Raw genomic sequence first — 902,271 nt, forward strand, 5'->3', positions numbered from 1 at the left:
CGTCAACAATGATCCTCGTGCCAACAAGCAGCAGAAGAGTCAGCAGCCACGCCGCGACCGGCGCGACGTGCACGGCTGGGTCGTGCTCGACAAGCCGATCGGAATGACCTCGACGCAGGCGGTCGCCGTGCTCAAGCGCTTGTTCAACGCCAAGCGCGCGGGACACGCCGGCACGCTCGATCCGCTCGCCTCCGGCGGCCTGCCGATTGCGCTCGGAGAGGCCACCAAGACGGTTCCCTTCGTCATGGACGGGCGCAAGCGCTACCAGTTCACTGTGTGCTGGGGCGAGGAACGTGACACCGACGACATCGAGGGCCGAGCCACCGCGACCTCCGACCAGCGCCCGACCCGGGAGGCGATCGAGGCTCTGCTGCCGCGTTTCACTGGCGTAATCGAGCAGGTTCCACCGCGCTATTCAGCGATCAAGGTCCAGGGCGAGCGCGCCTATGACCTCGCCCGTGATGGCGAGATCGTGGAACTGGCTCCTCGCCCGGTCGAGATTCACCATTTAACCCTTGTAGATCAACCAGATAGCGACAGGTCCGTGTTCGAAGCCGAGTGCGGCAAGGGGACTTATGTCCGGGCGCTGGCCCGCGATATGGGCCGGATTCTCGGCACTTACGGCCATATCTGCGCGCTGCGGAGGACCCTGGTCGGCCCATTCGGCGAGAACGACATGATTCCGCTGGATCAGCTGGAGGCTTTGTGCGATAGAGCCGCGTCCGGCGAGGGCAGCCTCGCCGACGCGCTTATGCCCGTTGAGACCGCGCTGGACGACATCCCGGCACTGGCCGTCACTCGGGCTGATGCGGCAAGGCTCCATCGGGGCCAGGCCGTTTTATTGCGCGGACGGGATGCGCCCACTAGTAGCGGCACAGTCTATGTCACGGTGGCAGGCCGTCTTCTGGCGCTTGCTGAAGTTGGCAATGGCGAAATCATCCCCAAGCGTGTGTTCAACCTGACCGGCCTGACTGCCAGCTCCGGTCGCAACGAGAGAAATTGACGATGTCGATTGCCGCAGAACGCAAAGCGGAAGTCATCAAGACGAATGCCAACAAAGCCGGCGACACCGGTTCGCCAGAGGTGCAGGTCGCGATCCTGTCGGAACGCATCACCAACCTCACGAGCCATTTCAAGACCCACGTGAAGGACAACCATTCGCGTCGCGGCCTCTTGAAGCTGGTGTCGACCCGCCGCTCGCTCCTCGACTATGTGAAGAAGAAGGACGAGGCGCGCTACAAGGCGCTGCTCGAGAAGCACAACATTCGTCGTTAAGAGCTCTTGCGCGCGCCAACGGCGCGCGTTTTTGCGCGTGATTCGAGCGAAAGCGCTTATTTTAAGCTTTTTGATCGAGGCTCACGCGCACGTCGGGTGCGAGCCAATGATGATTCGCATCCGGGGCATGATGAGCGAAGACCGCTATTCGGTGTTCGCGTTCGTGCCGACTGACAGTCCAGCAGCAATCCGGCGGCTGGGCGCAACGGGCAAGGCGCCCGTATGACCCGAAAGGATGGACGCCATCCGAAATCCGAAAACCATGGCAGGATCGCAGGACGCTGATCGCCCGCTCAGATCAGCGTCCCGCAATCTTGACATGGTTTTTGTTTTTCGAGCCGTCCCTTCTTTCGAGAACCCATGAAAGAAGACCTCTATGTTCAATAAGCATTCAGTCGAGATCGATTGGGGCGGACGCCCCCTCAAGCTCGAGACCGGCAAGATCGCCCGCCAGGCCGACGGCGCCGTCGTCGCCACCTATGGCGAGACCGTGGTGCTCGCCACCGTCGTCGCCGCGAAGTCGCCGCGTGAAGGCGTCGACTTCCTGCCGCTGACCGTCGACTACCAGGAAAAGACCTACGCCGCGGGCCGCATTCCCGGCGGCTATTTCAAGCGCGAGGGCCGTCCGACCGAGAAAGAGACGCTGGTCTCCCGCCTGATCGACCGTCCGATCCGTCCGCTGTTCGTCGACGGCTGGCGCAACGAGACCCAGGTGATCGTCACCGTGCTGTCGCACGACATGGAAAACGATCCCGATATCGTCGCGCTGGTGGCGTCGTCCGCTGCGCTGACCCTGTCCGGCGCGCCCTTCAAGGGCCCGATCGGCGCAGCACGCGTCGGTTTCGCCAATGACGAGTTCATCCTCAACCCGACGCTCGACGAGATGGTCGACACCCAGCTCGACCTCGTCGTCGCCGGCACCGCCGACGCCGTCCTGATGGTGGAATCGGAAGCCAAGGAACTGAACGAAGACATCATGCTCGGCGCGGTGATGTTCGGTCACCGCCACTTCCAGCCGGTCATCAAAGCGATCATCGAGCTCGCCGAGAAGGCCGCCAAGGAGCCGCGCGAAGTCACTACGATCGACAATTCGGCGCTCGAAAAGGAAATGCTCGGCCTCGTCGAGCAGGAGCTGCGCGCCGCCTACGCCATTCCGGTCAAGCAGGATCGCTACGCCGCGGTCGGCAAGGTCAAGGAAAAGGTGATCGCCCATTATTTCCCCGAAGGGCAGGAGCCGAAATACGACAAGCTGCGCATCGGTGGCGTGTTCAAGGAGCTCGAAGCGAAGATCGTTCGCTGGAACATCCTCGACACCGGCAAGCGCATCGACGGCCGTGACAGCAAGACCGTGCGCAACATCATCGCCGAAGTCGGCGTGCTGCCCCGCGCTCACGGCTCGGCGCTGTTCACCCGCGGCGAGACCCAGGCGGTGGTCGTGACCACGCTCGGCACCGGCGAGGACGAGCAGTATATCGACGCGCTGTCGGGAACGTACAAAGAGACGTTCCTGCTGCACTACAACTTCCCTCCCTACTCGGTCGGTGAGACCGGTCGCCTCGGCGGCACCAAGCGCCGCGAGATCGGCCACGGCAAGCTTGCCTGGCGCGCGATCCACCCGGTGCTGCCGCCGCATCACGAGTTCCCGTACACGATCCGCGTGGTCTCGGAGATCACCGAGTCCAACGGCTCCTCGTCGATGGCTTCGGTCTGCGGCGCCTCGCTCGCGCTGATGGACGCCGGCGTGCCGTTGAAGCGGCCGACCGCGGGCATCGCGATGGGCCTGATCCTCGAAGACAAGCGCTTCGCGGTTCTCTCGGACATCCTCGGTGACGAGGACCATCTCGGCGACATGGACTTCAAGGTCGCCGGCACCGAGCAGGGCATCACCTCGCTCCAGATGGACATCAAGATCGAGGGCATCACCGAGGAGATCATGAAGGTCGCACTCGGCCAGGCCAAGGATGGGCGTATCCACATCCTCGGCGAGATGTCGAAGGCGCTCACCAACGCCCGCGCAGAGCTCGGCGAATACGCGCCGCGCATCGAGACCTTCAAGATCGCCACCGACAAGATCCGCGAAGTGATCGGCACCGGCGGCAAGGTGATCCGCGAGATCGTCGAGAAGACCGGCGCCAAGGTCAACATCGAGGACGACGGCACCGTGAAGGTCGCTTCCAGCGACGGCGAGGCGATGAAGGCCGCGATCAAGTGGATCAAGTCGATCGCGTCCGATCCGGAAGTCGGCCAGATCTACGAAGGCACCGTCGTCAAGGTGATGGAGTTCGGCGCCTTCGTGAACTTCTTCGGCTCCAAGGACGGCCTCGTCCACATCAGCCAGCTCGCTTCGGCGCGCGTGCAGAAGACCTCCGACGTCGTCAAGGAAGGCGACAAGGTCAAGGTCAAGCTGCTCGGCTTCGACGACCGCGGCAAGACCCGCCTGTCGATGAAGGCGGTTGACCAGGCCACCGGCGAGGACCTCGAGGCCAAGGGCGGCGACGGCGAGAAGGCCCCGCGCGAAGCGGCCGGCGAGTAAATCGCTCCGCACCATCTGAAACACGAAGGGCGGCCTCTCGGCCGCCCTTTTTGTTTGAGGTGCGCTGATTGCCGGGATCAGGCGGCGAGGTCGAACCGGTCGAGGTTCATCACCTTGGTCCAGGCCTTGGCAAAGTCCTGCACGAACTGCTGCTTGGCGTCGGACGAGGCATAGACCTCGGCGAAGGCGCGGAGCTGCGAGTGCGCGCCGAAGATCAGATCGGCGCGCGTGCCGGTCCACTTCACCGCGTTGGTCTTGCGGTCGCGTGCTTCGTAGGTGCCGTCAGCAGCCGGCGCCCATTGCGTGCTCATGTCGAGCAGGTTGACGAAGAAGTCGTTGCTCAGCGTGCCGACCTTCGAGGTCAGGACGCCGTGCTTCGAATTGCCCGCATTGGCGCCGAGCACACGCAGGCCGCCGACGAGCACGGTCAGCTCGGGGCCCGAGAGCCTCAGAAGCTGCGCGCGATCGACGAGGGCCTCTTCCTGCTGCAGGAACTGATGCCGCTTGCCGACGAAGTTGCGGAAACCATCGGCCCGCGGCTCCAGCGGAGCAAACGAAGCGGCATCGGTCTGCTCCTGCGAGGCATCCATGCGGCCCGGCTTGAACGCGACCTTGACGTCGACGCCGGCATCCTTCGCGGCCTTCTCGACCGCGGCAGAACCACCGAGGACGATCAGGTCGGCGATCGACACCTTCTTTGCACCGGCCGAAGCGTTGAAGTCCTTCTGGATCGCTTCGAGCTTGCCGAGCACCTTGGAGAGCTGAGCCGGCTGGTTCACCTCCCAGTCCTTCTGGGGGCTGAGACGAATACGCGCGCCGTTGGCGCCGCCACGCTTGTCCGAGCCGCGGAACGTCGACGCCGACGCCCAAGCCGTCGAGACCAGCTCCGGCACCGAGAGGCCTGACGCGAGAATCTTCGTCTTCAGCGATGCGATGTCCTGCTCGCTGGGCAGTTCGTGATTCACGGCCGGGATCGGATCCTGCCAGATCAGCGTTTCCTTCGGCACCAGCGGGCCGAGATAGCGCACGACCGGACCCATGTCGCGATGGGTGAGCTTGAACCAGGCGCGGGCGAACGCGTCCGCGAACTGGTCGGGATGCTCGAGGAAGCGCCGCGAGATCTTCTCATAGGCCGGATCGAGGCGCAGCGAGAGGTCGGTCGTCAGCATCGTCGGCCGGTGCTTCTTCGACTTGTCGAAGGCATCAGGAATGATCGCCTCGGCACCCTTCGCCGTCCACTGGTTCGCACCGCCCGGGCTCTTCGTCAGCTCCCATTCGTACTTGAACAGGTTCTCGAAGAAGTTGTTGCTCCACTTCGTCGGCGTCGTCGTCCATGTCACCTCGAGACCGCTGGTGATGGAATCGCCCGCCAGGCCCGAAGCGTGCTTGCTCTTCCAGCCGAGGCCCTGATCTTCCAGCGCGCCCGCTTCCGGCTCCGGTCCGACCAGCGAGGGATCGCCCGCACCATGGGTCTTGCCGAAGGTATGGCCGCCGGCGATCAGGGCTACGGTTTCCTCGTCGTTCATCGCCATGCGGAAAAAGGTCTCGCGGATGTCCTTTGCCGCGGCGGTCGGATCCGGCTTGCCGTTCGGGCCTTCCGGATTGACGTAGATGAGGCCCATCTGCACGGCGCCGAGCGGCTCGGCGAGCTCGCGTTCGCCGCTGTAGCGTTCGTCGCCCAGCCACGAGCCTTCGGGACCCCAATAGAGCTCTTCCGGCTCCCAGACGTCGGCGCGGCCACCAGCGAAGCCGAAGGTCTTGAAGCCCATCGACTCCAGGGCGACATTGCCGGCGAGCACCATCAAATCGGCCCACGAGAGCTTGCGGCCGTATTTCTGCTTGATCGGCCAGAGCAGCCGGCGCGCCTTGTCGAGGTTGGCGTTGTCAGGCCAGCTGTTGAGCGGGGCGAAACGCTGCTGACCGGCGCCGGCGCCACCGCGGCCGTCCGTGGTGCGATACGTGCCCGCGCTGTGCCAGGCCATACGGATCATGAGACCGCCGTAGTGACCGAAGTCGGCGGGCCACCATTCCTGTGACTCCGTCATCAGCGCGGTCAGGTCCTTGATGACCGCGTTCAGGTCGAGCGACTTGAATTCCTTGGCGTAGTCGAACTCCTTGCCCATCGGATCGGACAGACCGGAATTCTTGTGCAGCATCTCGATGCTGAGCTGGGTTGGCCACCAATCGCGGTTCGCCGGCACGCGTTTTCCACCCGAAAACGGGCACTTTGAAGAGTCGTCCATGAATACCTCCTCTGGTGGCGTCGAACTCGCGCCTTTGACCAGGTAGAACCACTCTAAGCCCGGCATTCCATCAGGGGAAGTTGACTTTAATGATCGCTGCGATAGGATTTTCTGATGGTCAACGTCACTATGCGCCAGCTGCGATATTTCGACGCGCTGGCGCGCCATGGTCATTTCGGCCGCGCGGCGGAATCCTGTTCCATCTCGCAGCCGGCTTTGTCGATGCAGATCAAGGAACTCGAGGAGGCGCTCGGCGGCCTGCTGCTCGAGCGCAGCGCCCGGCAGGTCGCGCTGACCCGGTTTGGTGAGGAGCTTGCGCCACGAGTCCGCGACATCCTGCGCTCGGTCGATGAGCTCGGTGATTTCGCCCGCGCCTCGCAGGATCGCTTCGCGGGTCGCCTGCGCATCGGCATGATCCCGACCATCGCGCCGTATCTGCTGCCCAAGATCACCAAGAATCTCACACGCATGCATCCGGAGCTCGACATCCGCGTGCGCGAAACGATGACGCCGCGGCTGATCCAGGAACTGGTCGAAGGTCGGCTAGACACCGCCATCGTCGCGCTGCCGGTGTCCGAGCCCTCGCTCACCGAGGTGGCGCTGTTCGAGGAAAAATTCCTGCTGGTGCGGCCGGGCACGGATGCGGGAACGCCGGTGCCGTCGCGCGAAATGATGCGCGAGATGCGTCTGTTGCTGCTCGAAGAGGGCCACTGCTTCCGCGACCAGGCGCTGTCGTTCTGCAACATGCAATCGTCACCGCCGCGCGAGATGCTGGATGCGAATTCGCTGTCGACGCTGGTCCAGATGGTCAGCGCCGGCATCGGCGTCACCCTGATTCCGGAGATGGCGGTGTCGGTGGAGACACGATCGGCCTCCGTCTCGCTTTCGCGCTTCCGCGATCCGGAGCCCTCGCGCACCATCGGCATGGTCTGGCGCAAGACCAGCCCACTGGCGCGGCAATTGATGCAAATCTCCGAAGTGGTGTGCCTGTCGGCCGGCAAGGCGCGCCCGCGGCAGGTCGCGCGCAGCCAACGGGCCTGAGCCGGAATTTTCCGAGCTAATCAGGATCATTCAAGTAACCTCACGCGCTCGCGCCGGGTAGCCCCAAAAGGGGGAGCACCAATGTCTGATGCGATCATCCGCCTCGCGCGCGGCGAGGAATATGACGAGATCGCCCGCGTCTGGATGGAGAGCTGGGTCTCGACCGGGCTTGCCGAGGCGAGCAACTTCCTGCTGGCAAATCTGCGTGCGCGCATCCGGCGCGAGATCGAGGGTGGCTGGAGCCTGTTCGTCGCCGACGATCACGGCACGATCGCCGCGATGCTCGCGCTGCATCTGCCAAAACTCTATCTCGACATGCTGTTCGTCGCACCAGCCTATCAGGGCCAATCGCTCGGCCGGCAAATGCTCGCCTTCACGCGCACGCAAATGCCGGACGAGATGTATCTGCGCTGCGTGCGCGAGAACGAAAAGGCCTGGCGCTGGTACGAGCGCGAGGGCTTTGTGTTCGAGAAGGAAGAGATCGAGCCGTCGAACGGGTTTGTGATGAAGTATTACCGGTGGTGCCGGCAGCACCAGACCGGATAGGTGGCGATCGCCGGACGCAGCTTGCGGTTGTCATGATCCCAACCTAGTGTGGCGTCTCCGATGTCTACCTGCCTCTGATCTCCCTGGAATCCATGTTTCGAATTGCTGTCCCGCTGATCGCGCTGCTGTCCCTGCTCGCTGCGACAGCCGCGCAAACCCCTCCCGCAACCACCGCGCCTCCCGCTCAGACCGCACCTCAAGCAAAACCGGTTGCCAAGAAGGCGGCGCCGAAGGCCAAACCGATTGCAAAGCAGCCGGTCGCGACGGAGAGCGGCCCGTGCCGACTTGGCGTGATCTCGGTGATCGGAGACCACTACTCCGTCCAGAAATTTGGCCTCACGATCTTCGAGAATGAGGCGAGCGAGGTTCCAATCGACTGGGGCCTCGATGATCTCGTGTTTGCGCGGGTACGCGCGGCAACGAGCAACGATCCCGCGGTGCGCAGGATCGCCTCTCCCAAGGGCGTCTTCGAGCCTTTCTATAATCCGAAAACGATCCTCATCCGAGATCCCGGAGAGCGTCTGCCGGTGATCGTGCGGAGCTTCACAGCGAATGCGAATTGCGATCGCTATCTCGTCGCGACCACGTTCAAGGCGGAGTTGCCGAACACGCACATGATGCTGAACGGCATCGGCACCTACAATCAGGGTCTCGGCGGCCTCCTCCGGCACTCGCACCTTTTCGCCAATGTTGCAATCACGCTGATCGATGGCCGAAGCTACGAGGAGATCAAGCGTCCCTTTGTGAATTTCGGCGCGAACTTCGCCGCAAGTATGCGATTGACCGAGGACCCGCTCACCAAGCTCGACAACTCGATGTTTCCTGACCCGCCCGCGGCAGCTTCGGCCAACGCGGCGCTGCGCGAGAGGACGCGAGCACTCGTCGCAGACAGGCTCGACCGGGGCCTCCCCGGCTATCTCAAGGAAGACTGAGCCGGGGCATTCTGTACCTGGGTGTAGTGCATTGCGCATTCAAAGCAGACGCGCCATGAATTGCGCGCTGTTCGTCTGCCGCCGATGAAAGGTCCGCGCCATGATCAAGCTCTATTGGTCGCCCCGCTCGCGCTCATTTTCCGCGCTTTGGCTGATGGAAGAAACCGGGCTTCCCTATGAGCGCGTGCTGACCGACATTTCGACCGGCGCGCAGAAGGCGCCGGAGTACTTGAAGGTCAATCCGATGGGCAAGGTGCCGGCGCTTGCCGACGGCGACGCCGCACTCGGCGAGGCCGCGGCGATCTGCGCCTACATCGCCGACCGCTATCCCGAGACGAAGATGGCGCCAGCCGTGACCGACCCGTGCCGCGCGCGCTATCTGCAATGGCTGTTCTTCTCGCCGAGCTGCATCGAGCCCGCCATCATCCAGATCTTCACCAAGATCGAGGTGCCGACCTCGACCGCGGCCTGGGGCAGCGCGACGCAGGTGTTTGATGTGCTGGAAGCGGCGCTCGCCAAGGGGCCGTGGATTCTCGGCGAGGACTTCTCCGCCGCCGACATCACCATCGGTGCAGGCCTGAATTTTGCGGTGCGCCTGTTTAAGATGGTGCCGTCGCGCCCCGTGTTCGACGCCTATCTCGCGCGCTGCATGGCACGGCCGGCATTCCAGCGCGCGGAGAAGATCGCGGCGGGGTAAGGACGCAGCTACTCCGACGACTTCAGGTCGTCCGGCTTCGGCATCAAAACGATGTTGTAGCCGGAATCGACATAGTGGATCTCGCCGGTCACGCCGCTGGACAAGTCGGACAAGAGATACAGCGCCGAACCCCCGAGCTCGTCGAGCGTGACGCCGCGGCGTAGCGGCGAATGTTTTTGCATGAAGCCAAACATCGCGCGCGCCTCGCCGATGCCGGAGCCGGCGAGCGTACGGATGGGGCCTGCGGAGATCGCGTTGACGCGAATGCCGCGTGGCCCGAAATCCGAGGCGAGATAGCGCACGGAGGCTTCCAGCGCCGCCTTGGCCACGCCCATGACGTTATAATTGGGCATCGCGCGCATCGAGGCGCCGAAGGTCAGCGTGATCATGCTGCCGCCCTCTGTCATCAGCTCGGCGGCGCGTTTTGCCACTTCCGTGAAGGAGAAGCAGGAGATCACCATGGTGCGCGAGAAATTCTCGCGGCTGGTGTCGGCATAGCGCCCCTTCAGCTCGTTCTTGTCGGCAAAGCCGATCGCGTGGATCACGAAGTCGAGCTGGCCCCACTTTTCGCGCAAGGCCGCGAATGTGGCGTCGACGCTGGCGATGTCCTCGACATCGCAGGGCAACACCAATTCCACGCCGAGAGATTCCGCCAGCGGCTTGACGCGCTTGCCGAGGGCCTCGCCCTGGAAAGTGAAGGCAAGCTCGGCGCCATGGGCATGCAGCGTCTTCGCCATGCCCCAGGCGATCGAATGATCATTGGCGATGCCCATGATCAGACCGCGCTTGCCTTTCATCAATTCCTGCATCGCCCACCACTCTCCACTCTTCGTCATGCCCGGGCACAGCCGTCTGAAGGACGGCGTCGCTTCGCTCGCCTGTGTCCCGGGCATCCACGTTCTTCCGAGCCTCGGGCTAAGACGTGGATGGCCGGGACAAGCCCGGCCATGACGAGAAAATCAACAGTACGCCAACAATGACGTCACACATCCAGCCGGCTGAACACCAGCGTAGCGTTGGTTCCGCCGAAGCCGAACGAGTTCGACAGCACGGTGCCGATTTTGACGTTGTCGATGCGCTTGCGCACGATCGGCATGTCGGCGAACACGGGATCGAGTTCCTGGATGTGCGCGCTCTCGCAGACGAAGCCATTGTTCATCATCAGCAGCGAATAGATCGCTTCCTGGACGCCGGTCGCGCCCAGCGAATGGCCGGTCAGCGCCTTGGTCGCCGAGATCGGCGGGCACTTCTCGCCGGCGCCGAACACTTTTCGGAGCGCCTCGATCTCCGGCGGATCACCGGCCGGGGTCGAAGTGGCGTGCGGATTGATGTAGTCGACCTTGGTCCTCACCGTCGACATCGCCATGCGCATGCAGCGCTCGGCGCCTTCACCTGATGGAGCGACCATGTCGTAGCCGTCCGAGGTCGCGCCGTAGCCGACGATCTCGCCATACATGCGCGCGCCGCGCGCCTTGGCATGCTCGAGCTCTTCCAGCACCAGCACCCCGGCACCGCCGGCGATGACGAAGCCGTCGCGGTTGACGTCGTAGGGGCGCGAGGCGGTGGCGGGCGTGTCGTTGTATTTCGAGGACATCGCGCCCATCGCGTCGAACAGCACCGACAGCGACCAGTCGAGCTCTTCGCAGCCGCCGGCGAAAATGATGTCCTGTTTGCCGATCTGGATCGTCTCATAGGCATTGCCGACGCAATGGTTCGACGTCGCGCAGGCGGACGAGATCGAATAGTTCACGCCCTTGATCTTGAACCAGGTCGCGAGCGTCGCCGAGGCCGTCGACGACATTGCCTTCGGCACTGCAAACGGGCCGACGCGCTTCGGTCCCTTGGTGCGGGTGATGTCGGCGGCCTCGACAATGGTGCGGGCGGACGGACCACCGGAGCCCATGATGATTCCGGTACGGATGTTGGAGACTTCGTCAGGTCCCAGTCCGGAATCCTGGATCGCCTGCTCCATCGCGATGTGATTCCACCCCGCGCCCTGGCCGAGGAAGCGCATCGCACGCCGGTCGACAACCGTCGCAGGATCAATCGTCGGCGCCCCCTGCACCTGCGAACGGAAGCCGAGCTCGGCATATTTCTCAGCCCTTGAAATGCCCGACTTCGCCTCGTGAAGGCTCGCAAGCACCTCCTGGGTGTTGTTTCCGATGGACGAGACGATGCCCATCCCGGTGACCACAACCCGCCTCATGACAGCCTCGCCTTAATCGTTGCCTTCTTGGTGATGCGCTCAGCCCAGGCTGACGCCCTGTTTGAACAGGCCGACCTTCAGATCCTTCGCGCGATAGATAATCTGGTCATCGACCGAAAGCCATCCGTCGGCGATGCCGAGCACCAGCTTTGAACGCATCACGCGCTTGATATCGATGTTGTACACAACCTTGCGGGCCTCGGGCAGCACTTGGCCGCTGAACTTGAGCTCGTTCAGGCCAAGGGCGCGGCCGCGGCCTTCACCGCCGCTCCAGCCAAGATAAAAGCCGACCATTTGCCACAGCGCGTCGAGGCCGAGGCAGCCGGGCATCACCGAATCGTTCTTGAAGTGGCAGCCGAAGAACCAGAGGTCCGGCTTCACGTCGAGCTCGGCGCGCACGACTCCCTTGCCGAACTCGCCGCCGGTTTCGGAAATTTCCGTGATGCGGTCGAACATGAGCATTGGCGGCAGGGGCAATTGTGCATTGCCCGGGCCGAACATCTCGCCGCGGCCACATGCCAGCAGGTCTTCATATTCGTAGCCGTTGCGCCTATTCAGCATGCTGAAGCCTCTGTGTTCTAAACCCGATTGAGCGGCGTTTCTGGCGAAAATGGGCCCGTTCTTGTTCGGAAAGCAACGCCAATTGCCGTCGTCAGGCGCAAATACCGAGAGCCGGATCGACTTCGGGCCGGGCCTCAATGCCTGGCTGCGCCAAAATCGGTTAAGCGGAACCGCGGGCTCTCTAACACAGGCCATTTCGGGTAGCAAAGCCGTCTCATGAAGGTAAAATGACGGGGGCCCCGGCCCGTTCCTCCGCTGATTAGAACCGCTCTAGTTGCGAGAAACTTGCATCTGCATCTATCTGTCCATATATTGCAGACAGATAGTGTTCACGCGTGCCCGAATTCTGGAAATGAGCGAAAACAACGCGATCCATCACGACGAAGACGCCCATGCGGCAGCCCTTCTGTCCGGCCGCCAGCCGGCCCTGACTGGCTGCCCCTGGCACGACGTCAATGAAATGCTTCAGTCCGCCGGGCTCCGCCCGACGCGCCAGCGTATGGCGCTCGGCTGGCTGCTGTTCGGCAAGGGGGCACGCCACCTCACGGCTGAAATGCTTTATGAGGAAGCGACCCTGGCCAAGGTCCCGGTCTCGCTCGCCACCGTCTACAACACTCTGAACCAGCTGACCGATGCCGGCCTGCTGCGTCAGGTCAGCGTCGACGGCACCAAGACCTATTTTGACACCAACGTCACCACCCACCACCACTATTACCTCGAGAACAGCCACGAGCTGGTCGACATCGAGGATCCGCATCTGGCGCTATCCAGGATGCCGGAGGTGCCGGATGGCTACGAGATCGCGCGGATCGACATGGTTGTGCGCCTGCGCAAGAAGCGCTGAGATCAATCCTAAACTGTTGATTTAGTCGTCATGGCCGGGCTTGGTTGTCCCCGCCATTCCACGTTCTTGGGCTAAGCGTGAAATTACGTGGATGCCCGGGACGTAGGCGAGCGGAAGCGACGCCGTCCTTCGGACGGCTATGCCCGGGCATGACGCTGGAGCAGTAGCCTGCTCTTCCGCCATCGCGTCAGTTCACCTGCTCGTCGGAGTACACGCCCCAGAGGCGCTCCTGCTGGATCCAGCCGTCAAAGCCGCTGCCAGTGACGTGGCACCAATTCGTGGTGCACTTTTTCACCTGCGTGACGACGCCGGCCTGGAGCTTTGCTGCAACCGCGCTGTCGGGATCGGCCCGGTCGTAGATCGGCGCGAGCTCATCCTTGCGCTTCATCGTGACGACCGCGGTGCGGCGGCCTGACAGCAGCGAGTGATAGACCCAGCCCTCGGCGCCTTCAGAATCGCGCACCCGGCGCCAGTTCTCGAACTCGGCGGTGATTTCGACCGGCAGCCCGGTGCGGGTGTAGACCCAAGCCACATCATTGTCTTTGGTCGGGCCGGCGCGGACGTTCACGTGATCCGATTTGAGACTGACATAGCGCGGCACCGGCAGGCCGCTGGCCGTCTGCGGGGTGGCCTCTTTCGCCGAATGCGAGGGGCTGACCGAGGCGCTCAACCAGGTGCAAACGAGCGCCATCACCGAACAAAAACGCCCAAACGCCATCAACCCGTCTCCTGTCGAAGACCCGGCCAAGCCGGGTCCTCACCCCAAAATTCCAAAACCCAGCCGCGCGAGCCCCTGACCCCGCCTCACGCGGGTGTTCCCAAAGCCTTAACCCGTGGTTCTTGTCTTGGCCCGGCCTTCTGCTAGAGAGGACGGACGCTTGAACAACCAGTTTGCCCCGATTTTCCGGCCGGAAATATCGGGAGAGCTTGAAGGAAACGCCGGGGACGGACACGGCAAGGGCAGTGTCGAACAACCGGGTTAATGAGGCCTGAACGGCCGGCCTTTGGCGACAGAGGCGGCCTGCGATGTCTCATGAGGGCAGGACATGTCGGTGAAGAAAAAGCCCCTCGTCGTCGTGACGCGCAAGTTGCCGGATTCGATCGAGACGCGGATGCGCGAGTTATTCGACGCGCGCATCAATCTCGACGATACGCCGATGTCGGCCGAGCAGCTCGCGGAGGCCGCGCGCACAGCCGACATCCTGGTTCCGACCGTCACCGACCACATCAGTGCCGACATCGTCAACCAGCCCGACTGCAAGCTGCGATTGATCGCCAATTTCGGCAACGGCGTCGACAATATCGACGTCGAGGCGGCGCATGCCCGCGGCATCACCGTCACCAATACGCCAAAGGTTCTGACCGAAGACACCGCCGACATGACCATGGCGCTGATCCTGGCCGTCCCGCGCCGGATGATCGAAGGCGCCTCGGTACTGACGGAGGGAAAACCCTGGGCCGGCTGGTCGCCGACCTGGATGCTCGGCCATCGCATCGGCGGCAAACGGCTCGGCATCATCGGCATGGGCCGCATCGGCCAGGCGGTCGCGCGCCGCGCCCGCGCCTTCGGCTTGCAGATCCACTATCACAACCGTCGTCCGGTGGCGCCGAAGATCGCCGAAGAGCTTGGCGCGACCTATTGGGAAAGCCTCGACCAGATGCTGGCGCGGATGGACATCATCTCGGTGAATTGTCCGCATACGCCGGCGACCTATCATCTGCTATCGGCGCGGCGGCTGAAGCTGATCCGCAAGGACGCCTACATCGTCAACACCGCGCGCGGCGAGGTCACTGACGAGGACACGCTGATCAAGCTGATCGAAGGTGGCGAGATCGGCGGCGCCGGCCTCGACGTCTATGAGCACGAGCCGGCGGTCAATCCGAAACTGGTGCGGCTCGCCAAGGCCGGCAAGGTCACGCTGATGCCGCATATGGGCTCGGCCACGATCGAGGGCCGCGTCGAGATGGGCGAGAAAGTGATCATCAACATCCGCACCTTCCTCGACGCCCACAAGCCGCCGGATCGCGTGCTGCCGAGCATGCTCTGAGCCCCAAATCTACCGCGACACAAGCCCTCTGTTCCTCATCCTGAGGAGCCGCGAAGCGGCGTCTCGAAGGATGGCCGCGGGCCAGAATGGGCCTTTGGTTCGAGACGGCGCTTCGCGCCTCCTCACCATGAGTATCTAGAGTCGCGGCGCGTTTCGCTTGCGCCAATCTGCGACGAAATCGATGAACGCGCGCAACGCCGGCGGCACCTGGCGCCGGCTCGGATAATACAGGAACGGCCCCGGAAACGGCTCGCACCAATCCTGGAGCAGGCTGACCAGCGCGCCGGATTTCACGGCTTCACCGACGTAGCCATCGAGCGTCGCCCAGATGCCGACGCCGTCGAGCGCAGCGCGCATGGCGAGGCCCATATTGCTCGAGATCAGCTTGGCCCGCGGATCGACCTTCATGAGCTGACCCGCCTTCTCGAACTCCCAGTCATGCATGACGCCGCTCGAGTAGCGGGCGCGGATGCAATCATGCTCGAGCAAATCCTTCGGATGCTTTGGCCGGCCGCGGCGCGCGAGGTAAGCTGGCGACGCGACGACGACATAATGCTGCGGTCCGCTCAGCGGGATCGCCACCATATCCTGCGCGAGATGCTCGCCGTACCGTACGCCGGCGTCGTAACCCGCGCTGACGATGTCGACGAAACCGCTCTCGGAAACGACGTCGAGATCGACCTGCGGATGCGCTTCCAGAAACGGGCCAACCATCGGCCCCAGCACGAGGTCGACCGCCGGCGGCGGCGCGTTGATGCGCAGGCGGCCCGACGCGACCTCGCGCAGGCCGCGGACCTGATCCAGCGCGTCGCCGACATCGCGCAGCGCGGGCGCCACGCGCGACAGCAGCAGCTCACCCGCCTCGGTCAGCGCAACGCTGCGGGTGGTGCGGTTCATCAGGCGGACGCCCAGGCGTTCCTCCAGGTCCCGTAATCTCTGGCTAAGGCTCGACACAGACACGCGAATTTCGACCGCCGCGCGCCGGAAATTGCGGGTGCGGGCGACCGCTACGAAGACGTCGAGATCGCGCAGATCGGGATCGGCCATTGTTCGATATGATGAACAAGCCATTCTGGATTGTCCAGCTTATCGGCGTAATGGAGAGAACGCATATCTGCCCTCGTCGCGCGGCGTAATCAGCGCTGCCGTTTTCGAGGAGAGCCATCATGGAACAACGCAAACTCGGTTCAACCGGCCCCAACGTCTCGAGCCTCGGACTCGGCTGCATGGCGATGTCGGACGCCTATGGCCCGGCCGATCGCGGCGAGAGTATCGCCACCATCCATGCCGCGCTCGAGGCCGGCATCACGCTGCTCGACACCGGCGACTTCTACGCCATGGGCCACAATGAAATGCTGATCCGAGAAGCGCTGAAAGATGTCGCGCGCGAGAAAGTTCAGATCAGCGTCAAGTTCGGCGCGCTGCGCGGCCCCGCCGGCGAGTTCGTCGGATTCGACTCGCGGCCGGCCGCAACGCGCAACTTCCTCGCGTATTCGCTGCAACGACTCGGCACCGACTACATCGATGTCTACCGCCCGGCGCGTCTCGATCCCAACATTCCCATCGAGGAGACGATCGGCGGCATCGCCGAGATGGTGAAGGCCGGCTACGTCAGGCATATCGGCCTGTCCGAGGTCGGCTCCAACACCATCCGCCGCGCGCATGCCGTGCATCCGATCGTCGATCTCCAGATCGAATATTCGCTGATCGAGCGTGGCATCGAGCGCGACATCCTCAAGACCTGCCGCGAGCTTGGCATCGGCATTACCGCCTATGGCGTGCTGGCGCGCGGCTTGATCGGCGGCCATTGGTCGAAGGACTCTGGCAAGGTCGGCAAGGACTACCGGCTGATGAGCCCGCGCTTCCAGGGCGCAAACCTCGATGCCAATCTCGCGCTGGCGGAGCAGCTCCGCGCCATCGCCACAGAGATCGGCGCAACACCAGCGCAGGTCGCGATCGCCTGGGTGGCGGCGCAAGGCCAGGAGATCGTGCCGCTGGTCGGCGCCAAGACCCGCAACCGTCTCAGCGAAGCGTTGGGCGCGAACAAGGTGACGCTGACCCCGGCGCATCTTGCGACGCTGGCAAAGGCCTTTCCGCCGAATGTCGCGTCCGGCATGCGTTATGCCGCCGAGCAGATGGCGCATCTCGACAGCGAGAAGCCCGCCACGACGTAACAGCGCGATCAAGCGCGATGGGCACTCAGGTCGGTCATGACCGGCCCATCGCCATTGAGCGGATTGGCGGGATCGCGCGCGTAACGCAGCGTCTCGAAGCGCATCGCGCGCGCATCGATCATCAGGAGGCGTCCGACCAGGCCGTCGCCAAAGCCGACGATCTCGCGGATCGCCTCCAGCGCCATCATCGAGCCCATCACGCCGGCGAGCGCGCCCATGACGCCGGCCTCCGCGCAGGCCGGCACCGTGCCCGGCGGCGGCGCCTCCGGAAACAGGCAGCGATAGGTCGGATTGAACACGCCATCGGCATTCTTCTCATGCGCGCGGATGGTGGTGAGCGAGCCGTCGAAGGTGCCGAGCGCGGAGGTGATCAGCGGCTTCTGCGCGAAGAAGCACGCGTCCGAGGCCAGATAACGCGTCGAGAAATTGTCGGAGCCGTCCAGCACGAGATCGTAGTCGCCGATCAGGCTGATTGCATTCTCGGCGTTAAGCCAGGTCGCGTGACCGACAAAGCGTACATGCGGATTGAGGGCTGCGATCCGCTCGGCCGCGCTCTCGACCTTGTGCCGGCCGATATCGGGTGTTGTATGGATCACTTGGCGTTGAAGATTTGACAGCGAGACGACGTCGTCATCGACCACGCCGAGCGTGCCGATACCGGCGGCAGCCAGATACATCAAAGCCGGCGCGCCGAGCCCGCCCGCGCCGATCACCAGCACGGAGGCCCGTTTCAGCGCAGCCTGGCCGGGACCACCGACATCGCGCAGCACGATATGGCGGGCATAGCGTTCGAGTTCGTCCGGGCTCAGCAACTTCTCTTCTCCTGAACCACCCCGAGATTGTTCGCGACCAACGAGATGTGCTTCAATGGCCGCGCGTTCAATGGGCTGGCTGGATTTGTCATGAGATCGATGCTTGCGGCAACACTGATGTTGGCGGCTGCCACCGGCGCGAACGCCCAGACGACGGCACCACTGCTCCCCGGCTTCAAACCGAAGGTGGTCCAGACCGTTCCGATCCGCCCGCCCGCCTTGCAGACACCATCCGAGACCGCCGACGCCATGGCGCAGGCGGAGCGGCTGTCGCTCCAGTCCGATCTCGCCTGGGTCGGCGAGTATAACGGCGCCATTACCGGCGACATCAGCGCGCGCATGGTCGATGCGATCAGGGAGTACCAGAAGAACAAGGGCGGCAAGCCGACCGGCGTGCTCAATCCGCAAGAGCGCGCAGCGCTCGCCGAGACCGCGCGGCGCAAGCAGGACAATGTCGGCTGGAAGATCGTGATGGAGCCGACCAGCGGCGCGCGGCTCGGCATTCCCTCAAAACTGGTGCTGCAGCAGGCGACCGACGCCAACGGCTCGAAATGGGCCTCGCCGACCGGAACGGTGCAGGTGCTGCTCAGCCGCCGCAAGGAGGCGAGCCCGACCACGGCCAAGCTCGCCGAGCAAGAGAAGAAGGAGCCGGCCGGACGCAAGGTCGACTACACCGTGGTGAAGCCGGACTTCTTCGTGCTGTCGGGGCTCCAGGGCCTGAAGAAATTTTACGTGCGCGGCACCTTTAAAGGCGACGAGGTCCGCATCATGACGATTCTCTACGACCAGGCCACCGAGAACACGGTCGAGCCGGTCGTGATCGCAATGTCGAGCGCGTTCAATGCGTTCCCGTCGGGGCCGCAAGCCGGACTAGCGCCGCGCAAGACCGTCGAATACGGCACCGGCATCGTCGTCAGCGACGACGGCGCGATCATCACCGACCGCTTCGTCACCGATGGCTGCCTCGCCATCACCATCGGCGGCTACGGCAATGCCGACCGCCTCGCCGAGGACAAGGAGCACGATCTCGCACTGCTGCACATCTATGGCGCGCGCGGCCTGAAACCGCTCAGCCTCACCGGCGGCGCGGCCAAGACCAATGTCGATGTCATCGGCATCGCCGATCCGCAAAGCCAGGGCGGCGCGGCGGGCGCGACGAGCGTCAAGGCTGCGCTGGCATCGGTCGGCAGCGGCGATGCCGCGTTGTCGCCGCCACCGGCGGCTGGATTTTCCGGTGGCCCGACGATCGACGGCGACGGCAAGTTCGCGGGCGTGACGCTGTTGAAGTCCACAATGGTTGCGGGACCCGCGACAGCGGTTCCGGCATCACAGGCCGTGATGGTTTCCGCGGAAGCCGTGCGCGACTTCCTGAAGGCGAACGGCGTTACCGCGATCGGCGCTGCTACGGATGCAAAGGCCGCCGTCGTGCGCGTGATCTGCGTGCGGAAATAGCGATCAGCTGAGCCTGAACCGCACCCCGCTGCGCGCGAGGCCGCCGGAGATCCCGACCGGCGTGCCGTCCGCGCGCCAGCAGGCGGCGCCGGTCATGGTGCCGTCGTCGTGGAACGCGATCGCATTCATCCCGCCGGCGACCGTCGCGACCGGCTGGACCTTGTGGCCCAGGCTCGCGAGCTTTGCGCGCACGCCCTCCGGTACCGTCTGCTCCACCTCGAGCGCATTGCCCTCGGTCCAGACGCGCGGCGCCTCGACCGCCTCCTGCAAGCTCATACCGTGGTCGATGAGATTAACCAGCGCCTGCATCGCGCTCGGGAAGATGCGCTTGCCGCCGGGCAGACCAAGCGCATAGCGCAGCTTGCCATCGCGCAGCGCCATCATCGGCGACATCGAGGTTGTGACGCGCTTGCCCGGCGCCAGGGACAGCGCGTGACCCGGACGTGGATCAAACAGGTTCATGTAATTGTTGGCGATGGCCCCTAAGCCCGGGATCATGATCTTCGCGCCAAAGAGATTGTTGATGGTCTGCGTGGTCGCGACCACGTTGCCGAAGGCATCCGCCGCCGTCATGTGCGTGGTGTGCGCGCCTTCGAGCTGCGACACGCCGGCACCCCAGGCCTGCGCCCGCGCCGGATCGATCGCGCGGCGGCGCTCCTCGGCATAGGCTTTCGACGTCAGTTGCTCCACGGGCACGCCGACATAGTCAGGATCGCCGCTGGCCGCAGCGCGATCGGCGAAGGCGATCTTCAGGACCTCAGCGAGATAGTGAATGGTCTCCGGCGTGCCGAAGCCGAGGCCGCCGATGTCGTAGCCCTCCAGGATGTTCAGCATCTGCGCGATGTGGACACCGGAAGCCGCGGGCGGCGGCGGACCAAAAATAGTCCAGCCGCGATAGTCGGCGCGGACCGGCTGGCGCTCGACGGTCTTGTAGTTCGTCAGATCGGCGCGGCGAATAAAGCCGCCTGCCTTCTCCATGTAGTCGACGAGGATGTCGCCGAGCGGCCCCTCGTAGAGCGCCTGCTCGCCATGGTCGGCGATGTATCGCAAGGTCTCGGCATATTCGGCCTGCACCACGCGTTCGCCGACCTTGAGCGGCTCGCCGTTCGGCAGATAGATCGCCGAAATCGGCTTGTCCTTGCGCATCTCGGCGGCGCTCTCGCTGATGCATTCGTGCAAATAGGGCGTCGCCGCATAGCCGCGCGCGGCGTGCTTGATTGCGGGCTGCATCACGTCGGCGAGGCTCATGGTGCCGAACCGGCGCAGCGTCTCGCACCAGGCTTTGAGTGAGCCCGGCGTCGCAACCGCCTTCGGGCCGTTCAGGTTCTCATTGCCGACAGTGTCGAACACGTCATGCGCCGAGCCCGGCCTGGAGGTGTAGCTGGTGTCGCGCACCGCCGCGGGCACCGTGCTCTGGCCGTCAATGAAACGATGGCTGCCGTCGGCCAGGCGAATATGCGCCATGCCGCCGCCGATGATGCCGACCATCATCGGCTCGACCACGGTCAGCGTGAACAGGGTCGCGATCGCAGCGTCGATGGCGTTGCCGCCGGCTGCCAGCATCTCGGCGCCCGCGCTGGAGGCCAGCGGATGGTTGCTGACCACCATGCCGCGGCTCGAGACCGCCGGCATTTTCTGACATTCGAAGGTCGTCGCCGTCCGGTCGCGCCAGTTACCGCTCATGCCGTGTGTCCCTTTTATTCACGGCGGCGAGCACATCACACGCAGGATTACGGGTCCAGTAATGGTACGGATTAGCTGGCATTCCTGATTCTGCCATCATCGTACCTGTTGATTCGGACATCCGCGGTCCCCTTTGGATCGGGCTGGGCACGTCCTGAGCGAGAAGAGCTCAGCATCCTCAATGATGCACGTTCGCGTGGCGTTACCCCGAGACCCCGGCACTCCCAAAGGAATCATCTGCAAATGCATACGATCGTACTGGCTACCCAAAAGGGTGGCAGCGGCAAGAGCACGCTCGCCATCGGCCTCGCGCTGGCAGCCAAGCAGGCCGGCTTCACCGTCCGCCTGATCGAGACCGACCCGCAGGGCACCCTCTCCAACTGGCAGCGCCGCCGCAACAACAACGATCTCGTCGTCGAACCGATCTACCACGCTGCGGACATCGAACCGCGTCTGAAGATGCTGGCCGACAGCGGCCTCCAGCTCGCGATCGTCGACACTGCGGCCGGCCTCAGCGCCGCGACCACTGCCGCGATCCGCCACTCCGACCTCTGCCTGATCCCGGCCCGCCCGAGCGTTGCCGACATCGAAGCCACGGTCTCCACCATCAGCGTCGCGCGCGCCTGGAAGCGGCCCTACGGCTTCGTGCTGAACCAGACGCCGATCCGCGGCCAGCGCATCGACAACGCCGCCAACACGCTTGCCGAGGAAGCCGCGCTCGATCTCACCGAGGTGCTCGCGCGTCCCCTGATCGCGATGCGCAACGACCATCAGGACTCGCTCGCCAGCGGCCTCGCCGTCAGCGAATTCGCGCCGAACGGCAAGTCGACCGAGGAAATCCGCGGCCTCTGGCAGTGGATCGAGTCCCGGCTGAACATCTCGGCGACCAATGTGCTGATCGACCAGGTCATCTCGGCCGCGGACGGAATGTTGCACCTCGCCACTGAGCGCGCGGCGAACGAAGCTATGACTTTGGCGTCCTGAGCGGGGCAATCGCTCAGACGTCAAATGGGCTCTTCGCCGTACGGTTGAAGAGCCTCAGCGACGAAGCAATCCGGCCCCCAGCTCGGCCGGATTGCTTCGCTTCGCGTCTTTTTGGCGATGGCGGCCGCGCCCTCGAACAAAAATGTCGAAAACAACCCCATGCACAGTAGAGCCGCTCCCGGCCAAGGCTCCTCGGCGAGGGTGCGTAGACATCTGACTTGTCAGGCAAAACGGCTGTGTGCCGGCGTCGACCGCTTCGGTCGGGTCAAATCTCGCGAAGCTAGGCCACCGGTGCCACGGATCTCCCGCGTAACCAATCCTCACGCCGCACGATCCATCTCTCGGACTTCGACTGTCCGCCGTGGTGCGCAAGCTCGATGAAGCCGACGAACTCCGCACCGGTCTTCTGCTTGACCCGGCGTGAAGCCTCGTTGGTGGCGGCGTTGCAGACGTAAAAATGATCGAGGCCAAGTGTGAGGAAGGCGAAATCGTTCACCGCGATGATGGCTTCCGTCATCAATCCGCGCCGCCAATAAGGCTCGGCCAACCAGAAGCCGCGATTGCCCTTCGCGCCGTCGGCATAGGGGCGGAAATGAATGTTTCCGATCGCCTCGCCGTCACTGCCCTTCAGCACCAGCACCCAATGGTGAATCTCCTCGCCGGCTGAGATGTTGCCGAGCTGCGACCGGACGAAGGTCTCCGCACCGTCCGCCGGATATGGCCAGGGGACGACCGCAGCGAGATGCCGGATGATGTTCCAATTGTCGAAATGACGCTGGATCGCCGGCGCATCGGACAATGCGAGCGGACGCAGGATCAGCCGTTCGGTTTCAAGCCGCGGCGTCTGCATGGCCGCTCACTTCTGACATTTCGAACACCAGAAGGTCGACCGGCCGTTCTGCGTGAAACGCTTCACGGTGCCGCCGCAGCGCGGCGTCTTGCAGGTCTCGCCTTCGCGGCCATAGACCTTGAAGGAGTGTTGGAAATAGCCGAGCTCGCCCGAGGTCTGGCGATGATCGCGCAGTGACGAGCCGCCGGCCTTGATGGCGTCGTTCAGCACGGTGTGGATCGCACCGACCAGCCGCTTGGCATGATCCGTTGGCTCGCCCTTTTTGGTCGACAGCGTCGCGGCGATCCGGCGCGGCGACAGATGCGAGCGATGCAAGGCTTCGCAGACATAGATGTTGCCGAGCCCCGCCACGACGCGCTGATCGAGCAATGCAACCTTCAGGCTCGTGGTCTTGTCTTCGCAGGAGTGCGCGAGCATGGCCGCATCGAATTCGTTGCCGAGCGGCTCGGGGCCAAGCCCCCGCAACAACGGCTCCTCATCGAGTGCGCTACGCGCGATCACTTTCATGTAACCGAAGCGGCGCGGATCGTTGAAGACGATGTCGGCGCCCGAGGACATCCGAAACAGGACGTGGTCGTGCACGGAGTCCTTACCTTTCGGATAGTGAAACTCGCCGGGCGCAGCCTCGTTGTCCGGCTTGATGACGCGAAACGAGCCCGACATGCCCAGATGCATCAAGAGCACGTCGCCGGAGGCGAGGTCGGCCATGAGATATTTTGCACGGCGGCCGAGGCCCGTGACGATCTGCCCCTGGAGCCGGGCGACGAAATCCGGCTGGAACGGAAAGCGCAGATCGGGCCTGCGGGCCTCTGCAATAAGGATTTTTGCACCCTCCATGACCGGCTGAAGGCCGCGGCGGACGGTCTCGACTTCGGGCAATTCAGGCATGGTCAGGCATTCACCTTATGAGGGCGGTGTGATAGCGCCATTGCGGCGGCCGCGCTATGGTCGGCGTCGTGGAGTAGAGTAATGGATCGGCCGGGCGAAACCACGCATTTTGGCTTCAAAGACGTTCCCTTGGGGGACAAGCAGACGCTGGTGAACGATGTGTTTCGCAGCGTGGCGTCGCGCTACGACTTGATGAACGATTTGATGTCCGGTGGCCTGCACCGGGTCTGGAAGGACATCATGATCACCGCGCTCGCCCCGCCCAAGGGCGATCGGCCATTCGCGCTGCTCGACGTCGCCGGCGGCACCGGCGACATTTCGTTCCGCGCGGCCAAGGCGGCAGGTCCCGGCTTCCATGCCACCGTCTGCGACATCAATTCCGACATGCTGGCGGTAGGCCGCGAGCGCGCCGCCAAGCGGCATCTCGAAACCCAGGTCGATTTCGTCGAAGGCAATGCCGAGGCGCTCGCCTTCGCCGACCGCAGCTTTGACGCATATACGATCGCTTTCGGCATTCGCAATGTGCCGCAGATCGATCTGGCGCTGCGCGAAGCCTATCGCGTGCTGAAGCCCGGCAGCCGCTTCCTGTGCCTGGAATTCTCTACCGTCGAGATGCCCGGCCTCGACAAGCTCTATGACCTGTTCTCGTTCAAGGTGATCCCGCCGCTCGGCCGCATGGTCACGGGTGACGCCGAGTCCTATCAATATCTGGTCGAATCGATCCGCAAGTTTCCAAAGCCCAACGCCTTCGCCGACATGATCCGCGACGCCGGCTTCGCCCGCGTCGGCTGGCAGACACTGACCGGCGGCATCGTCGCACTGCATTCGGGCTGGCGTTTGTGATCTCTGCCATCACCCACATGTCGCGCCTGATCCGCGCCGCGTTCGTGTTTGCGCGCGAAGGCGTGTTCGGCTCCGTTGATCCGAGTCTGGTGCCGCCGCCCGGGCAGCTCGCGCTGAAACTTGCGCGCCTCATCGAACGGCGCGGTCCAAAGCACGGACCGCGGCTGACGCGGGCGCTGACCCGGATGGGCCCGGCCTATCTCAAGCTCGGTCAGTTCCTCGCCACGCGGCCCGACGTCGTCGGCGTCGTCATGGCCCGTGACCTGGAAAGCCTGCAGGATCGCTTGCCGCCGTTTTCGCAAGCCGAGGCGGAGGCCGCGATCGCGACGTCGCTGGAGCGTCCGCTGACGGACGTGTTCGCGAGCCTCAGCCCGCCGGTCGCAGCCGCCTCGATCGCACAGGTGCATCGCGGCGAGGTCTTGCGCGACGGTGTCCGCAAGTCGGTTGCGGTCAAGGTGCTGCGGCCGAATGTTGCCTCGCGCTTCCGCCGCGACCTCTCCGATTTCTTCTTCGTCGCGAACAAGGCCGAGACCTATTCGTCCGAAGCGCGGCGTTTGCGGCTGATCGAGGTCATCAACACCATGTCGCGCTCGGTCGCGATGGAGATGGACCTGCGGCTCGAGGCTGCAGCGCTGTCCGAGATGGCGGAGAACACCCGCGACGATCCTGATTTCCGCGTGCCGACCGTCGACTGGGACCGCACCACGCACAACGTGCTGACGATGGAATGGATCGACGGCATCGCGCTGAATGACCACAAGCGCCTGAAAGAGGCGCAGGTCGACCTGCCCGATCTCGGCCGCAAGGTGATCCAGAGTTTTCTGCGCCACGCGCTGCGCGACGGATTCTTTCATGCCGACATGCATCCCGGAAACCTGTTCCTGGATGATGCCGGCCGTCTCGTCGCGGTCGATTTCGGCATCATGGGTCGGCTCGGCATGAAGGAGCGGCGCTTCCTCGCCGAAATCCTGCTCGGCTTCATCACCCGCGATTATCGCCGCGTCGCGGAGGTGCATTTCGAGGCGGGTTATGTTCCCGCGCATCATTCGGTCGAGAATTTTGCGCAAGCCATCCGCGCCATCGGCGAGCCGATCCACAACCGCACCGCCGAGGAAATCTCGATGGCGCGGCTCTTGACGCTGCTGCTCGAGGTCACCGGCCTGTTCGACATGAAGACGCGGCCCGAGCTGATCCTGCTGCAGAAGACCATGGTGGTGGTCGAAGGCGTGGCGCGCGGCTTCGATCCCAAGCTCGACATCTGGAAGGTCGCCGACCCCGTAGTGCGCGAATGGATCGAACGCAATCTCGGACCGATTGGCCGGGTGCAGGGCGCGCTGTCCGGCGGCGGCGACCTCGCACGCATCCTGATGCGTCTGCCGGAGATCGCCGCGCGCTCAGTCGCGGTGCTCGAGCAGCTCGAGACCATGACCCAGGAGGGCCTGCGACTGTCGCCGGAGAGCATCGCGGCGATGGGCCGCAGCGAGGGCCGCAAGAACCGCTGGCGTACCGTGGCGCTCTGGATCATCGCCGCGACCTTCATCGGCATCTTGATCGCCGTCCGGAATCTGTGATTGCACTGCAATCATAGATTTGATAGCATCGCTATCATTCTGTGCTGGAGGGCGTCATGGCGAGCCTGACCATCCGCAAGCTCGACGAACACGTCAAAACCTATCTGCGGCTGCGTTCGGCCAAGAATCGCAGGTCGGTCGAGGAAGAGGTCCGGGTCATCCTGCGGGAGCTGATCGAGGGCCGCGAGGAGCCGCTGACGCCGTTTGCGGTGCCGCCCGAGGTATCCCCTGCCCCTGCGGCCCCGCGCACCGGCGCCCTTCCCGAGGCCAGCGTCACCCTGATCATCGGCGGCGGGATCGCGGCCTACAAATCGCTCGACCTGATCCGAAGGCTCAAGGAGCGCCGTATCGAGGTCCGCTGCGTGCTGACCAAGGCCGCGCAGCAATTCGTCACGCCGCTGGCCGTCAGCGCACTCTCGCATGAGCGCGTCTATACCGACTTGTTCGACCCTCAGAGCGAATTCGACGCCGGCCACATCCGGCTCGCGCGCGACTGCGACATGATCGTGGTCGCGCCCGCGACGGCCGACCTGATGGCGAAGATGGCGAACGGCCATGCCGATGATCTCGCCAGCGCGATCCTGCTCGCGACCAACCGCAAGATCCTGCTCGCGCCCGCGATGAATCCGCTGATGTGGAACAACGCGGCCACGCGCCGCAATGTCGGCTTGCTTCAGCGCGACGGCGTGGTGCTGATCGGCCCGAATTCCGGCGAGATGGCCGAAGCTGGCGAAGCCGGAATCGGCCGCATGTCCGAGGCCATCGAGATCGCCGCTGCCGCCGAGCGCCTGCTGCGACCGCCGGTGCCGCGGCCACTTGCCGGCAAGCGCGTACTGATCACCGCGGGCCCGACCCACGAGCCAATCGATCCGGTGCGCTACATCGCCAACCGCTCCTCCGGCAAGCAGGGCTTTGCCATTGCCGCGGCAGCGCAAGCCGCGGGCGCCGAAGTGATTCTCGTCAGCGGCCCGGTCGATCTCGACGATCCCTATGGTGTCACCGTCAAGCATGTCGAATCGGCGCGGCAGATGCTGGAGCAGGTGCAGGCGGCGCTTCCGGCCGACATCGCGATCTTCGCCGCCGCCGTCGCCGACTGGCGGGTCGTCAACGAGGGCGAGCAGAAGCTGAAGAAGACCTCCGCCGGCATGCCGCCGCTGCAGCTGGTCGAGAACCCCGACATCCTCGCCACGATCTCGAAGCTGGCCGACCAGCGACCGCCGCTGGTGATCGGCTTTGCCGCCGAGACCGAGCACCTCATCGACAACGCCAAGTCAAAGCTCGCGCGCAAGGGCTGCGACTGGATCGTCGCCAATGACGTCTCGCCGGCGACCGGTGTGATGGGCGGCGACCGCAACACCGTGCACCTCATCAGCCGCAAGAATGGTGGGAAGAACGGCGAGATCGCGGTTGATTCCTGGCCCGTGATGACCAAGGAACAGGTCGCCATCGAGCTGGTCGCGCATGTCGTGAAAAGCCTGGCCGACACATCGCTGGAGCCCGCATCTTGAGCACGAAAGTCACGGTCGAACTGCAACAGCTGGCCCATGCCGAAGGCCTGCCGCTACCGGCGTATCAGACCCTCGATGCCGCCGGGCTCGACCTGATGGCCGCTGTTCCGGACAGCGAGCCGCTGACGCTCGCGCCCGGCCAATATGCGCTGGTGCCGACGGGACTTGCGATCGCATTGCCAACCGGCCACGAGGCCCAGGTGCGGCCGCGCTCGGGGCTTGCGGCCAAGCACGGCGTCACCGTGCTGAACTCGCCCGGCACGATCGACGCGGACTATCGCGGCGAGATCAAGGTGATCCTGATCAATCACGGTCCGGCGCCCTTCGTGATCAAGCGCGGCGAGCGCATCGCGCAGATGGTGATCGCGCCAATGGTGCAAGCCGCGTTGGTTCCAGTGGCGACGCTGTCGACGACTGATCGCGGCGCCGGCGGCTTCGGCTCGACCGGCCGCTAGTTTTTCACACCTCTCCCGCTTGCGGGAGAGGTCGGCGCAAAGCGCCGGGTGAGGGTTCTATCCTCTGGGGGAGTGCCCCGTTGCGGAGACACCCTCTCCCCAACCCTCCCCCGCAAGCGGGGGAGGGAGCGCACCTGCATCGCGGCAGGCAATCCGCCTGACTCGCTAATGCACGACAGCGCCAGCCGAATCACTCGAAGAACTACCTGGGTTGGAACAACGCTCCCGGCATTTTTGTGTGGCCGCGTTTGCGTTCACGATCTGGACTCTTACCGGTGGAGTCACGGTGAGGGTATTGTCGTTTGATTCGCGCGCGGCGGGGGGAAGTCGCCGTGCGTAAATTCGTGCGGTCTTGGGGCAACTATGTCAGGCGTGATCGTGTCGATGCGTCGGACGCTGCTGTCGTGCACATCGTTGGTGCGCAACGGCCTGTTGGGAACCGCTCTTGCGGCGCTGCTGCCGGCTGCGCCGGCCAAAGCCGCCGATCTCGTCGACACACTCTCGATATTGCTGGACTTCAACCGGCAGGAACTCGCAGTGCTGGCCACTGCGCTGGCTTTGCTCGGCTTCACGGTCTTGGCCGCGATCCTGTTGATGCGCACGCGCGTACGCACGGCAAAGAACGAGACGGGGCTGCGCGCGCGGATCAGGGAACTCCAGTTGCAGGCCGATCGCTACGGCGCGCTGCTGTTCGCCGAACCGCAGGTCTTGATTTCCTGGCCGGCCGGCGACAATCGCGCGCAGATCTCGGGCGACGTCTCCATGGTGCTGCCGCGCGATTCGTCGCCGCAGCGCGTGCTCGCGTTCGGAACCTGGCTACCGCCGGAACCGGCGCTCCAGATGGTTCACGCGGTCGACGCCCTGCGCGAACGCGGTGACGGCTTCCAGCTCACCCTGACCACCGCCAACGGCCATACGCTGGAAGCGATCGGCCGCGCCATCGGCGGCCAAGCCATTGTCAGGATTCGTGAACTCTCAGGCCTGCGCCGCGAGCTGGCCGAAACCAATCTGCGCCAAAAGGCGCTTTCCGATGAGACCGAGATGCTGCGCGGCTTTGCGGCCGCGGCGCCGTGGCCGATCTGGGCCAAGGGTGAGAACGGCGCGCTGACTTTCGCCAATCCGGCCTATGTGCGCGCGACCGAAGCCGCCAGCATCACCGACGCCCAGGAGCGCAAGCTCGAGCTGCTCGACAGCGCCGACCGTGCCGCGATGGAGCGGGGACTAAAAGACGCTGCAAACTTCACAGCGCGGCTGCCCATCGTGACCGGCGGCGAGCGGCGCATCTACGACGTGCGCGCCGTCAATGTCGGCAGCGGCAGCGTCGGCGTCGCCATCGACGCCAGCGAGGCCGATGCGCTGAGCGCGGCGCTGGTGCGGATGGCCGAAGCGCATCGCCGCACGCTCGACCAGCTCTCCTCCGGCGTTGCCGTGTTCGACGGCCAGCGCCGGCTCGCGTTCTACAACGATTCCTACCGGCGGCTGTGGGACCTCGACCGTACCTTCCTGGATGCCAATCCTGACGATTCGAGCGTGCTCGACAAACTCCGGGCCGCGCGCAAACTGCCGGAACAGCCGGACTTCCGCGCCTGGAAGGTCAGGCTGCACGAGGCCTATCGCGCGGTCGAGGCCGCCAAGGACACCTGGTACCTGCCCGACGGCCGCGCGCTCTCCGTCGTCACCACGCCGAACCCCGAAGGCGGCGTGACCTATCTGTTCGACGACGTCACCGAAAGCCTCGAGCTCGCCCGCCGCTTCGACGGCATGATCCGGGTCCAGCGCGAGACCCTGGACAGCCTCGCCGAAGGCGTCGCGGTGTTCGGCAGCAACGGCAAGGCGCAGCTGTTCAATCCGGCCTTCGTCCGGATGTGGAAGCTGTCGAACGATGCCATGCGCGAGGAGCCGCATATCCAGACCGTCGAGGGCTGGTGCCAGCAGCTGGTCGACGATCCCGTCGTCTGGCGCCAGATCCGCGAGGCGATCACCTCGATCGAGAACCGCGCGGACGTGCCGCTCAAGCTGGAGCGCAAGGACGGCAGCGTGCTCGACGGCATGATCCGGCCGCTGCATGACGGCGCGACCATGCTGACATTCCTCGACATCACCGACACCGAGAACGTCGAGCGCGCGCTGCGCGAGCGCAACGAGGCGCTGGAGACGGCCGACCAGATGAAGGTGGATTTCGTCCACCACGTCTCCTACGAGCTGCGCTCGCCGCTCACCACCATCATCGGCTTCGCGCATTTCCTCAGCGACCCCTCGACCGGTCCGCTGACCCCGAAACAGGCCGAATATCTCGACTACGTCACCAAATCGACCAACGCGCTGCTGGCGCTCACCAACAACATCCTCGATCTCGCCACCATCGACGCCGGCGCCATGAAGCTGGAACTCGGCCCGGTCGACGTCAGCAAGACCATCGAGCTCGCCGCCGAGGGCATCCAGGACCGGCTCGCCACCGACCGCATCCGCCTCAAGGTCGAGATCGCGCCCGACGTCGGCAGCTTCATCGGCGACGAGAAGCGCGTGGTGCAGGTGCTCTATAACCTGCTCGCCAACGCCGTCGGCTTCTCGCCGCAGGATTCCACCGTCGGGATCAGCGCACGCCGCACCGAGCGCAGCGTGGTCTTCATTGTGACAGATTCCGGTCCTGGAATACCCGCCGACATGAAGGACAAGGTGTTCAACTGGTTCGAAAGCCGCTCGCAGGGCTCGCGTCACCGCGGCGCCGGGCTCGGGCTGTCGCTGGTGCGCTCCTTCGTCGAGCTGCATGGCGGCAAGGTGCAGGTTGATTCGATCGTCGGCAAAGGCACGGTCGTGATCTGCGACTTCCCGACCGACCAGGCGGCGCATCGCGACGCCGCCGAATGACCGCGCCGGCTACATTCTCCGTCGCGCTTCACAACGAGACGGCCACCGCGCAATTGATGGCCGACCTCGCTTTGCTGGTCGGACCGGGCGACGTCGTCGCGCTCACCGGCGATCTCGGCGCCGGCAAGACCGCAGCGGCCCGCAGCCTGATCCGCTATCTCGCCGGCGACGAGGCGCTGGAAGTGCCGAGCCCGACCTTCACGCTGGTGCAGGGTTATGAGCTGCCGCCGTTTCCGGTGATCCATGCCGATCTCTATCGCGTGGAAGACGAGAACGAGCTCGAGGAGATCGGGCTCTCGCCGCTGCCGGACGCTACGCTGGTGCTGATCGAATGGCCCGAGCGTGCGCCATCGGCGATGCCCGCGGACCGCATTGACATCGCGCTGACGCATCGCCCCGCGCTGGGCTCGAGTGCGCGCGCCGCAGACATCACCGGCTACGGCAAGGGCGCCGTCGCCGTCGCGCGCTTGCAGGCGCTGCGTGAATTCCTCGACGCCTCCGGCTACATCGACGCGACGCGCAAGCGCATGGCCGGCGACGCGTCGACGCGCTCCTATGCGCGGCTGATCCGCGACGACGGCATCGTCATCCTGATGAACTTTCCGCAGCGCCCCGATGGCGCCGCCCTCTACAACGGAAAGTCCTACAGCGCCGCGGTGCATCTCGCCGAAAACGTCAAACCCTTCGTCGCCATCGACGAAGGCTTACGCGCGCAGGGCATCTCCGCGCCCGCGATCCATCATTCCGATCTCGCGCACGGCTTCCTGATCTCGGAAGACTTTGGCAGCGAAGGCGTGATCGAGGGCGATCCGCCGCGACCGATCGCAGAACGCTACGAAGCCGCGACCGACGTGCTCGCCGCGCTGCACGGCAAGACGCTGCCGGAGACGCTGCCGCTGGATGGGCAGACCTACACCATCCCGGTGTTCGACACCGAGGCGCTGCTGATCGAAATCGGGTTGATGCCGGAATGGTATCTGCCCGATCGCAACGCGCCGCTGAGCGAGGTGACGCGAGCAGAATTTTTCGCGATGTGGCGCGAACTGCTGAAAAAGCCGCTGGCCGCGCCGAAGACCTGGATCATCCGCGACTATCACTCGCCCAATTTGATCTGGCTTGGGGAGCGCGCCGGCATCGCGCGCGTCGGCGTGATCGACTTCCAGGACACCGTGCTCGGACCGCAATCGTACGACGTGGTGTCGCTGCTCCAGGACGCCCGCATCGACGTGCCCGAGAATATCGAGCTGACCTTGCTGTCGCGCTACATCAAGACGCGCCGCGCGGCCGACGCCGGCTTCGATCCGGCCAGCTTCGCCGAGCTCTATGCGATCATGTCGGCGCAGCGCAACACGCGCCTGCTCGGCACCTTCGCGCGATTGAACCGCCGCGACGGCAAGCCGCATTATCTGCGCCACCAGCCGCGGATCTGGACCTATCTCCAGCGCTCGCTGGCACATCCGGCGCTTGAGCATCTGCGCGACTGGTACCTCGCCAACGTCCCGCCGCCCGGTTCCTGATTCGAAAGCCCGATTTACCGGCTGTTAGCCATCGCACCGGTATCATCACCCGCAGGCAGCCGGACAAATACGGGGCTGGAGCAAGGGCAGATGGCGGTCAAGACGGACCATCGCGGGAACAGCCGGGTTGTTTTCGAACGCGGGATCGCGGCCCAGATGATGGGCATCGACGGCACCTGGCGGCGCGACTGCACCATGGAGGACGTCTCCGAGAGCGGCGCCAAGCTGACCATCGACGGCTCGGTCGAAGGCCTGCATCTGAAGGAATTTTTTCTGCTGCTGTCGTCCACCGGACTTGCGTACCGGCGCTGCGAACTGGCCTGGGTCAATGGCGACCAGATCGGCGTCAATTTCCTTAAAGTCGGCGACAGAAAGAAAAAGGCGCGTTCCACATCTGTCGGCGCGTGACGGCAACACTCGTCGTACAACCGTCACGGCGGGCCATTAAGGCGGTTGAGATGCGGTGCGGTGGCCTAAGTCCCGTGCTAGGCTTGCTGCGTACGCTTGAAATTCAAGGGTCTGGGAAAGCGAAGGATGTCCGTCAAACCGACCAAAGCCATGGTGCTCGCCGCAGGGTTCGGCCTGCGCATGCGCCCGTTGACGGATAAGATGCCGAAGCCGCTGGTGCCGGTGGCCGGCCAGCCGCTGCTCGACCATGTGCTCGACAAGCTCGGCCAGGCCGGCGTGACCGAAGCTGTCGTCAATGTGCATTATTTGCCGGACCAGATCATCGACCATGTCGCGGGCCGCCAGCATCCGCGCGTCACGATCTCGGACGAGCGCGACCAGGTGCTCGGCACCGGCGGCGGCGTGGTCAAGGCGCTGCCGCTGCTCGGCGACGCGCCGTTCTACCACGTCAATTCCGACACGCTGTGGATCGACGGCGTGCGCTCGAACCTGGCGCGGCTCGCGGAGAACTTCGACCCCGCGCGCATGGACATTCTGCTGCTGATGGCGCCGACGGCAACCAGCATTGGCTATAACGGCCGCGGCGATTACGGCATGCTGGCCGATGGCGCGCTGCGCAAGCGCAAGGAAAAAGAGGTCGTCCCGTTCGTCTATGCCGGCGCGGCCATCCTGTCGCCGTCGATCTTCACTGACGCGCCGACGGGCGAGTTCTCGCTCACAAAAATGTTCGACCACGCCAATGAGCAGGAGCGCCTGTTCGGCCTGCGCCTCGACGGCGTCTGGATGCATGTCGGCACGCCGGATGCGGTGCATGCGGCTGAAGAGGCGTTTCTGGAGAGCGTGGCTTAAGTCGCCCGCTCGTGACGCCGTCGTGCCCCGCCACCGGGTTTCGCCTCCGGCGAGCCCGATGACAGGCTCCGGCGGGGCATCCCGTACGCCGCAGCTTCTCGGCTGAATCTCCACCGTCCCGGGAATACTGGATCATCCGCTTTCGCGGATGATGACACCACCGTTGGGCCGCAAACAGCGGGGACGACTACCCTCCGCCCATATCCATTTGAGTCCACCTCCCTATATTGGCGCCTGATCCCGAATCAGGCAGCTCATGCGCGTTTTCAGCGTTCCAGTCTCAGTTCCGTTCCTGCGCACGGTCGTATCGAGCCTGCTCGATGGCCGGCTGGTCGACGGATTTGAGGCGCGCAAGGAACCGGCGCGGCTTGCTGACGCGACGCTTTATCTGCCGACAAGGCGCGCCATGCGCGTGGTCCGCGAGATCTTCCTCGACGAAATGAAGGCGGACGCCGTGGTGCTCCCGCACATCGTCGCGCTCGGCGACATCGACGAGGACGAGCTCGCGTTTGCCGATGAAGGCGAGCAGTTCTCCGGCGCCACGCCACTCGACATTCCACCGCGGCTCGGTGAGCTCGAACGACGGTTGACCCTGGCACAACTCGTTGCCGCCTGGGCCAAGGGCCCCGTGCTGGCGCCGCTGGTGGTCGGCGGTCCCGCCTCGACGCTGGCGCTCGCCTCCGATCTCGCGCGCCTGATCGACGACATGGTCACGCGCGGCGTCGACTGGAGCGCGCTCGACGGCCTGGTGCCGGACCAGCTCGACCAATATTGGCAGCACTCGCTTCAATTCCTGGGTATCGCGCGCGTGGCCTGGCCCGGTCATCTCGCCGAGATCAACCGGATCGAGCCCGCGGCGCGCCGCGATCTTCTGATTGCAGCGGAAGCCAGGCGGCTGACCGCGCATCCCCATGGTCCCGTGATTGCGGCAGGCTCGACCGGCTCGATGCCGGCGACCGCCAAATTCCTGCATGCGGTCGCCTCACTCCCGCATGGCGCAGTGGTGCTACCGGGCCTCGACACTGATCTCGACGAGGACGCCTGGCGAACCATCGGCGGCGTACGGGATTCGCTCGGCAAGTTCGCCGAGCATCCGGCCTCAAACCATCCGCAATATGCCCTGCACGCGCTGCTGGAGCGCTTTGGCATCAAGCGCAGCGACGTCGATATCCTCCAGCCGCCAGCCGAAGGCGGTCGCGACCTGCTCGCATCCGAATCGATGCGGCCCTCCGCCAAGACGGAATTTTGGTACGACCGGCTGAAGCAGCCGGATGTGGCCGCGAAGATCGCCGGCGGCATGACAAACCTCGCAGTGGTCGAGGCGCCAAACCCCGAGATGGAAGCGCTCGCGATCGCCATTGCCATGCGCGAGGCGCGGCATCTCGACAAGTCGGCGGCGCTGGTGACGCCGGACCGCGCACTGGCGCGTCGGGTGATCGCCGCGCTGACCCGATGGGATCTCGCCTTCGATGATTCCGGCGGCGACGTGCTGATGGAAACCTCCGCTGGCATCTTTGCCCGTCTCGCGGCTGAGGCGGCGACCAAGGGATTGGAGCCGCCGACCCTGCTGGCGATGCTGAAACATCCGCTGTGCCGGCTCGGCCGCGCGCCCGGCGCGTGGAAGACGGCGATCGAGGCCCTGGAGCTGGCGATACTGCGCGGCACGCGCCCGCCGGCAGGCGCGGCAGGCCTGTTGCGCGAGTTCAGCCGGTTTCGCGAAGAGCTTGGGAAGCTGTGGCGGAGCGAAGTTTCTGCGCTCCATGCGGCCGAACCACGGGCGCGGCTAAAAGCGGAAGACCTGGATCGCATCCAGACGCTGATCGATGCCTTGCATAAAGCACTGGCGCCGATCGAGAGCCTGGCGTCGTCAAAGCCGTACGATTTCGCCGAGCTCGCGCACCGGCATCGCGAGATCCTGATCGAGCTGTCGCGCGACGAGCAAGGCATCCCGCTGGCCTTCGAGGAGCGTGAGGGCCTCGCGCTCGCCAGCGCCTTCGACGATCTCTTGCGCGGCGGCACGACCAGCGGATTGATGGTTTCGCTGCCCGAGTATCCGGATGTCTTCCAGACCGCGTTCGGCGATCGCGCGGTGCGGCGGTCGGACAGGCCGGGTTCACGGCTCCACATCTACGGCCCGCTGGAATCGCGCCTGATGCAGGCCGACCGCATCATCGTCGGCGGCCTGATCGAGGGCGTGTGGCCGCCAGCGCCGCGCATCGATCCCTGGCTGAGCCGGCCGATGCGGCACGAGCTTGGCCTCGATCTGCCGGAGCGCCGCATCGGCCTCTCCGCGCACGATTTCGCGCAACTGCTCGGCGCGGATGAAGTGATCCTCACCCATTCCGCCAAGGCCGGCGGCGCGCCTGCGGTGGCCTCGCGATTCCTGCACCGGCTAGAGGCCGTCGCGGGCGACGAGCATTGGAAGGCGGCAGTCAGCGCTGGCGAGAAATACGTGCAGTTCGCAGGCGCGCTGGACCAGCCCGCCGAGGTCAAGCCGGTCAAGCAGCCTGAGCCGCGGCCGCCGCGCGCGACACGTCCGCTGAAAATGTCGGTCACCGAGATCGAGGATTGGTTACGCGACCCCTACACGATCTACGCAAAGCGCATCCTGCGGCTCAACGCGCTCGATCCCGTCGACATGCCGCTCTCGGCCGCGGATCGCGGCTCGGCGATCCACGATGCGCTTGGCGAATTCACCGAGAGCTACGCGACGCGTCTGCCTGACGATCCCGCCCGTGTGCTGCGTGCGATCGGAGAAAAATATTTTGCGCCGCTGCTGGAGCGGCCCGAGGCGCGGGCGCTGTGGTGGCCGCGTTTCCAGCGCATCGCGCGCTGGTTCGGCGAATGGGAGACAGCGCGGCGCGACGCAATCGAGGCGATTACGGCGGAGACCCGCGGCGAGATTTCGATCCCGCTCGATCACGGGCGCAGCTTCCGCCTCTCCGCGCGCGCCGACCGCATCGAGCGCCGCCAAGGTGGCGGCTATGCCATCCTCGACTACAAGACCGGGCAACCTCCGACCGACAAGCAGGTCCGCATGGGCCTGTCGCCACAGCTCACGCTGGAAGCCACGATCCTGCGCGAGGGTGGTTTTCCTGATATCGACGCCGGCTCCTCGGTGAGCCAGCTCGTCTATGTCCGGCTCAGCGGCAACAATCCACCGGGCGAGGAGCGCATCCTCAAGCTCAAGATCAGGAAAGACGACGAGCCGCAGCCGCCGGACACCGTAGCCGCCGAGGCCAGGGCCAAGCTCGAAGCACTGATCCGCGCCTTCGAGGACGAGAACCAGCCTTACACCTCGTTGAACCTGCCGATGTGGACCAACCGCTACGGCGCCTATGACGACCTCGCCCGCATCAAGGAATGGTCGGCCGCCGGCGGACTGGGGATCGAGGAATGGTGAAGTCCCCACGTCCCATCCCCGACGAGGTTCGTGCGCGACAGGCGCGCGCGTCGGACCCGACCGCCTCGGCCTTCGTGTCGGCCAATGCCGGCTCGGGCAAGACGCATGTGCTGGTGCAGCGGGTGATCCGCCTGCTGCTGTCCGGCGTGCCACCGGAAAAGATCCTCTGCATCACCTTCACCAAGGCGGCGGCCGCCAACATGGCCGAGCGCGTGTTCACCACGCTCGGCCATTGGGTGACGCTGGATGATACCGCGCTCGACGCGGCGATCCGCGCGGTCGGCATCCCCCACCCCAACACAAAGCTGCGGCGCGAGGCACGAAAGCTTTTCGCTTGCGCGCTGGAGACGCCCGGCGGGCTGAAGGTGCAGACCATCCACGCGCTGTGCACGCGCCTGCTCCAGCAATTCCCGTTCGAGGCCAACGTGCCGGCGCGTTTCGCCGTGATCGACGACCGCGACCAGACCGACATGATGGAGCGCGCCAATCTCAAGGTGCTGCTCGAAGCCGCGCGCGATCCGGAAAGCGTCACCGGCCGCGCGCTGCTGACCGCAATGGCGAGCGCCGCCGACGTCACCTTCAAGGAAGTCGTGCGCGAGGCCTGTCTGAGCCGCGACCATTTCATGGCCTGGACCGATGAGGCTGGGAGCGCAGGGGCGGCTGCTGAACAAATGGCAGCCGCGTTGGGTGTTGACGCTGGCGACCGCATCGAGGACGTCGAGACGGAGATTCTCGGTGGCCCGTTCCTGCCGCGATCGCGCTGGGACGACATCGCTCTCGCGCTTGATGGTGGCAACAAGACCGAGAAGGACCAGGCCGATTGCTTACGTTCGGCGAAGGCGTTCTCAGGCGGTGCGCAGGTTGATGCTTATCTCGGCGCCTTCCTCACCGACGAAAAAAAGCAACCGCGCAAGACATTGCTAACAAAGCAGTTTTGCAAAGATTATCCATCCGTCGCTCGCCTGTTCGAAAACGAGGCGCAGCGGCTCGACGCGTTGATCGAGAAGCGCCGTGCGGTCACGGTTCGTGACCGCTCCGCGGCCCTCTTGCATATTGCGATTGCCGCCGCGGCAAACTACCGGCGCGAGAAGCAGGAACGCGGGCTGCTCGACTACGACGATCTCATCGACAAGACGCTGGCGATGCTCAATCGTGTCTCTTCGGGCTGGGTGCACTACAAACTCGACCGCGGTGTCGATCACGTGCTGATCGACGAAGCGCAGGACACCAGCCCGCGGCAATGGGACATCGTCGCGCATATCATCTCGGAATTCACCGCGGGCGAAGGCGCGCGCGAGGGCTTGAACCGCACCGTCTTTGCCGTCGGCGACGAGAAGCAATCGATCTTCTCGTTCCAGGGCGCTGAGCCGCGGGAATTCGACGCGCGCCGGCGCGAGCTGCACCGCAAGTTCACCGCGGCCGGGCTGAAATTCGATCCCGTTGCCTTCACCTATTCGTTCCGCTCGGGCGCCGCGATCCTGCATTCGGTCGACCACGTCTTCCGCGAGCCTTCGATCTACAAGAGCATCCATTCGGTCGAGACCGGCCATCCCCTGCACAATGCGCTCAGTGATGCAGGCCCGAGCGTGATCGAGCTGTGGGACTTGGCCGAGGCCGACGACCGGCAGGACATCGAGGGCTGGCGCGCGCCATTCGACGGCGTCGCCATCACCAGCCCCGAGGTCAAGCTCTCCCGCCGCATCCAGACCGAGATCAAGCGGCTGGTCGAGAGCGGCACGCTGACGGGTCATGAAGGCGAACGCCGCCCCTTGCGCTATGGCGACATGCTGATCCTGGTCCGGCGGCGCGGCAATGCGTTCGACGCCGTGATCCAGGCGCTGAAGCATGCGGGCATCCCCGTCGCCGGCGCCGACCGGCTCAAGCTCACCGAGCACATCGCGATCATCGATTTGATGAACCTTGCCGATGCGCTGCTGCTGCCGCAAGACGATCTTGCGCTTGCGGTCGCGCTGAAGAGCCCTCTGTTCGGGCTCGATGACGACGATCTGTTCGCGCTTGCCTGGGACCGCAAGGGCTCGCTGCGCAGCGCGCTCGGCGAGCAGGCGGCCGGAAGCGAGAAATTCGCGACCGCAATGCGGCGACTGGAAGCTTGCGAGGCGCGTGCGCGCGAGGAAACGCCGTTCGCCTTCTATGCGTGGCTGCTCGGAGGCGACGGCGGACGTTCGCGGATCCTGCGCCGGCTCGGGCATGAGGCCAACGACGCGCTCGACGAATTTCTGGAGCTCGCGCTGAACTACGAGCGCAAGGCGCCGGCCTCGCTGCAAGGGTTCATGGCATGGCTGCGCTCGGCCGACACCGAGGTGAAGCGCGACATGGAGATCACGCGCGACGAGGTGCGGGTGATGACCGTGCACGGCGCCAAGGGCCTTGAGGCCTCGGTCGTGTTCATGGTCGACACCACATCGTCACCCTCCGACAGCCAGCGGCTCCAACTGATCCACGTGCCGCGCGGCAATGGCGGCGAGGTGGTGGTCTGGGCTGGCCGCAAGGCAGATGATCCAAAGCCGGTCGCCGACGCACGCAACGCGATGATCGAGGAGACCGAGGACGAATACCGCCGACTGCTCTACGTCGCAATGACGCGCGCGGCCGATCGGTTGATTGTCGGCGGCTGCCTACCGGGCAACAGGAAGACGGTCCGCAAGCGGAGCTGGTACGATCTGATCGAGACCGGATTGTCGGGCTCGGGTCTTGAGAAGCAGACAACCGAGACGCCGCTTGGCAAGGTGACGCGATTCACCCGACCGGGGGATGTCGCGGCGCAAGGTACGCCTGCGACCTCGGCGGACCAGACCATCGCGGTGCCGTCCTGGCTGCGCACGCCGGCCCCCCGCGAGACCGTCGACGAGGACTCGGTGCGTCCCTCAGGTCAAACTGCCGAGGAAGGCCGCGCGGTGCGCACCGGCGAATCGGTGCAGTCGCGCGCGCTGGCGCTGCAACGCGGCACGCTGGTGCACCGGCTGCTGCAATCCCTGCCCGACATCGCCACCGAGCGCCGGCGCGACGCCGCGCTGGGCTTCATGGCGCGCAATGCCTCGGACTGGAGCGAGACTGACCGCGTGGCACTTGCCGACAAGGTGCTCGCCCTGATCGCCGAGCCGCGTTTCGCGTCCGTCTTTGCCACGGGCAGCCGGGCGGAGGTCGCCATCGTCGGCCGGCTGGAGCGGCCGGGCCGCACCCCGGCGCTGGTGTCGGGGCAGATCGACCGGCTGGTCGTTCGTCCGGATGAGGTCCTCATCGTCGACTTCAAGACCAACCAGGTCGCTCCCAGGAGCGCGGCCGAGGCGCCCGCCGCCTATGTCCGTCAGCTCGCGCTGTACCGGGCGGTGCTGACCCGGCTTTATCCCCAAAAGCCGATCCGCGCTGTTCTGCTCTGGACCGAGGCCCTTGAATATATGGAGATTTCAGCCCCCGCGCTGGACGCGGCGCTGGCATCCCTTCATGTCGACGTGAGCGTCCTTGACCCGGCAAGGAGCCGTTCATAGGTTGACGCCATGATCCCGGGCGCGATTCCACGTCGCGCCGATTCTTTCAACCGTACGAGGTGCTCCAATGGCCGTTGGCAAGGTTTCCGATACCGATTTCGAAGCCGAAGTGCTCAAGGCGAACGGCCCGGTGGTCGTCGATTTCTGGGCGGAATGGTGCGGCCCCTGCCGCATGATCGCACCCGCCCTCGACGAGATCGCCGGCGCAATGGGCGACAAGGTCAAGATCGTCAAGCTCAACGTCGACGAGAGCCCGAAGACCGCATCCAAGTATGGCGTGATGTCGATCCCGACGCTCATGATCTTCAAGGGCGGCGAGATGGCCTCCCGCCAGGTCGGCGCGGCGCCCAAGGCGAAGCTGCAGCAGTGGATCACCTCCGCGGTTTGATCTGCTTCGCGGCACGATGATTTTCGACAACGGCCGGCGCTTCGTCGGCCGTTTTTATATTATGCCGGCCGCAATCATGCCGATCTCGTTTCGGCGAGCTTGGCGAGGCTCGCGAGAACCTCGGGAAGATCCGACGCAACCGCCGGACCGATCTCGGACGCCTGCGGCCCTCTTGCATCGACGGCGTAAACGACGCGCGTGCGCGCGGGTCCAAGAGGTTCGACAAGAGGTTCGATGCGATGGGCGACCTTGATGACGAGATCGCCGACCCGCGTTTCGTCGATGAAGCACGCGTTCTCGCGAACCTCGATCAGCTGAGAGCGTAGCGCCTCCTCGCCAGGAGGCTTCATCGTGAACCAGGTGCCGGCCGCAAATGGCCCGTCAATGTCGATCTGCTCGATGCCTGCGTTCCAGATTTTCCAACCGGGCACATCTCGGAAAATACTCCAGATCGTCTCCGCGGTTGCCGATGTCGCGACCGCGTATTCGCCCTGCCAGATATTTTCGTCGCTCACGGCACGCCGCCCCGTTTAATATGTGCGCTTAAACGCGTCTATCCGATCCAGCCCGTCGCCAATGCATTCGCCAGCTCCAGCTGGCCATTGCGGCGCGCGAGCGTAGCCATCGCTTCATGATCGTAGCTGACGTGGCGAAACGTCACCTGCCAGGCACCGTCAACCTGTTCGAGGATCGCGTAGCGCGCATGCGGCGTGCCGGCTTCGACGACATGCGGGAACGGATGCACATCACGATAGCCGGGGCTGCCGACGCTGCCGGGATTGACGATCAAGCGGCCATCGCGCAAGCGCACGGCGCGGGCGAGATGCGTGTGGGCGCACAGGATCAGCGATTGCGTGATGCCTTGTGCGAATTGCTCGATCCGGTCGAGCGGGGACATTGCGACGGTGCCGTCGGGATGCACGGTATCGAGCCAATAGACCTCATCGTTGCCGGGCGTCGCGTGGCAGAGGAACACCTGATCGCGAAACACACGTGTCATCGGCTGCGCGCGCAGCCAGTCGAGCTGCGAACTACCCAGCTGCGCATGTGCGGGCCGATCCCACGAACCCATCTTCTCCGGGGGACGGTCGAGCAGGTAGCGGTCGTGATTGCCGAGCACGTGCACGGCGTCGAGCGTCATCAGGATCTCGATGGTGTGGCGCGCGTCGAGCGGTCCGCTCAGCATGTCGCCGAGATTGACGATCTCTGTGATGCCCCGCGCGCGGATGTCAGCAAGCGCCGCCTCCAGCGCGAGATAATTTCCGTGGACGTCGGCAATCGCGGCGAAACGCATCGTCATTCTCACTCTCGTATCCGGGACACGAGAACCTCTATGCAGGAGGCGTGCCGTTGATCCCCAGCACGTGGCCGGCCAGATAGAGCGAGCCGGTGATCAGGATGCGCGGCGGCACTTCGTAGGCGAGTTTCGACAAACCGCGCAGCGCGGCTTCGATGCCGGGCGCGATCTCGACGCGCATGCTGAGGCTGCGCACCGCATCCGCAAGGCGATCGACCGGCATTGCGTTCTCGGTGTCGGGGATCGGCACTGCGATGATGTGACGGGTGAGGCCGGCGAAATTCGCGAGAAACGCCTGCGCATCCTTGTTGGCCATCATGCCGGCGATGACCACCAGCGGCCGCGACACCCGCTCCTCGAGATCGCCGAGCGCCGCCGCCGCGACGCGTCCGCCCTCGGCATTGTGGCCGCCGTCGAGCCAGATCTCCGAGCCCTGCGGCCCCCAGCCGAGCAGCTCCCCCGTGGTGAGACGCTGCATCCGCGCCGGCCATTCGGCACCGACGATGCCAGCCTCGAATGCGGCGTGATTGACCTTGAAGACGTTGATGGCGCGCAGCGTCGCGATCGCAAGGCCGGCATTGTCGAACTGGTGACGGCCGAACAGGCGCGGTGCCGCCAGATCCATCAGGCCGCGATCGTCGGAATAGACCAGCCGGCCGTGCTCGACATTGACGTGCCAGCTTTCGCCGGCCGCAAACAGCGGCGCGCGCATGCGCTTGGCCTGCGCCTCGATCACCGCCATCGCTTCCGGCGTCTGCTCCGCCGAGATGACGGGCACGCCGCGCTTGATGATCGCGGCCTTCTCGCCCGCGATCGATGTCAAGGTGGATCCAAGGAAATCCATGTGATCCATACTGACCGGCGTGATCACGCAGGCCGCCGGCGTATCGACCACGTTGGTCGAGTCGAGCCGGCCGCCGAGGCCGACTTCCAGCAGCACCGCATCGGCCGGGTGCTGTGCGAACAGACGGAAAGCAGCGGCGGTCTTGAGCTCAAAGACAGTCGCAGGCTCGCCGGCATTGACACGCTCGACCTCTTCCAGCGCCGCGTACAACTCCTCGTCGCCGACCAGCGCGCCGCCACCGGCGCGGCCGAGCCGAAAACATTCGTTGATGCGGACCAGATAGGGCGACGTGTAAGCGTGCACGCGCAGGCCGGCGGCCTCCAGCGTCGCGCGAAGGTAAGCGACCGTCGAGCCCTTGCCATTGGTGCCGGCGACGTGGATCACCGGCGGCAGCTTGCGTTCGGGATGACCGAGCCGCTCGAGCAGGCGGTGCATCCGCTCGAGGCCGAGATCGATGCGCTTCTGATGCAGAGCCGACAGCCGCCCGATCAATGCATCGAGCGACGGCTTTGCACTGTCAGCAGAGGCGTTCACGCGTGCGGCGCGGCCGGCGCCACTTCGGGAGCCACTACGATCTGCGCCGGACTGACGACCGGCTGCACCGATTTCGACGCGTTCTCCTGCGCCGGCGCCCTGGTCAGAAGGCGGCAGAGCCGCGCCAGAGTCGGACGCAATTCGTGGCGGTGCACGACCATGTCGACCATGCCGTGGTCTTTCAGGTATTCGGCGCGCTGGAAACCCTCGGGCAATTTCTCGCGAATGGTCTGCTCGATCACGCGCGCACCGGCAAAGCCGATCAGCGCGCCGGGCTCGGCGATCTGCACGTCGCCGAGCATCGCGTAGGACGCAGTGACGCCGCCGGTGGTCGGGTTGGTCAGCACGACGATATAGGGCTGCTTGGCCTCGCGCAGCATCTGCACCGCCACAGTGGTGCGCGGCATCTGCATCAGCGACAGGATGCCTTCCTGCATGCGCGCGCCGCCGGACGCCGCGAACACGATGAAGGGCGACTTCTTCTCGACCGCGAGCTCGAGCCCGCGCACGAGGGCTTCGCCCGCGGCCATGCCGAGCGAGCCACCCATGAAATCGAAATCCTGCACGGCGATGACCACGCCGGCGCCTTCGAGCTTGCCGTAGCCGACCTTGACCGCGTCGTTCAAATTGGTGCGCGCGCGCGCATCCTTGATGCGGTCGACGTATTTCTTCTCATCGCGGAACTTGAGCGGGTCGGGCGTGACGTCGGGCAGCGCGACGTCGAACCAGGTCTCGTTGTCGAAGATCGACTTCAAGCGCGCCACGGCGCCCATGCGCATGTGGTAGTTCGAGCCGGGGATGACGAACTGGTTGGCCTCGACGTCCTTGTAGAACACGAGCTGTCCGGAATCCGGGCACTTGATCCACAGATTCTCCGGCGTCTCCCGCCGCAGCATGTTGCGGATCTTCGGCCGGACCACGTTGGTAAGCCAGTTCATGGTTTGCTCCGATGTGCGAACCCGCAGGGGATCGCCTGAAGGGATATATGGCCGCCGGGCATTGCCCCGGCAAGCTGCCCTGTCGCCCGCCCGAGAAGCGGAATTATGGCCTATTCGGCCGCCTGTTGCGCACCCCTGACGCCCTGGGCCAGGGCCGCCGTCAGCTCGGCGACGGCGTTAACGGTTTTGGCGGTCGCGCGGCCTTCGGCGTCGAGGCTGTTCTTCAGCGCATCGATCAGCGCGGTGCCGACCACGGCGCCATTGGCATGCGACGCGATGGCGCGAGCATTCTCCGGCGTGCGGATACCGAAGCCGACGCAGACCGGCAGTTTGGTGTGCCGCTTGATGCGGGCAACCGCCTCGCTCACGACCGAGGCGTCCGCCGCCGCAGCCCCAGTGATGCCGGTGATGGCGACGTAGTAGACAAAGCCCGAGGTGTTGGCGAGCACCGCCGGCAGGCGCTTGTCGTCGGTCGTCGGCGTCGCCAGACGGATAAAGTTGAGGCCGGCCTTCATCGCGGGCAGGCAGAGTTCGTCGTCTTCCTCCGGCGGCAGGTCGACGATGATGAGGCCGTCGATGCCGGCGGTCTTCGCATCGACGAGAAACTTGTCGACGCCGTAGATGTAGATCGGATTGTAATAGCCCATCAGCACGATCGGCGTCGCGTCGTCGTCCTTCCGGAAGCTGCGCACGAGCTCCAGCGTCTTCCTGAGCGTCATGCCAACCTTGAGCGCGCGAAGCCCGGCTGCCTGGATCGAGGGCCCGTCGGCCATCGGATCGGTGAACGGCATGCCGAGCTCGATAACATCGGCGCCTGCCTTCGGCAGCCCCTTGATGATCTCGAGCGACGTCGCCGGATCGGGATCGCCGGCCATCACGAAGGTGACGAAGGCCGGACGGCCCTGCCTGGCGAGTTCGGCAAATCTTGTGTCGATACGGGTGGTCACTTCTTCCTGCCCTTCAAAATTTCCGTGATCTGCGGAATGTCCTTGTCACCGCGGCCGGAGAGATTGACGACCATCAGGTGATCACGCGGACGTTTCGGCGCCAGCTCCATCACCTTGGCGATCGCGTGCGCCGGCTCCAGCGCCGGAGGAATGCCCTCGAGCCGCGTCAGCAATTGGAATGCCGCGAGCGCTTCCTCGTCGGTTGCAGAGAGATAATTGACCCGGCCGGTTTCGTGCAGCCAGGAATGCTCCGGGCCGATGCCGGGATAATCGAGCCCCGCCGAAATCGAATGCGCGTCCTGGATCTGGCCGTCGGCATCCATCAAAAGATAAGTGCGGTTGCCATGCAGCACGCCGGGACGTCCGCCCGCGATCGACGCGGCATGCAGCTGCGTCAGCCCATGGCCAGCGGCTTCCACGCCGAAGATTTCGACGGTGGGATCGTCGAGGAACGGGTGAAACAGGCCCATCGCATTGGAGCCGCCGCCGATGCAGGCGACCAGCGAATCCGGCAGGCGGCCTTCGACCTCCTGCATCTGCACCTTGGTCTCGTTGCCGATGATCGACTGGAAGTCTCGCACCAGCGTCGGATAGGGATGCGGGCCTGCCACCGTGCCGATGCAATAGAAGGTGTTGTGCACGTTGGTGACCCAGTCGCGCAGCGCCTCGTTCATGGCGTCCTTCAGAGTGCGCGTGCCTGACTGCACCGGAACCACCGTTGCGCCCAGCATCTCCATGCGGATGACGTTGGGCTCTTGCCGCTCGACGTCGACGGCGCCCATATAGACCACGCATTCGAGCCCGAAGCGTGCGCACAGCGTCGCGGTGGCGACGCCGTGCTGACCGGCACCGGTCTCGGCGATGATGCGCTTCTTGCCCATGCGCCGCGCCAGCATGATCTGGCCGAGCACGTTGTTCACCTTGTGCGAGCCGGTGTGGTTGAGCTCTTCGCGCTTCAGATAGATTTTTGCGCCGCCGAGATGCTCCGTCAGGCGTTCGGCGAAATAGAGCGGCGAGGGCCGGCCGACATAGTTCTTGAGGTAGCCGTTCATCTCGGCCTGGAACGCCGGATCGGCCTTGGCCGCGGTGTAGGCCTTCTCCAGGTCGAGGATCAGCGGCATTAGCGTTTCGGCGACGAAGCGTCCGCCAAAGATGCCGAAATGGCCGCGCTCGTCGGGACCGCTGCGGTAGGAATTTGGTTTGGCGATGTTCATCGGACGCTCAACTCTTGACTTATATCTTGGGTGGCGCGCGCGGCGCGAATGAAGGCCTTGATCAGCTCCGGATCCTTGACGCCGGGGGCGCTCTCGACACCGGAGGACACGTCGACACCGCCGGCGCGGGTGACCCGCAGGGCTTCCGCAACATTGTCGGCGTGAAGCCCACCCGAGACCATATAGGGCAATGTCAGATCGAGATTTTCGAGCAGGTGCCAGTCGAATGGGGCACCCAGGCCGCCGGGCCGGGTCGCGTCCTTCGGCGCGCGCGCGTCGAACAGGATGCGGTCGGCGATCGCGGCGTAGCCAGGCAGCACGGCGAGATCGGCGGCGGCTGCAACCGGCACCACCTTCATCACGGGGCGACCGAAGCGCTGCTTGATGTCGCGCAGCCGCGCGACACTCTCCTGGCCGTGGAGCTGAAACATGTCGGGCGACAGCGCATCCATGATGTTGTCGAGCGTGGCGTCATCGGCATCGACCGTGAGCGCGACCTTGAGCGCGCGCCGCTTCACCTGCCGGCCGAGATCACGGCCGGCTTCCAGCGAGAGGTGCCGGGGCGACGGCGGAAAGAACACGAACCCCACCATGTCGGCGCCCGCATCGAGCGCCGTTTCGAGCGTCTCGCGCGTGGACAGGCCACAGATTTTGACGAGCAGGGACATGAGCTCAAAGCAGGTGAAGGCCGCAGGTCCGCGGCCGGAAAACAGCGCTTTCGGTTGCGGCCGCTTCTACAACGTCGCGCGCTGCTTGTCTCGCCCGACCGGCCCGTAAAGACCCACCCCGGTGGGGGCCGGGAGACGTTGGGGCTCGGGCTTCGCCGCGGCCGCCTGGGCCCGCAGAGTGGCCAGTTCGGTCCGGGCAGCCCTTGCATCCGCCTCGTGCCGGCGTGCTGCGCGCCGCCAATGCCGCTGGCCGAGCCAGACGGCGCAGCCGCCGGCGATGACGCCCAGGGCGGCGACCAGGAACAAGAGCAGGAACAGCGGCAGCGTGATCGACAACGCCGGGTCGTTCGTCATGAAGGGGTCGAGGGAGACCGTGACGTCACGCCGGTTCGCAACGTCGAAGGTGACCAGGAGCAGGCCCACCGGAATCACGATCAGCGCGGTCAGAAACTTTCGCATCTCGCTTCGCTCGCCTTGAATCAAGCCTGCGGCCGCATCACGCGGGTCGCTCGGTTAAGCCCGGACGACGGCTTTAGTCGGGCGCGCCCGGATCCGGATGGTCGCGATTCAGCCGCTCGCGCATTTCCTTGCCGGTCTTGAAGAACGGAACGCTCTTCTGGTCGACAGGGACATGAGCGCCGGTGCGCGGATTGCGACCGGCGCGTGCAGGGCGGTGCTTCACCGAGAAAGCGCCGAAGCCGCGCAGCTCGACGCGGTCGCCGCGTGCGAGTGCCGCTACGATTTCCTCGAGAATCGCATTCACAATGTTCTCGACATCCCGCTGGTACAGATGCGGGTTGTGCTCGGCGATACGCTGAACAAGTTCGGATTTGATCATCGAGAGATAGGACCCGGGAGCGTGCGGATGACCATTTCCGTGAAAATGCCTTGATCTGTCAAGACGCTAAATGAAGGTTGAGCGTCCTGAAAGTGCGTGACAAATGCCAAAAAAGCGGGCTGGCCCACCGCTCGCCAGACGGGAAAAGCCTCGCAAGCTCGCTCGGTTCCATGAGATTTCGGTCAATTCGACGCAGCCGGCTGCCACAAGGCGAGCATTCCATCCATTCCGAACCGATCGACCGCCTGCACGACGCCGGTCTTCTCGATCTGATGCGCAATCGAGCCTAAACCAAGCGCTTCCAGCGTGACGGCAGCAGCGGTCCTGAGGAACGGCAGGTCGCTGAATCGGGGCTCGAGCTTGAAGTCGCGCACGGTGAGACCCTTCTTGACGCCCTTCTGCTCCTCGAGCCAGGTCACGGCCGTCTTCTCGTCGCCCAGCTGATCAATCAGCTTGAGATCGATCGCCTGGCGGCCGGTGAAAACACGGCCATCGACAACTTTTTCAAGCTGCGTGTCATCCATGCCACGGCGTTGCTTCACCAGATCCTTGAACCAGGCATAGGAATCCTTCACCAGCGCATCGAGGGCTGCGCGCGCTTCCGGGCTGGTCGGCTCAAAACCGTTGGGCGCGGCCTTCAGCGGCGTGGACTTCACCTCCTCGACCTTGACGCCGATGGTCTTCAAGAGCTCGGTGACGTTGGGAAACTGGAACAGCACGCCGATCGATCCGACCAGCGAGCTCTGCTGGGCGATGATGTGGTCGCTCGCAATCGCGGTGATATAGCCGCCGGAAGCCGCAAGACCTTCGACCACGACGACCAGCGGCTTCTTCGCCTTCAGGCGCGTCAAGGAGTCATAGAGCTGCTCGGAGCCGGCGGTGGTGCCGCCCGGCGAGTTGATGTGAACGATGACGGCCGCGGCCTGCGAATTCTCGAGCCGCTCCAGCGCCCGCGTGCGGTCGGAATCGCTGCGGATCAGGCCCTCGATCTGCACCCGCGCGATCGAGCCGGCGGAGGCGAAGCTGCCGCGGCCGCCGGGCGTCACGATCAGCGCAAAGCCCGCGATCGCTGCGATCGCGATCAGCGCAGCCACGACGCGCCAGAACGTCAGCTTGCGGCGGATCCTGCGGCGATCGACGATGATGTCCGAATCGAGCGACATCGGGATATCTCCAAATGAAAGACCAGGCGCGTTGTGCCGTCACAGCGTGACCATTGGCTTATCTGGATACATCAATTGCGGCGCAATTTGAAGAAAGCAAGGCCGGTAGCCCGTAGCCCGGGCGCAACAAAAAAGCCCCGGCTCGCGCCGGGGCTTTGATGCTTGCGAAACTGGCGTTTCGCTTACTTGTCGCGGTTCTTGAGCGCGGTGCCGAGGATGTCGCCGAGCGTCGCTCCCGAATCGGAGGAGCCGTACTGCGCGATGGCTTCCTTCTCTTCGGCGACTTCGAGCGCCTTGATCGACACCTGGACCTTGCGGGCCTTCTTGTCGAACTGGATCACGCGGGCATCGACCTTCTCGCCGACGGCAAAGCGTTCGGCGCGCTGGTCGTTGCGGTCACGGGCGAGCTCCGAGCGCTTGATGAAGGTCGAGAAGTCGGTACCGGTGATCTTCACCTCGATGCCGCTTTCCTTCACTTCGAGCACTTCGCAGGTCACGACCGCGCCCTTCTTGACATCGCCCGGCTCGGCGAAGGGGTCGCCTTCGAGCTGCTTGATGCCGAGCGAGATGCGCTCCTTCTCGACGTCCACATCGAGCACCACGGCTTTCACCATGTCGCCCTTCTTGTAGTTGTCGATCACCTGCTCGCCCGGAAGCTTCCAGTCGAGGTCGGAGAGATGGACCATGCCATCGACGTCGCCCTCGAGGCCCAGGAACAGACCGAACTCGGTCTTGTTCTTGACCTCGCCCTCGACCGTCGAACCGGTCGGATGGCCTTCGACGAAGACCTCCCACGGGTTGCGCATGGTCTGCTTGAGGCCGAGCGAGATACGGCGCTTGACGGAATCGACTTCCAGCACCTGCACTTCGACTTCCTGCGAGGTCGACACGATCTTGCCGGGGTGCATGTTCTTCTTGGTCCACGACATCTCGGAGACGTGGATCAGGCCTTCGATGCCCGGCTCGAGCTCGACGAACGCGCCGTAGTCGGTGATGTTGGTGACACGGCCGGTGAAGCGCGCACCCAGCGGGTACTTGGCTTCGATGCCCTGCCACGGATCATCCAAGAGCTGCTTCATGCCCAGCGAGATGCGGTGCGTCTCGTGGTTGATCTTGATGATCTTGACCTTCACGGTCTGGCCGATCGAGAGCACCTCGGTCGGGTGGTTGACGCGGCGCCACGCGATGTCGGTGACGTGCAGCAGGCCGTCGATGCCGCCGAGATCAACGAACGCACCGTAATCGGTGATGTTCTTGACCACGCCGTCGATGACCTGACCCTCCTCGAGGTTCTGCACCAGCTCCTGGCGCTGCTCGGCGCGGGTCTCTTCCAGCACGGTGCGGCGGGAGACGACGATGTTGCCGCGGCGGCGGTCCATCTTGAGGATCTGGAACGGCTGCGCGTTGTTCATCAGCGGCGCGACGTCGCGGATCGGACGAATGTCGACCTGCGAGCGCGGCAGGAACGCCACGGCGCCGTCGAGGTCGACGGTGAAACCACCCTTGACCTGGTTGAAGATGACGCCCGTGACCTTCTCGTTGCCCTGGAACGCCTTCTCGAGCTTGCCCCAGCTCTCTTCGCGGCGCGCCTTGTCGCGCGACAGCACGGCTTCGCCGAGGGCGTTCTCGATGCGATCGAGGAACACTTCCACCTCGTCGCCGACCTTGATCTCGCTTTCACGGCCGGGGCCGGAAAATTCGCGCAGCGCGACGCGGCCTTCGGTCTTCAGGCCGACGTCGATGACGGCCATGTCCTTTTCAATTGCAACCACCTTGCCCTTGACGACGGAGCTCTCCTGCAGGCTGCCACCTGCGAAGGACTCGTCGAGCATCGCGGCGAAATCATCGCGCGAGGGGCTATAAGTATCAGCGGAAGTCAAAGCCATTTGTTCTCCAGTTGCGGATGTCTTGCCGGCCGTTGGGTTTTTGGGCGTATCGGACGCGCAGTGTCGGAAGGTCCACAAAACCTTCGAGCGACCGCTCGCTGCTCCGGTTTGCGCCGAAACAGCGGAAGCGGGCCGGCTGAGGCCCGCACGTTCGATACGTGGAAATCTTTGTCCGGAGCCTGGATCGCGCCGGTCCCAAGCTGGGACCGAGGGTATCGACCTCAAAGAGCGGGAGCGGGCGCTTCCTCCAATGACGACCGCGGCTTAACCCCGCGGACGGCCCGCTCGGACGGCCTCGATAATGTCGATGGCGGCCCGGACGCCGCCTTCTATATCCAGTTGGGAGTTATCTAGCAAGTAAGCATCGGGGGCAGGTTTCAGGGGCGCAATCGGCCGGTTCTTGTCCCGTTCGTCGCGCTGGATGATGTCGGCCAGCACGGCCGCCTCGTCCGCCTCCTCGCCCCTCGCCTTGGCCTCCATGGTACGGCGGCGGGCCCGAACCCTGGGGTCGGCGACAACGAAGATCTTCACGTCGGCATGCGGGCAGATCACGGTTCCAATGTCCCGGCCGTCCAGCACCGCCCCCGGCGGATCGGCGGCGAATTGCCGCTGGAAATTGAGCAGAGCCTCGCGGACTTTCGGGATCGCCGAGACGATCGAGGCGCCCTCGCCGGCCTTCTGGGTCTTCAGAGCGGGATTGCCGAACTTTTCGGGATCGAGTTCCAGCGCCGCCGCAACCGCCGCCGCCTCGTCCCGGAGGTCATGACCGGATTGCATCAGGGCGTAGGCCACCGCGCGGTAGATGACGCCGGTATCGAGATGACGATAGCCGTAATGGTGCGCCAGGCGCTTGCCGAGCGTTCCCTTGCCCGAGGCTGCCGGTCCGTCGATGGCGATGATCATGAAAACTCCGCCCCGAGCGAACGCATCATCGGAATGAAGTCCGGGAAGCTGGTGGCGATGAAGGCGGTGTCGTCGACGGTCACGGGCTGATCGGACGCGCAGCCCATCACCAGGGCGGACATCGCGATGCGGTGGTCCATGTGGGTGGCGACGAGGCCGCCGCCGGGGACATGGCCGCGGCCCTCGACGATCAGATCATCGCCGGAGACCTCGACCTTGACGCCGTTGACACGGAGCATGGCGGCGGTGGCTTCGAGCCGGTCGGATTCCTTGACGCGCAGCTCTTGCAGGCCGCGCATGATGGTCGTGCCTTCGGCGAAGGAAGCGGCCACCGCCAGCACCAGATATTCGTCGATCATCGAGGGCGCGCGTTCCGGCGGCACCTCGACGCCACGCAGTTTTGACGCGCGCACGCGCAAGCGCGCCATCGGCTCGCCGGCATCGCCGCGCACTTCGCTTTCCTCGATCGAGGCGCCCATTTCGCGGAGTGTGGTGAACAGGCCGGTGCGCAGCGGGTTGGTCATGACATCGGACAGGACGACGTCGGAGCCCTCGGCGATCAGCGCGGCAACGATGGGGAACGCCGCTGACGATGGATCGGCGGGAACAATCACGGTGGCGCCGTGCAATTCCGGCTGACCCACGAGCGTGATGCGGCGGCCGTGCTGGCCCTCCCGCGTCGAGATGATGTCGGCGCCGAAATGCTTCAGCATCAGCTCGGTGTGGTCGCGGCTGGCCTCAGACTCGATGACGGTCGTGGCACCCGGTGCGGCCAGGCCGGCGAGCAGCACCGCTGATTTGATCTGGGCCGAGGCGACCGGGGTCTTGTAGGTGATCGGCAGCGGATCGCGCGCGCCCTGGACGGTCAGCGGCAGACGGCCGCCCTCAGCGGCGGAAACGACCTTGGCACCCATCTTTTCGAGCGGATCCAGGATCCGTCGCATCGGGCGGGTGCGCAGCGAGGCATCGCCGTCGAACACCGCCGAGATCGGGCAGCCGGCGACGGCCCCCATCACCAGCCGGCAGCCGGTGCCGGAGTTGCCGAAATCCAGCGGCGCGGTTGGTTGGGCGAAGCCGGCGACGCCTACTCCGTGCACCTTCCAGGCGAAATCCCCGGTGCGCTCGACCTTGGCACCCAGCGCCTGCATGGATTTGGCGGTGTTGAGGACGTCCTCGCCCTCGAGCAGGCCCGAAATCCGGGTCTCGCCGACAGCAAGTGCACCCAGGATCAGGGCGCGGTGGGAGATCGACTTGTCCCCGGGCACCCGTACTTTCCCGGTCAGGGGACCGCTTGCGCGCGACTGAAGCTGCGTCGGCTGGTCGGAATGGGTCAAGATTGTGTCCTTGGATGCGCCTCAAAGGCTGGCGCGCACGTACCACATGGTGTCCTCGACGTCACCGGCATGTCTTTCTCCCGTAATGCGCTATTGACAGCGGCCCGCCAACTAGCCAAGTGAAACACCGCTTTTCAGACATCCCAGGATTCCTCTGCCGTGGCCAAGTCCGAACTCGGAACCAAACGCATTTGCCCGACTACGGGCAAGAAGTTCTACGACCTCAACAAGACCCCGGTGATCTCGCCCTATACTGGCGAAGTCGTGCCGATCGCGCCTGTGGCGCCGGCCCGTGCGACCCGCGGTGCCGAACCCCGGCACGCGCCGGCCGCCGCCGCCGACACGCCGGAGCCGGCAGAGGTCGAGGAGGTCTCGCTCGAGGAGGCCGACGCCGAAGAGAACACCGGCAAGGTCAAGGCCGTCGTGCCCGAATCCGAGGAGGATATCGAAGCCGACGAGACCATCGATGACGACGATGACGATGATTCGACCTTTATCGCCGACGACGAAGAGGGCGATGAGGACGTCACGGACATCATTGGTGATGTCGGGGGCGATGAAGAGACTTGAGATCAGCCCTGATCTGTGAAAAAGGGTGCACCGCGCGAGTCACCAGGCTCGCCGGTCGGGAGTGATCCACCAGGGTCATCCCGTTTAAGGACTACGGGGCCATAGCTCAGCTGGGAGAGCGCTTGCATGGCATGCAAGAGGTCGGCGGTTCGATCCCGCCTGGCTCCACCACGCTTCGCCCTTCGGGCTACGCGTGGCGCAGCCGCGCAGAGCCCGAAGTGTGAAGCGTGGTGTCCGGCGAAGCCCGAAGGGCGAAGCCGGGCCTCTTACAAACTCCCCTACTCCCCGATCACTGCATTGAGCCGGTCGCGCAGCGCGACGATCTCGTCTTTCATCGCGATCAGCTCCGACACCGAGCAGTCCGACGCCGCCAGGATCGAGTGCGGCACGGCGCGCGCCTTTTCCTTCAGCGCGTGGCCCTGGGAGGTCAGCGCGATCAGCACCTGGCGCTCGTCCTCGCTCGAACGCGTACGCTTGACCAGATGGGCGGCCTCGAGCCGCTTGAGCAAGGGCGTCAGCGTACCCGAATCGAGAAACAGCTTTTCGCCGATGTCCTTGACCGCCACGTCGTCGCGCTCCCACAGCACCAGCATCACCAGATATTGCGGATAGGTCAGGCCGAGCCGTTCCAGCAGCGGCTTGTAGACGCGGTTGAACGCATGCGCGGCCGAATAAACCGCGAAGCAGATCTGATTGTCGAGCCGCAGCGGGTCCACCGCGGATTGTTTCCGAGCCATGTTCGATCTCGCGAGATTCCTCTCACCATTCTGGGACCTGGCGGCCGCCTATTCAATTGCGAACAATTAAATGTGAGGCGCCATAATTTCGATTGCGCACAATCTAATTGTTTGCGATATAGATCGCACCCCAACCGGAACCCAGGGAGACGAAAATGTCCGTGAACGTCCTCTACAAGACCAGCGCAAAAGCCACCGGCGGCCGTGACGGCCATGCTGCGACCCTCGACGGCGCGCTCGACGTCAAGCTCACCACGCCGAAGGAGCTCGGCGGCGGCGGCGGCGCCGGCAACAATCCCGAGCAGCTGTTTGCGGCAGGCTACGCCGCCTGTTTTATCGGCGCGATGAAGTTCGTGTCCTCGCAGGGCGGACCGAAGGTCCCGGCTGACGCCTCTGTCACCTCGACCGTCGGCATCGGCCCGCGTTCGGCCGGCGGCTTCGGTCTCGACATCGATCTCGCCGTCTCGCTGCCGGGCCTGGCCCGCGCGGAAGCCGAGGCGCTGGTCGAGAAGGCGCACCAGGTGTGCCCGTATTCCAACGCGACGCGCGGCAATGTCGACGTCCGCCTGACGGTCGTCTGATCGGAACAGCGGATTGGCTGGCCCGGGATCCCCCTCGGGCCGGCCGCTTCCGTTTGATTTGCCACGCTACGGCATGCGGCGCGCGCCCCGCATAACGCCCTACGCGACAAGCCATTGCTGGCTTGGACGAACCTCGCTAGGCCTGTGCGCAATGATCGACACAGGGGAAGCAAAGGCATGACTGAAGCCGCATTGGGCGCAATGAGCGGACTGCGCGTCATCGATCTCACGCGCGTGCTCGGCGGTCCCTACTGCACCCAGATCCTCGCCGACCATGGCGCCGACGTAATCAAGGTCGAGCCGCCGGCGGGCGACGAGGTGCGCGACTGGGGCCCTCCCTTCCATGAGGAGGACGCGGCCTACTTCGTCGGCATCAACCGCAACAAGCGCTCGATCGGCCTCGACCTCGCCTCCGAGGGCGGCCGCACAGTGCTGCTCAAGATGCTGGAGACGGCCGACGTCCTGATCGAGAATTTCAAGCCGGGCACGCTGGAGAAATGGGGCATCGGCAACGACGTGCTGAGCAAGACATTTCCGCGCCTCGTGCATTGCCGGATCTGCGGCTTCGGTGCCGACGGCCCGCGCGGCGGCAATCCCGGCTACGACGCCATCATCCAGGCCATGACCGGCATGATCGCAGCGACCGGCTCGCCCGAGAGCGGACCGATGCGGATCGGCGTGCCGCTGGTCGACATCACCACCGGGCTTTACGCGGCGATCGGCATCCTGATGGCGCTGTCGGAGCGGCAGCGCTCCGGCAAGGGCCAGTTCCTCGAGACCACGCTGTACGAGACCGGCCTCGCCATCATGCATCCGCACACCGCGAACTATTTCATGCATGGCAAGCCCCCTAGCCTGACCGGCAACGAGCATCCCAATCTCGTTCCCTACGCGATCTTCCCGACCAAGACCGACAACATCTTCATCGGCGTCGGCAATGACGGCACCTTCCGCAAGCTCGCCAACGAGATCGGCAAGCCCGAGCTCGGCACCGATCCGCGCTTTGCCCGCAACAAGGACCGCATCGCCAATCGCGAGGCGCTGCGCGCCGAGCTTGCCGCGGTGTTCAGCCAACATGAGGCCGAGCCGCTGTGCAATCGCCTGCTCGCCGCCGGCCTGCCCGCAGGCCCCGTGCAGAAGATCGACCAGGCGCTGACCAACCCGCACACGATCGCCCGCGGCGATGTCATCGAGAAGGATTGGTACAAGGGCGTCGCATCGCCGATCCGGCTCGATCGCAGCAAGCCGAGCCTGCGCCGCCTGCCGCCGAAATTCAGTCAGCACGCCCAGGAGGTGCTGGGCGAGTTCGGCTACTCCAAGGCGGAGATCGACGCGATGGTCGAGAAGGGCACGGTCTGCGGGCCTGAGCGCAAGCGCTAAGGCCCCCACCTCCGCATCCACCGAGCAATGCCGCACTGCGGCGCGGGCACTGGCGTGCACCGCGAACGGATGACGCTGCCCGCGTCGCGTTCGCCTATTTGACGACTTCCCTTTTGCCGCGCTTGCCGCTTTCGTTTCGGCCGCTTACACAGTCATGTGAACGTCATATGGCGCTGCTAGCGCAAGCGATCTTTTTGACGGCCAAGGGAGGTTTACTTGATGGCTCTTCGACACTTTGGGGCGGCTGCCGCATTTGCAATCACGGTTGGCATCGGCGTCTCGCCGGCCCTGGCCGTGACTGAAATCCAGTGGTGGCACGCGATGACCGGCGCCAACAACGACGTCATCGTCAAGCTCGCCACCGACTTCAACGCGTCGCAGAGCGACTACAAGGTCATCCCGACCTACAAGGGCAACTATCCTGACACGATGAACGCAGGCATCGCCGCGTTCCGCGCCGGCAACGCGCCGCACATCATGCAGGTGTTCGAAGTCGGCACCGCGACCATGATGGCCGCGACCGGCGCCGTGAAGCCCGTCTACAAGCTGATGGCAGACGCCGGCGAGAAGTTCGATCCGAAGAACTATCTGTCCGCGATCACCGGCTACTACTCGACCTCGAAGGGCGAGATGCTGTCGTTCCCCTTCAACTCGTCGTCGACCGTGATGTGGGTCAATCTCGACGAGCTGAAGAAGGCCAATATCGAGATCCCGAAGACCTGGCCCGAAACGTTCGAGGCTGCCAAGAAGCTCCACGACAACGGCCATCCGACCTGCGGCTTCTCCGGCTCCTGGGTGACCTGGGTCAATCTCGAGCAGCTCTCCGCCTGGCACAACGTGCCGCTCGCCAGCAAGGCCAACGGCCTCGACGGCTTCGACACCGTGCTCGAGTTCAACGGGCCGCTCCAGCTCAAGCATCTCGAGAAGCTGGTCGAGCTGCAGAAGGACAAGATCTACGACTACGCCGGCCGCACCAACACCGGCGAAGGCCGCTTCACCTCGGGCGAGTGCGCGATCTACCTGACCTCGTCGGCGTTCTTCGGCAACGTCAAGGCGCAGGCCAAGTTCAACTTCTCCGCCGTGCCGATGCCATATTATCCGGACGTCAAGGGCGCGCCGCAGAACTCGATCATCGGCGGCGCCTCGCTCTGGATCATGGGCGGCAAGTCGGCCGACGAATACAAGGGCGTCGCGAAGTTCCTGACCTTCCTCTCGGACACCGATCGCCAGGTCTACATCCACAAGGCTTCGGGCTATCTGCCGATCACCAAGGCGGCCTACGCCAAGGCGAAGGAAGAGGGCTTCTACAAGGACCAGCCTTATCTCGAGACCCCGCTGATCGAGCTGACCAACAAGGAGCCGACCGACAATTCCCGCGGTCTGCGCCTCGGCAACATGGTTCAGCTGCGTGACGTCTGGTCGGAAGAGATCGAGCAGGCGCTGGCCGGCAAGAAGACTGCCAAGCAGGCGCTCGATGCCGCTGTCGAGCGCGGCAACACGATGCTGCGTCAGTTCGAAAAGACCGCAGTGAAGTGAGGCAATGAGCGGCGGGCAGCGATCTCGCAGCCTGCCGCTCTGCTGACATCATGCAAAAGCAAGCCATTTTCCAAGCAAAGTTGTTGCCCTACGCGCTGGTTGCCCCGCAACTCGCGATCGTCCTGGTTTTTTTCTATTGGCCGGCCGGGCAGGCCGTCATCCAGTCCTTCCTGCTGCAGGACGCCTTCGGCCTCTCGACGAGCTTCGTCTGGCTCGACAATTACGTCGATCTGTTCAGGGACGCCGCCTATTTCGAGGCGGTCGTTCGCACCTTCGTCTTCTCGTTCGCCATCGCGATCTCGTCGCTGTCCTTCGCGCTCTTGCTCGGCGTGATGGCGGACAAGCCGCTGCGCGGCTCGATGCTCTACCGCACGCTGCTGATCTGGCCCTATGCGGTCGCACCGCCGGTGGTCGGCGTGCTCTGGATTTTCATGCTGCATCCCTCGCTAGGCGTGCTCGCGCGTTATCTTCGCGCCGCTGGTGTCGACTGGAACCCGCTGCTCGACGGCAACCAGGCCGCTGGGCTGATCATCCTCGCCGCAGCCTGGAAACAGATCTCCTATAATTTCCTGTTCTTCCTCGCAGGCCTGCAAGCCATTCCGAAGAGCGTGTTCGAGGCCGCCGCTATCGACGGCGCACGCCCGATGCGGCGATTCTGGACCGTGACCTTCCCGCTGCTGTCGCCGACCATCTTCTTCCTGCTGGTCGTCAACATCGTCTACGCCTTCTTCGACACCTTCGGCATCATCGACACCATGACCCGCGGCGGACCGGGAACATCGACGGTCACGCTGGTCTACAAGGTCTATACCGACGGCCTGCTCGGCGGCAATCTCGGCAGCTCGGCGGCGCAGTCGGTGATCCTGATGGTCATGGTCATCGTGCTCACGGGAATCCAATTCCGCTTCGTCGAACGCAAGGTGACCTACTGATGGTCGAAGAAGAGGGCTTTCGGCGCTACGCTGCCCACGCCATTCTGTGGATCGGCATCGCGATCGTCGCGTTCCCGGTCTACATCGCCATCGTCGCCTCGACCCAGGACAACGCGCTGATCGCCAACGGCCAGATGTCGCTGCTGCCGGGCGGGCATTTCTTCGAGGTCTACTACCAGACCATCTTCGTCGGCACGAGCGGCTCGACGCGCGAGCCGGTCGGCAACATGATGCTGAACTCGCTGGTGATGGCGCTGTTGATCGCGGTCGGCAAGATCGCGATCTCGATCATCTCGGCCTATGCGATCGTCTATTTCCGCTTTCCGTTCCGGATGCCGATCTTCTGGATCATCTTCATCACCTTGATGCTGCCGGTCGAGGTGCGCATCTATCCGACCTACAAGATCGTTGCCGATCTGCACATGCTCGACAGCTATGCGGGCCTCGCGCTGCCGCTGATCGCATCGGCCACCGCGACGCTCTTGTTCCGCCAGTTCTTCATGACCGTGCCGGACGAGCTGCTGGAAGCCTCGCGCATCGACGGCGCCGGTCCCTTGCGCTTCTTCTGGGATACGCTGTTGCCGCTGTCGCGCACCAACATGGCGGCGCTGTTCGTGATTCTCTTCATCCTCGGCTGGAATCAATATCTCTGGCCGCTGCTCATCACCACCCGCGACGACATGCAGACCATCCAGGTCGGTATCCGCAAGATGATCACCACCACCGACGCACTGACCGAATGGCCGGTGGTGATGGCGACCGCGGTGCTGGCCATGCTGCCGCCGGTGTTCGTCGTCGTCGCCATGCAGAAATTGTTCGTGCGCGGTCTGGTCGAGACGGAAAAGTAGGTTTTTGGAAGTGAGTTTTCATGGCTAACGTCACCCTGCGCAACGTCCGCAAGACCTATCCCGGCGGCTTCGAGGCCATCAAGGGCGTCAACGTCGATGTCGCCGACGGGCAGTTCTGCGTGCTGGTCGGGCCCTCCGGCTGCGGCAAGTCGACGCTGCTCCGCATGGTCGCGGGACTCGAGACCGTCAGTGGCGGCGAGATCGACATCGGCGGCCGCGTCGTCAACCAGGTCGAGCCCGCCGATCGCGACATCGCGATGGTGTTCCAGAACTACGCGCTCTATCCGCATATGAGCGTCTTCAACAACATGGCCTATGGCCTGCGCAACCGCGGCATGAAGGAGGCCGAGGTCAAGACCCGCGTCGACGAGGCCGCGCGCGTGCTCGAGCTCACGCCGATGCTGGAGCGCAAGCCGCGCCAGCTTTCCGGCGGCCAGCGCCAGCGCGTCGCCATGGGCCGCGCCATCGTGCGCCAGCCGAAAGTGTTCCTGTTCGACGAGCCGCTTTCCAACCTCGATGCCAAACTGCGCATCGCGATGCGCGTCGAGATCCGCAAATTGCAGCGCCGGCTGAGCACCACATCGATCTACGTCACCCACGACCAGCTCGAGGCGATGACGCTCGCCGACGTTCTCGTCGTGATGAATGGCGGCCAGGTCGAGCAGTTCGGCAATCCGCTGGCGATCTACGAGAAGCCGGCGACGACCTTCGTCGCCTCCTTCATCGGCGCCCCGCCGATGAATCTGATGTCGACGCGCTCCGATGAAATCAAATCGCAGCTCAGTGGCAGCGCGACCGAGGCCGGCATCCTCGGCATCCGCCCGGAAGATTTTGTGATCACCGACCAGACTCCGGCCGGCGGCGTCGCATTGCCGCTGACCGTGGAAGCCATCGAGCGCGTCGGCGCCGAGACCTTCATTTACGGTTCCCGCAAGCAGGACGAGCAGCGCATTGCCGCCAATCCCGGCGAATTGCCGCCCGGCGAGGTCATCGTCCGCATTCCCGGCTCCGAGGCGCCGCCGATCGGCCAGAAGATCCGGGTCGCTGCGGTGCGGGCGAAGCTGCATCTGTTCAGCGGCGACGGACGGACGCGGCTCGAGGCCTGAGGCTTTCCGGAACCGGTTCGATCAAAAAACGCGAAAACAACCCCATGCACAGTAGCCGTCAAGGGCCTTTCGGTCATTCCGGGCCCTCAAACGGCGCTGTGCAGGGCTCCCGCTACGTCCTTGAACCCACACGGGGTTATGACCATATTGCTGACCAAGGGGCGCCGTTCAGGGCCCTGAAATGCCAAAGTCGCTTCGAGAGGACTTTGTAAACTATGTCTCGTGTTCCCACGCTTTCCAGTCCGTTCCTTCTGGGCTTCGACGAGATTGAGCGCGTGCTCGATCGCGTCGTCAAAGGCGCCGACGGTTACCCTCCCTACAATATCGAGCGGTGCGACCGATCGGACGGCCAGCCCGAGCGCTTGCGCATCACGCTGGCGGTCGCCGGATTCACCCGCGACCAACTCGATGTAACCATTGAGGAAAACCAGCTCGTCATTCGCGGGCGGCAGCAGGACGACAAGACCCGGCAATACATCCATCGCGGCATCGCCGCGCGCCACTTCCAGCGCACCTTCGTGCTGGCGGAAGGGATGCTGGTGCTGGGTGCGGATCTGAAGAACGGATTGCTGGCGATCGATCTTGCCCGACCTGAACCGGAGAGGATCGTTAAGACAATCGCTATCAATGAGCACGAATAATGGAACGAGTAGCGGACTCGACCGCTTAGTTTCTTTGAAGGAGTCGAGACCATGAGTGAAGGTCACGTTGCGTTCGAATACGAAGCCAAGAACGTCTCGCCGGAGACGCTGGCAACCCTCGGCGAAGGTCATATCGCCTATGTGAAGCAGATCCGTTCCGAGGACGTGCCCGGCCTGTTTCCGGAAGCGCCGAAGATTGCGCCCGGCCTCAAGCTGTTCGCGCTCCACGCCGCCGACGGCACGCCGATCATGCTGACCGACAGCCGCGAAGCCGCAGTCGCCAACGCCTGGAGCAACGAGCTGCAAGCCGTCAGCGTGCACTGAGCACGCGCACGTCGCACGAATAGAAATTTGACGGGCATGCCTTCGCACGATGGCCTGCCCGTTTTTATTTTGAGTGATGAAGTTTCCGCGCTGTCATCGCGAGGAGCTCTTGCGACGAAGCAATCCAGAGTCTTTCCACGGAAAGATTCTGGATTGCTTCGCTGCGCTCGCAATGACGGTGTTGAGAGAACTACGCTCGCAGTGACGATCAGGCCGCGGTTGCAGGCGGCAGCGCAAGCACCGAATAGATCGCCTGGGCATCGCGCGAGGCGCGGAGCTTCTTGGCGATGTCCTGGTCGCGCAACAGGCGGGCGATGCGGGCGAGTGCCTTGAGGTGGTCGGCGCCGGCGCCTTCCGGAGCCAGCAGCAGGAAGACGAGATCGACCGGCTGGCCGTCCATCGCCTCGAAATCGATCGGGCGATCGAGACGGGCGAACAGGCCAAAAATCTTTTCCAGCTTGGGCAGCTTGCCGTGAGGAATGGCGACGCCGTAGCCGACCGCGGTGGTGCCGAGCTTTTCGCGCTGGAGCAGCACCTCGAACACGGCGCGCTCGTTTTGCCCGGTCAGCTCGGCGGCTTTGGCCGCGAGTTCCTGGAGCGCCTGCTTCTTGTTGTTGACCTTCAATGCCGGGAGAATCGCCTCGGGCGCGACCAGATCGGTAATCGGCATGGAAGTTTTCCGAGGTGAATTAAAACCGTCAGGTTCCGAATTGGCCAGCTTGGAAACAACCTCGCCGGGCCGGCGTCAAGAAGATGAAGCAGAAGGGGGACTTAGCCCCGGTCTTGATGTGGGGCGCTTCTACTCCAACGCAATCCCGGTGCCAACTCCCGCGTGCGGCTTTGCCACGGTCATTGTTAAGGCTGCGGATGGTACGGGGCGCCCTAGCCGCCCGATTTGCCGCCCGGCGGGTCGATCCAGCCGACGTTGCCGTCGGCCCGGCGGTAAATAATGTTCACCCGGCCCGATGAGCCGTGCTGGAATACCAGGCAGGGCGCCCCGCTGAGGTCGAGTTCCATGACGGCTTCGCTGACCGACAGCTGCCTCAGGGAGGTGGTGGCCTCTGCGATGATCACGGGGCTGTAGCCGGTGACTTCGCCCTCGTCCTCACCCTCGCCCGGGGCCTCCAGCACGTAGCTGGTGGCGTCGAGCGCGGCCAGCGCCGCGGAGGCCACATGGGCCTTGCGGGCCGAGCGGTCCTTGAGCCGGCTCTTGTAGCGCTTGAGCCGCTTCTCGATCATCAGGAGCGCCTGGTCGGCGCTGGCATAAGCGTCGGCCGCGTTCGAATCGGCCTCCAGCGAAATGCCGGAATCGAGGTGCAGCGCACAGTCGGTGCGGAAGCCGAAGCCGTCCTTGCTCAGCGTGATGTGGCCGGAATAATTGCCGTCGAAATATTTACGCAGGATCTCTTCGGTCCGGTCGGCAACGCGGCCGCGCAGGGCCTCGCCGACGCTGACGCTTTTTCCCGAAATTCGAAGAGTCATGTGATGCCTCGCTTGGTTTAAGTGCCCAGCTTGGATCGGTCGCGATGGGAGGGTGAGAGTAGCGCGATTTCGCGCCAGCGCAATCAGGCCAGCTCGGTGTTGCGGGAGCGATCGGACATTGCGGTGGAGAGGACGTTACCAAGAGCGCTCTGCTTGTCGCGACGGCGTTGCACCGAAGAGGGAATGCGCATGGCTTCGCGGTACTTCGCGACCGTGCGTCGGGCAATATCAATGCCCGAGGTGCGCAACCGTTCCACGATGGTATCATCCGACAGGATCGCGGCAGGCGCTTCCGAATCGATCAGCTGCTTGATGTGGTGACGCACGGCTTCCGCTGAATGCGCCTCACCGCCGTCGGCAGAGGCGATCGAGGCCGTGAAAAAATATTTCAACTCGAATGTGCCACGATTTGTCGCCATGTATTTGTTGGCGGTGACGCGCGACACTGTGGATTCATGCATCTGGATGGCGTCGGCGACGGCCTTCAGATTAAGTGGCCGCAGATGCGCCACGCCATGGGTGAAGAAGCCGTCCTGCTGGCGCACGATTTCCGTTGCAACCTTCAGGATGGTGCGGGCGCGCTGGTCGAGCGCGCGCACCAGCCAGGTCGCGTTCTGGAGCGCGTCGGTGAAATAGGATTTGTCGCCGTCCTTGCCGATCTTCTTCGACAGCTGGGAATAATAAGTCTGGTTGACCAGCACGCGCGGCAAGGTGTCGCTGTTGAGCTCGACATGCCAGCCGCCATCCGGACCCGGGCGGACATAGACGTCCGGCACCATGGTCTGAAGCCGCGCCGAGCCGAACTTCATGCCGGGCTTGGGATTGAGACGGCGGATTTCGCCGATCATGTCGGCGATGTCTTCGTCGTCGACGCCGCAGAGCTTGCGCAACGCGCCGACGTCGCGCTTGGCGAGCAGATCGAGATGCTCGACGAGGGCCTGCATCGCCGGATCGTAACGGTCGAGCTCGCGCAGCTGGATCGCCAGGCATTCGCTCAAATTGCGCGCACAGACGCCGGGCGGATCGAATTTTTGCAGCACGGCAAGAACGGCCTCGACGTCCGCTTGCGAGGCGCCAAGCCGCTCGGCAGCCTGGCCGAGATCCGGCGGCAGATAGCCGGCCTCGTCGACGAGATCGATCAAATACTGCCCGATCATGCGCTGCGCCGGGCCAGTGAAGGCGACCGACAGCTGCTCGGCGAGATGGTCGCCGAGGGTCATTTCGGCGGCGACGAAGGCTTCGAGATTGTAGTTCTCGTCCCCGGAGGCGCCGCCGCCCCATTCGGTATAGGTGGTCGGCGCCGCGTCCTGCGCGTTGCGCGCCGCTGCCTCGGCAGGTTCCTCGGAAAAGACGTTGTCCAGGCCCGTGTCCAGGGTCTGCTCGATCTCGGCGCGGGTGCCGAGATCCTTGCTCATCCATTCTTCCTGGCCGGGCTCGAAGGCCTCGCCGGGACCGCCGCCCGGCTCGTCATTGTGGCCACCGTCGGAATCGTTGAACTGGCCGGCCTCCGCCTGGGCTTCGCCCGCGGGCGGCTCGTCATTGGCCCGTTCCAGCAGCGGGTTACGCTCGAGCTCTTCCTCGACGAAAGTCGTGAGATCGAGATTGGACAATTGCAGCAGCTTGATCGCCTGCATCAACTGCGGCGTCATGACCAGCGACTGCGATTGCCGGAACTCTAATCTCTGCGTAAGCGCCATGAAGCAAGAACCGATCCCTAAAAGTTGGTCCGATTTTTGCTTATCCTAGTCCACGCCCGATGTACACGCCTTGACGAATTGGAAAAAAGGGCTAGAGGCGGAATTCCTCGCCGAGGTAAAGGCGCCTGACGTCCGGATTATTGACGATCTCATCCGGGTTGCCCTCGGTCAAGATTTCACCGGCATAGACGATATAGGCGCGGTCGGTGAGGCCGAGCGTCTCGCGGACATTGTGGTCGGTGATGAGCACGCCGATGCCGCGGTTGGTGAGATGGCGGACGAGGTCCTGGATGTCGCCCACCGCGATCGGATCGATGCCGGCGAAGGGTTCGTCGAGCAGCATGTAGTTCGGGCGTGTCGCCAGCGCGCGCGCGATCTCGACGCGGCGACGCTCACCGCCTGACAGCGCAATCGACGGCGATTTACGCAGGCGCGTGATGTTGAATTCGTCGAGCAGCGCATCGAGCTGTTGCTCGCGCTTCTTGCGCGAGGGCTCGACCACTTCAAGCACGGCGCGAATGTTCTGTTCCACGGTGAGGCCGCGGAAGATCGAGGCTTCCTGCGGCAGATAGCCGATGCCGAGCCGCGCGCGCTGGTACATCGGCAGCTTCGTGACGTCGTGGCCGTCGAGCTCGATCGCGCCGCGATCGGGCTTGATCAGGCCGGTGATCATGTAGAACACGGTGGTCTTGCCGGCGCCGTTCGGACCGAGCAGGCCGACCGCTTCGCCGCGCCGCACATAGATGCTGACGCCGCGCACGACCTGGCGGCTGCCGAAACTCTTTTCCACGCTATGCACAGCCAGGAATCCCGGCCGCTTCAAAAGCTGCGGACCGCCCGTGCCGTTGGTCTTGGCACTGGACTTGGCTTTGGCCTGGGGAGGCGGAGCCGCCGGCTGGCGCGACCGCGACGGCGCCTCGACACCATACGGGTCCGGTGCCTGAGCGGGCTGGTCACGGGCGATCGGCGGCGCGTCCCGCACCGGGCTGGTCAGGAGGCCGCCGACGCTATCGGTCAGCGCGGTGATGTCCTGACGCGCAAATCCTGGCCGGCCGCGCTTGGCGGGGCGCCGACGGAACATGCTGAATAAATCGACCATCCCCGCCTGTCTCAAGCCTTTCACGGTAGTCCTGCCCGGGTGACGTGCGCGATCCGCCGCATCGGAGCGATTCGCCGACGCAGCATGAGTGAAAGGATGTCTCATGCCCAGTGAAACACCCCGATTAAGCGGCGGACCCCGCTTCGAAAGCCCGTTGCGGTAGATACAGTCTTGTCGGGCCGGCTTCAACCTCGCGGCGGCAAATTATTAAATAACCCTTTGATTTACTTAGGCTTACCCGGAATTAACGAAGGGACTGCGGGGCCGGAGCCAGGGGTCGCGGGCGTCCCGCATTTGCCGTTCTGTCCCTCCTTGGACTGAACGAACAGGCCCTGCACCCTGCCGCTCTCGGACTCCACGCGCGAGACGCCGGTGGTCATGTCGACCAGGAGACGGTCGCCGCGCAGCACGTTCTGGCACTGGGTCAGGACCACCTGGCCGCCCGAGCCGCCGAGCATGGTGATGAGGTTGGTCTTGGTGTCGAATACGGCGGTATCGCCGGTCACCACCTGATCCTTCTGCGTGACCACGACATTGCCGCGCGCTTCCAGCCGCTTGATCGACGAGGCGCCGCCGGGTCCCGGCGTCGCCGACTGTATCGGAGCCGCCTTCGCGCCCTTTGCGGGCGCGGCTTGCGCAGGTGCGGCCGGCTTGTCGCCACCCGATTCGTAGAACACCACCAGCGTCTTCGAGGTCATGGTGGTGTCGCCCTGCACGACCTTCACATTGCCGGAGAAGGTCGCCTCCTTCTTCTTGTCGCGCATCTCGAGCGTGGCGGCATCGATCTGGATCGGCTGGTCGCGGTTCTGCGAAAAACCCTGCATCGCGTTAGGAACGCCCTGCATCGTGCTCTGTGCGAACGCTGCACCCGTCGCAGTCAGCGCGACGCCGACGACAAACGCGACTGCGCGGACTGCGGCGCGCCGCTTGTCCTGGTTGCGCGGGAAAAAATCGGCCATGAAAATCATTTTGAATTCGCAGACTTGTTCTTTGACTTCGGCGGCGGCGCCGGCTGTTCGACAGGCGCAGCCGCGGCGTCATCCGTGCTGATCTTGTCCAGATGCATCACGACATTGCCCTCGAAGCGAATGACGTCGCCGCCTTCGGTAATGCGCAGACGGTCGGCGGTGAGCGTGCCGTTGGTGAGCTTGACGTCGACATGCTCGTCCGACGAGACCGTGCCCTTGGCCATGTCGACGAAGGCCGAGTTCAGCCGCGCCTCATAGCCGGTCGAGGTGCGCAGGAAGATGTCCTTGTGCAGGTCGAGCTGCTGTTGCTTGTTGTCGAACCGGCCGGTGCGGGCATCGAGGAACAGGAGCGATTGATCCTCCATCAGGACCTTCGCGCGCAGATCCGTAAGATCGACATGATCGGGATCGGTGATGTCCTGCGTCGCGGTCTTGGCCCAGAGCTCATAGGGCCGCTGGTCCGGCGTGAAGCCGGACATATGCGGCGATTCCATCGTGATCTTGGTGCCCGTCACCACGAGATTTCCGGAATCGAGCTTCAAAGGAATCTTGAAGGGGTTGAGGAAGGTCGAGACGGCGACGATCGAGGCCATGGCCACAACCACCGTCACCGGCACCGCGACACGCAGAATCCGCACCACGCGGCTGTGGCGCGCCGCGCTGGCAAACTTCGCCGCAAGCGCGGCGTCGTAGGTTGAGAACTGGGCCGAGTTCACCGGTACTCCAGGGGCGTCGCTTGCCGTGTTCAGTCGAAAGCTCCGATCGAGGGTGCCCCATTGTACCCGCGACCTCAGGAATATGCAGCCCGCGACAGGCCGTTACGAAAGTGTCCGAAACGGGGCGATCGCCGCAGCCTGGCCGGCGCCGGAAGGGTCAGGAATGCGCGAAAATGTCCTCTTCCTCCCAGCCCTGGAGGTCGAGCAGGGCGCGGGTCGGCAGGAAGTCGAAACAGGCCTTGGCCAGCGCGGTGCGGCCCTCCCGGACCAGCATGGCATCCAGCCGCTCGCGCAAGCCGTGCAGATGCAGCACGTCGGAGGCGGCGTAGGCGAGCTGCGGCTCGGTCAGGCTGTCGGAACCCCAATCGCTGGATTGCTGCTGCTTGGAGAGGTCGACATTGAGCACCTCGCGGACGAGGTCCTTGAGGCCGTGGCGATCGGTATAGGTGCGGGTCAGGCGGGAGGCGATCTTGGTGCAGTAGATCGGCCCCGTCATCACGCCGAACGTCTGGTACAGCACCGCGACGTCGAACCGCGCAAAATGGAAGATCTTGGTGATGGCGGGATTGGCCAGCAGCGCCTTCAGGTTCGGCGCGTCGGTGTGGCCCTTGGGGATCTGCACCACGTCGGCGCTGCCGTCGCCGGGCGAAAGCTGGACCACGCAGAGCCGGTCGCGATGCGGGTTCAGCCCCATGGTCTCGGTGTCGATCGCCACAGCTCCGGTGTAGCGTGTGAGGTCAGGCAGGTCGCCGCGATGCAGGCGTACGGTCATGGCGTTTCAAACCCTCAATCGAATCGATAGCGTTTTCATCATAGGTTAGTCGGGATTGCCCGCGATGTATCCACTGCGGACGGGCCGCGCAAGCGCCGGATGCGAGCCGGGTCAGATCGCCGCTAGCATGATGCAGACCATCGCCGCCACGGTGGTGCGGCTGGCGCCATCGCGGAAGGCGTAGATGATGGGATCGTCGGGCATCTCGCGGCGATGCGCGATCATTAGGGCGCGGCCGAACCAGTACAGCAGCAAGGGCGCGAGCAGCCACAGCATCCAGGGGCGGCTATAGAGAGGCGTCACCGCCGAGGACGACAAATAGAGCGCAAACACGGTGACTGCATTCATGGCACTCGCGGCGGCCATGGCGGCGATGATTTGCAGATCGGTGATGCGGTAGTCGCGGTTGGAGGGATCGGCGAGGCCCGCGCCCTCGCGCATGCTGAGCTCGCTGAAGCGCTTGATCAGCGCCAGCGAGGTGAACACGAACAGCGAGAAGATCATCAGCCATTCCGACAGCATCACGCCGGCCGCAACGGCGCCCGCGCCGATGCGCAAGGAGTAGAGGCCTGCGAGCGTCACCACGTCGACCAGCATCTTGCGCTTGAGCGCCAGCGAATAGGCGATGGTGGTGGCGAGATAGATCGCGAGCACGCCGAGGAAGGTGGCAGAGATGCAGAGGCTGGCGGCAACCGCGAAAGCCCACAGCGCGGGGATCGCAAGCAGCGCGGACGAGATCGGCAAATCGCCCGCCGCGAGCGCGCGATGGCGCTTGGTCGGATGCTGGCGGTCGGCCGCGAGATCGAGCAGATCGTTCATCAGATAGGCGCCCGATGCACAGGCCGAGAACGCGAAGAACGCCAGCAGCGTGGTGCCGAGCGTCGCAAGGTTCATCTGATGCGCGGTGATAACAGGTACGAACACCAACGTGTTCTTGGCATATTGATAGACCCGCAGCGCCTTCGCCCAGGTCTTCCAACTAGAGGTCTTCCAACTAGAGGTCTTCCAACTCGCGCGGCTGTCGCTGCGGTTCTCGATGCGCTCAATGGAGGCGCGATCGAACGGCAGATGATCGCCCGCGGCAAGATCGTCTGGCGCAACGACGCCGTCGAAGCCGAGATGCGCCGCGATGCCGGCGGCATGATCGGCGAAGCGCCCGGCGACGAGATAGATCTTCTCGCCCCGCGCCCGCGCGGCCAGCGCCTGGTTCAGCACATCGGTGTCATAGGGCAGATGGGCATAGTCGATTTCGGCCCGCGCCAGAATATCCGTGAGCGCCGCCATGCCCGGGCGTCCGCCCGCGCCGAAGCGGGCCAGCATGCGGCCGGGGCTCGAGAACAGCGCTTCCATCAGCAGTTCCGAGCGCAGCAGCGCGCCTTCGAGATCGATCACGAGCGCGCGGGCAGGCGCCGCCGTGGCCTGCGGTGCGGCCTCACTTCGATCGTACTGCCAGACGGGCTGCTCCATCCGAAAACGCTCTGACTTACCGCAACATGACCGGCATTCGGCCGGGGAGCAGGAAAATGGACGGCCACGAGCCTAAGGTCCCATTCGCTAAAGGCGGCTTAATTCGGCCGGAAAAGGACGCGCTTCCGCTGCCGGCGGACGGGGCCAGCGCTTCTTGGCCCGTCAGGCTGTTGCACGGATCCCACAATCCGGCGCGCGCTTCGTATGCCAGCGGAACTAGCGCCCTGCGCCCCGTGGAATTCGTCCCGGCCGACCCCATCTGTTGCAAGCTCTCGCGCCCCCGTCCGCCACGAATGAGATGTCATGACCGAACAGACGCTCGCTGCGCCTCTCGACGATCAACAGGACCGCCCGCGCGGCTTTACGCGCTACCAGTCACTGCTCGTCGCGCTGCTCGCGTTTGCGCAGTTCACGATCATTCTCGATTTCATCATCATGTCGCCGCTCGGCGCCATCCTGATGCCCTCGCTCGACATCACGGCCGGGCAATTCGGCGTCGCGGTCTCGGCCTACGCGTTCAGCGCGGGAGCTTCGGGTATTCTGGCCGCCGGCTTTGCCGATCGCTTTGATCGCAAGCGCCTGCTGTTGTTCTTCTATGTCGGCTTCACGCTCGGCACCCTGCTCTGCGCGATGGCGCAGAACTACCATGTGCTGCTGCTCGGCAGGATCGTGACCGGATTGTTCGGTGGCGTAATCGGCTCGGTCGTGCTCGCCATCGTCACCGATCTGTTTCCGCTGCATCTGCGCGGCCGGGTGATGGGATTCGTGCAGACCGCATTCGCCGCGAGCCAGGTGCTCGGCGTTCCGGCCGGCCTGTTTCTCGCCAATCACTGGAGCTGGCATGTCTGCTTCTTTGCGATCGTCGGCCTGTCGATCGTGACGATCGCCGTCATCGCCTTCGCCATGGAGCCGGTCGACGCGCATCTGAAACTGAAGCAGGACAAGAACCCGTTCCACCATCTGGTCGCGACGATCGGAGAGCCGCGCTACACGCTGGCATTCGCCGTGACGACGCTGCTTGCGACCGGCGGGTACATGCTGATGCCGTACTCCAGCGCCTTCACCGTGAACAATATTGGCATCGACATCGTGCATCTGCCGACGATCTATCTCGTCTCCGGCCTGTTCAGCATCGTCACGGGACCGCTGGTCGGCCGCGCCAGCGACGCCTTCGGCAAATATCCGACCTTCGTGTTCGGCTGCGTGATGACCATCATCATGGTGCTGATCTACACCCATCTCGGCCACGTCTCGCTCGCGACCGCGATCACCGTCAACGTGCTGATGTTCGTCGGCATCTTCTCGCGCATGATCCCGTCGCAGGCGCTGATGTCGGCGATCCCCGACCAAAGCCAGCGCGGATCGTTCAGCGCGGTCAGCGCATCACTCCAGCAGCTCTCCGGCGGGCTCGGCTCGGTGCTCGCGGCTGCGATCATCTCGCAACAACCGGACGGCTCGCTGCTCCATTTCGAGCGGATCGGCTACGTCGTCGTCACGACGACGATCATCACCCTGGTCGCGATGTATTTTGTGCAGAAATCGGTGGCGGAGCGGGCTGGGAGGAGTGTGGTCTGAGCGCGGGCGGGCCGATTTAGCCGGCTCAGGGATTTCGCGGCGGGCAATAGCTGGATCGCCGCCCGGCTACCTCCACCGATTGGAAGCAGGTCTACTTGGGAACCAAATCCCGTAAAATGGTGCCCAGGAAAGGACTCGAACCTTCACGGCCGTTAAGCCACTGGCACCTGAAGCCAGCGCGTCTACCAATTCCACCACCTGGGCATGCCGTTTGGGGCACGGAGGCGGTTACTACGGTTCGGTGACGCGGTTGTCAATTCATGCTTGACCCAGGTTTGGGGTTGCGGATTGCGCATCGCAAACCGGCCCGATACAAGCCTGACAAGACACACTCTTCCCGCAGGATTGGACCCCAGGAATGGCTCCCATGGCATCGAATCTGGAAACTCTCGTCACGGTTTTCGGCGGATCGGGGTTTTTGGGCCGGAATGTCGTCCGGGCGCTGTGCCGGCGCGATTACCGGGTCCGGGTCGCGGTGCGGCGGCCGGAGCTGGCGGGCTTCCTCCAGCCCTCCGGCAAGGTCGGCCAGGTCCACACCATTCAGGCCAACCTGCGCTATCCGGCCTCGGTCGAGGCGGCGGTGCGTGATTCGCATGTCGTGATCAATCTGGTCGGCATCCTCACCGAGGGCGGCGCGCAGAGCTTTGACGCCGTGCAGGCCAAGGGCGCCGAGACCGTCGCCAAGGCGGCCGCGGCTGCTGGCGCGCGGCTGGTGCATGTCTCGGCGATCGGCGCCGATGCGGAATCGCCCTCGCACTATGCCAAGGCAAAGGCGGCCGGCGAGGCCGCGGTAATGGCTGCGGTTCCGACGGCGACGATCTTCCGTCCCTCCGTGATATTCGGACCCGAGGACCAGTTCACCAACCGCTTCGCGTCGCTGGCGCGGATGTCGCCGGTGCTGCCGCTGATCGGCGGCGATACGAAGATGCAGCCGGTCTATGTCGGCGACGTCGCGACCGCGATTGCGGATGCCGTCGACGGCAAGGCCAAGGCGGGCGCCACCTACGAGCTCGGCGGGCCGGAAGTGCTGACCATGCGCGAGATCATCGAGGCCATTCTGGTCATCGCCGACCGCAAGCCCGCGCTGATCCCGCTGCCGTTCGGCTTTGCCCGCTTCCAGGCCAACTTCCTGCAATACGCGCCGGGCGCGCTGAAGCTGACGCCGGATCAGGTCACGCTGCTCGCGCGCGACAATGTGGTGTCGGATACGGCAAAGGCCGCTGGGCTGACGCTGGAAGGCCTCGGCATCCCAGCCGATTCGCTGGAAGCGATCGCCCCGCAATATCTCTGGCGTTTTCGCGCGGCAGGGCAATTCCAGCGCAAGAGCGCGTAGACCTCAAAACTTCAGCTTCTTGAACACCGCTTCCGGCAGCGCCTTGATGATGAACATCACGAAGCGCCATTTGCCGCTGACATAGACAATGTCGGTCTTCTTCTCGACGGCTGCGAGAATCGCATCGCCCACCACGGGGGCCTCAACAGTCAGCGGGCCGATCAGCTTCATGCCTTCCGTCATTTTGGTGCGGACGAAGCCGGGCTTCACCGTGACCACGTGCACGCCGCCACGGCTGGCGCGGCCGCGCAGGCCCGACAGGAATGCAGAGAAACCGGCCTTGGCCGAGCCGTAGACATAGTTCGAGGACCGTCCGCGATCGCCGGCGACAGATGACACGCCGACGATGGTGCCATTGCCGCGCGCCAGAAACTTCTCCGCGAACAGGCCGAGGATCAGCGACGGCCCCTCATAGTTCGAGCGCATGATCGTGGTGGCGTGAGCGAGGTCGCTTTCTGCATTCTCCTGCACGCCCAGCAAGCCGACGATCGAGATGACGACATCGGGCAAAGTCGGCAGGCCGCCGACAAAGCCGTCGAACGAGGCGGTGTCGAGCACGTCGAACTTCAGCGTGCTGGCGTCGATGTTGTAGCGGGCGTGCAGATCGGCAACGTCGGGCTCCAGCGCGGCGACGTCGCGCCCGGCGAGGGCGACATCGTATCCCGCTTTGGCAAAGGCGCGCGCGGCGGCGCGGCCGATGTCGGACGAGCCCCCGAGCACCAATACAGTCTTGCGCGACGTCATGGCTTAAACCTCATCAAATAAACGCTGCGAAAGTTTTGAGCGGATGTTGCCCGAGGGATCGAGCGATTTTCGGATCGCGTTGAAACGTTGCAAAGCTGGATAGCCGGCCTCGAAGGTCGCGCGCGACTGCCGCGCGTCTTTTGCGAGATAAAGCCTGCCGCCGGCCGCGACGACGAGGCGGTCGATCTCGTCGAGGAAATTCAGGATGTCGCCCTTCACCGGGAAATCCAGCGCCAGCGTGTAGCCCGGCAGCGGAAACGACAGGATGCCGTCGCCCTGGCCGAGCTTCTTCAGCACCGCGAGGAACGACGCATCGCCGCGCTTCGAGACCCGGTCGAGGATCTCGCCGAGCACCTCGCGCGCGCCCTGCTCCGGAAGCACGCATTGATGCTGGAGGAAGCCGCGCCGTCCATAGATGCGGTTCCAGTCGGCGATGCTGTCGAGCGGAAAGAAATACGGATAGAGCGAGACCACATGGCTGCCGCCGGCGCGCCTTGCACCCAGGCGATAGTAGAGCTCGTTGAAGGCACGGATGCTGTGACGGTTGAGCGTGATCGACGGCAGGTCAACGGGCACGGCGAGCCCGGGATTCCTGCCGACGGGAAATCGAACGGCGCCTTCGGCGAGCTCGTCGGCGCCTGCGTGCTCGCCGAGATAGATCAGCGCGCGGCCGAGGTCGCTGCCGCGCGCAGCGCAATCGATCCACGCCACCGAATAGGTTGCGGAATCGCCCGCATCGAGCGCGCGCATGGCGGCATCGAGATCGGATGCGGAGATGATCCGCTCGCGGATCCAGCCGGTCGCAACGGTGCGCAGCCGCATCGTGGCTTCGAGGATGATGCCGGTCAGGCCCATGCCGCCGATGGTCGCGAAGAAGGCATCCGAATTCTGCTCGCGCGAGACCTCGATGGTGTCGCCCTGCCCGGTGCGCAGCAGAATGCTGTCGACATAACGGCCGAAGCCGCCCTCGCAATGATGGTTCTTGCCATGCACGTCGGCGGCAATGGCGCCACCGACCGAGACGAACCGCGTGCCCGGCACGACGAAGGGCAGGAAGCCGCGCGGGCCAAACGTGTCGATCAGGTCCGACAGCAGCACGCCGGCCTCCAACCGGATGCGCCCGGTTGCCGGATCGAACGACCTGACCCGGTCGAACCCGGTCATCCCAACGGTCCGGATGGCGCCGATACCGGCGTCGCCATAGGCGCGGCCGTTGCCCCGGGCCACAGCACCGCCCATGCCGACAGCTTCGCCCACGGCCTCAAACGACCGCGGCCGCAGCACATCGCTATCGACGACCGGGAAGCGCCCCCAGCCGCTGACGAGGGTCATCGTTCAGCTCCTCTGCAGGGCGTGCACAGCACTGCGTTGGAAACTGCCTACCGGTCAAAAGCTTATTTTACGTTGAGGGGCGTCAGCGAGTTTTCAATGGTTAATGGCCGAGCGCCAGCGCGATCAGGCCGAGCGTGCCGACGATGACGCGCCACCAGGCGAACACCACGAAGCCATGGCGGGTGACGTATTCCAGGAAGCTCTTCACCACGATGATCGCGGTGATGAACGACACCACGAAGCCGATCGCAACGATGCCCATGTGGTCCATCGTCATCTCGGAGCGGTTCTTGTAGAAATCGTAGGCGAACGCGCCGATCATGGTGGGGATGGCGAGGAAGAACGAGAACTCCGCCGCCGCGCGCTTGTCGGCGCCCAGAAACATCGCGGCGACGATGCTGGCACCGGAGCGCGACACGCCCGGGATCATCGCGATGCACTGCGCGATGCCGATATAAAGATACATCAGCAGCGGAAATTTGGTGGCGTCACGCTCGCGCACCTTGAGATCAAGTCGATCGACCCACAACAGGATGGCGCCGCCGACGATCAGCGAGAAGCACACCACCCACGGATTGAACAGCATGCTCTTGATGTATTTGCCGGCGACGAGACCAACGACGACCGCGGGCAGGAATGCCACCAGCACGCCGATCACGAAGCGGCGCGCATAGGCGTCGCCGGTGAACATGCCGATCGCGACGTCCCACAATTTCTTGAAGTACAACACGACGATCGCGAGGATCGCGCCGAGCTGGATCAGAACGGTAAACGAATCCCAGAAGGCACCCTCGCCGAGGCCGAAGAAACGCTCCGCAAGCAGGAGGTGGCCGGTCGAGGAAACGGGAAGGAACTCGGTCACACCCTCGATGATGCCGAGGATCACTGCCCGTATTGTATCTGACATATTTACGGTCCATTTCCGCTGGAAAAGCGGGGCTCTTCTCGCCTATTCGCCTCTTTGCTGCAATCGCAAAATGGGCCACCACGCCCTTGCTTCGCGGTTTTGAAAGACTAGTGTGGCGCCGCACAAACATTGATGGATTCTTAAGCACCATCAAATAGTCAAAGGCTTCATGTTTACGCTGTTCCATCATCCGTTCTGTCCGCATTCGCGTTTCATCCGCCTGATCGCGGGCGAATACGGGCTCGAGCTGAAGCTGGCCGAGGAACGCAGCTGGGAACGGCGCGAGGCATTTCTGCTGCTCAATGCAGCCGGCACCACGCCGGTCCTGGTGGACGACGAACAGTCCCCGATTCCGGGCGCGGCCATCATCGCGGAGTATCTCGACGAGGCCTATGGCGCCGCGTTGGGGCCCAAGCGGCTGATGCCGGAGTCGATCGCCGAGCGTGTCGAGGTGCGCCGGCTGATGGCCTGGTTCAACGAAAAATTCTTCGAGGAAGTCTCGCACCCGCTCGTCACCGAGCGCATCTACAAGCGCTTCATGAGCGAGGAGAACGGCGGCGGCCCGCCCTCGGCCGACGTGATGCGCGCGGCGAAGGCCAATGTGCGCTATCATCTGGCCTATATCGGCTGGCTGGCGCAGACGCGTAACTTCCTTGCCGGCGACCGGCTCACTTACGCGGATCTCGCCGCCGCGGCGCATCTCTCGGCGATCGACTATCTGGGCGACGTGCCATGGAGCGAGGACGACGCGGCAAAGGCGTGGTACGCGCGGGTGAAATCCCGCCCGTCGTTCCGCCCGCTGCTGAGCGAATGGCTGGCCGGCGTGCCGGCGTCGCGGACCTACGTGGACCTGGATTTCTGAACTCCGATCCGTCTGATCTCAAGACTGCGTTGAAGCACGAGGCGCGCGCGCTCGGCTTCGATTGCATCGGCATCACCGAGCCGGGCACGATCGAAAACGCCGGCAGACATTTTCTCGAATTCATCGCCTCGGGCGGCCATGGCGACATGGACTGGCTCGCCGCGCAGCCGGAGCGCCGCGTCGATCCGCGCGGGCTCTGGCAGGACGTGCGCAGCGTTATCATGCTGGGCGTCAACTATGGTCCCGACTCTGATCCGCTCGCGATCCTGCAGCAGCACACGCGCGCGGCGATCTCGGTCTATGCGCAGGGCGACGACTATCACGACCTCATCAAGAAGCGCCTGAAGGCCCTGGCGCGCTGGCTGGTCGCGACCGCTCCAAGCGAGGTCAAGGTGTTCGTCGACACCGCGGCGGTGATGGAGAAGCCGCTCGCGCAAGCCGCGCGTCTGGGCTGGCAGGGCAAACACACCAATCTTGTCTCGCGCGAATTCGGCTCGTGGCTGTTTCTCGGCGCGATCTACACCACGCTCGAACTGCCGCGAGACAGCGCCGAGATCGATCATTGCGGCTCGTGCCAGGCGTGTCTCGACATCTGCCCGACCGCGGCATTCCCCGCGCCCTACAAGCTCGATGCGCGCCGCTGCATCTCCTACCTCACAATCGAGAACAAAGGACCGATCCCGCGCGAGTTTCGCAAGGCCATCGGCAACCGCATCTATGGCTGCGACGATTGCCTCGCCGCCTGCCCCTGGAACAAGTTTGCGCAGGAGGGCCGTGAAGCAAAGCTCGCCGCACGAGAGGAACTGCGCGCGCCTGATCTCGCCGAGCTTGCGCAGCTCGACGACGCCGCGTTTCGCGCGCTGTTCACGAAGTCCCCGGTCAAGCGCATCGGCCGCGACCGTTTCTTGCGCAACGTTCTGATCGCGATCGGCAACTCCGGCGATGCGGCGCTGGCGGAGCAGGCGCGGCGATTGCTGGGCGATGAGAGCGCGCTGGTGCGCGGGGCTGCGGTGTGGGCGCTGAGGCAGATGTTGTCGCGTGAGGAATTTGCAGCGATGAAGACGAGCGCGATTGCCAGCGAGCGCGACGAAAGCGTACGCGAGGAATGGCAAACCGCTTCCTAACTCTCGGTGTCGTGCCCCGCGAAGGCGGGGCATCCAGTACGCCGCAACCCATCGATTCAATCACGACCGCTTCGGACTACTGGATCGCCCGGTCAAGCCGGGCGACGACAGCGGTTGTTGTGGCCACCGCGCGCACTCCCGTCACCCTTGATTTCCCCCCGCGTTCCTTCAAGGTCGCGCGTCATGACAAACATGCCTTTCTTCACCCGCGACGGCGATACATTCCATCCGACGGAAGTTGCGAACGGTCCGTGGGATCCGAAATCGCTGCACGGACGCGTCATCATCGGCCTGCTCGGCTTCGCGATCGAGGAGCGGCACTCCGGGCCTGAATTCGTGCCGGCGCGGCTGACTGTCGACATGTTCCGGCTGCCGACCATCGACAAGCCGATCGAGGTGACGACGCGGCTGGTACGCGACGGAATGCGCATCCGCGTGATCGAGGCGGAGTTTGTCTCCGGCGGCGTCAGCATGGCACGCGCCTCGTGCCAGCTGCTGCGGCGGACTCAAAACCCCGACGGCAATGTCTGGTCGCCGCCGAACTGGGACGTGCCGAAGCCGGCCGACATTCCACTGCCGACCGATCCGCGGCTCGGCATGAACGGCAAGTGGACGACGCGGCCGATCGTCGGCCATATGGGCTCGCTGGGACCGCGCCGGCTGTGGATGAGCGAGGTGCGCGAGATCGTCGCGGGCGTGCCAATGACGCCGTTCGTGCATGTCGCCACCGGTGCCGATTTCGCGAGCCCGTTTGCCAATGCCGGCGACAAGGGGCTCGGCTACATCAATAGCGACGTGACAATCTATCTGCACCGCCTGCCAGTGACGAACTGGATCGGCTTCGACGTGGTGAACCACCAGGCCACCGACGGCGTCGCGATCGGCGAATGCTGGCTCTATGACGAGCAGGGCCCGATCGGCACCGCGACGGTGGCAGCACTGGCGCAGCGCAAGCCGATAGCGAAGCAGCCGCCGCCGTAGGTCTCGGCTGTCAGGCCAAATGCCGCTTCATCTCCGGCCGCGCCTTCAACTCCGTGCCCTGCTTAGCGACGATCTTGGCTATCCGCTCCGGTGCAAATTTCAGATCGACAAGCGCCGGCGCGGTATTGGCGACCTCGTGATAGCCAAGGATCTTGCCGTCGCGCAGCGTCATGATCGCGACGCCCTCGAACATCGCCCGCGCGCCGTTCGCTTCCGGCAAGTTTGACCTGTAGCTGAAAGTATAGCGCGCATAGAGCGTGGTGCCGTCGGACACGGGATTATGCATGTCCCAGCGAAAATCGGTCGCCGTGCGATAGAACCAGTCGTCGACCATCGCGGCGATCCTTTCGCGGCCTGCGAAGGCGCCGTAGAACACGTCGTGATAGACGCCGTCCTCGGTGAAGAGGTCCGCGAAGGCCTTGCCGTTGCGCTGTTCGACGGCATCGCAGAAGGCGCGCAGCATGGCGGTGGTGGTCATTGGCGTGTCTCCCTCATCATTCTCGGTCATGCCCCGCGAAGGCGGGGCATCCAGTACGCCGCGGCTTCTCGGCTCAATCACACTCGCCGCAGCGTACTGGATCATCCGCCTTCGCGGATGATGACATCGAATTCCGAGCAGCACTTCACCCGATCTCGGCCACCGCGGCAAGAATGCGCGCGATGTCTTGCGGGCGCGACAGGCGGTGATCGCCGTCCTGGATCATGGTGAGCACGACGTCATCGGCCGGCAGGCGGTGCGTCAGCGCGAACGCGTGCTGCCACGGCACGTCGGGGTCCTGCGCGCCCTGGAGAATTCGGACGGGACAGCCGAGATCGATGGCGCTACCAAGCACGAGATGATTACGGCCCTCCTCGATCAGGTTCCGCGTGATCGGATAGGGCGAGCCGTCGCCATATTCGGACGGCCGGAGCCAGAACCCCTTGGTCTCGATCTCTTTCTTCACCTCGGGCGAAAACGTCTTCCACATCAACTCTTCGGTGAAGTCGGGCGCCGGGGCGATCAGTACGAGGCCCGCAAGAGACGCCTTGGCTTGCTGTTTTTCTTGCCGCTTCCTGATTTCGCGCGCGAGCAGCAGCGCCATCCAGCCGCCCATGGAGGAGCCGATCAGGACCTGCGGGCCGGTGCAGAACCGCTCGAACACGGCGACGCTATCCTCGAGCCAGCGACCGATGGTTCCGTCAGCGAAATCGCCGCTGGATTCGCCATGGCCGGAATAGTCGAACCGGACGGAGGCGCGGCCATGCTCTCCGGCCCAGCCATCCAGCGCCACCGCCTTGCTGCCCTGCATGTCTGATTTGAAGCCGCCGAGCCAAACCAGGCCTGGGCCCGCTCCGGCGCGGCTGCGCACCGCGATCTTGCGGACCGACGGGCCTTCGCCCATTTCGATGAAGTCGAGCACGGCTTCGGGAACAGCGTTGGTCATGGAACATTTACTCTGGTTGTGCGGTTTGAGCTGTCCGACGGCATAATCCGGTATCAACCCTGTCCTTTTGGGACGCTTGCGGAACCGGAGCAAGGTGTCTATGTCGAGCACCGTGCCGATAGGCGTGACCAAAAAGCCTCGCATTTGAGGGTTTTTCGCTTCCCGTACACGCGACTTTGCTTGCCCGCAAACGCTTCTTCCTTCAAAATAGCCGCTTCCTTTCACAACTTTGGAGAACCACCCATTCGCCGTCCCAATAGAGCCCCGGCCCCAGCCGCCAAAGACGGGCCGCGCATCAATGATGATATTCGCAATGCGCAAATCCAGCTGATCGATCAGACCGGTGACAACAAAGGCACGGTCGAGACGATGATGGCCATCCGGATGGCCCAGGAAGCTGGCATGGATCTGGTCGAGATTTCGCCAAATGTCAGCCCTCCCGTCTGCAAGATCATGGACTACGGGAAGTACAAGTATTCCGCCCAGAAGAAAGCCGCCGAAGCCCGCAAGCGCCAGAAGACCGTCGAGATCAAGGAGATCAAGCTCCGGCCGATGATCGACGATCACGACTATGACGTGAAGATGCGCGCGATGCTGCGGTTCTTCGAAGAGGGCGACAAGGTCAAGATCACCCTGCGCTATCGCGGCCGCGAAATGGCGCATCAGGAGATCGGCACCAAGCTGCTGGACAAGATCAAGACCGACGTCGCCGAGCTCGCCAAGGTCGAGCAGGATGCCCGGTTCGAGGGCCGTCAGGTCGTCATGGTGCTGGCGCCGCGCTGACGCCAGTTTTCGTCAGTCTCGAGAGTTCAACGGCCCGTCCGGATTTCCGGCGGGCCGTTTGTGTTTCAGCTTCGCGTCGCCTGCCAGGTGCCGCTGCAGCGGTCGCCGGAGATGATGCCCTTCCACGCGCCGTTCCCGGCTGCGCCGGAGAGCCGGCCGCCGCCGGTGGCATGGGAGGCCCCGACCGAAACCTCGACCGCGACGACACCGCGCCGATTGACCGAGCCCGAGACCCGGCCGCCGCCGGCGGACGACACCCGGTTGCCGGTGACGGTGAAGGGGACGCTGTAGCCAGAGCTGCAATTGCCCCGGGTGGTGGCGAATGTGACATTCCAGACGCCGTCATAGCCGCCGACGCGGGCATCGGCGGTGGAGGGGACAGCGGCCGTGGCAAGCACGGCGAACAGCGCCAGATGGCGCGGGCGGAAGAAGGCGAACAAGGGCGAAAGCGATCGGGAAAAATAGGCCATCTTTGGTCATGCTCCGGGCGACACGGCTTGCACAAGTGTACCAGCCCCGAATAGTCGGCGGGCAGGTTGCACCGGTTCATCGTTGCCAATTCGCCTGTTCTCTGCCATAAGCCCAGCCTTCATCGCCCGGCTGATTTAAGGGCTGCCGTGGCGGTGTCCGTGCGGGTTTCGCGCTAGTTCGCAAAACCTGAGCACAATCAACGCTCTAACGAGCATTTTAGACGGCCAGCCGCCTTCGCGGGCGGCATTCTGTTATGGCCATAGGAGAGCAAAATGCCCAAGCTGAAGACCAAATCGGGCGCTAAAAAGCGCTTCAAGGTGACTGCCACCGGCAAAGTGATGCACGCCCAGAGCGGCAAGCGTCACGGCATGATCAAGCGGACGAAGAAGCAGATCCGTCAGCTTCGCGGCACCCGCGTGCTGTTCAAGACCGACGGCGACAACGTCAAGAAGTACTTCTTGCCGAACGCCTGACCGCGTCCACGATCACTGCCACCTGCGCCGCGTTTTGCGCGGCGATCCGAAAAACCAAGTCATCTCTGAAGGATTTTGTCATGTCTCGCGTCAAACGCGGTGTGACCGCCCACGCCAAGCACAAGAAAGTCTACAAGGCCGCCAAGGGTTTCCGTGGCCGCCGCAAGAACACGATCCGCACCGCCAAGCCGGCCGTCGACAAGGCCCTGCAGTACGCCTTTCGCGACCGCAAGCGCAAGAAGCGGACGTTCCGAGCGCTCTGGATCCAGCGTCTCAACGCCGCCGTGCGTCCGTTCGGCCTGACCTACAGCCGATTTATCGACGGCCTGGCCAAGTCGGGCATCACCGTGGACCGCAAGGTGCTGTCGGATCTCGCGATCAACGAACCGGTGTCGTTCCAGCTGATCGCCGAGAAGGCCAAAGCTGCTCTCGCTGCCTGAGCAAGGCCGCGCTAACGGCCGGCTCCGCCGGCCTTCAGCGCTCTTTGCGAGTAACGCTGGGCGACCTTCGCCCGGCAGAAGGCCGCGAACGAGATATACATGGTGCCGGACTTGTTCCGGTATTTCCCGTCGCAGACCCGCAACTCGCGCTGATAGCGAAGCTTCTGCGACGGCTTGAGCCGGCCGATAAAATCAGCCTCGCACTTCTTCTCGACGATCTCACCGAACTGGACGTCGCCGCTGGCGCCGTATTCGCAGGCCTCGAACAGCTTCATGGCGCGGTCACAGCTGGGCGCTGTGTTGAGGACGGCGATGATGTCGTCCATCGCATTCGACTTGGCCGGGCATTCCTCCGCGGCGTGAGCCACGCTTCCGAAGAGAACCAGGACCAGGCCGGCCACGCAGGATCGCAAACGCATCATCGTCTCCTTCGACATCAGATTGGTGCCAGCCATGTCCATACGGTTCAAGTCCCCGGCCGTTCCCGCACTCCATACGGCTTGACGTTCCGGCCCGGCTGCGGCCACAACCCGGCAGCCTTTTGCAAGTTTGAAGGATCCGATCGTGTCCGACCTCGCCAGTCTCGTCCAATCCATCCTCGCGCAAATCGCTGCCGCCGGCGACGAAGCCGCGCTTGAAGCCGTCCGTGTCGCATCCCTCGGCAAGAAGGGCTCGATCTCTGCATTGCTCGCAACGCTCGGCAAGATGTCGCCGGACGAGCGCAAGACGCAAGGCGCGGCGATCAACCAGGCCAAGGACGAGGTCACGCAGGCGCTTGCCGCACGGCGTGATCTTCTGAAATCGGCAGCGCTCGATGCGCGGCTCGCGGCCGAGACCATCGATGTCACGCTGCCGCTGCGCGATGCGCCGACTGATGCCGGCCGCATCCACCCGCTGAGCCAGGTCTGGGACGAGCTGAGCACGATCTTCGCCGACATGGGTTTCTCGGTCGCCGAAGGTCCTGACATCGAGACCGACGACTACAATTTCACCAAGCTGAACTTCCCCGAAGGCCATCCCGCGCGCGAGATGCACGACACCTTCTTCTTCCATCCGAAGGAGGACGGCTCGCGCATGCTGCTCCGCACCCACACCTCGCCGGTGCAGGTGCGCACCATGCTGAGCCAGAAGCCGCCGATCCGCGTGATCTGCCCGGGCCGCACCTACCGCATCGATTCGGACGCGACCCACACGCCGCAGTTCCATCAGGTCGAAGGGCTCGTCATCGACAAGCACTCGCATCTCGGCCACCTCAAATGGATCTTGCACGAGTTCTGCAAGGCGTTCTTCGAGGTCGACCACATCAATATGCGCTTCCGCCCCTCGTTCTTCCCGTTCACAGAGCCGTCGCTGGAAGTCGACATCCAGTGCCGCCGCGACAAGGGCGAGATCCGCTTCGGCGAAGGCGAGGACTGGCTCGAGATTCTCGGCTGCGGCATGGTGCATCCGAACGTGCTGCGCGCATGCGGCATCGATCCCGATGAGTACCAGGGCTTTGCCTGGGGCATGGGTATCGACCGCATCGCCATGCTGAAATACGGCATCGCCGATCTCCGCCAGCTGTTCGACAGCGACGTCCGGTGGCTCTCCAATTACGGCTTCAAGCCGCTCGAAGTGCCCACGCTCGCGGGAGGGCTGAGCTCGTGAAATTCACTCTCTCCTGGCTGAAGGATCATCTCGACACCGACGAGCCGCTGGAAAAGCTCGCCGACAAGCTCACCATGATCGGGCTCGAGGTCGAGAACATCGAGGACAAGGCGAAGGCGCTCAAGCCCTTCACCATCGCGAAGGTGATCTCGGCCGAGCAGCATCCGAATGCGGATCGGCTGCGGGTCTGCATGGTCGACACCGGTGGCAGCGCTGCGCCCGTGCAGGTCGTGTGCGGCGCGCCGAATGCGCGCGCGGGTCTCGTCAGTGTGTTCTCGCCGCCCGGCACCTACATTCCCGGCAAGGACATCACGCTGGGTGTCGGCACCATCCGCGGTGTCGAGAGCCGCGGCATGCTGTGCTCGGCGGCTGAGCTGCAAATCTCCAACGACCATGATGGCATCATGGAATTGCCGGCGGACGCGCCGATCGGCGCTGCTTACGCCGAATGGGCCGCACTCGGCGATCCCGTCATCGAGATCAACCTGACGCCGAACCGGCAGGACTGCACCGGCGTGCACGGCATCGCGCGCGATCTTGCTGCCGCCGACATGGGCAAGTTCAGGGATCCCTCCATCAAGGCGATCAAGGGCGAATTCCCCTGCCCGGTGACGGTCACGGTCGAGGACGCCACGCTGTGCCCCGGTTTTGCCCTGCGCCTCGTGCGCGGCGTGAAAAATGGTCCGTCACCGGAATGGCTGCAGAAGCGGCTGACCGCGATCGGGCTGCGCCCGATCAACGCGCTCGTCGACATCACCAACTTCATGACCTACGACCGTGCGCGGCCGCTGCACGTGTTCGATGCCAAGAAGGTCAAAGGCAATCTCGTGGTACGCCGCGCCCGCGACGGCGATGCGCTGCTCGCGCTCGACGGCCGCACCTACAATCTCGACTCCAACATCTGCGTGATCGCGGATGAGCACGGCGTCGAATCGCTTGCCGGCATCATGGGCGGCGAAGCTTCGGGCTGCGACGAGAATACCACCGACGTGCTGATCGAATCGGCGCTGTGGAACGAGATCAATATCGCCCAGACCGGCCGCAAGCTCGGCATCAATTCGGATGCACGCTATCGCTTCGAGCGCGGCGTCGATCCGGCCTTCATGGTACCGGGGCTGGAGCTCACGACCAAGCTCGTGATGGAGCTGTGCGGCGGCACGCCGTCGGAGAACGTCGTGGTCGGAAAAGCCTTCGGCGACGACCGCGTGATCGATTTCCCGCTCACCGAGGTGAAGCGGCTGTCCGGCATCGAGGTGCCGCAGGTCGAGATGAAGCGCATCCTGTCCCATCTCGGCTTCATGATGGCGGGCCCGGGTCCGGTGGTGAAGGTCGCGGTGCCGTCGTGGCGCACCGACGTTCACGGCAAGGCCGACATCGTCGAGGAAGTCGTCCGCATCTACGGCGTCGACAAGGTGCCGATGACGCCGTTCGAGCGCGGCGAGGACGCGCGCAAGCCGGTGCTGACGCCGCTCCAGCTTCGCACCCGCCGCGCCAGGCGCGCGCTGGCGAGTCGCGGCATCACCGAGGCCGTGACCTGGTCGTTCATCACGAAGTCTGCGGCCGAGCTGTTCGGCGGCGGCCAGCGCGAACTCGAAGTGGCCAACCCGATCGCGGCGGACCTCTCCGACATGCGGCCGAGCCTGATGCCGGGCCTGGTCGCAGCGGCACAGGCCAATGCCGATCGCGGCTTTGGCGATGTCGCGCTGTTCGAGGTCGGTCAGATCTTCAAGGGCGACCGCCCGCAGGATCAGTTCATGGCCGCAAGTGGCGTCCGCCGCGGCTTTGCGTCGTCGGAAGGTCTCGGCCGGCACTGGTCGGGTTCGGCGCAGGCTGATGTGTTTGACGCCAAGGCCGATGCGCTCGGGGTACTGGCTGCAGCCGGCGCGCCGATGCAGGCGCTTCAGATCATCGCCGGTGGTCCCGGCTGGCTGCATCCGGGCCGCTCCGGCACGATCCAGATCGGCCCGCAGAATGTGCTCGGCTATTTCGGCGAGATGCATCCGCGCGCGCTGGAGGTGCTCGGCGCCGACGGCCCGCTGATGGTGTTCGAGGTGATCCTTGACCGCGTCCCCGAGGCCAAGAAGAAGCCGACCCGCGCCAAACCCGTGATCGAGCTGTCGGCGTTCCAGCCGGTGTCGCGCGATTTCGCGTTCATCGTCGACCGCACCGTGAAGGCGGGCGACATCGTGCGCGCGGCGCAAGGCGTCGACAAGAAGCTGATCACCGGTGTCAACGTGTTTGATGTCTATGAGGGCAAGGGCATCGACGACGGCAAGAAGTCGATCGGCATCGCGGTGACAATCCAGCCGCGCGAGAAGACGCTGACCGACCAGGAGATCGAAGCCGTGGCCACGAAGGTCGTGGCCGAGGTCACGAAGAAGACCGGCGGCGTTTTGCGGGGATGACCCTCACAGACTTCCTCCCAAAGGACGTCAGCCTCACCATTGCGATGGCGCTCTGCGCCATCGCTTTCGTTTCGGGCACCGCGCGCGGCTTCTCCGGCTTCGGCTCGGCGCTGATCTTCATGCCCTTAGCGAGCAGCATCGCTGGGCCGCGGCTGGTCGCCGCACTGCTGCTCGTCATCGATTTCGTCGCAGCGGCGCCGCTACTTCCCGACGCGTGGCGCAAGGCGGATCGCAAGGCGACCGCCGTGATCGTGCTGGGCGCACTGGTCGGTGTTCCGGTCGGCACCTATTTCCTCAGCGTGCTCGAGCCCGTCACCACGCGCTGGATCATTTCCTGCTTCGTCGCCGCGCTGTTGCTTCTGCTGCTGTCGGGCTGGCGCTATCGCGGCAAGGACCACGCCTGGCTTTCGGTCGGCATTGGTGGGCTCTCGGGCTTCTGTAGCGGGCTGGCGCAAACCGGCGGGCCGCCGATCGTCGGCTACTGGCTCGGCCGGCCGGTCGCGCCGATCGTCGCGCGCGCCAACATCGTGTTGTTCTTCGGTGCGTCGGATTTCTTCTCGATGATCAGCTACGCGACGACCGGCCTGATTTCGCGCGAGTCGCTCCTGCTCTCGCTCGTCGTCGGCCCGGTCTATGCGATCGGCGTCGCCTTCGGTGCATCGCTGTTCGGCCGCGCCAGTGAGAGAGTATTTCGCGGCATCTGCTACGTGCTGATTGCGATGGCGGTGATCGCGGGGCTGCCGTTGCTGGATAGGGTGTTGCGGTAGCGTCGTCCCGGCGAATCAATTCTCTACGGCCGCGTCCGCCGCCGCTTGGTCGACTGCGTCGGCACATCGGCCGGCTCGTCCTTGAGCGCGCCGATCTTGCGCAGGGCCGCATCCGCGGCCCGTTCGCCGCTTTCCCAGGCGCCATCGACAGTGCCCCACAGCGTCTCATGCGTGGCTTCGCCGGCGAGGAACATGCAGCCGACCGGCTCGGTCAAAACTTTTCGCGAGAGCTGACCACCCGGCGAAGCTGCCGACATCGCGCCCATGACGTAGGGCGACGCGTTCCAGCGCGTCGCGCTGGTCTTCTGCACGGCGGCAGCGGCCTCGCTGCCGAACAGCTTTGTGATCCATTCCTTTGCGAAGGCCGTCATCGCCCTCTCGCCCTGCTCCGAGAGATCGCGACCGAACGAGCCGCCGACATCGATCGAGCACAGCGAGGAGCCGCCGATATTGGCAAACATCAGCGCGGTGCGCGTCGAATTGCTCTGCTCGATGAGAATGTCGTCACGTGACAGGCCGAGCGGATTGCCCGGCAGCTGCAGCACGATGTGGTCGTAGCTGCCGAGGCCGAGTTTTGACGCGGCATCGAGTGTACGCTTGGGAATATCCGGCGCGAATTTTATGGCGCCAGCAGTCAGCACGTTGGTGGAGACCGTGATGATGGCGGCGCGCGCCGCAATCTTGCCGGACGGCGTTTCAACACTGACGTCGCGATTGCTCCAGACGACCCGGCTCGCCGGCGTCGACAATGCGACCGGCGCCTGATCGCCGAGCTTGGTGATCAACGTCCCTAAGCCCTGGCGGCAGGCGATTGCAACATTGCGGTCCTGCGCCCGCGCCTTGTCGATCGCCGAAAGCTCCTTCAGATCCCTGCCGGCAAAACTGGCACCGAGCACGAACTCGGCGGCGCCTGCCCAATCGCCGAGATCTTTTGGAAGCACCGCGGCGCAGGATGTATCAAGCTTGCCACGCGAGGCCTCGTCGATGGCACGGTTGGCGCGCACCAGCGCCCCCAGAAACTCCTCGGTCTCGCCGGCGCGGGCATTGCGGCGGCCGATGCGCATCTTCTGGCCGGACGGCGCGGGCGAAACATCGAGCCCGACGCTGCGCGCCAGCCGGATCATCGGGTTGGTGTCGGGATTGTGCATCCAGCGCGCGCCGCGATCGAACGGCGTGTCGAAGGTCGTACTGTCGGTGATGCAGCGGCCGCCGATTTGCGACGCCGCCTCCACCACCACGACCTTGCGATTGGCCGCCATGACACGCCGCGCTGCGGCAATGCCCGCAGCACCCGCGCCGATCACGACAATGTCAGCCTCGCGCGGCAAGGTCGCGGCGGTTGCGCGCAGGACCGGCATTGCGGCAAAGCCCGCCGACGCCGATAGAAAGCCGCGGCGCGTGATTGTCATGTCATGGTTTCCGGGGACTTGCGGCGAACGGGAACAGCAAGCGAACCTTGCCGTATCTGATGTTGCGCGGCAACCATCATGGTGAATCAATCGTGCTTGAGCTCACAGAGCCATGAACCGAATTGCAACAGGTTTCGACCATGATAGAGATAGGAAAAAGACGGCCGGAAAAGGCCGTGGGGGGAGTTCATGGGGACGGTCCTAGATTCAGTCGGCAAGCTGATTGCCGCGTACCTCTCGAAGGAGGTGCCGGGCTACGAGCCGTTCACGCCGAGCGACCCGGAGCACCTGCGCGGCGTTATTGAGCCTGGCGACGTGCTGCTGGTCGAGGGCAACAACCGCATTTCCGGCATCATCAAATATCTGACGCAGTCGACCTGGTCGCATGCCGCGCTCTATGTCGGCCCGGTCGAAGGCGCGGTGGAACCCAACGGCGAGCCGCACGTGCTGATCGAGGCCAATATCGGCGAAGGCGTCACCTCGGCGCCGCTGTCGAAATATTTCCCCTATCACACCCGCGTCTGCCGCCCGGTCGGGCTGTCCTATGAGGACCGCACCACGGTCTGCCGCTATGCGATCAACCGCATCGGCTTCGGCTACGACACCAAGAACATCATCGACCTGATGCGCTTCCTGTTTCCGCTGCCGATCCCGCAGCGCTGGCGGCGGCGCATGATCGCAATCGGCTCGGGTGATCCAACCAAGATCATCTGCTCGGCGCTGATCGCGCAGGCCTTCGACGCCGTGCGCTATCCGATCCTGCCGAAGATCACCAAGGCCGGCAGCCGCGCCGCGCGCCGCGAGATCCTGCACATCCGCGATTCCTCGCTCTATATGCCCCGCGACTTCGACATCTCGCCCTATTTCGAAGTCGTCAAACCCACCATCGTGCACGGCTTCGACTACACCGCCCTGCACTGGGCCGACAAGCAAAAGCCGCTCGAGGAGGTAGCCGGCTCATTCGGGGTGTTTCCAGAAGCGATCAGTGCGCCGCCGCTCGTTCCTGAAGCGATTGACGAAGAAGCGCCGGCTGAAGTTCCGGCTGAGCAAATGATGAGTGAGGCGGCCGCGGAGATGGCCGTCGCCTTCTCCGAGCATTTTGTGCTGCTGAATGAGCTCGCGGTCTTCCGCGCGCGGGGAATGGCGGCTTAGAGCGCCAACCCCAACGTCGTCCCGGCGAAGGCCGGGACCCATACCGCGTGATCTATCGGTTGTGGGCGGTAGGAATACCGAACGACGAATCTTCGCCAAACTCCTCCCTGTGGTTATGGGTCCCGGCCTTCGCCGGGACGACCCGGGGAGAGATATCGCGCGTTGCCTCCAACGTCAGTGCAAGCGCAGCGAGGCAATGACGACTGCGTGGGCCTACCTTTCCGCCCGCCCAATCACCGCCATCAGCTCCGCGATCTTCTCGCGCTGGTCTGCCTTGTCGCCACTAGCGATGGCATGCTCGACGCAATGGGCGACGTGGTCCTTCAAAACCTCTTCCTCAACCCGGCGCAGTGCGGCGCGGACCGCCGAGATCTGCGTCACGATGTCGATGCAGTAGCGGTCCTCCTCGACCATTTTCGAGAGGCCGCGAACCTGGCCCTCGATCCGGCCGAGACGTTTTCCGACAGATGCCTTGATGTCCTTGCGCATGCCGTCTATATACCCCCATAGGGTATATGTTGCAAGGCCGGAGCATGGGAATGAACGAGCCCGAACACAGCCATCACCACAATTCGGATGCTCATACCGGATGCGGTTGTTCCGCCACGGCCACGCCGCCCGCTGCCAAGCCTGCGGCCGCCTCATGCTGCGGCGGGAACGGCGATCATGCCCACCATCATCACGACCACGGTGACGCCGCGACCAAGGTCCGCGATCCCGTCTGCGGCATGACGGTCGATCCCGCGACTTCAAAACATCGCTTTGAGCATCACGGCGAGACCTTCCATTTCTGCTCGGCCGGTTGCCGCAGCAAATTCGCTGTTGATCCAGCCAAATATCTCACCAAGGACAAGACGCCCGAGCCGGAGATGCCCGCGGGCACGATCTACACCTGCCCGATGCATCCGGAGATCCGCCAGGTCGGACCAGGCAGCTGCCCGATCTGCGGCATGGCCCTGGAGCCGGAGATCGCGAGCCTGGATAGCGGACCCAATCCGGAGCTCGCCGACATGACGCGGCGGTTCTGGATCGGCGGCGTACTGGCGTTGCCGCCTGTCGTGCTGGAGATGGGTGGCCACCTCGCCGGCCCGCACAACTGGATCGACCCGACACTGTCGAACTGGATCCAGCTCGTCTTCGCCACGCCCGTGGTGGTCTGGGCCGGCTGGCCGTTCTTCGTCCGCGGCTGGCAATCGCTGCTGACGCGCAACCTCAACATGTTCACGCTGATCGCGATGGGCACGGGCGTCGCCTATGTCTACAGCCTGATCGGGACGCTGGCGCCGCAGATTTTCCCAGCGAACTTCCGCGGCCATGAAGGCGCGGTCGCCGTCTATTTCGAAGCCGCCGCGGTCATCACCGTGCTGGTGCTGCTCGGCCAGGTGCTGGAGCTGCGCGCCCGCGATGCGACGTCAGGCGCGATCAAGGCGCTGTTGCAGCTCGCCCCGAAGACCGCGCGCCGTGTCGATGCCGACGGCAACGAGCATGAGGTCGAGATCGATTCGCTGCATGCCGGCGACAGCTTGCGCGTTCGTCCCGGCGAGAAGGTGCCGGTCGATGGAACCATTCTCGAAGGCCGCTCCTCGCTCGATGAATCCCTCGTCACCGGCGAATCCATGCCGGTCACGAAGGAGACCGGCGCCAAGGTGATCGCGGGCACGCTGAACCAGTCCGGCAGCTTCGTCATGCGCGCCGACAAGGTCGGGCGCGAAACGCTGCTGTCGCAGATCGTGCAGATGGTGGCGGACGCACAGCGCTCGCGCGCGCCGATCCAGCGGCTGGCCGACCAGGTGGCGGGCTGGTTCGTGCCGACGGTGATCCTCGTCGCCATTATCGCTTTCGCTGCGTGGGCCTGGTTCGGGCCAGAGCCGCGGCTGGCCTTCGGCCTCGTCGCCGCCGTCAGCGTGCTGATCATCGCCTGCCCCTGCGCGCTTGGCTTGGCGACCCCGATGTCGATCATGGTTGGCGTCGGCCGCGGGGCGCAGGCAGGTGTTCTGATCAAGAACGCCGAAGCGCTGGAGCGGATGGAGGCAATCGACACGCTCGTGGTCGACAAGACCGGCACACTCACCGAAGGCAAGCCCAAGGTCGTTGCCATCGTGCCGGCATCCGGCTTTGCGGAGGACGACATCCTTCGCCTCGCAGCCAGCGTCGAACGCGCCAGCGAGCATCCGCTCGCCGACGCCATCATGCGCGCGGCGAAGGAGAAGCAGCTCGCGCTCGGCCAGGTCGAGCAATTCGACTCGCCGACTGGCAAAGGCGCAACCGGCCAGGTCGACGGCAAGAGCATCGTGCTCGGCAATGCCAAATATCTGTCGTCGATCGGGATCGATACCAAGCCGCTCGACGCCGAGGCCGAACGCCTGCGTCAGGACGGCGCCACCGTCATCAACATGGCCGTCGACGGCGCACTTGCCGGCCTCTTTGCGATCGCCGATCCGGTCAAGGCTTCGACGCCGGAGGCGCTGAAGGCACTCGCGGCCGAAGGCATCAAGGTGATCATGCTGACGGGCGACAACCGCACCACGGCTGAAGCGGTGGCGCGGAGGCTCGGTATCGCCGATGTCGAGGCCGAGGTTCTGCCGGATCAGAAGAGTGCCGTGGTGACAAAGCTGCAAAAAGCCGGCCGCGGCGTCGCGATGGCCGGAGACGGCGTCAACGACGCGCCGGCGCTGGCAGCGGCCGAAGTCGGCATCGCCATGGGCACCGGCACCGACGTGGCGATGGAAAGCGCCGGCATCACCCTGCTTAGGGGCGATCTTGTCGGCATCGTGCGTGCGCGAAAATTGTCGCAGGCGACCATGAGCAATATCCGGCAAAACCTGTTCTTCGCCTTTATCTACAACGCCGCGGGCATTCCGATCGCCGCCGGCATTCTCTATCCGGCCTTCGGCGTGCTGCTGTCGCCGATCATCGCGGCCGCCGCGATGGCGCTGTCGTCGGTGAGCGTGGTCGGGAATGCGCTGCGTCTGCGCGCGACGCGGCTGTGAGGCGAAGGTGCGCTCCCTCTCCCCGCTTGCGGGGAGAGGGTCGGGGTGAGGGGGAGTCTCCACAGGGACGGTAAGAGTTGCATTCGCTGAGAGTCCCCCTCACCCGGAATTCAAGCTACGCTCGAATTCCGACCTCTCCCCGCAAGCGGGGCGAGGTAAGAAGAGCGGGACGCGCGGAGAGGACCTGATGCAGCGGATTACGATCACGATCGAGGACGATTTGCTGGCGGAGATCGATGCCGCGGCCGAAGCGCGCGGGTACCAGAACCGTTCCGAGATCATCCGCGACCTTGCGCGGGCCGGCCTGCAACAGAGCACTGAGGACACCGCGCAGACCGGCCCCTGCGTCGCCGGCCTCGTCTATGTCTACGACCACGCCGCCCGCGATCTTTCAAAGCGCCTGGTGCAGGAATTCCACGGCCATCACGACCTCGCGCTGGCGACGTTGCACGTCCATCTCGACGAGAACAATTGCATGGAGATGACGGCGTTGAAGGGCTCAGCGGACGAGGTCAAGCATTTCGCCGACCACATCATCGCCGAACGCGGCGTGCGCTACGGGCGTGTGGTGATGATCCCGACGGGCGAGGGCAAGCCGGCGAAGGTGCGGAAGCATGGGCACCGGCATGAGTAGGCAAGCCGCATAGACGGTGCGTTTCCCTCTCCCCCTACAAGGGGAGAAGGAAAGAGCAGCGCGCTCGGAGCATTACGCCGCCTTCGCTGCATTCCCGCTTGGTAAGCCGGCGCGCGCGAGACCGCCGTAGAGCTGCTCGTTTGGCATCTCCTCGCGCAAAATCCTGCGCACGGCAATCAGCTTCTCAAGATCGATGCCCGTCGCAAATCCTTTGCTCTCGCAGAGGAACACGAGATCCTCGAACACGACATTGCCGGTTGCTCCGGGCGCGAACGGGCAGCCGCCGAGGCCGCCGAGCGAGCCGTCGAGGATACGGACGCCTTCGTCCAGCGCGGCGGCGGCATTGGCGATACCCATGCCGCGGGTGTCGTGGAGATGGATGCAGATCGGCTTCGACCCTGCAAGCTTGACCGCAGCGCGCGACAATTCGGCCACGTGCTTTGGACCGGCATAGCCGACGGTGTCGGCGATCGCGACGAAATCGACGCCAACCTCAAGGCACTTGTCGACCAACCGCAGCACCTCGACAGGATCGACCGCGCCGGTGATGGAGCAGCCCAGTGCCATCGAGATCGCAGCATTCACGAGCGGCTTGTGCGCGCTCGCATCGCGCATCTCGCACAGCCGCTTCACATTGGCGATCGCGGAGTCGCGCGAGCGATGCGCATTGGCCTGGCTGTGCTCCTCGGTCGCGGAAACCACCGAGGCAATCTCTCCGACGCCGGACTCCAGCGCCTCGTTCACCCCACGCTCATTGAGCGCAAGCGCGATACCATGGGCGCCGGGCAGACCGGCTACCGTTGCAATCACATCGCGAACATCGACGAATTGCGGAAAGGTCTTTGCCGGCAGGAACGAGCCGACCTCGAAATGCCGCACGCCGGCGGCGTATTCCTCGCGCACCCAGCGCTGCTTCGCCTCGGTGGACGGAATTTTCTTCACGAGCTGGAGCCCGTCGCGCAGGCCGACCTCGCGCAGGCTGACACGATCCGCGGGGTAAATGGTCTCGATCCGGCTCATGCGCGCCTCCCAGCGGCTTTTGACGTAGCGTCGTCCTTGTCGATTTCGGCGCGAACGGCCGACGTGTCGGCGCCAAGCGGCGCGACCTTCAGGCCTTCGCCAAGATGGCTGCCATTCCATTCGAGCGGCAGTGCCGGCACATGGAACGGCTTGCCGTCGGCGGTGATATTGGTGACGAGCCCGCCCGGCCGCAGCACATGCGGGTCGGTGAGGAGATCTTCGGGTCGGTTGATCGGCGAAAAGCAGATGTTGAGTGCGTCGAGCCTTTGCGACAGCTCTGCCACGTCCCGCTGCCTGATGATCTCGGCCACGCGCGGAAGGATCCGCGGCCGCGCCAGGATGCGATCGGTCGTGGTGCGCAAACTCGGGTCATCGAGGAATTCCGCAAGGCCGAACTCCCGGCAAAAGCTCTGCCAATGGCCCTCGGTCACGACGCCGATGAAGATGCGTCCATCGCCGGCGGCATCGAAAATGTCGTAGATCGGCCAGGCGTGCTCGCGCTCCGGCATCGAGCGCGGCTTGTTGCCGGTCATCTCGTATTCGACCATGTGCTGGGCGACCAGGAACAGGCAGTTCTCGAACAGGCCGATGCGGATGTTGGCGCCGTCGCGTTTGCCCTCACGCTTCTGGTATAGCGCGGCGAGAATCGCGATCACGCCGAACATGCCGCCCATGATGTCGTTGGCGGAGGAGCCGACGCGCTGCGGCTTCGCTTTGGTGCCGGTCATAGCGGCGAGACCCGACATCATCTGCACGACCTCGTCGAGCGCGGGGCGATGCTCATAGGGGCCGGACAGAAAGCCCTTGTGGCCGGCGACGATCAAATGCGGATGAAGGCGGCGCAGTTCCTCGGTGCCGAGCCCCTGCTTCTCGAGCTGGCCATCACGAAAATTCTCCAGGAACACATCGGCCGTCTCGAGCAGCCGGTGCATGGTGTCGCGGTCCTCCGCCTTTTCGAAGTCCAGCACGACACTGCGCTTGCCGCGATTGAACAGCGGAAAGAACGCCGTGCCCATGCCGCCGAGGGAGCGGGTCTTGTCGCCGGCGGGTGGCTCGACCTTGATCACCTCGGCGCCGAGCTGCGCGAGGATCATGCCGCAGGTCGGACCCATGACCATGTGGGTCATCTCGACCACCCGCACGCCCTCGAGCGGCAATCCGGCCTCAGTCATGAGTCTCTCCCTGTTTGTTCGCCCGAAGACTAGGCCTTCACAAGCCTTCTGAAAAATATAATCTGTCGAAGATTGCCTTCGCGCTTATAGAACGCTTCATCCCCATGGATTCACGCCAGCTCCGCTATTTCATTGCCGTCTACGAGCAGCGGAACCTGTCGCGCGCGGCCGACCAGGTCAACGTCGCACAGTCCGCGCTGAGCCATCATATCTCCAATCTGGAGGCCGAATTCGCAACGCCGCTGTTCGAGCGCAAGCCGCGCGGCATGGAACCGACGGCGGCCGGCGAGCGGCTTTACGAGCATGCCCGCATCATCCTGCGCGCGATGGCGGAGGCCGAGACCGAGGTCCGCGAGGGCGCCCGCGTCATTGCCGGCGATATCTCCATCGGCATGGCCAATTCCGGCGTCAAGGCGATCGGCGTCGAGCTGATGCGCACGGTGCTCACCCAATATCCCAAGCTCAAACTGTCGCTCACCGAGAGCCTGTCGGGCGCGACGCTGATGCATCTGATGATCTCCAGCGTCGATCTGGCACTGGTCTACAATCCGCCGTCGGAAAAAGAGCTGATCACGGAGCCGGTGCTCGAAGAGGAGATGTTCCTTGTCGGCATTCCCAGGCTGGTCGGCAAGGGCAAGACCCCGATCCGCTTCGAGGAGCTGAACCGGCTGCCGCTGATCCTGCTGCGCTACGGCCTCGGCCTGACGTCGCGCGCGCTGCTCGACGATCCGGTCCTGCTCAAGCGGCTGGAAGGCAGCGCCATCCTGCACGCCAACTCGATCACGGGCATGACCGGCGCGCTGGTCGAGGGACTGGGCTGCACCATCGCGACAAAGCTGTTCGCACGCGAGGAGCTCGCGGCCGGCCGCCTGGTCGCGCGCAAAGTGATCGAGCCGAAACTCACCCGCACACTCTACCTCTGCCACCTGCGCAACCGCCCGATGACCTACGCCATGGAAGAGATGCGCCGGCTGATGCTGGCGCTGATCGCAGAACAGGTGCGCAGCGGCGGCTGGCAGGCGACGCTGGCGGAGTGAGGAGCGGTGCTCTCCCGCTTGCGGGAGAGGGCTGGGGTGAGGGTATCTCCACATTGGGATTGCCCCATTGCGGAGCGAGCCCCCACCCGGCGCTTCGCGCCGACCTCCCCCGCAAGTGGGAGAGCTGACCTAGCTTGCCGGGCGACTGCCCTGCCTCTCATCAGACGAGTTCGAAAATCTCGAACGCTCCCATCGATATGTTCGTCTGGATTTCTGGCTTCGACCCGCCAACATGGCGCGGCCCGGCAAGGTTCACGAACAACTACAGAGATGAGCCGCCGGGAACCGCGCGCGATCTGCGCGCAACGGGGAGGACATCATGAGCGTTGTCGGCATCGACACAGGCTTTGAGCTCGGCGCTGCACCATCGGCGCCCGATGAGATCTCGCGGCGGCTCGAGGCGATGCCGGGGACGGCCTACGTCTGGCGGCTCGTCATCCTGCTCTCGCTGGGCGGCTGCTTCGAGATCTACGATCTGTTCCTCACCGGCTATATCGCGCCGGGCCTGAGCCGCAGCGGTCTCCTGAGCACGACGACAACGGCCTTTTTCGGCTTCTCCGGCATCGGCGCCTTTGTCGCCGCGACCTTCGCCGGGCTGTTCGTCGGCACCTTCTTTCTCGGCTTCCTCGCCGACCGTTTCGGCCGCCGCGCGATCTTCACCTACGCGCTGCTCGGCTACACCGCAGCATCCGTGATCATGGCCTGCCAGACCTCGTCGGAAGGCTTGCTGTTCTGGCGCTTCCTCGCCGGCATCGGGATCGGCGTCGAGGTCATCACCATCGACGCCTACATCACCGAGCTCGTACCGAGCCGGATGCGCGGACGCGCCTTCGCAGTGAACCAGTCGATCATGTTCATCGCGGTGCCCGTCGTCGCCTTCCTGGCCTGGTGGCTGGTGCCGCTCGCGCCTTACGGCGTCGAAGGCTGGCGCTGGGTGGTGCTGATCGGCGCCGCCGCCAGCATGATCGTCTGGGTGGTGCGGCTGTTCCTGCCCGAGAGCCCGCTCTGGCTCGCGCGCCACGGCCGCAACGACGAAGCGCTTCGCATCATGGCGACGCTGGAGGCCGCAAATGGCGGCGCGGGCTCACGCCCCCTGATGCCGGCCGCGCGCCAGGCTGCGCCCTCGACGGCGCGCGTCCGCTTCGCCGATCTGTTCCGACCGCCTTATCTCTCGCTCGTCGTCCTCTTCATGGTGTTCAACCTCTGCCAGGCCTTCGGCTTCTATGGCTTCGCCAATTGGGTGCCGACGCTGCTGGTGGAGAAGGGCATCACCGTCACCAAGAGCCTGCAATATTCCTTCATCGTCGCCTTCGCCTATCCGATCGCGCCGCTGCTTGCCGCAAGCTTCGCCGACAAATTCGAGCGCCGATGGATCATCGCCGGCGCCTGCATCGCCATCATCATCTTCGGCATGGCGTTCGCGCGACTGACCGAGCCTGGCGTGCTGATCGTCTGCGGCGTGCTGCTGACCGCCTGCAACACCACGATGTCCTACGCCTATCACGCCTATCAGACCGAGGTGTTCCCGACCCAGATCCGGGCGCAGGCCTCCGGCCTCGTCTATTCGATGAGCCGGCTCTCCGCGACCTTCTCGGGCTTCATCGTCGCCTACATGCTGAAGGAGGCCGGCATCACTGGCGTGTTCGGCCTGATTACCGCGGCGATGCTGATCGTGGTGATCGCGATGACGCTGTTCGGCCCGAACGTGCGCGGCAAGCCGCTGGATGCGGTGTAGCCCGCGTCGCGCCCCGAGTTCATCATTGCGAGCGCAGCGAAGCAATCCAAGCTGTTTCCTTGGAGGCAGTCTGGATTGCTTCGCTGCGCTCGCAATGACGGAGGAGAGAGCCTCTCCCCGCAACGACGGGGAGAGGGGAGAACGTCTCGGTCTACGCCGCGAGCAGATTCTGCAACGCCGCGCCGTTGGGGACGCCGAGGCCGGAACAGGCATCCCAGCCGGGGCCGGCCTTGTACATGCCGTGCAGGGAGCCGGTGATGTCGTTGTTGCCGACCGTGATGTCGCGGAACACGCCGTGCGCGTGCGAGGCGTAGATCAGCGGGTTGATGAAGCCGACCGTCTTGCCGAATTTCTTGGTCGTGGCCTCGTTGATGCGGGCGATCAACCCCGCCATCAATGGCGCCACCGCGCTGGTTCCGCCGATGGTGGTGACGACGCCGTTGAGGAAGATCTGGTAGCCGGTCGCGGGATCGGCGTCGCCGGCGACGTCGGGCAAGCCGCGCCCCACCGAATGCGACGGTGATTTCGGCACATGGGCGTTGGCCTGGTATTGCGGCCGCGGGAACACGATGCTGACGCCGCCGCCACCCGCGCCGTCTTGCGGACCACCGTTCCAGACGACTTCGGTGATCGAACCATTCGAGGCCTTCAGGTTCGTTCCGCCACAGGCGAGCGCGAACGGGCTGGAGGCCGGGAAGTCCGCATGCGGCTTGCCGTCCCATCCCTGCGCCATGTCGGCCGAGCCATTGTCGCCGGAGGCGACGCAGACGGTGACGCCCATCGCCGCGGCGTCACGAATCGCTTCGTTCAGGCCGTCGACGAATTGCTGCGAGCCGGCCGGATCTTCCGGTCCGCCCCAGCTGATCGAGATCACCGAGGGCTTTCGCGCTGTGTCGTGGACCGCGGCCTTCACCGCGTCGATGAAGCCGTTGGTGGTGTTGGGCGCGAAATAGACCACGATCCTGGCGCCGGGCGCGATCGCGCCGGCCACCTCGATGTCGAGCACGACCTCGCCATCGGCGTCGGAATGGCCGGGCTTGTTGGCGCCGCCATCGACGCTTGCCGGCGCGATCTGCGGCATCGGGATGCCGGCCTTCTTGAAGAAGGTCTTCAGGTCCGACGTCTTGTAGCCGGCGCCCGTGGGATGACCCTTCTGGTCGATGTCGTTGAGCTCGATGATAGCGATGCACTGGCCGGCGCCAGTCTCTCCGCCCGGGAAATTGTAGAGCTGCGCGATCTGTTCGACCGAGAAGCTGCCGCCCTGCCCTGCGCGCGCGGTCCCGCCCTTGGTCGACCCTTTCTCGGCGGCCCTGCGCCGGAAGTGCGGCTGCGCCACGGGCCGGTTGTCCAGGCCGTGCACACCGACCACGATACCTTCGAGTTCGGCCGGGATCTGCACATTGCCCTTGCGCATGCGATAGGTCGCGCCGTCATGCCTGACCTTGTTGAGCTTGACGCCGAAGGCCGCGCTCATCGCCTTCACCGTGCCGGTCAGCTTCACCGTGCGGGAGGCCAGGTGCACGCTCTTGACGTTGAGCTCGTGATGATGGGCGAAATCGTCGAGCTTGGCGACGTCGGCCGTATCGGCGCCCATCTCCTCGGCAAACTCGGCGCGGGAAAGATATTCTCGTTCGCGCGGCGGTTGCGCGCCGAGCGCCATCACCTTCTCGTCGTCGGCACGCTTGGCGCGCAGGCGAACGCTGATCTCGATTTCCTGCTTGGGGTCGGCCGCGCCGACGAGCTTGGCCCCCTTCGGCAATTTCCGTGCGCTGTTCACCAGCGCGACACGCTTAGTCGAGCTTGCCATGATTTCCTCCGTTTGTGATTGGAAGGTTGATTGCCGCATCTCAACTATAGGTGTAATCTCACCAGCCAATTGGTTCAGATATTGAGCGAAGTTTTTTTCAGAACAACTCTTGTTTGACGGGTCAAATCCTCGGCAGGCTCAAATCGGCACGGAATTGGTCAATAGCCTGGACCATTCGCTGCCGACAAATTCGATCTAAGATTGCAACCATCGAGCCGCTTGGCCGACCAATACAAGACGCTTGTCAAAAACAGACGTTGGTCAAAAACAATTGGCGGAGACCATGCGATGCTGGCTGACCGCAAATGGGTTGAGAGAAATCTTGGGTTCGATCCGATCACGAATCCGCCGCCGCGCGATACCTTTATGGTCAAGCGCATCGCTGACGCCGCCGTGAAGAAGACCGCGAAGGCCACGGCGGAAGACTTTCAGCGCGAGATCATCGATTTCGATTCCGAATCGGACGAAGGCCGCGCGTTCCTGGCCTTCTCGACCTCGACCGGGCTGTCGCGCTTCACCGACATTCCCTGGCCCAAGGGATTGGCGCCGCAGACCGGACCGAAGCCGAAAGGCAATGGCAAGGGCCCGCTGCCGCGCGCCGACGTGCTGGTCGTGACCTGGACCGTCGACGAGGGCCACGCGCTCAGCCGCGTGCTGACGCCGGGCAAGGATTCCCGCAACGATTACGTGCCCTACACGCATAATTACGCTGCTATCTCCAAGAAGATGCGCAACGGCTGTCCGGCCACCGAGCTGAAGCGGCTCGGCACCTACTGGACCACGACGATCGGCAAGAAGAAGGTCGTGGTCTTCAAATCCGACTCGCACATGTCGCAGGACGGCCCGCAACTGCCGAACATCGATGTCTGGCGCCAGATCATCACCGAGGTGCAGCCCTCGCTCGTCATCACCACCGGCACGGCTGGCGGCATCGGCAAGCAGGTCGAGGTCGGCGACGTCGTCGTCAGCCCGATCGTCCGCTTTGATTGCCTGTCGAAATTCAAGAAGCAGCCTTTTGCCCAGGAGCATTTCTCCAGCAAGTCGGCCGTGACGAAAAAGTTCGCGCAGGCCAAAACGCTGTTCAAGGCCAATGCCGCGCAATTGCCGAAAGACAACACCAGGGCGCCGAAGATTTTCGTCGTCAAGCCGAGTGGCCTGTCGTCCTCCGTGGTCACGACCGACTTCTTCGGCTTCGACACCTCGGACAATCATTTCCATCTGCAGGGGCTCGGCGATGTCTCCGAGATGGGCGATGCCATCCTCGGCCTCGTGGCCCAGGAGATGGGCGCCAAGGCGCCGCGCTGGCTTGCGATCCGCAACGTCTCCGATCCGCAGATCAAGGCCGAGGGCACGCTGAAGCAGCAGGAGCAGGTCGCCGCCCAGATCTACAAGGGGTTCGGCCGCTGGAGCACGGTTTGCAGCGCCATCACCTGCTGGGCGACGATCGCGGCAGAGCGTTAAGCCGCAGGCATTGCTAGGTCAGCGTCCCTTGCCGAAGCGGCCCGGGGTGTCTACCTCTCGCGGGTGATTATGTGAGGGGTAGTTCCATGCTGGATGCCGCCGTGAAGGCGCTGTCGCAAATGATCTCGCCGCCGATGCGCTCGATCCTGTGGCGATCGATCGGTGTCGCCTTGGTGCTGATCATCGTGCTGGCGATCGGGCTGCAGCGGCTGTTGAGCTGGTTCGCCACCTATGGCGAGGTCTGGCTCGAGGGCCTGCTTGGGCCGAGCTGGCACTCCTCGCTGGAAGTGCTCGCCTGGATCATCTCGATCGCGGCGGGTCTTGGCGTCGTGTTCGGCAGTGTCTTCCTGATGCCGGCGATTACCTCGCTGGTGGCGAGCCTGTTCGTCGACGACGTCGCCGATATCGTCGAGCGCGAATATTATCCCGCCGAGCGGCCGGGTACCGCGCTGCCCTTCAACAAGGCGATCTACGAGGGCATCAAGACCGCGCTGTTGACGATCCTGGTCTATCTGATCGCGCTGCCCTTCGTGTTCCTGGCCGGCGCCGGTTTCCTGATCTTCTTCCTCGCCGCTGCGTGGCTATTGGGCCGCGAATATTTCGAGCTCGCGGCGATGCGCTTCCGCTCGCCGGAGGAGGCCAAGGCGATGCGGCGCGACAATGCCGCCACGATCTTCACCGCCGGTCTGATCATCGCGGCCTTCGTCTCGATCCCGATCGTCAATCTGGCGACGCCTATTTTTGGTATGGCCTTCATGGTCCACATGCACAAGCGCCTGTCCGGATCACGGCCCGAGCTGATCGAGCCGGCACGGCAGATGCGGTGACGACGATTACGCGACCTTCACCCCGCATTTGCGCAGCAGCATCTTAGCGAAGCCGAACGGCGCCGGCGTGAATGGGCCGGGCGGTGCGCGGGTGATCAGCGCGATGAAGCCGAGCGCGGCCATCGCCAGCCAGAAGCACAGCCAGAAGCCGTCGATATAAGCGAGCACATTGGCCTCGCGCTGTACGAAGCTTGCGAGCGTGCCCAGCGCGCGCGCCGGGGCGTAGCCCGCGCCATGGGCCGCGAACTGGTCGGCCAGCTGCTTGAGTGCGCGCACGACGTTGACGTCGCCGACTTCCAGGTTCTGGCCGATATAGAAGGAATGGACCTGCTCGCGGACGCGCAGCCACGTTCCCATCAGCGCCACGCCGATCTCGGCGCCGCCGAGCCGCATGACTTGAATATAGGCGGCAAAGGAGGTCGCACGGCTCGGATCGGAGTTCGACAGCAGTGTGATGATGAGCGGCAGCAAGGTGAGCGACTGTCCAATCGCCTGGAGCAGGACGATGCCGATGAAATCCTCCCGGGCCCAGTCGTGGGTGATCTGGGTGCCCCAGAGATTGGCTGCGGCAAAGCAGGCAAATCCGACGACCACCACCAGCCGCGCATCGAAATGCCGTAGCAGCCAGATCGAGATCGGCACCAGCACGAACATCGGCAGCGCGCCATAGGTGAGCAGCAGCAGGCCGCTCTGCTCGGGCAGGAGCAGGACGACGTTGCCCAGGAAATTCGGCACCAGTGACGAGTTGGACAGCGACGTCAGCGTGTAGAGCAGGATCAGGATCAGCCCCAATCCGATATTGCGCGAGAACAGCACGTTCACATGCGCCCAGGGCTGGCGCGCCAGTGCCTCGTTGACGAGAAAAGCCACAAACAGCGCGCCGCCACCGACAAGCAGCGCCATCACCGTGCCGGATCCCAGCCAGTCGAGGCGATTGCCCTGGTCGAGGCCGGCATAGATCATCGAGACCGATGCGCCGAGCAGCAGCATGCCGCCCCAATCAGCCTCGCGCATCAGCACGCGATTGACCGGGTCGTTCGGCGTGCCCAGATAGACCATCAGGCCCATCAAGGGCGCCAGCACGACGCTCTGCCAGTACACCCATTGCCAGCCGAGGTGGTCGACATAAAAGCCGACCAGAGAGCTCGACGTATCAAACGCAAAGCCGACGCGGATCGAATAGAGCGCGATCGCCGGCAGCCACCAGCGGGTCGGCAGATTGCGGAACACGATCATCAGCGTCGCCGGGACGAAGGTGCCGAGCAACAAGCCGTGCACCACACTGAGGACCATCAGTGTCTGATAGTCGCGCACCAACGGGACGATAAGCGAGATGACGGCATAGACCAGGCTCGGAATGCCGAGCACACGCCGCAGGCCGAACACCGTCGCAAGCCACGGCACCGCCGGCGCGATGAGAATCTGCGAGCCGATGCCGGCGGTGGAGAGCCACGCGCCCTCGTCGAATGAGAGCGAGAACGCGCCGCGCAGATCGGGCAGGCCTACCGTGGTCAGGCGGCTGTCGACATTGGTCAGGAACGAGCCGAGCAGCACGGCGGCGACCGCAAACAGCGGCTGGGGGGCCAGGCCGCCGCGCGAAATCGGCCCGTGGCCGGCATCGTCATTTGCCGCCATCCGAGCCCTTCGTGTCGATGCTGGTGACGACCGACATGCCCGGCACGAGCCGCGCCAGCAAGGGCTGGTTGTCGTCGAACTGGATGCGGACGGGAATGCGCTGCACGACCTTGGTGAAATTGCCGGTGGCGTTGTCCGGCGGCAGCAGCGCGACCTGCGCGCCGGTCGCGGGGGCGATGCGCTCGACCTTGCCGCGCAGCTTTTCGCGCGAAAAACTGTCGACGGTGATCTCGACCGGCTGCCCGGGTGCGACGTGCGTGAGCTGCGTCTCCTTGTAGTTCGCGATCACATAGACCTTTGGCAACGGCACCACGTTGATGAGGTTGGTGCCGATATTGACGTAGTCGCCGGGCTGGACCTGGCGCTCGCCGACGACGCCGTCGAACGGCGCTGTGATCCTGGTATAGCCGAGCTTGAGCTTGACGCTCGCCAGCGTCGCCTTGGCTGCATCGAGATCGGCGGCGCGCTGCTTCCTGGTGCCTTGCAGGACTTCGAGCTGATGCTGCTGGGCGGCGATCACGGCGCGGCTCGCGCGCACGTCAGCTTGCGCCTTGGCAAGACCCGCGACTGCCTGCTCGAGACGCTGCCGCGTGCCGGATTCGGTCTGCGTCAGCGATTGCTGGCGATCCTGCTCCTGCTTGGCCTCGACCTCGAGCGCTTCCGCCGACAGCCGTGCCGCCTCGGCCTGCGCGATCGTCGCATATTGCAGCTCGATCTGGTTGGCCAGATTGTCGAACACGGCTTGCGCTGCGGCAACCGCGGCTTCGGACTGTGCGACCTGGGCCTCGTAGTCGGCGGGGTCGATCTGGATCAGGAGGTCGCCGGCCTTGACGCGCTGGAAGTCAGTCACCGCGACGGTCAGCACCTCGCCGGAGACACGGCTCGCAAGCCGCGTCAGCTCGGAGCGCACATAGGCATCATTGGTGGTCTGGATCACTGCATCGCCAACCCATTCGTCGAAGCGCAGCGTCGCCAGCGCGACGAAGGCGAGCGCCACGATAACGGCAAACAGCGGGATCGCGAGCCGGCTCCACAGCGAGCTCGCCGGCCGCTGCGTTGGCTTTGATTGCGCCGCCGGCGCCGGAGCGGCCGGCCGAGGTGACGGGACTTGTTCCTGTTGACTCACGACATGACCCCAAAACTGACTTGCTTCACATCGCGCGGAACGATGGCGAATACTGCCTCAGACCGTCTTCTCAGGCCATCGGCAAAGATCGTTGATCAGGCATACCTCGCAGCGCGGCTTTCGCGCGAGGCAGATGTAGCGCCCGTGCAGGATCAGCCAGTGATGTGCATGCAGCATGAATTCGGACGGGATGATTTTTTCCAGCCCGAGCTCGACCTCCAGCGGCGTCTTGCCGGGCGCGAGCCCGGTGCGGTTGCCGAGCCGGAAAACATGCGTGTCGACCGCCATCGTATGCTCGCCGAAGGCCATGTTGAGCACGACATTGGCGGTCTTGCGCCCTGCGCCGGGCAATGACTCGATCTCCGCGCGCGTGTGCGGCACCTCGCCACCGAATTCGCTCAGCAGTTTTGCCGACAGCCCGATCACGTTCTTTGCCTTGGTGCGGTAGAGGCCGATGGTCTTGATGTACTCGCGCAGGCGTTCCTCGCCGAGATCGAGCATCTTTTGCGGGGTGTCGGCGACCTCAAACAATGCGCGTGTCGCCTTGTTGACCCCGGCATCGGTTGCCTGCGCCGACAGCACCACGGCGACCAACAGCGTGAACGGATTGACGTGCTCGAGCTCGCCCTTTGGCTCCGGATTGGCCTTGCGGAAGCGACTGAAGACCTCGTGGATCTCGGCTGGCGTCCAAGGTTTTGTCGGCTTGGACTTTACAGCGTTGGTCTTCGCCGCCTTCGGACGCGCCTTCGGCTTCGCTGCGGCTGTCTTTGCCTTTTTCTTCGTCACGGCCGCCTTGGGCGGGACCGGCTTGCGGATGATTTTCGCCATGATCAGGATATACTGAGGGACGATGAGCACAGGCAACGAAATTGAGCCCGAGGTGCTGATCCTCTCTGCGCGCCTGACGCCACACCGCTCGCTAAACCGCACCGGCTTTCTCGCCGTGATGCTGTTCCTGAGCGTGGTCAGCTTCGTCACCGGCCTGGTGTTCCTGATGATGGGGGCATGGCCAGTGTTCGGCTTCTTCGGCCTCAACGTGCTGGTGATCTGGTGGGCCTTCAAGGTCAATTTCCGCGACGCGCGGGCGAGCGAAGAAATCATCGTCACGCCGTCGGAGCTGCGCGTGCGGCGCGTGAGCCACCGCGGCCAGGTCGCCGAATGGACCTTCAACCCGCTCTGGGTCCGGCTCGACCAGGAGATCGACGAGGATTTTGGGCTCGAGCACCTCTATTTGATCTCGCGCGGCCGCCGGCTCCAGATCGCCGGCTTTTTGGGGCCGGAGGAAAAGGCAAGTTTTTACAAAGCCTTGGTCGAGGCGCTGAACGCCGCAAGGCGCGGCCCGATCTACAATCCGGTCTCCTGATTCCGGGTCGGAAAACGGGTGGTTTCGAACCGCCCCCTCTCCTACATTTCCGTTCATGATGACACTCGCCATACATGACCAGCGCCTGGCCAAGCCGGGCACCCAGAACGCCGCGCTGCGCGATTATGACTCCGTGCGCCGGGCGATCGCATTCATCTCCGAGAAATGGCGCGCGCAGCCGACCATCGAGGCGATGGCGGATGCGGCCGGCGTCACGCCGGACGAGCTGCACCATCTGTTCCGCCGCTGGGCCTCGATCACGCCAAAGGCCTTTATGCAGGCGCTCACCCTCGACCACGCCAAGGGTCTGCTGCGAGACTCTGCCAGCATCCTCGACGCAGCGCTCGACTCAGGGCTTTCGGGGCCGGGCCGGCTGCACGATCTCTTCGTCACCCACGAGGCGATGTCACCGGGTGAATGGAAGAACGGCGGCGCGGGTCTCACCTTGCGCTACGGTTTCCATCCCTCGCCGTTTGGCACAGCCATCGTGATCGCGACGGATCGCGGCCTGTCGGGCCTCGCCTTCGCCGATCCAGGTGAGGAGAAGGTCGCGCTCGCCGACATGACGCGGCGCTGGGTGAACGCCACTTACGTCGAAGATCACGAGGGCACCGCGCCGCTGGCGCAGCGCATCTTCGACACGAAATTGTGGCGCCCGGATCAGCCACTGCGCGTGGTCATGATCGGTACCGATTTCGAGGTGCGGGTGTGGGAGACGCTGTTGAAGATCCCGATGGGCCGCGCGGTGTCCTATTCCGACATCGCCTGCAACATCGACAACCCGAAGGCCTCGCGCGCGGTCGGTGCGGCGGTTGGCAAGAACCCCGTTTCCTTCGTCGTGCCGTGCCACCGTGCGCTCGGCAAAAGCGGCACGCTGACCGGCTACCACTGGGGCATCACCCGCAAGCAGGCGATGCTGGGCTGGGAAGCCGGGCAGCTGGGCGTGCAATAATTCTTCTCCCTCTCCCCGCACGCGGGGAGAGGCGAAGAACTCAGCCCGCCAGATCCAGCTTCGATGCCACGGTCGAATCCGCATTGAGCCGGTAGATGATCGGCACACCCGTCGCAAGCTCGCGCTTCAAGATGCCTTCCGGCGAGAGCTTTTCCAGCACCATGATCAGTGCGCGCAGCGAATTGCCGTGGGCGGCAACCAGCGTGCGCTTGCCGTTGAGCACGCCCGGCAGGATCTCCTGCACGTAATACGGCAGTGCTCGCGCCAGCGTGTCCTTCAGGCTCTCGCCGCCGGGCGGCGGCACGTCATAGGAGCGGCGCCAGACCAGCACCTGCTCCTCGCCCCATTTCTTGCGGGCATCGTCCTTGTTGAGGCCGGAGAGATCGCCATAGTCGCGCTCGTTCAGCGCGAGATTCTTCAAGGTCGGCAGGCCTTTTTGATCGAGCTCGCCGAGGATGAGATCGAGCGTGTGCTGTGCGCGCGTCAGCACCGAAGTGTAGGCGACATCGAACACGAGGCCCTGCGCCTTGAGCTTGCGGCCGGCTTCGCTGGCTTCCTTCACACCGAGCTCCGTGAGATCGGGATCCTTCCAGCCCGTGAACAGGTTCTTCAGATTCCATTCGCTCTGGCCGTGGCGCACAAGCACGAGAAGACGTTCGCTCATTGACTGCTTTCCGTTACTTTCGATCAGATGTCTGCGAGGCCGAGCACGTCGGCCATGGAATAGTGCCCCGGCGCCTTGCCATGCGCCCACAGCGCCGCCTTCAGCGCGCCGTGCGCGAACAGCATGCGGTCTTCGGCCAGATGCGACAGGGTCAGGCGCTCGAACGGACCGAGGAAGGTTACGCTGTGCTCGCCGGCGACGGTGCCGCCGCGCAAGGAAGCAAAGCCGATATCGCCCGGCTTGCGCGCGCCGGTGATGCCGTCGCGGCCGCGGTCCGCATGATCCTCGAGCGAGATGCCGCGGCCGGCGGCCGCCGCCTGGCCCAGCATCAGCGCGGTGCCGGAGGGCGCGTCGACCTTCATGCGGTGGTGGGTTTCCACGACTTCGATATCAAAGCTCTCGTCGAGCGCCTTCGCGACGCGCTTGACCACGGCAGCGAGCAGATTGACGCCGAGGCTCATATTGCCGGATTGCACGACCACCGCGCGGTTGGTGACGCTCTTGATCACGGCGTTGTCGGAAGCGGACAGGCCGGTGGTGCCGATGACATGGACGAGGCCGCGCTCGGCCGCGATCGCGACATTGGCGATGGTCGCCGCCGGCACGGTGAAATCCAGAATGCCGTCGGCGTCCTTCGACATCGCCCAGAGATCGGCGGACAGCTTGATCCCGTTGGCCGGCAGGCCTGCGAGCACACCGGCATCCTTGCCGAGCAGCTCCGATCCCGGCGCCTCCAGTGCACCGGCCACAACCGCACCTTTGGTGTCGGCGATCGCCCGTGTCAGCGCGCGGCCCATCCGGCCGCCGGCTCCAGCAACAATCAAGCGCATCTCGGACATGGTGTGATCCTCTCAGGTGCGTTGTAGCGGCGGGATGCAGTTCCGGCAACCGAGGGACCGAAGGCGCAGGCGCGCGCTCTTACCCTCCCCTGGAGGGCAGGTCGCTTGCGGCCATCCTTCGAGACGCGCGCGCAGATACCGCCTCAGCCGTCTGACGGCTGCGGGCCGTCATAGCCCTCGATGATGATGAGGTCGGCGATCGAGTGCGGCTGCCGCACCTTGATGTTGGCCTGGTATTCCGGCGAGTTGTAGCAGGCGATCGCGGTCTCGTAGTCCGGGAATTCGATCACGACGTTGCGGGTGCGGCTGGCGCCCTCGACGGTGGTGAACTTGCCGGCGCGGACGGCGAAGCGGGCGCCCCATTTCTTGAAGATCGGACCGTTGGCGACGGCGTAGGGCTTGTAGCCCTCGTCATTGCTCACATCGACGCGTCCGATCCAGTAACCTTTTGCCATTGTTCTTCTCCCTGTGTTGTTGGTTAGCCGAGCGCTTGCGCGATCTCGGCCTGGATGGCCTCTGCGACCGCCTTTGGGTCAGCAGCTTCCACCACCGGCCGCCCTACGACGAGATAATCGGCACCCGCGGCAATTGCGCGACCGGGCGTCATGATGCGCTTCTGATCGCCGGTTGCCGAACCCGCCGGGCGAATACCGGGGGTGACGAGATGCATCTGGTGGCCGACGATCTTGCGCAAGGCGCCCACCTCCTCCGGCGAGCAGACGAGGCCGTCGACGCCGAGCACCTGCGCCTGCTGCGCGCGCGCTTCGACAAGCTCGGAGACGCCGAGCCGATAGCCGGCTGCGTGCAGGTCGTCATCGTTGTAGGAGGTCAGCACCGTGACGGCGAGGATCTTCAGGCTGGCGCTGCCGCGGCCCTCGACGGCGCCCTTCATAGTCTGCGGATAGGCGTGCACGGTGAGGAAGGTTGCGCCCAGTTTCGCAACACTCTCGACGCCGCGTGTCACCGTGTTGCCGATGTCGTGCATCTTGAGATCGGCGAATACCTTCTTGCCCTTGTCGGCCAGCTTGCCGATCAGCGGCAGGCCGCCGGCATAGGCAAGCTGATAGCCGATCTTGTAGAACGTCACGCTGTCGCCGAGCCTTGCGATCATCGCCTCCGCGGCATCAACGCTCGGCAAATCGAGCGCAACGATCAGGCGGTCCTTTGGGGCGATTTCGGCTGGCGTCATGTCACCTCACATCATGCGTTGGGAAATGTCGATCAACTGCCGCACCAGCTCCTTCAGCGCGTCGATATCGCCCTGGTTCTTGAGCTTGTCCATATCGTCATAGGCCTCTCCGGCAAAGGCGAGCGTGAGCTGGCTGGCGATCACATTGGCGTGGCAAGAGGTCAGGATCAGCCGCAACGCCTGGAGCGCGCGGGCGCTGCCGAGCCGGCTCTGCGAAGCGCCGGCGAGCGCGAAGGCGCGATTTCGGAACACCTCGCCGCGCGCCTCGTGCGGATCCTGTACGCGGCTGACCCAGTCGATCGCGTTCTTCAGCAGCGGCGGCACCGAGGCGTTGTATTCGGGCGTGACGAACAGCACGCCGTGATGCGCGCCGATCATGCGCTTGAGGTTGATTGCGTGCTTGGGCACGCCGGACTTGGTCTGGAGATCGCCGTCATAGATCGGCAGCGGAAAATCGGCGAGCGAGACGCGGGTGATGTCGACGCCGGCCTGGGCAAATTCATACGCGGCCACCGCCGCCAGCTTCGCATTATGCGAGCCGGTGCGGAGCGAGCCGGGAATGATCAGGATCTTGGGTGCTGACATCCAATCCAATGCGTTCGGCGAAACGAGCCCGCCGCGCAAAGAAGGAAGCCGGCGGAATTAGTCCTTGCGATACACCCAGACGCGGGCCGGCGGAAGGTTCATCCAGATCCGTTCCGAAGCCTCTGTGGACACACCGGGGAGCGATTTCGGGATCGGCGGCACCACGGCGTAGGTGAACTGCACGAAGGGCGCACCGGGCGTGAGCGCCGCGAAGGCGTCGCGGATGAGCCGCAGCCGCGTCAGCATCGGTTTGGTCACCAGCGGCAGGCCGGAGACCACTGCGGAAGCCGGTGCGCTCAGCACGTTCCAGAGCGTGTCGCGCAGGCGATAGGCATCGCCCTGCACGACCTTGGCTTGCGGATAGCGGTCGCGCAGAAGCGAGCAGAAGCCGGGATTATATTCGACGAGGACAAGGCGCTTCTGATCGACGCCACGCTCGACCAGGGCTGAGGTGATGGCGCCCGTGCCGGGCCCGAGCTCGACCACCGGTGCGTCTGAATTGACGTCGACGTAATGGGCCATGGTCCGGGCGAGCAGCTTGCCCGACGGCATCACCGCGCCCATGTGGAGGGGCTTTTCGATCCACGATCTGAGGAAACGCACCTCGTCATCAAGACGAGGCTTCTTCAACGCACGCGCGGACGATGGCAATGGCATGTCAGGACCGGACGGGACCGCGGGACCGCGGCGTGTCAGAAAATAGTCATAAACAGGTATAGGCCGAAGGCGATACGGTCAAGACGAGTCAGTTCGCCCGATTACTGAATAGATCCTTGACCTTGGCGAAGAAGCCCTCGGATTCCGGTTGGGTGTTGCCGGAGGAGAGCTTTTCGAACTCAGCCAGCAATTCCTGCTGCTTCTTGGTGAGGTTCTGCGGGGTCTCGACTACGACCTGGACGTACATGTCGCCCATCTGGCGTGAGCGCAGCACCGGCATGCCTTTCGATGCAATGCGGAATCGGCGGGCGGACTGGGTTCCGGACGGGACCTTCACCTTGGCCTTGCCCTTGTCGATGGTCGGCACCTCGAATTCGCCGCCAAGCGCCGCGGTCACCATCGAGATCGGCACACGGCAATGCAGATCGGCGCCGTCGCGTTGGAAGAACTGGTGCTGGGACAGCGACAGGAAGATGTAGAGGTCGCCGGGTGGGCCGCCGCGGACCCCGGCCTCGCCTTCGCCGGCGAGCCTGATCCTGGTGCCGTCTTCGACGCCCTGGGGGATGTTGACCGACAGATTCCGCTCGCGGGTGACGCGGCCCTGGCCCGAGCAGGACGGGCAAGCGTCCTCGATCATCTGGCCGCGGCCCTGGCAGCCGGGGCAGGTGCGCTCTAGCGTAAAGAAGCCTTGCGACTGCCGCACGCGACCGGCGCCGCCGCAGGTCGAGCAGGGCTTCGGCTTGGTGCCGGCCTTGGCGCCGATGCCCGAGCAGGCCTCGCAGGTGACCGAGACCGGAATCTCGATCTGCGCGGTCTTGCCGCCAAAGGCTTCCTCGAGCGTGATTTCCATATTGTAGCGCAAATCGGCGCCGCGCTCGCGGCCGCCGCGGCCGCGCTGTCCGGCCATGCCGAACAGATCCTCGAAAATGTCGGAGAAGGAGGAGGCGAAGCCCGCGCCGAAACCGGCGCCGCCGCCAGGACCGCCCTGCTCGAAGGCGGCATGGCCGAAGCGGTCATAGGCCGCGCGCTTGTCCTTGTCCTTGAGGACCTCGTAGGCCTCGTTGATTTCCTTGAAGCGGACTTCGCTGGTGTCATCCCCCGGATTGCGGTCGGGATGAAATTTCATCGCCAGCTTGCGGAAGGACGATTTCAGCACGGAATCGTCGGCGGAGCGTTCGACCTCGAGGGTTTCGTAATAGCAGCGCTTGGTGGACATGTCTGACTCGGCCTATCCAATCGCGATTCAAGTCGGGGCGAAACAACGTCGCCACGCGACCATATAGGCAGCCTTCCGCCTCGCGGCAGAGGGTTGCGTGGCAGCGTTGAGCTTAACGGCTGGGAATTGATCGATCGTAACGGGAGCATATCCCGTCGAGCCCGACACGAAGGCCTCCCCCCTGAGGGGGAAGGCCAACTGAGCGTGTGAGGTCCAAGCCGTCCGCATCATGACCCTCGCGGGCTTATGCAGACTTCTTGTTGTTCTTGTCATCGTCGACTTCGGTGAATTCCGCGTCGACGACGTCGTCCTTCGCAGCGTCCTTGGCCGCGTCGGCCTCGGCCTGCTGCTTGTACATGGCCTCGCCGAGCTTCATCGAAGCCTGCGCCAGCGTGTTGGTCTTGGTCTTGATCGCCTCGGCATCGTCGCCCTTCAGCGCTTCCTTGAGATCGCTGACGGCATCCTCGATGGCGCGGCGCTCGGTCTCGGCGACCTTCGAACCGTGCTCGGCCAGTGCCTTCTCGGTGGAGTGCACCAGCGCGTCGGCATGGTTCTTGGCATCGACCGCTTCGCGGCGCTGCTTGTCGGCCGCGGCGTTGGCCTCGGCGTCCTTGACCATCTTGTCGATGTCGGCTTCCGACAGGCCGCCGGAGGCCTGGATGCGGATCTGCTGCTCCTTGGCGGTCGCCTTGTCCTTGGCCGAGACGTTGACGATGCCGTTGGCGTCGATGTCGAAGGTCACCTCGATCTGCGGCATGCCGCGCGGAGCCGGCGGAATCCCCATCAGGTCGAACTGACCGAGCATCTTGTTGTCGGCCGCCATTTCACGCTCGCCCTGGAAGACCCGGATGGTGACCGCGTTCTGGCTGTCCTCGGCGGTCGAGAACACCTGGCTCTTCTTGGTCGGGATCGTGGTGTTGCGGTCGATGATGCGGGTGAACACGCCGCCCAGCGTCTCGATACCCAGCGACAGCGGGGTCACGTCGAGCAGCAGCACGTCCTTGACGTCGCCCTGGAGCACGCCGGCCTGGATCGCAGCGCCGATCGCCACGACTTCGTCCGGGTTGACGCCCTTGTGCGGCTCCTTGCCGAACAGCTGCTTGACGACTTCCTGGACCTTCGGCATGCGCGACATGCCGCCGACCAGCACCACTTCGCCGATCTCGGCGGCGGTGAGGCCCGCGTCCTTGAGCGCCTTGCGGCAGGGCTCGACGGTCTTCTGGACGAGGTCGTCGACCAGCGCTTCGAACTTGGCGCGGGTGAGCTTCATCGTCAGATGCTTCGGACCGGTCTGGTCCGCGGTGATGAAGGGCAGGTTGATCTCGGTCTGCGTCGTCGACGACAGCTCGATCTTGGCCTTTTCAGCGGCTTCCTTCAGGCGCTGCAACGCGAGCTTGTCGTTGCGCAGGTTGATGCCCTGCTCCTTCTGGAACTCGTCGGCCAAATAGCCGACCAGGCGCATGTCAAAGTCTTCGCCGCCGAGGAAGGTGTCGCCGTTGGTCGACTTCACCTCGAACACGCCGTCGCCGATTTCGAGAATGGAGATATCGAACGTGCCGCCGCCGAGGTCGTATACGGCGATGGTGCCGGTCTTGGTCTTGTCCAGACCATAGGCGAGGGCTGCCGCAGTCGGCTCGTTGATGATGCGCAGCACTTCGAGGCCAGCGATCTTGCCGGCGTCCTTGGTCGCCTGGCGCTGGGCGTCGTTGAAGTAGGCGGGAACCGTGATGACGGCCTGGTCGACCTTCTGGCCGAGATGGGCTTCCGCGGTCTCCTTCATCTTCTGCAAGATGAACGCCGAGACCTGCGAGGGCGAATAGGACTGGCCGTCGGCCTCGACCCAGGCGTCGCCGTTGGAAGCCTTCACGATCTTGTACGGAACGAGCTTCTTGTCCTTCTCGACCATCGGGTCGTCGTAGCGGCGGCCGATGAGGCGCTTCACTGCGAAGAACGTACGCTCGGGATTGGTGACGGCCTGGCGCTTGGCAGGCTGGCCGACGAGGCGCTCACCGTCGTCCGTGACGGCGACGATCGAAGGCGTCGTACGCATGCCTTCGGAATTCTCGATGACTTTGGCGTTCTTGCCATCCATCACGGCGACGCACGAATTCGTGGTACCGAGATCGATCCCAATGACCTTTCCCATGGTCCTGATATCCTTGTTTTTGTGGCAGGTTGGCTGGGCCCAGAAGGCACCCGAACCGAAACCCCCTAAGATCAAACATCCGCGATATTGCGATGATTGACGCTCATATAGGAGGGGGGGTGGGCCCCGCAAGGACCGAACGCAAGTTTGGGCCGTGAAAACATTGGGTTTTGGAAGAACATATCCGGGCTGAACCGCCCTTGCGGGTGAGGAAATATTAACAGGTCCGCTCTCCAACCGGAATCCCGCCACCGCCCTGTTGCGGCAAGGCCAAACCCGCTAAAAGGCAGACCGGCCGGACCACCGCGCGCGAGCCCGCCTCACGCGACAAAGGGGCCCGATGGCCGACCATCGAACGGCCTCAATGTGAACCAATCAGAGTGCCCATGAAGCTCATTCGCCCCCTCGCCGCGCTCGCCCTCCTCGCCGCCACGGCATTTCCGGCCTTCGCCGCCGACGCCGTTTTCCCGCCCGGGCTGCGCCTCGGCATGGTGCCGCTGGTCGGCCTCAACACGGCCAAGACCTTTCCAGGCTTCGAGAGCGAGGACGGCAACGTCAAGGTGCTGATCACCGAGCTGCCGCCGGCGGCCTATGGCGAGGTCGTGAGCGCCTTCAATTCCAATCCGGCCGGGGCCAATGGCATCAAACCGGACAAGATCGAGACCCCCGCGGGCATGGCCTATTTCACCACCGAAAGCGGCAAGGCCGGCGATACTCCGGTCAAACGCTATTCGATGATCGTGCCGGGCGCCGGCTTCTCCGGCTATGTCGCCGTGCAGATCCCTGAAAATGCGGCCAAGATCTACACCGACGAGGCGGTGCGGCAGATGTTTGCGAGCGCCGTCACCCGCACGCAGGTCTCGGCCGAAGAGCAGATCGGGCTGATGCCGTTCAAGATCACCGATCTCGCCGACTTCAAGGACATCCGCACGCTGGCGCCGGGTGCTAGCATCATCCTGGCCGACGGCAACGAGAGCACCGGCTATGAGTCCAAGCCTTTCATGATCCTCGGCGTGATCGGCGCGACACCGCAGCAGGCTGACGACCGCGCCCGCTTCGCCCAGGAGGCCGCGCTCCAGATCCCCGGCGTGCGCGAATCCCGCGTCACCATGTCCGAGCCGATCCGCATCAACGGCCAACAGGGCTTTGAGACCCGCATCGACGGCATCAGCGGCAAGGGCAAGACCGCCGTGACGGTGGTGCAGTGGATCCGTTTCTCGACCGGCGGCGCCTCGCTGCGCATCATCGCCAGCGCGCCACGCGACCAGTGGGCGGATGCCTTCACCCGCTTCCGCGCCGTCCGCGACGGCATCCAGCCCAAGGGCTGAGGAGCCCAAGGGCTGAACAGAACCGGCTGCATTTTCGGGCTTCTGTTCGTACACGAACGGAACTAGGCTTCGCTCCCGTTGGATCATCTTTTGGATCATCCTGGAGGGAGGCAAACGATGCTGGATCGACGACAAGTCTTGGCGGCGTTGGGGACCACGGCGCTCGCGAGCCTCATACCAAACGCACTCTTTGCAGCGGCCTCCATCAAGCCCGACGACACCTCCGCGCTGCTCGTGATCGACGTGCAAAACTGCTTTCTTCCGGGCGGCAGCCTTGCGGTGAAGGAAGGCGAGCAGGTGGTGCCCGTCATCAACAAGATGGCCAAGGGATTTTCGAACGTCGTGATGACGCAGGACTGGCACACCCCGGGCCATGTCTCGTTCGCCTCCGTGCACTCCGGCAAGAAGCCGTTCGAGACGATCGACCTTCCTTACGGCAAGCAGGTGCTGTGGCCCGACCATTGCGTGCAGGGCACCGACGGCGCCTCGCTCTCGAAAGACCTTTCGATCCCGCAGGCCGAGCTCATCATCCGCAAGGGCTTTCACAAGGACGTCGACAGCTATTCGGCTTTCCTGGAAGCCGACGGCAAGACCTCGACTGGCCTCGCCGGCTACCTGAAGGGCCGCAAGATCAAGCGCGTGTTCGTTGCGGGGCTGGCGACCGACTTCTGCGTCGCCTGGACCGCGCTCGATGCGCGCAAGGCGGGTTTTGAAGTCTATGTCGTGGAAGACGCCTGTCGCGGCATCGACAATCAGGGCTCGCTCGCAAAAGCCTGGGCCGATATGGCCAAGGCCGGCGTGAAGCGGATCCAGTCTGCGGATATTGCGGTGAGCGCGTAAAGCGTCGCCGCTCACCCCTCATCCTGAGGGGCGCGCCCTTCGCGCGCGCCTCCTCACCATGAGGATTTAGTTGGCCGCGCCGTTCGACTCGTTGCTGTTGGCCGCGGGTGCGGCCTTTGCGCCGCCCTTGGCGACACCGACCAGAGCCGGGCGCAGCACGCGCTCGCCGATGGTGTAGCCAGCCTGCATGACCTGCACGACGGTGCCCGCGGGCACCGACGCATCCGGCACCTCGTACATCGCCTGCTGGAAGTTCGGATCGAACTTCTGACCCTGCGGGTCGAACTTCTTCACGCCGTGCTTTTCCAGCGCGCTGAGCAGCGAGCGCTCGGTGAGCTCGACGCCCTCGATCAGCGAGGTCATGCCGGGATCGGCCGCGGCGCGGGTCTCGGCCGGAATGGCGTCGAGCGCGCGCTGGAGATTGTCGGCGATGTCGAGCACGTCACGGGCAAAGCCGGTGACGCCGTAAAGCTTGGAGTCGGCGACCTCCTTGGCGGTGCGCTTGCGCAGATTTTCCATCTCGGCCAGCGTCCGCAGCATGCGGTCGCGCGCTTCGGCGATTTCCTTCTGCAACAATTCGACCGAGCCGGGCTCGGGATCGTCGGGCATGATGTAGGGCTTCGACACCACGGGCTCGCCGGTCGCAGCGGCCGTGTCTTCGGGTTGCCGGTCTCGATCGGTCATCGGCTCTCTTTTCGAACTGGTCTCAAGGGGGTTTGCTGGCCCGGATATCGTGCTTCGTGCGCCGAAAATCAAGCGCCCGTGATCGGCCCAAACGCCGATCAGCCCCCCAGGAGGCGACTGACGATGCGGGCGGCGTAGTCCACGGTCGGGATCACGCGGGCATAATTCAGCCGGGTCGGGCCGATTACGCCCAAAACACCGACGATATGGCCGGCGGCGTCCCGATAGGGCGAGATAATGGTCGAGGAGCCGGACAGCGAGAACAGTTTGTTCTCCGAACCGATGAAAATCCTCACGCCTTCGGCAGTTTCGGCGCGGCCGAGCAGATCGACAACGCCGCGCTTGGTCTCAAGGTCATCAAACAGCAGGCGGACCCGCTCGAGGTCCTCCAGTGCGTGCAAATCCTCCAGCAAATTGGCGTGGCCACGCACGATGAGCTGGCGATTTTCATTCTCGCCGCCGGACCAACTGGCGATGCCCGCTGCGATCACTTTCTGGGTGAGCTGGTCAAGCTCGGCACGGGCTTCGCCCAGTGCAGTTTCGAGCTCAAGCCGGGCCTCGGCCAGCGTCCGGCCGCGAATCCGCGCATTGAGGAAATTGCCGGCCTCCGTCAGCGCCGAGGATGGAACTCCGGGCGGAAGGGTCAACACGCGGTTTTCGACCTGACCGTCCTCGCCGACCAGGATCACCAGCGCCTTCTCGGGTTCCAGCCGGACAAATTCGATATGTTTCAGCCGCGAATTGGATTTTGGCGTCAGGACCACGGCGGCGGCACGGGTGAGGCCGGACAGCCGCGTCAGCGCTTCCGACAGCGCCGCCTCGACCGATTGGGCGTGGCCCACCGACGTCAGCTGGCTCTGGATCGACTGCCGCTCGGCCTCGTTGAGGTCGCCGACCTGCATCAGGGCGTCGACGAAGAAGCGCAGGCCGAGTTCCGTCGGCAACCGGCCGGCCGAGGTGTGCGGGGCATAGATCAGGCCGAGCTGTTCCAGATCGGCCATGACATTACGGACCGAGGCCGGCGACAGCGGCATTGCGATCAGGCGCGAGATATTGCGTGAGCCAACGGGCTCGCCAGTCGCGAGATAGCTTTCGACAATTTGACGAAAGATGTCGCGGGAACGCTCGTTGAGCTGAGCGAGGCCTGCGCGCGGCGCGATCAGATGGATCGGATCGTGGTGGGCCACAGACGTTAACTCCTCATCGCTGCTTGTAATTTGTCCATCCGGGAGGCCTCTGACAAGCGGGCTTTTGCGCTTGCTCGATAGTTGCCTGGGGACCGAAAAGCCTTGCTGCTCACCCTCACCCCACCTAAAAGCACCGCGAACAGCCTATTCCCGTGAGTTTTGGAGGATTTCCCATGCGGCCAAGCCGCCGTGCGCCCGATGAATTGCGCCCCGTGACGCTGGAGCGCGGCGTGGTCAAATATGCGGAAGGCTCCTGCCTCGTGAAGTTCGGCGACACCCATGTGCTGGTCACCGCCACGCTGGAAGAGCGCCTGCCGCCCTGGCTGAAGGGCCAGGGCCGCGGCTGGGTCACCGCCGAATACGGCATGCTGCCGCGCGCCACGCTGGAACGCACCCGCCGCGAGGCTTCGGCCGGCAAGCAAAGCGGCCGCACCGTCGAGATTCAGCGCCTGATCGGCCGCAGCTTGCGCACCATCGTCGATCTCGAAGCGCTCGGCGAACGCCAGATCACGGTCGATTGCGACGTGATCCAGGCCGACGGCGGCACCCGCACGGCGTCGATCACTGGCGCCTGGGTCGCGCTCGCCGACTGCATCAGCTGGATGAAGACGCGCAACATGATCAAGGCCAATGTGCTGCGCGACAACGTCGCCGCGATCTCCTGCGGCATCTACAAGGGCAAGCCCGTGCTCGATCTCGACTACGCCGAGGATTCCGAGGCCGAGACTGACGCGAATTTCGTCATGACCGGCGACGGCCGCATCATCGAGGTGCAGGGCACCGCGGAACGCGAGCCGTTCACGCAGGACGAGTTCCTGGCGTTGATGGCGCTCGCCCAAAAGGGTATCGCACGGCTCGTGGACTTGCAGAAACTGGCTGTCGCGTAGTCAATAGGCCCATGCACCGCCGAATCACCGGAAAGCTCGTCATCGCCACCCACAATCCCGGCAAGCTCGCCGAGATGAAGGAGCTGCTCGCGCCTTACGGCATCGAGGCGGTGTCGGCGGGTGAGCTCGGCCTGGGCGAGCCGGACGAGACCGGCAACGATTTCTGCAGCAATGCCGCGATCAAGGCGATCGCGGCGGCGCAGGCGACCAGGCTTCCCGCATTCGCCGATGATTCCGGCATCGCGGTCGACGCGCTCGACGGCGCACCCGGCATCTACAGCGCGCGCTGGGCCGGCCCGAGCAAAGATTTTGCTGCCGCGATGGCACAGATCGAACGCCTGTTGCAGGAGCGCGGGGCCACCACGCCGGACAAGCGCGCGGCGCATTTCGTCTCCGCACTCTGCGTCGCATGGCCCGACGATCATCTCGAAGAGGTCGAGGCGCGCGTCGACGGCACGCTGGTGTGGCCGCCGCGCGGCACCGCCGGTTTCGGCTATGACCCGATGTTCTTGCCGGATGGACACGACCGCACCTTCGGCGAGATGACCAGCATCGAGAAGCACGGCCTGCCACCGCTCGGCCTTGGCCTGTCGCATCGCGCCCGCGCTTTCGTGAAACTGGCGGAGATCTGCCTTGAGCCGCGCTAAGGAAGCTTTTGGCGTCTACGTGCACTGGCCGTTCTGCCTGTCGAAGTGCCCCTATTGCGACTTCAACAGCCATGTCCGCCACGTCGCAATCGACGAGGCGCGCTTCGCCGCCGCCTTCGCGCGCGAGATTGAAACGACAGCGCAGCGCGCACCCGGCCGCGAGGTCACATCGATCTTCCTCGGCGGCGGCACGCCGTCGCTGATGCAGCCGGCAACTGTCGGCGCGGTGCTCGACGCGATCGGCAAGCACTGGAAAGTCGCTGGCGATGTCGAGGTCACGCTCGAGGCAAATCCGACCAGTGTCGAAGCCACGCGCTTCGCCGGTTATCGCGCAGCCGGCGTCAATCGTGTGTCGCTTGGCGTGCAGGCGCTGGACGATGCCTCGCTGAAAGCGCTGGGTCGCATGCACAGTGCGCGCGAGGCGCTCGATGCCGTCGCGATCGCGCGCCGCTCGTTCGATCGTTACTCGTTCGACCTGATCTACGCCCGCCCAGACCAGACGCCGGCGATGTGGGCCGACGAACTAAAGCTCGCGATCGACGAAGCCGCTGAGCATTTATCGCTCTATCAACTAACCATCGAGGAAGGCACGCCGTTCTTCGGCCTGCACCAGGCCGGCAAATTGAAGACGCCGGACGAAGCGGTCGCGCGCGCGCTCTACGACGTGACGCAGGAGACCTGCGAAAAGCTCGGCCTGCCCGCCTACGAGATTTCGAATCACGCGCGCCCTGGTGCCGAGTGCCGGCACAATCTCGTGTACTGGCGCGGCAATGAATATGCCGGTGTCGGCCCCGGCGCGCACGGACGGCTCGATATCGATGGCATCAGGCACGCAATCGCCACCGAGAAGCGCCCCGAAGCCTGGCTGATGCGGGTCGAAACCAACGGCAATGGCGTCGTGACCGACGACCTCCTCAACAGCGAAGAGCGCGCCGACGAATTTTTGCTGATGGGATTGCGCCTCGCCGAGGGCATCGACCCCGAGCGCTACACCGCGCTCTCCGGCCGTCCGCTCGATCCCAAACGCATCGCGCTGCTGCGTGAGGAGGGCGCGATCACGGTCGATGCGACAGGACGCCTGCGCGTGACGAGCAGCGGATTCCCGGTGCTGGATGCGGTGGTCGCGGATTTAGCTGCGTAGTTCTTCGCCTCTCCCCGCAAGCGGGGCGAGGGGGCAGCAAGAGCTACGCTCCAAAACTCTTCGGCGAGCCCGCCACCGCAACGCCGCCGCCAGTCGTCACCTTCATCACCGCAAGCCCGCGCTCGTTCGTGCCGTCGGCGCGGAAGCGGAACAGGCCGTCGATACCTGCAAAACCAGAGGGATTGGTGAGCACGTCGGACGAGAAGCGCGTGGTGCCTTGCGTGCGCGCAAGCGCTGCGACCAGCGCGACCGCGTCATAGGCAAGCGTCGCGGTGCGCACCGGCTCGGCGCCGTATTTGGTGCGGTAGCGGCCGGAGAAAGCGCGGAAGCCGGCCGGATCAGGCGCGGCGTAGAGGCCGCCTTGCAAGTTTGGGCTGGCATAGACGCGCGGATTGTCCCAGAGACCGGTGCCGAGCAATTGGATGTTGCGCAAATTCGCACCCGCCGCGGTCATTGCATCGGCCACCGCGACGACGGCGTCACCATCATCGGCAATGAACAGTGCGTCCGCGCTGCCGAGCTGCTGCGCCACGGTCCGCGCCGGCGTCGCGCGATCCGCGCCGTATTTTTCGAACGCAACAATGCGCCCGCCACGCCGCGGCACCGCCGCCTTCACCGCGGCCTCGACCACATTGCCATAGGCGTTGTCGGGCACGAGCACGGCGAAAGAGCGTTTTCCGATGCTGGCCGAATATTCGACGATGCGGTTGACGTCGGACTCCGGCAGGAAAGAGAGCAGATAGACGCCGCGGCCGGCGATGCTGGAATCGGTGGAGAACGCCATCACCGAGATGCCGCGCGTGCGCGCGACCTGCGCCACCGCCGGCACCGACTGCGCGAACAGCGGGCCCAGGATGATCTCGGCGCCTTCGTCGACGGCCTGCTGCGCGCCCTGTTGGGCGCCTTGCGGGCTGCCGTTGTCATCCTTGATCAGGAGCTGGATGTTCGGGTTCTGGAACTCGGCCAGCGCCATCTCGGCGGCGTTGCGCATGGATTGCGCCGCGAGCCCGGCATTGCCGGCGGCCGAGAGCGGCAGGATCACAGCGACCTTCACACCGCCGGTGCCGGCCGTGGTGGCCTGCTGCGGCGGACCGGCCGGCTGGGCAGGGGCCGAGGGGCTGCTAAAAGGATTGGAGAACTGGCTGAGGCTCTGCTGCACCCCGGCGCAGGCCGACAGCAGCGGCGCGCCGAGCAACAGGCCAAGCGCGCTCCGCCTGGTCGCACCCGACGATCGGGGCCCGGGAACGGGAGATTTCGGACGACGCGGGCCCACCATGGCAGCTCTATCTTCTGACCAGCCGTCGCCAGCCGATCACACCAAATCTTGCCGCGACAGAAGCCGCGGATTCAGGCATATTGTCGGCAAATAGTTAACCAAAACAAAAGGATAATGACCGCTTAACGCGGCCGCCTCCCGTGCCTGGCCAGCTGTTCGCCGTCCGTCACAACGCAACAAGGCGGCGTTTCCGCCGCGAATATGACGCTGACGCTTCATTCCCTCTCGAATGTGATCCCGGATGGATCACATTCCAGTCCCGCGACCGGTCTTTTTCGGAGGACCGGTTCCCAGCCCTCCGTAACATGCCTAAGTTCGTTTCATTATGCGCGCAAAGCCGGCCCCGATAAATACACCTGAAAATACGGACGCCGCCCCGCGCGGTTTCTCGATCGACGCCCAGCGGCTCGCCGCGCCGAAGGCTGCGCCGGGCCTCCATCTGGTTGCGACCCCCATCGGCAACCTCGGCGACATCACGCTGCGCGCGCTCCAGACGCTGGCCGGCGTCGATGTCATCGCCTGCGAGGACACCCGCATTACGCGGCGCCTCACCGAGCGCTACGACATCGCCGCGCAGCTCAAACAATATCACGAGCACAACGCCGAAGCGGCGCGTCCAAAGATCCTGGAGCGGCTTTCACAGGGCGGCTCGATCGCGCTGGTGTCGGATGCCGGCACGCCGCTGATCTCCGATCCCGGCTTCAAGCTGGTGCGCGAGGTCTGCGCCGCGGGCCATGCGGTCTATGCGCTGCCCGGCCCGTCCTCGGTGCTGGCGGCGCTGTCGGTCGCCGCACTGCCGACCGACCGCTTTTTCTTCGAGGGCTTCTTGCCGTCGAAATCGGCAGCGCGGCGCGCGCGACTGACCGAGCTTGCCCGTATCGATGCGACGTTGGTGATGTTCGACTCCGGCAACCGCGTGCAGGACACGCTGGCCGAGCTCGCCGAGATCATGGGGACGCGCGAAGCCGCGATCTGCCGCGAGCTGACCAAGCTACATGAAGAAATCACCCGCGCGCCGCTCAGTGAGCTCGCACGCGACGCCGACCGGCTTGAGACACGCGGTGAATTCGTGCTGGTGATCGCTCCGCCCGCGGCCGATGCCGAGGTAATGACGTCGGACGCGTTGGATAGTCTCCTGCGCAGCCAGCTCGCAACACACAGCGTCAAGGACGCGGTGGCGCATGCGGTCGAGCTGTCCGGGCGGCCGCGCCGCGAGGTCTATGCCCGCGCGCTCGAGCTCGCCAAAGTGCTGCGGAGCGACGATGGCGAAGACTAAGGATGCCCAAGACCCTAAACAGGAACCGAAAGTCACCTCGCCCGAGCGCGTCGCCGCGTTCCGCACCGGCATCTCGGCCGAGAGCCGTGCCGCAGCCTTCCTCATGGCCAAGGGCTACCGCATCCTCGCCAAACGCTACCGCACCCCGCATGGCGAGATCGACATCGTGGCGCGACGGCGCAATTTGATCGCTTTCGTCGAGGTCAAGGCGCGCGCCAGCCTCGATGAGGCCGCCTATGCCGTGACGCCGCGGCAGCAGCAGCGCATCATCGACGCCGCACAGGGCTGGCTCGCCGCGCATCCCGAGCATGCGGAATTCGAGCTGCGATTCGACGCCATGCTGATTGCGCCGCGGTCACTTCCGCGCCATGTGTTGGCGGCATTCGACGCCTCGACCTGAAAGGCAGACCATGAAACTGAACGTCGCCGTCCAGATGGACCCCATCGCCCGCATCAACATCAAGGGCGATTCCACCTTTGCGCTGCTTCTGGAGGCGCAGAAGCGCGGCCACGGCCTGTCCTATTACACGCCCGACAAGCTCTCGATGATCGGCGAAGAAATCGTCGCTCCGGTTCAGCTCCTGACCGTGCGCGACGAGCCCGGCAATCACTTCACTCTCGGCGAGCCCCAGCGCGAGGCGCTGAACGGCTTCGACGTGGTGCTGCTGCGCCAGGATCCGCCGTTCGACCTCGCCTACATCACCTCGACGCATCTGCTCGAGCGCATCCATCCCAAAACGCTGGTGGTCAACGATCCGGCTTCGGTGCGCAATGCGCCGGAAAAGCTGTTCGTGATGAACTTTCCGCAGCTGATGCCGCCGACCCTGATCTCGCGCGACCTCGACGAGATCAACGCGTTTCGCGACAAGCACGGCGCAGTCGTGATGAAGCCGCTGCACGGCCATGGCGGCGCCGCGGTGTTCCGCGTGATGCCGCAGGACATGAATTTCGGCTCGCTGTTCGACATGTTCTCGGTGACGTTCAAGGAGGCCTGGGTGATCCAGCAGTTCATCCCCGAGGTGAAGCACGGCGACAAGCGCATCATCCTGGTCAACGGCGAGTTCGCCGGCGCGGTGAACCGCGTGCCGGCCGCCGACGACCTCCGCTCCAACATGGTGCGCGGCGGCGCGGCGCATGAGACCGAGCTCACCCCCCGCGAGCGGGAGATCTGCGCCACCGTCGGCCCGGCGCTGCGCGAGCGCGGGCTGCTGCTCGTCGGCATCGACGTCATCAACGGCAATCTCACCGAGATCAACGTGACCTCGCCGACGGGCATCCGCGCGATTGCACGGCTGGGCGGGCCGGATGTCGCGGCGAAGGTCTGGGACGTGATCGAGCAGAAGCGGGCGAGGTAAAGGCTGCAATTGCCGCGTTCGTGTCGTCCGCGATCTCTCCTCGATGTCGTCCCGGCGAAGGCCGGGACCCATACCCACAGGCAGAGATTTGGCGAAGACCGGGAGTGGGTACTTCTTCCTTCTGCCATCGAAGCATCACGCGGTATGGGTCCCGGCCTTCGCCGGGACGACACCGGTGATGTGTCGCGTTGTTTCCGTCTCATCGCCGTAGCAACGGTCCATCAACCCGCCCATCACTAACCCTCCATTCACCATGACGCCCTGCGCCTCGTTCGAACGCGGGAGCCGGCTTGCGTGAATCTACGGAGCCGGCGTTCGCCGAATAACGCGGCATTCACCATCTGGCCAGAACTCCCGCGGTCACGGACCATCACACTCGGCCTCGCAACACCCCTTATACTTTTACTCCCTACTCATCGACACCGGGGAACCCGCCACGTGCGGTTCGAGTGCCCCGCGTAAGAGTAGAGGCGTATGAACACCGCACGCATTGTCGTTCTCGTCATTGCGCTGGGCGCCGGCGGCATCGCCGCGTATCTGGCGAGCGGCTATGACAACAAGTCCGCACCCGTTCTCCCGGTGGCCGAGAAGCTGCCGACGGTCGAGGTGCTCGTCGCCAAATCCGATATCCAGCTCGGCCAGGCCGTGAAGGCCGAGGATCTGCAATGGCAGACCTGGCCGTCGACCACCGCCAGCAGCGCCTTCATCCGCCGTGACAGCCGGCCCGACGCACAGACGCAGATCGCAGGCTCGATCGCCCGCGTCCCGTTGATGCAGGGCGAGCCGATCCGCGAGCAGAAGCTGGTGAAGGCCGACGGCTCCGGCTTCATGGCCGCGATCCTGCCGTCCGGCATGCGGGCCGTCTCCACCGAAATTTCGGCCGAGACCGGCGCCGGCGGCTTCATCCTGCCGAACGACCGCGTCGACATCGTGCTGACGCACCGCCTGAAGAATCCCGAGGGCGCCAACGGCCCGACCGGCGGCAATGACCTCATCCTGTCAGAGGTCGTCCTGACCAACATCCGCGTGCTCGCAATCGACCAGGCGCCGAAGGAAAAGGACGGCCAGAACGCCGTGCTCGGCAAGACCGTCACGCTCGAGCTCAAGCCCGACCAGGTCGCCACGCTATCGGTCTCGCGCCAGGCCGGCACGCTGTCGCTCGCGCTGCGCAGCATCGCCGATGCCAACGCGTCCGAGATTACGGTCGAAGACCAGGCGGCCAGGCGTGCCGGCGGCGTCAACGTGATCCGCTACGGCGTGCAGGTGCGGCAACTAACGTCACAGAAGTGATGGGGACACCCAAGATGAACTACGGGGATAATCGGACGGGCCTGCGCATTCGGGCGAAGCGCACACGTTCGTTCTGGACGGGGGCCATGCTGATGCTGGGGCTGGTCGCAGCTCCTGATTGGGTCAGCGCTGCGGATGCGCCGGTCGGAGACCAGGCGCCGATGCAGGCCCCGGATCTCGGCGTGGCGCCGGTCGCGACCATCGCGCCGGCCCGGACGCGCTTCCTGTCACTCGGCGTCGGCAAGTCGGTCGTCATCGACCTGCCGCGCGAGGTCAAGGATGTGCTGGTGGCTGATCCCAAGATCGCCAATGCGGTGATCCGCTCGGCGCAGCGCGCCTATATCATCGGCGGCACGGTCGGACAGACCAATGTCGTGTTCTTCTCCGCCGACGGCCAGCAGGTCGCGGCCTACGACATCGCAGTGAAGCGCGACCTCAACGGCATGCGCGCGGCGCTGCGCTCATCGCTGCCGGGCGTGCAGATCGAGGGCGTCGGCGACAGCGTGATGCTGACGGGCTCGGTGTCGAGCCCGGTCGAGGCCCAGCAGGCCGGCGACGTCGCTGCCAAGCTCGTCGGCGGCGCGGAAAAGGTCGTCAACAACATTGTCGTGCGCGGCCGCGACCAGGTGATGCTGAAAGTCGTCGTCGGCGAAGTGCGCCGCGACATCGTCAAGCAGCTTGGAGTCGACCTCAGCGCCAGCCTGAACGCCGGCACTGCGGTCGTGAATTTCAACAATTCCAACCCGTTCTCTGCCAGCGGTGGACCGCTGGTCAGCAACAACGGGCTCGGCGTTGCCGGCCTCACCAAGGGCGTCGCCACCGTCAGCGCCACCATGCGCGCGATGGAGACCGCCGGCGTGATGCGGACGCTGGCCGAGCCGAGCCTGACGGCGATCTCCGGTGAATCGGCGACCTTCATCGCCGGCGGCGAATTTCCAATTCCCGGGGGCTACGCCTGCGATCCGACCACGCATGTCTGTACCACCCAGATCACCTACAAGAAGTTCGGCATCTCGCTGAACTTCACCCCGGTCGTGCTGAGCGAGGGCCGGATCAGCCTGCGCGTGATGACCGAGGTCTCGGAGCTGTCGAGCCAGAACGCCATCACGGTATCGCAGTCGCTGTCCGCGAGCTCGACCAACTCGATCACCATCCCATCGGTCCAGACCCGCCGCGCCGAAACGACGCTGGAAATTCCCTCGGGCGGCTCGATGGCGATGGCTGGCCTGATCCAGCAGCAGACCAAGCAGGCGATCAACGGCCTGCCCGGCGTCGACCAGGTGCCGATCCTCGGCGCGCTGTTCCGCAGCCAGGATTTCGTCAACAACGAGACCGAGCTGATGGTGATCGTGACGCCTTATGTGGTGCGCGCGGTTGCCCAGAAGGAATTGTCGCGGCCCGATGACGGCTTCGCGCCGTCGTCGGATGCGCAGTCTGCGCTGCTCGGCCGCATGAACCGCCTCTATGGGATCGCACGCCGCGTCGATCCGATGGACGGCAACCAGGGCGATTTCGGCTTCATCATCGACTGACGCGAACGGACAGTTTGGGGAACGGGGCGAGAAACGGGGCAAGTGGGGACAAGCCGATGACGAAGACGATAGCCGATCGACGTCGCAAATTGCGCATCGCGCTCGCACTGACGGGGCTTTCCGTCATGCTGGGTGCGTGCAACACCACCGGCGACGTCGTCACCACCCAGACGGTGCCGACCGATTATCGCCAGCGCCACCCGATCGCGGTGCAGGAAGCCAAGCGCTCGATCGTGATCTTCGTCGGCAAGGCTAGAGGCGGCCTCTCGGCCGCGCAGCACTCGGACGTCGCGGGTATTGCCCAGGACTGGGTGCGCGAAGGCACTGGTTCCGTCACCGTCGACGTGCCCGTCGACACCGCGAATTCGCGCGCTGCTGCTGCGACCTATCACGAAATCCGCTCGGTGCTCGGCGCCAGCGGCGTGCCGTCGCGCGCCATCGTCCAGCATCCCTATCGTCCCGAAGATCCCGCTTTGCTGCCGACCATCCGCCTGAGCTATTCCAGGATCGCGGCGGTCGCCGGCCCCTGCGGGCTGTGGCCCGAGGACATGGGTCCGTCCATCCTCGACCCCGGCTACAACGAGAACCGGCCCTATTTCAATCTCGGCTGCGCTACCCAGCGCAATCTCGCGGCGATGATCGACAACCCCGCCGACCTCGAGCAGCCGCGCGCCGAGACGCCGGCCTATACCGCACGCCGCGACATCGCCTTCGACCGCTACCGCAAGGGCGCGACGACAACGACCACCTATCCCGAGACCGAAAAAGCCAAACTCAGCGACACAGGCAAATGACCAGCTTCCACGACGAAGAAGCGGACGATCCGCAGCACCCCGAGGAACACATTTCGCCAGTGCCTCGCATCTCGGTGCAGGCATTTTGCGAGACCGAGCAGACGCTCGCCGCGATGACCGCGGCAGGGCAAGACCGCCGTCTCGCCAAGGCGCATCTCACCGCGAGAGAGGGTGGCCTCGCTGCCGCGATCGAAGTCTATGACACGATGCCGACGCCGAATGTGATCGTGATCGAATCCGACGGCACCCGCGACATCCTCGAAGGGCTCGACGATCTCGCCGGCGTTTGCGATCCCGGCACCCGCGTGGTCGTGATCGGCAATCCCAACGACACTGCGCCCTATCGCGAGCTGGTGCGCCGCGGCGTCAACGACTACGTGATCGGGCCGGTCGAGACCATCGACGTGGTGCGCTCGATCTGCAGCCTGTTCTCGGCCTCTGAATCCATCATCACCGGCCGCGTCATCGCCGTGGTCGGCGCCAAGGGCGGTGTCGGCGCGTCGACTGTCGCGCACAACGTGGCCTGGACCATCGCGCGCGACCTCGCGCTCGATTCCGTCGTGATCGATCTCGATCTCGCCTTCGGCACCGCCGGCCTCGACTACAACCAGGACCCGGCACAGGGCATCGCCAACGCAGTGCTGTCGCAGGACCGGCCGGACACGGCGCTGATGGAGCGCCTGCTCTCCAAATGCACCGAGCGCCTCAGCCTCCTTGCTGCGCCCGCGACCCTTGATCGTGTCTATGATTTCGGCGCGGAAGCCTTCGACGCGGTGTTCGACACGCTGCGCATGACCACGCCCTGCATCGTGCTCGACGTGCCGCATCAATGGTCGGGCTGGACGCGGCGCGCGCTGATCAACGCCGACGACATCGTGATCGTGGCCGAGCCCGATCTCGCGAACCTGCGCAACACCAAGAACATGCTCACGGTGCTCAAGGCGGCGCGGCCGAACGACCGGCCGCCGCTCTACTGCATCAATCAGATCGGCATGCACAAGCGAGCGGAGATCGACGTCAAGTCGTTCGCCAAGACCATGGAAAGCCCGCCGCTCGCAGTGATCCCGTTCGATTCGAAGCTGTTCTCGACCGCGGCTAACAACGGCCAGATGATCGCGGAGGTTTCCAAGAGCCACCGCACCACCGAGCTGTTCCAGAACATGGCGAACCGTCTCGCCGGACGCGGCGAGGTGAAGAAGCCGAAGCGTTCGCTGCTCGGACCGCTCCTGAAGAAGCTGAAGGGCAGATCGGGACGCGGATCCGCGCCGCATCGCAAGGCATCGTAAGCGCCGGAGCGTTTTCGAGCGAAGTGGATACCGGTTCGCGTAAGGAAAACGCGTCAAACCAAGAATCCAGGCTGCGGCGGACTATTTTTCCGCCCGCTGTTGCTGCTTCTTGGCCAGCAGCTGCCGGAGTGCCGTGACCTTGGCCGCCGCCTGGTCCGGCGGCAGATCGGCCTTCACGATGGTCTCGGCCTCGGCCAGTTTTCCTTCCAGTCCCAGCACCAGCGCGAGATTGGCGCGCACGCGGGGATTGGCGGCGTTGCGCTCATAGGCGCGGCGCATGGTCTCTTCGGCCCTCGGCAGATTGTTCTGGAGCGCGTAGGACAGGCCGAGATTGGACAAGACCTGCGGTTCGTCCGGCACGATCTTCAGCGCGGTCGCATAATATTGCTGCGCTTCGTCGTTGCGGCCGAGCTGGTCGAGCGCCGCGCCCTGTGCCGAAAGGATGCGCCAGTCGGGATCCTCCGGCGTATGCGCGCGGCTGAGCACGTCGTAAGCCTGCTGGAAATTGCCGTTGTCGGAGAGCGCGCGGCCGTAGCCGGCAAGCAGCGCCTTGTTGCTGGGATGGGCGAGCACGGCCTGCTCGAGCACCGCGACCGCCTGGGCGCGCTGGCCGGTCTCGCGCAGCGCCTTGCCGTAGTCGAGCGCGATGTTGGCATCGCTCGGCTTGGCGCGGTAGCGCTCGCGCAGGGCGTCCATGTCCGGCCTGGCGTCGGCGTTGGCGACGGGTTCCGACTTGCTGCCGAGCGCACCGGTGACATCCTCGAGGCTCATCGTCTGACAGCCGCCGAGGGCAAGGATCAGAAGCGCGGACAACAGATATCTTGCCTGGGGAGAGGCAAGGGACAAACGCTTGGGCATACTCTGATCACTCGGCGACTGATCAGCGATGCTTACCGATTAACGCTAAATTCCCGTTAAGGACGCGTCTCGATCCGGCTCAGTCGGTGAATTCGGCACCGAATTCGCAGCCGATGCGCCAGCGCAGGCGGCACTGGCGGGAATAGTCGGGCGCAAAGATGATGGTGAATTGCGGCGGCAGTTCGAGAAACTCCGCCACCACTTTCACGCCCCCGTCCGAGATATCCGTGATCGTACAGTCCCTCGGCAGCGACCCCGCGCCCAAATGAATTTTGGCGAGCCGCGTGCACACCCTACGTTCGCTTCTGCGGCGATTTGCAAGCATTTTGATTGTTCACTTGTTAGACCACGGCCCATCCCGCAGCTCTAGAAGTAGCGGACATTCGTTGGAATGTGCTGATCGGAGCCGCTCGCATTCGAGGCGTAGTGTCAGCGCCCTGTTTACGATTGGTTAGGGCTGGCGAGGCCACCGGGCTCGTTCCCGTATTGTTCTTGCAGACAAGATCGGGCTCTGCTACCCTCGATTGTGCAAGAGGGCAGGCTGGTTCGGGCATGGTTCAGCGGGTTTCCACCGTCGCCTTTGAGGGGATCGAGGCCCGTGCCGTCGACGTGCAGGTGCAGGTCGCACCCGGCCTTCCGGCCTTTGCCATTGTCGGTCTTCCCGACAAGGCGGTGTCGGAGGCGCGGGAGCGGGTCCGCTCGGCACTGATCGCCTCGGGACTTGCGCTGCCGGCGCGGCGGATCATCGTCAATCTGGCGCCGGCCGATCTGCCCAAGGAGGGCAGCCATTACGACCTGCCGATCGCGCTCGGACTGATGGCGGCGATCGGTGCCATCCCGCCGGATGCGCTGACGGGTTTTACCGTGCTCGGCGAACTCGGCCTCGACGGCTCGATCGCGCCCGTTGCCGGCGTTTTGCCTGCCGCGATCGGCGCCAATGTGCGCGAGGAAGGTCTGATCTGTCCGGCCGCCTGCGGCTCGGAGGCGGCGTGGGCGAGCCCGGACATCCAGATCATTGCCGCACACTCGCTGATTCAGATCGCCAATCACTTCAAAGGCACGCAGGTGCTGTCGCGGCCGGTGCCGAAGGTGCATGAGGCCACGGCCTCGCTGCTCGATCTGCGCGACATCAAGGGCCAGGAGAGCGCCAAGCGGGCGCTGGAGATCGCAGCCGCCGGCGGACATCATCTGCTCCTGTGATTTCTTCAATGGTCGATAGACCGATCACCTTGCATGCCTCCTATGCATTTCAGATTGGGTCCTCTCTGGCGAAGGGGGCCCCATTTGGGCGCATTCCTGCAGCGAATTTCAAAACTCAAGCCTAAAGGCCCTCAGCCTCCGCCCGGCTCGCAGCAGCAGTTTGAATTTATCAGTGGCCCTGTTCGGAACTGGTGTAGAAGTGTTTCCGAAGCGGTGTTGGGCATGGAAGCATTCCGGCGATCATTAGAACAGTTAGCTGTGCCGATCTGCGAACTCTGCGGCACCAAATTGGCATGGTCCCGGTCGGCTCTCGTCGCGGAGGAAAACGCCATCCTGCACGTATTCGTCTGTTCCCGCTGCGCGACGGTGGTTGAGACCAAAACGGCTATCAAACCAAGGGCATGAGCCGCCTTGATCCCCTCGGGCTGCAGGAGCCTCCCGGCCCGTTTGCCCTCTCTCTGCCTCGGCGGGCCCCTATGCGCATCTAAGCGCCGGTGTTCGCCGTAGGCGTCTGCGGTGCCCTCGGTGCCCTCCGGGGGCAATCATTGTAGTTGTATTGAGGCGATAGCCTCGCGCCTAAGGCGAGCGTAGGAACTTCCCACGGTTCCCGGGCTTGGATTACGCTTATTTCCAGACCCGCGCTCAGGAGCGCGTTTTAAGCCCCACTGAGTGGCCTTCCGCTTGACTCTACCTCGCCTACATGCCGACCACAAAACCCATGAGCGTCCTCAGGAGGGCCTCCTGACAGCATTGCACTCGCTATGATTGGTCAGGGTTCCTAACCTTCCCGGGCTGTCCAATGGTCGCCTTAGACCAATGTTCAATCGGTTCCTCGGTCACCCCCAGGCCTTACCCGAGCCAGACTTTCGCCAATAACGCGCCTAATTCCAGCCCGATTTGATACCTCACGGACCTGTGAACATGCGACCCCAGAAGGTCGTTAAGCCACTGAGCCTCCTAAGGTATCGCGTCGCCCCATCTGTGGCCTGCGACAATATGCAGACTTGACATTGAGGAAAAAAGCGAGGACGTACCAATTAGGGATTGGGGAAGAGATGCTTACATAGGTTTCCTGACGAGCAGCCAGAGAGAAGTTCTTAGTTGCGATAGCAACACCAACACAGAAGGCTCCAGAGCCCCTAGGTATCCTTAGGGGAGACCATCCCTCCAAAGTTGGTCTGGCTATCGCCATTAATCGACCAGCCTTTGCACCTCCTCACCGCTCTGCGCTGTCACTATGCAGAGAGAGCCTAGGGATACATGGGTTCCCTAAGGTACCCATAGGTGTCCCGGGTAGACCTCAGGTGAAGTTATCATGGTCGATAGACCAGACATCTCATGATGACCTGATGAGCCTATGGTCTCTCTGATGGAAGCTTGGCCTTCCCCACCTGGAGCCCATTGAGTTGCTTTGGCGATACTCGCCGCGCCTTCGGCATGCGCGCGCCCGACACCATCCCGCCTCTGCATGTGGCTTATGCGCAGCGCGTGGATGGCGAACCGAACAGAATTCGGTACGAACAGTCCAATGACCGCTGATCTCGATGAGACTGCCGAGACTTCTATGCAGTATTTGCAACGGGCGCTCGAATGTATTGAAAAGGTCGGTAACCAGAAAGCCGCCCATCACGTGCGAATTGCATTGGATGCGCTGCGCAAAACCCACCGTTCAGATAAGACTGAGAGGCGCGCGACCTAGCTGCAGTCACCGCAGGCTGCTCAGGCTCTCGTCGGTGGCATAGGCTCACCGGCTCACCCAATCTCCTCCGTCTCCCTGCGGCTCGTAATGAACTGCACGTCCTGCACCGCCTCAGCATGATGCCACTGGATGTCCAAGGTCCCCTTGTGGGGGTGCATCACCATCGACTTGATCGCCCCCCGCAACGCCTTGTTCGCTGCAGCTACGTCCACGGTCTTACCGGTCAATGCATCTCTGACCGCGCCCAGCCTCGCGCTCACGCTGGCCGTCCTCCTAGCGTCTCTGCGCTCGCTCAATGTGCGGTGTTCACGCTCCAGAGCCTCAAGCTCAGCCTCGTACTGCTGCAGCTTCTTCCGTGCAGCCTTGCTCCGCTCACTAATTGCAATATCCATCAATTCCGCGATAGCGGAGTGACCCGCATCAATCTCCACCTCCAACTGCTGTAGGCGCTCAATGATTGAAGACATGTCATCGCCGACAGGCGAGGCTCTCAGCGTCTTCTTAAGCTCTCTTCTGAACGCCTGCACGGCCTGATCGTAAGGTACGGACCAATTGCGATGGACGCCAGCTTTCGACCTCGCCACCGAACAAGCCAAGTAGATATGCTCGCCCTTATTGATCCGCGTTACCGTCCCGCCACAGCACTCGCAATGCATGACGCCTGAGAAGATGTTACGGACTGGCGCAGCCGCATTGCGTCCCTTCGGAGCTGAAGTCGCCAGCCTATCGTTCACTGCATCGAACAACTCACGGGACGCCGCAGCCGGGAAGCGTCCAGCGATAGCATCAAGCTCTGTCCTGACTACCTTGCCGCCTGACCGCGTCACCCGATGGGGCACAAAGATGCCAATGGCTGCTTTGTTCGTCAGCAGCTTCCTTATGTAGCTCTTATGCCAATAGGCGGCCTTCCAGCCTCCAGCGCCCCACGTATCGACCCCAGCGTCGTTCAGTTGCTTAGCGATACTCTCAGCGCCCTCGCCCTCCGCCGCAAGCTCGAACATCCACACAAGCCGCTTTGATCTATCTTCAATCAGTTCGTAATTTAACTGCTCGCTGCTCCAGCGTATCCACGCAGGTAGCTTTAGGGTGTAGGGCTTAGTAAGCTTTTCTTGGCTTGCGAACTTCTGCCTGCGCTGGGCATGCGCGCTCGCCACACGTGCACTCTTCGTGACGCTTTCCTCGTTGGAGCGGATAAAGCGGACCACCATCATCAGAAAGAGCATCGGGTCTCTGTCGAGTGTCTCCGCGCTGTATTCCCGTCCTCCATCAGACATGTCGACCACTGTGACACCGGCTTCCACGATGTCCTCAATAGTTCTCACGGCCTTGCGCGCCGCCTGCCTGCTGATGCGGTCTAGGTTTTCGACTAGGAGCCAAGAGCCGCGCGGTATCGTGCCGTCTTTGACGCGCTCTAGAAACGTGCCAAGGGCTCCCGTCTCCACATTTGCACCTGTGAACCCCGAGACGCCCCTGTCTTGAAACGTCAATTCATCGTCTAACACCACCTCATTTGCAGCGGCCCACGCCCGCGCCGCATCAGTCTGGCGCTGGAGCGAATGGCCCTTGGCCTGCTCCGGTGTGCTGAACCGAACGTAACTGTACGCCCGCGCGGGCCGCTGCATGTCCATGGGGTCGGGTCCTCAGCGGCTCAGGACTTCACGGGTGACCATGGTTAGTACGGGATCAACGACACCCCACCGAGCGGCTAAGTCGTTGGCCCACACCTCCATGCGTTCCGCTCGGGCTTGGCTAAGCTCAGCGGCGCTCTGGATGTCCCAGCTACGACGAATGAGGGTGGCTGCGATACGGCTGATGATGGTTGTGGTGATGCTGTTCATGATCTGCTCCAGTTAGCCAATCGTGGGCACTGAAGCAATGACATGCTGATGATCGGCGCGCCCGGTGCCGGCAAATCGATGCTGGCGTCCCGCCTGCCGTCAATCCTGCCGCCGCTGTCACCGAGCGAGCTGCTGGAAGTCTCGATGATCGCTTCCGTCGCCGGCGAGATCCAAGGCGGTGCGCTGACGTCGCGGCGGCCGTTCCGCTCGCCGCATCATTCCGCCAGCATGGCTGCGCTCACTGGCGGCGGCGCACGCGCAAAGCCCGGCGAGATCTCGCTGGCACATCAGGGCGTGCTGTTCCTCGACGAGCTGCCGGAGTTCGATCCGCGCGTGCTGGATTCGCTGCGCCAGCCCTTGGAGAATGGCGAAGTCTCGGTCTCCCGCGCCAATCACCGCGTGACTTATCCGGCGCGCTTCATGCTGGTCGCCGCGATGAATCCTTGCCGCTGTGGCAATGCGTTTGAGCCGGGCTATTCCTGCAAGCGCGGCCGCATCGACCGCTGCACCGGCGACTACCAGGCGCGCATCTCCGGCCCCCTGATGGACCGCATCGATCTGCGCATCGAAGTTCCCGCGGTGAGTGCGGCGGATCTGATCTTGCCGCCGCCGGCGGAAGGTTCCGCCGAAGTTGCGGCGCGCGTGGCGGCGGCGCGCGACATCCAGCTTGCGCGTTACGCGGATGCGGGCCTGCCGCAAGTCCGCACCAATGCCGAGGCGCCGGCCTCGGTGCTGGAGGAGATCGCAAAACCGGATGCGCAAGGCCAGAAGCTGCTGCGCGATGCGGCCGAAACCATGCGGCTGTCGGCGCGCGGTTATCATCGTGTACTGCGGGTGGCGCGCACGCTCGCCGACCTCGACGGCGCGGCCAGGATCGGCCGGCTCCATCTCGCCGAAGCGCTGTCCTACCGCGCACTCGCGGAGGATGTGCGGCAGATGGCGTGACGTCTCCGCGCATCAACCCGGCGGTAACGAGTTTCCTTTACGCTCTGCAAACCATAAGGCCCACTGTTCCCTGCACGAGTTTCCATGCGGGCCTGGCGAGTAGCGTGTCATGTTGCGTTTCAAGATCCTGGCCTCGGCGGTTCCCCTTTTGGCGGCTGCGGTGTTCGCCCACAGCGAGATCGGATCGGTCTCGCATCCCTGCGTCGCCATCGGCGAAACCTCGGTCGAGCTCACATCCCTGTTCTGGACCGCCGGCATCCAGGTCGCCTTCACTGACGATCCTGCACAGGCGACAGTGCGGGTGCAGATCACCGACGACGCCGACGCTGCCGATTTCGCGGTGGTCGATGACGGCGCGAGCGAGGAGCCGGGCGCTTGTCAGGGCAATCCTTCGACACGCCTCATCGCGATTTCCGGACAGCCGGGTGGCGACCGCCCGACGATCTATCTCTCCACCGAGGGACCTGCCGAATACCGCATCTATGTGCGCTCGCGGACGTTTTCGCAGAAGGAAGCCGCCGCCCTGATCGTCGGCGCACGCGGCGGCCAGCGCCACCTCCAGGCCGCCTCGCTCTGAGCCGTTAACACCTCGTCAACCCTGTTTGGAGGCGGCCTCCAAACCTCAAACCGTTCGCAAGGTCGGCGGGCCCATCGTCGCGCACGGCGGTCACAAGGTTTACGAGTCGGGGTCGGTGGCGATGGGTCGGACGTTCCGGATCAAGGTGCGCATGCGCCGCTTCAGGCGCCGCTACCCCAGAATCGCCTTCGCTATCCGCTCGTTCATGATCTTCTCGGCGACGTTCGGCGGAGCCTATGGCTTCGTCTCCGGCAGCCGCTCCGAGAATTCCGGCTACGATCCCAACACCTTTGCAATCGGCGCGAGTTTTCTGTTCGCGCTCGCCTGCCTTGGGCTCGCCACGCTCAGTATGCGGCTGCGCTTCGTCAACAGGCGGCTGCGCACGCTCGCCGCCCACAACGAAGCGCTGATCGATCGTAATTGGGAGCTGAAGGAAGCCGAGGAGCGCGCCCGCAGCCTGTTCGAGTCGCAGGGCGATTTGATCGTGCTGCGCGACCATCAGGGCCGCATCACCTTCGCCAACGACGCCTATTGCGCGCTGGCTGGGCAGGCGCGCAGCGCGCTGGTCGGTACGCGCTTTGATTTCGACGTGCTGGAGCAGGGCGAAAGCGCGCGCGAGAGCAACGGCACCCGCATCCACGACCAGAGGATCACAACGCCTGTCGGCGCGCGCTGGATTGCCTGGCGCGAGGGCTTTGTGCGACACGATGCCGGCCAGCCTGCCGAGCTACAAAGCGTCGGACGCGATGTCACCGACCGCACCGAGACCGAGCGCGCGCTCTCGGATGCGCGCGACCAGGCCGATGCCGCCAACCGCGCCAAATCGCGCTTCCTCGCGATGGCCTCGCACGAGATCCGCACACCGCTCAACGGCATCATCGGCATGGGCGGGCTGCTGCTCGACACCATGTTGACGCCGGAGCAAACGACCTACGCCCGCGCCGTGAAAACCTCCGGCGAAGCGCTGATGGCGCTGATCGAGGAGCTGCTCGACTATTCCAAGATCGAAGCCGGCAAGCTCGATCTCGAGCAGCGCCCCTTTGCGCTCTCGACCTTGATCGAAGAAATCACCGAGCTCTTGGCACCGCGCGCGCAAGCCAAAAATCTCGAGATCGCGGCTTACGTCGACGAACGCCTGCCGCTGGAAGTCGTTGGCGACGCGGCACGGCTGCGCCAGGTGCTGCTCAATCTTGCCGGCAATGCCATCAAGTTCACCGCGAATGGCGGTGTCGCGCTGATCGTCGAGCCCGGGATCTGGCCGAACGAGGTCAGCTTCCTCGTACGCGACACCGGCATCGGGATTGCGGCCGACGCGCAGTCGCGCATCTTCCGCGAATTCGAGCAGGCCGACGACCGCGTCGCCCGCACCTATGGCGGCACCGGGCTTGGCCTCGCCATCAGCGAGCGAATCGTCAAGCGCATGGGCGGCCGCATCACGCTGGAGAGCGCGCCGGGCACGGGCTCGACCTTCGAAGTTGCAATCCCGCTGGCGCCGTCACAGGCCCGTGCCGGACAGACCGCCTTCCCAAGTCCCGACCTCTCCGGCAAGTCGATCCTCGTGGTGGCCGACGGCATCGAGGCGTCGCTGATCGCGCGGCGGCTGGAGCGCTGGGGCGGCCAGACCTGCATGGTGGCGGATGCGGCGGTCGTCGAAGCGCTGCTGCCGGAACGCTCATGGCATGCGGTGCTGATCGACCGCGCCATCGGTCCTGTCGTTGCCGATCATTTGGGCGAGGTCGCCCGCACCCATGCGACACAGCGGCTGGTGCTGCTGACGTCGAGCTCGCGTCATGAAAAGGTCTCGTCGGCCTTCACCGGCTTCCTGGTGAAGCCGCTGCGCGCAGCCTCGCTCGCCGCGCGTCTGGCGTTGACACCGCAAGTCGTCTCACCTGATCTTGCGCCGGAGCCTGTCGAGCCTACCGCGGTCAGAACGTCGACAAAAGGCCTCTCGATCCTCGTCGCCGAAGATAATGAGATCAACGCCCTGCTGATGCGGTCACTGCTGACCAAGCTTGGCCATCGCGTCGTCATCGCGGTTCACGGCGAGGCCGCGCTGGAATCCTGGCTCGCGGCCAACTCGGCTGGCACGCCCTATGATTTGGTTTTGATGGATATCCAGATGCCGCAGCTCGACGGCATCGAAGCCACAAACCGCATCCGGGCGCATGAGGCAGCGACAGGCGGCCACCACACGCCGATCCTGGCGCTCACCGCCAACACGCTGGTCGAGGACCGCTATGCCTGTTTCGAAGCGGGCATGAATGGATTTTTGATCAAGCCGCTCGATCGCGACAAGCTGGACGAAGCGCTGGCGGGGCTCGCGGCGTCGCGGCATCTGGTGGTGTAGCTCACCCTATCCACCGTCCTTCCGAGGAGCTCTTGCGACGAAGCAATCCAGACTGCCTCCGTGGAGGCATTCTGGATTGCTTCGCTGCGCTCGCAATGACGAGTGTGTGGCCTACAGCCTTCGCAGCGCCACGCTCTCCACCACGTGATCCGCGCCCTTCTTCAATATGAGCGTCGCGCGCGGGCGCGTCGGCAAAATGTTGTCCTCGAGATTAGCGAGGTTGGTGCGCTCCCAGATCGCGACCGCGGTCGCGGTGGCTTCCTCGTCGGACAGCAGCGCATAGCGGTTGAAGTAGGATTTTGGATTGGTGAACGCGGTGTCGCGCAATGCCAGGAAGCGCTTGATGTACCAGCGCCGCAGCGCCGCTTCGTCGGCGTCGATATAGACCGAGAAGTCGAAGAAGTCGGAGACGACCGGCACAGCCTTGCCGTCGCGCGGCAACTTGCCGGTTTGCAGAACGTTGACGCCCTCGAAGATCAAGATATCGGGCTGATCAACCTCGGCCCATTGGTTCGGCACGATGTCGTAGGTCAGATGCGAATAGACGGGCGCGCGGACATGGCGGCGGCCGGCCTTGATGTCGGACAGGAAACTGAGCAGCAGCGGCAGATCGTAGCTCTCGGGAAAGCCCTTTTTCTGCATGATGCCCTGCCGGTCGAGCACGGCGTTGGGATAAAGAAATCCGTCGGTGGTGATCAGCTCGACCTTCGGCCGCGGCGACCAGCGCGCCAGCAACGCCTGGAGCACGCGGGCGGTGGTGGATTTTCCGACCGCGACCGAGCCCGCGACGCCGATGATGTAGGGCATCTTGCGATCGCGGATGTTGAGGAACTGGCGCTCCGCGTAATACAGCCGCTGCATCGCATCGACATAGATCGAGAGCAGTCGCGACAGCGGCAGGTAGATGTCCTCGACCTCCTGCAAGTCCAGGCGATCATGCAGCGAACGCAGCCGGTCGAACTCACCCGGCTCCAGCGTCATCGGTGTATCGTCGCGCAGGCGCGACCATTCCTCGCGGGTGTAGATGCGGTACGGATTATACTGCTGCTCGGGTGCGCGAATATCCATGACGCCGTTCCAACCTTGGCTAGTCGCCCTTGCGCGACGCTTTCTCTTCCAACCCTGACATCGAGGTCCGTTTGTCCAGCGCGGCCTCGACCTCTTCCAGCTTTACGCCGCGGGCCTTGAGCAGCACAAGGAAATGGTAGAGCAGGTCGGCACCCTCGGCGATCAGATGCGCGCGATCGTTTTCGACTGCTGCGATTACGGTTTCGACTGCTTCCTCACCGAACTTCTTGGCGCAATGTTCGGCGCCCTTGTCCAGGAGCTTGCGGGTATAGGAGACCTCGCCGGCGGCCGCCGCGCGGGCGTCGATGGTTGCGGCCAGATCGTGGATCGTGAAACGCGGCATACCGGATACTCAAAACGCCCAGCCGAAAGGCCAGCATCGCCAGCCGATGTAGCATTTTTATGAACGGAAGTCGTCAGGCATCCAGGCGCATGGGTAGCCCGCGCCGGGCCATGTGCTCCTTGGCCTCACGGATGGTGAACTCCCCAAAATGGAAGATCGAGGCGGCCAGGACCGCGGTGGCGTGCCCGTCGCGGATACCGTCGACGAGGTGATCCAGATTGCCGACGCCGCCCGAGGCGATCACGGGAACGGGAACGCTGTCGGCGATCGCCCGGGTCAGCGGGATATCAAAGCCCTGCCGGGTGCCGTCGCGGTCCATCGAGGTGAGCAAAATTTCACCAGCGCCGAGCGAGACCACTTCCTGGGCATATTCGATGGCGTCGATACCGGTCGAGTTGCGGCCGCCATGGGTAAAAATCTCCCAGCGCTCGGAGCCGCCGGCGCGCTTGACCCGCTTGGCGTCGATCGCGACCACCACGCACTGCCCGCCGAACTTCTCGGCCGCTTCCTTGACGAACTCGCGCCGCGACACAGCGGCGCTGTTGATCGAGACCTTGTCGGCGCCGGCGCGCAGCAACGTCCTGATGTCGTTGACCTCACGGACGCCGCCGCCGACGGTCACCGGCATGAAGCAGGCCTCTGCCGTGCGCCGGACCACGTCCAGCATGGTGCCACGGTTCTCATGGGTCGCGGTGATGTCGAGGAAAGTCAGCTCGTCGGCGCCGGCGGCGTCATAGGCGATCGCGGCTTCGACGGGATCGCCGGCATCGCGCAGATCAACGAAATTGACGCCCTTGACGACACGGCCGTCCTTGACGTCGAGGCAGGGGATCACGCGCACCTTGAACATGTGTCAGCTCCTAGGCGGCGCGCGCGTTGCGGATCAGGGTGAGAGCAGAAGCCGGATCGAGCCGGCCGTCATAGAGCGCGCGGCCGGCGATGGCGCCGGCGAGCTTGTTTGCGCGCGGCGTCAGCATCGCCTTGACGTCCTCGATCGAGGCGAGCCCTCCGGAAGCAATCACTGGAATTGAGATGGCTTCGGCCAGCGCAATGGTCGCATCGAGGTTCAAGCCCTTCAGCAGGCCATCGCGCGCGATGTCGGTGAAGATGATGGCGGCGACGCCGGCATCCTCAAAACGCTGCGCGATTTCCAGCACCGTCACCTGCGAGGTCTCGGCCCAGCCTTCGACGGCGACCTTGCCGTCGCGGGCATCGAGGCCAACAGCGACGCGGCCGGGGAATTTCTTCGCCGCGGCTTTCACCAGCTCCGGATCGCGCACCGCGGCGGTACCGATGATGACGCGGCTGATGCCCTTGGTGAGCCACGCTTCGACGGTCGCGAGATCGCGAATGCCGCCGCCGAGCTGCACCGGGATCTTGATTGTCTTCAGCATGCCCTCGACGGCCTGCGCATTCACCGGCTTGCCGGCAAAGGCACCGTCGAGGTCGACGACGTGGAGATACTCAAAACCCTGCGTCACGAAGCTCTGTGCCTGCGCTGCGGGATCGAGGTTGAACACGGTCGCGCGCGCCATGTCGCCTTGCTCGAGGCGCACGCACTGGCCGTTCTTGAGGTCGATAGCGGGAAAGAGAATCACGGTTTCCATCGCAAAAAGTTCGAGATCAGGGCTAGCCCAAAGCGCTGGCTCTTCTCGGGGTGAAATTGCGTGCCGATGACGGTGTCTTTCGCGACGATCGCGGTGACCGGTCCACCGTATTCGGCGCGCGCGAGCACGTCCGCCTCATTGGCAGCGTTGAGGTGATAGGAGTGCACGAAATAAGCGTGCTGGCCCTTGGGGCCGAGCGGCAGCCTCTCCAGCACCGGATGCTCGCGCAGCACATCGAGCGTGTTCCAGCCCATGTGCGGGATCTTCAGGCTCTCGTCGCGCGGCGTGATCTTCTCGACGTCGCCGCCGATCCAGTTCAGGCCTTGCGTGATGACGTGTTCCTTGCCGCGGGTCGCGAACAGCTGCATGCCGACGCAGATGCCGAACATCGGCCGCGCCTTGACGCGAACGACTTCGGTGATCGCCTCGACCATGCCGTTGACGGCTTCGAGCCCGCGCCGGCAATCGGCGAAAGCGCCGACGCCCGGCAGCACCAGGCGATCGGCGCCGTAGGCCTGGTCAGGATCGCTGGTGACGAAGACCTTTTGCGGGTTCTCCATGCTGCGCGCGGCGCGCTCGAACGCCTTGGCGGCGGAATGCAGATTACCGGAACCGTAATCGATGATGGCGACGCTCATCTTGACCCTCCCGGTTCTGGAAACAATCCGATAATGCCACCCGCCGGCAGCGGCGGGTTCGAGAATTGCTGACCCGGCACATTGCGGGTCGGCGGCGGACCGCCGCGATCGACGGCCCATTGATCGTTGACGATGCCGCGCTGTGTCTTGCTCCAGCGCTCGAAGAAGCGATGCTCCGCGGTGTCCTCATCGTCGCCGACGACGACGTCGAGCTGGCGCCATTTGCCGCGCGACAGCGTCCAGCGGCGCAGGCTCGAAGCCTCGAAGCCCATCAGGAGTGCGACGATGGTATTCGCAAGGAAGATCGAGCTGCGGCCGACGCCGAGGCTGGACAGCCCGGCATCGAACGCCGCGACGAACACGATCCAGCCGATCAGCGCCAGCCAGAGCCTGTTCCAGAGCAGCCAGAACGGGCCGAACATCATCGCCCAGAAATGGAAGCCGTCGCGCACGAACACGAATCTGTCGGTCGCGCGCAGATCGGCCCCGCCTGGGGTGGGTGCATGAACTGTATAGACAGGCATGGTGATGCCCCGTTTTCGAGAATTGAGTCAGTGCCGCCGGCGGCGTTTACCGCGAGACGGAGATGTCAGCCGCCGAGCGAGCCCTTGGTGGAGGGCACTTCGCCCGCCGCCCGTGGATCGATCGTGACCGCCGCCCGCAGCGCCCGCGCCAGACCCTTGAAGCAGGACTCGGCGATATGGTGGCTGTTATCGCCATATAGGGTCTCGACGTGCAGAGTCACGCCGGCGTTCATGGCGAAGGCCTGGAACCACTCGCGCACCAGCTCGGTGTCGAACTCGCCGATCTTGTCGCGGGGGAAGTCAGCCTTGAACACCAGGAACGGGCGGCCCGAGATGTCGATGACCACGCGCGACAGCGTCTCGTCCATGGGCAAGTGCACGTCGGCATAGCGGGTGATGCCCGCCATGGTGCCGAGCGCCTGCTTGACGGCTTGGCCGAGCGCGATGCCGGTGTCTTCGGTGGTATGGTGATGATCAATGTGCAGGTCGCCCACAGCCTTGACCGTGAGGTCGATGCGGGAATGGCGGGCGAGGAGATCGAGCATATGGTCGAAAAAGCCGATGCCGGTCGCGATTTTGGACACGCCGGTGCCATCGAGGTTCACGGTGACCTCGATGTCGGTTTCCTTGGTCTTGCGCTTGATCGTCGCGGTGCGCATTGAAAGCTTTCGCTGAGGTTTGGGCCGAAAACGGCGTCTTTTAACAGCCAAATGACGCCTTCGCTACTGCGGGATCGCACTGGCAGGGCGGCACTTCGGTCTATGGTGAGCGAAATTTGGGGCCGGAGCGGCCGGTTGTGCCCCCGCCCCTGACCGCCTAAATCAGGCCCGACAACGAGGTATTTCATGCAGGATTCCCAGAACAGCCTGCCGGTCTGGCACGGCACCACGATTTTGACGGTCCGCAAGGGCGGCAAGGTGGTGGTCGGCGGCGACGGCCAGGTCTCGATCGGCCAGACCGTGATCAAGTCCAACGCCAAAAAGGTCCGCAAGCTCGGCAAGGGCGACGTGATCGGCGGGTTTGCCGGCGCCACCGCCGACGCCTTCACGCTGTTTGAGCGGCTGGAAGCCAAACTCGAGCAATATCCGGGGCAATTGACCCGGGCCGCGGTCGAGCTCGCCAAGGATTGGCGCACCGACCGCTATCTGCGGCGGCTGGAGGCCATGATGATCGTGGCCGACAAGGACGTCTCCCTGGTCCTGACCGGCACCGGCGACGTGCTGGAGCCCGAGGCCGGCGTGATGGCGATTGGCTCCGGCGGTAATTACGCGCTGGCGGCGGCCCGCGCCCTGCTCGACACCGACAAGGACGCCGAGACCATCGTCCGCCGCTCGCTCGACATCGCCGCCGACATCTGCGTCTACACCAACCGCAACGTCACCATCGAAGCCCTGTCGGCCGGCTGAGTGGATGGCATTGGCCCGTAGCTCCAGCACGACCCAACCCGCGTTGCCGCCGCTTGCCTGGGTCGGCATCGCGCTATTGCTGCTGGCGCTGCAGGCCTCGATCCTGTTCGCGATGGGGCGGGTGCCGATCTGCACCTGTGGCTACGTCAAGCTGTGGCATGGCGTGGTGAACAGCTCGGAGAATTCCCAGCACATCGCCGACTGGTACAGTTTCTCGCACGTGCTGCACGGCTTCCTGTTCTATGGGCTGACGTGGCTGCTGCTTTCGCGGCGCCTCTCCTGGCCGGCGCGGCTGATCATCGCGATGCTGATCGAGGGCGCCTGGGAGATCGTCGAGAACTCGCCGTTCATCATCGAGCGCTACCGCGCCGGCACGATCTCGCTGGATTATTTTGGCGACAGCATCGTCAATTCGATCTCGGACACGCTGTTCATGGTGCTGGGGTTCCTCACCGCACGCGTGCTGCCGATCCCCGCGACCGTCGCCATCGGGCTCGCCTTCGAGATCATGATGGCGCTTCACATTCGCGACAATCTGACGCTGAATATCCTGATGCTGGTCCATCCGGTCGAGGCCGTGAAACAATGGCAATCGGGTCCGCCGATCATCTGACGGCCCAAAAATCGGCTTGTCCCGGCCGACATCTGACCCTAGCTAAGGTCCCATGACAGACTTCTCTCCCCGCGAAATCGTTTCCGAACTCGACCGTTACATCGTCGGCCAGGCTGACGCCAAGCGCGCCGTCTCGATCGCGCTGCGCAACCGCTGGCGCCGGCAGCAGCTCGAAGGTTCCTTGCGTGAGGAAGTGCTGCCGAAGAACATCCTGATGATCGGCCCGACCGGCGTCGGCAAGACCGAGATCGCGCGGCGGCTCGCCAAGCTTGCCAATGCGCCGTTCCTCAAGGTCGAGGCGACGAAATTCACCGAGGTCGGCTATGTCGGCCGCGACGTCGAGCAGATCGTGCGCGATCTCGTCGAGGTCGCGATTTCCCAGGTGCGCGAACGCAAGCGCAAGGACGTGCATGCGCGCGCCCAGCTCGCCGCCGAGGACCGCGTGCTCGACGCGCTGGTCGGCGCCAATGCCAGCGCCGCGACGCGGGACTCCTTCCGCAAGAAGCTGCGCGCCGGCGAATTGAACGACAAGGAAATCGAGATCGAGACGCAAGGCTCCGGCAGCGGCTTTCCGATGTTCGAGATCCCGGGCATGCCGGGCGCCCAGATGGGCGCGGTCTCGATCGGCGACATCTTTGGCAAGCTCGGCGGCCGCAGCAAGACGCGGCGGCTGACGGTGGAAAGCTCGCACGAGATCCTCGTCAACGAAGAATCCGACAAGCTGCTGGATACCGACCAGCTGACCCAGGAAGCGATCAGCGCGGTCGAGAACAACGGCATCGTGTTCCTGGACGAGATCGACAAGATCTGCGCCCGCGACGGCCGCGCCGGCGGCGATGTCTCGCGCGAAGGCGTGCAGCGCGACCTGCTGCCGCTGATCGAAGGCACTACCGTCTCGACCAAGCACGGCGCGGTGAAGACCGACCACATCCTGTTCATTGCCTCCGGCGCTTTCCACGTCGCCAAGCCGTCCGACCTGTTGCCGGAATTGCAGGGCCGCCTGCCGATCCGCGTCGAGTTGCAGGCGCTGACCCGCGACGACATGCGGCGCATCCTCACCGAGCCCGAGGCCTCGCTGATCAAGCAATATATCGCGCTGCTGCAGACCGAGGGCGTCACGCTCGACATCACCGACGACGCCATCGACGCGCTCGCCGACGTGGCGGTCGCCGTCAACTCGACGGTCGAGAACATCGGCGCGCGGCGGCTGCAAACGGTGATGGAGCGGGTGCTGGACGAAATCTCCTTCGCCGCCCCCGACCGCAACGGCGAGACCATCCGGGTCGATGCGGATTACGTGCAGAAGCACGTTGGCGACCTCGCCAAGAACGCTGATCTCAGCCGGTTCATTTTGTAATTTTCGGCGGTCGCGCTATCAATTGCCGCGTGACCGCACGTATCCTGCAAAATCCCTGGCGTCTCCTGCTCGCGATCAACGCCGTCGTGATCGCCGGCGTGTTCGTCCACAAGATCCAGCTGCCGCCTTACGTCCCCTACATCCACCTTCTCGTCGACTATCATTTCGGCTTCATCAAGCGCGGGCTGATCGGCGCCATCGTCGCGGTGTTCACGGCAAAGGTGCCGGTTTGGCTGGTGTTCGCGATCGGCGGCGCGACGTGGCTGGTGACGCTTGGGCTCTACGCAAAGCTGTTCCAGAAGACGTTCGGCTTTTCCGGGAAGACGCTGCCGCTGTTCGTCTTCATCGCAGGCTCGCCGTTCTTCCTGAAAAACTTCATGCACACGCTCGGCCATTTCGACATCTATGGCTGCGCCCTCGCCATCATCCTGCTGCTGATGCCGGCGGACTTATTGCTGTTTGTGGCGACGGCCGCGCTGTTCTCGATCATTCTCGTGCTGATCCACCACATCCATCTCTTGATGTATGTGCCGACGATCGTCACCATCGTCGTGACCAGGCACTATCTGACCTATGGCTGCAATCGCAGCAATGTCGCGTTCGGCATTGTCGCCCTCGCCGCCGTCTCCGCGCTGTTCTTCGCCGCGCAGTTTTTGGGAACGATGCCGATCCCGGAAGCGGAGTTCGTGGCGTACCTGAAGACCCGGATGGCCGATCCGTCTCGCACCGATCTGCTGCAATTCAGCTACATCTGGTACCAGCCGCTGGCGAAGGAGATTTCGGACACCTGGGACCGCCTGCCCCACAACATCCTCGGCGTGCCCGTGTTCGCGCTGCTGATCTGGCTGCACACCCCGCTGTGGCGTTATTTTGCCGGCCTGATCGGCGCCCTTGCCAGCGACACACACCGCCGTCTCGTCATCGCGGCGCTGATCGGCGTCAGCCTCGCCTATCTCATGATGTTCGCGATGGTGTTCGACTATTCGCGCTGGATCTCGAACTGGGCGGTCTGCATGTTCCTGATCCTGCATGCGGTGAAGATGCTGCCGGCAAAGCAGGAGACTCCGCTAATCCCGACGGAAGACCGCAGCGCCAACATCTTCGGCCTGATCCTCACCTTGATCCCGCGCGTCGGAATCGTCCGACCGTTCTAGAATCTCGCCCGCCTGATCCGCACATAGAGCGCGCCCTCGCCGCCATGGCCGATGCCGGCCTCCTCAAACCCAACCACGAAGCCGCGAAACTCCGGCAGGCTCAGCCATTCCGGCACCTGGCGGCGGAGCACGCCGCTTTCACCGCCGCTGCGGCCCTTGCCGGTGATGACGAGCACGAAGGTCAGGCCTTCGTGATGAGCGCGATGGAGGAAGCCGGTCAGCGCGCGATGGGCGCGGATCTGGGTCATGCCGTGCAGATCGAGCCGCGCCTCGATCTCGCTGCGGCCGCGCGACAGCTTTGTCCGCTCGCGCTTGCCGAGCGGCGCCAGAGGCGGCATCGCCGGCTTTGATGGGCGAGGGGCCGGTGCTGCAGCAATAGGCCTTGTCGATGACGCCGGCCTTTTGACTGGGGCTGCGGGCAGGGGCTCGGCGCTCGGCGCGGCGTGCACCTTCGTCGCGCGATGCTTCCGCAGCGGCTTGACCTGTTTTGCAACGAGGTCCCAGAGCTCGCGGTCTTCCTCGCTCAGCCCGCGGCGGCGCGGCGAGAGACGAGGGGGATCCAGCACGGGCGGACGGGACGATCGCTTCATTGCTGCTGGGAACGACTCTTCGGGTGCCGGCGCGGTTCGCGGACAGGCTCTATCACGGGACGCGGCGCCGGCAACGGGATCGGGTTGGCGACGGCGACGGTTTCGCCCTTGCTCGGCGCCACAACCGCGGCAGGGGTGGCCGGCTTTGCAGAATCCTTGGCAGGCTCAGTCTGCGGAAACAGCTTCGCGATCTTCTCCGACGGCCGCGGATCCGGCACCGGCAACTTTTGGCCGCGCGCGCTGGGATCAAGGCTCTTCGGCACCAGTATCACGAAGTGCATGGGGTGGCGCAGCCGGCCCGAGACACGGCCGGCATCCGCGCCAGCGCCGAAATAGAGATCGGCGCGCGCGGGACCGATGATGGCAGAACCCGTGTCCTGCGCGATCATCAACCGATGGAACGGTGTCTTGGCGCGCTCGGAATCGATCGGCAGCTCGCCTTCGATGAAGAACGGCGTGCCGTAAACGTGCAGCGATTTGTCGACCGCTATCGAGCGGCCGGCCGTCAGCGGAATGCCTTGCGCGCCCACCGCCTCGTCCTTGTCGGACAGATTGACCTCGCGGAAGAAGATGTAGGAGCGGTTTTGGCGCCGCAGCTCTTTCGCGCCGTCAGGGTTCTGCGCCATCCACTCCCTGATCTTCTGCATCGACATCTCTTCCTTCGGAATGATGCCGCGCTCGATCAGGACGCGTCCCACGGCGGTGTAGGGAAAGCCGTTATAGGAATCGTAGTTGAGCCGGAGCGTGGCGCCGTCATCGAACTTGATGCGGGCCGAGCCCTGGATCTGGGCGAACAACAGATCGGTCGGATCCTTCAGCCAGGCGATCTCCAGCCCGCGGCCGGCGATCTTGCCGTCCTCGATCTCGCCGCGATCGTAATAGGGCACGAGCTTGCGGCGGCCGATCTTGCGATAGACCGCGCCCTTGTTGGGCAGGCTGACCGAGGCCTGATTGTAGCCGCGCACGAACAGGTTCGAGGGCCGCCGATAGACCGGGACGTTGTAGACATCGGTCTGGATGCGTGAGCCGTCGAGCACCGGCTCGTAATAGCCGGTGACGAAACCGTCGGGCTCGCCGAGTCGCGAGATCCGCAGCGGCGAAAAATTGTCCTCGAAGAAGGTCTTCGCGTTGGCGTCGTCGGTGAGCTCGAGCGATTTGACGATCCGGCAGGGCTCGCTCAGCGAGCCGCCCAGCGCCTTCGGATCGGCCGCGCCCGTCTGCGGATTGATCGTGCGGCAGCTGGCGCGAAACGTCTTGTAGGCGGCGAGGTGATCGTCGTCGCTCCAACCCTTCACATCCGCCCAGGCCAGCGGCAGATATTGCGCGCCGGGAATCTCGAACGGGAGGGGGAGCTGGGGATAGGGCAAAGCCCGCGGAGGGATCGCAGCCACTTCGGGAAGGTGATGCTGATGGCTGCGGTAGTGGCGCCGCGCCGCCTCGGCGCCGAGCGAAAATGATAACAGCACGACGGCACCCGCGCACAGCGCCGTCACGCCATTCCTGAAGACAAGTCTAATTCGCGCTTCCGGTGCCAACCAGCTTCCAGTTCGGATCGCGAGAGGTGATGTCGCGGGCGAAAGTCCAGATGTCGGTGATGTCGGCGACCGTGTCGGCGCTGCCGTCGACGATGTTGCCGGCCTTGTCGCGGGTGGCCGAGATCATCTGCGAGACGAAACGGATGGTCAGCTGCGCCGTGCGGTCACGCAGCTCGGCGCCGGCGAGCTCGGCCCTGTCGATCGAGACGAAGCGCGTCTCGGTCTTCTGCTCGTTCTTCTCGCGCTCCTTGATCGCGGCATCGAAGCTCTCATAGACCTCCGATGACAACAGGTCGCGCAGCGCGCGGCGGTCGCCATTGGCAAAGGCCAGCACGATCATCTCATAGGCGCCGCGGGCGCCGGAGATGAAGTGGCGCGGGTCGAAGGTGGAATCCTTGTCGACGATGGCGTCCAGGCCCTGGGCCAGCACGGTGCCCGGCTCGGTCAGGCCCTTCCAGCGGTCGGAGGGCGGGGCCGGCTCGGCCGTCGGCGCCAGCGGGGCCTGGTCGATCACCTTGCCCGGCATGGCCACGACGTTCTTGTCCGGGGCGCCCCCCAGCGCATTGCGGGCGGTGCGGTCGAACGGCGGCCGTTCATTGCCGGTCCGCTGCCCCAGCACGCTGCGCAGCCGCAGGAAAATAAAGACCGCCAGCGCCAGGAAGATGATGGTGTAGATGTCCACGTCGGATTCGCTTTCTGGTCTTTTCAGAGGGTAGCTACCGGGAAAATCAATCCGGCCAGTAGACCGTTCCATACCGGAACGGCAAGACTACATCACCATTTTAGGACCGCTTTGGGCCCGGGCGTCACGTCCGCCGGATGTAGGCACGAAATCTTGCCCGGCCAATGGCGCCTTTTGGCACAGCATCAAGTGTAGCGCGTTTTATGCTTAAGGGGAAACCCGATCCTGCCCGGAAATCGCGCGTCTTCAAGCGTTTAACGTGCGATTTGGTGTCCGGGAAGGGTGGAACGTCACAGTTGTGGGCGCGACACGGATCGACCCTCCTGGGCCGTTCGTCCTTGTGGAATGAGGCGCCCCTATGTTAGCCAACCGCCGCGAAATTCAGCCCAAATCGGGTAAGGAGAGACTTTTATGACCAACGGCAACGGCACCCCTCCCGAGGCGGCCCAGGCTCCCCAGCTCAACGTTCTGGCGCAATATACCAAGGACCTCTCGTTCGAGAATCCGAACGCGCCGAGCTCGCTTCAGCAGCAGGGCCAGCAGCCCCAGATCAACATCCAGATCAATGTCAGCGCAAACAACCTCAGCGAACAGGAATTCGAGGTCACTTTGTCGGTCGAAGGCAAGGCCGAGACCGCGGGCAAGGTGATGTTCTCGTTCGAACTCGCCTATGCCGGCGTGTTCCGCATCGCCAACGTGCCGAAGGAGAACCTGCATCCGCTGGTCATGATCGAGTGCCCGCGGCTTTTGTTCCCGTTCGCGCGTGAGATCATCGCAACGGCCGTACGCGACGGCGGCTTCCCGCCGCTGATGCTGGATCCGGTCGATTTCGTCGGTCTCTATCGTCAGAACATGGAGCGGCAAGCGGCCGCCGGCGGCCAAGTGGGCCAGGCCTAATCAGCCAGCCGGATTAACGGCTGCTGGAGCGGGCAAAAACTCGCTCCAGATCGCCTTGTCGCCGAGCGTTGCGATGAAGGCCCGATGGGCCTCGCGCTCGGCGTCTGAAATCCGCGGCGCGAGCGGCACTTGTCGCTGCCGCCGCGGCGCATCACCAGCCGCATTAACGCGAATGTCCTCGGCTTCCGAAGCCAGGAGCAGCTGCGACTGCCGCGCCCCGACCAGATCGACATAGACTTCCGCGAGCAGCTCGGCGTCGAGCAACGCGCCGTGCTTGGTTCGGCGTGAATTGTCGATCGCATAGCGCGAGCAGAGATCGTCGAGCCGGTTGGACACGCCGGGATGCTTGCGCCGCGCCAGCAGCAACGTATCGACCAACCGCTCGCGCGGGACCGTGACGCGCTTGATGCGGTCGAGCTCGGCATTGATGAAGCTGATGTCGAACGAGGCATTATGGATCACCAGCGGCGAATCGCCGATGAACTCCAGAAACTCGTCGACGACCTCGTGGAACAGCGGCTTGGTCGAGAGAAACTCGGCCGACAGCCCGTGCACCGCAAAGGCTTCCGCCGGCATGTCCCGTTCGGGATTGATATAGACGTGGAACGTCTGTCCCGTCGGCATACGGTTGAACATCTCGACGCAGCCGATTTCGACCAGGCGATCGCCGCGCAGGGGATCGAGGCCGGTGGTTTCGGTGTCGAGAACGATTTCGCGCATGATTTTGAGAAGGCCGGGTGAGACGGCGAATCAGGTTCGCCGCTGCGGCATCTTAACGACCTCGGCGAGGATGTGCGTGATTTGCGCACGCACGGGCTCAAGTCCGTGTGAGGTATCCACCACGAAATCGGCCCGCTTGCGCTTCTCGCCGTCGGGCGTCTGTTTGGCGATGATGGCGTCGAGCTTGGTCTCGTCCATGGTGCCCCGCGCCAGCACACGCTCGCGCTGAAGTTCCGGCGAGGTCGACACCACGACCACAGCGTCGACACGCTTCTCGCCGCCGGTCTCAAACAGCAACGGAATATCGAGCACGACGACGGGCGCATTTGCAGCCTCTGCGTCGGCAAAGAACTTTTTCCTGGAGGCACCCAGCATCGGATGAACGATCTGCTCGAGCTGCTTGATCGCAGCCGGATCGTGCACCACGCGCGAGGACAGCTTTGGTCGATCGACCTTGCCGCCCACCGTGGTGCCGGGGAAGGCGGCCTCGATCGCGGGCGCCGCTTCGCCCTCATAGAGCTGATGGACCGCGGCATCGGCGTCGTAGACGGGCACGCCGGCCTCCGCGAACAATTTCGCGGTGGTGGATTTGCCCATCCCGATCGAGCCGGTCAGTCCAAGAATCCGCATCAGCGCCCAGCCATCCTGTCAGTCACACCGCAACTAGCTGCTCGCGCCGCAGGAACGCAAGCAGTGGTAATAGCGGCAAGCCGAGAATGGTGAAATGATCACCTTCGATGCGCTCGAACAGATGGATGCCCAGGCTTTCGAGCTGATAGGCGCCGACGCTGGTTGTTACGGCATCGCCGGCGGCATCGAGATAGGCCTCTAGTTCTGCCTCGCTCATCTGCCGCATGGTCATGCGGGCAACCGAGACATCCTCGAAAACAATCTTGCCGTCATGCGCCACCGCCACCGCCGAATTCAGTTCGTGACTGTTGCCGGCGAGATCGCGCAGTTGCGCCAGAGCCTGAGCACGGCCGGCGGGCTTGTTGAAGAGACGATCGCCAAGCGCCAGCGTCTGGTCCGCACCGATCACGTAGTCTCCCGGATGATGGGCCGAGACCGCCTTGGCCTTTTCGCGCGCCAGCAGCAGCGCGATCTCGCGCGGGTTCGACAACTTTGAAGCGGCCTGAATGCCGCGCTCGTCGATCTGGGCCGTGATCGCCCTGAATTCGAGCCCGGCATTGGCCAGCAGCATTTTGCGCGCGCTGCTTTGCGACGCCAAAATCAAACGAGATTTGCTGCGCCAGAGAGACATCGCCAGAACTTATTCCGAGGGCCGGTTGCGCTGCCTATCACTGTAGAGCTTCATGATTGCAGCCGCGGTTTCCTCGATCGAGCGCCGTGTGACGTCGAGCAGCGGCCAGTCATGTTTGGCGCTCAGCTTGCGCGCGAACGCGACCTCCTCGGCGACGGCCTGCCTGTCGATATAGGTATCGCCGCTGGTGTCGGCTCCCATGGAGAGCAGGCGGTTCTGACGGACCTGGATCAGGCGTTCCGGCGTCGCATGCAGGCTCACGACCAGCGGCCGCTTCAGCGTTTCCAATTGCGCCGGCACCGGAATGCCCGGCACCAGCGGCACGTTGGCGGTGCGAATGCCGCGGTTGGCGAGATAGATCGACGTTGGCGTCTTCGAGGTGCGGCTTACGCCGACCAGGACCACGTCGGCATCCTCGAGACCTTCGACATGCTGACCGTCGTCATGGATCATCGTGTAGTTCAGCGCGTCGATACGTTTGAAATATTCCGCGTTGAGAACGTGCTGAGCGCCGACGCGGCCAGTCGTCGCAGCCCCGAGATAGGCTTCGAACAACTGCATCACCGGACCGATGATCGACAAGCTCGGAACATTGATGTTCTTGCACTTGTCCTCGAGCCTGGAGACCAGGTCCTTCTCCAGCAGCGTGAACAGCACGATGCCCGGCGCTTCCTCGATCTCGTCGAGCACGCGATCGAGCTGCTTCTGGCTGCGCACCAGCGGATAGACATGCTCGACCGGCGTCACGTTCGCGTACTGGGCCGCAACGGCGCGCGCGACCGTGATCAGCGTCTCACCGGTGGAGTCGGAGACGAGGTGCAGATGGAAATAATTGTTCGAAGTCGGCACAAAAGCTCTTTGTATGAAGGCGGTGTGGTTTGTGGATTTCTGTGGACCTTAACCCCTCGGAAAGGGTTGCGCGACACCAGGGGCGGGACAACTGCCAATTTTGTTCACAGCACTGCCCGTCGGAACAACTCCGGCACCCCTCGCGAGGCGGAAGCGGGATTGCGCGGACAAGCCCCTTGATAGACTGCGGATAGAACCGCGCAAGCCTTTGAGCCTGGGCGACTTATTCGGTCGGGCGGGAACCCTGGGGGATATGTTGATGGATGTGAACAAGCGCGCGTGAAGTGGCGGACGGCATTGTGTGAGTCAAATCCACCGTCACATAGACTCAAACCTTAAGAATCTAAGATTCTATTTTGAGAAGGATGGTCCAGAGGGATAAGTGTGCGCTGGAATACCTTAACGAGATCTTACTATCCCCAGCCACCGGAGGGCCGGTCGCAAATTCGGACGCCGTAAATGTTTGAAGACGTCTATCTCTGGATCAAGGCGCTGCACGTGATCGCCGTGATCTCGTGGATGGCGGGCATGCTCTATCTGCCGCGGTTGTTCGTCTATCACTGCGAGGCCGAAATCGGTTCGAAGCAGTCTGAAACGTTCAAGGTCATGGAACGCCGGCTGCTCAAGGCGATCATCAATCCCGCCATGATGGTCACCTGGCTCGCCGGGCTCTACCTCGCCTGGTCCGGCCATTGGTTCAGCTTCGGCTGGCTGCATGTAAAACTGGCACTGGTCCTGGCAATGTCCGCGGTCCACGGCTTTTTTTCGCGCTGGATAAAGGACTTCGCGGCCGACCGGCGCCCGCGGAGCCAGAAATTCTATCGGATTATCAATGAGGTGCCGACTGTCCTGATGATTCTCATCGTGATCATGGTGATCGTGAAGCCGTTCTAGGCAACGATCGTGAACGATCGCTCAGCGCTTCGGCTTGCGGAGTGGGACGCGATTTTCTATATTAGCGATATCCCACCCAACGCAGGCGGATGTGGTTGTGTCTGAGCTTTTCAGAGGCCGGACACCGCATCAGGTTTGAAGCCTCACCGGCGCTCTCCTTGCCAGACCTGCGGACCTTAGCTTCTCGCGTCCGCATTTCAGAGCCTCCTCGCACCCCCTCCCAAAGTTACCCCACAGGACCACCCCAATGCGGGAAATTAAACTCCAGGACCTCAAGTCGAAGACGCCGGCCGAGCTTGTCTCGTTCGCGGAAGAGAATGGGGTCGAGAATGCCAGCACCATGCGCAAGCAGGAGCTGTTGTTTGCCATCCTCAAGCAGCTGGCGATTGCTGAAACCGACATCGTTGGCGAGGGCGTCGTCGAGGTACTCTCCGATGGCTTCGGCTTCCTGCGCTCGCCGGACGCCAATTATCTGCCCGGCCCGGACGACATCTACGTTTCGCCGTCGCAGATCCGCCGTTTCGGCCTGCGCACCGGCGACACCATCGAAGGCCACATTCGCAGCCCGAAGGAAGGCGAACGCTATTTCGCGCTGCTGAAGGTCAACACGCTCAATTTCGAGGACCCGGAAAAGGCCAAGCACAAGGTCAATTTCGACAACCTCACGCCGCTGTTTCCGAACCAGCGTTTCCGCATGGAAATCGACGATCCGACGCGAAAAGACCTTTCTGCAAGGGTGATCGACATTGTCGCGCCGATCGGCAAGGGCCAGCGCGCACTGATCGTCGCGCCGCCGCGCACGGGCAAGACCGTGCTGATGCAGAACATCGCGCATTCGATCGCGCACAATCACCCCGAGTGCTATCTGATCGTCCTGCTGATCGACGAACGTCCGGAAGAAGTCACGGACATGCAGCGCTCGGTGAAGGGCGAGGTCGTGTCGTCGACCTTCGACGAACCGGCGGTACGTCACGTCCAGGTCGCCGAGATGGTGATCGAAAAAGCAAAACGCCTGGTCGAACACGGCCGCGACGTCGTGATCCTGCTCGATTCGATCACGCGTCTGGGTCGCGCCTACAACACCGTGGTGCCGTCATCCGGCAAGGTGCTGACCGGCGGTGTCGACGCCAACGCGCTGCAACGCCCGAAGCGATTCTTCGGTGCCGCCCGTAACATCGAGGAGGGCGGCTCGCTGACCATCATCGCGACCGCGCTGGTCGATACCGGCAGCCGCATGGACGAAGTGATCTTCGAAGAGTTCAAGGGCACCGGTAACTCCGAACTGATCCTGGATCGCAAGGTCTCGGACAAGCGGACCTTCCCGGCGATCGACATCTCGCGCTCCGGCACCCGCAAGGAGGAGCTCATCACCGATCCGCTGGTCCTGAAAAAGATGTACGTGCTCCGCCGCATCCTGAACCCGATGGGGACGATGGACGGAATCGACTTCCTGCTCGACAAGCTGCGTTCGACCAAGAGCAATTCGGAATTCTTCGACTCGATGAATACCTGAGTGCGGTGCAATATGAGATCAGAGGGCGCCTTCGGGCGCCCTTTTTCTTTTGTGCGGCTTTGCTGCGGTGGATGCGCAGCATGGCGGTGTTACCGCCAGATCCGGTTTTCTTTTAAGGCTTTGATATTTATAAATAATCCTTGACGTCGGCTGGGTCTTCTCGCTGGCGCGAAGCAATCTTCGCAGCAAACACCGGTGATATATTGCACTGCAATAACCTTTTTGCTGCGCGATTTCGTGCAGCAAAACCAACGTCGCTTCCCCGCCAAAACGGATGTTTGCCTTTTCACCGCCGGCCGGACAAATAGGCCATGCATCCGCGAGACCAGACCATCTTTGCGCTGTCGTCCGGCCGCCCACCGAGCGCGATCGCCGTGGTGCGGGTCTCCGGGCCACAGGCCGGTTCGGCCCTGACGACGCTCGCGGGCAAGCTGCCGACGCCGCGGCAGGCCAGCCGCCGGCTGCTCCGGGACGGGACCGGCCAGCCGATTGATGATGCGGTCGTGCTCTGGTTTCCGGGCCCGGCCAGTGCGACCGGCGAAGACATTGCCGAATTCCACGTCCATGGCGGCCGCGCGGTGCTCTCGGCGATTCTGGCTAATATTTCTATAATTCCGAATACCCGCGCCGCCGAGCCCGGCGAGTTTACGCGGCGGGCTTTCGAGAACGGCAAGTTGGACCTCACGGAAGCCGAAGGCCTGGACGACCTCATCCACGCCGACACCGATCGCCAGCGCCGGCAGGCGCTGCGCCAGTTACAGGGCTTGCTCGGCAATCGCGCCCGCGACTGGCGCGAGCGCATCATCGAGGCGTCGGCGCTGATCGAGGCCGGCATCGATTTTTCGGACGAGGGCGATGTGCCCGCCGAGCTGAGGGCGCCGGCGGTGAAGGCGATCAAGGCGCTGCATGACGAAATCGCAAAAGTCCTTGCGGCACAGGGACAAGCTGAACGTCTGCGCGATGGCCTGGTGGTCGCGATTGCAGGTCCCCCGAATGTCGGCAAGTCGACGCTGATCAATCAGCTTGCGCGCCGCGAAGTCGCTATCGTCTCGCCGCATGCCGGCACCACGCGCGACGTGATCGAGGTGCAGCTCGATCTCGACGGCTACCCGGTCACGGTGATCGACACGGCCGGCATTCGCGAGACCGAGGATCCGGTCGAGCAGGAGGGTGTGCGCCGGGCCAGGGCACGCGCCGCGGATGCGGACCTCGTGCTGTGGCTGACGGGGCCGGATGTGACGATCGAGGAGCGGGTGCCCGGGACGGTGCCGGTCTGGACGGTCCGTAACAAGATCGACCTCGAGGCGAGCGTCTCGGTCGTCGCCGCGGGCGCGGACAGGTCCTTCGCCATTTCGGCGCGGCGGGGCGACGGGCTGCCGGAGCTGATCAATTCGCTGGTCGAATTCGCGGCGGAGTTCTTTGGAACCAGCGAGGGCGCCCTGGTGACCCGGGCACGCCAACGAGATCTGTTGCGCCATGCGTCTGACAGCTTGCGCCGGAGTCTGGAACTTGTAGAAGAGGGCGAGGAGCTGGCCGCCGAGGAACTGCGCGCCGCCGCTTATGCTCTGGGCCGGCTGCTGGGCCGGGTCGACGTCGAGGACGTCCTTGGGGCCATTTTCCAAAAATTCTGCGTGGGAAAGTAGCGCTAGTTCTTCATTCTAGAACTAGTGCTTGTCCCACTGTTTGCTGTTTCACGTGAAACAGGCTGCCGTCGATTTGAGCTAGACGCGCCGGCGGGCACGCTTCTGCGCGAGGTCTACGCCGCAGTCTCGTCATTGCGAGGAGCCCCAGCGACGAAGCAATCCAGAGGGGCTCCGCGGAGAGATTCTGGATTGCTTCGCTGCGCTCACAATGACGGATCATGGCGCAGCCCTCGTTCTTAGGATCGTCGTGCCATCGCGCCCAGGCAGCGACCTGAACGCCCATGCCGTTCTCTCGTAGAGACCGGTCTTCGTTTCACGTGAAACATCAGGGATTCCAAGGCGCCTTCTACTGTGCATGGGGTTGTTTTCGTGAAAATGCTTGAGGGGCTCTGGGCCTCTGTTTCACGTGAAACAACCGTCTCTCCGAGTTTCCACTTCCGGCTTTTTCCACTCTGAGATAGAAGTCCGCGCATGCGTACAGAGCGAGAGAGTTTCGACGTCATCGTGATTGGCGGCGGCCACGCCGGCTGTGAGGCCGCGGCTGCGTCCGCCCGGATAGGCGCGGTGACCGCGCTTGTGACCCATCGTTTCTCGACTATTGGCGCGATGTCCTGCAATCCCGCTATCGGGGGTCTCGGCAAGGGCCATCTGGTGCGCGAGGTCGATGCCCTCGATGGATTGATGGGTCGGGTGGCTGATGCCGGCGGCATCCAGTTCCGGGTCCTCAACCGGCGCAAGGGCCCCGCTGTGCGCGGCCCGCGGGCCCAGGCCGACCGGAAGCTCTATGCCGCCGCGATGCAGGTGGCGGTCCAGGAGACTGACGGTCTTTCCGTTATCGAAGGCGAGGCCGACGAGCTGATCGTGGACGACAGCCGGGTGATCGGTCTGCGTCTAGCCGATGGCCGGGAGTTCGGTGCAGGGGCTGTCGTCGTCACCACCGGCACCTTTTTGCGCGGCCTGATCCATCTCGGGGAGAAGAACTGGCCGGCTGGGCGGATCGGCGAGGCCCCGGCGATAGGCCTTTCGAGCTCCTTCGAGCGCGCCGGCTTCACGCTCGGCCGGTTGAAGACCGGCACCCCGCCGCGCCTCGACGGCTCTACGATCGACTGGTCCGCGGTCGAAATGCAGCCGGGCGACGAGCCTCCCGAGCCGTTTTCAGTGATGACGGAGCGGATCACGACCCCGCAGATCCAGTGCGGGATCACCCGGACCACGTCCGCCACCCATGAGGTGATCCGGGCCAATGTCCATCGCTCCCCGATGTACTCCGGCCAGATCAAGAGCTCCGGTCCGCGCTATTGCCCCTCGATCGAGGACAAGATCGTCCGCTTCGGCGACCGTGACGGCCACCAGATCTTCCTGGAGCCGGAAGGGCTCGACGATACGACTGTCTATCCCAACGGCATCTCCACCTCGCTGCCAGAAGACGTCCAGCTCGCGATCCTCGCCACCATTCCCGGCCTGGAGCGGGTCAAGATGGTCCGCCCGGGCTATGCCATCGAATACGACCATATCGATCCCCGCGAGCTCGATCCGACCCTCCAGACCAAGCGCCTGCGCGGTCTGTTCCTGGCCGGGCAGATCAACGGCACCACCGGCTATGAGGAAGCGGCCGGTCAGGGCATCGTCGCTGGGCTGAATGCGGCGCTGGCTGCGAGTGGGGCGGCTCTGACCGTGTTCGACAGGGCAGATGGCTATCTCGGCGTCATGATCGACGACCTCGTCACCCGAGGGATCAGCGAGCCCTATCGGATGTTCACCTCGCGCGCCGAATACCGGCTGACGCTGCGGGCGGACAATGCCGATCAGCGCCTGACCGAGAAGGGCATTGCCTTGGGGTGCGTCGGCGAGGCCCGGACCAAGCACCATCGCGCCAAGATGGATGCCCTCAATGCGGCTCGGACGCTCTCGAAGTCTCTGACGATCACGCCCAATGAGGCGATCAAGCACAGCTTGTCCCTCAATCGGGATGGCCAGCGCCGCTCGGCCTTCGAGCTGATGGCCTATCCCGACATCGGCTGGAGCCAGGTCCGCAGCATCTGGCCGGAGCTGGCCACCATCGATCCCGTCATCGCGACCCATCTCGAGATCGACGCCAAATACGATGTCTATCTCAAGCGCCAGAGCGCCGACGTCGAAGCCTTCCGGCGTGACGAGGGGATGGTGTTGTCGGATGTCGACTACAAGCTGGTCCCGGGTCTCTCCAACGAAGTGCGGGCCAAGCTGGAGAAGGCGCGGCCGTTCACCGTTGGCCAGGCGGGTCGGATCGACGGCATGACACCGGCGGCGCTGGGTATCCTCGCGGCCTATCTGCGCCGTGAGGCGCGGATGTCTTCAAAAGCAATCGCATAGGCGTTTCACGTGAAACAACGCGGGCCGGCAGGCGGCAAACCTTCATCGCGATCTGAGGCGGGCGAGCGCGCCCGCAATCAATCCGGAGCGGCCCCGATCAGTCCGAAGATCGATAAGGCCAGCGCGAACGATAGATCGCTGGATTCTGTCATCGCCGCCGACAAGGCCGCTGCGCTCAAGCTCGCTCCCGTTTCACGTGAAACCGAAGATAGGCTCGATCGCTACATCGCGCTGCTGCGGGAGTGGCAGGCCAAGACCAACCTGGTCGCGCCCTCGACACTGCCGCAGCTCTGGACTCGCCACATCGCCGACTCGCTCCAGCTCGTGGATCTCGCGCCATCCGCAAAGCGTTGGGCCGACCTCGGCAGCGGCGGCGGTTTTCCCGGCGTCGTCTTGGCCTGCGCCATGGTCGGAACGCCGGGTGCCAGCGTTCATCTCGTCGAGCGAATCACCAAGAAGGCCGCCTTCCTGCGCGAAGCTGTCCGCGTCACCTCATCTCCGGGAGTCGTACATCTCGCTGAGATCGGGGATAATGTGGATAGAATCACCGGCCCGGTCGATTGCGTCTCCGCACGTGCATTGGCTCCGCTACACCAACTCATCGGCTTTGCGGAGCCGCTGATGCGCCAGGGCGCAAAGGCGCTGTTTCTCAAGGGTCAAGATATAGAGGCTGAATTGACCGAAGCCGCTAAATATTGGAATATTCAGCCGCGGCTCCACCAAAGCCGGACGGGTGACGGCTGGATCGTGGAGCTTGATACCGTCGAACGGCGCGGCTGACACGTTCAGGGCTTGAGTGGGGATTTGCGATGACCGTGATTGACGAAACGCAGCAAGAGCAGACCGCCGCGGTGCCGCAGGGCCACCCGCGTATCCTGGCGCTGGCGAATCAGAAGGGCGGTGTGGGCAAGACAACCACAGCGATCAACCTCGGCACGGCACTCGCAGCGATTGGAGAGCGGGTCCTGATCGTCGATCTCGATCCGCAGGGCAACGCCTCGACCGGCCTCGGCATCGATCGCCGCAACCGCTCCTGCTCGACCTACGACGTGCTGATCGGCGAAGCGAGTTTGCGCGAAGCGGTGGTGTCGACTGCGGTGCCGCGGCTGCACATCGCGCCCTCGACCATGGATCTCTCCGGCCTCGAGCTCGAGCTCGGCACCACGCCCGGCCGCGCTTTCAAGCTGCGCGATGCCATCGCCTCGCTCAACAACAACGTCTCGCCGGATGCCGACTACACCTACGTGCTGATCGACTGCCCGCCGTCGCTCAATTTGCTGACGGTGAATGCGATGGCCGCGTCGGACGCGATCCTGGTGCCGCTGCAATGCGAATTCTTCGCGCTCGAAGGTCTGTCGCAGCTGCTTCAGACGGTGGAGCAGGTGCGCTCGACGCTCAATCCGAACCTGTCGATCCACGGCATCGTGCTGACCATGTTCGACTCGCGCAACAACCTCTCGAATCAGGTCGTCGCCGACGTCCGGCAGTTCATGGGCGAGAAGGTCTACAAGACCATGATCCCGCGCAACGTGCGCATCTCGGAAGCGCCGTCCTATGGCAAGCCGGTCCTGGTCTATGATCTCAAATGCGTCGGCAGCGAAGCTTATCTGCGGCTCGCCACCGAAGTGATCCAGCGCGAGCGCGAGCTGCGCACGACGCATTGAAGCTGCCGTAGGTCCGTAGGGTGGGTTAGCCGTAGGCGTAACCCACCGCGTCTGCCGGCTCGAACAAATCAATGGTGGGTTACGCTGCGCTAACCCACCCTACGATTTCGAAATTTAGTTCTGGAGTGTTGCACCGTGAATCCAAGGGAGCTGGCGATGGCCGACGAAGCGCGTTCGCGACTGGGCCGGGGTCTTGCGAGTCTGATCGGTGACGTCGGCGGCGAGGCACAGCACGTCGATCGTCCGCGCGCGCAGCGCAAGGTGCCGATCGAATTCATCAAGGCCAATCCGCGCAATCCGCGCCGCACCTTTTCGGAAACGGAGCTGAAGGAGCTCTCTGACTCGATCAAGCAGCACGGCGTAATCCAGCCGATCGTGGTACGTCCGGTGAAGGGCACGCAGGATCGCTTTGAGATCATCGCCGGCGAACGGCGCTGGCGAGCCTCGCAAATGGCCGGTCTGCATGAAGTGCCGATCGTGCCGGTCGATATCAGCGACAGCGATGCGCTGGAATTCGCGATCGTCGAGAACGTGCAGCGCGAAGATCTCAACCCGATGGAAGAGGCGCTTGGCTATCACGCGCTCGCCAACGAGTTCAAACGTAGCCAGGACGACATCGCAAAGGTCGTCGGCAAGAGCCGAAGCCACATCGCCAACATGATGCGGCTGACCAAGCTGCCGGCCGAGGTGCAGGCCTTCATCGCAAACGGCCAACTGACGGCCGGTCACGCCCGTGCGCTGATCGGCGTGCCCGATCCGCTCGCTTCTGCCAAGCGCATCGTCGAGGAGGGCCTCAACGTCCGTCAGGCCGAAGCGCTCGCGCATGAAGAGGGCGTGCCGGAGCGCAAGCCGCAGAAGGCGCGCGCGGGGACCAAGGAGAAGGACCCCGACACGGTCGATCTGGAGAAGCGCGTCAGCGATGCGCTCGGCCTCAAGGTCACCGTCAGCCACCGCGATCCCGGCGGCTCCGTTCAGATCAGCTACCGCAACCTCGATCAGCTCGACGAGGTGATGAAGCGGCTGGCGAAGGGCGCGACTTAACGATCTCTCCCCCTCACCTGAGGAGCCGCGAAGAGGGCGGGGGCCTAGCCCCGCCGCTTCGCATTCGCGGCGATCGCCATCAGTGTGCGCTGGGCGATGGCGGCAGCGAGGGTGGATTGCTTGCGGGTGTCGAGCGCAGCGGTCGCGAGCTGCTCGATGATTCCTGCAAGCCGCGCCACGCTGAAATTGCGCAGCGCAATTTCCACCGCGGGCTTTCGTGAAAAATGTAAGCGCGGATATCCGCCGTCGAGCACGGCGGAGGCCGGCGTGCCGTCGGCGATCGCGAGCGCGGATTTATGCAGCCACGCAGCCTGGCGCTGCGCCGCCGAGATGATCACGCCGGGATAGGTACCGGCGATCATGGCTTTTGCGAATTCGGTCTCGACGATATCGGGCCGGCCGGCGAAGGCGCCGTCGACGATCGGATCGAGCTTCAGCTCGGATGCATCGGCGACGACGGCCATCACGTCATCCAGCGTGATCTCGCCCTTGCCGTGGGCGTAGAGCGTGAGCTTGCGCAGCTCGTTGCGCGAGGCCTGGCGGTCGCCGCCGAGCAAGGACATCAGCGCAGCGCGGGCGTCCTGCGCGATGCGTAAATTCGCGATACGGAGCTCGTCCTCCATCAGCTTGGCCAGATCGCGCTCGGTGTCGGGATAGCAGCCGATCGCCACAGCCGTCTTGGCACGCTCGCAGGCCTTGCGCAGCGGCGACTCGGCACGGAGCTCGCCGGCCTCGATCACGATGCGACAATCCTTCACGCCCATCTCCGCCAGCGTGTCGACGCCGCTGGCGAAGCTGCGCGAGCCGGCGCGGATGCGGATGGCGCGCCGTCCGCCGAACAGCGGCACGGTCATGGCTTCGTCGACCAGGCGCGACGGCTCGGCCGACAGCTCGTCGCCATCGAGCTTGACCAGCGAGAAGGGATCGTTGGGATCGTCGACGGCGGAGGCGATCAGCGCGTCAGCGCGTTCACGCACGAGGCCGGCATCGGGGCCATAGAGCAGGATGATCGGGCGGCCCGCATCGGGGCGGGCGAGGAATGCGTCGATCTCTTTTCCGCGCAGCGCGACCATGACCTAGATCGTCATGCCAAGAGGCAAGCTTAAGTGCCTGCGGTGAAAAACGCGGCGAGCCGGGTGTTGATATTCTCGGCGATCTCGTTGGCGGCCCGATCCTCGGCGTCGCGCACCGCGCGGTTGCGAGCGAAGCGCTGATAGGAGCCGGGCATATCATAGGACACGCGTGAGAACGTGGTGCCGGTCATCACCGATTTGCCGGTCACAACCTCGATCAGATTGTACTGGCAGTCGATGCCATAGTTTTCGCTGTTCGGCAGGCCGGTATTGGGATCGACGATCAGGGACGACTTGCTGGAGTTGAAGCGGATCTCCAGGCGATGGGTCGGCGGCATGCCCGTGGCCGTGCCGTAAAGCTTGAAGGCGAGGGCGTTGCGGACTTCCACGCCGACCCGAGCCTCGCGGGAGGCGTTCGGCTTGTTGATCGGCGGGAGGTCCACCCCCATCAGCTTTTCGCGCAGGCCGGGGGTGCCGTCAGTATGCTCGGCATACATCGGCTGGAAGCAACCGGCCGTCAGCGCCGCCAATGCGGCGACCGCCAGCAAGCGGGCTGCGATGCGGAACCTAGCCGACAACATTCACGATCCTCTTGGGGACGATGATCACCTTGCGGACGGGCTTGCCGTCCAGGGCCAGTTTTACAGCATCGAGGGCCAAAGCGGCAGCCTCGATTTCCGGATTCTGGGCCGCTGTTGCAACCGTGACCTCGCCCCGCTTCTTGCCGTTGACCTGGACCACCAGGGTCACGCTGTCTTCAACCAGCAAATCACGTTCGATTTTGGGCCAATTGGCCTCGGAAACCAGCTCCTCATGGCCCAGCAGCTGCCAGCACTCCTCGGCCAGATGCGGCATCATCGGGGAGAACAGCTGGACCAGGATCTGGCTGGCCTCCCGGATCGCCCAAGCCAAATCTGGAGCCAGGTCGGGGGCGGGCTGACCGGGGCGCTGGAGCGCCTCCGAGAACGAATTGGCGAATTCCCGGATATGAGCGAGGCAGACGTTGAAGTGCAGGCGCTCGATGCCCGTGGTGACCTTGTCCAGCGCGCCATGGGCCGCCTTGCGCAAGGCGGTCGCATCCGCGCCGAATGAAGCCGGCCGCGCCGCCGGCGCGCCCCGGCCGAGTTCATTGCAAAGTTCCTGGGCGTCGTTCACCAGCCGCCACAGTCGCTGTACGAAGCGCGAGGCGCCCTGGACGCGCTCGTCGCTCCAGATCACGTCGCGGTCGGGCGGGGAATCGGACAGCATGAACCAGCGCGCGACGTCGGCGCCGTAGGTCTCGATGATGTCGTCGGGGTCGACGGTGTTCTTCTTCGACTTCGACATCTTCTCGATCGCGCCGATCTGGATGTCTTCGCCGGTCGTGAGCAGCGTCGCGCGGCGGCCATTGGCGCCGGTGTCGATCTTGACCTCGACCGGCTGCACATAGGTGCCGTCGCCCTTCTGATAGGTCTCGTGCACCACCATGCCCTGCGTGAACATGCCGGCGAACGGCTCGTCCATCGCGAGATGGCCGGTCGCCTTCATCGCGCGCACGAAGAAGCGGCTGTAGAGCAGATGCAGGATCGCGTGCTCGACGCCGCCGATATACTGGTCGACCGGCATCATCCGGTTGGCGACCGCGGGCGTGGTCGGCGCGTTCTCGTTCCAGGGATCGGTGAAGCGCGCAAAATACCAGGACGAATCCACGAAGGTGTCCATGGTGTCGGTTTCACGCTGAGCCTTGCCACCGCATTGCGGGCAGGTCACGTGCTTCCAGGTCGGATGATGGTCGAGCGCGTTGCCCGGCTTATCGAACGTGGCGTCGTCCGGCAGCGTCACCGGCAGGTCGGCATCCGGCACCGGCACGACGTCGCATTTGGGGCAGTGGATGACGGGAATCGGGCAGCCCCAATAGCGCTGCCGCGAAATGCCCCAGTCGCGCAGGCGGAAATTGACCTGGCGCTCGCCAACGGGCGCATTGCCGCGCAGCTCGTTTTCCAGGCGTTTTGCGACCTCTTCCTTGGCCTGCTCGATGGTCATGCCGTCGAGGAAGCGGGAGTTGATCATGCGGCCGTCACCGTCATAGGCGGTGTCGGTGATGACAAAGGTCTTCGGATCCTGACCCTCGGGACACACCACCGGCGTGACGCCGAGGCTGTATTTGTTGACGAAATCCAGGTCGCGCTGGTCATGGCCCGGGCAGCCGAAGATCGCGCCGGTGCCGTACTCCATCAGCACGAAGTTGGCGACATAGACCGGCAGCTTCCAGCTGGGATCGAACGGGTGGACCGCGCGAATGCCGGTGTCAAAACCCTGCTTCTCCGCGGTGTCGATGATCTCCTGCGCAGTGCCGATCTTCTTGATGTCGGCGATGAACTCCGCAAGCTTCGGGTTCTTCGCGGCCGCAGCTTGAGCCAGCGGATGATCCGACGAGATCGCCATGAACTTTGCGCCGAACAGGGTGTCGGGACGCGTCGTAAAGATCTTCAGCTCGCTCTCGCCGGCGGGCGTCGTCGCCTGATCCAGCGCGAAGCGAACCAGGAGCCCCTCGGAGCGGCCGATCCAGTTGCGCTGCATCAGCCGTACCTTGTCGGGCCAGCGGTCCAGCCCGTCGAGCGCGTCCAACAGCTCCTGCGAGTACTTCGTGATCTTGAAGACCCACTGGCTCATTTCCCGTTGTTCGACAACGGCGCCCGAGCGCCAGCCGCGGCCGTCGATCACCTGCTCGTTGGCGAGCACGGTCATGTCGACCGGATCCCAGTTGAGCTTGCGCTTCTCACGCTCGGCCAGCCCCGCGCGGAGCATGTCCAGGAACATCTTCTGCTGATGCTTGTAGTAGCTGGGGTCGCAGGTCGCGAATTCGCGCGACCAGTCCAGCGACAGCCCGATCGAGCGGAGCTGCTTCTTCATCGCCGCGATGTTGTCGTAGGTCCAGGCTTTCGGCGCGACCTTGCGCTCGATGGCGGCGTTCTCGGCCGGCAGGCCGAAGGCGTCCCAGCCCATCGGGTGCAGCACGTTGAACCCCTTGGCGCGCATGAAGCGGGCCAGCACGTCGCCGAGCGTGTAATTGCGGACATGGCCGATATGGATGCGCCCGGACGGATACGGGAACATCTCCAGCACATAGTATTTCGGCCGCGAATCGTCGTTCTTGGAGACGAAGATCGCCTGTTCATCCCATTGGCGTTGCCAACGCGGTTCGGCGTCGCGGGCGTTGTAGCGTTCGGAGGTCATGGAATCGTTGGGGTTTCGTGAGTTCGGGCCGTCTAAAGAGGCCGGACTAGGCCATAGAAGTCCTCAAGGGGTCAATGGGTTGCCGTAGGGGCGGGTCTGCGGGCCTCCGCATAACTACTGAGGCCGCTATTGGGGTGCGATTAAGGGGTCGATGCGAGGTTGCAGTCGGACAGGACCCCCAAAGACCGCGATGGACGACAGCTTCGACGATCCCGATTACGACTATGCCGCGTCCATCGCCGGACGGGCGATGCGGAGCATGGCCGAGCAGCGGATTCCGCCGACGCCGACCAATTTCGCCGTCTGGTTCCAATATTTCGCGGGCAGCCATGATGATTTGCGCAACGCCATCGATCTCCTGATCGATCACAACCGTCCCTTCGACAGCAGGACCAATCAGGACCTGTTCGAGACCTATGTCGCACCCCAGGTGAGCGCCGTCGTCGTCAACACGTCCGAGCGGCTGCATACGCTGATGGGCGCGGCGAAGGACTTTCTGGCGACCGCGATCGCCGACAACCATTCCCAGCTCCAGGTGATCAGCGACGTCGCCGACCAGGGCCAGGCCGGCGTCGATCCGAAGGCGCTGGTCGCGCAGCTCATGAACGAGCTGGCGCGCGCCGCGACCCGGGCAACCCGGCTGGAAGCGGGCTTTGCGGAACAGACCCGGGAGCTCGACGTGATCCGGGTTTCGCTGACCAAATCCGAACAGCGTGCCCGCACCGACACATTGACCGGGCTGGCGAACCGGCGGGCGCTGGATGAATTCCTGCGCAAGGCGCAGACGACCGCGGATTGGGGCGAGCCGCTCAGCGTGCTGATGCTCGACATCGACCACTTCAAGACCTTCAACGACAATTTCGGCCACGGCGTCGGCGACCAGGTGTTGCGGCTGATGGCCAAGGTGTTGCGCGAAAAGGTTCGCGTGGACGATCTGCCGGCCCGCTATGGCGGCGAGGAGCTGATGGCGGTGCTGCCGGATGCCGATCTCACGGCTTGCGCCGAGATCGCCGAGCGCATCAGGCAGGCGATCGCGGAGTGCACCATCACGCGCCGTTCGACCGGCGAAGTGTTGCCCAACATTACCGTGTCGATCGGCGTGGCGCAGTATCGGGCGGGTGAGACGATCGCCGATCTCGTCGAGCGCTGCGACCGCGCGCTCTATCTCGCCAAGGGCGGTGGCCGCAATCGCGTGGTGACGGAGAGTGAACTCGATCGCGCCTTGTCTGCGGGCTAGCGACTAGCCAGCCATCGCGATCTCGGTCGTGCTGCCTTCGATCCGCAAGATGCCGTGCTCGACGACATTGTTGCGGCCGCGGTGCTTTGCTGCGTAGAGCGCAGCGTCGGCGGCTTCGATCAGATCGCCCGGGCGCAAGGTCTCGTTCGGCCGCGTCGCGGCGACGCCGATCGAGACGGTGACGATCATGTGGGCGGACGTGATGTGCGGCAGGCAGAGCTTCAGTACAGCTGCGCGTACCAGCTCCCCGATCTCGACCGCGCGCATCACGTCGGTGTTCGGCAGCAGCAGGCAGAATTCCTCGCCGCCATAGCGCGCGGCAAAGCCCATCGTGTCGGCCGCGATGCCGGACAGCGATTCGCCGAGCCGGGTCAGGCAGGAATCGCCTTCGAGATGGCCGTAAGTGTCGTTGAAGAGCTTGAAATGATCGACGTCGATCATCAAGAGCGCAAGCTCGCTGCCATATTGCTGTGCGCGCATCCATTCGAAGTCGAGACGGCTCTGGAAGCCGCGCCGGTTGGCGAGGCCCGACAGCATGTCGATCGATGCCATCACCGTCAGCCGGTCGTTGCTCTCGATCAGCTCGCGTTCGCGCTGGCTGAGCTGGGCGGCCATCGCGTTGAACGCGCGCGCCAGCGGCACGAATTCGGACGGCAGGCGATTGCGCGCCGCGCGGGCCGACAGGTCGCCCTCGCCGAGACGCTTGGCCATGTCCGCGAGCATCTCGATCGGCTTGATCACGAGTTTCTCGGCGGCGATGAGCGCGCCGAGCAGCACGAATACGACGACGAAGGCCAACTGGAGATAGGCGGTGCGGATGTCGCGGCTGACCGCCGCGGACACCTTGTCCTCGTCGATGCTGGCGATCAGGCGGGCATTGGTGCCGGCGATGCGGGTGTAGCTGACCGCGCGGCGGGAACCGTCAGCCGCGAGGAAGGACAACGAGCCTTCGTCCTGGTCCGACCGCAAGGCCATGTCGGCGATCGCCGACATCAGCGGCATGTTGTCGAGCGGACGTCCGACCGCGCTATGCTGGTCGGCGGGCGCGGCCAGCACCGTGCCGGCGCTGTCGACCAGCACTGCGGTGATGCCGGCGCGGCCGCCGAGATTGTTCATGACCTTCGACATCCAGTCGAGATTGACGGTCGCAAGCACGACGGCATCGGCGACGCCGCTGAACGCGGAGACCGGATACACCGCCATGACGGTCGGCGATTGCACGGGCCGCGACAGGATGAAGTCGGATAGCACGAAGCGGCCGGTTTCCTGCGCCTGCTGGAAATACGGCCGGTCGCTGAGGTCGAGGCCGACATACATATTGTTGGTCGCGCACTGGATGCGGCCGTCCTGGCCGGCGATCAAGAGCGTGCGGATCCAGGGCAGGCTCGTCGGCAGGCTCGCGCGCAGCACGTCGCAGCTCTTGCTGACGCCGCCGGCGGAGGCGCGGATGAAGGCCTCGGATTTAAGGATGGTCTCGACCGACGAGATCACCTCGCGCTGTGCGTCGGCGCTGTGCTTAGCTACGGTGGTGAATTCAGCCGTGGCCTGCGCAATCTGCTTGGTACGGGTGTCTTCGAGCGAACGGATGCGCTCGAGCATCAAGGGCGCCACGAGAATCACCGCGAGCAACGCAAGCCGTGCCCTGATTCCAAGGACCTGCTTGAGTTTTACTCGTTTGCGGTTGAAACTGACGTTTACCATCTTCGCGACCCACCCCAATTGGCAAGGTAAAGCGAAGGGTTCAAAAACCCTTTCTTGAACTCGGTAAAATTGGAACTACCTCCGTTACTCTCGCGCGAGCCGATCGACGTCATGACAGAAGCCAACGCCGCGCCGGTAACCGGCCATTCACCAAACGCCCTCGCCGCGGTCGAAGCGGAAATTGCACGCGCCTGCAAGGATGGGCGCCGTGAACGGAGCGCGGTGACGCTGATTGCGGTGTCCAAGACTTTCGCGGCGGATGCAATTATCCCGGTAATCGGCGCCGGACAGCGCGTATTCGGCGAGAATCGCGTGCAGGAGGCCAAAGGCAAGTGGCCGGAGTTAACGTCTGTTTACCCGGATATCGCGCTGCATCTGATCGGGCCGCTGCAATCCAACAAGGCGAAAGAGGCGGTGGCGCTGTTCGATGCGATCCACTCGGTTGACCGTCCGAGCATTTGCCAGGCGTTAGCCAAAGAAATCGAATCCCAGAAAAAGCATCCGCAGCTCTTCGTCCAGATCAACACCGGCGAGGAGCCGCAGAAGGCTGGCATCGCGCCTGGCGAGGCAGATGCCTTCCTCGCGAGCTGCCGCGACAGCTATGGGCTGACGATCTCAGGGCTGATGTGCATCCCGCCGGTCGACGAGCCGCCGGCGGCGCATTTCGCACTGACCGCCAAGATCGCCGCGCGCAACGGCTTGACGAATCTCTCGATGGGCATGAGCGCTGATTATGCCACCGCCATCATGCTCGGCGCCACGCATGTGCGCGTGGGGAGTGCGATTTTCGGGCATCGGTAAGAGTCGTCAGCGAAGGCCAAACCCGGCAACGGCTCTCGAATTCGTCATTGCGAGCGCAGCGAAGCAATCCAGAATCTTTCCGCGGAGGGACTCTGGATTGCTTCGCTTCGCTCGCAATGACGGTGGTGTGCGAGGTGACTATTCGAACCTCACCGACACCTTCCCCAACACCCCAAAATCCACCGCGAAATGATCACCCGCCTCGATAGGTAGTGGCGGATGGCATGTGCCGGTGGTCACCACCTCCCCTGCCCGCAAGGTGATGCCGAGGCCGCTCAGCTCGTTGGCAAGCCAGGCCAGTGCGATGCGGGGATCGCCGAGCACGTTCTTGCCGTGGCCGGTGTAACGCTGGCCCCGCAGCGTGATCTGCGGCCGCTCCTCGACGAGGTCCATGGCGCGCCAGTTCGCAGGCGTTGCTGCGCCGAGCACGAACTGATGCGCGCAGGCACAGTCGGCGATGAGCTGCGCCTCGCCGGCGCTGGCGAAATCCGCAAAGCGCGAATCGGGAATCTCGATCGCGGGATGCAGGGTGTCGACGGCCGCTAACACCTCGTCGACGCTGTAAGGCGCCGGTCGCGGCGCCAGATCGCGGCCCATACGGAAGCAGAATTCCGGTTCGCCCACGCGCATCTCATTGCCCTTCATAGGCGCGATGCCGCCGTCAGCGATGACGGTGTCGCTGAGAATCCTGCCGGCCATCGGGCCTGCGACATTGATGTGCTTCTGTCCGGCCTCGCTTGTCGCCGCGATCTTCCAGCCGAACAATTTGCCCGAGGAATGCGTTTCCAGCGCGGCTTGCACCGCATAGCCCTCGGCGCGGCTCTGCGGCCGCAAGCCTGTCTCGATCGCCTCAAGCTTGCTGCCGTCACGCCAATGTTGAACGAGGACGCGCGATGCGGCGCCGATCTGATCCTTGTCGAGCATTTGCCCTCACCCGATGATAATTCTTGTTCTTGGTCCCAGGCGCCGCAGCAATTGCAGCATGGCAGATTTCGTCATCGACACGCAGCCCGCAGTCGGGCCGAAATTGTCGCGGGCCAGATGCAAAAACACGGCGCTGCCGCGGCCGGCGATGCGTGGCCTGGTGTTGTGATCGATCTCGATGATGAAATCATAGAGATGGTCGGCGCGCTTGAGCCGGTCGCCGCCCTGCTCGCTTCCGCGCCGGATCCACTGATTGTAGTGGCGATCGCCGGGATCTTCGCACCAGGCGTCCGCGCCGGTGATGGCCCGGGCCAGCAGCAATGTTTGCGGCCGGCTGTGGCGGTCGCCCCGCCACCACAATTGGCGCGGGCGGAAGCTGCCCCTGGGGGTGCCGCCATCGCCCTCGCGCTTGTTAGCCAAAATGCCGCCGCGCCCCAGCGCCACCGGGATCGTCAGCGGTCCGGCGGTCAGCCAACCCCGGCGCGGATTGCCTGCGGCAGGCTTAACGCGGATCGCGGAGAGCTGCCCGGAGCGTCGATTCTTGATGTAACCGATTGAATTAGCGTTGTTTTTCATATGAAAGCGCAATGTCGAATTCATTACAGGACATTCATCAAGCCGCCCTGCTATTCTGGGTTAGAGTAATTCCGGCTTGTGAATCGGTAACAGCCCACTACTTCAACACGAACAACAATAAGAATTGCGACCCAAAACTTCCCATTACGGTTGAGTGCGGCATGCATGCGCGCCGAGCCGGACCCCAAAAGGATGACCCTATGGCCAATGCCCGCAAGATCCTGATCGTGGATGACGATACCGATCTGCGCGACACGTTGGTGGAGCAATTATCGCTACACGAAGAATTTGAAGCCTCCGCCGTCGATACCGGTGCCAAGGGCGCGAGCGCCGCAAAGGCCAACGCCCCCGATCTCGTCCTGATGGATGTCGGCCTCCCCGACACCGACGGCCGCGAAGTGGTCCGCTCCCTGCGCAAGGGCGGCTTCAAGGCCCCGATCATCATGCTCACCGGGCATGACACCGATTCCGACACGATTTTGGGCCTGGAATCAGGCGCCAACGACTATGTCGCAAAGCCCTTCCGCTTTGCCGTGCTGCTGGCCCGCATCCGCGCCCAGCTGCGCCAGCACGAGGCCAGCGAGGACGCGGTGTTCTCGGTCGGGCCCTACAGCTTCCGTCCCGGCTCAAAGATGCTGACCGCTGCCAATGCGCGCAAGGTCCGCCTCACCGAGAAGGAAACGGCGATCCTCCGCTTCCTTTATCGGGCTGGCCAGATGCCGGTGTCGCGCGAGACCCTGCTCCAGGAGGTCTGGGGCTATAATTCCGGCGTCACCACCCACACGCTGGAAACCCACATCTACCGCCTCCGCCAGAAGATCGAGAAGGATGCCGCCAACCCGGAAATCCTGGTGACGGAAGCCGGTGGCTACAAGCTGGTGCCGTGATACGCTTCGGGGGCGTGCGAATCGTTCTAGATCGCGTGCCCTTGAGCCTCGGATCTGAATGTCAATCGACGACGACGTAGCGCTGCTCGAGCGTGTCCCGACACTGCGACTGTTGGGAGAGGCGTCGTTGCGCATGCTGGCGATCGGTTCCGAGCAGCGCGACTTCGTCCGTGGTGACGTCCTGTTCAATCTCGGTGACGATGCTGACGCCGGCTTCGTGGTCCAGCGCGGCGCCTTTCGCGTCGATGACGGCGCCGGCGCCGAGATGATCGCCGGCCCCGGCACGCTGATCGGCGAGCTTGCGCTGGTGGTGCCGATGAAGCGGCCGTCGGGCGCGATCGCGCTGGAGCATTCTTCCGTGATTCGCGTCGCGCGCAGCCTGTTTCAGCGCGTGCTCGAGAGCGATCCCGCCGCGGCGCTCCGCCTGCGCGACGAATTCGCGGTTCGCTCCAGCCAGATCGCCAGCGATATTCTGATTGCCGGTGCGAAGCTGAGCACCTGAGAGGTTGTCCTCTCCACAGGCGTCATCCTGGGTTCAACGCATACAGCGCGCTGCGGTCGTCCTGATAGCGGCGCCGTAGTCCCGGCAATTCCGCCAAGCGTGATGTATCGACGTCGAGCAACCAAACATAGTCGAAGCGGTCACGGGGAATTTGCGCGATCCTCTGCGCCAGCGCAGCGCTCAAATCGCCGTCGCATCCGCCCGGCAGCGCCTCGATGTATTGAGATGGATCTGCGTTGAAGTCGGTGCCGCGCGCACGCAGCGGCGTCAGAAGTTGCTGGCCACCCGATGCATCCCATTGCGAGTTGACGAAGGCGTCCCGCCGGACGATGGCGAGCGACCCAAGATGCGCCACACGCGGTGCCCGCCATTGCTCGCAGGACGGCGGCCGCGTCAGGACCGCGATGCTTGCGCCGCGCGGGACGTCATTCAGTGCCTGCAAATGTTGCGCGAAACTGGCGTCGTAGGCCGCAAACCCGACAGCCATGGCGACGATCCGAACAGCAAAAACGGCCAGCGCTACGCCAGCGACGACGGCGGAGCCGCGCCATGTTCGGTAGGTTGGCGCGACGGCAGTGAGGCCGACGATGAAGAAGATCGGCCATAGCCGGACATCGGCATACACCGCGCCGAACATCAGGCTTGGCATCAACAGGATCAGAATGAGGAAGGTCGCCGCGCCGACGAGCAGAGGTGGATTGAGGCGAACGTCACGGCTCCGTAGTCCAAGATAAAGCAAGCCAATGGCCAGCAGCAAAGTCAGCGTGTCCAAACCAATATTCTGATCGCGCAACGTCCACATCAATCCGAGGATCTTGGTGTTCAAATCGAAGAAATGCCCCGTCGAAGCGGCGCCGGTGCCTTGGCGCCAAACGATCATGAGCACAGCTGGAATCATGACAGGCCACATGCGGCGCAGGATGGCGAGCACCATGGAGGGCCAAGCCCTCGGCTCGCGGCTCCAGTTCCGGCAGAGTTCAAAGGCGCCGACGAGCACGACCAGAACGACCCAGCCATAGGCGTGAGCGAGCCAGACCAGGCAGGAGGCCGCCCCGAACAGCGCTGCGCGCACCACCGAACCGCTCTTTTGTGCCCCCTGATGTGCCCCTTGGACCCAGGATGCGAACACGTGAAGCGCCAGGGCACAGCCGAGCCAATAGTTCACGAAGCCAAGCTGGAACGGATAGGACATGGTGAACCAGACGCCCGCGATGGCGAAGGGCGTCAGCTGTCCGTGCATCGCCCGGCTGATCCGCGCGATTCCCCAGATCATGAGCGGAGGAAGCGCCACCGCTATCAGCCAGACGGCGCGTTCGAAACCGAATACGCGCGCCAGCGGAACGATGAGCAACTCGACACCGAGATTGCCAATCATTTGCCAGTGAAAATCCCAGTTTTGCTGGAGCGCCGGCGAGTCCGCCAGATGGAGTTGCACATGGTAGCGGCCGATATGCGCCAGGAAGTCGATCAGCGGCGGCGTATGCACGAACCAGAAAGGGAGCGTGCTGAGCAACATCAATCCCGGTAGGACGTAACGGGAATTCCACCATGCCCGATTTGGTGGTTCTCTGTGCTCCGACGGCGCGGGCGTACCCATCGTCTTCTCCGCAGGCTTAAACGTCCAGCGTCACCGTCACCGGAACGTGGTCCGACGGCCGTTCCCAGCTTCGCGCATCGCGCAAGATCTTGAAATCGCTGACGGCGTCTTTCAACGCGCGCGAGACCCAGATGTGGTCGAGCCTGCGGCCGCGGTCGCCGACGGTCCAGTCGGCAGACCGGTAGCTCCACCAGGTATAGACCTTTTCCGACATCGGGATGCGGTCGCGCGCGACGTCGACCCATTCGCCGGCACTCAGCGCGGCCTGCAGCTTCTCGGTTTCGATCGGCGTGTGCGAGACGATTTTCAGAAGCTGCTTGTGCGACCAGACGTCGTTCTCGTGCGGGGCCACGTTGAGATCGCCGACCAGGATGTGTCGGTCGTCCCCGCGCGGATGCAGCGGTTCGCAAGCTTTCATTTCGTCGAGGAAGCGAAGCTTGTGGTCGAATTTTTCGTTCAGCGCGGGATCGGGAATGTCGCCGCCGGCTGGCACGTAGAAATTATGCACCACCAGCGGCTTTGCGATTTGCGCCTTCTGTCCGAACGACACCGAGATGTGACGCGAATCCACCTTGTCGCAGAAGGTGCGGATGTCCTTTGACTCGAACGGAATCTTCGAGACGATGGCGACGCCGTGATAACCCTTCTGCCCGTTCAGCGCGACGTGCTCATAGCCGAGCCGCTTGAAACGCTTCAGCGGAAAGGCGTCGTCGATGCACTTGGTTTCCTGGAGGCACAGCACGTCCGGCCGCGCGCTCTTGAGAAACTTCGCGACGAGATCGATGCGCAGCCGCACCGAATTGATGTTCCAGGTTGTCAGGGAAAAACGCATGAGGGATGCGTCTTAGCATGGATTGGTGCGGGCGAAATGCTTGTCCACAGGCGTGGAATCGTAGGGTGGGTTAGCCGAAGGCGTAACCCACCAAGGTCTATCTTCGGGGAAGCAAAGGCGGTGGGCTACGCTGCGCTAACACACCCTACGCACCGTCAACCCGGCGCCGGGCCGTAATTGGTAAAATCGATTTTGAACATGGTCGGATCGAGCTTCTTGCTCGTGTCCAAATTATAGACCGCGAAGGTGGTGTCGTAGCCCTGTGGGTCGGTGACGGTCCATTGCTTCAACTGGCCGTCCTTGGCGCCGATCATCAGCAGCAGACGGCTGGTGCCGACCAGCGCCTGCTTCTCCTCGATGATGACGCTGATGAAGAGATCGTCCGAAGTGACACTGACGACGTTGGTGTCCTTCATCAGGTCGATGCGGTCCGACAGCAGGAAGCGGAGCGGCGTCTGCGATAGCGGATAGACGTCCTGTGTGGCGAGCTTGCGGTCGCGCACGACAACCGATGAGCCGTCGGCAATGATGTCGATCGGGCTCGGCGGATCATATTCGACGCGCATCTTGCCCGGCTTCTGGATGTAGAAATCGCCCTGCGTCTTGCTGCCGTCGGGGCCGACCTGGACGAAATTCCCGACCAAGGTCGACAGCGAGGACAGATAGGCGCTGACCCTGGCCGCCTGCGCCTTCTGGTTCGCATCGAAGGTCTGGAAGATGCTGCTCGGCACGTTGCGGCGCGGATCCGGAATGACCGGGTTGGGCGGCGCCTGCGTTGCGCCCGTAATCGACGGCCCCCCCGACGGCTGAGCATTGTCGCGGCTCTTCGGCGCGGGCTTCGGCACAGGCACGGTCTGCGCGAACGACACTGCGGTCACCATCGCGGCGGTGACGAGAAGCACGCCGGCCACGCGCGCGCTTCGCGCAGCGATGGAGGCAGCGAATCGAATGTCCGGATGTCTGATCAACGCGTCGTCCTGTATGGCTGGGCGTCGTTTTAGCGTGATTTCGGGCAAAAGCAGAGATCGTTTTTGCGTGAAAAGGTCATTTCGAGGCCACGTGCCTCACATATGGCTGTCTTCTTCCTCGACCAGGATCTCACGTTTGCCGGCGTGATTGGCGGGTCCGACGATGCCTTCCAGTTCCATACGCTCCATCAGCGATGCGGCGCGGTTATAACCGATTTGCAGGCGGCGCTGGATGTAGCTGGTGGAGGCCTTGCGGTCGCGTTTGACCACCGCGACGGCCTGCGAGAACAAATCGCCGCCGCCATCCGCGCCCATGGCGGAAGCGTCGAACACCGCGCCGTCCTCGCCCTCGGTGGGCTCTTCGGCCGTGACCGCCTCGAGATATTCCGGCTGTCCCTGCGTCTTCAGATGACGCACCACCTTCTCGACTTCCTCGTCCGAAGCAAAAGGTCCGTGCACGCGGCTGATGCGCCCGCCGCCGGCCATATAGAGCATGTCGCCCTGGCCGAGCAGCTGCTCGGCGCCCATCTCGCCGAGGATGGTGCGGCTGTCGATCTTGGAGGTTACCTGGAAGGCGATCCGGGTCGGGAAGTTCGCCTTGATGGTGCCGGTGATGACGTCGACCGACGGACGCTGCGTCGCGAGGATCACATGCAGCCCGGCGGCGCGCGCCATTTGCGCGAGGCGCTGCACCGCGCCTTCGATGTCCTTGCCGGCGACCATCATCAGGTCGGCCATTTCGTCGACGATGATGACGATGTAAGGCAGCGGGTCGAGCGAGAGCTTTTCTTCCTCGTAGATCGCCTTGCCGGTCTCCTTGTCGAAGCCGGTGTGCACCGTGCGCGTCGGCTCTTCGCCCTTGGCTTTCAATTCGAGCAGGCGTGTATTGTAGCCGTCGATGTTGCGCACACCGAGCTTGGCCATATTCTTGTAGCGCTCTTCCATCTCGCGCACGGCCCATTTCAGCGCGACCACCGCCTTCTTCGGATCGGTCACGACAGGCGTGAGCAGATGGGGAATGCCGTCATAGACGGAGAGTTCGAGCATCTTCGGATCGACCATGATCAAGCGACACTGATCCGGGCGCAGCCGATAGACCAGGCTGAGGATCATGGTGTTGATGGCGACCGACTTGCCGGAGCCGGTGGTGCCGGCGATCAGCATATGCGGCGTGCGGGCGAGATCAATGATGACGGGGTCGCCGCCGATGGTCTTGCCAAGGCAGAGCGGCAGTTTCGCAACCGAGTCGACAGTCTCCTTGGCGACCAGCAGCTCGCGCAAATAGACCTTTTCGCGATGAGCGTTTGGCAATTCGATGCCGATGGCATTGCGGCCGGGCACGACAGCGACGCGCGCCGACAGCGCACTCATCGAACGGGCGATGTCGTCGGCAAGTCCGATCACGCGGGATGATTTGATGCCCGGCGCGGGCTCCAGCTCGTACAGCGTGACCACGGGACCCGGATGGGCCTTCACGATGTCGCCGCGCACGCCGAAATCCTGAAGCACGCCTTCGAGTGCACGCGAATTGGCTTCCAGCTCAGCCTTGCTGAGCGGCTGGCGATCGCCTGCCTTGGGCGCGGCCAGCACGGACACCGACGGGAGCTCGAACTTGTCGGAGGATTTCTTGGAAGGAGCTTTCGGCGCGGCCTTCTTGCGCGGCGCGCGCGCGGCTGGCGCTTCCTCTTCCTCCTCGTCTTCCTCTTCTTCGTGCTCGTCCTCGTGGTCTTCGTCCTCGGATTGCGGCGAGATCGAAGGCGCGGCGCGGCCGCCGAGATTGGGCTCCTGCCGGTTGAAAGCAACCGGCTTGGCCTTCGGCCCGCTCGAGACGAGCGAGCGATAGGCGGTGCCGAGCAGCCAGGTCAGCCGCGCCTTGGTGCTCATCAATGCGTGGAACAGCCAGCCCAGCGACACCGAGCCGCGATCGCTGTCCTCGTCTTCGTCGAGCGGCGTATCGTCATCCTCGATTGCCGCGCGCTCTTCGTCATGCGCGCGCGCGCCGAGGCCGCAGGCGATGGGGAAGGTCGCGGCCAGCGCGACGAACAGGATGATTCCGAGCGCCATGCGATAGATCGTGCCGGCCGGCCCGAAGATCACCGCGGGCGCACGCACCAGCGCATCGCCGACCACGCCGCCGAGCCCGGTCGGCAGCGGCCAAGCGCCGCCATGCGGCCAGCAGCTGGCAAAGCCCGCCGCAATCACCGTGCAGAGAATCCAGGCGCCGAGCCGCAGCGCTTCGCGGTCGAACGGCCGGTGGGTCATCATGCGCCAGCCCCACACCGCGATCGTCAGGATCAGCATGATCGCGCCAAGCCCGAGGATCTGCATCGCGAGGTCGGCGCCGATCGCGCCGGCATAACCCAGAATGTTGCGGATCGGCCGCGAGGTGGCGTGGCTGAGGCTCGGATCCTGCACCGACCAGGTCATCAGCGCAGCGGATGCGACGCCGGACAGCGTGATCAGACTGAGGCCGGTGAGCTCGCGCACACGCCGGCTCAACGCCTCGCGGATCGAGGGCGGCAGATGGCCGACCAGGGGAATGACACGTTCGATCGCCGACATGCTCACGGGCCCCGCCTAACCCAGAGTCTCGACCAGGCGGTGCAATGCCGCCGCCGTGGTCTCACCATCCTGCACCAGCGCCAGGCGAATGTAGCCGGCACCGGGATTGAAGCCGTCGGGCTGGAGCCGCGCCAGATAAGAGCCGGGCACCACGCGCACGCCTGCTTCCTTGAAGAGTTTCAGACACACCGATACGTCGTCGCCGATCTCGGACGTGTTGAGCCAGACGCAGAAGCCGGCATCGGGCCGGCGATAGCCGTAGCGATTGCCGATGATCTGGTCGGCGAGATCGAACTTGATCCGGTACAGCCTGCGGTTCTCTTCGACATGCGCTTCGTCGCCATAGGCAACGGTCGCGACATGCTGGAGCGGAACCGGCACCTGGGGCGCCGCGATGTTGCGCAGCTCGAGGAACATTCCGATGAATTTCTTGTCGCCGGCGGCGAAGCCGACGCGCAAGCCCGGAAGGTTGGAGCGCTTCGACAGCGACTGGAACGCAACCACGCGGGTGAAGTCGGGGCCGGCGCATTCGAGCGCGCTGCCTGGTGCCTCGCGGGTGTAGATCTCGGAATAGCACTCGTCGCTGAGGATCACGAAGCCGTAGCGGTCGGCGAGCTGCTTCAACCGTCTGAAATAGTCCGGTGAAGCGACCGAGCCCTGCGGGTTGGCAGGCGAGGCCAGATAGAACGCCACAGTGCGCGCCAGCGTCGCTTCGTCGATGGCGTCGAGATCGGGCAGGAAGCCGTTTTCGACCGTGGTCGGCAGATAGACCGGTTCGCAGGCCGCGGCGCCAGCGCCGGCGCCATAGACAGGGTAGAACGGGTTCGGCATCAGGATGGCGGGCTTGCCGGGACGCGGGCCGACATAGCGCGCCGCCGCGATCGCGGCGAGGAACAGCCCCTCGCGGCTGCCGTTCAGCACGAGAATCTCGCTCTCGGGATCGAGCGGCCGCGGCAGCTTGAAGCGGGACGACAGCCAGGCGCTCGCTGCCTTGCGGAACGGGTCGGTACCCTTGTTCGCCGGGTAACGGCCGAAATCGGCGATGTGCTTGGCCAGCACCGGTCCGACGAAATCGGGCACCGGATGCTGGGGCTCTCCGACTGCCAACGAAATCAAGGACTTGCCGGGCTGATGCGGCGCCAATAGCTCATTCAGCCGGACGAAGGGCGAGCGTTCATTGTCGGAGCTTCCACCGACCTGCGGCGCGCGGGATGAAGCGGTCATAGCCATTCTGGGCGCCAGCACTCTTGGAACAGCCGGTCGCACCAAGGCGCCGGCGGGAAACGGTTCAGTTCACCATAGATAGGGCGAGGTTAAGACGCGATTAACCATCGGTCGGCCGGTCCGTCCAGGGTGGAATAATTAGGCCGGATAACAACGGGATGCGGGGCTTATTCGCGTCGTTACGGCACGATCGCGTCGTCGACGCGATCGCTGCCATGTGACCGTTGATCCGCTGGCGAGCGACGCCGCTAATGCGCTGGCAGCTTCTCAAATGTCGCCATGCCCGCGGGGATCGCGTGGAACTCCTGCTTGTCGCAGGTATAGATCGCCATCTGCGGATGGAACTGCTTGGGCTCGTCCAGCGTGCCCACCTTCACGATCGTCGCCGGCAGTCCCGGAACCTTCGTCACCAGATGGGTGCCGCATTCGGCGCAGAATTCCCGTGTGACGGCACGCGCCAGATCCTTGCGCGTGAACTGCTTGGGTTGTCCGGTGATGTAGGCGAAGCCCGCCGCCGGCATCGCGATGAAAGTATTGGGCGCGCCGCCCGAGATGTACTGGCACTCGCGGCAGTGACATTGGGCCTGCATCATCGGATCGCCCTCGGCCACGTAGCGCACTTCGCCGCAATAGCATCCGCCTTCCAAACGCATGACGACCTCCCGAATTGTTGTTCGTTGTGGTCGATATTTCTGCGCCGACTACCTGGAATGGCAATCTTTTTCTTCTGCCCTCGGAACAAAAAGAAAGGGGCTCCAACTTGCGCTGGAGCCCCTCAACGGTCGGGGCATTGCCGGGTATGTGCCCAAACCGTAGTTGTGAGCGCGATCCCCGAGGAGATCGCGCCCGGGAGAACACTTACATGTTGTAGGCGCGCTCGGTGTGCTCGGTGATGTCGAGGCCTTCACGCTCGGTCTCGACATTGGCGCGGAGGCCAACGATCACATCGACGACCTTGTAGAGGATCGCCGAACCGATGCCCGACCACACCAGCGTGGTGCAGACGGCCTCGATCTGGGAGATCATCTGCGCCGCGAAGTCGTAATCCGCAACCTTGGGCGGGATCGCGGTGTAGTCGATGATGCCCGCACCACCGAGAGCCGGATTGACCAGGATGCCGGTGCCGAGGGCGCCGACGATGCCGCCGATGCAGTGCACGCCGAACACGTCGAGGGAGTCATCGTAGCCAAGCGCGTTCTTCACGACGGTGCAGAAGAACAGGCAGACCACGCCGACCACGAGACCGAGGACGATCGCACCCATTACGCCGGAGAAGCCGGCGGCAGGCGTGACGGCCACGAGGCCGGCGACAGCGCCGGAGATGACGCCGAGCACCGACGGGTGACCCTTCACGATCCACTCCGCGAACATCCACGACAGCGCGGCGGCTGCGGTGGCGACGAAGGAGTTGGTCATGGCAAGGGCTGCGCCGCCATTGGCTTCGAGGTTGGAGCCGGCGTTGAAACCGAACCAGCCGACCCAGAGCAGCGAAGCGCCGATCATCGACATGGTCAGCGAGTGCGGAGCCATCAGCTCCTTGCCGTAGCCGACGCGCTTGCCGATCAGCAGAGCGCCGACGAGACCTGCAATGCCGGCGTTGATGTGCACCACGGTACCGCCTGCGAAGTCGATCGCGCCCTTCTTGAAGATCCAGCCCGCGTCGGCATTGATCTCGTCGAGCTTGGCCTGAGCCGCGGTCTTCGCCGCCGCATCACCCGCAGCAGCAAGAGCCTTGGCCGCATCCTGGATCGCGTCCGGGCCGGGCCAGTACCAGACCATGTGCGCGATCGGGAAGTAGATCAGCGTCACCCAGAGCGGGATGAACAGGGCGATCGCCGCGAACTTCATGCGCTCGGCAAAGGCGCCGACGATGAGGGCGGGCGTGATCGCCGCGAAGGTCATCTGGAAGCAAACATAGACCAGCTCCGAGATGTTGGCGTCGACGCTGAAGGTTGCAGCCTTCGAGTCGGTGGTGACCCCCATCATGAAGGCCTTGGAGAAGCCGCCGATGAAGTCGGAACCGCCGGTGAAGGCGAGGCTGTAGCCGTACACGGCCCAGATCACGGTGACGACGCAGACCGTGTAGAACACCTGCATCAGCACCGAGAGCATGTTCTTGGAACGGACGAGGCCGCCGTAGAACAGCGCGAGACCCGGAATCGTCATCAACAGCACGAGCACTGTCGATGTCAGCATCCAGGCGTTATCCCCCTTGTTGACCGTTGGCTCGGCATAGGCTGCGGTCGCAGCGAACAGGCCGACTGCGAGAGCCGCCAATCCCGCGCCATAGGGACGCTTAAACGTCATTTCATTTACTCCTGATTGAATTTTGGTTGAGCGCGAAATCAAAGGGCCGCGGCGTCGGCCTCGCCGGTGCGGATGCGAACCGCATGGTCGAGGTTGATGACGAAGATCTTGCCATCGCCGATCTGTCCGGTTTTCGCGGCGGACGTGATGGCCTCGATGGTCTTGTCGACCTGGTCGGAGGCGACGGCGACTTCGATCTTGATCTTGGGCAGGAAGCTCACGGCATATTCGGCGCCGCGATAGATTTCCGTGTGGCCTTTCTGACGACCATATCCCTTGACTTCCGTCACCGTGAGACCGTGAACGCCAATGGCGGTCAGGGCGTCACGGACTTCTTCCAGCTTGAATGGCTTGATAATCGCCATAACAATTTTCATGGGTCCTATCCCCGCTTGGGCCCGGTCCGGACGTGGCCGGGCGTTTCTCGACTGGTTCGCCACGAGGGAGAAAGTTCACTACGCGGGCACAGCCACACCCCCTAGAATCAAATGCCGTGCCAGATCGGGCGCGTTGGCTAACGGACTATGAAAGCGGGTGTTTTCGCGTTTGGCGGGTATCGCGCTGCAGTGCGCTAATACGTCGCGCTCAATACATGACCATATCTGATCAAAATGTAGGCACGACAGGCTGCCGTCACATTGTTGCTCATGTGTCGGGCAGCCAAAAGGTATCTAATTATAGGCAGAGCCCACGAAGTGCTTCGCCGTGCGGCGAAATATCGAACCCCCCGCGCTCGTGCTCACGGGATACGCGCAATCGGCCGACCAGCCAGAGCGGGACGAGGCTTGCCGGACGGTATCCGGCTGAGGGCCGCTGTCGGACGTTCAGGCGGCGTCACGCTCCGCAAAGACCCGGTCGATCAATCCCCATTCGACCCCTTGCTGTGCGGTCATGAAGTGGTCGCGGTCCAGGGTCCGTTCCACCGTCTCCTCGGGGCGCCCGCAATGCTGCGCATAGAGCCGAATGAGGCGCCGCTTGGTTTCCTGCATTTCATGGGCATGGATCAGGACGTCAGACGCCTGGCCTTGAAAGCCGCCGAGCGGTTGATGCACGTGAAGACTTGCATTGGGCAGGGCGGCGCGGTGACCGGGTTCGCCGGCCATCAGCAGGAACGAGCCCATGGAGCGCGCGGTGCCCATGCACAGCGTATGGACCGGCGCCTTGATGAACTGCATGGTGTCGTACATCGCGAGGCCACTGGTGACCACGCCGCCATAGGAATTGATGTAGAGATTGATCGGCTTGTTCGGATTCTCCGCCTCCAGGAACAGCAGTTGCGCGCAGACCAGTCCGGACATCGCATCATTGACCTCGCCGTTGAGGAAGATGATGCGCTCGCGCAAGAGCCGCGAATAGATGTCGAAGGATCGCTCGCCGCGGGTGGATTGTTCGACGACCATAGGGACGAGCTGAAGCATGTCGCGCATCGGCGACCTCCATTTCTGCAGGTGATGAAGTCTTTGTGGTGTTAGGCCGCCGCGCGCATCATGCAGCGATTGCTGTTGGCCGCCTGCGGCAGCGTTATGCGATCGTCGCAGGCTTGCTGGATGATGCGAAAGCGGGTGCCGCCGGCGTCGTTCGGTTCGATCCGGAAGATGACGTGGCTCTCGCGAAACGGTGGTTCGGAATCGCGAAGCCGGTAGCGCACCTCTTCGCCCGCGATCGATGATTCGGGCTCGGCCCCCGCAAGGTCGGCATCGGGCAGCCAGCGCTCGCGCAGGGCCGGAATGGTCACGGCGCGCCAGACCTTTGCCGGCGGGGCATCGAAATCATATTCGAGCACCAGGGACTCGTCGGGGCGATCAGGCTTCACTGCGTCGCTCATTGATCCAGGTCCTTATTGATCCATGTCCTTTAGGAGATCGGCGAGCGCTTCCATGCGCTTCGGCCAGTAGGCGCGGTAGCGCGCAAGCCACGCCCCGATGGCGACGATTCCGTCCGGGTCGACTTCGTAGTTCACAAAACGGCCCTGCCGCTGTTCGCGCACCAGGCCTGCCGCGCGCAGCACCGCGAGATGCTGCGACATCGCCGGTTGGCTGATCTCCAATCCGTCGCGCAAAGTGCTGGCATTCAGGCTGCCGCCAGCGAGCTTCTCAAAGACCTTTCGGCGCGTCGGGTCGGCAAGGGCCTTGAAGATGTCGGCTTCGATCATGGCGACACATAAGCAAATACTTATGTGTTGCGCAAGCCCTGCGTGAATTCAGGCCGCCGAGTGGCTATTGCGACCCGCCAGCAGCTTACTGAAGAGCCTCGCCGTGCTGCGAAATATCCAGCCCCTCGAGCTCGTGCTCGCGGGATACGCGCAAGGGGACGAACAAGCCGACCAGCTTGAGCAGGACATAGCTCACGCCCGCCGACCAGATGAAGGTGACCGCGACCCCGTAGAGCTGGATCAGCAGCTGCTGCGGATGGCCCTCGATCAGGCCGGCCGTGCCGCCGATCGCGCTGGTCGCGAACACGCCGGCGAGCAGGGTGCCGGTCAGGCCGCCGATGCCGTGGACACCGAACACGTCGAGCGAATCGTCATAGTTGAAGCGGTGCTTCAGCCAGGTGCAGGCCCAGTAGCAGATCACGCCGGCGGCGATGCCGATGACGATGGCGTGCCACGGCGCGACGAAGCCCGAGGCCGGCGTGATGGTGCCGAGGCCTGCCACCGCGCCTGAGATCATGCCGAGCACGGAGGGTTTGCGCCGCGTCGACCATTCGATTGCGCCCCAGGTCAGCGCGCCGGAGCAGGCGGCAAGATGGGTCGCGATGATCGCCATCACCGCGCGCGAATTGGCTGCGAGCGCCGAGCCGCCGTTGAAGCCGAACCAACCGACCCACAGCAGGCCCGTGCCCATCACGGCGAGCGAGAGATCGAACGGCGAGAGATTTTCGGTGCCGTAGCCATGACGGCGCCCCATCACTTTCGCCGCGACCAGCCCGCCAGTGCCGGCCGACAGATGCACGACGAGGCCGCCGGCGAAATCCAGCACGCCCATGCTGGCAAGGAAGCCGCCGCCCCACACCCAATGCGCCAGCGGAATGTAGACGAAGATGAACCAGGCGACGGAGAACAGGAGATAAGCGGAGAAACGCATGCGGTCGGCGACGGAGCCCGCGACCAGCGCCACCGTGATGATCGCGAACGTCATCTGGTACAGCATGAACAGCGATTCCGGGATCGTCTTCGCCGCCGGGTTGACGCTGTCCATGGTCATGCCGGCGAGAAACCAGCGGTCGAGCGAGCCGATCCAGGGACCGTCGCCGACGAAGCACAGCGAATAGCCGAACGCGACCCAGAGGATGGAGATCATCGTCACCGCGGCGAGGCTCTGTGCCATCGTCGCGAGCACGTTCTTCTTGCGCACCATGCCGGAATAGAACAGCGCCAGCCCCGGGATCGTCATCATCAGCACCAGCGCGGTGGCGACGATCATCCAGGCGGTGTCGGCGGTGTTGATGTCATTTGTCGCTGCATGCGCCGGCGCGGCCATGATCGACACACATCCGATCGGCGCAGCCATAGCAGCTGCCCGGCGCAACAATCCCGCCATGTCATTTCCCCCAGCATAGAAATTGCGTCGCACGCCATGGCGCCGTTGCCAGGTGCGATCGAAGAAGGCTATTTTTAGAGCGCGTCGCTGTCGGTTTCGCCGGTGCGGATGCGCAGCGCATGGTCGATCGGCGTGACGAAGATCTTGCCGTCGCCGATCTGACCGGTGCGCGCCGTGGCGGTGATCACGGCGACCGCCTTCTCGGCAACGTCGGTGGCGACCGCGATCTCGATTCGCAGCTTGGGCAGGAAGTTCACGACATATTCGGCGCCGCGATAGATCTCGGTGTGGCCTTTCTGACGGCCATAGCCCTTTACCTCGGTCACGGTCATGCCGTGGACGCCGATCGCCGTCAGCGCCTGACGGACCTCATCGAGCTTGAAGGGTTTGATGATCGCGACGACGAGTTTCATGGTCAGACCTATTCCCCGGGATGCGTCGCGCCGCATGTCCCCGGCGCTGCGTCAATCTGGCATCTTTCCGGGCAAATGGCATAAAAAACTTGCAGATTGAAGCGGAAAAACGTTGGGGCGTGTGAACGGCCGCCTCTGTACAGGGCAGACGTTCATCCTTCACAATGCATTTTTGGCATGGATGTGGTGAACCCGCGCCTGTCGAGCGGTACATAAGTATTTTGGGGGGGCGTTTCATGGCGAGTTGGTTCTACGCATCCGAGGGTAAGCAGCAGGGCCCCTATCCGGAAGGGCAATTCCGCGACCTCGTGGCCCAGGGTGTCGTGCGACCCGATACGCTGGTGTGGTCCGAAGGCATGGCCGGCTGGCAGAAGGCGGCCGAGATTCCGGGCCTCGTGGGCGTCGTCGGCGCGCCCCCGCTGATCCCGGCGGGCGGTCCGCCGATGACGGGCGGTGGTAGCTACGCCGGCGCTAGTAGCGCCGCGGGCGGCTCGCTGTCGGTTGATTTCGGCATCTGGGACTTCACCTGGCGCAGCATCGCGATGCTGATCGGCATGTGCCTCATCATCCCGGTGCCGTGGGTGTTCGTCTGGTACACGAAATGGATCGTGTCCTGCGTGAAGGTTCCGGGGCGGCCGAACCTCTCCTTCACCGGCAATGCGATGACGCTGGTGCCCTGGTTCTTCGGCTTCATCGTTCTGGCGATTGTCATTGCCTTCACCGGCGTCCAGTTGCTGAACAATTTGCTCTTCATCGCCCAAATCGTTCTCTATTGGCTCCTGCTGAAATGGATGGTCGCCAATCTCGCCTCCAACGGGCAGCCGCTCGGCCTCAGCTTCACCGGTTCGGTGTGGGCCTATGTCGGCTGGAACCTGCTGTTCGCGATCTCCATCATCACGATTGTCGGTTGGGCCTGGGTCGCCGCAGCCCAGATCCGCTGGATGTGCCGCAACATCCAGGGCACGCGACGCGAAATCATCTTCAGGGGTAGCGGTCTCGGGATTCTCTGGCGCGGAATCGTGGCTGCGATCCTGTCCGGCTTCCTCATCCCGATCCCGTGGGTGTATCGCTGGATCATGAACTGGTTCGCGTCGCAGACCGAGCTCGCGCCGCGCGGACCGCTCTAAAGATCAGCTCCTCCGCTCGCGCACGGAGCCTTCCTGCGCGACGGAGGCCACCAGCGTTCCATCAGGCTTGAAGATCAGGCCGCGGGTCAAGCCGCGACCTTTTTGCGCGCTGGGCGAATCCTGCGAATAGAGCAGCCATTCGTCGGCGCGGAACGGGCGGTGAAACCACATCGCGTGGTCGAGGCTCGCCGGCATCATGCGCTTGTCGAACAGCGTGCGGCCATAGCGCGCCATGATGGCGTCGAGCAGCGAGAAGTCCGAGGCATAGGCCAGCGCGCACATGTGCAGCGCCGGATCGTCCGGCAGCGTAGCTGCGGTCTTGATCCAGACGTGGATGCGGCCGTCCTCGATCTTCTGGCCGAAATAGCGGCCGAGCTCGACCGGACGCAGCTCGATCGGCCGGTCGGATTCATAGTAGCGGCGGATGAAGTCCGGCATCTCGCGGAACATCGGCTGCTTGGCCACCTCCTCCGCCGTGAGTTTTTCCGGCGGCGGCACGTCCGGCATCTTCTCCTGATGATCGAACGCACTCTCCTCTTCGGCATGGAACGACACCATGATCGAGAAGATCGCGTTGCCGTGCTGAATCGCGGTGACGCGGCGCGTCGAATAGCTCTTGCCGTCGCGCAGCCGCTCGACCTGGTAGATGATCGGGATCTGCGGATCGCCCGGCAGGATGAAATAGCAGTGCAACGAATGCGGCAGCCGGCTCTCGACGGTGCGGCAGGCCGCAACCATCGCCTGCCCGATCACTTGCCCGCCGAACACCCGCTGCCAGCTCGTCTTCGGGCTGTTGCCGCGGAACAGATTCACCTCGAGCTGCTCCAGGTCGAGGATCGAGATGAGGTCGATCAGGCTTTTGGACATGGATGAGCTTTCGCGTTGTCGTCCGGACGTCCCGGAATGACTGAATCGGGCCGTTCCGCCCTCGTTTCACCGCACTGTTTCGCCCACCTCAAGTCTGCTAGCAAGACCAAGAGTTAGCCGGGAATTTCAGTATGTCACAGAGTAGCATAGTCATTGGCGGCGGCGCGTTTGCGGGGTTGGCGCTGGCGCTCGCGCTGCGCCAGGGGCTCGGGCCCGAGATTCCCGTCATCGTCGCCGACCCCGCGCTCAGCACGCGGCCGAGCCGTGATCCCCGCGCGACCGCGATCGTGGCGGCCTGCCGCCGGCTGTTCGAGGTGCTCGGCGCCTGGGACGACGTCAAGGGCGAGGCGCAGCCGATCCTCGACATGGTGGTCACCGATTCCAAGCTGGAGGACGCCACGCGTCCGGTGTTCCTGAATTTTGCCGGCGATGTCGCGCCCGGCGAATCCTTCGCGCATATGGTCGAGAACCGCCGTCTGATCGATGCGCTGATTGTCCGCGCCGAAGCGGCAGGTGTCGAGCTCCGTGCCACCCCTGTTGCGTCCTACGATTCGCGCCCTGACGGCATCGACGTGACGCTCGGCGACGGCAGCGTTGTTGCCGCGAGCCTGCTGATTGCCGCCGACGGCGCGAAGTCAAAACTACGCGAACGCGCCGGCATCGCCACCCATGGCTGGGAGTACGACCAGTCCGGCATCGTCGTCACCGTCGGCCACGAGCGTGATCACGAAGGCCGCGCCGAAGAACACTTCCTGCCCGCAGGTCCGTTTGCGATCCTGCCGCTGACCGGAAAACGCTCCTCGCTGGTGTGGACCGAACGCCGCGCGGAAGCCGCGCGCATCGTGGCCCTGAGCGACGAGGAATTTCACAGCGAGCTCGAGCAGCGTTTCGGACTGCATCTCGGCGAGGTGAAGGCGCTCGACAAGCCGCGCGCGTTCCCGCTGTCCTATTTCGTGGCGCGCTCCTTCATCGCCGAGCGCCTCGCGCTGGTTGGCGATTCCGCCCATGTCATCCATCCCATTGCGGGCCAGGGCCTCAACATGGGGTTGAAGGATGTCGCCGCACTGGCCGAAGTCGTCGTCGATGCCGCGCGCCTCGGCATGGATATCGGCGGCGCTGACGTGCTCGAGCGCTACCAGCGCTGGCGCCGTTTCGACACCATGGCGATGGGCGTTGCCACCAACTCGTTGAACTTCCTGTTCTCCAACAAGTCGACGCTGCTGCGCACCGTGCGCGACATCGGCCTCGGCATCGTCGACCGCGCCCCGCCGCTGAAGAACCTGTTCATCCGCCAGGCTGCGGGGCTTACGGGCGAGGTGCCGAAGTTGCTGAAGGGCGAGGCGTTGTAGAGTGCGGCGCGGCCGTCGCGCCTCACCTCAATCGATCTTCCGCGCCTCTTCCGGCAGCATGATCGGGATGCCGTCGCGGATGGGATAAGCGAGTTTGGCGCTGCGCGAGATCAGCTCCTGCTTGGCGGAGTCGAATTCCAGCGGGCCCTTGGTCAGCGGGCAGACCAAAATCTCCAGCAATTTGGGATCGACACTGGCTTCGGGGCGTTCGGTGGGCGCGTTCATTGTGGTCTCCGGCGATGACCTGCCTGTAGCATAGAACATCGCGGCCGCCCATTGCGACCTATGCCGAGACCATCCGCAGGATCTCGTCGAGCAGGCCCTGGAGCCGTGCAGCGGGCACCGGCGCGCCGGACAATGCGAAACCGAGGAACGTCCAGTACAGGATCTGCGCGCGCGCCTGCGCCATCGTGGCATTGAGTCCGCGCCGTTGCAGCAGCGTCTCGATATAGTCGAGCCTGCGGCGGTCGATCGCACGGACTGCGGCTTGCGCGGCCGTGTCGAACGCCGCCCAGTTCCGCACCGCGCGCTCCAGGTCGAGCCGCGCGCCAAAGGTCCGGCGCAGCAGTGCTTTCAGCGGCTCGTCGCTCCCGGCCTCGACGTCGGCAATGATCTGATCGGCCGCGATCTCGCGCCAGCGCTTCAGAGTGGCGGCATGGAAGGCGCCGAGATCGGCAAAGTGCCAATAGAAGCTTCCGCGCGAGACGCCCATGGCTTTTGCGAGAGGATCGGCCTTCAGCGCGGTGAACCCGCCCCTGGCCAGCGCCTTGAGCCCCTGTTTGATCCAGTCATCGGCGGAGAGTTGTTCGGTCATGTCGGGTTCCAGGGTAGGACCATACACTAGTGTATTGACAGGCGGCAAGCCAGCGTCTATCTCGCCATACATAACTGTATGGAGGCGTTGATGCGTGATCTCTTGCTCCAGTGCGCCGGCGTCCTGACCATTGCCGTGGCCCTCATCCATGGCATCCTCGGCGAGACCAAGGTCTTTGCTCGCGCCCGGATCGAGCCAGAACGGCTCCGCACCCTGATCCGCCTGGTCTGGCAGGCTTCGACGGTCGCCTGGATCGGCGGCGGTGTGCTCCTGATCGCGACGCCCTGGATGGACTCAGGTACGGCGCGCCATTGGATCGTCATCACCATGGCCTGTGTGTTCGGCTTTTCCGCCTGCGCCAACGCATGGGCGACGCGTGGCCGGCACTTCGGCTGGATGGCGCTCAGTGCGGTCGTGGCGCTCGCGATTGCTGGCTATTAGCAGCGCTGGCAGTCCGTGAGGCGTAAGGCCGCAGCCGCCCTTCAAATGCGTGCTGCATACGGACAGCGCTGATCTTTTTCGGACCGCTAGAATAACTCTAAAGCTCCGGTCGCCTGCACCGGATTGACTTCAGCTTCCTCTTTGCTTCCTTCGGTCGCGTTTCGCGCACACCGTTGCGCACACGACAGAGGAGGAGACGTTCGTGAAGGTCATTCGTGTTCTTGCCATTGCACTGACGGTCGGGATCGCCATGGGATCGACGGCGATGGCCGACGGTTTCAAGACCTGCACCAAGCTCGACAAGGCATCCTGGAAGCCGGCGGGCGATGCCGAAGCCAAGGCCAAGGCAGCCGGCTATGAGGTGCGGCGCTCTAAGATCGAAGGCTCGTGCTATGAGGTCTACGGCGTCAAGGAAGGCAAGCTCTACGAGCTGTTCTACAGCCCGGAAGATCTCAGCCTGAAGCACACGATCGCGAAGTAAGATCAAAGGGCGGTTCCTGCTTGGTTGAAGAAGCGGTGCCAGAGGTGCGCGGGGTGTCCGACCGGACCCCCGCAGATCGAACGGTCGCGGTCTGGGACCTGCCGCTGCGCCTCTGGCATTGGACTCTCGCGGCATGCGTTCTGACCGCGTGGTTCACGCCCACCGTCTATGACAACCTTCATCGCATCGTCGGCTATTGCGTGATTGTGCTGCTGGCCTTTCGCCTGATCTGGGGTGTTCTGGGAAGCCGCTATTCGCGCTTTCGCATGATCGGTGTCAGGCTCCGCGCCGCACCAAACTATCTCTGGAATCTGCGGCGCGGCATCACGGGCCGCTATATCGGGCTTAATCCTGCCGGCACCCTGATGCTGGTGGCGCTGCTGCTGTCGCTCGCCATCTCGGCGATCACGGGCGCGATGTCGGTGACCGTCACTTTCTTCGGCGTGTGGTGGATCGAGGACACCCATGCTTATGCATCGGATGCCGTCATCGTCCTGGTCGTGCTGCATATCGCAGGCGCGGTGTTGATGGGGCTTCTTCAGCGCGAGAACCTGATCCGCGCAATGTTTACGGGCCGCAAGCGCATCCGCCATCATTGACGACGCAGAGGCTCACTGCAACGGCGGATCGCCGCTGGTGCGCTTCTTGGCGAGGTCCATCTCGGTCACTGCGATCAGGATCTCGGCGCGGGTCTTCAAATCGGGCGCTTCCAGCATCGCCTGCTTCTCGGCCGGGCCGTAAGGCGACATCATCGCCAGCGCGTTGACGAGCGCTTCGTTGGGCGCGCTCTCGACGCCTTCCCAGTCGACCTTGAGATTGTTGGCCTTCAAAAAGTCCGCCAGCACCGCAAGCAGCGCTTCGCGATCGACCTCGTCCTCGCCCATCCGCGCGGTGAAGTCATCGACGAAGGCGAAGATATCGACCTTGCACTGCCGGTAGGGGGTCAACACCTCGAGCTCTTGGACCACTTTGAAGCGCGCGACCCCGGTGAGCTCGAGGATGTAGCGGCCATCGCCGGATTCGGCGAGCTGGGTGATGCGACCGACGCAGCCGACGCGGAACAGGGTTGGCTTGTCGGAATTCTTCGGCGAATGCGCGATGTCCGGCTGGATCATGCCGATCAGGCGATGGCCGTCGCGGAAGCTGTCGTCGACCATCGCGAGGTAGCGCGGTTCGAAGATGTTGAGCGGCATCTGGCCGCGCGGTAGCAGCAGCGCGCCCGGCAGCGGAAACACCGGAATGATCTCCGGAAGGTCGGCGGGCCCGCGGTATTCGATGTTGATCGGCATCTGGTCCCCGCGTCGCTAGAGCATGATCCGGAAAAGTGTGTAGCGGTTTTCCGGCGAGATCATGCTCAAACAATAATCGCATCTACGAAAAAAGGACGATCGACAAGCGCTTGCGTCCCTCGACGGTTGCGTCATCGGCTCCGCCCCACGCTTCGAAGAACTGCACGAGCTGCTTGCGGGCGCCGTCGTCGTTCCATTTGCGGTCGCGCTTGACGATCGCCAGCAGCTGCTCTGTGGCGGCGGCCCGGTTGCCTTGCGCGTTGAGCGCGATGGCAAGGTCGAATCGCGCCTGATGATCGAGCGGGTCTGCGGCGACTTTCTGTTCCAGTTCAGTGACTGGCCCGAGCGATTCCGCCTGCTCGGCGAGATCGATCGCGGTCTGCACGGCCTTCACCGCAGGGTCGTTGCGCTTGGAGTCCGGCACCATGGCCAGCGTCTGCTTGGCCTGCTCCATAGCGCCGGAGGCGGCGTAGCATTTGGCGAGCCCGGCGAGTGCAGCGATGTTGGTTGAATCGTGCTGGAGCACCTCGGCATAAATCTGCGCCGCGGCTTCCGCATCGCCCTCGGCGAGCACGGCCTCGGCCTCTTGCAGGATTTCGGCAACATTCAGCTCACCCGGCGCGGTGACGCCCTTGGTCAGCTTTTCGATGAACGCGTTGACCTGGCTCTCGGGCACCGCGCCCATGAAGCCGTCGGCGGGCTGGCCATTGACGAAAGCGATCACGGCCGGGATCGACTGGATGCCCATCTGGCCTGGGATCCCCGGATGCTGGTCGATGTTCATCTTGACCAGCTTGACCTTGCCCTTGGCGGCCTTGACCGCCTTTTCCAGCACGGGGGTGAGCTGCTTGCAGGGACCGCACCATTCGGCCCAGAAGTCGATCAGCACCGGCTGGCGCTTCGATTCCTCGATGACGTCCTTCACGAAGGTCTGGGTGGTGGTGTCCTTGATCAAATCGGCCGCGGCGGGGCCCGCCGCTCCGTTACCCTGGTCGATGATCGTCACGGGATCCCCTCGTCTGATGTCTGGAACGGCGGCTCTTTAGCACGTCGCCAATGCATATGCTTTGCTGTCGGCCCCTAAATTGGGCCGGGGCGGCCGAATTTCAATCCATGGGAACTGATTCGGCGGTTCGGGATCGTTTTGGGCCGATTTTGCCGGGATTGAGCCCATATGGGGTCCCGAATCCGAATCTATGCTGCCGGTAGCTGTTGCATTCGCCGCCCGGTTTTGGCATACGACAGCCGTTGCCGGCGCGTCACGCGACCGACACAGGATGCGGGTGTAGCTCAGTGGTAGAGCACGACCTTGCCAAGGTCGGGGTCGAGGGTTCGAGCCCCTTCGCCCGCTCCAAATTCTCTCGGTAGCTGAATAACTTAGATTGCCCGCTCGCCGAAGACCTCCTCTCGCCTTTGAGTCGGGGGAGCGAGTGGGGGAGCAATCGCACTGGCTAATTTTGTTTTGGACGGCAAAAGAATCGCAGCTAGTCCGGCCTAGGGCCGATCGACATTCAGGTTCCCAAGCGGTTTGATCGCTGATTCATAAAGCTCCGTGATTCGACACGCAGCGGATGATGGCGGCGAAGCGATACGAGTTGAACGAGACTCAATGGGCGAAGATTTCGCCATTGCTGCCGGGCAACGCTGGCGAACCGGGACGATCAGGTGCGGATAGTCGACCATCGAGAGAGATCGGTCGGCAGTGTTCATCATGCCGATGATGTAGAGGTTGTCAGGTACATAGAACCTTGGTGAGCGTCACGAGGGGATCACCGGTGCCCGGGCTTGACTTGCGCGGAATGCTCTGGATAGCGCGGTCGGGATGATTGACGCCGCTGGCGCGCGGTGATGGGTTGATCCCGGTTCGGAGCGGGCAACGGGGATCAGTATGACCAGCGAGTCGCAGCTGCGCGAGAAGCTTCGGAAGATCGAGGCATTGTTCGTGGGTGCCGGAACTGCTGGTGAGCGGCTTGCAGCGGAAGCCGCGCTGCAGCGGGTGCGGGCCCGGGTCGAGGAACTCGCTCGCCACGATCCACCGATCGAACAGCAATTCTCACTTCCCGACCAGTGGTCTCGGCACCTTTTTCTGGCGCTTTGCCGCCGATATGGGCTGCGGCCGTTTCGTTATCGTCGGCAGCGACGCAACACAGTGATGGTTCGTGCGTCACGTGGCTTCGTCGATCGAGTCCTGCTGCCCGAGTTCACCGAGCTGGAGGGTGCGCTGCAAGTGTATCTGCACGAGGTAACGCTGCGCGTGATCCGCGAAGAGATCTACGACGACGCCAGCGATGCGCAGGAAGTTCCCGACGCGTTGCCGTCGAACTGATCAAGCGGCGAGCTTTGCCTCCGAACCATCGCGCTCGGCTTTCCAATTCCACGGCAACAGCGTGTTCAGCTGATTGATCTTGATGCGTCCAGAGACGATGCGCTCGAGAACATCCGTGAGATAATGCCGCGGGTCGATGTCGTGAAGCTTTGCCGAGTTGATGAGCGATGCGAGAGTGGCCCAGGTTTCGGCGCCGCCCTCACTGCCTGCGAACAGATAGTTTTTCTTTCCCAATCCGATCGGCTTGATGCTGCGTTCGACCGTATTGTTGTCGATCTCGATGCGCCCATCATCGATGAATCGCGTCAGGCCTTCCCAATGGTTGAGGGTGTAGCGGACCGCCTTGCCAAGGCCGGATTTCTTCGAGACTTCCAGCAGTCGCGCCTCGAGCCAGGGCTTGAAGTCCTCGATCAGCGGTCTGGTGTCGGATTGTCGCGCCGCAGCTCGCTGCGTCGCTGGCAAACCGCGAATGCGATCCTCAATGGCGTAGAACATCGCGATCCGCTGCAGCGCTTCCGCGGCAATCGGCGATTTCGTCGCGACGTGGACGTCCCAGAACTTCCGCCGCGCATGCGCGAAGCAGAACACCCGTTGTACCAGACGGCCGCCGTTCTTGATCAGCCCCTTGTAGGCGGCATAGCCGTCGACCTGCAGGATGCCGTCGTAATCTTCAAACAGCTGCCTCGCGCGGATCGCCTTGCGATCCTCGGCGAACACGTAGACCACTGCCGGCGGCGCCGGGCCGCCCCACGGGCGGTCGTCGGTGGCGATCGTCCAGAACTGGCAGACTTTGGTTCTGCCACGGCCGGGATCGAGAACTGGCAGCGGCGTCTCGTCGGCAAACAACCGCGGGTAGGACATCACTGCGCGGCGCAACAGCGCGTGAAGCGGCTTCAGCCACCAGGCGACGCGGCCCATCCACGAGGCCAGCGTTTGCCGGTCGAGCGTGATGCCTTGGGCGGCAAACATCTGTTCCTGGCGATACAACGGCAGCTGGTACCCGTATTTCATCACCGCGATGTGGGCCAGCAGGACTAAGTTGCCTGACGTGCTTTTTCATAAAAGCAGTAACGAAGGGATATCCGGAATCGCGTGACCGCAAAGCCGCTCGGCTCCAACTCCTTTATGGCTCGCCGCTCGCGGCCATCGCTTGCCCCGCTCCAGTGGGAGAAGCTGGTGGTGGAGAGGGTCCTCACCCGTCTGACAAGCTGACTGCGGAAGCCGACCTCATTCTTGAACAGCCGGCGATCGTGCGCCTGGAGCAGGTACATCGCGATGGTGGTAATCGCGACCTCACGGCCGGAGACCGTGGCTGCCAAGCGCACCAGTTCCTTCATTCCCGCTCGGACATAGCGGAAGATCGTCTTGGGAAGCTCTGCTCGCCATTGGGCGGTCAGTATGTCCCACCGCTGATCACAGATGGACCAGAGCTTGGCACCGGGCTGCTTGGCGATCCTCGCCTGAACCCTGTCGATGAAGGGTTTCAGGTCGCCCTTGCTGATGGTCCGCTGTTCTTCGTGGCCGTGACGGCGCTTGCGCGACTCCGCGACAATCGCCGCCTTCGCATCCGGCGCGAGCGTTCGCGCAGCCGTTCACACGGCAGCGTGGTTGCATTGTAGACCTGTATTAGTTGCCCTGATTTCTGTGGCCACACCCCAGCAGACAGACGCAAGCTGTCGTGGTCAGGCGCATTGCGATGAAGACAAGCGCGGATCGAGCAAGCTCAGCGCGGTCAGCTTCTCCAATCTGTTTGCGGCAGAAATGGGGCGTCAATGAGCTAAGCATCAGCATCATTGAGCTTTCGGTCCATTTATGGATCGGTTGCGCAAGTGAATGGATTCCGCCTGTGGATGTGCTTCCACCAATGGATGGATCGGAGGGGCATCGGGCTATCGATGAAGAACCATCAGGTACAGCTTAGAAGCCGCGCAAGGATGCTGCGGAATGCGCTCCGATCCGCGAAGCGCGAAATGTTTGACCGCCCGCTCCGGTTAATTGAGGATGATTGGGTTAGCCTGTTGAAGTCGATCTGTCGTCAGTCAGTTCCCGGTCTATGACCCAAGCACACGACGACCTTGTGAATCGGAAAGCCGCTCCCTTCCAAGCCTTGAAACGGAATCAGGCTGGAGTGTGGGTGATCAGCTTATCGATGGAAGCGCCAGTTCGTGACCTTAGGCGCTGAAGACCGCTCGCCCAGCAACTGTGCCAAGGAAGACAACGGCAGCTGCTACGTATCCAATTGCCTTTAGCGGATGCTCCTTCCCTTCTTTTAAGAACCACTGCGTTTTTCCGACCATCCAAGCCAAGGGCGTCAACAAGCGGGCGGTTACGATGCCGAGCGCGAACAACGGTAACCAGATGAAAACTGCAAGCGCTGGCCATATCCAGTGTAGATAGCGGTACGACAACCGCGCGAACGGCATCAGCGAGGAGAGATCAACAATCTCGGCAAAGGATACTGAGCTGAAGCATTCAACCCGCAGAACCCCCGTGCGGAAGCAGACAGCTCCAAATAGTAAAAAAACAAATATTCGCAGAAAATTAGCAGCAATCACGATTGCTACCCCACTTACTGCACCGAGGACGAGGCCGATCACTGGTTTCGTGCCGCTTCGAATTAGCAATGTCCTGATCACAAACAGAGACAGGTAATCTGTGAAGAAATTGAATAGTAAGGGCCAAATCCACAAACTCAGATCATGAAGTGTGGTCGTCTCTAATACAAAGACTACCGAAACTACGGTCGTAAACAGCAACGACCGCCCAAACGCCCGCCAACGCAACAGCGGATACGTGTATATCCGATCAAATACCTCGACCAACGCTGACGCGACCTGCTGGTCCTTGTAGTCCTTAAACCTCATGGTTCGCGCGAGCGCGGCCTTTGCTTCATCCGATGCGTTTTCGTCCAGCCAGTGAAACAAGCCATACGCCGCCGTCGCGTAAATGAGCGGCGTAGTGAACCCAAGAAGTTTTAGCAACTCCCCCATCGTCCGGTGCTCCGCCTTCTGGGCAAGCATACCACAGAGGGCCCGAGTGCTAAGTCCGCTGGAGGATTTTCAGACCGGCCTACGCTGCCTCTGCTCGCTCTACGTCGGTGAGCTTGTATCGCGGGAATTCAGCCATGACCTCCGCCCGCTTCTTGACGGTGATGCCCCTGTATTTCTCGCCCTGCGTCCGGGCGGAGTGTCCGCAGATCGCGTCAATCGTTAGGTCATGCAATCCGACCTCGTCGCCGTAGGTCTTGAAGGTGTATCGCCATGCGTGGTTGGGCTGGACAAGCCTGCCGTCCAAGACGCCACGCACCATGGTGTAGACACGCTTGTAGACCCCCTCCGCCGTTCCTGCCGCGGTGCCGTCCTTGCCGACATCGCAGAATAAGTGGCCGGGGTTTGACTGTTGCCAGAACTCTATGAAGCCGGTCGCGATCAGATGCTCATGGACGGGGACATCCCGATAATCGTCGGTCTTAACGTCTCCGGCTTCGGGGTCGATGCGGATAACCCATGCGGTCCCTTCACGCCTCATGTCTTCTTTGCGAAGCTGGATTATCTCAGCAACACGCGCTCCTGAGTAGGCGCAGAGCCACGGCACCCATCGCTTGGCGGCTGTGGTCTTGGGGTTCTCACGCTTGGTGCCTTGAACGGCCAGCGCGGCATTGAGGATCGCGGCGATCTCATCTTCCAAGAACCATGGCTCGCGTGTGCGCTTTTTTCCGCGCCCCTCGACCCTTGCGTTTTCCGCCGGATTGATCGACAGCCGGCCGCTTTTCAGACCCCATCCGAACACGGCTCGCAGAGCCGCGAAGTCGGTGTTTTGATAGTCTTGGGCGAGGTGCCGCCTGCGCTCCGCTCATCACCCCACCGCTGAACGTCTGCCGGTGCGATGCGGCCAAGGTCATTATGGCCGAGCCAGTCCTTGAAGCGCAGCAAGATTGGCTTCCACCGCTTGCCGGTGCGCTTTCGCGTTCCGCGGGCCAGTGCAGCGGTGTGCCAAGCGTCGGCAAGGCCGGTCAACGATTTGCCAGTATGGACGCTGACGTGCAAAGCAGTCGGCTGCGGAAAGCGATTGACGTAGGTGTCAGGCGTGAAGTCGCCGTCTGCGTTCCTCGCGAGCTTCTTCACTCCTTCGGTCAGATCACGGGCGACCGCCTCGATGACCTGCCACCGGCTGTCCTCAGTGGTGAACACCGCCTCGCGCGTGAGAGTGGCGTCAACGATGCCACCAAACCTGCTCTCCATGTCAGTGTCACGCCGCTCGCCCTCATCCTTGAAGATGCCAAGGCGAGAGCCAACGCTGTACTCCCCGCGCTGTGCGGCTTTATTAGCGTCTGCGGCAAGCAACCATTGCTCCGATGTCAGGCCGGGATTGTTCTCCAGCCCTTCCGCGAATGCGCGATAGACGATGCCGGACAGCGCTGAAACTTGCTTCGCTGTGAGCGGCTTCGGGCCGTCACGCAGCGCCTTGAACTGACGTTCCACGCCAACGGCAATGTCCATAGCCTTCGCTTTCGCGAGGGTCTTATCGGGAGTGCCGGTCGTGAGCATGATGTGCGTCTTGTACCAGCCTTTCGGCCGGGGACGGTTCGGCAGCTTCGCAAGTATTCGCTGAACATCGGCGGGGATCGTGAGGCGATACCACCGAACCATCCCTCTTTTTCAGCGTCACGACTTTCAGCACCATCTGTGTAACAGGAGCGCCGCAAAAACCTCAACCGGATCAGTTGGTATTGATTTTTCAGGGAAAACGATGGTGCTGCCAGACAGGATTGAACTGAGACAGCAATCCTGGTTTGCATTGATTTTATTGCGTTTTTCGGTCCGGCGATTTGCTTTTGTGTGGCACTCTTCGGGGGCGCCGCGTCTTAAGAATTACCACATTCAGAACCAGGTCGCCACATCGGAAATGCCGTCGCTTGGAGCCACTGACGTGCTTGATGTGCCATGTTGAAGTCAGCAAGTTGACCAAACCGACTGTGACGGAAGGGCAGAGCAAGTCCGCTCTGCCAATCAGTTCAGACATCCACCTATTCTTGCGCGCGCATCGACTTGAATGGCGAGTTTAGCGTCTGATGTTAGCGCGGCCTCGAACGGTAGCTAAGCGTGTTGCAGATCCAACTTTACGTCGATTTCTGGCTGAAGCGTCGCCCCGTCAGAGGGTATTTCTTCCGTGAGAACGGAGAAATGCACGAGTTTCGTTGGCCCAAACATTGTTGAGATAGCGACGTCGGCCGCGTCCCGTCCACGAGCAATTACAATCCGCCCGATGCGGGGATGATTGTGCCGAGCGTCGAACGTATACCAACGCCCTCCGATGTAGGCCTCGAACCAGGCACTAAAATCCATCGGCGCTGGGTCTGCTGGAACACCAATATCCCCCAGATATCCCGTGCAGTATCTCGCGGGAATGTTCATGCATCGACACAAAGCGATAGCTAGATGTGCGAAATCCCGGCATACCCCGATCCGCTCTTGGTGGCCTTCAGAGGCCGTCCGATCGCTACGAGCGAAGCGATAGCCAAATTTAATGCGGTCGTGAACGTAGTCGCAAATGGCCTGCACCCTCCGCCATCCTCCATTGACCTGGCCAAATGTCGACCAAGCAAAATCTGCGAGCTTCTGGGTATCGCAGTAACGGCTGCCCAATAGATACATTAGCGCGTTATCGGGCAACTCGTGGATACGGACCTGGGCGGCATTCGGCGCCACTGCATCGGGCAACCCGCAATCGCTGATAATGAACTCTGTGCGGATTTCGATTAGGCCGGCCGGCGCGACAAGGCGGGTGCACACATTGCCGAAAACATCGGGGTAGTTTTTCGCCAAGACATTCGGCGATATCCGGATAGCATGATCCGTCAGAAGATCTGCCTGCCGAGACGGACTAACGGTGAGCATGAGCACCATCGGGACATCCTGGAAGCAATTGAATGCGATATCGTAACCTGCCCGAATCCTCACGACCGTCTCCCTACCTGTCACCATTGACAGTGCACAAAAGCCTGATCACCCCTCGCTTGTTCCTCGGGGCCGGCGGGGAACTTGCTGAAATGAAAGGCAGTTGTGGGGGCGAACAAATTCACCTTCCTGCTTGGAATTGAAGGACAGACCGGGTCATATTTCACGGTCCTGAGCAAATACGATGACCTTTTACACCGTCCATCACAGTACAGTTTATCGCTATCGCCGACCTGTAAAGCTCGGCCAGCATCAAATGCTTTTTCGACCGCGCGACAGCTTCGACCAGCGCTTGCTCGACTGCCGCCTTGTCGTAAGGCCACAGCCGGCGGAGGTTCGCTGGATCCACGACGTGTTTGGGAATTGCCTAACGCTAATCAACTTCAATACCAATGCAGAGACGCTGGAGTTCGAAACCACTATTCGCCTCGAGCATACTCCTGAAAACTCGCCCGACTTTCGAATCGAGGAGTATGCTCGAGAGCATCCATTCACTTATGACGAGTGCGAGCTTCCAGATTTGGCGCCCTACATTCGCCGTCAATTTCCCGATGACCCGAGCATAGAGGACTGGTTGTCCCGCTTCATCGAGCTCGGCCAAATCCAACCAACAGGCCGGTTGTTAATGACGCTCAACGAAGCGATCGCTGAAAGTTTTTCATACCAACGCAGGATTTCGCGAGGGACGCAAACGCCAGCCGAGACCCTCCGCTTTCAGCAAGGGACTTGCCGTGACTTCGCCCTGCTTATGATTGAAGCAGCACGCTCGCTCGGCTTCGCCGCTCGGTTTATAACCGGATACGTCTATGTGCCCGATCGTGACGGACCAGTAAGGCTTGGTGGCGGCTCGACGCATGCTTGGTGTTCGATTTACGTTCCCGGTTCCGGTTGGGTGGAGTTCGATCCAACCAACGGCATCGTAGGAAATCGCGAGTTGATCAGGGTTGGCGTTGCTCGAACTCCGAACCAAGCCGTCCCGCTCTCAGGAAGCTACTGGGGCGAATCTGACGACGAAGCTGGGATGGAAGTCGCGGTAAACGTGAAGTCGGAGTGATTAACCGGTAAACCCGCGCCGTCCCCGAGAATGAACACCCCTGGCTTCCTTCTGGCCCTTAGCGACATGAGCGCGGCAATACCGAAGGTCCGATTTCGCAGGTGAAGCAGACATGGCCGTGAAATGCAGCTATGGCGCCTTCTGACCCTGGCTGTGTGAAAACGCTGTGCCTGCTATGATCTCCGGACTGAATCGGCCGGGGTTGGGCATGACGGGGTTCGTTCAAGGGGTTGATCGCGGGCAATCGACTTTGTTGCCGGAATGCCTGGATGACTGGGTTGCAGATCACAATCCGGTTCGGGTGGTTGACGCCTTCGTTGCGGCTCTCGATTTGGCTGAACTTGGGTTCGGGGGCATGAGCCTGCCGGGACGGGAAGACCGTCGTATCATCCGGCCACGCGCTTAAGGCTCTACATTTACGGGTACCTCAACCGTGTGCATTCGAGCCGCCGGCTCGAGCGTGAAGCTGGCCGCAATGTCGAAGTGATGTGGCTGCTCGCCCGGCTTGCGCCCGATCACAAGACGATTGCGGATTTCCGCAAGGACAATGGTCCCGGCATCAAAAAAGTCTGCGCGCACTTCGTCGAGGTGTGCCGCAAGATGGGATTGCTCGCGACAGCCGGCGTCGCCATCGACGGCAGTAAATTCAAAGCCGTCAATAATCGCGACAAGAACTTCACGCGCGACAAGGTCGAGCGGCGGCGCACGCAATTGGAGGAGAGTGTTGCACGCTATCTCGCTCAACTTGATACTGCCGACCGGCAGGAGCTGTCGGAAACGCTGGAATTAAAAAAGACGCGGATCAAAGAACGGCTCGAAAATCTAACCGTTGAAATGGCGAAACTCGCAGCCATTGAACAACAGGTCCTGGCGTCGCCAGATCAGCAGATATCGTTCACCGATCCCGACAGCCGATCGATGGCCACGAGCGGCCGTGGTTCCGGTGTCGTCGGCTACAACGTGCAGACGGCGGTCGATACAGAAAACCATCTGATCGTCGCGCACGAGGTGACGACAAGCGGTTCAGACCGGTCGCAACTTGCAAACATAGCCCGGCAAGCCAAGGCCGTTCTTGAGGCTGACACGCTCGATGTTGTCGCCGATCGGGCTACTTCAAGGGCGAAGAAATCCTGGCGTGCGAGCAATCCGGTATCACGGTGACGTTGCCCAAGCCGATGACCTCGGGTGCGAAGGCTTCGGGGCGCTTCGGCAAACAGGACTTTGCTTATTTGCCGGACGAGGATGTTTTCGCTGCCCAGCCGGTGAGAAACTCAGATACTATTATACCAACGAGGAAGACGGCCAGAAGCTGCGCAACTATTGGACGAACACCTGCAAAACCTGCCCACTCAAATCGAAGTGCACGCCGAGCCGGCAACGCCGTATCAAGCGATGGGTACACGAGGACGTTCTCGAACGCGCGCAGGCGCGACTCGACAAGAATCCAAACGCCATGCGCACACGCCGCGAGACCGTCGAGCATCCGTTCGGCACACTGAAGCTGCGCATGGGCGCAACGCACTTCTTGCGTGTGACGCTGAGAAAAGTTGCGACCGAGATGGCGCTGTGCGCGCTCGGCTACAATCTGACACGCGTGCTGAACATTGTTGGGATGAAACCGCTGCTGGCGGCGGTGAGGATGTGATAGGGGCGCTCGCGCGCGTCGTTGCGGTTCATGGGGCGAGAAAGAGCCCCGACCTCGCGTCAGGATGAGTTCTGGTCGAGTGGCCGTAAAATCTGCCCAAATTGATCGGAGTACGGTAGCCCGAGTTCGACCGCGCCGGTCCGCGTCATGCAACAGCGTTTTTACACGACCAAGACCCACAACGGACATTCGACCTCTTGGATGTCTCTCTTAAAAGTTCTACGCTCTAGTGCAATACAGAGCAGGGGGATGGACCGATGCGCCGGCAAGACCTCATTGCAATAATTGCCGGCATCGCGGCTTTGCCTCTCGCGGCACACGCGCAGCAGCAAGCCCCGCCTGCCTCGACGGACGTCTCCAAGTGCGCGCAAAATCTGGATGGGTTTCGTGAGCGGCTTGACGGACCGCGGTGGAACGGCTGGGGCGTAGACATCAACAACAGCCGGTTTCAGCCAGCAGCGATGGCCGGATTGACAGCGGAACAGGTGCCCCGGTTGTAACTGAAGTGGGCGTTCGGATTTCCCGGCGCATCGGCGGCCAATGCCCAGCCGACCATTGTTGGCGGCCTACTGTTTGTGGGAGGTGGTGATCGGAAGGTCTACGCGCTTGATGCAAAGAGCGGATGCATCCGCTGGACGTTCGCAACAGAGGCGGTGGTCCGAACGGCGATGAGTGTTAGTCCGATCTCCGGCACGGATCAGTTTGCGGTGTTTTTTGGCGACGTGCGCGCCGGTGCCTACGCCGTGAATGCGACGACGGGCGCATTGATATGGAAGACCTAGGTCGAGGATCATCCTGCTGCCCGGATCGTCGGCACGCCGACCCTGCATTCCGGCGTGCTCTATGTGCCGGTCTCGTCATTCGAGGAAGCGACGGGGTCTCAACCCACTTACCAATGCTGCACCTTTCGTGGAAGCGTCGTAGCGCTGGATAGCGCGACTGGCAGGCAGATATGGAAGACCTACACGATCCCTGAGGCGCCGCACACGACAACGCAAAATGTAATCGGGACCCAGCTGTATGGCCCGTCCGGCGCGGCCGTCTGGTCGGCGCCAACCATCGATGTCGAGCGTCAGGCGCTCTATGTCGGAACCGGGAACAGCTATTCGAACCCACCGGCAGAAACTAGCGATGCAATCCTTGCGTTTGACCTTGCGAGTGGCCGAATGCTCTGGCATCGGCAGGTCACGCTCAAGGATAGCTACGTTTCGGCTTGTTACGGTGCTGACCAGACCAATTGTCCGGAAGACCATGGTCCGGACAGCGACTTTGGCCAATCGCCCATCCTTGTGAGTTTGCGCAGCGGACAGCGTGTGTTGGTCGTCGGGCAGAAATCCGGTGTGGTGTCTGCGCTAGATCCTGACCGAGAAGGCAATATCTTATGGCAAACACCGATCGGTAAGGGTGGTCCGCTGGGAGGCATCATGTGGGGCTCCGCCGCGGACAAGGACCGCGTGTACGTCGCCAACTCCGACCTCCGGTTTCTTCCAGATGGCACGATGAGTTTGGACCCCGCTGCCGGCGGCGGCCTTTTCGCGTTGGATCTTTCTGGCGGAAAAATCTCAATGCAGGTGCCGCCAGTCCCGTGTGGGGATCGGAGCCAATGCAGCCCCGCTCTTTCCGCAGCGGTCACTGCTATTCCCGGCGTTGTTTTTTCGGGCGGAGTTAGCGGCTATCTACGCGCATATGCCACAGCCGATGCCAGGCTCCTTTGGGAGGTCGATACCGCGCGCGACTACCCGACGGTGAACGGCGTTTCGGCGCACGGTGGTGCCATGGACGGACCTGGCCCGACCATCGTGGACGGGATGCTCTACGTAGCTTCCGGCTACGCCCAATGGAACGGTCTGGCCGGCAACGTCCTGCTGGCCTTCGAAGTTAGGAATCCCTAAACGGTGAGTTCGTGTCGGCGATGGCGTGATGGCACGTTAATGTCGCCTGTTGGCCCGTTTGAGACATGCCGACTATCTCGCACGGCGTCCGCTTTCAGGGGCAACCCGGAAGACATTTGCTCAGGCCGAGTTCTTCTCAGTTTGACCTGTTGCGGAAGTCGGCTGGCTAGATTTGCTTTGGGGTACCACGCTGCTCTCGGTGACGGTGGCGTGACAGGGTGGGCGGCAATTCAGCCGCTTGCCGTTTAGAGGCAGCAGTCTGACCGCATAGCGAGAGCGGATTCTGAAGAACAAGATTGCTCGGCGCGACGCCGAATGTCCTTAACCTGACCCCTCTCAAGGATGCGCGGCACCACCTTCACCGCTACCTCGAGAACCTTGAGGCGGTCGAACACCCGAGAACAATACCTGTCCATAGGGCTGGTGGAAAGCAACAGCCGACGTTGGCGGCTCTGGAGGGTCTGTTTCCAAGGTTGGAGGCAAGGTGCCGCCGCGTCACTGTGTCATCAGGAGGGACTTCAATTTTCGCCTTCCGCCCGGCGTACCCCCGTTGGGCGACAGCTTTTCAGCGTGTCCGCCGATCCGTGCTCGCTCGATCCCGCAATCAGCTGTTGTTCGGGTCGCTGCGGGACGAGGATCGGGTACTGACGCTTCCGCCTGGGCCTCAAGCAGGGCTGACCGTTATCACTCGCCGATAAGTAGTATTTTTGTCACGGGAGCCAAAAATATTCGAGAAGCGAGTGGGGCGGGCATTCAAACCTGTTGATGGGCCATGAAAAAGTCGGGCCGTCGTCGCCATCTGTTGATCGATATCGCGCCCGCTCAGTGCGGGAAATGTGGCGCCGTTGATGATGCCCTGGGCTCGATTTCTATCACTATTGTCCTCAACTTCCGTGGCAGCGCTCATGATCGGCGGCAGCGGAAATCCAGCCCGCGCCGCATGTAATGCCGCTGGGCCAACCGGTTTGGACAACCCAGCCGGAACCACGATTCAGTGCATCTCCGCCACTGGCCTTTCCATCACCGGAAATATCACCAACGAAGGCACGCTCAGTCGCAATAACGCACCGCCCGGTCCTTCTATCCTCCTGAGTTCGACGATACTTGGGGGATTTATCGGCAATTCCGGTACCATGGACTCGATTGTTCAGGTCACGGGTCAGAGCACCGTTACCGCTGGTTTCACGAACAGTGGCACGGCTGGGGGTATTCAAATAGGCGTCGGGTCGACCTTGTCGGGTGGCATCTTCAACAGCAGCACCGGGATATTGTCCGAAAACGGCCCGGTCATTAGTCTCAGCGGAACCGTTTCGGGCGGCATCACCAATGCAGGCCTGATTTCAAGTAGTGGCGAAGGCAGCGGCAGCCGCGAAGGCGTTTCGATTTCCGGGGCTTTCTCCGGCGGAATCAATAACAGCGGTACAATTTCGGGCAACCTGGGTATCTTCGCTTCGAGCGGTGGCGTCAGTATATTCAATTCCGGAACCATCACCGGCTTTGGGGGGACTGCCATCGAGTTTGGCGGCACTGGCAATACGCTCACGCTGGCGCCGACCAGCATCATCCATGGCAACGTGCTCGGCACCGGCGCAGATACGTTTCAACTCGGCGGCGCCGGCAATGGCAGCTTTGACCTGAGCACGATTGGCGCCGCCCAGCAGTATCGCGGCTTCGGGACTTTCAACGTCATCGGCGGCACCTGGACGGTGTCCAACACCTTCGCCCAGACATCGCCCTGGAACGTCGACGCCGGCGCGGCGCTGATCGTGGATGGTTCACTCGCATCATCGAGCTTGATCACTGTGAACTCAGGCGCCGCGCTTCACGGCAGTGGCACCGTGGGTTCGACCGTCATCAACGCTGGCGGCTTTCTCGTTCCCGGTCCCGTGGGCGTGGCCGGCAGCAGCATGACCGTCGCCGGCAGTCTCGCGTTCCAGTCCGGCGCGTTCTACGTCGTGCAACTCAATCCCTCGACGGCCTCGACCACCAATGTGACCGGCACCGCCGCGCTCGCCGGCACCGTAGTGGCGGATTTCGCCTCGGGGAGTTACGTCAACCACAGCTATACTATTCTGACGGCCGCCGGCGGCGTCTCCGGCACGTTCAACGCTCTCGCCACTTTCGGACTGCCGGCCGACTTCGCTGCGAGCCTGCACTATACCGCCAACAGCGCATTACTCCACATCATGGCCGAGCTGGTGCCCGAACAGCCCGAGCCCCCGCTACCGCCGGGCGAAATACCGGAAATACCGGGGGGACCAACACTCCCGGAGCAACCGCCGCCGTTCTTCACCGTCAACCAGCTCAACGTCGGCCACGCGATCGACAACTTCTTCAATTCCGGCGGCGCGCTGCCGCCCGAGTTCGTCAATCTGTTCAATCTCACCGGGACCAATCTCACCAACGCGCTGACGCAACTCAGCGGCGAGAACGCAACCGGGGCCGAGCGCAGCTCCTTCGAGCTGATGAACGGGTTCATGAACCTGATGCTTGACCCGCATGTGCCCGTCTCCTGCGATTCCATGCAGTGCCGCGAGCTGAGCGCCATCGGTTTTGCGCCCGAGCAGCAGGCGAGCCTGCCGCCGGATGTCGCGCTCGCCTACAACGCGGTGTTCAAAGCGCCACAAAAAACAGTTCCAACCTTCGAGCAACGCTGGACGGTCTGGGGAGCCGCCTTCGGCGGCGGCTCGACAGCCAAAGGCGATCCGGTCATCGGCTCAAACGACGTGAGGACGAGTACATTTGGCTACGCGGCCGGCATGGACTATCACTTCTCGCCCGGCACGGTTTTGGGCTTCGCACTCGCCGGTGGCGGCACCAGCTGGAACCTGGCGCAAGGGCTCGGCACCGGCCGCAGTGATGCATTCATGGCCGGCATCTACGGCGTAACCCATCAGGGTCCGGTCTACCTCGCCGGCACGCTGGCCTTTGCCAACAACTGGTTCACCACCGACCGGACCGCGCTCGGCGATCAGCTGACCGCGCGCTTCCAGGGCCAAAGCTACGCGGCGCGGCTCGAGGGCGGCTATCGCTTTGTGGTCCCGGCCGCCTCCAACGCCATCGGCATCACGCCCTATGCGGCGCTCCAGACGCAGAATTTCCGCACGCCGAGCTACAGCGAGACCGATCTGAGCGGTGACGGCTTCGGACTGACTTACGCGGCGATGAACGGCACCGATACGCGCAGTGAACTGGGCGGCCGATTCGACGATCTCACAACGTTCAGCGCCATGCCGCTCATCTTGCGCGGGCGCGTGGCGTGGGCGCATGACTGGGTGAGCAATCCGGCGCTCAATGCCTCGTTCCAGTCGCTGCCAGGTGCGAGCTTCACCGTGTTCGGGGCGCCGATCCCGCACGACTCGGCGCTTACCACCGCCAGCGCGCAGCTGTTCTTCACGCCGAGCTGGTCGGTACTCGTCAAGTTCGACGGTGAGTTCGCTTCGAACTCACAGATCTACGCCGGCACCGGCACGCTGCGCTACACGTGGTGAAAGCAAAATGGTTCCATCCTCTGCGATGTCGCTTATTGGCCGATATTGTTGCAAAAGTCTTTTTGGGGCGTCGAACAAAAATTCTTAGAACCGCTGATGCGTTTTGCGCGCGGCGACGATTGATCTGTCCGGCAAATTTCTTGCCCTTCCAAGGAGGCCGTTCCGAATCGTTCTAGCGTGCGGGCTTAGCGAAGTCCGCTTTGTGAGAGAACGCGGAAGTGCCGGAGCCGACTGTGCCTTCTGGTTGTGACCCATTGCAAAAGTCAGCCCGCTTGAGGCAGACTTCCTAGCCTTTGGCCGAAAGCCTTGAGCGCCTCACCGGCCGCGTCATCTGCAGGGAGGGACCGATGCGGCGCAGAGAGTTCTTTGGCCTCGCTGCCCCATCGTGGCCGGACCGACGCGATCTGCTTACGGCCAAACCAAAGCGAACTTGCGGGTGATCGGGTTTCTCACCACCGTGATGGAAGACAGCGACGTCGCGAGAACTAGAATGGCCACGTTCCGCATGGGTCTCGCGGACGAAGGCCTCATTGAGGAGGCGAACTATTCCCTTGCGAACCGGTTTCTCGAAGGCGACTTCAGCCGCATAGTGCCCTTCGTGCGGGAGCTAGGCTCTCTCAGGCCGCGCGTTGGGACCGGATGATGCAAGGCGCACCAAGCCGATACAGCCTTACGCCTGGACGGCTGGGCCAGTTCTTCCGGCCCGCAGCCGCCCAAGTAGACCGGAAAGCACCGCACCGCTGATCACGGCGGTGCGGCTAGTTTGGCCGCAGAGGAGGCCTGGCTTACTTCATGTTTTTCGTGCCGCCCTGGTCGCTGCCGGGGCCGGAGCCGCCCTGACCGGACGCATCGGGCTTCACCATTCCGCCCTTGGCCATGCCGTCCTTGCTCATATTGTCATTGCTCATGCCCGTTGTGCCCTTCTTCATCGAACCCTTGTCCATGTTCTCGTTCATGCCGGGCTTCTGCATGTTGTCGGACTGCGGGGCCAGACCCGTGCTGTTCTGCGCGAAAGCAGAGCCGCACATGAGACCGAGCGCGGCGGTGGCGATAATCATCTTTTTCATCGGAAACTCCTCGTTGGTTTGTAAAGGCCAACGGGAGCACAGTAGCCACGTTCCTAGATATCCCTTTCGGAAGGAAAGAAATTCTATGCGGGATATCGAAACCGATCAGGAAGTAATTCGTATTCCCGTCAAGGCTGCGAGCAGGATCGCCAAGGCTATCTCCGAGCGGCCCAAACTGCTGAAGCGTCCTATGTGAACAGGTATGGTATTTCCGTTCGCTGGCTGTTCAAAAAGTGTTCTCAAAAATACAACCTGAAACGCAATTTCGGTTGTGAGAAGAACGGCGCGTGTGTTCTCCAGTGGAACACCTCGGCGCTCTGCCGTTAGGACTCCCTGGGGGATTGGCCGCCGGCACTAATCAACGGCGGTCTTTTTTGCGAGTGCGTATTGGCAAGGCGTACCAGGACGGCGATGCCGGGCTTCATTAAGCCCCAGCTCGCAACACTCAAGATGACGGCCCCCGCGGGCGAGGGACTGGATTCACGAAATTAAATACGACGGCTACCGCGTCCAGCTCCAAATCGACGGCGACAGTCGCAAGGCCTTCACGCGCAACGGGCACAACTGGCTCAATCGCTTCTCGGTCAAGGTCGGGACGGGCTGGAATCGCACGACCTCAGCGCAGATCCGCAAGGCGCTCGATACCGTCGTCAGCCCGAAGGCCAAGCTGACCAAGCCTATCAAGAAGCCCAAAGCCACCTGGGTTGAACCGAAGTTTTTTGCTGAGGTGGAGTTTCGGGACATCACCTCAGAAGGGCTGCTTCGCGCCAGCTCCTTCAAAGGTTGTCGAAGCGCTGAATGGGCCTTTAAGGAACGAATCCGAATGGAAGAGATTGGGTTTTTTAAAGTGGAAACCCCATGCCCCGGTATTTTTTCAAGATCACAAACGGCAAACCTCACGACGATCATACCGGAGAGGAATTGCGCGATGACCACGCGGCTTGGCTGGAGACGAAACGGCTGACGCGGGACATCGAGGATTCGCTCGAAATGAATGGTCACTGGAATGTTGAAGTGCGCGACGCGGCCGGCCCGCTCTATTCCATTAAGATCGCGAGCCAAAAGCTTCGATAAAGCAAAATGAGTAAGATGCTAACCGATTGAAATAGTAAGGCATTTCTAACTTTTGTTATGGCTGCACCGAGCTAGCAACGGTTACCTTTAGTGATCAAGCGCGCGGACCGCGGCCACTATTCGGTGACGAGAACCTAGTTGCGATCCCGCTCTTCGTTAACGCAAAGGAGTGCGCCATGCAGAAGCGGCGTCGTTTCAAACAACAGCTCACCCTTCAAGATCGTCTCGCTGCTTGGTCCAAGGAAGTTAAGGAGCAGGCGGATGCTCTTCCTACCGGACCCGAGCGTGAAGCGCTTATCAAGAAAGCGCGGCAAGCCGATGTCGCTTGTCACCTCGACGATTGGGCGAAGTCTCCAGGCTTGCAGTCACCTACTTAGGAACGTCCAGGCGAGGGATGTCTTTAGCTCGGGTACCGTCCCTCTTCGCGTGCCAGCCAAACTCTTGGACGATGTTAAATCGTTTATCCGCAAAGCCACGCGGAAGCTTCCTCTGGACGTTGTGGGTAAACCCATCAAAGCGCTTTGATTGAGCAAAAAATTTGTGCTCGGCTTGGATCTCGGAAAACCCTCGGCGTAAGTCGGGTGTACCTAGATGGAGGTCTCGATGCCCAGGCACTTCGGTTTGAAGGTAACATCGGCAGCCGCCCGGTTGGAGTTCACGGGGTCGTCCAGCGATTTGCAGGACCGGACTGTGTCGGCGTCAGTATCGAAGAGCCATTTTCCGGACAATTCAGCAGCTCAAGGTGCTCTTCCCCATGCTCGGAGCTGCCGTACTCGCCTGCGAGTTGGCGGGGCTGCCGTGGTCGGCGATCCATCTCAGCAAACTGAAGCTGCACGCCACCGGCAAGGCAACGCAAAGAAGCCCGAGATGCAGGCTGCGGCGAAGGCGAGATGGGGATGACCTGGGAGTGGACGAGGCGGATGCCGCATGGGCCGGCGCATACGCGCTAGACTGCGCACTCTTCAGCTAGACACACCGAAGGCCCCAGTCCCGGGGAAAGACTGAGGCCCTTGGAGATTGCCCCACGAGGGGTCGCGTGGCTATTATAAAACTCCGGAAAAACGGCATCGTTCCGAAGAAATAGGGCTGCCGACTTTCGCCAGCAGCCCCTTCCGGGTTTTAAAATTTTCGAAATGAAATTATTTTGGCCTCCCCGGTATTGCCAGTTTTTCCCAATCGCCCGGTTCCCACCATAACAAAGGTTAGTCGGAACTCATTTTGAGGCAGTACCTGAAGCCGATTAGCTCACTCGTACGATCGCCAGATGGCTGGGTAGGCGACGTCGGCAAATGACGTGCGGCCGTGCCTCTCCATAAGCCACTGCAGCATCTGCCTCAGCTTGGGCCGGCGGCTCGTGTTGATGAAGATGCCGTCGCTTTTCTTGTCGACCATTACTCGGCTTTCTGTTTCTGACTGATAGTGTTGTGCTTCGCCCTGAAGTCACGCTTGAAGTTATCGCGGGCGCGGGCAACTCCGACAGCGTCCCGGTCTTGGAAGCTCGGCGGGAGCGAGCTCTACAAGCGGATGCAGGGTGCGGTCGCCGGTACCCTGCTCACCCCCCAACGAAGCCCGGCTCGAGATGGGCTTTGACGAGATTAAAGGCCCTGCAGACTCGCTCTTGCTCGCCGGCACGCTCAAGACCCTCGAGCACATCAACGATAAGCCGCAGCTGCCCTCCATCGCCCCGGCGAGCCTGGCGAAGACGCTCACAGTTTGTGGGCACGATGACGAAGAGATTACTTGGATGCTTGCCGAGCATTTCGGAGCGGCGGCACGATCCTGCGTCTACACCAGACGCAAGCTGAACTGGCGCAAATCCTGCGCCGCGTGGCTGTCGACGAACTCCTGAAGGTGGGAAGGAACGTCGCTCAGTTGCAGATTGCAGCGATGTTGGATTTCGCGGGCCACATCCTCAGAGACGTCTTGGGACCAATGCTCTGCCGTGTTGAAGGCAATGACTTTGATCGGCCGACGGTACTCGCCGGCCATCAGATCTTGAATGACCGTTTCGAGGTCCGCGGTCTCGACGTCGGCTTCGCGCCAGGCGCGCCCCGCCGGCCAAAATCCTCCGCCACGAGGTAGACGGTCGGCTCATCGGCCGGGACAAGCGATGGGTCCATCGCGACTGACGCATAAGCAACTCCACGCCACAGAACCGGGATTCAAGTGGGCCTAAGCTGATAAGTTCCGACTGGAGGAACGCTCGTGAGCTTAAAGGTTTTACCTTCGACACCCTGGAGAGAACATGAGCAAAGAAACACCCAAAGACGATCCCCGGCAACGGGCCGACCAGCAGACGCACAAGCAAACGGACAAGCCTTGGAAGGGGAATCCGGAACAAGAGCAACGCAACGAGGCCGACATCGACCTCGAAAATTGGCAGAAGACTAATACGCACTAAGGAGCGCTCCGTTCTTCGATAGGAACACACCCTGCCTCGGACCCATTAATCCGGGGGCTAGGAAAACCATCCAAAGCGCGGAAGCTGAGAATGAACAAATTATTGGCGGTAGCTGTTGCGGCGTTTGCTTTATCGACTGTCAGCGCCGCGGCGCAGCAGGCCGGCTCGCCGAGTGGACGAGGGGCGGTCAATGGTGATCCCGCGGCCAGCTCAACGACGCCGAGCAGAGATCCGCGCGGCACGACAGGCGTATCCCCTAGCTCGCGCAGCGGAAGTGGTACCTCGACTTCTGGCGGGAAAGACGACACGGGCGATCAGGGCCGAGACAAAATGCCGGACAGCAACATGACTGTCAGGCCCGAGAATCAGCAGCCTGAAAGGCCGCACTAACGCCGCGCGCGCTGCAACTGGCGAGTTCGGACCCCCGTCACAGCGACGAAGACGCTCTCAGATTGGCAGGCCGAGTTGCTCATCTTCCTCGCTCTCACCTTGCAGCGAGGACAGCGACACGCCCAGGAGACGCACCGGCTTTGGGAAGGGCACTTCGTTCTGCAGCAGGGCGACCGACAATCGTTCGAGATCGTCGCGGCTCGATACCGATCCGGCGACCGATCTGCTGCGGGTGATGATTTCGAAGTCGTTGAACTTGACCTTCAGCGTCACGGTCCTGCCCCGTGACCCCTTCTCCTCGCAGTGACGCCAGACCTTGTCGATCAGTGGCTGCAGTTCGGCGACCATAGGTTCGAAGGCGGTGAGGTCGCTGGAGAACGTGTTCTCGGCGCCGATCGACTTCCTGATCCGGTTCGCGCGGACCTCGCGATTGTCGACGCCCCTCGATATCCAGTAGTAGTAGGCGCCGGCCCTGCCGAAATTGGCCTGCATGAACTCGAGCGTCTGATTGCGCATGTCGAGACCGGTGTGGAGGCCGAGCGAGTTCATCTTCGCGCTCGTCGCCGGCCCGATGCCGTGGAATTTGCCAACGTGCAGCGCTTCGACGAATGCGGACCCCATCTCGGGAGTGATAATGTACTGGCCGTTCGGTTTGCGGTGGTCGGAGGCGAGCTTCGCGAGAAACTTGTTGTAGGAGATCCCGGCAGATGCGTTCAGGCCGGTCACTTCCTTGATCTTGAGGCGAATCGCGAGGGCGATATCGCGCGCGAGCGGAATGTTCTGAATGTTCTCGGTCACGTCGAGATAGGCCTCGTCGAGCGATAGCGGTTCGATGATCGGCGTGTGCTCGGCGAAGATCTCCCGGATCTGCTGTGAGACCGCCTTATAGACCTCGAAGCGCGGCTTCACGAAGATCAGGTCCGGACATTGTCGCTTGGCCGTCACCGACGGCATGGCCGACCTCACACCGAACGCACGGGCCTCGTAGCTTGCCGCAGCCACGACGCCCCGTTCGCGGGATCCGCCGACAGCGACCGGTCTGCCGCGGAGATCCGGATTGTCTCGCTGCTCGACCGATGCGTAGAAGGCATCCATGTCGACGTGAATGATCTTTCGCTGGCGGGAGGGGGGCTCGGCCTCTCTGGCATCGTCCTCGTCGATCACGTCGTCGGTCCGGTGGGGTCTTCCTTGACGCCTCGGGCGACGATCCGGAGCGACCCGTCCGGCAGGGGCCGCTGAAGCTTGAGCGCCTCTTCCCGAGGCGCGATCAGCCAGGTCTCGACTTCGTCGGCCGTCGTCAGGATAACGGGCATCGCCTTCGGGTGGACGGCGCCGACCTCGCCGTTCGGCTCCGTCGTCAGGAACGCAAAGAGATCATTGGTGGTCTCGCCCTCTTTGACTTTCCTGACAGACGTCCAGTTCGTCCAGATGCCGGCGAAGCAGGTGAGAGGGCGGGACTTGTCGAGCGCAAACCAGATGTCGCCGCCCTCGGTCTTGTTAAACTCGCTGAACGAGTTGAACGGCACGACGCAGCGGTGCTCACCCAGCCAGCGTGTCCAATGTTTTGACTTCACGTTGCGGATGTTGGTGGTGCCGCCGTCGGGCTCCATCCGGAGCAATTCTTTGAAGTCGACCGGCTTGCCCTTGGCCTCGAGCTTCGCGGCACGCTTCTTGGTCGCCTCCATGAGGGCGTGCTGCGATGACGGCATGCCCCAACGCGCCGTTGCGAGCTCGCGGCCCTCCGTGCCGGTCCGGACGATCGGCGCCTTGTAGTCGGGGAAGACGCCGGGCATCGGCGCGAGGTTGCCGACGTACCGGTTGACCACACGGAAAAGCTCGCTGATCGCCGCCTGGTTGGTCGTGATCGAATAGAGATTGCACATCCTCAGGACTCCGGATCGGCGTGACTGCGGCGCGGTGCGAGTTGAAGTAGGGTCGCTGCCGGGCGCCGATTTGCTTTTGCGAACTTGCTGCAGCGGAGCCGGCCGGCCAGGTCATGGGCGTATGTAGTAGGAGGGTGTCGCAGTGCGGCGAGGTCGACGTCCCGTCGGGTCTTGCATCGCGAGCATTCGATTTCAAGCCAAGAATAGCCGCCGTTGATCGCTTGGTCGATCGTGGGCGACGGATCGATCGGGCCGCCGTCAGCCCACATGCGCTCGTTCCAGGACTCGCAGAGGAGCTTGTCGGCCTGACGGATGAGTGCCTCGCCCTTGGCGCGGGCCTCGGCCGATTGCGTGGCAAGGATGGTCGTCATCGCGCGCGCCATGACTAGCTCCTTGTTGAGCGCGCTTCGGAGCCCTCCGGAAAGGGGCGTGGGGTGATGTTTCGGTGCCATCCAAATCCATCGTGAGACGTTGGCGGGGCGCTACTCGAACGATGGCCAGCAACCGTCTTCCTCATGGCGGCCGGTGCGCTGCATGCAAGTGTTATCCAAAAGACGCTGGCCTACCTCTCGCCAAATCGCGTCTGCTCCATACAGGCGCGCGGCGTCGACCTTCGGAATCTCGACGACTCTGGCGCAGCGGCGGCATCCCACCCGCAGAATGTGTTGAGGTATTTGGCTTAGCTGCAGCGCCGCTCCGGGGGAGGCGGGCCTCGCCTCGGCGGGTGGGTCGTCTAATAGCGCCTGCCAGTATTCCGCTGGTAGATCATCGTTCGGAGCCAATCCGGACTTCTGCGGTATGTTTCTGCCGACGACAGCGGCCATCTTTTCCATTTGCTTAGGGGTCGGCATGCGCCAGCTCGCGGGTCGGTCCGTCATCGTCTCAATAGAACATAACAAGAACGCAAGAGTCGATAGCGGTCAAAAAAATATCCTCCGGGCGCTCCTACTAACTGTCGGAACCATGGACCGACGGTCGTCTTGAATCCGAGCCGCCCCCAATCGGAGTTTTGCGTAATCATGGCCCCGCGAGCGAACTGGAAAGGTTTCCTGCGACTCTCGCTCGTCACGTGCCCGGTGGCGCTGTACCCGGCGACCTCGGAGAGCGAAAAGATCTCGTTTAACCAGCTCAACCGGCAGACTGGCCACCGCATCAAGTACCTCAAGGTCGACGCCGACACGGGCGACGAGGTGCCCAACGAGGACATCGTCAAGGGCTACAAGGTGGACACCGACACGTTCATCGAGGTGACCAAGGAAGAGCTCGAGAACGTCGCCCTGGAATCGACCCGGACTATCGAGATCGACGAGTTTGTCGACAAGACCGACATCGATCCGCGCTACCTAATCCGCCCCTATTACCTCAGACCTGATGGCAAGGTTGGCCACGATGCTTTCGCGGTGATCCGCGAGACGATCCGCGAGATGGACAAGGTCGCGATCGGGCGCGTGGTGCTGACCAACCGAGAGCACATCATCGCGCTGGAGCCGCTCGACAAGGGCCTTATGGGGTCGCTGCTGCGCTACCCGTACGAAGTCCGCGATCCGGCCGAATATTTCGACGAGATCGAGGACGTCAAAGTCACCAAGGACATGCTCGATCTCGCCCGGCATATCGTCGAGCAGAAGGCCGGCAATTTCGAACCCGACAAGTTCGAGGACCAGTACGAAACCGCCCTGGTCGATCTCATCAACCAGAAGCGCGCCGGCAAGCCGATCGTGGCGAAGGACCGGCCGAAAGGCGAGAATGTCGTCGATCTGATGGAAGCGCTCCGCCGAAGCGTGGGCGGCGCTGCGGCCGAGACCAAGTCTTCCAAGAAGCCGGCAACGAAGGCGAAAAAGGCGGCAGCTGGCCAGAAGGAAATGCTAATGCCGATCGCCGGCAAGAAGACCGCCAAGGAGACCGCCGCGAAGAAGCCAGCAGCAGGGACGCGGCGAAAGTCGGCCTGACGCCGAAGCAGGAGATCCGCATGGAAATGAACGAAACCTCCGCGATGACCGAAGCGTCCGGGCTGACGAACGGGCTAGAGCAGACGGCTGATGCGCGCCGGCGGCCGGCCCAGTCGCCCTCGCAGGATGCCGCCCTCGTTTGGGCGGATCGCCTCCGCAAGGTGACCCTCAAAGCCCCGCTGCAATCGCTCGCCGTCGCGTTCGTGCTCGGAATGTGGGTCGCCCGGCGGCGCTGACTAGCCGCGAGCGGGCGCGACTTGGCAAGGGATCTTCCAGACCTCGCTGGGATTCTACGATCTCGCGAATCGCCCGCCGTCCATGAAGGCGGTGGTGGAGCAGGGGCGCGGGTACGATCTCTTCCATCAGGATTTCGCCAAGGAACGGACGATCCCGACGTGGTTGCCGTGACCATGTCCAAACCACAGGGTAAACGTCGATCCATTAACGCCAAGCGGATGTCTCCTACCTTGAGCGGGATGGACGGCTTCGGCCCATCGGCGAAGTAGCAGTGCACCGTTGAGGTCCGCTGAGGCATGGCGGGCTAATTTGCGCAAATGGAGTTCCATATCTGGTTGGCCGCTACCCTCAAAATAGAAATCAAGATCGGCTTGTCGGGATGCGACCGTTTGAACCGTCTTGGATGGATAGGATGACTTGAGGCGTTCAAGCAGGGAGCGGCCATGAACGACACCGACCGGACACACGCATCCTCGCGCCTGATCTCCGCCAATTCGGCTTGCATCTACGATGCATGCATTCAATCGGAAAAACTGATGCGGTGGATTGCGCCTGCAGGCGCTGTGGCGAACGTTGAAAAGTTCGAAGCGCGGGAGGGGGGATGCTTTAAAATTGTCTTGTCGTTCAACAATGATATCGGAAAATCGTCGTCTCGGACGGACGTCGTATCAGGGCGGTTCCTCAGGCTTGTGCCGGATGGAAGCATTGTTCAAGCTATCGATTTTGTGTCCGACCGACCTGAATTTGCGGGCACTATGATAATGAGCTGGTTTCTTCACCCGTGGGGCGAAAAGACGCTTGTGAGCGTCGTCGCAGAGAACGTGCCGCAAGGCATAAGCAGAGCCGATCATGAATTAGGGATGGCATCCTCTCTTGAAAACCTGGCGGGGTTTGTGGAAATCGTTTGCGGTCGTTGAGCCGCTGTCTGGAGCATGTCTCGGTCTAGCCCTCAGCCGAAGAATGCTTGAGCCAAGATCATGTCTGCTCTCGCCGCAAAACCGGACGTCGAGCCCAATTTGCCTCGACCGCCACTTGCGACCCAGAGTGGAACTGCCTTGGTTTGATGGACGCTGTCGAGCGGCTTGGTCCTGATGCAACGATTTATCGGAACACATTCCGTTCAACGGACTTCACATCCCGACGTCAATATTGCTTGACGATCAGGCAGGGTGGAAAATGCTGTGGAACAAGTGCAGGCACTTCCGACGATATTGCTCGTCGAGGATGATCAGTTAATTCAGGGCATCGTCGAGGAGGCTCTGACGGAAGGCGGGTTTGAAGTCAGCATTTTTGCATCAGGCGAGGAAGCGGTAGCCGCCCTAAACCACAAGACGTTTCGCGCAGTTGTCAGCGACATACATCTGTCCGGCAAAATGGAGGGGTGGGACGTTGCCCGCTTGGCGCGAGAGATCGATCCCGCGCTGCCAATAATCTACATGACGGGCAAAGCGGCCGAAGATTGGTCATCGAAGGGCGTGCCGAATAGCGTGCTTCTCACAAAACCGTTCGCTCCTGCTCAGCTTGTGACCGCCGTTTCCCAACTATTGAATGCTGGTACGCCAACCGGCAACGCGCCATAGGCTGTCGCCTCTTGGCCCGTGACTGACCTTAGCTCGGTGCGCAGTGTCGTCTGCTCTCGGTAGATGAGCCGGCAAGCGATGCGAGCTGCCCAGGGGCAGCCTTTGAACCGAAGCGGACATTCAACGGTGATAGTGAGCTGGTGTCCGCGGGCACATCGCAGGCCTGATGGTGGGGTTCGATCGTTTTGCGGTAACTGGCGGTAAATCGGTCGAGCGCCTGGTAATGTGGCCCGACTGTCAGGGACGGCTGAGGGCCGCTCCGCACTGTTCAGTCCGGCTCTCGATAGTGGCGCCGCGGTTCAATGGAACCGAATCGATTGAGCCGTGTTTCAGTAGACTGTGTCCCAACCCACACTGGGGCGGGATAGGATTCGTATGGACACCTCAAACCGCTTCGAAGCCGCACAAGCCAGCGACGGCCGCTACCAGCTCCTCGTCGAGGCGATCACCGATTACGCGATCTACATGTTGGATCGCGAGGGTCGCGTGACCAGTTGGAACCCTGGCGCCAGGCGCTTCAAGGGCTATGAGGCGCATGAGATTATCGGTCGCCATTTCTCGACCTTTTATACCGACGCTGAGCGGTCGCAGAATGTCCCTGCACAGGCGCTGGCGGAGGCCGAGCGCACCGGTCGCTTCGAGCGCGAAGGCTGGCGCGTCCGCAAAGACGGCACGCACTTCTGGGCCCATGTTGTCATAGACGCGATCCGCTCGCCTGAGGGGGACCTCGTCGGCTTCGCCAAAATCACCCGCGACTTGACCGAGCGAAAAGCCGCCGAGACGAAACTTCGCGAAAGCGAAGAACAGTTCCGATTGCTAGTTCAAAGCGTTACCGACTATGCCATCTATATGCTGGATGCCGGCGGTCACGTGGCAAGCTGGAATGCCGGTGCGCAGCACATCAAAGGCTATGCCCCTGAAGAGATCATTGGCCGGCACTTCTCCGACTTCTACACGGAAGCCGACCGTGCCGTCGAGCTTCCGCGTATCGGCCTGGAGACGGCAACCCGAAACGGACGCTGGGAGCACGAAGGTCAACGGGTCCGAAAGGACGGCACTGTGTTCTGGGCACACGTCGTGATCGACGCCATCCGGGATGACGCCGGCAATCTCCTCGGCTTCGCCAAGGTGACACGGGACATCACCGAACGCCGCGAGGCGGAAGCCGCACTCCAGGCGGCACAAACGACAATGATCCGTTCGCAGAAGCTGGAGGCGATCGGGCAACTCACCGGCGGCGTCGCCCACGACTTCAACAACTTGCTGCAGGTCATCAGTGGAAATCTGCAACTGCTGAGCAAAGATATCGCAGGCAATGCCCGGGCCGAAATGCGGGTCCAAAGCGCCCTCGCGGGTGTTGCCCGCGGTTCAAAACTTGCCTCGCAATTGCTTGCCTTCGCGAGGCGACAGCCGCTGGAGCCAAAAGTGGTGAACGCCGGCCGTCTGCTCAGAGGCATGGATGAGATGCTTCGTCGCGCCTTGGGTGGGGAGACCGAAGTCGAGACGGTAGTGGCGGGTGGGCTATGGAATAGTCTCGTCGACCCGGATCAACTGGAGAATGCGGTTTTGAACCTCGCGATCAACGCTCGCGACGCGATGAACGGCGAAGGCCGGCTGACGATTGAAGCAAGCAACGCCTTCCTGGACGACGAATATGTCCGGCAGCAGGATGAATTGTCTGCGGGACAATACGTGATGATCGCGGTCACCGACACGGGCACCGGCATTCCGCCGGACATCCTCGAACGGGTCTATGAGCCATTTTTCACAACCAAGGCGGAGGACAAGGGCACCGGACTGGGCCTCGCCATGGTTTACGGCTTCCTCAAGCAGTCCGGCGGACACATCAAAATCTACAGCGAAGTAGGTGCCGGAACCACCGTGAAGCTGTACTTCCCGCGAGAGGTGGCCAGCGAAGACACTTTGGTCGGGGCTACGTCCGACGAGATTAAAGGCGGAGAGGAAACCATCCTCGTGGTTGAGGATGACGACGAGGTTCGCGAAGTCGCGGTATCGATGCTCACCGAGCTAGGGTACCGCGTGGTCAAGGCGCGAGATGCGGCGAGCGCTCTCGTCGTCGTCGACAGCGGCATTCCGATAGACCTTATCTTCACCGACGTCATGATGCCGGGCAGCCTGCGCAGCCCGGACTTGGCGCGAAAAGCCAAGGAACGTTTGCCCAACGTCGCCGTGCTTTTCACATCCGGCTATACTCAGAACGCCATCGTGCACGGCGGGCGGCTTGATCCCGGAGTGGAGCTCCTGGCCAAGCCTTACACGCGCGAGTCACTCGCTCGGAAAATCAGACACGTGTTGGCCAATCAAGCTCAAAGGCGCGTCGCTCAGGGATCGCAACACTCGGCCAACGAAAAGACTTTCAAGGACGCGACCGTGTTGCTCGTCGAAGACGACGACCTCATCCGCCTGACGACGACGGAGATGCTGTGCGATTTCGGATGCAAGGTAACAAAGGCCAGCACGGCTCAAGAGGCCCTGAAGATCCTGGATGAGCAGCCCGTAGACATCTTACTCACGGATGTCGGCCTCCCTGGAGTTTCCGGTCTGCAGCTCGCAAGGGACGTCTACGCGCGCCGGCCCGATCTTTGCCTAGTTCTCGCGACAGGTGACAGCGGAGTGAAATCTGAAGCCGCGCGATTGGGCGCGATATTCATCGCGAAGCCCTACACACCGGCGTCTCTTCGCCAGGGTTTGGAACACGCGATGAAGAAGCGTCACTGAATAGATGGAGTCTCACTGTGTGAAATATGGGTTTTAACGTTGACCCCACATGATCGTTCGAGGTCCGCGCTGATTCTGCTGGGGTCAGCCTCTGTTGGCCGGCGAAGTCGCTGCACCCTTGACAGTGGTCCGCTTATTGAGGCACGGCGGACCAGATTTGCTCAGGCTGAGTTCTACGCATTTTGACCCAAAGCCGGGTTTGCGCTGGAGGTCTCGGCAGCTATGATCTCAACCGGTGAAGATAACATCTGACACAGCAACGAGGGTCTGTCGTCGATGAGGTTAATGTGTTTGGTTCCGTTGCTTTCCTTGTTGCAGTCCGCAGTAGCAAAGCTCGAAGAAGACTTTGCGTTGCAGGAACGAGTAGGTTAGCGGTTACATCCGGAGCAGAGTTGGAGTTCGCGCCCGTCACCAATCTCAGCATCATTGTGAGCGGGGACGATCAAACGGTGTCGTTCCTCGATAACGTCGTACCGATCACGAAAGTCACCCCCTTGCTGGTCGGATTCAGCAGTCAGTACGCGAATGGGGGGCCGAACGTTTCCGGCCGGATTGATCGGCTTACCAAGAGCGTCGAAATCGATTGGATTCACGAGAACGTCGGCGATAACACCCATTGGGAGCTTACGTGTCGTCCCGCCGGTCCCTTTTCTGATTGGCCCCAACCCCTACTTTGATCGCGCAGGGGCGGGATGATGCTCCAACGCAGCGTAAATGTCATTGGCCAAGTCGCCTGTTGGCACATCGCTTCCGTTGCCGTGGTGCAGCTATATGTCGGCTCACAGGGTAGCTCGGAAGCTTGCATCCGAGCGCCAAACCGACTCGAATGCCCCCGAGCGGACGTCGTTGCGTCGCGAGACCTTCACCGGGTCGGACAGTTCTGTCACCAATAGTCGAGCAATCAAGAGCCAAGTTTCAAGCCGTGCCATCCGCGGCTGGAGTCTGTCGCGCCGCTTTCTCTTGCGCGAGAGTTGCTTCCAGCCGTGAGATGTTTTCCTGGAGGCGCTGGTTGTTTTCCAGCAGACGCTGACTGGTGAGGCGGAGGATGTAGTAGCCGAATTGCTGATTACTTTGAAAGTAGATTTCAAGCAACCTTTCATAAGTTATAGTCAGGACTTGTCCGTCTTCTATGCACTCGACCGTTCCGGTTCGTCGCTTATCGGGCGCAAGAAAGCCAAGTTCTCCCATGAGCCGCCCTGGCGGAAGCTCGACGCCGATTTCTTTGACGAGAAACTTGCCGGTGACGGTGAGAAACATTTCGGCCGCCGCATCACCCTTCCTAAACAATCGGTCGCCACGGCGATATCTGCGTTCGATCATGAACGGTTTGAGCCATTCCATCGACATGTCGCCTTGCATCGCGTTACGTGCCTTCTCAACAAGCCTGAGCAGTTGACGGAGACGAACGGCATTGACCGGTAGCAACAGTAGATAAAGCAGAAAGGTGGCGACGCTTCCGGAAAGCGCGCCAGAGGTTGCGAAGAATGCACAGCCGACCATATTCGTGACCCGCAGCGGCACCATTCTCTGCATCAGCAAGGTAGCGACAAAGAAGATTGCGCCGACCAAGGCAAACATGTTGGCGAGTGTGATGTTGGCCAACACAATTTCCAGCAGCCGATCAAACAGTGCGTCGTAGGTGATGTTGTTGGGATCAAGCCCCATTTGAACGAGAATCTTTGCAATCCTGAGATTATCTGCCGCCGTATCAAGGATGCGGTTCAGTATCGTGGAAAGATCTGCACTGATGGGCTCCATTGGATCATCTCTCACAACGCGGTCAGTATCCCCCGAATATATCCCGGATATTGCTGATTGGAGGGGCGATATTGAAGGCGCTTTTTGTTGCGACGCATGAGTCCGAAAGTGGCCCATCGCTTCCGTTGACGCGTGCAGCTTCATGTCCGCTAATTGGAGCGGACTAGAAGTTTTCCCTGAGCGCCACCCCAACGCGATTTGCCCTTAGCAGACCTTTCGGTGGAGGCCGCCTTCAAGCGAGCCGATTGAGCGCGACACAGCCCAGATGCGAAGTTCGACGCACCTCTGAGAAGGTCGGCATGTCCGGATAGACCGGAAGCCGCCGTTTCTTGGCCCGGCCGACGCCCTTGACCCGTTGCGGCCTTCGTCCTTTCGCGAGGTTGCAAGAGCGACTAACGTGGCCCCCTAAGCCCTGGAACTAGCGCATGAGACGACGTGATTTCATTACTCTCGCGGGCGGCACGTTGATCGTGTGGCCACGCACGGCACAATCCGAGGAGAAGGCTGTACCCGTCTCCCGCATCGCTTATCTCGGAGCGTCTAGTCCAGCGTCCCTTGATCCTCGTCAAATCGAGCAGTTCAAAGTGGGGCTGATAGAAAATGGACTGATCGATGGCCAGAACATCAGGGTAGATTACTTGTGGGGTGAAGGTAATGCGGATCGGCTACGGCAACACGCGGTGGATTTGGCAAAACGAAATGTCAGTGTGATTGTCACAGCTGGACCGCAGCCGCTGCGAGCATTGCTTGAGGCCAAAGTTAGTTCGCCGATTGTGTTCGCCATTCTGAGCGATCCGATCAGTGATGGATTTGTACAAAGTCTAGCGCGGCCTGGCGGAAATATCACCGGCCTTTCTATGATTGGCACCGATCTCGAGAGCAAGCGATTGGAAATCTTGAAGGAGGGTGTGCCAAGTACCAGAAAGGTCATGCTGTTACATGACCCGACCATGGGCTCCACCATTGGCTTGGAACAAGCGAAGTCCAGCGCGAGTAGGTTACGGGTCGAAATAGTGGTTAGTCAGGTAGCCGACGTCGACAACCTTGCTGATATATTCGCCGAGGCTTTGCGGCAAAACGTCGATGGCGTCGCAGGATTGGCGTCACCATTTTTCAACTTCAACCGCAAGCGGCTAATCGACCTGTGCTCCCAATATCGTTTGCCCTCGATCTGGGAAGCCGTTGTCTACACTCGCGATGGCGGTCTGATATCCTATGGTCCTAGTTTTCCTGAAATGTACCGCCGATCCGCCGGATACGTTGCTAAAATCCTCAAAGGAGCTAAGGCCAGAGACCTCCCGGTGGAGCAGCCGATCCGATTTGAACTTGCAGTTAACTTAAAGACAGCAAAGATCCTTGGACTAGCCATGCCGCCGACGCTGCTGGGACGCGCGGACGAGGTAATAGAGTAACCGGCTCGAAACGAAGGCGTAAAGCGTATTGACGAGAGACTTCTCATCTAGGAGGAGGCGAGAAAGGTGCAACCAGCGTATTGTGGAACGCTGCGACCTGCCATGCCCCGGCGTCCTTCACGAAGACGCGCAGACTTAGCTCCTGTTGCGAAGGCAAGACATGTCCGTCCGGAGCAGCCAGACCGCTCAGCTCGTTGGTGACATTCGCGAGTGCAACATCGGGCCGTATGAACCTAACCGTGACATCCATCGTTCGCTGCGTTGCGTTCTTTGCCCGGCCCGAGAGTATTGCCGACAACCCCCTTTCGATTCCGGCTTGGCCGTTCATCATGTCACCCCGGACGCTGACAAATCGGGCGTCGGGGGTGTACATGCGAGCAGCAGCTTTTCCGTCGTGATTGTTGAAACCTTCGGTCATTTCTACAATGATTTTGCGAATGGCCGTTTCATCTTCGTTGCCGCCGGTTTGCTGTGCACCCGACATTGATGCTGTCCCAAACGTGGAACCGACCGCAAGGGCGGCAAGAGCATTGATTTGTTTCATTTCCGCTCCTTCGTTGGGCAAATATCAGCACAATTCGCCCTCGGCCGATGCAGATGCGGTGTAGCATGAGGTCCGGTGGCACGGGAGCCGCGAGTTTGCGCGACGGTTCAGCAAAAATGCGGATAGGCAGATGTTCGATTGGAACGACCTTCGTTATTTTCTGGCGATCGCGCGCGGTGGTAGCACCGGGATGGCCGCAAAAGCCTTGGGAGTGAATCAGTCGACCGTCCAGCGGCGTCTAAGGGCTCTCGAAGCGGCTCTCGATTGCTCGCTTGCTGAACGACAGGCGGGGGGATACCGATTGACATCCCATGGCGAACAGCTGTTGGCCCATGCAGAGAAAGTTGAAACGACCGTCGATACGCTGCAACGACAATCGGCCTCGCTAGATAAGCGTGCGGCTGGGCTGGTCAAGCTCACGAGCCACGTGACGGTGGGGCAGCGCATCATCAAGTCTGGTTTCCTTGATACCTTTCATTTGGAAAATCCTGGCATCACAGTCGAGTTGATCATGGATCAGCGCAAACTCGATCTTTCCAAGGGCGAGGCGGACATTGCAATCCGAGGCGGAAGCCTTGATGACGACCCTGCGCTGGTCGGGCGAAAAATTGCCGAGGTCCCCTGGGGAATTTACGCCAGCCATTCATTTATCGAACGCCACGGCCGGCCGGCCACGCCTGCCGACATCAAAGGCTTTAGCGTTGTCGAACTGGTTGATGAGGTTGAGAGATTACCGGCGGCGCGGTGGATGAAGATGCACGCGCCAAACGCAAGGGTCGCGGCGCGATGCAGCAATATTCCCAGTGTGCATCTGGCAATCAAGTCTGGCGCCGGTATCGCTCCCTTGCCGGCAGCTTATGCAGCCGCGGACGACGATCTTGTCCGTGTACTTGGCCCGTTTCCTGAATTAGACTATCCAATGTTCCTTCTTACACACCGGGATCTTCGCAGGATACCGCGCGTCAATGCTGTTTTTGAGTTTTGCCTCAGCGAACTGAAGTCAGTCCTGATGCGCGGTGAAATGAAGAAATGAGCAACCCGGCGATCTGGTTTTGGCCCATCTTTTCTGTTGAGACGGGCCGCTGGATGTCGGCTCACGAGGGTAGACCAGAAGTTAGCAGCCGAGCGCCGATCGCCGCTTGTGACCCTAAGCTGACTAGTGCAGGAGCAGTCAGCCCAATGGGACACGGCAGCTATTGCGGATTCCCAGGAATCGCATTTGCAGCGTTTCTGCTGCGCCCAGATGCGATGCAAGCGCCCCCTAAGAGATTAGCGCTCTGCGTGGCAGACCATCAAACTGCGACAGTTGAACTGTCGCAAAAATCTCGCTCACCCCGAGAGCATCTCTACCGTCGCGCGCGCCCACGATTAGTTCGAACTGAACTACCGGGCTGACCCTCGTGATGATAGAGTCCTCGCATGAAAGGCTATGGATCATTCTGCCCCGTAGCCAAAGCTGCGGAAATTCTCACGGAGCGATGGACTCCGCTGGTGCTGCGCGAGCTATTGCTAGGTTCTCACCACTTCAACCAGCTTCGCCGCGGCATCCCCCAGATGTCGCCAACCCTCCTCTCCAAGCGCCTGCAAACGCTAGAAGCAGCGGGGCTAGTCTCACGCCAATCAGACGATATTGGGCATTGGGAGTACCATCCAACCCAGGCGGCCAGGGAAGCCTGGCCGATCATTGATGCAATGGGCTATTGGGGCCACAAATGGGCGCGAAGCCAGCTCACGCCCAACGAACTCCACGCCGGCCGGCTCATGTGGAATATGCGCCGCTCGTTCGATCTGAAGCACATTCCATGCGACTTTGTGCTGTACATCGAGATTGCGGACGCCCGGCAGAAGCGCTGGTGGTTTGTTGTGAAGAGGAAGGAAGCCGATCTCTGCTGGAATGATCCCGGCTTCGAGGTCGATATCAGCCTCTATGCGCGCATGGTGACGCTTGTACAGGTTTTCATTGGCGACCAGCCGCTGCTACGGGCACATGAGCTCGGCAAGCTTGAGATCGACGGTCCTAACCATCTTGTGAAGAGCATGCCGGCTTGGTTCCCGCGCAGCAAATATGCCATGAGGCGCCTGCGTGCCGCAGATCAAGTCCTGGCCAGCTGAGAACACCATCTCCAGTCCATTTTTTGGACTAGCGCTTCCCCCAGCAGTAGCTGCGAATAGGCTCACGCGCTGAGTATCTCAGCTAATGGAGGCAAAGATGACTCGCATATCACTCGCTTCATTCGCACTTATTCTGATAGTCAGCCATGCCAGTCAAGCATTGGCGGATCCGCTTGCAGATAAGCTGACGTCGATGAACGCCCAATGGGATGCCGCCATTAACGACGCGGATTTCGATGCTCTATTACCATTGTATGCAGTTGACGGTAGATTGTTGCCGCCTGGCGCGCAGCCGGTCACTGGCCCTCTCGCAATCCGTGATTTCTTCGCTGGGCGGGGAAGAAGCGTCAGAGATCACAAGCTTGAGCTTGTGGAGGTGCTACCCATCGGCAACTATGCCTATACCACGTCGCATTTCACGGCCACGTTAGTGGTGAATGAGAAGGCGGCGCCAATTTCCGGCAGCACTGTGAGACTGATTGAACGCCAACCCGACGGGCAGTGGAAGATAAAATCTCATATCTTTGTTAAAGAATAAAGTCGCGGCTGTCACAGCTATCCGGTCGCCACCCACAAACCTGACCGCGACGCGTAGCAGGTGATAAATGATGGGGATGCGCCCTATTGGCCTACTTTCGACATAGCGTAAGATGCCCCAACTTGCCGTTATCAGAGCCAGAGCGGACCTCGGCGCCATCGTTCTGCGACGGGTCGTCTCGCGTCAACCGCCTTCCGGCGGTCGTTCCGGACAGGTGTCGCCCACCGAATCCAGCGCGGCACGAACCTTCACGACGGCTTCGTCCGCAGAGATGAGACGTCCAGAGCATGCTCGCGGGCATGCGGATCGGCAGGTCCTTCGCCCAGCTGTGCTCATCGCATTCGTGGATGGTGCGGCGGCCGGTCGCGAGAGGCCGCGTCACTCGCGAGCATCGCTGCCAGCGACACAAAAGCTACGATGTCATTCGGCCTGCAATATTGGCTCTGACGCAACTTTGGTGCAGCCGTGGTCATGTAGCGGCCCCTATTAGGCGAGCCTGAAGCAAGTCGAGCTTGGCACGCCCGTACATTTGACGCTTAACGAGCTTGAGCTTGGTGATCTGGCCTTCGGTCTGTCCGTTGGACCAAGACGTCGTGATCGCAGCGCTGATGGCGGCTTTGTCCTTGGTGACGCCATTGGCGAAGGACACGACGAGGCTCGCGCATGCGCGTTCCAGCCATGGGTCAAGATCGGCGTGGGCCTTCTTACGGATCATCGTATGGAAAGCGGCGATGACTTCTCGAGCTTCTACCAGGAGAGGAACGCCTTGCTCGATCGCCGCGATGGTGACGGTGTCTGACTTCGATAGCGTATCGCGGCCATTGGTCATCAAGCGGGCGATAGTTCTTGCGGACGGCACGCGCTGTAGGCTCTGAGCATTGGGCGTTTCGGCGCGCCGACGGCGTGTCGCCCACTCTGTAACAACCCGCACCGAGCCCCTAAATCCCTGCGCCTTGAGGCAACGCCACAGGTCGGCGCCGTTACGATGACCAGCAGCCCACTGCGCGTCGAGCCATGGTAGGTGGGGTTCGAGCGAGCTCTCGCGAACTCTGAACACATCGGTTCGCTGACCTCGCAGCACCCTGCGAACAAGGCCCCGGCTATGTCCGGTGAGCCGCACGATCTCCTTAATGGAGACGCCCGCCTCAGCCTGCTTGAGGATTGCCGCGTTGGTGTCCTCACGTCGCAGATAGCCCTCATACTGGATGCGCTCGGCGGCGGTCAGCAAGTCGGGATTTATGGTGGCGGAGCCGACCGCGGCGCGGACCCGGTGCATGGATTTGCGAACCGCATCGAGGAAAGCGTGGCTGGCGTTCTCCATGAGATGCCAACGGTCAGCGACCTGGGTGGCGTGAGGGAGTGCCTTGGCGGCAGCAAGGGCGTAACTGCCGCCGCGGTCGCGCGCGACCACAGTGATTTGCGGCTGGCCCGCGAGCCAGGCCTGCGCGGTGGCAGGTTCTCTGTCGGGTAAGAGTGTGATCGGTCGTCGCCGCTCCAGGTCGCAGACGATTGTTCCGTAACGCTGGTTGCGCCGCCAAGCCCAGTCATCGATGCCTATAACGCTTGGTGCAGCAAAGGGCGGACACCCGCGCCTTCGAACGACCCGAAGCAACGTATCATTGCTCACGGGCAACATAAGTCGGCGGGCAAAACTCGCCGCTGGGCGGCCACCCAAGGCAAGGCCAAGATGATGGACGACCAAATCGAGCCGCGCGGTTCGCCGCGCCCACGGTGCCACAGCGCCGTCATCGAAGCGCTCGGAGAAAATACGTCGACCGCACAGAACCACTTCGCAGCGGAAGCGACGCGCCACGACCACAAGCCGAACCTGCCGCCCCGCCAGCGGCAGATCGGTAAGGCGTCGCTGATATCGGCTATGGATCCGCCTAGAACTGGCCCCGCATCCGGGACAGAGACTCGTCCTACTCGTGGGACGCACGGTGATCACGGTCGTGGTGCCGTCACAGAAGGCGCTTTCCACGTCAAACCCGCGAGGGACCAGGGCCGACGGACGTAGGGCTTGCCGCATCATGTTGATTCCTTTGTGAAACCAACGCGAGCCGGCGCTTGAACTTCATCAAAAGTGAGTCAGAGCCCAATATTGACCCCCTAAGCCGGGGGATCGGCGTCCAAAATTTGGACGCCGATGAGGGGTCAAATTTGCAAACGATGACGTAATTGCGGTCGGCGCTCGTGGCAGACAACCTCCGTTATCGTTGAGCCCTCGCAATCAAATGATTCGAAGGAGCTCCCATGAAGCAGTACGTCGGGCTGGACGTCTCACAGAGAGAAACCGCTGTGTGCGTTGTCAACGAGACTGGTCAAGTAATCTTCGAAGGAAAAGCCAAGTCTAATCCTGGTGCCTTGACTGACCTGCTTGGCAAACATGCGCCTCATGCCGAGCGTATCGGCTTCGAGACCGGTGCGATGGCGAGTTGGCTATGGCATGAACTCCGCAGGGTTGAGCTGCCGGTGGTCTGCATCGACGCTCGGCATGCGCACGCAGCTTTGTCGGTCCGAATGAACAAGAGCGATCAGAATGATGCGCGAGGCCTTGCCGAACTGGTGCGGGTTGGATGGTATCGAGAGGTCAAAGTCAAAAGTGAGGAAAGCCAGAAGATCCGAGCGATCCTTGTCGCCAGATCTCGGCTAGTGTCCATGCGCCGAGACATCGAGAACCAGGTTCGCAGCTTGATCAAGGAATGTGGATTGCTATTCCCTCGCGCGATCGGCCAACAGTTCCGCAACCAGGTCAGCGAACTCTTGGGCGTCGATCATTTGCTTCTCAGCGTGATATCGCCGCTGCTCTCGATCCATGAGAACGTTTGTCAACAACAAGGTAAGTTTGACAACGAGGTCCGCCGGTTGGCAAAGCTGGACGAGACGACGCGTCGCCTGATGACGGTCCCGGGGGTCGGTGTCGTGACGGCCCTAACGTTCCGCCACACGATCGATGACCCCTCGCGCTTCCGATCGGCTTCGACGGTCGGCGCCTACCTAGGCCTTACGCCGAGGCGCAGCCAATCCGGCGAAACCGACACCACCGGAAAGATATCTCGATGGGGCGACCGGCTTCTCCGAACTTACTTGTTCGAGGCCGCCACTGTCCTTCTTTATCGAACCAAAAAGTGGTCTTCGCTAAAGGCCTGGGGCATGAAGCTCGCCAAGCGGATCGGTATGAAAAAGGCAAAGGTCGCCATTGCCCGCAAGATCGCAGTGATCCTCCACTGCATTTGGGTCGATGGAACGTCGTTCGACTGGGGCCACGCGCCGGCCTGACCTTATTTTGTAAGCTTCTGGCCCGGTCCGCCGGGCCGGCGATGTCCCGCTGGGACGGTGGTCGTGGTGACCTCGGTCAATCGGCTGGTGGCGGCTCGTCCGCACGCCGTTGCAAACGATGAGGCACCCGATCCGGACATCATCATGAGGCGCTTGCGACCTCGGAAAGGACCATGACCTCAGCGAGGGCAGCGGATTGTTGAAATTTGGGTGAGGGCTAATCGACCAATACTACCGAGCTGGCTATCGATCTACCAGCCGCGCTCGTCCCGTCTCCGCAACCCCGACCCGCTCCGACGGGCCGAGCGCTACCGTCTTGCCGAATGGCTTCAAAACGAGAGTTGACATCAATCCGCAATTAAAGGGCCGATTGACACAAGGTGAAAAAGTGTTTGCTGCGGTGCCTCACCGTTTATGACTTTTACATTTGGCTGGCAGTTATTATCGTCCGGCTTTGCTGGAAGGTCAGGAAGGCCTACTTATTCGGCTCAGTTGAGCCGCGATCGATGCGAAAGCTTCTGCAGTCGCGAGCAACTGGATTGTAAGCTACTTCACAATACATGCTCAAGTTCGTTTGATACTTTTCAATTCGTTTCCTCGTTCTTCGGCACGTACTGGGTCCGCATAGCTCTGATTCAAAGGAGAAGTACGAAGATGAAAACGTTGTTTGCAACTAAGCTCATACTATTGTTCGCAATTGCATCCGCCGCGGTCTTCGTCCGAACCGCTTATGCCGATGTCATCATGGACTGGAATGCGAAAGGCGACGCCATTGCCGCGGAAAGACAGGTTCCGCCTGCGCAGCAGAGCCGGGCAATGTCAATGCTCCACATTGCCATGTTCGAAGCGGTGAACGCGATAGAACGAAGATATGCACCATATAAGCTGTCGCTTTCAGCGGATCACTCAACCTCCAAGGAAGCGGCCGCGGCTACGGCAGCCTACGAGATTTTGCTTTCGATTTATCCAGATCAAAGAAATGTGCTTGATACAGCCCTTGCGGCTTCGCTTTCCGGCATTCCGGAAACGGACGGAAAGGCGAAAGGCATTGCACTTGGGAAAGAAGCCGCTAACGGTGTGATCGCGTTACGGGAAAGCGACGGTACGAACGCACAGGAAAACTACCGCCCCTTCACTAGGCCCGGCGTGTACGTGCCGACGCTCATACCCCTCTTCTCCGCAATTGGCGCTTCGAAGCCTTGGGCTATGACATCTGGCTCGCAGTTCCGTCCGGGGCCACCCCCTGCGTTGGATTCCGAGACGTGGACCAGAGACGTCAACGAGATTCGTGAAATTGGCGGTCGTACCAGCACCGTTCGGACGGCAGAGCAGACTGCAATTGGACGATTCTGGTTCCTGGTGGGACCTCGCACCTACAATCCAATTGTCCGGCAAGCCGCGACGGCTAAGAACATGGATGTGGTTGATTGCGCTCGTCTCTTCGCGCTTGCCTCGATCGCCGGCAATGATGCCGTCATCGCGGTGTTCGATGCGAAATATCACTACAACTTCTGGCGCCCGATAACGGCAATCCGCAACGCTGATATCACACAGAATGCGGCAACGCCCAGGGAAGAATCATGGTTGCCACTCGGCGATACTCCGATGCATCCGGAGTATCCATGCGCACATTGCATCACTTCCGCCGCGATCTCGACGGTACTTCGGAACATCGTCGGTGACGAGTTTGGTGAGTTCTCGCTGACTAGTCCTACCGCACCGGGCGTTGTCCGCAAATGGACCCGGCTCCAGGACTACAGCGCAGAGGTTGCCAATGCGCGCATCTATTCCGGCTTTCACTACCGCTTCTCGACAGCGGTGGGCAAAGATATGGGCATGAAGATCGGCGAGTTGACGGTTGCGACGCAGCTCCGCGGCCAAGAAGCATCGGCCGATCCCAAGCCCTGAGCCTAATTTGCGTGTTCCAGCCGATCGTGATCACGGATTGAACGAAGCCGCTGCCGCGGCGTGAGGGGCAAGGTGGCGTAGATCGCCTCCTGGCTGAGAGGATGTGGGTGTTGGAGCCCACCCCCTCAGACAGGAGTATCGAGATGGCCGATTTGAGCCCTCTTCGCCGCCGCATGATCGAAGACATGACCGTCCGCAATCTGTCGCCGGCGACGCAGCGATCCTACATCAGCGCGGTTTCGAAGTTCAGCCGCTATTTTGGCCGATCACCTGACCGGTTAGAGCTGGAAGACGTCCGCGCCTTCCAGGTGCATCTGGTCTCGACCGGCATATCATGGCCGGCGCTGAACCAGATTGTCTGTGCGCTACGGTTTTTCTACGGCGTCACGCTCGGCGAGGCGCTCATCCCAGAGCGCATTCCCTATGCGCGAGAACCGCGCAAGCTGCCGGTCGTGCTCAGCGCCGACGAAGTGGTTCAGTTTCTTGAAGCGGTATCGAGCCTGAAGAGCCGCGCCGCGCTCACCACGGCCTATGCGGCCGGGCTCAGGGCCTCGGAGGTTGCGGGACTGCGGATCGAAGACATCGACAGCGCCCGCGGCGTCATCCAGGTGCGCCACGGCAAGGGCGCGAAGGATCGCAACGTGATGCTGTCGCCCCAGCTGTTGGGCATCCTGCGCACCTACTGGCGGCTCGCCCGGCCGCGGCTTTATCTGTTCCCTGGCCGTGACGAAGATCATCCGATCGATCAGACCGTGTTGCATGCCGCCTGCCGGTCGGCGGTGAAGGCTGCAGGCCTGACCAAGCGCGTCACGCTGCACACGCTGCGCCACAGCTTCGCGACACATCTTCTCGAGAACGGAACCGATATCCGGATCATTCAGGTCTTGCTCGGGCACAACAATTTGTCGTCGACGGCGCGCTACACGCAGGTCGCCACCGATACGATCCGAGCGACCCAGAGCCCGCTCGATCGCCTGTCGCTGGAGGTGACGCCACCTGGATGATCCGCGGCGGGAAGCGGGTGATGACAGCCGCTCCAACAGGCCCGCCATCGAGATCGCCGATATTCTGCGCCGGCATGGCGACACCTATCGCCGTGTACATGCCGGTCATCTCGGTCGGGTCGTGAGCTGGGGGCGAAGTCGGCGTGACCTGTTCGAAGAGCTCGATCGTCCGGCGCTTACTGCCTTGCCGGATGAACCGTACCAGTATGCCGAGTGGAAGCGCTGCCGGGTCAACCTCGATTATCACATCGAGATCGCCAAGCATTACTACAGCGTCCCTCACAACCTCGTGCGTCAAGAGGTCGAGACCCGCGTCACCCAAAAGACCGTCGAGATTTTCCTGCGGCAAGCGGGTGGCGTCGCATCTGCGCAGCACCCTGCCGCATCGCCCGACGACGATTGCCGAGCATATGCCGAGCTCGCATCGTCGTTATCGCGACTGGACGCATGAGCGTATTCGTTCCGAAGCCGCCAAGGTCGGCCCCGACGTCGACACCCTGATCGACGTCATCCTGCGGTCGCGACCGCATCCGGAACAGGGCTTCCGCTCCGCCATCGGCATTCTCGGGCTGGTCAAGCGCTACGGTCAGGAGCGCGTCGACGCCGCCTGCGCCCGTGCCCTTCTACTCAACGCCCGTTCGTACAAATCGGTCGCCGCCATCCTCAAGAACGGCACCGACAGGGCCGCTCCGCCCACCGACGAGACGCCCATTCTCTTCCACGCCAACATCCGCGGCCGCAGTTACTACAATTGATCAGGAGATCAGCATGCTCGTTCACCCCACCGTCGATCGCTTGCGGGCCCTCGGCCTCGCCGCCATGGCCGATGGCCTCACTGAACTGCAGAACAATCCCGAGGCAGCTGGGATGCCGAACGCCGATTGGCTCGGTCTCCTCGTCGATCGCGAGGTCACCGCCCGCGACAACCGTCGCATCACGCGTCGCTTGACCAGCGCCAAGCTCCGTCAAGCCGCCACCATCGAGAATGTCGACTATCGTACCGCCCGTGGTCTCGACCGTTCGCTCTTCCAGAGCCTTGGCACCTGCCAATGGATCCGGGATGCCAATCACCTGGTCATCGTCGGCCCAACCGGCACAGGTAAGTCCTGGCTTGCCTGCGCGCTCGGTAACAAGGCCTGTCGCGACGGCTTTTCCGTCCTCTACAAACGGGCACCCCGCCTGTTCGCAGATCTCGCGCAGGCGCGCGGCGAAGGCCGTCTGGCCCGCCTGATCGCAGCCCTCGAGCGCGTCAACCTCCTCATCCTTGACGACTGGGGACCCGAACCGCTCACCGCCGACCAGCGCCGTGATCTGCTCGAGATCGTCGATGATCGCTACGACAAGGGATCATTGTTGATCACGAGTCAGGTGCCCGTGTCGCAATGGCATGATGTCATTGCCGATCCCACCCTCGGCGATGCGATATTGGATCGAATCATTCACAATGCTCATCGCATCGAGCTCAAGGGCGACAGTCTGCGGCGCCAAGCCGGCGAAAAGAAAAAGCTGTGAGCACCTCGCGCACGATCGTCCCGCCGGCCCACAGGCCCCTCCCGCGCGCGTCGCTGCGTCGCTCGTGGGGGCACTCCGCGCCGCGCGCGGGGCCCTCCCATGGACCGCCGGAACGATCTTCGAACCAACCCCCAGCCTTGACGAGGAGGCCGTTTCCAGCACAAATAAGCTCGTCAGCCGTGTTCGTCTCCAGGGATCGCCATCATCTGGAATCCGTGATCACCATCGTCTGGAACGCCTGATCACCATCCCTGGAATGCGCACCTAATTTGCAGGCCATCGGGAGAGCGCTCTTGATGCGCTGTTATTTAGCATCTGGGCGTCGATGCTTCACTTCACCCTGCGGGTTAAGCAGGGTGCAGAGAAATCAACTGACTTTTTCGGCTTTTGGAAGATTGTTGTGTTAAGACTATGCTAGCCGGAGACAGGCTACAGGCATTGGGACCTACGTCTCATCGCCTTCCTCGCTATGCGTTAGTTGCTCCGAGGCTAAGAAAATACTTGCGAGCTTCGGGGGGGACGGCCGTGAAATGCAGCACAAACGAACCGTTTTCTGAGGATCGCCCGATAACCTTTCCGTAGATCCCTGTACCAATCAACGGGATGTCTGAAGGTCTAAACAGCAGCTTCAAGTCCGTAAATTTGGGCGGTAACGTTCGACATTGAATTTCAACCCCCGACGTCGAAAGACGAACAAGCAAGCCGTCGTGCTCCTCTCCCACGACTTCTTTGTCAATCAGCCAGCGGAATTTTATCGGCAGCGGGGGCTTCAAGTAAGACCATTGAACGTCACGTTGCGGCAGCGTAAGCCCATAACTACCCGCCAATCCTCCAACCTCATAGATTGTGATCGGACGCGCGACGCCTTTCGGTTCGATAGTCATTGTGCTGAGGATCGTCAGCGGCTGCTTCACGGCTTCGCGAGTGGCACCGGCGATCAAAATCTGGCCGCCCACAGTGTGTCCCTCAATCCGGCTCGCGAGATTTGCGTTACTTCCTTGAACTGAATACTTAGCTCTTTTGCGTGAGCCAATATTGCCTACGACGACCTCCCCTGTGTTGATGCCAATGCCCATTTCAATCTCTGGAAAACCTTGCTGCACATTCCATGCATTGACTTGAGCCATCGCTATCTGCATTTCAAGCGCGCAGGCGACCGCACGCTCAGCGTCGTCAGGCCGCTGTAACGGTGCTCCGAAGATCGCCTGAATCGCATCACCAACGAAGGAGTCGATCGTGCCATTGTACTTCTGGATTACCGTGATCATCTCGCTGAGATAATTGTTAAGTAAACTAACAATGGTTTCTGGTGGCAATGTCTCGGAGAAGGCTGTGAAGCCTCGCAGGTCCGACATCAAGATTGTGACGGTCCTCTTGCGACCTGCGAAATCTAATGCCTCAGGCGACTTAAGTAGGCTCTCCGCAATCTCGTTCGACATATAACGGCCGAAAGTTTGTTCTATGAATTGCGAGCGAAGCTCCAGCTGAGCGGTGCGCTCCCGTACTTTCTCTTCGAGATGCTCGACCAGCTCCGCGTTCTTGATCGAGACAGCGATCTGCCCTGACAAGAGTGCCAGGAGTTGCTTGCGTTCCTTGGTAAATGCTCCGGCAACTAGGTCGTTCTCTAGGTATACCAACCCAATCAGCTGGCCCTGATTGACAATAGGCTGGCAGAGCACGGAGCGTGTTTGTCGGTTTTGAATATAGGCCTCCGTCATGAAGCGCTCATCTTGTTGAGCGTCGTCGAGAACGATTGGCTCTTTTGTTCGGGCGGCAAAATGTATGATGCCGGCTGGGACCAGAGAGGACCCGTCTGATGAGTCAATCGGGATCGACATTAGTGCTGCGATTTTGTCTGAGATGATGCTGCCTTCGGCCTCCACGTACAGATCACCCTCCCGCGAGAGTAATAGCAGTCCGCGCTGGGCACCGACGTTCTCGATGAGAATGCCGAGTAGTCGTTCTAGCAGGCGCCCAAGCACGACCTCCCCGGAGATCATCTGACAAGCCTTGATCAGGGTATTGAGGTCGAGGGTCGCTGGGTCCGATCGAAATGTCGATGGCTGAACGGTGTCGAGGCCACGGGCGTCTTGATGTTCGGAACGCAGCAAAGGGAATTCTATCTCGAGCTCGTCTACCTTCCGCTTTGCGCCCCACAGCAGGTAAGCGTAGCGGGCATCGCGCAGGTACATCGCGCCAACTCTGGAATTGGGACGACGTTCCATCACGTATCTGGCCGCTAATTCGTTGGCCAGCGCTTCATCCTGCACGAACTCTCCTTTGTGCGCCGCCTCGACAGCCTGATCATAGAGTTCGATAGCAGTTTCGTCCCCCGTGATACGTGCGATTTCGGCTTCCACCATCAACCGTTTGGCAAGGAAGTTGTCCGGGCAGTTTTCCGACCAAACCTTGAGCTGGGCGAGGTTCGCTTGGAGCTGCGACATCGCAGCCCGCTCTTGATTGCTCCCTGTCCCTTCCCAGAGCGCCGCCAAAGATAGGGACTGGAATAGCAACCGATCGGCAAGGTTGGGGTGATTGACGATATAGCTGAGCATGCCGTCAATTTCATGAGTCGCATTAAGTGCTTCCCTTGGTCGTCCAAGCAGATAAAGCGCCTGAGCCTTAAGGATTTTATAGAAGCAGATCGCCATCGCGAGGTGACGTTCTTCGCACGACCGCAGAAATGCTGTCTCATCCACTTTAGCGCCGGCGAAATTAGAGATCGATCCCGTACGACCGGCCAATGTGGACAGCACAATCTGGTGCGCAAGAATGCCCGCTTCTGCGCCTGTGTTCTGCGTCCGCGACGTGAAGTCCAGTTGATCGGGAATGCCGTCGAGAACTTCGTCCAAGGGCCTTCCACTGAACGTGTCCAACAAAACACGGTACATTACCAAATAGCCCGCCCACAATATGTCTCCTGAGTCGAGACCCTCCTGATAGCCACGGTTGATGATCGGAAGCGCATGCCGTACGTGTTGCACCCAAGGCAGTAGCGCGTGCCCTAGTACCAAGCAAACAGTCGCAGTCGCTGCGCCGCGCTGAAATCGATCACAGAGGCGCAGCCCCAGTTTTCCGAACTCAAGGCCCTCCTTGTAGCGCCCCATGAAGGCGCCAAGAATCCGTCCATAGTTCGCGAACGTTAAGGCAGATTCCGGCGCATTTCCGTATTGGAGTGAGATGCCAACAGACGTTCCGACGATCAGCGGCCACAACTCCTGATTAGAAAGGAACGCCGCGATCGCAAGATGCCGCAAGCAGCGTTGCGCCAGAGCCATCGCCGGATTGTCAAGGTCGGGATTATCGATGAGCGATGCCGGATCGCGCCCCTCAAGCTTTTCCGCCAGCCTAAGCATTACTTGCTGACTGGCATGCTGAATGTTTTCCGAAGCCAGATCGACGCCCAAGAGCGCAAGTGAATTGCGGCCGGCAGCGATGGCGTCTTGGAACTGCGCAAGCAGCGTGTGTTGCGCGATACGTGTGAAGTAAACCTCTGCCTTCTCGAGATCGGTTCGAGCATGTTTCAAGGTAATGGCGACGATCTCGCTGCAACGGTCGAAGTTGCTGTTTAGATATTCCAGCGTGGCGCGCCGGCGAAATAACTCGATTGTTAGGTCGTAGTTGGTTTCCCAAGCATCCTCGCCTAGCAGTCCCTGAGCTATCTCGATATACGATAGAGCGGCAGCATATGCTGTCGCGTCCGAAGCCCTGCGCGCGGCCGCAAGATTAAGGTCGGCCAAAGCTGTCCTCTCGACTTCGTCTCCAATAAGCCCACTGCCGAGGTTGAGATGGTCGACTACCTCGAAGAGTCGCTCCTTCAAAGACTCCTGTGAAAGGGTGACACGCAGGCGCCGTCCGATTGTGAGATGAAGTTCCTTTCTTCTGTCTTGCTCGATTAGACCGTACGCAGCTTGCTGAATTCTGTCGTGCTGGAAGCTAAACTCCCTGACCAGGAGCGGCGACATCACGTCTTCTGTATCGGTCAGGGCGAGCGCGGAAAGAGGCCTGATTAGTTCCTCCTCAACTGCCGGACAGAGGTTTTCGAAAACAGCCTCAGGCGTTGACTTCCGGATCAGAGCGAGCGTGTCAATGTCGAACCGAGTGCCGATACACGCGGCGAGTTGAAGCGCTTCCTGAGTAGTGGGGGCGAGCCGCCTTAATTTGCCGAGCATTAGATCCAAAACGTTGTCAGTAATATTTGCTGATCTGATCGCCTGGAGGTCCCACGTCCATCGGAAGGGCTCTCCGGGCTTTCCCCACGTTGGCTTGATCAGACTTTCATGATGCAGGGCAAGTAGGAATTGTTTGACGAACAGAGGGGTTCCTTGCGTCTTTTGGACAACCAGCCGAGCCAACGCGGTGACCTCGGCCGCGTTGGATTGCAGGGTGTCTCGAACGAGCTTCGCAACATCGGCGAGCCCCAGCGGCGCAAGCGCAAGGCTCGTTAGCTGGCCACCCCCTTCCCGAATATCACGCAAAGTCAGGCTAAGGGGATGCACGGCAGTCACCTCGTTGTCGCGATAAGCGCCAATTAGGAAGAGCCGATGGATCTCGTCGTCGGCCAAAACGACTCGGAGCAGGTTCAGTGTTGCCAAGTCGGCCCACTGGAGATCATCCAAGAAAAGCACCACCACACTATCATTCGAACAAAGTGCGCGTAGCAGCTGGCCGATCGAGCGGTTAAATCGGTTTTTGGCTTCGGCCGGACCAAGCTCTGGCACCGCCGGCTGAGGCCCTATGATTAATTCGAGGTCAGGAAGCACGTCTAAGATCACGCGTCCGTTCGGGGCGAGCGCGGCTTCGAAAGTTTGGCGCCATACGGAGAGCCGTTCCTTGCTCTCCGTCAAAAGCTGGTGGACGAGGTCGCGGAAAGCCCCCACGAGAGCTGAGTAGGGGATGTTGCGCTGAAGCTGATCAAATTTTCCAGCAATGAAGTAACCTCGGGCACGCGTGATCGGCTTGTGAATTTCGCGGACCAGCGCCGATTTGCCGACACCCGAGTGCCCAGTAACCAGCATCATTTCGGCTCGGCCAATGCGTGCCCGCTGGAAGGCCTCAAGAAGCTGTTCGGCTTCCCCCTCGCGACCATATAATCGTTCAGGAATTTGGAACCGATCGGAGTAGTCAGCCCGGCCCGGCTCGAACCGCTCGGCCGGGGTACTTTGGCGCATTGTCTCCAGGTCGACTAGGAGGCCGGCCGCGCTCTGGTAGCGGTCCTCGGCCTTCTTTGCCATCAGCTTGCTAACGATCTTCGACAGGGCGAGCGAAACGTCGGGATTGCGCCGGTATAGTGGGATCGGCTCCCGCGCGATCTGGCAGTGGACCAACTCCATCTCATCGTCCGCGTCAAACGGACGAGTCCTCGCGATCATCTCGTAAAAGGTCGCTCCCAGCGAATAGAAGTCGGTCCGGTAGTCCAAGGATCGGTTCATCCGGCCCGTCTGCTCCGGAGACATGTAAGCCAACGTTCCCTCGAGCACTTCCGGACATTTTATGCCGGGGCGTTCCGTGGAAAACCGCGTCGCGATTCCGAAATCGATGATCTTCGTCTCGCCGGTACCAGGGTTGATAATCAGGTTTGAGGGGGTGATATCCTTGTGAATGATGTGTTCGCGATGCAAATACCCGAGAGCGATCGTGATCTGAATGGCCGTCTCCAAGAACTCGTCAAGCGACAGTGCCCTGTCTCGGAGGAGATCGCTGACCGACATGCCGCCGAAATCTTCGAAGGCGATGATGAGAGTCTTCTCGTGACGGAGCAGCTCGTAGCTACGAATGAGCCCAGGATGTGAAACACCCTGGGTGATCTTGAACTCTTGGCGATAGTGGGCGAGCTCCCCCAGAGTCGGATATTCGTTCTTGAGCATTTTGATGACGATCGGGAGGCCATCGATATCCCTTATCGCCCGCAGTACGAGCGAGTTTTTGCTCTCGTAAAGCCGCTCTCTCAATTGGAAACCCGGAATCGAGGACATGTGCGCCTCCCGCGCTACCTCTCGGTTTCAATTTCGATGAAAGTGATCAGAAGCATAATAGCCGATCCCATGGCCGACTTGAGAGAAGTTGAGTTCGGAGAAATTGCCGAATGGACGGAAGAGGCGCAACAGTGGGTAAGCCTCGCGGTCCCATTGCGCTTGGTCCTCGTATTCCGAGAGTGCGAGGCCTGGCAATTCCCGGCCGGCCTCTACAAAAGCCTCCATGTCGACAAGGTGGGGCTGGACCATCGCACATTTGCGTGCGCGCTCCATTCCTTGCATCGCATATTCCCAAAAGGGAGTATCCCAGGCAGAGCCGCACGCATAATGCCAAGCGAGGAAGAGCGAGTTGCGTACGACATACGTGAGCATCTTCCTGTTGAATTTTTCGACTTGGACAGGATCTACCCCACCGTTCGAACCGTGATCTGAGATCAAGCGCGCTGCTTCGCGAATTTCAAGGACGCCGGTGCAGATCGCAGTGGCCTCGAGAGGCTCGAGGAAAGCCGCTGCGTTGCCGAGCCAGAAGATACGGCCGTCAAACACTCTGTGCCGTACGAAGTTTGGGAAGTTGAGTGCACCGCGGGGGATCCAGCTAAAGATGCCTTCCTGGTGCAGAAAAGCTGTGAAGTCGTGGTCCACCTCAGTATCGGGACTGATGTTAGCATTGAAGATGTATCCGCAGGAGGTCGAGCCCTGAAGCGGGATCTGAAAGATCCACCCGTGAGGCCGAGCAACGGCTCGGGTCACTCCGGACAAATCTTTTTCCGGCAGCCTTCGTAGCATCGCTCGGCCAGTGGGAATCCAGTCCAACTGCAGGAGCTCTGCCATATCGCCGTGCCCGCGCTTAAAGTTCGGGGGAAATCCTCGGGCATCGAATACATAGTCACAAAAATGGGTATCGCCGTTCTCAAGCCGCACTCGAGCCCCGTCGGCCGACTTAATCACTTCTTCGACTCTTGCGTCGACTCGCTCCGCCCGAACATACTCGCCGAGCACCCGGACCAGTTCAGTGGCGTCAAGGTGGTAGCCAAGTAGTCGTGTGGGCTGGAAACGATTGAGGAAATCGGACCCGACGCTCCCCCATTTCTCAAATCGAAGACCTTTCTTCGAAGTCGCGCGGCAGCGCTCAGCTAAATCCGAAAGACCAAGTCCTGTGACTTCCTCGAACCATGTTCGGAATCGAGGTGTCGTACCCTCGCCGACACCGATCGTGGGAATACGAGAATCGAACACATGCAGCAATGCCGCTTGCGGCAAACTCCGGGTGAGGTGGCTAGCGGCAATGAACCCGGCCGTGCCACCCCCAAGCACTGCAATTTTCATGTAAATTCAAGCTCCATCAGAGTTTCCGTCCGTCGAAGCATGTTGCACTGGGAGAGGCTCACGTGCGAGGCCGCGGAATATACTTAGATCACGGGAGAGCGGCCGCCCGTCGGTATCGCGGCCAGTAGCGATCTGCCAAGGCACGATATTCAAAGACGCCAGTTCTCTCTGGAATCCGAACGTGGACACTTCCTCGTTACCTGATTCATCCAAATGAATCCCGAGAAGCACTGCACCGCGCGCGGTCGAAGTCATGCCCAGCCCAAAGTATGGATCGAGCACGCAAACTGAGTCACCTAAAGCGAGTAGCCCCTCTGGCCAGGTTCTCAGGCGATCATAATGCATCATGCGATTCGAGACGGGAACATGGTTATAGATTGGAGACGCTGGAGTGGCGCGGGAGAGCACCTTTCCTAACTGGCCATCACAGAGGCCAGCGTACTCAAGGAAAGCCCCATCGTCAGCTGGCAGCGATGCGCTTCCGCGGCCAAGGAGCGCGACGCCCCAATAATCATTTTCCACGCGCAACATCACTGCGGCGTGGTTCGGCACGTCTCGCGTGGGCGCGACCGAAAGGCAGAACCAGTCAGGCGCATATCGTGCCTCGAGGTGAAACCACCGTGACACGAATGCCATCCTGGATTTGACTACTGTCTTCGCTAGATTGGATTCTTGATCTTTCGTCAGGCGGGCAATCCACCTGGAAAGCTTTGAACGTGCGCCGCTCGCATCTACGACGATGTCGGCAAATAACTGTTTCTGGCCGCCGCAATTCCAGTCGGCCACTTGAACACCGGCCACTCCCTCGCCCGAATGGCCCCTCAGCAGACCCAGAACATTCTGACCTTCTCGTAGACGTACGTTCGGCTTGCAAACTAAAAGTTTGCGCAGCACTTGTTCGATAAGTGATCGCGAGCAGGCATATGTTATGGCGCCAGAAGGAGTTCGGGAGAGCCAGCCAGGCGAGAAGCGCAAGGCGGCATCCCCAGATGCGTCAAAGGGTATCGCGCCAAAGGCAACGACCTCCTCTCTCCAACTGGGCACCAATTTGTCAAATGCGGCCGCTCCCGGCGCGGTCAGGAGGTGCAGACAGTGGCTTTGGGGCGCCCCCCGACGCGTTGGAGGCACGGAGTTAAGACTAGATGGATAGTGATCGCGCTCTAGAATTGTAACAAGTTCAAACCGTTCGGCGAGCGCATGTCCGGCCAATAATCCGCCAATTCCTCCGCCGATCACCACACCATGTTCTTTCATGGCGAAACCACTGTGACACGAAAAGCCGGACTATGGCACTAGAGCGCGCCTAAAGCGGCATGGTATATCATAGGATATGCGAGTATAGGTCTGAGAGATCACCAACTCAACGTTGCGGTCCCGGTCCATTTGCGGTCCAATGATGCGCCGCTCATTCGCGGTCCCGCAGTACTGACAGTTGAACCAAGATTTGTCTTCAGTGGTGATGTGGAAAATATAAACATCGGGAGTGGTCTCGGCTCCAACGTTTACAAGACCCCCCAAGCCACCCGTTGCATACTTGCCCTCAACATTGAGATCGAATTCCTGACTGATGAATCTATGAGTAGCCGAGGGGAGACTAAGTGCTTGTTTTATTGAATCCTCTAGTGGGTCCTGTCGGAAATGCAGAAGTGTGTACGGCGCCTTCCAGTATATGGCGACGTTGTTCGCCCACGACTTACAAAACTCACCTTTGGGACTAAACGTGGTAGATATGCCGGTCCAGAAGCCCACAAAAATATCGTACGGAATTGCATAGTCAAATTCACTACGCCTCGTCATGGATCGCTACTCCTGTTTGGGGTACATTATCTTTCTGCCTCCGCTAGACATCTTGCGATCTGACACAACGCTTGAGAAAGACTTCCCACTGTTGCGTATCCTAGAATTGTATGACGAACGAATTCAACTCTTCCTCAGCGAGTGGCCGGGAGAGCCAACCTTCCCGCGCAGGAACGTCATATAACCGGCCCGCCCCGAAGCGAGCCCAGATATGCCGAAGTCCTGGCGCAACTACGCGTACCACGGGTAGACCGACGTCGGGCCTCGTTTGGTCAAGGACCAAAATTTCGATGCCTGCGGCCGCTAACAATTTCTTGCACGTGATGATGTCCTCATAAAGATCATCTGACGCGAGGTTCTTGAAGTCGCGGGGACGGAGTGGTCCTGTTTCTAAGCTCGGCATTAAGTAGGGCGAGTCCGCCGCCTTTACTGTTCGCCACCAATAGACAGAATCCTTACTTCCCCGATAGGAACGGTCGGTCACGGTGGGGACGGCCTCGAGTGACTGGTTCATCTCCGTCAACGCCCGTGTCAAAGCTATTCCAGGATCGAGATGCGCGCCGAACCCATAGATGATATCTTCTTCAGCGGTGTCGACACGTCTCGATATCGCAACGAAAGTCGGTATTCTCAAGTCATTCGTGACGTCGAGTACCCAAATGTCACGTCGTAGCTTGCGATAGTGATTCGTGATCAGCGGAACGTAGGGATCATCAACACTCTCGAGGTCAACCGCAGGCCGTCGTAGACGATTGTACCACCAAATGGCTACAGCGTCCCGCTCAACCAATTCTAGGATACCCTGAAGTACGGCCTCTTCGAAGACAGACCCGGCGGCGCATCCATTTGAATCGCCTCGGGCAAACACGGGATCCGTGCTGAGGTATCCATAGTAGCAAAGGGACGTTGGCAGATAACGCATGGCTTCGGCCGTCAACGACCAAAGCGAACTCCACTCGATCTCAACATCCTCCTGAAATGGTTGGGGCACCCAATGGGCTTTGTGTCCTCTCCGGTTGTTCGACTCCCGCTCCGCGTATTGCCGTTCGCTATAGCCCATACAAGCATTCGGATGTATGGCCGCTTTGCCAAGGCTCGCGAACGAGGCGCGGACCCTCGGTTCGGTCCCGTCGAAGACGCCGCAGTACCGCTCTAATGATTCGGCCAATGCGCTCATGCGCGCTTGCTCGACGCTCTTGCCTTTGCCGCCCGACCGCAGGCGCAGCCCTTCACGGAGGAAGAAGCGCTCATCATGCATGTCAGAGAAGTTGTGGTCGGTCGCGAACGTGGGCGTGACACAACTCTCATCCTTGCAAGCCTCGCCGGTCCGCTCTCCAGGCACGATTCTGCTCACGATGCCTGTGATCGGACTCAAGTGTCGCTCAAGATCTTTCATCGTCTTTCCAGGCTCGCAAGCGCGATGCCCACCGTCGGACCAGAGGACCTTGCTGCGCTCGCGCAGGCGTATTGGTCGAAAGTCATGGTCCGGATCGGGTGTGCCGCATGCAGGACATTGGGGACGCCGCGTAAGGGGATGAAAGACTCGTTCTAATGTGGCTACGCTCGTTGACACTACGCGGTCCAGAAGACTCGATTGCTTGGTAGCGATCCAGCGGACTATTTCGGTTGCTGCTTCAGCGAGTGCTGCATGCTGCGACGATGGAAGGAAGGCGGGAAGGGCACTCATTGGCGCATCTGCGCCCTTTCGCTGTACGATGTATCTCTCGAGTCTGCGATGTCCGCGGAGCCGCTGAGCAAGGCATTCCCAGCAGCCGGTCTGTCCCGGCACGAAGGCTGGCCCATTCCATGTCTGCATGCCCACGGGCTTCAGGAGTAGCCAGGGTTTTTTGTCGGCAAGTGATTTTATGTTCCGTTTCTCGAGGCCTGGCCGCAGATAGTCGTCGGTCACAACCACTGTGAGATCACCATCAGGCGCGACCGTCACACCATGGCGCTTCAGAAGGGTTGCCAGGAAGTCGATGTCGGTGTCGCCGAGAGCCTCTATTGAAACACGCGCGCGTTCCAGTCGAGCGTGCGACACCGAGGGGAGTACCCCGAAATGCTCCCAGAATGCCTTTGCAGGACGGGCCAGATCGGCGGCATCCTCGGCGAGATACCCTCCGGTTCGAAGTCGATCAAGCGCCCCGAATACCTGCTGTATTGGATAGATATCGGAGATCGCCGTAAAGATATCTTCAATTGTGTGGGTGCCGTCTAACAAGGGTGCAAGCGCAGCATAGACGGGGCTGGGCATCCAAGCGTGACCGCCCTCTGACAACAAAAACAGCCCATCACCCGAAACGACGATCGGCTCCACGCTGGCCTTCAGCCGAGGGCGCGAGGTCACGTCGTCCATGCAAATTCAACCGATTAGCAACATGATGGTGGACCATGATTGAAATCGAATTCGTCGTCGTGGATCCAATCAGACAAATCAACAATCTTGTCGATAGTCAGATTGTTTTCGCAAGCCCAGCTCTTAATGGCCGCTGTGGGATCCGTTTCCAATAGATACCTAAAGTCCGGATCTCTCCATGCTTTTGCATGGATTTTTTCCCAATCATCTTTGGTTAGGTTTGCCATCGATGGACCCCTATTGAAGGATTGCATCGTCGCCGTTAGGCGCCGTTTATCGGTATGCAAACTGCAAATAGTAAACCTTGCTTCTCATCCGGGTCGAGCCAAATGTCGGCACGTAAAGGGGAGTCAAGCGAGAACATTAGCCTCGCACCTGGCCGCAAGGGCTGATGTTCACGATCCAGTTTAGAAGTATCCAATATTAAGTTGCCAAATTACCTTACACGTCAAGCGTTATATTGCCGCGCGATGCGCTCGAAAACCTAGCCGCAAGCTGTGATTGAATCTATCTTAAATCGCCTTGCCAAGAGGAGAGTGATGAGGCTCATTTGTTGGACCGCGAGCTGATTACCGACGCATGCGCGTCGGCCGGCTCCAAATGGTAGGTAGATTAAACCGCACGTGACGGCAGGACGCGCTTCCATGAAGCGTTCGGGAAGAAACTGATGCGGTCGCTGAAAGTAGCGAGCGTCGTTGTGGAGCAATTGCGGGCTTACCCAGACAGCGGTATCGCGAGCAAACTCGAAGCCACCGAGTTCGAAAGCATTCTCGACCTCTCGGTAGAGAAGCGGAGCCGGTGGATGTAGTCGCATGCTCTCCTTCATTGCCGCGACGCAGTAGGATCGAGAGAGTTCAGCTGACAATCGGACATGAGTCGCGCAAAGGTGTTCTGCCTCGGCGGCAATTCTGGTCGCGATGTCATTAGCGGCGATGTCGTGCCAGAAATTTATCAAGCTGGTGGGGATCGTGAGATGCCCGGCGTAAAGCAACTGCATAGTTTCCCCCACGATTTCGTCACGGGTGAGACGTTCACCGTCGGGATATCGAGCGCGAACCAGATCCGAAAGGATATCCCCCCGCTGTTCACCACTAGCGATGCGGTCATCGATGATGCGAATCGTTGCGTCCATCCGGCGTGGCGCTCGAGGGCGTATCATGACCAAAGGAGCCGTTGGATCGCCGCCGGGTGTGCTCGCGTAATCCTCTCCGTACGCTTCCTCCAAAGGAAGCACACCAGAGCGCCCCTCCTCAGGTCCGTAGCCTTCTAACTCAGCGTCCAACACGACACGCGCAGCAAGTCGGGCCGTGAGGATGCGCAATCCTTTCACCAAGTCGGCCTTCGAACCGGGAGCCCATACTTTGAGCAGGTCCGCTGTGAACTGGGCCACCAGGGACAGCGAAAGCGAGACGGATCTCGCCCCGAAGGAGGGCCGAAGGACCCAACGGCGGGCCTCCCAGTCCGCCCCCTCGAGCGTGGTAAGTCCGTCTCCCCAATAGCCTCGATTGGAGTCCTTGACGAACTCCGGTTTCCGGAGGCACGTTTCGCGGTCAAAAAAAAGCTCGCGAACTTGGGGGGCTCCATTGACCAGGATACACGGCGAGCGTCCGAGATCGAATGCGACGACATCTCCGTATTGCTTGCCAAGAGCTGTCAAGAAACCGAACATGTCCCTCTTCCAAGCCTTGTAGTTGAGTCTACCTAAGTGCTCGCCCACAGGGCCCGGTGGTGGCGCGGCCATCAGTTACCCCTCCCTGCAAAATTAGCCATTGGCCCATGACCTCCAAGAAAATACTGTGGACCTACGCACTCGCGCCCGACGTAAAAGTCGACCCGCGCCGCGGGGGAGCATTCCTTCGCACCGCCAGGAGCCAAATCTGGATCGAGGCGGGGGACGATCTCAGGACAATCGAGCTGCTCGCCGGATGCGGTAGTAGCGAGACCCAGCTCGACGGCCAAGCTCGAATGGATGAATCTGAAGGTAGCACCACGACTGGCCGGGATGCACTGCTCTTCCGCTTGGATCGCCTCGGGCTGCTCGTAAGAAGTCTTAGCAGTCGGGGGAGACGGCTCGCGTCGTGTGTTCCGCTGCGCCCGCCGCCCGCCGTCACGTTGGAAGGCCTGCTCGAAGAGCCGCTCAGACTTTCGCCACATGCGTACGCACGCGCGGAGGGGAAAATCATAACCCTCGAGGCTCCTGGCTCCTGGGCTAGAATGACATTTCATGAACGCAGTCTCCTTCCACTCCTGTATGATTTAGCGGTTGGGCGACACGCGAGCCAAATGGCGGCTGCGACCACTGAAATTTGCAAGGAAGCAATTCTGGCGGTCCTTGCTCTTATGAGCCGGTGCTGGCTTCTCGAAACCACTGAACAGGAGGGGTGGTCGGGCCATGACCTACGTTTCCATACGCGCACACGCTGGGGGTATGCGCGAGCTGCGCTTGGTAAGATCAATCCTGAAGGAGAAATAGTTGCTCAATCCGCACGGGAGGCAAGTGCTCAGAGCATACACCGGCTCGCCCTAGAGCGCCCCGATCTGCCCAGGCTTCTCACCACGGACCCTCCGTACGCGTTGGTGTCCGAGCGTCGGCAATCCGTGAGGCGTCATGGGTCTGTGCCGCTCACATCGGCGCAGCTCTCGGAGTTCCTGTTTCGCACGCTTTGCGAGCGAAGCGGGCGTCGCCCCTACCCTAGTGGAGGTGCTTGCTATCCGTTGAAAGCCTACCTCGCGGTGCATCGCTGTCGCGGTGTTCGGCCAGGCTTCTACTCCTACGACTCGGCCGTTCATGAGCTTATCTTCGCAGCCGAGCCGGGACATAGACTAGATAAATTGCTTGCTGACGCTGCTAGCGCCGCAAATGTTGACCAACGACCGCAAGTCCTCCTCGTCCTGGCCGCCCGTTACAGTCACGTTCGACGGTCCTATGGGGACCTCAGCTACAGCCTAATCTTGAAAGAGGTTGGCGCTGTGTTTCAAACCGCAATGATGGCGGCTGCAGCGATGAGGCTGGCTACATGCCCATTGGGTTGTGGGGACTCCGTTCTTTTTTCCGAGTTAATAGGCGAGAACCCACACACTGAAACCTCTGTCGGCGAGCTGATGCTAGGTTCGCTCGACTAAAATCGCGGAAACGCGCTTGCCGATGCTGTGAATAGTATCGCCCACAATGCCTAACCTTTTCCATTGCTATCAGAAAATCAGAAAAGGCCGAGTGAGTCCAACTCAAGATCGCCACGCAAGCACCACGCTGGTCGCGAAGTAATGCACATTCAGGTTCGCGAAGAACCAGGAGTGTAGTTACCGCCGTTGCCGGGCCGACGTTGCAGCTACAGCGCGTCCGTCAAAAATTATGCCAAGAAGCACTTCTCGCCAAAAGGGCTTGGAATACCGTAACCGCCTCGTGTGATGCGGTGAAGACATGCGTAGCTGCATGGCTTCGACCTGTTGGCCCATAGCCCTCCCCCTGAGCTCCCCGGTTTTGATCCGAAACGGTAATTTTAGTTCAAGTTCAACGTCAGTTTGTGGTCCACCCTGACCTTGAGAGGGGTAGGGTCCTTCAGGTCTGCTTTGAGATCGAGAGCGGAGAAATTGGGTTCGACTGGACTTCTGCTGCGTATTATTCGGCGTAAGGTTCGATCCTCGATCGGCGCCGAGGGTGACCCCGTCGTAATTGTCTCAGCTGAGGTGTCACTTTGCTTGACGGAGGTGGCGGTGACTGTTGGCCGATCGCAGGTTGCGTCGTTGCTCGCAGGATCGGTAGGGACTAGAGACGTCGCGGAGTGACCGAAATCGGAGTGGTTCTCGTCCGGACGTTCGATGCTACACGATAGGATAGGATAGCTCGTTTTGGCGCTCCGCTGAACCTCGTCAAGAACATCGAAAAGGCTGTCGAAGCTGACGGTCGACCTCCAGAGCAGGCTCTGAATCCCGCCTGGCTCGTCTCATTCGCGGGACCCTGAAGGCATCGGCCCGCCACCGGCGACGCAAAAGTTTAAAAGCTAGGAAGAAGTTCAAGATCCCGATTGAATTTTTTGACCGGAGGATGGCGATGGTTAGCGAGCGGAATTCCCGACTAGCCTCTGTTGCTACGCAGCGACAAACTGATACGAGTGACGATCTCGTCCCAATCGTGCTCTTCCCTAGCCGGATAGTTGATCAGCACGCAATGGATCATCCGGGCCGAAAAATTGCACCGATCATAGAAGACCTTGTCGCTAGAAACTGCGAAAAATCTCGACGTTACGCGCTTGTACTGAATGCGCGAAGGTGGATGCTTCTTCGCTAGAAAGACAGCCGGCGAATCGTTGGAGATATTCGGCGCAGCCTGGATCGTGAAATCGGCTCGGCCGTCGGCCGTTCGGAAGCGCTCTCCGCGTCCGTCGGGTCGATCCGCCTCTTCGATGAAGATGGGAGGCAGGAAAGTCGACGGATGTGCCGGTCTCCGGGATGGTGTAGGTCGTCCATCTCACAGGCTGCGCCGGCGCGCCCGACGTCGAAGCTACGAAGAGCAGCAACACGACTGAGCCCGTCCGTTGGATCGCATTTCCCAAGCGGTTCATCCGCCATCTCCACACCTTTGGTAGGAGGAGAAGGCGGCAAGCCGTTGTACGTTCCAAGGCGATGTTCCGGCAATTCGAAAACAACGTCTAAACCTATCGCCTCCCGTCGGATTCGAGCGGAGATCGTCCTCTCGGCGAACCGCGGCTGCACCACCGCAACCGTGAACGGGAAAAAGCAGCGTAACGCTATCGCGGCGAAAGACGGGGCGACAGCTCGCAGCTAGTTGCCGGACCATCCGCCGTAACGCGATGAGTTCTCACCGCCAAACGCCATGACCGGCGCTTCCTGCTGTGGCACACGCTGCTGCTCTCGCCGAGCACGGGTTTCCGCCGCACGCTTTGCCTTGCGCTCGGCGTAACGGCGCTTGCGGTCTCGCGCTTCTGCTTCAACCTTTCGGGCGTCCGCCTTCTCGACCTGATCATCGACCTGTAACTTCACTGGCTTTGCAGGTTCTGAAGCAAGCTGTGTCACAGGCTCAGGAAGTGATGTCTGTTGTCTGGGAAGCTCCGCAGGCTTCGGGGCGGCTTCCGCCGAACTGGGCAGGACAACACGCACAGCGGCCGGTATCTCGCTGGTCGAATGGCGCTGGAACCCGTTTGGCTCATTCAGGGCCGACTTGGCCGCCAGTAACCCACCACCGAAGCCGACTGCCAAAATCACGAAGGTCGTACCAATGCCAGCAAAGAATGCGCCCGCGCTTGTTGCCATTCGAACAACTCCCATTTGGAGTGACGAACGCGTTGGGGATCAATCCCGTTCCGCGACGATCGGGAAGATGTAGAACGGAGCAGACCCTCAGCTCGGTCATATTCCCGGTTGACATAGATCAAGCACTGGCCCTGGGTTCAGGTGCCCTGCTCCGGGGCAGCAAACCGGGAGCCGTAGATGTGTGAACGCTCGGAACCGAAACAGGTCTGTCGTCGCAACGCACTCACATTCTTTGGATACGCAGCGGTGCTTGGCCTTGTGGCCTCGCCTGCAATTCTGGCGGTGTCAGAGGTTGAAGCTCAGACCAGTGCGGCGCCGGCCGCGCCCACGACGCCACCCGCAGACGTGCCGAAGTCGGGCACGGAGCGCCGTCAGGAACGGCGTAGCGGTCGAACAGAACGACGCCAGGAGCGCCGCACCGGACGCACGGAGCGGCGTCAAGAGCGGCGCACAGGACGCGACGAGCGACGGGACGCGCGCGACGGCACCCCGACTACCACCGAGCAGAAAAAGTAGTCCGATCGCTTTTTCCAAGCACGGCAACGGGGGTCGCCTCAGCGTAGGCCCGGAACGGGCGTGCAACTAACGCGGATCTCAGGGCCACCGCATGCTAGGGGGCTGGCCCTTCGCATCGTTGGACGCGCCCTGGCCTGACAAAGCTATCAGCCATGCCGATAGGCGAACAGGGCATCGACGGAGCTGTCAGAGTACCGAGATGCTCCGGCAGCCCGGACGCGAGTTCCGTGTTTTCGACGCGGGCCTGCAAACACTGCGGAGTCGATGAACGAACACACCTTGTAGCCGGCCGTCGTCTACCGGGCGCAGGCGCCACATGGTCGGAGCTTGCGAGGAAGTTTGGCGCCCGGCCTGCTGGAAGTTTTCAGGTGACACCTCGTGCGCATCGAAGGCGCACTTCATTTGTCAACCGCCGCGGAGAACTCGCCCCCGTGAGTCAGTGGACTTGGGCTTCAAGATCAGGCAAGCCCTGAAGCTTCCAGCATAAGGAGTTCCCGTGTCTCGGCCAAGGAGGGCATATCGGCAAGCGGCGCTTTCAATGTCGGTTGTTTTGCTCCTTGCGACCAATGCCCTTGGGCAGGAGGATAAGAAGACCGACGACGACAAACCTGCCGATCCCGACACGGGGGAGAGCACGGTTGAAGAGAAGACCCTTGGCCTTCTTCCCAATCCGCTGCAGAGCTACGGCGTGAAATTTGCGGCGACCTACATCGGCGAGGCGCTCGGCAACGCGTCCGGAGGATTGAAGCAGAGCGCTATCTACGAAGGCCGCCTGAACCTCGCCGTCGACGTCGATCTGCAGAAGTTGATTGGAATCGACAAGCTCACCTTTCACGCCAACATGTTCCAGATCCATGGCGACGGGCTTTCGCGCAGCAACCTGCAGAACTTCTTCGTCGTTAGCGGGATCGAGGCTCTGCCGTCGACCCGTCTGTACGAAGCCTATTTCGAGAAGCAGTGGGGCGCGAAGCAGGTCTCGCTGAAATTAGGCCAGCTCGCCGCGGACAGCGAATTCTTCAACACCAAGTACACGGACGTGTTCACCAACGCCTCGATGGGTTGGCCGGCCATCACCTCGTTAAATCTGCCTAGCGGCGGACCGTCGCCACCTTTGGCGGCTATGGGCGCAAGGCTGCTGGTCAACGTGACCGACCAGCTTTCCCTTCTGGGTGGTATCTTCGACGGCGACCAGGCCGGACCCGGATCGGGCGACCCGCAGGAGCGCAATCGCTACGGCGTGAATTTCCGCATCAACGATCCGCCGTTGCTTTTAGGTCAGATCCAGTACGCCTGGAACAACAAGAAGGGCGATCCCAACCTGACCGGCCAGATCAAGTTTGGCGGCTGGCGGCACTTCGGCTCCTTCGCGGACCAGAGGCTCGCGTCGAACGGTGTCTCGCTCGCCGCTTCCGGTAGCAGCGGCGAGCCTCTATTGCTGGCGGGAGACATCGGTGGTTGGGCGGTCTTCGAGCAACAGATCTACCGCGTGCCTCACAGCGACGATCGTGGAATCGGTGTGTTCGCAAGAGCCGCCGGCGCGCCCCCTGATCGCAACCTGATCGATCTCTATGCCGATGCCGGCCTCGAGTTCATCGGGCTTCGCGACGACCGGCCCGACGACAAATTCGGGATCGCCGCGGGTTATGCTCATGTCTCCAAGCGCGCGCAAACCCTCGACGCCGACTACCGCACGTTAGCGAATCCCAATTGGCCGATCCGAAGTTTCGAAGGTTTGCTGACGGCTGTCTACCAGTATCAGATCAGGGACGGATGGACGGTGCAGCCGAACTTCCAGTACATCGTCCATCCCGGCGGCGGAGCGACGTTGCCCGTTGGCCCGCTGGCGGGGAAGGCTCTCAAGAACGCTTCGGTGTTCGGTCTCAGGACGACGCTCAAGTTCTAAGACGACGAGCCCATGAACATCGTGGCGACCATGCCCACGATGCAGAGAGCCATCGCGGCGGTCGCGGCCCAGCCCAGCCAGTACAGGGGCCCGGTGACGACAAGCTTGCCCATGACTTTCGGTCGCCGGACGAGCACCATCAGGAGGACCATCACGGGCGCGGCGAGCACCCCGTTGACCACAGCGCTCCAGTAGAGGGCTTTGATCGGATCAATCGGGGTGAAGTTGAGCCCGATTCCGCACAGGCCGGAGAGAGCCAGCACGCTATAGAATGCGATGGCCTCCTTCGGCTTCCGCGAAAGACCGACCTTCCAGCGACGGCCCTCGCCGATGGCGTAGGCGGTAGACCCGGCAAGCACCGGAATGGCCAAAAGCCCGGTGCCGACGATTCCGAGCGCGAAGATGAGCTCCGCGAAAGGACCCGCGATCGGCTTCAAGGCCTCGGCGGCCTGCGCCGAACTTTCGATATCGGTCTTGCCTTGGGCGTGAAGCGTCGCCGCGGTCGTTATAATGATAGAGAGGGCGATCAGGTTGGAAAAGGCCATGCCGATCATCGTGTCCAGACGAATCCGTCGGAATTCTGCCGGCGCGTCGGACGAATCCTTCTTCAAAGGCTTCTTCTCAGGGTCGATTCGCTGCTCCTCGGCTTCCTGCGACGACTGCCAGACGAAGAGATAAGGCGATATCGTCGTGCCCAGAATGGCGACGAGTGTCGTGAGAAACGCGGCATCCCAACTCACGCGGGGAATCAGAATTCCCTTCAGCGCCTCGGCCCAAGGCACCTTCACGACGGCGAGCGCTATCACGTAGGCGAACAGGCTAAGCGTCAACCACTTCAGCACCGATACGTACCGGTCGTAGTCGAAGAAGATCTGGGCAAGGACCGACAAGGTTCCGAACAGGACCACGTAGGCGATGCCGGGTCCGCCGATCAGCAGCTTGAGGGCGTCCGCCATGGCCCCGAGGTCGGCGGCGATGTTGATCGTGTTGGCGGCGAACAGCAGCCCTACCAAGCTCCAGACGTAGACGGCGCCGAAGTTTCGGCAGACGTTGCCGGCGATGCCGTGACCGGTTACCCGCCCTATCCGCCCCGAAATCTCCTGGATCGCAGCCATGAGCGGGTATGAGAGCAGCATGGTCCAGCCGACGCCGAAGCCGAGCTGCGCACCGGCCTGACTATAGGTGCCAATTCCGGACGGGTCGTCGTCGGACGCCCCGGTGATGAGACCGGGACCCAACGTGGACAGGAAGTTCCGGATGCGGAATGTCCTTCGCTTCTGAACCTTCGGTTCGACGGCCGCATCCATTCCGATCCTCCTCCAATGGCTCGCGGTAAACAGCCCGCTCCAACTCTGTAGCTCAATAAAACTCGCCGGCCTGACCGGCGGAAGTCGTTCTGTCGGCGGTCATCGTGAGCCGTCGACGAAGGCGACCGGAGTGCCCTTCGCGACGCTCGCAGCAACGCGCTCCGCATCCCAGTTCGTCAGACGGACGCAGCCATGGGATTCCGCCTTCGAGACCTTCCCGGGCGACGGGGTGCCGTGAATGCCGTATCCCTCGGCGGTGAGGTTGATCCACACTGTTCCTACCGGGTTGTTGGGACCGGGCTTGATGGTGAAAGGTTTTCGGGATCGAACCCCCTTGAAGTGGTAGTCCGGATTGTAGCGATAGGTCGGATTGCGGTCGACCTCGGTCACCTTCAGAGTGCCAGACGGCGACGGCTTCTCCTCGCTCCCGACCGTTGCCGGATAGAAGCCAATAAGCGCGTTGGACTTGTCGAATAGCTTCACCGTCTGCCGGCTCTTGTCGACCTCGACCCTGTCCGCCCTCAACGAAGCGCCGGTCTCTGGGACGCCGGTATCCAATACGATGATGCTGTCGCCAGCGCGCTGGAAGCGCTGCCCGGGATTGAGCGCGGTCAGCAGTTGCTCGCTCATGTGAAACTTCTCGGCCAACCCTTCTCGCGCGCTAGTATAACCTAGCTTCGGCAAGTCTTTCATTTCCTCCATCTTCGACGGGATCTTGCTCAGGAAAGGTCCAGCAACATCTTGCTCGGCGATCGTGTAGTTCGCCGTGACACGCTGATCGTCTGCGCGCAGGGCGTTCCAGACGTCCTCGGTCGGAACGTCCGAGCTCGGCAATTGCCGCGCCTCCGCGAAGGCGCGTAGGGCCTTCTTCGCGTTCTCGCCGAATCTGCCGTCGATCTTGCCTGGTGAAAAGTGGGCCCGGTCGAGCAGGACTTGTAGCCGAACCCCCGCCGGCGTCGGCTTCTCGTTCGACAAGGTTTTCTTCGACGGTTCGGCGGCATCGATAGCAGCCGCGCCCATTTCGGCGCACCGCGCCGCCGGACCGGCCATCACGGCCAGGAGCACAATTATGTGTTTCGCCTTTTGGCACCACATCGCGGAATCCTTTCATGTCATCGATGGCTGAGCACCCCGGTAAAGGCCTGCTTCGGTCACGCCTGGATCGACGATCAGGTCGCGGTAGGCGCGTTCGTACTCTCGCGCCATGCGCCTCGCCGAGAAACGTTCCTCGAAGCGGGCGCGGACGGTCCTCCTGTCCAGTCGGCCGAGCTCGCCCACCGCCCTCGCCGCCTGATCTTCGTTCTCGACGATGAAACCCGTCACGCCGTCCTCAACGACGTCCGGCACAGATCCGGATCGGTAGGCAATAACGGGCGTTCCGCAAGCCATCGCCTCGATCATGACGAGACCGAACGGCTCTGGCCAATCGATCGGGAACAGCAGGGCCGCGGCGTTGGCGAGGAACGGTTGCTTTTTCGCATCGTCGACTTCCCCCACAAGCTGAACCGTTCGACCATCAATGTGCGGCTCCAGTTTCTTCTTGAAGTATCCGGTCTCGGCGCGAGGGATCTTAGCGGCGATGCGCAGCGGCTTCCCGACCGACCGCGCGATCCGGATCGCGTCCTCGGGGCCTTTCTCCGCCGTGAGGCGACCGAGGAAGGCGAGATAGGATCCCTCATCGAAAGACGCGTGGAAGAGGTGCGAAGGCAGCCCGTGCTGGATCGTGGCGATCCAATTCGCCTCCGGAAGCGGCACGCGCTGGTGCTCGGATATCGAGACGAAGCCCGCGCCGGGAAACTCGCGCACCACGTCCGCCAGGCCGGGGAGGTCTAGCCGACCATGCATGGTGGTCAGGAAGGGCACGCCGAGCCGGCTGAGCAGCGGAAGCGGCAACCAATCGATGTGTGCGTGGATCACGTCGAAGTCTTTCGCGCGCCTGGCGACGGCCTCCAGCAGCACGGCACAAGCCGCATTGGGGTCCACGCCCTTGCGCCCGAGGCGCAGCGCGCGTGGCCACACGGGATGAAGTTTGCCTTTCGTCCTGGAATCGCCGCTCGCGAATAGTGTGACGTCGTGACCGAGCTCTACCAACTCGTCCACCAACCACGCCACGACCCGCTCGGTGCCGCCGTACAGCTTTGGGGGAACGCTTTCGGCGAGGGGGGCAAGCTGAGCGATACGCATCTTGCCGATCCTCTAGACTGGAAACATCGATCGGAGGATCAGCATGATGGCAGCCGAAACGAGCTCGGAGATGATCAACAGCGTCCAGTCCGGCCTCGCAGTGCTTCCCACCAGTTGCCTGACGAGCTTCACCATAAGCCTCAACATCCGTCCTTGGGGAGACGGTTCAAGTAGGCCAGGCCGAATCCGGTCAGTTCTTCGACCTCGCTGACGCGCGCTTCCCATCTTTCCTGAAGATGACGCTGCAGCAGACAACGCCGGCTGTCCGCGGCATCCACGTCGCGATGCTTCGCCAGGTAGAGGGACCAAACTATATCCACCGCTAGCCCCAGCGGGGCTTCGTCGACCATGTTCCCGGTCCAACAAAATTGACATCGTGAGACGGCAACTCGTCGCCCGAGCGGAGGTTTCCACTTTTTCCCGAAAATCTTAAGCCCAGTGAGCGTGGACACTGCGGTGCTGGGCGATCTCAGTGCTGCAGGAAGCCGGCGCCATCCGGGAGTGTGAGGAGCTGGTTTGGATGCAAGACCGGGCTGATCCGCACGCCTCTGAGCGCGCATTGGAAATTGCAAGGCAAGAACCGCCGCCTTCCTGTCCCCAGATCAAGCCATGCTGGAAATCCTCGAGGTGCTTGCTTCAGTCGGCGATACCTGTCCGGAACGTTCGCCTGCGGATCTAAAGAGCTCCTGCGCTCGCGAATTCCTCTTCAGATGGAGGCCAGGGTTAGCTCAGGAACGCCGGGAGGCGCACCAGGCACATGAGACCCTATTGGATGTTGAGCCCCGCTGCTGCCAAGGTGCTCGCTAACCTCGCAAGGCGAAGCGATATTGATGTTCCTTCCGTGCCGGCCGTCGGTCGTGCACTAGCCATGCGACTGCTAAGTCGGGTCTCGCACGAAGCCGACACCTGCGCCGCACAAGAGGAACAAAGGCGGAGGTCCAAGCGCTGGCTTTCGCCTAGTGGATCGAGGTCTATGCTCGTCTGCAGTGGATTGCGTTCGGTTCGTCGCTGCTGCGAGCAACTCCCGAGAGCTTCAGTTCGGTGATGGCGCAGAGTTAGGTCGCGCCGTCGCCCATGCCCGTGGGCTCTTTCACCGGCATCCCCTCCAAGTTGGAACGATTCAAGAAAGCGTGAGTTCGATCACCAAGAAATCCGAAAAGCTGAAAGAGGGTGTGATGACGCGATCCGTGGAGGAATTGAGGCGTGAGTCCGAGCATAGTCGCGCTGAGCTGGCCGCTACGGTCGATCGGCTGAAGGAGCAAGTCTCGGAGACGGCTGAGGACATCCGCCACAAGGTATCGCCGCAGCACATCAAGTCGGAAGTGTCCGACTACGTCAGCCAGACGACGAAGAGCTGGGCTGACGGACTGAAGCAGCAGATCATGGACAACCCTATGCGCGCGGTTGCCGCCGGGACGGCCGTGGCCGTACCACTTCTTCGCTTGGCGCGCGGCGTCCCCCTGCCGCTATTGATGATCGGTGCCGGTTTGGCGCTCACCTCGAAGACTGTGAGAGACCGCGCGGCCGAGGTTTCCGGGCCTGCGATGGACAAGGCGGGGCAGGTTTTCGAGGACATGGCGGGGCGAGCCCGCACCATGCAAGGCAATCTCGAGGATCAACTATCTTCAGCGGGGACTCAGGCCGCCAGCATGGCCAATGAGGCGCAAGATGCGACTGCCGGCCTTGCGGACGGCTTGCGCGCACGGGCCGCCCAGGCTGCCGATACGATTGGAGAGAAAGTCAAAAGCGGTATGGATGCGGCAAAGGACAGTGCCTCCGCAGCAAGGGAAGCGGCCGGGAGAGCACCTGAGCAAGCCCGCGCGATCATCAGCGACAATGCCGCCCTGATCGGCGGTCTTGGCGTAGCGATCGGAGCTATCATCGCGGCCGCTCTGCCGGCGACCAGGGCCGAGGCCAAGGCGATGGGCCAGGCCAGCGATGATGTGAAGCGCGCCGCCACCGACGCCGCTCAGTCCGGATTTGAGGCGGCAAAAGACGCCGCAATATCGGCAGCCGACGCCGCGACAAGGAGCGCTACCGAGGCCGATCTCGGTGAGCATGCCAGCCGCATGACTCAGAATATGGCCGACTCTCTCAAGGCTGCGGCCGACGACGTCGTCGGTGCGGCCTTCAATCCCTCCCGCAACCCCAACACGTGAAAGAAACCGTCATGAGCGATCTGGACCTGAGCAGAGGCACCAATCTGAACCAAGATCGGGACGCGGGCACCCCGAAGAACCTGAAGGATCAAATGCAGGAGGCCGGTGCGACGGTGAAGCAGCGTGCAGGCGACGCCTTCCAGGCCTCGGTTGACGTTGCGCAGGACAAGTTCAAAGAAGCGGGAGACGCGGCCAAGAACCTGGCTTCGGGGACCATGGACCAGATTCAAGGCCATGCACGCGAGCAGCAGCGCTCTGGGGCCGAGTTCGTCGAGCGACTTGCCGGCAACGTCCGGGAAGCGGCTCGAGCTTTCGAGAGCGACGTGCCTTTTGCCGCCCGCGGCATCAACTCCGCTGCGGACTATGTTGAAGATGCTGCCGAGAAGATCCGCAGCGGCAGCTTCCGCGCTCTCCTCGACGGCGCGACTGATTTTGCGAAGCGCCAGCCAGCCGCTTTCCTTGGCATTTCGGTGCTCGCAGGCTTTGCTGCGGTTCGCTTCTTGAAAGCCTCCGGTGGTGACTCGTCTTCATCGCCACGAACGAGCAATGAGACGTCCTCGACGCGGGGCGAGCCATGGCGCGGAACCACGTCTTCCGCCGGAAGCGGACCAACCTCCATGCAGGGCTCGTCGGCCTCCGGCAACAATTCGCGGCAAACGTCGTCGTTCAAGGGCAGCAGCGTGTCATGACCATCCAGCACGATATCAAGACGAGCCAGAACGATCTTCGAACCATCTCGGCACTGGTAGCCGACACGATGGGGCAATTCGCGAAGCTGTTCCAGAACGAGATCGACCTCGCAAAGGCCGAGCTCAGCGACAAGCTGCAGAAGGTGGCGGGAGCAGCAGGGCTCCTTGCCGGCGGGGCCCTTCTGGTGATTCCCGCCATCGTGATGGCGCTATTCGCATTGTCGGCAGCGTTGATCTCGGCGGGATGGTCGCAGCCGCTTTCCTACTTGACGTCCGCGATTGTCGCCGGGGCCATTGCGGGCGCGCTGTTTGCGATCGGCATCAACCGGCTGGACGCCCGTAACCTTGCGCCGCGGGAGACCATCCGACAGCTGGAAAAGGACAAGGACACTGTGAAGGGAATGGTCCGATGAGCAGCACGCAAACTGGCTTTCTTGACAATCTGATCGCAGCGGCCCGGGAGAATCCCCTTGCCGCAGTCCTTATCGGGGGTGGCGCGCTCTGGCTCATGATTGGTGATGAGAATATCAAGAGTGCGGCTCGGTCGACGGCATCTGCAGCGGCGGGAGCGGTCGATGGCGGCGTGAGCACGAGTGCTGCATCGGTGCTCCAGCGCACAGCGGCGCCTCCCACCGCGCCCGACATGGATCACGAAGGGTCCTTCAATGTCGGTGAAACCTTGCAGTCCGCCAAGGGCTCGGCATCCGACGCCTTGTCCGGGGCCGCGGATAAGATGAGGGATCGGCTCGAGGACGGCGTAGAGAGGGTACGGGAAGGTTTCGCCAAAGTGGGGGACCAGCTCGCGGGCGGTGAAGCCGTCACAAAAGCAAGGTCGTCGCTGACTGATGCGCTCGAAAAGCAGCCGCTCGTGCTTGGCGTCGTCGGCTTGGCTATCGGTGCGGCAGTCGCAGGGGCCTTTCGAACGACCGAGATCGAGAACGAGTACGTCGGTTCGATAAGCGATGATGTGAAGGCCGACCTGAATACCCGAGCGGGTGCCGTTTCACAGGCGTTGCGCGAATCCTCCGACACGCTGTTGGCCGAAGTTTCAGATGCCGGGGCCGAGACTCTGGATCGCATCAAGCAGACCGGCATGGACGCAGTTCAGGCGGCACGTGAAAAGGCCCCGATGCGCTGATCGTGCTTGAGGACTGGAGTGAAAGGCGCCGCCTGCCCACGCGCGGCGACTCTCCTCCGCCTCGATCGCCCGGTGCGTGAAGGCACGTGCTTCCCTCGGATCTGAATAATCTTTGAATCCGTCAAATAGTTGGGAGCTTGGCAGACGCATTGTTGCTGTGCCTCGCGATTCTAGCAATCGTTTAGGGCGAGCATTCCGCGTGACGGAGCTTTGCCGCGACGGTCGGGACCGGGTCGCGGATAGGCGCTGTGCAATCAGGTGGCGTCTTTACGAAAAATGCAACGGCCACTTCCAAACTCCGTTCGTTTGGTTAGAGGGGATTGATACGGGGCAGGTGCCCTCGCGCAAAAGGTGCATGCAGGCAGCCTATGCTCCGCTATAGGAGTGCGCGTTGGCCCTCGGCCCACGAATGACGCACGCTGTCTAGGAACGTTCAGAAATCGATGCCGGTTATGAAGGTCTCACAGCTCGAGGGCGTGATGACTTCGATCTGGAATAAAAACCATCCTTCAAGAGGGGAACCGACAAGCATCGCAATGGCGTCAACATTGGCGTTGATTGGCGTGGCACTCATAGCCGAGCGCCTGTTTCCACCGCGCGCAGAGGCGGAGAGTCCTTCGATCGTACCGTCGGCAGACCTTGGAGCAGAGGCTGATGAGCAAGGGAAAGGCCGTCAGGCGGCCACACCTTCCGAGATACCGCCCCGGGGCTGGAAGGACATCCTTTTCAGGGTCTACGCGAACATCCCCAAGCACCGCATTTTGGCACTCGCGGCGGGGATGACCTACTACATCATTCTCGCCATTGTCCCGGCGATTGCAGCTCTGGTTGCCGTGTACGGCCTCGTTTCGGATCCAATGACTATAACCAGGCACTTGGACCAGCTGGGCGGATTTCTGCCCGGAGGTGCGATCGACGTCGCACGCGAGCAACTCACAAGGGCCTCGTCAAAGGGGTCACAGACCCTTGGCCTCACCTTCGCCGTTGGCCTTGGGACTTCGCTTTGGAGCGCAAATGCGGCGATGAAGTCTTTGTTTGACACGTTGAACATCGTCCACGGCGAGGAAGAGAAACGTGGTTTCTTCAAGCTCAACGCCATTTCGCTCACGTTTACGCTCGGTGGCATCGTGTTCATTATCGCCGCGCTCGGATCCATCGTGGCCTTGCCCGTCGTCCTCAGCTATGTCGGCCTTTCCGGCGCAGGCGACCGTCTGCTCCGGATCGGACGGTGGCCGGCGATGTTTCTCATCCTTACCTTCGCGCTCGCGGTGATCTATCGCTATGGGCCCAGCCGGGAGAAGGCACGCTGGCGATGGGTCACCTGGGGCAGTGCGATCGCCGCCTTGCTCTGGATCGCGGTTTCCGGAGCGTTCTCCTGGTACGCGGCAAACTTCGGCAGGTTCAACGAAACCTACGGTTCCCTTGGTGCCATCATCGGCTTCATGACCTGGCTGTGGATTTCCGCCATCGTCATTCTGCTGGGCGCGGAGATCGATGCGGAGATGGAACATCAGACCGCGCGCGACACCACGACGGGCGGTGAAAGACCGTTGGGACAACGTGGCTCGGGTAGCGGACACCCTCGGCTCCTCTTCACATTGACCCGCGATGACGGGGAAGATGTAGCACGGGCAGACGCAGCTTGGTCACACGCCCAGTTGATGTAGATCAAGCCAGGCTCATGTGCCATGTCCAGCGCAGCAAACGGGACCGAAAGATGAGTGGACGCTCGCGGGCCCGAAGGTCCTTGGATACGTAGCGATTTTTGGCCTTGACGACGGATCCAAGTCTACGAATGTTCGTTCCCCGCTCCCCTCGCGCTCCCCCAATGAATTCCCGAGCACCGTGGTCCGATCAATATCATTCTATCCTCGGTCGGACCTAACCTTTAGAAGAGGAGGCTCAGATCACGATGCACATGATGCGCCATTGTTAGGTCAATTGGAGTGGTCATCGTCTCATATTTGCAGACGAGCCTCGCGCGCGCGCGCGTAGGCACTCCAAATGTGCTGCATCAGACGCCTTTTTCCTACGATATCCGCCGCAGGAAGGTGCTGCGATTACTGACTGATCCGGAAACCGCAAAAATTTAAACCTTGTCTCTCCAGAAATTCTGAGGTGTGAGATTTCCGATAACTTGCAGCAGGTGCACGACAATCCGCTCGACCGTGAAATGAGCGATGAGGATTATCTTGTTTTGTAAGCATTAGTAGTCGGAGAAAGTCGGTTTCTCTATCTTCTTATGATTAAATGTAGATTCCGACCTACCGACCTTGCCGACCACGAAGTAGACGCCTGGGCGCGAGCTCATCGCTCATCGCTAGGGCCTGCTGATAAATTTTCGGGTCGGTAGTCGGTAGGTCGAGTTGAGCCTTGTTTTAGAATGGCGGCTCGAAGGGCGTTTTCGAGGGATCAAGAGGAGCCCACTCCCCAGTGTCGTGCCATTCAACCCTAGTAAACACCCGGTTCCAAGTTGCCCGCGCAAGCCCTAGTTCAGGAAAAACGAAACCGCGCGGTCTTGAATTATCAATCTTCTTGAACTCAAGTTTGGTGAGTAGAAAGTTGACGGTGTTCCAAGAGATGTCCTCCTTCCGCAACTGCTGCCGAGCGACGTCCGTGAGCGTAGAGGTGGCAACAAAGGGTTCTTTTTCGTTCATCCATCGCTGGACCGGTACCACGCCCTGGAAGAGTAGATCGAGAAACCATTTCTCCAGGCTCGTCAGAGATGCCGTTTTTTGAAAGTCCTTCTCCGCGGTCTGTGGAATATTCACCCTGGGGTGCCATTCCCCTAAAGGGCGCTCCAAAAGGTCGTACAGCATCGCCTCCAAGCCGACGGCTTCGAGCTCCTCATTCAGGGCTTTGAAGTAGGGTTTAGCGCCCTTTCGGCCTTCGGAGACTTTGAAGACGGCGAACCGTCGATCATCTAGCTCAGCAGTAACCACCCACTCCTCGTTGGATGCCATAATCACTTTTGCGTAGTTCGTCATTTGTACAATATCGCGCCCTTTGCCCTCCATAGGGAGATTTCTTTCCGTAAGGAGTGCTTTCAGAATTCCACGCGCTGAGCGGTCGTCTGGTCGCACTGCTTCGTCGGCGAACAACAAGCAGACGTCTCTCATATGCGCGTTGAATCGACCGGCGAACTGACTGGGAGTCACGACTTGCAGCCCATGCTGGCCAAAGAGCGATCTCATCGCGCGGCCAAACGTCGACTTTCCGGTCCCTTGTCCGCCCTTGAAGACCAGCGCTACCTCTGCAGGTTGGTCAGGATTCTGTACGGCCCATGCAGCCCAATTTAGGATGTAGTCGGCAGAGCCTTCATCACCATCTGCAAGGACCGAAACAATGTGAGCTTGCATGCGCGACCAACTGCCAGGTCGAGGTTCTATTCCGAAACCGCGCCAGAGATTCAAGAACCCGTTTATCACTTGCTGGTTGCCGGGTCGGAATACAAGGCCACGGAATTGTCGCCGCATTTCATGTTCGAGCCAGAATCTGCCCAGCGGCTTGAATTGTGGGTTGTCTTTCGCGTCCTTCCCGACGAGCACACGCATGTGCATGTAGCGGTTACGAAAGTCCTCGAAAGACTGAGTCGACAACTGGTCTCTCCCGTCCCCCTCAGATGGGATCCATTCAGCAACGCGGCACTTTCCAGCATCATTCTCAATTACGAAGTGTTTCTCGTTCAGAAGTCTTAGCTCTGGGCTGATGACCTCTTCCTTCGCTCGTTCGATCTGCCGGATCGCATACTTCTCTGCCGCGCTACCTTTTTCGAGAACGCTCTCTGAGATGGCCCAGTGAGGGTCGGTCAAGAGGGAAAAGATCACCTCATCCGGGACTCGCTGACGCACCAAATTGCACACGGCATCAAAGAGCCAAGCCGATCGACTATTGTCATGCGGCTTCGGCTCATCCGGGTGCTTGCCCTGCCCAATGATAATCTTAACGCGGTCAGGAACGCCCCATTCGTCGAGTTCGGACGATTCGATGATGCGACGAACGTTTCCGCCGATCTTGACCGAGTTATTAGACTGGCCCGGGCGACCCAGCGCAGCCGATTGATCACTCCGCATAGGAGCTGCAGGTGTAAATGTGGAAAGGGGATAAACCCTCGAAGTATCGTAAATTACCACCCGCGCCAGAGCTGGACGCCGGCCCTTCAACCGCTTGCGTTCGTCAGGAATGTTTACCGTGCCCGGCAAACGCATGATGCGGTCGATGTTGTGGCAGTTATCACCTTGAAAGGCCTGCTCCATCGCAACGTTGTATAGCGCAGCGTTTTCGGCCAGTTCAAGTTTGCCGTCTACAACGATCGGCGCTTCCAGCCGCCAGAAAGCTTGGAATCCACCACCCGAAAAGAGAATGACGGTCGGCGTCGGAATGCTAGCCGGGAGCCGGTCAGTCATCAGCGAGAAAATACGGCGCTGCTCGTCTTCCACCGGCTCGTTCACTCGGGGGTCGACATCGACATGGAGCCAGCGAACCTCCTTGATGTCTTCGCGTTCAGCCTTCTTGTCGAGATCTCTCAGCGGTCGATTCACATGGAAATACAGGTTAGCACTTCCGTTGAGCGGACCCAGCCATTGCCTCAGTTGATCCAGACGGTCCGGGCCGAAGGTCCGGGTCTGGATTCCCTTCCGGTGTGGCGGAATGGCGGTGAGCACCCACGGCCCTTCAGGTTCGAAGGCGTTCAGGAATTCGATGGCTGAATCGTTGTCCGGCTGTGGCACAGCGTTATCTGCGTCAGACATTGCTGCCCTCCTGCGTTCTCGCGGAAGACACGGGAATATTCGCCGACCCGGAATAGCCGCGGGCGACCGCGACTTGAGTCTTCATCCACTCCAGGACCTCTTCTTCCAAGAAGGCGGTGGTCTGGGGTCCAAGGGCGATAGGCTTTGGGAATGTCCCAGCTCGAATTCGAGCATACAGCGTGTTTTTTGAGAAGCCGACCATCGGGACGACTTCGCTAACTCGTAAAAATCGCATTCTTTGCTTCCTTCGGTTTGTAGGGAAGCAACCAAATAGTGCAGTTAGTCGGTTGGCGTCACTAGTTGGAAATTGTCTGCGCTTCGATGAATATCTCAGAGCAGATCGACCGTCATTCAGCCGGTCAAAGCGTCCACCACGACGTCGCCTAGAAGCTCTTCGCGAAATTCAGGCTTTTGGTTAACTGCCTTCATCACGGCCTCGATATCAGAGACCTCAACTCGATGATCCAGCAAACGAGCTGCGCTGTACAGCAAACGAGCAGCGGCACTCACCGGCACGCGGTCAGGGGGGTGGCGATCCTCTCGAGTTGTCGCTTCAAAAGTGAACACAAGTCCGATTTCGAGCAGGAAATATCTGAGCTCTTTGGCAAACTCCTCCAGCGGCACTCGTTCAGCGCCTCCCTTGCCAACTCCGCGCTTCCGCCCTGCCGCCTTCTGGCGCTTAGAGAAAAGCTCCTCAGTTCCCGCATCCAGCCAATCTAAGGCCTTTTCCAAGTACCCATTCATCTCCTCCGCGCTTGAACCGCGGGAGCGAGCAATGGAATCTAGCTCCTCCCGCGAGACATCGTCGAGAGCGGACAAGGCGAGCACTACTTCCCTTAGTTTCTCACCCATTGTTGCGCATTGTGCCGGAAGCTTAGTGTCGGCGTTGCGGAGTTTTCGGATAGCTTGGAGTTCCGTTTTGCAGTCGACATAACGTTGCTCGCCTACTCGCAGCGCCTTCAACAAAGCGCTTTCTTTTCCGACGAGCGGCTGAACGGCCTTACCACGGCGCTTCTGTTCGTCTGCGGAATCAAACTTGACGCGAAATCTAAACGTGTCGCCGGCGAGTGCGCGTGCATGGTGGTCCGTAAACATACTCATCGCACAATGCTCATGATGTGTGTTTCGTATGCAGCGACAGCTTCACGCTTTTCGGCCAAGTAATCGTACTTGTTGTAAGTCTTTTGAAGACCAGCCTTCGCATGCCCAATGACTGCGTCTCGAACATCTTGGTTGAAGCCGAGCCGCGCCAGCCTCGTCTCGCAGGTTACGCGGAGGTCGTGAACACGGAACGGCATGAGAGTGGCGCCAGATTGCTCGACAGCAATTCGCTTAGATATTTCCTGGTCAAGGCGAGCCTTACCTTTGGAGAACCCCGAAATTGGTACCTTCCCGCTGCGGGTCGAGAACAGAAAATAGTCGTTACCTGGCCAGGCGGGCAGCTGCTCGAAGACGGACCAGGCTTGATCGGCCATTGGCACGACGTGGTCACGATCGCCCTTGTACCGATCCTTTGGAACCTCCAGCCATTTCTTGTCGGGATTGACCTCGGACCTGCGCGCCGAAGCCCATTCCGTGCGGCGCTGCCCGGTCAAGAGCAACAAGCGATACAACGGACCGAAGGGATAGCCTAAAGCAAAGCTTGCGTGCCAAACCCACTTAATCTCCTCGTCCTGAAGCGCGCGGCCCGCTTCATCTTTGTTCTGCAAGTCTCCACGTTTGAACCCATGAATTGGGTTATCGGCGATGATCTCGCGGTCGACCGCCCAATTGAAAAACCGCGACAGATGCTTCCGAACCTCTCGGGCAACGCCATGCCGGCCGCTTTGGACGAGTTCATCGATTAACTCGTGGATATGAGAGCGGCGGAGGTCCTGAACCGGTGTTTTCGCCCAACGAGGCAGCGCGTGCCGGCGCAACACTCCATCAACATTTCGCCAAGCGTCTACATTTGGGATGATCTCGATTTCCATAAAGCGCTGGAAGACGGCCTCAAACGTGTTGACGGCGCGGATCAGGTTGCGCTCACGCCTTTCCATCCGCAGGTCGCGACCTTCTGTCGCAGCCTGGATGATGTCCCGCGCTTGGCGGCGAGCGTCGGTCAACTCAAGGGGCGGGGTCGCCCCCAGGGTGACCCGGTGCTGCTTCCCAGCGAGGAGACGCCCGGTTGGATTGGTGCCGCCCTCGCCCACAACCCGGTAAATGACGCTAAACGACTTCACATTTCGAGGTGTAATGCGGAGCAACAGTCCGGGGCAGGCTTCATTCTCGATTTCAATTCTGCCGCTTGGTGGGGCAGCCGCCTGGTTGTACCGCAGGCGCTCCACCCCCTGCTGGGTTAATCTCTTCCGGTTCAGGCTCTTCATTCCGGCTCCCCCGGGGTGTACTGGGGGAGTGCTGGTTGGCTTTTCTCACGCGCACGCCCCCGCACTCCTTAGGACCGGATTGTGTCGTTCAATCAACGTATTGACAAAGTGAGACTTTACGCATGGTTACCGGTTCGTTCCGCAGAGCTTAACCTTGCCAAGGTCGGGGTCGAGGGTTCGAGCCCCTTCGCCCGCTCCAATTTTTCCCTAGCGTCCGGAATTCCGTAAGCGCAGTTCGCTTCGGCTTGCCTTGGGCAAGCCGCTGAGGATCAGGGGATCAATCCCGAGACACGATAGGCCGCGATGGCGCGATCGTAGACCGAGATGTCGTTGCGTCCGCGTGCAATGAGCTGCGCGCCTGCGATCGCTGCGTAGATGGCCATCGCGCGCTCGCTTCTTTCCGCTTCGCCGGCAGAGGCATCGGCCGTCGCAAGCACGCGCGCAATCCACGCGATATTCATCCGCGGAAAACGATCGATCTCAGATTTCACCTCTTCCGGAAGATCGTCGAGTTCGGCGCTCATGATGCCGCTCAGGCACATGCGGTTGCCGTTGGCGAGCGCGGCACGAAAGATCGCGCTGTAGCGGTCGAAGCACGTATGCGGATCGGGCGCCGTGGCGAGGACTTCGTCCAGATAGGCCGCGCCCTCCTCGGTGTAGCGCCCAGCCAATGCTACGCCGAGATCGCCCTTGGTCGGAAAATGGTAGTGCACGCTGGCACTCTTGATCCCCACCTCCTTGGCGAGGTCGCGAAAGCTCAGCGCATTGTATCCGCGCGCCTGCACGCTTGCTCGTGCAGTCGCCAGGAGCGCCTCGCGCATATCTGCCTTTGTTTTCGCCATCAAGATCGTTACCTACCAATCGATAGATAGCTGTTGACCGTCGTTAATGGAAGGGGTAGCGAGGCCAAATAGGTCTATCTATCGATAGACAGATAAGGTGATCCATGAAAATCTATGATCGTCCAGGCTTTCCGAACCCCACCCGCATCCGCATCGTGCTCGCGGAGAAGCAGCTCGAATCTCAGGTCGAGTTCATTCCGGTCGACCTGATTGGGGCCGAGCACAAGAGCCCTGCTTTCCTGCAAAAGAACCCCTCAGGCGTGCTGCCCGTGCTCGAGCTCGACGACGGCACCTTCATCTCCGAATCCACGGCCATCACCGAATATCTCGATCACCTCGACGGTCACCCGACGCTGACGGGGACGACGCCCAAGCAGAGAGCCCTGATCCATATGATGCAGCGGCGTGCGGAAGCCGAGCTGATCGATCCGGTCGGCGAATACTTCCATCACGCCACCCCCGGCCTTGGACCGCAGCTCCAGGCCTTCAAGAGCCTCGATTGGAACGGCCGGACCGAGTGGGGACGACGCCAGGGCGAACGCGCTCGTGCCGGGATGGCCTATTTCAACGCGGTGCTGGAGCGGCAGCCTTATGTCGCCGGAGACGCCTTCTCGATGGCAGACATCACCGTTTTTGCCGGTCTGATGTTCGCTGACGCTGCCGGCCTGACGATCCCCGACGACGCCTCCGCGCTTGTCGCGTGGCGCGCGCGAATTGCCGACCTGCCGAGTGTAAAGCATCGCAGCGGGCAGGCATTTCTCGCCGATGACGCGCGCCGTCTCGGCTTGTGATTGACGGAGGGCATTTCCGGGCACAAACGATGCTGATCCGCCGCCATGGGTGAGGCTCGACCTGTCGAGTCTCACCTTGCGCAGCGTTGAAAGATCGATGTTGGAGATGCAATGACAATTCTGGTCACCGGCAGCGCCGGCCACCTCGGGGAGGCCATTGTCCGGACGCTCCGGGGGCGCGAGTCACCTGTGCATGGGGTTGATTTAAAGAAATCGGAATTCACCGACGCCGTCGGCTCGATCACCGATCCGGACTTCGTCCGGAACCAGATGGCCGGGATCACGGCCGTCATTCACACCGCGACCCTGCACAAGCCGCATGTGGCGACCCATACCAAACAGGATTTCATCGACACCAACGTCACCGGCACGCTCAATTTGCTTGAGGCGGCCGCGGCCGTCGGCGTGACGAGCTTTGTTTTCACCAGCACCACCAGCGCATTCGGTTCCCAGCTTCGGCCGGAGGCAGGCCAGGCCGCGGTGTGGGTCACCGAGGACCTGCCGCCTATCCCTAAGAACATCTACGGCACCACCAAGCTGATGGCGGAAAATCTGTGCGAGCTGTTCTTTCGCGAGCGCGGGCTGCCCGTCCTCGTCTTGAGGACCTCGCGGTTCTTTCCGGAGGACGATGACGATCCCGCGCTGCGGTCTGCCTATCTGCCGGAGAACGTGCAGGCCAACGAATTGCTCTATCGCCGGCTGGATATAGCGGATGCGGTGAACGCCCATCTGCGCGCCGCGGCGCGTGCGCCGGAGATTCGGTTTCGCCCGCTATATCGTCTCGGCTACAACCCCGTTCGAGCGGCATCATCTCGCGGCGCTAGTGCGTGATGCGGTGGGCATGGTGCAGGCGCTCTATCCCGGCTGCGAGCAGCTCTATGCGGCGCGCGGCTGGCGCCTGTTCCCTGAGATCGACCGTGTCTATGTCAACGATCGGGCCCGGCGCGAGCTGGGCTGGCATCCGGAATTCGATTTCGCCCATGTGCTGCGCAGCCTTTGCGACGGCCGCGACTTTCGCAGCGCGCTGGCGCGCGAGGTCGGATCGAAGGGCTACCACGCTACGGCGTTCGACGACGGCCCTTATCCCGTCGCCTCGTAATCGCCGCGATTGCTGCCTGCAAATTAGTCGGGGGTCGTTTCGATTCCGCGTTGCAGCGAGATCGCTGTCGTCGCGGCGTTCGCCTCCAGAGAAAATCCGTCTCAATTTTTATTGAGCGCAACCGCAGTGCGCGTGACGCGCTTCTCACTGCTCGCAGATGTGCTAACCTTTTTGCGTCTGCCTCTCGACAGACTCCGAACTTCGCCTCTCGACTAGCCAAAACAAAATAATGTGCAGCCCTGACGGCTGCCTTAGGGGAGTGACGCGATGAAATTCCATCAATCCATCTTGGCGCTTGCGGCCGTGGCCCTTCTTGCGGGGACCAGCGTCGCCAGTGCGCAACAGCAGGACAAGAACCGGGTCCTGAAGAAATACGAATCCGGCACAAAGGAGTTCTGGACCCATCCGCCGGATGACTGGTTCCTCGGCGACGAAACCGAGGCGCAGAAGGGCCTGGCGCCGCCCTCGGGTCCGCCGACCGGCGCGTCCGACGCCGAGCTCGCCAACATCGTCAAGAAGATCAAGCTGCCTGCGGGCTTCAAGATCGATGTCTATGCCTCGGGCGTGCTGGCCGCGCGGCAGATGGCCTGGGGTGACAAGGGCACGCTGTTCGTCGGCTCGTTCGGCCTCGGCAACGTCTATGCCATCACCGACAATGGCGGGAAGAAGGAGGTCAAGACCATCCTCAAGGGCCTGAACATGCCCACCGGTCTCGCCTTCAAGGACGGGGCGCTCTACGTCATCGCCGTCGACAAGCTGATCCGCTACGACAACGCCGAAGCCAATCTGGACAAGCTCGGCGACGGCAAGGTGGTGTATGACGACATGCCGTCCTATGCCGCGCATGGCTGGAAGTACCTCGCGGCCGACAAGGACGGATGGTTCTACATTCCGTTCGGACCCCCCTTCAACGTCGGCGTCCCCCCGACCAGCGTCTCGCAGATCCGGCGAGTCGATCCCAAGACCGGCAATGCCGAAGTCTACGCGCTCGGCGTTCGCAACTCGGTCGGTGGCGACGTCGATCCGCGCAGCGGCAAATACTGGTTCACCGAGAACGCGCGTGACTGGATCAGCGACGATCTGCCCAGCGACAAGCTGAACATGATCTCGAAGATCGGCGAGCACTTCGGCTATCCCTACTGCCACCAGGGTGACCTGCCGGATCCGAAGTTCGCGATGGGCCACAAGTGCTCCGAGTTCACGCCGCCCGTGCTGAATCTCGGCGCCCACGTCGCTCCGCTCGGCATGAAGTTCTATACCGGCGACCAATTCCCCGCCGAGTACAAGAACAACATCCTGATCGCCGAGCACGGCTCCTGGAATCGCCACAAGTACCAGGGCGGCCGCATCGTGCGCGTGATCGTCGGGCCCGACGGCAAGAACCCCAAGCAGGAGGTGTTCGCCTCTGGCTGGATCGAAGGCGACCAGGGCTATCTCGGCCGTCCCGACGACATCATCCTCGCCAAGGATGGCTCGATCCTCGTTGCCGACGACTGGGCCGGCGCGATCTACCGCATCAGCTACAAGAAGTAGCGCGCGACAACAATGAGGCTGCGGTGGCCTGCGAGGCGGCCGCAGCCTCTTTTCGTTTCAAATTCGCACGCTGTCATTCCGGATTGCGCGTCGCTTGCGCGCAGGTCCGGAACCCATAACCCCGAATGTTGGTTATGGATTCCAGGCTCGCCTTTCAGGCGCCCTGGAGTGACGAATCCGTCAGAGTGGAATTCTCATCATGCGCCGGCTATTCATTTCGCACGCAATCAGCGCGGCTGCGCTCCTCGCGCTCGGCGCTCTCTCCGCAAGCGCCGCCGACAATGCCGCCGTCCAGGAGAAGGCTGCCGTCTGTTCCGGCTGCCACGGCGAGAACGGCATCTCACAGACCGAGAACATCCCCTCGCTGGCCGGTCAGCCCGATCAGTACATCCAGTGGCAGCTCGTGTTCTTCCGTGCCGGTTCACGCAAGAACGAGCAGATGCAGCCAATCGCCGCCGAGATCACCAACGAAGACATTCGAAGTCTCGGCGCGTATTTCGCTGCGATGACGCCGCCGAAGGGTCCGGAAGACAACGACCCCGATCTCTCGAAGAAAGGCCAGCAGGCCGCCGCGGGCCGTCGCTGCGCCTCATGCCACACCGATTCCTTCGCCGGTACAAAAGCAGTGGCGCGCCTTGCCGGCCAGCGCGAGGAATATCTGGTGAAGGCATTGAATGACTACAAAACGAGTCAGCGCGTTGGTGGTGCAGGCGCCGCCATGGCAGACGTCGCCTATTCCATGAGCGAGGAAGAGATCGCCGCGATCGCGCATTACGTGGCGCATTTGCAGTAGCGGAAGGTGTAGCCACAAACTTCGCCGGGACGACAGTAACTACCCCGCTCGCTGCTTCTCGTACGCCTTCAAATGCGTATATGCGATGCGCAGCTTCGGCACCGGGACCTTGGCCGCATCAGCTCGCGCGATGAGGTCGCCGATCACGTGATCGGCTTCGACCGGGAAACCTGCCTTGACGTCACGGAACATCGAAGCCGTCATCGGCGAGCCCTCGGTCGTCAGATTGCCCTTTACCCGCTCGAAGAACGGGCCGCCCGGCGTGTAGCCGGAAGCCGTCGCGATCGCGCTGGTCTCGTCTAACATGCCGAGCAGGAAATCTCGGCCGCCGGGGGCGGCCAGGATGTTGCCGACGGAGGTGCGCATCAGGCTCGTGGACGCCGCGAGCGAAGACAGGAACACCCACTTCTCCCACATGTCCTGCATGATGTTCTGGCTGGCGGTGGCACCAACGATGCCGCTCTTGAAGGCCTCGTCGATCGCCTTGACCCGATCCGACAGATTGCCGTCGCGCTCGCCGTAATTGATCGACTGCATCGGCTGGAGCTGTACCACTTCGCGCTTCTCGTTCAGTGTCGCAGCGATGGCGCAGAGGCCCCCGAGCACGCGCTCCGTGCCGAACTTGGCATCTAGCGTGTCGAGATGCTTCATGCCGTTGAGCATCGGAATGATGGCGGTGTTCGGCCCAACCGCAGCCGCGAACGACTTGATGGCGTCGTCGAGGTCGAACGCCTTGCAGCTGAGCAGCACGACATCGAATTTTTCCTTGAGCGCGTCGGCCTGAACGGTCGGTGGGTTTTTCAAGGTCACGTCGCCGTTCGGGCTCTTGATGACGAGGCCGGCGCTCGCAAGCTCGGCGGCGCGTCGCGGCCGGACCAGGAAGGTGACGTCGCGGCCGGCTTGCAACAGCCTGCCACCAAAATAGCCGCCGATGGCGCCGGCGCCGACCACGAGGATACGCATGGGATTGTCCTTATTATTGCTATTGGCGGTCTCTCTATAGTCTTCATTGCGAGCGAAGCGAAGCAATCCAGAATGGTACCGCGATCACATTCTGTCGCCGAGGAACGAAGGGCTATTTCTCCAGCACCATCTCCTCGACCTCGCGCAGTTGCTCCTTGCCGAAGAACATCTCGTTGCCGACGAAGAAGGTCGGCGAGCCGAAGGCACCCCGGGCGACGGCCTCGTCAGTGTTCTTGATCAGCTTGCCCTTGACCTCGGGCTCTTGCGCGCGGGCGAACAGTTTTTGGGCATCGAGGCCGGAAGATGCGAGCGCCTTGGCGGCGACTTCCGGATCGTCCATCTTCTTCGGCTCGCGCCACATGTGGTGGAAGGCGGCCTCGACATATTTCTCGAAGACGCCCTCGGCCTGTGCGGCGATCGCGGTGCGCATCAGGTTCAGCGTGTTGACTGGGAAAAAAGGATTCATGACATAAGCCGGCACCTTGAAGCGCTTGACGAAGCGCTCGGTCTCGACCGCCTGGAATTCGCGCTTGTTCTTGATGCCGGCGAGCGTCTCGGCCGGCGACTTGTTGTTGGTCGATTTGAAGATGCCGCCGAGCAGGATCGGCACATACTCGAACTTCACGCCGATCCGCTTTTCGATCGCCGGGATCGCCAGATGGCTGAGATAGGCGTTCGGGCTGCCGAAATCGAACAGGAATTGCGGGGCTGTGCGGGTCAAAATCGTCCTCCCTGACATCGCTTTTTGGCATTGTGGCGCAGGGTGCGCCACAGGTCCATCGTTTAATGACGGTCATAATACTTTGACAGCTCCGTCAGATCAGACGCCGGATCGCGCGCTTGCGCCACACCAGCAGGTAATAGCCCATCTGCAAAATGAACATGGCGCAGAACACGATCGGATAGGCCGCCCACACGCCCTTCAGCCCGACCGTGCGGCCCAGGATCACCGCGGCCGGCAGCTCGATCGCGATGATGGCGAAGATCGACAGCAGCATCGGTGTCAACGCCGCGCCGGCTGCACGCATTGCGCCAGAAAACACAGTGGCCAGACCGAACGGCACCGAGCTCCACAGGGCGATGCGGAGCAATCCGTTTGCCAGTTCGAGCACGTCGCTATCGGTGATGAAAATTCCGAGCACGGCACGTGGCGCGAGATAGATCAACGCCACCAGCCCGCCGGTCAGCACGAGGTTGAACGCAAGGCCGGTGCGCACGATGCCGTCCAGCCGCGCCCTGTCGCCACCGCCGATGGCCTGCGCGCCCAAGATCGAGACCGTGATCGAGATCGATATCGCCGTGAACTGCGTATAGCCCATCACCTGGTTGACCGCGCCATAGGCCGCGGTGGCCTCGGACCCGAAGCTGTTGACGAGGCCGAGCAGCACCAGCTCGGCGATCGCCATCACCACCATGCCGACCGCGCTCGGCAATCCGATGCCGAGGATTTTTCCGAGCACAGCGCCATTGAGCCGCAGGTGACGCAAAAGTGCGGCGTCCGGTGCGAGCGCGTGCTTCTTGCGCAGCAGATAGGCGGCCAGCGCGACCAGTGTCAGCGCGTTGGAGATTGCAGCCGCCCATGCTGGGCTGGTGATACCAACCGCCGGCAATCCGAACGTGCCGCGAATTAGCATCGGCGTCAGGATCAGGCCGATCACAGTCGATAGCGCCAGCGCCAGCAGCGGGGTGAGCACGTCACCTACGCCGCGGATCATCGCTGTCATCAACAGGAACACGAAGCCGAGCGGCATCGTCAGCAGCATGATGCGCGCGTAGTCGCTGGCCTGGTCGAGAATGTCGGCGGGCGTGGCGAGCGCCATCATCAATTGACGGCTGAACAGACCGCCGATGATCGCAACCGATATCGAGAGCAGCAGGCCGACCGCGAGCGTCGTACCCACGATGATCTTTATTCGGCCGTGCTCACCCGCGCCAAAAGCCTGGCCGATCAGCACCGTGGCGCCGGTGCTCAGGCCCATGACGAAGGCGAACAGGAAGAAAAACACCGGGAAGAATGTCGAGACTGCCGCGAGCGCATCCACGCCGATCATCTGGCCGAGATAGACGTTGCTGACGGTGCCGAACAGCGATTGCAGCGCGTTGCTCAGCATCAACGGTGCGAGGAAGCGGAGGAACGTTTTCCAGAGCGGTTTGGGGGCGGACATGGATTTGCCTTTCATCAGGCGTGCGAAGCCATTGCCGCGCAATGCGCGGCTCGGCCGTCGATGGGGGTTGTGTGAGAGTGGTGCGCCTAGGCGCGGTCGCTATAGGCGAGCTTGACGATGTGGTCGCGGATGTCGGCGGGCCAGTCGGCGATCAATCCGGTGAAGCGGCGCCGGTCATCCGCAAACAGCGCGCGCGAGGCTTCCTCGAACTGCGAGAGGTTGCCGGCCATGGTCGACATGAAGTGATAGGCCGCATCGCGCGCCTGGCGCTCCCGGTCCTTGTCGCCGGACAGGCGCCGGGCCTCCTCGACGAGCTTTCGCAGCGCGACGGACGCGCCGCCGGGCCGGCTGTTCAGCCATTCCCAGTGTCGCGGCAGCAGCGTGACCTCGCGTGCGACCACGCCAAGCTTCGGCCGGCCGCGGCCGCGCGGCTCGCTCGCTGGTGCGGTTTCCTCAACTGGGGGCGGGACAAGTTTCGCCAATCGCCCCAGCACCTCGCGATCGCCGCCGCGCAGATCGAAGTCGATCGATCGGCCCGTGTCGTCCTCGAAGATGATGATGGGCTCGTCCGGCCGTGGCGCCATCCGCTTGACGACCAGCGCGACCTCTCCTGCCGACCCGGACGCCAGGCGGCGCGGGCCCTGAAAAGCGGTGAAAGTCCTTTGCATCGAAATCATTGCCATATTGGTGACGTTGGCTTTTTAATACCCGGGTAAATTCATCTCGTCAATATACCCGGGTGAAATTATCCCTCCGGGTGGCTCGACATCGCACGTTCGGGCTGGCACGAACGGCCCAGCCGATCGACCACGCCTAGTCTGGGGACCACACCGATGCTGACCGTTCATCACCTCAACAATTCACGTTCGCAGCGGGTGCTGTGGCTGCTCGAGGAGTTGGGCGTTCCGTACGAGATCGTGCGCTACCAGCGCCAGCCGGACATGCGCGCGCCGAAGGAGCTGCGCGCCATCCATCCGCTCGGCAAATCGCCGGTGATCACCGACAATGGCAACACCATCGCCGAGTCAGGTGCGATCATCGAATATCTCATCGCGACCTATGGCAACGGCCGGCTGATCCCGCCGCCGAACACGCCGGAGCGGCTGCGCTTCACCTATTGGCTGCACTACGCGGAAGGCTCCGCGATGTCGCCGCTGTTGCTGAAGCTCTTGTTCACGCTGATGCCGAAGCGCGCGCCCGCGCTGCTACGCCCGCTGGTGCGCAAGGTCTCGAACCAGGCCCTGACCGCGATGGTCAATCCGCAGCTCAAGCAGCACATGGATTATTGGGAAGGCGAGCTCGGAAAGACCGAGTGGTTTGCCGGCAATGAATTCACCGCCGCCGATATCCAGATGAGCTTTCCGCTTGAAGCAGCCCAAGCGCGCGGCGGCCTCGAGCAGGGCCATCCCAAGGCGATGGCGTTCCTGGAGCGCATCCATGCGCGGCCGGCCTATAGCCGCGCGCTGGAAAAGGGCGGGCCGTATCAGGTGGGGCGGTAAGCTTCCTCACCGCCCCGGGATGACCGTACGCCACTAGTCCGCGTGCAGCACGCGGCCGCGCGTCTCCGGCAGCGCGAAGGCTGCGATGAAGAACAGCGCGTAAGCCGCCACCGCGAACATCGCGATTGCATTCGCGAGCGACGTCGAGGCCGAGAGCGCACCGACGAGGAACGGAAACAGCGCGCCGATGCCGCGGCCGAAATTGTAGCAAAAGCCCTGGCCCGAGCCGCGCAGCCGCGTCGGATAGAGCTCGGTGAGGAACGCGCCGATACCGGAGAAATAGCCCGAGGCGAAGAAGCCGAGCGGGAAGCCGAGCACCCACAGGATCTCGTTGGTGAGAGGCAGCTGCGTGTAGAGCAGCACCACGGCCATGGCGCCGATCGAGAAGGTCAGGAACAAATTGCGCCGTCCTATCCGGTCGGCGAGCCAGGCACCGGTGAGATAACCGATGAACGAGCCGATGATCAGCGTCGAGAGGTAGCCGGTCGAGCTGACGACCGACAGATGCCGTTCCTTGGTCAGGAATTGCGGTACCCAGAAGGTGACGGCGTAGTAGCCGCCCTGGCAGCCCGTCGCCATCAGCGATGCCAAAATCGTGGTCTTCAGGATCGGGCCGGAAAAGATCTCCCAGAGCGCCGGACGATCGCCGCTCGCGGCCTGTTTTGCGCGCGCTTCAACCGCGATCACCGGCTCGGTGACGGAGCGGCGGATGTAGAACACCAAGAGCGCCGGCAGCGCACCGATCACGAACATCCAGCGCCACGCCGTCTCCGGCGGCAAAGCCGAGAACAGGATTGCCTGCGACAGCACCGCAAGGCCCCAGCCGACCGCCCAGCCTGATTGCACCGAGCCGACCGCGCGCCCGCGATATTGCGGCCGGATCGCCTCGCCCATCAGCACGGCGCCCGCGGCCCATTCGCCGCCGAAGCCGAGGCCCAGCACCGCGCGTGCGATCAAAAGCTGCTCGAAATTCTGCACGACCGCGCAGACCAGCGAGAAGACCGAGAACCAGATGATAGTGATCTGGAGCGTCCTGACCCGGCCGATATGGTCGGAGAGATAGCCGCCGAACCAGCCGCCGATGGCAGAGGCCAGCAGCGTCACCGTGCCGGCAAGACCCGCCGAGGCCGCATCGACCTTCCACAGTGCGATGATGGTGCCGATCACCAGCGGGTAGATCATGAAGTCCATGCCGTCGAGCGCCCAGCCCGCCGCGCAGGCCCAGAACGTCCGCCGCTCCGGCGCATTCATGTCGCGATAGAAGGCGAGAAGGCTGGTGTCCTCGATCTCGGCGCGTTCGATGCGCTGCGATGAATCGGCTGTGCTCATGTGCGTTTCCCCGGCAATTTCCCGTGTTCGGCGGTGGTAGCATGCGCGGCGGCCAGCGCAAGCCGGCGTGCTGTGCAGCGGTCAGGTTACTGTCCCGCCGCTTCGGCGCCGCGGGTGCGCGGATCGGGCGCGCCGAGTGGTCCGTTCGGCGTCACCGCGATCGAGTTGGCGGAGGTTTGTCCCATCGGCTCGACGATAAGATGGTCCATCGCCTTCAGCTCGAACAGCACATCGTCGGGAAAGCCGCGCTCGACACGCACCTCGTCCGGCAGCCATTGATGATGCAGCCGCGGCGCCGCAACGGCGGCGGCAACGTCCATCCTGTAGTCGAGCACATTGACGATCACCTGGAGTACGGTCGAGATGATGCGGCTGCCGCCGGGCGAGCCCGTCACCAGCACCGGCTTGCCGTCCTTCAGCACGATGGTCGGCGACATCGAGGACAGCGGACGCTTGCCGGGTCCGGGCAGATTGGGCTCGTAGCCGACGAGGCCGTAGGCGTTGGAAGCGCCGACCGCCGCGGTGAAATCGTCGAGCTCGTTGTTGAGCAGCACGCCGGTACCCTCGGCGACGAGGCCGACGCCATAGCTGAAATTCAGCGTGTAGGTGTTGCTGACGGCGTTGCCGCGGCTGTCGACGACCGAGTAATGCGTGGTGTTGCTGCCTTCGCGCGGCGAGGTCGCGGTGGCAACGAGATCCTTTGACGGCGTGGCGCGATCGGTGGAGATGCCGGCGCGCAGCTTGGCAGCGTAGTCCTTCGCAGTGAGGGTCTCGATCGGCGCGTTGACGAAGGCGGGATCGCCGAGATAGCGGGCACGGTCGGCGTAGGCGCGCTTCATGGCCTCGATAAGCAGATGCAGCGACGCAGGCGAGCCCTGCTTGAGGTCCGCGAGCGGTAGGCCTTCGAGGATGTTGAGCGTCTCCACCAGCACCACGCCGCCGGAGGACGGCAGCGGCATCGAGACGATGTCATAGCCGCGATAGCTGCCACGCACCGGCGCCCGGATCACGGCCTGGTAAGCCTTCAGATCGGCTGATGTCATGATGCCGCCGGCGTCGGACACGGCCTTGGCGAGTCTGTCCGCGACCGGGCCTTCATAGAAACCGCGCGGGCCTTGTGCGGCGACGCTCGCCAGCGTGTCGGCGAGGTCGCTCTGGACCAGCCTGTCGCCCTCGCCGAACGGCTTGCCATCAGGCTTCGAGAAAATTTTGGCCGATGATGGCCAGTGCGACAGCCGTGGGTATAGGCCCGGCAAGGTGTCGGCGATGTCGTCGCTGACGACAAACCCATCACGCGCAAGCGCGATCGCAGGTTCGAGCAATTGCGCCAGCGTGAAATGGCCCGAGCCGTATCTCTCAAGCGCCAAAGCAAGGCCCGCGACGGTGCCGGGCACACCGACACCGAGCGCGGAATCGCGCGACTTCGCCGCATCAGGCTTGCCGTCGAGGCCGAGGAAGATCTGCGGCGTGGTCGCCGCCGGTGCGGTCTCGCGATAGTCGATCGCGATGTCCTCGTTGCGCTCGGCGGAATGGATCAGCATGAAGCCGCCGCCGCCGATATTGCCGGCGCGCGGATAAGTCACCGCCATGGCAAAGCCGGTCGCGACCGCGGCGTCGACGGCATTGCCGCCGCGTCGAAGGATGTCGGCACCGACTTGTGCCGCTATCTTCTCCTGCGCCACCACCATGCCGTGCTCGGCGGGAACGGCATGCACCGTGTCGAGGGCGGGCGGGATGTAGGTCCGACGTGCATCCTGTGCGGTCGCGGATGCAAGACCAAACGCCAGAGTGGCGATAAGTGCGAAAAATGTCCGCCGTGTCGAAAATGACGCCATCATCAAATTTCCGCCGGGGCTTCGGGCCAACTCACGCGCATCGCTATAATGCTATACGGTTTGCGCTAAGAGAGGCAAAACTGTTTGTGAAGAGGACTGCGTGATGACGACGATCGCCTCGGATGCGCGCATGGCCGGCGCGCAGCGGACCTATCCGCCGCGCGCCGCCGTCATCAGCTGGATCTTCTTCGATTGGGCCGCGCAGCCCTATTTCACGCTGATCACGACCTTCGTGTTCGCGCCCTATTTCGCCACCAGCATCGCGCCAGATGCTGCCACCGGACAATCGCTCTGGGGTTTTGCGATGGCCGCTGCGGGCCTGGCGATCGCGCTGTTGTCGCCGGTGCTCGGGGCCATCGCAGATGCCTCGGGCCGCCGAAAGCCCTGGATCGCCGCGTTCGGCGCACTGCTGGTGGTGGCGTCCTGCACGCTGTGGATCGGCAAGCCTGGCGATCCCACCATCATTCCGCCGCTGCTCACGGCGGTTGCGCTTGCCAGCGTCGGTGCGGAATTCGCCACAGTCTTCAACAATGCGATGATGCCAACCTTGGTGCCGCCGGAGCGCATCGGCCGGCTCTCCGGCACCGGCTGGGCCACGGGTTACATTGGCGGCATCGTCAGCCTGATCATCGTGCTCGGCTTCTTCGCCGCCAATCCCGAGACCGGACGCACGCTGCTCGGCTTCACGCCGCTGTTCGGACTCGATCCCGCCACCCACCAGGGCGACCGCGCCGCGGGGCCGTTGACGGGGCTGTGGTTCATCATCTTCGTGACGCCGATGTTCCTGTTCACGCCGGATTATCCGGCTAAGCGCCCGCTGCACGCGGCATTGCGCCAAGGCCTCTCCGAGCTGAAGCAATCGCTGAAGAGTTTGCCGGAGCAGAAGTCGCTCGCAGCGTTTCTGCTTGCCAACATGATCTACACCGATGGTCTGGTGTCGCTGTTCGCCTTCGGCGGCATCTACGCCGCTGGCACCTTCGGCTGGCACACGATCCAGATCGGTACGTTTGGAATTATCCTCGCCATCGCCGGCACCTTCGGCGCCTGGCTTGGCGGCAAGCTCGACGATTTCCTCGGACCGAAGCGCGTCATCGCCGGCAGCTTGCTGATCCTGCTGCTCTCGGTGGCGGCGATTCTTCTGGTCGACAAGGACAGTGTCCTGTTCGTCAAGGTCGCGCCGCCCGAGCCGGGCGCTGCCATGTTCTCGAGCGCGGCCGAACGTGCCTACGTGATCCTGGGCTGCCTGATCGGCGCGGCTGGTGGCCCGCTTCAGGCGGCATCACGCACGCTACTGATCCGTCTCGCACCGAAGGACCGCATCGCGCAGTACTTTGGCTTGTTCGCGTTGACCGGAAAGGTGACGTCCTTCATCGGGCCGCTGCTGATCGGCGTGATCACTGCGGCGACTGCGAGCCAGAAGGCCGGCATGGCCGTGCTGGTGGTGTTCTTCGTCGCAGGATTCGCGCTGCTGATGCGGGTGCGGGAAGAACAAAACTCGGCTGTCGTCCCGGCGAAGGCCGGGACCCATACCGCGTGATCTCTCGGTGGCGCGACGCGGCTAGTACCGCAGACCAAACCACGTCCTGTGGTTATGGGTCCCGGCCTTCGCCGGGACGACCCGTGGAGGGTTTAGGGCTTAGTGCCGGAAGTGCCGCGTTCCCGTGAACACCATCGCGATGCCGTGCTCGTCGGCGGCCTTGATTACCTCGTCGTCGCGCATCGAGCCACCGGGCTGCACCACGGCGGTGGCGCCGGCTTCGATGCAGGCGAGCATGCCGTCAGCGAAGGGGAAGAATGCATCCGAGGCCACCACGGAGCCCTTGGTGAGCGGCTCGGCAAGCTTCAACTCATTGGCTGCATCCAGCGCCTTGCGCGCCGCGATCCGCGCTGAATCGACCCGGCTCATCTGGCCCGCGCCGATGCCGACGGTGGCGAGATCCCTGGCGTAGATGATGGTGTTGGACTTGACGTGCTTTGCAACCCGGAACGCAAACTTCAGGTCGCGCATTTCAGCGTCGGTCGGCGCGCGCTTGGTCACGACCTTGAATGTCATGTCATCGACCACGGCGTTGTCGCGGCTCTGCACGAGAAGACCGCCGGCCACCGTCTTCGCGGTGAGGCCCGGCGCGCGCGGATCGGGCAGGCTGCCGGCGAGCAGCAGGCGCAGATTCTTGCGTGCGCCGATGATGGCGATCGCCTCTTCGCTGGCGTCGGGCGCGATGATCACCTCGGTGAAGATCTTCGTGATCTCGCGCGCAGTGTCGGCATCGAGTGCGCGGTTCATCGCGATGATGCCGCCGAACGCCGAAGTCGAATCGCAGGCGAGCGCCTTGCGATAGGCGCTGACGAGGTCGGAGCCTTCCGCGACGCCGCAGGGATTGGCGTGCTTGACGATGACGCAGGCTGCGGTGCGCTTGGCGTCGAACTCGCCGATGCATTCATAGGCCGCATCGGTGTCGTTGATGTTGTTGTAGGAGAGCTCCTTGCCCTGCAATTGCCGCGCAGTCGAGACGCCCGGGCGCTTGTCCGGCGTCGCATAGAACGCCGCGGTCTGGTGCGGGTTCTCGCCATAGCGCAGCGACTGGATCAGTCTGCCGCCGAAGGCACGGAAGTCGGGTGCGTCGATCTCGAGCTGCCGGTTGAACCAGTTCGAGATTGCGGCATCATACGCACCCGTGCGCGCATAGGCCTTTGCGGCAAGCCGCCGGCGCAGTTTTAGCGTGGTCGCGCCGTTGTTGGCAGCGAGCTCGTCAAGCACCGCCTGATAGTCCTGGGCTTCCACAACGACGGCGACGTCGTCATGGTTCTTCGCCGCGGCGCGGATCATCGCGGGGCCGCCGATGTCGATGTTCTCGATGCAATCCTCGAAGCCTGCGCCTTTGTCGACGGTCGCCTCGAACGGATAGAGGTTGACGACGAGGAGGTCGATCGGCGCGATGCCATGCGCCTTCATCGCCTCCGCATGGTCCTTGTTGTCGCGGATCGCGAGCAGGCCGCCATGCACCTTCGGATGCAGCGTCTTGACGCGGCCATCCATCATCTCGGGGAAACCGGTGAGCTCGGAGACGTCTTTTACCTTGAGGCCGGCCGCGGCAATCGCCTTGGCGGTGCCGCCGGTGGAAACGAGCTCGACGCCATGCGCGGCAAGCGCTGTCGCGAATTCGATCAGGCCGGTTTTGTCGGAGACGGAAAGCAGGGCGCGGGTGACGCGGCGGGGATGGTCAGTCATGAGCAAGATCCTCTGTCTTAAGAAGTGTCTATGCCCAGGCGCGCGGCAGATATGTCCCGCGCTTCCCGATGGTGCTCCATCCAAGGTCGCCAGTCGCGCGAGCGAGGGCTCGATAGCAGTTTTCGACGTCCTTCACAACGATCAGATAGGGCTGAATCGCGCGTTTACAGCGGAAGTTCCGGCTCGCGCCGGGCGTTGCGGCGGGCATTGGTGACAGCCGGAGAAGCCGTGGAGCGGACAAAGCTCCAGCGGACCGAAGGCGCCTGACGCGCATCCTGCCGAATGACAATCTGGGCAGTGCGGCGGGGACCGTCATTGCCGGCCAAAAACACGCTGTCCTCGAGATCGACCTTGTCGTCGAGCGCCTCGAAGGTCCAGACGTCGCGGTTTGGCAGAACCAGCATGACGCCGCGCGCGTCCGACAAACGGCTCGCCTTCACTGCCGGATGCAGATGGAAGCGCACCGCGAAATCGGCGTCAGTGCCTTTGAGGCGCGCGCCTTGCGGCGGTGACAGCGTGTCCTCTCCGTCGATCCGCCCGCCGTCATTGGCGATCATCAGCACGCGGCGATGGATCACGCCGAACTTGGCGAGGTAGCCGTCATGCGAGGTCGTGAGCAGCGTGCCGTCCTGCACGACTTCGCGGTAGCTCTCGACCTCGACGGGGCCGCTGGTGACGGGCGAGCCATGCAGCAGGCGTTTCATCGCCGACATTTCCACGAACTGGCACGACGAAGTCTCGTGATAGGTCAGTGTCGAATGCGCTGCCGTGCCGCGCGCGAACGGCCGCCAATTGTCGCGGCCCGTGGTCGGCATGCCGCAATTGGTGACGATGCGGCTGATACCCGAGGACAATTCGAACGACAGGCAGCCGGCATGGGCGTCATGGCTGACGCCGGCCGGCGGCGGCGGGCCGGTGTCGATGATCAGCGTGGTCTGGCCGGCATCGAGGCGCTGGAAGCCGGTATGCGGCATGTTCGCCATCGGCGTGCCGTGGGTGTCATCATAGGCGAGCAGCGTGGCGAGCAGGTCCGAAGGCGTCGCGCTCATGCCGTTGAACAGCGCGAAATTGCCGTCGCCATGCCGGAAGAAGCGAAGCATCGGCATCATGCGGTCGATCGCGTTGAGCAGTGCCGGCGGCGGCGCGATGTTGCGCGCGGCAAAGGTCTGCCGCAGCGGCAACAGGTCGATCAGGAGCTCGATCAGCGCGCCCGGATTGCGCGAGATATGCCCTCCATCGGGGAGAATCTGACGCTGCAACTCGTCGGAGAGCTTTTTCGACGCGCTGCGGATGTGACTCCCCTGGTTGGCGAGGCAGAGTGTCGTGTAGCACAGTGCGATCAGCACCTGGAGCTTCGGCACTCCGTCCGGGATGTTGACCATGGTGTAGCGCAGGAAACGGATCTCGCGCGCCAGCGCACGCAGATAGCGGCGGTAGAATTTGTTGTCGGTGTCGTTGAGCACCAGCGGCGCCTGCGACAACAGCGAGATCACGCGACGCGCCAGCACGTCGGCGCGACGCGCGACGGGGCGGCGCTTGTTGGCGGGGTTGGAAATCCAGTCCTCGACCAGCGCCCGCGCATTCGCCCGCGTCAGCGCCGTGTCGGCGGCGCGCAGATGCCGCAGCCAGCCGAAGCCGAGCAGCGCGACCTCCCAATCCTCCGACGGTGGATCGAGATCGAAGATCGAGCGGCCGTGGCAGTTGACGATCTTGCCGGCGAAGACGAAGCGCCCGGCATAGATCTCGGCGGCGCGCGTCGCATCCGCCGTGCGCAGATCATGCGGCGCGATGATCAGACGGTCGGTACGGCCGGGCCAGACCCGCGACAGCGCGACAGAACCGCCGCTCGCGCGCGCGAGCATGTTCCGCGCGAAGCGGTTCATCACCAGCGTCGAGATACGTCTGCGTTGAGCGACCGACACGCCTTGCCTTGAAGGGGGAGAGGATTCCGACGAATCCTTATTAATCCCAAAATCGAACGGCTGACACCACCTTGAAACGCTCCGAATCAGGGTCGCGGCAGCAAAATCCGGTGCAAAATCAGGATTTAACGAGTCGCGCCGCGAAAAATCCGTCGAGCCCGCCGAGCTTCGGGTCGTCGTGCGGCAGATGGCTCGGCAGGGTGCGCAGGTCGCCGTCGGCGGTGATGAGCTCGCCGAGCCCGGAGACCTCGCCAGCCTCGATCGGCACGCGACGTAGCGCAGGCTCCGCAGCAAGCAGCGTAGCGATCGCCTGCTCGCCCTCTTCGGGTTCCAGCGAACAGGTGCAGTAGACCAGCGTCCCGCCGGGCTTGAGCAGCGGGATCGATTTTCGCAGCAGCCGCTGCTGGAGCACGGTCATCGCGGCGATGTCGGATTCCTGCCGGAGCCAGGATACGTCGGGATGGCGGCGGATGGTCCCGGTCGAGGTGCAGGGCGCATCGATCAGGATACCGTCAAAACCGTCGGCCGGACCCGCCCATTCGACGGCGTCGGCGACGACAGTCTCGGCCTGGAGCGACAGCCGCGACAGATTCTCGCGCAGGCGCGCCACCCGGGCCGGCGATCGATCGATCGCCGTGACCTGCGCGCCGGCCTGCGCCAGTTGGGCGGTCTTGCCGCCGGGTGCGGCGCAGAGATCGGCGATGGATTTGCCTTTGATGTCGCCGAACAGCCTGGCCGGCAGCGCGGCGGCGGCGTCCTGCACCCACCATTGTCCTTCGGTGAAGCCGGGCAGCATCGTTACCGCGCCGTGCAGCACCGTGCGTACCGATCCGGTCGACAGAACTTCGCCGTGCAGTCGGCTCGCCCATTGCTCGGCGTCCGATTTCACGGTGAGATCGAGCGAAGGCTCGTGGCCGAGCGCGAGCGCCATGTCTCTTGCGACGGTCTCGCCGTAATGTGCGCTCCAGCGCGCCAGCAGCCAGGGCGGCAGGTCCAGCGATTGCGCGGTGACTTCTTCCACCAGCGCCTTGCCCTCGCGCGCGCAGCGGCGCAGCACGGCATTGACGAGGCCGGCATAGCGCGCGGCGCGCCGGTCGGACTGTACCAGGCGGACCGAGAGATCGACCGCGGCGTGATCGGGCACGTCCATCCAGAGGATCTGGGCGGCGCCGATCAGCAGCGCGCTCTGCGCGCGCGGTGCGTCGGACGGGATGCCCTTGTCGAGCAGGCGCGACAGCACATGGCCGAGCGTGCCCAGCCGGCGCAGGATGGTCGCGACCAGTCGCCGCATCAGCGCGCGGTCGCGGTCGGCCAGCGTCTTCAGTCCAGGATGGGCGCCGGAGCCGTCGAGCTGCTCGTCGAGCGTGCGGTGTTTGTGGAGCACGCCGTCGACAATGTCGGCAGCGATGCGCCGTGCCGCGAGACCTGGCACTTCGGATGGAGGGGCAAAACGTTGAGATGGCATGCGGAAGCAAGGTTCTGAGCGAGCGGCAGTTCCGCCGATAGGGGCGCATGCCTTGAGAACGGCAGCTGTGGCATGCGAATATGCCAAATGTAAGAATGGCCTCTGGTGTTTGCAGCCCTTCGCCGCCATTTCAGCAATGCGTTATTGGACGTCGCGCAGCCTCCGATCCTGCGCTAGGAGCCCAGACGATGAACGACCAGCCCGCTCCCGATCGCAAGTCCTTGCCGCCGGCTGCCCAGCGCGCGCTGGCCGAAGCCGAGGCGCGCCGACAGGCCGCGGCGGATCACGCCAAGGACGGTGCAAAGGCGGCACCGAAGGAATTGCAGGGCCCGAAGGGACCCGAACCCACGCGCTACGGCGACTGGGAACGCAAAGGCATCGCCTCGGACTTTTGACGCTCTGATTCTCTAAGGGCTCACTTGCCGGTCCGGCCGACTCAGCCATAGCGTGCGCGGATGTCGCGCTTCGACCCCAGTCATCCATATCGGCCTTCGTACAACGGCTCACCGTTCGGCCGTCGCTTCTCAGGGTTGCTGCCCTGGATGTTTGTGGTCGGAATCGTGGTGGCGGTCGTGCTCACCTTCCGGCACGGGACCAACTGGCCCGTCCCGCATGTGACGGATGGTCAATCGCGAGATGCCGAGATCATCCTCCAGCAGTCCGGCAACGCGGACGTCCGCCAGCCGGTCGACGTCATCCGCACCATCGACGGCGACACCTTTCTCGCCCGCGTGCATCAGCGTGACGGCCGCGACCTCGTCGCGCGCGTTCGCCTGCGCGGCATCGATGCACCCGAGATGAAGGCGTCCTGTCAGGAGGAATTGGACAAGGCGGAAGCGGCAACCGACGCGCTGCGTGCGCTGCTCGGCCAGGGCGGCGTGGTTATCTACAATCTCGGCTCCGAAAAATACGGGCGCGTCCTTGCGGACGTCGCGACCAAGCGCACTGCCAACGTCTCGGCCTTGCTGCTCGTGGGCGGTTATGCGCGCAGCTACAATGGCGGTCATCGCGATGGCTGGTGCGCGCGGGGCTGGCGGTTCTGGTAACAAAAAAGCCGCGTCGAGTGACGCGGCTTTCGTTGTCCTGATCCGATCCTGGCGATCAGCGCGCCACGACCACCGTCGTGCCGACGGAGACGCGGCTGTAGAGATCGGTGATGTCGTCGTTGAGCATGCGGATGCAGCCATAGGAGACGAAGCCGCCAACCGAGCCCGGCACGTTGGTGCCGTGGATGGCATATTCGCCGCCGGCCAGCGTCATCGCCGCGACGCCCATCGGATTGCGCGGCGAGCCGCCCGGGATGACGTCCGGAAGCTGCGGCTTGTCGCGCTTCACCTCGGCGGGCGGCGACCAGGCCGGGTTAAGGTACTTGCCGTCGATGCGGGTGGTGCCGGCCCACTGCTTGCCGGACTTGCCGACGCCGACTGGGTAGCGGACGGCGTGACCGTCATCGAGAATGAGATAGAGCCGCCGCTCATTGGTTTTGACCACGATGGTGCCCGGCGAATAGTCGGCGACGTGTGTCCCCACCATTTCCGGCCGCGCCTGCGCCGCCGTCGACATCAAGACCCCTGCCCCGACGGTGGCGGCCAGCGCCACAGCAACCTTCATCGACATCGATACTTCCCCTTGCCCCAAACGGATCGTTCAAAATGACGCAGAACCCGGCAATCGCTGCCTCGCCCACCTATTCTTAACCGCACCTGTTAACCGGATGGTTTCCAAGCGCGGCCGCCGAGGGCCAGCCAGCGGGGGGAAGAGAGGAAATGTTCGAAATAAAGTAAATGACTTGAAAACAACACTCGGCGGGAAAGAGGCGGGCGAGCCGGCCCGCTCCCTGACAAGTGCGTGAGGGACGCGAACGGCGGTTATTTCGGGAGGGGCAGATTGTCTCCGTGTCCCGGACGCGCGGTAGCACCCAGCAATGCTGCGCAGAGCCGGGACCCACGAGACCACGCGTTACGCCGCTGGATGGGCCCCGCCTCAGCAGCGCACCGCGAAGTGAGCGTTGCGCTGCGTCCGGGGCACGAGAGCCTCTTACGCCGACTTCCGGTTCTGCCGGTTCTGGACGAGATCATCGACCACAGCGGGATCGGCGAGCGTCGAGGTGTCGCCGAGGCTGCCGGGCTCGTCCTCGGCGATCTTGCGCAGGATGCGGCGCATGATCTTGCCGGAGCGGGTCTTCGGAAGGCTCGGGGCGAACTGGATCTGGTCGGGCGAGGCGATCGGGCCGATCTCCTTGCGCACCCAGGTCACGAGTTCCTTGCGCAGCTCGTCGGTCGGTTCGACGCCGGCCATCAGGGTCACATAGGCATAGATGCCCTGCCCCTTGATGTCGTGCGGGAAACCGACCACGGCGGCCTCCGACACCTTCTCATGTGCGACGAGTGCGCTCTCGACTTCTGCAGTGCCCATGCGATGGCCGGAGACGTTGATGACATCATCGACGCGGCCGGTGATCCAGTAATAGCCATCGGCGTCGCGCCGGCAGCCATCGCCGGTGAAGTACTTGCCCTTGTAGGTCGAGAAATAGGTCTGCTCGAAACGGGCGTGATCGCCATAGACCGTGCGCATCTGGCCCGGCCATGACCGCGTCAGGCACAGATTGCCGGATGTCTCGCCGTCCAGAACCTTGCCGTCGGCGTCGACGATCTCCGGCACCACGCCGAAGAACGGCTGCGTCGCCGAGCCCGGCTTGAGCTTCGTCGCGCCCGGCAGTGGCGTGATCAGAATGCCGCCGGTCTCGGTCTGCCACCAGGTATCGACGATCGGGCAGCGGTCGTCGCCGACGACGCGGTGATACCACTCCCAGGCTTCGGGATTGATCGGCTCGCCAACCGAGCCGAGCAGGCGCAAGCTTGCGCGCGAGGTCTTCTTCACGGGCTCGTCGCCCGACTGCATCAGCGCGCGAATCGCGGTCGGCGCGGTGTAGAAGATATTGACCTTGTGCTTGTCGATCACGTTCCAGAACCGCGAATTATCCGGATAATTCGGCACGCCCTCGAACATCAGCGTGGTCGCGCCGTTGGCCAGCGGTCCGTAGAGAATGTAGCTGTGGCCGGTGACCCAGCCGACATCGGCGGTGCACCAGTAGATGTCGCCGTCGTGATAGTCGAAGACGTATTGATGCGTCATCGCGGCGAACACGAGATAGCCGGCTGACGTGTGCAGCACACCCTTGGGCTGGCCGGTCGAGCCCGACGTGTAGAGAATGAACAGCGGGTCCTCCGCGTGCATGTGCTCGGCCGGGCATTCCGTCGTCACCATCGCGGCGGCGTCGTGATACCAGAGGTCGCGGGTCGGGTTCATGTCGACCTTGCCGCCGGTGCGCTTGACCACGACGACCCAGTCGACGCCATCGGCCTTGGCGAGCGCGGCGTCGACATTGGCCTTCAGCGGCACCTTCTTGCCGCCGCGCAGGCCTTCGTCGGCGGTGATGATGACCTTGGATTCGCAGTCGTTGATGCGCTGGGCGAGGCTGTCCGGTGAGAAGCCGGCGAACACCACGGAATGGACGGCGCCGATCCGCGCGCAGGCCAGCATCGCGTATGCCGCTTCCGGAATCATCGGCAGGTAGATGGTGACGCGGTCGCCCTTCTTGACGTTGCGGGTGCGCAGGATGTTGGCCATCCGGCAGACCTCGTCGTGCAGCTCCTTGTACGTGATGTGCTTTGACTGCGAGGGATCGTCGCCTTCCCAGATGATCGCGGTCTGGTGGGCGCGCTTGTGCAGATGACGGTCGATGCAATTATGGGCGACGTTGAGGACGCCGTCCTCGAACCATTTGATCGAAATGTTGCCGGGCGCGAAGGAAACGTTCTCGATCTTCGTCGGCGCCTTCATCCAGTCGACGCGCTTGGCCTGTTCGGCCCAGAAGGCGTTCGGGTCCGAGATCGAGCGGGCGTACATTTCCTTGTACTTGGACTGATCGACCCAGGCGCGCTTCGCCCACTCCGCCGGGACGTCGTAGATCTTCTCGGACATGTTTCCCTCCACATACAGCAAGCCGAACCCAAGCGACTGGCAAGCGATTTGATCATTGAACCGATTATGCGTCCGCCTAACCGGGCGCGACAAGGAGCACAAGCTGGACCTTCGGTGATCGGCCGGCCATGCGGCGGATCAAGCCGTCCGGGCCGGCTGTCGCAAATCTGAAACAGGCCGCCTGCCGCCTTTCGGCTCTTTACCCAAATCTCCGGAATAGGCCCGCGCAGAGCCCCCATGCGATCCTCGGTGGTATTTAGAGACCGCTCCTCACTGATTCGGGACTCGCAATGCCGTTCGGAACACCCTAAATGGCCAACCCGGGCCCGGAGAGACCCTTGGAACAAAAATCAGAACAGCGGCATTGACCGATAACAGGCAGGGCTAAGGCATAAGACTATGATGGATCAGCAGAATCTCGGGACGATCCGGCCCGCTTCGGCCGATCCGACCGCTATCGCGCTGGCCAAAGCCCTCGGACAATGGCCGAAACCGGCCGCATCGAGGCGTCCGAGCCCGAAAAAGGTCTTCGATACGGCTTCCCCGACCTCTGTGGAGGCGATCGCCAAGGAGCTGGGCCTGCGGCTCGGCGACCAGAACGAGCTGACCATCCGCCGCATCAAGCGCGGCAAGGGCTATTCGTTCGTCCGTGGCAACGGCGCGCATGTCCGCGACGCCCGTACCATCCGTCGGCTGCACGCCATGGCGGTGCCCCCGGCCTATCGCGAAGTCCGCTACTCGGCCGATCCGAGCACGCATCTCCAGGCGGTGGGACGCGATGCCGCGGGCCGGCTGCAATACCGCTATCACGCTGACTGGGAGAAGGTCCGCGAGCACCGCAAGGCGCATCGTCTGGAAAAGCTCGTCGGCGCGTTGCCAAAGATCCGGCGCAAGGTTTCTGCGTTCCTGTCGGGCGACGAGCCGACGCGCGAGTTCGCGCTCTCGGCCGTGATCGAGCTGATCGCGCGGACCGCGATCCGCCCCGGCAATGAATCCTACGCCCGCCTCAATGGCACCCGCGGCGCCACTACGATGCTGAAATCCAACGTCTCGCTCGAAGATGATTCGTTGGTGCTGACCTTCAAGGCGAAGGGCGGCAAAGCGGTGCGCAAAGAGTGCGACGCTGCCAAGCTGGTGCGCGCCATTGGCATTCTGCGCAGTGTCCCCGGCAAGCGCATGTTCCAATATCGCGATGCCTATGGCATCGTGCGCGCGGTCAGCACCACGCAGGTCAACGCCTTCCTGCGCGAGATCGCCGGCATCAAGATTTCGCTGAAGGATTTCCGTACGCTGATGGCATCCGCCGTCGTGGTGGAATCGCTGTCGCGGATCACGCCGGCGACCAGCCAGCGCGGCCGCAAGAAGCAGGTACTCGACGCGATCCGCGCCGCAGCCGACCAGCTCTCCAACACGCCGGCGATCTGCCGCAAGAGCTACGTCCACGACACCATCGTCACCGCCTTCGAGGACGGCATCCTCGAACGCTTTGCCGCGACCATGAAGGGCCAGCGCTCGCAAGCCAGGCGCGAGCAGCTTTTGCAGCAGGTGGTGGCGACCGCGGCGGTCTAGAAATCAGGTCGGCGGCGGTTCGCCAGGATTGCTCTTCGCGGGATCCTTGTCGTTCACCTGCCCGCGGAGCCGGTCGCGTTCCGACTTTACGAAGTCGTTGTCGGGTACAAGCGTTGCCGCACTTTCCAGCGCCACCAGCGCGTCGCGTGGCTTACCGGTGGTTTCGAGAATCACAGCACGTGCCAGCAGTCCGCGCGGATCTTTCGGCGCGCGCTTGCTGAACTCGTCGAAGTCCCGCAAGGCGGCGTCATAACTCTCCTGCGCCTGCTGGGCCTCGCCGCGCGCCAGATAATAGTCGGAACTGTTGGGCTGGCGCCGGATCGCTTCGTTCAGATCGGTGAGCGCCTTGGCGTAGTCCTTCAGCCGCAGATGGGCGAAGCCGCGATAATAGTACGCGACGGCCGCCGGCCCCCAGGGCGTCGGCATGCCGACCGATTTGTTCAGGTCTTGAAGCGCGGCATCGTAATCGCCGCGGGTCATGTAGATCCAGGCGCGGTCGTTGAGGGCCGCGGCGTAATCGGGCTGAATCTTCAGCGCGGCATTGAAGTCCGACATCGCACTGTCAGGCTGTTTGTCGCGTTGCATGAAGCCGCGTTGCGTATAGACCGACGCCAGCCGCGAGCCCGATATCTTGCCTCCGTCGATCACCCTCGTGCAGGCGCTCTCCGAAGCCTCGCCGCGATTGGCAAAGCAGCTCATCACCTCAAGGTCCACCGGATTGATCGTCGTCGTCTTGACAGGCGTTGCTTGAGATGTTGCCGGCTTCTGCGCGATCGGCTTGGCCCAGCTTCCGGTGCTGCCCCAGGCGCCGGTGTTGGCCGGCTTGCTCATGAGGATCCAGCCGGTGACCAGCACGGCCATCGCAATGGGCCATGCATACCAGGACCACCGATACCAGGGATCGATGCTCCACAATGCACCGTGAAGTGCCGCGATGCGTGCCGTTATATTCATGTCAGCTGTCCCGGATCGCCGACTGAATGTCGCTCAGCTCGAACTCGGCGACGCTCGCGTTGGGATCGCGCGACGTGCGCAGGGCATGTGCCTCGCGGGTCTTCTCGAGCAGCGTCCGCATCGAACGCGCGTTGCCCCATTGCGGATCGTCGCGCTGCGATTCGACCCATGGTGCGAGCGCCGCCTCGAAGCCGATCGGCAGCAGATATTGCTGCTCGGACGCCATGGCGCGGAAGATTTCGCAGAGCTCCAAAGGGTCGTAAGGCGGGAAGTCGATCGTCTTGGTGAAGCGGCTGGCGAGCCCGGGATTGCTCGCGACGAAACGGTGCATCTCGGCGGGATAGCCGGCGACGATCACGACCAGGCGGTCGCGGTGATCCTCCATGTATTTCAGCAGCGCCTCGATGGCCTCGCGGCCGAAATCACCCTTCCATTCCGCTGCGCTCAGGCTGTAGGCCTCGTCGATGAACAGGACGCCGTCGAGCGCGGTGCGGCAGATGTCGAGCGTCTTCGGTGCGGTCTGGCCGACATAGCTCGCGACCAGCTGGCTGCGGTCAGCTTCGATCAGGTGACCTTTGCGCAGCACGCCGAGCGAGCGATAGACGTCGCCGATGGCGCGCGCCACCACAGTCTTTCCGACCCCCGGAGGACCGGTGAACACCATATGCCGGCTCGTCGCGAAGACCGGCAGGCCCTGCTCGCGCCGCCGCCGCTCAACCTCCAGGCTCGCGAGCAGCTTGTTGATCTCGGATTTGACCGAGGCGAGCCCGATCATCATGTCGAGATCATCCAGTGCGTCGTCCGCGGTGCGTGTCACCATCCGGCTTTCGCCAGTCGCGGAATTGGTCGTCAGCCTGCGGCCGTAGGTGTAGCCACTTCCGATCGGGACGAAACCCGACGCCGCGGGGTCCGCTCCGAGCCGGGAGGCGATGTAACCGACGCTGGTCGCAGAGACGATCGTCAGCGCGATGCCGAAGAATCGCAGCGCCGTCATCTCGGAGAAGAGCGAGCCGATCCAGCCGAAAAAGCCGATCTGAGGATTGAACAGCAGTGCGCTGAACCCTGCCGTCGCCACGCCGACCACGATGAAGGCGAGGATGAACCGCGTCGTCAGAAAATTCTGCATTCAAGTCTCACTTGCAAATCTCACTCGCAAACCTCACTTGCCGGGCTCACTTGCAGGGCGGGCGGGCATGCCATCGCACCGTGACAGTGGTGGAGCCGTTGATCGGCTCCATCCGTGCGGTCGGATAAAGGGATACGAGCAAACCCTTGGCGTCGCCGTCGGCGGTCAGCGGGTCGAGCCCTCCGCTGTCGGGCAGCGGGTTTGGCAGCGCAATTCTCTGCGGCTGGTCGGTGACGCGGAACGGGGGCGATCGATATTTGCTGGTGCGAAACGTGACGGTGCCGCCGGCAGGATTGCCCGGCGTCGAAACGGTGATGAACGCCATGGGGTAACGGCATTGCCGGGTGTCGGATTGCGCGACCCGCTGGCTAACCGGCGTGAGGGTCGGGATGGCATCCGCCACCTGCTCCTGCGGCACCAGCTCGATCACGGGCGCGTCGGGCTCGGCTCGCGTGGCCACGAACCATCCAACGATGGCCCCGATCATGGCCGTGCCCGCCAGCAGAATCGCGAGCATCGATGAAGCATCTTTTCGGGGACGAAATGGAAGGGCTCCTGTGGGATCGTCCGAGGACCCTGGCGACTGCTCGCCGCCGTCCCTTTCGTGCATCGCCATGACGCGACAAGACCTGTTGAACGTCCATTCCTCTCCCGAACCTAGGAATTCTGTCGGCAGATATCAATGGTTGTGACGGGGCTATCCCACTATCACAAATTTGTCACGGGTCAGCCTAAAATCGATGCAAATTACATCCCGCCCATCTTGCAGACGAGCTTCCACTCCTCCGCTGTCACCGGCTGCACGGAGAGGCGCGAATATTTCACCAGGGCCATATCAGCGAGCTTCTTGTCCGCCTTGATAGCGGCCATCGTCACCGGTGTCTTCAGCGGCTTGTCGGCCTTGATGTCGACGCAGACGAATTTTTCGGTCTTGTCGGTCGGATCGGGATAGGCCTCCTTGATAATCTCCGCGATGCCGACAATCTCCTTGCCCTCGTTGGAATGATAGAAGAACGCCTTGTCGCCCTTCTTCATGTTCACGAGGTTGATCCGCGCGGTGTAATTGCGGACGCCGGTCCAGGCCTCGCCCTTGGCACCCTTGGCCACCTGCTGGTCCCAGGACCACACCGACGGTTCGGATTTCACCAGCCAGTAGTTCATCGCAGCTTGCCCCATTCACGGATACGCCATCTCGTGTGTGCGGCGATATTTAGGGCACGCGGATGCCCGCGACAAGCGTGGGCATCCGATGTCCATCGCAGCGCTCATTCCTTCAGATATCGATCGAAGAATTTCGCGATATCGGTGAAGGCTTCCCGGGTCTCCGGCGCATTGACGCTGAACTGGTACTGGGCGTGAGACTGACCTTCATAGACGTTGAGATCGGCGATGACGCCGGCGCGCCGCAATTTGCGGTGCGTGCGAACCGTATTGCTGAGGAACAGATCGCGCGTGCCGGATGTCAGGATGGTCGGCGGGAAGCCTTTGAAGTCGCCGTAGATCGGCGAGATGTAGGGATTTTTCAGGTCCGCCCCGTTGGCGTAGAGTTTTGCGGCGCGGCCGAGCCAGCCGTCCCAGGTCACCAGCACGTTATCGGCCCACTCATTGCTGGCGTAGGTGTCGCCGACCTTGTCGATATCGGACCACGGTGTGCCCGGTGCGATCGCCGCCGGCTTAGGCAGCTTCTCGTCCTTGGCCCGCAGCACCATCGCGAGCGTCATGGCCCCGCCCGTCGACGTGCCGAAGATCGCCATCCGGCGTGAATCGTGGGTCCTGGTGACCTCCTTCCAGACCGCCATCGCATCATCCATCGCGGCGGGATAGGGGAAGTCGGGCGGCATGCGGTAGTCGACCGAGATCACCTTGAAGCCGCCAAACCCAGCCATCATGATCGCTTCCGGCAACGCGGCTTCGCCGGGCCCGAACACATAGCCGCCGCCATGGACGTGGACCAAAAGGCGGCGCCGGTTCTCGGGCGGAATTTTGCTCGGCGTGACGATGAAGCAATGCACGCCCGCGATCCTGGTCTCTTCGACCTTGACGCCGAGCTTTTCCTTCATCGCCGGAACGTTGGCGATCGACAGCTTGGCGCGGCGGTCGATCAGTTCCTTCCATTCCGCAGAGGTCTTCGGGTCCGCGTTGAAATGCGGCGGATAGGGCGCGCCGATCATGGCCTGCATATCGGCGCTGACGTCATTGGAGGGATTGACGATCGATTTGACGGGCGCGACCCGCTTGCCGTTTTCGGCATTGGCCGCCGCCTCGTTTTTGGCGAGCTCGTCATAGGATATTGCGGCTTGGGTGTAGGCAGCGGTGGGTAGCGTGATGGCGGCAAGTGTGACGATCGCGATCGAAACGATCGCGTGATGCGGTTTGCGCATGCGTTTTCCCCTGGATCCGTTTGATTATTGTTGGACCGGGATCCTGCGGTTCGCCGCTAGGCTAGACCAGCGTGCACAGGTCGTGAAGTACCACCCGACGGGCCGTCATTGGGCCGCCGTTATTCCTCGGCCTTGAACGGCCGTGTCAGCAATCCTTCGATCGCGGCGTCGATCGTCAACCTGCCGTCCAGGATGGCGGCCACCGCTTGCGAGACCGGCATGTCGACGTTCCGCGCGGCCGCAAGCTCGACCAGCACTGGCGCGGTGAATGCGCCTTCCGCAAGCTTGCCCGCTGGCGCAGCCTCTCCGCGACCAAGCGCGATACCGAGCGCAAAATTGCGCGACTGCGCGGTCGAACAGCTGAGCAGCAGGTCGCCGAGGCCGGAGAGGCCCGAGAGCGTTTCGGTGCGCGCGCCGCAGGCACGGCCGAGCCGTGCCAGCTCGCTGAAGCCTCGCGTGGTCAGCGCGGCGAGTGCGGAGGCGCCGAGGTTACGACCGACCACGATGCCCGCGGCGATCGCGAGCACGTTCTTGGCCGCGCCGCCGATCTCGACACCGCGGACATCCGTGGTGTGATAGGGCCGGAAGGTCGCCGAGCCCAGCGCCTGAACCAGGTTGCTGGCGAGCGCCTCATCATTCGCCGCCAGCGTCACCGCCGTCGGCAGGCCGCGCGCGACGTCATCGGCGAAGCTCGGGCCCGACAGGATCGCGGGCTGTGCGTGAGGTGCGGCTTCCGCGATCACGTCGGTCATGAATTTGTGGGTGCCGTGCTCGATGCCCTTGGCGCAGGCGATGACCGGAACAGGCTTTGTGATGTGCGAGGCCAGCATGTTGACGGCGCCGCGCAGATGCTGTGCCGGCGTCGCGATCAGCAGCATGTCCGCGCGCGCGACGAGCGCCAGCTCGCTCGTCACGACGATCTCCGGCGCCAGCCGTATGCCGGGCAGCCGCGGATTGTCGCGGGTCGACGCGATCCGGGCGGCATGTTCGGCGTTTCGCGCCCAGAGCGTTACGCTCCGGCCGGCCCGCGCCGCCACTGTAGCCAGTGCTGTGCCCCAGGCGCCCGCTCCAATCACTGCGACGGAGTGGAATGCGGTCATTGCTCGATCCCTCCACTCCCCCGCCCCGCTTGCGGGGGGAGGGTCGGGGTGAGGGGGAGTCTCCGCAAGGACGGTGACAGAGAGAATCGCGGAGAGTCCCCCTCACCCGGATTGTATCTGCGATACAATCCGACCTCTCCCCGCAAGCGGGGCGAGGTGAAGCGGAACTCGCGGCGACACCACAGCATTCAAAATCCCGCCCGGGTCTTGCCGTAACCCGCCGGCGCCGTGGCGTTGGCGTCGAGCAGCCAGCGCGCGCGGGGCTGGGCTTCCATCGTATCGGTCATGCCGAGCGCGAGGCGTTCGGCGCCGGCCCAGGCGATCATCGCGCCGTTGTCGGTGCACAGCGCAGGCGGCGGCATGATCAGCTGCGTCTGCGCTTTCGCGGCAACGTCATTCAAGGCGCCGCGGATCGCCTGGTTGGCAGCGACACCGCCGGCGGCCACCAGCGCACGCGGCGCGCCGAACTGCTCGCGAAAAAGCCTCAGGCCGACGCTCAGCCGGTCAGCCGTCGAGTCCAGCACGGCCGCCTGGAAGCTCGCACAGAGATCGCTGATGTCCTGCGGCGTGATCTCGATGAACCGGCTCGCCTCGTTGCGGACCGCCGTCTTCAATCCGGACAGGGAGAAGTTGGCGTCGGGCCGTCCCTGCATCGGCCGCGGAAAGGCAAAGCGCGCAGCGTCGCCGGTTGCAGCCGCGCGCTCGACCTGCGGGCCGCCGGGATAGGGCAGCCCGAGCATCTTCGCGACCTTGTCAAAAGCCTCGCCGATCGCATCGTCGACGGTGGTGCCGAGCCGCACATACTGGCCAACGCCGGTGACGGCGACGATCTGGGTATGGCCGCCCGAGGCGAGGAACAGGCAATAGGGAAATTCGATTGCGTCGGTCAGGCGCGGCGTCAGCGCATGCGCTTCGAGATGGTTTACCGCAACCAGCGGCGTGTCATGCACCATCGCAATCGCCTTCGCGGTGGTGAGCCCGACGATCACGCCGCCGATCAGGCCGGGGCCCGCGGCTGCCGCAACGCCGTCGAGTTGGGCGTAGTCGACGCCGGCCTCGTGCATGGCGCGGTCGATGATCCCGTCGAGCACGTCGACATGGGCGCGCGCGGCGATCTCCGGCACGACGCCGCCGAAACGGGCATGTTCCTCGACCTGCGAGCGCACGATGTTCGACAGGATCTTGCCGCGTCCGTCAGGCGCCCGCTCGATTACGGCCGCCGCGGTCTCGTCGCAGGTCGTTTCGATGCCCAGCACCAGCATTGGCGAATTGTTATCCAATTTGGGCCCTTGCACTCATCTGTAAAGCAGAGTTCTGGTACGTCCGGTAGCATTCCGGGGTCGCTTTGCGCAATTGCCATGCGCATCCGATCTTGTGAAAGCTGCGCGGCCTTGGGAACATGAGCGATGTCCATTCTTGTCACACGGCCGCATCCCGATAATGAGGCGACGGCAGAAGGCTTGCGCGCGCGGGGGCATGTGGTGCTGCTCGCGCCGCTGCTCAAGTTCGAGCCAGTCCCCTTTCATGACGAGAGCGAGGCCGGTTACGGCGCCATCATCGTCACATCGGCCAATGCGATCCGCGCCGTCGCGCCGCTGTTGCCGGACCTCGATCTGTTGAAGCTGCCACTGTTTGCTGTCGGTGAGCATACCGCGGCCGCGGCACGTGATGCCGGCTTTGCCGAGGTGATTGTCGCCAGCGGCGATGCCGCGGCCCTGCGCGACAAGGTGATGCAGGGCGCCCGCGACAAGCGCGTGAAGAAAAAAAGCACGCTGCTTTATCTGGCCGGTGCGGATTTGTCGCGTGACCTCGGCGGCGAGCTCGGCGCCGAAGGTTTTAGCGTGGTGACGCAGACGACCTATCGTATGTCGCCGGTGAAACACCTGCCGCGCGAGGTCTGCGAGGGCTTCGCCGCCCATGGCATAAGAGCGGTGCTGCACTACTCCCGGCGCAGCGCACGGGCCTTTCTGGAGGCGGCGCGGGACGAAGGTGTTGAAATTTCGGCACTGGCGATCCCGCAATGCTGCCTGTCGGAGACCATTGCCGCTGTGCTGCGCGACGCCGGCGCAGCGCAGGTCGCGGTCGCCGCCGCGCCGGACGAAAATGCCTTATTTGAGACCTTGGAGCGTGCTTTGCGGAGCCGTTTGGCGTAAGAGGACGGGCCGAATCCGACGCAATTGGGCTCGCCCCTGGTACGCAAGTGTGAGGAACCGTCACGATGGCCGACGACAAGCCTGAAGACGCAGGATTGGCCCCCGAGTCCGGCCGTGCCAAGCGCGCGCCGCCCACCATCGACCTCGAGGCGACCGAAGTCTCCACCCAGCCGCAGGACGTGGCGGGCGAGCCGGAGGCGCAGCCAACGGCCGAGCAGGCAAAGTCCGAGCAGGACAGCGCCGAAGCCGAGTTCGAGCAAGCCAAGGTCGAAGACACCAAGTTCGAGGACACCAGGGCTGAGCCGGAGCGCGCCGAGGCGCAGGCCGCGTCCGCAGCCGTTTCTCCCTGGGTCATTGCGCCGTTGTCCGGTGCCGTCGCAGCGGCGGTCGTGATCGGCGTCGGCTGGATGCTGGGCTGGCCCGCGGTGCAGGCGCCGCCGGCCGCCCCGCAAGTGACGAGTGCGACGGTCGACGCGCTGAGCGGACGCGTTGCCGCGGTCGAAGCCAGGGCTGGCAAGCCCGCCGCCGATCCGGCGATTGTCTCGCGGCTCGATGCGCTGGAGAAATCCGTCGGCACGCTGCGCAGCGACATCGCCAATCTGCGCACCCAGTCCGACAAGACTGCGAGCGCGTTGAATGATGTGAAATCGGCGCCACGTGATGGCGCTGCCTTGCCCGACCTTGCCGCCCTCAACGATCGCATCTCGCAGCTCGAACGTGCCAGCACGAATGCACGCGCCGAGCTCGCGCAGCAGGGCGAGAAGATTGCCGATGCAAAGGTGGTGGATGACAAGCCGTTGCGTTATGTCGTGGCAGCCACCCTGCTCGACGTTGCTGTTCGCCATAACGATCCCTATGAGGCGCAGCTCGCTGCCGCGCGGTCGCTTACGGCCAAGCCCGAATTGCTGAAGCCGCTCGATGTGTTCGCGTCGGCCGGCATCCCGACGCCGGTCGCGCTGAGCCGCGAACTTCTCAACATCGTGTCAAAGCTGTCGCCGCCGGCGGAAGCCCCGAGCAGCGGCGCCGGCATCGTCGAGCGCCTTCAGGCGGGCGCGTCAAAACTCGTTCGCATCGAACGTACCGACGGGGTCGGCAACGATCGCGGCGCCATTGTCGCGCGGGTCACGGCAGCGGCGCTGCGCAACGATTTCGTCGAGGCGCGGCGCGAGCTGAGGGCGTTGCCGGATGCCGATCGCGCGCCTGCGCAAGCCTGGCTCGACAAGGCCGATGCCCGCGATGCCGCGCTCGCGGCCTCCCGCGCATTCGCCGATGATGCCATGGCTGGTCTCGCCAAGCCCGGTCTCGCCAAGCCTGCTCAATAATATTCGCGCAATAACTCGCGCGTAATAGGGATCGCTATGCTTCGCATCGTCCTTTTCCTCGCTCTGATTGCGCTCGCAGCGGCGGGCGCCGCCTGGGTTGCCGACCAGCCCGGCAACGTCGTGATGACCTGGGGCGGTTTTCGGGCCTCACCGAGCATTCCGGTGTTCGTGCTTTGCCTCGGCATATTCGCGGTCGCGATCGTTTTCCTCTGGAGCATCCTGACCGTGATCTGGCGCACGCCCGGACGGATGCGCCGCCGCCGCCACGACAAGCGTCACGCGCGCGGCCGCCACGCCATCACCCACGGCCTGCTCGCGATCGGCCATGGCGACACCGCGCTTGCCCGCCGTCATGCCGAAGCAGCGCGGCGCCACGCGCCGGACGATCCGCTTGCGCTGCTGTTGCACGCGCAGTCGGCGCAGATGGACGGCAATCGCGACGAGGCGCAGCGCGCCTTCCGCGCCATGGCCGAGCGTGAGGACACGCGGTTGCTCGGCCTGCGCGGCCTGTTCATCGAGGCGCAACGCGCCGACGATGCGGTCGGCGCCGTGATGATCGCGGAGGAAGCGATCAAGCTGTCGCCGTCGTCGACCTGGGCCTCGCATGCGGTGCTCGGTTTCCGCTGCGCGCGCGGCGACTGGAGCGGCGCGCTCGCGATTCTCGATTCGAATTTGTCCGCGGGCCTGATCGACAAGGCGACATATCGCCGGCAGCGCGGCGTGCTGCTGACGGCGCGTGCACTGGAATTGGAGACCATGGACCGCGACGTCGCCCGCGAGAGCGTGATGGAGGCGATCAAGCTCGCGCCGACCCTGGTGCCGGCGGCGGTGCTCGCCGCGAAATTCGAGAGCGAGGCGCATCAGGTGCGCCGCGCCATGAAGCTGGTCGAGGCCGCCTGGCTCGCCAATCCGCATCCCGATCTCGCGGACGCCTATGCGCATGTGAAGCTCGGCGATGCCGCGCGGCAGCGCTTGCAGCGGGTCGAGACGCTCGCGGCCAAAACGCCCGCCGGCAAGGTCGGCCATGTCGAAGGCCAGCTCGCGATCGCGCGCGCCGCGATCGATGCCTCCGAGTTCGGCCGTGCGCGCGTGGTGCTTTCACCTTACGTCAACGATCCGACCCAGCGGGTGGCGCTGTTGATGGCCGAACTCGAGCGCACCGAGCATGGTGACGGCGGCCGCGCCCGCGCCTGGACCTTGCGCGCGGTGCGCGCCCGCCACGATCCGGCCTGGACCGCGGACGGCTATGTCAGCGACCGCTGGCGTCCGGTCTCCCCGGTCACCGGCCGGCTCGATGCCTTCCAGTGGCAGACGCCGGTTGCGAGCCTGCCCTCGGACAAGGGCACTACGATCGAATCCTCCGCCTTCGAGGAAGCCATGCTCGCGGCCCCGCCGCCGAAGCGGGTGACGGCCGTCGCCGAAAGCAGCCCGGCGGACCAGGCGCCCGCCCCGGCTCCGGCCGCGCAGGACAATGCACCCCAAGAGGCCAAGGAAGAGCCGGTGGTCACGCCCGCCGAGCCGGTCAAACCAGCCCCGGAGCCCGCCGAATCATCGCCGGAGGCCGCAACGCCGGTGTTCCGGACCCGCGCCGACCTCGGCAAGCCCGCGCCGGCGCCGATCCCGGCCGTCATCCCGATCGTCCGCGCCCCGGACGATCCCGGCATCGATGACGACGGCCCCAGCGATGAATTTACGGAACAAATCGGCACGCCCAAGGCCCAGGCCGGCGGCTGGCGCGGATTCTGGTCCCGCTGGGGCGCGTAAGCCCTATTTCGAGCCCGGCTTGTCCTTGCCAATTCGGGCCATGCCCGATATCAGGAGCGCGCGTATCGGGGCCGGTATCGCCCGGGCCCGGCAGGGTTCGCCGCAATAGCTCAGCTGGTAGAGCACGTCATTCGTAATGACGGGGTCGGGGGTTCGAGTCCCTCTTGCGGCACCAGTTCTTTCAAAGACTTAGCCCATATGCGCCGCTTCCTCCATTCGCTAAAGGTACGGCAAAGGTACGTGATCGGTAGTTATCCCGGCGCAACCCTTTGATTTGACTCGCCGCGAGTCGCGTCTCTTTGCATCATTTGCATCATGCAAAATTTCATGCGTACGATCACGCACGAAAGAAGCAAAACGAATCACAGCGCGACACGCTGCGGGAGACTTCAACGAATTCGAAATTGGCTTGCGCGTAATCAACTCACGCGCCAACGCCGAACGATTCTCAGCCAGCAATGGTTGAGAGGGGTGGACTGGGCGGGGTGCCACCCGCCCGAGTCCGATGCTACTACGTCGCTGAAAGGTCTCTGTTGATCCGCCTAGCGGGTTGGCAGAGACCGGCAGTGGGCACCTACGTACTCCCACTTGCCGAGCCGAAAGCGGACATAGTCCGTGACGGACACGGGTTGCTGGATCGAACAACTTATTCTCATGATAACCTCTTCCGTAAACGGAGCGCGGGATGCGCCCCGCCGGTAGAGGGCGCGCACCTGTCCGTTTCAGAAGAAGCTCACGACCAATAAGGCCGCCCAGCCGTGGGGGCGAATCGAACTCGCCGACTCGCCTAGGGACTCTCAGGTAGAAAGGTCCCGGTTTCAAGGGATTGGGGGGCAGTTCCCCACGATTTACCGGCATAAACCCGCATCGTCGGCTCACGTTAGCAATTGGAGAGGGATCATGGCTGGCACCTCGCTGTGGCCAGTGGTTTTAGGCGGTCTCTTGACCGGCGCCTTCACGTTGGGCGGAATTGGTGTCGGTCTATTTGGAGCAGCCCGTCGTGATGCAGCACAAGAGCACCGCGACTTAAGAGAGCGCCGAGCCGACAAGTTCGAAGAGTTGGTCGCGGCGGTTTATGAGTACGATCATTGGCTGGCTCTAATTAGAAGTCGGGATGCATTTGGCATCGACAGCGCCGAGCCTCAAAGCATGTCACCTTTCGCGAAGGTGCAGGCCATAACGTCGGTTTATTTTCCGAGGTTCAATGCGCCAGTTCGGGAGCTGGAAAGCACTGCAGATCAGTATCTGATCTGGATTTACGATGCGGAGCGCAAGAGAGTTTCCAAAGACGCCAAATATGCGGATGGCTTCGATGGAAGCTACAGGCCTTATTGCCAGAAGCGTGAAGCATTGCTCGATGCACTCAAGGAATTCGCTCACAAGGAGTTTCAGTGAGTCGAACCGAATCGAAATTCTTATATTTTGTGCGCGGGGCACTACTGCGCGCATCCGGGCCGCCGAATTTTGGCCCCCGGGGTGGGGTCCAATCACGTCGGCCCCAGCACGCGCTGGACTGCGCTGGCAGACTGTTTGTAATTGGGTTATTATTCGAACAGTCCTCCAACCGAGGAGCCTGCGCGCCATGGTGAAATCTCATCTGCGGGTGATCGCCCCACCCAGTGCGGCGGGGCATGGCGGGGTCCGTACCTTGGCGTACCTTTCTAGGTACGTATGCCCGCGCTTGGGCGCAATGGGCGGTTGCCGAAGGCGATCGTCTGCGCCGGCCAAAAGCCTATAGCAGCAGCGCTTTTCGCAACCCCTCGCCTTGCGGTGCGCTCGGTTGCGGTGCCCCGCAAAGTGGATTAAATTTCATTCGTAATGACGGGGTCGGGGGTTCGAGTCCCTCTTGCGGCACCAGCGCTCTATTTCATCCGCTCGTCACAAGCCCAATTTTTTGTCGACTGCAGCCAGCTCGTGTGCGCGTTGCACTCGGCGCCGGTGTCACTAGGATGCGCCGCCGATGACGTGTGCGTGACGGGACAAGTGGTGGGTACGGAGAACAGAGCCGGGACGACGGATCTCAGCGCATGGCTGCGGATCTCCGGTCTCGTCGTTCTCGCCGCGTGCATCACCGCCGTCATCGCCTTGCGATCGCTCGAAGTCTCACAGCTGCACAGCCGGCTGTCTGTTCCTCCGCTCTATGACGACGTCTCCTATTTTCTCGACGCCGTGCGGTGGATGAACGCGGCGAAGGACCAAAGCATCTTTGCTAGTGTCTGGGACATGCTGCGTCAGCACGCGCCGTTCTCGACGCTGGTGGCGGTCATCGGACTTGCGCTGTTTCCCGGCAGCTTCATCGGGCCCTATCTCGTCCACGCCGTCGTGGTCTTCGCATTCTTGCTCGGGATCGTCTGGCTGACCTGGCGGCGGCCTGTCCTCGAAATCGCCGCGTGCCTGCTTGCCGTGCCCTGCGTGCCGTTGCTGTGGCACACGGTCACCGAGGCGCGTCCGGATCTGCCCTCGGGTCTTGCCATTGGCCTTGCGGCCGGGGCCATCGTCCACCACGCCGTACGCGATCGCAGCGCGCGCTCGCTCGCGGCTCTGGGCGTTGCTTGCGCGCTCGCCGCAAGCATCAAGCCGACGTCGTTTCCAGCCGCGCTTGCTCTGCTCGGTAGCGCATTCGCGATTCGGTTGCTGGTCGATTGCATCGAGGCCGCCGGGCTACGGTCGTCGATCCGCTCCGCACTGACCGCACTGCTGTGGTTCGTGCTGCCGTTGATCGCAACCATCGCTCTTCTGGTCGGGCCGGCATTGGTCGAGACCGTCACCTACATCCTCAAGGTGTTTGTCGGCGATCGCGATCTCTGGACGACCGGCGAAAGCTTTTGGGCCGGATTGCTGCGCTTCTCGATCGGCGGCGAGGGACAGTTCGGCCTGCATGACTGGTTCGCCGTGGGCGTGGCGCTCATGCTGCTGCGTCTCGTGCTCGCGGCCGTTGCTGGTCGAGCCGCGGTGCTGGATGCCGTCGTCCTGCTCGCGGCCGTGCTGATCGCCTATGCCATTCCCTCCATCGCGGAAATCAAGACCTACTATTTCGGCGCGATGTTTTATGGCCTGTTCATCGTCGCGATGGTGCTCAACGGCTGCGCCAGCCTGGCGCTTGTCGACCCACTCCTCGCCCGCTTCGGCCTCGGGAGCGACGTTCGCCGCTACGCGCTCACCGCAGGCCGGGTGCTTGCACTCGCGCTCGTCTTTCAGCTGTTCGTGCGTCATGTCGTCATGGGGCAGATCAGCACCGCGACGCCGCTGAGCGCGCAGCAGCAGGAGGACATCCGGGTCGCGACCGAACGGCTCTGGTCGCTCTTGCAAAAGACGAAACCGGAAAAGTCCGGCCCTCTCTACGTCGCCTTCTCCAGTCCCTATCCGGTCACGTCGGCGACCATCCAGCTTTATGCCGAACGGGCGCAGATGAATCTCGTCGTGCGCAACGAGTTGTTCCACCGTACCGCGCAAGCCACCGGTGATGCGCTGCTGAAGTCCGAGATCCTGGTGCTGTCGAGCTCGATCCCGCACACCCTGGTCGGACCGCGCGTCGGCGACGAGCTGATCGCGCGCATGGCCGCGGAAAACGGCGTCTGCCTGCTCGACTCCATCACCTTTCCGGACGTGACGCTGCGGGTCTATCGGCGTGGATGCTGAGGTGCGTCCAAGGCCGGGGGCCGATCCGCGTGATCTCCGTCACATAACCTCGCGTGCGTCTCCCCTAGGGTCCGGTCACGCAAACACGGGGAGATTTCACATGCGCAAGATCATTCTGGTTGCCGCCATGGTCCTGGTCTCTGCATCCGCCCAGGCAGGCGACCGCAGCCTCTCGCTGGCCACGGCCAATGATGCGACCACGGCTTCGCAAACCGCGACTGCCGCCACCGCGACGACGCAGGTGAGCGAAGCGGCACCGGTCGCCGAGGCTCCGAAATATGTCGATCGTCCGCCGGTGGTTTCGACCACTGCGCCCGCGGCGACCACCACGACCACGACGACTTCAGCGCCGGCTGCGACCCAGCCTGTACCGAAGACGACGGCCAAAGCGGACAAGCCGAAACACAAGCGCACCTGGACCGAAGGCCGCATCATCAGCGAGCTGCATCGCCACGGCGTCTACTGGTAACCGCCTTCCCAAAACGACAATGGCCGGGCAAGAGCCCGGCCATGACACGTATTAAGAAGCGGTTCGATCGAGCCTACTGCGAGACCGTCTGCACCACGTTTCCGATCGGACGCGCGCTCGAGGTCGGCACCTTCATCTCCTTCAGCAGCGCCTCGTCATATTCCGGCAGCGACTGGAAGGTGGTCTTGGCCTTGATCTGCACGATCTTGTAGCCGCCGGCCTTCAGGCGCGCGAGCAATGTCGGCAGCGCTTCGCCGGTGTGCTTCTGGAAGTCGTGCATCAGGATGATGCCCTTGCCGAGCTTGTCGAGTTTCGTCATCACGGTCTCGACGATCTTTTCCGGCGTGGCGCCCTTCCTGAAGTCGAAGGAATCGAGATCGGTCGACCACATCGCGACGTTGCGGGTGCCGAGATAGCTCACCATCGCCGGATTGTGCTGAAGCTGCGGGAAGCGGAAGAACGGCGCGGGATTGGTGCCGAGCGCGAGCTTCACGGCGCTAAAGCCCTTCTCGATCTCGTCCTTGGCCTGCTGCTCCGTCAACTTCTTGCTGTTGAGATTGAGATGCGACCAGGTGTGTGTGCCGACCGTGTGGCCCTGGGCCAGCACCTGGCGCAGGATTTCCGGATGCCAGGTCGCATGCTTTCCGACCGAGAAGAACAGGCCCTTGGTGCATTCATCCGCAAGCGCCTTCAGCACCGCAGGCGTGTTCACCGGCCAGGGACTGTCGTCGAAGGTCAGCACGACCTCCTTGTCGGTGAGGAAGTCGAACTGCTTGAAAGTTTCGAAGCCGAAGCCGGGACCGCCGGTGGTGTCGATCTCGACCACGCGGGCGACGCCCAGCGCGTTCGGATTGGCGCAAGTTGACTTCTGCTGCACGGGAATTGCTGCAGGCGCAGAAGCCGGCGCTGCCGCAGGCGCAGCGGGCTTGCCTGCGAGCGCCGCGGTGGTCTCGACGTCGTCCTTGGCGGCAAGCTTCGCCGGCAGCGGATCGGCGGCACGGGCGGCTGTTGTCTGGGGGGCGCCCTGGTCGGCGCGTGAGGAATAATAAAACCAACCGCCGGCGGCGATCACGACCGCGGCAATTACACTGGCCACCATCAGGCCCAACGCATTACGCATCGCGCTACTCTTTCCAAATACGCAACCAAACCAGCGGAATTTCCCGCGTCCCGAGCCATTAATGCGAAGGAACAGTTAACGTGACACCAACACGACGGCGGTTGCGGAGGAATTTCAGGGAGGTGCGCCAAAGTGACCAGGGTCACAGTTGCGGTGCGGCACGTGACCGTCATCACAGTAGAAAGGATTTTGCGGGAGCATCGTCAGTCCCATCAACAACGGGCCCGCTTCCGGCGGCGCCAATGGGAGCTTCAAATGACCAAGTCGTTTACCGCCAAGATTTGCGACACCAGCCTGGCTCTGGGCTTTGCCGCCATCATCTCGATCATCTCGACCACCTCGAGCTTCGCCTTCTCGGCCGAGGCGCAGCAGATGTGCACGGGCGACGCATTCCGCCTGTGCTCTTCGGAAATCCCCAACATCCCGAAGATCACCGCGTGCATGATGCAGCACCGCTCTGACTTGAGCGCCGGCTGCCGCGCGGTGATGGACAAGGACCTCGCCAAGGGCGCGTCGCGCAAGGTCGCTGACGCTCAGGACGGTCATTAAGACGCGAGCAACCTAGTTGCTCGAGCTCCCCTCGCGATGTGCCCCGGCGTGAAGCCGGGGCCATCCGGCGGCGCCAGTCTGCCTGTCAATAAAGCCGTTGCGGCTCCGGCATCGCCGCTCTAGCTTCGCCCCCTCATCTTCCGGGTACGAGGCATTACGCGATGGCCAGATTTCTTTTCATTCTTCCTTTGATACTGTGCGCATCGGGCGCGTCGGCGCAGCAGCAGCCCGGCCATGACGCCTGCGCGCGCGACGTCACGCGCTTCTGCCGTCCCGTGATGAACAATGGCGATGGCGCCGTGCTCGCCTGCCTGAAAGAGCATCGCGCCCGCCTGACGAAGGCCTGCGACAAGGTGCTGACGGATCACGGGCAGTAAGACCTACGTACTGCTGCCCGCCGCGGTCGCGACCACTGGCAGCACCTCGGCACCGGCGCGGTCTGGCGTCTCTTCCTTCCAGCGCACCGAACCGAACGGGCGCTCCAGCATGCGGCGGATCCGCACCGGATCGGGCCCGATGTGGAAATCGATCGCTTGCTGATGCAGCGCGCGTTCCGATTGCGTCGAACGGTTGCGCTGGCGCAGATAATCAAACCAGGTCGGACAGTGATAGCGCTCAGTCCACAATTCGGGGTCGGCGATGTCGCGCGCGATCGACCAGCCATAGGCGCCGTTGCGCTGCCGGGAGAGCTGCACGTCCTGCATCACATTGTGGAAGGCGCGCGCGTTCTCCTGGCTCACGCGGTATTCGATCTCGACCACCAGCGGCCCGCTGCGTCCGGTCACTGATAGCTTGACCTCCGGATCGGCCAGCACGTCGGCGTCCTCGTTGCGCGCGCCGACGCGCGGCATCGCGAGCCAGATGCCGAGCAGCGGCGAGATCAGCATCAGACCGGCCGCCACCAGCAGCGCGACCTCGACGCCGGCATAATCGGTGAGATGACCCCAGCCCCAGGCGCCGATCGCGATGCCCCCGGAAATCGAGGCCTGGAATGCCGCGAGCGATCGGCCCGCCACCCAGCGCGGCGCCGAGAGCTGCACGCCGATATTGAACAGCGCGACGGCGGCCATCCAGACCGCGCCGGCCAGCACCAGCGCAGCCGCGGTCAGCACCGGTTCGCTGGAGAGCGCAAGGGCCGCCATCGCGAACGCCATCGAGATCGTGCAGGCGCGGATCGCCGACTCGCCACTCATGCGCTTGCGCAGCTCGTGGATGTTGAGCGCGCCGACGACAGCGCCCATGCCGAAGGCGCCGAGCATGATGCCGTAGGTCTGCGCGCCGCCATGCAGGAGATCGCGCGCGACCAGCGGCATCAGCGCCATGATGGCGCCGCCGCACAGGCCCATCACCAGCGTGCGCAACAGCACGATCTTGATCGGCGGCGAATTGGTGATGTAGCGGAAGCCCGAGACCATGGCGCGGTTGAGCTTTTCCCGCGGCAGGCGCGACGGCTCGGTGCTGCGCCGCCACAGCAGCAGCACCACCAGCAGCGGCAGATAGAGGATCGCATTGCAGGCAAACGCAGCGACCGCGCCCGCAGAGGCGACGATGACGCCGCCGATCGCCGGACCAAAACTGCGCGCGATGTTATAGCTGATGCCGTTCAACGCCACCGCCGACGGCAGCGCATCCGGCGGCACCTGCTCGCTGACCGAGGATTGCCAGGCAGGTCCAAACAGCGCGTTGCCGCTGCCGACGATGAAGCAGAAGGCCAGCAGCGTCTCCGGGCTGATGAGCTGGAACCAGGCGAGCAGCGTCAGCGCGGTCGCGCCGGTCAGTGCGATCGACAGCGCGATCAGCGTGACGATGCGGCGGTCATACATATCGGCGATGGCGCCGGCCGGCATCGAGATCAGCATGATCGGCAGCATCAGGGCGGTCTGCACCAGCGCCACCTTGTCGGCGGAAGCCGCCATCTGTGTCATCGCCCAGGCCGCGCCCACGCCCTGGATCAGGAGGCCGAGATTGGAGAGCAGGCTGGCGAGCCAGATGCGCCGGAATACGGTGTACTGCAAAGGTGCGGTGATGCCCTCGGCGACCACTTTCTGACGTTTCGGCTGCTCGGTCATATCCCCTTCCAAGTCGTCTGGCAGAAATGGCTTCAATGATTCCGATGCTTTCAGTGATGCCCGCGAAAGTCCTTCGCTGTCCAGTGCTTAGGCCGCTATAAGCGGTGCAAAGTCATGGTTTTACCGGAGAGGAACAGATGAAGCTGTCACGACGGACAATCCTGTTGGGTGCAGGTAGCTTGCCTTTCGCGGTTGCGAGCTTGCGGACGGATGCGCGGGCGCAATCTCCGTCGGCGGCGAAAAGTACGGACAAGAGCACGGCCACGAGCGCCGAGGTGCCACCGATCCTGTTCGTCCATGGCAATGGCGATTACGATGCGCTCTGGATGACGACCCTGTGGCGGATGCAATCCAACGGCATCGCGCGCGACCGCATGTTCGCGATCAATTTCACCGATCCCACAGCGCGCGCTGACGACACGGTCGAGCAGGCGGGCCGGTCCTCGACCGAGGACCAGCGTCGCGAGCTTGCCGCCGCCATCGCTGAATTGAAGCGTCGCACCGGCGCGCCGCGCGTGGCGCTGGTCGGCAATTCGCGCGGCGGCAACGCCATCCGCAACGTCGTCAAGAACGGCAACGCAGGCGACGTCAGCCACGCGGTCTTGTGCGGCACGCCCAATCACGGCGTGTTCGCGCTCGACGATCTGCTCGGCAGCGAGTTCAACGGACGCGGCGCCTTCCTGCGCGGCTTGAACGATGGCGACAGCGAGGTGACGCCGGGCACGGCATTCCTCACCTTGCGCAGCGACGGCATGGACAAATATGCGCAACCCGACGGCCGCTTCATGGGCAAGCCCGGCGTGCCGATCAATGTCACCGCGGAAGGGCCCGAGCTGAAGGGCGCGACCAATCTCGTGCTCGGCACGCTCGATCATCGCGAGACCGGGTTTCATCCGCGCGCCTTCCGCGAGATCTACAAATTCATCGCCGGCCGCGAGCCTGCGCGCATCGCGATCGTGCCGGAGCGGAGCGTCCGCCTCAGCGGTTTGGTCACGGGCACGCCGGGCGGCGTGCCGACCAATCGCCCGGTGGCCGGGGCGACGGTGGAGGTGTTCCATATCGATCGCGACAGCGGCGAGCGCGGGGGCGAAATGGTGCACCGCTCGACGACGGGCGCAGACGGCCGCTGGGGGCCGGTCGAGGTCGATTCCGGCTCACCGCTCGAAATCGTGCTGACCTCGCCGGACGCACCGACGACGCATTTCTACCGCTCGCCCTTCCCGCGCTCCTCCGACGTCGTGCATTTGCGGGCCGCGCGCCCGTTCGGGCCGGCGGACAAGGATGCCGGCGCGGTCGTGATCATGTCGCGTCCGCGCGGCTATTTCGGCCTGCCGCGCGACATCGTTTTGTTCGACGGCCAGACGCCGGCCGACGTCAAGCCGGGTGTGCCTACGGATTCGGCAGCAACCCTGCGCTTTCCGGCCAGCGAGGTCGGGCGTAACGTCGTGGCCCAGTTCAACGAAGAACGAATTGTGGCACGCGCCTGGCCGGCCTCCGAGAACAGGATTGCGGTTGCCGAGCTGACTTATTAGCTGTTGAGCGGCACCAGTCTGCTCAATGCCTGCGGGAGAGAGCCATGAACATCGCCAGCGTGCGTCGGCCGATCGTCCCTCCGGCCCCGCCGCGGGCCCCGGACGATATGTCGTTCTTCGGCAGGCTTGCGGTGATCAGGCAGAACATGATCGCAACCTGGGGGCAGCGCGCCTATGAGGAAGAGATCCTCCAGGGCCGCTTCTTCCTGCACAAGAGCTTCATCCTGAACCGTCCGGACGCGATCCGGCATGTCCTGCTCAGCAATTACGAGAACTACACGCGCACGCCGGCGGGCATCCGCATGCTCCGCCCGGTACTCGGCGAAGGTCTCCTGATCGCGGAAGGCCACGACTGGACGTTTCAGCGCCGCACGCTGGCGCCGGCCTTCACGCCGCGCGCGACGGCAAATCTCGTTCCGCACATGACGGCGGTGCTCGACGAAACCATCGCCAAGCTCGACACGCAATCAGGCGAGGCCGTCAATCTGCGCGAGGTCATGCAGCGCATGACGCTCGAGATCGCCGGGCGCACGATGTTCTCGTTCGGCATGGACCGGCACGGCCCGACCTTGCGCAACTTCATCGTGGAGTATGGCGAGCGGCTTGGACGGCCCTACTTCCTCGACATGGTGCTGCCGGTGTCCTGGCCGACACCCATGGATCGTGCGCGCGCCCGCTTCCGCAAGCGCTGGACCGAATTCGTCGCAACGCTGATTGCCGAGCGGCGGGCCGCAGGCAAGAAGGACGGCGCGCCGCCGCGCGATCTGTTCGATCTCATGGACGGGGCGCGCGACCCTGAGACGGGCAAGGGCTTTTCGGACGAGCAGCTCGTCGACGAAGTCGCAACCATGATTCTCGCAGGTCACGAGACCACGGCAACCGCGCTGTTCTGGGCGCTCTATCTGCTAGCGCTCGATCCGGACACGCAGGAGGAGGTCGCTTCCGAAACCCGCGGCGAACATCTCGACAGTATGGCCGACATCGATCGTCAAAAATTCACCCGCGCCGTGATCGACGAGACCATGCGGCTTTATCCGCCGGCCTTCCTGATCGCCCGGGCCGCGCGCGACAAGGACAATGTGGCCGGGGAAGCGATCAGCAAGGGCGACATCATCATGATCGCACCGTGGCTGCTGCACCGGCACGAGAAGCTGTGGGATCAGCCGAATGCATTCATTCCCAAGCGTTTCATGTCCACCGAGGCGCCGGACCGCTTCGCCTATCTGCCGTTCGGTGCGGGCCCGCGCGTCTGCGTCGGCGCGCCGTTCGCGCAAGCCGAATCGGTGCTGGCGCTGGCTCGGTTGATCGGCGCGTTCCGCGTCGAGCTGACGGACACCACTCCGGTCATTCCGCATGGCGTCGTCACGACCCAGCCGGGCCACTCACCCATGTTCCGCATCACGCGTCGGTGACAGGCATTCGTCTGACCAATGGCGTGATCCACCCTAGATAGAGTTACGCCATGAGCGACATCCAGGCCCAGCTTTCAGTTCTGAAGCAGACCGCCGACCCGAAGGCGGTTGATGCAATTCAACACCTCATCGACCACGGTGAGGACCACGAGCTCAATCGCGTCAATGTGCTCGACTTCTCCAGGCAGCATGGCGTGGATGAGGAGCGCGCGATCTCGGCGTTCCTGCATTCGGCGCGGCTCGGGCTGTTCGATCTCGGCTGGAACGTGCTGTGCCCGGGATGTGGCGGCGTGCTGGGGGCGCATTCGACGCTGAAGGCACTGAAGCCGGACGATTATCACTGCGCGCTCTGCGCCTGCGGCTACAAGGCGTCGGTCGACGATCAGGTCGAGGTCTCCTTCACGGTGAATCCGCGCGTGCGCCGTATCGCGGCACACGACCCCAACTCGCTACCAGTGTGGGAGTATTTCAAGCAGGTGTTCTGGAGCTCCGGCGTCGACTTCGACAAGGAGTCCTTTGCGACGCTGTCCGACGAAGTAACGCTCGATACGCTCGAGCTGCCGGCCGGCGAGAAGGCCACCATGTCGCTGCAACTGCCGAACGATTTCATCATCATCTTCGAGCCGGTGACGCACGCCGCCCATTTCATCGATGTACAGGGCGAGCCGACCAAGGACCGTCAGCAGCTCGCCATCATGTACAACAAGGTACAGGCGCCGACGGGGACCACGACAATGCGACCGGGCCCGCTGCGGCTGTCGCTGGAGAACCAGGCCGGCGTCCGCGTGCTGCCGTCGGTGTTCATCGCGGCCGAGGCGCTTCATCACCTCATCGGCAAGCGCAAGCCGTTCCTCACCGCCAAGCGGATGCTGTCGAACCAGACTTTTCGCGATGTGTTCAAGGCGGACAATCTCAGTCTCGACCAGCGGCTCCAGATCACCTCGCTGACCTTCCTGTTCACTGATCTCAAGGGCTCGACGGCGCTGTACGAACGCGTCGGCGATCTCGCCGCCTTCGATCTCGTGCGCGCACATTTCCAAGCGCTGCTCGAGATCATCTCGTCCGAAAAGGGCGCGGTGGTGAAGACGATCGGAGATGCCGTGATGGCGACCTTCATCCGCCCAGAGCACGCGATCGTCGCGGGCCTGCGGATGCGTGCCGCGATGGACGAACTCAATAAAAAGCGCGGCACCGCCGATCTCATCGTCAAGATCGGCATCCATGAAGGTCCCTGCCTCGCGGTGATGCTCAACGAGCGGCAGGATTATTTCGGCCAGACCGTCAACATCGCCGCGCGCGTGCAGAGCCTGTCGACCGCGCAGGAGATCCACATCACGGGCCCGGTGCTGGATGCGCCCGCGGTTGCCGAAGTGTTGCAGCAGCGCGCCATCAAGCCGATCCAGAAGCAGGCCGCGCTGCGCGGCATCGCCGACAAGATGGTGGTGTACGAGATACCGTGAGGGATGGGCGCTACTTCCTCTGTCGTCACGTCCGGGCTTGTCCCGGGCATTCACGTCTTTCTTCACGGGGTTGCGTGGATGGCCGGGTCAAGCCCGGCCATGACGGAGAATAAGGCAGCCCAGATTGCCGAAACGTAATCAGCGCGCGGGACTGACGCATGTTGCGCTGGTTGAGTCTCCTTCTCATATAGTGGCTTGTAGCGGACGCTCCCGCGGCTTCATCGATTTCGGTAGGACCCCATGCTCGACGGCCTGCGCCAATTCATCGCCGAGATTGTTGCCCCTCATGCCGGGGATCGCGCCTTCGGCGGCAGCGACTATCGGCTCGCGGCAACCGCACTGCTGGTCCATGTGGTTTCGCTGGACGGCCAGCCGACACAGACCGAGCAGCGCAAGCTGCACAGCCTGATCGAGAGCCATTTCGGTCTGGACCGTGGCACTGCGGACCGGCTGATTGCGGACGCGACCCAGGTCGAAGGCGAGGCGGTCGACCTCTATCATTTCACCAGCGTCATCATGCGCTCGCTCGACGAAGAGGGCCGCAAGCGCATCGTGCAGATGATGTGGGAGCTGGTCTATGCCGACGGCCAGGTCACCGAGTTCGAGGACAACGTCGTCTGGCGCGCCTCCGACCTGCTCGGGATCGCCCAGCGCGACCGGATCGACCTCAAGCATGCGGTTGCGGACCGCGCCGGCGGTCAGGTCAAGGACGGCGCCGTCGGCGGCTGATCCGTCCCAACACGGCGAATTGCGGGCCGTGTCGACACATGACGAAACTTTAATATTGTTGCCGGCCGCGCCGGTACCGATAACCCGCGCAAATGATGGGTTTTTTCTGCACGGCCTGTCGTCCGCTCACGATGCCATGCAGCCAGCCAGCTTGCGTGTCGCGCATGGCTTATGCTCTCGTCCCGTCATTGTGGGCCAAAAGACTTGAATAAGAGACTTCGATCGTGACTGAGCGGGTGACGCTGATAACCGGTGCTTCGGCCGGCATAGGCACAGAGCTGGCGCGCGTATTCGCGGCGAACGGGCATCGCCTGGTTCTGACGGCGCGCCGCGCAGATCGTCTCGAGGCGCTCGCGTGCGAGCTCTCCGCCAAGGGCGGCAAGAAGCCGATCGTGATCGCCTGCGATCTGCAAGAAGCCGATGCCGGCGAGAAGATCGCGGCGGCGCTCGCGGCCGAAGACGTCGAACTCGACTATCTCGTCAATAATGCCGGGTTTGGTGTGTTCGGCGATGCAATCGAGTGCGATCGCGTCGAGCAGGTTGGCATCGTCGATGTGAATGTCCGGGCTCTAACGGATCTGTCGCTGCGGTTCGCCGATCAGCTCGTCAAGAACAAGGGCGGTCTTCTCAATGTCGGATCTGTCGCCGGCTTTCTGCCCGGCCCCGGCATGGCCGTCTATTACGCATCCAAGGCCTATGTGATTTCTCTCACCGAGGCCTTGCGTGCAGAGCTCGCTCCGCGCGGTGTTCGTGTCACCGTACTTTGCCCGGGTCCGGTGCCCACCGAATTCCAGGCCCGCGCCGGCGTTGGGTCTGGGCATAACACGTCGCTTCTCAATGTTCCTGCCGCCGATGTTGCACGGCAGGCCTATCGTGGCCTGATGGCCAACAAACGGGCAGTGCTGCCGGGTCTCGGCATCAAGATTGTGCCATTCGCGCTGCGTTTCTTCCCGCGCGGCTTCATCCTGTCCGCCACCAGCCGGTTTCAGCGGCAGAGGCACTAAAGACGCTCGAAGCGCCCGTCGTGGCCCGGAGCTTGCTTCCATATCGGGAAGCTTGTGTGTGCGAACTCACACGAAATTAACCTTCGCTTAGCTATGCTGTCGGTCTGAACCGATAGCATTTGGAAAGGCAATGTCGTTCCGGACGAACAGGTTTGGTGGCGCGGAATTGGTGCCCTTCCCTAAGCGAAGGGCGCTTGGCGCATCCGCTGCCCGTCCTGAAGACCGGCGGCCGGTTCTCATCGTCCTGCATCAGGAATCCTCGACACCCGGCCGGGTCGGCAATGCGCTACGCGCGCTCGGCCATCGCCTCGACATCCGCAGGCCCCGCTTCGGCGATCCCCTGCCCGGGACGCTCGAGCAGCATGCCGGCGCCGTGATCTTCGGCGGCCCGATGAGCGCCAATGATTCCGACGACTACATTCGCCGCGAGATCGACTGGATCGAAATTCCGCTTCGCGAACAGCGGCCGTTCCTCGGCATCTGCCTTGGTGCGCAGATGCTCGCAATGCAGCTCGGTGCCCGCGTCGCGCCGCATGCGGATGCGCTGACCCAGATCGGCTATTATCCGATCCGCCCGACGGCGGTTGGACGCGCGCTCTGCCCGGACTGGCCGGCGCAGGTCTACCACTGGCATCGCGAGGGATTTGAGCTGCCTGTCGGCGCTGAATTGCTTGCCGAAGGCGATGATTTTCCAGTGCAGGCGTTTCGTACCGACAATGCCTTCGGCGTGCAGTTTCATCCCGACGTGACCTACGCGATGATGCATTGCTGGATCACACGCGGCTATGACGGCCTCTCTGCACCCGGTGCGCGCGAGCGGCATCATCATTTCGCGGACCGCGCCGTCCATGATGTTGCGGAGCGCGCCTGGCTCGATCATTTCATCGACGGCTGGCTGGCGCGCCGGCCGGTGCTGGCGCAAGCCGCCGAGTAACGCCGCGGCGTCGCGCGAAACTCTTGCCTCTTCCCTGGATATGCTAGGCTCGCTCCCAACAAGCGCGCGCGAAATTGCGCCGGCAAACAAAGGGAGAGCGCCGTGGCCTATGAACACATTCTCTATGAGGTGAGCGACCGGATCGCGACTATCACGCTCAATCGTCCCGACCGCATGAATGCGTGGACGCCGGTCATGGAGCGCGACGTGCGCCACGCCATGGAAGCGTCAAGCGCGGACGACAATGTCCGCGTCATCGTGCTCACCGGTGCGGGCCGCGCCTTCTGCGCCGGCGCCGACATGGACGCACTGAAGGGGCTCGATCCCAACGACATCAGGCGCGCCTCGAACCTGCCGCCCTTCGACATGAACAGGCGGCCGGACTGGCAGTCGCGCTACGGCTTCTATCCGTCGATCGGCAAGCCAGTCATCGCGATGCTCAATGGCGCGACCGCCGGCATCGGCCTCGTGCACGCGCTCTATTGCGACCTGCGCTTTGCGGCCGACAACACCGTGTTCACGACCGCCTTCGCGCGGCGCGGCCTGATTGCCGAACACGGCATCAGCTGGATGCTGCCGCGCATCGTCGGTCATGCCAATGCGATGGATCTCCTGCTCTCGGCCCGGCGCGTGGCGAGTGACGAGGCATTGCGGATCGGGCTGGTCAACCGGCTCTGTCCACCCGAGAAGCTGCGCGCAGAGACCTATGCCTATGCGCGGGACCTCGCCGATCTCGTCTCGCCGAGCGCGATGGCCGTCATCAAGCGGCAGCTCTACGAGGTGCCATTCCAGACGCTGGCAGAGGCGACGATCGAGGCCAACCGGGAGATGCTGGTCGCGCTTGGCGGCAGCGATTTCCGCGAGGGCGTGGCAAGCTTTATGGAGAAGCGGGCACCGCGGTTTACGGGGAGGTAGGGGGAGATTTGTGGAGAAGGTCCGCCGTCGCCCTTCGGGCTGTGGCGGGACAGCCTTCGCTACACGAAGGCTGGTGGAGCCAGGCGGGATCGAACCGCCGACCTCGTCATTGCGAACGACGCGCTCTCCCAGCTGAGCTATGGCCCCATAGTCGCCCGCTCTGGTCAATGCGGCCGACAACCGGGCGCCATTTAAGTCCCCGCCAAGGTCAAGTCAAGGACGGGTGTAACCCGGTTTTAGCCGTCCGGGCACCGACTTCCCTTGTTTGGGGCGGGGGGAACCGATATCTAGCCATGACCATCCCACGACAGGCCCAGAGAGTGTTTCGCTGATGCGCCCGATAGTCTTCATTCTGATCCAGATCATCAATCTGTACATCTACCTGCTGATCGCATCGGCAATCCTGTCCTGGTTGATCGCGTTCAACGTCGTGAATACCCGCAACCAGTTCGTCGGAGCGATCGCGGAGTTTCTCTATCGGATTACCGAACCGGTCCTCGGCCCGATTCGGCGCAGGCTGCCCAGCATGGGCGGGCTCGATATGTCTCCGATCGTCGCATTCTTCGTGCTTTGGTTGATCCAGCTCTATCTCGCCGAGTACGTTTATCCGAACGTGCCGTAGGCCCGATCGTGACGGAGCCTTGATGATCCCTTGATGGTCCCTTGGCGCAGCTCCACCACGGGCGTCAATATCGCGTTGCGGGTGACGCCGCGTGGCGGGCGTGATGGCGTCGACGGGATCGAGCAGCTCGCCGACGGCCGCAGCGTGTTGAAGGTGCGCGTGCGGGCGATCGCCGATGGCGGGGAGGCCAATCGCGCGGTTCTGGCGCTGCTGGCGAAGTCGCTCGGCGTGCCCAAGGCGAGCGTGAGTCTTCTGTCCGGGGCGACGTCGCGGCTGAAGCAGATCGCGGTCGAGGGCGATCCGGCACGGCTTGCCGAAGCGTTGCGCCGGCTCGCTCCGACCGAATCGACAGATTTAGGGAACTGACATGACGGCCAAGATCATCGATGGAAAAGTCATCGCCGCGGAACTTCGCGGCCGCGTTGGCGATGAGGTCGCTCGCGTCAAGCGCGAGCACAATCTGGTGCCGGGGCTCGCGGTGGTCCTGGTCGGCAGCGATCCCGCTTCAGAGGTCTATGTCCGCTCAAAACATACGCAGACCCAGGCTGCCGGCATGGCCTCGTTCGAGCACAAGCTGCCGGCCGACGTCTCGCAGTCGGATCTCCTGGCGGTCGTCGCAAAGCTGAACCGCGATCCCGCCGTGCACGGCATTCTGGTGCAATTGCCGCTGCCGAAGGGGCTGAACACCGAGGCCGTGATCAATGCCATCGATCCCGCCAAGGATGTCGACGGACTGCATCCGAACAATGCCGGCCGGCTCGCCGGCGGATTGGAGGCGCTGTCGCCCTGCACGCCACTCGGCTGCATCATTTTGACCAAAAGCGTGCATCCTTCGCTCGCAGGCATGAACGCCATCGTCATCGGCCGCTCCAATCTGGTCGGCCGCCCGCTGGTGCAACTGCTGCTGAACGAGAACGCTACGGTGACGATCGCGCATTCGCGCTCGCGCGATCTGCCCGGCCTCGTGAAGCAGGCGGATCTCGTTTATGCCGCAGTCGGCAGGCCTGAGATGGTGCGCGGCGACTGGCTGAAGCCGGGCGCGACCGTGATCGATGTCGGCATCAACCGCATTCCGAAGGACGACGGCAAGACGCGGCTGGTCGGCGATGTCGCCTATCAGGAAGCGCTCAGCGTCGCCGGCGCGGTGACGCCGGTGCCGGGCGGCGTCGGCCAGATGACGGTGGCCTGCCTGCTCGTGAACACGCTGCGCGCGGCTTGTGCGATCGCGGGCCTGCCGAAGCCGGCGGTGTAAACTCAAGTTCTCGTGCCCCGGCTCAGCGGCGCGTCATTTCATGACGCACGCCGTCCGGGACAACGGTAACTCACGCCTTCTTTTTTTTCTCGCGCTCGATGCCTTCGAGGATCAGTTTGTGGGCATCCTCGGGGCCGCCCCAGCGCAAAATCTTCACCCACTTGCCGGGTTCGAGATCCTTGTAGTGCTCGAAGAAGTGCTGGATCTGCTGGAGCGTGATGTCCGGCAGGTCGGAATACGACTTCACCTTGTCGTAGCGCTGCGTCAGCTTCGACGACGGCACCGCCAGAATCTTCTCGTCGCCGCCGGCTTCGTCCTCCATGAACAGCACGCCGACCGGGCGCACGCTCATGACGGCGCCGGGAATGATGGCGCGGGTGTTGACGATCAGGACGTCGCAGGGATCGCCGTCATCGGACAGGGTGTGCGGGATGAAGCCGTAGTTACCGGGGTAACGCATCGGCGTGTAGAGGAAGCGGTCGACCACCAGCGTGCCGGCTTCCTTGTCCATCTCGTATTTGATCGGTTCGCCGCCCACCGGAACTTCGATGATGACGTTAACTTCCTGTGGCGTGTTTTTCCCGATCGAGACCGCATCGATACGCATTAAAGGCTCCGTTGTTGCCGAGGTTAAATCGCGCCCGGCAGCGATTTTGGCGCTGTCATACGCGGGCTTGGCCCGCCGATCCATCGCGTTTTTGTGAAATAATGAATCCAGCGATCACCGGCCCAAAAGGCAACGGTATCGACGGAAGGGGAGCGCTGCCGTTTAAGGTTTCAGCAGCTCAATTGGTCCAGGCGAAGGCAACCTTGTCGAGCGACTTCGGCCCGAAGCGCTCCGAGGAGCGCGCCACCATGCGGCCACCCAGCGCCCGGTAGAACTCGGTGGCGGGATCGTTGTCCGACAGCGCCCACACCACCATGCTCTTCAGATTGCTCTGCATGAGGTCGCGGCGGGCTGCAGTGAACAGGCGACGGCCGAAACCGAGGCCCTGGAATTCGGGACGCAGATAAAGCTCGTAGATCTCGCCGTCGAAATGCAGGCTGCGGGCGCGGTTGCGGCCATAATTGGCGTAGCCCGCGATCTTGTCGCCGAACACCAGCACGCTGACGCGGCTGCCCTTGCGGATCGCGCTGTCCCACCACTGCGGACCGCGGCGGTTGATCAGCTTCTCCAGCTCGGCGCCGGGAATGATGCCCTGATAGGCTGAGCGCCAGGCTTCGTCATGGGTGGACGCCACCGCAGTTGCATCTGCAGCTTTGGCCGGCCGGACCTCGATCAGGGTTGTGCTCATGGACACGATCAAACCAAGTCGCCGCGCCGGCGGCAAGACCCATCGTTAATTATCGGTTAACCTGTGGACTTTCTGCATCAGTATTTTGACCATGTTGTGCCGAAAAAAGACAAGCCGCCGCTTTGCACGGCAACGGCGTGCCATGCGTCGGTGCAAAACTGCTCTGCGGCAACGAATGAACGGCAATGGCAACGCAGAAAGTCCGTCTAGAATGATTCGTTCCTACTAGTCTGGCCCGCGCCATCCGTGTTCGCCTTCGGCAATTCATGCGGCTTCTCAACATTCTCGCGCTCCTGCTTCTGCTGTCCTTGCTGACGGGGTCGCCTCTGTGCGCTCAGGTCACGTTTGGGTCATCGGGCGCGGAAGGTGAGCCGTTCCGCCGGCAGCAATGGCGCGTGCCGTCGCCGGATACCGACATTGCAGCGCACGCACTGCTGTTTCGTCCCCTCGGCGCCGGTCCATTTCGGCTTGCGGTGATTGCGCATGCCTCGACGCAGAACGTGTTACGTCGCGCGCAAATGCCGCAGCCGGAATATCGCGCGCTCGCAGCGTCTCTCGTCGCGCGCGGCTTTGCCGTGCTGGTGCCGGAGCGGCTCGGCCATGGCGCGACCGGCGGTCGTTATGTCGAGGACCAGGGAGGCTGTGACGAAGCGGACTATGCGCGCGCGGGGCGCGCCACCGCGGAGGAAATTTCGTTCGCACTGGACTATCTGCTCAAGCAGGATTTTGTCCGCAAGGACGCAGCGATCGTGATCGGGCATTCCGCTGGCGGCTGGGGCGCGCTGGCGCTCGCCGATGCCGATCCGAAGATGATCTCGGCGATCATCGCCTTTGCGCCGGGGCGCGGCGGTCATGCCAACGACGAACCGAACCGGATCTGTGCGCCGCATGCGCTCGTCGCGGCCGCTGCCGAATTCGGCAAGACGGCGCGCATTCCCGTCACATGGATCGTCGCGGCCAATGACAGCTATTTTGCGCCGGCATTTTCGAAGGCGTTGGCAGAAGCGTTTCACAGCAAGGGCGGCAAAGTCGATTTCCGCACATCGTCGGCGGTGGGCAGCGAGGGCCATTGGATGATCGAGACGGACGCCGGCGTCAAAGCCGCCAGCCAAGACCTCGATCGTGCGCTGAAGCCTGTCGCGGCGAAGAAACCATGACGCTGTATTTCCAGGTCGCGGTCCCTGATGCCGGATAATCGATGATGCAAAAATGGCCCGATGACGATGTGATCCTGTTCGACGGCGTTTGCATCTTCTGCTCGCGCTGGGTGCGCTTCGTCGCGAAGCGCGACACGGCGAAGCGCTTTCGGTTCACGCCGATCCAGTCGGACTATGGGGCGCGGCTGGCGCACACGTTCGGTATCGATTCGGATGATCCCGACACCAATGCCGTGGTCCATGGCGGCGAGGCGTTCATGAAATCGGACGCCGCGCTGACGGTGCTGTCAAATCTGCCGGGATGGGCCTGGGCGCGCGTGCTGTTTGGTGTGCCGAAGCCGTTGCGAAATGCGGCGTACAGCCTGATCGCACGCAACCGCTATCGCATTTTTGGGAAGTACGATGCGTGCTTCGTACCCGATGCAGACTTGCGAGCCCGGATCATCGAGTAATTCGTCATTGCGAGCGCAGCGAAGCAATCCTTAGTGTCTCCGCGGACCGATTCTGGATTGCTTCGCTTCGCTCGCAATGACGGAGATTGCGGTTACGGCTTACCTAGAGCCGCCAGCACGTCCCCCGCCGCCTGCTCTCCGCTGTCCCGCGCCCCATGCGCTGTCGTGAAAAAGCTCGGCGACGTCGCTTCGCCCGCGAAGAACAATCGTCCATCCACCGGCGCCGCCAGCACCGCGCGGTCACCGGCATGCCCCGGCAGCGCGTGCGAATACGAGCCTCGCGCAAACGGGTCATGTCCCCACCGCGATTCGTACAGCGGCTTCAGCTTGCGGCGGATATCATTGCCGAGAAGACCTGCAATCTCGTCGATGCTTTGCGCGGCGATGGCGCCTTCGCCGGCAGCCTCCAGCTCGCGTGCAAAACTGCCGCCGAAAAAGCCTTCGATGCAGGGCTGGCCGAACGGGCGGATGTGGTAGGTGCCCATCGCGGTCCGCATGGTGGCGCCGCGCAGATTGCCTTCCTTGGGGAAAGCCTCGGCATCGCTTAGCGCCAGCGTCACCTTGTCGTCGACGCCGAGCGGCAGGCCGCGCGCGGCGTCGACCTTGGCCGGCAGAGGCGGTGAGAAGCGGATCGCTTCGTCGGCGATCAGGTTGGTCGGCACGGTGATGATCACCTTGTCCGCCGCCAGCGTGCCTTGCGATGTTTCGAGGCGGATGCGTTTTCCGGAATGATCGATCAGCGTGACGTTGCAGTTCAGCGCCACCGGGCAGTGCGTGCCGTAAGCCGCAATCAGCGCGCCATAGCCGCGACGAACGCGCCAGTTGGCGTCGGTGTCCTCATAGGCGTCCCAGTCGAGCGTCGACATGTCCTTCAGTTCGCAGCCGTTGATGTAGGTCGAGACGGCGTCGATCATGGGGTTCCAGCGATTGCCGGGCTCGAGACTTTGGCTCGCGGGTTCGTCCCTGCCCTTCTGAGCGGCCTGCCAGAGGCGCTGATAAAAGGCGTCCATCGCGCGCATGAAATCATCGCGCTCAGCCTGCGGGAACGCGTTGCCGAAGGCGCGGTCGCGCCAGGGCGGCAGGTCCTTGTTGACCTCGAAATCGAGTTGTCTTGCGATTTCGACGAAGGAGTTCTTGTCGGCCGAATGCAGCCAGCCGCAGCCGACATCGAACGTGACTTCAGGCGAGGCCTGCACGGTCCAGGCGCGGCCGCCGAGCCGGTCGCGCGCTTCCAGCACGATCATGGAGAGGCCGGAGCCGGACAGCGCGTGGGCTGCGCCGAGGCCGGCCGCACCGGCGCCGATGATCGCAACATCGACGGAGGACGGAAGGGAACTCATGAGCGGGCTCTAGCACGTTCGCTGGAGGGCCAGAAGCCAGCGCGCGCATAGCCGTCATCACCCGCCTTGTGTGCAATTGCGCACAGGAGCGGGTGATCCAGTATTCCAGTGACAGTCGTGAGGTACGGAGAAGCCGCGGCGTACTTCATTCCCCGCTTTCGCGGGGAATGACAGTGCGCGTGGCTTACGCCACCGCTTCCTTGGACTTTTCCGCGCGCTTGCGCTCGTTCGGGTCGAGGTGCCGCTTGCGCAGACGGATCGACTTCGGCGTGATTTCGACCAACTCGTCGTCCTCGATATAGGCCAGCGCCTTTTCCAGGGTCATGCGGATCGGCGGGGTCAGGCGCACCGCTTCGTCCTTCGAGGTGGTTCGGATGTTGGTGAGCTGCTTGCCCTTGAGGATGTTGATCTCGAGGTCGTTCTCGCGGGTATGCTCGCCGACGATCATGCCCTTGTAGACCTTCCAGCCCGGCTCGATCATCATCGGACCGCGATCTTCCAGCTTGAACATGGCGTAAGCCACCGCTTCGCCCTGGTCGTTGGAGATCAGGACACCGTTGCGGCGGCCCTGGATGTCGCCCTTGTACGGCGCGTAGCCGTGGAACAGGCGGTTCATGATCGCCGTGCCGCGGGTGTCGGTAAGCAGTTCGCCCTGGTAACCGATCAGACCGCGGGTCGGCGCGTAGAACACCAGCCGCAGACGATTGCCGCCTGAGGGGCGCATCTCGATCATCTCGGCCTTGCGTTCGCTCATCTTCTGCACGACCACGCCGGAATGCTCTTCGTCGACGTCGATCACGACTTCTTCGATCGGCTCCTGCCATGCGCCGGTCGTCTCATCCTTCTTCAGCACGACGCGCGGACGCGACACCGACAGTTCAAAACCTTCGCGGCGCATGGTCTCGATCAGGATCGCGAGCTGCAATTCGCCGCGCCCGGAAACTTCCATCGAATCCTTGTCGGAGGCCTCGACCACGCGCAGTGCGACGTTGCCTTCGGCTTCGCGCAGCAGGCGGTCGCGGATCATGCGGCTGGTTACCTTGTCGCCTTCCGTCCCGGCGAGCGGTGAGTTGTTGACGATGAACGACATCGACACGGTCGGCGGGTCGATCGGCTGCGCCACCAGCGGCGTTTCGACCGACGGATCGCAGAAGGTGTCGGCGACGGTCCCCTTGGTCAGGCCGGCGATCGCGACGATGTCACCTGCGTCGGCTTCTTCGAGCGGGGTGCGCTCGATGCCGCGGAAGGCGAGGATCTTGGTGATGCGGCCCTGCTCGATCATCTTGCCGTCTGCGCCCAGTACCTTCACGGCCTGGTTCGGCTTGATCGAGCCTGAGGTGATGCGGCCGGTGATGATGCGGCCGAGATAGGGATTGGCTTCGAGAATGGTGCCGATCATGCGGAACGGGCCTTCCTCGACGGTCGGCGGTGCGACATGGCGCACGATCAGGTCGAACAGCGGCTGCATGCCGGCCTCGTGCGACCCATCCGGGCTATCGGCCATCCAGCCTTGCTTGGCCGATCCGTAAAGGATCGGAAAATCGAGCTGCTCTTCGCTGGCATCGAGCGCCGCGAACAGGTCGAACACTTCGTTGATGACTTCGGTCGCCCGCGCGTCGGGACGGTCAACCTTGTTGATGACGACGATCGGCTTGAGGCCGACCTTGAGTGCCTTGGAGACCACGAATTTGGTCTGCGGCAGCGGGCCTTCGGCGGCGTCCACCAGCACCAGCGCGCCGTCCACCATGTTGAGGATGCGCTCGACCTCGCCGCCGAAATCGGCGTGGCCGGGGGTATCGACGATGTTGATGCGGGTGTCCTTCCACTGCACCGACGCCGCCTTGGCGAGAATGGTAATGCCGCGCTCGCGCTCCAGATCGTTGGAGTCCATGGCGCGTTCGGTTACCTTCTGGTTCTCGCGATAGGTGCCGGATTGCTGGAGCAGGCGGTCGACCAGGGTGGTTTTGCCGTGGTCGACGTGGGCGATGATGGCGACGTTACGAAGGTTCATGAGTGAGCTTCTTTGCGGTCGGACAATGGGTTAAGCGCGATCTCGCCGGTCAAGCCGGGACCTCTTCACGGACAACGCTGAAACGTGGAAAACGGGGCCTATTACGCCCAAAAAGGCCGCCCGGCCAGATCTACCAGGCACCCTACGCGTTTGCAGCGCAATATAGGCAAAAATCGCCAAAAAACAATGCGTTCTTTCGGATTTGGTTGACTGAATTTTGTCCGGGAATCCCCGGGGTTTAGGGCGAATCCCGCACCAAACCGGCCCTTTAGGCGGGGGCGGGGGCCTCGATCAGCCCTGTACCTCGCTGCTGCTCGCCTCCTCGGTCGGATAGACCCCGCGCAGTACTTCCTCGAAATGCATCTTCACGGCGTCGTTGCAGAGGCAGGCGCGCAGCCGCAGGCCGTCGCGGTTGCGGACCAGGATCGACCCGCGCCGTGTGTCGAGCACGCCCTCGGCCTTGAACGACTGGAGCACCCGGCTCGCATAGCTGCGGCCGACGCCCAGCAGCGTGGCAAGCTGCTCATGCGTCAGCGGCACGCTGTCCTCGTCGCCGGTCCGCTCCATCGCGGCCATGATCCATTTGGCCGTGCGCTGCTCGATCGAGTGGATGGCGTTGCACGCAGTCGACTGGAAGATCTGCGCCAGCATGCAATCGGCATAGCGGGCAAACACGTTGCGCAGCGATGGCGAACGCAGCTTGGCCGCCTCCAGCTTGGCGACGTTGATGCGTACAAACGGTCCGCCGAATTTCACGCAGATGCGGGTATAGGCCGGCAGAAATCCCTCGCTGACGATGCCGCCGACCGCACCCTCGCGGCCGACCAAAATGGTCTCGACATCGCGGCCGTCTTCATTGGGGACGACAAAGGTCGCAAGCGATGGGCCGCACGGAAAGTGCACGACCTGGACGTCGTCGCCGGGACTGTAGAGCAGATCGTTCGCTGCGGTGTCCTCGAACGTGATGTATGGCGCAAGCAGCGCAAAATCCGCCGGATTCAACCGCCGCAGCAGGTTGTTGTAGGGCCGATTGCTGACGTCATTCAGATTGCTGGTGCGCGCATCCATTCGAAATTTCCCCGTGCGTCCCCTTTGCACAATACCGGGCTCTGCCTTCCGTCTGTGTGCACAAGTGGACAGACGGGGAAACGTCCGTGTGGTGGGTTTCGTTCCGGGAACCTTCCGATGCGCTGGGCGTAGCATCGTGTCGCTGCAGTCCTGATCCGAGAAACTCCATGTTCCAAGATGCAATGATGGCACCCGCTCTTTCCGATGGTTCAGACTGTCCTGCCGATGTCCTGATAGTAGAGGACGATCCGATCATCGCGATCGATTTCGAGGATCGCCTGCTCGGGTTTGGCGTGACGAGCGTGCGCACCGTGGGTTCGGTGGCGCAAGGGCTGGAGGCGATCGTGAGGCGCCCGCCGGACTTCGCGCTGCTCGACGTCGAACTGATCCGCGAGAAGAGCTTTGCGATCGCCGAGCGGCTCGTCGCCCTGAAGATTCCGTTCGTGTTCGTGACCGGTTACGGAGCGGAGACGAGCATTCCCGTGCAGTTTGCCGCACGACCGCGCTTGCAAAAGCCCTGCTCCAGCGATGCGCTGGAAGCGGCCTTGCGAACGTACGGCACCTGACCGCGCCCCGGCCTCAGCTTCAAGCGAATTTCGGATCCAGCGTGGTCGACCACAGCGCGACATCGGCACGGTCGCGCAAGGTCACGATCATCTGGCCGGAGGCGCCGTCGATCTTGACGTGACCGAAGAACTGCATGCCGGCCGACGGCGGCAGGTTCTGGTTGTCTTTTCCGGGCGCCTTGATGAAGCGCACGTCCGGGCCAAAGGTGTTGTCGAGATCGTTCGGGCCGAAGGTGCCGGCGTGCAGCGGACCCGAGACGAATTCCCAGAACGGATCAAAATCCTGGAACTGCGCCTTGTTCGGATCGTAATAATGCGCGGCGGTGTAGTGCACGTCAGCGGTCAGCCATACCGTGTTGCGGATCGGCGCCGTCTTGATGAAGCGCAGCATGTCGGCGATCTCGAATTCGCGGCCGCGCACCGGACCGTCGCCTTGCGCAAAGGCTTCCGAGCCGCCCTTCGGCGTGTCCGGCACGACGAGGCTGAGCGGCATGTCGGAGGCGATCACCTTCCAGGTCGCGCGCGAATTGAGCAGGCCGCGCTTGAGCCAGGCGATCTGGTCCGGGCCGAGGAAATAGCTGGCCGGGCCGTATTCGGTCTCGAGGTCGGCGCCGTTGGGGCCGCGGTAGCTGCGCTCGTCGAGCACGAACACGTCGAGATGCGGACCGTAGGAGATCTGACGATAGACCCGGCCGGGCTCATTGATGCTCTCGCGCATCGGATACATCTCGTGGAAGGCGCGGCCAGCGCGGGCTGCGAGCAGCGAGATGTCGCGCACCTTGTAGGTCGCCGGCAGATCCTTCGACAGCGACCAATTGTTGGTCACCTCGTGATCGTCCCACTGCACGAAGATCGGCACCTCGGCATTGAAGGCGCGGACGTTGTCGTCGGTGAAATTGTATTTGTGCGCGGCGCGGTACTCGTCCAGCGTCTCGGCGACCTTGGCCTTCTCGGGAATGGTGACGTTCTTCCAGGTCTTGCCGTCGGCGAGCTTCACCTCGGACTGGATCGGGCCGTCGGCGTAGATGGTGTCGCCGGAATGCAGGAAGAAATCCGGCCGGTGCTTGCGCATCGTGGCGTAGGAGACCATGCCGCCGTCGTCGGGATTGATGCCCCAGCCCTGGCCGGCGACGTCGCCGCCCCAGACGAAGCTGACGTCGCGGCGGTCGGCCGGCGCGGTGCGGAAACGGCCGGTCACCGGCTCGCCTTCGATCGCAGTGTGGGAGAGATCGCGGAAACGGACGCGGTAGAAGATGTCCTGTCCGCTGGGAAGATTCTCGATCAGCATCTTCGCGGTGAAATCGCTCTCGGGCAGCGCCGCGATCGGCGGCAGCGCGCGGGCATCTTTGAAAGACTCCGTCGTCGCCACCTCGACCAGCATCTGCGACGGCCGATCGGCGCGCGCCCAGACCACGCCGCCATCGACGGTGACGTCGCCCGATTGCACGCCGTGGGTCACGGCCGGCCGGTCGGCCGCGCGCGAGAGATGAGGCATCGCGATCGCGCCAAGCGCGCCGGCGCCGGTGGTGAGAAAACGGCGGCGGGAGAATCGGATCTTCATGAGAATGGTCTCGATATCGCGTGGCACGGCTGCCGAGGCGGCAGTCGCCAGGATGAACCCCGACGCTATATTGAGACAATGTGACGCGGCGATAACGCGCGCAGGCTCTTACGCAGTGCTTGCGGCCCGGAATTGCGCGCTGGCGCGTTGCAGGTTCTGCGGCATGCTGAACAGCACGGCCTTGCGGTCGGCCACCGCAGTATGGAACTGCTCGAGCACGATGTTGAAGGCGGTCAACGCGCCTTCCTCGATGGCGCCGTGATCGTAGCAGCGCAGCGTGTCGCGCAGGATCTCGTCGGCCTCGGTCTGCATCTGGTCGAGCTCTTCGGTCGTCTCGCTTTTGCGGGCGGCCGCGATCATGTCGAGCAGGCGGTCGCGCAGATGGCTGTTGTTGTCGCGCTCGTCCTTCTTCAGATAGCCCGCGAACCATGCGCCGATCGAGCCCGTGGCCGAGAGCGCCATCAGGGTCCACCAGATGTAATCGCTGTATTTGTCGAGGAAGGTTTTTTCCTCGCCGTCGACGAAGGCGGCGGCACCGGGATGCACGGGGATCACGGCATCCTTGTCGGTGTCGGGCGTTTCGATCTTCGCGGCCATCGGGAATTCGGCCACCAATTGCTGGCGCACCGCGAACAGCTGCCGCGTGAACGCGGCGACGGTGGTCTCCGACAAGCCCTTGCGCGCCACGATGTGGTGCGAAAAGCTGATCGTCTTGACCTCTTCCTCGGGACGGTCGGGCGAGCCGCCATAAGTGCCGGCGGGAATCTCGGACGCTTCATAGACCGGATGGTTTTGCGCGATCGCATCCGCGGAATCGATCGCGAGGAAGGTCGGCGTGCCGATATCCTTGGAGGAGGCGGCGATCGCGTCCGCGGTGATCTTGCTGTTGACGGGCCCTGCCGCCAGATACGCGTCGACCTTCTGGGTGCGGATCGCCTCGGCGACTTCGCCCGCCGGGAATTGCACGATCTCGACCTTGGCGGGATCGACGCCGTATTGCTGGAGGATCACCTTGAGCAAATTGACGTTGGCGGGCGTGCGGCCAACCACGCCGACGCGATGGCCGGCGAGCTGCGCGATCTTGGTGATCTTGGCGCCCTTCTTCTTGCCCTTGCCTGGCACGGTCCACAGCACCGCGACGTTCTTGCGGAGCGTCGCGACGGCTTGCGCATTCTTGGGCACGTCGAGATCGCCGCGCACGATGGCGAGGTCGGCTTTGCCCTCGGCGAGCAGATCGGCACTGGCGGTGGCGCCGTCGGTCTGGATCGGACGCAGCCGCACATAGCCCTTGCTCTGCGCAAAGGCTTGCGTCAGCGCCTGCACCACCTTGACGTCATCGCTGTTGGCGGGACCGACCGCGACCTTCAGCGTCACCGGTCGCATCGCGAAATAATAGCCGCCGACAAGCGCACCGATGATTGCAAACACGAGCGCCAGAGACACGAGCGCGGTCTTCCGCGCCGCGGATCGCGGCGAAGGCGGAGAGGGCGTTTCGGCCAGGTCCAATCCCCCTGTCATCGATCTCCCAAACAAGCGCTTCAGGCTCAGTTTCATCTTGGCCGGCGATTTACGCCCCCAAGTGTAGCAAATTTCTTGTCCGGCGGGGTTACATCTCGGTCATGGTTAGCGGATCGACGAAATCCCGTATGAACCGGGGCGTAAGCACGGTGTTAGGGTAAAGTTCCCCTGAAGGACGGAGGCGATCATGGCAGAGCGGTTATCGGCGGACGCGCGCAAGCAGGCGCTGGGCGGTATCCCGGGCTGGGCCGAGGTTTCTGGCCGGGAGGCCATCGGGAAGACCTTTGTCTTCAAGGATTTCAACGAGGCCTTCGGCTTCATGACCCGCGCCGCGCTGGTCGCCGAAAAGATGGATCACCACCCGGAATGGCGCAACGTCTACAAGACGGTGGAGGTGGTGCTGTCGACCCATGATGCCGGTGGCCTCACGGGGCTCGATATCGAGCTTGCCAAGGCGATGAATGGCATCGCCAGGCTGACGCAGGGCTGACGTCTTGCAGGGACCGGCTTGATCCCCATCTTGTGATCAGCATCGTGAGCGGCGATCCGCCGCCCTTCCCCGCGGCCCCTGGCTGAACGGAGTTTTGGACATGGCTGCCGAACACAGCGTCGGCTTCGAGCCGGCTGATCGGCTTGCCGAGGACCGTGAGAGCGTGCGTCGCCGCTTCTGGCGCAAGCTGAAGCGTGTCGCCGCGCATCTGCCGTTCGCGGAAGATCTGCTCGCCGCCTATTACTGTGCGTTCGACCGGCAGACGCCGCGCCATGTCCAGGCGTCGCTGCTCGGCGCCATCGCCTATTTCATCCTGCCGTTTGATTTCATCCCCGACGTGATGCCGATCCTCGGCTTCACGGATGACGCCGCCGTGCTCGCCACCGCCCTTCGCATGGTCGCCAGCCACATCACGACGGAGCATCGCGAAGCCGCCCGTGCCGCGCTGAAGCGCGGCGTGGATGAGGCGGAGGCGGCGTAGCAGCGAACCACCGGAGTCGTCCTGGCGAAAGCCAGGACGACTCTGAGAGACCTACTTCTTCTCCGTCCCCGTTCCCGCCCGGGCCTTCTCCGCATCCCACGCCTGGAATTGCTTGAACAGCGTTTCCCGGTCGGCGTCGGACACCTTCGCGGCCGTGGGGGTTTGCTTCAGGAACGCCTCGAAGCGTTGCTGGGTCACCGGCTCGACGCCGTGCCGGTCGAGCCATTGCTGCGCCACCGGCAATCTGCTCCAGCCGGTCAGTGGTGCTGCGAGCGAAACCTCCTTCCATTTGGGATGGAACGGCGGGTTCTGGAGTGCCGGGAATTTGGTGAAGAACGCGTCCACGAACAGCGCGAGCTTGCGATAGCGCTCGGTGTTCGGTGCCCAATTATAAGCCGCGAGCACTGCAGGCACCGCGATGGTGTCCACGCTCTCGCCCTCCTTGATCAGGTTCGGATAATCCTTGGCGGTCAGCGTCGCTGGCAGGTAGTCGCTCTGGAGCGGCTTTGCATAGTCGACCTTCGCAAGGTGGAAGCGGCCGTCATTGCCGAAGCTCGAGACCGATTTGTAAGGCTTGCCGCCGACCACGATGACGGCGTCGATTTCGCCGGCCTTCAGCTTCTCCATCGCGATACGCTGCTCGACATAGACGAATTTCGCCTTGATCCCGAGCCGCTCGAACACGGTGAGCGCGGTGACGAAGGTGCCGCCGTTGGGCAGGTCGACGCTCACCGTCTTGCCTTCGAGGTCTTTCAGCGTCGCGACCGATTTCGGCGCGATCACCTGCATCTCTTCGTTGTAGAGCTTGGTCACATAGGTGAATTGCCGCTTGATGTCCTTGGCGAAGCCTTTTCGTTCGAGATAGTCGAGCGTATCGGCCCGTACGATTCCGAGATCGACGCCTTGCAAAAACAGGATATCGGCGACGCTCTGCACCGAGCCGCGGCCGACGATCGGCAGCACGCGGATCTTGTTGCCGTCGTCGAGCACGGAGGCGAGATCGGCGCCGAACTGCACATAGGTGCCGCCGATCGTGCCGGTGATCAGCGTGACGGTGTTGGCGTTCAGCGCCTGCTTGGTCGAGGTCGAGCCGAACTGGAAGATGGCCTTCAAACTGTCCGAGACCTTGGCCGGATCATATTCGGTCTGCTCGGCGCGCGCCGCGAAGGCGCAGATGGTCATGATGGCGGCAAGCGCCATTCTCAAAGCGTTACGCATGATGTCCCCTGATGAGTTCTAGTTCGAGAGCTGAGCGAGGCGCTGCCGCGCGTCCGCCGATCCGAAGGCTGCTGCCTTCTGGTACCAGTCGCGTGCGACCGTGGCGTCGGCATTGACGCTCCGCGAGTCCCTGGTGCCGAGCACGGCCGGATCATAGGTCTGGGCCAGCAGGAGTGCGGCCGTTGCATCCTGCGCATTGGCGGCGCGTTCGAGCAGCAGGCGCGCCGCGGCGATGTCGCCGACGCCGATCAGGCTCTTGGCGCGCGTCATCAGTCCTGCCAGCGTGTCCGCATCGAGCTCCCTCGCAGGCTGAGCCGGCGCAGGTGGAGGCGGTGCAGGCTGCACGGCGACGGGCGCGGGGGCCTGGGCTTGCAGCGCAATCTGGTAGGCGGTCGCGATCGCCTCGCGGCTCGGCGCCGATTGTGCCGGCGGAGCCTGCGTGTCGGCGCTCGCCAGCTTCGTGTTGGTCACGCGGGCCAGGTCCTTGAGCGGGATCTGGGGTGCCACTGGCGCACTGGCCTGAGCCGCTGGATGGTCAGGGGCTGGGCTCGTCGCGATACCGGCACTGGCCGCGACGAGGTTGCGAAGATCGGGCTGAAACAGCGCGGCCAAAACCGCCGCGGCCGAGATCGCCAGAACCGCAGCGCCAACGCGTCGAACGATCCTGGTTCGGCGGTGCAACTCTAGCGGCGCATATTCGCGCGGGTCGGGCGTGCCGAGCGGGTCGGACAGGAAAAGTGGAACGGGATCGTCCTGCGAAAGATCGGCGCGCTCGGCGCGTGCACGGATAAAGGACGCGGTGGACGAATATGATGCGGCTTTATCGGAGTCGAACGCCCTCGACTCCCTGGACGGGCGGTATGCCGTCGTCTCCATGGTGATGCTCCCCATTACTAACGCAACGCGAGGGCCTTCCCGGCTTCAGTCTTCTTGTTGTTGTCCAGAAGCGCCCCGTGAACTGGAACCGGTAAATCGCCGTTTGAATCAGCCCAAAAAACGACGACGGTTGGCGCGAATCGGGAGAAATTGGGGTTTGATTGGGGCGGCGCCGGGGAATGCACCGCCATTTCGCCAGCTGTGGTTGAGGGGATTTTGCTGGGCAGTGGGAGCGCACGGCCTGTCTCGCGGTCGCTCTCATTCCCCGCGGAAGCGGGGAATCCAGTATGCCGCGGCCCATCGATTGAACCCCCATCGTCTCGGAATACTGGATCGCCCGCCCCAGTGCGCAATTGCGCACAAGGCGGGCGATGACAGTTTCAGATGTGGCAACAGCTCAGCATCCTCAGGGATGCAAAATCACCTTGCCCATGGCCTGGCGTCCCGCGAGCACCTTCAGCGCATCCGCCGTCTGTGCCAGCGGGAAAGTGCGATCGACATGCGATGAAATCTTTCCTTCCGCGGTCCACTTCACGAGCTTCTCCAGATTGGCGCGGTTCTTGGCCGGGTTGAGCCGTGTCCAGGCGCCCCAGAACACGCCGCGGATGTCGCAGCCTTTCAGCAGCGCGAGGTTCAGCGGCATTTTGGGAATGTCGCCAGCGGCAAAGCCGATCACGAGGAAGCGGCCTTCCCAGGCAATCGAGCGCAGCGCCTGCTCAGCATAGGCGCCACCCACGGGATCGAAAATGATGTCGACGCCCTTGCCGCCGGTGAGCTTGCGCAGGCCTTCCTTCAAATCTTCCTTGCCGTAGTTGAGCGTCAGCTCGGCGCCATGCGCTTTCGCGAACTCGAGCTTCTCGTCCGACGAGGCGCAGGCGATCACCTTCAAGCCCATCAGCTTGCCGAGCTCGCAGGCAGCCAAGCCTGTGCCGCCGGCAGCACCGAGCACCGCGAGCGTCTCGCCCGGCTTCGGGCTCGCGCGATCTTCCAGGGCATGCAGCGCGGTGCCGTAGATGATGATGATGCCCGCCGCGCGGTCATAGTCGAGATTGTCGGGAATCTTCACGATCGAGGCCGCGGGCAGTGCGATCTTTTCGCGCGCGCCGTTGTGGCCGCAGGAGGCCACGACGCGGTCGCCGATCTTCACATCGGTGACGCCAGGGCCGATGCTCTCGATCACGCCGGCGACTTCGGCGGCCGGCGAGAACGGAAATGGCGGCTTGATCTGGTATTTGCCCTGGATCATCAGGATGTCGAAGAAGTTCAGCGCCGCCGCCTTGATCGCGATCACGGCTTCGCCGGGACCTGCCACCGGATCCGGTATGTCGGCGAGTACGAGATCGTCAGGCTGGCAATATTGCGAGCAGAGGATGGCTTTCATGGCGACACCTTGGCGTTTCGAGGCAGAATTATAGTTAGGCCGTTTCTGCCGGATTTGGCGATGGGCCACAATCCGGTTTCTTTGCTCAATGCGACGTGCAGGCTTATCCTCGCGTCATTGCGAGTGCAGCGAAACAATCCAGAGTCCGCGCCGCGGAAATAGCCTGAATTGCTTCGCTGCGCTCGCAATGACGAAGCAAGAAGAAAAGGGAGGATTCAAACGATGTTTGAAACAGGTCTACTCAGGAACAAGCGCATCCTCGTCACCGGTGGCGGCTCGGGCCTCGGCGCCCCAATGGGGCGCCGCTTCCTCGCACTCGGCGCCGAGCTCGTCATCTGCGGCCGCAAGCTCGACCGGCTTGACGCAACCGCAGCCGAGATGCGCGCAGAGACCGGAGGCAAGGTCACGACCATCGCCTGTGACGTCCGCGACGGCGCCGCCGTCGACAGCATGATGGATGCGATCTGGCGCGAGGCGCCGCTCGACATTCTCGTCAACAATGCTGCCGCGACCTTCATCGCACAGAGCGAGCATCTGTCGTTCCGTGCGGCGGATGCGATCCTGGCGCCGACGCTGCATGGCGCGATGTATTGCACGCTCGCCGCCGGGGGGCGCTGGATCGATGGCAAGCATCGTGGCGTCGTGCTCTCGATCCTCTCGACCTCGACCATCACCGGCCGAGCCTTCACCGTTCCGTCCGCGATGGCGAAGTCGGCGGTGCTGGCGATGACAAAAAGTCTCGCGGTGGAGTGGGGACCGAAGGGCATCCGCACCGTCGCGATCGCGCCAGGGCCGTTCCCGACCGCCGGCGCATCGGGGCAGCTTCGCCCGGAGGGCCGTGATGAAGGCTGGACCGCGCGCAATCCGCTTGGACGCACCGGCGAGCATACGGAGCTTGCCGATCTCGCCAGCTTCCTGATCTCGGATCGTGCCGGCTACATCAATGGCGAGATGGTGGTGATCGACGGCGGCGCGCATTTGCGCAGTTCCGGCGCTGAGGATTTGTTGCGCTGGACCGACGCGCAGTGGGCCGAGCAGCGTGCCGTACGCGCCAAGAACTAGCCAAGAACTAGCCAAGAGCTAGTCGAGATCTAGCTGCGCCGTCCCGCTAACTGCCTTCCCAAATTGGACTTTCCCGGTTATCCCTGCTCGGGGACAAAACCCGGCCGGGCCATCTTCCAGTCACAATATTGAGGGAACCACTCCAGCATGTGGCGGGCGCTATTTTTGGCTTCGATAACTGGTGTGGCGGCGTGGGGAATCGGCGATTCCGCGCGCGCGCAGACGCCGCAACCGGCGCCGAAGGCCGCGGCAAAACCGGCCGCTCCGGCCGCGAAGACGGCGGCAAAGCCGGAGAGCAAACCGGTGGCCGTTCCCGCGGCGGTTGCTGGCGGAGCTGATCCGACCCTGATCGGCCAGTTCGGCACCTGGGGCGCGTATTCGGCGACACCCAACGGCAAGAAGGTCTGCTTTGCTCTGGCCAAGCCCTCCTCGTCCAAGACCAACCCGCCGAACCGCCCGCGTGATCCCGCCTATGCCTTCGTCTCGACCCGGCCGGCGGAGAAGGTCAATAACGAAGTCTCGGTGATGATCGGCTACGCCCTGAAACCGGGCTCGGAATCCTCGGTCGAGGTCGGCGGCGCCGCCTTCGCGATGTACACCCAAGGTGACGGCCTCTGGATCAAGAATGCGGCCGAGGAGGAGCGAATGGTCGAAGCCATGCGCAAATCCGCCGATCTCGTGGTCAGGGGCGTCTCGGCCAAGGGGACGGAGACGACCGACACGTTCTCGCTGAAGGGCCTCGCCCAGGCGCTGGATCGGATTTCGCAGGACTGCAGGCGCTAAGCCCGGAGGCTTAAGCCGTTAGGGCTAAGCAACAGCCACGGTCGCAATCGGCGGTTCCGGTTGCTATATAGGGGCGGTTCCAGATTTTCTGTCGTCATGGCCACGCCGTCCTTCCAGCGGCTATGCCCGGGCATGACGAGTTTAGACACGAGTGACACCAGGCCATTCAATGCAACCGACGACCGAGCCGCATAACGCAACATTGGTGGAGAAGACTCCACTCGAAGTCTATGTACCGCCGGCCAAGCCGTCGCTCATAGGCCTGTCGCGCAACGAACTCGCGGATCGGCTCGGCGAGATCGGGGTCGCGCCTGCACAGCGCAAGATGCGCGTGCAGCAGCTGTGGCACTGGATGTATTTCCGCGGCGCCCAGAGCTTCGACGATATGACCTCGGTCTCGAAGGGCATTCGCGCTGAACTCGCCCAGCATTTCACCGTCGACCGGCCCGAAGTCGTGGCGGAGCAGATCTCCAACGACGGCACCCGCAAATGGCTGCTTCGGTTGCCGAGCGGTGACAATGTCGAGCGTGCCCATGAAGTCGAGTGCGTCTACATCCCCGAGACCGATCGCGGCACGCTGTGCGTCTCCTCGCAGGTCGGCTGCACCTTGAATTGCTCGTTCTGTCATACCGGCACGCAGCGCCTGGTGCGCAACCTGACCGCCGGCGAGATCGTCGGCCAGGTGATGGTCGCGCGCGATCGCCTGAACGATTGGGCCGATCGCGAGGACGGCACGCGCCGTGTCACCAACATCGTGATGATGGGCATGGGCGAGCCGCTCTACAATTTCGACGCGGTGCGCGATGCGCTTCTGATCGTCGGCGACAATGAAGGCATCGGCATCTCCCGCCGCCGCATCACGCTGTCGACCTCGGGCGTGGTGCCGAACATCGTGCGTGCCGGCGACGAGATCGGCGTCATGCTCGCGATCTCCTTGCATGCCGTGCGCGACGAGCTGCGTAACGAGCTGGTGCCGCTCAACCGCAAATATCCGATCAAGGAACTGCTGCAGGCCTGCCGTGACTATCCCGGCGCGTCGAATGCGCGCCGCATCACCTTCGAATATGTGATGCTCAAGGGCGTCAACGATTCCCTCGACGATGCAAAATTGCTGGTGAAGATGCTCAAGGGCATCCACGCAAAAATCAATTTGATCCCGTTCAATCCCTGGCCCGGCACGGCCTATGAATGCTCGGATTGGGACCAGATCGAAAAATTCTCCGAATACATCTTCAACGCCGGCTATTCCTCGCCGGTGCGCACCCCGCGCGGCCGCGACATCCTCGCCGCCTGCGGTCAGCTCAAGTCGGAAACCGAAAAGCTTTCGGCCCGTGAACGCCAAGCGCTGCGCGCCATGGCGATGACGGATTAGCTAGCTATGTGCGCGCTCTCGCAGCTTCGTCATTGCGAGGAGCGTAGCGACGAAACAATCCAGACTGCTTCTGTGGAAGCATCTCTGGATTGCGTCGCTGCGCTCGCAATGACGGCAATGGTGGCTTTTCCGTCATGGCACTGATCGGCCGCCTCGTCGTCATCTTCATCGGCTTTCTCGCCGCCTGTTTCGTCGGCGGCATGATCGTTGTTGGTGCGCTGCTGTTTCCGGAGTTCTCTGACCTCGGTGCCGGTCCCGTCGATCAGGGCACGATCGATATTCTGCTGGGCTTCGGCTTCATCTTCGTCTCGGGCTTTGCTTTGGTTCCGGCGGCGGTGATCGTCGCGATCACCGAAGCACTCTATATCCGCAGTGCGCTCGCCTATGCCGTCTGCGGCGGCGTGGTTGGGCTCGCCTGCTATCTCGGCCTTGTTCCCTTCCACTCCGACACGTTGCAATTCGAAGGCATCGTGCGGCGCCATCTCGAGATCATGACCGGCGCGGGCATTGTCGCAGGCGTCGCCTACTGGCTGATCGCCGGCCGCAATGCCGGCGCCTGGCGCCAGCCGGCGCCCCCGCTCCAGCCGCCTCCGCCGCTACCGTTGAATTCAAGGCCGGACGCGCGGTGAACCGCGCCCGATTCCGGGGTTTTCATCCTCGCTTCCCTCCGCTAAACCGCGCGCCATGAACCGTACCGGACTCTTTATCGCCCTGGCGCTGTGGCTCGTGATCGGCGTCGTCTTCGGCCTCTATCCCGAACTCGATCTCAAGCTCGCCTCGCTGTTCTTCGATCCCGACAGCAAGACCTTTCCGCTCAAGCTGAACGTCTATGCCGGCGTCGCGCGCGATGCGGCAATGTGGATTTCGTGGGCGCTCGCGCTGCCCTCGCTGGTGGCGCTCGTGGTCAAGACGTTCCGGCCGGACCGGCCGCTGATGGTGTCCGGACGCGCGATCATCTTCCTGCTGGTGACACTGACGCTCTCGGCGGGCGTGCTCACCAATCTCACCTTCAAAACCTATTGGGGCCGTCCGCGCCCGGTGGTGGTGACACAGTTCGCCGGCGACCAGCAATTCGTGCCGTGGTGGGACCCGCGCGGTGACTGCGCGCGCAACTGCTCGTTCTTCTCCGGCGAGGGCGCGACCGCATTCTGGACGCTGGCGCCGGCCGCGCTGGCGCCGCCGGCGTGGCGGCCGTTCGCCTATGCCGGGGCCGTCGTCTTCGGCATCGTGACCAGCGGACTTCGGATGTCCTTCGGCGGCCACTTCTTCACGGATGTCTCGATCGCCGGTCTCGTCAGTTTCCTCGTCATCTGGCTGGCCTACGCCATGATTTACCGCTGGCCGCGGACGCGGTTCTCGGATCGCGCCGTCGACGCCGCTCTGACCCGGCTGGCCTGGCCGGGCTACCAGCTCCGGCTGCGCCTGCTCGGCGGCAAGAGGGACCCGGAGCCGTCGGTTTGAGCCATTAAACGCGTGCTCCGGACGCCAAAATTTGATATTCGCGCGGTCAAACCACAGCCGCCATCAGCCCTTTGACACCCGATTGGAAGCCCCATGACCACGATCCTGAAAAGCCTGCCCAAGGGTGAGAAAGTCGGTATCGCGTTTTCGGGCGGTCTCGACACCAGTGCGGCGCTGCTCTGGATGAAGCAGAAGGGCGCGCGCTGCTACGCCTATACCGCCAATCTCGGCCAGCCCGATGAAGCCGACTACAACGAGATCCCGCGCAAGGCGATGGAGTTCGGTGCCGAGAAAGCGCTGCTCGTCGATTGCCGCACGCAACTCGTCCACGAAGGTATCGCCGCGATCCAGTCGGGTGCCTTCCACATCTCGACCGGCGGCATCACCTATTTCAATACCACGCCGCTCGGGCGCGCGGTGACCGGCACGATGCTGGTCGCTGCGATGAAGGAGGACGGCGTCAACATCTGGGGCGACGGCTCGACCTTCAAGGGCAACGACATCGAGCGCTTCTACCGCTACGGCCTGCTCACCAATCCGGGCCTGCGCATCTACAAGCCCTGGCTCGACCAGCAGTTCATCGATGAGCTCGGCGGCCGCGCCGAAATGTCGGCGTTCATGACCGCCCAGGGCTTTGCCTACAAGATGAGCGCCGAGAAGGCGTACTCCACCGACAGCAATCTGCTCGGTGCCACGCACGAGGCCAAGGATCTCGAAAGCCTCGACAGCGGCATCAAGATCGTCAACCCGATCATGGGCGTGCCGTTCTGGCGCGACGACTGCAACGTCAAGGCCGAGAAGGTCGTCGTGCGCTTCGAGGAAGGCCAGCCCACGGCGTTGAACGGCCAGACCTTCGCCGATCCCGTCGCGCTGTTCCTCGAAGCCAACGCCATCGGCGGCCGCCATGGCCTGGGCATGAGCGACCAGATCGAGAACCGCATCATCGAGGCCAAGAGCCGCGGCATCTATGAAGCGCCCGGCATGGCGCTCTTGCACATCGCCTATGAGCGCCTCGTCACCGGCATCCACAACGAGGACACCATCGAGCAGTACCGCATCAGCGGCATGCGTCTCGGCCGTCTGCTCTACCAGGGCCGCTGGTTCGATTCGCAGGCGCTGATGCTGCGCGAGACAGCGCAGCGCTGGGTCGCGCGCGCCGTCACCGGTGAGGTCACGCTCGAGCTGCGCCGCGGCAACGACTATTCGCTTCTCAACACCGAGAGCCCGAACCTCACCTATGCACCGGAGCGGCTCAGCATGGAGAAGGTCGAGGACGCCGCCTTCTCGCCGGCCGACCGCATTGGTCAATTGACGATGCGCAATCTCGACATCGCCGACACACGCACGAAGCTGAAGCTCTACACGGACACAGGCTTGCTGTCGGGCAGCGAAGGTTCGCAGATCTTCCGGCTGGAGAACGACAAGGGTTAGCGGTAGCCAGCGACTGTCGTCTCATTCGTCATTGTGAGCGAAGCGAAGCAATCCAGAATCCTTCGGCGGTGACAGTCTGGATTGCTTCGTCGCTTCGCTCCTCGCAATGACGAAAACAAAAATGGCCGGGATCGCTCCCGGCCATTTTGCATGTGTGGACCTCGCCTCAGCGCGGCGGCGTGATGCCGGGCGGGGGCGGCGGCAGCGAGGCCTGCCCGCCGTTGAGCAGCGGCGTGATGCGGCGAACGGTGACGCGCCGGTTGATCCGGCTCGGGCCGTCCGTCTGCTCCTTCAGATACTGCTTGCCGTAGCCCTGCGACGTCAGGTTCTCCGCCGGCACACCGAACTGCTGGGTCAGCAATTCAGCCGCGGACTGCGCACGGCGGTCCGACAGCGACAGATTGTCGACGTCGTTGCCGGTCGCGTCGGTGTGTCCCTCGATCAGGAACACCTCGCGCGGGTTGCGCTGGATCGCGCGGTTGAGGCCGTCGGCGATCGCCTGCAGCCGCGCCGCCTGGTCCGGCGGGATGGTCCACGATCCTGACTCGAAATTGATCGTGTTGACGTCGATGCTCGGCATCTGCATGCGAACATTGGGGCTGTAGCGGATCTCGTCGAGTGAATAGCGCCGGTCGATCCGTTGGACCGGCGGTGCCTCCATGGTCTCGTAGATCACGTCCGGCGACGCATCCGCGGAGTCGACGATGTAGCGATCATAGGGAATGCTGACGACCGGCGGCGGCACGTCGACATAGAAGCCGCCGACCGACCGCGGATCGCGGTAGCTGTTGTCGATGATGACGATCTCGCGCCCGCCGGGGTCCCTGCGGATTCGGCGCAGCAGCGAACCGTCCGCGCCGACCACGGTGATCACCTCGCTGCCGTCGGGACGGATCACGACGGTGCGGGTCTCCCCGCCGATAGTTTCGGAGCGGATGTCGCGGGCGCCGTAGCGGAAGCGATAGAGATCATTGCCGCGGACGTATTCCTGCCCGCCCGGATCGCGGATGATGATGCGGTCAGGCTCGGTGTAGACGGTGCGGCCGCCTTCGACGACCTCCTGTCGCTGGTTGCGGTAGTCGGCGATGGTCGCACCGATCACGGCGCCGGCCACCACGCCTGCGCCGATCGCGAGCGGAGTCAGGTCACGCTGCTGAGGGCGCGGCGGTGGCGGAAGCGGCGTGGTGGTCGTGGGCGCGGCGCGGAAGACCGAAGTGACTGTCGGCGGAGCGTTCTGCGCCCTGTTGGCCGGTACCGTGGCCGCTGCAGAACCAGGGACGACAGATGGCGCCGCGGCGCCGGCGGGAGGCGCGGGTGGTCGGGCCGGGACGCCCACCTGCGGAGATGCAGGCGGTGTGCCTGCAGGAGGTGATCCGGCAGCCGCGGGCGCGCCAGCGGGCGGCGTGCCGGGGGCCGGTGTTGCTCCCTGGCGGCCGGGCGGAGGCGTCATCGCGCCACCTGGAGCCGGCGTGGCCGTCGGGGCCGGGGTTATGCCTGGAGCTGGCGCCCCTGCAGCCGGCGGAGCGCCGGGACGGCCGGTCGGCGTGGTGCCAGGCGCTGGCGTCGCGGACGGTGCCGGTGTGGCTGTCGGGGCAGCAGGCGTCGCCGGGCGAGCTGCCGGCGCAACGGGTGTCGGAGCGGGCGTTGCCGTTGGGGCTGGCGTCGCCGTCGGGAGAGGTCGGGCCGCAGGGGCCGCTGACGGAGGCGCAGCCGCGGGCGGCGGAGGCGCCGGCGGGGTGGCAGGACGTGCGGGTGCCGCGGTCGGCGGGGGAGGCGGTGTCGGTGCGTGTTGTTGTGGAGCCGCGGCCGGAGGCGGCGTCGGTGCTTTGGGCGCAGCAGGCGGCGGCGGGGGCGGCGGAGGCGCCTGATGCGTCGCGGGCGGCGGGGCTGGTGGAGGCGGCGGCGTTGGGCGCACCGGCGCGGCAGCCGGCGGGGGTGCTGCGGGCGGATGCGGCGGTGCAGCCGTCGGCGGCGGTGCGGTCGGGTGTGCGGGAGCCGCGGGCGGCGGAGGCGGCGCTGCCGGGCGTGCGGCGGGCGGCGGAGCTTTTGGCGCTTCCTTCGGAGGCTGCTTCGGTTTTCCGTCAGGGCCCAATTCTGGCTGGGCCTGTGCAAGCACGATCGGCGGTGCGCCTTGCGCATGCGATGCGGAGCTTGCGAATTGCATCGCGGTCAGAGTCGTCGTGGCGAGCAGCACGAAACGTAGGTTGGTCATGGTGGTGAACTTCCCCGGAAGGTTCTTTGACGAAGTGTTGGGATGAACAGCTACGCGTTGGGCCGCATTGTGGCGGGCAAAGAGGTCGCGGCCCGATTTATTTCTGCACGCAAATCACGTCACTCTAGCAACGTTCATTGCGCATTCAGACGCTGGTTGCAATCGCCTCACATGTGATGCTTCGCCTCTGATGCGACCCTGCGACGAATTGGCATCCGTTGCGGGATTTGGCGTGAGCGGTCCGCTCGGTCCGCGCGATGGAATCTCTTCAGGCATGTGGCCCGGCAATTCATCAGGCCGAGGTGATTCGCCGGGCTCGCGCACCGGCGGCGCGATTTCAGGCTGCGGATTGCCCGGCGGAATTGCGGGCGGGGGCTCGGTCGGCGTGCCGGGTGTCGACGGCGGTATCTCGGGCGGTTCGATCGGCATCGGCATCATCGAATCAGTTGTCCAGCGATCGACAACGATGATGCTGCGCCGATGTTCCTTGTCGCGTCGTCCTATTCGGGCGCGTGGCAGACGGCCTCGATGTTGTGGCCGTCGGGATCGCGCACGAACGCGCCGTAGTAGTTCGCATGATAATGCGCGCGGATGCCGGGCGGCCCGTTGTCGCGGCCGCCTGCCGCGATCGCCGCCTTGTAGAAGGCATCGACCGTGGCGCGGTCCTTAGCCACAATCGCGACATGCACGGGCTTGTTCATCGCGCCCTCGCCGCCGATCCAGAAGTCCGGCTTGCCGTCGGCGCCGAAGCCTGCGGCCGGATCGTGGCCGGTCTGCTGAGCCGTGACCTCCATGATCAGGCTGTAGCCGAGCGGCGCTAGTGCCTTGGCGTAGAACGCCTTCGCGCGCTCGTAGTCGGAAACGGAGAAACCCAAATGGTCGATCATCGCAACCTCCGTTGTTCGTCATCGGCGTGACAGGAACGTATTGCTCCGCGTCTTGCGCGCAATCGTAAAGCCGCGCGCGACCATGTCAGCAATACAATCGTCCCGCCATTCGTTTTGTGACAGATGCTCGATCACGACCGCGCGCGGCCACAGCGATTGCGGCGCGTCGCGGAAGAAGCCGATCAGCACGCGGTCCTCAAAGCCTTCGACGTCGATCTTGAGCGAATCGACCTCGGTGACGCCGGCCTCGTCGAGAATGCGCGTCAGCCGCAGCGACGGCACCTTGATCGCCTCGGCGCTGGCCGTGCCGGTGACGACGTGCGTCGCACCGAGATTGCCGCCGCCGCTCTCGATCATCAGCTCGCCGTCGCTGTCGCCGGCGGCAGCCTGCACCAGGCGCACCTGCGTCGCTTTCGATGCGGTGTGATTGAAGGTGAGTCGTCCAAACGTCATCGGATGCGGCTCGATCGCGATCACCTTGCCGGTGGGACCGACCTGCCGCGCCATCACCAGCGCAAAGGTACCGACATTGGCGCCGACATCGACGAACACGCCGCCCGCCTTTGTGTGCTGGCGCAGGAAGTCGAGCTCGTCGAGATTGTAGTCGGGATTGAACAGCGCGCCGCGCTCGGTGGCGCTCCCCTGGTGATAGAAGCGGAACGAGGCGCCCTGATACTGCACGTCGACCGGGCCGCGACGCAGCAGATTGACCAGCCGCGACATCCATGGACGGAATGCGCCGCGCTTCAGCCTAGAGCGTTGTGCAAGACGAATGATCGCGGCCTGCGCCGCAGTCGGCGCAAACGCGCCGAATGGCGCGGACGAAGGGGCGTTGTCTGGCGTCAAGCAGGCGGTCCTCGTTGCAAGCGGCGCATGCATAGCCGGTTTTGCCGGGGACTCCAATCTCAGTGTCGTTCCGGCTGAGGCCGGGACGGCGAGGAGAGAGACAACGAGCCTCACGCCGCCTTTTTGGCGACCGGCTTGCGCTGGCGCAGGAAGCGGCCGAGCAGCTTGCGTTTACCCTTGCGCGGGATCAGGTCGATGTCGCTGACGAGTTTGGCGCCGCCCTTGCGGCGTTCCAGCACGATCTTGCGGCTGTGGAACGCTTCCAGCTCGACGCGGTGGGCGACACTGACGATGGTCGCCTTCGGCAGCTCGTCGGTGACCATCTTCATCATCTCGTCCTGGCTCTTCTCGTCGAGCGCCGAGGTCGCTTCATCGAGCACGACGATGTCGGGGTTGTGCAGCAGCAGCCGCGCGAAGGCGAGGCGCTGCTTCTCGCCGCCGGACAGCGTCTGGTCCCACGGCCCGTCTTCCTCGATCTTCTCCTTGAGATGATCGAGCCCGACCTTGTGCAGGGCCTCCCCGATCTCCTCGACAGTCCAGTCATCCTCGGCGCCGGGGTAGGCGACGGCGCGGCGCAAGCTGCCGGAGGGCACGTAGGGCCGCTGCGGCAGCATGAACAGACGGCGGTCGGGATGGAAATTAACGCTGCCGCCGCCCCAGGGCCACAGCCCCGCAATGGCGCGCACCAGCGTGCTCTTGCCGGTGCCGGATTCGCCGGCGACAAGCAGCCGCTCGCCGGGCGCGACCACCACCTCGGTCTCGCCGACGACCGCGGTGCCGTCGTCGAGCGTGACGGAGAGGTCATTCAGCTCCAGCATCGCGTCGTTACTGGTCTCGCCGCGCTTGATGCGGCCGAGGCCGTCGCCCTGCTCGGCGCGCTCGAGGCCATCGAGCGACATCATCAGCGAGGCGATGCGGCGCGCGCAGGCGTTCCAGTCGGCCAACCGCGGATAATTGTCGACCAGCCAGCCGAACGCGCTCTGCACGATGGTGAAGGCGGAAGCCGCCTGCATCACCTGACCGAGCGTCATGCTGCCGTCGAGGAATTTTGGCGCGCACAACAGCAGCGGCACGACCGGCGCAACCAGGCTCGAGCCCTGCGACACCAGCGTCGTGCGCATGTGCTGCCCGGCGAGCCGCGCCCATTGCCGCAGCACGCTGGTGAAATTGCGATCGATGCCGCCGCGTTCCTCGCCCTCGCCGCCGAGCAGCGCGATGCTTTCGCCGTTCTCGCGCACGCGCGTCAGCGTGTAGCGGAAATCGGCCTCGGCCTGGTTCTTGTCCTCGGAGACCTGCACGAAGCGCCGGCCGATCACCAGGATCGAGCCCGAGGCGATTCCCGCATAGAGCACTGCGGCGATCACAAGGAAGCCGGGAATGGTGATCACCGAGCTGCCGAGCGTGACCGTGAGCGCGCCGCCGATGGTCCAGAGCACGACGATGAAGGTCGCCGCCGACAGCAGCGCCGAAGTCACGCCGGCCAGGAAGTCGACCGGCGAGTCCGTCGCAACGCGCAAGTCCTCGGCGATCCGGTATTCCGGATTCTTGTGGTCGCCGCCGACTAGGTTGAGCTGGTAATAGCGGCCGTTCTTGAGCCAGCGCGTCAACACGCTTGCGGTGAGCCATGCACGCCAGCGTCGCTGGATGCCCATGCGGGCGAACACCTGCGCGACGCCGAGCACGATGCTGCCGATCGCGAGCGGGAAGAATACCGCGGAGAGATGGAAGACGCTCGCGGCATCGCGCTTCTCGATTGCATCGAAGATCGCGCGATTCCAAACATTGATGCCGTATTGGAAACCGACCGTGAGAACGATCAGCATACCGAGGCCGATCGAGTAGGCCCACGCGAGCCGGTCTCCATTGCGGGCCCAGAAGCCACGCGCGCTGATCCAGAAACGGGTGAGGAGATAATCCTTGCGCGCCTGCTCGGCCTCTTCAGCCGACAGCTCATGATCGGGCTCGACCAGCTCGGGCGGCGGCGGCGCGACGTCCTCGCCATTCTCGCCGGTGATCTCGACAATGGGCGGCTTCTTGCCCTGCTGCTTATCCTGTTCGCGCTTTCTGGCCCGTTTTTGCATGGCCGGATAACGCAAAAGAAATCAAACGGTTCCCGCGAGTTCCGGCGCGAATCACTCGGCAGCGCCGTCGCGCACCCGCCGCAGCCGCGCGGCCTGATGCAGCACGCGCGACAGCTCGTCGATGGAGTAGGGCTTTTGCACGAGCTCGAAGCCGTGGCTGCCGTCCTGTGATAGCGCCTGGCTGTAGCCTGTGGTCAGCACGACCGGCACGCCGATGCTGCGATCGCGGATTGCCTGCGCGAGATCGAGCCCGGTCATCCCCGGCATGACGACGTCGGAGAACACGACGTCGAATCGATCTGCGTCGACGACCATCTCGGCGAGCGCGTCGGTGGCATTGTCGACCAGCGTGACGCTGTAGCCGAGTTCGGTGAGACCATCGGCTGCGAAATTGCCGAGCTCGATATTGTCCTCCACCACCAGCACGGACATGCCGCTGCCGGCGACAGCCGGCGCCGTGGTCGGCGCCTGGCTCCGCGACAACAGATCCGCCGGCACCCGCGGCAGATAGAGCGAGAAGGTGCTGCCCTGGCCGACTTCGCTTGTCACCGTTACCTCGCCGCCAGATTGCCGGGCGAAGCCGAACACTTGCGACAGGCCGAGGCCGGTGCCCTGGCCGACCTGCTTGGTGGTGAAGAACGGTTCGAAGATGCGGCCAATTCGGGCCGCGGGAATGCCGATTCCGGTATCGCAGACGGCGACGCAGACAAATCCAGGATTTTCCAAAGTCTGGCTGCCCACAAGATGCGCGAGCGTGTCCGGAACATTCGTCGCCGCCTGCACCGTGAAGACGATCCTTCCCTTGCCCTGCATGGCGTCGCGCGCGTTGGTTGCCATGTTGATCAGCGCCGTCTCGAACTGGCTGGCATCGGCATTGACGAGGCACGGCTCGGTCGGCAGCCGCATGACGATCTCGATGGCCGGTCCGAGCAGCGTGGCCAGCATGTCGCGCAGCGATTGCACGCGATCGCCGATACTGAACACTTCGGGCTTCAGGGTCTGGCGCCGCGCAAAGGCCAGCAACTGCGAGGTCAGCTTGGCCGCGCGCGCGACCGCATCCGCGATCGCGGTGATATAGCGCTGTCGCCGCTCCTCGCTCAGTTGCGGCCGGTTCAACAGGTCGACGGAGGCGCGGATCACGGTCAGGAGGTTGTTGAAGTCGTGCGCGACGCCGCCGGTCAGTTGTCCCAACGCCTCCATGCGCTGGCTGTGCTTGAGCGCCTCCTCGGCCTCGCGCCGCCTTGCAGCCTCCGTCTGGAGATGCTGGGTGCGCCGGAACGCGAAGGCCACCAGGACGAACAGCAGCGCGGTCGCGGGAACGCCGAACACCAGATGCTGGCTCATGGTAGCGAGCCAGCGTGCGCGGATCGCCGAGGTCTCGAGCCCCGCACTGACATAGATCGGATATTCGGCGACGCGCTTGTAGCCAATGCGCCGCTCGATCCCATCGGACGGCCAGGCGACGGTCATGAGCCCATGATCGGAATGGGCCGCGATGTTCCGGCCGACCGGGCCGTTCGGATCGAGCCGGAGCTCATGATCGAGCCGCGGGAAATGTGCCAGCAGCATGCCGTCGGTGCGTCCCATCGCGAAGAAGCTGCCGGGATCTGAGCCGATCCTGGCGTAAAAGCTCTCGAAATATTCCGGCAGGACGGATGCCTGGATCACACCGGCGAAGCTGCCGTCGTCGGAGTCGCGGCGGCGGCTGACGCCGAAGAAGCGCGCACCCTGATAGGGCGGGCGCGGCGTCAGCAAGGCGCCGATGAAGGTGCCGATGGTCTGGTCGACATGGGCATAGAAGTAATCGCGGTCCGCAAAGCTCAGATCCTGCGGCGGCGAGACGAGGCTGTTGACCAGCGATTTTCCGTTCGCATCGAAGATCCAGGCCGATTTGAGCTGCGGCAGCGCGTCGCTCAGCTGCTTCAGGCGCCGGTGCAGCGCAGGTTCGCGTGACCGGATGATGTCGTCGGGAAGGCCGCGCACCACCTCGTTGAGCTCGGCGAGGCTGCGGTCGATGGTCTCGAACACCTTGAGCGCATGCTCATGCGCAACGTCGAGCGTGCGCTCGATCTCACGGTCGGCGATATCGTGCGTCGAATTGTAGGAGATCGTGGAGGCGATCGCGAACAGCGCAATCGGCAACGCCAGGGATGCAGCCATCATCCACTGCAAAAGTCTCAGCGAATTGCGTTGCGCACCCTGCACAGTCGCTCCGGTTCCAGACCGCGAGCTTACTTGAGTTTCGCGCCGGGACGGAAGCGGCTTATGGCGTGAACCGGGGGTTGTATTCTGTCGATTCGCGCGTGACGCGGGATGTGGTGAATTTTACTGAAATTCGTGCCGGCCGTAGAATGCCCCGGCCGTTCGGGCCGGGGGTCGCAGCATGAACGACGCCTAGATCTGCCGCTCGACCATCTTGAGCTTGAGCTCGGCGATGGCTTCCGCCGGGTTGAGGCCCTTCGGGCAGGCCTTGGCGCAGTTCATGATGGTGTGGCAGCGATACAGCCGGAACGGATCCTCGAGATTGTCGAGTCGCTCGCCGGTCGCCTCGTCGCGGGAGTCGGAGACCCAGCGATTGGCCTGGAGCAGGGCGGCGGGGCCGAGATAGCGGTCGCTGTTCCACCAATAGCTCGGGCACGAGGTCGAGCAGCAGGCGCAGAGGATGCACTCGTAGAGGCCGTCGAGCTTCTCGCGGTCCTCGTGGCTCTGGCGCCATTCCTTCTGCGGCGTCGGCGAGGTCGTCTTCAGCCACGGCTCGACGGAGGCATATTGCGCATAGAAATTGGTGAGGTCGGGAACGAGGTCCTTCACCACCGGCTGATGCGGCAGCGGGTTGATCTTCACCGCGCCGTCCTTCACGTCGTGCATCGAGCGGGTGCAGGCCAGCGTGTTCTGGCCGTCGATGTTCATCGCGCAGGAGCCGCAGACGCCTTCGCGGCAGGAGCGGCGGAAGGTCAGCGACGGATCGATGTGGTTCTTGATCCAGATCAGGCCGTCCAGCACCATCGGACCGCAATCATGGGTGTCGACGTAGTAGGTGTCGACGCTCGGATTCTTGCCGTCGTCCGGGTTCCAGCGATAGACGCGGAATTCGCGAACTTCGGTCGCGCCCGCGGGCTTCGGCCAGGTCTTGCCACCGGTGATCTTGGAGTTCTTCGGAAGTGCGAATTCAACCATTCGATTAAGGCCTTCGCTGTTCGCTCAGTACACGCGCGCTTTGGGCGGGATGTACTGCACGTCGTTGGTCATGGTGTAGTCGTGGACGGGACGGTACTCGATCTTGACCTTGCCGGAATCCTCCAGCCAGGCCAGCGTGTGCTTCATCCAGTTCTGGTCGTCGCGCGCGGAAAAGTCCTCGCGGGCATGGGCGCCGCGGCTCTCGGTGCGGTTGGCGGCGGAGTCCATCGTCACCACGGCCTGCGAGATCAGATTGTCGAACTCGAGCGTCTCGATCAGGTCGGAATTCCACACCAGCGAGCGGTCGGACACGGCGATGTCGGTGATGCCGCTGTGGACCTTCTCGATCAGGTTCTGGCCTTCGCTCAGGATATCGCCGGTGCGGAACACCGCGCAATTGTTCTGCATCACATGCTGCATGCCTTCGCGCAGCTTCGCGGTCGGCGTGCCGCCGGAGGCGTAGCGGTAATGGTCGAGGCGGCCGAGCGCGAGGTCGGACGAGTTTGCCGGCAGCTCCGGCTGGCTGGCATTGGGCGTGAGCTTTTCGGCCAGCCGCAGCGCGGCGGCGCGGCCGAACACGACGAGGTCGATCAGCGAGTTGGAGCCGAGGCGGTTGGCGCCGTGCACGGAGACGCAGGCGGCTTCGCCGATCGCCATCAGGCCGGGAATGATGGCGTTGTCGTCGCCGTCCTTCTTGGTCAGCACTTCGCCGTGATAGTTCGTCGGGATGCCGCCCATGTTGTAGTGCACGGTCGGCACGATCGGGATCGGCTCGCGCGTCACGTCGACATTGGCGAAGATCTTTGCGGATTCCGAGATGCCCGGCAGGCGCTCGGCCAGCACCGCGGGATCGAGATGATCGAGATGAAGGAAGATGTGGTCCTTCTTCTTGCCGACGCCGCGGCCTTCGCGGATCTCGATGGTCATCGCGCGCGAGACGACGTCGCGCGAGGCGAGGTCCTTCGCCGACGGCGCATAACGCTCCATGAAGCGCTCGCCCTCGGAGTTGACGAGATAGCCGCCTTCGCCGCGTGCGCCTTCAGTGACGAGACAGCCCGAGCCGTAGATGCCGGTCGGGTGGAACTGCACGAACTCCATATCCTGCATCGGAAGGCCGGCGCGCAGCACCATGCCGCCGCCGTCACCAGTGCAGGTATGCGCCGAGGTGCAGGAGGCGTAGGCGCGGCCGTAGCCGCCGGTCGCAAGGATCACGGTCTGGGCACGGAAGCGATGCAGCGTGCCGTCGTCGAGCTTGAGCGCGATGACGCCGCGGCAGGTGCCCTGGTCGTCCATGATCAGGTCGATGGCGAAGAACTCGATGAAGAACTCGGCCGCGTGACGCAACGACTGACCGTACATCGTGTGCAGCATGGCATGGCCGGTGCGGTCGGCGGCGGCGCAGGTGCGCTGCGCCTGGCCCTTGCCGTAGTCCAAGGTCATGCCGCCGAACGGGCGCTGGTAGATCTTGCCGTCCTCGGTGCGCGAGAACGGCACGCCCCAATGCTCGAGCTCGTAGACGGCCTCGGGCGCGTTGCGCACCATGTATTCGATCGCGTCCTGGTCGCCGAGCCAGTCCGACCCCTTCACGGTGTCGTACATGTGCCAGCGCCAGTCGTCCTTGTGCATGTTGCCGAGCGAAGCCGAGATGCCGCCCTGGGCCGCGACCGTATGCGAGCGGGTCGGAAACACCTTGGTGATGCAGGCGGTGCGGAGACCCGCTTCGCTGCAGCCGACTACGGCGCGTAGGCCCGCGCCGCCGGCGCCGACCACGACGACGTCGTAGGTGTGGTCTTCGATCGGATAGGCTTTGCCGTTGGTAGCGGGAGCGCTGTTGCCCTTGCCATTCGTCTCTGTGGCCATGGGTTACACTCCGGATGAAAGTTGGAGAAGCGCGTAGATCGAGGCGAGCGCAACCGCGGCCGCGAAGAAATTGTTGAGCATGATTGAAGCGAGCTTCAGCTTCTCGTTGTGGACGTAATCCTCGATCACGACCTGCATGCCGATCTTCATGTGCCAGGCGCTGGCGACGATGAAGAGCAGTATGATGATGGCGACCGGCAGCGAGCCGAGGATCTGCTTGGCGCCGGCCTGATTGCTGCCGTTCAGCATCATGATGATCACCAGCGCCGGGATCATCAGTAGCGTCATCGCCACCGCCGTAAGGCGCTGGCGCCAGAAGTCGGAGGTGCCGGAATGGGCGGCGCCGAGATTGCGGACACGGCCGAGCGGGGTGCGCATGCTGCGCTTCGGCGTCTCGGCTGTGCTCATCGTCCACCTCCGATCGCGTAGGCGATGATCCAGATCAGCACCGTCAGGACGATGCCGCCGATCAGCGCGCCCCAGGTCAGGGCCTCGCGTTCATTGGCCTTGAAGCCGTAGCCGAGGTCCCACACGAAGTGCCGGATGCCGCTCAGCATATGGTGCATCAGAGCCCAGGTGTAGCCGAACACGATCAGGCGGCCGATGATGCTGCCGGTGAAGGCCTGCAGATGGGCGTAGGCGGCGGGGCCCGAAGCCGCCGCAACCAGCCACCAGACCAGCAGCAGGGTTCCGACATAGAGGGCAATACCGGTGGCACGGTGGACGATGGACAGCGCCATCGTCAGCGTCCAGCGGTAGACTTGCATGTGTGGGGAAAGAGGTCGTTCGATCCGTGCGGTCATGGGCTTTTGATGTTGATGGCGGCCCAGCAGGGGGCACGCGGGGATCGCGAAAGGTCGGCTCTATTTACGGAGTCGATTTGGCCTGCGCAATCACCAAATCGCCATAAATCGAACCGGCGTTCAGCACTACGGCGTTGATGCAACAAGCCAATCAGGGGCTTGGTATACCAGAGTGTCCGTCTGCCAATGAAGAAAAGAATATAAATTCATCCTTTCGAGAGGCAGTCGAGGCGCATTGAAATCACTATTGGAACGCCCATAAGCCGTCGCTTGTCGTCCAGGGTTCGAACCAGTCAGTTCATGACGCTCAAGCCCGCACGGCCGGCGAACCAACCTCCAACTATTTCCGTCACACGCACTGATTTCCCGCCTGACGGTGGATATGCGCAACCTGCATCCCACCCCCGACGGGAGGCACAGTGTGTCGACCGGACAAATCAGATCGCCTACAGGTTCGCGCAGCCAAATCCGAGCGCATGTCTCGGAGGCATTGCGACCAGTCGCCGGGGCAGGTCAGGGGTGATTGCAGGACTTGACATCAAGGAGCTGGTCGAACTCGCGCTGCTACTGATCGCAGTTGGTGCGCTGTCCGGATTTTTGGCCGGCGTGTTCGGCATTGGCGGCGGCGCGATTCTCGTGCCGGTGTTCTACGAATGCTTCCGCATCGCCGGCGTGCCGCTCGAGGTGCGGATGCCGCTCTGCGTCGGCACGTCGCTCGCAGTGATCATCCCGACCTCGATCCGTTCGTTCCAGGCGCACTACAAGCGCGGCGCTGTCGACATGTCGATCCTGCGCGTCTGGTGGCTGCCAATCCTGATCGGCGTCGTCGTCGGCAGCGTGGTCGCGCGCTACGCACCGGAGCGCTTGTTCAAGATCGTGTTCGTCTGCGTCGCTTACTCGGCCGCCATACGGCTGATCTTCGCGCGCGACGCCTGGAAACTTGGCGACGATCTGCCGAAGGGCCCGTTGATGCGCGCCTACGGCTTCTGCGTCGGCATCCTGTCGACCTTGATGGGCATCGGGGGCGGGCTGTTCTCGAACCTGCTGATGACGTTCTACGGCCGTCCTATCCATCAGGCGGTCGCGACCTCGTCGGCGCTCGCCGTGCTGATCTCGATCCCCGGCGCGCTCGGCTACATCTATGCCGGCTGGCCTGCGGCGGCGAGCTATCCCACCGTAGCCGCTCTGCAAATACCGTTCGCGCTCGGTTACGTCTCGCTGATCGGTGCCGTGCTGGTGATGCCGATGAGCCTCGTGACTGCGCCGCTCGGCGTGAGAGCCGCGCATGCGATGTCGAAGCGGACACTGGAGATGGCGTTCGGGTGCTATCTGTTTATCGTCGGCAGCCGGTTTGCGATGAGCTTGGCGGGCGGGCAGTAAGCGCGACACCCTCCGTCATTGCGAGCGCAGCGAAGCAATCCAGAATCTTTCCGCGGCGGCAGTCTGGATTGCTTCGTCGCATCAGCGCAAAATTGCTTTGCAATTTTGTCGCGAGCTCCTCGCAATGACGGGGTTGAGAGCTGCGAACAAAAGCCCCCTCACTTCTTCGCGAAAATATCCTTGTACGTATCCCGCAGCACGTTCTTCTGTACCTTACCCATGGTGTTGCGCGGCAGTTCGTCGACGACGAAGACGCGCTTGGGCATCTTGAATTTGGCCAGCCGGCCGTCGAGCGCCTTCAGCACCGAGGTCTCGCTGATCTCCGCGCCTTTGTTGCAGACCAGCACCGCAGTGACGCCTTCGCCGAAATCGGCATGGGGCACGCCGATCACGGCGGATTCGATCACGCCCGTCATGGCGTCGATCTCGCTCTCGATTTCCTTGGGGTAGACGTTGAAGCCGCCGGAGATCACGAGATCTTTGCCGCGGCCGAGAATGTGGACGTAGCCCTTGGCGTCGATCTTGCCGAGGTCGCCGGTGATGAAGAAGCCATCGGGACGGAATTCCGCCTTGGTCTTCTCCGGCATGCGCCAATAGCCTTTGAAGACGTTGGGGCCTTTGACCTCGATCATGCCGATCTCGTCGCGCGGCAACTCCTTGGCCGTCGCAGGGTCGGTGACACGCACGGAGACGCCGGGGAGGGGAAAGCCGACTGCGCCGGGCACACGCTCGCCGTCATACGGGTTCGACGTGTTCATGTTGGTCTCGGTCATGCCGTAGCGCTCGAGCACCGCGTGGCCGGTGCGCGCCGACCATTCGCGATGGGTTTCGGCCAGCAGCGGCGCCGAACCCGAAATGAACAGCCGCATATGCTTCGTGGTCTCGCGCGACAGCGCGGAATTTTGCAGGAGCCGCGTATAGAACGTCGGCACGCCCATCAGCACGGTGGCGCGCGCCATCAGCTTGATGATGAGGTCCGGATCGAGCTTCGGCAGGAAGATCATCGACGCTCGCGCAAACAACGTCACGTTGGTCGCCACGAACAGGCCGTGGGTATGGTAGATCGGCAGCGCGTGGATCAGCACGTCCTTGTCGGTGAAGCGCCAGTAGCCGACCAGGCTCAGCGAGTTCGACGCCAGATTGTCGTGGGTGAGCATCGCTCCCTTGGAGCGCCCGGTGGTGCCGGAGGTGTAGAGGATCGCGGCGAGATCGTCGTTCGCCCGCGGAACGGTGGTGAACTCGCTGCTCGCCTTGTCGGCGGCGTCCGTCAGCGAGCCCTTGCCGTCAGGCCCAAGCGTCTCGACCTTGGCCTTCACCTTGGCGGCGATCGCAGTGAGCCCTTCCGCCTTGGAGGGGTCGCAGACCACCAGTGACGGCTCGGCATCGCCGATGAAATAATCGAGCTCGTTCAGCGTATAGGCGGTGTTGAGCGGCAGATAGACCGCGCCGGCGCGGACCGTGCCGAGATAGAGCACGATATTGGCGACGGACTTTTCCACCTGCACCGCGACGCGGTCACCGGGCTTGACGCCGCGCGCGACCAGCACATTCGCCATTTGCCCGGCCCGCGCGATCAATTCGCCATAGCTGATATGGGCGCCGTCCTGGGTCTCGATCGCGAGGCGCTTGGGATCGTCCAGGCCGTCGAACAGGCGGGAAAACAAATTGGCGTTGGCAGCTTGGTTCATGCAAGATTTCCTCGACCGCAAGGCTTGTAAGACAAGGCCGGTCAAAACCGAGGGCTGGATTAGCAAAAACCGCCCCGAAGAAGCAACGGAGACAGTTGGCATGACCAAAAACGGGAAACGCGTGGCCTGGGTCACGGGCGGCGGCAGCGGGATCGGGGAGGCCGGCGCCGAGGCGCTCGCGGCCGACGGCTGGATAGTCGTGGTCTCGGGCCGCCGCAAGGACGCCCTGGAGACCGTGGTTGCGAAGATCACCAAGGCGGGCGGGGTCGGCGAGGCCATCGCGCTGGACGTGGCGGTCGCAGCTGACGCCCAGAAGGCGGCCGATCACATCGTCGCGAAGCATGGCCGCATCGACCTGCTCGTGAACAATGCCGGTATCAATGTCCCCAAGCGGAGCTGGAAGGACATGGAACTGGAGGGCTGGGACAAGCTGGTCCAGGTCAATCTCAACGGCGTACTCTATTGCATGCGCGCGGTATTGCCGACGATGCGCAAGCAGCAGGACGGCTCGATCATCAACGTCTCGTCCTGGGCCGGCCGTCACGTCTCGAAGATGCCGGGCCCGGCCTACACCACCACCAAACATGCGGTGCTGGCGCTGACCCATTCCTTCAACATGGACGAATGCGTCAACGGCCTGCGTGCCTGCTGCCTGATGCCGGGCGAGGTGGCGACCCCCATCCTGAAGCTGCGCCCGGTGGTGCCAAGCGAGGAAGAGCAAGCCAGGATGCTGCAATCCGAAGATCTCGGCCGCACGATTGCGTTCATCGCAAGCATGCCGCCCCGCGTCTGCATCAACGAGCTCCTGATCAGCCCGACGCATAATCGCGGGTTCATCCAGACGCCGTTGAGCAGGGACTAGAAGGCAGTCCCTCGTTCCCTCGTCATTGCGAGCGAAGCGAAGCAATCCAGAAATGTATCCGCAGTGGCAGTCTGGATTGCTTCGTCGCTTCGCTCCCCGCGATGACGGTGCGGATGCACCCCACGAAGCACCCCACACATAGTTTCACGCATCACGATAAATTATTGTTCGAAACCGCTTCGCAGACCGTCCCGTAGTTCGGACCAACGACGCGCTACTGCCTCACGTCAAACTGTCGCAGCCGCCGTTGTTGGCCCAACGCAAAATCCGGCGATCGCCGGTCACAATCATCGGGAGTTTCTCCATGTCGAAGCGCATTGCCTATCTCACTGCCGCAGCCTTCAGCGCGCTGGCCATCACCGCGACCGTCGTCGCGCCCGCCCGCGCCGAGGAAAAGACCGTCATGGTTGGCGGCGCCGCGATGTTCCCCTCGAAGAACATCGTCCAGAACGCCGTCAACTCGAAGGACCACACCACGCTGGTGGCGGCGGTGAAGGCGGCCGGCCTGGTGCCGACGCTGGAAGGCAAGGGCCCGTTCACGGTGTTCGCGCCGACCAACGCCGCCTTCGGCAAGCTGCCGGCCGGCACCGTTGACACCCTGGTCAAGCCCGAGAACAAGGCGACCCTGACCAAGATCCTCACCTACCATGTCGTGGCCGGCAAGCTCGAGGCCTCCGACCTGACCGACGGCAAGAAGCTCAAGACCGTCGAGGGTGAAGAGCTGACCATCAAGAAGCAGGACGGCAAGGTCTGGATCGTCGATGCCAAGGGCGGCACCTCGATGGTGACGATTTCCAACGTCAACCAGTCGAACGGCGTCATCCATGTGGTCGACACCGTGCTGATGCCGGCGACCTAACACCGCGCACCCCTGTTTAGTCCCCCTCAGCAGGGATGAACGGCAAGGCGAGTCGGGGGTACCCCCCGGCTCGCTTTATTGTGAGAAGCTGCTCGCCAGATTCGCAGATATGCGGGCGTAACGAACGCGCAGCGGCTGGCGTATAATTGTCAACGCGATCTCACAGGACGGAACCGCCATGTCGAGCCTAGCCACAGTCGACGAGCATATCGGTGCCACACCGACCAGGACGATCCAGCCGGCCTGGGTCCGGGTCATGCACTGGACCAACGCTGTCGCGATGGTCCTGATGATCCTATCGGGCTGGCAGATCTACAACGCCTCGCCGCTGTTCGGCTTCAGTTTTCCGCGCGAATACACGCTTGGTGGCTGGCTTGGCGGCGGCCTGCTCTGGCACTTTGCGGCGATGTGGCTGCTGATGGTCAATGGCCTTGCCTATCTCATTACCGGCTTTGCTACCGGCCGCTTCCGCAAGAAGCTGCTGCCGATCACGCCGGCGGGCGTGATCCACGACGTCAGGGCCGCGCTCACCTTCAAGCTCAGCCATGACGATCTCAGCGTCTACAATTACGTACAGCGCACGCTCTATGCCGGCATCATCGCGGTCGGCGTGCTCATCGTGCTCTCGGGCCTGTCGATGTGGAAGCCGGTGCAGCTCTATTATCTGGTGAAGCTGTTCGGCGACTATCCGACCGCGCGCTACGTGCACTTTTTCTGCATGGCCGCGATCTGCGCCTTCCTCGTCATTCACGTCGCGCTCGCGCTGCTGGTACCGAAGAGCCTGCGCGCGATGATCATCGGCCGCTAGAGAGGGAGGAGAACATGGCGAAACGCTCATTCCTGATCCCCGGCGTCGACAAGCGGCTGCTGATCAAGGACTCGATCAAGACGATGCCGGACTTTACCCGTCGCCGCTTCATTGCGGGCGGCGCCAGCCTCGGCGCGCTGACGCTGCTCGCCGGCTGCGACGTCGTCGACTCGTCGTCGGCCGACGCCCTGCTGGCGAAGATCTCGAAATTCAACGATGCGGTGCAGTCCTTCATCTTCAATCCCGATGCGCTGGCGCCGACATTTTCCGAGAGCGAAATCACAAAACCCTTCCCGTTTAACGCCTATTACGATCTCGACGACGCGCCGGAGGTCGACGGCGAAGCCTGGAAGCTCGAGGTGCGCGGCCTCGTGGACAACAAGAAGTCGTGGACGCTTCCCGAGTTGTACAAGCTGCCGCAGGTCACGCAGATCACTCGTCACATCTGCGTCGAGGGCTGGAGCGCGATCGGAAGCTGGACCGGAACGCCGCTCCGCGATTTCCTCAAGCTGATCGGCGCCGATACCCGCGCGAAATATGTCTGGTTCCAGTGCGCCGACAAGGACGGCTACAATTCGCCGCTCGACATGCCCACCGCGCTGCATCCGCAAACCCAGATGACATTCAAATACGCCAACGACATCTTGCCCCGCGCCTACGGTTTCCCGATGAAGATCCGCGTGCCGACCAAGCTCGGCTTCAAGAACCCGAAATACGTGATCTCGATGGAAGTCACCAACGAGTACAAGGGCGGCTATTGGGAAGACCAGGGGTATAATTCGTTTAGCGGGAGCTAGCGCCGCGGAGTTGACCTGATCGTCGTCCCGGCGAAGGCCTGGCCTTCGCCGGGACGACGTGGATCAAGGCCCCACCTTCCGCTGGCATAACGCCGCCACCGCCCCCAATGCCAGCAACCCCGCCGACACATTCAGCGCGTAACTCAAACTCCCCAGCGCATCCGTGATCGCGCCGACCACGATCGGCCCGAGCGTCTGGCCGATGCCGAACGAGATCGTCATCGCCGCGATCGCCGTGGGCCACTCCTCACGCGGATAGTTGAAGCGAACAAAGGCGGTGGTCGAGCCGACGACGGCGAAGAAGGCGACGCCAAACACCACCGCGGAGACCGCGAGCCATGCCGTCGAATGTCCCAGCATCGGCAGGCCCGCGCCGAGCGCGTTGGTGCCGAGGATGATCGCGGTTGCAAGCCCGCCGCGGTCGAGCGCCAGCACGCCGCGCCAGGCCCAGGGCGTCACAAAGGCGCTGATGCCGATCAGGCTCCAGAACGCGGCCTGCGCCGCGGCGCCGCCGCCGCTGTCGCGCACATAGGCGATCATGAAGGTCATGTAGGCGATGTAGCCGGCGCCGAACAGGAAGTAGCTGGCGAGATAGATCAGCACCGGCAGTATCGCGAAGGAAGCGTGACTGGCTTCCGTGAAGCGCGCCTTGCTTTCGATGCGGACCAGGAACAGCGGGATCGTCATGACCGCCGAGAGCAGTGTCAGTGACCACCACACGATCCACCATGAGCCCGGGCCAAAATGTTGGAGCGTGAACGGCGCAATCAGCCCCGACGACAATATGCCGACACCGGGGCCTGCATAGAACAGGCTGAGCAGGAAGTTCGCCCGCTCGGGACGCGACTGCGCAATCGTCGCGGCCAGCGCGCCGCCGGCCACGAAGCCGGCCGCGGCGCCGATGCCCAGCACCAGCCGCGCCAGGCTCAGCGCGACAAAATTCCCGGTCAGCGCGCAAGTGGCGAGCGCGGCGAGGCAGGCCAGGGTTCCGCCGCGGATCGCGGCCGACCAGCCGACGCGCCGGATCAGCCGGGACGCCATCAGCGCACCCACGAGGTAGCCGACGGCGTTGATGGTGTTCATGAAACCGGCCGCCGAGTAGGACCAGCCCAGGCTCTCGCGCATGTCCGGCAGCACCAGCGCATAGGCAAAGCGGCCGATGCCGAGCCCGACCGTCGCCGCCAGCGACAGGATCAGGATCAGCCGCGCGGGGTGGGCGTCGGACAGGGGGCTGCGATCTTGAGCGAGGTCGTCTCGGGCGTGCAACGAGGGTACTCCGGCATCGTCATTGTGGCAGGCTACATTCGCGTTGCACAGCCGGCTCCCCGGCAATGGTGTCTTGCCAAGCGCGCAATGCCGCTCTAGCAATCCCGCCGAATTCGATCTCAGAGGAAACGACCATGGCGACCCACAAACTGCTGCTGCTCCCCGGTGACGGCATCGGCCCCGAGGTGATGGGCGAGGTGAAGCGGCTGATCGACTGGCTCAACGCGGCCGGAATCGCCAAATTCGAGACCGACACCGGCCTCGTCGGCGGCTCCGCCTATGACGCGCACAAGGTGTCGATCTCCGAGGGCGACATGGCCAAGGCGCTTGCGGCCGACGCCATCATCTTCGGCGCAGTCGGCGGCCCCAAGTGGGACGCGGTGCCCTATGAGGTGCGTCCCGAAGCCGGCCTGCTGCGCCTGCGCAAGGATCTCGCTTTGTTCGCCAACCTCCGTCCCGCCATGTGCTATCCGGCGCTGGCCGATGCCTCGAGCCTGAAGCGTGAGGCGGTCGAGGGCCTCGACATCGTCATCGTGCGCGAACTCACCGGCGGCGTCTATTTCGGCGAACCCAAGACCATCACCGATCTCGGCAACGGCCAGAAGCGCGCGATCGATACCCAAGTCTACGACACCTATGAGATCGAGCGCATCGGCCGCGTCGCCTTCGAGCTTGCCAGGAAGCGCAAGAACAAGGTGACGTCGATGGAGAAGCGCAACGTCATGAAATCGGGCGTGCTCTGGAACGAGGTCATGACCCAGGTCCACAAGCGCGAATATCCGGACGTCACGCTCGAGCATCAGCTCGCCGATTCCGGCGGCATGATGCTGGTGAAGGCGCCGAAGCAGTTCGACGTCATCGTCACCGACAATCTGTTCGGCGACATGCTGTCCGACATCGCTGCGATGCTGACGGGATCGCTCGGCATGCTGCCCTCGGCCTCGCTCGGCGAGGTCGACGTCAAGAGCAAGAAGCGCAAGGCGCTGTACGAGCCCGTGCACGGCTCGGCGCCTGATATCGCAGGTCAGGGCCTCGCCAATCCGATCGCGATGATCTCGTCGTTCGGCATGGCGCAGCGCTACTCCTTCGACATGGGCGCGCTCGCCGACAAGGTCGATGCGGCGATCGCCGCCGTGCTCGCCAGCGGCCTGCGCACGGCCGACATCAAGTCGGAGGGCACCACGGCCGTGTCGACCACGCAGATGGGCGAAGCGATTCTGAAGGAATTGCAGAAGCTGCACGCGTAACCGCGCGCACCGCAATTGTAGGGTGGGTTACGCCTTCGGCTAACCCCACCCTACGGCACCTGCTATCGGAGCCCACTTCATGGACGCGCCGCATCGCCCCAGGCTCGCGGAAACCATCATCCATGAAACGGTGCGCCTGCGCGAAGCGCAGATCGGGCGCCGTTGCGAGATCCTGAGCAACACCCGCGTCGAGTATTCCTCGCTCGGCGACTACTCCTATCTCGGCGAGAATTGCGAGGTCGCCGACGCGGGAATCGGAAAGTTCACTGCCATTGCCAACTCGGTGCGGATCGGTGCGCCGAACCATCCGATGGGCCGCCCATCGCAGCATCGCTTCACCTATTGCCCGGAATATTACGATGCGGCCGCGACGCGCGACCGCGACTTCTTCGCGGATCGCCGCGGCGACCGCGTGATCGTCGGCAATGATGTCTGGATCGGACACGCTGCGATTCTGCTGCCGGGCGTGACCGTCGGCGACGGCGCGGTGATCGCCGCGGGCGCGGTCGTGAGCCGCGACGTGCCGCCCTATACGATCGTCGGTGGCGTTCCCGCGCGCCCCATCCGCAAGCGCTTTCCTGATTCAGTCGCTGACAGCCTGCGCCGTATCGCCTGGTGGGATTGGCGGGATGAGATCATCTTCGAACGTCTGGGCGATTTCCGCTCCGAGGCGATCGAGCAGTTTTGCGAGCGCTACGATCCGGCTCTCGCGCCTGGCCGGTAGAGCGCGAAGCCATCACAAAACAAAAACGGCCGGGAGCGAGCCCGGCCGTTTCGATTCGGTTGGTACGTCCGCTTCAGTACAGCGGGAAATTCCGCGGGTACCCGCCAACGTCAGCCGGCGTGCTGAGCGGCTGGCGATCGATTGGACGGTTGTTGTTCTCGCGCGCGAATGTCGGGTAGCCGATCTCCGGCGGAAACGCATAGTCCGTGAACTTGCGGTCGCCCGGATTGACCTCGGTGCCGCCGTCGAGCCAGGAGCGCTTGCTCACATAGATGCGGGTGCGGCCCTGCTGATAGACTGCGTTGGGACCGCTCGGTCCGTAATAGGTCCGGCCGCGATCGTCAGTACGCTTGATCTTGGTGTCGGCCGAGGCCGGTGTCGCGAGGGCGATAGCAATCGCGGCGCCTGCCGCAAGCAATGTCGCCAATTTATTCGCGGCTGAGAATTTCGAGCTCATCACGTCCCCTTCGGCGGCAAGCCGCCAATCGATTTCCCTTCCATACTAGCCCGGCCGGGGTGGCCGCAACTAGGTCAATTGGGTCACACCACGCCGGAATAATCGTGCGCGCCCGCAAAAGTTGCATGCAAACCAGGCACTTGAGCTGGATGACAATCAAAGCGCTCCACGCAATTGTGCGTTCGCAGCGCCCAGCAGCCAGTCCGACGAGCCCGCCGTGTCGCAGGAGCGGCGCTTGAGCTCGGCATGGGCGAAGAATTCCGCCAGCTTCGGCTCGTTGCCCGAGGTCAGCAGCGTCAGCCGGTTCAGCATGCAGGCGATCGCCGCGCGCTGGGCGGGCAGCGCATCGCCCTGGCAGGAGAAGCCGGAGATCTGGAGCGCCGGCTCCTCGTTGCGCTTGAGGTAGTCGAGACAAGCTCCCTTCGTCGCGCCGGTTGGCCGGAACAGGGCCACGGCGCCGAATTTGGTGTCGATCAGGCCGGCCTGTTCGAGCGGTTGGGCCGCATCAAGGCCCATCTGGATCGCCAGGTCCGCGGTTGCCGGACGGGTCACGTCGAATTCGCCGCCCTCCCGGTAAATGTCGAGCTCGGCCAAAGGCTTATCCGCTTCGCTCGCCCAGCGCATCACGTCCCTGCGGCCGCCTTCGGGGTGCCGAAGGATGGCGTAAGAGGCTGTTTTTTCTAATGAATCAAGCCGGCTGACGGCGAAGGCCGGATGCGAGCGGTCGGCCACGCTCCAGCCCGGCCTTTGGGCGGGCTCATCGTCGCGGAAGCTTGGAAGTTGGCCGAGCCCTGCGAGTGCGAGGATGGCAAACAGCACCAGAACACCCACATAGGCGAACAGGCGCGCCAGTGTGCCGACGACCTCGTCGGCGAAGTTGGCGAGCGCAAGATGGATCTGGGTGGGGGTTGTTGCGGCCGTGCTGGCCTCGGGCGACTGCATCCACGGCCTTCGGGCATGGTCCAACGTTGTCTTAAGGCCGGTTCTCGCATAGAAGCGCTGCTCTTCCTGTTTAAGCGTCAGCTTCAGGAACGAGCTTTTTCATCGGAGAGTGAACGATGGGTTACAAAGTCGCAGTTGTCGGCGCGACCGGCAATGTCGGACGGGAAATGCTCAACATCCTCGATGAGCGCAAATTTCCCGCGGACGAGGTCGTGGCCCTGGCGTCACGCCGCAGCATGGGCGTCGAGGTCTCCTACGGTGACCGCACCCTCAAGGTCAAAGCGCTCGAGCACTATGATTTCTCCGATGTCGACATCTGCCTGATGTCGGCGGGCGGCGAGGTGTCGAAGGAATGGTCGCCGAAGATCGGCGCCGCCGGTACCGTCGTGATCGACAATTCGTCGGCCTGGCGCATGGATCCGGACGTGCCGCTGATCGTGCCGGAAGTGAACGCGGATGCGGCGGCGGGCTTCAAGAAGAAGAACATCATCGCCAACCCGAACTGCTCGACCGCGCAGCTCGTGGTCGCGCTGAAGCCGCTGCACGACAAGGCGATCATCAAGCGCGTCGTGGTCTCGACCTATCAATCGGTGTCGGGCGCCGGCAAGGATGGGATGGACGAGTTGTTCTCGCAGACCAAGGCCGTCTACACCAACCAGGATCTGGTCAGTAAGAAATTCCCCAAGCGCATCGCCTTCAACGTCATCCCCCACATCGACGTCTTCATGGAGGACGGCTACACCAAGGAAGAGTGGAAGATGATGGCGGAGACCAAGAAGATTCTTGATCCCAAGATCAAGCTCACCGCGACCTGCGTGCGCGTGCCGGTGTTCGTCGGCCACTCCGAGGCCGTCAACATCGAGTTCGAGAATCCGATCACCGCGGACGAAGCGCGCGACATCCTGCGCAAGTCGCCGGGCTGCCTCGTCATCGACAAGCAGGAGGCCGGCGGCTACGCCACGCCGTATGAAGCGGCCGGCGAGGACGCGACCTATATCAGCCGTATCCGCGAGGATGCGACGGTGGAGAATGGTCTCGTGCTGTGGTGCGTGTCCGACAATCTGCGCAAGGGCGCCGCGCTCAACGCGATCCAGATCGCGGAAGTGCTGATCAACCGCAAACTGATCAGCGCGAAGAAGAAGGCGGCGTAAGAGCTGTCTTGCTTTGTAGGGTGGGTTAGCCCCGCGATTGCGCGAAGCGCAATCGCTCGGCGTAACCCACCTCTGTACTTTCCGCGGTGACAGAAGTGGTGGGTTACACCAGCGGACTGCGCTTCGCGCAGCCGCAGGGCTAACCCACCCTGCAAGAGCTCGCTATTCGCGCACGCTCTTGAATTCCTTCGCGACCTTGTCCAGCACGAACAGCGATCCCTCCGCGACGCCGAAATAGGCACCGTGGGTCTGCATCTGGCCGGCATCCACCGCCTTCTGCACGAACGGGAAGGTCATCAGGTTTTCCAGGCTGCGGAACACCGCGGCCTTCTCGATACGCTCGACGAACTGTTCCATGGTCTCGCGCTCGCGCTGCTCGACCACTTCGCCTGGCTTGATGAACATCTGCATCCATTTGCCGATGAAATCGCCCGGCGTGAGCGGCTCGATCTTGTCGACGAAGGCGCGGATGCCGCCGCATTGCGCGTGACCGAGCACCACGATGTGCTTCACCTTCAGCACCGTCACGGCATATTCCAGCGCGGCCGAGACGCCGTGCGCGTTGCCGTCGGGCTGATACACCGGCACCAGATTGGCGATGTTGCGGACCACGAACAATTCGCCCGGGCCGACGTCAAAAATGGTCTCCGGCGCGACACGGCTATCGCAGCAGCCGATCACCATCACTTCGGGAAACTGTCCCTTCACCGACAGCTCGCGATAGCGGTTCTGCTCGGTCGGCAGCCGCTGGGTGGCGAAGGCGTTGTAGCCTTCCAGCAAATGCTTCGGGAATGTGATCATGGCCTATGCCTAATCATATACCGCAGGGGCGAACAAGCCTTTCGAATAGGCAGGCCAGGTGCTATCGGCTTCGGTCATAATGGATACGAGGAAACCGGAAGGACCGCCTGCATGACCCGCCCGCGCCGCAGCCATCTGTTCATGCCCGGCTCCAACCCTCGCGCGCTGGAAAAGGCGCGCAATCTGGCCGCTGACGGCCTGATCCTGGACCTCGAGGATTCCGTCGCGCCCGACGCCAAGGCGGTGGCGCGCGACCAGATCGCGGCCGCGATCGCGGCCAAGGGGTTTGGCAGGCGGGAGATCTTGATCCGGACCAACGGTCTCGACACGCCCTGGTGGGCCGATGACGTCGCGATGGCCGCCAAGGCCTCGCCGGACGGTATCCTGGTTCCGAAAGTTTCGAGCATTGAGGATCTCGACACGATCGGCCGCCGCCTCGCCGAGCTCGGTGCGGCACCGACCGTCAAGGTCTGGGCGATGATCGAGACCGCGCGCGCCGTGCTGCATGCCGAGGAGCTGGCCGCCGCCGGTCGCGATCCCAAAACGCGTTTGTCAGGCTTCGTGTTCGGCCCGAATGACATCTCGCGCGAGACGCGGATCAAGATGCTGCCGGGCCGCGCCGCGATGATCCCGATGATCACGCACTGCATCCTGGCCACGCGCGCCCAAGGCCTCGAAATCCTCGACGGCCCCTACAGCGACATCAACAATCCCGACGGCTTCGCCACCGAATGCGCGCAGGGCCGCGACCTCGGCTTCGACGGCAAGACGCTGATCCATCCCTCGCAGATCGAGGCCTGCAACGCGATCTTCACGCCGCCGGAAGAGGAAGTCGCGCGCGCGAGGAAGATCATCGCGGCATTCGAATTGCCGGAGAACGTCTCGCGCGGTGCGATCCGCCTCGATGGTGCGATGGTGGAGCGCCTGCACGCCGACATGGCGCGGCGGACGATCGAGATTGCGGACGCGATCGCCGCGATGGGGAAGGCATAACGGAGAGCTACCCCTCAGCGCGGCGAGAGGTCAGTGCTTTCGTGTCCCGGACGCGGTGCGGCGCGAAGCGCCGCTCCGCAGAGCCGGGATCCATCTCGCCGCATCTCTGGGGCCCGGCTCAGCAGCACATCACCGACGTGCTGCGCTGCGTCCGGGGCACGACAGATTAGCCAAACCGCTCCGCCGCCCCAAGCAGACAAGCTGCCTGGAATCGCAATCCTATGCGATACGAGTCCACACCCTGAGGCCACCAAGCTGCGCAAAACCGAGATCCACCGCGTGCGCTAGATCTTGCCCGCGCTCATAGCAGACGATCTCGGCCGGACCGAACAGCGTAGCCACGGCGTTCAGGAATTGCTGGCGAGAACCAAAAATATTCGTGACCCCGGTTGCGCCGGCGGCGTCGTACGCGATCCCTCCGGCGCGTATCATGTCCATTTCGTCAAAGCCCGCAAGGACACAAACACGTCGGTCCTCCAACAGCTCGGCGCGGAATATGCGCTGAGATTCTGGATCGGTGCCGCGCCAAGCCCGCTCCCACGCCGCAAGAGCTGGCTCATCGCCAATCCGGCGCCAATCAAGGGCGCTCGCTGCGACCGCTGGCGCGGATCGCCTCCGGCTGAGCCAGCGAGCGTCGAACAGAATCTGAAAGCCTGCGAGTGACAAATCGAGGCAGGAAAAGCTGTCCTTCACGCCAAGGTCGAAGTCGGTGTCGCGAGCCAGCTCAGCAATGAATCCGGCTTGGGTAGTGGGATCTGCTCCAGCATCGACCGTCACGACGTTGGGATAATATTGCGGCGTTGGATGGGGACAAAACCACATGCCATGAGCTTGCTCGACCGGCAGCCCATGCGACCGCCACACTGCGGCACACCATTCGGCGTTATTCAGAGCCGCGACGTCGTTGCGATCATCCTGCACCGTCTATTCGTGGTACGAAGTCGCATCGAGGTGCAAGGCTCGGCGTCGCCTGTCGGGCCACCACTCGAATAGATCTTGCGGACATCTCTTATCGTCAAACGGCGACGACCGGATCGATGAAGCGATAGCGGCCTCCTTCAGAACTATGGTGATCACGAGATTGGCTAAGCCGACACAAGAGCTGATTGGACATGCGTTTGCGTGCCCCGGATAATGTTCGTGCTCACGCGCCATGATCCGGAGAAGAGATGGTTGATCGCCCGTTCAATGTATCTGAAGACGATCTTGAGTTCATCACACGCCGAGTGAGGGCGACACCTATCAGATCTTCCGCTGAGCTGGATGCTCGGACGGGCAGGACGATCTACATCAAGGACGAGACCGTCCAACACAGTGGATCGTTCAAGTTTCGAGGAGCAATCCTTGGGGTCAGAAATGCGATCGGAGGTGTAGTGGCAGCAGGAGCAGGCAATTTTCCGATTGCAATTGGTCTCGCTGCCCGAGAGCTCGACAAGCGAGCGTGTCTGATCATGCCCGATGATGCGCCGGCCTTTAAGAAAGAACAGGCCCAGAGAACCGGAGCGGAGATAAGGCTCGCCGGGCGAGCGGAGTTGGCGGAGTGCGCCCAATTCGAAGCCCAAAAGCGTAATTGGAGTCAACTGCACGCGTTTGAAAGCGTGGAGATGATCGCAGGCAGTTACACCCTGGGCTTGGAAATTGCATCGGCCATCCAGAAGAATTCCGCAGGCTCTAACGCCGTCGTCGTCGCTTGCGGTGGCGGCGGGTTGGCCACAGGTGTTGCGCTTGCCTTGCGTTCGCGGACTATCGACGCGCCGATCTATGTTGCCGAGCCGGAAACCCATCAGAGATATGCCAGAGCTCGTGAGCTCGGAAATCCGGTTAGGATAAGTGCGTCCGGCGAAACCATATGCGACGCGCTGTGGTCTCGTCAGATCGGGACATTCGCGTTTGAGGCGCTCGAAAAACTGGATGTTCGGTTGTGTGCCGTTGGCGACAGGCTAGTAACGGAGGCAAGCGCACTTCTTCGCAGGACGTGTGATATCAGGGTCGAACCCAGCGGTGCACTGACGATGGGGGCCGTTTTGGGAGGTGTGATCGACGTAGACAGCGACCGCCTATGGGTCGTCGCATGCGGAGGCAACGTGTCCCCTCACTTACCCCATAACAAACACGACTGTTAGGCCATCCGCGGGCGTGCCCCACGCTGCTCAGCGCGCCGCGACCTCCAAGCGATCGAGCGCTTCCAGCGTCGCGGCGTTGCCGCAATAGCCGTGATAATTCTCCGCGGCGGTGCCGTCGGCTAGATCGCGGTCGCACTGGCCCTTTTGATTGCAGAGCGCGCAGACTCGCTCCATGTCGCGCAGCAGCAGCGGCTGCGCGCGTCCGAGCGCTTCCGCGCTGATGCCAAGCTGTTCCAGCATCTTCGGCAGCTCGTCGGCGGCGTGCTTGCCATGGCGGACCAGCTCTTCCAGATCATCCGGCGCGATCCTGAGGTCCTGGGCGATCCGGTCGAAATCGGCGCGATCGAGCTGCCGCATCTCGTTCATCTCGCGGCGATGCTTCAGCCAGGCGGCAAAGGACTCGATGAGGTCCTGGACGATGGGAAAAGGCCTGCTTCCGGTGCTCATGCGAGGCTCCATTGGGCTAACTGGAGCAAGACTAGGCACAATGGTGCAGAGGCGCGTTGCGCTGGATCAAATAGGGGTAACGAGGCCGCGGCCTCCGCTGCACCTCTCCCGCTTGCGGGAGAGGTCGGCGCGTCCCGGGCGATGCGAAGCATCGTCCCGCGCGCCGGGTGAGGGTTCCCTCCCCTAGGGGATTGTCCCGTTGTGGAGACACCCTCTCCCCAACCCTCTCCCGCAAGCGGGAGAGGGGGCGCACTGCCGCGCGGAAGTTACGAAAACCGCTCCGCTGCCCAGGCGTACAGGCTGCCGGGGATCGGCTTCTCGCCGCCGCGGCCTTTTGGCGAAATGTGCAGGCCGATGATGTCGGTGTCGGTGACGAGGCCGAGATAGCTCGACGGGTCAAAGAAGAGTTTCGGTTCGGCATGCACGGCGTAGAACGACTGCTTCGGCAGCGCGCTCTGCAATTCGCCAGTGCGACGGGCGAGCGCGGTCAGCGCCGCAGGCCCAAAGATCGCGACACGAATATCGGAAAGACGGTTCGAGCCGCCGCGCAGGCGGCGCATTGCGAAGGTGATGCGATGGCGCAGCGACAGCCAGTCCGGCGTCAGCTCCTCCTGCTCCATCAAATCTTCGAAAGCGGTGACGATGCCGTGCTCCGGCGGCAGATAGATCACGGAGTTGCCGAGCTGCCGCGGGCGCTCCCAGGCGAAATAGGGTTTTGCCGGATCGATCATGGCGGGCTTCAGCAGCAGCACGTCGGCATCGAGCCAGAGGCCAAGACCCTTCGCCATCAGCTTCATGCGGAAGAAGTCGCTGAACTGGAGCGTAGTCCAGTCGCGCCAGCTTCCGTCCGGCTGCGGCGGGCGCAGCCGTTCCGAGAAGGCATGCGGCAGGATCGCCTCGGCGTCCGCGTTCTCGATGCCCCCGGGCAGGCCGGGAATGGTGTCGAAGCTGTAGACCGTGACCTTGTGGCCGGCAGCTAACTGCGAGCGCAGACAGGTCTGGCGCAGCGCGTCCATCGGGCCATGCCAGAAGGTGACGATCTCGGGCAGCATGGGCGCAAGCTTAGAGCATGATCCGGAAAAGTGTGCAGCGGTTTTCCGCAAAGATCATGCTCAAACAAAGAGGGATATCGAGGGCAAAGAAAAAGCCCCGGCGCGCGTGCACCGGGGCTCAAACGGAAACTTGCGATCAAGCCCAGGCGCGTTCGCTCTTGAGCTTCTCTTCGTAGGTGTCGATCGAGGTCTTCTTCTCCATCGTCAGACCGATGTCGTCGAGGCCGTTGATCAGGCAGTGCTTGCGGAACGGGTCGATCTCGAACTTGACCGTGCCGCCGTCGGGACCGCGGATCTCCTGGTTCGGCAGGTCGATCGTCAGCGTCGCGTTGGCGCCGCGCTCGGCGTCGTCGAACAGCTTGTCGAGGTCTTCCTGGGAAACGCGGATCGGCAGAACGCCGTTCTTGAAGCAGTTGTTGTAGAAGATGTCGCCGAACGAGGTCGAGATTACGCAGCGGATGCCGAAGTCGAGCAGCGCCCAGGGTGCATGCTCGCGGCTCGAGCCGCAGCCGAAATTGTCGCCGGCCACCAGCACCTTCGTCTTGCGATAGGCGGGCTGGTTCAGCACGAAATCCGGGTTCTCGCTGCCATCGTCCTTGTAGCGCTGCTCGGAGAAGAGCCCCTTGCCAAGGCCGGTGCGCTTGATGGTCTTGAGGTACTGCTTGGGAATGATCATGTCGGTGTCGACATTGATGATCTTCAGCGGCGCCGCGACGCCTTCCAGCGTGGTGAACTTGTCCATGGTTGCGCTTCCCGGGGTGGTTCAGGGGAACAGGTATTTATCGCGATCGGGGCCCGAATCCTAGGCCGAATTCGGCAGATCTAGTCTGCTTGCGCCTCAATCGCCTCCATATCATCGTCCGAGAGGCCGAAATGGTGGCCGATCTCGTGGATCAGGACGTGGCGGACGATATGGCCGAGGCTTTCGTCGTGCTCGGCCCAGTAGTCCAGGATCGGCCGGCGGTAGAGCCAGACCATGTTGGGCAGCCGCGCCACATCGCCAAAGCTCTGCTGGGGCAGGCCGACGCCCTGGAACAGCCCGAGCAGGTCGAACTCGCTCTCGCATTCCATCTCGTCCAGGACCTCCTCGGTCGGGAAGTCCTCGACGCGGACGATCACGCCCTCGCAGAGGCCGCGAAATTCCGCAGGCAGGCGCTCGAAGATGTCGTGCGCTGTCACTTCCATCTCGGCCAGCGAGGGCGCTTTCAGGTCTGTCCACATCAGCCCCTCTTAGCGCGGGTTTCCCGCTGATGCATCTGGCTTTATAAGCGCGGCGAGGTTGACGGGCGCCGCCAAAACGGGGAGCGTACGGCACCTTGATGGGGACGTTTCAGGTGGGTGCTTTGATGCGGGCGGGAACAGTGGTTCTACTTTGCATGGGGTTGTTTTCGACTTTTTTTGTCGGCGCTCAAGCTCAGACCCAGACGGCCGCCCCTGAAATCCGGCTGGCCCAGGCCGCTTCGCCCGATGCCCCGCCGCCGCGCAGGCGGCCCCAGACCCGGTTGCGCGTCACACCCTATTACAGCCCCGACGGCGTCTATCCGCGCTACAACCCCGGCCCTGACGCGGTCCGTGAGTGCAACGCCACCTATGTGCAGGAATATAGGCCGAGCGGCACGGTCATCGTGCCGCGTATGAGCTGCTACTGGCGCCGGGGCTAGAGCTTCCTCTCAATGCCCGCGCAGCGCGCCGATCAGTCCGGCGCCGATGATGAGTGCTGACGCACCATAGACCAGGATCGCCATCACCAGCTGCGTCAGCGGGCTTGCAGTGCCGGCCTCGACGCCCGGCCCCTGCGCGGCCAGGGCGGAGCTCGCGCTGAGCAGGACGCTCGCTGTGATCGCGAGGCGGGATATTCGCAATGCTCGAAATTGTACCATGACCATCTCCTGCATTCGCTCGACCAGAAGATACGTGCGTCGTTGACGGCTGGTTTTGCGGGCGCACGAAATGTTGCGCCGCTGTCCAGGAACTTGTCGCGTGCCCATCGCATTCATGTCCGGGGCGCGTTCCTTCATAACCGATTTAGGCTCAGGGTTCCAGGTTCGGCTCTCTTGCCGTGCCCGTGCCGCAACGTCTGGTCAGTGCGTGCACCGCAAACGATGTCAGGAGATTCGACCAAATGCAGTCCTTGCAAATGCAGTCCTTCAAAGTGTTCGGCCTTGTGGCCGCTGGTGCGTTGTTCGTTCTCGCCGCGCCGGTCGAACGTGCGCAGGCGGTGTCGCTGATCAATCCCGGTGCCGCGCAAGCGGTTCAGGATGAAGTCGCGCCGACGACCGAAGTGCGCTGGCATCGCCATCATTGGGGTCGGCCGCATTGGCGCGGGCACCGCTGGCATCACCGCCGTTGGTGAACGACGGTCGTAGCCAGGAACAGGCCCGGATTCCGGGCCTGTTTTAACTTGCAGGCGGCGTCATGAAGCCGCACATGCTGAGGGTGCGGAGGTCGTCATGGCGAAATGGATTGCATTGGCCGTTGTTGTCGGGCTCGCCGCCGGTTTGCCTCGCGTGTCCTGTGCGCAGATGGTGGCGAAGCCGGATGCCTCGGCGGGGCGCGCGATCTTCGATGCGCGGCGACACGCGCGACGTGACGACATTGCGCGGCAATACGCGCGCCATGATCCGCACTACTACGCGCGGCCTGTCTATTATCGGCCTTATCCTTACGGCGTGTCTGCGCCGTTTGTGTTCGGCTACGGGCCGTGGTGGTGACGCGAGCAACGTCGTTCCTTCATGAGGCATTCACGTCGCCGTCCCTAATTTAATCTCGGGAGCGACCGCAATGAATAGCGATGGCGCGAGACGCTGCGCCGCAATGCCGCTGTCCACATTCAGCGAGAATTTCCATGCTGAGGATGTTGAGTCTCGGGACAAGCTCGATGCGCTTGCTCGGACTTGCGGCCGTTGCCACAGCTGATGCTGTCGACCGGGACTGCGCGCCGCTGCCGGATCATCTGGACCTATTACGGCCCGCATCGCATCTGCGGCTGGCCGCACCGCTATTGGTAGGCGGAGCTTCATCGGCTGAAATGAAAAGGGCGCCTCGATGGCGCCCTTTATTCATCGCGTGGCTCAGAGCCAATCCTTCAGCTTCCACGACGCCGACTTCCACCGCATCAAATTCTCGAGCTTCCATTGCTTGAACATCGCCGGCGGCCAGCGGCTGAGCCTTGATGTCTCCTCGGCCTCAGGCTTGGCGACCATGCGCAGCGGCGTTGCGCGCCGCCGGTGCTGGCGGGTCGCATCGCTGATCAGATCGATATATTCAGGCTTGTTGGCCATGAGCAGCGTCCTCGCGAAACCGTCGCGAGGACGCAATGTGGGCGAAGCCGATTAACGGCCGTTTGCCGCTTTAGCTCAAATTGCTGCGAGTGGCTCAGCGCCACTCCCGCACGTCGACGAAGTGACCCGCGATCGCTGCCGCTGCCGCCATTGCCGGCGACACCAGATGCGTGCGGCCCTTGAAGCCCTGGCGTCCCTCGAAATTGCGGTTCGAGGTCGAGGCGCAGCGCTCTTCGGGGGCTAGCTTGTCCGGGTTCATGGCGAGGCACATCGAGCAACCGGGCTCGCGCCATTCGAAGCCGGCGTTGATGAAGATCTTGTCCAGGCCTTCAGCTTCTGCCTGCTCCTTCACGAGGCCGGAGCCCGGCACGACCATGGCGTTGACGTGGCCTGAAACGGTTTTGCCTTCAGCAATCTTCGCCGCCGCGCGCAGATCTTCGATGCGGCCGTTGGTGCAGGAGCCGATGAAAATGCGGTCGAGCTTGATGTCGGTGATCTTCGTCCCCGCGGTCAGGCCCATATATTTCAGCGCGCGGTGCTTGGAGATGCGCTTGGCCTCGTCCGCGATCTTGTCCGGATCGGGTACAAAGCCGGTCACCGAGATGACGTCCTCGGGGCTTGTGCCCCAGGTCACGATCGGCGGCAGTTTTGCTGCATCGAGCCGCAACTCGTGGTCAAAATGCGCGCCCTCGTCGGAGCTCAGTTTCTCCCAGTAGCGCATCGCCGCGTCCCAGGCCGCACCCTTCGGCGATTTCGGCCGACCGCGCAGGAAGTCGTAGGCCTTTTGGTCGGGCGCGACGAGGCCGGCGCGGGCGCCGCCTTCGATCGACATGTTGCAGACCGTCATGCGGCCTTCCATGCTTAGCGCGCGGATCGCATCGCCTGCGTATTCGAGCACGTAGCCGGTGCCGCCGGCCGTGCCGATCTCGCCGATGATGGCCAGGATGATGTCCTTGCCCGTCACGCCCTCCGGCAATTTGCCGTCGACGGTGACGCGCATGTTCTTCGCCTTCTTCTGGATCAGCGTCTGCGTCGCCAGCACATGCTCGACCTCGGACGTGCCGATGCCGTGGGCGAGCGCGCCGAACGCGCCATGCGTCGAGGTGTGGCTGTCACCGCAGACGATGGTGGTGCCGGGCAGCGTAAAGCCCTGCTCGGGGCCGATGACGTGGACGACGCCCTGGCGCTTGTCGAACTCGTCGTAATATTCGATGCCGAATTCCTTGGCGTTGTCGGCCAGCGCCTTGATCTGCTCGATGCTTTCGGGGTCGGGGTTCGGCTTGGTGCGGTCGGTGGTCGGCACATTGTGATCGACCACGGCCAGCGTCTTCTCGGGCGCGTGCACCTTGCGCCCCGTGGCGCGCAGGCCTTCGAACGCCTGCGGCGAGGTCACCTCGTGCACCAGATGGCGGTCGATGTAGAGCAGGCAGGTGCCGTCATCGGCTTCGTGCACCAGATGGTCGTTCCAGATCTTGTCGTACAATGTGGTGGGCTTGGACATGAGCTTAAGCTCCGGAGAATGTGTGTCAGCGATGAGCGCGGGTGGCCGCGCGGGGCAACAAAATCGTCTTCAACGCAGCCTTTAAGCTGCGGGACTAAGCTCTGACGTTGCCGAGGTCGCGAAGCGTCCGAAGAACCGGCCAGGCAGCCGCGAGCGATCGTCGATGACGATGCGCTTGACGAGTGCGACGCTGGTCGGATCTGGAAACATTCCAATAATATATAGCAGGCCGAATTGGAATCGCGAGGGCTTTGACGCGCACGGCTGACGCAACAAAAAAGCGCGGGGTTTTGTCCCCGCGCTCTTTGAAACTCGTCTGGTCGCGAAGCCTACTCGTTGACCGCCTTGGCGTGCTCGGTCTTCTCGACGATACGAGCCGACTTGCCGCGCAGCTGGCGCAGGTAATAGAGCTTGGCGCGACGCACCTTGCCGCGGCGCACCACCTTGATCGAGTCGATCATCGGCGACATCACCGGGAACACGCGCTCGACGCCTTCGCCGTAGGAGATCTTGCGGACGGTGAAGCTCTCGTTGAGGCCACCGCCGGAACGGCCGATGCAGACGCCTTCATAGGCCTGCACGCGGGTGCGGTCGCCTTCGACGACCTTCACGTTGACGATCACGGTGTCACCGGGTCCGAATTCCGGAATCTCCTTGGTGGCGGAGAGCTTGTCGAATTGCTCTTTTTCGAGCTGTTGGATCAGGTTCATGGGTAAATCTCCGTCGGCGCGCCCAGCCTTGGAAAACGGGGGCTGCGCGAAATTCGTTTATCCAGCTATTGCGGATTTGGCGCTGCTATAAGGCAAGCCGGAGCGTTTGTCACCCGTCTGTCGTGCTTTTTGGCGTTTTTCGGCGTCCGGGCCGATTTGGGGCCTTAGCTGGGATTTGAGCCCACAAATCGGGCCGCCGGGCCGCCGTCAGGGCCTCGGATTCCGCCCGCCGCCAGGCCGCGACCTTGGCGTGGTCGCCGGAGGTCAGGATCTCCGGGATCGGAACCCCCTCGAACAGCTGCGGGCGGGTGTATTGGGGGTATTCGAGAAGGCCGTCGGAGAAGCTTTCCTCGGTTCCCGAGGCCTCCTTGCCCATCACCCCCGGCAGCAGCCGGACGCAGGCGTCGATCAGGGCCAGAGCCGCGATTTCGCCCCCCGACAGCACGTAATCGCCGATCGAGACCTCCTCCAGGCCGCGCCCATCGATCACCCGCTGGTCAATCCCCTCAAAGCGCCCGCAGACGATCAGGGGGCCGGGGCCTTGAGCAAGCTCCGTGACGCGGGCCTGGGTCAATGGCCGACCGCGCGGGCTCATCAGCAGTTTCGGCCGGTCTTTTGACCGGTCTTGGCCGACCTCCGCGGCGTCGATCGCCGCCGCCAAAACGTCCGCCCGTAGCACCATGCCCGGCCCACCGCCGGCCGGGGTGTCGTCGACACTGCGGTGGCGGTCGGTGGCAGAGGCCCGGATGTCCCGCGCCTCCAGCTCCCAGAGCCCGGAGGCTAGCGCCCGGCCGGCCAGGCTCACGCCGAGCGGTCCCGGAAACATCTCCGGAAACAGCGTCAGCACCGTCACGCGCCAGGGTGAGGGATTGGTCATCGTGTTTCTAAAAATCCGTCGTCCCGGCGAAGGCCGGGACCCATAGCCAGCGCAGCTAATTTTGCAATGGTTGGAGCCGCTAGCTTAGCCAAAAACCACGTCTCGTGGTTATGGGTCCCGGCCTTCGCCGGGACGACCCGGGGAGGGATCGTCGCCCTCGATCTGCTGCGGCAGCGCGATCACCACGCGGCCGCCGGCAATATCGACCTCCGGCACCACCGCATTGGTGAACGGCAGCAGCATCGTCGCGCCGCTGGGCGGCGCGATCTCGATGATGTCGCCGGCGCCGAAATTATGGATCGCGAACACGCGGCCGAGCGCATCGCCGGTCGTGGTGACGGCGGCGAGCCCGATCAGATCGGTGTGGTAATATTCGTCCGCGTCGGTCACGGGCAGTTTTTCGCGCGCGACGTAGAGCTCGATGCCGTTGAGCCGTTCGGCCTCATCACGGGTCGTGACGCCCTTGAAGGTCGCGACCAGATGATCCTTGGCTTCACGGGCCTGCGCCAGTTCGAACTGGCGCTTGCCGTCCTTGGACAGAAGCGGACCGTAGCGCCGCACGGCAAAGGGATCTTCAGTGAAGGTCCACAATTTGACCGCGCCGCGCACACCATGCGCGGCGCCGATCCGCGCGACGCAGATCAGCGCCGACATGTTCTAGCCTTAACCCTTCGCGGCGGCTTCGGCCTGCGCCTTGCGCTCCTTGCGCGGCACGGCCTTTTCCGGGTTGTTGCGCGCTTCGCGCTTCTTGACGCCGGCGGCATCGAGGAAGCGCAACACGCGGTCCGACGGCTGCGCACCCTTGGCGAGCCAGGCCTTCACCTTGTCCATGTCGAGCTTGAGGCGGGTCTCGTTGTCCTTCGGCAGCAGCGGGTTGAAATAGCCGAGACGCTCGATGAAGCGGCCATCGCGGGGAAAGCGCGAGTCGGCGACAACGACGTGATAGACGGGGCGCTTCTTGGTGCCTGCGCGGGCGAGGCGGATAACGACGGACATTTAGTTCTCCTTCAAAGTACGTTTTGTTCGGTTGATTGGTATTCCGCGTTGCGCAGGATGCTGACGATCCTCCGCGACGAATTCCTCATTTCTTCTTGCCCGGAAATCCGCCGAGGCCCGGCAGCATCGGCTTGCCGCTCAGCCCGGTCAGTCCGGGAACGTTGGGTAGACCGGTGCGGAGACCGGCCGGCAGATCCTTCGGCAGGCTGGGCAGACCCTGTCCGCCGCCCTGCATCTTGTCCTGCAACGCCTTCATCTCTTCCGGCGAAGGCGGCTTCATGCCGCCGCCAAAGCCCATCGCCTGCGCGATGCCGGCGAGCGGGCCGCGCTTGCCCGAACCCATGGCCTTCATCACGTCGGCCATGTTCCGGTGCATCTTGAGCAGCTTGTTGACCTGCTCGACGCTTTGGCCGGAGCCGGCGGCGATACGCTTCTTGCGGCTGGCCTTGAGCAGGTCCGGATGCCGACGCTCGTCGCGCGTCATCGAATCGATCACCGCGACCTGGCGCTTCAGAATCTTGTCGTCGATGCCGGCAGCCGCGATCTGGTTCTTCATCTTGGCGATGCCGGGCATCATGCCCATCAGGCCGCTGATGCCGCCCATGTTCGCCATCTGCGAGAGCTGTTCGCGCATGTCGTTGAGGTCGAACTGACCCTTGCGCATGCGCTCCGCGGTGCGCGCGGCCTTTTCGGCGTCGATATTGGCAGCAGCACGTTCGACCAGCGACACCACGTCGCCCATGCCGAGGATGCGTCCGGCGATACGGTCGGGATGAAAATCTTCCAGCGCATCGGTCTTTTCACCGGTGCCGATCAGCTTGATCGGCTTGCCGGTGACAGCACGCATCGACAGCGCAGCGCCGCCGCGGCCGTCGCCGTCCACGCGGGTCAGCACGATGCCGGTGAGGCCGACGCGCTCGTCGAAGGCGCGGGCGAGATTGACAGCGTCCTGGCCGGTGAGGCTATCCGCGACCAGCAGCACTTCATGCGGGTTCGCAGCGGCTTTGATTGCAGCTGCTTCCGCCATCATGTCTTCGTCGAGCGTGGTACGGCCGGCGGTGTCGAGCAGCACGACGTCGTAGCCGCCGAGCTTGCCGGCCTCGAGCGCGCGCTTGGCGATCTGCGCCGGCTGCTGTCCCGCGACGATCGGCAGGGTCGGAATGTCGAGATCGCGACCGAGCACGGCCAGCTGCTCCATCGCCGCCGGGCGATAGATATCGAGCGAAGCCATCAGCACCTTGCGCTTGTCGCGCTGGACCAGGCGGCGGGCGAGCTTTGCGGTGGTGGTGGTTTTGCCCGAGCCCTGCAGACCGACCATCATGATCGGCACGGGCGGCACGGAATTAATGTCGATGGTCTGGCTTTCGGCGCCAAGCGTGTTGATCAGCTCGTCATGGACGATCTTGACCACCATCTGGCCGGGCGTGACCGACTTCACGACGGTGGCGCCGATCGCCTGCTCGCGGACCCGCTCGGTGAAGCTGCGCACCACTTCGAGTGCGACGTCGGCTTCCAGCAGTGCGCGACGCACCTCGCGCATGGCGGCGTCGACGTCCTTTTCGGTCAGCGCACCGCGCCCCGTCAGACGATCGAGAATGCCGCCAAGCCGTTCCGACAGATTGTCGAACAATGCCGTTGTCCCTTGTCCTGCTCGCGCAGGGTTGCCGTATTCACTGCTGTCATGCCCCGCGAAGGCGGGGCATCCAGTAGGCCGCGGCACATCGGTTCTAGCCGAGGCGCCTCTGGGATACTGGATCCCCCGCCTTCGCGGGGGATGACCACTTCCTTCGCGAAGCAATCTTCCAAACACCTTTACGCCCGAGGGCGCATAGCGCTGTCGGGCGTTGGCCTCTGGCCTCCAGGACCAGTCGGCGGTTCGAAAAGAAAGCCTTTCCGAGAAGTGGCGCGGTTAAACGCCGCCCACGCCGGAAAGTCAAGGAACGTGAGAGCTCCGCGGCGCATTTTGTAGGGCAAGGTACTGAAAACGTGATCGTTTTGACCGCGGGTTCCTTTTCCGGCAGCCCCGCCCATATAGGCGGTGATGCCTTACCGCTCCGACCATCCATAAAAGCCCGCCTGTGCCGATCACCCGCCGTCGCATCTTCGGACTGCTTGCCGGTGATGCCGCGCTGGTCGGTGTTCCGTCCTTTTGGATCTCCCGCATGAAAACCTATGACGGACCCGTTTCCGACCATTTCGACGGCCTGAACTTCTTTGATCCGGACGGCGCGCCGCCAAAATCGCTCGGCGAGGTCCTGCGCTGGCAGTTCGGTGGTGCGCGGCAGCGGGCGACCTGGCCGGATTGGGCTCCCAGCCCTCATGCCGATACCCCGCCGGCGCGCGTCGACGGCGACAAGGTGCGGCTCTCCTTCGTCGGCCACGCCAGCTGGCTGATCCAGGCCGCCGGCCTCAACATCCTCGTCGATCCCGTCTGGTCGATGCGGGTCTCGCCCGTCGGCTTCGCCGGACCGAAGCGGCACAACGATCCCGGCATCGCCTTCGAGAAACTGCCAAAGATCGACGTGGTGCTGGTCTCGCACGGGCATTACGACCATCTCGACGTTGCGACGCTGTCGCGGCTCACCAGGAATTTTGCCCCGCGCGTCGTCACGCCGCTCGGCAACGATCTGACGATGCGCAGTTCCGATTCCGCGATCAAGGTGGAAGCCTTCGACTGGCATGATCGCGTCGAGCTCGGCGGAGGCATCGCCGGGACGCTGGTGCCGACAAGGCATTGGACCGCGCGCGGCATGTTCGATCGCAACAAGGCGCTGTGGGCGAGCTTCGTGCTGGAGACTCCGGCTGGGAAAATCTACGTCGTCTGCGATTCCGGCTATGGCGATGGCCGGCATTTCCGCCGCGTCGCCGAAAAGCATGGGGCGCTGCGTTTGGCGATCCTCCCGATCGGTGCTTACGAGCCGCGCTCGTTCATGCGCGACCAGCATATGAATCCGGAGGATGCGGTGAAGGCGTTATCGGATTGCGGTGCTCAGGAAGCGTTGGGCCATCACCACGGGACATTCCAGCTCACGGACGAAGCGATCGATGCGCCGGCCAAGGCGCTGGTGGAAGCGCTCGATGCCGCGAAGATACCGCAGGAGCGGTTTGTTGCGATGAAGCCGGGGCAGGTGGTGGCGATTTAGCACTCTCCACGTACACAGCTCCTGTCCCGGACGCAGCGCGTCCGGGACAGGAGAATTATTGCTCCTTGGGCTTGATCGCCCAGCTCACATTCACCGTCACCGAAAGCGTCTCTTCGCCCGGCGCGACCGCAGCGGGCGTGGCCATAGGTGCGACGGCCATGCGGCTCTTGAACAGCGGCATCGGGGCGCTGCCTTCGGAGACACTGAGCGGCGCGCCCAGCGTAACGCCGGCGGCCCTGGCGTAGATCTCGGCCTTGCGGCGGGCGTCTGCCACCGCCTGCTCGCGGGCATCGTCGAGCAGTTTTGAGGCGTGCGTCACCTCGAAGGAGATATTGCCGATATCGTTGGCGCCGGCGCCGACCAGCGTGTCGATGATGCCGGCCACCTTGGTCACGTCGCGAATTTTCACGGTGACGCGGTTGGAGGCGCGGAAGCCGACGACCGGCGAGGCGCCGGTGGATTTGTTCTGGCCGTATTGCGGCTGCAACGACAGCCGCGAGGTCTGATAGTCCTTCTCGGCGATCCCTGCGCCCTTCAGCGCCAGCAGCACCTTGCCCATCGCCGCGTTGTTGGCGTCGGAGGCTTCTTTCGCCGTCTTGGCGTCGTTGGCGACGCCCGCATCGATCTGCGCGAGATCTGGCGCCGCGGAGACGGTGGCCTCGCCGCTCACGGAGATCGCGGACGGAAAATCGTCGGCGAGCGCAGGTGTTGCCAGCAGTGCGGCGGCGAAGATTGCTGCGAGGGCGGCAGGCTTTTTCATCGGTCTCACTTCAGCGGTACGAACACGTTGATCACGAGCTTGTCCTCGGCCGTCTTCAGGGGATCGGTGAGGTACTCCTCGATGAAGGTGTCCTTGGCTTCCAGCTTCTTGTCGTCGAGGTGATTGGTGATCGCCTCATAGGTGTTGTCCATGTTGTCGTAGGAGCCGCGATGGACGAATTTCAGCGCCTTGCCCTCCGGCGACTTGCCGATGCTCATGTCCTTGGTGAGGTTTTTCGGATCCTGCTCGACCGGGATCTCGGCGAGGAAGGTGAAGCCGGTGTCGTCGGTCGAGGTGTAGACGATCATGGAATTGCCGGCGTGCTTGATGCCCTGCTTGTCCAAAAGCGTGTTCAGCGCCTTGAAGGCGTCGACCAGCGTGTCGAAGGCAGAATCCCAATTGGCGGTGCCCTTGATCATCACGACCTTCTTCGGCTCGAGCGTGGTCTCGAGCCCGAAGGGATCCGCAGTCTGCACAGGGGCAGGGGTTGCGGCCGCGGCGGGCGGCGGGGCGGTGGGTGAGGGCGAGGCGCTGGCCGCCGGCGTGGGCGTTGCCACCGGCGCGGGCGAAGCGCTCGCTGCCGGGGAGGGCGATGCCGAGGGCGCCGGGGAGGGGCTAACTGAGGTGGCGGGCGCCGGGCTCGGGGTTTGCGCCACCGCGCCGGACAGGCCAAACGACATGGCCGCTGCCGGGATCAGCGCGACCAAAGCGAGACGACAAAAACGATTCATTCTATTCTCCCCAAAACCTTGCCCGCCAAGGCCTTTACTCAGCAAGGCCTTACGCCCGAAAAGACCCCTGGCCGGGCCGCGCGTCCCGGTTTGCGCGAACTGCGCCGTTCTAACACGCGAGCACCGAATTCGTCCCATGACAGATGCGTCATGGCAGACGTCCTGGCAGACCTCTTGGGGCCCGGCGGCAAATCACTGGCCAAGCCGCCAAGGATCGCCATATAAGGCAGGCGAAATTCAGGAATTTTCATGAGCGCGCTGGACAACCACGCATTTGCCAAGATGAATGGCATCGGCAACGAGATCGTCGTTGTCGACATGCGCGATTCCGCCTCGCCGGTGACGCCGGACGACGCCCGCGCGGTGGCGTCCGCGCAGGGCGGCGTGCCCTACGACCAGCTGATGGTGCTCCAAAAGCCGCGGCTCGACGGCACCGAAGCCTTCATCAGCATCTACAACAATGACGGCTCCGAGGCCGGCGCTTGCGGCAACGGCATGCGCTGCGTGGTTCGCCGCATCTTCGAGAAGACCGGGCAGACGACGGTGACGTTCGAGACCCGCGCCGGCCTGCTCAATTGCTGGCAGGGGCCGGCGCCCGATCTCTACACCGTCGACATGGGCGCGCCGAAGTTCGGCTGGCGGGACATTCCGCTGGCGGAAGAGTTTCGCGACACCCGCTACATCGAATTGCAGATCGGGCCGATCGACAATCCGATCCTGCATTCGCCGTCCGTCGTGAACATGGGCAACCCGCACGCGATCTTCTGGGTCGACGACGTCAACGCCTATGATCTCGAACGCTTCGGGCCACTCTTGGAAAACCACCCGATTTTCCCGGACCGCGCCAACATCACGCTCGCCCATATCGTCGATCGCGATCACATCGCGATCCGCACCTGGGAGCGTGGCGCCGGCCTGACCCGGGCCTGCGGTTCGGCGGCCTGCGCGACTGCGGTCGCCGCGGCACGGCTGAAGCGCACCGAGCGCAATGTCGAGATCACGCTGCCTGGCGGCAGGCTCGGCATCGAATGGCGCGAGCGCGATGACCACGTGCTGATGACGGGCACTGCGAGCTTCGAATACGAAGGCAATTTCGATCCGGCGCTGTTCGCGCCGGTCGGCTGATGGCCGTCGACATCGTCACCTTCGGCTGTCGCCTCAATGCCTTCGAGGCCGAGGTGATCCGCCGCGAGGCAGAAGGCGCGGGCCTCGAAGACACCATCGTCATCAACAGCTGCGCCGTCACCAACGAGGCGGTAGCGCAGGCGCGCCAGTCGATCCGCAAATTGAAGCGCGAGCGGCCGGGTGCGCGCATCGTCGTCACCGGCTGCGCGGCGCAGACGCAAAGCGGCATGTTCGCTGAAATGGCCGAGGTCGATCGCGTCGTCGGCAATGACGACAAGATGCAGGCGTCTGCGTGGCGCGCGGCGCGCGATGCCTTCGACGTCGGCGCCAGTGAGAAGATCGCCGTCAGCGACATCATGGCGGTGAAGGAGATGGCGCCGCATCTGATCGAGGGCTTTGCCGCCGGCCTGCCGCGGGTGTTCGTGCAGGTACAGAACGGCTGCGACCATCGCTGCACCTTCTGCATCATTCCTTATGGTCGCGGCAATTCGCGCTCGGTGCCGATGGGCGCGGTGGTCGAGGAAGTGCGGACGCTGGTTGAGCGCGGCCATGCCGAGATCGTGCTGACTGGCGTTGATCTCACGAGCTATGGCGCCGATCTGCCGAGCACGCCGAAGCTAGGGATGCTGACCAAGCAGATTTTGCGGCACGTGCCGGAGTTGAAGCGCCTGCGCATCTCCTCGATCGATTCGATCGAGGCGGATGCTGATTTGTTAGATGCCATCGCCGATGATGCGCGCCTGATGCCGCATCTGCATCTGTCGCTGCAATCCGGCGACGACATGATCTTGAAGCGCATGAAGCGGCGGCATTCGCGAAACGACGCGATCGCGTTCTGCGACCAGGTCCGCCGCCTGCGCCCGGACATCGCCTTCGGAGCCGATATCATCGCGGGCTTTCCGACCGAGACCGACGAGATGTTCTCGCGCTCGCTGGATCTCGTCGAAGAGTGCGGCCTCACGTTCCTGCACGTCTTCCCCTATTCGCCGCGCCCCGGAACGCCGGCCGCACGGATGCCGCAGGTCGCTGGTCTCGAGATCAAGGAACGTGCGAAGCGGCTACGGGCTGCGGGTGAAGCGGCATTGCGCCAGCGGTTGCAAGCCGAGATCGGCGCGACGCGCGATGTGCTGATCGAGAGCGAGACGCAGGGGCGGACGGAGCATTATTTGCCGGTGGCGATTGCGGGCGAACGGGTCGGAAGCGTCGTGCCGCTCAGGATGGCTGGCAGCGATGGTGAGCGGCTGACCACATAGTCCACTGCGGTGAGTTGCGACGCGTTGCATCCCCTTCGCCGGGACGACGCGGAGAGTGAGGATGCGGGGTGCCCCGAAAGCGCCGCCTACGACGCCCTGACTTGCCAGAATCGTAGCGTTCGCAGTGCATTCTCCGGCGTCATGCGGGCGAAATGGCCTTGCGCCCTGGCAAGATCCGCCGGCTTCATCGCACCCGTGGCGAAGCGGCTTTCGAGCACGGCGGCCGTTGTTTCCCAGCTGAGCTGCGCGGCCTTGCATGGCACGAGCAGGCCGTCTTCCCGCAAGCTCTGCATCAGCGGGCGAATGACTTCGATGGTCGATCCGGACAGTGCTGCCAAGGCGGCTACGGCTTCTTCATAACGCCGCTGCCTGGCGAAACCAAACAACGTCGCTTCATTGAGCTGGCCGGACGCCTTGAGATTTGCAATCGCGCGCTTGGCGCCTTCGAAGTCGCGGACACCCGACATCTCGCGTTCGACGCCGACGGTGACGGCGGCGATTGCGCTCTGGATTTCATCGAACAGATCGGGCGACGCGCGGGACAACAGGCGCGTGCGCACGACATCCGTCGCCGAGCGCAGCAATTCGCGGCGCAGCTCCGAGGGCAAATCGACGCGGACGCCGACACTGACGGCGAGCTCGGGATCGGACTCGGCCTGGCCGACGATGACGACAAAACCGCCTCCGGAAACGCGCGCGCCGGGATTGGCGGCGAGCCGCCGGCTCACGCTCGGATAGCGGCGCGCCAGCAGCGCGTCGGTGACGATCTCCTTCAGCCACCAGCGGCCGGCGACCGCAAGCAGATGCGACTCGCTCTTGGACGCCGCGATCTTCACCAGCTCGCCATCGTCGAGGCGCGCAGATTCCTGGAGCACGGGACGGGCGATGCGGATCTCGTCATTGTTGGCGAGGCGGCGAATCACGGACGGCGGTGCCTGCGCGATCGGCGCAAGCTGCGCGCTGATCTCGGCCAGCGCCACGCGCGCGCCCATGTCGGCGATGGCGCGCAGCTCGATGGTGCCGATCAGGCGTTCGAGCACATCGTCGAACAGCGCGATCTGGTCGTCGTTGAAGCGTCCGGCGGAGGACAGGAACAGGTCGGTGACGCGCCGGGCGGTTTCCAGGCCTTTTTCCGCGGTGCCGATCCGTATTGCGGATTCGACCTCGTCGATGATCGATAGCTCGGCCTTGGACATGACGCGTTGCTCGTCCTGAGCGGGATTACGGAAGCTTGTTCTAAGCAGCCGCTATCATTAGAGACGAGCACTGAACGTTTCGTAAACCATCGAGCACTTCTCCTCATCCTGAGAGCCCGCCAAGCGGGCGTCTCGAAGGATGGCCGCGGGCGAGATCCCGGGCCTTCATGGTTCGCCCGGCGATGCAAAGCATCGTCCGGAGACGGCGCCGACGCGCCTCCTCACCATGAAGGGCGAGCAGTTGGGCTATTCCCCATTCCAGCCGCAGGCCCTGAGCCGCTCATGCATATGGGGCGGGGCCGGCGCGACCACGCGGACCGGCTCCTTATTTCGGGAGATCGGCACCACGATCTCGCGGGAGTGCAGGTGCAGCCGCGGCTCGCCGAAGCGCGGGCCGTTGCCGTAAATGTTATCACCGAAGATCGGCCATCCGGTCGAAGCCGAATGCACCCGCAGTTGATGGGTGCGGCCGGTCACCGGTTCCATGGCGAGCCAGGTCAGACCACCGCCCCGGCCCATCACTTTCCAGTTGGTGACAGCCTTCTGGCCCTCAGGATCGGGCTTCTGCCACCAGCCGCGCTCGGCATTGAGCCGGCCGAGCGGCATATCGATCGTGCCTTCGTCCTCGCTGGGGCCGCCCTCGACCAGGGTCCAGTAGGTCTTGCCGATCTTGCCATGCTTGAACAGGAGGCCGAGCGAGGCTGTCGCTTTCCGATGGCGTCCGAGCACGAGGCAACCGGAGGTGTCCTTGTCCAGCCGGTGGGCCAGCACCGGCGGCCGCGGCAGGCCGAAACGCAGCGCGTCGAACGAGGCCTCCAGATTGGCGCCGCCCTTGGGGCCACGATGCACCGGCAGGCCGGCCGGCTTGTCGATGACCAGCATCAGCCCGTCGCGATGGAGCACGCGGCCTAAGATTTCATCCGCGGTCAATTCGGGAACATCGAGCAATTGCAAGACTTTCGTTCAAGACTTTCGTTTGTTTGCCGGAACGGCTAACACACCGCCACCATGAACGATACCACCTCCGAGACCCCCAAGCTGAGCTGGTGGCGCCGCCTGTCCGACGGGCTGAAGCGCACCTCGTCCTCGCTCGGGACCGCGGTCGCCGACCTCGTCACCAAGCGCAAGCTCGACCGCGCCATGCTCGACGATATCGAGGACGTGCTGCTGCGCGCCGACCTCGGCACGCAGGTCGCGGTGCGGATTGCGGACGCCGTCGGCACGGGGCGCTATGACAAGGCGATCTCCGCGGACGAGGTCAAGGACGTCGTCGCAGCCGAAGTCGAGAAGGTGTTGGGACCGGTCGCCAAGCCGCTCGAGATCGATGCGGCAAAAAAGCCGTTCGTCATTCTCGTGGTCGGCGTCAACGGCTCCGGCAAGACCACCACCATCGGAAAACTCTCGCAAAAGTTCGCCTCCGAAGGCCGCAAGGTGATGCTGGCCGCCGGTGACACGTTTCGCGCAGCAGCCATCGAGCAGCTGAAGGTCTGGGGTGAGCGGACGAAAACGCCGGTCATTGCGGCCCCGCAGGGCTCGGACTCGGCAAGCCTCGCTTTCAACGCTCTGACCGCGGCGAAGGAACAGGCCATCGACGTGCTCCTGATCGACACCGCCGGGCGCTTGCAGAACAAGGCCGAGCTGATGAACGAGCTCGAGAAGGTCGTGCGCGTCATCCGAAAGGTGGACGCCACCGCGCCACACGCAGTGTTACTCGTGCTCGACGCCACGGTCGGCCAGAATGCGTTGTCGCAGGTCGAGGCCTTTCAGCGCACCGCAGGCGTCACCGGCCTCGTGATGACCAAGCTAGACGGCACCGCGCGCGGCGGCATTTTGGTGGCGCTCGCCGAGAAATTCAAACTGCCGGTGCATTTCATCGGCGTCGGCGAAGGCGTCGATGATCTCGCGCCGTTCACCGCGCGCGATTTCGCTCGCGCCATTGCCGGAATCGAAAGCTAGAGAATGGACAAGACCCAGCCGCATCCGTTGTTCAAGCTTGCGACCGAGCTCGGTCCGCTGCTCGTCTTCTTCTTCGTGAATGCGAAGTTCAATTTGTTCGCCGCAACCGGCGCCTTCATGGTCGCGATCGTCGCGGCAATGATCGCCTCCTATGTGGTGACGCGCCACATCCCGATCATGGCCATCGTGACCGGCGTGATCGTGCTGGTGTTCGGCACGCTGACGCTGGTGCTGCACGACGAGACCTTCATCAAGGTCAAGCCGACCATCATTTACGGCCTGTTCGCCGCCATCCTCGGCGGCGGCCTGTTGTTCGGCCGCTCTTTCATCGCCGTGATGTTCGACCAGATGTTCAATTTGACCCCGCAGGGCTGGCGCATCCTCACGCTTCGCTGGGCGCTGTTCTTCGCCGGCATGGCGGTTTTGAACGAGATCGTCTGGCGCACCCAAAGCACGGATTTCTGGGTGAACTTCAAGGTGTTCGGCGTGACGCCGCTGACCATGATCTTTGCTATTGCCCAGATGCCGCTGACCAAGCGCTACGGTGTTGAACCGGCGTCGCTGGAGACCAGCGAGGCCGAGGCGGGGGATGTGCGGAAGGGGTAGCGCTCTCTCAGATCGCGATGACGATCGTGGCTAGCTCCCCGCCTTCAACGCCTTCTCCATCTCCGGCAGCAGCACGTTGCGCAAATTGTCCGGCGTGATCGGCCCGACCAGCTTATAGACGATGGTACCTTCGCGGCCTACGACGAAGGTCTCCGGCACGCCATAGACACCCCATTCGATCGAGGCACGGCCGTTCGCGTCGGTGCCGACGCGGCCGAACGGATTGCCATAGCGGCCGAGGAAGCGCCGCGCATTGTCGGGCGCGTCCTTGTAGTTGATGCCGACGATCTGGAAGCGCTTGTCTTTGGCAAGCTCGGTCAAGAGCGGCGCCTCGTCATGGCACGGCACGCACCATGACGCCCAGACATTGACCAGGCTGACCTTGCCCTTGAACGCGGCGGGATCGAGCCCAGGGATTTGCGCGTTGTCAGTCTGCAATCCTTCCAGCGGCGGCAAGGTGGTCAGCGGTGCCGGCCGGCCGATCAGCGCGGAGGGAATCCGCGAGGGATCGCCGCTGCCGAGCCTGAACCAGAACAGCAGCGCAAGGCCAATGAAGACGATCAGCGGCAGCACCATCAGGAAGGTGCGGCGCGTCGTCGTCGCCGAGGTCGATTGATCGCTCATGGTGTATCCGTCGCGCTGCGGCCCGAGCGGCGGGTGATGCCGCTGCGATCGAGCTCGCGCAGGCGCCGGGTCTGGTTGCGATAGTCGAGCACGACCCAGCCGATCAGGATCGCGACCACGATGGCCGCGGCGGCATAGGAGGTCACGATGAAGGACGCGTAGGGGCCTAGCGACATGGTCATGCGGCCTTCTGGCTCGCCTGCATCATCTGCAAGGAGCGGATACGGCGGCGCAAAATCTCGTTGCGCATTGCCGCCAGATGCAGCGTGACGAACAGCAGCGTGAACGCGACCGCCATCACAAGAAGTGGAATGAGGAAGGACTTGTCGAGCGTCGAGCCGCCCATGCGCATCACCGAGGCTGGCTGGTGCAGCGTGTTCCACCAGTCGACCGAGAATTTGATGATGGGCAGATTGATCGCACCGACCAGCGTCAGCACGGCAGCGGCGCGTGCCGCGCGCGAGGGATCCTCGACCGCGCGCCACAGCGCCATCAGGCCGAGATACATCAGAAAGAGAATCAGCACCGAGGTCAGCCGCGCGTCCCATTCCCAATAGGTGCCCCACATCGGCCGGCCCCACAGCGATCCCGTGAGCAGCGCGAGGAAGGTGAAGGCCGCGCCGATCGGGGCGGCCGATTTGGCGGCGACGTCGGCGAGCGGATGCCGCCACACCAGCGTGCCCAATGAGGCGATGCTCATCACGCCCCACACGAACATCGACAACCAGGCATTGGGCACGTGGATGAACATGATCTTCACGGTCGCGCCCTGCTGATAATCGTCCGGCGCGTACGCGGATTGATAAAGGCCGATGGCGAGCAGGATGACGGTCGCAGCCGCAAGCCACGGCAGGATCCGCGCTGTGAGCGCGAGGAACCGCGAGGGGTTGGCGAGGTCGATCAGCGTCATGGTATCCTGATAATCACAGCTCAGCGCTCACGCAATCAGCATGAAAGCACGCAGCGAAAGTTGATCGGGGTCAAGGTCAGTCCAGTCCATGCTTCAGGCTCGCCGCCGCCGCGAAAGGGCCGATCACCAGGCTGATCAGCGACAGCGCGCAGAGGATCGAGAACGGCGCGCCGAATGACAATGGCCCGGTGATCGCGGCCTGCGAGGCCGCAACCCCGAAGATCAGCACCGGGATCGACAGCGGCAGCACCAGCACCGCCATCAACAGCCCGCCGCGATGCAGTGTCACCGCCAGCGCAGCGCCGATCATGCCGGTAAACGTCAGGGCCGGGGTGCCCGCGAGCAGCGTCAGCGCCACCGCGCCGGTTGCGACCATGTCGAGGTTGAGCAGCAGGCCGAGCACGGGGGTTGCGACAATCAGCGGCAGGCCGGCCGCCAGCCAATGCGCCAGCGCTTTTGAGGCGCAGGCCAGTTCCAGCGGTGTCCGGCTCATCGTGATCAGGTCGAGCGAGCCATCCTCGTGGTCGGCCATGAACAGCCGGTCCAGCGTGAGCAGGCTCGCCAGCAGCGCGCCCAGCCACAGGATCGCCGGTCCGAGCCGCGACAGAAGCGCCAGGTCCGGGCCGACCGCAAACGGCATCAGCACCACCACGGTCAGGAAAAACAGCACCCCAATGAGTGCCCCGCCGCCGACGCGGAGCGCGATTCGGATGTCCCGGCGGATGAGCGCGGAGAGGGCGGTCATGCGGTGCCTCCCGCTTGAAAGGGCGGCACGCCCGAAAAAAGCTGAGGGTCCATCGGAATCATGCCATCCCCCCGATCCGCAGCTCCCGCGCCTCGATCCCCAGCGGCGCGTGGGTTGCGGCGATGATCAGGCCGCCACTTGCGAGGTGGTCCCGCATCAGGCCGCCGAACATGTCCTGGCCGGCCGCATCCAGTGCCGTGGTCGGCTCGTCCAGCAGCCAGACCGGGCGGCGAACGGTCAGCAGCCGGGCCAGCGAGAGCCGGCGGCGCTGGCCCGCGGACAGGAAGGCGGCGGGCAGATCGGCGGCATGGTCGAGGCCGACGGCAGTGAGGCTTTCGGCCGCGTCAAACCGCGCGCCGCCCAGGAAATCAGCCCAGAATGATAAATTTTCCGCCACGCTCAGCGCAGGCTTGAGGGCATCGCGATGGCCGAGATAGTGGCACTGTTCGGGCAGCGTCAGCTCGGCATCGCCCCCATCCAGCGCGATTGTGCCGTCAGCCGGAATGAGCAGGCCCGCGATCAGCCGCAGCAGCGACGTCTTGCCCGATCCGTTGCGGCCGACGACGGCCACCGCCTCGCCGGAAATGGCCGCGAAATCGAGCCCGGCGAACACCTCGCGGCCGCCGCGCACGCAGGTGACCCCGCGACCAGAGAGCTGCATCTTGCCTCGTATCGACCCGCTCAAAGCCGGGCCTCAGGAAATCTGGGGGTAGCGCATCAGAATTTTTGGCTCGCAAATTGCTGCGGTACGATTGTGGCTGTGGCGGCGCGGTTAGAAAGCTTCTATAAGCCCGGAACTACTTGATGCAGCAACTCAACCTGCCCCTGCAAGCGACCCAGCCGGATTCGCTGACGGTGTTAAAATACCCCTTGCCGGGTATAACTAACAATTGGGATTTCCTTTCATGACCTCGCTCGACAGCTTCAAATGCAAAAAGACCCTCAAGGTCGGCGCCAAGACCTATGTCTATTACAGCCTGCCCACGGCCGAGAAGAATGGTCTGAAGGGAATTTCGAAACTCCCCTATTCGATGAAGGTCCTGCTCGAAAACCTCCTCCGCAACGAGGACGGCCGTACGGTCAAGAAGGAAGACATCGTCGCGGTGTCGAAGTGGCTGCGCAAGAAGTCGCTGGAGCATGAGATCGCCTTCCGCCCCGCCCGCGTGCTGATGCAGGACTTCACCGGCGTTCCCGCGGTGGTCGACCTCGCCGCGATGCGCAACGCCATGCAGAAGCTCGGTGGTGACGCCGAGAAGATCAACCCGCTGGTCCCCGTCGATCTCGTCATCGACCACTCCGTGATCGTGAACTTCTTCGGCGACAACAAGGCCTTCGGCAAGAACGTCACCGAGGAATACAAGCAGAACCAGGAACGCTACGAGTTCCTGAAGTGGGGCCAGAAGGCGTTTTCGAACTTCTCCGTGGTGCCGCCCGGCACCGGCATCTGCCACCAGGTCAATCTCGAATATCTCTCCCAGACGGTCTGGACCAAGAAGGAGAAGATGACGGTCGGCAAGAAGACCGGCACCTTCGAGGTCGCCTATCCCGACTCGCTCGTCGGCACCGACTCCCACACCACCATGGTCAACGGTCTCGCCGTGCTCGGCTGGGGTGTCGGCGGCATCGAGGCAGAAGCCTGCATGCTCGGTCAACCGCTGTCGATGCTGCTGCCTACCGTCGTCGGCTTCAAGCTGAAGGGCGCGATGAAGGAAGGCGTCACCGCCACCGACCTCGTGCTGACCGTGACGCAGATGCTGCGCAAGCTCGGCGTGGTCGGCAAGTTCGTCGAGTTCTTCGGTCCCGGCCTCGACCATCTCTCCGTCGCCGACAAGGCGACCATCGCCAACATGGCGCCGGAATATGGCGCGACCTGCGGCTTCTTCCCGGTCGACGCCGCTACGATCGATTATCTGAAGACCTCCGGCCGTGCGGCGCCGCGCGTCGCGCTGGTGCAGGCCTATGCCAAGGCACAGGGCCTGTTCCGCACCGCCAAGTCGGCGGACCCGGTGTTCACAGAAACGCTGACGCTCGACCTCGCCGACGTCGTGCCCTCGATGGCCGGTCCGAAGCGCCCCGAAGGCCGCATCGCGCTGCCGTCGGTGGCCGAAGGCTTCTCGCTCGCGCTGGGCACCGAATACAAGAAGGCCGATGAGCCCAATAAGCGCTTCGCCGTCGACGGCAAGAACTTCGACCTCGGCCACGGCGACGTCGTGATCGCCGCCATCACCTCCTGCACCAACACTTCGAATCCGAGCGTCTTGATCGGCGCCGGTTTGCTCGCGCGCAACGCCGCCGCGAAGGGCCTCAAGGCAAAGCCGTGGGTGAAGACCTCGCTTGCTCCGGGTAGCCAGGTGGTCGCGGCCTATCTCGCCGATTCCGGTCTCCAGACCGATCTCGACAAGGTCGGCTTCAACCTCGTCGGCTTCGGCTGCACCACCTGCATCGGCAATTCCGGTCCGTTGCCGGAGGAGATTTCGAAGTCGATCAACGACAACGGCATCGTTGCGGCCGCCGTGCTCTCGGGCAACCGCAACTTCGAAGGTCGTGTCTCACCGGACGTGCAGGCGAACTACCTCGCCTCGCCGCCGCTGGTCGTCGCGCATGCGCTTGCCGGCAGCGTCACGAAGAATCTCGCAGTCGAGCCGCTTGGTGAAGGCAAGGACGGCAAGCCGGTGTACCTCAAGGACATCTGGCCGACGACGAAGGAGATCAACGCCTTCATGAAGAAGTTCGTGACCGCGGCGATCTTCAAGAAGAAGTATGCCGACGTGTTCAAGGGCGACACCAACTGGCGCAAGATCAAGACGGTCGAGAGCGAGACCTATCGCTGGAACATGAGCTCGACCTATGTGCAGAACCCGCCCTATTTCGACGGCATGAAGAAGGAGCCGGAGCCGGTCACCGATATCGTCGAGGCGCGCATCCTCGCCATGTTCGGCGACAAGATCACCACGGACCACATCTCGCCGGCCGGCTCGATCAAGCTCACCTCGCCCGCGGGCAAGTATCTCAGCGAGCACCAGGTGCGTCCCGCGGACTTCAACCAGTACGGCACGCGTCGCGGCAACCATGAAGTCATGATGCGCGGCACCTTCGCCAACATCCGCATCAAGAACTTCATGCTCAAGGGCGCCGACGGCAATATCCCGGAAGGCGGTCTCACCAAGCACTGGCCCGACGGCGAGCAGATGTCGATCTACGACGCCGCGATGAAGTACCAGCAGGAGCAAGTGCCGCTGGTGGTGTTTGCCGGCGCCGAATACGGCAATGGCTCCTCGCGCGACTGGGCTGCCAAGGGCACCCGCCTGCTCGGTGTGCGCGCCGTGATCTGCCAGAGCTTCGAGCGCATCCATCGCTCCAACCTGGTCGGCATGGGCGTGCTGCCGCTGACCTTCGAAGAGGGCACCTCCTGGTCGTCGCTCGGTCTGAAGGGCGACGAGAAGGTCACGTTGCGCGGCCTCGTGGGCGATCTGAAGCCACGTCAGAAGCTGACCGCGGAGATCGTTTCCGGCGACGGCTCCTTGCAGCGCATTTCGCTGCTCTGCCGCATCGATACGCTGGACGAGCTCGAGTACTACCGTAACGGCGGCATTCTGCACTACGTGCTGCGCAAGCTCGCGGCCTAAGCGCGGATTTGTGAACGGTGGCTCACTGGTAAGTGAGTAGAAGGTTAAACGAAGGCGGCCTATCACAAGGCCGCCTTCGTGCGTTAAGGCATGCTTCGGATGGGCCCGCCCGGCGGAAACCTCGTATCGGATGGTTGAATGTGCCGTGCCCGTAAGACTACGGTGACCATCAGGCGATAGGATATTCCTCCACGAGTACGGGATGTGACGTTCGATATGACTGGAATGATGGCTTCTCATTTGGTTTCGCGGTGGTCCGGGGCACTCTGGTCGGGAGCACTCGGCATCTGTGCGATCGTCGCCGTCATTCGTCCTGCAGAGGCCGATCCACGCGCCGTGGTCGAACTCTTCACCTCGCAGGGCTGCTCGTCCTGCCCGCCCGCCGATAAGGTCATCGGTGATCTCGCCAACGATCCCTCGGTCATCGCGCTGAGCATGCCGATCGACTATTGGGACTATCTCGGCTGGAAGGACACGCTGGCGGATTCGCGCTTCTCGGCGCGGCAGCGCGCCTATTCACGGATGCGCGGCGACCGCGAGGTCTACACGCCGCAGGTCGTGGTCAACGGCTCCGCGCATGTCATCGGGAGCGACCGTGCCGGCATCGAAAGCGCGATCGGCAAGACCGACAAGGGCGCCGGCGTGATGAGCGTGCCGGTGACGATGTCGCTCACAGGCAAGCAGATCACCGTGTCGGTGGCCGCCAGCAAGGAGCCGGCGGTCTCGCATGGCGAGGTCTGGATCTGCTCGATCGCAAAGACGGTGCCGATCGAAATCAGCCGCGGCGAAAATCGCGGCCAACAGCTCACCTATCACAACGTCGTGCGCAATTTGCTCAAGGTCGGAGACTGGAGCGGGCATTCGGAAAGCTGGACCGTGCCGATCGAGAACCTCACGCGCGACGGTGTCGACGGCGCGGTGGTCTATGTCCAGGACGGCAGTCGCGAGAAACCGGGCCCGATGCTCGGCGCGGCGTACACGTCGCTGCACTGATTCGATACTCTCTCTAAACCTCGCACTCGCTCTCGACCCTCATGGTGAGGAGCGCGCTCTTGCGCGCGTCTAGCGGACGATGCTTCGCATCGCCGCGAACCGCGCAGGCCTGGCTGATGCATCTCGGGCCTCGATCCTTCCAGACGCCGCGCGAAGAGCGCGGCTCCTCAGGATGAGGGGAGAGAGTTTTCGTGCAGGTGGAGAGAGCTTGTCGGGGCAGCCACATCCCGACACAAACCAAAAAGGACCAACTTGCGTTGGCCCTCCTTGTTGTACGTACAGACCCGATCCTCGCGACCCCGGGGGGCTGGGGGCTGAGGAATCCGGAACCGAAAGGACCGGGTCAACGCACACAACTCTTTTCGCAATGCAGGGCGGCAGTCGCTGGGCGGAAAAGAGGCGATACTATGATTCCTGCTAACGATCCCGTGACGGTTTGCCGCTAAGAAGTTCCACCGTTGCGTGTGTCATGATTCGCAACCGTTTTGGCGAGCCGAGCCAGAGCTCTTCACGAGTCCCTTGCAAGTGCCTCTTGCGGTGGCGATCGGTTGGCGCAATCATGTAATTGTGATGATCCGCGGCTCCGGGGACGGTCTTCGCGGACGCGATCATGTCGATGCGACAGGAGGCGTTCCATGAGTCTGACGTCGGAGGGTGCCGATCCGAGCGAGCAGCGCGCAGTGGCACGCCCCGCCGCTGCGAATGCCCAACCGAACCGGGTGACGTTCAACCGGCTCGAGCTGAACCGTATCCTCAATCTCTATGGCCGCATGGTCGCCGACGGCGAGTGGCGCGACTATGCCATCGACTTCCTCAAGGACCGCGCGGTGTTCTCGGTCTTCCGCCGCGCCTCCGAAGTGCCGATCTATCGCATCGAGAAGGATCCGCGGCTCGCGCGCAAGCAGGGCATGTACAGCGTGATCTCGGCGACCGGCCTGATCCTGCGCCGCGGCCACGAACTCGAGCGCGTGCTGCTGGTGATCGATCGGAAGCTGGCGGTGGTGTAGCTGCCGTAGGGTGGGCAAAGGCGCAACGCGCCGTGCCCACCGTATGCCCCCGATCGCCGCTGTGTGGTGAGCACGCTTCGCCTTGCCCACCCTTCGCCTTGCCCACCCTACGAAACTATTTCGTGGGTATGCTGCTCGCACCCTCGCCGAGATCCCGCTGCATCATCACCGTGTCGAGCCAGCGGCCGAATTTCAGGCCGACATGCGGATGCGTGCCGATCATCTTGAAGCCGCCCTTGGTGTGCACGCCGATCGAGCCGGCGTTGGCGGAATCGCCGATGACGGCGATCATCTGGCGGAAGCCGCGCGCCTCGCATTCGGTGACCAGCCGCTCCAGCAGCAACGAGCCGACACCGCGGCGGTGGAAGCTTGGGTCGAGATAAATCGAGTTCTCGACCGTGAAGCGATACGCCGGCCGCGGCCGGTATGCGCCGGCATAGGCGTATCCGGCGACGCGGCCGTCGAGGATGGCGACGAAATAGGGATAGCCGCCGTCGACCAGCGCGCGGTAGCGGCGCGTCATCTCGGCAAGGTCAGGCGGCTCCAGCTCGAATGTCGCGGTGCCCTCGCGGACGGCCTGCTGGTAGATGGCGGTGATGGCGGGAAGGTCGGCCTCTCGAGTGGGCCTGATTTCGGGTGCGGACATGGGAGAAGATTAGAGCCTTCCCGCGCCCGCTGGAAGGGGCAACGACGCTTCCCCATACGCCGTCATTGCGAGGAGCTCTTGCGACGAAGCAATCCAGAATGCGCCCGCGGAGGAACTCTGGATTGCTTCGCTGCGCTCGCAACGACGGTGTTTGTGGTTGCAGCCCCGCCTAAACAAAAACCCCGGCCTCTCGGCCGGGGTTCGTGTCGTTCGCCTGGTCGATCGCTTAGTCGCGCTGGCCGAGGAGCTGCAGCAGCAGCGTGAACAGGTTGATGAAGTTCAGGTACAGCGACAGCGCGCCGGTGATGGCCGCACGCTCTGCGATGTCACCGCCGGCCGAGGCGTAGCCGTAGATGTACTCGTTCTTCAGCCGCTGGGTATCCCAGGCGGTGAGGCCCGCGAACACCAGCACGCCGACCACCGACACGACGAACTGCAGCACCGAACTCGCCAGGAACAGGTTGACCAGGCTGGCGATGATGATGCCGATCAGGCCCATGAACAGGAATGATCCCATCCCGCTCATGTCACGCTTGGTGGTGTAGCCGTAGAGGCTCAGCGATCCGAAGGTCGCCGCGGTGATGAAGAACACCCGAACGATCGAGGTGTGCGTGAACACCAGGAAGATCGAGGACAGCGAGACGCCCATCAGCGCCGCGAATACCCAGAACAGGATCTGGGCGGTCGAGGGAGCGAGACGGTTGATGCCTGCCGAGATCACGAACACCATGGCGAGCGGCGCCAGCATGAACAGCCATTTCAGCGGGCTCACGAACATCGCGTAGCCGAACGGCGTCAGGAACAGCTTGCCGACGCGGACCGCTTCCGGGGTCGGAACATCCGTCACGGCAGCCATGTAGACACCGAGCGCGGCCAGGCCGGTGATGGCCAGGCCAATGCTCATGTAATTATAGATGCGCAGCATGTAAGCGCGCAGACCGGCGTCGACCGTCGCGGCGTCGACACGCCCGGCGGCCCTGCCGAATGGAGAAGCGTAATTGCGGTCTGAGTCCGACATGGTCGAAATCCCGTTGGTTGCCCGGTCCGGCATGAGGGTTGCCATGCCGCCGGTTCGTCAATTCTATCTCGGATACCGACGTCTGCCGACATTAATTTTGGCTAACTATCGGGGCTCCGAACCCATTCGATATGTGGGAAACTAACACATTCGCCGCAACCGTCCACGCGCGGCCGAATGTCGCCCTCGCCCACAATCCTGACGAGCGGACGTGCTTAATCGCAGGAATCGTGCGATTTAGGTCTCCTGCGACCAGCCGCTACCATTTGTCACAAATTCCGCAACACCGTGGCGGGCTTTTTGTTCAATGCCAGGAGCGTGCCGGCGAGCCCGAGCCCGACGGTGACGATCAGGGCGGCCGCAACGACGCCGGCCGCGCTGCCAGCCTGCCAGACGAAGCTCAGCGTCATCAGCCGTGTCACGATCATCCAGGCGGCGATGCTGCCGGCAAATACGCCGAACACCGCGGTGGCGAGCCCGATCAGGAGATATTCGAGCGCATAGGCGCCGAGCAGCCGCAGCCGCGTCGCGCCCAGCGTCTTCAGGATCACCGCATCATAGACCCGATGGCGATGGCCAGCGGCGAGCGCGCCGCCCAGCACCAGGATCGCCGAGATCAGGGTCACCGCGCTGGCGCCGCGGATCGCGAGGGCCAGATTGGTCACGACCGAGCCGACCGTCTCCATCACCTCGCGCACGCGCACGCTCGTCACCATCGGATAGGCGTCGGCGACCTGTTTGATGATTTTGCCGTCGCTGCTCGCATCGCCGCCGGCTTCCGTCAGCGTCGCGATATGGGTGTGAGGCGCGCCATTGAAGGCGTTCGGGGAGAACACCAGCACGAAATTGATGCCGAGCCCCTGCCAGTCGATGGTACGCAGATTGCCGATTTTCGCCGGGATGTCGCGGCCGAGCACGTTGACCACGATCTCGTCGCCTAGCTTGAGGCCAAGCCCGTCGGCGATCTTCTTCTCCATCGAGACCAGCGGCGGGCCGGAATAGTCGGCGCCCCACCATTGGCCCTCGACCACCTTGGAGCCTTTCGGCAGCTCGCTGGTGTAGGTCAGGCCGCGGTCGCTTTGCAGCACCCATTCGGAATCGGTGGTGGGCTTGAGGTCCTCGGCACGGACCCCGTGCGCGGCGACGATGCGCCCGCGCAGCATCGGCACGTCCTCGACCTTCGCGCCCGGCGCGATCTGGCGCAGATATTCGTCGAAGGGGGCGGCCTGCGTGCTCGGAATGTCGATGAAGTAGAACGAAGGCGCATGCTCGGGCAGGGCTGCCAGGAACTGCCGACGCAGATTGCCGTCGATCTGGGTGATGGTGACGAGCACGGCGAGCCCGAGCCCGAGCGACAGCACCACGGAGGGTGTCAGCGCGCCGGGCCGGTGGATATTGGCGATCGCAAGCCGCAGCATCGTCAGCCGCGTGCGCGGCAGGTGCCGCGCGATCGCCATCAGCAGCGCGGCGACGCCGCGGAGCAGGACGAACACGACCACGGACGAGAGCACGAACACCGCGGCAATGCGCTTGTCGAACGACAGCCCGATCACGACGGCAACCAGCAGGGCGACGACGACGCCCATGAAGGCGAGATAGCTCCAGCGCGGCCGGTGCCATTCGGCGGCGATGGTGTCGCGGAACAGCGCCGCGACCGGCACGTCGTGGACGCGCCCGAGCGGCCACAGGCCGAAGGCGAGCGCGGTCAAAAGGCCGTAGATGAAGGACAGCGCCAGCTCGTCGGCATGGACCGCCGGCACCACCGGCAGCGGCAAGAGCTTGCCGAACAGGCCGACGATGGCGAAAGGCATCGCGGCGCCGAGCGCAAGCCCGATCACCGAGCCGATCGCGGCGAGCAGGACGACTTGCGCCAGATAGATGCCGAACACGTCGCGCCCGGTGGCGCCGACGGCCTTGAGGGCCGCGATCACCTCGAGTCGGCGGTCGATATGGCTCTTCACGGCATTGGCGACGCCGACACCGCCGACCAAGAGCGCGGCGAGGCCGACCAGAGTCAGGAATTGCGTGAAACGGCTGATATTGCGTTCGAGCTGCGGCGAGGCGTTGGAGCGGCTCCGGACCTCCCAGCCGGCCTGCGGGGCGGCGTTGCGCGCGTCTGCGATAAAGGCGTCAGTGGCGCGGTCGCTGTTGGCGGCGTTCGGCAGCTTCACCCGGTAGACCCAGCGCGCCAGGCTGCCGGGCTGGATCAGGCCGGTGGCGCGCAAGGCCGCCTCGCTGATCAGGAAGCGCGGGCCGAAGCCGATGCCGCCGGCGAGCTTGTCGGGCTCGGCCTCGACGCTGCTGCGGATCTGGAAGGTCGCGGAGCCAATGGTGACGCGATCGCCGGTCTTGAGGGAGAGACGCGCAAGAAGGGTCGGATCGGCCGCGGCACCGAATGCGCCGTCGCGCTCCGCGAGCAGATCGGACAGCGGCATTGGCGGCGCCAGCGTCAATTGTCCGAGCATCGGATAGGTGTCGTCGACCGCCTTCATCTCGACCAGCGCGAGCTTGCCCTCGGCCGAGCGCGCCATGCCGCGCAGAGTGGCAGCGACGGAGACGGTGCCGCGCGAGCGCAGGAAGGCGACCTCCTCAGGCTTTGCCTCGCGCTGAAACAAGACGAAGGAGACGTCGCCGCCAAGCAGCGTGCGGCCCTCGCGTGCGAGGCCGTCGCTGAGGCTCGCCGAGACCGAGCCGACGCCGGCAATCGCCATCACTCCGAGCGCGATGCAGGCAATGAAGACGTAGAAGCCGCGCAGGCCTCCGCGCAATTCGCGCATCGCGTAGCGCAGCGACAGCGCGGCGCCATTGGGCCGCGCGAACGGTTCGGCCGCGGCGCTCATGCTTGCGTCGTCTGCGTGTCGATGCGGCCCGAGCGCAGGCGGATCACGCGATCGCAGCGCTGCGCGAGCGAGGAATCGTGCGTGACCAGCACCAAGGTCATGCCGCGCTCGGCATGTTTGTTGAACAGAAGGTCGACGATCTGCTTGCCCGTGGCTTCGTCGAGATTGCCGGTCGGCTCGTCGGCGACGAGGATGGCGGGATCGGGCGCCAGCGCGCGGGCGAGCGCCACGCGCTGCTGCTCACCGCCGGAGAGCTGCGTCGGATAATGATGCAGGCGATCGCCGAGCCCGACCGACTGCAGCTCCTGCGCCGCGCGCTTGCTGGCATCGGGATTGCCGGCAAGCTCGAGCGGCACCGCGACGTTCTCCAGCGCCGTCATGGTCGGGATCAAATGGAAGGACTGGAAGACGATGCCGACCTGGCGGCCGCGGAAGCGGGCCAGCGCGTCCTCGTCGAGGGCATTGAAAGGCGTGCCATCGACCACCACCTCTCCGCTATCAGGACGCTCCAGCCCCGCCATCACCATCAGCAGCGTGGATTTGCCCGAGCCTGACGGGCCGATCAGGCCGATCGTCTCCCCCGAGCCGACCCGCAGGCTGATATCCTTGAGGATGTGAACGCGTGCCGCCCCCGTACCCAATGAGAGATTGACGTTGGAGATGGCGATGGTGTCCGACGAGCTGTCGGCGAGCGAAGAGGATTCGATGCGACTGTCCATGGTCCGGTCATATGGCAACTCCGATAGCGCGGTCGAGAGGCGTTACGGATTCTTCATGCACATAGCCGTGTTGTTGCTCGCCCTGATGACAACTGCGATAACGCCGTCGGCACAAGCACAGTCGGCCGCCAAACCGGTCAAGCTCGTGGTCCTCGGCGATTCCTTAAGCGCTGGTCTGGGCCTTCCGGTCCAGGAGGCATTCCCCGCAAAGCTTCAAAAAGCCTTGAAAATCAAGGGGATAGACATCGATATGATCAATGCCGGGGTGTCCGGCGACACCTCGTCCGGCGGCCGCGACCGGCTCGATTGGTCGGTGGCGGCGGGAACCGAGGGCGTCATCGTCGAGCTCGGCGCCAACGACGCGCTGCGCGGCATCGACCCCGATCTGACGCGCGCCGCGCTGAGCGACATCGTGGCGAAGCTGAAGGCGCGCAAGATTCCGGTGATGCTCTGCGGCATGCTGGCGCCGCCAAATTACGGCGCCGATTATGCCGCGCGCTTCAATTCGATTTATCCGGATCTGGCGAAACAATTCGACGTGCCGCTCTATCCGTTCTTCCTCGACGGTGTCGCGGCCGACGCCAAGCTCAACCAGGCCGACGGCATTCATCCGACTGCGGCCGGCGTCGACATCATCGTCAACAACATGCTGCCTACGGTGGAGGCATTCTTGCGCACGATCGGCGAGCAACGGCGGTGAAAAGCAGGCAGCGCTAACCCTAATTCCCAGGGTTTTCCCGGTGTAGCGTCGGGCACTCTTCGCAGAGTCACACAACTGCGATAGGAATCAGGGTACCGGTGATTCGTCGCTGGCTCTAAAATTTGGACATGCTCCTTCCCAAGGTTCATGCCCAAGCATCGGGAGTGCGAAACGATGCCGCGTTTGTTCACTGGTCTGGAAATCCCGGCCGAAGTCGGCCAGACGCTTTCCAATTTGCGGGGCGGCCTTCCCGGCGCCCGCTGGATCGATCCCGAAAATTATCACGTCACCTTGCGTTTCATCGGCGATATCGACGGCATGTCCGCCAACGAGATCGCCTCGATGCTGTTTCGCGTCAATCGCAAACCGTTCGAGGTGAAGCTGCAGGGCCTCACGAGCTTCGGCGGCCGCAAGCCGCGCGCGGTGGTCGCCACCATTGCGCCGTGCAAGCCGCTGATCGAATTGCAAGCCGAGCTCGAACGGATGATGCAGCGGATCGGTCTTGATCCCGAGGGCCGCAAGTTCATCCCGCATGTCACGCTGGCCCGGCTGCATGACGCGTCCGACCGTGATGTCGCGGACTATCTCTCGCTGCGCGGCTACTTCCCGAGCAAGGCGTTCGTGGCCGAACGCTTCGTGCTGTTTTCGTCGCGCGCGTCCACCGGCGGCGGCCCGTATGTGGTCGAGGACGCCTACGAGCTGTGTCCGTGAGGTCTTCACCTCGCCCCGCGTGTGGGGCGAGGTAGGGAACGCATACCCCCCGCACCAATTCACGGCTTGCAATTTCCGTCCATCTCTGGCGGTAAGGAGCCATGCTCTCGACCCCCAGTTCTTCATTCCGCGAAGCGTATCAGGCCCAGATTGCGTCCGGCGCGATCGAGCCCGATGCTGCGCAGGCCGAGGTCGCCGAGGCCTATGCGGCGCTCGACCAGCGGCTCGCTAGCTACAAGCCGCCGCGCAAGCAGGGCCTGCTCAGCCGCCTGTTTAGCAGCAATGACAAGGACGAGGCGCCGCATGGGCTCTACGTCCATGGCGAGGTCGGCCGCGGCAAGACCATGCTGATGGATCTGTTCTTCCAGCACTCGACGGTCGAGCACAAGCGGCGCGCGCATTTCCACGAATTCATGGCCGATGTGCATGAGCGCATCTACGACTATCGCCAGAGCATCGCGCGCGGCGAGATCGCCGATGGCGACGTCATTACGCTGACCGCGCATGCGATCTTCGAGGAGAGCTGGCTGCTCTGCTTCGACGAATTCCACGTTACCGACATCGCGGACGCGATGATCCTCGGCCGCCTGTTCGCAAAACTGCTCGAGCTCGGCACCGTGGTGGTCGCGACCTCCAACGTCGCGCCGGACAATCTCTACAAGGGCGGCTTGAACCGTTCGCTGTTCCTGCCCTTCATCAAGCAGATCACCGACCACATGGACGTGCTGCGGCTGGACGCGCGTACCGACTTCCGGCTGGAAAAGCTTCAGGGCGTGCCGATGTGGCTGACGCCGGCAGATGGCGACGCGAACGCCGCGCTCGACCGCGCCTGGTCGAAGATGACCGGCGGCGCCAGATGCAAGTCGCGCGATATTTCGATCAAGGGCCGCATCCTGCACGTGCCGTGCTCGGCCCATGGCGTGGCGCGGTTTCCGTTCGCCGATCTCTGCGAGAAGCCGCTCGGTGCATCCGACTACCTCAGGCTCGCGCACGACTATCACACCATCCTGGTCGACCATATTCCAGTGATGGATATCTCCCAGCGCAACGCCGCCAAGCGTTTCATCACGCTGATCGATACGCTCTATGACAATGCCGTGAAGCTGATGGCCTCGGCCGATGCCAACCCGATCTCGCTCTACCTCGCGCACGAAGGCAACGAGGCCAACGAGTTCAAGCGGACCTCGTCGCGCCTGATCGAAATGAGCTCGGAATCCTATCTGGCGCTACCTCACGGCCGCAAGGATTCCACCGCCAGCGGCTCGACCAAGGGCCTGGTGGAGACTTAAGTCCTATTTGCCAGCGCTGTCATTCCGGGGCGTCGCGAAGCGACGAGCCCGGAATCCATTCATCGGCGCGCTCTGCCGCCCGATGGATTCCAGGCTCGCGACGGAGCCTGTCATCGGGCCGCGTTTTACGCGGACCCGTTGGTCGCGCTCCGGAATGACGGGGCCGCGTGCCCGAGGCATCAGCAAGCCCGACAATTGGGCATCCACCGACTTGAACGGCGGAAGCGAAAGGGATAACCACCCAGTCAGTTTTCCCCTCCTTCGGATGTCTAAAGGACAGGTTCACATGGCGCGCGACAAGATTGCTTTGATTGGCTCCGGCCAGATCGGCGGAACGCTGGCTCACCTCATCGGCCTGAAAGAACTGGGCGACGTCGTGATGTTCGACATCGCCGAGGGCGTGCCGCAGGGCAAGGCGCTCGACATCGCGCAGTCCTCGCCGGTCGACGGTTTTGACGCGCACTACACCGGCGCGAACTCCTACGAGGCGCTCGACAACGCCAAGGTCTGCATCGTCACCGCCGGCGTGCCGCGCAAGCCCGGCATGAGCCGCGACGATCTCCTCTCCATCAACCTCAAGGTCATGGAGCAGGTCGGTGCGGGCATCAAGAAATACGCCCCCGACGCCTTCGTCATCTGCATCACCAACCCGCTCGACGCGATGGTTTGGGCGCTGCAGAAGGCCTCGGGCCTGCCGCACAAGAAGGTCGTCGGCATGGCCGGCGTGCTGGATTCCTCGCGCTTCCGCTACTTCCTGGCCGACGAGTTCAACGTCTCCGTCGAAGACGTCACCGCCTTCGTGCTCGGCGGCCATGGCGACACCATGGTGCCGCTGGTGAAGTACTCCACCGTCGCCGGCATTCCGCTGCCCGACCTCGTCAAGATGGGCTGGACCTCGCAGGCGCGCCTCGACGAGATCGTCGACCGCACTCGCAACGGCGGCGCCGAGATCGTCAATCTGCTCAAGACCGGCTCGGCCTTCTACGCGCCGGCGGCCTCCGCGATCGCGATGGCCGAGAGCTATCTGCGCGACAAGAAGCGCGTGCTGGCCAGCGCCGCCTACCTCAACGGCGAATACGGCGTGAAGGACATGTATGTCGGCGTGCCCGTCGTGATCGGCTCCAAGGGCGTCGAGCGCGTGGTCGAGATCGAGCTCACCGGCAAGGACCGCGAGGCCTTCGACAAGTCGGTCGGCGCGGTGCAGGGTCTGGTTGACGCCTGCAAGAAGATCGCACCCGATCTTCTCGGCCGCTAAGCGCAATAATCCCGCCGAAGATCGAAAACCGGTCTTCGGCGGTTTCACTTCCGGGCCCCGCGTCGGGCGGGTTCCGGGTCGGCAGTCCAGAGATCTTGATGTCAACGAATCCGGGTTGCAGTTCCTGTGGTATATGGTATGCCAGCCACAAGACTGAGGTGGGCCTGAGAGGTCACCGCCCGCGGGTTCAGGGAGCGACCATATGAATATCCATGAATATCAGGCCAAAGCGCTGCTGAACGAGTTCGGCGTGGCGATCTCCAAGGGCGTTGCTGTCCTGAAGGCGGCCGACGCGGACGCAGCGGCCAAGGCGCTTCCCGGCCCGGTCTGGGTGGTGAAGAGCCAGATCCACGCCGGCGGCCGCGGCAAGGGCAAGTTCAAGGAGGCCTCGGCCGGCGACAAGGGCGGCGTCCGCATCGCCAAGTCGGCCGCTGAGGTCACCGAATTCGCCAAGCAGATGCTCGGCGCTACCCTCGTGACGATCCAGACCGGCCCCGCCGGCAAGCAGGTCAACCGCCTCTACATCGAGGACGGCTCCGATATCGACAAGGAGTTCTATCTCTCGATCCTGGTCGACCGCGAAACCTCGCGTGTCTCCTTCGTGGTGTCGACCGAGGGCGGCGTCAACATCGAGGACGTCGCGCACAACAGCCCTGAGAAAATCGTCACCTTCTCTGTCGATCCCGCGACCGGCATCATGGGCCACCACGGCCGCACCGTTGCGAACGCGCTGAAGCTCTCCGGCGACCTTGCCAAGCAGGCCGAGAAGCTCACCGCGCAGCTCTATGCGGCGTTCGTCGCCAAGGACATGTCGATGCTGGAGATCAACCCGCTGGTGGTGACCAAGCAGGGCCAGCTCCGCGTGCTCGACGCCAAGGTGTCGTTCGACGACAATTCGCTGTTCCGTCATCCCGAGGTGCTCGCGCTGCGCGACGAGACCGAGGAAGACGCCAAGGAAATCGAGGCGTCGAAATACGACCTCAACTACGTCACGCTCGACGGCAATATCGGCTGCATGGTCAACGGCGCCGGTCTCGCCATGGCGACGATGGACATCATCAAGCTCTACGGCATGGCGCCGGCGAACTTCCTCGACGTCGGCGGCAGCGCCAGCAAGGAGAAGGTTGCGGCCGCCTTCAAGATCATCACCGCGGACCCCAACGTGAAGGGCATCCTGGTCAACATCTTCGGTGGTATCATGAAGTGCGACGTGATCGCCGAGGGTGTCACGGCCGCCGTGCGCGAGGTTGGCCTCAGCGTGCCGCTGGTGGTCCGTCTCGAAGGCACCAATGTCGAACTGGGCAAGAAGATCATCCGTGAATCCGGCCTGAACGTGGTGCCGGCCGACAATCTCGACGACGCCGCGCAGAAGATCGTGAAGGCCGTCAAGGGAGGCTAAGGCCATGACCCAAGACCATCTCGCCGCATCATCCCCGCTGCCGGAGCACGCGCGCCTTGCCGCGTTCGCCGGCGAATGGAATGGCGAAGAGGTGGTCTTCCCGTCGCGCTGGACCGCGGGCGGGCCCGCGACCTCGCACACCGTGGCGCGTATGGATCTCAACGGCTTCTATCTGATCCAGGACTCGGTGCAGATGCGTGACGGCAAGCAGATCTTCGCCACCCACGGCATCTTCACCTACGACCGCGACGACCGGACCTACAAATTGTTCTGGTACGATTCGCTCGGCTACACGCCGCCCTCGCCCGCCTCCGGCGGCTGGGTCGGCAAGACCCTGACGCTGGTGCGCGGCTCGCTCCGCGGCAATGCGCGCCACGTCTACGAAATCATCGACGACAATTCCTACGCGTTGAAGATCCAGTTCTCGCCGGACGCGGAAGGCTGGGCTGACGTTCTCACCGGCGTCTACCGCCGCATCCACTGACCTCTCACTCTGTTAGTTTCGCGAAAGCAGTCCTCATGTCCATCCTGATCGACAAGAACACCAAGGTCATCTGCCAGGGCTTTACCGGCAAGAACGGCACCTTCCACTCCGAGGCCGCGATCGCCTACGGCACCAAGATGGTTGGCGGCACCTCGCCCGGCAAAGGCGGCGCGACGCATCTGAACCTGCCGGTGTTCGACACCGTGCGCGAGGCGCGTGAGAAGACCGGCGCGGATGCCTCCGTGATCTACGTGCCACCGCCGGGTGCTGCGGATGCGATCTGCGAAGCCATCGACGCCGAGATCCCGCTGATCGTCTGCATCACCGAAGGCATTCCGGTGATCGACATGGTGCGCGTGAAGCGTTCGCTCGCCGGCTCCAAGTCGCGCCTGATCGGGCCGAACTGCCCGGGCGTCATGACCGCCGGCGAGTGCAAGATCGGCATCATGCCGGCCAACATCTTCAAGACCGGCAGCGTCGGCATCGTCTCCCGCTCGGGCACCCTGACCTATGAGGCGGTGTTCCAGACCTCCCAGGAAGGCCTCGGCCAGACCACCGCGGTCGGCATCGGCGGCGACCCGGTCAAGGGAACCGAGTTCATCGACGTGCTGGAAATGCTGCTCGCCGACCCCAAGACCGAGTCGATCATCATGATCGGCGAGATCGGCGGTTCCGCCGAGGAGGATGCCGCCCAGTTCCTCAAGGACGAGGCCAAGCGCGGCCGCACCAAGCCGATGGTCGGTTTCATCGCCGGCGTGACCGCACCTCCCGGCCGCCGCATGGGCCATGCCGGTGCGATCATCTCGGGCGGCAAGGGCGACGCCGGTTCCAAGACCGACGCGATGAAATCGGCAGGGATTACAGTGTCCCCGTCTCCCGCCCGCCTCGGGCATACGCTTGCCGAAAAATTGAAGGGCTAATTCAGTTCTTCGTGATTTTCCGGGCGAAGTTTCGCAGCAAATAGGGTAAATGGTGCCTGTCGCGCTGAGCCTCTGCCGGGGGAGCTCAGCGCCAGCGCCGTTTGTTATGCGCGAACCGAAATCGCCAGGAACTCAAGTATGTCTCGCCAGGACGCGAACGCAGCCTTTGCCCTCTCTTCCTTTTTGCAGGGCACCAACGCCACCTACATCGACGAAATCTACGCCCGCTACGAGAAGGACCCGTCCTCGGTCGACGCCGAGTGGCAGGAGTTCTTCAAGAGCCTCAATGACCAGCCCGGCGACATCGGCAAGAACGCCAAAGGCCCGTCCTGGGAGCGCGCCAACTGGCCGCTGACCCCACAGGACGATTTGACCTCCGCCCTCGACGGCAATTGGGCTGAAGTCGAGAAGGCGGTCGGCGCCAAGATTGCCGCCAAGGCGCAGGCCAAGGGCGGCGACAAGGGGGCCGATTTCTCCTCCGCCGACCTGCTCCAGGCTACGCGCGACTCCGTCCGCGCCCTGATGCTGATCCGCTCCTACCGCATGCGCGGCCATTTCCACGCCAAGCTCGATCCGCTCGGCATCGAGGCCCCGCGCAACCGCGAAGAGCTCGACCCCCGCACCTATGGTTTCAGCGAAGCCGATTTCGACCGCAAGATCTTCCTCGATCACGTGCTCGGCCTCGAATACGCCAGCTTGCGCGAAATCACCGCGCTCTGCGAGCGCACCTACTGCCAGACGCTCGGCGTCGAGTTCATGCATATCAGCAACGCTGCGCAGAAGGCCTGGATCCAGGAGCGCATCGAAGGGCTGGACAAGGAGATCTCGTTCACCCGCGAAGGTCGCCGCGCCATCCTGATGAAGCTGGTCGAAGCCGAAGGCTTCGAGAAATTCTGCGACACCAAATTCACCGGCACCAAGCGCTTCGGTCTCGACGGCGCTGAATCGCTGATCCCGGCGCTCGAGCAGATCATCAAGCGCGGCGGCAATCTCGGCGTGAAGGAAGTCGTGGTCGGCATGCCGCATCGCGGCCGCCTCAACGTGCTGACACAGGTGATGGGCAAGGCCCATCGCGCCCTGTTCCACGAATTCAAGGGCGGCTCAGCCAATCCCGACGCGGTCGAAGGCTCCGGCGACGTCAAGTATCATCTCGGCGCGTCTTCGGACCGCGAGTTCGACGGCAACCGCATCCATCTGTCGCTCACCGCAAATCCCTCGCATCTCGAGATCGTCGATCCCGTGGTGCTCGGCAAGGTCCGCGCCAAGCAGGACCAGCACGGCGATCCGCCGGACCAGCGCATTTCGGTGATGCCGCTTCTGATGCATGGCGACGCGGCATTTGCCGGCCAGGGTGTTGTCGCGGAATGCTTCGGCCTGTCGGACCTGAAGGGCTACCGAACCGGCGGCTCCGTGCACTTCATCGTCAACAACCAGATCGGCTTCACCACCTATCCGCGTTACTCGCGCTCCTCGCCGTATCCGTCGGACGTGGCGAAGATGATCGACGCGCCGATCTTCCACGTGAACGGCGACGATCCGGAGGCCGTCGTATTCGCGGCCAAGGTCGCGACCGAATTCCGGCAGAAATTCCACAAGCCCGTCGTCATCGACATGTTCTGCTACCGCAGGCATGGCCATAACGAGGGCGACGAGCCGGCTTTCACCCAGCCGGTGATGTACAAGAAGATCGCGGCTCATCCGACGACGCTGGAGCTCTACGCCCGCCGCCTGATCAGCGAAGGCGTGATGACCGTGGGCGAGGTCGACAAGGCCAAGGCCGACTGGCGTGCGCGGCTCGATGCCGAGTTCGAGGCCGGCACCTCCTACAAGCCGAACAAGGCCGACTGGCTCGACGGCAAATGGGCCGGCTTCAAGATCGCTGACCAGGAAGAGGATGCGCGGCGCGGCGTCACCGGCGTCGACATCGCCGCGCTGAAGGACATCGGCCGCAAGATCACCAAGGTGCCGGACGGTTTCCGCGTTCATCGCACCATCCAGCGTTTCCTCGAGAACCGCTCGAAGGCGATCGACACCGGCGCCGGCATCGACTGGGCGACCGGCGAGGCGCTGGCGTTCTGCACGCTGCTCAACGAGAACCGCCATGTCCGCCTGTCGGGCCAGGATTCCGAGCGCGGCACCTTCTCGCAGCGTCACTCGGTCCTGATCGACCAGGAGGACGAGAGCCGTTACACGCCGTACAACCATCTCGGCAACGAGCAGGGCCATTACGAGGTCATCAACTCGCTGCTGTCGGAAGAAGCCGTGCTCGGCTTCGAATACGGCTATTCGCTTGCGGAGCCGAACACGCTGACGCTGTGGGAAGCCCAGTTTGGCGACTTCGCCAACGGCGCGCAGGTCGTGTTCGACCAGTTCATCTCCTCGGGTGAGCGCAAATGGCTGCGCATGTCCGGCCTCGTCTGCCTGTTGCCGCACGGCTATGAGGGGCAGGGACCGGAGCACTCCTCGGCGCGTCTCGAGCGTTATCTGCAGATGTGCGCGGAAGACAACATGCAGGTGGTCTATCCGACCACGCCGGCGAACTACTTCCACGTGCTGCGCCGCCAGCTGCATCGCGAGATCCGCAAGCCGCTGATCGTGATGACGCCGAAGTCACTGCTGCGCCACAAGCGCGCTGTGTCGCGTCTGGAGGAGCTCGCGAAGGGAACGACGTTCCACCGCATCCTCTATGATGACGCCCAGATGCAGCCGACCGAGGCGACCAAGCTCGTTCCGGACGACAAGATCCGCCGCATCGTGCTGTGCTCCGGCAAGGTTTATTACGACCTCTTTGAGGAGCGCGAGAAGCGCGGTATCGACGACATCTACCTGATGCGCGTCGAGCAGCTCTATCCGGTGCCGCTGAAGGCGCTGGTGGCCGAGCTGTCGCGCTTCAAGAAGGCCGAGGTGATCTGGTGCCAGGAAGAGCCGCGCAACATGGGTGCGTGGCACTTCATCGAGCCGTATCTGGAATGGGTGCTGAACCAGGTGAACGGTGCGAGCCGGCGTCCGCGTTATGTCGGCCGCGCCGCTTCCGCCGCGACCGCCACTGGTCTGATGTCCAAGCATCAGGCGCAGCTGAAGGCGTTCCTGGACGAAGCATTGAGCTGAACTTTTTCGAACTGCGTCATGCCCCGCCCAAAAAGCGGGACATCCAGTAAGTCGTGACGTCCTCGTGAATGCGAACGTCCCGGCTTGCTGGATGGCCTGCTTTTCCTCGGCCGTGACACCCGGAATTCATGACCGCATTGGCGATCTCCTTAAGGAAAAGACCATGACTGAAATTCGTGTGCCGACGCTCGGCGAATCCGTCACCGAGGCCACCATCGGCCGCTGGTTCAAGAAGGCGGGCGACGCCGTCGCCGTCGACGAGCCCTTGGTGGAGCTCGAGACCGACAAGGTCACCATCGAGGTCCCGGCGCCGTCCGCTGGCACGCTGAGCGAGATCGTCGCCGCCGATGGCACGACCGTTGCGGTCGGCGCGCTGCTCGGCCAGATCACGGAAGGCGCCGCTGGCGCTGCCAAGCCGGCTGCTGCTCCCGCGAAGCCCGCTGCCGCTGCTCCGGCCACTGCGGTTGCTGCTCCCGCGCCGGCGCCTAGCGCGCCGAAGGCGCCGCCGGCCGACGCCCCGCTCGCCCCCTCCGTGCGAAAACTTTCCGCCGAGACTGGTATCGACGCTTCCACCGTTCCGGGCTCCGGCAAGGACGGCCGCGTCACCAAGGGCGACATGCTCGCCGCGATCGAGCGTGCGGCCTCCGCGCCGACCCCGGTCAACCAGCCCGCTGCCGCCGTCCAGGTTCGTGCACCGTCGCCGGCCGATGACGCCGCCCGCGAAGAGCGCGTCAAGATGACCCGGCTGCGCCAGACCATCGCGCGCCGCCTCAAGGACGTGCAGAACACTGCGGCCATGCTCACGACCTTCAACGAGGTCGACATGACCAACGTCATGGCGCTGCGCGCCCACTACAAGGATGCATTCGAGAAGAAGCACGGCTCGAAGCTCGGCTTCATGGGCTTCTTCACCAAGGCCGTCGTGCAGGCGCTGAAGGATATTCCGGCCGTCAACGCCGAGATCGACGGTACCGACCTCATCTACAAGAACTACTATCACATCGGCGTCGCCGTCGGCACCGACAAGGGCCTCGTCGTGCCGGTGGTGCGCGACTGCGACAACAAGTCGATCGCCGACATCGAGAAGGGTATCGCCGATTTCGGCCGCCGCGCCCGCGATGGTCAGCTCAAGATCGACGAGATGCAGGGTGGCACCTTCACCATCACCAATGGCGGCATCTACGGCTCGCTGATGTCGACCCCGATCCTGAACGCGCCGCAGTCCGCCATTTTGGGCATGCACAAGATCCAGGAACGTCCGATGGCGATCGGCGGCAAGGTCGAGGTTCGTCCGATGATGTATCTGGCGCTGTCCTACGATCACCGCGTCATCGACGGCAAGGAAGCCGTGACCTTCCTGGTTCGCGTCAAGGAGAGCCTGGAAGATCCGGCGCGCCTGGTGCTCGATCTCTGATCGCTGATGCTCTGCAAGCGCCGTCGCCCTTTGGTGCGACGGCGTGTGTCGAATCTTGGAGGCGCGCGTGACGGATAAAGTCGTTGTCATCACCGGCGGCAGCCGCGGCATCGGTCGCGCGACTGCGCTTGCCGCGGCCGCGCGCGGCTTCCGCGTCGTCGTCGGCTATGCCAGCAACAAGAAGGCCGCCGACGAGGTGGTCAGCCTGATCGAGGCCAGCAACGGCAAGGCCATCGCGGTGAAGTGCGATGTCGCCGAGGAAAGCGATATCCTCGCGCTGTTCAAGGAAGCGGACAAGTTCGGCACGCTCGGGGCGCTCGTCAACAATGGCGGCATCGTCGGCAAGAGCGGCGTGCGCGTCGACGAGATGTCGGCCGAGCGCATCCAGCGCGTGATGGCGGTCAACGTCACCGGCTCCATCCTCTGCGCGCGCGAGGCCGTGAAGCGGATGTCGACCAAGCACGGCGGCAAGGGCGGCGTCATCGTCAATCTGTCATCGGTTGCTGCCAGGCTCGGCGCGCCCAATACCTATGTCGATTATGCGGCGTCCAAGGGCGCGATCGATTCCTTCACCATCGGCCTGGGTTATGAGGTCGCCGGCGAAGGCATTCGCGTCGCGGGCATCCGTCCCGGCCTGATCGACACCGAAATCCACGCCGCTGGCGGCGAGCCCGATCGGCATCATCGTCTGGCCCATCTGGTGCCGATGAAGCGCGTCGGCGCCGCCGAGGAAATCGCCAAAGCCATCGTCTGGCTGATGTCGGACGATGCTTCCTACGTCACCTCAGCCATTCTCGATGTGTCCGGCGGACGCTGACACGTCTTTTCACGCTAAACCTACGGGACTTTCTCTCATGGCTACCTACGATCTCGTCGTCATCGGCACCGGACCTGGCGGTTATGTCTGCGCGGTGCGCGCAAGCCAGCTCGGCATGAAAGTCGCCGTCGTGGAAAAGAACGCGACCCTCGGCGGCACCTGTCTCAATGTCGGCTGCATGCCGTCGAAGGCGCTGCTGCATGCGTCCGAAATGTTCGAGGAAGCCACGCATTCCTTCGCCAAGATGGGCGTGTCCGTCTCCACGCCGAAGCTCGAGCTTCCGGCGATGATGAACTTCAAGCAGCAGGGCATCGACGGCAACGTCAAGGGCGTCGAGTTCCTGATGAAGAAGAACAAGGTCGACGTGCTGAAAGGCACCGCCAAGATCCTCGGCACCGGCAAGGTGGAAGTCGCCGCCGACGGCAAGTCGCAAGTGATCGAGACCAAGAGCATCGTGATCGCCACCGGCTCGGACATCGCGCGGCTGAAGGGCATCGAGATCGACGAGACGCGCATCGTGTCCTCGACCGGCGCGCTGTCGCTGGACAAGGTCCCCGGCAAGCTTCTGATCGTGGGCGCCGGCGTGATCGGGCTCGAGCTCGGCTCGGTCTGGCATCGTCTCGGCGCCGAAGTCGTCGTCGTCGAATTCCTCGATCGCATCCTGCCCGGCATGGACGGCGAGATCGCCAAGCAATTCCAGCGCATCCTCGAGAAGCAGGGCTTTGCATTCAAGCTCGGCGCCAAGGTCACCGGAGTCGACACCTCCGGCAAGACGCTGAAGGCGACCATCGAACCCGCCGCCGGCGGTGCTGCGGAGACGCTGGAAGCCGACGTCGTGCTCGTCTGCATCGGCCGCGTGCCCTACACCGACGGGCTCGGCCTGAAGGAAGCCGGCATTGCGCTGGACAATCGCGGCCGCGTGCAGATCGATCCGCATTTCGCCACCAGCCTGAAGGGCGTCTATGCCATCGGCGACGTCGTCGCCGGCCCCATGCTCGCGCACAAGGCCGAGGATGAAGGCGTCGCGGTCGCGGAGATCATCGCAGGCCAGGCCGGCCACGTGAACTACGATGTTATCCCTGGCGTCGTGTATACCACGCCGGAAGTGTCCTCCGTCGGCAAGACCGAGGAGGAACTGAAGCAGGCGGGTGTGGCTTATACGGTCGGGAAGTTTCCCTTTACCGCGAATGGCCGTTCCAAGGTGAATCAGACCACCGACGGCTTTGTGAAAATTCTCGCAGATGCGAAAACCGATCGCGTGCTCGGCGTGCACATTATCGGTATTGAAGCCGGTGAAATGATCCATGAAGCAGCCGTTCTCATGGAGTTTGGTGGCAGTGCGGAAGATCTCGCTCGCACCTGCCACGCGCATCCGACCCGCTCGGAAGCCATCAAGGAAGCCGCGCTTGCAGTCGGCAAGCGGGCCATCCATATGTAGGTTACGCCCCGAGCCGAATCGGGCGGGACAACACATGCTGCGCCGCCTTCTTCAACCGGTCTGGGTCCTGCTGGCGATCATCTTTTTGATCGAAGCTTGGCTGTGGGACCATTGCGAACCGATCGTCGCGCGGGCTGTCGCCATCATTCCGCTTGCGAGGTTCAAGCAATGGCTGTCGGATCGCGTCGATGCGCTGTCGCCGGCCATGACGCTGATCGTGTTCGCGGTCCCGATCATCCCGCTGTTTCCGCTCAAGCTGGTCGGCCTGTGGCTGCTCACGCATGAATACTGGACCAGCGCGGTGTTCACGATCCTGTTCGCAAAGATGCTCGGCGTCGGCGTCACCGCCTTCGTCTTCGACGTCACGCGCGACAAGCTGTTGGAGATGGCTTGGTTCGAACGGCTTTATGAGCTGGTGCTGAAGCTGCGCGCCAAGGCCTCTGAACTCGTCGACCCGATCAAGCAGCGCATCAAGGATTTCATCCGCGGCAACGGCGAAGGCTGGTCCTCCCGCACGCTCCGCCTGATCCAGCGCTTTCGCAAGAGCGTGCACGAAGCGCGCTGAACGCTTACGGCGAAATAAGTTGCCCTACCCTAGATGCAGCAGGTGCGGCCACCACGCGCCAAGTATGGTCATCGCAAGGCCGGCGAGCGTGAGCAGGCCGCTGATATAAGCGAGCGCGATCATGCCGGTGATGATGGTCGCCGAGGCCAGCACGATGCCGATCTGGAACGCTGCCGAAGCAAGCTCGAAATGATGATACTTCGCGGTGGCCTCGTCCCGCTCATGCTCGGCGTGCTTGGCCTTCTCGGCGAGTTGCTCGGTGCCTTCGCCGGTCTCGGGCTCCGAGCGATAGCGCGCCGCGGTCTTCTGCCAGTCGTCGATCTGCTTCTGCACGGCGGCCTTGGCGGCGTCGTCCGGCGCGGTGATCAGCTTCGCCCCCTCGGCGGCGGTCTGCACCACGGTGCGGCGAATGCTCTTGGCCTGGAAGAAGGCCCAGAGGTTGGAGGCCTCGACGTTCTTGCTGATCGATTCGGTCTGGGCACCCTTGCCGAGCGTTTCCGAAATCGCCAGGAACAGCGCCAGCACGGCGATCAGAAGGGCGATCTTCCTGTTCTCGCCTGATGCGTGCTCGGCATGCTCCGCATGCTCCATGCTTTCTTGTGCGCTCATAACTTCCCTCCCGCCTTGGTTCCGCAACGATTGACCGAACCGCGCGGCCTGCGCAAGAGGCAAGGTCGTTATGACGTCAGTGTGTCACCGCCGTGGATGCGCGCTCGCATAGACTTCCAGCAGCCGCTCGGAATCGATGCCGGTGTAGATCTGCGTGGTCGAGAGCGAGGAATGGCCGAGCAATTCCTGGATCGCGCGCAGATCGCCGCCGCGCGACAACAGGTGCGTGGCAAAGGAATGCCGCAGCGCGTGCGGCGTGGCGCTGTCGGGCAGGCCGAGCGCGCCGCGCAGCCGCTCCATTGCGAGCTGGATGATCCGCGGGCTCAGCGGCCCGCCGCGCGCGCCAAGGAAGATCGGGCCCTCGGGGGGCAGCGCATACGGGCACGTCGCGACGTACTCGTCGATCAGCGCCAGCACGTTTTGCAGCACCGGCACCATGCGGGTCTTGTTGCCTTTGCCGGTGACGATCAGCACGTCGCCTTCGCCGGCCCGCGGCACCTCGCGGCGCTTCAGGCCGAGCGCTTCGGAGATGCGCAGGCCGGAGCCATACAAGAGAGCCATCACGGCGGCATCGCGCACCAATATCCAGGTCTCGCGGTCCTCACCGGCGCGCTCGTCGGCATCAGCCAGACGTTTTGCCGCCGCCATCTGGATCGGCTTCGGCAGGGTTTTTGCGACCTTCGGCGCGCGGATGGCCGACAAGGCGCCGACCTTGCCTTTGCCCTCGCGTTCCAAAAAACGACCGAACGAGCGCAGGCCCGCCAGCGCGCGCATCAGCGAGCGGCCGGCAATATCGTCGGCGCGGCGCATGGCCATGAAGGCGCGAATGTCGGTGGCTTCGAGCGCGGCGAAGCGCTTGAGCGTCACGCGCTCGCCCCAATGATTGCTGAGGAAATCCAGGCACTGCCGCAGGTCGCGGCCATAGGCCTCCAGCGTCTTCGGCGACAGCCGCCGTTCGGAGCCGAGATGCGACAGCCAGCGCGTCATCTCCTGCGCGATCGACGGATCGGCGCTGGCGAGCTCGATTTGTGGGGCGGCCGCTTTGCTCATGAGCTCTGGACGTGGTGATTCCGCACAGTATATCGCATCACACCCGTTTACTGTTCGCTAAGGCCGCCTCCGCGCGCTAGCTTCAAGACCCCAAGGTTCCGATTCTCCATTCATGGATCATTCGACGCGCAGCAACGCCGCCTCCGCCAACGCGACCCGCATGGTCGACGTGCTGGTGCCGGTCGCGCTCGACCAGACCTATTCCTACAAGGTGCCGCGCGGAATGGAGCTGAAGGCCGGCGATCTCATCGGCGTGCCGCTCGGTCCGCGCGAGGTGCTCGCGGTGGTCTGGGCGGAAAACGCCAATCCCGATCCGCGCCTGCATAACCGGCTGAAGGACGTCACCGAGAAGTTCGATGTCCCGCCCCTGAAACCCGAGCTGCGCGCGGTGGTCGACTGGGTCGCGAATTACACGCTGAGCCCGCGCGGCATGGTGTTGCGCATGTGCCTGCGGATGGGCGAGAAACTCGGCCCCGAGCGGGTACGCGCCGGCGTGCGCCTGGTCGGCGATCCCCCGAAGCGGCTGACGCCGGCGCGGCAACGCGTGATGGAGGTGCTGTCGGACCGGCTGCTGCACGGCAAATCCGAGGCCGCCAAGGAAGCCGGCGTCTCGGGGGGCGTGATCGACGGCCTCGTCGACGAGGGCACGCTCACGGTCGAGCCGATGCCGCCGCCGCCACCGCCGCCGGCACCCGATCCGGATTTCGGCCAGCCGGATTTTTCGCCGCTCCAGCGCGCCGGGGTCGATGCGATGCGCGCGCTTGCCGCCAATGGCACCTTTCACGTCGCGCTGCTCGATGGCGTCACCGGCTCGGGCAAGACCGAGGTCTATTTCGAGGCGATTGCAGAGGTCATCCGCCGCGGCAAGCAGACCCTGATCCTGATGCCGGAGATCGCGCTGACCGGCCAGTTCCTCGATCGCTTCGCGCAGCGCTTTGGCGTGCGGCCGATCGAATGGCATTCCGAGCTGACGCCGCGCACCCGCGCGCGCAATTGGGCCGCGATCTCCGAAGGTACCGCGCCGGTCGTGGTCGGCGCGCGCTCGGCGCTGTTTCTGCCTTACGCCAATCTCGGGCTGATCGTGGTCGATGAAGAGCACGACCAGGCCTACAAGCAGGACGAGGGCGTGCATTATCACGCCCGCGACATGGCGGTGGTGCGCGCCCATATCGCCAAGATCCCGGTCGTGCTGGCCTCAGCCACGCCATCGGTCGAGTCCGAAGTCAACGCGCGCAAGAACCGCTATCAGCGCATCGCGCTCCCCTCGCGGTTCGGCGGCCAGCACATGCCGCATATCGAGGCCATCGACATGCGCCGCGAGCCGCCCGCGCGCGGCCGCTATATCTCGCCGCGCCTGGCCTCCGAGATCAGGATCGCGATCGAGAAACGCGAGCAGGCGCTGCTGTTCCTAAACCGCCGCGGCTATGCACCGCTGACGCTGTGCCGCGCCTGCGGTCATCGCTTCGCCTGCACCATCTGCGATGCCTGGCTGGTCGATCATCGTTTCCGCCAGCGGCTGGTCTGTCACCATTGCGGTTTCTCGATGCCACGGCCGCAGACCTGTCCGCACTGCGCAGCCGAGGAATCGCTTGTCGCGGTCGGGCCCGGCGTGGAGCGCTTGCAGGAAGAGGCGGCGGCGCTGTTCCCTGAAGCACGCACCATGGTGCTGTCGAGCGATCTCATCACCTCGATCGAGACGATGCGCAGTGAGCTCAACGACATCGCCGAAGGCCGCGTCGACATCATCATCGGTACGCAGCTTGTCGCCAAGGGTCACAATTTCCCGCGGCTTAATCTGGTCGGCGTGGTCGATGCGGATCTGGGCTTGAGCAACGGCGATCCGCGCGCGTCCGAACGCACCTGGCAATTGCTCAACCAGGTGATCGGCCGCGCCGGACGCGAGCAGGGCCGCGGCGTCGGCTATCTCCAGACCCATCAGCCCGACCATCCCGTGATGAAGGCGCTGATCGCCTGCGACCGCGAGGCCTTCTACGACAGCGAGATCGACCTGCGCGAGCGCACGCTCTATCCGCCGTTCGGACGGCTGGCGAGCCTGATCATCTCCGCTGGCGACCGGCCGAGCGCCGAAGGCTTTGGCCGCCGCCTCGTTGCGCTCGCGCCGCGCGACGAGCGCGTGGTGGTGCTGGGGCCGGCGGAAGCCCCGCTCGCCGTGATCAAGGGCCGCTACCGCTTCCGCATCCTGGTGAAATCGGCGCGCGGCTTTGATCTGTCGGACTATTTGCGCAACTGGCTCGCGGTCTGCCCGAAGCCGAAGGGCAATCAGAAGTTAGAGGTGGACGTCGATCCGCAGAGCTTTTTGTAGGCCCCGCGCCACCCCCGTCATTGCTTCGCTGCGCTCGCAGTGGCGGCAGAGCAAACAATAAGCCCGCCGTCCCCCAAGACGGCGGGCTTATTTCACGCGACTCGCGCCGTTAGGAGACGACTTCCGCGGTGACGCGGCCGACGCCGGCGCCGGTGAGGCCGATGGCGCGGGCAGCGCCCGTCGAGAGGTCGAGCACACGGCCGCGCACGAACGGGCCACGGTCATTGATGGTGACGATGACGCTCGAGCCGCCATGGGTGACGCGCAGCTTGGTGCCGAACGGCAGCGAACGGTGCGCTGCGGTCATGGCGTTCTGGTTGAAGCGCTGGCCCGACGCAGTCCTGCTGCCGGATTCGTTGCCGTAGAACGAGGCCATGCCGGAGAAAGAGCGTCCGGTGCCCGACGACGGCGTCATGGACGCATTGGCGTTGCGCCAGTCGGAGCTGGAATCGTTCTGGGCGTGGTGGTGATACCGGTGATGCCTGGATTTGGCGGAAGCTTCAGTGGCAGTTCCACCAACGAGGAGAGTTGCGGCGACAAAAGCGATCGCTGTACGCGGCCGGGTCACGGAGCCCAACATCTTCAAAGACAGCATTTAGTGGTCCCTACGCTAGTATTGCCACATATGTGGCCAGTGGAGCCCTCATCAGTTTGTGAGCGGATTGGCGTTTGGTTTGGCAATGAGGCATGAATTGGGCAGTAAATCGATTCCGCGTCTTGGTGAGACATCTTGTTGCCGGCTCTGGTAATCAACCAATGTTCCGCTATCTTCCATTTTACCGATTTATTAACTCTTCGAATACTTACGAATACTGTAGAATTAAGTCATCGCTAAACTCGTTTAGAATTGGGTAAGTATTCGGCGGGTGAAGCGCGCCAGTGCCGCCTCACGCCTCTGCGAGCTGTGTTCATGGCCGCTATGCGCTGAGGGCAGGAACGAGCCGGCCGGACGCCGCTGTAAACGCTTGCGTCAATTCCGTGGCGCGGCAGGTCATCATGAAGATGTCGCGAGCTGCGACGAACTGGCGAGAGATCGCGGCGCCTTTACTTTGGCGTCATGTTGCACGTGCGCGCCTGCTATGTTAGCAAAGCCGCGATTTTAACGGTCCCGGCACGTCCCGTGTCGGCCGAAAATCGAAGTCCCGCTTGAATTCCAAGGGCTTGGATCGCTAGGCGCCGCTTTGTGGCGACGGTTTTTCCCTTGCGAATTTGACAGCTAAAAGAGCGCGTCTGTGGCTGCAGAAAATACGTCCGTTTCAGGTGTGTCGGGTCGTTATGCAACGGCCTTGTTTGAATTGGCCCGCGACCAGAAATTGGTCGACGAGGTCAAAGCCGACCTCGAGAAATTCGAGGCCCTGCTGAATGAAAGCGCTGACCTGAAGCGCCTCGTCCGCAGCCCGGTTTTCGCGGCCGAGGCCCAGTCCAGGGCCCTCTCGGCCGTGCTGGACAAGGTCGGCATCGCCGGCATCTCCGCCAATTTCCTCAAAGTCCTGACCGCCAACCGCCGCCTGTTCGTGGTGACTGACGTCATCCGCGCCTACCGCGCCCTCGTCGCCAAATTCAAGGGCGAGGCGACCGCGGACGTCACCGTGGCGGAGGCGCTCTCGGACAAGAATCTCGACGCCCTCAAGGTTGCCCTGAAGTCGGTGACCGGCAAGGACGTCGCGCTCAACGTGAAAGTCGATCCCTCGATCATCGGTGGCCTCGTGGTCAAGCTTGGCAGCCGCATGATCGATAGTTCGCTTCGCACCAAACTCAATTCGATCAAGCACGCGATGAAAGAGGCAGGCTGATGGACATCCGCGCCGCGGAAATTTCCGCGATCCTCAAGGACCAGATCAAGAATTTCGGCCAGGAAGCTGAAGTCTCCGAAGTCGGACAGGTGCTGTCCGTCGGCGACGGTATCGCTCGCGTCTACGGTCTGGATAACGTCCAGGCCGGTGAAATGGTCGAGTTCGAGAACGGCACCCGCGGCATGGCGCTGAACCTCGAAACCGACAACGTTGGTATCGTTATTTTTGGCGGCGACCGCGAGATCAAGGAAGGCCAGACCGTCAAGCGCACCCGCGCCATCGTGGACGCGCCGGTCGGCAAGGGTCTGCTCGGCCGCGTCGTCGACGCGCTCGGCAACCCGATCGACGGCAAGGGCCCGATCGTGGCCGACAAGCGCATGCGCGTCGACGTCAAGGCGCCCGGCATCATTCCGCGCAAATCGGTGAACGAGCCGATGGCGACCGGCCTCAAGGCGATCGACGCCCTGATCCCGATCGGCCGCGGTCAGCGCGAGCTGATCATCGGCGACCGTCAGACCGGCAAGACCGCGATCGCGCTCGACACCATCCTGAACCAGAAGCCGCTCAACGCGCAGACCGACGAGAACATCAAGCTGTATTGCGTCTACGTCGCGATCGGCCAGAAGCGTTCGACCGTCGCCCAGTTCGTGAAGGTGCTGGAAGAGCAGGGCGCGCTCGAATACTCGATCATCGTCGCTGCGACCGCTTCGGATCCGGCGCCGATGCAGTACATCGCGCCCTTCACCGGCTGCACCATGGGCGAGTACTTCCGCGACAACGGCATGCACGCCGTCATCATCTATGACGATCTGTCCAAGCAGGCCGTCGCCTACCGCCAGATGTCGCTGCTGCTGCGCCGCCCGCCGGGTCGCGAAGCCTATCCGGGTGACGTGTTCTATCTGCATTCCCGCCTGCTCGAGCGCGCGGCGAAGCTGAACAAGGACCAGGGCTCCGGCTCGCTGACGGCGCTGCCGGTCATCGAAACCCAGGCCAACGACGTGTCGGCCTACATTCCGACCAACGTCATCTCGATCACCGACGGCCAGATCTTCCTGGAAACCGACCTGTTCTTCCAGGGCATCCGTCCCGCGGTGAACGTCGGTCTGTCGGTGTCGCGCGTCGGCTCCTCGGCGCAGACCAAGGCCACCAAGAAGGTCGCCGGCAAGATCAAGGGCGAGCTGGCGCAGTACCGCGAAATGGCGGCGTTCGCGCAGTTCGGCTCCGACCTCGACGCCTCGACCCAGCGCCTGCTCAACCGCGGCTCGCGCCTGACCGAGCTCCTTAAGCAGCCGCAGTTCGCGCCGCTGAAGATGGAAGAGCAGGTTTGCGTGATCTGGGCCGGCACCAACGGCTATCTCGATCCGCTGCCGCTCAACAAGGTGCGCGCGTTCGAGGACGGCCTGCTCTCGCTGCTGCGCGGCAAGAACGTCGAGATCCTCAACGCGATCCGCGACAGCCGCGATCTCTCCGACGACAGCGCGGCCAAGCTGAAGGCGGTGGTCGAAGGCTACGCCAAGAGCTTTGTGTAACGAGCTTTGCCTGATGCTGCGTGGCCGGGTCTCCCGGCCATGACCGCTTCGCGAGAGGCAAGACAATAAAAAGCGTGCCCGGCGCCCGGCCGGGCATTGCGACAGGGATAGGCTAGCGGTCCGACGTTGCGTCGAACCGCCGGGGTGAACGAAGAATGGCGTCACTTAAAGACATGCGCGTCCGCATCGCCTCCACCAAGGCGACGCAGAAGATCACCAAGGCCATGCAGATGGTCGCGGCGTCGAGATTGCGCCGTGCCCAGCAAGCGGCCGAGGCGGCGCGACCCTATGCCGACAAGATGAGCGCGGTGATCTCCAATATCGCCGGCGCCGCCGCGGGCTCGCCCGGTGCGCCGGCGCTGCTCGCCGGCACCGGCAGGGACCAGGTTCATTTGCTGCTGGTCTGCACCGGCGAGCGCGGCCTGTCCGGCGCTTTCAACTCCTCGATCGTGCGCCTGGCGCGCGAGCGTGCCCTGGCGCTGATCGCGCAAGGCAAGGACGTGAAATTCTTCTGCGTCGGCCGCAAGGGCTATGAGCAGCTCCGCCGCCTGTTCGACAAGCAGATCGTCGAGCATCTCGACCTGCGCGGCGTGCGTCAGCTCGGCTTCGTCAACGCCGAGGACATCGCCAAGAAGGTGCTGGCCCGTTTCGACGCCGGCGAGTTCGACGTCTGCACGCTGTTCTACGCGCAGTTCAAGTCGGTGATCGCACAGATCCCCACCGCGCAGCAGATCATCCCGCTGGTCGTCGAGGCAAAGGCCGCGAGCGGCCCGGCGACCTCATACGAGTACGAGCCCGAGGAGGACGAACTCCTCTCCGGCCTGTTGCCGCGAAATATCGCGGTGCAGATCTTCCGCGCGCTGCTGGAAAACAACGCATCGTTCTATGGCGCGCAGATGAGCTCCATGGACAACGCCACCCGCAACGCCGGCGAAATGATCCGCAAGCAAACCCAGATCTACAACCGAACCCGTCAAGCCCAGATCACCAAGGAGCTGATCGAGATCATCTCCGGCGCCGAGGCGGTCTGACGCACGAACCCAACGACGGTCGTTCAAGTCCAGAATTTCGAAGGAGAGCTAATCATGGCCACAGCAGCTAACCAGATCGGTCGCGTCACCCAGGTCATGGGCGCCGTCGTCGACGTGCAGTTCGAGGGCCATTTGCCGGCCATTCTCAATTCGCTGGAAACCAAGAACGGCAACATCCGCCTCGTGCTGGAAGTTGCGCAGCATCTCGGTGAGTCCACCGTGCGCACGATCGCGATGGACGTGACCGAGGGTCTGGTGCGCGGTCAGGAAGTGACCGACACCGGCCAGCCGATCGCCGTTCCGGTGGGTGACGGCACGCTCGGCCGCATCATGAACGTCATCGGCGAGCCGATCGACGAAGCCGGTCCGATCAAGTCCGATGGCAAGCGCGCCATCCACCAGGATGCGCCGAGCTACACCGACCAGTCCACCGAAGCTGAAATTCTCGTCACCGGCATCAAGGTCGTCGATCTTCTTGCTCCGTATGCGAAGGGCGGCAAGATCGGCCTGTTCGGCGGCGCCGGCGTCGGCAAGACCGTGCTGATTCAGGAGCTGATCAACAACGTCGCCAAGGCGCACGGCGGTTACTCCGTGTTCGCCGGCGTGGGCGAGCGTACCCGCGAGGGCAACGACCTCTATCACGAGTTCATCGAGTCCAAGGTCAACGCCGATCCGCACAATCCGGATCCGAGCGTGAAGTCGAAATGCGCGCTGGTGTTCGGCCAGATGAACGAGCCGCCCGGCGCCCGCGCCCGCGTCGGCCTCACCGGTCTGACCGTCGCCGAGCATTTCCGCGACCAGGGCCAGGACGTGCTGTTCTTCGTCGACAACATCTTCCGCTTCACGCAGGCCGGTTCTGAAGTGTCGGCGCTGCTCGGCCGTATTCCTTCGGCGGTGGGTTATCAGCCGACGCTCGCCACCGACATGGGCGCGCTCCAGGAGCGCATCACCACCACCCAGAAGGGCTCGATCACCTCGGTGCAGGCCATTTACGTTCCGGCCGACGACTTGACCGATCCGGCGCCCGCGACCTCGTTCGCGCATTTGGACGCGACCACGGTGTTGAACCGCGCGATCTCGGAAAAGGGCATCTATCCGGCGGTGGACCCGCTCGACTCGACCTCGCGCATGCTCTCGCCGCTCGTCGTCGGTCAGGAGCACTACGACACCGCGCGTCAGGTCCAGCAGGTGCTGCAGCGCTACAAGTCGCTCCAGGACATCATCGCCATTCTCGGCATGGACGAGCTTTCGGAAGAGGACAAGCTGACGGTGGCCCGCGCCCGCAAGATCGAGCGCTTCCTGTCGCAGCCGTTCCACGTCGCCGAAATCTTCACCGGCTCGCCCGGCAAGTTCGTCGACCTCGCGGACACCATCAAGGGCTTCCGCGGCCTCTGCGAAGGCAAGTATGACCATTTGCCGGAAGCCGCCTTCTACATGGTCGGCACCATCGAAGAGGCGATCGAGAAGGGCAAGAAGCTGGCGGCTGAGGCCGCTTAGGCTGGCGAATAGCGAATAGGGAGTGGCGGCTCGCTGCTCCCTGTTTTGCCACTCGCCATTCGCTACTCACCATTCGCAGGTTTGTTATGGCCACCTTCCACTTCGATCTCGTCTCTCCGGAAAAGCTCGCATTCTCGGGCGAAGTCGACCAGGTCGACATTCCCGGCGTCGAGGGTGATTTCGGCGTGCTGGCGGGTCATGCGCCGGTCGTGGCTGCGATCCGCCCCGGCATCCTCACCATCACCTCGGGCGCCAAGCACCAGAAGGTCATCGTGCTCGGCGGTCTCGCCGAAGTCTCCGAAAAGGGCCTGACCGTGCTCGCCGACGTCGCGACTTCGCTCGACGAGCTCGATCGCGCCCAGTTCGCCGAAACCATCTCTGAGATGGAAGAGGGCCTGAAGGAAAAGGAAGGCTCCGAGCTCGACAACGCGATTGCGCGGCTCGATCACTACAAGAGCATCCAGCAGCAGGTCAGCTCGACGGCCATGCACTAAGCCCCGGGGACCACTCCGGGCTCGACCGAGATTCCTGAATAAGTTCAGCGCTCGTCATGGCCGTGACGGGCGCTGAAACTTTGTTGCACCGCGCCGCCGATAGCGGCATTCTGCCCGCGAACTTTGTTCCAGGGCTGGTGCAGATGAAACGCAAGATCGCGGCGATTTTCGCGGCCGATATTGCCGGTTACTCAAGACTGGTCGCGGAAGACGAGGAAGAGACGCTGCGGCGTTTGGCGTCCTACCGCGAAGTCATCGACGATTTTATCGCAAAGGCCAACGGTCGCATCTTCAACACCGCCGGCGATGCCGTGCTTGCGGAGTTCCCGAGCGCGGTCGACGCGGTGCGTTGCGCGATCGATATCCAGGAAAGCTTGCGGACCCGCAACATGGCCTATCCGCCGAGCCGGCAGATGTCGTTCCGCATCGGCATCACCATCGGCGATGTGGTCGAGCGCAACGGCGACCTTCTGGGCGACGGCGTCAACATCGCGGCGCGGCTCGAAGGCCTCGCCGAAGTCGGCGGCATCTGCGTCTCCCGCGCCGTGCACGAGCAGGTCGCCAACAAGCTGTCGGTGCAGTTCGCCGATATCGGCGCGCAGGAGGTCAAGAACATCCCGACGCCGGTGCACGCCTACATGGTGGCGATGAGGCGCGAGGACGGCACTTACTCCACGCCCCAGCTGAAGAAGGTCGCGAAGGCAGCGCCCGCGCCGAACTGGATGTGGCCGCTGGTGGTCGGCGTGGTCTCCGTCGTCGCCATCGGCGTTAGCGGCTTCCTCTATTTCACCAAGCTCGAGACCACCAAGGAAAATTCCTCCGTGGCCGCGACGGCACCGAGCCCGATGCCGACGGTCACGCCGAGCCCAATGCCCACGATGGCTGCGAAGGCGCCGATGCCCATGCCGACGCCTACCCAAAGCGCGGCGGCTGCCACGACGCCAACGCCGATGCCCTCGCCGCCATCCACCTCAGGCGGCAAATTCCCCGTGGACGCGGTGCCCTTCATCGGCGAACGCCTGCGCAGTTATCTCAGCAACGAATATTCCGCCGCCGGCGATTACAAGGCCTTTGCCCTGAACATCGGCGGCTTCACCGGCTCCGCGATCAACCAGCCGAACGAGGATATCGCGCGCAATGCCGCGCTCGACCAGTGCCAGAAGCGCGCCGACGCCGCGCAATCGCCGCGGCGCTGCGAGCTCTATGCGGTCGGCAACAATGTCGTCTACACGCACAGCGGGCCGCCGATGCCGCCGCGGCCCTGGGTCCGGCACGACGCCATGACCGAGCGTGCGTTCGTGACGAAGGACTTTCCGATGCTGCGCGACCAGGCCAAAGTCCGCGTCGAGAACATGTATGTTCCGGCGGCGAAATCGCGCTCGGTCGCGCTCGGTCCGGGCGGACAATATTTCATGGTGTTCGGCGCGTCGACGGTCGACGAAACGGCGCGGCGCTCGCTGGAATCCTGCGGCGCGATCGCAGGCGTCGCCTGCATGATCGTGGCGGTCGACGATAATTTCGTCGTGCCGATCCCAACCGTGCTCAAGGTCACCGGCTTCTTTCATGCCGCGAGCAATTCCTCGATCGTGGCTGACGCGCGCGACGAGGTGGTGCGCAAGCTCGGCGAGGGCATGGGCTGGAACGCGGTCGCCGTCGGCACCGCCGGCCGCCCCGGCCTCGGCCTGAAAGCCGCGGACGAGCAGGCCGCCGTCAACGGTGCGCTCGCCGACTGCGTCAAGCACGACAGCGACTGCCACGTGATCGCGATCGGCCCGTTTACGGTGGGACCGACCAATTAGCGCGCGCTCGGGGTTGTTTTCGGCGTTTTACGTTTTGGCCGCCAATGGCGCGAATTGCTGCGCCACACCGCGATAGACCTCGCGGCGGAACGGCACCACGAGATCGGCGACCCGATCGAGATTTTCCCAGCGCCAGGCATCGAACTCCGCGGGCTGTCCGTTGCGCGGCGTCAAGGGATCGATCTCGTCGTCCCGGCCGGTGAAGCGCAGCGCAAACCATTTCTGGCGCTGGCCACGAAACTTCGCCAGTCGGTGGGTCTGTGGGCCGTCATAGGGCGGGAACTCGTAGGTGAACCAATCTGTCTCGCCGAGATAGTCGGCGCTCTTGACGCTGGTCTCTTCCCAGAGTTCGCGGATCGCCGCATCGCGCAGGTTCTCGCCCTCGTCGACGCCGCCTTGCGGCATCTGCCAGTCGAGGCCGGGCAGGATGGTCTCAGGGCCGTCGCCCTTGAAGCGATGGCCGATCAGCACACGGCCGTCGGCATTGAACAGCGCGATCCCGACATTGGGACGGTAGGGTTTTTCATTCGTCACGTGTGGATCTCTCATCGTCATCCCGGCGATGCATTAGCACCGAAGCCGGGATGACAATTTGATTTATTCATCCGCCAGCGCGGAAAATTCCTTCACCACGCGCTCATAGACCGGGCGCTTGAACGGGATGATCAGCCCGGTCAGGTTCTTCATCGGCTCCCAGCGCCAGTTCACGAACTCGGCCTTGTGGCCGCCGCCGGGATTCGCGACGTTGATCTCGCTGTCCTTGCCGGTGAAGCGCACCGCGAACCATTTTTGGCGCTGGCCGCGGTAGCGTCCCTTCCAGGCGCGTCCGGCGACCGTGCGCGGGATGTCGTAGATCAGCCAGTCAGGGACCTCGCCGAGCCGCTCGACCGAGCGCACGCTGGTCTCCTCATAGAGCTCGCGCTTGGCGGCGTCCCAGGTGTCCTCGCCGGGATCGACGCCGCCTTGCGGCATCTGCCAGACATGGGTCTCGTCGACATGCTCGATGCCACCGGCACGGCGGCCGATGAACACCAGTCCCTTGTTGTTGATCAGCATCACACCGACGCAGGTCCGGTAGGGCAGATCCTCATAACGCGCCATGCCACCAAACCTCTCGCGTGCTGCTGGTCAAGCTCGACCGGCCCCGCCGGACCCGCGCCGTACCAATTCGTTGATTTAGCTGGATCTTGATTTCAGCATCGCGGTTGTCAATGGCACCAAAAGGATACCTCTGTCGCTCAATGTCTTGATCCAGGCACCGAGCCGCTCGATCGAGACGGGGAGGGCGGAAGCGGTGCCGATGGCGACGCCGCGTTCCCGTGCCGTCGATTCCAGCTTGCTCAGGGCGCGGTCGATCTCGGCCGGGGTCGGCACGGCGTCGATGGCGATGTCGCCCTTGCCGAACGGCACGGCCAGGCTACCCGCGGCCTGGGGTGCGATGCTGCGGGGCGAGGAACCATCGTCGAAGAAGCCGAGCCCGCGCTTGGAAGCCTCGCGGATGACCGGCTGCATCGCCGCATCGGTCGCCACGAAGCGGGCGCCCATGAAATTGGTGATGCCGGCATAGCCCTGCATCCGGCTCAGGTGCCAGTACAGGCGGTCGGTGTTCTGGTCGACGCTCAGCGAGGTCAGCAGCGTCTGCGGGCCGGGATCGTTGTCGGGGAAGTCGTAGGGCTCCATCGGGATCTGGAGGAAGATCTCGTGGCGCTGGGCGCGGGCGCGCTCGGCCAGCTTGCCGGGTTCGGAACCATAGGGCGTGAAGGCCAGCGTCACCGCCGGCGGCAGCTTCATGATCGCGTCGGTGGTCTTGGCGGCGCCGACGCCGAGGCCGCCGATCATGATCGCGACCACCGGCATTTTCGCGGCCTTGGCGCGGTCGGCCTCCGCCGCATAGACGTTGAACGGCTTCAGATCACCGGCGATCACCGGGATCATGCCGTAGCGGGACTTCTCCAGCAGTTTGGGGTCGATCCCGGCCATCACGGCCGGTGCTGCCGAGGCAGCTTCGCCCTTGTCGGCGGCGTCGCCGGCGCCGATCACCACGTCGTGGCGCGCGCCGGTGGAGCCGTCGATCATGGTGACAGTCTTGTGCTCACCGGAGGCGGCCTCCTTGGGCGCCTGCTTGGTCTCGTGCCTGCTCTCCTGGTCATGGCCGGTCGCTGCCGCCTCGGCGGCGGGCTTCTCATCGGTGGCCTTGGAGTCGCGGATCGCGATCCGCGTCATCGGCTCGCCGCCGAGCGGATCCTTGTTGAAGATGGCGAAGCCGGCAAAGGCGACCAGGAACAGGCCGAGCAGCATGGCGAGCGCCTGCATGGCCGTGAACGGCAGCCGCAACCGCCGTTTCCGGCGCGGCTTGTCCTGTCCGAGCGGGGCGCTCAGATCATCGGCCGTTTCAGTCATGCGCGATCCCGAATCACTGGTGCCGACGATACCACGCCGGGGTCAAGCGGCGGCAGGCCGGGATAGGCCGGGGACTTCAGGAGTCCCAAGCAAAAAGGGCGGCTCCAGGAGCCGCCCTTTTCGTTAGATCGTGGCGTGCGACGACTTAGTTCGCCGCTTTGGGCTTGTCGGCCGCGGCCTTGTCGGTGGTGCCCGGCGTCGGCGCCGCGGAGGCGCTGTTCTTGATGCCGTGGAGCAAATCGTCGGCGAGCTTGAGCGCCTTGTCGTCCTTGGCGTCCGGCGGGACGTAGGACTGCGAGCCGGTCTTCTCGTCGCCGTCGTTCTTGAGATGGCCGCGCAGCGAAGCCTCGCCCTTGGTGTCGGTGCGGGACTTCAGCTCGTCCGGCACGTCCTGGAGCACTTCGATGTCGGGCACGATGCCCTTGGCCTGGATCGACTTGCCCGACGGCGTGTAGTAGCGCGCCGTGGTCAGACGCAGCGCGCCATTGCCCGAGCCGAGCGGAATGATGGTCTGCACCGAGCCCTTGCCGAACGAACGCGTGCCGACGATGGTCGCGCGCTTGTGGTCCTGCAGCGCGCCGGCGACGATCTCGGAGGCCGAGGCGGAGCCGCCGTTGACCAGCACGATGACCGGCTTGCCCTTGGTGAGGTCGCCTGCATGCGCGGTGCGGCGCTGGGTCTCCTCGGCGTTGCGGCCGCGGGTCGACACGATCTCGCCCTTCTCCAGGAAGGAGTCGGACACGGTGACGGCCTCCTCGAGCAGGCCGCCCGGATTGTTGCGGAGATCGATCACGTAGCCCTTGAGCTTGTCGCCGATCTGATTCGAGAGGTTGGCGACCTCCTTCTTCAGGCCTTCGGTGGTCTGCTCGTTGAAGGTGGTGATGCGGATATAGGCGATGTCGTCGGCCTCGATGCGCGCACGCACCGAGCGGACGCGGATGTTGTCGCGCACCAGCGTGACGTCGATCGGATTGTCCTGGCCCTTGCGAATGATCTTGAGTTTGATCTTGGTGTTGACGGGGCCGCGCATCTTCTCGACCGCCTGGTTCAGGGTCAGGCCCTGCACCGCCTCGTCGTCGAGATTGGTGATGATGTCGTTGGCCATGACGCCGGCGCGCGAGGCGGGCGTGTCGTCGATCGGCGAGACCACCTTGATCAGGCCGTCTTCCATCGTGACCTCGATGCCGAGACCGCCGAACTCGCCGCGGGTCTGCACCTGCATGTCGCGGAAGCTCTTGGCGTCCATGTAGCTCGAATGCGGATCGAGGCCGGTCAGCATACCGCTGATCGCGGATTCGATCAGCTTGGTGTCGTCGGGCTTCTCGACATAGTCGGAGCGCACGCGCTCGAAGACGTCGCCGAACAGATTGAGCTGGCGATAGGTGTCCGCGGTCGCGGCTCGTGCGCTGGAGCCCATGAACACCGCGCGCGGCTGGGTCACGAACAGCGTCAGCGCCGCACCGGTGGCAGCGCTGAGGAGGATAACTGAAGTCTTGCGCATCATCCGCGAACCTTCTCGCCTTCATTTGCGGCCCACCATGGGCCTGGATCGATTGGAGTGCCGTCTTTGCGGAACTCGACATACAGCACAGGTTGACTCGCGTTCGTGGCAAGAATGGAGGCGACTTGAGATGTCGACCCCATGGTCGCGACCGGCTCCCCTGTGAGCACAAACTGTCCGATGTTTACCGAAATACGCTCCATCCCGGCGATCAGGACATGATACCCGCCCCCGGCGTTGAGGATCAAGAGTTGTCCGTAGCTGCGGAACGGGCCGGCATAGACCACCCAGCCGTCACACGGCGTTGTGACCTGGGAGCCGGGCCTGGTGGCCAGCGAAATGCCCTTCTGGACCCCGCCGACCCCGTCGGAACCGCCAAAGTCCCTGATCTTGTTACCGTTAACCGGCAAGGGCAGCAGGCCCTTGGCCGAGGCGAACAGAATCGCCGGGGTGGTTCTGGAACGGTCCTTGAAAGCGCCCGGGCCGGGCTTGGCGTTGGCGACCGCCTTTGCCTCGGCCTGCTTTGCGGCTTCAGCCGCCTTCTCAGCTGCCTTGGCGGCGCTTTGCAGGTCCTGCTCCATCTTGGCGATCAGCCCCTGGAGATCGCCGACCTGCCTTGACAGCGTGATGGCGCGCGAATTCTCGGCGTCGAGGTCCTTTTCCCGCGCCGACTGCTGCCGTTGCCGTTCGTCGACCAGGGCGGTGAGTCTGGTCTGGTCGTTGCGGACCCTGTCGCGGTCGGAGGCGAGCTGGTCGCGCTCGGCGGCGATGTTCTTGCGCAAGGCCACGAGCTCGCCGAGCTCGCCAGCGATCTTTTCAGCGCGGCTGCGCAATTCCGGAACGACGGCGCCGAGCAGCATCGCGGTGCGCAGCGATTGCAGCGCATCTTCCGGTCGCACCAGGAGCGCCGGCGGCGTGCGCCGGCCGGCACGCTGCAAGGCCGCCAGCACCTCGACGATGTCGGCGCGGCGCGAATCAAGCGAGGCGCGCATCTCCTGCTCGCGGCCGTTCAGCGTCCGCAGACGCGCTTCGGCCTCGTCGATCTTGGTCTCGACGGTGCGGACATTGGCGGCGGTGTCGATCAACTGCTGATTGAACTGGGTGCGGTCCTGGCCGAGCGAGGTGATCTCGGCCTTCAGCTTGGCCTGCGCCTCCTCGGCGCTCTTCTTGCTCGCGCGCGCGGCTTCCAGCTCCTGCTCGCGCTGCTTGATGGCGTCGGGCGAGATCGCTGCGGTCTGGGGCGCCGGCGTTGCCGTCTGAGCTTGCGCGAGGCTTTCTTCAGCGAAGAGGCTTGCGCCGGCGCAGCTTGCAATCAGCAACACATTGAGAATCGGCGCTCGCATCGCTTTACGAAAGGTGCTCGTTGTGGCGCGCATCATGCGCGGTGATAGGGATGGCCGGCCAGAATGGTGGCGGCCCGATAAAGCTGTTCCAGAAGCATGACGCGGACCATTTGATGCGGCCAGGTCGCAGAGCCGAACGCGATCGCGAGCTTGGCCTTACGGCGCAATTCGGGCGAAAGTCCGTCCGCCCCTCCGATCACGAAGATAGTATGGCCGGCGCCCTCGTCGCGCCAGCGCCCGAGATTCCGTGCGAATACGGTGGAATCGAGATTTTGCCCGCGTTCGTCCAGCGCCACCAGAATCGATTTCTCGGGAATATGCGCGGAGATCGCGGCCGCCTCTTCGGCCATCCGTGTCGGCGCGTCGCGGGCGCGGCTTTCGGGAATTTCATGGACGGTGAGCTCGCGGAATCCGAGCTTGCGGCCGGCCTCGTCGAACCGCTCGAAATAGCGGTCGGCAAGCTCCCGTTCGGGGCCCTGCTTCAGCCGGCCCACTGCAATGACAGCAACACGCATGTCTTCAGAGTCGCGTTTTTCAAGACCGCGCGCATTGTGCGCGCGCACGACGCTAGCATGCGCGTCAGCCGATTCGTAATCGGCCTGTAGCCTCTAGATCGCCTTCGCCGCCCCTGGGCCCTGCGTGTACAATCGCTCGAGATTGTAGAACTCACGGACCTCGGGTCTGAACACGTGCACGATCACATCGCCGGAATCGATCAGCACCCAGTCGCAATTGGGCATGCCCTCGACATGGATGTTCTTGAGGCCGGTTTCCTTGAGGCTCTTCGTGACGTTCTCCGCGATCGCGCCAACGTGCCGGTTGGCCCGGCCCGTGGTGACGATCATGTAGTCGGAGTATGCCGATTTGCCGCGAAGGTCGATGGTGACCGTCTCTTCCGCCTTCATATCGTCAAGGCGGGAGAGGATCAGGCTCAGCGTCTTGTCGGCGTCGGGTTGCGCCTTCAAGGCCGCAGCTTTGGTCGATGTTTTACGCGCCGGTTTCGTTGCCTTGGGTAAAACAGACTTGGGTGAAGCTGACTTGGACAATACAGACGTGGCCAGGGACCATTCCTTTCACTGTATCGCGAGGGCCGAATCCGCCCCTCACGGGTTACACTACATCATGTGGGGTTAAGGGTTTCAATATGCCAGAGAGCCCCAAAATCCACCCGATGTCCGCACACTCTGTCTCACTTCGTACCTTTCCAGCTCCCGTCCGGGTTCCGTAAGCCGGTCGAGGAGAGATTCAGCTTCAATCCGGTCAGAAAAACCCAGGCCGGCGCGGGCTGATCCGCAAGCAATGCTGCCTTATTCTCGGGTAGGCGATAGCGCGACAAGGCCTGGGCGGCGGGCGAAGCAAGGGCGCGAAAACTCTGCGGCGGCCGATCGATGACCGCAATCGGCACCTGGTCGGCGATGCGCCGCCAATGCTGCCAACGGTGGAATTGAGCGAGGTTGTCGGCGCCCATAATCCAGACAAAGCGCAACCCACTGAGACGGCGGCGCAAGGTGTTGATCGTGTCGATAGTATAGCGCGTACGAATGACGGATTCGAGACAGGTTACCTCGATCCTGGAATCGTTGGCGACGTCGCGCGCCGCCTGCATGCGCTCTCCGAGCTCATGCAGCGTGCCATTCTCCTTCAGCGGATTGCCCGGCGTCACCAGCCACCACACGCGATCGAGCTGAAGGCGTTTCAGCGCGAACTGGCTGATGGCGCGATGGGCCTGGTGCGGCGGATTGAACGAGCCGCCGAGCAGGCCGATGCGCATGCCTTCGGTGTAGGGCGGTATGGCCTGCGCGAAGAAGCGTGGCGCGACGAAATTGTTACTCAATGCCCCGCGCCTCGCGCCATGCCTTACGGCCGCGTCTGCCCTGTACCGTGGACGCGATACTTGAAGCTGGTCAGCTGCTCGGCGCCGACCGGGCCGCGCGCATGAAATCTTCCGGTCGCGATGCCGATCTCGGCGCCGAAGCCGAACTCGCCGCCATCGGCAAATTGCGTCGAGGCATTGTGCAGCACGATCGCGGAATCGACTTCGCTCAGGAACTTTTTCGCGGCGGCCTCATCCGCGCTCACGATCGCATCGGTGTGCTGCGAGCCGTGGTTCTGGATATGCGCGATCGCGCCATCGACGCCGTCGACCACCTTCGCCGCGATGATCGCGTCGAGATATTCGGTGTCCCAATCTTCTGCGCTCGCAGGTTTGACGCGCCCGTCGGCCTTTTGCACGGCCTCGTCGCCGCGCACTTCGCAGCCGGCTTCGATCAGCATCTCGACCAGCGGCTTCAGGTTCTTGGCAGCCGCGGCGCGATCGACCAGCAGCGTCTCGGCCGCGCCGCAGACGCCGGTGCGGCGCATCTTGGCGTTGAGCACGATCGACTTCGCCATGGCGAGGTCGGCGCTGGCATCGACATAGACGTGGTTGACGCCTTCGAGATGCGCGAACACCGGCACACGGGCCTCGGCCTCGACGCGTGCGACGAGACTTTTGCCACCGCGCGGCACGATGACGTCGATGGCGCCATTCAATCCCGACAGCAGCATGCCGACCGCCGCGCGGTCGCGCGTCGGCACCAGCGTGATCGCGGCTTCGGGCAGCCCGGCTTCGCGCAGGCCCTGCGCCAGGCATTCGTGGATCGCGCGGCAGGACCGAAAACTGTCCGAGCCGCCGCGCAGCATCACGGCATTGCCCGACTTCAGACAGAGCACGCCGGCATCGGCCGCGACGTTGGGGCGGCTCTCAAAAATCACGCCGACGACGCCGAGCGGCACACGCACGCGCTCGATGGTCATGCCGTTCGGCCGCTGCCAGCTCTCGGTGACGATGCCGACCGGATCGGCGATGCCGCGCACGATACCGATGCCCTCGGCCATCGACTCGACCCGCGCCGGTGTCAGCGTCAGGCGGTCAATGAAGGAGGAGGTCATGTTGCTGGACGTACGGGCCTCCGCGACGTCCTCGGCGTTGGCGGCGAGAATGGCGGCAGCGTTGCTGCGGATCGCCCGCTCCATGGCTTCCAGGGCCCGGTTCTTCTGCTCCGGCGGCGCCAGCGCCAGCACGCGCGCGGCAGCGCGGGCACGGGTGCCAAGATCGGTCATCAGCGCCTGGAGATCGGCATTGCCGTCGAGGGCTTTGAGGGGGGCGGCCATGGAAAGTTCAACCTTCTGCTAAGGCAGTGTCCTAGCACGGAAATCCCGCTTCTGCGAAGGGTCGGGAAGGTATGGCAGGGCTTCGGATGCCGCGTCAGCTAGGCCACCGGTCTATCTCCGGCGTCATGGCCGGGCTTGTCCCGGCCATCCACGCCTTGCCGCTAACAAGAAAGAACGTGGATGCCCGGGACAAGCCCGGGCATGACGGTTTGGGCGCCTGCCGAGCCCTCACCCGCCCACCACCAGATCGTCGCGGTGGATCATCTCCGAACGGCCGCTGATGCCGAGGATGGCCATCACGTCCGGAGAGGAGCGGCCCTTGATCCGCTCGGCGACCTCGGCGTCATAGGCGATCAGGCCGCGGCCGACCTCGCTGGTGTCGGGGCCGCGGACGATCACGGCGTCGCCGCGGGCGAACTGGCCCTCGACCTTGATCACGCCGGCCGGCAGCAGGCTGGCGCCGGCGCGCAGCGCCGTAACAGCGCCGGCGTCGATGGTCAGCGTCCCCTTCGGCTCCAGCGTGCCCGCGATCCAGCGTTTGCGCGAGGTGATGGGATTGGCCGGCGTCAGGAACCAGGTGCAGCGACCGCCGTCGGCGATCGCCTGCAAGGGGTGCTCGATCTTGCCAGAGGCAATCAGCATGTGGGTGCCGCCCGTGGTCGCAATTTTTGCAGCTTCGACCTTGGTGCGCATGCCGCCGCGGGAGAGTTCAGACTCGGCATCGCCTGCGACAGCCTCGATCTCCGAGGAGATGCTATCGACGACCGGAATGAGCTTGGCGTTCGGGTTGTTCTTCGGCGGGGCGTCGTAGAGCCCGTCGATGTCGGACAGCAGCACCAGCAGGTCGGCGCTCGCCATCGTGGCGACGCGCGCGGCGAGGCGGTCATTGTCGCCGTAGCGGATTTCGTTGGTGGCGACGGTGTCGTTCTCGTTGATCACGGGGATCGCGCGCCACTCCAGCAGCTTGCCGATCGTCGAGCGCGCATTCAAGTAGCGGCGGCGCTCCTCGGTGTCCTGGAGCGTCACCAAAATCTGTCCGGCGCCGATGCCATGCGCCCCGAGCACCTCCGACCAGATCCGCGCGAGCTCGATCTGGCCGACGGCAGCGGCGGCCTGGCTTTCCTCCAGCTTCAGCGGGCCGCGCGGCAGCTTGAGGCGGCTGCGGCCGAGCGCGATCGAGCCCGAGGAGACCACGAGGACGTCGCGTCCTTCCCGGTGCAGCTTGGCCATGTCGTCGGCGAGAGCGGCCAGCCACGACGCGCGCACCTCGCCCTTGTCGGAATCGACCAGCAGCGCGGAGCCGACCTTGACGACGATGCGGCGGAATTGACTGAGTTCAGGGCTGGCCATGGCGCGGTGACGAATTGCTTTTCATTGGGAAACGGCGGAGCGAAAAGGGTCGCCGACAAGGCCTGCTTTTGCAGCAGGACGATGGCCGGCGCAAGGCGGCGGGCATGGTAAACGGCACCAAGGTCGGCCTTGTCCGGGACGGCAGCCTGGCTCTAATTGCCGCCGACGATAGTGGGCTCAACGAGGACACGAATGGATCGCCGCAATTTCATGGCCGGATGTCTCGGGCTGCCCCTCTTGGCGCAGCCGGGCGGGGCACAGGCGCAGGCCGGGCTCACAAAAATCATCTTTCCGTTCGCGGCGGGGGCCGGCGGCGACACGCTGTGCCGGCTGATCGCGCAGGAGATGGCGCCCGTGCTGCAGCGGACCATCGTGGTCGAGAACCGCACCGGCGGCGACGGCCTGATCGGCATCAAGTCTGTGAAGGGCGCGAGCCCCGACGGCAGCATGGTGCTGGTGACGACCGGGCCCACCATGTACCTGCTGCCGATGGTCGAGACGGCGCCGAGCTTCGACACCGCGAAGGATTTCATGCCGGTCTCGCTGCTCGCGCGGTTCGAGTTTGCACTCGTGGTCGGTCCGGCGGTCGATGTCGCCGATTTCAAGGCATTCGTGGCGTGGCTGAAGGCGCATCCGGACAAGACGTCGTTCGGTGTGCCGAGCAACGGTACCATCCCTCACTTTGCGGGATCGAAGCTGGAGAAGGATCTCGGCATTCCCCTGACCCGCGTGCCCTATCGCGGCAGCGCGCCGATCCTCAACGACCTCATCGGCGACCACATCTCGTTCGGAATCACGACGCTGGCGGATGCGCTGCCGCAGCATCGCGCCAAGGGCGTGACCATCATTGCGGTCTCGAGCGCGGAACGTTCGCCGTTCGCGCCAGAAGTCCCGACGCTGAAGGAGAGCGGCATCGACCTCGTCGCGGACGCCTGGTACGGCATGTGGCTTCCCGCCGGCAGCCCGCCTGAGTTCGCGAGCAAGCTCGGCGCGGCCGCGAGCGCTGCCCTTGCCAAGCCCGAGGTGAAGGAGAAGCTCACCGCGATTGGCCTGATCCCGGTCGGCAGCACGGCGGAAGGGTTGACCAAGGAGCTCGCCGCCAACACGGCGTTCTGGCAGCCGATCGTGAAGGCGACGGGATACAGGATCGAGAATTGAGGTCTTCTCCCTTGCCCCGTTCTTACGGGGAGAGGCGAAGAGCGGCTTACAGCTTCGCGCGCTGCGCGATGCCGTCCTTGATTGACGCAAGCTCCGCTTCATCCCAGACACCGATCAAAATCCCGCCCTTCACCTGGAGCTGGTTGTCGGCGTAGTTCGCGATCTTTTCGCGGGGCGTGGTGATGTGGTCGTTGGGATGCAGCGCCCAGTCGAACAGTTCCGCCTGCAATCGCGCGATGACGCTGGCGCACTCGGGGTCCTCGCCGCGATCGAGAAACTCTTCCGGATCGGTTTCGAGATCATACAGCATCGGTCGAAAGCCGGAGGCGTGGATGTATTTCCAGCGGCCGTCGAACACCATGAACAGGCGGCAGCGCTCGATCGGCTGGTTCAGCTTCAGCCGCACATCCTGCATGGCGTAGTCGTATTCGGAGAACGCGACCTTGCGCCAATCGCTCGGCGTCGGCCCGCGCAGCAGCGGCAGCAGCGAGCGTCCTTCGAGGATGTGGCCGGGCACCTTGCCGCCGAAATAATCGACGAAAGTCGGCGCGAGGTCGATGCCTTCGACCAACGCATCGCTGCGTGTGCCGCGTGTGGCATCGGCCTCCGCTGACGGATCAATGACGATCAGCGGAATCTTCGCCGACTGCTCGTGGAACAGATCCTTCTCGCCCATCCAGTGATCGCCGAGATAATCGCCATGATCGGAGGTGAACACGATCATGGTGGTTTCGAGGAGGTCGCGCTCCTCCAGAAATGTCATCAGCACGCCCATCTGGTCGTCGATCTGGGTGATCAGGCCCATATAGGTCGGGATCACCTTCTCGCGGGCATCGTCGCGCGCCATGTTGCGGGAGTAGCGCATGTCCATGTAGGCGCCGAATACCGGATGCGGGTTTTGCCGCTCGCGCTCTGAGCGGATCACCGGAATCATGTCCGAGGTCGAGTACATGCTGGCGTAGGGCTCGGGCGCGATGTAGGGCCAGTGCGGCTTGATGTAGGACAGATGCAGGCACCACGGTCTGCCGTCGGTCTCGGCCTCGCTGATGAAGTCCATCGCGCGCCGCGTCATGTAGGGTGTTTCGGAATGCTCCTCCGGCACACGTGCGGCCTTGTCGGCATGGGTCAGCAGCCAACCGTTCTGCAGCGAGCCATCGTCGGCCGCGCCGGAATTGGCCCAGTGCTCCCAGGGATTCGGCGCGTCAAAACCTTGCTGGCGCAGATACTCATCGTATTTCGGGCGCGGCCGGCCGGTCGGGTGCAGGCCATCGTCGCGCTCATAGGGCTCGAAGCCGCATTCGGCGACGTGCACGCCGATCATCGATTCCGGCGGGATGCCGAGCGCCTTCATGCCTTCGAGGTCGGGCGCCATATGGGTCTTGCCGACCAGCACGTTGCGCACGCCGATCTTCTTCAAATGGTCGCCGAGCGTGGGCTCGCCGACGCGCAGCGGCCAGCCGTTCCAGTGCGAGCCGTGCGAGCGCATGTAGCGCCCGGTGTAGAACGACATCCGCGACGGGCCACAGATCGGCGATTGCACATACGCCTTGCTGAACAGCACGCCGCGCTTGGCCATGGCGTCGATGTTCGGCGTCTTCAGCGTGGGGTGACCGGTGCAGCCAAGATAGTCGTAGCGAAGCTGGTCGCACATGATCCAGAGAACGTTCTTCGCGCGCGCCATGCGTCATCCCTGCCGTGGCTTGATCGTTGGATGCTGCGCTATCGCGCCAGCCAAGACAAGCGGGCCACTTACGCGGCCCGGATCAGGCCGACCAGGGCTCCGCTTCGGCCGCGCTCTTCGCCTTGGCGGACACCGGGCTCTCGCCGATCAGCTCCGCGAGCGCGCGCAAGGCTTCCTTCACGCCATCGCCGGTGACAGCGGACAGCAGCAGCGGCGTCTTCTTGGCGGCGCGCTTGAGCCGGTCCTTCTGCTTCTTCAACTCGTCCGGCCCGACCGCGTCGATCTTGTTCAGGGCGACGATCTCAATCTTGTCGGTGAGCAGCCCGCCATAGGCATCGAGCTCGTTGCGCACCGTCTTGTAGGCCTTGCCGGCGTGCTCGCATGTCGCATCGACCAGATGCAGCAGCACGCGGCAGCGCTCAACATGGCCGAGGAAGCGGTCGCCGAGGCCGGCGCCTTCATGCGCGCCCTCGATGAGACCGGGAATATCGGCGAGAACAAATTCGCGGCCGTCGGCGTTCACGACGCCGAGCTGCGGATGCAGCGTGGTGAAGGGATAGTCGGCGATCTTCGGCTTGGCCGCGCTGACCTTGGACAGGAAGGTCGACTTGCCGGCGTTGGGCAGGCCGACCAGGCCCGCGTCCGCGATCAGCTTCAGCCGCAGCCAGATCCAGCGCTCTTCGCCGGGCTGGCCGGGATTGGCGTTGCGCGGCGCGCGGTTGGTCGACGATTTGAAATGCGCGTTGCCGAAGCCGCCATTGCCGCCTTCAGCCAGCACGAACTTTTCGCCGACATTGGTGAAGTCGTGGATCAGCGTCTCGCGGTCTTCGTCGAAGATCTGCGTGCCCATCGGAACCTTCAGCACGATCGCCTTGCCGTTGGCGCCATGACGGTCCGAGCCTGCGCCGTTCTCGCCCTTCTGGGCCTTGAAATGCTGCTGGTAGCGGTAGTCGATCAGCGTGTTCAGCCCGTCAGCGACTTCGAGGATGACGCTGCCGCCACGGCCGCCATTGCCGCCGGAGGGGCCGCCGAATTCAATGAATTTTTCGCGGCGGAACGCCACGCAGCCGTTTCCGCCGTCACCGGAGCGGATATAGACCTTAGCTTCGTCGAGGAATTTCATGGGCCATAGGTAGGCCAGCCGGTCCCCCGCGGCAACCCGGGCTTACCCCTGAATCGGCCGAAATTTCGGCGATTTTGGCGCCGTGCTTAACCAGCCGGCCGGCGCCGGATCAGGAATTTTTGCATGCCCTCCAGCACCAGCTCCTTGCGCTGGTTGAAGATGGTGCTCGTGAGCGTCACCACGCCGGTCGTCCGTCCCGGCACGAGTTCGGTGACCTCGAGCGCGGGGTAGAGGGTGTCATCGGCAAAGACAGGCTTGAGGAACCGGCTCGACTGCTCGAGGAAGCCGACCAGGGACTCCTCGACCATGAACGGAAACAGGCCCGCGCCGGGCGCAGTGTGGATCAGCGTCTGAAAGCCGTGCGCGAGCAGATGCGGCATGCCGCGGCTGCGGCAATACTCGACGTCGTAATGCACCGGGTGGGTGTCGCCGCTCGCGGTCTGGAACGCCGCGAACACCGCCGAGGTCTGGGTGCGGCTCGGCAGCACGAAGCGCTCGCCGACCACGAAATCCTCAAACCAGCGTTGCGTGGGGATCATGCGATGCTGGGAGGGATCGAAGTCGGTCATGGTCGGTGCACCATCGAAAGAGGCGAGACATCACCGGTATCGCGCCACGCGCAGTGCGACAATGCGTTCAATTGGTCATACCGGGCTTGCCTGGTGCCTTGATGCCATTAAAACGACCTCCAGCGCTCATATTGATCGCGCTGCTGCCCCATCCTCCGTCATTGCGAGGAGCGAAGCGACGAAGCAATCCAGACTGCCGCTGCGGAGACAGTCTGGATTGCTTCGCTTCGCTCGCAATGACGAGCCCCCGAACTCACGCGCGTATCGATGCCCCTGTTCAAGAATCTCTCCGCCTATGACGAGCGTTCGGCGCGGCTGGCCGGCATTGCACTGATGGTGCTGTCGATCTTCATGTTCTCGTTCGGCGACGCCATGGGCAAGTTCCTGGTCGGCACTTATTCAGTCGGACAGCTGCTGTTCCTGCGCGCCTGCGCGGCGCTGCTGCTGCTGTCGCCGCTGATCTGGCGGCAGCGTCACCAGTTCCTGCATCTGGAGCGGCCGCGGCTGCAGCTGTTTCGCGTGGTGCTGTCGACGCTGGAGGTCGCGGCGTTCTTCCTCGCCACCGTCTATCTGCCGCTCGCCGACGTCATCACCTACTATCTCGCTGGCCCCATCTTCGTGACCGCGATGTCGGCGATCTTTCTGGGCGAGAAGGTCGGCTGGAGGCGCTGGACCGCGATCCTGATCGGCTTCTGCGGCGTGCTGATTGCGCTGCGGCCGTCGGCGCAGACCGTCAGCCTGCCGGCGCTGATCGCGCTCGGCGGCAGTCTGTCGTTCGCGACGCTGATGCTGATCACGCGCAGCCTGCGCAAGACGCCCGATATCGTGATGGCGTCATCGCAATTCGTCGGCACGTTTTCGCTGGGCGCTATGCTGTCGGCGTATCACTGGGTGCCGCCGACGCCGGGCAGTCTGGTGATCTTCGCGCTGGCGGGGGGCATTTCGGTCACCGCGCTGTTCTGCGTCAACCGCTCGCTCAAGCTCGCGCCGGCGAGCGTGGTGGTGCCCTACCAATATTCGATGATCATCTGGGCCGTGATTTTTGGCTTCGTCGTGTTCGGCGACGTGCCGTCAATTGCCACCATCGTCGGCGCTGCGATCATCATCGGCGCCGGGTTCTACATCTATCTGCGCGAGCGCGATTTGGGACGTGGGAGCGCGGATGTGAATCCGCCGGCGTAACCACACCGTCGTCCCGGCGAAGGCCGGGACCCATACCCACAGGGATTAGTTTTGCGAAGACTCGGAGTGGGAATCTTCGCGCCACTAACAGTCGTGGTTATGGGTCCCGGCCTTCGCCGGGACGACACTGTGGATGTGGTAGGCGCTTTCGCCTACCTCACCCGTCTCGCGCTGCTCCAGCTCTTCAGCGACGACCACACGCCGCGCGAGAGGCGGAAGCAGTCGACGGGGGTGGAGGAGCCCAGCGCCAGGAAGCGGTGCAGCTGGACGCCGCTCCACTGGAAGCCGCACTTCTCCAGCACGTTGCGCGAGGTCGGGTTGGTGACGCGCGCGCCGGCATAGAGATGGTCGTCCTCGAACTCCTCGAAGAAGAAGTCGATCGCGCCGCGCGCGGCTTCGGTGGCAAAGCCGCGGCCCCAATGCTCGACGCCAAGCCAGTAGCCCAGTTCGGCATTGTCAGGTGTCGCGCGATCGATCCCGACCATGCCGACCGGTCCGCTGTCGTGCTCGATCAGGAACACGCTCTCGCTGCCGAGCTCGGCGGTGGCGCGGATGAATGCGACGGCGTCGTCCTGCGAATAGGGATGCGGCAGCCGGCGGGTGTTTTCCGCGACACGGCGGTCGTTGGCGAGGTGGGCGATGGTTCGGACGTCGGCGAGTGTTGGCCGCCGCAAGGTCAGCCGCTCGGTGGCGACGACGCTCGGTCTCGCCTCCCGCAAACTCGAGCTCGAAAAATCCTGCAACATGTCCGGCTCCGTCGAAGTCACTAAGTTAAAAGTGAGCAAGTCAAACGAAAGGGGAGGCCGGTTTCCCGCCTCCCCTGGAGCCTTCGATCTTTGATCGTTGGACTCCGCCGGTTCGGTCTGGGACCCGGCGGACTCCAAATTTGATCCACCGTCTATTCAGCCGCCTCTGCGAGCGGAAGTACCGAGATGAAGGTGCGGCCGTTGGCTTTGGCCTGGAACGTGACGCGACCCTCGACCTTGGCGAACAAAGTGTGGTCGGTGCCCATGCCGACATTAAGGCCGGGATGCCAGGTGGTGCCGCGCTGACGCGCAATGATGTTGCCGGGAATCACAACTTCCCCGCCGAACGCCTTGATGCCGAGGCGCTTGCCCTTCGAATCGCGACCGTTGCGCGATGAACCGCCTGCTTTTTTATGAGCCATAGCTCGTCTCCAAATCCTGCGTAGTTCTAGATCAATTCCTTGACGGAATCATTTCACAATTTCTCACGCATCAATTCGTGAATTGGCGTGATCAAATTATGCGGCGTCGGCTTCTTCCTTCGCCGGCTCCTTGACGACCTTTTCCCGCTTCGGACGCGGGCCCTTGGTGGGCTTCGCGTTATCCGTCAGGATCTCGCTGATGCGCAGCACCGTGATCTCGTCGCGGTAGCCGCGCTTGCGGCGCGAATTCTTGCGGCGGCGCTTCTTGAACGCGATGACCTTCGGCCCGCGCTTGTGATCGAGCACCTCGACGGCCACCGACGCACCGGCCACCGTGGGCAGACCCAGGATCGGCGTGTCGCCGCCGACCACCAGAACTTCAGTCAGTTGCACGATCGAGCCGACTTCGCCTTCGATCTTGCCTACTTCCAGGACATCATCCGGAACGACGCGGTACTGCCGGCCGCCGGTTTTGATGACTGCGAACATCGTTGTTTTCCTTCGTGTTCATTCCCGGCCTCGCGACGTAGCGTCGGGGTCGGCTTTTTGTCAGTCGCTATGGGTTTACTGAGTTTTGTGCGGGCGGGAGTTATCCCTTTGAAATCCCACGCAAAAACAAGCGGCGCGAGAAACGCCCCGCGCCGGTTGTGGGACTTATAGCCGGCGATCACCGAGAGTCAAGGAAAACCGCGGAAAATGGCCTGGATTGGAGGGATTTGGGCCGCTTCCGGGTCCAGAATCGAATCTCGGCCCGCGCTGCAACCAACGGGTTCCCTTGCCGTTGATCCCCCGAATTTCGCAAGCGGGCAAGGGTATTTCATGGCAACGGACGAACTGGTCAAGACGACGGGCATCGCCACCCACGGCGCGGCGCGGCTGCCGTCGGTGGACGTCGACAGCTTCAACCTCGAGATCAAGGACGAGGAGGGCTTCCTCGGCGACCGCGCCAGCAAGGGCGCGTTCCGCAAAATCCTCGACCGCTGGCGCAAGCCGCTGCGCAAGACCGGCGAGGACCCGTTCGGCAAGGAGCTTTCGGAGGAGATCAGCAAGAAGACCCTGGATGCCATCCTGGTCGGCGACGATGTCGAGGCCTCTGCGGTCGTGCACAGCGCGATCGAGGACTTTGCCCAGGAACTCGCTTACGTCACCCGCCGCTTCCTCAAGACCAAGGCATGGGCCAAGACCGAGCGCATCGTGGTCGGTGGTGGCTTCCGCGATTCCAGGCTCGGCGAGTTGGCCATTGCGCGCACCGAGATCATCCTCAAGGCCGAGGATTTCAAGATCGACATGGTCCCGATCCAGCATCACCCTGATGAAGCCGGCCTGATCGGTGCGCTGCACCTCGCGCCATCATGGATCTTCGAGGCCCATGACAGCATCCTTGCCGTCGACATCGGTGGCACCAACATCCGCTGCGGCCTTGTGGAAACCGGCTGGAAGAAGGCGAAGGATCTGTCGAAGGCCAAGGTCGTGAAATCCGATCTGTGGCGCCATGCCGACGACGAGCCGACGCGCGAAGGCGCGGTGAAGCGGCTGACGAAAATGCTGAAGGGACTGATCACGGAAGCCGAAAAGGAGGGCTTCAAGATTGCGCCCTTCATCGGCATTGCCTGTCCCGGCGTGATCAACGAGGACGGGTCCATTGAAAAAGGCGCGCAGAACCTGCCGGGCAATTGGGAGAGCAGCAAGTTCAACCTGCCGGCGAGCCTGATCGAGGGCATCCCGCAGATCGGCGAGCACGACACCGCGATCCTGATGCACAATGACGGCGTGGTTCAGGGCCTCTCCGAGGTGCCGTTCATGCAGGATGTCGACCGCTGGGGCGTGCTCACCATCGGGACTGGCCTTGGCAATGCGCGTTTCACAAACCGCCGCAAGGACGGCGGCAACGGCAAGGACAAAGACCGGGATTCGACCGAGAACGGCAAGAAAAAGAGCAAGAACGACAAGGAGTAACCTTGACTGGTTAGGTTAAGGGACAGATTGCGTTGCGGTGCAGCGGCCACACGCTACGGTCGAATTTGTCGCCTCACCTGGTCGGCGAAGCCGCCCTTCCCGACCAGTGTTCTAATGAGCGGCACGGGACCGCCAGTTTTTACCGCGTCTGGCGGTCCCACCCGTTCTTCAGATTTCCCGCTTCAGCACCAGCCGATGCGCTGAAAGAACGCCGCGATCTCCGCCGCCGCATGATCCGGATCCTCGCGATGCGGGAAGTGTCCGACGCCCGGAAACATCGCAAGATCAAGCTCGCCAAACGTCTCCTTCAGCCGGTCGGTCCAGGCATAGGGAAACAGCGGATCGTGCTCGGCCCAGCGCACGCAGGTCGGCACAGAGATCGGCGGCAGGTGCGGCGCTTCGCCCTTCATGATCGCGACACGCCCTGCATGCGACGCGCGATAATGCGCAAAGCCGCCGGCGAGATTGCCGTCCTTGAAGAAATTATCGGCGAAATCGTCGAGCACGTCGTCGAAGGCGTTCTTGCGATGCGACCAGCCCTTCAGGAAGTGGCTGATATAAAGCCGGCAGCTCTCGCGGCTCGCGCCGACCAGCGCGGGCGCCATCTCCATCTGGTGGAAAGATTGATACCAGATGTGGTTGAGCCGGTCGGGCGCCGCCATGCGCGGCCCGATGCCGGGATAGACGAAATCGAACAAGAACAGCCCCGCGAGCCGCCCCAAGGCCTGGCGCGCGAGCGGCTGCATCACGGCGCCCCCGACATCATGGCCGACCACCCCGAATCGCTCGATGCCGAGCCCGTCCATCAGCGCCAGCATGTCGGCCGCATGGCCGTCCGGCCCGTAAGGCCCAATCGGCTTGTCGCTGTCGCCAAAGCCGCGCAAATCGGGCGCTACAAGCATGAAACGATCGGCCAGCCGGGCCATCACCGGCTCCCAGGTCAGCCAGAATTCCGGCCATCCATGCAGCAAAAGCAGCGGTTTGCCCCGTCCGGCGCGGACCAGATGGAAGTCGGCGCCATTGGCCTTGATCGTCAGGTGCTCCATGGCGGTTCCTCCCGGGCAGAGCGTTTTCAAGCGAAGTGGACGCCGGTTCGCGCCAAGAAAACGCGTCAAACAAGAATTGAGCTGGTGCGGGGCTGAAAGAGGCGGCGGATTTTCCCGTTTCGCGCCTTGTCTGGCCAGCCATCCTCGCCTATTAACGCCCCCGACCGCAGGGGTTACTGCCCCTCATCGGCACTTCAGGAGAGGTGGCAGAGTGGTCGAATGCACCGCACTCGAAATGCGGCATAGGTGCAAGCCTATCGGGGGTTCGAATCCCTCCCTCTCCGCCAGCACCATGTCTAAGTAATTGAGATAGCATAATTACTGGGGGCGCCATTGCTCTTTGTCCTCAAACAGGCCGTCGCTTTTATTTGGTTGTCTGAATCAGTCCGCAAATCTGCACGGGTTCATGTAGCGGCTTAAATGCTACGACACGAATGATCGCCATCAGTTGCTGATCGGTCCTCTCCTCCAACGGGGCGTCGCCGCGTTCAATGGTTTGCACCAGGCCGCTCGTCCGGCCGGTCAAAAATCTCGCGGGAGAGTCCTTACGCTTCGATTTCCCCTGTCGTCTGACCGTCCGACCATCGCAACCCTTTCATTTTTCCCTACAACGTAGGCAATGTATCCCCATAAGATTCGCGCGGGGCGGGATGTCACTAACTGAAATTCTAAATCGGTCTGCTCCTCCAGAGGACGCTCGGGCGACGATGGAATTTGAAAAGATGCGCTTCGAGTTATCTTGGCGCTACTTCGATTTCCACGCACGGCAGCGCACACAGCTGTTCCACTTCTTCATTATCCTGGCTCCGTTCCTATTTGGCGGATGCTTCTACCTGTTCAAAGAGCGGGAAATCGTGGGGTACAGTCCGGGCGTAATTGCCTCGCTCGCGGGTGCGCCTCTTTCAATTTTCTTTTTCGGGTTGGATCGGCGAAACCGGCAGATCATTCATTCGAGCGAACGCGCCATTAGGCTGATTGAGGCGCAGTTGCTGTTCACAGACTTCCGCCCAATTACGGCTGCCGGTTCGCTGTTCAAAGGGGTACTCACGACAGAGAAGGCAGAAAACGATCAGCGGCGGCTCAAATCGTTGCGAGGGCATAGCTGCCTAGTCGGTGGCGTGTACTGGATGGCGTTCGTCGCTTTTGCCGCGCTCCTGTCCTACTTCGTGCTCATAGGTAGGGGCTATTACGTCTTGCCACCTATGAAGCCCGTCGCCGTTCACATGCCATCGGTTCCGTGACGCCGCTTCGCAAAAGTGCCACGGCACAGTTTCCAGCGCACCAGCAGCGCGCTTCATTGATCCGGCGCAAATGTGCAAAGAAAAGCAAGCTTTTCTCCTATCTTTTCCCTCCCCCGGCAGCGCCAGTTTGTTTTGTTTCCTCACTAGAGGGGAGTCGGGCAATTTCACCTGATCACGACTCGGTTGGGGGCGATCAGGCTGGTCGTCTCTTATTCCGCCGTCTAGACCACAAGGGGCACGCAATTGACATGGTACAACTACGCGCCGTTGGCACCGCTGATTGAAAAATACTCGGACGATGGTTCACGGGACCTCATCTCGGTCGAATGTGATCTAGAAGATGCGGGTCTATACCGAGTAGCAGCAATCGGGGGGCTCAACGCGGTCGAACTAATACGAGTGGAGAGTGTTGGTAGCGATGGCGACTTGACGCCCGCAAAGGGCAGATTGGTCGCGCAACTGATCGACCACATGATTACTGTGTTGCGGCTCACGACAGATCAACGGGTCGAAAGACTTTGGTTCGGCCAAGAAACCATCAGCCTTGGCTCGCACGGCGACAGCGAAGGCAAGCCCAACCTCGGCGTTAGTATTTCACTGCATTCGCCGCCAGATTTTCAGATTGATTTCGACAATGTCGCGGCCGTGTATTCCAAAACTCTCCAAGAGCGAAATCTGTTCAAGCTCCTCGGGGACAGCAATCAACCAACAATGCCCCTGCAATACAAATATCTGTCGCTCTATAAAATTCTAGAACACGAATTTCGCATAGTCAAAAAGTGGCCGGGATTGCGGGCGGTCTTGGCACCGTGGGACCGTGAATTTCAGTCTCTGGCGGTTTCGCGCCAATCGCTTGATAATTTCATCCATGATCTTCGTGATAGGTGTGCCCATATCAAAACCGGAAACAGTGGCGAACTCGGCTTCACGGGTTTGAGCACGCATGACATGGAGGTTGTGGACAAGGTGATGCCGATTTTGAGAAAAGTAATTTCGGCGCATCTTTCTACCAAGTATCCCTATCTGAAATTCTCCGATCCTACCCCGATTGCTCGATAATTCGCGCAATCCGCAGAACAAGCATGTTTCACGTCGAAATTTTGGTCGCGATACTTGCGATTGAGGGGTGAGGCTCTCTCCGCCGCTGATACTTACAGCCGCTCGACGACGAAGTTGCCATTCCTACCGACAAAGCGGGCGCTGATCACCGCCTACGTCTTGCCAAGTAAGGGAGCCAGACCAAGTGGGAAGGGGCTCGGTCGCGTCCGCTTTGCGCTTGGCCGCGCCCCTGCCGTTCAGGCGCTCTGCAATAATGACATTGTGCTCCTGTTTTGCCCGACGGGTCAAATGACGCGCGGCGTCATTTGAAATCCGCCGACACTACGATCGCCGCTTATCTCTGCCGACCTCCGGAAACGTTGGCGGAAACCAAACGGTGGTGTCGACATAACGCGCTCCAGCGCCGATTCAGCCCCATCACCACCCGGCGTGCGTCGCTCTCCGAATTCTCCTCGCCACCTCAGATGCTTCGTCCGGCGCAGCGATCCCCGCGCCGGCAACCGCCGGCTACTGTGCATGGGGTTGTTTTCGACATTTTTGTTGGCCGGCCACGGAAGCCGCGCGCGGGGCAGGGCCATAGGTCGCTGCTGCGATCTGAAAAACAGCTATACTCCCCCTCGCAAGCCCCCGCCCGAGGATCTTCCGGATGACGGCTAAAATCGATCTGCTGACGCTGCAATTGTTCGTGGCGATCGTCGAGGAGCAGAGCATCGCGAAGGCGGCGGAGAAGAAGAACATTGCTGCGTCTGCGGTCAGTCGCCGCATCTCGGATATCGAGGATTTGTTTCAGGTCGAGCTGCTGCATCGCCATTCGAAGGGGATCGAGCCGACGCCTGCCGGCTTCGCCCTGCTCGAGCATGCGCGCATCATCCTGGGCAACCTCAGCAAGCTCGAGAGCGAGCTGACGGGATACAAGCAGGGCAAGCGCGGGCTGATCCGGGTCTGTGCCAACAAGTCCGCGATCCTCGAAGCGCTCGCCGACCAGCTCAGCCTGTTTCTGGAACGGCATCCGCTGGTCCATATCGACATCGAGGAGGATCTCAGCCCCGCGATCGTGCGCGCGGTGGTGGAGAACCGGGCCGACATCGGCATTTTCGGCGGCAACATCGACGGGCAGGATCTGGAGCTGCTGTCCTATCGCAGCGATAGCCTGGTCGCGCTGGTCACGCGCGACCATCCGCTGGCGGGCCGGGGCAGCGTTCGCTTCCGCGAGCTGGTCGATTTCGACTTCGTCAGCCTGGAGAAGGGCAGCTCGATCGAGACGCTGTGCGTCAGGGCGGCCGCGGCGCTCGGGCAGCACATGAAGGTGCGCATCCGCGTCAGCAGTTTCGATGCGCTGTTCCGTGTCATCGATGCCAGGATGGGCGTCGGCGTGGTGCCGCTCGAGATCGTTCGCGACCGCTACGGTATCGACAGCCTCGTCACCGTCCCGCTCGATGAGCCCTGGGCGTGCCGAGAGCTGGTCATGGGCGTGCGCGATTACAAGTCGCTGCCCCCGGTGACGAAGTTGCTGGTGGACCATTTGCGGACCCAGGACGAGGCGCGTCTCGTCACGGGCGGCGTCTCGGACCGACTGACGGTCGTGCGCGGCAGAAGCTGACATCGCCGACGCAGACGGCCTGCCATCGCCGGCCGCGATGGCGCCCTGCCAAACCGTCACTGCACTTTTACGGAACGGCCTTCTATCCTTCTTCCCAAGATGGCTGTCGGTCGGCATGATCGGCAGCACATACGGCACATAGATGCCGAACTTGGGAGGACGGATCGTGGACACGCGCGGTCGCACGCTGCTGGCCAAAATCTGGGACCAGCATGTCATCGCTCAGCTCAGCGATGATACCGATCTGCTTCATGTGGATCGACATCTGCTGCATGACCTCGGCGGCTCCCGTGGCCTGCTCGACCTCAAAAGCCGCAACATTCCGGTCCATAATCCCGAACTGACCTTCGCCACGCCCGACCATGCGATTTCGACCGCGTCCGGGCGTGCCGGCACGATCAAGACCGGGTGGGATCTGCTGGCGGCGCTGCGGACCGAGACATCCGCCAGCAACATCCGGCTGTTCGACCTCGACCAGCCCGGGCAGGGTATTGTCCATGTCATTGGGCCGGAGCTCGGCCTCAGCCTGCCCGGCTGCCTGATCGTCTGCGGCGACAGTCACACCTGTACCCATGGCGGGCTCGGCGCGCTCGCCTTCGGCATCGGCTCCAGCGAGCTCACCCATGTGCTGGCGACCCAGACCATCATCCAGCGCCGGCCGAAAACCATGCGCGTGAATTTCGACGGCGCCCTGCCGTTCGGTGTCACGGCAAAGGATCTCATCCTCGCTCTGATCGGCCATGTCGGCGCCGCGGGCGGCACCGGTTACGCGGTCGAATATGCCGGCAGCGCGATCAGGGACCTGCCGATCGAAGGGCGGCTCACCATTTGCAATCTCTCGGTCGAACTCGGCGCCAAGATGGGGCTGATCGCCCCGGATGAGACGACGTTCGCCTATGTCCGCGGCCGTCCTTATGCGCCGCAAGGCGAGATGTGGGACCGCGCCGTCGCGGCGTGGCGAACGCTTCCAAGCGACAGCGACGCCATATTCGATCGCGAGGTAACGATCGACGTCGGAACCATCATCCCGCAGATCACCTGGGGCACCAGTCCGGAGCATGTGCTTGGTGTCGATGGCCGCATCCCGGATCCCGCAGACATTGCCGATCCAGCCCGCCGCGGCGCGATCGAGATCGCGCTCGACTATATGGGGTTGAAGCCCGGTGCGCCGATCGCCGGCACAAAGGTGGATTGGGTCTTCATCGGCTCCTGCACCAACAGCCGCCTCAGCGATCTGCGCGCCGCGGCCGAGGTCGCACGTGGTCGCAAGGTTGCGCCCGGCGTGCGCGCCTGGGTGGTGCCGGGTTCGGAGACAGTCAAGCGCGAGGCGGTGGCCGAAGGGCTCGACAAGATCTTCATCGACGCGGGCTTCGAATGGCGCGAGCCCGGATGCTCGATGTGCCTTGCCGCAAACGGCGAAACCGTGCCGCCCGGCCAGCGCTCGGTATCGACATCGAACCGCAATTTCATCGGCCGGCAAGGGCCGCGTGCCCGCACCCATCTGGCGAGCCCGGCCATGGCCGTGGCGGCGGCGGTGTCCGGCGCCATCGCCGATGTCCGAACGCTGGAGCGCTAGATGTCGCAACCTTTCACCAAAGTCACCGCGATTGCCGCGCCGATCATGCGCACCAATGTCGATACCGATGTCATCATCAGCATCAACCGCATGATCGGAAATTCCGTCCGCGGCAGTCTCGGAAAATGGGCGTTCGGCTCGCTCCGCTACCGGCCGGACGGCTCGGAGAACCCGGAGTTCATCCTCAATCGCGAGCCTTATCGCGCCGCGGAAATCCTGGTGACCGGGCCGAATTTCGGTTGCGGCTCGTCGCGGGAGGCGGCGGTGTGGTCGCTGCAGGAAATGGGCATCCGCGCCATCATCGGCTCCGGCTTCGGCGATATCTTCTTCGCCAATTGCTTCCAGAACGGCATCCTGCCGGTGGTGCTGGACAAAGCCGTCATCGACAGCCTCGCCGCCGATATCGAGGCGAGCCAGGGTGCGGGACGCCTTAGCGTCGATCTGGAGGAGCAGACGGTCACCTCGCCATCGGGCGTGCGGCACGGCTTCGAGATCGATCCGCGCCGGCGTGCGGGTCTGCTCGAAGGCCTCGACGAGATTTCGCTGACGTTGCGGCGGGACCAAGAGATCCGCGCATTTCAGGCATCCGACCGCGCCGCGCGGCCGTGGATTCACTTTGCAGGACATCAGGCATGAACACGCTCTCGAACACGATCAAGGTGGCTGTGGTCGGTGGTGAAGGCATCGGTCCCGAGGTGACCGACCAGTCCCATCGCATTCTCAAATGGTTTTCGGACCGGCGCGGCGCTCCGGTGGTTCTGCGCGAAGCCCAATACGGTCTCATCCCTTATCTGGCGACCGGCAAGGTGTTGCCGGATGACACTGTCGAGGCGATGGAGGAGGCCGACGCCATCCTCTGGGGTGCGACCGGCGGCCCGGAAACCACGGAAGTGCCTCCGGCGGCGCGCAAGGCGGGAAGCCTGCTGTCGCTGCGCAGCAAGTACGACCTCTATGCCAATCTTAGGCCCATCGTTGCCAATCCGGCATTGGCGGACTCTGCGCCGCTCAAGGCTGCGGTGCTGAAGGACGTCGACTTCATCATCATCCGCGAGCTCACCAGCGGCATCTATTTCGGCGAGCCACGCGGCATCGAAACGCTGCCCGACGGCCAGCGCCGCGGCTTCAACACCCAGCAATACACCACCAGCCAGATCCGCCGGGTGGCGCGAACCGCGTTCGAACTGGCGCGGACGCGCAAAGGTCGGGTCTGCTCGGTCGACAAGGCCAATGTGCTGGAAACCAGCGTGCTGTGGCGCGAGGAGGTCATCGCGCTGCATCAAGCGGAATTCTCCGACGTGGAGCTGACGCATCTCTATGTCGACAACGCCGCCATGCAGATCGTGCGGGCGCCGTCGCAATTCGATGTCATGGTGACCTGCAATATCTTCGGCGACATTCTCTCCGATTGCGCCGCCATGGCGTCGGGCTCGCTCGGCATGCTGCCATCGGTCTCGCTCGGGCCGCCGGACCGGCTGGGACGTCGCAAGGCGCTCTATGAACCGGTTCACGGCAGCGCGCCCGATATTGCGGGCAAGGGCATCGCCAATCCGCTCGGTTCGATCCTCAGCGTCGCAATGATGTTGCGTATCACCCTCAATCGGCCCGATGATGCCACGCTGCTGGAGAAGGCCGTGGATACGGCCCTCGCCGCCGGCGCAAGAACTGCCGATATCGCCGAACCCGGCGCAAAAAGACTTTCGACCCAGGAGATGGGCGATGCGGTGCTGAACGCGCTCGACAAGGTGGTCGGCAAAGAGAGGGAGCACGCGTGATGAGGACTCGGGTCACCAGACGGGCCGCGCTGACGATTGTCGCCGGCGCCGGTTCCTCCATGGCGGCAGGGCGGGTGTGGGCGGATGCCCCGTCGGGCCGCGTGATCTATCCGGTGGCGATTCCGGTCTATCAGTCTCAATTCGTCGCCGACCGGGCCGGGTTCTTCAAGGAAGCCGGCCTCGACTGCAAGCTGATCCAGGGTGGCAGCGGCGTGAAGACGCGCGAGATCATCGCCTCGTCCCAGGGTGATATCGGCATCGGCGATATCACCCACCCGATGCAGCTCAGCAATCACGGCCGCAGCGCGCGGGTGCTGATGCCGGTCGATACCCGCAGCAACGCCGCCATCTTCATCATCCGGAAGGATCTGTTCGATCAGGGCATCACCACCCTGGAGGCCTTGGCGAACTGGAAACGGCCTGACGGACGCAAGCCGATCGTTGCGGTGTCGTCGCTGGGAGGCACCAACCACGTATGGGCCTCCTACTACATGGAAACCATGGGACTGGACGACAAGGTCACCTGGATCGGCACCGGCAATGTCGACACCATGATGGGCACGTTGAAAACCAAACAGGTCGATGTTCTCATCAACTCGCCGTCGATCCTGAAGGATTCGATCGAGCAGGGCTGGGGCGCGCTGTTGTTCGACGGAACGGACGAGACGGTCTGGGCCAAGTATATTGGCGGCAAGGTCCCGGTGACGTCGCATTTCACCCTGCAGTCGACCATCGACAAGGACCCGCAGAAGATGCAGGCGTTCGTCACGGCGCTGTGGCGCGCGACCCAGTGGATCAAAGGGCACTCTCCCGAAGAGATCTATGATGCGATCGAGCCTTACGTCGGGAGCACGTCGCGCGATGCGAACATTTTCGACATCGGAATCATGAAGAAGGTCACCGATTACGACGGCATCATCGATGAGGCCAGCTTCGCACGCGGTCAGAAGGTCTGGTTCCGTGAAATGACCGGCATCAAGCCGGTCGCCATGGCCGACGTCGTCAGTACCAGCTTCATCGAAGCGGCGCGCAAGGCCTATCCGGCTTGACGATGCAGGCCTTACACGCGCCGCGGTCCGATGTGTCGCCCGACATGCGGCGCATCGACGTGCGCGGATTGTGCAAGACCTTCCAGCTGGCGGGTACGGCCATCGAGGCGGTGCGCGACGTCTCCTTCAATGTCCGGCGCGGTGAATTCGTCGCGCTTTTGGGGCCATCCGGTTCCGGCAAGAGCACCGTCCTCAACATGATCGCGACACTGGTCAAGCCGACCAGCGGTCAGATCCTGATTGACGGTGTGCCCGTCGTTCCCGGACAAGCGACGCCGAATGTCGGCTATGTGTTCCAGCGCGATACCCTGTTTCCCTGGCGTACCGTCGCCGACAACATCGGCTACGGCCTGCAACTGGCGGGTGTCCCGGCGGCGGAGCGAAAGGATCGTGTCAGGGCTTGCCTGGCGCAGGCCGGACTGCAGGGCTTTGAAAATGCCTATCCCTCGACATTGTCGGGCGGCATGCGCCAGCGGGCCGCCTTGATGCGAACGCTTGTCGTTGAACCGCAGGTTCTGCTGATGGACGAGCCGTTCGGCGCGCTCGACACCCACACCAAGATCGACATGCACGATGTGCTGCTTCGCATCTGGGAACGCGAGCAGCAGACCGTGCTGTTCGTGACCCATGATCTCGGCGAGGCCCTGACGCTGGCAGATCGCGTCATTCTGTTTTCCGCGCGGCCCGGCCGGATCAAGGATATCTTCGAGGTGGATTTTGCCCGCCCTCGTGATGCCGTGAGGATCCGGGAGACGCCGCGTTATGCTGAGCTGTTTCAGCAGGTCTGGCATTCGCTCGGCGAGGAATTCATCAAGGGCCGCAGCCCATGAGGCACGCGCGTCGCCCCGGCAGAACGTTGGCCTGGCAGGCGTTGATCTGCGCCGTTTTCCTGTCGATCTGGCAATGGGGATACGATCTGCACGGCCGCTTTCCTTGGGCAGTGCCGGATCTGCTCGACCCCTATTTCGTGTCCAAGCCATCCGAAATCTTCCAGCATTTCCTGATCCTGAGCTGCCTCAAGTCCAAGCTCGGCGTGTTCAACGGCTGGTTCAATGGCGAATTCAGCCGCTGCATGGCGCGGTCCGAGAACAATCTCTGGATCGCGACCGCGGTCACCCTGAAGAACACGTTCTTCGGCTTCGTGACCGGCGTCAGCAGCGGCTTTGCCGCGGGCCTCGTGCTCGGCCGTTCGGATCGGCTGAGCGCCATTTTCCAGCCGTTCATCACGGCGGTGAATTCGATCCCCCGCATCGCGCTGGCGCCGATCATCGTGCTGGCGTTCGGCATCGGCGATACCTCGAAGATTGTGACGTCGTGGATCGTGGTGGTCTTCCTCGTGTTCTTCAATACGTTCGAAGGGGCGCGCTCGATCGACGAGGGCTTTGTCAACGCGGCGCGGTTGCTCGGCGCCAGCGAATGGCAGATCACCCGGACGGTGGTCATCCCCTCGACCATGGCCTGGGTCTTCGCCTCGCTGACACCTGCGATTTCCTTCGCCCTGATCGGGGTGATTGTCGGCGAGTTCATCGGTGCGGAACGGGGAATCGGACGCCTGATCATCGAGTCCGAGGCGCGCGCGGAGGCATCGGGAATGATGGTCGCCGTCATCGTGCTGATGCTGGTCGGCGTTGCGCTGTCCGCGCTGATCTGGCGATTGCAGGCCTATCTGCTGCGCTGGCAGCAGCACAATCTGGCGGAGTAGGTCGAACGGCATCGCGTTCGTCACACGCCCTCCCGCTACGCTAGCTCCGCCGCGGCGCGATAGATCGGCTCGATGTCGCGTAGCAACGAACCCGGTGGGACCACCATCTCGATGATCCTCACCTGACCAGGTGCGGGCCGCTCTGCCAGGCCTCGCCCAGTTGTGCGATATCGATGCATCGCCGGTGGGGCCGGCCGAACGCCGCGTCCACCGCTTCGAAATTGACTCCGATGGCAGGCGGAGCTGAGCACTCAACACGCGCTAAACGACACTCAGTGCGCGCGGTCCTTGAGGAACGCGATAAGATCAGCTCGATCCTGCGCCTTCTTGACCTGATAGAACATCTTCGTTCCGGGGATAAACTGTTGTGGGCCGGTCAGCCACATATCGAGATTCTCCTCGGTCCACACAATTTTTGAGTTCCGCAACGCCGGCGAATAATTGTACCCCGGCACGGTTCCGGCGGCCCGTCCGACGACGTCCTTGTGCATCGGCCCCACGTCGTTCTTTTCGATTGAGTGGCAATCCTCGCAACCCTGGTAAAGCACCTCTCCATGCGCGGCATCTCCTGCAGCGTTCGCGGGACTCCAGCAAAGCACCGGTGCAGACAACATGCCCGCGCAAGCCAAAATCAGTCTCCAGTGAATCATGCCACAGCGGCTCGAACGTTTTCCCATGAATCTCTCCTGCTTGGGATATCGCGAGGGAGGACTTGAATCGTTGCAGCTTTATTCCCGCGCCATCCGAAGCAACAAAGTCGGAATCATTTGTGAATTGGCTTATGAAGCAGCCGGTCAACGGCCATCGATGTTGTCGAAACTGGTGGTCAACGGCATCTTGATCAGGAAGACGTTCGGGTTGACGGCCTCGTGAGAAGCATCTGCCGCGGCTGCTGACGCTTTACGCGCGGTCCGCCCAGTGCGATCACAGTCTCAACACCAATTGTTTTGCGACGGAATTGGGTCGTGCGCCCTGATTGCCATCAGGACGGGGAATAGAAGCAACAGCACTCCAGTCGTCTTTGGATCGTCAGCCTGGTCCTTCGGTCTGACCTGAAAATGAATTGGAGTTGTGCAAAATGGAAAACGCGCCAGATCCGACTAATCATATTGCTTCGAGCCTTTCGGGCTCGATGGATCGTTTCGACCGAACGAGCGTCGCGTTGCACTGGTTGACGGTGTTTCTGATCGTCGTCCAATTCACCAGCATTTGGGTGCGCGAGCTGATGAACCATCAGAGTAATCTCGCAGAGTTGCTTTTGTTCGTGCATCGATCTTCCGGGATTGTTGTTTGGCTCGAAGTGGTCGTCCGGGCGATCTGGCGTCGATATTTTGCCCATGTCCCTCCTTTCCCCTCCAATATGCCGAATCTCCAGCAGGTCGCCGCTAAGACCAATGAATACGGCCTCTACATCCTGCTTTTGGCGATGCCTCTCACGGGGGTGGCCCGAACTGTTCTCCTGGGTCAGCCCTTCAGCTTGCTCTTCTGGCAGGTCCCGACACTTGTCGAATTTGATCCCGCGCTGCGCAGCGCTTTTGCTCAAGCACACGAGATCGGCGCGACAGCACTCATGGTGCTAATCGGCCTACATGCAGGCGCGGCGCTGTTTCATCGCCTCGTTCTAGGTGACGATATCATGCAGCGCATGTTGCCGATGGAAACTGGGCCGCGCTTGAAGTCCGACCCAGCGGAATAAAGCCGAGTTTCAGCGGGTCTTTTGCGCGGGGTGAATCAAAATCATCCATCATGGACTATCAACGATGCCTCTGATCTTGAGATCAGCAATTGCCGCCGCAATGGCATTTAAGGGTATCTTCGGCCATGCTCCCGGCCACGCACAGGCTCAGGCGAACGACAAGGATGTTGCGCAAGCCCTGCGGGCAGGTGGCCTGGCCCTTGTCGTGCGCCACGGCGCGACCTTCGCTGATCAGGCGCGGTCGTTGCAATTTTAGCGTAACTGATTCGCCGGATAAGCCGCCGCTTGGCACGTGGCTCTTGGAATTAGCCTGACGCCGCTCGCGCCGCCAGCACAGTCCGCGCCGTCGCCACGAACGCCTGCGCGGCCGGCGATAGTGTCCGTCCCTGACGCTGCAGCAGCGACACCGGTCGGGTGATGGCAGGCCGCACCAGCGGCTTTGCGATCAGCGTCGGAAACTGGTCGGCTGGCAGCATCGTCGCGGGGAGAATGGCAAGTCCCAGGCCCTGCGCCGTCATCGCGAGCGCGGTGTTGATCAGCGTCACTTCATAGGTTGGATTGAGGCGCTTGCCCTGCGTGCCCAGCGCCTGATCGATCTGCATGCGGATTCGCGTCTCGCGCCGCATCGCGATCGTGGGCAGCTGCGCCAGTTCGTCCCATGTCAGCGAGCGCCGTGCGGCGAAATCGGCGGTGCGCCGGCCGATGGCGCTGAGCCGCCCACGGGTCAGCGTCTCGCTCGTCATGTCGGCGAATTCGCCTTCCACGCTGCCGATCGCGAACTCCGCGTCGGTTGCGATCAGGCGTGGAACGAGATCGTCGGCGGCAACATCGCGCATGTCGATCTCGATGTCGGGATAGCCTGCGCGGAATCTCGCCAGCACCAAGGGCAGCAGCGCCGACGCGGTGCCGGCCGAGGCGATGAATGCGACGCGGCCGGCGCGCGCCTGCGCGAGGTCGCGCATGCTACGTGACAAGCCAACCGCATCGCCCAGCATGCGTTCGGCGGCGTGAAAAGCCTCGTCGGCGGCCAGCGTCGGCTGTACCGAACGCGTGGAGCGATCGAACAGCTTCACGCCGAGCTGGATTTCGAGCTGCCGGATCAACAGGCTCGCCGCCGATTGTGTGATGCCAAGCTCGCGCGCGGCCCGCGTGATGCTGCGCGCGCGATAGACGCCAGTGAAGGCCTGTAGCTGCCGCAACGTGACATTCATAGCCAAAGCTCATGAATTGATGAGTTCTTTCTGGCTTATCTTATAAGCCGCCCTGCAATAAAATGCATGCTGCGCAAGCGGCGAAGTCCGCTTCCATGCAAGGGATCGAGACGATGAGGACACAGGTGCTGGTCGTGGGCGCCGGGCCGGTGGGACTGACCGCGGCCATGGATCTGGCCTCGCGCGGGATCGACGTGGTCGTCGCGGAGATCCGCCATGCCGGCGATCCGCCCAGCGTCAAATGCAACCATGTGTCAGCGCGCTCGATGGAAGTCTTCCGCCGGCTGGGCGTCGCCGCAAAGCTGCGCGACGCTGGTCTGCCCGCGGACTTCCCGAACGATTGCTCCTATCGGACCACCGCGACCGGCATCGAGCTCTGCCGCATCGATATTCCCTCCCGCGCGCGCCGCTACAGCGCAACCGGCGGCCCCGACACCTGGTGGCCGACGCCCGAGCCGCCGCACCGGATCAACCAAGTCTATCTCGAGCCGATCCTGTTCAGCCACGCCGCGGCGCAGCCGCGGATCACCATTCTGGCACGCACGGAAATCACTGAGATCGAGCAGGACGACGACCATGTGGTCGCGCTGGCGCGCAACCTCGACAGCGGAGACACGCTGCGCATCGAAGCCAGCTTCGTGATCGGCTGTGACGGCAGCCGTTCGCTCGTCCGCAAATCGATCGGTGCAAGCCTGTCCGGCACGCCGGTGATCCAGCGCGTGCAATCGACCTATATCGAAGCCCCGCAGCTCAAGGAGCTCATGGGGGCGCACAAGCCGGCCTGGATGGTGCTCTCGCTCAACCCGCGACGCTCGGGCACCACGGTTGCAATCGACGGTCACGACCGCTGGCTGATCCACAATCATCTCAAGCCCGACGAGCCGGAATTCGATACGGTCGATCGCGACTGGGCGATCCGCGCCATTCTTGGCGTCGACGCGCACTTCGAATACCGCGTCCTCAGCAAGGAGGACTGGGTCGGACGTCGCCTCGTGGCCGACCGCTTCCGCGATCGCAGGGTCTTCATCTGCGGCGACGCCGCGCATTTGTGGATGCCCTATGCGGGCTACGGCATGAATGCGGGCATCGCCGATGCCGTAAACCTCTGCTGGCAGCTGGCGGCGCACCTGAACGGCTGGGCGCCGGCCGCGATCCTCGATGCCTACGAGGCGGAGCGTCAGCCCATCACGGAACAAGTGTCGCGCTTTGCGATGGACCACGCGATGAAGATGATGGCGCAACGCGGCGGCGTCTCTGCGGAGATCGAGGACGATACGCCGCGCGGTCACGCGGCGCGCGCATCGCTGGCCAGGGCGGCCTACGATCTCAACGTGCAGCAATATTGCTGTGCTGGCCTCAACTTCGGCTACTACTATGATGCCTCGCCGATCATCGCCTATGACGGCGAGACCCCGCCGCCCTACGCGATGGGAAGTTTTACGCCCTGCACCGTCCCGGGCGCCCGCGCGCCGCATCTGTTCCTGCGCGACGGACGATCGCTCTATGACGCATTCGGGATGGGCTACAATCTGCTGCGGTTCGACCCGACGATCGATGTGGCGCCGCTATTGTCCGCCGCAGCGGCGCGCGCCCTGCCGCTCGCACTGATCGACCTCGCGCCGGACGAGGCGAACGGTGCCTATGCCGAGAATCTCGTGCTGGTCCGGCCCGACCAGCACATCGCCTGGCGCGGGCAGGCGGCGCCTGACAATCCGCAAAGCTTGCTGGCGCGCATCACCGGCGTGGCTGCCGCCTGACGATTCAGGCCGGCCGTTGGCGACAATGAAAAAATGCATTGAGGAGACGAGCGTGTTTCAAATTGCAAGGCGTCGCATTCTGGCCGTGCTGTCGGGTGCCATTTTCGCGGTGCTGCCGCTGGAGGCGAGCGAAGCGGCCTATCCCGAGCAGTTGATCAAGATCATCGTCACCTTCCCGCCCGGCGGCAGCGCCGACACCGTCATCCGCGCGCTCGAACCGTTAGTCACTGCGGAGCTGAAGCAGAGCCTGGTGATCGAGAATCGCGCCGGGGCCGGGGGCAATATCGGCATGGCCGCGGTCGCGCAGGCGAGGCCCGATGGCTACACGCTCGGCGTCGCGCCGGCAGGCGCCTTGACGGTGAACCCGCACCTCAATTCGTCAATGCCGTTCGATCCGAAGGATCTTGCGCCCATCACGCTGTTCGCGGAAATTCCCTTCGTGCTGGTCGCTTCAGCGGACGTCCCTGCCCACAATGTTGCGGAGGCGATCGCGCTTGCCAAGGCAAAGCCGGGCGCGCTGTCGATCGGCCATGGCGGCAATTCGACGGCGATGCATCTGACGGCGGCGCTGTTCACTCAGAAGGCAGGGATCGACATGGAACTGGTTCCGTATCGCGGGACGGCGCCGGCGGCCGTCGACGTCCTCGCGGGGCATGTCCCCTTCGCGGTGCTGGATGTCCCCGCGTCACTGCAACTGATCCTCGACGGCAAGCTGAACGCGATCGGTGTTTCCTCGGCGCGCCGCGTGCCATCCTTGCCCAATGTGCCCACGCTTGCCGAGAGCGGTCTCGCGGGCTTCGAATCCGTCGGCTGGTTCGGGCTCGTTGCTCCGGCCGGCACGCCTGCCGACATCGTCAGCAGGCTGAACGAGGCCTTCGTGAAAGCCCTGAAGGACCCGTCGGTGGCCGAAAAGATCCGGACCCTCGGCGCGGAGCCCGCGCCGACCTCGCCGGATGAGTTCGGCCGCTTCATTCAGAGCGAGAGCACGAAATGGGGCAAGCTCATCAGCGAGGCCGGCATCAAGGCGAACTAGGCGCGTGGGCAGCTACTCGATCCAGACCGTCATGCCGGGTTCGAGGGCTTTTTGCTGGCCCTCTTGATCGAGGCGCAGGCGAAGCGTGTTGCGGTCGTGGTCGCCGACGACCCGTTCGGCCTGCCAGGTCGCGAACACGCCGATCGGCCGTAGCTCGGTAACCACTGATCTGATGGCGGTAGCGTCATCGTTTCGTAACACGTTCACCGCCTTTCCCATCGCGAGAGCGCCGAGATGGTCTTCGCGGACGTTGAACGAGAGCCACTGTTTGCCTGCGGCCTCGACAATCAGGATCGGCTGACCGGCGCGGACGTTTTCGCCGATCTCCGCGGCGATCACGCTGACCACGCCGTCGGCCGGCGCGCGCAGGATCATCTTGTCCAGGCGTCGCTCCAGCACCGCGACGGCCGTGGCGGCGGCTTGCACCTGCGTGTCGGCGATTGCGCGCTCCTCCCGGGTCGGGCCTGCAACGGCGGCATCGTAATTGGCCTGGGCCTGCGCCAGATCGGCCTGCGCGGCTGCGACGTCGTTCTCGGCCTGATCGAGCGACTGCTGTGACTCAAAACTCTGGCGCGCGAGCGTACTCGTTCTCGTGAGCTGGGCCTGGACGTAGTCGAGACGTGAACCGGCCTTGGAAATCGCTGCTTTCAGGGAATCGACCTGCTCGCGGCGAACTCCGGCATAGACGTTGTTACGGCTTGCGATGGTCGAGGCGAGCGCCGCCCGCGCCTGATCCGCCTGCGCTGTCAGCTCCACCGCCGACAGCCGAGCCAGCACGTCGCCGGCCTTCACATGGGCGCCCTTCGCGACGGCGATCGATACCAGCTGGCCGTTCACTTCCGGCTCGACCCTGACTTCGGTCGCGCGCACGACGCCGACGACGGCCGGTGGCGATGCAGGATCACGCGTTGCGTAGAACAAGGCGCCTGCGGCGAGCACGAGCGCAATTGCGACGATGACGGTCCGCCTAGCTTTGGGCATGTCTTCTCCTGATGGCAAATGCCGAGATGACTGCGAGAGCGAAATAGACCAGTGCCAGGCACCACAATCCGAGCCAGTCATGCGCGACGTCGCGGATGCCGGCGCCGAGCTGGTTGATGCGGACGAGGCCGTCGATGGCGTGGTCGGCAGGAAAGAGCTGGCCGAGCGCGCGCGCCGCTTCCGGGATCGCTTCTCGCGGCCACGCAAAGCCTGCCGTGAAGAACTGCGGCAGGCTGGTTGCCAGCAGCAGGAGGGTCGCGTTCTCCGGCCGCGTGAACCAGGCGCCGATGGCCTGTCCCAGAAAGCTCGTTGCGAGCAGGAACACGGTCGCGAGCGCGAACAGTTGTGGAAGGTGGCCGAGCGTCGAGAAGCCGTAGATGCGCGGCAGCACGATGAGATAGAGCACGAGCACAGGCAGGTAGATGGTCAGATGGGCGACGCCGCGTCCGAGCACACCGGCAAACGCGCCGCCGCCCGACGCCAGCGCGGTTCCGGTCAACATCGCAGCACCAATCAGCAGCGTCGGCTGGAGGATCAGCATGAACGCTGCCGGAACGATATAGCTCGCATAGCCACCGACCGGGTTGAAGATCGGTTGCAGCAACACGTCGGCCGGGCTCGCGCTCGCGAGCTTCGCCTTGACTAGGCTGCCGTCCGAGCGCGCGCCGCGCGAAACCAGCTCCGAGGTCAATGCGCCGATGGCGGTGGCGACGCCGCTCGCGGTTGATCTGAACATGAATAGATAGGTGGCATCTGCAATAGATAGGTGGCATCTGCGTAGATCGGGAGATGTGCGGTGATGCCCTTCAGCACGTCGCGCTCGGTGTCTGCCGGAATCTCGACAGCCGCAAAGGCTTTGCCTTGATTGATGGCGGCGCGCGCCTCTGCAACGGTGCGGGCGCGAACCACGACGCTCAGCGCGCCGCTCGCATCCAGATTCTCGACAATGCGCCGGCTGAGCTCGCTGAGATCATTGTCGACCACCGCGATCGGAAGCTTGCGCAGGATCTGGTTCAGATAGGGTTGCGGATAATAGATGCCGTAGACCAGCGGCGCCAGAAACAGCACGCTGAAGGCGCTTCGCATCCCGAGTACGCGCCGCCATTCGGCGGTGAAGGCTCCACCGACGCCGCGCGGGGTGGGAGCTGTCTCGGTCGGTTCGGCGGGCCGCGCCGCCGCAAACCATCCGCTCCGATTGAGGCTCGCCATGCGCAGCCAGGCAAGGCCTGCGAAGAGCAGTGCGAGGCCGGCGAGCGCGGCGAAGGGAATGGCGGATGCCGAGACGGGCAATCCCCGCGCCGCCTGTCCCAGCAGTACGGCCATGTACCAGCGCAGCGGCAGGATGGCGCTCCAGGTCTGCGCAAAGGCATTCATGCCGATGATCGGAAAGCCGACGCCGGCATAGCCGAACGCGGGAGACGCGATGAGGCCCGCAAGCCCGAGCCCTGACGCGAGATCGCGCGTGAGGAGCTGCAGTAGAGCGCCAAGCGAGAGATACGCAATGATCAGGAGCGAGCCGGCCGCGACGAGCAACGGCAAGTCGCCATGGAAGGGAATTTCCAGCACGCCCTCCAGGACGAGCGGCTCGGCCAGCATGATGAGAACAAAGATGCAAAACAGCGGCGCGAGCTTGCCGGCCAGTGCGACGAGCGGATTGCCTCCAGCGCTCTCCAGCCAGGCTCGGGCATCGCGGCGGCGGAATTCGGAGCCGACCGAATAGCCTGCCGCGAGCGTGATGACGACGTGGATGATCGTCGGCAGCAGCGCGCGCAGCAGGAACTGCGCATAGTTCTTTTGCGGATTGACGAGTGCGATGGTCTCTGCCGTCAGCGTTCCCGTGGACGCAGCCCCAGGTGCGGCGCGCGTGGCAGGGGCCGCGACGTTGGCCGCAGCCGACAGCGCATCGTTCAGGCCCGAGGAGGCTATGCCGGCCGCCGTAAGAAACTGCTGGTTATAGAACCCGACGATTTGCGGCCGGCGCTGCGCCTTCAAGTCACGTTCGAAGTCCGGCGGAATATAGATCGCCGAAATCGCCCTGCCGGATCGTATGTCCTGGACGGCCGACGACAGATTGCCGGAGCGATCAACGATATGCAGGCTCGGCGACGCCGCGACATATTCGGCGACGGCGCGCGATGCGTCCGATTTGTCTTCATCGACAACGGTCACGCCGAGCCCGCGGATGACCGGGTGGCTGAAGACGGTCGTCAGCACCACGAACGCGAACAGCGGCACGCCGAAGATCAGCAGCAGCGCGACGCGATCGCGAAAGAGCCAACGGCACTCGCGCCGCGCGACCAGAAAAAATCCGGGCTTTGCGCCGAGCCTCATTGCCGCGACCGCCAGTCGAGATAGGCGCTCATGCCCGGCCGCAACTCGGGCACCGGCTGCACCGGGTAGGCGCGGATCGAAAACGTCCGCAGGTCGAAATCGCCCGAGGCGCGCGTCGCCCGCCAGCTCGCATATTCGCCCTTGGTGGCGATGAGCTTCACCTCGACGGTGACACTACGGTCGTTGAGCGCGGGAATGCGAACGTCGAATTTGTCGCCGACCTTCAGGCCCTTGATCAGATCCTCGCGCAGATCGAAATGGACCCAGACGTCGCCCAGATTGATCAGGGTCACCAGCGGCACGCCCGGCGAGACGTACTCGCCCGGCTCGACATTGCGCTGATAGACCTGGGAGGCGACGGGCGCATAGACCACGAGCTGGTCGATAATCGATTGCACGCTCTGGATATCGGCCTCCGCCTTCTCGACATTGGCTTTGGCGATTGCGCGCTCTTCCTTGGTGTAACCGTTCACCGCCTGCTCATAGGCGGACTTGGCCTGATCGACCGCGCGCTCGGTCTCGTGCAACGCATCGGTGGCCTGGTCGAGGCGGGCCTGCGGGGCGTTGCCTTGCTCGGTCAAGGTATGGGTGCGGTCGAAGGTCTTCTGCGCCAGGACCAGGGCTGCCTGCGCACGATCCATCTCCGCTTTGCGGGCAGCCAAGACCTCCACCCGCGTTCCGACGAGAACGTTTGCGAGCTGGGCATCCGCCACCGCTCTCGCTGCCTTTACCTGATCCTGCTTGGCCAGTGTCTCCGGATTGTCGATCCGAACGAGAACGGCATTGGCGGCAACGTTCTGGCCTCGTTCGGCCGGAATCTCCTTGACCCGTCCGTCGACGCGCGCGGCGATGTCGAGGCGCGTGGCATCGACCTCGCCCTGCACCAGCAGCGGCTCCGGCCGCAGCAGATAGAAGATCGAGAGCGCGACGACGCCGATCGCAACGATGCCAACGATGATCGAAGGCGTTCGTGTCGCAGCGTGGGGATTTTCTGGTCGTGGACCGGCCGCCTCGGGTGTTCCTTGAGTCTCGTTTCCGGAGGTAGGCACGTCCATCGCTAGCTCCCCTTGGCTCATCACCGGGACGTCGACTATGTCGCGGTTGTCAAATCCTGTCCAATCGCGATGATGTTTTTCGCAGGTCGCACCGGGCGATTCAGCAAAACTCTGATGATGTGACGCGCCGATGGCATCTGCCTGAATTTTCTGATGCTTTTTTGGTCAAAGTTGCTGTCGTCACATCGATCGTCGATAGCGATGCTATTGTTGGCTGATGGTCACGCGACCCCGGCTGGCTTATCGGGGTCAGCCCAGCCGACGCGCTGTGCCGCAACTTCCGACCCGATGCCCCCGCAATCAGAGCGATGGCAGGTTGAACCTGCCGCCGTCGCGGCCCGACCTAGCAACATCCCGCCGGTCGGCAGAGAGCCAGGTAATCCAAGACGATGTTCGACAAAACCTACCGGCAACGTCTCGAAGCCGATCTTGCGCAATGGGAAGCCGATGGTGTGATCGCGCCGGCGGCTGCCGCCGGCATCCGCAGCGCGCTGCCGCCGCTTCCGCCCGGTATCAACATCGCGGTGGTCGTCGCCATTGTCGGCGGGCTCTTGATCGCGGCCGCATTCCTCGCCTTCGTCGCGGCGCACTGGACGGAGATTGCGCGGCTGTTGCGGTTCGCGATCCTGATCGCCGGCATCGTCGTCGCCGGCGGCCTCGGGGCGTGGTTCGCGAGTACCGGCCGTCCCGTTCTTGCCGATCTCTGCGCGAGCATCGGTGCGATCATCTTCGGCGCGGGCATCGCGCTGGTCGGCCAGATGTATCATCTCAGCGACGACTTTGCCGGCGGCATGCTGCTGTGGTCGATGGGCGCGCTCGCGGCGGCGCTGCTGACCGGCTCGCGTGGCGCGCTCGCGGTTGGCCTCGTGGCCGCCTGCATCTGGACCGGCATGCGCAGCTATGACGCGCCGAACGCGCTGCATCTTCCGTTCGTGGCAGTCTGGCTCGTCGCCGCCGGCCTCGCTTACGTGTGGAATTCGCGCGCGGCCGCCCACCTCGTTGCGATTGCCGCACTTCCCTGGTGGATCGCGACCGCGCTTCGCTTCGACTTCGATGGTGCCCAGCCTTCATTCATGCTCGCAGACGGTGCCGCCTTGCTGTTCGGTGCCGGGCTCGCGATCGCCGCAGCGCCCTCGCCAAGGGCGCTCCGGCTCGGGGCTGTTCTGTCGATTTACGGGGCGTTTTCGCTGGCCATCGTCGCCTCCCTCGAGGTGATAACGGTCGACGACATCCTCCGCTTCCGGACCGGCGCTGGTCCGGCCCAACCGCCGTGGGCCATCTTGTGCGGTGTTGCTGGTGTGATCCTTGCTCTCGCATCAGCCGGAATCACCAAGCGCGCCGGCGAAGTTTTGGCTGCATGCGCGATTGGGCTCGTGCTGCTCGCGGCGCCGATCTGGCCCGCGACCGCGGCTGGTGAGCCCTGGTTCGCCTATGGCGCGTTGCTCTGCGCCATGCTGTGCCTCGTCGTTTCCGGCGTGCTCGACGATGTACGTCCGCGGATCGTCGCCGGCTGGCTCGGGATCGCCGGCGTCATTGCAGGCATCACCTGGGCGGTGAAGGGATCGCTGCTGCGCCGGTCGGCCTTCCTCGCGGCGGCCGGCATCGTCACTGTGGCGTTTGCAACCGCGCTCAATCGCGCGCTGCCGAGAGCTGAGCGATGATCGAGCTGGTCGCATCCGTTACACAACTCTGGCAGCGCATTCCGAAAGCCGTGCTGTTCGGTATCGCCATCCTGCTTCAATGCGTGCTGCTGACCCTGATGGTCGCCGATCGCATGAATATCCTGCGCGAAGGCACCGAGGTGACCTTGCAGACGCAGCCGGTCGATCCCCGCGATCTCCTGCGCGGCGACTATGTCATGCTCAGCTACGACATCTCGCAACTTGCCGCAGGCGCGCTGGCCGGCCAGCCGGCTGCCGAGCGCAACCCGGTCGTGTTCGTCAAGCTCGCGCCGAATGCAAGCGGTCTTTACGAGGCCGTCTCGGTGCATGCCGAGCCTGTCGCTGTCACGGCGCCCCAAGTGCTGATCCGCGGCCGCCTCGCCAATTACGGCGGCGCGTCCTGCGGCTCGGACCGGCGCGGCTTCTGCGACAAGCTCGCGATACAGTACGGCCTGGAAAGCTATTTCGTGCCCGAAGGCGAGGGCAAGAAGCTTGAGCAGGCCCGCAACCAGCAGAAGCTGCGGGTCGTCGCCGCCGTGTTGCCCTCGGGGCGCGCCGCCATCAAGCGGCTGCTGCTCGACGGCCAGCCGGTCTATGATGAGCCGTGGTACTAGCGGCCGGTCATTCCCGCTGCGCCTTCAACGCCCGCCGCATCACGTCCCACATCCGCGGTTCGTTCATGTGCGCCACGTTGAACCGCATGAAGTCCGGCGCGGTCTCCGACGCGCTGAACACGTTGCCTGGCGCAAGCACCACGTCCTCTTCGAGCGCGGCGCGCGCAACGGCGGTGGCATCCTGCCTGCCGGCGAGGCGACACCAGAGGAAGAAGCCGCCGCGCGGCATCAGCCAGGGCTCCAGCCCCAAGGCGTGAAGCTTCCGCGCCATGTCGCGCCGCGTGCGTGTGAGCCTGTGCCTGAGCTCGTCCATGTGCTTGCGATAGCTGCCGCCGGCCAAAACCCTGGCGATGATGTCGGTTGCGACCGGGCTCGGGCCGCCAAAGCTGGTTGCGACCTGGAGATCGACGAGATGCTCGATCCAGTCGGCCCGCGCGGCGATGTAGCCGCAGCGCACCGAGGCCGAGAGCGTCTTGGAGAAGCTGCCGATGCGGATCACGCGGGCGAGCCCGTCGAGCGCGGCAAGACGCGGCGACCGCTCCGGCTCGAAGTCGCCAAAAATGTCGTCCTCGATAATGGTGAGGTCGTGTGCGGCGGCCAGGGTCAAAAGCCGGTGCGCGGTCGGCAGCGACAGCGTCGCGCCGGTCGGGTTGTGGAGTGCGGAATTGGTGATGTAGAGCCGCGGCCGCTCGGCGGCGAGGATCGCTTCGAAGCGGGCGACGTCGGGGCCCGCCGGCGTGTAGGGCACGCCGATGATCTTCACTTGATGCGCCCGCAGCAGCGCGCGAAAATTGAAATAGCAGGGATCGTCGACCAGCACCGTGTCGCCGGGGCGAAGCAGGAAGCGGCAGACGAGATCGGTTCCTTGCGTGCCTGAGCCCGTCAGCATGAGCTGGTCGATCGACGCCTCGATCGCGTCTTCGGCAAGGCGCGTCAGCAGCAGCCGGCGCAGTGCGAGGGAGCCGGATGTCGAGCCGTAATTGGTCAACACGCTCGCCTCAGTGCGGGCAAGCGCCCGAACGGCGCGGCGCAAGCCTTCCTCCGGCATCCAGTCCGGCGGCAGCCAGCCGCAGCCGGGCTTGAGCACGCTCTCATCGGCGTCGAGCGATTGCCGCGAGACCCAGAACGGATCGACCGCGCGGTCGCGTCGCGGTTCGACCTCGGTGAGCGCAAGCGGTGAGGTAACGGTCGGTGAGACGTAGAAGCCCGAGCCGCGACGGGCGCGGATCAGGCCTTCGGCTGCAAGCCGGTCATAAGCTTCCACGATAGTCGAGGGCGAAACACCCATCGTCAAGGCAAGGCTGCGTATCGAGGGCAGGCGGTCACCGGCACTGAGCGCGCGGCCGGCGACCTTGGCGCGGATTGCGCTCATCACATCGATCGTCCGCGTTCCGCCGCGACCCCTCGTTTGCGCCTCGCCGTCCAAAGTGTATTACCTTCCATATCCATACAGATTTGCTGGATTGTATTGGATTGTCGCTGTTTTCGCCACTGGGGAAGACCGAGTATCGCGGTCCAGAAAAGGCAAGGCGGACATGCAAACTGCGGGCAGTGGCTGGGCTAACGGACTTCTCGGCGTCATCATCTTCAGCGGCTCGCTGCCGGCAACGCGCGTCGCGGTCGGCGGATTCTCAGCGCTGTTCCTGACGTCCGCGCGCGCGGTCATCGCGGCGCTGATAGGCCTGGCTGTGCTCGGTCTGCTCCGTCAGGCCCGGCCGCAGCGAAAGGATCTCGTCTCACTCATCATCGTCTCCATCGGAGTCGTGGTCGGCTTCCCGCTGCTGACGGCGCTCGCACTTCAGCACATCACTTCCGCGCATTCGATCGTGTTCATCGGGCTGCTGCCGCTCTCGACCGCGATCTTCGCCGTGCTGCGCGGCGGCGAGCGGCCGAAGCCGATGTTCTGGCTGTTCGCAATCCTCGGCAGTGCAACCGTGGCGGGTTTCGCCTTGTCGAATGACGGCACCGCGTCACCCATCGGCGATCTCTTGATGGTCGCCGCGATCGTGCTGTGCGGGCTCGGCTATGCCGAGGGTGCTGCGCTGTCGCGCCGGCTCGGCGGCTGGCAGGTGATCTCCTGGGCGCTGCTGATCGCGCTGCCGCTGATGGTGCCGGTCATGCTCTGGACCTGGCCGTCGACATGGAGCGGCGTCAGTGCGCTGGCCTGGATCGGGCTCGCTTACGTCTCGATCTTCAGCATGTTCGTCGGCTTCATCTTCTGGTATCGCGGGCTCGCGATCGGCGGCATCGCGCGCGTCGGTCAATTGCAACAGCTCCAACCGTTCTTCGGCCTCGTGCTCGCCGGCTTCCTGCTGCACGAGCCCGTCGCATGGAGCATGATCACCGCGACCGCGCTCGTGGTGGTCTGCGTCTTCTTCGCGCGGCGGTTTGCCTGAGGCGGTTGCTTCACTCTCCTCCCATCACCGTCCGCGTCAGCGTGCTTCTTGCGAACTTCTTCAGCGGCATCGGCTTGCCGAACAGATAGCCCTGCACGAGGTCGAAACCGAGCTCATTGACGGCCATCAGATCGGCGCGGCTCTCGACGCCTTCGGCGACGGAGCGCGCGCCGTGGCCCTGCGCGAGCTCGACGATGTGACGGCACACCGTCCGCTTCAAACGATCATTGCCGCAACCGGTGACGAATTGCCTGTCGGCCTTCAGCTTGATGAAGGGAATCTTGTCCAGGCCCATCAGGTCGGGCCAGTTGGCGCCGAGATTGTCGACAGACAGGCCGATATTGTGGAAGCGCATCTCGCGCGCGATCTCGGTGAGGAATGCAAGATCTTGGATCGCCTCGTCGCTGGCGATCTCGATCGTCAGTCCGCCGAAGGCGGGATGCGTCGGCATCCGGCGGCAGAGATCGCGCACGGCCTGCGGTTCCTTCAGATAGGGCGTGGGCAGGTTGATCGACAGATCGACCGCGCTCTGCCGCTCCAGGAGATAGTGCCAGTCCTGCACGGCGCGATCGATCACGAACTCCGACAGGTCGCGGAAATGCGGATCGTGTGCTTCGGGGATGAAATAGGCCGGCGGCACCACGCCCCAGGTCGGGTGCCGCATCCGCACGAGCGCCTCGGCGCCGCAGCGGACCAGTGAGCGCGCGTCGATCTTCGACTGGTACCAGAGCTCGAGCCAGCCCGCATGCAGGGCCTCGCCGACATGCACGGCCGGGCTCGGTGCCGGCTCGTCCGGCAGCAGCATCGCGACGCGCTCGCGCAGCGTCTCGGCGGCAAAGGGCGTGGTCAGCGGCGGCAGCATCGCAAGTCCATATTCCTCGCCGACCTGCTGCACGGCTTTCACGATGATCGACTCGCGGGCGCCGACGGCCAGAACCTTGCCGTCGAAGGCCTCGCGCACCAGCGTCTCCAGGAATCGGCCGGGCTCGATGCCGTCGGCGGCGATGCCGAGCAGGATCAGGTCCGGCAGGCCCGTCGCGAGCATGGCTTGCAGCTCGTCCGCGCTGGCGCATTCGCTGGTGACGAAGCCGAGATCCTCGAGCACCTCGCTCATGAACGCGCGCAGATGGCGCTTGCCGTCGGCCACGCAAGCGCGCGGCATCATCTTCCGCCGTCCGAAGGTTTTGTGCCTCCGTCCGGCGAGCTCACCGATCTCATAGTCCATCGCAAACCACTCCCGTTCCGCGACGGTGTTTAGCGGCGCGGATGGCTTCAAATATGGAGAGCTTCAGCGCGAATGTTGAATTGTCCGGGTAACGTTAAAGCCGCCATCATTTGTAAAAGTGTTTGGATCTTCTTGCAGAAGTTTTCACATCTGCCCGCGCGTTGCGCGCCGGCTCGCGGCAATCCCCGAGAGATTTTTTCAAGACGCGGCGAGAGCATGCGCGGGGTCGTTGTCCCGCAATTGGACGAAGCTGCTTGCGCTTCGCCCAATTGAATAATGCGGGCTTCAATTAGCCATGGCTTTGTCGTGTTGAGCCGTGCCGGCCGCCTCGTAGTCGTAGGTTGGATAGAACTCGGTACGATAGGGGCCCCACGCAGTGTCCTCGATGATTCGGTTGACCTCGCGCAACCGCGATGCTGGCAGACGCAGCGTGATGACCTGGCCGATCCCCATCATGACGTACCAGCTCACGACTTCGACGCCCTGCGGCGGGAAGGCCTTGTAGAAACCCTGCTTGTCGAGTTGCGCATTCAGCTCGCTCAGCGGACGCGACTGGTCGTGCTTGAAGAAGACGGTGAGCAGGATGGCATTGTCCGCGCTCGGTGCGGCGCTACCTGGCGGCGGCGCGGTCTGTGCCATTGTCGTTGACGTGAGCGCGCATGCGCCCGCCAGCCAAATCATGGTCATTGCCATCATCGTCAACGTCAGTCGGATCGATCTCATCGCGAAGTTCCTTCCATCGCAGCATGCGATGCGGTGGAGGATAGAAGCGATACGCCCGGTCCATGAATTCATTTTCGCGCGATGCGCGCATGCGCGCCCTTCGCTCGTGACAGTGATGCGACAACGCCGCAAGTTTCCCGGCAGGTGAGTGTGAAGCACCTCACATGCGTATTGCTGCACCTGCGCTATTGGTCCGAGCAGCCGGTGGTGGGCTGTCAAGGATCGCAGCTATGACGACGCGGCGGTTGATGTATTGGTGGTTCAGGTTCGTGCTGTCAGGGCGATTTCTCGATCGCTTCCTGTGCCTGCCGCGCGCGCCGCATTAGCGCGCAGGGAAATCAGGTCGCCCCGATCAATTTGCGAAACGCCGCCGCGCCGTCCTGCACCGCGTCGCGGCCCTTCCAGGCCAGATAGCTCAGCTTGCCGCCCAGCGTGTCCTGGCTGCGCAGCCGTCGCGAGCCGAGGATGTGACCGACATTGGCGGGGAAGCGGCTGACTTCGGCCGACACCAGCGCCGCGATCGCGTCCATCAACTGCTGGAGCCGCACGCCCCATTCGCCACTCTCGATGCCGTCGATGCGGACCTTGAGCGCATGTTCGGCTTCGTAGATCTCGGTGAGCAGGTCGCGCGCGACGAGGAACCGGTTGTTGCGAAGTGCGATCCGCAAAGCGAGGCGCCTGTCGTCGAGCCGGTCGAGCACCATCTGGACAACGCAAGCATAAGGCGTGGCTGCGATGTCTGCGGCGCTTTTGCTCGAGGCCGCCTTTGTCGCGAGATAGATCAGTTGCCAGAATGTCTTCAGGCGCCGGGCCACCAGCGTCAGCGCAAACGGCAGCGCCGTGGGCATGGACTTCCTGAAGGCGTCGAGTTGTGCGGTGATCTGGGCGACCTGGCCGTCGTCGAATTTCGCGATTTGCTCGGGCAGCTTCTCGTTGAACTTCCGCAGCGCGTCGCCGGCGCGCAGCACTTGCAGCATCTTCTTCACGTCGTCGAAGGCGGTGCGCGAGGCCGTGTATTGCGCGAGCTTGCCGCGCGCGAACTCGGTACTCTCCGCTGAGGCGAGGGTGTTCTCGAGGACCTTGACGACCTTGGTCTGAAAGGTCGACGCGATCTTCAGCACTTCCTTCGGATTGTTGGCGGTGACCTGGTCGTTGATTGCCTTGACGTAGTCGCGGGCCATCGTCGGCAGCAGGTCGCGGCAGATCCACTCCCAGATCGGGGTCAGCGTGTTGCGCGAGATCCGTCCCGCATTGGCATGCTCGGGCGCGCCGTCGATCAGGAGCAGCTCGAGCGGGGCAAAGAAATAGCGTGAGGGATTGGTGGCGCGCGCGTGGGTCGATCCGTCCTTGCGAAATTCAGCGCGCAGCTTGGCCTGGACGCTGGACGAGCCCGGCATGTCGATGCCGCACAGTTCGAGCCGCTCGAGTTCGCTGAGCAGACAGCTGCGGGACAGCGGCGTCAGCTTCTGCAAGAACTCCGATAGTTGATCGATCTCGTTCATGGCACGCAATCTTCCGCAACGATCCCGCAGGCCGACCGGCCCAAAGCGTGGAGGCATTAGCGCGCTCTCAAGTGTGACATAGAGAAGCAAGCCGCCGTTAATTTATCCGTAAAATCCGGGGGGCTGGGATCCGGTATGGCGGCGATCGTTAAGAACGCTTTCGCTCTCCTGCCTATGATTTAGGCAGATTCATCAACCTTTGCATGGTCCCGGATGATGTCGCACAAGCACAAATTGTGCCGATGCCGGTCTTTCAGCACAAAACTGCCAAAATTCCCGTAGTCTTACGGAGAAAAAAGTTAACATCGATCAACACTGCTTCCGCTAAACGAATCACATGGGGTCACACAACGATACGGCCACTGATTCGCGGCCGTCGGAATGCTACGAAAACAGCACTTCTCGGCCTGAAGAGCTCGATTTCGTCCGGCTCAATGCGGCCCGCGCCAAAGCGGCCGACGAGATGGCCGCCGCCATCGCCCGCGAGCTCAATGGTCCCCTGACCGCACTCCTGCTCTACATGGGCGAGATCAAGCATCACAGCGATCAGCTCGCGCCGGTCTCGGGCGACCGCGCCTATTTGCGGCGCGTGGTGGAGAATGCGCTAGCGCAGACCGAGCGCGTCTGCGGCCTGGTCAAGCAGCTCGCCGGTCCTCACAAGGGCGGCGTGCCCACGCCGTCCACGACCGAGGATGCCGAGGGGAAGGCCGGCCGCGCGCAGCAGACGCCACGCGCAGCGAGTCCCGAGTTCTCGAGCCTGTCCGGCAAGCGACTGACCAAGCGCGAGCGCGAGGTGTTGAGGCTGATCAGCGAGGGCTATTCGAACAAGCAGGGCGCGCTGCGGATGCAGATCAGCCCGCGCACCTTCGAGAGCCATCGGGCCGAAGCGATGCGCAAGCTCGGTGCGCGCAACACTGCGGATCTGGTCCGCGCGGCGTTGCTGCATTCGATCGATTGAGGCTGTGGTGTTGCGCCGCCGGGCGGCGCCTTGGCCAAGGTCTTGAGGGCGGCTGGAGAGAGCGGATCTCGCTCAGAAATAATCTTCAGCGAAAGGTCGCACGCGCGAGGTGGGCCGCAACGCCTTGGGCTCGTCCTTCGGCGTATTCGGGATGATCGTGATGATCCAGCGCGGAGGGATGCTCGATTCCTGCTCCAGCACCGAACGCACGAAGCCGGTCACTGTCGACTCGCCCGCCTTCACTGTCGCCATCCGGCCGTTGAACTGTGCGATGCGGAAGCGACGGACTTCTTTCTGGTCCGCAGTCTCATAGGTGAACATCGAAACCCTCCTGGTTTCCGGCGACTATCGCCACCTATGATTAGTCTTATGTGAAAATCGTAAACCGTATAAGTACGGCGGGGATGTACGCGGGGCGTCAATCCTGCGGTTCCTGCTCCCGCGCGGCCGCGAAGGCCGCATCCATCCGTTCCAGCAGATCACAAAATTCGGCGTCGCCAAGCGCGTCTGCGGTTCTCTCCAGCTGCTGCGCAAGCGTCGCGAGCCGGAGATAGCCGAACGTCCTGGCGGCACTCTTCAGCGAATGCGCCTCGCGACCGATCTTGCTGCGATGCTGGGCCAGTTCGAGCGTCCGGAACTGTTTGAGTCGCGCGCTTGTGTCGCTCCAGAACACGGCGCGGACCTCGCCGGCGCCGTCCTCGCCGATCTCGCGCACGAGCGCGTCGAACGCGCCAGGCTCGCGCAGCGGTTCAGGTTCGCGCAAGGGAGCGGTGTCGCCCTGTGCGGGCGCGAAAGCGGCTTCGAACATGATTGTCCCGGTCCCAATTGTGCGAATCGCGGGCCCTGAGGCCGCGAGACGTCGGGGATGTCTACGGCATTCCGATTTCGGTTCTGGTCACGAGACGCGCGGTGTTTGCAGGCGGCCGGAAGCACTTGCTTTACCATGCGCGTTCGCGGCTCGTCAGGACCCGAGCAGCCTGTCGTATTGGCCCTTCACCGTCGCGTAGCATTCGCACGCGGTCTGGCGCAGTCCATCCAGGTTGAGGATCTGGATGTGTCCGCGGCTGTAGTGGATGAAATTGGCATGCTGCAGCGTATTGGCGACCAGCGACACGCTGTTGCGCCGTGCCCCGATCATCTGCGCCATCGCCTCCTGGGTCAGCAGCAGCCGGTACTCGCCCGAGAGGTCATGGGTGTGGAGCAGGCAGCGCGACAGCCGCGCCTCCACGGGATGGGCGGCGTTGCAGCCCGCGGTCTGCTGGACCTGGGCGTAGACCGCCAGCCCGTGCCGCGTCAGCAGCGTCCGCAGGGTGGTGCTCTGATCGGCAGCGATGCGCAGCCGGTCGAGGTCCATCACCGATGCCGCGCCGGGAACCAGCACGACCGCCGTGTTCAGCGCGCAGGCATCGCCCATGGTCGAGAGAGTCCCGAGCAGGCTGTCGCGCCCGATCATGGCGACCTGGACATGCTCGCCCTTGGCGAGTTTCACGACCAGCGAGATCACGCCACGGTGCGGGAAGTAGGCGCGCTTGAGCGTCTCGCCGGTCTCGACCAGCACGGCGTCATGCGGCAGGTCGACCGCGCGCAGATGCGGACGGATCAATTCATAATCGTCCGCCGACAGCGCCGACAGGAAACCGTTGGATGGGCGCACAATCGCTTCCAAAGCTGCCTCCAGTCTCCTTCGCCGGCCAACGCCGGTCGACGAATTCACCATCCCTTGCAGGAGCAAGTTCCATCATCTTCCCGTCGGGATATATTGGCAAATGGTTCATTGTTCACGGACAAGGTTCAGCAATCAGCCGATACCGTCTTGTGTGCACCTCGGCATTCAGCCAGTCGCGCGCTGGCGTCATCGCGGGGCCGCCAACAAGCGCGCGCGGTGGGCCTTAACGGCGGAACGGCAGTTGCAGGACGTCGTCTCCAGCGCGCGCAAATCGGTGATTTCGATCTGGCCCCGGCTGTAACGAATGATGCCGGCCTGTTGCAGCGCATGCGCGACGAGTGAAATGGCGTTGCGCCTGACGCCCATCATCTGAGCCAGAGCCTCCTGCGTCAGCGGAAGGATCTCGCTGTCGGACAGCTCTCGGGCCCGCAGCAGCCAGCGCGCCAGTCGCGCCTCGACCGGGTGCAGCGTATTGCAGAGCAGCGATTGTTGCGCATGCGCGAGCAGGACCTGCTCATGTCGGATCATCAGGCTGCGGAACTGGACGCTCGCCATCGTGGCAGTTCGAAAAGCCGCAATTTCAATCACGGAAGCCGTGCCGGGGAAGAGTACGGCGGCGTCCGCCAGCGCGATCCCGTCGGCAAGCGCCGCACCGCCGCCGACGACGCTATCGCGGCCCAGCATCGCGACCTCGATGGTCTGTCCGTCGGAGAGGGCCACCGTGATTGAAACGGTTCCATTGTGTGGAAAGTAGACCCGTCTCAGCGCGGCGCCTGCTTTGCCCAAGACAGTCTCTCTGACCATTTCAACAGTGGTGAGATGGGGACGCAGCAGATCGAAATCCGCGGCGTCGAGCATTTGCAGCAACTGGTTGGGCGGTGGGCCGCTCGCGGTCATGCAGGATCAATCCAGCGCGTTCCATTTGTCATCGGCGCGCACCTCAAAATCCAGTTGCGCGACGGCATAATTATATTGTCAAGGTTGTATTGATGTCGATATACCCGCTGGAGGGCAGACAGCTGTCGCATTTGCGGCGGAAATAAGAATTGCGTACTGATTCGCGGATGTGCCCGGCACACCGATCCTGCGTCGCGGCCGGGAAAATGCGGCAAGGGGGCTTTATGAGCCGGCAGCCGGTGGAAGACATTGCGTCCACGATGCCATCGGATTTCAGCCGATCCGCGCAGTGCTGCTTGTCCGCCAACTCTTTTCAGCCGTCAGCGATTGCTTCGAGCCATTGCGTGGCGCGACCGCAAATTCTGCGTCGCGCCCGTTTGTCCATCGCGCGAGGCCAACCGCACGCGCGGCCATCACCATTTCGATCCAAGCCAGAGGAGAAAGGCGTGCCTCACGGTTCAATTGTTGAATCTCCGAAGCGGGAAACTCAAACGGGGACTGAGAGTCTGCACCATATCCTCGTTGTCGACGACGAGCCGATGGTGTGCACGGCCATCGAGATCTATCTCCAGCGACGGAATTTCAGGGTGACAATTGCGGACGGAGGAGAAGCGGGGCTTCGTGCTCTCGAACACGACCAGTTCGATCTGATGATCATCGACATCTTCATGCCGCATATGCGCGGGTTCGAATCAATCCGGCTCTTCCACGACCGTGCGCCCGCCATTCCTTTGATCGCGATGTCCGGCTACGCCTTCGCAGATCTGGACTCGCCTGCGCCCGATTTCCAGAGGATGGCGCTGGAGCTCGGCGCGGCGCGCTGCCTGCGCAAGCCGTTCACGCCGGATGCGCTCTCGGCCGCGATCAGGGATTGCCTCGCGGAGCATCGTGCCGCTGCTGCGCGGTTGGGTTAGCGCAGCATCGCTCGCGCCGGCCGGGGAGTAAGCGTCCGTTTACCGCAAGTGCAATGCTTGCGGATTTCAGCAGACGATCGGCAGACGGTCGCGCGCGCGGTTCCGATTGCGGGTGATTTGATTCAATTCGCGCGACCCGTGCATATCGGCCTTTGCCAGCAGTATTTTTTTGCGCTCGTCGTGACGCTGTTAGCGGCACGTTTACCTGTCGCGTTTGGCGCATGAAGCGCGTCGCCGGATTTGCCGAAAGCCGCAGCCGCATGCAGTCGAACAGCAAACTTCTCTTCAATATCCGTATTAGCACGGAGGCTGAGATTAACGCGACCGTGAAATGGGATGTCTAACGATCTAGGACCGGGCTTCCGCCGATTCCATGCGCGGCTCAGGCGTCGAAGTCCAGATCAGTAAGGCCTATCCCATGGATGATCTGTTGCGGGAGTTTTTGACGGAGACCAGCGAGAGCCTGGACACCGTCGACAATCAACTGGTGAAGTTCGAGCAGGAGCCGAACAACGCCAAGATCCTGGATAACATCTTCCGTTTGGTCCACACCATCAAGGGCACGTGCGGCTTCCTCGGTTTGCCGCGTCTGGAAGCGCTGGCGCATGCCGGCGAGACCTTGATGAGCAAGTTCCGCGACGGCATGCCGGTGACGGCCGGCGCGGTGACGGTGATCCTGGCCTCGATCGACCGCATCAAGGAAATCCTGGCCGGGCTGGAAGCGACCGAAGCCGAGCCCGAAGGCACCGACCGCGATCTCATCGACAAGCTGGAAGCGATGGTCGAGCAGGGCATGGCGACAATGTCCGCGTCGGCGCAGCCGATCGCTGCTGCTCCTGTCACGGAAGCGCCGCCGCTGGTGCCGGAAGCGCCGGTTGCCGCTGCGCCCGCACCCGCAAAAGACATGACCCAAGGTGCGTTGATCGACCAGACCCTGGAGCGCCCGTTGCGCCCGGGCGAAGTGTCGCTCGACGATCTCGAGCGCGCCTTCCGCGAGACCGCGATCGAAGCGCCGGCGCCCGTTGCCAAGGCCGAAGCAAAGGCCGAGCCGGTTACCGAGGCTCCGGCCCCGGTCGCCGCCAAGGAAACCGCCAAGGAAGCAAAGCCGGCCAAGGAAAAGGTTGCCGCCAAGAAGTCGGCAGCCGAGGAGGGCGCCTCGGAGGGCGACCGCATCGCCAACCAGTCGATCCGCGTCAACGTGGACACGCTGGAACATCTGATGACCATGGTCTCCGAGCTGGTGCTGACCCGCAACCAGCTGCTCGAGATCTCCCGCCGCAACGAGGACACCGAGTTCAAGGTGCCGTTGCAGCGCCTCTCCAACGTCACCGCCGAGCTGCAGGAAGGCGTCATGAAGACGCGCATGCAGCCGATCGGCAATGCCTGGCAGAAGCTGCCCCGCATCGTCCGCGATCTGTCGAGCGAACTCGGCAAGCAGATCGAGCTGGAGATGCACGGCGCCGACACCGAGCTCGACCGCCAGGTGCTCGATTTGATCAAGGACCCGCTCACCCACATGGTGCGCAACTCCGCCGATCATGGCCTCGAGACCCCCGCCGAGCGCCTCGCCGGCGGCAAGGGCGAGCAGGGCACCATTCGTTTGTCCGCCTATCACGAAGGCGGCCACATCATCATCTGCATCGCCGACAACGGCCGGGGTCTGAACACCGACAAGATCAAGGCCAAGGCGATCTCCTCCGGTCTCGCCACCGAGTCCGAGCTCGAGAAGATGTCGGAAGCCCAGATCCACAAGTTCATCTTCGCGCCGGGCTTCTCGACCGCAGCCGCCATCACCTCGGTCTCCGGCCGCGGCGTCGGCATGGACGTGGTCCGCACCAATATCGACCAGATCGGCGGCACCATCGACATCAAATCGGTGGCCGGTGAAGGCTCCTCCGTCACCATCAAGATCCCGCTGACCCTGGCGATCGTCTCGGCGCTGATCGTGGAAGCCGCCGGCGACCGCTTTGCCATTCCCCAGCTCTCGGTCGTCGAGCTGGTGCGTGCCCGCGCCAACTCGGAGCACCGCATCGAGCGCATCAAGGACACCGCGGTGCTCCGGCTCCGCAACAAGCTGTTGCCGCTGATCCACCTGAAGAAGCTCTTGAAGATCGACGACGGCGCCGCCAGCGATCCCGAGAACGGCTTCATCGTGGTCACCCAAGTCGGCAGCCAGACTTTTGGTATCGTCGTCGATGGCGTGTTCCACACCGAAGAGATCGTGGTCAAGCCGATGTCCACAAAACTGCGCCACATCGACATGTTCTCGGGCAACACGATTTTGGGCGATGGCGCCGTCATCATGATCATCGACCCCAACGGCATTGCCAAGGCGCTCGGCGCCGCCGGCTCCTCGGCCCATGACATGGCCGATGACAATGGCGCGCACCATGTCGGCTCGGGCGAGCAGACCACTTCGCTGCTGGTGTTCCGCGCCGGCTCGTCCCAGCCCAAGGCGGTCCCGCTCGGGCTTGTCACCCGCCTGGAAGAGCTCCCGGCCGACAAGATCGAGTTCAGCAACGGCCGCTACATGGTGCAGTACCGCGAGCAATTGATGCCGCTCGTCGCCATGGAGAGCGTCACCATCGCCAGCCAGGGCGCCCAGCCGATCCTGGTGTTCTCCGACGACGGCCGCTCCATGGGCCTCGTCGTCGACGAGATCATCGACATCGTCGAGGAACGGCTCAACATCGAGGTCGGCGGTTCCAGCCATGGCATCCTCGGCTCGGCCGTGATCAAGGGCCAGGCCACCGAAGTGATCGACGTCGGCCACTTCCTCCCGATGGCGTTCTCCGACTGGTTCACCCGCAAGGAGATGAAGCCGTCGCTGCACTCGCAGTCGGTGCTGCTGGTCGACGACAGCGCCTTCTTCCGCAACATGCTGGCCCCCGTCCTCAAGGCCGCGGGCTACCGCGTCCGCACCGCGCCGACCGCGCAGGAGGGCCTGGCCGCGCTGCGCGCGCAGACCTTCGACGTGGTCCTGACCGACATCGAGATGCCCGACATGAACGGGTTCGAGTTCGCGGAAGTTATCCGCTCCGACAGCAATCTCGGCGCGATGCCGATCATCGGCCTGTCGGCGCTGGTGTCGCCGGCGGCGATCGAGCGCGGCCGTCAGGCCGGCTTCCACGATTATGTCGCCAAGTTCGACCGTCCCGGTCTGATCGCGGCGCTGAAGGAACAGACCGCGGGCGCCGCCGGCGCCTCCGAGCTGAGCCGGGCGGCTGCGTAAGCGGGACCAAGGAGACACCAGATGAGCAAGAAGATGCAAGTTGGCGAAGGCGCCATGGTCGAATACGTCACCGCGATGATCGGTGGCCAGCTGTTCGGCCTGCCGATCTCCCGGGTCCAGGACGTGTTCATGCCCGAGCGCGTCACCCGCGTGCCCCTGTCCTCGCGCGAGATCGCGGGTGTGCTGAACCTGCGCGGCCGCATCGTCACCGTGGTCGACATGCGCGCCCGCCTCGGCCTGCCCAAGCCCGAGGACGGCAAGCCGCCGATGGCGGTCGGCGTCGATTTGCGCGGTGAATCCTATGGCCTCCTGATCGACCAGATCGGCGAAGTGCTGCGGCTTGCCGAGGACAACAAGGAAGAAAACCCCGTCAACCTCGACCCCCGCATGGCCAAGCTCGCCGGCGGCGTCCATCGCCTCGACGGACAGCTCATGGTCGTCCTCGACGTCGATCGCGTGCTCGAACTCAAGACCGAAGTGCAAATGGCCGCGTGAGCCAACGAAACATCGAAGCCGGAGAACCAATATGAAGACATGTTTGGTGGTCGATGATTCCAGCGTCGTGCGCAAGATCGCACGCCGGATCCTGGAAGGCCTGGAATTCGAAGTCACAGAAGCCGAGGACGGCTCGAAAGCGCTCGAGGTCTGCCAGCGGAAGCTGCCGGACGCGGTGCTGCTCGACTGGAACATGCCGGTCATGGACGGCTTCGAGTTCATGGGCCACATGCGCCGCCTGCCCGGCGGCGACCAGCCCAAGGTGGTGTTCTGCACCACCGAGAACAACGTGGCTCATATCGCTCAAGCGCTCAGCGGCGGCGCCAACGAGTACATCATGAAGCCCTTCGACAAAGACATTATCGCCGACAAGTTCGCTGAAGTCGGCTTGATCCCGGTCGGACAAACCATGGTCTGAGTGTGTCTGGCTGGAGTGTTTTGGCCAGAGTGTTCCCAGTAAAGCTTCCGAGAGGCTACCCGTGACCCCGACCGAGTATGAGTATCTGCGCAAGTTCCTGAGGGACCACTCCGGTCTCGATCTATCCGCAGACAAGCAGTATCTGATCGAAAGCCGACTGCTGCCGCTCGCACGCAAAGCCAATCTCTCCGGCATCGGCGAGCTTGTACAGAAGCTGCAAGGCGGTTCGAGCGCGCTGATCACCAACGTGGTCGAAGCCATGACCACCAACGAGACCTTCTTCTTCCGCGACAAGGTCCCGTTCGATCATTTCCGCGACACCATCATGCCGGAAGTGATCAAGGCGCGTGCCGGTCGCCGCAGCGTGCGCATCTGGTGCGCCGCCGGTTCGACCGGGCAGGAACCCTATTCGCTGGCGATGAGCCTGAAGGAGATGGGCGCGGCCCTCACCGGCTGGCGCGTCGAGATCATTGCGACCGATTTGTCGCAGGAAGTGCTGGAGAAGGCCAAGGCCGGCATCTACAGCCAGTTCGAGGTGCAGCGCGGTCTGCCGATCCAGATGCTGATGAAGTATTTCAAGCAGACCGGCGAGACCTGGCAGGTCAATCCCGAGCTGCGCGCGATGATCCAGCACCGGCAGCTCAACCTGCTGCACGATTTCGCCCAGCTCGGCACCTTCGACGTCATCTTCTGCCGCAACGTTTTGATCTATTTCGACCAGGACACCAAGATCAACATCTTCAACCGTCTGGCGCGCCAGATCGAGGGTGACGGCTTCCTGGTGCTGGGTGCGGCCGAAACCGTGGTCGGCTTGACCGACACGTTCAAGCCGATCCCGGAACGTCGCGGCCTCTACAAGCCGAACGATCCGCGTGCTGCAGCGGCCAGGCCGGCTGTTGCCGTTGCCGCGCCGCCGCGCATGGCGGTGTTGGCAGGACGATAAGCATGGCAGAGGATGGAAAAGGTGCGGAACGGGTGACGTTCAGTCGTGGCTATGATGTCTGCATCATGGCCATCGACGGCACCTGGCGCCGCGACTGCAAGCTGAACGCGATTTCCGACACCGACGCCATCCTCACGGTGGAGGGATCTATCCAGGGGTTGAACCTGAAGGAGTTCTTCCTGCTGCTGTCGTCCACCGGGCTGGCCTATCGCCGTTGCGAACTGGTGCGCGTCAACGGCGCCGAGATGGACATCCAGTTCCTGCGCGGCAAGAACCGGAAGAAGCGTGGCGCGGCCAGCGGCCATGATGCCGCGGCCTGATCGGCGCGCGCCTGCCGTCGCAGGTCCCGACACGTTGCTTTACATTTGCTGAAACATCCGAACGAATTTGCCGCAACGACTTTACGTGGCCTAAGCGCGCCCCGTGTATCGATTGCCGGTCTCAATCTCAGGGTCCGGTAATGCCAAGAAGCTCTCTCTCTTCCGTCACGTCAAACCTGCCCGACGTCGCTGAGCGGCGCGCGCTCCAGCTCCTGGTCGTCGACGACGACGCTACCCAGCGCAGCCTGATCACGGTCGCCGCCAAGCACGCCGGACACGAAGTCACCGTGGCGCCGTCGGTTGCGGAGGCGATCGAAAAGCTCCGCGCCGCGCGCTTCGATTGTGTGACCCTCGATCTCGTGCTGGAGGACGGCGACGGCATCGACGTGCTGCGCGAGATGGCGGCGGCGAAATTCGCGGGCTCGGTGATCGTGATCAGCGGCATGGACGGGAAGCGCCGCAGCGCCGCGCGCAGCTTCGCCCGCTCCGTCGGCATCGAGCTTCAGAGCCTGCCGAAGCCGCTGGATCTCGCGGCGCTCCGCATCAGCCTCGCCAATCTTGGCAAGACGGCAATGGGCCTGCCGGCGATCCATACCTGGGGCGGCATCGCCACCGACGCAATCGTCGAACGGCACCGCGCGTAAGGCGCGGAACAGTTATGCGATGTGGTGCTGCGGGTTCGCCGCACCCATCGCGATCTCTGCCACGTTGCCCCGGATTCCAACATGCACTGCAGGGCGTAGCCAAGGGCTCCCCGACAAGCATCGAGCGCGGCGCTCGCCGTGGCATAACAGGGCGTGACATCGTCCAGAACAAAGATGTCCGCGCTACCTATAACCCCGCTCTCGACCTGCTGTTCCATCGCCGCATCGATCGAGCGCATGTTAATCGATCCGCGCGATCAGAGCGCGAAGGCGAGAGAGAGGGCATGCCCGCAAAATTTGGCACGGAAATTCTCCGTCCCCCGCAATTCGGCACTTCGCCGCTACTTGTGCGTTAAGTCCATGTCCCGTACAAATACGGGTGGGCTGAATCTGCGCCGGACGCCATAACGGTTGGTGCGGACGCGAGTCCTTAATGCCAAATGGGATTGGCACAGATGGATTTGGCACATGGCCGAACAAACCACTCGTGGTGAAATCTTCGTGGTCGACGACGACCCTGCCGTTCGCGACACCCTGTCGATGGTGTTGAAGGGGGCGGGCTATGAAGTGATCTGCTTCGCGGACGGCGCAGCGCTGCTCTCTGTCGCGCGAAACCGCACACCGGCTGCGATCCTGCTTGACGTGAACATCCCCGGAAAGTCAGGCCTCGACATTCTCAAGGAACTGCAGGGCGAGGACTATCCGGCGCCGATCTTCATGATCTCCGGGCAGGGTGACATCGCGATGGCGGTGGGCGCCATCAAGAGCGGCGCGCTCGACTTCATCGAGAAGCCGTTCCGCGGCAGCGAGATCGTCGGCCGGCTGGACGAGGCGATCGGCGCTTATGCACGCAGGCAGGCGGAGAACGCGTCGCCGAAATTCGGTTCGCTGCATTTCCCCGGACGCGAGCCGTTGACCCGCAGGGAACGCGAGGTGCTCGAGCAGTTCGCCGCCGGCGCCTCCAACAAGGAAGCCGGCCGCACGCTCGGCATCAGCCCGCGCACGATCGAGGATCACCGCGCCAACATCATGAAGAAGCTCGGCGCGCGCAATGCGGCCGATCTGATCCGCATCGTGATGACCGCGGCGCAGCGCGCGTCGTAAAGTTTCTCGGTAGAGTTTTCGTAGCCCGGGTGAGCGAAGCGATACCCGGGAACGCTGCCGCGGAGTTCCAGATGTCGCTTCGCTCATCCGGGCTGCGACCTCACCCGCCCAGCGCCTTGCGGATGATCCGCGCAAGATCGGATTTGCGGTAGGGCTTTGCCAGCAGCAGCACGCCCGAATCCAGCCGACCGTGATGGATGATCGCATTCTCGGTATAGCCGGACGTGTAGACCACCCTGAGATCGGGGCGCGTCTTCAGCACCTCGTCGGCGAGCTGTCGTCCGTTCATCTTGCCGGGCATGATCACGTCGGTGAACAGCAGGTCGAACGGCTTTCCGCTAGCGACGATGACGAGCGCCTCGGCGGCGTTCGCCGCTTGCAGGGTGACGTAGCCCAGCGAATGCAGTTGCGCCAGCACGTAGTCGCGCACCAGCCGGTCGTCCTCGACCACGAGGATCGTCTCGTGCCCACCCTCGATCGACGCCGGCGTCACGCCTTCGGCGACTGGCGTCGGCGTCTTGCCGGGCGGCAGGTACATCTTGATCGTGGTGCCGTGGCCCTCCTCGCTGTAGATCTTGATATGGCCCGCGGACTGCTTGATGAAGCCGTAGACCATGGAGAGCCCGAGCCCGGTGCCCTTGCCTGGTCCCTTCGAGGTGAAGAAGGGATCGAACACCCTGGCCAGCATGTTGGCGGCGATGCCCGAGCCGGTGTCGCTCACGGCGATCAGCACGTAGTGTCCGGGCGGGACGTCGTTGGCGCTGGCATAAACCTCGTCGAGATAGGCGGCGCCGGTCTCCACGATCAGCTTGCCACCCCCCGGCATGGCGTCGCGGGCGTTGAGTGCGAGGTTGAGGATCGCCGTGGTGAGCTGGTTGGGATCGACGATCGCGACGCAGCTTTCGTCCTCGAACACGGATTCGATCTGGATCTGCTCGCCGAGCGTCGGCCGCAACAGCTTGGCGGTGTCGATGATCAGCGAGTTGATATCAATCTCGCGCGGCTGCAGCGGCTGCTTGCGCGCGAACGCGAGCAGATGCTGGGTCAGCTCGGCGCCGCGCCCGGCCGCCTCGTCGATCATCTTGGTGATCGCGGCAAGCTCCGGCTCCCTCGCCACCGCATCCGCCAGGATCTCGATCGTTCCGGTGATGACGGTGAGGATGTTGTTGAAATCATGCGCCACGCCGCCGGTGAGCTGGCCGACCGCCTCCATCTTCTCGGCATGGCGGATGCGCTCCTCGGAGGCGATCTTGTCGGTGAGGTCGCGGTAGAACACGTTGAACAGAATGCCCTCGCGGCGCCGCAGCGCCGTGACGCTCAGCTCGGCCTTGAATTCCTTGCCGTCGCGGTGGTGAACCATGAGTTCGCGGCGGCGGTTGAGCATCTGGCCGTCCGCGGATTCGAGGAAACGCGCGAGGCCCGCCTTGACTCTCTCGCGCTCACTTTCTGCGACGGTGAGCTCGACCGAGTTCTTGCCGAGCGCCTCGTCGCGCCGCCATCCGAACAGCTCTTCGGCGCGTGAGCTCCATACGAGGATGGTGCTGTGTTCGTCGGTCTGGACGAAGGCATCGAGCGAGGTCTCGACAATGTTGCGCGCGAGCAGCTCGCTTTCGCGCAAGGACTCCTCGGCGTGCCTCGCCTCGGTCATGTCGCGCCCGACAAAGAAGAAGCGCTTGGCCTGATCCGACCAATTGCCGAGCCAGGACAGCCAGACCTCGCGCCCGTCCTTGTGGAAGCAGCGGGTGTCGGCGAGCTTCGGGTGCCCGCCGTGCCGGAGCGCGCGCATCTCCTCGCGGGATTGCTCGAGATGGGCGGGGTGGATGAAATCGGCGCCGCTGCGGCCGATCATCTCGTCCGGCCGGTAGCCGAGAACGGTCTCGCTGCTCGGGCTGATCTGCACGATATGGCCCCGCGAGTTCATGATCATGATCAGATCCTGCGAGGCGTCGAACAGCTGCCGCCGCTCCTCGAGCTGCTGTCGCAGCGCGCGCTCGGTCCGTCGTGCATCCGTGAGGAGGCGGGCCGAGCCGGATGCGCCGATGATCTCGCCCGATGCGCCCCTGATCGGCGAAAGGCTGACCGAGATTTCGACCGGAGTGCCGTTTCTGCGCTGGCGCACGGTTTCGAAATGTTCGATCCGCTCGCCCCTTTCAATCCGCCGAAGATAGTCCTTGCCTTCTTCGCGCCGATCGGACGGCAGGATGATCGAGGTCGGCTGTCCGACCGCCTCCTCGGCCGAATAGCCGTAGAGGCGTTCGGCCGCCGCGTTCCATCCGATAATGATGCCGTCGAGCGTTTGCAGGACGATCGAATCATCGGAGGATTCGACCGCCGCGCTGAACAGGCGTTCGCGCACGGCGAGCTGATCGCGGACGGCCTCGGTGCGCCGCCGCTCCTGGACTTCATATTCCAGCGCCGACGTCTTGGACTTGGTCTCCTCGACCATTTGGGCAAAGGCCCGTGCCAGCATGCCGGTCTCGCCGGGGGCGTCAATCGGTATCGCGGCGGGCTTGCCGTGCCCGATCGCCTCGACCGCCGCGGTGAGCCGCCCGATCGGCCGGGTCAGCGATCGCGCCAGCAGCAAAGCAAGCGCGGCGGCGACCAGCATAGCGATGATGCCGATCGTAAGACTCGTCTGCTCGATGATGACGGCGGGTGCCATGAAGACGGCGTAGGGGACGACGCGGATGATGCCGACCCATTGTCCCTCGGCCAGGATCGCGGGCGCGATCGCGGTGCCGGTCGGCCTGCCATCGCTGCCCGGCACGACTTGGGTGGCGCCCTGGGTCGATCCGGTGATGCCAGCGAAATAGGGGAAATCGTCCTGCCAGCGCGTCGGCGTCCCCAGTTGCGAGCCGAACTCGCGGGTCCGATCGGGGTGCACGATATAGTCGCCGTTGCGGCCGACGACGTACACCTGCTCGCCGCGCCGGCCTGTTATCCGAATGCGGTCGAACACCTGACGCATGTCGACATTGACGACGACGACGCCGAACAGCCGGTGATCGGATCCGTATAACGTCCCGGCGACGCGCAATGTCGGGACGTAAGGCATCTGTATCGCGCCGTTGTCGACGTTCAGATCGACCGGAGAGACATAGACCTGGTCTTCGCCCAGCTTGATCGCGTCCTGGAAGAAGAAGCGATCGTCCTTGTTTTGCAGCGCATCGTCGGGAAAGATCCGTACCGATCCGTTCGGGCCGGTGCGGTCGACGCGCAGATATTCGCTGCCATCGGCGCTGATGATGCGAAGCTTCGCGTAAGTGGGGTGGGCTTCGACATCGGCGACGGCGCGCGTCAACAGCCGCCCGCGCCAGGTCTTTTCAGACAGGTGATCAACTGGATCGATGCCGTCGTTGAAATGGGCATCGATCATGCTGCGCACGGTGGCTTGAAAGTGGAACGTCGTGATGTCGGCCCGCGCGCCGCTGGTCTGGACTTCCAGCTGGGAGGCCAGCAGCCCCGACTGGGTTTCGATGCGGTCGATCACCCGCGGCAGGAAGGCCCGTTCCAGGCTGTAATGGCTTAGCCACCCGACCGCGGAGACCGCAACCGCGACCAGCAGAATCATCGCGATGGCCAGCCGGGTTGCGAGGGTCATGATGGCCTTTGCGCCGCGTCGAGAATGGACTCCAATGTTCTGCACCAGCGCGACATGGATGGTCCCGTCATCGGCTGCCGGCGCCGACATTGGGCAGCGGCGGGGATGATGATTGCGATGATTTCAGGCAGCCGTCGACAGCCGCCAGCAATGCGTCGGCCCGGAATGGTTTCTGCAGGCTCGCGACCGCGCCGAGCTTGGTCGCCATGCTCAGGAAGTCCGGCTCGGCATAGGCGTCCGGCGTGATCGAGCGACCGGAAATGACGACGATCGGAATGGCGGGTTGCAGCGCCCGGACGTGGCGCATTGTCTCCAGCCCGTCCATGCCGGGCATGAAGATGTCGAGGAACAGCAGGTCGAACTGGTTGGCCTCGAAAAGTACGATCCCCTTGCGGCCGTCGCCGGCGACCGTCACGTGATGACCGGTCCGCTCCAGAAGCAGCCGGATCGTAAGCTGTACGGCCGGGTCGTCATCCACGATCAGGATGTTGGCCACGTCAAAAACCTCCGGGTCGGGCAGGGAAGTTCCCCGCGACCCAAATCAAAGCATCAAATGCGAAATTGTTGCGCGGATTGCGCCCTGCCTGCAAGCACTTCGCGGTCGATGCGAATGGTGGGCGCCCCGTCTGGCGCGGGCCATATGCATGCTTGAGTGCAGATAGCCCCAGCAGCCTTGCGCCCGCGCCTAGTCGGTGAGGTGCTCAGGATAGCGTTCCCTGATCTTGTCCAGCTCGCTCAGCGTGCCTGACAGATGCTTGCGCAGATGCTGTTGTGCAGCATCGGCGTCTGCGGCCTCGATCGCGCGCGTGATCAGCTTGTGATGGCGCACGATATTCTGGGCCTTGCCGGGCGAGGGCAAATGCAGCCGGCGCAGCCGGTCGATATGCCCACTGCGGCTGCGCACCAGCATCCACAGATCCTGCTTTCCGGCGGCGACGTAGAGCTGGGCGTGAAAATCGTTGTCGCCGGCCATGAACGCCTCGAACTCGCCGGCCTTCGCGAATTGCTGTTGCAGTGCGATGGCGTGGTCCAGGCGAATGATCAGGGACGGATCAGGATTGGCTGCAAGCAGCCGGACGATCTCCAGCTCCAGCGCCTGGCGCAGGAAATGCGCCTGTTGCGCGCGGTCGACGTCGATCTGGCTGACCACGGTCGCATGCTGCGGAAACACGTCGACCAGGCCCTCTTCCTCGAGCCGCATCAGCGCGTCGCGCACCGGCGTCGAGCTGACGCCGAATTGGCCGGCGAGCTCGGCACGCGACAGCGGCGCGCCCGGCGGCAATTCCAGGGCGATGATCGCATTGCGCAGCCGCTCGAACACCTGCGGCGCGGCCTGCCGGGCGCGATCGAGACGTGTGGCCGTGCGCGGCGCGGGATGGGCGGATTCCATGGCGGCGGCTCCGGCGGACTTGCCTTTGATGCACTAATGCATTAGTGCATCAGCTAGGCCGCTCGTCAATGGCGACCGGAGGAAACGAACAACAATGATGAAGCAATTCCAGATTGGCCTTGCCGCCATCGTCTTGATCGCCGCAACGGCCTTGCCGGCGCAGGCGCAGCAGAAGTCCGAGATTTCGCTGTCGCGGCAGCCCGGCATTTTCTACATGCCGAGCCACATCATGGAGAAGCAGAAGCTGATCGAGAAGCATGCAGCTGCTCTCGGCGTGTCCGGCGTCACCACCAAATGGATCACCTTCTCCGGCGGCGGGGCGCAGACCGATGCGCTGCTTGCGGGCGGCGTCGACATCCTCAACACCGGCACGGGCAATCTGCTGCTGCTGTGGGACCGGACCCGCGGCGGCGTGAAGGGAATCGTCGCGACCTCGGCGCAGCCGATGACACTGATCAGCCGCGACGCCAACATCAAGTCGATCAAGGATTTTGGCCCGACCGACAAGATCGCGGTTCCGACGGTGAAGATTTCGACCCAGGCGATCGTGCTTCAGATCGCGGCGTCTGAGGCCTTCGGCGCCGATCAATGGGCGAAGCTCGACGTCAACACGGTTCAGCTCGGCCATCCCGATGCCTATGCGGCGCTCTCCAATCCCAAGCACGAGGTGCACAACCATTTCTCGATCCCGCCGTTCACGTTCCTCGAGTTGAAGAACGTCCCGGGTGCGCATGTCGTGCTGAATTCTCCGGATGTGATGGGCGGCCCGCTCAGCCAGGCGCAGTTCTTCACCACGACCAAATTCGCCGACGCCAATCCCAAGATCATCCAGGCCGTGCGTGACGCAACCAAGGAAGCGCAGGATCTGATCCGCAGCGACACCAAACAGGCCGTCGAGATCTACAAGGAGATCACCGGCGACAAGACTTCGGTGGAAGAGCTGCTCGACCTCCTCAAGGAGCCCGGCATGATGGAGTGGAATCTCGAGCCGCAAGGCACGATGAAATTCGCCGCCCATCTCTACAAGACCGGCACGCTGAAGATGCAGCCCAAGGCCTGGACCGATTATTATCTTCCCGTCGCGCACGACCTGAAAGGCAACTGATGGCGCTGCTCGACGTCAGCGGGGTGACGCTGCGCTACAAGACCTCCAGCGCCGTCGTCACCGCCACCGAAAGGGTGAGCTTCACCGTCGACAAGTCCGACCGCTTCGTGCTGCTCGGGCCGTCCGGCTGCGGCAAGTCGACTTTGCTCAAGGCCGTCGGCGGCTACATGACGCCCAGCGAAGGCCGCATGAGCATCAACGACCGCGAGATCCGCGGCCCCGGCGCCGACCGCATGATGATCTTCCAGGAGTTCGACCAGCTGCTTCCCTGGAAGAGCGTGCTCGCCAACGTGATGTTTCCGCTGCTCACCGCGCGAAAATTGTCGCGCAAGGACGCCGAGGCCCGCGCGCGGGCCTATATCGAGAAGGTCGGCCTCACCCGCGTGGTCGACGCTTATCCGCACACGCTCTCCGGCGGCATGAAGCAGCGCGTCGCGATCGCGCGCGGCATGGCGATGGAGCCGGACATTCTGCTGATGGACGAGCCGTTCGCCGCCCTCGACGCGCTGACGCGGCGGACCTGCCAGGACGAGCTGCTGCAGCTCTGGAGCGAGACCAAGTTCACCGTGCTGTTCGTCACCCATTCGATCGCGGAAGCGATCCGTATTGGCAATCGCATCCTGCTGTTGTCGCCGCATCCCGGCCGGGTCAAGGCCGAGGTAGTCGATGTCGACAAGGTCTCCAATGACGATGGCAGCGCCGGCCGGCTAGAGAAGGAGATCCACGATCTCCTGTTCGCCGCCGAAGCAACGGCGCATTGAGGGAGCCTCGATATGGGCGAAGCAAGAATTCTGCTGCGTGATGCGGCAGTCGCCAGCACCGGCGGTGCAGCCGAGGTCGAACGCAAGCTGAGCGTTGCCGAGCTGCTGTGGAACGACGGTTTTGTGCGCAAGACAGTCATCATCCTGTTTCTCGCCGCGGTCTGGGAGGCCTACGGCCTCACTCTCGACAATCCCCTGCTGTTCCCGACGCTGCACGACACGATCGTCACGCTCTACGACCGCGTCAAGGACGGCACGATTCCGCTGCGGGCGTGGGCCTCGCTCAAGGTGCTGTTCATGGGCTATTCGGCCGGCATCGTGCTGGCCGCGATCTTCACGGTGCTGGCTATCTCGACCCGGATCGGCACTGATTTTCTCGAGACGGTCACGGCGATGTTCAACCCGTTGCCGGCGATCGCGCTGCTGCCGCTCGCATTGATCTGGTTCGGGCTCGGCAATGGCAGTCTTGTTTTCGTGCTGATTCATTCGGTGCTGTGGCCGGTCGCGCTCAACACCCATTCCGGCTTCAAGAGCGTCTCCAATACGCTGCGCATGGTCGGCCGCAATTACGGCCTGCGCGGATTGCCCTATGTCGCGAAGATTCTCATTCCCGCCGCCTTCGGCTCGATCCTCACGGGTCTTAAGATCGGCTGGGCCTTTGCCTGGCGCACGCTGATCGCGGCCGAGCTGGTGTTCGGCGTGTCCTCGGGGCAGGGCGGGCTCGGCTGGTTCATCTTCGAGAACCGTAACCTCCTCGACATACCTGCGGTCTTCGCAGGCCTCTTGACGGTGATTATCATCGGGCTCTTTGTCGAGAACCTGATCTTCCGCGCCATCGAGCGGAACACCGTGCAGAAATGGGGCACCCAATCATGACCAAGAAGAAAACACCCGACCAGCTTCGCAGCGCGCGCTGGTTCGCGCCCGACGATCTCCGCTCGTTCGGCCATCGCTCCCGCACCATGCAGATGGGCTACGCGCCGGAGGAGTGGAAGGACCGCCCGATCATCGCGATCCTCAACACCTGGTCGGATGCGCAGCCCTGCCACATGCACTTCAAGTCGCGCGTCGACGACGTCAAGCGCGGCATCCTGATGGCCGGTGGCCTGCCGCTGGAATTGCCGGCGCTGTCGCTGTCGGAATCGCTGCTGAAGCCGACCACCATGCTCTATCGCAATCTGCTCGCCATGGACGCCGAAGAGCTGCTGCGCAGCCATCCCGTCGACGGCGTGGTGCTGATGGGCGGCTGCGACAAGACCACGCCGGCGCTGCTGCTGGGCGCGACCTCGATGAACATTCCGGCGATCTATCTGCCGGCGGGTCCGATGCTGCGCGGCAACTGGAAGGGCAAGACGCTCGGCTCCGGCTCCGACGGCTGGAAATATTGGGACGAGCGGCGCGCCGGAAAGATCTCCGACAAGGACTGGCTCGACATCGAAGCCGGCATCGCCCGCAGCTACGGCACCTGCATGACCATGGGCACGGCTTCGACCATGACTGCGATCGCCGAAGCGATCGGCATGACGCTGCCGGGTGCCTCCTCGATCCCCGCGGCCGATGCCAACCACATCCGCATGGCCTCCGAATGCGGCCGCCGCATCGTCGAGATGGTGTGGGAGGATTTGACGCCGAAGACGATCCAGACCCGCAAGGCGTTCGAGAACGCGATCGCGGTCGCGATGGCGATGGGGTGCTCGACCAACGCTATCATCCATCTGATCGCGCAGGCCCGCCGCGCCGGCCAGGACATCGGGCTCGACGATTTCGAGAAGGCGAGCCGCAAGGTCCCCGTAATCGCCAACGTCCGCCCGAGCGGCGATGCCTATCTGATGGAGGACTTCTTCTATGCCGGCGGCCTGCCGGCGCTGATGAGCCAGATCAAGCCGCATCTGCATCTCGACTGCATCACCGTCACCGGCAAGACGCTCGGCGAAGATATTGCGCATGCCGAGGTGCACAATGACGACGTAATTCGCTCGGTCGACAATCCCATCTACAAGGAAGGCGCGCTCGCCGTGCTCAAGGGCAATCTCGCGCCCGACGGCTGCGTCATCAAGCCGTCCGCCTGCGCGCCGCGCTTTCTCAAGCACACCGGGCCCGCGCTGGTGTTCGATGATTATCCGTCGATGAAGAAGGCGGTCGACGACCCCAATCTCGACGTCACGGAAGACCACATTCTCATCCTGCGTAATGCGGGGCCGCAGGGCGGGCCGGGCATGCCGGAATGGGGTATGCTGCCGATCCCGACCAAACTCGTGAAGCAGGGCGTGCGCGACATGGTGCGCATCTCGGACGCGCGCATGAGCGGCACCAGCTATGGTGCCTGCATCCTGCACGTTTCACCCGAGTCCTACATCGGCGGGCCGCTGGCGCTGGTGCGGAACGGCGATCGCATCTCGCTCGACGTCGCCGCGCGGACCATCAATCTCGACGTGCCGGAAGCCGAGCTCGAAAAGCGCCGTGCCGCCTGGACGCAGCCCGAGCGCCGCTTCGAGCGTGGCTATGGCTGGATGTTCACGAAACACATCAAGCAGGCCAATGACGGCTGCGACTTCGACTTCCTCGAGACCGATTTCGGCGCGCCGATCGGCGAGCCGTCGATTTACTAACAGGATCACCGATGACCAAACTCAGCGAAGCCACCCGCAACAAGCTCAGGACCGTCTCCACCGCCACCGTCGCCACCGCGTTGTTCAAGCGCGGCCTGCGCGTCCAGATGATCCAGGACGTGCACCCCTTGGGTGCGGACCAGCCGACCATGGTCGGCGAAGCCTTCACGTTGCGCTACATGCCGGCGCGCGAGGATCTCAACACCATCGACGTTTTCAAGGACCGTTCCCATCCGCAGCGCAAGGCGGTCGAGGATTGTCCGGCAGGCAGCGTGCTGGTGATGGACAGCCGCAAGGACGCGCGTGCGGCTTCCGCCGGCGCGATCCTGGTGACGCGGCTGATGAAGCGCGGCGTTGCGGGCGTCGTCACCGACGGTGGCTTTCGCGACTCCGCCGAGATCGCCAGGCTCGGCATCCCCGCCTACCATCATCGCCCCTCGGCGCCGACCAATCTGACGCTGCATCAGGCGATCGAGATCAACGTGCCGATCGGCTGCGGCGACGCGCCGGTCTTTCCGGGCGACGTCATTTTGGGCGATAGCGACGGCGTCATCGTCATCCCCGCCCATCTCGCCGACGACATCGCCAACGAAACCTTCGAGATGACCGCGTTCGAGGATTTCGTCACCGAGGAAGTCGGTAAGGGCCGCGGCATCTTCGGCCTGTATCCCGCGACCGATCCGCAGACGCTCACCGACTTCGCGGCATGGCGGAAAGCGAACGGCCGTTAAGCCGTTCGACCCAGGACTAACGCACGTCAAAAAAACGGGCCGGCCGCATCAAGCGCCGCCCTTTATCAAGCAGGGAGGACTCTTATGACTTTCACGCGACGCAATCTCTTGGCCGGCGCAGGTGCAGCCGCGACTTCAACGCTGCTGGCCCGCAGCGCCGGCGCTCAGTCATTTCAGTTCACGGCCGCCCAGCGCTATCCGGACCCCGCCGTCCAGATCCTCGACCCGAGCTTCGCAAAATACCGGCTCTATTCCTCGACGCTCGAGCAGGTCGCGACCGGCCTGCGCTGGGCCGAAGGCCCGGTCTATTTCCCGGAAGGCGGCTATCTCCTGTTCTCGGACATTCCCAACAACCGGATCATGAAGTTCGACGAGAAGACCGGGCAGACCAGCGTGTTCCGCGCCAACGCCAATTACGCCAATGGCAATGCGCGCGATCGTCAGGGCCGTCTCGTCACCTGCGAGCACTCCGTCACCCGCCGCATCACCCGCACCGAGAAGGACGGCAAGATCACCGTGCTCGCCGACAAGTTCGAGGGCAAGCGGCTGAACGCGCCGAACGACATCGTGGTGAAGTCCGATGACAGCATCTGGTTCACCGATCCCACCTTCGGCATCGGCGGCGAGTGGGAGGGCAAGAAGGAGAAGCCCGAGCAGGCCACCACCAACGTCTACCGCATCGCCAAGGACGGCAAGCTCACTGCCGTCCTCACCGACCTCGTCAATCCGAATGGCATCGCCTTCTCGCCGGACGAGAAGAAGCTCTACATCGTCGAGTGGAAGGGCACGCCCAATCGCAGCATCTGGAGCTACAATGTCGGCGACGACGGCAGCCTGAGCGGCAAGACCAAGCTGATCGACGCCGCCGACCAGGGCTCGCTCGACGGTTTTCGCGTGGACCGCGACGGCAATCTCTGGTGCGGCTGGGGCTCGAACGGCGCGTTGCAGTCCGAACCCACCGATGTCGGCGGCCGCAAGGTCTATCAGCTCAAGGGCAAATCCGAGGACCTCGACGGCGTCATGGTCTTCAATCCCGAAGGCAAACCGCTCGCCTTCATCAAGCTGCCCGAGCGCTGCGAAAACCTCTGCTTCGGCGGCCCCAAGAACAACCGCCTCTACATGGCCAGCTGCCACTCCATCTACGCGCTTTATGTCGAGGCGCACGGGGCGGTGTGAGGTTGCGCTCGCTTCACATTCTATGTCGTCCCGGCGAAGGCCGGGACCCATAGCCACAGGGCATAGTTTGGCGAAGACTTGCAGTTAAGAAGTCGTCGGTACTGCTACCTGCACTTTACCGATACATCACGCGGTATGGGTCCCGGCCTTCGCCGGGACGACGCGGGGGCTACACCCCGGCCTCCGCCATCCCCGCAGCCCACAGCGCGAACGCATAGACGATCACGACTTCGTCGAGCCGGTTGAAGCGCCCCGATGCGCCGCCGTGGCCGGCGCCCATGTTGGTGCGGAGCAGCACCGGGCCGCCGCCGCCCATGGTGGCGCGCAGGCGCGCGATCCATTTGGCGGGCTCCCAATAGGTGACGCGGGGATCGGTCAAGCCGCCCATCGCCAAAATCGCCGGATAGTCCTTGGCCGCGACATTGTCGTAGGGCGAGTAGGACAGGATGGTACGAAAATCCTTCTCGCTCTCGATCGGGTTGCCCCATTCCGGCCATTCCGGCGGCGTCAGCGGCAGCGTATCGTCGAGCATGGTGTTGAGCACGTCGACGAACGGCACTTCGGCGACGATGCCGGCGAACAATTCGCCTGCGCGGTTTGCCACCGCGCCCATCAGCATGCCGCCGGCCGAGCCGCCATGGCCGACGATGCGCTTTGCGCTGGTGTATTTCGCATCGATCAGCGCACGGGCGCTGGCGGCAAAATCGTCGAACGAGTTCGTCTTCTTCTCGCGCTTGCCGTCGAGATACCAGCCCCAGCCCTTGTCGGCGCCGCCGCGAATATGGGCGATGGCGTAAACGAAGCCGCGATCGACCAGCGACAGGCGGTTGGCGTTGAACGAGGCCGGCATCGCCATGCCGTAGGAGCCGTAGCCGTAAAGCAGCAGCGGCGCCGCGCCGTCGAGCTTCAACCCGCGGCGATAGAGAATCGACACCGGCACCTCGGCGCCATCCTGCGCCTTCGCCATGATGCGGGTGGTGACGTAGTCGGCAGCATCATGGCCGGACGGAATCTCCTGGCGCTTGCGCAGGGTGCGCGTGCGCTTGGCCATGTCGTAATCATAGACCTCCGACGGTGTCGTCATCGACGAATAGGCGAAGCGCAAAGTCGTCGTCTCGAATTCGTAGGAGCCCATCGTGTCCAGCGAATAGGCGGCCTCGTCGAACGCGATCGCGTGTTCCTCATTTGAAGTGAGATCGCGGATCACGATCCCCGGCAGCGCGTTGGCGCGCTCCAGCCGCACCAGATGGCCGGCATAGAGATCGAGGTCGATGATGTAGATGCCCGGACGATACGGGATCAGGTCGCGCCAGTTCCTGCGCTCGGGCGAGGCGAGCGGCGCGGTGACGATCTTGAAGTCGATGGCATCGTCTGCATTGGTCAGGATGAAGAGCTGATCGCCGCGATCGGCCAGCGAATATTGCACGCCCTCCTTGCGCTCTGCGACCAGACGCGGCGGCGCTTCGGGATGGGCGAGATCGATCAGGCGCTGCTCCGAGGTCTCGTGATCGCCGCCCGCGATCACGCAGAAGCGGCCGCTGGTGCTCTCGTGCAAATGAGTGAACCAGCCGGAATCCTGCTCTTCATAGACGAGCGCATCGTCGGCTTGCTTGGTGCCAAGCCGGTGCCGCCACACCTGCATCGGCCGGTGATTGTCGTCGAGCTTCACATAGAAGAAGCTCTTGGCGTCCCGGCTCCAGACGATGCCGCCGTCGGTCTCTTCAACAAGGTCGTCAAAATCCTTGCCGGTCGCCCAGTCGCGCACGCGGATGGAAAAATATTCGGAGCCCTTGGTGTCCGCGCTCCAGGCTTGCAGCTTGTGGTCGGGTGAGTGGCGGCTGCCGCCGAACTTGAAATATTTGTGGTCTTTGGCGAGCGCATCGCCGTCGAGCACGATATCGCTGTCGCCGCCGTCGCGCGGCATGCGGCCGAACAGCTCATGCTGTCCGCCCTCGCGGAATTTGCGGAAGTAAGCGAAGGAACCGTCTGGCGACGGCACGCTGGAATCGTCCTCCTTGATCCGCCCGCGCATCTCGGCGACCAGCGTCTTCTGCAGCGGCGCGGTATGACCGAGCAGGCTCTCGGTGTAACCGTTCTCCTCATCCAGATATTTGCGGATGTCGGGATCGAGCACCTTAGGCTCGCGCAGCACCTCCTGCCATTTCGCGTCCTTGAGCCAGGCATAGTCGTCGGTCACGGTGATGCCGTGCCGTGTGAAGCTGTGCGGCCGGCGAGGGGCGATCGGAGCGGTCGGGTTCGTGCTGGGGGATTTGGGCAAATCGATCCTCGAGGCAGGGATGTGTCTTGCCTCTATATCAGATCGAATGTGGGGGATTTAAAGAACCCAAATCTCCCATGTCGTCCCGGCCCCCGTGCGGCAATAGGCCGGGACGACACGGAGTGTGAGGCGCGCGTACGCCCTACACCGCCACCTGCTCACCCAGATACGCCACCGCCGCTTCCAGCCCGCCCTTGCCATGCGGGATTTTCAGCGCATTCAGCCCGACCTCGATCACCCCGAGAGTGCCGAGCAGCATCGGCGCGTTGACGTGGCCCATATGGGCGATGCGGAAGGCCTGCCCGGTGAGATCGCCGATACCGTTGCCGAGCACGACGCCGCACTTCTCCTTGCAATAGCGTTGCAGCAGCGCCGGATCATGGCCGTTATTCATCGTCACGGTGGTGACCGTGTTGGAGCGCTCATTGGCCTCGGCGATGTTGAAGCCGAGCACCTGGCCCTCCGACCAAGCGCCGACCGCGCGGCGCGTGGCTTCGCCAAGCAAGCTGTGTCGGAGGAAGGCGTTCTCCAGGCCTTCCTCGTGCAACAGGTCGATCGCCTGGCGCAGCGCGAACAACAGATGCACCGGCGCGGTGCCGGCATATTTGCGATAATGCTCGGCGCCTTCGCGCTCGCTCCAGCTCCAGTAGGGCGTCGACATATTCGCCTTCTTGTGCGCTTCCAGCGCGCGCGTGTTGGCGGCGACGAAGCCGAGGCCGGGCGGCGTCATCAAGCCCTTCTGCGAGCCGGACATCGCGACGTCGATGTTCCATTTGTCCATTTCGAACGGCATGCAGCCGAGCGAGGCGACAGTGTCGACCATGTACAAAGCCGGATGGCCGCTCGCCTTGATCGCCTTGCCGATCGCCTCGACGTCGTTCTGCACGCCCGATGCCGTATCGACCTGGACAACGACGACGGCCTTGATGGTGTGCTCCTTGTCGCGGCGCAGACGCTCCTCGACCTCGTGCGGCCGCACCGCGCGGCGCCAGTCGCCCTTGAGCACCTCGACCTCGGCGCCCATCAGCGAAGCCGCATGACCCCAACCGATCGCAAAGCGTCCGCTCTCCAGCACCAGCACCTTGTCGCCGCGCGACAGCACGTTGCTCAGCGCCGCTTCCCAGGCGCCGTGGCCGTTGGCGATGTAGATGTAGGATTTGCCCTTGGTCGCAAACAGCTTCGAGATGTCGCTCAGCAGGCTCTCGGTCAGATCGGTCATCTGCTTGGAGTAGATGTCGATCGCCGGACGATGCATCGCTTGCAGCACCGCATCGGGCATCGTGGTGGGCCCGGGGATGGCCAGAAATTCCCGGCCCGCGCGAACGGTCATTGCTATCTTCCTTGTGTCGTGATGACGGTCTGGAGGGTTGCTCTCTCACGCTTTTACGCGCCGCCGGCCCTCAAGAAAAGCGCGTAAAACGCAGGTCTGGGGCTCTTATCTCTTCGTCTCCCGGCAGCCGGCGGCTTCGGCTTCCTCGACCGAGCAGAACCAGCGGGTGCCCTTGCTGATCTTCATCTTGATCTGGGTGTACCAGCGGCTGGTCGGGGTGTGATAGATGCACTCGCCGGCGGTGTTGACGTTGCCCTTGATGGTGCAGTCCGGCGACGGCGCGACCGGCCCGGAGGCGGAGGCGAGTAGCACCGAATGGGTCCCGTCCGGCGGCTTGGTGGCGCCCAATATCGTCGTCTTCTTGTTGCGCACGCGCCAGTCCCAGGGCGCGATGAAGGCGCCCTGCCACATCCCGGCTTTTGCCTCACGCGCGGCAGCCTCATCCGCATCGTAGTCGTGGGAGACGCGGGCGTAGGACAGCGCCCAGCCGCCGCGCACCAGCCATTTCTGGATGTCCTCGCCGCCAACCTCGCAGCGCGCCACGGTGCGGCCGCGCCGGTCGATCGCGCGGGCGTGGCAGACCCAGTTCTTGCCCTCGCTGTATTTGGCGAGTTCGTCGCGCGCCGCAATGCCGCAGGTCCAGCGCTCGCCATTGGTGTTGAGGCAGAGCTGGTCTGACGACGGCGCGTCGACGCCGCCGAGCCGGATCCGCGTATTGCCGATCAGGACGGAATCGCCGTCGCGGACCTTGGCGGTGCCGGTGATGTCGGCAGCCTGCGTCAGCGACGGCAAGCCGGGCAAAGATATGGCAAGCAATGACAGCGCAATCAGGAATTTTCGCAACATGCCGGTCCGGTTGTTTGGGAACACCTTGATAAGCCGCGCAATTGTGGTCGGCTTTGGGCCGCGCGACCAGCATATGCCTGATAGATAGGCTTTCAACTTCCCGTCATTGCGGCGTGCCTTGCTTACCCTCCCCTGGAAGGGGAGGATGAGAGAGCGCATCACCCTCGCGCCATCGCCTTCCTCGCCACCGCCAGCCCCATCAGCACGAACGCCGACGTCACCTCGGGCCCGCCGACCAGAATCCGCGTCGGCGTCTTCATCTTGTTCCATTCATAGGCGCGGAACGGACCGCGGCGGCCGCCTTCGCCCAAGCTTGCGACGATGACGTTCAGCGCCGGCGCGAAGGCACGCGGATCGGCGCCGAGATGGCCGAGCGCGATCAACGCAAGGGCTGCGTCGAACGCGTTCATCTCGCCGGCCATCAGCTCGCCCTTGACGTAGGACAGCACGCGGTGGCGGATGAAATCGAAATCGCCGTCGGGATCGATCGCGGCCTGTGCCGCCAGCGGCAGCGCCAGGAAGGCTGCGTAGCAGCGACCGAAATAGGCGCTGTAGAGCTCCGGCAAATAATAGATGTGCGAGCGTGGATTGGCGAAGGCGCCGCTGGCCGCCAGCCGCTTCTGGAAGCCGATGATCCGATGCACTGTCGCCAGCCGCGCCGGCGTCTCCAAAACTTTCCAGCGCGCGAGATTGCGGAAGCTCACCTCGAGAATGTCGAGATTGAGCGTCGGGTCGAGATCATTGCCGTAGGGCCGCTCGCCCCTGAGGTTGTCGATCCAGGTCGCAACGCCGCCCTCATAGTCGATATTGTCGTTGATCGGCACCGTGACGCGCGGCTCGTTGACACCGGCATGCACCTGGTAGCCGGCGTAGAAATCCAACAGCGGCTGGTCGAGAATCGGATCGGTGCAGCCGGCCTGCGTCGCCGCGGAGATCGAGCACGCCGTGGTGTCGCAGTCCGGCACGTAGACGCCGAAGCCGAGGTCCTGCTTGATCTGGGCGAAGAAACGGGAAAAACGCGGATGCGGCGAAGGCGCCAGCGCGGTGATGACGTCAAAGCGCGCGCCGTCGGTGCCCTCGACCTGCTCGCGGCTGGTATTGACGCAGAAATCGACCATGTCGGCGATGGCGCGCTCCGCCGCATTCTTGTCCGCCGGCGAAGCAAGCCCGGTCTCGACATAGCCGAGCAGCGCCTCGATGAAGAACGCATCGTAATAGGCGGAGCGATGGCGGATCTGCACCGGCTCCCACATCGGCTCGGCAATTCCGGACCAGGGCGGATTGACGACTGCGCGCGCCGGCGTGCGCGCGATGAAGACGCGGGCGAGATTGAACAGCAGCGACGAATTCTTGTAGCCGCGCGCGTTCAGGCCGGTCAGCGCCATGATCAGCTCGCGCCCGCGGAAGTCGGGATCGCCGATCAGGTTGAAGGCGGCATAGGTCGGCAGGAAGTCGTTCTTGCGGTACGAGCCCAGCAGATGCTGCGCGCAGTCCCGGATCACGCCGTCGATCTGCGCCTGCTGTGGCAGCTTGCCGATGAACATGGCCGGCGATGGCTTGGGATGGTCGAGCGCGATGCTGTCGACGAGATCGGCGACGGGCTGGCTGACCGCCGCCCAGTCCGGCTCGGCATCGTCGCGGGCGCGGGCGATCGCCTCGCGCAGCCGGGCCAGCTTCGTTTCGTCGCGCAATTCCGGCAGGCCGGCGCGGCGCAGCAGCACCCGCAAGGCGGGATTGCCGAGCGCGGTCTTGTAGAATTTGGCCAGATGCGGATCGCCGCCGGCCTGGCCCGACAACACGGGATCGCAGACGTCATAAAGTGAGGGGCCGTCTTTCCGTGCCGTCAGCGCCCGGCACGCGGCACCTGCGAAATATTGAAAGCTCATGAAATACCTGGTCGCGGGGCCTTGCCCGGGGGCCAGCCGGCACGCTCCCATCTGCGCACCCCCCCTGCAAGTCTTTGAAAAAGCTACCCGGATTCGCGGGAAATACAAATGTGATGATGGTCACGGAAAAAACCGGCACAAGGGCTGCATGATCGAGTCCCGGAAGGCTACGGGGGAGCAAAAAAAGCGGGACTGGGGCTTGGAGAATTAACTAACATCTTCAGGCGCTTAGCTCAAATTTGGGACAATCTATTGCCGCGGAGGCGATATCCGGTTAAGGGTTTGTTTGTTGCGGCGCCGCAAATTGCGCGCAATCCCGGGGCACATCCCCGGCCAATCCTCAAACCCAAAGCCGCTATCGCGCTACTCAACCTGTGTGCGCGCGCTTGGCTGGTCTTTGGCAATGACAGGAATGAACCGAGATGAATGTAAAGCAGCTCGACATGTCCCGACGCACGATCGCGGTGGCCGCAGCCCTCATCGGCACGGTGTCGCTGGCGATCGGCGCCCATGCTGCGCTGAACATGCGTTCGCTCGATGCCGCCAAGGCCGTCTCGACTGACCAGGTCACGGGCTCGCTGGGCCAGACCTCGCGGCTCGCGCTCGTCATCGGCAATGGTCATTATCCCGACGCCAGCGCGCCGCTGACGCAGTCGATCAACGACGCCCGCGCGCTGTCCTCGACCTTGCGCAAGAACGGCTTTGACGTCGACATGGTGGAAGACGCCAGCAAGGACGACATGGTCCGCGCCGTCAGCCGCCTGAAGTCCCGCATCAAGCGCGACACCGTCGTCATGCTATTCTTCGGCGGCTATGGCGTGCAGGCCGGCCGCGAGAGCTACATGCTGCCGGTCGATGCCGTGATCTGGAAAGAGAGCGACGTCCGCCGCCAGGGCGTTTCCATCGACGGCGTGCTCGACATGATGAAGGAGCAGGGCGCCAAGGCCAAGCTCGTCGTGGTCGATGCCTCTCGCCGTAACCCTTACGAGCGCCGCTTCCGCTCCTACAGCCACGGCCTCGCGCCGATCGGCACGCCCGACAACGCGCTGATCCTCTCCTCCGCCTCGCCCGGCAAGGTCGCCGACGACGGCTTGGGCGAGCACAGCACGCTGGTCAGCGAGCTCCTGACCAACCTCAATGCGCAGGGCAGCGCCGAAAGCGCGTTCAACAAGACCCGCGTCGCCGTCTCCCGCGCCTCCGAAGGCGACCAGGTCCCGGCCGTCTCCTCCTCGCTGCTCGAAGACGTCCCCTTCAGCGAAGCCGGCGGCTAGTTTTTTCGCCGGCATCCACATCGTCATTGCGAGCGTAGCTGCCTACTTCGCCGCTTCCGTGGCCATCACCGGGCGCACTGGGTCGCCTTCGCGCAGCAGCGCGCCAGCGCGGGCGACGACGATGTCGCCTTCGTTGAGGCCGTCGCGGACCTCGATATTGCCGCCCGACATCAATCCGGTTTCGACACGCTTGGTCTCGACCCGGTTGCGGCGGATCACCTGCACCACGGTGCCGGCCGATGAATATTGCACGGCGGTCAGGGGGACCGCGACGTTGCAGCTCTGCCCGGTCTTGATCAGCGCCCGCCCGCTCGAATTGATCAGCAACCGGCGCTGCGACGAGATGCCGATATAGACAATGCCCTGCTGGATGTTCGGCTCGACGGTCGGGCCGATGCGGCGCACCTTGCCGTCGATATCGCCGATGCCGGCGATACGCACGGTCGCCGGCTGGTTGACCGCGAGCTTCCTCACATCGTTGGTCGCCACCAGGCCGACCAGATCATATTCGCTGCGCGCCACGATCGTGAACAGCGCTTCGCCCTTGGCGGACGCGAGTCCACCGATCTGTGCGGTCGAGGTCGCGATGACGCCGGCCACCGGTGCCGTGACCTGAAGTGTGCCGCCTTCGGGCAGCGCCAGCCGCGCCAGCACCTGGCCCGCCGTGGTGGTCTCGCCGGCTTCCGCCAGCACCTCCGTGACCTTCAACCCCGGACGTTCGGGCCGCACCGAGGTCTCCTCGCGCGCGATGATCGAGCCGGTGGCCTCGACGATGTCGGAGAAGCAGGACTTTGCCGCCTTCAGCACCGTCACCGCCGGCCCCTTGGGGGCATCGTCATCGGCGGCGAGGGCTGGCTGGGCCAGCAGCAACAGTCCGGCGAGGGCAACGAGATTCTTGGAAAGGGAACGCGCAGGCAATGGACGCATCGGTCATTCCGGTTGGCCGCAAGGCCACAATCGTTAGCAGATGCGATTGCGGCGGGCCATGGGCTGGCCGGATGAGAATGCCGCAGCGGCGCAGGCGGCGCGATGCCGCCTGTTGAATTAGTCGCCGCGCAAGCCGAGAGGTTCGCCGCTCTTACCCTCCAAGGGAGGGTAAGCAAGACACTCACGGCAGGGTCACGAACTCCACCCAGTTCGGCTTCTTGCCGGTGGGATAGGATTTCAGCTTGCCGAGCGCGCCGCTGGCCTGGTCGATGGCGTAGACACTCATGCCGTCGGACAGCTCGCCGACCGCGGCGAGATAGCGGCCCGTGGGATCGATGTTGAAGCCGCGCGGCTGCTTCTCGGTCGGCACGCTGCCGATCGTGGTCAGCTTGCCGCTGGTCGCGTCGACCTTGTAGGCGGTGAGCGTGTTGGAGGTGCGCTCGGAGGCGTAGAGGAAGCGGCCATCCGGGGTGATGTGGATGTCGGCGGCCCAGGGTTTTCCGTTGAAGCCTTCGGGGAGCGCGGTGGTGCGCTGGATCTCGTCCCAGGCGCCGCTCTTGGCTTCATAGGTAAACGCCGCGACGTCAGCGTTCAGCTCGTGGATGAGATAGATGAACTTGCCGTTGGGATGGAACACGAAGTGCCGTGGCCCCGATTTGTCCGGCACCTTGTGGGACGGCGGATCGTTCGGCGTCAGCATGCCGGCGGTGGCATCGAACGCAAAGCCCAGCACCTGGTCGGAGCCGAGATTGGTCGCGAACACGAAGCGGTTGTCGGGCGAGGGCAGGAAGGCGTGGGCGTTCAGCCCGGTCGGGATCACCTGCTTCGGCTCACCGACGATGCCGTTGGCGAGCAGCGGATTCAGCGCGACCTTGTTGCCGCCATAGGAGGCGCTGAACAGGAATTTGCCAGTGCGGTCGGTTGCGATGTTGGCCATGCTGTCGGCGAGCGGGCCGTTGCCGATAGGGCTGAGGAGACCCGTCTTGGGGTCGATCGCGAAGCTGACCGCAACGAAGGGCTGCGAGCGGATTCCGGCGATCAGCACGCGGCGGTCGGGCGGGATCGCGAGCGGCGTCGAGGATCCGGGCTTCTCGACGCCCGGGATGGCGGCGGTCTGCACCGGTGTCATCTCGCCGCTCTCGGCCAGCTTGAACACGCTGATGTCGTTGGAGTCGGCGTTGCCGACATAGGCGAAGGTTTCGGCCATGCCGACACGGACTCCGGAAATGAGGACTAGGACAGCAAAGAGTGTGGTGGCGATGGCAGCGCGTGGCGCGCCGGATGCGGTGTGGCGTGTCGATCTGAACATGGGTGTCCTCCCTGAGGCCGGTGCGGCATTGTTGTTTTGCGGCAGAGGATAGCGGCAGGCGCCCCGTCGCACCAAATTCCAATTGGGATTGATCGATACCGAAATTAGATCGGTTGCTACCGCACCGAAGCTGTCAGGTCGCGCGAGGGCAGATGCGGGCCGGACGGATGGTCGGGCGGCCCGAGCACGGTCCACACGGCGACCGCCAGCAAGGCGGAGGTCAGGATGGTCCAGGCGACAAGTCGTTTGCGCATCAGGCCAAATCCGTCCGTGGAATGTTCAATGCGCCGGAACGCGCGAGCCATCGTGCACTGCAAACGGCGACGACCCTATGAACTCGTTCACAACCGAACGACGCCCAAGCAAATTGCGAACCATTGCCGGGTGAATGCATTGACCCGCATGCCCCACGAAAACGATCTCGAAGGTGAGCCCGACATGGGCGGCAAGCACGGCGGCCAGGCCGGCCAGCCCAAGCCGCCGCCGCGCCCAGCCCCGCAGGATAAAGAGGGTCAGCGGGATGCAGATGTCGTGGCAAAGCGCCACACCGGCCAAACCGATCGCAAATTCTCACCGACCAACACCAAATAGCGCTACGCTTGGCCTGCTCATTCTCAGGCCGCTGGTCCTCGCCGCATGACCGTTCGGGAACGGCAGCCCCGTCCCGCCGTTACCCCGGTCTCGCGGGCGGAGGACGCCAAAACGGAGGCTGGCAACGTGTTTTGGATTTATTGGGACACTGCCTGGTCGCTCATCATCGGCGGCATCATGTTCACCACCATCGTGACGCATCCGGACGCCGAGTTTGCCGAGATCCGGGCCGCCAGGCAGGGCAAATGAGCTTGCCCACGGCCTGGTGCTAGATTCGGCCAAGATGCTGGCGCGCCTGTCGGACGATCTCAAGCGCGACGTCGACCGCTTTGTCGGCGATCTCAGGGCGGCGTAGCGCAATTCTGCTCCGCTTGCGGTGTCCCGGATGCCGCGCAGCGCATCGTTGCACGCTGCGCTTCGCCCGGGAGACGAGTGTTCAAGCTCCGTATTGGCCGTCAGCTTCGCGCAGGCCAGGCGTCCCCATCGCTGTCGATGAAGTGCGTCGGTAGGAGCCGGTCAGCGGTAAACGATGCGGCCGTGAGCGCTCCCCCAAAGCAGGCACCAGTGTCGATGTTGAGACGGTTTGGACGCAAGTCCGGCAAGCCGGATTCAGTTGGAGTGTGCCCGTGAACGACGAATGCCCCGTGACTGGCGTGAGACGACAGGAACGGCTCGCGAATCCACAATACATCATCCTTGGTTTGATCCGCGAGCGGTACACCGGGTCGAATTCCGGCATGGACGAAAAGTCGGCCACGATCCGTGAACGTCAACGGAAGCGCGCTGATCCAGGCAAGATGTTCCTTTGGAAGTTCGCACGGATCTCCGACACCATAGCTATCGAGCGTTTGCTCCCCGCCATTGGCCCACCAATTGACCAGGTCAGCATCCGTCCGCTCGCTTGCGGCGGCTCGTAGCAGCATATCGTCGTGATTGCCGCGCAGGCAGACGACATGATCGGTCTCGCGCTCCTGCCTGTCGATCAGGACATCGAGGACCTTTCTTGCGTCCGGCCCGCGGTCAACATAGTCGCCAACGAATACAAACCGAGCTTGCCGTCCGGCTTTGATCGAATCGCAGGCCTCCAGAAGGCGGACCAGCTTGTCAAAGCAGCCATGAATATCCCCGATTGCAAATGTGATGAAATCGTCCAACACCCAATCTCCAGAGCAGCCGGAGACTTGGCAAAGAAATGCCCCTTGATGCCAGAGAAATATTTTTTAGGAATATTCCATAATGAGTAAACTTCTTCGGGCGTCGTTTGAATCTTCGGAGCGAGGATTGGTGAGAGGCGGATGCGTGGCAGCGGGACCCACAAGTCTTACAGGCTCCCATGGCCGCGACGAAAGTTCTGCTTCAAACCTACGAGGGTCCACTCAGTGCGGATGAAAATCCACCGAGGAACGCGCGAAATCGGCGGGACGTGTGTTGAGCTGGAAAGCGCAGGGAAGCGAATTCTTCTCGATCTCGGACTCCCTCTTGCGGCATCCGATCTGGCGTCGACGCCGCTACCCGATGTCGGCGGGTTGGGTGGAGGCGAGGACCGGCCATTGGCCATCATTCTGTCGCACGGGCACCGGGATCACTGGGGTCTCATTCCAAAGGCCAGCCGCGAAATCCCGCTGGTGATGGGGAGGGCGACCGAAAGCATCATGCGGGCGGCTGCCGATTTCGTTCCAGAGGCCATTGCGCTCGATGCGGTTCACTATCTCGAGCACGCGAGGCGAATGACAATCGGACCTTTCAGCGTCGTGCCGCGCCTGGTGGATCATTCAGGCTTCGACGCCTATGCCATGGAGATCGAGGCGGACGGCAAACGCCTGTTCTATTCCGGAGACCTTCGGGCGCACGGTCGCAAGGGCAGCCTGTTTGAAGCCCTGATCGACAATCCGCCTCGCAACATCGATATCATGCTGATGGAGGGGTCGAGTCTCGGCCGCCTGTCGGACGACGGCACCTTCCCGACGGAAGATGCTCTGGAATTGACTTTCGCCGACCGCTTCAAGAACACCGCGGGTATGGCGCTGGTCGCCTGTTCGGCGCAGAACATCGATCGGGTCGTTACGGCTTATCGTGCGGCCAAGCGGAGCGGACGAACGCTCATCATCGACGCCTACGCGGCGGAAATCCTGAAAGCGACCGGGCAACAAAGCATTCCGAAGCCCTCGACTGGCTGGTCCAATCTTGCAGTCTACGTTCCGGAAAGGCAGCGGCGGCAGCTGAAGGCGAGGGGAATTGCCCCGCTGGTCGACACCTACCGCGGATTCAGGCTTTGGCCCGAGCAATTGGCTGAGCAGGCGTCGCGATCGGTCATGCTGTTTCGCGGCTGGATGATGGATGATCTCGATCGGGCCAATGCCCTTTCGGGGGCCAGCCTGTTCTGGTCGCAATGGGACGGATATCTCGCGGAGGGTACTCCGGGCGCGGCGCTCAGAGCAGCTTGTGAAGCCCGTCGCATACCTTTCGAGGTCGTTCATACGTCAGGGCACGCGAGCCCGCGGGATTTGAAGCGTCTTGCTGCAGCGGTTGCGCCCAAATGGCTGGTTCCGATCCATACCTTCGAGCGCCATCGATTCCCAAGACTCTTCGAAAATGTGAAACTGGTGGATGACGGCGAATGGATCGAGGTTGGCAACGAGCCGTAGCACCGCTCTCACAGGATCATCAACGCCGGATCGCAAAGGCAGGCAATGGGTTCATTTGTTCGTAAATTCGACCTCGATAGTTTCGAGAAACGCTTGACCAACTCTGGGCAGGAGGGTTGGTGGAATGATCTGCTGACGCTGTGGCGACCAAGCGGACAAGACTCGGGCACGCATGGGCTGCGACTTGCCATTCGCAACAATTATCTGAATTTCTACCGGCTCGGACAATCGGTCGCCCGCGTCGGCTTCAACAGACAAAAGCAGCCGATTCTGGCCGTGCACGCAAAATACGTTCTGCCCAAGGACGAGAGGCGGACAGTCGGGCAGGAGTATGTCGTGCTTGCCGGCTCCACTCTGACGCGCCCGGGCGGGCAAGAGCTGCCCTATGAAGGCATCCAGACTCTGAAGGGGTGGATCGATGCGGCCAAGGACTATACTGGGGACGAGAAGGAGTTTGTCGATGAGCTCTTGAGCGTTCCGGAAAATGACGGCGTCATCGATCTGGAAATGGCTTTGCCGGCCTGGGGCGATGTCAAGACCGCGTCGCGCATGGACCTGGTCTCAATCGAACGGGTCAATGGACAGCTCACGGTCTTTTTTGGCGAAGTGAAGCTCTTCGACGACAGCCGGTTGCGTTGTCGTGCCGCGCTTGTCCGCGATGAAATGCCGGAAGTTCTCAGGCAATTGAGCATCTATCGAAACTATCTGGCTGTTCCGGGCCACTTGGCTCGGATCAGCGAACAATATGCAGAGGCGGCCCGATTGCTCTCCCGATTGCGAGCTGCTGCCGATGCCATCGGCCAGACGCACCCGCTTGGGCGGGCCATCCTGCAATCGAGAGACGAAAATCTTTCGGTCGCCAATCTCGCGCGGCTGATCGTGCACAATGAAGGCCAGCACGCCTGGACCGAGCACCGCGCCAAGCTCGAAGCGGAGCGCGACCGTGTGCCGTTGCTGGAGCTCGGTGCGGCAGGCCCGCTCAACTTCGCGACGACAGCTTAGGCTCAGATACCCGCACTGGCTGCCGTCGCGACATCGCCTCGGTTCACTGCATCATCGCCGCCGCGATCTTCTCCGCCGACATCAGCACCGGAAAATTGGTGTTGGCGCACGGAACCACCGGGAAGATCGAGGCGTCGACGACGCGGAGACCCTGGATGCCTTTGACCCGGCCCTGGTTGTCGACCACCGCCATCGGATCGTCCGCCCGGCCCATGCGGCATGAACAGGAGGCGTGCCACACGCCGATCGTCGCCTTGCGCACAAAGGCTTCCAGCGCTTCGTCGTCGTTGATCACGTCATCGAAGGTAAAACCTTCCACCACGAAATTGTCGATCATGTAGTGGCGCAGCACCGCCGGCCCGTCCATCAATGTCGCCGCGATCTTGGTCAGTATCCTGTTCGTGTTGTTGACCACACCGATCTTGCGGACCTTGTCGGTGTAGGCGGCCGGGAACGGCTTGTCGGTCACCTTCTTCACGATGTCACTCATCTGAATGGCCGCCATCTTGCGGAAGCCGCTCATCAGGCGATCGAGGTCGCGGCGGTCGGACAACAGATTGAACTCGACGATCGGCTCGGCCGTGGGATCGCGCGAGGCAAGCTTGACTTGCCCGGTTTCGGAATAGGTCTTGTTGACGAACGTCAGCAGCGAACCGATCTGCTCGCCGACCGCGTGCCAGGCCGATTTGCTGAGCAAGACGACGAACATGTCGCCCTTCGGCACGCCCGCGAGCCCCGACGAATAACGCAGGCCAAGCTGCATGTGCCGCCTGGTATGCTCGTTCATGCGCGCGCCGCGGCGGACAAAGGACGACAGCGAGATCGAGGGATGATCCATCAGGCGCTGGCCGACGCCTTGCAGTCCCGTCAGCACCGGAATCCCCAAATCCTTGAGGTGGCCGACCGGACCGATGCCGGCGCGCAGCAGATGCGCCGGCGAGTGGATCGCGCCGCTGGAGAGAATGATCTCGCGACCCCGGAATTCCTGCTCCCGTCCGTCCACAACGGCCTTCACGCCGACGCATTGCGTGCCTTCGAACAGCAGTTCTCGAACCTGCGTGTTGGTGGAGATCGTGAGATTGGTGCGCTTGCGCGTGTCGCGATCGAGATAGCCCATCGCCGCCGAAACGCGTTGCTCGGCCTGGTTGGAATGCGTCACCGGGAAATAACCGTCGACGAACTCGCCATTCTGGTCGGCTAAGAATTGATGGCCGGCCTGCTGGAAGGCGTGGGCAAAGGCCTGCGAATGCTTGGTCCAGTGCTCCCGCGGGATGCGGCGGACCGGGATCCTGCCGTCCTTGCCGTGGAACGGTCCGTCGAAATCGAGGTCGCGCTCGACCTTCTTGAAAAACGGCAGCACGTCGTTCCAGGTCCAGCCCGTGGCGCCCCGCGCGTCCCATTCATCGTAGTCGGTCGGTGCGCCGCGGTTGGCCATCTGGCCGTTGATCGAGGAGCCGCCGCCCAGCACGCGCGCCTGCTCGTATTTGCGCAAGGGAGGACGCGCTTCATTCGGATTGTTGTGGCTGACGACCTGCGTCGTGACCTTCAATTCCGTCCAGTGGAAGCGCGGATCGAAATAGGCGGTGCCCGGATAGCTGTCCCGGATTTCGGCCGCTCGTTGCCGGGGGGCGTGTCCTGTCCGGCTTCGCACAGCAGGACCTTGTTGGCACTCTTCGCGGAGAGCCGGTGGGCCAGCACGGACCCTGCCGAGCCGCCGCCCACGATAATGAAGTCGTACACGATTGGCTCTTCCTCTTGTTTTTGTAGCAAGAGCGTAGCGCGGATTTATAGCGAGGTCACGTCGCCGCTTTCGTTGGGGACCGTAGGGTGGGGTAGGCGATCACACTCTAACGCGCGCACCATCCGACAGAGCAAGGCGTAACCCACCTTACCCCCGGGGCGGGGCGGCATCCTTCCCTCACTATTGCAGCAGCACCTTCGGCATCACGACGACGATATCGACCTGTCGCTTCAGGACCCGCGATGCGACAGACGCGATGTAGAGCGAATAGCCGTCCTCGATATCGGAGGCGATCTCTTCATCCCTGGCGAGCGCGTAGAGCATCGTGCCGTCGATCTTGTCGAAACGGATCCCTGCGAAGAGGCGATCGAATGTCTCGGCGCCAACAGCGCCTGCCATGAGCGCCTGTATCGCCTGGTCCTGAACGAGTGTGAGCTTCATCATGCCGATGAAATATGGAGCCATTGCGCGAATGCAAGGTGCGGAGCAAGCGTTGAAGGTCCGTAGGGTGGAGGAAAAGTCTCAGGCCGCCGCAGCCTGCTTCGACAGCAACTGCCTCAACTTCGCCGCGGGCACGGCCGGGCTGAACAGCCAGCCCTGCATCTGGCTGCACCCGAGTTTTCGCAGCACGTCGCGCTGCGCCTCGGTCTCGACGCCTTCCGCGGTCGTCGCCATGTGGCGGGCGGCCGCCATGTGCACCACCGCCTGCACGATCGGCGAAGAGTCCTCGGGCTCGCCGATGTCGCTGATGAAGCTGCGGTCGATCTTGATCTTGTCGAAGGGGAAGCGGTGCAGGTAGCTCAGCGATGAATAACCGGTGCCGAAATCGTCGAGCGCGATGCGCACGCCGAGCTCGCGTAGCTGCTGGAGGATCGTCAGCGCCTCCTCGTCGTCGCGGATCAGTACGGTTTCGGTGATCTCGAGCTCGAGCCGTCCCGGTGCGAGACCTGACTCGGCCAGCGCGGCCGCAACTTTCAGCGCCAGCGTCTTGGAGCGGAACTGCACCGGCGAGACGTTGACCGCGATGTGGATATCGCCGGGCCAGGACGCCGCCTCGGTGCAGGCCTGCCGCAAGACCCATTCGCCGATCTCGCTGATCTGGCCGGTGTCTTCCGCGACCGGAATGAAGTCGACCGGCGAGACCATGCCGCGCTCGGGATGGCGCCAGCGCAGCAGCGCCTCGCACCCGGTGACCACATTGGCCGCAAGGTCGACCAGCGGCTGGTAATGCACCTCGAACTCGCCGCGGGCGAGCGCCTGCCGCAAATCGAGCTCGAGCTGGCGGCGCAGCCTGGCCTTGGCGTCGTATTCGGGCACGAAGATGCGGAAGGTGCCGCGGCCTTCGGATTTCGCCGCATACATCGCAAGATCCGCGCGCTTGAGCAGATCGTCGAGATTGTCGCCGTGGTCCGGCGCGATCGCGATGCCGATGCTGGCATCGGTCGCAATCTCCTGGCCCTTGCAGTCCACCGGCATGCGCAGCGTCGTCAGGATCTGGTCGGCGAGCGCGGTCAGCTCGGCCTTGTCGCAGGTCCCGGCCTTGATGATCGCGAATTCGTCGCCGCCGAGCCGCGCCACGAGATCGTTGCCGCTGACGCAGGCGCGCAGGCGGTTCGCGACCTGGCGCAACAGCTCGTCGCCGACCTCATGGCCGAGCGAGTCGTTGACGCCCTTGAACTCGTCGACGTCGATATAGAGGATCGCAAACGGATGGCCCTGGGCAAGCTCCGCCACGCGCCGCTCCAGATGCCCGCGCATCAGCACGCGGTTGGGCAGGTCGGTCAGCGCGTCGTAATGCGCCATATGCGCGATGCGCTCGTCGGCGCGGATGCGCTCGGTGACGTCGTCGTGGGTGGCGAGCCAGCCGCCGGCGGCGGCGGGCTGGTTCTTGATTTCGATCAGGCGGCCATCGGCCGTCTCCACGATGGCGCTCTGGGTCCGCCCGACGCTGCTCAGGATGCTGTCGCAATAGGTGTCGACATCGCCTTCGAACGAGCCGGTGTCGTGGCGGTGCTGGATCACGTCGCGGAAATAGGCGCCGGGTTTCACCAATTCGGTCGACAGCCGGTACATCTCGATGTAGCGGCGGTTGCAGACGATGAGCCGCTCGTCCTGGTCGAACATCAGGAGGCCCTGCGTCATCGTGTTCATCGCGGTATCGAGGCGCTGCTTCTCCACCGAGAGCCGGCGCGTCACCTGGCGGAAGATCAGGACCAGTGTCAGCACGAGCAGACCGATCGACAGCACGGCCACGGTGACGAAGAATTTGGTTTGCGTACGCCAGGTGGCAAGCGTCGCGTCCAGCGATTTGGTCGCGACGATGACCAGCGGCTCGCCGGTCAGCATGCGCGAGGCGACGATGCGGTCCTTGCCGTCTATCGGGCTGGCAAGCTGCGTCGTGACGAAGGTCCGTTCGAACACGGACATCTGCTCGGGCGAGCCGGTGCGGTAATTCTGCCCGATCATCGTGTCGACATGCGGAATGCGCGCGAGCAGCTGGCCGTTCTGGTGGTGCATGGCGATCGAGGAGTCCTCGCCCAGTCCGGTCGAGGCGAAGAAAGATTCGACCTGGTCGGGCGCGATCGCGCGCGACACCAGACCGAGGAATTCGCCGTGCGGGCCGGACACGCGCCGGGCGAGCACGATCGCCGGACCCCTGCCGAACCGGCCGGGCACGACCTCGATATCCTCCTGCGAAGCCGGGTCGTTCTTCAGACGATTGAAATAGCCGCGGTCGGAAACCGAGATATCGGCGACCGGCCACCGCTTCGACGAATTGATCAGCACGCCACGGGAATCGAACACATTGGCGCCGGCGACGTCGGACCAGCCGCTCGCCTTGGTGCGCAGCACCTCGTGCATGGCGAGCGTCGCCATCTCGCTGCGGAACACGTCGGCGGAATCGATGCCATGGCTCTCGAGTTCGGCGATGATGCTCTTCTGGAGCACCGCAAAATCCTCGAACTCGCGGTCGAAATGGCGGACGAGCATCCGCACCGCGCTCTCGAGGCTGTCGCGGCCGCTCTCGATCGCATTCTGGCGGAAGCGGTCGACGGTGAGCCCGGTGCCGATGGCGGTTGCGGCCATCAGCACGAAGCCGCCGACAATCAGCCACGTCAGCGGCGCGCCCTGCCAACGGCGGAGCAACGCGCGCATCCGCACGGTCCATCGAATTGATGCGCCCATCCCGTCCTCCCGTGGGATGCAAGATGCAGCAAAACCGACAAGACCCCGTTACCAGTAAGGGTTAGGGATTTATGAATCGGAGCGGAATCAGGGGTCTGGTGCGCTGCGTGAGAGGGCGAAAGGCGAATTGAGTCGTTTCGATATTTTGTTTGAGCGCGGCCGTTTGCGGTGCGCGGAGGGGAGATCTCACCGCCGGATCTCCCAGTTCATCGCTTCCGCGTTCTCCTTGGCGAACATCGCCGGCACGTCGAACTTTCCCGTCGCGAGATCATAGCGGCATTGCCAGCCGCCCAGTCCCTTCACGGCGACGTTCTTCGGATGCTTGTCATATTCGCCTCCGAGCGAGATCACGAGGTAGCGGTCGTCGGGCCATTTCACGCCGAGCCAGCGATAGGCCTCTTCGGTGCCTTTGACGAGATTGGCCGAGATGTGGAAGTCGAGCTTGGCGAATCTCTTCGTCTCCGGCCGGCCGTAGAAATAGGCCCAGGCGAGGTCGCTGAGCGATGTCTTCGTCGCGCTCGCGAAGGCGCCGTTCTCGACATGGTAGAGATAGAGGTCCTGCTCGCCCGAGCCGGTCTTCTGCATCCGCACCAGCCATTGCGAGTCGGGGGTCCAGCGGAAGCCGGCGCCATAGCCCTGCTCCGGCTTCAGCTCCGTCATCTGCTCGCCGTGCCGGGCCCAGACCTGCCATTTGACGTCAAAATTCCCGCCGTCCTTCATGTATTGCTCGAGCCTGGTGGCGCCGTCGGGCGAGGTGAAGGCGAGATCGGCATTGTCGGTGAGGATGAAGCCCGGCGGCGGGACGGAGGCGGCTAGTGCGGGGGCGGCGACGAGCGTCAGGGCAAGCGCCAGCCATGCTGCGGGACGGCAAAATGCGGTCACGGGAAAATTCCTCAAAAAATATGCCGCCAAAAATGGCCGCGAAGCGGCCTCGCTGATTTGACGCCGTAGGGCTACCCCGGTTCATCCCATTGACCGTCTTGCTGCCGGTGCCAAATCGGCGCAATTTGCCGGGGCCGATTTGCGACCCAGGGTTTGGTTCAAGGTTTCGATCAAGGTGTGAAGTCTGATGATGACCGCGTCCAAGGCCTTCATTGCATTCTGTCTGCTCGCATTGGTCGGCACCGTGCTGGTGGTCGGCCCCACCGAGCTGCGCCGCATGCTGCCGGGCGGAGGGAACACCGAGATCGCCGTCGCCGCAAAGCCTGAGGTCAAGGTCGAGGCCAAGGTGGAGCCCAAGGCAGCGTCAAAGGCTGACGAACCGAAGGTCGCCGCCGTTGCACCGCCCGCGCCATCCGCGTCGCCGTCGCCGGCCGACGCTCCGAAGCCGGGTGCATTGGCCGAGACGCAGAAGCAGGTCACTGCCGCGCTCGCCGATCTCGCACCGGTCAAGCCGCCGCCGGCCGCAACCGATTCCGGCCCCCGTTTCGATGTCGCGCGCGTCGACGATCATGGCGAAGCGGCGGTGATCGCGGGCCAGGCCGCCCCGGGCGCGAAGGTCGAGCTGCTGCGCGACGGCCAGCCGCTCGACACGGTGGTGGCCGACGCGTCAGGCCAGTTCGTGATGACCCCGCCAAAGCTTCCCGCCGGAAGCTATGAGCTGACCCTGCGCGCCAAAGCGCCGGACGGCACCGTCACCCAGTCCAGCCGCACCATGCCGGTGACGGTCGCCGAAGCCGAACTGCCGCCTGTGCGCATTGCACCGCCGGTCGCCAGACAGGAGACGAAGCAGGCCGAGAAGCCGGTCGACAAATCGGACGTCGTCGCGTCCCTGCCGTCGCAGCGCGTTGCCGCGGCGCCGGCGCGGCCCAGAATGATGGGCGCGCCGAAGCCCAGACTCATGGCGACAGCGCCAGCCGCGTCTGCGGGCGCTACGGTCGCATCGGCTTCGCCTTCGGACATCTTCAACGGTGCGCCGGCCGAGGCGGGTGGAAGCCGGGTCGTCTCTCGCGGTGACAGCCTGTGGACTCTCAGCCGTCTCGCTTACGGCGACGGCGCCCGCTACGCGGTAATCTACAACGCCAACCGCGAGAAGATCCACAACCCCAATCTGATCTATCCCGGCCAGATCGTCGTGCTGCCGCAAAAGGCGCAGTGAGGCGGCGCTCGCCACCATGATGCCGCGTCGTTCTGCGACGCTTTGACCGTCTGGCCGCGGAACATTCGGTTCCGCGGCGAGTCTTCTCCCATGCGACGCAATGCGCGCTTGGCGCTGGAGGAGGACCAGGAAGTGGTCAACTCGGTGGTCATGTCGAGATCACGCCTGGGACTGGCGCTCGCCGGCGCCGCCTTCCTGGTTCTGACAGTTCTGCTGCCTGATACGGCGCAGGCGCAGTTCGGATTGCGCGGCGGTCCGCTCGGTGTTGCGCGCTTCGCCGTCGGTCATGTGATCGGCCTGTCGCGCCTGCGCCATTCCCGCATGGCGGCGCGCGGCGGCCGCACCCGTGATGCTGCATTGAGGTCGCAGGATCCGCGCGGCGCCGAGCGTGGCCAGCCCGCCAATCCCTATATTTTGCGGGCGTCGCTGACGGCAGGCGCCGCACTGTCCGGGTGGCACGGCGGCCGCCGTCCGCAGGGCTGGTGGCGGCATCCCGACGGCAGCTACGGCTGGGTCGGTCCGGTGTTCTGGCCGTTCGCGCATGATGATCTCACCAATGCAATCGTCCTGGGTGAAACGACCAGCCTCTCGCTCTATGGCTATGGCGATATCTATGCCGCGATCTTCGCGCCCTATGCGGCCCCGGAGCTCGCCGCCTACATCGCGGCGCAAGGCAAGCGCGCGCGAAAAATCCCCTCAGTGGAGAACGTCTGCGACGCCAGCGACACCGGCGGCCTGCCGGTCGACCGCATCATCGCCGCCGTGCAGCCGAACGAAATGCAGCGCACCGCGCTCGACGAGCTCGCATCCGCCTGGACCACAGCGCGCGACACGATCCGCGCCGCCTGCCCGGCGCAGGCGCCCGCAACAGCATCGGAGCGCCTCAGCGTGATGCAGGCGCGGCTGGATGCGATGATCAAGGCAACGGACACGGTCGCGCCGCCGCTCGCGAAATTCACAGGTCTCCTCGATGACAATCAGAGGGCCGGGTTCGATGCTCCGGCGAAGCAACGTCAGGCGGCTCTTGCCTCTGCCCAGCGCAAGGACCTGCAGGCGGCCGCAGCCTGCCAGTCGGACAGTGATCCCCGCTATGACGAGCAGGCCCAGCGCCAATACCAGCAGCTCGTGCAGCAGCAATGGCCCGCTGCCGACATCGCGACCTCGTTGCGCCTCGACGACATCGCCCGCGCCCGGCTCGACGTGCTCCAGGACACCACGCTGCGCACCATGGAGACGCTGAGCGCCTGCCCGTCGAAGCCAGCTGCGACACCGGAGGCCCGCCTCGCCGCCATGAAGGCGCGGCTGGAGACCATGCTGCAAGCCGTGAAGGGCGTCGCTGACGCGCTCGATGATTTCGAGGCGGATTTGAGCGACGGGCAGAAGGCAGGGTTCGAGGCGATCGGACCGAAGCGGGGGACGTGATCACCCGCACGCCCAGTCGAACTTCATATCCCTGAAGTCGAGCTGCGCGTTGCCGCCGCCGAAATTGTAGCCGCCGAAATATTCCTCGAACTCGATGTAAAACGGGCTCATCTCCGGCACGGCCTGGCACGGCCGCATGGTGCCGCCGAGATGATTGTGGGCATGGTCCTTGCCCCACTCGTGCAGGCGGAAATTGTCGCGGCTCGGCACGCCGCCGACATAGTAGTAATAAGGCTGATAGCCGGTCGACGCGTTGCGCCTGGTGTGCTCGTCCTGCGGACCTTTGCCCGCATTGGGATCGGTCGCGCGCGGCGTCAAGGCAATCGCGCGGTTCTCGGCGAGATCGGTGCGCAGCGGGCCCTTGAACATCTTCTTCGCGTAAGGCGCGGCGGCCTCATTGAAGGCGCTGGCGCCGCCGACATCGAGCCAGCGTGGCCGCTCCGCGGTCGCAAGCGCGAGCGGTGCGGGCGGGGTCGCGAAGGCGCCGTCATATTCGCGTGCCGTCAGCAGCAGCGCGGCATATTCGTAATCGAGAATGTCGGTCATGCGCGACAGGCGCGGATGTGAGGCGCGCGCCTGCACGGCCTCGCGAATCTTGGGATCGTTAGGCGCGCCGCCGTCATTATGGTCGGGCGCGGTCGCAAAGAAAGACACCGCGACGATGTCTTCGCCATGGACGCGATAATCATCCGGCAGCAGAAGCGTAAAGCCGTGCATCAGCGGAAATCCCGTGACGGGATCGAGCGGCCATTGCTCGCTGCTGATGCCCGGCGGCAGGCCATAGACCCAGCCATGGTCACGCGCACGCTCAGTGGGGCGATCCAGCATCTGCAAATCATACGCACGCGAAGGCAAGCCAAACGCCACGATCGTCTCCCATCCGAATGCACATCCTCGTTGAGGCGATGGTTAGTCGCGAGGAAGGGAGATGTGGTTCGTGGAAAGTTTGATGGCGACAGGACAGCAGTCACGGGATCGGTTGATCCCGTGGGCGAAACATATCAGAGCTTGGTGAGGTCTCAGCGCAATAGCCGATGATGCCATCCTGCCAGTGTTTTGCCCGACGTGTCAAAGCGTCCGGTCAACCCTGGCCTTGTCACCCGCGCAAGTCATTGATCCGTCAGCCCCCGCCCACTGTGCATGGGGTTGTTTTCGACCTTTTTGGAGAGGTCACCCTCTCCGCCGCGCCGCCGACGCATCCACCACGTTCTCCACCTCTTCGCGCCACGACAGAATCTCCATCGCCAGCACCGGGTGGTTGAATCCCTTGAGCTGGAGATCGTCGAGCGCGCGGGCTTCGACCCAGGGCTCGACGATGCCGTAGACGCGGCGGCTCACCACGATCTGGTCGGCCTTGGCCTCGCCGCAGAGGCGGGAGGCGAGGTTGGTGACGCTGCCGATCGCGGCATATTCCAGCCGCTGCTCGAAGCCGACCTGGCCGAGCGTCGCATAGCCGAGCGCAATGCCGATGCCGAAGCCGAGACTATGTCCGCGGTTGCGCCAGCGCTCGGTCAGCGGGCCGATGGTGTCGCGCATCTCCACCGCCATCTTCACGGCCCGCCTTGTGTGGTCCTCGAATTGAATCGGCGCGTTGAACAGGATCATCACGCCGTCGCCGGCATATTTGTCGAGCGTCCCCTCATATTTGAAGATCAGCGTACCGAGGGCGGCGTGATATTCCCGGAGCACGTTCATCGCCTCTTCCGGCTCGGTCGCTTCCGTGAACGCGGTGAAGCCGCGCAGGTCGCAGAACACCACGGTCACCTCGCGACGCTGGCTGGTGAGCAGCCCCTCGGGGCTGTCGGAGGAGGCGATCAACTGCGCCACCTGCGGCGCCAGGAAACGCTCGAGCTTGCGGATCCGCTCGATCTCGCCGAGCTGGGTCTCGACGCGCTCCTCCAGCGAGCGATTCCAGTTGCGGAGCTGCTCGGTCTGCTCCTGGAGCTTGGTCGCCTGCTGCTGTACCGTTTCGTGCGCGGCGGCGAGCTCGCGGCCCTTGTGGTCAACTTCGGTGAACAGCCGCGCATTGCGCATCGCCAGCACCGCCTGGTTGGCAAAGGTGCGCATCAGGCCGGTGAGGCTGCCCGCGAACTCGCCGCTCGGGTGGCGCAACACGACGAGCGAGCCAAGCGTGCCCTGCTGGTCGACCAGTGGCACCACCAGCACTGAATGGAAGCCGGCATTGACCGCGACGTCGCGCAGCGGTTGCTCGGCGGCGTGGTCGAGATCCGCGATCGCGATCGGCTCGCCGCTACCGGCGGCATCGCTGAGGATGTTCTCGCCTTCGTCGATGGTGACGTGTGCGCCCTCGGCCGATTTGTCGATGCCGTTGGCTTCGACCAGGTTGAAGCGGCGCGCCTCCGCGTCATAACCGTAGATCAGCACCGCATCGGCATGGCTGATCTCGAGCGCGCGGGCGGCGATCGTCGGCAGTACGGCGTTGAGATCGAGCGAGGAGGCAACGGCGCGGCCGACCTCTTCCAGCACCTTCAGCTCGTTGATCGACTGCGCGAGGTCGCGGGTGCGGGCATCGACCTTGGTCTCCAGGTCCGAATAGGTCTCCTGGATCTGGCCGGCCATGCGGTTGAACTGGCCGGCGAGTTCTTCCAGCTCATCGGAAGTGTGCACGTCGATGCGATGGCTGAAGTCGCCCTCGCCGAGCTTGTGCGCACCATCGCGCAGCGCCGTGATCGGGATGATCATGCGGCGCGCCAGCAGCGTGCCGGCGAGGATCGCAACCATCAGGCCCATGCCGATCAGGAGCGCGATGCGCACGAGCTGGTCGCGGATCGGCGTCAGCGCCTGCAAGGTCGGCTGCTCGAACAGCACGCTCCAGCCGAGTTTCGGCACCGGGCTTGCGGCAGTCAGCACCGAATGGCCGGCGAAGTCGGTGCCTGTCGTGTCGGGCTCGCGGCCGGGTGCGATCGCAGCCGCAACCTGCGGCAGCTTCGACAAATCCTTGCCGACATCAGGCCCCTTCGACGAGGTCGCGAGCACGCGGCCGCGCGGATCGACCACATAGGCAAAGGCGGCCTTGCCGACCTGGGCATCGGTCAGGAAATCGGAGAGGAAGCCGAGATCGATCTCGGCCACGGTGACACCGGCATTGAATCCGGAATGCGCCACCGAGATCGACATCACCGGCTTCTGATCGACGAAATTGGCCGGCGAGTAGCTCACCCCGCGCGCCACCGTGTCGGTGAAACGCATGTCGCGAGAGAGGTCGGCATTGCCGTTGGTCGTAGTCGACTGGCGCGAGACGCGCAGCACCTCACGGCCTTCGCCGTTGAGCTGGTACAATTGGGAGACGACCGAGACCTGGTGCAGCAGCTGGGCGTAGTCGGCGCGGCGCTTCTCGAGCGTGTCCTGGCTTGCCCGCGTCACCCAGCTGATCTGGCGCTCGAGCTCGGAGACTGACTGCTCCATGCGCCGGGCGGCGGCTTGCGCCTTGTCCTCCAGGGCGTCGGTCAGCGAGGTCTTGGTGGCACGGTAGGAGATCCAGGTCTCCATCGCGCCGTTGACGGCGAGCACGAACACGACGAGGCCGACGAGGGAGACGACGTATTTGGCGAACAGGCCCTCGCGCAGAAACCAGGTCTTGTCTTTCGCTCCCGCCATCCGGATCCTCTCGCGCCACGACCGACGCCGGCCCGTCGCCCTTCTACCACAATCCGGGCCAAGGGACCGGTAGGGGACCGGCGTGGTTACCCGCCCTGGGGACGGAAGGGTGATGAATTGTCGCAGCCGTCTTCTTCCTCATCCGTTCGGATGAAGAAATGGGCGGGGGGCGGATGGTAAAGATCGCCTCGGAGTCCCGAGCGTTGGTCCGCCAATCACCGATTAAAGAGCTGCCGCATCACGTCGTTCATCGGCTGGCTGTCCTGCTGCGCCGCGGGCGGGTTGTCCGGGGGTGCGGGCGAAGCCTGCGGCGTTGGCGTGGTCGGCGTTGCGGGCAGGCTGCGACTCCGCCCGGTGCTGGTCCCAGCACCGTTCGAGAGCCCCTGCTGGATCAGATTGCCGATGGCCTCCCCGAGTTGGCCGCCGAGCGGGTTGTTTTGCCCCGGCTGCTGCGTCGGCGGATTGGGATCGCCGGCGGCGTTGCCGCCACCCGGCGCGGCGCCGCCGAGTCCAAGATTACCGCCAAGATTACCACCAAGGCTGCCCAAAATATTGCCGAGCCCGCCGCCATCGGGGCCGAACAGGCCCTTGCCCATCTCGCGCAGCTTGGCATAGGCGGCGTCCGGATTGTCGAGCATGCCGGCCATGTCCGGAAAGATCCGCGGCTGCGACCACGAGCCCTGGATCATCACGGGGATGCCAAAGCCGACCGGCTCGGAAGTGCGGCCCTGGCCTTCGGTCGTCATCACCAGCTTCGGCTCGACGCGAAAACCCATCATCTTGGTGTCGAGCGCGATGGTGCCGGCGCCCGTGACGCGCACCAGCGGCCCGATCAGATTGAGATCGGTCGTCACGGCCTGGCCCTTGTCGATGCGGAACGAGGCGGAGAGCTGCGACAGGTCCGTGCTCTGCTCCTTGCTGTCCTGCCAGCCCGACAGCGTGCCCGACGTCAGCGAGCGGATCATCTGCGCGACATTGATGCCGCGAATGGCGCCGTCCTGGAAACTGACGAAGGCCGTGCCCTGCATGTTCGCCATCAGCGCGCGCTGGCTGGTGCCGGCGCTGCGCAGCGAGAGCTTGGCTTGCAGCTTGCCGTCGATCCCGTCGAATCCGGCGAGACCCTGGAGCAGCGGCAGCGCGCGCACGCCGACGAGGTCGGAATGCATGGCGAAGCTCGGCGCGCCGTTGGTCGCATCCAAAATCACCTCGCCCGAGACCTGGCCGCCATAGGCGCCGAGATTGGCGGTGCCCGCCTTCAAGATGCCGCCGGCGAGTTTTGCATCGAGTGCCAGCGGCGCAAGGCGCGCCTCGCCGATGACGGCTTCGGTCGCCGAGATCCTGATTTGCGCGTCGACATAGTTGAGCCCGGAGACATCGATCGGCGCATCGCTCCAGGCCTGCGCGGATCCGCCATCAGGCGATTTCGCCAGCGGGATTGCGAGCCGCTGGAAGTCGAGATCGACTTTCACCAGTGGCTTGCTGGCGATGTCGACCGAGGCCCAGCCATTGAAGGCGCCATCGCCGAGCGTGCCGTTCACGCTATTGATCATTACTGCCCCGCTGTTGAGCCGCAGCTCGGCATGACCCGCGAGCTGCGAGGCCAGCACGTCGGGCATGTCGATGGCGAAATCCACCGGGATGGTCTGCCGCTCGATCGGTGGCGCCGGCGTGGTCGCCTTGATGTCGAACTTGGTCGGGTGCTCGCCGACGCGCGCGGTGCCGATGAGGCCAACCTTGCGGTCGCGGCCCATGACGGCGTCGGTATTGATGGCGCTGATGCGGCCTTCGGTGCGATCGCGCGCGCGCGCGAATGCGACCTCGCCGTCGGTGATCTTGATGCGGTCGATGGTCGCACCATCCATGTCCAGCGCGAGCGGCTTTGCCGATGCATCGACGTTCGGCAGACGCTCTCGCAGCAACGGCTGGTAGAGCACGGGATGGGTGACGATAATCTCGCTGATTTTCGGGTGGCCCGACCACACGCTGGAGAGCGACATATCGGCCTGCACGCTGTCGATCGTCAGGCGCGTGATGCCGCTACGATCCTTCGGGTCCTGAAGCGTGAGGTCGTTCAGCCTGACGTTCAGCGTCGGCCACAGGCTGATTTTCGTCGTCCCGTCGATCGACAGGCGATAGCCGGTGGTGCTCTCGACGCGCGAGGCAATCGTCGAGGTCAGGAAGCCCGAGGGGATCCCGATCACGAGGAGGAGCGCGATCACGATGATGACGGCGACGACCGCCGCGCCGGCGAATTTCACTGCTCTCATGTCGACTTTCCAACGACGGACGAGCGGCATCGAACCGGGCCAGTCGCCCGTCCTTTGCGCCCGAGTTTATCCCGGGACGGGAAGCCGTTCCAAGCAGACAAAAATAGTCCGGGGGAGCTGCAAAGTTATGTGACTTATGACACACTTCGCCAGCGCGGTTTTACGCGATTCTGATGTTGATGTTTCCAAGCGATTTGCCACGGAACTGACGAGTAAATTCACAAGGACGTTGAAATGAGCAAGCAGGCCGAATTTGCGGTCATCCTGAAGATGAATGCCATGTTCGCCGATCTCGGGGCGGACGAGATCCAGCGGCTGTCCAATTTCTGCCATACCCAGCATCTGGGGAACGGCGAGGTACTGTTCCAGAAGGGCGATCCGGGCGATGCGCTGTTCGGTGTGCGCCGCGGCCAGGTCCGGATCGAGACCGGGGTCTCCGACGGCAGCCGGCTGACGCTGAACTTCATGGGCCCGGGCGATCTGTTCGGCGAGGTCGCGGTGCTGGACGGGCAGAGCCGCACTGCGGATGCGACCGCAGGCGAGGTCAGCGAATTGTTCGTGCTGCGGCGCGAAGACTTCCTCGCCTTCCTCGAGCGCGAGCCGAAGGTGGCGATCAAGATCATCGCGCTCTTGTGCCAGCGCATCCGCTGGCAGAGCGAGCGCATGGAAGAATCCATGTTGCAGCCGCTGCCGGTGCGGCTGGCGCGGCGGCTCTGCGCGCTCGCCGCCGATTTCGGCTCCGAGGTGCACATCTCGCAGGAGCAGCTCGGCGTCTTCGTCGGCGCCGCCCGCGAAAGCGTCAACAGGCAGCTTCAGGCCTGGCGCAAAGAAGCGATCCTGGATCTCCAGCGCGGGCGGATTCTGCTGAGGAACATGACCAGGCTGACGGCGATCGCGCGGAATGAGTAGGGGCGCCAGCTAGTAGGCTGCTTCGCTGTCGGAGCGGCGCAGTTCGTTAGAAACGCCCCAACTCGCTACGCTTCGCCGAGCTAAACCTCGTTCGCGACATCGGTGCCAGAATTACTCCGCTGCCGGGTGCACGATGCTCTTCGGCAACGGTGGAGCCTCCGCAGGCGCAGCCCCGGCGGGCGCAGCGCCGTGATGGTCGGCGGTCTCGGCATCCTCGCTGTGCACGATCAGCCGCTTGCCGAAGCGCCAGATCAGGGCGCCGAGGTCGTCCATCACCATGAACATCGCGGGCACGAACACCAGCGATAGGATAGTCGAGAAGATCAGGCCGCCGATCACTGCGAGCGCCATCGGCGAGCGGAACTCGCCGCCGGCGCCGACGGCGAGCGCGCTCGGCATCATGCCGGCGGCCATCGCGATCGTGGTCATCACGATCGGACGGGCGCGCTTCATGCCGGCGTCGATCATCGCCTCGTTGCGCGGCTTGCCGTCGCGGATCGCCTCGATCGCGAATTCCACCAGCATGATCGCGTTCTTGGTGACGATGCCCATCAGCATCAGGATGCCGATCCACACCGGCGTGGTGAGCTGCTTGCCGGTAACAAGAAGGGCCGCGATCGCGCCGCCGATCGAGAGCGGCAGCGAGAACAGGATGGTGATCGGCTGGAGGAAGGTACCGAACAGCAGCACCAGCACCGCATAGACCATCATCAGGCCGGCCGTGATCGCGGTGGCAAAACCGTCGGACAGTTCGTTGAGGCTTTCGGCGTCGCCGGACGGGGAGACCTTCACGCCCTTCGGCAGGCTCTTCATGACGGGAAGATCGTAGATCTTCTTGGTGGCATCGCCGAGCGCCGCGGCCCCGACGAGGTCGGCCGCGACGGTTGCCTGCCGCTCCCGGTCGTAGCGGTTGATGCTGGTCGGACCCTGGTCGAGCTTGACGTCGGCGATGACCGAGAGCGGCACGCCGCCTTTCTCGCCGTGCTCGCCGAGCGGCACCCTCAACTGCTCGAGCGTCTTCAGATTGCCGCGCGCGGCGTCCTCGAGCTGCACGCGGATCGGCACCAGGCGATCGCCGACGTCGAACTTGGCGAGCGCAGGGCCGACGTCGCCGATCGTTGCGACGCGGATGGTCTGTGACAGGCTTTCGGTCGAGACGCCCAAACGCGCGGCAAGATCGGCGCGTGGCTCGATGCGCAGTTCCGGCCGCTCCAGCGAGGTCTCCGAGATCACGTCGGAGATGGTCGGAATCCGCTTCATCTGCGTCGCGAGTTCGCTGGCGACGTTGTTGACGATGTTGGCGTCGACACCCGTCACGACCAGCGAGATCGCGCGCAGGCCGTTCTCGTCGAGGAACCAGAACCGGATGTCGGGGATGTTCTCCAGCTCCTGACTGATCGAGAACTCCAGCTCGCGCTGAGTGATGTCGCGGTCGTTCTTGGGCGTGTAGTTGATGATCAGGGCGGCGCGGCGGACTTCCTGGGTCCCCGGCGGAACGCGCCCGCCGTCGACGAAGATACTCTTGACCTCGGGCCGTTTGCGCAGCCGTGCGACGATGTCCTCGGTGACCTTCTCGGTGTAGGAGAGCTGGGTGCCCGGCGGCAATTCGAGGGCCAGCAGCGACCGCGCGCTGTCCTGCGCGGGCAGGAAGCCTTGCGGCAGCAGCGTGATGCTCCAGATCGAGGCGGCGAAGATTCCAAAACCGATCAGGACGGTGATGAAATAATGCTTCACCGACCACGTGACGAGCTTGTGATAGCCGCGCAGCACCCGGCCCGGCGGCGGCTCCTCATGATTACTGTGTTTGAGAAAGTAGGCCGCCAGCATCGGCGTCACGAAGCGCGCGGCGAGCAGCGAGAAAAACACCTGCACCGACACGGTGATACCGAACTGCTTGAAGAATTGTCCGGCAATGCCTGACATGAAGCTCGCGGGCGCAAAGATTGCGATGATCGTCAGCGAGATCGCGATCACGGCGAGGCCGATCTCGTCGGCGGCTTCGAGTGCCGCGCGGTAGGGCGATTTGCCCATGTTCATGTGCCGTACGATGTTCTCGATCTCGACGATGGCATCGTCGACCAGAATACCTGTCGACAGCGTGATGGCGAGGAAGCTGACGAGGTTGAGCGAGAAGCCGAGGATGTCCATCGCCCAGAACGCCGGGAAGATCGACAGCGGCAGCGAGACTGCGGCGATGACGGTGGCGCGCAGGTCGCGCAGGAACAAGAGCACGATCACGACGGCGAGGATGGCGCCTTCGAACAGGGTCGAGATCGCCGCTTCGTAATTGCCACTGGTGTATTCGACTGATGTGTCGATCAGCTTGAGGTCGACGTCGGGATAGGCGGCCTTGAGCGCGTCGATGCGCTTCTGCACGGCTTCGGCGACCTTCACGTCGCTGGCGCCCTTGGAGCGCTTGATGCCGAGCGCGACTACCGGCTCGCCGTTGAAGCGGGCGAAGGTGCGGCGGTCGGCGATGGTGTCGGTGACGGTGCCGAGATCGTCGAGCCGGACCTCGCCGCCGCCGAACAGCGGGACCATGGTGCCGGCGAGGTCGCTCAGCGTCTTGGCGCCGGCCAGTGTCCGGATCGCCTGGTCGTTCTTGCCGATCTCGGCGCGGCCGCCGGCGACGTCGACATTGGTCCCGCGCAGGCTCTGGCTGACATTGACGGCGGTCAGCCCCATCGCCTGCAGCCGGTCGGGATCGAGTGAGACCAGGATCTCGCGCTCGACACCGCCGATGCGCTCGACCTGGGCGACGCCGCGCACGCCTTGCAATGCGCGCTTGACCACATCGTCGACGAAATAGGACAGCTGCTCCGGCGTCTTGCCGGGCGAGATCGCGGCATAGGTGACGATCGGCAGGCCGATGACGTCGACGCGCTGGATCAGCGGTTCGGTGACGTTCTGCGGCAGGTTCGAGCGCACGCGCGTCACCGCGTCCTTGACGTCGTTGAGCGCGCGGTCGGTGTTGGTCTCCAGCGCGAACTGGATGGTGGTAACCGACAGGCCGTCGGTGATCGACGAGGTGATGTGCCGCACGCCTTCGACGCCAGAGACCGCGTCTTCAACCGTCTTGGTGACCTGGGATTCGAGCTCCGCCGGCGCGGCGCCGAACTGCGAGACAGCGACCGAGATCACGGGAATGTCGGCCGAAGGCAGCCGCGTTATCGCGAGCTTGGAGAAGGAGGTCCAGCCGAGGATCAAGAGGATGATCGAAAAGACCACCGACGGCAGCGGATTGCGAATCGACCATGCCGAGATATTGAGAGCCATCAGCGTACCCGCGTGCGATCGAGTTCATCGGCGAACATGGTCTTGATCTGGTCGCCGTCATGCAGCGAAGAGCCGGCGTCGGCGACGACGATCTCGCCGACGTCGAGCCCTTCCAGGATTTCGGTCTGACTGTCGGACGTCAGCCCGACCCGCACCTTGCGCGTCTCGATCGTGTTGTTCTTGACGACCTGCACGGTGAGATGGTCGATCGCGGTCTTGGGAACCGCAACGCCGCAGCTTCGCTTGGCGTCAATGGAGGCGCGGGCGAACGTCCCGATCTTCAGCGATGGATTGTTGGTGACGCTGATGCGGACACGGCCGAGCTGCGTAGTGCGGTCGATCTCGGGCGCAACCAGCCGGACCCGGCCGATCAAATCGGCGGCGTCATCCCGGCTGATCCGCACCGTCGCGCCGGGGCTGAGCTTGGGCATATGCACGGCCGGAACCTGAGCGTCGAGCTCGATCTCGCCGCTGACAGCAATGCGGAACATCGGGCCGGCCTGCGGCGAGGCCGGCGCGCCGACGATGGTGCGAACTTCGGTGACGAGGCCCGGCGCAGGCGCCTTCAGCGAGATCGGACCCTGCGGCCCGGGTCTCTGCGGCTGGCCCGGCATCTGCGGCGGCGCCGTCAGGCGCGCCAGTTCCTGGTTGTCGGTGACCACAGCGCCTTCGGTGACGAAGACGTCTGTGACCTTCGATCCTTCCTGGTCGGCGACGACGACGGCCTCGCGCCGCGGCACGAAGAAGCCGGTCACCCGCACCAGGTCGGAAAAGCAGGCATTGGTCGACTTGGTCACGATGACTTGCGCCTCGCCTGGCGTTTCCTTCGCTTCCGGGCGGTGCCGATGCTCGAACCAATAATAGCCGACGCCGAGCGCGAGGATGAACACCACGGTTCCGGCAGGCTTGAGATATTCGGTGACGTTCATCGCCGGATCATCCTGGCCTGGCTCGCGGTTGTTGGAAGAGTTTCCCTGAAACGAAACGGCGTCCCGCAAGGCTGCGGGACGCGCTTTGGGAGCAAGACTTTACACCACATCACGACTTGTCACTTCAACGGATTACGTCGTGGTCACTTCGATGCGGTGGTCTTGTTTTCCATATTGACGACCTGCACGCGACGGTTCACCTCCGCCATCGGCTGGCTCGGGTCCTTCAGCTTGCTCTTGCCATAGCCGACGGTGACGAGGTCGGTCGCGGCGATGCTGTATTTGTCCACGAGGTAGCGCTTGATCGAATCCGCGCGACGCTCCGACAGTTCCTGATTGTAGCCTTCGCCGCCCGCGGCGTCGGTGTGGCCGGCGACGACGAAGGTCGAGCCCTTCAGGTCGGGGCTGGTCAACGCGCGGCCGAGCGCCTGCACGGAAGGCAGCGACTTGGCGCTGACATCGGCCGAATTGTAGTCGAAGGTGATTTCGAGATCGATATTCGGCTTGTCCTTGGCGGCGGACGCGATCTCCTCGCGCTCGGTCGACGACAGCGAGCGCGTGGCGCGGCCGCGGACGGTCTGGAGCAGCTTGGTCTCCGCCGGGCTCGGCGCGGGATCGGTCTGCGGGCCGATCGAGAGGCCGCGGGTCAGGGGCTTCTTCGGCGGCGGTGCCAGCGCCCGGACGATCTCGTCCTCGGTGACATTCTTGCTGTTGCCGTCGTCGCCGGCGAAGGCGGGCGAGACCGGCAGCGAAAGCGCGGCGCCGATGGTGATCATGGACAGGATCGCGGTCAGTCCTTTTGCAGCCAATCTCATAGCCAGTCCCTCCTGCGCAGCCCGCGCGGTTCCAAAATTCCTGCAATAAGTCCCACGGCAAGGCCGCTTTCGGCATCCGTTCGATTAGTCTTGGCCGGACCACCAGGGGTTCGAGGCGGCCCGCGCCTCAAATCAAAAAAATATCAACGCACTCCGTAACTTGCGAATTCCTGAACGATGTTCGGGTCCATCGCCTTGGCGTTGGCGATGTCGACCGCGCCTTCCTGGGCGGAGCCGTTGCGCTGCTTGGCGATCCCCCGCCCGTAGAGTGAGGAGGTCAGGCGCGGGTTGATCTTCAGCGCCGCGTCGAAATCGGCGATGGCGTTCTTGGGCGCCCCGGATTTCAGGTTGACCAGCCCCCGGCTGTCCAGCGCATCGACGAAATTCGGCCGCAGCCGCAGCGCCTCGTTGCAATCCTTCAGCGCGCCCTGGAGGTCACCGACCACTGTGCGGGTCCAGCAGCGGTTGTTGAGCGCCTCGACGTCCTTCGCGTTGATCCGCAGCGTGTCGTCAAAATCCTTGATGGCGAGGCCAAAGGCCCCCTTGCTGGCATAGACCTGGCCGCGCCGGTACAGCGCATTCACGTCGTCCGGATTGGCGGCGATCTTGGCCGTGAGGCTCTTGATCGTGGGGTCGTCGGCCAGCATGGCCTGGCTCGGGCCAGAATCCGTGGTCGGCGCGGTGACGGTATCAGCCGGTTTGACCGGCGGTGGCGGGGGAGGCAGAGCCGCCTCGACCTGCGGCTTCGGCGACGGGGGCGGTGCGGGAGGCGCCGGCGGATTGTTCGCAGCCACGGGAGCAGGTGCGGCGGGAGGAGCGGGTGGCGGGTTGTTCGCGACGGCGGGCGCTGGCGGCGCAGGAGGGGGCGGTGGTGACATCGTCGCCGTCGGACGCGAGCCGCTGGCACCCGGAATGAACGAGAAATCCTCGGCCAGCGAGGAAGATATCCACGGCACCTGTTCGCCGCGCGAGGCGCGGGTGACGCCCATCTTGGTGCGGTTCAGCGTTTCCTCCGCCATCAGGTCGGGGACGCGGATCTCCTTGAGCAGTTCCTGGACGAACAGGCTGTGATCGCCGCCGGCATCCGACACCACCGAGGCCAGCGCGGCCGAATACATCACCAGCGTGCCGTTCGGCGCGATGACCGGCGTTAGTCCCGCCGAGAAGCTGCGGAACCGGCGCTCGAACGGGTTGCGCCTGGAGGCGTCGACCAGCGCGATCTTGACGCCGGCGCCGCGGGTGTTGAGCTCGCCGAGGATGGTTTCGATGCTGAAGCCGTCACGGCGGACGTCGGATTCGGTCCAGATCTGGGCATCGACCGGGATCATGAAGCTCTGGCGCGCCGACTGGATGCCGAAACCGCTGTAGAACACCAGCCCCACCGATCCCGGCTTGATCTTGCCGTAGAGCTTGTCGAAGGCGCGGCGCATGCCGTCGCCGGTCAGATTCTCGCCGATCTCCACGGAAAAGCCGTCGCGCTTGAGCTCGTCGGCGACGTCGCGCGCGTCGTTGATCGGCTCCTTCAGCGGGGCGTCCGCGTCCGGATATTTGGCATTGCCGATGACCAGCGCATAGCGGTCACCGGCCGCAAGCGACGGAGCTGTCGGCACGAGCGAGACAAGGAAGGGCAGAAGAAAGAGGAAGCGAATTTTCATAATGAGCGCGGTCCAGCCAAAAAGGCGCCGTTTCCAGCTTGCGCCGCGGCGACCTTAACTTACGCAATGTGCATTATCAAACCGGGGAGAGGAGGCGTCAACCGCTTGGAGATTCGGCACTATCGCGACAATTGACCGCGAGGCATGGGCGCGTTGCGAGGGGAATAAATCGGCTGTCACGGTTCTCCTCGACGCAGTCTGGTTTGGGGTTCCGGCGTCTATCTTAGGCCGGCACTGGCGACCAAAATGTGATTGGTCTCACATTGCGGACCGGCGTCCGGGGCAACCTGCGGTGTTTGACCTTTGCAGCCGACGATGGCTTGGTGCGCGGGATCGTTCCTCAAGATCCACCCAGAAGAAAAAGCAAAACCATGGGAAACGCTTACGAAATCTACGCGCTGCGCTATGCGACGATGTCGCCGCGCACCCCCAGCATGAACTTCCTGGCGCCCGATCCACATGACAGCGCGGCGCAGGATCTCGACTATTTCGTCTGGCTGATCCGCGGCGGCGGCCGCGAGATCCTGGTCGATACCGGCTTCAATGCCGAGGAGGCGGGCTTGCGGGCGCGCAAGCTGACGCTCAATCCGGTCGATGCGCTGGAGCGCTTTGGCGTTTCGGCGTCAAGCATTCGCGACATCATCGTGACGCATCTGCATTACGACCACGCCGGCAATCTCGATCGCTTCCCGAATGCGCGCTTCCATCTCCAGGACCGCGAGATGGCTTACGCGACCGGGCGCTGCATGTGCAACGGACTGCTGCGACATCCATTCTCGGTCGAGCACGTCACGCAGATGGTGCGCCATGTCTATGGCGAGCGCGTCACGTTCTATTCAGGCGGCGGCGAGGTCGCGCCCGGCGTCACCGTGCATCGCGTCGGTGGTCACTCCGACGGCTTGCAGGTCGTCAGGGTCGAGACCGCGCGCGGGCCTGTGGTGCTCGCCTCCGACGCCGCGCATTACTATGCCAACCTCCAGCGCAGGAGCCCGTTTCCAATTGTCTACAATGTCGGTGATATGGCGGTGGGCTGGGAGACGATCGAGCGCCTCGCCGGTCATCCCGATAGGTTCATTCCCGGTCATGATCCGATCGTGACCGAGATCTATCCGCGCGCCAGCGACAAGGTCGATGCCTGGGCGTTGCATCTGCCGCCGTCGAGATCGTTCGCGAAGTGACGGCATCCAGGGCGTGTACTTGTAAGCCCTAAGCGCGGCTCAGATCAGGTGGTCCTGATGTCCGCTGCGCTCCTGAAAGCAGCGCGCAAACAAGCATCGCCGGAGGTCCGAGTCGGGCCATGAACTGACATGGGCTTATTCTCAGAAAGTCCCAATTTAATGGCCGGTAAACACCGAGCAACCAAACAATCGAAGTCGGCAGGAATTCAACAATCAATACCCGCTAAGGTTGACGCGCGTTCGAAGGCAGATGGGGGCCATCAAGATGGAAGCGTCGGTGTTTTCATTTTTTGTAAAGATGCTTCTTACGAGCCCCGTCACCTACGTGGGTTTCATCGTGGCTATCGTGGTTCCGTTGGTGTTTAATTGGAAGCCCAACGCGTTCCTCTGGCTGCTTGCACTGCTTCTGAACCTCCCTTCACTCCAAGTTCTCTATTTAGCAATCTCTCATTATGGAAGCTGGGTGGACGGAAACCTCGATCACCCAGTGGATGCGCCGCCTATGGCGATCATGGATACGCTTATCATCTTTTTTTTGGGCACAGGCGGGGCCGGCATAGGATTGCTGCTTTGGCTGATCGTACCGAAACCAGTTTTTAGATCTGCTATCCAAGGCGCAAGCGCCGTTTTCTCACGCAGCTTTTGGAAGGCGAGGCAACCGGATTGATTGTCCGCTTGGGGTCAAAAGCGCCGGTTTGAGCCTCAGCCGGCAACTTCCGGTCTGACCTCGTCTTCGGACATGTCCGGCCTCTGGGCGGCGGGCGCGGTGTCAGCGAGTGCCGGCAGGATCCCCACAAGCAAGGATATCGCGGGGAGATTTTCGAGCTGCTACCTTCGGCGGAGAGAATACCGCCAAATATCCTCCGTCCCCTGCGAGCTGATATGTGGCGACCTCGCGATAGCCGACGGCGGTCAACTCGCAGCGCAAGAGCTCAATTGGCGTGCCATGCTTCGACGTCGGAAGCTCAAGATCGACAATTCCGACCCGCGCACCCTGCTTCAACGCGGGCGCGAGATTGTAGAGGAAGGCATAGGGTTGGGCTATCTCGTGATACATGTGCACGAGGATTGCGGCATCCAGCGACGAAGCGGGCAGACGCGGGTCGTGTGGTTCGCCGAGCGCGAATTGCACGTTCGTCAACTTCAGAAGTTCTGTTCGTCTGGCGAGTTCGATGAGGTAATCCCGCGTGACGTCCTGGGCAACGACAGAGCCGGCGGGCCCGACGAGCTGCGAGAGCCTGACCGTGTGGTAGCCACTGCCTGCTCCAATGTCGCCGACTGTCATACCTGGTTTCAGTTCAAGAGCACGTGCGATTTGACCGGCCTCATTGAGGGCGTCGCGGCGCTCTTCGGCGGCGCGGCGCGGGCTGACGATCCGTGCAACAGGACGCTGCGGTGAGGGAAACTCGTTTGCAGCGACTCCGGGGGGAGCCAGATAACCTATGTCAGCGGCGTATGCGCGAGTTGCGGCAAACGCCACAAGTAGCGTCGCTATATGCGCCAGTGCCGTCACGGGCCTGCCAAGCTTTCTCAACCGGTTGAGGCGCAGCCGTCCAGGCTTTGTGAGCTCCAAATATGGGCCCACCATCGTGTCAACGAGGTTCAATGTAGCAGGCAACTCCATCCGTGCGCCTCGCGCTCACGCACTAATACGCCTGCTTTGCGTCCGCTTCTTCGCTGGTTTGAAGCAGATCGAGGCTCGCTTCGATCTTGCCGAGCAGAGCCGAGAGCTGCTTGCGCTCCTGCGCCGAAAGGCAAGCGAGGATCTCGTCTTCCCGCCGCAGCAATTGCGGGAACAGCTCCTCGTAAAGCGCGCGGCCCTTCTTCGTCAGTTGCAGGCGGAATTCCCGACGGTCGGCTTCGTTCTCGACGCGCTCGATCAAGCCGCCTTGCAACAGCGTGGTCACCGCGCGGCTGATGGTGGATTTGTGGGTGCGGGTGCATTGGGAGATGTATTGCGCGCTACAGGCCTCGCTGCGGAAGCCGAGCGTGGCGATCACGCGCCAGGCCGGAATGTCGAGGCCGTGGCGCTCCTGATATTCGACCGCAAGCGCGGAACTGACTTCGGCAGCGAGCCGATTGAGGCGGAACGGCACGAACCGGAACAGGTCGAGCCGCGACTTTGCTTTTGGCAATGCCTGGTCCGCGTCGCGGGTCTTCAGCGCGATATCGCTGGATGTCCTCGCCAAGTCTGCGCTCCGAATTCCAGTTGACGGCCGGCCGGCGCCGGTCCAAAATAGTTGCACGTGAGACTATCTAGCAGATTAGTCCTCTCCTGACCAGAGCCGAGGCTATAGCATGGAGCAGGCCAAGACCCAGTTCGGCTACCGCCGGCATTCCGACCAGGATCGCCCAGGCCAGAATCCGGCCGAGCATCCAGTCGTGGTTGTCGGCGCGGGCCCGGTCGGCCTGTCGCTGGCGATCGATCTTGCCCAGCGCGGCCAGCGCGTCGTCCTTCTGGATGATGCCGACCGCATCGGCGAGGGCTCGCGCGCGATCTGCTTCTCAAAACGTTCGCTGGAATATTGGGACCGGCTCGGCGTCGGCGACCGCATGGTCGAGAAAGGCGTGGTGTGGAGCGTCGGGCGCATCTTTCACGGCGAGTCCCAACTCTACCAGTTCAACCTCCTGCCGGAGGACGGCCACAAGCGGCCGGCCTTCATCAATCTCCAGCAATATTACGCTGAAGCCTATCTGGTCGATCGCATCAGCGATCTGCCCGGGATCGACCTGCGCTGGCGCAACAAGGTGGCGGCGCTCGAACAACGCAACGATTCCGTGGCGCTGACGATCGAGACACCCGAAGGCGCGTATCGCCTGCACGCGCAATACGTGGTCGCCTGCGACGGCGCGCGATCATCGCTGCGGCAGATGGTTGGCGCTGATTTTGCCGGCCAGGTGTTCGAGGACCAGTTCCTGATCGCCGACGTCAAGATGACCGCGGAATTCCCGACCGAGCGCTGGTTCTGGTTCGACCCGCCGTTCCATGCCGGGCGCTCCGCGTTGCTGCACCGGCAGCCCGATGACGTCTGGCGCATCGACCTCCAGCTCAATCGCTACGCCGATCCCGTTGTCGAGAAGAAGCCGGAAAACGTGCGGCCGCGGATCGCGCGCATGCTCGGCCACGACAAGTTCGATTTCGAATGGATCTCGCTCTACAAATTCCAGTGCCGCCGGATGGATCGCTTCCTCCATGGCCGCGTGATTTTTGCGGGCGATTCCGCCCATCAGGTCTCGCCGTTTGGCGCGCGCGGCGCGAACTCGGGTCTGGAGGACGCGGAGAATCTGTCCTGGAAACTCGACCGCGTGCTGCGCGGCGCTTCGCAGGCGAGCCTGCTCGAGAGCTACCATGTCGAGCGCAGCGGGGCTGCCGACGAGAACATCCGCGAATCCACCCGTTCGACCGATTTCATGGCGCCAAACTCGCATCAGGAGGCGCGGCTGCGCAAGGCGGTGTTGTCGCTCGCGAAGGAAACCGAGTTCGGCAAGCGCATGGTCAATGGTGGCCGGCTTTCGGTGCCGTGCAGCTATGACACGCCGCTGTCATCGCCTGATGCGGATGCGTGGCGCGGTGGTCCGTCTCCCGGTTGCTCCATGCTGGATGCGCCCGTTGCAACGCGCGCGGGCGAGAGTGCCTATCTGACGGATGCGTTCCGCAAGGGTGGAACGGATTTTACATTGCTGTCGTTCAGCAATGGTGCGGCGATTAATGCGCCCGATGGCGTCAAGGATATCCGCATCGGCGGAGAAGGCGGCCTTGCCGATCCGGCGAGCTTTGCTGCGAACCGCTACGACGCCGAGCCGGGCTCAGCCTATCTGCTCAGGCCCGACGGATATATCGCGGCGCGCTTCCGTCATCCGACGCGCGCCAGCGTCGCGGCGGCGCTCTCGCGCGCTCAAGGCTTGAATTGAAGGTGATCCGCATGCCGCTTTCCACCAGTTCCAACTTCGCGCGGCCTGATGATGCCTTTCGCGCCGTCGTCGAAGCGCATCGCGGCCTCACCGACGAGCAGAGCGCGGATTTCGACGCAGCGTTGGTCCTGATCCTCGCCAACCATATCGGCGATATCGACGTGCTGCGCGAGGCGATTGGTCTCGCGAAGCGCCGCATGATCGACGGCCAGCAGCAACAACAGCAGCAACAATAACTCCGTTACCTAAGGAAGAACTGATGGCGAAGAACTTCGCATCCACCGGCGATCTCTCCGAGAAGAAGATCACCTTCTCCGAGATCGGCACCGATCTCTACGCCTTCACCGCCGAAGGCGATCCCAACACTGCGATCATCGTCGGCGACGACGGCTGCCTGGTGTTCGACGCGCAGTCGACGCCGGCGATGGCCAACAAGGTGATCGAGCGCGTGCGCACCGTCACCGATAAGCCGATCAAATATGTCGTGCTGTCGCATTATCACGCGGTGCGCGTGCTCGGTGCCTCCGCCTACAAGGCGCAAGGCATCGTGGCCTCGCAGGAGACGTATCGTCTCATCGAGGAGCGCGGCCAGCAGGATTGGGATTCGGAGTATGGCCGCTTCCCGCGCCTGTTCCAGGACGCGCAAAGCATCCCCGGCCTGACCTGGCCGACGCTGACCTTCGAAGGCGAGATGTCGATCTATCTCGGGAAGCGCGAGGTGCGTTTGATGCAGCTCGGCGCCGGTCACACCTCCGGCGACATTGTCGCCTGGGTGCCGGACGCGGAGGTCATGTTCTCCGGCGATCTCATCGAATATCACTCGGCCTGCTATTGCGGCGATGCTCACTTGCGCGAATGGCCGCTGACGCTGAACGAGATCCGCAACTTCAATCCCAAGGCGATCGCGCCGGGCCGCGGCGACGCGCTGAAGGGGACCGCCACGGTGCGCGAAGCCATCGCGATGACGCGCGACTTTGTCACATCGCTCTATGGCGCCGCCGAAGTTTCGGTCGCCAAAGGACGCACGCTGAAGGAATCGATGGCGGCGACGCGCGAAGTGATGGACCCGAAATTCCACAGCTTCGCCATCTACGAGCACTGCCTGCCGTTCAACGTGTCGCGCGCTTATGACGAAGCGTCGGGGATCGACGATCCCGTGATCTGGACCGACAAGCGCGACCAGGAGATGTGGGCCGCTTTGCAAGGAGGAGGATAGTCATGAACATCAATACCTCGCCTGACCAGATCATCCGGAGCTCGGCGCAGGTGACGCCGGGTTACATGTCCGGCTTCGGCAACAGCTTTGAGACCGAGGCGCTGCCGGGCGCGCTGCCGATCGGGCGCAACTCGCCGCAGCGTTGCGCTTATGGCCTGTACGCCGAGCAGCTGTCGGGTTCGCCCTTCACCGCGCCGCGCGGCACCAATGAGCGGTCCTGGCTCTATCGCATTCGTCCGTCGGTAAGGCACTCAGGTCGCTTCGAGAAGGCTGATGCCGGCCTGTGGCGCTCGGCGCCGTGTCTTGAATATGATCTCCCGATCGCACAGCTGCGCTGGGACCCTGCGCCGATCCCGAAGGAGGACATGACCTTCCTCGGGGGCGTGCAGACCATGACGACCGCCGGTGACGTCAACACCCAGGCCGGTATGGCCGCGCATATCTATCTCATCACCAAGTCGATGGTGGACCAGCACTTCTATAACGCCGACGGCGAGCTGATGTTCGTGCTTCAGCAGGGCAATCTGCGCCTCGTCACCGAGTTCGGCCGCATCGATGCCGAGCCCGGCGAGATCGTGGTGATCCCGCGCGGCGTCAAGTTTCGCGTCGAGAGTCCGAATGGGCCGGCGCGCGGTTATCTCTGCGAGAATTACGGCGGCGCCTTCACGCTGCCGGAGCGTGGGCCGATCGGCGCCAATTGCCTGGCCAACGCGCGCGACTTCCTCACGCCGGTTGCTTATTACGAAGACAAGGACACGCCGACCGAGCTCTACGTGAAATGGGGCGGCGCGCTGTTCAAGACCACGCTGCCGCATTCGCCGATCGACGTCGTCGCCTGGCACGGCAACTATGCGCCGTACAAATACGATTTGCGCACCTTCTCTCCCGTAGGCGCGATCGGCTTCGATCATCCCGATCCGTCGATCTTTACCGTGCTGACCTCGCCGTCGGAGACGGCGGGCACCGCGAATATCGACTTCGTGATCTTCCCGGAGCGCTGGATGGTGGCCGACAACACTTTCCGTCCGCCCTGGTATCACATGAACATCATGAGCGAGTTCATGGGCCTGATCTACGGCGTCTATGATGCCAAGCCGCAAGGCTTTGTGCCAGGCGGCATCAGCTTGCACAATTGCATGCTGCCGCATGGCCCGGACCGCGACGCCTTCGAGCACGCCAGCAACGGCGAGCTGAAGCCGGTCAAGCTGACCGGCACCATGGCCTTCATGTTCGAGACCCGCTACCCGCAGCGCGTGACAGCGCATGCCGCGAACGCGTCCACGCTGCAGGATGACTACGCGGATTGCTGGAAGGGCCTCGAAAAGCGGTTCGATCCGAACCGGCCGTGATGTTTCTGACCCTCCTCCTCCAGGGGAGGGTGATACCGTCGCCGACGCACCCACGGGAAACCAATGCCCCACCCCAACGATCCCAGCCTCCGCTCCTTCATCGAGATCGATCCCGCCTCCGATTTCCCGATCCAGAACCTGCCCTATGGCGTGTTCTCGACCGCGGCCAATCCGACGCCGCGCGTCGGCGTCGCCATCGGCAATTATGTGCTCGATCTCTGGGAGCTCGAGCAGGATTCGCGCCTCGATGTCGGCCCGCTCGGCGTGTTCTCCACGCCCTCGCTCAACCCGTTCATGGCGCTGGGACCAAAAGTCTGGGCCAAGACGCGGGCGCGGATCAGCGAGCTGTTGCGTCACGATCATCCGGAGCTGCGCGACAATGAGGAGCTGCGCAAGCAGGCGCTGGTGCCGATGCGCGATGCAAAACTGCATCTGCCGTTCGCGGTCTCGGGCTATACCGATTTCTATTCCTCGAAGGAGCACGCCACCAATGTCGGTGTGATGTTCCGCGGCAAGGACAACGCGCTGCAGCCGAACTGGCTCTACATGCCGATCGGCTATAACGGCCGCGCCTCCACCGTCGTCGTGTCCGGCACCGAGGTGAAGCGCCCGCGCGGGCAGTTGAAGCCGCCGAATGTCGAGGTGCCTAGCTTTGCGCCGTGCAAGCGGCTCGATTTCGAGCTGGAGATGGGCGTCGTGGTCGGCCAGCCGTCGCCGATGGGCGGAATGCTCACCGAGCAGCAAGCCGAAGAGATGATCTTCGGCTTCGTGCTGCTCAACGACTGGAGCGCGCGCGATATCCAGCAATGGGAATATGTGCCGCTCGGGCCGTTCCTCGCCAAGGCGTTCGCGACCTCGATCAGCCCGTGGGTGGTGACGCGCGAGGCGCTGGAGCCGTTCCGGCTGAAGGGGCCGGAGCAGGAGCCCGCGCCGCTCGGCTATCTCAAGCAGGACAAGCCGCAGAACTATGGCGTCGAGCTCGATGTATCATTGCGCCCCGACGGCGCGAATGCGCCGACGAACATCAGCCGCACCAATTTCAAATACATGTACTGGTCCTCGGTGCAGCAGCTCATGCACCACGCCTCAAGTGGCTGCGCGATGAATGTGGGCGATCTCCTCGGGAGCGGCACCATCTCCGGCCCGGAGAAGAACCAGCGCGGCAGCCTTTTGGAGATCAGCTGGAACGGCACCGAGCCGGTCGAACTGCCCGGCGGCACAAAGCGCACGTTCCTGGAAGACGGCGACAGCCTCGTCATGCGCGGCTGGTGCCAGGGCAACGGCTACCGCGTCGGCTTCGGCGAGGTCGAGGGGACGATTCTGGCGGCGGAGTAGGTTCCGCCGCTGCCACGACCCCCGTCATTGCGAGCGCAGCGAAGCAATCGAGGTCTCTCCGCGGAGGGATTCTGGATTGCTTCGCTACGCTCGCAATGACGCGTGGAGAGAGTTCACCGCTTCTCCGGCGCTACATCCTTGACCCTCGCGCAATGCGCCGCGACCTCCTCCAGGCCGTACTTCAGATGCACCCGCTTGTCCGACGGCGCCTGCTTGGTCGTGCACACGCCCGGCCGCCATTCCTGCGTCGGGCGGATCGGGCGCGGTGCAAAACCGCCGCCGCAGTTCGGGCAGACGTTGGAGAGTTTCGTCTCCACACAGTCCGCACAGAACGTGCATTCATAGGAGCAGATCCGCGCGTCCGTTGCATTCGGCGGCAGGTCGCGATCGCAATATTCGCAGTTCGGTCGAAGCTGGAGGGCCATGGCTGAATCTCCGCAGATTGGCCGGGATCATCGCAGATCGCGCGGGCCGTGCGAATGGCGTAGTTCCCTCAATTTCAGCCAGCCTTCAAATCCTTTAGCGGCAGCTTTGAGCTTTCCTTCAGCCGGTCGAGCACGATCGAGGAGCGCACATGCGCCACACTCTGGTGCGGCATCAGCACGTCGTTGACGAGGTTGGAGAGGCCCTTGAGGTCGCGCAGCACCGCCTTCAGCACGTAATCGGCATCGCCCGTCAGCGAATAAGCCTCCTGGATCTCGTCGATGCGGTTGACCAGCGTGCGGAAGCGTTTGGAGTTGTCGGGCGAGTGGGTGGCGAGACCCACCTGGATGAAGGCAATCACGCCAAAGCCGAGCGCCTCGCTGGAGAGGTCGGCGTGATAGCCTGATATCACCTTCTCCTCCTCCAGCCGCATCCGCCGCCGCGAGCATTGCGAGGCCGACAGCCCCGCGATGTCGGCGAGCTCCTGATTGGTGAGGCGGCCGTCGTCCTGGAGCGCGCCGAGGATCTTGAGGTCGAACGCGTCAATCGGAATCATGCGTCATTCGTCCATTTCGTGCACAGATCATGCATAGGATAGCGAAATCTCGTCTCATTTGCACGCTCCTTGCGCGCCCAATGAAGGATAGTTCTCTCAGCAGCAATTTGGGAGAACACCATGGGTCCGTTTCCGCACGATGAACCGCCGGCCACCATCACCGCCGACAATCCGATGGGCACCGACGGGTTCGAGTTCGTCGAATATGCGCATCCCGATCCGGAACAGCTGCATGCCCTGTTCAAGCTGATGGGTTACGCGCCCGTCGCGCGCCACAAGACCAAGACAATCACGGTCTATCGTCAGGGCGACATCAACTATCTCGTCAACGAGGAGCCCGGCACCCACGGTTACGATTTCGTCGCCGCGCATGGCCCCTGTGCGCCGTCGATGGCGTTTCGCGTGGTCGACGCGAAATTGGCCTATGAGCGCGCGATCGCGCTCGGTGCGCAGCCTGCGGATGCGTCATCCGCCCAGAAGACGCTCGACGTGCCCGCCATCAAGGGCATCGGCGGCAGCCTGCTCTATTTCGTCGATCGCTACGGCGCCAAAGGCTCGGCCTATGAGGCCGAGTTCGAATGGCTCGGCGAACGCGATCCGCGGCCCAATGGCGCCGGCCTGTTCTATCTCGATCACCTCACGCACAACGTCCATCGCGGCCGCATGGATGTCTGGACCGGCTTCTACGAAAGGCTGTTCAACTTCCGCCAGATCCGCTTCTTCGACATCGAAGGCCGCGCTTCGGGCTTGTTTTCGCGCGCGCTGACCAGCCCGGACGGCAAGATTCGGATTCCGATCAACGAGGACGCCGGCGATTCCGGCCAGATCGAGGAATATCTGAAAATCTATCACGGCGAAGGCATCCAGCACATCGCCTGCGGCTGCCGCGACATTTACGGCGCCATCGAAGGCCTGCGTGAGGCCGGCCTGCCGTTCATGCCGGCGCCGCCCGAGACCTATTTCGAGCGGATCGATGCCCGCCTGCCCAAGCACGGCGAGGACCTCGCCCGGCTTCAGAGGAACGGCATCCTGATCGACGGCGAAGGTGTGGTCGACGGCGGCCAGACCAAGGTGCTGCTCCAGATCTTCTCGGCCAACGCGATCGGCCCGATCTTCTTCGAGTTCATCCAGCGCAAGGGCGACGACGGCTTTGGCGAGGGCAATTTCAAGGCGCTGTTTGAATCGATCGAGGAGGATCAGATCCGGCGCGGGGTGTTGAAGGTGGATACGGCGGCTTAAGGCCGCCGCTCGCGTTGGACGCAAGCTGCCGCCACATCACCAGTGTTGTCGCGGCCTTCGCCGGGACGACAACGGAGTCTGTAGCGGAGACCTACCGCTTCCACGCCTTCGTCACAGCGCCAATCTCAGCCCCCTCCGGCTCGCGCACCGCCGATGGAGTCCGCGAGAATCTCGGCGCCGGCGCTGGCTGCTTCACGCCGTGGCGTTCGACGAACACGTTTCGCGCGACCATGTGCGGATGCTCGGTGGCTTCCGACATGGTCAACACCGGCGCGAAACAGATGTCGGTGCCCTCCATGATCTTGCACCAATCTTCGCGGGTCTTGCTCTTGAACACGGCCTGCAGCTTCTCTTTCAGCGCGGGCCAGGCCTTGCGGTCCATCTGGGCGTCGAAATCGGCGTCAGTGAGCCCGGCATGCTCGCGCAGGAGCGCATAGAACTGGGGCTCTATCGAACCGATCGAGACAAAATGGCCGCAGGCGCATTCGTAGACGCCGTAGAAATGTGCGCCGCCGTCGAGAAAATTCTGCACCCGACCCTCGGTCCAGCGACCGATCGTGGTCATGTCGAAAAAGAACGACATCAGCGACGCCGCGCCGTCGCACATCGCGGTGTCGACCACCTGACCCTTGCCGGACTTCTGCGCTTCCAGCAGCGCCGCGAGCACGCCGACGACCATATAGAGTGCGCCGCCGCCGAAATCGCCGACCAGGTTGAGCGGCGGCACCGGTGCTTCCTTGGTGCCGATCGCGGCCAGCGCGCCGGTGATGGAGATGTAGTTGATGTCGTGGCCGGCGGCGTTCGCAAGCGGGCCTTCCTGGCCCCAGCCGGTCATGCGGCCGTAGACGAGTTTTGGATTACGGGCCAGGACCATTTCGGGGCCGAGCCCGAGCCGTTCCATCACGCCGGGACGAAAGCCTTCGACCAGCGCGTCGGCATTGGCGAGCAGGTCGAGCACCTCGGCGATCGCCGCCTTGTCCTTGAGATCGAGCTCGATCACCTTGCGGCCGCGGCCCGCCACCGACTTCATGCTCTTCTTGGCGCCGACCCGGTCGAGCGTGACGACGTCGGCGCCCATGTCGGCCAGCATCATGCAGGCGAACGGACCGGGTCCGATGCCGGCGAATTCGACGATTCGGAAGCCCGAGAGCGGGCCGGAGGTGCGGACGGAAGAGCCTTCTGATTTTTCTTGGGCTGGTTTATCGAGCACGTTGTTGTTTCCTCGGGTCGCGGGCGGATGCCGATGGTCCGGCAAGCCCGGGACGTTCCTCTCTGGGGCGAGTTAATTGGCTGATTAACTTTTCTCGCCTTCGCGCCAGCGAGGCAAGCGGTTTTCATGCATGGGCGCATAATAAAAGCGGCGCGCATTTCTGCGCGCCGCGGAAGATTTGTGTTGAGTCGCTAAGGCGGAACGTTAGCCCGCGGCGGTTACCGCGCGCTGCGCCATGACCTTGATCAGGTTGGCGCGGTACTCTGCTGTGCCGTGGATATCGGCCAGCAGATTGCTCGCCGAAATGCTCACGCCGTCGATCGCTGCCGGCGACCAGTTCGCCTTCAGCGCCGCTTCGATCGCGGGCACCCGCATCACGCCGCTTTGCGAAGCGCCGGTCGCGGCGACACGGATCTCGCCCGATTTCGTCTGCGCCACGAACACGGCGGTGAGCGCGAAGCGCGAGGCCGGATGCCGCATCTTGGCGTAGCCCGCCTTGTGCGGAACCGGGAACGATACGGCGGTGATGATCTCGCCGTCTTCAAGTGCCGTCGTGAACAGGCCCTGGAAGAAGTCCTCCGCCGAGATCGACCGCTTGTTGGTCTTCACGGTGGCACCAAGCGCGAGCAGCGCCGCCGGATAATCCGCGGCGGGATCGTTATTGGCGATCGAACCGCCGATGGTGCCCCGATAACGCACGGCGGGATCGCCGAGCATCGAGGTGAGATGGGCGATCGCGGGGATCGCCTTCTGCACATCGGCGTTCTGCATGATGTCGAAATAGGTCGTACCGGCCTTGATGGTCAGCACGTCACCCGAGAGCTCGACACCTTGCAGCTCCTTGATCTTGCCGAGGTCGATCACGTCAGATGGACTCGCAAGCCGCTGCTTCATGACCGGCAGCAGCGTCTGGCCCCCGGCGAGGAATTTTGCCTCGGTGCCTTTGGCGAACAGGCTGGCCGCTTCGTCGACCGAGGAGGCGCGATGGTAAATGGTCTGGTACATCTTCTCTGCTCCTCTCAAGCCGCGTGGATCGTGCGCCACACCCGATCCGGGGTTGCGGGCATTTCCAGATTGTTCTTGCCAATCGCATCCGTGATCGCGTTGATCACGGCCGCGGAGGCGCCGATTGCGCCGGCCTCACCGCAACCCTTGATGCCGAGCGGATTGCCCGGGCACAGCGTCGTAGTGTGGGAGAGGTTGAACGACGGCAGATCGTCGGCGCGCGGCATGGAGTAATCCATGAACGAGGCCGTCACCGGCTGGCCGTTGGCGTCGTAGATCGCGTGCTCGAGCAGCGCCTGCCCGATGCCCTGGGCAAGGCCGCCATGGACCTGGCCCTCGACGATCATCGGGTTGATCAGCCGACCAAAGTCGTCGGCCGCGACGAAGTTGACGAAGGAGGTCTTGCCGGTGCCGGCATCGACCTCGAGCTCGCAGATATAGGCGCCGGCCGGGAAGGTGAAGTTGGTCGGGTCGTAGAAGGCGCTCTCCTTCAGGCCCGGCTCCATCCCGTCAGGCAGATTGTGCGCCGTGTAGGCCGCGAGCGCGACCATCGGCAGCGCGATCGCCTTGTCGGTGCCGGTGACCTTGAACTCGCCATTCTCGATGACGATGTCGCCCTCGGAGGCTTCCAGCGCATGCGCGGCGATCTTCTTGGCTTTCGCCTCCATCTTCTCCATCGCCTTCAGGATCGCGGTCAGTCCGACGGCCGCGGAGCGCGAGCCGTAGGTGCCCATGCCGAACTGCACCTTGTCGGTGTCGCCATGGACGATCGAGACCTGGCTGATGGGAATGCCGAGACGCTCTGCGACGAGCTGGCAGAACGTGGTCTCGTGACCCTGGCCGTGGCTGTGCGAGCCCGTCAGGATCTCGATGGTGCCGACCGGGTTGACCCGCACTTCGGCGGATTCCCACAGACCGACGCCGGCGCCCAGGCTGCCGACCGCCTTGGACGGCGCGATGCCGCAGGCCTCGATGTAGCAGGACAAACCGATGCCGCGCAGCTTGCCGTCGGCCTTCGCCTTGGCCTTGCGGGCGGGGAAACCTGCATAGTCGATTGCCTTCATTGCGGCGTCGAGCGAGGCATTAAAGTCGCCGACGTCATAGGCCATGATCACGGGCGTCTGATGCGGAAACTCCGTGATGAAGTTTTGCCGGCGCAGCGCGGCCGGATCGACCTTCAACTGCCGCGCCGCCGTCTCCATCAGCCGCTCGATCAGATAGCTCGCCTCGGGGCGGCCGGCACCGCGATAGGCGTCGACCGGCGTGGTGTTGGTGTAGACCCCGACCACCTCGGCATGGATCGCCGGGATGTTGTACTGGCCCGACAGCAGCGTCGCGTAGAGATAGGTCGGCACCGAGGACGAGAACAGCGACATGTAGGCGCCGAAATTGGCGTAGGTCTTCACCTTCAAACCGATGATCTTGTTGTTGGCGTCGAACGCCATTTCGGCATGGGTGACATGGTCGCGGCCATGCGCGTCGGTGAGGAAGGCCTCGGTGCGGTCGCCGGTCCATTTCACCGGACGACCGACCCTCTTCGAGGCCCACAATGCCACCATCTCTTCGGGATAGATGAAGATCTTTGAGCCAAAACCGCCGCCGACGTCGGGTGCGATCACGCGCAGCTTGTGCTCGGGGGCGATGTTGTAGAACGCCGACAGCACGAGGCGGGCGACGTGTGGGTTCTGCGAGGTCGTATAGAGCGTGAAGTGCTCTTCCGCTTCGTCGTAGTCGGCGATCGCCGCGCGCGGCTCCATCGCGTTCGGGGCGAGGCGGTTATTGGTGACATCGAGCTTCACCACATTGGCGGCCTTGGCGAAGGCGGCGTCGGTGGCGCCCTCGTCGCCGATCACCCAGTCATAGACCTGGTTGCCGGGCGCTTCAGGATGAAGCTGCGGCGCGCCGGACTTGATCGCGGCGTGAACATCGGCGACTGCGGGAAGTTCCTCGTAATCGACCACGACAGCTTCCGCCGCGTCGCGCGCCAGATTCTTCGTGTCGGCGATCACGACCGCGACCGCCTGTCCGACAAAGCGCACCGTCTCCGGCGCCATCGCCGGCCATGCGCCCATCTTCATCGGGCTGCCGTCCTTGGAGGTGATGGCCCAGCCGCAGATGAGGTTGCCGACCTTGTCGTCGACGATCTGCTGTCCCGTGAGTACTGCGACCACACCCGGCATTTTCAGCGCGGCGGAGGAGTCGATCCCCTTTACCTTGGCGTGCGCGTGCGGGCTTCTGATGAAATGGGCATGGGTCATGCCCAGCAATTTGATGTCGTCGACGTAGCGGCCCTTGCCGGTAATGAAACGCTTGTCTTCCTTGCGCACGACGCGCGCGCCGATGCCTTCAACACCCATTGTCTGGTCCTCCCGACCGGAAATTATGTGACCGCGCTTTCCATCGAGAGCAGCGGTGGTGGTTGTTCTTTCGAGGCGAGCCGCTCTACTCGGCCGCCTGCGAGACCTTCATGCGTCCGGCTGCATCCAGAACGGCTTTGACGATGTTGTGATAGCCAGTGCAGCGGCAGATGTTGCCTTCGAGTTCGTGGCGCACGGTGGGCTCGTCGAGCTCGCCACCATGGCGGTGCACGATGTCGATCGCCGACATGATCATGCCGGGCGTGCAGTAGCCGCACTGGAGGCCGTGATTGTCGCGGAAGGCGGCCTGCATCGGGTGCAGTTCGTCGCCCTTGGCGATGCCCTCGATGGTGGTGACGTTGGCGCCGTCGGCCTGGCCCGCCAGCATGGTGCAGGATTTCACCGCTTTGCCGTCCACGTGCACGACGCAGGCGCCGCACTGGCTGGTGTCGCAGCCGACATGGGTTCCGGTGAGGTTGAGGTTCTCGCGCAGGAGTTGGACCAGCAGCGTGCGGTCCTCGACGTCGACGGCAACGGCCTTGCCGTTCACCGTCAGTTTGACTGTAGACACGGAATATACCTCCCGGGATTGATTTTGATTGTTTCTAATTAGAGACCGCGGCCCCCGGACTTGGCAACTAGGATTTTGGTCGCCCCGGTCCTGGCTCGTCGGCCTTTGGCCGATAAAGCCCAGGATTGCACCGGCGTGACGAATTTACCGCCCCTTATTCATTCTGCCCTAGTTTTGCGCATCCGGGTCTGGAGGCGGGGCGCCTCCGGACTACGGCTGAATAGAAAATGGGGGTCGGAATGTCCGGGCGTAACGCGTCGCCGTCTAAGCGCACCATATTTCCGACCCTCAGGTTCCGCGCCAAGATCATCCTCGGCTTTGCCGCGGTGCTGGTGATCTCCGCCGGCAGCATGGCCTTCGCCTATTTCGGCTTCGAGCGGGTCTCTTCCGGGGTGGGTGCCTACCGTACCAGCGTCTCGGAGGCTGATCTTGCCCGCAACATCGACCGCGAACTGCTCGCCTACCGTTCGGCCGTCAAATTTTTCGTCGTCACCGGCAAGGAAGATGATGCCAAGGCGGCGCTGGATGCCGAGGTCGGCCTGAAGACCGCCATCGACCAGGCCGTCAAGAGCGCCAAGACGCCAGCGCGGCAGGACAGCCTCGACAAGCTCGCCAAGGAATTTTCGAATTTCTCCGCGACCTTCGCCAAGGTCCTCCAGGCCAAGCGTGACAGCACGCTGTTGGTCCAGAACCAGCTCTCGCGCCAAGCCAATCTGCTGAAGTACAAGCTCGACGACATCGGCAACAATGCCTCGGATGCCGAGGCACAGTCGATCGAGTTTGGGACCAAGCAGGTCAACGCCCAGGTCCAAACCGCAAGTGCGGCGGCGACCAATTTCGTGCTGACGTCCGACCAGGCGATCGCGACCAGCGCGCTGGCCCGGCTCAAATTCGTCGAGAACTCGCTCAGCGCGGTCTATTCCATGGACGACAAGATCGTCGCCGGCCTGAAGGATGCCAAGACCATCCTCGTCGCCTATCGCGAAGCGCTGGAGAAGCTGATCGCCAACGCCAAGATGGTCGACGATCTCGTCACCGAGATGACCGGCTCCGCGGGTGCGATCCTTCGGGGCGCGACTGCCATGAAGGCGGATCTCGTCTCCGAGCAGCAGCGGCTGGAGTCGGAGTCGGAAGCGACCATCGGGAAGACCGAGCAATTGGTGCTGATGCTTGCCGTCGGTGGCACGCTGCTCGGCGCGGTCCTCGCCTTCCTGCTCGGCACCGGCATCTCGCGACCGATGATTGCGATGTGCAAGGCGATGCGCGAGCTGGCCTCGGGAAATTTCGACGTCGTGTTGCCGGGCCTCGGCCGCAAGGATGAGGTCGGCGAGATGGCCGGCGCGGTGGAAGAGTTCAAGGTTCAGGCCGTGGCCAAGGCCGAGCGCGATGCCGCGGCCAGCGAAGCCCAGAACAAGGAACTGGCCACGGCGCGTCGTTCCGAGCTGATCCGTTTTGCCGATGATTTCGAGAGCGCCGTCGGCGCCATCGTGTCGAACGTCTCGGCCTCCGCCGTGCAGCTCGAATCGTCGGCGTCCACGCTGACGCGGACCGCCGAGACCACGCAGACGTTGTCGAGCCAGGTTGCCGGCGTCTCCGAGCAGGCCTCGAGCAACATGCAATCGGTGGCAACCGCGACCGAAGAGCTGTCGGCTTCGGTCGAGGAAATCGGCCGCCAGGTCCGCGACTCCAGCCGCATTGCGGAGGCCGCCGTTGTGCAGGCCAAGGAAACCGATGGCCGCATCGGAAAATTGTCGCATGCCGCCCAGCAGATCGGCGAAGTCGTCAAGCTGATCACGGCGATTGCCGAACAGACCAACCTTCTCGCGCTGAACGCGACCATCGAGGCTGCGCGCGCCGGTGAGGCCGGCCGCGGCTTCGCGGTCGTTGCGAGCGAGGTGAAGTCGCTGGCGAGCCAGACCGCCAGGGCGACCGACGAGATTTCCTCGCATATCACCGGCATGCAGGGCGCCACCGCCGAGTCGGTCGCCGCGATCAAGGAGATCGGCGCGACCATCGGCAAGATCTCGTCGATCTCGACGTCGATCGCCAGCGCAGTGGAAGAGCAGGGCGCCGCGACGCAAGAAATCGCCCGCAGCGTCCAGAATGTCGCCCAGGGTACGCAAACTGCCGCCACCGACATCGGCCAGGTCAACCGCGGCGCGGCCGAGACTGGCTCGGCCTCGGAAGAGGTGCTGAACTCGGCGAAGACATTGTCGTCCGAAAGCACCCGTCTCCGCGCTGAACTCGACCGGTTCATGGGGAATATCAGGGCGGCGTAGGGGCTCTCACTCCATCGTCGTCCCGGCGAAAGCCGGGACGACGGACTGGGCCCGCGTCACCTAACCGCAAGTTGCGGCGCCGCAAATTTACCGCGGCTTATCCTTTGCCAATTACCGTGCATACGAGTCGGGGGGCGGGCTGCTTCCGGGCTGCGCCTGGTTTTCCGCAAATGGAATGGGGTGGGGAATGTCCGTCAAGTCCAAGCCGAACACATCGAAGCTGCTCACCTTGCGTTTTCGCGCAAAAATCATCCTCGGCTTCGTGGCGGTGCTGGCCATCCTCGCCGTCAGCATGGCTTTCGCCTATTTCGGCTTCGAGCGAATCGCTGGCGCCGTGGAATCCTACCGGGCCAGCGTGGCGGAAGCGGACCTGGCGCGGACCGTCGATCGCGACTTGATCAGCTATCAGGGGCTGACCCGGGCCTACACGCTGACTGGCGCCGCGGATGACGAGACTGCGGCCAAGGCGGCCGAAGAGAATCTGAAGGCGGCGATCGCCAAGTCGACGGCGGCCACGACCGGCGCGGCGCGCCGCGAGCAGGTCGGCAAGCTCGATGCCGATTTCCAGCGCTTCACCAAAGTCTTCAGTGAGATCATCACGCTGACGCGCGAGAACGGCAAGATCGCCGCCGATGAGCTGAACAGCGTCGGCAACAAGATCCGCTTCAAGTTCGACGACCTCGCCGACACCGCGGCGCTGGCCGGGCTTGCCTCGGTGCAGACCACGGCCAAGGACATCACCTCGCAATATCTTGCGGTTTCCACCTCGGTCAGCGCGTTCGTCGCCAAGCCGGAGCCGAAGACTGCCGACGGCGTGATTGCGCGCATCAAGTTTCTGGAGACCTTGCTGGTCTCGATCTACGCCAACGACCAGAAGATCACCGACCGCGTCACCGAGATCGGTAATCTGCTGAAGCAGTACCGCGCGTCATTTGGCAAGCTGTCCGACAACGTGAAGATCATCGTCAAGTCGAACGGCGAGATGACCAAGACGGCCGCGTCCATCCTCAAGCTCTCGGGCGAGCTGCGGTCGGAGCTGACCACCGACCAGCAGCGCATCGAGACGAGCGCCAATGCGACCATCGGCGAAACAGAGCGGCTGATGCTGATGCTGGCGCTGGGCGGCCTTGCCGTCGGCGCCGTGCTGGCCCTGATGCTCGGCAACGGCATCTCGCGTCCGATGATCGCGATGTGCAAAGCGATGCACGAGCTCGCCTCCGGCAATTTCGACGTCGTGCTGCCCGGCCTAGGCCGGAAGGACGAGATCGGCGAGATGGCCGGCGCGGTCGAGGAATTCAAAGTGCAGGCCGTGGCCAAGGCCGAGCGCGATGCCGCGGCCAACGAAGCCCAGAACAAGGAGCAGGCCGCAAGCCGCCGCTCCGAGCTAATTCGCTTCGCCGATGATTTCGAGAACGCGGTCGGCGCCATCGTGTCCAACGTCTCGGCCTCGGCCGTGCAGCTTGAATCGTCGGCCTCGACGTTGACGCGGACCGCCGAGACCACGCAGAGCCTGTCGAGCCAGGTTGCCGGCGTGTCGGAGCAAGCCTCGAGCAACATGCAATCGGTGGCAACCGCGACCGAGGAACTGTCGGCTTCGGTCGAGGAGATCGGCCGCCAGGTCCGCGACTCCAGTCGCATTGCGGAGGCCGCCGTGGTGCAGGCCAAGGAAACCGACGGCCGCATTGGCAAGCTGTCCCATGCCGCCCAGCAGATCGGCGAGGTCGTCAAGCTGATCACGGCGATCGCCGAGCAGACCAACCTTCTCGCCCTCAACGCTACCATCGAGGCGGCGCGCGCGGGTGAAGCCGGCCGCGGCTTTGCGGTGGTCGCAAGTGAAGTGAAATCGCTGGCGAGCCAGACGGCCAAGGCGACGGACGAGATTTCCTCCCATATCACGGGCATGCAAGGCGCCACCGCTGAGTCGGTCGCGGCGATCAAGGAGATCGGCGCGACCATCGGCCAGATCTCGTCGATCTCGACGTCCATCGCCAGCGCCGTCGAGCAGCAGGGCGCGGCGACGCAGGAGATCGCCCGCAGCGTCCAGACCGTCGCGCAGGGCACCCAGACCGCCGCCACCGACATCGGCCAGGTCAACCGCGGCGCGGCCGAGACCGGCTCCGCCTCGGAAGAGGTGCTGAACTCAGCCAAATCGCTCTCCAGCGAAAGCACCCGCCTCCGCGCCGAGCTCGACCGGTTCATGGCGAATATCAGGGCGGCGTAAGTTTTCGCTGTCGCGTCACTCTCCGCTGTCGTCCCGGCCTCGTGCGCAACGGCGCACCAGGCCGGGACGACGTGGATGGATCTCACTCCCGCTTCAACTCCACCTTCGCCAGCTTCAATCGCGCGCTCCTTGCGCCCCTCGCGATTTCGCGAATGTGTCATCTTTCTGGCTCGAGCCATGCGTGTGCCCGGACGCAATTCCCACTGGAACCTGCTCTTGCCGCAGGCGTTGTCGCGGGTGGCAGGCGGAATGCCGTACCCCCAATGACCCAACAACGCGATGCAATTGCAGCAAAGCCTGAATTATGGACCTGCGGTCTCGGCGGCGGTCGCAGCCGATCGCATCGTCGAAACTAGCATTCCCGCACGGCTCGACGCGCTGCCCTGGAGCGGCTTCCATACGCGCGTCGTGCTGGCGCTTGGCATCACCTGGATCCTCGACGGTCTCGAAGTGACGCTCGCCGGCGCGCTCTCCGGCGCGCTGAAGCAGAGTCCGGTGCTGCAGTTCTCCAATCTCGATCTCGGCATCGCCAACTCCGCCTATCTTGCCGGCGCGGTGCTCGGCGCGCTCGGCTTCGGCTGGCTGACCGATCGCATCGGCCGCAAAAAGCTGTTCTTCATCACGCTCGCGCTCTATCTCACCGCGACCGCCGCAACCGCGCTGTCGTGGAATATCGCGAGCTACGCGCTGTTTCGATTCCTCACCGGCGCCGGCATCGGCGGCGAATACACCGCGATCAACTCGACCATTCAGGAATTGGTGCCGGCGCGTTATCGGGGTTGGACCGATCTCGTCATCAATGGAAGCTTCTGGATCGGCGCCGCCATGGGGGCAGTCGCCGCCATCGTGCTGCTCGATCCTGCGGTGATCGGTCCCGATCTCGGCTGGCGCGTGGCTTATCTCATCGGTGCGAGCATCGGCCTCGTCGTGCTGTTTATGCGGATGTGGATTCCTGAAAGCCCGCGCTGGCTGATGATTCACGGCCATCCCGAAAAGGCCGAAGAGATTGTCGGCGAGATCGAGCGCTCGGTGGTCGGACATAAGCGGGATGGTGGCGGCGCAGACTTTACCAAGATTCGCATCAAGATGCGCGACCACACGCCGATCGGTGAGGTCGTGCACACGTTGTTCTTTACCTATCGGCAGCGCGCGCTGGTTGGCCTTGTGCTGATGATCGCACAAGCCTTCTTCTACAACGCGATCTTTTTTACCTTTGCGCTGGTGCTGACCGATTTCTACGGCATTAGCGCCGATCATGTCGGTTGGTATCTGCTGCCGTTCGCTGCCGGCAACTTCCTCGGTCCGCTGCTGCTCGGCCGCCTGTTCGACACGCTCGGCCGCCGCACCATGATCATGTTCACCTATGGTGTGTCGGGGGTGCTGCTAGCGCTGTCCGGCTATCTGTTCTCGATCGGCGCGCTGAGCGCGCAAGGACAGACCATCGCCTGGATGATCATCTTCTTCTTTGCTTCACCCGCCGCGAGCGCGGCCTATCTCACCGTCAGCGAGACTTTTCCGCTCGAAATCCGCGCGCTGGCGATCGCAGTGTTCTACGCGATCGGCACCGGCATCGGCGGAGTGATTGGCCCAGCGCTGTTCGGCGCGCTGATCGACACCGGATCACGCAGCAGCGTGTTCGCCGGCTATTTGGTGGGTGCCTTCCTGATGATCGCGGCCGCGATCGTGGCGTGGCGCTATGCCATCTCCGCGGAACGAAAATCGCTCGAAGAAATCGCGCGGCCGCTTGCCTTTATGGAGTAGACTATGAAATCGGAACTCGCTGAAATGCCGATGGTCGATGAACGAACCATGCGCGAAACCAATGAAGCACCGGACGTGGTCCCGGTGCCGCAAGCGCTGGTGCCGCATCTCAATGAGATCGCGATCCTGCTCGACATCGATGGCACGCTGCTGGAATTGATGCCTACGCCGCGCGAGGTCTGGGTGCCGCCGGGCCTGTCGGAGACGCTCAACCGATTGACCGAACTTACATCCGGCGCACTAGCGATGGTGAGCGGCCGTTCGCTCAACGACATCGACTTGATCTTCGCACCCGATGTTTTTCGTGCCGTCGCCGGTCATGGCGCGGAGATGCGCGTGTCGATCGGAAACGAATCTGACGATGTGCACGCGCCGCCGATGGACAAGGAGCTGAAGCGGCGCCTGGCCGCGATCGCCAAGCTCAGCCCGGGCATTCTGCTCGAGGACAAGGGCTATTCGCTGGCGCTGCATTATCGCCTCGCGCCGCATGCGGAAAAGGCGATCTACGAAGCCGTCTCGCTGATCCGCGCTGACCTGCCCAACGCGCCGATCGAAGTTCTGCCCGGCAAATTCGTCTGCGAGATCAAGCATTCCGGTTTCACCAAGGCGACCGGCGTGCGCGCGCTGATGACGCACGAGCCATTCAGGGGGCGCCGTCCGATCTTCATCGGCGACGACGTCACCGATGAGACCGTGTTCGCGATCATGCCCGACATGAACGGGCTCTCTTTCTCGGTCGGCCGCCGCGCGATGGGCGTCAACGGTCACTTCGATGCGCCGAGCGATGTGCGCGCGTTCCTCGCGCGCCTGCTCGACCCGCGGTAAAAGCAAGGCAACGCCACACGTCAGACGTAATGTCGTTCGCGCGGTTCCATTGCGCGCGCGGTTCTTGTTGCGCAACGCGGCCGCAAAAACTGTCTTTGCAGTGAAATTTCCGGGTTCCGCAAGGAAAACCAGTTCCAACGCGCACGCCCGATTTTGGTTTCAATTGGTTGAAACGATGATCAGGAACCATATTGATGAACATAAGTTAAACAGGCTGGAATGAACAGGAGAGGGCGACCTGTGAACTTAGTGGTCGTTTCAAATCGGGTTGCGCGCGGCAAACCCAACGAGCCCATGACGGGCGGCCTTGCGGCTGCGTTGCTCCCGGTCGTGGAGAATTCGGGCGCAATTTGGGTGGGCTCCTCCGGCCGCGTGCGTGATGGCCATCAGAAGGAGCCGTTTGCCGAGATCGAGGCGCTCGGTTCCGGGGCGATCGCCACGCTTGATCTCCCGGCCGCGCATTACGGCGGCTATTACGAAGGCTTTGCCAATTCAGCACTGTGGCCGGCGCTGCATTCGCGCAGCGACCTGATCCGCGTATCGCGCGACGACTATGTCAGCTATCGCGAGGTCAACGCGTTCATGGCGCGCGCCCTGATGCGGTTCCGAAAACCCCAGACCGCGTTCTGGGTGCAGGACTATCACTTCCTCGCCCTCGGTGCCGAGCTGCGCGACCTCGGCGTCGATGACCCGATCGGCTTCTTCTTGCACACGCCTTGGCCCGTGGCCTCGGTGATGCAGGGCGTCCCCAATCACCGCGAGCTGATCACGGCGATGCTGGCCTACGATCTGCTCGGTTTCCAGACCGAAGAGGATTACCAGAACTTCCTTGGCTATGCGGGCGGCGAGCTCGACCTCGCCGTCGAGGATGGGGTTGTGATCTCGCAGCATGGCCGTACGCGCTGCGAAGTCTTTCCGATCGGCATCGATGCGGAAAAATTCGCGCAATATGCCGCGAAATCGGTCTCGCATCCCGACGTGTCGCGGTTGCGCCGCAGCCTCAATGGCGAGCGGCTCGCGATTGGTGTCGACCGGCTCGACTATTCCAAAGGCCTCGTCAACCGCATCAGCGCGTTCGACCGGCTCTGGACCGAGCATCCGCAGTTCTTGCGCAGCATCTCGCTGTTGCAGATCGCGAACCTTTCGCGCGGCGCCATCGAGGCCTATGGCGATCTCCAGAACGAGGTTGCGCGCCTCGTCACCGACGTCAATGGGCGCCATGGTGAGGTCGACTGGACGCCGATCCGCTATCTCAATAAAGGTTTTAGCCAGGCCGTGCTCGCGGGCCTGTATCGCACCGCGCAGGTCGGCGTGGTGACGCCGCTCCATGACGGCATGAACCTCGTCGCCAAGGAATATGTCGCGGCCCAAAATCCGGCCGATCCCGGCGTGCTAGTGCTGTCGAAATTCGCCGGCGCCGCCAACGAGCTCGACGCGGCGCTCCTCGTCAATCCGCACGACATCGACGGCATGGCCCGTGCGATCGCGATTGCGGCCGCGATGCCGCTCGCCGAGCGCAAGATGCGCTGGGACGCAATGATGAAGACACTGCGCGGCCACACCATTCAGCAATGGGCCGCGGATTTCGTCGCCGAGCTAGAGAAGTGCCGCACCGAGAAGGCCGTTGTCGCCCCGCTCGCGGCGCAGCCGCCGCAGGCGCTGCGCTGGCTGAAGTCGGCGATCTCGGGTGTGCGGTTGATCTAGTCCCTCTCCCCGCAAGCGGGGAGAGGTGAATGGCGTGCCTCAATAGCAGTACGACACGCCATCAAGAATCGCGCAGCGCCGCTTGTTCGGCGCGTTCGGATCATCCAGCGGCACCATGCCGTTGCCTTGGCCGACGAACACGCCGGGCCCCACATGCACTGAACTCTTGTTGTCGATGATCACGCTCTGATGCGGCGTGGTGCTTGAGCGCGTCCCGTCAGGCCAGAGGATGGCATCGCCCGAAAGCACCCCGCGCCGCCCGTCGTCGCAGCTCACATCCACCCCTTGGCGGGTGCAGACTTGGGCGGCGGCAGGCCCAGTGAAGGCGACGCCGAGGGCCGAAATCAGGCTCAGCACGGCAGTGGTGTTGCGGATGGTCATGGCGTCCCCGGGCGTGTTCGGTGGTCTCTCATGAATCGTCGCGCCAAACCCACCTCCGGTTCAGCCCGCGGGCAGTTCCGAGGCGTAGCGCGGCGCCTCATATTCGCTATAAAATACAATATCTTACGGAAAATTCACCCGATTTACCTGCGGTCTCTTGCAAAATCACCGGCGCCCCTTCAAGAGAGGGCGCTCCGGAGAGATGGCCGAGTGGCTTAAGGCGCACGCTTGGAAAGCGTGTGTGCGGGAAACCGTACCGTGGGTTCGAATCCCACTCTCTCCGCCATCGGCCTCGCCAATCGCCTGAAACTCCGCGTTTACCTATAAATTAAGGCTTTCCGAAAAGTCCCGGTGGTACACAGGAGTGGTCACCGTGAGACTTGTCGTGATCGGCCCTTGGAAGAATCCGCGTTCAAAGATCTATTGGTTCAGACGTCGCGTTCCGGCGAAATATCGCACGTTCGGAATGCCCGCGGAGATCAAGTTCAGCCTCGGCACCACGGACTTGGAAGAGGCCAAGATCCTCTGCCAGGAAGAAAACCTGAAGCTCGAGCGGCAGTGGCGCGCAAACCTAGCGGGCGAGCAGCCGACGGAGCTCACGCACCTCCAGATCGTCGCGCTCGCCGGCGAATTTTACAAGGAAACGGTTACAACCCGCCGCGACGAGCCCGGTCCTCGGGCCGAGATCGAGAGGTCGTTGAGGGAGCACGCTAAGCGCAAACGGCCTCCGATCGGCCCGCTCGAACCGCACCTGTACATGGCGTTCGGACCCGAAGCGAAGGCGTTCCTGCAGCGGAAGGGAATCCATCTCGTCGGCGACAAGCTTCATTCGTTCATCCGCTCCTATGTCGAGGCCAAAGAGCTCGCCGGGCTGGAATTGCTGCAGAACGCGAAGAAGGACTACACTCCCAACGAGAAGGTCGCCGCACGCTTCCCGGAATACAAGCCGCCGAACCCCGCGAAGAAGTTCGACGTGTTGTGGGCCGAGTTCGTCGATGCGAAGGAGCTGGCGGCGTCGACGCGCAAGAAGTGGGAGCCATATTTCGCGCAACTGATCAAGCGCATCGGCACCGACGACATGAGCCGCGTGACCGAACAGCATCTGCTCGATTGGCGCGACGCGCTGCTGGCGTCGAAGGCGTCGCGGCGGAACGTCAAATTCGGCTACATCGCCGCCGCCCGCGCCTTCTTCCGTTGGGCCAAGAACGAGAAGAGGCTTCCGACCGATCCGGGCGCCGAAGTCTTCGTCACCATTTCCGAGAAAAAGAAAACGAAGAAGGTCGGCTTCGACGATCGGGAGGCCCATACCATCCTCGCGGCCGCGCTCGGCCCGCAGAACGAGCGGATGACCGAGGAGAACGCCGCCGCCCGTCGTTGGGTGCCGTGGCTCTGCGCCTACAGCGGCGCGCGCGTGAACGAGATCACCCAGCTTCGCGCGTGCGACGTGATCGAAAAGGACGGGATCCCGTGCATCCACATCAGACCCGAGGCGGGAACGGTGAAGAACGCCGAGGAGCGAACCGTTCCGCTTCACCCGCATTTGCAGAAGATGGGCTTCGTGGAGTGGGCGCGACGAAAGAAGGGAGATGCCCCGCTGTTCTACGCGATCGAGCGTCAGCGGAAGAAGGATCGCAAGAATCCTACTTACGCCAGCGTCGGCAACAAGCTTGCCGACTGGGTCCGCAACCGTCTTCAGATCCGGAATCCGAAAGTCGCTCCCAACCATGGGTGGCGTCATCGCTTCAAGGAAGTCGGCCTGGGAGTCGACATGAAGGAGCGGGTGCTCGACGCGATCCAGGGGCACGCCCCGCGGACCGAAGGAGAGAAGTACGGCAAGGTAAAACCCCCCGTCATGCTGCGGGAAATACAGAAGCATCCTTGGTACGAAATCGAGGCGCCGACCGCGCCCGTGGACCGTCGGCGCCGCGACCAGAGGCGGACTGACCAGGCCGCCACTCCCTAGGATTCGAATTCGGTCGCTATTGCGAGGGCCTGCCCTGGTTGCGCCCAGCGAGAGAGAGCATTTTGCGCAAGGATTCGAAATAGGGCGCAAGATGGCCGGTGGCACTCGGCGTCGCGACCGGAAGGCCGTCAGGGCGAACAGAATCCGTAGGATTCGATCGCAGACTAGGAGGCAGCGACAGAGTCGAGCTGCGCCGACCGGTTCGCTCGCACCGACAATATCCCGGTCGTCCGGGATGCCGGAGCTATCGGGGCGAGGACCGATCTTGTCCGGATCGGGTTCGCGTCCGCGTTGCACGCTAGGAGGGAAAACCGGATCGGGCGCACGAATACTTGAAAAATTGACAGTACCGGTCCCGGTCCGAAGGTCGTTCAAGGCGTTCGAAGGCTCTTCGGGGCGGTTGAGTTGTTCGATCACGCTTGCGTGATAATGCGGTTTCCGCTTCTGGCGGCGGCCGTCGCACCGGGTGATCGAACGAGATCGGATCGAGCGCACATGAGCAGATCGGGCCACTACAGCGGGGGCAGCACCCTGATCGGGCCAGGCAATAAGTCATGGTTCGGTCAGAAGGAGCAGCGCTGGGAGAAGAACGCCAACGACCGCCGGAGCGAGGAGAAGCTACGCAAACTGAAGGCGGCGGCCAAGAAGCTTCCGAAGCCGCTCCCGCCCTCGCCGAAGCTGCCCGGCATCAAGGCTCAGGAATCGGCCGTCAATCGCAGCGTGGTCGAGGTCTGCCAAGGCGCGGTGCGCGGGAAGGGTGGCAGGGGCGCGATCGCGGTCGAATACGGCACGGTCCGCGGCCGTCCGACACGTTGAGGCATCGACAGGCCGCCCTTGCCATCGCCGCCGGCGGGCCCCCTGCGCGGCCACCGCGCGGCCACGAACCCGGGTGTCCGAAGCCGATTCAGGTGCCCCGAAACGCCCTGATCGGACATGGGCACTCACGAAAAACGTTGTGATTTCAAGGCCGGCGCATCATTGCCGCTTGCCGTCAAGCATCTTCTCCAGCCCCAAGCCTACCGGCAGAAGGTCGTCCTCGATCTGATTCAGCCCACGGAGGAGATCGGCGCCGGCTATAGGGCGCTCGCGGAGCTCGTTCTTCGCGGGCTTGCCGGAACGCTCCTGACGACCAACTTCGACATCTGCCTACCCAAGGCGCTGAACGACAAGCGCCCGCATCTCCATTCGGTTTCGGAGGTCAACCGTGCACCGGGCGACTTCCGTGAATTCGACATCTTCAACCGGGCACAGATCGTCTGGCTGCATGGTAAAGCGGAAGGCTATACGGACAAGAACCTGAGCGAGGAAGTCGCGTCACTCGATCCCAAGCTCATCAGCCTGCTCTTTCCACTGCTTCAATCCACGCCTCTGATCGTCGTCGGCTACCGCGGCGCGGAGCCGTCAATCATGGAATGCCTGCTGGGCGACACCGGTGACCTCGCCTTCAAGAAGGGCATCTTCTGGTGCCAGCGCGCTGGCGATCGTCCTCACCCGAACGTCCTCGCGCTGCAGGCCCGGCTGGGTGGCAATTTCCGGCTTCTCGAGATCGACGGCTTCGATGAGCTCTTCCGCGACCTCGATGTCTCGCTCGCCGGTCAGCAACGAAATCTGGGCTCACCGGCGGCCGGAGGCGAAGTGGCGTTCGACGACCGGCCAGCCGCGACAGCCACGCTCGCGGACCTGGACCTGGACCTCACGCTGCGCACCGCCATCGAATATGCCCGGAAGCTCAGGCTGCGCGAGCCGACGTCCGCGACGCTCTCGGCGTTCCTGCGCGAACACGGACTTCTGGTCGAGAGCGATGGAGTGCAGAGACCGACCAACGCCGCGATTCTTCTCTTCGGCACGGAGCCACAGCGATTCTTCCGTCACGCCGTGGTCACCGCGACTGTCGACGGAAAGAAGCGACAGGTCATCCAAGGCAACCTCATCAGGCAACGTAACGACCTTCTGGACTGGATCGGCGAAAAGGACGTCAATCCGACGATTAAGGTGAAGACAGTCGGTCGTCACGTAGAACGACCCGCCTATCACCAGCGAGCTCTCATCGAACTGGTGGTCAATCTCCTGGTCCATCGGGATTACGAAGATTGTCGTCCCTCCGCGATCGACGTCGAACCAGGACGGAAGATTTCCTTCTCCAACCCCGGCCGCCCGTCCCAACCGTTGACGGAAAAGCTCCTCATCGGCGACGACGGGATGTTCGAGCCAGTGAGCGAACTGACCTCGCTGCGCAACAGGGCGCTGTGCGACATCTTCTTCGGGATGAGCGCGATGGAGCGCGCCGGGACCGGTCTGACCGATGTGGCGCGCTACGCACGCGACGGAAGCGGCCAGGCGGTGTTCAAGTTCCCGCCCGGCGACGACAGCTTCCGTGCCGATATCTTCCAGCCGACGTCGTCCGGGCGCATCGCCGGGGTGGCTATCGACAGCCGACCGATCGGGACCTACATCATCAACCTTCTGCCTTTCGCGGCGCTGCCCGAAGCGGTTTCGCGCGTCAAAGTCCGGGGGACGCTGCGGGAGATATCACAGGCTGTCCCGCTGGAAGAAGCGGGGACGGTCCTAACTTGGGCCGGCGAATTGTGGTCCCTGGCCCCGCCCGCCCTCCTAAGCTCGGTACTCCGTCCGGTCATGACTGACGGAAAGGTGACGGTCACCGAGCGTCAGGATATCGAATCCGATCCGGATCTGGCGCGTGTGTTCACGTGGTTCCTCCGCAAGCACTTCGAGGGGCAACTGGTCCGTTTGAGGAGGCACGGCCTCATGACTGAAGCCGGGAAGAAGTCCCAGCGGCGTGCATACTTCGCCGGTCTCAACAAGGGTCCGCGAAAGTACGTGTACGACACGCCGACCCGCAAGAACGTGTCGCGCGAAGTCGTCAAGCAGAGAAACGATAAGCCACCGGTCTGGTTCGAGAACGAGGGTTTCGCCTACGACGTCGCACGCGTCGGCTCTCTGTGGGGCTTGCGACTGAAGCCATTCTACATGTTCACGGGACCCGACGCCTCCACCCCCCTCCCGGGGTACGCCAGGACTAAGCGCGCAACCCGACGCATGAAGTTCGACAGGAATCAGGCCGTCGACGGGGACTTGGTGTTCTGGGGGCGGTTTATCGCGCAGGGTGCCCCGGCCATCAATCTGAGTCAGGTCGACGCACAGGACATCCTGCTCGAAGGTTCATTCCTGTCGATAGACGTTCCCGAGGAAGGACTGATCGATGACGGTCGCGATCAAGATCAAGTGCCTGCCTGAACCGACGGTTCAGTTCAACAACGGACATGAGGACGTTGATCCGCGGCGTGCGTTGGTCGCGCACGGTCCCGTCGACAATAGCGGCCGGCGCTTCCGACTTGGCCTCATTGGCTTGGCTTCGGACCTCGCCGCCGCTCGCAGGTGGATCGGCGACATCGATCTATTCCGTCCGGCGAAGGAGAGGAACGCGCGGCGCTACCGCGATTGGCCGGGGGCGGAGCGCGCGCTGAAGGCAAAATTCGAGATCGACGATCAGTTCGTACGCGTCCTCGACGACGGCACTTACGATCGTCTGTTCAGGAAACCCATTGGCGCCGACGCCTTCGAGACTCTCGTCGAGATGTTCGAAGGTCCGATGGTAACCATGTTCGGCGACGCACGTCCGGACTGCATAGTCGTCTGCATTCCGGACGAACTGGGCGACTTGAGGGTCGAGAATCCCGGCCTGTCGGCAAGAGAGCGGCGCGCGCTGGAGATCCTGAAACAAGAGGAGGAGAGCGCTCAGTTCGATCTGTTCGCTCCGAGCGAGGAAGACCTGGCCGAAGCCGAAGCGCTGCGGACCAGCGCTGAGGACCTCCTGTTCCGGACCTTCTACCGCGCCTTGAAGTCGAGGGTGCACAAATATGACAACGCGGTGCCCATCCAAGTTCTGCGGCGGAGTACGATCGATCGCGACGATGACACGGGCCAAAGCCAGGCGACCAGAAACTGGAACTTCACCACGGCCCTCTATTACAAGGCGGGTGGATTGCCTTGGCGCCCGTCCGGCCTTCCGGACGGCGTCTGCTTCGTCGGCGTTTCCTTCCACCATTTGAAGAAGCGTGGAGGGCATCTTGTTTACGCCAGCGTCGCGCAGGCGTTCTCGTCGGACCATGAACCTTTCTGTCTAAAAGGGGCTCACATTGATCACGAACAACGGATCGACCGGCAGCCCTACCTGAACGAGTCGCAGGCCTACTCCTTGATGAAGGACGTCATGGAGGGCTATCGCCTCCGGACGGGTCTGCTGCCCAAGAGGATCGTCGTCCACAAGACTTCGATCTATCAGCCCGATGAGGAAAAGGGGTTCCGTCGCGCAGTTAAAGGTTCGGTGCCCGGTTGCGATCTCGTCTGGCTGCGACAGACGCCGTTCCGTCTCGTCCGCAAGGGCTCAGAAGAGCCGTGGCGCGGTACGCTGTGCCAGATCGAAGGCGAGTCGTACCTCTTCACCAGCGGATACGTGCCTTGGTGGGACGAGTTTCCCGGCGCGCACATTCCGGCGCCGATCCAGTTGGGTTCCGCCGGAGACACCGACATCGAAGCGCGAGCGCGTGAAATCCTGCTGCTCTCGAAGATGAATTGGAATTCGAGCGATGGAATCACGCGGCTTCCGGTCACGCTCCTGTTCGCTAAGCGGGTTGGGGAGATCATGACCGAATTGTCTGACAATGTCGCTCCAAATCCCTCATTTCGATTCCATACCTAACAGACCGTACCCTGCTGATCCATGCGGTCGATGGCTGCGTCAAACGCGGGGAACGATTGGCCCGCACAGGGATTCGTCCTGTTGAAAGGCGATTCCGATGCTGATGCCGAAGACCAAGAGACCTGCGATCCGGACCCTCCGGGGATGGGCGATATCCGTGCTGCAAGAAGCGCACGCCATTCACGAGTGCGAAGATCATGGGTGGGCCCGAGACCGGGCCGACCCGCACGCCCGCGATCAAGCCGAAGACATCGCTCGGCAGCATCCGCCGGTGGGCCTCTCTCCGGACGCCGCGGTGGCCGAGGTCCACGAGGTTCTGAATTCAATCGGGGACACGTGCCCCGAATGCCCGCCGGACTGACGGCGGGTCCGGATCACGACCTATCTCTTGCGTGCCAGTTTCTTTTCAACCTTGCCGCGGACGTTGCCCACTTTTTTGACGGCTTTCTTCACGGCGGGCGCCGAGCGGCCCGTCTTCTTGGCTTCATAGTCGACTTCGTACTTCTGACCGCCGGCGACCTTAGCCCTGTCTTGGGCCCGCCCGCGTGCCGTCTTTTTTGCCGCTTTCTTCGCTGCCATCGTCGTGTCCTCCATGTCGATGTTGCCGTATCGAAGCAACGCAACAAGGATTCGCGGGTTCCGGAACGAATCCGACCGTACCAGTTTGAGTCGGCTGTCGTGTTGCGTGGAGTTCGTTGGTGGCGTTTCAGCGTAGGAAAACCGAGGCGATCGGCGTCAAGGCGCCCCTGCCCGGATTCGTCCAGCCCGCCCTCGCTACCTCGATCGGGAAGGTGCCGTCGGGGGACCGCTGGATCCACGAAATCAAGTTCGACGGCTACCGCGTCCAGGTCCACCTGGCCAACGAGGCGGTGCAGATCTTCACAAGGCGAGGCCACAACTGGACGCATCGGTTCAAGAAAGTCGCGCATGACGCCTGGCACATCAAGGCAGCATCGGCCGTCATCGACGGCGAGATTGTGGTGCCGGCCGCCGATGGTACTACGGACTTCGCGGTGCTGCAGAACGAGCTCAAGGGCAAGTCGACCAGCATCGTTCTGGTCGCCTTCGATTTGCTCTATCTGAACGGCTGCGATCTCCGGAAGGTGCCGCTGTTCCAGCGGAAGGCCGAACTGAAGAAGATCATCGCCGGAACCGACGTCCAGTTCAGCGAAAGTTTCGAGGTCGACGGCCAGGAAATGTTCGCGCACGCATGCAAGCTCGGCCTGGAAGGCGTGGTGTCGAAGGTCCGAGACAGCAGCTATCCGGCGGGGCGCAGCAACGACTGGGTGAAGAAGACCTGCGCGCAGCGGGAGACCCTGACCATCGCCGGCTTCGCGCTCGATTGTGTTTCGGCGTGGGGTTTGGACGCCGATCGGCACCGGGGTCACTGCTCCCACACCAATAAGGTCAAGACTTTAGATCCGCGCATGCGATGATTGAGGGGTCAAAGTCCGATCAGCATTCACAACGGTGACGTCGTGGCCGAGATCGGCGGCGACACCCTGTCAGCCGAGTGAAAGGGCGGCATCATCAACACCCGACACTCCGGCCAGGTTTCGCGTCTCTATAAGGGGCTCTGCGAAACCGTCGGTCTGCTGATGGCGAATCCTTCGCCCGGTCGGCAGATCGCGGTCGTCCCACGGACGGTCGGCACGCTGAAGCTCGCGTAGCGGCTTGCTCCCCGCTGCGCGGTCGCAGGTATCGAAATCGCGCTCGTCGGTCCCAAGGGCGAAATCCACGACGTCGGCACCTAGAGACGTCGAACAGATACCGTATTCGGTTCGGCGACCCGATCGACCCATCCCCCACGATCGACCAGGCCGTGAACGGCGGCTAAAGCTGGTTGCAGATCGAATGCTCGCGCTGCAAGGCCGCCCGCGACGTCGATCTCGCGGCGCTCACCCACCCCTCGACGACCTTCGTGCACGACCTGGCCAGCCGCTTACGGTGCCGTAAGTGCGCCAAAGCCGGGAGGCGCCCGGCTGCCACCCTGCTGCAGCTCGCCCAACGGGCTCGGCATCTGGATCCGGAGACCTGACCTTGTGCAACCTCTATTCGATCACGACCAACCAGGCTGCAATCATCGCGCTGTTCCGCGTGGTCAACCGTTACGTCGGCAATCTTGCGCCGATGCCCGGCGTCTTCCCCGACTACGCGGCGCCGATCGTGCGCGCCGGCGCCGACGGGCGCGAGCTCGCCACCGCGCGGTGGGGAATGCCGTCGTCGCAGCATGCACTGATGGAGGCGACCAAAAAGCGGGCCGCGAAACTGGAAGCCAAGGGCAAGCCCGTCGACTTCAAGGAACTGCTACGGATGGAGCCAGACGGCGGGAGGACCAACATCCGCAACGTGAAGTCCAAGCACTGGACGCGGTGGCTCGGCGTCGAGAACCGGTGCGTGGTTCCGTTCAGCTCCTTCAGCGAGTTCAAAAAGGCCGAGGGCGGCGACATCTGGTTCGCGCTCGACAAGACCCGGCCGTTGCTCTGCTTCGCCGGCATCTGGACGAATTGGACATCAGTCCGGAAGGTCAAGGAGGGTGAGACTACCAACGACCTCTACGCATTCCTGACGACCGAGCCCAACGCCGAGGTCGGCGCCATCCATCCGAAGGCGATGCCGGTGATCCTGACGACGCCCGAGGAGGTCGAGACCTGGATGACGGCGCCGGCAGACGAGGCCTTGAAGCTGCAGCGTCCTCTTCCGGACGGGGCGCTGCGGATCGTCGCCCGCGGCGTGAAAGAAGACGCAGCGCCGGATGACTAGCGCCTGTAGCGCTGGACTTCTGGACACGAAGCTGAGTGCTCTGATTGACCGGAGCATCTCTTCTATGCCTCATCGTTGACGAGCGCTCACCTGAGTGACCGCCTGGAACGACGCCTATCAACCCGGCCACGCAGGTGCTCAGGCGCCGTTTCGACTGCCCCTGCAGCGTCTTCGATTTAGCATCTGTCCTTCATGGCAACCTGTGCCCCCGATGAGTGATCATCGACGCGACCTTGACCGATACCTTGGTATGATCGACGTACCATCCCTACGGTGGCAATGATTCAATCAACTGTAGCGCGTCTAAATCAGAGGCGGCACGTCACTTGACCGCTCGTGCGCTCGTTGAGGCCCCAACTGATCCAGATCGAGGCGCAATTCACTCGCAAGGAAGTCGTGATGGCGAAGCGCCCGCTTGTATCGATCGTCGACGACGATGACTCGGTGCGCGAGGCATTACCGGATCTTTTGAGTGAACTGGGCTTTTCTGCCCGCTCGTTCTCGGACGCCGAGCAATTCCTGACCTCGGGCTGCGTCGACAATACCGATTGTCTATTGCTTGATTTGACCATGCCAGGAATGACGGGACCGGATCTCTTGAGCGAATTGACGCGCCGCGGTCGGCAGATCCCTGTGATCTTCATCACGGCCAACGAAGACCCCTCCGTTCGGCAGCGACTTCTCCATTTGGGCGCCGTCGATTGTTTGATCAAACCCTTCAGTGATCTCGCGTTGCGCGATGCCCTCGCACGTGCCGTTCTTAACTCGTGAATTTGCAGGTCGTTTAGCGAAGAACCCTATCGATTGGCTGCACAATCGTGGGGCCGAGCGACACCTAACGCTGGACAGGCGGATCTTGTCGTAGCTCAATGACTTAAGAGGCGGAGCCAATGGTCGCTCGCCATGCTAAGCTCGGCATGTCGTTGAAACGATTGGACGGCAATGGAGCTATCCGGATGACAGGAAGCTTACGCCCAATAATCAGGCAGCACGCTTGGGCGATCTGCGCCATGGGTTTCGCATCGCTCGCGCTTGTGGGTGGCGCTCTTGCGTGGTTTCGCTCAGAGGCATCGTCTGCAGCTCAGAACCTTGAAGACGTTCAGATAGCCGCCGTCGCCTATGTCGGCTCGTGTCCCATCCTGATGGCGCACGCCATGGGTTATCTCGCCAACGAAGGCATCTCGGCCACGATAAGATTTCAAGAGAACGGAAAAGCTGCCTTGGCGCAAGTTCTCGACGGAAAGGCGGGCTTGGCTACGACCGCCGAGTTTCCGGTGATGTATGCCGCGATGAGCAGCAAGCCGGTATCCGTGGTAGCAACGATGACGACCATGGAGGACCATGCGATCTTGGGCAGGCGCGATCATGGTGTAATCGGCCCGGCAAGCCTGAAGGGCAAACGAATCGGTGTTTCGCTGGGCACAACGACCCAATTTTTTCTGGACGCATTTCTGAACCGACAAAGGCTGTCGGCGGCCGACGTCACCGTAGTCGATCTCAAACCCATCGAGCTGAACGACGCTATCGTTCGAGGCAATATCGACGCGGTCGTAGTTTATCAGCCGTTCCTGGACATTTCGACCGCATCCATAGGCGCCGATGCAATCGTGATGTCAGGAGAGGCGGTATACGACGTCCTGTTTACCTTGGCGGGCACACGCGAATATGTGCGTGATCATGGCAAAACGATCGAGAAGGTACTGCGAGCGACTATTCGAGGCGCCCGATACTGCAAGGACTTTCCTGAGGAAGCGGCTCGTACCCTTGCCGATCCGATGGGCGCGGACCCGGCAAAATTGGTGAAGATCTGGCCCTCCTATCAGTTCGAAGTGACGCTACGCCAAGGCCTGCTGCTCACGTTGGAGGACGAGGCACGTTGGGCGATCAGAAACAACCTCGTTCCCGAATCGGGGATGCCAAATTTTCTTGAGCATCTCGGACTCGCGCCGCTGCAAGCCGTCTCGCCGCCGGCCGTGACCGTCATTCATTGAGGTTGTCATGCGGATATTCCCCCGCCTTGTCCTGACGACAGTCTTTTGCGTCGGTGTCGTAGCCGTGGTTGGAGCGGTCGTGTTCTCGACAGATCGCATTGTCAGGCAGGAGCTGATCAGGAACGCGACCGCAGGCGATATCATGAGCGGAGTCTACGGCGTGCGGTACTTGATGCACGAATACATCATCGGTCATGAAGAGCGCGCAAGGGTACAACTGACCGCCACCCAAAAGTCTCTGTCCCGATTATTCGTTGCTCCGCGCAACTCCACGCCGGCGGAGGCTGAACTTCTGGACCGGCTCCGCCAAGCCGACACCAGCGTCAGGTCGCTGTTCTCCGACATCGTCCGGAATTACGAGACGACCGACGCCGATGAACGCAAAGGCGCGATGTTCCACGAATTGGAGGAGCGGCTCACGGGACAGATCATGATTCGGATCGAGTCCATGGTTTCGGCGGCGGCCGCATTGTCCGAACAGAGCCGGCTCGGCGTACTGCGGGCGCAAAACCACGAGAGCGCGGCCGTGGCGGCATTCGGAGTCATCGTGCTTCTGACTTTTGCATTAATCGTCTTGGTCGGCATGAAAAGCATCTTTCGTCCGCTGGAAAGACTGCGATCCAGCGTGGCCTTGGTAGGCGCCGGAGATTTCGGGATAAGAATGGACGAGTCCCAGGGGGACGAAATCAGCGACCTGGCGCGAGCCTTCAACGACATGATCGGCAAACTGCGCGACCGGGATGCCAAAATCCGCCGGCTGGTCGATTCTAATATCATCGGGATCGTCATTTGCGATGTCACTGGCACCATTCTGGAGGCAAACGAGGCGTTTCTCCAGATGGTAGGTTACGACGCGCCCGATGTACGGACCGAAGGTCTGCATGTCGACCGCATCGCGAGGCCCGAAAGTGGACCGGCGCACCTAGCGGCTCTCCGCCAGGCGCAGGAGAACGCGACCTACAGCCCATTTGAAACGGAGCTGTTGCACAAGGACGGGCGTCGAATTCCAGTCATGATGGGCGGTGCGCTCATCGAAGGAGACCCCGTGAGCATCGTCAGCTTCGTCCTGGACTTGACCGAGCGAAGGTTGGCCCAGGAAGCCCTGTCCCGCACGCGGGCCGAATTGACCCATGTGGCGCGGGTTTCGAGCCTCGGAGCGCTGACCGCGTCGATAGCTCACGAAGTCAATCAACCGCTGTCCGGCATCGTCACGAATGCGAGTACGTGCCTTCGCATGCTCGGCGCCGAACCGCCAAACGTCACAGGCGCGCGTGAGACCGCGCTTCGGACGATACGCGACGGAAACCGGGCGGCCGCTGTCGTGAAGCGGCTCCGCGCTCTGTTCACGAAATCGGAGACCGCACGCGAGCCGGTCAACCTGAACGAAGCGATCTCGGAGGTCTTCGAGTTGCTGCGCGTAGATATTCGAAGAGGACGGGTCGACGTCAGGACCGAATTTTTCGGCGATCTGCCGGATGTCGTCGGCGACCGAGTCCAAATTCAACAAGTGATTCTGAATCTGATCGTAAACGCAATGGATGCGATGGGCGCCATCGACGGCCCACGGGAGTTGGGGATCAAGACCGACGTCGGAGCGGGCCAAGTGCTCGTGACGGTGCGGGACAACGGGAGCGGCCTTTCCGAGGCCGCAGAAAAAGTGTTCGATTCCTTTTACACCACCAAAGCCGGAGGTATGGGGATCGGTCTGTCCATCAGTCGTTCGATCATAGAGAGCCATGGGGGCAAGTTATGGGCCGAGCCCAATGCCGGACCGGGCGCGATTTTCCAGTTTTCTCTTCCAATCAGCTCCACAGGCGTCGATAGCGATGCGAGCTCAGGCGCGGTATTCGAAGCTGCGGGCGGCTGAGCAGCACCCCTCGGGATGCAATGCCAAAGGCTCGTGGCCCACTGCTCTCGACCTATCTTCAACGTGCTTTTCCGAAATGGGAACCGCCGGCTCGCTTGTGGCTGGTCTCAATGAACAGTAGTTTTACGGACAACCAAGCGCCGGAAAACGAGGAAGACATGATCGCGCTCCAAATGAGCGAGGGCATACAAAGGTCGCCGATTTCGAGGGGCCCTCAGACGGTATTCGTCGTCGACGACGATGTCTCGGTGCGCGAATCCTTGGAAGGCCTGATCGCCACGGAAGGGTGGCAACCGGTAGTGTTTGCGTCGGCGCAGGAGTTTTTATCGTACCCTTTATGCTCCGCGCCAAGTTGTCTCATCTTGGATCTGAGTCTGCCCGACATCAATGGCTTGGAGCTGCAGGAACGGCTGGCTGTCGGCGGGTCCGAACTGCCTATCATAATCATTACGGGGCACGGCGACGTTCCGACGACCGTTCGCGCGATGAAAGCGGGAGCCGTCGAGGTTTTGACGAAGCCATTCGTCGACGAAGATCTCTTGGTTGCCATTAGGAACTCCCTGACGACGAGCAGTGCTGCAATCGAGCTAAAAGCGCGACATAGGGCGCTCGAAGAATGCTATGATTCATTGAGTCCTCGAGAACGTGAAGTAATGGGCTTGGTCATCCAAGGTCATCTCAACAAAACGGTGGGATTTCAGCTTGGAATAAGCGAGATCACGGTAAAGGCGCATCGCGGCCAGGTGATGCGAAAGATGAAGGCCAGATCGTTTGCCGAGCTGGTCAACATAGGCGCCAAGCTGGGGCTTGGGCAGCACAATTGACCGGCGTTTAGCGCGTCAGATCTGCGCAAAGCCTCCGTCCACGAAAAGCTCGGCACCATTGACATAGCTGCTGTCTGCCGAAGCGAGGAAGAGAACCGCGCGAGCGATCTCCTCTGGCGTTCCAACTCGCCCTAACGGGGTCGCCGAAGCTGCCGCCTGAATGAAGTTCGGCATCTCTTGCGGTGTCAGTCCCAAACCGTCGTACCCGGGCGTCGGCACCGTGCCGGGACTGATGACATTCACGCGAATCCTTCTCTCCTTGAGATCCACGATCCAACTTCGCGCCAGCGCCCGCAGGGCCGCCTTGCTTGCGGCATACACGCTGAACGCTGGCAACCCCTTCACGCCCGCTATGGACGCGTTGAGCACGATCGATGAGCCGTCCGGCATCAATGCGAGTGACTTCTGGACAGTGAAAAGCGTGCCCCTGACGTTGACGGTAAACGTCTTGTCGAAATGGGATTCGCTGATGGAGCCTAGAGGTGCGAATTCGCCGATGCCCGCGTTGGCGAACAGGATGTCGAGTCTTCCCTTGCGGGAGCGTATCGTGTCGACGGTCCGGTCGAGATCGGGAATGCTGGCTATGTCTCCCCTGATCGCCATCGCGTTCGGGCCGAGAACGGCCGAAGCTGCGTCCAGCTCCTCTTGGCGCCGCCCGGTGACGAACACGAAGGCTCCTTCCGCGACGAAAAGCTTCGCGGTCGACAAGCCGATACCGCTGCTGCCGCCCGTTATCAGGGCGATCTTGCCCTCCAGCCTTTTGAGGCCAATCCGGTCACGTTGCGTTTCCTGGTCCATGTCGGCTCCGTTGGTTTAGAGGAAGTAACTGGCGCACACTCGAAAACATTGAAACGGGATCATCGCCCGACGCCGCTCCGAAGCTTGGCGGGCGGCATTCGTCACGGCCGCCGCGATCCAAGCCTCTCGCGGCGCTTAGGTGCATGTCGCCTGCTTCCGAGACAAACTCGCGCTTGACGCACATCGCCAAAGAAGAACGGTGAATGCCGTGGCTGCCGACTTTGCCAGTCAAAATTGCCGCATGGATGCGCTTGAATCCATTGCACGATGGTATCGCCAATGCGCTTTTCGTCTCTGTCGCTTGCTTTTCCGCTCCATCGGCATCGACCAATCCGAAAGTATCGGCGACACCTTGGTGCAATGGATCACGAACGTACGCCGGACCATCTTGACGTCATAGGTCGCACCAATCGCAGCGATCGAGAACGCGAGTTGGAGTTCGTCGATGAGTCTTTCCATCAAAGGCACAGAAGAGGCTACGGATGTCTCGTGCTTACCGGGATCGAGGACGCCGTCGGAAGATCGATCCGGTGCCTCGGCGGTAACCGGCATTTTTGCATTCGACCACGGCGACTTCGAGATCAGCGTCGTCAGCGACGGATATCTGGAAATCGCTGAAGAGATCTTTACGCCGGACGTCGCGCCAGGGGAGCGCATCGAAGTTCTCCGGCGACTGGATACGGTGGGAAGTATCGTTCGCGCTCCGACTAACATTCCGGTGTTGCGCGTTCGGGACGAGCTCATCCTGTTCGATGTGGGCGGTGGCGATCGATACCAAGAAACGGACGGGCGGTTCCTAGACAACCTGCGGTCGGCCGGATTCGATCCAGCCGCGGTGACGAAAATCGTTTTTACGCACGCGCATCCAGATCACACGGGAGCAGTTCTCGCCGCCGACGGCGAACTTGTGTTCCCGAACGCTACCTACTTCGTAGGAGCGGCGGAATGGGATTACTGGATGGATCCCGATTTCTTCAGCAAGGCACCTGAGGCCATCCACGAGTTCGGCAGGGGCGCGCAGCGCGATCTCGGCGCGGTCCGGGACCGGACCGTTATGATCAAGCCGGGCGACGATGTGGTCGGCGGCATCCGCGCCATCGACACGGCCGGCCATACCCCAGGCCATCTTTCGTTCGAGATCGCGGGGAATGGCGGCCTCATCATCGCGGTCGACACGGCGACCAGCGAGGTCATCGGCCTGGAGCACCCGGACTGGCACTTCGGATACGACAGCATCCCAGACCTCGCCGTCAAGAACAGGAAGCGGCTACTCGACCGGGCTTCCGCCGACAAGACGAAGCTCCTCGGATTCCACTGGACGTATCCGGGCCTCGGCTTCGCGGAAGCCCACGGCACCGCCTATCGGTTCGTCTCCGCCGCCCATGGGCGCCAAAAACAGGACACATCCAGATGACACGAGCAGACAACAGTAGTTACTTGCCGCGTCTTGCGTCCCGTCGCAGCGTTCTGATCGGAGGAATTGCCGGCGCATCGGCGATGGCGCTGGTGGGATCGAATCCCCTTGCGGCTCGCTCGGATAGCATGGGCGCCATGACCCGCGGCGCTGGGCGCGCCATCAAGACCAAGGATGGCACCGAGATTTTCTACAAGGACTGGGGCGCCGGCCCCGCCATCGTCTTCAGTCACGGTTGGCCGCTCAATGCCGACGCCTGGGACGATCAGATGTTTTTCATGGCGTCGCAGGGTTTCCGCTGCGTCGCCTACGACAGGCGAGGACATGGCCGTTCCGGGCAGCCCTGGGACGGAAACAACTACGACACGTTCGCAGGTGACCTGGCCGATCTCATCAACGCGCTGCGCCTGGAGCGAGTCACGCTCGTCGGCCACTCCGCCGGCGGCGGCGACATCGCGCGCTACGTCGGGCGCTTCGGAACGGATCGTGTCGCGAAACTGGTGTTGGTCTCGGCCATCCCGCCGCTGATGCTGAAGACTTCCGCAAACCCGGGCGGCGTGCCCATCGAGGTGTTCGACGGCATCCGGACGGCGGTCGCCACCGACCGCGCACAGTTCTACCGGGGGCTCGGCGACGGCCCGTTTTACGGGGCGAACAGGCCCGGCTCCAAGGTCTCGCAGGGAATCAAGGACGCCTTCTGGCTGAGCTGCATGCAAGTCGGACTGCGAGCCTCCTACGAGGGCATCAAGGCTTTCTCCGAGACCGACTTCACAGCAGACCTGCGGCGGTTAGAGGTTCCGACGCTGATCATCCACGGCGAGGATGATCAAAACGTCCCGATCGCGAACTCGGCCCTGGTGTCATCGAAGATGATCCGGAAGGCCAGCCTGAAGATCTATCCCGGCGCGCCGCACGGGCTGACGACAACCCATAAGGACCAATTCAACGCCGACCTTCTCAGCTTCATGAAAGGCGTGAGCTGACGGCCTTCGGCTCTACCGCAACAGAAACCAGGGAACGAGACCATGAGCAGCATAACGACCAAAGACGGCACGGAAATCTACTACAAGGACTGGGGCAAGGGACCGCCGATCACCTTCTCGCACGGCTGGCCGCTGAACGCCGATGCCTGGGACGACCAGATGCTGTTCCTGGCCTCGCACGGCTTTCGCTGCATCGCCCACGACCGCCGGGGGCATGGCCGCTCGGGACAATCGTGGGAGGGCAACAATCTCGATGCCTATGCCGACGACCTGGCCGAGCTCATGGATGCGCTCGATCTCAAGCAAACGGTGATGATCGGTCATTCGACCGGTGGCGGCGAAGTCACGCGCTATATCGGCCGGCACGGGACCAAGAGGGTCTCCAAGGCCGTGCTGATCTCCGCCATTCCGCCCTTGATGCTGAAGACGCCGGCCAATCCCGGGGGACTCCCGATCGAGGTGTTCGACGAAATCCGCGCCGGTGTGAAGGGCGACCGCTCCCAGTATTACCAGGACCTCAGCCTTCCGTTCTACGGCGCAAACCGCCCCGACTCGAAGGTGTCGCGCGGCGTCAAGGACAGTTTCTGGCTCTGGTCGATGCAGGCCGGTGAGAAGGGCGCGTACGACTGCATCAAGGCCTTCTCGGAAACCGATCTCACGGCCGACCTTAAGAAGATCGACGTCCCCACGTTGGTGCTGCACGGCGACGACGACCAGATCGTCCCGATCGCGGATTCGGCGCTGCTGTCGTCGAAGCTCATTAAGGCCGCCACCCTGAAGATCTATCCCGGCGCGCCGCACGGCCTGTTCGCCACGCACAAGGACCAGCTCAACAGCGACCTTCTCGCCTTCATTCAAGCTTGAAGCGCGGACGAGCGAACGCGATCGGCGGCCGCGCCGGCCGCCGAAGAACGGGATTTATCAATCAGAGCCGATTTGACGAGAATGCGAGGACGATCATGGAACACCGAACCCAAAAGATGCTGTCGCGCCGGGGCTTCTGTCTCTGCTGCCTAGGCGGCACGGCGATGGCGGCGGGGGGCTGGCTGACGCCCCGGCAAGCGTTTGCCGAGGCGCGCGGCATCGTCAGTCTGATAAAGGACAGCGCCGCCGTATCGCCGATCGCGACCCATAAGCTGCGCAACAACATCAGCGTGCTCGAAGGGTCCGGCGGAAACGTCGCCGTGCTGACCGGCACGGACGGCAAGGTGCTGATCGATGCCGGAATCGGCGTATCTCGCCCGCAGATGACCAAGGCCCTCGCGGCGCTCGGGGACGCACCCATCACGCATCTGGTCAACTCGCATTGGCACTTCGACCACACCGACGGAAACGCATGGTTGAACGAGAGCGGCGCCCGGATACTCGCCCACGAGAACACGCGCAAACATCTCGCCAAGCTCCAGCGCGTCGAAGACTGGGATTACAACTTTCTTCCGCTGCCAGAGGGCGGGATCCCGACCGAGGTCTTCGCCACCGAGAAGACCCTGAAGCTCAATGGCGCATCGATCCTGCTGAAATATTATGGAAGCGCACACACCGACAGCGACATCTCCGTCACCTTCGGCGAAGCCGACGTCATGCACGTCGCCGACACCTTCTGGAACGGCATCTACCCCTTCATCGACTATTCGACCGGCGGCAGCATCGACGGGATGATCGCAGCATCGGACGCCAACCTGGCGGCGGCGACCAAGGACACCATCGTCATCCCCGGGCACGGCAATCCCGTCAGCAACCGTGCCGAGCTGCAGGACTGGCGCGACATGCTCGTCGCCATCCGGGACGCGGTCGCCAAGCTCAAGAAAAAGGGCATGTCCCGCGACGAAGCGGTCGCGGCGAAACCCACCGCCGCCTTCGACGCACGCTACGGCCAGTTCGTCATCGATCCGGGCTTCTTCACCAGGCTCGTCTACCACGGCGTCTGACCCGACGCCTGCCCAGGTTGCTTCCGCAACGTGTCTTCAAACATGGAGGTTGAAATGCAGACTGTCACAGCAAGGTACAAGCTCTCCCCGCTCAAGGCCGGGAGCCTGTTGTTCGGAGCGGCGCTCGCGCTCGGAGCGTGGTCGCTCGAAGCGAACGCGGCGGAGCCCGGTCGCAGCGCCCCCTCGATCGCGTCCGCGAGCAGCGTCACGCACTACCGGACGAAGGAAATCGACGGCGTTAAGATCTTCTATCGCGAGACCGGCCCAAAGGACGCGCCGGTGGTCCTGCTGCTCCACGGCTTTCCGACGTCCTCGCACATGTTCCGCAATCTGATGCCGGCTCTGGCGGACCGCTACCATGTCATCGCGCCTGACTATCCGGGCTATGGACAGAGCGAATCGCCCGACCGCGCGAAGTTCAACTACACCTTCGACCGCTACGGCGAGCTCGTCGACGGCCTGCTCGATCAGCTCGGCGTAGCCCGGTACGCCATGTATGTTATGGACTACGGCGCCCCCGTCGGCTGGCGGTTGGCGTTGAAGCATCCGGACCGGATCAGCGGCCTGATCGTGCAGAACGGCAACGCCTACGACGAGGGCCTCAAGGAGTTCTGGGATCCGATCAAGGCCTACTGGTCCGACCATTCCGAGGCACATCGGAAGGCGCTGTACACGCTGGTCGCGCCGGAGACGACGATCTTCCAGTACACCGACGGCGTGTCCGACACCAGCCGGGTCGCGCCCGACAATTGGGTCCACGACCAGGCCCTGCTGGACCGGCCCGGCAACGCGGAAATCCAGATGGATCTCTTCTACGACTACCGCACCAACGTGCCGCTCTATCCCGCGGTCCAGGCCTACTTCCGGAAGTACCACCCGCCGACGCTGATCGTCTGGGGCAAGAACGACAAGATCTTCCCTGCGGACGGCGCATATCCCTACAAGCGCGATCTTCCAGAGGTCGAGTTTCATCTGATCGACACCGGCCATTTCGTGCTCGAAGACAAAGCCGACGAGGTGGTGCCGCTCATCCGCGACTTCCTGAAGCGCAAGGTCAGCATCGATTCTAAGCGGAAGGTCGCCGTCCAGTGACAGGGTTCGGCCCGGGCGCTCGCCTCCCGGGCCGCCCTTCCCGTCCGCGATCGTGAAAGCGAAAAGGTACGTCGATGAAAAAGCGGTTCGTTTTTGTGCTGCTCGCGGCATACGTGGCGCCGTGCGCGCAGGGTTATGCCGACGGCGAGGGCTCACCGATCTTCGGCGTGACGATCCCCGAAGGCTACCGGCAGTGGGAATTGATAGCGCCTTCGCAAGAGGAAGGCAGCTTCAACGAACTGCGCGGCATCCTCGGAAACGCCACCTCGGTGAAAGCCTACCGGAATGGGACGCTACCGTTTCCGGACGGCGCGATGTTGGCCAAGCTGGCCTGGAAACGCGTGCCGTCTCCCGAGTTCGGCAGCGCGTCCGTGCCGGGCCATGCGACGACGGTCCAGATCATGATCAAGGACTCGAAGAAATACGCGTCGACCGGTGGATGGGGCTTCGGCCGCTTCCTGGATGGCAAGCCGGTCGATGAAGCCCAGCACGAGACCTGCTTCGGTTGCCACCAGGCAAACGTGAATCAGCACGACTACGTCTTCACGAGGTTCGCACCATGACGCTCACGGATGAAAACGTCGAAGGCCCCGCCCGTTTCTCGAGCGACGTCGCGTTCTCGCCCGCGGTCAAGGTGATCCAGACGCGCAAGGGTTCACGCCGGCTCTATGAACGAGTGGAGAAACACGGCTCCTGGCCGAGCGCAATCACGCCCGACCTCAAAGCGTTCATCGAAGAACAGCGCAGCGTCTTTCTGGCGACCGCAAACAAGGACGGGCAGCCGACCATTCAGCACCGCGGCGGTCCGCCCGGATTTCTGAAGGTGCTCGACGAAACGACGCTCGCGTTCGTCGATTACGTCGGCAACCGGCAGTACATCACGCTCGGAAACCTATCCGAGAACCCGAAGGCCTGCCTCCTGCTGGTCGATTATTCCCATGGACGGCGGGTGAAACTATGCGGCACGGCGCGGGCCATCGAGAATGACGACGCGATAATCGGGAGCCTGATGCCCGATGGCTACAAGGCTCGCCCCGAGCAGGTCATCACCTTCACGGTCTCCGCCTGGGACTACAACTGCCCGCAGCACATTCCGCGCCGCTTCGAAGCCTCAGAGGTAGGAACGCTGCTTTCCGAGCGCGAGCAGAAGATCGCGGCGCTGGAGCTTCAGATCCAGGAGCTTCGCCTCCACATTCCCTCATCGAAAGGAATATCGACATGACCGCGGAAAGCAACGCCGATCCAGCTGCAGTACCAAACCTGAGAGGCATGGCAGGCGGGACCTGGACCATCTTGATCGTGCTGCTGTTGTTGCTCGCCGCAACGCTGTTGATCGCGGTCGTCGGATGGTCTTTGGCAAGCGGCACCGACGTTCCGGCTTCCGGGTACGTTGCGCTCGCCATCGGGGTGATCTTTTCCCTGGCGGTCGGATTCGGCCTCATGGGGCTCGTCTTCTACAGCAGTCGCAAAGGTTACGACGAACCGCCCGTGCTGCTTCCGCCCGAAACCCCAGGGGGCAATTGATCATGCTGCGGGCCCTAACTCCGCGCCCTCATTGGGTGCTCGGGCTCGCTTTCATCGTGGGTATTTTTTTGTCGGGAGGACAGGCAATGGCTGTGGACGGGCTGACCACCATACCGAGCGACTTCGCGGCGTGAGAAACGACCGACCGCCTCGAAGCCGCAGTGAAGGACAGGGGAATGACGGTGTTCGCACGGATCGATCACGCCGTCGGCGCCGCCGCGGAGGGACTGCCTCTTCGGCCGATCGAGGTGCTGATATTCGGCAACGCCAAGACCGGGACGCCCCTGATGCAAGCCGAACCGACGATCGGCATCGACTTGCCGTTGAAAGTACTCGTCTACGAAGATTCGGCGGGCAAGGTCTGGCTGTCATACAAGAACCGCGATGGCTCGCACAGCGTCATGGCGTGCGCGGCTCCGCCGACAAGATCGTCGAAGCCATGGCGACCGCGCTCGCGGCCGTCGCAGCAACGGCCGCGAAAAATCCATCAGCGCCCAAGGAATGAGTACGATCATGATTCCGGCGTACAGCGACCACGCAGCCAACGAACGGACGTTTCTCGCCTGGGTTCGAACGGGCATCGCGATCATGTCTTTCGGCATCGTCATCGAGAAATTCGACCTGTTCATCCAGGCGCTGACGATCTCGAACTCCGCCGACCCCGTGCGCCGAGCGCAACTGGACCGGATCTCCGCCCATCTCGGGCCGCACGAGAGCATCGCTCTCATTGCTGGCGGGCTTGCGCTGATCGCCATCCAGACGCTGCGGTTCGCGCGCAACGGCCGCCTGCTCGATGACGTCGAGCCGCATGCCGCGAGCACTGCCCGGACCGACTCGATCCTTTCGGTACTGCTGATTCTGCTCGTGACGGCTATCGCGATCTACTCGGTCTTCGACTGACCTGCTCGCGAGACAAGAAAACGGGAATCTCGAAGCTCTTTATTTATGGAGGCTGGTGATGCCGGAAGACTACAAGGACGAGGTCCTCTCACGCAGATGGTTTCTGGCCGCGACGGCAGGGGCTGCTGCGGGGGCTGCGGTCTCAGACGCCGCCTCCGCCGACACCTTGGCCGACGTGCCGCCGCGGGAGCCCGGCGCCGACCTGAGCGGCCACAGCGAACGATCGCGATTCGTGATGATCAGCCGCATTCCGGAGGCGACGCCAGGGCGTCGAAACGTCGATCCCGGCGATGCCATCAACTCGAAGACGCCGCTTGACAAGCTGGTCGGCGCACTGACGCCGACCGATCTGCATTATGAGCGCAGCCACGCCGGCGTTCCCGATCTCGATCCGGCCAAGCACCGGTTGCTGATGCACGGCATGGTGCGAAAGCCCCTCGTGTTCACCGTCGACGAACTGAAGGCGATGCCCTCGATATCACGCACCGTGTTCATCGAATGCACGGGAAACGGATGGGAGAACTGGAAGAAGGCGGATGAAAATCTGACGGTCCAGAACACCCATGGACTGGTCAGCACGAACGAATGGACCGGCGTCCCGCTGAAATTCCTGATCGGCCTGGTGGAGAAAGAGGCCGGCTCCACCTGGATGCTCGCCGAGGGAGACGACGCCGCGGGCGTGGCGCGAAGCATCCCGCTCACGGAGGAGATCGTAGAAGAGGCGTTCGTCGCCTACGGTCAGAACGGCGAGCCGTTGCGCCCGGCTCACGGCTTTCCGATCCGGCTCGTGATGCCAGGGTTCGAAGGCAATCTGAACATCAAATGGCTGCGCCGGCTCAAGTTCGGCGATCAGCCGTGGATGACCCGCTGGGAAACCGCCCGTTACACCCAGCTACTGGCGAACGGCAAGGCGCGTCAGTTTCAGCTTCGCATGGACACCAACTCCGTCATCACATCACCGTCCGGAACGATGGAGATCAAGCCCGGCTACAACCGCGTTACCGGCGTCGCCTGGAGCGGGCACGGCAAAATCGCCAAGGTCGAGATCAGCACGGATGGCACCGAGACGTGGTCCGAGGCTGATTTGAACGGGCCGGTGCTGTCGAAGGCGCAGACGAGATTCGGAATGGACTGGGCGTGGGACGGCAAGCCGACGAAGATCGTGAGCCGCTCGACCGACGAGCAGGGCAACGTTCAGCCCGACCGCAAGACCTTCATCGCACAAACGGGGACGAATGCGCTCTTCCACTACAACGCGCAGCAGACCTGGAGCATCGACGCAACGGGGAGGGTTCGCAATGTTCTTTCGTGACACGACCATGGCGGCTGCCCTGGTGGCCGGATCACTGGTGGCGCCGGCGCTCGCCTCCGATTTCGGCCGACCAGCGCGTCTGGACGAGATCAAACTCTGGGATATCGACGTGAGGCCCGACGGAAAGGGACTCCCGGAGGGCGGCGGAACGGTCGAACGCGGACAATCGGTGTTCGCCGACAACTGCGCGGCTTGCCACGGCGAGAAGGGCCAGGGCGGCATCAAGGACCGCCTGGTCGGCGGCCAAGGTACGCTGGCCTCGGACATGCCCGTCAAAACCGTCGGAAGCTTTTGGCCGTACGCGACGACGCTGTTCGATTACATCCACCGGGCAATGCCTTACCAAGATCCGGGCTCGCTGAGCGTCGACGACACCTATGCCGTCTCTGCGTACATCCTGAGCCTCAATGGAATCCTTCCCGCGAACGGGAAGCTCGACAAGGAAAGTCTGCCGAAGATCAGGATGCCCAATCGCGATGGTTTCATTCCTGAACCTGAATTCAGCAAGACCACTCACGCGAAGTAGAGCACGGCGCTCTTTGCCGGCGGCCGCTGAGGAGTAACGAAATTGATCCGTGGAACAGGCAGACGATTGACTTACATCGCGGCGATACTTTTCGGCGTTGCAGCCGGGTCGCTCGCATTAGCCGATCCGACCGGACGACTGCGGGCTCTCACGGATGAATTCTCGCTTTGTGTCGGAGCGGCGCAATCGAGCGACGCCGACGAAGGTGCGTTTCTCGCGGCGACAGCAACCTCCATGACAAACATGATGAAGGACATGACGATCGGGCCTGCCGGCGATATCGACCGCGATTTCGTTTCGATGATGGTGGCACACCATCAGGGCGCGATCGACATGGCCCAGGCTGAGTTGCGCTATGGACGCAACGAGCGGCTCAGGCGCATGGCCCAGGAGATAATCGTGACCCAGCAGCAGGAGATCGCGGCCATGCTGATGGCGATCGGCCAACCGCTGCCACCTTCCGTGCCCGCACCTGATCAGGTCGTTTCAGCAGAACCGAACAATTCGACGCCCCCCACCACCGGCCGATCCGGCCAAGGAGCCTTGAAATGACGCGCATCTTCCCCGTGATTTGTTTGCTCCTCGCAACATCCGCTGGCACCGAAAATAGCTTTGCCGGACAGGCGCCGGGCCTCGCGTCCGATCCGGATGTGCCGATAAGCCATCTCGACCGCGTCTATGTAGCCGAACAGTTCTCCAACACGGTCTCCGTCATCGATCCGGTCGACAACAAGCTGCTTGGCGTCATCCGCCTGGGGGATCCGCAACCGGGCAACCTGAGCCCGCTCTACCGAGGCCAGTTGCTCGTGCACGGCATGGGCTACTCCCCGGACCACCGGACCCTCGCCGTGGTGTCGATCGGATCGAACTCCGTGACCTTCATCGACACCGCCACGAATGCGGTGAAGCACACCACATATTTGGGCCGGTCCCCCCACGAGGCTTTTTTCACGCCGGACGGCAATGAATTGTGGGTCACCGTCCGTGGCGAAAACTATGTCGCTGTGCTCGACACCAGTACCTATCTCGAAAAAACCAGAATCATCACCCCCAACGGCCCCGGGATGCAAATCTTCTCCCCGGACGGCAAGTACGGTTACGTGTGCTCATCCTTCAACCCGGAGGTGGTCATCGTCACGGTCGCGGACCACAACGTCGTCGGGAAGGTGCAGCAGGCGAGCCCATTCTGTCCGAACATCGCCGCGACGCCCGACGGCAAGCAGGTCTGGTACACGCTGAAAGACATCGGCAAAACCCAGGTCTTCGAGGCGCAACCACCTTTCTCGATCATCAAGACGCTCGATACGGGTCCGATTGCGAACCACGTCAACTTCGTGCGCAATGCGAGCGGGATGTTCGCCTATGTCACCGTCGGTGGCCTGAACGAGGTGCAGGTCTTCCGCACCGACGATTTCAGCAAGGTAGCCACCATCCCCGTCGGCAACCTTCCCCACGGAATTTGGCCCTCCGGCGACGGCTCTCGCGTCTATGTCGGGCTCGAGAACGACGACCAGCTGATCGCAATCGACACGATTACCAATAAGGTGATCGGGACCGTGCCGATCGGCCAGGCGCCTCAGGCGCTCGCCTACGTCTCGAACGCCGTGCCCGCCATGAGCGCCGGAAATTCGGCGATGACGGCTTCGGGAAAAATCGAAGACTTCTTTCCTCATCCGGCAGCAGCAATGGGACTGCAACCGCTCGGTCTCGCGGGCAAAGCGGCGCACCTGATCCTTGCGCCTGTCAATGGCGGCAGCGGAGCAAGCAAGTCGCCCACCAGCGTATCGCTTTTCGATCAAGGGCTGACCCAAGTGCTGGAGGCTTCGGTGACTGGATTGCTGCCGGGACACCCCTATGTGCTCGCGCTGTCGAACCAACGAACGGGCGAAGGATCGGTCGAGCCGTTGGCTGGATTCATGACGAATCCGGCAGGATCGGCCGTCGTGAACGCCGTTGGACCGATCCGACAGATCGTACAGAACAGCGAACCGGCGCAGCGGCGCTATCTGGTCATCGTCGGAGGGATGGTCGACCAAAAGTTTGGCGCGCCAGTGCAGGTGCAGACCGAGTAGCAGCGGCGCCATTGAAATCGACAAAGCCGGGGCGATCAGGTCCGGAGCAATCGAGAATTCGTAAGCGTGAGACTAGCCGTGCCTCAATCATGTCTTCGTAATCAAACAGGGAACTCTCTCATGGCTCGTCCAACAAAGCTTATCATCGCAACGACTTCCCTCGCGTTCATCTCAAGCCAAGCGCTCTCGCAGGCCTGCTGGGACTTCAAGGCAGGTATGGGCTACATGTATCGCGGACCCGGGCACATGACCGCCGCGACGTTTGGAGATACTGGCCGCAGCTTGCTCATGAAGCACGCTACGAAAGTCTCGAAGAACACCATGTTCTTCATGGAAAATGGCGAACTCTATTCAGCATCGGGAATGCCGGATCCGTTGAGCGACATCCATCTTGAGTGAGATTGACTGCTGAGAATGCGATTAGGACAACCCCTCCTGATCGCATTAGTAGTCGCGCATATGCCCATGCCACCCGGCCATCGCGAAACGTTATTCTTCGGCTATGGACGCTCCTTGCAGTGGATCGTGCAGGGTCGCGGCTTCCCCTAACTTAGCGCCGACGGCGAACCAAACTCCGAGCAGGAAGGCGACTGGAGCGGTCGCCGGCGCGCTCCGGAAGTCTGCTCGATACCGTCCTGATCGTCGGTCAGTCCGGACGCTTCCGTCATTGCCGAGGCTTCCTTCACATCCATGCCGTCCTCCCCACCATTCAGATATTGATCGTCGCTCACCTTCTCCATCCAAGTCACCGGACTCCCGTTTTGCGCCTCCTGGATAGCGATGTGCGTCATCGCGGTCGTCGGCGAGGCGCCGTGCCAGTGCTTGAGGCCCGGCGGAAACCACACGACGTCACCCGGCCGGATTTCCTCGACAGGGCCACCTTCGCGCTGCACCCACCCGAGTCCCGACGTCACGATGAGCGTCTGTCCAAGTGGATGCGTGTGCCAGGCGGTGCGGGCACCGGGTTCGAACGTGACTTGGGCTCCGCTTGCCCGGGCCGGGGTCCGGCGCTGGAATAGCGGGTCGATTCGAACCGTGCCGGCGAACCAGTCTTCTGAACTTTCTGAGAGGGGCGAGACCCGGCCCTCTTGATGTCGATGTCCATGCAGAGCTCCTTCAAGGCGAGCGCAAAACGCGCGTCAGGCGGACTTACGCCGCGCACCGGACACTGGCTTCTGGGCAGCATGACGGACCGACCCGCGAGCTGGCGCATGCCGACCCCCAGGCAGATTGATAAGATGGCCTCTCTCGTCGGCAGAGACGGGCCGCAGAAGCCCGGATTGGCTCCGGACGTTGATCTGCCCGCGGAATACTGGCAGGCGCTCCTGGACGACCCTCGCGCCGAGGCTCGGTCGGCCCCATCCGGAGGGGCGCTGCGGGCGAGCGAAACTCCTCAACATATTCTGAGGGTGGGGTGCCGGCGCTGCGCCAGGGTGGTCGAAATCCAGAAGGTCGACGCCGCCCGGCGTCGGGTGGTGCTTCGGTGCCATGGCAGCATCCGTCTCCGGCCGCGCCGGCGACTACTAGAACACGGCCCCAGCAGCCGTCTTCCTCATGGCGCCCGGTCCGCTGCGTGCAGGTGTCGTTCAGCAACCGCTGGCCGACATCCTTCCAGAGTGTCCGCACGACAGAGGGACCGAGCGCCCTCTGCCGGTGCCGCGCACGACACCAACGGCATCATTCCTTTCCGGACCTGGCGAGGCCTGACATCCGGGGAAAAGCCAAGGACGCTACTTCTGAGGCGGCCGGCGCCTGAGCGTTCGAGTTGTTCGGGTCCGGCTTGTTGGCTTAGTGATGGCCGATTGCGCAGCCGGCCGCGGCCCCGAGATTGCCATGTCCGGCCATGTGGCCGGCGACGCCGCCGACGATGGCGCCCTTGATGCACCCCTTGGCTTCCGCCGGCGAGATCGAGGCGAGCGCGAGAACGCACGCTGCCGCTAGAACTGCTTTCATGGTGCTCTCCGAATTCTCGAATGGTCATGCGGATCAAGTCGCCGGAACGGGCGCCGTTCCATAACCGCGCTCGGTCACGGCGACTTCGGCGACGCCGACTGAGAGCCAGTTCACACGCGCCCCGGGCGAACTCCGCTAGGATGCCAACTTCTTCGGAAGGGATCGACAGATGGATGCAGAGGCAAGACTGGCGCCCAGCGTAGTCCGTTCGACTGCGGGCGCCGAGGAATTCAAGACCATCGCGATCTTTTGCGGCCTGGGACTGCTGCTCTCGCTCGTCGCCGCATTCAGCTACGGGCTGGATTTTACGCCCTTCTGAAGAGCTCGCGCCCTTCAGGACGCGGTCACTCTTGCTCGTTCGCGCCCTTCGCGACGACGCTCACGCCGTTCTCGCCGTCGCTTTGCGCGCTCCACGAGCGGCGGCAATGGAGGCACGGGCGTATCGCCCCTCTCGGCCGAAGCCTCCACCGGCTGATCAAGGCCGGTGCGCGCCTCCATCAACTCGAGTACGGCCCGCCCCTTGTCCGTGATCTTCCACCCGCCGCTTTCGCGATCGACCAACCGTTGCGAAAATATGTCGAGGTCCGGCACGCGCGCAGCCAAGCGCTTAGTCCGGTCGGCCCAGTCCCGGCCACTGGTCGCCAGGATCGCCATGTCGCGCTTGATGTCGTCCATCACGGCGAATCCATCCGGGTAACTCACCAAGATCTTCAACGTCGTGACCTGAAAATTCACGGCTGCGCCTCGCCCCTCAGCGCCACATGGTCGGCGCTACGGAAAGGGCCTCGCGACCTACCTGCCTGAGGCCTTCGGGCGATATCTCTCCACGGGTGGCTGCTTCTAGCATTTTTGAGGCGACCTGCGTACGCGCTCCGGTCTCGCGCGCCGAAACGCTTTCGCAAACTTCGTCCAGGGCCGCCGCAAAAGCGCGGTGGTGGCGGTGTCGAACATGAGATGCCCCGGTGCGGGAAAAGCGTATAGTAGCGGAGTTTTCCTGATATGCGAATCGAGATGGGGTCAGCGATCCTGACCTTGGATGACCGTCTCGGGCGAAGCGACATCATCGGAACCAGTCTCGAGGAGGCTCGATTACTTCGCCAGCAGCGCCTCGTCGAAGCGCGCGAACAGCGCGGCTGGACCCGGATAGACCTCGACGCAGCCGGCCTCCCGCAGCGAGCTTTCGGCAAACCCGCCGCAGAGGACTCCGATCGTCGGGATAGCGGCCTTGCCGGCCGCAGTGGCGTCGTAGGGCGTATCGCCGATTGCTATCGCTTCGCGGCCTTCAATGCCTAGCTTCTTAAGCACAACCTCAAAGATATCCGGCGCCGGCTTGGATTCGTCGACGTCTTCGGACGAGGCCGCAACGTCGACCAGATCGGCGATTCCCGCGATAACGAGATACTTTTCGAGCTCGTCCTTCTTGGCCGAGGAAGCGAGTGCGACGCGAAGCCCAGCGCCACACACGCGGCGCAAAAGATCTGGCACCGCTGAAAAAGGGCGGACGAGCGGGAGGTAGAACGACTTGAAACGCTGCCCGCGCCACTCTTCGAGCTGGCTGCCATGATTACGCTGCTCCGTCTCGGAGAGAAACACCGGGATGAGCTTGTCTCCACCCTTTCCGATCTGGCCGCGCACCTGCGCGAAGGTCACGTCGTGACCGAACTTGAGCATCGCCTCCTGCCAAGCCAGCGCATGTAGGTCGACCGAATCCAACAAACTCCCGTCGAGATCGAAGATGACGGCGTTTGGCATCACGAAGTTCTCCGGTCACCAAGAAGGGCCTACTAGCGCCGGCGCGCGACCCAGACGCCCAGCAGAAACGCTACACACAGGGATTGCAGCGGCGCCTTCACGGTCATCTCGCGCAGCCGTTCCGCCACCGCATCACCATTTTGAAGTGGCGAGCGCCGGCTGGCCTGCCCCGCGAGGTCCGATTTCGTCGACGCTTGCCTGGTACCATCTTGGTCGCCTGTCAGCCCCGAGGCTTCCGTCATTGCCGAGGTTTCCTTTATATCCATGCGACCCTCCTACGATTGCTCCAGAGCAACCGATCTTCGGACTGACCGTTCCAAGGTGACTTTCGTCGCTCCGGAGAAGCCCAACCGGAGGCCCCGCATGGAACACGTGGGCGAGCCCAAAGTGTGAATCGGCGTGCGGTCCCGACGCCGATCGGCACGATAAGCCACTGTTGTCATTAAACTAGATGGGGGCATTCCATCGCGCCGATTTACATGAACGGGTGTACCGATGCGCATTGAAAGACAGCGATGACCAAGCCCGAACGATAAAGAACCGAACGATCGAAGTGCTCTCCAAGGGCCGATCATTCGGAAGGCGGGCGCGCGGCGATTAGGTGAGTAACCTTGGGCTCGGCCGTGGCGCCGAAATTGCGGATCGCGTCCTGAACGACCCGGTCCGCATTAGTCACGCGCTGGTGTTGTCGAAGATGCTCGAGCCAGGACGCCACCATGAACGTTTCCAGGAAACGTCCGCTTTGGGCCGCATCCTCGAAGATGTCCCAGGCATAGGCGCCGTCCCGCCGTCTCTGTAGGCCCAGCGCCATGACGGCGGGAAGGAACGTGTCGCGCTTATCCGGGGCGATCAAATACTCGACCGTGACGAGCACGGGCCCGCGGTCGGCTTCGGCTTCGATGTTCAATATCGGCGCCGGCCAATGCATCGAAGGGGCAAGGTCGATGCTGGCGCCGCCCTGAAGCTTCCAAGGCCAGGTCAGTGCGATCCCTGCGATTGCGCCCGCTGCGGCGATGAAATGCGCCTCTGGCAGGCCCAGTCCCGAGGCGAGCTGTCCCCAAAGCGCGCTGCCGGCCGTCATCGCCCCGAAGAAGACAGTGACGAACATTGCCAAGCCGCGCCCGCGGACCCAATCGGGCAGTGAGACCTGGACCGAGACGTTGATGGTCGCAAGGACGGCGATCCATGAGATGCCCGCGACAAGGCACGCTGCGATACCCAGTCCCGGCTGATGCGCGACACCCAAGAGAACCAGGCTCAGTGCAGTGCCGGCGGTTCCTGCCGCGACAAGCCGATCTGGTCCGAGAGACGTCTTCAACCATGACAACGTGAAGGCACCGACGACGGCACCGACGCCGATGGCTCCAAGTAGAACACCGTAGAGCTCGGGGCCGCCCGCAATCTGATTGCGAGCGACGAGTGGGAGCAGCGCCCAATAGGCACTCGCGAAGAAAAAGAACGCCACGGCCCTGAGCAAGGTGGCTCGAAGGTTCGGATTGTAGCGCGCGTGACGAAAGCCGACCACCATGGCGCCAGCGAGACGTTCCGGCGGCAGCCCGCTGCCCAGGGAGGGAGTCGGTTTCCACCAGAGAAGGGCGCCGATCACGGCGAAATTGCTCAGCGCGTTGAACCAGAAGGGCGCCGCAATACCCAATCCACCGATGACCACGCCGCCGAGCGCAGGCCCGATGGCTCTGCTGATGTTGACTCCGACGCCGTTGCTGGCGACGGCCGCGGCCAGATCCTTCTTCGGCACAAGTTGGGGTACGACCGACTGCCACGCCGGCGCGGTGAACGCAGCGCCGGCGCCGAGCAGGAACGTGAACAGGAGCAGGACGGGCGGCGTGACAAGATTCAGTTCGACGAGCACAGCGCTTGCTGCCGCGACGAAAGTGAGGGCGATTTCACAACCGATCAGCAAGCGGCGCTTGTCGACGGTGTCCGCCAGCGCGCCGGCCGGCAGCGCGAACAGAAACATCGGGAGGCTACTCGCGACCTGGACCAGAGACACGGTGAGCGGATCGGCAGCGAGGCTGGTCATCAGCCATCCGGACGCGGCGTTGTACATCCAGGTGCCGACGTTGGCGACGACGGTCGCTATCCACACCACCGTGAACGTCTTATAGCGGAAGGCGACCCAAGGCGACATGGTGGGGGCGGTTGTCGACTCGGGGGAGGCGCGATTTTCGTTCGGCAAGCTCATGGCGTCGGTCCGGAAGGTGGTGTCTGGTCGGGAAGGTCGACGATCGTCTTGTCGATGTAGCACCAGCCCCAGCCCTCGGGCGGGTCATAGCCTTCCATGATCGGATGCTTGGTCGCATGGAAATGTGCGGTGGCGTGCCGGTTGGGAGATTGGTCGCAGCATCCGACGTGACCGCATTCGCGGCATAGCCGAAGGTGCGCCCACCAGCTCCCTGTTTTGAGACACTCCTCGCAGCCTGGGGCGCTGGGCGACACTCTCCTGACCGTTCGGGAGTTCATGTGGATGCATCGCGGCATTTTACCATTCCTTATCGGTCGGCGAATTCTTCGCTTTCTGTCACGTTGCCATGATGTGCGGGATCTGACGACGCTGGCTCCCGCGCTCACCCGCACACAAGCGCTTCCGCCGCGTCCGCACCGCGGTCATATCCGAGCAAAACTCCATGGGTGAGCCACGCGATCGGCGACACGGCTGAACCATCGCGCTCAGGTCGTCCTGAGCAAGTAGGAGTGCTGGCCGGACAAAACGAGCTCGCCATTTTGATTGTGAACCGTAACGTCGGTGGTCACCTCGCCCTTGTCGGCCATAGGCTCCAGCGCAACGATCTCCAGTGCGGGATAGAGCGTGTCGCCGACATGGACCTCTTTGAGAAACTTCACCGAGAGTTCGGTGAATGCGATGAAGATCGAGCCGAAGGTGTGCGGCAGTAACGTAGCGCCGGGAGCGGTAAAGGCAAGGACCTGCAAGCCGTGTACGACCGGAGCCGAATGGCCAAACCGCTTTGCGTAGCCGACGTCGTAGTGGATCGGATGATTGTCACACGACACTGTCTGGAAGGCGGAGGCATGTGCGTCTGTCAGTGTGCGACTTGGCGCGCGGAAGATTTCGCCAAGCTTGAGCTCGCCGAAAGTTCGTTCCGGTACAATATGCCAATTGGTCGGTTCGAATGCGAAGGTCATTGTTCTCCTCGGTTGATGTTTCGATGCGAAGGCACACCGGCGACTGGACCCGCCGCGCGTTTTTGCGATCACGCCCGGCGATGGCCTGGGTTAGTTAATCGGCTTGAGCTCCGTGGTATAGTTCGCCGGCAACCATTCGAAGCGTCCGTCGACCGATCGGATATGCCCGATACCAGGAAATGCGATGTGCGCTGCCGCGATCCAGGTTGCGCTCCTTGCGGCCTGTGCGAAGACGCTTGTTCGTTCCGCTTCGGCAGACATCGGATCGCTATCGTAAGTCACCGTGACGGCCGGGTCGGGAAACTGAATCGGCGCCACGTGGACAAGATCGCCCCAGACCAGAAGCGTCTTGCCTTCGCTGGTCACTTCATAGGACGTGTGGCCGGGCGTGTGCCCGGGAGTCGGGATGGCGCGAATTCCTGCGGAAATCTCTTGGCCTTCGGAGAACGGCTTCAGCCGGCCGGTCTCCACGTAAGGCTTCAAGGAGGCGCGATCGCCCTCGAACATGGGCTTGAGAAACTTGGGAGCTTCGCTCTCGTTCTTGACGTCGAGCCAGTAGTCCAGGTCCTTCTGGTTTACCCTTATGACGGCGTTGGGAAACGCCGGCTTTCCTTGCGGCGCGATGCCTCCCACATGATCCGCGTGAAGGTGAGTCAGATAGATTTCGTCGATCTGTTCCGGGGTGTATCCGGCCGCCCTCAGATTCTCCAACAGATGCCCGCAGCACGCGCCGTAAAGGCTGCCGGCACCGCTGTCGATCAGAATGAGCTTCACTCCGGTGTTCACCAGGAAGGCGTTGATCGAGCCCTCGACCGGAGCGGGAAGATCGGAAGCGGCAAGGAGCGCCTCGGCCTTGCCGGCATGAGTTTCCGCGAGTTTCACGGCCCTTCGTTCTCCGGTCGGTGTCGTCTCGTTCCGCGTCATAACTTCGTGGACGGGAAAGGAATGGGTGCCGTCGAGTAGGGCGGTTATCTCGAAATGCCCGAGCATCATTCTGTAGAAGCCGGGCGCCTGGGTCCGAACTTGGGGGGCTGCGGCGTACGCTGCGTCACGGGACAGGAGCGCCAGCGCCAGGCACATCACAATCGAAACAGGTCTCATCTTTGTCTCCTGGGGTCGGTGGCTCAGTCGCGAGCCGCGCCAACCATGGCAGCGGCGCCCCGGCCGTGCGTTGCTTGCCGTCGAAGTGTCCGATGACGTAGTTGCGGACCGCGGCGATCTCTTCGTCGGAGTATGCCGAGGCGAACGAAGGCATCGCATTGTTGCCGTTTGGGTATCCGATCCGGATGCCCTCGAGCATCGCCCGGTGTCGCGAGCTCGTCTTGTCCGATCTCAAGAGGGATTGCGCGCGAGCCTCGCGGACTCAGCCGCTCCAACCTTCGAGGAAGCTCAGAAGAATCTTGTTGACGATTTCCGGCTGTTCTTCCTGTGGAAGATGACCACAGCGTTCGATGGGAGCCACAGTGAGATTCTCGGCCATTTCGCTCCAGATCGCCTTCATATCGAACAGGCGACCGACAGCGCCGAAATCCTGTCCCCAGAGCGAGAGCACGGGGCATTTGATCTTCTTGTCGGCGTCCTCGCTATCCTGCGCGACATCTTCCGCGCTCGCACGATAATCGGCCATCGCGCCCCGGATCGCGCCGGGCGCTCTGTAGGCCTTCACATAGGTTTCAAACGCCTCGCCCGTGATGGTCGATGGATCGTGGCACCAATCTGAGAAGAAGTGCCGAAGCCAGATGTCTTCCCGACCCGCGATCAATGCCTCCGGAAGATCCGGAATCTGGTGGAACATGAAGAACCAGTATTCGCGGGCGACCTTGGCTTTCATTTCGCGCGCGACTATTCGCGTGGGGACGTTGTCCATCACGACCAGGCGATCGACGATATCGGGATGATCTTTGACGAGGCGAGTCGCGACCCGAGCACCACGGTCATGCCCGATAAGTGCGACCCGTCCGATCCCGAGCGCCCTCAGCAGCTCGACGATGTCATTGGCCATTGTCCGCTTGTCATAGCCACTCGCGGGCTTGTCGGTTTCCCCGTATCCGCGAAGATCCGGCGCTATCACCCGGTAGTGGGGCGCAAGCGCCGGAATCTGGAACCGCCAAGCGAAGTTGGTCTCGGGAAAGCCGTGGAGAAGCACGACCGGCGGACCGGTCCCCGCTTCAAGGTAGAATTGCCTGATGCCGTTGGCACGGCACGTGGTCCGATGGATAGTGGTCACGGATCTGGCGCCCCGGTACGGTTTCGGATCGCAATCGTTAAGCCGATCGGTGGGGGAGTCATTGCAGGTTTTCAGCGCGCTTTGCACGATTGCGTCGCCGCGGCAAAAAAAGCTACAATTGCCTCGGCAACGGTTTGGTTATCGGGAGAAAGTCCAAGACGCGTGGTCAGGTTCCGGGGTGTGTATGCGCTACGACCGGCATCCGGAACGAGGAGCAAAGGCCGGCAACGCAGGTATGACGCACCGGGCGGCCTCGGGGTCGCGGATTGGGAATTAGCCAAGTGAGCGCGCGAGGAATTCACCACGTTACGACGATCGTCGGCGACGTAAGGCGCGCTGCCGACTTCTATAGAAATGTGCTTGGGCTTAAGCGAGTCAAGAAGACCGTCTGCTATGACGACCCAGGCAGTTACCACGTCTATTATGGCGCCGATCTCGGATCTCCCGGCACTGTGTTAAGCACCCTTGCCTGGAATTGCGTGACAGCGGGATTGGTCGGGGCCGGCGAAGTCGTTCAGACCGCTTTTCGGGCGCCCCCAAATTCCCTCGGTCGGTGGGCCGATCAACTGGATTCGTGTGGGGTACCCAGCAAGTGGCAGGTGTCACCCTTCGGAGAGCGAATGCTCTGTTTCGTGGACCCCGACGGAACATCGCTGGCATTGGTCGAGACATTGGATGATCCATTGTCGGAGCTATATCAAGACGGGCCAACAGGTTGCCCGCTCGACGGCCTTCATCATGTGACGCTAAATGTCCGCGAGGAGGATGTGACGATCGACATTCTTCAGACGGTCTTCGACTTCGGGCTTGTTTCGAGGAAGGATGGCTCTATTCGCTTGGCTGCGCACGGCGGACCGGGAGGTGCCATCACCTTGCGCGTGATAGGGAAGTCCTCGCGGGGGCGGCTCGGCGGAGGTACCATCCGCCACGTTGCCTTTCGCTCGCGGGATATCGACGATAGGTCAGAGATGGTTGAGAAGCTGCGCTCGGAATATGGCATGGCGGTAAGCGATCCGATCGAGCGAACCTATCTGAGCGCGGTAGGCTTTCGTGCGCCTTGTGGGGTCCTTTTTGAGATCGCCACGGACGGCCCCGGATTCGCGGTTGACGAAGCGCCGGAGCGCTTAGGGGAACATCTCAAGTTGCCCGCTTTCCTCGAAGATCGGCGCCCCGAATTGCAGGCGATTCTACCTCCGCTCAGCTAGGCGCCCTAGCGGATCGCTTCGCCTTTCCCTTCGGGACTGCGTTTTCTGCAGACTTTTCATGAGTGGTCCTGCCCTCCATGAAATCCGTGAGGCGAGGGCAGACGAAGTCGAGGAAAGCTTTCACCCGGAAGGGGAGACGAGGCCCACCGTGATAGAGCGCGTGGATCTGCTCGTCGTCGCCAACAGCGCCATTGAGCACTTCGATGAGTCGGCCAGCGGCTATATCATCGCGGATGTGATAGTCGGCGAGCCTGGCAATGCCCACGCCCGCGATGGCCATTCTTTTCAGGGTTTGGGCATTGTTCGCGACGAGAGGGCCATTGACCATCCGGTCCACGATACGGCCGCTCTCCTTCAGTGGCCAGACCGGCGCGGACCGTCGAAAGTTGAACCCTAGGCACTTGTGACGAGAAATATCCTCGACCTTTTTGGGTTCGCCCATGCGGTCGATGTAGTCAGGCGATGCGACGATCCGCCTCTTTACGACCCCGATACGTCTCGCGACCATCGCCGAATCCTGCAGAGGGCCCACGCGGAAGGCGACGTCCGTCCGGTCGAGATAGAGATCGACGACCTCGTCAGAGAGCGAAATATCAACCACGATTCCGGGATGAGCTTTCCAAAAGGCCTGAAGCAACGGTTCGAGACCTAGGATACCGAACGAGATGGTCGAGTTAACGCGAATTGTCCCGCCAGCCGTCGCGGCCCCCCTGGAAATTCCCCGTTCGATCCCATCGAGTTCGGCAACAAGCGCCAGGCTTTTCTCATGATACATCCGCCCTTCGGCGGTCAGCGCCAAACGCCGCGTCGAACGCTCAAAAAGTCGCACGCCGAGCCGCTCCTCGATTCTTCCGATAAGCTTGCTGACCGTTGACGGAGTCATCAAGAGGCGGCGCGCTGCCTCGGAATAGTTGCCAGCCTCCACTACGCGGAGAAAGACCTGCATTTCGCCGATCCGGTTGTCCATGTCATGACCATCTATGAAACAATTTCACAAATAATGTGGAGTGTGGATGGATTATCAAGTCCGAGTTTCTTCACCTATCGTGAGGCATCGTTTCCTTTCCGGCGACGTTTTTCGAAAAGCACGCGTGCTGTCGGAGGACATCGGATCGGACTCTTGAACGAAGACGATTAGCTCTCTAAGAGAAAATCGTTGTGCGGACGCGATCGATAAGGGGTGGCTATGGACGTTCTAATGAGGGAAGAGTCTGATAGCAACTCCGGCGGCTTCTATGGTCGTCGTCTCAGTGAGCACCTCCGTATGGAGGGCGACTGTGTGCTTCGCGTCCATCGCGAGGGGCAGTTGGCGCTCGCAATGACGCGGCTGACCTGCTCTCGTTTCGTTCGAGAACGGACGGCCCCTATTCCTTCCGAGCCAGCCTTCAGTATTCTGCATCAACTGGGCGATCTCGAGAGGCACTCATGCTGGCTCGCTGGTAAGCCGAGATATTCGGGGGCCTTCGGCGCCGGCACGGTCAGCATCACCAATCTGATGGATAACCCCCAGTGCGAATTCAGGGGTCCGTTCGATGCCGTCCAATACTACGTTCCGACGCGCGCCCTCGACGAATTCGCCCGCGAACATAGAGCCAAGCCGGTGGCGACGCTCAAATGGGGCAGGGATCAGCGCGACCCGTATCTTTCGACATTGTCGAGCGTGCTTCTCAGTGCTGTCGAGCAGGATCCGGCCAACAATCAGCTCTTCATCGACCAGATTGGATTGAGCTTGATCGCCCATTTTGCGCAGACCTACGGCGGTATGCGTCCCCAGGATAGCGCGGTCGGTGGAGGTCTTGCGCCCTGGCAGGAACGTCGCGCCAAAGAGATTATGCGGGCACGGCTTGCCAGCGGCCTGACGATCGCCGACGTAGCTGCGGAGTGCAAACTGACGCCCAGCCACTTCGCAAGATCATTCCGGCGCAGTACGGGCATCGCTCCGCACGAATTCCTCTCGCAACTTCGGATCGAAGAAGCCAAACGTCAGATGCTGAGCACGAAGCTTCCGCTTGCCGACATAGCGCTCATCTGCGGTTTCGGCGATCAAAGCTACTTTACAAGGGTTTTCTCGCGCAGCGTGGGAGCAAGTCCCGGTGCCTGGCGGCGAGCCCGGACCGAAGGCTAGGTCCGGGCCGCGATGCCTCAGGCGGGTCGGATCATATCGCGGGCATAAGCCAATCCGATCCCGTATCCGCCGGCATGTGATTCTACGATGGCGCGAGCGCCATCGTAGGTTTCGTGTCGTGACCAGTCGCGCTGCATTTCGAGCAAAATCTGAATCCACGATGTCAGGCGAGCGCCGGCGGCTTCCATCCGGCTAAGAGCGAGTTCGTGGCTTGCGGGAGTGAGACCTCCGCAGGCATCGCCGACGACATAGACTTCCAAGCCAGCCGACAGCGCCGACAAAACGGCGAACGTCACGCACGCCTCGGTGAGCAGGCCCGACACGATAAGACGTTGGCGGCCGGTGGCAAGGACGGCGTCGCGCGCCTTCTCGTCCTCCCAAACGTTCATGCTGCAGCGATCTATTGGTTCGACGCCCGGTAGTGCCGACTTGACGGTCGGCATCAGTGGACCGCTGTACACCTTTGTCGCCGAGGTCGATGCGACGACAGGCAGGCCGAACACCGTCGCGGTCTTCGCGAGCGCGACGACGTTGTTCATAAGGACCTGGCGGTCGATCGATCCGACTCCGAACGCCAGGCCCGCCTGTTGGTCGACCAGAAGCAGGACGCAGTCCTTCGGTTCTAGTAGGTGGAGGGGGTTCGACGCCATGTGGTTTCTCCGCTAAGCCTTCAGGAATGCGAGCAGGTCTGCGTTGACCTGATCGACGTGCGTCGTCGTGGTGGCGTGCGGAGCGCCCGGATAGGTCTTGAGCTGGGCGCCTTTGATCATCTCCGCGGCCAGCTTGCCGGTAAAGGGGAGCGGGACGACCTGGTCGTCCTCGCCATGGACCACAAGCGTGGGGACGTCGATCTTAGCCATGTCGGGCCGGAAGTCAGTTTCAGAGAATGCAGTCACGCAATCGAGTGTGGCCTTGATCGAGGCCTGAAGAGCGATCTGGAGCGTCTGCTTGAACACGCCCTGCGACACCTTCATGCCGTGGTTGGTCCCGTAAAAGAGGGGATTGAAGTCGTCGAGGAACTGCGGACGATCCTTGATCAGGCCGGCCTTGATGCCGTCGAATACCGATTTGTCGACGCCGTCGTGGTCCGCGGTCTTGACGAACAATGGCGTGACGCAGCTCAGCAGCACGAACTTCGAGACGCGAGCGGAGCCGTGTCGGGCAACGTAGCGGGCGATGTCTCCGCCGCCCATCGAGAATCCGACGAGCGTAACTTCCTTCAACTCGAGATGCTTGATGAGTTCTGCGATGTCGTCGGCGAAGGTATCGTAGTCGTAACCTGTCCAGGGTTGGCTGGAGCGGCCGAATCCCCTGCGATCGAATGCCACGGTCCTGTAGCCGCGCTCGGCCAGGAATAGCATCTGCGCGTCCCACATGTCGGCGCTCAGCGGCCAACCATGACTGAACAGAACCGGTCTTCCGCTTCCCCAGTCCTTGTAATAAAGCTCGGTACCGTCCCGCAGTTTCAGCAAGGCCATCGATCGCTCCTTTGGCGCATGACAAGGCCGGTGCGTCGCCTTTCGACGCCTCGGTCCTCCTACGCGCGAAACGTCGCGAAAGTGGGGGCATTTGGCTTGGACTATCTGCTCGTCCTTTGGACATGCTGGCGATCTTGGATGCGCCGGCGGGAACGCGGCATGTTCGGCAAATGGTCGCACACGGACATCGGGCCGGAGTCCAAGCGACGACGAAATCGTCCAAGCTCCGGCGACGGTCAGGGTTCAGGATGGCCTCGCTTGCACCCATCCGCTTTCGCCGATCGGTCACGATCGCAAGGAGATCCCTCGATGTCGAAACTCGATATGCTCACCCCGGACAATAGCGCCATTGCGCTGATCGACTATCAGCCGGCCATGTTCCAAGGTGTTCAATCGCACGACCGCCTGGTCACGATTAACAACGTTCAGATCCTGGCAAAGGCTGCCAAGCTTTTCAAGATTCCGACCGTGCTGACTACGGTTGCGCGTGATTCGTTCTCCGGACCGTTCATTCCGGAAGTCACCTCGCTGTTTCCGAAGCATGACGTCATCGACCGCACGTCGATGAATTCCTGGCTCGATGCGAACTTCCGCAAGGCGGTCGCTGCTACCGGTCGCAAGAAATTCGTGCTGGCCGGTCTCTGGACCGAGGCGTGTGTAATCTTTCCGACCTTGGACATGCTCAAGGAAGGCTACGAAATCTATATCGCCGCCGACGCTTGCGGAGACCTCTCCCTCGAAGCGCATAACCGCGCAATGGAGCGCGCCATTCAGGCTGGCGCGGTCCCCATCACTTCGTCCCAGTATGCCTACGAGCTTCAGCAAGACTGGGCGCGCACCGAGACCTACGAAGGGATGATGGATATTCAGCGCGCGCATTCGCCCTACGGAATTCAGATCCGCTTCTCGAAGTGGGCGCTCGGCGAACATGCTTCCGAGGGTGGCGCAAAGGCCGGCTAGAGTTCCTCTAATCGCGGATATCCGGGATGAAAATCTACCTGTTGTCCCTTGGCGCCGGCCTTCTGGTCGGCGTCATTTACAGCTTGATGAACGTTCGCTCACCCGCGCCTCCGTTGGTCGCACTGGTCGGTCTGCTTGGCATCCTCGCAGGCGAGCAGATCGTTCCAGTTGCTCGGCAGTTGCTGTCCGGCCATGGGCTGGCGTCCGCTTGGCATCAAGCAAAAAGCGCGACGCACATGTTCGGGATGTTGCCTGGGCGCCACAGCGAGCAATCCACAAAAACGACCACGTTAGAGGCCCTGGAGAAGCAATCATGACCGCTACGCCCGATGTCATTCTACACCGCGGCCTGTTCACTACTCTCGATCGCTCGAATCCGACCGCTTCCGCGGTTGCCATCGCCGACGGCCGCTTCGTCGCCGTCGGGCACGACCATGAGGTCATGAAGCTCGCCGGCCCCACCACGAAAGTCGTCGATCTGAAAGGTCACCGTGTGCTGCCCGGCCTGATCGACAACCATCTCCACATCATCCGTGGCGGCCTAAACTTCAACATGGAGCTCCGGTGGGACGGCGTACGTTCGCTCGCCGACGCGATGAATATGCTGAAGCGGCAGGTCGCCGTCACCCCGCCGCCGCAGTGGGTGAGGGTGGTCGGCGGGTTCACCGAACATCAGTTCGCCGAAAAGCGGCTCCCGACGATCGACGAGCTCAACGCAGTCGCTCCGGAGACGCCGGTCTTCCTGCTCCATCTTTACGATCGGGCCATCCTGAACGGGGCCGCGCTGCGCGCCGTCGGATACACCAAGGACACCCCGGAACCACCGGGCGGTGAAATCACGCGGGACGCGAAGGGCAATCCGACGGGTTTGTTGCTGGCCAAGCCGAACGCCAACATCCTCTACGCCACGCTGGCCAAGGGCCCGAAGCTGCCCTTCGACTACCAGGTCAACTCGACCCGTCACTTCATGCGAGAATTGAACCGCCTGGGCGTCACGGGCGCCATTGATGCTGGCGGCGGATTCCAGAACTATCCCGAAGATTACGCCGTCATCCAGAAGCTGAATGACGAGGGCCTTCTGACCATCAGGCTCGCTTACAATCTCTTTACCCAGAAGCCCAAGGGCGAAAAGGAAGATTTCCTGAACTGGACGAAGACGTCGAAATACAAGCAGGGTAACGACTACTTCCGCCACAATGGTGCCGGCGAGATGCTGGTGTTCTCGGCCGCCGATTTCGAGGATTTCCGCGTCGCACGACCTGATATGCCGCCGGAGATGGAGGGTGAGCTCGAGGAAGTCGTGCGCGTTCTCGTCCAGAACAAATGGCCATGGCGGCTCCATGCGACCTATGACGAGACGATCTCGCGGGCGCTCGACGTGTTCGAGCGGGTCAATCAGGACATGCCCCTGGAAGGCCTTCACTGGTTCTTCGATCATGCCGAGACGATTTCTGACCAGTCGATCGACCGCATCGCGGCACTTGGCGGCGGCATCGCCGTGCAGCATCGTATGGCCTATCAAGGCGAATACTTTGTCGAACGATATGGGGCTGGGGCCGCCGAGGCGACACCGCCGGTCAAGAAGATCCTCGATAAGGGCGTCAAGATATCGGCCGGCACCGACGCCACCCGTGTAGCTTCCTACAATCCGTGGGTCGCGCTATCTTGGCTCGTCACCGGCCGCACCGTGGGCGGACTGCGGATCACACCGCAGCGCAATTGTCTGGATCGCGAGACGGCGCTGCGCATGTGGACCGAGAACGTGACGTGGTTCTCGAACGAGGAGGGCAACAAGGGTCGAGTCCAGGTCGGCCAACTTGCCGATCTCATCGTACCGGATCGCGATTACTTCTCGTGCAGCGAGGCCGAGATCGCAGATACGACATCTCTGCTGACTATGGTCGGCGGGAGGATCGTGTTCGGAGCAGGCGACTTCTCGAAATTGGAGGCGATCACTCCGCCGCCGGCCATGCCGGACTGGTCGCCGGTCCGCCGCTTCGGCGGCTATGCGGCCTGGGCGGACGACAAGGAGAAGTCGACGCAAAGCGGCCTCGCGGTGAAGGCCATGCAGATGTGCGGCTGCGCGAATTCTTGCGGCGTGCACGGACACGATCACGCCACGGCGTGGTCCAGCCGGTTGCCGATCTCCGATTTGAAGAGCTTCTGGGGAGCGCTCGGCTGCGCTTGCTGGGCTGTTTGACATGGCGTCCGAGGACTCGCCGAACTGGATCTCCGCGATCCTTCGCTGGCCGCTCCTGTGGCATGCGGCCAGGCTGTTGCTGGTGTCCGCGTACTTGCTGGGCGGCTTGACTAAACTGCTCGACTTTGCGGTCGCAGCGGCCGAGCAGGCGCATTTCGGCCTGCACCCGGGTTGGTTGTGGGCCGCGACTGCCATTGTGGTCGAGCTGGGTGGTTCTCTGCTGGTTGTCTTGAATCGCTTCGTGTGGCTGGGGGCCGGCGGGCTCGGCATCCTCACATTCGTCGCCATGCTGACGGCCAACGCATTCTGGACGATGGGTGGCCATGAGAAATTCATGGCGACGAATGCCTTCTTCGAACATCTCGGGCTAATTGCGGGACTGGTCATCGTGTCAATTGTTTCCGACGAGCCTTCGTCGGATCCGAGCCGCGCTGCGCGATCTCAAGCCGTCCAAGGAGTTTCTCAATGAAATCAACAAGGCTTCTAGCTCTTCTGGCGTTTGCCGCGACTCTCGCAGCGACACCGATCTTCGCCAAGGACGCCCCGAAATCCAGGGAGGCGGGGGTTGCGGTCGCGGCCCAATACGATACGGCGCACGTCTACGTGGCGCCCGAGGACGTGGACAAGTTCGCGACCAGTTTCCTGGCAACCTTCGGAGGCAAGAGCACCAAGCAGGTGGTGGCGACCGTCACGCCCACCCCAAGCAGCACGACGTCGCAACTGCTGCAGACACCTGTTGGCACTGTCTCGTTGTTCGGCTTCAAGACCCCGATTCCGTTTCCGTTCGGTGCGGAACGCAACGGCTATCTCGTCAGCGATATGGACGAGGCGATCAAAGCGGCCCGCGCAGCGGGCGCCGACGTGATCGTTTCTACTTTCCCTGACCCCATCGGGCGCGATGCCGTGATTCAGTGGCCTGGCGGCGCCAACCTGCAGATCTACTGGCACACGACGAAGCCCGATTACGCAGCGTTCGAGCGGATTCCCGAGAATCGCGTCTACGTCTCACCCGACCGGGCGGCCGCGTTCGCCAAGAGCTTCGTTGCATTTTCCCGTGGCAAGATTGTCTCCGACGACGCAAAGGCGCCGGGCGCCGAGATCGGCAGGTCAGACGCCACCTACAGGCGCATCCGGATCGAGTCCCCCTTCGGAAAGATGGTCGTACTAGTCACGGACGGTCATCTGCCCTATCCGTACGGACGAGAGACGACAGGCTATGAAGTGGCTGACCTCGCCGCTACGGTCGCCAAGGCGAAGGAAGCCGGCGCCACGGTGCTAGTCGAACCCTACACGTCAGATGGCCGCTCTGCGGCGTTTGTCATGTTCCCGGGCGGCTACATCGCTGAGATCCACTCGCTCGCGCAGAAGAGCGCAGCGCGGGCCGCCGGCAAGTAGGAGTTGATGAGCGTCAATGGCGGATCGGGCTGATCTATGCGGTTTCTGGATTCTTCTGGCGCTCGCGACAGTCGGTGTCGGAGCCGACCGCGCACTCGCGGAAGACGGAGACGCCGCGCTTCCGAAGCGGCCCGCTATCCAGGCGAACCGCTGGGCGGAGGATTGGTCGGTTCTCGCCGATCCAAGGCTACGCACCGAGCCGTTCGATGGGCTCAAGTACATTCCACTTTGGGCGACCGATCCGAAAAGCTACATCTCGCTGGGCGCGACGCTGCGCGAGCGCTTCGAGAGCAACAACGCGGCCGGCTTCGGCACCAGCAATACGCCGTCAGATAGCTACTTCCTGCAACGGTTGCAGGTCCATGCCGACATCCACTTCAACGAAAACTGGCGTGCGTTCGTTCAGTTGGAGGACGATCGGGCCTTTCACAAGTTCAACGTCACTTCGGTCGATCAGGATAGACTGGATCTTCGTCTGGCCTTCCTTGAATACGTCAACACGTTCTCCGGCGGCACCTTGAAGGCGCGGGCCGGGCGACAGGACTTTGCCTTCGACTTGCAGCGCTTCGTATCGTCACGGGACGGGCCTAACGTCCGGCAGTCGTTCGACGCGCTCTGGGCGGACTGGGAGACTGGTGCCTGGCGTTTCATCGGGTTCGTCAGCCGTCCTGTGCAGTATTTCGATGGGCAGCCGTTCGACGACACGTCCAACGATAGCTTCAGATTCAGCACGCTCAGGGTCGAACGCAAGGTATTCGGCGACAAGGAACTGTCTGGCTACTATTCGCTCTACGAACGGAGCAACGCCAAATATCTGGATGCGACCGGTGAAGAACATCGACACGTGTTCGACGTCCGCTTCGCGGGCAACGCTCAAAACTTCGATTGGGACCTCGAAGCTATGGGGCAAGTAGGCCAGGTGGGGACGACGGACATTCGCGCTTGGGCCGTCGGCGCGCGCACCGGCTATACTTTCAGCAGCGTGCCGTGGCAGCCGCGGGTCGGGCTGCAGATCGACGCCGCGTCCGGCGACCATAACCCCAGAGATGGATCGCTCGGCACGTTCAATCCGCTCTTCCCCAACGGGTACTACTTCACCCTTGCCGGTTACACGGGCTATGTAAACCTGGTGCACGTCAAACCAGCCATCATGTTCAATCCGATAGAGCGGTTGAAAGTGCTGGCGGCGGTCGGCTTCCAATGGCGCGAGACGACGGCCGACGCGATCTACGTCCAGCCCAACGTTCCGATTGCGGGTACGGTAGGCAAGGGCAGCAACTGGACAGGCATGTACGGCCAGGTCCGGCTCGATTATGCCTTCAACGACCATCTGACGGGAGCCATCGAAGCGGTGCATTTCGACGTCGGTGACACGATCATCCGCGCAGGTGGGCACACCAGCAACTATGTCGGCGTCCAACTCCAGTACGGCTGGTGAAATGCCGCGTCACATACTGCTCCTTCCGCTGCTGATGAGCCTGAACGCGGGATTCGTCGACACCGCGGCATTTCTCGCATTGCAGGGATTGTTCACCGCGCACGTCACCGGCAATTTCGTCACATTCGGCGCGGCCATGGTACTCGGGACTTCCGGCGCCTTGGCGAAGCTCTTGGCGTTGCCCGTCTTCTGCCTGGTTGTGATCGGCACCCGGGTTTTTAGCTTCTTTCTTCCCGCGATCGGTTTGCCGATCTTCCGCTCGATGCTCGCGCTCAAGGTGCTGCTATTGGCTATCGGCGCGGTCTGCGCCGTCCGGTTCGGACCGTTCGTCCAAGGCGATAGCTGGCAGGCGATCTGCACTGGCATGATTTTGGTTGCCGCGATGGCAATTCAGAACGCTGCGCACCGCATTCACATGGGTACGGAACCACCGAGTACCTTGATGACCGGTACCACCACCCAGATCATGATCGACGTGGCCGACGTACTGAGGGGAGCGCCCGCGTCTGTGCTGACTGCGGCCAAGCCGCGCCTCGGCAAGATGGCGGCGAGCGTAACGGCGTTCGCGCTGGGATGTGCCGCCGGCGCCTGTCTCTACGCGACGCTAGGGACCTGGTGCTTCGTACTCCCGCCGCTCGTCGCTCTGCCGGCCGTCTTCCTTGCTCCCGCCGAGCCGAAGTGAGTTGGTGAGGAGATTGGCGAAGCGATGTGACAGCTCACCTCTGAATTGTCGATTGGGAGACAATGATGCAAGACCATTCACCTGAAACCACACGGCTGGCGCCGCTCCGAACTCCGTCCGACCTCGGCGATAACGCGACGACAGATATCTCCGCGGCGCTCACCGGGCTGTTGGCCGACATGTTCGCGCTTTATCTGAAGGCCAAGAACTTTCATTGGCACATGTCCGGGCCTCACTTCCGAGACTCTGTTGCTCGACGAGCAGGGCGACCAGATATTCGCGACGACCGACGTCATCGCCGAGCGCGTCCGCAAGCTCGGCGGCACGACGATCCGATCGATCGGTCACATCAGCCGCACTCAACGGCTTCTAGACAATGACGCGCCCTATGTGACCCCCGAAGACATGCTCGCCGAGCTCCTCGATGACAACAAGCAGATGACGACGTTGCTGCGCGAGGCACACGCGGTCTGTGACGAGCACAACGATGTGGCCTCGGCGAGCCTCATAGAAACTTGGATCGACGAAGCCGAACGCAGGACTTGGTTCCTGTATGAATCGACGCGGGGAAAAGGTTAGGCGCCCCTTTCCGTTCCCGAGGTCGAGGGCGGAGGAGGTGCGCGAACGGTCTCACTGGGCCGCCGTTTCGTGCTTCAGTTCGGCGATCCATTCGCGCGAAAGCGCGATGTCCGCCTGCGAGAGCTGGTGCCCTGCCGGGAGGATTCGATGGTCCACTTGGCCTCCCGCGGCCGACAGCATCACCGCCAACGTATCCGAATTGTCCATGGGCACGACGAGCGCTTCGGCCGCGAAGTGTATACTACAGGGAAATAAAATGGCTTTCGAAGCTACCGATCCATCGCCCCGATCCTATCCCAAGTCGGTCGCATTCGTGCGTAGAGCCGGCCCGATCTTAGTTGCCGCGGGCGTGGACACCTTCGTCGAGATCGAAGACTGGCTATTGGAAGAGGCGTCCGCCGACCGGCACATGATCGACCTTTTGGTCAAGCTTATCGGTCGGATGATGGCCGCCGGATCGTCGGTCGATCGCCTCACCCTGCACATCGGTACTCTTCACCCTCAGCTCGTCGGATTCGCATGGGTCTGGAACGTCGACGATGGTTTCTGCGACGAAGTGCGGGTTGCGGACGCCGCGATCGATTCCGATTCTTACAGGCTGAATCCGCTCCAGCGCATCGTCGAAACCGGTGAGACGATCCGTCGGACGCCGACCGAGCCGTCGACGCAGGCCGAGTTTCCCATCATGATCGAGCTCGCGGCCGCCGGCATGACGGACTACGTGGCAATTCCTCTGTCTGGTCTGGACACGCGCAATGTGATCACGATCGCGACGAAAGCGGTTGGCGGATTTGCAGGGGCGGAGATAGATTGCTTGAGGCGTCTCTTCCAACTGTTCGCCCTGCATGTGCAACGGCACAGCGAGTTGAAGATCTCCGAAAACGCATTGGGCGCGTACCTCGGTCACGGTGCCGCCGCCAAGGTGCTCAAGGGCGCGATCAAGCGTGGCGCCGGAGATTCGATTCGCGCCGTAATCTGGGTCTCGGATCTCAGAAATTTCACGAAGATGTCGGACGTTTTGGCGCCGGCCGACATGCTGGTGCTGCTAAACGCCTACTTTGAAGCGATGGCGACCGCCGTTGCCGTTCACGGAGGCGAGACTCTCAAGTTCATCGGCGACGGCATGCTCGCCGTCTTTCCGGTGACGGTCGGCGCTGCCGAGGCGTCGCACGCGGCGGTCTCGGCCGCGAAGGAGGCGATCGCCAACCTCTACACATCCAATCGGGAAATGCAGGTTACGTCCGATACCGAAGGCGGCCTTTCACTGCGGGCGGGCATTGTCCTCCACGAAGGCGAGGTCTTTTTCGGCAACGTCGGGGCTCCGGATCGTTTGGATTTCACCGTCATCGGCGCGGCCGTCAACGAAGCCTGTCGCGTCGAGGCGCTGACCAAGACGATAGGCCGGGATCTGCTCATGACGGAGGCCGTCGCCCGACATCTCGGCCCAGACGTCGAATATCTCGGTGAGCACCAGTTGCGGGGCGTTTCCGCCCGAATGTCAGTGTATGGACTGGCGGAATCTACATCGGTCGCATCGATTTTCCTTGGTCCGGATCGCTCGCCGGAGAAAGAATACGTTAACGAGGGCGGATGCGCTGCCCTTCAGGACCAAGAGTAATCCCCTCGCCACTGTCGGTCCGCGCGGCTTGGGCGATCGATTAGTCTGAAGAACTGCAGGACGCACGTCGCAGTCGTCCCTGCGCTCCAGTCAGCTCTCGGACCGGGCTCGACGCCAAGCTCCGGGGCTTGCCCCCACGCTGCGCGAGAACACCCTGGTAAAATAGCTCTGATCGCCGAAGCCGCAGATGAGCGAGATGTCGGCAAGCGGAAGCTTCGTGCTCAGCATGAGGCGCTTGGCCTCATCGACGCGCAGTTGCGAGAGGAAGTCATGTGGAGCGACGCCGGTGCTGCGCCGGAACGACCTCGCGAAATGGCTCGGCGTCAATTTGCACTCCGCGGCCAGGTTGGCGATCGTCAAACCGCTGAGCCGAGCCCGCATTGTTTCCTTGGCGCGGCGCTCCTGCCAAGGAGCCAAGCCTCCGCCGACCGCGCCTTCCTGCGGGCGCATCCCCCCGTAGGTCTGTGCGAAATGGGCGAGCAGGCTGAAGCCGATCTGGTCGACGAAAAGCTGGTTGGTCGTCGGCTCCTGCTCGACCGCGCTGAGAAGCACGCTAGACAAGGTTGAGAGGTAAGGATCGCGCTGATCCCGATTCCACTTCAGCGTGGCGACGGGCTTGGCGCAGTGTTCACGGGCGAATTCGTCGAGAGCGCTTCGAGGGACGTAGTATTGAACGGCGTCGAGCGGCCCCCAGAATTCGCATTGGGGGTTATCCATTAAATCGATGACGCTTACCGTGCCAGCCCCGAAGGCCCCCGAATATCTGGGCTTGCCCGCCAGCCAACAGGAATGCCGTTCGAGGTCGCCGAGTTGATGCAAAATGCTGAAAGCGGGCTCCGAAGGAATGACTGCGGTCCGCTGCCTAACGAAGCGGGAGCAGGTCAGGCGGGTAGCTGCGAGCGCCAACTGTCCTGCCCGCTTGATGCGTAACAGACAGTCGCCCTCCATTCCGAGATGCTGACTGAGACGACGGCCATAAAAGCCCTCATCTGCATCGCTCATTTTTTTGGTTGTGCTCATCAACTTAGCTGGGGGCGTGGACATGGGCGTTTTCATTGCAGCGCGAGCTTGCGAGGAATGAACCTAAATTGCTCGTTAGTTGATAAGCCACGCCGCCTTGCGAGTATGCTGAGGTTCGCGCCGGCCTTGCCGTCGGCGTGTCGGAACCGACGGACGAAAAAGTAATGGCCGCGGCTGTCGTTGCATAATTAGGAGTAATGGGACGCAGTTTCGATTAGAGGTTGCTCATGTCAGGTCTCCGGATCCGGATCGCGCGTGCGCGGCGCAAGTTGCAGCAGGGTCGCCGCCGGCGGCGGTTGGCCTTCGCGCGCTTGCTGCAGCAGAGCCGCCGGCCAGGTCGTGGACGTACGTCGTCGGCGGGTGGCGCATCACGGCGACGTCGATCAGGCACGGATCGGCAGTTGTCTCGGAAGTTCAGCCTCCGCTAGTCTCCCGAAGCGGCTCCCCGTGGCCGCTCTCAAGCTCAGGATAGTCGAGATAACCGGAATTCGATCCGCCATACATCCCGAAATGCTGTGGCGAGTTATAGGGGCCGTCCATCCGAATTCGCGCTGGCAGGTCCGGATTGGCCAGGAAGAGACGACCGAAAGCGACCGCGTGGGCCTCGCCGGAGCTGACAATCTGCGCTGCACGTCGAGGGGCGATACCCGCATTGACGATTAGTGGGCCGCGGTAGCCTCCGCGGAATATCGACAGCATCCTTTCGTAGTCGGGAGCTCCGGTCCAGGCGTTGGTGTCGGCAAGGTGCAGATAGGAAAGCCCAGCGGTCTCTAGCCAGTGAGCAAGGGGCCGATAGGTATCCTCCGGTTTCGGGTCCCGTACGCTGTTATAGTCGGCGAAGGGTGATAGTCGCAGTCCGATTCGCGAACGCGGCATGACGTCGGAAATCGCCGAGACGATTTCGTGAAGCAGCTTTGATCGTCCTTCGGGGCTTCCGCCATAGTCGTCGGCTCGCAGGTTGATCGCCGGCGACAGAAACTGATGGATGAGATAGCCATTGGCGCCATGAATCTCGACGCCGTCGAAGCCTGCGCTAACCGCGTTGGCGGCCGCGAGCCTGAATTCGCTCACGACGCCCTGGATCTCAGCGGAGGTCATTGCGCGCGAGGATGTGGCTGCTATCCGCACATATGCGCCGTTGGCGAGGAGCGCCCACACCTGTAGCCGATCGAGGTCGTCGTTCACGCCCGAAGGAGATAGCGGTTGTCTATCGGATAGAAGACCGCGAGCGCTCGCACGCCCGGCATGCCAGAGCTGCGCGACGACCCGTCCCCCTTTTTCGTGGATCCGATCGACGACCGGCTTCCACGCTAAAGTCTGTTCGTCGGTCCAGAGACCAGGTGTCCGGTCGAAGGCGCAGGACATTGGTCCCACGTTGATGCCTTCGGTCACAATGAGACCGGCGCTCGCCCGTGCCGCGTAGTACTCGGACGCGGTCGGATTGATCACGCCGCGTTCGCTGGCGCGCGAGCGCGTCATCGGCGCCATCACAATTCTGTTCGCGAGATCGAGATCGCCCCAGGTCGCCGGATAGAATAGGCTTTGCATGTTCACTCCTTCGAGGTCGGCTCATTGCCCAGATCAGGCTAGTCCGCACGTCTTTCGCGCAACCAGCGATTTCCCAACGCGAGACCGTATTCGTAGAGAGCGCTCCCGTATTCGAGTTGCTGCCGTTCGGCGGACGAGAGCGCGACGTCGATGTTGGCGCCCGCCGAGTTCAGAGCGCCTGCCAGAGCGGCAGCTTCGTAGGCCGCTTTTGCCGTTCCTCCTGCGGTGTGGGGACGCACGACGAACGCGGCGTCGCCTGTCAGCAGGACCCGGCCGAACAACGTCTTCGACACTCTCACGTCTACGATGGTCTGAAGAAAGGGATCCGGCGTTGCCGACACCAGCGCGGCCATCTTCGGGTGGATTTCGCGCGAGGCGCGCGCCTGGAGCGTTGCGACGGCGCTCTCCGGCGCGGCGCCGCGCGGAATCGAGGATCGATGCCGCAGGCCGTTCTTGTCGGTTAGCACGCCCGCCAGGTCGGTCGGGCTGACATGGACATACCAGACCCAGTTGAGGCGCCGCGACCCGGCCGCGACGGCGCCGTCCCTTCCCGGAATAAAATACGCGAGTATGTGTCCGCCACTGCGGGCCCCAGAGAAAGTGAAACGGTCGTCGAAAAATGACAGAAACTCGCGAGGCACGTCGCTCTCGTCTAGTGTGCCTCGCCAGGCGACGTAACCGGCATAACGCGCTACGACATCGGGCAGCATTGTTTGTCTCGTCGCCGAGCCTGAACCGTCGGCGGACAGGAACAGATCGCTTTCGACGACCGTGCCGTCGACGAGCGTCGCCATGACCTTGGAGGCCTTCTGGGTCACCGCGGTCACTTCCGAGCCCGCGTGGTAGCATTCGTCCGGGACGGCGGCACGTAGCGCCGCATGGACGGCCTCCCAGGATGTGAACTCTTGCGGTCCTTCCTCGAGGACTCCGTCTCCCCCGTCATAATCGAGGTAGCGGCGTCCTCGGCAGGACGTACGGGGGAGGGGCCCGGCGCCGTTCTCCGCGAGCAAGCGCGTCAATTCACTTTGGACAACAATGCCGGCTCCTCGAGCCAGCATCGAACCGGGCACGCGTTCGTAAATCCGTACAGTCGCGCCGATCTTTCGAAGGGCTATCGCATTGCAAAGCCCGGCAATCGATCCGCCGCCGATCCCAACTGTGAAACCTTGTTCGGCGTGCCAACTCATCCGCTCTTCCAATGTCGAGTCTCTGAGGATCATGACGGGCTCATCAGACGACTGCCCAACTCACGGCCGGATGCCGCGACGGCTCTTCCCGCCTGAATTCGTTCTTGAGCGTAGCTCCGGAGCGCAGTCTCGAGCGGCGCGGATGACAGGTGCTTGCGCAGTGCGATGGCATCCGCGGCGGCCTTCGCGATTCCCATCCCCGTGTGCGGCCGTACCACGAATGCCGCGTCTCCGACGAGCGCGATCCGCCGCGACACCATCCGTCCCGTTTCGAAGTCGAAGATGCCTTGCGCGAAGGGGCGGGTCGTCTCTTCGACCGCCGCCGCGAACGAACGGGGCAACAGTCGCCGAGCATCGGTGAGGAGCCACTCGCGAGCCCGCTCGGAGACGCTGCCGGGCGGCAGCGAATATTGATGGACGCGGCCTTGGCCATCCGCCAGTACGTCGTTCCGCGCCGCCGCTCCGGCCGCGGGCCGATACCAGACCCAGTTGTACCGTCGGCGTCCGGTTTCAGTCTCGCCTCCGGCGCCAGGCACCAAGAAGCCGATCATGTGGGAGTGGGGCATCCGGAAGTACGCGAAGCGGTCGCGCAACTCCTCACCCGCGAAGCTTGGCAACCGGGATTCCGCAAGGAGACCGCGCCATCCGACGTAGCCGGCATAGGAATTTAAGGCCGAAGGGCCGTCGACGACGGCGCGCGCGATGGATGCTATTCCGTCGGCGCCGACGACCAGGTCCGCCATCGCTTCGTTTCCATCTCCGAAGCGAAGGACGACACGATCTGCGTGCTCGCGAAGATGTTCGACCTTCTTGTCCAGCAGGTACCTGCCGTCTGCGCTGCGCTCGCGAAAGACTCGATAGATGGCATCCCAAGATATCTGCATCTGAGGCGGCATCGGCTGTACAAGCGGGATTCCGGTCTCTCCGAAGACGATGCGCTCCCGCGCAACCACGCCAACTCGCGCGACATGCTCGCATCCGGAAGCCCTAAGAACCGCGAATGTTTCGCGCTTGCCGAGGAAGCCGGCGCCGCGTCCCCCCAATCCATGGAGAGATCGTTCGTAGACCGTGACGTCGTGCCCGTCCTGGGCAAGCAACGTCGCGGCAAACAGTCCTGCGAGAGAGCCTCCGACGACCGCGATGCGCATGCTTTGCAACTCTGGGAGGAGGACCGTGGCGTTAGTGGCTTGATGCCTTGCCGAAGCGGGACGCAAGCGACGGCAATTGCAGGAGCAAACCCGCTGCCGCAAGGGCGGACCCATAGCCGCAGACGCCGAGCCAGGAAAGGTGTGCGTACGTCCAACTCGCCCCGAGGGACCCGAGCGAGCCGCCGATGAACATTGCCGTCATGAATACGGTATTCAACCTGCTACGAGCCTCCGGACGGAGCGCGAAAATCAGATGTTGGTTCGATACAAGTGCGGCGTTCACGCCGATGTCGAGGAGCACCACTCCGATGACCAGTCCCGCGATCGCGTTCCAGCCCGCGAAAACGGCCCATGAGGAAAGCGAGATGGCGGCTGCGATCGCGACCACCATGTGTGGACCACGCCTGTCGGCGACGCGACCTGCGAGAGGCGCGGCAAAGATGCCGGCCGCCCCGATGACGCCGAACAGACCCGCGATCTCCGGCCCAAGCCCGAATTCGGGTTCCTGAAGGTGAAGCGAGAGCATGGTCCAGAAGGCGATGAAGGAAGCAAACAGCATAGCTTGCGTTGCGGCGGCGAGACGAAGCTGTGGCTCCTCGACGAGCAAGTGGACGAGAGAGCGCAGCGCGGCCAGATATCCGATGTCCTGCTTCGCATGGTGCTGAGGCAGGATCGAACGGACCAGCGCGGCGGCGCCAAGCGCCAGAGGAACGCCCAGCCAGAACATCTCGCGCCATCCGAAGTGCGATCCGACGTAGCCGGCTATCGTACGGCTGAGGAGAATGCCTCCTAGAATTCCGCTGACCACAGTGCCTACTGCACTTCCTCTCGTCCGGTCATCGGCGAGCGTTGCGGCGAAAGGGACAATCTGTTGAGCTACGGTTGCTGCCACACCCAGCAAGAGCGACGCTGCGATCAGCGCGAGCGTGGAAGGCGCAATGGCGGCGAATCCGAGAGCAGCGGCCAGGACGACGAATTGTGCGGAGATGAGGCGTCGCCTTTCAACAAGATCACCCAACGGCACCAGCAGGAGAAGGCCGACAGCGTAGCCGAATTGCGTGGCTGTTGGGATGAGACCGATTGCAGAAGAGTTCGGGTAGCTCGCCTCGATCAGGCCGAGTAGAGGCTGGTTGTAGTATATGTTTGCGACTGCGATCCCGGCACACACCGCCATCGCGAAGATGCGAGCTTGGGTGAGGCTGGGTGCCTGGTGGTCCGTCGTGACCGTTGAAGTCGACATGGCGGCAAATCCTCTTTGCTCCGGCAAGCGCTTCTTGTTTCACGCGCCGGTTCTTGACCTCGATCAGGGTTGACAGTTAATTATCATTTGATAAATAGCAAGACGTGCGAACGGATCCAGTCTGTTTGTGATTTTTGGACGCGTGGGCACTGCGATCCTGCGTGCTGTGATGCCATCCGCAGCCTCGCATTATTGGTCCCGAAGCGAGGCTTTTCCCTCGCCTCTTACTCCGTGAGCGAGCGGTCGTATTGGATCCAGTGAGCGCGGTTTGGACTGGTTCGTCGAGCAGCGATCTGGAGATCGTGCAAGTCGCGCATGAAACTCAAAAGAAACCGCGCGGCGTCCCCTGATACGGCCTTGGGTCTCGATGAAGGAAGGGTGATGAAGTTCAAGTTTGTCTTCTTCGCGCTACATGCGATCGGTGCGTTTGGCGGAACGGCGGCGCTTCTATATGCGTGGGAATCGCCTATTGCTCCGATCGATCCTCAATCGCATGTAACGCCCGATCGCGCATTGGTTCGTCGGGGCGCAAGTCTCGCTCTTCTCGGAGACTGCGCCACATGCCATACCGCGGCGGGCGGACTCCCATACGCCGGAGGGCTCGCGATGCCGACGCCCTTTGGAACGATCTACTCCACGAACATCACGCCGGATCCGGAGACGGGCATAGGTCGCTGGTCGGAGCAGGCTTTCATTCGCGCTCTACGGTCCGGCGTGGATCGCGAGGGCCGCCATCTCTATCCGGCGTTTCCCTACGACCATTTCACGCGCGTGACCGACGACGATGCAAAGGCGTTGTACGCGTTCTTCATGTCGATCGACCCAGTGAAGTCGTCGGCGCCACCCAACGAACTTCCATTTCCTCTTAATGTCCGTCTCAGTCTGGCCGGCTGGAACCTTCTCTTTCTCCACCCGTCGCGTTTCATCGCCGACTCGTCGAAGGACGAAAAGTGGAATAGGGGAAAATATCTGGTCGACGGACTGGGCCATTGCGGCGCCTGTCATTCCCCTCGAAATCTGCTGGGAGCCGAGAAGACATCTTCCGGTTTTTCCGGAGGCGAAGCCGAAGGCTGGCGCGCCTATGCGCTTGGGCGAATTTCGCCGGCGCCGGTCCCATGGGATGAAGCCGCTCTCGCGGATTATCTCGCGCATGGTTTTCATCCCCAGCATGGCACCGCTCAAGGCCCAATGGCGAACGTGGTCGACAATCTGTCCCAGGTCGATCCGGCGGACGTGGGAGCGATGGCATATTATCTCGCTTCTCTCGGCAAGGGTGAGGGGCGGAATGACGCCGATAAGGCTGCTTCCGGGCCGGGGCGCCTGCCGCAGGCGGCTGGCACGCAGGCGGCGACACCTGCCGTCCCGCCCGAGGCTGGCGGCGCGATTTACGTCACCGTCTGCGCTTCGTGTCACGAAGGCGACCGACCGGTGCCGTTGGGGGGCCTGAAACTCGATCTCTCCACCGCGCTCGCCGATGCGACGCCAGCCAACCTGATCAACCTGGTGGTACGCGGGATACCGGCAACCGCCGGTGCTTCCAGGCGCCCAATCATGCCCGGTTTCGGTGACGTTCTCGACGACCGACAGATATCGGATCTTGCGAATTATCTCCGCACGCGCTTTGCGGGAAAGCAGCAGTGGGATGGGCTGGACAAAGCGGTCGCGGAAGCAAGAGGCGGACAATGACGTTCAAGGATTAGGGAGGCCAGCAAAACGCTATGACAACTCTGATGGTCAACGGTGAGAGCCGAACGATCAAGGCCAGCGCGGATACGCCGCTGCTATACGTCCTCAGGGACGAGTTAGGCCTTAACGCCGCGAAGTTCGGCTGTGGGCTAGGCCAGTGCGGCGCCTGCACCGTCATCGTCGATGGCAAGGCGATATTCTCTTGTGTGACGCCGGTGATGGTCCTGGAGGGGCGTAAGGTGACCACGCTCGAGGGGATCGGAAGCCTCGACGTGCCTGGTCCGATGCAGCGCGGCTTCATCGAGGAACAGGCTGCACAATGCGGCTACTGCATCCCGGGCATGATGATGCGAGCCCAAGCATTACTCGATCGCGATCCGCACGCCTCCGACGAGGCGATCAAGGCGGAACTGCAGCCCCATCTCTGCCGGTGCGGGACGCACATGCGTATTCTGCGAGCTATTCGAAGAGCCGCGGACGAGTTGCGATCGAAGACACCGGTCGAAGCAAGGACAGGGCGATGACGAAAACAGTTTCGCGGCGCAGCGTCCTAGCCGGCGCCGGCGCGCTCGTCGTTGCCTTCCGGATATCGCGGTCGCTTGCACAGACCGAAACCGGCACGGGCGAAGGTCCCTCGAAACATGATTTGCCGGGAAGCCTGGATGACACACCGAGAATCGACGCCTGGATCCGCATCGACGCTGCGGGCGCCGCCACGATCCTCACCGGCAAGGCCGAACTCGGCCAAGGACTCAAGACGGCACTTTTGCAGATCGCGGCCGAAGAACTCAAGTTGCCGTTGAACAGGCTTTCTCTGGTCACGGCCGACACGGGGCGAACACCGAACGAAGGCTACACAGCCGCCAGCCACTCGATGCGGGATTCGGGCACCGCGATCCGGCATGCCGCAGCCCAGGCACGCGAACTGCTCCGTGAAGAGGCGGCCCGAAGGCTCGACGTACCAGCCGCCTCGCTGCGCGTGCACGACGGCGAGATGTTGGGCGAGGACGGCAGACGCCTCGGCTTCGGCGAATTGGTGCGCGACCAACTGCTGTCCGTCGATGCCGGCCAGATCTCGCATCTGACCCTTCCCGCAGACTTCACCGTCATGAACCGGCCGGTTCCAAGAATCGACCTTCCGGCCAAGGTGACGGGGGGAGGGGCCTACGTCCAGGATCTTCGCCCAAAGGGGATGCTGCATGGTCGCGTCGTTCGCCCACCAAGCTATGGCGCCACGCTGCGGGACTGCGATGTGGCGGGCATTGAGCGGATGAGCGGGATCGTCAAGGTCGTGCGGGACGGGAATTTCCTTGGCGTCGTCGCGGAGCGCGAGTGGACCGCGGTCCAGGCGATGCGTATCTTGGCGGCCGCCCCGACGTGGATCGAGCGACAGGAACTGCCTGACGAGAGAGATCTGCCGGCCGCGCTAATGAACCTCCCGTCGCGCGACACGACGATTCAAGACAGCGGAAATCCCGGCAGGCCGGGCATCACGGTCGATGGCACCTTCAGCAGGCCCTATCTCAACCATGGATCGATTGGACCTGCTTGCGCTCTTGCGACGTTCGAGGACGGAAAGCTCACAGTTTGGACCCATACCCAAGGCGTGTTCTTCCTCCGCGATGCGATCGCCGGCATGTTGAAAATGCCAGCAGACGATGTGCGCTGCGTGCACGCGGAAGGCGCGGGGTGCTACGGCCAAAACGGCGCGGATGACGTCGCGGCCGACGCCGCTATGCTTGCTCTCACTGTCCCCGGCCGACCGGTCAGGGTCCAACTGATGCGGGAGCAGGAACACGCGTGGGATCCGTTCGGGCCCGGCATGGTGGTCAAGCTCAAGGCCACGGTCGGAGCCGACGGCGCGATCGCCGACTGGCACCACGAAGTTTGGAGCCAGTCGCATATGATGCGACCCGGTCCGCCAGGGACGCTGATCGCCGCGCGTCTGAAGTCGGACGCCTTTCCGGCGGCGCCCCCCGTCGCCCTCGCGCAGCCCGAGGGAGGAGGTGACCGGAACGCGATCCCCCTCTACGCGATCGAGAACTGCAAGGTGATCAGCCACTTCCTTCCGGACATGCCTTTGCGCGGCTCATCCATGCGTTCCCTCGGCGGCTATCTCAACGTCTTCTCGATCGAAAGCGTCCTCGACGAATTGGCTGTACGTTCGGGGCAGGATCCCGTCGCGTTTAGGCTCAGGCACATGGAAGATCAACGCGCACGGTCCGTCATCGAAACGGCGGCTTCGCGCTTCGGGTGGAGTGGACGGAAGAAGATTTCCGGGAGCACCGGATTCGGGTTCGGCTTCGCCCGGTACAAGAATCTCGAAGCCTGGTGCGCGGTGGCGGTCGAAGTCGAGCTCATCCGCTTGAGCGGCGCCGTTCGGATTCGTCGGGTCGTGGCAGCCGTGGACACCGGGCAGATCGTGAATCCGGACGGCGTCCGCAATCAGATTGAAGGCGGCATCCTGCAGGCGACGAGCTGGACGCTCTTCGAGCAAGTCAGGTTCGACCGCACTCGAGTCACATCCGTGGATTGGTCTGCATATCCGATCATGCGATTCGACAGCGTCCCAGAAAGCGTCGAGGTCCATCTGGTGGATCGCCCGGGCGACGCCTTCTACGGCGTCGCCGAGGCGGCGCAAGGTCCGACGGGGGCCGCGCTCACAAATGCAATCAGGGATGCATCGGGGGTCAGGTTCTCTCAACTTCCGATCACGTCAGCGCGGATAAAAAAGGCGATTAGTGTGTGATTGGAACGCGAGACCAGCTAGACACAACCGGTAACGCTCATCCCTGGCGCCAGCGCGCGAACGAAACCGAATTGAACGCGCTCAGCTTGACGATTCAGGGCCGCGTCGGGATCATCTTTCGACGCTGCATTTCAGGTTGCTGCCTTCGTTCACGCGCTGGGGCGATGACTATATTTCGGCGTATCGGATTTCCGAATGAGCGATGGCGACGAGGTTAGGACGATGCTCGGTGATCTTGAGCGCTTGGAGGATCCGGTTCACATCCCCGATTTCGTCGGCAGAACGGAGCGGATACCTCCAAGGAATGTCGTGACTTTCGCGTCGATGATCGAATTGACGTCCGCTTCGAGGGGCATGGAATAGATGAACTGACGCACTCCCAAATAGAAGATCGCCGCATGAAGTCCCCACACCATTTCGATCTCGAGGACGGCGGTCGGCACCTCGCGGGTGGACGGACGTCCGTATTCGAACCGGATCTCCTCTATCACCCTTTCGAATGCGCGTTCGCGCAGCATCTTCAGGTAGCGGGCGTTCAATCCGAGATCCTTCAGGCCCGCGAACATGAACAGGCGGATCCATTCGTACGTAAGAATGACTTCGGCATATTCGCGGTAGAACTGGGTCAGCCTCGTCTTAAGGGGAACAGAACGGTCGGCGATAATTTTTTCCCATGACGGTTTCCAGCGCTCGACAAAGACCTCCTGGTAAACTCGTTCGATGAGGGCTTCCTTGCTGGGGAAGTATCGGTAGAGCAGGGGCTGTGTGATCCGCAGTCGCCTGGCGAGTTCACGCGTCTGTCCTTCGAACCCGTGCTCGGCGAAGAAGGAGACCGCCTCGCGTGCGATGATGGCCTCCCGCTCGGACGGGTCTAGCCTCTGCTGATCTCGGACCGGTTTTCTGGGACGAGGAGCGATAGATTTCCTCACATCTGCTTCTTTGGCTTTAGCGCCATTTTTTATAGTCATACACCGTACTCCCAAAGCGCCTGAGCCGCCAAAACCGCTCACTTTATATTTATCAGATGATAAATAATTATTGACTCCGGTCAACGCCGTCGCAATAATTGATCAAACGATAAATAACGGCTCGACGATCCGTCGAGCTCATTGAAAGGAGGCCGCCGATGACGAACGATCGCAGTACACGCGAAGCGCAGCCGAAAGCCTTGGTGATCGGTGGCTCCATGGCCGGATTGTTCGCGGCGTTACTCCTGCGACGCGAAGGCTGGAAGGTCGACATATACGAACGCATCGGCGCCGAACTGGCCGGCCGAGGCGCGGGGATCGTTACGCACCGCGAGTTGTTCGAAGTGCTGGGGCGGGTCGGCATTGATACCGAAGCGGCCGCCGTTGGAGTAGCCGTCCCAGGCCGGCGGGTGCTCGATCGTAGCGGCCGCATCGAAGGCGAACTCGGGTTGCGTCAGGTACTCACGTCTTGGGGCCATCTCTACGGGCTTTTGAGGGCGGCCTTTCCAACCGAGAGCTACCATCACGGCAAGAACCTTGCGGCGGTAGCCGAGGTAGGGAGTCAGGTAACGGCGCGGTTCTCCGACGGTTCACAGGCTTCCGGAGATCTCTTGATCGGCGCCGATGGCATTTTTTCGTCAGTCAGGGCCCAGCTCGCTGCGGATGTCCGTCCCGGATACGCCGGCTACATCGCATGGCGAGGCCTGGTCGATGAACGGGACTTGTCTCCGAAGACCCGCGCGGAATTGTGCGACTGGTTCGGTTTCAGCCTCCCTCCGGGGGAGCAGATGCTTGGCTATCCGGTAGCCGGGCTGAACGAAGAGATGGGCGTCGGCGAGCGGCGTTACAACTTCGTTTGGTACCGTCCGGCCGACGCCGATCACGGGCTGGCCGATCTCCTGACGGACATCGACGGCGTTCGCCACGAACTATCCATTCCGCCGATCCGGATTCGCCCGGAGGTGATCGCCTCCATGCGGCGAGACGCGGAGCGATTGTTGGCGCCCCAATTCGCCGAGGTCGTTCGCCTCACGCGTCAGCCGTTCATACAGGCGATCCTGGATCTCGAAACGCCACGAATGGCTCTCGGACCCCGAACGGTGATCCTGGGCGACGCAGCCTTCGTGGCCCGACCGCACGTCGGAATGGGAGTGACGAAGGCCGCGGGAGACGCAGCCGCCCTCGTCGACGCGCTGCGGGACCACCCAGGAGATCTGTCAGAGGCACTGGTGAAGTTTGAATCGGCTCGGCTTCCGTTCGGATCGGCGGTCGTTCGTCGGGCGCGCGATTTGGGCGCCTACATGCAGGCCCAGATTGCGACCGCCGAAGAGCGGAAGTTGGCGGAGCGTCACCGCAGCCCCGAGGCGGTGATGGCTGAGACCGCCGTCACGACGGGAATCGCCGCGTGACGAAGTTTAAGAATTCGAAGAGGGAGGACGATCAACCAATGGATCTGCAAGCCATTCAGAACAATCCAGCGTTTCGACAGCTGACGAGCGAGCGGGCGCGCCTTGGGGTCGGTATGTCGGTCGTCATGGCGGCCACATACTTCGCCTACATCCTGACCGTAGCGTTCCGGCCGGACCTGTTGGGGCACCCGCTCTGGAACGGCACTGTCATTACCTGGGGGGTGCTGATCGGAGTCGGCATGATCGCCTTGGGCTTCTTGCTCACGGCCCTCTACGTCCGACGGGCCAATTCCCGTTTTGATCGCCTCAATCAACTTCTGCAGGAGAATCTGCGATGATCGTACGCCCGGTTTACGCGGCTTTCTTCACTATCCCATTCGCGCTCTTTTCAAGTCCCGTTGCAGCCGATGCGCTGGTATCAGCGACGGGCACACGGCCATCGCTGAATGCGACCGCGATTGTCATGTTTCTCGGCTTCGTGGCCGTCAGTCTGGGCATCACGTTGTGGGCGGCCAGACGAGGTACGAACACGGCAAGGGACTTCTATGCCGCGGGTGCCGGCTTGAAGGGTGTCCAGAATGGACTCGCGATCGCAGGCGACTACACGTCTGCGGCGACTTTCCTAGGCGTCACGGCTCTCGTTTATACGTCGGGCTACGACGGCATGATCTACGCGATAGGCTTTCTCGTCGGCTTCCCCATGATCCTGTTCCTGATCGCGGAGCCTCTGCGCAACCTCGGCCGCTATACGTTCGCCGACGTCGCGGCATATCGCCTTTCGGAGGTGCCGGTGAGGGCGGTCGCCAGCGCCAACACCCTTGTCATCGTGGTCTTCTACCTGATCGCTCAATTGGTCGGGGCCGGAAAGCTCATACAGCTATTGTTCGGACTTCCGTACATCTATGCGGTCGGCATCGTAGGCGTCCTGATGATGGTCTACGTGACTTTCGGAGGAATGCTCGCGACCACCTGGGTGCAGATCATCAAAGCCGTCCTGTTGATGGCGGGATCGGTGCTGATGTCGGTTCTGATTCTCAGTCACTTTGATTTCAGTCTGGAGGCGCTCTTCCGGGAAGCCGTGGCATTGCACCCGAAGGCCAGCGCGATCATGGCTCCTGGCGGTCTCGTCAAGGACCCGGTGTCTGCAATTTCGCTCGGATTGGCCCTGATCTTCGGCACAGCCGGTCTACCGCACATCCTCATGCGCTTCTTCACGGTAAGCGACGCCCGACAGGCCCGAACCTCGGTTCTAGTTGCGACAGGATTTATCTCCATCTTCTACAGTCTGCTTTTCGTGCTCGGCTTCGGCGCCATCGCGATCGTTTCGGCGGATCCCCAATTCCGTGATCCGTCGGGCGGCTTGTTGGGTGGCGTCAACATGGTGGCCCTCCATCTGGCCGACGCCGTCGGCGGGTCGCTGCTGCTCGGGTTCATCTCTGCGGTGGCATTCGCGACCATCCTGGCCGTCGTATCAGGACTGACCCTCGCGGGCGCTTCTGCCGTTAGCCACGATCTCTACGCACGCGTCATCCGGAGGGGGCGCGTGAACGAACGCGAGGAAGTACTCGTTTCGAAGGCCGCCGCGGTCGCGATCAGCGTCATTTCGATGGCATTGGGCGTCCTGTTCGAGAATCAGAACATCGCGTTCATGGTGGGGCTGGTCTTCGCGATCGCCGCGAGTGCCAACTTCCCGGTTATACTTCTTTCGATCGTCTGGCCGAACCTCACGACACGCGGAGCAGTAGCCGGTTCGCTCGCCGGCCTGTTGGCGTCGGTCGGGTTGGTCGCACTTAGTCCCGGCGTGTGGACCGCCGCCTTCAGGCTCGGTCCCGCGCCGTTTCCATATGACAATCCGGCACTCGTTTCTGTTCCGCTGGCCTTCGCGGTATCGTGGGCAGTGTCGATGCTGGACCGCAGCGCGGCGGCCGCATCGGTCCGCGCCTCTTATGGAGCGCAGCACGTTCGGGCCCAGACGGGCCTGGCCGTCGAATGACGGTTTTCGGAGATCCCCAAACCAACGGAAATGCGATATGGAAACCAGCGTGGCAAAAACGGGCAGGGTGGCTTGGCCCGATTCGATTCAGAAGGAATTCGACACCAACCAATTTAATGGGCGGGTCGGGACCCGCCTCCTATCGGAAACTGAGCGCGTGCGCGTCTGGGAAATACGGCTCGCGCCGGGGGAACGCATCGGCTTTCACCGTCATGTGCTTGATTATTTCTGGACTTCGGTGACACCGGGGCGGGCTCGGTCATATGCGGAGGACGGGACGATCGTCGAAGCAACTTATTCGGCTGGTGAAACGCGTCACTTCGTCTACGGAAAGGGCGAGTACAAGATCCACGATCTCAAGAACGTCGGAGATGCAGATTTGTGGTTCACCACCGTCGAATTTCTTGACAGTGCAAACGTGCCGTTGGAAATCGGAACCAAGAATTCGTGAAATGGCAGTGGACTGCAGCGCGAAGCGTTCCGGTCCGGGCGCCCGTACGGGTGGCCAAAGTGTCGGCGCCATTGGCGACGTCGAGCTCGTCGACATAAATCGCCTCTAGAATGAAAGGCGAGCTGTAGGGGTATAGCTGGCTGCAGATCGAGTGCTCGCGCTGCAAGGCCGCGCGCGACGTCGATCTGGCCTCGCTTGCTCACCCATCGACGACCTTCGTGCACGATCTGGCGAGCCGGCTCCGCTGCAGCAAATGCGCCAGAGCCAATCGCCGGCCGCCGGCGACGCTGCTACAGTTGGCGCAGCGCCCCCGCCAGGCCGCTCTGGAGACCTGACGATGTGCAATCTTTACTCTATCACCACCAACCAAACGGCCATCAGCGCGCTGTTCCGTGTCGTCAACAGGTACGTCGGCAACCTCGCGCCGATGCCCGGCGTGTTTCCGGACTACAAGGCGCCCATCATCCGGACCGGCACCGACGGCCGCGAGCTCGCCGCCGCCCGCTGGGGCATGCCGTCGTCGTCCAAAGCGTTGATGGACGCCACGAAGAAGCGCGCGGAAAAGCTGCAAGCCAAGGGCAAGACTGTCGACTTCAAGGAATTACTCCGGATGGAGCCCGACGGCGGCACCACCAACATCCGCAACGTGAAGAGCAAACATTGGACGCGATGGCTGGATCCGGAGCACCGCTGCGTGGTGCCGTTTAACTCGTTCAGCGAGTTCAACAAGGCCGAAGGCGGAGACATCTGGTTCGCGATCGACGAGTCCCGTCCGCTGCTCTGCTTCGCCGGCATCTGGACAAACTGGACGTCGGTCAGGAAAGTCAAGGAAGGCGAAACCACCAACGACCTCTACGCCTTCCTGACCACGGAGCCCAACGCCGAGGTCGGCGCCATCCATCCGAAGGCGATGCCGGTGATCCTGACGACGCCCGACGAGGTCGAGACCTGGATGACGGCGCCGGCAGACGAGGCCTTGAAGCTGCAGCGCCCGCTTCCGGACGGGGCGTTGCGGATCGTGGCCCGCGGGGTGAAGGAAGACCCGGCCGGACCTGCGGCGTGACCAACGACGACGATGACCAGGCGACCGGTTCGCCTCGCCAGCGGAAGATCATCCACGTCGACATGGATGCCTTCTACGCATCGGTCGAGCAGCGCGACCAACCGGAGCTTCGCGGCAAGCCGGTCGCCGTCGGCGGGTCCCGTGAGCGGGGTGTTGTGGCGGCCGCGAGCTACGAAGCCCGCAAGTTCGGGGTCCGATCAGCGATGCCGTCTGTCACGGCCAAACGGCAGTGTCCGAACCTCATCTTCGTGAAGCCGCGGTTCGAAGTCTACAAAGCGGTGTCGCAGCAGATCCGCGAGATCTTCGAAGAGCACACGCCGATCATCGAGCCGCTGTCGTTGGACGAAGCCTACCTCGACGTCACGGACAACCTGCAGAACATCCCGCTGGCGCGCGATGTCGCGCTCGCGATCCGCGCCAAGATCAAGGAGACGACCGGCTTGAACGCTTCGGCCGGCATCTCGTACAACAAGTTTCTCGCGAAGCTCGCTTCCGACCACCGCAAGCCGAACGGCCAGTACGTCATCACGCCCGAAACGGGGCCGGCGTTCGTCGAAGCGCTGCCCGTCGAAAAATTCCATGGCATCGGGCCGGCAACGAGAGCGAAGATGAACTCGCTCGGGCTATTCACGGGTCTCGACATGCGCAACCAGACGCTGGACTTCATGCAGGCCAACTTCGGCAAATCGGGTGCCTACTACTATTGGATTTCCAGGGGCATCGACGAGCGCGAGGTCCGCGCGAACCGCATCCGGAAATCCGTCGGCGCGGAGAACACGTTCTCCGACGACCTTACCGAATTCGAAGCCATGGCCGCCGAACTGCAGCCCTTGATCGACAAGGTCTGGCGGCACTGCGTGGAAAAGGGCTCGCGAGGCCGGACCGTGACGCTGAAGATGAAGTACAGCGACTTCGAGATGGTCACGCGCAGCAGATCCGTACCCTCCGTCGTCAGCTGCCGCGACGATCTCGAACGCCTGGCGACTGCCCTGCTGCAGAACGAGGTGCCTGTCAGGAAACCGGTCCGGCTTCTCGGAGTGTCGCTCTCTTCGCTGCATGTCGACGATCACGACGAACCTCAACTCGGCCTTTCGATCTGATCGATGGGTTCGGTTGATCCGCCGGGACCGGCCTCCGCGGCGCGAAACTTGGAACTGGACGCCCGATGTGCCGAAGGTCCCGACCGGTCGGCGAGCAGACCTCCGCATAGCGCGGGAATCTGAAGACGCTATTCCGAAACATTCATCTAAGCGGCATCTCGAACGTGAAGCGAGTTTCCACCGCCGTGGACACCACCGTCAGCGTACCCTCATGAGCCTTCGCGATTTGCGCTGCGATGTGAAGGCCGAGCCCGAGACCTTGCCGGCTCGCCCTGACGGTTCCCCTGAAGAACGGCTCGAATAGCTTCGCGATCGCGGCCGCCGGAATCGGTTCGCCTCGGTTCGAAACGGACAGCTTGAATAGTCCGCCTTCCGTCGCCCCGCGAAGGCGCACTGGCTGGTTCGAGGCCCCGTGCGTGAGCGCATTTCCCAACAGATTGGAAACGAGTTGGCCGATCCGAGAACTGTCGCAGTTCACGGGACGGTCGATGGCGTACTCCTCGATGATCTCGCGGCCCGGTGAGGAGAGGCGCAGTTCGTCGACGACCTGGTGCAGCACAGGTTCCAGCGGCGTCCTGGCGTTGCGATCGAGAGTAATGCCGCCGCCCAGCCGCCCTCGGGCGAAGTCGAGCACGTTGTCGATCAGCCCGGCCATCCTGACGACGGTGCTCTGGAGCATCGCGACGATCTGATGGTCTCGATCCGTCTTCGCGTCCCGGCCCAAGATGCGAGCGCCGGCGCTGATCGAGGCGAGCGGGTTGCGGAGGTCGTGCCCCAGCACCGCGATGAACTGCTCTCGCAGTTCGGACGTCTCCCTCTCGTCGGCGAGGCTCACGGTCGCGGCATCGCGGGCCTGCAGCAGCTGTGTTTCGTATCGGCGGCGGTCCGTGGCCTTCATGAACACCAGGCGCACGAACAGCGGCTTGCCCGCCGGGTCCCGACCCTCGGCTGCGTTGGCGATCATCGGGATCGGCTTGCCGTCAGCGGCGACGAAGTCGATGGCGAACTCGCTGAACGAGCCCTGCATCCGCAGCAGCGGGGCGACATGGGTTTCGTAGAAGACCCGGCCCGCAATGTTGAGGAAGTCGCCGAGCCGCTTCCCCATCATCCGCTCGGCCGCGTATCCGGTCCACCCGAGCAGCGTCCTGTTCACCAGTTCGATCCGACCGTCCTTGCCCAGTACGACGTAGCCGCAGGGGGCGGTCTCGAAAATGTCCTGGAAGTCGTGGACCGGCGGAACGGACACCGGATCAGACGAAGGTTTTCATCGCGGAGACGACCTCGTCCGGCGCGCTGAGGTTCGGACAATGGCCGGTCGCTTCCAAGACGATGAACTTGCTGTTCGGAATGGATCGAGCGACGAATTCTCCCGCGGCCAGCGGCGCGATGACGTCCTCGCTGCACTGGAGGATCAGCGTCGGAACGTCGATCTCCGGCAGGTCCTTGCGGTTGTCGGACGTGAACGTGACGCGGGCGAACGCCTTGGCGATTTCGGGGTCGGTCCGGCAGAAGCTGTTGGTCAATTCTTCGCCGAGTTCGGGACGATCCGGATTGCCCATGATCGCAGGCGCCATCTGGGCAGACCAGCCCATGTGGTTGGCCTCCAGAAACTGCAGGAGCTCCTCGATCTGGGTCTCTCCGAAACCGCCGACGTAGTCGCCATCGTCGATGTACCTCGCCGAGGGTCCGACCATCACCAACTTGCCGAACATGCCGGGCGCCTTCAGCGTAGCGAGCGCGCCGATCATCGCGCTGACTGAGTGACCGACGAAGACGGCGTTCTTCAGCCCGATCTCCCGCCCGATCTCAACGACGTCGTCGGCGTAGCCGCCGAGTGTGCAATACTTCGCCTTGTCGTAGGCGTTCAGATCGGATCCGCCGGCGCCGACCTGGTCGAACAGCACCGTTCGGAAGTCCTTTTCGAAGGCCGGCTCGACGAACCGCCACATGTTCTGGTCGCAGCCGAAACCGTGGGCGAACATCATGGCCCGGTCGCCTTCCCCTCCGAGACGAACGTTGTTCCGCTCGATCACGCCCATGAATTCCGCACTCCTACCGACCCCGAACAGTCTAGAGCATCGCGGTCGGTGAAGCGAGAAAAGCCTGAAACACCGGGGGCCGGCCGAACCGCCGGCACCGCGCCAGGACCCCTAAAGACCGCGAGGCAAGGGCAACTTTTTCAATGCCGTCGCAGCAGATCGTTGTAGCATTCGCCGTCATCGCCCCGGTGGAGGCTTCCATCGATGATGAGAACGCCGGTCGCGCTCCCGCCCAGTACGCAGCGGGGTCGCATGACGAAGCGGCATCGTTTCAAGCAGAAGATATCTCTGAAAGACCGGCTTGTCGCGTTCGCGAACGGTGTGCGGGAGAAAGCCTCGGCGCTGCCGCCGGGTCCCGGTCGCGACGAGATGCTGAGGAAGGCCCGCCAGGCGGAGACCGCATCCCACCTCGACGATTGGGCGAATTCGACCGAATTAAAGCCACCGCCGTGACTCCGCGCGGTCTGCTGAATCGAGGCAAGGGGCCCTGACCGTGACCTCCGCTGCCCTCGGGGCCACACGAAATCCTGCGTCAGAGTTCCGTTAGGCGAGGCACGTCGGCGGCGCGGATTTTAGATCGTTGGGGGATCGTTTGGGCCTCTTCCGCCGCTCCGCGTGCATGCGGCCGCCAGAACTAGCGTTTGCACGCTCATCACTGCGGAACAGGTGGACAACATTAGTCCTGCGGATTTCGAATCCCTGACCCATGCTAATTGCCCGGAACGGGAGGCCGGGCTGAAGGATTCGTCCCGGCAGGAGTGTTTTCTATGCTGAAAACCTTGGAAAGACGACCGGCGATCCGCACGCTGCGGGGCTGGGCGATCGGCGTGCTGCAGGAGGCGGGCGCCATCCACGAATGCGAGGAGCATGGCTGGGCGAAGGATCGGGCCGACCCGCATGCCCGGGAGATCGCCTTCGACATCGCGAAGCAGGGTCCGCCCTCCGGTCTGTCCGCGGACGACGCGATCGCAGAGATCAGGGACGTGCTGGATTCGATCGGCGACACCTGCCCGGAGTGCCCGCCTCAAGACCTTTGATATCGGCACATGGAAGCGACCTAATCGCGTTAAGCTGATAGTCTCTTGCGGCAGCAGATACCAGACAGTCCGTCCCTCTCGATCGGTTACGCTGCGGCGGTTGTCGCCGCGTCAGTAACTTCGCGTAGGGCAGACATGACGTCCTCCGTCGCGGTCTGCTGGATCATGTGACCGTTTCCAGCGAGCCGGTGAAAATTGCTGTGCGGTAGTTCGGAATGCAGCCGGGCGGACTGGGTCTCGATATCGACGAGTTTGTCCTGCTCGCCCGCGATGATCGCCACCGGCATCTTGAGTTCGCCGTAGTGCCCGCGCTCGATCAGCGCGTCCGGGACCATCAGCGTGGCTTCCGCTGCCGCTGCTCTCAGTTGAGACGGTCGGAGCGCCAATTCTCTCGGGAAACGACCGAATTTTTCGGGCACGCGTCGCGGTCCGTACATCTTCGCCATCGCGGAATAGGGCCGATCGAATCCCCGTCTTCTCACCTTGCCACGGCTACTTCTAGGACGATTTTTTCGCCTTCAAAACGCTCTCCAATCCTCGTCGCAGGGAGTCCGGGGTATACGGCTTCACGACAAGCTCTGCGCCTAGGAGCGCCGCCTCGGATCGGACGCCGCTGTCTCCGGTCGCCAGAACAAGGCTGAGATTTGGCCACCGTCCGCGCGCGTCCTTTGCCAATTGCAAGCCGGACACCCCGGGAAGGCCGACGTCCGTGAGAAGGATCGTCACCGCAACTTCGTCCAGAACCCTCAATGCCTCATGTGCGGTGCCGGCCTCTCGAACATGGCACCCGAGATCGCGCAGCATCTCTGTTGTCGTCAAGCGGATCAGTTCGTCGTCTTCGACGAGCAGCACAGTCGCCCCTTTCACCACGTCTTCGTCGGCTGGCGGAGCCGAGTTTGGAGCCGCGACGCGCGGTTGGGCGCGATTGGCCAGCACATGTCTGACCTTTCGGGCAAGCGCCTCCCGCGTGTAGGGCTTTGCCAGAAGTTCAACTCCAGGATCGAGCCGTCCGCCGTGCACGATGGCGTTCTGCGTGTAACCGGAGGTGAAAAGGACGGCCACATCGGGAAGCCGTTCCTTCGCTTTGCGCGCCAACTCCGGGCTGCGCAGCGTGCCTGGCATCATCACGTCGGTGAAGATCAGATCGATCGGAATGCCGCTATCGACGATGGCGAGCGCTGCGGCCGCGTCTCTCGCCTTGACGACGCGGTAGCCGAGCTCGGTAAGCATGGAGACCGCGACCTCACGTACCTCGTCATCATCCTCGACGACGAGCACGGTTTCCTCGCCGCCTTTGATTTCGCCGGTGGTGGCGCTAACGAGCTTGTCCTCGGCCGCCATCTCTCGCGGAAGGTAGAGCTTCACTGTCGTTCCGGCGCCGACCTCGCTGTAAATTTTGACGTGGCCGCCTGATTGTTTGAGGAAGCCGTAGACCATGGCAAGCCCCAAACCAGTCCCCTTGTCCTCCGCCTTGGTGGTGAAGAAGGGCTCATAGACCCGCTCCAAAATGTCTGGCGGGATGCCGGTGCCTGTGTCGGTGACCGCGATCATCACATACTGGCCGGCAGCCAGATCGTCGTGTTGGCGTACGTACTCGTCATCGAGAAAGGCGTTGCTGGTTTCGATCGTCAACCGGCCCTCGCCATTCATCGCATCTCGCGCGTTGATCGCGAGGTTGAGAATGGCATTCTCAAGTTGATCCGGATCGACGAGGCTGTTCCACAGCCCGCCGCCAACTACCGTTTCCACTTCGATCTCTCCGCCCAGCGCGCGACGCAGCAGATCGTCCATGCCTTTTATCATACGGCCGACGTTGACCACGCGAGGCTCCAACGGCTGCCGTCTCGCAAAGGCAAGCAATTGAGAGGCAAGTTTTGAGCCGCGGGCGACGCCAGCCAATGCGCTTTGGACCCGCGTCTCGGCCCGGGCATTGCCCGCGATGTCTTTGCTGAGCAGTTGCAGATTGCCGCTGACGACCTGCAACAGGTTGTTGAAGTCGTGGGCGATGCCGCCGGTGAGTTGCCCGATGGCCTCGAGCTTCTGAGAGCGGAGCATCGTCGCTTGCGCCGCCTGGAGAGCGGCTTCGGCTTCACGCCGCTCAGTGATATCCCGCGTGACCTTGGCGAATCCGATTAGCTTGCCGTCGTCGTCCCGGATCGCATCGATGACGACATGCGCCCAGAATGGTGTGCCGTCTTTTCGAACCCTTTGGCCTTCGTGTTCCCACCGGCCTTCCCGTGCCGCGGTCTCCAGGCCTGTTCGTGGAAGACCCGCGGCGCGATCCGCTTCCGTGTAGAAATTGGAAAAATGGCGACCGATGATTTCTTCCGGGGCGTACCCCTTGATGTGCTGCGCACCGGCGTTCCAACTCGCGACGTTGCCCTCAACATCCAACATGTAGATGGCGTAGTCGGTCACACCCTGCACAAGCAGCCGAAACTGCGCTTCGCTCTCGCGTAACTTGGCCTCGGCCGCTCTTCGTTCGGTCAGATCGCGGGTGATTTTGGCGAACCCCACAAGCTCTCCATCAGGAGAACGGATGGCGTCGATGACGACGTGAGCCCAGAACTGCGTGCCGTCCTTGCGTACGCGCCATCCCTCGCGTTCGAAACCACCGGTGCGCTCGGCCTCCTCCAAAGCCAACGCAGGGACTTTCTGCTCCCGTTCGGCGTCCGTGTAGAAGGTCGAAAAATGCCGGCCGATGATCTCTTCCGCTTCATAGCCTTTGAAGCGCCTGGCACCCGGATTCCAGCTGGTTACATGGCCCTCGCGATCGAGCATATAGATCGCATAGTCGGTGATCGCCTCGACAAGGAGACGGTATCGTCCCTCGCCGGACTGGGAGGCTTCGAACCGATCAGAAATCTCCATGCGAATCCTATCCCGGTCCCTGGGGGCGGGACGGTCTACGGTAAAACAATACTAAATCGATCAGGTTCCTTTTTTGCGCCGCTTCCCAACTCCACGTTCGCGTCCAGAGGTTGGTTCCATATTGAGAGCCAGTTCACACGCAGCCTATGCGATAGTCCGCTAGTACGGTGTCTTCTTACTTTGAGGAGATCGGCATGGAATGGGCGGCGAAAGCGCTGGCGCGAGCGACCGGCGCGGACGTGGACGCGGAAGAGTTCAAGGCGGTCGCCATCTTCTGCGGGGTCGGGCTGCTGCTGTCGTTGGCAGTAGCCATCGTCTTCGGTCCCGGCGTCTGGGCCGCTCTGCTCTGAACGAGATCTACATCCTGACTGCCGAGCTGGATCCCGACAGCTTCGCCTGGCTCGACGGCCTCCGACGGCTTCACTTTCCGTCGGACCGCAACCTGCTGCCGGCCCATCTCACGTTCTTCCACCAGCTGTCCTCGGCGCAGACAGCCCGCCTGAGCGGTCTGGCCGCGCCGGCGGGCCCCGTGCCCATCCTCTGCGACGGACTGCTCCAGCTGGGCTTCGGCGTCGCCGTTCGGGTCGCGTCCTCCGAACTCGCTCGGCTACGGGCCGCAGTACGGGACGTGATGGGCGGTGAGTTTTCCCATCAGGACAGCCAGACGTGGCAGCCCCACGTTACCATTCAGAACAAGGTGCCGGCGGACGCCGCGCAGCGCCTCCATCGAGAGTTGGCGAACAAGTTCGCGGTCCGCGCCGGCGCGGTGACAGGACTTCTCGTTTGGGAGTATCTGAATGGGCCTTGGAAGCAGGTGGACCGGCTTCCGTTCGCGTAGCACTGCGACCCGAAGGGGCCTGCGGCCGCCTACACCGCAACGAACGGGCGTCGCAAACAAACACGAAAAAGGACACGAAAAGGCGGCCCGCCGAGGCGGGCCGCCGAACAGTCATCGCAGGCCGGTGCCGTAGAGTTGGCGCTCTCGCCGCACCTCGTCGGCACCATACGGCTGCGCCGATGGGTCGTAGCTCTTCCATCCGGCCTTCTGCCAGGCGGCGCTGCGGTCGCGCAGATTGACCGCAGATTGATTCAAGATCGCTTCGTAGCGCGCACGGTCGGCGTCGGGTACGCGAGCCGAAACCATTGTGCCGCCTCGCCTTACGCCTTCGGCGTAGAGCGGAGCTTCCTCCTCGGAAACGCCGGCCTGCGTCAATGCTCCGACCACGCCGCCCGTCGCACCGCCAGCCACGGCGCCCAGTGCGGTCGACGCCAGCCATCCGGCGGCTACGACCGGGCCGAGGCCCGGGATCGCCAACAGGCCGAGACCTGCGAGCAGGCCCGCGGCACCGCCAATGCCGGCGCCCACGCCAGCGCCCGTCGCAGCACCCTCGGCACGATCGTCGACCCCGTCACGGTCGCGATCGACCTTCTTGTCGGTGCCGTACCAACTGTCGGAATTGTTGGCGACGATGCTCAGATCCGAATGCGGCACGCCGGCCGCCTCCAGACTCGACACCGCCCGCTGCGCGTCAGAGTAGTTATCGTACAAACGTGAAATCGTAACGGTCATTTTGAATCCTTCTCGTTGATCGCTGTTGCGCACGTGGTCACTTGGCGGCGTTCACGTTGCCCTGAAAGTCGAGGCTGACGGCGGTCGAGGTGCCGCCCTTGCTGGCCTTGGCACGCCAGACGCCGTTGTCGTCCTTCTTCAGCGAAGTGACGTTGCTGTAGCCCGCCTGCTCGATCTTCGACTTGGCCTGGCCCTCGGTGAAACTGTTGGCGCCCGAGACCGGCTCGTTGGAATTGTTCTGACCCGAACTGTTGACCGCGCCGTTGTTGGGCCGATCGGTTGCAGGCGGATTTTGTGCGAACGACGGAGCAGTCAGAAGCGAAGTGGCCGTCAGCAGCAGAAGAATTTTCTTGTTCATGTCGTCCTCCAGTGTGGCCCGTCACAACTTGCTGACAGCGCCGATGTTCCTCTTTTTCCCGATTCGGGTTGTGCGAAGGGCCATGGTGTGGACGGATGATGCCGCTTCCCGGAAGAAATTCCGCAACGCGCGGGGCGCCGTGCGGCCGCGCGGGACAGGACGCAATCGCCGAAGCGTCAGACGCCCATGATGCGAGAATTGAGCGCTTTTGCGAGATGCTGAGATCGGGATGAGAACCACGATTTTTTTGCGTGGGCCCCCTTGAAACTTTTTCCAAGATTCGCAATTTTTTCGTCGTCGCCATGATGGCGGCCGGGATGCCGTCAGGGTCCCGCCACTGAACGGGCGCCGCGATCGCGAGATCGTAGAATCCGAGCGAGGTCTGGTAGGTCTTCAGTTTTCGCGGCATGGCTCACCTGCGCGACCGCGAAAGGCGGGCGTACCATTCGGCATAGGGCGTGTTCTTCGCCATGTGTCTGTTGAGGTCCGGAGCGCCATCCTTCCACCAGACCAGACCGCGTTCGCCGAGGCCTCGTTTGGCGCGGTCTACTGCGCGATGCGCCGCGGCCTCGGCGTCCGCATCTGCTTCTGCCTTGGCGTCCCGGACCGCGCGTCTGGCCGCCATCAGCTGCTTCGTGAGCTTAGAGCGTTCTTCCTCGTTGATCGCCGGATCGGTCATGCGCCAGAGGCGGCCGCGGACGGCGAAGTAGCGTCCGTCCGGCGTCACCGGATACTTCAAGCCGACTTCCGCCGCGCCCCCGCGGCAGGCTTCTTCGCCGAGGCTTCCTTCGCCGGCTTCTTGCCGGCGATCGGCATCAGCATTTCCTTTTGCCCCGCGGCCGCCTTCTTGGCCTTCTTGGCCGGCTTCTTCGGAGCGGGAGCCGCCTCCGCGGACTTCTCCCCACCGACGCTACGCCGCAGCGCCTCCATCAGATCGACGACGTTCTCGCCCTTCGGCCGGTCCTTCGCCACGATCGGCTTGCCGGCGCGCTTCTGGTTGATCAGGTCGACGAGAGCCGTTTCGTACTGGTCCTCGAACTTTTCGGGCTCGAACGATCCCGCTTTCTGGTTCACGATGTGCCTGGCCAGGTCGAGCATGTCCTTCGTAACTTTGACATCCTGGATCTCGTCGAAGTATTCGGCGGGGTCCCGCACTTCGTAGGGGTAGCGCAGCAGCGTGCCCATCAGACCCTTGTCGAGCGGCTCGAGCGCGATGATGTGCTCGCGGTTAGTCAGCACGACGCGACCGATCGCGACCTTGTCCATGTCGCGGATCGTCTCCCGGATCACCGCGAAGGCGTCGTGCCCGACCTTGCCGTCCGGACGCAGATAATAGGGGCGGATGAGGTAGCGCGGATCGATGTCGGTCTTGTCGACAAACTCGTCGATCTCGATGGTCCGGGTGGATTCCAGGGCGACGTTCTCGAGCTCCTCCTTGGTCACCTCGATGAACGTGTCGGTGTCCACCTTGTAGCCCTTGACGATGTCCTCGTTGGGCACCTCATCGCCGGTGTCGGCGTCGACCTTGAGATATTTGATGCGATGGCCCGTAGCTCGGTTAAGCTGGTTGAACGAGACCTTCTCGCTCTCGGACGTGGCCGGATAGAGCGCCACCGGGCAGGTGACGAGGGACAGCCGAAGGAAACCCTTCCAGTTGGCGCGGGGAGCCATGAACGCGATACTCCAGGTACGGGGACTTTCGGACTCAAGACGAACGAGGACCGCCGGTTCCGACACCTCACCCGCCCATCCCCGAGATTCATCCGCATTGGCCGCTGCGCGAGCGGAATCTCATCTGCGCCCATCTTGACTCGCTCGAACGAAACGGGAACATAATTGGATGAGCGCGTCATCCGAGCAGGGCCAACAGGCCTTCGTCGATCTGGAGGTCGCCGCTGACCAGGCCGTCGCGGCCTGTGGCGGCGATGCGAGGGAGGCCGTGAAGGCGTTGATCGTGACCAACGACTTCCTCGAAACCCAGCTCGACGAGATCCGGACGAAGGTCTCGGCCGGCTACGCCCGGGGCGGCTTCCAGGGGCGCGGGGACAGAGAGGTGAACTAGATGACTGACGTGACCTATTACGTCGCTCTACCGTTCGTTTTCTCCGACGACGGCGTAGCCGCTGGCGAGGCGGCGGAATGCCTGAGCGCCAATGCCGCCGTGATGCGTGCGGAGGCGCTTTCCCGGAAGCCCGGCAACGCGGGCGCCGTCGCGTTTTCGCGGACCGGCGATCCGTCGAGCGGCGACTTCAGCGACGCCAAACTGATCCGGAAGTTCGGCGACATTCCGGACGATTTGAGCGCGCTGTGAAGCTGCACTGGGTCCGCAACGAGATCGCCCGGATGCGCGGACAAATCCGTGCTCAGGAGAGCGAGATTCGGATGCTTCAGCGGGCCGGCCTCGCGACGGCCTCGGCCGAGCTGCTACTCTCGAGCATGCGCGCGAAAATCGACGATCTCTGCCTGGAGCGGGACGCACTCCGGAGAGCGTCGACCACCTGACCACCGAAGCAAGGGCGTGTCCGTGCCTTGACTTCCCGGCCTCTCACGTTCTCAATTCCTGCAATCGGTGATGCTGCGGGGTTACGTCATGGAGCAGGAATTCTATCGGGGTCTCGCCGATCGGGTCCGGACCATCGCCGAGAAGGCCGACCCTTTCACCAGGCGACGCCTGCTCGATCTGACCAAACGGTACGACACCAAAGGAGGCTCGCGCCCCGCGCACTCGGTCGAGCGCCCGCTTCCGCTGCCGCGCACGACACCGCCCGCGACGATCTTCTCCGGACCTGGCGAGGCCTGACGGCGCAACAGCCTTCGTTTGCGCTGTTTGCACCTAGCCGGCGGGAGCCTTGAAATCGTACGAGATGCGTCCGGCCGGGAGATAGAACAGCGCGATCACTGCACCGCCCCTGACCTCCGGAAAGTGCCTGCTGCCTGGTTCGGGCGCCGTCCAGCCGGGTCCCTGCCAGCCCTGCAACCCCTTCAACTCCGCGCCCCTGTTCAACGGCACCACAAGGTTGATCTCGCCATAGGGATGACCGTGATACTGCCCGCGCAGCACGTCGTGGTCGTCCTCGTCCTTGAACTGGCGGGGAGCAGCGCTGTTCATGTAGACCGCCGTGAGGCTGAATTGGAAGGTTTCGGCAGTCGGCTCGACGATGCGGCTGCGGCGGTAGTTCGGGCCGTCCACCTCCTGGTTCGCCGCCCAGCCCTCCTCGACCCCGATCTTGATCAGACGAGAAAGATCCCGATAGAGCGCGCTGCTTTCGCCGTACGTCTCGTTGAGCCAGCGCTCCATATCGGCCCCGGGCGTCATATCCGTCACTTCGCGGAGAAAAGAAATGCTACGCTGGATCAGTTCTGCTCGACTCGCCATGGCGATCTCCTCCGTTGATTGTCACTTACGCTTCCATTCCCAAGAACGTCGCGAACTCATCCACATGCGCCCGCGGCATCAATCGATGTCCCTCGACTGCGGGCTTCCCGACCGAGATGCCGCACACCACCAACTGCTCCTCCGGAATCGAGAGCAGGGGGCGCAAGATCCGGTGATATTTCGAGAACGTCTCCTGCGGACACGACTGAAGTCCGCGTCCCGCTGCAGCGAGCATCACGTTCTGGACGAACATGCCGAGATCGAGCCAGCTTCCAGCTTCCAGCCGGCGGTCGATCGTCACGATCAGTCCCACGGGCGCTCCGAAGAACGCGTAATTCTTAGCGGTCTGCCTGCTTCTTGCCTCGGCATCGGCCTGGCGGATTCCCAGCGACCCGTAGAACAGCCGCCCGAATTCCTGTCGTCGTTTCAGGTATGGATCAGGTAACTCGCTTGCGTAATATTTGTATTCCGAAACGTGCTCGTCTCTGCATGTTTCATGCGCGTTTAGCAGCGCCGCCGAGACGTTGGCCTTGGCGGCACCACTCAGAACGTAGACATGCCAGGGCTGAATGTTCGCACCGCTTGGCGCGAGCGACGTTGAGTATCTGCTCGATCGTCCGTCGCGGGACCGGAGCATCGCAAAAGTCACGGCACGCGATCCGGCGGGTCATGATCGCGTCGATCGGGCTCTGCGCAGCGCCGCACGCCTCGCTCTGTCCGACTACGGCGTTTTCAGGTCCACACATCCTAGTCCCGCATGACGCTCATTGGATTTACTCCGGTCCAGCAACGAAGCTCAGTTCGGCCAGGCCGACCCGAGAATGATCGAACAGAAGTTCTGGCGGACATAGCTGATGTCCTTCAGCGCAAGAACATCAGCCTTCACGTTCCCGAACGTGGTCAGGGGCTTCTTGATGATGCCCTTGGCGAAGTGATCTATGATGTTCTCCTTGAAGTTCGTCTCGCGGGGATGGTGGACGCAGACATGGTCGCGCTGCTCACGCGTGAAATCGTGATAGGCGATCCCGAGCACATCCATTTCCACACCCGCGGTGACCAGCGCGATGGTGGGGCGCATATGCTCGGGAATACCGGGCGTGGTGTGGAGCGCGATCGCGGTCCAGACATCCTCGATTTCACGCTCCGGCAGGCCGTAGCTGTTCATGAAATCGCGCGCGGCATTGGCACCGTCCACCTCGAAGCGCAGGTCGGGGCTGGAATGCTTCTCAGTGAGGCCCATGTCGTGGAACATGGCGCCGAGGTAAAGCAGCTCTGGCTCGTACTTCAGGCCGTGGCGCTCGGCAGTGAGCGCGCCCCAAAGGAAGACGCGGCGACTGTGATTGTAGAGCAGGTCGTCTTCGGTATCGCGCACGAGTTGCGTGGCCGCGCGGGCGATGGCACTGTCAGGTAGGCGGATGCCGGCGATGATCTCGGACATGGAGCGCTCTCCTTGTTTGCGTAGCGGGCTGGTTGCTTGCCCCTATTTGCCAACCGGGCACGGCTCCGCACAAGGAAGGGCATCCCGCGGATCAGGACAGCCGCCCGTCTTTTCCTGACATGACGCTTCGCAGAGGAAGCAGGATCGCGAGCGTTGCCTTGCCGGGGAGCCACGCGGTCTATTCCGGTGTCGTCCGCCGGAAGCTCGCGCGATATTGGATGGGGCTGACGCCAAGACGGGCGGTGAACACGATCCTCATCCGATCCGCCGAGCCGAAGCCGCAGTCGAATGCAACCGCCTTCAGCGGCCGGTCGCTTCCCTCCAGCATCATGCGCGCCGCATCGATGCGGGCGCGCTCAATGAATTCGTGCGGCGTGATCCCGGTCGCCTGCACAAAATGCCGGGCAAGATTTCGGGCGCTCATCCCGACAACAGCGGCAAGGGACTCAAGCGAGTGGCGATCCCCGACGTTCGCCATCACATGGTCCTGAATACGGGCGATAGGCGATTCCGGATCGGCAGGCGCCGTGAGATAGGGGCTGAATTGAGACTGTCCGCCTTGGCGCTGGGCGACTACGACCAGCCGCTTGGCCACTTTGAGCGCCGTTTCCGCGCCGTGCCGCTGCCCGACCAGCGCCAACCCCAGATCTATTCCCGCGGTCACACCCGCCGCGGTGATCAGCCGCCCATCTCGGACATAGATCAAATCCGGTTCTACTTTTGCTCTGGGGAACCTGGTCGCCAGCGCCTGCGCATCCTGCCAATGGGTCGTGACACGTCGATCATCCAGCAGACCGGCATAGCCAAGGACAAAAGCCCCGGTGCAGATCGATCCATAGAGGCTCGACCGCCACGGCAGCTCCTTGACCCACTGAAGCAAGTGCGGGTCGGGCTCCGTTTCAGGTGGGGTGGGCGTGCCGGCCACCAGAACTATGTCGAAACCACCCGTCGCCTCCTCAAGCGTTAGATCGGCAATAAGCCGTACGCCGTTCGAGGCGCGCAGCGGATCGTGGTGAGCAGCAACGAGTACGGGTTCATAGCGGTCGGCACTGTCGAGAAATGTGTTCGCCTCGCTGAACACGTCCATCGGCCCGGCCACGTCCAAGGCCTGGAACCCCTCGTAGACGACGATCGCGACAGCTTGTACCGGCACCTTTGCCGCCTTTCCAGTCAGGCGCCTTATTATGCATGTCGTTCACACAGTGCAAAGGCCAGGCGGTGACTGGACAGGCGAGCCTATCGCGCCATCATCTCGGTGCTGCGTCCTTGTCGGGGATCGTCAATGCCTCGTCTTTGGAATCGACCACGAAGACCGCGAGCAAGCTGGCGGGCTCCGTGTCGCTCGCGTTCTCGCTCACCCTGTGATGTGAGCCTGGCGTTTCGTAAAAGCCCTCGCCTGCGCGAAAGACCTGCGCAGGGTCATCGCCGACTTGGCTTCGGATGGCCCCCGACAGCACATAGGCGTAGATGAAGGCCGACGCTGCGTGGCGGTGAGGCAGCGATTTGCTCCCGGGCGGATAACTCACCAGGACAGCAGCCATTCTCTTTCCTTCAACGTTGGGCAGTGCGTGCTCGAAGACGAGTTTGACTTGCTCCCGATCCTGAGCGATCGCGGGCGAAGCTCCCGCAATGGCTACTGCTACGACCGCCGAGAACGTCGTTCGTAGCAGTTCTATTCCCTGTCTGGGCGTGATTGCTGAAGGGCGTAACAGCGCAGCTATCCGATTGGCGAATGCACTGATCGACATCATGACCTCCTCTTCTAGTGAGACCAGGGCGAACCCGCGATCAAGTCGCAGGCATTGGGGCTCTTGAACCCCGGCATGAAGCGTTCGCAGACCGCGGCGTTGACGGTGCCGTACGTGGTCGCCGGCTTGTGCGCAAAGCCGGCAAAATACTCCCGAACGAAGCCTTCCTTGAAATTCGTGCGGGGATATTTGGCGACGATCTCCTCGCGAAGCTCCGCGGGAAACTGATCGAACCCTACCCCGACGACATCGAGCAGAACACCTGAATTGAGGAGCGCGACCTCGGGATCCATGTACTTCGGAATGCCGGGGGTCGTGTGCAGCGCGATCGCCTCCCAGACCCTCTGCACCTGGTCTTCGGCAATGTTGTAGGCGCTCAGAAACTGTCGGGCGGCGTTCGCGCCATCGACCTCGAAGCGTTCGTCCGGGCTGGAGAAATTCTTGACGAGACCAAGATCGTGGAACGCGGCGGCCACGTACAGAAGTTCAGAGTCAAAACGCAGCTTCCTCTGACGGCCCTGCTCCACCGCGAACAGGAAGACCCGGATCGAGTGATTGAAGAGCAGATCTGTGGAATGCTCGCGCAGTACGTCTGTCGCCTCCTTCGCCAGCAAGGAATCGGGAATGACGAGGGCCTGGGCGGGAGTTCGGGGTGTCATTTTTTATCCTTTCAACGAAAATCGATGGGCTTGGCTGCGCGAGATCGGTCAGCCCGCTCCGACCGCGAGCACGATCTTTCCTTTTGGCCGGGGCCGCGCGCCCTCCAGCATCAAGTGAGCCTCACGCGCATCCGCGAGAGGCAAGACCACGCCGACGTTTGTTCGCAGTTCTCCAGCATCGACAAGGCGAGCGATTTCCGTCAGATACCGGCTCGTGACGTCGACCAAAAAGAAGGTGGCTTCCACACCGTGGTGTTTTGCGAGATCCTGATCCGGGCGGGACACTGCCGAGATCAGCTTGCCGCCTCGACGAAGGACCTGGAACGAGCGGCTTTGCGTTTCGCCGCCGACGAGATCGATGACGGCGTCCGCATCCCGCACTTCCTTCTCAAAGCGCTGACTCCGGTAGTCGATCACCGTGTTGGCACCAAGGTTGCGCACGAAGGAAGCATCGGCCGTCGATACCGTTGCGATGATCTGCACACCCGCATGACGGGCCAATTGGACCGCGTAGGATCCCACGTTGCCAGCCGCCCCGTGAATGACCACGGTTTGGCCCGCTCTGAGTTGCGCGTGGTCGAACAGCGCCTGCCATGCGGTGACGGCAATGACGGGAACGGAGGCGGCTTCGGCGTGACTTAGCGAGTTCGGCTTGCCTGAGACCATCTCCGCGGAAGCCAACGCGTACTCGGCGTAGCTCCCGACGAACCGCGGATTCGTCACACCGTAGACCTGCTCTCCCGCACGTCCTTGCGAGACTCCGGGCCCAACGGCGACGATTTCACCTGAAAGGTCCGAGCCCAGAGTGAGCGGGAGCGGCTGCGGCAATGCGCTCTTTCCGGCTCTGATCCAGCCGTCCCATGGGCCTACTCCGGCAGCCGCAACTTTGACCAGGACCTCGCCGGGCCCGGGCTCCGGACGGGAGAGGGCCTCGAACTGCATGACCTGCGGCGGCCCAAACTCATGTACGCGCCACGCCATCATGGTCGATCCGGTCCGCGCTTCCGTAACTTGAGTAACCATACTGCTGGAGGCCATCTCACGCTCCTTGCGCTCAGTTCGTCGCGAGTAGCGCCGACCACTCTCGGGAGCCTCGCTGCGGTTTTCCCTGTCGTCTCCTCGGCCCGGCCGGGATTGCCCGTATGTCGCCATGGAGCCCTGCTTTGGACAACGAACAAGATCCTACGGATCAGGACAGCCGACCGTCCTTTTCTGACAAACGGCCGCCGGAGAGTTCGCCGCAAGAGGTTTCAGACACGCTGGGCTCCGAGATCGCTGGAGAGTCGGCCGATGTGGAGGACCGATCAGGGCACGCCAGGCGAGCAATACCGGGTGGCGAGACAACTCGGACCTCCGCAGGAGCGCGCCTCCAGGAACTCACCCCGCAACAGTTTGGAATTGCACGACACTCCCGAAAAGGCCGTGAATTGCCTGTCTTTCGGATACCTCCCGGCCGGCGCCCCCGGTATCGTGGGCTTCCGGTTAATCGGTAGGGACAACACGAGAAGAGATGTTTCAAAACTCATCGGATATGGCAGCGATGGCCGAGGCCTTGAGCCGGTCGGCCGACTACCGGGTGCTGCGGCGCCTGGCCCCGCGTCCAACGTACATACCGGCAGCCATGGGCCATGACGTCAGGACCGGCATTCTGCTCGACACCGAGACGACCGGCCTCGACCACGCCAAGGACGAGATCATCGAGCTCGGAATGGTCAAGTTCGACTACACTGCGGACGGGCGGATCGTCGGCGTCCGCGACACGTTTTCCGCCTTCAACGAGCCCTCCGTCCCGATCCCGCCCGAGGTGACGGCACTGACCGGCATCACCGACGAAATGGTTGTTGGTCACAGATTCGACGATGCGGCCGTCGCGGCCTTCGCCGAAACCGCAGTTTTCACGGTCGCGCATAACAGCGCTTTCGACAGGAAGTTTGCAGAACGTTACTGGCCCGTGTTCGAGCACAAGGCCTGGGGCTGCAGCATGAGCGAGATCGACTGGCGCAAACACGGGTTCGCCGGCGCACAACTCGGCTATCTCCTGAATGGCGCGGGCTACTTCCACCAGGGGCACCGTGCCGTCGACGACTGCCACGCGTTGCTGGAGGTACTCGCGTTCGAATTGCCGACGATCGGCTCGTCGGCGCTCGCCCTCCTGCTGGAGACCGCCCGCAAACCGACGATGCGGGTATGGGCGGAGCACGCCGCATTCGAGCTCAAGGATTCCTTGAAACGCAGGGGCTACCGCTGGAACGACGGTAGCGACGGGCGACCGAAGTCCTGGTTCGTAGACGTCGACGAGACCGCTCTCGACGACGAGATCGCGTTCCTGCGGACCCAGATCTACATGGAGGAGGTCGAGCCGAGCGTGCAGCGGCTGACGGCCTTCACCCGGTTCTCTAATCGCGTTTGAGGCCGGCCGAAGCCCTGTGGCGGACATCGCGGGGTGACCCGGTCGTCGAATCCTTGGCGTGCAGGCTCTGGTCGACCACCATCCTCAGTTGCTAGGATGTCGAGCGCACGAACCGGAGGGGCCGCGCATGAACTCCGACCGCCAGTATGCCGTGGCCTCGCTTCTCTTCGACTACGTGAAGAGCCCGTCGCTACGGCATTTGCGCGATCCTCATAGCGTGCACAAACTTGCGCGGGACATCGTGAACGCGGTCGATCGCGCCGGCTCGGTGTGGGGCAAGTGGGAAGCCGAACGGGAGGAGATGGCGCAGGCTGCTGCTCCTTGCTGGATACCAACGGAAGACCTGCTCGCCTCTCTCAATCGTCTCCCCGGTCCGCAACTCACCAAGACAGACGTGGAGCAGCGTCTACGCGCGATCTGGGAGGAGCCCCACGCGAGCTATCCCAACGAAGATCTCAGGGATGGTTGCCTGGCGCTGTATGTCGCCGAAAAGGCGCAGGGCACGGAGATGCGCGCAATCATCGGAATGCTTCAGGAGCATCTGGAGCGGGAGGACGGGCGGCTACGGCGAGAGCAGGAGGAGCGATACCGCAAGCTGAAGGAAGACGAGCGGGCAAAGCTCGAACAGCGCTTCCTCTCCGGAGCTGATTGTGGTTGGACCCCGATCGATGGTTCCGCCGCCTTCTATTGCCGCCGCAATGGCCGGACTTTCCGTATCGTGCAGGGCAAGGATAAGCGCTGGACCCTCTATCGAGTAGAGACGATCGACGACAAAGGCGAATTGCTCGGCCTCTATCAAGGCCGTGGCGACGCCAATAAGGCGCTGAGTACGATCGCCTACGCCAACGAGCGGTAAGCGCCGGACGGTGCGAACCGTCGAAAGTTGGCTTACAGGGGCATTCGCGTGAGATGCCTTCACATAGCGCCCGCCTCGGACGGCTTATCGCATCTTCATCGAAACTCTCCGTGGTCAAATTCTTCGCAGCGAGGAAGCTGGCATGCCTGAACGTAAATTCGCGCAGGTTGTCGTCGAACGGCATTGCTACGTCCGATTATTTCGTCATAATGTCGGTGGGGACCGGTAGCCGTCATATTGCGGTAGCACGCCGGAAGGTTCAATTTATGGCGACAGTTTAGCGTTGCCTTACATCGTTATTCGAGGGGCGCTGTTATGCCGAGACGCGTTGTGCTGCGTTCGGATAATCCTGCAAAATTCCATTCGCAACTCAGGTCGCATCTAGCGGTCGTAGTCTGTTTCGGGCTGCTCGCCGGCTCGTGCGGACTGAACGTTCCCGAAAAGAGCCTGGCCATCGACGATACGCCGCGCGGCAAAGAATCGGGATTTGGAAACTACGAAAACAACATCGTTGTTCACGTGTATTGCGAGATAGGAAAAGCACTCCTCAAGGCAGATCAAGATTTCGGACTGCCGTGGCTCAGGGAGTGGGGTACGGCCGTCACTCTGACGATTACGGCGCAGGAGCAAAGCAGCTTGAATCCCGGGGTGTCGTTCATCAACCCCCTTCCTAATGCTCAATCCTTTACGGTGTCCCTGGGAGCGTCAGGTTCAGCCAGTGCATCGCGGACAGAGACGATTCAGTTCACTTACGTAAATCGCATCCTCTTGCAACAAGCTGCAGCCACACAACCGTGCGATGCGCACCAGAAAGGCGTCATGATCGATGGTGACCTGAAGATTGTCCAGTTCATCCATGACAAGGCAGAGGTCGCATTCGGCGGAAATGCAGCCACGGCTCCAGCCAGTTGGCCGCTCTACAATACTTTTACCGAGGACATAAATTTCGTCGCAACATATAGCGGGAATGCAACACCGGCCTGGAAGCTGGTTCACCTAAGCGCCAATGCGACGTCCAATCTCGTCAGCGCGCAACGCAGCTACACCAACGAGTTGATCATCACCCTCGGTCCAATCAGCAAGTATCCATCGAAGACGGAAGCTGCCCAGCTCGGGGCTGCGGCGGCTTCGCAACATAACGCGCGGGTTCAGGCGGGCGCAATTGCGACCGCGACAAAGGGCTCCGGGCCCCCATGACCTACCAGGGAGAGTGACGACGATGCACTTCCGAAGGTTGATTGCCGTTCTTCTTGTTGGGTTGACGGGCCTCACGATCGTTCCAGCTATCGGATTCGCCCAACAGAACGAGAGTCCGCGTGAGCCGAACAGGCCTGAACCGACGCCCCAGGCTCGTCCACAACAAGCCGTTCCCAATGCGGTAGCATGTTTCAGGGGCGGTCAGGTCCTGCGTTGCAAGACCTGTGCGCCAGGTTGGCACTGTAGCGGAACGGGCGACGGTTCTTGCCAGCCCCCATCAGATACGTCGTGCAATCAGTAGAAGGTTGGGTCGCCGCACCAAACGGGCACGTGACAATCGCGAACAGCAAAGCCGCGTCCAAGGTTGGCTTCGTGGTTCTATCGTGCTCCAGAGTCAGCGTTGGACGCCGATCGCGGGGTCAATCTTGCGAAAAACACTCAAGTCCTTCAGTCCCCTTTTGTGACGGCTTGCGCACCGCATCCCGCTCTACATCTCGCGCTACGCGATCGTCGAACCCTCGGCGGTACAGTACAGAACGCGCGACGCACGGCGCGCCGACGATCATCTTGACAAGCAGATGCTGCATGATTGCGTCCCGGTGCACGCCTGCTGCCGATCCTTAATCGACGAATTCGCGCGCTAGTCTTGGGCTTCGCATCAGGAATCTGTTCATGGGCTCGTTTTGAGACGCCTCGAAATCGGCCGAGATTGACGGTCTGCAGGCCCGAATCGGTGGTACACGGCGGTGGTCACAAAATCCGACCGGCCTTGTAAGGAATCCTTGTTTTATGCTGGTTTTCGCGGCCTGAATGCATGGGGGGAGGGAGTCCCACTCTCTCCGCCATCCTGCGCCGTGGCGGGGATCAGGTCCGGGCTTTCGCCTGGACAACATGCGCCGTATCGAGGGAAGTGGCGCAGCTGGTCGGATTATGCAGATGCTGCTGATGAGCTCTCGTGCTTTGAAGGGCCAGCTCGAAAGACAATGACTGGGCGGTCAATGCCTTTGAGCATGATGTCCTGTTGCGATACCGCAAACTGAGACAACAGATCACTCACTCCCGGCGCCTCAAAAACATCTCGACTCAAGCAAATCTCGTCGCCATTTGCCTGGCCCTGTACCCGAGCAGCGATATTGACGGTCTGGCCGAAATAGTCGAGGCGCTCGTTCAGCGTTACGGCGATTGACGGACCTCGATGGATACCGACCTTCAAGACGATATCCTGTCCTTGCCGCAGCTCATTGAAACTCCTGATTTCCTCTCGCATCGCGATGCCTGAGCGAACCGCGTCCGATGGCCTCTCGAACGCAGCCATAACAGCGTCGCCTATTGTTTTGATCACAGCGCCGTTGTTCGAAACCGTCACGTGAAGCAGCCGTTCGAAGTGTTGCTGCACCAGTGAAAACGCCTTCAGGTCACCTATCCGTTCATATAGCGCGGTCGATCCCTTGAGGTCGGTGAAAAGCAAGGTCACGTCGCGCACCCCGATCCCTTCGGCTGCCCGGATAAGTTCAGACCGAAACAACTCCCGGAAGCTCTGGGTGACCAGCAGGCGAGCGCCGGTGAGAAACGGTGCGTAACGAAGCTCCGTCCGCTCCGCTCCGGGCGGGATGGCGCAAATGGTCAGCAGCCCGGTCTTTCCAGTCGTATTCTCGATCTCGAAGGTGACCGGGCCGGGAAAAACGGAACGGCTGGAGGGCTCGCAGCCGTCGTGGCTGTAACGAACACGCATGGTTTGCCACTCGGTCGAGGGTGCGCCTTCAACGAGATATTCAAAATAGGCCCGGGAATCGACGTCGAAGCCGAAATAGTAGCCGCCTTCGGACGCTGCCTGAAAAGTCGTGACTGCGTTTGGCGGCAAATATTGCACGCCCTGGCAGAGGGATCTCAAAGCAGCGGCCATGGGCGGACCATCGGGTCGGAGCCCATCGGATGTCATTCGACACTCGAAGCAATAGTCCGTTGCCGTTACATCCGACATCTTGTGGAAGACAATCGTTCTGACGGCCGGCGACACCGTAAAAGTGATCGCGATGAACTCATCAAGCGTCGAGTCGTAGTCGCAACGGCACATCGGGCAGTGGTAGCGTTCGTTCACGCCGGTCAAGCTTCTGAAGCTTTCGACGACGCACGCGCACATCGGGCACAGCAGGAGCCAATCCATCTCGAACAGGCCGATGGCCGCGGCGTGAACCAACAGATCGATGGCTTCAGCCTCCGCGATGCCAGTCTTGGTCCCGAATGCCAGCGCATTGATCCGGTAGAGGTCGCGGTCAGTTCCGTTCCGAATGAGCGATTCCAGGCGCGACAGGACGCGCGGCTTCCATGATCTCGCGACTTCCAGGGCCGCAAAGCGATCCTCCAGAAGCGGTTCGTTGATGACGCTTTTGGAAACGGGGGACACAGCGCTGGCGATCATTGGTGGCCGCCTCTTTTGTTGCCTTCGATCGTCCTAAACAGACTTGGTGCGGGCCTGCATTCGACGCAGGTCCGCACCATCGAGCTGGTGTGTCGTCAGTTCGCAGAAATCAGGCGAGATCGAGTTACTTCTGCGTCAGCGAAGCCGCAGCGCCAATCACGAACTCGGCGACCTCCCTGGGGTGAGACAGCATCGGCACGTGGCTTGAGGGGAGCGTGATGATTTTGGCATGCATGCGCTCCGCGGTGACCTGCTCCTGCTGGGGTGCAATGGCCCTGTCGTTGGATGCGACAACGAACCAACTCGGCTTGTCATGCCAGGCCGCGGCCCTGATCGGCGTTGCAAGGATGGCGCCTTGAGTCGCGCCTTGGGTTGCGCGCACGAGGGCCTTGTCCTCAGCGGACAGATCCTGCGCAAAGCTCTCATCGACGCCTTTGTCGGTGAGCATCAAAAACCCATCTTCAATGGGCCTGATCTCGTTGAAGAGAGGCGGCTTGGGGTATTGCCCGGCCAAACCGCTCAATGTCTCGCCCTTGTCGGGCGCAAAGGCCGCGACATAAACGAGTCCGGCGACCTTCGGGTTCATGCCCGCTTCGCCGATGACCGCGCCTCCGTAGGAGTGACCGACGAGAAGGACCGGACCATCCTGTGCATTGATCAAGCGGTTCGTGGAAGCCACGTCATCGGCGATCGAGCTGAGCGGGTTCTGGACCGCCGCAACATGGAGCCCGTTGGCCTGCAGAAACGGAATGAGCTTGGACCAGCTCGATCCATCCGCCCACGCGCCATGGACCAGCACGATATTTTTTATGCCCGACATTTGGATTCTCCCGAGTTTTGCTGTTTGAACCAAGCGTCAAAAGGGGCCGCGGCGACCAAACGAGATCGCCCCGGAAATGGATGATGAGGACGTCAGATCAGGCTCGCGCGCACCCATGTAGGTGACGTGCTTGAGTATCGGCCGCAAAGTGAGGAATAAACTCGAAGCGATCTTGTTGGAGACGCGGACAGTGGCGGCTTCCTTAAAAGCCACGTTGCCAGATATCATCATCGACGAAAAGCGATCGCGCGATCAACCGATTTATTTTCGTGCGTTCGAGACAAACGCCGGGAATAACCAGCCTCGTCGGCGGTGACGACACGCTCGCAGGCATCGTCAATTATGACGCCTGGTTTCCACCCTCCATATCCCATCTCCCACACGCTTCAGTGCGGGGTCACTGACCCGCACATGCTCGGCGAGAAAATCGATGAACGCGCGGACGCGGGCGGGCAGGGGAGCTGTATGGCCGACATAGACGGCGTGGATGTCTTCGCGGTCGCCGGGATTGTAGCTTTGCAGCACCGGCACGAGGCGGCCCGATTCGATGTCGGGGCCGATGTGGAAGAGGGCGAGGCGGGCGAGACCAACGCCGCCCAGGGCAAGGCGGCGCGAGGCTTCGCCGTCGCTGGCACGGGCGGCCGGCGGTGGCACGGCCTCTTCGATGCGGTCGCCGCGCTTGAACGGCCAGCCGCGGATCGAGCGCGGAAAGGTCCAGCCGATGCCGCGATGCTCCGCAAGATCGGCCGGTGTCCTCGGCGTGCCGAAGCGCGCTAGATAATTCGGCGCGCCGACCACGACCATGCGGCTGGTGCCGAGTTTCCGCGCGACGAGGCGCGAGGCTCTCAAGGGTCCGACGCGGATCGCGACGTCGGCGCGCTCCTGCATCAGGTCGATCAGTGTATCCGTCAGCACGAGATCAAGCGTGACGTCGGGATGTTGTTCGAGGAAGCGCGGGATCAGCGGCATCACATGCAGCATGCCGAAAGGGATGTTGCTGTTCACCGTCAGGCGGCCGCGCGGCGCGGCTCCTGATGCTGCCTCGCGCTCGGCTTCCTCCATCTCGGCGAGGATGCGCACGGCGCGCTGGTAGAAGGCCTGGCCTTCCTCGGTCAGCGTGAGCTTGCGCGTGGTGCGGTTGAGCAGCCGCGAGCCGAGCCGCGCCTCCAGCCGCGAGATCAGCTTGCTCACGCCCGATGGCGTCAGGCGCAGGTTTCGCGCGGCCTGCGTAAAGCCGCCGAGATCGACGACGCGGACGAAAACCTCCATCTCGGCGGAGCGGTTGGTGTCGAAACGGGCCATGTTGAATTCACGTCACAAATGATTGGATTGCGGACATTCTAATGGTTTTGCTGCGGCACAGCTATCTGCGTGGCTCGTCTTACCCATTGGAGCCACGCATGCCTCCCGCCGTCCTCGCGCTTACCGCCGGTGCCTTCGGCATCGGCACCACTGAATTCATCATCATGGGCCTGTTGCTCCAGGTCGCCGCCGACATGCACGTTTCCGTGCCGGTCGCGGGCCTGCTGATATCCGGCTACGCGCTCGGCGTGTTCGTCGGCGCGCCGGTGCTGACGCTGGCGACCCGACGGATGCCGCGAAAGACGGTGTTGCTGGCGCTGATGGCGATCTTCACGCTGGGCAATGCGGCCTGCGCGCTGGCGCCGAACTACGAATTGCTGATGGCCGCGCGCGTGCTGACTTCGCTCGCCCATGGCACCTTCTTCGGCGTCGGCTCGGTGGTGGCGACCAGCCTGGTTGCCGAAGACAAGCGCGCCTCCGCGATATCGACCATGTTCATCGGCCTCACGGTCGCCACGCTCCTGGGCGTGCCCTTCGGCGCCTGGTTCGGCCTGATGCTCGGCTGGCGCGCAGCGTTCTGGGCGGTGACGGTGATCGGCGTGATCGCCTTTGCGGTGGTGGCCGTGCTGGTGCCCGGTCATGTCGGCAATGGCGACAAGCCGGTCTCGCTTGCCGAGGAGGTCGCGGTGCTCGGCCGTCCGCAGGTCCTGCTCGGGCTTGCCATGACCGTGTTCGGTTTCGCAGGCCTGTTCGTCGTCTTCACCTACATCCAGCCGATCCTGACGCGTTTCACCGGCTTTTCTGAAGCCGCAGTCTCGCCGATCCTGCTGGTGTTCGGTGTTGGGCTGGCGATCGGCAATGTCGCTGGTGGCAAGCTCGCCGATCGCGACCTTGCACGCGCGCTGATCGGCACGCTCGCGGCGCTCGCCATCGTGCTGCTCGGTCTTGCCGCCGTGCTGCCGGTCAAGATCCCTGCTATTGCACTGATCCTGCTGCTCGGTATCGCGGCGTTCGCGACCGTCGCGCCGCTGCAGCTTCGCGTGCTGGAGGCGGCCGGCCCCAGCGGCCGCACGCTCGCCTCGAGCCTCAACATCGCCGCCTTCAATCTCGGTAACGCACTCGGCGCCTGGGCCGGAGGTGTCACCATCGATCGCGGGCTCGGGCTCTCCGCGCTGCCGCTGATTGCGGCCGGAATCACAGCAGTGGGTCTCGTTCTGGCCTTGTGGAGCCTGAGGCTCGATCGAACGCAAACCACCGTCGCGTCGTGCCCGGCGGAATAGGAGGACGATCATGGAATATCGCAATCTCGGCGCTTCCGGTCTCAAAGTCCCGGTCCTCAGCTTCGGCACCGGCACGTTCGGCGGTCAGGGCCCGCTGTTCTCGGCGTGGGGCCGCAGCGGAGCTGATGAGGCGCGCAGGCTGGTCGACATCTGTCTCGATTCCGGTGTCAATCTGTTCGACAGCGCCGACGTCTATTCGAACGGCGCCTCCGAGGAGATTCTCGGTGCCGCGATCAAGGGCCGCCGCGACAAAGTGCTCATCTCCCCCAAGATGAGCCTGCCGACGGGCGACGGTCCGCTTGACGCCGGCTCGTCGCGACCTCGGCTGCTTGCCTCGGTCGAATCGGCCCTCCGGCGGCTCGGCACCGATCATATCGACCTGCTCCAGCTCCACGCTTTCGATGCGTTCACGCCGATCGAGGAGGTGTTGTCGACGCTGGATACGCTCGTGCGGTCAGGCAAGCTGCGCTATGTCGGCGTCTCCAATTTCTCCGGCTGGCAGCTGATGAAGTCGCTCGCGGTCGCCGATCGTCACGGCTGGCCGCGCCATATCGCGCACCAGGTCTATTACTCGCTGCTTGGCCGCGACTATGAGTGGGAGCTGATGCCGCTCGCGCGCGACCAGGGTGTCGGCGCGCTGGTCTGGAGCCCGCTCGGCTGGGGCCGGCTCACCGGAAAGATCCGGCGCGGCCAGCCGTTGCCGCAAGAGAGCCGCCTGCACGCCACGGCACAGTTCGGCCCGCCCGTGGATGACGCGCGGCTTTACGCCATCGTCGACGTGCTGGACACGATCTCTGCGGAGACCGGCCGCACTGTGCCGCAGGTCGCGATCGCCTGGCTGCTGTCGAGGCCGACCGTCTCGTCCGTGATTATCGGCGCCCGCGATGAAGCACAGTTGCGCGACAATCTTGGCGCGGTCGGCTGGTCGCTGAGTGTAGATCAGATCAAACGTCTCGACGAGGTCAGCGCGGTGATGCCGCCCTATCCCTATTACCCATATCGCGTCCAGGAAGGTTTTGCGCGACTGAACCCGCCGCCGGTGTGAGGGGCGGCAATCGCTGACATTTCGTCGCATCGGAGCGTCTCGCCAATGCGCCATGCAGAAACGCCGCTGTACAGGCCACATTCCCCTCCGTAACCTCCGCGCCGCAATTTCAGGAGATGCGACGTGGCGAAGACGACGGCGACCAAGAAGAAAAGTGCTGCAAGGAAAGCAGCGAAGACCTCGAGCAGGAAGACCACCGCCCGCAAGGGCGCCGTTGCGAAACAGGCCAAGAAGTCGGTCAAGAAGGCCGCGCCGCGCAAGTCCGCCACGGGGCGGCGCCCGAAGGGCCCGGCCTGGCAATGGTCGGCCGTCGACACCGCGGCCGCGATTCGCTCCGGCGCGATCTCAGCCGTCGAGACCGTCGAAGCGCATCTGGCGCGGATGCACGCCGTCAATCCCAGGCTGAATGCGGTCGTGGTCGATCTCGGCGAGGAGGCGCTGAAGGCTGCGCATGCGGCCGACAAGCATCGCGCCAAGGGAGGCGAGCTCGGCCTCCTGCATGGCGTGCCCGTGACCATCAAGGAGAATGTCGACTTCGAAGGCCGGCCCAATTTCAACGGCGTTCCTGCCAACAAGAACTTCATCGCGCCGTCGGATTCGCCGGTGGTGCGCAACCTGAAGAAGGCCGGCGCGATCGTTCTGGGCCTCACCAATACGCCGGAATTTTCGTTCCGCGGCTTTACCGACAATCCGCTGCATGGGCTGACGCTGAACCCCTGGGATCCGAACATCACCTGCGGCGGCTCCTCGGGCGGCGCAGGCTCGGCGGTCGCCGCCGGCATTGGCACCATCGCGCACGGCAACGACATCGGCGGTTCGCTGCGCTGGCCGGCGCATTGCAATGGCGTTGCCACCATCAAGCCGACGCAGGGGCGTATCCCCGCCTTCAACCAGAGCGCGACATCCGAACGGCCGATGCTGGCGCATCTGATGTCGGCGCAGGGGCCGCTCGCCCGTCACGTCGCCGACGTTCGCCTTGCGCTGGAGGCGATGAGCCGGCGCGATCCGCGCGACCCCTGGTGGGTGCCAGCGCCGCTAACCGGGCCGAAGCCGAAGGGGCCGATCAAGGTCGCGCTGGCAAAGATCCCCGAGGACATGGACGTCGATCCGTCAGTCGGCGCAGCGCTGCGCCAGGCTGCCGATCATCTGGAGCGTGCGGGCTATCGCGTCAGCGAGGTTGAGGTCCCCGATATCAACGGCGTCTGGCAGACCTGGTGCGACATCATCACCAACGAGACGGTGGTGATGCAGGAGGCCGGCATGCTCAAGGTGACGTCGGAAGACTTCCACAAGGCGTGGAACGGCATGAAGACCAAGGCCAGCGTGCTCGATCTGCCGGCCTGGATGCGCGCCACCGCCGCGCGCAGCGGCCATATCCGCGCCTGGCAATTGTTCTTCGAGGAATACCCGGTGGTGCTTGCGCCGACCACGGTGAAGCCGACGCCGGGACCGCGCGACGACACCGTCAGCGCCGAGCGCGTCAAGGAAATCTTCTGGGGCGAGATCCGCTTCATCTCCGCGATCAACGTGCTGGGCCTGCCCGGGGCCGTGGTGCCGGTGGCCTTGCACGACGGCAAGCCGATCGGTGTGCAGCTCATCGCCGGCCGCTACCGCGAGGATCTCGCGCTCGCTGCCGCCGCCGCGATCGAGAAGCGCGCCGGCGTGCTCACCCATCGGCTCTGGGAGATGATGGAGTAGGTTGGTAGGATCGAAGGCGTCCCTTCTCCCGCAAGAGGAAGGGACCAATGCAAACAGGAGGAGCGAACGATGCCGGACGATCCCGCCATCATTCTGCATCATTTCGACGAGTCGCCATTCTCCGAGAAGATCCGTCTCATCTTCGGCCTGAAGAGCATCGCCTGGATTTCGGTGCGGATTTCCAGGATCATGCCGCGCCCCGACCTGATGCCGCTCACCGGCGGCTATCGACGCACGCCCGTGATGCAGATCGGCGCGGACATCTATTGCGATACCCAGCGCATCATCCGCGAGCTGGAGCATCGCTTTCCCGCGCCGAGCCTGTTTCCGGGTGGAAACGAGGGGCTCGCCCGAGCGAGTGCGATGTGGACCGACAAGTCGTTCTTCCAGAACACGGTGAACCTCGTGTTCGGCTCCCTCGCCGACAAGGTGCCGCAGAGCTTCATCGAGGATCGGGAAAAGCTGCGCGGTGCGAAGTTCGATATCGCGGCGATGACGGCGGCGATCCCGCAGATGCGCGACCAGTATCGCGCCCATGTCGGCTGGATCGAGACCCAGCTTGCCGGCGGCGGCCCGTGGCTCTGCGGTGTCGCACCGAGCCTTGTCGACATCAACGTCTATATGAACATCTGGTACGTCCGCTCCAACCTGCCGGTTGCCGACGAGATGCTGGCTGAATTTCCAAATGTGCGCGCCTGGGAGGCGCGCATGCGCGCGATCGGCCACGGCACGCGGACCGAGATGTCGACCGCGGAGGCGCTGGAGATCGGCCGCATCTCGGCGCCGCAGACGGAAGAGGCCGGCAACGCGCTCGATCCCAACGCCCGCAAGGTCGGCGACCTCGTCGACGTCAGGCCCGACGACTACGGCAAGATCGCGGTGCGCGGGCGGATCGTCTCACTCTCGGCGCAAAGCATCGCCATCCGCCGCCACGACGACATCGCCGGCAACATCGTCGTCCATTTCCCGCGCGCAGGTTTCCTGGTGACGCCGGCGGTGTAGTTAATCGAATTTGACTCAAATTTTGGCCAACTCACCAATAACCATTAGGGTTACTTCCTCGATCTCTAGACGAATTATTGCCCGCTTTACCACCCGCCTCTAACACGAGGACGGCGGACAACGCACATGCCTCATACAGGCCAATAAGTGCGGGCCGCTCCACGCGGAGGTGGTACGATGCGCAACGAGACGATTGCTATTCACGCCGGCTACGAGCCCGAAGCCACTACGCACGCGGTCGCTGTGCCGATCTACCAGACCGCCGCCTATGCCTTCGACAGCGCCGATCACGGCGCGGCGCTCTTCAATCTCGAGGCGGAAGGCTATCGCTACAGCCGCATCGCCAACCCGACCAGCGCCGTGCTGGAGAAGCGCATCAGCGAGCTTGAAGGCGGCGTCGGCGCACTCGCGGTCGCGACCGGCCAGGCGGCGCTGCATTTCGCATTCGTCAACGTCGCCGACCACGGCGGCAACATCGTCTCCGTGCCGCAGCTCTACGGCACTACGCACACGCTGCTCTCTCATATTTTGCCGCGTCAGGGCATCACCGGGCGCTTCGCCGAGAGCGACAAGCCCGAGGCGATCAAAAAACTGATCGACGAGAACACCCGTGCGGTGTTTGCCGAGACCATCGGCAATCCCGCGGGCAATGTCTGCGACATCGAGGCGCTGGCCAAAATCGCGCATGCGCATGGCGTTCCGCTGATCGTCGACAACACGGTTGCGACCCCGATCCTGCTCAAGCCGTTCGACTATGGCGCCGACATCGCCGTGCATTCGCTGACCAAGTTCCTTGGCGGCCATGGCACCACGCTCGGCGGCGCCATCGTCGATTCCGGGAATTTCCCGTGGGCCAAGCACGCCGACCGCTTCCCGGGCTACAACACGCCGGACGCCTCCTATCACGGCCTCGTCTATGCCGAGCGTTTCGGCGAGACCGCCTATATCGAGCGCGCGCGCAGCATTTATCAGCGCACCATGGGCTCGGTGCTGTCGCCGTTCAACGCCTTCCTGTTGCTCCAGGGTATCGAGACCGTGGCGCTGCGCATGGAGCGCCACTGCGAGAACGCCAAGAAGGTCGCCGAATTTCTGCGTGCCGATCCGCGCGTTGCCTGGGTGAACTACACGGGCTTCCCGGACAGCCCCTATTATCCGCTGGTCCAGAAATATCTCGACGGCAACGCCTCCTCGCTGTTCACCTTCGGCATCAAGGGCGGAATGGAGGCCGGCAAGACCTTCTATGATACGCTGAAGCTGATTACGCGCCTCGTCAATATCGGCGACGCCAAGTCGCTGGCCTGCCATCCGGCTTCGACCACGCACCGCCAGATGTCCGCGGAGCAGCAGCGCACCGCTGGCGTGCTGCCGGAGACGATCCGTCTCTCGATCGGCATCGAGCATGCCGCCGATATCATCGAGGACATCGACCAAGCCCTGGAAAAGGCCTGCCCGACCGCGCGCCTTCAGGCGGCGGAGTAGGCGTTCGCGACGATGAGCATCTTGATCGACAGGGATCAAGGCATCTCGAGCCCGGCCCTGGTGCCTGCCGAAGCCGATCTCGCACGCGATCAAAGCGGCACCGAGCTCACCATCGGGCTGATCAACAACATGCCGGACCCGGCATTGAAAGCAACGGAGCGGCAGTTCATGAAGCTGCTCCAGGCCGCCGCAGGGCCGCGCCGCATTCGCTTTCATTGCTTCTCGCTGCCGTCGGTGCGGCGCTCGCCGGAGGCGATGTGGCATGTCGAGAGCGAATATTCGGATCTCTCCGGCCTCAAGCGCCAAAAGTTCGACGGGCTGATCGTGACCGGCGCCGAGCCGGTCGCGCCCGAGCTCGACCAGGAACCGTATTGGCGAGACCTCACCGATCTGATCGACTGGGCCAGGACCAATACGCGTTCGACGATCTGGTCATGCCTCGCCGCGCATGCTGCGGTGCTGCATCTCGATCGCATCGAACGGCAACGCCTGCCGTCGAAATGCCATGGCATATTCGACTGCGAAGCCGTGACGAGCGATTCGCTGACGCGCGAGACGCCGGCGCCGCTCAAGGTCTCGCACTCGCGCCTGAACGAAGTCACCGAGCGCGATCTCTCGCAGGCAGGCTACCGGGTGCTGACGCGCTCCGCTCAGGCCGGCGTCGACATCTTCGTCCGGCAATATGCCAGCCGTTTCGTGTTCTTCCAGGGCCATCCCGAGTATGACGGGCTGTCACTCCAGCGTGAATATCTGCGCGATATCGGCCGTTATCTCGCGCGCGAGCGCGAGAATTACCCACATTTGCCGGTGAGTTATTTTGACGCGGCGACCGAGGAGAGACTTGCGCGTTTCGAGAAGCGCGCGAGGCACCAGCGCCATCCCGCGCTCACCAACGAGCTGCCCGCGCTGAATTTACGCACCGATATCGCCGCCGGAAGCGCTGCTACGGCGCTCTTCCGCAACTGGTTGCGCGATCTTGCCGCGGATACCAGGGCGCCGCTGCTTACGCGTTAGGTGAAGATTGCGGAGTCCGCGTTAGGATTAACCAAGTCTAATGCTTGCCTCGTCCAGCGCACGAATGCTTCAGTGGCGCGGTACGGAATTACAGGGAACGCAATCGTGTGGTCGGCACTGCAGGGACGCGTGAGCAATCGGCTGGCCCGGCATTTCCGCGCCACGCCGCACCGCTTGCCGGCGCACGCGCCGATGGTGAGCTTCACCTTCGATGACGCACCCGACAGCGCCGCGGGCGAGGGCGCATCACTGCTGGAAGAGCACGCCGGTCGCGGCACGTTTTATCTCGCTGGCAGCCTGATCGATCAACCCGGAGATCACTGGCGCGGCGTGTCGAACGATGCGATCGTGCGATTACATCGCGGCGGCCACGAGATCGCCTGCCACACTTTTTCGCACCTCCGCGCAGTCGATCTCGATGAGACCGCCATGGCGCGCGAGATTGAACGGAATCGCAGCCATTTCCGTACCATCGAACCTTCGATCTCGCTCGAAAATTTTGCCTATCCGTATGGCCTCGCCTCGGTCTGGCGCAAGCCGCAGCTCGCCAAAAATTTTCGCTCGGCGCGCGGCATTCTTCCCGGTGTCAATCGCGGCGTGATCGATCTCCAGTTCCTGCGCGCATCGCCCCTGGTCAATTACGAGATCGATACGGATGGCGTCGACCGCCATTTCGACGAGGCGGTCGCGAGCGGCGGCTGGCTGATCTTCTACAGCCATGACGTCGTCGATGCGCCGAGCCCCTATGGCTGCACGCCGGCCTTGCTGCGCCACGCGCTAGAGGCGGCCGGGATGCGCGACATGCCGATCGTGACGATCGCAGAGGCGTTGCGGCGAATCGGGGCGTAGCTGATTCTTCCCAGAAGGGGAGAGGGGAAGACGTCGCCTTGCCACCCAAATCGTCTTGCCACGCCCGCGTGGTCATGCGACTGGCCTTGTGACGAATTTCTTGGCCCGGTCCGCCTCGCCCATGCCCCTTTCTTCCACCGCTCCGCTGCCTGCGCCGCCCAACGGCCGCGACGCGCTGTCGGTGCTGCATTCGGTGTTCGGCCTGCCGGGGTTCCGCGGCGCGCAGGGCGAGATCATCCGGCATGTCACCGATGGCGGCAATTGTCTGGTGCTGATGCCGACCGGCGGCGGCAAGTCGCTGTGCTACCAGCTGCCGGCGCTGTTGCGCGAAGGCTGCGGCATCGTGGTATCGCCGCTGATCGCGCTGATGCGCGACCAGGTCGCGGGCCTGATCGAGGCTGGCGTCAATGCCGCGGCGCTGAATTCGTCGCTGACGCTGCAGGAGGCCTCCGACATTGAGCGGCGCCTGATCGCGGGCGATATCGACCTGCTCTATGTCGCGCCGGAACGGCTGGTGACGCCGCGCTGCCTGTCGATGCTCGCCCAGGCCAAAGTGGCCTTGTTCGCGATCGACGAGGCGCATTGCGTCTCGCAATGGGGGCACGACTTCCGGCCCGAATATGTCGGCCTCTCCATCATCGCCGAGCGCTTTCCCAATGTCCCGCGCATCGCGCTGACTGCCACCGCCGACGAATTGACACGGAAAGAGATCGTCGAGCGGCTCCAGCTTGGCGGTTCCCCGCAATTCGTATCGAGCTTCGACCGGCCCAACATCCGCTACGAGATCGTCGACAAGCGCAATGCGGTGTCGCAGCTCAAGGAGTTCATCCGGGATCGTCATGCGGGCGATGCCGGTGTGGTTTATTGCCTGTCGCGCAAACGCGTCGAGGAAGTCGCGGCCGCGCTCGATGACGCCGGCATTGCCGCGCTGCCCTATCACGCCGGCCTCGATGGCAGCGTGCGCTCGCGCAACCAGGACCGCTTTCTCAACGAGGACGGCATCGTCATCGTCGCAACCGTGGCCTTCGGCATGGGCATCGACAAGCCCGACGTGCGCTTTGTCGCCCATCTCGATCTGCCCAAAAGCATCGAGTCCTACTACCAGGAGACGGGGCGCGCCGGCCGCGACGGCAAGCCTTCGGCGGCCTGGATGGCCTATGGCCTCTCGGACATCGTGCAGCAGCGCCGCATGATCGATGAGTCCACCGCATCAGACGATTTCAAGCGGGTCTCGATCGGCAAGCTCGACGCGCTGGTGGGTCTCGCGGAAACCGCGCAGTGCCGGCGCAAGCGACTGCTCGGCTATTTCAGCGAGACCTTGCACGGCGAGAGTTGCGGCAATTGCGACAATTGCCTGACGCCGCCGCGGATGCGCGACGGCAAGGTGCTGGCGCAAAAGCTGCTCTCCTGCGCCTACCGCACCGGGCAGCGGTTCGGCGCGATGCACTTGATCGACGTGCTGATCGGACGCCTGACCGAGAAAGTGACGCAGTTCGGCCACGACAAGCTGTCGGTGTTCGGCATCGGCCGCGAGCTCAACGAAAAGCAGTGGCGCACGGTGCTGAGGCAATTGGTGGCAATGGGGCATTTGCAGAGCGACAGCGAAGCCTTTGGCGCGCTGAAGCTGATGGAATCCGCGCGCGGCGTGTTGCGCGGCGAGACGGAAGTCTGGCTGCGCGAAGAGGCCCCTGGCACCCGCGTCCGGTCAAGCCGGGCAAAATCCCGCCGCGGCGAACTCGCCCCCGCGGCCAGCGCGCCGCAAGGCGATGTCGATCCTGAATTGCGTGCGCGGCTGCGGTCGTGGCGCTCGGATATCGCGCGCGAGCGCGGCGTGCCGGCCTATGTGGTGCTGCACGACGCCACCATCGACGGTATCGTCCGGGCGTGGCCGACCACACTCGACGAACTGCGCAACGTGCCGGGGATCGGCGACAAGAAGCTCGAGCATTATGGCGACGAGCTGCTGCAGATCGTCAAGACGCGGTAGCCGCGATCACAGAATTAGTAGCCCGGATTGCGCATCGCTCCATCCGGGCAGATACGAAATAAGCTATTGATATTAGATAGCAATATTATTCTACACCGGTGATGTCCCGGTTTATGTCCCATTGAGCGGCGCGATAGGAAGGCGCTACAGGGGCTACCATTCTCGCCGCCCCATCACACCGGCCGACCGAGAACAACGCACCACGGGCCCGCGCTCGTCCGGTCCCCCGTTGACGGCCAATCCCGGCAGGGCCACCGTGCAGGGCATGGGCACACCAGCAATGGTCAGGATTTTCCCGATCCTGGATTCGAACGGAAAGCTCGCGCGGCTGCGCGTGTCCGTGCCGTTGATCGAGTGCTTGCTGGAACCCGGCCGCTACGAGTTGGAGGAAAACATGCCGCCCAAAGCCGGCCGCGAATTGCGCGCGCAGCGGCAGCCGAGACTGCGAACGTTGGTCAGGATGGCGATGGCGATGCAGGACGCCGATCGGACGGCCCGCGCGCTCCGAGAGCGTGCCGTGCAATAAACCCCGATGTCGGCTTGTCCTCCAACAGCGGCGTAGAAGCGGACATTGCGCGAGGTCGGGGAAGGGCCATGTGTGGACGGCTCCGGGTTGGCAAGAAGAATCTTCACTTTGCGGCGTTGGTCGGAGCGGCCATGTGTTCGGCCTGTTTGCGCGGTTCACATCACCGCTGGCCATAATGCCCTCCGCGGATCAGGTCCCGGTCAAAAGCACGCATTCGAAGATGCTGTGGGCCAAGTGGGTTGTCCTGATCGCCGGATCGACCGGCGCTGCATTAAGTGCTGTTCGCCCTCCCAACCGTTACGTCACACCGGATGTTCGGTGTAGTCTCGTCACGCCGTGAGAGCGGCGGGTTCATGGTAAGGTTCGTTTCTGGCCATCATCGCCCATGCCATCCTGGCGAGCTTGTTGGCGAGCGCGACGGCAGCGACCTTGGTGGGTCGCCGGGCCAACAATCGAGTGAGCCAGGGCCGATGATCGGTGCCATGGATCTTGGCATAGCGGATCACGGCGAGCGCGCCAGCCGTGAACAGGCTGCGCAAATAGCGATCGCCTCGTTTGCTGATACTGCCAAGCTTGTCCTTGCCCCCACCCGAGTGCTGCTTGGGCACGAGCCCAACCCAGGCCGAGAAGTCTCGTCCCGATCGGAAGGCCTTGGGATCAGCAATGCTGGCGACCAGAGCTGTTGCCAGCGCTGGCCCGACGCCGGGGATTGCGTCCAGCCGTTTGCTTGTCGCGCTTGATCGATGCCAGGCGATGATGCGTCGATCGAACTCCAGGATTTGAGCCTTCAATGCGCGCAATTGGCTGCCAAGAGCAGCAAGACAAGCGCGAGCCAGTTCCGGAAGCCTGCGGTCGGCTGTATCGGCGACGACTTCCAGCAGCTGCTCGACACCCCTGCGTCCGACAGGGGCGACAATCCCAAACTCGGCGAGATAGGCGCGGATCGAATTGATGACGGCAGTCTGCTGGCGGATGAAGAGATGGCGCGCCCGGTGAAGCATCAGACAGCTCTGTTGCTCGACCGTCTTGGTCGGCACGAACCGCATGTTGGGTCTCGCGACCGCCTCGCAAATCGCCTCCGCGTCCGTGGCATCGTTCTTTTGCCGCTTGACGTAGGGCTTCACATAGGCCGGAGGCATCAATCGTACCGTATGCCCGAGCGCCTGCAGTTCGCGGGACCAATGGTGCGACGACGCGCAAGCCTCGATCCCCACCAGGCATGGTGGCAGTTTTTGGAAAAATGCCAGGATCTGCCCGCGCTTCAACTGCCGGCGCAGGACCACTTGGCTGGCCGCATCAACGCCGTGCACTTGAAAGACCGACTTCGCGATATCCAGTCCAATCGTCGAAATTGACTGCATAGCTAGCTCCTCCGAATCGTGGAAGCCTCAAACGGCGCCCACTCCTTGGCACTCTCGTGCCGGTGGAGGAGCCGTCCACAGCATCAGATGCGGACCTCACCCGCAGAGAGAAATTAGGATGCCCAACCTGCAGGTGGTTGTAATGGGCAGCTCCGTAATTTAGAGACGGCTACTTTTTAAACCGTCGTAAAAAGAACAGCAGCGGGGTGGGAATGGTCCGGACCGGGGCTCCCAAAACTTCGACAATTTGGTCTGCAGAAGATGAAGGAAGGCTTTTACAAATGCGGGCGAGCGGATCGTCCTTCAGTGATATTGCAGCAGGGCTCGGCCGCAGCCAGGCATCGGTCGAAGCTCGCTACTCCAAACTAAAGAAGCAGGATAAAACGCAAGGCTGATACGCAAGGGATAGGCGTCCGGCTTTGTCTTCAAAACACTTGAGTGCAAAAGTCGAAAATCGAACAGCCGTGAAAATCTCGCGAAAGTTGGTATCGAGGCCTCTCCGCTGCTGCATCGGTTTTCAGTGCCATTACGGGGATCCGAGATCGATTTTGGATCAGTCGATATGGTCCCTCACGTTGCCGCGCGCAAAACGCATCAGCGGTTCTAAGAATTTCTGTTCGACGCCCCAAAAAGACTTTTGCAACAATATCGGTCAATCTCGGACCTCCGTCCGGTCCAGACTGATGTGCGCTTTTGCTGCGGCAAGCGGTCACTCCGCAATCGGTCGTTGGGTCCTCTGGGGCTCATTGCGGATCGGGGGTACGCGATACGGCAGCGTGCCAGCGCATTTGATCCGGGTAAAAACGAATTTGCATAGTCGCCGAATGCGGGTCGAGATCGCACACGGATGCGGCGGATGATGACACGCCGGAGCGTGGCCTTCATCGCAGTGATCGCCATCATAGTCGTCGTGCGTGATCGTTGACCGCATGCGATGCGAGTGCAGACCAAGTGTGTTCAAAGCGAGTTCTTCGGATTTTGACCCAACTGAGACATTGGCCCGTACTTCATTTTGCAGTAGCGAAGCCCGTTTCCGACGCTATGAAAGCGCTCGTCAGAGGCGCATGATCCTGCTTACTGATAAAACCACGCTCCGATTTGAGCATTGGAGTTCGAGATGAAGTGTCTTCACATCTATGCATCAAGCGATGGAGGATCTCATTTCGGAGAAGTGGATATCTCAACGGAATTGACCCCTTTATTTCCAAACGAAGCACCCCTTGATCTCTCCGCCTATTACGAAGCCTCCCGCGTCCGCTTTGTCCACATTCCTGCCGGCATGCGCGAAGCTGGTTTCCACACGCCGCCCGGTCGGCTCCTCGCAATTTGGCTTGATGGTGTTGTAGAGTTTGAGACGAGTGGCGGCGAAATAAAGCGCCTCGCAGCAGGGAACGCCGTCCTCGTCGAAGACACGCACGGGAAAGGTCATATCTCGCGCCATCCACCGGAAGGGCAAAATCTGATCCTTGTAATGCTACCGAATGGTCTTGAGATAAGCTCTGCCTAGTCGGCTTTTGGCCACTTCTCGAACCTCCCGGCTGTCTGCCTTTGCGCTGCTGCTGGCGTAATCGTTGACGGAAGCGACCCGGCTGTGGCGCAAGCACAGGAGGCGGCGGGATGACAGATCGGGAGAACTCACCGGGCGGCCCTGCCAAGAAGCCGGAAGTGAAGTCCGCTTCAGGGAGCGCGGCAGACCAATTGTGCTCCAAGCGAGTTCTTCGGATTTTGCCCTGTGGCCGACATCGTTGCGTCGAGATATATTGGGCGCAGGAACCTCTGGCGGTCATCCGATGGCTCAGCAAGGACAGTGGCAGGTCGCCGGTAGCGCGCCCGAGGTGTACGAACGGGAACTGGTCCCGGCTGTTTTTGGGCCATGGGCTCCAATACTGATAGAACTCGCTCATCCCAATCCGGGCGACCGCGTGATTGATATCGCTTGCGGCACTGGAATAGTGGCGCGCATCGCAGCTGCGCTGGTGGGACCAGGCGGTACGGTTGCCGGTGTCGATCTTAATCCTGGTATGTTGAGCGTTGCGCGATCTCTCAAGACCACGGATGGCTCTGCTTCAGTAGAGTGGCAGGAAGCCAGTGCCGACAAGCTGCCGTTTCCTGCTGGCTCGTTCGACGTTGCTTATTGCCAACTCGGCCTCCAATTCTTCGCTGACCGGTCGGCTGCTTTGCGCGAAATGCGCAGGGTTCTGTCTCCAAAGGGCCGGCTCGCGGTGATGGTGTGGTGCGGCATTCACGAAAGTCCGGGATTTGAAGCATTCGCGGAGATACTGGAAAGAAACGTTAGTCCTGCAGCCGCCAGCATCATGCGCGCGCCATTTGGATTATCCGATGCTAGCGAGCTGAGCCGACTGGTTGCAGCGGCAGGTTTTCTGGATATCGCAGTCCAGCGAACGGTCGGTGCCGTCGAATTTCCTTCCGTTGAACGATTTGTGCTGAGCTACGTTGCGGGTTCGCCACTGGCTAGTCATGTGTCGCAAGTTGGCGACGTGGCGCGCGAAAACCTAACAGCCGATACTAACCTGGCCTTGGAGAAATACGTCGGCAGCCGCGGGTTATCGTTCCCGATAGCCGCTCACCTGCTCACGGCAACAGCCTAGGATAAGCTTTCCCCTGTTGGCCCTTCTCCGACCTCCCGCCATGTCTGCTCTTGTGCGGCTATTGGGGGACAATCGGACATCAAGCGCGCCATTGCCGTTCCCGTTGTGCCCGCCACGCCATCCACCGCAATTGGTAGGGGCTTGCCTGTCCCGCGCGGCCCGGCGCATCCTTTCGCCATGGCAGCAAATCACGCGAGTACACCGAGCCGCTCGGCAATGATGACAAGCTGAGCTAGCGACTGCACGTTCATTTTTTCCATGATCACTTGCCGATGCGCCTTGATTGTTCGCTCGGTGCTGCCAAGTTCGCGCGCAGCATGCTTGTTTGTTTTTCCCCGTACGATGATCTCGAAGACTTGGCGCTGGCGCGGGGTAAGGGTCGATAGACGGGACCGAAGCGCTTCCAATTCGCCTTTCAACGCACGTACCGTCTCATGTCGCGCTATCGCCTTTTCAAGCGCTTTCAGTAGCTCATCCGAGTTTACGGGCTTGATGAGGAAGTCGTGTGCCCCCGCCTTGATCGCCTTCACGGTGACGGTGATGTCCGCGTAGCCTGTTAGAAACACGATAGGCAGCGTCGAACCGAACTCGGTCAAACGGCTCTGTAGCTCAGGCCCGCTCATGCCAGGCATACGGACATCCAGAAGAATGCAGGCGGCGCCATTTTCGTCTGGCTGCTGGTCCAACAACTGCTGAGCGGACGAATATGTGAGTACACGATATCCGGCTGCTTCTAACAAACCTTGGATGGTTGTTCGGAACGACGCGTCGTCATCCACGACATGGACGATGCCGGCCAAGTATCTCTCCTGGGAAAAAGCGGCTGCTTGTTTTTTGTGTTGTTGGTCGTCAGCGCTTTCTCTCCTAGCGTCGTCGCTAGTCAGTCGCACTTAGATGATAAGTATCGATGCTTCATCTTGCTGGGAGCAATTAAATTCGCAGCCGAGGGCTGTGCTAACGGCCGAGGTGTGACCATTCGGTTGCAAACGCTTCGCATGTGCGCTTCATGAACAGATCAGTGCAAGCCACCGTTTGACGGTGGCCGACCGGCCGCCATGGCACGTGTGTTGCTCGATCTAGCCCAGCTGGGGATTTCAGCGCCAGCGCGATAGACAACGCCGCCCAGCGAGCATATTCCGCTAGAGGGGCGTTGCGTGCATTCCCGGACATCGCATGAACACTGAGACGGTCGCTTCGACGGACTAAAACGGCACGCCCAACCACCGACAATGCGCAATCTATATTCAGTCACCACGAACCAAGAAGCGATCCGCGCGCTGTTTCGCGTCGTCAACCGCTACGTCGGCAACCTTGCGCCGATGCCGGGTGTGTTTCCCGACTATCCGGCCCCGGTCGTGCGCAACACGCGCAACACCGAGACCGGCACCGAAATGGTGACCATGCGCTGGAGCATGCCGTCACCACCGCGCGCAGCGAGCCGCCGTGGCACCAAGTCGAAGCCCATCCCGGGCCTGCATGAGGTGTTTGGCTGATGAACTGGCAAGAACTCGAAACATTCTCGTTCGGCGACAGCGGCGCACTCGCGGACGCGCTGCTTGCTCTAGTGCTGGAAGGCAAGAAGCGTGCGAATGGGCAGTGACCGAGGGACTGAAAGGCGCTGCAATCGGGAAAGCCATGGTGGCTCTTGATGGCGACAGACAGCCGCGCGCAGTTCTGAAGACCATTGAACTTGAGCAACGGCGCTTCGAGGATGTAGGAGACCAATTCGCTTATGACGAAGGTGAAGGCGACAGGTCGCTCGCTTATTGGCGCGATGCACACAAGCGCTACTTTACTAGGCTGGGGCTATTCCAACCAGACATGATGCTTGGTGTGAGCGGTTCAGTCTCGAACACGTCATTGAGCGTGCGTGATGTGCAACCTCTACAGCATCACCACCAACCAAGCCGCGATCATCAACCTGTTTCGCGTCGTCAACCGCTGCGTCGGCAACCTCGCGCCGATGCCCAGCGTGTATCGCACCGGTCGGGCGGAACACGGACGCCGGAAGCGATCTTGCTGATACGGTAAGGCATGCCGGCCACCGCGCACCCAGCGGCCCATGCTCGGGAAAATTGCGTCAGTGGAGCGAGCCGCGGCGGCTCGTGAGGAATTCCTTTGGCGGATGGTCCTCTAACTGATCATCTAATTGAGCGCTTATCCGCTCCAATCTTTGCTCTAGCTGCTCATTGGCAAGCATCAATGCCCTAAGCGCGCTATGCAGGTCACCGTCCCAAGCAGCGACAATCTCGTCGATCGCTAGCTCGTATTGATCAAGAAGAAAGCTGGTGCGTGAACGTGACATGCGAACAACATACAAGCAGAAATTGCCACCAGAGATATAATTGTGCAACATCTTCCCCGCTATTCACAGGGCACCGGGCTTGCGTCGGACCGCTCCTAGATCTGAAGTCCGCCAGCAAATTTACCGCGCTGCACATCAATTGCCCGTGCAGACGTCCGAGACATTAGGTTGGCCGGTCGGAGGTAAAGGATGTTTGAAATCTATTTCAATCATAAACATGATCTGCTCGTCTTAAGCGAAGGCTCTCCGATCCCGACATTTGGTTCATCGAGCAAATGGCGGAAGAGCAAGAGAAGAGTTTCTAGGGTCAGTGACGAGATTAGGTTGGCCGTTCAGAGACAAGGCTACTACGTTCGGAGATTGCGAGACAGCAAGGTACGGATGAGCTAAGTCTAAACACGCGCCGCTAAGCGATCCTGTACACGTTCGTCGTCAGCGAGGGCTTTCGACCGTCCTGTTCGCGGGCGCGTGCGCTTGGTTACGGCACGCAATCAAGCGCCCCGAGTTTGTCTAAAACGACGCGCCTCCGCAACTCGTGCGCAGCAGCCGTCAAATGAGAGCCCACGACCAGCCCGAGCAGCTTTAGTTTCAGGAGAGCAACGGGGTCACACAACTCGATAGAAAGTCCAGCCCCCAATATCGCAACGGCGCGTTGCTCACCCGCGTCGAGATCAGCCCATGGGGCGCTTTCCGTCACATGCATCAAAGTTGTCCCCGAAAGGCGTTTTCAAAACCCAAACGAGTGCCTGATTTGCCGCAGCATAGCCATGGCCGCATCGATGTACCGACCATTTGTTAGGTATCGATCCAGTTGGCGCTATGCTAATCAGCGCCACAACTGCCACCGTAGAGCCCTTAAACATTGGGACTCCTGAAAGAGACCGCCAACCGGGCGTGTCGAAGTATCAAACTGTCTTCAGTTACCGCAGTCGCAAATCGCGACCTATAAGCAAATGGTGCCAGTTACTAGTAACGAATTTCTTAAGCCGAAACGACGCTAGGTCTGTGATCAATCAATTACCTTGTATGCCATCGCCTGCCTCTTGCGCAGCGCTGCAACGGGCTTGTGATGACGGTTCCTCTTGTACGGATGAGGATCATGAAGCGCCTCTTTAAGATGCTTTTCTTCGCATGTGGCTCGGTCGGCTTGGTTCTGAACCTGATCTTCGTCGTCGTGTCCTACACACGTGACGCGCCGATCGAGACCTCGGCGATCGAGGCCGCGCTCGAAATGCTCTGGGTCGGTGGCGTTACCTTCTTCGGGCTTGGTGCTCTGATCCTCGACGAGTAGGCGCTGTCCGCCCGCAGCAGCCGCGAGCCGATCACCCGCCCGGAAATGCCCAAATGTTCATGGTGGCTATTCCCTCACGCAGCTTCTTGATTGGAACGTAGGCCGGCGAATTCCAGAACTCGTGGATCGCCTCAATATCTGGAAATTCGAACATCACGACTGGCCGTTGATCATGTTCGCCTTCTAGTACCTCTACTTTCGCGCGTCTAGCGACGAGCTTCCCGCCGAAGCTGGCGATGAACGGCACGACGGCTTGTACGTATTTCTGATACTGCGCTTCGTCTTTGATCGTGTTTTGAACAATAAAATAGGCGGGCATAATGAACCTCCGTTGGCAATACTCTGGCAGGTCAAGACAGACACATTAGCATGCCTTCAGGGCGCGTCCATTCGTCCCCGACAGGTATGCGAATTCGGACGGATCAAACGCGAGCTGCGTGACAGAGCGAGCCGCGTCCCTTTTTGGGGTCAAAAGCATCGTTTGAGAAGTCGCGCAATTACTTCCGGCCCACCGCGATAAGCGGACCATTCCAGAGTGTGCTTGGACTTCGCGTTTGGGCCGATATTGTTGCAAAAGTCTTTTGGGGTGGCGAACGAAAATTCTTAGGGCCGCTGACGCTTCTTACGCGCGACGACGTGAGGGACCGTATGGCTTCATCCAAAGTCGACCCCGAACCTTCGTAGTGGCGTTCAAAGGCAATGCAGCTGCGGAGAGGTCCAGAAATCGACTTCCGCGAGATTTCTAGGGTTGTTCAATTTTCGACTTTTGCAACACAATCGACCAGAAGCGGAAAAGTCAAACACGTTCGGCAGAATGTCGGATCGCATCGTTCAGCCGGCTGTCTTCGCCCAAGCCGCCCGCTCGAAGTCGACCATAAAATCGCGCGTGATCGGCACCGCATCACGGTTAGTCGACAACAGCAACTGGAACACCATGTGAGAGCCATGCAGGAATTCGAGTTCGACGGCGGCGAGATAGAATTCCCACATTCGGCAGAACCGTTCGTCATAGATCTCGGCGGCCCGGGCTCTATTTGTTGCGAAGCGCTCACGCCAGTGTTTAACCGTATACCGATAGTGCAGCCGCAGCACTTCCATATCGTCACACCACAGCCCGCAGCGCTCCGTGGCGGCGAAGGTCTCGGATAGCGCCGGCACATACGCCCCAGGAAAGATGTATTTGCGGATGAAGGGGCCGGTGGTGCCGGGCTGGGACATCCGGCCGATGCAATGAATGAAGGCATAACCATCAGAGGCTAGGAGCTCGCGGATTTTGAGGAAATACTCGTCAAAATGTCCGATGCCGACATGCTCCATCATTCCGACCGAGACCACCCGGTCAAACTGGCCGGTGAGTTGGCGATAGTCCAATTCGCGAAATACGACGCGATTGGAAACGCCCGCAGCCTCGGCATGAACGCGTGCTGCCTTGATCTGCTCGGGCGAAACATTAACCGCAGTGACATGCGCACCGGTTTCGCGCGCCAGATGAATGGCGAAGCCGCCCCAGCCGGAGCCGATCTCGGCGACGGTCATGCCGGGCTTCAATTGGAGCTTACTGGTGGCGTGGATTAGCTTGTTGCGCTGTGCCTGTTCCAGTGATTCATGCGCGGGGTCTCGAAAATAAGCGCAGGAATATTGCATTTGTTCGTCGAGAAACAGACGGTAAAGTTCGGTCGAGATGTCGTAGTGGTGGCGGGCATGAGCGGCGGCAAGTCCGATCGGATTGGCCTGATGCCAGCGCCGCAGACCGCGCCACACCCGCCGCATCAACTTCTGTGAGCCGTACGAATAAAGCCCGGCGCGGTTGACCGAGAACAGCAGCAGAAAATCATGGATTGCGGCACCGTCTTCCAGCGTCAGCGTGCCGTCCATATAGGCTTCGGCGGCGTATAGCTCCGGATTGATGAACAGCTTGGTGTAGAGTTTGCGATCGTGAAGACGGATGGCGACGTCGGGCCCTGACAATCGTTCGCCGAAAACGTGAACCTTGCCGTCGGCGTCGCGGACCCGTAGGGTGCCTTGGCGGATGAAGCGTCGGAGCAGATTAGACAACAAACGCACGTGGCAGTCCTCCGTGGTCGCCGCAAGCGTCTGAAAGAGGGCGTGCGGGGTCGAACCAAGCAGCGCTGAATGATCCCACGGAATCGAACTCCGCACCGTCAAGGTCCGTTTCGGACCACCATTAACGGACTTTTGACTCTTGCCAGTTCCCTTCAACGCTGAACAACGGACATCCGGGTACTGCCCCAGCATGTCCGTTTTGTGCAAACTTGGAAGGCGCAAGCGGATAGTCGCATATAGTCTAGTAAAACCGCTGTTGAAGTGAAAGCCGTCCTATCCTTCTCGCTTTGCCAACTTCTTGAGCGTGGCAATTTGTCGGAAGAAGTCCTTGATCGGCTGGGCAGGACTTCCAACCACTTTGGTGCCTGGAGCCATATCTGAAATGACGCCCGCCTGCGCTCCGATCTCTGCGCCTTGACCGATCCGAAGATGTCCGGCCATAGCTGCCTGCCCCCCGACGCGGACGAAATCCTCAAGCACGGTTGATCCCGAAATACCGACCTGAGCGACGATGACACAACACCGGCCAAGGATAACATTGTGGCCGATCTGCACGAGATTATCGAGACGGGAGCCAGCGCCGATCACCGTATCTCGCGATGATCCTCGATCAATCGTCGTATTCGCGCCAACTTCGACATCATCTTCGAGAATGACTCGCCCAAGCTGGGGAACAGTGAGAAATCCATCCTTGGTGGAGGCGAAGCCGAACCCTTCCTGTCCGATCCGGGCGCCGGGATAGACGTAAACGCGTGCTCCCAGAAGCGCGTAGCCCAGACTCACATGTGCCCCAATCCGACAGTCTCGACCGACAATCACGCCGCTTCCGATAACTGCGCAAGGTCCTATTCGACAGCGCGGTCCTATTTCTGCTCCGGTCTCAATCACGGAATGAGGTCCGACCTCCGCCGACGGATTCACAAACGCCCCATCCGCCACAATTGCGGACGGGTGAATACCAGGAAACGGCGGTAGCACTGGATGGAATAATGCCGCTACGCGTGCCCAGGCAGCGTAGGGTTCGGCCGTCAGGATCGGCACCGTTGTCGTTGGCACTCGCGCTGCCATTTCGGGATGCACAATCACAGCACCCGCCGAAGTCTGATCCAACGCCGAAGAGTAGCGTGGGTTGTCAAGAAAACTTACTTCGTGCGGGCCAGCCGTTTGCAGAGGGGCCACTCCTTCGAGCAGCAGGCCGAGTTCATCCGCAACACCGCCTGCCGTACTCGCAACAACTGCAAGTGGATGAGGCCCACTTCGGCGAAAGAATCTTGCGTCGCCCAATGTTGCTTCGACCATTCCGATCCTCGCCAGCAATCCGAGCTCAATCAGCGTTTCCCTTGATGCTGTCCATTTCAAGGCCAAGGTCTCTTTTGGGTCACAATCCGAAGAACTCGCGCTGAGCAAAATGAGTCCGCTCCTGCCTTGAGTGCCGACATGCGAGCGGACATGGATTCCGTCGCTATGGGCCACTTTCAGACTCATGCACGCAACATTGGCAGCAGTCGATGCATTAACCTGCTTGGAACTTTCCACACCAATCACTGACTGCTCGCTCTCGGCGGACTGCACGAACGTACAGACTGAACGCAGCCTACCTGTTCGAACGGCGCCAGGTGGCTGGCGCAATCCCGAACACCTTCTTGAAGGCGCGGGAAAACGCGGCCTCGGAACCATAGCCGACCGAGTCGGCAACTTGCGCAAGGGACGCGTTGGTATTGCGGAGCTGCTGGGTCGCGACCTGCATGCGCCAGCTGGCGACGTAGTGCATCGGCGGCATACCGATCAAACCAGTGAAGCGATCGGCCAGCGCCGAACGCGACAGCCCGACCTCACGGCTAAGGTCATCCACGTTCCAGGGCCGGGTGATGTCGTGGTGCACCAGCGCCAGCGCCCGCGCCACATGGGGGTCGCGCAAACCGGCCAGCCAACCGGTCTGCCCCTGCGGCAGTGCTTGAGCGTAGCGCCGCACGGCTTCAACGAACAACAGCTCCGACAGTTTCGCCAGCACGGTCTCCGAACCCGGGCGGCCAGCGGCGACTTCCTCGGTAGCATATTGGAAGGTCGAGCGGATCCATTCCGCTGTTCCACCTTGCTCGGCATCGAGTTTTAGCAGCGACGGCAAGGTCGAGATCACCGGATTGTCTTCGGCGCTATCGTGACCGAGGAACCCGCAGATCATCCGCGTGCGTTTTCCACTGCCACCGTGATGGATCGTGAATAGCCCGCCGTCCTTGGGCGGTTGGATAATATCGCTACCAGGTACCGGCGGCAGGGTAAGGTCGCTACCAACTAGGTGCAGGTCGTTGCGCGGCAACAGAACGACGTCACCGGCTCCAAGCACGAGGTCCTCTCCATCGTCGCCGTCGACCCGGATACGCAGTTCACCCTCGACGATGTAGTGATAAAGAATCAAGCGCGATGCTGGCCCGAGAGCGGGTGCGCAATGTTCTGGCGCGACGCGGGCGGCCATACACCATGGCGCGAAGAAATCGGCGTGCAGGAAAACGCCGCCGGTCAGATGGGCCACTCTCAAAACATCGGACAATGCATCCATACCGACCTCTCTATCAGATGCCGGCGTTTGGGTCATGTCTCAAGGTGCGCCGATCATAGACCCTGGCCGGTCGGGCGACCTAAGGATTGCTGCATCAGCCGATCGGCCTGCCTGCCATCGGCGCACCACTCCGCGAAAGGAGATCGAAATGAACGTGATCAGCAATATTTCCGACAGCAGCGAACGGTACGCACGCTGCATTCAAACGTCCAAGCGGGTTCGTTGGGATATCGACAAGGATGTGATCCGCGGGCGCAGCTTTGATACGGCTCACAAGTTTCTTCCAGACGGGCTTTCTCTGGCGGACGCGTTCACGACCCTGTCGGCAGATGAAAAGCGGTTCGTCAGTCAGATCCAGGGCCGCACCTACGCCAATATTTTTGGTCTGGTCGAGCGCTTCATCAATGCCAAGGTCCTGGAACTGAGCGAGGATCATTGGTTCGGCGATCAGGTTGCGCTCGAGGCGCTGGTACGGTTCAGCGACGAGGAGCTGAAGCACCAGGCGCTGTTCCGCCTTGTCGACGCGCTGGTCGGTGACGTTCTGCCCGCCGGCTATCGCTTCGATGTCGACCACAACGCCGTCGCCCATGCCGTTCTTGGCAAAAGTACCTGGGCGGTATTGGCACTGACGCTGGATATCGAGCTGTTCACCCAGCTCCACTATCGCCAGAGCATCGACGCCGATCCCGAGCTCTCCGAGCTGTTCAAGGACGTGTTTCTTTTTCACTGGAGAGAGGAAAGCCAGCACGCGATCCTCGATGAACTCGAGTGGGTGCGCCACGACGCCGGGCTAACGGTGGAGGAACGCGATTCCGCGGTCGGCGAATTCATCGAGCTCGTCGCCGCGGTGGACGGCATCCTGCGGGCTCAGGCCAAGGCCGATGCAGGCTACTTCACGACAACGTGCGGCCGCGCAGTTGACGAGACGGAGGCGCGGGCAATCGAGGCCGCATTCCTCAAGGCTTATCGCTGGCAATACATCCATTCAGGCGCCCAGCACCCGCACTTCGGCAAGGTGCTGTCCAACCTGATCACCGAAAGGCAGGGCCTTCGCATCCAGCAGGCACTCACGACACTGCAATAAACCAGATTTGAAATCCAACCCAACCCCAAACAAAGGAGACCCATTATGAGTGCACAAGCGAAGACTGCTGAACCCACCGTCGTTAACGGCATCAATGTCGACGACCTGTTGGCGCTGATCGACAGCGTCAAGCGGGAACCTGCAAAGGGCAAGACGAACTGGCACGTCACCACGATCTGGCAGGGCCAGGCGCGAAGCCGCGCAGACATCGAGAGTTATGAGATCGGCGGAGAAAAGGTGCCGCGCCGGTTTTCGATCGACATCGACGAGCCCCGGGAACTCGGCGGATCGAACAGTTTCGCCAATCCGCAGGATCATCTGATCGCGGCGCTCAACGCATGCATGACTGTCGGATACGTGGCGCAGTGCGCGGTTCGCGGAATCACTCTCGAAAGCCTGGCGATCGAGACCGACGGCGAGATTGATCTCCGCGGCTTCCTCGGGATCGATCCCGCCGTGCCGCAGGGCTACGAGAACCTCAGCTACACCGTCCGCATCAAGGGCAATGGCACAAAGGAACAGTTCGCCGAGGTCCACAAGGCGGTAATGGCGACCTCGCCCAATTTCTACAATTTGTCCCGGCCCGTGGGCCTCACACCGGCCCTGTTCGTCGAGTGATCGCTGGAGGCAGATGATTCAAAGTCCGCGATCAGATTCTGGGTCGTGTCGATGCACGACCCAGAGCAACACAAAGGAGTATCATCATGAAATGTCCTGCCGACACTCACGACAAGAACGAGGGCGGTTGCCCGGAACAGGAACTCACCGAGGAGCAGTTCTTTGAGCAATTCGCCGCGCTCGAAGATGGCGTTGCCGTCCTTCAACTTCACATGCGCGGTATGTCCGAAAACGTCAAACTCTTCGGCAGCCTCGCAAGGAACATGCGGCGATCGATTTGTCCTGCGACTCTCTCACCGAGATGAGAGGCGTGAACGACCATAGCGCCGTCTTACGGAAAGAAAAGATGGCAATTCACAGAGAACTGGTGTCAGAAGAAATGTCGGCAGAGGCCTCTCTTCGTGTGGCCGCAGTTTGGAGCGGAGCCGTTGGTGCCGGGCTGCTCATCATGGTCCTTATCCGCGTGTTCGGTTAGGAGCGTGCTGTGATCATCTGCAGTTGCAATGGCCTGAGCGACATGGAAGTAAGGTCCGCGATTGCGAGCGCCGGGCGCGGCCCACGGATGAGCTGCGTCTACTCGTCGCTCGGCTGCGCGGCGAAATGCGGCCGCTGCGCCCAAGGCATTAAGGTCTTAATCGACGAAAGCAGACTTTCGTCACAAAGGGCAGAATTCCCCCACGCCACTTGATCCTCTATGAATCCGCATTCGCGGCATCGATTTGACTACGCTTTGGGGCTTCCCGTGTGCGAAATAGAACAAGCGTGAAGGGCCGCATAGTTGCCGAGCGGCTGAGCAAATCCTCAAAGTTATAGGTCCAGCGACCAGCAGATGTCTCAATTGGGTCAGGAGCACCCGTCAACGCAACCATCGTACAACGTCCGGTTTCCCGCAGACAGCCGACATGGCGGCAGCCCTTTCGTTGTTCAGCTGAGGGCCGATATTGTTGCAAAAGTCGATATTCGCCGATGACCAAAATTCTGCGGGCCGTGGGCGCGACTTTCGCGGACTAGATGCGAGGGACCTCACGGCCTCACGCAAAATCCACAGGCGATTTCGGTACCGCGATTGAGATCGTACGAATCCGCGATCGCTCGCTGCTTAGTGTTTTCGCGAAGAATCTTGAGCTCTGCAACTTTCGACTTTTGCAACAAAATCGGCCAACAGCAGAAGTATGGCCGAGTGTAGAGGGGACGAGCGGTTGGGACCGAAGCGCTCACCTTTTTTATATTCCGAAGCTGGAGCATACTCTCGTAAGCCGCTACGCGGAGTCTTCCCCCGTGAGGCTGGTCAGGCCCGGCACCGGTTTACGGACGGCGTCCGGGCCGCTCTAAGCGTTGGGATCGGATCTTTGCGTTGGAACAAAAACGGCCGAGCTTGTTAGCTCTTTTGGGTAAATGCTCGAGCCCGCCTACCTGTATTTTGTACCATATTTGAGACTGATCGCGTTGATTTGCTCCCGCGTCAATTCCCTTCGCGGCTCGCCAGGTGGATTGCAGGTTTCGCGGAAGAACGAATCCAAGCCGGCGGGCGTGACAATCCAAAGCAGCAGCAGCTCACTGTCCGAGTTCGCGAACCCGTGCCACGAGTTTTTCGGGATGAATATCGTCGCACCCTTCTCGAAGGGATGATGTACGTCGTTCAGTATAAATGTTCCACTTCCGTCTAAAACGTAGAAAGCTTCGTCCGAGTCAAAGTGTATGTGAATCGGAATGCCAGCACCTATCGGCACCTCCTGGGTGCCGCAGGCCATATTCTTGGAGCCTTTAATGGGATCAACCTTAATGATGATACTGCCAGGATTACGGTAGTGAACGAAATGTTCGCCATCGGCTGCGCCCAGCACGTATCCATGCGCTTCGGTTTGAGCTTTCACTTCACCCTCCAGTAACGTGCGCGCGCCAATACCTAGAGATGCAGGCTGCAATTCGTGATGAATTTACATCGTCGGTGATGAGTGAACAACGGGTCAGAGATGTTGACTCGACAGGTTCTCAGAAATGGCGCTGTCCGTTCTGGGTCAAAAGGCGAAGAACTCAACCTGAGCAAATGTGGTCCGCTATGCCTCGCTGATCGGACCTGCGCCGGGTGTTACGCCATTGCAGCTAAGGGGCCAGAAGCCGAATCCGGTTGAGAGGTCGCGACACAGGTGCCGGGTCGGGTAGCAGCGCCACTTCCATTTGCTATACATCTCAGGACTTCTCTCACCTCTGAATAAGTCGCATCGGCAGTCCCTTTGCTGGACGTAGCGTAATGCGCTGAAGAGGCCAGACGTCGGCGTGCGGCAGCAGCCGCATCTCGAATTGGGGGCTCAACACAGCAAGTACGATTGCAGCTTCCTGCAAGGCAAATGACGAGCCGATACAGGTCCGGGGCCCAATCCCGAAGGGTAGATAGGCAAAACGGGGAATTTCGCCGCGGTTCTCCGGTAGAAAACGTGAGGGGTCGAATGCATCCGGGCGGGCCCACAGTTCGCGATGACGATGGAGAACATATGGCGCTATCACGATCAGGGAGCCTGGCTTGACCAACATCTCACCCAACTTATCAGCCTCTACCGCCCCCCGGCTGAGTGCGGCGATCGGCGGGTAGAGGCGGAGCGCTTCTTCTATGACCGCCCTTGTCACAATCAAACGGTCGGCTAGGTCATCTGCCGGATTCGACAATTCCCGCTCAGCTTCCTCCACCACACGCGAGCACCACTCGGGCACCTGTGAAAGCAGAAAGATCGACCAAGCTAGAGTGTTGGCAGTCGTCTCATGTCCCGCCGAAAGAAAAGTGAGGATGTTCGAGCGAACCTCTGCCCGGCTGAGTTGCCGTCCTGTCGAGGGATCGAGCGAACGCAACAGCAACGTCAAGAGATCATCTGGTTCGTCGTTTGCGGCGACGGTCGCGAGCCTTTGGTCTCTCCGATGGATGATAGTGTCGATCACCCCCTCGAAATAAGCCATCGTATGACGCAATCGGCGATAGCCCGGGCGTGGCACGAATTTCGGTACACCGAACAGATCCAGCACTCCTATCCGGCCGATCGTGCTGAAATAGGCTTTCATCGCCGCCCGAAATTCTTCGAAGTCGCCGCCGATGCCGTCGGAAAAGATCGTAAGTGCGAGCACGTTTAAAGTGACCAAAGCCATCTCGGCTGCGACGTCTACGACGGCGCCTGGTCCCAATCTTGTCCATCTTGCGGCCAATTCGTTAGCGGCCGCTATCATGGGCTTCGTGAAGGAGTTGACGGTTCGACGAGCGAATACGGGTGCGAGTATTCGTCGTTGAAGCTCCCAACGCTCTCCTTCGACGCTCAACAAACCCTCGGATAAGCCAGACGCCAGAATACGGCGTTGGATCGGATCTTTCCGATAGTTTTTCGGATTGTCTATCAGCACGCGCTTGATGGCCGGGGGGTGATGAACCAAGAACGCGTCGGCGAATGGCAGGCGAAATTTGGCGATAGGCTCTTGAAAAAAATCCGCGCTCCAGCATTCAAGCGGGTTTCGCCTTAGTTTGATTAATAGCTCGACAAATCCTAACCGGTTTGGCGGAGGATGCGGCGCAGGTGGGCAATAGTCTGATTCACGGCAATGCAACATGGGCAGGTGCAATCAGGATAAGTGTGCCGGAATCTTAGGGTAACAGAAATTAAGCGGAATGGGCCTCCTTTCCGCTATTATCAAGTATTAACCGCTATCTCGCTCCGTTGCGACGCACCGCGTCAATCCCGAGTCAACAAGTTTCATCAGCACATCAAACCCTCGTCCGCTCCGCGATGCTGATCACGGCTGATTGACCTTGGGCGCGTTCGATAATCATTTCGGTCTATCGATGACAGATTGCTCTCCCAAGTTTTCGGTGCAAGCGGTCGTTGACGCAACTCGCATCACCGGAGCCCGATCGAGCATACCTTGTGCGGTACACGGAAGGCCGTGAGAGGTAGGAGCCCTTAGACAGTCTGTAGAGCGCTGAGGAGTCCGTTGCCACGGCGACAGAGCAGCCCCAGCTTACAAGGCCCTCGGCGGAGCCCTCAGGGCGGCTTGAGCTAACAGCCTCTGCACGGATGATGATGCGACCTGTGGACCAGCGGCACGCGTGAATGCCTCACTTGTCCTTTTCGGTGACTACTACCGCGCGCAGCGGCGCTGGCTTTTGCGCTCTCGGGCTGGGTGCATCGACGACCAAGCTGTCTAGTTCCATGCTGGGAGCAGCATTGATCACAGGGTCCTTCGGGGTACTGTCGGCAGGCTCATACCACGGTGGTTTTTCGATTGCTCCGCCCTCAAGCGCTTGAGCCATCAACTGTCCGATTTCTGGTCCATCCAGCGGGACTAGGCTTCCGTTCTCGTTCTTATAGAGCTGAGGACAAAAATAGAGCGCGTGTATCCTTGGGTCATATCCTTCAATGACAAGGAAATGCTCCGACTTGCGGAACAGCCTGCGCTTTTTCAACCACAGCGTAATCGTTTTTGCGCACCGGTCCAAGTGGTTGAATGTCGCCTAGGGGTCAAACTGAGAAGTCGCGGACGGATCGCGCCGCGTCCGTTGATCCCCCAGCACAAGACATCGCTTAACTCGCGCTGGAGGTCCGTTTTGGGCCGATATTGTTGCAAAAGTCTTTTTGGGGTGGCGAACGAAAATTCTTAGGCCCGCTGACGCGTCTTACGCGCGACGATGTGAGGGACGGCATGGCTTCATCCAAAGTCGACCCCGAACCTTCTTAGTGGCGTTCAAAGGCAGTGCAGCTGCGGAGAGGTCCAGAAATCGACTTCGGCGAGATTTCTAGGGTTGTTCAATTTTCGACTTTTGCAACACAATCGGCCAACAGCCGACATGCGCGTAGGATTTGGGTTGGCCGTGCCTTCTACGCATAGAGATCCGCAAGGCAGCTCGCCGGCTCACCAATTGTAGCGGATGCCGGCGGTGCCCTTGGCGCCTTGCGGGCCGGCGTTGACCGTGCTGCCGACGTCGAATTGATAGCCGAATTGAGCATAGACGCTGTAGCTCTTGTCGAGCTTGCCGGTGAAGCCGACGAACGCTTCGACCGTCTGCATCTTCTGCAGCAGCTGCACCTGATCGATGCCAAAATTGGTGGTCGCTCCCGCGCCCCAACTGCGCCAGTAGTTGACGCCTGCATAAGGCTGCCAGAGCATCCCGTTGCTGCTCGTGGTATTCCACTGCCCGCGCAGGCCGAGCCGTCCGATTGGCCCGGACGTCGTGCCCAGCCCGACCGGACCCAGACCGTCATTGGCATCGTCGAACGAGACCCGTTGCCAGATGATCTGGGCCTGCGGCTCCAGCACGAAGCCTGGGCCAAGCGGCAGCGGGATTGGATAGCCCGTCTCCAGCGAGGCAACGAAGCCGGTGCCTTTGAGCGGCAATTGCGCGAATTGCGTCGTCGCGTTGCCGCGATAGAGCGTCCCCTGCAGGATTGCGTCGATGTACCAGCCGGTCGGTCCGTAGTGCGTCCAGTAGCCGCCGGCCGAGTAAGCCTGGATATCGTTGGTCCCGGTGTGGGTGAGCATGTAGCCGGTGGCGGCCGGGTTGGTGACGAGCCCGGTCACGTCGGCCCGCGCCTGGGTATAGGCGAAGTAGAGGCCGGCAGAGTCGCGGTGGCCGGGAATGGTGCTGCCGCGCCAGAGATCTATTCCGCCCTGGAAGCCTGCCAGCCAGCCATCGGTGCGCGGGTCGGCGAAGGCCTGGTAGTGGCCGTTGATCTGCTGACCGAACACCCGCGCCCAGTCCGACCGACCCCAGCCGTTGGGATCGGTACCCGCGTTCAACAATGCCATCGTGTCGCCGATCCGCTGGTTGAGCGTACCAAGCGTGGCGAGGCCGACTTGCCGTGCCATGGGCTGAACGGATCCGTAGGTTGCAAGTCCGGGCCCGATGATTGGGTAAGTGCCGGGCGGCAACACCGCTGGTGGTGGGTCGGGAGGCAGGACTCCTCCGCCTCCGCCTCCGCCGCCTCCGCCGCCTCCGCCTCCGGGAGGGATCGTGAACTCGGAGCGCAGGAACCAGTCATTGGGATCGGTACCGGCAACAGGGCCGCCACGGAAAAGAAAATAGTCGAAGGCACCGGCGCGCGCCTCGCCAGCGAGCGCGAAGGCGTTGGGCGTGGAGGTGCCGCCGTTCAGCACCTGGACCACCTGAATGCCGTTTCCGGTTGTCTCGGCCCCGGGACCGGTGGTGTTGGTGATCCTGAGCGCCGTCGAGCCGGTCGCAGTGTCGCCGTTGATGACGAGCCTGTCGGAGGGCGAGCCGTCAGCACCAAGGAACGTATTCAGTCCGATCCGGCCGTTCGCGCCGGTGTAATTGCTCACAGTGAGCGTCTTGTAGCTCGACAGTTGAGTCGGATCCCCACTCGGCGGGGTGAAGATGATCGTGCTGTTGTCGTTGATGAGGCTGGTTGCGGTCGAATTTCCCGTCATCCTCCAGCGAGTCCCTTCCGTCAGATTGACCGTGCTGGTGCCGCTCAGTGTCGAGATCACCCCGCCCAGGATCGAGCCCTGCGCGTTGAACACCGTCGTTCCGGAAGTTTCGAGCAGGGTGTTGTTGTTCACGACCGCAGTCGTGCCGGCGAGATTGATGTTGGCCGTGGCGCCTTGCACCGAGAACGAGGCGGCGCTGGCCACGATGGTGGCGTTGCTGTACGTCAACGTATCGGCGCTGCCGCCATTGTTGAACAGAAAGCCAAAGCCGCCAGTACCTGACGCGGTCACGTTGGTGCCGTTCATTGTTGCGATGCCGCCGTTCTGCAACAGCCCGCCCGCGCCGTTGGTGACGGATACCGAGCCGCCATTCGTCACGACAGTGCCGCCAGTCGTCGCATTCACGCCGGCGTCTCCTCCGCTTCCGGTGACGCTGACGACCACATCGCTTGCGGTAACCAGGCTGTTCGCCCCGGTCGCCCTAAGTCCTGCCTCCCCGCCGCCACCCTGAACCGCGATACTGCCGCCATTCAGCGTTATCTGGCCCGCTGACGCGGCGTTCACACCGACATCACCGCCGCCAGTACCCACAAAGATGCTCTCATTGGTCGCTGTGATCGACCCCCCCGTGACAGCGGAGAGACCGATATTCCCGCCGCCTCCGCCGAACGTGATGCTGCTGTTCGTAAGCTGGATATTTCCCCCGTTCTGCGCTGTAGCCGCGGTCATGCCGCCCGAAGCACCCATGTTCACGGAAAGGCCATCGGCGATGATTTGGCTTGTCGCACCATCGGCGGTCATCAGCTTGCCAAAGCCACCGCTGAGATTGATCGACGAGCCAGGCGTGAATTGAATTTGACCGCCCACCGTGGCCTGCACCACCCCGCCCACCCCGACCGAGGCGCCGCCGTTCCAATTCACAGTGGTGTTGTTTGCGATGATCGTGCCGGTGGTGGCGATCATGGCCGCGCCGCCGCCGCCGGAATTCGCCAGCGTGATCGCGTTAGTGGTGATCGTGCCGCCAGTGTTTGCGAGCAAGCCGTTGCTAGCGGCGGTTACATTGGCGTTTGCGGTGACCGTGGCGTTGGTGGTGGCCTGGATACCTGTTCCACCACCGTTGGCCGTCACTGTGCCGTTGGTCGTAACGTTTGCGCTATTCGATGCGTCGACGGCCGTTCCGAAGCCGGTGGTCACATTGCTATTAACCGTGCACGGTTGGCCACCACTCTGAAGGATACCGCCATTGGTTGGGTTTGTGGCGCATTGAGCCAAGGCGGCTTGCGGGGCGGCGATGAAAATCCCGCAGGGCATCACAACAGCAAGCGTGCTTGCTCGCAAATGACGAGGCCAGCGCGGCGCCCTGGCCGCAAGCGGTTCAAAAGACTTGCGCAGCTTCACGTTGTCGCGTCCTAATTCACTCGATTGCGACGAGCGCGACGATCGTGATGTAAGAGGTCGCAATTGTGGCAATTGCGCGCACAAGTCCATTATCCTAGCCGCTGTAACCCGCGAGCCACCCAGGGGTAGCGACGCTGACCTAATGGAACCTGCCGATCCTCGGTCCGAGCGTGCTGACAGTTCGCGCAACCTGCGGAGCGCGTCACGTCGTGATCGGCTGCTGGCAGCGCGCGAAGCCAATTGGCCGGCTCCCAAAACATTCAGTCACGACGTCCTGGACGGGTCAAAAGCTGCCATCATGCACCATGCGCCGATTGGTCAGCTAAGCGGCGGCCCGTACCCGAAGTGGCAGGCCTACTCGATCGCGTGGTCAGCGAGTTATGCCGACGCTCCTATGCTAACGATGCAAGCCCACGATCTGGTGATCAAATCGCACCACGTTTGTGGGTTGCTGGAAATCGTTCGCCAATTTCGGCAAGCGGCGGCGCAAGAGGAAGCATACGCCGCAAAGCGTCTCCTTCCTCCACGCGATGCGGCAGATGAAAATTCCGGAATGGCCGTCGAACGAGAGCACAAATTCGCTGGCAAATATGTAGTACGGCGTGGAAATGCAGGCCCCCAAGGCGTTGATATCGCGCACCATGCACGGATGAGTTCCACTAATTTCACCGAATGACAGCCGCGCCGCCCGGTTGATCGGTATGCGCTTCATTGCACGACGTTCGATCATGGCGAGATGCTCCAAATAAAAATTTAACTTCCAATCGAACGATCGCAGCGATTGCGATCGCGCTTTACGAAGTCAATTTCCCGGTCCCGCCGACGTCCGGAAAACGGCAATACCTGCACGTTGATCTGCGCGGCCGACGCTGACAAGCAGGGTCGTTGTCTTATTAAAATTGGATCGGAATTAGTGGTTAATTCGGTCGCATGATACCGAGCGTACAAGCGGAGGTTCGTGCTTTCGAAGCTGGGGCGACCTCAGCACCAATACCGAATAAGCGGCCCCTGTAGGCCGGAACGGCATAACCAGCAATCTTGCTCTGTTGGTTCGTGATCATAGCCAGTCATTCTCGGCAATACGCTGGACCGCCTAAAAGGTCTGCAACAGGTCAAAATCCGAAGAACTCGCACTGAGCAAAACGAGTCCGCTCCGGCATTGAGTGCCGACACGCGAGCGGACGTGGATTTCCGTCGCTAAGGGCCAACAGGCTAAGCGCTTGCATTTCTTCGAGAGAGGAGATCGCCACTGAGATGGCTTTAAGCAAAAGCCCCGGACAATGCCGGGGCTTAGAGGATTTCGGTTTTTCTGTTGTTGATTAGGCGGCTGCGAGAAACGGGTTCTTCCTCGTTCGAGGATAGTTGCGCACCCGCGAAAGCGCTTCACTCCTTGAATAGGTCGGCGCTGATGAGGATGACCGGCTCGGACGAGGTGTTCTCGGCCCAGTGGTCAACATCGGTGCTTTCGGTGATCACCTCGCCGGCCTTATAGGTCCGGTCGGGGCCGCCCTTGCGGTGCTCTGTCAAGCCACCCTTCATTATGTAACTCAGCGCAGGACGGTCTTTGTGGCTATGAAAGCCGGCAACTCCGCCTGGTTCAATGGTGATCTGCCGGATGCGCATCTGGCGCTGCGCAAGGTCCTCCAACCCCTGCTTGCCGAGCGCGAAGCCCGACAACGCTTCCGCCTTCATCCCTTTGTTCTCCGTCGGAGCCTGTTGGGCAACCGCCGTGCTTAATCCGCCGCCGACCGCCAGAACGGAGAGCAGTGCCGCTAGTTTTGTCACCATATATCTTTCTCCCTTTCTGAGCTCAGGTCCCGTCGGGTCGACGGGTGCGTGAAACGATAGATTTTCTGGAGGAAGAGTCCAGCGGAGATCCCATCGAACCGAACTGGCGCGCGAAGACCATTGTCGTGCGACCCTGATGTCGCAGATGGGTCAAGTTCGGAAGTAGCGGACGGACCGCGCCATGTCCGTTGACCCCCAGCACCAGACATCGCTTAACCCGCGCTGGAGGTCCGTTTTGAGCCAATTGCGGAAGTGCGTCGCAGAGCCGTAAGTTGGCATCTGTGCGGACATTCGTGAACGGATTGCAGTGGGCTTGTGATCGACTACAACGACCTTTCGTGCCCCAAGGTCCTCATGAATGTCGGAGACCGGAAAGAGTTGCAATAATGGCCGAAAAGCCGACGACTGATACCGCTAAGGCGGCCGCGCTGTACATGCTGAGAAACGGGTTAGCCAGCTATCAAGAGATAGCTCAACTATCTGGTAGATCGCGGCAAGTCATCCGCGTTTGGGGTAAAAAGGTCGACGCACCGGCAGCCCGGAAGCGTTACCTTCGAAAAATCTGGATTGATGCCCATCGATCGTTTCACTGACGTGACGTCCGACCTACTTGAAAAACAGTTTGTCGCGGATATAACGCGAGGTAGCAGTCAGCCGGATGCCGCTCGGCTTCCGCCATACAGCCCGGTCGATCTCCTTCGGATCGCCGATGACCAGCTTGCCTCTGGCGTTCTTGGCGACGAAGATCGCATCGCTCATGTTCCGTCCCGATCGCTTGTTTTTCGCCGTGACCTCCTTCCAGAGGCTTACATGTCCAAGCTTGAGTTTTGGCAGCTCCTCTTTGATTTCTCGGCGCAAGCAATCCTTTGCGGATTCGTTCGCGCGACGGCGGCCGCCCGGAAACATCCAGAGGCCATCCGATCGACGCCTCACGAGGAGCACCTTGCCACGCTTTGCAGCAACCAGTTTCGATGACTTCGTCATAGCCAGCCGCAACGACCAAAGAATCAACGCAATGATATCTTGTCTCTTCGGCTGTACAAGTTCGGCGGCCAGCCAGCCTAGTGCCACCGGGTGGCTGCTTCACGTCCGGCCTCGGGGGCGGTTGTGAATGGCCAGCAGCTAACGCTACGAAACGAAGAGGTCGCCAACTGAAGTGGCCTTACGCTCCGGTCACCGGTTTTTTTTGGTTTTTTTCTTTTTTGATTTGATCACGTCAGCCTGCGCACGGTAGGCGCGTGCCAGGGCCTGAAACCCCTCCGCAAGCTCAGGGTCGAGGGCGGAGACTGCCGCACGCTCCGCCTTGTCAGCCTGCTCGCGAAGGGACTTAATCATCTTAGCCATGGGCCGATCCTAATGAGGCACATACTCGTAGACGACAAGTGCCCCAAGTCCGATCATGGCCACCAAGATTGCAATTGCGAGAAAGGATTGTGGGCGCATGCTGCTTCCCCCAGTTCCAAAAGGCAATGAGTCAGACATTAATCCAGCGCGGGCTCCGATGTGAAGGAAACATTCGTGTGGAGTCCGCTAAGGGTCAAAAGCAGCGGTCAGGGCAAGCGGGGCTGGCGGGTGGATGCCTCGCACGAAGGCCTCCCTAAGGGCACGGCTCGCAAACTGGCTTCGAAAGCCGAACTAGTGCACGTCGGGTCAGACCCGGCCGTAACGCATCCTCGGCGATAGGTCTGCCGTGCCTCAGACAGCCCACATTAGCGGTCGTCGTTTGGTCCGCTCCGGCGCGAGAGCCAGTACAGCGGCCGAGAGCGCTCATTTCGCAAACCTGACCTTGAGACCTGACGCCACGATTGTCGGAACAAAATGAGAGACATCGCCGCCCATTCCTGCGATCTGCCGCACCAAGGTTGCTTTGATTGGTCGCATCATCGATGACGTCGGCAGAAACACGGTCTTTAGATCAGGCGTCATGGTTTCGTTCATATCTGCCATCTGCATCTCGTCGTCGAGGTCGGAGCCGTTTCGTAAGCCGCGGATCAGGATCGAGGCGTGAACGCGTCTAGCCGCGGTCACCACCAGGTCGTCGTAGGTTATGCAGTCCATCTCACAGCCGATTTGGGCTGCCACCGGCGCGATCACCGCCTGCACCATCTCCACCCGCTCCTCGATTGGAAATAGCGGCGTCTTGCCGGGACGGATGCCAATAGCCACAACTAATCGATCGACTAAGGCCGCGGCGCGGCGGACCACGTCGAGGTGGCCATTGGTCATCGGGTCGAACGTCCCAGGATAAAGCGCAATCCGCATCCTTCTCTCCTCAACTCCACCACGGGGTCCGCCTTAGCGCGTGCGCCCAACCTATAGCACGCGCGCGGTTGCTGCCGCCTCGTGCTGGATCGATAAGGTCCGCTCTGTATCAAACTCGGAAGTCGCCTTCGGTCACTGATGCGTCCGCTGTACCCCGAACAACGGACATGGACAGGCTCACAGCGTACCGCCATTCATGGTCACCAGCGGAAGAGCCACAGCATTCGCAGTCGCACCGCGATCCTGAGAGCACGTCAGACACTCAAGGAGCGCGCGGGGCCGGACACTCATTGGCATCCGTTTGCCGTTTTGAGGGAACAATACTTTTTGCCCGCGCATTGACTGCAATTGGCAACAAGTTTCAGTAGAGTTCCATGGGTAGGCCGCCCGTCATTCTCATCGTCGAAGACGAGCCGCTTGTTCGCTTGGGCGCGGTAGACACCATCAGTGAAGCTGGCTTCGAAGTCATCGAAGCGCGCAACGCCGATGAAGCAATCGCCGTCCTTGAGCGGCGCACTGACATCCATCTTATCTTCACGGGACATCCACATGCCCGGCTCAATGGATGGCTTGAAGCTCGCCCATTTCGTCCGCGGACGGTGGCCGCCTATCAAAATCATTGCCACGTCAGGCCACGCCAGGATCGCGGAGGATGACTTGCCCGAGGGTGGGCGCTTTCTGCCGAAGCCCTATGCTAAGCACGAAGTAATCGGCGGGAGTTAGTCGGCGTCGCCTAGATTGCATCTACTGGCTTTGGTCAGGGCAGATAATCCTCACAGCTGCCCCGCACGGACTGAAGCGCGCTGCACAACCGGAGGAGCCACAGGAAGCACGAGCCCTGGGAGCACGTCGGACGCTCAAGCAAGGCGCGGGGCCTGCGGCAGCCCCATGATGGCCATGCCCGCGCATAGCGCACCCATCGCGCGCTGGAATGTTTGCGACGTCACTGCTCGCTCCAAAACGAAAGACAAGAATGTGACTTACGCTCTCCAAGAAGACGCGCGCACATTGATCGTTCCAAATGGTGCGATGCATTTAGAAACCCTTCGGCGCCGCAGCACATCAGTGACCGTGTCCTAGAGCTGACTATGACGTATAAGATGCGCATCCACAGGGCGATAAAGCGTGACGTTCACAATTGTTGGATCGAAGAACGGTCAGATCGCTTCGACAGTCCGCATAAGCCCGACTGCGGCGATGGAGAAAGCGCGCGCGATGGAGGCTTCTGGATGGCAGGTTCACATCAATGATACCGCAGGTCGCCAGGTTGCAATTTCGGATTTGAGCTCTACTCGTTTGCCGCCGCGTCCCGAGTAGCCATTGTGCGCACGCTCCTCGGCTCATACTGACGCGGTGAGAACGTTTGAGTCGGGTGTCACGGCTGCATCCGTTGCCCTCGCAAATTGTAACTTGAGCTCACCAGGCTCTCAGCGGGCCTCCTGAGAGTAATCTGAACGACACCTGCTCCTCCCTCGACAGCGGACATTCATCTGAGTGGTCGGCAGGTCTCAGAAGGGCCAATAGGCGACCTCGCCGGATGTCCAGAGACTAGTCTGCCCCTTCGGAAAGGCGGACATTTTTGAAAGTATGGTGCACACGCCACCGGGAAGCTAAACTCCCTCGGGGGCACTCCTTATGGCCAAGAAAACGGACGACAATTACTCTCTGTTTATCGGGGGTGAGCCGACATGCAGTTGCACAGCGTCAACGGAAGCGATGGGACAACAGCCGACATCCCAAACATCGCACACAAGATCCATTCTCAACCGAAAATGAAATAGAGAAGGTAGAGCGAGTAGCCGATCGCAAGGAGGCCCACCACTCCTGTAAGCCAGAATAGAAGTTTATCATCTTTCATTACGATCTACCGGCGGATTAAACTTTTGGCGAGCTGGCGAAGCCCAATAGAGCCGATTCCTGACGAACATCGGGAGCAGACCGTCAGATCTCCCCGCTTTGGGTCGAAACAAGCCGAATAGCGGCAGGACCTTCTATGTTGACGCTAACATATTCCTGCGCGGCCGAAATGAGACCTTCCACGGCCGATTTATTGTACGAGGAATGCTTCGGATTTAGGTGCAAGCCAGTTTCTACAATCATCACTTGGGTAACCCCGGAGGGCAGAATCTCGACGTCAAACGATACAATACGTGGGGAGCTTTGAAAGACATTTGAGCCCGCTTTCACTGACGTCGAACATAGGTGACGCCCCAGCCGAGGCCGAGTGTGGCGGCGACAAGCGAACCGAAGAGGACGCCCAGTTTCGCTGCCCTCAATAATCCATCATCGGAGAAGGCCAGCATCGAGATGAAGATCGACATGGTAAAACCGATGCCAGCCAGCACGCCGACCAGACACACGCCACCCCACGAAACTCCAGGAGCCAGGCGACACCAGCCCATTCGTACCGCGACCCAAGTCGCACCGACGACGCCAAGCGGTTTCCCAGCGACCAAGGCAAGCGCAGTGCCCATCATCACCAGGTGGCCCCCTACGGAGAGATCAGTGCCGGTTAAGCTGACGCCGGCATTCGCTAGCGCGAAGATCGGCATGACGCCGTAAGCCACCCACGGATGCATTGCGATCTGCACCCGTGACACCGGCGGCAATAACTCGCGGTGAGCTACACGAAGGTCTCGCAGCGGTTGCTCCAACAGATGCGGATCCCTCGCTTTCACCGCATCGCTGCTTCGTAGCTGTTTCAGCACTCGCGACAAAACTTCCAGCGGCGGCTCCCGCATCGGTATGGTGCGTGCCGGAGTAATCAACCCGAGCACGACACCCGCAAGGGTTGGATGGATCCCGGCTACCGTGAACCCGATCCAAACCAAAGAGCCGGGCAATACGTAGAACGGCGCAGAACCGATGCCGATGCGCTGAAATCCTAAAGCCGCGAGAACGCCAATTGACGCGATGATGAAACCGCCAGGCTGAAGACTGGCGGTGTAGAACAGGGCAATGATCAGCACCGCAATGATGTCGTCGATGATCGCCAGAGCAAGCAGGAACACACGCACATTGACCGGGATCGTTCGTCCAAGCAGCGCGAGCACCCCGACGGCAAAGGCGATGTCTGTCGCGGTTGGCACGGCCCAGCCCTGGCCTCTAGCCGGATCGCTGTTGAGGCTCAGATAGATGAGCGCCGGAACGATGACGCCACCAGTCGCGGCGACCAGCGGCAGAATGGCCTGGTCGAGTCTGCTCAATGCGCCTTCATGGACCTCGCGCCGAATCTCCATGCCCACGACGAGGAAGAAGACGGTCATCAGTGCGTCGTTGACCCAGAAATGCAACGACCGGGAAAAGACGTATTCGCCGATACCGACCGTGAGCGGAAGGTTCCAGAAGGCGTGATAGCTATGAGCGAACGGAGAGTTGGCCCAAATCAGTGCAGCGGCGGCGGCAGCGAGGAGCACGGCACCGCTGACAGCCTCAACATGCAGGAACCTATGGAGAGTGCTGAGGGCCTGCTCCGCTAGCCGCTGGGCTATCGGCAGATCGTCAAACGAAGGGCTATCGTTCATGGGGCGCACGCCTTCCGCGTGGCGGCCCGACCATCGCACAGCCTGTCGCTACTCTATGCAGCGAGCACCCGAACGCCGTTATACATCGTGGTAATGACAATTCAACCTTGGAAGAAGGCGCCTGTTAGACTTCGGTCATATTGGTCTAAGCTGACTTTGCTCTAAGATCGCCCAATGCGGGGAATGATCATCTTCATGGTGGCCGTCTTGGCCTTGGCGCTCGCATTCTCGTCGAGAACGCATCAGTTGGTCATCCACCCGACGATGCCGCTTCCTCCCGTAAACGTGCCAGCCAACTAAGAGCAGCCCTACTGCTTCCTTTTGCGTGCGGATTGGCGAAGCGGCATGTCGTCTTCGGGTCAAACTGCGACATCGGCGGACGCTGACCCGAAGTCCGCTTTGCCTTCGAAAGCGGACATTCATCGGAGGGGTCGGCATGTCCGAAAAGGGCCGATATTGTTGCAAAAGTCTTTTGGGGGCGTCGAACAGAAATTCTTAGAACCGCTGATGCGTTTTGCGCGCCGCGACGTGAAGGACCATATCGAACGATCCAAAATCGATCTCGGATCCCCGCAATGGCACTGAAGTCCGATGCAGCAGCGGAGAGGTTCAGAAATCGACTTCAGCGAGATTTCTAGGGTTGTTCAATTTTCGACTTTTGCAACACAATCGGCCACAAGCGGAAGTCAGCCTATCGGGACTGGCTCAGGAAATTTCCATTTGCCGTTCAGGATTTCCGGCTTGGGCCGATAGAGCCGAACCATGTAGTTCCAGCCCTTCATGATCGGCAGGCAGTTCGGAATTTTTCCATCGCAGCCGCCGAACTGTACCGCCACCGACCCATCGCTGCCATTCTTCGCCGTGATGCTATTCAGAGAGTAAGAATCATATGGGTTCTTTTCAAAATAGCCCGCCGAACTGTAGGGGCTGATTGACCAGAATGCATCGACGGGCACGTCTTTGACATTGAGCCTGGAGACAGTGGTGCCGTCATTCTTTTCCGGGGTGACGTTCAGATAGGTCGCATCCTTATCTGGATTGCCAGCCCGTCGCGGTGCCGATCAAGTGGCGAACCGGATCGACTTCTTCCTGAGTGCCGAAGGCTCTCTTGAAGTCGGGCGTGGTCGCGCCGAGAACCAACAATGCTTCGTCCACCTTCTTTAAGCTGGCCTGGTCCCAATTTGGTAACTCCATCTGGCCCGGATGTTTTTGGCTGACCTTGATCGCATCCTGTAAGGCGCGGGCGCTTTCCACGTCTTTCGGATCGGTGGGATCAACTAACGTGCGAATACCAACCATCACGTAGCGCGTGCCGACGTTTTGCCGCGTAGGCGCGTGGGGCTCCTTGCCGTAGAGCGTTTTGGTGTAGTGGTCCTCGCTGATTGCCTGCGCCGACATGAAGCGATTTCCGGCATCCGGAAGCGTGATTGTCACAGGCCCCGCATCAAGATCGAAAACGCCCGAAGAATACAGCGTGTCGCGATTGCCCCGGATGACCGTTTGATTGTCGATTGCCATCAGTTCGCGGCGACTGTCGAGTTTGCCGATACCTGTTTGTTTGACGCGCGCTCGAAAATAATTGTCTGTCTCAGCGGGCACGAAGTTGTCAGGGGTAACCGGAATGGCGGAGCCTGCGGGTGATCGGGCGAATGCCATGCCACCGATGCTTGCGACTAACGAAGCTACGCAGATCGAACCGGAAATGCTTCTTATGTTGGCATCCTCATCCCGACGATTGCAGCGGGAATGTTTCTCACGGCGAGTTCCCGATGTTCTGCGGGGGAGAAGCCTATTCGACCAACGCAATCGGTCAAGGTCCGCTTTGGGTCTTGGTCGTGTAAAAACGATCTTAGAGCGCGTCCATCCAGGAAGATAAGAGCCACGCGTGTCTCAGGCCGCGATCGCGGCGATCAACGGCTTGATCCCGATGATGTTCATCGCTCGTGTCAGGTTGTAGGCCAGGACCGAGAGTGCCATTTCAGCGGCTACTTTTGGAAGCGTTTTGGTGAGGAAGTGTGTCGCTCCCATGCGCGCCTTCATCGTCCCGAATGGATGCTCGACCGTCTCTCGACGCTGGCGCATGGCTTGTGGGTTGGCATCAAGGCGCTGCTGCACAGCTTCGAGCAGATGCTCATGCTCCCATCTTGGAATCCTCCGCTCTGGCCCCGTCGTGCACTGCGATTTAAGCGAACAATCTCGGCAGGCTGTGGTCCAGTAGCGCCGTAGCCGCTTGCCGTCTTCCTCACTCGTAAAGCGATATGGCAGTTGCTTCCCGGCTGGACAGCGATAGGTGTCCTTCTCTGGCAAATAGACAAAATCCTGCTTGCCGAAGCGGCCATCCGACTTGGCGCCCGACGTCTGCGGCTTGGGCAGAGTTACGGTGATGCCGGCTTCGTGGCACGCAAGGAGCTCCAGGCTGCTCAAGTAGCCGCGATCGGCAACCGCCTCAAGCGTCTCGGTCTGGAGAACGGCCTTCGCCTGTTTGGCCATATTGGCCAGTTGCGCACGATCTGAGCCGCTGTTGGTGACCTCGTGCGCCACAATCAGATGGTGCTCGGTATCCACGGCGACCTGCACGTTGTAGCCGACAACGCCGGAGCCGCGACCGCTCGTGGCCATCGAGCGGCTGTCGGGATCGGTCAGGGAGATCTGATGGTCGGGCGAAGCAAGCATCTGCTTCTCGTAGACAGCAAGCTTGCCCATTTCCTCCTTCAGCTTTGTCAGCTTCTCGGTGAGCCTCGTCACCTTCGTGGCGAGCGCCTCGTTCGGCTCCTGCCGGTCGGCCGTGTCAAGTTGGCTGAGGTAGCGCGCGACGCTCTCCTCCAACTGATCACGCCGCCGCTCCACCTTCGCGCGCGTGAAGTTCCTGTCTCGGTTGTTAACGGCCTTGAACTTGCTGCCATCGATGGCGACGCTCGCCGTCGCGAGGAGGCCCATCTCGCGGCAGAGTTCAACGAAACGGGAACATACCTTACGAAGCGCCAGACCATTGTCTTTGCGGAAGTCCGAGATGGTCTTGTGATCCGGTGCGAGCCGACCCAGCAACCACATGATCTCGACATTGCGCCCGGCCTCGCGTTCGAGCCGCCGGCTCGACTGCACCCGGTTCAGTAGCCGTAGATGTAAAGCTTCAGGAGAACCGAGGGATGGTATGACGGCCGACCGGTCGCCGCCGGCTTCACCCCGTCGAAGCTCAACTCGGCCAAATCGAGCGCATCGACAAACACATCGATCACCCGAACAGGGTTGCTCTCGTCAATGAAATCGTCGAGGCATTCGGGCAATAACGTCGACTGCCCACGATCCGCCTCCGCAACGAAGCGCTTCATTCCAGCCCCCCGTAAATCGTGCAGGAATCATATCGCGCGAATCACGTCAAACGCAGCGTTTTCACACAGCCAGGGTCACAAGCGCCGCTCCCGCTGGGGCCGAGCCATGTCCGCTTAATCCCAGCGAGCCTACCTATCGGTGGTCAATGCCGTCTTCGCAACGGGCCAGAAGCAAGCGTTAGATGCCTAGCGGGCGCCTAAGCGATATCCGACATCCAGGGCTGTACGCGAGCAAGCAGGGCGCCCATCACACAGGTGGCGATGAGCGCCCGTGGGCAACGATCTTACTTTGACGGCGGTTTGTCGTAGAGCGGCTTGCCCTTATCGACGATGTGCACCGTCAGGAGTTTTACCGTGTTGTCGCCGACAACCTTGAAAGCGCCGTGCGGTACCTCTCGAACATTTACGGCAGCGATACCGGTTGGGAATGGCACTTGCTTGCCATCTGGAAGCTCAATGGTGCCACCTTCCAAGACGTAAAATGACTCCTCACCATGATGTACATGGAGCGTTGAGGTGTCGCCGGGTTTGATCTCGGAAATACTAGTGATGACCTCCATATTTGTTCCGCTCAAATCGGCTCGCTTTAATTCCTTCCGAAATGGCGAGTCTTGAGCATTTGCTGCAAGCATGAAAACTGACGCAAATAGGATTCCGAGTAAAAGCCTCATTTGTACCCTCCCCACTCGACGAAAATCTGCGATCTCGCAGGCGCCTGATTAGGCCTCCGAATTGGGGCGCACCTCAAGGTCTATCGGTTTTGCGATGCACTAATTGCGCTACATCTCCCGTCTCATAGAGATCGGTCCGGCAGGCCCCCTGAAGCCGGACGGCACCTTGAGACCTAGTCGGCTAGGGGGAAGGCTGCCCTTGGCTGCCAGCATGACCATGTTCGGTTCACCTCCCGGAAGCAGACGTCGCGACGTTCAGAGTAAGGGGGCGCTACGGGCCACAGCCGGACTCATGCGCCGCAACAAATCACTACAGCATTAGATCAGATCGCAAGCTATTTCAGAGCGACAATTCGGATGCCACCTAGCTTGCGTTGTTGAATGAGTTCAACTTCGAACGTGGGACCTGTGAAATGCATAGTGTCCCGTTGGCGTCCCAGCTTGTCGAGCTTCCTCACACAGTCGTTTATACATTGCCAGCCGTACTTGGAGGACTGGTCCCCATTCATCTATTAAATCAGTTGGTGAAAGCACCTTAATGCCGCTGCTCTCGACTGGGCCTACATGCCCACAGCGTCAAGACTCGCACGATGAGTTGCGGGGATTGGAAAGACTTCGCAGAGTCTGACAAGACCCGTCGCCGGTCCCGGCTTCATCGATCCGACTGCGTGCCTACAATCTACGAGATATCTACACCCCTTTGGCGAAGTCTACTCCTTACGAGAAACTGACAGGATATGGGACAACGCCAGCGCGTTGCCCATATCCCATAGGCACCACAACAGCAACATGCGTATTTCAATCTAAGGGTGAAGTTGGTATTTCAATCTAAGGGTGAGAATGCTACTAGCTTCGCTGTCCCTTTCGCCCGTTTCCTGTCCAATGGATGGGGTCCACCTCAAACTTCAGGATTCTTGATGATGGCGAACATGTCTGCGCTCGATCGGTGCAAGCACTTCGGTGTAAGTAATATTCGCGGAATGGCCTATATGCCGGGACCAAGCAATTACACCAAAGAGAAGAAAGCACAGTATTTCGATTCGGACTTCTACAACGGTGATTTCCAGGCGTTGTGGAGTCCCAAAGGCGACGGCATGGGGCCCGATGCCCGAAGCGATCTTCAGCGCTTCAGCGAAAAGCTGGGGGCCAATTTCATCCATTGCTACGACTGGTCGGCCCCGGTGCCGGAAATCGGCCGGCGGAACCATCTGGTCTTCCTTGCGTTCTGCGCCAAGCTCGGGATGAAGGCAACGATCCCGATCAGCAACTATACCTATCTGTGCATGGCCGACACACCCAACAAAAAGCCGTGGGAAACGCCCGCCACAGCTCATCTGAATATTCAGAAGGTGTTCAAGGAAATCTACAGCCAGGGCCAAGGGCCGGCTCCCGGCGCCGGGATTTGGAAGATCTTCAACGAATACGAATTGTGGTACGACCGCAATCCGGCCCACGTGGTAACCGCCATGACATGGCTCGTCGAGGAGGAAGACAGGCTCAATCTTCCCGATTCGGCGCGGTTGCCGATCATGGTCGATTGCTCGTTCGGTATGAAGGACGGTATCGAAGGTGCGGGGTATGTCAAAGACGTCTGGGACAGGCTGATCGGTCAGCCTCGGATCGGCAGCTACAGCCCGCGTGATTTCTGGAACGCCCGCTTCGTCTTCGCGACCAACCCACAGAATGACGGGCCGGATATCACCAGCTTCCTGTCGACACGCCTGCCGCAATATTGGACGAGCCGGGGCATACCCATTCCGCCGGTCATGTTCACCGAACTCGGATCAAGTATCGAGCAGACCGGCAGTGAACAGAAACAGGCCGAGTGGATGGCCCGGCAACTGGCCGCATCGGTGCCAGGAAGCTCGAACGGCATGATGCTCGGCGCTTGCGTCTTCATAAACGAGCAGCGTCCGTGGGAAGACGGCCCGGAGCGGACATTCGGCGTTCTGAAATTCGGAGCGAGCACGGAATGGCCGTGGCCGTCAAATAGCCCCTATGTCATGCCGACCCAGTATCCGGCTTGGAACGAAAAGGGCGATCCCTATGCGGTTGCGGGCAGCTATCCGGTCGAACAGCAGGTGGCGAAGCTGAACTACTTTGCGGTCGTGAGGGCGTGGAAGGGCTGACACCTTGCGGCGAAAGCCGGCTTCACTGGTGATAGCCCACAGACAGAACAGACAATGAGGGCCGCCCGATGCAATACCCGATCGATAAATACAAGGCTCAAGCCAAGCAGACCTTCCAGACCAGTCCTCTCATCGAGAATTTCTCCACCTGGACGAATTCGTGGCAGATTGGCAACGTATTCGACACGCTGACGGATTACCTTGTGCGTTTCCCCGATGCGGAAAAAGCGCCGGGTGCGATTGCCAAGATCGCGTTGGACCGCTGGACGAAAGCCGCCGACAGCCTGTGCTGGTACGACGACTATGGCTGGTGGGGAATCGCCTGCGAAAAGGCCTTTCACGCCGAATATAACGGTGTCTTTGGCGCCACCAGGGAAAGCTTCCTAACGATCGCTAGGCAATGCTGGGACGTCATGAACACGGGCAAGACCGGCAAGGCCTACAGCTACAAGGGCGGACCGAACGTCTGGGAAAACCGCGAAAACGGATCGCCGACCGGCTACTTCACGTCCCCGGACACCTGGGCGGTCCCCCGCATCGCGGGAGGCGTCTGGCAATACGACATGTTTAAGGAATACAGGCCGAGCGGGGAGTGCTCGCCTTCCGATTCCAATCCGTCCGATCCGAACAGAACGGATTTGGGCCCGTTCCAGCTCACCGTCATGAACGGCCTCTACCTCGTCCTGGCTACCCGGCTGGGCGCCAATAGCCAGGGCACTGCCGAGGCGGTCAGGAAAGAATTCAGTTTCTTGAAGAGCTGGTTCTACCTTGACCAGGAACCGGGTCATGAAGGCCAGGAAGGCCTGCTGATGCATTTTCCCCCTCTCGCGCTCGTGCGGGAGCGTGTGGGGACCTACGCCTATTGTGACGCCAAAGGCAGCTATCCGCCCGTCCACGGCTATAACGCCGGATCGGCCTGGTGCGGCGATCAGGGCTTGATCCTCGGCGGCCTGCTCGATTACCTCCGTGTCGACCCTGCCAATCCGATCGCTCAACCGCAGGCCGTCTCCATCGCAGGCGGCGGGCTGTATCACATGGTCACCGATCAGGTGGTGCAACCGACGCTTAATCTCACAAACGACCCGGACGATTACGGGTGCGGATCAGGCGTCTTCTGGCGCTATCTGCTGCACGGCTTCCGCACGAACGCCGCTCTCCGCCAGCAGGTCTTGAGCTGGGTGAATGCGGACCGGGCGAACAATGCGATCTACCGATCCGCTGAATACGCCTGCGCCAATCGCGGTCCCGGCAATGCCTTGTTCGCGGACTTCAACGTTCTAGCGACCCTGACCGCAGCCATCGAGATCCTTCAAGCGGCGGAAGCATAAGGGGGCATCCCACTATAGAAGCCGTACTTCGAGGGAGATGGGATGCGTTTCAGGAACGGCGCAAACGCCAGAGGTTACGAGGCACGAAGGGAGCTAATGGATATCGGTCCTACTCGCGGCGAGATCGACTATGTCGCCTCGACCGAGGAGTCGACCGCGAGGCATCCGGTCCTCCGGATGAACGTCTGATATCTGGCACCGTATGGATGGCCGGGGTCGGACGCGACGAGGCGCACCGATGCTCGGAACCGACTTTCGCGCTGGGTCAAAAAGCAGCATCAGTCGGCGCCGAGCCCATGTCTGCTTGGCCTCCCGAAGGCGGACATCACGGAGGCCAAGTCGAGTGTCCGGGAAGTGACATAACCGGAAGTAGCCGAGTACCCGGCGTTCATGGACGCGGATCAGCCAAGGCCGACACCGGAATCGCTCCTTCATTGCGCGAACTGGACCGACGCGCCGATGCGGTGCGCGTCGGTCAGCGGTGTACTACGCTCGAGCCGGCGATCTGGCGGCTGTCGTTGCGCAGCCTGCCGGCGAGTCCTGTCAGTGAGCTTTCCGCTGGTTGCGCGTGGGGAGCAGGGTCGAGATTATCGATGCCGGTTGCCACTACCGAGACGCGGACGATTCCCTCCAGGCTTTCATCGAACGATGCCCCAATGATGATGTTGGCGTCCTGGTCGGCCTCGTCGCGAATGCGGGTAGCAGCTTCGTCGACCTCGAATAACATCAGGTCCTTACCGCCAGTGATGGAGATTATGAGACCGCTGGCACGCTTGATCGACGGGTCGTCTATCAATGGATTGGAAATCGCGGCCACGGCGGCGGTGAGCACGCGGTTTGCGCCAGAAGCCTCGCCCCTGCCCATCATGGCCTTGCCCTTCTCGCGCATTACGGCGAGAACGTCGGCAAAATCGAGGTTGATCAGACCTTCCTTGACTATGAGATCGCTGATGCAGGCCACACCCGAATAAAGCACCTGATCGGCCAACGCGAAGGCATTCGAGAACGTGGTCTTCTCGTTGGCCACCCGGAATAGGTTCTGGTTCGGGATAATCAGCAGAGTGTCCACCACCTTCAGCAGTTCCACGATGCCGGCCTCGGCAAGGCCCATGCGGCGCTGGCCCTCGAAGTGGAATGGCTTAGTGACTACGCCGATGGTGAGAATGCCAAGCTCACGCGCGGTCTTGGCGATAATGGGCGCTGCGCCGGTGCCCGTACCGCCGCCCATGCCCGCAGTAACGAACACCATGTGTGCACCGGTCAAATGATCGCGGATCGCGTCGATCGTCTCTTCGGCCGCGGCGCGCCCCACTTCAGGATGCGAGCCCGCGCCGAGACCTTCCGTCACCCGCGTGCCCATCTGGATGAGACGCTCGGCCTTCGACATGGTAAGCGCCTGTGCATCGGTATTGGCGACGATGAAGTCGACGCCTTGCAGCCCCGCCGCGATCATGTTGTTGACTGCGTTGCCACCGGCACCGCCGACCCCAAACACGGTGATGCGCGCCTTCATCTCGCGAATGTCGGTGATGTTGGTCATTTTTGCCTCACAAATGCTTCACCGAGTTGGGGAATGAGAGGACACGGATTGCTATACACCAGGACTTTGCTCCGAAAGTGAGCGCGGCAAGCGCAGTCGCTTGGTAAGCGACGGGCGGCCACCGGCGAGATTTTCAGGCACGCACCTAGCGCGTCATATGTCAGCGTCTCAACGGACACCGGTTGTTCTCCTAGAACGAACCGAGCGGCAATCGGCTGATGATGACCGGGCAATGACGGCAGGCTAGGCCGCGATGGTTAACGAATTCCTAACGGGCGAGCAGAGGTCTGCCACTTGAGCGTGACCGGCGGGGATTGCGTCCCACCATCTGACCTGATCTCGAAAGTGCGCTGGCCTCCCGAGCTTGCCGAGCCAATCTGTGCAGTCAACTCCGCGCCAATCGGTCCCAAAAGGAATGTCCCTTCCGGGTCACAAGCTGTCGATGACCACCTCTCGGGACACTTCAGTCCTAATTCCGGAAGCGGAATGTGAGCGCACCTCCTTAGGCGAACTTTGCGTTCTGGGCAGTTCGTCCCGAATTGTCCTCGCGGTACTGGCCAGACCAATGGCCGTCAGTGGGCGTGCTTCGCCTGCACGCTCGAAGCGACCGTCCTCGCCTAATCGTTCGCGGTCCGCCACTCAAAACCCAGCTGCGCCTCGGAACCATCCGTTGGCTGTGGGACCTACCGGCAATTCGGGACATATTCTAGCATCGCCCTGCATTTCAGAATGGGCAATCAGTGCTCCCTCGGTTTGCCCGATATTCTCGCTCGAACCGCTCTTCCAGGTCGTCCGGCCACCAGGGCCTTACCTCGCGATACCCGGCAAGTATGTATGCGTTTTCGAGGATGCGCTTCTCACTGAGGTCCCGCCAACTGCTGAACAGATTGGACCCCACCAGCCACTTAGTTCGGTGAGTGTGGCAGACGTACCAGTGATCTGGTCCGACGCTATAACAACCATTCGTCTTGTGGCATTGCGGGCAATTACCAAAGTGGAGATCCGTACAAGGAAATTTGGCGATACCATCGATCATGACTACGCTCCTTGTTCGGTAAAGAGGTGCGCCTTCTTGCGGATTTTCGCTCGGAATGCGGCGGTACCCCGCTCATGGCGTCGGTTAGAGATCGGCCACTCGAAGCTGGATCGCTTAGCACAACACGACGGATAAATTTTGTCCGAAGTTCGGTTATGGAAATTTTTGCCGCGAGGTGTTGCGAACCTTTTGGTCGCAGCGTTTGGGGGCTACCAGGGGGCGGAGGGCCAATCCGGTACCACCGACCAACGACCACCGACAGCAAGCCCTTCTCGCGACACCCCGATCAACTCTCCGCAATAAAGACCAGCCCTCGCCGAGAATTCTTTCAAAAACTCTACCTTGTGAAAGATTTGGATCGTCCTTTCGCCACTGCAACTTTTAGAGTTCAAAAATCAAGCTTTCGAAATTGGGGCACGGCAATGAAATTTGGATACGTCAGGGTCAGCGGTCGAGCGTGCTGAAATAACGGTTCGCCTCGATGCTGCGACATGTCGCATCAAACGGAAAAAAACCGAACTCGATCTACCCGGTCGAAGAATCGCCCGCGACAAATGTCGCACCGCCGAACTCCCCCATTAACGCTTTGGTCGCGCTAGCGGCGAACGAGGCCGTCCACAGACGGCCCGGCGGGCAACAGTGCTATCGTCGCGAGAAAGCTGCTATTTCCAGCCGTGAAGTCTGGCCAGAATCGCGAGAGGGTCGTTCTCGCCGTCGTCGCGCTGCTTTTGGGAGAGATACTGCCCCCGCGGCGAGACGCTGGACAGTCGCGGGATCACGCCGTTGCCGAAAAACGCCTTCGATGGTTTCCACGCTGGGCTGCTCACGTCACTGGCATCGTGGATCGCCCCCCAATAGTCGTGCTTCATACGCGCGATCACCGGCACACCGGCTTGCAGCAGTCTAGCCAGCGTGCCGTCGCGCTCCCAGCGCTGGCGTCGGGTTCGAAGCGATCGCGGGTTACCGAAGACCGCTGGCAGGGATTCCAAGGAGCAGTTGCAAGCGGCGGCAAAGAAAAACGCAGAGACGAAACGCCGGTCGTCCTGCCGCGGCTTGCCAGGTCCGTTGTGGCGTGGCAGGTGCGTCGCGATCTTCCGCCATTCGCGCGCGGTGATCATGGGGTTCATGGGCGAACTCGGTCGTTGAGAGGCCATCTTAGATCATTTGAATGGCTGGGGAAGCACGCGCGCAATTGCAGCGCCGGTCTTTGCAACAAGTGCAGAACTTTTTGACTCCCCGCCCCAGGCGACGAACCGCTTATGCTTTCACGAACCACGGATGTGACGTATCGAGCGGGTTGCCGTGCTCGTCGCAGCCTCGCTTGCCGCCGGACTTCATCTCGGCATGCTCGATGTTGTGGCAACTCACGCATAACGGCAGCAGGTTGAGCGGCTCGCTCCGCAGGGCTGGCGCACGTTTCAATTCCTTCTTGTGATGGACATGGGCGGCCTTGCCGAGCCCGATCAGGCTGGTGCCGCACCTGCCGCATTGCCAACTGCCGTCGCGCATGGCCTGGCGCCGTGCGATCTTCCATTCACGCTGGTTGTAGAACGGTGAGCGGGGCATGGCGGCCACGATACCACCATGCCCGAACCTGGCTACACCGCGTGATGAGGGTAGACCTTATCCGGAATATCTCTCTCAAAAAATAGTTGAAGATTTTAAGATAGAGAACTTCTCTTCATCTATACTGTACATTCCGGATAAGGTCGGCTTGCTCAGATGGCGCGCCACAGGTCAGTTTGACCCTGTCCTTGCGGGTGTCGCTCGGCCAGGCCATAGACCACCAATTCCTCAAGCGCGCGCCGCGCGGTGATCGTTGGCAGCGTGACAGCCTTGGCAATGGCCGTGGTGCCAACCAGCCGACCCTTCAGGCTCTTCAGGTGGCGATAGGTGCTCAGCCGGTTGGGCGGCACGCTGTCGAAGGCGATGACTCGGACAACCCTGCGCGCCTTGCTGCGTTGGACGCCGAGGCAGTCCAGCCCCGAAAGCACGCGCTCGAGCGCCTTGCCGAGCCGGGCGGCACCTTCGGCGCCATAGATGTCCTCGAGCTCGCGCGTACGGTAATCGCGCTTGACCGCTCCGCGCAAACGCACGGCGATTTGCAGAATGTCGTTCATCCAGTTGATTTCCCGATCGCTGATGTCGCGTGCCGGCGGCAACGGATGGGCAAACAGGTCAGTGACGGCTTCGACCAGCCGCGCACGCATCTGCGGGGCACGGTTGGCGTGACGGATGGCATGGTGGAACTGTTTCCCGTTCGGCTCCATGCGGCACAGCAGGAAGCGATCACCGAGCTCGCTGATTACGCCATAATAGCTGTCATAAACGCGGGTGCAGCCGAACAGCAGGCCGATCTTGCCGGCCCATTGCAGCGTGCGGCCGCCGTCGGCGCCGATAATGCGCGTCCATTTTCCGTCGTAGACCTCGCGCAGCGCTGCCAACAGCTCGGCTTTCGCTTCCGGTCGCATGCTCAGGATCGAACCGAAATCTTTCAGCACCAGGAAGCCAAACGCGCCGATCTTCTGCAACAACCCGCCTTTGGAGCCGGCGGCTTGCTGGCGCCGCGGCGTGCCTGAAAGCAATCCGGCCACGCTCAGCGTTCCGACCATCTCAGTGTGCGGGATGTTGGCCAGGGTGATCAGCATTTCGGTCTTGGCGCTCGACGGCGGCGCGATGATCCCGAGCCAGATCGCATCGCCGGGCAGCATGTTGGCGGCGACGGTCCCGAGCATCGCGAGCACCGGGGTATCGTCATCGAGCAACAGCCATTCCCGGAATATCTTGAGCACGTCCTCGATCGGCGAGCCCGGCAATGGTCCCGGAGCGGCTGATGGCGTTGCACCCGGCGAAGCTGGCGGCGGCGGTGGTGGTGGTTGTCGTGGCGGTGGTGCAATCACTGCATTCGTTGCCGCCTGCTCTCGCTCGAGCTTCTGTTGGATAGTATCGACCTGGCGCGGAAGATTGTCGTAGCGCTGCTGCCAGCGCTCATCGTGTGGCGCTGCCGAGCTGTCCATCAGGCCGCGCAGGAAGTTGACGATGGCGCCGCCGTCCATGCCGCTGCGCGCCATCTTGGCCGCCAGGTCGCGCGTGCTGGCATGAAGATCGTTGCCGGCGGAAATGTTGTCGATCAACGATTGCCAGTCGACGGCGTGATCCTGCGGTGTGCCGTTAGCCTTGCGCGCGGCGCGGCCGGCGGCGACGACATAACCGAAATCGCGCACTAACAGACCGGTGACGTCGCGCTGCAATTGCTCGGCTTCCTCGGCGGAAATATAGGGCAGATCATCATAGGCGATCGACGTCGGGTCGCCGCCGAACCAGCTATAGGGTTTGAGGGTGTCGGGATGAATGCCGTGCGCGACGACTTGCTGGCCATCGCCGAGAAATTCGATCTTCTCGCCGTCAGCACTGACAAAATTGGTCGTTAATTTTGCGAACGGCTCGATCGTGCGAAAAATGATCGCGCGCTTGGGCGCCCGGCCGATCCGCGTCAACACGTAACCGCGCTCCTCGAAGCGCTCGCGCACCAATTCCTCGACCGCGATCGCGGCCGGCTCGTTGAGAACGTCGATGTCGATCGTAGGCATAACCCGCGTCAATACGCCGGTGTTGGTCGCACGCGGCCAGTTGCGGCCCCAATTGACCAGCATGGCGTGAGTGACGTTTCCGACCGTTTGCCAGCTTTTGAACGGCGGCACTTTCCCAGTCACCGGGATCGGGGTGAAGCCGCGATCGACCATGGCCTGCCGTACTTCGAGCGTGGTCGGCATCGATCACCCCGTTTTGCCGCCGAGTTGAATGTAGAGGCTCGCGAGATACCCCTGTTCTTTGCGCGATAGCGATCGCCATCCCCGCGCGCGAATAGGTATCCTGTCGACGAAGTCGTGGTGCTTCGGCTCAAGATCAGCGCGGTGCCTGTGACAGTAGTCCGCCATCTCCGGAAACTCCGGCAACACCAAGTGACCATTGCCGCCGCCGTTGCTCCCACGCGCCATGCCGATCCTGATCCCGGCATCGACGCCTTCCGCGCGCGCGGCCTGGGCCAATTCCTGCATTTCGGTGTCGGTGTATTTGCCGTCGGCGTCGTGCTCGACGCAGTCGCCGATATCAGTCCAGGTGACGCCGGCGCTCGCCATGGCGCGCTCCAGGGCGGCGAACGCATTACGACGCTCGCCGCCGCCGGTGCTCAACATGCGCACCAATTGCGCGATCCGTTTCCTGCTCTTGTCTGGATCGGGATCGGCCATGGCGCAACCATCAGAACGGAATGTCGTCGTCAATGTCGGGGTTCTTGGGAGCGGCAATTCTGGTTGCCGGTAGCGGTGGCTCGCTCGGCGGTGTGGCGCTGTTCTGGTTTCCTGCTTTCGGCGGCGAGATCGGTCGCATGGCGACGGTCTCTTTCTGCTTGCCGCTTTTCCGGTCGTCGTAGTGGTCGAGCGAAAGCTCGAGTTGCTGCTGAAGCCAGTCTTCGCTGTCATAACCCCACGCCTTGTTGAGGATGCGGGTGTAGTTGTTCCAGCAATAGAATTGGTTCCCGCTTTCAAATACGAGCACCGCGCAGCCGTGCGTTTCGTGTTCGTAAATGTCGACGATCGTTTCGACGAGCGGACCGTCATGAAGATGTTCGGGTGTGATCAGGCCGGTGCTGTATTTCCGCATGTCCATTGTCGTTCTCCTGTTGCTTTGCTCTGTTTCACTTCACTCACTTCATCTGGCCGAGTAGCTTGCGCGCGCCGTCGGTGTTCTGGCTGGCGAGCGCGGTCATTCCGCCGGTCGCAAACGCGGCGACCGCACGCAGCAATTCGCCGAGTTGCCTTGCAGCCCCGGCATCAAATTTGCCGTAGGCGCCGCCGGACAGCCGCGCGATCTCGCGGAAGACCTGGTCGACTTTCTGCGGCGGCGATCTGACGCTGATCTCGCCGTGCTGATCCAGGTAGACCACCTCGCCATCGCCTTCCTGAAACAGAAATATCGGCACGCCCAGGCCGGCGGCGGCGTCATAGAGCTCGCACGGATGCTCCTCGACCGCATCGCCGATGAAGATCGCGGCGCCGATCTTCTCGCGCTCGTGCTCTTTCCTGATGTGGCGGATCACACGCGCGATTTTGGTAGTGCCGGCCATGCACTTGATCAGCCCCATCGAGCGCATGAGCTCGTGCGCATCAGACGACCACGCCGAATGCCGGACTTCATCAGTCCCGCGGAAATAGACCAGTTGCACGTCGAGTCCTCCGATCTTCGCGGCTTCTTCGAACATGCCAGCCTGCAACTGCGCGGCCGTGTCCCAGGTGGCTTCGCGGCTGGCGGTCGCATCGAGCGCGAAGATCAGGCGGCCGCGATTGCTCCGCATTTTCTGCATCAATGCCGCCACGCGTGGCGAGGGCTGTGCTGGAAGGGTCATGACACACTCCTGCTGGCCTTGGCTTCCTTGACCAGTTTGAGCAAATCCCTTCCGGTGTCCTCCGCCTTCGCGAGCGTCAGCTTGGCGAACATCACTTTGGCAATGTCCTTGGACTTGTCCGTGGGGCGCCACAGGTCGCCGTCGGCGTTTTCAAGCTTGCGCTGGAGTTGATGGTGCTCCTCGAGAAGCTCGGCGTGCGCGGCTTTGAGCCTCGTGAATGGCGACAGCTTCGGCGTGGCGTTGGGGTCGGGGACAGCGGTTGCGCCCTTCCACTTGCGCCATACGGTGCTCGGGTGATTAAAGTGGAAGCGCTCGCCATCCGTCAGCAGCGCACGCCACTGCTCAATCTCATCGCGGTGTTGAAGACATTCCAAAAGACGGGAGCGAGCCCCCTTGTCGATCTCTCTGAACCCGTTCGCGGTCAGCCATTCAGCCATCGCCGACTCGTAACGCCGCCCCACAGGCGCGTTGATATACAGATCGCCCATGATTTTGGTGCGGCCGAAGTCGAGCGCTTCCGCAATGATCAGCCAGTCCTCCCAGCGCCTACGCTGGCGGGCCATGGCTTCCTGGCCGAGACGGACTTTCAGTTCCGTTGGGTTGTCCTGGGACAACCCATGATCGGTGTGCTTGACACTTGCTGGTATCGTGACGATATCGTGCATCATCTCAACTCCTGCTTTGGCGAGCATGGGATTGATGAAATCGGTGGCCGGGGCGCTTTGGGTTAACGCGATCTTCCCCGGCCACCACCTCCTTTCAGTTTCACACTGGTGTTTGTTCGCGCCATTCGGCGACACGCTCGTGCATCCAGTTTGCGATTTCAGTTTCGAGCCAAACGGTACGGCCGGACTGCCCGATGCCGATCTTCACCGGCTGCGGAAATTCGCCGAGTTGCACCCGTCTGTAGATTTCTGATCTGCTGAGGCTGGTGATGCCGACCACGTCGGCGACGCGTAGGAAGCGTTCGCCCGGCGGCGCGCGTGGCTGCTGCGGTGTGCGCTTGACGGTGTCCGGCGTGCCTGGCGCAGCTGCGGCTGTCTTACCGCCCGGATAGGGCGAGCGCTGCGCGGGTGGAGTGCGTGGTCCCATTTGAGGCGATCCCGTGAATGAGTACGGGATGATCCTGGCCCACCACGATTGGCACGACTAAGCGTCGCGCCAACTTTGTTTTTTGATCCGCTTCCTTATCGTGCCCACCGCTTCTTTGAGCTTGAGCCTGGTCTTGATGCGACCGGCCACCGCAGACGCGGAGAGAGACGGGTATTGTTTCCAGAGCAAATCCGCTTCGGCCTGCCAGCGCGCCCACGCGGCCTGACGCACCGCGTCACGGTTGGCCGTCACTATACTGAGATTGCCTGCACCGGGATGCGTCGACGGTGGATGTGCGAGCAGATAGTCCAGAACCGGTTTATTGGCGTGCCGGTGTTGCACCGCTAACCGGTACCGCAGCACATGCCTTGCCGACACGTCGAAATCGTCAACGCTGTTGATGAAGCCGGAAACCGTGGGCTTTATGCCCTCCATTCTCGGAACGATACCGCGCCGTGCGAGCTCCAGATACCTGCCGCGCCGGAATAGAGTGCGCCGCGCTTCTCCGCCATGCAGATTCGGTAACCGATAGAGCGCGATCCAGCCGGGCAACTTCCACTTCGGCAACATTGCATCCACCCCGGCGTCGAGCTCGGCGAGGGCACGCTTGATCGCAGGCGGGGGCGATGCCACGGCTCAGCCCCGCCGCATCTTAACAACAGTCTCGCCCTTGACCGGCGGCGCCGCGCAAAAGCCGGCCCACGCGTCCATCAATAGGCGGCGCTTCGCGAGCAACGTGCCGCGCTGATATGCGGCGATGGTCTTGTTCCTGATGGCATGAGCCAATGCCGCCTCGCGTACGTCGGATTCAAACCGCGTCGCCTCGGCAGTCCATGTGGAAAACGTGCTGCGAAATCCATGCGTGGTGATGTCGGCGCGTCCCATGCGCTCGCGCAGGAATTGGCCGGTCGTGGCCCGGTGTGTCTGGAATATGCGCTCACCGTCGCGCGGCATTGCCTTGAGGATCGCCAGCGCGCGCGCCGACAGCGGCACGACATGCTCGCGACCGCTTTTCATCTTGTCGCCGGGGATCGTCCATGTCTTCGCCGCGAAGTCGATCTCCGACCACGTCGCGCCCAGCACTTCGCCGATCCGCGAGGCATTCAGGATGCAGAACTCGAGCGCGCGCGGGACGACGCCGTCGCGGCCGCGCAGGTCGGCCATGAAGGCCGGGGCCTGCTGCCACGGCAGCGCGGGGTGGTGCTTGGTCGGCGCCAGCGTCTTCGGCGCCGGCAGGATGTGATCGAGATGGCCGCGCCATTTGGCGGGGTTGGCGCCGTCGCGATAACTGCGCGCGGTGCACCAGTCGAGCACGAGCTCGATCCGCGAGCGGCAGCGGTTGGCCGTCTCCGGCGTCACTCGCCAGATCGGCTCCAGCACCTTCAGCACCGCCGGGGTGTCGACGTCACCGACCGACAGGCCGCCGATCATAGGCAGGATGTGGGTGTCGAGCGAATTGGAGAAGTCGCGGCGGTGCTGCTCGTTACGCCACGTTCCCTCGCGGTCGGCGAGGAACCGTTTGGCGGCTTCCCGGAAGGTGATCAGCCGCGCCGCCGCCGCGCGCTTGGCCGCCCGGGACTTGTTGCGCTCGTCGAGCGGATCGAGACCGGCGGCAAGCAGCTTCCCCATCGCCTCGGCCTTAACCCTGGCCTCGGCCAGCGACACCCGGCGCAGCGGCCCGAGGCCGGCGGTGCGCTCGCGCCCGTCGATCCCGAAGCGGTAGCCCCAGCTCTTGTCGCCTTGCTTCGAGACGCGCAGAATGAGGTTGCCGCCGTCCGAGTGGCGTCCTGGTTTGCGGATGGCGGCGACCTTGGCGGCCGTCAACTTGTATCGCTTGCGCATGGCATATCCCGTGTCCCGCGCCGTGTCCCATTTGGTGGCACGCTGGCATGGGATAATAGGGTACAAAACGGGACGGTGTAACCCTGATCTCCTAGTGAAAACAGGGTTTCTGGGATAGCATGAAACTATCTAGGACGGCGTAGCCCGGACGCTCCATCCGGGCTACAGACCTCACCCGTTCCGGAACGCGTAGCCGTAGCCGTTCAGCGCCGGCGCACCGCCCAAATGCGCGTAGAGAATCTTTGCGCCCTTCTCGAAATGGCCCTTCTGTGTCAGGTCGATCAGGCCCTGCATCGATTTGCCTTCATAGACGGGGTCGGTGATCATCGCTTCGAACCGTGCAGTGAGGCGGATCGCCTCCTTGGTCTCCTCCGACGGCACGCCATAGGCAGGATAGGCGTAGTCCTCGATCAGCACGACGTCGTCGGCAACGATGTCCTTGCCGAGCTCGACGAGTTTTGCGGTGTTCTGCGCGATCGAGAGCACCTGCGCATTGGTCTGCGCCGGCGTGAACGAGGCGTCGATGCCGATCACCTTCCGCGCGCGGCCGTCGGCGGCGAAGCCGACCAGCATGCCGGCATGGGTCGAGCCGGTCACGGTGCAGACCACGATGTAGTCGAACTTGAAGCCGAGCTCGGCTTCCTGCTTGCGCACCTCTTCGGCGAAGCCGACATAGCCGAGGCCGCCAAACTTGTGCACGGACGCGCCGGCCGGAATCGCGTAGGGCTTGCCGCCGGCAGCCTTCACCTCGTCGATCGCCTGCTCCCAGCTCTTGCGGATGCCAATGTCGAAACCGTCATCGACCAGGCGCACGTCGGCGCCCATGATGCGCGAGAGCATGATGTTGCCGACGCGGTCATAGACTGCGTCCTCGTGCGGCACCCAGGCTTCCTGCACCAGGCGGCACTTCATGCCGATCTTGGCGGCGACCGCCGCGATCATCCGGGTATGGTTCGACTGCACGCCGCCGATCGAGACCAGCGTGTCGGCGTTGGAGGCGATCGCGTCGGGGATGATGTATTCGAGCTTGCGCAGCTTGTTGCCGCCATAGGCGAGGCCGGAATTGCAGTCCTCGCGCTTGGCATAGATTTCGACGTTGCCGCCGAGGTGCTTTGACAGCCGCTCCAGCTTCTCGATGGGGGTCGGGCCGAAGGTCAGCGGGTAGCGCGCGAATTTTTCCAGCATCGTCAGGTCATCCCGATTGGCGTTGGTGTCTGGGACGTGGCTAGCATTGCGTCGCAAAAAGGTGCTCCCGAATATTGCGCCCATATTGCACATAACCTTGCACAAATGGCGCTATGGGATAATATTTCTTCCGGAATAGTCATTATTATCGGAAGTATCTTCCATGCCGGCTCGCCTCGATCGCATCGACCTTAAGATGCTGAGATTGCTGCAAAATAACGGCCGGCTGAGCAACGCCGAGCTGGCCGAAACCGTCGCGATCAGCCCCGCCACCTGCCACCGCCGCACCCAGCGCCTGTTCGAGGACGGCTTCATCGCCACTGTGCGCGCCATGGTGGCGCCGAAGAAGGTGGCGAAGGGCACGCTGGTGATGGTCGGTGTCGTGCTCGACCGCTCGACGCCGGAAAGCTTTGCGGCCTTCGAGCAGGTGATCGCCAAGCTGAAATTCGTACTCGACTGCCACCTCGTCGCCGGCGACTTCGACTACTTCCTGAAGATCCGCGTCGGCGATATGGAGGATTTCAACCGCATCCATGGTGAGCTGCTCATCGCGCTGCCCGGCGTGCGCCAGACCCGCACCTTCTTCGTGATGAAGGAAGTCGTCGACAATGCGCCGCTGGAGTTTTGAGCGGGGCCAGACGCGCAATCCGTCGATCAGGGACGGCGCCTGCTCTGGGCAGCGCGGGGCCCGCCTACCTGTGTACAGTAGAGCAGAAAGCTCCCGTCTTCGTGCCACGCATCGGTCTTCGCGACCTCTTTCCATCCGCGCTTCTCGGGATCTCGCTCAAAGTGCTTTGACTTCGTTTCGATGAAGGGGCCTGTCTACATTTCAATCTTGTTGATCGTCCAATCGTAGACCATGGCGGGTGCGCCTGGTTCTTGCGCGTGACTTTCAAAGTATGGGAATGGGTCGATTCCAATGGAGACCAGACCTCCCAACCATGTGCCTGGGTGAGCATTGTCGGGAGGCTTTCCGTCGCAATACATGAGAAAGCCAGCGTCCAGCACCCACCAGCCATCTTGTGCATGCACGACCTGGGCAACAATTTCGTAAGAGCTCTCAAACAGGTGAGTGATTGACGGCGCTTTGTGGTCAGGTCGACCGTACTTAGGAAGCGGGACTACTGGCCAGAATTCGAGCGCGAATGAGGCGTTTGTCGCTTGCGCGAAATCACCATAATTGCCGTCCTGGACAATCCAACTATCAAGTCCGACGATTAGATCGGCCATCCCATGCCTCGCGAAAATAGCAGATGACGGCACATAACATGGTTGTGTTCGTGTATCCATGCCACTTGTAAAATCGCATGTTCGTCACGGCAACTTCACTTGCCATGCGCGCGCGTGCGGGCGAGGTTCGCGGCTTCTCAACGAGGAGATCCTGCCGTGCGCCTTCCCATTCTCGATCCGAAAGACCTGAGTGCCGAACAGAAGCCGCTCTATGACGATATGCAAGCGGGCATCAAGGATCACTTCAAGGGCTTTGTGAACATGCGCGACGACGGCGCGCTGCTCGGGCCCTGGAATCCGTGGATCCGCGAGCCGCGCTTCGGCAAGCCGGTGTGGGAGTTGGTTAAGGCGATCGCGTCGAATCCGCTGCTGCCGGCGCCGGTGCGTGAGGTTGCGATCCTCGTCACCGGCTCGCATTTCCGCTCCGGCTACGAGCTGTATGCCCATGTGCTGGTCGCCGAGCAGCGCGGCCTCTCCGACGAGAAGCTTGCGACCATCGTTGCCGGGCAGCGGCCGGTCGACCTCACCAAGCAGGAGGCAATCGCCTACGACATGGCCTCGGCGCTTGTGAGCGGCGGCGTGCTTCCGGAGCTGACCTATCGGGCCGCGGTGAAGGAATTCGGCGAGCACGGCGCAGCCGAGCTGTCCTATCTCGTTGGCGTCTACTGCATGGTCTCGGTCACGCTGAACACGTTCGACGTGCCGGTGCCGGAATAGCCGGGCGCGTCTACGGCTGCTGGACCAGACCGAGACGCAACGCTACCCTGCCGCCGCCACGGCGGCAGATTCGCCGCCCACGATCGAAGCGCAGGACGACTGAGAATGACAGCCATGAAGACGTCACGCCGCATCCTGCTCGCCGGACTGGCGGGGCTCGCGGTTGCTCCGACCGCAATTGTCGCCGCGGCACCCGCGCCCGTGGCCGACGATACGACGGTGGCGGAACAACGTTTTGCGCGCATGATCGCGGCAGCGCATGCGCCTGATGTCACCTGCACGCACCAGGCCGAGCGTTACGCGGATGGGCATTGGCGGCAGTATGTCGCGGCGGCACGCGCCGTGCTCGACGCCAGGGCCTGACCTTTACTTCTCGACCGCGCGCCGCACCTGTTCGCCGATCTGCGATAGCACGAGCTGCGCCTGCGGCAGGATTGCGCCCATGGCATGGAAGTTGTGAACCATGCCATTATGGCAGACGTGTTCGACGGCGACGCCGGCCGCGAGCAGCTTGCGGGCATAGGCATTGCCTTCGTCGCGCATCGGGTCGAACTCGGCGGTATGGATGATCGCGGTCGGCAGGCCCGTGAACCGCGTAGCGCGCAGCGGCGAGATGCGGGGATCGGCGACATCGATGCCGTCGGGCAGATAGTCGGCGAGATCCGCCTCGATCGTGACGCGATCGATCAAATGACCTTCCGCAAACGCCTCGCGCGACGGCGAGGTCTCCTCGAAATCCAGCACCGGGCAGATCAGGCATTGCGCCACGATCGAGAGGCCGGCGCTTTGCTGCGCCTCTTGGCACACGATCGCAGCCAGCGTGGCCCCGGCGGAATCGCCGCCGATCACGAGACGTTCGGCGTCGATGCCCAGCGACGAGGCCTCGCGCGCGACCCATTCGGTGGCGGCGATCGCGTCGTCGATTGCTGCGGGGAATTTGTGCTCGGGTGCGAGCCGATAGTCGACTGAGACGAGACGGCAGCCGGTCACATGTGCGAGCGCGGCCGCGATGCGGTCATGCGTCGCAACGCTACCTGCGACCAGACCGCCGCCGTGGAAGAATACGAAGCCCGGCGCGCGCTCGCCGGCGCTCGCGGGCGTATAGAGCCGATAGGGAAGCTCGCCGCCGGGACCAGGAAGTTTGCCGTCGGATGCGGTGATATCCGGCGCATCAGTGCGCGCAAACTGCATCAGCTTCGCCAGCGATTGCCGGCGCGCTTCCACGCTCGGCCGGCTCCGCGCCTGCGGCGCAGCCGCAGCCATCATGGTCAACAAACGCTTGGCGAGCGGATCGAGCGGCATGGAAGACTCCGTAACGTGCCCCGCACTATAGCCGCTTTGTGCTCGATTTGATGTCGCCTCGGCACTGTCGCTGCCCCTCCAGGAGAGGGTGCCATTCCCGCAGGAAATCCTTTAGAAATTGGGAGAATAGTGCCCGGATATTTTTAAGGGGAGGCCTGTCATGGCCGAAATCAGGAAGCCGATCGAATATTCGCCGAGCTGGACCTTCTTCGAGGGTAAATGGCATGACGGCAATGTGCCGATCATGGGGCCGCGCACGCACGCGGCGTGGCTGGGCTCGGTGGTGTTCGATGGCGCCCGCGCGTTCGAAGGTGTGGCGCCCGATCTCGATCGTCACGTTGCCCGCGTCAATCAATCCGCGATCAACTTTGGCCTGAAGCCGATGGTCGATGCCGGCACCTGGCTCACGCTCGCAAACGAGGGCATCGCCCGGTTCGCGGCGAATGCCGAGCTCTATGTCCGTCCGATGTATTGGGCGCAGAACGGCGTTGGTGGCGGCGTGTTGTTCGATCCCGAGACCACCAATTGGTGCTTGTGCATCTACGAAGCGCCGATGCCCAAGCCCGTTGGCAATGCGATTACGCTGTCGCCGTTCCGCAGGCCCACCGCCGAGTGCGCGCCGGTCGATGCGAAGGCCGCCTGCCTCTACCCGAACAACTCGCGTGCGCTCGCCGAAGCGGCCTCGCGCGGTTTCCAGAACGCGCTGATGCTCGACATGCTCGGCAACGTCGCGGAGTTCGGCAATTCCAACGTGTTCATGGCCAAAGATGGTGTGGTCTTCACGCCGGTGCCGAACGGCACTTTCCTCAACGGCATCACCCGCCAGCGCGTCATCGGCCTGCTTCGCGCCGAAGGCGTCACCGTGGTCGAGAAGACGCTGCGCTATGCCGACTTCCTCGCCGCCGACGAGATTTTCTCCACCGGCAATTTCGCGAAGGTCGCGCCTGTGATTCGCATTGACCAGCGCGAGCTACAGCCGGGTCCGCTCTACACCAAGGCGCGCAAGCTCTATTGGGATTTTGCGCATGCGGTGAAGCTGGCGGCGTAGGTGCCGCTTACTCCGTCATTGCGAGCGTAGCGACGCAATCCAGATTCTTTCCACGGAGGCCGTCTGGATTGCTTCGCTGCGCTCGCAGCGACGATGGGGAGGCCGTCGGGCAAGGCGACGAAGGTCGCGCCCGCGGCAGGCGCGCGCGTGCCGAAAATACCTACTCGTCCTTCTTCGACATCTTCTCGAGGCGTTCCTGCATGTCCTTCATCTGCTGGCGCAGGTCGTCGATATTGGTGTCCTTGGCCGGCTCGGCGCTGGCATCGGGTTCCGGGTCCGGCGTGCCTGCCGGGCGGCCGGGGGCGGGGGCAAACGGCTTGAACATCGAAAAGGTCTGCTGGAACAGTTCCATGTTGCGGCGGACCTGTTCTTCCAGCGGCGCAAACGGGGTTCCGGAGAGAGAGGTGGCGACCTGTTTGCGGAACTTCTCCTGCTCCTGGGTCAGCGACGCGATTGCCTGCTCCAGATATTTCGGCACTACCATCTGCATGCTGTCGCCGTAGAAGCGGATCAGCTGGCGCAGGAAGGTGGTCGGCAGCAGATTCTGGCCGGCCTTGTTCTCCTGCTCGAAGATGATCTGGGCGAGCACGGAGCGCGTGATGTCGTCGCCCGACTTGGCGTCGTAGACCAGGAAATCTTCGCCATCCTTGACCATGGAGGCGAGGTCTTCCAGCGTCACGTAGGTGCTCGTTCCGGTGTTATAGAGCCGGCGGTTCGCGTATTTCTTGATGGTGGTGGGTTGGTCTGATTTCGCCATGGGCTCTCACTTGCAAACACTGAGAACAGGAACCCGACGGGCTATGCCGCAGGGCGGGAAGAGTACGCAACGCAACAAAATAAGCATTTTCAAAGGGGCCACGCTACCGTTTTGTGCGCCACGGTTAATTGCACAGCAAAAACGTGCTTGCGAAATCGCCAAGAACGCTATTTTGAATGCGCTGCGGCATGGATTCGGTCATCGACCGATTGACATGCCGCAACGACGTTAACAGGATGCCATTCGAGACTGGCGAGCCGTTTCCCAGCCCCGTCTGCCCCCCTTTCAACCCCAGGAGATGCCCATGTCAGACGATGTCGTCATCGTCAGCGCCGCCCGCACCCCGGTCGGCAGCTTCAACGGAGCGTTCGCGACCCTTCCCGCCCACGATCTCGGCGCGATCGCCATCAAGGCCGCGCTGGAGCGCGGTGGCATCGAGCCCGGCCGGGTCTCCGAAGTCATTATGGGCCAGATTCTGACCGCCGCTCAGGGCCAGAACCCGGCCCGCCAGGCTTCGATCGCCGCCGGTATTCCGGTGGAGAGCCCGGCCTGGGGCGTCAACCAGCTTTGCGGTTCGGGCCTGCGCACGGTCGCGCTCGGCTACCAGGCGCTGCTCAACGGCGATTCCGAGATCGTCGTTGCCGGCGGCCAGGAATCCATGAGCATGGCCCCGCACGCGCAATACCTGCGTGGCGGCGTCAAGATGGGAGCGGTCGAGTTCGTCGACACCATGATCAAGGACGGCCTGTGGGATGCCTTCAACGGCTACCACATGGGCAACACCGCCGAGAACGTCGCGCGGCAGTGGCAGATCACCCGCGCCCAGCAGGACGAGTTCGCGGTCGCTTCGCAGCAGAAGGCCGAAGCGGCTCAGAAGGCCGGCAGGTTCAACGACGAGATCGTTCCCGTCACCATCAAGACCCGCAAGGGCGACATCGTCGTCAGCGCCGACGAATATCCGCGTCATGGCGCAACGGTCGAGGGGATGGCGAAGCTCAAGCCAGCTTTCGAGAAGGACGGCACAGTGACCGCAGGTTCGGCCTCTGGCATCAATGACGGCGCTGCCGCCGTGGTGCTGATGACCGCGAAGCAGGCCGCCAAGGAAGGCAAGAAGCCGATCGCGCGCATCGTGTCCTGGGCGCAGGCCGGCGTCGATCCGAAGATCATGGGCTCGGGTCCGATCCCGGCCTCGCGCGCTGCGCTGAAGAAAGCCGGCTGGAGTGTCGGCGACCTCGACCTGATCGAGGCCAACGAGGCCTTCGCGGCGCAGGCCTGCGCCGTCAACAAGGACCTCGGCTGGGACACCTCCAAGGTCAACGTCAATGGCGGCGCGATCGCGATCGGTCATCCGGTCGGCGCCTCCGGCGCGCGCGTGCTGGTGACGCTGCTGCACGAGATGCAGAAGCGCGATTCGAAGAAGGGCCTCGCCACGCTGTGCATCGGCGGTGGCATGGGCATCGCTATGTGTATCGCGCGCGACTGAAGTCTTACGTGTAATTGACGCGTGCGCTGCACACGTCAGTTAGTGCGATGCACGCGACTAAAAAGGCGGCGGTTGCAAATCAAATATTCTTCGCAATCGCGTGAGCCTCGACTAAATACAAACGCCCGGCTCAACGCCGGGCGTTTTGTTCTTGATGTCCGTCAAACCAGCCGCATAATCCGTACCTAAAAACGATCACTCAGAAACGTCCGAAGAGTCCAAGGGAAGGAATACGATATGGCACGAGTTGCATTGGTGACGGGTGGTACGCGGGGCATCGGAGCTGCGATCAGCAAGGCGCTGAAGGCGGCCGGCTACAAGGTCGCGGCGAGCTATGCCGGCAATGACGCAGCGGCGGAGAAATTCAAGGCTGAGACCGGCATCGCCGTCTACAAATGGGACGTCAGCAATTTCGATGCATGCGCCGAAGGCGTGAAGAAGGTCGAAGCCGAGATCGGCCCCGTCGATGTGCTCGTCAACAATGCCGGCATCACCCGGGACACCGCCTTCCACAAGATGACGCTCGAGCAGTGGAACGCCGTCATCAACACCAATCTCGGCTCGCTGTTCAACATGACCCGCCAGGTGATCGAGGGCATGCGCGCGCGCAAATTCGGCCGTGTCATCTCGATCTCGTCGATCAACGGCCAGAAGGGACAGTTCGGTCAGGTCAACTATTCCGCGGCAAAGGCCGGCGACATCGGCTTCACCAAGGCGCTCGCGATCGAGAATGCCAAGGGCGGCATCACCGTCAATGCGATCGCGCCGGGCTACATCAACACCGAGATGGTGCAGGCCGTGCCGAAGGACGTGCTGGAGAAGAACGTGATCCCGCAGATCCCGGTCAATCGCCTCGGCGAGCCCGAGGAGATCGCACGCGCCGTGGTGTTCCTTGCGGCAGACGAGGCCGGCTTCATCACCGGCTCGACCCTGACCATCAACGGCGGCCAGTACCACGCCTGATATGGCGCCAAGTCTAGACTTCAAGCGTGTAGCGTCAGGCGCGACAAGACGATAATGAAGACGCCATGCCCGGCCACGTGCCGGGCATTTGCGTCCTCAGAGCCTTTCGATCGATGAATTCACGCACTGCCACCCTGATCGGACTGACCGCGATCCTGATGTGGTCGCTGCTCTCCGTGATGACGGTGGCGACCGGAAAAATCCCGGCGTTCCAGCTTGCCGCGATGACCTTTGCGATCGGCGGTCTGGTCGGCCTCCTGACCTGGGTCGGCCGCAGCGAGGCAGCCAGGAGCCTGCGCCAGCCGCTGGTCGTTTGGGCTGTCGGCGTCGGCGGATTGTTCGGCTATCACGCGCTCTATTTTCTCGCGCTGCGCTTCGCACCGCCGGCCGAAGCCGGCCTGCTGAATTATCTCTGGCCGCTGTTGATCGTGCTGTTCTCGTCGTTCCTGCCGGGCGAGCGGCTGGCCGTGCACCATGTCATCGGCGCCGTGCTCGGCCTTGTCGGCACCGTGCTGCTGTTCGCCGGCAACACGAGCGGCTTCGCGCCGGGCCAGATGCCGGGATTGATCGCGGCCTTCATCGCGGCGTTCGTGTGGGCGACCTATTCGGTTCTGTCGCGCCGATTGAAAACGGTGCCCACCGATGCGGTCGCAGGGTTCTGCCTCGCCACCGCGGCGCTCGCCGCACTGATGCACGCGGCGCTGGAAACGACCGTGTGGCCGGAGACCACGCTGCAATGGCTCTCCGTCATCGCGCTCGGCATTGGTCCTGTCGGCGCCGCGTTCTACGCCTGGGACATCGGCATGAAGCGGGGCGATATCCGGGTGCTCGGCGCCGCATCCTATGCGACGCCGCTGCTTTCGACAGGCTTCCTCATCGCTGCGGGCTTTGCGAAAGCGAGCGCGAATATCGCGCTCGCCGCGATCCTGATCGCCGGCGGCGGCCTGATCGCGGCAAAGGACATGGTGTGGAAACGATGATGTCGGCGCTGAAAGCGATTCCGATTGTGCTCGTGACTGCCTGCTGTGCTTTCGACAGGTCGGTTGCGAGCGAGGATCAAAATCAAACTGCAAGGCTCACCGGACTCTATCGGAATGAGGGCAGAAACGGTCAACCCGAGACGGCCCGCATCACCGACGGGAAGTCCTTCACCGACATCTCGGAGAAAGAATATCGAGAGCGTGGCTATTCGCCGCCATACGAGCATCTATGGACGCGGGTCATCCGGAGATTGCCCGTACAGATTCCCCTGCCGAACGGCTTGAAGGAATAGATTCCCAAAGGCAGTTGCCGAACCGGCGTCGACGCGTTTGTCTCGGGCTAAGGCTCCCAGCCCTTCGGCGCGAGCTCGATTTTGCAAACTCAAACGCCGGCGCCACGGTGCAGCCGAGCAATGTCCACTCGCCGGTGGTCTCCGCCATCTGCCAGGCATCGGCCGGAACGATCGCCTGCGGCCGCTCGCCGCTCAGGAGGTCCGTGCCGAGGCGCACCTCGTGCTGGGAGCAGCCGTCATGTGCGATGCGCAGCGTCAGCGGGCTTCCGGCATAGTAATGCCAGATCTCGACCGCATCGATGCGATGCCAGTGCGAGCGCTCGCCGCGGGCGAGCAGGAAATAGATCAGGGTTGAGCGCGAACGGCCGTTGGCGTCCGTGGTCTGGTCGCGAAAGGTCTCGCGATAGTGGCCGCCTTCGGGATGCGGTCGAAGTTCGAGGCGCGCGATGATCTCGGCTGCTGTCGGCATCGATCCCCGTCAGGACTTGTGCTTCAGGACTTGTGCTTCAAGATTTGTTCTTGCGCTCGCGCAGTTCGCCGAACACTGCGGCGGCATCCGCGCCCTTCATGTGTAGCCTGGCTGCGACCGCGGGTTCATCAGCGCGCAGGAACACATTTGCTCGCTTCTCATCACCAAGCAGTGAGGGAATGGTCGGCTTGTTGTCTGCCCGCAACTTCGCAACCTCCGCCGCGCGCGCCTGGAGCGCCGCATTGTCAGGCTCGATGGTGAGTGCGAACTTGACGTTGGAGGCGGTGTATTCGTGGCCGCAATAGAGCTTGAAGTCGTCGGGCAGGGCACGCAGCTTCAGAAGTGAGTCCCACATCATCGGGTAGTTGCCCTCGAACACGCGGCCGCAGCCGATCGAGAACAGCGTGTCGGCGGCGAACAGCGTCTTCTCGGTGTCGAACACGTAGGAGATGTGGTCGAGCGTATGGCCGGGCGTCTCCAGCACGCGTGCCAGCAGGGTGCCGATCTTGACCACGTCGGCATTGGCAACGCGGAGGTCGACGTCTGCAATCTTCGTCGTCTTGTCATGCGGCGCGACGACGCGGCAATTGTATTTCTGCTTGAGTTCGGCGACGCCCCCGACATGATCGCCGTGATGATGGGTGATCAGGATGTCGGTGAGCTGCCAGCCCTCGCGCTCCAGCGCCTTGAGGATGGGGCCGGCCTCCGGCGCGTCTATCGACGCCGTCGCCTTGGTTTCCACATCGTGGATCAGGTAACCGAAATTGTCGTTTAAACAGCTGAAAGTACGAATTTCGGCAGCCATGACATCTCCATCGCGCTCAGCCCCGCCAGACAAATATGGCGTTAACGTTGCGCAGGCAATGCAATATTCAGCGCGCAGCCGCCGCCTTGTGCATGTTACATTGCCGTCATGACCATCGACGTCGTCGATCTTCGCGAGTTTTATTCCCGGCGCCTCGGGATCGTGGCGCGGCAAATGATCAATCGCGGCATCAGGGAGCGCTGGCCGGGTGCTGAGGGCCACCGTGTGCTCGGCATCGGCTATCCCACGCCCTATCTTGGGTTGTTCCGCGAGGATGCGGAGCGCTGCATCGCCTTCATGCCGGCGGCCCAGGGTGTGCTGAAATGGCCGACCGGGCGCCCGGCGCTGGCCTCGCTGGTCGATGAATTCTCACTCCCGCTTCCCGACGCCGCGGTCGACCGCATCCTGCTGGTGCATGCGCTGGAGATGTCGGACGATCCGGCGGCGCTGCTCCGCGAAGTGTGGCGGGTGCTGTCGCCGTCCGGGCGCGTGATCGCGGTGATCCCGAACCGGCGCGGGGTGTGGACCCGCACCGACAGTACGCCGTTCGGTCATGGCCGGCCCTATTCGCGTTCGCAGATCACGGACTTGTTGCGCCAGACCTGGTTCACGCCGACCTCGTGGGGCGAGGCGCTGTTCATGCCGCCTTATGCCGGCGGCTGGGTGCTGAAATCGGCGCAGATGTGGGAGCGCGCTGGCGCTGCGCTGTCGCTGCCCTTTGCCGGCGTCCACATCGTCGAGGCGACCAAGCAGGTCTACCGGGCCATCCCCGCCAAGCGCGAACGAGCGCGGCTGATTCCCTCGTTGAAGCCGGTTCTGGTGCCGTCCTCGACGGTGACGCGCAGCTAAAAAATCGTCCCGGCGAGGCTGGGACGATGCAGTCCATAAAATCAGAAGAAGCGCCGCGGCTTACTCGCTGGGGGCGAGATCGTCGCCGGAAGCGGCCGGAGCTGCTTCGCGCTCGGGGCGCGGGCCGCTATGCGGCCGCCGGCGCCGCCGCGGGAAGCGCTCGCCGCTAGCCGCGCCACCTTCGAGTCCGGCCTGGCCGCCGTTCACCTGCGGCTGCGGGCCGGTGATGAAGGAGGGCAGGCGATCGACGTTGCCGGTGTCGGCGACGACAGGCTGCGGCTGGCTCGGCGGTTGCGGCTGGGGTTGATATTGCGGCTGCGGACGGTGATCGCGTTCGCGATGCTCGCGCGGCTGCTGGTTGTCACGCTGATAGGGTTGATTGTCACGCTGCTGAAAATCACGCTGGCCATCGCGCACATAAGGCTGCTGCTGTGGCGGTGGCGGCTGCGGAACGAAGCCCGGCTCCTGGCCGAAATTCGAGAAATTCTCGCCGTCATCCTCGCTGTCGTCGCTGCTGCTGCTGACGGGCTCGTCGCCGCGCGGCTGCTGGTTCTGGCGGAACTGCTCCTGGGCCGTCGCGATCAGGCGGAAATAGTGCTCGGCATGCTGGTAGTAGTTTTCGGCGGCGACCGGGTCGCCCGAGGAGCGCGCGTCGCGCGCGAGTTGAAGATATTTTTCGGCGATGTGCGAGGCGGTGCCACGGATCTTGATGTCGGGTCCGTTCGATTCGTAGACCCGGGTCATCGGGTTCTGGCCGCGCCGGTTGTGATTGTTATTGTTGTTGTTATTGCTGCTGTTGTTGTTGCGGTTGCGCATCCGCTGCTTGTTCTGACCGTTTCTCATGTCCTGCCTTTAATTCCAGCCCTAAAGGTTGCACGCGTTACTGTTTGCTGAGAGTGACCCAATGACAGCGGTTCACATCTCTCGCACGCACGGCGCGCAAGAGCGGATTTGACCCTGCCGATGTTCGTCGACCGTCGCGTTCAACAAAGACGCGTTCCCCACCCGCCAGCACTCATCGCCAGCGAACCCATTCATTTTGCCTGCCAAAACAAGCCCTGGTTTCTTGCGTTAGTCTTCGCGCGCAATATCAGGCTTTCGTTCACGTTGCGGTCGGAAAGCTGCGTACCTCAATGGGTCATCGCGCTTAACAGGACCTGCGGTTTGGAACCTTAAATCAGTGAAGCTCTCGCTTGAGAGCCCGGCTTTCGCCCGTAGGTCTACGGGGCCGACACCGATGTGTTAGGCAGAAGGTAGTCGTTCCGACAGGATATTCCAAGAGGTTTTTTAGAGCCCAAGCCGGCTTTTATGGGGGCATTTTTCGGGCCGAAACGGCCCGTAGGACACCCGCGAGGTCGGCCTTGGGCGGCCTGTCCATCGATAACGCGGCGGCGGCCATCAAGGTTTCAATAGTCCCGGACTGACCCTGCCCGGCCTCGACGATCAGCGCCCCGCCGGGCGCGAGCCGTTCGGCTGCCTGCGGGATCAAGGCACGGTAGGCGTCATAGCCGTCATTGCCGCCGTCGAGCGCCAGATGCGGATCATGCTCGCGCACCTCGATGCTCAGTTTCGGAATTTCCCCTGCGGGAATATAGGGCGGGTTCGACACGATCAGATCGAACGGGCCGCGAAGCGCCGCAGCATAGGAGCAGGCGACGAAGGTGGCGCGGTCGGCAAGGCCGAGCGCTGTGGCATTGCCTTTTGCCGTGCCGAGCGCGGTGAGGCTGAGATCGGTGCCGACGCCAAAGGCCGCGGGAATCTCGTGCAGCAGCGCAAGCAGGATCGCGCCGGATCCAGTGCCGATGTCGGCGATGCGCGGTCGTCGTCCAGATATTTTCAGCTCGCGAAAAATCTCAAGCGCGAGTTCGACCACGGTCTCGGTGTCGGGCCGCGGCACCAGCGTCGCCTCGGACAATCGAAGCAGCAGGCCCCAGAATTCCCTGGCGCCGACGATGCGCGCGACCGGCTCATGCGCAAGCCGGCGCTGCGCATATCCCTCGAGCCGCAGTGCCTCATCGGGCGTGAGCCGTCGTGCCGCCTGCGTGACCAGACCGGTCAGATCGAGGTCCAATGCGGCGCCGACAAGCAGGCGTGCATCGAGCCCGGCTTCTTCGATCCCGGCCGATTGCAGCCGTGCCGCAAGGGCGCGCCGCGCGCTCTCGATGCTGTGCCCGGACTCGAAACCTGTCGCCAATGGAGCCATCCTGCCTGGCAACGTGGATAGATCGGCGGCCGTGCTTGCGTCAACGAAAAGGAGGGCGTCCGGATCGCGCCGGCAGCGACGGAGCGGGCGCCGAACTGCTGCCAGCATAGGTGTGCAAGGAGCTCGCCGATCACGCCAGGCGGATGATCGCGGCGATCGGCGGTTAGACGCCGAGATAGCGCTGGAGCAGTTCCGGCTGGGCCTTGAGCTCCTGGGCCGGCCCCTCGTGCACGATGTGACCGTTGTTGATGATGTAGATCCGGCTTGCCAGTGCCAGCGTCGCCGCGAGGTTCTGCTCGACCAGCACGATGGTCTGGCCGGCTGCGGCGAGCTCGCGGCAGGCCTTGATGAGGTCGTGGACGATGACGGGTGCTAGTCCTTCAAACGGCTCGTCCAGCAGCACGATCTTGGGATCGCGCACCAGCGCCCGCGCGATCGCGAGCATCTGCTGCTCGCCGCCGGAGAGATCGGTGCCGCGATTGTTGCGACGCTCCTTCAGCCGCGGGAACATCTCGTAGATGCGCGCGAGCGGCCAGCGTTTCGGCGCGGTGATCCCCGCGATGACGATGTTCTCCTCGACCGACAGGCTGCCGAAGATGCGACGCTCTTCGTGCACGAGCTGCATGCCGGCCCGGGCGATCTTGTGGCTCCTGCGTCCGGCGATATCGATGCCGTCGAATTTCACGGTGCCGCTGCGCGGCGTCACGACGCCCATCAGGCTCTTCAGCGTCGTGCTCTTGCCAGCGCCGTTGCGGCCGAGCAGCGCGACCACCTCGTGCTGTTCGACGTGCATGGCGACGTCGAACAGGATGTGGGAGTCCCCGTAATAGCTGTTCAGGCCGTTGACCTCGATCAGGCTCATGCGGCGATCTCTCCGTGCACGCCGCCGAGATAGGCTTCCTGCACCGCGGCGTTGGTCTTGATTTCCTCCGGCGTGCCCGAGACCAGCACCCGGCCTTCCTGGAGCACCGTGACGCGCTCGGCCAGCTCGAACAGCGAATCCATGTCATGGTCGATGATGATCATGGTGCGGCCGCGGGCGATCGATTTGAGCAGCTTGACGGTCTCGACCCGCTCGCGCGGACTCATGCCGGCGAGCGGCTCGTCGAGCAGCAGCAGGCGCGGCGAGGTGGCGAGCGCGAGCCCGATCTCCAGCCGGCGCTTCTCGCCATAGGCAAGCTCGGACACAGGCGTATCGGCACGCCCGGTCAGGTTGACCAGCGCAAGCGTATGCTCGACCTGCTCCGACAGACCCTTGACGCTCGAGAGCTTGCGGAACAGGTCGAGCCGAAACTTTCCACGCAATTCGGCGAGCGCGGCGATTGTCAGGTTCTGCCGCACCGTCAATCCGGTGAAGAGCTGGTTGACCTGATAGCTCTTGGTGAGCCCGAGCTGGCAGACTTCAGTGACTTTCAGTCCCGTGATGTCGCGTCCCTCGAACACGATCTGGCCGGAGGTCGGCGCGATTTCGCAGGTCAACATCTTGAAGAAGGTCGACTTGCCCGCGCCGTTCGGGCCGATGATGCCGCGCAGTTCGCCCTGGCTGACGCTGAAATCGATGTTGCTGTTGGCGACGAGGCCGCCATAGCGCTTGGTGAGGCCGGTGGCCTTGAGGATCGGCCCGGAATAGGCGGGATGCTCGACCTCCTTCGCCTGCATCGGGGCGGGAGCGGCTTGCTGAGCAGCCTCGACCGGCGTGGTCTGTTCTTGCGTCTCGGCATCCGGCCGCGTCCGCTTGCCGGATGCGAGGCGATAGAGGTCCACGAGACCGCCGACGATGCCGCCGCGCAGGAAGCAGACCAGCAGCACGAACACGACGCCGAGCACGAGCTTCCACGCCGCGCCGAGGCCGAGCGCGGATTGGAGGAAATCCTGCAGGAACAGCCAGACGGCGGCGCCGACCAGCGGCCCGAACAGCGTGCCGCGGCCGCCGATGGCAGTCTGCATCACGAGCTGGCCCGAGGTATCGAACGTGAAGGCATCGGGCGGCATGAAGCCCTGGAGCACGCCGAGCAGGCCGCCGGCGAATCCGGCATAGGCTGCGGCGATCACGAAGGCGGTCAGCTTATAGCTGTGAATGTTGTGGCCGACCGCGGTGGCGCGGAGCGGGTTGTCGCGGATCGCGCTCAGAATCGCGCCGACCGGTGAGCGCACGATCCTGAGGGCAATGACGACGCCGATGAAGTAGCAGAGCGCAATGAACTGATAGAGCGACCAGCCATTGGTGAAATGGATGGTGGTGAAGCCGAGATTGAAGCTCGGCGTCGGCACGCCCGGCAGGCCGTTCTCGCCGCCGGTGAAGTCCGACAGCGGATTGAACTCGACGAAGAAGAACACCTCCGCGATCGCAACCGTGATCATGGCGAAGTAGATTCCGGTCCGGCGCAGTGCGACCAGCCCGACGAGATATCCGGTCGCAGCCGCTGCGATCATGCCGATGACCAGCGCGCCCAGTACATTGCTGAAGCCGGCGCGGGTCAGCAGATAGGCGGCGACGAAGCCGCCGGTGCCATAGAAGGCGGATTGTCCAAACGAGAGCAGACCGGTGAAGCCGAACAGGATGTCGAAGCCGAGCCCGAACAGGCCCCAGACCAGGATCCGGTTCACCGTATTGGGCGCAAAGCCGAGATGAGGCAGCACGAAGGGAGCGACGATCAGTCCGGCCGCGGTCAGCGTTTCGATCAGGAAAGGGCGTTGCTTGAGCATCAGGCGATCACTTACTCGCGGCCCTGGACGCCGAGCAGGCCATGCGGACGTACCACCAGTACGAGCGTCATGGCCGCAAACAGCATCACATAGGCATAGCCGGGGTTGAACATGGAGGTGACGCTGATGATCTCGCCGGCGATCAGGCCGCCGAGGATGGCGCCCGGGAACGAGCCGACCCCGCCGATTACCACCACCACGAAGGTCTCGACCAGGATGTCGTCGCCGACGCCCGGCGTCAGCGACACCACCGGTGCGTTGACGATGCCGGCAAATCCGGCGGCCATCGCGCCGATGCCGAACACGACCATGAAGACGCGGTAGACGTTGATGCCGAGCGAATCCACCATCACGGAGTCCTCGATGCCGGCGCGCACGATCATGCCGAGCCGGGTGCGGTAGAGGACCAGGAACAGCGCGCCCAGCGCGATCGCGACGATGCCGACCACCGCGAGGCGGTAAGTCGGGTAGAACATGAAGCCGAGATTGGTGATGCCCTGGAACAGCGCCGGCGGCGGCACGATCTGCGACTGGCTCGAGAAGATCAGGCGCACGATCTCCACGAAGCAGATGCCGAGTCCGAAGGTGACGAGCAGCTGGTCCTCGTGCGGGCGGTGATAGAAATGGCGGATGATGACGCGCTCCATCACAACGCCGAGCAGCATCGCGAACAGGGAGCCGGCAAGGACGGCCATAATGAACGAGTCGGTGTATTGGAAGGCGACGAAGCCGGCATAGCCGCCGATCATGAACATCGCGCCGTGGGCGAGATTCAGCACGCCGAGCGTACCGTAGATGATGGTCAGGCCGGAGCTGATCAGCGCGAGCAGCGCGCCGAGCGCCAGCCCGTTGAACAGCTGCGAAACCAGGTTGGGCCAACTAATCATGCATGACGATCGCGGTTGGGCGCAGGCAGCGCGCGAAAAAAGGTGACGCCGCAGGAGCGAATGTGGCCCGCGGCGTCACAGGGGTTAACGCAGGTTCAGGTGTAGTCGCCGAGATGGCAGCCGAACGCGTCCGGCTTCTGCATCAGGCCTTCGCCCGGGACGATCTCGACGACGTCGTACCAGTCCTCCTTGTTCTTCATGTCCTTCTGCTGCTTGCCCTTGACGATGATCACCGGGCGGACGCACTGATGATCCTCAGGCCGGTAGTGCACGTCGCCGACGAGGGACGGCAGGGTCTCGCCCTTCTCATAGGCCTTGATCACATCGGGCGGATTGAAGCTGCCGGCTTCCTCGCACATGTGGGCCCAGTGTGCGAAGCTGACATAGGCGTTCTCTGCGCCCCATTCCGGCTTGTAGCCGTACTTCTTCTCGAAGGCTTCGTTGAACATCTTGGCCAGCGGGAACTTGTCCTCGATCGTCCACCAATAGTCGGTGGCGGCGTAGACGCCCTGCATCAGGCCGCCGGTCTCGCGCGCGATGAACGGCACCTGGTAGGGGACGACCAGCTTCATCCTGTCGAGCACGCCGAACTGCTTGGCCTGCTGGGTCGACAGCACCGCGTCGTGGCCCCAATTGACGTTGATCAGCACGTCCGCCCCGGAGTTCGCGACGTTCAGAAGGTAGGAGGAATAGTCGGGCGCACCGAGCGGCGCGACCTGGTTGGTGGTCGTCGTCCAGCCCGCGGCCGCAAGGAAATCCTGCATCGACTTGGTGACCGTGTGGCCGTAGGTGTAGTCCGGCGTCAGGTACGCCGCCTTCTTGTTCTTGCCGAACTCTCGCACCATTACCGGCCCGATCGCGGCAGCCGCCGTCTGGCCGAAGAAATTCTGCCGGAAGCCGTAGCGAACACAGTCCTTGCCGGTGGTGTCGTTCGAGCCGGAGATGCCGCACACGAACAGCACATGCTCGCGCTGCGCGAGCTTGTTGAGGGCAACTGCAACGGCGCTCGACGTGCCGCCGGTGATCATGATCGCCTTGTTCTCGCTGATGAAGCGCTGCTGCGCCTGCACTGCCTCGTTCGGCTTGGCGGCGGAGTCCGCGACGCCGAACTTCAGCTCCTTGCCGAGCACGCCCTTGCTGGTCTTGGGCGAGATCTTCTTGATCAGATCGTGTCCCTCGTTGATGTGCTCGATCGCGAGCTGATAGCCCTTGAGCTCGTCCTCGCCCTGCACGGCATAGGTGCCGGTACGCGGAACCGAGATCCCGATGAAGGCCGTGGAACCCGAGACGCCTGCGGGATAGGAACCGATCGCCGGCGCGTCTTCGGCAAACGCCGGCAGCGCCGGCAGCATCGAGCCGCCAATGAGGCCCGCGCTGGTTTGAAGCAGGCTGCGGCGCGAGATGCCGTGGCCCAGACCACGGCGGATGAGCTTGTCAGTCATGATGGTTTCCTCCGAACAACGTTTGCTTGCGAGCGCAACGCAACCTCCCCGGCGCAATCAGGCTCGATGGCCGGAACGCCGGGCACGTCACATCCACGTGTAGTTCTTGCCCCTAAGCATTGCTTGTGAAGACCTCCTGTCAATTCCGCCTTTGGTCGAACGACGAAAATTATCTCGTGAAAACATATCGGGTCACGATATATATTAGTCTTTGTGAGTACGAGAGCGGCGGGTTCGGCGAGCGACATGGCGCGACAGACGAGAGTGGCGGGTGCCCGGGAACGGCAGGCGGCGGAGGGGAGCTACCAGCGCCCGGCGCCGCAGCCCGGCGACACGCTCCCGATGTCGGAGCCGCGCAACCGGCCTGCCGGCTGGCGCGGGCCGCCCGCGGGCCCCGCCCAAGCCAAGCGCGCGCCCGGCCCGATGAAGACGCTGGGCGTGCGCGCCCAGAATGTCCTCAAAGAACTCGCGGTCGAGCTGACCGACGAGCAGCCGCCGAAGGGTAAATGGTCGCCCTCGCGCGAGTTGCTGCTGGCGTTGACGGTCGAGCGTCTTGCGACCGCTCGCAATTGCGGCCCTCACACGATGCGCGAGATCATCGTCTGGGCGCAGGGGTGCGGAGTGACCATCACGCCGGTGATCCGGCCCGGTGGCTCGCTGTCGGAGATGTGGGCGGGATTGATCGCCAATGCGTCAGCCGGTGCCCTGACCAGTGCCGAGATTGCCAGTGCGCTCCAGCGTTCGATCAGGCGGAAGAGCGTCCGCATCCCGATCGCGTTTCAGGTCATCCTGGTGAAGATCCTGCTCTCCAGCTTCGAATAGGCGGCTGGCCCGGCTGAACCTTCCTTGCTAGTCTTCGGCGTGCCCGCTTCACGGGTGGGGTCGAAGCCGAAGGCGGGGAATGGTTCAACCGAAGCGGAAGACAGCGCGCTCCGAATCCGCGCCAACGCCAAAGCGCGGCGCGATGCGCGAGGCCGACTATGCGGCGCTGGCGCAGTTTCGCTATCAGCTCCGGACCTTCCTGGCCTTCAGCGAAGCCGCGGCCCAGCGCGCTGGATTGACGCCACAGCAGCACCAGGCGCTGCTTGCGATCAAGGGCTTTGGCGGCCGCGAGGCTGCGAGCGTCGGCGACATCGCGCGATACCTGCTGATCCGGCATCACACCGCCGTGGAGCTGGTGGATCGCATGGTGAAGCTGAAGTTGATTGGCCGCGAAACCGATCCGCGGGATGCGCGGCGCGTCCTGATCCGACTGACGGCCAAGGGCGAGCAGAAGTTGCGATCGCTCTCGCGGATTCATCTGGACGAATTGCGCGCCGCGGCGCCTGCTCTGGGCAAAATCCTGCGATCGTTCCGGGCCAAGTCGCTCTGAAAAGTCGCTCCGCAAAGTCGCGCTGAAGCGCAGGCCTTACGCCGCCGCGCCTTGCGCGGCGAGCTGCGCGGCCTGGTGCTCGGTGGTCAGCGCGTCGGTCAATTCGCCGAGAGCTTCGCCCGCAATCACCTGCGGCAGCTTGTAGAGCGTCAGATTGATGCGGTGGTCGGTGACGCGCCCTTGCGGGAAATTATAGGTACGGATGCGCTCGCTACGGTCGCCGGAGCCGACCTTCTCCTTGCGCTCGGCCGAGCGTGCGGCATCGAGGCGCTGCTGCTCGGCGTCGTAGATGCGCGAGCGCAGGATGTTCATGGCCGAAGCCCTGTTCTTGTGCTGCGAGCGGCTGTCCTGCATCATCACCACGATGCCGGTCGGGATGTGGGTGATGCGGATCGCCGATTCGGTCTTGTTGACGTGCTGGCCGCCGGCGCCCTGAGCGCGCATGGTCTCGATGCGCAGGTCGTCGTTCTTGATGTCGACGTCGACCTCCTCGACCTCGGGCATCACGGCGACGGTGGCGGCGGATGTGTGAATTCGCCCCTGCGTCTCGGTGTCGGGCACGCGCTGCACCCGGTGCACGCCGGACTCGAATTTCAGCTTTGAGAACGCGCCGCGGCCCTGCACCTCCGCGATGATTTCCTTGTAACCGCCGACGGTGCCCTCGCTCGCCGAGATCACCTCGACCTTCCAGCCCTGCAAGCTCGCGAAGCGCTCGTACATCCGGAACAGGTCGCCGGCGAACAATGATGCCTCGTCGCCGCCGGTGCCGGCGCGGATTTCCAGCACCACGTTGCGGTCGTCCATGGCGTCCTTGGGCAACAGCGCGACGCGGATTTTCTGGACCAGCTCCTCGATCTTCGGCGCCAGCTCGTCGCGCTCGGCTTCCGCCATGCTGCGCATCTCGGCGTCCGTCGCGGCATCGGCGATCAGTGCCTCGGTGTCGGCGAGCTCTTTGACCGCAGACCGATAAGCCTTCACCGCCTCGATCACCGGGCCGATCTCGGCGAGCTCGCGCGTGACCTGCACGTAGCGCTCGGAGGAGAGCTGGCGGAGCGATTCGGCCTCGAGCGAGGCGTGATGCGCCAGCAGGACGTCCAGTTTGGTCTCAGGGAGTGTCGACATCGGTAAGGTCTCAAATGGCGGAAGGAGGCGAGGCGGCGAAGGCGGGGAACAGGCCCGCTACAACGCCAGGCCTTCGGCCTCGGCAAATTCCGTCAGCTTCTGCCGGATCGAGACGCTGCCGGTCGGCGCATCCAGCAACGGGCCGAGCATCGCTTCGGCCTTTTTCGCATCGAGATCGATCACCATCGCCTTGACCGGGCCAAGCGCGGTCGCCGACAGCGACAGCGAGCGGTAGCCCATCGCGATCAGCGCCAGCGCGCCGATCGGCTTCGAGGCCATCTCGCCGCAGAGCGAGAGCGACTTCTTCGCCGCGTGGGATTTACGGGCGATGTCGCGCAGCGCACGCAGGATCGGCGTCGACATGGTGTCGAAGCGCTCGGAGACCTTGGCGTTGCCGCGGTCGACCGCGAACAGGAACTGGAACAGATCGTTGGAGCCGACCGAAACGAAGTCGACCCTCTTCAAGAGCTCGTCGAGCTGATAGAGCAGTGCCGGTACCTCGACCATGGTGCCGATGTCGATGCGCTCCGGCAGCGTGTGGCCGTGCTGGCGCAGATAAGTGAGCTCGCGCTCGACCAGCGCCTTCGCCGAATCGAACTCGGCAACCTCGGAAATCATCGGGAACATGATCCGCAGCGCGCGGCCGCCGCCGGCGCGCAGCAGGGCGCGGATCTGGCCGCGCAGCAGGCCGGGGCGGTCGAGCCCGAGCCGGATCGCGCGCCAGCCGAGCGCGGGATTTTCCTCGATCACCGTCTCCATATAAGGCAGCGCCTTGTCGCCGCCGATGTCGAGGGTGCGGAAGGTGACAGGCTTGCTGCCGGCCGCATCCAGCACAGTGCGATAGAGCGCGAGCTGATCGCTGGTGCGCGGCAGGCTCTGGCCGACCATGAATTGCAGCTCGGTGCGAAACAGGCCGATCCCGGCGCTGCCGGTGTCCTCGATATGCGGCAGGTCGATGGCGAGACCCGCGTTGATCATCAACTCGACCTTCTGGCCGTCCTTGGTGACGCAGGGCCGGTCGCGCAGCGCAAGGTACTGCGCCTGGCGGCGGGCACGGAAGCGCACGCGCTCGGCATAGGCCGCTTCGACTTCCTGCGAGGGGCGCACATAGATCGCGCCCGACGTTCCGTCGACGATGATGGCATCGCCGGGGTCGGCAATGCCCGTCGCGTTCGGCACTTCGCCGACTGCGGGAATGCCGAGCGCGCGCGCCACGATCGAGACGTGGGAATTGGCGGTGCCTTCTTCCAGCACGATGCCGCGCAGGCGCTTGCGGTCGTAGTCGAGCAGCGCCGCCGGGCCCATCGCGCGCGCGATGACGATGGCGTTGTCGGGCATCTGCTCGCGCGAGGGCGCGTGGTCCTGGCCGACCAGCTGCCGCATCAGGCGGTAGCCGAGATCCTCGAGATCGTGCAGCCGGTCGCGCAAATAGGGATCGGTCACGCGCAGCATGCGGGCGCGGGTGTCGGACTGCACGCGCTCGACGGCGGCTTCCGCCGTGAGGCCGGTGGCGACCGCCTCATGCAGCTTGTGCGACCAGCCCTGGTCGTTGGCGAACATGCGGTAGGCTTCCAGCACGTCGCGATGCTCGCCGCCCTCGGCGACGTCGCCGCGCTCCAGCATGCGGTCGAGATCCGAGCGCAGCTTGGCGAGCGCGGTGTCGAGTCGCTTGATTTCCTTCGGCAGGTCTTCGGCGATGTAGTCCTTGATGACGACGCGCGGCTCGTGCAGCACGACATGGCCGAGCGCGATGCCTTCAGAGAGGATGGCGCCGGCCTTCTGCGTGGAATGGCGCGCGGCCGGCTCGTGGCCGGGCTGGGCCAGCGCGGACAATTCGCCGGAGGCGATCAGCTCCGCCAGCACCATGGCGGTGGTTTGCAGCGCTTCGAGCTCTTCCTCGACATAGGTGCGCTTGGCGCGGTTCTGCACCACCAGCACGCCGAGCGTGTTGCCCGCGCGCAGGATCGGCACGCCGAGGAAGGAGTGATAGATTTCTTCGCCGGTTTCAGGGCGGAACGAGAAGGCCGGATGGCTTTGCGCGTCGTTCAAATTGAGCGGCGTCGCCTCGCTGGCGACGAGGCCGACCAGGCCCTCATGGGCGCTGAGCACGGTATGGTGCACCGCCTCGCGGTTGAGGCCTTCGGTGGCGTAGAGCTCGAGGGTGTTGTCGATTCGCAGCACATAGACCGAGCACACCTCGGCCACCATGTTGGCGGCGATCAGCACCACGATCTTGTCCAGCCGCTCCTGGGCCGAGACCTGCTCCGCCATGGTTTCGCGGAGCCGTCTCAACAAGACGCGGGGACCTCCCGACGCGCTCCGCATGTGCCGTCAATCTCCTCCGTCAGCCGGACCCGAAAGCGGTTCCGGCGGCTCGCCCGAAATCCAGAAAAACAACGAATTTGCTCATCCGGCGCCGGCCCAAGCGATCGTCACAGCCGTCGCCTGAGCCGAATCAGCACCGCCTCAACTGGGGCACAGTTTGTGGCAGCCCACCCTCTTCGCCGTATAGCGAATTGGGGCTTGTTTTGCCAAGCAAAACGCCTGCCAGACGCGAAGGTGTGTACACCTTCGTGTTTGCTGCGACCGCTAAGAGAAAATTAGTCTAAGCCTGATCGAGACCGTAGAGCGTGTGCAGGGTGCGCACCGCAAGCTCGGTATAGGCCGCGTCGATCAAAACCGAGAATTTGATCTCGGAGGTTGTAATGGCCCGGATGTTGATATTCCGTCCGGCGAGCGCCGAAAACGCCTGGGCGGCGACGCCCGCATGGCTGCGCATGCCGCTGCCTATCACCGAGATCTTGGCGACGTCGGTGGCGGTATCGAGCCTGATATAGCCGATCGTGGCCTTGGCGGCCGTGATCGTCTCCTTGGCCCGGGTGTAGTCCGAGGCCGGCACCGTGAAGGTGAGGTCGGTCGTCTTGCCGTCCTCGGAAACGTTCTGCACGATCATGTCGACGTTGATGTTGGCGTCCGCGAGCGGGCCGAAGATCGACGCGGCCACGCCGGGTTTGTCCTCGATCTGGCGCACCGAGATCTGGGCCTCGTCCTTCGAAAAGGCGATGCCGGTGACGACGTGGCTTTCCATGATCTCCTCCTCGCTGCAGATCAGCGTGCCGGGCGGCTGGTTGGCATGCGGATCGATATCCTCGGGCTTGTCGAAGCTCGAACGGACGAAGATCGGCATGTTGTGGACCATGCCGAGTTCCACCGAGCGGACCTGGAGCACTTTCGCGCCCTGGGAGGCCAGTTCCAACATGTCTTCGAACGCGATCTTGTCGAGTCGGCGGGCCTTCGGCACGATTCGCGGGTCGGTGGTGTAGACCCCGTCGACGTCGGTGTAGATGTCGCAGCGGTCGGCCTTGACGGCGGCAGCGATCGCCACCGCCGAGGTGTCGGAGCCGCCGCGCCCGAGCGTGGTGATGCGGTTGGTCGCGGGATTGATGCCCTGGAAGCCGGCGATGACGGCGACTTCCTTCCGCTCCTTGAAGCGGTTGATGATCTCGGTGCCGTCGATGTCCTCGATCCGGGCCGAGGCATGGGCGTCGCTGGTCTTGATCGGGATCTGCCAGCCCTGCCAGGAGCGGGCCTGGATACCCATGCCCTGCAGCGCGATGGCGAGCAGGCCCGAAGTGACCTGTTCGCCGGAGGCGACCACGGCGTCGTATTCGCGCGCGTCGTGCATCGGCGAGGCCTCGGTGCACCAGGCGACCAGCTCATTGGTCTTGCCGGACATCGCGGAGACGACCACGGCCACTTCGTGACCGGCGTCGACCTCACGCTTCACATGGCGTGCGACGTTGCGGATACGTTCGATGTTGGCGACGGATGTGCCGCCGAATTTCATCACGAGGCGGCTCATGACGACGCGTGCATTCCCTCATAAGGATAAGTATGGTGACCCGCGCCGGGCGGATGCCCTGCGGATACCGACCGCGCGTATACCTAGCGGCGGGGCCGGGGGCAAGCGGGTTCCTGCGGGGGCAGGCCTGAGGTCGGGCGTCGGGGGCAATGGGTTAACCGAGATCATGGCGCGTTATATCGACGAGATCCTGCAACCTGGCGAGCGGGTGCTGTATTCGACCAATGCGCACTGGATCTTTCATTTTCCGGCCATCCTGGCCTGGATCGTGGCCTTGGCGCTGTTCGTGGCTTCCCGCCAGATCGACATCTACAGCGTGATGGTGCTGTGCCTGCTCGGCTCGGGACTGGTGGCGCTGGCCGCCCTGTACTGGACCGTGAGGGGCTGGTTCCATCGCTTCACCACCGAGACCGACGTCACCAATCTGCGGGTCGTGCACAAGACCGGGTTCATCAAGCGCCGGACCTTCGAGATGGCGCTGGACAAGGTCGAGAGCGTTGACGTCAACCAGACCATTCTTGGACGTATTCTCAACTATGGCGATGTGACCATCAACGGCGTCGGCGAAGGCCGAGAAACCATCTCGACCATCGCCTCGCCGCTCGCCTTCCGTAGTTCGATCACCACGCGGTAGGACCGCGCGTAACCATGAGCATGCAGCAAAATACTTCCGCAGCCGAAAGCGCCCAGTCGGGCTCGACCGTCGACGCCGCCGAGATCGCAAAATTCTCAAAACTCTCGGCCGAGTGGTGGGACCCCAAGGGCAAGATGGCCCCGCTGCACCGGATCAATCCGTTGCGGCTCGGCTATATCCGCGACGCCGCTTGCCGCAAGTTCGAGCGCAATGTGCGCAGCCTCAACTGCCTGGGCGGCCTGCGCGTGCTCGACATTGGCTGCGGCGCCGGCCTGTTGTGCGAACCGCTGTCGCGGCTGGGCGCGCAGGTCATCGGTGTGGATCCGTCGGTCAGCAACATCGCGGCCGCCAAGCTGCATGCCGACAAAGGGCATCTGTCGATCGACTACCGCTGCACCACAGTCGAGGAGATCGACCCGCGCGAGCGCTTCGACATCGTGCTGGCGATGGAAGTGGTCGAGCATGTCGTTGATGTCGGCGTTTTCCTGAAGCGCTGCGCGGCGATGCTGAAGCCGAATGGACTGATGGTGGTCTCGACCCTGAACCGGAACTGGAAGAGCTTTGCGCTCGCCATCGTCGGCGCCGAATACGTGCTGCGCTGGCTGCCGCGCGGCACACATGAATGGAACAAGTTCGTCACCCCGGACGAACTGACGAAATACCTTTTGGACAACCGCCTCGTCATCACCGAGCAGACCGGCGTCGTCTACAGCCCCTTCGCCGACAAATGGACCCTCTCGTCGGACATGGACGTGAACTACATGGTCGTGGCGGAAGGAATGGTGTGAGGCGTTGCTGCAAGTAGTGGCCTTCGCCGGGACGACACTGAGTTTGTTGCGCGAACATCGCTCCCATGACGTTCGTGTGGTTGACCCGTTAAACAGCTAGCGGCAGGTTGCCTCAACAGCTCTCCAACCACCCCCACCCCATGCTCACCGTCACCAGCCTCTGGATTCCCTTCACCATCATTGCCGCGTCCGGGCAGGTCGCGCGCAATGCAATGCAGCGGTCGCTGACGAAGCCGCTGGGGACATGGGGTGCGACCAATATCCGCTTCCTGTTCGGCTTCCCGTTCTCGGTGCTGTTTCTCGCGGTGGCGCTGATCGCCTCCGGCGATCATATCGGCATGCCGCCGTCGGTGTTCTGGCCGTGGCTGCTGCTCGGCGCGCTCAGCCAGATCGTCGCCACGGGCCTGATGCTGCTCGCGATGAACGATCGCTCTTTCGTGGTGACGACGGCCTATTTGAAGACCGAGGCGATCCAGACCGCGATCTTCGGCTTCGTCTTCCTCGGCGATCACCTGACATGGCTCAAGGTGCTGGCGATCGTGATCGCGACGATCGGCGTCATCATCACCGCGCTCAGGCCCGGCGGCGAGAAGAGCTTTGCCGAACTGAAGCCGACTATCACCGGCCTCGTCGCGGCCGCGGCGTTCGCGCTCTCTGCAGTTGGCTTCCGCGGCGCCATCATCAACGTACCGGGCGTGTCCTTTGTGACGGCGGCATCGTTCACGCTGGTGCTCGGCCTGTTCGTGCAGACGCTGATTTTGACGATCTATCTGCTCTGGCGCGCGCCAAAAGTGCTTCAGGCGATCTTGGGGCTGTGGAAGCCGTCGCTGCTCGCCGGCTTCATGGGCGCCTTCGCCTCGCAGTTCTGGTTCCTGGCGTTCGCGCTGACAGCCGCCGCCAATGTCCGCACGCTCGCCTTGATCGAGGTGCTGTTCGCGCAAGCGGTGGCGTACTACTCGTTCAAGCAGCCGATCGCGCCGCGCGAAATATTCGGCATCGTGCTGATCGTGGTCGGCGTGGCGTTGCTGGTGGGATTCTGACGCGCCTCGCGCGTCAGTTCCGGTCTTCCGGCAGCGTCGGCAGCGGCGACACTTCAATGCCTTCGTCGATCAGCGACTTCGCCTCGTCCGGCGAGGCCTCGCCATAGATCGGACGGTGCTCCTTGTCGCCGTAATGCATTGCGCGGGCTTCGTTCGCAAAACGCTCGCCGACGTTGTCGGCGTTCTTCACGATGTGATCGCGCAGCTCTTTCAGCTTGGTGCGAAGCTCTCGTTCCTGCGCCATCATCAGTGAGGTCGATCCGGTCGGCGACGCCTCCGGCGTGGTGGTCGTGGTGACGGGCTCCGGCGGAGGCGTTGCGGGTCCGCGCCCCTTCTTGCCAACGATGCGCGGGGCCATAATGGCTTTGTCGACCTTGGCCGAGCCGCAGATCGGGCAGGTCACCAGCTTGCGCTTCACCTGCGAATCATAGGCCGACGAGCTCTGGAACCAGCTCTCGAAGGCGTGGTCGTGGTCGCAGTGGAGCGCGTAGCGGATCATGCCGATCCCCGCACCAGATGCAGATGGTCCGGCCCGGCCTTGGGGTCGGCGACGCCGAAGCGGCGGCCGTGCTGGAGCGACGGAATCGCCCGGCGCGCGGTCTCGACCTTGGCCGGGTCGATCTTCGCCATGATGATGCCGGGCTCGACGTCGCCCTCGGCGAGGATTTCGCCCCAGGGATCGATGATCAGCGAATGGCCGAACGTCTCGCGCTTGTTCTCGTGCAGACCGGCCTGCGCCGCCGCAAAGATGAAGCAGCCGGTCTCGATCGCGCGCGAACGCAGCAATATGTGCCAATGCGCTTCGCCGGTTTTACGGGTGAAGGCCGAAGGCACGGTGATGAAGTAAGCGCCGCTTTCAGCCAGCGCGCGGTAGAGCGCGGGGAAGCGCACATCGTAGCAGATCGTCAGCCCGACCCGGCCCCAGGGCAGGTCGGAAATCACGGCGGTCTCGCCCGGCTGGTAATTGGCGGATTCGCGATAGCTCTCGCCGTCCGGCAGCTCGATGTCGAACATGTGGATCTTGTCGTAGCTCGCGAGCACATCGCCCTCGGGCCCGATCAGGAAGGAGCGGTTCACCGCTTTTTCCTCCGAGAAGCGCAGCGCCAGCGAGCCGACATGGATGTGGATCTTCAGCTCGGCCGCGAGCGCGCGGTAGGCTTTCAGCGAGGCGTCGCTCTCTTCGCTCTGGAGATGTTCGAACAGCGCCTTGCGGTTCAGCTGCATCATGTTGCTGACTTCGGGTGTCTGCACATAGTCGGCGCCATTGGCGGCCGCCTGCCGGATCAGCTTGGTGGCCTGCGCGAGGCTCGGCTCGGGCATCAGGCCGGTACGCATTTGGATCATGGCGGCAGTGAAGGTGCGATTCTCGCTCATGATACGGCCTTCACGCTCTCGAGCATGGCGTCGAGCTTGCCTTCGCGATCGAGTGCGTAGAGGTCGTCGCAGCCGCCGATATGGGTTCCGCCGATCCAGATCTGTGGGAAGGTCGAGTCTTCGCCGGCGCGATCGTACATCTCGTCGCGCCATGACGGGTTCTTGGCGACATCGAATTCCGTGAAGCTCGCCTTCTTGCGGGTCAAAAGCGACCGGGCGGCGGAACAATAGCCGCAGCCCGGCCTGGTGTAGATCTCGACGGCAGCGTTCATGGCGTCCAGCGCTTTCATGTCGTGAATTCGTTGAATTATATGGGAGTTTACCGGCTTTGGACAACCCGGGCAAAGACCAGCACGTCGACTTGGCGCGAAGCAAGGCCCGCGCGCAGGCATCCAGCGTCGCGCCGGAGGTCAAGACGTCATCGACCAGGACGATACGCCGGCCCTGGACCTCGGCCTGACGGTCGGGGGATACCTGGAATGCGCCCTGCACATTGGTGGCGCGCTGGGCCCGCGACAGGCCGATCTGCTGCTCGGTGGCACGCACACGCCGCAGCACCTCACCCCGCACCCTCACGCCGCTCTGCCGCTCGATGATGCGCGCCAGCGCCCCGGACTGGTTGTAGCGGCGCCGCCAGGCCCGGCGCCAATGCAGGGGAACAGGCACTAGCATGTCGGCGTCCGCGAGCAGCTCACCACCCGCGCGCGCCATCCAGCGGCCCATGGCGGGCGCCAGATCGGTGCGGTCCTGATATTTCAGCGCGTGCACCAGCGTGCGCGCGACGTCATCATAGCGCACCGCCGCCCGCGCCCGCTGGTAGGCCGGCGGGCTCGCGATCGCTTCCATCGACAGCATGTCGGGGCCGGGGTCGTAGACGAAGGGAATGCCGAGCCGCGGGCAAAAAGGCGGAGCGATGAACGACAGCTTGGCCCAGCACGCCGCGCACACGCCTTCGCCATCGACCGGCTCGCGGCAGGACACGCATAAGGTCGGCAGCGCAATGTCGAGCGCGAGCCGCGCTGCGCGCGACAGCACGTGGCGGCCGGCGGTCCATGTGGCACGGAAGGGTGCGGCGATGGAGCGGGAGGGGGCAGTGTCGGCTTCCATGGGGGAAGGCTAACGTCACCCGCAGTGGATTGCCAGAACCGTCGTGATCGGCGTAACCACCAGCATGGCCACAAACCAACAAACCCCGCCCGCTTTGTTCGATCGTGCGTTGCTGCACGCGCGGCAGCAGCGCGCGCGTGCGCAGGGCGAGGTTACATTTCTGCTGGATCGTGTCACCGAGGACATGTCCGACCGGTTGGCCGCCGTGATGCGGGAGTTTGGCGCTGCAGCCGATCTCTGGACGCCCGGCGAGGGGCTGGCGACGCTGCGCGCACGGTTGCCGTCATTTCAGCGGATCGCGCTTGGCGAAACCGGAGAGGAGAGGCTGCCCTTCGCGCCCGAAAGCCTCGATCTCGTCGTCTCGGCGCTGGCGCTGCAATTCGTCAACGATCTGCCGGGCGTGATGGCGCAGATCCGTCGCGCGCTGAAGCCGGATGGGCTCTTGCTGGCGGCGATGATCGGCGGCGACAGTTTGACGGAGCTGCGCCAGGCCTTTGCCGCGGCGGAGGCCGAATGCGAGGGCGGGGTGTCGCCGCGCGTGGCGCCGTTCGCTGATCTGCGCGATATCGGCGCGCTATTGCAGCGGGCGGGCTTTGCGCTGCCGGTCACCGACGTCGACCGTGTTGTGGTGCGTTATTCCAACGCATTCGCACTGATGCAGGATCTTCGCCGCATGGGCGCGGCCAATGTGCTGATCGAGCGTCGGCGCACATTGAGCCGGCGCGCGACGTTGCTGCGGATGGCCGAGATCTATGCCGAACGCTTTGCCGATGCCGACGGCCGCATCCGCGCGACGTTCGACATCATCTGGCTCTCCGGCTGGGCGCCGCATGCGAGCCAGCAACAGCCGTTGAAGCCCGGCTCGGCCAAAGCGAGCCTGGCGGAGGCGGTGAAGAAGGCGGGGGAGATTTGATCCTCATGGTGAGGAGGCGCGTCAGCGCCGTCTCGAACCATAAAGGCCACGCTCTTGGCATGCGGCCATCCGTCGAGACGCGCGTTCCGCGCTCCTCAGGATGAGGTCCGCGTCACATCAGCAAATCAATCAAATGCGGGATCAGCGGAATGTCCGCGGGCGGCATCGGGTAGTCGCGCAGCTTGTTGGCGCGGACCCATGCGAGGGTCTGGCCTTCGCGCGGCGTGACCTGGCCCTCCCAGCGCCGGCAGATGTAGAGCGGCATCAACAGATGAAAGGTCTCGTAGGCGTGGCTCGCAAAGGTCAGCGGCGCGAGGCACGACTCGGCGACTGTGATGCCGAGCTCCTCGTGGAGTTCGCGGATGAGGCTCTGTTCCGGCCGCTCGCCGGGCTCACACTTGCCGCCGGGAAACTCCCACAGGCCGGCCAGCGTCTTGCCCTCGGGGCGCTGCGCGATCAGCACGCGCTTGTCGGCGTCGACAAGCGCGCAGGCCACCACCAGTGTCAGTTTGAGATCGGCCATCGGCTTTCAGCTACGACCTGTAATCCCCGTTGATCGCCACATATTCCTTGGTGAGGTCGCAGGTCAGCACGCGGTCGCGGCCCTTGCCGAGACCGAGCGAGACCTTGATCGCGATCTCCGGGGCCTTCATCGCTTCCGACACCTGCGCCTCGTCATAGGACGGATCGCGCGCGCCGCTCTTGGCAACGCGGATGCCGTTGAAGGCGATCGAGAGCTTGTCGCGATCGGCCGGCTCGCCGGCCTTGCCGACCGCCATCACCACACGGCCCCAATTGGCGTCTTCGCCGGCGATTGCGGTCTTCACCAGCGGCGAATTGGCAATCGACATCGCGATCTTGCGTGCGGAGGCTTTGGTCTTGGCGCCCTCGACCGTGATCTCGACCAGCTTGCGGGCGCCTTCGCCGTCGCGCGCCACCTGCTCGGCGAGGTTGGCGAGCACCTGGTTGAACGCCTTGACGAAAGCCTTCAGGCGCGGATCGCTGGCACGGCTGATTTTCGGTGCACCGTGCTCGGCGGCGGCGCCCGTCGCGAAGGCCAGCAGCGTGTCGGAGGTCGAGGTGTCGCCGTCGATCGTCACCGCGTTGAAAGTGTCCTCGACGCCGCTCTTGAGCAGCGCCTGGAGCGCGGCGGGCGCGATCGGCGCGTCGGTGAAGATGAACGACAGCATCGTCGCCATGTCCGGCGCGATCATGCCGGCGCCCTTGGCCATGCCGTTGATGGTGACCTTGGCCTTGCCGAGCTTGACGGTGGCGGTCGCGACCTTCGGGAAGGTGTCGGTGGTCATGATTGCCTTCGCCGCGGTCAGATAATCGCCGGGCTCGGCACTTTCGGCGAGACGGCCGAGCACGCCGTCGAACTTGGTCGCGTCCAGCGGCTCGCCGATCACACCGGTCGAGGCCAGGAAGATCTCGCTCTCGCTGCATCCGACGGCCTTGGCGGCGATCTTCGCGGTCATCGCGGTGGAACCGCGGCCGGTCTTGCCGGTGAAGGCGTTGGCATTGCCGGAATTGACGACGAGGGCCCGCGCCTTGCCGCCTTTGAGTTTTGCACGGCACCATTCCACCGGCGCGGACGGGCACTTCGATTTGGTGAAGACGCCGGCGACCGAGGTGCCCTTGTCCATCACCGCCAGCAGCACGTCGGTGCGGTTCTTGTAGCGGATGCCCGCCTCAGCCGTCGCGAGACGGACGCCCGCGATTACAGGCATGTCGGGAACAGATTTGGGGGCGAGCGGGGAGACGGAGGAGGACATCGGAGGTAGCGCCTTGGTGAGGTCTGGACATGCAGATGGCCGGGCGATGCCCGGCCATTGCGATGCTTAGATACTCTTGGCGTCACCGAAGTGACAGCAAATTCTCACTTCTTGGCGGGGGGCGCCATCTTGCTGTCGGACGGCTTCGCATCGGACGGCTTGGCCGCGTCGGCGGGCTTGGCGTCCTTGGCCGCATCCGCCGGCTGGTCCAGGCGCTCGACCTTGGCCTCGGCGCGCAGCTTGGCGACATAGTCGGCCTGGGCCTTGCGGGTGACGTACTGCTCGATCTGGGCCCTGACCTGCTCGAAGTCCGGCGCCTTGCGGTTGCGCTTTTCCTCGACCTTGATGACGTGCCAGCCGAACTGCGACTTCACGGGGTCGGAGATCTTGCCCGGCTCGAGCGCGAAGGCGACGGCGGAGAATTCCGGCACCATCTGCTCCTTGGTGAAGAAGCCGAGGTCGCCGCCGTCGGCGGAACCCGGATCCTTCGACTTCTTCTTGGCGAGCTCGGCGAAATCGGCACCCTTGTCGAGCTCGGCCTTCACCGCCTTGGCCTCGTCCTCGGTCTCGACCAGGATGTGGCGGGCGCGCACTTCCTGCTCGCCGGTGATCTGCTTGGAGGCCTCCTCATAGACCTTCTTCATGGCATCGTCGGTGGTCGCGGCCTTGCCTTCCTGGGCAAGCAGGCTGTCCATCAGCAGGCGGTTGCGGGCGAACGCGATGCGCTTCTTGAACTCCTCGCCGTCGGCGACCTTCTTGTCCTCGGCGGCCTTGGCCACGATCTTCATGTCGATCAGGAAGGACAGGACGTTATCGTCCTTGGTCGCCGGATCCATCTGGGCGAGGCTCGGTCCGAGTTCCTCCTCGGCCATGGCAACGTCGCTCTTCTTGATGTCCACGCCATTGACCTTCGCCAGCACCGGATCGTCGGCAGCCCGGCCGGGACCTGCGATCAGCGCCAGCGCAAGGCAGCCCGCGAGGGCGGTGGCGAGGCCGAAGCGCAGGCCGGTTTTGGTTACCGGGAACGAGGTGGTCATGGAAAATCCTTTTGTTGAAGCAGGGGGCTTCTCGAGCGGGGCGGACACTCGCCCAATTCAGGGGGGCTTGGCAACGCGAAAAGTCTGTCAAAATGATGAATTAGCCGCAATGCGGCCGCCGTTGACAAGGCACTGACCGGGCCATATCTCTGCCCGGTCGCGACCATGGCGATGGCGTTTATTTTGCTGCGTTTTTGGCCGTTGAACCCAGGCTAGCCCAATTCCCACCCATATGGCGGATGACCCCCCGCAGTCCGGGCTCTGATGCCAACAGGCGTCACGGTGAGTTGATAGGCAAGCGGGTGACAACCTTTCGGCTGCAACGCGGTTAAATCGCGAACACAGGAACTAGGCATGATCGGCGCGCTCGCCCGCAAGTTTTTCGGCTCCGCCAACGACCGGCGGGTGAAGGGATATCAGTCCCGCGTCAGCGCGATCAACGCGCTGGAGGACGAGGTCATCAAGCTCTCCGACGAGGAGCTCAAGGCCCGTACCGCTGACTTCAAGAAGCAGCTTGCCGAGGGCAAAACGCTCGACGACCTGCTGGTGCCGGCCTTCGCCACCGTGCGCGAGGCCGCCAAGCGCACGCTCGGCCAGCGCCATTTCGACGTCCAGCTGCTCGGTGGCATGGTGCTGCATGAGGGCGACATCGCCGAGATGAAGACCGGCGAAGGCAAGACGCTGGTTGCAACGCTTGCGGTCTATCTCAACGCGCTGGCCGGCAAGGGCATCCACGTCGTCACCGTCAACGACTACCTCGCCCGCCGCGACTCCGCCTGGATGGGCCAGATCTACGGCTTCCTCGGCATGACGACGGGCGTGATCGTCCACGGCCTCGACGATTCCGAGCGCAAGGCCGCCTATGCCTGCGACATCACCTACGGCACCAACAACGAATACGGCTTCGACTATCTGCGCGACAACATGAAGTACCGGCTCGAGGACATGGTCCAGCGGCCGCACTTCTACGCGATCGTCGACGAAGTCGACTCCATCCTGATCGACGAAGCGCGTACGCCGCTGATCATTTCCGGCCCGCTCGACGACCGTTCGGACTTCTACAACACCATCGACGGCTTCCTGCCCAAGCTCGACAAGACCGACTACGAGGTCGACGAGAAGCAGCGCACGGTGACGCTGACCGAAGCCGGCATGGAGAAGATCGAGACGCTGCTGCGCGACGCCGGCCAGCTCAAGGGCGAATCGCTCTACGACGTCGAGAACGTCTCCGTCGTGCATCACATCAACCAGGCGCTGCGTGCCCACACGCTGTTCACGCGCGACAAGGACTACATCGTCCGCGACGACGAAGTCATCATCATCGACGAGTTCACCGGACGCATGATGCAGGGCCGCCGCTATTCCGAAGGCCTGCACCAGGCGCTGGAAGCCAAGGAGCATGTGCAGGTTCAGCCGGAGAACCAGACGCTGGCCTCGATCACGTTCCAGAACTATTTCCGGATGTATGAAAAGCTCGCCGGCATGACCGGCACGGCGTTGACCGAAGCTGACGAACTCTTTGACATCTACAAGCTCGAAGTCGTGGAGATCCCGACCAACGTGCCGGTAGGACGCCTCGACGAGGACGACGAGGTCTATCGCACCCAGAAGGAAAAATACGTCGCCATCCTCGCCGAGATCGAGCGCGCCAATTCGCGGCTCCAGCCGGTGCTGGTCGGCACCGCGTCGATCGAGAAGTCGGAAGTGCTCGCTGAATTCCTCAAGCAGAACGGCTATAAGCAGATCGATTTCGGCAAAGAGAACGCGCTCGACAAGCTCTATGCCGCGGCGCGCGCCGGCAAGCAGGCCAAGCTGTTCGCGGTGCTGAACGCGCGCTTCCACGAGCAGGAAGCCTATATCGTCGCGGAAGCCGGCGTGCCCGGCGCGATCACGATCGCGACCAACATGGCCGGCCGCGGTACCGACATCAAGCTCGGCGGCTCGCTCGAGATGCGCATCCCGAAGGAAACTGCGGGCATCGAGGACGAGGCCGAGAAGGCCAAGAAGATCGAACAGATCAAGGCCGACGTCGAGCGCTTCCGCGAGATCGTGCTGAAGGCCGAGGAGACCGTCGAGATCGAGCCGGCAAAGGGCAACAAGCCCGCCAAGACCGTGACGAAGCCCGGCGGCCTCTACATCATGGGCTCCGAGCGCCACGAATCCCGCCGCATCGACAACCAGCTCCGCGGCCGTTCCGGCCGTCAGGGCGATCCTGGCCGCTCGAAGTTCTTCCTGTCGCTGGAAGACGATCTGATGCGCATCTTCGGCTCGGATCGCCTCGACAGCATGCTCCAGCGTCTCGGCCTGCAAGAGGGCGAGGCCATCATCCATCCCTGGATCAACAAGGCGCTGGAGAAGGCGCAGCAGAAGGTCGAAGCCCGCAACTTCGACATCCGCAAGAACTTGCTCAAGTTCGACAACGTCCAGAACGACCAGCGCAAGGTGATCTTCGACCAGCGCGTCGACCTGATGAAGGACGACAGCGTCGCCGAGACCGTCACCGACATGCGCCACGCCTTCATCGACGACCTCGTCGCCAAGCACGTGCCCGAGCATGCCTATGCCGAGCAGTGGGACGTCGCCGGCCTGAAGGAAGAGCTGAAGCGCGTGCTCGATCTCGACCTGCCGGTGCAGGACTGGGCCAAGGAAGAGGGCATCGCCGACGAGGAGCTGCTCACGCGCATCGAGACGCGCGCCGACGAGCACATGGCCGCCAAGGTCGGGCAATGGGGTCCCGACGTGATGCGTTACGTCGAGAAGACCATTCTGCTCCAGACGCTCGACCATCTCTGGCGCGAGCATCTGATCATGCTCGACCATCTGCGTCAGGTCATCGGCCTGCGCGGCTACGGCCAGCGCGATCCGCTGCAGGAGTACAAGACCGAGGCGTTCAATCTCTTCCAGGAGATGAGCGCGCATCTGCGCGAGGCCGTCACCGCGCAGCTGATGCGGGTCGAGATCGTTCCGCCGGAGCAGGAGGCGCCCATCTTGCCGCCGATGGAAGCGCACAAGTTCGACCCGAACACCGGCGAAGACGAAATGGCCATCGCCAACGTCTCGCTCGCCCCGCAGGCCACCGACGCAGCGCTGCGCGATCCGAAGAACCCGGCAAGCTGGGGCAAGATCGGCCGCAACGAGGACTGCCCGTGTGGGAGCGGCAAGAAGTACAAGCACTGCCACGGGCGGTACGGCTAGCCGCTGAGCTTCGCGGTCGTCGCACATTCCGCTGTCGTCCCGGCCTTCGCCTGGCCTTCGCCGGGACGCATACCGCGGAATCTATCGAGAGTACGCGGTCGTTTTACCGGGTGAAGAAGCGCAACGAGCAGCCTTCGCCAAACCCAATTTTGTGGCTATGGGTCGCTATGGCCGCAGCCAGGTCCTGTTCGACGTCAACCTCGGCATTCCCTGGCGTGGCCGCGTCGCCGTGCTCGGGCGTAACGGCGCCGGCAAGACTACGCTGATGAAGACCATCGGCCGCGCCATGCTGGGCGATCCAAAGCTCCTGCTGCTGGACGAGCCGACCGAAGGCGTCTGGATCGGCGTGATCGAGGAGATCACCGAGCGCCTGATCGAGCTCGCGAAGAACATCGCCGTCATCATCGTCGAGCAACACCTCGACCTCGCGCTCCGCGTCGCGGACTATGCCTATGTGCTGGACCGCGGCCGCGTGGCGCTACAGGGGGCTGCGGAGGAGGTGCGAAGCAGTCCGGACCTGTTGCGGTATCTGGCGCCATAGTGGTGTTTGTCGCTTCGGCGTGTGTTCCGCCGGGCGCACCGCACTAGCTCCGTCGCCGTTCGAGGACCGCTGAAGAAGCGGCCACCTCGAGCGACAACGGCTTTGCCGTTGCGCGGAGGTCACGGTGAAACGTTGAGTGTAAGGCCTGAATTGAATGAGCCGACCGCGTCGAGTGCGGCCGATCTCACTTCATCGCCGAAAAGCGGTTGTCGAACGAATTTGCCGGCACCACGGGCGCAGCACCCGCGAATTGGCTGTCGCTGCTGGCGGCGCCATCCGACACCGACGGCTTCAGCGCCGGACGCGTTGCTGCAAGGCGCGTATCGGGCTTGGCCGGCTCAGCGGGCTTCACGGCGACGACTGACTTCGGCGCCTGCGGCTGCGGGGCGGGTTTTGCCGCGGCGACGGCCGGCTTGGCAGGCGCTGCCGTAGCTGGCGGCGGAGCCGATGCGGTCGCCGTCGTGTCCGCGGTGCCTAGGCCCATCTTGCGCGCGAGGCCGGAGAAGAAGCCGGATTTCTCGGCTGGCTGGGCCGTGGCGACGCGCATATTCGCGGTCGGCGCGGCGACGGCCACGACCGGCTCTTCCTGCGTAGCGGCCGCAGTTGCCGCGAAATTCGGCTTGGGCGGATTGACGGTGCCGGGGATCGTGCCCGGCGCGCGCGACATCGCCAGCATCTGCAGCGTCGAGCCTTCGGCTTCCTCCGACAGGCCGGTCGAGCCCTCCGGAATCTTCGCGGCGAAGATCTTGTTCATGCCGCCGTCGATGCCGGTGTTCATGCGCGCCACCGGTGTGCCCTTGGAGACGAGCTTGTTGTACTCGGCCTGGTCGCGCTCTTCCTTCTCGCGCACGGCGCTGGCGATATTCTCGGGGATCACATAGGCCGGGCACTTTGCCGACGCGTCGAACACGGGATCACGCTTGGCGTCGGGCGCTTTCGTCGCGTCGAAGACGTACTTCTTCTCGCAGAAATCGACCTTCGGCTCCTGTCGCGTCACCTCGAAATGATCATAGCCTTCCTTGATCATCTTCCAGAACGCCATGTTCGGATTGTTGCGGTGCTTGGCCATGTTCACCGGCGTCATCTTGAACGGATAGGCCTGGAACTGGAACGCCTTCTGGCCGCCGAAGAAGGACTCGCGGCCCATCGAATAGATCTCGGCGATCTGCTCGTCGGTCATCGCGTAGCAGCCGCGCGAGGAGCAATCACCGTGCACCATCAGCTGCGAGCCGGTGCGGCCGAGTGCGCGGTCGAACGCGTTGGGAAAGCCGGTGTTGAACGAGAGGTAATAGGCCGACTGCGGATTCATCTGGCCGGGATTGATCGAGTAGAATCCCTCCGGCGCCTGGCGGTCGCCTTCACGTACCTTCGGACCGAGATCGCCGGACCAGCGGCAGATCGGATAGGTTTTGAGCAGCGCGAACTGGCCGGAGCGGGTCTGCTTCCAGATCTCGAGCTCGGCCTCCTGCTTGAACAGGCGGACCAGGATCGGCGATTGCAGATCCATGTCCTTCTCGACCATCGCGGCGAGAAGCTTTGGCGTGACCGGCTGATTGGCCTTGGCGTTGGTCGCGAGCGAGACCTGATCGGTGTCGCAGCCGGCCAGCACAACACTGGCGGCAAGCGCAACCGAAGCCAAAATCGCGCGAGCAAGCGAGCTAGCAGTCAAGACGAACCCCACAACGTTCCGGGCAAGGCTCGAAAACCCCGATCCTGAGCCTGGTCAAACCATCGATGCGAGACCGGCATCGACGGTGTTTCGGTGACCAAACTCCGAGCCTTATGCCCTGAAGCCATTGATTAAAATTCTAACCTCTGGGCGATGGGGTCGCAACCCGACCGAGGATCACGAGCCCGTTGGCCCAGTGGCATGGTCAACAGAGACTAAACTTGGACGCTAGTTGAGGCCTTACTTGGGCCTTACAGCCCGAATGGCACTGAGATCGCTGATTTGGGCAAAAAAAGGGTTAATGCGGGGTTACCGGGCCACCAGTGGTGGGTTACGCCTTCGGCTAACCCACCCTACGGTCCGAAACGGCCCGAATCAGCCCAGTTTGCGGCCGATATCGAGAAATTTCTGCCGGCGCTGCTTGCGGATGGCGTCCCTGTCCAGGCCGCGCAGCTCGTCGAAGGCCTTGGCGATGGCCTCGCCCGTGGTGGCGATCATGGCGGCGGGGTCGCGGTGGGCGCCGCCGACCGGTTCTTTCAAAATGCTGTCGATCACCCCGAAGCGGAGCATGTCCTGGGCGGTGATCTTCATGTTGTTGGCGGCTTCTTGGGCCTTGGTGCCGTCGCGCCAGAGGATCGAGGACGCCGCCTCCGGCGAGATCACGCTGTAGATCGCGTGCTCCAGCATCAGCACCTTGTTGGTCGTGGTGATCGCAATGGCGCCGCCCGACATGCCCTCGCCGGTGATGACCGCGACGTTGGGCACGCCCAGCGCCATGCAGGCGTCAGTCGAGCGCGCGATCGCCTCGGCCTGGCCGCGTTCTTCCGCGCCGATGCCGGGATAGGCGCCGGCGGAATCCACGATCGACAGCACCGGCAGGCCGAAACGCTCGGCCATCTCCATCAGCCGCACCGCCTTGCGATAGCCTTCGGGCCGCGCCATGCCGAAATTGTGCTTGATGCGGCTGTCGGTGGAATCGCCCTTTTCCTGGCCCATCACGCAGATCGCTTCGCCGCGGAAACGGCCGAAGCCCGCGACCAGCGCCTCGTCCTCGCCGAACTTGCGGTCGCCGGCGAGCGGCGTGAATTCGGTGATCAGGCCCTTGATGAAGTCGGAGAAATGCGGCCGCTGCGGGTGCCGCGCGACCAGCGTCTTCTGCCACGGCGTCAGGTTGGTATAGAGGTCGGCCAGTGCCTGCGCCGCCTTGTCCTCGACCCGCCCGATCTCCTCGGCGATATCGGAGCCGGAGGCCGCTAACGTGCGCAATTCGTCGAGCTTGGAATCGAGCTCGGCGACGGGCTTTTCGAAATCGAGATAGCTGCGCATCTGGTCTGGCATCAACTCAATATAGGGGGACGGAGCGAGGACGCGAAGCGGGCTTGGCTTCTCGTAAAGAAGTGTAGCTTCTTCAAGGGGTTGACCTGTGCGCTCTTAGGGAGCGCGCCAAATCACGAATAAGGCCACGGCTCTTTCTGCGGAGATGTGGCCGAAGTCAAGGCGGTTTCGCCCTCCACTGTCGTCCCGGCGAAGGCCGGGACCCATAACCACAGGAAGGAGTTTAGCGAAGACTCGTAGTGATGCGGTCTTCTCGCTGTACTGACACCGCCCGTCACAGATTGATCACGCGGTATGGGTCCCGGCCTTCGCCGGGACGACATTTACTTCTCCGCCAGCGGATGCAGGTCGCGCACCAGGCTCTTCAGCCGCTCCTCGACGACATGGGTATAGATCTGTGTGGTGGAGATGTCGGTGTGGCCGAGCAGGGTCTGCACGATGCGCAAATCCGCACCGTTGTGCAGGAGGTGACTGGCAAAGGCGTGGCGCAGCACGTGCGGGGAGACCAGCCGGGCCTGGAGGCCGGAGGCAACCGCGAGCTCTTTCAAATCGCGGGCAAAATGCTGCCGCGTCAGATGCCCGCTCTCGCCGAACGAGGGAAACAGCCACTTCGAGGCAGCGAGGCTGCTCTTCTTCTCGGTCTTCGCAGCCTCGGTCGCCGCGAGATAATCCGCCATCGCCTGCCGCGAGGCCTCGTTGAGCGGCACCAGGCGTTCCTTGTCGCCCTTGCCGCGCACCACGATCATGCGGGCGTCACGCTTGGCCGCCGTGCGCGGCAGCGCCACGAGCTCCGAGACGCGCAAGCCCGTCGCGTAGAGCACCTCCAGCAGGCAATACAGCCGCAGATTCCGCAGCCGCTGCGACGACGAGGCGTCTGCGGCGTCGCTCATCTCCTTGGCGCGTGTCAACATGCGGTCGACATCCGCGATCGACAGCACCTTTGGCAGGCCGCGGCCGCGCTTGGGGCCGGACAGGATTGCGGCGGGATCCTCAGTGCGGATGCGCTCGTTCAGAAGAAAGCGGAACAGGTGCCGCATCGCCGACAGCCGCCGCGCGACGCTGGAGGATTTGAAGCCTCGGGTGTCGAGATCGGCAAGATAATCGCGCAGCGTTTGCGTCTCCGCATCCGCAAAGCTGTGACCGGCGCGGCCTAAAAAATCCGAGAAATCGGTGAGGTCGCGGCGGTAGGCATCGAGCGTGTTGGGGCCGGCGCCCTGTTCCGCCGCGAGCATGTCGAGGAACAGGCCGGTGAGCTTGGTGTCAGAGGGCTTGCTGGCAGAAGATTTGGCACGCATGCCCCGGAGCCTAGCTCCTATTTCTTGAGAAATTTATCCGCAGGGATCGTCACCGTCATTTCCCGTGGTTTTGGATTGACGAAATTCGCCAGCGCGAAGACCACGCCATAGACGATGCCGGCAATCACGGCGACGACCGTCAGGAAGCGGAACAGGCTGGGCATCGGGTAAGGTCTCGGCGAGCGAATTAACCAATGAAATCATCCAACATGTTCGCCGTTTCGTGGCAAGAGTCCTCTGGCGAGGGAAGCTCGGGGGGTAGTATAGGTGGCCGGATGCCGCATTTGGCGGCAGATCGAGCGAGGGACATGTCCGACGCCGCGTTGCCAGCACCTGCTTCCCCTGAGGCCGATATCCTGTCGGCACTCGGGACGCGTTCGATCGTGCTGGTCGGCATGATGGGCGTTGGCAAATCCACCATCGGCCGCCGCTTGGCGGCGCGGCTGCATCTGCCCTTCATCGACGCCGATACCGAGATCGAGGCGGCGGCCGGCATGACCATACCGGAGATTTTTGAACGCCATGGCGAGCGGCATTTCCGCGACGGCGAAGCGCGGGTGATCGCGCGTCTGCTGGACGGCGAACCGGTGGTGTTGGCGACCGGCGGCGGCGCCTTCATGCGCGAGGAGACCCGCGCACGGATTGCGGCCAAGGCGATCTCGATCTGGCTCAAGGCGGATCACGACGTCATCATGCGTCGCGTGCGCCGCCGCGCCGATCGTCCGCTGCTCCAGACCGCCGATCCCGAAGGCACCGTGACGCGCCTGCTCACCGAACGCGAGCCGGTCTACAGCAATGCCGATCTGACGATTGCCTCGCGCGACGTGCCGCATGACAAGATCGTCGAGGAGACCATCGAGACGCTGCGCGGCCATCTCTGCGGCCAGGCCGCCGCATCCGAGCCACCAGCCGACGTCGCGAGTGCGTTAAGATGACTGCGCCTTTGAAACATTCCGATTCCGTCATCGTCGACGTCGCACTGGGCGATCGCGCCTATGATATCGTCATCGGCCGAGGCGTCCTGCAATCGCTCGGCGCGCGCGTTGCGGCGTTGGGCCCCGGTGTCCGCACGGCGATTGTCACCGACCGCACCGTCGCAAAATACTGGCTCGAGCCGGCCGAGGCGTCGCTCGCTGCGGCGGGCATCCCGACGTCGCGAATCGTCGTCGAGGAAGGCGAGATCTCCAAGACCTATGCCGGCCTGACAAAGGTCAGCGAGGCCCTGATTGCCGCCAAGATCGAGCGTAACGATCTCGTCATCGCGCTTGGCGGCGGCGTGGTCGGCGATCTCGCCGGCTTTGCCGCCGCAATCCTGCGCCGCGGCGTCGATTTCGTGCAGGTGCCGACCTCGCTGCTGGCGCAGGTCGATTCCAGCGTCGGCGGCAAGACCGGCATCAACTCGCCGCAGGGCAAGAATCTGCTCGGCGCCTTCCACCAGCCGGTGCTGGTGATCGCCGACACCGCCGTGCTCGACACGCTGTCGCCGCGGCAATTCCGCGCCGGCTATGCCGAGGTCGCCAAATACGGCGTGCTTGGCGACGAGGCCTTCTTCACCTGGCTCGAGACAAACCACGCCGACATCGTCAAGGGCGGCTCCGCGCGTGAGCACGCGATCGCGACCTCCTGCCGCGCCAAGGCCGGTGTCGTCTCGCGCGACGAGCGCGAGACCGGCGAGCGCGCGCTGCTCAATCTCGGCCACACCTTTGGTCACGCGCTGGAAGCCGCGACCGGCTTCTCCGATCGCCTATTCCACGGCGAGGGCGTCGCGATCGGCATGACGCTGGCGGCGCAGTTCTCGGCCAGGCTCGGCATGATCGGCGAGGCGGATGCCGCGCGCGTCGAGCGCCATTTGGTCGAGGCAGGCTTGCCGACGCGCTTGCAGGATATCGCCGGCTTCGCGCAGGAAGGTCTGGCCGACGCCGACGCACTGATGGCACTGATGGCGCAGGACAAGAAGGTCAAGCGCGGCAAGCTCACCTTCATTCTGCTGGAGGCCGTGGGGCGCGCCGTCATCGCGAAGGACGTCGAGCCGGCTCCGGTGCGCGACTTCCTCAAGGAAAAGCTCGCTCTCAAGGCGTGATTGCGCGGCTGCATAGCTGTTGAGTGATTCATGGACTGGCTTGGCTTCACCATCGTCGTCATCTGCCTGCTTGTCTCCGGCTTCTTCGCCGCGAGCGAGACCGCGCTGACCGGTGCCTCGCGCGCCAGCATGCTGCGGCTCTCCAAGCAGGGTAATCGCGACGCCGACGTCGTCTCGCAACTGCTCGACATGCGCGAACGCCTGATCGGCGCGCTGCTGCTCGGCAACAACATCGCCAATATCAGCGCGTCCGCGCTCGCCACCAGCATCTTTACCGGTTGGTTCGGCGATGTCGGCGTGCTCTATGCCACCGGCGTGATGACGGCACTGGTCGTGATCTTCGCCGAGGTGCTGCCCAAGACCATCGCCATCAACGCGCCCGACCGTATGGCGCTGGCGGTGGCGCGCCCGATGCGGCTGACCATGTATGTGCTGGGGCCGCTGCTGAGGATCGTCGAGGTCATCGTGCGGCTGTTGATGCGGCTGTTCGGCCTGGCCGGCGAGCACCAGGCGATCCTGTCTCCGACCGAGCGCTTGCGCGGCGCGGTCGACCTGTTGCACCACGAGGGCAAGGTCGAGAAACAGGACCGCGACATGCTCGGTGGCCTGCTGGATTTGCGCGAGCTCCAGGTCTCCGACGTCATGATCCATCGCACCGAGATGATGATGATCAACGCCGATTTGCCGCCGGAGGAGCTGGTGCGCGAGGTGCTGGCGACCGAATACACCCGCATCCCGCTGTGGCGCGAGAAGCCGGAAAACATCATCGGCGTGCTCCACGCCAAGGATCTGCTGCGCGCGATCCGCGCGGCGGACGGCGATACCTCGCGCATTGATGTCTCCACCATCGCGCTGCCGCCCTGGTTCGTGCCGGAGATGCGCCCAGTCTCCGAACAGTTGAAGGCGTTCCGCCGCCGAAAAACCCATTTCGCGCTCGTCGTCGACGAGTACGGCGAAGTTGAAGGTCTTGTGACGCTGGAAGACATCCTGGAAGAGATCGTCGGCGACATCTCCGATGAGCACGACGTCGTGGTCGCCGGCGTGCGCGCCCAGCCGGACGGCTCGGTCGTGGTCGACGGCTCGGTGCCGATCCGCGATCTCAACCGCGCCATGGACTGGCGCCTGCCTGACCAAGAGGCAACGACGGTCGCCGGCCTCGTCATTCACGAGGCGCAATCGATCCCCGACCGCGGCCAGAGCTTTACCTTCCACGGCTTCCGCTTCCGCGTCCTCCGCCGCGAACGCAACCGCATCACCGCGCTCCGTATTTCACCGGTGCCGCGCGACGCGGAACTGGAGGAAGCCAGGCCGAAGCGGGCCGGGACGTCGTTTTGATTTCGCTTACCCTCCCCCACCAGGGGAGGGTAAGCGCAGATCACCCTTCCCCCGGCGCCTGCGCGTGAATGGCGAGCGCATGCACGCTGCCGGAGAGTTCCGCGGCCAGCGCCGAATTTATCATGCGGTGGCGATCGACCCGGCTCTTCCCATTGAAGGCTTGAGACACGATATAAACGCGAAAGTGCGTCTCGCCGCTCGGCCGATGGCCGGCATGGCCCTCATGCAAATGTGACTCGTCGACGACCTGCAGGCTTTCCGGCGTGAAAGCTTCCTGCAACTTGTTGCTGATAATGTCTTTGGTAGCCATGTTTGCCATTAAGGTGCGCGATCGCACTCCGTCAATGCCGATAGGCTGCCTTGGCGGCCGTTCTTGAGCGATAGGCCGCCTTGGCGGCCGTTCTTGAGAACGGGTTTTGTCCTAATTGCAATGTCAAGACTTGAAGGTTTTTGCATTGCGTAGTCAAAGTTGGTCATGCCGATCGATTCATCAAAGTTCTTCGACTCCATCCGGGTCAAGCCGAAAGGCAAGCAGCCGGACGTGAAGCCGCGCGACACCGTGGTCAATTGCGAATGGACCGGGTGCCAGAACAAGGGCGCGCATCGCGCGCCCAAGGGCCGCGATAATTCGCGCGAGTACTGGCACTTCTGTCTGAACCATGTGCGCGAGTACAACCAGAACTACAATTTCTTCTCCGGCATGAATGCCGACGCCGTCGCGCGCTACCAGAAGGATGCGCTGACCGGTCACCGTCCGACTTGGAAGATGGGCGCCAATGGCGGCGTCAAGAAGGGCGCGGAGGCCGAGATCGACGGCGCCTTCGATCCGTTCAGCATGTTCGCGGAACTCAACGGCCGCACCGGCTGGCGCAAGGGTCCGGAGGCCGCCCAGCCCAAGGTCGAAACCCGCAAGGTGATGAATGCCGAGCGCAAGGCGCTCCAGGTCATGGGCCTCGGCCCCAGTGCGACGCTCGCCGACGTCAAGTCCAAGTACAAGGCGCTGGTGAAGCAGCACCACCCCGACGCCAATGGCGGCGACCGCTCCACCGAAGACCGCCTGATCGAGATCATCAAGGCGTATAATTATCTGAAGACGGTGGTGCGGGAGGCGTAGGGCCTCTCACAACGCTCTCTGGCGTCGTCCCGGCCTTCGCCGGGACGACATTTTGTTTTGTTGCGCCACCGCGCATCATTCCTTCGGCATCGCCCCCACGTACGACGAACTAGGCCGTATCAATCGCCCCGTCCGCTGCTGCTCGCGCGCATGCGCAGTCCACCCCGCTGCGCGCGCCACTGCGAAGATCGGCGTGAAGGCCTGCCTTGGAATCGCCAGCGCATCGAGCAGGATCGCGGTGAAGAACTCGACATTCGTCTCCAGCGGCCGGTCCGGATTTTTCTTGCGCAAGGCTGCTCGGATATAGGCCTCGACCTCGCCGGCGAAGGGCAGGTCGGCGCCGTCAGCCGACAACCGCTCGATCGCGGCCTTGAGCACATCGGCGCGCGGATCGCGCACGCGATAGACGCGATGGCCAAAGCCCATCAGCCGCTCGCCGCGTCCTAGCGCCGCATCAACCCATGGCTGGGATCCGCTCGCTGGAGCCGATCGCATCGAGCATTTCCAGCACAGGCTCCGGCGCGCCGCCATGCAACGGACCCGTCAGCGCGCAATAGCCGGCGGTGACGGCGGCAAACAGGTCGGCTTGTGTGGACGCCACCACACGCGTGGTGAAGGTCGAGGCGTTCATGCCGTGATCGCAGACCGTGACGAAATAGGCATCCAACGCCGCGACCTCGCGCGGCTCGGGCGATGAGCCGCGCAACATCCGAAGCGTATCGGCGGCGTGGCTCGCGTTGGGGTCGGGCGCAACGGGATCGAGCCCCTTGGCGCGGCGGACCAGCGCACCCGCAATCACCGGGAACGCACCGACGATCGTCGCTTCATGCTCGAGGCCGTTCTCCGCACGCAGCCCCGCGACCGCCGCACGAAACCCGTCGACGACGCTCATCCCGTGCGTTGACGGCAGCAGGTCGGCGAGCCGTGCAAAGGCGCGCTCGCGCGCCGCGCCCAGGTTCGCGCGCACATTGGCTTCGCTCAGTGTGCTTCCGGTCGCGCCGTTCCAGAGCCGGGCGGTGACGCCCTCGAAACTCGACTGGCTCGCGAGGGTGCCGACATGCTCGCCGGCGATGATCAGCTGGCCGCGCTCGCCGTCGACATGGCTCAGCACGGTTTCGGCCGCGGGAACGCCGTCCAGCCCGATCTGGCTTTTGGTGAGGTGGATGTTCATGGCCCAAATCTCCTTGTTCACGGTATGAAAATCGGGCCTCTGGACAGATTGATCAATCTTGATTACATAAATCAATATGAATAATTCCGAGGAGCTCTACCTCTCCGCCCGGGAAGCCGCCGCCGAGCTCGCGATCTCGCCGGCCACGCTCTACGCCTATGTCAGCCGCGGCCTGATCCGCTCCGAGCCGACGCCGGATTCGCGCAAGAACCGCTACCGCGCCGAGGACGTCCGTGGACTGAAGGAGCGCCGCGTGCCGTCACCGGAACCGCGCGGCCTGCGCAGCTTCGATGCCGATTTGCCGGTGATGGATACGGAGATCTCGACCATTACCGAGGACGGCCCGATCTATCGCGGCGTCAACTGCGTCGATCTTGCCGAGAGCGACACGCTGGAGCACACCGCGACGCTGCTCTGGGATGTGTCCGGCGTCGATCCGTTTGCGCCGGACAATTGTCCTGCGGTCTCCGACGAGATGCGCATGATCGCCGAGGCTGCGCGCCGCGCCGCGCCGATCGACCGCGCCATTGCGGTGCTGGCGCTCGCGACCAGCGCGGATTCGCGTGCCTTCACCCGCGCGCCCGAGGGCCGCGCACTGGTCGGCGCCCGTATCGTACGGCTGCTAGTTGCGACCATGCTCAATGCAGAGCCGTCATCCGAGCCGCTGCACCAGCAGATCGCGCAAGCCTGGGCGCCGGACAATAAGCATGCCGGCGATCTGATCCGCCGCGCGCTGGTGCTGCTCGCCGACCACGAATTGAACGCCTCGACCTTCACCGCGCGCTGCGCTGCATCAACAGGGCTCAATCTCTATGATTCCGTCATCGCCGGCCTCGCCGCGCTGAAGGGGCCGAAGCATGGCGGCGCCGGCGTGCTGGCCTCGCAGCTCGTGAAGACGCTGATCGACCGCGATGTCGCGCCTATGGTGCGCGAGCGCGTCGCACTCGGCGAGCGCTTTGCCGGCTTCGGCCACGGCGTCTACAAGCGCGGCGATCCGCGCGCGCAATCGCTGCTGAACGCGCTGACCCGCGCCGGCGCGCCGCGCAAGTTCACCCGCGAGGTGCCGGAGCGGATCGTCGAGGCGACCGGCGAGCTCGTCAATATTGACTACGCGCTCGCGGTGCTCGTCCACGCGCTGCGCTGTCCCGCCGGCAGCGAGCTCGCGCTGTTCGCCATGGCCCGCAGCGTCGGCTGGATCGCGCATGCCAGCGAGCAGTTGCAATTTGGGAAGCTGATTAGGCCACGGGCGCGGTATGTGGGACCTGCGCCGGGGCGGCGGACGGTGGTGGCGGAATTCAAGCCCTAGGTGTGGAGCCTCAAGAGGTTGTCCCCGGTCAAACCGAGCCTGCTGATCGGCGTTTGAGATTTTATACCACCGTGGGGTCGGTGCCAGTTGTATTGGTGCAGCCAGATCGGCAGCTGTTGGGCGCGCCGATCTGATGTTGGATACGCTTTGGCGTAAGCCCATTCCCGAAGTGCGGTCTGGATGAAGCGCTCGGCCTTGCCGTTTGTTCTCGGCGTGTAAGGCTTGGTGCGGATGTGCTTGATGCCCAGGTCCCCGCAAGCATCGCGGAAGGCGAAGGACTGATAGCAACTGCCATTGTCGGTCATGACGCGCGTAACGGTGACGCCGAGGCTTTTGTAATAGGCCACAGCTGCCTTGAGAAAGGGAACAGCGCTGTCCGCCGTCTCGTCAGGCTTGATCTCGGAGAAGGCGACGCGGGAATGGTCGTCAATGCAGACGTGGACGAAATCCCAGCCGGCGCCGCGGCTCTTGTTCGGACCACTCGGATCGCCGGTGATGCGGTGGCCGACACGCTGGAAACGCCCGAGCTTTTTGATGTCGATGTGAATGATCTCGCCCGGGGTCTCGCGCTCGTAGCGGCGTTCCGGCTCGGCCGGCTGCAGATCCCGTATCCGGTTCAAGCCCAAACGGCGCAGGACACGGCTGACGGTGGCCGGCGACACCTCGACCTCGGCTGCGATCTGCTTCCCGGTGTGGCGCTGCCGGCGCAAGGCCTCGATGACCGTGCACGTGGCTGGCGGGGTTTGGCTCGGCGATGAATGGGGTCTGGAGGAGCGATCACGCAACCCTTCCACACCTTCTGCGCGGAAGCGCTTGACCCACTTGGCGACGGTCTTCGGTGTCGTGTTGAACAGGTCAGCTGCGTCGGCCTGGCTCAGCCCGCCCTCCACCACGCTTCGAACCATCGCCTCTCGACCTTTGGGTGTCAAAGGCGCATTCTTGTGGACGTTCATCTGGTCTCTCCTTGGAACACTGAAGCTTCGCAACCTCAGCTTCCTCGGTTCAGACCAGATGGACAACCTCCTGAAAGACCACACCTAGGGCGTCTACTCGCGCATGCGGGATGCCGGCTTCCAGCGGCGACGTCGCCGGGCGACGGGTTTTCTCGCGATGCATACGTCGCGCGTTGTGTCTCGGTCGCACCCATGATCGGTCGAGAGTGAGCGATTTTCCCAGGTCGTTCGAGAGATGGATTGGACGAAGTGAAAACGCATCACTTCGTTCCGGGATGAGTGGGGTTAGCTATCCAACCACTCATCGTCATATACCTCAGCGAGGCTGACCATTATCGCGCTTGCTTCCCCATCGTGTGGGGCGCAATGTCCGGTAGCAAACAATCGTCCGAACCTTTGAAAGCGTGCTGCATTCCAGAAAATCCGCGCGGCGGGATCGAGGGAGACAGCTGCGACCCCCGCCAGCCCCAACACAGAATTCCCCGCAAGGTGGTCAAGGGCGGCTCGCATTTATGCGCGCCAAACTACTGCCGGCGTTATCGGCCGGCGGCGCGCCACGCACAGCCGGTCGACACGTCGATGAGCCATGTTGGCTTCAGATGCATCATCTGAGTGGGCGACAGACCCTGCGTTCCCGATCCTGCACTTCGGCTATTGAAGATCCCGCAGGAGGATTGTTCTATGCCGCGACAGTGACCATGACGCGCGTCGACCTGACACCGAGATCAGCAAGCCAGCGGGTAAAGGATTGAAACGCCGCGATTTGCTGTTGAGCGGTAGTTCGCTCGTCGCAGCCTCCGCGGGCTGGACCATTGTCGACGTGAAGAATGACTGGAGCCGCGTATTCTCGTTCGAAGGAGGGACGACCGGCAAGTGACCGGGAAAAGAAATGGTCATGAGGTGAACCAATAAAGCCGGCGGTGCGAGCGCTTGATCGGCTATCGCGCAGGGGAGACGCGTATGACCTCGCTGAATCTGCCACTCTGGCTTCGTTTTGTCCTGCTGGTCGGGGTGGTTGGTCTTGCGGCAGGCGCCAGCCTGTTCGCCTATCGGTACTATACGCGCCCGGTGACCCTGAGCGTGGCGGTCGGCTCGATTGACGGCGAAGCTGCCAAGGCGATGTCCGCCATCGCAAGCCGCCTTGTTGCGACCAACGCACCGGTTCGTCTCAAGGTTATCGACAGCGGCACAGCGCTAGAGGCGGCCAATGCGTTTTCGACAGGCAAAGTCGACCTAGCCGTAGTTCGCGGCGATGTCGGTGACCTGTCACAAGCGAAAGCCGTGGTCGTCGTGAGCCACATGGTCGTCCTCATCGTTGCGCCGCCGGGTTCGGCCATCGACAGCATCGACAAATTGAAAGGTCGGCGCATCGGCGTGATCGGTGGCGAAGCCAATGCCAAAGTCATTGATGTGCTGAGCAAGGAATACGGACTGGACCGACAGAAGACGTTCAAGGACATCCCTTTGACGGATGCCCGGCGAGCCATCCAATCCAAGGAGGTCGCCGCAGTGCTCGTCGTGATCCCTTTGGCCGAGAAATATCTGTCGTTGGTGCGAGGCTTTTCCCAGCAGGGACCAAAAGCATTGCCGATCCTGATCGCAATCGATTCCGCTGCGGCAATCGCGGAAACCGAGCGCGCCTATGAGAGTTTTGACGTCCCAAAGGGCACCTTGCGAGGAGCGCCGCCGGTCCCGGACGATGACCTGACAACCTTGAGGACTTCACTCTATCTGGTTGCGAACAAGAAGCTTGGTTCCGATCTGGTCGCCACGCTCACCCAGACAATCATGAGCGTGCGCAGGGAACCTTCTGGCAGAGGATCCGATTTTCGCACAGATCACCGCGCCCAGCACGGATCAGGATGCGTATCTTCCGCTGCATCCCGGAGCGGCAGCCGTCTACAATGGCACCCAACAGAGTTTCATGGATGAATACGGCAACTGGATTTACCTCACGCCGATGATCCTGGGAGGCGCTGCGACTGTGCTCGCCGCGGCCTGGAAATTCCTAGGACTTGGGAGCTCGAAAAGCGAGGGTCCGCTGGATTCGCTCTACGCGCTCGGGCGCCGTATCCGAAAGGCCTCTACCGAGGCCGAGTTGTCGGATATCGAAGAAGAAATTGATGGCATTCTCAAAGCGCAGCGGGCCCGATCCGCGGCCGGTGACGAGAGCGCCGTGGACGACGCGACCCTGAATGTCGCAGCCCATCGGCTGGAAAGTCTGATTCACGATCGGCGAACGATGCTTGCCGAGAAACCTTCCGTCGCTTCCGCGGCTTGACCGACAATCCGAGGAGAACGGTCATGTACCCTGATTGTCTGTGTGGCGTTCGCACCACGCGCTTTGGCGCAGAGCTCTCCCGCGATCACCGAGGAAACCGCGCACGCCATCGGCGTCGATCGACGTTGGTCCACAAGTAAGCGGTCAGCAATGGCCGTTAGCCGAGCCGCCTATCCAGTGCAGAGCACCGTGTCAGCCGCCAAGAGGCAGAGCGAGCACAAAAATGAACGATCTGACGATCTCGCTTCTTGTGTTCGCCGTGATATTTGGCGGCGCCCTGATCGGCATGGTCGTTCGACCTTTCCTGTCGGAGCATCATCAGACTGCGGACTCCAGGGAAGTCGTGAAGATGACGACGAGCCTGATCGGCACCTTGGCGGCGCTCGTGCTGGGTCTGCTGATCGCGTCTGCGAAGAATTCGTTCGATCAGAAGACTAATCAGGTCAGGCAAATGACCGCGACCATCATCCTTCTGGACGATCTGCTCATGCGATATGGCCCGGAAGCAACCCGTCTGCGAAACCTTCTGCGCCAGGGCATTCAGCCGCTGGCCGATCGCATCTGGCACGAGGAAGAGATGACGGCTGGCAGGCCCGTTCGGTTCGAATCGAGTGTGGAGTCATCCGCGTTTGAAATTGAACTGGGGCGGCTGTCGCCAAGCAATGACCTCCAGCGATCGCTGCAATCTCGGGCCACCCAGGCCTTCACGGAAGCCGCGCAGATTCGACTGCAGCTGTTTGCGCAAACCAGCGGTGCGATTCCAACGCCATTCCTGGTCATTCTGGTGTTCTGGCTTGGCGCGATTTTCGTCAGCTGCACCTTGTTTGCACGAACCAATCTGATCGTGATGATGTCGCTGTTGGTGTGCGCGCTGTCGTTTGCCGCCGCGATCTTCTTGGTTCTGGAGTTGAGTGATCCCTTCACAGGACTCATGGGGATATCAAGCGCCACGCTGCGGAGCGCGCTATCACCGCTTAATTAAGCCCAAGAAGCGGACACGGCATGCCTTCCTCGGCTGATCACATTTCTGAGCTCACGCCCTGGGCCCGAGGCTTTGCCGGCACTGTGCCGCCCCCATGCCTCCGGCGGATGGTCCAGGCCGCCAGCCCCACGACGATCGCCACGCCAAACACGCTGAACATCCAGATGTGCTTGCCGACATGTTCATCGTGCGGCAGGCCGGCATATTTGTGCAACGCCGACACCGCCAGTACTCCGGGCAGCACATGCACGGGCGCCCAGACCAGGATCGCCGGGATGTTGATGGCGTAGAACCGCGCGGGCGGCATGCCGACCGCACCGGCCGTGACCGGGACGAACGCGCGGATCGGCGGCACGAAGCGGGCGAAGAACACGGCCCAGGTGCCGAAGCGCTGGAAGAAGTTTTCGCTCTCCTCGACCACGCGCGGATAATTGGTCAGCGGCCAGGTGTTGAGGATTTCGCGCTGCTGCTTGTGCCCGATCCAATAGGCCGAGCCGTCACCGATGACGGCGCCGACCGCGGCGGCCAGCAACACCCATTGCAGCTTGAGCTCGCCGCCCGGAACCAGGGCGCTCAGCGCCAGGATGATGGTCGAGCCCGGGACCACCGATCCCACCACCGGAACGGCTTCGAGAAGCGCCGCCAGGAACAGGGTCAGATAGGCCAGCCACGCATGGGCCGAAACGAAGGATATGAGGGGATCAAGGAATGACGTCACGTCGTCTCTGTGGTGGGTGGGGGCATTCGGGTTCAGTCCCTACATAAGTAAGACGAGGCGGTAAAAGTGCCATTGGCATGGGCAGCGCCCGCCTCCAGGTACGAAATTCAAGCGTGATTCGCAGGGCAGCCTTCCAAAAATCGCGTTCCTTGCCTATCTAAATGAAAAGACAACGGAACTTTGATTGGGGCACGGGCTTCTGCCCGCACGTTGTCTCTGCTAGGTTCGCAGCCGCACCCAGCCGCAGCCAACGTGCAAATAACTGGTCTCGGGACCGCCCGTGGCCTCGGAGGATTGATGACGACCGCCGCTCTGTCCAAAGTTGAGGAAGTTTCCGGTTTGCCCGACATGAAGGTGTCGGTGCGCCAGGTCTTTGGGATCGACACCGATCTCGAAGTGCCGGCCTATTCCGAAGTCGATCCTCATGTGCCCGAAGTTGACGCCGACTATCGTTTCGACCGTGCCACCACGCTTGCCATTCTCGCCGGTTTCTCCAGGAACCGTCGCGTCATGGTGACCGGCTATCACGGCACCGGCAAATCCACCCACATCGAGCAGGTCGCGGCGCGCCTGAACTGGCCCTGCGTGCGCGTCAACCTCGACAGCCACATCAGCCGTATCGACCTCGTCGGTAAGGATTCGATCGTGGTCCGCGACGGCAAGCAGGTCACCGAATTCCGCGACGGCATTTTGCCCTGGGCGCTGCAGCACAACATCGCGCTGGTGTTCGACGAATATGACGCCGGTCGCCCCGACGTGATGTTCGTGATCCAGCGCGTGCTGGAAGTGTCGGGCCGCCTGACGCTGCTCGACCAGAACAAGGTGATCAAGCCGCACCCGGCCTTCCGCATGTTTTCGACCGCCAACACGGTCGGCCTCGGCGATACCTCGGGCCTCTATCACGGCACCCAGCAGATCAACCAGGGCCAGATGGACCGCTGGTCGATCGTCACCACGCTGAACTACCTCGCCCATGATGAGGAAGTGGAGATCGTGCTGGCGAAGGCCAAGCACTATCGCACCACGGAGGGCCGCGACATCGTCAACAAGATGGTCCGCCTTGCCGATCTCACCCGTAACGCCTTCGCCAATGGCGATCTGTCGACGGTGATGAGCCCGCGCACGGTGATCACCTGGGCGGAAAACGCCGACATCTTCGCCGATATCGGCTTCGCCTTCCGCGTCACCTTCCTCAACAAGTGCGACGAGCTCGAGCGTCCCCTGGTCGCCGAGTTCTATCAGCGCTGCTTCAACGCGGAGCTGCCGGAATCGGCGGTCAACGTGGCGCTCAGCTGATCCCAGATAGCCGAACAATGGCCACCATCACCGTCGAGCGCACCATTGGGACGACCAAGAAGGCTGTGCTTGCCGGGCTCGGCGCCTATAACGACGAGCAGTTTGGGAAGCAGAAGTTCAAGAGTGTCGCGGTCTCGCTGAAAGACCGCGGCAAGATTGTCGGCGGCATCGTCGGGCATCTCTGGGCGACGGTTCTGTTCATCCAGTACTTCTGGATCGACCAGAAGCAACGCGGCAAGGGTTTCGGGACGAAGCTGATCGCGGCGATCGAGGACGAGGCAAGACGGCAGGGCGCGATCCAGGCCCATGTCGACACGATGAGTTTTCAGGCGCCGGGCTTCTATCGTTCCTGCGGGTACGAGGAATTCGGCACCCTCAAGGGCTACCCCGGCGGGGTGACACGCCACTCGTTTACGAAGTCGCTATGAGCACATCATCCAACTCAAAATTCCGTAACACCAAGGAAGCGCCGACCGAGCCTTTCAAGCGCTCGGTGGCGTCATGCCTGAAGGCGATCGCCAAGTCGCCCGAGCTCGATGTCAGCTTCGCGGCCGAGCGCCCGGGCCTTGCGCCCGGCAAGGCGCGGCTGCCGGAGCCGGCGCGGAAAATGACGAAGCGCGATGCCGCGATCGTGCGCGGCCACGCCGATTCCATCGCGCTCAAGATCGCCTGTCATGATGCCAAGCTGCATCGCAAGCTGATGCCCGGCAATCCGCAGGCGCGCGGCGTGTTCGAGGCGGTCGAGCAGGCCCGTGTCGAGGCGATCGGAGCGCGCCGCATGGCGGGCGTTGCGAAAAACCTCACGGCGATGCTCGACGATCACTTCCATCGCGGCAAGTTCGACGAGATCACCGACCGCGCCGATGCGCCGCTCGCGGACGCACTGGCGATGCTGGTGCGCGAACGGCTGACCGGGATGGCGCCGCCGACGGCGGCCAAGAAGGTGGTCGATCTCTGGCGGCCCATTCTGGAAGACAAGATCGGCAAGCGGCTCGACCGGCTCGATGGCCTGGTCGAGGACCAGACCCGGTTCGGCGATGCCGTACATGATCTGCTCTCGGCGCTCGAGCTCGGCGACGAGCGCAATGCCGACAGCGAAGACAACGACGAGAACGACGAGAACCGCGACGGCGACAACGATCAGTCCGGCGCCGAAGGCTCGCCCGATTCCGATGCCGCCCAGGAGATGAGCGCCGACCAGGCGCAGGCGAGTTCGGAAGAGATGAGCGAGAGTGCGATGGAAAGCGCGCAGGCCTCGACCTCTGACACGTTCGACGACGGCGAGCTTGGCGACGACGAGACGCCGGGCGAGGCGACGCGTCCGAACTCGCACGGGAAGAACGAGCCGCGCGGGCCGGAATATCACGCCTTCGCGCCGAAGTTCGACGAGGTGATCGCCGCCGAAGACCTCTGCGACCATGACGAGCTGGAGCGGCTGCGCGCTTATCTCGACAAGCAGCTCGCGCATCTGCAGGGCATCGTCGCCCGTCTCGCCAACCGCCTTCAGAGGCGCTTGATGGCGCAGCAGAACCGCGCCTGGGAGTTCGACCTCGAAGAGGGCATTCTGGATCCCGCGCGGCTGTCGCGCGTGGTGACCGATCCCTATCACCCGCTGTCCTTCATGCACGAGAAGGAGGCGACGTTCCGCGACACCGTGGTGACGCTGCTGCTCGACAATTCCGGCTCGATGCGCGGTCGCCCGATCACGGTGGCGGCGACCTGCGCCGACATTCTCGCCCGCACACTGGAGCGTTGCGGCGTCAAGGTCGAGATTCTCGGCTTCACCACGCGCGCCTGGAAGGGCGGGCAGTCGCGTGAAGCGTGGCTTGCCGCCGGCAAGCCGGCCAATCCCGGCCGTCTCAACGATCTCCGCCACATCATCTACAAATCGGCGGATGCGCCGTGGCGTCGTGCGCGGAAGAATCTCGGCCTAATGATGCGCGAGGGGCTGCTGAAAGAGAACATCGACGGCGAGGCGCTGGACTGGGCGCACAAGCGTCTGCTCGGCCGGCCCGAGCAGCGCAAGATCCTGATGATGATCTCGGACGGTGCGCCGGTCGACGATTCCACGCTGTCGGTCAATCCCGGCAACTATCTCGAGCGGCATCTGCGCCACATCATCGAGGAGATCGAGACCCGCTCGCCGGTCGAGCTGATCGCGATCGGCATCGGCCATGACGTCACGCGCTATTATCGCCGCGCGGTGACGATCGTGGACGCCGAAGAGCTCGGTGGCGCCATCACCGAAAAGCTCGCCGAACTGTTCAGCGAGACCAACACCGCGCCGACGCAACCGGCAAACCGTCCGCGACGCAAACTGCATTCGTGAGCACGCTACCGTCCCGCCGCAGCTTCCTTGGCCACGCGGCGGCGGGATTTTCCACTCTCGCATTTGCTCGATACGCGCAGGCGCAGCCGGCGCCAAAGTCGGCGCAGCCCGAGCACGCGGTCACCGAACCTGCCGGGATCGAGGTCAACGCGCGGCCGATTCCGTTCTTCGAGCCGCGCGACCGGTCGCGCACGCGCTTCGGTCAGCTCGTCTATCGCAGCGGCCTGGTGCTGACCTCGCCGCATCGCGGTTTTGGCGGCCTGTCCGGCCTCCGCTTCCTCGACACCAGTGGCGAGCGTTTCCTCGCGATCTCCGACCAGGGCACCTGGTTCACCGGCAGCATCCGCTATTCCGGCGGCAAGATGGTCGGGCTCGACGACGTCGAGGCCGCGCCGCTGCTCAATGCCGAGGGGCGACCAATCACGGAGAAGCGGCTCTGGTACGACACCGAGTCGCTCGCGCGCGATGGCAATCTCGTCTATGTCGGCCTCGAGCGCGTCAACCAGATCATGCGCTTCGATTTCGCCAAGGGCGGCACGCGTGCCCGCGGCGAGGTGTTGCCGACGCCGCCGGGGTTGCGAAAACTGCCGTACAACAAGGGGCTCGAGGCACTGGTTTTCGTGCCAAAAGGCCAGCCGCTCGCGGGCACCTTGATCGCGATGTCGGAAGGCGGCTTCGATGTCGACGGCAACCTGATCGGATTTTTGATCGGCGGGCCGTCGCCGGGCCAGTTCAGCATCCGCCGCACCGACAAGCAGTTCATCAGCGACGCCGTGCTGCTGCCCTCGGGCGCGCTGCTCATCCTCGAACGCAAATTCTCCTGGTTCACCGGCATCAACATCCGCATCCGTTCGATACCCTTGAAGACCATCGCGCCCGGAGCGGTGGTCGACGGCCCCGTGCTGTTCGAGGCGGATCTCGGCCACGAGGTCGACAACATGGAAGGCATCGACGCCCACGTCACGCCCGAAGGCGAGACCGTGCTGACGATGGTGTCCGACGATAATTTCTCTTTGCTGCAGCGGACGCTGCTGTTGCAGTTCACGCTGGTGGAGTAGGTTGAACGTCGGCTCCCCGTTGCCCGGCACATCATCATGCCCAACCTCCGCGCCATTCTCGCCCTTCTCCTCACCTTCGCGCTGTCGCCGGCCTTTGCCACGGCCGAGCACAAATACGCCAAGGGCGAATACGCCATCATCACCGGCGGCCGGGCGCCGAATGGAAAGCTCTCCATTGCCGCCCATGGCGAGGGCGAAGCCGGCTCCGACAAATTCCGCATCTATTTGATGGCCGAGCCCGGCCATCGCCGGGTGATGACGCTCGACAACGTCAACGACGACAACATCCTCGACAGCGCGCCGGATGCCTTCCACGCCGCCTGGTCGGCGGATTCGCACTATGTTGCCGTCACCTTCCGCAGCGAGCGCCATATCGTCACGCTGAACCTCTACGCCATCGAGGGCGGCCGCGCGCGGCTGGTCGATCCGCCGGATCTGTTCCGGGACGTGACCGGCCGCACCGTCGATCGCGTCAACGACGGCGACATGCGCACGTCCGTGCCGGCGCTGACCTGGCTCGCGCCGCGCCGCTTCCACCTCACCGATTACCGCGTGTTCGTCGAGGACGACACCACGCTCGGGGGCAAGCTCGGGCCGCTCGGCAAGGCGTCGAAGCGCGACGGCGGCGGCAATACGATCCAGTTTTCGGCCGAGGCCGATGGCGAGCTGCTGCCCGATGGCCGCATCCGGATGGGCAAGCCCCAGCCGGGCAAGTTCGAGGAACTGGATTAACCGTCGTTCCGGCGGAGCTTGTGTCGCGGTCTTGTGATCATATGACACGCGCAATGCATGGCCTTGCGCGCGGCCATGCCCGCCGCGCCGCTGGAAATCCGCCCGCCCAGCACTACACTCTCCTCAATCTCCCGCCCTCTCATCCCCCGGAACTCCCCCGCATGAGCGCCCTGTTTTCCCCGATCAAGCTGCGCGGCCTGACGTTGAAGAACCGTGTCGTGGTGTCGCCGATGTGCCAGTATTCGGCCGACGACGGCGTCGCCAATGACTGGCATTTCACCCACATCAACAATCTGGCGCTGTCGGGCGCGTCGATGTTCTGCATCGAGGCGACCCATGTCGAGGCGATCGGCCGCATCACGCCGGGCTGCCTCGGGCTCTACAGCGATGCCTGTGAAGCCGCGCTGAAGCAGATCCTGTCTTCCGTGCGAAAGCATTCCACCACCGCGATCGCGATGCAACTCGCGCATGCGGGCCGCAAGGCCTCCAGCGCGCGGCCCTGGGACGGCGGCCAGCTGATTCCGCTGAGCGCAGGCGGCTGGCAGACGGTGGCCCCAAGCGCGCTGCCGCACAAGGAGGGCGAGGCCGCACCGCTCGCGCTCGATGCGAGCGGCCTGAAGCGCATCCGCGAGGCCTTCGTCGACAGCGCGAAGCGCGCGATGCGCATCGGCATCGACGCGATCGAGCTGCACGGCGCGCACGGCTATCTCATGCATCAGTTCCTGTCGCCGATCTCCAACAAGCGCACCGACGAATACGGCGGCTCGCTCGAGAACCGCATGCGTTTCCCGCTGGAGATTTACGACGCGGTGCGCGCGGCCTTTCCGCACGACAAGCCGGTCGGCATGCGGGTGTCCTCGACCGACTGGGTCGAGGGCGGCTGGGACCTGGCGCAGACCATTGAATTTGCCAAGGCGCTGAAGGCGCGCGGCGTCGACTGGATCGATGCCTCCTCCGGCGGCGTCTCGCCGCTGCAGAAGATCACGCTCGGCCCCGGCTACCAGGTGCAGTTTGCCGACGCCATCAAGCGCGAGACCGGGGTGCCGACGATTGCCGTCGGCCTGATCACGGACGCCAAGCATGCTGAAGAGATCGTCGCATCCGGCAAGGGCGACATGGTCGCGCTCGGTCGTGCCATGCTCTACGACCCCCGCTGGGGCTGGCACGCCGCAGCCGAAGTTGGTGGTGTGGTCGAGGCGCCCCCGCAATACTGGCGCTCGCAGCCCTCGACGCAGAAGGAGTTGTTCGGCAAGACCTCGTTCGGGGCAAGGTGACTTCTTTCTGCACCTCTCCCCGCAAGCGGGGAGAGGGAGTTAACCCCCACCTCACGCATCCGTAACTCCCCCAACCTTCCACCCGCCGCAAAACAGGCCTAACGTCCGGGCACCCAACGCCCCGCGAGGCCCGCCATGCGATTTCGTGTCCGGAAGGCAGCCCATGTGCTGGAGCGTGTTGGCCTTGCGATGGCGGGCGCCGCGTGCGGGCTGTTCGTCGGCGCCTATGTGGGCTCGGCGATTCCGCCGCTGACCACGCAGGGCTTTCTGATGCTGATGATGCTGCTCGGCGTGGTCGGCTTCTATCTCGGCATCGACACGCCGCAGCTGCCGTTCGACGAGGCGCACAGCCACATCGACGCCGCGGAATTCCTGAGCTCGGCCGGCACGCTCTGCGCCACCTTCGCCGCACTCGCCTCCGTCGCCGTCATCGTGCTGCGGCTCGAGGCGGACGACGCGCTGACCTGGCTGGTGCTGCTGGGATGGATCGCCGGCGTCGCGATGCAGATCGTCGCGGGCGCGAAGGCCCGGATGCGAGCGTAGCTTTCTTACCCTCCAGGGGAGGGTAAGAAAGAATCCTAAAACACCACACCCACCTTCGTCCCCCGCTTCCAGGCCACGCGGCAGCGCTTCTTGGTGTTGACGTGCAAGAGCTCGAACCTGTCGGGGATTTTCACCTGGCCGCCGAGATCGACGCAGGCCCCGCCGGCCGAATAGTCGATCAGCGTGCACTCGATCACCGGCGCGCGCGGGTCGGTGATAATCTTGGCCTGGCGGGATACGCGGCCGGCAGGTTTGACGCGGGCATGTCGGCGCGGATGCATTGGCACTCTCCTCCAATTCCGCGAGGCGCGGCGGGTGGTTCGCAATGTTGCGAGACAGGTGATGCGATCACGCTAAGGCGCGCGGGAGAATTTTAATGAAAAGTAGCGGAGACTGCGGAAAGTGGCGGTAGCGGGGTGGGGTGCTGCCTCCCCACCCATCATTGCGAGCGCAGCGAAGCAATCCAGACTGCCTCCGCGGAAAGACTCTGGATTGCTTCGCTTCGCTCGCAATGACGAGCCCCCACCTTCACCCCGTCACAATCTCCCCCGCCTCAGCCCCCGCATCCGCCCCCGCCGCTACCGGCATCGGCACGGTCACATAATCCTTCGGCAGGTTCACCGGCCGATACCCGGGCTCCACCGCCATCCGCTTCAGCACGCTCTCATGCACATGCGCGCCTTCGGGGATGACGCGCGGCTCGCAATCCGGGATGTAGAACCCCGCAAACACCTTCCGCTCCGGCCATTCCTTGTAGGTCGCGCTCTTCGGAAGGAATTCCAGCACGCGCCAGGCCGCACTCATCGAATTGTGCAGCTCGCCCACCTTGCCGGTATAGGCGGGCGGGACATATTGGAACGGTGAGTTCTTGCGCGCGATGCCCCAGGCAAGCTGGTTCACGCTGCGCTTGTTGAAATTCAGCCCGGCCTTGGTCGCCTCGTCGATCATCCAGATCAGCGGATATTTCGATTCCCCGCTCTCGACTTCCGGATAGCCGCCGCCGACGTCGCAATGCACGCCGGCGAACCACACCTGCAGAATGTCCTGCGGCTCCTTCCTGTGGTCGGGCACGAAGCGGTTGCTCCAGAACTCCTGCGGCTCCTCGTACTCTTTCAGGCGGAACATGCAGCGCCGCTCGTCGATCGCGATCGCCTGGCGGAAGATGTTCACGCTGGGATTGCGCAGCGTGAAAGCGAGCTCCTCCAGGCTCGGCCAATAGAGCCGGTCGGCGCGCGGCACGATCACGCTCGCCACCGTGTCCCAGACGCCGATGAAGTGGATGGTCGGCCAGCGCGACGAGGTGAAGCGCGCGAATTGCGCGGCGAGATCGAACTTGTCCTCCGCGATCGGCCCGTCCTCGTCGAAGCCGCCATCCTTGAGGTCGTCGAGGTCGTTGCCGCGCCCGGTGCCGGAATATTGCTTGTAGGCGATGAAGCCGCTGCCGGCGAGATTCGCCTGTTCCGGCGAGATCAGGCCGACCTTGTGGATCAGCCCCGCCAGCACCCGCACGGTATAGGCGCCGCGCGAGAAGCCGAACAAATAGATGCGGTCGCCCGGCGCGTAATGCTCGACCAGGAAGCAATAGGCCGCGAGCACGTTGTCATCGAGCCCGTAGCCGGTGGCGAGCCCCAGCACCAGCTTGATGTTGGACTTCCAGCGATTCCACGTCGACGGCTCCGTCACCGTGCCGACGCCGGGATCGTAGAACACCATCTGCCGCGGCTGCGTCTTGTCGGTCTTGCGCAGGCAGCGATAGAGCTTCAGGACGTTGGAGATGTTTTCCGAGATCTCGTTGCCGGTGCCGTCGCAGCAGATGACGAGGTTTTTCGGCTCAAGCCTGGGTGCGTGATCCACGATATACCCCTCCCGGTGTTGCTACCCGGGCGAGCATAGCAAAAAAGCGCGACGGCGAGGAGACGGCGGCGGAGGGCACGGTGCCTGCTCTCCCTCGCCCCGCTTGCGGGGAGAGGGTGGGGTGAGGGGGAGTCTCCGCGCGGGAGGTGAGAGTTGGGAGCGTGGTCGCTCCACAAACTCGTCATGCCCGGGCTTGTCCCGGGCATCCACGTTCTGGTCTCCACGCAGCAAGAACGTGGATGGCCGGGACGAGCCCGGCCATGACGGAATCCGTCGACGCAGCCGGCGCTATATCTACTGTTACTTCTTCTTCGCCGGTCCGAAATCCGGCTGCCAGCCCGCTTCCTTGCGGGTCGGTGCCGCGGCGATCACCTTGGCTTTGTCCTTTTTCGGTTTCTTGGTCTCGCGATTGCTGCGTTGCTGTCCCTTGGCCATGACGTCCGTCTCCTCTGGAGGTTCGAGTTCGTCCGATTGCAACACTCGTCCGCGCGCGTGCAGACACGCATGTGAAGTACGCCTGCACCACGCCAATTGCGAGGACAAAAACGGCGCGCGCGAAGGCCGCGGGCGCGGCCGCAGCGCACACGCTGGCGTGATGATAGTGCTGGCTATTACCACCTATAGAGCGCATTGTCGGCGCTAGCGGCGTCGGTAGGGGCTCCACTTGCGAAAGGCAGGCCCGCATGACCATCCGCTCGCGGCGCGAAACCATCACATTCAGGCATCCGTTCCACATCCGCGGCATCGCGCGCGAATTGCCGGCGGGCGCCTATGAGGTCGTCACCGACGAGGAGACGATCGAGGGACTGTCCTTCGCGGCCTATCGCCGCATCGCCACCATGATCACAGTGCCGTCCGAAGGCGTGCGGGGCGCGACAGAGATGCTGTCGATCGGCTCGGTCGATCTTGCGGATGCGCAAGCAACTGACGCGAGCGCCAGCGCATGAACGACATCCCGGTCGATCTCGACAAGCATCGCGGCATGGCCGCCCAGAAGGCGACCGATCTGCGCCGCGCGCTGGCCGAGGTCGAGGCCCATGTCCGGGAGCTGCGCGATCGCGAGGCCGATCTCGAAAATCGCATGATGACGGTGCCCGCGATGTCGTGGCCCGAAGCCGCGGTGAAGGCGCGCCACCTGCTCAACCTCTATGCGGCCAGCCTGCCCACCGAGGACACCCGCCACCGCGCGTTGGTGGCCGCGCTGTTCGACGATTTCGTGCGGCTGAGCGGCGAGAATTGAAGGCGGCCACGGGCGCGGTCTCGCTACACCTCTCCCGCTTGCGGGAGAGGTCGCATCGCATCGAAGATGCGAGGCGGGTGAGGGTTCTTTCCACACGGGGAGTATCTCGATCGTGGCGACACCCCCACCCCAACCCTCCTCCGCAAGCGGGAGAGGGAGCGCACTTTTCGCGTAACAGGAGTTACCCATGACCCTCACCACCAGCCGCTTCATCGGCCACGACCAGGATCGGGGCATCGTCCAGTTCTCGATGCAGGACGGCGCGACGGAGATCCCCTGCGCGATCTCGACCTCCGCCATGGACGACCTCGAGCGCGGCCCGCGCGCCAGACCCGCCGAGCGCGAAGCCCAGTTCACCCGCCTGCGCGACCGCATCGAAGCCTGCACCGGACGCAAATATCAGGCGACGGAGTTCGAAGGCACCCCGCCGGGGATCGTGCTGCGGAGCATTGATTTCCGGGGGTAGCGGGAGGCGAAGGCTCGCACCGCGCGCGTGCGTAGGCTTCGCGCATTTTCGACTGCATCCGCGGCCCCGTTTCCGCATCAGCTGTTGACATTAACCGCTTGTTAACCATGCGGTCGCCTAATGTGGAGGATTGGGGGATCACCATGTCGGCCCATGTGACGCGACCGAAGTTGATGCCTGTGCCGGCCGATGCAGCCTTTCGTCTGCTTGGCGGTAAGGCGGTTCGCGCCACGGCTGTCCTACGGAGCAGAGCAATGTTCGGAAAGGACGACTTAGTTGACAATCTCAGCCGCGATCTCGATCGCGCGCGCGGACGACGCGATGCCCTTGCATCCGAAGCCACGAGCCTGACGGCTCAGATCGCCGAAATCGAAGCCCGCCTTTCGGAGGAGAAGAACAGGCGGGAGCGTGATCGCGTCCTGGGCCAGATCGAAGCGATCAAAACCCGAATCAAGCAAGCCGGGAGCGCGTTTGCGCCTGTCGTCGATGGTCTCTGCAAGGCGATCGAGCAGGCTGCGGCCGTTGTGCCCGAGGCCCGCGAACTCAATAGCTTCCTGGTATCGGTGGCGGCCGAAATCGACAACGTCATTGATCCGCTGCTCCGCGAACTGGATCAGCGCGCGGATACGGTGCGGGTCGGCCACGCTGTGATGGACATCCCGAGCTCGGCCGATGAGCGGCCCGTCGTACCGCCCGTCGAACTGCCAAAAGACAACAACGAGCGCCTGCTTCGTTTCCCGGCATGGCTGTCTCGCGACAAGGAGCCGGAAAGAAACGAAACAGCGGAGAGCCCGCGCAGCACGGCAGCGTGAACAACCGGCGCGGCTTGCGCCGCTTAAGAGGCTGTTCTGCAGCTCTGACGTTCGGAATTCGCGGACGAAATTGCCGTCGTCAACGCCAGCATGTCGACCGGCATGCGTCGAGCACGCGAGATTAGGCCTGGCTGGTTGCCAAGAAGAGGGTGTGCTCCCTCTCCCGCTTGCGGGGGAGGGCTGGGGTGGGGGTGCTTCCGCGGTCGACACTCCCGACGTGGAGAGAGCCCCCACCCGGCGCGCGGGTCGATGCTTTGCATCGCCCGGACGCGCCGACCTCCCCCGCAAGCGGGAGAGGTTGAGCGAGCCTGCGGCTCGATCGATTCAACCCAAAGCCATTCTGCTTTGGAGCCGCGTCGCGCCGGTCCACTTCCGACAATTGGAGACAAGTAACTCTGGCTCGTCCGACCAGCTCAGTTGGTCGCGCGGCGCAGGAAGGCCGGGATATCGAGAATGCTTTCGTCGGCCGCATTGCGCGGAGACGCGCGGCCGTAAGGATCGTGTGGCTGGGGAGCCGCGTGGCGCGCATATTCCGGATTCGGCCTTGCCGGGTGCCCCGCGGGAGGGCCGGCCTCGGTGCGGAGCGGCGGGCTCTCCACTTGCGGAAGGGGTGCACCGCGCTCGATGCGATCGGCGATGCGGCGGCTGTCGTTGCGCAGCCTGCCGGCGAGCTGCGTGAGTGAGGTTTCCGCCGGTGGCGTCTGGAGCGCCGGATCAACATTGTCGATTCCGGTCGCCACCACCGAGACGCGGACGATGCCTTCGAGGCTTTCATCAAACGACGCGCCGACGATGATGTTGGCGTCCGGGTCCGCCTCGTCGCGAATGCGGGTCGCAGCTTCGTCGACCTCGAACAGCATGAGATCCCGGCCGCCGGTGATGGAGATGATGAGGCCGCTGGCGCGCTTGATCGAGGGGTTCTCGATCAATGGATTGGAAATTGCGGCCACGGCGGCGGCGAGCACGCGTTTCTCGCCGGACGCTTCGCCCCTTCCCATCATGGCCTTGCCCTTCTCCCGCATCACCGAGAGAACGTCGGCAAAATCGAGATTGATCAGGCCTTCCTTGACGATGAGGTCGCTGATGCAGGCCACGCCCGAATAAAGCACCTGATCGGCAAGGGCAAAGGCATCGGCGAATGTGGTCTTCTCGCTGGCCACCCGGAACAGGTTCTGGTTCGGGATGATGAGCAGGGTGTCGACTGTCTTCAGCAACTCCTCGATGCCGGCTTCGGCACAGCGCATCCGGCGCTGGCCCTCGAAGTAGAATGGCTTGGTGACCACGCCGATCGTGAGGATGCCGAGCTCGCGCGCAGCCCTGGCGATGATGGGTGCAGCCCCGGTGCCGGTACCGCCGCCCATGCCGGCAGTCACGAACACCATGTGCGCGCCGGTCAATTGATCGCGGATCGTATCGATTGCCTCCTCGGCTGCGGCGCGTCCCAATTCGGGCTGCGAGCCGGCGCCGAGGCCTGCAGTCACCTGTGTGCCGAGCTGGATGAGGCGCGTCGCCTTCGACATGGCCAGCGCCTGCGCGTCGGTATTGGCGACGACGAAGTCGACCCCTTCCAGGCCGGCCGTGATCATGTTGTTGACGGCATTGCCGCCGGCGCCGCCGACCCCGAACACGACAATGCGCGCCTTCATCTCGCGAATATCGGTCATGCCAGTCATTCTTTCCTAGTGGTTGCTCCGGCGGGCCGGGATGAGAAAGTTTCAAGTGCTACTTGCGAGCCGCGCGGTCTGCGCCCACGATGGCCGCGGCCAGATGTCCCAATCGAAGCGCGGCTTGTCCCGCGATCGCGCCGCTGGCACGGCGACCGCTCCGCAGCGCCGCCACTTCGTCTTCTAGTCGTGCCGCCCACGCATTGGCTGCCGTCGTCTCGGCAGCCGCCTGCTGCAGCTCGACGGCGAGGCGATCGGCGCGCTCGCGCTCGCGCTCGAACACGACCCTGTAGGCGGTCGCGACGGCTTCGAGCCGCGCGACCTCCGCCCTGAAGGCCTCGATCTTGACCGCCTCGATCTTTGTCACGGAGGCCCCGATGGGGTCTGCCTGGCGGCCCATTCGTGGGCGGGGCGTGTACCGGAGTTCGGAGAGATCAACGCTCACCAGGGCTTTGCCGTCATCCGACCGCGAGCGCGGCAAACGGCGACGTCTCGCAAGCGAACGCGCGGCCTCGCGCGAGATATTGAGGCGGGCACTGAGATCGGCATACGTCAACAACGCAACGCACATCGGCGCTTCTCCTGGGGCGAACCGGGAAGGCATTTCGAGCTAATGATGGCTGGACGATGAGTTAAGGCTAGGGTGCGTTGGTTAACGGACAGTTAACGCGCGCACGGCGCTGGCGCCGGGCGTACGCGCCAGACCCACTGAGCGCGAAGCCCAGTTCATGCGCCTGCGCGACCGCATCGAAGCCCGCGTGGAACGCAAATATCGGGCGACGGAGTTCGAGGGCACGCCGCCGGGGATCGTGCTGCGGAGCATTGATTTTCGGGGGTAGGGGGCGAGCTGGCGGACGGCGAGTGCGTTGTCAACCAAGCTCGTCACCAATACTCCACGGGATGCCTCTCCAGATAAAGCTAACGGGGCGAGCATAGCGATGAATGATGCTTAGGTTAGGATGGTAACCAGAAATTGCTCTATACCTGCGCGCGAATGGGTACCTTCGGTTTCACCTGAATGCTCGTAAGGATGTCTTCGTATATCTGTGTTTCCCCCGGCATCTCGATAGTAACGACTAATCCGAATGGAATTACCTCGTCGATTGGCGTTCCTTGATCTGGCTCTCTCTGAATCTGAATCGGGATTGTAGAGTCGCTTTCGGCTTCGCCGATTTGCTCGCTCGTCCATCTACGGTGCACAACGGTTCCGCTTTCCGATTGACTATTTGACGGTTGATCCGATGTTGTACTCACGCCGGCCAGCTGCAAAGAGCTTCGCTCGAGTGAGTCGATCTTGAGCTTCACTGCTCTGTAAGCCAAATGTCCAGGGCGCGTAGGTGTGAACCAAGCTAGCGTCGCCCGTATTTCTCGCACAGATGCCGAAGCAGCAAGAGACTTAGGTACGCGAATATCGAACGTAAGAGACTCTTCCGGGCTCAACGTTCCTGTCGCCCACAACGTTGCTCGATCGTTGGCGCACGCAACGACGTTGTCAGGATCAACAAACCCGAAGCCAAGATAGCGGCTTACTTCTCTTCGCCAATGTTCGTGATGAAGCGTCGAAGTTGGGTCGACAGTTGTGCGAATGAACGTCTCACTACCGCGCCAAGAGGCAGAATGGACAAGAAATGACTTGAGAAGAGCTGCGCGCTCTGCCAACGGCATTGCATCGATGAGTTGGGGGTAGGCCTCTTCAAGGGCGTCAAATATTCGATGCCCTGAATGAGTAGCCAGCGCAGCCGCAGCGCTTGTACCGATTGTGAAGTGCGTTCCCAGCGCTCCGTTTTGCGAGGGCGCAGCGACTTTTAGTCCCCAATAGCGACTGGGATGAGGATGCGGCGCTAGATTCACAGGTGTAGATGCAGGCCCAATCCTGACCCTCTCCCTTCCACCCGCAAACAAAGCCTCAGGCTTAATCGCCCGTCGTAAGCCGGGCCCAAGCCTTGAAGACAGGTTCGGCATCTCCACACCTGCGAAGGGTTGGAATGGTGTCACGCCCCCAAATATCTCCTGCGAGGAATCGTCGTGCCAAGCCCCGATCGTCAGGGAGTTAATACTGTCGGCAGGAGCGAGCAGTCGACGATCTGCCTTCACTGCATCGACGCCGGCTAGAGTAGCTTGGGCGCGGACATTAGCGGACGCCGCGCCGAAGCTTGGTTCATCTGGGAAGTCGTCCAGAACGATCGCTTGTTCTGTATTTCCCGCACTTATGATGAAGAGTATACCATAGGTGTAGGCTAGGTAATCGAGCGCGCGAGCCCAAGTCGATATTTTGCCGGAGAAGGGCTTAGTTCTATCACCGAGAGATAGGTTGACGACGATTACTGCTGCTCCATCGGTACTCCTCATGCGCATAACCGCCTCGAAGATCACATCGACTACAAGCTTATTGTCGTCGAATCTTTCCCCGCCAAATACAGGCGCGTACATCACCGGCCTAAAATAGATTCGACGGCTCAAGGGTGAAGGTGGACCATTTAAGTCGCCATGAAGAGCGAGCGAGGCCATCGCTGTTCCGTGGACGCGTGGCCCGACCGAGAGGGTCTCAAGATCGTCAGGATCGTCAACGCTTAGTCGGTTGATAAGCAGTGGGTGGGCTTGCACTGGAACTGCATCGAATACGGCTGCGATTGGTTGGTCCCTATTCGGCGCGGGTCGTTCAATGCCGTCTAAAACCATCTCGTCAGCTGCATCGATAGCTGTACCAATGCTTTGCGGAGTGATCGCGGCAATCGGGTCAGCGCCGGCGAGTGATGCTGGATCGAGCGCAGCAATACGACGCATTTCCGTTGCCGGCACCTCGGCGAGAATGGCGTGGTAAGCGAATTCTGGTCGATACGCTTGGTGGATTGTCCGCCCCCCGATCGTCTCAACCAGATGACGAACGTCGCGTTCGGCCGAATGCGATGCTTCGCTAGAACTTCTGAAAACAAGTTCGATCTCCAGCCCAAAAAATTCGGTGTCTGGCGCTTCATCCGCTAGAGCGTGGAAGTACTCTCGATTTGCGTACGAGACACGATCAGCTGGCCCCCAAGGACGAACGGCACGAAGCTGCGAAAATAGGTCTCTCCAAGGGGTGTAGTTTCTAGGGACGCTCCCTTCGCGTAACCAAAATTCCCAAAGTGAAACGATTTGTTGCAGCGCCCCTATTTGGGGGACGAGTAAATAAAATTCGGGACTCTTGTCGAAATCGTCAGCTTCCAGCTCTTCCTCGCCGGCGAACTCTAATCCGTCGATGCGTTGGACTGCCCGTGCAAAATTCTGCACCGATCCCGTGACCTCAAAGACAAGAAGTCGCTCTGGAGCAAGGGAGTTGGGATCGGATCGAAGCTGAAGAGCTGCATCAGATCGATCCAGAATATTTCGCAGCTGAGAAAAGATCGGCCCGTGATTTTGTGCCTGTGCTTGCCGATCAAAGCGTCTTGCTCGTCCTCCTCCTCCGCCCGAACGCCGCTTTGGGACGTCTCTTGGATGGTTTAGGCGCAGAAGCGGTTTCTGAGGGTCGTGAGGCATCTTGCGCTGCAATAACCCTTGATGTCCATAATTCAACCTGCTCGCGTAGAATATCCTTCAGCTCGCGATTCGCGAGCGAAAGTATGTGTTGCCGTCGAATCGTTTGGCAGAAATCCAGAGCTTCTGCGAAGCTGACTTCACCAAGTTTACCAGCCAAAACATTCGCCGATACACCGGCGCTCTGCGGCCATGCTTCGAATTGGCGATCCAGAAAAGCCGCGAGGGCCTCATGAGATGGCAAGGGCATAGCTAGGCGAAGCTCGAAGCGGCGCCATACGGCTCGATCAAGCAACTCAGCATGATTTGTGGCTGCAACAGTCACAACGTAGCTGGGCAGGCGATCAATTTGCATCAGCAAGAAGGAGACTACTCGCTTGATCTCGCCCGTCTCGTGGCTGTCTCCACGTTCTTTACCGATCGAGTCAAATTCATCGAAGAACAGGACGCAAGGAACCGTGCGGGCGTAGTCAAATAATCGCGCCAGGCGCGTGTTAGTTTCTCCGAGAAAGGAGCCAACGAGCGCATCGTATCGAACAGTAAAAAATGGAACTGCTAAAGCTTCCGCAACCGCTTCTGCGACGGATGTCTTACCGTTACCCGGAGGGCCAGACAGCAACAAACGATGCCTTGGCTGCATTCCGTGAGCGCGAAGCAAGTCCGCTCGATGTTGTTCTTCGATAAGCTGCTTCAATTGCTGCGAAACGGGAAGAGGTAGGATCAATTCATCCAATCGCCGCCGTGGGACAGTTTCGATAATGCTGTCCTTGCCAGACTGAACACTCGTCGATGCGACGTTTGCTGGTGGCGTAACCGTAACGGTGGATAGTGCCCTTTGCAGGCGATCGGCTAGGACGTGATGATTCTTGCTGCGCTCTTCTGCTACGGCAGCTTCTACGGATGAGCGCAAGGCTGCGCGATCACCGGTAGCACCAGCGCGAACTATTGATAGTAGAAGATCACTTCGTGCCACCGATGAGCCCACAGCGAAGCAGTGCGCAGAAAGCTAACACGAGATGTCTTTGCATAGAAGGTCTGAGCTGCGCCTCAGAACTTGGACATTCGATGTTTGCTGGTTTTCACAAACAAAAACGGCCGGATCTTTCGATCCGGCCGCAACGCAACTCTACTTGGCCAAGCCTACGCCACGCGACGCAACTTAGCCCCCGCCCAATTCTAAAACTTGCTCAGCTGGCCTGCTTGACCGGAGCGGTGTCGCCGACCTTTTTCTGGATGGCGCGCTTCAGCTCGAGGGCGCGCGGCGACAGGACGTCGGCCTTGGCCTTGAGCAGGAAGGGGTCGAGGCCGCCATTGTGGTCGACGCTCTTGACCGCGTTGGTGGAGACGCGCAGGCGCACGTTGCGGCCCAGGGCTTCGCTGATGAACGTCACGTTGACGAGGTTCGGCAGGAAGCGGCGCTTGGTCTTGATGTTGGAGTGGCTGACCTTGTGGCCGACGAGGGGGCCCTTGGCCGTCAGTTCGCAGCGGCGAGACATGTCAAAATCCTCAATCTTTCCCCCAATGATGTGCGGCCGCCATTCGGGGCGCCACGGGGGCAAATTCTCTGTCCTTGCAGGGAGCGGCGGACGTATAGGGGGGAAGCGGCGGGACGTCAAGGCGACGGGCCGTTTTAGGCCCGTCGTCCCGGGGCGGGCGGAGCCCGAACCCGGGATCTCAGGCGGCATTCTCGGTGTCATCGCCCGCCCCAGTGCGCAAGTGCGTACAAGGCGGGGCATGACAGTGGAATGGGCTGGGCGGCTGTGCGCCCCTGACGCACCCCCGATCACCAAAACGGCAGTGTTTAAAGTGCCTTACCATCACATAAAGGGCGTATTCACCCCCGAAAACTCCGGAGAGTTCCGCCAGCTTTCGGCCCCTCGCACATTGTTTGCCGCGAGATTTGGCTTAACTAACAAGGCCTGACGTCCCCATTGGATGGCTTCGTGCACACCCTGACCCCTCATCTGCCCCGGCTGCATTCGGTTGGCCGGCTGGCTCTGGCGGCCCTTTGCGGGCTCGCTTTGGCGTGGGGGGCGAAGCCTGCGGCGGCCCAAGGCAAGCTCGAGGCGCAGTATGAGGCGACGCTGGCCGGCATTCCCGTCGGCAAGGGCGCTTGGACCATCGACATCCAGGACGACGTGTTTTCGGCTGCTGCTTCCGGCGGCACCGCCGGGCTGCTGAAATCGTTTGCGGGCGGGTCCGGAACCGGCGCCAGCCAGGGGCGCGTGGTCAACGGCGCGCTGGTCGCGACCGCCTACCAGGCCACCACCACCACCTCGAAGAAGACCGAAGAGATCCACATCACGCTCGACAAGGGCAATGTGAAGGAGTTCGGCATCGTGCCGGAGCCTCCCGTTGATGCCGACCGCATCGTCGTCACCGAGGCGCATCGCCGCGGCGTCTGGGATCCGATGACGGCCACGCTGCTGCGCGTGCCCGGCACCGGCGATCCCGTGTCGCCGGAGGCCTGCCACAACGCAGCGCCCGTGTTCGACGGCCGCATGCGCTACGATCTCAAGCTCGATTTCAAGCGCATGGAAACGGTCAAGGCCGAGAAGGGCTATCGCGGCCCGGTCGTGGTGTGTTCGTTGTTCTTCGTCCCCGTTGCCGGCTACATCCCCGACCGCCCCGTGATCAAATACCTCGCCGCCCAGCGCAACATCGAGATCGCGTTCGCGCCGGTGGCAGGCACGCGGATTTTGGTCCCGTTCTGGCTGAAAGTGCCGACGCCCTTGGGGCCGGCGATGCTGGAAGCCACCAGCTTCATCACGGCGCCACAGCCGCCGCGGGTTGCGAAGACGCAGTAAATCCCCTCGTCATTCCAGGGCGCGACGGAGTCGCGAGCCCGGAATGACGAGAGAGACGATTTAGCCGCGCTATCTCAACACCTTACCCGCCGTCACCCCGCCATTTCGCCGCCACCCGTTTCTACTGTGCATGGGGTTGTTTTCGCGAAAATGAGCTGAGGGGGCGGGATACGTGAATCCATTTGACTCCGCCCCGATTCTGATTCGACTCCGCGCCGTCCCCAATTTTAAGGAACAGGTCATCGAAACGTCGCTTGTGCGACAGCGCAAAACTCCATCTAGTGCGATGAAACAAAGAGTCCCGCGACATGTTGCGTGAACGTAACAGGACTCTCGGGGGAGTCAGCGATTCGGCCGCGATTCGTTCTAGACTCGTTCCGAAGCTTAAGAACAACGGGAAAAGCGTCGCAAAGTGAGACAGTTGCGCGAGGTTTGGGGAGCTCTCTCGTCTCCCTCGCCCCGTTCTTACGGGGAGAGGGTTGGGGTGAGGGGCTGCTTCCACGGATGCGGTGACAGCGGGTTTGCGGAGAGTCCCCCTCACCCGGATCGCTTCGCGATCCGACCTCTCCCCGCAAGCGGGGCGAGGTGACTTCCAAACGCTTCGCGCCAAGCACGCCCCAAACAGCACTGACATTCGCCCCAATCGCCACTACCTAATCATTCAGACATGGCCTTTTCTTACTCTCCCTTCGCTTCCGAGCGCGCACCCGGCGCGGGCGTCACTGCGGTGCTCGGGCCGACCAACACCGGCAAGACCCATCTCGCCATCGAACGGATGCTCGCGCATTCGTCCGGCGTGATCGGGCTGCCGCTGCGGCTGCTTGCGCGCGAGGTCTATAACAAGATCGTCGCCCGCGTCGGCCCCGAGGCCGTGGCGCTGATCACCGGCGAGGAGAAGATCAAGCCGAAGAGCCCGCGTTTTTGGGTCTCGACCGTCGAGGCGATGCCGCGCGACCTCGACGTCTCCTTCCTCGCCGTCGACGAGGTCCAGATCGCGTCTGATCTGGAGCGCGGCCACGTCTTCACCGACCGCATCCTCAACCGCCGCGGCCGCGACGAGACGCTGCTGCTGGGCGCCGCCACGATGCGCCCGATCATCGAACGGCTGCTGCCTGGCGTGTCCATGATCACCCGGCCGCGGCTGTCGCAGCTCGAATTCGCCGGCGACCGCAAGATCACGCGCCAGCCGCGCCGCACCGCCATCGTCGCGTTCTCCGCCGACGAGGTCTACGCCATCGCCGAGCTGATCCGCCGCCAGCATGGCGGCGCCGCCGTGGTGCTGGGATCGCTGTCGCCGCGCACGCGCAATGCTCAGGTCGAGATGTTCCAGAACGGCGACGTCGATTACCTCGTCGCCACCGACGCCGTCGGCATGGGCCTCAATCTCGACGTCGACCACGTCGCCTTTGCCTCCGACCGCAAGTTCGACGGCTACCAGTTCCGCCGGCTGACGCCGTCCGAATTCGCGCAGATCGCCGGCCGCGCCGGCCGCGCCACCCGGAACGGCACCTTTGGGACCACGGGCCGCTGCGGGCCGTTCGAGCCCGAACTCGTCAATGCGCTCCAGAACCACACCTTCGACAGCGTGAAGGTGTTGCAATGGCGTAATTCGAAGCTGGATTTCGCCTCGCTCGGCGCGCTCCAGGTGTCCCTGAACCAGTCGCCGGGTCATGAGGCGCTGACGCGGGCGCCGATCGCCGAGGACATGCGCGTGCTCGACCACGCCGCTCGCGACGCCGAGGTGCGCGACGTCGCGCACGGCAAGGCCGCCGTGGAACGGCTGTGGGAGGCCTGCCAGGTCCCCGACTACCGAAAACTGTCGCCGGCCGCCCATGCCGAGCTCGTGACCACGCTTTACGGCTTCCTGATGCAGAAGGGCCGCATTCCCGATGCCTGGATCGCGACCCAGATCGACCAGGCCAACCGGATCGACGGCGATATCGACACGCTGTCGGGCCGGATCGCGCAGGTCCGGACCTGGACCTTCGTCGCCAACCGGCCGGATTGGCTCGCCGACCCCGAACATTGGCAGGGGATCGCGCGGGAGGTCGAAAATAAATTATCGGATGCGCTCCATGAACGCTTGACTGAGCGTTTCGTTGATCGCCGGACCAGTGTATTGATGCGCCGCCTGCGGGAGAACACGAGCTTGAATACGGAAATCGGCAAGACCGGCGAAGTCATCGTCGAAGGCCATGTCATCGGCCGCCTCGATGGCTTCACCTTTGCACCGGATGCGGCGGAAGCCGGCTCCGATGCGAAAGCCTTGCAGGCTGCCGCGCAAGCGGTGCTCGCCGGCGAGATCAACACCCGTGCCGAGAAGCTCGGCGGCGCGCCCGACGATCAGTTCGTGCTGACCTCGGACGGCACCATCCGCTGGACCGGCGATGCGGTGGCGCGGCTGACGGCCGCAGAGGAGGCGCTGCATCCGCGCATCCGCATCATCTCGGACGAGAGATTGACGGGTGGCCCGCGTGAAAAAGTGCAGGCGCGGCTCGACCTCTGGCTCAAGACGCATATCGAGAAGCTGCTCGGGCCGATGTTCGAGCTCAGCAAGGCCGAAGATGTCACCGGCATTGCCCGCGGCATCGCCTATCAGCTGGTCGAGGCGCTCGGTGTACTGGAGCGGCCGAAGATCGCCAACGAGCTAAAGGATCTCGACCAGCCCTCGCGCGCGGTCCTGCGCAAATACGGCGTCCGCTTCGGCGCCTACCACATCTATTTCCCCGGCATCCTGAAGCCCGCCGCGCGTGCTTTGGCCGCGTTGCTGTGGGCCCTGAAGCAGGACAATGTCGATCTGTCGTCGCTGTCCGGCGCGCAGCATCTGGCATCTTCGGGCCGCACCTCGTTCCCGGTCGACAAGCAGTTGCCGCGCGATGCCTATCGCGTGCTCGGCTACAAGCAGGCCGGCGAGCGCGCCGTGCGCGTCGACATTCTGGAACGTCTTGCCGATCTGATCCGCCCGGCACTGGCTTGGCGCGAGAACGCCTCCGGCGAGAAGCCCGCCGGCGCGTTCGATGGCCGCAGCTTTGTGGTGACGCAGGCGATGACCTCGCTCACGGGCTCCGCCGGCGAAGATTTCGCCTCGGTGCTGCGTGCGCTCGGCTACCGCATGGAAAAGCGCGCGCCGCTTCCGCCGAAGCCGGTGGTGGCTGCCGCGGAGACGCCGGCCGCTGAGGCCAGTGCAGAAGCTCCGGCTGAGTCGACTGCAGTCGAGACTCCGGTTGAGGACAGCGCAATCGAAGCCGCCCCCGAGCCGGTCACCGTCGAAGACGCGCCCGGCATGGAGCTGCACGACGAGCCGGCTCACGAAGAACCGACGCTCGAAGCGTCTCCTGAGGCGCCCGTCACCCCCGAAGACGCCCCCGGCATCGCGCCGCCGGCGGAAGAGGCCGCGGCACCCATCGAGGCTGCCGCTGAAGCCGCTCCGGCTGAGACCGCCGCGACCGAAGCCGCGGCATCGGCTGATGCTGCTGTGCCTGCTGAGGCTGTGGCCACGCCCGCCGAGCCCGAGCTCATCGAGGTCTGGCGTCCCGGCGGCCGCCACGAGGATCGCAAGCCGCGCCACGAGCGGCATCGTCATCAGCGTCACAACAACCAGCCGCGTCCGCAGGCTGGCGCAGAAGCGGGTGCTGCTGCCCCCGCCGAAGGCGAAGCGGCGCAGGCCGCCGACGGTGAGAAGCGCGGCGAGCAGCGCCATCGCCATGGCGGCGGTCGCAGGGATGGGGCTAAGGATTTCCGCAAACCGCGCGAAGGTGGTGCCGAAGGCGCGCCGCGTCCGGAAGGGCGCGACGACAGGAACCGCAGCTTCCAGGGCAAGGATCGGGACAAGGATCGCAACCGCGACAACAAGGGCAAGTTCGGCGGTGATCGCGACAAGGGCCGTGACAATCGTGGCCGCGACCGCGACAAGGGCCGCGATCGCCAGGGTGGGCCGTCGCTGCGTCCCTATGCGTCGAGCGCGAATCCGCGCGAGCGCGATCGTCCGGTCGATCCGAACTCGCCCTTCGCAAAGCTCGCCGCGCTGAAAGAGCAACTGGCCGGTCGCAAGGAGTGATCCCACGACCGAGCGGCAGCGCCTCGATAAATGGCTGTGGCATGCGCGGGTGGTGAAGGCGCGCACGTCGGCGGCTGAGCTCATCGAGTCCGGCCATGTCCGCGTCAACGGCACGCGCGAAAAGTCGCCGGGCCATGCGATCAAGATCGGCGACGTGCTCACGATCGCGCTCGATCGCACCGTGCGCGTGTTGAAGGTCGTAGCCTTCAGCGAGCGCCGCGGCGATGCTTCCTCGGCTCGCGTGCTCTACGAAGAGGTTACTGAGCGCAAAGAGTAATTAATTGCGCTTTCAATTCATTTCTTGACCGATCAAACGCGCAAAGCCGTCATGATCGGGGCTTCCCGACCTTGCAGCGCCGGGCCATCCGCGCTACGCAAGCCGCGACTTTTAAAAGAGCTTTTCGGAGCGTTGGATGACTTACGTCGTCACTGAAGCCTGCATCAAGTGCAAGTACACCGACTGCGTCGAGGTCTGCCCGGTCGACTGTTTCTACGAGGGCGACAACATGCTCGTCATCCATCCTGACGAGTGCATCGACTGCGGCGTGTGCGAGCCGGAATGCCCTGCCGACGCCATCAAGCCGGACACGGAACCGGGCCTGGAAAAATGGCTCCAGGTCAACGCCGACTACGCCAAGACCTGGCCGAACATCACCCAGAAGAAAGAATCACCCGACGACGCGAAGGAATTCGAAGGCGTGGAGGGCAAGTTCGACAAGTATTTTTCTCCGAATCCCGGTTCTGGAGACTAATTCGCGGCCAAACTTAACCCTAATACCTTCGTTATCGCCGAAAACCAGCCCTTAAGACCCCTAAATCATTGATTTTTGCGGGAAATGTGCTATATTGGGCACATTAAGCTGAACCCTGTCAGCCCAGTTGGCCCCTCAGGGTTCCCGTGAAACCAGATGTCGAACAGGGGCGTGGCAGTTTCCGCGCGCAGGCTGTGTCACAGAAAACGCGTAAAAAGAGTACTTCTGCGAGGGCTTCCCATAAGGAGGCCAAGAAAGTCGCCACGGCCAGCCGTAGCGCATCCAAGGGCCGTGCCGCCGCCAAGGCGCCCCCGGCTGCAAAGTCCTCTAAGAATAAAAGAAGCGCAATGCCTAACAAGACTGCCAAACCGGCCGTGAAAGCGACCGTTTCCAAGCCTGCTGCTGCCAAGCCTGCTGTTGCCAAGGCTCCCGCTGCCAAGCCTGTTGCTCCGAAGGCCCCCGTTGCTGCCGCCCCTGCCAAGGCCCCCGTTGCTGTCGCCAAGCCGGCAGTGAAGCCTGCTGCGCCGGCGCCGAAGGTCGAGGAAAAGAAGGTCGTGACCCAGCGTCAGGGTTTCAAGGCCAATGAATTCGTCGTCTATCCCGCTCACGGTGTCGGCCAGATCCTGGCGATCGAGGAGCAGGAGATCGCCGGCGCGAAGCTCGAGCTGTTCGTCATCAACTTCATCAAGGACAAGATGACGTTGCGCGTGCCGACCGCCAAGGTCGCCAACGTCGGCATGCGCAAGCTGTCCGAGCCCGCGCTGGTGAAGAAGGCGCTCGAGACGCTCAAGGGCCGCGCCCGCGTCAAGCGCACCATGTGGTCGCGCCGCGCCCAGGAATACGAAGCGAAGATCAATTCGGGCGACATCGTCGCGATCGCGGAAGTCGTGCGCGACCTCTATCGCTCCGAGTCGCAGCCCGAGCAGTCCTACAGCGAACGCCAGCTCTATGAAGCGGCGCTCGATCGTCTCTCCCGCGAGATCGCGGTGGTGCAGCACTCGACCGAGACCGAAGCGGTCAAGGAGATCGAGGCCCAGCTCGCCAAGAGCCCGCGTCGCACTGGCGCCAAGACGGAAGCCGCTGACGGTGAGGCGGATGCCGAGGGCGAGACCGACGAGACCGATGGCGACGGCACCACGGTCGCCGACGAGGCGGCGTAAGCGCCTCGCAGCGTCGAGCTGCAACAGATCAAAAGCCCGGCCGCAAGGTCGGGCTTTTTTGTTTGATGCACCGGATGATCTTGCTCGGTCCGTAGGGTGGGTTACGCTTCGCTCTGCGAAGAGACGAGAGGCTCACTTCACCGGCCGCTTCTCGAGTTTCCTTGCCAGCGTGCGCCGATGCATGCCCAGCCGACGCGCTGCTTCCGAGATGTTGAAATCCGTCTCGATCAGGGTCTGGTGGATGCGTTCCCACTCCAGCGTCTTGATCGAGGTCGGCCGCACGTCCAGCGCGACTTCGGCATTGCCTTCGGCCCTGTTGAAGGCGGCTTCGATGTCGTCGGTGTTAGAGGGTTTTGCGAGATAGTGGCAGGCGCCCAGCTTGATCGCCTCGACAGCCGTCGAGATGCTGGCGAAGCCTGTCAGCACCACGATCAGCATCTCCTCATCGTGCGTGTGCAGGAGCTCGACGCAGGCGAGGCCCGAGGCGCCGCCGAGCTTGAGGTCGACCACGGCGTAGCCGAAGGATCGCTCCTCCAGCACTTTGCGGACCTCTTCGATCGAGGCGGCGAGCACGACCTCGTAGCCGCGGCGCTCGAACGAGCGTTTCAGCGTGCGCGCGAAACCGGCATCGTCCTCGACGACGATGAGCGAACGGTCAGGCGTCAAAGCTGCCTCCGATCGCGAGCGTTGCCAGCGGCAGCGTGAGGCGGACGGTGGCGCCGCGCTTCCTGTGGTTCTCGGCGGTCACGCTGCCCCCTAACTTGCGCACGACGTTCACCACCAGGAACAGGCCGAGCCCGCCGCCGGCCCGGCCCTTACTCGACTGGTAGGGCTTGCCGAGCTGCGCCAGCATCTCCGGCGCAAAGCCGGGGCCGCGGTCGCTGATCGACAGCACGAGATTGTCGCCCTCGCGTTCGGCGAGCAGCTCGACCCATTCGCGCGAGACCTCATAGGCATTGTCGAGCACGTTGAAGATCACCTGCTTCAGGGCAACATCGGAGACGATCGCGACGTCCTCGCCAAATGTGTTGACGAAATACAGTGTCCGCGCCGAGCGCGCGTTGCGCCATTCCTCGACCAGTGCGGTGACGAAGGCCGTCGCCGTCGTCGGCGACGATCCTTCGCCGCGCGCTTCGCCCGCCGACACCAGGATGCCTGTCACGATCGTCTTGCAGCGTTGCAGCGAGGTTTCCATCTCCGTGAGGTCCTCGGCAAGCTCCTGGTCGGCAGCGAGATCCGGCATGCGGCGCCAGTCGCTGAGGATGACCGAGAGCGAGGCGAGGGGCGTGCCGAGTTCATGCGCTGCGCCGGAGGCGAGCAGGCCCATGCGGACGATGTGATCCTGCTCGGCGGCATGCTGGCGTAACGCCGCCAGATGCGCGTCGCGTTCGCGCAGGTTCCTGTTGATGCGGGTCACGAACACCACGAGCAGCACGGCGTTGAGGACGAAGCCCAGCAGCATGCCGGTGACGGTGAGCGTATAGGTCTCGTTCAGCGGGTTCGGCGGCAGGTCGAGCGGCCGGTAGGCCATCGTCAGCCACACGAAGCTCGCACAGCTCAGCGCCACCAGCGACCAGGTCGAGCGGGCGTCGAGCAGCACCGCGCCAAGCGTTACCTGGAGCAGGAATAGGGATGTGAAGGGATTGGTGGCGCCGCCGCTCAAGTAAAGCTGCGCGGTCAGCGCCGCGACATCCAGCATCAGCGCGACCAGCAGCTCATTGTTGGTGATCGCGGCGCGATGGCGCACCCAGACCAGGCTCGAGACGTTGAGGAAAACCAGCGCGCCGATCACCGCGCCCATGCGGGTGAGCGGCAGGGGAATGCCAAGCCAGAAATGCACGCCGCCGATGGTGACGATCTGGCCGACCACTGCGGTCCAGCGCAACTGGATCAGCAGCGCCATGTTCTTGCGGTTGGTGTCGTCGTCCGTCGGCGCCGTGCCGATCAGCTCGCTGCGCGCGTCCGCCTGCGATTGCAGCGTAACGGCCAGCTCGCCAAATGCTTGCTCGCCAAGTGCTTGGGGAGGCGTCTTCCCGTCGTCAGGTCGGTTCGACGATCGTTCCAGCATCTGATCCCGTCCTGTGCGCGGCGGAATCAGATCCGCCGGCCGGTTCGTGGACGAAGCGCTTGCGGCGGAACAGCCCGCCGCCGAATGTGACGAAAAGCTTGCCGGCCAGCATGAACGCCAGGGCAAACCACGTCAGCGCGTAGATCAGGTGGTTATTGGGAAAGCTCACCACGGTCAATCCGCCGATTGGCCCGTTGCCGGTTCGTGATCCGGCCTCGGCATCAATGAAGAACGGGGCGATGTCGTGCAGGCCGTGTGCCGCCGCAATCGCGGCCACATCCCGCGAATACCAGCGGTTGTGCTGGGGCACGTTGTTTCGAAGGAATCCGCCCTTCGGCTCCGTCACGCGCAACAGGCCGGTGATTTCGACCTGGCCGTCCGGATTGCCGTCCTGGCGCGTCGATGCGTCGCGCCGCTCGGTTGGCACGAAGCCGCGGTTGATCAGGACCAGCGTGCCGTCGCCGCGCTGGAGCGGCGTCAGCACCCAATAGCCGGGCCCGTCCTCGGTGACGGCCTGAATCAGCGTCTCGCGATCATGCAGGAAGCGACCGCTCACTGAGACATGCCTGTATTCATCGTTCGCGGCGGTGACCGCCGGCCACGATGTCGCCGAGGGGATCGGCTGCGCCGTGGCATGGACGCGCTGCTCGACGCGGTCGATCAGCGCCAGCTTCCAGGCGCGGCGTTCGACCTGCCAGACGCCGAGAGCCATCAGAAGCACGAAGGCGGTAAGCGAGAGGACCGTGAGCCAAAAAGAGGGACGCGCAGCCCTTGCAGGGCTGCGCGTTTCGCTTCCGTCTGGTCTCACGAGATCGCTCACTTCATCCCAGTCATCTCGTGGATCGGCATCATGTTGCTGTTGAGGTGGTTCATCACCCACAGCGAACCGGACAGCGCGATCACCACCATGACGATGGTGAAGATCAGCGCCATCATGCTCCAGCCGTTCTCGGACTTGGTGTTCATGTGCAGGAAGTAAATCATGTGCACGACGATCTGCACGACTGCAAAGGCCATGATGACGAGTGCGGTGATCTGCTTGCTCGGCAGCGCACCGCTCATCACCAGCCAGAACGGGATCGCGGTGAGCACGACCGAGAGCACGAAGCCGAGGAGATAGGTCGAAAGCGAGCCGTGCGAATGATCGTCGTGATGATGGTCGGCTACAGCGGCGTGGGTGTCGGTGTTCATCGCAGAACTCCCAGGAGATAGACGAAGGTGAAGACGCCGATCCAGACCACGTCGAGGAAGTGCCAGAACATCGACAGACACATCAGGCGACGGCGGTTGGCCTCGATCAGGCCGAAACGCCAGACCTGCGTCATTAGCGTCACCAGCCAGATCAGGCCGAAGGAGACGTGCAGGCCGTGGGTGCCGACCAGCGTGAAGAACGCGGACAGGAAGGCGCTGCGCTGCGGCGTCGCGCCCTCGTTGATCATGTGGGCGAACTCGGTGAGCTCGATGCCGATGAAGGCGAGGCCGAACAGGCCGGTGATCGCCAGCCACATCTGCGTCTGGCCGATCTTGTTCTGCGCCATCGTCAGCATCGCAAATCCATACGTGATCGACGACAGCAGCAGCATCGAGGTGTTCACCGCGACCAGGTTCAGGTCGAACAAGTCCTTCGGCGCGGGCCCGGCGGCGTAGTTGGCGCCGAGCACGCCGAAGGTGGCGAACAACATCGCAAAGATGAGACAGTCGCTCATCAGATAGATCCAGAAGCCGAGCGATGTGCTGTAGCCTTCGGGGTGCGGATGCTCGTCGGCGAGATAGAAGAGCGGCTCGCCGGTTTGGGCGGGGTTGACAGCGACCGTCATTTACTTGGCTCCGGCGAGCAGTTGGGTGCGCGCTTGTTCGGTCTCGACCACCTTGTTGGCCGGGATGTCGAAGTCGCGGTGATAGTTGAAGGTATGGCCGATCCCGACGACGAGCATCGCGATGAAGCTCGCTGCCGCCAGCCACCAGATATACCAGATCAGGCCGAATCCCATCGCGGTAGCGAAGCCGGCGAGGATGATGCCGGTGCCGGTGTTGCTCGGCATGTGGATCGGCTTGAACCCGGTGAGCGGACGCTGGTAGCCGCGCCTCTTCATGTCCCACCACGCGTCATTGTCGTGAACGACGGGGGTGAAGGCGAAGTTGTAGTCCGGCGGGGGCGAGGAGGTCGCCCATTCCAGCGTGCGTGCGTCCCAGGGATCGCCGGTGACGTCCTTGAGCTGCTCGCGCTTGAGGAAGCTGACCGCGAACTGCATCAGCATGCTGAGGATGCCGAGGAAGACGAGACCGGCGCCGATCGCGGCGATGACGAACCAGATCTGAAGCGAAGGATCGTCGAACACGCGCAGGCGGCGGGTCACGCCCATCAGGCCGAGTACATAGAGCGGCATGAAGGCGAGATAGAAGCCGGTGACCCAGAACCAGAACGACAGCTTGCCCCAGAACGGATCGAGCTTGAAGCCGAACGCCTTCGGAAACCAGTAGTTGATGCCGGCGAACGCGCCGAACACCACGCCGCCGATGATCACATTGTGGAAGTGCGCGATCAGGAACAGACTGTTGTGCAGGACGAAGTCGGCCGGCGGCACCGCAAGCAGCACACCGGTCATGCCGCCCAGCACGAAGGTCAGCATGAAGGCGATCGTCCACAGCATCGGCAGCTCGAAGCGGATGCGGCCGCGATACATCGTGAACAGCCAATTGAACATCTTCGCGCCCGTCGGGATCGAGATGATCATCGTGGTGATGCCGAAGAACGAGTTGACGCTGGCGCCCGACCCCATCGTGAAGAAGTGGTGTAGCCAGACCAGGTACGACAGGATGGTGATGACCACAGTGGCGTAGACCATCGAGGTGTAGCCGAACAGCCGCTTGCCGGAGAAGGTCGAGGTCACTTCCGAGAAGATGCCGAAGGCGGGGAGAACGAGGATGTAGACCTCGGGGTGGCCCCAGATCCAGATCAGGTTCACGTACATCATCGGGCTGCCGCCGAAATCGTTCGTGAAGAAGTTGGTACCGACGTAGCGGTCGAGCGAGAGCAGCGCGAGCACGACGGTCAAAACGGGGAAGGAGGCGACGATCAGGACGTTGGTGCAGAGCGAGGTCCAGGTGAAGACCGGCATCTTCATCATGGTCATGCCGGGGCACCGCAGCTTGACGATGGTGCAGATCAGGTTGATGCCGGATAGAGTGGTTCCGACGCCTGCGACCTGCAATCCCCATATGTAATAGTCAACGCCGACATCGGGACTGTAGCCGATGTTCGAGAGCGGCGGATAAGCGAGCCAGCCGGTGCGGGCGAATTCGCCGATGAACAGCGAGGCCATCACCAGCACCGCGCCGCCGACGGTCATCCAGAAGCTGAAATTGTTCAGGAACGGGAACGACACGTCGCGTGCGCCGATCTGGAGCGGCACGACGAAGTTCATCAGGCCGGTGACCAGCGGCATCGCCACGAAGAAGATCATGATCACGCCGTGGGCGGTGAAGACCTGGTCGTAGTGATGGGCGGGGAGGAAGCCCTCGGAACCGCCGAACGCGAGCGCCTGCTGCGCGCGCATCATCAGCGCGTCTGCGAAGCCGCGCAGCAGCATCACGATGCCGAGGATCATGTACATGATGCCGATGCGCTTGTGGTCGACGGTGGTGAACCACTCGCGCCAGAGATAGCCCCAGAGGCGGAAATAGGTCACGCCCGCGAACAGCGTGATGCCGCCAAGCGCGACCATCACGAAGGTGCCGACGAGGATTGGCTCGTGCAGCGGCAGCGAATCGATGCCGAGACGGCCGAAGATGAGCTTGAGAAGATCAGGAGACATGCGAGCTCTCTTTAGGAGTCTGACTTCAGGAGTCTGACTTTAGGAGTTTGATTTGGGACGTTGCCCGAGGAAGAAGGACGAAGACTTCAGCGGCGTGAAGGTCGGCCGCTTCAGGCCGGCACCGAGGAGCGGCGCGGTATCGAGGGGCGCCTTGATCGCGGCCGTCGTTTGGCCCTGCGGTGCATCGGGCGTGCAGGTGCCGGCGACGAAGGTCGGTTCGGGCCCAAGCGCGGTGCCGCGGCGGGCGTATTTGTCGTAGGCCAGTGGCAGAGTGTTGTTCAGGCCCTCATGGCCGAGGCCGCCCTTGGCGTCGATCGCCATCATCTCGCTCTGGCACATCTTGCCGGTCTCGACACACATGTTGAGGATCAGGCGGTAAAGATCGGAATCGATGGTGCCCCAGCGGCGCACCGGCTCGTTCTGGCTCGGCTTCTCGAGCTCGAGATATTCGGCGCGGCCGAGCGAGCCGCCGGTGGATTTGGCGCTGGCGATCCAGGCGTCAAAGCCCTTGTCGTCGAGGCCCTGGAAGTTGAAGTGCATGCCGGAGAAGCCGGCGCCGCTGTAGTTCGCGGAGAAGCCCTTGTAGGTACCGGCGTGGTTGATCACGGCGTGGAGCGACGTCTCCATGCCCGGCATCGCGTAGATCTGTCCGGCGAGTGCGGGGATGTAGAAAGAGTTCATCACCGAAGACGCAGTGATGTGGAAGTTGATCGGGCGATCGACCGGCGCGGCGAGCTCGTTGACGGTGGCGATACCGTAATCGGGGTAGACAAAGAGCCACTTCCAGTCGAGCGCGACGACATCGACTTCGAGCGGAGCCCTGGACTGGTCCACTGCGCGTTCTGCATTGATGCGGCCGATGTTGCGGTAGGGGTCGAGCAGATGCGTGCCCATCCAGGTCAGCGCGCCGAGGCAAACGATGATCAGCAGCGGTGCCGACCAGATCACCAGCTCGAGGCTGGTCGAGTGGTCCCATTCCGGCTCGTAGCGGGCCGAGGTGTTGGACTGGCGGTAGCGCCAGGCGAACAGCACCGTCAGCGCCATCACGGGGACGACGATCAGAAGCATCAGGACGGTGGAGATGACGACGAGGTCGCGCTGCTGGGCAGCGATGTCGCCGGCTGGTGCCAGCACGACGTAGTTGCAGCCACTGAGCGCAACTGCCAGGGGTAGCAGCGCCAGGATCTTGAGTCGGGACACGGGCCGAGCCTTTGAGAATGAGTTTCCTTTGTGGGGCCAATGGGTAGCTGCGGCGCAGCAATCCGGACATTGGACAATTTGTCCAATGTTGCAGTGCGAGATGTTGGGTCAAACAGGACCAGACTGCCTGGCGCCCCGCCGGGTGGTCGGCATTGGTTTTCAGGACGTTAAGGGCGCACGCATGGCGACGGCACAGACCCCCGCAATGGCAGACCTCCACTCGGGCGAGCACGGCCACGACCAGGCCAGTCCCGGCGAGATCGCCATCGGCGTCATCATCGGCCGCACCTCGGAATTCTTCGACTTCTTCGTCTACGCGATCGCCTCGGTGATCGTGTTCCCGCGCCTGGTGTTTCCGTTCACGAGCGAGCTGACCGGCACCCTCTATTCCTTCATGATCTTCGCGCTGGCCTTCATCGCGCGGCCGGTCGGAACCGTCATTTTCATGACGGTGGACCGGGAGTACGGCAAGACGGCCAAGCTGGTGTCGGCGCTGTTCCTGCTCGGTACCGCCACCGTGGCGCTCGCATTCCTGCCCGGTTATCACGAGATCGGCGCTGCGGCGATCTGGCTGCTGGCGCTGGCGCGCATCGCGCAGGGTCTGGCCTGGGGCGGCGCTTGGGACGGTATGGCTTCGCTCCTGGCGCTGAATGCGCCGCCTTCCAAGCGCGGTTGGTACGCCATGGTGCCGCAGCTCGGCGCTCCGCTCGGGCTGATCGTGGCGAGCGCGCTGTTCGCCTATTTCGCCGGCAATCTCTCGGCTGACGATTTCTTCGACTGGGGCTGGCGCTATCCGTTCTTCGTCGCCTTCGCCATCAACGTCGTGGCGCTGTTCGCGCGCCTGCGCATGGTGACGACCGAGGAATATGCTTCGCTGTTCGAGACCCGCGAATTGCAGCCGTCGCGCATCTCCGAGACTGTCGCGCGCGAAGGCCAGAACATCATGCTCGGTGCGTTCGCGCCGCTCGCAAGCTTCGCGCTGTTCCACATGGTCACGGTGTTCCCGCTGTCCTGGGTGTTCCTGTTCACCCGCGAAAGCCCGGTCCGCTTCCTGATCATCGAGATCGTCGCCGCCGTGTTCGGCGTCGCCGCGATCGTGGCCTCCGGCGTCATCGCCGACCGGGTCGGCCGCAAGCCGCTGCTGATGGGATCGGCGATTGCGATTGCGATCTACAGCGGTTTCGCCCCGCAACTGCTCGACGCCGGCGCGTTCGGCGAGACCATCTACATGGTGATCGGTTTCATCCTGCTGGGTCTCTCCTTCGGCCAGTCCTCGGGCGCGATCGCCTCGAATTTCAGGCAGGCCTACCGCTACACGGCTTCGGCACTGACCTCGGACATGGCCTGGCTGTTCGGTGCCGGCTTCGCTCCGCTCGTCGCGCTCCTGCTCGCCACCAATCTCGGCGTCATCGCCTCAGGTGCTTATCTGCTCTCGGGCGCGTTCTGGACCCTGCTTGCGCTCTGGCTCAGCGGTCAGCGCGAGGCGGGCGACATGGACGCGGGCGCTTAAGCGACCCGCGGACGGGAATAAAACGCGGCCCGGACGATCCTGTTTGCTGCCGCAAACAGGAGATCACATGAACGTCCGGTCGAATTCCGTCCTCCAGCGAAGCACTGCAAGCCTGGTCCTCGCCACCGTCGCGATGGCGATCGCTTGCACGCCCGGCCCCGCCGGCGCCACCGGCAATGCCGCGCGCGGCCAGACGCTCTACAAGGGCTGCGCGGATTGTCACTCGATCGACACCAACGATGTCGGCCCGATGCACAAGGGCGTGGTCGGGCGCAAGGCGGGCAGCGTTCCCGGCTACGATTACTCGCCCGATCTGAAGAACTCAGGGATCGTCTGGACCGAGGACAATCTCGACAAATGGCTGACCGGCCCGCAGGCCATGGTACCGGAAACCAAGATGTTCTTTGACGTGCCGGACGCGCAGGATCGCGCTGACATCATCGCGTTTCTGAAGGAAAAGGCGCGGTAGCCGCCGTGCCTCAATCCGTCACGATCTTGACGCGATCACGCACCTTCACCTGCGCGTTGCGATCGAGGCCATTGAGCACGCGAAAACGCTCGGCCGGGCGATCGACGCCAGCCATGCGGTGAGAGAGCGATTCCACGGTATCGCCGGGCTGCACGGTGATGACCTTGATGCGCAGCGGGCGCGCGGCCTGGATCTCGTCGAGCGTCAGGCGGCGGAATGAATTGACGGTCTCACGCGCATTGCGCTCGCTCTCGGTCGACTTCTGCCGGGTGGCGAAGATGAAGCGGTAGACGTCGCTGCCGAAGCGCAGCGCATAGACCTTGAACTGCCACTGATCGCCCTTGGCGGCGGCGGAGGCGGCCGGGAAGCCGTTGATGGTGATGTCCTCGGTGGACGCCTTCTCGACGCCTTCCATCCAGCCCGAATTGAGGTAATCGCCGAGCGACTGCTCGGCCGGCACGCGCACCACGTCGAAGCGCATTGCCTGCGAGCCGCCCTCGCGCACGCCGATCACCGCCTGCGCGGTGTTGTCGAGCGTGAAATTGTCCGGCGCCTGGAAGGTGAAGCCGAGCTTTGGATGCAGGAAGCGGCGGCCGCGGACGAAACCCTCGCTGGGGTCCTCGCCAAAGACGAGGTTGTCGATCGCTGCGAGATAGCTCTCGCGGTCACGCTCGCCACCTTCCGGGGCGACGTATTGGCGCGCGATGGTTTGCGCATTCTGCACGCGCTCGGGCGTGGCTGGATGCGACGAGGTGAAATCCTGCGCACGCGGATCGAGCGAGCTCTTGCCGGCCTTGAGCTCGGCATTGCGCTCCATCGCCGAGAGGAAGCGCGCCGCGCCATAGGGATCGAAATGCGCACGGGCGGAGATGCCGACGCCGATGCCGTCAGCCTCGAATTCCTGATTGCGCGAGAAGCTTGCCATGGTGAGCTTGGTCTTGGCGAGCGCGAGCGCGGTGAGATCGGGATCGGTGCTCATGTCGGTGACGACGCGGGTGACGATTGCGGCCTGGCGCGCCTGGTCCTCGCGCATCGCGGCGTGCTTGGACAGCACATGCGCCATCTCGTGGCTCAGCACCGAGGACAATTCCGACGTATCGCTTGCAAGCGCAAGAAGTCCGCGCGTGACATAGAGCTGGCCGTTCGGCAGCGCGAAAGCGTTCACCGCGCCGGAATTGAGGATGGTGACCTTGTAGCCCTGGTCCGGCCGATCGGAGGCCGCAACCAGCCGCTCGACGGTCTTGCTGACCAGTGATTCCAGCCGGGGGTCGTCGTAGGTGCCGCCATAGCTCGCCAGGATGCGCTCGTGCTCCTTCTCGGTGGCGGGGGTCTGGGCGACAGCCGGCTTCGGCTTGGGCATCGCGACCGTCGGCGTCGTCGCGGCAGTCTGGAACCGGCCCATATCGCCGCAGCCGGCGAGGGCTATGCTCAGCACAAGGCATAGCGCGGCCGGCGCAGCCCGCAGGCGGCGGCCATCACCTCGTCCGTGCCGTTCTAGCACCCCATTCACGTCGTCTAACCCGTGCCTGGCCCCTTAGGGCCTTACCCCTGGCTCGTTTGCGCCCAGCAACTCGATTTGTCCCACTCGGAGCACATCGATACGCGGCCCCGTCGTCCCCTCAATCCAGCCCCGGACTCGAATACGTCTATTTTCCAGGGACTTAAGGGTCATTCCGGCGCTTTCAAACGCCGGTATCATGCGCCTTGGAATAGTCACCGCAAAGCCGCGTGTCCAGTTCCGTCCGAAGTTGAGGTAGGTCACTGCCCCAGCTTGCCGGACCGACAGGACTTTGCCTTCGACCACCATAAACCGCCCGATCCCGGCCAAAATATCGTCCGGACTTTCCGCGTTTTTTATGGCGGACGAGTCAGCCCAACTGCCCTTTTTTTGGCGCCGCGCCTCGGCCTCCGCCGCCATTAGCGCCTCCGCGCAGTCCTTGTCGGAGACCTCGGCCGAGACAAGCGCATCGCCCTGGGCGAGCAGCATGGCCTGCACCGAGGTATCGCTCTCGCTGATGAACATGAGCGCCGATTGGCGGCCGTAACGGTCGGGTGTGTCGTCGGTGCTGCGCAGGCTCACGTCGCGGCCGACAAGCAGCGAAGTCAATGCCTGCTTCGTCGCCGCCGTCGCCTCGATGCCGGTGAGACGGATTTCGCGGCCGTCATCGAGCCGCACGCTGCGCGCATCGACGATTGCCGCGACGCGGCCTTCGCCCTGGGACTCGAACTGGCAGGGGGTCGCGAGCGCAGTGACGTGCGATGCGAGGAGGACTGCTGCGGCGATGAAGGTGAGAGATCGCGTCACGTTGCCCGGAGAGGTTGCGTTGCGCTCCACTCTTAACTCAAACGCGGCTCGCGACGAAGCGGCTTTCATCTGTGGCGACCCACCGTCGCCTCACACTCCGTCATTGCGAGCGCAGCGAAGCAATCCAGACTGTCTCTGCGGAAAGATTCTGGATTGCTTCGCTGCGCTCGCAATGACGACGTTGAGGCAACTTCCTGTCCTCCACCATTCCGTTTTGCGGAAAACATGCGCGCCAATCGCATCTTCGTAATGCACCCGCGCTTGCTGCGCTCTCGCGCATGCGGCATGATTGCGGCAATTGCGATAGCCAAGAGCAATAACCAAGCCGCCATTCAGAGGCAGGCGATCAAGGGAGGTTTTTTTCGATGAAGAGAATTTTGTCGGGCATTTTTGCCGCGTCGTTCGCGCTGAGCGCGAGCGCGGTGCAGGCCCAGGACAAGCCGCCCCTGAAGATCGGCGGCATCCTCGACATGTCGAGCCTTTACGCCGACATCACCGGCCCGGGCAGCGAGACCGCAGCCAAGATGGCGGTCGAGGATTTCGGCGGCGAGGTGCTCGGCCGCAAGATCCAGGTGCTGGCGGCCGACCATCAGAACAAGGCCGACCTCTCCGCCAACATCGCCCGCGACATGCTCGACAATCAGGGCGTCGAGATGATTTACGACGTCGCGGCCTCCGCGACCGCGCTTGCCGCCGGCGAGATCGCGAAAGCGCGCAACAAGATCATCATGTTCAACGGCCCGGGCTCGATCCGTCTCACCAACGAGGCCTGCGGTCCCTACACCATCCACTACGTGTTCGACACCTACGGCCAGGCCAACGTGACCGGCCTTGCGGCCGTGAAGTCGGGCCTCGACACCTGGTTCTTCCTGACCGCCGACTACGCCTTCGGTCAGGACCTGGAGAAGGACACCAGCGCCGTCGTCACCAAGACCGGCGGCAAGGTGCTTGGCAACGTGCGCCATCCGCTCAACACGTCGGATTTTTCGTCGTTCCTGCTTCAGGCCCAGGCCTCCAAGGCCAAGGTGATTGGCCTTGCCAACGCCGGCGGCGACACCGTCAACGCCATCAAGCAGGCGGCCGAGTTCGGCATCACCAAGGGCGGCCAGAAGGTCTCGCCGCTGCTCGCCTTCGTCACCGATATCGACTCGATCGGACTAGAGACGGCGCAGGGCCTGCTGCTGGCAGAGGCGTTCTACTGGGACCTCAACGACGACACGCGCGCATTCTCGAAGCGCTTCACCGAGCGCATGAAACGGCCGCCGACCTCGGCGCAAGCCGGCGTCTACTCGTCCGTCACGCACTATCTAAAGGCCGTGAAGACGGCCGGCACGACGGACGCTGCCGCCGTCATGAAGGTGATGAAGGAAACGCCGATCAACGATTTTTTCGCCAAGGGCGGCAAGATCCGCGAGGACGGCCGCATGTTGCACGACATGTACCTGTTCGAAGTGAAGAAGCCGTCGGAGTCCAAGGGCCGCTGGGACGACTACAAGCTGCTCGCCACCGTGCCCGGCAACGAGGCGTTCCAATCGCTGGAGCAGTCGCGCTGTCCGCTGGTGAAGAAGTAACTGCCGTCATTGCAAGGAGCGAAGCGACGAAGCAATCCACACAGTCTCTGCGGATACATTCCTGGACTGCTTCGCTGCGCTCGCAATGACGGTGGAGGTAGCTCAGTCAAACAACAACAAGGGAGACACCCATGAGCAACGAGATGGTTCTGCAAAAGCTGGAAGGCGGGCTGCTCACGATCACGATGAACCGCCCCGAGCGCAAAAATGCGCTCAACCCGGACATGGTGCGCGGGCTGGTAGAGGCGGCGCGGCGCGCGGCTGACGATCCGGAGGTGCGGGCGGTGCTGTTCAAGGGCGCCGGTGGCTCCTTCTGCGTCGGCGGCGACGTCAAGTCGATGGCGGAGGGCCGCGCACCGCTGCCGTTCGAGCAGAAGCTTGCGAACCTGCGCCGCGGCATGGAGGTCTCGCGCATCCTGCACCAGATGCCGAAGCCCGTGGTGGCGCAGCTCGATGGCGCCGCGGCCGGCGCCGGTCTCTCGATGGCGCTGTCCTGCGATCTGCGTATTGCTTCCGAGTCCTGCAAGATCACCACCGCTTTCGCCAAGGTCGGCTTCTCCGGCGATTACGGCGGCACCTATTTTCTGACCCAGCTGCTCGGCAGCGCCCGGGCGCGCGAGCTCTATCTGACCTCGCCGGTGCTCACAGCGAAGGAAGCGCATGCAATCGGCATGGTGACCAGGGTCGTGCCTGACGCCGAGATCGATGCGGCCGCGCACGAGCTCGCGTTGTCGCTGGCGCAGGGACCCTCGATCGCGCTCGGCTTCATCAAGCGCAACATCAACAATGCCGAGCATCTCGCGCTGGAAGACTGCTTCGACGGCGAGGCGATCCACCACACCCGCTGCGGCGACACCGAGGACCACAAGGAGGCCGCGAAGGCCTTCGTCGAGAAGCGCAAGCCCACCTTCAAGGGCGCATGACCATGGCACCCTATATGCGGCTGCGGCAGATCTGTCTGGTCGCGCCGCAACTCGCGTCCGTGATCTCGGACATTGCGGAGGTGATGGGCCTCGCCGTCTGCTACCGCGACGGCAATGTCGCAAAATACGGCCTGGAGAACACGCTGCTCCCGGTCGACACGATTTTACTGGAGGTGGTGGCGCCGTTCAAGGACGGCACCACGGCCGGCCGCTTCATCCAGAAGAGCGGCGGACGCGGCGGCTATATGGCGATCTTCTGCTGCAACGATCCGGATGAGCGCGGCCGCAACGCCAATGCGATGGGCGTGCGCACGGCCAACGTCATCGACCACGCGCCCTATCACGGCGTGCAGCTCCACCCCCGCGACTGCCGCGCCGCCTTCATCGAGTTCAACCACACCGTAGGCAGCGACGACATCTTGGGCGCGTATCCACCGGCCGGACCTGACTGGCAGAAGTCCATCCGCAGGGATGTGACGCAGGCGCTGACGGGTGTGGAGATGCAGAGCCCGGATCCGCAAGGGTTGGCGGAGCATTGGGGAAAGATCATTGGCGTTGCGCCGAATGGTGACGCCGAATTGAAGCTGCCCAATGCGACCTTCCGTTTCGTGAAGGGCACAAGCGAGATCATGAGCGCGCTGGAGTTTCGGGTGATTGACCTGGCCCAGGTGCTGCACGCAGCCAAGGCGAAGGGGCTCGCGGTTGCGGGCAACGAGTTCCTGCTGGGTGGGGTGACGTTCCGCGTCAGTTGATGGCTTGGAAGTGATCCGTCATCCCCGCGCAACGGCTTTGCCGTTGCGCGGGGATGACGGGTTGAGGAAGTACGGCTGGCTAAGAACAAGAACAGGGTCACTCCATGCCGCATCCGCTCGACAGCTTCTTCGCGCCGGCAAGCATCGCGCTGATCGGGGCCTCGCGCGATCACGAGAAGATTCCGGGGCGGCTGCTCGCGATGCTGCGCAAGAACGAATATCCCGGACAAATTTACCCGGTGAACCCGAACTATTCCGAGATCGACGGGCTCACTTGCTACAAATCGATCGCGGACATCGGCTCGACGATCGATCTCGCCGTCATCATCATTCCTGCTCGTGCCGTGCTTCCCGCGCTCGAGCAATGCGCCGCCGTCGGTGTGAAGAACGCCGTCATCATCTCGTCCGGCTTTGCGGAAGAGGGCGGCGACAGCGCGGGGGTGCAGGATGCGATCGCGGCGCTGGCCAAGCGCTCGGGCATGCGGATTTCCGGTCCGAACGCGGAGGGCTTTTTCAGCCAGGTGCAGCGCGTGGCGGCAACGTTCAGTCCCGCCGTGGACGTCAAGCCAGGTGTGGTGCCTCTCATCGCCACGACAAGGCGGATCGGCATCGTGGCGCAGAGCGGCGGCATCGGCTTTGCCTATTATCACCGCGCCAAGGCACTCGGTATTGCCGTCAGCTATGTCGTCAGCGCCGGCAATGAATCCGATCTCGGCGCCGGCGAGTTTCTCGACTACTTGGTGCAGGACACCGCGACCGATGTGATCCTGCTGTTCATCGAAGGCATTCGCGACGTCGACACGTTTTTGGCCGCTGCACGGCGCGCCGCGGAGATCAAGAAGCCCGTCATCGTCACAAAAGTTGGCCGTTCCCGCGCCGGCGAGCGCGCAGCGGCCTCGCACACTGCGAGCATGGCCGGCTGGTCAGCGGCGTATGACGCGGTGTTCGCGAAATATGGCTTCATCGTCTCCAACGATCTCGACGAGGCGCTGACGATCGCTGCGGTGCTCGTGAGCAATCCGCTGCCGAAAGGCGATCGTATCGCGGTGGTGACTGCCTCCGGCGGAGCCGGCATCTGGGGCGCGGATTCCGTGGCATTGCGGGGCTTGCAGGTGCCGGAATTGTCCGAGCCGATCCAGGCGGAGATCAAGAATCTGATGCCGTCCTACGGCACCGCGCGCAACCCGATCGACGTCACCGCCCAGGGTGTGACCTCGGGCGGCTTGCAGAAGAGCGTCGATCTCCTCACCGCCTCCGACGAGGTCGACGCGATCCTGGTCGTGCTGTCGCTGTCGAGCGAGGTGCGCAAGCCCTTTAGGGAAGACGAGCTGAAGCCGGTGCTTGCCGCGCAGAAAAAGCCGGTGGTGTTCTATTCCTACACGGTGCCGTCGGACTTTGCGCGGCGCGAGCTTGCGAAATCCGGCGTGGTCGTGCTGTCGGGCCTCACCCATGTCGGCGTCGCGATGCGGCAACTCGTCGATTTCGCGAAGTTCAGTCTCCCGAGGCCGGCGGACGAGACGCGGCTGCCGGCGCGCGATCTTTCGGCGCATTTGACCTCATCGGTGCTGTCTGAAGCCGACAGCAAGGAATTGCTCCGCGCCGCCGGCATCGCGCTGCCGGACGAGCTGCTGGTGAAGGAGAAGAGCGGGCTCGATGCTGCGGTCGCGAGCGTCGGTTTTCCGATGGTGATGAAGGTCCAGTCGCCGGACATTCCGCACAAGAGCGAGGTCGGCGGCGTGCGCGTCAACATCACCACCAAGGGCGAGGTGTTTCTGGTCTTCGAGTCGCTGCTCAACAATGCGCGCAAACACCGGCCGGAGGCGGCGATCCAGGGCGTGCTGCTCGGTCCGATGGCGAAGAAGGGCGTCGAGATCATCGTCGGCACGATGGCGGACAAGACCTTTGGGCCGATGGTGATGGTGGGTCTCGGCGGCATCACCACCGAACTGTTCCGCGACGTCGTCTATCGCCCGGCGCCGGTGGGTGCGGAAGAGGCGGGTGCGATGCTGGCCAGCTTGAAAGCCGCGCCGCTGCTGAACGGATTTCGCGGGGCGGTGAAGGCGGATGTTGTGGCGTTGTCACAGTTGATCGCGGATATTTCCATGCTTGCCGCGCGACACGCGGGGGAGATTGCGGAGATCGAGCTTAATCCGGTGCTGGTGCACGCCGAGGGACAGGGCGTGACGATTGTCGACGCGCTGGTGGTGGGGCGCGGTTAGACCCTCTCCCCTTGTAGGAGAGGGTGGCTGCGCGAAGCGCAGACGGGTGACGGGTCTCTCTCCGCGCGTGAACTGTTTCAGTAGTGTATGCGGAGGCAACCCCTCATCCGGCGCTTCGCGCCACCTTCTCCACAAGGGGAGAAGGAAGAGAGAAACTACCGCCCTTTAAAATTCGCCGCGCGCCGCTCTTCCGTCGCCTTGACGCCTTCCTTGAAATCCTCCGTCGCCCGCAATCGCGTCTGCTCCTCGAGCTCGTGATTGGTCGCGGCCATAACGCGGTCGGCGAGGCCCGCGCGCATCGTGGCGCGGGTGGACACGAGGCCGAGCGGGGAGCATTCGGCGATCTCGCCGGCGAGCTTCATCGCGGCCGCCTTGACCTGGTCCTGCGGCACCAGCTCGTTGGCGAGGCCCCATTTCACGGCCTCTTCGCCGGTGACGCGGCGGCTGGTGTAGAACATCAGCTCGGCATTGTTCTTGCCGATCAGCTCCGGCAGCGTCGTGGTCAGGCCGAAGCCGGGATGGAAACCAAGTTTGGTGAAATTCGCGGAGAAGCGCGCTTCGGGGCAGGTGACGCGGAAATCCGCAGACACCGCAAGGCCCAAGCCGCCGCCGATAGCCGCGCCCTGCACGGCTGCGACGATCGGCTTCTTGGCGCGGAAGATGCGCACGGCCTGGACGTAGAGATGGTTGATCGCGCCGAGGCTGTCGGCCGGATCGCCCTTGGCAGTCTTCTCGGCCTCGCGCGCCTCCTGCTCCTGCCGCGCCGGGTCTTTGAAATTGGCGCCGGCGCAGAATGCCTTGCCCTGTGCCGACAGCACGGAGCTGCGGATCTCGATGTCGCGATCGAACTCGTCGAGCGCATCCGCGATCTGGTTGATCAGCGAGATGTCGAAGAAGTTGAGCGGGGGGCGGCGGATCTCGATGCTGCCGACATGTCCGACCTTCTCGACGCCGATGTCTTTATACGTGCTCATGATGTCCTCGAAGAGTTAGCGCAAGCCCAGTCCGCGCGATTAGCGCAAACCAAGTCCGCGGGCGATGATGCCGCGCAGCACTTCCGTGGTGCCGCCCTGGATGGTGAGTTTCGGTGCGGTCTTGATCGCGAAGTCGAGCTGCCGCTCCAGCGTCTCGCGATTGGTCGCGGTCTCCTCGACGAAGGCGGCGAGATCGCGCACGCGGTGCGGAAGCTGCTGCTCCCAGACCGTGCCGATGTCCTTGACGATGGAAGCCTCGACCACCGGCTCCTTGCCGGCCTGCAGCATGCCGGCGACCGAGACCGACATGCGCCGCATGGTGTGGAGCTGCGCCACCAGCCGGCCGATGCCCTCGGCGCTGCGCGTGTCCGGATTGGGGCCGACCGCGCGCACGAGCTCGGTCAGCACGTAATAGGTCTCCAGGAAACGCTCGGGCCCGGAACGCTCATAGGCAAGCTCTGATGTCGCCTGCTTCCAGGCGCCGTCGACCTCGCCGAGCACGTGATCCTCGGGCACGAAGAAGTCGGTGAAGACGACCTCGTTGAACTCGTACTGGCCGGTGATCTGGCCGATCGGGTTCACCTGGATGCCGGGCTGCTTCATCTTGACCAGAAACTGCGTCAGGCCGTGGCGGCGGTTTTCCTTGGTCGGCTGCGAGGTGCGGAAAATCGCGATCATGTAGTCGGCGATGTGCGCCGACGACGTCCAGATCTTTGTGCCGTTGATGAGATAGCCGCCGTCGGTCTTGGTCGCGCGCGTCTTGGCGGCGAACAGGTCGGAGCCGGAGTTCGGCTCGCTCATGCCGATCGCGAAGCAGATCTCGCCGCGGCAGATCCGCGGCAGGATCTCCATCTTGATATGCTCGGGCGCGTATTTCAGCAGCACCGGCCCGCTCTGGCGGTCGGCGACGAAGAAGCGCCGCGTCGGCGCGTTGGCCACGCGCATTTCTTCGGTGACGACATAGCGTTCGAGGAACGAGCGCTCCTGGCCGCCATATTTCTTCGGCCAGGTCATCCCCAGCCACCCCTTGGCGCCGACCCGGCGGGAAAATTCCGGCGCGTCGGTGTCTTCGCGGTTGGGCTTGTGCGGATCGAAGGTGCCGGCGGCGATTTCCTCGGCGAGGAACGCGCGCACTTCCTTGCGCAACTGTTCGCATTCTTCAGGCAGGCGGATCGGATCGAAACGGAGAGCGGCGGTCATGAGTTTCTCTCCCTGATCAACGCGCGGCCACGAGCGGCCACAATTCATCGGCGCCACGCCTGGCGACGAGCTTGCCGAGCTCGACGGCCCAGTGGCTTTCCGAACCAAAGTCGTCACGCCAGGCCAGCGCCCGCAGCGAATAGCGGTGCAGGATATGCTCGATGGTGAAGCCGATCGCGCCATGCACCTGATGCGCGATGGCGCCGCCCTTTTCAGCGGCCTCCGCGCAGCGGATCTTTGCCGAGGCGGCTTCAAGATAGACCTCGTCGTCGAAGGTCTTTGCATTCGCGATGGCATCGGCCGCGGAGGTCGCGGCCGCCAGTGCCGCGGCGGATTCGCCGGCGAGGCGCGCGAGATTGTGCTGCACGGCCTGGAATTTCGAGATCTTCTTCTCGAAGGCGACACGCTCGTTGGAGTAGCGAACGGAGATGTCGAGCATCGCTTCCAGCGCGCCGGCGATCTGAAGGCTGCGCGCGACGCCGCCGATCAGCATCAGTTTGGTCTGGTCAAAGCCCTTTGGTGCGGGCTTGATTGTAATCGGCTGCACCTTGTCGAGCGTGACGGTGTCGCTGTGGTCGTAGCCGACATTGAGTCCGGATTCGGTCCGGCCCTTGCTCGCATCGACCAGTGCGATCGAGACGCCGTCCTTGCCACGCGCCAGCACGGCAAAATGCTTGGCCGCCTTCGCAAACGGAACGCCGCGGGCACGGCCGGAGAGCGAACCGTCGGCATCGAGCGTGATGCGATCCTTTGGGGATGCCGGCAGCACCGTCATCTCACCCGCGGGGGAAGCGACCTCCGCCTGCGCCAATAGCCAGCCCGCGAGCATGGTCTCGGCGAGGGGAACCGCGACTGCGAAGCGGCCGGCGGCATTCAGCAGTGCAAAGCCGTCCGCAAGGCTCGCGCCGGAGCCGCCGAGGTCATCAGGCACCCACGCCAAGGGGAGGCCGGCTTCGCTCAGCGCCTGCCACAGCGGCGCCTGCCACGAATCCTTCTTGTCGTTGTTGATGGTCTGCGGATCGGCGAGATCGGCGAAGATTTTCTCCGCGGTCTCGACGACGATATTGTCACTCTCCGCCACAGCGTTCCCCGTGTTTTACCATTGGCGCGTCCCACCCCACGGGCCGGCGCGCGGCTTCTTCTTGCGCCCGATGATCGAAAAAAGCCATGGCCCTGACAAGCGTTGATCGCAGGTCCATCTGCGACGCCGGCATAGGCAAAGGGATCACTCTGGACTAATTCCGCTTAGCGGAGTTTGCTTGATTTGCAGGGCGCGGCAAACTCGCTAAACAGGGCGCCTGCAATTCAATAACGGGAAGGAAATCCGGATGGCTAAGGACAGTTTGTGCGCAATCGTGACGGGGTCCGCATCTGGCCTTGGCGCCGCGACCGCTGAAATTCTCGCGCGAAGCGGGGCGCGGCTCGTCATCAACTATTCCTCGAGCCAGAAGGAAGCAGAGGCTACGGCAGAACTCTGCCGCAAGGCCGGCGCTGCGGAAGTTCTGGTCGCGCAGGGCGACGTTTCAAAGGATGAGGATTGCCGCAAGATCGTCGCGGCAGCGAGCGGCTGGGGCCGGCTCGACATCCTCGTCAACAATGCCGGCACCACCAAGCATGTCGCCCATGCCGATCTCGACGGATTGTCGGCGGAAGATTTCCAGCGCTTGTACGGCGTCAACACCATCGGCCCGTTCCAGATGGTGCGCGCGGCACGCAGCCTGCTCGAGGCCGGCGCGAAGGCTTCGGAGCGGCCGTCGGCGGTGGTCAACATCTCTTCAGTGGCCGGTATCAGCGGCGTCGGCTCGTCGATTGCGTACGCCGCGAGCAAGGGCGCGCTGAACACGATGACGCTGTCGCTGTCCCGTGCGCTGGCGCCGCTGATCCGCGTCAACACGGTGTGCCCCGGCTATATCGACACGCCTTGGTTCACCAAGGGCCGCGGCGAGGCCGGAGCAAAGCAGGTGCGCGACAGCGTAGTGGCAAAGGTGCCGCTGAAGGTCGCGTCAACCGCCGACGACATCGCGCAGCTCGTCTGCTTCCTGGCAATGCCGGCGTCGAGCAACATGACCGGCGAGGTCGTGCGGATGGACGCGGGCATGCATTTGATTACCTGAACTTGCACAATTGCGAGCGAAGCGAAGCAATCCAGAACGTGTCCGCGGGGACAGTCTGGATTGCTTCGTCGCAACGGCTCCTTGCAATGACGGAGTATGAGGGGGGGCTTGTCCCCTTCGTTACGCCGTCACCCCTTGATCACGCCGCTCGCCACCAGCCGGTGCCAGATGAACAGCACGACCACGGCGCCGATGGTGGCCATGATGAAGCCGGCACCCTGGTCGGGACCGTAGTGGCCGATGGCCTGGCCGATGAAGGTCGCGAGAAACGCGCCGACGATGCCGAGGATGGTGGTCAGGATGAAGCCTGACGGGTTGTTCGGTCCCGGCGACAGAAAACGCGCAATGAGGCCGGCGATGAAGCCGACGACGATGATCCACAAGATGCCGCCCATGCTCATGTCAGTGCTCCCCTCGGTTTGACTAAAATCAGACTCTGCCCGAGACCTCGTTCTCGGTTGGCAGCCGGCCGTCCGGCGTCAAATGGTCGACCACCTGCGGCAGGTACTGGCTGAGGCCGGAGAGCAGCTCGTCGCGCGACAGGCCGCTCTGGGCGGACAGGCTCTGGATCTGGTCGGCGCCGAGTGCGTTGGCGAGATCGCCGGGCGCAATCGGCTTGTTCTCGCCCTTGCCGACCCAGCTATTCGCGGTCTCGCCGTGGCCGCCCTGCTGGAGCTGATTGAGGAGATCGCCGAGCCCGCCGCTGAGCACGCTGCCGGCCGCGCCGCCCGCGAGCAGGCCACCGAGGCCGCCCTTGAGCATGTCACCAAGGCCGCCACCGCCGCCAAGAGCACCACCTGGCGCGCCACCCGGGCCTCCGCCCGGGCCCGCATTCACCGGCGGCGGCACGGAGGTCGGCGCCGTCTGCGGCGCCGCGCCCGGCTGGCCAGTTGTCAAATGCTTGAAAGTCTTCCAGGCGAGCAGGCCAAGGATCGCCATGGTCATGGGCGACATGCCGCCGCCGGATGAGGATTGTGAACTCGGCGCGCTTGGGCCGCGCGGGCCGTTCTGCATGCCGTTGAGGACGTCGAGTAAACCCATGGCGTTCTCCTGCCGGTGACAAGCCCCTTGCCAAAACATATGAGGCTCTCATGACGGTTACAAGGCGATTGCGCCGCAACCGGCGATGGGCAGCCCGCATCGGCTCTGCTATCGAGGGCCGGTCATTCAGGGGGCAAGCCAGGTGGTTACGGATCGATCGATCGTGGTGGCCGGTGCGGGCGCCATCGGCTGTTTCGTCGGCGGCATGCTCGCGGCGGCCGATCGCCGCGTTGCACTTTTGGCGCGACCGCGGGTGAAAACCGAGATCGAGCGGTACGGCCTGCGGCTGACCGATTTCGACGGCTCCGAGAACAAGCTCGGTGCCGGCCAGCTCGCGCTGTCGGAGGATCCCGCGATCTTCCACAGCGCGGGCATCGTGCTGGTCACGGTGAAGAGCGCCGACACGGCTGATGTCGCGGACCAGATCGCCCAGCATGCGCCGCAGGATGCCGTCATCGTCTCACTGCAGAACGGCGTCGGCAATGTCGCGGTGCTGCAAGAGCGTCTCGGCGGCCGGCGCGTGCTGGCGGGCATGGTGCCGTTCAACGTGATCGCCATGGGAGAGGGGCGTTTCCACCGTTCCACCTCCGGCGACATTCATGTCGGCGAGGATGCGGACAACACCGCCGCAGCTCTTTCGGTGCCTGGTCTCACCGTGCGCGCGAGCCGCGACATCACCGGCGTGCAATGGGGCAAGCTGATCATCAATTTGAACAACGCGCTCAGCGCGCTGTCCGACATGCCGCTCGCCGCGCAATTGGCGAATCGCGACTGGCGAAGATTGTTCGCCGACCAGATGGCGGAGGGGCTGGCCGCGCTGAAGGCCGCCGGCATCGCGCCGGTGTCGGCGACGCCGATCCCGGCAAACTGGACGCCGACCTTGCTGCGATTGCCCGACATGATTTTCGGTGCGATCCTGGGCCGCACGATGAAGATCGATCCCGAGGCGCGCTCCTCGATGTGGCAGGATCTGAAGCAGGGCCGCAAGACGGAGATCGACTATCTCCAGGGTGCGGTCATTGCGCTTGCCGAACAGAACAAGGTCGATGTGCCGTTGATGCGCCGCATTGTTGCGCTGATCAAGGACGCCGAGACGGCGGCCGCGGGCCCGCCCGGCCTGACGCCGCAGCAGATTCGCAGGTCGGCTTGAGCGCGATGGAGAACGCGATGAAGCGTTGTTTGACAATTGGCCTGGTGCTGGCTGCGCTCTGCGGCGCAACGACGCTCGCCTTTGCGAGGCCGCCGACGGTTATGAACTCTCCCGGCTATGACAGGCGATTGCAGGAGAGCAGGTCGGCGCTGAGCAATTCACCGACCACAGCGCCGGCGATTCCAACGGTGCCCGCATCCAAGCGCAGTAAGAAGAAGCATCCGAACTGAGAAGGTGCGCTCGCAATGACGGTTGAGGCCGCGCCTCAGCTCTTCTTCGCTGGCTTGCTCGGCGTCGGGCTGAACAGCTTCTTGATATCGTTCAAGCTCTCGGACAAACGCGGCCATTCGCAGGAGAACGCACCCTTGGTGCAGGGTGCGCCCTTCGGTCGCTGGCCCGCAGTCTGCAAAACCTTCGGTCGTTCGACCGGAACCGGCACGCGCACGACGTCGGTTCGCAGCGCGACCTGCTGGACCTGCTGCGCCTGTTGGTCCTGCTGCTGGCGCGCGAGGGCGTCGGCCACGACAGTGCTGCGGCGCTGATTGGCGAGATAAGCGGTGTAGGATTCGTCGATCTTCTTCTGCTCGTCCGGCGTCGGATTGGGTCCGGCAATGTCGAAGGTGCGGTCCTGCAGGAAGTCGTAATAGGTGTAACCGCCGCCGGTCTTGCGGCGGCCGGCGAACTTGGCGTTGCAGTCTGCAAGCGCCGATGTTTTCTCGGTCTTGGACGCGGCCCTCTCGGCGGCGTCGGCGCATTCCTCGAAATCGACCGGGGCACGCTTCCACCATTGGGCGTGGACATGCGCCGGCGTCAGCAGAAAAAATCCTGCTGCGGCAACGAGAAGCGGCGCCGCACGACGCAATGCAAACACGGACGACATTCTACGAGAGCATTCCTTGCAAAACTCAACCCGAACTGAGTCGAGACGGATTTTTGCCCCTTTATCGCCGGCTTGTCACCCATGGAACCCGGGAATTTCATGGCCGTAATGCTGACATTTTTGCTTGACGTGGCGCGGGAGTCACAGCCGCGCGCCGTGCGATGCGCGTAGAGTTTTATCGATTTGATTTCAAAAAAGGGGACGACATGAGAGCGCTGGCTGGTCTTGCCGCAATCGCGTTGACGCTCATTTGCGGCCATGCGCGCGCCGCGGACGAGGATGCACCCAACCGCAAGCCGGTGAAGGTCGTCGCCGATGCGCGGCTTGCGGTCGGCGGCCAGGGGATGTTGCCGCTGTATATGTCCAGCGACTGGTCGATGCCGCTGCCGGCGATTTCGCGGGCGATCATCGTGCTGCACGGACGCCTGCGCAACGCCGACGAATATTATATTTCAGCCAACACCGCCCAGGTCGCGGCGGGCAATGACGGCAAGGCCACGCTGATGATCGTGCCGCAATTTCTCGCGGAGATCGATATCGAAGCGCACAAGCTGCCCGCGGAAACGCTGCGCTGGTCGCTGGAGGGATGGGAGGGCGGCGATGCGGCGCTTGCGCCGAATCCGGTGTCTTCCTTCGAGGCGCTCGATGCGATCCTTGCAAAACTGTCCGACCGGCGCATCTTCCCGAACCTGAAGCAGGTCGTGGTCGCCGGCCATTCCGGCGGCGGCCAGGTCGCGCAGCGTTACGCCATTGCCGGCAAGGGCGAGGCAGCGCTATCGCGCCAGCACATCGATGTCCGCTATGTCGTCGCCAACCCGTCGTCCTATGCGTATTTCAGCACTGAACGACCCGTGCCTCAAATCGCCGCATCCTGCGCGGGCTACAACAACTGGAAATACGGCATGGACGAGCGTCCGCCCTATCTTGCGGATGCAACGCCGGCTGCGCTGGAGCAGCGTTATGTCGCGCGCGACGTGATCTATTTGCTGGGCACGCTCGACACCAATCCGGAGCATCCCGCGCTCGACAAGAGCTGCATGGCCAAGGCGCAAGGCCCCTATCGCTACGCCCGCGGCCACGCCTATGTGGACGCGATGGCCAAGCGCGACCACGGCATACCCAATCACAGGGTGTGGGATGTCGCAGGAGTCGGCCATGATGGCGACAAAATGCTGACCTCGAAATGCGGTCTTGCGGCGCTGTTCGATATTCCGGGCTGCGGGGCGGAGCGCTGATCCCTTGAAGGCAGGCACCTTGAAGGGTTGGATCCGGCTGTTACACTTCGCCCCGTGAGCGCCTCACCATGAGGCGCCGCCAAGAAGACGAAGTGGAAACGCCTGATGCTGCTGCCCCTGTCCGACGTGCCGCGCTGGTACGCGCAACGCAAACCGCAAGGCACGATCGCCGTCCGCCATGGGCAGGACACGCTGACATGGGACGAGCTTGAGCGCGGCGCCAACCGTCGGGCGCGGGCATTTGCCGCCAAGGGCGTCAAGCCAGGCGATTTCGTCGCAATCGGCCTCCCCAACGGCAATGCGTTCTTCGAAACCAGCTTTGCGGTGTGGAAATGCGGGGCGACGCCGACCTCGCTGTCATGGCGGCTGCCGCGCGGCGAGGCCGCTGCCGTGCTGGATATTCTGAAGCCGGCGCTGGTGGTCGGTGGCGAAGCCGACTGGAATGCGCCGAACCGTCTGCCGGCGGATTTCGTGCCGGACGGGTTTTCCGACGAGCAGCTCACCCCGCCGGTGGCTCGCTATTGGAAGGCCATGACCAGCGGCGGCTCGACCGGCCGGCCAAAGGTGATCCTCGATCACCAGCCGGCCGTGACCGACACCGTCGCCGCGCTGCCGCTCAACATTCCCACCGGCGCGTCACTGCTCAATCCGGGCCCGCTCTACCACAATGCGCCGTTCATCCTGTCGCATTTTGCGCTGTTCGGCGGCGGCCAGCTCACCGGCCTCGTCAAGTTCGACGCGGAGGAGACGTTGCGCCTGATCGAACGCGAGCGTGTGCAATGGGTCAATTTCGTGCCGACCATGATGCACCGGATCTGGGCGCTGCCGGAGAGCGTGCGCAATGCCTACGATGTGTCGAGCCTTGAGACCGTGTTTCACATGGCCGCCCCGATGCCGCCCTGGCTCAAGGAGAACTGGATCGCCTGGCTCGGGCCGGAGCGGATCTGGGAGCTCTATGGCGGCACCGAGCGACAAGGCTCCTGCATCATCTCCGGCACGGAATGGCTGACGCACAAGGGCTCGGTCGGCAAGATCGGCGAGATGGCGCGCTTGCGCATCGTTGGCGAGGACGGCAACGACGTCGCGCCGGGCGAGACCGGCGAAATCTATTTCCTCAACAATGACGGCAAGGATGCCACCTATCACTATCTTGGTGCCGAACCGAAGCGGCGCACAGATGGCTGGGAATCGCTGGGCGATATCGGCAGGCTGGACGCCGAAGGCTATCTCTATCTTGGCGACCGCCTCGCCGACATGGTACTGCGCGGCGGCGCCAACATCTATCCGGCCGAGGTCGAGGCCGCGGTCTCTGCCTGTCCCGGCGTGCGCTCCTGCGTGGTGGTGGGATTGCCCGATCCGGAGTTCGGCCAGCGTGTGCACGCGATCATCGAGCCGGAGGCCGATGCGGACGGCCAGGCGATCGCCGACGGCATGGCATATTTTTTGAAGGACAAGCTCAGCCGCTACAAACATCCGGAGAGCTTCGAGATCGTCAGCGCCCCGCCGCGCGATGATTCCGGAAAAGTCCGCCGCACGCTGTTGCGCGACGAGCGCGCGGCTTGGATGAAGGAGGGGCGCGCGTTCCGCATCATGCCCTCGAAGGCGCACGCTGACTAAGAGACATCACGGAAGGACTGAACGTATGACCATCACCATCGCTGCGAACTCTGTGCCGAAACCGCCGGCCGCCATCATCGAAGGCTTCAGGGTCGCACCGACGTCGATCATCTCCGACAATCTGGCCCGGCTGCCGGGCGCGGTCGGGCTAAAACCCTATCACCGCAGCGGCAAGCTGATCGGGACGGCCTTCACGGTGCGCACGCGGCCCGGCGACAATCTCGCCATCCACCGCGCGCTCGAGCTGGTCGGTCCTGGCGACGTCATCGTGGTCGATGGCGGCGGCGACGAGACCCGGGCGCTGGTCGGCGAAATCATGAAGAACATCGCGCAGTGGCGCAAAGCGGAAGGTTACGTGATCGACGGCGCGATCCGCGATGTCGCAGCCTTCGCTGGGGACGACTTTCCCTGCTTCGCCCGCGCGGTGATCCACCGCGGCCCCTACAAGAACGGTCCCGGTGACATCAACGTGCCTGTTACGATCGGCGGCAGCGTGATCTCGCCCGGCGACATCGTGGTCGGCGACGAGGACGGCGTGGTGTCGTTTCCCGCCGCAGGCGCCGCGGCGCTGCTGGAAGCAGTGCGCGCCCAGATCGCGCGCGAGGAGGAAACGCTGAAAACGATCCGCGAGGGCCGCTACCAGGGCTCCTACGGCAAGTCCTGATCAAGGGAGGATGGCGTGAGCCAGAGGGAAGAATTTCACAATCTCGATGATGCCGCCGACGGGCTGTTTCGCGAACTAGCGGCGGGGTGACCACGCGCATCTTCTCCGGCGACCAGGCGATGCTGTCGGTGGTGACGCTGGCGCCGCATGCGCAAGGCACGCTGCATCATCATCCCGAGGAGCAATGGGGCGTGCTGCTCGACGGCTCCGCGATCCGCGTCCAGGGCGACGAGGAAATCTCGGTGAAGAAGGGCGATTTCTGGCGCACGCCTGGCAACGTGCCACACACCATGCGTGCTGGCCCTGACGGCGCCCGCGTGCTGGACATCTTCAGTCCGCCGCGACCTGAGTACAAGAAAGCGGGGTCGGGTTTCGGGACGACCTAAAGCGCCAAAGAGCAAAAAGCCAGGCGCAAAATAAAAAGGGAGGCGACCATGACCATCACACGCCGCGCGCTGCTGGCAGCGCCGGCCATCCTCGCAATGACGCCGGCGAAGGCGCAGGCCGGCAAGATCACGCTGGTGGTGCCGTTTCCGCCGGGCGGCTCGACCGACGCGATGGCGCGGCTCCTCCAGAGCAATCTGCAAACCAGGCTCAACCGCGTCGTCGTGGTCGAGAACAAGTCGGGTGCGGCCGGCGCTCTCGGGGCGGCGCAGGTCGCCAAGAGCCCGCCGGATGGCTCGTCGTTCCTCGTCACCTTCGATTCCCACGCGGTGATCCCGTCGATCCTCGACAAGCCGCCGGTCGACGTCGAGCGCGAGCTGATGCCGGTCTTCCTGGTCGGCACCGCGCCTTACGTGATCGCGGCCAACGCAAGCCGGCCCTACAAGAGCTTTGCCGACGTTGTGGCCGCCTGCAAGGCGACCCCGGGTGCGGTGAAATACGCCTCCGTCGGCATCGGCACACTCGGCCATCTCGCGATGACCGTGCTCGGCAGCAGGGCGGGCGTCGAGATTACCCACGTGCCCTATCGCGGTGGCGGGCCTGCCATGAACGACGTGCTTGGCGGCCATGTCGATCTCATCGCGGGATCGGCGGCACTGGTCGCAGCCCAGCTCGGCACCAATCTGCTGCGTCCGATCCTGCAACTCGGCCGTACGCGGCTGCCGCTCCTCCCGGATACGCCGACCGCGATCGAGGCCGGCTTCCCGGATTTCGAGACGCTGGCATGGTGGGGCATCTTCGCGCCCACGGGCACGCCGCCCGACATCGTCTCGGCGATGGCGGCGTCAACCAGGGAGATCCTGAGCGAGCCCGCAACTGCCGCGCAGCTCAGAGAGACGCAGCAGATGACGCTGCTGCTCGAGGACGGGCCTGCGTTCAAGACCTTCTTCGACGCGCAGGTCGCCTATTGGGGCAAGGTCGTGCGCGAGAACAATATCAGGGCATGAGAAGCCCCTTCCCGGGGTTGCCATCCCAGGTCCAGTGCGCTCGCACGGGCTTGAGCGTCAGAGCATCTTGCCAACTATCTTTGTCATGTCTGCTGCCGAAAACGCGCGCAGCGTTTCGGTGCGGACATTGCCGAGTGCGCTGAGACTAAGGCTGAGCGACATCGCGGCAGCCTCGTCCGGAGCCTCGATAAGGGTCACAACGTCATATCGTCCCTGCGTCCAGACGATCTCTTTCACGGTTACGCCGAACGTTCTGGCCATCTCCTTGAAGGCGTCGGCCCGCTTCGGCGAGTCCTTGGCGTTGCGGGCTCCCTGATCAGTGAAGCTCCCCAGCACGACGTAGGTTACCATGGTCGTCCTCCCTCGTTAGAACCCAGATACAATTCTCGCTTGAGGAAACCGCGCCGAGCTTGCCACAGCGGCTGAGACAGCGCTACTTGCGCATTGCGAACGTCAGCGGATGTGACTTATGCGGTCAGGACAACGGTCGCGCGAAACTGAGTTCATGGCCGTCGGGGTCGGTGAGATGGAAGTAGCGCTCACCCCATTCTGCATCGCGCGGCGCGGTCGACGGCTGCCATCCGGCGGCGCGTACGCGCGCGTAGGCCCCGTCGACATCGGCGACGTGGAAGATGACGCGGCCCCACCAGGACCAGCGCTTGTCGTCCGGCTGCGCAGTCAAGTTGAGATAACCGGTGCCGGCGCGAAAGCTTGTGAATGCAGCAGCCTCGCCGCCGTATACCAGCTCGAACCCCAGCGAACGATAGAACTGCACGGCGCGCCCCATGTTATGAGTGCCGAGCGTGACGGCGCTGATGCTTTCGATCATGTGGGCTGCTCCGCCGAGAGGGATCTGGAGGCGATTGTACAGCACGTCCCGTTTAGGTTGACGATGATCTGGCCCGCCTTGCGGCTGGCGAACCGCATCTTGCTCTGCTATGAGGGGGCCGAACCCGTCCCGCGGGTTCCGCGGTCCCGTAGCTCAGCCGGATAGAGCGACGGTTTCCTAAACCGTAGGTCGGAAGTTCGAGTCTTCCCGGGATCGCCAGCGTCAGAACGTCGAAGAGTTCAATAGAATTGGGTGTATCCCGATTTTCTCCGTTTGTTCGACGGCCGGTTCATGCGCGCCGATTTCCCTGATTCCGTCTGCTTCGCCCAGTCCGTGTAATTACAAGCAGTAGCGTCGAGTACATTGTGATTGTGTCGACCGGAACGCGCCGGTGGTCACTCGTGATCGCCATCTTAAAGTAATTCCATCCGGTAAGTCCTATGGGGAGCGCACCGGTCGGCGCTTCGAATCCTGCGGAGATGTCGCGATCGGCGATCGAATGATCGTCGCGGATCAGGAATTTTCCTCGGTTGGACCTATCCCGGGATCGCCATTTTTCCAACGACTTAGCTTTATGCCGCCAGGGGCAAAGCAAAAATTTTGCTCGGTTTTTGCTCAGACTGCATGGCTCAGACGGTTCTCTCTCGGTCGTAGCAATGCTCGCACCCGTGAAAGACGTTCTTCTCCTCGATTCTTGGTGAAGGCCTTGCCGCAGTTGACGCCGCAGTGACTGCCAAGTCCGATATTCAAGTGCGACATTGGTGCGCAACGGCGCTAGGCTCACATCGAACCGTGCATTCCGGAAAGTCGTCGCTGAAGCAAAAAAGACGGCGAAGGGCTTCCGGGCTACACTCTAGGAGACGTCGCAGCCGCTTGCGGCACGTCGAAGAAGAGGACGCGAATCGAAACATTGTATGAGGGCGCGGACGCTTGCCATGGAACATCTTGCAAAGACAGGTGTGGCACTCGCGTTGATGCTGGGAGCCACACTTCCGGCGCAAGCGGCGAAGATGAGCTTCGAATGCCCGGAACCTATTGACGAGACGACGCCGGCAAAGAGGGCGGAGGTTCAGAAGTTACTTCCGTTCGGCAACGCAATGGACGATCCCGGCCGCTTGAACTCAAGCATCGACGCGCTCAGGCGTCTCGGCCTGTCAAAGACCCTGATCATCGATCACTTGATCGGAGCGTATTGCCCAACTGTCGCCAGGGACAATAGCCTTTCGGACGCCGACAAGACTGCAATGGTTCGTCGGTTCGCGAGTCGCGTAACAGTGCTCGTTTATGATGTAGAAGAGGCTTCCGAGATCATCCTCAATGTCCCCTTGAAGCCGTCAATGGTCGACGAAGTAAGTGCCAGGGCCAGGAAGGCCGGCCTTTCCGTGGAAGATTGGTTGTCAAGGATGGTTGCAACAGCCGTCCAGCAGCCTTAACCGGAGTCGCCTTCAGTTGCGGCGCCGCGCCGGTCCGGAGGGCCGGCGTTGCTTCTGGACGGATGCCTGCGAGAGTGGTTCGCACAGTTCGGAGCGCGGCGGTTCCGTAATGCCACGTATCATAGGCTGATTGATCGGCAGCTTCCCAAAGACAATCGTTACAACCATGTTGCTTTTGGGGAGAATAGCGAATGCGCCGGCACTCGGGCCGTGCGTCGTCGGCGATCTCAGGGATTCCTGAAGTGCCGGCGAGCACGGCTCCAAGATGTCATCACATGAGCTAGGGGCACGGGTGGCGCTTGCCATCGTAGCCGAGATACGTTCCCGAAGCCGGGTCGTACGAGCGATATTTTTGCTGGCAATAGGAGGACCCATCAGCGGAGTCGTCGTAATCGCCGTAGAATCCGTCGTCGTAGCCGTCATAGTAAGGCCCGCCCGAATACGCGCCCAGTGCGAAGGCTCCGCCAAGGCCAAGACCTCCGCCGTGGCGGACACGATGCCCGAACCCGGCATGATGAAAATGATCGCCATGGAAGCCGGTGCCGGCAGCGACGGAACGCCCGGCCCGATGGAGACCGCCCGGCGCGTGGAAGCCGCCAGCGGTCCCGAAATGAGCAACTCCGCCATGGAAGCCTCCGAAGTGTCCACCACCGTGAAATCCGCCGCCGCCTCCGAAATGTCCGCCACCGCCCCCATGTCCACCGCCCCCATGTCCACCGCCACGCGCAGAGGCAGCCGTTCCCGATGCCAAGGCAGCGCAAAGAGCGATCACGCCAAGCAATTTCAATCGTTCCATCGTTTTTTCTCCAGCTACATGATTTCGGCCACGTCTCGGCCTTTCGCCGGACACTCATTGGCCGGTGAACTGCCGACGACCCCATGTTCGCCGAGTGCACGCTCGCCGTCTTTTCATTAGGCCGCGGATGTTTCCGCTTCGCACGTGAAGTCGGAATCCGAATGAACAAGTCCAAGGTCGTCGATCAGCGCAAAGGCAGATGCGTGCATTCGCGTTCGATGCCGGCAATGCTTACCAGGCACGGTGTCGTCGACTTGGAACTGAAATCTCCAACGGAGCTAGACGCACGACAGCTGGCGTCCGCTTATATTTCCGGAACGTCCAGAGCAATCAGGACGATGATGGCGATCAGGATTGCGGCCCATAGTGCCGCGGATATGGCACCCTGCGTGCGAGTTATCGTCATTAGTCGAGCTCCGAGATCGGGTATGGACAGAACGCCCCGATTCTTGCGGTTGCTGCGCACATCGTCTTTCGATCGCCCGCGCCGGTTTTCCGAACACGCACGATGACGAGCACCGGACACTTGGACGCTGCTCCTCCGCATCGCGCTACAGTGGGCGCAACAGTCCTAGCCCGGACCGCAGTTGGTGCAGAACGGTCGTTGCCTCTCCCGCGCGAACCGTTTGCCGTGGGTTGTCGACGCAGCACATCTGCAGCACGACGGCCCTAAGCGCCTGATATTGTTGAACTGAGAGCGGTTTCTTAAACCGTAGGTCGGAAGTTCGAGTCGTCCCCGGATCGCCATTTTGATCGCCATTTTTTCATGGGCGATCGTCGCTGATTGCTGCGCTGGTCGGCGCAAAAGTTGCTAGAAGCAGGCAACTTCCTTCCTGGCTCCGCCGACATGGCGGTCACGCCTCACTGCCCTACCCGGAGATGATGATGCCTTTCGACTTGATCCTGCGCGGGGGGCGGGTAATCGACCCGTCCCAGAAGCTCGATGCCGTGACTGATGTCGCCTTCTCGGGCGGCAAGGTTGCTGCGGTGGGCAGCGGATTGAAGGCGGATCCGGCGACCGAGGTGCGCGACGTCTCGCGCTATATCGTGACGCCGGGGCTGATTGATCTCCATACCCATGTCTATTGGGGCGGCACCTCGCTCGGCATCGATGCCGAGGAATTTTGTCGCCTCTCCGGCGTCACCACCGCGGTCGACACCGGCAGCGCGGGCCCCGGCAATTTCGCAGGTTTCCGCAAGCATGTGATCGAGCCGAGCCAGGTCCGCATCCTCGCTTATCTGCATGTCTCGCATGCCGGCATCTTCGGCTTCTCGCACCGGACCATGGTCGGCGAAAGCGAGGAATTGCGGCTGATGAATCCGATCGAGGCGGCCCAGGTTGCGGATGCCAATCGCGATCTCATCGTCGGCATCAAGGTGCGCGTCGGACTGCACTCATCGGGCACGTCGGGGACCGTGCCGCTCGATATCGCGCTCCAGGTCGCCGACGAGGTCGGCATGCCCCTGATGGCGCATATCGACCATCCGCCGCCGAGCTATGAGGAGGTGCTGGCGCGCCTGCGCCCTGGCGACGTGCTCACCCATGCGTTCAGGCCGTTCCCGAATACGCCCGCGACCGCGCAGGGCACGGTGAAGAAGGCGGTGCTGGACGCACGAGAGCGCGGCGTGCTGTTCGACATCGGCCACGGCAAGGGCTCGTTCGCCTTCAAGACCGCGCGCGCCATGCTTGCCAACGGCTTCTATCCGGACACGATCTCGTCCGACATCCATCAGCTCTGCATCGACGGCCCGGCTTTCGACCAGGTGACCACCCTGTCGAAATTTTTGTGCATGGGCATGCCACTGTCCGACGTCATCGCAACCTCGACGGTCAACGCCGCGATGGCGCTGCGCCGGCCCGAGCTCGGCAGCCTCAAGCCGGGCAGCGTCGGCGACGCGACGCTGATCTCGGTCAAACAAGGCCAGTTCGATTATGAGGACGTGGTCGGCGAGCACCTCATCGGTGATCGCAAGATCGTCTCCGAAGGCGTCGTGATCGCCGGCCGCTGGTGGCATCCGAATTAGGGCTTCGCCTCTCCCCGCAAGAACGGAGAGGGGCTGCAGCTCACTCGTTCTTGTCCACATTCCAGAACATCGGCGTTGCCGGGCCGTCGATCACGCCGGTGAGCGATTTGCGCCATGCGCTCGGTGCCTGGAACTGGCCGAGCGGGACGTAGATCACTTGATCGTAGGCCTCCCTCTGCACGTCGAAGGCGATCTTCTTTTGCTCTTCGGGCGAGGTGGCGCGGGCAAAGGCGTCGCGCAGCTGCTCGAGCTTGGGGTCCTCGGACCAGCCGTACCAGCCGCCACTCGTGCCCTTGCCGACCATCGGGACGTTGACCAGCGGGTTCAAGGAGTCGGCCGCGCCCTGGTAGGTGAAGAACATGTTCCAGCCGCCTTCCTTCGGCGGCTTCTGGATCGCCCTGCGGGTGACCACGGTCTGCCAGTCCATCGCCTGAAGATCGACCTTGAAGCCGGCCTCGCGCAGGAGCTGTGCGACCACGACCGGCTGCGCTTTCAGTAGGATCTGGTCGGTTGGCGCCAGGATCACCACGGGCGAGCCGTCATAACCGGCCTCGGCCAACGCCTTCTTGGCGTCCGCCATGCCATTGCCCTTGACCAGGGTCTCGCCGCCGGCGTCGCTGGCCAGCGGCGTATCGCAGATGAAGAATGCGCCGCAGAACTTGTAGTATTTGGGATTGCCGATCTGCGCGTCGAGCACGTCCTTCTGGTTGATCGCGAGCATCGCGGCGCGGCGGATCTTCACATTGTCGAATGGCGGATGCAGGAAGTTCATCCGGCCGAACGACTGGAAGCCGAACTTGTTCAGGATCGAAACGGTGATGTCCGGATTGGATTCGAGCGCGGGTAGCATGTCGAACGGCGGCGTTTCAACGAAATCGACATCGCCTGATTGCAGCGCGTTGAGCGCGGTCTGCGCGTCCGGCATCGTGATCCATTCGACGCGGTCGACGTTCACCACCTTGCCGCCCGATGTCCATTCGGCCGGCTCCTTGCGCGGCACATAGTCGGTGTTCTTTTCGTAGACCGCTTTCACGCCGGGCTGGAATTCGCTCGCGACGAACTTGAACGGGCCGGAGCCAATCTGCTCCGGAATCTGCTTGGTGATCGGGGTCTCCGCAAGCCGCTTGGGCATCATGAAGGCGCAGATCGACGATGGCTTGGCGATCGTCTCCAGCACCAGGCCATAGGGCTCCTTCAGCTTGAGGACGATCGTTTTGGCGTCCGCGGCTTCGATGCCTGCCGTGAAGTCCATCAGCTTGCGCGCCATGCCGTCGACGCTCGTGCCCCAGCGCTTCAGCGAGGCGACGCAATCCTCCGCCGTCACCGGCGCGCCGTCGTGCCACTTCAGGCCGTCGCGTAAGGTGAAGGTGTAGGTCAACTTGTCCGCCGATACGGTCCAGTCAGCCATCTGCGACTGCACCTTGAAGCTGGAATCGATGCCGAGCAGCGTATCGTAGACCATGTAGCCATGGTCGCGGGTGATGATGGCCGTCGTGAAGCCGGGATCGGTAACGCGAAGGTCCGATTGCATCACCGCGGTCAGGATCTTCTTTCCGGTCGCGGCGGATGCAGCCGACGTCCAGGCCGCGGACATTGCAGATGGCGCGACAGCCGCAAGCTGAAGCAGTTTCCGTCGCGAGACGTGAACCATGCGCAATTCTCCCGATGCAAGCGAGACCAGACGGCGGCTGCCGATGACGGGCAGCCTATGGCGGGGAACCACACGTGACAAGCAGCTTCGACCGATCTGAATTCGTTGGTGACCGAGCAAAGGCTGTACCATCGAAGCCGGCGGTGCAGCAATCGCGCCGAAGGCCGTCTCGCTTTTGACGGACGCGCGTCAGTCGCATCCCTCCATGATCGCCTTGGCGGGGTGAGCTACAGCGACCTTGCGATCAAGAGCTTCATGATCTCGTTGGTGCCGCCATAGATCTTCTGGATGCGGGAATCGATGAAGATGCGCGAGATCGGGTATTCCTGCATGTAGCCGTAGCCGCCAAACAGCTGGAGGCATTCGTCGGCGGTCTGGACCTGCTTGTCCGAGCACCAATATTTCGCCATCGACGCCGTGACGGTGTCGAGGTCCTTGGCGATCAGTCGCTCGATGCACCAATCGACGAAGACGCGGGCGATCATCGCTTCGGTCTTGCGTTCGGCGAGCGTGAAGGCGGTGTTCTGGAAATCCATCAGCGGCTTGCCGAACGCCTTTCGCTCCTTGGTGTACTCGGTGGTGAGCTTGATCGCGCGCTCCATCGAGGCGACGGCGCCGACCGCGAGCGACAGCCGCTCCTGCGGCAATTGCTGCATCAGCTGCGCAAAACCCTGGCCTTCTTCCTTGCCGAGCAGGTTTTCCGGGGCTACCTGCACATTATCGAAGAACAGTTCTGACGTGTCGGAGGCATGCAGGCCGATCTTATCGAGGTTGCGTCCGCGCTTGTAACCATCCGCACCCGCGGTCTCGACCACGATCAGCGAGATGCCCTTGGCGCCGACGTCGCCGGTGCGGGCAACGACGATGACGAGATCGGCGGCCTGGCCGTTGGTAATAAAAGTCTTCTGGCCGTTGATGACGTAGGAATTACCCTGTTTCTTGGCGGTGGTCTTGACGGCTTGGAGATCCGAGCCGGTGCCGGGCTCGGTCATGGCGATGGCGCCGACCATCTCGCCCGAGGCCATCTTCGGCAGCCAGCGCTTCTTCTGCTCCTCCGAGCCGTAGTTGAGGATGTAGTGGGCGACGATGGCGCTGTGCACGGAGACGCCGGTCGTGACCTCAGGCACCGTGCTCTCGAGGTCTTCCAGCACCGCGGCTTCATAAGCGAAGGTCGCGCCCAAGCCGCCATATTCCTCCGGCACGCTCGACAGCAGCGCGCCCATCTCTCCGAGCGCGCGCCACGCGGACCGGTCGACCATCTTCTGCTCGCGCCACTTTTCGGCGTGCGGCGCCAAATCCTTGGCCAGGAATTTGCGGAACTGGTCGCGAAAGACGTCAAGCTCTTCGGTCATCCAGGAGGAGCGGTACGACATGGTCACCTCGGTTGATACGGTTGCCGGCTTGGTAGGCTAGTCGGCGCCAGCAATTATTGTGTTTTCAGGCTGCGCCGGTGACGCTACCAAGGCGGCCGGGTTCACGTCTGTCGGGATATCTGATTGTGGCCGTCAAAACCAAAGAGCTCAAGCTCGACATCGCGCGCATCGGCACGGTCTCGGCGATCCTGACACAGCCGGCCAACGCGCGCGCCTGCTACGTCCTGGCGCACGGCGCCGGCGCGGGGATGCAGCATGCATCTATGGACAAGATTGCGGAGGGCCTCGCAGACCGAGGCATCGCGACGCTCCGCTTCAATTTTCCCTATATGGAGAAGAAGCAGGGGCGTCCCGACCAGCCCGCGGTCGCGCACGCGGCCATCCGCGCGGCAGTCGAGGAGGCGGCGCGGCTTTGCCCCGGATTGAAGCTCGTCGCGGGTGGCAAGTCTTTCGGTGGGCGGATGACCTCTCAGGCGCAATCGAAGGCGCCGCTGCCGGGCGTCAAAGGGCTCGCCTTTCTCGGCTTCCCCCTGCATGCCGACAAGAAGCCCTCATCGGAACGGGCCGAGCACCTCGCCCGGGTCGAGATTCCCATGCTGTTCCTGCAAGGCACGCGCGATGGGCTCGCCGATCTCAGCATCCTGAAGCCCGTGATCGAGGCGCTCGGCCCGAAGGCGACGCTGCATGTGGTCGAAGGCGGCGACCACTCCTTCGCGGTCCTCAAAAAGTCCAGCCGCAGCAATGAAAAGGCGCTTGCCGAGGTGCTCGATACGCTGACGGCGTGGATCGACGACCTCGCCTGAGGCTCAGGCGGAATAAAGCCCCTTGTCGCGCGCCTTCTGGATCGCGAGTGCGGCGATCAGGTCGAGCGTTGGCGTCGACAGGCCGGCGGTGCGCGCGAAGGCGGCCGGCGCCTTGACCAGCACGTCGATCTCCATGGCGCGGCCGAGCTCGTAATCCTGCAGCAGCGACGGCTTGTGGTTCGGGGCAGGGCCGCTGCGGTTCACGCGCTTGACCTCGGGAATGAAGTGCTGCGCGATATCGTTGGCCTCGTTCAGCATGCGCGGGATCAGCTCGGCGAACGCAGCATCGTCGCGTACGCCGCGCGCGGTCTGGCCGGTGAGCAGGCACAGCACCGACAGCGACATGTTGGTCAGCAGCTTTGACCAGATCGCCTCGCGGATCTCGGCGACCGGCGGTGATTCCAGCCGCGCGTCGTTGAGGACGTTACGGAGCTTCGTGATGCGCTCGCAATTGCGGTCGTCGCATTCGCCGATCAAGAGGCGGTTGCGGTCCGGTGTGAGGTTCTGCACCACGCCGGGCGCGATCACCTCGTTGGAGGAGAAGATGACGCCGCCGATGATGCGCTCTTTCGGGATGCAGGCGCGCAGCCGCCCGCCGGGGTCGAGGAACGATATGTCAGGCGGCGCCGGGTGCCGCGGCGGCAGGCCGATCCCGTACCACCAGGGAATGCCGTTCTGGGCGAAGACGATCGCGGTGTCGTCCTGGAGTAGCGGCTTGATGCTGGAAACCAGCCCCTGGAGCGCGGTCGCCTTCAGCGCAGAGATCACCACGTCCTGTGGGCCGAGCTGCGCCGGGTCGCCAGAGGCGTTCACCTTGGCGGTGACCTCGGAATCGCCGACCCGCAGCTTGAGGCCGCTCGCGCGCACCGCCTCCAGATGCGCCCCCCGCATCACGCATGAGACGTCGTGCCCGGCGCGCGCGAGCCTGACCGCGAGATGGCTTCCGACGGCGCCCGAGCCGAAAATGCAGATACGCATATGTAATGTCCCGTCCCAAATCCCTTGGCTGCCGCCCACCGCCACCATGACACAACCCGCCATGCGATGGGCGCGGCCGCCCCACGCCGGAAAGATATGGATCGGCGCGGGGCGCCTCGGCCATAGTGCGCGGCAAACAAGATGACCGGAGGATCGCCGATGACCGCCAACCCCGTCCTGTGGACGCTCGACGCACGTGGCGTCGCGACCGTCACGCTGAACCGCCCGGAGGTCAACAACGCCTATGACGGCGCGCTGATCGCCGGCGTGCTTGCCGCGATGGACGAATTGGGGAAGAAGCCCAACCTCCGCGTCGTCGTGCTCCGGGGCAACGGCAAGCACTTTCAGGCCGGCGCCGACCTCAAATGGATCAACGGCGTGCGGCCGCAATCGGCCGAGGCCAATGAGACGGCGTCCCGGGCGACGTTCGAGGCGGTGCAGCGGCTCAACACGCTGCCGATCCCGACAGTGGCACTGGTGCAGGGCGGCTGTTTTGGCGGCGGCACCGGCGTGATCGCGGCCTGCGACGTCGTGATCGCAGCCGACAATGCCCTGTTCTCGATCACCGAGGTGCGCTGGGGGCTGACTGCAGCGATCATCATCCCGCAGCTCTGCGACGCCATTAGTGTACGGCAAGTCCGCCGTTACGCGCTCACCGGCGAACGCTTTGGCGCCGAAGATGCCCGCCGCATCGGCCTCGTCCATGAGGTCGTGCCGCTGGCTGATCTCGAAGCCGCCGGCGCCAAGGTGGTCGAGCAGCTGCTCGCCAACGGTCCGGAGGCGATGGCCGAGACCAAGCGGCTCGCGCTGGAGAGTTCGTTTGGCGGGATGGCCGTGGATGACGCCGCTTACACGCGGCTCGTGCAGCTGCATTCACTGAAGCGGCAGAGCGCGGAGGCCGCGGAAGGACTCGCGTCGTTCGCCGAGAAGCGCGCGGGGAATTGGGGCGGCGGGAAGGGCTGAGCGTCAGCAGCCGCGGCAGATGCCGTGGATGCTGCGATAGACAGCATCGTCGTCCTGCCGCATCTGGTGCAGCGATTCGAGCGCCTTGCTCTCGTTGGTCGGTGTAACAGACTTGCGCTTCGTCGCGAGCTCCTCCTCCTGCCGCTTATAGCAGGCTTCGCGATCGGCCTTGGCCTGGATGAAACGGCAGTTCTGCTCCAGCGCTGCGGCTGGTGTGGCGGAGATCACTAGAGCGATCAGGGCGGGCAGGGCGAATTTCACGAATGTCGAATCCATGGCGGAACTTCTCTCAGGTCCGTCATTTCCGAGCAACTGCCATCTTGTGACAACGGCGCGACAAGGCTCACAGCGACGACGCGAGCGACGTCTTGAGCAGTGTCAGCAGCGCCTGCACCGCGGCGGCGTTGCGCCGGCGCTCGGGGATCGCGGCCTTCACCCATAGCTCGGGAATCGGAAAGTCACGCAGCACCGGCTTGAGCGTCCCATCACGCAGGGCATCGGCGACGAGATAATGCGACATCAGCGCGATGCCGTTGCCGGCGATCGCGCTGCGCGCCAGCACATGCCCCTCGTTGGAGGAAAGCAGCGGGCTGACCTGGATGCTGATACGGCCGCGCGGCCCGTCGAAAACCCATTCCGGTCCGGTCGGCAGAAAGCTGAGGCAGCGATGCTCGACGAGATCGCGCGGATGTTTTGGCGTGCCGTGTTTCTTCAAATAGGCCGGTGAGGCGCAGAGCAGCCGCTTCAGCGCGCACAGCGGCTCGTCGACCACGCCGCCGAAGGAATGCGGGAAGGCGCCGATGGCGATGTCAAAGCCCTCCGTCACCGGATCGACCGGGCGATCGATCAGCACGATCTCGAGTTTCAGCCGCGGGTTCTGCGTCTGGAAGGCGCTGAAGGCGTCCGCGAGCCGCGCGACCGTCAGCGAGGTCGGCGCCTTGATGCGGAGGTGATCGACGAGATCGTGGCCCTTCTCGCCCATGCGCGAGAGCAGATCGGTGGCGTCAGTGACGACACCACGTGCGCGATGCACATAGCGCTGGCCGGCGTCGGTCAGCCGCAATTGCCGGGTCGAGCGATGAAACAGCGGCGTGCCGATCCGTGCCTCCAGCTGCGTGACGCGCTTGGCCACCACCGAGGTCGAGACGCCGAGTTTTCGCGCGGCGGCGGAGAACCCGGCCGCGTCCGCGGTGGCGAGGAAGGCCTGAAGGTTCACCAGAATGTCCATCCCGACCTTTCGCGATTCGAGAAAGCTGATCGCGTATATTGGTGGATTGTAGCCTAGCTCGCGTCAATTCATAGTCCGGCCAAGCAAGAGATTTTCAGGGATAGGACGCGCCATGCGGCCCACGATGATCGAAGAACCAGCGCGCCAGGTGCCGCTCTACGGCGAATATGAAGTCGTCGTCCTCGGCGGCGGCCCGGCCGGCATTATCGCAGCGGCCTCCGCAGCCCGCGCGGGGCGGCGGACGCTCTTGATCGAGCGCTACGGCTTTCTTGGCGGCATGGGCACGGCCGCCGGCGTTACCAATTTTTGCGGCCTGCACGGCAACGTCTATGGCGAGGCGCACCGGCTGGTGCAGGGCATGGCCTCCGAGCTGCTGGCGCGGATCGATCATTTGAACGGCCTGAACGCGCCGCATTTGATCCTCGGCAAGGTCTTTGCCCAGGCCTATGACACCGCCGCCTACAAGATCGCGGCCGATGAACTCCTTGCAAGCCACAAGGTGCACATCCTCTTCCATGCACTCGGCGCCGGCGTGGTGATGAGCGACGACCGCCGCATCGATGCGCTGATGGTGGAGACCAAGGCCGGCCGGCAGGCGGTGCGCTCGGAAATCTTCATCGATTGTTCCGGCGACGGCGATCTCGCGGTCTGGGCCGGCGCGCCGTTCGAGTTTGGCGACGAACACGGACACCCGATGTATCCGTCGATGATGCTCCGCCTCAACGGCATCGATCCCGAGAAAGCAGGCGAGGCCTGGCGGACCATTCCGCAATTGATGGAGAAGGCTACCGCGGCTGGAACGCACAAATTCCCGCGCAAAAGCGCGATCGTGCGGCCGCAAAAATCCGGCATCGAATGGCGGGTGAATTTTACCCAGGTCGCGCGCGAGGACGGCCATGCCATCAACGGCATCGAGCCTGACGATCTCACCCGCGGCGAGATCGAGGGTCGCAAGCAGGCGCTCGCGGCGTTCGAATTCCTGCGCACCGTGCCAGGCTTCGAAAAGTCGTACATTGTCGATTTGCCGCCGCAGCTCGGCATCCGCGAGACCCGCCGCATCAAGGGCGGCTATCAGCTTAGCGGCGAGGACGTGCTCGGCTGCGCTTCGTTCGAGGATTCGATCGGGGTCAATGGCTGGCCGATCGAGGCCCATGTTCCCGGCGATGTCGTCTTTACTTTCCCGCCGATTCCGGAATCGCGCGGCTATAACGAGCTGCCCTACCGGATGCTGGTGCCCGAAGGCGTCGACAATCTGCTGGTCGCCGGGCGTTGCGCCTCGATGACCCATGAGGGCCAGTCGGCGGCGCGGGTCTCCGGTGCCTGTTTCGTGATGGGGGAGGCCGCGGGTTCCGCCGCGGCGCTGGCGCTCTCAGGTAATCGGATTCCACGCGAAATCCCGGTTGAAAAATTGCAGGAAACGTTGAAACAACAGGGCGCCTTCATCGGGCGGGACCAGCCCGTGCCAGAGGGCCTGTAACGGACTGCAAGAGAACTACGAGAGGAAACGGGATGATCGGGATTGCGCGGCTTGCGCTAGCCAGCCTGGTGGCCATCATGGCGATGGGCACGGCCCGGGCCGAAGACGCGCTGAAGGCCAAGGTCGGCGTGCTCCGCCTGTCCTCCTCCGCACCCGTCTTCATCGCCCAGGACAAGGGCTATTTCCGCGAGGCCGGCCTCGACGTCGAGCTGAAATTCTTCGATGCGGCGCAGCCGATCGCGGTCGCGACCACCTCGGGCGATATCGATTTCGGCGTCACCGCCTTCACCGCGGGCCTCTACAATCTCGCCGGCAAGGGCGTGCTGAAGGTGATCGGCGGCATGAGCCGGGAGAAGGCCGGCTATCCCCTGATCGGCTACTTTGCCAGCAACAACGCCTATGCCGCCGGCCTGAAGACGCCGAAGGACCTCGCGGGAAAACGCGTCGCGGTGACGCAGGTCGGCTCGTCGTTTCACTATTCGCTCGGCCTGCTCGCCGACAAATATGGCTTCAAGCTGTCTGATGTGAAGATCATCCCGCTGCAATCGCTGTCGAACGCGGCCGCCGCCCTCAAGGGCGAGACCGTCGATGCCGCGCTGCTGCCGATCTCCACCGCGCGCAAGCTGCTGGATGATGGCGGCGCAAAGTTCTTGGGCTGGGTCGGCGACGAGACGCCCTGGCAGCTTGGCGCGGTGTTCGCCTCGCCCAAGACGCTGACCAACAAGGTGCTGGTGACAAAGCTGCTCGGCGTGCTCGCAAAAGCCGATCGCGAATATCACGACGTCATCCTCGTCGCGATGAAGGATGGCGTCGCGCCGGTCAACGAGCAGACAAAACCGCTGCTGGGGATCGTCGCAAAGTACACCAATCTGCCGCTCGAGCAGGTGGTCGGCAACTGCGCCTATATTGATCCGGACGGCAAGCTCGACGTCAAGAACGTCGACAACCAGATCAAATGGCTCCAGGAGCAGGGCTTTGCCGACAAGGGTTTTGACGCGAATACGATCATCGCCAGGGATTTTGTGAAGGCGGATTGAGAGTAGAACGCAGCACATGGACCTGATCGCCAACCACATCTCTCATCGCTTCGGCGATCTCGCCGTGCTCGACGACATCTCTTTCACGGTCAGCGCCGGCGAAGTCGTGGCGATCGTCGGTCCCTCAGGTTGCGGCAAGAGCACGCTGCTGTCGATCCTCGGCGGGCTGTTGCAGCCGACGTCGGGCGCGCCCGAGCTGCGCGGCACGCCGCCGGCGGACAGCCTCAATCCGCTGACCTTCGTGTTCCAGGATTTTGCGCTGCTGCCCTGGGCCAATGTGGAGGAGAACGTCGAGTTCCCGCTGCTGCACACCCAGCTCTCGGCAATCCAGCGCCGCGCGCTGGTCGAGGACGCCTTGCGCCGCACCGGCCTGACCGATTTTCGCAAAACCTATCCGAAGCAGCTTTCCGGCGGCATGCGCCAGCGCGTCGGCATTTCGCGCGCGCTTGCGGTGAAGCCTGCGATTTTGCTGATGGACGAACCGCTCTCGGCACTGGATTCGCAGACGCGTGAGCTGCTGATGGAGGATTTCGTCCGCCTGCTGGCCGATGGCGGCATGGGCGCGGTCTATGTCACGCACAATCTCGAAGAGGCCGCGAGGCTTGCCGACCGCATCGTGGTGCTGTCGCGCCGGCCGGGGCGCATTCGTGAGGTCGTGACCGTGCCGATGACGCGCACTGAGCGCGGCGAAATCGCTGCGCGTGAACAGCTGCTCGCGCTTCAGAACCAGATCTGGTCGCTGATCCGCAACGAGGCGATCGATGCCGAGCGCGAGGTTCAGCATGCTTGATCGCGCGACGACGGAGACGCCGGGGAAGAACGAAGCCACGCGGCGCGTCCGCTTCCGCGGCGCAGGCTTCGTGCCTGCGTCGAGCCGTTTCGGCGGCTGGATTGCACTCGCGCTGGTCATCGCGATCTGGCAGGCGGCCGGCAGCGCCGGTGTTGTCAATCCGCTGTTCCTGCCGGCGCCGTCGGCGATCGTGCGCGCGATCTACGAGCTCGCGATCTCCGGCGCGCTGTGGCAGCACCTGTCCGCTTCGCTGCTGCGCATCGGCGTCGGCTGGCTGCTGGGAACCTCCGCCGGCATTGTGGTCGGCTTCGCCATCGGCCTGTCACGGCTCGCGCGCAGCGTCGGCATCACCTTCATCTCGGCGCTGTTCCCGATTCCGAAGATCGCGCTGCTGCCGCTGTTGATCCTCTGGCTCGGCATTGGCGAAGAGCCGAAGATCGCCACCATTGCGCTCGGGGTATTTTTCTCGACCGCGATCTCGGTCTATAGCGGCGTCGATGCGGTGCCGCGCAACCTGATCCGCATGGCGCAGAGTTTCAACGTTCCCTTTGCCACCATCGTGCGCAAGGTGGTCTGGCCGGGCGCGCTGCCCGCGATCCTCGCCGGTTTCCGCATCACGGCGTCGGTGGCGCTGCTGCTCGTCGTCAGCGCCGAGATGATCGGCGCGCAATATGGTATCGGTGCGTTTGTGCTCCAGGCGGGCAATCTGATGCAGACGGATCAGCTGCTGGCAGGCGTGGTGATCCTGTCGGTGTTCGGGTTGTTGGTGGGCAGGGTGATCAATCTGCTGGAGACGCGGCTGCTGCACTGGCGGTAGCCATACTCCGTCATTGCGAGCGCAGCGAAGCAATCCAGAGCCTTTCCGCAGTGGCAGTCTGGATTGCTTGGCTGCGCTCGCAATGACGGTGTGACTAACAGCGTAGCCTAAACATTCCCGCGATCTTCCCGGAGCAAATCCAGCTTCTGCTGCACCGGTCGATCCGAGAAGCTGAACAGCACGGCATCAGAGTCGGCCTCGTGCGTCACCCACTGCCAGCTCGGCACCACGAACAAATCGCGCGGGCCCCATTCGAAAACGGCATCGCCGATGCGGCTGCGGCCATGGCCTTCGATCGGACAGAACACGGTCGCATCCGTCGAACGATAGCGCGCGGCCTTGAAACCCTTCGGCAGCAGCTGGATGAAGGTGCCGATGGTCGGCATCGCGAAATCACCGGTCTCGGGATTGCTGAACTTCAGCTTCAATCCGTGGCAGGCGTCCCACTCCTGGCTCGCACGAGCCTTTTCCAGCGCCTCGCGCGTATAGGAATAGGGGTATCTGAAGATCGGCGAGGTCTTCGAACTCCGCTTCACGTCGACCGGCAAAAGGTTGTGGCCGTAGCGCGCAAAGCTGTCGCCGGCGGGCCTCGTGATCTTCTGCTGGTCTTCCTTGGAGCCTTCCGCAAAGGAGCAGTCGAAGAACTGCACCAGCGGGATGTCGAGGCCGTCGAGCCAAAACATCGGCTGGTCGGTTTCGTTGGAATGATCGTGCCAGGTCATCGACGGCGTGATGATGAAATCGCCGGGCTCCATCGCAGTGCGTTCACCGTCCACCGCAGTGTGCGCGCCCCTGCCTTCGAGCACAAAGCGCAGCGCTGACTGGCTGTGGCGATGCGCGGGCGCGACATCGCCGGGCACCACCATCTGCACACCGGCATAGAGCGAGGTGGTGATTTTGGACTGGCCGCGCAGGCCGGGGTTCTCCAGCACCAGCACGCGCCGCTCGGCTTCCTTGGCGGTGATCAGCTTGCCCGCTTCCGTCATGTAATCGCGGATGACGTCAAATTTCCACAGATGCGGCCGGCAGGCGCTCTTTGGCTCCGGCGTGATCAGATCGTTCATCACCGTCCACAGCGCGGTGAGGTTTTCGCCGTCGATCTTCTTGTAGAAGGCTTCGCGTTCCGGCGTCTTGGTCACGGCTTCCATGGGGCGGCTCCCGTTCGTTTTGTTGATTGACAGTATACTTACAGTCTAGGTAGCGTCAACGTGACGAACAAGAATGAGGGAGGGTTTGATGAAGCTGCACGGCTATTTCCGCTCCAGCGCCGCCTACCGTGTCCGGATCGCGCTCAACCTCAAGGGCCTCGGCGCCGAGCATTTGCCACATCACCTTCGCAAAGGCGAGCAATGCGCGCCCGCCTATCTCGCCATCAACCCGCAGGGCCTGGTGCCGGCACTGGAGGATGATGCGGGCGCGGTGCTGACTCAATCGGTCGCCATCATCGAATGGCTCGACGAAACGCACCCGAATCCGCCGCTGCTACCGGCGGAACCTCTGCAACGCGCGAAGGTGCGCGCCTTCGCACTGGCGATCGCCTGCGACACCCATCCGGTGCAGAATTTGAAGGTGCTGGCGCGGCTGCGCGAGCTCGGTCTTGCTGAAGACAAGGTTCAGGAATGGGCGGCGTGGGTCAACCGCGAGGGGCTGTCGGCCTGTGAAACGCTGATCAGGGACGAGCCCGGCGCGTTCTGCTTTGGCGATGCTCCGACGCTCGCCGATCTCTGTCTGGTGCCGCAACTCGCCAATGCGCGGCGCTTCGGCGTCGATGTCGCCGCCTATCCGCGTCTGCTCAAGGCGGAAGCCGCCGCGAAAGCGCTGCCGGCATTTGCCAATGCCGCACCGGAGAAGCAGCCCGATGCCGAGTAAGTCTGCTCCTCCAATCACGATCAACGCGGTCTATGCCGCGCCGGGCTATCTGTTCCGGCGCATGCAGCAGATCGCGGTCTCGATCTTCATGGAGGAGTGCAAGGCGTTTGATCTCACGCCGGTGCAATATGCGGCACTGATCGCGATCCACACCCATCCCGGCATCGACGCGACGCGACTGTCGGCGGTGATCGCCTTCGACCGCTCGACGCTCGGCAGCGTGATCGAGCGGCTTCAGGCCAAGGACTATATCGAGCGCAAGCCGGCGCCCGAGGACAAGCGGATCAAGCTGCTCTATCTGACCAAGCCCGGCGCCGCGATCCTGCGCGAGATCATCCCCGCCGTTGAGCGCGCGCAGGCGCGGATGCTGGAGCCGCTCAAGCCCACTGAGCGCAAGGCGCTGATGGGACTGCTGGTGCAGCTCGTCGATCTCAACAACGAGGCGTCACGGGTGCCGCTGCGGGCGGAGGATGCGCTGGAGCATCTGGGCAAGGCGGGGTGAGGCGCCGCCCTTGCCTCACATCCGCAGCAACGCCTGCCGATCGATCTTTCCCGTGCCCGTCTTCGGCAGCTCGTCGATGAAGATCACCTCGCGCGGATATTTGTAGGGCAAAAGCTTGCCCTTCACGTAGTCCTGGAGCCGCCGCGTCGCCTCGCTCTGGTCGACGCCGCTTCTATTCATCACCACCACGGCCTTCAGCGTCATCCGCCGGTCCGGCAGCTCGGCGGCGAACACCGCGCATTCGCGGATGTCGGGGTGATCGGCGAGGCACAGCTCGACCTCGAGCGGGTAGACCCACTGGCCGGAGATCTTGATGAGATCGTCGGCGCGGCCGCGGAAGAAGTGGAAGCCGTCGCTGTCGCGCACGAAGCGGTCGCCGGTGTAGATCCACCCCTCTTCACGAATGGTCTCGGCGGACTTGTCCGGCCTGTTCCAGTACAGCGGGGTGTTGGAATCGCCGCGCACCCACAAGATGCCTTCCTCGTCGTCGCCGACGTCGCGGCCGTCCTTGTCTCTGAGCGCGACCTCGTAGCCGGGTACGCGCAGGCCCGCGGCGCCGAGCTTCCTTTTCTCGGGACTGTTGGAGAGGTAGATGTGCAGCACTTCGGTCGAGCCGAGGCCTTCGACGATTTCAAGTCCGGTCAGCGTCTTCCAGCCGTTGAAGACCTCGGCCGAAAGCACTTCCGCTGCGGACAGTGCCATGCGCAGCGACGAGAAGTTCGTTTCGGCGGCGCCGTCGGCCTTGGTCAGGGATGTATAAAGCGTCGGCAGCCCGAAGAAGACCGTCGGCTCATACTGCTCGATCGCTGCAAAGATCGCAGCGGGCTTCGGCTGTCCCGGCAACAGCAGTGTCGCCGCACCCGCCGAGAACGGGAAGGTGACGGAATTGCCAAAACCGTAGGCGAAGAAAATCTTCGGCACGGAGAAGCAGATGTCGTCTGGCGTCAGCTTCAGCACGTTCTGCGCAAAGGCGAGTTCGCTATAGGCCATGTCATGCTGGAGATGCACGATGCCTTTGGGACGGCCGGTCGAGCCGGAGGAGTACATCCAGAATGCCATGTCGTTGCGATGCGTGTCGGCTTCCGCGAGCTTGGTCGGAAACTGTGGAAGCCAGTCTGCTGCGCCGATAGCGTTCGGCGCGACGTGATCGCCCACATCGCCATTGACGACGATCAGCGTGCGCAAGCTCGTGTCCTTGCAGGCCTCGGCATTGAAGCGCGCGCAGAACTCGGACTCGGCCACCGCCACGCTCGCACCGGAATCGGCGAGATAGAATTGCAGCAGATCCGGCGGCGTCAGCGTGTTGATCAGCAACGGCACGAAGCCGGCGCGTACCGCACCGAAGAACGCTGCCGGATAGGCCGGGGTGTCGTCGAGGAACAGCAACACGCGATCGCCCCGCTTCAGCCCGAGCGAGGCGAAGCCGGTGCCCCAGCGGCCAGCGTCCGCGCAGAGCTCGGCATAGGTGCGCGTGCCCGCGGGGCCAATGAGGGCGAGCTTGTCGCCACGCCCTTTGGCGAGATTGTCGAACAGCACGCGACTGGCATTGTAGATGTCCGGAACGGCAAAGCCGATCTCGCGGGCGCCCGCGCAGTCGGCGGGCACCTGGTCGCGAACCTCGCCGCTCATGCCCTGTCTCCGCCGTTCTTCTCGGCCTCGTAGCGCGCCATGAAGGCGGGCGACATCGCGCGCAGGCGGGAGTCGTCGATGCGGCCGGAGCGGGTGACGTAGCTATAGGCAAAGTCCAGCAGACCAAGCTGCATGTGTTGGGCAAAGTGCTCGTACCAGAAGGCGCTGGTGCGGGCAGCGTTGACGAGCTTCTGCACCACCGGCTTTCGCGCCGCCTGGTAGCGATGCAGCGCCGTCGTCAGATGCACATCCGATTCCAGCGCCTTGACCAGCGCAATGGCGTCCTCGATCGCGAGCCGCGTGCCCGAGCCGATCGAGAAATGCGCCGAATGCAGGGCATCGCCGATCAGCACCATGTTCTTGAACGACCAATGCTCGTTCCAGACCCACGGAAAATTGCGCCAGACCGATTTGTTGGAGACCAGGCAATGGCCGCCGAGCGTATCGGCAAACACCTCCTCGCAGACGCCCTTGGACTGCTCGACGTCCTTGTAGGCAAACCCATAGGCCTGCCAGGTCGCATGATCGCACTCGACCAGGAAGGTGCTCATGGTCGGCGAATAGCGGTAGTGATGGGCGTTGAAAGCGCCGCGGTCGGTCTTCACAAAAGTCTGCGACAGCGTGTCGAAGCGCTTCGAAGTGCCGTACCAGACGAATTTGTTGGAGGAGTAGGACAGCGAGGTGCCGAAATCGCCCTCGTAGGCGCGGCGCACCAGCGAGTTCAGTCCGTCCGCAGCCACGATCAGATCGTGGCCGTCGAGCTGGTCGATCGCGTGAATCGGCGTGTCGAAGCGCGGCGTGACGCCGGCATCGAGCGCGCGCTGCTGCAGGAACTGCAAGAGCTCGAGCCGGCCGATCGAGGAGAAGCCGACACCGTCGAGGGCGACGCTGTCACCGTGGAGGTTGAGCGTGATGTTCTCCCAGCTCTCCATATATGGCGCGATCGCATCGACTGTCTCGGGGTCGTCGGCGCGCAAAAATTCCAGCGCCTGTTCGGAGAACACGACGCCAAAGCCCCAGGTCGCGTCGGCCGGGTTCTGTTCGAACAGGTCGACCTGATCCTCGGGGTGACGCTTCTTCCAGAGATAGGCGAAGTAGAGCCCACCGGGCCCCCCGCCAATCACGGCGATCCGCAACGTCTACCTCCCTAATTGACAGTATACTTACTATCTGGGGCTAGACTAATGTGCTCCGGCCTCCCACGCCAGCGGAATCATCGGCGAAGCGTCGGCGCACCGGAACTCGTTCTCGGACACAATTTTCGCGCGTGCCCGAAACCATCAGTTGCGAAACATAGCCAAACCGCGCCGGATTGACTACCCGCGCGTCAGACGCAGCGCTTCACGTAGACCCCGTTCACCAGCACCCTGGTGCAACGGACCACCGGTACCGGCTTGCGGACCACCACGGCGGCGTTCGGCCCGGCACATCCGGCGCGATAGACGCCGCGGGCGCACACCACTGCATTGGCATCGGTGGTCTCAAAAATCATCGTCGCCGCGAAGGCGAGGAGCGCAGAAGCGATAAGCAGCAATGAACGCATGTTGTTCTCCCGGTCTTTCGTGATCGAAATCGGATATCGGCAAAGGTTTGCCGTTTCAGGCGCGCGAAAATTCAATCACGCGCGCAGTCATTCATTATTGCGCGCGTCGTCCTAACGGGCCGCGAACGGTGCCAGCACGTCCTTGCACCCGGGCGACAGCGACGCGGCATTGCTCGCAATGCATTGCACGATGCTACCGCCACCAGGCGCCACGCCGGCGCACAGCGTGCGGATGTCGGCGCCGCAGGCGGACCGGATGATGAACAGTTCCTCGCGCGGCCGCAGCGGCCGCAGCGCGATCACGGAGGGCGCCGCGGCAGGTGCAGCAGCCGGTGCCGCGCCCGCAGCAGGTGTGGCAGCTGCCGCACCACCACCCGCGGCAGCGCTCACGGCCTTCGCGCAGGCTGCCGACACCTTCGCCTTGTTCTTCTCCAGACATTCGAGCGCAGGCGCGCCGCCCGGCGGCACGCTGGCGCATACCTTTGGATAGTCGGAGCGGCAGGCGCTCTTGACGGCGGAGACCTGTGCGCTGCTCGGTTGTTTTGGCGCGGCGGCTTTCGGAGTGGCTGCGGCGGCGGGCTTCGCCGCAGGCTCGGCGGCGGGCGCAGTTTCCGTCTTCGCTGGTTCAGATTTGGCTGGCGCAGCCTCGGTCTTGGGCGCGGCGGCGGCCGGCTCGACCGCGCGAACCGCGGTCTGGCATCCCGATGACAGGCTCGACATGTGGCTCTGGAGACATTGATATGCCTCCACGCCGCCGGGCGTGACGCTCGAGCAGTGCGCCATGAAGTCCGAGCGGCATGCAGACCGGATGGCGCTCTTCTGAGCCTCGGTCGGTGCTTGCGCGAATGCGCTTGTTGCAGTTGCGAAGAGTGCTGCCACCAGCAACGCCTTTCGCGTCGAAACATGTTTCAACGTGTTGAACATCTGCGTGAATTCCTGCCCTGTCGGTAACGCCGACGATTTTTCTAAATGTGATGCAAGCGCAATCGTCGCGAGCATTGCCTCGCGCGCGATATCTTTGGCCGCTTTGGCCACTACCGCAAGTAGATAATACCTGCGCAATTGCGAAGTAATTACGTCGTCAGAGCTTGACCATGCGCTTGCCGCGATTCTCGCCCGCGAGCAATCCGATCAATGCCTGCGGCGTGTTCTCCAGCCCATCGATGATGTCCTCCTGCACCTTCAGCTTGCCGGATTTCACCCAGGCCTGGAGCTCGGCGAGCGCGCGCTGGCTCTCCTTCATGTAGTCCATCACGATGAAGCCTTGTACGACGAGCCGCTTCACCACGATCAGGCCGGGCACGCCACGCGGGCCGTGTGCCGACGGCGCGCCGTCATATTGCGAGATCGCGCCGCAGCAGGCGATGCGGCCGTAATTGTTCATCTGCGGTAGGCAAGCTTCCAGAATGTCACCGCCGACATTGTCGAAATAGACGTCGATGCCTTTTGGCGCAGCTGCGCGCAGCGCCTTGAACACCGCGCCGTCCTTGTAGTCGACGGCGGCATCGAAGCCGAGCTCGGAAGTCAGCCAGTTGCACTTGTCCGCGCCGCCCGCGATGCCGATCACGCGGCACCCCTTGATCTTGGCGATCTGTCCGACGATCGAGCCGACCGAGCCCGCGGCCGCCGAGACCACCACGGTCTCGCCTTCCTTGGGCTTGCCGATCTCCAGCAGGCCGAAATAGGCGGTGAGACCGGCGATGCCGAACACGCTGAGCAGATGCGTCATCGGTTCGAGCTTCGGCATTTTGGTGAGATGCTTCGCCGGCACCGCGGCATATTCCTGCCAGCCGGTGTCGCCGAACACGATGTCGCCGGGCGCAAGCCCCGGCGTCTTCGAGCTGACCACCTCGGCGATGCCGCCCCCGGCCATCACGCTGTTGGCCTCGACGGCTGACCGATAGGTCGCGCCGTGCATCCAGGCGCGGTTGGCCGCGTCGAGCGAGATGTAACGCACGCGCAGCAAGGCTTCGCCGTCCTTCGGATCGGGCATCGCAGCTTCGACCATCTTGAAGTGCTCGGGACCGAGCTTGCCGCTGGGCTTTTCCACCAGAAGAATTTGGCGATTGGCGCTGCCGGTCATGGCGTTTCCTCTCTGATTGTTTGACGATTATTGATGCAGCTGCCGCAAACAAAACATGCAAGCAGCATTCATTGTGCGCTGCATGAAGGCTAGATCGCTGCGTCCAGTTTCGCAACGGGAACATCCCACCTCCGCACCCTCCCGCCAAGCGTGTTGCGTCCCTGTCATATCTGCGACATCATGAAGCGCCGGTGTAGTGGGGGTCACTAATGTCGAACAGGTTTACGCAATACATCTTGGTGGCGATGGTGCTCGGCATCATCATGGGCTCGGCGATCTTCAATTTCCTGCCCGATACGCGGGGCGACTGGGCCTCGTCCATCAACCTGGTCGCCGTGATTTTCCTGCGCCTGATCAAGATGATTATCGCGCCGCTGGTATTCGCGACCCTGGTCGGCGGCATCGCGCATATGGGCTCGGGCTCCAAGCTCGGCCGCATCTTCGCCAAGACCATGGGCTGGTTCGTCAGCGCTTCCTTCGTGTCGTTGCTGCTCGGCCTCGTGATGGTCAATTTGCTCCAGCCCGGCGCCAACTTCCCCGGCACGCTGCCGGACAAGGCGCAGTCGACCGGCCTGCCGGTCTCGGCCTTCTCGATCGAGAAATTCCTGACCCATCTGATCCCGACCTCGATCGCGGACGCGATGGCGCAGAACGAGATCCTCCAGATCGTGATCTTCGCCGTGTTCTTTTCGGTGGCGATGGGCTCGATGCCCGAACGCTCCAAGCCGATCCTGGCGCTGATCGATGACCTCGGCCACATCATGCTCAAGGTGACGAGCTATGTGATGCTGTTCGCGCCGCTCGCGGTCTGGGCCGCCATCACCGCGACGGTCGCCAAGAACGGCCTACTGGTGCTGTGGAAGCTCATCGTGTTCATGGGCGGCTTCTATCTCTCGCTCTTCATCCTGTGGGGCATCCTGGTGATGGTCGGCTTCATCGTGATCGGGCCGCGCTACAGCCATCTCCTCAGGCTGATCCGCGAGCCGCTGATGATCGCGTTCTCCACCGCGAGCTCGGAAGCGGCCTACCCGAAGACGCTGGAGGGCCTCAACCGCTTCGGCGCGTCGTCGCGAATCTCGAGCTTCGTGCTGCCGCTCGGCTATTCCTTCAACCTCGACGGCACGATGATGTACTGCACCTTTGCCAGTATCTTCATCGCGCAGACCTATCACATCGAGATGTCGCTCTCGACGCAGTTCGCGATGCTGGCGACACTGATGATCACCTCCAAGGGCGTCGCCGGTGTGCCGCGTGCCTCCCTCGTGGTGATCGCCTCGACGCTCTCGCAGTTCGGCATCCCCGAGGCGGGGCTGTTGATGATCATGGGCATCGACACCTTCCTCGACATGGGCCGCAGCGCCACCAACGTGATCGGCAATTCGCTCGCGACCGCCGTGGTCGCGAAATGGGAGGGCGAGCTCGGACCCGAGCACGCAATGGGACCGGGCGATGTCGTGCCGGGCGACATGGTCCCCGGCGAAGTGCCCGCAATGGCCGGCCACTGACGGGAGTGCGTCATGCGCCCTTTGACGGCGATTTCAGGCGGTCTGTTGCTGGCAGCGTGCCTGCTGGCAACCGGTGCCTCCGCCCAGACCGGCGGCAGCGACGGGCTTAGCCCGACGCTGCTTGCCATCAAGAATGCACACACCGTGCGGCTCGGCTATCGCGAGAGCTCGCCGCCGTTCTCGTTCCTCGACCAGGCCAACCGTCCGATCGGCTACAGCCTCGAACTCTGCGAGGCCATCGTCGAGGAGATCGGCGTCGAGGTCGACGATCCCAATCTGAAGATCGACTACGTCAAGGTCACCTCGGACGATCGCATCGACGCGGTGCTCCAGAACAAGATCGATCTGGAATGCGGCTCGACCACGGCCAATGCCGAGCGCGGCAAGCGGGTTGCGTTCTCGCCGCTGATGTTCGTCGCCGGCACCAAGCTGATGGTGCCGAAGGCATCAAACGTCCAGGCGCTGACCGACCTCAAAGGCAAGACCATCGTGGTGACGAAGGGCACCACCAACGAGCAGGCGATCCAGGCGGCCGACAAGAAGTCCTCGCTGGGGCTGAATATCGTCGTCGGTGCCGATCACGAGCAGTCGTTCCAGATGCTCGCCGACGGCAAGGCCGATGCGTTCGCGACCGACGACATCCTCTTGTCCGGCCTGATCGTGCGCCACAAGGCGCAGGACAAATTCCGCGTCACCGGCGACTATCTGTCCTACGACCCCTACGGCATCATGTTCCGCAAGGGCGAGCCGCAACTCTCAGCCGTGGTCGATCGCACCTTCCGCAAGCTCGGCTCCAACCACGACCTGGTCCCGCTCTACAACAAATGGTTCATCGCGCGCATGCCGACCGGTGAGCGGATGAACGTGCCGATCTCGCTGCAACTGGAAGAAGCCTTCAAGGCGATGGACGATTCCGCCAGCGCGAATAATTAGAAGTGGTGGTTCATACCCTCCCCTCCGGGGGAGGGTGGGTAGGCCGACGGCGCGGTAAAATGCGGCTCCTACTTTTCAGCGCTGCTCGCCAAACACCCGATCCAGCGCCGCATCATACGTCGCCTGCACCAGCTCCGGATGCAGCTTCCCCAGCGCCTCCATCATCACGCCGGAATTGATCTCCAGCACGCGCCACGCGCCATCGACGCGGATCACGTCGATCGAAGCGAAGGCGATGCCGATGGCGTCTGCGGCGTCGATCGCGAGTTTCACGCAAGCCGCGCGGGCCTCGCCGTCCTCGAGGAGCACGGGCTGTGCGCCTGCATCGAGATTGTGCCGCCAATCCAAGCCACGCTGCTTGCTGTAGACGGCGAGGGGCACATCATCGAGCAGCACCACACGAACCTCCTCCTCGATCGCGACATAGGGTGAAATCACGAGCCCGGCGCTCATCGAAAAGACCTCGCCAACTGCGTGGTCGAGCTCTGCCTCCGTCGCTACCCGGAAGACAGATCGTCCCGACGTCCCCTCGTTCGGCTTCACCACCACGCCCTGCGGATTGTCGGGAAGCAGCCGAAGCATTGCCTCTCGCCAGGCGTCGCCAACGACGTTCTTGCCCAGCTTCGGATTGAGGAAGAGGTGATGGGGGATGCAGGGCACGCCCTCCAGCGCCAGCGCCTCGGCGGTTGCCGATTTGTCGTTGGCGAGGCGGTGCGCAATCGCGCTGTTGAGGCCGATATCGTAGCCAAAGGCGAAGCGGCGCATTTCGCCTCGGCGCATCGCGATCAGCCAGCCGCCGGCGCGGACATCGACGGCAATGCCGTGCTGTGCGCAATAGCGCCTGATTGCCTGGACGAAGATCCGTTCGCTACTTGCCATGTCTTCAAGCGTTCCCGTCGCCAAATGCCGCAAAAATGCGGGAAATGGCGTCATACAGGGATGAAAGTCGGAGCTATTCTTAATGAAATTATCGCGAGCGCGACGGAAATTAAGTGCTGCGATCAAGCCTCAAAGAGAAAAGAAATTACCCTCCGCGCGTGCCCGGCAGCAGATTCATTAACAATGCGGCCAATTCCGTCGCAAATGCCGGTTTGATCGGCATCAATTGCATCCCAAACGAGGTTGATTATTGGCCTCAATGGCGTAGATCACAGCCAAGAAATCCTCCGCCATGACAAGTGGTGTTCGCCTCGCGTTCAGGGGCCGGGCAACGCTGTTGTTCTAAAACCGCAAATATTCGGAATATCGAAAATCATGAGCGCGTTTTACCGAGAGAAGGTTCTTTCCGTCCAGCACTGGACCGACACGCTGTTCAGCTTCCGCGCCACGCGCGATTCCGGCTTCCGCTTCCAGAACGGCCAGTTCGCAATGATCGGCCTCGAGATCGAGGGCCGGCCCCTGCTGCGCGCCTACAGCATGGCGAGCGCCAATCACGAGGAAGAGCTCGAGTTTTTCTCGATCAAGGTTCAGGACGGCCCGCTGACCTCGCGCCTCCAGAAAATCAAGGAAGGCGACACCATTCTGGTCGGCCGCAAGGCGACCGGCACGCTGATCACCGACAACCTCATTCCGGGCAAGCGGCTGATGCTGCTCTCGACCGGCACCGGTCTCGCCCCGTTCGCGAGCCTGATCAAGGACCCCGAGGTCTACGACCAGTTCGACACCATCGTGCTTGTGCATGGCTGCCGCCAGGTCTCCGAGCTCGCCTATGGCGAGAAGCTCGTCGCGAACTTGCGCGAGGACGAGCTGTTTGGGGAGCTGCTCGCGGACAAGCTGGTGTATTATCCGACCGTGACCCGCGAGCCGTTCCGCAATCGCGGTCGTATCACCGACCTCATCAGCTCCGAGCAGATCTTCAACGACATCGGCCAGGGCCCGCTCAACATCGAGACCGACCGCGTCATGATGTGCGGCAGCCCGGCGATGCTCGAAGAGCTGAAAGTGATGTTCGAAGGTCGCGATTTCATCGAGGGCTCCGGCAACAAGCCTGGCCATTTCGTGATCGAGAAGGCGTTCGTCGAGCGGTGATTGCGGTCGTCTAACCGTCGTCCCGGCGAAGGCCGGGAGGTGGATTCACACTCGAAGTGCAACGCTTGGGAGAAAGCCTCTGCCGGGGTTCTGAAGTCAAGGCATTTGCGCGGGGTGTTGTTGTAGGCGGCGATAGACTGACGGAAGCGGCGGATTGGGAGCTTTGGGAGGTCAGTCTTGCGAGGGATGAAGCGGCGCAAGCGGCCGAAGGCATTCTCGATGCCGCCCTTTTGCCAGGGCGCGTGGGGGTCGCAGAAGAAGGTCTTCATCAAGAGGCTCTGCAAGGAAAGGTGAGCAGCGAACTCGGTGCCGTTGTCGAAGGTGACGGTGCGGCGCAGCGCCTGCGGGATCGCTTTGAACAGGCGCACGAGACGGCTGGCGATGCCGGAGGCGAGCTTGCTTTCGATGGGGACTGCGAGCAGCAGGCGCGAGCTACGCTCGTGGACGGCCAGGATGGCCTGACGGTATTTGGAAAACATCATCAGGTCGGCCTCCCAGTGGCCGGGAACGCTGCGATCGGCGGCCTCGATCGGTCGTTGGGCCAAGGAAACACGGCCTTCAATGAAGCTTGCCGGGCTCCCGCCGCGCTTGCCCCGACGGCCACGTTTGCTCTTGCCGCGAGGCAGATAGCGCCGCCATTTGAAGTCCGTGGTGCGCGTAATCTAGGCGTAGATGAAGCGGTAGATGCTCTCGTAGGAGATCACCTTGCGCCCACGTTCGCGGGCAAGTCGGCCGGCGACCTGTTCAGGCGACCATCCGCGGCTCAAGCCTGCCAGGACTTCGCGGCGCAGGCCGGCATCGCGCTCGAGGCGAGAGCCCTTCCAGCGCCGCGCACGCGTCTGTTGCTGGGCGTAACTTGGCTTGTAGCCGACCTGGCGGCCTCGATTACGGTTCAGTTCCCGACAGACCGTTGATGGCGAGCGATCCAGAGCTGCCGCGATTTGCCCGATCGAGCTGCCATTGGCTGAAAGGCGGGCAATCTCGCATCGATCGTCAACGGAGAGCTGTTTGTAAGTCCGACCCATGGCAACACTCCCAGTTGGAAGTGTTGCACTTCGTTTGTGAACTCAGGGGACCCATACCGCGGAATCTATCGATCGCGGCAAGTGGAAGTACCGAACGACGAGTCTTCGCTAAACTGCTCCCTGTGGTTATGGGTCCCGGCCCCCGGTGCGCAATTGCGCACTAGGCCGGGACGACACTGTTGATGTGTCCGCATCTCGCCTCACACGCACATCACCACCCCTCACCATCCTCCCCCGACTTTGTTATTGGCGCCGCTCGCGCCCCCCTTGTTATAACCTCGCTGCGAAATCTCGCGCCGATGTTGCGATGCGAGAGGTGGGGGAGCTGCGCACATTTTGTCTGCGATCGACCATGGTCGTCCGCCAAACCCGACCGCCTTCGTGCTGGCGGGCGGCGGCAGTTTCGGGGCGGTCCAGGTCGGCATGATGCATGCGCTGGCCAAGCACGGGGTTGTCGCCGACCTCGTGGTCGGCTCCAGCGTCGGTGCGATCAACGGCGCCTATTATGCGGGCGATCCCTCGCTCAAGGGCGTGCTCGGGCTGGAAGCGATCTGGCGCAGCCTGAAACGCCATGACGTGTTCCCGGTCACATGGAAAACCCTGCTTGGCTTCATGTGGCGGCGGGATTTCCTGATCCCCCATGACGGAATCCGCAAGCTCATCGAGGATCATCTGCCATACCGCAACCTCCAGGATGCCCAGCTTCCCCTGCACATCGTCACCACCGATTTCGTCTCCGGCGAAAGCGTGGTGCTGTCGGACGGCTCGGCCGTGGAGGCGATCCTGGCGTCCACCGCGATTCCCGGCGCCTTTGCGCCGGTTCGCTACCGGAATCTCTTCCTCGCCGACGGCGCGATCTCCTCGAACACTCCGGTCCGCGTTGCGGTTCACAAGGGCGCAAAGAAGCTGATCGTGCTGCCGGCCGGGCACGCCTGTGCGGTCGAGAGCCCCCCGGTCGGTGCGGTTGCCAATGCCCTGCATGCGCTGACGCTGCTGACCGCCCGGCAGTTGGTGGCCGAGCTCGAAGGGCTCGCTCCCGACATCGAATATGTCGTGGTGCCGCCGCTCTGCCCGATGGTGGGTTCGCCTTACGATTTCTCGCGCACCGGCGAACATATCGAGCGCGCGGTCGTGAGCACGGATGCCTGGCTGGCGCAGGGTGGCCTCGAGCAGCACGGTGTGATTCCGCACGAGGCGCAGCTGCATAGTCACTAATTTGGTAACTGATTTGTCATTTCATTGAATCTATTGCACTGCGAAAGCGCGGGCCCGGACGGATTGATTTGCGATGTGCGGATTCAGTAGCCTGAAGCCAAGCCGCGTCATATCCATAGATATGGCGCGGGCGTATCATACCCCGTCAGTCTGACGAGAGGATGTGACCGTGGCCCACGATAACAAGATGCACAATCAACCCAGGGGCCCCCTCGAAGAGGGGATCATGGAAACCCTGCTCCTGCCGTTCTCGCCGCGCTTCATCATCCTGACGATCTGTGCGGTCGTCACCGCGCTGTTGATCGGTATCGGCATTGCCGATCGTAAGATATTCGACATCCTGATCATTCCGATCGTGATCTTCGGCGGGCTGACTGTGCTCGGCGTCCGCGATCTCATGCAGAAGGGCCATGCGGTCCTGCGCAACTACCCGATCTCGGCGCATATCCGCTTCCTGCTCGAAGAAATCCGCCCTGAGATGCGGCAGTATTTCTTCGAGAGCGAGAAGGACGGCATGCCGTTCTCGCGCGATATCCGCGCGGTGGTCTACCAGCGCGCCAAGATGCAGCTCGACAAGCGTCCGTTCGGCACCCAGGAAGACGTCTACCGCGATGGTTATGAGTGGATGCATCACTCGGTGTCGCCGAAGGCGCATGCCGAGGAGAGATTTCGCGTCACCATCGGCGGGCCGGACTGCGCAAAGCCCTATTCGGCCTCGGTGTTCAACATCTCGGCCATGAGCTTTGGCGCGCTCAGCCCGAACGCGGTGCGCGCGCTGAATGCCGGCGCCAAGAAGGGCGGCTTCGCCCATGACACCGGCGAGGGCGGTGTCAGCCCCTATCATCGCGAGATGGGTGGCGACATCATCTGGGAGATCGGCTCCGGCTATTTCGGTTGCCGTCACCTCGACGGCAGCTTCGATCCGGACGCGTTCGCGCGGGTCGCTGCCCAAGACCAGATCAAGATGGTCGAGCTCAAGATCAGCCAGGGCGCCAAGCCCGGCCATGGCGGCGTGCTGCCGGCGGCGAAGGTCTCGGAGGAGATTTCCAAGATCCGCGGCGTTTCGATGGGTGAGGACTGCATCTCGCCGGCCTCGCACCGCGCCTTCTCCACGCCCACCGGCATGATGCAGTTCATCGCCGAGATGCGAAGGCTCTCCGGCGGCAAGCCGGCCGGCTTCAAGCTGTGCATCGGTCACCCCTGGGAGTTTCTGGCGATCTGCAAGGCGATGCTTCAGACCGGCATCTATCCGGACTTCATCGTGGTCGACGGCAATGAGGGCGGCACAGGCGCCGCACCGCTCGAGTTCATGGACCACCTCGGCATGCCGATGCGTGAGGGCGTCAATTTCGTCCACAACGCGCTGATCGGCATCAACGCGCGCGACCGCATCAGGATCGGCGCGTCCGGCAAGATCGCGACCGCATTCGACATGGCGCGTGCGATGGCGATCGGCGCGGACTGGTGCAATTCGGCGCGCGGCTTCATGTTCTCGCTCGGCTGCATCCAGTCGCTGAGCTGCCACACCGACCGCTGCCCGACCGGGGTCGCGACCCAGGATCCGACCCGGGCCCGTGCGCTCTACGTGCCGCTCAAGATCGACCGCGTGCACAATTATCACCACGCCACGCTGCACTCGCTGACCGAGCTGATCGCCGCGGCCGGTCTCGAACATCCGCAGCAGCTGCGCCCGATCCACTTCAGCCAACGGACGTCGACGACCCAGGTGCGATCCTTCGCACAGCTCTATCCGGCGCTGCGCCCGGGGGAGCTGATCGAAGGCACGGAAGACCCGCGCTTCCGCGATGCATGGCGGATGGCGCAGGCGGAGACGTTCCAGCCGGTGCTGTAAAGTGCCTGTCGACCGGATGATGCCGCCGTGTCCTCCGGCGGCGGAAATTCACTGGGGGCAGGGTAGAGCTTTAACGTCTGTGTCAGCTTCGGGTGTAAATTGGCGCCATGGACGAGCGTCGCGACAAATCCAGGCACCGTGTGCTGAAAGCCGGAACCATCGAGTTCGGCGGCGGCGCGATCGACTGCACCGTCCGCAATTTCTCGAACACCGGCGCCGCCCTCGACGTCTCCAGCCCCGTCGGCATCGCCGAGCATTTCACCCTGTCGATCAAGGCCGACGGAGCGCATTTGCCCTGCTCCGTGGTCTGGCGCAAGGAAAGGCGGATCGGGGTGAGGTTGGGGTGAGGGGTCTGCGGTCGCCCGCGCTCACAACGCACGCCGCCGCCGGCTCACTCCGCTTGCTCACTCCGCTTGGTCGCCAGGATCTTGTCGATCCTGCGCCCATCCAGATCGACCACCTCGATATGCCAGCCGCGGAAATCGAAGGCGTCGCCGACGTTGGGCAGCACGTTGAATTGTTGCAGCACGAGGCCCGCCACCGTGTGGTAGCGGTGCGGTGGCAGCTCGATGCCGAGCAGATCGCCGAATTCGTCGACCGGCATCCAGCCTGAGACGAGCAGCGAGGAGTCCGCGCGCTTGACGTAGGCCAGCTCCGGCGGGCCTTCCTCGGAGTGGAAGGCGCCGACAATCGATTCCAGAATGTCAGCCGTCGTCACGATGCCTTCGAAGGCGCCGTACTCGTCATAGACGAAACCGACATGAACCGGCGCGGCCTTGAGGATCGCGAGCACGTCGCGGGCATCCGCTGATGCCGGGATGCTCGGCGCTTCGCGGACAAGCGCCCGCAGATCCGGCGTGCGGTCGTTCATATACGCGACCAGCAGGTCCTTGGCCTGGAGCACGCCGATCGGCTTGTCGCGATCACCGTTCGAGGCGGGAAAGCGCGAATGCGGGCTCTTTGCGATGATGGCTTGAATGGTTTCCGGAGCGTCGCTCAAATCGATCTCGTTGACCTCCGTGCGCGGCGTCATGATCGCGCCGACCGGCCGGTCGCCAAGCCGCATGACGCCCGCGATCATCTCCTTTTCGCCCGACTCCAGCACGCCCGCGCTTTCGGCCTCGCTGACGAGATGATGGATCTCGTCCTCCGACACCTTCTCCTCGGCCTTGCCGCCGCGGCCAAGCAGCGCGAGGATCAGCTTGCCGGAGAGATCGAGCAGGAAGACGAGCGGCAGCGAGATCTTCGCAAGCACGTCCAACGCGGGGGCGACCTTGACCGCGATGCTTTCGGGATCGCGCAGCGCGACTTGCTTTGGCACCAGCTCGCCGACGATCAGCGTCGCATAGGTGATGAGCGTGACGACGATGCCGACGCCGACGACGTCGGCAATGCCGGCCGAGAGACCAAGCTCGACCAGCCATTGCGTCAGGCGCTGTCCGAGCGTCGCGCCGGAGAACGCGCCCGAGAGCACGCCGACCAGCGTGATCCCGATCTGCACCGTCGAGAGGAATCTTCCGGGATCGGCGGCAAGCAGCAGCGCGCGCTCGGCGCCGCGCACGCCCTTGGCGGCGAGCAGCGACAGCCGCGCCGGGCGTGACGAGACCACGGCCAGCTCCGACATGGACAGCAGGCCATTAATGAGGATCAAGACGACAACGATGATAAGTTCGACGGACAACATTTTGCGCAGGGGGAGGGATATGCGGGCCGGCGGACGCCGGAGCGAACCTCTTATATATGAACTCCCAGCGTATATTGCCTGTTCCGACCAAATTGTCGCACCGCGTCAGGGGAGGGCCATTGTAGAGGGAACCAACTTCTCCTAAGCTTGCAGTCCGGGGATGTCGCAGCCTTCCCGTCAAGTGGTGTTCCCACGCAAGCGCTGCTCGCTGATTTATGGAGCGAGCAATGGACGGGATCGCAATCGAGCTTCCGCTTTTTCTGTTAGCCACCTTCGCCGGCGCGTTCGTCGCGGGCCTGTCCGGCTTTGCCTTCGGCCTGGTCGCAGCATCGTTGTGGCTCTATGTGCTGACGCCGCTCCAGAGCGCCAGCCTGATCGTCGGCTTCGGCCTTCTGGTGCAGGGCTACTCGGTCTGGAAGTTGCGCGCCGCAATCGATTGGCGCCGGCTGTGGCCCTTCATGATCGGCGCCGTTGCGGGCGTGCCTGTCGGGGTGGCGCTTCTGACCTGGGCCGATCCGAAGAGCGTCCGCATCGCGGTTGGGGCGATCCTGATCGCCTACAGCCTTTATGCGTTGCTCCGGCCGAAGCTCAAGGTCGCGGCCGCCGTGCCTCCCGCCGCCGATATCGCGGTGGGGTTCGTCAACGGTCTGCTCGGCGGGTTGACCGGCCTTGCCGGCATCATCATCACCATCTGGTGCAATTTGCGCGGCCTGCCGAAGGACCTTCAGCGTGCCACGTTCCAGCCCGTTGCGGTCGTTGTGTTTGTCATGGCCGCGCTCATGCTGGGCGCCAGGGGATCGTTCACGGTTGAGACGGCCAAGCTGTTCGCGCTCGGCCTGCCGTTCCTGTTTGCCGGGACCTGGCTGGGGCTAAAACTGTTTGGCCGGATCGACGAGGGCACGTTCCGCAAAATCGTGCTCGCGCTGCTATGCGTCTCGGGCGTTGCGCTGCTGTTCTGAGCCGCTTAATCCAGAGCGCGGCGCGCGCTTTGCCCGGTTCCAGCCAAAGCCAGGCTCAAGCAATTTCGCCGGGGTTTTCCAGGCTGAAGGTCTCGGACTGCTCGTCATAGGCGAACAGCTCGGCATAGCGGCCCCAGGACACGACGGTCTTCAGCGTCTCGTCGGCATAGTCCTCGGACATGTAATCTTCGAGCTCGTTGCGGAACCGTGCCGCGGGCGCGGTATGCGAGGGGCGTTCGTCGAGCACGCGGCGGATCAATCCCATCACCGGCACGTAAGTGACGAGATGTTCGGCGAACATCCTCTTGCGCGCATCGGTCTCGAGATGGGCGAAGCGCTTTCCTGCGTCGGTGAGCATCAGATCGCCTTCGCTGAGCTGCGCAAAGCGCAGCAGCTGAAGGGACTCGCCGAGATGAAGGATTTCGTCGGCTTCGAACTGGAGCTGGCTTGCAAGCACGGGCAGATCGGCATGCCCGTGATAGGGCGGCGCGGCCAGCGTCTCGATCAGGCCGGACAGCACGTTGGACGAGACGTGATGCAGGGTCATGCCGATCCCGGTGCCGGGAATGCCCTCGATCGAAGGCGCCTTCGGCTCGGCGCGCTGGGTCATACGGGCACAGATGTTGTCGACGAGCTGACGGAAATACGGATCGAGTCGGTTGCGCGGATGGGGCAGCTCGACCTTGATATCGGTGGCGACGCGGCCGGGATTGGACGAGAACACCAGGATGCGATCGCACATCAGGACCGCCTCCTCGATGTTATGCGTCACCATCAACACGGATTTAATCGGCAGCCGGCCCTCGATCCAGAGGTCGATCAGATCGGTGCGCAGCGTCTCGGCGGTGAGCACGTCGAGCGCCGAGAAGGGCTCGTCCATCAGCAGGAGATCCGGATGCACCACCAGCGCACGGGCGAAGCCGACGCGCTGGCGCATGCCGCCCGACAGCTCCTTGGGAAAGGCGGACTCAAAGCCGTCGAGGCCGATCAGGTCGATCGCGGCGAGTGCGCGCTTGCGCCGCTCGGCGGATTCGATACCGAGTGCCTCCAGCCCGAGCTCGACGTTCTGGAGCACCGTCAACCAGGGAAACAGTGCAAACGACTGGAACACCATGGCAACGCCGTTCGGCGGGCCGACGATGGCCTCGCCGCGGCAGGTCGCGCTGCCAGAGGAGGGCGTGACGAGGCCGGCGATGATCCGCAGCAAGGTGGACTTGCCTGAGCCGGAGCGGCCGAGCAGACCGACGATCTCGCCGGAGCGGATCGTGAGGTCGACCTTTTCAAGCACCAGGAGCTGTTCGCCGCTGCCCTTGGGAAAGGACCGGCAGACGCCGCGGATATCGACGAGAGCGGAGGGTTGGTCGAGCATGATGATCTCCTCATCAACCGAGACGCAGGCGGCGTTCGCCAAAGGCGTAGAGCGGTCGCCAAACCAGACGATTGAACAACGTTACCAGGATGCACATCGTGGCGATGCCGAGCACGACGCGCGGGAAATCGCCGGCCTCCGTCGCACTGGCGATATAGGCGCCGAGCCCGGTGGCATTGAGGTGCGTGTCGCCCCAGCTCGCCACCTCCGCCACGATCGAGGCGTTCCACGAGCCGCCGGACGCCGTGATCGCGCCGGTGATGTAATAGGGGAAGATGCCAGGCAGGATCACCTTGGTCCACCAGCGCCATCCCCCGAGGTGGAAGCTGCCCGCCGCTTCCCTCAGGTCGGTCGGAAAGGCGCTGGCGCCGGCGATGACGTTGAACAGAATGTACCATTGCGTGCCGAGGATCATCAGCGGGCTGAGCCAGACATTGGCGTTCAGCTTGAAGCGGACGATCGCGACCACGAACAAGGGAAAGGCGAGGTTGGCCGGGAAGGCCGCCAGAAACTGTGCCAGCGGCTGGATCCGCTCGGCGAGTTTCGGGCGCAGCCCGATCCAGACGCCGATCGGCACCCAGATCAGCGTGGCGAGGCTGATCAGGATGATGACGCGCAACAGCGTGATCAGCCCGTCGCGGATCGCAACGAGGACGTCGGGCAGTCCGAGACTGGCCGAGAGATAGCGATAGGTCAGCCAGGCGGCATAGGCCGTGCCTGCGAGGATGAAAGCAAGCCAAACCCCGTCGATCAGTCGTGACGGCTGGCTTTTGCCGTTCGCCGATGGCCGCAGTTTTGGCAGCGAGATGCGCAAATTCGAGACCGCGCGGTTGATGGCAGAAAACGGCAGCGTCACGGCACGCAGAGCCCTGGTCCGACGAAACAGGTCGGGCATCCACGAGGTCGGTGGGTTACCGGAAGCCGTCTGTTCGAACCGGAATTTGTCAGCCCAGGCGATGATGGGTCGGAACAGCAATTGATCATAGGCGATGATGACGAGCAGCATCGCCAGGATGGCGTAGATGATCGCCGGCAAATCCTGCTGCTGGATTGCCAGCGCGACATAGGAGCCGACGCCCGGCAAGGTCACCGTGGTGTTGCCGACGGTGATCGCCTCCGAGGCGACCACGAAGAACCATCCGCCCGACATCGACATCATTGCGTTCCAGATCAGTCCCGGCATCGCGAAGGGCACGTCGAGCCGCCAGAAGCGCTGCCAGCCGGACAGATGAAAGCTCTGGGTGGCCTCTTCCAGGTCCTTCGGCACGTTCCGCATCGACTGGTACATGCTGAAAGTCATGTTCCAGGCCTGGCTCGTGAAGATCGCGAACACCGAGGCGAGCTCGGCGCCGAGCACCTGGTTCGGAAACAGATTCATGAAAAAGACGACGGTGAAGGTGAGGAAGCCCAGGATCGGCACCGACTGGAGAATGTCCAGCACCGGGATCATGACCATCTCGGCGCGCCGGCTCTTGGCGGCGATCGCCGCGTAGATGAAGGTGAAGACAGTCGAGCAAACGATCGCAAGCAGCATCCGCAAGACGGTGCGCAGCGCGTAGAGCGGCAGATGCGCCGGATCGAGCGAGACCGGCGTGCGTTCAAGCTCGGACAGGGGTGCGACGGTCTGCTCGCCGCCATAGACGATCAGCACCATGGCGCCGATCACCAGAACCAGTGCGACCACATCCCAGACATTGGGGCTGAGCGCCCGGCCGATCGCGGCCGTGCGGCTATCTCTCGGCTTCATGGGCCCGCCCTCGGGCTAGAGAATCTTGAACCAGAATCTTGGGCTAGAACTCGGCGTGCAGGCGGCCTGAGAAGATCGAGACCGGCCCACGGTCGGCGTTATAGGCCGGGTTTGTGATCAATTGATAGTCGGCGGTGAGGGTGACGCCCTTGACCACCGAATAGGCGTAGTAGGCTTCGAGGATGCGCTCGGTGCGATAGTTGAGCTGGCCGTCACCGATCAGGAGACCGAAGCCGCCGGCGGCGAGGAAGTCGCGATGCGCGGCCGACAGGCCGTTGATGGCGCCGCCGACGCCGATGGTGTCGTCCGGGCGCCCCCAGCGACTGCCCTTGATCGACAGGCCGCTGGAGAGACTGCGGTCGATGTCGGTGAATGAAAGAATCTGGTTCTGGCCGTCGTTCCAGCTTGCGCGCGCGAACAGTCCGACGTCGCCCACGATCTGCTGCTCGAGATTGACGTAGAAGCCGTATTTGAGCCGGTCGCGCTGGGTCGCGTTGGCGATGGCGTTGATGTCGAGCGCCGGATTCGCAGCGGCCAGGTCAATCACCTCGCGATAGTTGGCGGTGTTGCCGCTATTGGCGAAGACGCCGACGCGCAGCTTGCCGGGCTGCTCGAAGATCGCATGACGCTCCTCGAACTCGACCACCGTGCCGCCGGTCTTGAAGGTGAGTACGTCGCTGTTGGGTGCGGACGGCACCTGGAACACGCCGGCGCGGATCGCCCAATCCTTGCGGTTGAGTTCGACCACGCCGCCGCGGGTATAGCCGGGCAGGTCGGCGGGGAAGTCGTACGCGGCCGATGACCACATCGCCCAGTTCATGAAGTCGGCGCGCGGGTCCTTTGCGTAGGAGTTGCCGTCGAAGAAGTCGCCGACGGCAAAGCGGCCGACAATCAGCGTGACACGGTCGATGTCGCGCTTGCCGGCAAGCTGGTTCGGCGCGTCGTCGACCGCTTCCTGCTCGCCGCCGAGCCCAAACGTCTGCTTGAAATAGTAGCGCTGCGCCCGGATCTTCGGGAATGCCGCGCCGGCCTTCTGCGCTTCGCCGTTGGAGAAGCCGGCCAGTCCGAGCGTGCCGTTGAGGCCAAAGCCCTGCGCGAGCTCGGGGTTGAAATAGAACTCACCGCCGTCCCAGAGTCTCGCACCCAGGAACGCCGTCGTCGTCCACGTCGCCTGAAACTGGCCGCTGCCGGGCAAGCTCAATGGACTCGCATAGGGCGAGTGGATCGGCCCATAGCCCTGCGGCAGTACCGTCGTCTGGGCGTGGACGTTCCAGTCGCCGGAGTCAGGGAGCCTGGGTTTTCCATTGACCGCCGGCATCCATGGCGTGTCGCCGAACTGATAGTTCAGGCCGATCTTGAACAGATGGATGCGCGGATCGACGTTGACGCTGCCGAGGCCAAAGCCGCTGAGATCGTAAGTCCGGCGCGACAGGTCGACATATTCGTATTCCGCCTTGGCGGTCCAGTTGCCGCTAACGGCGTATTCGAGGCCTAACCCTGCGGTCCACCCGGCCTGGTAGTGGCCAACCGGGAAAACTTCTGTGACGCCGTCGCCATCATTGATGTTGATATGTGTATGCCCCCAGGCGAAGCCGCCGGTGACATAGGGCATGAACCGGTCGAAGGCATAACCGACGCGGCCGCGCACGGTGCCGACATAGTCGATCGTGGTGTTGAAGGGCACCGGTGAGCGCGCGAGCGCCGGACCGTCCAGCGGTCCGGTGAACGTCGAATCCGCTTCGATGCCGAGCACGACGCGGTTGGAAAGCTGTCGGTTGTAGCCGAGCTGATAGCCGCCGGTGAGCCCGGTAGCGCTGTGCGGCAGGACGACGCCTTGCTCTGGTAGCGGATTGGTGCCGGGCCCGAAGCCCGCATCGCCATAGCCGAAATGGCCGCCGACATAGAAGCCGGTCCAGTCGTAGACGGTTCTCGCGGCACGTGCCTTCAGCGGCAGGTCGGCAGCAAAGCTCGCATCCGGCAGGATCAGCACGCCGACGGCGATTGCCGCCGCCGTCCGCAACAACTGGTGTCGGTGCCCTTTCAACGTCAAAACGCACGCCCCCAAGACGCGAATGTACCCAGCCGCCCCGACATCCCTGCCGATTCGCGGCGCTCCTGTCATCAGGTTCCGGTTAGTCGCCTGGTCCGGCGAGATGATCCCGACGCGACGCGATTTCGTCCCAAGTCCCTGCGGTCGTTGCGAACCTTATTGCTAATAATTCGCAATAGCAACTAATGCAGGATTTCGCAGGTGATGGTTCGCACCGTTATGTGACGAGACTGCAACAAATTCCCGGGGGGCCAAAATGGATGACCCCGCCCGGGGGGACAGCCGGGCGGGGTCGGGGGCACGACACGGGGTGGATGAGGCGCCCGTGTCGGACGCGGGATCCACGTGAGATCGGCCTCAGATACTCAAATCAGTAGCAAGTACGAACGTTGCCAACGAACTGGCCGAAGGCGTTGTACTGGGCGACCCAGCCACAGCGGTGATAGCCGGAGTAATAGGACTGGTTGCTGGCGGCGATCGCGGTGCCGACGATGGCGGCGGTGGCGATGCCGGCGCCGACACCCCAGCCCCAGCCGTACGGCTTGGCCTGTGCGGTCGAAGTCGTGGAAGCGACGCCAGCGGTAACAGTGAGGGCCGCAAGAGCGACGGCGGCAATCTTGGTCTTGATCGACATTTGAAACTCCATCCGGGTTGAGGCGGTCCGTTGTGGTCCGCGTGCCCCATTGGACGGAGGCTTGCCGAAACCGGTTCGAAGGCGCTCCAGGTAGCCGCGAAGGTCGGCTCTTTCCTGAATGATTCCAGGATGATGACGCCTAGCCGAGCGGCCCCTTGGCGAGCCTGTTCACGTCGAATTTATCGACTTCAGCCAGCAGTTCGCAGAAGGCGCGCGCGCCCTGGTCGAGGAGCTGGTCGCCCTTCTCTGGCACGGCCAGCGTCGCATTGCCGATCGCGCCGCTGGCGTGCAGATCTTGCGCCTGCCAGGCGAACGGCGCGGGCCGCTGTGTCGACAGCCAGCGAAATTCCTCGTCCATCGCGATGCTGCTTGCGGGAAAATCCGCGATCGCATCCTTGCGCACCTGATCGGGATAGCGCGCCAGCATGATCGAGGTCTCGATTGCGCCGCCATGAATGCCGTGGCGCACCTCGTCGGCTGGGAACAGTTTGTCCGCGCCCGACAGGCGTGACCAGGACGTCGTCACCACGAACAGTTTTTGATGCGCGCGCAGATCCTGCGCGACCAGCATCATCGCCGCGCTGTTGCCACCATGGCTGGTGATGATCACGAGCTTTTTCACGCCGCGCCGCGCGACGTCCTCGCCGATTGCGGTCCACCGCTTCAGCGCAACCTCAGTCGGCAGCGTCTGCGTGCCAGGATAGTCGATATGCTCGGTGGAAATGCCGACCGGTTCGACAGGCAGGAAACTGGCCGGAATGTTTGCGGGCAAAAGCTCGCGCACGCGCGCGAGATAGGCGCCCGCGATCAGCACGTCGGTCTCGAGCGGCAGATGCGGGCCGTGCTGCTCCGTCGCTGCCAGCGGCAGCACCGCGATCCAGCGCGACGCATCCTGCGGGCCCGCGTCGGCCCAGCGGATCTCGGTCCAGTGGCGGGAAGGCGTCATCGAGGTTTCTTTGGCGTTTTCTTTGGAGGTTTCTTTGCCCGAATTTGTCACGTAGTTTGGGTCCTCGAGGGGACGCGGGCCTGGCCGGCTCGTGTCCCCGAATGTCTTGCGGTTTTATCGCGTTGGTTTGGCATGAGCCAGAAGCGATTGGGCCAGAAGCGATCGACGGAGTCCATTATGAGCCCCTCTCATCTGCGGCGAGCGTTAACGGCGGGCTTGATGGCCGCTTTCGTCTCGGCGGTCCCGGTTCGTGCCGAGACCCTGGACAAGGTCACCTTCGGCACCAACTGGGTCGCCGAGGCCGAGCATGGCGGCTTCTTCCAGGCGGTTGCCGACGGCACCTACAACAAGTACGGCCTCGACGTCACCATCGTTCCCGGCGGGCCGAACGAGAACAACCGGATGCTGCTGATCGCCGGCAAGCTCGATTTCTTCATGGCCGCGAACACGCTGATGTCGTTCGATGCGGTCGCCAACAACGTCCCCGTGGTGACGATTGCCGCGATCTTCCAGAAAGATCCGCAGGTGATGCTGACGCAGCCGGATGCGAAGGTCACCAAGATCGAGGACTTGAAGCCGCTGACGCTGTTCGTCTCCAAGGAGGGCATGACCAGCTACTTCCAGTGGCTGAAGTCCGAATACGGTTTTAGCGAAAAGAACGTACGGCCTTATAATTTCAACCCGCAACCCTTCATCGCCAACCCCAAGAGCGCGATGCAGGGCTACGTCACCTCCGAGCCCTTCGCCGTCGAGAAGGCCGCGGGCTTCAAGCCGAACGTCATCCTGCTCGCCGATTCCGGCTTCAACACCTATTCGACCCTGATCGAGACCCGCCGCGACCTGGTCGACAAGAAAACCGACCTGGTGCAGCGCTTCGTCGATGCCTCCATCGTCGGCTGGAACAACTACATCTACGGCGACAATTCCGCCGGCAATGCCATGATCAAGAAGCTCAATCCGGAGATGACCGACGAGCTGCTCGCCTATTCCGTCGCCAAGATGAAGGAATACGGCATCGTCGATTCCGGCGAGTCCGTGAAGAACGGTATCGGCGCGATGAGCGATGATCGCTACACCTCCTTCTTCAACAAGATGGTGCAGGCAGGCGTCGTGAAACCCGATCTCGATTTCCGCAAGTCCTACACGTTGCGTTTCGTCAACAAGGGCGTCGGCGTCGAGCTGCGCCCCGCCAAGCCGTAACGCAAGGTCCATGTCATCAGTCAAAACCTCGTCCGGGGTCGAGTCCGGCCTGACGGCTCTGGCCGTCAGCCTGCGCGCCGTGACGAAGATTTACGACAATGGCATCATGGCGCTCGGCCCGCTCGATCTGGCCGTCCGCAAGGGCGAATTTATCTCGCTGCTCGGGCCCTCCGGCTGCGGCAAGTCGACGGCGCTGCGCCTGATCGCAGGGCTCAGCGCAGCTTCGGCCGGCACGGTGCGGGTGTCGCGCCACGAAGGCGAGGTCCAACCGGGCCATGTTCAGCTAGGTCATGGCATCGGCTTCGTGTTCCAGGAGCCGACCCTGATGCCGTGGACCAGCGTGCGCGAGAACGTGCGGCTGCCGCTGAAGCTTGGCGGCATCCCGAAGTCTGAAGGGCGTGCGCGTGCCGATGAAGCGCTGGCGAGCGTCGGGCTTGCGGATTTTGCCGACGCCTTTCCGCGCGAGCTGTCCGGCGGCATGAAAATGCGCGTGTCGCTGGCGCGCGCGCTCGTCACCGATCCCGATATCCTTCTCATGGATGAGCCGTTCGCCGCACTCGACGAGATCACGCGCTTCCGTCTCAACAACGATTTGCTCGCGCTGTGGCGCAGCCTTCGCAAGACAATCATCTTCGTCACCCATTCGGTGTTCGAATCCGTTTATTTGTCCCAGCGCGTGGTGGTCATGACGGCGCGGCCCGGCCGCATCCAGGCCGACATCCGCATCGAGACGGTCGAGCCGCGCGGTGAGGAGTTTCGCACCTCGGCCGCCTATTCCGATTATTGCCGGAAAGTGTCGGCCGCGCTGGCGCCGTCTTATTCGGGGCAGTCGATGTTATGAACGCGCAAGCCCCCATCGCGGCCAGGCCGACCAGCGCGCAACGCGCGGTGCGCTTCGTGCTGCCCGTCATCGTGTTCGCCGCCGGCCTCGTTGCCTGGGAACTCGTGGTCCGCATCAAGGACATCCCGCCTTACGTGCTGCCGGCGCCGTCGGTCATCTTCCTGACGCTGATCAAGGACTGGGCGGTGCTGTCGCAATCGCTCGCGACCACGCTCCTAACCACGCTGGAAGGTTTTGTAGCGGCGAGCCTCGGCGGCATCGCGCTGGCGCTGTTGTTCAACCAGTCGAAATGGGTGGAGTATTCGCTGTTCCCTTACGCCGTCGTGCTTCAGGTGACGCCGGTGATAGCGATTGCACCGTTGCTTCTCATCTATCTGGAGCAGCAGACCGCGGTCGTCGTTTGCGCCTTCATCGTCGCCTTCTTCCCGGTGCTGTCAAATACCACGCTTGGGCTGAATTCGGTCGACCGCAATCTCGCCGGCCTGTTCCAGCTGTATGGCGCCTCGCCACAGCAAGCCCTGCGCTTTTTGAAGCTGCCGGCGGCGCTGCCCTACATCCTCGGCGGCCTGCGGATCGCCGGCGGGCTGTCGCTGATCGGCGCGGTCGTGGCCGAGATTGCGGCGGGAACGGCCGGTGCGGGCTCCGGGCTGGCCTACAGAATCGCGGAATCCGGCTATCGGTTGAACATACCTCGCATGTTCGCGGCACTGCTTTTGTTATCGCTGGCCGGGATTGTCATCTATGGGGTGCTGGCGCTAGTTTCCCACCTCGTTTTACGGCGCTGGCACGAGAGCGCGCTTGGAAAGGAAAACTGATGACCGCCGGTTCGATTTCGTCCGACAAGATCGACCTCCTGATCTATGGGCCGGTGCGGCCGATCCTCGAGAACGGTTTTTCCGATCATTTCGTCGTGCACAAGGCCGAGACGCGAGGCGACCTCGAGCGACTGACGCCGGCGGTCCGCGAAAAAATCCGCGGCGTGGCGGTGACCTATCACACGGTGCGCGCCGACAAGGATTCGCTGTCACAATTGCCCAAGATCGAGATCGTCGCCAGTTTTGGCGTCGGTTACGACCACGTCGATGCTAAATATGCCGGCGAGCACAACATCGTCGTCACCAACACGCCCGACGTCTTGACCGAGGAGGTCGCCGACGTCGCGATGGGCCTCCTGCTCGCCACCTTGCGTGAATTCATCAAGGCCGACCGCTACGTGCGCTCGGGGCTCTGGCAGACGCAGAACTATCCGCTCAGCGTCGGCTCGCTGCGCGACCGCAAGGTCGGCATCGTCGGTATGGGCCGGATCGGCCAGGCGATCGCGCGCCGGCTCGACGCCTCGCTGGTGCCCGTGGTCTATCACACCCGCAATCCGTCCAAGGACGTCTCCTACAAGCACTATCCCGACCTGATCGAGATGGCGAAGGCAGTGGACACGCTGATGGTCATCGTGCCCGGCGGTACCAGCACCAACAAGATGATCAATGCCGAGGTGCTCAAAGCGCTCGGGCCGCGCGGCGTGCTGGTCAACGTGGCGCGCGGCTCTGTGGTCGACGAGCCAGCGCTGGTCCAGGCGCTGAAATCCGGCACCATCCTCGCTGCTGGCCTCGACGTGTTCGCGGCCGAGCCGAACGTGCCGGACGAGCTCAAGACCATGCAGAACGTCATCCTGCTGCCCCATATCGGCTCGGCCTCGGTGGTGACGCGCAATGCGATGGACCAGCTCGTGGTCGACAATCTCAAGTCCTGGTTCGGCGGCAAGGCGCCGCTGACGCCGGTTGCGGAAACGCCGGTCAAGGGTCGCTGATGATCGCGCTTCGGGTCTTCGCGTTGGCGATCGCGGCAAGTCTTGCCGCGATCGGCCTTGCTCAGACCAGTCCTGCGCATGCGCAGGACGCGACGACCCTGAAGAAGGAGATGATCGGGCAGTGGGAGCTCTCGACCACTGAACGCAGCAAGACCTGCGTCGTCACGATGAAAGGCGATGCCGCGGCGCAGGGTTTCAAGCTCGAGCTCGAGCCGGCCTGCAAGACCGCGCTGCCCTTCACCAAGGATATCGTGGCCTGGAGCCTCAAGGGCCTCGACATCGTCCGTTTGCAGGATGCGACCGGTGAAGCCGTGATCGACTTCACCGAGGTCGAAGCCGGCATCTTCGAAGGCCTGCGACAGGGCGAGGGCGTCTACATCCTGCAAGACCTCGCCGCCGCCCGCTCGATGGCCAAGTCGATGGACCAGATGATTGGCGATTGGGCCATGGTGCGCGGCAACGGCCAGCCCGTCTGCGGGCTGACGCTGACCAACACGGAAGCGGATCAGGACAATTTTCAGGTCTTCCTCAAGCCGAAATGCGATGCGGCCATCGCGCAGTTCAACCCGACGCAATGGCGGCTCGAGCGCGGCCAGATTATCCTGATGTCGAAATCCGGCGAGGCCTGGCAGTTCGAGGCCGACGACAACGCGCAATGGCGGCGCATTCCCGATACCGCCGATCCCCTGATCTTGCTGCGGCAATAGCCCCGCCTGCCTGCCGGATTTTTTTCGCGGCTCATGTCGATCTGGCGTAGGCTGGGCCGTCATCTCCCTAGCGAGCTGATTTTGCGGTCGAGATGGCTGCTTCTCGCCTCAACAGGAGTTTTGCATGCGCTTCATGTACATCGTCACCTCCCCAAAACCCATGGCAGGGCCGTCCCCGGCGCTGGCAGAGGCGATGCAAAGGATCTCCGAGAGGGAGATCAAGGCCGGCCGGATGCTCGACAATGGCGGCCTGATGCCGCTTGCAACCGGTGCGCGGGTGCATGTCGCGGATGGCGAGCTCAGCGTCATCGACGGCCCGTTCGTGGAGGCCAAGGAGGTGATCGGCGGCTATGCCATTTTCGAATTGCGCGACAAGGACGAGGCCTTGGCGATGGCCAAGGAATTCATGCAGTTGCACCTCGACCATATGCCGGGCTGGGAAGGCACGTGCGAATTGCGGGCGTTCGCAACACCTCATTTGGACGGCGTGTGCGAGGTCAAGGCGGCAGCTCACGCCTGATGGCTGAGACCGCTCGTCCGCGTCGGCGGCGATGACGGCCGCCGACATCGATCGCGTCATCCGCGCCACTTGGCGCGTCGTGCAGCCGCGGCTGATCGCCACGCTGTCGCGGATGCTGCGCGATGTGCCGCTGGCGGAGGAGCTGACCCAGGACGCGCTGGTCGCGGCGCTGGAAGCCTGGCCCGGCACCGGCGTGCCCGAAAATCCCGGTGCCTGGCTGATGACGACCGCCAGGCGCCGCGCGCTTGATCATCTGCGCCGCGGCAAGATGCTCGCGGGCAAGCACGACATGCTGGCGCGGGATATGTTGCAGGAGCAGGCGATCGTGCCGGATTTCGAGGCCGCGCTCGACGACGACATCGGCGACGAGTTGTTGCGGCTGATCTTCACGGCCTGTCATCCGATCCTGTCGCGCGAGGCCCGCTCGGCGCTGGCGCTGCGCATGATCTGCGGCTTGACCACATCAGAGATTGCGCGCGCCTACCTCGTGCCGGAAGCAACCATCTCCCAGCGCATCGTTCGCGCCAAGCGAACGCTGTCGGAATCCGGCCTCGCCTATGAGGCCCCGAGCGGTGAAGCGCTGTCCGAGCGTCTCGCTTCGGTGCTGGAGGTTGTCTATCTGATCTTCAACGAGGGCTACCTCGCGGCGCGAGGCGAGGAATGGCTGCGGCCGCAACTCTGCGACGAGGCGCTGCGCATGGGCCGGGTACTCGTCGGTCTGGCTCCGGACGAGCCGGAGGTTCACGGCCTCATCGCCCTGATGGACCTGAATGCCTCGCGGGTGCGTGCGCGCACCGATGCGAACGGTGATCCCATTCTGCTGATGGACCAGGATCGCACGCTCTGGGATCAGTTGCAGATCCGTCGCGGCCTGCGGTCGCTCGAACGCGCCGGCGAACTCGGCGGCTCGGGAAGATTTTACGCGCTTCAGGCCGCTATCGCGGCGTGTCATGCCACCGCGGATGCTGCTGCAAACACCGACTGGCCGCGCATCGCGCAGCTCTACGCCGAGTTGGCGCGGCTGGTGCGCTCGCCGGTCATCGAGCTCAATCGCGCCGTCGCGGTCGGGATGGCCGAGGGCCCGCAAGCCGGACTTGACGTGCTGGACAGGATCGCCGGCGAGCCGGCGCTGGCGGCCTATCATCATCTGCCGGCGGTTCGTGGCGACTTCCTGCAAAAGCTCGGGCGCCTCGCAGAGGCGCGGCTGGCGTTCGAAGCCGCCGCGCATCTTGCGACCAACGGACGCGAACGAGCGCTGATGCAGCGTCGCGCCGCGGCCCTGCGCGGTCCGGGCCCCTAAGACGTCGGCTTGGGCGGCGGTGCGGTGCCCTGCGCCCATTTCTCCATCTTGCCGAGCACGCCCCATGCCGTGAGCGCAAGTGTGACCGGGAGCACGAACTGGCTCAGGCCCGGCACGGCGGACGCGATCGTCCCGAACAGCCCGGCAAGACCTCCCGCGTTGGGGCTTGCCGTCACAGCGGAGAGCAGCGCGGTGATGAGCGAGCCGCCGATGCCGAGCGCCGTCTTCTTGCCGTCCAGCATTTTGCCGATGGTGTCGCCAAGCGCGCCATTGACCTGGCCGAGGACCGGCTTGTTGCTGATCAGGGCGCTCAGCAGGTCGACGACTTGTTTGAGTTGATCGGCGGGAGCAGGATTTGCTGCCGTGGTCGTTCCGGGCACTGTCTTGGTGACGAGAGAGAGGAGCTGCCCAAGCAGGTTGACCGGATTGTTGGCGGCTGGCGTCGTGCCGATTTGCGTTGTTGCTCCCGGCTGCAAGACCTGCGTGAGGCCCTGCAGTTGGTTCAGGATCTGAGATAGCTGGACGGACTGCCCTGCGGGCATGGTCCCTGTCGATGGGGTCGCTATCGGCGTGGTCCCCATTGGCATCGTTCCTCCCGACTGTATCAGCTGTGCGAGATTTTCCAGCCGGCTCAGGATTTGAGACGGACCGACAGACTGTCCTCCCGACGCCACCACGCCTGCCATTGCTGTGCCCGCCGGTGTTGTCCCTCCGCTCTGCACGCCATGTGTGAGGTCATCCAGACGCTTCAGGATCTGGGACAGATCGACGTTTGGCGGCTGGATCGACGGCGTCCCCGCACGCGTGACGGCGGCAATCGTGGTGCCGTCGAGCAGGCCGGTGTCCTGAAGGCCATTCCGCTGCTGAAATTGCGAGACTGCCGCCTTGGTCCTCGGTCCGCTGATGCCGTCTTCGTCGAGCGGCGGATTGGCGCCGAGCTTGTTGAGCGTCTGCTGCATGAGCAGGACCGACGGTGCCATGTCGTCGTCGGGTTCGGAACGGCTGGCAATGGGTGGGCTGCCGTCGAGCGTGATCGAGGAATCCTGCGACAACATTGCATGCAGGATCACCGCGGTGCCGAGCTGGGAATCGACATGGTCGGAATCGAAGACGTGGTCCGCGACGAATTTGCCGGCCCTTGCTTCGGGTGGTCCATAGAGCGTCGAGCCGCCATAGAGATAAGGCGAGTTGACGCCCTTGGCGTGATAGCCGAGCCCATTGAAGCACTCGAGCCTGAACAGGGTGCGCGCGATCCCCCAGTCCTGCGTTCCGACGAAGTTCTCGATTCGCAGCGCATCCACGGCGCCGTCGACGAACGAGGCGAACGGACCGCGCCCTTTCGGGACGAGGCATGTCACGCGATGCAGCGTTTCGCCGTTGCCGAGATAAGTGTCGAAATCGAAGTTCGATTCGCGATAGTGGCACAGCGCGACGAAGTGCCAGGGTACGCCGGTCAGCCGCTCGGCCTGCTGATAGGTCGCCTTGCCGTTGATCGCCTTGCGCGCGACGGCGTTTGCCTCGGCGAGGCGTCCGGGCCGGATCTCGAGATTGGCCCAGTTTCTCTCATATTCGCTTTTCAGACTCTCGAATGACACCATATCCCGCTCCCGCGAATTGCCAAATTATCGGTTCATCGTGCAAATCAGGCGCGAGCCGCGTGCCATCATCGGCGGGCATGGGCTCTCGGCGTGGCACGGCAAATGTGGCAGGCCGCAGCCTGGGCGCGTGTGAAATGGCTTACACGTGCAGCGCGAAAGATTGCGGTGAAAGGACGCAACGTGTCGGGCGGTCGGCTTGTTGCATGATGCGATCTATGCAACCGTACGGAGAGCACAATTTCGTCCGGGTCCATCGATGTTCAGAGCCGTCATTCTCGTTGTTCTCGCCTTTGCCCTGTCCGCCTGCGATGCCGTGGCCACGCTGACGGACGGACTGCAGCAAGCGCAGGCGGTCGAAGGCGATCTCGAACAGTCGACCGGCGTCAAGCCACGGGTCGGCTTCAACTGGCGCAATGGACGCCTCACATCGGTGACCGTCCTGTTTCCGGGCCTCTATCAAACCAAGCCCCTGGGCGACCTCGCCGGTCTCGTGCGCGCAGCGGTGACCAAGGAATTCAAGCAGATTCCGGATGCGATCGTGCTCTCCTTTGCCCTGGACAAAGGACCGTCGGCCTGAGGCGCGCGGCTTGTCGCGACAGACTGGCTCTTTGGCGCAAGAGGCGAGGGCGCGCCGGATTGCACTGGCTTCAAGCCTCGGCCGGCGTTATGAGGGCGGCTCTGAACAGGAGGATTTGGAATGCTTCGAGGTCTTGGAATTGCTGCGTGCCTGACCGTGGCCATGGTGATGCCGGTCCATGATGCGGTTGCGCAGGACGCGATCGGCGGCGCCATCATCGGCGGCGTGGGCGGTGCGATTTTGGGCGGTGCGCTTGGCGGTGGCCGCGGCGCCGCCATCGGTGCTGTCGTCGGCGCCGGCACGGGAGCTGCGATCGCCTCCGAAGGCGAGCGCCGCCGGTCCGGCTATTACGCGTATCAGCGCGGCTGCTATATGCAGCGCCCCGACGGCCGCTACGTCCCGGTCGATCCGAGATACTGCTACTGAGCGATCTTTGTACTGCGCCGGCGTGATTCCGATCGCGCCGGCGCTCGCATGTGAGATCGCCTCGCGCTTACGCCGCGCCGGCCCGGCTCACAGCCTCCCCGAGCTCGGCATTGGTGTAAGCCTTGCCGGCGATGCCCCACAGGCCATCCACCGCATAGACCATGTTGACGAAAATCCGCTCGCGCGGATGACGGCCTTCTGCCGCTTTGAATACGATTTCCGTGGCGTCGGTGATGAAGCCTGCCTTCTGTGCAGGGCTCGCCAGCGCGAATGACGGCACTTTCAGTTCGACCACGACGATGTCGTTTGACGCTCCGCCGGCGAAGGACCGGCCTTTCGGGACAGTGTTAATCTCGCCGATCACGTTCGGCGTGAGAAACGCATTGCCCGCCAGATCATGATGCCTGAGAAACGAGGTTGTCAGTTCTGCGAACATGTTTTGCTCGGCGGCCGCACTGAAGATGCCATCCGTGGCGAGGACGTTGATCGGCATGACTGGGGCTCCCTTGATGATTTAAGCGCGAACGCCGGTGGCGATCGCGGCTTGCTATAATATTGCGATCGTTATATAACGATCGTGACTGCATTCGCACGAAGAGGCGCTGCCGTCAATGATAAAATAACGATCGTGATCTAAAAGGGTGTGTCGTGCGATACAAGACCGGACACAAGGAAGAAGCCCGCGCGCGCATGGTCGCGGCTGCCGGACGCGGCTTTCGCCGCCAGGGTTTTGGCGGTATCGGCGTCGATGGTCTCGCCAAGGAGGCCGAAGTGACCTCCGGCGCGTTCTACGGACACTTCTCGTCCAAGGGCGAAGCTTTTGAGGCCGCACTCGTGGCAGGCCTGCAAGAGCTGCGCGCCGGCGTCGAAAGCCTGCGCGCCGAGCACGGCCCCAAATGGGTCGGCGTGTTCGTCGATTTCTATCTCGGACAAAAGCGGGTCTGCGAACTCGGCTCGAGCTGCGCATTGCAGAGCCTGACCTCCGAGGTGCAACGCGCCGATGACGCGATCAAGACCGTGTTCGAGACCGAGATCGCGGGTGTGGTGGGCGCGGTCGCGGACGGCTTGACGGGCCGCTCAGTCAAGGAGAGGCGCGCGCGCGCCTGGGCGCTGCTCGCGATCCTGTCCGGCGGCGTCACCATGGCGCGGGCCGTCGCCGACAACGATGTCGGCGCCGCCATTGCGTCCGCGTGCCGCGCGGCTGCGCTCAACGCCTGCGCCGAAAGCTGATCACCTCACGCGGGGAGCCGTCCATGCAGATGTCGAACTATCTCTTCTTCAGGACCCGGTGCGAGGCGGCGCTCGCCTTCTACACCGCCTGCGGCCTCGGCCAGGTGACGGAAATCATGCGTCACGGCGAATCCGGGTCGCCGTTGAAGAACGCCGCGATGAAGGGCAAGGTCATGCATGCGAAGTTCGAGGGACCGGGCATCCGGTTCTACGCGTCGGACAATGACGACGCCGAACCGATGCGAGGGTCAGCGCACATCCTGATGATGGACGACACGCGGGCGACGACGGAATTGTTCGCGCGGCTCGCCGAAGGCGGCACCATCACCACGCCGCTCGGCATCCAGCCCTGGGGCGACTATTACGGCAAGCTGACCGATCGTTTCGGCGTCCAGTGGATGCTGAACTGCGCGCTGGCGGCGCGGGCGTAGCAGCGAAGTCTGGCCGCCAACCGGCCGGCGCAGTTACGTTCGTCCCGCCGGAGCCTCCGGCATGATCTGGCGCAGCGGCTCCGGGGAGATGGAGATCTGGCCGGTAAACGGACGATCGTGCGCGGCGATCAGCAAGACGGAGGTGGCGACGCCGGTCGCGAACAGCGTCATCGCGATCGCGGATCCGAGGCGGTTGTCGCAGTGAACGAAGCCGATCACCAGGAGCTCGCACAAGGCCTGGAGATACAGGCACCACCATTTCACCGAATTGACCGCGGCGAGGCTGACGATGATCCGCTGCCGCCGCGCATCGAGCGCCTGCTCCAGTGCGGCGATGATCTCGCGCTGCACGTTCGCCTGACCGGTGCCCTGCGGAATCATCGCCACGACGAGCTGCAAGGCCTCGGCGAGCGCCGGCGGCGTCGCCTTCAGCGACGCCTCCTGATGCGCCATCATCGGCCATTCCACTGCGACGGCCTGCCCGACATAGTCGCGCACCAGGGCGCGCAGCCTGGTTTCCTGCTCCGCCGGCAGCCCTGCGGCCAGCAGCACGGCGCTGCGCAGCGCGCTGGCCTCGCGGCTGACCGCGGCGCCGGCGCGGTCGCTGTCACCCCAGACCTGCGCCGCGGTGAAGGCGACGAACAGGCCGAAGATGATCCCGAGCACCGGCAGCATGCCCGGCGAGATCGCCTTCAGCGATTTCGCGCGCTCCTCCGTCGCGACCAGCGCGACAAAGGCGAACACGGTCGCGGCCAGAAGAAAGGTGAAGCCAAAGATCACCAGCGCCATCGCGGGCACCGGCAGATTGTGCAGCCAATCGCTCATGCTGTCCCTGCTAAATGATTCGCGGGCCTAAATCAGCCGCATCCCGCGCAGGCTGGCATGCCCGTTCTTGCCGACGATGATGTGATCATGCACGGCGATGCCGAGCGGTTTTGCGATATCGATGATCGCCTTGGTCATCTGGATGTCGGCCTGCGAGGGCGAGGGATCGCCGCTGGGGTGGTTGTGGACCAGGATCAGCGCGGTCGCCGATAGCTCCAGCGCGCGCTTGATCACCTCGCGCGGATAGACCGGCGTGTGATCGACGGTGCCGGTCTGCTGCACCTCGTCGGCGATGAGCTGATTGCGCTTGTCGAGGAACAGCAGGCGAAACTGCTCCTTGTCGGCAAAGGCCATGCTGGTGCGGCAATAATCGATCACCTCGTTCCACGACGACAGCGCGTTGCGGCTGTTGACCTCGCCCTTGGCGACGCGGTGCGCGGCGGCTGCGATCAGCTTGAGCTGGTTGATCGCGGCTTCGCCGACGCCGTCAACTTCGCGCAATCGCGCCACTGGCGCATGGACGACTTCGGCGAATGAACCAAAGGTCTTGATCAGCGTTTTCGCGAGCGGCTTGGTGTCGCGCCGCGGCAGCGCCGGAAACAGCGCCATTTCCAGCAGCTCGTAATCGCTGAGCGCGTTCGCCCCGGCATTGTAGAAGCGCTCGCGCAGCCGTTCGCGATGGCCGAGATAATGCGGCTCCGGCTTGCTCGAGGGGGCGCTGGATTTGGGGCTGGTCTTGGCTGGCATCGCGCGCCAAGCATCGCTGCGGCGCGCCGCTTTTGCAACCGTCAATTGAGCCAGCGGAGATCAGCGCCGTGGCTTCAAACCCGGCACCAGCGCGGCCAGCCGATCACTGATCGGGCGGCCGAACATCGGCCCGCCGCGCATCTCCGGCGGAGGCGGGCCGGCGCAGGTCAGCACGGTGCGGTCGTCGAGAAACACCTTGAAGCGGACATGTGTGGTGCGGCCGTCATACCGGCCGGGATAGATCGTCATCGGCAAGCAGGATGGCAAGATCGGGCTTTGAAGATGGCGACAATCAGCCGGCTTGTTTCTCGCTGTGTCGCGCCGCCCGCGCTTTGAAAAAAAATCCGACTGCACCGGTCTGAATGGCCTGTTCCGTTCGTCTTGATCGCTGTGGGCTCGACATACCGCGACCGCCAGCCTGGCGGCGCAGCGAGTTCCCGATGGAGGACTACCGATGTGGCCGATTGAACGAGGCTTTTCACGCCGCGCCGTTCTTGCGCGAAGTGCTGTCGCGACCCTCGTTGCGGCTGCGCCCGCCCTGAGCGGACCCGCGAAATCCGCCTACACCGCCGACCAGCGCAGGCTGCGCCTCGATCGGGTGATCGATCGCGCCATTGCCGAGCGTCGCATCGTGGGAAGCGTCGTGCTGGTGATGCAGGATGGTGAGGTCGTGTATCGCCGCGCCGCCGGCCACGCCGATCGCGAGGCCAATCGGCCGATGCGCGAGGACGCGATGTTCCGGCTTGCGTCCTTGTCGAAGCCGATCGTCTCGGCCGCCGCCATGGCGCTGGTCGAGCGCGGCCGGCTGGATCCGCAGGACCCCGTTACAAAATGGCTGCCGGATTTCCGGCCGCAGACCAGTGACGGCAGGGTCCCTGCGATCACCATCCATCATCTGCTCACCCATACGGCCGGGCTCTCTTATGGGTTTTTGCAGCCGCCAGACGGCTCCTACCAGCGCGCAGGCGTTTCCGACGGCCTCGATCGATCGGGCATCGATCTCGATGAGGAGGTGCGCCGTATCGCCGCCGCCAGTCTTGTCTACGAGCCCGGCACGCGATGGGGCTACTCGCTTGCGACCGATGTGCTCGGTGCGGTGATCGCCAGGGCGGCGGGCGAACCATTGCCGGACGCGCTCCGCCGCCTCGTCACGGCGCCGTTGGCCATGGCCGACACCGGTTTCCTCGTCGACGACGGAGCGCGGCTCGCGGTGCCGTATCTCAATGGCAAGCCTGAGCCGGCGCGCATGCAGGACCCGCAGCTGGTGCCGTTCCGGGGTGCCGGAATCATTCGCATGTCGCCGTCCCGCGTATTCGATCGCGCGTCCTTTGCCTCGGGCGGCGCCGGCCTGGTCTCGACGGCGAGCGACTACGCCCGCTTTGCCGAAGCGCTCCGCCTCGGCGGCGGGCCGGTGCTGAAGACGTCGACCGTGCAGCAGATCACGACGAACCAGATCGTCGACCTGTCGCCGACCGGTCTTCCCGCCTGGGGCTTTGGCTACGGGGCCATCGTCCTGAAGGACAGCGTGTTGGCGAAGTCGCCGCAGGCGGCGGGGACCTGGACGTTCAACTGCGCCTATGGCCAGAGCTTCTTCGTCGATCCCCAGCAAAAGCTGGCCGTCATCGCCTTCACCAACACGGCGCTCGAGGGTGGTTTTGGCGCCTTCCCGGTCGAGATCCGCGACGCCGTCTATGGGAGGGGCGAATGACCCGCAACAAAAAAAGTTCGCGACCACCGTTTCCTCACCCCCTCTTCGTTCGTCTCAGCGTTGTGGGCCTCGTCGAGCGGCCAGCAGAGCATCCGCAAAGGAGAACATCGATGTCTCAGACCAAATCCGCGCCATCGCGTCGTGCCGTCGTTGCCACCGGTCTTGCCACCGGTTTTGGCGCCGGCGTTCTGCTCGCCGCCCAAATGACCCCGTCCTACAGCCAGAACAGGAGTTCGAACATGGAAGCGACCATTCGCATCGGCAGCGACATCACGACCCTTGTCAACGTCTTCACGGTCGACCCGGGCAACCAGCAAAAGCTGGTCCAGCTCCTGAAGGAGGGCACCGAATCCTTCTTCAGCAAGCAGCCCGGCTTCATCTCGTCCAGCGTCCATGCCAGCAGGGAGGGCGGGCGCGCGATCAACTACTCGCAATGGGCAAGCGCAAGGGACATCGAGAATTTCCGCAGCGATCCGAAGTTTGCGCCCTACATCCAGCGCCTGGCTGCGATCGCGAAGGCCGAGACGATCCTGTGCGAGGTCGTCGAGGTCAATCATGCCTGATGGCGCGGTGGCGGTTCAACAGACCGCCCTTAAGGCCCTGGATCGCCTTGCGGTGGAGCTGCGGCCCCAGCTGCACCGCTACTGTGCGCGCATGACAGGCTCGGTCATCGACGGCGAGGATGTGCTTCAGGAGGCGTTGCTGAAAGCGCTCGAGGCAGCACCGCGGACCGAAGCGCTGAACAATCCGGAAGGGTGGCTGTTTCGCATCGCCCACAATGCCGCGCTGGATTTCCTGCGCCGGCGCGCCCGCCATGATGCCGTTCACGCCGATGAAGATCTGGACATGATTGCTGCCTTGACGAGCCCAGTGACCGACCGTCAGATCGTGACTGCGAGCCTTAATACCTTCATGCGCCTCCCGGTGGCGCAGCGCAGCGCCGTGATCCTGAGAGACGTGCTCGGCTATTCCGTCGACGAGGTCTGCGCCATCATGGGCGGCAGCGTTCCGGCCGCGAAGGGCGCGCTGCAACGCGGCCGTGACCGCCTTCGCGAACTCGCGCAGGAATCCGACGACGTGCGGCCTCCCGAGCTGGAGAATGCCGAACGTGTCCGCCTGATGCATTATGTCGAGCGCTTCAACGCGCGCGATTTCGATTCCCTGCGCGATATGCTTGCCGACGACGTGCGGCTGGAGATGGTCAACAGGACGCGTAGGGCCGGGCGCCGCGATGTGAGCGAGTATTTTGGCCGCTATGCGCTGTCCTGCGCCTGGCATTTCGTGCCGGGATTCGTCGATCGGCGTCCCGCGATCATCGCGTTCGACCCGGAGGATCCCGCAGGGCCGCCGCGATACTTCGTTCTGCTCGATTGGAAGGACGGCAGCATCGTCAATATCCGCGACTTTCTGTTCGCGCATTATGCGATCGAAGGCGCGGAATTGCTTATGCTGGGTTGACGAGGCCGGGTGGTGATCCGAAGCAGATCAGCCGATCTGCTTCTCGCCGTGCCGCTCCGACAGCGTGAAGATCTCGACGCCGGTGGCGGTGACGCCGACCGAGTGCTCGAACTGCGCCGACAGCGAGCGGTCGCGGGTCACCGCGGTCCAGCCGTCGGAGAGGATCTTCACATGCGGCTTGCCGAGATTGATCATCGGCTCGATGGTGAAGAACATGCCGGGCTTGAGCTGCACGCCCTCGCCGGGACGGCCGATATGGATGATGTTCGGCTCGTCGTGGAACATGCGGCCGAGGCCATGGCCACAGAAATCGCGGACCACGCTCATGCCCTGCGGCTCGACGAAACTCTGGATGGCGTGGCCGATGTCGCCGGTGGTGGCGCCGGGCTTCACCGCGGCGATGCCGCGCATCATCGCTTCGTAGGTGACTTCGATCAGCCGCTCGGCCTTGCGCGCGATCGGGCCGACCGCGTACATCCGGCTGGAATCGCCGTACCAGCCGTCGACGATGAAGGTGACGTCGATGTTGACGATGTCGCCTTCCTTCAGCGGCCGGTCGCCGGGCATGCCGTGGCAGACCACATGGTTGAGCGAGGTGCAGGTCGAGTAGCGATAGCCGCGATACATCAGCGTCGCCGGATAGGCGCCATGGCTGAAGGCGAAGTCGCGGACGAATTCGTCGATGCGCTCGGTCGGCACGCCGGGCCCGACGATGTCGGTGAGCTCGTCGAGGCACTTGGCCACCAGCGCACCCGCCTTGCGCATGCCGGCAAAGGCGCTCGGCCCATGCAGCTTGATCTGTCCGGTCTTGCGCAGGGAGGTATCGGTGGCTTCGACGTAGCTCATGCGGGTCTGGTCTTCTAGGATCGGGCCGATGTCGGCGGAAAGGCTTGATTTCACGCCCCAATTTAATGATTGCAGGCCTTCATGCAAGCTTGGCCAGAGCGTTTTCGAGCGAAGTGGGTACCGGTTCGCGCGAAGAAAACGCGTCAAAACAAGAATCCTGGCCGCCATGCGCCCGAAAGCAGGCTCAATTCGGGACTTCTACGGTGGTTTCGACCGGCAGCGCGCCCCCGCGGACGCGGATTTCGCGGACGGGGTAGGGAACCCGGATGCCCTCGCGCTTGAAGGCGTCCCATAGCGCCAGCATCACGTCGCTCTTGACGTTGTCCATGCCGTCGGGGTCCGCAAGCCAGAGGGTCAGCGAGAACTTCATGCCGGCTTCCGCGAACTCGGTCAGGATGCAGTTCGGCGGCTTGGCCTTCTGCGCGCGGGGATGGGCGGCCGCGGTCTCGATGGCGAGCTTGCAGACCAGCCGGGGATCGGCGTCGTAATTGGTGCCGAAAAGGATCTTCACCAGCGTGTTCTTGTCGGTATAGGTCCAGTTGACGACCTTCTGCGTCACCAGATCCTCGTTCGGCACCAGGAATTCGCGGCCGTCGCCGGCGGCAACGGAAATATAGCGCGTCTTCATCGCGCTGATGCGCCCGGTATTGTCGCCGATGGTGACGAGGTCGCCGGGTTTCACCGATTTGTCGGCGAGCAGGATGATGCCCGAGATGAAATTGGCGACGATCTTCTGCAGGCCGATACCGATGCCGACGCCGACCGCGCCGGAGAACACCGCGAGCGCCGACAGGTCGATGCCGACCGTACCGAGCGCGATCACGATCGCGATCGCAAGCAGCCCGATGCGGATGATCTTGACCAGCAGCACCTGGATCGACGGCGTCAGGTCGGTGGCCGAGTTGATCTTGCTCTCGGCGAAATTGCTGGCGATGTTGGTCAGCCAGAGCGCGATGATCAACAGCGCGCAGGCCTTGATCACCAGCAGCGGCGTCAGCCGCAACCCACCGAGCACGATCGCATAGGAGTCGAGCAGGTCGACCGTCGTATCGAGCTGGCCGACGATGGACAAAGCTGCGACGAACCACGCCGTGATCGACACCAGCTTGACGAGGAAGGCGTTGCGCAGCACCGAGGTCACCAGCCGGATCGCGAGCCAGGCCAGTCCCAGCTTGGCGGCGACCATCAGGAGATAGCTACGGCTCGGCCAGGTAGCATGGTACATCACCACGCGCGAGATGATCACGAGCAGCGTGAATATGGCCGCAGAGGTGCTGGAGATCATGACGCGGACGAAGTGGCGAAGCGGCAGCGGCCAGCCCACGGCCAGCGAGGTCATGTCGACGCGGCGGCGAACGCCGGTCTCCGCTGCATAGGCGATGCCGGCCGCGGCCAGCATGAGACCAAATTGCAGGTAGAACCAGGGCGAGGAGATTTCCGCCCCGACGCTGCGCGCGGTCGTCTGCACGAACTCCATGAGGTCTTTGAGGTCCATGTCCAAGGTCTCGTCGGGAAGCGGGCGGATTCGATTCGAGGGCGCCGCAGAATCCCACAAAGGGAGCGGCCGGGCCATCGATACACCGCCATGTGATGCGCGTTAAGGCCGCAAAATACGGTCAGATTGCCGCGAGTGGGAGAAAATGGGTTGGCGCGGGAGTGTGCCGACGATAAGGATGCCATTCCAGTGATTTGCCAGCGATTTGCCAGCGTTTTGTAACCGGAAGGTGGATGGCCTCTCTCGACTCCGTCAGCATCGCTATTCTGCTCGGCGCCGCCCTGGTGATGGCCGGCATCCTGTCGAGCCTGCTCGCGCTGCGCTTCGGCGCGCCGTTGCTGCTCGTGTTCCTTGCGATTGGCATGCTGGCCGGCGATGCCGGCCCCGGCCAGCTCCAGTTCGACGACGTCCGCACCACCTACCTGGTCGGCTCGGTGGCGCTGGCCTTGATCCTGTTCGACGGCGGCCTGCGCACGCGCTTTGCCAGCATTCGCACCGTGCTGGCGCCCTCGGTGGTGCTCGCGACCGTCGGCGTGCTCCTGACCGCGCTGATCACGGCGCCATTTGCGAAATACGCCCTCGACCTCAACTGGACGGAATCGCTGCTGGTCGGCGCCGTGGTGGCCTCGACCGACGCTGCCGCGGTGTTCCTGCTGGTCCATACCCAGGGCCTGCGCCTGCGCCCGCGCGTCGGCGCGACGCTGGAGGCGGAATCCGGCACCAACGATCCCTTCGCGATCTTCCTCACCTTGATGCTGGTCGAATACATCTCGCTGGGATCGAGCACGGCGGGTCACGTGCTGATGGAGTTCGCCCTGGAAGCGGCGCTGGGCGCCCTCGTCGGCTTCTTTGGCGGGCGTCTCGTCGTCATCGCGCTCAACAAGGTCGCGCTGCCGCAGGGCCTGCATGCGCCCTTCGTCATGACTGCCGCGCTCGTGATCTTCGGCGGCTCGCAGATCATGCACGCCTCCGGTTTCCTCGCGGTCTATCTCGCCGGCATCATCATCGGCAATCGGCCGACGCGCGCGCATAATTCGGTGGTGGCTTTCCTCGACGCCGCGACCTGGCTGGCGCAGATCGTGATGTTCGTGCTGCTCGGCCTCCTGGTCTCGCCGAGCCGGCTGGGCGCCAGCGTGCTGCCGGCGGTTGGGGTCGCCTTCGTCCTGATGCTGGTGGCGCGGCCGATCGCGGTGTTCGTGTGCCTGGCGCCGTTCCGCTTCAACTGGCGCGAGAAGATCTTCATCGCCTGGACCGGCCTGCGCGGCGCGGTCGCGATCTTCCTGGCGTCGATCCCGATGCTGGTCGGCCTGTCGAAGGCCTATCTCTATTTCGACGTCGCCTTCGTCGTCGTCATTATCTCGCTGCTGCTGCAAGGCTGGACGCTGGCACCCGCCGCGCGCAAGCTGCACGTGGCGCTGCCGCGCGCCGAGCGCGGTCCGCGGCGTGTCGAACTGGACTTGCCCGGCCAGCTCGAGCAGCAGCTGGTCGGCTATCCGGTGCGGCCCAAGAGCCTGTATTTCCGCCGCGGCCTGATCCCGTCCTGGTCCAAGCCGACGCTGGTGATCCGCAACCAGAACATCTTGACGCCCGCGGAAGCCGACCCGGTCGCGCCCGGCGACTACATCTATCTGCTGGCGCCGCCGGAAAAAGCCGAGTCGCTCGATCGCTTCTTCGTCGACATGCAGCCAAGCACGGCGCCCGATCCGCATCTGCTCGGCGACTTCATGGTCTCCGGCGAGCACACGCTGGCCGAGCTCGCCGAGATCTACGGCGTGAAGGTCGGCGAGGACGAGGGCAAGCTGACGCTCGCCGATTGGTTCGACGTCCATCTCGACCGCGCGCCGAAGGAAGGGGCGGAGCTCCCGCTGGGAGAGATCGTGCTGGTTGCCCGAAGCATCTCCGGCGGCCGCGTCAACGTCGTCGGCCTCCGCTTGCCGGAAGAAGACGAAACGCCCGCGCCGCTGACGCGCATGCAAGTATGGCGGCGCAAGCTTGCGGAGCTGTGGGCGTCGGTGGCTGGGGTTTAGCTCCCGCGCATTCTGCATTCAGTTTGGTAGGGCGGAATCAGCCACGGGCTCCGTCATTGCGAGCGTAGCGAAGCAATCCAGACTGTTGTCGCGGAAAGATTCGGGATTGCTTCGCTGCGCTCGCAATGACGAGATTGACGTACGAGAAACCTGCATCTCGCCATCATCGCCCGCTGTAAAATCACTCCCCCGCCGGCACCGCCTTCATCCAGTGCCGCGCGATCGCCGCGCGCGGGGCTATCCATGCGGCGCCGCTGCCGGTGATATGCGCCAGAATCCGCTCCAGCGCGCCGATGCGGCCGGGACGACCGATCATGCGCAGATGCAAGCCGATCGACATCATCTTCGGCGCCGTCTCGCCCTCGCGCTTCAGCCATTCGAACGCGTCGATGACATAGTCGGCGAAATCGGCGCCGCTGAAGCGCGAGGCGTTGTAATACTGCATGTCGTTGGTGTCGAAAGCGTAGGGCAGCACCAAATGCTGCTTGCCGCTGACTTCCCTGTAATAGGGCAAATCGTCATTGTAAGCGTCGCTGTCGTAGAGGAAGCCGCCGTCCTCGACCAAAAGCCGCCGCGTGTTCGGCGATGTCGCCGAGCGCGTGTGCCAGCCGACCGGGCGTTGCCCGGTGACGCGCTCGATCGCTGCCACAGTCCTCGCGATGACTTTGCGCTCGCTGGCTTCGTCCATCTCGGCGTGGCTCTGCCAGCGCCAGCCATGGGCCGAGACCTCATGGCCCCGCGCGATGGCATCGCGCGCGAGCTCCGGCGAGCGCTCGACGGCGCGGCCGCAGGAGCTCACCGTGACCTTGACGCCGTGCGCGTCGAACAGGTTCATGATGCGCCACCATGCGGCGCGCGTGCCGTACTCGAAGTGGCTGTCGATGCAGGAATCCGGGCCGTCGAGCCGGTGCACGACCTCGTAGATCGCTTCGTTATTCGCATCGTCGTCGTTGACGGAGAACTCGGAGCCCTCCTCGAAATTCACCACCAGCGACACCGCCACGCGCGCATTGTCGGGCCAGCGCGGATTTGGTGGTTGGCCGCGATAGCCGATGAAGTCGCGATGCGAAGATCTGGGTTCGTTGCTCATGGATCAATCCGAGGTTCCGGCCATGCGATGCAGGCCGACGACGCGATCGCTGACGAACAGCAGGATCACCGTGCCGGCGAGGATGAGGGTGGAGAGCGCCGCGAGCGTCGGATCGGGCGCCTCCTCGATATATTGCAGCATCCGGATCGGCAGCGTCTTGGTGCGGACGTCGGCGAGGAAGATCGAGACCGGATAATTGTCGAACGATGCCAGGAACGAGAAGATGCCGGCGATCAGGAACGACGGCGCCAGCGCCGGCACCATCACCCGCAGCACGCCGCCCGGATAGGTGCAGCCGAGCGTGCGCGCCGCCTCGATCAGCGTGAAGTCGAACCGCGCAAGTCCCGCGATCATGGTGCGCGCGACGTAGGGCAGCGTGATTACGAGATGGGCGACCAGCAGCGTCGCCCAGGGCGCGGTGAAGCCGATGGCGCGAAAACCCTGCAGCAGCGCGATGCCGAGCACGAGGCCCGGCATCATCAGCGGCGAGACCAGCGCGGTCGCAAAGATGCCCGCACCCGGCAGCTTTCCGCGTGCGATCGCGATGGCGGCGAGCGTGCCGCAGACCAGCGAGATCGCGGTCGAGAACAGCGCTATCTGAAGCGACAGCAACAGTGACGGCCAGAAGCCGTCGAGCCGGCCGATCTTGCCGTACCAACGCGTCGATGCGCCCGTGAGCGGCAAATCGAACACCGGTGTCGGCGAGAAGCTTGCGGCAGCAATCACCAGCAATGGCGCGAGCAAGAACAGCGCCAGCGCGATCGCCATCACCCAGCAGACGATGATTGCAGCGCGCGTCATCACTTCGGCTCCCGCGACAGCCGCGCGCTCAGCGCAACAACGGCAATCGCGATTCCCAGCAGCACGACGCCGGCCGCGGCGCCGAAGCCGGGCTCGCGCGCGAGCAGATAGGCTTTTGCGATCGTGGTCGCGAGCGTCGGATATCTTTCGCCGATCAGCAGCGTCGGTACCACATAGGCGGACACCGAGAGCGAGAACACCAGCGCGACGCCCGCGATGATGCCGGGCAACGTCAACGGCAGGATCACGCGGAAGAACGTCAGGAACGGCGAGGCGCCGAGTGTGGCGGCGGCCTCCGCATAGCGCGGATCGAGTTGGGCGACGATCGCGTAGATCGGCAGGATCATGAAGGGCAGGAAGATGTTGACGGCGCCGACGATCAGCGCGGTCTCGGTGAAGATCATCCGGATCGGGTCCTCGATGATGCCGAGCACGATCAGCGTTTCGTTGACGATGCCGTCGCTGCGCAGCAGGATCGTCCAGGCAAAGGCCTTGACGATGACGCTGGCCGCGAGCGGCAGGAACAGCGTCGCCAGCAGGATCGAGCGCAGGGCGCCGCGGGCGCGCGCCAGCGCGAAGGCGGCGGGATAGCTGATCAGGAAGGCGATCAGCGTGGTCAGAAGTCCCAGCCGCAGCGAATTCCAGATCACGCCGAGATAATAGGGCGTGCCGAGCAGGCGCTTGTAATGCGCGAGAGTCAGTCCGTTGGCATCGACGATGCTAACGCCGAGCAGCAGCACCAGCGGCAGCGCGAACACGCCGGCGATGATGACGAAGGACGGCAGCACGAAGCCGATCGCCGCCAGCCGCTCGCGATCGACCGCGGGCGCCGCGACGGGTGCGGGCAGCGCTGCTTCGCTCATGCCTGCGCCTCCATCGGAAACGCAAAGGTCTCGGCCACCGGCCAGCTCAGGCGGATCTCGTCATGCACCCGCGGGATGGCGCCGTCGCGCCCGGAGAGTTCGGCGAGCAGACTTTCGCCGGCGCCGGCATCGACCTCGACCAGCGTACGCGAGCCCTGGAACACCACGGAGCGGACGCGACCAGCCGCGGAGTTGGCCTCGCCCTGCTCACCAAGACGAAGCTGTTCGGGGCGCGCCGCGACGATGACGGGCGAGCCCGCCTGGAAATTGCCGAGGGCGGAGAGGCGGCCGACCTTGGTCTCGACATCGACCTTGTCGCCGTTGGTCGCCAGCACGGTCCCCGAAATGCGGGTCGACAGCCCGACGAAATTGAGCGCGAACAGGCTGGCGGGCCGCAAGTAAAGCTCGCGCGGCTCGGCGAGCTGCTCGATGCGCCCCTTGTTCATGACCGCGACGCGATCCGACATGGTCAGCGCCTCGTCCTGGTCGTGGGTGACGAAGATCGCGGTCGCCTTCACATCCTGGAGCAGGCGGCGCAGCTCGACCTGCATCTCCTCGCGCAGCTTGCGATCGAGCGCGGAGAGCGCCTCGTCGAACAGCAGCACGTCCGGCTCGACCGCAATCGCACGCGCCAGCGCCACGCGTTGCTGCTGGCCACCGGAGAGCGCCGAGATGCGGCGCCCACCGAGATGACCGAGCTTGACCAGCGCCAGCGCGCGCTCCACCGCAACATCGATCTCGCGCTTGGCCGCGCCGCGCACCTTCAGTCCGAACGCGACGTTGCCGGCAACGGTGAGATGCGGGAACAGCGCATAGCTCTGGAACACCACGCCGACATTGCGCTTGTGCGGCGGCACGTTGGTGATATCGCGCCCGGCGAGCTCGACCTTGCCGGTGTCGGGCTGCGCCAGCCCCGCGATGGCGCGGAGCAGGGTGGTCTTGCCGCAACCGGAAGGGCCGAGCAGCGTGACGAGTTCGCCGCGGCGGATGGTGAGGTCGATGTGATCCAGAACCGTCGTCGGTCCGTAGCGCTTGGAGACACCGCGGACGACGAGATGCGGGCTGCTCTCGCTCATGTCATCTCCTTGCTCCAGCGGTCGACCCAGCCGGCACGGTTTTTCGCAACGAATGCCCAGTCCGGGGCGAACAGCGAGGCCGGATCGGGAAATCCCGCCGGCGTCGGCGTGTTCTTGTTGGTCGGTGCGACAAAAGCCTTATCAGCGAGGATGGTCTGCGCCTCCGGGCTGAGGAAGAAGTCGATCACGGCATCCGCGAGATCGCCGGCCGGCGCCCCAGCTACCTTCGCGATTCCGGAGGGCATCGCAAAGCCGCCATCCTGCGGCACGGCGAGATCGACCGGCGAACCGTCGGCTTTTCGGATCAGTGTGTAGGCGGAAAACTGTCCGCCGATCATCCAGGCTTCGCCCTGCTCCAGCAGATTGATGGCCTGCGGCGCGTTGGTATAGACGTTGAGGAGGTTCGGCTTCAGCTCCTTCACCTTCTTGAAGGCGGCGTCGATCTCGTACTGCGCTTCCTTGTAGGGCTTGCCGGTTTCGAGATGCGCGGCTGCGAGCAATGTCCAGAATCCTTCGGTGTTGGACAACGACGGCACGATCACCTTGGAGGCATATTTCGCGTCCCACAGGTCGGCCCACTTGCCAGGGGCCGTCTTCATGCGCTTGGTCGAATAGGCGATGCCGGCCCAGGGCCGCTGGTAGTTCGCCCACATCCCGTCCTGATGCACCGAGTTATCGACGAGCTTGCCGAGATTGGCGATGGACGATGCCGACATCTTGGTGATCAGCCCTTCGCTAGCGGCCGGCAGCATCACCGGATCGTCCATGATGACCACGGAGATTTTCGGTGCGGCCTTGTCGGCCTGCATCTTCTGAAGATTGGTCAGCGAGTTGGTGCCCTCGTAGAGCACCTTGCAGTCGAGCTTCTTCTCCAGCACCGGAAACAGATCGGCGTTGAAATATTTCGCGGCGCCGGCGGGGCCGCCGATGACGATCTCCTTGGGGGCGGCGCGCAGGCGCGCCGGGGCGGCGAGGAGCGCGGTCAAGGCCGCGCCGGATTTCAAAACGCTGCGTCGGGAGGGGGTGTGCATGGGCATGTCCCGTTTGTTGTGCGTAAAGCTTGCTACGAAGCAGCAGCAAGCGCCATGCCAAATGTGCACATTTTAATAAAGGCAAGTGATTTCAATGTATTGATTTAATCGCGCACCTGTCTCCTGCACAGCCCAGCGGCAAATGTGCACATTTTTTGGAGGTGACGCTGCGCATCCTTTGGGCCTAGCTATCGCCATGGCGACGCAGCGCAGGCAGAGCGGCAAGGGAAACGGCAAGGCCAATCCGGCCGAGGACGAGGCGGTCTATCAGGCCATCCTGCACGCGCTGCTGGAGGGCAAGCTGAAGGCGGGGACCAAGCTTGCCGAGCCGCCGTTGGCCGAAATCTTCGGGGTGTCGCGCGAGCGCATCCGCAAAGTGCTGCACCGGCTGGGTGCAGAGCGGCGGCTGGAGATGATTCCGAACCGCGGCGCCCGGGTGCCGCGCCCGACGCTCGACGACGTCCGCAGCGTCTACGAGGCGCATCGCGTGCTCGAGGCCGGCGTGCTGACGCAGCTCGTCCGCCATATCGACGATGCCCTGATCAATCGGCTGAATGCCCATCTCGCCGAGGAGCGCGCCGCCGCCACGCGCGGCGATCGCGCCGCCTCGGTGCGGCTGTCCGGTGCGTTCCATGTCCATCTGGTGGAAGCGCTCGGCAATGCCGAGCTCACGCGCTTCCTCGCTGATCTGCTCAGCCGCTCCTCGGTGATGGTCTCGGTCTACGAGCCTGCCACCGATTCAATCTGCGCCGTCGACGAACACGGCGCCATCGTCGAAGCCTTGCGCGCCCGCGACGTGGCGCGGGCGATTGCGGTGTCGCGCGAGCATTTCCTGCATGTGGAGAGCCGGCTGCATCTGGATGATGATGCCGCGCCGGCGGGTGAGGATCTGGCTGCAGTGTTCGCGGCGGTGAAGCCAAAGCGGCGGAAGCGCTGATTTTTCCCACCGACCTCTCCGCCGTCCTTGCGAGCGCAGCGAAGCAATCCAGTCTGCCACCGCGGAAAGACTCTGGATTGCTTCGCTACGCTCGCAATGACGGGGATGGGCCACGGGCCCTCACGTCAGCACCTTCACCCCGCCGAACGACGTCACGCGCCCCTGCTTGAGCATCACGATCTGCGTGGCGAGCTGGCGCAGTTCGGCGACGTCATGGCTGACATAGACCATGGGGACATTGGCCTCGTCGCGCAGCCGCACCAGATAGGGCAAAATCTCGAGCTTGCGGCCTTCGTCGAGCGCGCCGAGCGGCTCGTCGAGCAGCAGCAGGCGCGGTTTTGACAGCAACGCGCGGCCGAGCGCGACGCGCTGGCGCTCGCCGCCGGAGAGCTTTCCGGGACGGCGATCGAGCAGCGTGCCGATGTCGAGCAGATCAACGACGCGCTTGTGCTGCGCGACATCCTCAGTGAGGCGGTTCATCCGCCTTCCATAGTCGAGATTCTGTGCGACGTTGAGATGCGGAAACAGCCGCGCGTCCTGGAACACATAGCCGATGCGGCGGCGCCAGGTCGGGATGTGGATGCCGGCCGCGGTGTCGTCGACCGTCTCGCCGTCGATTACGATGGTGCCGCGGTCGGGACGCAGCAGGCCCGCGATCATGTTGATCAGCGAGCTCTTGCCGGCTCCGGATGCGCCGAACAGGCCGGTGACGCGGCCTTCGCTTTCGAAGGATGCTTGAAGCGAGAATTCACCGAGCTTCTTTTCGACATCGACCCGCAGCATGGTCAATTCCCGTGCAGGCGCGCGGTGGCGCGGCGGGCGAACCATTCGGCCGCGATCAGCGCGCCGAGTGCGAGCACGACCGAGATGATGACGAGCCGGCCCGCGGCCGCGTCACCGTCCGGCGTCTGGATCAGCGAATAGATCGCCGACGAAATCGTCTGGGTCTCGCCGGGAATGTTGGAGACGAAGGTGATGGTGGCGCCGAACTCGCCGATCGCCTTGGCAAAGCCAAGCACCATGCCGGCGAGCACGCCGGGCAGCGCCAGCGGCAGCGTCACCGTGAAGAACACTTTGAAAGGCGCGGCACCGAGCGTTTCTGCCGCCTGCTCGAGCCGGCGATCGATCGCCTCGATCGACAGCCGCATCGGGCGCACCAGAAGCGGAAACGACATCACGCCGCAGGCGAGCGCCGCACCGGTCCAGCGGAACGCGAAGACGATGCCGAGATGGTCGGCGAGGAAGGCACCGACCAGGCCGCGGCGGCCAAACGTAAGGAGCAGGAGATAGCCGGTGACGACCGGCGGCAGCACCAGCGGCAGATGCACCAGCGCATCGAGAACCGATTTGCCCCAGAAATCACGTCGGGCGAGCAGCCACGCCAGCGCAATGCCGAACGGCGTCGCCACCAGCGTTGCGATCACGGCGACCCTGAGCGAGAGCAGGATCGCCGTCCATTCGGCGGGCGAAATCTCGGACATCAAGTCGCAATATCACGTCGTGGGGCTGATCAGGAACTTGAAGCCGTATTTCTCCAAGATCGTCTTGGCCGCCGACGTGCGCAGGAAGGCGAGGTAATCATTGGTCTCCGGCTTCGCGGTCGTGGTCGCCGCAACCGGATAGATGATCGCGGGGTGCGAATCCGCCGGGAAGGTGCCGACGATCTTCACGCCGGGCTCGACCTTGGCGTCGGTGGAATAGACGATGCCGAGATTGGCCTCGCCGCGCGCCACCAGTGTCAGCGCGGCGCGCACGCTCTCGGCCATGGCGAATTTCGGCTCGGCTGCCTGCCATGCGCCCAGCTTCTCCAGCGCCGCCTTGGCGTATTTGCCGACCGGAACCGACTTGACGTCGCCGGTCGCGATCTTGCCGTCGCCGGCGAGTTTGGCGAGGTCAAAACCCTGCGCGATCGTGACGTTGTCAATCTTGGAATCCTTCGGCGCGATCAGCACGATGCTGTTGCCGAGCAGATTGACGCGGGTCGACTCGTTGATGGTCTTCTTGCTCGTCGCGTAGTCCATCCAGTCGGTGTCGGCGGAAACGAACACATCGGCCGGCGCGCCCTGCTCGATCTGCTTGGCCAGCACCGAGCTTGCAGCATAGCTGACGCTGAACTTGACGCCGGTCTTGGCGGTGTAGGCGGCGTCGATCTCGTCGAGCGCGTTCTTCATCGAGGCGGCCGCGAACACGGTGATGGTCTTGTCCTCGGCCGCGGCAGGCGAAAGGCTCGCGCCCGCGAGGATCACGAAGGCGGTGAAAAGTCCGGCAATACGAAACATGGGGTGCGCTCCGAGCGAGCCCGCGCGCAAAATCGCACGCGCAACTGGCGTTTGTGGGTCATGCGTTGCGACCGGCGGAAGCGCTGTTCCACGTGGCCCTGCAACGGCTTACGGCCGGCAGGGATATCGCAGCTGCGAAGATAGCAGGCTGGGGCTTGAGGTGAAAGGCGACCGTTTGTCTAACCAGCCGGACCTCTAACCTGCCGGGTCTATTGTGCCGGCAGGATCGCGATCGAGAGCGCATTGTCCTTGGCGCCGCTGACCTGGAGCACCAAGGGCTTGTCCGAGAGCTCGTATTTCATGGTCTTGCGGATGCCGTCGCAATCGGTCGCGCCGCTGAAGGCAACGGGCTTGAGGAAATGCCCGTCCTGCACCACGTCGACCCAGGCCCCGGTGGAGAGGCTGATCGTGTAGAGGCCCGCCTTCGCGGTCTTGATGCTGGTGAAGCCGGCAAAGGTGCCGTCCTTCGGCGCCCGCTCCGGCGGCGAGGGCAGTTTGGCTTCGCTTGGTGCAACCAGTCCCAGCGTGATGGCGGATGACGGCAAGCCCGCCTGTTCGCTTCCCGATGCAAGCTTGGCGCGATCGGGCGCGGTCAGCGCGGCGCGCTCGCGTTCGATCGGCCATTTGAACTTGTCGCAGCCGCTGGGTTCCTCCGCGGCGAAGGCGGGAGCGGCGCTGAGCGAAAGCACGGCGAGGAAAGTGAGGACGCGCATGTCAGATCTCATCATTGGCCACGCGAGGGACGCGGGCTTGCGGTCAGGCTGTTGACGTACGGGATGCGCATCCCGGGATGCCGCGGGCTTACGGCCCGGCGGCAAGGCGATCCTAGCGCATTCCGGGGGATAGGGACCAGCCGGCTGACGAACTTGTTACGGCTTCGCGTCCCCCGCATGCAGCACCACTTTACAAGCCGCCGGCATCTGCGCCAGCGTCATCGGCGGATGTGGTTTTGGCGGCTCCGGCGACGGCTTGGGATGCAGCACACCGTCGCTGAACCAGTAGGCGAAATCAGAAGCCTTGCAGCCTTCGTCCTCGGATTGCGACGGCTGGCCCTGGCATTCGCCGGCGCCCGCCGGGCAGCGCATGCGGATATGGAAGTGATAGTCGTGGCCCCACCACGGCCTGATCTTCGACAGCCAGGAGCGGTCGCCCTTGGCCTCGCGGCACAACGCCTTCTTGATCGCCGGATTGACGAAGATGCGCTGCACCGCCGGCTCCTGCGCCGCGTCGCGCAGCACCAGCACATGGGCGGGCGTGAACACCTTCGGATCGATGTCGAGCCGGTCGTCGCGCACCATCATGACCGCGGACGTCTCCTCGCGCTCCTCGCGCGAGAGACGATGGTCCGGCATCGGCGTCAGCCAGATGTCGGCATCGAGCCCGATCTGATGGCTGGCATGACCGGACAATGCAGGCCCGCCGCGCGGCTGGCCGATGTCGCCGACGAGAATGCCGGGCCAGCCCGCATCCTTGTGCGCCTTGGCCGCGAGCCGCTTGATCAGCGCGATCATGTCGGGATGACCGTAGTTGCGATTGCGCGACAGCCGCATCACCTGCCAATTGTCGCCGTTGAGCGGCATCTGCTCGGCGCCGCCAATGCAGCCTTTGACATAGGAGCCGATGACGTGCGCCGGCCCGGTCGAGGGCAGCAGCTTGCGCGCAAACAGCTCCTTGGCGCCGACCTTGGGATCGTTCGGATTGGCGAGCGGCGGCAGCGGCTTCGGGTTGACGCTGCCCTTGTCCTGAGCCAGCGTGCCGCCGGCGTTCAAGAGTGTCATGACAAGCAGGAGAGGGGCAATGCGGCGAGGACTCATGCTGACACCTTATAGCCCAACGCGGCGCCGATGCCGCACGCGATCTGCCAGCGCGATGGCACGCAACGCAAAAATTCATGTTCCAACGAGATCATCCCAAAGTCGCATACTGACCGGCCGCTTTTTAACGGCGCGATAACCCTATGTTGCATTGACCAAAATTCGTGCGCGGAGTGAGCAATCACCGCAGCCGGCATGCAATGGCGCGCGATTGCGGAAATGATTCAAGAGAGCGCGCAATTTTGCGCCAGCGCGCTCGCCGATCGCGACGCGGACACAGGTTTGGCGCGCTCGCTGATGCCGCGCCGCCTCGCAAACAGGCAAAAAAGCTCGCGTCGCGCGATCCGCGCGACGGTGGCGAGCCCGCCAAGATTACTGTTTTTTCAGATACTTGCCGCAAGAGTTGCGGTCGCTGGGCGCGACTGGGACATGTAAGTTGAGTTTTGGGTCTCGAAAACCAAAAAAGCGAAAGCTCGCCGCGCTTGCGACAGCCGGCCAGCGGCTGCGCAAGCCGCGATTCGCGCGCGCCCCCCATCAGCCCGCCGAAAGCGGCGCGGCCATCATCGAGGCCCGCAAATCGCATGATCGCCTGCGCCAGGCCGTCGACATGCTGCCGCAAGGCATCGTCATCCTCGACCCCGAAGGCCGCTACGTCCTCTGGAACAAGCAATATTCCGAGATCTACAGCAAGACCGCCGATCTGTTCGCGGAAGGCGCGCGGCTGGAAGATACGCTGCGCATCGGCGTTGCCCGCGGTGATTATCCGGAAGCCTTGGGCCACGAGGACGAGTGGATCGCCGACCGGCTGAAGAAGCTCTATGAGCCCGGCAAGCGCCACGAGCAGACGCTGTCGGATGGCCGCGTCATCCTGATCGAGGAACGCCGCACCGAAGACGGCGGAGTCGTCGGCCTGCGTGTCGACATCACCGAATTGAAGCAGCGCGAGGCCTCGTTCCGCCTGCTGTTCGACGGCAATCCCGTTCCCATGATCGTTTGCGCGCTGGACGACGAGCGCATCCTCGGCGTCAACGAGTCCGCGGTCGCGCATTACGGCTATAGCCGCGCCGAGTTCGAGAAGCTGAAGATCCGCTCCTTGCAGGCCTTCGACAGCGAGTCGCCCTGGACCATCGATCGTTCCAGCGAGGAGCAGGCCGCGCGCACCTGGAAGCACGTCAAGGCCGACGGCACGCTGATCGATCTTGCGATTTATTCGCGCGAATTGACCTATGCCGAGCGGCCCGCGGTGCTGCTCGCGCTGATGGACATCACCGAACGCAAACGCGCCGAGGCGCGGCTCGCCTTCATGGCCCAGCATGACGGGCTGACCGGCCTGCCCAACCGCAATCTGCTGCGGCAGACCATGGACGAAATGCTGCTGCACACGCGCCGCAGCCCCGAGAAGGTCGCGGTGCTGATGCTGGGGCTCGACAATTTCAAGGCGGTCAACGAAACGCTCGGACATGCGGTCGGCGACAAGCTGTTGCGCGGCGTTGCCAAGCGGCTGCGCTCGAGCTTGCGCGAGGACGACGCGCTGGCGCGGCTCAATTCGGACGAGTTCGTGATCGTGCAAAGCGGACTGACGCGCCCCGAGGATGCGGTGCTGCTGGCCAAGCGGCTGCTGGAGGCCATCGCCGATCCCTATCTGCTCGACGGCCATTCCGTGGTGATCGGCGCCTCCATCGGCATTGCGATGGCGCCCGGTGACGGCGATGATTCCGAAAAGCTGCTCAAGAGCGCCGACATGGCGCTGTCGCGCGCCAAGCTGGATGCGCGCGGGACCTTCGCGTTCTTCGAGGCCGCGCTCGATGCGAAAGCGCAGACCCGCCGCAAGATCGAGGTCGAGCTGCGCGACGCGATCCAGAACGACGTGCTGCGGCCGTACTACCAGCCGCTGGTCGATCTTTCGAGCGGCCGCATCACCGGCTTCGAAGCGCTGGTGCGCTGGCCGCATCCGGAGCGCGGCATGGTCTCGCCGGCCGAGTTCATTCCGGTCGCCGAGGACACCGGTCTCATCAATCCGCTCGGCGGGCTGATGCTGCGCCGCGCCTGTTTCGATGCCGCGACCTGGCCGGACGACGTCCGCGTCGCGGTCAACCTCTCGCCGCTCCAGTTCCGCAGCGGAAATCTGCTTTCGGTGGTGACGGACGCGCTGAAACATTCCGGCCTGCCGCCGCGCCGGCTCGAGCTCGAGATCACCGAGACGCTGCTGCTCGAGAAGAGCGCCCAGGTGCTGGCGACGCTGCATGCGCTGCGCGCACTTGGCGTGCGCATCTCGATGGACGATTTCGGCACCGGCTACTCCAGCCTGAGCTATCTGCGCAGTTTCCCTTTCGACAAGATCAAGATCGACCAGTTGTTCGTTCGTGATTTGGGCGCCAACCGCGAGTCGCAGGCGATCATCCGCTCCATCGTCAGCCTCGGCAAAGGCTTGGGGGTCATCATCACCGCCGAGGGCGTCGAGACCGAAGCCGAGCTGAGCTGCCTCCGCGCCGAAGGCTGCGACGAAGGCCAGGGCTTCCTGTTCAGCAAGGCCCGCCCCAATGCCGAGATTATCAGCCTGCTGACGGCGCAGCGCGGCATCGACGGTGACGAGAGCGACACCGCGCTGGTGGCTTAGCGTTCGATACGTTCGCTTCTAGTAGCCGGAGTACGGGCCGGAGGGCATGCAAGAGTCGTCGACATAGCTATAGCCGCCGCCATAACCGTAATACGACGCGGGCGGATAGCTGTAGGCGGGATAGCCGCCACCATAGTATCCGCCGTAGTAACCGCGATAGCCTCCATCATAGGCACTTGCGATCCCGGCGCCGACGACGGCGCCTGCGACACCGTAACCGAGGCCGCGATAGCCGTAGCCGCGGTAGCCCCAGCGACCGCGATAAGCCAAGCCGCCGCGATAGCCGTAGCCGCCGCGGTAGCCGTAGCCGCCGCGGTAGCCGTAGCCCCAGCGCACTTCGGTGGTGGCCGGATCCATCATCGATGTCATCGTCGTCACATGTGTCGGCATCGGGCCGGCCTGGGCGCCCATGACGAGCATGGCACTGGCCGCGGCGAGAACGGCAATACGCAGAGAGTTCGAGAACCTCATAACCATCTCCGTGCTGTGCGGCGGCGCTGTGGCGCGGCCATCGACGGCCTATACGGAAATGGCGTTGCTGCAGCAGGCTTGATTTAGATCAAGCAGATTGCGGCCAATCACAGCCGCCGTCAGGCCGCGCGAAGCCCAGCCAGGAATGTATCCACGCTCTTCATCAGCGCAGAGGCATGCTGTCCGAGCTCGCCTGACGCCACCATCACATTGCCAGCCAGTGCGCGCGATTGATCTGCGGCGAGGCTTGCACCTGCAACGTTCGCGGAAACCTCCGTAGTGCCGGTCGACGCCTGCTGCACGCTGCGGGCGATCTCGCGTGTCGCGGAGCCCTGCTCTTCGACGGCAGCGGCAATCGTCGTGGCGATGCCGCTGATCTCGCGGATGGTACCGCTGATATCGGAAATCGCGATGACGCAATTGCCGGTGGCCGCCTGAATCGCATTAACCTGGGTCGCGATCTCGTCGGTAGCCTTCGCGGTTTGGCTCGCCAGCTCCTTCACCTCGGAGGCGACCACGGCAAAGCCGCGGCCGGCTTCGCCGGCGCGGGCCGCCTCGATCGTGGCGTTCAGCGCCAGCAAATTGGTCTGGCTCGCAATCTCGCTGATCAACCGCAGCACATCGCCGATGCGCTCGGCAGAGGCCGCAAGGCTCGCGACCATCTCCGTCGTCTCGCTGGCCTTGACCACGGCGCCGCTCGCAACCTGGCTGGAATGGGTGACCTGGCGGCCGATCTCCGTGACGGAGGAGGCGAGCTCCTCGGTCGCAGCCGCCACCGCATTGACGCTGGTCGAAGCTTCTTCCGACGCCGTCGCCGCGGCTGAGGCGCGCTGCGAGGTGCCGTTGACGCTGGAGGTGATTTCGCCCGCGACATGATGCATGCCCTCGGTCGCCCTGGCGACCGCCGCGACCACGCCCTTGACGTCGGCCTCGAAGCGGTCGGCCATCTGGCGCTGCAGCGCCTGCTTCTCGACCTCCGCCTTGGCCTTGTCGGCCTCCTGCGCCTCGCGCATAGCGACTGAGTCCAGCATATTGCGGCGGAACACATCGACCGCCTTGGCCATGGTGCCGAGCTCGTCCGCCCGCTCGCTGCCGGGAATGGTGACGCTGGTGTCGCCGCTCGACAAACGGTTCATGACCGCGGTGATGGCGGTCAGTGGCCGCGACAATCCGCGCCCGAGCAGGAAGGCCAGCACAATCGCGGCGGCGAGGATCGCGACCGTGCCGAGGATCAGATTGCGTTCCGCAGCGTCAAAGCCGGCCTCGTATTCGGTCGTGTCCTTGATGATCTCGAGCACGCCGACCGGCTGGCCGGCGTAGTTCTTGATCGGCCCGGCATAGACCTCGGCCGGATGACCGTTCAGTTCGGCCTCGCGCAGCAGCGGTGCGCCGCCGATCACGGCTTTCAGCTCGTCCGGCTTGGCGACGGCGTTTTCGCCGAAGGTCGAGGACAGCTTGTTCAGCGACGCACCGTCGACGGAATAGACCGCGAGGTCGATGCCAAAGCGCTTCTTGGCGCGGTCGACGAACTCCTTGCCGAAGGCGGCACCGATATCGACATTGGCGATGTTCTTGCCGTCGCGCACGATCGGGGTCATGCCGAAGATGCCGAGCGCCTCGCGGCCCGGTTCGACACCGACGATCTGGCGGCCGGTCTTGAGCGCCTCGACCACGGTGGTGCGGCGCCCGGAAACGTCGTCGCCGAAGGTTTTCGGCGAGTGAACGCGGAAGAACGAGATCGCTGGCGGAAGCTGGAAGGTGATCAGCGGGATGCCCTGCGCCTTCAGCGCCTTGTTGGCGTCGCCAAGCAAGGTGAAGAGGCTGTCGCGGTCGCCCTTGGCGATGGCGTCGCCGACCGGCGGCAGCGCGGCGATCACGGCGGAGACGGCCAAGGCCGAACGGCCCTCATAGTCGATCGC

The 902,271-nt window shown here is 63.1% G+C and carries 838 protein-coding genes, 8 tRNA genes, 32 pseudogenes and 1 riboswitch (2 of these 879 running past the window's edge); of the genes and pseudogenes, 439 read left to right on the forward strand and 439 right to left on the reverse strand.

What is annotated here, in order from left to right; genetic code table 11:
- From truB to pnp, 3 genes are all read left to right on the forward strand, one after another.
- Nucleotides 1-1,003, forward strand: partial view of a tRNA pseudouridine(55) synthase TruB gene (gene truB / locus ACPPVR_RS00255; protein WP_426612321.1) — the 3' portion only. The gene continues 119 nt to the left of window position 1, outside the view; the window shows 1,003 of its 1,122 coding nt (coding positions 120-1,122); its start codon lies off the left edge, out of view; the stop codon is at nt 1,001-1,003.
- 2 nt (nt 1,004-1,005) lie between these two features.
- Nucleotides 1,006-1,275, forward strand: coding sequence for a 30S ribosomal protein S15 (gene rpsO / locus ACPPVR_RS00260; protein ID WP_426612322.1), 270 nt, complete (start codon nt 1,006-1,008; stop codon nt 1,273-1,275).
- A 376-nt stretch (nt 1,276-1,651) separates the two neighbouring features.
- Nucleotides 1,652-3,808, forward strand: a complete 2,157-nt coding sequence (gene pnp, locus ACPPVR_RS00265) for a polyribonucleotide nucleotidyltransferase (protein ID WP_426612323.1) — start codon at nt 1,652-1,654, stop codon at nt 3,806-3,808.
- A gap of 77 nt (nt 3,809-3,885) precedes the next feature.
- On the opposite strand, the gene katG is transcribed toward pnp, so the two are convergent.
- The gene (katG, locus tag ACPPVR_RS00270) at nt 3,886-6,051 is read right to left on the reverse strand and encodes a catalase/peroxidase HPI (RefSeq protein ID WP_426612324.1); all 2,166 of its coding nucleotides are present in this window, start codon (nt 6,049-6,051) and stop codon (nt 3,886-3,888) included.
- A gap of 114 nt (nt 6,052-6,165) precedes the next feature.
- On the opposite strand from katG, the gene ACPPVR_RS00275 reads away from it, so the two are divergent.
- From ACPPVR_RS00275 to ACPPVR_RS00290, 4 genes are all read left to right on the forward strand, one after another.
- The gene (locus tag ACPPVR_RS00275; protein ID WP_426612325.1) at nt 6,166-7,092 is read left to right on the forward strand and encodes a LysR substrate-binding domain-containing protein; all 927 of its coding nucleotides are present in this window, start codon (nt 6,166-6,168) and stop codon (nt 7,090-7,092) included.
- Nucleotides 7,093-7,173: 81 nt separating this feature from the next.
- Nucleotides 7,174-7,638, forward strand: a complete 465-nt coding sequence (locus ACPPVR_RS00280) for an N-acetyltransferase family protein (protein ID WP_426612326.1) — start codon at nt 7,174-7,176, stop codon at nt 7,636-7,638.
- Between the two features lie 92 nt (nt 7,639-7,730).
- Entirely contained in the window at nt 7,731-8,570 is an 840-nt protein-coding gene (locus ACPPVR_RS00285) for a hypothetical protein (protein ID WP_426612327.1), read from the forward strand.
- 100 nt (nt 8,571-8,670) lie between these two features.
- Complete coding sequence (locus ACPPVR_RS00290; protein WP_426612328.1) at nt 8,671-9,267, forward strand: glutathione S-transferase family protein; 597 nt, start codon at nt 8,671-8,673, stop codon at nt 9,265-9,267.
- An 8-nt stretch (nt 9,268-9,275) separates the two neighbouring features.
- Here the strand turns inward: ACPPVR_RS00290 and fabI are convergent, their stop codons facing one another.
- The 3 genes from fabI to fabA form a co-directional block, all read right to left on the reverse strand.
- The gene (fabI, locus tag ACPPVR_RS00295) at nt 9,276-10,076 is read right to left on the reverse strand and encodes an enoyl-ACP reductase FabI (RefSeq protein WP_426616294.1); all 801 of its coding nucleotides are present in this window, start codon (nt 10,074-10,076) and stop codon (nt 9,276-9,278) included.
- Nucleotides 10,077-10,249: 173 nt separating this feature from the next.
- Nucleotides 10,250-11,473, reverse strand: a complete 1,224-nt coding sequence (gene fabB / locus ACPPVR_RS00300) for a beta-ketoacyl-ACP synthase I (protein ID WP_426612329.1) — start codon at nt 11,471-11,473, stop codon at nt 10,250-10,252.
- A 39-nt stretch (nt 11,474-11,512) separates the two neighbouring features.
- Nucleotides 11,513-12,034, reverse strand: coding sequence for a bifunctional 3-hydroxydecanoyl-ACP dehydratase/trans-2-decenoyl-ACP isomerase (gene fabA, locus ACPPVR_RS00305; RefSeq protein ID WP_426616295.1), 522 nt, complete (start codon nt 12,032-12,034; stop codon nt 11,513-11,515).
- A 352-nt stretch (nt 12,035-12,386) separates the two neighbouring features.
- On the opposite strand from fabA, the gene irrA reads away from it, so the two are divergent.
- Nucleotides 12,387-12,878: an iron response transcriptional regulator IrrA gene (gene irrA, locus ACPPVR_RS00310; protein WP_426612330.1), complete on the forward strand. Its 492-nt coding sequence runs from the start codon at nt 12,387-12,389 to the stop codon at nt 12,876-12,878.
- 187 nt (nt 12,879-13,065) lie between these two features.
- Here the strand turns inward: irrA and ACPPVR_RS00315 are convergent, their stop codons facing one another.
- A complete protein-coding gene (locus tag ACPPVR_RS00315; protein WP_426612331.1) occupies nt 13,066-13,596 on the reverse strand; it encodes an SH3 domain-containing protein in 531 nt (176 codons plus the stop codon).
- 328 nt (nt 13,597-13,924) lie between these two features.
- On the opposite strand from ACPPVR_RS00315, the gene ACPPVR_RS00320 reads away from it, so the two are divergent.
- Entirely contained in the window at nt 13,925-14,926 is a 1,002-nt protein-coding gene (locus ACPPVR_RS00320) for a 2-hydroxyacid dehydrogenase (protein ID WP_426612332.1), read from the forward strand.
- A 135-nt stretch (nt 14,927-15,061) separates the two neighbouring features.
- Here the strand turns inward: ACPPVR_RS00320 and ACPPVR_RS00325 are convergent, their stop codons facing one another.
- Nucleotides 15,062-15,973 carry a LysR family transcriptional regulator gene (locus ACPPVR_RS00325; protein ID WP_426612333.1) on the reverse strand — a complete coding sequence of 304 codons (912 nt, stop codon included), beginning with the start codon at nt 15,971-15,973 and terminating at the stop codon, nt 15,062-15,064.
- Between the two features lie 119 nt (nt 15,974-16,092).
- Here ACPPVR_RS00325 and ACPPVR_RS00330 point away from each other — a divergent pair, with 119 nt between their 5' ends.
- Complete coding sequence (locus tag ACPPVR_RS00330) at nt 16,093-17,100, forward strand: aldo/keto reductase (RefSeq protein ID WP_426612334.1); 1,008 nt, start codon at nt 16,093-16,095, stop codon at nt 17,098-17,100.
- Nucleotides 17,101-17,108: 8 nt separating this feature from the next.
- On the opposite strand, the gene ACPPVR_RS00335 is transcribed toward ACPPVR_RS00330, so the two are convergent.
- Nucleotides 17,109-17,912 carry a HesA/MoeB/ThiF family protein gene (locus tag ACPPVR_RS00335; RefSeq protein ID WP_426612335.1) on the reverse strand — a complete coding sequence of 268 codons (804 nt, stop codon included), beginning with the start codon at nt 17,910-17,912 and terminating at the stop codon, nt 17,109-17,111.
- A gap of 90 nt (nt 17,913-18,002) precedes the next feature.
- Between ACPPVR_RS00335 and ACPPVR_RS00340 the strand changes: the two genes are divergently transcribed.
- A complete protein-coding gene (locus ACPPVR_RS00340; RefSeq protein ID WP_426612336.1) occupies nt 18,003-19,364 on the forward strand; it encodes a peptidoglycan-binding protein in 1,362 nt (453 codons plus the stop codon).
- A 3-nt stretch (nt 19,365-19,367) separates the two neighbouring features.
- Here ACPPVR_RS00340 and ggt (ACPPVR_RS00345) read toward each other — a convergent pair whose 3' ends face one another.
- Entirely contained in the window at nt 19,368-21,047 is a 1,680-nt protein-coding gene (gene ggt / locus ACPPVR_RS00345; protein WP_426612337.1) for a gamma-glutamyltransferase, read from the reverse strand.
- Nucleotides 21,048-21,290: 243 nt separating this feature from the next.
- Here ggt (ACPPVR_RS00345) and ACPPVR_RS00350 point away from each other — a divergent pair, with 243 nt between their 5' ends.
- On the forward strand, nt 21,291-22,031 hold the full coding sequence (locus ACPPVR_RS00350) for an AAA family ATPase (protein WP_426612338.1): 741 nt from the start codon (nt 21,291-21,293) through the stop codon (nt 22,029-22,031).
- 280 nt (nt 22,032-22,311) lie between these two features.
- On the opposite strand, the gene ACPPVR_RS00355 is transcribed toward ACPPVR_RS00350, so the two are convergent.
- Nucleotides 22,312-22,881 carry a GNAT family N-acetyltransferase gene (locus tag ACPPVR_RS00355; RefSeq protein ID WP_426612339.1) on the reverse strand — a complete coding sequence of 190 codons (570 nt, stop codon included), beginning with the start codon at nt 22,879-22,881 and terminating at the stop codon, nt 22,312-22,314.
- 6 nt (nt 22,882-22,887) lie between these two features.
- A complete protein-coding gene (gene mutM / locus ACPPVR_RS00360; protein ID WP_426612340.1) occupies nt 22,888-23,769 on the reverse strand; it encodes a bifunctional DNA-formamidopyrimidine glycosylase/DNA-(apurinic or apyrimidinic site) lyase in 882 nt (293 codons plus the stop codon).
- Nucleotides 23,770-23,850: 81 nt separating this feature from the next.
- On the opposite strand from mutM, the gene ubiE reads away from it, so the two are divergent.
- The 11 genes from ubiE (at nt 23,851) to trxA (ACPPVR_RS00415) (ending at nt 41,085) form a co-directional block, all read left to right on the forward strand.
- Nucleotides 23,851-24,612 (forward strand): bifunctional demethylmenaquinone methyltransferase/2-methoxy-6-polyprenyl-1,4-benzoquinol methylase UbiE, encoded by a 762-nt coding sequence (gene ubiE / locus ACPPVR_RS00365; RefSeq protein WP_426612341.1) that lies wholly within the window; start codon nt 23,851-23,853, stop codon nt 24,610-24,612.
- A complete protein-coding gene (ubiB, locus tag ACPPVR_RS00370) occupies nt 24,609-26,183 on the forward strand; it encodes a 2-polyprenylphenol 6-hydroxylase (RefSeq protein ID WP_426612342.1) in 1,575 nt (524 codons plus the stop codon). Before ubiE ends, ubiB begins: the two co-directional genes overlap by 4 nt.
- A 56-nt stretch (nt 26,184-26,239) precedes the next feature.
- Nucleotides 26,240-27,691, forward strand: a complete 1,452-nt coding sequence (gene coaBC, locus ACPPVR_RS00375) for a bifunctional phosphopantothenoylcysteine decarboxylase/phosphopantothenate--cysteine ligase CoaBC (RefSeq protein WP_426612343.1) — start codon at nt 26,240-26,242, stop codon at nt 27,689-27,691.
- Nucleotides 27,688-28,146 (forward strand): dUTP diphosphatase, encoded by a 459-nt coding sequence (dut, locus tag ACPPVR_RS00380; protein WP_426612344.1) that lies wholly within the window; start codon nt 27,688-27,690, stop codon nt 28,144-28,146. The genes coaBC and dut overlap by 4 nt, the downstream gene beginning before the upstream one ends.
- Before the next feature lie 363 nt (nt 28,147-28,509).
- Nucleotides 28,510-31,014 carry an ATP-binding protein gene (locus ACPPVR_RS00385; protein ID WP_426612345.1) on the forward strand — a complete coding sequence of 835 codons (2,505 nt, stop codon included), beginning with the start codon at nt 28,510-28,512 and terminating at the stop codon, nt 31,012-31,014.
- The gene (tsaE, locus tag ACPPVR_RS00390) at nt 31,011-32,531 is read left to right on the forward strand and encodes a tRNA (adenosine(37)-N6)-threonylcarbamoyltransferase complex ATPase subunit type 1 TsaE (protein ID WP_426612346.1); all 1,521 of its coding nucleotides are present in this window, start codon (nt 31,011-31,013) and stop codon (nt 32,529-32,531) included. Before ACPPVR_RS00385 ends, tsaE begins: the two co-directional genes overlap by 4 nt.
- A 90-nt stretch (nt 32,532-32,621) precedes the next feature.
- Nucleotides 32,622-32,939: a PilZ domain-containing protein gene (locus ACPPVR_RS00395; RefSeq protein WP_426612347.1), complete on the forward strand. Its 318-nt coding sequence runs from the start codon at nt 32,622-32,624 to the stop codon at nt 32,937-32,939.
- Between the two features lie 126 nt (nt 32,940-33,065).
- Entirely contained in the window at nt 33,066-33,788 is a 723-nt protein-coding gene (locus ACPPVR_RS00400; RefSeq protein ID WP_426612348.1) for a nucleotidyltransferase family protein, read from the forward strand.
- A gap of 256 nt (nt 33,789-34,044) precedes the next feature.
- Entirely contained in the window at nt 34,045-37,191 is a 3,147-nt protein-coding gene (addB, locus tag ACPPVR_RS00405) for a double-strand break repair protein AddB (protein WP_426612349.1), read from the forward strand.
- Nucleotides 37,185-40,697, forward strand: a complete 3,513-nt coding sequence (addA, locus tag ACPPVR_RS00410) for a double-strand break repair helicase AddA (RefSeq protein ID WP_426612350.1) — start codon at nt 37,185-37,187, stop codon at nt 40,695-40,697. Before addB ends, addA begins: the two co-directional genes overlap by 7 nt.
- 67 nt (nt 40,698-40,764) lie before the next feature.
- Entirely contained in the window at nt 40,765-41,085 is a 321-nt protein-coding gene (trxA, locus tag ACPPVR_RS00415; protein ID WP_007598398.1) for a thioredoxin, read from the forward strand.
- Between the two features lie 74 nt (nt 41,086-41,159).
- On the opposite strand, the gene ACPPVR_RS00420 is transcribed toward trxA (ACPPVR_RS00415), so the two are convergent.
- The 13 genes from ACPPVR_RS00420 to aroA form a co-directional block, all read right to left on the reverse strand.
- Nucleotides 41,160-41,600 (reverse strand): SRPBCC family protein, encoded by a 441-nt coding sequence (locus tag ACPPVR_RS00420; RefSeq protein WP_426612351.1) that lies wholly within the window; start codon nt 41,598-41,600, stop codon nt 41,160-41,162.
- A gap of 38 nt (nt 41,601-41,638) precedes the next feature.
- The gene (locus tag ACPPVR_RS00425; protein WP_426616296.1) at nt 41,639-42,379 is read right to left on the reverse strand and encodes a metallophosphoesterase family protein; all 741 of its coding nucleotides are present in this window, start codon (nt 42,377-42,379) and stop codon (nt 41,639-41,641) included.
- Between the two features lie 37 nt (nt 42,380-42,416).
- A complete protein-coding gene (locus ACPPVR_RS00430) occupies nt 42,417-43,760 on the reverse strand; it encodes a bifunctional folylpolyglutamate synthase/dihydrofolate synthase (RefSeq protein ID WP_426612352.1) in 1,344 nt (447 codons plus the stop codon).
- Nucleotides 43,757-44,698, reverse strand: coding sequence for an acetyl-CoA carboxylase, carboxyltransferase subunit beta (gene accD / locus ACPPVR_RS00435; RefSeq protein ID WP_426612353.1), 942 nt, complete (start codon nt 44,696-44,698; stop codon nt 43,757-43,759). Before accD ends, ACPPVR_RS00430 begins: the two co-directional genes overlap by 4 nt.
- 110 nt (nt 44,699-44,808) lie before the next feature.
- Nucleotides 44,809-45,645, reverse strand: a complete 837-nt coding sequence (gene trpA, locus ACPPVR_RS00440; protein ID WP_426612354.1) for a tryptophan synthase subunit alpha — start codon at nt 45,643-45,645, stop codon at nt 44,809-44,811.
- Nucleotides 45,642-46,859, reverse strand: a complete 1,218-nt coding sequence (trpB, locus tag ACPPVR_RS00445; protein WP_426612355.1) for a tryptophan synthase subunit beta — start codon at nt 46,857-46,859, stop codon at nt 45,642-45,644. Before trpB ends, trpA begins: the two co-directional genes overlap by 4 nt.
- Complete coding sequence (locus ACPPVR_RS00450) at nt 46,856-47,527, reverse strand: phosphoribosylanthranilate isomerase (protein WP_426612356.1); 672 nt, start codon at nt 47,525-47,527, stop codon at nt 46,856-46,858. The genes trpB and ACPPVR_RS00450 overlap by 4 nt, the downstream gene beginning before the upstream one ends.
- Nucleotides 47,528-47,593: 66 nt before the next feature.
- The gene (locus ACPPVR_RS00455; RefSeq protein ID WP_426612357.1) at nt 47,594-47,986 is read right to left on the reverse strand and encodes a lipopolysaccharide assembly protein LapA domain-containing protein; all 393 of its coding nucleotides are present in this window, start codon (nt 47,984-47,986) and stop codon (nt 47,594-47,596) included.
- Nucleotides 47,987-48,059: 73 nt separating this feature from the next.
- Nucleotides 48,060-48,365 (reverse strand): integration host factor subunit beta, encoded by a 306-nt coding sequence (locus ACPPVR_RS00460; protein ID WP_007598410.1) that lies wholly within the window; start codon nt 48,363-48,365, stop codon nt 48,060-48,062.
- A gap of 182 nt (nt 48,366-48,547) precedes the next feature.
- The gene (gene sppA / locus ACPPVR_RS00465) at nt 48,548-49,528 is read right to left on the reverse strand and encodes a signal peptide peptidase SppA (RefSeq protein WP_426612358.1); all 981 of its coding nucleotides are present in this window, start codon (nt 49,526-49,528) and stop codon (nt 48,548-48,550) included.
- Nucleotides 49,529-49,710: 182 nt separating this feature from the next.
- The gene (gene rpsA, locus ACPPVR_RS00470; protein WP_426612359.1) at nt 49,711-51,414 is read right to left on the reverse strand and encodes a 30S ribosomal protein S1; all 1,704 of its coding nucleotides are present in this window, start codon (nt 51,412-51,414) and stop codon (nt 49,711-49,713) included.
- Nucleotides 51,415-51,678: 264 nt separating this feature from the next.
- Nucleotides 51,679-52,317, reverse strand: a complete 639-nt coding sequence (cmk, locus tag ACPPVR_RS00475) for a (d)CMP kinase (protein WP_426612360.1) — start codon at nt 52,315-52,317, stop codon at nt 51,679-51,681.
- Nucleotides 52,314-53,651, reverse strand: coding sequence for a 3-phosphoshikimate 1-carboxyvinyltransferase (aroA, locus tag ACPPVR_RS00480; RefSeq protein WP_426612361.1), 1,338 nt, complete (start codon nt 53,649-53,651; stop codon nt 52,314-52,316). The genes cmk and aroA overlap by 4 nt, the downstream gene beginning before the upstream one ends.
- A 159-nt stretch (nt 53,652-53,810) precedes the next feature.
- Here aroA and ACPPVR_RS00485 point away from each other — a divergent pair, with 159 nt between their 5' ends.
- Nucleotides 53,811-54,221: a TIGR02300 family protein gene (locus ACPPVR_RS00485; protein ID WP_426612362.1), complete on the forward strand. Its 411-nt coding sequence runs from the start codon at nt 53,811-53,813 to the stop codon at nt 54,219-54,221.
- 95 nt (nt 54,222-54,316) lie between these two features.
- A tRNA-Ala gene (locus tag ACPPVR_RS00490) sits at nt 54,317-54,392 on the forward strand.
- Between the two features lie 107 nt (nt 54,393-54,499).
- Here the strand turns inward: ACPPVR_RS00490 and ACPPVR_RS00495 are convergent.
- Complete coding sequence (locus ACPPVR_RS00495; RefSeq protein WP_426612363.1) at nt 54,500-54,958, reverse strand: MarR family winged helix-turn-helix transcriptional regulator; 459 nt, start codon at nt 54,956-54,958, stop codon at nt 54,500-54,502.
- Between the two features lie 155 nt (nt 54,959-55,113).
- On the opposite strand from ACPPVR_RS00495, the gene ACPPVR_RS00500 reads away from it, so the two are divergent.
- The 8 genes from ACPPVR_RS00500 (at nt 55,114) to ACPPVR_RS00535 (ending at nt 62,306) form a co-directional block, all read left to right on the forward strand.
- Nucleotides 55,114-55,539, forward strand: a complete 426-nt coding sequence (locus tag ACPPVR_RS00500; RefSeq protein ID WP_426612364.1) for an organic hydroperoxide resistance protein — start codon at nt 55,114-55,116, stop codon at nt 55,537-55,539.
- Nucleotides 55,540-55,716: 177 nt separating this feature from the next.
- The gene (locus tag ACPPVR_RS00505) at nt 55,717-56,919 is read left to right on the forward strand and encodes a CaiB/BaiF CoA transferase family protein (RefSeq protein ID WP_426612365.1); all 1,203 of its coding nucleotides are present in this window, start codon (nt 55,717-55,719) and stop codon (nt 56,917-56,919) included.
- A gap of 219 nt (nt 56,920-57,138) precedes the next feature.
- Nucleotides 57,139-58,455, forward strand: coding sequence for a sn-glycerol-3-phosphate ABC transporter substrate-binding protein UgpB (gene ugpB, locus ACPPVR_RS00510; protein WP_426612366.1), 1,317 nt, complete (start codon nt 57,139-57,141; stop codon nt 58,453-58,455).
- A 50-nt stretch (nt 58,456-58,505) separates the two neighbouring features.
- Entirely contained in the window at nt 58,506-59,387 is an 882-nt protein-coding gene (ugpA, locus tag ACPPVR_RS00515; protein WP_426612367.1) for a sn-glycerol-3-phosphate ABC transporter permease UgpA, read from the forward strand.
- On the forward strand, nt 59,387-60,235 hold the full coding sequence (ugpE, locus tag ACPPVR_RS00520) for a sn-glycerol-3-phosphate ABC transporter permease UgpE (RefSeq protein WP_426612368.1): 849 nt from the start codon (nt 59,387-59,389) through the stop codon (nt 60,233-60,235). The genes ugpA and ugpE overlap by 1 nt, the downstream gene beginning before the upstream one ends.
- 20 nt (nt 60,236-60,255) lie before the next feature.
- Nucleotides 60,256-61,341, forward strand: coding sequence for a sn-glycerol-3-phosphate import ATP-binding protein UgpC (locus ACPPVR_RS00525; RefSeq protein ID WP_426612369.1), 1,086 nt, complete (start codon nt 60,256-60,258; stop codon nt 61,339-61,341).
- Between the two features lie 215 nt (nt 61,342-61,556).
- The gene (locus tag ACPPVR_RS00530; RefSeq protein ID WP_045004840.1) at nt 61,557-61,982 is read left to right on the forward strand and encodes an Hsp20 family protein; all 426 of its coding nucleotides are present in this window, start codon (nt 61,557-61,559) and stop codon (nt 61,980-61,982) included.
- A 51-nt stretch (nt 61,983-62,033) separates the two neighbouring features.
- The gene (locus ACPPVR_RS00535) at nt 62,034-62,306 is read left to right on the forward strand and encodes a DUF1150 family protein (protein ID WP_011083553.1); all 273 of its coding nucleotides are present in this window, start codon (nt 62,034-62,036) and stop codon (nt 62,304-62,306) included.
- 208 nt (nt 62,307-62,514) lie between these two features.
- On the opposite strand, the gene ptsN is transcribed toward ACPPVR_RS00535, so the two are convergent.
- From ptsN to ACPPVR_RS00575, 8 genes are all read right to left on the reverse strand, one after another.
- Nucleotides 62,515-62,976, reverse strand: coding sequence for a PTS IIA-like nitrogen regulatory protein PtsN (gene ptsN, locus ACPPVR_RS00540; RefSeq protein ID WP_426612370.1), 462 nt, complete (start codon nt 62,974-62,976; stop codon nt 62,515-62,517).
- A gap of 212 nt (nt 62,977-63,188) precedes the next feature.
- Nucleotides 63,189-63,788, reverse strand: coding sequence for a ribosome hibernation-promoting factor, HPF/YfiA family (hpf, locus tag ACPPVR_RS00545; RefSeq protein WP_426612371.1), 600 nt, complete (start codon nt 63,786-63,788; stop codon nt 63,189-63,191).
- Between the two features lie 83 nt (nt 63,789-63,871).
- On the reverse strand, nt 63,872-65,485 hold the full coding sequence (gene rpoN / locus ACPPVR_RS00550; protein ID WP_426612372.1) for an RNA polymerase factor sigma-54: 1,614 nt from the start codon (nt 65,483-65,485) through the stop codon (nt 63,872-63,874).
- Between the two features lie 91 nt (nt 65,486-65,576).
- A complete protein-coding gene (gene lptB, locus ACPPVR_RS00555; protein WP_426612373.1) occupies nt 65,577-66,584 on the reverse strand; it encodes an LPS export ABC transporter ATP-binding protein in 1,008 nt (335 codons plus the stop codon).
- A 224-nt stretch (nt 66,585-66,808) separates the two neighbouring features.
- The gene (locus tag ACPPVR_RS00560) at nt 66,809-67,552 is read right to left on the reverse strand and encodes an LptA/OstA family protein (RefSeq protein ID WP_426612374.1); all 744 of its coding nucleotides are present in this window, start codon (nt 67,550-67,552) and stop codon (nt 66,809-66,811) included.
- The gene (gene lptC, locus ACPPVR_RS00565; protein ID WP_426612375.1) at nt 67,549-68,268 is read right to left on the reverse strand and encodes an LPS export ABC transporter periplasmic protein LptC; all 720 of its coding nucleotides are present in this window, start codon (nt 68,266-68,268) and stop codon (nt 67,549-67,551) included. The genes ACPPVR_RS00560 and lptC overlap by 4 nt, the downstream gene beginning before the upstream one ends.
- Before the next feature lie 157 nt (nt 68,269-68,425).
- A complete protein-coding gene (locus ACPPVR_RS00570; RefSeq protein WP_200514134.1) occupies nt 68,426-69,040 on the reverse strand; it encodes a ribonuclease D in 615 nt (204 codons plus the stop codon).
- Nucleotides 69,041-69,151: 111 nt separating this feature from the next.
- Nucleotides 69,152-70,507, reverse strand: coding sequence for a UbiA family prenyltransferase (locus tag ACPPVR_RS00575; RefSeq protein ID WP_426612376.1), 1,356 nt, complete (start codon nt 70,505-70,507; stop codon nt 69,152-69,154).
- Nucleotides 70,508-70,810: 303 nt separating this feature from the next.
- Between ACPPVR_RS00575 and ACPPVR_RS00580 the strand changes: the two genes are divergently transcribed.
- Complete coding sequence (locus ACPPVR_RS00580; protein ID WP_426612377.1) at nt 70,811-72,082, forward strand: MFS transporter; 1,272 nt, start codon at nt 70,811-70,813, stop codon at nt 72,080-72,082.
- A gap of 117 nt (nt 72,083-72,199) precedes the next feature.
- Here the strand turns inward: ACPPVR_RS00580 and ACPPVR_RS00585 are convergent.
- Nucleotides 72,200-72,286, reverse strand: a tRNA-Leu gene (locus ACPPVR_RS00585).
- Between the two features lie 163 nt (nt 72,287-72,449).
- Between ACPPVR_RS00585 and ACPPVR_RS00590 the strand changes: the two genes are divergently transcribed.
- Complete coding sequence (locus ACPPVR_RS00590) at nt 72,450-73,415, forward strand: complex I NDUFA9 subunit family protein (protein WP_426612378.1); 966 nt, start codon at nt 72,450-72,452, stop codon at nt 73,413-73,415.
- 3 nt (nt 73,416-73,418) lie between these two features.
- On the opposite strand, the gene ACPPVR_RS00595 is transcribed toward ACPPVR_RS00590, so the two are convergent.
- From ACPPVR_RS00595 to ACPPVR_RS00605, 3 genes are all read right to left on the reverse strand, one after another.
- Nucleotides 73,419-74,159, reverse strand: a complete 741-nt coding sequence (locus tag ACPPVR_RS00595) for an SDR family oxidoreductase (RefSeq protein ID WP_426612379.1) — start codon at nt 74,157-74,159, stop codon at nt 73,419-73,421.
- 3 nt (nt 74,160-74,162) lie between these two features.
- Entirely contained in the window at nt 74,163-75,491 is a 1,329-nt protein-coding gene (locus ACPPVR_RS00600; RefSeq protein WP_426612380.1) for an FAD-binding oxidoreductase, read from the reverse strand.
- Nucleotides 75,492-75,591: 100 nt separating this feature from the next.
- Complete coding sequence (locus tag ACPPVR_RS00605) at nt 75,592-76,398, reverse strand: undecaprenyl-diphosphate phosphatase (RefSeq protein ID WP_426612381.1); 807 nt, start codon at nt 76,396-76,398, stop codon at nt 75,592-75,594.
- 169 nt (nt 76,399-76,567) lie between these two features.
- On the opposite strand from ACPPVR_RS00605, the gene ACPPVR_RS00610 reads away from it, so the two are divergent.
- From ACPPVR_RS00610 to ACPPVR_RS00620, 3 genes are all read left to right on the forward strand, one after another.
- Nucleotides 76,568-77,260 (forward strand): glutathione S-transferase family protein, encoded by a 693-nt coding sequence (locus ACPPVR_RS00610; protein WP_426612382.1) that lies wholly within the window; start codon nt 76,568-76,570, stop codon nt 77,258-77,260.
- The gene (gene queG / locus ACPPVR_RS00615; RefSeq protein ID WP_426612383.1) at nt 77,209-78,384 is read left to right on the forward strand and encodes a tRNA epoxyqueuosine(34) reductase QueG; all 1,176 of its coding nucleotides are present in this window, start codon (nt 77,209-77,211) and stop codon (nt 78,382-78,384) included. Before ACPPVR_RS00610 ends, queG begins: the two co-directional genes overlap by 52 nt.
- A gap of 183 nt (nt 78,385-78,567) precedes the next feature.
- The gene (locus ACPPVR_RS00620; RefSeq protein ID WP_426612384.1) at nt 78,568-79,365 is read left to right on the forward strand and encodes an acyl-CoA thioesterase domain-containing protein; all 798 of its coding nucleotides are present in this window, start codon (nt 78,568-78,570) and stop codon (nt 79,363-79,365) included.
- Nucleotides 79,366-79,375: 10 nt separating this feature from the next.
- Here the strand turns inward: ACPPVR_RS00620 and ACPPVR_RS00625 are convergent, their stop codons facing one another.
- Both ACPPVR_RS00625 and ACPPVR_RS00630 read right to left on the reverse strand, forming a co-directional pair.
- Entirely contained in the window at nt 79,376-79,843 is a 468-nt protein-coding gene (locus ACPPVR_RS00625; protein ID WP_426612385.1) for a nuclear transport factor 2 family protein, read from the reverse strand.
- A 145-nt stretch (nt 79,844-79,988) separates the two neighbouring features.
- A complete protein-coding gene (locus ACPPVR_RS00630; protein ID WP_426612386.1) occupies nt 79,989-80,789 on the reverse strand; it encodes an alpha/beta hydrolase in 801 nt (266 codons plus the stop codon).
- Nucleotides 80,790-81,032: 243 nt separating this feature from the next.
- On the opposite strand from ACPPVR_RS00630, the gene infC reads away from it, so the two are divergent.
- The gene (gene infC / locus ACPPVR_RS00635) at nt 81,033-81,572 is read left to right on the forward strand and encodes a translation initiation factor IF-3 (RefSeq protein WP_354224973.1); all 540 of its coding nucleotides are present in this window, start codon (nt 81,033-81,035) and stop codon (nt 81,570-81,572) included.
- A gap of 65 nt (nt 81,573-81,637) precedes the next feature.
- Here the strand turns inward: infC and ACPPVR_RS00640 are convergent, their stop codons facing one another.
- A complete protein-coding gene (locus tag ACPPVR_RS00640; RefSeq protein ID WP_426612387.1) occupies nt 81,638-82,042 on the reverse strand; it encodes a hypothetical protein in 405 nt (134 codons plus the stop codon).
- A gap of 273 nt (nt 82,043-82,315) precedes the next feature.
- Between ACPPVR_RS00640 and rpmI the strand changes: the two genes are divergently transcribed.
- The gene (gene rpmI / locus ACPPVR_RS00645; protein WP_044537947.1) at nt 82,316-82,516 is read left to right on the forward strand and encodes a 50S ribosomal protein L35; all 201 of its coding nucleotides are present in this window, start codon (nt 82,316-82,318) and stop codon (nt 82,514-82,516) included.
- Between the two features lie 80 nt (nt 82,517-82,596).
- The gene (rplT, locus tag ACPPVR_RS00650; RefSeq protein ID WP_426612388.1) at nt 82,597-82,956 is read left to right on the forward strand and encodes a 50S ribosomal protein L20; all 360 of its coding nucleotides are present in this window, start codon (nt 82,597-82,599) and stop codon (nt 82,954-82,956) included.
- Nucleotides 82,957-82,967: 11 nt separating this feature from the next.
- Here the strand turns inward: rplT and ACPPVR_RS00655 are convergent, their stop codons facing one another.
- A complete protein-coding gene (locus ACPPVR_RS00655) occupies nt 82,968-83,483 on the reverse strand; it encodes a hypothetical protein (RefSeq protein WP_426612389.1) in 516 nt (171 codons plus the stop codon).
- Nucleotides 83,484-83,520: 37 nt separating this feature from the next.
- Between ACPPVR_RS00655 and pheS the strand changes: the two genes are divergently transcribed.
- Genes pheS through ACPPVR_RS00670 form a run of 3 tightly spaced genes read left to right on the forward strand, consistent with a single transcriptional unit; the run spans nt 83,521 to nt 87,775 of the window.
- On the forward strand, nt 83,521-84,603 hold the full coding sequence (gene pheS, locus ACPPVR_RS00660; protein ID WP_426612390.1) for a phenylalanine--tRNA ligase subunit alpha: 1,083 nt from the start codon (nt 83,521-83,523) through the stop codon (nt 84,601-84,603).
- The gene (gene pheT, locus ACPPVR_RS00665) at nt 84,600-87,008 is read left to right on the forward strand and encodes a phenylalanine--tRNA ligase subunit beta (RefSeq protein WP_426612391.1); all 2,409 of its coding nucleotides are present in this window, start codon (nt 84,600-84,602) and stop codon (nt 87,006-87,008) included. The genes pheS and pheT overlap by 4 nt, the downstream gene beginning before the upstream one ends.
- Complete coding sequence (locus ACPPVR_RS00670) at nt 87,005-87,775, forward strand: sulfite exporter TauE/SafE family protein (RefSeq protein WP_426612392.1); 771 nt, start codon at nt 87,005-87,007, stop codon at nt 87,773-87,775. The genes pheT and ACPPVR_RS00670 overlap by 4 nt, the downstream gene beginning before the upstream one ends.
- Before the next feature lie 23 nt (nt 87,776-87,798).
- Here the strand turns inward: ACPPVR_RS00670 and ACPPVR_RS00675 are convergent, their stop codons facing one another.
- Nucleotides 87,799-89,184 carry a flavin monoamine oxidase family protein gene (locus ACPPVR_RS00675; RefSeq protein WP_426612393.1) on the reverse strand — a complete coding sequence of 462 codons (1,386 nt, stop codon included), beginning with the start codon at nt 89,182-89,184 and terminating at the stop codon, nt 87,799-87,801.
- 189 nt (nt 89,185-89,373) lie between these two features.
- Between ACPPVR_RS00675 and ACPPVR_RS00680 the strand changes: the two genes are divergently transcribed.
- Nucleotides 89,374-90,336 carry a YiiX/YebB-like N1pC/P60 family cysteine hydrolase gene (locus tag ACPPVR_RS00680; RefSeq protein WP_426612394.1) on the forward strand — a complete coding sequence of 321 codons (963 nt, stop codon included), beginning with the start codon at nt 89,374-89,376 and terminating at the stop codon, nt 90,334-90,336.
- A gap of 213 nt (nt 90,337-90,549) precedes the next feature.
- On the opposite strand, the gene ACPPVR_RS00685 is transcribed toward ACPPVR_RS00680, so the two are convergent.
- Nucleotides 90,550-90,825 (reverse strand): metal-sensitive transcriptional regulator, encoded by a 276-nt coding sequence (locus ACPPVR_RS00685; protein ID WP_007598521.1) that lies wholly within the window; start codon nt 90,823-90,825, stop codon nt 90,550-90,552.
- 50 nt (nt 90,826-90,875) lie between these two features.
- Between ACPPVR_RS00685 and ACPPVR_RS00690 the strand changes: the two genes are divergently transcribed.
- Nucleotides 90,876-93,326 carry a heavy metal translocating P-type ATPase gene (locus ACPPVR_RS00690; protein ID WP_426612395.1) on the forward strand — a complete coding sequence of 817 codons (2,451 nt, stop codon included), beginning with the start codon at nt 90,876-90,878 and terminating at the stop codon, nt 93,324-93,326.
- A gap of 187 nt (nt 93,327-93,513) precedes the next feature.
- Nucleotides 93,514-93,960 (forward strand): nickel-responsive transcriptional regulator NikR, encoded by a 447-nt coding sequence (gene nikR, locus ACPPVR_RS00695; RefSeq protein WP_426612396.1) that lies wholly within the window; start codon nt 93,514-93,516, stop codon nt 93,958-93,960.
- Nucleotides 93,961-94,032: 72 nt separating this feature from the next.
- On the opposite strand, the gene ACPPVR_RS00700 is transcribed toward nikR, so the two are convergent.
- A complete protein-coding gene (locus ACPPVR_RS00700) occupies nt 94,033-94,980 on the reverse strand; it encodes a hydroxymethylglutaryl-CoA lyase (protein ID WP_426612397.1) in 948 nt (315 codons plus the stop codon).
- Nucleotides 94,977-96,152: a CoA transferase gene (locus tag ACPPVR_RS00705; protein WP_426612398.1), complete on the reverse strand. Its 1,176-nt coding sequence runs from the start codon at nt 96,150-96,152 to the stop codon at nt 94,977-94,979. The genes ACPPVR_RS00700 and ACPPVR_RS00705 overlap by 4 nt, the downstream gene beginning before the upstream one ends.
- Before the next feature lie 104 nt (nt 96,153-96,256).
- Here ACPPVR_RS00705 and ACPPVR_RS00710 point away from each other — a divergent pair, with 104 nt between their 5' ends.
- Complete coding sequence (locus ACPPVR_RS00710; protein WP_426612399.1) at nt 96,257-97,189, forward strand: LysR family transcriptional regulator; 933 nt, start codon at nt 96,257-96,259, stop codon at nt 97,187-97,189.
- 319 nt (nt 97,190-97,508) lie between these two features.
- On the forward strand, nt 97,509-98,924 hold the full coding sequence (locus tag ACPPVR_RS00715; protein WP_426612400.1) for an MFS transporter: 1,416 nt from the start codon (nt 97,509-97,511) through the stop codon (nt 98,922-98,924).
- A gap of 151 nt (nt 98,925-99,075) precedes the next feature.
- On the opposite strand, the gene ACPPVR_RS00720 is transcribed toward ACPPVR_RS00715, so the two are convergent.
- Nucleotides 99,076-100,731 (reverse strand): S53 family peptidase, encoded by a 1,656-nt coding sequence (locus ACPPVR_RS00720; RefSeq protein WP_426612401.1) that lies wholly within the window; start codon nt 100,729-100,731, stop codon nt 99,076-99,078.
- Between the two features lie 288 nt (nt 100,732-101,019).
- Between ACPPVR_RS00720 and ACPPVR_RS00725 the strand changes: the two genes are divergently transcribed.
- Complete coding sequence (locus ACPPVR_RS00725) at nt 101,020-102,192, forward strand: hypothetical protein (protein WP_426612402.1); 1,173 nt, start codon at nt 101,020-101,022, stop codon at nt 102,190-102,192.
- Between the two features lie 86 nt (nt 102,193-102,278).
- Nucleotides 102,279-103,019 carry a sulfate transporter family protein gene (locus ACPPVR_RS00730; RefSeq protein ID WP_426612403.1) on the forward strand — a complete coding sequence of 247 codons (741 nt, stop codon included), beginning with the start codon at nt 102,279-102,281 and terminating at the stop codon, nt 103,017-103,019.
- Between the two features lie 6 nt (nt 103,020-103,025).
- Here ACPPVR_RS00730 and ACPPVR_RS00735 read toward each other — a convergent pair whose 3' ends face one another.
- The 3 genes from ACPPVR_RS00735 to nth are packed head-to-tail and all read right to left on the reverse strand — an operon-like array spanning nt 103,026 to nt 106,608.
- Nucleotides 103,026-104,654 carry an MFS transporter gene (locus ACPPVR_RS00735; protein ID WP_426612404.1) on the reverse strand — a complete coding sequence of 543 codons (1,629 nt, stop codon included), beginning with the start codon at nt 104,652-104,654 and terminating at the stop codon, nt 103,026-103,028.
- Nucleotides 104,641-105,780: an HlyD family secretion protein gene (locus ACPPVR_RS00740; RefSeq protein ID WP_426612405.1), complete on the reverse strand. Its 1,140-nt coding sequence runs from the start codon at nt 105,778-105,780 to the stop codon at nt 104,641-104,643. Before ACPPVR_RS00740 ends, ACPPVR_RS00735 begins: the two co-directional genes overlap by 14 nt.
- A gap of 57 nt (nt 105,781-105,837) precedes the next feature.
- On the reverse strand, nt 105,838-106,608 hold the full coding sequence (gene nth, locus ACPPVR_RS00745) for an endonuclease III (RefSeq protein WP_426612406.1): 771 nt from the start codon (nt 106,606-106,608) through the stop codon (nt 105,838-105,840).
- Between the two features lie 22 nt (nt 106,609-106,630).
- Between nth and ACPPVR_RS00750 the strand changes: the two genes are divergently transcribed.
- Entirely contained in the window at nt 106,631-107,143 is a 513-nt protein-coding gene (locus ACPPVR_RS00750; RefSeq protein ID WP_426612407.1) for a DUF2244 domain-containing protein, read from the forward strand.
- A 55-nt stretch (nt 107,144-107,198) separates the two neighbouring features.
- Nucleotides 107,199-108,095 (forward strand): methylated-DNA--[protein]-cysteine S-methyltransferase, encoded by an 897-nt coding sequence (locus ACPPVR_RS00755; RefSeq protein WP_426612408.1) that lies wholly within the window; start codon nt 107,199-107,201, stop codon nt 108,093-108,095.
- 40 nt (nt 108,096-108,135) lie between these two features.
- Here ACPPVR_RS00755 and ACPPVR_RS00760 read toward each other — a convergent pair whose 3' ends face one another.
- From ACPPVR_RS00760 to dnaK, 8 genes are all read right to left on the reverse strand, one after another.
- Nucleotides 108,136-108,759 (reverse strand): 2,3-bisphosphoglycerate-dependent phosphoglycerate mutase, encoded by a 624-nt coding sequence (locus tag ACPPVR_RS00760; RefSeq protein ID WP_426612409.1) that lies wholly within the window; start codon nt 108,757-108,759, stop codon nt 108,136-108,138.
- Nucleotides 108,760-108,782: 23 nt separating this feature from the next.
- Nucleotides 108,783-109,598 (reverse strand): 4-hydroxy-tetrahydrodipicolinate reductase, encoded by an 816-nt coding sequence (gene dapB, locus ACPPVR_RS00765; RefSeq protein ID WP_426612410.1) that lies wholly within the window; start codon nt 109,596-109,598, stop codon nt 108,783-108,785.
- A 143-nt stretch (nt 109,599-109,741) separates the two neighbouring features.
- The gene (locus tag ACPPVR_RS00770) at nt 109,742-110,053 is read right to left on the reverse strand and encodes a DUF1330 domain-containing protein (protein ID WP_334532967.1); all 312 of its coding nucleotides are present in this window, start codon (nt 110,051-110,053) and stop codon (nt 109,742-109,744) included.
- Between the two features lie 23 nt (nt 110,054-110,076).
- Nucleotides 110,077-110,787, reverse strand: a complete 711-nt coding sequence (gene pyrF / locus ACPPVR_RS00775; protein WP_426612411.1) for an orotidine-5'-phosphate decarboxylase — start codon at nt 110,785-110,787, stop codon at nt 110,077-110,079.
- Nucleotides 110,788-110,793: 6 nt separating this feature from the next.
- Nucleotides 110,794-111,372, reverse strand: coding sequence for an NADPH-dependent FMN reductase (locus ACPPVR_RS00780; RefSeq protein ID WP_426612412.1), 579 nt, complete (start codon nt 111,370-111,372; stop codon nt 110,794-110,796).
- Between the two features lie 57 nt (nt 111,373-111,429).
- Nucleotides 111,430-112,029, reverse strand: a complete 600-nt coding sequence (locus tag ACPPVR_RS00785; protein WP_426612413.1) for a class I SAM-dependent methyltransferase — start codon at nt 112,027-112,029, stop codon at nt 111,430-111,432.
- Nucleotides 112,030-112,117: 88 nt separating this feature from the next.
- Complete coding sequence (dnaJ, locus tag ACPPVR_RS00790; RefSeq protein WP_426612414.1) at nt 112,118-113,245, reverse strand: molecular chaperone DnaJ; 1,128 nt, start codon at nt 113,243-113,245, stop codon at nt 112,118-112,120.
- 244 nt (nt 113,246-113,489) lie between these two features.
- Complete coding sequence (dnaK, locus tag ACPPVR_RS00795) at nt 113,490-115,391, reverse strand: molecular chaperone DnaK (RefSeq protein ID WP_426612415.1); 1,902 nt, start codon at nt 115,389-115,391, stop codon at nt 113,490-113,492.
- A 386-nt stretch (nt 115,392-115,777) separates the two neighbouring features.
- On the opposite strand from dnaK, the gene ACPPVR_RS00800 reads away from it, so the two are divergent.
- Together ACPPVR_RS00800 and pncA are read left to right on the forward strand one after the other, a co-directional pair.
- Complete coding sequence (locus ACPPVR_RS00800) at nt 115,778-116,719, forward strand: hypothetical protein (RefSeq protein ID WP_426612416.1); 942 nt, start codon at nt 115,778-115,780, stop codon at nt 116,717-116,719.
- 117 nt (nt 116,720-116,836) lie between these two features.
- Entirely contained in the window at nt 116,837-117,559 is a 723-nt protein-coding gene (pncA, locus tag ACPPVR_RS00805; RefSeq protein ID WP_426612417.1) for a bifunctional nicotinamidase/pyrazinamidase, read from the forward strand.
- A gap of 66 nt (nt 117,560-117,625) precedes the next feature.
- Here the strand turns inward: pncA and grpE are convergent, their stop codons facing one another.
- Nucleotides 117,626-118,243, reverse strand: a complete 618-nt coding sequence (gene grpE, locus ACPPVR_RS00810) for a nucleotide exchange factor GrpE (RefSeq protein WP_426612418.1) — start codon at nt 118,241-118,243, stop codon at nt 117,626-117,628.
- A 98-nt stretch (nt 118,244-118,341) separates the two neighbouring features.
- On the reverse strand, nt 118,342-119,430 hold the full coding sequence (gene hrcA, locus ACPPVR_RS00815) for a heat-inducible transcriptional repressor HrcA (protein ID WP_008132497.1): 1,089 nt from the start codon (nt 119,428-119,430) through the stop codon (nt 118,342-118,344).
- Between the two features lie 173 nt (nt 119,431-119,603).
- Here hrcA and rph point away from each other — a divergent pair, with 173 nt between their 5' ends.
- The 3 genes from rph to hemW are packed head-to-tail and all read left to right on the forward strand — an operon-like array spanning nt 119,604 to nt 122,105.
- The gene (rph, locus tag ACPPVR_RS00820) at nt 119,604-120,317 is read left to right on the forward strand and encodes a ribonuclease PH (RefSeq protein WP_426612419.1); all 714 of its coding nucleotides are present in this window, start codon (nt 119,604-119,606) and stop codon (nt 120,315-120,317) included.
- An 11-nt stretch (nt 120,318-120,328) separates the two neighbouring features.
- On the forward strand, nt 120,329-120,964 hold the full coding sequence (rdgB, locus tag ACPPVR_RS00825) for an RdgB/HAM1 family non-canonical purine NTP pyrophosphatase (RefSeq protein WP_426612420.1): 636 nt from the start codon (nt 120,329-120,331) through the stop codon (nt 120,962-120,964).
- Nucleotides 120,951-122,105 (forward strand): radical SAM family heme chaperone HemW, encoded by a 1,155-nt coding sequence (gene hemW, locus ACPPVR_RS00830; protein ID WP_426612421.1) that lies wholly within the window; start codon nt 120,951-120,953, stop codon nt 122,103-122,105. The genes rdgB and hemW overlap by 14 nt, the downstream gene beginning before the upstream one ends.
- A 43-nt stretch (nt 122,106-122,148) precedes the next feature.
- Here hemW and ACPPVR_RS00835 read toward each other — a convergent pair whose 3' ends face one another.
- Nucleotides 122,149-123,381, reverse strand: a complete 1,233-nt coding sequence (locus ACPPVR_RS00835) for a penicillin-binding protein activator (RefSeq protein WP_426612422.1) — start codon at nt 123,379-123,381, stop codon at nt 122,149-122,151.
- A gap of 325 nt (nt 123,382-123,706) precedes the next feature.
- Here ACPPVR_RS00835 and rsmI point away from each other — a divergent pair, with 325 nt between their 5' ends.
- From rsmI to ACPPVR_RS00870, 7 genes are all read left to right on the forward strand, one after another.
- Nucleotides 123,707-124,657, forward strand: a complete 951-nt coding sequence (rsmI, locus tag ACPPVR_RS00840; protein ID WP_426612423.1) for a 16S rRNA (cytidine(1402)-2'-O)-methyltransferase — start codon at nt 123,707-123,709, stop codon at nt 124,655-124,657.
- Nucleotides 124,644-125,057, forward strand: a complete 414-nt coding sequence (locus ACPPVR_RS00845) for a YraN family protein (RefSeq protein ID WP_426612424.1) — start codon at nt 124,644-124,646, stop codon at nt 125,055-125,057. Before rsmI ends, ACPPVR_RS00845 begins: the two co-directional genes overlap by 14 nt.
- A gap of 10 nt (nt 125,058-125,067) precedes the next feature.
- Nucleotides 125,068-126,012, forward strand: a complete 945-nt coding sequence (gene gshB / locus ACPPVR_RS00850) for a glutathione synthase (protein WP_426612425.1) — start codon at nt 125,068-125,070, stop codon at nt 126,010-126,012.
- A gap of 474 nt (nt 126,013-126,486) precedes the next feature.
- Nucleotides 126,487-127,302, forward strand: a complete 816-nt coding sequence (cpaB, locus tag ACPPVR_RS00855; RefSeq protein WP_426612426.1) for a Flp pilus assembly protein CpaB — start codon at nt 126,487-126,489, stop codon at nt 127,300-127,302.
- 14 nt (nt 127,303-127,316) lie between these two features.
- Nucleotides 127,317-128,834, forward strand: a complete 1,518-nt coding sequence (locus ACPPVR_RS00860; protein WP_426612427.1) for a type II and III secretion system protein family protein — start codon at nt 127,317-127,319, stop codon at nt 128,832-128,834.
- 56 nt (nt 128,835-128,890) lie between these two features.
- Nucleotides 128,891-129,628 (forward strand): CpaD family pilus assembly protein, encoded by a 738-nt coding sequence (locus ACPPVR_RS00865; RefSeq protein ID WP_426612428.1) that lies wholly within the window; start codon nt 128,891-128,893, stop codon nt 129,626-129,628.
- On the forward strand, nt 129,625-130,914 hold the full coding sequence (locus tag ACPPVR_RS00870) for an AAA family ATPase (protein ID WP_426612429.1): 1,290 nt from the start codon (nt 129,625-129,627) through the stop codon (nt 130,912-130,914). Before ACPPVR_RS00865 ends, ACPPVR_RS00870 begins: the two co-directional genes overlap by 4 nt.
- 81 nt (nt 130,915-130,995) lie before the next feature.
- On the opposite strand, the gene ACPPVR_RS00875 is transcribed toward ACPPVR_RS00870, so the two are convergent.
- Nucleotides 130,996-131,772: a tetratricopeptide repeat protein gene (locus tag ACPPVR_RS00875; protein WP_426612430.1), complete on the reverse strand. Its 777-nt coding sequence runs from the start codon at nt 131,770-131,772 to the stop codon at nt 130,996-130,998.
- Between the two features lie 79 nt (nt 131,773-131,851).
- Nucleotides 131,852-132,097 (reverse strand): PilZ domain-containing protein, encoded by a 246-nt coding sequence (locus ACPPVR_RS00880; RefSeq protein ID WP_426612431.1) that lies wholly within the window; start codon nt 132,095-132,097, stop codon nt 131,852-131,854.
- A gap of 227 nt (nt 132,098-132,324) precedes the next feature.
- Here ACPPVR_RS00880 and ACPPVR_RS00885 point away from each other — a divergent pair.
- Both ACPPVR_RS00885 and ACPPVR_RS00890 read left to right on the forward strand, forming a co-directional pair.
- Nucleotides 132,325-132,969 (forward strand): annotated as a pseudogene (locus ACPPVR_RS00885) (magnesium chelatase domain-containing protein); the annotation flags it as partial.
- A gap of 1,531 nt (nt 132,970-134,500) precedes the next feature.
- A complete protein-coding gene (locus ACPPVR_RS00890; protein ID WP_426612432.1) occupies nt 134,501-134,671 on the forward strand; it encodes a hypothetical protein in 171 nt (56 codons plus the stop codon).
- 53 nt (nt 134,672-134,724) lie between these two features.
- Here ACPPVR_RS00890 and ACPPVR_RS00895 read toward each other — a convergent pair whose 3' ends face one another.
- Both ACPPVR_RS00895 and ACPPVR_RS00900 read right to left on the reverse strand, forming a co-directional pair.
- A complete protein-coding gene (locus ACPPVR_RS00895) occupies nt 134,725-136,299 on the reverse strand; it encodes a recombinase family protein (RefSeq protein WP_426612433.1) in 1,575 nt (524 codons plus the stop codon).
- A gap of 12 nt (nt 136,300-136,311) precedes the next feature.
- Nucleotides 136,312-136,509 carry a hypothetical protein gene (locus tag ACPPVR_RS00900; RefSeq protein WP_426612434.1) on the reverse strand — a complete coding sequence of 66 codons (198 nt, stop codon included), beginning with the start codon at nt 136,507-136,509 and terminating at the stop codon, nt 136,312-136,314.
- A 42-nt stretch (nt 136,510-136,551) separates the two neighbouring features.
- Here ACPPVR_RS00900 and ACPPVR_RS00905 point away from each other — a divergent pair.
- The 3 genes and pseudogenes from ACPPVR_RS00905 to ACPPVR_RS00915 all read left to right on the forward strand — a co-directional run.
- Nucleotides 136,552-137,454, forward strand: a pseudogene (locus tag ACPPVR_RS00905) (YifB family Mg chelatase-like AAA ATPase); the annotation flags it as partial.
- Between the two features lie 109 nt (nt 137,455-137,563).
- On the forward strand, nt 137,564-138,031 hold the full coding sequence (locus ACPPVR_RS00910; RefSeq protein WP_426612435.1) for a hypothetical protein: 468 nt from the start codon (nt 137,564-137,566) through the stop codon (nt 138,029-138,031).
- Between the two features lie 121 nt (nt 138,032-138,152).
- Complete coding sequence (locus ACPPVR_RS00915; protein ID WP_426612436.1) at nt 138,153-140,378, forward strand: ATP-binding protein; 2,226 nt, start codon at nt 138,153-138,155, stop codon at nt 140,376-140,378.
- A gap of 111 nt (nt 140,379-140,489) precedes the next feature.
- On the opposite strand, the gene coaA is transcribed toward ACPPVR_RS00915, so the two are convergent.
- The 7 genes from coaA to hisB all read right to left on the reverse strand — a co-directional run bounded on the left by coaA (nt 140,490) and on the right by hisB (nt 145,217).
- Entirely contained in the window at nt 140,490-141,446 is a 957-nt protein-coding gene (gene coaA / locus ACPPVR_RS00920; protein ID WP_426612437.1) for a type I pantothenate kinase, read from the reverse strand.
- 19 nt (nt 141,447-141,465) lie between these two features.
- On the reverse strand, nt 141,466-141,789 hold the full coding sequence (locus tag ACPPVR_RS00925; RefSeq protein ID WP_426612438.1) for a phosphoribosyl-ATP diphosphatase: 324 nt from the start codon (nt 141,787-141,789) through the stop codon (nt 141,466-141,468).
- A gap of 73 nt (nt 141,790-141,862) precedes the next feature.
- Nucleotides 141,863-142,639: an imidazole glycerol phosphate synthase subunit HisF gene (hisF, locus tag ACPPVR_RS00930; protein ID WP_426612439.1), complete on the reverse strand. Its 777-nt coding sequence runs from the start codon at nt 142,637-142,639 to the stop codon at nt 141,863-141,865.
- Nucleotides 142,640-142,649: 10 nt separating this feature from the next.
- Nucleotides 142,650-143,387 (reverse strand): 1-(5-phosphoribosyl)-5-[(5-phosphoribosylamino)methylideneamino]imidazole-4-carboxamide isomerase, encoded by a 738-nt coding sequence (hisA, locus tag ACPPVR_RS00935; RefSeq protein WP_426616297.1) that lies wholly within the window; start codon nt 143,385-143,387, stop codon nt 142,650-142,652.
- Nucleotides 143,384-144,034 carry an imidazole glycerol phosphate synthase subunit HisH gene (gene hisH / locus ACPPVR_RS00940; protein WP_426612440.1) on the reverse strand — a complete coding sequence of 217 codons (651 nt, stop codon included), beginning with the start codon at nt 144,032-144,034 and terminating at the stop codon, nt 143,384-143,386. The genes hisA and hisH overlap by 4 nt, the downstream gene beginning before the upstream one ends.
- Nucleotides 144,031-144,558, reverse strand: a complete 528-nt coding sequence (locus tag ACPPVR_RS00945) for a DUF2628 domain-containing protein (protein ID WP_426612441.1) — start codon at nt 144,556-144,558, stop codon at nt 144,031-144,033. Before ACPPVR_RS00945 ends, hisH begins: the two co-directional genes overlap by 4 nt.
- Before the next feature lie 65 nt (nt 144,559-144,623).
- The gene (hisB, locus tag ACPPVR_RS00950; protein ID WP_426612442.1) at nt 144,624-145,217 is read right to left on the reverse strand and encodes an imidazoleglycerol-phosphate dehydratase HisB; all 594 of its coding nucleotides are present in this window, start codon (nt 145,215-145,217) and stop codon (nt 144,624-144,626) included.
- Nucleotides 145,218-145,403: 186 nt separating this feature from the next.
- On the opposite strand from hisB, the gene hslV reads away from it, so the two are divergent.
- The 4 genes from hslV to ACPPVR_RS00970 are packed head-to-tail and all read left to right on the forward strand — an operon-like array spanning nt 145,404 to nt 149,088.
- Nucleotides 145,404-145,964 carry an ATP-dependent protease subunit HslV gene (gene hslV / locus ACPPVR_RS00955; protein WP_426612443.1) on the forward strand — a complete coding sequence of 187 codons (561 nt, stop codon included), beginning with the start codon at nt 145,404-145,406 and terminating at the stop codon, nt 145,962-145,964.
- Nucleotides 145,965-145,968: 4 nt separating this feature from the next.
- A complete protein-coding gene (locus tag ACPPVR_RS00960) occupies nt 145,969-146,577 on the forward strand; it encodes a DUF2585 domain-containing protein (RefSeq protein ID WP_426612444.1) in 609 nt (202 codons plus the stop codon).
- Between the two features lie 52 nt (nt 146,578-146,629).
- Nucleotides 146,630-147,934 (forward strand): ATP-dependent protease ATPase subunit HslU, encoded by a 1,305-nt coding sequence (gene hslU, locus ACPPVR_RS00965; protein ID WP_426612445.1) that lies wholly within the window; start codon nt 146,630-146,632, stop codon nt 147,932-147,934.
- Between the two features lie 29 nt (nt 147,935-147,963).
- Nucleotides 147,964-149,088, forward strand: a complete 1,125-nt coding sequence (locus ACPPVR_RS00970; protein WP_426612446.1) for a hypothetical protein — start codon at nt 147,964-147,966, stop codon at nt 149,086-149,088.
- Here the strand turns inward: ACPPVR_RS00970 and ACPPVR_RS00975 are convergent.
- From ACPPVR_RS00975 to ACPPVR_RS00985, 3 genes are read right to left on the reverse strand one after another with little or no spacing between them, the layout of a single operon-like run.
- Nucleotides 149,085-149,678, reverse strand: a complete 594-nt coding sequence (locus ACPPVR_RS00975) for a Smr/MutS family protein (RefSeq protein WP_426612447.1) — start codon at nt 149,676-149,678, stop codon at nt 149,085-149,087. The genes ACPPVR_RS00970 and ACPPVR_RS00975 overlap by 4 nt on opposite strands.
- Entirely contained in the window at nt 149,675-151,213 is a 1,539-nt protein-coding gene (locus tag ACPPVR_RS00980; RefSeq protein ID WP_426612448.1) for an MltA domain-containing protein, read from the reverse strand. Before ACPPVR_RS00980 ends, ACPPVR_RS00975 begins: the two co-directional genes overlap by 4 nt.
- Nucleotides 151,191-151,895, reverse strand: coding sequence for a Tim44/TimA family putative adaptor protein (locus tag ACPPVR_RS00985; RefSeq protein ID WP_426612449.1), 705 nt, complete (start codon nt 151,893-151,895; stop codon nt 151,191-151,193). Before ACPPVR_RS00985 ends, ACPPVR_RS00980 begins: the two co-directional genes overlap by 23 nt.
- A 411-nt stretch (nt 151,896-152,306) precedes the next feature.
- Between ACPPVR_RS00985 and secB the strand changes: the two genes are divergently transcribed.
- Nucleotides 152,307-152,792 carry a protein-export chaperone SecB gene (secB, locus tag ACPPVR_RS00990; RefSeq protein WP_426612450.1) on the forward strand — a complete coding sequence of 162 codons (486 nt, stop codon included), beginning with the start codon at nt 152,307-152,309 and terminating at the stop codon, nt 152,790-152,792.
- Here secB and dnaQ read toward each other — a convergent pair whose 3' ends face one another.
- From dnaQ to ACPPVR_RS01010, 4 genes are read right to left on the reverse strand one after another with little or no spacing between them, the layout of a single operon-like run.
- Complete coding sequence (gene dnaQ / locus ACPPVR_RS00995) at nt 152,793-153,512, reverse strand: DNA polymerase III subunit epsilon (protein WP_426612451.1); 720 nt, start codon at nt 153,510-153,512, stop codon at nt 152,793-152,795.
- A 30-nt stretch (nt 153,513-153,542) separates the two neighbouring features.
- Nucleotides 153,543-154,142, reverse strand: a complete 600-nt coding sequence (coaE, locus tag ACPPVR_RS01000; protein ID WP_426612452.1) for a dephospho-CoA kinase — start codon at nt 154,140-154,142, stop codon at nt 153,543-153,545.
- A 22-nt stretch (nt 154,143-154,164) separates the two neighbouring features.
- Nucleotides 154,165-154,773, reverse strand: coding sequence for a Maf family protein (locus tag ACPPVR_RS01005; RefSeq protein ID WP_426612453.1), 609 nt, complete (start codon nt 154,771-154,773; stop codon nt 154,165-154,167).
- A 9-nt stretch (nt 154,774-154,782) separates the two neighbouring features.
- Nucleotides 154,783-155,622, reverse strand: coding sequence for a pyruvate, water dikinase regulatory protein (locus tag ACPPVR_RS01010; RefSeq protein WP_426612454.1), 840 nt, complete (start codon nt 155,620-155,622; stop codon nt 154,783-154,785).
- A 459-nt stretch (nt 155,623-156,081) separates the two neighbouring features.
- Between ACPPVR_RS01010 and hemJ the strand changes: the two genes are divergently transcribed.
- From hemJ to ACPPVR_RS01045, 7 genes are all read left to right on the forward strand, one after another.
- Nucleotides 156,082-156,516: a protoporphyrinogen oxidase HemJ gene (hemJ, locus tag ACPPVR_RS01015; RefSeq protein ID WP_426612455.1), complete on the forward strand. Its 435-nt coding sequence runs from the start codon at nt 156,082-156,084 to the stop codon at nt 156,514-156,516.
- 247 nt (nt 156,517-156,763) lie between these two features.
- Entirely contained in the window at nt 156,764-158,029 is a 1,266-nt protein-coding gene (rho, locus tag ACPPVR_RS01020; protein WP_247448236.1) for a transcription termination factor Rho, read from the forward strand.
- Between the two features lie 311 nt (nt 158,030-158,340).
- A complete protein-coding gene (gene mnmE / locus ACPPVR_RS01025) occupies nt 158,341-159,672 on the forward strand; it encodes a tRNA uridine-5-carboxymethylaminomethyl(34) synthesis GTPase MnmE (protein ID WP_426612456.1) in 1,332 nt (443 codons plus the stop codon).
- A 471-nt stretch (nt 159,673-160,143) separates the two neighbouring features.
- Nucleotides 160,144-162,024, forward strand: coding sequence for a tRNA uridine-5-carboxymethylaminomethyl(34) synthesis enzyme MnmG (gene mnmG, locus ACPPVR_RS01030; RefSeq protein WP_426612457.1), 1,881 nt, complete (start codon nt 160,144-160,146; stop codon nt 162,022-162,024).
- Nucleotides 162,025-162,162: 138 nt separating this feature from the next.
- Nucleotides 162,163-162,804 (forward strand): 16S rRNA (guanine(527)-N(7))-methyltransferase RsmG, encoded by a 642-nt coding sequence (gene rsmG, locus ACPPVR_RS01035; protein ID WP_426616298.1) that lies wholly within the window; start codon nt 162,163-162,165, stop codon nt 162,802-162,804.
- Nucleotides 162,805-162,833: 29 nt separating this feature from the next.
- Nucleotides 162,834-163,688, forward strand: coding sequence for a ParA family protein (locus ACPPVR_RS01040; protein WP_426612458.1), 855 nt, complete (start codon nt 162,834-162,836; stop codon nt 163,686-163,688).
- Nucleotides 163,689-163,844: 156 nt separating this feature from the next.
- The gene (locus ACPPVR_RS01045) at nt 163,845-164,729 is read left to right on the forward strand and encodes a ParB/RepB/Spo0J family partition protein (protein ID WP_426612459.1); all 885 of its coding nucleotides are present in this window, start codon (nt 163,845-163,847) and stop codon (nt 164,727-164,729) included.
- A gap of 44 nt (nt 164,730-164,773) precedes the next feature.
- Here the strand turns inward: ACPPVR_RS01045 and holA are convergent, their stop codons facing one another.
- The 3 genes from holA to leuS are packed head-to-tail and all read right to left on the reverse strand — an operon-like array spanning nt 164,774 to nt 169,018.
- Nucleotides 164,774-165,802 carry a DNA polymerase III subunit delta gene (gene holA / locus ACPPVR_RS01050; RefSeq protein WP_426612460.1) on the reverse strand — a complete coding sequence of 343 codons (1,029 nt, stop codon included), beginning with the start codon at nt 165,800-165,802 and terminating at the stop codon, nt 164,774-164,776.
- Nucleotides 165,803-165,831: 29 nt separating this feature from the next.
- Nucleotides 165,832-166,383 (reverse strand): LPS assembly lipoprotein LptE, encoded by a 552-nt coding sequence (locus tag ACPPVR_RS01055; protein WP_426612461.1) that lies wholly within the window; start codon nt 166,381-166,383, stop codon nt 165,832-165,834.
- Nucleotides 166,370-169,018 carry a leucine--tRNA ligase gene (gene leuS / locus ACPPVR_RS01060; RefSeq protein ID WP_426612462.1) on the reverse strand — a complete coding sequence of 883 codons (2,649 nt, stop codon included), beginning with the start codon at nt 169,016-169,018 and terminating at the stop codon, nt 166,370-166,372. Before leuS ends, ACPPVR_RS01055 begins: the two co-directional genes overlap by 14 nt.
- Nucleotides 169,019-169,208: 190 nt before the next feature.
- Here leuS and ACPPVR_RS01065 point away from each other — a divergent pair, with 190 nt between their 5' ends.
- Complete coding sequence (locus ACPPVR_RS01065) at nt 169,209-170,255, forward strand: GGDEF domain-containing protein (protein ID WP_426612463.1); 1,047 nt, start codon at nt 169,209-169,211, stop codon at nt 170,253-170,255.
- Nucleotides 170,256-170,258: 3 nt separating this feature from the next.
- Here the strand turns inward: ACPPVR_RS01065 and ACPPVR_RS01070 are convergent, their stop codons facing one another.
- Nucleotides 170,259-171,956, reverse strand: a complete 1,698-nt coding sequence (locus tag ACPPVR_RS01070; RefSeq protein WP_426612464.1) for a diguanylate cyclase domain-containing protein — start codon at nt 171,954-171,956, stop codon at nt 170,259-170,261.
- A 111-nt stretch (nt 171,957-172,067) separates the two neighbouring features.
- Between ACPPVR_RS01070 and ACPPVR_RS01075 the strand changes: the two genes are divergently transcribed.
- On the forward strand, nt 172,068-172,757 hold the full coding sequence (locus ACPPVR_RS01075; protein WP_426612465.1) for a YggS family pyridoxal phosphate-dependent enzyme: 690 nt from the start codon (nt 172,068-172,070) through the stop codon (nt 172,755-172,757).
- 138 nt (nt 172,758-172,895) lie between these two features.
- On the opposite strand, the gene ACPPVR_RS01080 is transcribed toward ACPPVR_RS01075, so the two are convergent.
- Complete coding sequence (locus tag ACPPVR_RS01080) at nt 172,896-173,681, reverse strand: 2-keto-4-pentenoate hydratase (protein ID WP_426612466.1); 786 nt, start codon at nt 173,679-173,681, stop codon at nt 172,896-172,898.
- A gap of 6 nt (nt 173,682-173,687) precedes the next feature.
- Nucleotides 173,688-174,257, reverse strand: a complete 570-nt coding sequence (locus ACPPVR_RS01085; protein WP_426612467.1) for a L,D-transpeptidase family protein — start codon at nt 174,255-174,257, stop codon at nt 173,688-173,690.
- Between the two features lie 200 nt (nt 174,258-174,457).
- On the opposite strand from ACPPVR_RS01085, the gene ACPPVR_RS01090 reads away from it, so the two are divergent.
- A complete protein-coding gene (locus ACPPVR_RS01090) occupies nt 174,458-175,144 on the forward strand; it encodes a response regulator transcription factor (protein ID WP_007598630.1) in 687 nt (228 codons plus the stop codon).
- A 58-nt stretch (nt 175,145-175,202) separates the two neighbouring features.
- Entirely contained in the window at nt 175,203-175,646 is a 444-nt protein-coding gene (locus tag ACPPVR_RS01095) for a cyclic nucleotide-binding domain-containing protein (protein ID WP_426612468.1), read from the forward strand.
- A 22-nt stretch (nt 175,647-175,668) separates the two neighbouring features.
- On the opposite strand, the gene ACPPVR_RS01100 is transcribed toward ACPPVR_RS01095, so the two are convergent.
- The 13 genes from ACPPVR_RS01100 to ACPPVR_RS01160 form a co-directional block, all read right to left on the reverse strand.
- Nucleotides 175,669-177,243 (reverse strand): hypothetical protein, encoded by a 1,575-nt coding sequence (locus tag ACPPVR_RS01100; protein ID WP_426612469.1) that lies wholly within the window; start codon nt 177,241-177,243, stop codon nt 175,669-175,671.
- A gap of 16 nt (nt 177,244-177,259) precedes the next feature.
- Entirely contained in the window at nt 177,260-178,075 is an 816-nt protein-coding gene (gene xth / locus ACPPVR_RS01105) for an exodeoxyribonuclease III (protein WP_426612470.1), read from the reverse strand.
- 155 nt (nt 178,076-178,230) lie between these two features.
- Nucleotides 178,231-178,986: an outer-membrane lipoprotein carrier protein LolA gene (locus tag ACPPVR_RS01110; RefSeq protein ID WP_426612471.1), complete on the reverse strand. Its 756-nt coding sequence runs from the start codon at nt 178,984-178,986 to the stop codon at nt 178,231-178,233.
- 153 nt (nt 178,987-179,139) lie between these two features.
- Nucleotides 179,140-181,611: a DNA translocase FtsK gene (locus tag ACPPVR_RS01115; RefSeq protein WP_426612472.1), complete on the reverse strand. Its 2,472-nt coding sequence runs from the start codon at nt 181,609-181,611 to the stop codon at nt 179,140-179,142.
- Between the two features lie 9 nt (nt 181,612-181,620).
- Nucleotides 181,621-182,835: an aminotransferase class I/II-fold pyridoxal phosphate-dependent enzyme gene (locus tag ACPPVR_RS01120; RefSeq protein WP_426612473.1), complete on the reverse strand. Its 1,215-nt coding sequence runs from the start codon at nt 182,833-182,835 to the stop codon at nt 181,621-181,623.
- Between the two features lie 242 nt (nt 182,836-183,077).
- Nucleotides 183,078-183,482 (reverse strand): GFA family protein, encoded by a 405-nt coding sequence (locus ACPPVR_RS01125; RefSeq protein ID WP_426612474.1) that lies wholly within the window; start codon nt 183,480-183,482, stop codon nt 183,078-183,080.
- A 205-nt stretch (nt 183,483-183,687) separates the two neighbouring features.
- Complete coding sequence (locus ACPPVR_RS01130) at nt 183,688-185,136, reverse strand: ammonium transporter (protein ID WP_271607652.1); 1,449 nt, start codon at nt 185,134-185,136, stop codon at nt 183,688-183,690.
- A gap of 38 nt (nt 185,137-185,174) precedes the next feature.
- Nucleotides 185,175-185,513 carry a P-II family nitrogen regulator gene (locus ACPPVR_RS01135; protein ID WP_213735856.1) on the reverse strand — a complete coding sequence of 113 codons (339 nt, stop codon included), beginning with the start codon at nt 185,511-185,513 and terminating at the stop codon, nt 185,175-185,177.
- A gap of 447 nt (nt 185,514-185,960) precedes the next feature.
- The gene (locus tag ACPPVR_RS01140; protein ID WP_426612475.1) at nt 185,961-186,563 is read right to left on the reverse strand and encodes an ATP-dependent Clp protease proteolytic subunit; all 603 of its coding nucleotides are present in this window, start codon (nt 186,561-186,563) and stop codon (nt 185,961-185,963) included.
- Nucleotides 186,564-186,604: 41 nt separating this feature from the next.
- Nucleotides 186,605-186,961: an SRPBCC family protein gene (locus tag ACPPVR_RS01145; protein WP_426612476.1), complete on the reverse strand. Its 357-nt coding sequence runs from the start codon at nt 186,959-186,961 to the stop codon at nt 186,605-186,607.
- 12 nt (nt 186,962-186,973) lie between these two features.
- Nucleotides 186,974-187,288 (reverse strand): ArsR/SmtB family transcription factor, encoded by a 315-nt coding sequence (locus tag ACPPVR_RS01150; protein WP_045004589.1) that lies wholly within the window; start codon nt 187,286-187,288, stop codon nt 186,974-186,976.
- Between the two features lie 85 nt (nt 187,289-187,373).
- The gene (locus ACPPVR_RS01155) at nt 187,374-188,675 is read right to left on the reverse strand and encodes an ammonium transporter (RefSeq protein ID WP_426612477.1); all 1,302 of its coding nucleotides are present in this window, start codon (nt 188,673-188,675) and stop codon (nt 187,374-187,376) included.
- A 74-nt stretch (nt 188,676-188,749) separates the two neighbouring features.
- Nucleotides 188,750-189,088, reverse strand: coding sequence for a P-II family nitrogen regulator (locus ACPPVR_RS01160; RefSeq protein WP_426612478.1), 339 nt, complete (start codon nt 189,086-189,088; stop codon nt 188,750-188,752).
- Nucleotides 189,089-189,324: 236 nt separating this feature from the next.
- On the opposite strand from ACPPVR_RS01160, the gene ACPPVR_RS01165 reads away from it, so the two are divergent.
- Nucleotides 189,325-190,215, forward strand: coding sequence for a DUF4339 domain-containing protein (locus tag ACPPVR_RS01165; RefSeq protein WP_426612479.1), 891 nt, complete (start codon nt 189,325-189,327; stop codon nt 190,213-190,215).
- 3 nt (nt 190,216-190,218) lie between these two features.
- Here ACPPVR_RS01165 and tesB read toward each other — a convergent pair whose 3' ends face one another.
- A complete protein-coding gene (tesB, locus tag ACPPVR_RS01170; RefSeq protein ID WP_426612480.1) occupies nt 190,219-191,082 on the reverse strand; it encodes an acyl-CoA thioesterase II in 864 nt (287 codons plus the stop codon).
- A gap of 131 nt (nt 191,083-191,213) precedes the next feature.
- Between tesB and ACPPVR_RS01175 the strand changes: the two genes are divergently transcribed.
- Nucleotides 191,214-192,431, forward strand: a complete 1,218-nt coding sequence (locus tag ACPPVR_RS01175; protein WP_426612481.1) for a ubiquinone biosynthesis hydroxylase — start codon at nt 191,214-191,216, stop codon at nt 192,429-192,431.
- 27 nt (nt 192,432-192,458) lie between these two features.
- On the opposite strand, the gene ACPPVR_RS01180 is transcribed toward ACPPVR_RS01175, so the two are convergent.
- Both ACPPVR_RS01180 and ACPPVR_RS01185 read right to left on the reverse strand, forming a co-directional pair.
- Nucleotides 192,459-192,656: a Trm112 family protein gene (locus tag ACPPVR_RS01180; RefSeq protein ID WP_007598651.1), complete on the reverse strand. Its 198-nt coding sequence runs from the start codon at nt 192,654-192,656 to the stop codon at nt 192,459-192,461.
- 58 nt (nt 192,657-192,714) lie between these two features.
- Nucleotides 192,715-193,245, reverse strand: a complete 531-nt coding sequence (locus ACPPVR_RS01185) for a TetR/AcrR family transcriptional regulator (protein ID WP_426612482.1) — start codon at nt 193,243-193,245, stop codon at nt 192,715-192,717.
- Between the two features lie 90 nt (nt 193,246-193,335).
- Here ACPPVR_RS01185 and ACPPVR_RS01190 point away from each other — a divergent pair, with 90 nt between their 5' ends.
- From ACPPVR_RS01190 to ACPPVR_RS01200, 3 genes are all read left to right on the forward strand, one after another.
- Nucleotides 193,336-193,686 carry a hypothetical protein gene (locus tag ACPPVR_RS01190; RefSeq protein WP_426612483.1) on the forward strand — a complete coding sequence of 117 codons (351 nt, stop codon included), beginning with the start codon at nt 193,336-193,338 and terminating at the stop codon, nt 193,684-193,686.
- A gap of 202 nt (nt 193,687-193,888) precedes the next feature.
- Nucleotides 193,889-194,167: a PepSY domain-containing protein gene (locus tag ACPPVR_RS01195; RefSeq protein ID WP_426612484.1), complete on the forward strand. Its 279-nt coding sequence runs from the start codon at nt 193,889-193,891 to the stop codon at nt 194,165-194,167.
- 20 nt (nt 194,168-194,187) lie between these two features.
- Nucleotides 194,188-194,766 carry a cytochrome b/b6 domain-containing protein gene (locus ACPPVR_RS01200; protein ID WP_426612485.1) on the forward strand — a complete coding sequence of 193 codons (579 nt, stop codon included), beginning with the start codon at nt 194,188-194,190 and terminating at the stop codon, nt 194,764-194,766.
- A 12-nt stretch (nt 194,767-194,778) separates the two neighbouring features.
- On the opposite strand, the gene ACPPVR_RS01205 is transcribed toward ACPPVR_RS01200, so the two are convergent.
- Nucleotides 194,779-195,456 carry an LON peptidase substrate-binding domain-containing protein gene (locus ACPPVR_RS01205; protein WP_426612486.1) on the reverse strand — a complete coding sequence of 226 codons (678 nt, stop codon included), beginning with the start codon at nt 195,454-195,456 and terminating at the stop codon, nt 194,779-194,781.
- A gap of 82 nt (nt 195,457-195,538) precedes the next feature.
- A complete protein-coding gene (gene trxA / locus ACPPVR_RS01210; protein ID WP_426612487.1) occupies nt 195,539-196,462 on the reverse strand; it encodes a thioredoxin in 924 nt (307 codons plus the stop codon).
- A gap of 273 nt (nt 196,463-196,735) precedes the next feature.
- Between trxA (ACPPVR_RS01210) and ACPPVR_RS01215 the strand changes: the two genes are divergently transcribed.
- Together ACPPVR_RS01215 and ACPPVR_RS01220 are read left to right on the forward strand one after the other, a co-directional pair.
- Nucleotides 196,736-196,810, forward strand: a tRNA-Gly gene (locus ACPPVR_RS01215).
- Nucleotides 196,811-197,344: 534 nt separating this feature from the next.
- On the forward strand, nt 197,345-197,782 hold the full coding sequence (locus ACPPVR_RS01220) for a hypothetical protein (protein ID WP_018268855.1): 438 nt from the start codon (nt 197,345-197,347) through the stop codon (nt 197,780-197,782).
- On the opposite strand, the gene tnpC is transcribed toward ACPPVR_RS01220, so the two are convergent.
- The 6 genes from tnpC to ACPPVR_RS01250 form a co-directional block, all read right to left on the reverse strand.
- Nucleotides 197,783-198,793 (reverse strand): IS66 family transposase, encoded by a 1,011-nt coding sequence (tnpC, locus tag ACPPVR_RS01225; protein WP_426612488.1) that lies wholly within the window; start codon nt 198,791-198,793, stop codon nt 197,783-197,785.
- 23 nt (nt 198,794-198,816) lie between these two features.
- Nucleotides 198,817-199,119, reverse strand: coding sequence for a hypothetical protein (locus ACPPVR_RS01230; protein ID WP_426612489.1), 303 nt, complete (start codon nt 199,117-199,119; stop codon nt 198,817-198,819).
- A gap of 834 nt (nt 199,120-199,953) precedes the next feature.
- Nucleotides 199,954-200,802, reverse strand: a complete 849-nt coding sequence (locus ACPPVR_RS01235) for a hypothetical protein (RefSeq protein WP_426612490.1) — start codon at nt 200,800-200,802, stop codon at nt 199,954-199,956.
- A 49-nt stretch (nt 200,803-200,851) separates the two neighbouring features.
- The gene (locus tag ACPPVR_RS01240; protein WP_426612491.1) at nt 200,852-201,571 is read right to left on the reverse strand and encodes a hypothetical protein; all 720 of its coding nucleotides are present in this window, start codon (nt 201,569-201,571) and stop codon (nt 200,852-200,854) included.
- Complete coding sequence (locus tag ACPPVR_RS01245; protein ID WP_426612492.1) at nt 201,553-202,329, reverse strand: hypothetical protein; 777 nt, start codon at nt 202,327-202,329, stop codon at nt 201,553-201,555. The genes ACPPVR_RS01240 and ACPPVR_RS01245 overlap by 19 nt, the downstream gene beginning before the upstream one ends.
- Before the next feature lie 549 nt (nt 202,330-202,878).
- Nucleotides 202,879-203,742: a transglutaminase-like domain-containing protein gene (locus ACPPVR_RS01250; RefSeq protein ID WP_426612493.1), complete on the reverse strand. Its 864-nt coding sequence runs from the start codon at nt 203,740-203,742 to the stop codon at nt 202,879-202,881.
- Between the two features lie 181 nt (nt 203,743-203,923).
- Between ACPPVR_RS01250 and ACPPVR_RS01255 the strand changes: the two genes are divergently transcribed.
- The 5 genes and pseudogenes from ACPPVR_RS01255 to ACPPVR_RS01275 all read left to right on the forward strand — a co-directional run bounded on the left by ACPPVR_RS01255 (nt 203,924) and on the right by ACPPVR_RS01275 (nt 209,028).
- Nucleotides 203,924-204,793 carry a transglutaminase family protein gene (locus ACPPVR_RS01255; RefSeq protein ID WP_426612494.1) on the forward strand — a complete coding sequence of 290 codons (870 nt, stop codon included), beginning with the start codon at nt 203,924-203,926 and terminating at the stop codon, nt 204,791-204,793.
- A gap of 208 nt (nt 204,794-205,001) precedes the next feature.
- A pseudogene (locus ACPPVR_RS01260) lies at nt 205,002-206,438 on the forward strand (IS1182 family transposase).
- 500 nt (nt 206,439-206,938) lie between these two features.
- Entirely contained in the window at nt 206,939-207,220 is a 282-nt protein-coding gene (locus ACPPVR_RS01265) for a PQQ-binding-like beta-propeller repeat protein (RefSeq protein WP_426616299.1), read from the forward strand.
- Nucleotides 207,221-207,274: 54 nt separating this feature from the next.
- The gene (locus ACPPVR_RS01270) at nt 207,275-208,330 is read left to right on the forward strand and encodes a hypothetical protein (protein ID WP_426612495.1); all 1,056 of its coding nucleotides are present in this window, start codon (nt 207,275-207,277) and stop codon (nt 208,328-208,330) included.
- A 296-nt stretch (nt 208,331-208,626) separates the two neighbouring features.
- Complete coding sequence (locus ACPPVR_RS01275; protein WP_426612496.1) at nt 208,627-209,028, forward strand: hypothetical protein; 402 nt, start codon at nt 208,627-208,629, stop codon at nt 209,026-209,028.
- On the opposite strand, the gene ACPPVR_RS01280 is transcribed toward ACPPVR_RS01275, so the two are convergent.
- The gene (locus ACPPVR_RS01280; RefSeq protein ID WP_426616343.1) at nt 208,995-209,303 is read right to left on the reverse strand and encodes a hypothetical protein; all 309 of its coding nucleotides are present in this window, start codon (nt 209,301-209,303) and stop codon (nt 208,995-208,997) included. The two genes, ACPPVR_RS01275 and ACPPVR_RS01280, sit on opposite strands and share 34 nt — an antisense overlap.
- A gap of 259 nt (nt 209,304-209,562) precedes the next feature.
- Here ACPPVR_RS01280 and ACPPVR_RS01285 point away from each other — a divergent pair, with 259 nt between their 5' ends.
- Nucleotides 209,563-211,821 (forward strand): autotransporter domain-containing protein, encoded by a 2,259-nt coding sequence (locus ACPPVR_RS01285; protein WP_426612497.1) that lies wholly within the window; start codon nt 209,563-209,565, stop codon nt 211,819-211,821.
- A gap of 785 nt (nt 211,822-212,606) precedes the next feature.
- Here ACPPVR_RS01285 and ACPPVR_RS01290 read toward each other — a convergent pair.
- A complete protein-coding gene (locus ACPPVR_RS01290) occupies nt 212,607-212,888 on the reverse strand; it encodes a hypothetical protein (protein ID WP_426612498.1) in 282 nt (93 codons plus the stop codon).
- Between the two features lie 520 nt (nt 212,889-213,408).
- Between ACPPVR_RS01290 and ACPPVR_RS01295 the strand changes: the two genes are divergently transcribed.
- The 3 genes from ACPPVR_RS01295 to ACPPVR_RS01305 all read left to right on the forward strand — a co-directional run bounded on the left by ACPPVR_RS01295 (nt 213,409) and on the right by ACPPVR_RS01305 (nt 214,339).
- Nucleotides 213,409-213,852, forward strand: a complete 444-nt coding sequence (locus ACPPVR_RS01295; protein WP_426616300.1) for a hypothetical protein — start codon at nt 213,409-213,411, stop codon at nt 213,850-213,852.
- Nucleotides 213,810-213,962 carry a hypothetical protein gene (locus ACPPVR_RS01300; protein ID WP_426612499.1) on the forward strand — a complete coding sequence of 51 codons (153 nt, stop codon included), beginning with the start codon at nt 213,810-213,812 and terminating at the stop codon, nt 213,960-213,962. Before ACPPVR_RS01295 ends, ACPPVR_RS01300 begins: the two co-directional genes overlap by 43 nt.
- Before the next feature lie 176 nt (nt 213,963-214,138).
- Nucleotides 214,139-214,339, forward strand: coding sequence for a hypothetical protein (locus ACPPVR_RS01305; RefSeq protein ID WP_426612500.1), 201 nt, complete (start codon nt 214,139-214,141; stop codon nt 214,337-214,339).
- 868 nt (nt 214,340-215,207) lie between these two features.
- Here ACPPVR_RS01305 and ACPPVR_RS01310 read toward each other — a convergent pair.
- Entirely contained in the window at nt 215,208-215,354 is a 147-nt protein-coding gene (locus ACPPVR_RS01310; RefSeq protein WP_426612501.1) for a hypothetical protein, read from the reverse strand.
- A 187-nt stretch (nt 215,355-215,541) separates the two neighbouring features.
- On the opposite strand from ACPPVR_RS01310, the gene ACPPVR_RS01315 reads away from it, so the two are divergent.
- Together ACPPVR_RS01315 and ACPPVR_RS01320 are read left to right on the forward strand one after the other, a co-directional pair.
- On the forward strand, nt 215,542-215,811 hold the full coding sequence (locus tag ACPPVR_RS01315) for a hypothetical protein (protein WP_426612502.1): 270 nt from the start codon (nt 215,542-215,544) through the stop codon (nt 215,809-215,811).
- Nucleotides 215,812-216,207: 396 nt separating this feature from the next.
- Nucleotides 216,208-216,363: a hypothetical protein gene (locus ACPPVR_RS01320; protein WP_426612503.1), complete on the forward strand. Its 156-nt coding sequence runs from the start codon at nt 216,208-216,210 to the stop codon at nt 216,361-216,363.
- A gap of 447 nt (nt 216,364-216,810) precedes the next feature.
- Here ACPPVR_RS01320 and dinB (ACPPVR_RS01325) read toward each other — a convergent pair whose 3' ends face one another.
- The 3 genes from dinB (ACPPVR_RS01325) to ACPPVR_RS01335 form a co-directional block, all read right to left on the reverse strand.
- Nucleotides 216,811-217,848 (reverse strand): DNA polymerase IV, encoded by a 1,038-nt coding sequence (dinB, locus tag ACPPVR_RS01325; RefSeq protein ID WP_426616301.1) that lies wholly within the window; start codon nt 217,846-217,848, stop codon nt 216,811-216,813.
- A gap of 65 nt (nt 217,849-217,913) precedes the next feature.
- Complete coding sequence (locus ACPPVR_RS01330; RefSeq protein WP_426612504.1) at nt 217,914-218,636, reverse strand: SOS response-associated peptidase; 723 nt, start codon at nt 218,634-218,636, stop codon at nt 217,914-217,916.
- Nucleotides 218,637-218,638: 2 nt separating this feature from the next.
- Entirely contained in the window at nt 218,639-219,088 is a 450-nt protein-coding gene (locus ACPPVR_RS01335) for a hypothetical protein (protein WP_426612505.1), read from the reverse strand.
- 567 nt (nt 219,089-219,655) lie between these two features.
- Here ACPPVR_RS01335 and ACPPVR_RS01340 point away from each other — a divergent pair.
- The 5 genes from ACPPVR_RS01340 to ACPPVR_RS01360 all read left to right on the forward strand — a co-directional run bounded on the left by ACPPVR_RS01340 (nt 219,656) and on the right by ACPPVR_RS01360 (nt 225,141).
- Nucleotides 219,656-220,585: a Ku protein gene (locus ACPPVR_RS01340; RefSeq protein WP_426612506.1), complete on the forward strand. Its 930-nt coding sequence runs from the start codon at nt 219,656-219,658 to the stop codon at nt 220,583-220,585.
- 20 nt (nt 220,586-220,605) lie between these two features.
- A complete protein-coding gene (locus tag ACPPVR_RS01345; protein WP_426612507.1) occupies nt 220,606-220,821 on the forward strand; it encodes a hypothetical protein in 216 nt (71 codons plus the stop codon).
- A 444-nt stretch (nt 220,822-221,265) separates the two neighbouring features.
- A complete protein-coding gene (locus ACPPVR_RS01350; protein WP_426612508.1) occupies nt 221,266-221,739 on the forward strand; it encodes an SRPBCC domain-containing protein in 474 nt (157 codons plus the stop codon).
- Nucleotides 221,740-222,003: 264 nt separating this feature from the next.
- On the forward strand, nt 222,004-222,402 hold the full coding sequence (locus tag ACPPVR_RS01355; RefSeq protein WP_426612509.1) for a response regulator: 399 nt from the start codon (nt 222,004-222,006) through the stop codon (nt 222,400-222,402).
- A gap of 375 nt (nt 222,403-222,777) precedes the next feature.
- Nucleotides 222,778-225,141 carry a PAS domain S-box protein gene (locus tag ACPPVR_RS01360; RefSeq protein WP_426612510.1) on the forward strand — a complete coding sequence of 788 codons (2,364 nt, stop codon included), beginning with the start codon at nt 222,778-222,780 and terminating at the stop codon, nt 225,139-225,141.
- 915 nt (nt 225,142-226,056) lie between these two features.
- Here ACPPVR_RS01360 and ACPPVR_RS01365 read toward each other — a convergent pair.
- Entirely contained in the window at nt 226,057-226,899 is an 843-nt protein-coding gene (locus ACPPVR_RS01365; protein ID WP_426612511.1) for a Crp/Fnr family transcriptional regulator, read from the reverse strand.
- A 425-nt stretch (nt 226,900-227,324) separates the two neighbouring features.
- Here ACPPVR_RS01365 and ACPPVR_RS01370 point away from each other — a divergent pair, with 425 nt between their 5' ends.
- Nucleotides 227,325-228,311: an ABC transporter substrate-binding protein gene (locus ACPPVR_RS01370; protein WP_426612512.1), complete on the forward strand. Its 987-nt coding sequence runs from the start codon at nt 227,325-227,327 to the stop codon at nt 228,309-228,311.
- A 43-nt stretch (nt 228,312-228,354) separates the two neighbouring features.
- Here ACPPVR_RS01370 and ACPPVR_RS01375 read toward each other — a convergent pair whose 3' ends face one another.
- Nucleotides 228,355-228,855 (reverse strand): SgcJ/EcaC family oxidoreductase, encoded by a 501-nt coding sequence (locus tag ACPPVR_RS01375; RefSeq protein ID WP_426612513.1) that lies wholly within the window; start codon nt 228,853-228,855, stop codon nt 228,355-228,357.
- 130 nt (nt 228,856-228,985) lie between these two features.
- Here ACPPVR_RS01375 and ACPPVR_RS01380 point away from each other — a divergent pair, with 130 nt between their 5' ends.
- From ACPPVR_RS01380 to ACPPVR_RS01390, 3 genes are all read left to right on the forward strand, one after another.
- A complete protein-coding gene (locus tag ACPPVR_RS01380) occupies nt 228,986-229,888 on the forward strand; it encodes a LysR family transcriptional regulator (protein WP_426612514.1) in 903 nt (300 codons plus the stop codon).
- Between the two features lie 386 nt (nt 229,889-230,274).
- Entirely contained in the window at nt 230,275-230,967 is a 693-nt protein-coding gene (locus ACPPVR_RS01385; protein ID WP_426612515.1) for a winged helix-turn-helix transcriptional regulator, read from the forward strand.
- A 97-nt stretch (nt 230,968-231,064) separates the two neighbouring features.
- Nucleotides 231,065-231,505, forward strand: coding sequence for a YybH family protein (locus ACPPVR_RS01390; protein WP_426612516.1), 441 nt, complete (start codon nt 231,065-231,067; stop codon nt 231,503-231,505).
- Between the two features lie 469 nt (nt 231,506-231,974).
- On the opposite strand, the gene ACPPVR_RS01395 is transcribed toward ACPPVR_RS01390, so the two are convergent.
- Nucleotides 231,975-233,534 carry an ISL3 family transposase gene (locus ACPPVR_RS01395; RefSeq protein WP_426616302.1) on the reverse strand — a complete coding sequence of 520 codons (1,560 nt, stop codon included), beginning with the start codon at nt 233,532-233,534 and terminating at the stop codon, nt 231,975-231,977.
- A gap of 224 nt (nt 233,535-233,758) precedes the next feature.
- Here ACPPVR_RS01395 and ACPPVR_RS01400 point away from each other — a divergent pair, with 224 nt between their 5' ends.
- From ACPPVR_RS01400 to istB, 6 genes are all read left to right on the forward strand, one after another.
- Nucleotides 233,759-234,784: an IS110 family transposase gene (locus ACPPVR_RS01400; RefSeq protein ID WP_426612517.1), complete on the forward strand. Its 1,026-nt coding sequence runs from the start codon at nt 233,759-233,761 to the stop codon at nt 234,782-234,784.
- 654 nt (nt 234,785-235,438) lie between these two features.
- Nucleotides 235,439-236,692: a vanadium-dependent haloperoxidase gene (locus ACPPVR_RS01405; RefSeq protein ID WP_426612518.1), complete on the forward strand. Its 1,254-nt coding sequence runs from the start codon at nt 235,439-235,441 to the stop codon at nt 236,690-236,692.
- Nucleotides 236,693-236,835: 143 nt separating this feature from the next.
- Nucleotides 236,836-237,696 carry a tyrosine-type recombinase/integrase gene (locus ACPPVR_RS01410; RefSeq protein ID WP_029085027.1) on the forward strand — a complete coding sequence of 287 codons (861 nt, stop codon included), beginning with the start codon at nt 236,836-236,838 and terminating at the stop codon, nt 237,694-237,696.
- 184 nt (nt 237,697-237,880) lie between these two features.
- A complete protein-coding gene (locus ACPPVR_RS01415; RefSeq protein WP_426612519.1) occupies nt 237,881-238,147 on the forward strand; it encodes a Mu transposase domain-containing protein in 267 nt (88 codons plus the stop codon).
- A complete protein-coding gene (locus tag ACPPVR_RS01420; protein ID WP_426612520.1) occupies nt 238,107-238,451 on the forward strand; it encodes a hypothetical protein in 345 nt (114 codons plus the stop codon). The genes ACPPVR_RS01415 and ACPPVR_RS01420 overlap by 41 nt, the downstream gene beginning before the upstream one ends.
- Nucleotides 238,452-238,464: 13 nt before the next feature.
- A complete protein-coding gene (gene istB, locus ACPPVR_RS01425) occupies nt 238,465-239,208 on the forward strand; it encodes an IS21-like element helper ATPase IstB (protein WP_426612521.1) in 744 nt (247 codons plus the stop codon).
- A gap of 467 nt (nt 239,209-239,675) precedes the next feature.
- On the opposite strand, the gene ACPPVR_RS01430 is transcribed toward istB, so the two are convergent.
- From ACPPVR_RS01430 to ACPPVR_RS01450, 5 genes are all read right to left on the reverse strand, one after another.
- Entirely contained in the window at nt 239,676-245,183 is a 5,508-nt protein-coding gene (locus tag ACPPVR_RS01430; protein ID WP_426612522.1) for an AAA family ATPase, read from the reverse strand.
- 27 nt (nt 245,184-245,210) lie between these two features.
- Nucleotides 245,211-246,509: a tryptophan 7-halogenase gene (locus tag ACPPVR_RS01435; protein ID WP_426612523.1), complete on the reverse strand. Its 1,299-nt coding sequence runs from the start codon at nt 246,507-246,509 to the stop codon at nt 245,211-245,213.
- A gap of 6 nt (nt 246,510-246,515) precedes the next feature.
- On the reverse strand, nt 246,516-247,763 hold the full coding sequence (locus tag ACPPVR_RS01440; RefSeq protein WP_426612524.1) for an NAD(P)/FAD-dependent oxidoreductase: 1,248 nt from the start codon (nt 247,761-247,763) through the stop codon (nt 246,516-246,518).
- A gap of 643 nt (nt 247,764-248,406) precedes the next feature.
- Complete coding sequence (locus ACPPVR_RS01445) at nt 248,407-250,623, reverse strand: TOMM precursor leader peptide-binding protein (protein ID WP_426612525.1); 2,217 nt, start codon at nt 250,621-250,623, stop codon at nt 248,407-248,409.
- A gap of 523 nt (nt 250,624-251,146) precedes the next feature.
- Nucleotides 251,147-252,331, reverse strand: a complete 1,185-nt coding sequence (locus ACPPVR_RS01450; RefSeq protein WP_426612526.1) for a cytochrome P450 — start codon at nt 252,329-252,331, stop codon at nt 251,147-251,149.
- A gap of 296 nt (nt 252,332-252,627) precedes the next feature.
- Between ACPPVR_RS01450 and ACPPVR_RS01455 the strand changes: the two genes are divergently transcribed.
- Nucleotides 252,628-253,785 (forward strand): SagB family peptide dehydrogenase, encoded by a 1,158-nt coding sequence (locus ACPPVR_RS01455; RefSeq protein ID WP_426616303.1) that lies wholly within the window; start codon nt 252,628-252,630, stop codon nt 253,783-253,785.
- A gap of 952 nt (nt 253,786-254,737) precedes the next feature.
- On the opposite strand, the pseudogene ACPPVR_RS01460 reads toward ACPPVR_RS01455, so the two are convergent.
- Nucleotides 254,738-255,224, reverse strand: a pseudogene (locus ACPPVR_RS01460) (hypothetical protein).
- A 220-nt stretch (nt 255,225-255,444) separates the two neighbouring features.
- Nucleotides 255,445-255,933, reverse strand: a complete 489-nt coding sequence (locus ACPPVR_RS01465; RefSeq protein WP_426612527.1) for a hypothetical protein — start codon at nt 255,931-255,933, stop codon at nt 255,445-255,447.
- A gap of 1,066 nt (nt 255,934-256,999) precedes the next feature.
- Between ACPPVR_RS01465 and ACPPVR_RS01470 the strand changes: the two genes are divergently transcribed.
- The gene (locus ACPPVR_RS01470) at nt 257,000-258,352 is read left to right on the forward strand and encodes a carbohydrate porin (RefSeq protein ID WP_426612528.1); all 1,353 of its coding nucleotides are present in this window, start codon (nt 257,000-257,002) and stop codon (nt 258,350-258,352) included.
- On the opposite strand, the gene ACPPVR_RS01475 is transcribed toward ACPPVR_RS01470, so the two are convergent.
- The 4 genes from ACPPVR_RS01475 to ACPPVR_RS01490 all read right to left on the reverse strand — a co-directional run bounded on the left by ACPPVR_RS01475 (nt 258,349) and on the right by ACPPVR_RS01490 (nt 262,193).
- Entirely contained in the window at nt 258,349-259,659 is a 1,311-nt protein-coding gene (locus ACPPVR_RS01475) for an NRAMP family divalent metal transporter (RefSeq protein ID WP_426612529.1), read from the reverse strand. The two genes, ACPPVR_RS01470 and ACPPVR_RS01475, sit on opposite strands and share 4 nt — an antisense overlap.
- A gap of 99 nt (nt 259,660-259,758) precedes the next feature.
- Nucleotides 259,759-260,679 (reverse strand): L,D-transpeptidase family protein, encoded by a 921-nt coding sequence (locus ACPPVR_RS01480; RefSeq protein ID WP_426612530.1) that lies wholly within the window; start codon nt 260,677-260,679, stop codon nt 259,759-259,761.
- Nucleotides 260,680-260,766: 87 nt separating this feature from the next.
- Entirely contained in the window at nt 260,767-261,843 is a 1,077-nt protein-coding gene (locus ACPPVR_RS01485; protein ID WP_426612531.1) for a glycosyltransferase family 4 protein, read from the reverse strand.
- A gap of 140 nt (nt 261,844-261,983) precedes the next feature.
- Complete coding sequence (locus ACPPVR_RS01490; RefSeq protein ID WP_426612532.1) at nt 261,984-262,193, reverse strand: hypothetical protein; 210 nt, start codon at nt 262,191-262,193, stop codon at nt 261,984-261,986.
- Nucleotides 262,194-262,294: 101 nt separating this feature from the next.
- On the opposite strand from ACPPVR_RS01490, the pseudogene ACPPVR_RS01495 reads away from it, so the two are divergent.
- The 6 genes and pseudogenes from ACPPVR_RS01495 to ACPPVR_RS01520 form a co-directional block, all read left to right on the forward strand.
- A pseudogene (locus tag ACPPVR_RS01495) lies at nt 262,295-262,512 on the forward strand (hypothetical protein); the annotation flags it as partial.
- 506 nt (nt 262,513-263,018) lie between these two features.
- Nucleotides 263,019-264,002 carry a DUF3618 domain-containing protein gene (locus tag ACPPVR_RS01500; RefSeq protein ID WP_426612533.1) on the forward strand — a complete coding sequence of 328 codons (984 nt, stop codon included), beginning with the start codon at nt 263,019-263,021 and terminating at the stop codon, nt 264,000-264,002.
- Between the two features lie 11 nt (nt 264,003-264,013).
- Complete coding sequence (locus ACPPVR_RS01505) at nt 264,014-264,691, forward strand: hypothetical protein (protein ID WP_426612534.1); 678 nt, start codon at nt 264,014-264,016, stop codon at nt 264,689-264,691.
- Entirely contained in the window at nt 264,688-265,104 is a 417-nt protein-coding gene (locus tag ACPPVR_RS01510; protein ID WP_426612535.1) for a phage holin family protein, read from the forward strand. The genes ACPPVR_RS01505 and ACPPVR_RS01510 overlap by 4 nt, the downstream gene beginning before the upstream one ends.
- The gene (locus ACPPVR_RS01515) at nt 265,101-265,829 is read left to right on the forward strand and encodes a hypothetical protein (RefSeq protein WP_426612536.1); all 729 of its coding nucleotides are present in this window, start codon (nt 265,101-265,103) and stop codon (nt 265,827-265,829) included. The genes ACPPVR_RS01510 and ACPPVR_RS01515 overlap by 4 nt, the downstream gene beginning before the upstream one ends.
- A 536-nt stretch (nt 265,830-266,365) precedes the next feature.
- Nucleotides 266,366-267,431 (forward strand): annotated as a pseudogene (locus tag ACPPVR_RS01520) (YihY/virulence factor BrkB family protein).
- Between the two features lie 776 nt (nt 267,432-268,207).
- Here ACPPVR_RS01520 and ACPPVR_RS01525 read toward each other — a convergent pair.
- The 5 genes from ACPPVR_RS01525 to ACPPVR_RS01545 all read right to left on the reverse strand — a co-directional run bounded on the left by ACPPVR_RS01525 (nt 268,208) and on the right by ACPPVR_RS01545 (nt 273,788).
- Complete coding sequence (locus tag ACPPVR_RS01525) at nt 268,208-270,580, reverse strand: DUF5906 domain-containing protein (protein WP_426612537.1); 2,373 nt, start codon at nt 270,578-270,580, stop codon at nt 268,208-268,210.
- Nucleotides 270,573-270,815 carry a helix-turn-helix transcriptional regulator gene (locus ACPPVR_RS01530; RefSeq protein WP_426612538.1) on the reverse strand — a complete coding sequence of 81 codons (243 nt, stop codon included), beginning with the start codon at nt 270,813-270,815 and terminating at the stop codon, nt 270,573-270,575. The genes ACPPVR_RS01525 and ACPPVR_RS01530 overlap by 8 nt, the downstream gene beginning before the upstream one ends.
- A 116-nt stretch (nt 270,816-270,931) precedes the next feature.
- Nucleotides 270,932-271,681 carry a hypothetical protein gene (locus ACPPVR_RS01535; protein WP_426612539.1) on the reverse strand — a complete coding sequence of 250 codons (750 nt, stop codon included), beginning with the start codon at nt 271,679-271,681 and terminating at the stop codon, nt 270,932-270,934.
- Entirely contained in the window at nt 271,678-272,946 is a 1,269-nt protein-coding gene (locus ACPPVR_RS01540) for a tyrosine-type recombinase/integrase (protein WP_426612540.1), read from the reverse strand. Before ACPPVR_RS01540 ends, ACPPVR_RS01535 begins: the two co-directional genes overlap by 4 nt.
- A 269-nt stretch (nt 272,947-273,215) precedes the next feature.
- The gene (locus tag ACPPVR_RS01545; protein ID WP_426612541.1) at nt 273,216-273,788 is read right to left on the reverse strand and encodes a TetR/AcrR family transcriptional regulator; all 573 of its coding nucleotides are present in this window, start codon (nt 273,786-273,788) and stop codon (nt 273,216-273,218) included.
- Between the two features lie 104 nt (nt 273,789-273,892).
- On the opposite strand from ACPPVR_RS01545, the gene ACPPVR_RS01550 reads away from it, so the two are divergent.
- The 4 genes and pseudogenes from ACPPVR_RS01550 (at nt 273,893) to ACPPVR_RS01565 (ending at nt 278,004) form a co-directional block, all read left to right on the forward strand.
- Nucleotides 273,893-274,579: a glutathione S-transferase family protein gene (locus ACPPVR_RS01550; RefSeq protein WP_426612542.1), complete on the forward strand. Its 687-nt coding sequence runs from the start codon at nt 273,893-273,895 to the stop codon at nt 274,577-274,579.
- 111 nt (nt 274,580-274,690) lie between these two features.
- Nucleotides 274,691-275,678: pseudogene (locus tag ACPPVR_RS01555) on the forward strand (NAD-dependent epimerase/dehydratase family protein).
- 267 nt (nt 275,679-275,945) lie between these two features.
- Entirely contained in the window at nt 275,946-277,211 is a 1,266-nt protein-coding gene (locus tag ACPPVR_RS01560; RefSeq protein ID WP_426612543.1) for a PQQ-dependent sugar dehydrogenase, read from the forward strand.
- A 199-nt stretch (nt 277,212-277,410) separates the two neighbouring features.
- Nucleotides 277,411-278,004, forward strand: a complete 594-nt coding sequence (locus tag ACPPVR_RS01565; protein WP_426612544.1) for a c-type cytochrome — start codon at nt 277,411-277,413, stop codon at nt 278,002-278,004.
- A gap of 39 nt (nt 278,005-278,043) precedes the next feature.
- Here ACPPVR_RS01565 and panE read toward each other — a convergent pair whose 3' ends face one another.
- The 4 genes from panE to ACPPVR_RS01585 all read right to left on the reverse strand — a co-directional run bounded on the left by panE (nt 278,044) and on the right by ACPPVR_RS01585 (nt 281,815).
- Nucleotides 278,044-278,967, reverse strand: a complete 924-nt coding sequence (gene panE / locus ACPPVR_RS01570; RefSeq protein WP_426612545.1) for a 2-dehydropantoate 2-reductase — start codon at nt 278,965-278,967, stop codon at nt 278,044-278,046.
- A gap of 112 nt (nt 278,968-279,079) precedes the next feature.
- Nucleotides 279,080-279,688 (reverse strand): 2-hydroxychromene-2-carboxylate isomerase, encoded by a 609-nt coding sequence (locus ACPPVR_RS01575; RefSeq protein WP_426612546.1) that lies wholly within the window; start codon nt 279,686-279,688, stop codon nt 279,080-279,082.
- A gap of 94 nt (nt 279,689-279,782) precedes the next feature.
- Nucleotides 279,783-281,132, reverse strand: a complete 1,350-nt coding sequence (locus ACPPVR_RS01580; RefSeq protein ID WP_426612547.1) for an MATE family efflux transporter — start codon at nt 281,130-281,132, stop codon at nt 279,783-279,785.
- 86 nt (nt 281,133-281,218) lie between these two features.
- The gene (locus ACPPVR_RS01585; protein WP_426612548.1) at nt 281,219-281,815 is read right to left on the reverse strand and encodes a DUF2239 family protein; all 597 of its coding nucleotides are present in this window, start codon (nt 281,813-281,815) and stop codon (nt 281,219-281,221) included.
- Nucleotides 281,816-281,965: 150 nt separating this feature from the next.
- Here ACPPVR_RS01585 and ACPPVR_RS01590 point away from each other — a divergent pair, with 150 nt between their 5' ends.
- A complete protein-coding gene (locus tag ACPPVR_RS01590; RefSeq protein ID WP_426612549.1) occupies nt 281,966-282,631 on the forward strand; it encodes a glutathione S-transferase family protein in 666 nt (221 codons plus the stop codon).
- Between the two features lie 33 nt (nt 282,632-282,664).
- Here ACPPVR_RS01590 and ACPPVR_RS01595 read toward each other — a convergent pair whose 3' ends face one another.
- Together ACPPVR_RS01595 and ggt (ACPPVR_RS01600) are read right to left on the reverse strand one after the other, a co-directional pair.
- Nucleotides 282,665-283,960, reverse strand: coding sequence for an MFS transporter (locus ACPPVR_RS01595; protein WP_426612550.1), 1,296 nt, complete (start codon nt 283,958-283,960; stop codon nt 282,665-282,667).
- A gap of 86 nt (nt 283,961-284,046) precedes the next feature.
- The gene (gene ggt, locus ACPPVR_RS01600; protein ID WP_426612551.1) at nt 284,047-285,798 is read right to left on the reverse strand and encodes a gamma-glutamyltransferase; all 1,752 of its coding nucleotides are present in this window, start codon (nt 285,796-285,798) and stop codon (nt 284,047-284,049) included.
- A gap of 100 nt (nt 285,799-285,898) precedes the next feature.
- Between ggt (ACPPVR_RS01600) and ACPPVR_RS01605 the strand changes: the two genes are divergently transcribed.
- Nucleotides 285,899-287,332, forward strand: a complete 1,434-nt coding sequence (locus tag ACPPVR_RS01605) for an MFS transporter (RefSeq protein WP_426612552.1) — start codon at nt 285,899-285,901, stop codon at nt 287,330-287,332.
- 99 nt (nt 287,333-287,431) lie between these two features.
- Here ACPPVR_RS01605 and purH read toward each other — a convergent pair whose 3' ends face one another.
- The 3 genes from purH to ACPPVR_RS01620 form a co-directional block, all read right to left on the reverse strand.
- Nucleotides 287,432-289,024 carry a bifunctional phosphoribosylaminoimidazolecarboxamide formyltransferase/IMP cyclohydrolase gene (purH, locus tag ACPPVR_RS01610; RefSeq protein WP_426612553.1) on the reverse strand — a complete coding sequence of 531 codons (1,593 nt, stop codon included), beginning with the start codon at nt 289,022-289,024 and terminating at the stop codon, nt 287,432-287,434.
- Nucleotides 289,025-289,049: 25 nt separating this feature from the next.
- Nucleotides 289,050-289,131, reverse strand: a riboswitch (ZMP/ZTP riboswitch).
- 57 nt (nt 289,132-289,188) lie between these two features.
- Nucleotides 289,189-290,907 (reverse strand): heparinase II/III family protein, encoded by a 1,719-nt coding sequence (locus ACPPVR_RS01615; RefSeq protein WP_426616304.1) that lies wholly within the window; start codon nt 290,905-290,907, stop codon nt 289,189-289,191.
- A gap of 157 nt (nt 290,908-291,064) precedes the next feature.
- Nucleotides 291,065-292,411, reverse strand: coding sequence for an RsmB/NOP family class I SAM-dependent RNA methyltransferase (locus tag ACPPVR_RS01620; RefSeq protein WP_426612554.1), 1,347 nt, complete (start codon nt 292,409-292,411; stop codon nt 291,065-291,067).
- A gap of 188 nt (nt 292,412-292,599) precedes the next feature.
- On the opposite strand from ACPPVR_RS01620, the gene ACPPVR_RS01625 reads away from it, so the two are divergent.
- Both ACPPVR_RS01625 and ACPPVR_RS01630 read left to right on the forward strand, forming a co-directional pair.
- Nucleotides 292,600-292,806, forward strand: a complete 207-nt coding sequence (locus tag ACPPVR_RS01625) for a DUF1674 domain-containing protein (RefSeq protein ID WP_426612555.1) — start codon at nt 292,600-292,602, stop codon at nt 292,804-292,806.
- Between the two features lie 60 nt (nt 292,807-292,866).
- Complete coding sequence (locus tag ACPPVR_RS01630) at nt 292,867-293,457, forward strand: thermonuclease family protein (protein ID WP_426612556.1); 591 nt, start codon at nt 292,867-292,869, stop codon at nt 293,455-293,457.
- Between the two features lie 55 nt (nt 293,458-293,512).
- On the opposite strand, the gene ACPPVR_RS01635 is transcribed toward ACPPVR_RS01630, so the two are convergent.
- Nucleotides 293,513-294,028, reverse strand: a complete 516-nt coding sequence (locus ACPPVR_RS01635) for a L,D-transpeptidase (RefSeq protein WP_426612557.1) — start codon at nt 294,026-294,028, stop codon at nt 293,513-293,515.
- A 420-nt stretch (nt 294,029-294,448) separates the two neighbouring features.
- Nucleotides 294,449-296,395 carry an acetate--CoA ligase gene (acs, locus tag ACPPVR_RS01640; protein ID WP_426612558.1) on the reverse strand — a complete coding sequence of 649 codons (1,947 nt, stop codon included), beginning with the start codon at nt 296,393-296,395 and terminating at the stop codon, nt 294,449-294,451.
- 399 nt (nt 296,396-296,794) lie between these two features.
- Here acs and ACPPVR_RS01645 point away from each other — a divergent pair, with 399 nt between their 5' ends.
- Nucleotides 296,795-297,964, forward strand: coding sequence for a DNA topoisomerase IB (locus ACPPVR_RS01645; RefSeq protein ID WP_426612559.1), 1,170 nt, complete (start codon nt 296,795-296,797; stop codon nt 297,962-297,964).
- A gap of 3 nt (nt 297,965-297,967) precedes the next feature.
- Here the strand turns inward: ACPPVR_RS01645 and ACPPVR_RS01650 are convergent, their stop codons facing one another.
- The 7 genes from ACPPVR_RS01650 to tsaD all read right to left on the reverse strand — a co-directional run bounded on the left by ACPPVR_RS01650 (nt 297,968) and on the right by tsaD (nt 304,787).
- Complete coding sequence (locus ACPPVR_RS01650; RefSeq protein ID WP_426612560.1) at nt 297,968-298,918, reverse strand: tetratricopeptide repeat protein; 951 nt, start codon at nt 298,916-298,918, stop codon at nt 297,968-297,970.
- 1 nt (nt 298,919) lies between these two features.
- On the reverse strand, nt 298,920-300,044 hold the full coding sequence (locus ACPPVR_RS01655) for an AAA family ATPase (protein ID WP_426612561.1): 1,125 nt from the start codon (nt 300,042-300,044) through the stop codon (nt 298,920-298,922).
- Nucleotides 300,045-300,090: 46 nt separating this feature from the next.
- A complete protein-coding gene (locus ACPPVR_RS01660; protein WP_426612562.1) occupies nt 300,091-300,561 on the reverse strand; it encodes a hypothetical protein in 471 nt (156 codons plus the stop codon).
- Between the two features lie 230 nt (nt 300,562-300,791).
- Complete coding sequence (locus tag ACPPVR_RS01665) at nt 300,792-301,205, reverse strand: EVE domain-containing protein (protein WP_063985980.1); 414 nt, start codon at nt 301,203-301,205, stop codon at nt 300,792-300,794.
- Nucleotides 301,206-301,309: 104 nt separating this feature from the next.
- A complete protein-coding gene (locus tag ACPPVR_RS01670; protein WP_426612563.1) occupies nt 301,310-302,425 on the reverse strand; it encodes an alpha/beta hydrolase in 1,116 nt (371 codons plus the stop codon).
- 119 nt (nt 302,426-302,544) lie between these two features.
- Complete coding sequence (locus ACPPVR_RS01675; protein WP_426612564.1) at nt 302,545-303,525, reverse strand: NAD(P)H-dependent glycerol-3-phosphate dehydrogenase; 981 nt, start codon at nt 303,523-303,525, stop codon at nt 302,545-302,547.
- Nucleotides 303,526-303,713: 188 nt separating this feature from the next.
- On the reverse strand, nt 303,714-304,787 hold the full coding sequence (tsaD, locus tag ACPPVR_RS01680; protein ID WP_426612565.1) for a tRNA (adenosine(37)-N6)-threonylcarbamoyltransferase complex transferase subunit TsaD: 1,074 nt from the start codon (nt 304,785-304,787) through the stop codon (nt 303,714-303,716).
- 144 nt (nt 304,788-304,931) lie between these two features.
- Between tsaD and ACPPVR_RS01685 the strand changes: the two genes are divergently transcribed.
- The 7 genes from ACPPVR_RS01685 to ACPPVR_RS01715 all read left to right on the forward strand — a co-directional run bounded on the left by ACPPVR_RS01685 (nt 304,932) and on the right by ACPPVR_RS01715 (nt 312,872).
- On the forward strand, nt 304,932-305,678 hold the full coding sequence (locus ACPPVR_RS01685) for a uroporphyrinogen-III synthase (protein WP_426612566.1): 747 nt from the start codon (nt 304,932-304,934) through the stop codon (nt 305,676-305,678).
- 65 nt (nt 305,679-305,743) lie between these two features.
- The gene (locus tag ACPPVR_RS01690; protein ID WP_426612567.1) at nt 305,744-307,000 is read left to right on the forward strand and encodes a COG4223 family protein; all 1,257 of its coding nucleotides are present in this window, start codon (nt 305,744-305,746) and stop codon (nt 306,998-307,000) included.
- Nucleotides 307,001-307,036: 36 nt separating this feature from the next.
- Nucleotides 307,037-308,764 carry a heme biosynthesis HemY N-terminal domain-containing protein gene (locus ACPPVR_RS01695; protein WP_426612568.1) on the forward strand — a complete coding sequence of 576 codons (1,728 nt, stop codon included), beginning with the start codon at nt 307,037-307,039 and terminating at the stop codon, nt 308,762-308,764.
- 99 nt (nt 308,765-308,863) lie between these two features.
- Nucleotides 308,864-308,939 (forward strand) — tRNA-Thr (locus ACPPVR_RS01700).
- 725 nt (nt 308,940-309,664) lie between these two features.
- Nucleotides 309,665-310,159 carry a hypothetical protein gene (locus ACPPVR_RS01705; protein ID WP_426612569.1) on the forward strand — a complete coding sequence of 165 codons (495 nt, stop codon included), beginning with the start codon at nt 309,665-309,667 and terminating at the stop codon, nt 310,157-310,159.
- Between the two features lie 576 nt (nt 310,160-310,735).
- Nucleotides 310,736-312,403: a hypothetical protein gene (locus tag ACPPVR_RS01710; protein ID WP_426612570.1), complete on the forward strand. Its 1,668-nt coding sequence runs from the start codon at nt 310,736-310,738 to the stop codon at nt 312,401-312,403.
- A gap of 100 nt (nt 312,404-312,503) precedes the next feature.
- Entirely contained in the window at nt 312,504-312,872 is a 369-nt protein-coding gene (locus tag ACPPVR_RS01715) for a hypothetical protein (RefSeq protein WP_426612571.1), read from the forward strand.
- Nucleotides 312,873-312,945: 73 nt separating this feature from the next.
- Here ACPPVR_RS01715 and ACPPVR_RS01720 read toward each other — a convergent pair whose 3' ends face one another.
- Nucleotides 312,946-313,992: a polysaccharide deacetylase family protein gene (locus ACPPVR_RS01720; RefSeq protein ID WP_426612572.1), complete on the reverse strand. Its 1,047-nt coding sequence runs from the start codon at nt 313,990-313,992 to the stop codon at nt 312,946-312,948.
- Nucleotides 313,993-314,247: 255 nt separating this feature from the next.
- Between ACPPVR_RS01720 and ACPPVR_RS01725 the strand changes: the two genes are divergently transcribed.
- A complete protein-coding gene (locus ACPPVR_RS01725) occupies nt 314,248-314,541 on the forward strand; it encodes a hypothetical protein (protein WP_426612573.1) in 294 nt (97 codons plus the stop codon).
- Nucleotides 314,542-314,702: 161 nt separating this feature from the next.
- On the forward strand, nt 314,703-314,918 hold the full coding sequence (locus ACPPVR_RS01730; RefSeq protein ID WP_426612574.1) for a cysteine rich repeat-containing protein: 216 nt from the start codon (nt 314,703-314,705) through the stop codon (nt 314,916-314,918).
- Nucleotides 314,919-314,921: 3 nt separating this feature from the next.
- Here ACPPVR_RS01730 and ACPPVR_RS01735 read toward each other — a convergent pair whose 3' ends face one another.
- A complete protein-coding gene (locus tag ACPPVR_RS01735) occupies nt 314,922-316,610 on the reverse strand; it encodes an MFS transporter (protein WP_426612575.1) in 1,689 nt (562 codons plus the stop codon).
- A 137-nt stretch (nt 316,611-316,747) separates the two neighbouring features.
- On the opposite strand from ACPPVR_RS01735, the gene ACPPVR_RS01740 reads away from it, so the two are divergent.
- The 7 genes from ACPPVR_RS01740 to ACPPVR_RS01770 all read left to right on the forward strand — a co-directional run bounded on the left by ACPPVR_RS01740 (nt 316,748) and on the right by ACPPVR_RS01770 (nt 324,596).
- On the forward strand, nt 316,748-318,142 hold the full coding sequence (locus ACPPVR_RS01740) for a hydrolase (RefSeq protein ID WP_426612576.1): 1,395 nt from the start codon (nt 316,748-316,750) through the stop codon (nt 318,140-318,142).
- Between the two features lie 44 nt (nt 318,143-318,186).
- Nucleotides 318,187-319,554 carry a cytochrome P450 gene (locus ACPPVR_RS01745; protein WP_426612577.1) on the forward strand — a complete coding sequence of 456 codons (1,368 nt, stop codon included), beginning with the start codon at nt 318,187-318,189 and terminating at the stop codon, nt 319,552-319,554.
- A gap of 50 nt (nt 319,555-319,604) precedes the next feature.
- Entirely contained in the window at nt 319,605-321,014 is a 1,410-nt protein-coding gene (locus tag ACPPVR_RS01750) for an adenylate/guanylate cyclase domain-containing protein (RefSeq protein ID WP_426612578.1), read from the forward strand.
- Nucleotides 321,015-321,254: 240 nt separating this feature from the next.
- Nucleotides 321,255-321,743 carry a TerB family tellurite resistance protein gene (locus ACPPVR_RS01755; protein ID WP_426612579.1) on the forward strand — a complete coding sequence of 163 codons (489 nt, stop codon included), beginning with the start codon at nt 321,255-321,257 and terminating at the stop codon, nt 321,741-321,743.
- 224 nt (nt 321,744-321,967) lie between these two features.
- A complete protein-coding gene (locus tag ACPPVR_RS01760; protein ID WP_426612580.1) occupies nt 321,968-322,747 on the forward strand; it encodes an SDR family NAD(P)-dependent oxidoreductase in 780 nt (259 codons plus the stop codon).
- Nucleotides 322,748-322,877: 130 nt separating this feature from the next.
- Nucleotides 322,878-323,681, forward strand: a complete 804-nt coding sequence (locus ACPPVR_RS01765) for a glutamine amidotransferase (protein WP_426612581.1) — start codon at nt 322,878-322,880, stop codon at nt 323,679-323,681.
- 102 nt (nt 323,682-323,783) lie between these two features.
- A complete protein-coding gene (locus ACPPVR_RS01770; RefSeq protein WP_426612582.1) occupies nt 323,784-324,596 on the forward strand; it encodes an enoyl-CoA hydratase in 813 nt (270 codons plus the stop codon).
- A gap of 71 nt (nt 324,597-324,667) precedes the next feature.
- On the opposite strand, the gene ACPPVR_RS01775 is transcribed toward ACPPVR_RS01770, so the two are convergent.
- A tRNA-Ala gene (locus ACPPVR_RS01775) sits at nt 324,668-324,743 on the reverse strand.
- Between the two features lie 184 nt (nt 324,744-324,927).
- Between ACPPVR_RS01775 and ACPPVR_RS01780 the strand changes: the two genes are divergently transcribed.
- Genes ACPPVR_RS01780 through folD form a run of 3 tightly spaced genes read left to right on the forward strand, consistent with a single transcriptional unit; the run spans nt 324,928 to nt 326,470 of the window.
- Nucleotides 324,928-325,218 (forward strand): YggT family protein, encoded by a 291-nt coding sequence (locus ACPPVR_RS01780; protein WP_092232626.1) that lies wholly within the window; start codon nt 324,928-324,930, stop codon nt 325,216-325,218.
- Nucleotides 325,219-325,251: 33 nt separating this feature from the next.
- A complete protein-coding gene (locus ACPPVR_RS01785; RefSeq protein WP_426612583.1) occupies nt 325,252-325,584 on the forward strand; it encodes a DUF167 domain-containing protein in 333 nt (110 codons plus the stop codon).
- 1 nt (nt 325,585) lies between these two features.
- Complete coding sequence (gene folD, locus ACPPVR_RS01790; protein ID WP_426612584.1) at nt 325,586-326,470, forward strand: bifunctional methylenetetrahydrofolate dehydrogenase/methenyltetrahydrofolate cyclohydrolase FolD; 885 nt, start codon at nt 325,586-325,588, stop codon at nt 326,468-326,470.
- A gap of 70 nt (nt 326,471-326,540) precedes the next feature.
- Here the strand turns inward: folD and ppa are convergent, their stop codons facing one another.
- Together ppa and ACPPVR_RS01800 are read right to left on the reverse strand one after the other, a co-directional pair.
- Nucleotides 326,541-327,077 (reverse strand): inorganic diphosphatase, encoded by a 537-nt coding sequence (ppa, locus tag ACPPVR_RS01795; protein ID WP_426612585.1) that lies wholly within the window; start codon nt 327,075-327,077, stop codon nt 326,541-326,543.
- A 178-nt stretch (nt 327,078-327,255) separates the two neighbouring features.
- Nucleotides 327,256-327,765, reverse strand: a complete 510-nt coding sequence (locus tag ACPPVR_RS01800) for a GNAT family N-acetyltransferase (protein ID WP_027533231.1) — start codon at nt 327,763-327,765, stop codon at nt 327,256-327,258.
- 266 nt (nt 327,766-328,031) lie between these two features.
- Here ACPPVR_RS01800 and ACPPVR_RS01805 point away from each other — a divergent pair, with 266 nt between their 5' ends.
- On the forward strand, nt 328,032-328,922 hold the full coding sequence (locus tag ACPPVR_RS01805; RefSeq protein WP_426612586.1) for a dienelactone hydrolase family protein: 891 nt from the start codon (nt 328,032-328,034) through the stop codon (nt 328,920-328,922).
- A 44-nt stretch (nt 328,923-328,966) separates the two neighbouring features.
- Nucleotides 328,967-329,374 (forward strand): thiol-disulfide oxidoreductase DCC family protein, encoded by a 408-nt coding sequence (locus tag ACPPVR_RS01810; protein ID WP_426616305.1) that lies wholly within the window; start codon nt 328,967-328,969, stop codon nt 329,372-329,374.
- 92 nt (nt 329,375-329,466) lie between these two features.
- Here ACPPVR_RS01810 and ACPPVR_RS01815 read toward each other — a convergent pair whose 3' ends face one another.
- The 3 genes from ACPPVR_RS01815 to ACPPVR_RS01825 all read right to left on the reverse strand — a co-directional run bounded on the left by ACPPVR_RS01815 (nt 329,467) and on the right by ACPPVR_RS01825 (nt 333,793).
- Nucleotides 329,467-330,714 (reverse strand): flavin monoamine oxidase family protein, encoded by a 1,248-nt coding sequence (locus ACPPVR_RS01815; RefSeq protein WP_426612587.1) that lies wholly within the window; start codon nt 330,712-330,714, stop codon nt 329,467-329,469.
- A 184-nt stretch (nt 330,715-330,898) separates the two neighbouring features.
- Nucleotides 330,899-332,725 (reverse strand): translational GTPase TypA, encoded by a 1,827-nt coding sequence (gene typA / locus ACPPVR_RS01820; RefSeq protein ID WP_426612588.1) that lies wholly within the window; start codon nt 332,723-332,725, stop codon nt 330,899-330,901.
- A gap of 291 nt (nt 332,726-333,016) precedes the next feature.
- Entirely contained in the window at nt 333,017-333,793 is a 777-nt protein-coding gene (locus tag ACPPVR_RS01825) for a Crp/Fnr family transcriptional regulator (RefSeq protein WP_426612589.1), read from the reverse strand.
- A gap of 167 nt (nt 333,794-333,960) precedes the next feature.
- Here ACPPVR_RS01825 and ACPPVR_RS01830 point away from each other — a divergent pair, with 167 nt between their 5' ends.
- The gene (locus tag ACPPVR_RS01830) at nt 333,961-334,359 is read left to right on the forward strand and encodes a response regulator (protein ID WP_426612590.1); all 399 of its coding nucleotides are present in this window, start codon (nt 333,961-333,963) and stop codon (nt 334,357-334,359) included.
- Between the two features lie 19 nt (nt 334,360-334,378).
- On the opposite strand, the gene ACPPVR_RS01835 is transcribed toward ACPPVR_RS01830, so the two are convergent.
- Nucleotides 334,379-335,920, reverse strand: coding sequence for an alkaline phosphatase D family protein (locus ACPPVR_RS01835; protein WP_426612591.1), 1,542 nt, complete (start codon nt 335,918-335,920; stop codon nt 334,379-334,381).
- A 108-nt stretch (nt 335,921-336,028) separates the two neighbouring features.
- Entirely contained in the window at nt 336,029-337,474 is a 1,446-nt protein-coding gene (locus tag ACPPVR_RS01840; RefSeq protein ID WP_426612592.1) for a TAXI family TRAP transporter solute-binding subunit, read from the reverse strand.
- A gap of 151 nt (nt 337,475-337,625) precedes the next feature.
- Here ACPPVR_RS01840 and ACPPVR_RS01845 point away from each other — a divergent pair, with 151 nt between their 5' ends.
- The gene (locus ACPPVR_RS01845) at nt 337,626-337,928 is read left to right on the forward strand and encodes a 4a-hydroxytetrahydrobiopterin dehydratase (protein ID WP_426612593.1); all 303 of its coding nucleotides are present in this window, start codon (nt 337,626-337,628) and stop codon (nt 337,926-337,928) included.
- Nucleotides 337,929-338,028: 100 nt separating this feature from the next.
- Nucleotides 338,029-338,409 (forward strand): YkvA family protein, encoded by a 381-nt coding sequence (locus ACPPVR_RS01850; protein ID WP_426612594.1) that lies wholly within the window; start codon nt 338,029-338,031, stop codon nt 338,407-338,409.
- A gap of 51 nt (nt 338,410-338,460) precedes the next feature.
- On the opposite strand, the gene ACPPVR_RS01855 is transcribed toward ACPPVR_RS01850, so the two are convergent.
- The 3 genes from ACPPVR_RS01855 to ACPPVR_RS01865 form a co-directional block, all read right to left on the reverse strand.
- Nucleotides 338,461-339,627, reverse strand: coding sequence for a TAXI family TRAP transporter solute-binding subunit (locus ACPPVR_RS01855; protein WP_426612595.1), 1,167 nt, complete (start codon nt 339,625-339,627; stop codon nt 338,461-338,463).
- 18 nt (nt 339,628-339,645) lie between these two features.
- Entirely contained in the window at nt 339,646-340,503 is an 858-nt protein-coding gene (locus ACPPVR_RS01860; protein ID WP_426612596.1) for a hypothetical protein, read from the reverse strand.
- A 406-nt stretch (nt 340,504-340,909) separates the two neighbouring features.
- Entirely contained in the window at nt 340,910-341,884 is a 975-nt protein-coding gene (locus ACPPVR_RS01865) for an NADPH:quinone oxidoreductase family protein (RefSeq protein WP_426612597.1), read from the reverse strand.
- A 222-nt stretch (nt 341,885-342,106) separates the two neighbouring features.
- Here ACPPVR_RS01865 and ACPPVR_RS01870 point away from each other — a divergent pair, with 222 nt between their 5' ends.
- The 6 genes from ACPPVR_RS01870 (at nt 342,107) to argG (ending at nt 347,993) form a co-directional block, all read left to right on the forward strand.
- The gene (locus ACPPVR_RS01870; RefSeq protein WP_426612598.1) at nt 342,107-342,946 is read left to right on the forward strand and encodes an SDR family oxidoreductase; all 840 of its coding nucleotides are present in this window, start codon (nt 342,107-342,109) and stop codon (nt 342,944-342,946) included.
- Between the two features lie 147 nt (nt 342,947-343,093).
- Complete coding sequence (locus ACPPVR_RS01875; RefSeq protein WP_426612599.1) at nt 343,094-343,729, forward strand: invasion associated locus B family protein; 636 nt, start codon at nt 343,094-343,096, stop codon at nt 343,727-343,729.
- 169 nt (nt 343,730-343,898) lie between these two features.
- Nucleotides 343,899-345,101 (forward strand): 23S rRNA (adenine(2503)-C(2))-methyltransferase RlmN, encoded by a 1,203-nt coding sequence (gene rlmN / locus ACPPVR_RS01880; RefSeq protein ID WP_426612600.1) that lies wholly within the window; start codon nt 343,899-343,901, stop codon nt 345,099-345,101.
- Nucleotides 345,102-345,235: 134 nt separating this feature from the next.
- Nucleotides 345,236-345,730 carry a hypothetical protein gene (locus tag ACPPVR_RS01885; RefSeq protein WP_426612601.1) on the forward strand — a complete coding sequence of 165 codons (495 nt, stop codon included), beginning with the start codon at nt 345,236-345,238 and terminating at the stop codon, nt 345,728-345,730.
- A 55-nt stretch (nt 345,731-345,785) separates the two neighbouring features.
- On the forward strand, nt 345,786-346,562 hold the full coding sequence (locus tag ACPPVR_RS01890; RefSeq protein WP_426612602.1) for a phosphatase PAP2 family protein: 777 nt from the start codon (nt 345,786-345,788) through the stop codon (nt 346,560-346,562).
- Nucleotides 346,563-346,655: 93 nt separating this feature from the next.
- The gene (gene argG, locus ACPPVR_RS01895; RefSeq protein WP_426612603.1) at nt 346,656-347,993 is read left to right on the forward strand and encodes an argininosuccinate synthase; all 1,338 of its coding nucleotides are present in this window, start codon (nt 346,656-346,658) and stop codon (nt 347,991-347,993) included.
- Nucleotides 347,994-348,159: 166 nt separating this feature from the next.
- On the opposite strand, the gene ACPPVR_RS01900 is transcribed toward argG, so the two are convergent.
- The 10 genes and pseudogenes from ACPPVR_RS01900 to sdhC form a co-directional block, all read right to left on the reverse strand.
- Nucleotides 348,160-350,205, reverse strand: a complete 2,046-nt coding sequence (locus ACPPVR_RS01900; RefSeq protein ID WP_426612604.1) for an OmpA family protein — start codon at nt 350,203-350,205, stop codon at nt 348,160-348,162.
- A 192-nt stretch (nt 350,206-350,397) separates the two neighbouring features.
- A pseudogene (locus ACPPVR_RS01905) lies at nt 350,398-350,634 on the reverse strand (hypothetical protein); the annotation flags it as partial.
- 71 nt (nt 350,635-350,705) lie between these two features.
- Nucleotides 350,706-351,092 (reverse strand): VOC family protein, encoded by a 387-nt coding sequence (locus ACPPVR_RS01910; RefSeq protein ID WP_426612605.1) that lies wholly within the window; start codon nt 351,090-351,092, stop codon nt 350,706-350,708.
- 18 nt (nt 351,093-351,110) lie between these two features.
- Nucleotides 351,111-351,938, reverse strand: a complete 828-nt coding sequence (locus ACPPVR_RS01915; protein ID WP_426612606.1) for an FkbM family methyltransferase — start codon at nt 351,936-351,938, stop codon at nt 351,111-351,113.
- A gap of 110 nt (nt 351,939-352,048) precedes the next feature.
- On the reverse strand, nt 352,049-354,019 hold the full coding sequence (locus ACPPVR_RS01920) for an ABC transporter ATP-binding protein/permease (RefSeq protein WP_426612607.1): 1,971 nt from the start codon (nt 354,017-354,019) through the stop codon (nt 352,049-352,051).
- A gap of 51 nt (nt 354,020-354,070) precedes the next feature.
- A complete protein-coding gene (locus ACPPVR_RS01925) occupies nt 354,071-356,224 on the reverse strand; it encodes an ATP-binding protein (RefSeq protein WP_426612608.1) in 2,154 nt (717 codons plus the stop codon).
- A 189-nt stretch (nt 356,225-356,413) separates the two neighbouring features.
- Nucleotides 356,414-357,196 carry a succinate dehydrogenase iron-sulfur subunit gene (locus ACPPVR_RS01930; protein WP_426612609.1) on the reverse strand — a complete coding sequence of 261 codons (783 nt, stop codon included), beginning with the start codon at nt 357,194-357,196 and terminating at the stop codon, nt 356,414-356,416.
- Nucleotides 357,197-357,220: 24 nt separating this feature from the next.
- Nucleotides 357,221-359,056, reverse strand: a complete 1,836-nt coding sequence (sdhA, locus tag ACPPVR_RS01935) for a succinate dehydrogenase flavoprotein subunit (RefSeq protein ID WP_426612610.1) — start codon at nt 359,054-359,056, stop codon at nt 357,221-357,223.
- A gap of 3 nt (nt 359,057-359,059) precedes the next feature.
- Nucleotides 359,060-359,464, reverse strand: a complete 405-nt coding sequence (sdhD, locus tag ACPPVR_RS01940; RefSeq protein ID WP_426612611.1) for a succinate dehydrogenase, hydrophobic membrane anchor protein — start codon at nt 359,462-359,464, stop codon at nt 359,060-359,062.
- Nucleotides 359,461-359,859, reverse strand: a complete 399-nt coding sequence (gene sdhC / locus ACPPVR_RS01945; protein WP_426612612.1) for a succinate dehydrogenase, cytochrome b556 subunit — start codon at nt 359,857-359,859, stop codon at nt 359,461-359,463. Before sdhC ends, sdhD begins: the two co-directional genes overlap by 4 nt.
- A 519-nt stretch (nt 359,860-360,378) precedes the next feature.
- On the opposite strand from sdhC, the gene ACPPVR_RS01950 reads away from it, so the two are divergent.
- Nucleotides 360,379-361,239 carry a sulfite exporter TauE/SafE family protein gene (locus ACPPVR_RS01950; RefSeq protein ID WP_426612613.1) on the forward strand — a complete coding sequence of 287 codons (861 nt, stop codon included), beginning with the start codon at nt 360,379-360,381 and terminating at the stop codon, nt 361,237-361,239.
- Nucleotides 361,240-361,397: 158 nt separating this feature from the next.
- Here the strand turns inward: ACPPVR_RS01950 and ACPPVR_RS01955 are convergent, their stop codons facing one another.
- On the reverse strand, nt 361,398-362,927 hold the full coding sequence (locus ACPPVR_RS01955) for a malonate--CoA ligase (protein ID WP_426612614.1): 1,530 nt from the start codon (nt 362,925-362,927) through the stop codon (nt 361,398-361,400).
- A 100-nt stretch (nt 362,928-363,027) separates the two neighbouring features.
- On the opposite strand from ACPPVR_RS01955, the gene ACPPVR_RS01960 reads away from it, so the two are divergent.
- From ACPPVR_RS01960 to ACPPVR_RS01975, 4 genes are all read left to right on the forward strand, one after another.
- Nucleotides 363,028-363,789, forward strand: coding sequence for an SDR family oxidoreductase (locus tag ACPPVR_RS01960; RefSeq protein ID WP_426612615.1), 762 nt, complete (start codon nt 363,028-363,030; stop codon nt 363,787-363,789).
- Nucleotides 363,790-364,093: 304 nt separating this feature from the next.
- A complete protein-coding gene (locus ACPPVR_RS01965) occupies nt 364,094-364,648 on the forward strand; it encodes a fasciclin domain-containing protein (protein WP_426612616.1) in 555 nt (184 codons plus the stop codon).
- A 178-nt stretch (nt 364,649-364,826) separates the two neighbouring features.
- On the forward strand, nt 364,827-365,456 hold the full coding sequence (locus ACPPVR_RS01970) for a cytochrome b/b6 domain-containing protein (protein WP_426612617.1): 630 nt from the start codon (nt 364,827-364,829) through the stop codon (nt 365,454-365,456).
- 14 nt (nt 365,457-365,470) lie between these two features.
- Complete coding sequence (locus tag ACPPVR_RS01975) at nt 365,471-366,253, forward strand: molybdopterin-dependent oxidoreductase (protein ID WP_426612618.1); 783 nt, start codon at nt 365,471-365,473, stop codon at nt 366,251-366,253.
- A gap of 63 nt (nt 366,254-366,316) precedes the next feature.
- Here ACPPVR_RS01975 and ACPPVR_RS01980 read toward each other — a convergent pair whose 3' ends face one another.
- Nucleotides 366,317-367,519 (reverse strand): YbfB/YjiJ family MFS transporter, encoded by a 1,203-nt coding sequence (locus tag ACPPVR_RS01980; RefSeq protein ID WP_426612619.1) that lies wholly within the window; start codon nt 367,517-367,519, stop codon nt 366,317-366,319.
- A gap of 134 nt (nt 367,520-367,653) precedes the next feature.
- Between ACPPVR_RS01980 and leuB (ACPPVR_RS01985) the strand changes: the two genes are divergently transcribed.
- Nucleotides 367,654-368,766 (forward strand): 3-isopropylmalate dehydrogenase, encoded by a 1,113-nt coding sequence (leuB, locus tag ACPPVR_RS01985; protein ID WP_426612620.1) that lies wholly within the window; start codon nt 367,654-367,656, stop codon nt 368,764-368,766.
- Between the two features lie 79 nt (nt 368,767-368,845).
- On the forward strand, nt 368,846-369,490 hold the full coding sequence (locus ACPPVR_RS01990) for a DapH/DapD/GlmU-related protein (protein WP_426612621.1): 645 nt from the start codon (nt 368,846-368,848) through the stop codon (nt 369,488-369,490).
- A 73-nt stretch (nt 369,491-369,563) separates the two neighbouring features.
- On the opposite strand, the gene ACPPVR_RS01995 is transcribed toward ACPPVR_RS01990, so the two are convergent.
- Both ACPPVR_RS01995 and ACPPVR_RS02000 read right to left on the reverse strand, forming a co-directional pair.
- A complete protein-coding gene (locus tag ACPPVR_RS01995; protein ID WP_426612622.1) occupies nt 369,564-369,947 on the reverse strand; it encodes a hypothetical protein in 384 nt (127 codons plus the stop codon).
- Between the two features lie 156 nt (nt 369,948-370,103).
- Nucleotides 370,104-370,889, reverse strand: coding sequence for a hypothetical protein (locus ACPPVR_RS02000; protein ID WP_426612623.1), 786 nt, complete (start codon nt 370,887-370,889; stop codon nt 370,104-370,106).
- 116 nt (nt 370,890-371,005) lie between these two features.
- Between ACPPVR_RS02000 and ACPPVR_RS02005 the strand changes: the two genes are divergently transcribed.
- Nucleotides 371,006-372,040, forward strand: coding sequence for an aspartate-semialdehyde dehydrogenase (locus tag ACPPVR_RS02005; protein WP_426612624.1), 1,035 nt, complete (start codon nt 371,006-371,008; stop codon nt 372,038-372,040).
- A gap of 162 nt (nt 372,041-372,202) precedes the next feature.
- Here ACPPVR_RS02005 and ACPPVR_RS02010 read toward each other — a convergent pair whose 3' ends face one another.
- Nucleotides 372,203-372,841, reverse strand: coding sequence for a carbonic anhydrase (locus tag ACPPVR_RS02010; protein ID WP_426612625.1), 639 nt, complete (start codon nt 372,839-372,841; stop codon nt 372,203-372,205).
- A 111-nt stretch (nt 372,842-372,952) separates the two neighbouring features.
- On the opposite strand from ACPPVR_RS02010, the gene ACPPVR_RS02015 reads away from it, so the two are divergent.
- Nucleotides 372,953-373,834: an HpcH/HpaI aldolase/citrate lyase family protein gene (locus ACPPVR_RS02015; RefSeq protein ID WP_426612626.1), complete on the forward strand. Its 882-nt coding sequence runs from the start codon at nt 372,953-372,955 to the stop codon at nt 373,832-373,834.
- Between the two features lie 219 nt (nt 373,835-374,053).
- Here the strand turns inward: ACPPVR_RS02015 and ACPPVR_RS02020 are convergent, their stop codons facing one another.
- Nucleotides 374,054-374,755, reverse strand: coding sequence for a hypothetical protein (locus tag ACPPVR_RS02020; protein ID WP_426612627.1), 702 nt, complete (start codon nt 374,753-374,755; stop codon nt 374,054-374,056).
- 248 nt (nt 374,756-375,003) lie between these two features.
- Here ACPPVR_RS02020 and ACPPVR_RS02025 point away from each other — a divergent pair, with 248 nt between their 5' ends.
- Complete coding sequence (locus tag ACPPVR_RS02025; RefSeq protein ID WP_426612628.1) at nt 375,004-375,957, forward strand: threonine ammonia-lyase; 954 nt, start codon at nt 375,004-375,006, stop codon at nt 375,955-375,957.
- A 27-nt stretch (nt 375,958-375,984) separates the two neighbouring features.
- Here ACPPVR_RS02025 and ACPPVR_RS02030 read toward each other — a convergent pair whose 3' ends face one another.
- The 4 genes from ACPPVR_RS02030 to ACPPVR_RS02045 form a co-directional block, all read right to left on the reverse strand.
- The gene (locus ACPPVR_RS02030) at nt 375,985-376,404 is read right to left on the reverse strand and encodes a DUF6455 family protein (protein WP_426612629.1); all 420 of its coding nucleotides are present in this window, start codon (nt 376,402-376,404) and stop codon (nt 375,985-375,987) included.
- Nucleotides 376,405-376,670: 266 nt separating this feature from the next.
- Nucleotides 376,671-377,456, reverse strand: coding sequence for a hypothetical protein (locus ACPPVR_RS02035; RefSeq protein ID WP_426612630.1), 786 nt, complete (start codon nt 377,454-377,456; stop codon nt 376,671-376,673).
- A 136-nt stretch (nt 377,457-377,592) separates the two neighbouring features.
- Nucleotides 377,593-378,198 (reverse strand): 3-isopropylmalate dehydratase small subunit, encoded by a 606-nt coding sequence (leuD, locus tag ACPPVR_RS02040; protein WP_426612631.1) that lies wholly within the window; start codon nt 378,196-378,198, stop codon nt 377,593-377,595.
- Between the two features lie 80 nt (nt 378,199-378,278).
- On the reverse strand, nt 378,279-378,677 hold the full coding sequence (locus tag ACPPVR_RS02045) for a metallopeptidase family protein (RefSeq protein ID WP_426612632.1): 399 nt from the start codon (nt 378,675-378,677) through the stop codon (nt 378,279-378,281).
- A 155-nt stretch (nt 378,678-378,832) separates the two neighbouring features.
- Here ACPPVR_RS02045 and ACPPVR_RS02050 point away from each other — a divergent pair, with 155 nt between their 5' ends.
- On the forward strand, nt 378,833-379,117 hold the full coding sequence (locus tag ACPPVR_RS02050; RefSeq protein WP_426616306.1) for a hypothetical protein: 285 nt from the start codon (nt 378,833-378,835) through the stop codon (nt 379,115-379,117).
- A 9-nt stretch (nt 379,118-379,126) separates the two neighbouring features.
- On the opposite strand, the gene ACPPVR_RS02055 is transcribed toward ACPPVR_RS02050, so the two are convergent.
- Entirely contained in the window at nt 379,127-379,336 is a 210-nt protein-coding gene (locus ACPPVR_RS02055; RefSeq protein ID WP_426612633.1) for a hypothetical protein, read from the reverse strand.
- Between the two features lie 242 nt (nt 379,337-379,578).
- Here ACPPVR_RS02055 and ACPPVR_RS02060 point away from each other — a divergent pair, with 242 nt between their 5' ends.
- Nucleotides 379,579-379,809 carry a hypothetical protein gene (locus ACPPVR_RS02060; protein WP_426612634.1) on the forward strand — a complete coding sequence of 77 codons (231 nt, stop codon included), beginning with the start codon at nt 379,579-379,581 and terminating at the stop codon, nt 379,807-379,809.
- A gap of 97 nt (nt 379,810-379,906) precedes the next feature.
- On the forward strand, nt 379,907-380,167 hold the full coding sequence (locus tag ACPPVR_RS02065) for a hypothetical protein (RefSeq protein ID WP_426612635.1): 261 nt from the start codon (nt 379,907-379,909) through the stop codon (nt 380,165-380,167).
- A gap of 360 nt (nt 380,168-380,527) precedes the next feature.
- Here the strand turns inward: ACPPVR_RS02065 and ACPPVR_RS02070 are convergent, their stop codons facing one another.
- From ACPPVR_RS02070 to ffh, 7 genes are all read right to left on the reverse strand, one after another.
- Nucleotides 380,528-380,737 carry a hypothetical protein gene (locus tag ACPPVR_RS02070; protein ID WP_426612636.1) on the reverse strand — a complete coding sequence of 70 codons (210 nt, stop codon included), beginning with the start codon at nt 380,735-380,737 and terminating at the stop codon, nt 380,528-380,530.
- A gap of 94 nt (nt 380,738-380,831) precedes the next feature.
- Entirely contained in the window at nt 380,832-382,238 is a 1,407-nt protein-coding gene (leuC, locus tag ACPPVR_RS02075; RefSeq protein WP_426612637.1) for a 3-isopropylmalate dehydratase large subunit, read from the reverse strand.
- A 329-nt stretch (nt 382,239-382,567) separates the two neighbouring features.
- Nucleotides 382,568-382,948 (reverse strand): 50S ribosomal protein L19, encoded by a 381-nt coding sequence (gene rplS / locus ACPPVR_RS02080; RefSeq protein ID WP_426612638.1) that lies wholly within the window; start codon nt 382,946-382,948, stop codon nt 382,568-382,570.
- A 109-nt stretch (nt 382,949-383,057) separates the two neighbouring features.
- Nucleotides 383,058-383,825, reverse strand: a complete 768-nt coding sequence (gene trmD / locus ACPPVR_RS02085; RefSeq protein WP_426612639.1) for a tRNA (guanosine(37)-N1)-methyltransferase TrmD — start codon at nt 383,823-383,825, stop codon at nt 383,058-383,060.
- 108 nt (nt 383,826-383,933) lie between these two features.
- A complete protein-coding gene (rimM, locus tag ACPPVR_RS02090; RefSeq protein WP_426612641.1) occupies nt 383,934-384,479 on the reverse strand; it encodes a ribosome maturation factor RimM in 546 nt (181 codons plus the stop codon).
- Nucleotides 384,480-384,488: 9 nt separating this feature from the next.
- Nucleotides 384,489-384,821: a 30S ribosomal protein S16 gene (gene rpsP / locus ACPPVR_RS02095; protein ID WP_426612642.1), complete on the reverse strand. Its 333-nt coding sequence runs from the start codon at nt 384,819-384,821 to the stop codon at nt 384,489-384,491.
- Nucleotides 384,822-384,906: 85 nt separating this feature from the next.
- Complete coding sequence (gene ffh / locus ACPPVR_RS02100; protein ID WP_426612643.1) at nt 384,907-386,451, reverse strand: signal recognition particle protein; 1,545 nt, start codon at nt 386,449-386,451, stop codon at nt 384,907-384,909.
- Between the two features lie 448 nt (nt 386,452-386,899).
- Between ffh and ACPPVR_RS02105 the strand changes: the two genes are divergently transcribed.
- Nucleotides 386,900-387,964 (forward strand): MBL fold metallo-hydrolase, encoded by a 1,065-nt coding sequence (locus ACPPVR_RS02105; protein ID WP_426612644.1) that lies wholly within the window; start codon nt 386,900-386,902, stop codon nt 387,962-387,964.
- A 55-nt stretch (nt 387,965-388,019) separates the two neighbouring features.
- Here the strand turns inward: ACPPVR_RS02105 and ACPPVR_RS02110 are convergent, their stop codons facing one another.
- Entirely contained in the window at nt 388,020-388,724 is a 705-nt protein-coding gene (locus ACPPVR_RS02110) for an SIMPL domain-containing protein (RefSeq protein ID WP_426612645.1), read from the reverse strand.
- Between the two features lie 5 nt (nt 388,725-388,729).
- The gene (locus tag ACPPVR_RS02115) at nt 388,730-389,455 is read right to left on the reverse strand and encodes a GyrI-like domain-containing protein (protein WP_426612646.1); all 726 of its coding nucleotides are present in this window, start codon (nt 389,453-389,455) and stop codon (nt 388,730-388,732) included.
- A 249-nt stretch (nt 389,456-389,704) separates the two neighbouring features.
- Between ACPPVR_RS02115 and dapF the strand changes: the two genes are divergently transcribed.
- Both dapF and mtaB read left to right on the forward strand, forming a co-directional pair.
- Nucleotides 389,705-390,580 carry a diaminopimelate epimerase gene (gene dapF, locus ACPPVR_RS02120; protein ID WP_426612647.1) on the forward strand — a complete coding sequence of 292 codons (876 nt, stop codon included), beginning with the start codon at nt 389,705-389,707 and terminating at the stop codon, nt 390,578-390,580.
- Complete coding sequence (mtaB, locus tag ACPPVR_RS02125; protein ID WP_426612648.1) at nt 390,580-391,833, forward strand: tRNA (N(6)-L-threonylcarbamoyladenosine(37)-C(2))-methylthiotransferase MtaB; 1,254 nt, start codon at nt 390,580-390,582, stop codon at nt 391,831-391,833. Before dapF ends, mtaB begins: the two co-directional genes overlap by 1 nt.
- Nucleotides 391,834-391,919: 86 nt before the next feature.
- On the opposite strand, the gene ACPPVR_RS02130 is transcribed toward mtaB, so the two are convergent.
- Nucleotides 391,920-393,029, reverse strand: a complete 1,110-nt coding sequence (locus ACPPVR_RS02130) for a DUF2336 domain-containing protein (protein WP_426612649.1) — start codon at nt 393,027-393,029, stop codon at nt 391,920-391,922.
- Nucleotides 393,030-393,275: 246 nt separating this feature from the next.
- Entirely contained in the window at nt 393,276-393,977 is a 702-nt protein-coding gene (locus tag ACPPVR_RS02135) for an RluA family pseudouridine synthase (protein ID WP_426616307.1), read from the reverse strand.
- Between the two features lie 60 nt (nt 393,978-394,037).
- On the opposite strand from ACPPVR_RS02135, the gene ftsY reads away from it, so the two are divergent.
- Nucleotides 394,038-394,985 (forward strand): signal recognition particle-docking protein FtsY, encoded by a 948-nt coding sequence (gene ftsY / locus ACPPVR_RS02140; protein WP_426612650.1) that lies wholly within the window; start codon nt 394,038-394,040, stop codon nt 394,983-394,985.
- 3 nt (nt 394,986-394,988) lie between these two features.
- The gene (locus ACPPVR_RS02145) at nt 394,989-395,591 is read left to right on the forward strand and encodes a septation protein A (protein ID WP_426612651.1); all 603 of its coding nucleotides are present in this window, start codon (nt 394,989-394,991) and stop codon (nt 395,589-395,591) included.
- A gap of 30 nt (nt 395,592-395,621) precedes the next feature.
- Here ACPPVR_RS02145 and ACPPVR_RS02150 read toward each other — a convergent pair whose 3' ends face one another.
- The 5 genes from ACPPVR_RS02150 to ccmA form a co-directional block, all read right to left on the reverse strand.
- A complete protein-coding gene (locus tag ACPPVR_RS02150) occupies nt 395,622-396,215 on the reverse strand; it encodes a DsbE family thiol:disulfide interchange protein (RefSeq protein ID WP_426612652.1) in 594 nt (197 codons plus the stop codon).
- Nucleotides 396,212-396,397 (reverse strand): heme exporter protein CcmD, encoded by a 186-nt coding sequence (ccmD, locus tag ACPPVR_RS02155; RefSeq protein WP_426612653.1) that lies wholly within the window; start codon nt 396,395-396,397, stop codon nt 396,212-396,214. The genes ACPPVR_RS02150 and ccmD overlap by 4 nt, the downstream gene beginning before the upstream one ends.
- Nucleotides 396,394-397,125 carry a heme ABC transporter permease gene (locus tag ACPPVR_RS02160; RefSeq protein WP_426612654.1) on the reverse strand — a complete coding sequence of 244 codons (732 nt, stop codon included), beginning with the start codon at nt 397,123-397,125 and terminating at the stop codon, nt 396,394-396,396. Before ACPPVR_RS02160 ends, ccmD begins: the two co-directional genes overlap by 4 nt.
- Before the next feature lie 76 nt (nt 397,126-397,201).
- Nucleotides 397,202-397,870: a heme exporter protein CcmB gene (gene ccmB / locus ACPPVR_RS02165; RefSeq protein WP_426612655.1), complete on the reverse strand. Its 669-nt coding sequence runs from the start codon at nt 397,868-397,870 to the stop codon at nt 397,202-397,204.
- Nucleotides 397,871-397,928: 58 nt separating this feature from the next.
- Entirely contained in the window at nt 397,929-398,531 is a 603-nt protein-coding gene (gene ccmA, locus ACPPVR_RS02170; protein ID WP_426612656.1) for a heme ABC exporter ATP-binding protein CcmA, read from the reverse strand.
- Between the two features lie 244 nt (nt 398,532-398,775).
- On the opposite strand from ccmA, the gene acnA reads away from it, so the two are divergent.
- From acnA to ACPPVR_RS02185, 3 genes are all read left to right on the forward strand, one after another.
- Nucleotides 398,776-401,496 (forward strand): aconitate hydratase AcnA, encoded by a 2,721-nt coding sequence (gene acnA, locus ACPPVR_RS02175; protein WP_426612657.1) that lies wholly within the window; start codon nt 398,776-398,778, stop codon nt 401,494-401,496.
- Between the two features lie 216 nt (nt 401,497-401,712).
- Entirely contained in the window at nt 401,713-402,489 is a 777-nt protein-coding gene (locus tag ACPPVR_RS02180) for a DUF1223 domain-containing protein (protein ID WP_426616308.1), read from the forward strand.
- Between the two features lie 635 nt (nt 402,490-403,124).
- A complete protein-coding gene (locus ACPPVR_RS02185; protein WP_426612658.1) occupies nt 403,125-403,496 on the forward strand; it encodes a DUF2794 domain-containing protein in 372 nt (123 codons plus the stop codon).
- A gap of 115 nt (nt 403,497-403,611) precedes the next feature.
- On the opposite strand, the gene ACPPVR_RS02190 is transcribed toward ACPPVR_RS02185, so the two are convergent.
- The 4 genes from ACPPVR_RS02190 to ACPPVR_RS02205 all read right to left on the reverse strand — a co-directional run bounded on the left by ACPPVR_RS02190 (nt 403,612) and on the right by ACPPVR_RS02205 (nt 408,719).
- Nucleotides 403,612-404,142 (reverse strand): N-acetyltransferase family protein, encoded by a 531-nt coding sequence (locus tag ACPPVR_RS02190; RefSeq protein ID WP_426612659.1) that lies wholly within the window; start codon nt 404,140-404,142, stop codon nt 403,612-403,614.
- A 226-nt stretch (nt 404,143-404,368) separates the two neighbouring features.
- Nucleotides 404,369-405,160, reverse strand: coding sequence for a Bax inhibitor-1/YccA family protein (locus ACPPVR_RS02195; RefSeq protein WP_426612660.1), 792 nt, complete (start codon nt 405,158-405,160; stop codon nt 404,369-404,371).
- 269 nt (nt 405,161-405,429) lie between these two features.
- Complete coding sequence (locus ACPPVR_RS02200) at nt 405,430-408,000, reverse strand: ABC transporter permease (RefSeq protein WP_426612661.1); 2,571 nt, start codon at nt 407,998-408,000, stop codon at nt 405,430-405,432.
- Nucleotides 407,997-408,719, reverse strand: a complete 723-nt coding sequence (locus tag ACPPVR_RS02205) for an ABC transporter ATP-binding protein (RefSeq protein ID WP_426612662.1) — start codon at nt 408,717-408,719, stop codon at nt 407,997-407,999. The genes ACPPVR_RS02200 and ACPPVR_RS02205 overlap by 4 nt, the downstream gene beginning before the upstream one ends.
- Nucleotides 408,720-408,774: 55 nt before the next feature.
- Between ACPPVR_RS02205 and ACPPVR_RS02210 the strand changes: the two genes are divergently transcribed.
- The 12 genes from ACPPVR_RS02210 to ACPPVR_RS02265 all read left to right on the forward strand — a co-directional run bounded on the left by ACPPVR_RS02210 (nt 408,775) and on the right by ACPPVR_RS02265 (nt 422,819).
- Complete coding sequence (locus ACPPVR_RS02210; protein ID WP_426612663.1) at nt 408,775-409,419, forward strand: arylesterase; 645 nt, start codon at nt 408,775-408,777, stop codon at nt 409,417-409,419.
- A gap of 174 nt (nt 409,420-409,593) precedes the next feature.
- Nucleotides 409,594-410,130 (forward strand): RNA 2',3'-cyclic phosphodiesterase, encoded by a 537-nt coding sequence (gene thpR, locus ACPPVR_RS02215; RefSeq protein ID WP_426612664.1) that lies wholly within the window; start codon nt 409,594-409,596, stop codon nt 410,128-410,130.
- A 101-nt stretch (nt 410,131-410,231) separates the two neighbouring features.
- The gene (gene zapE / locus ACPPVR_RS02220) at nt 410,232-411,419 is read left to right on the forward strand and encodes a cell division protein ZapE (protein ID WP_426612665.1); all 1,188 of its coding nucleotides are present in this window, start codon (nt 410,232-410,234) and stop codon (nt 411,417-411,419) included.
- A 286-nt stretch (nt 411,420-411,705) separates the two neighbouring features.
- Nucleotides 411,706-412,674: a malate dehydrogenase gene (gene mdh / locus ACPPVR_RS02225; RefSeq protein WP_045012755.1), complete on the forward strand. Its 969-nt coding sequence runs from the start codon at nt 411,706-411,708 to the stop codon at nt 412,672-412,674.
- A gap of 202 nt (nt 412,675-412,876) precedes the next feature.
- Complete coding sequence (gene sucC / locus ACPPVR_RS02230; RefSeq protein WP_426612666.1) at nt 412,877-414,073, forward strand: ADP-forming succinate--CoA ligase subunit beta; 1,197 nt, start codon at nt 412,877-412,879, stop codon at nt 414,071-414,073.
- Between the two features lie 4 nt (nt 414,074-414,077).
- Complete coding sequence (locus ACPPVR_RS02235) at nt 414,078-414,557, forward strand: DUF1579 family protein (RefSeq protein ID WP_426612667.1); 480 nt, start codon at nt 414,078-414,080, stop codon at nt 414,555-414,557.
- Between the two features lie 35 nt (nt 414,558-414,592).
- Nucleotides 414,593-415,477, forward strand: coding sequence for a succinate--CoA ligase subunit alpha (gene sucD, locus ACPPVR_RS02240; RefSeq protein ID WP_426612668.1), 885 nt, complete (start codon nt 414,593-414,595; stop codon nt 415,475-415,477).
- Nucleotides 415,478-415,615: 138 nt separating this feature from the next.
- On the forward strand, nt 415,616-418,585 hold the full coding sequence (locus tag ACPPVR_RS02245) for a 2-oxoglutarate dehydrogenase E1 component (RefSeq protein ID WP_426612669.1): 2,970 nt from the start codon (nt 415,616-415,618) through the stop codon (nt 418,583-418,585).
- A gap of 163 nt (nt 418,586-418,748) precedes the next feature.
- Nucleotides 418,749-419,999, forward strand: coding sequence for a 2-oxoglutarate dehydrogenase complex dihydrolipoyllysine-residue succinyltransferase (gene odhB / locus ACPPVR_RS02250; RefSeq protein WP_426612670.1), 1,251 nt, complete (start codon nt 418,749-418,751; stop codon nt 419,997-419,999).
- A 67-nt stretch (nt 420,000-420,066) separates the two neighbouring features.
- Nucleotides 420,067-420,816 (forward strand): SDR family oxidoreductase, encoded by a 750-nt coding sequence (locus ACPPVR_RS02255; protein WP_426612671.1) that lies wholly within the window; start codon nt 420,067-420,069, stop codon nt 420,814-420,816.
- A 37-nt stretch (nt 420,817-420,853) separates the two neighbouring features.
- Nucleotides 420,854-422,254 (forward strand): dihydrolipoyl dehydrogenase, encoded by a 1,401-nt coding sequence (gene lpdA, locus ACPPVR_RS02260; RefSeq protein ID WP_426612672.1) that lies wholly within the window; start codon nt 420,854-420,856, stop codon nt 422,252-422,254.
- A gap of 34 nt (nt 422,255-422,288) precedes the next feature.
- Entirely contained in the window at nt 422,289-422,819 is a 531-nt protein-coding gene (locus tag ACPPVR_RS02265; RefSeq protein ID WP_426612673.1) for a hypothetical protein, read from the forward strand.
- A 24-nt stretch (nt 422,820-422,843) separates the two neighbouring features.
- On the opposite strand, the gene ACPPVR_RS02270 is transcribed toward ACPPVR_RS02265, so the two are convergent.
- Both ACPPVR_RS02270 and ACPPVR_RS02275 read right to left on the reverse strand, forming a co-directional pair.
- Nucleotides 422,844-423,428, reverse strand: coding sequence for a DUF4337 domain-containing protein (locus ACPPVR_RS02270; RefSeq protein WP_426612674.1), 585 nt, complete (start codon nt 423,426-423,428; stop codon nt 422,844-422,846).
- A gap of 84 nt (nt 423,429-423,512) precedes the next feature.
- Nucleotides 423,513-424,478 (reverse strand): tyrosine recombinase XerC, encoded by a 966-nt coding sequence (locus ACPPVR_RS02275; protein WP_426612675.1) that lies wholly within the window; start codon nt 424,476-424,478, stop codon nt 423,513-423,515.
- A gap of 112 nt (nt 424,479-424,590) precedes the next feature.
- On the opposite strand from ACPPVR_RS02275, the gene ACPPVR_RS02280 reads away from it, so the two are divergent.
- Nucleotides 424,591-426,801, forward strand: a complete 2,211-nt coding sequence (locus tag ACPPVR_RS02280) for a primosomal protein N' (protein ID WP_426612676.1) — start codon at nt 424,591-424,593, stop codon at nt 426,799-426,801.
- 109 nt (nt 426,802-426,910) lie between these two features.
- On the opposite strand, the gene ACPPVR_RS02285 is transcribed toward ACPPVR_RS02280, so the two are convergent.
- Complete coding sequence (locus ACPPVR_RS02285; protein WP_426612677.1) at nt 426,911-427,396, reverse strand: septal ring lytic transglycosylase RlpA family protein; 486 nt, start codon at nt 427,394-427,396, stop codon at nt 426,911-426,913.
- A 637-nt stretch (nt 427,397-428,033) separates the two neighbouring features.
- On the opposite strand from ACPPVR_RS02285, the gene ACPPVR_RS02290 reads away from it, so the two are divergent.
- The 6 genes from ACPPVR_RS02290 (at nt 428,034) to ACPPVR_RS02315 (ending at nt 434,944) form a co-directional block, all read left to right on the forward strand.
- Nucleotides 428,034-428,594 carry a F0F1 ATP synthase subunit delta gene (locus ACPPVR_RS02290; RefSeq protein ID WP_426612678.1) on the forward strand — a complete coding sequence of 187 codons (561 nt, stop codon included), beginning with the start codon at nt 428,034-428,036 and terminating at the stop codon, nt 428,592-428,594.
- Nucleotides 428,594-430,123: a F0F1 ATP synthase subunit alpha gene (atpA, locus tag ACPPVR_RS02295; RefSeq protein WP_426612679.1), complete on the forward strand. Its 1,530-nt coding sequence runs from the start codon at nt 428,594-428,596 to the stop codon at nt 430,121-430,123. The genes ACPPVR_RS02290 and atpA overlap by 1 nt, the downstream gene beginning before the upstream one ends.
- 155 nt (nt 430,124-430,278) lie before the next feature.
- Nucleotides 430,279-431,154: a F0F1 ATP synthase subunit gamma gene (locus ACPPVR_RS02300; protein ID WP_426612680.1), complete on the forward strand. Its 876-nt coding sequence runs from the start codon at nt 430,279-430,281 to the stop codon at nt 431,152-431,154.
- A 54-nt stretch (nt 431,155-431,208) separates the two neighbouring features.
- Nucleotides 431,209-432,651, forward strand: coding sequence for a F0F1 ATP synthase subunit beta (gene atpD, locus ACPPVR_RS02305; protein ID WP_426612681.1), 1,443 nt, complete (start codon nt 431,209-431,211; stop codon nt 432,649-432,651).
- Nucleotides 432,652-432,737: 86 nt separating this feature from the next.
- On the forward strand, nt 432,738-433,145 hold the full coding sequence (locus ACPPVR_RS02310; RefSeq protein ID WP_426612682.1) for a F0F1 ATP synthase subunit epsilon: 408 nt from the start codon (nt 432,738-432,740) through the stop codon (nt 433,143-433,145).
- Nucleotides 433,146-433,288: 143 nt separating this feature from the next.
- The gene (locus ACPPVR_RS02315) at nt 433,289-434,944 is read left to right on the forward strand and encodes an adenylate/guanylate cyclase domain-containing protein (RefSeq protein WP_426612683.1); all 1,656 of its coding nucleotides are present in this window, start codon (nt 433,289-433,291) and stop codon (nt 434,942-434,944) included.
- 27 nt (nt 434,945-434,971) lie between these two features.
- Here ACPPVR_RS02315 and ACPPVR_RS02320 read toward each other — a convergent pair whose 3' ends face one another.
- The 10 genes from ACPPVR_RS02320 to proB all read right to left on the reverse strand — a co-directional run bounded on the left by ACPPVR_RS02320 (nt 434,972) and on the right by proB (nt 444,691).
- A complete protein-coding gene (locus tag ACPPVR_RS02320) occupies nt 434,972-435,478 on the reverse strand; it encodes an RNA pyrophosphohydrolase (protein WP_426612684.1) in 507 nt (168 codons plus the stop codon).
- 63 nt (nt 435,479-435,541) lie between these two features.
- Nucleotides 435,542-436,045: an RNA pyrophosphohydrolase gene (locus ACPPVR_RS02325; protein WP_426612685.1), complete on the reverse strand. Its 504-nt coding sequence runs from the start codon at nt 436,043-436,045 to the stop codon at nt 435,542-435,544.
- Nucleotides 436,046-436,120: 75 nt separating this feature from the next.
- Entirely contained in the window at nt 436,121-437,344 is a 1,224-nt protein-coding gene (locus ACPPVR_RS02330) for a divergent polysaccharide deacetylase family protein (protein ID WP_426612686.1), read from the reverse strand.
- Nucleotides 437,345-437,489: 145 nt separating this feature from the next.
- A complete protein-coding gene (locus tag ACPPVR_RS02335) occupies nt 437,490-438,848 on the reverse strand; it encodes a S41 family peptidase (protein ID WP_426612687.1) in 1,359 nt (452 codons plus the stop codon).
- Entirely contained in the window at nt 438,845-440,188 is a 1,344-nt protein-coding gene (locus ACPPVR_RS02340; protein WP_426612688.1) for a murein hydrolase activator EnvC family protein, read from the reverse strand. Before ACPPVR_RS02340 ends, ACPPVR_RS02335 begins: the two co-directional genes overlap by 4 nt.
- A 32-nt stretch (nt 440,189-440,220) precedes the next feature.
- A complete protein-coding gene (gene rlmH / locus ACPPVR_RS02345) occupies nt 440,221-440,703 on the reverse strand; it encodes a 23S rRNA (pseudouridine(1915)-N(3))-methyltransferase RlmH (RefSeq protein ID WP_426612689.1) in 483 nt (160 codons plus the stop codon).
- A gap of 93 nt (nt 440,704-440,796) precedes the next feature.
- Nucleotides 440,797-441,153, reverse strand: coding sequence for a ribosome silencing factor (rsfS, locus tag ACPPVR_RS02350; RefSeq protein WP_426612690.1), 357 nt, complete (start codon nt 441,151-441,153; stop codon nt 440,797-440,799).
- A 224-nt stretch (nt 441,154-441,377) separates the two neighbouring features.
- Nucleotides 441,378-442,022: a nicotinate-nucleotide adenylyltransferase gene (locus ACPPVR_RS02355; RefSeq protein ID WP_426612691.1), complete on the reverse strand. Its 645-nt coding sequence runs from the start codon at nt 442,020-442,022 to the stop codon at nt 441,378-441,380.
- Between the two features lie 23 nt (nt 442,023-442,045).
- Nucleotides 442,046-443,341 (reverse strand): glutamate-5-semialdehyde dehydrogenase, encoded by a 1,296-nt coding sequence (locus ACPPVR_RS02360; RefSeq protein WP_426612692.1) that lies wholly within the window; start codon nt 443,339-443,341, stop codon nt 442,046-442,048.
- Nucleotides 443,342-443,569: 228 nt separating this feature from the next.
- Entirely contained in the window at nt 443,570-444,691 is a 1,122-nt protein-coding gene (gene proB, locus ACPPVR_RS02365) for a glutamate 5-kinase (protein WP_426612693.1), read from the reverse strand.
- Nucleotides 444,692-444,883: 192 nt separating this feature from the next.
- On the opposite strand from proB, the gene ACPPVR_RS02370 reads away from it, so the two are divergent.
- Nucleotides 444,884-445,849 (forward strand): Bug family tripartite tricarboxylate transporter substrate binding protein, encoded by a 966-nt coding sequence (locus ACPPVR_RS02370; RefSeq protein WP_426612694.1) that lies wholly within the window; start codon nt 444,884-444,886, stop codon nt 445,847-445,849.
- A 46-nt stretch (nt 445,850-445,895) separates the two neighbouring features.
- Here ACPPVR_RS02370 and ACPPVR_RS02375 read toward each other — a convergent pair whose 3' ends face one another.
- The 3 genes from ACPPVR_RS02375 to ACPPVR_RS02385 form a co-directional block, all read right to left on the reverse strand.
- Complete coding sequence (locus tag ACPPVR_RS02375) at nt 445,896-447,530, reverse strand: alkaline phosphatase family protein (protein WP_426612695.1); 1,635 nt, start codon at nt 447,528-447,530, stop codon at nt 445,896-445,898.
- Between the two features lie 82 nt (nt 447,531-447,612).
- Nucleotides 447,613-448,653 carry a GTPase ObgE gene (gene obgE / locus ACPPVR_RS02380; RefSeq protein ID WP_426612696.1) on the reverse strand — a complete coding sequence of 347 codons (1,041 nt, stop codon included), beginning with the start codon at nt 448,651-448,653 and terminating at the stop codon, nt 447,613-447,615.
- 86 nt (nt 448,654-448,739) lie between these two features.
- Nucleotides 448,740-449,222, reverse strand: a complete 483-nt coding sequence (locus ACPPVR_RS02385) for a MaoC family dehydratase (protein WP_426612697.1) — start codon at nt 449,220-449,222, stop codon at nt 448,740-448,742.
- A 267-nt stretch (nt 449,223-449,489) separates the two neighbouring features.
- Here ACPPVR_RS02385 and ACPPVR_RS02390 point away from each other — a divergent pair, with 267 nt between their 5' ends.
- Nucleotides 449,490-450,404, forward strand: a complete 915-nt coding sequence (locus tag ACPPVR_RS02390) for a DMT family transporter (protein WP_426612698.1) — start codon at nt 449,490-449,492, stop codon at nt 450,402-450,404.
- Between the two features lie 152 nt (nt 450,405-450,556).
- Here the strand turns inward: ACPPVR_RS02390 and ACPPVR_RS02395 are convergent, their stop codons facing one another.
- The 3 genes from ACPPVR_RS02395 to rplU form a co-directional block, all read right to left on the reverse strand.
- Nucleotides 450,557-451,150 (reverse strand): GNAT family N-acetyltransferase, encoded by a 594-nt coding sequence (locus ACPPVR_RS02395; RefSeq protein ID WP_426612699.1) that lies wholly within the window; start codon nt 451,148-451,150, stop codon nt 450,557-450,559.
- A 152-nt stretch (nt 451,151-451,302) separates the two neighbouring features.
- The gene (gene rpmA, locus ACPPVR_RS02400; protein WP_007598923.1) at nt 451,303-451,572 is read right to left on the reverse strand and encodes a 50S ribosomal protein L27; all 270 of its coding nucleotides are present in this window, start codon (nt 451,570-451,572) and stop codon (nt 451,303-451,305) included.
- 96 nt (nt 451,573-451,668) lie between these two features.
- Complete coding sequence (gene rplU / locus ACPPVR_RS02405) at nt 451,669-452,061, reverse strand: 50S ribosomal protein L21 (RefSeq protein WP_426612700.1); 393 nt, start codon at nt 452,059-452,061, stop codon at nt 451,669-451,671.
- Nucleotides 452,062-452,391: 330 nt separating this feature from the next.
- Here rplU and ACPPVR_RS02410 point away from each other — a divergent pair, with 330 nt between their 5' ends.
- A complete protein-coding gene (locus tag ACPPVR_RS02410; RefSeq protein ID WP_426612701.1) occupies nt 452,392-453,528 on the forward strand; it encodes an ROK family protein in 1,137 nt (378 codons plus the stop codon).
- 182 nt (nt 453,529-453,710) lie between these two features.
- Here the strand turns inward: ACPPVR_RS02410 and ACPPVR_RS02415 are convergent, their stop codons facing one another.
- Complete coding sequence (locus ACPPVR_RS02415) at nt 453,711-454,574, reverse strand: alpha/beta fold hydrolase (protein ID WP_426612702.1); 864 nt, start codon at nt 454,572-454,574, stop codon at nt 453,711-453,713.
- Nucleotides 454,575-454,771: 197 nt separating this feature from the next.
- Between ACPPVR_RS02415 and ACPPVR_RS02420 the strand changes: the two genes are divergently transcribed.
- The 10 genes from ACPPVR_RS02420 (at nt 454,772) to ACPPVR_RS02465 (ending at nt 464,573) form a co-directional block, all read left to right on the forward strand.
- A tRNA-Ser gene (locus tag ACPPVR_RS02420) sits at nt 454,772-454,861 on the forward strand.
- A 420-nt stretch (nt 454,862-455,281) separates the two neighbouring features.
- Complete coding sequence (locus ACPPVR_RS02425; RefSeq protein ID WP_426612703.1) at nt 455,282-455,815, forward strand: hypothetical protein; 534 nt, start codon at nt 455,282-455,284, stop codon at nt 455,813-455,815.
- Nucleotides 455,816-456,058: 243 nt separating this feature from the next.
- Entirely contained in the window at nt 456,059-456,874 is an 816-nt protein-coding gene (locus ACPPVR_RS02430; RefSeq protein WP_426612704.1) for a hypothetical protein, read from the forward strand.
- 646 nt (nt 456,875-457,520) lie between these two features.
- Nucleotides 457,521-458,474, forward strand: a complete 954-nt coding sequence (locus tag ACPPVR_RS02435) for a LysR family transcriptional regulator (RefSeq protein WP_426612705.1) — start codon at nt 457,521-457,523, stop codon at nt 458,472-458,474.
- A 142-nt stretch (nt 458,475-458,616) separates the two neighbouring features.
- Complete coding sequence (gene leuC / locus ACPPVR_RS02440; protein WP_426612707.1) at nt 458,617-460,050, forward strand: 3-isopropylmalate dehydratase large subunit; 1,434 nt, start codon at nt 458,617-458,619, stop codon at nt 460,048-460,050.
- Complete coding sequence (leuD, locus tag ACPPVR_RS02445; RefSeq protein WP_426612708.1) at nt 460,051-460,686, forward strand: 3-isopropylmalate dehydratase small subunit; 636 nt, start codon at nt 460,051-460,053, stop codon at nt 460,684-460,686.
- Entirely contained in the window at nt 460,683-461,822 is a 1,140-nt protein-coding gene (leuB, locus tag ACPPVR_RS02450; RefSeq protein ID WP_426612709.1) for a 3-isopropylmalate dehydrogenase, read from the forward strand. Before leuD (ACPPVR_RS02445) ends, leuB (ACPPVR_RS02450) begins: the two co-directional genes overlap by 4 nt.
- A complete protein-coding gene (locus ACPPVR_RS02455) occupies nt 461,822-462,871 on the forward strand; it encodes an ABC transporter substrate-binding protein (RefSeq protein WP_426612710.1) in 1,050 nt (349 codons plus the stop codon). Before leuB (ACPPVR_RS02450) ends, ACPPVR_RS02455 begins: the two co-directional genes overlap by 1 nt.
- Before the next feature lie 2 nt (nt 462,872-462,873).
- Nucleotides 462,874-463,701: an ABC transporter ATP-binding protein gene (locus ACPPVR_RS02460; RefSeq protein ID WP_426612711.1), complete on the forward strand. Its 828-nt coding sequence runs from the start codon at nt 462,874-462,876 to the stop codon at nt 463,699-463,701.
- Entirely contained in the window at nt 463,698-464,573 is an 876-nt protein-coding gene (locus ACPPVR_RS02465; protein WP_426612712.1) for an ABC transporter permease, read from the forward strand. The genes ACPPVR_RS02460 and ACPPVR_RS02465 overlap by 4 nt, the downstream gene beginning before the upstream one ends.
- A 272-nt stretch (nt 464,574-464,845) precedes the next feature.
- Here ACPPVR_RS02465 and ACPPVR_RS02470 read toward each other — a convergent pair whose 3' ends face one another.
- Nucleotides 464,846-465,250, reverse strand: coding sequence for a c-type cytochrome (locus ACPPVR_RS02470; protein ID WP_426612713.1), 405 nt, complete (start codon nt 465,248-465,250; stop codon nt 464,846-464,848).
- Nucleotides 465,251-465,651: 401 nt separating this feature from the next.
- On the opposite strand from ACPPVR_RS02470, the gene ACPPVR_RS02475 reads away from it, so the two are divergent.
- Together ACPPVR_RS02475 and ACPPVR_RS02480 are read left to right on the forward strand one after the other, a co-directional pair.
- Nucleotides 465,652-466,269 (forward strand): cytochrome b, encoded by a 618-nt coding sequence (locus tag ACPPVR_RS02475; protein WP_426612714.1) that lies wholly within the window; start codon nt 465,652-465,654, stop codon nt 466,267-466,269.
- A gap of 64 nt (nt 466,270-466,333) precedes the next feature.
- A complete protein-coding gene (locus ACPPVR_RS02480; protein WP_426612715.1) occupies nt 466,334-466,525 on the forward strand; it encodes a hypothetical protein in 192 nt (63 codons plus the stop codon).
- Nucleotides 466,526-466,574: 49 nt separating this feature from the next.
- On the opposite strand, the gene ACPPVR_RS02485 is transcribed toward ACPPVR_RS02480, so the two are convergent.
- Nucleotides 466,575-467,480, reverse strand: coding sequence for a LysR family transcriptional regulator (locus ACPPVR_RS02485; RefSeq protein WP_426612716.1), 906 nt, complete (start codon nt 467,478-467,480; stop codon nt 466,575-466,577).
- A 113-nt stretch (nt 467,481-467,593) separates the two neighbouring features.
- On the opposite strand from ACPPVR_RS02485, the gene ACPPVR_RS02490 reads away from it, so the two are divergent.
- Both ACPPVR_RS02490 and ACPPVR_RS02495 read left to right on the forward strand, forming a co-directional pair.
- Nucleotides 467,594-469,237 (forward strand): FAD-dependent oxidoreductase, encoded by a 1,644-nt coding sequence (locus ACPPVR_RS02490; RefSeq protein WP_426612717.1) that lies wholly within the window; start codon nt 467,594-467,596, stop codon nt 469,235-469,237.
- Between the two features lie 52 nt (nt 469,238-469,289).
- On the forward strand, nt 469,290-470,270 hold the full coding sequence (locus ACPPVR_RS02495; protein WP_426612718.1) for a Bug family tripartite tricarboxylate transporter substrate binding protein: 981 nt from the start codon (nt 469,290-469,292) through the stop codon (nt 470,268-470,270).
- Between the two features lie 12 nt (nt 470,271-470,282).
- Here the strand turns inward: ACPPVR_RS02495 and ACPPVR_RS02500 are convergent, their stop codons facing one another.
- The 4 genes from ACPPVR_RS02500 to ACPPVR_RS02515 are packed head-to-tail and all read right to left on the reverse strand — an operon-like array spanning nt 470,283 to nt 474,637.
- Complete coding sequence (locus ACPPVR_RS02500; protein WP_426612719.1) at nt 470,283-471,251, reverse strand: HlyD family secretion protein; 969 nt, start codon at nt 471,249-471,251, stop codon at nt 470,283-470,285.
- Nucleotides 471,238-471,987 carry an ABC transporter permease gene (locus tag ACPPVR_RS02505; RefSeq protein WP_426612720.1) on the reverse strand — a complete coding sequence of 250 codons (750 nt, stop codon included), beginning with the start codon at nt 471,985-471,987 and terminating at the stop codon, nt 471,238-471,240. Before ACPPVR_RS02505 ends, ACPPVR_RS02500 begins: the two co-directional genes overlap by 14 nt.
- Nucleotides 471,939-473,582 (reverse strand): ABC transporter permease, encoded by a 1,644-nt coding sequence (locus ACPPVR_RS02510; protein ID WP_426612721.1) that lies wholly within the window; start codon nt 473,580-473,582, stop codon nt 471,939-471,941. Before ACPPVR_RS02510 ends, ACPPVR_RS02505 begins: the two co-directional genes overlap by 49 nt.
- On the reverse strand, nt 473,579-474,637 hold the full coding sequence (locus ACPPVR_RS02515) for an HlyD family secretion protein (protein WP_426612722.1): 1,059 nt from the start codon (nt 474,635-474,637) through the stop codon (nt 473,579-473,581). Before ACPPVR_RS02515 ends, ACPPVR_RS02510 begins: the two co-directional genes overlap by 4 nt.
- A 389-nt stretch (nt 474,638-475,026) precedes the next feature.
- On the opposite strand from ACPPVR_RS02515, the gene ACPPVR_RS02520 reads away from it, so the two are divergent.
- Both ACPPVR_RS02520 and ACPPVR_RS02525 read left to right on the forward strand, forming a co-directional pair.
- Entirely contained in the window at nt 475,027-476,298 is a 1,272-nt protein-coding gene (locus ACPPVR_RS02520; RefSeq protein ID WP_426612723.1) for a DUF2157 domain-containing protein, read from the forward strand.
- The gene (locus ACPPVR_RS02525) at nt 476,295-476,912 is read left to right on the forward strand and encodes a GDYXXLXY domain-containing protein (RefSeq protein WP_426612724.1); all 618 of its coding nucleotides are present in this window, start codon (nt 476,295-476,297) and stop codon (nt 476,910-476,912) included. Before ACPPVR_RS02520 ends, ACPPVR_RS02525 begins: the two co-directional genes overlap by 4 nt.
- A gap of 7 nt (nt 476,913-476,919) precedes the next feature.
- On the opposite strand, the gene ACPPVR_RS02530 is transcribed toward ACPPVR_RS02525, so the two are convergent.
- Nucleotides 476,920-478,284 carry a PLP-dependent aminotransferase family protein gene (locus tag ACPPVR_RS02530; protein ID WP_426612725.1) on the reverse strand — a complete coding sequence of 455 codons (1,365 nt, stop codon included), beginning with the start codon at nt 478,282-478,284 and terminating at the stop codon, nt 476,920-476,922.
- 163 nt (nt 478,285-478,447) lie between these two features.
- Between ACPPVR_RS02530 and ACPPVR_RS02535 the strand changes: the two genes are divergently transcribed.
- Nucleotides 478,448-479,308 carry a DMT family transporter gene (locus ACPPVR_RS02535; protein WP_426612726.1) on the forward strand — a complete coding sequence of 287 codons (861 nt, stop codon included), beginning with the start codon at nt 478,448-478,450 and terminating at the stop codon, nt 479,306-479,308.
- Between the two features lie 10 nt (nt 479,309-479,318).
- On the opposite strand, the gene ACPPVR_RS02540 is transcribed toward ACPPVR_RS02535, so the two are convergent.
- From ACPPVR_RS02540 to ACPPVR_RS02555, 4 genes are all read right to left on the reverse strand, one after another.
- The gene (locus ACPPVR_RS02540) at nt 479,319-480,533 is read right to left on the reverse strand and encodes an EAL domain-containing protein (protein ID WP_426612727.1); all 1,215 of its coding nucleotides are present in this window, start codon (nt 480,531-480,533) and stop codon (nt 479,319-479,321) included.
- A 285-nt stretch (nt 480,534-480,818) separates the two neighbouring features.
- A complete protein-coding gene (locus ACPPVR_RS02545; RefSeq protein ID WP_426616309.1) occupies nt 480,819-481,229 on the reverse strand; it encodes a hypothetical protein in 411 nt (136 codons plus the stop codon).
- On the reverse strand, nt 481,144-481,347 hold the full coding sequence (locus tag ACPPVR_RS02550) for a hypothetical protein (protein ID WP_426616344.1): 204 nt from the start codon (nt 481,345-481,347) through the stop codon (nt 481,144-481,146). The genes ACPPVR_RS02545 and ACPPVR_RS02550 overlap by 86 nt, the downstream gene beginning before the upstream one ends.
- A 247-nt stretch (nt 481,348-481,594) precedes the next feature.
- Nucleotides 481,595-482,758 (reverse strand): hypothetical protein, encoded by a 1,164-nt coding sequence (locus tag ACPPVR_RS02555; RefSeq protein ID WP_426612728.1) that lies wholly within the window; start codon nt 482,756-482,758, stop codon nt 481,595-481,597.
- A 337-nt stretch (nt 482,759-483,095) separates the two neighbouring features.
- On the opposite strand from ACPPVR_RS02555, the gene ACPPVR_RS02560 reads away from it, so the two are divergent.
- Nucleotides 483,096-483,716, forward strand: a complete 621-nt coding sequence (locus ACPPVR_RS02560) for a response regulator transcription factor (protein WP_426612729.1) — start codon at nt 483,096-483,098, stop codon at nt 483,714-483,716.
- A gap of 72 nt (nt 483,717-483,788) precedes the next feature.
- Here the strand turns inward: ACPPVR_RS02560 and ACPPVR_RS02565 are convergent, their stop codons facing one another.
- From ACPPVR_RS02565 to ACPPVR_RS02580, 4 genes are all read right to left on the reverse strand, one after another.
- A complete protein-coding gene (locus tag ACPPVR_RS02565; protein ID WP_426612730.1) occupies nt 483,789-484,037 on the reverse strand; it encodes a hypothetical protein in 249 nt (82 codons plus the stop codon).
- Nucleotides 484,038-484,134: 97 nt separating this feature from the next.
- Complete coding sequence (locus ACPPVR_RS02570) at nt 484,135-484,524, reverse strand: Hpt domain-containing protein (RefSeq protein WP_426612731.1); 390 nt, start codon at nt 484,522-484,524, stop codon at nt 484,135-484,137.
- Nucleotides 484,525-484,677: 153 nt separating this feature from the next.
- Nucleotides 484,678-485,433 carry a Crp/Fnr family transcriptional regulator gene (locus ACPPVR_RS02575; protein WP_426616310.1) on the reverse strand — a complete coding sequence of 252 codons (756 nt, stop codon included), beginning with the start codon at nt 485,431-485,433 and terminating at the stop codon, nt 484,678-484,680.
- 135 nt (nt 485,434-485,568) lie between these two features.
- Nucleotides 485,569-486,279, reverse strand: a complete 711-nt coding sequence (locus ACPPVR_RS02580) for a Crp/Fnr family transcriptional regulator (protein ID WP_426612732.1) — start codon at nt 486,277-486,279, stop codon at nt 485,569-485,571.
- Between the two features lie 506 nt (nt 486,280-486,785).
- Here ACPPVR_RS02580 and ACPPVR_RS02585 point away from each other — a divergent pair.
- From ACPPVR_RS02585 to ACPPVR_RS02620, 8 genes are all read left to right on the forward strand, one after another.
- Nucleotides 486,786-487,193, forward strand: a complete 408-nt coding sequence (locus tag ACPPVR_RS02585) for a response regulator (RefSeq protein WP_426616311.1) — start codon at nt 486,786-486,788, stop codon at nt 487,191-487,193.
- 418 nt (nt 487,194-487,611) lie between these two features.
- Nucleotides 487,612-490,425 carry a hybrid sensor histidine kinase/response regulator gene (locus ACPPVR_RS02590; RefSeq protein ID WP_426611058.1) on the forward strand — a complete coding sequence of 938 codons (2,814 nt, stop codon included), beginning with the start codon at nt 487,612-487,614 and terminating at the stop codon, nt 490,423-490,425.
- 21 nt (nt 490,426-490,446) lie between these two features.
- Nucleotides 490,447-490,920, forward strand: coding sequence for a chemotaxis protein CheW (locus tag ACPPVR_RS02595; RefSeq protein WP_426612733.1), 474 nt, complete (start codon nt 490,447-490,449; stop codon nt 490,918-490,920).
- A 31-nt stretch (nt 490,921-490,951) separates the two neighbouring features.
- Nucleotides 490,952-491,338: a response regulator gene (locus ACPPVR_RS02600; protein ID WP_247434992.1), complete on the forward strand. Its 387-nt coding sequence runs from the start codon at nt 490,952-490,954 to the stop codon at nt 491,336-491,338.
- Nucleotides 491,339-491,399: 61 nt separating this feature from the next.
- A complete protein-coding gene (locus ACPPVR_RS02605) occupies nt 491,400-492,281 on the forward strand; it encodes a CheR family methyltransferase (RefSeq protein WP_426612734.1) in 882 nt (293 codons plus the stop codon).
- Nucleotides 492,282-492,283: 2 nt separating this feature from the next.
- Nucleotides 492,284-492,601, forward strand: coding sequence for a PilZ domain-containing protein (locus tag ACPPVR_RS02610; RefSeq protein WP_195801700.1), 318 nt, complete (start codon nt 492,284-492,286; stop codon nt 492,599-492,601).
- A 140-nt stretch (nt 492,602-492,741) separates the two neighbouring features.
- Complete coding sequence (locus tag ACPPVR_RS02615; RefSeq protein WP_426612735.1) at nt 492,742-493,245, forward strand: response regulator; 504 nt, start codon at nt 492,742-492,744, stop codon at nt 493,243-493,245.
- 468 nt (nt 493,246-493,713) lie between these two features.
- On the forward strand, nt 493,714-494,349 hold the full coding sequence (locus tag ACPPVR_RS02620; RefSeq protein WP_426612736.1) for a response regulator transcription factor: 636 nt from the start codon (nt 493,714-493,716) through the stop codon (nt 494,347-494,349).
- Between the two features lie 100 nt (nt 494,350-494,449).
- Here the strand turns inward: ACPPVR_RS02620 and ACPPVR_RS02625 are convergent, their stop codons facing one another.
- The 3 genes from ACPPVR_RS02625 to ACPPVR_RS02635 all read right to left on the reverse strand — a co-directional run bounded on the left by ACPPVR_RS02625 (nt 494,450) and on the right by ACPPVR_RS02635 (nt 499,340).
- Nucleotides 494,450-497,950: a PAS domain S-box protein gene (locus ACPPVR_RS02625; RefSeq protein WP_426612737.1), complete on the reverse strand. Its 3,501-nt coding sequence runs from the start codon at nt 497,948-497,950 to the stop codon at nt 494,450-494,452.
- Nucleotides 497,951-498,017: 67 nt separating this feature from the next.
- Nucleotides 498,018-498,446 (reverse strand): response regulator, encoded by a 429-nt coding sequence (locus ACPPVR_RS02630; RefSeq protein ID WP_426612738.1) that lies wholly within the window; start codon nt 498,444-498,446, stop codon nt 498,018-498,020.
- A 189-nt stretch (nt 498,447-498,635) separates the two neighbouring features.
- The gene (locus tag ACPPVR_RS02635) at nt 498,636-499,340 is read right to left on the reverse strand and encodes a GntR family transcriptional regulator (protein ID WP_426612739.1); all 705 of its coding nucleotides are present in this window, start codon (nt 499,338-499,340) and stop codon (nt 498,636-498,638) included.
- A 94-nt stretch (nt 499,341-499,434) separates the two neighbouring features.
- Between ACPPVR_RS02635 and ACPPVR_RS02640 the strand changes: the two genes are divergently transcribed.
- The 6 genes from ACPPVR_RS02640 (at nt 499,435) to ACPPVR_RS02665 (ending at nt 505,722) form a co-directional block, all read left to right on the forward strand.
- Nucleotides 499,435-500,445, forward strand: a complete 1,011-nt coding sequence (locus tag ACPPVR_RS02640) for an ABC transporter substrate-binding protein (protein WP_426612740.1) — start codon at nt 499,435-499,437, stop codon at nt 500,443-500,445.
- Nucleotides 500,445-501,206 (forward strand): ABC transporter ATP-binding protein, encoded by a 762-nt coding sequence (locus tag ACPPVR_RS02645; RefSeq protein ID WP_426612741.1) that lies wholly within the window; start codon nt 500,445-500,447, stop codon nt 501,204-501,206. The genes ACPPVR_RS02640 and ACPPVR_RS02645 overlap by 1 nt, the downstream gene beginning before the upstream one ends.
- Before the next feature lie 12 nt (nt 501,207-501,218).
- Entirely contained in the window at nt 501,219-502,082 is an 864-nt protein-coding gene (locus ACPPVR_RS02650) for an ABC transporter permease (protein ID WP_426612742.1), read from the forward strand.
- Complete coding sequence (gene araD, locus ACPPVR_RS02655; protein ID WP_426612743.1) at nt 502,079-503,815, forward strand: L-arabinonate dehydratase; 1,737 nt, start codon at nt 502,079-502,081, stop codon at nt 503,813-503,815. Before ACPPVR_RS02650 ends, araD begins: the two co-directional genes overlap by 4 nt.
- Before the next feature lie 11 nt (nt 503,816-503,826).
- A complete protein-coding gene (locus tag ACPPVR_RS02660) occupies nt 503,827-504,546 on the forward strand; it encodes a ribonuclease activity regulator RraA (RefSeq protein ID WP_426612744.1) in 720 nt (239 codons plus the stop codon).
- An 84-nt stretch (nt 504,547-504,630) separates the two neighbouring features.
- Nucleotides 504,631-505,722: an SMP-30/gluconolactonase/LRE family protein gene (locus ACPPVR_RS02665; RefSeq protein WP_426612745.1), complete on the forward strand. Its 1,092-nt coding sequence runs from the start codon at nt 504,631-504,633 to the stop codon at nt 505,720-505,722.
- 169 nt (nt 505,723-505,891) lie between these two features.
- Here the strand turns inward: ACPPVR_RS02665 and ACPPVR_RS02670 are convergent, their stop codons facing one another.
- From ACPPVR_RS02670 to ACPPVR_RS02685, 4 genes are all read right to left on the reverse strand, one after another.
- Nucleotides 505,892-508,000, reverse strand: coding sequence for a S9 family peptidase (locus ACPPVR_RS02670; RefSeq protein ID WP_426612746.1), 2,109 nt, complete (start codon nt 507,998-508,000; stop codon nt 505,892-505,894).
- 142 nt (nt 508,001-508,142) lie between these two features.
- The gene (locus ACPPVR_RS02675; RefSeq protein ID WP_426612747.1) at nt 508,143-509,330 is read right to left on the reverse strand and encodes a pyridoxal-phosphate-dependent aminotransferase family protein; all 1,188 of its coding nucleotides are present in this window, start codon (nt 509,328-509,330) and stop codon (nt 508,143-508,145) included.
- 105 nt (nt 509,331-509,435) lie between these two features.
- Nucleotides 509,436-510,176: a thermonuclease family protein gene (locus ACPPVR_RS02680; protein ID WP_426612748.1), complete on the reverse strand. Its 741-nt coding sequence runs from the start codon at nt 510,174-510,176 to the stop codon at nt 509,436-509,438.
- Nucleotides 510,177-510,334: 158 nt separating this feature from the next.
- Complete coding sequence (locus ACPPVR_RS02685; RefSeq protein WP_426612749.1) at nt 510,335-512,062, reverse strand: hypothetical protein; 1,728 nt, start codon at nt 512,060-512,062, stop codon at nt 510,335-510,337.
- A gap of 422 nt (nt 512,063-512,484) precedes the next feature.
- On the opposite strand from ACPPVR_RS02685, the gene ACPPVR_RS02690 reads away from it, so the two are divergent.
- Nucleotides 512,485-513,333: a caspase family protein gene (locus ACPPVR_RS02690; protein WP_426612750.1), complete on the forward strand. Its 849-nt coding sequence runs from the start codon at nt 512,485-512,487 to the stop codon at nt 513,331-513,333.
- Between the two features lie 42 nt (nt 513,334-513,375).
- Here the strand turns inward: ACPPVR_RS02690 and ACPPVR_RS02695 are convergent, their stop codons facing one another.
- The 3 genes from ACPPVR_RS02695 to ACPPVR_RS02705 all read right to left on the reverse strand — a co-directional run bounded on the left by ACPPVR_RS02695 (nt 513,376) and on the right by ACPPVR_RS02705 (nt 515,823).
- Entirely contained in the window at nt 513,376-514,260 is an 885-nt protein-coding gene (locus tag ACPPVR_RS02695) for an efflux RND transporter periplasmic adaptor subunit (protein ID WP_426612751.1), read from the reverse strand.
- A gap of 181 nt (nt 514,261-514,441) precedes the next feature.
- The gene (locus tag ACPPVR_RS02700; RefSeq protein ID WP_426612752.1) at nt 514,442-515,569 is read right to left on the reverse strand and encodes a lactonase family protein; all 1,128 of its coding nucleotides are present in this window, start codon (nt 515,567-515,569) and stop codon (nt 514,442-514,444) included.
- Between the two features lie 116 nt (nt 515,570-515,685).
- Complete coding sequence (locus ACPPVR_RS02705; RefSeq protein WP_426612753.1) at nt 515,686-515,823, reverse strand: hypothetical protein; 138 nt, start codon at nt 515,821-515,823, stop codon at nt 515,686-515,688.
- A 28-nt stretch (nt 515,824-515,851) separates the two neighbouring features.
- Here ACPPVR_RS02705 and ACPPVR_RS02710 point away from each other — a divergent pair, with 28 nt between their 5' ends.
- Both ACPPVR_RS02710 and ACPPVR_RS02715 read left to right on the forward strand, forming a co-directional pair.
- Entirely contained in the window at nt 515,852-516,160 is a 309-nt protein-coding gene (locus ACPPVR_RS02710; RefSeq protein ID WP_426612754.1) for a hypothetical protein, read from the forward strand.
- A 126-nt stretch (nt 516,161-516,286) separates the two neighbouring features.
- Complete coding sequence (locus ACPPVR_RS02715; RefSeq protein ID WP_426612755.1) at nt 516,287-516,409, forward strand: hypothetical protein; 123 nt, start codon at nt 516,287-516,289, stop codon at nt 516,407-516,409.
- Between the two features lie 206 nt (nt 516,410-516,615).
- Here ACPPVR_RS02715 and ACPPVR_RS02720 read toward each other — a convergent pair whose 3' ends face one another.
- Nucleotides 516,616-517,317 (reverse strand): metallophosphoesterase family protein, encoded by a 702-nt coding sequence (locus ACPPVR_RS02720; protein WP_426612756.1) that lies wholly within the window; start codon nt 517,315-517,317, stop codon nt 516,616-516,618.
- A 228-nt stretch (nt 517,318-517,545) separates the two neighbouring features.
- Between ACPPVR_RS02720 and ACPPVR_RS02725 the strand changes: the two genes are divergently transcribed.
- Together ACPPVR_RS02725 and ACPPVR_RS02730 are read left to right on the forward strand one after the other, a co-directional pair.
- Nucleotides 517,546-518,805 carry an MBL fold metallo-hydrolase gene (locus ACPPVR_RS02725; RefSeq protein ID WP_426616312.1) on the forward strand — a complete coding sequence of 420 codons (1,260 nt, stop codon included), beginning with the start codon at nt 517,546-517,548 and terminating at the stop codon, nt 518,803-518,805.
- A gap of 45 nt (nt 518,806-518,850) precedes the next feature.
- On the forward strand, nt 518,851-519,807 hold the full coding sequence (locus ACPPVR_RS02730) for a hypothetical protein (RefSeq protein ID WP_426612757.1): 957 nt from the start codon (nt 518,851-518,853) through the stop codon (nt 519,805-519,807).
- A gap of 43 nt (nt 519,808-519,850) precedes the next feature.
- On the opposite strand, the pseudogene ACPPVR_RS02735 reads toward ACPPVR_RS02730, so the two are convergent.
- The 4 genes and pseudogenes from ACPPVR_RS02735 to ACPPVR_RS02750 all read right to left on the reverse strand — a co-directional run bounded on the left by ACPPVR_RS02735 (nt 519,851) and on the right by ACPPVR_RS02750 (nt 525,616).
- Nucleotides 519,851-521,547, reverse strand: a pseudogene (locus ACPPVR_RS02735) (GMC family oxidoreductase).
- A 181-nt stretch (nt 521,548-521,728) separates the two neighbouring features.
- Nucleotides 521,729-522,013 (reverse strand): hypothetical protein, encoded by a 285-nt coding sequence (locus ACPPVR_RS02740; protein ID WP_426612758.1) that lies wholly within the window; start codon nt 522,011-522,013, stop codon nt 521,729-521,731.
- 57 nt (nt 522,014-522,070) lie between these two features.
- Entirely contained in the window at nt 522,071-524,734 is a 2,664-nt protein-coding gene (locus tag ACPPVR_RS02745) for a bifunctional diguanylate cyclase/phosphodiesterase (protein WP_426612759.1), read from the reverse strand.
- 186 nt (nt 524,735-524,920) lie between these two features.
- Nucleotides 524,921-525,616: a hypothetical protein gene (locus ACPPVR_RS02750; RefSeq protein WP_426612760.1), complete on the reverse strand. Its 696-nt coding sequence runs from the start codon at nt 525,614-525,616 to the stop codon at nt 524,921-524,923.
- Between the two features lie 187 nt (nt 525,617-525,803).
- Here ACPPVR_RS02750 and ACPPVR_RS02755 point away from each other — a divergent pair, with 187 nt between their 5' ends.
- Nucleotides 525,804-526,832 (forward strand): LysM peptidoglycan-binding domain-containing protein, encoded by a 1,029-nt coding sequence (locus ACPPVR_RS02755; protein ID WP_426612761.1) that lies wholly within the window; start codon nt 525,804-525,806, stop codon nt 526,830-526,832.
- A 90-nt stretch (nt 526,833-526,922) separates the two neighbouring features.
- Nucleotides 526,923-528,254, forward strand: coding sequence for a Spy/CpxP family protein refolding chaperone (locus ACPPVR_RS02760; protein ID WP_426612762.1), 1,332 nt, complete (start codon nt 526,923-526,925; stop codon nt 528,252-528,254).
- Here ACPPVR_RS02760 and ACPPVR_RS02765 read toward each other — a convergent pair whose 3' ends face one another.
- From ACPPVR_RS02765 to ACPPVR_RS02775, 3 genes are all read right to left on the reverse strand, one after another.
- Nucleotides 528,255-529,082, reverse strand: coding sequence for a hypothetical protein (locus tag ACPPVR_RS02765; RefSeq protein WP_426612763.1), 828 nt, complete (start codon nt 529,080-529,082; stop codon nt 528,255-528,257). It lies immediately after the preceding gene.
- Nucleotides 529,083-529,424: 342 nt separating this feature from the next.
- Nucleotides 529,425-531,872, reverse strand: a complete 2,448-nt coding sequence (locus ACPPVR_RS02770; RefSeq protein ID WP_426612764.1) for an adenylate/guanylate cyclase domain-containing protein — start codon at nt 531,870-531,872, stop codon at nt 529,425-529,427.
- 215 nt (nt 531,873-532,087) lie between these two features.
- Entirely contained in the window at nt 532,088-534,139 is a 2,052-nt protein-coding gene (locus tag ACPPVR_RS02775) for an AsmA family protein (RefSeq protein ID WP_426612765.1), read from the reverse strand.
- A gap of 234 nt (nt 534,140-534,373) precedes the next feature.
- Between ACPPVR_RS02775 and ACPPVR_RS02780 the strand changes: the two genes are divergently transcribed.
- Complete coding sequence (locus ACPPVR_RS02780; RefSeq protein WP_426612766.1) at nt 534,374-535,048, forward strand: Crp/Fnr family transcriptional regulator; 675 nt, start codon at nt 534,374-534,376, stop codon at nt 535,046-535,048.
- Nucleotides 535,049-535,159: 111 nt separating this feature from the next.
- Here ACPPVR_RS02780 and ACPPVR_RS02785 read toward each other — a convergent pair whose 3' ends face one another.
- From ACPPVR_RS02785 to ACPPVR_RS02800, 4 genes are all read right to left on the reverse strand, one after another.
- A complete protein-coding gene (locus ACPPVR_RS02785; protein WP_426612767.1) occupies nt 535,160-538,324 on the reverse strand; it encodes an efflux RND transporter permease subunit in 3,165 nt (1,054 codons plus the stop codon).
- Nucleotides 538,324-539,253 (reverse strand): efflux RND transporter periplasmic adaptor subunit, encoded by a 930-nt coding sequence (locus tag ACPPVR_RS02790; protein ID WP_426612768.1) that lies wholly within the window; start codon nt 539,251-539,253, stop codon nt 538,324-538,326. The genes ACPPVR_RS02785 and ACPPVR_RS02790 overlap by 1 nt, the downstream gene beginning before the upstream one ends.
- Before the next feature lie 143 nt (nt 539,254-539,396).
- On the reverse strand, nt 539,397-540,068 hold the full coding sequence (locus ACPPVR_RS02795) for an OmpA family protein (protein WP_426612769.1): 672 nt from the start codon (nt 540,066-540,068) through the stop codon (nt 539,397-539,399).
- A gap of 143 nt (nt 540,069-540,211) precedes the next feature.
- The gene (locus ACPPVR_RS02800) at nt 540,212-541,723 is read right to left on the reverse strand and encodes a caspase family protein (protein WP_426612770.1); all 1,512 of its coding nucleotides are present in this window, start codon (nt 541,721-541,723) and stop codon (nt 540,212-540,214) included.
- Between the two features lie 371 nt (nt 541,724-542,094).
- Here ACPPVR_RS02800 and ACPPVR_RS02805 point away from each other — a divergent pair, with 371 nt between their 5' ends.
- Both ACPPVR_RS02805 and ACPPVR_RS02810 read left to right on the forward strand, forming a co-directional pair.
- Entirely contained in the window at nt 542,095-542,901 is an 807-nt protein-coding gene (locus tag ACPPVR_RS02805; protein WP_426612771.1) for an N-acyl homoserine lactonase family protein, read from the forward strand.
- Nucleotides 542,902-543,151: 250 nt separating this feature from the next.
- Nucleotides 543,152-543,568 (forward strand): hypothetical protein, encoded by a 417-nt coding sequence (locus tag ACPPVR_RS02810; RefSeq protein ID WP_426612772.1) that lies wholly within the window; start codon nt 543,152-543,154, stop codon nt 543,566-543,568.
- A 102-nt stretch (nt 543,569-543,670) separates the two neighbouring features.
- Here the strand turns inward: ACPPVR_RS02810 and ACPPVR_RS02815 are convergent, their stop codons facing one another.
- Both ACPPVR_RS02815 and ACPPVR_RS02820 read right to left on the reverse strand, forming a co-directional pair.
- The gene (locus ACPPVR_RS02815; protein WP_426616313.1) at nt 543,671-544,414 is read right to left on the reverse strand and encodes a class I SAM-dependent methyltransferase; all 744 of its coding nucleotides are present in this window, start codon (nt 544,412-544,414) and stop codon (nt 543,671-543,673) included.
- Between the two features lie 133 nt (nt 544,415-544,547).
- On the reverse strand, nt 544,548-545,090 hold the full coding sequence (locus tag ACPPVR_RS02820) for a MarR family winged helix-turn-helix transcriptional regulator (RefSeq protein WP_426612773.1): 543 nt from the start codon (nt 545,088-545,090) through the stop codon (nt 544,548-544,550).
- Between the two features lie 109 nt (nt 545,091-545,199).
- On the opposite strand from ACPPVR_RS02820, the gene ACPPVR_RS02825 reads away from it, so the two are divergent.
- From ACPPVR_RS02825 to fahA, 5 genes are all read left to right on the forward strand, one after another.
- Complete coding sequence (locus tag ACPPVR_RS02825; RefSeq protein ID WP_426612774.1) at nt 545,200-546,813, forward strand: FAD-dependent oxidoreductase; 1,614 nt, start codon at nt 545,200-545,202, stop codon at nt 546,811-546,813.
- 11 nt (nt 546,814-546,824) lie between these two features.
- Nucleotides 546,825-547,049 carry a DUF2783 domain-containing protein gene (locus ACPPVR_RS02830; RefSeq protein ID WP_254147103.1) on the forward strand — a complete coding sequence of 75 codons (225 nt, stop codon included), beginning with the start codon at nt 546,825-546,827 and terminating at the stop codon, nt 547,047-547,049.
- Between the two features lie 23 nt (nt 547,050-547,072).
- Entirely contained in the window at nt 547,073-548,029 is a 957-nt protein-coding gene (locus ACPPVR_RS02835; RefSeq protein WP_426612775.1) for an MBL fold metallo-hydrolase, read from the forward strand.
- A 2-nt stretch (nt 548,030-548,031) separates the two neighbouring features.
- Complete coding sequence (gene hmgA, locus ACPPVR_RS02840) at nt 548,032-549,378, forward strand: homogentisate 1,2-dioxygenase (RefSeq protein ID WP_426612776.1); 1,347 nt, start codon at nt 548,032-548,034, stop codon at nt 549,376-549,378.
- Nucleotides 549,379-549,441: 63 nt separating this feature from the next.
- A complete protein-coding gene (gene fahA, locus ACPPVR_RS02845) occupies nt 549,442-550,713 on the forward strand; it encodes a fumarylacetoacetase (RefSeq protein WP_426612777.1) in 1,272 nt (423 codons plus the stop codon).
- Between the two features lie 113 nt (nt 550,714-550,826).
- Here fahA and ACPPVR_RS02850 read toward each other — a convergent pair whose 3' ends face one another.
- Nucleotides 550,827-551,138, reverse strand: a complete 312-nt coding sequence (locus tag ACPPVR_RS02850; RefSeq protein ID WP_426612778.1) for a DUF1272 domain-containing protein — start codon at nt 551,136-551,138, stop codon at nt 550,827-550,829.
- 74 nt (nt 551,139-551,212) lie between these two features.
- Complete coding sequence (locus ACPPVR_RS02855) at nt 551,213-551,692, reverse strand: Lrp/AsnC family transcriptional regulator (RefSeq protein WP_426612779.1); 480 nt, start codon at nt 551,690-551,692, stop codon at nt 551,213-551,215.
- Between the two features lie 120 nt (nt 551,693-551,812).
- On the opposite strand from ACPPVR_RS02855, the gene hppD reads away from it, so the two are divergent.
- The gene (gene hppD / locus ACPPVR_RS02860) at nt 551,813-552,931 is read left to right on the forward strand and encodes a 4-hydroxyphenylpyruvate dioxygenase (RefSeq protein ID WP_426612780.1); all 1,119 of its coding nucleotides are present in this window, start codon (nt 551,813-551,815) and stop codon (nt 552,929-552,931) included.
- A gap of 91 nt (nt 552,932-553,022) precedes the next feature.
- Here hppD and ACPPVR_RS02865 read toward each other — a convergent pair whose 3' ends face one another.
- The 4 genes from ACPPVR_RS02865 to ACPPVR_RS02880 form a co-directional block, all read right to left on the reverse strand.
- Nucleotides 553,023-554,141: a CaiB/BaiF CoA transferase family protein gene (locus ACPPVR_RS02865; RefSeq protein WP_426612781.1), complete on the reverse strand. Its 1,119-nt coding sequence runs from the start codon at nt 554,139-554,141 to the stop codon at nt 553,023-553,025.
- A gap of 204 nt (nt 554,142-554,345) precedes the next feature.
- Nucleotides 554,346-555,146: an FAD binding domain-containing protein gene (locus ACPPVR_RS02870; RefSeq protein ID WP_426612782.1), complete on the reverse strand. Its 801-nt coding sequence runs from the start codon at nt 555,144-555,146 to the stop codon at nt 554,346-554,348.
- 14 nt (nt 555,147-555,160) lie between these two features.
- A complete protein-coding gene (locus tag ACPPVR_RS02875; protein WP_426612783.1) occupies nt 555,161-557,503 on the reverse strand; it encodes a xanthine dehydrogenase family protein molybdopterin-binding subunit in 2,343 nt (780 codons plus the stop codon).
- Between the two features lie 85 nt (nt 557,504-557,588).
- A complete protein-coding gene (locus tag ACPPVR_RS02880; RefSeq protein ID WP_426612784.1) occupies nt 557,589-558,074 on the reverse strand; it encodes a (2Fe-2S)-binding protein in 486 nt (161 codons plus the stop codon).
- A 239-nt stretch (nt 558,075-558,313) separates the two neighbouring features.
- Here ACPPVR_RS02880 and ACPPVR_RS02885 point away from each other — a divergent pair, with 239 nt between their 5' ends.
- The 5 genes from ACPPVR_RS02885 to ACPPVR_RS02905 all read left to right on the forward strand — a co-directional run bounded on the left by ACPPVR_RS02885 (nt 558,314) and on the right by ACPPVR_RS02905 (nt 566,864).
- Nucleotides 558,314-560,353: a methyl-accepting chemotaxis protein gene (locus ACPPVR_RS02885; protein WP_426612785.1), complete on the forward strand. Its 2,040-nt coding sequence runs from the start codon at nt 558,314-558,316 to the stop codon at nt 560,351-560,353.
- Between the two features lie 187 nt (nt 560,354-560,540).
- A complete protein-coding gene (locus ACPPVR_RS02890) occupies nt 560,541-562,574 on the forward strand; it encodes a methyl-accepting chemotaxis protein (protein ID WP_426612786.1) in 2,034 nt (677 codons plus the stop codon).
- Nucleotides 562,575-562,853: 279 nt separating this feature from the next.
- Nucleotides 562,854-564,335, forward strand: coding sequence for an MFS transporter (locus ACPPVR_RS02895; protein WP_426612787.1), 1,482 nt, complete (start codon nt 562,854-562,856; stop codon nt 564,333-564,335).
- Between the two features lie 3 nt (nt 564,336-564,338).
- Complete coding sequence (gene otsB, locus ACPPVR_RS02900; RefSeq protein ID WP_426612788.1) at nt 564,339-565,160, forward strand: trehalose-phosphatase; 822 nt, start codon at nt 564,339-564,341, stop codon at nt 565,158-565,160.
- Nucleotides 565,161-565,400: 240 nt separating this feature from the next.
- The gene (locus ACPPVR_RS02905) at nt 565,401-566,864 is read left to right on the forward strand and encodes a trehalose-6-phosphate synthase (RefSeq protein ID WP_426612789.1); all 1,464 of its coding nucleotides are present in this window, start codon (nt 565,401-565,403) and stop codon (nt 566,862-566,864) included.
- Nucleotides 566,865-566,903: 39 nt separating this feature from the next.
- On the opposite strand, the gene ACPPVR_RS02910 is transcribed toward ACPPVR_RS02905, so the two are convergent.
- Nucleotides 566,904-567,245, reverse strand: a complete 342-nt coding sequence (locus ACPPVR_RS02910; protein ID WP_426612790.1) for a hypothetical protein — start codon at nt 567,243-567,245, stop codon at nt 566,904-566,906.
- 196 nt (nt 567,246-567,441) lie between these two features.
- On the opposite strand from ACPPVR_RS02910, the gene ACPPVR_RS02915 reads away from it, so the two are divergent.
- From ACPPVR_RS02915 to ACPPVR_RS02940, 6 genes are all read left to right on the forward strand, one after another.
- Nucleotides 567,442-567,531: transfer RNA gene (locus ACPPVR_RS02915), tRNA-Ser, on the forward strand.
- A gap of 99 nt (nt 567,532-567,630) precedes the next feature.
- On the forward strand, nt 567,631-569,208 hold the full coding sequence (locus tag ACPPVR_RS02920) for a DUF6538 domain-containing protein (RefSeq protein WP_426612791.1): 1,578 nt from the start codon (nt 567,631-567,633) through the stop codon (nt 569,206-569,208).
- A 495-nt stretch (nt 569,209-569,703) separates the two neighbouring features.
- Nucleotides 569,704-570,024 (forward strand): hypothetical protein, encoded by a 321-nt coding sequence (locus ACPPVR_RS02925; RefSeq protein ID WP_426612792.1) that lies wholly within the window; start codon nt 569,704-569,706, stop codon nt 570,022-570,024.
- A 117-nt stretch (nt 570,025-570,141) separates the two neighbouring features.
- Nucleotides 570,142-572,463: an SIR2 family protein gene (locus tag ACPPVR_RS02930; RefSeq protein WP_426612793.1), complete on the forward strand. Its 2,322-nt coding sequence runs from the start codon at nt 570,142-570,144 to the stop codon at nt 572,461-572,463.
- A complete protein-coding gene (locus ACPPVR_RS02935; RefSeq protein ID WP_426612794.1) occupies nt 572,429-573,928 on the forward strand; it encodes a hypothetical protein in 1,500 nt (499 codons plus the stop codon). Before ACPPVR_RS02930 ends, ACPPVR_RS02935 begins: the two co-directional genes overlap by 35 nt.
- 97 nt (nt 573,929-574,025) lie before the next feature.
- Nucleotides 574,026-574,289 carry a hypothetical protein gene (locus ACPPVR_RS02940; protein WP_426612795.1) on the forward strand — a complete coding sequence of 88 codons (264 nt, stop codon included), beginning with the start codon at nt 574,026-574,028 and terminating at the stop codon, nt 574,287-574,289.
- Between the two features lie 20 nt (nt 574,290-574,309).
- Here the strand turns inward: ACPPVR_RS02940 and ACPPVR_RS02945 are convergent, their stop codons facing one another.
- Nucleotides 574,310-574,507 carry a DUF3606 domain-containing protein gene (locus ACPPVR_RS02945; RefSeq protein ID WP_426612796.1) on the reverse strand — a complete coding sequence of 66 codons (198 nt, stop codon included), beginning with the start codon at nt 574,505-574,507 and terminating at the stop codon, nt 574,310-574,312.
- A gap of 119 nt (nt 574,508-574,626) precedes the next feature.
- Between ACPPVR_RS02945 and ACPPVR_RS02950 the strand changes: the two are divergent.
- A pseudogene (locus ACPPVR_RS02950) lies at nt 574,627-575,313 on the forward strand (RNA ligase family protein); the annotation flags it as partial.
- 120 nt (nt 575,314-575,433) lie between these two features.
- Here ACPPVR_RS02950 and ACPPVR_RS02955 read toward each other — a convergent pair.
- On the reverse strand, nt 575,434-575,667 hold the full coding sequence (locus tag ACPPVR_RS02955) for a hypothetical protein (protein WP_426612797.1): 234 nt from the start codon (nt 575,665-575,667) through the stop codon (nt 575,434-575,436).
- Nucleotides 575,668-575,711: 44 nt separating this feature from the next.
- Here ACPPVR_RS02955 and ACPPVR_RS02960 point away from each other — a divergent pair.
- The 6 genes and pseudogenes from ACPPVR_RS02960 to ACPPVR_RS02985 form a co-directional block, all read left to right on the forward strand.
- Nucleotides 575,712-575,966, forward strand: a pseudogene (locus ACPPVR_RS02960) (hypothetical protein); the annotation flags it as partial.
- Nucleotides 575,967-575,968: 2 nt separating this feature from the next.
- Nucleotides 575,969-576,691: an SOS response-associated peptidase gene (locus tag ACPPVR_RS02965; protein WP_426612798.1), complete on the forward strand. Its 723-nt coding sequence runs from the start codon at nt 575,969-575,971 to the stop codon at nt 576,689-576,691.
- Between the two features lie 399 nt (nt 576,692-577,090).
- Nucleotides 577,091-577,462, forward strand: a complete 372-nt coding sequence (locus ACPPVR_RS02970; protein ID WP_426612799.1) for a response regulator transcription factor — start codon at nt 577,091-577,093, stop codon at nt 577,460-577,462.
- A 239-nt stretch (nt 577,463-577,701) separates the two neighbouring features.
- A complete protein-coding gene (locus ACPPVR_RS02975; RefSeq protein WP_426612800.1) occupies nt 577,702-578,682 on the forward strand; it encodes an ABC transporter substrate-binding protein in 981 nt (326 codons plus the stop codon).
- A 79-nt stretch (nt 578,683-578,761) separates the two neighbouring features.
- Nucleotides 578,762-580,549: an ATP-binding protein gene (locus ACPPVR_RS02980; RefSeq protein WP_426612801.1), complete on the forward strand. Its 1,788-nt coding sequence runs from the start codon at nt 578,762-578,764 to the stop codon at nt 580,547-580,549.
- Nucleotides 580,550-580,722: 173 nt separating this feature from the next.
- Nucleotides 580,723-581,373, forward strand: a complete 651-nt coding sequence (locus ACPPVR_RS02985) for a response regulator transcription factor (protein WP_426616314.1) — start codon at nt 580,723-580,725, stop codon at nt 581,371-581,373.
- A gap of 15 nt (nt 581,374-581,388) precedes the next feature.
- On the opposite strand, the gene ACPPVR_RS02990 is transcribed toward ACPPVR_RS02985, so the two are convergent.
- Entirely contained in the window at nt 581,389-582,171 is a 783-nt protein-coding gene (locus tag ACPPVR_RS02990; protein WP_426612802.1) for an SDR family oxidoreductase, read from the reverse strand.
- A gap of 445 nt (nt 582,172-582,616) precedes the next feature.
- On the opposite strand from ACPPVR_RS02990, the gene ACPPVR_RS02995 reads away from it, so the two are divergent.
- The 15 genes and pseudogenes from ACPPVR_RS02995 (at nt 582,617) to ACPPVR_RS03065 (ending at nt 594,321) form a co-directional block, all read left to right on the forward strand.
- Nucleotides 582,617-583,585 (forward strand): MBL fold metallo-hydrolase, encoded by a 969-nt coding sequence (locus ACPPVR_RS02995; RefSeq protein ID WP_426612803.1) that lies wholly within the window; start codon nt 582,617-582,619, stop codon nt 583,583-583,585.
- Complete coding sequence (locus ACPPVR_RS03000) at nt 583,582-584,568, forward strand: alpha/beta fold hydrolase (protein ID WP_426612804.1); 987 nt, start codon at nt 583,582-583,584, stop codon at nt 584,566-584,568. Before ACPPVR_RS02995 ends, ACPPVR_RS03000 begins: the two co-directional genes overlap by 4 nt.
- A 42-nt stretch (nt 584,569-584,610) precedes the next feature.
- The gene (locus ACPPVR_RS03005; RefSeq protein WP_426612805.1) at nt 584,611-585,432 is read left to right on the forward strand and encodes an alpha/beta fold hydrolase; all 822 of its coding nucleotides are present in this window, start codon (nt 584,611-584,613) and stop codon (nt 585,430-585,432) included.
- A gap of 95 nt (nt 585,433-585,527) precedes the next feature.
- A complete protein-coding gene (locus tag ACPPVR_RS03010) occupies nt 585,528-586,496 on the forward strand; it encodes an MBL fold metallo-hydrolase (protein WP_426612806.1) in 969 nt (322 codons plus the stop codon).
- Nucleotides 586,497-586,550: 54 nt separating this feature from the next.
- Nucleotides 586,551-587,588 carry an alpha/beta fold hydrolase gene (locus ACPPVR_RS03015; protein WP_426612807.1) on the forward strand — a complete coding sequence of 346 codons (1,038 nt, stop codon included), beginning with the start codon at nt 586,551-586,553 and terminating at the stop codon, nt 587,586-587,588.
- Nucleotides 587,589-587,662: 74 nt separating this feature from the next.
- A complete protein-coding gene (locus ACPPVR_RS03020; RefSeq protein ID WP_426612808.1) occupies nt 587,663-588,151 on the forward strand; it encodes a cytochrome P460 family protein in 489 nt (162 codons plus the stop codon).
- The gene (locus ACPPVR_RS03025) at nt 588,148-588,810 is read left to right on the forward strand and encodes a pyridoxamine 5'-phosphate oxidase family protein (RefSeq protein ID WP_426612809.1); all 663 of its coding nucleotides are present in this window, start codon (nt 588,148-588,150) and stop codon (nt 588,808-588,810) included. The genes ACPPVR_RS03020 and ACPPVR_RS03025 overlap by 4 nt, the downstream gene beginning before the upstream one ends.
- Nucleotides 588,807-589,112 (forward strand): hypothetical protein, encoded by a 306-nt coding sequence (locus ACPPVR_RS03030; RefSeq protein ID WP_426612810.1) that lies wholly within the window; start codon nt 588,807-588,809, stop codon nt 589,110-589,112. Before ACPPVR_RS03025 ends, ACPPVR_RS03030 begins: the two co-directional genes overlap by 4 nt.
- Nucleotides 589,113-589,288: 176 nt before the next feature.
- Nucleotides 589,289-589,432: pseudogene (locus ACPPVR_RS03035) on the forward strand (DUF302 domain-containing protein); the annotation flags it as partial.
- 181 nt (nt 589,433-589,613) lie between these two features.
- Nucleotides 589,614-590,012: a YidH family protein gene (locus ACPPVR_RS03040; protein WP_426612811.1), complete on the forward strand. Its 399-nt coding sequence runs from the start codon at nt 589,614-589,616 to the stop codon at nt 590,010-590,012.
- Nucleotides 590,013-590,070: 58 nt separating this feature from the next.
- Nucleotides 590,071-591,324 (forward strand): sulfite dehydrogenase, encoded by a 1,254-nt coding sequence (gene soxC / locus ACPPVR_RS03045; protein ID WP_426612812.1) that lies wholly within the window; start codon nt 590,071-590,073, stop codon nt 591,322-591,324.
- On the forward strand, nt 591,311-591,850 hold the full coding sequence (locus tag ACPPVR_RS03050; RefSeq protein WP_426612813.1) for a c-type cytochrome: 540 nt from the start codon (nt 591,311-591,313) through the stop codon (nt 591,848-591,850). Before soxC ends, ACPPVR_RS03050 begins: the two co-directional genes overlap by 14 nt.
- 138 nt (nt 591,851-591,988) lie before the next feature.
- Complete coding sequence (locus ACPPVR_RS03055; protein ID WP_426616315.1) at nt 591,989-592,402, forward strand: DUF305 domain-containing protein; 414 nt, start codon at nt 591,989-591,991, stop codon at nt 592,400-592,402.
- Nucleotides 592,399-593,922: a YncE family protein gene (locus ACPPVR_RS03060; protein ID WP_426612814.1), complete on the forward strand. Its 1,524-nt coding sequence runs from the start codon at nt 592,399-592,401 to the stop codon at nt 593,920-593,922. The genes ACPPVR_RS03055 and ACPPVR_RS03060 overlap by 4 nt, the downstream gene beginning before the upstream one ends.
- A gap of 120 nt (nt 593,923-594,042) precedes the next feature.
- Complete coding sequence (locus tag ACPPVR_RS03065; RefSeq protein ID WP_426612815.1) at nt 594,043-594,321, forward strand: hypothetical protein; 279 nt, start codon at nt 594,043-594,045, stop codon at nt 594,319-594,321.
- A 314-nt stretch (nt 594,322-594,635) separates the two neighbouring features.
- Here ACPPVR_RS03065 and ACPPVR_RS03070 read toward each other — a convergent pair.
- Both ACPPVR_RS03070 and ACPPVR_RS03075 read right to left on the reverse strand, forming a co-directional pair.
- A pseudogene (locus ACPPVR_RS03070) lies at nt 594,636-595,021 on the reverse strand ((R)-mandelonitrile lyase); the annotation flags it as partial.
- Nucleotides 595,022-595,710: 689 nt separating this feature from the next.
- Nucleotides 595,711-595,875 carry a hypothetical protein gene (locus ACPPVR_RS03075; RefSeq protein WP_426612816.1) on the reverse strand — a complete coding sequence of 55 codons (165 nt, stop codon included), beginning with the start codon at nt 595,873-595,875 and terminating at the stop codon, nt 595,711-595,713.
- 169 nt (nt 595,876-596,044) lie between these two features.
- Here ACPPVR_RS03075 and ACPPVR_RS03080 point away from each other — a divergent pair, with 169 nt between their 5' ends.
- A complete protein-coding gene (locus ACPPVR_RS03080; RefSeq protein WP_426612817.1) occupies nt 596,045-596,194 on the forward strand; it encodes a hypothetical protein in 150 nt (49 codons plus the stop codon).
- A 14-nt stretch (nt 596,195-596,208) separates the two neighbouring features.
- Here ACPPVR_RS03080 and ACPPVR_RS03085 read toward each other — a convergent pair whose 3' ends face one another.
- The 10 genes and pseudogenes from ACPPVR_RS03085 to ACPPVR_RS03130 form a co-directional block, all read right to left on the reverse strand.
- On the reverse strand, nt 596,209-596,610 hold the full coding sequence (locus tag ACPPVR_RS03085) for a hypothetical protein (RefSeq protein WP_426612818.1): 402 nt from the start codon (nt 596,608-596,610) through the stop codon (nt 596,209-596,211).
- Nucleotides 596,611-596,626: 16 nt separating this feature from the next.
- Nucleotides 596,627-596,826: pseudogene (locus ACPPVR_RS03090) on the reverse strand (hypothetical protein).
- Nucleotides 596,827-596,964: 138 nt separating this feature from the next.
- Nucleotides 596,965-597,627, reverse strand: coding sequence for an HAD family hydrolase (locus ACPPVR_RS03095; protein ID WP_426612819.1), 663 nt, complete (start codon nt 597,625-597,627; stop codon nt 596,965-596,967).
- A 32-nt stretch (nt 597,628-597,659) separates the two neighbouring features.
- The gene (locus tag ACPPVR_RS03100; protein WP_426612820.1) at nt 597,660-597,893 is read right to left on the reverse strand and encodes a hypothetical protein; all 234 of its coding nucleotides are present in this window, start codon (nt 597,891-597,893) and stop codon (nt 597,660-597,662) included.
- Between the two features lie 305 nt (nt 597,894-598,198).
- Nucleotides 598,199-599,830, reverse strand: a complete 1,632-nt coding sequence (locus ACPPVR_RS03105) for an MFS transporter (protein ID WP_426612821.1) — start codon at nt 599,828-599,830, stop codon at nt 598,199-598,201.
- A complete protein-coding gene (locus tag ACPPVR_RS03110) occupies nt 599,827-600,126 on the reverse strand; it encodes a UBP-type zinc finger domain-containing protein (RefSeq protein WP_426612822.1) in 300 nt (99 codons plus the stop codon). Before ACPPVR_RS03110 ends, ACPPVR_RS03105 begins: the two co-directional genes overlap by 4 nt.
- Before the next feature lie 189 nt (nt 600,127-600,315).
- On the reverse strand, nt 600,316-600,789 hold the full coding sequence (locus tag ACPPVR_RS03115; RefSeq protein ID WP_426612823.1) for a MaoC family dehydratase: 474 nt from the start codon (nt 600,787-600,789) through the stop codon (nt 600,316-600,318).
- A gap of 90 nt (nt 600,790-600,879) precedes the next feature.
- Nucleotides 600,880-601,782 (reverse strand): MBL fold metallo-hydrolase, encoded by a 903-nt coding sequence (locus ACPPVR_RS03120; RefSeq protein ID WP_426612824.1) that lies wholly within the window; start codon nt 601,780-601,782, stop codon nt 600,880-600,882.
- A 55-nt stretch (nt 601,783-601,837) separates the two neighbouring features.
- Nucleotides 601,838-602,089, reverse strand: coding sequence for a hypothetical protein (locus ACPPVR_RS03125; RefSeq protein WP_426612825.1), 252 nt, complete (start codon nt 602,087-602,089; stop codon nt 601,838-601,840).
- A gap of 63 nt (nt 602,090-602,152) precedes the next feature.
- Nucleotides 602,153-603,103 carry an alpha/beta fold hydrolase gene (locus ACPPVR_RS03130; protein WP_426612826.1) on the reverse strand — a complete coding sequence of 317 codons (951 nt, stop codon included), beginning with the start codon at nt 603,101-603,103 and terminating at the stop codon, nt 602,153-602,155.
- A 194-nt stretch (nt 603,104-603,297) separates the two neighbouring features.
- Here ACPPVR_RS03130 and ACPPVR_RS03135 point away from each other — a divergent pair.
- Both ACPPVR_RS03135 and ACPPVR_RS03140 read left to right on the forward strand, forming a co-directional pair.
- Nucleotides 603,298-603,441: pseudogene (locus tag ACPPVR_RS03135) on the forward strand (VOC family protein); the annotation flags it as partial.
- Between the two features lie 195 nt (nt 603,442-603,636).
- Nucleotides 603,637-604,221 carry a VOC family protein gene (locus ACPPVR_RS03140; RefSeq protein ID WP_426616316.1) on the forward strand — a complete coding sequence of 195 codons (585 nt, stop codon included), beginning with the start codon at nt 603,637-603,639 and terminating at the stop codon, nt 604,219-604,221.
- Here ACPPVR_RS03140 and ACPPVR_RS03145 read toward each other — a convergent pair.
- Nucleotides 604,214-605,188, reverse strand: a complete 975-nt coding sequence (locus ACPPVR_RS03145) for a LysR family transcriptional regulator (RefSeq protein ID WP_426612827.1) — start codon at nt 605,186-605,188, stop codon at nt 604,214-604,216. The genes ACPPVR_RS03140 and ACPPVR_RS03145 overlap by 8 nt on opposite strands.
- A 351-nt stretch (nt 605,189-605,539) precedes the next feature.
- Here ACPPVR_RS03145 and ACPPVR_RS03150 point away from each other — a divergent pair, with 351 nt between their 5' ends.
- On the forward strand, nt 605,540-606,346 hold the full coding sequence (locus ACPPVR_RS03150) for a helix-turn-helix domain-containing protein (RefSeq protein WP_426612828.1): 807 nt from the start codon (nt 605,540-605,542) through the stop codon (nt 606,344-606,346).
- Nucleotides 606,347-606,363: 17 nt separating this feature from the next.
- Here ACPPVR_RS03150 and ACPPVR_RS03155 read toward each other — a convergent pair whose 3' ends face one another.
- Entirely contained in the window at nt 606,364-606,996 is a 633-nt protein-coding gene (locus ACPPVR_RS03155; protein ID WP_426612829.1) for a hydrolase, read from the reverse strand.
- 12 nt (nt 606,997-607,008) lie between these two features.
- Nucleotides 607,009-607,824 carry an alpha/beta fold hydrolase gene (locus tag ACPPVR_RS03160; RefSeq protein WP_426612830.1) on the reverse strand — a complete coding sequence of 272 codons (816 nt, stop codon included), beginning with the start codon at nt 607,822-607,824 and terminating at the stop codon, nt 607,009-607,011.
- 309 nt (nt 607,825-608,133) lie between these two features.
- Here ACPPVR_RS03160 and ACPPVR_RS03165 point away from each other — a divergent pair, with 309 nt between their 5' ends.
- The 8 genes and pseudogenes from ACPPVR_RS03165 (at nt 608,134) to ACPPVR_RS03200 (ending at nt 615,078) form a co-directional block, all read left to right on the forward strand.
- Nucleotides 608,134-608,784 (forward strand): hydrolase, encoded by a 651-nt coding sequence (locus tag ACPPVR_RS03165; protein ID WP_135173297.1) that lies wholly within the window; start codon nt 608,134-608,136, stop codon nt 608,782-608,784.
- 26 nt (nt 608,785-608,810) lie between these two features.
- Complete coding sequence (locus ACPPVR_RS03170; RefSeq protein WP_426612831.1) at nt 608,811-609,101, forward strand: XapX domain-containing protein; 291 nt, start codon at nt 608,811-608,813, stop codon at nt 609,099-609,101.
- On the forward strand, nt 609,098-610,984 hold the full coding sequence (locus tag ACPPVR_RS03175; protein ID WP_426612832.1) for an amidohydrolase: 1,887 nt from the start codon (nt 609,098-609,100) through the stop codon (nt 610,982-610,984). The genes ACPPVR_RS03170 and ACPPVR_RS03175 overlap by 4 nt, the downstream gene beginning before the upstream one ends.
- Nucleotide 610,985: 1 nt before the next feature.
- Nucleotides 610,986-611,453: a DoxX family protein gene (locus ACPPVR_RS03180; RefSeq protein ID WP_426612833.1), complete on the forward strand. Its 468-nt coding sequence runs from the start codon at nt 610,986-610,988 to the stop codon at nt 611,451-611,453.
- Nucleotides 611,450-612,379: a glyoxalase gene (locus ACPPVR_RS03185; RefSeq protein ID WP_426612834.1), complete on the forward strand. Its 930-nt coding sequence runs from the start codon at nt 611,450-611,452 to the stop codon at nt 612,377-612,379. Before ACPPVR_RS03180 ends, ACPPVR_RS03185 begins: the two co-directional genes overlap by 4 nt.
- Nucleotides 612,380-612,395: 16 nt before the next feature.
- The gene (locus ACPPVR_RS03190; RefSeq protein ID WP_426612835.1) at nt 612,396-613,817 is read left to right on the forward strand and encodes an alginate export family protein; all 1,422 of its coding nucleotides are present in this window, start codon (nt 612,396-612,398) and stop codon (nt 613,815-613,817) included.
- A 1-nt stretch (nt 613,818) separates the two neighbouring features.
- Nucleotides 613,819-614,499, forward strand: coding sequence for a YoaK family protein (locus ACPPVR_RS03195; protein WP_426616317.1), 681 nt, complete (start codon nt 613,819-613,821; stop codon nt 614,497-614,499).
- A 65-nt stretch (nt 614,500-614,564) separates the two neighbouring features.
- Nucleotides 614,565-615,078, forward strand: a pseudogene (locus tag ACPPVR_RS03200) (Dps family protein).
- Nucleotides 615,079-615,129: 51 nt separating this feature from the next.
- Here the strand turns inward: ACPPVR_RS03200 and ACPPVR_RS03205 are convergent.
- Nucleotides 615,130-615,285 (reverse strand): hypothetical protein, encoded by a 156-nt coding sequence (locus tag ACPPVR_RS03205; RefSeq protein ID WP_426612836.1) that lies wholly within the window; start codon nt 615,283-615,285, stop codon nt 615,130-615,132.
- 49 nt (nt 615,286-615,334) lie between these two features.
- Here ACPPVR_RS03205 and ACPPVR_RS03210 point away from each other — a divergent pair, with 49 nt between their 5' ends.
- Nucleotides 615,335-616,696: an adenylate/guanylate cyclase domain-containing protein gene (locus ACPPVR_RS03210; protein WP_426612837.1), complete on the forward strand. Its 1,362-nt coding sequence runs from the start codon at nt 615,335-615,337 to the stop codon at nt 616,694-616,696.
- A 90-nt stretch (nt 616,697-616,786) separates the two neighbouring features.
- Here ACPPVR_RS03210 and ACPPVR_RS03215 read toward each other — a convergent pair whose 3' ends face one another.
- From ACPPVR_RS03215 to ACPPVR_RS03235, 5 genes are all read right to left on the reverse strand, one after another.
- Nucleotides 616,787-617,740 carry a helix-turn-helix domain-containing protein gene (locus ACPPVR_RS03215; RefSeq protein ID WP_426612838.1) on the reverse strand — a complete coding sequence of 318 codons (954 nt, stop codon included), beginning with the start codon at nt 617,738-617,740 and terminating at the stop codon, nt 616,787-616,789.
- Between the two features lie 390 nt (nt 617,741-618,130).
- Nucleotides 618,131-619,204 (reverse strand): alkene reductase, encoded by a 1,074-nt coding sequence (locus ACPPVR_RS03220; protein ID WP_426612839.1) that lies wholly within the window; start codon nt 619,202-619,204, stop codon nt 618,131-618,133.
- Nucleotides 619,205-619,302: 98 nt separating this feature from the next.
- The gene (locus ACPPVR_RS03225) at nt 619,303-620,484 is read right to left on the reverse strand and encodes a hypothetical protein (RefSeq protein WP_426612840.1); all 1,182 of its coding nucleotides are present in this window, start codon (nt 620,482-620,484) and stop codon (nt 619,303-619,305) included.
- On the reverse strand, nt 620,481-621,599 hold the full coding sequence (locus ACPPVR_RS03230) for an FAD-dependent monooxygenase (RefSeq protein ID WP_426612841.1): 1,119 nt from the start codon (nt 621,597-621,599) through the stop codon (nt 620,481-620,483). The genes ACPPVR_RS03225 and ACPPVR_RS03230 overlap by 4 nt, the downstream gene beginning before the upstream one ends.
- A gap of 31 nt (nt 621,600-621,630) precedes the next feature.
- Complete coding sequence (locus tag ACPPVR_RS03235) at nt 621,631-622,839, reverse strand: MFS transporter (RefSeq protein ID WP_426612842.1); 1,209 nt, start codon at nt 622,837-622,839, stop codon at nt 621,631-621,633.
- A 381-nt stretch (nt 622,840-623,220) separates the two neighbouring features.
- On the opposite strand from ACPPVR_RS03235, the gene ACPPVR_RS03240 reads away from it, so the two are divergent.
- From ACPPVR_RS03240 to ACPPVR_RS03250, 3 genes are read left to right on the forward strand one after another with little or no spacing between them, the layout of a single operon-like run.
- Nucleotides 623,221-624,525, forward strand: coding sequence for a c-type cytochrome (locus tag ACPPVR_RS03240; protein WP_426612843.1), 1,305 nt, complete (start codon nt 623,221-623,223; stop codon nt 624,523-624,525).
- Nucleotides 624,526-624,557: 32 nt separating this feature from the next.
- Nucleotides 624,558-625,049, forward strand: coding sequence for a (2Fe-2S)-binding protein (locus ACPPVR_RS03245; RefSeq protein ID WP_426612844.1), 492 nt, complete (start codon nt 624,558-624,560; stop codon nt 625,047-625,049).
- Complete coding sequence (locus ACPPVR_RS03250) at nt 625,046-627,274, forward strand: molybdopterin cofactor-binding domain-containing protein (RefSeq protein ID WP_426612845.1); 2,229 nt, start codon at nt 625,046-625,048, stop codon at nt 627,272-627,274. The genes ACPPVR_RS03245 and ACPPVR_RS03250 overlap by 4 nt, the downstream gene beginning before the upstream one ends.
- Nucleotides 627,275-627,531: 257 nt before the next feature.
- On the opposite strand, the gene ACPPVR_RS03255 is transcribed toward ACPPVR_RS03250, so the two are convergent.
- Nucleotides 627,532-628,242: a TetR/AcrR family transcriptional regulator gene (locus ACPPVR_RS03255; RefSeq protein WP_426612846.1), complete on the reverse strand. Its 711-nt coding sequence runs from the start codon at nt 628,240-628,242 to the stop codon at nt 627,532-627,534.
- Nucleotides 628,243-628,400: 158 nt separating this feature from the next.
- Here ACPPVR_RS03255 and ACPPVR_RS03260 point away from each other — a divergent pair, with 158 nt between their 5' ends.
- The 7 genes and pseudogenes from ACPPVR_RS03260 to dinB (ACPPVR_RS03290) all read left to right on the forward strand — a co-directional run bounded on the left by ACPPVR_RS03260 (nt 628,401) and on the right by dinB (ACPPVR_RS03290) (nt 634,258).
- A complete protein-coding gene (locus ACPPVR_RS03260) occupies nt 628,401-629,651 on the forward strand; it encodes an FAD binding domain-containing protein (RefSeq protein ID WP_426612847.1) in 1,251 nt (416 codons plus the stop codon).
- A gap of 38 nt (nt 629,652-629,689) precedes the next feature.
- Complete coding sequence (locus ACPPVR_RS03265; RefSeq protein ID WP_426612848.1) at nt 629,690-629,989, forward strand: DUF485 domain-containing protein; 300 nt, start codon at nt 629,690-629,692, stop codon at nt 629,987-629,989.
- Entirely contained in the window at nt 629,986-631,644 is a 1,659-nt protein-coding gene (gene actP / locus ACPPVR_RS03270) for a cation/acetate symporter ActP (RefSeq protein ID WP_426612849.1), read from the forward strand. The genes ACPPVR_RS03265 and actP overlap by 4 nt, the downstream gene beginning before the upstream one ends.
- A 37-nt stretch (nt 631,645-631,681) precedes the next feature.
- Nucleotides 631,682-632,095, forward strand: coding sequence for a hypothetical protein (locus ACPPVR_RS03275; protein WP_426612850.1), 414 nt, complete (start codon nt 631,682-631,684; stop codon nt 632,093-632,095).
- A 128-nt stretch (nt 632,096-632,223) separates the two neighbouring features.
- Nucleotides 632,224-632,430, forward strand: a pseudogene (locus tag ACPPVR_RS03280) (hypothetical protein); the annotation flags it as partial.
- Between the two features lie 2 nt (nt 632,431-632,432).
- On the forward strand, nt 632,433-633,158 hold the full coding sequence (locus tag ACPPVR_RS03285) for an SOS response-associated peptidase (protein WP_426612851.1): 726 nt from the start codon (nt 632,433-632,435) through the stop codon (nt 633,156-633,158).
- Between the two features lie 62 nt (nt 633,159-633,220).
- Entirely contained in the window at nt 633,221-634,258 is a 1,038-nt protein-coding gene (gene dinB, locus ACPPVR_RS03290; protein ID WP_426616318.1) for a DNA polymerase IV, read from the forward strand.
- 142 nt (nt 634,259-634,400) lie between these two features.
- Here dinB (ACPPVR_RS03290) and ACPPVR_RS03295 read toward each other — a convergent pair whose 3' ends face one another.
- On the reverse strand, nt 634,401-635,504 hold the full coding sequence (locus ACPPVR_RS03295; RefSeq protein WP_426612852.1) for an ATP-binding protein: 1,104 nt from the start codon (nt 635,502-635,504) through the stop codon (nt 634,401-634,403).
- Nucleotides 635,505-635,508: 4 nt separating this feature from the next.
- On the reverse strand, nt 635,509-636,297 hold the full coding sequence (locus tag ACPPVR_RS03300; protein ID WP_426612853.1) for an alpha/beta fold hydrolase: 789 nt from the start codon (nt 636,295-636,297) through the stop codon (nt 635,509-635,511).
- A gap of 252 nt (nt 636,298-636,549) precedes the next feature.
- Here ACPPVR_RS03300 and ACPPVR_RS03305 point away from each other — a divergent pair, with 252 nt between their 5' ends.
- The gene (locus ACPPVR_RS03305) at nt 636,550-636,750 is read left to right on the forward strand and encodes a hypothetical protein (RefSeq protein ID WP_426612854.1); all 201 of its coding nucleotides are present in this window, start codon (nt 636,550-636,552) and stop codon (nt 636,748-636,750) included.
- 314 nt (nt 636,751-637,064) lie between these two features.
- Nucleotides 637,065-637,334: a hypothetical protein gene (locus ACPPVR_RS03310; RefSeq protein WP_426612855.1), complete on the forward strand. Its 270-nt coding sequence runs from the start codon at nt 637,065-637,067 to the stop codon at nt 637,332-637,334.
- Nucleotides 637,335-637,420: 86 nt separating this feature from the next.
- Here ACPPVR_RS03310 and ACPPVR_RS03315 read toward each other — a convergent pair whose 3' ends face one another.
- Both ACPPVR_RS03315 and ACPPVR_RS03320 read right to left on the reverse strand, forming a co-directional pair.
- Nucleotides 637,421-637,780: an alpha/beta fold hydrolase gene (locus tag ACPPVR_RS03315; RefSeq protein ID WP_426616319.1), complete on the reverse strand. Its 360-nt coding sequence runs from the start codon at nt 637,778-637,780 to the stop codon at nt 637,421-637,423.
- Nucleotides 637,781-637,832: 52 nt separating this feature from the next.
- Nucleotides 637,833-640,205: a PAS domain S-box protein gene (locus tag ACPPVR_RS03320; RefSeq protein ID WP_426612856.1), complete on the reverse strand. Its 2,373-nt coding sequence runs from the start codon at nt 640,203-640,205 to the stop codon at nt 637,833-637,835.
- A gap of 194 nt (nt 640,206-640,399) precedes the next feature.
- Between ACPPVR_RS03320 and ACPPVR_RS03325 the strand changes: the two genes are divergently transcribed.
- The gene (locus tag ACPPVR_RS03325; RefSeq protein ID WP_426612857.1) at nt 640,400-640,555 is read left to right on the forward strand and encodes a hypothetical protein; all 156 of its coding nucleotides are present in this window, start codon (nt 640,400-640,402) and stop codon (nt 640,553-640,555) included.
- Between the two features lie 92 nt (nt 640,556-640,647).
- Nucleotides 640,648-641,043: a 2'-5' RNA ligase family protein gene (locus ACPPVR_RS03330; RefSeq protein WP_426616320.1), complete on the forward strand. Its 396-nt coding sequence runs from the start codon at nt 640,648-640,650 to the stop codon at nt 641,041-641,043.
- A 111-nt stretch (nt 641,044-641,154) separates the two neighbouring features.
- Here ACPPVR_RS03330 and ACPPVR_RS03335 read toward each other — a convergent pair whose 3' ends face one another.
- The 4 genes from ACPPVR_RS03335 to ACPPVR_RS03350 form a co-directional block, all read right to left on the reverse strand.
- The gene (locus ACPPVR_RS03335; protein WP_426612858.1) at nt 641,155-641,775 is read right to left on the reverse strand and encodes a general stress protein; all 621 of its coding nucleotides are present in this window, start codon (nt 641,773-641,775) and stop codon (nt 641,155-641,157) included.
- A gap of 37 nt (nt 641,776-641,812) precedes the next feature.
- Complete coding sequence (locus ACPPVR_RS03340) at nt 641,813-642,133, reverse strand: hypothetical protein (RefSeq protein WP_426612859.1); 321 nt, start codon at nt 642,131-642,133, stop codon at nt 641,813-641,815.
- Nucleotides 642,134-642,545: 412 nt separating this feature from the next.
- Nucleotides 642,546-642,872 (reverse strand): hypothetical protein, encoded by a 327-nt coding sequence (locus tag ACPPVR_RS03345; protein WP_426612860.1) that lies wholly within the window; start codon nt 642,870-642,872, stop codon nt 642,546-642,548.
- Nucleotides 642,869-643,804, reverse strand: a complete 936-nt coding sequence (locus tag ACPPVR_RS03350; protein WP_426612861.1) for a Ku protein — start codon at nt 643,802-643,804, stop codon at nt 642,869-642,871. Before ACPPVR_RS03350 ends, ACPPVR_RS03345 begins: the two co-directional genes overlap by 4 nt.
- Nucleotides 643,805-643,973: 169 nt before the next feature.
- On the opposite strand from ACPPVR_RS03350, the gene ACPPVR_RS03355 reads away from it, so the two are divergent.
- The 3 genes from ACPPVR_RS03355 to ACPPVR_RS03365 all read left to right on the forward strand — a co-directional run bounded on the left by ACPPVR_RS03355 (nt 643,974) and on the right by ACPPVR_RS03365 (nt 644,933).
- On the forward strand, nt 643,974-644,195 hold the full coding sequence (locus ACPPVR_RS03355) for a hypothetical protein (protein ID WP_426612862.1): 222 nt from the start codon (nt 643,974-643,976) through the stop codon (nt 644,193-644,195).
- On the forward strand, nt 644,196-644,444 hold the full coding sequence (locus ACPPVR_RS03360; RefSeq protein ID WP_426612863.1) for a hypothetical protein: 249 nt from the start codon (nt 644,196-644,198) through the stop codon (nt 644,442-644,444). It begins immediately after the preceding gene.
- Between the two features lie 279 nt (nt 644,445-644,723).
- Entirely contained in the window at nt 644,724-644,933 is a 210-nt protein-coding gene (locus ACPPVR_RS03365; RefSeq protein ID WP_426616321.1) for a hypothetical protein, read from the forward strand.
- A 33-nt stretch (nt 644,934-644,966) separates the two neighbouring features.
- Here the strand turns inward: ACPPVR_RS03365 and ACPPVR_RS03370 are convergent, their stop codons facing one another.
- The 7 genes from ACPPVR_RS03370 to ACPPVR_RS03400 form a co-directional block, all read right to left on the reverse strand.
- Nucleotides 644,967-645,509, reverse strand: a complete 543-nt coding sequence (locus ACPPVR_RS03370) for a DUF4863 family protein (RefSeq protein ID WP_426612864.1) — start codon at nt 645,507-645,509, stop codon at nt 644,967-644,969.
- A gap of 25 nt (nt 645,510-645,534) precedes the next feature.
- Complete coding sequence (locus ACPPVR_RS03375; RefSeq protein WP_426612865.1) at nt 645,535-646,146, reverse strand: nitroreductase; 612 nt, start codon at nt 646,144-646,146, stop codon at nt 645,535-645,537.
- A gap of 159 nt (nt 646,147-646,305) precedes the next feature.
- Nucleotides 646,306-646,947 carry an HD domain-containing protein gene (locus tag ACPPVR_RS03380; RefSeq protein WP_426612866.1) on the reverse strand — a complete coding sequence of 214 codons (642 nt, stop codon included), beginning with the start codon at nt 646,945-646,947 and terminating at the stop codon, nt 646,306-646,308.
- Between the two features lie 178 nt (nt 646,948-647,125).
- Nucleotides 647,126-648,100: a GlxA family transcriptional regulator gene (locus ACPPVR_RS03385; protein WP_426612867.1), complete on the reverse strand. Its 975-nt coding sequence runs from the start codon at nt 648,098-648,100 to the stop codon at nt 647,126-647,128.
- Between the two features lie 94 nt (nt 648,101-648,194).
- Nucleotides 648,195-648,698, reverse strand: coding sequence for a cupin domain-containing protein (locus ACPPVR_RS03390; protein WP_426612868.1), 504 nt, complete (start codon nt 648,696-648,698; stop codon nt 648,195-648,197).
- 11 nt (nt 648,699-648,709) lie between these two features.
- Nucleotides 648,710-649,354 carry an HD domain-containing protein gene (locus ACPPVR_RS03395; protein ID WP_426612869.1) on the reverse strand — a complete coding sequence of 215 codons (645 nt, stop codon included), beginning with the start codon at nt 649,352-649,354 and terminating at the stop codon, nt 648,710-648,712.
- 48 nt (nt 649,355-649,402) lie between these two features.
- Complete coding sequence (locus tag ACPPVR_RS03400) at nt 649,403-650,392, reverse strand: NADP-dependent oxidoreductase (RefSeq protein WP_426612870.1); 990 nt, start codon at nt 650,390-650,392, stop codon at nt 649,403-649,405.
- Between the two features lie 502 nt (nt 650,393-650,894).
- Between ACPPVR_RS03400 and ACPPVR_RS03405 the strand changes: the two genes are divergently transcribed.
- The 3 genes from ACPPVR_RS03405 to ACPPVR_RS03415 all read left to right on the forward strand — a co-directional run bounded on the left by ACPPVR_RS03405 (nt 650,895) and on the right by ACPPVR_RS03415 (nt 653,817).
- Nucleotides 650,895-651,764, forward strand: a complete 870-nt coding sequence (locus ACPPVR_RS03405; RefSeq protein ID WP_426612871.1) for a 3'-5' exonuclease — start codon at nt 650,895-650,897, stop codon at nt 651,762-651,764.
- A gap of 127 nt (nt 651,765-651,891) precedes the next feature.
- A complete protein-coding gene (locus tag ACPPVR_RS03410; RefSeq protein WP_426612872.1) occupies nt 651,892-652,620 on the forward strand; it encodes a hypothetical protein in 729 nt (242 codons plus the stop codon).
- 330 nt (nt 652,621-652,950) lie between these two features.
- On the forward strand, nt 652,951-653,817 hold the full coding sequence (locus ACPPVR_RS03415) for a hypothetical protein (RefSeq protein WP_426612873.1): 867 nt from the start codon (nt 652,951-652,953) through the stop codon (nt 653,815-653,817).
- Nucleotides 653,818-654,236: 419 nt separating this feature from the next.
- Here ACPPVR_RS03415 and ACPPVR_RS03420 read toward each other — a convergent pair whose 3' ends face one another.
- The 3 genes from ACPPVR_RS03420 to ACPPVR_RS03430 all read right to left on the reverse strand — a co-directional run bounded on the left by ACPPVR_RS03420 (nt 654,237) and on the right by ACPPVR_RS03430 (nt 657,089).
- Nucleotides 654,237-654,404 (reverse strand): hypothetical protein, encoded by a 168-nt coding sequence (locus ACPPVR_RS03420; protein WP_426612874.1) that lies wholly within the window; start codon nt 654,402-654,404, stop codon nt 654,237-654,239.
- A gap of 341 nt (nt 654,405-654,745) precedes the next feature.
- Nucleotides 654,746-656,236, reverse strand: coding sequence for a DUF5939 domain-containing protein (locus ACPPVR_RS03425; protein WP_426612875.1), 1,491 nt, complete (start codon nt 656,234-656,236; stop codon nt 654,746-654,748).
- A 124-nt stretch (nt 656,237-656,360) separates the two neighbouring features.
- Complete coding sequence (locus ACPPVR_RS03430) at nt 656,361-657,089, reverse strand: alpha/beta hydrolase (protein ID WP_426612876.1); 729 nt, start codon at nt 657,087-657,089, stop codon at nt 656,361-656,363.
- A 97-nt stretch (nt 657,090-657,186) separates the two neighbouring features.
- Here ACPPVR_RS03430 and ACPPVR_RS03435 point away from each other — a divergent pair, with 97 nt between their 5' ends.
- Nucleotides 657,187-657,372: a hypothetical protein gene (locus ACPPVR_RS03435; RefSeq protein ID WP_426612877.1), complete on the forward strand. Its 186-nt coding sequence runs from the start codon at nt 657,187-657,189 to the stop codon at nt 657,370-657,372.
- Nucleotides 657,373-657,392: 20 nt separating this feature from the next.
- Here the strand turns inward: ACPPVR_RS03435 and ACPPVR_RS03440 are convergent, their stop codons facing one another.
- Nucleotides 657,393-658,358, reverse strand: a complete 966-nt coding sequence (locus ACPPVR_RS03440; protein ID WP_426612878.1) for a LysR family transcriptional regulator — start codon at nt 658,356-658,358, stop codon at nt 657,393-657,395.
- A 98-nt stretch (nt 658,359-658,456) separates the two neighbouring features.
- Here ACPPVR_RS03440 and ACPPVR_RS03445 point away from each other — a divergent pair, with 98 nt between their 5' ends.
- From ACPPVR_RS03445 to ACPPVR_RS03485, 9 genes are all read left to right on the forward strand, one after another.
- Nucleotides 658,457-659,638: an MFS transporter gene (locus tag ACPPVR_RS03445; protein WP_426612879.1), complete on the forward strand. Its 1,182-nt coding sequence runs from the start codon at nt 658,457-658,459 to the stop codon at nt 659,636-659,638.
- A gap of 10 nt (nt 659,639-659,648) precedes the next feature.
- A complete protein-coding gene (locus ACPPVR_RS03450) occupies nt 659,649-660,683 on the forward strand; it encodes an aldo/keto reductase (protein WP_426612880.1) in 1,035 nt (344 codons plus the stop codon).
- A 123-nt stretch (nt 660,684-660,806) separates the two neighbouring features.
- Entirely contained in the window at nt 660,807-662,381 is a 1,575-nt protein-coding gene (locus ACPPVR_RS03455; RefSeq protein ID WP_426612881.1) for an amidase family protein, read from the forward strand.
- Nucleotides 662,382-662,450: 69 nt separating this feature from the next.
- Nucleotides 662,451-663,383 (forward strand): glutathione S-transferase family protein, encoded by a 933-nt coding sequence (locus tag ACPPVR_RS03460; protein WP_426612882.1) that lies wholly within the window; start codon nt 662,451-662,453, stop codon nt 663,381-663,383.
- A 177-nt stretch (nt 663,384-663,560) separates the two neighbouring features.
- Nucleotides 663,561-664,862 (forward strand): O-acetylhomoserine aminocarboxypropyltransferase/cysteine synthase family protein, encoded by a 1,302-nt coding sequence (locus ACPPVR_RS03465; protein ID WP_426612883.1) that lies wholly within the window; start codon nt 663,561-663,563, stop codon nt 664,860-664,862.
- A gap of 12 nt (nt 664,863-664,874) precedes the next feature.
- Nucleotides 664,875-665,876 (forward strand): homoserine O-succinyltransferase MetA, encoded by a 1,002-nt coding sequence (gene metA, locus ACPPVR_RS03470; RefSeq protein ID WP_426612884.1) that lies wholly within the window; start codon nt 664,875-664,877, stop codon nt 665,874-665,876.
- Nucleotides 665,877-665,981: 105 nt separating this feature from the next.
- The gene (locus ACPPVR_RS03475; RefSeq protein ID WP_426612885.1) at nt 665,982-666,725 is read left to right on the forward strand and encodes a polysaccharide deacetylase family protein; all 744 of its coding nucleotides are present in this window, start codon (nt 665,982-665,984) and stop codon (nt 666,723-666,725) included.
- 121 nt (nt 666,726-666,846) lie between these two features.
- Nucleotides 666,847-668,712 carry a DNA helicase RecQ gene (gene recQ, locus ACPPVR_RS03480; RefSeq protein ID WP_426612886.1) on the forward strand — a complete coding sequence of 622 codons (1,866 nt, stop codon included), beginning with the start codon at nt 666,847-666,849 and terminating at the stop codon, nt 668,710-668,712.
- 229 nt (nt 668,713-668,941) lie between these two features.
- Entirely contained in the window at nt 668,942-669,238 is a 297-nt protein-coding gene (locus ACPPVR_RS03485; RefSeq protein WP_426612887.1) for a hypothetical protein, read from the forward strand.
- A 329-nt stretch (nt 669,239-669,567) separates the two neighbouring features.
- Here ACPPVR_RS03485 and ACPPVR_RS03490 read toward each other — a convergent pair whose 3' ends face one another.
- Nucleotides 669,568-670,599 (reverse strand): IS110 family transposase, encoded by a 1,032-nt coding sequence (locus tag ACPPVR_RS03490; protein WP_426612888.1) that lies wholly within the window; start codon nt 670,597-670,599, stop codon nt 669,568-669,570.
- Nucleotides 670,600-671,716: 1,117 nt separating this feature from the next.
- Between ACPPVR_RS03490 and ACPPVR_RS03495 the strand changes: the two genes are divergently transcribed.
- The gene (locus tag ACPPVR_RS03495) at nt 671,717-672,106 is read left to right on the forward strand and encodes a hypothetical protein (protein ID WP_426612889.1); all 390 of its coding nucleotides are present in this window, start codon (nt 671,717-671,719) and stop codon (nt 672,104-672,106) included.
- 283 nt (nt 672,107-672,389) lie between these two features.
- The gene (locus ACPPVR_RS03500) at nt 672,390-673,208 is read left to right on the forward strand and encodes a class I SAM-dependent methyltransferase (protein ID WP_426612890.1); all 819 of its coding nucleotides are present in this window, start codon (nt 672,390-672,392) and stop codon (nt 673,206-673,208) included.
- A gap of 188 nt (nt 673,209-673,396) precedes the next feature.
- Here ACPPVR_RS03500 and ACPPVR_RS03505 read toward each other — a convergent pair whose 3' ends face one another.
- On the reverse strand, nt 673,397-674,008 hold the full coding sequence (locus ACPPVR_RS03505) for a response regulator transcription factor (RefSeq protein ID WP_426612891.1): 612 nt from the start codon (nt 674,006-674,008) through the stop codon (nt 673,397-673,399).
- A gap of 429 nt (nt 674,009-674,437) precedes the next feature.
- Between ACPPVR_RS03505 and ACPPVR_RS03510 the strand changes: the two are divergent.
- The 3 pseudogenes from ACPPVR_RS03510 to ACPPVR_RS03520 all read left to right on the forward strand — a co-directional run.
- Nucleotides 674,438-674,641: pseudogene (locus tag ACPPVR_RS03510) on the forward strand (SOS response-associated peptidase); the annotation flags it as partial.
- Between the two features lie 202 nt (nt 674,642-674,843).
- Nucleotides 674,844-674,951: pseudogene (locus ACPPVR_RS03515) on the forward strand (ASCH domain-containing protein); the annotation flags it as partial.
- Nucleotides 674,952-675,081: 130 nt separating this feature from the next.
- A pseudogene (locus tag ACPPVR_RS03520) lies at nt 675,082-675,186 on the forward strand (SOS response-associated peptidase); the annotation flags it as partial.
- Between the two features lie 102 nt (nt 675,187-675,288).
- Here ACPPVR_RS03520 and ACPPVR_RS03525 read toward each other — a convergent pair.
- A complete protein-coding gene (locus tag ACPPVR_RS03525) occupies nt 675,289-675,564 on the reverse strand; it encodes a hypothetical protein (RefSeq protein WP_426612892.1) in 276 nt (91 codons plus the stop codon).
- 1,048 nt (nt 675,565-676,612) lie between these two features.
- Between ACPPVR_RS03525 and ACPPVR_RS03530 the strand changes: the two genes are divergently transcribed.
- A complete protein-coding gene (locus tag ACPPVR_RS03530) occupies nt 676,613-676,804 on the forward strand; it encodes a hypothetical protein (RefSeq protein ID WP_426612893.1) in 192 nt (63 codons plus the stop codon).
- Nucleotides 676,805-676,835: 31 nt separating this feature from the next.
- Here ACPPVR_RS03530 and ACPPVR_RS03535 read toward each other — a convergent pair whose 3' ends face one another.
- The 4 genes from ACPPVR_RS03535 to ACPPVR_RS03550 all read right to left on the reverse strand — a co-directional run bounded on the left by ACPPVR_RS03535 (nt 676,836) and on the right by ACPPVR_RS03550 (nt 681,425).
- A complete protein-coding gene (locus ACPPVR_RS03535; RefSeq protein WP_426612894.1) occupies nt 676,836-677,123 on the reverse strand; it encodes a DUF1330 domain-containing protein in 288 nt (95 codons plus the stop codon).
- A gap of 512 nt (nt 677,124-677,635) precedes the next feature.
- Nucleotides 677,636-678,868, reverse strand: a complete 1,233-nt coding sequence (locus ACPPVR_RS03540) for a class I SAM-dependent methyltransferase (protein ID WP_426616322.1) — start codon at nt 678,866-678,868, stop codon at nt 677,636-677,638.
- A gap of 273 nt (nt 678,869-679,141) precedes the next feature.
- Entirely contained in the window at nt 679,142-680,440 is a 1,299-nt protein-coding gene (lpxD, locus tag ACPPVR_RS03545; protein WP_426612895.1) for a UDP-3-O-(3-hydroxymyristoyl)glucosamine N-acyltransferase, read from the reverse strand.
- A gap of 22 nt (nt 680,441-680,462) precedes the next feature.
- A complete protein-coding gene (locus ACPPVR_RS03550; RefSeq protein ID WP_426612896.1) occupies nt 680,463-681,425 on the reverse strand; it encodes an AraC family transcriptional regulator in 963 nt (320 codons plus the stop codon).
- Nucleotides 681,426-681,573: 148 nt separating this feature from the next.
- On the opposite strand from ACPPVR_RS03550, the gene ACPPVR_RS03555 reads away from it, so the two are divergent.
- The 4 genes from ACPPVR_RS03555 (at nt 681,574) to ACPPVR_RS03570 (ending at nt 683,815) form a co-directional block, all read left to right on the forward strand.
- On the forward strand, nt 681,574-682,509 hold the full coding sequence (locus ACPPVR_RS03555) for a hypothetical protein (RefSeq protein ID WP_426612897.1): 936 nt from the start codon (nt 681,574-681,576) through the stop codon (nt 682,507-682,509).
- 45 nt (nt 682,510-682,554) lie between these two features.
- Nucleotides 682,555-683,127 carry an OsmC family protein gene (locus tag ACPPVR_RS03560; protein ID WP_426612898.1) on the forward strand — a complete coding sequence of 191 codons (573 nt, stop codon included), beginning with the start codon at nt 682,555-682,557 and terminating at the stop codon, nt 683,125-683,127.
- An 86-nt stretch (nt 683,128-683,213) separates the two neighbouring features.
- The gene (locus tag ACPPVR_RS03565) at nt 683,214-683,432 is read left to right on the forward strand and encodes a hypothetical protein (RefSeq protein WP_426612899.1); all 219 of its coding nucleotides are present in this window, start codon (nt 683,214-683,216) and stop codon (nt 683,430-683,432) included.
- A 179-nt stretch (nt 683,433-683,611) separates the two neighbouring features.
- The gene (locus ACPPVR_RS03570; RefSeq protein ID WP_426612900.1) at nt 683,612-683,815 is read left to right on the forward strand and encodes a (2Fe-2S)-binding protein; all 204 of its coding nucleotides are present in this window, start codon (nt 683,612-683,614) and stop codon (nt 683,813-683,815) included.
- Between the two features lie 721 nt (nt 683,816-684,536).
- Here ACPPVR_RS03570 and ACPPVR_RS03575 read toward each other — a convergent pair.
- The 9 genes from ACPPVR_RS03575 to coaD all read right to left on the reverse strand — a co-directional run bounded on the left by ACPPVR_RS03575 (nt 684,537) and on the right by coaD (nt 694,995).
- Nucleotides 684,537-685,001 (reverse strand): cupin domain-containing protein, encoded by a 465-nt coding sequence (locus ACPPVR_RS03575; protein ID WP_426612901.1) that lies wholly within the window; start codon nt 684,999-685,001, stop codon nt 684,537-684,539.
- A gap of 328 nt (nt 685,002-685,329) precedes the next feature.
- Complete coding sequence (locus tag ACPPVR_RS03580; protein WP_426612902.1) at nt 685,330-686,715, reverse strand: cytochrome P450; 1,386 nt, start codon at nt 686,713-686,715, stop codon at nt 685,330-685,332.
- Between the two features lie 505 nt (nt 686,716-687,220).
- Nucleotides 687,221-687,568: a hypothetical protein gene (locus tag ACPPVR_RS03585; protein ID WP_426612903.1), complete on the reverse strand. Its 348-nt coding sequence runs from the start codon at nt 687,566-687,568 to the stop codon at nt 687,221-687,223.
- Between the two features lie 446 nt (nt 687,569-688,014).
- On the reverse strand, nt 688,015-690,741 hold the full coding sequence (locus tag ACPPVR_RS03590) for an autotransporter outer membrane beta-barrel domain-containing protein (RefSeq protein WP_426612904.1): 2,727 nt from the start codon (nt 690,739-690,741) through the stop codon (nt 688,015-688,017).
- A gap of 601 nt (nt 690,742-691,342) precedes the next feature.
- Entirely contained in the window at nt 691,343-691,675 is a 333-nt protein-coding gene (locus ACPPVR_RS03595; protein WP_426612905.1) for a PilZ domain-containing protein, read from the reverse strand.
- A gap of 653 nt (nt 691,676-692,328) precedes the next feature.
- Complete coding sequence (locus tag ACPPVR_RS03600) at nt 692,329-692,733, reverse strand: cupin domain-containing protein (protein ID WP_426612906.1); 405 nt, start codon at nt 692,731-692,733, stop codon at nt 692,329-692,331.
- A gap of 606 nt (nt 692,734-693,339) precedes the next feature.
- Complete coding sequence (locus tag ACPPVR_RS03605; protein ID WP_426616323.1) at nt 693,340-693,717, reverse strand: NUDIX hydrolase; 378 nt, start codon at nt 693,715-693,717, stop codon at nt 693,340-693,342.
- A gap of 189 nt (nt 693,718-693,906) precedes the next feature.
- Complete coding sequence (locus ACPPVR_RS03610; RefSeq protein ID WP_426612907.1) at nt 693,907-694,077, reverse strand: hypothetical protein; 171 nt, start codon at nt 694,075-694,077, stop codon at nt 693,907-693,909.
- A gap of 423 nt (nt 694,078-694,500) precedes the next feature.
- The gene (coaD, locus tag ACPPVR_RS03615) at nt 694,501-694,995 is read right to left on the reverse strand and encodes a pantetheine-phosphate adenylyltransferase (RefSeq protein ID WP_426612908.1); all 495 of its coding nucleotides are present in this window, start codon (nt 694,993-694,995) and stop codon (nt 694,501-694,503) included.
- Between the two features lie 374 nt (nt 694,996-695,369).
- On the opposite strand from coaD, the pseudogene ACPPVR_RS03620 reads away from it, so the two are divergent.
- Nucleotides 695,370-695,718: pseudogene (locus ACPPVR_RS03620) on the forward strand (response regulator).
- 1,460 nt (nt 695,719-697,178) lie between these two features.
- Here the strand turns inward: ACPPVR_RS03620 and nhaA are convergent.
- The 4 genes and pseudogenes from nhaA to ACPPVR_RS03640 form a co-directional block, all read right to left on the reverse strand.
- On the reverse strand, nt 697,179-698,519 hold the full coding sequence (gene nhaA / locus ACPPVR_RS03625) for a Na+/H+ antiporter NhaA (protein ID WP_426612909.1): 1,341 nt from the start codon (nt 698,517-698,519) through the stop codon (nt 697,179-697,181).
- A 686-nt stretch (nt 698,520-699,205) separates the two neighbouring features.
- Nucleotides 699,206-700,175 (reverse strand): annotated as a pseudogene (locus tag ACPPVR_RS03630) (DUF1254 domain-containing protein).
- Between the two features lie 234 nt (nt 700,176-700,409).
- Nucleotides 700,410-701,848, reverse strand: a pseudogene (locus ACPPVR_RS03635) (IS1182 family transposase).
- A 284-nt stretch (nt 701,849-702,132) separates the two neighbouring features.
- The gene (locus ACPPVR_RS03640; protein WP_426612910.1) at nt 702,133-702,519 is read right to left on the reverse strand and encodes a cupin domain-containing protein; all 387 of its coding nucleotides are present in this window, start codon (nt 702,517-702,519) and stop codon (nt 702,133-702,135) included.
- 917 nt (nt 702,520-703,436) lie between these two features.
- Between ACPPVR_RS03640 and ACPPVR_RS03645 the strand changes: the two genes are divergently transcribed.
- Both ACPPVR_RS03645 and ACPPVR_RS03650 read left to right on the forward strand, forming a co-directional pair.
- Nucleotides 703,437-704,648: a hypothetical protein gene (locus ACPPVR_RS03645; RefSeq protein WP_426612911.1), complete on the forward strand. Its 1,212-nt coding sequence runs from the start codon at nt 703,437-703,439 to the stop codon at nt 704,646-704,648.
- A 68-nt stretch (nt 704,649-704,716) separates the two neighbouring features.
- Nucleotides 704,717-705,976, forward strand: a complete 1,260-nt coding sequence (locus tag ACPPVR_RS03650) for a hypothetical protein (RefSeq protein WP_426612912.1) — start codon at nt 704,717-704,719, stop codon at nt 705,974-705,976.
- Between the two features lie 475 nt (nt 705,977-706,451).
- On the opposite strand, the gene ftsZ (ACPPVR_RS03655) is transcribed toward ACPPVR_RS03650, so the two are convergent.
- The 12 genes from ftsZ (ACPPVR_RS03655) to ACPPVR_RS03710 form a co-directional block, all read right to left on the reverse strand.
- Nucleotides 706,452-707,516, reverse strand: coding sequence for a cell division protein FtsZ (gene ftsZ, locus ACPPVR_RS03655; RefSeq protein WP_426612913.1), 1,065 nt, complete (start codon nt 707,514-707,516; stop codon nt 706,452-706,454).
- A 1,698-nt stretch (nt 707,517-709,214) separates the two neighbouring features.
- Nucleotides 709,215-709,679: a transposase gene (locus ACPPVR_RS03660; RefSeq protein WP_426612914.1), complete on the reverse strand. Its 465-nt coding sequence runs from the start codon at nt 709,677-709,679 to the stop codon at nt 709,215-709,217.
- A 130-nt stretch (nt 709,680-709,809) separates the two neighbouring features.
- Nucleotides 709,810-710,118 carry an HNH endonuclease gene (locus ACPPVR_RS03665; RefSeq protein ID WP_426612915.1) on the reverse strand — a complete coding sequence of 103 codons (309 nt, stop codon included), beginning with the start codon at nt 710,116-710,118 and terminating at the stop codon, nt 709,810-709,812.
- 152 nt (nt 710,119-710,270) lie between these two features.
- Entirely contained in the window at nt 710,271-712,325 is a 2,055-nt protein-coding gene (locus ACPPVR_RS03670; RefSeq protein ID WP_426612916.1) for a bifunctional DNA primase/polymerase, read from the reverse strand.
- Nucleotides 712,326-712,328: 3 nt separating this feature from the next.
- Complete coding sequence (locus tag ACPPVR_RS03675) at nt 712,329-712,802, reverse strand: hypothetical protein (protein ID WP_426612917.1); 474 nt, start codon at nt 712,800-712,802, stop codon at nt 712,329-712,331.
- Nucleotides 712,803-712,812: 10 nt separating this feature from the next.
- A complete protein-coding gene (locus tag ACPPVR_RS03680) occupies nt 712,813-713,220 on the reverse strand; it encodes a hypothetical protein (RefSeq protein WP_426612918.1) in 408 nt (135 codons plus the stop codon).
- A gap of 37 nt (nt 713,221-713,257) precedes the next feature.
- Complete coding sequence (locus ACPPVR_RS03685) at nt 713,258-713,956, reverse strand: VWA domain-containing protein (RefSeq protein ID WP_426612919.1); 699 nt, start codon at nt 713,954-713,956, stop codon at nt 713,258-713,260.
- Nucleotides 713,953-714,756, reverse strand: coding sequence for a hypothetical protein (locus ACPPVR_RS03690; protein WP_426612920.1), 804 nt, complete (start codon nt 714,754-714,756; stop codon nt 713,953-713,955). The genes ACPPVR_RS03685 and ACPPVR_RS03690 overlap by 4 nt, the downstream gene beginning before the upstream one ends.
- Nucleotides 714,722-715,048, reverse strand: a complete 327-nt coding sequence (locus ACPPVR_RS03695) for a helix-turn-helix transcriptional regulator (RefSeq protein WP_426612921.1) — start codon at nt 715,046-715,048, stop codon at nt 714,722-714,724. Before ACPPVR_RS03695 ends, ACPPVR_RS03690 begins: the two co-directional genes overlap by 35 nt.
- A gap of 57 nt (nt 715,049-715,105) precedes the next feature.
- Complete coding sequence (locus ACPPVR_RS03700) at nt 715,106-715,681, reverse strand: hypothetical protein (RefSeq protein ID WP_426612922.1); 576 nt, start codon at nt 715,679-715,681, stop codon at nt 715,106-715,108.
- 3 nt (nt 715,682-715,684) lie between these two features.
- A complete protein-coding gene (locus ACPPVR_RS03705) occupies nt 715,685-716,890 on the reverse strand; it encodes a tyrosine-type recombinase/integrase (protein ID WP_426612923.1) in 1,206 nt (401 codons plus the stop codon).
- A gap of 171 nt (nt 716,891-717,061) precedes the next feature.
- Nucleotides 717,062-718,075: a 1-aminocyclopropane-1-carboxylate deaminase gene (locus ACPPVR_RS03710; RefSeq protein ID WP_426612924.1), complete on the reverse strand. Its 1,014-nt coding sequence runs from the start codon at nt 718,073-718,075 to the stop codon at nt 717,062-717,064.
- A gap of 163 nt (nt 718,076-718,238) precedes the next feature.
- Between ACPPVR_RS03710 and ACPPVR_RS03715 the strand changes: the two genes are divergently transcribed.
- Nucleotides 718,239-718,703 carry an Lrp/AsnC family transcriptional regulator gene (locus ACPPVR_RS03715; protein ID WP_426612925.1) on the forward strand — a complete coding sequence of 155 codons (465 nt, stop codon included), beginning with the start codon at nt 718,239-718,241 and terminating at the stop codon, nt 718,701-718,703.
- A gap of 194 nt (nt 718,704-718,897) precedes the next feature.
- On the opposite strand, the gene ACPPVR_RS03720 is transcribed toward ACPPVR_RS03715, so the two are convergent.
- Nucleotides 718,898-719,305, reverse strand: a complete 408-nt coding sequence (locus ACPPVR_RS03720; RefSeq protein ID WP_426612926.1) for a hypothetical protein — start codon at nt 719,303-719,305, stop codon at nt 718,898-718,900.
- Nucleotides 719,306-719,461: 156 nt separating this feature from the next.
- Here ACPPVR_RS03720 and ACPPVR_RS03725 point away from each other — a divergent pair, with 156 nt between their 5' ends.
- Nucleotides 719,462-720,022, forward strand: coding sequence for a carboxymuconolactone decarboxylase family protein (locus ACPPVR_RS03725; protein ID WP_426612927.1), 561 nt, complete (start codon nt 719,462-719,464; stop codon nt 720,020-720,022).
- A 114-nt stretch (nt 720,023-720,136) separates the two neighbouring features.
- Complete coding sequence (locus tag ACPPVR_RS03730; protein ID WP_426616324.1) at nt 720,137-720,385, forward strand: hypothetical protein; 249 nt, start codon at nt 720,137-720,139, stop codon at nt 720,383-720,385.
- A gap of 3 nt (nt 720,386-720,388) precedes the next feature.
- Here ACPPVR_RS03730 and ACPPVR_RS03735 read toward each other — a convergent pair whose 3' ends face one another.
- The gene (locus ACPPVR_RS03735; protein ID WP_426612928.1) at nt 720,389-721,324 is read right to left on the reverse strand and encodes an alpha/beta hydrolase fold domain-containing protein; all 936 of its coding nucleotides are present in this window, start codon (nt 721,322-721,324) and stop codon (nt 720,389-720,391) included.
- A 160-nt stretch (nt 721,325-721,484) separates the two neighbouring features.
- Here ACPPVR_RS03735 and ACPPVR_RS03740 point away from each other — a divergent pair, with 160 nt between their 5' ends.
- Complete coding sequence (locus tag ACPPVR_RS03740) at nt 721,485-722,372, forward strand: branched-chain amino acid aminotransferase (protein WP_426612929.1); 888 nt, start codon at nt 721,485-721,487, stop codon at nt 722,370-722,372.
- A gap of 160 nt (nt 722,373-722,532) precedes the next feature.
- On the opposite strand, the gene phaR is transcribed toward ACPPVR_RS03740, so the two are convergent.
- Nucleotides 722,533-723,129, reverse strand: coding sequence for a polyhydroxyalkanoate synthesis repressor PhaR (gene phaR, locus ACPPVR_RS03745; RefSeq protein ID WP_426612930.1), 597 nt, complete (start codon nt 723,127-723,129; stop codon nt 722,533-722,535).
- 304 nt (nt 723,130-723,433) lie between these two features.
- Between phaR and ACPPVR_RS03750 the strand changes: the two genes are divergently transcribed.
- From ACPPVR_RS03750 to ACPPVR_RS03765, 4 genes are all read left to right on the forward strand, one after another.
- Nucleotides 723,434-724,612 carry an acetyl-CoA C-acetyltransferase gene (locus ACPPVR_RS03750; RefSeq protein ID WP_426612931.1) on the forward strand — a complete coding sequence of 393 codons (1,179 nt, stop codon included), beginning with the start codon at nt 723,434-723,436 and terminating at the stop codon, nt 724,610-724,612.
- Nucleotides 724,613-724,849: 237 nt separating this feature from the next.
- A complete protein-coding gene (gene phbB, locus ACPPVR_RS03755; RefSeq protein ID WP_426612932.1) occupies nt 724,850-725,575 on the forward strand; it encodes an acetoacetyl-CoA reductase in 726 nt (241 codons plus the stop codon).
- A 113-nt stretch (nt 725,576-725,688) separates the two neighbouring features.
- A complete protein-coding gene (locus ACPPVR_RS03760; RefSeq protein WP_426612933.1) occupies nt 725,689-726,555 on the forward strand; it encodes a DMT family transporter in 867 nt (288 codons plus the stop codon).
- Nucleotides 726,555-726,848 carry a hypothetical protein gene (locus ACPPVR_RS03765; protein ID WP_426612934.1) on the forward strand — a complete coding sequence of 98 codons (294 nt, stop codon included), beginning with the start codon at nt 726,555-726,557 and terminating at the stop codon, nt 726,846-726,848. The genes ACPPVR_RS03760 and ACPPVR_RS03765 overlap by 1 nt, the downstream gene beginning before the upstream one ends.
- Before the next feature lie 47 nt (nt 726,849-726,895).
- On the opposite strand, the pseudogene ACPPVR_RS03770 reads toward ACPPVR_RS03765, so the two are convergent.
- Together ACPPVR_RS03770 and gloB are read right to left on the reverse strand one after the other, a co-directional pair.
- Nucleotides 726,896-727,317, reverse strand: a pseudogene (locus tag ACPPVR_RS03770) (cupin domain-containing protein).
- Nucleotides 727,318-727,354: 37 nt separating this feature from the next.
- Nucleotides 727,355-728,122 carry a hydroxyacylglutathione hydrolase gene (gene gloB / locus ACPPVR_RS03775; protein ID WP_426612935.1) on the reverse strand — a complete coding sequence of 256 codons (768 nt, stop codon included), beginning with the start codon at nt 728,120-728,122 and terminating at the stop codon, nt 727,355-727,357.
- A gap of 108 nt (nt 728,123-728,230) precedes the next feature.
- Here gloB and ACPPVR_RS03780 point away from each other — a divergent pair, with 108 nt between their 5' ends.
- On the forward strand, nt 728,231-728,971 hold the full coding sequence (locus ACPPVR_RS03780; RefSeq protein ID WP_426612936.1) for a methyltransferase domain-containing protein: 741 nt from the start codon (nt 728,231-728,233) through the stop codon (nt 728,969-728,971).
- A 60-nt stretch (nt 728,972-729,031) separates the two neighbouring features.
- Here the strand turns inward: ACPPVR_RS03780 and ACPPVR_RS03785 are convergent, their stop codons facing one another.
- From ACPPVR_RS03785 to ACPPVR_RS03810, 6 genes are all read right to left on the reverse strand, one after another.
- Nucleotides 729,032-729,814, reverse strand: a complete 783-nt coding sequence (locus ACPPVR_RS03785; RefSeq protein ID WP_426612937.1) for a DUF4167 domain-containing protein — start codon at nt 729,812-729,814, stop codon at nt 729,032-729,034.
- A gap of 463 nt (nt 729,815-730,277) precedes the next feature.
- Nucleotides 730,278-731,174, reverse strand: coding sequence for a peptide chain release factor N(5)-glutamine methyltransferase (gene prmC / locus ACPPVR_RS03790; protein WP_426612938.1), 897 nt, complete (start codon nt 731,172-731,174; stop codon nt 730,278-730,280).
- Nucleotides 731,175-731,337: 163 nt separating this feature from the next.
- A complete protein-coding gene (locus ACPPVR_RS03795) occupies nt 731,338-732,036 on the reverse strand; it encodes an ABC transporter ATP-binding protein (protein ID WP_426612939.1) in 699 nt (232 codons plus the stop codon).
- Nucleotides 732,033-733,880, reverse strand: coding sequence for an ABC transporter permease subunit (locus ACPPVR_RS03800; RefSeq protein WP_426612940.1), 1,848 nt, complete (start codon nt 733,878-733,880; stop codon nt 732,033-732,035). Before ACPPVR_RS03800 ends, ACPPVR_RS03795 begins: the two co-directional genes overlap by 4 nt.
- 11 nt (nt 733,881-733,891) lie before the next feature.
- Nucleotides 733,892-734,767: a branched-chain amino acid ABC transporter permease gene (locus ACPPVR_RS03805; RefSeq protein WP_426612941.1), complete on the reverse strand. Its 876-nt coding sequence runs from the start codon at nt 734,765-734,767 to the stop codon at nt 733,892-733,894.
- Between the two features lie 95 nt (nt 734,768-734,862).
- Nucleotides 734,863-736,209, reverse strand: coding sequence for a substrate-binding protein (locus tag ACPPVR_RS03810; RefSeq protein WP_426612942.1), 1,347 nt, complete (start codon nt 736,207-736,209; stop codon nt 734,863-734,865).
- A 246-nt stretch (nt 736,210-736,455) separates the two neighbouring features.
- On the opposite strand from ACPPVR_RS03810, the gene ACPPVR_RS03815 reads away from it, so the two are divergent.
- Both ACPPVR_RS03815 and ACPPVR_RS03820 read left to right on the forward strand, forming a co-directional pair.
- A complete protein-coding gene (locus ACPPVR_RS03815; protein WP_426612943.1) occupies nt 736,456-737,031 on the forward strand; it encodes a hypothetical protein in 576 nt (191 codons plus the stop codon).
- A gap of 79 nt (nt 737,032-737,110) precedes the next feature.
- Complete coding sequence (locus ACPPVR_RS03820; protein ID WP_426612944.1) at nt 737,111-737,581, forward strand: MarR family winged helix-turn-helix transcriptional regulator; 471 nt, start codon at nt 737,111-737,113, stop codon at nt 737,579-737,581.
- A gap of 36 nt (nt 737,582-737,617) precedes the next feature.
- Here ACPPVR_RS03820 and prfA read toward each other — a convergent pair whose 3' ends face one another.
- The 3 genes from prfA to ACPPVR_RS03835 all read right to left on the reverse strand — a co-directional run bounded on the left by prfA (nt 737,618) and on the right by ACPPVR_RS03835 (nt 742,565).
- Entirely contained in the window at nt 737,618-738,703 is a 1,086-nt protein-coding gene (gene prfA / locus ACPPVR_RS03825) for a peptide chain release factor 1 (RefSeq protein ID WP_426612945.1), read from the reverse strand.
- Nucleotides 738,704-738,760: 57 nt separating this feature from the next.
- A complete protein-coding gene (ptsP, locus tag ACPPVR_RS03830) occupies nt 738,761-741,028 on the reverse strand; it encodes a phosphoenolpyruvate--protein phosphotransferase (protein ID WP_426612946.1) in 2,268 nt (755 codons plus the stop codon).
- A 280-nt stretch (nt 741,029-741,308) separates the two neighbouring features.
- Nucleotides 741,309-742,565: an aspartate kinase gene (locus tag ACPPVR_RS03835; RefSeq protein WP_426612947.1), complete on the reverse strand. Its 1,257-nt coding sequence runs from the start codon at nt 742,563-742,565 to the stop codon at nt 741,309-741,311.
- 166 nt (nt 742,566-742,731) lie between these two features.
- Between ACPPVR_RS03835 and ACPPVR_RS03840 the strand changes: the two genes are divergently transcribed.
- From ACPPVR_RS03840 to ACPPVR_RS03850, 3 genes are all read left to right on the forward strand, one after another.
- Complete coding sequence (locus tag ACPPVR_RS03840; protein ID WP_426612948.1) at nt 742,732-743,199, forward strand: PH domain-containing protein; 468 nt, start codon at nt 742,732-742,734, stop codon at nt 743,197-743,199.
- A 14-nt stretch (nt 743,200-743,213) separates the two neighbouring features.
- Nucleotides 743,214-743,987, forward strand: coding sequence for a bifunctional 2-polyprenyl-6-hydroxyphenol methylase/3-demethylubiquinol 3-O-methyltransferase UbiG (gene ubiG, locus ACPPVR_RS03845; RefSeq protein WP_426612949.1), 774 nt, complete (start codon nt 743,214-743,216; stop codon nt 743,985-743,987).
- 140 nt (nt 743,988-744,127) lie between these two features.
- Nucleotides 744,128-745,027, forward strand: coding sequence for an EamA family transporter (locus ACPPVR_RS03850; protein WP_426612950.1), 900 nt, complete (start codon nt 744,128-744,130; stop codon nt 745,025-745,027).
- A gap of 13 nt (nt 745,028-745,040) precedes the next feature.
- Here the strand turns inward: ACPPVR_RS03850 and ACPPVR_RS03855 are convergent, their stop codons facing one another.
- The 4 genes and pseudogenes from ACPPVR_RS03855 to ACPPVR_RS03870 all read right to left on the reverse strand — a co-directional run bounded on the left by ACPPVR_RS03855 (nt 745,041) and on the right by ACPPVR_RS03870 (nt 747,508).
- Nucleotides 745,041-745,526 (reverse strand): DUF1178 family protein, encoded by a 486-nt coding sequence (locus ACPPVR_RS03855; protein WP_426612951.1) that lies wholly within the window; start codon nt 745,524-745,526, stop codon nt 745,041-745,043.
- The gene (locus ACPPVR_RS03860; RefSeq protein WP_426612952.1) at nt 745,523-746,401 is read right to left on the reverse strand and encodes a carbon-nitrogen hydrolase family protein; all 879 of its coding nucleotides are present in this window, start codon (nt 746,399-746,401) and stop codon (nt 745,523-745,525) included. Before ACPPVR_RS03860 ends, ACPPVR_RS03855 begins: the two co-directional genes overlap by 4 nt.
- On the reverse strand, nt 746,398-746,673 hold the full coding sequence (grxC, locus tag ACPPVR_RS03865) for a glutaredoxin 3 (RefSeq protein WP_426616325.1): 276 nt from the start codon (nt 746,671-746,673) through the stop codon (nt 746,398-746,400). The genes ACPPVR_RS03860 and grxC overlap by 4 nt, the downstream gene beginning before the upstream one ends.
- 47 nt (nt 746,674-746,720) lie before the next feature.
- A pseudogene (locus ACPPVR_RS03870) lies at nt 746,721-747,508 on the reverse strand (ComF family protein).
- 64 nt (nt 747,509-747,572) lie between these two features.
- Between ACPPVR_RS03870 and ACPPVR_RS03875 the strand changes: the two are divergent.
- Nucleotides 747,573-748,421 carry a methyltransferase domain-containing protein gene (locus tag ACPPVR_RS03875; protein ID WP_426612953.1) on the forward strand — a complete coding sequence of 283 codons (849 nt, stop codon included), beginning with the start codon at nt 747,573-747,575 and terminating at the stop codon, nt 748,419-748,421.
- 112 nt (nt 748,422-748,533) lie between these two features.
- Here ACPPVR_RS03875 and ACPPVR_RS03880 read toward each other — a convergent pair whose 3' ends face one another.
- The 3 genes from ACPPVR_RS03880 to ACPPVR_RS03890 form a co-directional block, all read right to left on the reverse strand.
- Complete coding sequence (locus ACPPVR_RS03880) at nt 748,534-748,944, reverse strand: (deoxy)nucleoside triphosphate pyrophosphohydrolase (RefSeq protein WP_426612954.1); 411 nt, start codon at nt 748,942-748,944, stop codon at nt 748,534-748,536.
- Between the two features lie 10 nt (nt 748,945-748,954).
- Nucleotides 748,955-750,196 carry a bifunctional glutamate N-acetyltransferase/amino-acid acetyltransferase ArgJ gene (argJ, locus tag ACPPVR_RS03885; RefSeq protein WP_426612955.1) on the reverse strand — a complete coding sequence of 414 codons (1,242 nt, stop codon included), beginning with the start codon at nt 750,194-750,196 and terminating at the stop codon, nt 748,955-748,957.
- Nucleotides 750,197-750,300: 104 nt separating this feature from the next.
- A complete protein-coding gene (locus ACPPVR_RS03890) occupies nt 750,301-751,233 on the reverse strand; it encodes a peptidylprolyl isomerase (protein WP_426612956.1) in 933 nt (310 codons plus the stop codon).
- Between the two features lie 354 nt (nt 751,234-751,587).
- Here ACPPVR_RS03890 and secA point away from each other — a divergent pair, with 354 nt between their 5' ends.
- Together secA and ACPPVR_RS03900 are read left to right on the forward strand one after the other, a co-directional pair.
- Nucleotides 751,588-754,428: a preprotein translocase subunit SecA gene (gene secA / locus ACPPVR_RS03895; protein ID WP_426612957.1), complete on the forward strand. Its 2,841-nt coding sequence runs from the start codon at nt 751,588-751,590 to the stop codon at nt 754,426-754,428.
- Nucleotides 754,429-754,585: 157 nt separating this feature from the next.
- A complete protein-coding gene (locus ACPPVR_RS03900) occupies nt 754,586-754,969 on the forward strand; it encodes a hypothetical protein (RefSeq protein WP_426612958.1) in 384 nt (127 codons plus the stop codon).
- A 184-nt stretch (nt 754,970-755,153) separates the two neighbouring features.
- On the opposite strand, the gene ACPPVR_RS03905 is transcribed toward ACPPVR_RS03900, so the two are convergent.
- The 4 genes from ACPPVR_RS03905 to ACPPVR_RS03920 form a co-directional block, all read right to left on the reverse strand.
- Nucleotides 755,154-756,638, reverse strand: coding sequence for a L,D-transpeptidase family protein (locus ACPPVR_RS03905; RefSeq protein ID WP_426612959.1), 1,485 nt, complete (start codon nt 756,636-756,638; stop codon nt 755,154-755,156).
- Nucleotides 756,639-757,013: 375 nt separating this feature from the next.
- On the reverse strand, nt 757,014-757,976 hold the full coding sequence (locus tag ACPPVR_RS03910; protein WP_426612960.1) for an acetyl-CoA carboxylase carboxyltransferase subunit alpha: 963 nt from the start codon (nt 757,974-757,976) through the stop codon (nt 757,014-757,016).
- A 320-nt stretch (nt 757,977-758,296) separates the two neighbouring features.
- The gene (gene xerD / locus ACPPVR_RS03915; protein ID WP_426612961.1) at nt 758,297-759,268 is read right to left on the reverse strand and encodes a site-specific tyrosine recombinase XerD; all 972 of its coding nucleotides are present in this window, start codon (nt 759,266-759,268) and stop codon (nt 758,297-758,299) included.
- 17 nt (nt 759,269-759,285) lie between these two features.
- On the reverse strand, nt 759,286-759,432 hold the full coding sequence (locus tag ACPPVR_RS03920) for a histidine kinase (protein WP_247340106.1): 147 nt from the start codon (nt 759,430-759,432) through the stop codon (nt 759,286-759,288).
- A 144-nt stretch (nt 759,433-759,576) separates the two neighbouring features.
- On the opposite strand from ACPPVR_RS03920, the gene ACPPVR_RS03925 reads away from it, so the two are divergent.
- Genes ACPPVR_RS03925 through ACPPVR_RS03935 form a run of 3 tightly spaced genes read left to right on the forward strand, consistent with a single transcriptional unit; the run spans nt 759,577 to nt 762,683 of the window.
- Nucleotides 759,577-760,203, forward strand: a complete 627-nt coding sequence (locus tag ACPPVR_RS03925; protein ID WP_426612962.1) for a shikimate kinase — start codon at nt 759,577-759,579, stop codon at nt 760,201-760,203.
- A complete protein-coding gene (aroB, locus tag ACPPVR_RS03930; RefSeq protein WP_426612963.1) occupies nt 760,200-761,348 on the forward strand; it encodes a 3-dehydroquinate synthase in 1,149 nt (382 codons plus the stop codon). Before ACPPVR_RS03925 ends, aroB begins: the two co-directional genes overlap by 4 nt.
- Nucleotides 761,349-761,378: 30 nt before the next feature.
- Nucleotides 761,379-762,683, forward strand: a complete 1,305-nt coding sequence (locus ACPPVR_RS03935; RefSeq protein ID WP_426612964.1) for an HlyC/CorC family transporter — start codon at nt 761,379-761,381, stop codon at nt 762,681-762,683.
- Between the two features lie 40 nt (nt 762,684-762,723).
- On the opposite strand, the gene ACPPVR_RS03940 is transcribed toward ACPPVR_RS03935, so the two are convergent.
- Nucleotides 762,724-762,993: a BolA family protein gene (locus ACPPVR_RS03940; RefSeq protein WP_426612965.1), complete on the reverse strand. Its 270-nt coding sequence runs from the start codon at nt 762,991-762,993 to the stop codon at nt 762,724-762,726.
- 165 nt (nt 762,994-763,158) lie between these two features.
- Here ACPPVR_RS03940 and ACPPVR_RS03945 point away from each other — a divergent pair, with 165 nt between their 5' ends.
- Nucleotides 763,159-763,797 carry a J domain-containing protein gene (locus ACPPVR_RS03945; RefSeq protein ID WP_426612966.1) on the forward strand — a complete coding sequence of 213 codons (639 nt, stop codon included), beginning with the start codon at nt 763,159-763,161 and terminating at the stop codon, nt 763,795-763,797.
- Nucleotides 763,798-763,872: 75 nt separating this feature from the next.
- Here the strand turns inward: ACPPVR_RS03945 and ACPPVR_RS03950 are convergent.
- Nucleotides 763,873-764,968 (reverse strand): annotated as a pseudogene (locus ACPPVR_RS03950) (citrate synthase/methylcitrate synthase).
- A 76-nt stretch (nt 764,969-765,044) separates the two neighbouring features.
- Here ACPPVR_RS03950 and ACPPVR_RS03955 point away from each other — a divergent pair.
- On the forward strand, nt 765,045-766,274 hold the full coding sequence (locus ACPPVR_RS03955; protein ID WP_426612967.1) for a citrate/2-methylcitrate synthase: 1,230 nt from the start codon (nt 765,045-765,047) through the stop codon (nt 766,272-766,274).
- Here the strand turns inward: ACPPVR_RS03955 and ACPPVR_RS03960 are convergent.
- Nucleotides 766,271-767,227: an IS481 family transposase gene (locus ACPPVR_RS03960; protein ID WP_426612209.1), complete on the reverse strand. Its 957-nt coding sequence runs from the start codon at nt 767,225-767,227 to the stop codon at nt 766,271-766,273. The two genes, ACPPVR_RS03955 and ACPPVR_RS03960, sit on opposite strands and share 4 nt — an antisense overlap.
- A 396-nt stretch (nt 767,228-767,623) precedes the next feature.
- On the opposite strand from ACPPVR_RS03960, the pseudogene ACPPVR_RS03965 reads away from it, so the two are divergent.
- From ACPPVR_RS03965 to ACPPVR_RS03980, 4 genes and pseudogenes are all read left to right on the forward strand, one after another.
- Nucleotides 767,624-767,839 (forward strand): annotated as a pseudogene (locus ACPPVR_RS03965) (SUMF1/EgtB/PvdO family nonheme iron enzyme); the annotation flags it as partial.
- A 348-nt stretch (nt 767,840-768,187) separates the two neighbouring features.
- Entirely contained in the window at nt 768,188-769,159 is a 972-nt protein-coding gene (locus ACPPVR_RS03970; protein WP_426612968.1) for a TAXI family TRAP transporter solute-binding subunit, read from the forward strand.
- Nucleotides 769,152-769,508 carry a hypothetical protein gene (locus tag ACPPVR_RS03975; RefSeq protein WP_426612969.1) on the forward strand — a complete coding sequence of 119 codons (357 nt, stop codon included), beginning with the start codon at nt 769,152-769,154 and terminating at the stop codon, nt 769,506-769,508. The genes ACPPVR_RS03970 and ACPPVR_RS03975 overlap by 8 nt, the downstream gene beginning before the upstream one ends.
- Nucleotides 769,509-769,731: 223 nt before the next feature.
- On the forward strand, nt 769,732-770,490 hold the full coding sequence (locus tag ACPPVR_RS03980; RefSeq protein ID WP_426612970.1) for a hypothetical protein: 759 nt from the start codon (nt 769,732-769,734) through the stop codon (nt 770,488-770,490).
- Between the two features lie 37 nt (nt 770,491-770,527).
- On the opposite strand, the gene ACPPVR_RS03985 is transcribed toward ACPPVR_RS03980, so the two are convergent.
- The gene (locus tag ACPPVR_RS03985; protein WP_426612971.1) at nt 770,528-771,208 is read right to left on the reverse strand and encodes a DedA family protein; all 681 of its coding nucleotides are present in this window, start codon (nt 771,206-771,208) and stop codon (nt 770,528-770,530) included.
- Nucleotides 771,209-771,505: 297 nt separating this feature from the next.
- Here ACPPVR_RS03985 and cobS point away from each other — a divergent pair, with 297 nt between their 5' ends.
- The 7 genes from cobS to ACPPVR_RS04020 all read left to right on the forward strand — a co-directional run bounded on the left by cobS (nt 771,506) and on the right by ACPPVR_RS04020 (nt 778,440).
- Nucleotides 771,506-772,504 carry a cobaltochelatase subunit CobS gene (gene cobS / locus ACPPVR_RS03990; protein WP_426612972.1) on the forward strand — a complete coding sequence of 333 codons (999 nt, stop codon included), beginning with the start codon at nt 771,506-771,508 and terminating at the stop codon, nt 772,502-772,504.
- A 17-nt stretch (nt 772,505-772,521) separates the two neighbouring features.
- Entirely contained in the window at nt 772,522-772,932 is a 411-nt protein-coding gene (locus tag ACPPVR_RS03995) for a GNAT family N-acetyltransferase (protein ID WP_426612973.1), read from the forward strand.
- Nucleotides 772,929-774,833, forward strand: a complete 1,905-nt coding sequence (gene cobT, locus ACPPVR_RS04000; protein WP_426612974.1) for a cobaltochelatase subunit CobT — start codon at nt 772,929-772,931, stop codon at nt 774,831-774,833. Before ACPPVR_RS03995 ends, cobT begins: the two co-directional genes overlap by 4 nt.
- A complete protein-coding gene (locus ACPPVR_RS04005) occupies nt 774,830-775,891 on the forward strand; it encodes an esterase-like activity of phytase family protein (protein WP_426612975.1) in 1,062 nt (353 codons plus the stop codon). Before cobT ends, ACPPVR_RS04005 begins: the two co-directional genes overlap by 4 nt.
- Nucleotides 775,892-775,927: 36 nt before the next feature.
- Entirely contained in the window at nt 775,928-776,623 is a 696-nt protein-coding gene (locus ACPPVR_RS04010) for a hypothetical protein (protein WP_426612976.1), read from the forward strand.
- 161 nt (nt 776,624-776,784) lie between these two features.
- Nucleotides 776,785-777,897, forward strand: a complete 1,113-nt coding sequence (locus ACPPVR_RS04015) for an NADH:flavin oxidoreductase/NADH oxidase (RefSeq protein WP_426612977.1) — start codon at nt 776,785-776,787, stop codon at nt 777,895-777,897.
- A 135-nt stretch (nt 777,898-778,032) separates the two neighbouring features.
- A complete protein-coding gene (locus ACPPVR_RS04020) occupies nt 778,033-778,440 on the forward strand; it encodes a hypothetical protein (RefSeq protein WP_426612978.1) in 408 nt (135 codons plus the stop codon).
- A gap of 35 nt (nt 778,441-778,475) precedes the next feature.
- Here ACPPVR_RS04020 and ACPPVR_RS04025 read toward each other — a convergent pair whose 3' ends face one another.
- From ACPPVR_RS04025 to ACPPVR_RS04035, 3 genes are all read right to left on the reverse strand, one after another.
- Nucleotides 778,476-778,721: a PilZ domain-containing protein gene (locus tag ACPPVR_RS04025; protein ID WP_426612979.1), complete on the reverse strand. Its 246-nt coding sequence runs from the start codon at nt 778,719-778,721 to the stop codon at nt 778,476-778,478.
- Nucleotides 778,722-778,968: 247 nt separating this feature from the next.
- The gene (locus ACPPVR_RS04030) at nt 778,969-780,294 is read right to left on the reverse strand and encodes a T6SS phospholipase effector Tle1-like catalytic domain-containing protein (RefSeq protein ID WP_426612980.1); all 1,326 of its coding nucleotides are present in this window, start codon (nt 780,292-780,294) and stop codon (nt 778,969-778,971) included.
- Nucleotides 780,295-780,594: 300 nt separating this feature from the next.
- The gene (locus ACPPVR_RS04035) at nt 780,595-780,729 is read right to left on the reverse strand and encodes a hypothetical protein (RefSeq protein WP_426612981.1); all 135 of its coding nucleotides are present in this window, start codon (nt 780,727-780,729) and stop codon (nt 780,595-780,597) included.
- A 248-nt stretch (nt 780,730-780,977) separates the two neighbouring features.
- On the opposite strand from ACPPVR_RS04035, the gene ACPPVR_RS04040 reads away from it, so the two are divergent.
- The 4 genes from ACPPVR_RS04040 to ACPPVR_RS04055 all read left to right on the forward strand — a co-directional run bounded on the left by ACPPVR_RS04040 (nt 780,978) and on the right by ACPPVR_RS04055 (nt 782,812).
- Nucleotides 780,978-781,241: a hypothetical protein gene (locus ACPPVR_RS04040; protein ID WP_426612982.1), complete on the forward strand. Its 264-nt coding sequence runs from the start codon at nt 780,978-780,980 to the stop codon at nt 781,239-781,241.
- Nucleotides 781,238-781,534, forward strand: a complete 297-nt coding sequence (locus tag ACPPVR_RS04045; RefSeq protein WP_426612983.1) for a hypothetical protein — start codon at nt 781,238-781,240, stop codon at nt 781,532-781,534. The genes ACPPVR_RS04040 and ACPPVR_RS04045 overlap by 4 nt, the downstream gene beginning before the upstream one ends.
- Before the next feature lie 187 nt (nt 781,535-781,721).
- Complete coding sequence (locus tag ACPPVR_RS04050) at nt 781,722-782,000, forward strand: DUF1488 domain-containing protein (RefSeq protein WP_426612984.1); 279 nt, start codon at nt 781,722-781,724, stop codon at nt 781,998-782,000.
- Nucleotides 782,001-782,254: 254 nt separating this feature from the next.
- Nucleotides 782,255-782,812 (forward strand): hypothetical protein, encoded by a 558-nt coding sequence (locus tag ACPPVR_RS04055; RefSeq protein WP_426612985.1) that lies wholly within the window; start codon nt 782,255-782,257, stop codon nt 782,810-782,812.
- Between the two features lie 722 nt (nt 782,813-783,534).
- Here the strand turns inward: ACPPVR_RS04055 and ftsZ (ACPPVR_RS04060) are convergent.
- Nucleotides 783,535-784,485 (reverse strand): annotated as a pseudogene (gene ftsZ, locus ACPPVR_RS04060) (cell division protein FtsZ); the annotation flags it as partial.
- Nucleotides 784,486-784,534: 49 nt separating this feature from the next.
- A complete protein-coding gene (locus ACPPVR_RS04065; RefSeq protein ID WP_426612986.1) occupies nt 784,535-784,843 on the reverse strand; it encodes a hypothetical protein in 309 nt (102 codons plus the stop codon).
- A 328-nt stretch (nt 784,844-785,171) separates the two neighbouring features.
- Here ACPPVR_RS04065 and ACPPVR_RS04070 point away from each other — a divergent pair.
- A pseudogene (locus ACPPVR_RS04070) lies at nt 785,172-785,315 on the forward strand (DUF1488 domain-containing protein); the annotation flags it as partial.
- 139 nt (nt 785,316-785,454) lie between these two features.
- On the opposite strand, the gene ACPPVR_RS04075 reads toward ACPPVR_RS04070, so the two are convergent.
- The 3 genes from ACPPVR_RS04075 to rpmB form a co-directional block, all read right to left on the reverse strand.
- Nucleotides 785,455-787,989, reverse strand: a complete 2,535-nt coding sequence (locus ACPPVR_RS04075; protein ID WP_426616326.1) for a S8 family peptidase — start codon at nt 787,987-787,989, stop codon at nt 785,455-785,457.
- Nucleotides 787,889-788,896 carry an AAA family ATPase gene (locus ACPPVR_RS04080; protein WP_426612987.1) on the reverse strand — a complete coding sequence of 336 codons (1,008 nt, stop codon included), beginning with the start codon at nt 788,894-788,896 and terminating at the stop codon, nt 787,889-787,891. The genes ACPPVR_RS04075 and ACPPVR_RS04080 overlap by 101 nt, the downstream gene beginning before the upstream one ends.
- A 277-nt stretch (nt 788,897-789,173) precedes the next feature.
- Nucleotides 789,174-789,482: a 50S ribosomal protein L28 gene (rpmB, locus tag ACPPVR_RS04085; protein ID WP_426612988.1), complete on the reverse strand. Its 309-nt coding sequence runs from the start codon at nt 789,480-789,482 to the stop codon at nt 789,174-789,176.
- Nucleotides 789,483-789,983: 501 nt separating this feature from the next.
- Between rpmB and ACPPVR_RS04090 the strand changes: the two genes are divergently transcribed.
- The 5 genes and pseudogenes from ACPPVR_RS04090 to ACPPVR_RS04110 all read left to right on the forward strand — a co-directional run bounded on the left by ACPPVR_RS04090 (nt 789,984) and on the right by ACPPVR_RS04110 (nt 796,762).
- Complete coding sequence (locus ACPPVR_RS04090) at nt 789,984-790,793, forward strand: DUF3108 domain-containing protein (RefSeq protein ID WP_426616327.1); 810 nt, start codon at nt 789,984-789,986, stop codon at nt 790,791-790,793.
- Nucleotides 790,794-791,460: 667 nt separating this feature from the next.
- Nucleotides 791,461-794,850, forward strand: coding sequence for a helicase-related protein (locus ACPPVR_RS04095; RefSeq protein ID WP_426612989.1), 3,390 nt, complete (start codon nt 791,461-791,463; stop codon nt 794,848-794,850).
- A gap of 10 nt (nt 794,851-794,860) precedes the next feature.
- Nucleotides 794,861-795,127: pseudogene (locus tag ACPPVR_RS04100) on the forward strand (RNA-binding S4 domain-containing protein); the annotation flags it as partial.
- 136 nt (nt 795,128-795,263) lie between these two features.
- Nucleotides 795,264-795,602, forward strand: coding sequence for a ferredoxin FdxA (gene fdxA, locus ACPPVR_RS04105; RefSeq protein WP_426612990.1), 339 nt, complete (start codon nt 795,264-795,266; stop codon nt 795,600-795,602).
- A gap of 347 nt (nt 795,603-795,949) precedes the next feature.
- The gene (locus ACPPVR_RS04110; protein ID WP_426612991.1) at nt 795,950-796,762 is read left to right on the forward strand and encodes a CarD family transcriptional regulator; all 813 of its coding nucleotides are present in this window, start codon (nt 795,950-795,952) and stop codon (nt 796,760-796,762) included.
- Between the two features lie 132 nt (nt 796,763-796,894).
- Here ACPPVR_RS04110 and ACPPVR_RS04115 read toward each other — a convergent pair whose 3' ends face one another.
- The 7 genes from ACPPVR_RS04115 to cyoA all read right to left on the reverse strand — a co-directional run bounded on the left by ACPPVR_RS04115 (nt 796,895) and on the right by cyoA (nt 803,845).
- Nucleotides 796,895-797,428: a response regulator transcription factor gene (locus ACPPVR_RS04115; protein WP_426612992.1), complete on the reverse strand. Its 534-nt coding sequence runs from the start codon at nt 797,426-797,428 to the stop codon at nt 796,895-796,897.
- Entirely contained in the window at nt 797,418-798,830 is a 1,413-nt protein-coding gene (locus ACPPVR_RS04120; protein ID WP_426612993.1) for an ATP-binding protein, read from the reverse strand. Before ACPPVR_RS04120 ends, ACPPVR_RS04115 begins: the two co-directional genes overlap by 11 nt.
- Nucleotides 798,802-799,542: an SURF1 family protein gene (locus ACPPVR_RS04125; protein WP_426612994.1), complete on the reverse strand. Its 741-nt coding sequence runs from the start codon at nt 799,540-799,542 to the stop codon at nt 798,802-798,804. The genes ACPPVR_RS04120 and ACPPVR_RS04125 overlap by 29 nt, the downstream gene beginning before the upstream one ends.
- Nucleotides 799,543-799,646: 104 nt before the next feature.
- The gene (cyoD, locus tag ACPPVR_RS04130) at nt 799,647-800,021 is read right to left on the reverse strand and encodes a cytochrome o ubiquinol oxidase subunit IV (protein WP_426612995.1); all 375 of its coding nucleotides are present in this window, start codon (nt 800,019-800,021) and stop codon (nt 799,647-799,649) included.
- Nucleotides 800,018-800,647, reverse strand: a complete 630-nt coding sequence (cyoC, locus tag ACPPVR_RS04135) for a cytochrome o ubiquinol oxidase subunit III (RefSeq protein ID WP_426612996.1) — start codon at nt 800,645-800,647, stop codon at nt 800,018-800,020. The genes cyoD and cyoC overlap by 4 nt, the downstream gene beginning before the upstream one ends.
- Complete coding sequence (cyoB, locus tag ACPPVR_RS04140; protein WP_426612997.1) at nt 800,648-802,645, reverse strand: cytochrome o ubiquinol oxidase subunit I; 1,998 nt, start codon at nt 802,643-802,645, stop codon at nt 800,648-800,650. It abuts the gene before it with no gap.
- Nucleotides 802,646-802,684: 39 nt separating this feature from the next.
- The gene (cyoA, locus tag ACPPVR_RS04145) at nt 802,685-803,845 is read right to left on the reverse strand and encodes a ubiquinol oxidase subunit II (RefSeq protein WP_426612998.1); all 1,161 of its coding nucleotides are present in this window, start codon (nt 803,843-803,845) and stop codon (nt 802,685-802,687) included.
- 181 nt (nt 803,846-804,026) lie between these two features.
- Between cyoA and ACPPVR_RS04150 the strand changes: the two genes are divergently transcribed.
- A complete protein-coding gene (locus tag ACPPVR_RS04150) occupies nt 804,027-805,355 on the forward strand; it encodes an MFS transporter (RefSeq protein WP_426612999.1) in 1,329 nt (442 codons plus the stop codon).
- A 67-nt stretch (nt 805,356-805,422) separates the two neighbouring features.
- Nucleotides 805,423-805,824 carry a c-type cytochrome gene (locus ACPPVR_RS04155; protein ID WP_426613000.1) on the forward strand — a complete coding sequence of 134 codons (402 nt, stop codon included), beginning with the start codon at nt 805,423-805,425 and terminating at the stop codon, nt 805,822-805,824.
- A 10-nt stretch (nt 805,825-805,834) separates the two neighbouring features.
- Here ACPPVR_RS04155 and ACPPVR_RS04160 read toward each other — a convergent pair whose 3' ends face one another.
- Nucleotides 805,835-807,226, reverse strand: coding sequence for a M48 family metalloprotease (locus tag ACPPVR_RS04160; protein ID WP_426616328.1), 1,392 nt, complete (start codon nt 807,224-807,226; stop codon nt 805,835-805,837).
- 132 nt (nt 807,227-807,358) lie between these two features.
- A complete protein-coding gene (locus ACPPVR_RS04165; RefSeq protein ID WP_426613001.1) occupies nt 807,359-808,198 on the reverse strand; it encodes a thermonuclease family protein in 840 nt (279 codons plus the stop codon).
- A 296-nt stretch (nt 808,199-808,494) separates the two neighbouring features.
- Between ACPPVR_RS04165 and ACPPVR_RS04170 the strand changes: the two genes are divergently transcribed.
- From ACPPVR_RS04170 to ACPPVR_RS04185, 4 genes are all read left to right on the forward strand, one after another.
- A complete protein-coding gene (locus ACPPVR_RS04170) occupies nt 808,495-809,700 on the forward strand; it encodes an ABC transporter substrate-binding protein (RefSeq protein ID WP_426613002.1) in 1,206 nt (401 codons plus the stop codon).
- A gap of 131 nt (nt 809,701-809,831) precedes the next feature.
- Nucleotides 809,832-810,623, forward strand: coding sequence for an enoyl-CoA hydratase (locus ACPPVR_RS04175; protein ID WP_426613003.1), 792 nt, complete (start codon nt 809,832-809,834; stop codon nt 810,621-810,623).
- A gap of 2 nt (nt 810,624-810,625) precedes the next feature.
- Entirely contained in the window at nt 810,626-811,375 is a 750-nt protein-coding gene (locus ACPPVR_RS04180; protein ID WP_426613004.1) for a hypothetical protein, read from the forward strand.
- A gap of 104 nt (nt 811,376-811,479) precedes the next feature.
- Entirely contained in the window at nt 811,480-813,594 is a 2,115-nt protein-coding gene (locus tag ACPPVR_RS04185; RefSeq protein ID WP_426613005.1) for an acetate--CoA ligase family protein, read from the forward strand.
- Nucleotides 813,595-813,749: 155 nt separating this feature from the next.
- Here the strand turns inward: ACPPVR_RS04185 and ACPPVR_RS04190 are convergent, their stop codons facing one another.
- From ACPPVR_RS04190 to ACPPVR_RS04200, 3 genes are read right to left on the reverse strand one after another with little or no spacing between them, the layout of a single operon-like run.
- Nucleotides 813,750-814,568, reverse strand: a complete 819-nt coding sequence (locus ACPPVR_RS04190) for an enoyl-CoA hydratase/isomerase family protein (RefSeq protein ID WP_426613006.1) — start codon at nt 814,566-814,568, stop codon at nt 813,750-813,752.
- 39 nt (nt 814,569-814,607) lie between these two features.
- Nucleotides 814,608-815,768, reverse strand: a complete 1,161-nt coding sequence (locus ACPPVR_RS04195; RefSeq protein WP_426613007.1) for an acyl-CoA dehydrogenase family protein — start codon at nt 815,766-815,768, stop codon at nt 814,608-814,610.
- A 16-nt stretch (nt 815,769-815,784) separates the two neighbouring features.
- Complete coding sequence (locus tag ACPPVR_RS04200; RefSeq protein WP_426613008.1) at nt 815,785-816,849, reverse strand: acyl-CoA dehydrogenase family protein; 1,065 nt, start codon at nt 816,847-816,849, stop codon at nt 815,785-815,787.
- A gap of 247 nt (nt 816,850-817,096) precedes the next feature.
- On the opposite strand from ACPPVR_RS04200, the gene ACPPVR_RS04205 reads away from it, so the two are divergent.
- Complete coding sequence (locus tag ACPPVR_RS04205; protein ID WP_426613009.1) at nt 817,097-817,882, forward strand: SDR family NAD(P)-dependent oxidoreductase; 786 nt, start codon at nt 817,097-817,099, stop codon at nt 817,880-817,882.
- 128 nt (nt 817,883-818,010) lie between these two features.
- On the opposite strand, the gene ACPPVR_RS04210 is transcribed toward ACPPVR_RS04205, so the two are convergent.
- Nucleotides 818,011-818,283 carry a GlsB/YeaQ/YmgE family stress response membrane protein gene (locus ACPPVR_RS04210; RefSeq protein WP_426613010.1) on the reverse strand — a complete coding sequence of 91 codons (273 nt, stop codon included), beginning with the start codon at nt 818,281-818,283 and terminating at the stop codon, nt 818,011-818,013.
- A gap of 28 nt (nt 818,284-818,311) precedes the next feature.
- Nucleotides 818,312-818,923, reverse strand: a complete 612-nt coding sequence (locus ACPPVR_RS04215) for a YidB family protein (RefSeq protein WP_426613011.1) — start codon at nt 818,921-818,923, stop codon at nt 818,312-818,314.
- 142 nt (nt 818,924-819,065) lie between these two features.
- On the opposite strand from ACPPVR_RS04215, the gene ACPPVR_RS04220 reads away from it, so the two are divergent.
- Both ACPPVR_RS04220 and ACPPVR_RS04225 read left to right on the forward strand, forming a co-directional pair.
- Nucleotides 819,066-820,073: a 2-dehydropantoate 2-reductase gene (locus tag ACPPVR_RS04220; RefSeq protein WP_426613012.1), complete on the forward strand. Its 1,008-nt coding sequence runs from the start codon at nt 819,066-819,068 to the stop codon at nt 820,071-820,073.
- Between the two features lie 17 nt (nt 820,074-820,090).
- Nucleotides 820,091-820,303: a hypothetical protein gene (locus tag ACPPVR_RS04225; RefSeq protein ID WP_426613013.1), complete on the forward strand. Its 213-nt coding sequence runs from the start codon at nt 820,091-820,093 to the stop codon at nt 820,301-820,303.
- 35 nt (nt 820,304-820,338) lie between these two features.
- On the opposite strand, the gene ACPPVR_RS04230 is transcribed toward ACPPVR_RS04225, so the two are convergent.
- Nucleotides 820,339-820,953: a hypothetical protein gene (locus ACPPVR_RS04230; protein ID WP_426613014.1), complete on the reverse strand. Its 615-nt coding sequence runs from the start codon at nt 820,951-820,953 to the stop codon at nt 820,339-820,341.
- A gap of 206 nt (nt 820,954-821,159) precedes the next feature.
- Between ACPPVR_RS04230 and ACPPVR_RS04235 the strand changes: the two genes are divergently transcribed.
- The 5 genes and pseudogenes from ACPPVR_RS04235 to ACPPVR_RS04255 all read left to right on the forward strand — a co-directional run bounded on the left by ACPPVR_RS04235 (nt 821,160) and on the right by ACPPVR_RS04255 (nt 825,860).
- Complete coding sequence (locus ACPPVR_RS04235) at nt 821,160-822,188, forward strand: alpha/beta hydrolase (RefSeq protein WP_426613015.1); 1,029 nt, start codon at nt 821,160-821,162, stop codon at nt 822,186-822,188.
- Between the two features lie 105 nt (nt 822,189-822,293).
- Nucleotides 822,294-823,805: an AMP-binding protein gene (locus ACPPVR_RS04240; protein ID WP_426613016.1), complete on the forward strand. Its 1,512-nt coding sequence runs from the start codon at nt 822,294-822,296 to the stop codon at nt 823,803-823,805.
- Between the two features lie 25 nt (nt 823,806-823,830).
- Nucleotides 823,831-824,469, forward strand: a complete 639-nt coding sequence (locus ACPPVR_RS04245; protein ID WP_426613017.1) for an RraA family protein — start codon at nt 823,831-823,833, stop codon at nt 824,467-824,469.
- Nucleotides 824,470-824,484: 15 nt separating this feature from the next.
- A pseudogene (locus ACPPVR_RS04250) lies at nt 824,485-824,855 on the forward strand (cupin domain-containing protein).
- Between the two features lie 48 nt (nt 824,856-824,903).
- A complete protein-coding gene (locus tag ACPPVR_RS04255) occupies nt 824,904-825,860 on the forward strand; it encodes a tripartite tricarboxylate transporter substrate-binding protein (RefSeq protein WP_426613018.1) in 957 nt (318 codons plus the stop codon).
- Nucleotides 825,861-825,917: 57 nt separating this feature from the next.
- Here ACPPVR_RS04255 and ACPPVR_RS04260 read toward each other — a convergent pair whose 3' ends face one another.
- Together ACPPVR_RS04260 and ACPPVR_RS04265 are read right to left on the reverse strand one after the other, a co-directional pair.
- The gene (locus tag ACPPVR_RS04260; protein ID WP_426613019.1) at nt 825,918-826,211 is read right to left on the reverse strand and encodes a GYD domain-containing protein; all 294 of its coding nucleotides are present in this window, start codon (nt 826,209-826,211) and stop codon (nt 825,918-825,920) included.
- A gap of 124 nt (nt 826,212-826,335) precedes the next feature.
- A complete protein-coding gene (locus ACPPVR_RS04265; RefSeq protein WP_426613020.1) occupies nt 826,336-826,689 on the reverse strand; it encodes a VOC family protein in 354 nt (117 codons plus the stop codon).
- A 142-nt stretch (nt 826,690-826,831) separates the two neighbouring features.
- Between ACPPVR_RS04265 and ACPPVR_RS04270 the strand changes: the two genes are divergently transcribed.
- Both ACPPVR_RS04270 and ACPPVR_RS04275 read left to right on the forward strand, forming a co-directional pair.
- Nucleotides 826,832-826,908: transfer RNA gene (locus ACPPVR_RS04270), tRNA-Arg, on the forward strand.
- Nucleotides 826,909-827,624: 716 nt separating this feature from the next.
- Entirely contained in the window at nt 827,625-828,122 is a 498-nt protein-coding gene (locus ACPPVR_RS04275; RefSeq protein ID WP_426613021.1) for a hypothetical protein, read from the forward strand.
- 280 nt (nt 828,123-828,402) lie between these two features.
- On the opposite strand, the gene ACPPVR_RS04280 is transcribed toward ACPPVR_RS04275, so the two are convergent.
- On the reverse strand, nt 828,403-828,573 hold the full coding sequence (locus ACPPVR_RS04280) for a BA14K family protein (RefSeq protein ID WP_426616329.1): 171 nt from the start codon (nt 828,571-828,573) through the stop codon (nt 828,403-828,405).
- 45 nt (nt 828,574-828,618) lie between these two features.
- Between ACPPVR_RS04280 and ACPPVR_RS04285 the strand changes: the two genes are divergently transcribed.
- Together ACPPVR_RS04285 and ACPPVR_RS04290 are read left to right on the forward strand one after the other, a co-directional pair.
- Nucleotides 828,619-829,038: a hypothetical protein gene (locus tag ACPPVR_RS04285; protein ID WP_426616345.1), complete on the forward strand. Its 420-nt coding sequence runs from the start codon at nt 828,619-828,621 to the stop codon at nt 829,036-829,038.
- A 765-nt stretch (nt 829,039-829,803) separates the two neighbouring features.
- The gene (locus ACPPVR_RS04290) at nt 829,804-830,943 is read left to right on the forward strand and encodes an amidohydrolase/deacetylase family metallohydrolase (protein WP_426613022.1); all 1,140 of its coding nucleotides are present in this window, start codon (nt 829,804-829,806) and stop codon (nt 830,941-830,943) included.
- Nucleotides 830,944-830,983: 40 nt separating this feature from the next.
- On the opposite strand, the gene ACPPVR_RS04295 is transcribed toward ACPPVR_RS04290, so the two are convergent.
- Together ACPPVR_RS04295 and ACPPVR_RS04300 are read right to left on the reverse strand one after the other, a co-directional pair.
- Nucleotides 830,984-832,594, reverse strand: a complete 1,611-nt coding sequence (locus ACPPVR_RS04295; RefSeq protein WP_426613023.1) for an ABC transporter substrate-binding protein — start codon at nt 832,592-832,594, stop codon at nt 830,984-830,986.
- 227 nt (nt 832,595-832,821) lie between these two features.
- Nucleotides 832,822-833,967 (reverse strand): acyl-CoA dehydrogenase family protein, encoded by a 1,146-nt coding sequence (locus tag ACPPVR_RS04300; protein ID WP_426613024.1) that lies wholly within the window; start codon nt 833,965-833,967, stop codon nt 832,822-832,824.
- 125 nt (nt 833,968-834,092) lie between these two features.
- Here ACPPVR_RS04300 and ACPPVR_RS04305 point away from each other — a divergent pair, with 125 nt between their 5' ends.
- A complete protein-coding gene (locus ACPPVR_RS04305; RefSeq protein ID WP_426613025.1) occupies nt 834,093-834,770 on the forward strand; it encodes an alpha/beta family hydrolase in 678 nt (225 codons plus the stop codon).
- A gap of 3 nt (nt 834,771-834,773) precedes the next feature.
- On the opposite strand, the gene ACPPVR_RS04310 is transcribed toward ACPPVR_RS04305, so the two are convergent.
- Nucleotides 834,774-835,748, reverse strand: a complete 975-nt coding sequence (locus ACPPVR_RS04310) for a ketopantoate reductase family protein (protein ID WP_426613026.1) — start codon at nt 835,746-835,748, stop codon at nt 834,774-834,776.
- Nucleotides 835,749-835,907: 159 nt separating this feature from the next.
- On the opposite strand from ACPPVR_RS04310, the gene ACPPVR_RS04315 reads away from it, so the two are divergent.
- Nucleotides 835,908-836,711, forward strand: a complete 804-nt coding sequence (locus ACPPVR_RS04315; protein ID WP_426613027.1) for an enoyl-CoA hydratase-related protein — start codon at nt 835,908-835,910, stop codon at nt 836,709-836,711.
- A 3-nt stretch (nt 836,712-836,714) separates the two neighbouring features.
- On the opposite strand, the gene ACPPVR_RS04320 is transcribed toward ACPPVR_RS04315, so the two are convergent.
- The gene (locus tag ACPPVR_RS04320; protein WP_426613028.1) at nt 836,715-836,987 is read right to left on the reverse strand and encodes a hypothetical protein; all 273 of its coding nucleotides are present in this window, start codon (nt 836,985-836,987) and stop codon (nt 836,715-836,717) included.
- A gap of 67 nt (nt 836,988-837,054) precedes the next feature.
- Nucleotides 837,055-837,939 carry a LysR family transcriptional regulator gene (locus tag ACPPVR_RS04325; RefSeq protein ID WP_426613029.1) on the reverse strand — a complete coding sequence of 295 codons (885 nt, stop codon included), beginning with the start codon at nt 837,937-837,939 and terminating at the stop codon, nt 837,055-837,057.
- Between the two features lie 112 nt (nt 837,940-838,051).
- Here ACPPVR_RS04325 and ACPPVR_RS04330 point away from each other — a divergent pair, with 112 nt between their 5' ends.
- The 4 genes from ACPPVR_RS04330 to ACPPVR_RS04345 are packed head-to-tail and all read left to right on the forward strand — an operon-like array spanning nt 838,052 to nt 842,060.
- Nucleotides 838,052-839,416 carry an FAD-dependent oxidoreductase gene (locus tag ACPPVR_RS04330; protein ID WP_426613030.1) on the forward strand — a complete coding sequence of 455 codons (1,365 nt, stop codon included), beginning with the start codon at nt 838,052-838,054 and terminating at the stop codon, nt 839,414-839,416.
- Between the two features lie 32 nt (nt 839,417-839,448).
- Nucleotides 839,449-840,453, forward strand: a complete 1,005-nt coding sequence (locus ACPPVR_RS04335) for an ABC transporter substrate-binding protein (protein ID WP_426613031.1) — start codon at nt 839,449-839,451, stop codon at nt 840,451-840,453.
- Nucleotides 840,454-840,469: 16 nt separating this feature from the next.
- The gene (locus ACPPVR_RS04340) at nt 840,470-841,243 is read left to right on the forward strand and encodes an ABC transporter ATP-binding protein (protein ID WP_426613032.1); all 774 of its coding nucleotides are present in this window, start codon (nt 840,470-840,472) and stop codon (nt 841,241-841,243) included.
- Nucleotides 841,236-842,060 carry an ABC transporter permease gene (locus ACPPVR_RS04345; RefSeq protein WP_426613033.1) on the forward strand — a complete coding sequence of 275 codons (825 nt, stop codon included), beginning with the start codon at nt 841,236-841,238 and terminating at the stop codon, nt 842,058-842,060. The genes ACPPVR_RS04340 and ACPPVR_RS04345 overlap by 8 nt, the downstream gene beginning before the upstream one ends.
- A gap of 107 nt (nt 842,061-842,167) precedes the next feature.
- Here ACPPVR_RS04345 and gtdA read toward each other — a convergent pair whose 3' ends face one another.
- Nucleotides 842,168-843,208: a gentisate 1,2-dioxygenase gene (gene gtdA, locus ACPPVR_RS04350; protein WP_426613034.1), complete on the reverse strand. Its 1,041-nt coding sequence runs from the start codon at nt 843,206-843,208 to the stop codon at nt 842,168-842,170.
- Between the two features lie 88 nt (nt 843,209-843,296).
- Here gtdA and maiA point away from each other — a divergent pair, with 88 nt between their 5' ends.
- The gene (gene maiA, locus ACPPVR_RS04355) at nt 843,297-843,929 is read left to right on the forward strand and encodes a maleylacetoacetate isomerase (protein WP_426613035.1); all 633 of its coding nucleotides are present in this window, start codon (nt 843,297-843,299) and stop codon (nt 843,927-843,929) included.
- Entirely contained in the window at nt 843,919-844,431 is a 513-nt protein-coding gene (locus ACPPVR_RS04360) for a MarR family winged helix-turn-helix transcriptional regulator (protein ID WP_426613036.1), read from the forward strand. Before maiA ends, ACPPVR_RS04360 begins: the two co-directional genes overlap by 11 nt.
- A 15-nt stretch (nt 844,432-844,446) precedes the next feature.
- Here ACPPVR_RS04360 and ACPPVR_RS04365 read toward each other — a convergent pair whose 3' ends face one another.
- The 5 genes from ACPPVR_RS04365 to ACPPVR_RS04385 all read right to left on the reverse strand — a co-directional run bounded on the left by ACPPVR_RS04365 (nt 844,447) and on the right by ACPPVR_RS04385 (nt 849,686).
- The gene (locus ACPPVR_RS04365; RefSeq protein ID WP_426613037.1) at nt 844,447-846,060 is read right to left on the reverse strand and encodes a benzoate-CoA ligase family protein; all 1,614 of its coding nucleotides are present in this window, start codon (nt 846,058-846,060) and stop codon (nt 844,447-844,449) included.
- The gene (locus ACPPVR_RS04370) at nt 846,057-847,196 is read right to left on the reverse strand and encodes an FAD-dependent monooxygenase (protein ID WP_426613038.1); all 1,140 of its coding nucleotides are present in this window, start codon (nt 847,194-847,196) and stop codon (nt 846,057-846,059) included. The genes ACPPVR_RS04365 and ACPPVR_RS04370 overlap by 4 nt, the downstream gene beginning before the upstream one ends.
- A 191-nt stretch (nt 847,197-847,387) precedes the next feature.
- Nucleotides 847,388-847,603, reverse strand: a complete 216-nt coding sequence (locus ACPPVR_RS04375) for a hypothetical protein (protein ID WP_426613039.1) — start codon at nt 847,601-847,603, stop codon at nt 847,388-847,390.
- A gap of 111 nt (nt 847,604-847,714) precedes the next feature.
- Nucleotides 847,715-848,527 (reverse strand): cysteine rich repeat-containing protein, encoded by an 813-nt coding sequence (locus tag ACPPVR_RS04380; RefSeq protein ID WP_426613040.1) that lies wholly within the window; start codon nt 848,525-848,527, stop codon nt 847,715-847,717.
- A gap of 157 nt (nt 848,528-848,684) precedes the next feature.
- On the reverse strand, nt 848,685-849,686 hold the full coding sequence (locus tag ACPPVR_RS04385) for an NADP-dependent oxidoreductase (protein WP_426613041.1): 1,002 nt from the start codon (nt 849,684-849,686) through the stop codon (nt 848,685-848,687).
- Nucleotides 849,687-849,895: 209 nt separating this feature from the next.
- On the opposite strand from ACPPVR_RS04385, the gene ACPPVR_RS04390 reads away from it, so the two are divergent.
- Nucleotides 849,896-851,191 (forward strand): dicarboxylate/amino acid:cation symporter, encoded by a 1,296-nt coding sequence (locus tag ACPPVR_RS04390; protein ID WP_426613042.1) that lies wholly within the window; start codon nt 849,896-849,898, stop codon nt 851,189-851,191.
- Nucleotides 851,192-851,203: 12 nt separating this feature from the next.
- Nucleotides 851,204-852,124: an amino acid ABC transporter substrate-binding protein gene (locus ACPPVR_RS04395; RefSeq protein ID WP_426613043.1), complete on the forward strand. Its 921-nt coding sequence runs from the start codon at nt 851,204-851,206 to the stop codon at nt 852,122-852,124.
- 75 nt (nt 852,125-852,199) lie between these two features.
- Here ACPPVR_RS04395 and ACPPVR_RS04400 read toward each other — a convergent pair whose 3' ends face one another.
- Entirely contained in the window at nt 852,200-853,003 is an 804-nt protein-coding gene (locus tag ACPPVR_RS04400) for an ATP-grasp domain-containing protein (protein ID WP_426613044.1), read from the reverse strand.
- A gap of 375 nt (nt 853,004-853,378) precedes the next feature.
- Between ACPPVR_RS04400 and ACPPVR_RS04405 the strand changes: the two genes are divergently transcribed.
- Nucleotides 853,379-854,152 (forward strand): ferredoxin--NADP reductase, encoded by a 774-nt coding sequence (locus tag ACPPVR_RS04405; protein ID WP_426613045.1) that lies wholly within the window; start codon nt 853,379-853,381, stop codon nt 854,150-854,152.
- Between the two features lie 38 nt (nt 854,153-854,190).
- Here ACPPVR_RS04405 and ACPPVR_RS04410 read toward each other — a convergent pair.
- Nucleotides 854,191-855,177: pseudogene (locus tag ACPPVR_RS04410) on the reverse strand (IS30 family transposase); the annotation flags it as partial.
- 336 nt (nt 855,178-855,513) lie between these two features.
- On the opposite strand from ACPPVR_RS04410, the gene ACPPVR_RS04415 reads away from it, so the two are divergent.
- From ACPPVR_RS04415 to ACPPVR_RS04425, 3 genes are all read left to right on the forward strand, one after another.
- Complete coding sequence (locus tag ACPPVR_RS04415) at nt 855,514-856,392, forward strand: patatin-like phospholipase family protein (RefSeq protein WP_426613046.1); 879 nt, start codon at nt 855,514-855,516, stop codon at nt 856,390-856,392.
- Between the two features lie 226 nt (nt 856,393-856,618).
- Nucleotides 856,619-858,244: an FMN-binding glutamate synthase family protein gene (locus tag ACPPVR_RS04420; protein WP_426613047.1), complete on the forward strand. Its 1,626-nt coding sequence runs from the start codon at nt 856,619-856,621 to the stop codon at nt 858,242-858,244.
- 107 nt (nt 858,245-858,351) lie between these two features.
- Entirely contained in the window at nt 858,352-858,591 is a 240-nt protein-coding gene (locus tag ACPPVR_RS04425; protein WP_426613048.1) for a PilZ domain-containing protein, read from the forward strand.
- A 44-nt stretch (nt 858,592-858,635) separates the two neighbouring features.
- Here ACPPVR_RS04425 and ACPPVR_RS04430 read toward each other — a convergent pair whose 3' ends face one another.
- Entirely contained in the window at nt 858,636-859,928 is a 1,293-nt protein-coding gene (locus ACPPVR_RS04430; protein ID WP_426613049.1) for a hemolysin family protein, read from the reverse strand.
- 227 nt (nt 859,929-860,155) lie between these two features.
- Between ACPPVR_RS04430 and ACPPVR_RS04435 the strand changes: the two genes are divergently transcribed.
- A complete protein-coding gene (locus ACPPVR_RS04435; protein WP_426613050.1) occupies nt 860,156-860,887 on the forward strand; it encodes a sulfite exporter TauE/SafE family protein in 732 nt (243 codons plus the stop codon).
- Between the two features lie 55 nt (nt 860,888-860,942).
- Here ACPPVR_RS04435 and ACPPVR_RS04440 read toward each other — a convergent pair whose 3' ends face one another.
- The 5 genes from ACPPVR_RS04440 to ACPPVR_RS04460 form a co-directional block, all read right to left on the reverse strand.
- A complete protein-coding gene (locus tag ACPPVR_RS04440; RefSeq protein WP_426613051.1) occupies nt 860,943-862,256 on the reverse strand; it encodes an AAA-associated domain-containing protein in 1,314 nt (437 codons plus the stop codon).
- Between the two features lie 13 nt (nt 862,257-862,269).
- Nucleotides 862,270-864,003: an ABC transporter permease gene (locus ACPPVR_RS04445; protein WP_426613052.1), complete on the reverse strand. Its 1,734-nt coding sequence runs from the start codon at nt 864,001-864,003 to the stop codon at nt 862,270-862,272.
- 43 nt (nt 864,004-864,046) lie between these two features.
- The gene (locus tag ACPPVR_RS04450) at nt 864,047-866,053 is read right to left on the reverse strand and encodes a carbohydrate porin (RefSeq protein ID WP_426613053.1); all 2,007 of its coding nucleotides are present in this window, start codon (nt 866,051-866,053) and stop codon (nt 864,047-864,049) included.
- 370 nt (nt 866,054-866,423) lie between these two features.
- Nucleotides 866,424-866,687 carry a hypothetical protein gene (locus tag ACPPVR_RS04455; protein WP_426613054.1) on the reverse strand — a complete coding sequence of 88 codons (264 nt, stop codon included), beginning with the start codon at nt 866,685-866,687 and terminating at the stop codon, nt 866,424-866,426.
- Between the two features lie 139 nt (nt 866,688-866,826).
- Nucleotides 866,827-867,633, reverse strand: a complete 807-nt coding sequence (locus tag ACPPVR_RS04460; protein ID WP_426613055.1) for a creatininase family protein — start codon at nt 867,631-867,633, stop codon at nt 866,827-866,829.
- A 177-nt stretch (nt 867,634-867,810) separates the two neighbouring features.
- On the opposite strand from ACPPVR_RS04460, the gene ACPPVR_RS04465 reads away from it, so the two are divergent.
- The 7 genes from ACPPVR_RS04465 (at nt 867,811) to ACPPVR_RS04495 (ending at nt 874,005) form a co-directional block, all read left to right on the forward strand.
- Nucleotides 867,811-868,833, forward strand: a complete 1,023-nt coding sequence (locus tag ACPPVR_RS04465) for an ABC transporter substrate-binding protein (protein WP_426613056.1) — start codon at nt 867,811-867,813, stop codon at nt 868,831-868,833.
- Between the two features lie 10 nt (nt 868,834-868,843).
- Nucleotides 868,844-869,674, forward strand: coding sequence for an ABC transporter ATP-binding protein (locus ACPPVR_RS04470; RefSeq protein ID WP_426613057.1), 831 nt, complete (start codon nt 868,844-868,846; stop codon nt 869,672-869,674).
- Nucleotides 869,671-870,489 carry an ABC transporter permease gene (locus ACPPVR_RS04475; RefSeq protein ID WP_426613058.1) on the forward strand — a complete coding sequence of 273 codons (819 nt, stop codon included), beginning with the start codon at nt 869,671-869,673 and terminating at the stop codon, nt 870,487-870,489. Before ACPPVR_RS04470 ends, ACPPVR_RS04475 begins: the two co-directional genes overlap by 4 nt.
- Entirely contained in the window at nt 870,489-871,478 is a 990-nt protein-coding gene (locus ACPPVR_RS04480; RefSeq protein WP_426613059.1) for a 2-hydroxyacid dehydrogenase, read from the forward strand. The genes ACPPVR_RS04475 and ACPPVR_RS04480 overlap by 1 nt, the downstream gene beginning before the upstream one ends.
- The gene (locus ACPPVR_RS04485; RefSeq protein WP_426613060.1) at nt 871,478-872,185 is read left to right on the forward strand and encodes an AprI/Inh family metalloprotease inhibitor; all 708 of its coding nucleotides are present in this window, start codon (nt 871,478-871,480) and stop codon (nt 872,183-872,185) included. Before ACPPVR_RS04480 ends, ACPPVR_RS04485 begins: the two co-directional genes overlap by 1 nt.
- 124 nt (nt 872,186-872,309) lie before the next feature.
- Nucleotides 872,310-872,705 carry a YciI family protein gene (locus ACPPVR_RS04490; RefSeq protein WP_426613061.1) on the forward strand — a complete coding sequence of 132 codons (396 nt, stop codon included), beginning with the start codon at nt 872,310-872,312 and terminating at the stop codon, nt 872,703-872,705.
- 31 nt (nt 872,706-872,736) lie between these two features.
- A complete protein-coding gene (locus ACPPVR_RS04495) occupies nt 872,737-874,005 on the forward strand; it encodes an RNA polymerase sigma factor (RefSeq protein ID WP_426613062.1) in 1,269 nt (422 codons plus the stop codon).
- Here the strand turns inward: ACPPVR_RS04495 and ACPPVR_RS04500 are convergent.
- Entirely contained in the window at nt 874,002-875,603 is a 1,602-nt protein-coding gene (locus tag ACPPVR_RS04500) for a peptidoglycan-binding protein (protein ID WP_426613063.1), read from the reverse strand. The genes ACPPVR_RS04495 and ACPPVR_RS04500 overlap by 4 nt on opposite strands.
- A 196-nt stretch (nt 875,604-875,799) precedes the next feature.
- On the opposite strand from ACPPVR_RS04500, the gene ACPPVR_RS04505 reads away from it, so the two are divergent.
- Nucleotides 875,800-876,180, forward strand: coding sequence for a hypothetical protein (locus ACPPVR_RS04505; protein WP_426613064.1), 381 nt, complete (start codon nt 875,800-875,802; stop codon nt 876,178-876,180).
- Nucleotides 876,181-876,300: 120 nt separating this feature from the next.
- Nucleotides 876,301-876,606, forward strand: a complete 306-nt coding sequence (locus ACPPVR_RS04510; RefSeq protein WP_426613065.1) for a hypothetical protein — start codon at nt 876,301-876,303, stop codon at nt 876,604-876,606.
- A 67-nt stretch (nt 876,607-876,673) separates the two neighbouring features.
- Here ACPPVR_RS04510 and ACPPVR_RS04515 read toward each other — a convergent pair whose 3' ends face one another.
- Entirely contained in the window at nt 876,674-877,099 is a 426-nt protein-coding gene (locus ACPPVR_RS04515; RefSeq protein WP_426613066.1) for a Tautomerase enzyme, read from the reverse strand.
- 155 nt (nt 877,100-877,254) lie between these two features.
- On the opposite strand from ACPPVR_RS04515, the gene ACPPVR_RS04520 reads away from it, so the two are divergent.
- Complete coding sequence (locus ACPPVR_RS04520; RefSeq protein ID WP_426613067.1) at nt 877,255-877,836, forward strand: TetR/AcrR family transcriptional regulator; 582 nt, start codon at nt 877,255-877,257, stop codon at nt 877,834-877,836.
- A 23-nt stretch (nt 877,837-877,859) separates the two neighbouring features.
- A complete protein-coding gene (locus ACPPVR_RS04525; protein WP_426613068.1) occupies nt 877,860-878,267 on the forward strand; it encodes a VOC family protein in 408 nt (135 codons plus the stop codon).
- Nucleotides 878,268-878,300: 33 nt separating this feature from the next.
- Here the strand turns inward: ACPPVR_RS04525 and ACPPVR_RS04530 are convergent, their stop codons facing one another.
- Genes ACPPVR_RS04530 through ACPPVR_RS04540 form a run of 3 tightly spaced genes read right to left on the reverse strand, consistent with a single transcriptional unit; the run spans nt 878,301 to nt 880,088 of the window.
- Nucleotides 878,301-879,092, reverse strand: a complete 792-nt coding sequence (locus tag ACPPVR_RS04530) for a DUF4239 domain-containing protein (protein WP_426613069.1) — start codon at nt 879,090-879,092, stop codon at nt 878,301-878,303.
- Between the two features lie 27 nt (nt 879,093-879,119).
- The gene (gene radC, locus ACPPVR_RS04535) at nt 879,120-879,839 is read right to left on the reverse strand and encodes a RadC family protein (RefSeq protein ID WP_426613070.1); all 720 of its coding nucleotides are present in this window, start codon (nt 879,837-879,839) and stop codon (nt 879,120-879,122) included.
- Between the two features lie 60 nt (nt 879,840-879,899).
- The gene (locus ACPPVR_RS04540) at nt 879,900-880,088 is read right to left on the reverse strand and encodes a hypothetical protein (protein ID WP_426613071.1); all 189 of its coding nucleotides are present in this window, start codon (nt 880,086-880,088) and stop codon (nt 879,900-879,902) included.
- A 205-nt stretch (nt 880,089-880,293) separates the two neighbouring features.
- Here ACPPVR_RS04540 and ACPPVR_RS04545 point away from each other — a divergent pair, with 205 nt between their 5' ends.
- The 3 genes from ACPPVR_RS04545 to ACPPVR_RS04555 all read left to right on the forward strand — a co-directional run bounded on the left by ACPPVR_RS04545 (nt 880,294) and on the right by ACPPVR_RS04555 (nt 883,005).
- Entirely contained in the window at nt 880,294-881,547 is a 1,254-nt protein-coding gene (locus ACPPVR_RS04545) for a serine hydrolase domain-containing protein (RefSeq protein WP_426613072.1), read from the forward strand.
- 110 nt (nt 881,548-881,657) lie between these two features.
- Nucleotides 881,658-882,110 (forward strand): antibiotic biosynthesis monooxygenase family protein, encoded by a 453-nt coding sequence (locus ACPPVR_RS04550; RefSeq protein ID WP_426613073.1) that lies wholly within the window; start codon nt 881,658-881,660, stop codon nt 882,108-882,110.
- The gene (locus ACPPVR_RS04555; RefSeq protein WP_426613074.1) at nt 882,103-883,005 is read left to right on the forward strand and encodes a sigma-70 family RNA polymerase sigma factor; all 903 of its coding nucleotides are present in this window, start codon (nt 882,103-882,105) and stop codon (nt 883,003-883,005) included. Before ACPPVR_RS04550 ends, ACPPVR_RS04555 begins: the two co-directional genes overlap by 8 nt.
- Nucleotides 883,006-883,032: 27 nt before the next feature.
- Here the strand turns inward: ACPPVR_RS04555 and map are convergent, their stop codons facing one another.
- A complete protein-coding gene (gene map / locus ACPPVR_RS04560; protein WP_426616330.1) occupies nt 883,033-883,851 on the reverse strand; it encodes a type I methionyl aminopeptidase in 819 nt (272 codons plus the stop codon).
- Between the two features lie 184 nt (nt 883,852-884,035).
- Nucleotides 884,036-885,346, reverse strand: coding sequence for a mechanosensitive ion channel family protein (locus tag ACPPVR_RS04565; RefSeq protein ID WP_426613075.1), 1,311 nt, complete (start codon nt 885,344-885,346; stop codon nt 884,036-884,038).
- 233 nt (nt 885,347-885,579) lie between these two features.
- Between ACPPVR_RS04565 and ACPPVR_RS04570 the strand changes: the two genes are divergently transcribed.
- Complete coding sequence (locus ACPPVR_RS04570; protein ID WP_426613076.1) at nt 885,580-887,373, forward strand: potassium/proton antiporter; 1,794 nt, start codon at nt 885,580-885,582, stop codon at nt 887,371-887,373.
- A gap of 181 nt (nt 887,374-887,554) precedes the next feature.
- On the opposite strand, the gene ACPPVR_RS04575 is transcribed toward ACPPVR_RS04570, so the two are convergent.
- Genes ACPPVR_RS04575 through ACPPVR_RS04595 form a run of 5 tightly spaced genes read right to left on the reverse strand, consistent with a single transcriptional unit; the run spans nt 887,555 to nt 892,234 of the window.
- Nucleotides 887,555-888,463, reverse strand: a complete 909-nt coding sequence (locus ACPPVR_RS04575) for a polysaccharide deacetylase family protein (RefSeq protein ID WP_426613077.1) — start codon at nt 888,461-888,463, stop codon at nt 887,555-887,557.
- Between the two features lie 3 nt (nt 888,464-888,466).
- A complete protein-coding gene (locus tag ACPPVR_RS04580; RefSeq protein WP_426613078.1) occupies nt 888,467-889,264 on the reverse strand; it encodes an ABC transporter permease in 798 nt (265 codons plus the stop codon).
- Complete coding sequence (locus ACPPVR_RS04585) at nt 889,264-890,127, reverse strand: ABC transporter permease (protein ID WP_426613079.1); 864 nt, start codon at nt 890,125-890,127, stop codon at nt 889,264-889,266. The genes ACPPVR_RS04580 and ACPPVR_RS04585 overlap by 1 nt, the downstream gene beginning before the upstream one ends.
- Nucleotides 890,124-891,203 carry an ABC transporter ATP-binding protein gene (locus ACPPVR_RS04590; protein ID WP_426613080.1) on the reverse strand — a complete coding sequence of 360 codons (1,080 nt, stop codon included), beginning with the start codon at nt 891,201-891,203 and terminating at the stop codon, nt 890,124-890,126. Before ACPPVR_RS04590 ends, ACPPVR_RS04585 begins: the two co-directional genes overlap by 4 nt.
- The gene (locus tag ACPPVR_RS04595) at nt 891,200-892,234 is read right to left on the reverse strand and encodes an extracellular solute-binding protein (RefSeq protein WP_426613081.1); all 1,035 of its coding nucleotides are present in this window, start codon (nt 892,232-892,234) and stop codon (nt 891,200-891,202) included. Before ACPPVR_RS04595 ends, ACPPVR_RS04590 begins: the two co-directional genes overlap by 4 nt.
- A gap of 190 nt (nt 892,235-892,424) precedes the next feature.
- Between ACPPVR_RS04595 and ACPPVR_RS04600 the strand changes: the two genes are divergently transcribed.
- The gene (locus ACPPVR_RS04600) at nt 892,425-893,171 is read left to right on the forward strand and encodes a GntR family transcriptional regulator (RefSeq protein ID WP_426616331.1); all 747 of its coding nucleotides are present in this window, start codon (nt 892,425-892,427) and stop codon (nt 893,169-893,171) included.
- Between the two features lie 120 nt (nt 893,172-893,291).
- On the opposite strand, the gene modC is transcribed toward ACPPVR_RS04600, so the two are convergent.
- From modC to mepA, 5 genes are all read right to left on the reverse strand, one after another.
- Nucleotides 893,292-893,954, reverse strand: coding sequence for a molybdenum ABC transporter ATP-binding protein (modC, locus tag ACPPVR_RS04605; RefSeq protein ID WP_426613082.1), 663 nt, complete (start codon nt 893,952-893,954; stop codon nt 893,292-893,294).
- A gap of 2 nt (nt 893,955-893,956) precedes the next feature.
- Nucleotides 893,957-894,652, reverse strand: a complete 696-nt coding sequence (modB, locus tag ACPPVR_RS04610) for a molybdate ABC transporter permease subunit (protein ID WP_426613083.1) — start codon at nt 894,650-894,652, stop codon at nt 893,957-893,959.
- A gap of 12 nt (nt 894,653-894,664) precedes the next feature.
- Nucleotides 894,665-895,450, reverse strand: a complete 786-nt coding sequence (gene modA, locus ACPPVR_RS04615; protein WP_426613084.1) for a molybdate ABC transporter substrate-binding protein — start codon at nt 895,448-895,450, stop codon at nt 894,665-894,667.
- 209 nt (nt 895,451-895,659) lie between these two features.
- On the reverse strand, nt 895,660-896,163 hold the full coding sequence (locus ACPPVR_RS04620; protein ID WP_426613085.1) for a hypothetical protein: 504 nt from the start codon (nt 896,161-896,163) through the stop codon (nt 895,660-895,662).
- 156 nt (nt 896,164-896,319) lie between these two features.
- A complete protein-coding gene (gene mepA / locus ACPPVR_RS04625) occupies nt 896,320-897,264 on the reverse strand; it encodes a penicillin-insensitive murein endopeptidase (RefSeq protein ID WP_426613086.1) in 945 nt (314 codons plus the stop codon).
- A 391-nt stretch (nt 897,265-897,655) separates the two neighbouring features.
- Here mepA and ACPPVR_RS04630 point away from each other — a divergent pair, with 391 nt between their 5' ends.
- Nucleotides 897,656-899,881 carry a putative bifunctional diguanylate cyclase/phosphodiesterase gene (locus ACPPVR_RS04630; RefSeq protein WP_426613087.1) on the forward strand — a complete coding sequence of 742 codons (2,226 nt, stop codon included), beginning with the start codon at nt 897,656-897,658 and terminating at the stop codon, nt 899,879-899,881.
- Nucleotides 899,882-899,899: 18 nt separating this feature from the next.
- On the opposite strand, the gene ACPPVR_RS04635 is transcribed toward ACPPVR_RS04630, so the two are convergent.
- Both ACPPVR_RS04635 and ACPPVR_RS04640 read right to left on the reverse strand, forming a co-directional pair.
- Complete coding sequence (locus tag ACPPVR_RS04635) at nt 899,900-900,352, reverse strand: hypothetical protein (RefSeq protein WP_426613088.1); 453 nt, start codon at nt 900,350-900,352, stop codon at nt 899,900-899,902.
- A gap of 119 nt (nt 900,353-900,471) precedes the next feature.
- On the reverse strand, nt 900,472-902,271 hold the 3' portion of the coding sequence (locus ACPPVR_RS04640) for a methyl-accepting chemotaxis protein (protein ID WP_426613089.1). The gene runs 165 nt beyond the window's last position; the window shows 1,800 of its 1,965 coding nt (coding positions 166-1,965); its start codon lies beyond the right edge, outside the window; its stop codon occupies nt 900,472-900,474.

The organism is Bradyrhizobium sp. McL0616 (assembly GCF_049993385.1).
In the GTDB taxonomy this organism is placed as follows: domain Bacteria; phylum Pseudomonadota; class Alphaproteobacteria; order Rhizobiales; family Xanthobacteraceae; genus Bradyrhizobium.

Bases quoted from the DNA above. Each gene is read 5' to 3' on its own strand.
- ACPPVR_RS03450 (WP_426612880.1), top strand. From the start codon at position 659,649: ATGGAATATCGCAATCTCGGCGCTTCCGGTCTCAAAGTCCCGGTCCTC.
- ACPPVR_RS02280 (WP_426612676.1), top strand. From the start codon at position 424,591: ATGGATCATTCGACGCGCAGCAACGCCGCCTCCGCCAACGCGACCCGC.
- coaD (WP_426612908.1), bottom strand. From the start codon at position 694,995: ATGCGGATTGCGCTTTATCCTGGGACGTTCGACCCGATGACCAATGGC.
- ACPPVR_RS03645 (WP_426612911.1), top strand. From the start codon at position 703,437: ATGATGGCGAACATGTCTGCGCTCGATCGGTGCAAGCACTTCGGTGTA.
- ACPPVR_RS01970 (WP_426612617.1), top strand. From the start codon at position 364,827: ATGTCGAGCCTAGCCACAGTCGACGAGCATATCGGTGCCACACCGACC.
- ACPPVR_RS04445 (WP_426613052.1), bottom strand. From the start codon at position 864,003: ATGAAGCCGAGAGATAGCCGCACGGCCGCGATCGGCCGGGCGCTCAGC.
- trpB (WP_426612355.1), bottom strand. From the start codon at position 46,859: ATGAACATCGCCAAACCAAATTCCTACCGCAGCGGTCCCGACGAGCGC.
- ACPPVR_RS04395 (WP_426613043.1), top strand. From the start codon at position 851,204: ATGCGCCCTTTGACGGCGATTTCAGGCGGTCTGTTGCTGGCAGCGTGC.
- ACPPVR_RS01235 (WP_426612490.1), bottom strand. From the start codon at position 200,802: ATGCTTGCCCAGAAGGCGGAGCACCGGACGATGGGGGAGTTGCTAAAA.
- ACPPVR_RS04425 (WP_426613048.1), top strand. From the start codon at position 858,352: ATGGACGAGCGTCGCGACAAATCCAGGCACCGTGTGCTGAAAGCCGGA.
- ACPPVR_RS01745 (WP_426612577.1), top strand. From the start codon at position 318,187: ATGAACATCGCCAGCGTGCGTCGGCCGATCGTCCCTCCGGCCCCGCCG.
- ACPPVR_RS02710 (WP_426612754.1), top strand. From the start codon at position 515,852: ATGCGCCGGAACGCGCGAGCCATCGTGCACTGCAAACGGCGACGACCC.
- ACPPVR_RS02745 (WP_426612759.1), bottom strand. From the start codon at position 524,734: ATGGGCGCATCAATTCGATGGACCGTGCGGATGCGCGCGTTGCTCCGC.
- coaA (WP_426612437.1), bottom strand. From the start codon at position 141,446: ATGGATATTCGCGCACCCGAGCAGCAGTATAATCCGTACCGCATCTAC.
- ACPPVR_RS00865 (WP_426612428.1), top strand. From the start codon at position 128,891: ATGACGAAGACGATAGCCGATCGACGTCGCAAATTGCGCATCGCGCTC.
- ACPPVR_RS03680 (WP_426612918.1), bottom strand. From the start codon at position 713,220: ATGGACATGCGGAAATACAGCACCGGCCTGATCACACCCGAACATCTT.
- addA (WP_426612350.1), top strand. From the start codon at position 37,185: ATGGTGAAGTCCCCACGTCCCATCCCCGACGAGGTTCGTGCGCGACAG.
- ACPPVR_RS02665 (WP_426612745.1), top strand. From the start codon at position 504,631: ATGACTTTCACGCGACGCAATCTCTTGGCCGGCGCAGGTGCAGCCGCG.
- soxC (WP_426612812.1), top strand. From the start codon at position 590,071: ATGCCGGAAGACTACAAGGACGAGGTCCTCTCACGCAGATGGTTTCTG.
- ACPPVR_RS02185 (WP_426612658.1), top strand. From the start codon at position 403,125: ATGAGTCTGACGTCGGAGGGTGCCGATCCGAGCGAGCAGCGCGCAGTG.
- ACPPVR_RS04035 (WP_426612981.1), bottom strand. From the start codon at position 780,729: ATGGCCAAGGGACAGCAACGCAGCAATCGCGAGACCAAGAAACCGAAA.
- rimM (WP_426612641.1), bottom strand. From the start codon at position 384,479: ATGTCGGCGCTGATCTGCGTCGCGCGGATCGGCGCCGCGCATGGTGTG.
- ACPPVR_RS03705 (WP_426612923.1), bottom strand. From the start codon at position 716,890: ATGCGCAAGCGATACAAGTTGACGGCCGCCAAGGTCGCCGCCATCCGC.
- ACPPVR_RS03025 (WP_426612809.1), top strand. From the start codon at position 588,148: ATGACGCTCACGGATGAAAACGTCGAAGGCCCCGCCCGTTTCTCGAGC.
- phaR (WP_426612930.1), bottom strand. From the start codon at position 723,129: ATGGCGAAATCAGACCAACCCACCACCATCAAGAAATACGCGAACCGC.
- ACPPVR_RS02730 (WP_426612757.1), top strand. From the start codon at position 518,851: ATGGGTTCATTTGTTCGTAAATTCGACCTCGATAGTTTCGAGAAACGC.
- ACPPVR_RS01560 (WP_426612543.1), top strand. From the start codon at position 275,946: ATGAAATTCCATCAATCCATCTTGGCGCTTGCGGCCGTGGCCCTTCTT.
- ACPPVR_RS04620 (WP_426613085.1), bottom strand. From the start codon at position 896,163: ATGCGCGTCCTCACTTTCCTCGCCGTGCTTTCGCTCAGCGCCGCTCCC.
- ACPPVR_RS02050 (WP_426616306.1), top strand. From the start codon at position 378,833: ATGGGGTTGTTTTCGACTTTTTTTGTCGGCGCTCAAGCTCAGACCCAG.
- ubiE (WP_426612341.1), top strand. From the start codon at position 23,851: ATGGATCGGCCGGGCGAAACCACGCATTTTGGCTTCAAAGACGTTCCC.
- rph (WP_426612419.1), top strand. From the start codon at position 119,604: ATGCGGCCAAGCCGCCGTGCGCCCGATGAATTGCGCCCCGTGACGCTG.
- ACPPVR_RS03995 (WP_426612973.1), top strand. From the start codon at position 772,522: ATGGCCACCATCACCGTCGAGCGCACCATTGGGACGACCAAGAAGGCT.
- ACPPVR_RS01350 (WP_426612508.1), top strand. From the start codon at position 221,266: ATGAACGACACCGACCGGACACACGCATCCTCGCGCCTGATCTCCGCC.
- ACPPVR_RS01615 (WP_426616304.1), bottom strand. From the start codon at position 290,907: ATGAACCGCTTCGCGCGGAACATGCTCGCGCGCGCGAGCGGCGGTTCT.
- ACPPVR_RS00835 (WP_426612422.1), bottom strand. From the start codon at position 123,381: ATGGTGGGCCCGCGTCGTCCGAAATCTCCCGTTCCCGGGCCCCGATCG.
- ACPPVR_RS04525 (WP_426613068.1), top strand. From the start codon at position 877,860: ATGCAGATGTCGAACTATCTCTTCTTCAGGACCCGGTGCGAGGCGGCG.
- ACPPVR_RS03660 (WP_426612914.1), bottom strand. From the start codon at position 709,679: ATGAACCCCATGATCACCGCGCGCGAATGGCGGAAGATCGCGACGCAC.
- ACPPVR_RS02770 (WP_426612764.1), bottom strand. From the start codon at position 531,872: ATGGCGGGAGCGAAAGACAAGACCTGGTTTCTGCGCGAGGGCCTGTTC.
- rplU (WP_426612700.1), bottom strand. From the start codon at position 452,061: ATGTTCGCAGTCATCAAAACCGGCGGCCGGCAGTACCGCGTCGTTCCG.
- ACPPVR_RS01690 (WP_426612567.1), top strand. From the start codon at position 305,744: ATGGCCGACGACAAGCCTGAAGACGCAGGATTGGCCCCCGAGTCCGGC.
- ACPPVR_RS04120 (WP_426612993.1), bottom strand. From the start codon at position 798,830: ATGCTGGAACGATCGTCGAACCGACCTGACGACGGGAAGACGCCTCCC.
- ACPPVR_RS02800 (WP_426612770.1), bottom strand. From the start codon at position 541,723: ATGAAAATTCGCTTCCTCTTTCTTCTGCCCTTCCTTGTCTCGCTCGTG.
- queG (WP_426612383.1), top strand. From the start codon at position 77,209: ATGGCTGGCCGGCGTGCCGGCGTCGCGGACCTACGTGGACCTGGATTT.
- ACPPVR_RS03065 (WP_426612815.1), top strand. From the start codon at position 594,043: ATGGCTCGTCCAACAAAGCTTATCATCGCAACGACTTCCCTCGCGTTC.
- gtdA (WP_426613034.1), bottom strand. From the start codon at position 843,208: ATGGAAGCCGTGACCAAGACGCCGGAACGCGAAGCCTTCTACAAGAAG.
- ACPPVR_RS02970 (WP_426612799.1), top strand. From the start codon at position 577,091: ATGGCGAAGCGCCCGCTTGTATCGATCGTCGACGACGATGACTCGGTG.
- tsaD (WP_426612565.1), bottom strand. From the start codon at position 304,787: ATGCTGGTGCTGGGCATCGAAACGACCTGCGACGAGACCGCGGCGGCC.
- ACPPVR_RS03185 (WP_426612834.1), top strand. From the start codon at position 611,450: ATGAAATCAACAAGGCTTCTAGCTCTTCTGGCGTTTGCCGCGACTCTC.
- ACPPVR_RS04015 (WP_426612977.1), top strand. From the start codon at position 776,785: ATGAGCGCCCTGTTTTCCCCGATCAAGCTGCGCGGCCTGACGTTGAAG.
- ACPPVR_RS04050 (WP_426612984.1), top strand. From the start codon at position 781,722: ATGACCCTCACCACCAGCCGCTTCATCGGCCACGACCAGGATCGGGGC.
- ugpE (WP_426612368.1), top strand. From the start codon at position 59,387: ATGGTCGAAGAAGAGGGCTTTCGGCGCTACGCTGCCCACGCCATTCTG.
- rlmH (WP_426612689.1), bottom strand. From the start codon at position 440,703: ATGCGTGTTGCTGTCATTGCAGTGGGCCGGCTGAAGCAGGGCCCCGAA.
- ACPPVR_RS01305 (WP_426612500.1), top strand. From the start codon at position 214,139: ATGCAGAAGCGGCGTCGTTTCAAACAACAGCTCACCCTTCAAGATCGT.
- ACPPVR_RS00275 (WP_426612325.1), top strand. From the start codon at position 6,166: ATGGTCAACGTCACTATGCGCCAGCTGCGATATTTCGACGCGCTGGCG.
- ACPPVR_RS03165 (WP_135173297.1), top strand. From the start codon at position 608,134: ATGTCGAAACTCGATATGCTCACCCCGGACAATAGCGCCATTGCGCTG.
- ACPPVR_RS00315 (WP_426612331.1), bottom strand. From the start codon at position 13,596: ATGGCGTTTGGGCGTTTTTGTTCGGTGATGGCGCTCGTTTGCACCTGG.
- dinB (WP_426616301.1), bottom strand. From the start codon at position 217,848: ATGGATGCCTTCTACGCATCGGTCGAGCAGCGAGACAATCCGGATCTC.
- ACPPVR_RS02465 (WP_426612712.1), top strand. From the start codon at position 463,698: ATGAGGCACGCGCGTCGCCCCGGCAGAACGTTGGCCTGGCAGGCGTTG.
- ACPPVR_RS04345 (WP_426613033.1), top strand. From the start codon at position 841,236: ATGCTTGATCGCGCGACGACGGAGACGCCGGGGAAGAACGAAGCCACG.
- ACPPVR_RS04275 (WP_426613021.1), top strand. From the start codon at position 827,625: ATGGAACATCTTGCAAAGACAGGTGTGGCACTCGCGTTGATGCTGGGA.
- leuD (WP_426612631.1), bottom strand. From the start codon at position 378,198: ATGGACAAGTTCACCACGCTGGAAGGCGTCGCGGCGCCGCTGAAGATC.
- ACPPVR_RS04515 (WP_426613066.1), bottom strand. From the start codon at position 877,099: ATGCCGATCAACGTCCTCGCCACGGATGGCATCTTCAGTGCGGCCGCC.
- ACPPVR_RS03970 (WP_426612968.1), top strand. From the start codon at position 768,188: ATGACCTCGCTGAATCTGCCACTCTGGCTTCGTTTTGTCCTGCTGGTC.
- ACPPVR_RS02525 (WP_426612724.1), top strand. From the start codon at position 476,295: ATGATCGAGCTGGTCGCATCCGTTACACAACTCTGGCAGCGCATTCCG.
- ACPPVR_RS04025 (WP_426612979.1), bottom strand. From the start codon at position 778,721: ATGCATCCGCGCCGACATGCCCGCGTCAAACCTGCCGGCCGCGTATCC.
- odhB (WP_426612670.1), top strand. From the start codon at position 418,749: ATGACTGAAATTCGTGTGCCGACGCTCGGCGAATCCGTCACCGAGGCC.
- ACPPVR_RS02550 (WP_426616344.1), bottom strand. From the start codon at position 481,347: ATGCGCGCATCGCGCGAAAATGAATTCATGGACCGGGCGTATCGCTTC.
- ACPPVR_RS03595 (WP_426612905.1), bottom strand. From the start codon at position 691,675: ATGATCGAACGTCGTGCAATGAAGCGCATACCGATCAACCGGGCGGCG.
- ACPPVR_RS01530 (WP_426612538.1), bottom strand. From the start codon at position 270,815: ATGCGATTTTTACGAGTTAGCGAAGTCGTCCCGATGGTCGGCTTCTCA.
- ACPPVR_RS01100 (WP_426612469.1), bottom strand. From the start codon at position 177,243: ATGGGTACGCCCGCGCCGTCGGAGCACAGAGAACCACCAAATCGGGCA.
- addB (WP_426612349.1), top strand. From the start codon at position 34,045: ATGCGCGTTTTCAGCGTTCCAGTCTCAGTTCCGTTCCTGCGCACGGTC.
- ACPPVR_RS02270 (WP_426612674.1), bottom strand. From the start codon at position 423,428: ATGAGCGCACAAGAAAGCATGGAGCATGCGGAGCATGCCGAGCACGCA.
- ACPPVR_RS01455 (WP_426616303.1), top strand. From the start codon at position 252,628: ATGGATGAATCTGAAGGTAGCACCACGACTGGCCGGGATGCACTGCTC.
- ACPPVR_RS03750 (WP_426612931.1), top strand. From the start codon at position 723,434: ATGTCAGACGATGTCGTCATCGTCAGCGCCGCCCGCACCCCGGTCGGC.
- rplS (WP_426612638.1), bottom strand. From the start codon at position 382,948: ATGAACCTGATCCAACAGCTCGAAAAAGAGCAATTCGACAAGCTCTCC.
- ACPPVR_RS01605 (WP_426612552.1), top strand. From the start codon at position 285,899: ATGACGACGATCGCCTCGGATGCGCGCATGGCCGGCGCGCAGCGGACC.
- rlmN (WP_426612600.1), top strand. From the start codon at position 343,899: ATGCAACCGACGACCGAGCCGCATAACGCAACATTGGTGGAGAAGACT.
- ACPPVR_RS04435 (WP_426613050.1), top strand. From the start codon at position 860,156: ATGGACGGGATCGCAATCGAGCTTCCGCTTTTTCTGTTAGCCACCTTC.
- ACPPVR_RS01075 (WP_426612465.1), top strand. From the start codon at position 172,068: ATGACAGAAGCCAACGCCGCGCCGGTAACCGGCCATTCACCAAACGCC.
- ACPPVR_RS00780 (WP_426612412.1), bottom strand. From the start codon at position 111,372: ATGTCAGCACCCAAGATCCTGATCATTCCCGGCTCGCTCCGCACCGGC.
- ACPPVR_RS01410 (WP_029085027.1), top strand. From the start codon at position 236,836: ATGGCCGATTTGAGCCCTCTTCGCCGCCGCATGATCGAAGACATGACC.
- ACPPVR_RS03215 (WP_426612838.1), bottom strand. From the start codon at position 617,740: ATGTCCACGCCCCCAGCTAAGTTGATGAGCACAACCAAAAAAATGAGC.
- ACPPVR_RS02045 (WP_426612632.1), bottom strand. From the start codon at position 378,677: ATGTGGACAGACCTGAAAGCGCCCTCGCTGGCCGAGATGGAAGTGACA.
- dapF (WP_426612647.1), top strand. From the start codon at position 389,705: ATGAGCGCGCTGGACAACCACGCATTTGCCAAGATGAATGGCATCGGC.
- rplT (WP_426612388.1), top strand. From the start codon at position 82,597: ATGTCTCGCGTCAAACGCGGTGTGACCGCCCACGCCAAGCACAAGAAA.
- ACPPVR_RS01545 (WP_426612541.1), bottom strand. From the start codon at position 273,788: ATGGCGAAAACAAAGGCAGATATGCGCGAGGCGCTCCTGGCGACTGCA.
- ACPPVR_RS02500 (WP_426612719.1), bottom strand. From the start codon at position 471,251: ATGCCCAAAGCTAGGCGGACCGTCATCGTCGCAATTGCGCTCGTGCTC.
- ACPPVR_RS03355 (WP_426612862.1), top strand. From the start codon at position 643,974: ATGAGCGCGTCATCCGAGCAGGGCCAACAGGCCTTCGTCGATCTGGAG.
- lptB (WP_426612373.1), bottom strand. From the start codon at position 66,584: ATGGTCGATTTATTCAGCATGTTCCGTCGGCGCCCCGCCAAGCGCGGC.
- ACPPVR_RS02700 (WP_426612752.1), bottom strand. From the start codon at position 515,569: ATGTTCAGATCGACACGCCACACCGCATCCGGCGCGCCACGCGCTGCC.
- ACPPVR_RS02790 (WP_426612768.1), bottom strand. From the start codon at position 539,253: ATGAACGTCACCGAATATCTCAAGCCTGCCGGAACCGTGGTGTTCATC.
- ACPPVR_RS03410 (WP_426612872.1), top strand. From the start codon at position 651,892: ATGAACTCCGACCGCCAGTATGCCGTGGCCTCGCTTCTCTTCGACTAC.
- ACPPVR_RS03560 (WP_426612898.1), top strand. From the start codon at position 682,555: ATGAGTGCACAAGCGAAGACTGCTGAACCCACCGTCGTTAACGGCATC.
- ACPPVR_RS00525 (WP_426612369.1), top strand. From the start codon at position 60,256: ATGGCTAACGTCACCCTGCGCAACGTCCGCAAGACCTATCCCGGCGGC.
- ACPPVR_RS04460 (WP_426613055.1), bottom strand. From the start codon at position 867,633: ATGACGCCTTCCCGCCACTGGACCGAGATCCGCTGGGCCGACGCGGGC.
- ACPPVR_RS01590 (WP_426612549.1), top strand. From the start codon at position 281,966: ATGCTGACCGTTCATCACCTCAACAATTCACGTTCGCAGCGGGTGCTG.
- ACPPVR_RS03160 (WP_426612830.1), bottom strand. From the start codon at position 607,824: ATGGCCTTGCTGAAACTGCGGGACGGTACCGAGCTTTATTACAAGGAC.
- ACPPVR_RS03250 (WP_426612845.1), top strand. From the start codon at position 625,046: ATGACGAAAACAGTTTCGCGGCGCAGCGTCCTAGCCGGCGCCGGCGCG.
- ACPPVR_RS00355 (WP_426612339.1), bottom strand. From the start codon at position 22,881: ATGCAGACGCCGCGGCTTGAAACCGAACGGCTGATCCTGCGTCCGCTC.
- ACPPVR_RS01800 (WP_027533231.1), bottom strand. From the start codon at position 327,765: ATGAGCACAACCCTGATCGAGGTCCGGCCGGCCAAAGCTGCAGATGCA.
- ACPPVR_RS01390 (WP_426612516.1), top strand. From the start codon at position 231,065: ATGACTCGCATATCACTCGCTTCATTCGCACTTATTCTGATAGTCAGC.
- tsaE (WP_426612346.1), top strand. From the start codon at position 31,011: ATGACCGCGCCGGCTACATTCTCCGTCGCGCTTCACAACGAGACGGCC.
- ACPPVR_RS00925 (WP_426612438.1), bottom strand. From the start codon at position 141,789: ATGCCGCGTTTCACGATCCACGATCTGGCCGCAACCATCGACGCCCGC.
- ACPPVR_RS03075 (WP_426612816.1), bottom strand. From the start codon at position 595,875: ATGAAAGCAGTTCTAGCGGCAGCGTGCGTTCTCGCGCTCGCCTCGATC.
- ACPPVR_RS04575 (WP_426613077.1), bottom strand. From the start codon at position 888,463: ATGAGCAACGAACCCAGATCTTCGCATCGCGACTTCATCGGCTATCGC.
- ACPPVR_RS01805 (WP_426612586.1), top strand. From the start codon at position 328,032: ATGCGGCTTCTCAACATTCTCGCGCTCCTGCTTCTGCTGTCCTTGCTG.
- ACPPVR_RS01930 (WP_426612609.1), bottom strand. From the start codon at position 357,196: ATGGTTGAATTCGCACTTCCGAAGAACTCCAAGATCACCGGTGGCAAG.
- ACPPVR_RS01995 (WP_426612622.1), bottom strand. From the start codon at position 369,947: ATGAGCTCGAAATTCTCAGCCGCGAATAAATTGGCGACATTGCTTGCG.
- ACPPVR_RS02875 (WP_426612783.1), bottom strand. From the start codon at position 557,503: ATGGGTGTTGAAGGCATCGGCGCGCGCGTCGTGCGCAAGGAAGACAAG.
- leuD (WP_426612708.1), top strand. From the start codon at position 460,051: ATGTCGCAACCTTTCACCAAAGTCACCGCGATTGCCGCGCCGATCATG.
- thpR (WP_426612664.1), top strand. From the start codon at position 409,594: ATGCCGCGTTTGTTCACTGGTCTGGAAATCCCGGCCGAAGTCGGCCAG.
- ACPPVR_RS04265 (WP_426613020.1), bottom strand. From the start codon at position 826,689: ATGATCGAAAGCATCAGCGCCGTCACGCTCGGCACTCATAACATGGGG.
- ACPPVR_RS03205 (WP_426612836.1), bottom strand. From the start codon at position 615,285: ATGGACAATTCGGATACGTTGGCGGTGATGCTGTCGGCCGCGGGAGGC.
- ACPPVR_RS00845 (WP_426612424.1), top strand. From the start codon at position 124,644: ATGGCGAAGACTAAGGATGCCCAAGACCCTAAACAGGAACCGAAAGTC.
- ccmD (WP_426612653.1), bottom strand. From the start codon at position 396,397: ATGACCATGTCGCTAGGCCCCTACGCGTCCTTCATCGTGACCTCCTAT.
- ACPPVR_RS02370 (WP_426612694.1), top strand. From the start codon at position 444,884: ATGGATCGCCGCAATTTCATGGCCGGATGTCTCGGGCTGCCCCTCTTG.
- ACPPVR_RS04195 (WP_426613007.1), bottom strand. From the start codon at position 815,768: ATGACCGCCGCTCTCCGTTTCGATCCGATCCGCCTGCCTGAAGAATGC.
- ACPPVR_RS01345 (WP_426612507.1), top strand. From the start codon at position 220,606: ATGGAAATGAACGAAACCTCCGCGATGACCGAAGCGTCCGGGCTGACG.
- ACPPVR_RS01120 (WP_426612473.1), bottom strand. From the start codon at position 182,835: ATGGCTATGACCGCTTCATCCCGCGCGCCGCAGGTCGGTGGAAGCTCC.
- cyoC (WP_426612996.1), bottom strand. From the start codon at position 800,647: ATGACGGTCGCTGTCAACCCCGCCCAAACCGGCGAGCCGCTCTTCTAT.
- ACPPVR_RS03640 (WP_426612910.1), bottom strand. From the start codon at position 702,519: ATGAGGCTTTTACTCGGAATCCTATTTGCGTCAGTTTTCATGCTTGCA.
- hisH (WP_426612440.1), bottom strand. From the start codon at position 144,034: ATGAGCGTCGCCATCATCGATTACGGTTCCGGTAATCTGCATTCCGCC.
- ACPPVR_RS00735 (WP_426612404.1), bottom strand. From the start codon at position 104,654: ATGGCGGCAAATGACGATGCCGGCCACGGGCCGATTTCGCGCGGCGGC.
- ACPPVR_RS04325 (WP_426613029.1), bottom strand. From the start codon at position 837,939: ATGGACATTCTGGTGAACCTTCAGGCCTTCCTCGCCACCGCGGACGCG.
- ACPPVR_RS02775 (WP_426612765.1), bottom strand. From the start codon at position 534,139: ATGAGAGCAGTGAAATTCGCCGGCGCGGCGGTCGTCGCCGTCATCATC.
- ACPPVR_RS01660 (WP_426612562.1), bottom strand. From the start codon at position 300,561: ATGCTCGCGATTCTGCTGGCGGGCACGGCCATGATCGGGGCCATCGTT.
- ACPPVR_RS02340 (WP_426612688.1), bottom strand. From the start codon at position 440,188: ATGCGAGCGCCGATTCTCAATGTGTTGCTGATTGCAAGCTGCGCCGGC.
- ftsZ (WP_426612913.1), bottom strand. From the start codon at position 707,516: ATGACCAACATCACCGACATTCGCGAGATGAAGGCGCGCATCACCGTG.
- acs (WP_426612558.1), bottom strand. From the start codon at position 296,395: ATGTCCGAGAAGATCTACGACGTCCCGGCGGAGTGGGCGAAGCGCGCC.
- ACPPVR_RS01185 (WP_426612482.1), bottom strand. From the start codon at position 193,245: ATGACCGAACAACTCTCCGCCGATGACTGGATCAAACAGGGGCTCAAG.
- ACPPVR_RS04320 (WP_426613028.1), bottom strand. From the start codon at position 836,987: ATGGATTCGACATTCGTGAAATTCGCCCTGCCCGCCCTGATCGCTCTA.
- ACPPVR_RS03675 (WP_426612917.1), bottom strand. From the start codon at position 712,802: ATGGCCGATCCCGATCCAGACAAGAGCAGGAAACGGATCGCGCAATTG.
- ACPPVR_RS03350 (WP_426612861.1), bottom strand. From the start codon at position 643,804: ATGGCTCCCCGCGCCAACTGGAAGGGTTTCCTTCGGCTGTCCCTCGTC.
- ACPPVR_RS04390 (WP_426613042.1), top strand. From the start codon at position 849,896: ATGTCGAACAGGTTTACGCAATACATCTTGGTGGCGATGGTGCTCGGC.
- ACPPVR_RS00320 (WP_426612332.1), top strand. From the start codon at position 13,925: ATGTCGGTGAAGAAAAAGCCCCTCGTCGTCGTGACGCGCAAGTTGCCG.
- ACPPVR_RS03405 (WP_426612871.1), top strand. From the start codon at position 650,895: ATGGCCGAGGCCTTGAGCCGGTCGGCCGACTACCGGGTGCTGCGGCGC.
- ACPPVR_RS02535 (WP_426612726.1), top strand. From the start codon at position 478,448: ATGCAAACTGCGGGCAGTGGCTGGGCTAACGGACTTCTCGGCGTCATC.
- sdhD (WP_426612611.1), bottom strand. From the start codon at position 359,464: ATGAGCACAGCCGAGACGCCGAAGCGCAGCATGCGCACCCCGCTCGGC.
- secA (WP_426612957.1), top strand. From the start codon at position 751,588: ATGATCGGCGCGCTCGCCCGCAAGTTTTTCGGCTCCGCCAACGACCGG.
- hpf (WP_426612371.1), bottom strand. From the start codon at position 63,788: ATGACTCTTCGAATTTCGGGAAAAAGCGTCAGCGTCGGCGAGGCCCTG.
- ACPPVR_RS03605 (WP_426616323.1), bottom strand. From the start codon at position 693,717: ATGACGAAGTCATCGAAACTGGTTGCTGCAAAGCGTGGCAAGGTGCTC.
- pyrF (WP_426612411.1), bottom strand. From the start codon at position 110,787: ATGACGCCAGCCGAAATCGCCCCAAAGGACCGCCTGATCGTTGCGCTC.
- grxC (WP_426616325.1), bottom strand. From the start codon at position 746,673: ATGAACGCTGCCGTCGAGATCTACACCAGGCCGGGCTGCGGCTATTGT.
- ACPPVR_RS04160 (WP_426616328.1), bottom strand. From the start codon at position 807,226: ATGGGCCGGTTCCAGACTGCCGCGACGACGCCGACGGTCGCGATGCCC.
- mnmG (WP_426612457.1), top strand. From the start codon at position 160,144: ATGCGTACAGAGCGAGAGAGTTTCGACGTCATCGTGATTGGCGGCGGC.
- atpD (WP_426612681.1), top strand. From the start codon at position 431,209: ATGGCCACAGCAGCTAACCAGATCGGTCGCGTCACCCAGGTCATGGGC.
- ACPPVR_RS00725 (WP_426612402.1), top strand. From the start codon at position 101,020: ATGCTGGCTGACCGCAAATGGGTTGAGAGAAATCTTGGGTTCGATCCG.
- ACPPVR_RS01870 (WP_426612598.1), top strand. From the start codon at position 342,107: ATGTTTGAAACAGGTCTACTCAGGAACAAGCGCATCCTCGTCACCGGT.
- dinB (WP_426616318.1), top strand. From the start codon at position 633,221: ATGGATGCCTTCTACGCATCGGTCGAGCAGCGCGACCAACCGGAGCTT.
- ACPPVR_RS02575 (WP_426616310.1), bottom strand. From the start codon at position 485,433: ATGGTGAATTCGTCGACCGGCGTTGGCCGGCGAAGGAGACTGGAGGCA.
- ACPPVR_RS03235 (WP_426612842.1), bottom strand. From the start codon at position 622,839: ATGTCGACTTCAACGGTCACGACGGACCACCAGGCACCCAGCCTCACC.
- ACPPVR_RS02680 (WP_426612748.1), bottom strand. From the start codon at position 510,176: ATGTTGCGAAAATTCCTGATTGCGCTGTCATTGCTTGCCATATCTTTG.
- ACPPVR_RS01785 (WP_426612583.1), top strand. From the start codon at position 325,252: ATGGTCCCTTGGCGCAGCTCCACCACGGGCGTCAATATCGCGTTGCGG.
- hmgA (WP_426612776.1), top strand. From the start codon at position 548,032: ATGAACATCAATACCTCGCCTGACCAGATCATCCGGAGCTCGGCGCAG.
- ccmA (WP_426612656.1), bottom strand. From the start codon at position 398,531: ATGCAGCTCTCTGGTCGCGGGGTCACCTGCGTGCGCGGCGGCCGCGAG.
- hemJ (WP_426612455.1), top strand. From the start codon at position 156,082: ATGTTTGAAGACGTCTATCTCTGGATCAAGGCGCTGCACGTGATCGCC.
- ACPPVR_RS03245 (WP_426612844.1), top strand. From the start codon at position 624,558: ATGACAACTCTGATGGTCAACGGTGAGAGCCGAACGATCAAGGCCAGC.
- nhaA (WP_426612909.1), bottom strand. From the start codon at position 698,519: ATGAACGATAGCCCTTCGTTTGACGATCTGCCGATAGCCCAGCGGCTA.
- cmk (WP_426612360.1), bottom strand. From the start codon at position 52,317: ATGATCATCGCCATCGACGGACCGGCAGCCTCGGGCAAGGGAACGCTC.
- ACPPVR_RS04290 (WP_426613022.1), top strand. From the start codon at position 829,804: ATGCCTTTCGACTTGATCCTGCGCGGGGGGCGGGTAATCGACCCGTCC.
- ACPPVR_RS04470 (WP_426613057.1), top strand. From the start codon at position 868,844: ATGTCATCAGTCAAAACCTCGTCCGGGGTCGAGTCCGGCCTGACGGCT.
- fdxA (WP_426612990.1), top strand. From the start codon at position 795,264: ATGACTTACGTCGTCACTGAAGCCTGCATCAAGTGCAAGTACACCGAC.
- ACPPVR_RS02110 (WP_426612645.1), bottom strand. From the start codon at position 388,724: ATGAAAAAGCCTGCCGCCCTCGCAGCAATCTTCGCCGCCGCACTGCTG.
- ACPPVR_RS01650 (WP_426612560.1), bottom strand. From the start codon at position 298,918: ATGAATATAACGGCACGCATCGCGGCACTTCACGGTGCATTGTGGAGC.
- ACPPVR_RS04360 (WP_426613036.1), top strand. From the start codon at position 843,919: ATGCCGAGTAAGTCTGCTCCTCCAATCACGATCAACGCGGTCTATGCC.
- leuC (WP_426612707.1), top strand. From the start codon at position 458,617: ATGCCGAACTTGGGAGGACGGATCGTGGACACGCGCGGTCGCACGCTG.
- ACPPVR_RS04295 (WP_426613023.1), bottom strand. From the start codon at position 832,594: ATGGTTCACGTCTCGCGACGGAAACTGCTTCAGCTTGCGGCTGTCGCG.
- ACPPVR_RS03945 (WP_426612966.1), top strand. From the start codon at position 763,159: ATGCCGATCGATTCATCAAAGTTCTTCGACTCCATCCGGGTCAAGCCG.
- ACPPVR_RS01220 (WP_018268855.1), top strand. From the start codon at position 197,345: ATGACCAGCGAGTCGCAGCTGCGCGAGAAGCTTCGGAAGATCGAGGCA.
- ACPPVR_RS02615 (WP_426612735.1), top strand. From the start codon at position 492,742: ATGCCAAGAAGCTCTCTCTCTTCCGTCACGTCAAACCTGCCCGACGTC.
- ACPPVR_RS03440 (WP_426612878.1), bottom strand. From the start codon at position 658,358: ATGGCCCGTTTCGACACCAACCGCTCCGCCGAGATGGAGGTTTTCGTC.
- ccmB (WP_426612655.1), bottom strand. From the start codon at position 397,870: ATGACCGCCCTCTCCGCGCTCATCCGCCGGGACATCCGAATCGCGCTC.
- ACPPVR_RS02600 (WP_247434992.1), top strand. From the start codon at position 490,952: ATGAAGACATGTTTGGTGGTCGATGATTCCAGCGTCGTGCGCAAGATC.
- ptsN (WP_426612370.1), bottom strand. From the start codon at position 62,976: ATGCCGATTACCGATCTGGTCGCGCCCGAGGCGATTCTCCCGGCATTG.
- rpoN (WP_426612372.1), bottom strand. From the start codon at position 65,485: ATGGCGCTTACGCAGAGATTAGAGTTCCGGCAATCGCAGTCGCTGGTC.
- ACPPVR_RS01140 (WP_426612475.1), bottom strand. From the start codon at position 186,563: ATGCGCGACATGCTTCAGCTCGTCCCTATGGTCGTCGAACAATCCACC.
- ACPPVR_RS03530 (WP_426612893.1), top strand. From the start codon at position 676,613: ATGAAGCGCCTCTTTAAGATGCTTTTCTTCGCATGTGGCTCGGTCGGC.
- ACPPVR_RS02650 (WP_426612742.1), top strand. From the start codon at position 501,219: ATGGGCGAAGCAAGAATTCTGCTGCGTGATGCGGCAGTCGCCAGCACC.
- ACPPVR_RS03665 (WP_426612915.1), bottom strand. From the start codon at position 710,118: ATGCCCCGCTCACCGTTCTACAACCAGCGTGAATGGAAGATCGCACGG.
- ACPPVR_RS03710 (WP_426612924.1), bottom strand. From the start codon at position 718,075: ATGCTGGAAAAATTCGCGCGCTACCCGCTGACCTTCGGCCCGACCCCC.
- ACPPVR_RS03050 (WP_426612813.1), top strand. From the start codon at position 591,311: ATGTTCTTTCGTGACACGACCATGGCGGCTGCCCTGGTGGCCGGATCA.
- ACPPVR_RS04180 (WP_426613004.1), top strand. From the start codon at position 810,626: ATGGCACCCTATATGCGGCTGCGGCAGATCTGTCTGGTCGCGCCGCAA.
- ACPPVR_RS00915 (WP_426612436.1), top strand. From the start codon at position 138,153: ATGGGTCGGACGTTCCGGATCAAGGTGCGCATGCGCCGCTTCAGGCGC.
- ACPPVR_RS00945 (WP_426612441.1), bottom strand. From the start codon at position 144,558: ATGCCTGTCTATACAGTTCATGCACCCACCCCAGGCGGGGCCGATCTG.
- atpA (WP_426612679.1), top strand. From the start codon at position 428,594: ATGGACATCCGCGCCGCGGAAATTTCCGCGATCCTCAAGGACCAGATC.
- ACPPVR_RS02190 (WP_426612659.1), bottom strand. From the start codon at position 404,142: ATGTCCGCACCCGAAATCAGGCCCACTCGAGAGGCCGACCTTCCCGCC.
- ACPPVR_RS03015 (WP_426612807.1), top strand. From the start codon at position 586,551: ATGCAGACTGTCACAGCAAGGTACAAGCTCTCCCCGCTCAAGGCCGGG.
- ACPPVR_RS02390 (WP_426612698.1), top strand. From the start codon at position 449,490: ATGCCCCTGTTCAAGAATCTCTCCGCCTATGACGAGCGTTCGGCGCGG.
- ACPPVR_RS02855 (WP_426612779.1), bottom strand. From the start codon at position 551,692: ATGATTCCGATTGACGCGTTCGACCTCAAGATCCTCGGCGCGCTCCAG.
- ACPPVR_RS00400 (WP_426612348.1), top strand. From the start codon at position 33,066: ATGTCCGTCAAACCGACCAAAGCCATGGTGCTCGCCGCAGGGTTCGGC.
- ACPPVR_RS00600 (WP_426612380.1), bottom strand. From the start codon at position 75,491: ATGACCCTCGTCAGCGGCTGGGGGCGCTTCCCGGTCGTCGATAGCGAT.
- ACPPVR_RS03795 (WP_426612939.1), bottom strand. From the start codon at position 732,036: ATGAGCCTGATCGAGGTCAACGGCCTGAACAGCTATTACGGGGACTCC.
- modA (WP_426613084.1), bottom strand. From the start codon at position 895,450: ATGTTTCGTATTGCCGGACTTTTCACCGCCTTCGTGATCCTCGCGGGC.
- ACPPVR_RS02435 (WP_426612705.1), top strand. From the start codon at position 457,521: ATGACGGCTAAAATCGATCTGCTGACGCTGCAATTGTTCGTGGCGATC.
- ACPPVR_RS02485 (WP_426612716.1), bottom strand. From the start codon at position 467,480: ATGAATGTCACGTTGCGGCAGCTACAGGCCTTCACTGGCGTCTATCGC.
- ACPPVR_RS02415 (WP_426612702.1), bottom strand. From the start codon at position 454,574: ATGGAGCACCTGACGATCAAGGCCAATGGCGCCGACTTCCATCTGGTC.
- rpmB (WP_426612988.1), bottom strand. From the start codon at position 789,482: ATGTCTCGCCGCTGCGAACTGACGGCCAAGGGCCCCCTCGTCGGCCAC.
- ACPPVR_RS04635 (WP_426613088.1), bottom strand. From the start codon at position 900,352: ATGAGGTTCTCGAACTCTCTGCGTATTGCCGTTCTCGCCGCGGCCAGT.
- hslV (WP_426612443.1), top strand. From the start codon at position 145,404: ATGCAGGATTCCCAGAACAGCCTGCCGGTCTGGCACGGCACCACGATT.
- ACPPVR_RS03835 (WP_426612947.1), bottom strand. From the start codon at position 742,565: ATGAGCCGCCTCGTGATGAAATTCGGCGGCACATCCGTCGCCAACATC.
- otsB (WP_426612788.1), top strand. From the start codon at position 564,339: ATGAAATCGGAACTCGCTGAAATGCCGATGGTCGATGAACGAACCATG.
- rpsO (WP_426612322.1), top strand. From the start codon at position 1,006: ATGTCGATTGCCGCAGAACGCAAAGCGGAAGTCATCAAGACGAATGCC.
- ftsY (WP_426612650.1), top strand. From the start codon at position 394,038: ATGAACGATACCACCTCCGAGACCCCCAAGCTGAGCTGGTGGCGCCGC.
- ACPPVR_RS04570 (WP_426613076.1), top strand. From the start codon at position 885,580: ATGGCCTCTCTCGACTCCGTCAGCATCGCTATTCTGCTCGGCGCCGCC.
- ACPPVR_RS02580 (WP_426612732.1), bottom strand. From the start codon at position 486,279: ATGACCGCGAGCGGCCCACCGCCCAACCAGTTGCTGCAAATGCTCGAC.
- sdhC (WP_426612612.1), bottom strand. From the start codon at position 359,859: ATGACCGCACGGATCGAACGACCTCTTTCCCCACACATGCAAGTCTAC.
- ACPPVR_RS02685 (WP_426612749.1), bottom strand. From the start codon at position 512,062: ATGAGCTTTCAATATTTCGCAGGTGCCGCGTGCCGGGCGCTGACGGCA.
- ACPPVR_RS00500 (WP_426612364.1), top strand. From the start codon at position 55,114: ATGTCCGTGAACGTCCTCTACAAGACCAGCGCAAAAGCCACCGGCGGC.
- ACPPVR_RS01175 (WP_426612481.1), top strand. From the start codon at position 191,214: ATGTCACAGAGTAGCATAGTCATTGGCGGCGGCGCGTTTGCGGGGTTG.
- ACPPVR_RS04480 (WP_426613059.1), top strand. From the start codon at position 870,489: ATGACCGCCGGTTCGATTTCGTCCGACAAGATCGACCTCCTGATCTAT.
- ACPPVR_RS03225 (WP_426612840.1), bottom strand. From the start codon at position 620,484: ATGATCCTCAGAGACTCGACATTGGAAGAGCGGATGAGTTGGCACGCC.
- ACPPVR_RS02005 (WP_426612624.1), top strand. From the start codon at position 371,006: ATGGGTTACAAAGTCGCAGTTGTCGGCGCGACCGGCAATGTCGGACGG.
- ACPPVR_RS02560 (WP_426612729.1), top strand. From the start codon at position 483,096: ATGGGGTCACACAACGATACGGCCACTGATTCGCGGCCGTCGGAATGC.
- ACPPVR_RS00880 (WP_426612431.1), bottom strand. From the start codon at position 132,097: ATGCTTGCAAATCGCCGCAGAAGCGAACGTAGGGTGTGCACGCGGCTC.
- ACPPVR_RS03105 (WP_426612821.1), bottom strand. From the start codon at position 599,830: ATGAGCTTGCCGAACGAAAATCGCGCCTCCCCCGAGTCGACAACCGCC.
- ACPPVR_RS02315 (WP_426612683.1), top strand. From the start codon at position 433,289: ATGAAACGCAAGATCGCGGCGATTTTCGCGGCCGATATTGCCGGTTAC.
- ACPPVR_RS02000 (WP_426612623.1), bottom strand. From the start codon at position 370,889: ATGCAGTCGCCCGAGGCCAGCACGGCCGCAACAACCCCCACCCAGATC.
- ACPPVR_RS04110 (WP_426612991.1), top strand. From the start codon at position 795,950: ATGCCTAACAAGACTGCCAAACCGGCCGTGAAAGCGACCGTTTCCAAG.
- ACPPVR_RS02590 (WP_426611058.1), top strand. From the start codon at position 487,612: ATGGATGATCTGTTGCGGGAGTTTTTGACGGAGACCAGCGAGAGCCTG.
- ACPPVR_RS04315 (WP_426613027.1), top strand. From the start codon at position 835,908: ATGACCGCCAACCCCGTCCTGTGGACGCTCGACGCACGTGGCGTCGCG.
- ACPPVR_RS03315 (WP_426616319.1), bottom strand. From the start codon at position 637,780: ATGGCGAAGATGTACGGACCGCGACGCGTGCCCGAAAAATTCGGTCGT.
- ACPPVR_RS00385 (WP_426612345.1), top strand. From the start codon at position 28,510: ATGTCAGGCGTGATCGTGTCGATGCGTCGGACGCTGCTGTCGTGCACA.
- ACPPVR_RS02480 (WP_426612715.1), top strand. From the start codon at position 466,334: ATGCCTCTGATCTTGAGATCAGCAATTGCCGCCGCAATGGCATTTAAG.
- irrA (WP_426612330.1), top strand. From the start codon at position 12,387: ATGAGCGAAAACAACGCGATCCATCACGACGAAGACGCCCATGCGGCA.
- ACPPVR_RS01955 (WP_426612614.1), bottom strand. From the start codon at position 362,927: ATGAACCAAGCTGCCAACGCCAATTTGTTTTCCCGCCTGTTCGACGGC.
- ACPPVR_RS01080 (WP_426612466.1), bottom strand. From the start codon at position 173,681: ATGCTCGACAAGGATCAGATCGGCGCCGCATCGCGCGTCCTCGTTCAA.
- trxA (WP_007598398.1), top strand. From the start codon at position 40,765: ATGGCCGTTGGCAAGGTTTCCGATACCGATTTCGAAGCCGAAGTGCTC.
- ACPPVR_RS00325 (WP_426612333.1), bottom strand. From the start codon at position 15,973: ATGGCCGATCCCGATCTGCGCGATCTCGACGTCTTCGTAGCGGTCGCC.
- ACPPVR_RS04170 (WP_426613002.1), top strand. From the start codon at position 808,495: ATGAAGAGAATTTTGTCGGGCATTTTTGCCGCGTCGTTCGCGCTGAGC.
- ACPPVR_RS02325 (WP_426612685.1), bottom strand. From the start codon at position 436,045: ATGGCGCGTTATGAGGATCTGCCCTACCGGACCTGCGTCGGTGTGATG.
- ACPPVR_RS01585 (WP_426612548.1), bottom strand. From the start codon at position 281,815: ATGGCAATGATTTCGATGCAAAGGACTTTCACCGCTTTTCAGGGCCCG.
- maiA (WP_426613035.1), top strand. From the start codon at position 843,297: ATGAAGCTGCACGGCTATTTCCGCTCCAGCGCCGCCTACCGTGTCCGG.
- cyoD (WP_426612995.1), bottom strand. From the start codon at position 800,021: ATGAACACCGACACCCACGCCGCTGTAGCCGACCATCATCACGACGAT.
- ACPPVR_RS03740 (WP_426612929.1), top strand. From the start codon at position 721,485: ATGGCCGAAATCAGGAAGCCGATCGAATATTCGCCGAGCTGGACCTTC.
- ACPPVR_RS02540 (WP_426612727.1), bottom strand. From the start codon at position 480,533: ATGGACTATGAGATCGGTGAGCTCGCCGGACGGAGGCACAAAACCTTC.
- ACPPVR_RS01510 (WP_426612535.1), top strand. From the start codon at position 264,688: ATGACCATCCAGCACGATATCAAGACGAGCCAGAACGATCTTCGAACC.
- ACPPVR_RS02520 (WP_426612723.1), top strand. From the start codon at position 475,027: ATGTTCGACAAAACCTACCGGCAACGTCTCGAAGCCGATCTTGCGCAA.
- ACPPVR_RS00710 (WP_426612399.1), top strand. From the start codon at position 96,257: ATGGATTCACGCCAGCTCCGCTATTTCATTGCCGTCTACGAGCAGCGG.
- ptsP (WP_426612946.1), bottom strand. From the start codon at position 741,028: ATGCGGAGCGCGTCGGGAGGTCCCCGCGTCTTGTTGAGACGGCTCCGC.
- ACPPVR_RS02245 (WP_426612669.1), top strand. From the start codon at position 415,616: ATGTCTCGCCAGGACGCGAACGCAGCCTTTGCCCTCTCTTCCTTTTTG.
- ACPPVR_RS01335 (WP_426612505.1), bottom strand. From the start codon at position 219,088: ATGGCACCGAAACATCACCCCACGCCCCTTTCCGGAGGGCTCCGAAGC.
- ACPPVR_RS01620 (WP_426612554.1), bottom strand. From the start codon at position 292,411: ATGCCATCTCAACGTTTTGCCCCTCCATCCGAAGTGCCAGGTCTCGCG.
- dnaJ (WP_426612414.1), bottom strand. From the start codon at position 113,245: ATGTCCACCAAGCGCTGCTATTACGAAACCCTCGAGGTCGAACGCTCC.
- ACPPVR_RS01840 (WP_426612592.1), bottom strand. From the start codon at position 337,474: ATGAAACTGAGCCTGAAGCGCTTGTTTGGGAGATCGATGACAGGGGGA.
- ACPPVR_RS02150 (WP_426612652.1), bottom strand. From the start codon at position 396,215: ATGAGCGATCAATCGACCTCGGCGACGACGACGCGCCGCACCTTCCTG.
- ACPPVR_RS01290 (WP_426612498.1), bottom strand. From the start codon at position 212,888: ATGAAAAAGATGATTATCGCCACCGCCGCGCTCGGTCTCATGTGCGGC.
- ACPPVR_RS00870 (WP_426612429.1), top strand. From the start codon at position 129,625: ATGACCAGCTTCCACGACGAAGAAGCGGACGATCCGCAGCACCCCGAG.
- ACPPVR_RS01405 (WP_426612518.1), top strand. From the start codon at position 235,439: ATGAAAACGTTGTTTGCAACTAAGCTCATACTATTGTTCGCAATTGCA.
- ACPPVR_RS03340 (WP_426612859.1), bottom strand. From the start codon at position 642,133: ATGAACAAGAAAATTCTTCTGCTGCTGACGGCCACTTCGCTTCTGACT.
- ACPPVR_RS04405 (WP_426613045.1), top strand. From the start codon at position 853,379: ATGAGCGCGTTTTACCGAGAGAAGGTTCTTTCCGTCCAGCACTGGACC.
- ACPPVR_RS01230 (WP_426612489.1), bottom strand. From the start codon at position 199,119: ATGAAGGAACTGGTGCGCTTGGCAGCCACGGTCTCCGGCCGTGAGGTC.
- ACPPVR_RS00750 (WP_426612407.1), top strand. From the start codon at position 106,631: ATGAGCACAGGCAACGAAATTGAGCCCGAGGTGCTGATCCTCTCTGCG.
- prmC (WP_426612938.1), bottom strand. From the start codon at position 731,174: ATGGCTCCATTGGCGACAGGTTTCGAGTCCGGGCACAGCATCGAGAGC.
- ACPPVR_RS02940 (WP_426612795.1), top strand. From the start codon at position 574,026: ATGCTGATGCCGAAGACCAAGAGACCTGCGATCCGGACCCTCCGGGGA.
- pnp (WP_426612323.1), top strand. From the start codon at position 1,652: ATGTTCAATAAGCATTCAGTCGAGATCGATTGGGGCGGACGCCCCCTC.
- ACPPVR_RS03925 (WP_426612962.1), top strand. From the start codon at position 759,577: ATGTCCGACGCCGCGTTGCCAGCACCTGCTTCCCCTGAGGCCGATATC.
- ACPPVR_RS00425 (WP_426616296.1), bottom strand. From the start codon at position 42,379: ATGCGTTTCGCCGCGATTGCCGACGTCCACGGAAATTATCTCGCGCTG.
- ACPPVR_RS04500 (WP_426613063.1), bottom strand. From the start codon at position 875,603: ATGGTGTCATTCGAGAGTCTGAAAAGCGAATATGAGAGAAACTGGGCC.
- leuC (WP_426612637.1), bottom strand. From the start codon at position 382,238: ATGTCCAAGCCCACCACATTGTACGACAAGATCTGGAACGACCATCTG.
- ACPPVR_RS01730 (WP_426612574.1), top strand. From the start codon at position 314,703: ATGGCCAGATTTCTTTTCATTCTTCCTTTGATACTGTGCGCATCGGGC.
- ACPPVR_RS04175 (WP_426613003.1), top strand. From the start codon at position 809,832: ATGAGCAACGAGATGGTTCTGCAAAAGCTGGAAGGCGGGCTGCTCACG.
- ACPPVR_RS03285 (WP_426612851.1), top strand. From the start codon at position 632,433: ATGTGCAATCTTTACTCTATCACCACCAACCAAACGGCCATCAGCGCG.
- proB (WP_426612693.1), bottom strand. From the start codon at position 444,691: ATGGCCAGCCCTGAACTCAGTCAATTCCGCCGCATCGTCGTCAAGGTC.
- ACPPVR_RS02935 (WP_426612794.1), top strand. From the start codon at position 572,429: ATGACGGTCGCGATCAAGATCAAGTGCCTGCCTGAACCGACGGTTCAG.
- ACPPVR_RS00330 (WP_426612334.1), top strand. From the start codon at position 16,093: ATGGAACAACGCAAACTCGGTTCAACCGGCCCCAACGTCTCGAGCCTC.
- ACPPVR_RS04285 (WP_426616345.1), top strand. From the start codon at position 828,619: ATGCCCGAACCCGGCATGATGAAAATGATCGCCATGGAAGCCGGTGCC.
- ACPPVR_RS03155 (WP_426612829.1), bottom strand. From the start codon at position 606,996: ATGGCGTCGAACCCCCTCCACCTACTAGAACCGAAGGACTGCGTCCTG.
- ACPPVR_RS00785 (WP_426612413.1), bottom strand. From the start codon at position 112,029: ATGCCATTGCCATCGTCCGCGCGTGCGTTGAAGAAGCCTCGTCTTGAT.
- ACPPVR_RS04380 (WP_426613040.1), bottom strand. From the start codon at position 848,527: ATGTTCAACACGTTGAAACATGTTTCGACGCGAAAGGCGTTGCTGGTG.
- rpsA (WP_426612359.1), bottom strand. From the start codon at position 51,414: ATGGCTTTGACTTCCGCTGATACTTATAGCCCCTCGCGCGATGATTTC.
- ACPPVR_RS02755 (WP_426612761.1), top strand. From the start codon at position 525,804: ATGATGACCGCGTCCAAGGCCTTCATTGCATTCTGTCTGCTCGCATTG.
- ACPPVR_RS02825 (WP_426612774.1), top strand. From the start codon at position 545,200: ATGGAGCAGGCCAAGACCCAGTTCGGCTACCGCCGGCATTCCGACCAG.
- nikR (WP_426612396.1), top strand. From the start codon at position 93,514: ATGCAGCGGATTACGATCACGATCGAGGACGATTTGCTGGCGGAGATC.
- recQ (WP_426612886.1), top strand. From the start codon at position 666,847: ATGCCCCTTTCTTCCACCGCTCCGCTGCCTGCGCCGCCCAACGGCCGC.
- ACPPVR_RS01090 (WP_007598630.1), top strand. From the start codon at position 174,458: ATGGCCAATGCCCGCAAGATCCTGATCGTGGATGACGATACCGATCTG.
- ACPPVR_RS02795 (WP_426612769.1), bottom strand. From the start codon at position 540,068: ATGAGATTGGCTGCAAAAGGACTGACCGCGATCCTGTCCATGATCACC.
- ACPPVR_RS01395 (WP_426616302.1), bottom strand. From the start codon at position 233,534: ATGCGGCAAGCCCTACGTCCGTCGGCCCTGGTCCCTCGCGGGTTTGAC.
- ACPPVR_RS01340 (WP_426612506.1), top strand. From the start codon at position 219,656: ATGGCCCCGCGAGCGAACTGGAAAGGTTTCCTGCGACTCTCGCTCGTC.
- argJ (WP_426612955.1), bottom strand. From the start codon at position 750,196: ATGTCCTCCTCCGTCTCCCCGCTCGCCCCCAAATCTGTTCCCGACATG.
- ACPPVR_RS03525 (WP_426612892.1), bottom strand. From the start codon at position 675,564: ATGTTGCACAATTATATCTCTGGTGGCAATTTCTGCTTGTATGTTGTT.
- gloB (WP_426612935.1), bottom strand. From the start codon at position 728,122: ATGGCTGCCGAAATTCGTACTTTCAGCTGTTTAAACGACAATTTCGGT.
- ACPPVR_RS03100 (WP_426612820.1), bottom strand. From the start codon at position 597,893: ATGGATATAAAGGAAACCTCGGCAATGACGGAAGCCTCGGGGCTGACA.
- ACPPVR_RS03805 (WP_426612941.1), bottom strand. From the start codon at position 734,767: ATGATTAGTTGGCCCAACCTGGTTTCGCAGCTGTTCAACGGGCTGGCG.
- ACPPVR_RS02335 (WP_426612687.1), bottom strand. From the start codon at position 438,848: ATGATGCGCAAGACTTCAGTTATCCTCCTCAGCGCTGCCACCGGTGCG.
- ACPPVR_RS03975 (WP_426612969.1), top strand. From the start codon at position 769,152: ATGGATGAATACGGCAACTGGATTTACCTCACGCCGATGATCCTGGGA.
- folD (WP_426612584.1), top strand. From the start codon at position 325,586: ATGACGGCCAAGATCATCGATGGAAAAGTCATCGCCGCGGAACTTCGC.
- ACPPVR_RS00630 (WP_426612386.1), bottom strand. From the start codon at position 80,789: ATGACCAACGCTGTTCCCGAAGCCGTGCTCGACTTCATCGAAATGGGC.
- ACPPVR_RS04385 (WP_426613041.1), bottom strand. From the start codon at position 849,686: ATGACCGGCAGCGCCAATCGCCAAATTCTTCTGGTGGAAAAGCCCAGC.
- ACPPVR_RS02990 (WP_426612802.1), bottom strand. From the start codon at position 582,171: ATGGACCAGGAAACGCAACGTGACCGGATTGGCCTCAAAAGGCTGGAG.
- ACPPVR_RS04440 (WP_426613051.1), bottom strand. From the start codon at position 862,256: ATGCTCGACCAACCCTCCGCTCTCGTCGATATCCGCGGCGTCTGCCGG.
- ACPPVR_RS01190 (WP_426612483.1), top strand. From the start codon at position 193,336: ATGCGTGATCTCTTGCTCCAGTGCGCCGGCGTCCTGACCATTGCCGTG.
- ACPPVR_RS04540 (WP_426613071.1), bottom strand. From the start codon at position 880,088: ATGACGATCTATCCCGGCCGGTATGACGGCCGCACCACACATGTCCGC.
- ACPPVR_RS03335 (WP_426612858.1), bottom strand. From the start codon at position 641,775: ATGACCGTTACGATTTCACGTTTGTACGATAACTACTCTGACGCGCAG.
- leuB (WP_426612620.1), top strand. From the start codon at position 367,654: ATGGCGACCCACAAACTGCTGCTGCTCCCCGGTGACGGCATCGGCCCC.
- ACPPVR_RS04210 (WP_426613010.1), bottom strand. From the start codon at position 818,283: ATGAGCATGGGCGGCATCTTGTGGATCATCGTCGTCGGCTTCATCGCC.
- ACPPVR_RS01400 (WP_426612517.1), top strand. From the start codon at position 233,759: ATGAAGCAGTACGTCGGGCTGGACGTCTCACAGAGAGAAACCGCTGTG.
- ACPPVR_RS01625 (WP_426612555.1), top strand. From the start codon at position 292,600: ATGAACGACCAGCCCGCTCCCGATCGCAAGTCCTTGCCGCCGGCTGCC.
- ACPPVR_RS01850 (WP_426612594.1), top strand. From the start codon at position 338,029: ATGGCTGCCGAACACAGCGTCGGCTTCGAGCCGGCTGATCGGCTTGCC.
- ACPPVR_RS04595 (WP_426613081.1), bottom strand. From the start codon at position 892,234: ATGCACACCCCCTCCCGACGCAGCGTTTTGAAATCCGGCGCGGCCTTG.
- ACPPVR_RS01505 (WP_426612534.1), top strand. From the start codon at position 264,014: ATGAGCGATCTGGACCTGAGCAGAGGCACCAATCTGAACCAAGATCGG.
- ACPPVR_RS03140 (WP_426616316.1), top strand. From the start codon at position 603,637: ATGCTCTGTTTCGTGGACCCCGACGGAACATCGCTGGCATTGGTCGAG.
- ACPPVR_RS03920 (WP_247340106.1), bottom strand. From the start codon at position 759,432: ATGCCCAGCCTGTTCCGCTTCCTGACGGTCGTCGCCGTGATTGCCGGC.
- ACPPVR_RS01540 (WP_426612540.1), bottom strand. From the start codon at position 272,946: ATGAAGAGCCTGAACCGGAAGAGATTAACCCAGCAGGGGGTGGAGCGC.
- ACPPVR_RS03110 (WP_426612822.1), bottom strand. From the start codon at position 600,126: ATGCCGCGATGCATCCACATGAACTCCCGAACGGTCAGGAGAGTGTCG.
- hslU (WP_426612445.1), top strand. From the start codon at position 146,630: ATGACAGACTTCTCTCCCCGCGAAATCGTTTCCGAACTCGACCGTTAC.
- rsmI (WP_426612423.1), top strand. From the start codon at position 123,707: ATGCGCGCAAAGCCGGCCCCGATAAATACACCTGAAAATACGGACGCC.
- ACPPVR_RS00730 (WP_426612403.1), top strand. From the start codon at position 102,279: ATGCTGGATGCCGCCGTGAAGGCGCTGTCGCAAATGATCTCGCCGCCG.
- ACPPVR_RS04235 (WP_426613015.1), top strand. From the start codon at position 821,160: ATGAGAGCGCTGGCTGGTCTTGCCGCAATCGCGTTGACGCTCATTTGC.
- ACPPVR_RS00285 (WP_426612327.1), top strand. From the start codon at position 7,731: ATGTTTCGAATTGCTGTCCCGCTGATCGCGCTGCTGTCCCTGCTCGCT.
- rpsP (WP_426612642.1), bottom strand. From the start codon at position 384,821: ATGTCCGTCGTTATCCGCCTCGCCCGCGCAGGCACCAAGAAGCGCCCC.
- ACPPVR_RS02595 (WP_426612733.1), top strand. From the start codon at position 490,447: ATGAGCAAGAAGATGCAAGTTGGCGAAGGCGCCATGGTCGAATACGTC.
- ACPPVR_RS02025 (WP_426612628.1), top strand. From the start codon at position 375,004: ATGGTTGATCGCCCGTTCAATGTATCTGAAGACGATCTTGAGTTCATC.
- ACPPVR_RS02015 (WP_426612626.1), top strand. From the start codon at position 372,953: ATGACCCGCCCGCGCCGCAGCCATCTGTTCATGCCCGGCTCCAACCCT.
- ACPPVR_RS02640 (WP_426612740.1), top strand. From the start codon at position 499,435: ATGATGAAGCAATTCCAGATTGGCCTTGCCGCCATCGTCTTGATCGCC.
- ACPPVR_RS03230 (WP_426612841.1), bottom strand. From the start codon at position 621,599: ATGCGCATCGCGGTCGTCGGAGGCTCTCTCGCAGGACTGTTTGCCGCG.
- ACPPVR_RS00580 (WP_426612377.1), top strand. From the start codon at position 70,811: ATGACCGAACAGACGCTCGCTGCGCCTCTCGACGATCAACAGGACCGC.
- ACPPVR_RS02035 (WP_426612630.1), bottom strand. From the start codon at position 377,456: ATGCTGCCCGAGATCGTCACCTTCTGGCATGGCCCGATGGACGCGCTG.
- ACPPVR_RS03400 (WP_426612870.1), bottom strand. From the start codon at position 650,392: ATGGCCTCCAGCAGTATGGTTACTCAAGTTACGGAAGCGCGGACCGGA.
- ACPPVR_RS01990 (WP_426612621.1), top strand. From the start codon at position 368,846: ATGGACGCGCCGCATCGCCCCAGGCTCGCGGAAACCATCATCCATGAA.
- ACPPVR_RS00705 (WP_426612398.1), bottom strand. From the start codon at position 96,152: ATGACTGAGGCCGGATTGCCGCTCGAGGGCGTGCGGGTGGTCGAGATG.
- ACPPVR_RS01655 (WP_426612561.1), bottom strand. From the start codon at position 300,044: ATGCAGAATTTTCTGACGACGCGGTTCATCCTCGCCTTCATCGTGGTC.
- ACPPVR_RS01205 (WP_426612486.1), bottom strand. From the start codon at position 195,456: ATGCCGATCAACATCGAATACCGCGGGCCCGCCGACCTTCCGGAGATC.
- ACPPVR_RS00590 (WP_426612378.1), top strand. From the start codon at position 72,450: ATGGCATCGAATCTGGAAACTCTCGTCACGGTTTTCGGCGGATCGGGG.
- ACPPVR_RS03375 (WP_426612865.1), bottom strand. From the start codon at position 646,146: ATGCTCCGGTCCCGCGACGGACGATCGAGCAGATACTCAACGTCGCTC.
- ACPPVR_RS03420 (WP_426612874.1), bottom strand. From the start codon at position 654,404: ATGCAGCATCTGCTTGTCAAGATGATCGTCGGCGCGCCGTGCGTCGCG.
- ACPPVR_RS03305 (WP_426612854.1), top strand. From the start codon at position 636,550: ATGACGAAGCGGCATCGTTTCAAGCAGAAGATATCTCTGAAAGACCGG.
- ACPPVR_RS00670 (WP_426612392.1), top strand. From the start codon at position 87,005: ATGACCCTCACAGACTTCCTCCCAAAGGACGTCAGCCTCACCATTGCG.
- fahA (WP_426612777.1), top strand. From the start codon at position 549,442: ATGCCCCACCCCAACGATCCCAGCCTCCGCTCCTTCATCGAGATCGAT.
- ACPPVR_RS03780 (WP_426612936.1), top strand. From the start codon at position 728,231: ATGACCATCGACGTCGTCGATCTTCGCGAGTTTTATTCCCGGCGCCTC.
- ACPPVR_RS00495 (WP_426612363.1), bottom strand. From the start codon at position 54,958: ATGGCTCGGAAACAATCCGCGGTGGACCCGCTGCGGCTCGACAATCAG.
- ACPPVR_RS03735 (WP_426612928.1), bottom strand. From the start codon at position 721,324: ATGCCGCTCGATCCGCTCGCCAAGCGTTTGTTGACCATGATGGCTGCG.
- ACPPVR_RS03210 (WP_426612837.1), top strand. From the start codon at position 615,335: ATGGCTTTCGAAGCTACCGATCCATCGCCCCGATCCTATCCCAAGTCG.
- ACPPVR_RS02545 (WP_426616309.1), bottom strand. From the start codon at position 481,229: ATGATGGCAATGACCATGATTTGGCTGGCGGGCGCATGCGCGCTCACG.
- sdhA (WP_426612610.1), bottom strand. From the start codon at position 359,056: ATGGCCACAGAGACGAATGGCAAGGGCAACAGCGCTCCCGCTACCAAC.
- ACPPVR_RS01360 (WP_426612510.1), top strand. From the start codon at position 222,778: ATGGACACCTCAAACCGCTTCGAAGCCGCACAAGCCAGCGACGGCCGC.
- ACPPVR_RS03880 (WP_426612954.1), bottom strand. From the start codon at position 748,944: ATGGCCGATCTCAAACTGACACTGGTGGTGGCCTGCGCGCTTGTCGAC.
- ACPPVR_RS03500 (WP_426612890.1), top strand. From the start codon at position 672,390: ATGGCTCAGCAAGGACAGTGGCAGGTCGCCGGTAGCGCGCCCGAGGTG.
- ACPPVR_RS03820 (WP_426612944.1), top strand. From the start codon at position 737,111: ATGGTTCAACCGAAGCGGAAGACAGCGCGCTCCGAATCCGCGCCAACG.
- hisB (WP_426612442.1), bottom strand. From the start codon at position 145,217: ATGCGCACCGCGACGATCAAGCGCAAGACCAAGGAAACCGACATCGAG.
- ACPPVR_RS02505 (WP_426612720.1), bottom strand. From the start codon at position 471,987: ATGTTCAGATCAACCGCGAGCGGCGTCGCCACCGCCATCGGCGCATTG.
- ACPPVR_RS01065 (WP_426612463.1), top strand. From the start codon at position 169,209: ATGGACGACAGCTTCGACGATCCCGATTACGACTATGCCGCGTCCATC.
- ACPPVR_RS03115 (WP_426612823.1), bottom strand. From the start codon at position 600,789: ATGACCTTCGCATTCGAACCGACCAATTGGCATATTGTACCGGAACGA.
- ACPPVR_RS03760 (WP_426612933.1), top strand. From the start codon at position 725,689: ATGAATTCACGCACTGCCACCCTGATCGGACTGACCGCGATCCTGATG.
- ACPPVR_RS04510 (WP_426613065.1), top strand. From the start codon at position 876,301: ATGCTTCGAGGTCTTGGAATTGCTGCGTGCCTGACCGTGGCCATGGTG.
- dapB (WP_426612410.1), bottom strand. From the start codon at position 109,598: ATGTCCGAGATGCGCTTGATTGTTGCTGGAGCCGGCGGCCGGATGGGC.
- ACPPVR_RS02910 (WP_426612790.1), bottom strand. From the start codon at position 567,245: ATGACCATCCGCAACACCACTGCCGTGCTGAGCCTGATTTCGGCCCTC.
- ACPPVR_RS01860 (WP_426612596.1), bottom strand. From the start codon at position 340,503: ATGGAGACGACGGCATACCGCCCGTCCAGGGAGTCGAGGGCGTTCGAC.
- ACPPVR_RS02705 (WP_426612753.1), bottom strand. From the start codon at position 515,823: ATGCGCAAACGACTTGTCGCCTGGACCATCCTGACCTCCGCCTTGCTG.
- ACPPVR_RS03425 (WP_426612875.1), bottom strand. From the start codon at position 656,236: ATGATCGCCAGCGCTGTGTCCCCCGTTTCCAAAAGCGTCATCAACGAA.
- obgE (WP_426612696.1), bottom strand. From the start codon at position 448,653: ATGAAATTCCTCGACGAAGCTAAGGTCTATATCCGCTCCGGTGACGGC.
- ACPPVR_RS01095 (WP_426612468.1), top strand. From the start codon at position 175,203: ATGTCAATCGACGACGACGTAGCGCTGCTCGAGCGTGTCCCGACACTG.
- ACPPVR_RS00680 (WP_426612394.1), top strand. From the start codon at position 89,374: ATGGGGACGGTCCTAGATTCAGTCGGCAAGCTGATTGCCGCGTACCTC.
- ACPPVR_RS04190 (WP_426613006.1), bottom strand. From the start codon at position 814,568: ATGAGCACGTATAAAGACATCGGCGTCGAGAAGGTCGGACATGTCGGC.
- ACPPVR_RS00535 (WP_011083553.1), top strand. From the start codon at position 62,034: ATGAGTGAAGGTCACGTTGCGTTCGAATACGAAGCCAAGAACGTCTCG.
- ACPPVR_RS02330 (WP_426612686.1), bottom strand. From the start codon at position 437,344: ATGACTGAAACGGCCGATGATCTGAGCGCCCCGCTCGGACAGGACAAG.
- ugpB (WP_426612366.1), top strand. From the start codon at position 57,139: ATGGCTCTTCGACACTTTGGGGCGGCTGCCGCATTTGCAATCACGGTT.
- ACPPVR_RS01370 (WP_426612512.1), top strand. From the start codon at position 227,325: ATGAGACGACGTGATTTCATTACTCTCGCGGGCGGCACGTTGATCGTG.
- ACPPVR_RS03785 (WP_426612937.1), bottom strand. From the start codon at position 729,814: ATGAGAAACGGTCAGAACAAGCAGCGGATGCGCAACCGCAACAACAAC.
- ACPPVR_RS04040 (WP_426612982.1), top strand. From the start codon at position 780,978: ATGACCATCCGCTCGCGGCGCGAAACCATCACATTCAGGCATCCGTTC.
- mdh (WP_045012755.1), top strand. From the start codon at position 411,706: ATGGCGCGCGACAAGATTGCTTTGATTGGCTCCGGCCAGATCGGCGGA.
- ACPPVR_RS03360 (WP_426612863.1), top strand. From the start codon at position 644,196: ATGACTGACGTGACCTATTACGTCGCTCTACCGTTCGTTTTCTCCGAC.
- ACPPVR_RS02835 (WP_426612775.1), top strand. From the start codon at position 547,073: ATGGCGAAGAACTTCGCATCCACCGGCGATCTCTCCGAGAAGAAGATC.
- ACPPVR_RS01865 (WP_426612597.1), bottom strand. From the start codon at position 341,884: ATGAAAGCCATCCTCTGCTCGCAATATTGCCAGCCTGACGATCTCGTA.
- ACPPVR_RS02285 (WP_426612677.1), bottom strand. From the start codon at position 427,396: ATGCTGTCTTTGAAGATGTTGGGCTCCGTGACCCGGCCGCGTACAGCG.
- ACPPVR_RS01965 (WP_426612616.1), top strand. From the start codon at position 364,094: ATGTCGAAGCGCATTGCCTATCTCACTGCCGCAGCCTTCAGCGCGCTG.
- ACPPVR_RS03390 (WP_426612868.1), bottom strand. From the start codon at position 648,698: ATGATGTCGATCAGTGCATTCGCCAATCGGATAGCTGCGCTGTTACGC.
- ACPPVR_RS01900 (WP_426612604.1), bottom strand. From the start codon at position 350,205: ATGACCAACCTACGTTTCGTGCTGCTCGCCACGACGACTCTGACCGCG.
- ACPPVR_RS01830 (WP_426612590.1), top strand. From the start codon at position 333,961: ATGTTCCAAGATGCAATGATGGCACCCGCTCTTTCCGATGGTTCAGAC.
- ACPPVR_RS04565 (WP_426613075.1), bottom strand. From the start codon at position 885,346: ATGGACCTCAAAGACCTCATGGAGTTCGTGCAGACGACCGCGCGCAGC.
- ACPPVR_RS04420 (WP_426613047.1), top strand. From the start codon at position 856,619: ATGGAAACCCTGCTCCTGCCGTTCTCGCCGCGCTTCATCATCCTGACG.
- ACPPVR_RS03310 (WP_426612855.1), top strand. From the start codon at position 637,065: ATGCTGAAAACCTTGGAAAGACGACCGGCGATCCGCACGCTGCGGGGC.
- ACPPVR_RS03175 (WP_426612832.1), top strand. From the start codon at position 609,098: ATGACCGCTACGCCCGATGTCATTCTACACCGCGGCCTGTTCACTACT.
- ACPPVR_RS01145 (WP_426612476.1), bottom strand. From the start codon at position 186,961: ATGAGCGACGCAGTGAAGCCTGATCGCCCCGACGAGTCCCTGGTGCTC.
- sppA (WP_426612358.1), bottom strand. From the start codon at position 49,528: ATGTCGCTCGATTCGGACATCATCGTCGATCGCCGCAGGATCCGCCGC.
- ACPPVR_RS03170 (WP_426612831.1), top strand. From the start codon at position 608,811: ATGAAAATCTACCTGTTGTCCCTTGGCGCCGGCCTTCTGGTCGGCGTC.
- ACPPVR_RS01130 (WP_271607652.1), bottom strand. From the start codon at position 185,136: ATGACGTTTAAGCGTCCCTATGGCGCGGGATTGGCGGCTCTCGCAGTC.
- ACPPVR_RS01515 (WP_426612536.1), top strand. From the start codon at position 265,101: ATGAGCAGCACGCAAACTGGCTTTCTTGACAATCTGATCGCAGCGGCC.
- ACPPVR_RS03395 (WP_426612869.1), bottom strand. From the start codon at position 649,354: ATGACACCCCGAACTCCCGCCCAGGCCCTCGTCATTCCCGATTCCTTG.
- ACPPVR_RS03535 (WP_426612894.1), bottom strand. From the start codon at position 677,123: ATGCCCGCCTATTTTATTGTTCAAAACACGATCAAAGACGAAGCGCAG.
- ACPPVR_RS01150 (WP_045004589.1), bottom strand. From the start codon at position 187,288: ATGATCGAAGCCGACATCTTCAAGGCCCTTGCCGACCCGACGCGCCGA.
- ACPPVR_RS00875 (WP_426612430.1), bottom strand. From the start codon at position 131,772: ATGCCCAAGCGTTTGTCCCTTGCCTCTCCCCAGGCAAGATATCTGTTG.
- modC (WP_426613082.1), bottom strand. From the start codon at position 893,954: ATGCTGCGGGTCGATGTCGAAAAGAAGCTCGGTGAATTCTCGCTTCAA.
- ACPPVR_RS02870 (WP_426612782.1), bottom strand. From the start codon at position 555,146: ATGTACCAGACCATTTACCATCGCGCCTCCTCGGTCGACGAAGCGGCC.
- ACPPVR_RS00575 (WP_426612376.1), bottom strand. From the start codon at position 70,507: ATGGAGCAGCCCGTCTGGCAGTACGATCGAAGTGAGGCCGCACCGCAG.
- ACPPVR_RS00685 (WP_007598521.1), bottom strand. From the start codon at position 90,825: ATGCGCAAGGACATCAAGGCATCTGTCGGAAAACGTCTCGGCCGGATC.
- ACPPVR_RS01765 (WP_426612581.1), top strand. From the start codon at position 322,878: ATGTCGTTCCGGACGAACAGGTTTGGTGGCGCGGAATTGGTGCCCTTC.
- ACPPVR_RS03940 (WP_426612965.1), bottom strand. From the start codon at position 762,993: ATGGCTACCAAAGACATTATCAGCAACAAGTTGCAGGAAGCTTTCACG.
- ACPPVR_RS02210 (WP_426612663.1), top strand. From the start codon at position 408,775: ATGCACATAGCCGTGTTGTTGCTCGCCCTGATGACAACTGCGATAACG.
- ACPPVR_RS01695 (WP_426612568.1), top strand. From the start codon at position 307,037: ATGCTTCGCATCGTCCTTTTCCTCGCTCTGATTGCGCTCGCAGCGGCG.
- ACPPVR_RS03120 (WP_426612824.1), bottom strand. From the start codon at position 601,782: ATGATGCTCGGGCATTTCGAGATAACCGCCCTACTCGACGGCACCCAT.
- ACPPVR_RS04300 (WP_426613024.1), bottom strand. From the start codon at position 833,967: ATGTCGTACCGCTCCTCCTGGATGACCGAAGAGCTTGACGTCTTTCGC.
- ACPPVR_RS00620 (WP_426612384.1), top strand. From the start codon at position 78,568: ATGACAAACATGCCTTTCTTCACCCGCGACGGCGATACATTCCATCCG.
- ACPPVR_RS03980 (WP_426612970.1), top strand. From the start codon at position 769,732: ATGAACGATCTGACGATCTCGCTTCTTGTGTTCGCCGTGATATTTGGC.
- ACPPVR_RS02180 (WP_426616308.1), top strand. From the start codon at position 401,713: ATGACTGGAATGATGGCTTCTCATTTGGTTTCGCGGTGGTCCGGGGCA.
- ACPPVR_RS02510 (WP_426612721.1), bottom strand. From the start codon at position 473,582: ATGAGGCTCGGCGCAAAGCCCGGATTTTTTCTGGTCGCGCGGCGCGAG.
- ACPPVR_RS01255 (WP_426612494.1), top strand. From the start codon at position 203,924: ATGACCTTTTACACCGTCCATCACAGTACAGTTTATCGCTATCGCCGA.
- ACPPVR_RS00715 (WP_426612400.1), top strand. From the start codon at position 97,509: ATGAGCGTTGTCGGCATCGACACAGGCTTTGAGCTCGGCGCTGCACCA.
- ACPPVR_RS03255 (WP_426612846.1), bottom strand. From the start codon at position 628,242: ATGACTATAAAAAATGGCGCTAAAGCCAAAGAAGCAGATGTGAGGAAA.
- ACPPVR_RS03020 (WP_426612808.1), top strand. From the start codon at position 587,663: ATGAAAAAGCGGTTCGTTTTTGTGCTGCTCGCGGCATACGTGGCGCCG.
- ACPPVR_RS03600 (WP_426612906.1), bottom strand. From the start codon at position 692,733: ATGGTGACAAAACTAGCGGCACTGCTCTCCGTTCTGGCGGTCGGCGGC.
- ACPPVR_RS02425 (WP_426612703.1), top strand. From the start codon at position 455,282: ATGGAATTTGAAAAGATGCGCTTCGAGTTATCTTGGCGCTACTTCGAT.
- ACPPVR_RS04335 (WP_426613031.1), top strand. From the start codon at position 839,449: ATGATCGGGATTGCGCGGCTTGCGCTAGCCAGCCTGGTGGCCATCATG.
- ACPPVR_RS02460 (WP_426612711.1), top strand. From the start codon at position 462,874: ATGCAGGCCTTACACGCGCCGCGGTCCGATGTGTCGCCCGACATGCGG.
- ACPPVR_RS04075 (WP_426616326.1), bottom strand. From the start codon at position 787,989: ATGCCTCACGACCCTCAGAAACCGCTTCTGCGCCTAAACCATCCAAGA.
- ACPPVR_RS01045 (WP_426612459.1), top strand. From the start codon at position 163,845: ATGGCCGACGAAGCGCGTTCGCGACTGGGCCGGGGTCTTGCGAGTCTG.
- ACPPVR_RS02565 (WP_426612730.1), bottom strand. From the start codon at position 484,037: ATGTTCACCTATGAGACTGCGGACCAGAAAGAAGTCCGTCGCTTCCGC.
- ACPPVR_RS03730 (WP_426616324.1), top strand. From the start codon at position 720,137: ATGAAGACGTCACGCCGCATCCTGCTCGCCGGACTGGCGGGGCTCGCG.
- ACPPVR_RS02985 (WP_426616314.1), top strand. From the start codon at position 580,723: ATGAGCGAGGGCATACAAAGGTCGCCGATTTCGAGGGGCCCTCAGACG.
- hisF (WP_426612439.1), bottom strand. From the start codon at position 142,639: ATGTTCAAGGTGCGCGTGATCCCCTGCCTCGACGTCAAGGACGGCCGT.
- ACPPVR_RS01315 (WP_426612502.1), top strand. From the start codon at position 215,542: ATGGGCTTTGACGAGATTAAAGGCCCTGCAGACTCGCTCTTGCTCGCC.
- ACPPVR_RS03220 (WP_426612839.1), bottom strand. From the start codon at position 619,204: ATGGCGCCGATGACGCGCTCGCGCGCCAGCGAACGCGGCGTGATCAAT.
- ACPPVR_RS02850 (WP_426612778.1), bottom strand. From the start codon at position 551,138: ATGGCCCTCCAGCTTCGACCGAACTGCGAATATTGCGATCGCGACCTG.
- ACPPVR_RS04255 (WP_426613018.1), top strand. From the start codon at position 824,904: ATGACCATCACACGCCGCGCGCTGCTGGCAGCGCCGGCCATCCTCGCA.
- ACPPVR_RS03325 (WP_426612857.1), top strand. From the start codon at position 640,400: ATGGAATGGGCGGCGAAAGCGCTGGCGCGAGCGACCGGCGCGGACGTG.
- ACPPVR_RS02660 (WP_426612744.1), top strand. From the start codon at position 503,827: ATGACCAAACTCAGCGAAGCCACCCGCAACAAGCTCAGGACCGTCTCC.
- ACPPVR_RS02115 (WP_426612646.1), bottom strand. From the start codon at position 389,455: ATGAATCGTTTTTGTCGTCTCGCTTTGGTCGCGCTGATCCCGGCAGCG.
- ACPPVR_RS03900 (WP_426612958.1), top strand. From the start codon at position 754,586: ATGGGTCGCTATGGCCGCAGCCAGGTCCTGTTCGACGTCAACCTCGGC.
- ACPPVR_RS02310 (WP_426612682.1), top strand. From the start codon at position 432,738: ATGGCCACCTTCCACTTCGATCTCGTCTCTCCGGAAAAGCTCGCATTC.
- ACPPVR_RS04530 (WP_426613069.1), bottom strand. From the start codon at position 879,092: ATGAGCGATTGGCTGCACAATCTGCCGGTGCCCGCGATGGCGCTGGTG.
- ACPPVR_RS01665 (WP_063985980.1), bottom strand. From the start codon at position 301,205: ATGAACTACTGGCTGGTGAAATCCGAACCGTCGGTGTGGTCCTGGGAC.
- ACPPVR_RS01420 (WP_426612520.1), top strand. From the start codon at position 238,107: ATGCCGAGCTCGCATCGTCGTTATCGCGACTGGACGCATGAGCGTATT.
- ACPPVR_RS04230 (WP_426613014.1), bottom strand. From the start codon at position 820,953: ATGTCGTCCGTGTTTGCATTGCGTCGTGCGGCGCCGCTTCTCGTTGCC.
- ACPPVR_RS00505 (WP_426612365.1), top strand. From the start codon at position 55,717: ATGACTGAAGCCGCATTGGGCGCAATGAGCGGACTGCGCGTCATCGAT.
- ACPPVR_RS00570 (WP_200514134.1), bottom strand. From the start codon at position 69,040: ATGACCGTACGCCTGCATCGCGGCGACCTGCCTGACCTCACACGCTAC.
- ACPPVR_RS00625 (WP_426612385.1), bottom strand. From the start codon at position 79,843: ATGACCACCACCGCCATGCTGCGCGCCTTCTGCGATGCCGTCGAACAG.
- ACPPVR_RS03240 (WP_426612843.1), top strand. From the start codon at position 623,221: ATGAAGTTCAAGTTTGTCTTCTTCGCGCTACATGCGATCGGTGCGTTT.
- ACPPVR_RS01885 (WP_426612601.1), top strand. From the start codon at position 345,236: ATGGCACTGATCGGCCGCCTCGTCGTCATCTTCATCGGCTTTCTCGCC.
- ACPPVR_RS02780 (WP_426612766.1), top strand. From the start codon at position 534,374: ATGAGCAAGCAGGCCGAATTTGCGGTCATCCTGAAGATGAATGCCATG.
- ACPPVR_RS01310 (WP_426612501.1), bottom strand. From the start codon at position 215,354: ATGGTCGACAAGAAAAGCGACGGCATCTTCATCAACACGAGCCGCCGG.
- ACPPVR_RS03300 (WP_426612853.1), bottom strand. From the start codon at position 636,297: ATGGGCGTGATCGAGCGGAACAACGTTCGTCTCGGAGGGGAAGGCGAC.
- aroB (WP_426612963.1), top strand. From the start codon at position 760,200: ATGACTGCGCCTTTGAAACATTCCGATTCCGTCATCGTCGACGTCGCA.
- ACPPVR_RS04550 (WP_426613073.1), top strand. From the start codon at position 881,658: ATGTCTCAGACCAAATCCGCGCCATCGCGTCGTGCCGTCGTTGCCACC.
- dnaQ (WP_426612451.1), bottom strand. From the start codon at position 153,512: ATGCGCGAAATCGTTCTCGACACCGAAACCACCGGCCTCGATCCCCTG.
- sucC (WP_426612666.1), top strand. From the start codon at position 412,877: ATGAATATCCATGAATATCAGGCCAAAGCGCTGCTGAACGAGTTCGGC.
- ACPPVR_RS03935 (WP_426612964.1), top strand. From the start codon at position 761,379: ATGGACTGGCTTGGCTTCACCATCGTCGTCATCTGCCTGCTTGTCTCC.
- rpmI (WP_044537947.1), top strand. From the start codon at position 82,316: ATGCCCAAGCTGAAGACCAAATCGGGCGCTAAAAAGCGCTTCAAGGTG.
- ACPPVR_RS01725 (WP_426612573.1), top strand. From the start codon at position 314,248: ATGACCAAGTCGTTTACCGCCAAGATTTGCGACACCAGCCTGGCTCTG.
- ACPPVR_RS03650 (WP_426612912.1), top strand. From the start codon at position 704,717: ATGCAATACCCGATCGATAAATACAAGGCTCAAGCCAAGCAGACCTTC.
- zapE (WP_426612665.1), top strand. From the start codon at position 410,232: ATGCTCTCGACCCCCAGTTCTTCATTCCGCGAAGCGTATCAGGCCCAG.
- ACPPVR_RS02570 (WP_426612731.1), bottom strand. From the start codon at position 484,524: ATGTTCGAAGCCGCTTTCGCGCCCGCACAGGGCGACACCGCTCCCTTG.
- ACPPVR_RS03490 (WP_426612888.1), bottom strand. From the start codon at position 670,599: ATGCAGTCAATTTCGACGATTGGACTGGATATCGCGAAGTCGGTCTTT.
- xth (WP_426612470.1), bottom strand. From the start codon at position 178,075: ATGCGTTTTTCCCTGACAACCTGGAACATCAATTCGGTGCGGCTGCGC.
- ACPPVR_RS02890 (WP_426612786.1), top strand. From the start codon at position 560,541: ATGTCCGTCAAGTCCAAGCCGAACACATCGAAGCTGCTCACCTTGCGT.
- ACPPVR_RS01125 (WP_426612474.1), bottom strand. From the start codon at position 183,482: ATGCGTTTGGAAGGCGGATGCTATTGCGGCGAAGTGCGCTACGTGGCC.
- ACPPVR_RS02385 (WP_426612697.1), bottom strand. From the start codon at position 449,222: ATGACCGACTTCGATCCCTCCCAGCATCGCATGATCCCCACGCAACGC.
- ACPPVR_RS01810 (WP_426616305.1), top strand. From the start codon at position 328,967: ATGCAAAAATGGCCCGATGACGATGTGATCCTGTTCGACGGCGTTTGC.
- ACPPVR_RS01465 (WP_426612527.1), bottom strand. From the start codon at position 255,933: ATGGCAACAAGCGCGGGCGCATTCTTTGCTGGCATTGGTACGACCTTC.
- ACPPVR_RS03030 (WP_426612810.1), top strand. From the start codon at position 588,807: ATGACCGCGGAAAGCAACGCCGATCCAGCTGCAGTACCAAACCTGAGA.
- ACPPVR_RS02620 (WP_426612736.1), top strand. From the start codon at position 493,714: ATGGCCGAACAAACCACTCGTGGTGAAATCTTCGTGGTCGACGACGAC.
- ACPPVR_RS04155 (WP_426613000.1), top strand. From the start codon at position 805,423: ATGAACGTCCGGTCGAATTCCGTCCTCCAGCGAAGCACTGCAAGCCTG.
- ACPPVR_RS03890 (WP_426612956.1), bottom strand. From the start codon at position 751,233: ATGACCACCTCGTTCCCGGTAACCAAAACCGGCCTGCGCTTCGGCCTC.
- ACPPVR_RS03565 (WP_426612899.1), top strand. From the start codon at position 683,214: ATGAAATGTCCTGCCGACACTCACGACAAGAACGAGGGCGGTTGCCCG.
- ACPPVR_RS04045 (WP_426612983.1), top strand. From the start codon at position 781,238: ATGAACGACATCCCGGTCGATCTCGACAAGCATCGCGGCATGGCCGCC.
- ACPPVR_RS02925 (WP_426612792.1), top strand. From the start codon at position 569,704: ATGAGCAGATCGGGCCACTACAGCGGGGGCAGCACCCTGATCGGGCCA.
- ACPPVR_RS01715 (WP_426612571.1), top strand. From the start codon at position 312,504: ATGCGCAAGATCATTCTGGTTGCCGCCATGGTCCTGGTCTCTGCATCC.
- ACPPVR_RS01855 (WP_426612595.1), bottom strand. From the start codon at position 339,627: ATGCGTAACGCTTTGAGAATGGCGCTTGCCGCCATCATGACCATCTGC.
- ACPPVR_RS02130 (WP_426612649.1), bottom strand. From the start codon at position 393,029: ATGTCCAAGGCCGAGCTATCGATCATCGACGAGGTCGAATCCGCAATA.
- mepA (WP_426613086.1), bottom strand. From the start codon at position 897,264: ATGAGTCCTCGCCGCATTGCCCCTCTCCTGCTTGTCATGACACTCTTG.
- ACPPVR_RS03060 (WP_426612814.1), top strand. From the start codon at position 592,399: ATGACGCGCATCTTCCCCGTGATTTGTTTGCTCCTCGCAACATCCGCT.
- ACPPVR_RS00800 (WP_426612416.1), top strand. From the start codon at position 115,778: ATGAAGCTCATTCGCCCCCTCGCCGCGCTCGCCCTCCTCGCCGCCACG.
- ACPPVR_RS02830 (WP_254147103.1), top strand. From the start codon at position 546,825: ATGCCGCTTTCCACCAGTTCCAACTTCGCGCGGCCTGATGATGCCTTT.
- ACPPVR_RS02300 (WP_426612680.1), top strand. From the start codon at position 430,279: ATGGCGTCACTTAAAGACATGCGCGTCCGCATCGCCTCCACCAAGGCG.
- ACPPVR_RS02145 (WP_426612651.1), top strand. From the start codon at position 394,989: ATGGACAAGACCCAGCCGCATCCGTTGTTCAAGCTTGCGACCGAGCTC.
- ACPPVR_RS00530 (WP_045004840.1), top strand. From the start codon at position 61,557: ATGTCTCGTGTTCCCACGCTTTCCAGTCCGTTCCTTCTGGGCTTCGAC.
- ACPPVR_RS01740 (WP_426612576.1), top strand. From the start codon at position 316,748: ATGAAGCTGTCACGACGGACAATCCTGTTGGGTGCAGGTAGCTTGCCT.
- fabA (WP_426616295.1), bottom strand. From the start codon at position 12,034: ATGCTGAATAGGCGCAACGGCTACGAATATGAAGACCTGCTGGCATGT.
- ACPPVR_RS01165 (WP_426612479.1), top strand. From the start codon at position 189,325: ATGGCGAGTTGGTTCTACGCATCCGAGGGTAAGCAGCAGGGCCCCTAT.
- ACPPVR_RS04245 (WP_426613017.1), top strand. From the start codon at position 823,831: ATGACCATCACCATCGCTGCGAACTCTGTGCCGAAACCGCCGGCCGCC.
- ACPPVR_RS03005 (WP_426612805.1), top strand. From the start codon at position 584,611: ATGAGCAGCATAACGACCAAAGACGGCACGGAAATCTACTACAAGGAC.
- ACPPVR_RS02195 (WP_426612660.1), bottom strand. From the start codon at position 405,160: ATGTCGGACTCAGACCGCAATTACGCTTCTCCATTCGGCAGGGCCGCC.
- ACPPVR_RS02475 (WP_426612714.1), top strand. From the start codon at position 465,652: ATGGAAAACGCGCCAGATCCGACTAATCATATTGCTTCGAGCCTTTCG.
- ACPPVR_RS01535 (WP_426612539.1), bottom strand. From the start codon at position 271,681: ATGAGTATGTTTACGGACCACCATGCACGCGCACTCGCCGGCGACACG.
- ACPPVR_RS00455 (WP_426612357.1), bottom strand. From the start codon at position 47,986: ATGCGAAAGTTTCTGACCGCGCTGATCGTGATTCCGGTGGGCCTGCTC.
- modB (WP_426613083.1), bottom strand. From the start codon at position 894,652: ATGTCCGAGATTTCGCCCGCCGAATGGACGGCGATCCTGCTCTCGCTC.
- ACPPVR_RS01755 (WP_426612579.1), top strand. From the start codon at position 321,255: ATGCTCGACGGCCTGCGCCAATTCATCGCCGAGATTGTTGCCCCTCAT.
- ACPPVR_RS04010 (WP_426612976.1), top strand. From the start codon at position 775,928: ATGCCCAACCTCCGCGCCATTCTCGCCCTTCTCCTCACCTTCGCGCTG.
- ACPPVR_RS02160 (WP_426612654.1), bottom strand. From the start codon at position 397,125: ATGACGCTGATCGACCTCGCCAACCCCTCGCGGTTCCTCGCGCTCACA.
- ACPPVR_RS03840 (WP_426612948.1), top strand. From the start codon at position 742,732: ATGGCGCGTTATATCGACGAGATCCTGCAACCTGGCGAGCGGGTGCTG.
- ACPPVR_RS03465 (WP_426612883.1), top strand. From the start codon at position 663,561: ATGCGCAACGAGACGATTGCTATTCACGCCGGCTACGAGCCCGAAGCC.
- ACPPVR_RS01825 (WP_426612589.1), bottom strand. From the start codon at position 333,793: ATGGATGCGCGCACCAGCAATCTGAATGACGTCAGCAATCGGCCCTAC.
- ACPPVR_RS00860 (WP_426612427.1), top strand. From the start codon at position 127,317: ATGAACTACGGGGATAATCGGACGGGCCTGCGCATTCGGGCGAAGCGC.
- ACPPVR_RS01490 (WP_426612532.1), bottom strand. From the start codon at position 262,193: ATGGTCGACGAAGCCCCGCTGGGGCTAGCGGTGGATATAGTTTGGTCC.
- ACPPVR_RS02690 (WP_426612750.1), top strand. From the start codon at position 512,485: ATGAATGTAAAGCAGCTCGACATGTCCCGACGCACGATCGCGGTGGCC.
- ACPPVR_RS04545 (WP_426613072.1), top strand. From the start codon at position 880,294: ATGTGGCCGATTGAACGAGGCTTTTCACGCCGCGCCGTTCTTGCGCGA.
- ACPPVR_RS03145 (WP_426612827.1), bottom strand. From the start codon at position 605,188: ATGGACAACCGGATCGGCGAAATGCAGGTCTTTCTCCGCGTAGTGGAG.
- ACPPVR_RS03955 (WP_426612967.1), top strand. From the start codon at position 765,045: ATGAATAATTCCGAGGAGCTCTACCTCTCCGCCCGGGAAGCCGCCGCC.
- ACPPVR_RS03380 (WP_426612866.1), bottom strand. From the start codon at position 646,947: ATGTCCGAGATCATCGCCGGCATCCGCCTACCTGACAGTGCCATCGCC.
- ACPPVR_RS02785 (WP_426612767.1), bottom strand. From the start codon at position 538,324: ATGGCTCTCAATATCTCGGCATGGTCGATTCGCAATCCGCTGCCGTCG.
- ACPPVR_RS03150 (WP_426612828.1), top strand. From the start codon at position 605,540: ATGACGCGGCTGACCTGCTCTCGTTTCGTTCGAGAACGGACGGCCCCT.
- ACPPVR_RS04585 (WP_426613079.1), bottom strand. From the start codon at position 890,127: ATGAGCGAAGCAGCGCTGCCCGCACCCGTCGCGGCGCCCGCGGTCGAT.
- ACPPVR_RS01475 (WP_426612529.1), bottom strand. From the start codon at position 259,659: ATGGATGCGGCCGTCGAACCGAAGGTTCAGAAGCGAAGGACATTCCGC.
- ACPPVR_RS03875 (WP_426612953.1), top strand. From the start codon at position 747,573: ATGGCCACAAACCAACAAACCCCGCCCGCTTTGTTCGATCGTGCGTTG.
- ACPPVR_RS02610 (WP_195801700.1), top strand. From the start codon at position 492,284: ATGGCAGAGGATGGAAAAGGTGCGGAACGGGTGACGTTCAGTCGTGGC.
- ACPPVR_RS01380 (WP_426612514.1), top strand. From the start codon at position 228,986: ATGTTCGATTGGAACGACCTTCGTTATTTTCTGGCGATCGCGCGCGGT.
- ACPPVR_RS01135 (WP_213735856.1), bottom strand. From the start codon at position 185,513: ATGAAAATTGTTATGGCGATTATCAAGCCATTCAAGCTGGAAGAAGTC.
- ACPPVR_RS03860 (WP_426612952.1), bottom strand. From the start codon at position 746,401: ATGAGCGAGAATCGCACCTTCACTGCCGCCATGATCCAAATGCGTACC.
- dnaK (WP_426612415.1), bottom strand. From the start codon at position 115,391: ATGGGAAAGGTCATTGGGATCGATCTCGGTACCACGAATTCGTGCGTC.
- ACPPVR_RS04485 (WP_426613060.1), top strand. From the start codon at position 871,478: ATGATCGCGCTTCGGGTCTTCGCGTTGGCGATCGCGGCAAGTCTTGCC.
- ACPPVR_RS00595 (WP_426612379.1), bottom strand. From the start codon at position 74,159: ATGACGTCGCGCAAGACTGTATTGGTGCTCGGGGGCTCGTCCGACATC.
- istB (WP_426612521.1), top strand. From the start codon at position 238,465: ATGCTCGTTCACCCCACCGTCGATCGCTTGCGGGCCCTCGGCCTCGCC.
- ACPPVR_RS01070 (WP_426612464.1), bottom strand. From the start codon at position 171,956: ATGGTAAACGTCAGTTTCAACCGCAAACGAGTAAAACTCAAGCAGGTC.
- ACPPVR_RS00450 (WP_426612356.1), bottom strand. From the start codon at position 47,527: ATGTCCCTGCTCGTCAAAATCTGTGGCCTGTCCACGCGCGAGACGCTC.
- ACPPVR_RS02995 (WP_426612803.1), top strand. From the start codon at position 582,617: ATGAGTCTTTCCATCAAAGGCACAGAAGAGGCTACGGATGTCTCGTGC.
- ACPPVR_RS03855 (WP_426612951.1), bottom strand. From the start codon at position 745,526: ATGATCCGCTACGCGCTCCACTGCGACCACGACCACGCCTTCGAGAGC.
- ACPPVR_RS02945 (WP_426612796.1), bottom strand. From the start codon at position 574,507: ATGGCAGCGAAGAAAGCGGCAAAAAAGACGGCACGCGGGCGGGCCCAA.
- ACPPVR_RS03695 (WP_426612921.1), bottom strand. From the start codon at position 715,048: ATGGGACCACGCACTCCACCCGCGCAGCGCTCGCCCTATCCGGGCGGT.
- ACPPVR_RS04185 (WP_426613005.1), top strand. From the start codon at position 811,480: ATGCCGCATCCGCTCGACAGCTTCTTCGCGCCGGCAAGCATCGCGCTG.
- rho (WP_247448236.1), top strand. From the start codon at position 156,764: ATGCGGGAAATTAAACTCCAGGACCTCAAGTCGAAGACGCCGGCCGAG.
- ACPPVR_RS01890 (WP_426612602.1), top strand. From the start codon at position 345,786: ATGAACCGTACCGGACTCTTTATCGCCCTGGCGCTGTGGCTCGTGATC.
- ACPPVR_RS00350 (WP_426612338.1), top strand. From the start codon at position 21,291: ATGCATACGATCGTACTGGCTACCCAAAAGGGTGGCAGCGGCAAGAGC.
- ACPPVR_RS01005 (WP_426612453.1), bottom strand. From the start codon at position 154,773: ATGTCTCTCTGGCGCAGCAAATCTCGTTTGATTTTGGCGTCGCAAAGC.
- ACPPVR_RS02530 (WP_426612725.1), bottom strand. From the start codon at position 478,284: ATGAGCGCAATCCGCGCCAAGGTCGCCGGCCGCGCGCTCAGTGCCGGT.
- ACPPVR_RS03460 (WP_426612882.1), top strand. From the start codon at position 662,451: ATGCCGGACGATCCCGCCATCATTCTGCATCATTTCGACGAGTCGCCA.
- acnA (WP_426612657.1), top strand. From the start codon at position 398,776: ATGACCTCGCTCGACAGCTTCAAATGCAAAAAGACCCTCAAGGTCGGC.
- ACPPVR_RS04095 (WP_426612989.1), top strand. From the start codon at position 791,461: ATGGCCTTTTCTTACTCTCCCTTCGCTTCCGAGCGCGCACCCGGCGCG.
- ACPPVR_RS02275 (WP_426612675.1), bottom strand. From the start codon at position 424,478: ATGAGCAAAGCGGCCGCCCCACAAATCGAGCTCGCCAGCGCCGATCCG.
- mutM (WP_426612340.1), bottom strand. From the start codon at position 23,769: ATGCCTGAATTGCCCGAAGTCGAGACCGTCCGCCGCGGCCTTCAGCCG.
- ACPPVR_RS00560 (WP_426612374.1), bottom strand. From the start codon at position 67,552: ATGATTTTCATGGCCGATTTTTTCCCGCGCAACCAGGACAAGCGGCGC.
- ACPPVR_RS03275 (WP_426612850.1), top strand. From the start codon at position 631,682: ATGGAAACCAGCGTGGCAAAAACGGGCAGGGTGGCTTGGCCCGATTCG.
- ACPPVR_RS00640 (WP_426612387.1), bottom strand. From the start codon at position 82,042: ATGGCCTATTTTTCCCGATCGCTTTCGCCCTTGTTCGCCTTCTTCCGC.
- ACPPVR_RS01320 (WP_426612503.1), top strand. From the start codon at position 216,208: ATGAGCAAAGAAACACCCAAAGACGATCCCCGGCAACGGGCCGACCAG.
- ACPPVR_RS03720 (WP_426612926.1), bottom strand. From the start codon at position 719,305: ATGGCCGATCTAATCGTCGGACTTGATAGTTGGATTGTCCAGGACGGC.
- cpaB (WP_426612426.1), top strand. From the start codon at position 126,487: ATGAACACCGCACGCATTGTCGTTCTCGTCATTGCGCTGGGCGCCGGC.
- ACPPVR_RS01550 (WP_426612542.1), top strand. From the start codon at position 273,893: ATGAAAATCTATGATCGTCCAGGCTTTCCGAACCCCACCCGCATCCGC.
- ACPPVR_RS03365 (WP_426616321.1), top strand. From the start codon at position 644,724: ATGGAGCAGGAATTCTATCGGGGTCTCGCCGATCGGGTCCGGACCATC.
- ACPPVR_RS03000 (WP_426612804.1), top strand. From the start codon at position 583,582: ATGACACGAGCAGACAACAGTAGTTACTTGCCGCGTCTTGCGTCCCGT.
- tnpC (WP_426612488.1), bottom strand. From the start codon at position 198,793: ATGAAATACGGGTACCAGCTGCCGTTGTATCGCCAGGAACAGATGTTT.
- ACPPVR_RS04475 (WP_426613058.1), top strand. From the start codon at position 869,671: ATGAACGCGCAAGCCCCCATCGCGGCCAGGCCGACCAGCGCGCAACGC.
- ACPPVR_RS01685 (WP_426612566.1), top strand. From the start codon at position 304,932: ATGTCCATTCTTGTCACACGGCCGCATCCCGATAATGAGGCGACGGCA.
- ACPPVR_RS00290 (WP_426612328.1), top strand. From the start codon at position 8,671: ATGATCAAGCTCTATTGGTCGCCCCGCTCGCGCTCATTTTCCGCGCTT.
- xerD (WP_426612961.1), bottom strand. From the start codon at position 759,268: ATGCGTGCCAAATCTTCTGCCAGCAAGCCCTCTGACACCAAGCTCACC.
- ACPPVR_RS04215 (WP_426613011.1), bottom strand. From the start codon at position 818,923: ATGGGTTTACTCGACGTCCTCAACGGCATGCAGAACGGCCCGCGCGGC.
- ACPPVR_RS04165 (WP_426613001.1), bottom strand. From the start codon at position 808,198: ATGAAAGCCGCTTCGTCGCGAGCCGCGTTTGAGTTAAGAGTGGAGCGC.
- ACPPVR_RS01500 (WP_426612533.1), top strand. From the start codon at position 263,019: ATGACGCGATCCGTGGAGGAATTGAGGCGTGAGTCCGAGCATAGTCGC.
- ACPPVR_RS03095 (WP_426612819.1), bottom strand. From the start codon at position 597,627: ATGCCAAACGCCGTCATCTTCGATCTCGACGGGAGTTTGTTGGATTCG.
- panE (WP_426612545.1), bottom strand. From the start codon at position 278,967: ATGCGTATCCTCGTGGTCGGCGCCGGCGCCATCGGCGGCTATTTTGGT.
- ACPPVR_RS02265 (WP_426612673.1), top strand. From the start codon at position 422,289: ATGCTGCGCCGCCTTCTTCAACCGGTCTGGGTCCTGCTGGCGATCATC.
- ACPPVR_RS01375 (WP_426612513.1), bottom strand. From the start codon at position 228,855: ATGAAACAAATCAATGCTCTTGCCGCCCTTGCGGTCGGTTCCACGTTT.
- prfA (WP_426612945.1), bottom strand. From the start codon at position 738,703: ATGTCGACACTCCCTGAGACCAAACTGGACGTCCTGCTGGCGCATCAC.
- ACPPVR_RS02375 (WP_426612695.1), bottom strand. From the start codon at position 447,530: ATGGCGCGCGCGAAGAACGTTCTCTGGATCATGTGCGACCAGCTTCGC.
- ACPPVR_RS01705 (WP_426612569.1), top strand. From the start codon at position 309,665: ATGGCTGGCACCTCGCTGTGGCCAGTGGTTTTAGGCGGTCTCTTGACC.
- ACPPVR_RS03555 (WP_426612897.1), top strand. From the start codon at position 681,574: ATGAACGTGATCAGCAATATTTCCGACAGCAGCGAACGGTACGCACGC.
- ACPPVR_RS02030 (WP_426612629.1), bottom strand. From the start codon at position 376,404: ATGAGCACCGGAAGCAGGCCTTTTCCCATCGTCCAGGACCTCATCGAG.
- ACPPVR_RS02635 (WP_426612739.1), bottom strand. From the start codon at position 499,340: ATGGAATCCGCCCATCCCGCGCCGCGCACGGCCACACGTCTCGATCGC.
- ACPPVR_RS00690 (WP_426612395.1), top strand. From the start codon at position 90,876: ATGAACGAGCCCGAACACAGCCATCACCACAATTCGGATGCTCATACC.
- ubiG (WP_426612949.1), top strand. From the start codon at position 743,214: ATGAGCATGCAGCAAAATACTTCCGCAGCCGAAAGCGCCCAGTCGGGC.
- hppD (WP_426612780.1), top strand. From the start codon at position 551,813: ATGGGTCCGTTTCCGCACGATGAACCGCCGGCCACCATCACCGCCGAC.
- ACPPVR_RS00460 (WP_007598410.1), bottom strand. From the start codon at position 48,365: ATGATCAAATCCGAACTTGTTCAGCGTATCGCCGAGCACAACCCGCAT.
- fabI (WP_426616294.1), bottom strand. From the start codon at position 10,076: ATGCAGGAATTGATGAAAGGCAAGCGCGGTCTGATCATGGGCATCGCC.
- ACPPVR_RS02725 (WP_426616312.1), top strand. From the start codon at position 517,546: ATGAAAATCCACCGAGGAACGCGCGAAATCGGCGGGACGTGTGTTGAG.
- rpmA (WP_007598923.1), bottom strand. From the start codon at position 451,572: ATGGCTCATAAAAAAGCAGGCGGTTCATCGCGCAACGGTCGCGATTCG.
- ACPPVR_RS03180 (WP_426612833.1), top strand. From the start codon at position 610,986: ATGGCGTCCGAGGACTCGCCGAACTGGATCTCCGCGATCCTTCGCTGG.
- leuB (WP_426612709.1), top strand. From the start codon at position 460,683: ATGAACACGCTCTCGAACACGATCAAGGTGGCTGTGGTCGGTGGTGAA.
- ACPPVR_RS04590 (WP_426613080.1), bottom strand. From the start codon at position 891,203: ATGAGCGAGAGCAGCCCGCATCTCGTCGTCCGCGGTGTCTCCAAGCGC.
- ACPPVR_RS01565 (WP_426612544.1), top strand. From the start codon at position 277,411: ATGCGCCGGCTATTCATTTCGCACGCAATCAGCGCGGCTGCGCTCCTC.
- ACPPVR_RS04580 (WP_426613078.1), bottom strand. From the start codon at position 889,264: ATGACGCGCGCTGCAATCATCGTCTGCTGGGTGATGGCGATCGCGCTG.
- ACPPVR_RS01960 (WP_426612615.1), top strand. From the start codon at position 363,028: ATGACCAAAAACGGGAAACGCGTGGCCTGGGTCACGGGCGGCGGCAGC.
- ACPPVR_RS01875 (WP_426612599.1), top strand. From the start codon at position 343,094: ATGTGGCGGGCGCTATTTTTGGCTTCGATAACTGGTGTGGCGGCGTGG.
- ACPPVR_RS01440 (WP_426612524.1), bottom strand. From the start codon at position 247,763: ATGAAAGAACATGGTGTGGTGATCGGCGGAGGAATTGGCGGATTATTG.
- ACPPVR_RS02885 (WP_426612785.1), top strand. From the start codon at position 558,314: ATGTCCGGGCGTAACGCGTCGCCGTCTAAGCGCACCATATTTCCGACC.
- ACPPVR_RS01055 (WP_426612461.1), bottom strand. From the start codon at position 166,383: ATGTTGTCGGCTAGGTTCCGCATCGCAGCCCGCTTGCTGGCGGTCGCC.
- ACPPVR_RS03125 (WP_426612825.1), bottom strand. From the start codon at position 602,089: ATGCTCGAGGGCATCCGGATCGGATACCCAAACGGCAACAATGCGATG.
- ggt (WP_426612551.1), bottom strand. From the start codon at position 285,798: ATGATGGCGTCATTTTCGACACGGCGGACATTTTTCGCACTTATCGCC.
- ACPPVR_RS01450 (WP_426612526.1), bottom strand. From the start codon at position 252,331: ATGTTCGGTTTCTTGACAGCTCTTGGCAAGCAATACGGAGATGTCGTC.
- mtaB (WP_426612648.1), top strand. From the start codon at position 390,580: ATGGCCGTCGACATCGTCACCTTCGGCTGTCGCCTCAATGCCTTCGAG.
- ACPPVR_RS03010 (WP_426612806.1), top strand. From the start codon at position 585,528: ATGGAACACCGAACCCAAAAGATGCTGTCGCGCCGGGGCTTCTGTCTC.
- ACPPVR_RS02010 (WP_426612625.1), bottom strand. From the start codon at position 372,841: ATGATCACATTCCCGAAGCATTTGCTGGAAGGCTACAACGCCTTCGCC.
- katG (WP_426612324.1), bottom strand. From the start codon at position 6,051: ATGGACGACTCTTCAAAGTGCCCGTTTTCGGGTGGAAAACGCGTGCCG.
- ACPPVR_RS01385 (WP_426612515.1), top strand. From the start codon at position 230,275: ATGAAAGGCTATGGATCATTCTGCCCCGTAGCCAAAGCTGCGGAAATT.
- ACPPVR_RS01160 (WP_426612478.1), bottom strand. From the start codon at position 189,088: ATGAAACTCGTCGTCGCGATCATCAAACCCTTCAAGCTCGATGAGGTC.
- ACPPVR_RS03495 (WP_426612889.1), top strand. From the start codon at position 671,717: ATGAAGTGTCTTCACATCTATGCATCAAGCGATGGAGGATCTCATTTC.
- ACPPVR_RS03670 (WP_426612916.1), bottom strand. From the start codon at position 712,325: ATGCCGACCACGCTCGAAGTACGGCAGGCCATGGTCGATCGCGGCTTC.
- ACPPVR_RS03040 (WP_426612811.1), top strand. From the start codon at position 589,614: ATGAGTACGATCATGATTCCGGCGTACAGCGACCACGCAGCCAACGAA.
- ACPPVR_RS01670 (WP_426612563.1), bottom strand. From the start codon at position 302,425: ATGCGCAAACCGCATCACGCGATCGTTTCGATCGCGATCGTCACACTT.
- ACPPVR_RS01975 (WP_426612618.1), top strand. From the start codon at position 365,471: ATGGCGAAACGCTCATTCCTGATCCCCGGCGTCGACAAGCGGCTGCTG.
- trmD (WP_426612639.1), bottom strand. From the start codon at position 383,825: ATGACCAATCCCTCACCCTGGCGCGTGACGGTGCTGACGCTGTTTCCG.
- ACPPVR_RS02455 (WP_426612710.1), top strand. From the start codon at position 461,822: ATGAGGACTCGGGTCACCAGACGGGCCGCGCTGACGATTGTCGCCGGC.
- ACPPVR_RS00280 (WP_426612326.1), top strand. From the start codon at position 7,174: ATGTCTGATGCGATCATCCGCCTCGCGCGCGGCGAGGAATATGACGAG.
- ACPPVR_RS02930 (WP_426612793.1), top strand. From the start codon at position 570,142: ATGGGCACTCACGAAAAACGTTGTGATTTCAAGGCCGGCGCATCATTG.
- ACPPVR_RS03445 (WP_426612879.1), top strand. From the start codon at position 658,457: ATGCCTCCCGCCGTCCTCGCGCTTACCGCCGGTGCCTTCGGCATCGGC.
- ACPPVR_RS01635 (WP_426612557.1), bottom strand. From the start codon at position 294,028: ATGTCGATGAAGGTTGCTGTGGCGCTGGCCGCCACCGTCGGGGCAGGG.
- ACPPVR_RS02555 (WP_426612728.1), bottom strand. From the start codon at position 482,758: ATGAACGAGATCGATCAACTATCGGAGTTCTTGCAGAAGCTGACGCCG.
- ACPPVR_RS01630 (WP_426612556.1), top strand. From the start codon at position 292,867: ATGTCGCGCTTCGACCCCAGTCATCCATATCGGCCTTCGTACAACGGC.
- ACPPVR_RS04375 (WP_426613039.1), bottom strand. From the start codon at position 847,603: ATGCGTTCATTGCTGCTTATCGCTTCTGCGCTCCTCGCCTTCGCGGCG.
- ACPPVR_RS04495 (WP_426613062.1), top strand. From the start codon at position 872,737: ATGACGGCCGCCGACATCGATCGCGTCATCCGCGCCACTTGGCGCGTC.
- ACPPVR_RS04490 (WP_426613061.1), top strand. From the start codon at position 872,310: ATGCGCTTCATGTACATCGTCACCTCCCCAAAACCCATGGCAGGGCCG.
- ACPPVR_RS04020 (WP_426612978.1), top strand. From the start codon at position 778,033: ATGCGATTTCGTGTCCGGAAGGCAGCCCATGTGCTGGAGCGTGTTGGC.
- ACPPVR_RS01750 (WP_426612578.1), top strand. From the start codon at position 319,605: ATGAGCGACATCCAGGCCCAGCTTTCAGTTCTGAAGCAGACCGCCGAC.
- ACPPVR_RS01365 (WP_426612511.1), bottom strand. From the start codon at position 226,899: ATGGAGCCCATCAGTGCAGATCTTTCCACGATACTGAACCGCATCCTT.
- ACPPVR_RS01595 (WP_426612550.1), bottom strand. From the start codon at position 283,960: ATGAGCACAGCCGATTCATCGCAGCGCATCGAACGCGCCGAGATCGAG.
- ACPPVR_RS00760 (WP_426612409.1), bottom strand. From the start codon at position 108,759: ATGAGCGAACGTCTTCTCGTGCTTGTGCGCCACGGCCAGAGCGAATGG.
- ACPPVR_RS04455 (WP_426613054.1), bottom strand. From the start codon at position 866,687: ATGTCGATCAAGACCAAGATTGCCGCCGTCGCTCTTGCGGCCCTCACT.
- ACPPVR_RS01330 (WP_426612504.1), bottom strand. From the start codon at position 218,636: ATGTGCAATCTCTATTCGATCACGACCAACCAGGCGGCGATCAGCGAG.
- ACPPVR_RS00610 (WP_426612382.1), top strand. From the start codon at position 76,568: ATGTTTACGCTGTTCCATCATCCGTTCTGTCCGCATTCGCGTTTCATC.
- ACPPVR_RS00605 (WP_426612381.1), bottom strand. From the start codon at position 76,398: ATGTCAGATACAATACGGGCAGTGATCCTCGGCATCATCGAGGGTGTG.
- ACPPVR_RS00770 (WP_334532967.1), bottom strand. From the start codon at position 110,053: ATGGCAAAAGGTTACTGGATCGGACGCGTCGATGTGAGCAATGACGAG.
- ACPPVR_RS03610 (WP_426612907.1), bottom strand. From the start codon at position 694,077: ATGGCTAAGATGATTAAGTCCCTTCGCGAGCAGGCTGACAAGGCGGAG.
- secB (WP_426612450.1), top strand. From the start codon at position 152,307: ATGACCAACGGCAACGGCACCCCTCCCGAGGCGGCCCAGGCTCCCCAG.
- ACPPVR_RS03715 (WP_426612925.1), top strand. From the start codon at position 718,239: ATGCCGGCTCGCCTCGATCGCATCGACCTTAAGATGCTGAGATTGCTG.
- pncA (WP_426612417.1), top strand. From the start codon at position 116,837: ATGCTGGATCGACGACAAGTCTTGGCGGCGTTGGGGACCACGGCGCTC.
- cobS (WP_426612972.1), top strand. From the start codon at position 771,506: ATGACGACCGCCGCTCTGTCCAAAGTTGAGGAAGTTTCCGGTTTGCCC.
- ACPPVR_RS01480 (WP_426612530.1), bottom strand. From the start codon at position 260,679: ATGGGCGCGGCTGCTATCGATGCCGCCGAACCGTCGAAGAAAACCTTG.
- ACPPVR_RS03800 (WP_426612940.1), bottom strand. From the start codon at position 733,880: ATGCTCAAGCAACGCCCTTTCCTGATCGAAACGCTGACCGCGGCCGGA.
- grpE (WP_426612418.1), bottom strand. From the start codon at position 118,243: ATGACCGATCGAGACCGGCAACCCGAAGACACGGCCGCTGCGACCGGC.
- coaE (WP_426612452.1), bottom strand. From the start codon at position 154,142: ATGCGGATTCTTGGACTGACCGGCTCGATCGGGATGGGCAAATCCACC.
- ACPPVR_RS00700 (WP_426612397.1), bottom strand. From the start codon at position 94,980: ATGAGCCGGATCGAGACCATTTACCCCGCGGATCGTGTCAGCCTGCGC.
- ACPPVR_RS04400 (WP_426613044.1), bottom strand. From the start codon at position 853,003: ATGGCAAGTAGCGAACGGATCTTCGTCCAGGCAATCAGGCGCTATTGC.
- ACPPVR_RS04225 (WP_426613013.1), top strand. From the start codon at position 820,091: ATGAAGCGTTGTTTGACAATTGGCCTGGTGCTGGCTGCGCTCTGCGGC.
- ACPPVR_RS03550 (WP_426612896.1), bottom strand. From the start codon at position 681,425: ATGGATGCATTGTCCGATGTTTTGAGAGTGGCCCATCTGACCGGCGGC.
- ACPPVR_RS02810 (WP_426612772.1), top strand. From the start codon at position 543,152: ATGGGGGCCATCAAGATGGAAGCGTCGGTGTTTTCATTTTTTGTAAAG.
- ggt (WP_426612337.1), bottom strand. From the start codon at position 21,047: ATGAGCGGTAACTGGCGCGACCGGACGGCGACGACCTTCGAATGTCAG.
- ACPPVR_RS03910 (WP_426612960.1), bottom strand. From the start codon at position 757,976: ATGCCAGACCAGATGCGCAGCTATCTCGATTTCGAAAAGCCCGTCGCC.
- ACPPVR_RS03815 (WP_426612943.1), top strand. From the start codon at position 736,456: ATGGCGCGACAGACGAGAGTGGCGGGTGCCCGGGAACGGCAGGCGGCG.
- ppa (WP_426612585.1), bottom strand. From the start codon at position 327,077: ATGCGTATCGATGCGGTCTCGATCGGGAAAAACACGCCACAGGAAGTT.
- ACPPVR_RS04260 (WP_426613019.1), bottom strand. From the start codon at position 826,211: ATGGTAACCTACGTCGTGCTGGGGAGCTTCACTGATCAGGGAGCCCGC.
- ACPPVR_RS02235 (WP_426612667.1), top strand. From the start codon at position 414,078: ATGACCCAAGACCATCTCGCCGCATCATCCCCGCTGCCGGAGCACGCG.
- ACPPVR_RS03260 (WP_426612847.1), top strand. From the start codon at position 628,401: ATGACGAACGATCGCAGTACACGCGAAGCGCAGCCGAAAGCCTTGGTG.
- ACPPVR_RS02200 (WP_426612661.1), bottom strand. From the start codon at position 408,000: ATGAGCGCCGCGGCCGAACCGTTCGCGCGGCCCAATGGCGCCGCGCTG.
- ACPPVR_RS02805 (WP_426612771.1), top strand. From the start codon at position 542,095: ATGGGAAACGCTTACGAAATCTACGCGCTGCGCTATGCGACGATGTCG.
- ACPPVR_RS01835 (WP_426612591.1), bottom strand. From the start codon at position 335,920: ATGAAGATCCGATTCTCCCGCCGCCGTTTTCTCACCACCGGCGCCGGC.
- ACPPVR_RS00900 (WP_426612434.1), bottom strand. From the start codon at position 136,509: ATGAACAGCATCACCACAACCATCATCAGCCGTATCGCAGCCACCCTC.
- sucD (WP_426612668.1), top strand. From the start codon at position 414,593: ATGTCCATCCTGATCGACAAGAACACCAAGGTCATCTGCCAGGGCTTT.
- ACPPVR_RS00340 (WP_426612336.1), top strand. From the start codon at position 18,003: ATGAGATCGATGCTTGCGGCAACACTGATGTTGGCGGCTGCCACCGGC.
- fabB (WP_426612329.1), bottom strand. From the start codon at position 11,473: ATGAGGCGGGTTGTGGTCACCGGGATGGGCATCGTCTCGTCCATCGGA.
- rdgB (WP_426612420.1), top strand. From the start codon at position 120,329: ATGCACCGCCGAATCACCGGAAAGCTCGTCATCGCCACCCACAATCCC.
- ACPPVR_RS01155 (WP_426612477.1), bottom strand. From the start codon at position 188,675: ATGGCGGGATTGTTGCGCCGGGCAGCTGCTATGGCTGCGCCGATCGGA.
- ACPPVR_RS04055 (WP_426612985.1), top strand. From the start codon at position 782,255: ATGTTCGGAAAGGACGACTTAGTTGACAATCTCAGCCGCGATCTCGAT.
- typA (WP_426612588.1), bottom strand. From the start codon at position 332,725: ATGAACCTTCGTAACGTCGCCATCATCGCCCACGTCGACCACGGCAAA.
- ACPPVR_RS03370 (WP_426612864.1), bottom strand. From the start codon at position 645,509: ATGGCGAGTCGAGCAGAACTGATCCAGCGTAGCATTTCTTTTCTCCGC.
- ACPPVR_RS00895 (WP_426612433.1), bottom strand. From the start codon at position 136,299: ATGGACATGCAGCGGCCCGCGCGGGCGTACAGTTACGTTCGGTTCAGC.
- radC (WP_426613070.1), bottom strand. From the start codon at position 879,839: ATGCCAGCCAAGACCAGCCCCAAATCCAGCGCCCCCTCGAGCAAGCCG.
- ACPPVR_RS03685 (WP_426612919.1), bottom strand. From the start codon at position 713,956: ATGACCCTTCCAGCACAGCCCTCGCCACGCGTGGCGGCATTGATGCAG.
- actP (WP_426612849.1), top strand. From the start codon at position 629,986: ATGATCGTACGCCCGGTTTACGCGGCTTTCTTCACTATCCCATTCGCG.
- ACPPVR_RS03810 (WP_426612942.1), bottom strand. From the start codon at position 736,209: ATGACTGACAAGCTCATCCGCCGTGGTCTGGGCCACGGCATCTCGCGC.
- ACPPVR_RS01720 (WP_426612572.1), bottom strand. From the start codon at position 313,992: ATGCGTAATGCGTTGGGCCTGATGGTGGCCAGTGTAATTGCCGCGGTC.
- holA (WP_426612460.1), bottom strand. From the start codon at position 165,802: ATGGTCGCGCTGCGCGGAAAAGAGATCGACGCATTCCTCGCCCGCCCC.
- ACPPVR_RS02625 (WP_426612737.1), bottom strand. From the start codon at position 497,950: ATGACCCTCGCAACCCGGCTGGCCATCGCGATGATTCTGCTGGTCGCG.
- ACPPVR_RS04240 (WP_426613016.1), top strand. From the start codon at position 822,294: ATGCTGCTGCCCCTGTCCGACGTGCCGCGCTGGTACGCGCAACGCAAA.
- ACPPVR_RS02975 (WP_426612800.1), top strand. From the start codon at position 577,702: ATGGGTTTCGCATCGCTCGCGCTTGTGGGTGGCGCTCTTGCGTGGTTT.
- araD (WP_426612743.1), top strand. From the start codon at position 502,079: ATGACCAAGAAGAAAACACCCGACCAGCTTCGCAGCGCGCGCTGGTTC.
- ACPPVR_RS01180 (WP_007598651.1), bottom strand. From the start codon at position 192,656: ATGAACGCGCCCACCGAACGCCCCGAAGCCAGTGTCGATCCCAAATTG.
- ACPPVR_RS01430 (WP_426612522.1), bottom strand. From the start codon at position 245,183: ATGTCCTCGATTCCGGGTTTCCAATTGAGAGAGCGGCTTTACGAGAGC.
- ACPPVR_RS00675 (WP_426612393.1), bottom strand. From the start codon at position 89,184: ATGACAATCACGCGCCGCGGCTTTCTATCGGCGTCGGCGGGCTTTGCC.
- ACPPVR_RS01780 (WP_092232626.1), top strand. From the start codon at position 324,928: ATGCGCCCGATAGTCTTCATTCTGATCCAGATCATCAATCTGTACATC.
- ACPPVR_RS00960 (WP_426612444.1), top strand. From the start codon at position 145,969: ATGGCATTGGCCCGTAGCTCCAGCACGACCCAACCCGCGTTGCCGCCG.
- ACPPVR_RS01910 (WP_426612605.1), bottom strand. From the start codon at position 351,092: ATGATCGACCATTTGGGTTTCTCCGTTTCCGACTACGAGCGCGCGAAG.
- ACPPVR_RS01040 (WP_426612458.1), top strand. From the start codon at position 162,834: ATGACCGTGATTGACGAAACGCAGCAAGAGCAGACCGCCGCGGTGCCG.
- ACPPVR_RS04430 (WP_426613049.1), bottom strand. From the start codon at position 859,928: ATGTTGTCCGTCGAACTTATCATCGTTGTCGTCTTGATCCTCATTAAT.
- ACPPVR_RS01675 (WP_426612564.1), bottom strand. From the start codon at position 303,525: ATGACCGCATTCCACTCCGTCGCAGTGATTGGAGCGGGCGCCTGGGGC.
- ACPPVR_RS02695 (WP_426612751.1), bottom strand. From the start codon at position 514,260: ATGCGTCCATTGCCTGCGCGTTCCCTTTCCAAGAATCTCGTTGCCCTC.
- ACPPVR_RS03765 (WP_426612934.1), top strand. From the start codon at position 726,555: ATGTCGGCGCTGAAAGCGATTCCGATTGTGCTCGTGACTGCCTGCTGT.
- ACPPVR_RS02410 (WP_426612701.1), top strand. From the start codon at position 452,392: ATGGCAACGGACGAACTGGTCAAGACGACGGGCATCGCCACCCACGGC.
- phbB (WP_426612932.1), top strand. From the start codon at position 724,850: ATGGCACGAGTTGCATTGGTGACGGGTGGTACGCGGGGCATCGGAGCT.
- ACPPVR_RS02360 (WP_426612692.1), bottom strand. From the start codon at position 443,341: ATGGCCGCCCCCCTCAAAGCCCTCGACGGCAATGCCGATCTCCAGGCG.
- ACPPVR_RS01845 (WP_426612593.1), top strand. From the start codon at position 337,626: ATGGCAGAGCGGTTATCGGCGGACGCGCGCAAGCAGGCGCTGGGCGGT.
- ACPPVR_RS01645 (WP_426612559.1), top strand. From the start codon at position 296,795: ATGATGGATCAGCAGAATCTCGGGACGATCCGGCCCGCTTCGGCCGAT.
- ACPPVR_RS00755 (WP_426612408.1), top strand. From the start codon at position 107,199: ATGATGACACTCGCCATACATGACCAGCGCCTGGCCAAGCCGGGCACC.
- lpdA (WP_426612672.1), top strand. From the start codon at position 420,854: ATGGCTACCTACGATCTCGTCGTCATCGGCACCGGACCTGGCGGTTAT.
- ACPPVR_RS00395 (WP_426612347.1), top strand. From the start codon at position 32,622: ATGGCGGTCAAGACGGACCATCGCGGGAACAGCCGGGTTGTTTTCGAA.
- ACPPVR_RS02070 (WP_426612636.1), bottom strand. From the start codon at position 380,737: ATGGCCAACAAGCCTGAATATATCGATCTGATCAGCGATGCGACCCGC.
- ACPPVR_RS02205 (WP_426612662.1), bottom strand. From the start codon at position 408,719: ATGGACAGTCGCATCGAATCCTCTTCGCTCGCCGACAGCTCGTCGGAC.
- ACPPVR_RS03850 (WP_426612950.1), top strand. From the start codon at position 744,128: ATGCTCACCGTCACCAGCCTCTGGATTCCCTTCACCATCATTGCCGCG.
- ACPPVR_RS03080 (WP_426612817.1), top strand. From the start codon at position 596,045: ATGGATGCAGAGGCAAGACTGGCGCCCAGCGTAGTCCGTTCGACTGCG.
- ACPPVR_RS00720 (WP_426612401.1), bottom strand. From the start codon at position 100,731: ATGGCAAGCTCGACTAAGCGTGTCGCGCTGGTGAACAGCGCACGGAAA.
- ugpA (WP_426612367.1), top strand. From the start codon at position 58,506: ATGCAAAAGCAAGCCATTTTCCAAGCAAAGTTGTTGCCCTACGCGCTG.
- ACPPVR_RS04205 (WP_426613009.1), top strand. From the start codon at position 817,097: ATGGCTAAGGACAGTTTGTGCGCAATCGTGACGGGGTCCGCATCTGGC.
- metA (WP_426612884.1), top strand. From the start codon at position 664,875: ATGAGCATCTTGATCGACAGGGATCAAGGCATCTCGAGCCCGGCCCTG.
- ACPPVR_RS02675 (WP_426612747.1), bottom strand. From the start codon at position 509,330: ATGACCGTTCGCGCGGGCCGGGAATTTCTGGCCATCCCCGGGCCCACC.
- map (WP_426616330.1), bottom strand. From the start codon at position 883,851: ATGAGCTACGTCGAAGCCACCGATACCTCCCTGCGCAAGACCGGACAG.
- ACPPVR_RS03580 (WP_426612902.1), bottom strand. From the start codon at position 686,715: ATGTTGCATTGCCGTGAATCAGACTATTGCCCACCTGCGCCGCATCCT.
- ACPPVR_RS03195 (WP_426616317.1), top strand. From the start codon at position 613,819: ATGCCGCGTCACATACTGCTCCTTCCGCTGCTGATGAGCCTGAACGCG.
- accD (WP_426612353.1), bottom strand. From the start codon at position 44,698: ATGAACTGGCTTACCAACGTGGTCCGGCCGAAGATCCGCAACATGCTG.
- ACPPVR_RS04465 (WP_426613056.1), top strand. From the start codon at position 867,811: ATGAGCCCCTCTCATCTGCGGCGAGCGTTAACGGCGGGCTTGATGGCC.
- ACPPVR_RS02765 (WP_426612763.1), bottom strand. From the start codon at position 529,082: ATGCTGGATCGCCCCACTGAGCGTGCGCGTGACCATGGCTGGGTCTAT.
- gshB (WP_426612425.1), top strand. From the start codon at position 125,068: ATGAAACTGAACGTCGCCGTCCAGATGGACCCCATCGCCCGCATCAAC.
- ACPPVR_RS02055 (WP_426612633.1), bottom strand. From the start codon at position 379,336: ATGGTACAATTTCGAGCATTGCGAATATCCCGCCTCGCGATCACAGCG.
- ACPPVR_RS03320 (WP_426612856.1), bottom strand. From the start codon at position 640,205: ATGGAGATTTCTGATCGGTTCGAAGCCTCCCAGTCCGGCGAGGGACGA.
- ACPPVR_RS03960 (WP_426612209.1), bottom strand. From the start codon at position 767,227: ATGAACGTCCACAAGAATGCGCCTTTGACACCCAAAGGTCGAGAGGCG.
- ACPPVR_RS01815 (WP_426612587.1), bottom strand. From the start codon at position 330,714: ATGAGTTCCCTTCCGTCCTCCGTCGATGTTGCGATCATCGGCGCCGGT.
- ACPPVR_RS03265 (WP_426612848.1), top strand. From the start codon at position 629,690: ATGGATCTGCAAGCCATTCAGAACAATCCAGCGTTTCGACAGCTGACG.
- ACPPVR_RS00910 (WP_426612435.1), top strand. From the start codon at position 137,564: ATGTTGCGTTTCAAGATCCTGGCCTCGGCGGTTCCCCTTTTGGCGGCT.
- ACPPVR_RS01085 (WP_426612467.1), bottom strand. From the start codon at position 174,257: ATGAAAAACAACGCTAATTCAATCGGTTACATCAAGAATCGACGCTCC.
- ACPPVR_RS04150 (WP_426612999.1), top strand. From the start codon at position 804,027: ATGGCGACGGCACAGACCCCCGCAATGGCAGACCTCCACTCGGGCGAG.
- nth (WP_426612406.1), bottom strand. From the start codon at position 106,608: ATGGCGAAAATCATCCGCAAGCCGGTCCCGCCCAAGGCGGCCGTGACG.
- tesB (WP_426612480.1), bottom strand. From the start codon at position 191,082: ATGTCCAAAAGCCTGATCGACCTCATCTCGATCCTCGACCTGGAGCAG.
- ACPPVR_RS00975 (WP_426612447.1), bottom strand. From the start codon at position 149,678: ATGAAGCGATCGTCCCGTCCGCCCGTGCTGGATCCCCCTCGTCTCTCG.
- ACPPVR_RS01735 (WP_426612575.1), bottom strand. From the start codon at position 316,610: ATGACCGAGCAGCCGAAACGTCAGAAAGTGGTCGCCGAGGGCATCACC.
- ACPPVR_RS01920 (WP_426612607.1), bottom strand. From the start codon at position 354,019: ATGCAAAAACGGGCCAGAAAGCGCGAACAGGATAAGCAGCAGGGCAAG.
- ACPPVR_RS04310 (WP_426613026.1), bottom strand. From the start codon at position 835,748: ATGCGTATCTGCATTTTCGGCTCGGGCGCCGTCGGAAGCCATCTCGCG.
- ACPPVR_RS04365 (WP_426613037.1), bottom strand. From the start codon at position 846,060: ATGAGCGGCGAGGTTCGCGACCAGGTGCCCGCCGACTGCGCGGGCGCC.
- ACPPVR_RS04330 (WP_426613030.1), top strand. From the start codon at position 838,052: ATGCGGCCCACGATGATCGAAGAACCAGCGCGCCAGGTGCCGCTCTAC.
- ACPPVR_RS01485 (WP_426612531.1), bottom strand. From the start codon at position 261,843: ATGCGTATCGCTCAGCTTGCCCCCCTCGCCGAAAGCGTTCCCCCAAAG.
- argG (WP_426612603.1), top strand. From the start codon at position 346,656: ATGACCACGATCCTGAAAAGCCTGCCCAAGGGTGAGAAAGTCGGTATC.
- ACPPVR_RS01245 (WP_426612492.1), bottom strand. From the start codon at position 202,329: ATGCTCACGACCGGCACTCCCGATAAGACCCTCGCGAAAGCGAAGGCT.
- ACPPVR_RS02470 (WP_426612713.1), bottom strand. From the start codon at position 465,250: ATGGGAAAACGTTCGAGCCGCTGTGGCATGATTCACTGGAGACTGATT.
- ACPPVR_RS02490 (WP_426612717.1), top strand. From the start codon at position 467,594: ATGAGGACACAGGTGCTGGTCGTGGGCGCCGGGCCGGTGGGACTGACC.
- ACPPVR_RS04125 (WP_426612994.1), bottom strand. From the start codon at position 799,542: ATGGCTCTCGGCGTCTGGCAGGTCGAACGCCGCGCCTGGAAGCTGGCG.
- ACPPVR_RS01435 (WP_426612523.1), bottom strand. From the start codon at position 246,509: ATGAAAATTGCAGTGCTTGGGGGTGGCACGGCCGGGTTCATTGCCGCT.
- ACPPVR_RS00890 (WP_426612432.1), top strand. From the start codon at position 134,501: ATGACCGCTGATCTCGATGAGACTGCCGAGACTTCTATGCAGTATTTG.
- coaBC (WP_426612343.1), top strand. From the start codon at position 26,240: ATGGCGAGCCTGACCATCCGCAAGCTCGACGAACACGTCAAAACCTAT.
- ACPPVR_RS01580 (WP_426612547.1), bottom strand. From the start codon at position 281,132: ATGTCCGCCCCCAAACCGCTCTGGAAAACGTTCCTCCGCTTCCTCGCA.
- ACPPVR_RS02895 (WP_426612787.1), top strand. From the start codon at position 562,854: ATGCAATTGCAGCAAAGCCTGAATTATGGACCTGCGGTCTCGGCGGCG.
- cyoB (WP_426612997.1), bottom strand. From the start codon at position 802,645: ATGTCTCCTGATCTTCTCAAGCTCATCTTCGGCCGTCTCGGCATCGAT.
- purH (WP_426612553.1), bottom strand. From the start codon at position 289,024: ATGACTGACCATCCCCGCCGCGTCACCCGCGCCCTGCTTTCCGTCTCC.
- ACPPVR_RS02740 (WP_426612758.1), bottom strand. From the start codon at position 522,013: ATGGCTCCATATTTCATCGGCATGATGAAGCTCACACTCGTTCAGGAC.
- ACPPVR_RS02760 (WP_426612762.1), top strand. From the start codon at position 526,923: ATGCGACGCAATGCGCGCTTGGCGCTGGAGGAGGACCAGGAAGTGGTC.
- ACPPVR_RS03190 (WP_426612835.1), top strand. From the start codon at position 612,396: ATGGCGGATCGGGCTGATCTATGCGGTTTCTGGATTCTTCTGGCGCTC.
- ACPPVR_RS02515 (WP_426612722.1), bottom strand. From the start codon at position 474,637: ATGGACGTGCCTACCTCCGGAAACGAGACTCAAGGAACACCCGAGGCG.
- ACPPVR_RS04555 (WP_426613074.1), top strand. From the start codon at position 882,103: ATGCCTGATGGCGCGGTGGCGGTTCAACAGACCGCCCTTAAGGCCCTG.
- ACPPVR_RS02060 (WP_426612634.1), top strand. From the start codon at position 379,579: ATGCAGTCCTTGCAAATGCAGTCCTTCAAAGTGTTCGGCCTTGTGGCC.
- cobT (WP_426612974.1), top strand. From the start codon at position 772,929: ATGAGCACATCATCCAACTCAAAATTCCGTAACACCAAGGAAGCGCCG.
- ACPPVR_RS02645 (WP_426612741.1), top strand. From the start codon at position 500,445: ATGGCGCTGCTCGACGTCAGCGGGGTGACGCTGCGCTACAAGACCTCC.
- leuS (WP_426612462.1), bottom strand. From the start codon at position 169,018: ATGACCTCCGAACGCTACAACGCCCGCGACGCCGAACCGCGTTGGCAA.
- ACPPVR_RS02395 (WP_426612699.1), bottom strand. From the start codon at position 451,150: ATGTTGCAGGATTTTTCGAGCTCGAGTTTGCGGGAGGCGAGACCGAGC.
- ACPPVR_RS02065 (WP_426612635.1), top strand. From the start codon at position 379,907: ATGGCGAAATGGATTGCATTGGCCGTTGTTGTCGGGCTCGCCGCCGGT.
- ACPPVR_RS01525 (WP_426612537.1), bottom strand. From the start codon at position 270,580: ATGTCTGACGCAGATAACGCTGTGCCACAGCCGGACAACGATTCAGCC.
- mnmE (WP_426612456.1), top strand. From the start codon at position 158,341: ATGCATCCGCGAGACCAGACCATCTTTGCGCTGTCGTCCGGCCGCCCA.
- ACPPVR_RS04340 (WP_426613032.1), top strand. From the start codon at position 840,470: ATGGACCTGATCGCCAACCACATCTCTCATCGCTTCGGCGATCTCGCC.